This window comes from Mesorhizobium sp. URHB0026 (assembly GCF_054059755.1).
Window position 1 is genome coordinate 1,893,917 of record NZ_JBSSCN010000001.1, and the last position, 911,977, is coordinate 2,805,893.

The 911,977-nt window shown below is 62.8% G+C and carries 800 protein-coding genes, 7 tRNA genes, 1 other RNA gene, 23 pseudogenes and 2 riboswitches (2 of these 833 cut by a window edge); of the genes and pseudogenes, 386 read left to right on the top strand and 445 right to left on the bottom strand.

The window, feature by feature from the left end:
• Positions 1-302, bottom strand: partial view of an LLM class flavin-dependent oxidoreductase gene (locus ACVWWD_RS09600; RefSeq protein ID WP_352564434.1) — the start only. The gene continues 760 nt to the left of window position 1, outside the view; only the first 302 of its 1,062 coding nucleotides appear in the window; its start codon is at positions 300-302; the stop codon falls past the left edge of the window.
• Between the two features lie 333 nt (positions 303-635).
• Between ACVWWD_RS09600 and ACVWWD_RS09605 the strand changes: the two genes are divergently transcribed.
• Positions 636-1,064, top strand: a complete 429-nt coding sequence (locus ACVWWD_RS09605; protein ID WP_023772265.1) for a DUF6481 family protein — start codon at positions 636-638, stop codon at positions 1,062-1,064.
• 158 nt (positions 1,065-1,222) lie between these two features.
• Here ACVWWD_RS09605 and sugE read toward each other — a convergent pair whose 3' ends face one another.
• Together sugE and ACVWWD_RS09615 are read right to left on the bottom strand one after the other, a co-directional pair.
• Positions 1,223-1,537, bottom strand: a complete 315-nt coding sequence (gene sugE, locus ACVWWD_RS09610) for a quaternary ammonium compound efflux SMR transporter SugE (protein WP_023772266.1) — start codon at positions 1,535-1,537, stop codon at positions 1,223-1,225.
• Positions 1,538-1,735: 198 nt separating this feature from the next.
• Positions 1,736-1,861, bottom strand: a complete 126-nt coding sequence (locus tag ACVWWD_RS09615) for a hypothetical protein (RefSeq protein WP_023772267.1) — start codon at positions 1,859-1,861, stop codon at positions 1,736-1,738.
• Positions 1,862-2,072: 211 nt separating this feature from the next.
• Here ACVWWD_RS09615 and ACVWWD_RS09620 point away from each other — a divergent pair, with 211 nt between their 5' ends.
• The 3 genes from ACVWWD_RS09620 to ACVWWD_RS09630 all read left to right on the top strand — a co-directional run bounded on the left by ACVWWD_RS09620 (position 2,073) and on the right by ACVWWD_RS09630 (position 4,487).
• Positions 2,073-2,882 (top strand): transglutaminase-like domain-containing protein, encoded by an 810-nt coding sequence (locus ACVWWD_RS09620; RefSeq protein ID WP_023772269.1) that lies wholly within the window; start codon positions 2,073-2,075, stop codon positions 2,880-2,882.
• Positions 2,883-3,000: 118 nt separating this feature from the next.
• Entirely contained in the window at positions 3,001-3,954 is a 954-nt protein-coding gene (locus tag ACVWWD_RS09625) for a cation diffusion facilitator family transporter (protein WP_023772270.1), read from the top strand.
• A 128-nt stretch (positions 3,955-4,082) separates the two neighbouring features.
• On the top strand, positions 4,083-4,487 hold the full coding sequence (locus ACVWWD_RS09630) for a GFA family protein (protein ID WP_023772271.1): 405 nt from the start codon (positions 4,083-4,085) through the stop codon (positions 4,485-4,487).
• 3 nt (positions 4,488-4,490) lie between these two features.
• Here ACVWWD_RS09630 and ACVWWD_RS09635 read toward each other — a convergent pair whose 3' ends face one another.
• Positions 4,491-5,747 (bottom strand): DNA recombination protein RmuC, encoded by a 1,257-nt coding sequence (locus tag ACVWWD_RS09635; protein ID WP_352549879.1) that lies wholly within the window; start codon positions 5,745-5,747, stop codon positions 4,491-4,493.
• A 103-nt stretch (positions 5,748-5,850) separates the two neighbouring features.
• On the opposite strand from ACVWWD_RS09635, the gene def reads away from it, so the two are divergent.
• The 4 genes from def to truA are packed head-to-tail and all read left to right on the top strand — an operon-like array spanning position 5,851 to position 8,617.
• The gene (gene def, locus ACVWWD_RS09640; RefSeq protein ID WP_023772273.1) at positions 5,851-6,381 is read left to right on the top strand and encodes a peptide deformylase; all 531 of its coding nucleotides are present in this window, start codon (positions 5,851-5,853) and stop codon (positions 6,379-6,381) included.
• Positions 6,382-6,385: 4 nt separating this feature from the next.
• Positions 6,386-7,339 (top strand): methionyl-tRNA formyltransferase, encoded by a 954-nt coding sequence (gene fmt, locus ACVWWD_RS09645; RefSeq protein WP_352549878.1) that lies wholly within the window; start codon positions 6,386-6,388, stop codon positions 7,337-7,339.
• Positions 7,336-7,842 carry a GNAT family N-acetyltransferase gene (locus ACVWWD_RS09650; RefSeq protein WP_023781820.1) on the top strand — a complete coding sequence of 169 codons (507 nt, stop codon included), beginning with the start codon at positions 7,336-7,338 and terminating at the stop codon, positions 7,840-7,842. Before fmt ends, ACVWWD_RS09650 begins: the two co-directional genes overlap by 4 nt.
• A 22-nt stretch (positions 7,843-7,864) precedes the next feature.
• On the top strand, positions 7,865-8,617 hold the full coding sequence (truA, locus tag ACVWWD_RS09655; protein WP_352549877.1) for a tRNA pseudouridine(38-40) synthase TruA: 753 nt from the start codon (positions 7,865-7,867) through the stop codon (positions 8,615-8,617).
• A gap of 10 nt (positions 8,618-8,627) precedes the next feature.
• Here the strand turns inward: truA and ACVWWD_RS09660 are convergent, their stop codons facing one another.
• Both ACVWWD_RS09660 and dapE read right to left on the bottom strand, forming a co-directional pair.
• Complete coding sequence (locus ACVWWD_RS09660) at positions 8,628-9,260, bottom strand: hypothetical protein (protein WP_023772277.1); 633 nt, start codon at positions 9,258-9,260, stop codon at positions 8,628-8,630.
• A 5-nt stretch (positions 9,261-9,265) separates the two neighbouring features.
• Positions 9,266-10,459 carry a succinyl-diaminopimelate desuccinylase gene (gene dapE, locus ACVWWD_RS09665; protein ID WP_352549876.1) on the bottom strand — a complete coding sequence of 398 codons (1,194 nt, stop codon included), beginning with the start codon at positions 10,457-10,459 and terminating at the stop codon, positions 9,266-9,268.
• Positions 10,460-10,584: 125 nt separating this feature from the next.
• Here dapE and ACVWWD_RS09670 point away from each other — a divergent pair, with 125 nt between their 5' ends.
• Positions 10,585-11,628 carry a 2-dehydropantoate 2-reductase gene (locus ACVWWD_RS09670; protein WP_457103042.1) on the top strand — a complete coding sequence of 348 codons (1,044 nt, stop codon included), beginning with the start codon at positions 10,585-10,587 and terminating at the stop codon, positions 11,626-11,628.
• On the opposite strand, the gene ACVWWD_RS09675 is transcribed toward ACVWWD_RS09670, so the two are convergent.
• The 4 genes from ACVWWD_RS09675 to dapD form a co-directional block, all read right to left on the bottom strand.
• Positions 11,528-12,304 (bottom strand): hypothetical protein, encoded by a 777-nt coding sequence (locus ACVWWD_RS09675; RefSeq protein ID WP_352549874.1) that lies wholly within the window; start codon positions 12,302-12,304, stop codon positions 11,528-11,530. The two genes, ACVWWD_RS09670 and ACVWWD_RS09675, sit on opposite strands and share 101 nt — an antisense overlap.
• A 73-nt stretch (positions 12,305-12,377) precedes the next feature.
• The gene (locus ACVWWD_RS09680) at positions 12,378-12,761 is read right to left on the bottom strand and encodes a DUF805 domain-containing protein (protein WP_023793124.1); all 384 of its coding nucleotides are present in this window, start codon (positions 12,759-12,761) and stop codon (positions 12,378-12,380) included.
• Positions 12,754-13,116: a DUF805 domain-containing protein gene (locus ACVWWD_RS09685; protein WP_023772282.1), complete on the bottom strand. Its 363-nt coding sequence runs from the start codon at positions 13,114-13,116 to the stop codon at positions 12,754-12,756. Before ACVWWD_RS09685 ends, ACVWWD_RS09680 begins: the two co-directional genes overlap by 8 nt.
• 71 nt (positions 13,117-13,187) lie before the next feature.
• On the bottom strand, positions 13,188-14,042 hold the full coding sequence (dapD, locus tag ACVWWD_RS09690; protein WP_023772283.1) for a 2,3,4,5-tetrahydropyridine-2,6-dicarboxylate N-succinyltransferase: 855 nt from the start codon (positions 14,040-14,042) through the stop codon (positions 13,188-13,190).
• Positions 14,043-14,265: 223 nt separating this feature from the next.
• Between dapD and ACVWWD_RS09695 the strand changes: the two genes are divergently transcribed.
• Positions 14,266-15,114 (top strand): LOG family protein, encoded by an 849-nt coding sequence (locus tag ACVWWD_RS09695; RefSeq protein WP_023793123.1) that lies wholly within the window; start codon positions 14,266-14,268, stop codon positions 15,112-15,114.
• A 36-nt stretch (positions 15,115-15,150) separates the two neighbouring features.
• Here ACVWWD_RS09695 and ACVWWD_RS09700 read toward each other — a convergent pair whose 3' ends face one another.
• Complete coding sequence (locus ACVWWD_RS09700; protein WP_015314425.1) at positions 15,151-15,855, bottom strand: pyrimidine 5'-nucleotidase; 705 nt, start codon at positions 15,853-15,855, stop codon at positions 15,151-15,153.
• Between the two features lie 163 nt (positions 15,856-16,018).
• Between ACVWWD_RS09700 and ACVWWD_RS09705 the strand changes: the two genes are divergently transcribed.
• The 3 genes from ACVWWD_RS09705 (at position 16,019) to ACVWWD_RS09715 (ending at position 18,586) form a co-directional block, all read left to right on the top strand.
• Entirely contained in the window at positions 16,019-16,780 is a 762-nt protein-coding gene (locus ACVWWD_RS09705; protein ID WP_023772285.1) for a GGDEF domain-containing protein, read from the top strand.
• A 169-nt stretch (positions 16,781-16,949) separates the two neighbouring features.
• Positions 16,950-17,150 carry a hypothetical protein gene (locus ACVWWD_RS09710; protein ID WP_023781811.1) on the top strand — a complete coding sequence of 67 codons (201 nt, stop codon included), beginning with the start codon at positions 16,950-16,952 and terminating at the stop codon, positions 17,148-17,150.
• Positions 17,147-18,586 carry a GMC oxidoreductase gene (locus ACVWWD_RS09715; protein ID WP_457103043.1) on the top strand — a complete coding sequence of 480 codons (1,440 nt, stop codon included), beginning with the start codon at positions 17,147-17,149 and terminating at the stop codon, positions 18,584-18,586. The genes ACVWWD_RS09710 and ACVWWD_RS09715 overlap by 4 nt, the downstream gene beginning before the upstream one ends.
• A 77-nt stretch (positions 18,587-18,663) precedes the next feature.
• On the opposite strand, the gene ACVWWD_RS09720 is transcribed toward ACVWWD_RS09715, so the two are convergent.
• Complete coding sequence (locus tag ACVWWD_RS09720) at positions 18,664-18,831, bottom strand: hypothetical protein (protein WP_023772288.1); 168 nt, start codon at positions 18,829-18,831, stop codon at positions 18,664-18,666.
• Between the two features lie 94 nt (positions 18,832-18,925).
• On the opposite strand from ACVWWD_RS09720, the gene ACVWWD_RS09725 reads away from it, so the two are divergent.
• Complete coding sequence (locus ACVWWD_RS09725) at positions 18,926-19,423, top strand: MarR family winged helix-turn-helix transcriptional regulator (RefSeq protein ID WP_352549872.1); 498 nt, start codon at positions 18,926-18,928, stop codon at positions 19,421-19,423.
• Positions 19,424-19,475: 52 nt separating this feature from the next.
• Here ACVWWD_RS09725 and ACVWWD_RS09730 read toward each other — a convergent pair whose 3' ends face one another.
• On the bottom strand, positions 19,476-20,108 hold the full coding sequence (locus ACVWWD_RS09730) for a TetR/AcrR family transcriptional regulator (protein WP_023793121.1): 633 nt from the start codon (positions 20,106-20,108) through the stop codon (positions 19,476-19,478).
• Positions 20,109-20,211: 103 nt separating this feature from the next.
• Between ACVWWD_RS09730 and ACVWWD_RS09735 the strand changes: the two genes are divergently transcribed.
• A complete protein-coding gene (locus ACVWWD_RS09735) occupies positions 20,212-20,616 on the top strand; it encodes a VOC family protein (protein WP_352549871.1) in 405 nt (134 codons plus the stop codon).
• A gap of 147 nt (positions 20,617-20,763) precedes the next feature.
• Here ACVWWD_RS09735 and ACVWWD_RS09740 read toward each other — a convergent pair whose 3' ends face one another.
• The 3 genes from ACVWWD_RS09740 to ACVWWD_RS09750 form a co-directional block, all read right to left on the bottom strand.
• Positions 20,764-21,738: an amino acid ABC transporter permease gene (locus ACVWWD_RS09740; protein WP_023772292.1), complete on the bottom strand. Its 975-nt coding sequence runs from the start codon at positions 21,736-21,738 to the stop codon at positions 20,764-20,766.
• On the bottom strand, positions 21,735-23,039 hold the full coding sequence (locus ACVWWD_RS09745; protein ID WP_023772293.1) for an NAD(P)/FAD-dependent oxidoreductase: 1,305 nt from the start codon (positions 23,037-23,039) through the stop codon (positions 21,735-21,737). Before ACVWWD_RS09745 ends, ACVWWD_RS09740 begins: the two co-directional genes overlap by 4 nt.
• Before the next feature lie 78 nt (positions 23,040-23,117).
• Positions 23,118-23,945, bottom strand: a complete 828-nt coding sequence (locus ACVWWD_RS09750; RefSeq protein WP_023772294.1) for a transporter substrate-binding domain-containing protein — start codon at positions 23,943-23,945, stop codon at positions 23,118-23,120.
• Positions 23,946-24,144: 199 nt separating this feature from the next.
• Between ACVWWD_RS09750 and ACVWWD_RS09755 the strand changes: the two genes are divergently transcribed.
• The gene (locus tag ACVWWD_RS09755; protein WP_352550107.1) at positions 24,145-24,750 is read left to right on the top strand and encodes an Lrp/AsnC family transcriptional regulator; all 606 of its coding nucleotides are present in this window, start codon (positions 24,145-24,147) and stop codon (positions 24,748-24,750) included.
• A gap of 68 nt (positions 24,751-24,818) precedes the next feature.
• Here ACVWWD_RS09755 and phhA read toward each other — a convergent pair whose 3' ends face one another.
• Positions 24,819-25,655: a phenylalanine 4-monooxygenase gene (gene phhA / locus ACVWWD_RS09760; protein WP_457103044.1), complete on the bottom strand. Its 837-nt coding sequence runs from the start codon at positions 25,653-25,655 to the stop codon at positions 24,819-24,821.
• A gap of 137 nt (positions 25,656-25,792) precedes the next feature.
• Between phhA and ACVWWD_RS09765 the strand changes: the two genes are divergently transcribed.
• A complete protein-coding gene (locus tag ACVWWD_RS09765; protein WP_023772297.1) occupies positions 25,793-26,269 on the top strand; it encodes an Lrp/AsnC family transcriptional regulator in 477 nt (158 codons plus the stop codon).
• A 108-nt stretch (positions 26,270-26,377) separates the two neighbouring features.
• Entirely contained in the window at positions 26,378-27,907 is a 1,530-nt protein-coding gene (gene bchE, locus ACVWWD_RS09770; RefSeq protein WP_352550106.1) for a magnesium-protoporphyrin IX monomethyl ester anaerobic oxidative cyclase, read from the top strand.
• 44 nt (positions 27,908-27,951) lie between these two features.
• Here the strand turns inward: bchE and argB are convergent, their stop codons facing one another.
• Together argB and ACVWWD_RS09780 are read right to left on the bottom strand one after the other, a co-directional pair.
• Positions 27,952-28,845, bottom strand: a complete 894-nt coding sequence (argB, locus tag ACVWWD_RS09775; RefSeq protein WP_023781805.1) for an acetylglutamate kinase — start codon at positions 28,843-28,845, stop codon at positions 27,952-27,954.
• Between the two features lie 100 nt (positions 28,846-28,945).
• On the bottom strand, positions 28,946-30,445 hold the full coding sequence (locus ACVWWD_RS09780; protein WP_352550105.1) for an amidase: 1,500 nt from the start codon (positions 30,443-30,445) through the stop codon (positions 28,946-28,948).
• 137 nt (positions 30,446-30,582) lie between these two features.
• Between ACVWWD_RS09780 and ACVWWD_RS09785 the strand changes: the two genes are divergently transcribed.
• The 4 genes from ACVWWD_RS09785 (at position 30,583) to msrB (ending at position 33,347) form a co-directional block, all read left to right on the top strand.
• Entirely contained in the window at positions 30,583-31,122 is a 540-nt protein-coding gene (locus ACVWWD_RS09785; RefSeq protein ID WP_023772300.1) for a sigma-70 family RNA polymerase sigma factor, read from the top strand.
• Positions 31,119-31,841 (top strand): anti-sigma factor, encoded by a 723-nt coding sequence (locus ACVWWD_RS09790; RefSeq protein ID WP_023772301.1) that lies wholly within the window; start codon positions 31,119-31,121, stop codon positions 31,839-31,841. The genes ACVWWD_RS09785 and ACVWWD_RS09790 overlap by 4 nt, the downstream gene beginning before the upstream one ends.
• 219 nt (positions 31,842-32,060) lie before the next feature.
• Positions 32,061-32,618 (top strand): fasciclin domain-containing protein, encoded by a 558-nt coding sequence (locus ACVWWD_RS09795; protein ID WP_023781802.1) that lies wholly within the window; start codon positions 32,061-32,063, stop codon positions 32,616-32,618.
• 225 nt (positions 32,619-32,843) lie between these two features.
• Positions 32,844-33,347 (top strand): peptide-methionine (R)-S-oxide reductase MsrB, encoded by a 504-nt coding sequence (gene msrB, locus ACVWWD_RS09800; RefSeq protein WP_023781801.1) that lies wholly within the window; start codon positions 32,844-32,846, stop codon positions 33,345-33,347.
• A 117-nt stretch (positions 33,348-33,464) separates the two neighbouring features.
• Here the strand turns inward: msrB and ACVWWD_RS09805 are convergent.
• Both ACVWWD_RS09805 and ACVWWD_RS09810 read right to left on the bottom strand, forming a co-directional pair.
• Positions 33,465-35,061: pseudogene (locus ACVWWD_RS09805) on the bottom strand (DHA2 family efflux MFS transporter permease subunit).
• Positions 35,062-35,147: 86 nt separating this feature from the next.
• Positions 35,148-36,338: an HlyD family secretion protein gene (locus ACVWWD_RS09810; RefSeq protein WP_352550104.1), complete on the bottom strand. Its 1,191-nt coding sequence runs from the start codon at positions 36,336-36,338 to the stop codon at positions 35,148-35,150.
• A 127-nt stretch (positions 36,339-36,465) separates the two neighbouring features.
• Between ACVWWD_RS09810 and ACVWWD_RS09815 the strand changes: the two genes are divergently transcribed.
• Both ACVWWD_RS09815 and ACVWWD_RS09820 read left to right on the top strand, forming a co-directional pair.
• Complete coding sequence (locus ACVWWD_RS09815; protein ID WP_023781799.1) at positions 36,466-37,185, top strand: TetR/AcrR family transcriptional regulator; 720 nt, start codon at positions 36,466-36,468, stop codon at positions 37,183-37,185.
• A 12-nt stretch (positions 37,186-37,197) separates the two neighbouring features.
• Positions 37,198-38,010 carry a tetratricopeptide repeat protein gene (locus ACVWWD_RS09820; RefSeq protein WP_352550103.1) on the top strand — a complete coding sequence of 271 codons (813 nt, stop codon included), beginning with the start codon at positions 37,198-37,200 and terminating at the stop codon, positions 38,008-38,010.
• Between the two features lie 18 nt (positions 38,011-38,028).
• On the opposite strand, the gene ACVWWD_RS09825 is transcribed toward ACVWWD_RS09820, so the two are convergent.
• The 10 genes from ACVWWD_RS09825 to rpmH form a co-directional block, all read right to left on the bottom strand.
• On the bottom strand, positions 38,029-38,730 hold the full coding sequence (locus tag ACVWWD_RS09825; protein ID WP_352550102.1) for a hypothetical protein: 702 nt from the start codon (positions 38,728-38,730) through the stop codon (positions 38,029-38,031).
• A 186-nt stretch (positions 38,731-38,916) separates the two neighbouring features.
• Entirely contained in the window at positions 38,917-39,576 is a 660-nt protein-coding gene (gene yihA, locus ACVWWD_RS09830) for a ribosome biogenesis GTP-binding protein YihA/YsxC (RefSeq protein WP_023772309.1), read from the bottom strand.
• A complete protein-coding gene (locus ACVWWD_RS09835) occupies positions 39,573-40,211 on the bottom strand; it encodes a CatB-related O-acetyltransferase (RefSeq protein WP_023781796.1) in 639 nt (212 codons plus the stop codon). The genes yihA and ACVWWD_RS09835 overlap by 4 nt, the downstream gene beginning before the upstream one ends.
• A 121-nt stretch (positions 40,212-40,332) precedes the next feature.
• A complete protein-coding gene (locus tag ACVWWD_RS09840; protein WP_352550101.1) occupies positions 40,333-40,467 on the bottom strand; it encodes a hypothetical protein in 135 nt (44 codons plus the stop codon).
• A 338-nt stretch (positions 40,468-40,805) separates the two neighbouring features.
• Positions 40,806-41,366, bottom strand: coding sequence for a fasciclin domain-containing protein (locus ACVWWD_RS09845; RefSeq protein ID WP_352550100.1), 561 nt, complete (start codon positions 41,364-41,366; stop codon positions 40,806-40,808).
• 210 nt (positions 41,367-41,576) lie between these two features.
• The gene (locus ACVWWD_RS09850; RefSeq protein ID WP_352550099.1) at positions 41,577-43,547 is read right to left on the bottom strand and encodes a protein-L-isoaspartate(D-aspartate) O-methyltransferase; all 1,971 of its coding nucleotides are present in this window, start codon (positions 43,545-43,547) and stop codon (positions 41,577-41,579) included.
• A gap of 134 nt (positions 43,548-43,681) precedes the next feature.
• A complete protein-coding gene (locus tag ACVWWD_RS09855) occupies positions 43,682-43,900 on the bottom strand; it encodes a hypothetical protein (RefSeq protein ID WP_023772314.1) in 219 nt (72 codons plus the stop codon).
• 369 nt (positions 43,901-44,269) lie between these two features.
• On the bottom strand, positions 44,270-46,090 hold the full coding sequence (yidC, locus tag ACVWWD_RS09860) for a membrane protein insertase YidC (protein ID WP_352550098.1): 1,821 nt from the start codon (positions 46,088-46,090) through the stop codon (positions 44,270-44,272).
• Positions 46,091-46,104: 14 nt separating this feature from the next.
• A complete protein-coding gene (rnpA, locus tag ACVWWD_RS09865) occupies positions 46,105-46,458 on the bottom strand; it encodes a ribonuclease P protein component (protein WP_352550097.1) in 354 nt (117 codons plus the stop codon).
• Between the two features lie 14 nt (positions 46,459-46,472).
• Positions 46,473-46,607: a 50S ribosomal protein L34 gene (gene rpmH / locus ACVWWD_RS09870; protein ID WP_008833937.1), complete on the bottom strand. Its 135-nt coding sequence runs from the start codon at positions 46,605-46,607 to the stop codon at positions 46,473-46,475.
• Positions 46,608-46,884: 277 nt separating this feature from the next.
• Here rpmH and ACVWWD_RS09875 point away from each other — a divergent pair, with 277 nt between their 5' ends.
• Together ACVWWD_RS09875 and ACVWWD_RS09880 are read left to right on the top strand one after the other, a co-directional pair.
• Entirely contained in the window at positions 46,885-48,372 is a 1,488-nt protein-coding gene (locus ACVWWD_RS09875) for an ATP-binding protein (RefSeq protein WP_023781793.1), read from the top strand.
• 255 nt (positions 48,373-48,627) lie between these two features.
• Positions 48,628-48,704, top strand: a tRNA-Arg gene (locus tag ACVWWD_RS09880).
• 80 nt (positions 48,705-48,784) lie between these two features.
• Here ACVWWD_RS09880 and ACVWWD_RS09885 read toward each other — a convergent pair.
• From ACVWWD_RS09885 to ACVWWD_RS09905, 5 genes and pseudogenes are all read right to left on the bottom strand, one after another.
• Positions 48,785-50,442, bottom strand: a pseudogene (locus ACVWWD_RS09885) (FAD-binding dehydrogenase).
• A 39-nt stretch (positions 50,443-50,481) separates the two neighbouring features.
• The gene (locus tag ACVWWD_RS09890; RefSeq protein ID WP_023772318.1) at positions 50,482-51,468 is read right to left on the bottom strand and encodes a Gfo/Idh/MocA family protein; all 987 of its coding nucleotides are present in this window, start codon (positions 51,466-51,468) and stop codon (positions 50,482-50,484) included.
• A gap of 122 nt (positions 51,469-51,590) precedes the next feature.
• Positions 51,591-52,166: a YceI family protein gene (locus ACVWWD_RS09895; RefSeq protein WP_457103045.1), complete on the bottom strand. Its 576-nt coding sequence runs from the start codon at positions 52,164-52,166 to the stop codon at positions 51,591-51,593.
• 69 nt (positions 52,167-52,235) lie between these two features.
• Entirely contained in the window at positions 52,236-52,808 is a 573-nt protein-coding gene (locus ACVWWD_RS09900; RefSeq protein ID WP_352552639.1) for a cytochrome b, read from the bottom strand.
• A 59-nt stretch (positions 52,809-52,867) separates the two neighbouring features.
• Positions 52,868-53,758: a LysR family transcriptional regulator gene (locus tag ACVWWD_RS09905; RefSeq protein ID WP_023772321.1), complete on the bottom strand. Its 891-nt coding sequence runs from the start codon at positions 53,756-53,758 to the stop codon at positions 52,868-52,870.
• 96 nt (positions 53,759-53,854) lie between these two features.
• Between ACVWWD_RS09905 and ACVWWD_RS09910 the strand changes: the two genes are divergently transcribed.
• On the top strand, positions 53,855-54,850 hold the full coding sequence (locus ACVWWD_RS09910; protein WP_457103046.1) for an aldo/keto reductase: 996 nt from the start codon (positions 53,855-53,857) through the stop codon (positions 54,848-54,850).
• 90 nt (positions 54,851-54,940) lie between these two features.
• Here ACVWWD_RS09910 and ACVWWD_RS09915 read toward each other — a convergent pair whose 3' ends face one another.
• From ACVWWD_RS09915 to infC, 7 genes are all read right to left on the bottom strand, one after another.
• On the bottom strand, positions 54,941-55,543 hold the full coding sequence (locus tag ACVWWD_RS09915; protein ID WP_023772322.1) for a nucleotidyltransferase family protein: 603 nt from the start codon (positions 55,541-55,543) through the stop codon (positions 54,941-54,943).
• Between the two features lie 38 nt (positions 55,544-55,581).
• Positions 55,582-57,990 carry a phenylalanine--tRNA ligase subunit beta gene (gene pheT / locus ACVWWD_RS09920; protein WP_352552634.1) on the bottom strand — a complete coding sequence of 803 codons (2,409 nt, stop codon included), beginning with the start codon at positions 57,988-57,990 and terminating at the stop codon, positions 55,582-55,584.
• A 43-nt stretch (positions 57,991-58,033) separates the two neighbouring features.
• On the bottom strand, positions 58,034-59,164 hold the full coding sequence (gene pheS, locus ACVWWD_RS09925; RefSeq protein ID WP_051407637.1) for a phenylalanine--tRNA ligase subunit alpha: 1,131 nt from the start codon (positions 59,162-59,164) through the stop codon (positions 58,034-58,036).
• A gap of 113 nt (positions 59,165-59,277) precedes the next feature.
• Positions 59,278-59,679: a 50S ribosomal protein L20 gene (gene rplT, locus ACVWWD_RS09930; protein WP_006201247.1), complete on the bottom strand. Its 402-nt coding sequence runs from the start codon at positions 59,677-59,679 to the stop codon at positions 59,278-59,280.
• A gap of 20 nt (positions 59,680-59,699) precedes the next feature.
• Complete coding sequence (rpmI, locus tag ACVWWD_RS09935) at positions 59,700-59,903, bottom strand: 50S ribosomal protein L35 (RefSeq protein ID WP_006201248.1); 204 nt, start codon at positions 59,901-59,903, stop codon at positions 59,700-59,702.
• 182 nt (positions 59,904-60,085) lie between these two features.
• A complete protein-coding gene (locus ACVWWD_RS09940) occupies positions 60,086-60,733 on the bottom strand; it encodes a methyltransferase family protein (protein ID WP_352552629.1) in 648 nt (215 codons plus the stop codon).
• 162 nt (positions 60,734-60,895) lie between these two features.
• The gene (gene infC, locus ACVWWD_RS09945) at positions 60,896-61,432 is read right to left on the bottom strand and encodes a translation initiation factor IF-3 (RefSeq protein WP_023772325.1); all 537 of its coding nucleotides are present in this window, start codon (positions 61,430-61,432) and stop codon (positions 60,896-60,898) included.
• Between the two features lie 220 nt (positions 61,433-61,652).
• Here infC and ACVWWD_RS09950 point away from each other — a divergent pair, with 220 nt between their 5' ends.
• From ACVWWD_RS09950 to ACVWWD_RS09965, 4 genes are all read left to right on the top strand, one after another.
• Positions 61,653-62,438 carry an alpha/beta hydrolase gene (locus ACVWWD_RS09950; protein WP_023772326.1) on the top strand — a complete coding sequence of 262 codons (786 nt, stop codon included), beginning with the start codon at positions 61,653-61,655 and terminating at the stop codon, positions 62,436-62,438.
• Between the two features lie 2 nt (positions 62,439-62,440).
• Positions 62,441-63,583: a benzoate/H(+) symporter BenE family transporter gene (locus ACVWWD_RS09955; RefSeq protein WP_352552626.1), complete on the top strand. Its 1,143-nt coding sequence runs from the start codon at positions 62,441-62,443 to the stop codon at positions 63,581-63,583.
• Between the two features lie 117 nt (positions 63,584-63,700).
• A complete protein-coding gene (locus tag ACVWWD_RS09960; RefSeq protein ID WP_352552624.1) occupies positions 63,701-64,201 on the top strand; it encodes a DUF2852 domain-containing protein in 501 nt (166 codons plus the stop codon).
• 99 nt (positions 64,202-64,300) lie between these two features.
• Positions 64,301-65,059: a M48 family metallopeptidase gene (locus tag ACVWWD_RS09965; RefSeq protein WP_023781769.1), complete on the top strand. Its 759-nt coding sequence runs from the start codon at positions 64,301-64,303 to the stop codon at positions 65,057-65,059.
• 6 nt (positions 65,060-65,065) lie between these two features.
• On the opposite strand, the gene ACVWWD_RS09970 is transcribed toward ACVWWD_RS09965, so the two are convergent.
• Positions 65,066-65,284, bottom strand: coding sequence for a hypothetical protein (locus ACVWWD_RS09970; RefSeq protein WP_457103047.1), 219 nt, complete (start codon positions 65,282-65,284; stop codon positions 65,066-65,068).
• Positions 65,285-65,395: 111 nt separating this feature from the next.
• On the opposite strand from ACVWWD_RS09970, the gene ACVWWD_RS09975 reads away from it, so the two are divergent.
• The 5 genes from ACVWWD_RS09975 (at position 65,396) to ACVWWD_RS09995 (ending at position 70,706) form a co-directional block, all read left to right on the top strand.
• Positions 65,396-66,055, top strand: a complete 660-nt coding sequence (locus ACVWWD_RS09975; protein ID WP_023781768.1) for a phosphoribosylanthranilate isomerase — start codon at positions 65,396-65,398, stop codon at positions 66,053-66,055.
• A gap of 33 nt (positions 66,056-66,088) precedes the next feature.
• Complete coding sequence (gene trpB / locus ACVWWD_RS09980; RefSeq protein WP_023772332.1) at positions 66,089-67,339, top strand: tryptophan synthase subunit beta; 1,251 nt, start codon at positions 66,089-66,091, stop codon at positions 67,337-67,339.
• Between the two features lie 61 nt (positions 67,340-67,400).
• The gene (trpA, locus tag ACVWWD_RS09985; protein ID WP_023772333.1) at positions 67,401-68,240 is read left to right on the top strand and encodes a tryptophan synthase subunit alpha; all 840 of its coding nucleotides are present in this window, start codon (positions 67,401-67,403) and stop codon (positions 68,238-68,240) included.
• Between the two features lie 48 nt (positions 68,241-68,288).
• A complete protein-coding gene (gene accD / locus ACVWWD_RS09990; protein ID WP_023772334.1) occupies positions 68,289-69,215 on the top strand; it encodes an acetyl-CoA carboxylase, carboxyltransferase subunit beta in 927 nt (308 codons plus the stop codon).
• Between the two features lie 165 nt (positions 69,216-69,380).
• On the top strand, positions 69,381-70,706 hold the full coding sequence (locus tag ACVWWD_RS09995; protein ID WP_023772335.1) for a bifunctional folylpolyglutamate synthase/dihydrofolate synthase: 1,326 nt from the start codon (positions 69,381-69,383) through the stop codon (positions 70,704-70,706).
• Positions 70,707-70,927: 221 nt separating this feature from the next.
• On the opposite strand, the gene ACVWWD_RS10000 is transcribed toward ACVWWD_RS09995, so the two are convergent.
• The 13 genes and pseudogenes from ACVWWD_RS10000 to ACVWWD_RS10060 form a co-directional block, all read right to left on the bottom strand.
• Positions 70,928-71,209, bottom strand: a complete 282-nt coding sequence (locus ACVWWD_RS10000; RefSeq protein WP_015314367.1) for a cupin domain-containing protein — start codon at positions 71,207-71,209, stop codon at positions 70,928-70,930.
• A gap of 131 nt (positions 71,210-71,340) precedes the next feature.
• Complete coding sequence (gene trxA / locus ACVWWD_RS10005) at positions 71,341-71,664, bottom strand: thioredoxin (protein WP_015314366.1); 324 nt, start codon at positions 71,662-71,664, stop codon at positions 71,341-71,343.
• A 74-nt stretch (positions 71,665-71,738) separates the two neighbouring features.
• Positions 71,739-75,245 (bottom strand): double-strand break repair helicase AddA, encoded by a 3,507-nt coding sequence (gene addA, locus ACVWWD_RS10010; protein WP_457103048.1) that lies wholly within the window; start codon positions 75,243-75,245, stop codon positions 71,739-71,741.
• Positions 75,242-78,376, bottom strand: a complete 3,135-nt coding sequence (gene addB, locus ACVWWD_RS10015; protein ID WP_457103049.1) for a double-strand break repair protein AddB — start codon at positions 78,374-78,376, stop codon at positions 75,242-75,244. Before addB ends, addA begins: the two co-directional genes overlap by 4 nt.
• Positions 78,373-79,101, bottom strand: coding sequence for a nucleotidyltransferase family protein (locus ACVWWD_RS10020; protein ID WP_352552413.1), 729 nt, complete (start codon positions 79,099-79,101; stop codon positions 78,373-78,375). The genes addB and ACVWWD_RS10020 overlap by 4 nt, the downstream gene beginning before the upstream one ends.
• Positions 79,098-80,609, bottom strand: a complete 1,512-nt coding sequence (tsaE, locus tag ACVWWD_RS10025; protein WP_352552415.1) for a tRNA (adenosine(37)-N6)-threonylcarbamoyltransferase complex ATPase subunit type 1 TsaE — start codon at positions 80,607-80,609, stop codon at positions 79,098-79,100. Before tsaE ends, ACVWWD_RS10020 begins: the two co-directional genes overlap by 4 nt.
• 8 nt (positions 80,610-80,617) lie before the next feature.
• A complete protein-coding gene (locus tag ACVWWD_RS10030; protein ID WP_352552417.1) occupies positions 80,618-83,161 on the bottom strand; it encodes a sensor histidine kinase in 2,544 nt (847 codons plus the stop codon).
• Between the two features lie 188 nt (positions 83,162-83,349).
• Positions 83,350-84,750 carry an adenosylhomocysteinase gene (gene ahcY, locus ACVWWD_RS10035; protein ID WP_457103050.1) on the bottom strand — a complete coding sequence of 467 codons (1,401 nt, stop codon included), beginning with the start codon at positions 84,748-84,750 and terminating at the stop codon, positions 83,350-83,352.
• A gap of 191 nt (positions 84,751-84,941) precedes the next feature.
• Positions 84,942-85,238 (bottom strand): HPr family phosphocarrier protein, encoded by a 297-nt coding sequence (locus tag ACVWWD_RS10040; protein WP_015314359.1) that lies wholly within the window; start codon positions 85,236-85,238, stop codon positions 84,942-84,944.
• Entirely contained in the window at positions 85,235-85,636 is a 402-nt protein-coding gene (locus ACVWWD_RS10045; protein WP_010912939.1) for a PTS sugar transporter subunit IIA, read from the bottom strand. Before ACVWWD_RS10045 ends, ACVWWD_RS10040 begins: the two co-directional genes overlap by 4 nt.
• Positions 85,637-85,800: 164 nt before the next feature.
• Positions 85,801-86,247 (bottom strand): HPr kinase/phosphorylase, encoded by a 447-nt coding sequence (locus ACVWWD_RS10050; RefSeq protein ID WP_023772344.1) that lies wholly within the window; start codon positions 86,245-86,247, stop codon positions 85,801-85,803.
• Between the two features lie 24 nt (positions 86,248-86,271).
• Positions 86,272-88,057 (bottom strand): annotated as a pseudogene (locus ACVWWD_RS10055) (sensor histidine kinase).
• 83 nt (positions 88,058-88,140) lie between these two features.
• Positions 88,141-88,842, bottom strand: a complete 702-nt coding sequence (locus tag ACVWWD_RS10060) for a response regulator transcription factor (protein ID WP_010912942.1) — start codon at positions 88,840-88,842, stop codon at positions 88,141-88,143.
• A 333-nt stretch (positions 88,843-89,175) separates the two neighbouring features.
• Here ACVWWD_RS10060 and ACVWWD_RS10065 point away from each other — a divergent pair, with 333 nt between their 5' ends.
• From ACVWWD_RS10065 to ACVWWD_RS10075, 3 genes are all read left to right on the top strand, one after another.
• The gene (locus ACVWWD_RS10065) at positions 89,176-90,786 is read left to right on the top strand and encodes a phosphoenolpyruvate carboxykinase (protein WP_352552426.1); all 1,611 of its coding nucleotides are present in this window, start codon (positions 89,176-89,178) and stop codon (positions 90,784-90,786) included.
• 90 nt (positions 90,787-90,876) lie between these two features.
• Complete coding sequence (gene arfB / locus ACVWWD_RS10070) at positions 90,877-91,314, top strand: alternative ribosome rescue aminoacyl-tRNA hydrolase ArfB (RefSeq protein ID WP_023772347.1); 438 nt, start codon at positions 90,877-90,879, stop codon at positions 91,312-91,314.
• A 474-nt stretch (positions 91,315-91,788) separates the two neighbouring features.
• Positions 91,789-92,418: an alpha-ketoglutarate-dependent dioxygenase AlkB family protein gene (locus tag ACVWWD_RS10075; RefSeq protein ID WP_352552428.1), complete on the top strand. Its 630-nt coding sequence runs from the start codon at positions 91,789-91,791 to the stop codon at positions 92,416-92,418.
• A 59-nt stretch (positions 92,419-92,477) separates the two neighbouring features.
• Here the strand turns inward: ACVWWD_RS10075 and ACVWWD_RS10080 are convergent, their stop codons facing one another.
• The 7 genes from ACVWWD_RS10080 to ACVWWD_RS10110 form a co-directional block, all read right to left on the bottom strand.
• Positions 92,478-93,962, bottom strand: a complete 1,485-nt coding sequence (locus ACVWWD_RS10080; protein WP_352552430.1) for a nucleotidyltransferase family protein — start codon at positions 93,960-93,962, stop codon at positions 92,478-92,480.
• Positions 93,962-94,639: a glycosyltransferase family 2 protein gene (locus tag ACVWWD_RS10085; RefSeq protein ID WP_023772351.1), complete on the bottom strand. Its 678-nt coding sequence runs from the start codon at positions 94,637-94,639 to the stop codon at positions 93,962-93,964. The genes ACVWWD_RS10080 and ACVWWD_RS10085 overlap by 1 nt, the downstream gene beginning before the upstream one ends.
• Position 94,640: 1 nt before the next feature.
• Positions 94,641-95,393, bottom strand: a complete 753-nt coding sequence (locus tag ACVWWD_RS10090) for a glycosyltransferase family 2 protein (protein ID WP_352552433.1) — start codon at positions 95,391-95,393, stop codon at positions 94,641-94,643.
• Positions 95,390-96,436: a serine kinase gene (locus tag ACVWWD_RS10095; protein WP_352552435.1), complete on the bottom strand. Its 1,047-nt coding sequence runs from the start codon at positions 96,434-96,436 to the stop codon at positions 95,390-95,392. The genes ACVWWD_RS10090 and ACVWWD_RS10095 overlap by 4 nt, the downstream gene beginning before the upstream one ends.
• 32 nt (positions 96,437-96,468) lie before the next feature.
• Positions 96,469-96,900, bottom strand: a complete 432-nt coding sequence (locus tag ACVWWD_RS10100) for a PqqD family peptide modification chaperone (protein ID WP_023781753.1) — start codon at positions 96,898-96,900, stop codon at positions 96,469-96,471.
• A gap of 141 nt (positions 96,901-97,041) precedes the next feature.
• Positions 97,042-98,142, bottom strand: a complete 1,101-nt coding sequence (locus ACVWWD_RS10105) for a hybrid-cluster NAD(P)-dependent oxidoreductase (protein ID WP_352552437.1) — start codon at positions 98,140-98,142, stop codon at positions 97,042-97,044.
• 76 nt (positions 98,143-98,218) lie between these two features.
• Positions 98,219-99,466: an aromatic ring-hydroxylating oxygenase subunit alpha gene (locus ACVWWD_RS10110; protein WP_352552439.1), complete on the bottom strand. Its 1,248-nt coding sequence runs from the start codon at positions 99,464-99,466 to the stop codon at positions 98,219-98,221.
• A 113-nt stretch (positions 99,467-99,579) separates the two neighbouring features.
• A riboswitch (cobalamin riboswitch) is annotated at positions 99,580-99,781 on the bottom strand.
• Positions 99,782-100,274: 493 nt separating this feature from the next.
• Here ACVWWD_RS10110 and ACVWWD_RS10115 point away from each other — a divergent pair.
• The 3 genes from ACVWWD_RS10115 (at position 100,275) to ACVWWD_RS10125 (ending at position 101,069) form a co-directional block, all read left to right on the top strand.
• Positions 100,275-100,475: a DUF680 domain-containing protein gene (locus ACVWWD_RS10115; protein WP_023772357.1), complete on the top strand. Its 201-nt coding sequence runs from the start codon at positions 100,275-100,277 to the stop codon at positions 100,473-100,475.
• A 68-nt stretch (positions 100,476-100,543) separates the two neighbouring features.
• The gene (locus ACVWWD_RS10120; protein WP_023772358.1) at positions 100,544-100,750 is read left to right on the top strand and encodes a DUF680 domain-containing protein; all 207 of its coding nucleotides are present in this window, start codon (positions 100,544-100,546) and stop codon (positions 100,748-100,750) included.
• Positions 100,751-100,820: 70 nt separating this feature from the next.
• Positions 100,821-101,069 carry a DUF680 domain-containing protein gene (locus tag ACVWWD_RS10125; RefSeq protein WP_352552442.1) on the top strand — a complete coding sequence of 83 codons (249 nt, stop codon included), beginning with the start codon at positions 100,821-100,823 and terminating at the stop codon, positions 101,067-101,069.
• A gap of 78 nt (positions 101,070-101,147) precedes the next feature.
• On the opposite strand, the gene ACVWWD_RS10130 is transcribed toward ACVWWD_RS10125, so the two are convergent.
• The 5 genes from ACVWWD_RS10130 to ACVWWD_RS10150 all read right to left on the bottom strand — a co-directional run bounded on the left by ACVWWD_RS10130 (position 101,148) and on the right by ACVWWD_RS10150 (position 107,657).
• Complete coding sequence (locus ACVWWD_RS10130; protein ID WP_023772360.1) at positions 101,148-102,260, bottom strand: ABC transporter ATP-binding protein; 1,113 nt, start codon at positions 102,258-102,260, stop codon at positions 101,148-101,150.
• 29 nt (positions 102,261-102,289) lie between these two features.
• Positions 102,290-103,954, bottom strand: a complete 1,665-nt coding sequence (bglA, locus tag ACVWWD_RS10135) for a beta-galactosidase BglA (protein ID WP_352553730.1) — start codon at positions 103,952-103,954, stop codon at positions 102,290-102,292.
• 4 nt (positions 103,955-103,958) lie between these two features.
• Positions 103,959-105,113, bottom strand: coding sequence for a carbohydrate ABC transporter permease (locus ACVWWD_RS10140; protein ID WP_352553732.1), 1,155 nt, complete (start codon positions 105,111-105,113; stop codon positions 103,959-103,961).
• 1 nt (position 105,114) lies between these two features.
• Entirely contained in the window at positions 105,115-106,128 is a 1,014-nt protein-coding gene (locus tag ACVWWD_RS10145; RefSeq protein WP_352553734.1) for a carbohydrate ABC transporter permease, read from the bottom strand.
• Positions 106,129-106,301: 173 nt separating this feature from the next.
• Positions 106,302-107,657: an ABC transporter substrate-binding protein gene (locus tag ACVWWD_RS10150; protein WP_023781746.1), complete on the bottom strand. Its 1,356-nt coding sequence runs from the start codon at positions 107,655-107,657 to the stop codon at positions 106,302-106,304.
• Positions 107,658-108,017: 360 nt separating this feature from the next.
• On the opposite strand from ACVWWD_RS10150, the gene ACVWWD_RS10155 reads away from it, so the two are divergent.
• Positions 108,018-109,040, top strand: a complete 1,023-nt coding sequence (locus ACVWWD_RS10155) for a substrate-binding domain-containing protein (protein WP_023793031.1) — start codon at positions 108,018-108,020, stop codon at positions 109,038-109,040.
• A 45-nt stretch (positions 109,041-109,085) separates the two neighbouring features.
• Here the strand turns inward: ACVWWD_RS10155 and ACVWWD_RS10160 are convergent, their stop codons facing one another.
• Positions 109,086-110,006, bottom strand: a complete 921-nt coding sequence (locus ACVWWD_RS10160) for a LysR family transcriptional regulator (protein ID WP_457103051.1) — start codon at positions 110,004-110,006, stop codon at positions 109,086-109,088.
• Between the two features lie 99 nt (positions 110,007-110,105).
• Between ACVWWD_RS10160 and ACVWWD_RS10165 the strand changes: the two genes are divergently transcribed.
• On the top strand, positions 110,106-110,639 hold the full coding sequence (locus ACVWWD_RS10165; protein ID WP_023781742.1) for a hypothetical protein: 534 nt from the start codon (positions 110,106-110,108) through the stop codon (positions 110,637-110,639).
• Here the strand turns inward: ACVWWD_RS10165 and ACVWWD_RS10170 are convergent.
• The 16 genes and pseudogenes from ACVWWD_RS10170 to puuE all read right to left on the bottom strand — a co-directional run bounded on the left by ACVWWD_RS10170 (position 110,611) and on the right by puuE (position 125,946).
• Positions 110,611-112,050, bottom strand: coding sequence for a S8 family serine peptidase (locus tag ACVWWD_RS10170; RefSeq protein WP_352550059.1), 1,440 nt, complete (start codon positions 112,048-112,050; stop codon positions 110,611-110,613). The two genes, ACVWWD_RS10165 and ACVWWD_RS10170, sit on opposite strands and share 29 nt — an antisense overlap.
• Positions 112,040-112,708: a hypothetical protein gene (locus ACVWWD_RS10175; RefSeq protein WP_023793022.1), complete on the bottom strand. Its 669-nt coding sequence runs from the start codon at positions 112,706-112,708 to the stop codon at positions 112,040-112,042. The genes ACVWWD_RS10170 and ACVWWD_RS10175 overlap by 11 nt, the downstream gene beginning before the upstream one ends.
• Complete coding sequence (locus ACVWWD_RS10180) at positions 112,705-113,271, bottom strand: sigma-70 family RNA polymerase sigma factor (protein WP_352550058.1); 567 nt, start codon at positions 113,269-113,271, stop codon at positions 112,705-112,707. Before ACVWWD_RS10180 ends, ACVWWD_RS10175 begins: the two co-directional genes overlap by 4 nt.
• A gap of 181 nt (positions 113,272-113,452) precedes the next feature.
• Positions 113,453-114,292, bottom strand: a complete 840-nt coding sequence (locus ACVWWD_RS10185; RefSeq protein ID WP_084056131.1) for an alkaline phosphatase family protein — start codon at positions 114,290-114,292, stop codon at positions 113,453-113,455.
• 81 nt (positions 114,293-114,373) lie between these two features.
• A pseudogene (locus tag ACVWWD_RS10190) lies at positions 114,374-114,627 on the bottom strand (ABC transporter substrate-binding protein); the annotation flags it as partial.
• A 5-nt stretch (positions 114,628-114,632) separates the two neighbouring features.
• Entirely contained in the window at positions 114,633-116,288 is a 1,656-nt protein-coding gene (locus ACVWWD_RS10195) for an ABC transporter ATP-binding protein (protein WP_023772370.1), read from the bottom strand.
• Positions 116,288-117,112: an ABC transporter permease gene (locus ACVWWD_RS10200; RefSeq protein ID WP_352550057.1), complete on the bottom strand. Its 825-nt coding sequence runs from the start codon at positions 117,110-117,112 to the stop codon at positions 116,288-116,290. The genes ACVWWD_RS10195 and ACVWWD_RS10200 overlap by 1 nt, the downstream gene beginning before the upstream one ends.
• Positions 117,113-117,122: 10 nt before the next feature.
• Complete coding sequence (locus ACVWWD_RS10205) at positions 117,123-118,082, bottom strand: ABC transporter permease (protein ID WP_023772372.1); 960 nt, start codon at positions 118,080-118,082, stop codon at positions 117,123-117,125.
• A 16-nt stretch (positions 118,083-118,098) separates the two neighbouring features.
• Positions 118,099-119,685: an ABC transporter substrate-binding protein gene (locus ACVWWD_RS10210; RefSeq protein ID WP_352550056.1), complete on the bottom strand. Its 1,587-nt coding sequence runs from the start codon at positions 119,683-119,685 to the stop codon at positions 118,099-118,101.
• A 154-nt stretch (positions 119,686-119,839) separates the two neighbouring features.
• Entirely contained in the window at positions 119,840-121,825 is a 1,986-nt protein-coding gene (locus tag ACVWWD_RS10215; RefSeq protein ID WP_352550055.1) for a CocE/NonD family hydrolase, read from the bottom strand.
• A gap of 79 nt (positions 121,826-121,904) precedes the next feature.
• On the bottom strand, positions 121,905-122,150 hold the full coding sequence (locus ACVWWD_RS10220; protein ID WP_352550054.1) for a type II TA system antitoxin MqsA family protein: 246 nt from the start codon (positions 122,148-122,150) through the stop codon (positions 121,905-121,907).
• 63 nt (positions 122,151-122,213) lie between these two features.
• Entirely contained in the window at positions 122,214-122,522 is a 309-nt protein-coding gene (locus ACVWWD_RS10225; protein ID WP_352550053.1) for a type II toxin-antitoxin system MqsR family toxin, read from the bottom strand.
• Positions 122,523-122,561: 39 nt separating this feature from the next.
• Positions 122,562-123,155, bottom strand: coding sequence for a nucleoside deaminase (locus ACVWWD_RS10230; RefSeq protein WP_023772375.1), 594 nt, complete (start codon positions 123,153-123,155; stop codon positions 122,562-122,564).
• On the bottom strand, positions 123,155-123,658 hold the full coding sequence (locus ACVWWD_RS10235; protein WP_352550052.1) for an ureidoglycolate lyase: 504 nt from the start codon (positions 123,656-123,658) through the stop codon (positions 123,155-123,157). The genes ACVWWD_RS10230 and ACVWWD_RS10235 overlap by 1 nt, the downstream gene beginning before the upstream one ends.
• A complete protein-coding gene (locus ACVWWD_RS10240; RefSeq protein WP_023772377.1) occupies positions 123,655-124,518 on the bottom strand; it encodes a bifunctional allantoicase/(S)-ureidoglycine aminohydrolase in 864 nt (287 codons plus the stop codon). The genes ACVWWD_RS10235 and ACVWWD_RS10240 overlap by 4 nt, the downstream gene beginning before the upstream one ends.
• A gap of 9 nt (positions 124,519-124,527) precedes the next feature.
• Positions 124,528-125,946: an allantoinase PuuE gene (puuE, locus tag ACVWWD_RS10245; protein ID WP_352550051.1), complete on the bottom strand. Its 1,419-nt coding sequence runs from the start codon at positions 125,944-125,946 to the stop codon at positions 124,528-124,530.
• 202 nt (positions 125,947-126,148) lie between these two features.
• Here puuE and uraH point away from each other — a divergent pair, with 202 nt between their 5' ends.
• The 4 genes from uraH to xdhC all read left to right on the top strand — a co-directional run bounded on the left by uraH (position 126,149) and on the right by xdhC (position 131,343).
• Positions 126,149-126,523, top strand: coding sequence for a hydroxyisourate hydrolase (gene uraH, locus ACVWWD_RS10250; RefSeq protein ID WP_023772379.1), 375 nt, complete (start codon positions 126,149-126,151; stop codon positions 126,521-126,523).
• A gap of 3 nt (positions 126,524-126,526) precedes the next feature.
• Positions 126,527-128,008 carry a xanthine dehydrogenase small subunit gene (gene xdhA / locus ACVWWD_RS10255; protein ID WP_352550050.1) on the top strand — a complete coding sequence of 494 codons (1,482 nt, stop codon included), beginning with the start codon at positions 126,527-126,529 and terminating at the stop codon, positions 128,006-128,008.
• Positions 128,008-130,371: a xanthine dehydrogenase molybdopterin binding subunit gene (xdhB, locus tag ACVWWD_RS10260; RefSeq protein ID WP_457103052.1), complete on the top strand. Its 2,364-nt coding sequence runs from the start codon at positions 128,008-128,010 to the stop codon at positions 130,369-130,371. Before xdhA ends, xdhB begins: the two co-directional genes overlap by 1 nt.
• Positions 130,372-130,434: 63 nt before the next feature.
• Positions 130,435-131,343 (top strand): xanthine dehydrogenase accessory protein XdhC, encoded by a 909-nt coding sequence (xdhC, locus tag ACVWWD_RS10265; protein WP_457103053.1) that lies wholly within the window; start codon positions 130,435-130,437, stop codon positions 131,341-131,343.
• Here xdhC and ACVWWD_RS10270 read toward each other — a convergent pair.
• The 3 genes from ACVWWD_RS10270 to ACVWWD_RS10280 form a co-directional block, all read right to left on the bottom strand.
• Positions 131,340-132,587 (bottom strand): LLM class flavin-dependent oxidoreductase, encoded by a 1,248-nt coding sequence (locus tag ACVWWD_RS10270; protein ID WP_352550047.1) that lies wholly within the window; start codon positions 132,585-132,587, stop codon positions 131,340-131,342. The two genes, xdhC and ACVWWD_RS10270, sit on opposite strands and share 4 nt — an antisense overlap.
• The gene (locus ACVWWD_RS10275; RefSeq protein WP_457103054.1) at positions 132,584-133,564 is read right to left on the bottom strand and encodes an LLM class flavin-dependent oxidoreductase; all 981 of its coding nucleotides are present in this window, start codon (positions 133,562-133,564) and stop codon (positions 132,584-132,586) included. Before ACVWWD_RS10275 ends, ACVWWD_RS10270 begins: the two co-directional genes overlap by 4 nt.
• Positions 133,565-133,665: 101 nt before the next feature.
• The gene (locus ACVWWD_RS10280) at positions 133,666-134,586 is read right to left on the bottom strand and encodes a LysR family transcriptional regulator (protein WP_023772384.1); all 921 of its coding nucleotides are present in this window, start codon (positions 134,584-134,586) and stop codon (positions 133,666-133,668) included.
• A gap of 132 nt (positions 134,587-134,718) precedes the next feature.
• On the opposite strand from ACVWWD_RS10280, the gene ACVWWD_RS10285 reads away from it, so the two are divergent.
• The 4 genes from ACVWWD_RS10285 to ACVWWD_RS10300 all read left to right on the top strand — a co-directional run bounded on the left by ACVWWD_RS10285 (position 134,719) and on the right by ACVWWD_RS10300 (position 139,094).
• Positions 134,719-135,936 carry a urate hydroxylase PuuD gene (locus ACVWWD_RS10285; protein ID WP_352550045.1) on the top strand — a complete coding sequence of 406 codons (1,218 nt, stop codon included), beginning with the start codon at positions 134,719-134,721 and terminating at the stop codon, positions 135,934-135,936.
• A gap of 2 nt (positions 135,937-135,938) precedes the next feature.
• Positions 135,939-137,252, top strand: coding sequence for a guanine deaminase (gene guaD / locus ACVWWD_RS10290; protein WP_352550044.1), 1,314 nt, complete (start codon positions 135,939-135,941; stop codon positions 137,250-137,252).
• 76 nt (positions 137,253-137,328) lie between these two features.
• The gene (locus ACVWWD_RS10295; RefSeq protein ID WP_023772387.1) at positions 137,329-137,832 is read left to right on the top strand and encodes a heme-degrading domain-containing protein; all 504 of its coding nucleotides are present in this window, start codon (positions 137,329-137,331) and stop codon (positions 137,830-137,832) included.
• Complete coding sequence (locus ACVWWD_RS10300; protein ID WP_352550043.1) at positions 137,829-139,094, top strand: glycerate kinase type-2 family protein; 1,266 nt, start codon at positions 137,829-137,831, stop codon at positions 139,092-139,094. The genes ACVWWD_RS10295 and ACVWWD_RS10300 overlap by 4 nt, the downstream gene beginning before the upstream one ends.
• A 9-nt stretch (positions 139,095-139,103) precedes the next feature.
• On the opposite strand, the gene ACVWWD_RS10305 is transcribed toward ACVWWD_RS10300, so the two are convergent.
• From ACVWWD_RS10305 to ACVWWD_RS10320, 4 genes are all read right to left on the bottom strand, one after another.
• Positions 139,104-140,573, bottom strand: coding sequence for a UdgX family uracil-DNA binding protein (locus tag ACVWWD_RS10305; protein ID WP_352550042.1), 1,470 nt, complete (start codon positions 140,571-140,573; stop codon positions 139,104-139,106).
• Positions 140,574-140,575: 2 nt separating this feature from the next.
• Positions 140,576-141,811 (bottom strand): putative DNA modification/repair radical SAM protein, encoded by a 1,236-nt coding sequence (locus ACVWWD_RS10310; RefSeq protein WP_352550041.1) that lies wholly within the window; start codon positions 141,809-141,811, stop codon positions 140,576-140,578.
• An 85-nt stretch (positions 141,812-141,896) separates the two neighbouring features.
• Entirely contained in the window at positions 141,897-143,282 is a 1,386-nt protein-coding gene (locus ACVWWD_RS10315) for a glutamine synthetase family protein (protein ID WP_352550040.1), read from the bottom strand.
• Positions 143,283-143,313: 31 nt separating this feature from the next.
• The gene (locus ACVWWD_RS10320) at positions 143,314-144,693 is read right to left on the bottom strand and encodes an aspartate aminotransferase family protein (protein ID WP_352550039.1); all 1,380 of its coding nucleotides are present in this window, start codon (positions 144,691-144,693) and stop codon (positions 143,314-143,316) included.
• A 157-nt stretch (positions 144,694-144,850) separates the two neighbouring features.
• On the opposite strand from ACVWWD_RS10320, the gene ACVWWD_RS10325 reads away from it, so the two are divergent.
• Positions 144,851-145,303 (top strand): hypothetical protein, encoded by a 453-nt coding sequence (locus ACVWWD_RS10325; protein ID WP_023772392.1) that lies wholly within the window; start codon positions 144,851-144,853, stop codon positions 145,301-145,303.
• 13 nt (positions 145,304-145,316) lie between these two features.
• Here ACVWWD_RS10325 and ACVWWD_RS10330 read toward each other — a convergent pair whose 3' ends face one another.
• Positions 145,317-146,291 carry a WD40 repeat domain-containing protein gene (locus ACVWWD_RS10330; protein ID WP_352550038.1) on the bottom strand — a complete coding sequence of 325 codons (975 nt, stop codon included), beginning with the start codon at positions 146,289-146,291 and terminating at the stop codon, positions 145,317-145,319.
• A gap of 512 nt (positions 146,292-146,803) precedes the next feature.
• Positions 146,804-147,859: a CobW family GTP-binding protein gene (locus tag ACVWWD_RS10335; RefSeq protein ID WP_352550037.1), complete on the bottom strand. Its 1,056-nt coding sequence runs from the start codon at positions 147,857-147,859 to the stop codon at positions 146,804-146,806.
• Between the two features lie 421 nt (positions 147,860-148,280).
• Between ACVWWD_RS10335 and ACVWWD_RS10340 the strand changes: the two genes are divergently transcribed.
• Positions 148,281-148,751, top strand: a complete 471-nt coding sequence (locus tag ACVWWD_RS10340; RefSeq protein ID WP_352550036.1) for a MarR family winged helix-turn-helix transcriptional regulator — start codon at positions 148,281-148,283, stop codon at positions 148,749-148,751.
• Positions 148,752-148,763: 12 nt separating this feature from the next.
• On the opposite strand, the gene ACVWWD_RS10345 is transcribed toward ACVWWD_RS10340, so the two are convergent.
• Positions 148,764-149,633 carry an AraC family transcriptional regulator gene (locus ACVWWD_RS10345; protein WP_352550035.1) on the bottom strand — a complete coding sequence of 290 codons (870 nt, stop codon included), beginning with the start codon at positions 149,631-149,633 and terminating at the stop codon, positions 148,764-148,766.
• 52 nt (positions 149,634-149,685) lie between these two features.
• On the opposite strand from ACVWWD_RS10345, the gene ACVWWD_RS10350 reads away from it, so the two are divergent.
• From ACVWWD_RS10350 to ACVWWD_RS10370, 5 genes are all read left to right on the top strand, one after another.
• Complete coding sequence (locus tag ACVWWD_RS10350; RefSeq protein ID WP_023781717.1) at positions 149,686-150,093, top strand: DUF2000 family protein; 408 nt, start codon at positions 149,686-149,688, stop codon at positions 150,091-150,093.
• 192 nt (positions 150,094-150,285) lie between these two features.
• Positions 150,286-151,170, top strand: coding sequence for a DMT family transporter (locus ACVWWD_RS10355; protein ID WP_352550034.1), 885 nt, complete (start codon positions 150,286-150,288; stop codon positions 151,168-151,170).
• Positions 151,171-151,236: 66 nt separating this feature from the next.
• Entirely contained in the window at positions 151,237-152,259 is a 1,023-nt protein-coding gene (locus ACVWWD_RS10360; protein WP_023772401.1) for a LacI family DNA-binding transcriptional regulator, read from the top strand.
• Complete coding sequence (locus ACVWWD_RS10365; protein WP_023772403.1) at positions 152,256-153,239, top strand: 2-hydroxyacid dehydrogenase; 984 nt, start codon at positions 152,256-152,258, stop codon at positions 153,237-153,239. The genes ACVWWD_RS10360 and ACVWWD_RS10365 overlap by 4 nt, the downstream gene beginning before the upstream one ends.
• 79 nt (positions 153,240-153,318) lie before the next feature.
• Positions 153,319-153,723: a hypothetical protein gene (locus tag ACVWWD_RS10370; protein WP_352550062.1), complete on the top strand. Its 405-nt coding sequence runs from the start codon at positions 153,319-153,321 to the stop codon at positions 153,721-153,723.
• On the opposite strand, the gene ACVWWD_RS10375 is transcribed toward ACVWWD_RS10370, so the two are convergent.
• Entirely contained in the window at positions 153,724-154,497 is a 774-nt protein-coding gene (locus ACVWWD_RS10375; protein WP_023781714.1) for a gamma-glutamyl-gamma-aminobutyrate hydrolase family protein, read from the bottom strand.
• A 263-nt stretch (positions 154,498-154,760) separates the two neighbouring features.
• Between ACVWWD_RS10375 and ACVWWD_RS10380 the strand changes: the two genes are divergently transcribed.
• On the top strand, positions 154,761-155,870 hold the full coding sequence (locus ACVWWD_RS10380; RefSeq protein WP_023781713.1) for a TRAP transporter substrate-binding protein: 1,110 nt from the start codon (positions 154,761-154,763) through the stop codon (positions 155,868-155,870).
• 100 nt (positions 155,871-155,970) lie between these two features.
• Here ACVWWD_RS10380 and ACVWWD_RS10385 read toward each other — a convergent pair whose 3' ends face one another.
• The 4 genes from ACVWWD_RS10385 to ACVWWD_RS10400 form a co-directional block, all read right to left on the bottom strand.
• Positions 155,971-156,999 (bottom strand): zinc-dependent alcohol dehydrogenase family protein, encoded by a 1,029-nt coding sequence (locus ACVWWD_RS10385; protein ID WP_352550033.1) that lies wholly within the window; start codon positions 156,997-156,999, stop codon positions 155,971-155,973.
• Positions 157,000-157,012: 13 nt separating this feature from the next.
• Positions 157,013-158,800: a TRAP transporter large permease gene (locus ACVWWD_RS10390; RefSeq protein ID WP_352550061.1), complete on the bottom strand. Its 1,788-nt coding sequence runs from the start codon at positions 158,798-158,800 to the stop codon at positions 157,013-157,015.
• Positions 158,800-159,384, bottom strand: a complete 585-nt coding sequence (locus ACVWWD_RS10395) for a TRAP transporter small permease subunit (protein ID WP_023781710.1) — start codon at positions 159,382-159,384, stop codon at positions 158,800-158,802. The genes ACVWWD_RS10390 and ACVWWD_RS10395 overlap by 1 nt, the downstream gene beginning before the upstream one ends.
• 182 nt (positions 159,385-159,566) lie before the next feature.
• Positions 159,567-160,472 carry a branched-chain amino acid ABC transporter permease gene (locus ACVWWD_RS10400; RefSeq protein WP_352550032.1) on the bottom strand — a complete coding sequence of 302 codons (906 nt, stop codon included), beginning with the start codon at positions 160,470-160,472 and terminating at the stop codon, positions 159,567-159,569.
• Between the two features lie 143 nt (positions 160,473-160,615).
• On the opposite strand from ACVWWD_RS10400, the gene ACVWWD_RS10405 reads away from it, so the two are divergent.
• The 10 genes from ACVWWD_RS10405 to ACVWWD_RS10450 all read left to right on the top strand — a co-directional run bounded on the left by ACVWWD_RS10405 (position 160,616) and on the right by ACVWWD_RS10450 (position 172,943).
• Positions 160,616-161,224 carry a CGNR zinc finger domain-containing protein gene (locus ACVWWD_RS10405; protein ID WP_023772410.1) on the top strand — a complete coding sequence of 203 codons (609 nt, stop codon included), beginning with the start codon at positions 160,616-160,618 and terminating at the stop codon, positions 161,222-161,224.
• Complete coding sequence (locus ACVWWD_RS10410) at positions 161,217-161,750, top strand: hypothetical protein (protein WP_023792949.1); 534 nt, start codon at positions 161,217-161,219, stop codon at positions 161,748-161,750. Before ACVWWD_RS10405 ends, ACVWWD_RS10410 begins: the two co-directional genes overlap by 8 nt.
• Before the next feature lie 217 nt (positions 161,751-161,967).
• On the top strand, positions 161,968-165,462 hold the full coding sequence (locus ACVWWD_RS10415; RefSeq protein ID WP_352550030.1) for an indolepyruvate ferredoxin oxidoreductase family protein: 3,495 nt from the start codon (positions 161,968-161,970) through the stop codon (positions 165,460-165,462).
• A gap of 137 nt (positions 165,463-165,599) precedes the next feature.
• Entirely contained in the window at positions 165,600-167,915 is a 2,316-nt protein-coding gene (locus ACVWWD_RS10420) for a putative bifunctional diguanylate cyclase/phosphodiesterase (protein ID WP_015314282.1), read from the top strand.
• A gap of 471 nt (positions 167,916-168,386) precedes the next feature.
• Positions 168,387-169,076, top strand: coding sequence for an N-acyl amino acid synthase FeeM domain-containing protein (locus ACVWWD_RS10425; protein ID WP_245273780.1), 690 nt, complete (start codon positions 168,387-168,389; stop codon positions 169,074-169,076).
• 143 nt (positions 169,077-169,219) lie between these two features.
• Complete coding sequence (locus ACVWWD_RS10430; RefSeq protein WP_023772413.1) at positions 169,220-169,369, top strand: DUF3096 domain-containing protein; 150 nt, start codon at positions 169,220-169,222, stop codon at positions 169,367-169,369.
• 163 nt (positions 169,370-169,532) lie between these two features.
• The gene (locus tag ACVWWD_RS10435; protein ID WP_352550029.1) at positions 169,533-169,757 is read left to right on the top strand and encodes an aa3-type cytochrome c oxidase subunit IV; all 225 of its coding nucleotides are present in this window, start codon (positions 169,533-169,535) and stop codon (positions 169,755-169,757) included.
• A gap of 87 nt (positions 169,758-169,844) precedes the next feature.
• The gene (locus ACVWWD_RS10440) at positions 169,845-171,119 is read left to right on the top strand and encodes a Re/Si-specific NAD(P)(+) transhydrogenase subunit alpha (protein WP_023781705.1); all 1,275 of its coding nucleotides are present in this window, start codon (positions 169,845-169,847) and stop codon (positions 171,117-171,119) included.
• The gene (locus tag ACVWWD_RS10445; protein WP_032922026.1) at positions 171,119-171,544 is read left to right on the top strand and encodes a proton-translocating transhydrogenase family protein; all 426 of its coding nucleotides are present in this window, start codon (positions 171,119-171,121) and stop codon (positions 171,542-171,544) included. Before ACVWWD_RS10440 ends, ACVWWD_RS10445 begins: the two co-directional genes overlap by 1 nt.
• Position 171,545: 1 nt before the next feature.
• Entirely contained in the window at positions 171,546-172,943 is a 1,398-nt protein-coding gene (locus ACVWWD_RS10450) for an NAD(P)(+) transhydrogenase (Re/Si-specific) subunit beta (RefSeq protein WP_023772416.1), read from the top strand.
• 74 nt (positions 172,944-173,017) lie between these two features.
• Here ACVWWD_RS10450 and ACVWWD_RS10455 read toward each other — a convergent pair whose 3' ends face one another.
• The 4 genes from ACVWWD_RS10455 to ACVWWD_RS10470 form a co-directional block, all read right to left on the bottom strand.
• On the bottom strand, positions 173,018-173,935 hold the full coding sequence (locus tag ACVWWD_RS10455; protein ID WP_023772417.1) for a membrane protein: 918 nt from the start codon (positions 173,933-173,935) through the stop codon (positions 173,018-173,020).
• A 214-nt stretch (positions 173,936-174,149) separates the two neighbouring features.
• On the bottom strand, positions 174,150-176,621 hold the full coding sequence (gene gyrB, locus ACVWWD_RS10460) for a DNA topoisomerase (ATP-hydrolyzing) subunit B (RefSeq protein ID WP_352552076.1): 2,472 nt from the start codon (positions 176,619-176,621) through the stop codon (positions 174,150-174,152).
• A 167-nt stretch (positions 176,622-176,788) separates the two neighbouring features.
• Positions 176,789-177,334: a hypothetical protein gene (locus ACVWWD_RS10465; RefSeq protein WP_352552078.1), complete on the bottom strand. Its 546-nt coding sequence runs from the start codon at positions 177,332-177,334 to the stop codon at positions 176,789-176,791.
• Positions 177,335-177,413: 79 nt separating this feature from the next.
• Positions 177,414-177,983, bottom strand: a complete 570-nt coding sequence (locus tag ACVWWD_RS10470; protein ID WP_023772421.1) for an NADPH-dependent FMN reductase — start codon at positions 177,981-177,983, stop codon at positions 177,414-177,416.
• A 212-nt stretch (positions 177,984-178,195) separates the two neighbouring features.
• Here ACVWWD_RS10470 and ACVWWD_RS10475 point away from each other — a divergent pair, with 212 nt between their 5' ends.
• Entirely contained in the window at positions 178,196-179,569 is a 1,374-nt protein-coding gene (locus tag ACVWWD_RS10475; protein WP_352552081.1) for a cytochrome P450, read from the top strand.
• 19 nt (positions 179,570-179,588) lie between these two features.
• Here the strand turns inward: ACVWWD_RS10475 and ACVWWD_RS10480 are convergent, their stop codons facing one another.
• The 7 genes from ACVWWD_RS10480 to ACVWWD_RS10510 form a co-directional block, all read right to left on the bottom strand.
• Positions 179,589-180,566, bottom strand: a complete 978-nt coding sequence (locus ACVWWD_RS10480; protein WP_352552083.1) for a complex I NDUFA9 subunit family protein — start codon at positions 180,564-180,566, stop codon at positions 179,589-179,591.
• Between the two features lie 267 nt (positions 180,567-180,833).
• Positions 180,834-181,061, bottom strand: a complete 228-nt coding sequence (locus tag ACVWWD_RS10485; RefSeq protein WP_457103055.1) for a hypothetical protein — start codon at positions 181,059-181,061, stop codon at positions 180,834-180,836.
• 299 nt (positions 181,062-181,360) lie between these two features.
• Positions 181,361-182,362, bottom strand: a complete 1,002-nt coding sequence (locus ACVWWD_RS10490) for an Ldh family oxidoreductase (RefSeq protein ID WP_352552087.1) — start codon at positions 182,360-182,362, stop codon at positions 181,361-181,363.
• A 106-nt stretch (positions 182,363-182,468) separates the two neighbouring features.
• Positions 182,469-183,278: an ABC transporter permease gene (locus ACVWWD_RS10495; protein ID WP_023781698.1), complete on the bottom strand. Its 810-nt coding sequence runs from the start codon at positions 183,276-183,278 to the stop codon at positions 182,469-182,471.
• On the bottom strand, positions 183,278-183,943 hold the full coding sequence (locus ACVWWD_RS10500) for an ABC transporter permease (RefSeq protein ID WP_352552113.1): 666 nt from the start codon (positions 183,941-183,943) through the stop codon (positions 183,278-183,280). Before ACVWWD_RS10500 ends, ACVWWD_RS10495 begins: the two co-directional genes overlap by 1 nt.
• Positions 183,944-184,148: 205 nt before the next feature.
• Complete coding sequence (locus ACVWWD_RS10505) at positions 184,149-184,946, bottom strand: transporter substrate-binding domain-containing protein (protein ID WP_023772428.1); 798 nt, start codon at positions 184,944-184,946, stop codon at positions 184,149-184,151.
• Between the two features lie 55 nt (positions 184,947-185,001).
• Positions 185,002-185,817, bottom strand: a complete 816-nt coding sequence (locus ACVWWD_RS10510) for an ABC transporter ATP-binding protein (protein WP_352552092.1) — start codon at positions 185,815-185,817, stop codon at positions 185,002-185,004.
• A gap of 214 nt (positions 185,818-186,031) precedes the next feature.
• Between ACVWWD_RS10510 and ACVWWD_RS10515 the strand changes: the two genes are divergently transcribed.
• The 4 genes and pseudogenes from ACVWWD_RS10515 (at position 186,032) to ACVWWD_RS10530 (ending at position 190,152) form a co-directional block, all read left to right on the top strand.
• Positions 186,032-186,916 carry a dimethylarginine dimethylaminohydrolase family protein gene (locus ACVWWD_RS10515; RefSeq protein WP_352552093.1) on the top strand — a complete coding sequence of 295 codons (885 nt, stop codon included), beginning with the start codon at positions 186,032-186,034 and terminating at the stop codon, positions 186,914-186,916.
• Positions 186,886-187,557 carry a TetR family transcriptional regulator C-terminal domain-containing protein gene (locus tag ACVWWD_RS10520; RefSeq protein ID WP_023772430.1) on the top strand — a complete coding sequence of 224 codons (672 nt, stop codon included), beginning with the start codon at positions 186,886-186,888 and terminating at the stop codon, positions 187,555-187,557. Before ACVWWD_RS10515 ends, ACVWWD_RS10520 begins: the two co-directional genes overlap by 31 nt.
• 80 nt (positions 187,558-187,637) lie before the next feature.
• A pseudogene (locus ACVWWD_RS10525) lies at positions 187,638-189,219 on the top strand (5-guanidino-2-oxopentanoate decarboxylase).
• A 225-nt stretch (positions 189,220-189,444) separates the two neighbouring features.
• Entirely contained in the window at positions 189,445-190,152 is a 708-nt protein-coding gene (locus ACVWWD_RS10530) for an SDR family NAD(P)-dependent oxidoreductase (RefSeq protein WP_023772432.1), read from the top strand.
• On the opposite strand, the gene ACVWWD_RS10535 is transcribed toward ACVWWD_RS10530, so the two are convergent.
• From ACVWWD_RS10535 to aroA, 4 genes are all read right to left on the bottom strand, one after another.
• Positions 190,137-192,005: a hypothetical protein gene (locus ACVWWD_RS10535; RefSeq protein ID WP_352552098.1), complete on the bottom strand. Its 1,869-nt coding sequence runs from the start codon at positions 192,003-192,005 to the stop codon at positions 190,137-190,139. The two genes, ACVWWD_RS10530 and ACVWWD_RS10535, sit on opposite strands and share 16 nt — an antisense overlap.
• A gap of 132 nt (positions 192,006-192,137) precedes the next feature.
• Positions 192,138-193,835 (bottom strand): 30S ribosomal protein S1, encoded by a 1,698-nt coding sequence (gene rpsA, locus ACVWWD_RS10540; RefSeq protein ID WP_015314259.1) that lies wholly within the window; start codon positions 193,833-193,835, stop codon positions 192,138-192,140.
• A 205-nt stretch (positions 193,836-194,040) separates the two neighbouring features.
• Positions 194,041-194,691, bottom strand: a complete 651-nt coding sequence (cmk, locus tag ACVWWD_RS10545; protein ID WP_352564287.1) for a (d)CMP kinase — start codon at positions 194,689-194,691, stop codon at positions 194,041-194,043.
• 157 nt (positions 194,692-194,848) lie between these two features.
• The gene (aroA, locus tag ACVWWD_RS10550) at positions 194,849-196,207 is read right to left on the bottom strand and encodes a 3-phosphoshikimate 1-carboxyvinyltransferase (RefSeq protein WP_457103056.1); all 1,359 of its coding nucleotides are present in this window, start codon (positions 196,205-196,207) and stop codon (positions 194,849-194,851) included.
• A gap of 206 nt (positions 196,208-196,413) precedes the next feature.
• Between aroA and ACVWWD_RS10555 the strand changes: the two genes are divergently transcribed.
• Positions 196,414-196,803, top strand: coding sequence for a TIGR02300 family protein (locus ACVWWD_RS10555; protein ID WP_023772436.1), 390 nt, complete (start codon positions 196,414-196,416; stop codon positions 196,801-196,803).
• A 173-nt stretch (positions 196,804-196,976) separates the two neighbouring features.
• Positions 196,977-197,052: transfer RNA gene (locus ACVWWD_RS10560), tRNA-Ala, on the top strand.
• Between the two features lie 159 nt (positions 197,053-197,211).
• Here ACVWWD_RS10560 and ACVWWD_RS10565 read toward each other — a convergent pair.
• The 3 genes from ACVWWD_RS10565 to ACVWWD_RS10575 form a co-directional block, all read right to left on the bottom strand.
• A complete protein-coding gene (locus ACVWWD_RS10565) occupies positions 197,212-197,439 on the bottom strand; it encodes a hypothetical protein (RefSeq protein ID WP_352552102.1) in 228 nt (75 codons plus the stop codon).
• 335 nt (positions 197,440-197,774) lie between these two features.
• Positions 197,775-198,476 carry a Crp/Fnr family transcriptional regulator gene (locus tag ACVWWD_RS10570; protein ID WP_023772439.1) on the bottom strand — a complete coding sequence of 234 codons (702 nt, stop codon included), beginning with the start codon at positions 198,474-198,476 and terminating at the stop codon, positions 197,775-197,777.
• Between the two features lie 190 nt (positions 198,477-198,666).
• Positions 198,667-199,341, bottom strand: coding sequence for a GntR family transcriptional regulator (locus ACVWWD_RS10575; RefSeq protein WP_023772440.1), 675 nt, complete (start codon positions 199,339-199,341; stop codon positions 198,667-198,669).
• Positions 199,342-199,785: 444 nt separating this feature from the next.
• Between ACVWWD_RS10575 and ssuD the strand changes: the two genes are divergently transcribed.
• The 10 genes from ssuD to ACVWWD_RS10625 all read left to right on the top strand — a co-directional run bounded on the left by ssuD (position 199,786) and on the right by ACVWWD_RS10625 (position 210,887).
• Positions 199,786-200,958 carry an FMNH2-dependent alkanesulfonate monooxygenase gene (ssuD, locus tag ACVWWD_RS10580; protein ID WP_352552105.1) on the top strand — a complete coding sequence of 391 codons (1,173 nt, stop codon included), beginning with the start codon at positions 199,786-199,788 and terminating at the stop codon, positions 200,956-200,958.
• Complete coding sequence (locus ACVWWD_RS10585; protein WP_457103057.1) at positions 200,955-202,412, top strand: FAD/NAD(P)-binding protein; 1,458 nt, start codon at positions 200,955-200,957, stop codon at positions 202,410-202,412. Before ssuD ends, ACVWWD_RS10585 begins: the two co-directional genes overlap by 4 nt.
• Positions 202,413-202,574: 162 nt before the next feature.
• Complete coding sequence (gene sfnG / locus ACVWWD_RS10590) at positions 202,575-203,678, top strand: dimethylsulfone monooxygenase SfnG (RefSeq protein ID WP_023781689.1); 1,104 nt, start codon at positions 202,575-202,577, stop codon at positions 203,676-203,678.
• A gap of 124 nt (positions 203,679-203,802) precedes the next feature.
• Entirely contained in the window at positions 203,803-204,747 is a 945-nt protein-coding gene (locus ACVWWD_RS10595) for an ABC transporter ATP-binding protein (RefSeq protein ID WP_352552109.1), read from the top strand.
• Complete coding sequence (locus ACVWWD_RS10600; RefSeq protein ID WP_031240233.1) at positions 204,744-205,643, top strand: branched-chain amino acid ABC transporter permease; 900 nt, start codon at positions 204,744-204,746, stop codon at positions 205,641-205,643. Before ACVWWD_RS10595 ends, ACVWWD_RS10600 begins: the two co-directional genes overlap by 4 nt.
• A 3-nt stretch (positions 205,644-205,646) precedes the next feature.
• Positions 205,647-206,687, top strand: a complete 1,041-nt coding sequence (locus ACVWWD_RS10605) for a branched-chain amino acid ABC transporter permease (RefSeq protein WP_023772448.1) — start codon at positions 205,647-205,649, stop codon at positions 206,685-206,687.
• 79 nt (positions 206,688-206,766) lie between these two features.
• Positions 206,767-208,104 carry an ABC transporter substrate-binding protein gene (locus ACVWWD_RS10610; protein WP_352552111.1) on the top strand — a complete coding sequence of 446 codons (1,338 nt, stop codon included), beginning with the start codon at positions 206,767-206,769 and terminating at the stop codon, positions 208,102-208,104.
• A gap of 66 nt (positions 208,105-208,170) precedes the next feature.
• On the top strand, positions 208,171-208,962 hold the full coding sequence (locus ACVWWD_RS10615) for an ABC transporter ATP-binding protein (protein WP_352552788.1): 792 nt from the start codon (positions 208,171-208,173) through the stop codon (positions 208,960-208,962).
• Between the two features lie 24 nt (positions 208,963-208,986).
• Positions 208,987-210,234 (top strand): SfnB family sulfur acquisition oxidoreductase, encoded by a 1,248-nt coding sequence (locus ACVWWD_RS10620; RefSeq protein WP_023772451.1) that lies wholly within the window; start codon positions 208,987-208,989, stop codon positions 210,232-210,234.
• A 167-nt stretch (positions 210,235-210,401) separates the two neighbouring features.
• Complete coding sequence (locus ACVWWD_RS10625) at positions 210,402-210,887, top strand: hypothetical protein (protein WP_023772452.1); 486 nt, start codon at positions 210,402-210,404, stop codon at positions 210,885-210,887.
• 80 nt (positions 210,888-210,967) lie between these two features.
• Here the strand turns inward: ACVWWD_RS10625 and ACVWWD_RS10630 are convergent, their stop codons facing one another.
• A complete protein-coding gene (locus ACVWWD_RS10630; protein WP_352552790.1) occupies positions 210,968-211,627 on the bottom strand; it encodes a TetR/AcrR family transcriptional regulator in 660 nt (219 codons plus the stop codon).
• 275 nt (positions 211,628-211,902) lie between these two features.
• Between ACVWWD_RS10630 and ACVWWD_RS10635 the strand changes: the two genes are divergently transcribed.
• Positions 211,903-213,342, top strand: coding sequence for an aldehyde dehydrogenase family protein (locus tag ACVWWD_RS10635; protein ID WP_352552792.1), 1,440 nt, complete (start codon positions 211,903-211,905; stop codon positions 213,340-213,342).
• Positions 213,343-213,406: 64 nt separating this feature from the next.
• Positions 213,407-213,982, top strand: a complete 576-nt coding sequence (locus ACVWWD_RS10640) for a DUF1349 domain-containing protein (protein WP_352552794.1) — start codon at positions 213,407-213,409, stop codon at positions 213,980-213,982.
• A 152-nt stretch (positions 213,983-214,134) separates the two neighbouring features.
• Here the strand turns inward: ACVWWD_RS10640 and ACVWWD_RS10645 are convergent, their stop codons facing one another.
• The 5 genes from ACVWWD_RS10645 to ACVWWD_RS10665 all read right to left on the bottom strand — a co-directional run bounded on the left by ACVWWD_RS10645 (position 214,135) and on the right by ACVWWD_RS10665 (position 219,912).
• Positions 214,135-215,394: a glycosyltransferase family 4 protein gene (locus ACVWWD_RS10645; RefSeq protein WP_352552796.1), complete on the bottom strand. Its 1,260-nt coding sequence runs from the start codon at positions 215,392-215,394 to the stop codon at positions 214,135-214,137.
• Between the two features lie 208 nt (positions 215,395-215,602).
• Positions 215,603-217,132, bottom strand: coding sequence for a mercuric reductase (locus tag ACVWWD_RS10650; RefSeq protein WP_023781682.1), 1,530 nt, complete (start codon positions 217,130-217,132; stop codon positions 215,603-215,605).
• On the bottom strand, positions 217,122-218,462 hold the full coding sequence (locus ACVWWD_RS10655; RefSeq protein WP_352552798.1) for a glucoamylase family protein: 1,341 nt from the start codon (positions 218,460-218,462) through the stop codon (positions 217,122-217,124). The genes ACVWWD_RS10650 and ACVWWD_RS10655 overlap by 11 nt, the downstream gene beginning before the upstream one ends.
• Positions 218,455-218,967, bottom strand: a complete 513-nt coding sequence (locus tag ACVWWD_RS10660) for a GH39 family glycosyl hydrolase (protein WP_352552811.1) — start codon at positions 218,965-218,967, stop codon at positions 218,455-218,457. The genes ACVWWD_RS10655 and ACVWWD_RS10660 overlap by 8 nt, the downstream gene beginning before the upstream one ends.
• A 192-nt stretch (positions 218,968-219,159) precedes the next feature.
• The gene (locus ACVWWD_RS10665) at positions 219,160-219,912 is read right to left on the bottom strand and encodes an SDR family NAD(P)-dependent oxidoreductase (RefSeq protein WP_023772459.1); all 753 of its coding nucleotides are present in this window, start codon (positions 219,910-219,912) and stop codon (positions 219,160-219,162) included.
• Positions 219,913-220,369: 457 nt separating this feature from the next.
• Here ACVWWD_RS10665 and ACVWWD_RS10670 point away from each other — a divergent pair, with 457 nt between their 5' ends.
• Positions 220,370-221,668: an O-antigen ligase family protein gene (locus ACVWWD_RS10670; RefSeq protein ID WP_023792867.1), complete on the top strand. Its 1,299-nt coding sequence runs from the start codon at positions 220,370-220,372 to the stop codon at positions 221,666-221,668.
• A 190-nt stretch (positions 221,669-221,858) separates the two neighbouring features.
• Here the strand turns inward: ACVWWD_RS10670 and ACVWWD_RS10675 are convergent, their stop codons facing one another.
• A complete protein-coding gene (locus tag ACVWWD_RS10675) occupies positions 221,859-223,115 on the bottom strand; it encodes a polysaccharide biosynthesis/export family protein (RefSeq protein ID WP_352552812.1) in 1,257 nt (418 codons plus the stop codon).
• Between the two features lie 86 nt (positions 223,116-223,201).
• On the bottom strand, positions 223,202-223,879 hold the full coding sequence (locus tag ACVWWD_RS10680; protein WP_015314232.1) for a sugar transferase: 678 nt from the start codon (positions 223,877-223,879) through the stop codon (positions 223,202-223,204).
• Positions 223,880-224,478: 599 nt separating this feature from the next.
• Here ACVWWD_RS10680 and ACVWWD_RS10685 point away from each other — a divergent pair.
• Complete coding sequence (locus tag ACVWWD_RS10685) at positions 224,479-224,754, top strand: hypothetical protein (protein ID WP_023772463.1); 276 nt, start codon at positions 224,479-224,481, stop codon at positions 224,752-224,754.
• Positions 224,755-224,776: 22 nt separating this feature from the next.
• Here the strand turns inward: ACVWWD_RS10685 and ACVWWD_RS10690 are convergent, their stop codons facing one another.
• The 6 genes from ACVWWD_RS10690 to ACVWWD_RS10715 all read right to left on the bottom strand — a co-directional run bounded on the left by ACVWWD_RS10690 (position 224,777) and on the right by ACVWWD_RS10715 (position 230,597).
• Positions 224,777-226,621, bottom strand: coding sequence for an ABC transporter ATP-binding protein (locus ACVWWD_RS10690; RefSeq protein WP_352552802.1), 1,845 nt, complete (start codon positions 226,619-226,621; stop codon positions 224,777-224,779).
• On the bottom strand, positions 226,614-227,591 hold the full coding sequence (locus ACVWWD_RS10695) for a serine kinase (protein WP_457103058.1): 978 nt from the start codon (positions 227,589-227,591) through the stop codon (positions 226,614-226,616). Before ACVWWD_RS10695 ends, ACVWWD_RS10690 begins: the two co-directional genes overlap by 8 nt.
• Entirely contained in the window at positions 227,588-229,510 is a 1,923-nt protein-coding gene (locus ACVWWD_RS10700; RefSeq protein ID WP_352552806.1) for a lasso peptide isopeptide bond-forming cyclase, read from the bottom strand. The genes ACVWWD_RS10695 and ACVWWD_RS10700 overlap by 4 nt, the downstream gene beginning before the upstream one ends.
• Positions 229,507-229,899 carry a lasso peptide biosynthesis B2 protein gene (locus tag ACVWWD_RS10705; protein ID WP_245273778.1) on the bottom strand — a complete coding sequence of 131 codons (393 nt, stop codon included), beginning with the start codon at positions 229,897-229,899 and terminating at the stop codon, positions 229,507-229,509. Before ACVWWD_RS10705 ends, ACVWWD_RS10700 begins: the two co-directional genes overlap by 4 nt.
• 109 nt (positions 229,900-230,008) lie before the next feature.
• The gene (locus ACVWWD_RS10710) at positions 230,009-230,308 is read right to left on the bottom strand and encodes a PqqD family protein (protein WP_015314226.1); all 300 of its coding nucleotides are present in this window, start codon (positions 230,306-230,308) and stop codon (positions 230,009-230,011) included.
• Positions 230,309-230,444: 136 nt separating this feature from the next.
• Positions 230,445-230,597, bottom strand: coding sequence for a lasso peptide (locus tag ACVWWD_RS10715; protein WP_015314225.1), 153 nt, complete (start codon positions 230,595-230,597; stop codon positions 230,445-230,447).
• Positions 230,598-231,104: 507 nt separating this feature from the next.
• Between ACVWWD_RS10715 and ACVWWD_RS10720 the strand changes: the two genes are divergently transcribed.
• The 7 genes from ACVWWD_RS10720 to ACVWWD_RS10750 all read left to right on the top strand — a co-directional run bounded on the left by ACVWWD_RS10720 (position 231,105) and on the right by ACVWWD_RS10750 (position 237,928).
• Positions 231,105-232,235, top strand: a complete 1,131-nt coding sequence (locus ACVWWD_RS10720) for a nucleotidyltransferase family protein (protein ID WP_023772468.1) — start codon at positions 231,105-231,107, stop codon at positions 232,233-232,235.
• 64 nt (positions 232,236-232,299) lie between these two features.
• The gene (locus ACVWWD_RS10725; protein WP_023781676.1) at positions 232,300-233,322 is read left to right on the top strand and encodes a glycosyltransferase family 2 protein; all 1,023 of its coding nucleotides are present in this window, start codon (positions 232,300-232,302) and stop codon (positions 233,320-233,322) included.
• A gap of 277 nt (positions 233,323-233,599) precedes the next feature.
• A complete protein-coding gene (locus ACVWWD_RS10730; protein ID WP_352551736.1) occupies positions 233,600-234,001 on the top strand; it encodes a hypothetical protein in 402 nt (133 codons plus the stop codon).
• 143 nt (positions 234,002-234,144) lie between these two features.
• Positions 234,145-235,011 carry an endo-1,3-1,4-beta-glycanase ExoK gene (gene exoK / locus ACVWWD_RS10735; RefSeq protein WP_352551737.1) on the top strand — a complete coding sequence of 289 codons (867 nt, stop codon included), beginning with the start codon at positions 234,145-234,147 and terminating at the stop codon, positions 235,009-235,011.
• Between the two features lie 50 nt (positions 235,012-235,061).
• Positions 235,062-236,393 (top strand): UDP-glucose dehydrogenase family protein, encoded by a 1,332-nt coding sequence (locus tag ACVWWD_RS10740; RefSeq protein ID WP_023772472.1) that lies wholly within the window; start codon positions 235,062-235,064, stop codon positions 236,391-236,393.
• A gap of 88 nt (positions 236,394-236,481) precedes the next feature.
• The gene (locus ACVWWD_RS10745) at positions 236,482-236,781 is read left to right on the top strand and encodes a hypothetical protein (RefSeq protein WP_352551740.1); all 300 of its coding nucleotides are present in this window, start codon (positions 236,482-236,484) and stop codon (positions 236,779-236,781) included.
• A 67-nt stretch (positions 236,782-236,848) separates the two neighbouring features.
• Positions 236,849-237,928: a glycosyltransferase gene (locus ACVWWD_RS10750; protein WP_023772474.1), complete on the top strand. Its 1,080-nt coding sequence runs from the start codon at positions 236,849-236,851 to the stop codon at positions 237,926-237,928.
• 27 nt (positions 237,929-237,955) lie between these two features.
• Here ACVWWD_RS10750 and ACVWWD_RS10755 read toward each other — a convergent pair whose 3' ends face one another.
• Both ACVWWD_RS10755 and ACVWWD_RS10760 read right to left on the bottom strand, forming a co-directional pair.
• Complete coding sequence (locus tag ACVWWD_RS10755) at positions 237,956-238,978, bottom strand: phosphoribosyltransferase family protein (RefSeq protein ID WP_023772475.1); 1,023 nt, start codon at positions 238,976-238,978, stop codon at positions 237,956-237,958.
• A 54-nt stretch (positions 238,979-239,032) separates the two neighbouring features.
• The gene (locus tag ACVWWD_RS10760; protein WP_457103059.1) at positions 239,033-240,529 is read right to left on the bottom strand and encodes a lipopolysaccharide biosynthesis protein; all 1,497 of its coding nucleotides are present in this window, start codon (positions 240,527-240,529) and stop codon (positions 239,033-239,035) included.
• Positions 240,530-240,713: 184 nt separating this feature from the next.
• On the opposite strand from ACVWWD_RS10760, the gene ACVWWD_RS10765 reads away from it, so the two are divergent.
• The 6 genes from ACVWWD_RS10765 to ACVWWD_RS10790 all read left to right on the top strand — a co-directional run bounded on the left by ACVWWD_RS10765 (position 240,714) and on the right by ACVWWD_RS10790 (position 248,300).
• Positions 240,714-241,883 (top strand): glycosyltransferase family protein, encoded by a 1,170-nt coding sequence (locus tag ACVWWD_RS10765; protein WP_352551744.1) that lies wholly within the window; start codon positions 240,714-240,716, stop codon positions 241,881-241,883.
• A gap of 15 nt (positions 241,884-241,898) precedes the next feature.
• Positions 241,899-242,888, top strand: coding sequence for a glycosyltransferase family 2 protein (locus tag ACVWWD_RS10770; RefSeq protein ID WP_352551746.1), 990 nt, complete (start codon positions 241,899-241,901; stop codon positions 242,886-242,888).
• Positions 242,888-243,838 carry a glycosyltransferase gene (locus ACVWWD_RS10775; protein ID WP_352551748.1) on the top strand — a complete coding sequence of 317 codons (951 nt, stop codon included), beginning with the start codon at positions 242,888-242,890 and terminating at the stop codon, positions 243,836-243,838. The genes ACVWWD_RS10770 and ACVWWD_RS10775 overlap by 1 nt, the downstream gene beginning before the upstream one ends.
• A complete protein-coding gene (locus tag ACVWWD_RS10780) occupies positions 243,828-244,796 on the top strand; it encodes a glycosyltransferase family 2 protein (RefSeq protein WP_352551750.1) in 969 nt (322 codons plus the stop codon). Before ACVWWD_RS10775 ends, ACVWWD_RS10780 begins: the two co-directional genes overlap by 11 nt.
• A gap of 74 nt (positions 244,797-244,870) precedes the next feature.
• A complete protein-coding gene (locus ACVWWD_RS10785; protein ID WP_023772481.1) occupies positions 244,871-245,767 on the top strand; it encodes a UTP--glucose-1-phosphate uridylyltransferase in 897 nt (298 codons plus the stop codon).
• A 148-nt stretch (positions 245,768-245,915) separates the two neighbouring features.
• Positions 245,916-248,300, top strand: a complete 2,385-nt coding sequence (locus tag ACVWWD_RS10790; RefSeq protein WP_457103060.1) for a polysaccharide biosynthesis tyrosine autokinase — start codon at positions 245,916-245,918, stop codon at positions 248,298-248,300.
• A gap of 88 nt (positions 248,301-248,388) precedes the next feature.
• Here the strand turns inward: ACVWWD_RS10790 and ACVWWD_RS10795 are convergent, their stop codons facing one another.
• The 3 genes from ACVWWD_RS10795 to ACVWWD_RS10805 form a co-directional block, all read right to left on the bottom strand.
• Positions 248,389-248,628, bottom strand: coding sequence for a hypothetical protein (locus ACVWWD_RS10795; RefSeq protein ID WP_352551756.1), 240 nt, complete (start codon positions 248,626-248,628; stop codon positions 248,389-248,391).
• A gap of 102 nt (positions 248,629-248,730) precedes the next feature.
• The gene (locus ACVWWD_RS10800) at positions 248,731-249,408 is read right to left on the bottom strand and encodes a hypothetical protein (protein WP_457103061.1); all 678 of its coding nucleotides are present in this window, start codon (positions 249,406-249,408) and stop codon (positions 248,731-248,733) included.
• A gap of 146 nt (positions 249,409-249,554) precedes the next feature.
• Positions 249,555-251,462 carry a propionyl-CoA synthetase gene (locus ACVWWD_RS10805; RefSeq protein ID WP_352551760.1) on the bottom strand — a complete coding sequence of 636 codons (1,908 nt, stop codon included), beginning with the start codon at positions 251,460-251,462 and terminating at the stop codon, positions 249,555-249,557.
• Positions 251,463-252,125: 663 nt separating this feature from the next.
• Between ACVWWD_RS10805 and ACVWWD_RS10810 the strand changes: the two genes are divergently transcribed.
• The 3 genes from ACVWWD_RS10810 to ACVWWD_RS10820 are packed head-to-tail and all read left to right on the top strand — an operon-like array spanning position 252,126 to position 253,848.
• Positions 252,126-252,416: a PqqD family protein gene (locus ACVWWD_RS10810; protein ID WP_023772489.1), complete on the top strand. Its 291-nt coding sequence runs from the start codon at positions 252,126-252,128 to the stop codon at positions 252,414-252,416.
• Positions 252,417-252,427: 11 nt separating this feature from the next.
• Positions 252,428-252,865 carry a lasso peptide biosynthesis B2 protein gene (locus tag ACVWWD_RS10815; protein WP_023772490.1) on the top strand — a complete coding sequence of 146 codons (438 nt, stop codon included), beginning with the start codon at positions 252,428-252,430 and terminating at the stop codon, positions 252,863-252,865.
• A complete protein-coding gene (locus ACVWWD_RS10820) occupies positions 252,862-253,848 on the top strand; it encodes an HPr kinase (protein ID WP_023772491.1) in 987 nt (328 codons plus the stop codon). The genes ACVWWD_RS10815 and ACVWWD_RS10820 overlap by 4 nt, the downstream gene beginning before the upstream one ends.
• Before the next feature lie 9 nt (positions 253,849-253,857).
• Here ACVWWD_RS10820 and ACVWWD_RS10825 read toward each other — a convergent pair whose 3' ends face one another.
• The 15 genes from ACVWWD_RS10825 to ACVWWD_RS10895 form a co-directional block, all read right to left on the bottom strand.
• On the bottom strand, positions 253,858-254,880 hold the full coding sequence (locus ACVWWD_RS10825) for a nucleotidyltransferase family protein (RefSeq protein ID WP_457103062.1): 1,023 nt from the start codon (positions 254,878-254,880) through the stop codon (positions 253,858-253,860).
• A 70-nt stretch (positions 254,881-254,950) separates the two neighbouring features.
• Complete coding sequence (dhaK, locus tag ACVWWD_RS10830) at positions 254,951-255,937, bottom strand: dihydroxyacetone kinase subunit DhaK (protein ID WP_352551763.1); 987 nt, start codon at positions 255,935-255,937, stop codon at positions 254,951-254,953.
• 40 nt (positions 255,938-255,977) lie between these two features.
• Entirely contained in the window at positions 255,978-256,400 is a 423-nt protein-coding gene (locus ACVWWD_RS10835) for a hypothetical protein (protein ID WP_015314201.1), read from the bottom strand.
• An 11-nt stretch (positions 256,401-256,411) separates the two neighbouring features.
• On the bottom strand, positions 256,412-257,986 hold the full coding sequence (gene ptsP / locus ACVWWD_RS10840; protein WP_352551766.1) for a phosphoenolpyruvate--protein phosphotransferase: 1,575 nt from the start codon (positions 257,984-257,986) through the stop codon (positions 256,412-256,414).
• A 41-nt stretch (positions 257,987-258,027) separates the two neighbouring features.
• Entirely contained in the window at positions 258,028-258,330 is a 303-nt protein-coding gene (locus tag ACVWWD_RS10845) for an HPr family phosphocarrier protein (protein ID WP_352551768.1), read from the bottom strand.
• Between the two features lie 21 nt (positions 258,331-258,351).
• Complete coding sequence (gene dhaM / locus ACVWWD_RS10850) at positions 258,352-258,741, bottom strand: dihydroxyacetone kinase phosphoryl donor subunit DhaM (RefSeq protein WP_023772496.1); 390 nt, start codon at positions 258,739-258,741, stop codon at positions 258,352-258,354.
• Positions 258,738-259,340 (bottom strand): dihydroxyacetone kinase subunit DhaL, encoded by a 603-nt coding sequence (gene dhaL, locus ACVWWD_RS10855; protein ID WP_352551772.1) that lies wholly within the window; start codon positions 259,338-259,340, stop codon positions 258,738-258,740. The genes dhaM and dhaL overlap by 4 nt, the downstream gene beginning before the upstream one ends.
• Before the next feature lie 72 nt (positions 259,341-259,412).
• Positions 259,413-261,053 (bottom strand): dihydroxyacetone kinase subunit DhaK, encoded by a 1,641-nt coding sequence (locus ACVWWD_RS10860; RefSeq protein WP_352551774.1) that lies wholly within the window; start codon positions 261,051-261,053, stop codon positions 259,413-259,415.
• Between the two features lie 68 nt (positions 261,054-261,121).
• Positions 261,122-262,135: an ABC transporter ATP-binding protein gene (locus ACVWWD_RS10865; protein ID WP_352551776.1), complete on the bottom strand. Its 1,014-nt coding sequence runs from the start codon at positions 262,133-262,135 to the stop codon at positions 261,122-261,124.
• Positions 262,128-263,240 carry an ABC transporter ATP-binding protein gene (locus ACVWWD_RS10870; protein WP_015314194.1) on the bottom strand — a complete coding sequence of 371 codons (1,113 nt, stop codon included), beginning with the start codon at positions 263,238-263,240 and terminating at the stop codon, positions 262,128-262,130. The genes ACVWWD_RS10865 and ACVWWD_RS10870 overlap by 8 nt, the downstream gene beginning before the upstream one ends.
• A 3-nt stretch (positions 263,241-263,243) precedes the next feature.
• The gene (locus tag ACVWWD_RS10875; RefSeq protein WP_023772500.1) at positions 263,244-263,450 is read right to left on the bottom strand and encodes a hypothetical protein; all 207 of its coding nucleotides are present in this window, start codon (positions 263,448-263,450) and stop codon (positions 263,244-263,246) included.
• Positions 263,447-264,397 carry a carbohydrate ABC transporter permease gene (locus tag ACVWWD_RS10880; RefSeq protein ID WP_015314192.1) on the bottom strand — a complete coding sequence of 317 codons (951 nt, stop codon included), beginning with the start codon at positions 264,395-264,397 and terminating at the stop codon, positions 263,447-263,449. Before ACVWWD_RS10880 ends, ACVWWD_RS10875 begins: the two co-directional genes overlap by 4 nt.
• A complete protein-coding gene (locus ACVWWD_RS10885; RefSeq protein WP_023772502.1) occupies positions 264,394-265,341 on the bottom strand; it encodes a carbohydrate ABC transporter permease in 948 nt (315 codons plus the stop codon). The genes ACVWWD_RS10880 and ACVWWD_RS10885 overlap by 4 nt, the downstream gene beginning before the upstream one ends.
• Before the next feature lie 123 nt (positions 265,342-265,464).
• On the bottom strand, positions 265,465-266,796 hold the full coding sequence (locus ACVWWD_RS10890) for an ABC transporter substrate-binding protein (RefSeq protein ID WP_352551779.1): 1,332 nt from the start codon (positions 266,794-266,796) through the stop codon (positions 265,465-265,467).
• 264 nt (positions 266,797-267,060) lie between these two features.
• Positions 267,061-267,750 (bottom strand): PIG-L deacetylase family protein, encoded by a 690-nt coding sequence (locus ACVWWD_RS10895; protein WP_023772504.1) that lies wholly within the window; start codon positions 267,748-267,750, stop codon positions 267,061-267,063.
• Positions 267,751-267,776: 26 nt separating this feature from the next.
• Between ACVWWD_RS10895 and ACVWWD_RS10900 the strand changes: the two are divergent.
• From ACVWWD_RS10900 to nhaA, 5 genes and pseudogenes are all read left to right on the top strand, one after another.
• Positions 267,777-268,657, top strand: a pseudogene (locus ACVWWD_RS10900) (DMT family transporter).
• A 58-nt stretch (positions 268,658-268,715) separates the two neighbouring features.
• Complete coding sequence (hrpB, locus tag ACVWWD_RS10905; RefSeq protein ID WP_457103063.1) at positions 268,716-271,178, top strand: ATP-dependent helicase HrpB; 2,463 nt, start codon at positions 268,716-268,718, stop codon at positions 271,176-271,178.
• Between the two features lie 26 nt (positions 271,179-271,204).
• On the top strand, positions 271,205-272,536 hold the full coding sequence (locus ACVWWD_RS10910; protein ID WP_352552320.1) for an ActS/PrrB/RegB family redox-sensitive histidine kinase: 1,332 nt from the start codon (positions 271,205-271,207) through the stop codon (positions 272,534-272,536).
• A gap of 64 nt (positions 272,537-272,600) precedes the next feature.
• Positions 272,601-273,164: an ActR/PrrA/RegA family redox response regulator transcription factor gene (locus ACVWWD_RS10915; protein ID WP_015314185.1), complete on the top strand. Its 564-nt coding sequence runs from the start codon at positions 272,601-272,603 to the stop codon at positions 273,162-273,164.
• A gap of 286 nt (positions 273,165-273,450) precedes the next feature.
• Positions 273,451-274,644: a Na+/H+ antiporter NhaA gene (gene nhaA, locus ACVWWD_RS10920; RefSeq protein WP_352552323.1), complete on the top strand. Its 1,194-nt coding sequence runs from the start codon at positions 273,451-273,453 to the stop codon at positions 274,642-274,644.
• A 53-nt stretch (positions 274,645-274,697) separates the two neighbouring features.
• On the opposite strand, the gene ACVWWD_RS10925 is transcribed toward nhaA, so the two are convergent.
• Positions 274,698-275,198 (bottom strand): MmcB family DNA repair protein, encoded by a 501-nt coding sequence (locus ACVWWD_RS10925; protein ID WP_023781655.1) that lies wholly within the window; start codon positions 275,196-275,198, stop codon positions 274,698-274,700.
• 480 nt (positions 275,199-275,678) lie between these two features.
• On the opposite strand from ACVWWD_RS10925, the gene ACVWWD_RS10930 reads away from it, so the two are divergent.
• Positions 275,679-275,822 (top strand): hypothetical protein, encoded by a 144-nt coding sequence (locus ACVWWD_RS10930; protein WP_156939818.1) that lies wholly within the window; start codon positions 275,679-275,681, stop codon positions 275,820-275,822.
• Between the two features lie 81 nt (positions 275,823-275,903).
• The gene (locus ACVWWD_RS10935; protein ID WP_023772512.1) at positions 275,904-276,095 is read left to right on the top strand and encodes a hypothetical protein; all 192 of its coding nucleotides are present in this window, start codon (positions 275,904-275,906) and stop codon (positions 276,093-276,095) included.
• A gap of 291 nt (positions 276,096-276,386) precedes the next feature.
• Here ACVWWD_RS10935 and ACVWWD_RS10940 read toward each other — a convergent pair whose 3' ends face one another.
• Positions 276,387-276,857 (bottom strand): nucleoside deaminase, encoded by a 471-nt coding sequence (locus tag ACVWWD_RS10940; protein WP_023792755.1) that lies wholly within the window; start codon positions 276,855-276,857, stop codon positions 276,387-276,389.
• Between the two features lie 182 nt (positions 276,858-277,039).
• On the bottom strand, positions 277,040-277,429 hold the full coding sequence (gene cueR / locus ACVWWD_RS10945) for a Cu(I)-responsive transcriptional regulator (protein ID WP_352552327.1): 390 nt from the start codon (positions 277,427-277,429) through the stop codon (positions 277,040-277,042).
• A gap of 225 nt (positions 277,430-277,654) precedes the next feature.
• Between cueR and ACVWWD_RS10950 the strand changes: the two genes are divergently transcribed.
• Positions 277,655-278,272, top strand: coding sequence for a L,D-transpeptidase (locus ACVWWD_RS10950; protein ID WP_023792748.1), 618 nt, complete (start codon positions 277,655-277,657; stop codon positions 278,270-278,272).
• A gap of 159 nt (positions 278,273-278,431) precedes the next feature.
• Here the strand turns inward: ACVWWD_RS10950 and ACVWWD_RS10955 are convergent, their stop codons facing one another.
• From ACVWWD_RS10955 to ACVWWD_RS10980, 6 genes are all read right to left on the bottom strand, one after another.
• Positions 278,432-279,001 carry a NifU family protein gene (locus ACVWWD_RS10955; RefSeq protein ID WP_352552329.1) on the bottom strand — a complete coding sequence of 190 codons (570 nt, stop codon included), beginning with the start codon at positions 278,999-279,001 and terminating at the stop codon, positions 278,432-278,434.
• 207 nt (positions 279,002-279,208) lie between these two features.
• Positions 279,209-279,700 carry a universal stress protein gene (locus ACVWWD_RS10960; RefSeq protein ID WP_010913128.1) on the bottom strand — a complete coding sequence of 164 codons (492 nt, stop codon included), beginning with the start codon at positions 279,698-279,700 and terminating at the stop codon, positions 279,209-279,211.
• Between the two features lie 102 nt (positions 279,701-279,802).
• Positions 279,803-280,870, bottom strand: coding sequence for a tryptophan--tRNA ligase (trpS, locus tag ACVWWD_RS10965; RefSeq protein ID WP_023792743.1), 1,068 nt, complete (start codon positions 280,868-280,870; stop codon positions 279,803-279,805).
• A 173-nt stretch (positions 280,871-281,043) separates the two neighbouring features.
• Complete coding sequence (gene murJ / locus ACVWWD_RS10970; protein WP_352552332.1) at positions 281,044-282,651, bottom strand: murein biosynthesis integral membrane protein MurJ; 1,608 nt, start codon at positions 282,649-282,651, stop codon at positions 281,044-281,046.
• Between the two features lie 46 nt (positions 282,652-282,697).
• The gene (locus tag ACVWWD_RS10975) at positions 282,698-285,499 is read right to left on the bottom strand and encodes a [protein-PII] uridylyltransferase (RefSeq protein WP_023772518.1); all 2,802 of its coding nucleotides are present in this window, start codon (positions 285,497-285,499) and stop codon (positions 282,698-282,700) included.
• 89 nt (positions 285,500-285,588) lie between these two features.
• Positions 285,589-286,392, bottom strand: a complete 804-nt coding sequence (locus tag ACVWWD_RS10980; protein WP_352552335.1) for a glycosyltransferase family 25 protein — start codon at positions 286,390-286,392, stop codon at positions 285,589-285,591.
• A 237-nt stretch (positions 286,393-286,629) separates the two neighbouring features.
• Here ACVWWD_RS10980 and ACVWWD_RS10985 point away from each other — a divergent pair, with 237 nt between their 5' ends.
• The 3 genes from ACVWWD_RS10985 to ACVWWD_RS10995 all read left to right on the top strand — a co-directional run bounded on the left by ACVWWD_RS10985 (position 286,630) and on the right by ACVWWD_RS10995 (position 290,526).
• The gene (locus ACVWWD_RS10985; protein ID WP_352552337.1) at positions 286,630-289,146 is read left to right on the top strand and encodes a heavy metal translocating P-type ATPase; all 2,517 of its coding nucleotides are present in this window, start codon (positions 286,630-286,632) and stop codon (positions 289,144-289,146) included.
• 43 nt (positions 289,147-289,189) lie between these two features.
• Entirely contained in the window at positions 289,190-289,582 is a 393-nt protein-coding gene (gene copM / locus ACVWWD_RS10990; protein ID WP_352552339.1) for a CopM family metallochaperone, read from the top strand.
• A gap of 98 nt (positions 289,583-289,680) precedes the next feature.
• Positions 289,681-290,526 carry an aldo/keto reductase gene (locus ACVWWD_RS10995; RefSeq protein ID WP_352552341.1) on the top strand — a complete coding sequence of 282 codons (846 nt, stop codon included), beginning with the start codon at positions 289,681-289,683 and terminating at the stop codon, positions 290,524-290,526.
• Here the strand turns inward: ACVWWD_RS10995 and mutS are convergent, their stop codons facing one another.
• Positions 290,527-293,259, bottom strand: coding sequence for a DNA mismatch repair protein MutS (mutS, locus tag ACVWWD_RS11000; protein WP_352552343.1), 2,733 nt, complete (start codon positions 293,257-293,259; stop codon positions 290,527-290,529).
• 160 nt (positions 293,260-293,419) lie between these two features.
• On the opposite strand from mutS, the gene ACVWWD_RS11005 reads away from it, so the two are divergent.
• On the top strand, positions 293,420-294,613 hold the full coding sequence (locus tag ACVWWD_RS11005) for a glycosyltransferase (protein ID WP_352552346.1): 1,194 nt from the start codon (positions 293,420-293,422) through the stop codon (positions 294,611-294,613).
• A 132-nt stretch (positions 294,614-294,745) separates the two neighbouring features.
• Positions 294,746-297,025 carry an NADP-dependent malic enzyme gene (locus tag ACVWWD_RS11010; protein WP_023781637.1) on the top strand — a complete coding sequence of 760 codons (2,280 nt, stop codon included), beginning with the start codon at positions 294,746-294,748 and terminating at the stop codon, positions 297,023-297,025.
• Positions 297,026-297,050: 25 nt separating this feature from the next.
• Here ACVWWD_RS11010 and ACVWWD_RS11015 read toward each other — a convergent pair whose 3' ends face one another.
• Positions 297,051-297,959 carry a LysR substrate-binding domain-containing protein gene (locus tag ACVWWD_RS11015; RefSeq protein ID WP_352552349.1) on the bottom strand — a complete coding sequence of 303 codons (909 nt, stop codon included), beginning with the start codon at positions 297,957-297,959 and terminating at the stop codon, positions 297,051-297,053.
• Between the two features lie 120 nt (positions 297,960-298,079).
• Here ACVWWD_RS11015 and ACVWWD_RS11020 point away from each other — a divergent pair, with 120 nt between their 5' ends.
• Together ACVWWD_RS11020 and speB are read left to right on the top strand one after the other, a co-directional pair.
• Positions 298,080-299,183: a polyamine ABC transporter substrate-binding protein gene (locus ACVWWD_RS11020; protein ID WP_023781635.1), complete on the top strand. Its 1,104-nt coding sequence runs from the start codon at positions 298,080-298,082 to the stop codon at positions 299,181-299,183.
• A gap of 45 nt (positions 299,184-299,228) precedes the next feature.
• Positions 299,229-300,188 (top strand): agmatinase, encoded by a 960-nt coding sequence (gene speB / locus ACVWWD_RS11025; protein ID WP_352552352.1) that lies wholly within the window; start codon positions 299,229-299,231, stop codon positions 300,186-300,188.
• A 13-nt stretch (positions 300,189-300,201) separates the two neighbouring features.
• On the opposite strand, the gene ACVWWD_RS11030 is transcribed toward speB, so the two are convergent.
• Both ACVWWD_RS11030 and ACVWWD_RS11035 read right to left on the bottom strand, forming a co-directional pair.
• Complete coding sequence (locus ACVWWD_RS11030; protein ID WP_352552354.1) at positions 300,202-300,930, bottom strand: antitoxin Xre/MbcA/ParS-like domain-containing protein; 729 nt, start codon at positions 300,928-300,930, stop codon at positions 300,202-300,204.
• A 266-nt stretch (positions 300,931-301,196) separates the two neighbouring features.
• Complete coding sequence (locus ACVWWD_RS11035; protein WP_023792717.1) at positions 301,197-302,189, bottom strand: adenosine kinase; 993 nt, start codon at positions 302,187-302,189, stop codon at positions 301,197-301,199.
• A 199-nt stretch (positions 302,190-302,388) separates the two neighbouring features.
• On the opposite strand from ACVWWD_RS11035, the gene ACVWWD_RS11040 reads away from it, so the two are divergent.
• Together ACVWWD_RS11040 and ACVWWD_RS11045 are read left to right on the top strand one after the other, a co-directional pair.
• Positions 302,389-303,291 carry an EamA family transporter gene (locus tag ACVWWD_RS11040; protein ID WP_352550224.1) on the top strand — a complete coding sequence of 301 codons (903 nt, stop codon included), beginning with the start codon at positions 302,389-302,391 and terminating at the stop codon, positions 303,289-303,291.
• Positions 303,292-303,409: 118 nt separating this feature from the next.
• A complete protein-coding gene (locus ACVWWD_RS11045) occupies positions 303,410-304,120 on the top strand; it encodes a sulfate transporter family protein (RefSeq protein ID WP_023772533.1) in 711 nt (236 codons plus the stop codon).
• A 6-nt stretch (positions 304,121-304,126) separates the two neighbouring features.
• Here ACVWWD_RS11045 and ACVWWD_RS11050 read toward each other — a convergent pair whose 3' ends face one another.
• From ACVWWD_RS11050 to ACVWWD_RS11075, 6 genes are all read right to left on the bottom strand, one after another.
• Entirely contained in the window at positions 304,127-305,125 is a 999-nt protein-coding gene (locus tag ACVWWD_RS11050; RefSeq protein ID WP_352550225.1) for a proline racemase family protein, read from the bottom strand.
• Between the two features lie 15 nt (positions 305,126-305,140).
• Entirely contained in the window at positions 305,141-305,944 is an 804-nt protein-coding gene (locus tag ACVWWD_RS11055; protein ID WP_352550226.1) for an isocitrate lyase/PEP mutase family protein, read from the bottom strand.
• A 75-nt stretch (positions 305,945-306,019) separates the two neighbouring features.
• On the bottom strand, positions 306,020-306,256 hold the full coding sequence (locus ACVWWD_RS11060) for a hypothetical protein (protein ID WP_352550227.1): 237 nt from the start codon (positions 306,254-306,256) through the stop codon (positions 306,020-306,022).
• Positions 306,257-306,333: 77 nt separating this feature from the next.
• Positions 306,334-307,005: an HAD family hydrolase gene (locus tag ACVWWD_RS11065; RefSeq protein ID WP_352550228.1), complete on the bottom strand. Its 672-nt coding sequence runs from the start codon at positions 307,003-307,005 to the stop codon at positions 306,334-306,336.
• A 53-nt stretch (positions 307,006-307,058) separates the two neighbouring features.
• On the bottom strand, positions 307,059-307,544 hold the full coding sequence (dut, locus tag ACVWWD_RS11070; protein WP_023772538.1) for a dUTP diphosphatase: 486 nt from the start codon (positions 307,542-307,544) through the stop codon (positions 307,059-307,061).
• A gap of 85 nt (positions 307,545-307,629) precedes the next feature.
• Positions 307,630-308,100 carry an Lrp/AsnC family transcriptional regulator gene (locus ACVWWD_RS11075; RefSeq protein ID WP_023772539.1) on the bottom strand — a complete coding sequence of 157 codons (471 nt, stop codon included), beginning with the start codon at positions 308,098-308,100 and terminating at the stop codon, positions 307,630-307,632.
• 115 nt (positions 308,101-308,215) lie between these two features.
• On the opposite strand from ACVWWD_RS11075, the gene ACVWWD_RS11080 reads away from it, so the two are divergent.
• The 3 genes from ACVWWD_RS11080 to ACVWWD_RS11090 all read left to right on the top strand — a co-directional run bounded on the left by ACVWWD_RS11080 (position 308,216) and on the right by ACVWWD_RS11090 (position 310,830).
• Complete coding sequence (locus ACVWWD_RS11080) at positions 308,216-308,464, top strand: DUF6356 family protein (RefSeq protein WP_015314154.1); 249 nt, start codon at positions 308,216-308,218, stop codon at positions 308,462-308,464.
• 15 nt (positions 308,465-308,479) lie between these two features.
• Positions 308,480-309,280 (top strand): class II glutamine amidotransferase, encoded by an 801-nt coding sequence (locus ACVWWD_RS11085; protein WP_352550229.1) that lies wholly within the window; start codon positions 308,480-308,482, stop codon positions 309,278-309,280.
• Between the two features lie 176 nt (positions 309,281-309,456).
• On the top strand, positions 309,457-310,830 hold the full coding sequence (locus ACVWWD_RS11090) for an amidase (RefSeq protein ID WP_352550230.1): 1,374 nt from the start codon (positions 309,457-309,459) through the stop codon (positions 310,828-310,830).
• Here ACVWWD_RS11090 and ACVWWD_RS11095 read toward each other — a convergent pair.
• Entirely contained in the window at positions 310,824-311,894 is a 1,071-nt protein-coding gene (locus ACVWWD_RS11095; protein WP_352550231.1) for an NAD(P)/FAD-dependent oxidoreductase, read from the bottom strand. The two genes, ACVWWD_RS11090 and ACVWWD_RS11095, sit on opposite strands and share 7 nt — an antisense overlap.
• Before the next feature lie 11 nt (positions 311,895-311,905).
• On the opposite strand from ACVWWD_RS11095, the gene ACVWWD_RS11100 reads away from it, so the two are divergent.
• Positions 311,906-312,184: a TetR family transcriptional regulator gene (locus ACVWWD_RS11100; protein ID WP_280800192.1), complete on the top strand. Its 279-nt coding sequence runs from the start codon at positions 311,906-311,908 to the stop codon at positions 312,182-312,184.
• A gap of 114 nt (positions 312,185-312,298) precedes the next feature.
• Complete coding sequence (locus tag ACVWWD_RS11105; RefSeq protein ID WP_023772545.1) at positions 312,299-313,891, top strand: peptide chain release factor 3; 1,593 nt, start codon at positions 312,299-312,301, stop codon at positions 313,889-313,891.
• Between the two features lie 85 nt (positions 313,892-313,976).
• Here ACVWWD_RS11105 and ACVWWD_RS11110 read toward each other — a convergent pair whose 3' ends face one another.
• The 3 genes from ACVWWD_RS11110 to ACVWWD_RS11120 all read right to left on the bottom strand — a co-directional run bounded on the left by ACVWWD_RS11110 (position 313,977) and on the right by ACVWWD_RS11120 (position 315,482).
• Positions 313,977-314,447, bottom strand: coding sequence for a VOC family protein (locus ACVWWD_RS11110; RefSeq protein WP_023772546.1), 471 nt, complete (start codon positions 314,445-314,447; stop codon positions 313,977-313,979).
• 67 nt (positions 314,448-314,514) lie between these two features.
• The gene (locus ACVWWD_RS11115; protein WP_051410559.1) at positions 314,515-315,042 is read right to left on the bottom strand and encodes an SRPBCC family protein; all 528 of its coding nucleotides are present in this window, start codon (positions 315,040-315,042) and stop codon (positions 314,515-314,517) included.
• Positions 315,043-315,137: 95 nt separating this feature from the next.
• On the bottom strand, positions 315,138-315,482 hold the full coding sequence (locus ACVWWD_RS11120; RefSeq protein WP_023772548.1) for an ArsR/SmtB family transcription factor: 345 nt from the start codon (positions 315,480-315,482) through the stop codon (positions 315,138-315,140).
• 183 nt (positions 315,483-315,665) lie between these two features.
• Here ACVWWD_RS11120 and ilvD point away from each other — a divergent pair, with 183 nt between their 5' ends.
• On the top strand, positions 315,666-317,510 hold the full coding sequence (ilvD, locus tag ACVWWD_RS11125; protein WP_457103064.1) for a dihydroxy-acid dehydratase: 1,845 nt from the start codon (positions 315,666-315,668) through the stop codon (positions 317,508-317,510).
• A gap of 56 nt (positions 317,511-317,566) precedes the next feature.
• Here ilvD and ACVWWD_RS11130 read toward each other — a convergent pair whose 3' ends face one another.
• Positions 317,567-319,321, bottom strand: coding sequence for an ABC transporter ATP-binding protein (locus ACVWWD_RS11130; RefSeq protein ID WP_023783339.1), 1,755 nt, complete (start codon positions 319,319-319,321; stop codon positions 317,567-317,569).
• A 150-nt stretch (positions 319,322-319,471) separates the two neighbouring features.
• Between ACVWWD_RS11130 and ACVWWD_RS11135 the strand changes: the two genes are divergently transcribed.
• Both ACVWWD_RS11135 and ACVWWD_RS11140 read left to right on the top strand, forming a co-directional pair.
• Positions 319,472-320,752, top strand: a complete 1,281-nt coding sequence (locus ACVWWD_RS11135; protein ID WP_352550233.1) for an amidohydrolase family protein — start codon at positions 319,472-319,474, stop codon at positions 320,750-320,752.
• Between the two features lie 108 nt (positions 320,753-320,860).
• Positions 320,861-321,784, top strand: coding sequence for a DMT family transporter (locus tag ACVWWD_RS11140; RefSeq protein ID WP_352550234.1), 924 nt, complete (start codon positions 320,861-320,863; stop codon positions 321,782-321,784).
• 17 nt (positions 321,785-321,801) lie between these two features.
• Here ACVWWD_RS11140 and ACVWWD_RS11145 read toward each other — a convergent pair whose 3' ends face one another.
• Positions 321,802-322,704 (bottom strand): phosphotransferase family protein, encoded by a 903-nt coding sequence (locus ACVWWD_RS11145; protein ID WP_352550235.1) that lies wholly within the window; start codon positions 322,702-322,704, stop codon positions 321,802-321,804.
• Between the two features lie 94 nt (positions 322,705-322,798).
• On the opposite strand from ACVWWD_RS11145, the gene ACVWWD_RS11150 reads away from it, so the two are divergent.
• Entirely contained in the window at positions 322,799-323,431 is a 633-nt protein-coding gene (locus ACVWWD_RS11150; protein WP_457103065.1) for a class I SAM-dependent DNA methyltransferase, read from the top strand.
• On the opposite strand, the gene ACVWWD_RS11155 is transcribed toward ACVWWD_RS11150, so the two are convergent.
• Positions 323,428-325,881 carry a GcvT family protein gene (locus tag ACVWWD_RS11155; protein WP_352550250.1) on the bottom strand — a complete coding sequence of 818 codons (2,454 nt, stop codon included), beginning with the start codon at positions 325,879-325,881 and terminating at the stop codon, positions 323,428-323,430. The genes ACVWWD_RS11150 and ACVWWD_RS11155 overlap by 4 nt on opposite strands.
• Positions 325,881-326,765, bottom strand: a complete 885-nt coding sequence (locus ACVWWD_RS11160) for a phosphotransferase family protein (RefSeq protein ID WP_023783345.1) — start codon at positions 326,763-326,765, stop codon at positions 325,881-325,883. Before ACVWWD_RS11160 ends, ACVWWD_RS11155 begins: the two co-directional genes overlap by 1 nt.
• Positions 326,766-327,181: 416 nt before the next feature.
• On the opposite strand from ACVWWD_RS11160, the gene ACVWWD_RS11165 reads away from it, so the two are divergent.
• Positions 327,182-327,949 carry a DeoR/GlpR family DNA-binding transcription regulator gene (locus ACVWWD_RS11165; protein ID WP_023783347.1) on the top strand — a complete coding sequence of 256 codons (768 nt, stop codon included), beginning with the start codon at positions 327,182-327,184 and terminating at the stop codon, positions 327,947-327,949.
• On the opposite strand, the gene ACVWWD_RS11170 is transcribed toward ACVWWD_RS11165, so the two are convergent.
• The 4 genes from ACVWWD_RS11170 to ACVWWD_RS11185 all read right to left on the bottom strand — a co-directional run bounded on the left by ACVWWD_RS11170 (position 327,946) and on the right by ACVWWD_RS11185 (position 330,695).
• On the bottom strand, positions 327,946-328,092 hold the full coding sequence (locus tag ACVWWD_RS11170) for a hypothetical protein (RefSeq protein WP_023783348.1): 147 nt from the start codon (positions 328,090-328,092) through the stop codon (positions 327,946-327,948). The genes ACVWWD_RS11165 and ACVWWD_RS11170 overlap by 4 nt on opposite strands.
• A 150-nt stretch (positions 328,093-328,242) precedes the next feature.
• A complete protein-coding gene (locus ACVWWD_RS11175; protein WP_352550237.1) occupies positions 328,243-329,604 on the bottom strand; it encodes a sensor histidine kinase in 1,362 nt (453 codons plus the stop codon).
• 10 nt (positions 329,605-329,614) lie between these two features.
• The gene (locus ACVWWD_RS11180) at positions 329,615-330,283 is read right to left on the bottom strand and encodes a response regulator transcription factor (RefSeq protein WP_352550238.1); all 669 of its coding nucleotides are present in this window, start codon (positions 330,281-330,283) and stop codon (positions 329,615-329,617) included.
• Positions 330,284-330,467: 184 nt separating this feature from the next.
• Complete coding sequence (locus tag ACVWWD_RS11185; RefSeq protein ID WP_457103066.1) at positions 330,468-330,695, bottom strand: hypothetical protein; 228 nt, start codon at positions 330,693-330,695, stop codon at positions 330,468-330,470.
• On the opposite strand from ACVWWD_RS11185, the gene ACVWWD_RS11190 reads away from it, so the two are divergent.
• The 8 genes from ACVWWD_RS11190 to ACVWWD_RS11225 all read left to right on the top strand — a co-directional run bounded on the left by ACVWWD_RS11190 (position 330,682) and on the right by ACVWWD_RS11225 (position 339,058).
• On the top strand, positions 330,682-331,182 hold the full coding sequence (locus ACVWWD_RS11190; protein ID WP_457103067.1) for a class I SAM-dependent methyltransferase: 501 nt from the start codon (positions 330,682-330,684) through the stop codon (positions 331,180-331,182). The genes ACVWWD_RS11185 and ACVWWD_RS11190 overlap by 14 nt on opposite strands.
• Entirely contained in the window at positions 331,179-331,796 is a 618-nt protein-coding gene (locus ACVWWD_RS11195; protein ID WP_023772562.1) for a DedA family protein, read from the top strand. Before ACVWWD_RS11190 ends, ACVWWD_RS11195 begins: the two co-directional genes overlap by 4 nt.
• A 79-nt stretch (positions 331,797-331,875) precedes the next feature.
• Complete coding sequence (locus ACVWWD_RS11200; protein ID WP_015314134.1) at positions 331,876-332,781, top strand: LysR substrate-binding domain-containing protein; 906 nt, start codon at positions 331,876-331,878, stop codon at positions 332,779-332,781.
• A 570-nt stretch (positions 332,782-333,351) separates the two neighbouring features.
• Complete coding sequence (locus tag ACVWWD_RS11205) at positions 333,352-334,506, top strand: ABC transporter substrate-binding protein (protein ID WP_023772564.1); 1,155 nt, start codon at positions 333,352-333,354, stop codon at positions 334,504-334,506.
• A 190-nt stretch (positions 334,507-334,696) separates the two neighbouring features.
• Positions 334,697-335,695, top strand: a complete 999-nt coding sequence (locus tag ACVWWD_RS11210; protein ID WP_457103068.1) for an ABC transporter ATP-binding protein — start codon at positions 334,697-334,699, stop codon at positions 335,693-335,695.
• A 40-nt stretch (positions 335,696-335,735) separates the two neighbouring features.
• Positions 335,736-336,701 carry an ABC transporter permease gene (locus ACVWWD_RS11215; RefSeq protein WP_023783355.1) on the top strand — a complete coding sequence of 322 codons (966 nt, stop codon included), beginning with the start codon at positions 335,736-335,738 and terminating at the stop codon, positions 336,699-336,701.
• Entirely contained in the window at positions 336,691-337,506 is an 816-nt protein-coding gene (locus ACVWWD_RS11220; protein ID WP_352550241.1) for an ABC transporter permease, read from the top strand. The genes ACVWWD_RS11215 and ACVWWD_RS11220 overlap by 11 nt, the downstream gene beginning before the upstream one ends.
• A 124-nt stretch (positions 337,507-337,630) precedes the next feature.
• On the top strand, positions 337,631-339,058 hold the full coding sequence (locus tag ACVWWD_RS11225) for a gamma-aminobutyraldehyde dehydrogenase (RefSeq protein ID WP_023792655.1): 1,428 nt from the start codon (positions 337,631-337,633) through the stop codon (positions 339,056-339,058).
• Between the two features lie 180 nt (positions 339,059-339,238).
• On the opposite strand, the gene ACVWWD_RS11230 is transcribed toward ACVWWD_RS11225, so the two are convergent.
• The 10 genes from ACVWWD_RS11230 to ACVWWD_RS11275 all read right to left on the bottom strand — a co-directional run bounded on the left by ACVWWD_RS11230 (position 339,239) and on the right by ACVWWD_RS11275 (position 349,529).
• Positions 339,239-339,553 (bottom strand): hypothetical protein, encoded by a 315-nt coding sequence (locus tag ACVWWD_RS11230; RefSeq protein WP_023772569.1) that lies wholly within the window; start codon positions 339,551-339,553, stop codon positions 339,239-339,241.
• A 153-nt stretch (positions 339,554-339,706) separates the two neighbouring features.
• Positions 339,707-340,069 (bottom strand): nuclear transport factor 2 family protein, encoded by a 363-nt coding sequence (locus ACVWWD_RS11235; protein WP_352550242.1) that lies wholly within the window; start codon positions 340,067-340,069, stop codon positions 339,707-339,709.
• Positions 340,070-340,153: 84 nt separating this feature from the next.
• A complete protein-coding gene (locus ACVWWD_RS11240; RefSeq protein WP_023772571.1) occupies positions 340,154-340,630 on the bottom strand; it encodes a carboxymuconolactone decarboxylase family protein in 477 nt (158 codons plus the stop codon).
• Between the two features lie 109 nt (positions 340,631-340,739).
• A complete protein-coding gene (locus ACVWWD_RS11245; RefSeq protein ID WP_023772572.1) occupies positions 340,740-342,293 on the bottom strand; it encodes an alpha/beta fold hydrolase in 1,554 nt (517 codons plus the stop codon).
• Positions 342,294-342,405: 112 nt separating this feature from the next.
• Positions 342,406-342,717, bottom strand: coding sequence for a formate dehydrogenase subunit delta (locus ACVWWD_RS11250; RefSeq protein ID WP_023772573.1), 312 nt, complete (start codon positions 342,715-342,717; stop codon positions 342,406-342,408).
• A complete protein-coding gene (fdhD, locus tag ACVWWD_RS11255) occupies positions 342,707-343,537 on the bottom strand; it encodes a formate dehydrogenase accessory sulfurtransferase FdhD (RefSeq protein WP_023792647.1) in 831 nt (276 codons plus the stop codon). Before fdhD ends, ACVWWD_RS11250 begins: the two co-directional genes overlap by 11 nt.
• Positions 343,538-343,539: 2 nt before the next feature.
• Complete coding sequence (fdhF, locus tag ACVWWD_RS11260; RefSeq protein ID WP_352550244.1) at positions 343,540-346,452, bottom strand: formate dehydrogenase subunit alpha; 2,913 nt, start codon at positions 346,450-346,452, stop codon at positions 343,540-343,542.
• Positions 346,453-346,462: 10 nt separating this feature from the next.
• Positions 346,463-348,019 (bottom strand): formate dehydrogenase beta subunit, encoded by a 1,557-nt coding sequence (locus ACVWWD_RS11265; RefSeq protein WP_352550245.1) that lies wholly within the window; start codon positions 348,017-348,019, stop codon positions 346,463-346,465.
• The gene (locus tag ACVWWD_RS11270) at positions 348,016-348,495 is read right to left on the bottom strand and encodes a formate dehydrogenase subunit gamma (protein ID WP_352550246.1); all 480 of its coding nucleotides are present in this window, start codon (positions 348,493-348,495) and stop codon (positions 348,016-348,018) included. The genes ACVWWD_RS11265 and ACVWWD_RS11270 overlap by 4 nt, the downstream gene beginning before the upstream one ends.
• A 134-nt stretch (positions 348,496-348,629) precedes the next feature.
• Entirely contained in the window at positions 348,630-349,529 is a 900-nt protein-coding gene (locus ACVWWD_RS11275) for a LysR family transcriptional regulator (RefSeq protein WP_457103619.1), read from the bottom strand.
• Positions 349,530-349,695: 166 nt separating this feature from the next.
• On the opposite strand from ACVWWD_RS11275, the gene ACVWWD_RS11280 reads away from it, so the two are divergent.
• Entirely contained in the window at positions 349,696-350,337 is a 642-nt protein-coding gene (locus ACVWWD_RS11280; protein WP_023783363.1) for a DUF47 domain-containing protein, read from the top strand.
• A 3-nt stretch (positions 350,338-350,340) separates the two neighbouring features.
• A complete protein-coding gene (locus ACVWWD_RS11285) occupies positions 350,341-351,345 on the top strand; it encodes an inorganic phosphate transporter (protein WP_023792634.1) in 1,005 nt (334 codons plus the stop codon).
• Between the two features lie 39 nt (positions 351,346-351,384).
• Here ACVWWD_RS11285 and ACVWWD_RS11290 read toward each other — a convergent pair whose 3' ends face one another.
• On the bottom strand, positions 351,385-351,762 hold the full coding sequence (locus ACVWWD_RS11290; protein ID WP_352550247.1) for a VOC family protein: 378 nt from the start codon (positions 351,760-351,762) through the stop codon (positions 351,385-351,387).
• 180 nt (positions 351,763-351,942) lie between these two features.
• Here ACVWWD_RS11290 and ACVWWD_RS11295 point away from each other — a divergent pair, with 180 nt between their 5' ends.
• Entirely contained in the window at positions 351,943-353,121 is a 1,179-nt protein-coding gene (locus tag ACVWWD_RS11295) for an Mrp/NBP35 family ATP-binding protein (protein WP_352550248.1), read from the top strand.
• A gap of 18 nt (positions 353,122-353,139) precedes the next feature.
• On the opposite strand, the gene ACVWWD_RS11300 is transcribed toward ACVWWD_RS11295, so the two are convergent.
• Entirely contained in the window at positions 353,140-353,589 is a 450-nt protein-coding gene (locus tag ACVWWD_RS11300; protein ID WP_015314114.1) for an SRPBCC family protein, read from the bottom strand.
• A 151-nt stretch (positions 353,590-353,740) separates the two neighbouring features.
• On the opposite strand from ACVWWD_RS11300, the gene ACVWWD_RS11305 reads away from it, so the two are divergent.
• From ACVWWD_RS11305 to ACVWWD_RS11320, 4 genes are all read left to right on the top strand, one after another.
• Positions 353,741-355,546 (top strand): IlvD/Edd family dehydratase, encoded by a 1,806-nt coding sequence (locus ACVWWD_RS11305; RefSeq protein ID WP_023792627.1) that lies wholly within the window; start codon positions 353,741-353,743, stop codon positions 355,544-355,546.
• Between the two features lie 228 nt (positions 355,547-355,774).
• Positions 355,775-356,593 (top strand): chromate resistance protein ChrB domain-containing protein, encoded by an 819-nt coding sequence (locus ACVWWD_RS11310; RefSeq protein WP_023792624.1) that lies wholly within the window; start codon positions 355,775-355,777, stop codon positions 356,591-356,593.
• Positions 356,590-357,981: a chromate efflux transporter gene (gene chrA, locus ACVWWD_RS11315; protein ID WP_023783368.1), complete on the top strand. Its 1,392-nt coding sequence runs from the start codon at positions 356,590-356,592 to the stop codon at positions 357,979-357,981. The genes ACVWWD_RS11310 and chrA overlap by 4 nt, the downstream gene beginning before the upstream one ends.
• Positions 357,982-358,110: 129 nt before the next feature.
• Positions 358,111-358,509 carry a hypothetical protein gene (locus ACVWWD_RS11320; RefSeq protein WP_352550249.1) on the top strand — a complete coding sequence of 133 codons (399 nt, stop codon included), beginning with the start codon at positions 358,111-358,113 and terminating at the stop codon, positions 358,507-358,509.
• Between the two features lie 26 nt (positions 358,510-358,535).
• Here ACVWWD_RS11320 and ACVWWD_RS11325 read toward each other — a convergent pair whose 3' ends face one another.
• The 3 genes from ACVWWD_RS11325 to pdxR all read right to left on the bottom strand — a co-directional run bounded on the left by ACVWWD_RS11325 (position 358,536) and on the right by pdxR (position 363,087).
• The gene (locus ACVWWD_RS11325; RefSeq protein ID WP_023772586.1) at positions 358,536-359,765 is read right to left on the bottom strand and encodes an aromatic ring-hydroxylating oxygenase subunit alpha; all 1,230 of its coding nucleotides are present in this window, start codon (positions 359,763-359,765) and stop codon (positions 358,536-358,538) included.
• 59 nt (positions 359,766-359,824) lie between these two features.
• Positions 359,825-361,408 (bottom strand): trimethylamine methyltransferase family protein, encoded by a 1,584-nt coding sequence (locus ACVWWD_RS11330; protein WP_023772587.1) that lies wholly within the window; start codon positions 361,406-361,408, stop codon positions 359,825-359,827.
• Between the two features lie 185 nt (positions 361,409-361,593).
• Positions 361,594-363,087 (bottom strand): MocR-like pyridoxine biosynthesis transcription factor PdxR, encoded by a 1,494-nt coding sequence (gene pdxR / locus ACVWWD_RS11335; RefSeq protein WP_015314107.1) that lies wholly within the window; start codon positions 363,085-363,087, stop codon positions 361,594-361,596.
• A gap of 340 nt (positions 363,088-363,427) precedes the next feature.
• On the opposite strand from pdxR, the gene pgi reads away from it, so the two are divergent.
• Complete coding sequence (gene pgi, locus ACVWWD_RS11340; protein ID WP_457103069.1) at positions 363,428-365,071, top strand: glucose-6-phosphate isomerase; 1,644 nt, start codon at positions 363,428-363,430, stop codon at positions 365,069-365,071.
• A gap of 5 nt (positions 365,072-365,076) precedes the next feature.
• Positions 365,077-365,799 carry an HAD family hydrolase gene (locus ACVWWD_RS11345; protein WP_023772589.1) on the top strand — a complete coding sequence of 241 codons (723 nt, stop codon included), beginning with the start codon at positions 365,077-365,079 and terminating at the stop codon, positions 365,797-365,799.
• Here ACVWWD_RS11345 and ACVWWD_RS11350 read toward each other — a convergent pair.
• Positions 365,783-366,508, bottom strand: coding sequence for a class I SAM-dependent methyltransferase (locus tag ACVWWD_RS11350; RefSeq protein ID WP_457103070.1), 726 nt, complete (start codon positions 366,506-366,508; stop codon positions 365,783-365,785). The genes ACVWWD_RS11345 and ACVWWD_RS11350 overlap by 17 nt on opposite strands.
• Positions 366,508-368,535: a long-chain fatty acid--CoA ligase gene (locus ACVWWD_RS11355; protein ID WP_352547589.1), complete on the bottom strand. Its 2,028-nt coding sequence runs from the start codon at positions 368,533-368,535 to the stop codon at positions 366,508-366,510. Before ACVWWD_RS11355 ends, ACVWWD_RS11350 begins: the two co-directional genes overlap by 1 nt.
• 467 nt (positions 368,536-369,002) lie before the next feature.
• Between ACVWWD_RS11355 and ACVWWD_RS11360 the strand changes: the two genes are divergently transcribed.
• The 5 genes from ACVWWD_RS11360 (at position 369,003) to ACVWWD_RS11380 (ending at position 374,265) form a co-directional block, all read left to right on the top strand.
• A complete protein-coding gene (locus ACVWWD_RS11360; RefSeq protein ID WP_352547591.1) occupies positions 369,003-370,595 on the top strand; it encodes an ABC transporter substrate-binding protein in 1,593 nt (530 codons plus the stop codon).
• A gap of 50 nt (positions 370,596-370,645) precedes the next feature.
• Positions 370,646-371,653: an ABC transporter permease subunit gene (locus ACVWWD_RS11365; protein WP_023772593.1), complete on the top strand. Its 1,008-nt coding sequence runs from the start codon at positions 370,646-370,648 to the stop codon at positions 371,651-371,653.
• 70 nt (positions 371,654-371,723) lie between these two features.
• A complete protein-coding gene (locus ACVWWD_RS11370; protein ID WP_198030214.1) occupies positions 371,724-372,578 on the top strand; it encodes an ABC transporter permease subunit in 855 nt (284 codons plus the stop codon).
• A gap of 2 nt (positions 372,579-372,580) precedes the next feature.
• Complete coding sequence (locus ACVWWD_RS11375) at positions 372,581-373,438, top strand: ABC transporter ATP-binding protein (RefSeq protein WP_023772595.1); 858 nt, start codon at positions 372,581-372,583, stop codon at positions 373,436-373,438.
• Entirely contained in the window at positions 373,435-374,265 is an 831-nt protein-coding gene (locus tag ACVWWD_RS11380) for a dipeptide ABC transporter ATP-binding protein (protein WP_023772596.1), read from the top strand. Before ACVWWD_RS11375 ends, ACVWWD_RS11380 begins: the two co-directional genes overlap by 4 nt.
• A 279-nt stretch (positions 374,266-374,544) precedes the next feature.
• Here the strand turns inward: ACVWWD_RS11380 and ACVWWD_RS11385 are convergent, their stop codons facing one another.
• Positions 374,545-374,850 carry a putative quinol monooxygenase gene (locus ACVWWD_RS11385; protein WP_198019205.1) on the bottom strand — a complete coding sequence of 102 codons (306 nt, stop codon included), beginning with the start codon at positions 374,848-374,850 and terminating at the stop codon, positions 374,545-374,547.
• A gap of 67 nt (positions 374,851-374,917) precedes the next feature.
• Positions 374,918-375,931: an NADP-dependent oxidoreductase gene (locus ACVWWD_RS11390; protein ID WP_352547594.1), complete on the bottom strand. Its 1,014-nt coding sequence runs from the start codon at positions 375,929-375,931 to the stop codon at positions 374,918-374,920.
• Between the two features lie 90 nt (positions 375,932-376,021).
• On the opposite strand from ACVWWD_RS11390, the gene ACVWWD_RS11395 reads away from it, so the two are divergent.
• Positions 376,022-376,942 (top strand): LysR family transcriptional regulator, encoded by a 921-nt coding sequence (locus ACVWWD_RS11395; RefSeq protein ID WP_352547596.1) that lies wholly within the window; start codon positions 376,022-376,024, stop codon positions 376,940-376,942.
• Positions 376,943-377,130: 188 nt separating this feature from the next.
• Here ACVWWD_RS11395 and ACVWWD_RS11400 read toward each other — a convergent pair whose 3' ends face one another.
• The 4 genes from ACVWWD_RS11400 to ACVWWD_RS11415 all read right to left on the bottom strand — a co-directional run bounded on the left by ACVWWD_RS11400 (position 377,131) and on the right by ACVWWD_RS11415 (position 381,306).
• Entirely contained in the window at positions 377,131-378,411 is a 1,281-nt protein-coding gene (locus tag ACVWWD_RS11400) for a cysteine desulfurase-like protein (RefSeq protein ID WP_023772600.1), read from the bottom strand.
• Between the two features lie 52 nt (positions 378,412-378,463).
• Entirely contained in the window at positions 378,464-379,138 is a 675-nt protein-coding gene (locus tag ACVWWD_RS11405; RefSeq protein ID WP_015314096.1) for an amino acid ABC transporter permease, read from the bottom strand.
• A 163-nt stretch (positions 379,139-379,301) separates the two neighbouring features.
• Positions 379,302-380,099, bottom strand: coding sequence for an ABC transporter substrate-binding protein (locus tag ACVWWD_RS11410; protein ID WP_023772601.1), 798 nt, complete (start codon positions 380,097-380,099; stop codon positions 379,302-379,304).
• A gap of 430 nt (positions 380,100-380,529) precedes the next feature.
• Positions 380,530-381,306, bottom strand: coding sequence for an HpcH/HpaI aldolase family protein (locus ACVWWD_RS11415; RefSeq protein ID WP_352547601.1), 777 nt, complete (start codon positions 381,304-381,306; stop codon positions 380,530-380,532).
• 121 nt (positions 381,307-381,427) lie between these two features.
• Between ACVWWD_RS11415 and ACVWWD_RS11420 the strand changes: the two genes are divergently transcribed.
• Entirely contained in the window at positions 381,428-382,519 is a 1,092-nt protein-coding gene (locus ACVWWD_RS11420) for an LLM class flavin-dependent oxidoreductase (protein WP_352547603.1), read from the top strand.
• Between the two features lie 23 nt (positions 382,520-382,542).
• On the opposite strand, the gene ACVWWD_RS11425 is transcribed toward ACVWWD_RS11420, so the two are convergent.
• From ACVWWD_RS11425 to ACVWWD_RS11485, 13 genes are all read right to left on the bottom strand, one after another.
• Positions 382,543-382,938, bottom strand: a complete 396-nt coding sequence (locus ACVWWD_RS11425; RefSeq protein WP_023772605.1) for a RidA family protein — start codon at positions 382,936-382,938, stop codon at positions 382,543-382,545.
• 75 nt (positions 382,939-383,013) lie between these two features.
• Positions 383,014-384,162 carry an acyl-CoA dehydrogenase family protein gene (locus tag ACVWWD_RS11430; RefSeq protein ID WP_352547605.1) on the bottom strand — a complete coding sequence of 383 codons (1,149 nt, stop codon included), beginning with the start codon at positions 384,160-384,162 and terminating at the stop codon, positions 383,014-383,016.
• Between the two features lie 237 nt (positions 384,163-384,399).
• Positions 384,400-385,212: an enoyl-CoA hydratase family protein gene (locus tag ACVWWD_RS11435; protein WP_352547607.1), complete on the bottom strand. Its 813-nt coding sequence runs from the start codon at positions 385,210-385,212 to the stop codon at positions 384,400-384,402.
• Positions 385,209-385,679 carry a MarR family winged helix-turn-helix transcriptional regulator gene (locus tag ACVWWD_RS11440; protein ID WP_023783379.1) on the bottom strand — a complete coding sequence of 157 codons (471 nt, stop codon included), beginning with the start codon at positions 385,677-385,679 and terminating at the stop codon, positions 385,209-385,211. The genes ACVWWD_RS11435 and ACVWWD_RS11440 overlap by 4 nt, the downstream gene beginning before the upstream one ends.
• On the bottom strand, positions 385,673-386,446 hold the full coding sequence (locus ACVWWD_RS11445) for an SDR family NAD(P)-dependent oxidoreductase (RefSeq protein ID WP_023783380.1): 774 nt from the start codon (positions 386,444-386,446) through the stop codon (positions 385,673-385,675). Before ACVWWD_RS11445 ends, ACVWWD_RS11440 begins: the two co-directional genes overlap by 7 nt.
• On the bottom strand, positions 386,443-388,737 hold the full coding sequence (locus ACVWWD_RS11450; RefSeq protein ID WP_352547610.1) for a bifunctional salicylyl-CoA 5-hydroxylase/oxidoreductase: 2,295 nt from the start codon (positions 388,735-388,737) through the stop codon (positions 386,443-386,445). Before ACVWWD_RS11450 ends, ACVWWD_RS11445 begins: the two co-directional genes overlap by 4 nt.
• Before the next feature lie 141 nt (positions 388,738-388,878).
• Entirely contained in the window at positions 388,879-389,478 is a 600-nt protein-coding gene (locus ACVWWD_RS11455) for a VOC family protein (protein WP_352547612.1), read from the bottom strand.
• A 78-nt stretch (positions 389,479-389,556) separates the two neighbouring features.
• Positions 389,557-390,393 (bottom strand): ATP-binding cassette domain-containing protein, encoded by an 837-nt coding sequence (locus tag ACVWWD_RS11460; protein ID WP_457103071.1) that lies wholly within the window; start codon positions 390,391-390,393, stop codon positions 389,557-389,559.
• On the bottom strand, positions 390,386-391,264 hold the full coding sequence (locus ACVWWD_RS11465; RefSeq protein WP_352547616.1) for an ABC transporter ATP-binding protein: 879 nt from the start codon (positions 391,262-391,264) through the stop codon (positions 390,386-390,388). Before ACVWWD_RS11465 ends, ACVWWD_RS11460 begins: the two co-directional genes overlap by 8 nt.
• Positions 391,261-392,109, bottom strand: a complete 849-nt coding sequence (locus tag ACVWWD_RS11470) for an ABC transporter permease (protein ID WP_352547618.1) — start codon at positions 392,107-392,109, stop codon at positions 391,261-391,263. Before ACVWWD_RS11470 ends, ACVWWD_RS11465 begins: the two co-directional genes overlap by 4 nt.
• The gene (locus tag ACVWWD_RS11475; protein WP_023772615.1) at positions 392,102-393,109 is read right to left on the bottom strand and encodes an ABC transporter permease; all 1,008 of its coding nucleotides are present in this window, start codon (positions 393,107-393,109) and stop codon (positions 392,102-392,104) included. Before ACVWWD_RS11475 ends, ACVWWD_RS11470 begins: the two co-directional genes overlap by 8 nt.
• 87 nt (positions 393,110-393,196) lie before the next feature.
• Positions 393,197-394,726: an ABC transporter substrate-binding protein gene (locus ACVWWD_RS11480; RefSeq protein ID WP_023792571.1), complete on the bottom strand. Its 1,530-nt coding sequence runs from the start codon at positions 394,724-394,726 to the stop codon at positions 393,197-393,199.
• A gap of 111 nt (positions 394,727-394,837) precedes the next feature.
• Positions 394,838-396,409 (bottom strand): phytoene desaturase family protein, encoded by a 1,572-nt coding sequence (locus ACVWWD_RS11485; protein WP_352547621.1) that lies wholly within the window; start codon positions 396,407-396,409, stop codon positions 394,838-394,840.
• 118 nt (positions 396,410-396,527) lie between these two features.
• Between ACVWWD_RS11485 and ACVWWD_RS11490 the strand changes: the two genes are divergently transcribed.
• The 5 genes from ACVWWD_RS11490 to ACVWWD_RS11510 all read left to right on the top strand — a co-directional run bounded on the left by ACVWWD_RS11490 (position 396,528) and on the right by ACVWWD_RS11510 (position 403,293).
• The gene (locus ACVWWD_RS11490) at positions 396,528-397,319 is read left to right on the top strand and encodes a cyclase family protein (protein WP_023772618.1); all 792 of its coding nucleotides are present in this window, start codon (positions 396,528-396,530) and stop codon (positions 397,317-397,319) included.
• 152 nt (positions 397,320-397,471) lie between these two features.
• Positions 397,472-399,043: a phytoene desaturase family protein gene (locus ACVWWD_RS11495; protein WP_352547623.1), complete on the top strand. Its 1,572-nt coding sequence runs from the start codon at positions 397,472-397,474 to the stop codon at positions 399,041-399,043.
• Positions 399,043-399,525 carry a MarR family winged helix-turn-helix transcriptional regulator gene (locus ACVWWD_RS11500; protein ID WP_023772620.1) on the top strand — a complete coding sequence of 161 codons (483 nt, stop codon included), beginning with the start codon at positions 399,043-399,045 and terminating at the stop codon, positions 399,523-399,525. The genes ACVWWD_RS11495 and ACVWWD_RS11500 overlap by 1 nt, the downstream gene beginning before the upstream one ends.
• Positions 399,526-399,569: 44 nt before the next feature.
• Positions 399,570-401,723 carry a thiamine pyrophosphate-dependent enzyme gene (locus ACVWWD_RS11505; RefSeq protein ID WP_457103072.1) on the top strand — a complete coding sequence of 718 codons (2,154 nt, stop codon included), beginning with the start codon at positions 399,570-399,572 and terminating at the stop codon, positions 401,721-401,723.
• Positions 401,716-403,293: an indolepyruvate oxidoreductase subunit beta family protein gene (locus ACVWWD_RS11510; RefSeq protein WP_352547627.1), complete on the top strand. Its 1,578-nt coding sequence runs from the start codon at positions 401,716-401,718 to the stop codon at positions 403,291-403,293. The genes ACVWWD_RS11505 and ACVWWD_RS11510 overlap by 8 nt, the downstream gene beginning before the upstream one ends.
• A 4-nt stretch (positions 403,294-403,297) precedes the next feature.
• On the opposite strand, the gene ACVWWD_RS11515 is transcribed toward ACVWWD_RS11510, so the two are convergent.
• Entirely contained in the window at positions 403,298-403,582 is a 285-nt protein-coding gene (locus ACVWWD_RS11515; RefSeq protein WP_023783391.1) for a hypothetical protein, read from the bottom strand.
• Positions 403,583-404,040: 458 nt separating this feature from the next.
• On the opposite strand from ACVWWD_RS11515, the gene ACVWWD_RS11520 reads away from it, so the two are divergent.
• The gene (locus tag ACVWWD_RS11520) at positions 404,041-407,451 is read left to right on the top strand and encodes an acyl-[ACP]--phospholipid O-acyltransferase (RefSeq protein ID WP_023792545.1); all 3,411 of its coding nucleotides are present in this window, start codon (positions 404,041-404,043) and stop codon (positions 407,449-407,451) included.
• Between the two features lie 52 nt (positions 407,452-407,503).
• On the opposite strand, the gene ACVWWD_RS11525 is transcribed toward ACVWWD_RS11520, so the two are convergent.
• From ACVWWD_RS11525 to ACVWWD_RS11565, 9 genes are all read right to left on the bottom strand, one after another.
• Positions 407,504-408,742, bottom strand: coding sequence for a DUF1501 domain-containing protein (locus ACVWWD_RS11525; protein WP_457103073.1), 1,239 nt, complete (start codon positions 408,740-408,742; stop codon positions 407,504-407,506).
• A gap of 46 nt (positions 408,743-408,788) precedes the next feature.
• Positions 408,789-410,294 (bottom strand): DUF1800 domain-containing protein, encoded by a 1,506-nt coding sequence (locus ACVWWD_RS11530; protein ID WP_352547633.1) that lies wholly within the window; start codon positions 410,292-410,294, stop codon positions 408,789-408,791.
• 109 nt (positions 410,295-410,403) lie between these two features.
• On the bottom strand, positions 410,404-410,685 hold the full coding sequence (locus ACVWWD_RS11535; protein ID WP_352547635.1) for a GCG_CRPN prefix-to-repeats domain-containing protein: 282 nt from the start codon (positions 410,683-410,685) through the stop codon (positions 410,404-410,406).
• A 107-nt stretch (positions 410,686-410,792) separates the two neighbouring features.
• On the bottom strand, positions 410,793-411,254 hold the full coding sequence (locus ACVWWD_RS11540) for a periplasmic heavy metal sensor (RefSeq protein WP_352547637.1): 462 nt from the start codon (positions 411,252-411,254) through the stop codon (positions 410,793-410,795).
• Positions 411,251-411,703, bottom strand: a complete 453-nt coding sequence (locus ACVWWD_RS11545; protein ID WP_352547639.1) for a hypothetical protein — start codon at positions 411,701-411,703, stop codon at positions 411,251-411,253. Before ACVWWD_RS11545 ends, ACVWWD_RS11540 begins: the two co-directional genes overlap by 4 nt.
• Positions 411,704-411,813: 110 nt before the next feature.
• Entirely contained in the window at positions 411,814-412,368 is a 555-nt protein-coding gene (locus ACVWWD_RS11550) for an RNA polymerase sigma factor (RefSeq protein ID WP_352547641.1), read from the bottom strand.
• A 33-nt stretch (positions 412,369-412,401) separates the two neighbouring features.
• A complete protein-coding gene (locus tag ACVWWD_RS11555; RefSeq protein ID WP_352547643.1) occupies positions 412,402-412,818 on the bottom strand; it encodes an EF-hand domain-containing protein in 417 nt (138 codons plus the stop codon).
• A gap of 210 nt (positions 412,819-413,028) precedes the next feature.
• A complete protein-coding gene (locus ACVWWD_RS11560) occupies positions 413,029-413,217 on the bottom strand; it encodes a YodC family protein (protein WP_023772633.1) in 189 nt (62 codons plus the stop codon).
• 661 nt (positions 413,218-413,878) lie between these two features.
• Positions 413,879-413,954, bottom strand: a tRNA-Thr gene (locus ACVWWD_RS11565).
• A 288-nt stretch (positions 413,955-414,242) separates the two neighbouring features.
• Between ACVWWD_RS11565 and ACVWWD_RS11570 the strand changes: the two genes are divergently transcribed.
• On the top strand, positions 414,243-415,391 hold the full coding sequence (locus tag ACVWWD_RS11570) for a hypothetical protein (protein ID WP_023772635.1): 1,149 nt from the start codon (positions 414,243-414,245) through the stop codon (positions 415,389-415,391).
• A 54-nt stretch (positions 415,392-415,445) separates the two neighbouring features.
• Here the strand turns inward: ACVWWD_RS11570 and ACVWWD_RS11575 are convergent, their stop codons facing one another.
• Genes ACVWWD_RS11575 through ACVWWD_RS11585 form a run of 3 tightly spaced genes read right to left on the bottom strand, consistent with a single transcriptional unit; the run spans position 415,446 to position 418,925 of the window.
• Positions 415,446-416,264: an isocitrate lyase/PEP mutase family protein gene (locus ACVWWD_RS11575; RefSeq protein ID WP_023772636.1), complete on the bottom strand. Its 819-nt coding sequence runs from the start codon at positions 416,262-416,264 to the stop codon at positions 415,446-415,448.
• A 44-nt stretch (positions 416,265-416,308) separates the two neighbouring features.
• Complete coding sequence (locus ACVWWD_RS11580) at positions 416,309-417,910, bottom strand: cisplatin damage response ATP-dependent DNA ligase (protein WP_352547722.1); 1,602 nt, start codon at positions 417,908-417,910, stop codon at positions 416,309-416,311.
• Between the two features lie 4 nt (positions 417,911-417,914).
• The gene (locus ACVWWD_RS11585; protein ID WP_352547646.1) at positions 417,915-418,925 is read right to left on the bottom strand and encodes a ligase-associated DNA damage response exonuclease; all 1,011 of its coding nucleotides are present in this window, start codon (positions 418,923-418,925) and stop codon (positions 417,915-417,917) included.
• Between the two features lie 150 nt (positions 418,926-419,075).
• On the opposite strand from ACVWWD_RS11585, the gene ACVWWD_RS11590 reads away from it, so the two are divergent.
• From ACVWWD_RS11590 to ACVWWD_RS11600, 3 genes are all read left to right on the top strand, one after another.
• On the top strand, positions 419,076-419,990 hold the full coding sequence (locus tag ACVWWD_RS11590; RefSeq protein ID WP_352547648.1) for a class I SAM-dependent methyltransferase: 915 nt from the start codon (positions 419,076-419,078) through the stop codon (positions 419,988-419,990).
• A 108-nt stretch (positions 419,991-420,098) separates the two neighbouring features.
• A complete protein-coding gene (locus tag ACVWWD_RS11595) occupies positions 420,099-420,458 on the top strand; it encodes a hypothetical protein (protein ID WP_023772640.1) in 360 nt (119 codons plus the stop codon).
• Positions 420,459-420,472: 14 nt separating this feature from the next.
• On the top strand, positions 420,473-421,000 hold the full coding sequence (locus tag ACVWWD_RS11600; RefSeq protein ID WP_023792516.1) for a P-loop NTPase family protein: 528 nt from the start codon (positions 420,473-420,475) through the stop codon (positions 420,998-421,000).
• Positions 421,001-421,013: 13 nt separating this feature from the next.
• On the opposite strand, the gene ACVWWD_RS11605 is transcribed toward ACVWWD_RS11600, so the two are convergent.
• The 7 genes from ACVWWD_RS11605 to ACVWWD_RS11635 all read right to left on the bottom strand — a co-directional run bounded on the left by ACVWWD_RS11605 (position 421,014) and on the right by ACVWWD_RS11635 (position 430,499).
• Entirely contained in the window at positions 421,014-421,955 is a 942-nt protein-coding gene (locus tag ACVWWD_RS11605; protein WP_352547651.1) for a 2-hydroxyacid dehydrogenase, read from the bottom strand.
• Between the two features lie 30 nt (positions 421,956-421,985).
• Complete coding sequence (locus ACVWWD_RS11610) at positions 421,986-423,617, bottom strand: ABC transporter ATP-binding protein (RefSeq protein ID WP_352547653.1); 1,632 nt, start codon at positions 423,615-423,617, stop codon at positions 421,986-421,988.
• Positions 423,614-424,759, bottom strand: coding sequence for an ABC transporter permease (locus ACVWWD_RS11615; RefSeq protein WP_023772644.1), 1,146 nt, complete (start codon positions 424,757-424,759; stop codon positions 423,614-423,616). Before ACVWWD_RS11615 ends, ACVWWD_RS11610 begins: the two co-directional genes overlap by 4 nt.
• Complete coding sequence (locus ACVWWD_RS11620) at positions 424,759-425,853, bottom strand: microcin C ABC transporter permease YejB (protein ID WP_015314055.1); 1,095 nt, start codon at positions 425,851-425,853, stop codon at positions 424,759-424,761. Before ACVWWD_RS11620 ends, ACVWWD_RS11615 begins: the two co-directional genes overlap by 1 nt.
• A 30-nt stretch (positions 425,854-425,883) precedes the next feature.
• Positions 425,884-427,752 carry an extracellular solute-binding protein gene (locus tag ACVWWD_RS11625; RefSeq protein WP_352547656.1) on the bottom strand — a complete coding sequence of 623 codons (1,869 nt, stop codon included), beginning with the start codon at positions 427,750-427,752 and terminating at the stop codon, positions 425,884-425,886.
• On the bottom strand, positions 427,752-429,629 hold the full coding sequence (locus ACVWWD_RS11630) for an extracellular solute-binding protein (protein ID WP_352547658.1): 1,878 nt from the start codon (positions 429,627-429,629) through the stop codon (positions 427,752-427,754). The genes ACVWWD_RS11625 and ACVWWD_RS11630 overlap by 1 nt, the downstream gene beginning before the upstream one ends.
• A 159-nt stretch (positions 429,630-429,788) precedes the next feature.
• Complete coding sequence (locus ACVWWD_RS11635) at positions 429,789-430,499, bottom strand: c-type cytochrome (protein WP_352547660.1); 711 nt, start codon at positions 430,497-430,499, stop codon at positions 429,789-429,791.
• Positions 430,500-430,692: 193 nt separating this feature from the next.
• Here ACVWWD_RS11635 and ACVWWD_RS11640 point away from each other — a divergent pair, with 193 nt between their 5' ends.
• Both ACVWWD_RS11640 and ACVWWD_RS11645 read left to right on the top strand, forming a co-directional pair.
• Positions 430,693-431,421 (top strand): 3-deoxy-manno-octulosonate cytidylyltransferase, encoded by a 729-nt coding sequence (locus tag ACVWWD_RS11640; protein ID WP_023783406.1) that lies wholly within the window; start codon positions 430,693-430,695, stop codon positions 431,419-431,421.
• Between the two features lie 9 nt (positions 431,422-431,430).
• On the top strand, positions 431,431-432,294 hold the full coding sequence (locus ACVWWD_RS11645) for a prephenate dehydratase (protein WP_352547662.1): 864 nt from the start codon (positions 431,431-431,433) through the stop codon (positions 432,292-432,294).
• A 1-nt stretch (position 432,295) separates the two neighbouring features.
• On the opposite strand, the gene ACVWWD_RS11650 is transcribed toward ACVWWD_RS11645, so the two are convergent.
• From ACVWWD_RS11650 to ACVWWD_RS11660, 3 genes are read right to left on the bottom strand one after another with little or no spacing between them, the layout of a single operon-like run.
• Complete coding sequence (locus tag ACVWWD_RS11650; RefSeq protein ID WP_023772650.1) at positions 432,296-432,595, bottom strand: Dabb family protein; 300 nt, start codon at positions 432,593-432,595, stop codon at positions 432,296-432,298.
• A gap of 30 nt (positions 432,596-432,625) precedes the next feature.
• The gene (nudC, locus tag ACVWWD_RS11655; protein ID WP_023783407.1) at positions 432,626-433,570 is read right to left on the bottom strand and encodes an NAD(+) diphosphatase; all 945 of its coding nucleotides are present in this window, start codon (positions 433,568-433,570) and stop codon (positions 432,626-432,628) included.
• Positions 433,571-433,621: 51 nt separating this feature from the next.
• Positions 433,622-434,041: an HIT domain-containing protein gene (locus tag ACVWWD_RS11660; RefSeq protein ID WP_023772652.1), complete on the bottom strand. Its 420-nt coding sequence runs from the start codon at positions 434,039-434,041 to the stop codon at positions 433,622-433,624.
• A gap of 144 nt (positions 434,042-434,185) precedes the next feature.
• Between ACVWWD_RS11660 and ffs the strand changes: the two genes are divergently transcribed.
• From ffs to ACVWWD_RS11720, 12 genes and pseudogenes are all read left to right on the top strand, one after another.
• An RNA gene (gene ffs, locus ACVWWD_RS11665) (signal recognition particle sRNA small type) lies at positions 434,186-434,282 on the top strand.
• Positions 434,283-434,385: 103 nt separating this feature from the next.
• Positions 434,386-436,212: a DNA polymerase III subunit gamma/tau gene (locus tag ACVWWD_RS11670; RefSeq protein ID WP_352547666.1), complete on the top strand. Its 1,827-nt coding sequence runs from the start codon at positions 434,386-434,388 to the stop codon at positions 436,210-436,212.
• Between the two features lie 31 nt (positions 436,213-436,243).
• Entirely contained in the window at positions 436,244-436,567 is a 324-nt protein-coding gene (locus ACVWWD_RS11675; protein WP_015314045.1) for a YbaB/EbfC family nucleoid-associated protein, read from the top strand.
• A gap of 83 nt (positions 436,568-436,650) precedes the next feature.
• Positions 436,651-437,058, top strand: a complete 408-nt coding sequence (locus tag ACVWWD_RS11680) for a hypothetical protein (protein ID WP_352547668.1) — start codon at positions 436,651-436,653, stop codon at positions 437,056-437,058.
• Between the two features lie 249 nt (positions 437,059-437,307).
• Entirely contained in the window at positions 437,308-438,315 is a 1,008-nt protein-coding gene (locus tag ACVWWD_RS11685) for a cell wall hydrolase (RefSeq protein WP_352547671.1), read from the top strand.
• Positions 438,316-438,392: 77 nt separating this feature from the next.
• A complete protein-coding gene (gene recR, locus ACVWWD_RS11690; protein ID WP_015314042.1) occupies positions 438,393-438,998 on the top strand; it encodes a recombination mediator RecR in 606 nt (201 codons plus the stop codon).
• A gap of 13 nt (positions 438,999-439,011) precedes the next feature.
• On the top strand, positions 439,012-440,271 hold the full coding sequence (locus ACVWWD_RS11695; protein WP_457103074.1) for a lytic murein transglycosylase: 1,260 nt from the start codon (positions 439,012-439,014) through the stop codon (positions 440,269-440,271).
• Between the two features lie 259 nt (positions 440,272-440,530).
• Positions 440,531-442,174 (top strand): ABC transporter substrate-binding protein, encoded by a 1,644-nt coding sequence (locus ACVWWD_RS11700; RefSeq protein ID WP_023772657.1) that lies wholly within the window; start codon positions 440,531-440,533, stop codon positions 442,172-442,174.
• 19 nt (positions 442,175-442,193) lie between these two features.
• Positions 442,194-443,255 (top strand): ABC transporter permease, encoded by a 1,062-nt coding sequence (locus tag ACVWWD_RS11705; RefSeq protein WP_023772658.1) that lies wholly within the window; start codon positions 442,194-442,196, stop codon positions 443,253-443,255.
• Positions 443,252-444,173 (top strand): annotated as a pseudogene (gene nikC, locus ACVWWD_RS11710) (nickel transporter permease). The gene ACVWWD_RS11705 and the pseudogene nikC overlap by 4 nt, the downstream one beginning before the upstream one ends.
• On the top strand, positions 444,170-445,033 hold the full coding sequence (locus ACVWWD_RS11715; protein ID WP_023772660.1) for an ABC transporter ATP-binding protein: 864 nt from the start codon (positions 444,170-444,172) through the stop codon (positions 445,031-445,033). Before nikC ends, ACVWWD_RS11715 begins: the two are co-directional and overlap by 4 nt.
• Positions 445,030-445,791: an ABC transporter ATP-binding protein gene (locus ACVWWD_RS11720; protein ID WP_023772661.1), complete on the top strand. Its 762-nt coding sequence runs from the start codon at positions 445,030-445,032 to the stop codon at positions 445,789-445,791. The genes ACVWWD_RS11715 and ACVWWD_RS11720 overlap by 4 nt, the downstream gene beginning before the upstream one ends.
• A 40-nt stretch (positions 445,792-445,831) precedes the next feature.
• Here ACVWWD_RS11720 and ACVWWD_RS11725 read toward each other — a convergent pair whose 3' ends face one another.
• The 3 genes from ACVWWD_RS11725 to ACVWWD_RS11735 are packed head-to-tail and all read right to left on the bottom strand — an operon-like array spanning position 445,832 to position 451,064.
• Positions 445,832-448,921: an efflux RND transporter permease subunit gene (locus tag ACVWWD_RS11725; protein WP_352575376.1), complete on the bottom strand. Its 3,090-nt coding sequence runs from the start codon at positions 448,919-448,921 to the stop codon at positions 445,832-445,834.
• On the bottom strand, positions 448,918-449,988 hold the full coding sequence (locus ACVWWD_RS11730; protein ID WP_352547682.1) for an efflux RND transporter periplasmic adaptor subunit: 1,071 nt from the start codon (positions 449,986-449,988) through the stop codon (positions 448,918-448,920). Before ACVWWD_RS11730 ends, ACVWWD_RS11725 begins: the two co-directional genes overlap by 4 nt.
• Positions 449,985-451,064, bottom strand: coding sequence for an efflux RND transporter periplasmic adaptor subunit (locus ACVWWD_RS11735; protein ID WP_435053995.1), 1,080 nt, complete (start codon positions 451,062-451,064; stop codon positions 449,985-449,987). The genes ACVWWD_RS11730 and ACVWWD_RS11735 overlap by 4 nt, the downstream gene beginning before the upstream one ends.
• Here ACVWWD_RS11735 and ACVWWD_RS11740 point away from each other — a divergent pair.
• Entirely contained in the window at positions 450,967-451,266 is a 300-nt protein-coding gene (locus tag ACVWWD_RS11740) for a hypothetical protein (protein ID WP_352547686.1), read from the top strand. The two genes, ACVWWD_RS11735 and ACVWWD_RS11740, sit on opposite strands and share 98 nt — an antisense overlap.
• Positions 451,267-451,341: 75 nt before the next feature.
• Positions 451,342-452,616, top strand: a complete 1,275-nt coding sequence (locus ACVWWD_RS11745) for a 4-aminobutyrate--2-oxoglutarate transaminase (protein ID WP_352547724.1) — start codon at positions 451,342-451,344, stop codon at positions 452,614-452,616.
• Between the two features lie 101 nt (positions 452,617-452,717).
• Here the strand turns inward: ACVWWD_RS11745 and ACVWWD_RS11750 are convergent, their stop codons facing one another.
• Positions 452,718-453,971 carry an NAD(P)/FAD-dependent oxidoreductase gene (locus tag ACVWWD_RS11750; RefSeq protein WP_352547688.1) on the bottom strand — a complete coding sequence of 418 codons (1,254 nt, stop codon included), beginning with the start codon at positions 453,969-453,971 and terminating at the stop codon, positions 452,718-452,720.
• A gap of 461 nt (positions 453,972-454,432) precedes the next feature.
• Here ACVWWD_RS11750 and ACVWWD_RS11755 point away from each other — a divergent pair, with 461 nt between their 5' ends.
• From ACVWWD_RS11755 to trmB, 18 genes and pseudogenes are all read left to right on the top strand, one after another.
• On the top strand, positions 454,433-455,722 hold the full coding sequence (locus ACVWWD_RS11755) for an imelysin family protein (RefSeq protein ID WP_352547690.1): 1,290 nt from the start codon (positions 454,433-454,435) through the stop codon (positions 455,720-455,722).
• Between the two features lie 48 nt (positions 455,723-455,770).
• On the top strand, positions 455,771-456,082 hold the full coding sequence (locus ACVWWD_RS11760; protein WP_023763271.1) for a (2Fe-2S)-binding protein: 312 nt from the start codon (positions 455,771-455,773) through the stop codon (positions 456,080-456,082).
• Positions 456,048-456,533, top strand: a complete 486-nt coding sequence (gene bfr / locus ACVWWD_RS11765; RefSeq protein ID WP_023772666.1) for a bacterioferritin — start codon at positions 456,048-456,050, stop codon at positions 456,531-456,533. The genes ACVWWD_RS11760 and bfr overlap by 35 nt, the downstream gene beginning before the upstream one ends.
• Positions 456,534-456,545: 12 nt before the next feature.
• Positions 456,546-458,147 carry a di-heme oxidoreductase family protein gene (locus ACVWWD_RS11770; RefSeq protein WP_457103075.1) on the top strand — a complete coding sequence of 534 codons (1,602 nt, stop codon included), beginning with the start codon at positions 456,546-456,548 and terminating at the stop codon, positions 458,145-458,147.
• Complete coding sequence (locus ACVWWD_RS11775) at positions 458,147-459,226, top strand: imelysin family protein (RefSeq protein ID WP_352547695.1); 1,080 nt, start codon at positions 458,147-458,149, stop codon at positions 459,224-459,226. Before ACVWWD_RS11770 ends, ACVWWD_RS11775 begins: the two co-directional genes overlap by 1 nt.
• 2 nt (positions 459,227-459,228) lie before the next feature.
• The gene (locus tag ACVWWD_RS11780) at positions 459,229-460,335 is read left to right on the top strand and encodes a DUF1513 domain-containing protein (protein ID WP_352547697.1); all 1,107 of its coding nucleotides are present in this window, start codon (positions 459,229-459,231) and stop codon (positions 460,333-460,335) included.
• 107 nt (positions 460,336-460,442) lie between these two features.
• Entirely contained in the window at positions 460,443-461,120 is a 678-nt protein-coding gene (gene tsaB, locus ACVWWD_RS11785; protein WP_352547699.1) for a tRNA (adenosine(37)-N6)-threonylcarbamoyltransferase complex dimerization subunit type 1 TsaB, read from the top strand.
• 82 nt (positions 461,121-461,202) lie between these two features.
• Entirely contained in the window at positions 461,203-461,697 is a 495-nt protein-coding gene (gene rimI, locus ACVWWD_RS11790; protein ID WP_023772671.1) for a ribosomal protein S18-alanine N-acetyltransferase, read from the top strand.
• A gap of 121 nt (positions 461,698-461,818) precedes the next feature.
• On the top strand, positions 461,819-462,619 hold the full coding sequence (gene olsA, locus ACVWWD_RS11795; RefSeq protein ID WP_352547702.1) for a lyso-ornithine lipid O-acyltransferase: 801 nt from the start codon (positions 461,819-461,821) through the stop codon (positions 462,617-462,619).
• A 75-nt stretch (positions 462,620-462,694) separates the two neighbouring features.
• A complete protein-coding gene (gene miaB, locus ACVWWD_RS11800) occupies positions 462,695-464,116 on the top strand; it encodes a tRNA (N6-isopentenyl adenosine(37)-C2)-methylthiotransferase MiaB (protein ID WP_352547704.1) in 1,422 nt (473 codons plus the stop codon).
• A gap of 83 nt (positions 464,117-464,199) precedes the next feature.
• Positions 464,200-465,192 carry a PhoH family protein gene (locus tag ACVWWD_RS11805; protein WP_031241013.1) on the top strand — a complete coding sequence of 331 codons (993 nt, stop codon included), beginning with the start codon at positions 464,200-464,202 and terminating at the stop codon, positions 465,190-465,192.
• A gap of 18 nt (positions 465,193-465,210) precedes the next feature.
• Entirely contained in the window at positions 465,211-465,717 is a 507-nt protein-coding gene (gene ybeY, locus ACVWWD_RS11810; protein WP_352547707.1) for an rRNA maturation RNase YbeY, read from the top strand.
• Between the two features lie 28 nt (positions 465,718-465,745).
• Positions 465,746-466,841: pseudogene (locus tag ACVWWD_RS11815) on the top strand (hemolysin family protein).
• Between the two features lie 14 nt (positions 466,842-466,855).
• Entirely contained in the window at positions 466,856-467,326 is a 471-nt protein-coding gene (locus tag ACVWWD_RS11820; protein ID WP_023783425.1) for a VOC family protein, read from the top strand.
• Positions 467,327-467,413: 87 nt separating this feature from the next.
• Positions 467,414-469,006: an apolipoprotein N-acyltransferase gene (gene lnt, locus ACVWWD_RS11825; protein ID WP_023795401.1), complete on the top strand. Its 1,593-nt coding sequence runs from the start codon at positions 467,414-467,416 to the stop codon at positions 469,004-469,006.
• 139 nt (positions 469,007-469,145) lie between these two features.
• Entirely contained in the window at positions 469,146-469,565 is a 420-nt protein-coding gene (locus ACVWWD_RS11830) for a helix-turn-helix domain-containing protein (RefSeq protein WP_127279029.1), read from the top strand.
• Between the two features lie 168 nt (positions 469,566-469,733).
• The gene (gene metK, locus ACVWWD_RS11835) at positions 469,734-470,999 is read left to right on the top strand and encodes a methionine adenosyltransferase (RefSeq protein WP_352547713.1); all 1,266 of its coding nucleotides are present in this window, start codon (positions 469,734-469,736) and stop codon (positions 470,997-470,999) included.
• Between the two features lie 27 nt (positions 471,000-471,026).
• Positions 471,027-471,728, top strand: coding sequence for a tRNA (guanine(46)-N(7))-methyltransferase TrmB (trmB, locus tag ACVWWD_RS11840; protein WP_352547715.1), 702 nt, complete (start codon positions 471,027-471,029; stop codon positions 471,726-471,728).
• A 50-nt stretch (positions 471,729-471,778) separates the two neighbouring features.
• Here the strand turns inward: trmB and ACVWWD_RS11845 are convergent, their stop codons facing one another.
• Positions 471,779-471,943, bottom strand: coding sequence for a hypothetical protein (locus ACVWWD_RS11845; protein WP_023772682.1), 165 nt, complete (start codon positions 471,941-471,943; stop codon positions 471,779-471,781).
• Between the two features lie 285 nt (positions 471,944-472,228).
• Between ACVWWD_RS11845 and rimP the strand changes: the two genes are divergently transcribed.
• The 10 genes from rimP to ACVWWD_RS11895 all read left to right on the top strand — a co-directional run bounded on the left by rimP (position 472,229) and on the right by ACVWWD_RS11895 (position 484,431).
• Positions 472,229-472,876, top strand: coding sequence for a ribosome maturation factor RimP (gene rimP / locus ACVWWD_RS11850; RefSeq protein WP_023772683.1), 648 nt, complete (start codon positions 472,229-472,231; stop codon positions 472,874-472,876).
• 49 nt (positions 472,877-472,925) lie between these two features.
• Positions 472,926-474,521, top strand: coding sequence for a transcription termination factor NusA (nusA, locus tag ACVWWD_RS11855; protein ID WP_023772684.1), 1,596 nt, complete (start codon positions 472,926-472,928; stop codon positions 474,519-474,521).
• A 38-nt stretch (positions 474,522-474,559) separates the two neighbouring features.
• Entirely contained in the window at positions 474,560-475,210 is a 651-nt protein-coding gene (locus tag ACVWWD_RS11860) for an RNA-binding protein (protein ID WP_023772685.1), read from the top strand.
• Positions 475,207-477,783, top strand: a complete 2,577-nt coding sequence (gene infB / locus ACVWWD_RS11865; RefSeq protein WP_457103076.1) for a translation initiation factor IF-2 — start codon at positions 475,207-475,209, stop codon at positions 477,781-477,783. The genes ACVWWD_RS11860 and infB overlap by 4 nt, the downstream gene beginning before the upstream one ends.
• A gap of 154 nt (positions 477,784-477,937) precedes the next feature.
• Positions 477,938-478,348 carry a 30S ribosome-binding factor RbfA gene (rbfA, locus tag ACVWWD_RS11870; protein ID WP_023773051.1) on the top strand — a complete coding sequence of 137 codons (411 nt, stop codon included), beginning with the start codon at positions 477,938-477,940 and terminating at the stop codon, positions 478,346-478,348.
• Positions 478,348-479,328: a tRNA pseudouridine(55) synthase TruB gene (gene truB / locus ACVWWD_RS11875; RefSeq protein ID WP_352549914.1), complete on the top strand. Its 981-nt coding sequence runs from the start codon at positions 478,348-478,350 to the stop codon at positions 479,326-479,328. The genes rbfA and truB overlap by 1 nt, the downstream gene beginning before the upstream one ends.
• 52 nt (positions 479,329-479,380) lie before the next feature.
• Positions 479,381-480,475, top strand: a complete 1,095-nt coding sequence (gene corA, locus ACVWWD_RS11880; RefSeq protein WP_023773049.1) for a magnesium/cobalt transporter CorA — start codon at positions 479,381-479,383, stop codon at positions 480,473-480,475.
• 181 nt (positions 480,476-480,656) lie between these two features.
• The gene (gene rpsO, locus ACVWWD_RS11885; RefSeq protein ID WP_015314002.1) at positions 480,657-480,926 is read left to right on the top strand and encodes a 30S ribosomal protein S15; all 270 of its coding nucleotides are present in this window, start codon (positions 480,657-480,659) and stop codon (positions 480,924-480,926) included.
• Between the two features lie 277 nt (positions 480,927-481,203).
• Entirely contained in the window at positions 481,204-483,351 is a 2,148-nt protein-coding gene (gene pnp / locus ACVWWD_RS11890) for a polyribonucleotide nucleotidyltransferase (RefSeq protein WP_015314001.1), read from the top strand.
• A 69-nt stretch (positions 483,352-483,420) separates the two neighbouring features.
• Positions 483,421-484,431, top strand: a complete 1,011-nt coding sequence (locus ACVWWD_RS11895; RefSeq protein WP_457103077.1) for a methyltransferase — start codon at positions 483,421-483,423, stop codon at positions 484,429-484,431.
• Positions 484,432-484,548: 117 nt separating this feature from the next.
• Here ACVWWD_RS11895 and ACVWWD_RS11900 read toward each other — a convergent pair whose 3' ends face one another.
• The 4 genes from ACVWWD_RS11900 to fabA all read right to left on the bottom strand — a co-directional run bounded on the left by ACVWWD_RS11900 (position 484,549) and on the right by fabA (position 488,856).
• Complete coding sequence (locus ACVWWD_RS11900) at positions 484,549-486,093, bottom strand: putative bifunctional diguanylate cyclase/phosphodiesterase (protein WP_023795398.1); 1,545 nt, start codon at positions 486,091-486,093, stop codon at positions 484,549-484,551.
• Positions 486,094-486,223: 130 nt separating this feature from the next.
• Positions 486,224-487,036: an enoyl-ACP reductase FabI gene (gene fabI / locus ACVWWD_RS11905; RefSeq protein ID WP_352549916.1), complete on the bottom strand. Its 813-nt coding sequence runs from the start codon at positions 487,034-487,036 to the stop codon at positions 486,224-486,226.
• A 31-nt stretch (positions 487,037-487,067) separates the two neighbouring features.
• Positions 487,068-488,288, bottom strand: a complete 1,221-nt coding sequence (fabB, locus tag ACVWWD_RS11910) for a beta-ketoacyl-ACP synthase I (protein ID WP_023773045.1) — start codon at positions 488,286-488,288, stop codon at positions 487,068-487,070.
• Positions 488,289-488,337: 49 nt separating this feature from the next.
• A complete protein-coding gene (fabA, locus tag ACVWWD_RS11915) occupies positions 488,338-488,856 on the bottom strand; it encodes a 3-hydroxyacyl-[acyl-carrier-protein] dehydratase FabA (RefSeq protein ID WP_127276870.1) in 519 nt (172 codons plus the stop codon).
• Between the two features lie 242 nt (positions 488,857-489,098).
• Between fabA and irrA the strand changes: the two genes are divergently transcribed.
• Together irrA and ACVWWD_RS11925 are read left to right on the top strand one after the other, a co-directional pair.
• Positions 489,099-489,530, top strand: coding sequence for an iron response transcriptional regulator IrrA (gene irrA, locus ACVWWD_RS11920; protein WP_023773043.1), 432 nt, complete (start codon positions 489,099-489,101; stop codon positions 489,528-489,530).
• 46 nt (positions 489,531-489,576) lie between these two features.
• Positions 489,577-489,957, top strand: a complete 381-nt coding sequence (locus tag ACVWWD_RS11925) for a DUF4260 domain-containing protein (protein WP_023783435.1) — start codon at positions 489,577-489,579, stop codon at positions 489,955-489,957.
• Here the strand turns inward: ACVWWD_RS11925 and ACVWWD_RS11930 are convergent.
• Positions 489,947-490,507 (bottom strand): SH3 domain-containing protein, encoded by a 561-nt coding sequence (locus ACVWWD_RS11930; protein WP_023773041.1) that lies wholly within the window; start codon positions 490,505-490,507, stop codon positions 489,947-489,949. The two genes, ACVWWD_RS11925 and ACVWWD_RS11930, sit on opposite strands and share 11 nt — an antisense overlap.
• 148 nt (positions 490,508-490,655) lie before the next feature.
• On the opposite strand from ACVWWD_RS11930, the gene ACVWWD_RS11935 reads away from it, so the two are divergent.
• Complete coding sequence (locus ACVWWD_RS11935) at positions 490,656-491,657, top strand: 2-hydroxyacid dehydrogenase (protein ID WP_023773040.1); 1,002 nt, start codon at positions 490,656-490,658, stop codon at positions 491,655-491,657.
• 35 nt (positions 491,658-491,692) lie between these two features.
• On the opposite strand, the gene ACVWWD_RS11940 is transcribed toward ACVWWD_RS11935, so the two are convergent.
• The 9 genes from ACVWWD_RS11940 to ACVWWD_RS11980 all read right to left on the bottom strand — a co-directional run bounded on the left by ACVWWD_RS11940 (position 491,693) and on the right by ACVWWD_RS11980 (position 501,269).
• Complete coding sequence (locus ACVWWD_RS11940; protein ID WP_031241019.1) at positions 491,693-492,154, bottom strand: GNAT family N-acetyltransferase; 462 nt, start codon at positions 492,152-492,154, stop codon at positions 491,693-491,695.
• Positions 492,155-492,180: 26 nt separating this feature from the next.
• Positions 492,181-492,933 (bottom strand): molybdopterin-synthase adenylyltransferase MoeB, encoded by a 753-nt coding sequence (locus ACVWWD_RS11945; RefSeq protein WP_457103078.1) that lies wholly within the window; start codon positions 492,931-492,933, stop codon positions 492,181-492,183.
• A 31-nt stretch (positions 492,934-492,964) separates the two neighbouring features.
• Entirely contained in the window at positions 492,965-494,104 is a 1,140-nt protein-coding gene (gene recF / locus ACVWWD_RS11950; protein WP_352549919.1) for a DNA replication/repair protein RecF, read from the bottom strand.
• 66 nt (positions 494,105-494,170) lie between these two features.
• Positions 494,171-495,289 (bottom strand): DNA polymerase III subunit beta, encoded by a 1,119-nt coding sequence (gene dnaN / locus ACVWWD_RS11955; protein ID WP_015313988.1) that lies wholly within the window; start codon positions 495,287-495,289, stop codon positions 494,171-494,173.
• 200 nt (positions 495,290-495,489) lie between these two features.
• Positions 495,490-497,034, bottom strand: coding sequence for a chromosomal replication initiator protein DnaA (gene dnaA / locus ACVWWD_RS11960; protein ID WP_031241021.1), 1,545 nt, complete (start codon positions 497,032-497,034; stop codon positions 495,490-495,492).
• Positions 497,035-497,890: 856 nt separating this feature from the next.
• Positions 497,891-498,157, bottom strand: coding sequence for a 30S ribosomal protein S20 (rpsT, locus tag ACVWWD_RS11965; RefSeq protein ID WP_015319343.1), 267 nt, complete (start codon positions 498,155-498,157; stop codon positions 497,891-497,893).
• 179 nt (positions 498,158-498,336) lie between these two features.
• Positions 498,337-499,110 carry an enoyl-CoA hydratase gene (locus ACVWWD_RS11970; protein WP_023773034.1) on the bottom strand — a complete coding sequence of 258 codons (774 nt, stop codon included), beginning with the start codon at positions 499,108-499,110 and terminating at the stop codon, positions 498,337-498,339.
• Between the two features lie 34 nt (positions 499,111-499,144).
• The gene (gene mutM, locus ACVWWD_RS11975; protein ID WP_352549920.1) at positions 499,145-500,035 is read right to left on the bottom strand and encodes a bifunctional DNA-formamidopyrimidine glycosylase/DNA-(apurinic or apyrimidinic site) lyase; all 891 of its coding nucleotides are present in this window, start codon (positions 500,033-500,035) and stop codon (positions 499,145-499,147) included.
• Positions 500,028-501,269 carry a phosphopentomutase gene (locus tag ACVWWD_RS11980; RefSeq protein ID WP_023773032.1) on the bottom strand — a complete coding sequence of 414 codons (1,242 nt, stop codon included), beginning with the start codon at positions 501,267-501,269 and terminating at the stop codon, positions 500,028-500,030. The genes mutM and ACVWWD_RS11980 overlap by 8 nt, the downstream gene beginning before the upstream one ends.
• A gap of 151 nt (positions 501,270-501,420) precedes the next feature.
• On the opposite strand from ACVWWD_RS11980, the gene ACVWWD_RS11985 reads away from it, so the two are divergent.
• Entirely contained in the window at positions 501,421-502,341 is a 921-nt protein-coding gene (locus ACVWWD_RS11985) for a phosphate/phosphite/phosphonate ABC transporter substrate-binding protein (RefSeq protein ID WP_023773031.1), read from the top strand.
• A gap of 6 nt (positions 502,342-502,347) precedes the next feature.
• Here ACVWWD_RS11985 and ACVWWD_RS11990 read toward each other — a convergent pair whose 3' ends face one another.
• The 3 genes from ACVWWD_RS11990 to ACVWWD_RS12000 all read right to left on the bottom strand — a co-directional run bounded on the left by ACVWWD_RS11990 (position 502,348) and on the right by ACVWWD_RS12000 (position 504,155).
• Positions 502,348-502,971: a TadE/TadG family type IV pilus assembly protein gene (locus ACVWWD_RS11990; protein WP_352549921.1), complete on the bottom strand. Its 624-nt coding sequence runs from the start codon at positions 502,969-502,971 to the stop codon at positions 502,348-502,350.
• Positions 502,972-503,011: 40 nt separating this feature from the next.
• A complete protein-coding gene (locus ACVWWD_RS11995) occupies positions 503,012-503,593 on the bottom strand; it encodes a TadE/TadG family type IV pilus assembly protein (protein ID WP_023783444.1) in 582 nt (193 codons plus the stop codon).
• A 139-nt stretch (positions 503,594-503,732) separates the two neighbouring features.
• Positions 503,733-504,155, bottom strand: a complete 423-nt coding sequence (locus ACVWWD_RS12000) for a pilus assembly protein N-terminal domain-containing protein (RefSeq protein ID WP_023773028.1) — start codon at positions 504,153-504,155, stop codon at positions 503,733-503,735.
• A 358-nt stretch (positions 504,156-504,513) separates the two neighbouring features.
• Between ACVWWD_RS12000 and ACVWWD_RS12005 the strand changes: the two genes are divergently transcribed.
• The 9 genes from ACVWWD_RS12005 (at position 504,514) to ACVWWD_RS12045 (ending at position 513,591) form a co-directional block, all read left to right on the top strand.
• Positions 504,514-504,690: a Flp family type IVb pilin gene (locus ACVWWD_RS12005; protein WP_023773027.1), complete on the top strand. Its 177-nt coding sequence runs from the start codon at positions 504,514-504,516 to the stop codon at positions 504,688-504,690.
• Positions 504,691-504,860: 170 nt separating this feature from the next.
• A complete protein-coding gene (locus tag ACVWWD_RS12010) occupies positions 504,861-505,379 on the top strand; it encodes an A24 family peptidase (RefSeq protein ID WP_023773026.1) in 519 nt (172 codons plus the stop codon).
• A gap of 210 nt (positions 505,380-505,589) precedes the next feature.
• Complete coding sequence (gene cpaB, locus ACVWWD_RS12015) at positions 505,590-506,399, top strand: Flp pilus assembly protein CpaB (RefSeq protein ID WP_023773025.1); 810 nt, start codon at positions 505,590-505,592, stop codon at positions 506,397-506,399.
• Positions 506,396-507,910 (top strand): type II and III secretion system protein family protein, encoded by a 1,515-nt coding sequence (locus tag ACVWWD_RS12020; RefSeq protein ID WP_352549922.1) that lies wholly within the window; start codon positions 506,396-506,398, stop codon positions 507,908-507,910. The genes cpaB and ACVWWD_RS12020 overlap by 4 nt, the downstream gene beginning before the upstream one ends.
• Positions 507,911-507,924: 14 nt before the next feature.
• Positions 507,925-508,656: a CpaD family pilus assembly protein gene (locus tag ACVWWD_RS12025; protein WP_023773023.1), complete on the top strand. Its 732-nt coding sequence runs from the start codon at positions 507,925-507,927 to the stop codon at positions 508,654-508,656.
• A 53-nt stretch (positions 508,657-508,709) separates the two neighbouring features.
• Complete coding sequence (locus ACVWWD_RS12030) at positions 508,710-509,993, top strand: AAA family ATPase (protein WP_457103620.1); 1,284 nt, start codon at positions 508,710-508,712, stop codon at positions 509,991-509,993.
• A 23-nt stretch (positions 509,994-510,016) separates the two neighbouring features.
• Entirely contained in the window at positions 510,017-511,522 is a 1,506-nt protein-coding gene (locus ACVWWD_RS12035) for a CpaF family protein (RefSeq protein WP_023783447.1), read from the top strand.
• Positions 511,523-511,551: 29 nt separating this feature from the next.
• Positions 511,552-512,565, top strand: a complete 1,014-nt coding sequence (locus ACVWWD_RS12040; RefSeq protein WP_352549924.1) for a type II secretion system F family protein — start codon at positions 511,552-511,554, stop codon at positions 512,563-512,565.
• A 9-nt stretch (positions 512,566-512,574) separates the two neighbouring features.
• Positions 512,575-513,591: a type II secretion system F family protein gene (locus tag ACVWWD_RS12045; protein ID WP_023773019.1), complete on the top strand. Its 1,017-nt coding sequence runs from the start codon at positions 512,575-512,577 to the stop codon at positions 513,589-513,591.
• An 88-nt stretch (positions 513,592-513,679) separates the two neighbouring features.
• On the opposite strand, the gene ACVWWD_RS12050 is transcribed toward ACVWWD_RS12045, so the two are convergent.
• Positions 513,680-514,510, bottom strand: a complete 831-nt coding sequence (locus ACVWWD_RS12050; RefSeq protein WP_352549941.1) for a tetratricopeptide repeat protein — start codon at positions 514,508-514,510, stop codon at positions 513,680-513,682.
• A 124-nt stretch (positions 514,511-514,634) separates the two neighbouring features.
• Between ACVWWD_RS12050 and ACVWWD_RS12055 the strand changes: the two genes are divergently transcribed.
• The 5 genes from ACVWWD_RS12055 (at position 514,635) to pdeM (ending at position 520,624) form a co-directional block, all read left to right on the top strand.
• Positions 514,635-515,999: a leucyl aminopeptidase family protein gene (locus tag ACVWWD_RS12055; protein ID WP_352549925.1), complete on the top strand. Its 1,365-nt coding sequence runs from the start codon at positions 514,635-514,637 to the stop codon at positions 515,997-515,999.
• Positions 516,000-516,069: 70 nt separating this feature from the next.
• Positions 516,070-516,420 (top strand): MarR family winged helix-turn-helix transcriptional regulator, encoded by a 351-nt coding sequence (locus ACVWWD_RS12060; protein WP_015319324.1) that lies wholly within the window; start codon positions 516,070-516,072, stop codon positions 516,418-516,420.
• Between the two features lie 29 nt (positions 516,421-516,449).
• On the top strand, positions 516,450-517,310 hold the full coding sequence (locus ACVWWD_RS12065) for a C40 family peptidase (RefSeq protein WP_352549926.1): 861 nt from the start codon (positions 516,450-516,452) through the stop codon (positions 517,308-517,310).
• 66 nt (positions 517,311-517,376) lie between these two features.
• Entirely contained in the window at positions 517,377-519,911 is a 2,535-nt protein-coding gene (locus tag ACVWWD_RS12070) for a ligase-associated DNA damage response DEXH box helicase (RefSeq protein ID WP_352549927.1), read from the top strand.
• Complete coding sequence (gene pdeM, locus ACVWWD_RS12075) at positions 519,908-520,624, top strand: ligase-associated DNA damage response endonuclease PdeM (protein ID WP_023795390.1); 717 nt, start codon at positions 519,908-519,910, stop codon at positions 520,622-520,624. The genes ACVWWD_RS12070 and pdeM overlap by 4 nt, the downstream gene beginning before the upstream one ends.
• A 3-nt stretch (positions 520,625-520,627) precedes the next feature.
• Here the strand turns inward: pdeM and ACVWWD_RS12080 are convergent, their stop codons facing one another.
• From ACVWWD_RS12080 to ACVWWD_RS12090, 3 genes are read right to left on the bottom strand one after another with little or no spacing between them, the layout of a single operon-like run.
• Positions 520,628-521,563, bottom strand: coding sequence for a dimethyl sulfoxide reductase anchor subunit family protein (locus ACVWWD_RS12080; protein WP_352549928.1), 936 nt, complete (start codon positions 521,561-521,563; stop codon positions 520,628-520,630).
• A 3-nt stretch (positions 521,564-521,566) separates the two neighbouring features.
• A complete protein-coding gene (locus ACVWWD_RS12085) occupies positions 521,567-522,301 on the bottom strand; it encodes a 4Fe-4S dicluster domain-containing protein (RefSeq protein ID WP_023773010.1) in 735 nt (244 codons plus the stop codon).
• Entirely contained in the window at positions 522,298-525,228 is a 2,931-nt protein-coding gene (locus tag ACVWWD_RS12090) for a molybdopterin oxidoreductase family protein (RefSeq protein ID WP_352549929.1), read from the bottom strand. The genes ACVWWD_RS12085 and ACVWWD_RS12090 overlap by 4 nt, the downstream gene beginning before the upstream one ends.
• Positions 525,229-525,502: 274 nt before the next feature.
• Between ACVWWD_RS12090 and ACVWWD_RS12095 the strand changes: the two genes are divergently transcribed.
• Positions 525,503-526,405: a LysR substrate-binding domain-containing protein gene (locus tag ACVWWD_RS12095; protein WP_352549930.1), complete on the top strand. Its 903-nt coding sequence runs from the start codon at positions 525,503-525,505 to the stop codon at positions 526,403-526,405.
• 2 nt (positions 526,406-526,407) lie between these two features.
• On the opposite strand, the gene ACVWWD_RS12100 is transcribed toward ACVWWD_RS12095, so the two are convergent.
• The 4 genes from ACVWWD_RS12100 to ACVWWD_RS12115 form a co-directional block, all read right to left on the bottom strand.
• Entirely contained in the window at positions 526,408-527,664 is a 1,257-nt protein-coding gene (locus ACVWWD_RS12100) for an Hsp70 family protein (RefSeq protein WP_352549931.1), read from the bottom strand.
• A 170-nt stretch (positions 527,665-527,834) separates the two neighbouring features.
• Positions 527,835-528,623, bottom strand: a complete 789-nt coding sequence (locus ACVWWD_RS12105; protein WP_352549932.1) for a TIGR02186 family protein — start codon at positions 528,621-528,623, stop codon at positions 527,835-527,837.
• Positions 528,623-529,546: a sulfite exporter TauE/SafE family protein gene (locus tag ACVWWD_RS12110; protein WP_023773005.1), complete on the bottom strand. Its 924-nt coding sequence runs from the start codon at positions 529,544-529,546 to the stop codon at positions 528,623-528,625. The genes ACVWWD_RS12105 and ACVWWD_RS12110 overlap by 1 nt, the downstream gene beginning before the upstream one ends.
• A gap of 192 nt (positions 529,547-529,738) precedes the next feature.
• On the bottom strand, positions 529,739-533,818 hold the full coding sequence (locus tag ACVWWD_RS12115; RefSeq protein ID WP_457103079.1) for a peptidoglycan-binding protein: 4,080 nt from the start codon (positions 533,816-533,818) through the stop codon (positions 529,739-529,741).
• Between the two features lie 452 nt (positions 533,819-534,270).
• On the opposite strand from ACVWWD_RS12115, the gene ACVWWD_RS12120 reads away from it, so the two are divergent.
• The 9 genes and pseudogenes from ACVWWD_RS12120 to ACVWWD_RS12160 all read left to right on the top strand — a co-directional run bounded on the left by ACVWWD_RS12120 (position 534,271) and on the right by ACVWWD_RS12160 (position 544,063).
• Positions 534,271-534,732, top strand: a complete 462-nt coding sequence (locus ACVWWD_RS12120) for a MerR family transcriptional regulator (protein ID WP_015319311.1) — start codon at positions 534,271-534,273, stop codon at positions 534,730-534,732.
• A 264-nt stretch (positions 534,733-534,996) separates the two neighbouring features.
• Positions 534,997-536,787 carry an acyl-CoA dehydrogenase gene (locus ACVWWD_RS12125; RefSeq protein ID WP_023773003.1) on the top strand — a complete coding sequence of 597 codons (1,791 nt, stop codon included), beginning with the start codon at positions 534,997-534,999 and terminating at the stop codon, positions 536,785-536,787.
• A gap of 46 nt (positions 536,788-536,833) precedes the next feature.
• Positions 536,834-538,006: an acyl-CoA dehydrogenase family protein gene (locus ACVWWD_RS12130; RefSeq protein ID WP_031248071.1), complete on the top strand. Its 1,173-nt coding sequence runs from the start codon at positions 536,834-536,836 to the stop codon at positions 538,004-538,006.
• Positions 538,007-538,038: 32 nt separating this feature from the next.
• On the top strand, positions 538,039-539,247 hold the full coding sequence (locus ACVWWD_RS12135; protein ID WP_352563209.1) for an acetyl-CoA C-acetyltransferase: 1,209 nt from the start codon (positions 538,039-538,041) through the stop codon (positions 539,245-539,247).
• Positions 539,248-539,260: 13 nt separating this feature from the next.
• A pseudogene (locus ACVWWD_RS12140) lies at positions 539,261-541,482 on the top strand (3-hydroxyacyl-CoA dehydrogenase NAD-binding domain-containing protein).
• Between the two features lie 9 nt (positions 541,483-541,491).
• On the top strand, positions 541,492-542,037 hold the full coding sequence (locus tag ACVWWD_RS12145) for a thioesterase family protein (RefSeq protein WP_352549936.1): 546 nt from the start codon (positions 541,492-541,494) through the stop codon (positions 542,035-542,037).
• 82 nt (positions 542,038-542,119) lie between these two features.
• Complete coding sequence (locus ACVWWD_RS12150) at positions 542,120-542,425, top strand: hypothetical protein (RefSeq protein ID WP_457103080.1); 306 nt, start codon at positions 542,120-542,122, stop codon at positions 542,423-542,425.
• Positions 542,426-542,563: 138 nt separating this feature from the next.
• Positions 542,564-543,199 carry a S24 family peptidase gene (locus ACVWWD_RS12155; protein WP_352549938.1) on the top strand — a complete coding sequence of 212 codons (636 nt, stop codon included), beginning with the start codon at positions 542,564-542,566 and terminating at the stop codon, positions 543,197-543,199.
• A gap of 9 nt (positions 543,200-543,208) precedes the next feature.
• On the top strand, positions 543,209-544,063 hold the full coding sequence (locus ACVWWD_RS12160) for a thermonuclease family protein (RefSeq protein ID WP_457103081.1): 855 nt from the start codon (positions 543,209-543,211) through the stop codon (positions 544,061-544,063).
• Here the strand turns inward: ACVWWD_RS12160 and ACVWWD_RS12165 are convergent.
• Entirely contained in the window at positions 544,029-545,675 is a 1,647-nt protein-coding gene (locus ACVWWD_RS12165) for a lysine--tRNA ligase (RefSeq protein ID WP_352547210.1), read from the bottom strand. The genes ACVWWD_RS12160 and ACVWWD_RS12165 overlap by 35 nt on opposite strands.
• 159 nt (positions 545,676-545,834) lie before the next feature.
• Between ACVWWD_RS12165 and ACVWWD_RS12170 the strand changes: the two genes are divergently transcribed.
• Entirely contained in the window at positions 545,835-546,248 is a 414-nt protein-coding gene (locus ACVWWD_RS12170; RefSeq protein WP_352547212.1) for a tellurite resistance TerB family protein, read from the top strand.
• A 39-nt stretch (positions 546,249-546,287) separates the two neighbouring features.
• Here the strand turns inward: ACVWWD_RS12170 and ACVWWD_RS12175 are convergent, their stop codons facing one another.
• A complete protein-coding gene (locus tag ACVWWD_RS12175) occupies positions 546,288-547,139 on the bottom strand; it encodes a transporter substrate-binding domain-containing protein (protein WP_457103082.1) in 852 nt (283 codons plus the stop codon).
• A gap of 259 nt (positions 547,140-547,398) precedes the next feature.
• On the opposite strand from ACVWWD_RS12175, the gene ACVWWD_RS12180 reads away from it, so the two are divergent.
• The 3 genes from ACVWWD_RS12180 to ACVWWD_RS12190 all read left to right on the top strand — a co-directional run bounded on the left by ACVWWD_RS12180 (position 547,399) and on the right by ACVWWD_RS12190 (position 549,613).
• Positions 547,399-548,130, top strand: a complete 732-nt coding sequence (locus tag ACVWWD_RS12180) for a helix-turn-helix transcriptional regulator (RefSeq protein WP_352547215.1) — start codon at positions 547,399-547,401, stop codon at positions 548,128-548,130.
• Positions 548,131-548,228: 98 nt separating this feature from the next.
• Entirely contained in the window at positions 548,229-548,867 is a 639-nt protein-coding gene (locus ACVWWD_RS12185; RefSeq protein WP_352547216.1) for an acyl-homoserine-lactone synthase, read from the top strand.
• Complete coding sequence (locus tag ACVWWD_RS12190) at positions 548,864-549,613, top strand: enoyl-CoA hydratase-related protein (protein ID WP_352547217.1); 750 nt, start codon at positions 548,864-548,866, stop codon at positions 549,611-549,613. The genes ACVWWD_RS12185 and ACVWWD_RS12190 overlap by 4 nt, the downstream gene beginning before the upstream one ends.
• 52 nt (positions 549,614-549,665) lie before the next feature.
• Here the strand turns inward: ACVWWD_RS12190 and ppk2 are convergent, their stop codons facing one another.
• Positions 549,666-550,574 carry a polyphosphate kinase 2 gene (gene ppk2 / locus ACVWWD_RS12195; RefSeq protein ID WP_352547218.1) on the bottom strand — a complete coding sequence of 303 codons (909 nt, stop codon included), beginning with the start codon at positions 550,572-550,574 and terminating at the stop codon, positions 549,666-549,668.
• Between the two features lie 155 nt (positions 550,575-550,729).
• Here ppk2 and ACVWWD_RS12200 point away from each other — a divergent pair, with 155 nt between their 5' ends.
• The 3 genes from ACVWWD_RS12200 (at position 550,730) to ACVWWD_RS12210 (ending at position 553,940) form a co-directional block, all read left to right on the top strand.
• The gene (locus tag ACVWWD_RS12200; RefSeq protein ID WP_023795385.1) at positions 550,730-551,995 is read left to right on the top strand and encodes an ATP-binding protein; all 1,266 of its coding nucleotides are present in this window, start codon (positions 550,730-550,732) and stop codon (positions 551,993-551,995) included.
• 114 nt (positions 551,996-552,109) lie between these two features.
• Positions 552,110-552,835, top strand: coding sequence for a phosphate signaling complex protein PhoU (gene phoU, locus ACVWWD_RS12205; protein ID WP_015319295.1), 726 nt, complete (start codon positions 552,110-552,112; stop codon positions 552,833-552,835).
• Positions 552,836-552,932: 97 nt separating this feature from the next.
• Positions 552,933-553,940: a magnesium and cobalt transport protein CorA gene (locus ACVWWD_RS12210; RefSeq protein WP_023783468.1), complete on the top strand. Its 1,008-nt coding sequence runs from the start codon at positions 552,933-552,935 to the stop codon at positions 553,938-553,940.
• Positions 553,941-554,013: 73 nt separating this feature from the next.
• Here the strand turns inward: ACVWWD_RS12210 and ACVWWD_RS12215 are convergent, their stop codons facing one another.
• Positions 554,014-554,532 carry a GcrA family cell cycle regulator gene (locus ACVWWD_RS12215; RefSeq protein ID WP_352547220.1) on the bottom strand — a complete coding sequence of 173 codons (519 nt, stop codon included), beginning with the start codon at positions 554,530-554,532 and terminating at the stop codon, positions 554,014-554,016.
• A 356-nt stretch (positions 554,533-554,888) separates the two neighbouring features.
• Here ACVWWD_RS12215 and ACVWWD_RS12220 point away from each other — a divergent pair, with 356 nt between their 5' ends.
• From ACVWWD_RS12220 to ACVWWD_RS12230, 3 genes are all read left to right on the top strand, one after another.
• The gene (locus tag ACVWWD_RS12220) at positions 554,889-556,088 is read left to right on the top strand and encodes an aspartate aminotransferase family protein (RefSeq protein WP_352547221.1); all 1,200 of its coding nucleotides are present in this window, start codon (positions 554,889-554,891) and stop codon (positions 556,086-556,088) included.
• Positions 556,089-556,104: 16 nt separating this feature from the next.
• A complete protein-coding gene (gene argF / locus ACVWWD_RS12225; protein ID WP_023772984.1) occupies positions 556,105-557,016 on the top strand; it encodes an ornithine carbamoyltransferase in 912 nt (303 codons plus the stop codon).
• A 147-nt stretch (positions 557,017-557,163) separates the two neighbouring features.
• Positions 557,164-558,195, top strand: a complete 1,032-nt coding sequence (locus ACVWWD_RS12230; RefSeq protein WP_352547223.1) for an Hsp33 family molecular chaperone — start codon at positions 557,164-557,166, stop codon at positions 558,193-558,195.
• A gap of 73 nt (positions 558,196-558,268) precedes the next feature.
• On the opposite strand, the gene apaG is transcribed toward ACVWWD_RS12230, so the two are convergent.
• Positions 558,269-558,661 carry a Co2+/Mg2+ efflux protein ApaG gene (gene apaG / locus ACVWWD_RS12235; protein ID WP_023772981.1) on the bottom strand — a complete coding sequence of 131 codons (393 nt, stop codon included), beginning with the start codon at positions 558,659-558,661 and terminating at the stop codon, positions 558,269-558,271.
• 219 nt (positions 558,662-558,880) lie between these two features.
• On the opposite strand from apaG, the gene ACVWWD_RS12240 reads away from it, so the two are divergent.
• Complete coding sequence (locus tag ACVWWD_RS12240; RefSeq protein ID WP_023772980.1) at positions 558,881-560,032, top strand: ceramide glucosyltransferase; 1,152 nt, start codon at positions 558,881-558,883, stop codon at positions 560,030-560,032.
• A gap of 30 nt (positions 560,033-560,062) precedes the next feature.
• On the opposite strand, the gene ACVWWD_RS12245 is transcribed toward ACVWWD_RS12240, so the two are convergent.
• Positions 560,063-561,253 carry an O-succinylhomoserine sulfhydrylase gene (locus tag ACVWWD_RS12245; RefSeq protein ID WP_023795380.1) on the bottom strand — a complete coding sequence of 397 codons (1,191 nt, stop codon included), beginning with the start codon at positions 561,251-561,253 and terminating at the stop codon, positions 560,063-560,065.
• A gap of 56 nt (positions 561,254-561,309) precedes the next feature.
• A riboswitch (SAM riboswitch) is annotated at positions 561,310-561,387 on the bottom strand.
• A gap of 158 nt (positions 561,388-561,545) precedes the next feature.
• Between ACVWWD_RS12245 and ACVWWD_RS12250 the strand changes: the two genes are divergently transcribed.
• Positions 561,546-562,640, top strand: a complete 1,095-nt coding sequence (locus tag ACVWWD_RS12250; RefSeq protein WP_023772978.1) for a 2'-deoxycytidine 5'-triphosphate deaminase — start codon at positions 561,546-561,548, stop codon at positions 562,638-562,640.
• Positions 562,641-562,844: 204 nt separating this feature from the next.
• On the opposite strand, the gene araD1 is transcribed toward ACVWWD_RS12250, so the two are convergent.
• The 4 genes from araD1 to chvE form a co-directional block, all read right to left on the bottom strand.
• On the bottom strand, positions 562,845-563,837 hold the full coding sequence (araD1, locus tag ACVWWD_RS12255) for an AraD1 family protein (protein ID WP_023783474.1): 993 nt from the start codon (positions 563,835-563,837) through the stop codon (positions 562,845-562,847).
• A gap of 200 nt (positions 563,838-564,037) precedes the next feature.
• Positions 564,038-565,330 (bottom strand): multiple monosaccharide ABC transporter permease, encoded by a 1,293-nt coding sequence (gene mmsB / locus ACVWWD_RS12260; protein WP_023772975.1) that lies wholly within the window; start codon positions 565,328-565,330, stop codon positions 564,038-564,040.
• Entirely contained in the window at positions 565,327-566,859 is a 1,533-nt protein-coding gene (mmsA, locus tag ACVWWD_RS12265) for a multiple monosaccharide ABC transporter ATP-binding protein (RefSeq protein WP_352547226.1), read from the bottom strand. The genes mmsB and mmsA overlap by 4 nt, the downstream gene beginning before the upstream one ends.
• Positions 566,860-567,023: 164 nt before the next feature.
• Complete coding sequence (gene chvE / locus ACVWWD_RS12270) at positions 567,024-568,094, bottom strand: multiple monosaccharide ABC transporter substrate-binding protein (protein ID WP_015319282.1); 1,071 nt, start codon at positions 568,092-568,094, stop codon at positions 567,024-567,026.
• 291 nt (positions 568,095-568,385) lie between these two features.
• On the opposite strand from chvE, the gene ACVWWD_RS12275 reads away from it, so the two are divergent.
• From ACVWWD_RS12275 to ACVWWD_RS12285, 3 genes are all read left to right on the top strand, one after another.
• On the top strand, positions 568,386-569,375 hold the full coding sequence (locus ACVWWD_RS12275) for a LysR family transcriptional regulator (protein WP_352547228.1): 990 nt from the start codon (positions 568,386-568,388) through the stop codon (positions 569,373-569,375).
• Between the two features lie 106 nt (positions 569,376-569,481).
• The gene (locus ACVWWD_RS12280) at positions 569,482-569,832 is read left to right on the top strand and encodes a protamine-2 (modular protein) (protein ID WP_352547230.1); all 351 of its coding nucleotides are present in this window, start codon (positions 569,482-569,484) and stop codon (positions 569,830-569,832) included.
• A gap of 231 nt (positions 569,833-570,063) precedes the next feature.
• On the top strand, positions 570,064-570,825 hold the full coding sequence (locus ACVWWD_RS12285) for a Stf0 family sulfotransferase (RefSeq protein WP_023772971.1): 762 nt from the start codon (positions 570,064-570,066) through the stop codon (positions 570,823-570,825).
• A 97-nt stretch (positions 570,826-570,922) separates the two neighbouring features.
• Here the strand turns inward: ACVWWD_RS12285 and ACVWWD_RS12290 are convergent.
• A pseudogene (locus ACVWWD_RS12290) lies at positions 570,923-571,143 on the bottom strand (DUF768 domain-containing protein).
• Positions 571,144-571,855: 712 nt separating this feature from the next.
• Between ACVWWD_RS12290 and ACVWWD_RS12295 the strand changes: the two are divergent.
• Complete coding sequence (locus ACVWWD_RS12295) at positions 571,856-572,062, top strand: hypothetical protein (RefSeq protein WP_352547232.1); 207 nt, start codon at positions 571,856-571,858, stop codon at positions 572,060-572,062.
• A gap of 229 nt (positions 572,063-572,291) precedes the next feature.
• Here the strand turns inward: ACVWWD_RS12295 and ACVWWD_RS12300 are convergent, their stop codons facing one another.
• From ACVWWD_RS12300 to ACVWWD_RS12345, 10 genes are all read right to left on the bottom strand, one after another.
• Positions 572,292-572,603, bottom strand: coding sequence for a hypothetical protein (locus ACVWWD_RS12300; RefSeq protein WP_352547233.1), 312 nt, complete (start codon positions 572,601-572,603; stop codon positions 572,292-572,294).
• Positions 572,604-572,641: 38 nt separating this feature from the next.
• Positions 572,642-572,715 (bottom strand) — tRNA-Gly (locus tag ACVWWD_RS12305).
• Between the two features lie 52 nt (positions 572,716-572,767).
• Complete coding sequence (locus tag ACVWWD_RS12310) at positions 572,768-574,699, bottom strand: acyltransferase family protein (protein WP_352547235.1); 1,932 nt, start codon at positions 574,697-574,699, stop codon at positions 572,768-572,770.
• Between the two features lie 206 nt (positions 574,700-574,905).
• Positions 574,906-576,396, bottom strand: a complete 1,491-nt coding sequence (locus ACVWWD_RS12315; protein ID WP_352547237.1) for a hypothetical protein — start codon at positions 576,394-576,396, stop codon at positions 574,906-574,908.
• Positions 576,393-576,809, bottom strand: coding sequence for a GtrA family protein (locus tag ACVWWD_RS12320; protein WP_352547239.1), 417 nt, complete (start codon positions 576,807-576,809; stop codon positions 576,393-576,395). Before ACVWWD_RS12320 ends, ACVWWD_RS12315 begins: the two co-directional genes overlap by 4 nt.
• 74 nt (positions 576,810-576,883) lie before the next feature.
• Positions 576,884-577,912 carry a glycosyltransferase family 2 protein gene (locus ACVWWD_RS12325; protein WP_023782190.1) on the bottom strand — a complete coding sequence of 343 codons (1,029 nt, stop codon included), beginning with the start codon at positions 577,910-577,912 and terminating at the stop codon, positions 576,884-576,886.
• Between the two features lie 115 nt (positions 577,913-578,027).
• Positions 578,028-579,458, bottom strand: a complete 1,431-nt coding sequence (locus tag ACVWWD_RS12330) for a sensor histidine kinase (protein ID WP_352547240.1) — start codon at positions 579,456-579,458, stop codon at positions 578,028-578,030.
• Positions 579,455-580,129, bottom strand: a complete 675-nt coding sequence (locus ACVWWD_RS12335; protein WP_023770998.1) for a response regulator transcription factor — start codon at positions 580,127-580,129, stop codon at positions 579,455-579,457. Before ACVWWD_RS12335 ends, ACVWWD_RS12330 begins: the two co-directional genes overlap by 4 nt.
• Positions 580,130-580,175: 46 nt before the next feature.
• Positions 580,176-580,562, bottom strand: coding sequence for a hypothetical protein (locus ACVWWD_RS12340; RefSeq protein WP_023782188.1), 387 nt, complete (start codon positions 580,560-580,562; stop codon positions 580,176-580,178).
• 175 nt (positions 580,563-580,737) lie between these two features.
• Complete coding sequence (locus tag ACVWWD_RS12345; protein ID WP_352547241.1) at positions 580,738-581,355, bottom strand: outer membrane protein; 618 nt, start codon at positions 581,353-581,355, stop codon at positions 580,738-580,740.
• Positions 581,356-581,830: 475 nt separating this feature from the next.
• Between ACVWWD_RS12345 and ACVWWD_RS12350 the strand changes: the two genes are divergently transcribed.
• Positions 581,831-582,094 (top strand): DUF6460 domain-containing protein, encoded by a 264-nt coding sequence (locus ACVWWD_RS12350; RefSeq protein WP_352547242.1) that lies wholly within the window; start codon positions 581,831-581,833, stop codon positions 582,092-582,094.
• 3 nt (positions 582,095-582,097) lie between these two features.
• On the opposite strand, the gene ACVWWD_RS12355 is transcribed toward ACVWWD_RS12350, so the two are convergent.
• Positions 582,098-583,000, bottom strand: coding sequence for a histone deacetylase family protein (locus ACVWWD_RS12355; RefSeq protein WP_023782186.1), 903 nt, complete (start codon positions 582,998-583,000; stop codon positions 582,098-582,100).
• Between the two features lie 130 nt (positions 583,001-583,130).
• Here ACVWWD_RS12355 and ACVWWD_RS12360 point away from each other — a divergent pair, with 130 nt between their 5' ends.
• A complete protein-coding gene (locus tag ACVWWD_RS12360; RefSeq protein WP_352547243.1) occupies positions 583,131-584,471 on the top strand; it encodes an MATE family efflux transporter in 1,341 nt (446 codons plus the stop codon).
• Here the strand turns inward: ACVWWD_RS12360 and ACVWWD_RS12365 are convergent.
• A complete protein-coding gene (locus ACVWWD_RS12365; protein WP_023770992.1) occupies positions 584,464-585,543 on the bottom strand; it encodes a quinone-dependent dihydroorotate dehydrogenase in 1,080 nt (359 codons plus the stop codon). The two genes, ACVWWD_RS12360 and ACVWWD_RS12365, sit on opposite strands and share 8 nt — an antisense overlap.
• Positions 585,540-585,890, bottom strand: a complete 351-nt coding sequence (locus tag ACVWWD_RS12370; protein WP_352547245.1) for a DUF952 domain-containing protein — start codon at positions 585,888-585,890, stop codon at positions 585,540-585,542. The genes ACVWWD_RS12365 and ACVWWD_RS12370 overlap by 4 nt, the downstream gene beginning before the upstream one ends.
• Before the next feature lie 107 nt (positions 585,891-585,997).
• On the opposite strand from ACVWWD_RS12370, the gene ACVWWD_RS12375 reads away from it, so the two are divergent.
• Both ACVWWD_RS12375 and ACVWWD_RS12380 read left to right on the top strand, forming a co-directional pair.
• Positions 585,998-586,432: a hypothetical protein gene (locus tag ACVWWD_RS12375; RefSeq protein ID WP_023770990.1), complete on the top strand. Its 435-nt coding sequence runs from the start codon at positions 585,998-586,000 to the stop codon at positions 586,430-586,432.
• Between the two features lie 122 nt (positions 586,433-586,554).
• Positions 586,555-587,214, top strand: coding sequence for a response regulator transcription factor (locus ACVWWD_RS12380; RefSeq protein WP_023770989.1), 660 nt, complete (start codon positions 586,555-586,557; stop codon positions 587,212-587,214).
• A gap of 131 nt (positions 587,215-587,345) precedes the next feature.
• On the opposite strand, the gene ACVWWD_RS12385 is transcribed toward ACVWWD_RS12380, so the two are convergent.
• Positions 587,346-590,855, bottom strand: a complete 3,510-nt coding sequence (locus ACVWWD_RS12385) for a PAS domain-containing hybrid sensor histidine kinase/response regulator (RefSeq protein WP_352547292.1) — start codon at positions 590,853-590,855, stop codon at positions 587,346-587,348.
• Positions 590,856-591,106: 251 nt separating this feature from the next.
• On the opposite strand from ACVWWD_RS12385, the gene mscL reads away from it, so the two are divergent.
• Entirely contained in the window at positions 591,107-591,529 is a 423-nt protein-coding gene (gene mscL, locus ACVWWD_RS12390) for a large conductance mechanosensitive channel protein MscL (protein WP_023770987.1), read from the top strand.
• Positions 591,530-591,639: 110 nt separating this feature from the next.
• Entirely contained in the window at positions 591,640-592,806 is a 1,167-nt protein-coding gene (locus ACVWWD_RS12395) for a pyridoxal phosphate-dependent aminotransferase (RefSeq protein ID WP_352547246.1), read from the top strand.
• A 79-nt stretch (positions 592,807-592,885) separates the two neighbouring features.
• Here the strand turns inward: ACVWWD_RS12395 and hemA are convergent, their stop codons facing one another.
• Complete coding sequence (hemA, locus tag ACVWWD_RS12400) at positions 592,886-594,163, bottom strand: 5-aminolevulinate synthase (protein ID WP_023770985.1); 1,278 nt, start codon at positions 594,161-594,163, stop codon at positions 592,886-592,888.
• Between the two features lie 279 nt (positions 594,164-594,442).
• Here hemA and galE point away from each other — a divergent pair, with 279 nt between their 5' ends.
• From galE to ACVWWD_RS12415, 3 genes are all read left to right on the top strand, one after another.
• On the top strand, positions 594,443-595,438 hold the full coding sequence (gene galE, locus ACVWWD_RS12405) for a UDP-glucose 4-epimerase GalE (RefSeq protein ID WP_023770984.1): 996 nt from the start codon (positions 594,443-594,445) through the stop codon (positions 595,436-595,438).
• Between the two features lie 120 nt (positions 595,439-595,558).
• Positions 595,559-596,809: a D-amino acid dehydrogenase gene (locus tag ACVWWD_RS12410; protein WP_352547248.1), complete on the top strand. Its 1,251-nt coding sequence runs from the start codon at positions 595,559-595,561 to the stop codon at positions 596,807-596,809.
• A 1-nt stretch (position 596,810) separates the two neighbouring features.
• A complete protein-coding gene (locus ACVWWD_RS12415; protein ID WP_352547249.1) occupies positions 596,811-598,637 on the top strand; it encodes an alanine racemase in 1,827 nt (608 codons plus the stop codon).
• Here ACVWWD_RS12415 and ACVWWD_RS12420 read toward each other — a convergent pair whose 3' ends face one another.
• The 7 genes from ACVWWD_RS12420 to ACVWWD_RS12450 all read right to left on the bottom strand — a co-directional run bounded on the left by ACVWWD_RS12420 (position 598,638) and on the right by ACVWWD_RS12450 (position 605,782).
• A complete protein-coding gene (locus tag ACVWWD_RS12420) occupies positions 598,638-600,014 on the bottom strand; it encodes an FGGY-family carbohydrate kinase (RefSeq protein ID WP_352547250.1) in 1,377 nt (458 codons plus the stop codon). It abuts the gene before it with no gap.
• Positions 600,011-600,328, bottom strand: coding sequence for an L-rhamnose mutarotase (gene rhaM / locus ACVWWD_RS12425; protein ID WP_023795367.1), 318 nt, complete (start codon positions 600,326-600,328; stop codon positions 600,011-600,013). The genes ACVWWD_RS12420 and rhaM overlap by 4 nt, the downstream gene beginning before the upstream one ends.
• Entirely contained in the window at positions 600,328-601,329 is a 1,002-nt protein-coding gene (locus ACVWWD_RS12430; protein WP_352547251.1) for an ABC transporter permease, read from the bottom strand. The genes rhaM and ACVWWD_RS12430 overlap by 1 nt, the downstream gene beginning before the upstream one ends.
• The gene (locus ACVWWD_RS12435) at positions 601,326-602,303 is read right to left on the bottom strand and encodes an ABC transporter permease (protein ID WP_457103083.1); all 978 of its coding nucleotides are present in this window, start codon (positions 602,301-602,303) and stop codon (positions 601,326-601,328) included. The genes ACVWWD_RS12430 and ACVWWD_RS12435 overlap by 4 nt, the downstream gene beginning before the upstream one ends.
• The gene (locus tag ACVWWD_RS12440) at positions 602,300-603,841 is read right to left on the bottom strand and encodes a sugar ABC transporter ATP-binding protein (RefSeq protein ID WP_352547254.1); all 1,542 of its coding nucleotides are present in this window, start codon (positions 603,839-603,841) and stop codon (positions 602,300-602,302) included. Before ACVWWD_RS12440 ends, ACVWWD_RS12435 begins: the two co-directional genes overlap by 4 nt.
• A gap of 87 nt (positions 603,842-603,928) precedes the next feature.
• The gene (gene rhaS / locus ACVWWD_RS12445; RefSeq protein ID WP_015319234.1) at positions 603,929-604,924 is read right to left on the bottom strand and encodes a rhamnose ABC transporter substrate-binding protein; all 996 of its coding nucleotides are present in this window, start codon (positions 604,922-604,924) and stop codon (positions 603,929-603,931) included.
• Positions 604,925-604,978: 54 nt separating this feature from the next.
• Entirely contained in the window at positions 604,979-605,782 is an 804-nt protein-coding gene (locus ACVWWD_RS12450; RefSeq protein WP_023770977.1) for a DeoR/GlpR family DNA-binding transcription regulator, read from the bottom strand.
• Positions 605,783-605,969: 187 nt separating this feature from the next.
• On the opposite strand from ACVWWD_RS12450, the gene ACVWWD_RS12455 reads away from it, so the two are divergent.
• From ACVWWD_RS12455 to ggt, 3 genes and pseudogenes are all read left to right on the top strand, one after another.
• On the top strand, positions 605,970-608,072 hold the full coding sequence (locus ACVWWD_RS12455; protein ID WP_457103084.1) for a bifunctional rhamnulose-1-phosphate aldolase/short-chain dehydrogenase: 2,103 nt from the start codon (positions 605,970-605,972) through the stop codon (positions 608,070-608,072).
• A gap of 87 nt (positions 608,073-608,159) precedes the next feature.
• Positions 608,160-609,452, top strand: a complete 1,293-nt coding sequence (gene rhaI / locus ACVWWD_RS12460) for an L-rhamnose catabolism isomerase (protein ID WP_352547257.1) — start codon at positions 608,160-608,162, stop codon at positions 609,450-609,452.
• 253 nt (positions 609,453-609,705) lie between these two features.
• Positions 609,706-611,440: pseudogene (ggt, locus tag ACVWWD_RS12465) on the top strand (gamma-glutamyltransferase).
• Between the two features lie 81 nt (positions 611,441-611,521).
• On the opposite strand, the gene ACVWWD_RS12470 reads toward ggt, so the two are convergent.
• A complete protein-coding gene (locus ACVWWD_RS12470) occupies positions 611,522-611,863 on the bottom strand; it encodes a hypothetical protein (RefSeq protein ID WP_015319229.1) in 342 nt (113 codons plus the stop codon).
• A gap of 375 nt (positions 611,864-612,238) precedes the next feature.
• Positions 612,239-612,673 (bottom strand): hypothetical protein, encoded by a 435-nt coding sequence (locus ACVWWD_RS12475; RefSeq protein ID WP_352547259.1) that lies wholly within the window; start codon positions 612,671-612,673, stop codon positions 612,239-612,241.
• Positions 612,674-612,886: 213 nt separating this feature from the next.
• Between ACVWWD_RS12475 and ACVWWD_RS12480 the strand changes: the two genes are divergently transcribed.
• Together ACVWWD_RS12480 and ACVWWD_RS12485 are read left to right on the top strand one after the other, a co-directional pair.
• On the top strand, positions 612,887-613,126 hold the full coding sequence (locus ACVWWD_RS12480; RefSeq protein ID WP_156939354.1) for a hypothetical protein: 240 nt from the start codon (positions 612,887-612,889) through the stop codon (positions 613,124-613,126).
• 27 nt (positions 613,127-613,153) lie between these two features.
• The gene (locus ACVWWD_RS12485) at positions 613,154-613,564 is read left to right on the top strand and encodes a hypothetical protein (RefSeq protein ID WP_457103085.1); all 411 of its coding nucleotides are present in this window, start codon (positions 613,154-613,156) and stop codon (positions 613,562-613,564) included.
• Positions 613,565-614,384: 820 nt separating this feature from the next.
• Here ACVWWD_RS12485 and ACVWWD_RS12490 read toward each other — a convergent pair.
• Positions 614,385-615,485 (bottom strand): RelA/SpoT domain-containing protein, encoded by a 1,101-nt coding sequence (locus ACVWWD_RS12490; RefSeq protein WP_352547261.1) that lies wholly within the window; start codon positions 615,483-615,485, stop codon positions 614,385-614,387.
• A gap of 556 nt (positions 615,486-616,041) precedes the next feature.
• Between ACVWWD_RS12490 and ACVWWD_RS12495 the strand changes: the two genes are divergently transcribed.
• From ACVWWD_RS12495 to ACVWWD_RS12505, 3 genes are all read left to right on the top strand, one after another.
• Complete coding sequence (locus ACVWWD_RS12495) at positions 616,042-616,572, top strand: hypothetical protein (RefSeq protein ID WP_352547298.1); 531 nt, start codon at positions 616,042-616,044, stop codon at positions 616,570-616,572.
• Positions 616,466-617,533 (top strand): cyclic nucleotide-gated potassium channel, encoded by a 1,068-nt coding sequence (locus tag ACVWWD_RS12500; RefSeq protein WP_023770968.1) that lies wholly within the window; start codon positions 616,466-616,468, stop codon positions 617,531-617,533. Before ACVWWD_RS12495 ends, ACVWWD_RS12500 begins: the two co-directional genes overlap by 107 nt.
• A 383-nt stretch (positions 617,534-617,916) precedes the next feature.
• Entirely contained in the window at positions 617,917-619,101 is a 1,185-nt protein-coding gene (locus tag ACVWWD_RS12505; RefSeq protein ID WP_457103086.1) for a porin, read from the top strand.
• Positions 619,102-619,490: 389 nt separating this feature from the next.
• Here the strand turns inward: ACVWWD_RS12505 and ACVWWD_RS12510 are convergent, their stop codons facing one another.
• The 4 genes and pseudogenes from ACVWWD_RS12510 to ACVWWD_RS12525 form a co-directional block, all read right to left on the bottom strand.
• Positions 619,491-620,246, bottom strand: coding sequence for a sulfotransferase family protein (locus tag ACVWWD_RS12510; RefSeq protein WP_352547264.1), 756 nt, complete (start codon positions 620,244-620,246; stop codon positions 619,491-619,493).
• A gap of 319 nt (positions 620,247-620,565) precedes the next feature.
• A pseudogene (locus ACVWWD_RS12515) lies at positions 620,566-621,102 on the bottom strand (tetratricopeptide repeat protein); the annotation flags it as partial.
• Positions 621,103-621,533: 431 nt separating this feature from the next.
• Positions 621,534-623,924, bottom strand: coding sequence for a mechanosensitive ion channel family protein (locus ACVWWD_RS12520; protein ID WP_352547265.1), 2,391 nt, complete (start codon positions 623,922-623,924; stop codon positions 621,534-621,536).
• A 363-nt stretch (positions 623,925-624,287) separates the two neighbouring features.
• Positions 624,288-627,197 carry a glycosyltransferase gene (locus ACVWWD_RS12525; RefSeq protein ID WP_457103087.1) on the bottom strand — a complete coding sequence of 970 codons (2,910 nt, stop codon included), beginning with the start codon at positions 627,195-627,197 and terminating at the stop codon, positions 624,288-624,290.
• Between the two features lie 569 nt (positions 627,198-627,766).
• Here ACVWWD_RS12525 and ACVWWD_RS12530 point away from each other — a divergent pair.
• Genes ACVWWD_RS12530 through ACVWWD_RS12545 form a run of 4 tightly spaced genes read left to right on the top strand, consistent with a single transcriptional unit; the run spans position 627,767 to position 633,288 of the window.
• Positions 627,767-628,432: a coiled-coil domain-containing protein gene (locus ACVWWD_RS12530; RefSeq protein ID WP_031240461.1), complete on the top strand. Its 666-nt coding sequence runs from the start codon at positions 627,767-627,769 to the stop codon at positions 628,430-628,432.
• Between the two features lie 6 nt (positions 628,433-628,438).
• Complete coding sequence (locus tag ACVWWD_RS12535; protein ID WP_457103088.1) at positions 628,439-631,504, top strand: OmpA family protein; 3,066 nt, start codon at positions 628,439-628,441, stop codon at positions 631,502-631,504.
• A gap of 11 nt (positions 631,505-631,515) precedes the next feature.
• Positions 631,516-632,010, top strand: a complete 495-nt coding sequence (locus ACVWWD_RS12540; RefSeq protein ID WP_023782160.1) for a Rab family GTPase — start codon at positions 631,516-631,518, stop codon at positions 632,008-632,010.
• 3 nt (positions 632,011-632,013) lie between these two features.
• On the top strand, positions 632,014-633,288 hold the full coding sequence (locus tag ACVWWD_RS12545; protein WP_457103089.1) for an adenylate/guanylate cyclase domain-containing protein: 1,275 nt from the start codon (positions 632,014-632,016) through the stop codon (positions 633,286-633,288).
• On the opposite strand, the gene ACVWWD_RS12550 is transcribed toward ACVWWD_RS12545, so the two are convergent.
• Complete coding sequence (locus ACVWWD_RS12550) at positions 633,200-633,880, bottom strand: redoxin domain-containing protein (protein ID WP_023770957.1); 681 nt, start codon at positions 633,878-633,880, stop codon at positions 633,200-633,202. The genes ACVWWD_RS12545 and ACVWWD_RS12550 overlap by 89 nt on opposite strands.
• Positions 633,881-633,898: 18 nt before the next feature.
• Positions 633,899-637,198 (bottom strand): adenylate/guanylate cyclase domain-containing protein, encoded by a 3,300-nt coding sequence (locus ACVWWD_RS12555; RefSeq protein ID WP_352547294.1) that lies wholly within the window; start codon positions 637,196-637,198, stop codon positions 633,899-633,901.
• Positions 637,199-637,437: 239 nt separating this feature from the next.
• On the opposite strand from ACVWWD_RS12555, the pseudogene ACVWWD_RS12560 reads away from it, so the two are divergent.
• Positions 637,438-639,211 (top strand): annotated as a pseudogene (locus ACVWWD_RS12560) (adenylate/guanylate cyclase domain-containing protein).
• A 22-nt stretch (positions 639,212-639,233) separates the two neighbouring features.
• On the opposite strand, the gene ACVWWD_RS12565 reads toward ACVWWD_RS12560, so the two are convergent.
• Positions 639,234-640,577 (bottom strand): hypothetical protein, encoded by a 1,344-nt coding sequence (locus tag ACVWWD_RS12565; RefSeq protein WP_457103090.1) that lies wholly within the window; start codon positions 640,575-640,577, stop codon positions 639,234-639,236.
• A 451-nt stretch (positions 640,578-641,028) separates the two neighbouring features.
• Here ACVWWD_RS12565 and ACVWWD_RS12570 point away from each other — a divergent pair.
• A pseudogene (locus tag ACVWWD_RS12570) lies at positions 641,029-641,373 on the top strand (helix-turn-helix domain-containing protein).
• Here ACVWWD_RS12570 and ACVWWD_RS12575 read toward each other — a convergent pair.
• Both ACVWWD_RS12575 and ACVWWD_RS12580 read right to left on the bottom strand, forming a co-directional pair.
• Complete coding sequence (locus tag ACVWWD_RS12575; RefSeq protein ID WP_023782156.1) at positions 641,370-641,891, bottom strand: GNAT family N-acetyltransferase; 522 nt, start codon at positions 641,889-641,891, stop codon at positions 641,370-641,372. The pseudogene ACVWWD_RS12570 and the gene ACVWWD_RS12575 sit on opposite strands and share 4 nt — an antisense overlap.
• 75 nt (positions 641,892-641,966) lie before the next feature.
• On the bottom strand, positions 641,967-642,821 hold the full coding sequence (locus tag ACVWWD_RS12580; protein WP_352547273.1) for a hypothetical protein: 855 nt from the start codon (positions 642,819-642,821) through the stop codon (positions 641,967-641,969).
• 174 nt (positions 642,822-642,995) lie between these two features.
• Between ACVWWD_RS12580 and ACVWWD_RS12585 the strand changes: the two genes are divergently transcribed.
• Positions 642,996-644,411, top strand: coding sequence for an adenylate/guanylate cyclase domain-containing protein (locus ACVWWD_RS12585; protein ID WP_023770953.1), 1,416 nt, complete (start codon positions 642,996-642,998; stop codon positions 644,409-644,411).
• 130 nt (positions 644,412-644,541) lie between these two features.
• Here the strand turns inward: ACVWWD_RS12585 and ACVWWD_RS12590 are convergent, their stop codons facing one another.
• The 8 genes from ACVWWD_RS12590 to ACVWWD_RS12625 all read right to left on the bottom strand — a co-directional run bounded on the left by ACVWWD_RS12590 (position 644,542) and on the right by ACVWWD_RS12625 (position 655,538).
• Positions 644,542-645,021, bottom strand: coding sequence for a class I SAM-dependent methyltransferase (locus ACVWWD_RS12590; protein WP_352547274.1), 480 nt, complete (start codon positions 645,019-645,021; stop codon positions 644,542-644,544).
• A gap of 175 nt (positions 645,022-645,196) precedes the next feature.
• Positions 645,197-646,378 carry an ABC transporter permease gene (locus tag ACVWWD_RS12595; RefSeq protein WP_352547276.1) on the bottom strand — a complete coding sequence of 394 codons (1,182 nt, stop codon included), beginning with the start codon at positions 646,376-646,378 and terminating at the stop codon, positions 645,197-645,199.
• A complete protein-coding gene (locus tag ACVWWD_RS12600) occupies positions 646,375-647,373 on the bottom strand; it encodes an ABC transporter permease (RefSeq protein ID WP_023770950.1) in 999 nt (332 codons plus the stop codon). Before ACVWWD_RS12600 ends, ACVWWD_RS12595 begins: the two co-directional genes overlap by 4 nt.
• 2 nt (positions 647,374-647,375) lie before the next feature.
• Entirely contained in the window at positions 647,376-649,274 is a 1,899-nt protein-coding gene (locus ACVWWD_RS12605; protein WP_023770949.1) for an ABC transporter substrate-binding protein, read from the bottom strand.
• A complete protein-coding gene (locus tag ACVWWD_RS12610) occupies positions 649,271-651,166 on the bottom strand; it encodes an ABC transporter ATP-binding protein (RefSeq protein ID WP_352547278.1) in 1,896 nt (631 codons plus the stop codon). Before ACVWWD_RS12610 ends, ACVWWD_RS12605 begins: the two co-directional genes overlap by 4 nt.
• 163 nt (positions 651,167-651,329) lie before the next feature.
• The gene (locus ACVWWD_RS12615) at positions 651,330-652,670 is read right to left on the bottom strand and encodes an adenylate/guanylate cyclase domain-containing protein (RefSeq protein ID WP_457103091.1); all 1,341 of its coding nucleotides are present in this window, start codon (positions 652,668-652,670) and stop codon (positions 651,330-651,332) included.
• Positions 652,671-652,922: 252 nt separating this feature from the next.
• Positions 652,923-654,266, bottom strand: coding sequence for a nucleotide sugar dehydrogenase (locus ACVWWD_RS12620; RefSeq protein WP_352547279.1), 1,344 nt, complete (start codon positions 654,264-654,266; stop codon positions 652,923-652,925).
• Positions 654,267-654,377: 111 nt separating this feature from the next.
• On the bottom strand, positions 654,378-655,538 hold the full coding sequence (locus ACVWWD_RS12625; protein WP_352547295.1) for a DUF3095 domain-containing protein: 1,161 nt from the start codon (positions 655,536-655,538) through the stop codon (positions 654,378-654,380).
• 92 nt (positions 655,539-655,630) lie between these two features.
• Between ACVWWD_RS12625 and ACVWWD_RS12630 the strand changes: the two genes are divergently transcribed.
• Both ACVWWD_RS12630 and ACVWWD_RS12635 read left to right on the top strand, forming a co-directional pair.
• Entirely contained in the window at positions 655,631-656,719 is a 1,089-nt protein-coding gene (locus ACVWWD_RS12630) for a glycosyltransferase family 4 protein (RefSeq protein ID WP_352547281.1), read from the top strand.
• Positions 656,716-657,480, top strand: coding sequence for a polysaccharide deacetylase family protein (locus ACVWWD_RS12635; protein WP_352547283.1), 765 nt, complete (start codon positions 656,716-656,718; stop codon positions 657,478-657,480). Before ACVWWD_RS12630 ends, ACVWWD_RS12635 begins: the two co-directional genes overlap by 4 nt.
• Before the next feature lies 1 nt (position 657,481).
• On the opposite strand, the gene ACVWWD_RS12640 is transcribed toward ACVWWD_RS12635, so the two are convergent.
• The 3 genes from ACVWWD_RS12640 to ACVWWD_RS12650 all read right to left on the bottom strand — a co-directional run bounded on the left by ACVWWD_RS12640 (position 657,482) and on the right by ACVWWD_RS12650 (position 661,761).
• Positions 657,482-658,336 carry an MBL fold metallo-hydrolase gene (locus ACVWWD_RS12640; protein WP_457103092.1) on the bottom strand — a complete coding sequence of 285 codons (855 nt, stop codon included), beginning with the start codon at positions 658,334-658,336 and terminating at the stop codon, positions 657,482-657,484.
• Positions 658,337-658,513: 177 nt separating this feature from the next.
• Positions 658,514-658,963: a cyclic nucleotide-binding domain-containing protein gene (locus tag ACVWWD_RS12645; protein ID WP_023770941.1), complete on the bottom strand. Its 450-nt coding sequence runs from the start codon at positions 658,961-658,963 to the stop codon at positions 658,514-658,516.
• Positions 658,964-659,046: 83 nt separating this feature from the next.
• Entirely contained in the window at positions 659,047-661,761 is a 2,715-nt protein-coding gene (locus tag ACVWWD_RS12650; protein ID WP_023795348.1) for an ABC transporter transmembrane domain-containing protein, read from the bottom strand.
• A gap of 269 nt (positions 661,762-662,030) precedes the next feature.
• Between ACVWWD_RS12650 and ACVWWD_RS12655 the strand changes: the two genes are divergently transcribed.
• Positions 662,031-662,705, top strand: a complete 675-nt coding sequence (locus tag ACVWWD_RS12655; protein ID WP_435053988.1) for a class I SAM-dependent methyltransferase — start codon at positions 662,031-662,033, stop codon at positions 662,703-662,705.
• A gap of 206 nt (positions 662,706-662,911) precedes the next feature.
• Here the strand turns inward: ACVWWD_RS12655 and ACVWWD_RS12660 are convergent, their stop codons facing one another.
• Genes ACVWWD_RS12660 through ACVWWD_RS12670 form a run of 3 tightly spaced genes read right to left on the bottom strand, consistent with a single transcriptional unit; the run spans position 662,912 to position 666,544 of the window.
• A complete protein-coding gene (locus ACVWWD_RS12660) occupies positions 662,912-664,087 on the bottom strand; it encodes a glycosyltransferase family protein (RefSeq protein WP_457103093.1) in 1,176 nt (391 codons plus the stop codon).
• Positions 664,084-665,328 carry a glycosyltransferase gene (locus ACVWWD_RS12665; protein WP_023770938.1) on the bottom strand — a complete coding sequence of 415 codons (1,245 nt, stop codon included), beginning with the start codon at positions 665,326-665,328 and terminating at the stop codon, positions 664,084-664,086. Before ACVWWD_RS12665 ends, ACVWWD_RS12660 begins: the two co-directional genes overlap by 4 nt.
• A gap of 1 nt (position 665,329) precedes the next feature.
• Positions 665,330-666,544: a glycosyltransferase family protein gene (locus ACVWWD_RS12670; protein ID WP_023782143.1), complete on the bottom strand. Its 1,215-nt coding sequence runs from the start codon at positions 666,542-666,544 to the stop codon at positions 665,330-665,332.
• 752 nt (positions 666,545-667,296) lie between these two features.
• Between ACVWWD_RS12670 and ACVWWD_RS12675 the strand changes: the two genes are divergently transcribed.
• On the top strand, positions 667,297-667,704 hold the full coding sequence (locus ACVWWD_RS12675; protein WP_435053989.1) for a hypothetical protein: 408 nt from the start codon (positions 667,297-667,299) through the stop codon (positions 667,702-667,704).
• A gap of 153 nt (positions 667,705-667,857) precedes the next feature.
• On the opposite strand, the gene ACVWWD_RS12680 is transcribed toward ACVWWD_RS12675, so the two are convergent.
• The 3 genes from ACVWWD_RS12680 to ACVWWD_RS12690 form a co-directional block, all read right to left on the bottom strand.
• Positions 667,858-668,175, bottom strand: a complete 318-nt coding sequence (locus ACVWWD_RS12680) for a M81 family metallopeptidase (protein WP_352547287.1) — start codon at positions 668,173-668,175, stop codon at positions 667,858-667,860.
• Between the two features lie 237 nt (positions 668,176-668,412).
• Positions 668,413-668,488: transfer RNA gene (locus ACVWWD_RS12685), tRNA-Phe, on the bottom strand.
• 173 nt (positions 668,489-668,661) lie between these two features.
• Positions 668,662-669,534 (bottom strand): helix-turn-helix domain-containing protein, encoded by an 873-nt coding sequence (locus ACVWWD_RS12690; RefSeq protein WP_031241158.1) that lies wholly within the window; start codon positions 669,532-669,534, stop codon positions 668,662-668,664.
• 104 nt (positions 669,535-669,638) lie between these two features.
• Here ACVWWD_RS12690 and ACVWWD_RS12695 point away from each other — a divergent pair, with 104 nt between their 5' ends.
• The 5 genes and pseudogenes from ACVWWD_RS12695 to ACVWWD_RS12715 all read left to right on the top strand — a co-directional run bounded on the left by ACVWWD_RS12695 (position 669,639) and on the right by ACVWWD_RS12715 (position 675,851).
• Complete coding sequence (locus tag ACVWWD_RS12695; protein WP_457103094.1) at positions 669,639-670,910, top strand: ABC transporter substrate-binding protein; 1,272 nt, start codon at positions 669,639-669,641, stop codon at positions 670,908-670,910.
• 94 nt (positions 670,911-671,004) lie between these two features.
• On the top strand, positions 671,005-671,865 hold the full coding sequence (locus tag ACVWWD_RS12700) for a carbohydrate ABC transporter permease (RefSeq protein WP_023772766.1): 861 nt from the start codon (positions 671,005-671,007) through the stop codon (positions 671,863-671,865).
• Complete coding sequence (locus ACVWWD_RS12705; protein ID WP_023772767.1) at positions 671,862-672,698, top strand: carbohydrate ABC transporter permease; 837 nt, start codon at positions 671,862-671,864, stop codon at positions 672,696-672,698. The genes ACVWWD_RS12700 and ACVWWD_RS12705 overlap by 4 nt, the downstream gene beginning before the upstream one ends.
• Before the next feature lie 8 nt (positions 672,699-672,706).
• Positions 672,707-673,787, top strand: a pseudogene (locus tag ACVWWD_RS12710) (ABC transporter ATP-binding protein).
• Between the two features lie 36 nt (positions 673,788-673,823).
• Positions 673,824-675,851: an aldo/keto reductase gene (locus ACVWWD_RS12715; RefSeq protein ID WP_352550352.1), complete on the top strand. Its 2,028-nt coding sequence runs from the start codon at positions 673,824-673,826 to the stop codon at positions 675,849-675,851.
• A gap of 17 nt (positions 675,852-675,868) precedes the next feature.
• Here the strand turns inward: ACVWWD_RS12715 and ACVWWD_RS12720 are convergent, their stop codons facing one another.
• Complete coding sequence (locus ACVWWD_RS12720) at positions 675,869-676,744, bottom strand: AraC family transcriptional regulator (protein WP_084056461.1); 876 nt, start codon at positions 676,742-676,744, stop codon at positions 675,869-675,871.
• Between the two features lie 249 nt (positions 676,745-676,993).
• Between ACVWWD_RS12720 and melA (ACVWWD_RS12725) the strand changes: the two genes are divergently transcribed.
• From melA (ACVWWD_RS12725) to melA (ACVWWD_RS12750), 6 genes and pseudogenes are all read left to right on the top strand, one after another.
• Positions 676,994-678,460 carry an alpha-glucosidase/alpha-galactosidase gene (gene melA / locus ACVWWD_RS12725; protein ID WP_352550351.1) on the top strand — a complete coding sequence of 489 codons (1,467 nt, stop codon included), beginning with the start codon at positions 676,994-676,996 and terminating at the stop codon, positions 678,458-678,460.
• Between the two features lie 103 nt (positions 678,461-678,563).
• On the top strand, positions 678,564-680,645 hold the full coding sequence (locus ACVWWD_RS12730; RefSeq protein WP_352550350.1) for an ABC transporter substrate-binding protein: 2,082 nt from the start codon (positions 678,564-678,566) through the stop codon (positions 680,643-680,645).
• Positions 680,646-680,778: 133 nt separating this feature from the next.
• Positions 680,779-681,786: an ABC transporter permease gene (locus ACVWWD_RS12735; protein WP_023772773.1), complete on the top strand. Its 1,008-nt coding sequence runs from the start codon at positions 680,779-680,781 to the stop codon at positions 681,784-681,786.
• Positions 681,787-682,923, top strand: a complete 1,137-nt coding sequence (locus tag ACVWWD_RS12740) for an ABC transporter permease (protein WP_023783727.1) — start codon at positions 681,787-681,789, stop codon at positions 682,921-682,923.
• Between the two features lie 9 nt (positions 682,924-682,932).
• A pseudogene (locus ACVWWD_RS12745) lies at positions 682,933-684,601 on the top strand (ABC transporter ATP-binding protein).
• 19 nt (positions 684,602-684,620) lie between these two features.
• Positions 684,621-685,991 carry an alpha-glucosidase/alpha-galactosidase gene (melA, locus tag ACVWWD_RS12750; RefSeq protein ID WP_023783725.1) on the top strand — a complete coding sequence of 457 codons (1,371 nt, stop codon included), beginning with the start codon at positions 684,621-684,623 and terminating at the stop codon, positions 685,989-685,991.
• An 11-nt stretch (positions 685,992-686,002) separates the two neighbouring features.
• Here the strand turns inward: melA (ACVWWD_RS12750) and yacG are convergent, their stop codons facing one another.
• The 9 genes from yacG to ACVWWD_RS12795 form a co-directional block, all read right to left on the bottom strand.
• The gene (gene yacG / locus ACVWWD_RS12755; protein ID WP_023772777.1) at positions 686,003-686,200 is read right to left on the bottom strand and encodes a DNA gyrase inhibitor YacG; all 198 of its coding nucleotides are present in this window, start codon (positions 686,198-686,200) and stop codon (positions 686,003-686,005) included.
• On the bottom strand, positions 686,197-686,823 hold the full coding sequence (locus ACVWWD_RS12760; protein ID WP_015316264.1) for a Maf-like protein: 627 nt from the start codon (positions 686,821-686,823) through the stop codon (positions 686,197-686,199). Before ACVWWD_RS12760 ends, yacG begins: the two co-directional genes overlap by 4 nt.
• Before the next feature lie 24 nt (positions 686,824-686,847).
• Entirely contained in the window at positions 686,848-687,066 is a 219-nt protein-coding gene (infA, locus tag ACVWWD_RS12765; RefSeq protein ID WP_006329283.1) for a translation initiation factor IF-1, read from the bottom strand.
• Positions 687,067-687,153: 87 nt separating this feature from the next.
• Positions 687,154-687,615 carry an arsenate-mycothiol transferase ArsC gene (locus ACVWWD_RS12770; RefSeq protein ID WP_084567531.1) on the bottom strand — a complete coding sequence of 154 codons (462 nt, stop codon included), beginning with the start codon at positions 687,613-687,615 and terminating at the stop codon, positions 687,154-687,156.
• Positions 687,603-688,088: a UPF0262 family protein gene (locus tag ACVWWD_RS12775; protein WP_023772779.1), complete on the bottom strand. Its 486-nt coding sequence runs from the start codon at positions 688,086-688,088 to the stop codon at positions 687,603-687,605. Before ACVWWD_RS12775 ends, ACVWWD_RS12770 begins: the two co-directional genes overlap by 13 nt.
• 6 nt (positions 688,089-688,094) lie before the next feature.
• Complete coding sequence (gene hisD / locus ACVWWD_RS12780) at positions 688,095-689,387, bottom strand: histidinol dehydrogenase (protein WP_352550222.1); 1,293 nt, start codon at positions 689,385-689,387, stop codon at positions 688,095-688,097.
• A gap of 7 nt (positions 689,388-689,394) precedes the next feature.
• The gene (locus tag ACVWWD_RS12785; RefSeq protein WP_457103095.1) at positions 689,395-689,829 is read right to left on the bottom strand and encodes a DUF2948 family protein; all 435 of its coding nucleotides are present in this window, start codon (positions 689,827-689,829) and stop codon (positions 689,395-689,397) included.
• A gap of 167 nt (positions 689,830-689,996) precedes the next feature.
• Positions 689,997-691,289, bottom strand: a complete 1,293-nt coding sequence (gene murA, locus ACVWWD_RS12790; protein WP_023772782.1) for a UDP-N-acetylglucosamine 1-carboxyvinyltransferase — start codon at positions 691,287-691,289, stop codon at positions 689,997-689,999.
• A gap of 130 nt (positions 691,290-691,419) precedes the next feature.
• On the bottom strand, positions 691,420-691,596 hold the full coding sequence (locus ACVWWD_RS12795) for a hypothetical protein (protein ID WP_023772783.1): 177 nt from the start codon (positions 691,594-691,596) through the stop codon (positions 691,420-691,422).
• A gap of 159 nt (positions 691,597-691,755) precedes the next feature.
• Here ACVWWD_RS12795 and ACVWWD_RS12800 point away from each other — a divergent pair.
• Positions 691,756-691,830 (top strand) — tRNA-Thr (locus ACVWWD_RS12800).
• A 102-nt stretch (positions 691,831-691,932) separates the two neighbouring features.
• The gene (locus ACVWWD_RS12805) at positions 691,933-693,648 is read left to right on the top strand and encodes a DUF6538 domain-containing protein (protein ID WP_457103621.1); all 1,716 of its coding nucleotides are present in this window, start codon (positions 691,933-691,935) and stop codon (positions 693,646-693,648) included.
• A gap of 1,148 nt (positions 693,649-694,796) precedes the next feature.
• Here ACVWWD_RS12805 and ACVWWD_RS12810 read toward each other — a convergent pair.
• The 3 genes from ACVWWD_RS12810 to ACVWWD_RS12820 form a co-directional block, all read right to left on the bottom strand.
• Complete coding sequence (locus tag ACVWWD_RS12810; RefSeq protein WP_457103096.1) at positions 694,797-695,546, bottom strand: hypothetical protein; 750 nt, start codon at positions 695,544-695,546, stop codon at positions 694,797-694,799.
• A 317-nt stretch (positions 695,547-695,863) separates the two neighbouring features.
• Positions 695,864-696,421 (bottom strand): hypothetical protein, encoded by a 558-nt coding sequence (locus tag ACVWWD_RS12815; RefSeq protein WP_457103097.1) that lies wholly within the window; start codon positions 696,419-696,421, stop codon positions 695,864-695,866.
• Positions 696,411-696,986, bottom strand: a complete 576-nt coding sequence (locus tag ACVWWD_RS12820; protein ID WP_457103098.1) for a recombinase family protein — start codon at positions 696,984-696,986, stop codon at positions 696,411-696,413. Before ACVWWD_RS12820 ends, ACVWWD_RS12815 begins: the two co-directional genes overlap by 11 nt.
• A 542-nt stretch (positions 696,987-697,528) precedes the next feature.
• Here ACVWWD_RS12820 and ACVWWD_RS12825 point away from each other — a divergent pair.
• A complete protein-coding gene (locus tag ACVWWD_RS12825; protein WP_457103099.1) occupies positions 697,529-699,484 on the top strand; it encodes a TIR domain-containing protein in 1,956 nt (651 codons plus the stop codon).
• 204 nt (positions 699,485-699,688) lie between these two features.
• Here the strand turns inward: ACVWWD_RS12825 and ACVWWD_RS12830 are convergent, their stop codons facing one another.
• Both ACVWWD_RS12830 and ACVWWD_RS12835 read right to left on the bottom strand, forming a co-directional pair.
• A complete protein-coding gene (locus tag ACVWWD_RS12830) occupies positions 699,689-701,416 on the bottom strand; it encodes an ATP-dependent nuclease (RefSeq protein WP_457103100.1) in 1,728 nt (575 codons plus the stop codon).
• Positions 701,417-701,547: 131 nt separating this feature from the next.
• Positions 701,548-702,270, bottom strand: a complete 723-nt coding sequence (locus ACVWWD_RS12835; protein WP_457103101.1) for a hypothetical protein — start codon at positions 702,268-702,270, stop codon at positions 701,548-701,550.
• A 481-nt stretch (positions 702,271-702,751) separates the two neighbouring features.
• Here ACVWWD_RS12835 and ACVWWD_RS12840 point away from each other — a divergent pair, with 481 nt between their 5' ends.
• From ACVWWD_RS12840 to ACVWWD_RS12865, 6 genes and pseudogenes are all read left to right on the top strand, one after another.
• The gene (locus ACVWWD_RS12840) at positions 702,752-703,297 is read left to right on the top strand and encodes a serine O-acetyltransferase (RefSeq protein WP_023772802.1); all 546 of its coding nucleotides are present in this window, start codon (positions 702,752-702,754) and stop codon (positions 703,295-703,297) included.
• 142 nt (positions 703,298-703,439) lie between these two features.
• Positions 703,440-703,595 carry a hypothetical protein gene (locus tag ACVWWD_RS12845; RefSeq protein WP_352550221.1) on the top strand — a complete coding sequence of 52 codons (156 nt, stop codon included), beginning with the start codon at positions 703,440-703,442 and terminating at the stop codon, positions 703,593-703,595.
• A 173-nt stretch (positions 703,596-703,768) separates the two neighbouring features.
• A complete protein-coding gene (locus ACVWWD_RS12850) occupies positions 703,769-705,163 on the top strand; it encodes a multicopper oxidase family protein (protein ID WP_352550220.1) in 1,395 nt (464 codons plus the stop codon).
• 337 nt (positions 705,164-705,500) lie between these two features.
• Positions 705,501-706,834: pseudogene (locus ACVWWD_RS12855) on the top strand (NAD(P)H-dependent oxidoreductase).
• A gap of 45 nt (positions 706,835-706,879) precedes the next feature.
• On the top strand, positions 706,880-707,095 hold the full coding sequence (locus tag ACVWWD_RS12860; RefSeq protein WP_352550219.1) for a type II toxin-antitoxin system VapB family antitoxin: 216 nt from the start codon (positions 706,880-706,882) through the stop codon (positions 707,093-707,095).
• A 27-nt stretch (positions 707,096-707,122) separates the two neighbouring features.
• Complete coding sequence (locus ACVWWD_RS12865) at positions 707,123-707,293, top strand: type II toxin-antitoxin system VapC family toxin (RefSeq protein ID WP_352550218.1); 171 nt, start codon at positions 707,123-707,125, stop codon at positions 707,291-707,293.
• 233 nt (positions 707,294-707,526) lie between these two features.
• Here ACVWWD_RS12865 and proC read toward each other — a convergent pair whose 3' ends face one another.
• Genes proC through ACVWWD_RS12880 form a run of 3 tightly spaced genes read right to left on the bottom strand, consistent with a single transcriptional unit; the run spans position 707,527 to position 710,698 of the window.
• Complete coding sequence (gene proC, locus ACVWWD_RS12870; protein WP_352550217.1) at positions 707,527-708,342, bottom strand: pyrroline-5-carboxylate reductase; 816 nt, start codon at positions 708,340-708,342, stop codon at positions 707,527-707,529.
• A 60-nt stretch (positions 708,343-708,402) separates the two neighbouring features.
• Complete coding sequence (locus ACVWWD_RS12875; RefSeq protein WP_352550216.1) at positions 708,403-709,731, bottom strand: O-antigen ligase family protein; 1,329 nt, start codon at positions 709,729-709,731, stop codon at positions 708,403-708,405.
• Positions 709,700-710,698: a glycosyltransferase family 2 protein gene (locus tag ACVWWD_RS12880; RefSeq protein ID WP_457103102.1), complete on the bottom strand. Its 999-nt coding sequence runs from the start codon at positions 710,696-710,698 to the stop codon at positions 709,700-709,702. Before ACVWWD_RS12880 ends, ACVWWD_RS12875 begins: the two co-directional genes overlap by 32 nt.
• A gap of 171 nt (positions 710,699-710,869) precedes the next feature.
• Here ACVWWD_RS12880 and ACVWWD_RS12885 point away from each other — a divergent pair, with 171 nt between their 5' ends.
• Genes ACVWWD_RS12885 through ACVWWD_RS12895 form a run of 3 tightly spaced genes read left to right on the top strand, consistent with a single transcriptional unit; the run spans position 710,870 to position 713,768 of the window.
• Positions 710,870-712,042: a glycosyltransferase family 4 protein gene (locus tag ACVWWD_RS12885; RefSeq protein WP_352550214.1), complete on the top strand. Its 1,173-nt coding sequence runs from the start codon at positions 710,870-710,872 to the stop codon at positions 712,040-712,042.
• A complete protein-coding gene (locus ACVWWD_RS12890) occupies positions 712,039-712,845 on the top strand; it encodes a WecB/TagA/CpsF family glycosyltransferase (protein WP_352550213.1) in 807 nt (268 codons plus the stop codon). Before ACVWWD_RS12885 ends, ACVWWD_RS12890 begins: the two co-directional genes overlap by 4 nt.
• On the top strand, positions 712,842-713,768 hold the full coding sequence (locus tag ACVWWD_RS12895; protein ID WP_352550212.1) for a DUF6492 family protein: 927 nt from the start codon (positions 712,842-712,844) through the stop codon (positions 713,766-713,768). The genes ACVWWD_RS12890 and ACVWWD_RS12895 overlap by 4 nt, the downstream gene beginning before the upstream one ends.
• A 5-nt stretch (positions 713,769-713,773) precedes the next feature.
• Here ACVWWD_RS12895 and ACVWWD_RS12900 read toward each other — a convergent pair whose 3' ends face one another.
• On the bottom strand, positions 713,774-715,069 hold the full coding sequence (locus tag ACVWWD_RS12900; protein WP_352550211.1) for a lipopolysaccharide biosynthesis protein: 1,296 nt from the start codon (positions 715,067-715,069) through the stop codon (positions 713,774-713,776).
• Positions 715,070-715,270: 201 nt separating this feature from the next.
• On the opposite strand from ACVWWD_RS12900, the gene ACVWWD_RS12905 reads away from it, so the two are divergent.
• From ACVWWD_RS12905 to ACVWWD_RS12920, 4 genes are all read left to right on the top strand, one after another.
• Positions 715,271-717,859, top strand: a complete 2,589-nt coding sequence (locus tag ACVWWD_RS12905) for a GumC family protein (RefSeq protein ID WP_352550210.1) — start codon at positions 715,271-715,273, stop codon at positions 717,857-717,859.
• Between the two features lie 179 nt (positions 717,860-718,038).
• The gene (gene folD, locus ACVWWD_RS12910; protein ID WP_352550209.1) at positions 718,039-718,938 is read left to right on the top strand and encodes a bifunctional methylenetetrahydrofolate dehydrogenase/methenyltetrahydrofolate cyclohydrolase FolD; all 900 of its coding nucleotides are present in this window, start codon (positions 718,039-718,041) and stop codon (positions 718,936-718,938) included.
• Between the two features lie 28 nt (positions 718,939-718,966).
• Positions 718,967-719,965 carry a GlxA family transcriptional regulator gene (locus ACVWWD_RS12915; RefSeq protein WP_032922464.1) on the top strand — a complete coding sequence of 333 codons (999 nt, stop codon included), beginning with the start codon at positions 718,967-718,969 and terminating at the stop codon, positions 719,963-719,965.
• Positions 719,966-720,077: 112 nt separating this feature from the next.
• Positions 720,078-721,736: a vWA domain-containing protein gene (locus ACVWWD_RS12920; RefSeq protein WP_457103103.1), complete on the top strand. Its 1,659-nt coding sequence runs from the start codon at positions 720,078-720,080 to the stop codon at positions 721,734-721,736.
• A 67-nt stretch (positions 721,737-721,803) separates the two neighbouring features.
• On the opposite strand, the gene edd is transcribed toward ACVWWD_RS12920, so the two are convergent.
• The 3 genes from edd to zwf form a co-directional block, all read right to left on the bottom strand.
• A complete protein-coding gene (gene edd / locus ACVWWD_RS12925) occupies positions 721,804-723,627 on the bottom strand; it encodes a phosphogluconate dehydratase (RefSeq protein ID WP_352550207.1) in 1,824 nt (607 codons plus the stop codon).
• 73 nt (positions 723,628-723,700) lie between these two features.
• Entirely contained in the window at positions 723,701-724,417 is a 717-nt protein-coding gene (pgl, locus tag ACVWWD_RS12930; RefSeq protein ID WP_352550206.1) for a 6-phosphogluconolactonase, read from the bottom strand.
• Complete coding sequence (zwf, locus tag ACVWWD_RS12935; RefSeq protein ID WP_352550205.1) at positions 724,399-725,868, bottom strand: glucose-6-phosphate dehydrogenase; 1,470 nt, start codon at positions 725,866-725,868, stop codon at positions 724,399-724,401. The genes pgl and zwf overlap by 19 nt, the downstream gene beginning before the upstream one ends.
• A 309-nt stretch (positions 725,869-726,177) precedes the next feature.
• On the opposite strand from zwf, the gene ACVWWD_RS12940 reads away from it, so the two are divergent.
• Positions 726,178-726,924 carry an SDR family oxidoreductase gene (locus ACVWWD_RS12940; protein ID WP_031241153.1) on the top strand — a complete coding sequence of 249 codons (747 nt, stop codon included), beginning with the start codon at positions 726,178-726,180 and terminating at the stop codon, positions 726,922-726,924.
• A gap of 92 nt (positions 726,925-727,016) precedes the next feature.
• Positions 727,017-728,321 carry a Mur ligase family protein gene (locus tag ACVWWD_RS12945; protein ID WP_352550204.1) on the top strand — a complete coding sequence of 435 codons (1,305 nt, stop codon included), beginning with the start codon at positions 727,017-727,019 and terminating at the stop codon, positions 728,319-728,321.
• Positions 728,322-728,363: 42 nt separating this feature from the next.
• Here the strand turns inward: ACVWWD_RS12945 and ACVWWD_RS12950 are convergent, their stop codons facing one another.
• The 3 genes and pseudogenes from ACVWWD_RS12950 to ACVWWD_RS12960 all read right to left on the bottom strand — a co-directional run bounded on the left by ACVWWD_RS12950 (position 728,364) and on the right by ACVWWD_RS12960 (position 732,257).
• Entirely contained in the window at positions 728,364-729,242 is an 879-nt protein-coding gene (locus ACVWWD_RS12950; RefSeq protein ID WP_352550203.1) for an SH3 domain-containing protein, read from the bottom strand.
• 284 nt (positions 729,243-729,526) lie between these two features.
• On the bottom strand, positions 729,527-730,813 hold the full coding sequence (locus tag ACVWWD_RS12955) for an NAD(P)/FAD-dependent oxidoreductase (protein ID WP_457103104.1): 1,287 nt from the start codon (positions 730,811-730,813) through the stop codon (positions 729,527-729,529).
• Between the two features lie 6 nt (positions 730,814-730,819).
• A pseudogene (locus tag ACVWWD_RS12960) lies at positions 730,820-732,257 on the bottom strand (glutamine synthetase family protein).
• A 148-nt stretch (positions 732,258-732,405) separates the two neighbouring features.
• Between ACVWWD_RS12960 and ACVWWD_RS12965 the strand changes: the two are divergent.
• Complete coding sequence (locus tag ACVWWD_RS12965) at positions 732,406-733,122, top strand: HAD family hydrolase (RefSeq protein WP_023783704.1); 717 nt, start codon at positions 732,406-732,408, stop codon at positions 733,120-733,122.
• 70 nt (positions 733,123-733,192) lie between these two features.
• Here ACVWWD_RS12965 and ACVWWD_RS12970 read toward each other — a convergent pair whose 3' ends face one another.
• The 3 genes from ACVWWD_RS12970 to aceA form a co-directional block, all read right to left on the bottom strand.
• Positions 733,193-733,606 carry a response regulator gene (locus ACVWWD_RS12970; protein ID WP_435053560.1) on the bottom strand — a complete coding sequence of 138 codons (414 nt, stop codon included), beginning with the start codon at positions 733,604-733,606 and terminating at the stop codon, positions 733,193-733,195.
• Positions 733,607-733,875: 269 nt separating this feature from the next.
• Complete coding sequence (locus ACVWWD_RS12975; RefSeq protein WP_006202762.1) at positions 733,876-734,118, bottom strand: SMc00767 family acetate metabolism repressor; 243 nt, start codon at positions 734,116-734,118, stop codon at positions 733,876-733,878.
• A 57-nt stretch (positions 734,119-734,175) separates the two neighbouring features.
• Positions 734,176-735,465, bottom strand: a complete 1,290-nt coding sequence (aceA, locus tag ACVWWD_RS12980; protein WP_352550201.1) for an isocitrate lyase — start codon at positions 735,463-735,465, stop codon at positions 734,176-734,178.
• Positions 735,466-735,691: 226 nt separating this feature from the next.
• On the opposite strand from aceA, the gene ACVWWD_RS12985 reads away from it, so the two are divergent.
• From ACVWWD_RS12985 to ACVWWD_RS13010, 6 genes are all read left to right on the top strand, one after another.
• On the top strand, positions 735,692-737,140 hold the full coding sequence (locus ACVWWD_RS12985) for a helix-turn-helix domain-containing protein (RefSeq protein WP_023772830.1): 1,449 nt from the start codon (positions 735,692-735,694) through the stop codon (positions 737,138-737,140).
• Between the two features lie 136 nt (positions 737,141-737,276).
• Positions 737,277-738,248 carry a DMT family transporter gene (locus tag ACVWWD_RS12990; RefSeq protein WP_023772831.1) on the top strand — a complete coding sequence of 324 codons (972 nt, stop codon included), beginning with the start codon at positions 737,277-737,279 and terminating at the stop codon, positions 738,246-738,248.
• A 328-nt stretch (positions 738,249-738,576) separates the two neighbouring features.
• The gene (locus ACVWWD_RS12995) at positions 738,577-739,674 is read left to right on the top strand and encodes a polyamine ABC transporter substrate-binding protein (RefSeq protein WP_352550199.1); all 1,098 of its coding nucleotides are present in this window, start codon (positions 738,577-738,579) and stop codon (positions 739,672-739,674) included.
• Positions 739,675-739,749: 75 nt separating this feature from the next.
• On the top strand, positions 739,750-740,892 hold the full coding sequence (locus ACVWWD_RS13000) for an ABC transporter ATP-binding protein (protein WP_023772833.1): 1,143 nt from the start codon (positions 739,750-739,752) through the stop codon (positions 740,890-740,892).
• A gap of 9 nt (positions 740,893-740,901) precedes the next feature.
• The gene (locus ACVWWD_RS13005; RefSeq protein ID WP_015316314.1) at positions 740,902-741,870 is read left to right on the top strand and encodes an ABC transporter permease subunit; all 969 of its coding nucleotides are present in this window, start codon (positions 740,902-740,904) and stop codon (positions 741,868-741,870) included.
• Positions 741,867-742,685 (top strand): ABC transporter permease, encoded by an 819-nt coding sequence (locus tag ACVWWD_RS13010; protein ID WP_023772835.1) that lies wholly within the window; start codon positions 741,867-741,869, stop codon positions 742,683-742,685. The genes ACVWWD_RS13005 and ACVWWD_RS13010 overlap by 4 nt, the downstream gene beginning before the upstream one ends.
• 25 nt (positions 742,686-742,710) lie before the next feature.
• On the opposite strand, the gene ACVWWD_RS13015 is transcribed toward ACVWWD_RS13010, so the two are convergent.
• A complete protein-coding gene (locus ACVWWD_RS13015; protein ID WP_352550198.1) occupies positions 742,711-744,564 on the bottom strand; it encodes an AsmA family protein in 1,854 nt (617 codons plus the stop codon).
• Positions 744,565-744,768: 204 nt separating this feature from the next.
• Here ACVWWD_RS13015 and ACVWWD_RS13020 point away from each other — a divergent pair, with 204 nt between their 5' ends.
• Positions 744,769-746,727 carry an acetoacetate--CoA ligase gene (locus ACVWWD_RS13020; protein WP_352550197.1) on the top strand — a complete coding sequence of 653 codons (1,959 nt, stop codon included), beginning with the start codon at positions 744,769-744,771 and terminating at the stop codon, positions 746,725-746,727.
• 245 nt (positions 746,728-746,972) lie between these two features.
• Here the strand turns inward: ACVWWD_RS13020 and ACVWWD_RS13025 are convergent, their stop codons facing one another.
• A complete protein-coding gene (locus ACVWWD_RS13025) occupies positions 746,973-750,911 on the bottom strand; it encodes a PAS domain S-box protein (protein WP_457103105.1) in 3,939 nt (1,312 codons plus the stop codon).
• Between the two features lie 242 nt (positions 750,912-751,153).
• Here ACVWWD_RS13025 and ACVWWD_RS13030 point away from each other — a divergent pair, with 242 nt between their 5' ends.
• Entirely contained in the window at positions 751,154-751,612 is a 459-nt protein-coding gene (locus tag ACVWWD_RS13030; protein ID WP_352550195.1) for a phasin, read from the top strand.
• A 350-nt stretch (positions 751,613-751,962) separates the two neighbouring features.
• Positions 751,963-752,039 (top strand) — tRNA-His (locus ACVWWD_RS13035).
• Positions 752,040-752,239: 200 nt separating this feature from the next.
• Here ACVWWD_RS13035 and ACVWWD_RS13040 read toward each other — a convergent pair.
• The gene (locus tag ACVWWD_RS13040) at positions 752,240-752,407 is read right to left on the bottom strand and encodes a hypothetical protein (RefSeq protein WP_457103106.1); all 168 of its coding nucleotides are present in this window, start codon (positions 752,405-752,407) and stop codon (positions 752,240-752,242) included.
• Between ACVWWD_RS13040 and ACVWWD_RS13045 the strand changes: the two genes are divergently transcribed.
• Entirely contained in the window at positions 752,406-753,485 is a 1,080-nt protein-coding gene (locus ACVWWD_RS13045; RefSeq protein WP_023772841.1) for an OmpA family protein, read from the top strand. The genes ACVWWD_RS13040 and ACVWWD_RS13045 overlap by 2 nt on opposite strands.
• 7 nt (positions 753,486-753,492) lie before the next feature.
• Entirely contained in the window at positions 753,493-754,737 is a 1,245-nt protein-coding gene (locus ACVWWD_RS13050) for a caspase family protein (protein WP_352553212.1), read from the top strand.
• A 6-nt stretch (positions 754,738-754,743) separates the two neighbouring features.
• Here the strand turns inward: ACVWWD_RS13050 and ACVWWD_RS13055 are convergent, their stop codons facing one another.
• Positions 754,744-755,316: a DUF6931 family protein gene (locus tag ACVWWD_RS13055; protein WP_031248036.1), complete on the bottom strand. Its 573-nt coding sequence runs from the start codon at positions 755,314-755,316 to the stop codon at positions 754,744-754,746.
• A gap of 188 nt (positions 755,317-755,504) precedes the next feature.
• Between ACVWWD_RS13055 and ACVWWD_RS13060 the strand changes: the two genes are divergently transcribed.
• Positions 755,505-756,041: an OmpA family protein gene (locus tag ACVWWD_RS13060; RefSeq protein ID WP_023772844.1), complete on the top strand. Its 537-nt coding sequence runs from the start codon at positions 755,505-755,507 to the stop codon at positions 756,039-756,041.
• 314 nt (positions 756,042-756,355) lie between these two features.
• On the opposite strand, the gene ACVWWD_RS13065 is transcribed toward ACVWWD_RS13060, so the two are convergent.
• The 9 genes from ACVWWD_RS13065 to tagH (ACVWWD_RS13105) form a co-directional block, all read right to left on the bottom strand.
• Positions 756,356-756,934 carry a caspase family protein gene (locus ACVWWD_RS13065; RefSeq protein WP_457103622.1) on the bottom strand — a complete coding sequence of 193 codons (579 nt, stop codon included), beginning with the start codon at positions 756,932-756,934 and terminating at the stop codon, positions 756,356-756,358.
• Entirely contained in the window at positions 756,850-757,131 is a 282-nt protein-coding gene (locus ACVWWD_RS13070) for a hypothetical protein (protein WP_352553208.1), read from the bottom strand. The genes ACVWWD_RS13065 and ACVWWD_RS13070 overlap by 85 nt, the downstream gene beginning before the upstream one ends.
• A gap of 117 nt (positions 757,132-757,248) precedes the next feature.
• Positions 757,249-759,666 (bottom strand): M23 family metallopeptidase, encoded by a 2,418-nt coding sequence (locus ACVWWD_RS13075; RefSeq protein ID WP_457103107.1) that lies wholly within the window; start codon positions 759,664-759,666, stop codon positions 757,249-757,251.
• Positions 759,663-760,073, bottom strand: a complete 411-nt coding sequence (locus ACVWWD_RS13080; RefSeq protein ID WP_023772850.1) for a DUF1036 domain-containing protein — start codon at positions 760,071-760,073, stop codon at positions 759,663-759,665. The genes ACVWWD_RS13075 and ACVWWD_RS13080 overlap by 4 nt, the downstream gene beginning before the upstream one ends.
• Before the next feature lie 108 nt (positions 760,074-760,181).
• Positions 760,182-762,755, bottom strand: a complete 2,574-nt coding sequence (locus ACVWWD_RS13085; protein WP_457103108.1) for a protein kinase domain-containing protein — start codon at positions 762,753-762,755, stop codon at positions 760,182-760,184.
• Entirely contained in the window at positions 762,755-763,534 is a 780-nt protein-coding gene (locus ACVWWD_RS13090; protein WP_023783692.1) for a PP2C family protein-serine/threonine phosphatase, read from the bottom strand. The genes ACVWWD_RS13085 and ACVWWD_RS13090 overlap by 1 nt, the downstream gene beginning before the upstream one ends.
• Before the next feature lie 159 nt (positions 763,535-763,693).
• Positions 763,694-767,257, bottom strand: a complete 3,564-nt coding sequence (tssM, locus tag ACVWWD_RS13095; protein ID WP_457103109.1) for a type VI secretion system membrane subunit TssM — start codon at positions 767,255-767,257, stop codon at positions 763,694-763,696.
• A gap of 22 nt (positions 767,258-767,279) precedes the next feature.
• Positions 767,280-768,764 (bottom strand): type VI secretion system protein TssL, long form, encoded by a 1,485-nt coding sequence (gene tssL, locus ACVWWD_RS13100; RefSeq protein ID WP_457103110.1) that lies wholly within the window; start codon positions 768,762-768,764, stop codon positions 767,280-767,282.
• A gap of 294 nt (positions 768,765-769,058) precedes the next feature.
• Positions 769,059-770,108, bottom strand: coding sequence for a type VI secretion system-associated FHA domain protein TagH (gene tagH / locus ACVWWD_RS13105; RefSeq protein WP_457103111.1), 1,050 nt, complete (start codon positions 770,106-770,108; stop codon positions 769,059-769,061).
• Between the two features lie 250 nt (positions 770,109-770,358).
• On the opposite strand from tagH (ACVWWD_RS13105), the gene tssI reads away from it, so the two are divergent.
• From tssI to ACVWWD_RS13120, 3 genes are read left to right on the top strand one after another with little or no spacing between them, the layout of a single operon-like run.
• Positions 770,359-772,686 carry a type VI secretion system Vgr family protein gene (gene tssI / locus ACVWWD_RS13110; RefSeq protein ID WP_352575773.1) on the top strand — a complete coding sequence of 776 codons (2,328 nt, stop codon included), beginning with the start codon at positions 770,359-770,361 and terminating at the stop codon, positions 772,684-772,686.
• Positions 772,687-772,696: 10 nt separating this feature from the next.
• Positions 772,697-773,119, top strand: coding sequence for a DUF6484 domain-containing protein (locus ACVWWD_RS13115; protein ID WP_435054041.1), 423 nt, complete (start codon positions 772,697-772,699; stop codon positions 773,117-773,119).
• A gap of 7 nt (positions 773,120-773,126) precedes the next feature.
• On the top strand, positions 773,127-774,293 hold the full coding sequence (locus ACVWWD_RS13120; protein WP_023796346.1) for a hypothetical protein: 1,167 nt from the start codon (positions 773,127-773,129) through the stop codon (positions 774,291-774,293).
• A gap of 18 nt (positions 774,294-774,311) precedes the next feature.
• Here the strand turns inward: ACVWWD_RS13120 and ACVWWD_RS13125 are convergent, their stop codons facing one another.
• The 18 genes from ACVWWD_RS13125 to tssA are packed head-to-tail and all read right to left on the bottom strand — an operon-like array spanning position 774,312 to position 794,269.
• Positions 774,312-775,355: a hypothetical protein gene (locus ACVWWD_RS13125; protein WP_457103112.1), complete on the bottom strand. Its 1,044-nt coding sequence runs from the start codon at positions 775,353-775,355 to the stop codon at positions 774,312-774,314.
• The gene (locus tag ACVWWD_RS13130) at positions 775,352-776,440 is read right to left on the bottom strand and encodes a DUF2169 family type VI secretion system accessory protein (protein ID WP_352552508.1); all 1,089 of its coding nucleotides are present in this window, start codon (positions 776,438-776,440) and stop codon (positions 775,352-775,354) included. Before ACVWWD_RS13130 ends, ACVWWD_RS13125 begins: the two co-directional genes overlap by 4 nt.
• A gap of 3 nt (positions 776,441-776,443) precedes the next feature.
• A complete protein-coding gene (locus ACVWWD_RS13135) occupies positions 776,444-776,884 on the bottom strand; it encodes a hypothetical protein (RefSeq protein WP_156940030.1) in 441 nt (146 codons plus the stop codon).
• 47 nt (positions 776,885-776,931) lie between these two features.
• Positions 776,932-777,333: a hypothetical protein gene (locus ACVWWD_RS13140; RefSeq protein WP_031252567.1), complete on the bottom strand. Its 402-nt coding sequence runs from the start codon at positions 777,331-777,333 to the stop codon at positions 776,932-776,934.
• Positions 777,334-777,344: 11 nt separating this feature from the next.
• Positions 777,345-778,184, bottom strand: coding sequence for a PAAR-like domain-containing protein (locus tag ACVWWD_RS13145; protein ID WP_023796341.1), 840 nt, complete (start codon positions 778,182-778,184; stop codon positions 777,345-777,347).
• 3 nt (positions 778,185-778,187) lie between these two features.
• Complete coding sequence (gene tagF, locus ACVWWD_RS13150; protein WP_457103113.1) at positions 778,188-778,727, bottom strand: type VI secretion system-associated protein TagF; 540 nt, start codon at positions 778,725-778,727, stop codon at positions 778,188-778,190.
• A complete protein-coding gene (gene tssM, locus ACVWWD_RS13155) occupies positions 778,709-782,245 on the bottom strand; it encodes a type VI secretion system membrane subunit TssM (protein ID WP_352552503.1) in 3,537 nt (1,178 codons plus the stop codon). Before tssM (ACVWWD_RS13155) ends, tagF begins: the two co-directional genes overlap by 19 nt.
• A gap of 1 nt (position 782,246) precedes the next feature.
• Positions 782,247-783,569 carry a type IVB secretion system protein IcmH/DotU gene (gene icmH / locus ACVWWD_RS13160; RefSeq protein ID WP_352552518.1) on the bottom strand — a complete coding sequence of 441 codons (1,323 nt, stop codon included), beginning with the start codon at positions 783,567-783,569 and terminating at the stop codon, positions 782,247-782,249.
• Between the two features lie 4 nt (positions 783,570-783,573).
• Positions 783,574-784,908: a type VI secretion system baseplate subunit TssK gene (gene tssK / locus ACVWWD_RS13165; RefSeq protein ID WP_023772867.1), complete on the bottom strand. Its 1,335-nt coding sequence runs from the start codon at positions 784,906-784,908 to the stop codon at positions 783,574-783,576.
• Positions 784,909-784,948: 40 nt separating this feature from the next.
• Positions 784,949-785,401, bottom strand: coding sequence for a type VI secretion system lipoprotein TssJ (gene tssJ / locus ACVWWD_RS13170; protein WP_023772868.1), 453 nt, complete (start codon positions 785,399-785,401; stop codon positions 784,949-784,951).
• Between the two features lie 3 nt (positions 785,402-785,404).
• Complete coding sequence (gene tagH, locus ACVWWD_RS13175) at positions 785,405-786,874, bottom strand: type VI secretion system-associated FHA domain protein TagH (RefSeq protein ID WP_352552499.1); 1,470 nt, start codon at positions 786,872-786,874, stop codon at positions 785,405-785,407.
• Positions 786,871-787,956 carry a type VI secretion system baseplate subunit TssG gene (tssG, locus tag ACVWWD_RS13180; RefSeq protein WP_352552497.1) on the bottom strand — a complete coding sequence of 362 codons (1,086 nt, stop codon included), beginning with the start codon at positions 787,954-787,956 and terminating at the stop codon, positions 786,871-786,873. Before tssG ends, tagH (ACVWWD_RS13175) begins: the two co-directional genes overlap by 4 nt.
• On the bottom strand, positions 787,920-789,794 hold the full coding sequence (gene tssF, locus ACVWWD_RS13185) for a type VI secretion system baseplate subunit TssF (protein ID WP_352552495.1): 1,875 nt from the start codon (positions 789,792-789,794) through the stop codon (positions 787,920-787,922). Before tssF ends, tssG begins: the two co-directional genes overlap by 37 nt.
• 1 nt (position 789,795) lies before the next feature.
• Entirely contained in the window at positions 789,796-790,551 is a 756-nt protein-coding gene (gene tssE, locus ACVWWD_RS13190; protein ID WP_023772872.1) for a type VI secretion system baseplate subunit TssE, read from the bottom strand.
• Positions 790,538-790,993 (bottom strand): Hcp family type VI secretion system effector, encoded by a 456-nt coding sequence (locus ACVWWD_RS13195; RefSeq protein ID WP_023767750.1) that lies wholly within the window; start codon positions 790,991-790,993, stop codon positions 790,538-790,540. Before ACVWWD_RS13195 ends, tssE begins: the two co-directional genes overlap by 14 nt.
• Positions 790,994-791,041: 48 nt before the next feature.
• Positions 791,042-792,547, bottom strand: a complete 1,506-nt coding sequence (gene tssC, locus ACVWWD_RS13200) for a type VI secretion system contractile sheath large subunit (protein WP_023772873.1) — start codon at positions 792,545-792,547, stop codon at positions 791,042-791,044.
• Positions 792,548-792,550: 3 nt separating this feature from the next.
• On the bottom strand, positions 792,551-793,090 hold the full coding sequence (tssB, locus tag ACVWWD_RS13205) for a type VI secretion system contractile sheath small subunit (RefSeq protein ID WP_352552492.1): 540 nt from the start codon (positions 793,088-793,090) through the stop codon (positions 792,551-792,553).
• A 6-nt stretch (positions 793,091-793,096) separates the two neighbouring features.
• Positions 793,097-794,269 carry a type VI secretion system protein TssA gene (tssA, locus tag ACVWWD_RS13210; RefSeq protein WP_352552490.1) on the bottom strand — a complete coding sequence of 391 codons (1,173 nt, stop codon included), beginning with the start codon at positions 794,267-794,269 and terminating at the stop codon, positions 793,097-793,099.
• A gap of 332 nt (positions 794,270-794,601) precedes the next feature.
• Between tssA and tssH the strand changes: the two genes are divergently transcribed.
• Positions 794,602-797,442: a type VI secretion system ATPase TssH gene (tssH, locus tag ACVWWD_RS13215; protein WP_352552488.1), complete on the top strand. Its 2,841-nt coding sequence runs from the start codon at positions 794,602-794,604 to the stop codon at positions 797,440-797,442.
• 214 nt (positions 797,443-797,656) lie between these two features.
• On the opposite strand, the gene ACVWWD_RS13220 is transcribed toward tssH, so the two are convergent.
• From ACVWWD_RS13220 to ACVWWD_RS13230, 3 genes are all read right to left on the bottom strand, one after another.
• A complete protein-coding gene (locus tag ACVWWD_RS13220; protein WP_457103114.1) occupies positions 797,657-798,676 on the bottom strand; it encodes an NAD-dependent epimerase in 1,020 nt (339 codons plus the stop codon).
• A gap of 107 nt (positions 798,677-798,783) precedes the next feature.
• The gene (locus ACVWWD_RS13225; protein ID WP_031240605.1) at positions 798,784-800,175 is read right to left on the bottom strand and encodes an HlyD family type I secretion periplasmic adaptor subunit; all 1,392 of its coding nucleotides are present in this window, start codon (positions 800,173-800,175) and stop codon (positions 798,784-798,786) included.
• Complete coding sequence (locus ACVWWD_RS13230; protein ID WP_352547409.1) at positions 800,168-801,922, bottom strand: type I secretion system permease/ATPase; 1,755 nt, start codon at positions 801,920-801,922, stop codon at positions 800,168-800,170. Before ACVWWD_RS13230 ends, ACVWWD_RS13225 begins: the two co-directional genes overlap by 8 nt.
• A 405-nt stretch (positions 801,923-802,327) precedes the next feature.
• Here ACVWWD_RS13230 and ACVWWD_RS13235 point away from each other — a divergent pair, with 405 nt between their 5' ends.
• The 7 genes from ACVWWD_RS13235 (at position 802,328) to ACVWWD_RS13265 (ending at position 813,852) form a co-directional block, all read left to right on the top strand.
• Complete coding sequence (locus ACVWWD_RS13235; protein WP_352547407.1) at positions 802,328-804,037, top strand: calcium-binding protein; 1,710 nt, start codon at positions 802,328-802,330, stop codon at positions 804,035-804,037.
• A gap of 712 nt (positions 804,038-804,749) precedes the next feature.
• The gene (locus ACVWWD_RS13240) at positions 804,750-805,961 is read left to right on the top strand and encodes a glycosyltransferase (RefSeq protein ID WP_352547405.1); all 1,212 of its coding nucleotides are present in this window, start codon (positions 804,750-804,752) and stop codon (positions 805,959-805,961) included.
• Positions 805,958-807,220 carry an O-antigen ligase family protein gene (locus tag ACVWWD_RS13245; protein WP_352547403.1) on the top strand — a complete coding sequence of 421 codons (1,263 nt, stop codon included), beginning with the start codon at positions 805,958-805,960 and terminating at the stop codon, positions 807,218-807,220. The genes ACVWWD_RS13240 and ACVWWD_RS13245 overlap by 4 nt, the downstream gene beginning before the upstream one ends.
• Entirely contained in the window at positions 807,220-809,211 is a 1,992-nt protein-coding gene (gene asnB, locus ACVWWD_RS13250; protein WP_352547401.1) for an asparagine synthase (glutamine-hydrolyzing), read from the top strand. Before ACVWWD_RS13245 ends, asnB (ACVWWD_RS13250) begins: the two co-directional genes overlap by 1 nt.
• A gap of 136 nt (positions 809,212-809,347) precedes the next feature.
• Positions 809,348-811,447 carry a GumC family protein gene (locus ACVWWD_RS13255; protein ID WP_457103623.1) on the top strand — a complete coding sequence of 700 codons (2,100 nt, stop codon included), beginning with the start codon at positions 809,348-809,350 and terminating at the stop codon, positions 811,445-811,447.
• 97 nt (positions 811,448-811,544) lie between these two features.
• Positions 811,545-812,789, top strand: a complete 1,245-nt coding sequence (locus ACVWWD_RS13260) for a lipopolysaccharide biosynthesis protein (protein ID WP_245273856.1) — start codon at positions 811,545-811,547, stop codon at positions 812,787-812,789.
• A gap of 1 nt (position 812,790) precedes the next feature.
• A complete protein-coding gene (locus tag ACVWWD_RS13265; RefSeq protein ID WP_023771457.1) occupies positions 812,791-813,852 on the top strand; it encodes a glycosyltransferase family 2 protein in 1,062 nt (353 codons plus the stop codon).
• A gap of 153 nt (positions 813,853-814,005) precedes the next feature.
• Here the strand turns inward: ACVWWD_RS13265 and ACVWWD_RS13270 are convergent, their stop codons facing one another.
• Positions 814,006-814,707 carry a helix-turn-helix transcriptional regulator gene (locus ACVWWD_RS13270; protein ID WP_031240601.1) on the bottom strand — a complete coding sequence of 234 codons (702 nt, stop codon included), beginning with the start codon at positions 814,705-814,707 and terminating at the stop codon, positions 814,006-814,008.
• A 183-nt stretch (positions 814,708-814,890) separates the two neighbouring features.
• Between ACVWWD_RS13270 and ACVWWD_RS13275 the strand changes: the two genes are divergently transcribed.
• Complete coding sequence (locus ACVWWD_RS13275) at positions 814,891-816,630, top strand: PAS domain S-box protein (protein ID WP_352547398.1); 1,740 nt, start codon at positions 814,891-814,893, stop codon at positions 816,628-816,630.
• A 1-nt stretch (position 816,631) separates the two neighbouring features.
• Here the strand turns inward: ACVWWD_RS13275 and ACVWWD_RS13280 are convergent, their stop codons facing one another.
• Positions 816,632-817,303 carry a LuxR C-terminal-related transcriptional regulator gene (locus ACVWWD_RS13280; protein WP_023771454.1) on the bottom strand — a complete coding sequence of 224 codons (672 nt, stop codon included), beginning with the start codon at positions 817,301-817,303 and terminating at the stop codon, positions 816,632-816,634.
• Positions 817,304-817,722: 419 nt separating this feature from the next.
• Between ACVWWD_RS13280 and ACVWWD_RS13285 the strand changes: the two genes are divergently transcribed.
• The 7 genes from ACVWWD_RS13285 (at position 817,723) to ACVWWD_RS13315 (ending at position 824,613) form a co-directional block, all read left to right on the top strand.
• Positions 817,723-818,445, top strand: coding sequence for a nucleotidyltransferase family protein (locus ACVWWD_RS13285; RefSeq protein ID WP_023771453.1), 723 nt, complete (start codon positions 817,723-817,725; stop codon positions 818,443-818,445).
• 33 nt (positions 818,446-818,478) lie between these two features.
• Positions 818,479-819,615, top strand: a complete 1,137-nt coding sequence (locus ACVWWD_RS13290; RefSeq protein ID WP_023782492.1) for a DegT/DnrJ/EryC1/StrS family aminotransferase — start codon at positions 818,479-818,481, stop codon at positions 819,613-819,615.
• Positions 819,612-820,286 (top strand): sugar transferase, encoded by a 675-nt coding sequence (locus ACVWWD_RS13295; RefSeq protein ID WP_023771451.1) that lies wholly within the window; start codon positions 819,612-819,614, stop codon positions 820,284-820,286. The genes ACVWWD_RS13290 and ACVWWD_RS13295 overlap by 4 nt, the downstream gene beginning before the upstream one ends.
• A 64-nt stretch (positions 820,287-820,350) precedes the next feature.
• Positions 820,351-821,355: an SDR family NAD(P)-dependent oxidoreductase gene (locus ACVWWD_RS13300; RefSeq protein WP_023782491.1), complete on the top strand. Its 1,005-nt coding sequence runs from the start codon at positions 820,351-820,353 to the stop codon at positions 821,353-821,355.
• Positions 821,352-822,614 (top strand): hypothetical protein, encoded by a 1,263-nt coding sequence (locus ACVWWD_RS13305; RefSeq protein ID WP_023782490.1) that lies wholly within the window; start codon positions 821,352-821,354, stop codon positions 822,612-822,614. The genes ACVWWD_RS13300 and ACVWWD_RS13305 overlap by 4 nt, the downstream gene beginning before the upstream one ends.
• 43 nt (positions 822,615-822,657) lie before the next feature.
• Positions 822,658-823,860, top strand: a complete 1,203-nt coding sequence (locus tag ACVWWD_RS13310) for a polysaccharide biosynthesis/export family protein (RefSeq protein WP_457103624.1) — start codon at positions 822,658-822,660, stop codon at positions 823,858-823,860.
• 60 nt (positions 823,861-823,920) lie between these two features.
• The gene (locus tag ACVWWD_RS13315) at positions 823,921-824,613 is read left to right on the top strand and encodes a N5-glutamine methyltransferase family protein (protein WP_352547391.1); all 693 of its coding nucleotides are present in this window, start codon (positions 823,921-823,923) and stop codon (positions 824,611-824,613) included.
• A gap of 74 nt (positions 824,614-824,687) precedes the next feature.
• Here ACVWWD_RS13315 and ACVWWD_RS13320 read toward each other — a convergent pair whose 3' ends face one another.
• From ACVWWD_RS13320 to ACVWWD_RS13350, 7 genes and pseudogenes are all read right to left on the bottom strand, one after another.
• Positions 824,688-824,963, bottom strand: coding sequence for an acyl carrier protein (locus ACVWWD_RS13320; protein ID WP_015316399.1), 276 nt, complete (start codon positions 824,961-824,963; stop codon positions 824,688-824,690).
• 52 nt (positions 824,964-825,015) lie between these two features.
• A complete protein-coding gene (locus tag ACVWWD_RS13325; protein ID WP_023782488.1) occupies positions 825,016-826,569 on the bottom strand; it encodes a class I adenylate-forming enzyme family protein in 1,554 nt (517 codons plus the stop codon).
• Positions 826,566-828,587: an asparagine synthase (glutamine-hydrolyzing) gene (gene asnB / locus ACVWWD_RS13330; RefSeq protein WP_457103115.1), complete on the bottom strand. Its 2,022-nt coding sequence runs from the start codon at positions 828,585-828,587 to the stop codon at positions 826,566-826,568. Before asnB (ACVWWD_RS13330) ends, ACVWWD_RS13325 begins: the two co-directional genes overlap by 4 nt.
• Before the next feature lie 3 nt (positions 828,588-828,590).
• On the bottom strand, positions 828,591-829,574 hold the full coding sequence (nadE, locus tag ACVWWD_RS13335; RefSeq protein ID WP_352547386.1) for an NAD(+) synthase: 984 nt from the start codon (positions 829,572-829,574) through the stop codon (positions 828,591-828,593).
• Positions 829,571-832,300: an AMP-binding protein gene (locus ACVWWD_RS13340; RefSeq protein ID WP_352547384.1), complete on the bottom strand. Its 2,730-nt coding sequence runs from the start codon at positions 832,298-832,300 to the stop codon at positions 829,571-829,573. Before ACVWWD_RS13340 ends, nadE begins: the two co-directional genes overlap by 4 nt.
• Before the next feature lie 372 nt (positions 832,301-832,672).
• On the bottom strand, positions 832,673-832,816 hold the full coding sequence (locus ACVWWD_RS13345; RefSeq protein ID WP_023771442.1) for a hypothetical protein: 144 nt from the start codon (positions 832,814-832,816) through the stop codon (positions 832,673-832,675).
• 246 nt (positions 832,817-833,062) lie between these two features.
• A pseudogene (locus ACVWWD_RS13350) lies at positions 833,063-836,214 on the bottom strand (GAF domain-containing protein).
• Positions 836,215-836,569: 355 nt separating this feature from the next.
• Here ACVWWD_RS13350 and ACVWWD_RS13355 point away from each other — a divergent pair.
• Together ACVWWD_RS13355 and ACVWWD_RS13360 are read left to right on the top strand one after the other, a co-directional pair.
• Positions 836,570-836,812: a hypothetical protein gene (locus ACVWWD_RS13355; RefSeq protein WP_023771440.1), complete on the top strand. Its 243-nt coding sequence runs from the start codon at positions 836,570-836,572 to the stop codon at positions 836,810-836,812.
• 105 nt (positions 836,813-836,917) lie between these two features.
• Positions 836,918-837,202: a DUF6894 family protein gene (locus tag ACVWWD_RS13360; RefSeq protein ID WP_023771439.1), complete on the top strand. Its 285-nt coding sequence runs from the start codon at positions 836,918-836,920 to the stop codon at positions 837,200-837,202.
• 16 nt (positions 837,203-837,218) lie between these two features.
• Here the strand turns inward: ACVWWD_RS13360 and xth are convergent, their stop codons facing one another.
• Positions 837,219-838,004 carry an exodeoxyribonuclease III gene (gene xth, locus ACVWWD_RS13365; protein ID WP_352547380.1) on the bottom strand — a complete coding sequence of 262 codons (786 nt, stop codon included), beginning with the start codon at positions 838,002-838,004 and terminating at the stop codon, positions 837,219-837,221.
• 333 nt (positions 838,005-838,337) lie between these two features.
• Between xth and ACVWWD_RS13370 the strand changes: the two genes are divergently transcribed.
• From ACVWWD_RS13370 to ACVWWD_RS13385, 4 genes are all read left to right on the top strand, one after another.
• Positions 838,338-839,264, top strand: coding sequence for an NAD(P)/FAD-dependent oxidoreductase (locus ACVWWD_RS13370; protein WP_352547378.1), 927 nt, complete (start codon positions 838,338-838,340; stop codon positions 839,262-839,264).
• Between the two features lie 145 nt (positions 839,265-839,409).
• Positions 839,410-840,399 carry an alpha/beta fold hydrolase gene (locus ACVWWD_RS13375; protein ID WP_457103116.1) on the top strand — a complete coding sequence of 330 codons (990 nt, stop codon included), beginning with the start codon at positions 839,410-839,412 and terminating at the stop codon, positions 840,397-840,399.
• Between the two features lie 41 nt (positions 840,400-840,440).
• Complete coding sequence (locus tag ACVWWD_RS13380) at positions 840,441-840,962, top strand: DUF1003 domain-containing protein (RefSeq protein WP_457103117.1); 522 nt, start codon at positions 840,441-840,443, stop codon at positions 840,960-840,962.
• A 310-nt stretch (positions 840,963-841,272) separates the two neighbouring features.
• Positions 841,273-841,665: a response regulator gene (locus ACVWWD_RS13385; protein ID WP_023782482.1), complete on the top strand. Its 393-nt coding sequence runs from the start codon at positions 841,273-841,275 to the stop codon at positions 841,663-841,665.
• 420 nt (positions 841,666-842,085) lie between these two features.
• Here the strand turns inward: ACVWWD_RS13385 and ACVWWD_RS13390 are convergent, their stop codons facing one another.
• The 4 genes from ACVWWD_RS13390 to ACVWWD_RS13405 form a co-directional block, all read right to left on the bottom strand.
• The gene (locus ACVWWD_RS13390; RefSeq protein ID WP_457103118.1) at positions 842,086-842,310 is read right to left on the bottom strand and encodes a hypothetical protein; all 225 of its coding nucleotides are present in this window, start codon (positions 842,308-842,310) and stop codon (positions 842,086-842,088) included.
• Between the two features lie 117 nt (positions 842,311-842,427).
• The gene (locus ACVWWD_RS13395; RefSeq protein WP_023771431.1) at positions 842,428-843,021 is read right to left on the bottom strand and encodes a sigma factor-like helix-turn-helix DNA-binding protein; all 594 of its coding nucleotides are present in this window, start codon (positions 843,019-843,021) and stop codon (positions 842,428-842,430) included.
• A gap of 375 nt (positions 843,022-843,396) precedes the next feature.
• Entirely contained in the window at positions 843,397-843,633 is a 237-nt protein-coding gene (locus ACVWWD_RS13400) for a DUF6894 family protein (protein WP_023771430.1), read from the bottom strand.
• A 19-nt stretch (positions 843,634-843,652) separates the two neighbouring features.
• On the bottom strand, positions 843,653-844,387 hold the full coding sequence (locus ACVWWD_RS13405) for a Crp/Fnr family transcriptional regulator (RefSeq protein ID WP_023771429.1): 735 nt from the start codon (positions 844,385-844,387) through the stop codon (positions 843,653-843,655).
• Between the two features lie 225 nt (positions 844,388-844,612).
• On the opposite strand from ACVWWD_RS13405, the gene ACVWWD_RS13410 reads away from it, so the two are divergent.
• Positions 844,613-844,876: a hypothetical protein gene (locus ACVWWD_RS13410; RefSeq protein WP_023771428.1), complete on the top strand. Its 264-nt coding sequence runs from the start codon at positions 844,613-844,615 to the stop codon at positions 844,874-844,876.
• 596 nt (positions 844,877-845,472) lie between these two features.
• The gene (locus ACVWWD_RS13415) at positions 845,473-848,457 is read left to right on the top strand and encodes a DEAD/DEAH box helicase (RefSeq protein ID WP_457103119.1); all 2,985 of its coding nucleotides are present in this window, start codon (positions 845,473-845,475) and stop codon (positions 848,455-848,457) included.
• Between the two features lie 279 nt (positions 848,458-848,736).
• Here ACVWWD_RS13415 and cyoD read toward each other — a convergent pair whose 3' ends face one another.
• The 5 genes from cyoD to ACVWWD_RS13440 form a co-directional block, all read right to left on the bottom strand.
• Entirely contained in the window at positions 848,737-849,153 is a 417-nt protein-coding gene (cyoD, locus tag ACVWWD_RS13420; RefSeq protein ID WP_023771425.1) for a cytochrome o ubiquinol oxidase subunit IV, read from the bottom strand.
• Complete coding sequence (locus ACVWWD_RS13425) at positions 849,150-849,836, bottom strand: cytochrome (ubi)quinol oxidase subunit III (RefSeq protein ID WP_352547366.1); 687 nt, start codon at positions 849,834-849,836, stop codon at positions 849,150-849,152. The genes cyoD and ACVWWD_RS13425 overlap by 4 nt, the downstream gene beginning before the upstream one ends.
• Positions 849,833-851,836, bottom strand: coding sequence for a cytochrome o ubiquinol oxidase subunit I (gene cyoB, locus ACVWWD_RS13430; protein ID WP_352547365.1), 2,004 nt, complete (start codon positions 851,834-851,836; stop codon positions 849,833-849,835). Before cyoB ends, ACVWWD_RS13425 begins: the two co-directional genes overlap by 4 nt.
• A gap of 2 nt (positions 851,837-851,838) precedes the next feature.
• A complete protein-coding gene (cyoA, locus tag ACVWWD_RS13435; RefSeq protein WP_352547362.1) occupies positions 851,839-852,855 on the bottom strand; it encodes a ubiquinol oxidase subunit II in 1,017 nt (338 codons plus the stop codon).
• Positions 852,856-853,036: 181 nt separating this feature from the next.
• The gene (locus ACVWWD_RS13440) at positions 853,037-853,906 is read right to left on the bottom strand and encodes an MBL fold metallo-hydrolase (protein ID WP_023782478.1); all 870 of its coding nucleotides are present in this window, start codon (positions 853,904-853,906) and stop codon (positions 853,037-853,039) included.
• Positions 853,907-854,215: 309 nt separating this feature from the next.
• On the opposite strand from ACVWWD_RS13440, the gene ACVWWD_RS13445 reads away from it, so the two are divergent.
• Entirely contained in the window at positions 854,216-855,385 is a 1,170-nt protein-coding gene (locus ACVWWD_RS13445) for a beta-glucosidase (RefSeq protein WP_457103120.1), read from the top strand.
• A gap of 55 nt (positions 855,386-855,440) precedes the next feature.
• On the opposite strand, the gene ACVWWD_RS13450 is transcribed toward ACVWWD_RS13445, so the two are convergent.
• The 3 genes from ACVWWD_RS13450 to ACVWWD_RS13460 are packed head-to-tail and all read right to left on the bottom strand — an operon-like array spanning position 855,441 to position 858,333.
• Entirely contained in the window at positions 855,441-855,962 is a 522-nt protein-coding gene (locus ACVWWD_RS13450; RefSeq protein WP_352547359.1) for a ferritin-like domain-containing protein, read from the bottom strand.
• Positions 855,963-855,994: 32 nt separating this feature from the next.
• Entirely contained in the window at positions 855,995-857,158 is a 1,164-nt protein-coding gene (glf, locus tag ACVWWD_RS13455; protein ID WP_023771418.1) for a UDP-galactopyranose mutase, read from the bottom strand.
• A 2-nt stretch (positions 857,159-857,160) separates the two neighbouring features.
• The gene (locus tag ACVWWD_RS13460) at positions 857,161-858,333 is read right to left on the bottom strand and encodes a glycosyltransferase (protein WP_352547357.1); all 1,173 of its coding nucleotides are present in this window, start codon (positions 858,331-858,333) and stop codon (positions 857,161-857,163) included.
• 359 nt (positions 858,334-858,692) lie between these two features.
• Between ACVWWD_RS13460 and ACVWWD_RS13465 the strand changes: the two genes are divergently transcribed.
• The gene (locus ACVWWD_RS13465) at positions 858,693-859,610 is read left to right on the top strand and encodes a glycoside hydrolase family protein (protein WP_023771416.1); all 918 of its coding nucleotides are present in this window, start codon (positions 858,693-858,695) and stop codon (positions 859,608-859,610) included.
• 175 nt (positions 859,611-859,785) lie between these two features.
• Positions 859,786-860,631: a manganese catalase family protein gene (locus ACVWWD_RS13470; RefSeq protein WP_023771415.1), complete on the top strand. Its 846-nt coding sequence runs from the start codon at positions 859,786-859,788 to the stop codon at positions 860,629-860,631.
• 64 nt (positions 860,632-860,695) lie between these two features.
• Here the strand turns inward: ACVWWD_RS13470 and ACVWWD_RS13475 are convergent, their stop codons facing one another.
• Complete coding sequence (locus tag ACVWWD_RS13475; protein ID WP_352547354.1) at positions 860,696-862,336, bottom strand: M20/M25/M40 family metallo-hydrolase; 1,641 nt, start codon at positions 862,334-862,336, stop codon at positions 860,696-860,698.
• A gap of 331 nt (positions 862,337-862,667) precedes the next feature.
• Between ACVWWD_RS13475 and ACVWWD_RS13480 the strand changes: the two genes are divergently transcribed.
• From ACVWWD_RS13480 to ACVWWD_RS13490, 3 genes are read left to right on the top strand one after another with little or no spacing between them, the layout of a single operon-like run.
• Positions 862,668-863,279 carry a hypothetical protein gene (locus tag ACVWWD_RS13480; RefSeq protein ID WP_352547352.1) on the top strand — a complete coding sequence of 204 codons (612 nt, stop codon included), beginning with the start codon at positions 862,668-862,670 and terminating at the stop codon, positions 863,277-863,279.
• Entirely contained in the window at positions 863,276-863,668 is a 393-nt protein-coding gene (locus ACVWWD_RS13485; protein ID WP_352547350.1) for a phage holin family protein, read from the top strand. The genes ACVWWD_RS13480 and ACVWWD_RS13485 overlap by 4 nt, the downstream gene beginning before the upstream one ends.
• Positions 863,665-864,504 (top strand): hypothetical protein, encoded by an 840-nt coding sequence (locus ACVWWD_RS13490; protein ID WP_352547348.1) that lies wholly within the window; start codon positions 863,665-863,667, stop codon positions 864,502-864,504. The genes ACVWWD_RS13485 and ACVWWD_RS13490 overlap by 4 nt, the downstream gene beginning before the upstream one ends.
• A gap of 81 nt (positions 864,505-864,585) precedes the next feature.
• Here ACVWWD_RS13490 and ACVWWD_RS13495 read toward each other — a convergent pair whose 3' ends face one another.
• The 4 genes and pseudogenes from ACVWWD_RS13495 to ACVWWD_RS13510 form a co-directional block, all read right to left on the bottom strand.
• Entirely contained in the window at positions 864,586-865,062 is a 477-nt protein-coding gene (locus tag ACVWWD_RS13495; protein ID WP_352547346.1) for a GNAT family N-acetyltransferase, read from the bottom strand.
• A gap of 28 nt (positions 865,063-865,090) precedes the next feature.
• Positions 865,091-865,798: a LysE family translocator gene (locus tag ACVWWD_RS13500; protein ID WP_352547344.1), complete on the bottom strand. Its 708-nt coding sequence runs from the start codon at positions 865,796-865,798 to the stop codon at positions 865,091-865,093.
• A 279-nt stretch (positions 865,799-866,077) separates the two neighbouring features.
• Positions 866,078-866,931 (bottom strand): annotated as a pseudogene (locus ACVWWD_RS13505) (alpha/beta fold hydrolase).
• Positions 866,931-867,785: pseudogene (locus ACVWWD_RS13510) on the bottom strand (flavodoxin family protein); the annotation flags it as partial. The pseudogenes ACVWWD_RS13510 and ACVWWD_RS13505, both read right to left, overlap by 1 nt.
• A 125-nt stretch (positions 867,786-867,910) precedes the next feature.
• On the opposite strand from ACVWWD_RS13510, the gene ACVWWD_RS13515 reads away from it, so the two are divergent.
• The 5 genes from ACVWWD_RS13515 to ACVWWD_RS13535 all read left to right on the top strand — a co-directional run bounded on the left by ACVWWD_RS13515 (position 867,911) and on the right by ACVWWD_RS13535 (position 871,568).
• Positions 867,911-868,075: a hypothetical protein gene (locus ACVWWD_RS13515; protein ID WP_023771406.1), complete on the top strand. Its 165-nt coding sequence runs from the start codon at positions 867,911-867,913 to the stop codon at positions 868,073-868,075.
• A gap of 171 nt (positions 868,076-868,246) precedes the next feature.
• Positions 868,247-868,996, top strand: coding sequence for a Crp/Fnr family transcriptional regulator (locus tag ACVWWD_RS13520; RefSeq protein ID WP_023771405.1), 750 nt, complete (start codon positions 868,247-868,249; stop codon positions 868,994-868,996).
• A gap of 363 nt (positions 868,997-869,359) precedes the next feature.
• Positions 869,360-869,791: a DUF2231 domain-containing protein gene (locus ACVWWD_RS13525; protein WP_352547340.1), complete on the top strand. Its 432-nt coding sequence runs from the start codon at positions 869,360-869,362 to the stop codon at positions 869,789-869,791.
• Complete coding sequence (locus tag ACVWWD_RS13530; RefSeq protein WP_352547338.1) at positions 869,788-871,134, top strand: PQQ-dependent sugar dehydrogenase; 1,347 nt, start codon at positions 869,788-869,790, stop codon at positions 871,132-871,134. Before ACVWWD_RS13525 ends, ACVWWD_RS13530 begins: the two co-directional genes overlap by 4 nt.
• Positions 871,135-871,304: 170 nt before the next feature.
• Positions 871,305-871,568 (top strand): DUF6894 family protein, encoded by a 264-nt coding sequence (locus ACVWWD_RS13535; RefSeq protein ID WP_023782466.1) that lies wholly within the window; start codon positions 871,305-871,307, stop codon positions 871,566-871,568.
• A gap of 236 nt (positions 871,569-871,804) precedes the next feature.
• Here the strand turns inward: ACVWWD_RS13535 and ACVWWD_RS13540 are convergent, their stop codons facing one another.
• Complete coding sequence (locus ACVWWD_RS13540; protein ID WP_023771400.1) at positions 871,805-872,524, bottom strand: Crp/Fnr family transcriptional regulator; 720 nt, start codon at positions 872,522-872,524, stop codon at positions 871,805-871,807.
• Between the two features lie 200 nt (positions 872,525-872,724).
• Here ACVWWD_RS13540 and ACVWWD_RS13545 point away from each other — a divergent pair, with 200 nt between their 5' ends.
• A complete protein-coding gene (locus tag ACVWWD_RS13545) occupies positions 872,725-872,940 on the top strand; it encodes a DUF6894 family protein (protein WP_435053992.1) in 216 nt (71 codons plus the stop codon).
• A 32-nt stretch (positions 872,941-872,972) separates the two neighbouring features.
• On the opposite strand, the gene ACVWWD_RS13550 is transcribed toward ACVWWD_RS13545, so the two are convergent.
• The 3 genes from ACVWWD_RS13550 to ACVWWD_RS13560 form a co-directional block, all read right to left on the bottom strand.
• Positions 872,973-873,230, bottom strand: a complete 258-nt coding sequence (locus ACVWWD_RS13550; RefSeq protein ID WP_023771399.1) for a hypothetical protein — start codon at positions 873,228-873,230, stop codon at positions 872,973-872,975.
• Between the two features lie 244 nt (positions 873,231-873,474).
• Positions 873,475-873,891 carry an HD domain-containing protein gene (locus ACVWWD_RS13555; protein WP_023771398.1) on the bottom strand — a complete coding sequence of 139 codons (417 nt, stop codon included), beginning with the start codon at positions 873,889-873,891 and terminating at the stop codon, positions 873,475-873,477.
• A gap of 48 nt (positions 873,892-873,939) precedes the next feature.
• Positions 873,940-874,464, bottom strand: coding sequence for a GFA family protein (locus tag ACVWWD_RS13560; protein ID WP_457103121.1), 525 nt, complete (start codon positions 874,462-874,464; stop codon positions 873,940-873,942).
• 306 nt (positions 874,465-874,770) lie between these two features.
• On the opposite strand from ACVWWD_RS13560, the gene ACVWWD_RS13565 reads away from it, so the two are divergent.
• From ACVWWD_RS13565 to ACVWWD_RS13575, 3 genes are all read left to right on the top strand, one after another.
• Positions 874,771-875,754, top strand: a complete 984-nt coding sequence (locus ACVWWD_RS13565) for an ABC transporter substrate-binding protein (RefSeq protein ID WP_023782464.1) — start codon at positions 874,771-874,773, stop codon at positions 875,752-875,754.
• Positions 875,755-875,848: 94 nt separating this feature from the next.
• Positions 875,849-876,652, top strand: a complete 804-nt coding sequence (locus tag ACVWWD_RS13570; RefSeq protein ID WP_352547336.1) for an ABC transporter permease — start codon at positions 875,849-875,851, stop codon at positions 876,650-876,652.
• Positions 876,653-876,774: 122 nt separating this feature from the next.
• Positions 876,775-877,533, top strand: coding sequence for an ABC transporter ATP-binding protein (locus ACVWWD_RS13575; RefSeq protein WP_352547416.1), 759 nt, complete (start codon positions 876,775-876,777; stop codon positions 877,531-877,533).
• 89 nt (positions 877,534-877,622) lie between these two features.
• On the opposite strand, the gene ACVWWD_RS13580 is transcribed toward ACVWWD_RS13575, so the two are convergent.
• Positions 877,623-878,345, bottom strand: coding sequence for a GMC family oxidoreductase (locus tag ACVWWD_RS13580; protein ID WP_457103625.1), 723 nt, complete (start codon positions 878,343-878,345; stop codon positions 877,623-877,625).
• 66 nt (positions 878,346-878,411) lie between these two features.
• Positions 878,412-879,405 (bottom strand): annotated as a pseudogene (locus tag ACVWWD_RS13585) (GMC family oxidoreductase); the annotation flags it as partial.
• Between the two features lie 220 nt (positions 879,406-879,625).
• Between ACVWWD_RS13585 and ACVWWD_RS13590 the strand changes: the two are divergent.
• Genes ACVWWD_RS13590 through ACVWWD_RS13610 form a run of 5 tightly spaced genes read left to right on the top strand, consistent with a single transcriptional unit; the run spans position 879,626 to position 884,537 of the window.
• Positions 879,626-880,900 (top strand): flavin-containing monooxygenase, encoded by a 1,275-nt coding sequence (locus ACVWWD_RS13590; protein ID WP_352547414.1) that lies wholly within the window; start codon positions 879,626-879,628, stop codon positions 880,898-880,900.
• 44 nt (positions 880,901-880,944) lie between these two features.
• Positions 880,945-881,361: a RidA family protein gene (locus ACVWWD_RS13595; protein WP_023782460.1), complete on the top strand. Its 417-nt coding sequence runs from the start codon at positions 880,945-880,947 to the stop codon at positions 881,359-881,361.
• A gap of 5 nt (positions 881,362-881,366) precedes the next feature.
• Positions 881,367-882,041: a DUF1028 domain-containing protein gene (locus ACVWWD_RS13600; protein WP_352547333.1), complete on the top strand. Its 675-nt coding sequence runs from the start codon at positions 881,367-881,369 to the stop codon at positions 882,039-882,041.
• Positions 882,042-882,061: 20 nt separating this feature from the next.
• The gene (locus ACVWWD_RS13605) at positions 882,062-883,552 is read left to right on the top strand and encodes an aldehyde dehydrogenase (protein WP_352547332.1); all 1,491 of its coding nucleotides are present in this window, start codon (positions 882,062-882,064) and stop codon (positions 883,550-883,552) included.
• A 49-nt stretch (positions 883,553-883,601) separates the two neighbouring features.
• Positions 883,602-884,537: a LysR family transcriptional regulator gene (locus tag ACVWWD_RS13610; RefSeq protein ID WP_015316459.1), complete on the top strand. Its 936-nt coding sequence runs from the start codon at positions 883,602-883,604 to the stop codon at positions 884,535-884,537.
• A gap of 15 nt (positions 884,538-884,552) precedes the next feature.
• On the opposite strand, the gene argE is transcribed toward ACVWWD_RS13610, so the two are convergent.
• Positions 884,553-885,710, bottom strand: a complete 1,158-nt coding sequence (argE, locus tag ACVWWD_RS13615; protein ID WP_023771387.1) for an acetylornithine deacetylase — start codon at positions 885,708-885,710, stop codon at positions 884,553-884,555.
• Positions 885,711-885,934: 224 nt separating this feature from the next.
• Between argE and ACVWWD_RS13620 the strand changes: the two genes are divergently transcribed.
• From ACVWWD_RS13620 to ACVWWD_RS13630, 3 genes and pseudogenes are all read left to right on the top strand, one after another.
• Entirely contained in the window at positions 885,935-888,004 is a 2,070-nt protein-coding gene (locus tag ACVWWD_RS13620; RefSeq protein WP_352547330.1) for an oxidoreductase, read from the top strand.
• Positions 888,005-888,239: 235 nt separating this feature from the next.
• Positions 888,240-888,848: a cysteine hydrolase family protein gene (locus ACVWWD_RS13625; protein ID WP_352547412.1), complete on the top strand. Its 609-nt coding sequence runs from the start codon at positions 888,240-888,242 to the stop codon at positions 888,846-888,848.
• A 79-nt stretch (positions 888,849-888,927) separates the two neighbouring features.
• Positions 888,928-890,191: pseudogene (locus ACVWWD_RS13630) on the top strand (DUF763 domain-containing protein).
• 6 nt (positions 890,192-890,197) lie between these two features.
• Here the strand turns inward: ACVWWD_RS13630 and ACVWWD_RS13635 are convergent.
• A complete protein-coding gene (locus ACVWWD_RS13635) occupies positions 890,198-890,398 on the bottom strand; it encodes a KTSC domain-containing protein (protein ID WP_352547328.1) in 201 nt (66 codons plus the stop codon).
• A gap of 71 nt (positions 890,399-890,469) precedes the next feature.
• On the bottom strand, positions 890,470-890,907 hold the full coding sequence (locus ACVWWD_RS13640; RefSeq protein WP_352547327.1) for a GFA family protein: 438 nt from the start codon (positions 890,905-890,907) through the stop codon (positions 890,470-890,472).
• Positions 890,908-891,093: 186 nt separating this feature from the next.
• Here ACVWWD_RS13640 and ACVWWD_RS13645 point away from each other — a divergent pair, with 186 nt between their 5' ends.
• A complete protein-coding gene (locus ACVWWD_RS13645) occupies positions 891,094-891,672 on the top strand; it encodes an alpha-ketoglutarate-dependent dioxygenase AlkB (protein WP_457103122.1) in 579 nt (192 codons plus the stop codon).
• Positions 891,673-891,834: 162 nt separating this feature from the next.
• Here the strand turns inward: ACVWWD_RS13645 and ACVWWD_RS13650 are convergent, their stop codons facing one another.
• Positions 891,835-892,692 carry a DUF1236 domain-containing protein gene (locus tag ACVWWD_RS13650; protein WP_023782453.1) on the bottom strand — a complete coding sequence of 286 codons (858 nt, stop codon included), beginning with the start codon at positions 892,690-892,692 and terminating at the stop codon, positions 891,835-891,837.
• A 121-nt stretch (positions 892,693-892,813) separates the two neighbouring features.
• Positions 892,814-893,599: an SDR family NAD(P)-dependent oxidoreductase gene (locus tag ACVWWD_RS13655; protein ID WP_352668055.1), complete on the bottom strand. Its 786-nt coding sequence runs from the start codon at positions 893,597-893,599 to the stop codon at positions 892,814-892,816.
• A 103-nt stretch (positions 893,600-893,702) separates the two neighbouring features.
• Here ACVWWD_RS13655 and uxuA point away from each other — a divergent pair, with 103 nt between their 5' ends.
• The 6 genes from uxuA to ACVWWD_RS13685 all read left to right on the top strand — a co-directional run bounded on the left by uxuA (position 893,703) and on the right by ACVWWD_RS13685 (position 899,821).
• On the top strand, positions 893,703-894,887 hold the full coding sequence (gene uxuA / locus ACVWWD_RS13660; RefSeq protein WP_352547324.1) for a mannonate dehydratase: 1,185 nt from the start codon (positions 893,703-893,705) through the stop codon (positions 894,885-894,887).
• A gap of 317 nt (positions 894,888-895,204) precedes the next feature.
• Complete coding sequence (locus ACVWWD_RS13665; protein WP_352547322.1) at positions 895,205-896,551, top strand: NAD(P)/FAD-dependent oxidoreductase; 1,347 nt, start codon at positions 895,205-895,207, stop codon at positions 896,549-896,551.
• 83 nt (positions 896,552-896,634) lie between these two features.
• Positions 896,635-896,919 (top strand): hypothetical protein, encoded by a 285-nt coding sequence (locus ACVWWD_RS13670; protein WP_352547320.1) that lies wholly within the window; start codon positions 896,635-896,637, stop codon positions 896,917-896,919.
• 253 nt (positions 896,920-897,172) lie between these two features.
• Positions 897,173-898,192, top strand: coding sequence for an isopenicillin N synthase family dioxygenase (locus tag ACVWWD_RS13675; RefSeq protein WP_352547318.1), 1,020 nt, complete (start codon positions 897,173-897,175; stop codon positions 898,190-898,192).
• A gap of 286 nt (positions 898,193-898,478) precedes the next feature.
• Complete coding sequence (locus ACVWWD_RS13680) at positions 898,479-899,168, top strand: SDR family NAD(P)-dependent oxidoreductase (protein WP_352547316.1); 690 nt, start codon at positions 898,479-898,481, stop codon at positions 899,166-899,168.
• A gap of 401 nt (positions 899,169-899,569) precedes the next feature.
• Positions 899,570-899,821 (top strand): DUF768 domain-containing protein, encoded by a 252-nt coding sequence (locus tag ACVWWD_RS13685; protein ID WP_015316487.1) that lies wholly within the window; start codon positions 899,570-899,572, stop codon positions 899,819-899,821.
• A 65-nt stretch (positions 899,822-899,886) separates the two neighbouring features.
• Here ACVWWD_RS13685 and ACVWWD_RS13690 read toward each other — a convergent pair whose 3' ends face one another.
• The 3 genes from ACVWWD_RS13690 to ACVWWD_RS13700 form a co-directional block, all read right to left on the bottom strand.
• Complete coding sequence (locus tag ACVWWD_RS13690) at positions 899,887-900,999, bottom strand: DmpA family aminopeptidase (protein ID WP_352547313.1); 1,113 nt, start codon at positions 900,997-900,999, stop codon at positions 899,887-899,889.
• 4 nt (positions 901,000-901,003) lie between these two features.
• Positions 901,004-902,635, bottom strand: coding sequence for an exodeoxyribonuclease VII large subunit (gene xseA, locus ACVWWD_RS13695; RefSeq protein ID WP_023771373.1), 1,632 nt, complete (start codon positions 902,633-902,635; stop codon positions 901,004-901,006).
• A gap of 72 nt (positions 902,636-902,707) precedes the next feature.
• The gene (locus ACVWWD_RS13700) at positions 902,708-903,664 is read right to left on the bottom strand and encodes a LysR substrate-binding domain-containing protein (protein ID WP_023782447.1); all 957 of its coding nucleotides are present in this window, start codon (positions 903,662-903,664) and stop codon (positions 902,708-902,710) included.
• A gap of 234 nt (positions 903,665-903,898) precedes the next feature.
• Here ACVWWD_RS13700 and ACVWWD_RS13705 point away from each other — a divergent pair, with 234 nt between their 5' ends.
• Complete coding sequence (locus ACVWWD_RS13705) at positions 903,899-904,189, top strand: DUF1127 domain-containing protein (RefSeq protein ID WP_023771371.1); 291 nt, start codon at positions 903,899-903,901, stop codon at positions 904,187-904,189.
• A 159-nt stretch (positions 904,190-904,348) separates the two neighbouring features.
• On the opposite strand, the gene ACVWWD_RS13710 is transcribed toward ACVWWD_RS13705, so the two are convergent.
• The 4 genes from ACVWWD_RS13710 to ACVWWD_RS13725 all read right to left on the bottom strand — a co-directional run bounded on the left by ACVWWD_RS13710 (position 904,349) and on the right by ACVWWD_RS13725 (position 908,393).
• A complete protein-coding gene (locus tag ACVWWD_RS13710; protein WP_023782446.1) occupies positions 904,349-905,371 on the bottom strand; it encodes a DUF937 domain-containing protein in 1,023 nt (340 codons plus the stop codon).
• 90 nt (positions 905,372-905,461) lie between these two features.
• The gene (locus ACVWWD_RS13715; protein WP_023782445.1) at positions 905,462-906,835 is read right to left on the bottom strand and encodes a glutamate--cysteine ligase; all 1,374 of its coding nucleotides are present in this window, start codon (positions 906,833-906,835) and stop codon (positions 905,462-905,464) included.
• Positions 906,836-906,979: 144 nt separating this feature from the next.
• Positions 906,980-907,714 carry a 16S rRNA (uracil(1498)-N(3))-methyltransferase gene (locus ACVWWD_RS13720; protein ID WP_023771368.1) on the bottom strand — a complete coding sequence of 245 codons (735 nt, stop codon included), beginning with the start codon at positions 907,712-907,714 and terminating at the stop codon, positions 906,980-906,982.
• A gap of 31 nt (positions 907,715-907,745) precedes the next feature.
• Positions 907,746-908,393: a hypothetical protein gene (locus tag ACVWWD_RS13725; protein ID WP_023794751.1), complete on the bottom strand. Its 648-nt coding sequence runs from the start codon at positions 908,391-908,393 to the stop codon at positions 907,746-907,748.
• A gap of 86 nt (positions 908,394-908,479) precedes the next feature.
• On the opposite strand from ACVWWD_RS13725, the gene ACVWWD_RS13730 reads away from it, so the two are divergent.
• Together ACVWWD_RS13730 and ACVWWD_RS13735 are read left to right on the top strand one after the other, a co-directional pair.
• Positions 908,480-909,178: a type 1 glutamine amidotransferase gene (locus ACVWWD_RS13730; protein ID WP_352572675.1), complete on the top strand. Its 699-nt coding sequence runs from the start codon at positions 908,480-908,482 to the stop codon at positions 909,176-909,178.
• A gap of 289 nt (positions 909,179-909,467) precedes the next feature.
• A complete protein-coding gene (locus ACVWWD_RS13735; RefSeq protein WP_013893872.1) occupies positions 909,468-909,599 on the top strand; it encodes a hypothetical protein in 132 nt (43 codons plus the stop codon).
• An 81-nt stretch (positions 909,600-909,680) separates the two neighbouring features.
• Here the strand turns inward: ACVWWD_RS13735 and ACVWWD_RS13740 are convergent, their stop codons facing one another.
• The 3 genes in view from ACVWWD_RS13740 to ACVWWD_RS13750 are tightly spaced (at most 34 nt apart) and all read right to left on the bottom strand, a layout consistent with a single transcriptional unit that may run on beyond the window.
• Positions 909,681-910,454: a metallophosphoesterase gene (locus ACVWWD_RS13740; protein WP_352547305.1), complete on the bottom strand. Its 774-nt coding sequence runs from the start codon at positions 910,452-910,454 to the stop codon at positions 909,681-909,683.
• Positions 910,455-910,488: 34 nt separating this feature from the next.
• Complete coding sequence (locus ACVWWD_RS13745) at positions 910,489-911,625, bottom strand: alpha-hydroxy acid oxidase (RefSeq protein ID WP_023771364.1); 1,137 nt, start codon at positions 911,623-911,625, stop codon at positions 910,489-910,491.
• Positions 911,626-911,650: 25 nt separating this feature from the next.
• A protein-coding gene (locus ACVWWD_RS13750; protein ID WP_015316499.1) for an FCD domain-containing protein crosses the window boundary here: on the bottom strand, positions 911,651-911,977 show its final stretch. Its footprint extends 477 nt past the window's final position; the window shows 327 of its 804 coding nt (coding positions 478-804); its start codon lies off the right edge, out of view — the gene reads right to left on this strand; it ends in the stop codon at positions 911,651-911,653.

A 911,977-nucleotide genomic window follows, 5' to 3' on the forward strand; every position in this document is an offset into this window, starting at 1 on the left:
GACAAAAGGTCGAGCGTGGAAAACTGCTGGAAAACGCGCACCGGATCGTCGGAGGACAATACGGTCACCGCACTGGTCAGCTTGATGCGCTTCGAACGCTCCGCTGCTGCGGCCAAAGCCACGACCGGTGCCGAGGCGGCATAGTCCGGCCGATGGTGTTCGCCGAGGCCGAAGACGTCGAGCCCGACCTGGTCGGCGAGTTCGATCTCCTCGATCAGGTTGCGCAGCCGCTCATGGGGACCGATGGCGCCGGGACCCGGCACAGGACTCACATCGGCAAAAGTGTAGAGACCGAGTTCCATTTGGACGTCATCCCAGTGTGTTGATTGTTGCGCTAGGGTCGCATGACTTCAGCTCTGTTCGAACTGAAATCTGAATCCGACTCTAATCGAAGAGACAGAGCATGATGTCGTCCGAGAACCGCTTCATCGTTTCGGCATCATGCTTCAGAGGTAGCGACGCGTCTGTCGCGCCGCCAGAGGCTGGCTGGTGAACAGTGCATGTCGATTTCGGCGGAAAATGCGTCTCCCGGGTGCAACATCCCGGAATTTCATGGCTGGCATACCGTTTTGGCGCTTGAACTCCCGGTTTTCGCGCGTATGTAAGCGTCGCGAATAGACTTCAAGGAAGTGGACTTGGCTATCTACAGGGAAAAAGACATTTTCGAGCGGCGCAATGCCGCGACCGAGGCAAAGAAGGCGCTTCTGGAGCGCTTCAAGTCAAAGCCGGCAGCAGACGATCCCGCGGTGCTCGCACGACAGGCCGAACGCAAGGCGATCCTTGCGGCTCGTGAGATACGCGAGGCCGAGAAGGCCAAGCTGAAGCAGGAAAAGCTGGCACGCGAGGCGATTGAGAAAGCCGAGCGTGAGGCAGCAGCCGAAGCTGCGCGCATTGCCGCCGAAGAGGCCGCGCAAGCCGATGCCAAGCTTCGGGAAGCTGAAGAGAACGAGCGTATCTCTCGTTTGCTTGCCGACGAAGCCGAGCGCAAGGCAAAGCGCGACGCACGCTATGCGGCTCGCAAGCAGCGCACCGGCAGGACACCGCCCGGCTTTACGGGTCGCTAAGAGCGCACTCGTGTCGATCGATGATCAATGAGGGACGCGCCAAGGCGCGGCCCTTTTTCGCGTTTGTCGTGTTGCCCACGGGAAGCCTCCCTGCATCCAGGGATGTCGATTCATGGATGTGAGCTCGGTCGAGATAGTCAGCCGGTGGACAGGGCCGTTCAGGCCGCGAATTTCAGCCCCATAATACCGCAGACGATCAAAGCGATGCAGCCGAGCCTGATCGCCGTCGCGGGCTCGCCCAGCAGCCAGATGCCGAGCAGCGCCGTGCCGACAGTGCCGATACCGGTCCACACCGCATAGGCGGTGCCGACAGGCAGCGTCTTCAGCGCCAGGCCAAGCAAGGTCAAACTGACGATCATCGACGCGACCGTGAGCACGGTCGGAACAAACCTGGTGAAGCCGTCGGTGTATTTGAGGCCGATCGCCCAGCCGATTTCGAACAGGCCTGCGAAGAACAGAAGAATCCATGACATCGGAACGCTCCATCCAGAACATCCGGCCGAAAGGTCCTCGAATGCTCAATCACACAATGGGCGGGCCGTCCCAGCCGGATTTCGGGAAATGCGAGGTCGTCCCCGCATCGTCGCTATAGGGCGTCTGAACGCCCAATCAACAACTCGCCGGCGGCATGTCGGACGCCGCCGGTGAAATCCATCCACGCTTTGCGATATCTACTTTTCCTTGATCCTCATCGCCTTGACCGGCGGCGCCTTCAGGGCCGGAGCGGCTACAGGCTTCTTGGCGTCTTTCTTTGGTTTGCGGGCTTCCTTGCCTGCCTTCATCGCACCTTTAGCCATGATTCGTTCCTCCAGTTGCGGGAAGCGGAGTGAAACAAGACAAAGGCCGGACTGCAAGAGGCGAGTGCCTGCTGCCGGCGCCGGCAGGCCGCTTTCAACCGATTTCTAATTTGCTCGTAAACCCCGGCTGTCCATGCCATGCTTGTCTTCGCACTGCAGCATCGACCCGTGCACCGCCGGGTGATCGTCAGGCAGGCCGGTCAGGACGACAATGCGGATCCATATCGGCTGTGAGATGAGCTTCGACTTTCCGCAGGAAACGCCGCTCATCGCAATGCTCAATGTCCACTATTCCCGCGCCTCCGATCTTGAGCGCCCGGATTTCCTGACCTCCAACCCGCCAGTGCCGATCGAGAGTTATCGCGACAGCTTCGGCAACTGGTGCAACCGGCTCGTCGCCCCGCCCGGGCGTTTCACTTTCGGTACGGATGCGGTAATCCGCGACTACGGCACATTCGAGATGCGCGAGTTGATGGCGTGGCAGCACGAGGTGCGCGACCTGCCGGCTGAAACGCTACTGTTCCTGCTGCCCAGCCGGTTTTGCGAAAGCGACCTCTTGGCAAGCGAGGCATGGCGGCTGTTCGGCCACATGCCATCAGGCATCCCGCGCGTGCAGGCGGTGTGCGATTTCGTCCACAACCACATCGTCTTCGACTACGGCAACGCACGAGTGACGCGCACCGCCGCGGAAGCCTGGCGCGAACGGAGCGGCGTGTGCCGCGATTTCGCGCATCTTGCCGTCACATTCTGCCGGGCACTCAATATCCCGACGCGCTATTGCACAGGCTACATCAGCGACATAGGCATGCCGAAGCCTTGGGCGAGCATGGACTTCTGCGCCTGGATGGAGGTTTATCTCGGCGGCCGCTGGCACGCTTTCGATCCGCGCAACAACGCGCCACGCATCGGCCGTATCCTGATCGCCTCCGGCCGCGACGCGGCGGATGTGCCGCTGACCCACATTTTCGGGCCAGGGTTGCTTACGGGCTTCAAGGTGTGGACCGACGAGGTCCAGGAATAGCTGGCCTTCCCGCCAGCCGGTTTCGAACACATTGAACGGCCCGACGATTGGCGCGTTGTGGTGGCTGTGCAACTCCGCGGCAGAGCCGCTACACTGTCTCGAAGAGGATCGAAGCTGCATGGCAGGGCACGGCGGCTCCAGAACGGTCATCTACGCGGCGCTCGCCGGCAATCTCGCCATAGCGCTGACCAAATTCGCCGCTGCCTTTTTCACCGGCAGTTCGGCCATGCTGTCGGAAGGCGTGCATTCGCTGGTCGATACAGGCAATGGCGGCCTGCTGCTCTACGGCATGCACCGGGCGGCACGCCCCGCGGACAGCTCGCACCCGCTCGGCCATGGCCGTGAACTCTATTTTTGGAGCTTCATCGTCGCCCTTCTGGTCTTCGCGCTGGGCGCCGGCGTGTCGTTCTACGAGGGCATCATCCACATCATGGCGCCAGAGCCGGTCGCCAACGCTAAAGTGAACTACATCGTTCTCGGCCTGTCCTTCGTGTTCGAAGGCAGCTCCTGGCTGGTGGCGCTGAAGGAATTCCGCAAGCAGAAGGGCAAGCTCGGCTGGCTGCAAGCTGTGCAATCGAGCAAGGATCCGAGCGTCTATACGGTGCTGTTCGAAGACAGTGCGGCCCTTCTCGGCCTGGTCGTCGCCTTTGCCGGCATATTGGCGGCGGAGATTTTCGAGATGCCCGAGCTCGACGGCGCCGCCTCGATCGGCATCGCGCTTATCCTCGGCACGACGGCAATCTTCCTGGCGCGTGAAAGCAAGGGCCTGCTCATCGGCGAGCCGGCCTCACCCGAGGTGCAGAGGAAGGTGCTGGCGATCGTCCAGCAGGATCCGGCGGTGCAGCGGGCGAACGGTGTGCTGACGGTGCATATGGGCCCGGAAGAAATCGTTGCCGGCCTGAGCATCGAATTCGAGGACCATTTGTCGGCGCCGGAGATCGAGGCCTGTGTCGAGCGCATCGAGGCGCGGTTGAAAAAAGAGATGCCTGAGATCTCGCGGCTGTTCGTCAAGCCGCAGACGTCAGGCACCTGGGAAAAGCGGCGCAAGCTGATCGAATCCGCGTCCGGATAGAATTCGAGTACGAACTTTTGCCACACGGCAGTCCACTTTTGGGGATTCTGGCCTCTGGACCAGCGCCCCGCCGTTGCCTCGTGTCTCCATGCCGCTAAAATCAGCCGATCTATGTTGGAGGAATGACGATGAAGATCGACGGCGGCTGCCATTGTGGCGCCATCACCTATGAGGCGGAGGTCGACCCGGAAAAGACTTCGATCTGCCATTGTACCGATTGCCAGCAACTGACCGGTACGGCATTTCGCGTCACCGTTCCAGCGACAGGGGATCATTACCGGATCACCAGCGGCGAACCGAAAATCTACATCAAGACCGTGGCGAGCGGTGCCAAGCGAACGCAGGCTTTTTGTGCCGACTGCGGCTCGCATCTTTATGCGACATCGGTCGGCGACGGTCCGAAGGTCTATGGGATCAGGGTCGGGACCTCGCGGCAGCGCCAGGACCTGGTCCCGAGACACCAGAAATGGCATCGCTCGGCGCTGCACTGGCTTCCGGAATTCGAGGGTATGACGACGGTCGAAGAGCAGTAGCGTTCAGTCGTCGCCTTCGACGACCCTCAACCTCAACTGCCCGGTCTTTGAATCGGCAACGCGCGGTGCGGCCTCCACCTTGGCAGGGGCGCCGCCGCGCGGGGCGTCGGGCTCGCCTTCTCCGAATTCCAGCGCCTCGATCTTCTGGCCACGCTTGGTCACTTTCGAGGTCGAGACGAGTATGTCTTCGATGTCCTTGGCCGACTGGCCGAAATGGCCCTGCAATTTGCGCACGCGCTCGTCGACACGCTGGACGTCTTCCATCAGCCTGATGACTTCGCCCTGGATCAGATGCGCCTGCTCGCGCATGCGTGCATCCTTGAGGATCGCCTGGATGACCTGGATCGACAACATCAAGAGCGAAGGCGAGACGATGATAACGCGGGCACGGTGCGCCTTCTGGACAACCGCTTCGAAGTTCTCGTGTATTTCGGCGAATACCGATTCCGACGGCACGAACATGAAGGCTGTGTCCTGGGTTTCGCCCTGGAGCAGGTATTTTTCCGAAATGTCTCGGATATGGACCTCGATATCGCGGCGAAAGGCCTGGGCCGCGACCTTCTGCAGGTCGGCGTTATCGGCGGCCCGGATCGCATTCCACGCTTCCAGCGGAAATTTGGCGTCGATGGCTAGCGACGGCGCCCCGTTCGGCATTTTCACCAGGCAGTCCGGCCGGCTGCCGTTCGACAGCGTCGCCTGGAATTCGTAGGCGCCGTGAGGTAGGCCGTCGGCGACGATCGCCTCCATGCGCGACTGGCCGAAAGCGCCGCGCGTCTGCTTGTTGGAGAGGATCGCCTGCAACTGCACGACCTGGCCGGCCAGCGACTGGATGTTGCCCTGCGCTGTGTCGATGATCGCCAGCCGCTCCTGCAGTTTCGCGAGGCTCTCATGAGTGGACTTGGTCTGCTCGGTCATGGTCTGGCCGATGCGGCCGGTCATGGCGTCGAGCCGCTGGCCGATGGACTGCGTCAATTCGGCTTGACGGGCGCCGAACACTTCGGCGATGGCGCCCATGCGGCCCTGCATCTCGGCCTGGGATTGGAGAATGCCGGCCATCCGCGCCTCGGCGTCGCGGGCATGGTCGGCGGCCTCCGCGGCGGCGGCCGCGCGCGCCTTGGCCGACCGCCACAGCGCAACGACGAGCGTCACGAACAAGCCGAGAAACAGCATCGCGCCGAAGGCCAGCGCGTGGCCAAGCGTGATTGTCGAGGCGCCGAGCCGTGCGACGGGCTCCGAAACGATGGTGCTCAGATCATTCATGCGGACAGCATAGCCGATTCGGCGGTCTGGCACAGATCAAAACGTGAACGACGCGCTGGCGAACCGGTTGACGCCTTTCTATTGAGGTCTTAGGTGAAACGCCATGCCGATCAAGCCGCTTATCATTCTCCCCGATCCCATCCTGCGCCAGGTCTCCAAGCCGGTGGAGCGCGTCGACGCGCCATTGCGCAAACTGGCCGACGATATGCTGGCGACCATGTATGACGCACCCGGCATTGGGCTGGCGGCAATCCAGGTCGGCGAGCCGCTGCGCATGCTGGTGATCGATCTCGCCAAGGAAGACGAAACCCCGGCGCCACACGTCTTCATCAACCCGGAAATTCTCGAAAGCGCCGACGCGCGGTCCGTCTACGAGGAAGGCTGCCTGTCGATCCCGGACTACTATGCCGAGGTCGAGCGCCCGGCTTCGGTGCGGGTCAAATATCTCGACCGCGACGGCAAGCTGCAGGAGATCGAGGCCGAAGGGCTGATGGCAACCTGCCTGCAGCACGAGATCGACCATCTCAACGGTGTGCTGTTCATCGACCACATCTCGAAGCTGAAGCGCGACATGGTGGTGAAGAAGTTCAAGAAGCTCGCCAGGGACAAGGCGCCGGGCAAGCTGGTGGGGTAGGGCAATGCCCCTTCGCGTCATCTTCATGGGCACGCCGGAGTTTTCGGTGCCGACGCTGCGCGCCATCGCCGAGGCCGGCCACGAGATTTCAGCCGTCTACACGCAGCCGCCGCGCGCCGCCGGCCGGCGCGGGCTGGAACTGACGCCGTCGCCGGTGCAGCGCGAGGCCGGGCGGCTTGGCATCGAGGCGCGCACACCGACCTCGTTGAAGAGCGAGGCCGAGCAGGCCGCTTTTGCCGACCTGGGCGCCGATATCGCCGTGGTCGTCGCTTATGGATTGCTGTTGCCCAAGGCAGTTCTGGAGGCGCCCCGGCTTGGCTGCGTCAACGGCCACGCATCGCTTTTGCCGCGCTGGCGTGGCGCCGCGCCCATCCAGCGCGCCATCATGGCTGGAGACACGCAGACCGGCATGATGGTGATGCGCATGGAGGCGGGGCTGGATACCGGCCCGGTCGGATTGGTTGAAAAATGCGCCATCGGCCCCGATATGACAGGCGGCGATCTGCATGATCGGTTGATGAGTGTCGGCGCTGCCCTGATGGTGGAAGCGTTGGCGCGGCTGGAACAGAACACCTTGGCATTTACCGCGCAGGCGGCCGAAGGGGTGACTTACGCCAAGAAAATCGATAAGTCCGAGACGCGCGTGGAGTGGACACGGCCCGCGGCCGAGGTTCACAACCATATTCGTGGCCTGTCGCCCTTTCCCGGCGCCTGGTCCGAGATTGAAATTGGCGGCCGCATGGAACGGCTGAAACTGCTTCGCTCGACGCTATCCGAAGGCGTGTCGCCTTCGGAAGATTTGGGCGAGTCGGGAGGAATTCTCGATGACCGGCTGACGGTCGCCTGCGGAAAAGGCGCGGTCAGGCTGGTCGAAGTTCAACGTGCGGGCGGAAAGCCCGCCGCCGCGTCGGAATTCCTGCGCGGAGCCAAGATCGAAAAAGGACTGAAATTCTCATGAGCATGATGTCGATACGCGCGGCGACGCCGCGGGACCGCGAGGCCATTCGCCTCGTCGAGGAACACGCTTTCGGCCAGCAGACGGAGGCCGGCTTGGTCGACGCGTTGGTGACCGGCGGTGACGCCGTCGTCGAACTGGTGGCGGAAGAAGACGGCCAGGTCGTTGGCCACATCCTGTTTTCGCGGCTGTTCGTGCAGAACGGCGGCAAGAGCTTTGCCGCCGTGGCGCTTGCCCCGCTGGCGGTGGAGCCGTCCTTTCACGGCTCCGGCATCGGCGGCGCGTTGATCCGGGAGGCCCATATCCGGCTCAAGGAGGCTGGCGAGACGCTGGCCGTCGTGCTGGGCGACCCGGCCTATTACGGCCGTTTCGGCTACAGCCATGCCCGTGCCGGGAAGTTCGAGAGCGAATACCAAGGCGAGGCGCTGCAGGCGCTGGCCTGGGGCGACGCTCCTGAAGCCGGCAGGCTGGTCTACGCTTCCGCCTTCACCGCTCTCGCCGCCTAGGCGAGAGCGTCGCCGTCCCGGAATGCCGCGTTTTCGCCTCGATATCGAATATGACGGCAGCCTGTTTGCCGGCTGGCAGCATCAGGCCGACCAGCCTTCGGTGCAGCAGGCGATCGAGCAGGCGATCGAGAATTTCTGCGGCGAGGCGGTCCGGCTGCGCGCCGCCGGCCGCACCGATGCCGGCGTGCATGCGAGCGCGCAGGTGGCGCATGTCGACCTTGCCAAGGCGTGGCCCGACGACAAGGTGCGCGATGCCGTCAATGCACACCTGCAGGCGGCCGGTGCGCGCATCGTCATCCTGAAGGCCACGATCGTCCCGGATGATTTCGATGCCCGTTTCTCCGCCATCGGTCGGCACTATCTCTACCGCATCCTCAATCGGCGGGCGCCCTCGGCGCTGGAGAAGGGTAAGGTATGGTGGGTGCCGAAGCGGCTCGATGCCGCCGCCATGCACGAGGCGGCGAAGTTCCTGCTCGGCCGGCACGACTTCACCACCTTCCGCTCGACGCAGTGCCAGGCCAACAGCCCGATCAGGACATTGGAGCGGCTCGACGTGAGCCGAACGGGCGATGATCTCATCGAGGTGAGGGCATCGGCACGATCCTTTCTGCACAACCAGGTGCGCTCGATGGTCGGCTCGCTGAAGCGGGTCGGCGACGGCGGCTGGACATCGGGCGACCTCAAGGCGGCGCTGGAAGCGCGAGACCGCGCAGCCTGCGGCCAGGTAGCGCCGCCCGACGGGCTTTTTCTCATCGGCGTCGATTATCCCGGGTAGAACCCTGGTTCTATCCAGGATAAAGCCCGGAAAGGCTCTGGGCCCCGACATCGTCGGGCACGGAGATGCCAAGCAGCATCTGCAGTCCGAACAGCACCAGCAGCGAAGCGACGAACATGCCGACGAAAACGGCGGTGCCGAAGGCAGCGCCCCTGCCGATCGTCGCGTTGGTCATGCGCCAGGTCAGCACCATCGACAGGGAAAATAATAGCAGCGACACAAGGCTCGAGACTTGGCTTGTCGACGACAGGAAGAGCCTGATCAGCGCCGAAGGCAGCATCAGCCAGGCGGTGATCGCCGAGGCCCAGTTGCTGGCGACGACATAGTGGACGAAGCGCCCGCCGATGCCGGCGCGCCGCGCCACCAAGGCGAGCGCCACCAGCGGCAGCACCCAGGAGCCGATATCGACCGTCGCCAGTCGCACCAGCATGCTGAAGCGGCCGGCGAAGGCATCGGGATCGCCGATCTCGTTGGCGATGCCGACCCAGCCGACGATCAGCGCCGGTGCCGCGACGATGATGGCGAAGAACGAATTCCAGAAGCCGTCGGCCGTCAGGTCGAGCAGGCGCAGGCCGTCGGCCTTGCCGAGCATCAGCCGCCAGGCGCCGGTCAGCGAAGCTTGGGTTTCGTCCGCCGAAAGCATGCTGATCAGCCCTGTCCGAACCAGTCGTCGATGAAGCGCTGGTAGATCCGCGTCAGCGTTTCCAGATCGGCGATGGCCACGCGCTCGTCCACCATGTGCATGGTCTTGCCGACCAGGCCGAATTCGACCACCGGGCAATAGTCCTTGATAAAGCGCGCATCCGATGTGCCGCCGGAGGTGGATAGCGCCGGCCTTTTGCCGACCACCGCCTTGACCGAGCCGCTCAACGTCTCGACTAGCCTGTCGTCGCGGGTCAGGAAGACATGGCTCGGCCGGTCGCGCCAGACCAGCTCATAGTCGACGGGGGTCTTCTTGCCCGGCCGGTATTTCTTGCGCCCAGCCGCCTGATCGAGGCGGTTGTGGATTTCCGCCTGGACCGTCTCGGCCGTCCAGCTGTCGTTGAAGCGGATGTTGAAGGTGGCGGTTGCCTTGGCGGGAATGACATTGGTGGCCAGGTTGCCGACATCGATGGAGGTCACCTCGAGGTTGGTCGGCTGGAAATCCTTGGTTCCCTTGTCGAAGGCGGGATGCAGCAAGGCGTCCACCAGGCTCATCAGGCCCCGCACCGGATTGTCGGCAAGCTGCGGATAAGCGGCATGGCCCTGGCGGCCATTGACGGCGATGCTACCCGACATCGAGCCGCGCCGGCCGATCTTGACCATGTCGCCGAGCGTGTCCGGATTGGTCGGCTCACCGACGATCGACGCGTCCCATTTCTCGCCTTTGGACGCTGCCCATTCGAGCAGCTTGACCGTGCCGTTGATGGCCGGCCCTTCCTCGTCGCCGGTAATCAGCAGCGAGACCGAGCCCTTCGGGCCACCATTCGCCTCGACGTTGCGCGCCACCGCGGCAATGAAGCAAGCAATGCCGCCCTTCATGTCGACCGCGCCACGGCCATACATTTCGCCATTGGCGATGTCGGCGGCGAAAGGCGGATGCGTCCAGGCGGCTTCGTCGCCGACCGGCACCACGTCGGTATGACCCGCGAACATCAGATGCGGGCCATTGCCGGAGCGCCGTGCATAGAGGTTCTCGATGTCGGCCGTGCCGTCTTCGGAGAACACCGGCCGATCGACCAGGAAGCCGAGCGGCTTCAGCATCGCCTCCAGCGCGCTCAGTGCGCCGCCTTCGGCTGGTGTCACCGAGGCACAGCGGATGAGAGAGGCAAGGTTTGCGGCGGGGTCAGTAGGCAGCGTCATGGCAAAAGCGATAGTCGAAAGCGAATGGCCTGTCACGGCCAGACATAGGGCCAAGCCAATGGCCGACGATACCGCCGACATTATGGTTTTCATGTCGTATAGTTCTGGCTGACGCGGAGAAAGAGATGGCAAACGGCGAAAAGAGGATCGTCATTGCCGGCGCCGGCAGCATTGGCTGTTATGTCGGCGGCTGCCTGGCGCTCGCCGGGCGGCAGGTTGTCTTGTTTGCCAGGCCGCGCATCGAGGCATCGCTGTGGCAGGGCGGATTGCGCGTCAGCGACCTCGAGGGTCGCGATCGCCTGATCAAGCCGGCAGAGCTTGCCGTCACCACCGATCCGGCCGCGGCCTTGCCAGGGGCCGATGTGATCCTGGTCACCGTCAAGAGTGGCGCGACGTTGGAAATGGCGGCACTCATCAAGGCCCATGCCCGTCCCGATGCCGTGGTGGTGAGCCTTCAGAACGGCGTCGACAACGCCGACAGGCTCCGCGCGGCACTTTGCCCGCGAACGGTGCTGGCTGGCATGGTGCCGTTCAATGTCGTGCAATCAGCCGATGGAGAGCTGCCGCTGCGCGTCCACCGCGCCAGCGACGGCAAGGTGATGGTTGAAGACGGCGATGCCCGCCTTGCGCACCTTCTCGACGCTGAAGGCCTGGCTGTCGAAACGCATGGTGCTATGAAGGCCGTGCTGTGGGGCAAGCTTCTGATGAACCTGAACAATGCGCTGGTGGCGCTGTCAGGCCTGCCGCTGGCAACCGAACTTGCTGACCGGCGCTGGCGGCTGATCCTGGCCAGCCAGATCGACGAGGCCTTGCTGGCGATGAAGGCCTCCGGCATCGAGCCGGCCCGGATCGCCCGCCTGCGCCCGACGCTGCTGCCGAAGGTGCTCAGGTTGCCCGACTGGCTGTTCAAGCTCCTGGCTCGGCGCATGCTGGCGATCGATCCCGAGGCGCGCTCGTCGATGTGGGACGATCTGCAGCGTGGCCGGTCGACAGAAATCGACGACTTGCAGGGCGCCGTTTTGCGGCTCGCTGAAAAAGCCGGTACGCCGGCGCCGACGGTCCAGCTTATCAAGGCGCTGGTGCGCGCGGCGGAAGCCGAGCGGCTTGGCTCGCCGGACCTGGTGCCGGAGAAGGTTGTGGCGCCGCCGGCCGGCCGTCGATCAACGTGATCTTCTGCCAGATCTTGCGCGACAGGTTGGACGCCAGGTTCTCGATGTCGTTGACGCCGTCTATGACGACAGCGTCATTGACGGATTGGGCGAACAGCGCCGCGATCTTGCCGGTGATCGACAGCATTTCGGAGCAATAGTCGAGATAGCGCGCGAGATCCGCTGCATTGGTGAGACGGGCCGGCGAATGCGCCGTCGGCTTGAAGCTGGCCGACAGCGCCGCCGGATCCTTGGTCAACTGGTGCATGTCGATGACGTGGATCAGTGATCTGAGGCCATGCAACTGGCGAAACACCTGCTTGCGCTTGATGCGCTCCTCGGTGCGGATCAGGGCGAGGAAGCCGAGCACGGCGAGGATGATCATGTTGATCGTGGCTTCGATGCCTTGCACCGACTGCACCGCGTCGTCGGCTTGCGAGATGTGAATGAGCGGCAGGATGGTGCCGACGAACAGGAAGATCAGCGCGCCCGCGATGACGGCGGCGACGATGATGCCACGCAGCCACCAGATCGGCGCTTCCAGGGTCTTCGCGGCCTTGGCCAGATCGCGAGACAGCGACACAAGTTCGGCGGCGACGCCGCGCAATCCGGCCTCCGGGAAACGGTCGGCCACACGCTCTTCCAGCCGTTCGGCGGTTTCGATGATCAGTTTCGGATCAAGCGTGCGGTAGCGCATGGCGAGGTATCCGATCGGCCCCCTAGAGCATGATGCCGAAAAGTTTGAAGCGGCTTTCCGACGACGTCATGCTCTATTTCTTTGATTCTGCCGGCTCGTTGGTGCGCTGGCCATAGCGGTTGGGTCCAGGCTGCCCTGGAAACAGGCACAACACAAGGAAGGCGACGATCGAGACGACCGGCACGAACAGGATCAGCGCGGCAATGCCCGGCCTGTCGAGGTCGTGCAGCCGCTTCACCGCCAGCGCAATGTTCGACCACAGCGAGGCGATGAAGGCGATGAAGAAGATGAACGACCACATGTTGCTCTCGGCCGAACCCTCCGGCACCAGCGTGAAGCGGTATAGCGGGAATGCCTGGATGATGGCGACGAGCAACCCGCCGAGAAAATAGGCCGCGCGGCTGACGCGGCCCGAGGTCTTGAAGAAAAGCCAGTTGAGATCCGATCTTTCAGGCAAGCGGGTCCGATCCATATTGATTGGCACCCCTGGTGCCTTCGAGAATGCCGAGTTCGACCAGCAGCCAGATGCCGCCGATGACGGGTACGAGGCCGATCAGCGTCCACCAGCCCGACTTGTTGCGGTCGTGCCAGCGTTTGGCATAGAGGGCAATCGCGAAATAGATCGATGCCAGCGCGAAGAGGATGCCTATGATGCCGATCTGGGCACCGCTGGCCGTGGTGAAACGCGTGCCGAGGATCGCATCGAGAATGAAAGCAATAACGCCGATAACGATGAATACGCCGATGCCAGCCCAGAACTTACCCCGGTTGATGCGGCCATCAAAGCTTGTGAGCAGATATTTCCAGTCCATGTCACCCCTCCAGTTGAACCAGCGCGACCGATTGTCGCGCCGGCGGAAGGTGCGCCTGCCCGGCGGAAAGATCAATCGCGCAGCAATTCGTTGATAGACGTTTTGGACCGGGTCTTGGCGTCGACTCGCTTGACGATGACGGCGCAGTAGAGACCTGGGCCCGGCTCGTTGTTTGGAAATGCTTTGCCCGGCAGCGAGCCGGCGACGACCACGGAATTCGGCGGCACCTCCCCATAGAAGATCTCGCCGGTGGCGCGGTCGACGATCTTGGTCGACTGGCCGATGAAGACGCCCATGCCGAGCACCGAGCCTTCGCGCACGATGCAGCCCTCGACCACTTCGGACCGCGCCCCGATGAAGCAATTGTCCTCGATGATGGTGGGGCCGGCCTGCATCGGCTCCAGCACGCCGCCGATGCCGACGCCGCCCGAAAGGTGGACGTTCTTGCCGATCTGGGCGCAGGAGCCGACCGAGGCCCAGGTATCGACCATGGTGCCGCTATCGACATAGGCGCCGACATTGACGAAGGACGGCATCAAAACCGCGCCCGGCGCAACATAGGCCGAACGGCGCACGATCGACGACGGCACGGCGCGGAAGCCCGCCTTCTCGAAATCGACGGCGCCCCAGCCGTCGAACTTGGACGCCACCTTGTCCCACCACACGGCCTCGCCGGGGCCGCCCTTGATGATCTCCATCGGATTGAGCCGGAAGGAGAGCAGCACCGCCTTCTTCAGCCACTGATTGACATGCCACTTGCCGTCGGCCTGCCGCTCGGCGACGCGGGCGGTGCCGCGGTCGAGCAGGTCGAGTGCCGACTGGATGGCGTCGCGCACCTCGCCGCGGGTCGCGGTCGAAATGGCGTCGCGTTCCTCGAAGGCCCTGTCGATGGTCCTTTCGAGGCTCGCCAGATCGGGCTTCGACATGAATTTGCTCCATTACCAAGCTGTTAAGGGGTGCGCCTTAACCTATTTAAAAGTCGCGCGGACCCCCCGGCAGGCTTTGCCTGCCTGAGTCTTTGCACTAGCAGGTTCTTGTCGCAAAACCGCCAGACACTTTTGCGGAACCTGCTTATGTTAAGGCTCAATGGGGGTCAATCGCGACTGCGTCACGGGACGACGCAAGTGAAGGAATGGACGGGTGGATTCGATGACTCCCATGGAAAAGGCGGGATGGACGCCGTTGCCGCATTCGGATGAGGATCTGGAGCGGTCGAAAAGCGTGCCGGACACGCCGCAAACTCGGGCCGAGACCTACCGCCTGGCTTGGAACGATCCCGACTTCATGACCCGGCGCGAGCTGCGCGCCGTCAGGCTGCAACTGGAACTGCTGAAGCCGGAAATGATCCTCGCCGAGCGCGGCATTCGTTCGACCGTGATCCTGTTCGGCGGCGCGCGCCTGCCGGAGCCCGGCGGCGAGGCCTGGGCGGCCAAGAACGAGACGCAGAAGAAGAACCTCGAGGAGAACAGCAAATATTATGAGGAGGCGCGCAAATTCGCCCGCCTGTGTTCGCAGCAGTCGGCCACGTCATATTATCGCGAATACGTGGTGGTAACCGGTGGCGGTCCGGGCGTCATGGAAGCGGGAAACCGCGGCGCCGATGATGTCGGCGCGCCGTCGATCGGACTCAACATCGTGCTGCCGCACGAGCAGGCGCCGAACCCCTATGTCACACCGGAGCTCTGTTTCAACTTCCACTATTTCGCCATCCGCAAGATGCACTTCGTCATGCGCGCCAAGGCCGTGGCGGTGTTTCCCGGCGGCTTCGGCACCATGGACGAGTTCTTCGAGACGCTGACGTTGATCCAGACCGGACGCATGGAGCGCGTGCCGGTGATCCTGTTCGGCAAGTCCTTCTGGAAACGTGCGATCAACCTCGACTTCCTCGCCGAGCAGGGCACGATCAGCCCCGGCGACCAGGACATCATCGATTTCGTCGACACAGCCGACGAAGCCTGGGGCATCATCAGCAGGTTCTACAAGCTAGGGAGTGAGTGAGTAGGGGATGGTGAGTAGTAGGTAGCGAAAGATGTTCTACTCACTACTCACTATTCCTGTCAAAAACTCCGCGAGATCGTCGGTGACGTAGTCGACGTCGTCTTCCTGCGCCGGGTCGCGTTCCCAGATTTCCGAGAAGGTCGGCTCGAAATTGCGCGGCACCACGAGAACCGTGGTCATGCCCAGGGACTTCGGCACGGCCAGGTTGCGGGCGAGGTCCTCGAACATCACCGCATTGTGGCCGGTGACGGCGTGCAGTTCGGCGAACTTCTCGTACGTCTGGCGCGCCGGCTTGGGATTGAGGCCGGCAGCGACGATATCGAAAATATCGTCGAAATGGTCGAGGATGCCAAGTTGGCGCGCCGTGCGTTCGGCATGCCTGCGGTCGCCATTGGTGAAGATGAACTTACGGCCGGGAAGCTGGCGGATGGCGGTGCCGAGAACGGGATCGGGCACCAGCCACGAATAGTCGATGTCATGGACCTTCTCCAGAAAGTCGTCGGGATCGATGCCGTGGCGCGTCATCAGCCCGTTCAGCGTCGTGCCGTATTCGCGATAGAGCTCCTTCTGCAGCTTGCGCGCCTCCTCGCGCGGCAGCGCCAGCAATTCCCCGACATAGGCGGTCATCTTGACGTCGATCTGCGAGAACAGATTCGAATGATGCGGGTAGAGCGTGTTGTCGAGGTCGAACACCCAGTCGGTGACATGGGCGAAGCGGGCGGGATCCGGAAGCGTGGTCATGTGCTCCTTATGGCATGAAACAGGGCTTCTGAAAGGGACTTTATCCACAACTTCTGCGCGTCGAGAGTGGCGGAAATGGCCTGACGATTCAAATTTTAGCCATCCCCGAAAGGTCGCCTTCAGGGCTTGCTGGCACAGAGACAAGTCCTGTGTGGAGCCCGCGATGAACAGCATTATTCTCAAATCCGCCGCCGTCGCTTTCGCCTCCGTCGCTGCTTCGCTCCTGCTGACATTGATCATCGTCCCAGCCATGGGATTCCCGATAACGCGCACGATCTGGCTGACGTCGACAGTTTGTCCGCTGGTCCTTGCCTGGACGGCATGCGCCGGCACGTTCTGGCAGAGCGACAGGTTGAAAAATGCCCATCGCGAATTGGCCCGTGCCCACGCCCAACTCGCCGCGGCGCACCGCCGCCTGGCGGAAAAGGCGAGCCGCGACGACATGACCGGCATGCTCAACCGGGAAAGCTTCTTTGCCGCACTTGACGGTTCCCGGCGCAAGTCCGACCGTGGCGCGCTGCTGATCATAGACGCCGATCATTTCAAGAAGATCAATGACAGTTTTGGTCACCTGACCGGGGACGAGGCGCTGCTGTTGATCGCCAGCGCCATCGAGCGCGGCGTGCGCAGCGGCGATGTGCTCGGCCGGATCGGCGGCGAGGAGTTCGGCGCGTTTCTGACCGGAGCCACGGAACAGGAGGCCAAGCGAGTTGCCGAACGGATCCGTCGCGAGGTCGAGCTGATCCGCTTCCGGCCTGTCGATGAGCGAACCATTCCTTTGACCGTCAGCATCGGCGGCACCGTCTGTGGCGAGGACGTCACCGTATCGGACCTGATGCGCGCCGCCGACCGGCGCCTCTACCAGGCCAAACATGCGGGCCGCAACCTGACGATCCTCGATACGGACATTTCAGCGGCCGCGTGAGCCGACCGGCACAACCGGCCTGTTAAGGAATTGCTAACGCTGTTTGCATTCGGTTGTGCCGCTTCACTGCCTTGAGGCCGGCCTTGGCACGATACTGGCCTCTGTGAAGATGCGTGTGCCGTTCAAGGAATGTCATGCGCATCGAAGCCCCCTATCCGAGAGACCTGCCATGAGTTTCTTCCTCAAGAAAATGCCGCGCCGCATGATCGTGCAGGCGCTGATCGCCCTGCCTGCCCTGTCCCTGTTCCGCAAGCTGCCCGAGGCCGACGCGGCCTATGGCGGTCCATTGCGGGTCGAACCATCACGGGCCGACCCGAATGAGATCGTCGAGATCAATGGCTGGATCCTGAAGCGGAGTGACCTGGCATGATCTTCGACAGCTACGAGGCGTATCGCGCCGCTAATTTCGCGCCAAAGGTCTGTATCCTTGGTTCCGGCCCCGCCGGCACCACGATCGCCAGGAAACTTGGCGCGGCCGGCATCCCGGTCGTGGTGCTGGAAGCCGGTTCGCGGGAATTCAGCGACGAGTCGCAGGATTTCTACCGCGGCACCACGGTCGGCGATTTCTACTTCAATCTCGATATCACGCGGTTGCGGTTCATGGGCGGCAGCTCCAACCATTGGGCCGGCTGGTGCCGTGTACTCGACAAGCTGGATTTCGAGCCGAAGGCCTGGGCGCAGGATACGGGCTGGCCGATCCGCCTTACCGACATCGAGCCCTATCTGCCGGAAGTGCGCGATATTCTCGACCTTCCCGAATTCCGGCTGGATGTGCCAATCTCGGACGACATACGCTGGGTGCAGCTGATCAAGAGCCCGGCGGTGCGCTTTGCCGAAAAATACGCCGACGAACTGGATAAGAGCCAGAACATCGCGGTCGTGCTCAACACCTATGCCACCGAGCTCGCCGGCGACGGCAAGCGCGTGACCGGCGCCAGATTATGGTCCAACGGCCAGGATGCCGGCGCCTTCAGCGCGGACTATTTCATCGCCTGCACCGGCGGGCTGGAGAATTCGCGGCTGCTTCTGTGGTCGAACCAGCGGTCCAACGGCGGCGTCGTGCCCAATGCGGCGGCGCTTGGCCGCTACTGGATGGAACATCCGACCTTCGAGGGCGGCAATGCCATCCTGGCCAACTATGGCGAGTTCGAGGTCGATGCCGTCAACGAGGCCTTCTTCTCACCGACACTCGCCGCGATGGAGCGGCTGCGGATCATGAATTTCGGCATCCGGCTGATCGAAACGCCCTATCCGGGGGTCAAGAGCCTGATCGCCGATCTCGCCTGCACGGCGCCCAACATGGCCGAGTGGATGTCCTCTAAGCTCAGCCAGAATCTGCGCTGCGCGGCCCAGCTTTACGTCGCTTGGGAGCAAGCGCCATTGGCGTCCAACCATATTGAGCTGTCAAAGACCGATGTCGACCACGCCGGCGTGCCGCGCATCGAGTTGCACTGGAAGAAATCGGACCTGGAGCGCCGTACCGTTCTCGAAGGGCTCAGGCTGTTCGGCACGACGCTGATCGAGAAGAATCTCGGCCGCGTGCGCATCGCCGACTGGATCAGCAATGGTGGCGATTATCCGACGAATGACGAGACGGCGGGCCACCATCACATGGGCGGCGCGCGCATGGGCACCGATGTCACCAGGAGCGTGGTCGACGCCAACTGCAAGGTGCACGGAATGGACAACCTCTATGTCGGCGGCTCCGCGGTGTTCTGCACATCCGGTCAAGCCAACCCGACGACGACGATCACCGCGCTGGCCTGCCGGCTGGGCGAACATCTGAGCAAGGTGGTCGCCGTCTGAGTGGCCTGGGTAAAACTTGACCGCGACGTTGAAGCCTCCCCCGGCGCCGATGACGGCGCCGGATGAGTTCGGCATGCTCAAAAACCGTAGATGGCGATGCGCACCAGCACTGCCGCGGCGGCCAGCGCCACGAGCAGGATCCCGAGGCCGATGGGCGAACCCCATCCATACCATTCCATCGCCAGCTTGGCGTATTTGAACTCATCCTCGTGCGAGAGAGGGGGACGTTGTTGAATCACGCTCATTTTTCACTCCTTGCCGGCGGCCGGCCCTTGCCTTGTCCAGGCTGCGGCCGCATATTGCTGTAACGGTCTAAATGTTAGACAAATTGATAGTTAGATGATCGAAATAAATTCGTCAAGCAAGAATCGCAACGAAATCACGGCCGCGATCGGCCTTGCCGTCATGCAATGGCAGGACGCGACACAGGCCTATGACGAGGCGGTCGGGGCAAGACTCGGCCTCAACATGGCCGAGCGCCACTGTATCGGACTGCTCCATGGCGGCCCGCAATCGGCGGGCGCGGTCGCCACCGCGACCGGGCTGACGCCGGCCGCGGTGACGGCGCTGATCGACCGGCTGGAGGCGCGCGGCCTGCTGACGCGCACGCGCAGTCTCGAGGACAGGCGCAAGGTGGTGATCGAAGCGACCGAGGCGACGCGGGAGCTGTCGGCGCGCTATTACGGCGCCATCGCCAAGGAGGGCGAAAAAGTGATCGCCACCTTCAGCGACGCCGAGCTCGCGACCATCTCGCGCTTCGTCAACGCCGCGCTCGACCTGCAGCGCGCCCAGCTCGAGCGGCTGAAGGCCGAAGGGCCGGACGCCCGCGGGCTATAGGCGGGTGCCATGTGTTCGCGGCTTTCCTGCACACGTCGGCAGGGGAATGGAACTATTTCGGCTGAACCCCATAGGTGACAAGAAACGCCTCCACCGAGGCATCCGCATGCCGTTCAAGTTCGGCCTTGGAACGCCCGTTGCTTCCCGTGAACATAGCTTCATTCATGGGAATCCAGAGAAGCATTCCAAACAGATGGCTGGCTGCCAGATGGGGGTCACTGGTTCGCATCAGGCCTCGATTGGTGAGCTTTTCAAAGCAGGACGCCGTCGAGGCAAGCATGCGCTCAAAACCGTTGTCGTACCAGCTGCGACCAAGCTGCGGCATCCGATCCGCGTTGGCGATGATCAGGCGCCGCAGCTTCAACAGCTCCTCATCCATCAGCATCGTTATCAAACGCCGAGCAAGCTGCTGCAGGCCACCCTGCATGAATTTCGCCTCGGAAAGCAGTGTCGTCACGGATTCGATGACGTCGTTGACTTGGGTAGCGGTTGATAGAACGACTTCGGCGAAAAGTGTCTCCTTGTCCTTGAAATGCTTGTAGACGGTCTGCTTGGAAGCTCCCGCCCTGGTGGCGATTTCCTCCATGCTGGTGCCATCATAGCCCTTGCCGATGAACGCCGCCGTGGCCGCCTGGATGATTTCACGATCCTTGCGGGCCGACCTAGTCTCACCGTCGATCTCCATGGGCCTCCCTTGACCAGTACTAGACGGTACCGTTCCCGCATGATAGTCACCGTCATAGTACTAGACTGGCTAGTACCCGTCAACGAAAGCAGGGCTTGAATCGATGAGCAAAATGATCTTCCTCAATCTGCCGGTGCGCGATCTTCAGGCAGCGACCAACTTCTATCTCGCGATCGGAGGCACACTGAACCCGCAGTTCTCGAACGACCAGGCCAGCTCGATCATGTTCTCGGACTCCATCGGTGTCATGCTGCTGACGCACGAGCATTACGGTCAGTTCACAGCGCGGCGGATCGGCGACCCCAAACGTGAGAGCCAGATGCTGATCGCCCTCACCACGGACAGCAAGGACGACGTCAATGCATTGATCGAGAAGGGCGTGGCGGCAGGCGGCCGCGCTGATCCCAATCCGGCCCAGGATCTCGGTTTCATGTTCAACCGCCACATCGAAGATCCAGACGGCAACGTCTGGGAATTCCTGTGGATGAACCCCGCCGCCATGCAATAACCTGTCGGGATCAAAGCGTCTAAAGCGCGTCGCCCTGACAGGGATTCATGCGACGCGCTTTAGGTCCTTGAACCGCACTCTCACTTTACGCAATTCCGGATGCAAAACCGCTCCACACTTTCCGGAAATTGTCCCGGAGACGGCCAATCACGCCTGCCGTTCCGATCGGCCGAAGCGCCGTTCGAGATAGGCCTGGCCGAATTCCAGTGCGATCGACAGGATCCAGTAGATCATCGACGCGGTGATCAGCATCTCGATGTGGCGGAACTCCGTCTGGCCCATGGTGCGGGCGAGATACATGATCTCCCAGACGCCGACGACCGACACCAGCGAGGAATCCTTCAGCATGGCGATGAACTGGTTGCCGGTCGGCGGGATGATGACGCGCATGGCCTGTGGCAGGATGACCAGCGCCATGGTCTGGCCGGGGCTCAGGCCGAGCGCCGTGGCGCCTTCGCTTTGGCCGCGCGGGATGCTTTCGATGCCGGCGCGGAAGATCTCGGTCATGTAGGCGCCATAACACAGCGACAGGGCCACGATGCCGGCCGGCACCGCGCCGATCACATAGCCGACCTGCGGCAGGCCGAGATAGATGATGTAGATCTGCATCAGCAACGGCAGGCCGCGAAACAGCGACGTGTAGAAGGTGGCCAGCCCGTAAACGATGCCGTTGCCGGTCAGTTTGGCGATGGCCCCGACAAGCGCGATGGTCGTTGCGATCAGAATCGAGATCGCCGAAATGTAAAGCGTCGTGGTGACGCCCTGGGTGATCAGGAAGCCGACCTTCCTGGCAATGAAGGCAAAGGAGAGGTCGAAGGAATAGAAGAACAGCATCAGCAGCGCGAACAGCTCGATCCAGACGCCGGCGATCTGCTGGCGTCGGGGCAGCAGCAGCAGCAGCTTGCAATTCACCAGAACCAGGAGCGCGATCAACACGGCCGAGAGGGCGCGCGACAAGGCTGGATTGGCCTGCAACCAGTCGGATGCAAGCGGCATCACCGAGCCGATCCAGCTCGACTTGATGCCCATGGCGTAGAGGGCCGCGGCCAGCAGCGCGGGAAAAAGCGCGGCCGCCGCGTGGCGGGCGAGGCCTGGATGGGAGAGCATCAGCCTGCCGATCATGCCGTCACCTTGTCCTTGGTGGTGGCGCGGCGTTCCCGCCACCAGTCCTGCGTCTGCAATTTCCAGTAGGTGAGCTGCGCGGCAGCCAGGCCACCGGCGCCGCCGGCCCAGCTCAGTCCGAATGGCGCGAACTGCCGATACCGGTCCGAAGCGCCCAGAATGCCCTCGGCGACTACTTTTCCGGCAATCGCCGTGGTGTTGAGGCCATGGCCACCGAAAGCGGTGCAGTACCAGACGCCTGATTGCATCTCCCCGATCTGGGGCATCAGATGCCGGGCATAGGACATTAGACCAGACCAGGCCAATTCGGTCTTGAGGCCGGCAAGCTGCGGGTAGGTGCCGACCATTTCACGGCGCAATTCGCGCGCCAGCGCGTCGGCGGAAGCGGCACGCGTGGTGATGCGCCCGCCCCACAAAAGGCGATTGCCACTCTCGACCAGACGATAATAGTCGCCGGCCCGCCTGTTGTCGCCGACGGCATCCGTGGTGGCGATGGCTTGCGCGATGAGGCGGGGAGCCACCTCGGAAACCATCACATAGGTCGCGATGGGCAGAAAGGCGCGGTAGAGCTGGCCGAACACCGGGCCGGTATAGCCGCCGGTCGCGAGCACGATCTGGGGCGCCCGAAGCGTGCCCTGCCTCGTGCGCAGCATCTTTTGCGGTCCCGACAGGTCGCATTGGACGACCTCCGAACTCTCATGGATATTGCCGCCCAGCCGCTCGATCTCGTCGGCCAGGCAACGCAGATAGTTGAGCGGATGGATGTGAAAGGCGTTCGGGTCGCGCAGGCCTTGGTGGTAGCGAGCTGATTTCAGCACCGCGCGCACGTCTTCGCCGCGCAGATATTGAAGCTCGTAACCGTGGTCGCGGGCCATCTGGTCGGCATAGGCCTTCAGCGCATCGCCGCCGTCATAGCGCAAGACGCTGAGCAGGCCGGCACGCGGCTGGGCGGCCGATATTCCGAGCGCCTCGATAGTGTCGCGCACGAATTCCATGCCTTCGATCGACAGCCGGTGCAGGTCGCGCGCTGCCTCTCCGCCGACACGTGCGGCGATAGTGTCGCCGCCGGTGGCGAAGCCGGGTGTGACGAAGCCGCCATTGCGTCCCGAAGCGCCGAAACCGACGACCTGGGCTTCCAGCACGACGACGTGCAGTCCGGCGCGCGCCAGCTGCAGCGCTGTCGTCAGTCCGGCCAATCCGGCGCCGACGACGGCCACGTCACATCGCGCCTCGCCTTTGAGCGGGGGCCGCGTCTTCGGGTCGGTCAGGGTGCGGGCGTAATAGGTGTCCGGATAGGCCATCGACGACTTTGCGGTGAGGGGCATTCATGAGGTGGGGTGACGCCCGCCGGCTGCCGAGGGGGCAGCCGGCGGCAAGACTTATTTGGCGCTGTAGTCCTTGCCGTACCACTTCGTGGTCAGCGCGGCGAGCGTGCCGTCCGTCTTCATTTCGGTGATGATGCCCCCGACTTTCGCGGTCCACTCGGGATCCTTCTTCTCGGCGATGACGACGAGCGGCTCGCGGAAGGCGTACTCGCCTTCCAGGATCTTCACGGGATAGCCGTTCTTGATGGCGTTCTGCGCCGTCTGTTCCGGCGCGATCACGGCATTCAGGCGCACGCCGTCGCCAAGCCGCAGGTCATCGAAGGGAAGCATGGAATCCGCGTACGTGCGGATCTCGCCCGGCTCGAGCTTGTATTCGATGGGAGCCAGGCCAGGCGCGTCGATTTCGAGCTTGCGGCGGATGAAATCCTCAGAGGTGGTGGCTGTCTCGACGCCGATGATCTTGCCGTTGAGATCGGCGACCGACTTCGCGCCGCTGTCCTTGTGCAGGACGTAGACGTAGGGGCTGTAATAATAGATGCCGACAAAGTCGATCACCTTGGAGCGGGCCTTTGTCGGCGTGACCGATCCGACGCCAAGGTCGTAGCGTCCCTGCCAGCGCCCGCCGGTCAACGTCGCCCAGTCGGGCGTTTCGAACGAGACGTCGACACCAAGCCGCTTGCCGATCTCGCGCGAGACATCGATGTCGAAACCGGCGAGTTCGTTGCTGTCGTTGAGAAAGCTCTGTGGCGGCCAGGCCGCGTTGGTGGCGATGACCATCGCCTTTTTCGACGTGACGCGGTCCAGGGTTTCACCGGCGATGGCTGCCGTCGTGATGGCGAATGTCGCGGCGGCAAGAACGGCGAAATTGAGCAGCTTTTTCATAGTTATCCCTCCCTTGTGGTTGAACTGATAGGTTGAGTGGCCGACGTCGAACCTCAGCGCTTCAGTGACGGGTTCAACCGAATCGGTTTCGGACGTTGCCCATCACAGCCAAAGCTGATTCCCCCTGATGGACCGGCGTTTGTGACCCCAGACAGTCAGGTCGCAAAAAGAAGGGTTCCACCCGGCGAAATGCGGGATAATGGCGATCGCGCAGTCATTGCGTCCCTTGAGACGACAAAGTGCCGGATATGTTGGCCTTGTTCCGTTCGCCGCTGCCAGTATTGCGGATTGTCGCGAGGGCTGTTCAGCCGATAGGATCGCGGTGGTTAGTAAGGGGATCGAGCGAGAGGTTTTGTTTGTGGAATTGACCGAGAAGGATCGTCAGTTGCTCGCGCTGATGCAGAAGAACGCGCGTGAGCCGGTCGCGTCACTGGCGCGACAGCTCGGCGTGTCGCGGACAGCGCTGCAGGAGCGGATCCAGAAGCTGGAGGCCGGCGGCATCATCGAAGGCTATACCGTGCGGCTGGCCAAGACGGTGGCCCAGAACGCCGTCCACTGTTTCACCCTCGCCGCCCTGAACAACAAGAGCTATCCGGACGTCTCCAGAAGGATCAAGGCGATGCCCTCCATCCAGGCGGTCTATGCCATAACCGGTGAATGGGATCTGATCATCCACCTTGCCGCCGAGACGCTCGAGAAGCTGAACCGGGAGGTGAATGCCCTGAATGAAATCAGCGGCGTCGTCAAAACCGCTTCCCACGTGGTGATGGAGACGAAGTTCAACCGGACCATCTACGCATTGTAGGACATGGCGATGCCCCGGCGGCGAAGGAGAACTCGGCCAGCCGGGACGTTGTGCCCATGCCGCTGAAACTACACCTTCGCAGGGTCGAGCGCCGGCTGGCCCTTGCGGCGCGCGACGATCACTTCGAAATCCGCCGTCTGGAAGGCATCGCGCAAGGCGTCGAAGGACGGCAGCACGAAATAGGCGCGCTGGAACTTGTCGATCTCGTAGCCGGTGCGCATCACCGTTTCCAGGTCGAACGGCACATGGTGGGCGTCGTTGCTCTGGACGGCGAACTGCAACTCGGTGAACGACGACATCAGGCCGGCGCCAAACGCCTTCAGCGGCTGGCCGTTCTCCTGAATCAGGCCATATTCGGCCGTGTACCAGTAGAGCCGGGTGATCATCTCGTCGCCGCCCAGCGCAATGATGTCGCCGGCCTTCTTGCCATACATCTGCATGAAATCGGCAAACACCGGTTGCGACAGGACCGGTACATGGCCGAAGAAGTCATGGAACATGTCCGGCTCGACGATATAGTCGAGTTCCTGCGTGGTCCGCAGCCAGTTAGTGACCGGGAAGCAGCGGTTGGCGAGGTGGTCGAAGAAAGGTGCCGCAGGAATGAGGCCCGGCACGGCGACGATTTCCCAACCGGTCAGCTTACGCAGCTTGGTGCTGACGTCCTCGAAATCGGGGATGCGGTCGAGAAGGCCGAGCTTCTCGACGCCGTCGAGATAGGAGTGATGGGCGAGCTTTTGCGTCAGCTTGGTCTGGCGGTCGCACAGCGTGCGCCACACCGCCTGCTCCTCGGTCGAATAGTCATAAGCCTGCCCCACGGTGAAATCCGCGCGGCACACTGAATAGTCGCCGCGCAATCCTTGCGCCGCGCAGTCGCGGGCGTATTCGGCAACGCTCATCGTCGTCATGGGTTTTCTCCTCGCACAGCATCAATGCTTGACTGCAGCAAGGCTAACCCGATCTGTCGAGGCAAATTGGCTTTGATGATGGCTCCCTCGCCATATTCGAGATAACTTCACTCGTAATTCGCATAGGAGGAGTGAAATTGCCTCAATTCGACGATTTTGAGATCAAGATGCTGGATGTCCTGCAACGCAACGGCCGCAAACCCGTTTCCGAGCTGGCGCAGGAGGTCGGCCTCTCCACCACGCCCTGCGCGCGGCGCTTCGATGCCCTGCAGGAAGCCGGCATCATCAAGGGCTTTGCCGCGGTGATCAGCCGCCGCGCCGTCGGCCTGATGGTCGAGGTATTCATCCAGGTGCGGCTCGTCAGTCACAGCGACGGCTCGCCTGAGAGCTTCATTGCAGCCGTTCAGCGCATGGATGAGGTGTCGTCGTGCTGGACGATGACCGGCGACCACGACTTTTTGCTGCATGTCATGGTGCCCTCGGTCGACGAGCTCAACGCCTTCGTCATGCATCGGCTGATGCGGCTCGACGGCGTGCGCGACGTCCACACGCAGCTGGTGCTGCAGAACATCAAGGGACCCGGGCACGTGCCGCTCGCGCATCTCAGGCGGTGATGCGCATCCGCGTTTCTGCGGAAAAGCTGCCCGCAAACTGCTGAACCCGGCCCCTTCGGCGACCAGCTCTGGAACCAGCATGCACGGACCATCCCTCCCGAGGTCCGCATGAAAATCGTCCTGATCAATCCGCCACACACCGCCATCGGCAGCCGCGTGCCCGACGATCACTTGCCGCCGCTTGGCCTGCTGGCGATCGGCGGCCCGCTGCTCGACGCCGGTCATCAAGTGCGGCTCGTCGATGCCGAGTTCGGGCCGATGCCGCTCGCCTCGGTTGTCTCGGAAGCCCTGAAGGACTGTCCCGACTTCGTTCTGATCGGCCATTCCGGCTCGACCTCGGCACATCCGACCGCCTTGTTGATCGCCGGGATGATCAAGGCGCGCGCGCCGGCGACGATCATCCTCTATGGCGGCGTCTTTCCCACCTATCACTGGCGCGACATCTTGGCGTCAACCGACGCCTTCGACTTCATCGTGCGCGGCGAGGGCGAGGCGACCGTGGTGGCGCTGGTCGAGGCGCTGGAGATGCGCCAGCCGCCGGCAAGCGTGGCCGGCATCGCCTGTCGCGACGATCTTAACCGTCCCTTCGCCACGCAAGCGGCGACGACCATCGCCGACCTCGACGCCTACCGCGTCGGCTGGGAGCTGATCGACCACCGCAGATACAGCTACTGGGGAGGCAAGCGTGCGGTGGTCATGCAGTTTTCGCGCGGCTGTCCGCATCTGTGCAATTATTGCGGCCAGCGCGGCTTCTGGACCCGCTGGCGGCATCGCGACCCAGTCAAGTTCGCCAAGGAGATCGCCTGGCTGCACCGCGAGCATGACGTCGAACTGATCAACCTGGCGGATGAAAATCCGACGGTTTCTAAAAAGGCCTGGCGCGCCTTTCTCGAAGCCTTGATTGCCGAGAACGTGCCGGTGCTGATCGTCGGCTCGACTCGCGCCGACGACATCGTGCGCGATGCCGACATGCTACACCTCTACCGCCGGGCCGGTGTCATCCGCTGGCTGCTCGGCATGGAAAACACCGACGAGCAGACGCTGCAATTGATCCGCAAGGGCGGCAGTACCTCGTCCGATCGTGAAGCGATACGGCTGCTGCGGACGCACGGCATCCTGTCCATGGCGACCTGGGTGGCCGGCTTCGAGGATGAGGGACTTCGCGATCTGTGGCGCGGCTTTCGCCAGCTCCTCGCCTACGACCCCGACCAGATCCAGGCGCTCTATGTGACGCCGCATCGCTGGACGCCGTTTTTCAGGATCGCGCGGGAGCGCAAGGTCATCCAGAGGGATGCTCGCCTGTGGGATTACAAGCACCAGGTGCTGCACATGACCCGGCTGAAGCCGTGGATGCTGTTCTTCTCGGTCAAGCTGATTGAGCTCGCCGTGCAGTCGAGGCCGAAGGCGCTGGCGCGCATCCTGTTCCACCCCGATCCCGAGCAGCGGCATTCGATGCGCTGGTATACGCGGATGGGCCGCCGCGTCTGGTTCCGGGAGGTCTGGGGTTTTCTGGTGACCGACCGCCGGGTGAAAGGCGGCCCGACGCTCGCCGAATTCTGGGGCGCACCGCAGGACACCGAGGAGGAATCGATGGCTTTCGGGCGGCCGGTTACAAAGCCGGCCTTCCCGCGGCCGTAAATCGCGGCCTGCCAGGCAGAAGATTAGCCGGCTGACAAGCAGCATTATGGCACGATCAGTGTGCCGGCGCCGTGTTCGGTGAACAGTTCGAGCAGCACCGAATGCGGCGTCTTGCCGTTGAGGATGACGACGCCTTCAACCCCGCGCTCGATCGCCTCGATGCAGGTCTCGACCTTGGGGATCATGCCGCCGGAAACCGTGCCGTCCTTGATCAGCGCCTTGGCCTCGGCGACCGTCAGCTCGTCGATCAGCTTCTTGTCCTTGTCGAGCACGCCCGGCACGTCGGTGAGGAACAGCAGGCGCGAGGCCTTGCATGCGCCTGCGATGGCGCCGGCGAAAGTGTCGGCGTTGATGTTGTAGGTATGGCCGTCGCGGCCGGGTGCGACCGGCGCCAGCACGGGGATCATTTCGGAGCGCGCCAGAAGGTCGAGTAGCGTGCGGTCGACCTCGACCGGCTCGCCGACGAAGCCGAGATCGAGCACGCGCTCGATGTTGGAGTCGGGGTCGATCATCGTCTTGCGCGCCTTTTCGGCGAACACCATGTTGCCGTCCTTGCCGCACAGGCCGATCGCCCATTCGCCCTCGGCGTTGATCAGCGCGACGATTTCCTTGTTGATCGACCCGGCCAGCACCATCTCGACGATCTCGACCGTCTTTTGGTCGGTGACGCGCAGGCCGCCCTCGAACTTGGATTCGATGCCCATCTTGGCCAGCATGGCGCCAATCTGCGGTCCGCCGCCATGGACGACGATCGGGTTGACGCCGGACTGCTTAAGCAGCGCGATGTCGCGCGCGAAGGCCTTGCCGAGTTCGAGATCGCCCATGGCATGGCCGCCATACTTCACCACGACCGTCTTGTGCTCGTAGCGCTGCATGTAGGGCAGCGCGCGCGACAAGAGGGCTGCCTGCATTTCGGCGGTGGCGGCGATGTCCGTCATCGGCGTGGTTCCCTGGATGATAGCTAAAGACGGCGGCGTCTTAGCGGGAATTGACGCGAGCCGCAAATGGCATTGCTGTCATAGTCGGTTCACGGTGTCGTCATTGTGACGGCACCATCAACGGCGCCCGCCGCGTCAGCCAGCCCGAGATTTTCTCCATCTGCGCGGCGAGCGACAAAAGTGTTTCCTCGTCGCCCGGCCGACCGGCGGCCTGGATGCCGAGCGGCAGGCCGGCGTCCGTGACATGGACGGGCAGCGCGATCGACGGCTGGCCGCTGACATTGTGGATCGCCGGCCAATGCGTGAACCAAAGGCTCTTGTCCATTAACTGGCCGAACAGCGGTTTGATCTTGAGCAGCGCGGTAAGATGAAGCTTGTCCAGCAGGTTTTCGATCAGTTCGTCGGCGCCTTTCGGATCCATGGCGCCGCAGGCAAGCGGCGGGTGAGCGATGATAGGCATCAGCACCGCGTCATATCGCGCGGTCTCCGTGATCAGTTGCCGCGAGGTGGCATGCAGACGCTGCAGGCCGGCATAGGTTTCGCCGGCCGAGACCATCTCGCCCAGCCGGCCGAGCACGCGCGTGGCGCGCTCGATATCGGCCGTCACGGAGCGGCCGACGCGCAGCGCTTCACCGCGCAACGAGCCGGCGACGGCGGAAGCGACCGTCGTGCAGAAATCGGCGAAGAAATCGCGACCGATAAAGGGCAGATCGATGTCCTCGACCGAGTGGCCGCCCTCCCGGGCGAGCGCCACGGCAATGTCGAGCGCCTTCAGCGTTTCGGCCGAAATCGGAAGGCCTAGCGGCGACTTGCGGTACACCGCCAGCCTGAGCTTGCCGGGATCCCGTGCGGCAGCGGCAGTGAACGTGTCCTTTGGCGGCCGCGCGGCATAAGGCGCGAGCGTATCGGGACCATGGGTGAGGTCGAGCAGCAGCGCGCAGTCGCGCACCGAGCGGGTGACGGCGTGATCGACGACCATCCCGTACCAGCTTTCGCTCACCAGCGGGGATAGCGGGACACGGCCGCGCGAGGTCTTGAGGCCGACAAGGCCGCTGCAGGCCGAAGGCACGCGGATCGAGCCGCCGCCATCCGACGCATGCGCCACCGGCACGACGCCGGCGGCGACTAGCGCCGCCGAACCGCCCGACGAGCCGCCGGTGGTGTGGCCGGTATTCCAGGGATTGCGGGTGACGCCAAAGGCCTTGGATTCCGTCATCAGCCGCAGCCCGTGCTCGGGTGACGTCGAGGAGACGATCGGAATCAACCCGGCGGCGAGATAGCGCTCGGTCATCACCGAGTTGAAATCGGGCACCCAGGCCGGAATGCGGCTGCCGCCATGCGAGGGCACGCCGTTGATGGCGATGCCGAGATCCTTGATGGCGAAGGGGACCCCGGCCAGCGGCAGCGAATGGTCGATGCTCTTTGCCCGCATCCGTGCCGTCTCATAGAGCGGCTCGGCCGTGGCATTGATTTCGGGGCGGGTCGCCTCGGCGCGGGCGATTGCCGCTTCGGTCACCTCGATCGCCGACAGTTCCCCCTTGCGCACCAGACCTGCAAGGCCGGTTGCGTCTTCTTCCCAAAGGATTCGTTCAACCGACATGCGCGCTCCCCATTGCCCGCCAAGCTAGTCAGCGGCAATTCCCTTGGCAATCGCAGCCTGCGCCTGGACGCCGAACTTTAGGTGCACAGCATATTTCCGGCGTTGCAAATACAGCGCAATTGCCTAATTTGGCGCGCATGACGCCGCAGGACATTACCAAGCTGATCGTCCGGACTTCGATGAAGGATCGGGCAGCGTTCGATCTGCTTTACCGGCACACCAGTGCGAAACTTTTCGGCGTATGCCTTCGTGTATTGAACGACCGGGGAGATGCTGAAGAAGCGCTGCAGGAAGTCTTCGTCAAGATATGGACCAAGGCGGATCGCTTTGCTGTCTCCGATCTGAGCCCGATCTCCTGGCTGGTGGCAATCGCGCGCAATCATGCGATCGATCGCATCCGAGCGCGGCGCAAGCCCGCCGTCGATATCGATGCCGCGCTCGACGTGGCCGATCCGGCGCCGGGACCTGAAGCGATGGTGGTGGCGGGCGACGAATCCGAGCGGATCCATCATTGTCTCGATGAGTTGGAGAAAGACCGGGCGGCGGCCGTCCGGGGTGCTTACCTCAAGGGCGAAAGCTATGCCGAGCTGGCGGAACGCCACGGCGTGCCGTTGAACACGATGCGTACCTGGCTGCGCCGCAGCCTGATGAAGCTCAGGGAATGTCTGGAAAGATGACGCTGGCAGAGGACAACGGACCGGAACGAGGAGGCGACGACCTGTTCGCAGCCGAATACGTTCTTGGCGTGCTGCCGGACGAAGAGCGGCAGATCGCTTCCAGGCGCATCGAAGCCGAGACCGATTTCGCACGGCTTGTCGACGGCTGGGAAGTTCACCTCTCGCCGATGGCATCAGCCTATCCGGAAATCGAGCCCGCCGCTTCGGTGAAGCCGGCGATCGACCGCCGGTTGTTTTCGTCGGCATCGGCAACGTCAACTGAAGCACGCGCCAGCCTCTGGTCCAGCCTCGCCTTCTGGCGCGGCCTTGCTGTGGCGGCTGTTGCCGCGCTGGCGCTCTACGTCGCCGTTCCCTATGTCAACCGGCCGGCTGAACAGCCGCAGGCTCGGCTGGTCGCTTCGCTGGCCGCCGACGGCAGTGACGTCAAATATCTCGCCGTCTATGATTCCGAACGGCATGAAGTCAGCCTCTCGCATGTTTCCGGCGCGCTCGCCGCCGGCAAGGACTTCGAACTCTGGATGATCGAGGGCAAGAACGCGCCGATCTCGATGGGCGTCATCCCGGCTGGTGGGACGGCGCATATTGGCGTCTCGCCTACCACGCAGCGGAAACTCGCGCAGGGCGCCGTGCTGGCCGTTAGTCTCGAACCGGCCGGCGGCTCGCCGACCGGGCAGCCCACCGGGCCGGTGGTTGCCGCGGGCGATTTGAAGGGCATCTGATCGAGCTTTCGCACTGGGGCGCCAATAGAACATGCTCAGTCTATCTTCCATCCGCATATGTCCAAATGACCCAGTAGGCCGGTGAATTGCCGTGCCAAAGTTTTTTCCACAGCGAAACAAATCAAAAATCAGCGAAATATTCTGAAACTCACGCATCTGTGTTCCGTATCTCCTTGCGTCCCCAAAAATGGGAAGAGAAACCCAAGGAGTTTTGATACAATGCGCAGATTCGCCACCCTTTTGCTCGCCGGCACGATCGCTGTCTCAGCGCTTGCCACGGCTGCTTATGCTGAAAACCCGATGGTCGGCGGCGCCGCCATGTTTGCCAACAAGACCATCGTCGACAATGCCGTCAATTCGAAGGATCACACGACGCTGGTCGCCGCCGTCAAGGCGGCCGGTCTTGTCGAGACCCTGCAGGGCGCCGGCCCGTTCACCGTCTTCGCGCCGACCAATGAAGCCTTCGCCGCGCTGCCTGCCGGCACGGTCGAGACGCTGCTCAAGCCCGAGAACAAGGACAAGCTCGTCAAGATCCTGACCTGCCATGTGATCGGCGCCAAGGCGATGGCGGCGGATGTGATGTCCATGGCCAAGGCCGATGGCGGCACGCACAAGGTCAAGACGGTCGGCGGCTGCGAGCTGTCGCTGAAGGCCGACGGTGGCAAGGTCACCGTCACCGACGAGAACGGCAATGTCGCCAATGTGACCATCGCCGATGTCGAACAGTCCAACGGCGTCATCCACGTCATCGACAAGGTTCTGCTCCCGAAGATGTGATCGGGCGGAAGATGTAACGAGGCGCTTGCCGCGGGCGAACCTGCTGCAAGAGCTCTCCGTTGATTGCGTTTTCTCGTTCACGTGATCCGCAATCGACACGCGTGCTCCGCGCCGTCCACGATCAAAAGTGGACGACGCGGAGTGTCGTTTGGGGCATCCGTCACCGGCTTTTGACTTTCGGGCGGCGGCATAGTTTGGCAAAACAGACGACAGGAGGAACTGGTCATGAATCGTCGCGACTTTCTTTTGAGCGGCGCCGCCGCCATCGGCGCCATTGGGGCCGCGGCGGCAATGCTGCGCATGGGCAGCCCGCAGGCCGCGCAGGCCGCCGAAAAATTCGAGGTCACCAAGACCGACGATGAGTGGAAAGCCATCCTGTCGCCGGCCGCCTTCAACGTGCTGCGCAAGGAAGGCACTGAATATCCAGGCACCAGCCCGCTGCTCAACGAACACCGCAAGGGCATCTTCGCCTGCGCCGGCTGCGACCTGCCGGTTTATCCCTCTGAGACGAAATTCGATTCCGGTACCGGCTGGCCGAGTTTCTGGCAAGAGATCGCCAATGGCATCGGCAAGACCGAGGACCGGTCGCTGGGCATGACCCGCACCGAAGTGCATTGCCGCCGTTGCGGCGGTCATCTCGGCCATGTCTTCGACGACGGTCCGGCGCCGACCGGCTTGCGCCACTGCATCAATGGGGTGGCGCTGACCTTCAAGCCCGCCACCGCCTGACGACCCAAGGCAATAAAAAACTCCGGGCTTTGCGGCCCGGAGTTTTTTGCGTGGTCAGGGCTTTTCGGGCGTGGACTGGAGGAGCTTCCCGAAAACCGTTGCCACGATTCCTTTGCTTCAGTGCCCGCCGCCTCCGCCACCACCTGGCGCGGCCGGCTTCTTGATCAGCATGGTGAAGAAACCCAGCGTCCCGAACAGCACGGTCAGCAGATAGAACACGTCCATGAAGGACAGCAGCGCCGCCTGTTGCTGGACCATGCCCGACAGCTTGGAGATCGCGGCACTGGGGGCGTCGAGGCCGGTGGTCTGCTCGAAATTCAGCGTCATGTTCTGCAGCTTGGTCTGCGCGGCGGCACTGCCCCACTGCACATGCTCGGAGAGCCGGGCATAGTGGAAGGCATTGCGGTCGATCAGCACCGTGTTGATGACGGCGAGGCCGACGGCGCCGCCGAGGTTGCGGGTCAGATTGAACAGTCCCGACGCATTCTTCAACCGGTCCGGCGGCAAGGTGCCGAGCGCGATGTTGTTGATCGGCACCATGCACAGCATCATCGAACAGCCGCGCAGGATCTGCGGAATGAGCAGCTCGTAGAAATCCCAGTCCGCGGTCAGGTGCGTCATCCACCAGGTACCGGCGGCGAAGCCGAACAGGCCGATCATCATCATCAGCCGCAGGTCCATCTTGCTCGACAGGATGCCGGATATGGGCGCGGTGACGAACATGGCCAAGCCGCTGACGAACAGCGCTTCGCCGATCATCATCGAGTCGTAACCGCGGATGCGACCAAGAAAAACCGGATAGAGATAGGTCAGGCCATAGAGACCGATGCCGATGACAAAGGAAAACAGCGAGCCGAAGGCGAAGTTGATGTTGCTGAACGCCCTGAGATCGACGATCGGCTCCTCGGCGGTGAAGACGCGCCAGAAGAAGATCACCGCGCCGATGGTCATGACGATGGCGCAGATGAAGACGCCCTGGTCCTGCAGCCAGTCATTGTTCGGGCCTTCTTCAAGCACGTATTCCATGCAGCCGAGGAAGGCGGCCATGCCGGCAAGGCCCCACCAATCGAACTTCGAGAACAGCTTGAGATTGGGCTTGTCGAAATCGATCAGCGACCAGGCCGCGGTCGCTACCAGGATGCCAGGCACGACATTGACCAGGAACAGCCAGTGCCAGGAAAAGGCGTGGCTGATATAGCCGCCGACGGTCGGGCCGATGGTCGGCGCCAGCGTCCGCCACCAGGCCGATCATCGGCGAGACGATGGCGCGGCGCGAGGGCGGGAAGATGGTGAAAGCCGCGGCGAAAACGCTCGGGATCATGCCGCCGCCGATGAAGCCCTGCACGGCGCGGTAGACGATCATCTGGTCGATGTTGGTGGCGGTCGCGGCAAGGGCGCTCGCCGCGGTGAAGCCCGCCGCCGCGACGGTGAACAGCACGCGCGTCGACAGCATCCGGCTGAGGAAGCCCGACAGCGGGATCATGACCACCTCGGCGATCAGATAGGCCGTCTGCACCCACGGGATCTCGTCGGAGCTGGCGCTGAGACCGGCCTGGATCTCGGCCAGTGAGGCCGAAACGATCTGGATGTCGAGGATCGCCATGAACATGCCGAACACCATCGCCAGGAAGGCGATGACGCGGCGTGTCGAGATCGTGTCGGGGGCAGCCGGCATTGCCGGCGGCGATCCTGCGGTGATGGTTGCGGTTGCCATTTCCTGGCCCTCCTTGGGGCCTCGTTGAGGGCAGGCCGGGCGGCTCGGTGCATCAGTCAGCCACCAAGCCGCCCTCCGAAAAGCGATCAGTTACTGGTGACGGCAGGCGCGGTACGGCTGTCGACGGCGACGACGACGCTCAAGCCCGCGCGCAGCTTGCCGGTCTTCAGCGCATCGGCCGGCACGTCGATGCGGACCGGGACGCGCTGCACCACCTTGGTGAAGTTGCCGGTGGCGTTTTCCGGCGGCAGCAGCGAGAACACCGCGCCCGAGGCCGGCGCCAGCGAGGAGACAGTCCCTTGGATGGGCTGCCCGTCGATAGCGTCGACCGAGATGTTGACCCTTTCGCCGGGCACGAGCCTAGCAAGCTGCGTCTCCTTGAAGTTGGCGACGATGTATAGCTTGTCCATAGGGACGACCACGGCGAGCTTCTGGCCGGGGCTGACCAGATCGCCCTGTTCTACGGAGCGGTTGCCGACAACGCCGTCATAAGGCGCCTTGAGCACCGTGAAGGAGAGGTCGCGCGCGGCCTTGTCACGGCCGAGCTGCAGGGATGCCAGCGTGCTGGCGGATTCCGCGCGCTGTGCCTCGAGCACACCGATATTGGCCTGCGCGGCGGCGATCTGCGCGTCGGCGCCGACGAGCGCGGCATTGGCCTGGTCGAGCGCGGTCTGGGCGTCGTCCAGCTGTGCCTGCGTGCCGACATGGGTCTTGACCAGTTGCGCGGCGCGCTGCTGGGCACGGCCGGCATTGTCGGCGGCGGCCCGATCTGCGACCTTCTGCGCCTGCGCCTGCTGCAGGGAGGCCTGCGCGGCCTTGGTCTGCGCGTCGATGCGGTCGAGTGTCTTGGCCAGCGTGGCGATCTGCGCCTCGGCCTGGGCAACGGCGATCTTGTAGTCGCCGGCGTCGATCGTCAGAAGCGGATCGCCGGCCTTGACCTTCTGGTTCTCGCTGACCAGGACCTGGTCGACATACCCGGAAATCTTGGGCGAGACGAACGCCATGTCGGCCTGGACATAAGCGTCATCCGTCGAGATCATGAAGCGGCCCGAGATCCAGTAGTCATAGCCATACCAGGCGCCGCCGCTCAGAAGGGCAAGGCCGATGATCGGCAGCAGGAAAGAGCGCACCGAGCGCTTCTTCTTGGCCGGAGCTTCTTCCGCCGGCGGCGGTGCGATGACCGGCCGGAGGGGAATTTCAGGGGCTTCCGTCGCCGGCGCGACCTTGGCATTGGGGAAAGGGCGGACTTCTGCTGATGTTGGCGCGGTCGAGGACATGACAACTCTCTAAAGTTATAATACTGAACCGTTCGGTTCGATCAGGCCGTTGACATAGCGCGTAAAGAAGACCATATCAAGGGGCAATCGAACCGGTTGGTTCGAATTATTTCGAGGTCTGACTTTTATGGTTGAGATTGTGCGCAACACCGAAACCGATCCGTGCGAAGACCTGCTGGACGGTCTGCGCCGCGGCCGCCCGGCCGCGGGACAGGATCCGGCCAAGCGCAGCCAGATCATCGATGGCGCCCGTCGTGTCTTCATCGAAAAGGGCTTCGAGGCCGCCTCGATGAACGATATCACCCGCGAGGCCGGCGTCTCGAAGGGCACCATCTACGTCTACTTCGCCAACAAGGAAGAGCTGTTCGAAGCGCTGATCGAGGAAGAGCGCGGCACCATCTTCAAGAACATGTACGACATGCTCGATCGCGCCGACGACTTGCGCCAGACGCTGGTGAAGTTCGGCAAGGTTCTGTCGATGAAGATCACCTCGGCCAGGGTCATCCAGGCGCAGCGTACGGTGATCGGCGCCTCCGACAGGATACCCGACATGGGCGCTCGCTTTTACGAACGCGGACCCAAGCGCGGCCATGACAAGGTGGTGACGTTTCTCAACGCCGCCATCGAGCGCGGCCTGCTGGAGATCGACGACGTCGACCTCGCCGCCTATCAGTTCACCGAACTGTGCCTTGCCGGTCTTTTCCGGCAGTGCATCTTCGCCTATCGCACCAAGGCTCCGACCCAGGACGAGATCGACCACATCGTCAGGTCGGGCGTCGACATGTTCCTGAAAGCCTACGGCACCCAAAGGCTCGTCGAGGACGAAAAAGCCCTGCCGCAGGTGTGAAGGCGGATCGGTATGGGCGATCCTAAGCTTCAGGATCAGATGCGGCGCATCGTGACGGACTTCAACGCCGGCCGCCACGAGCAGGCGCGGCTGCTTTGCGAGGAGGCTCTTGGCCGGACCGCGGACGACCCGGCTCTCAACCACCTTATGGCTGCACTTCTTTTCGCCAAGGGAGAGATATCGGGAGCCCGCATCCATATTCATGCAAGTCTGGCGGTCAGGGCGGACAACCCATCCGCTCAATTGCTCGCCGGCCGCTTGGCGCGGGCGGCACGGGATTTTGACGAGGCGCTGTCCCATCTTTCACGTGCGGCGGCATTGGCGCCTGACGCTGCCGTGCTTGTCGAGCGGGCTCGAACGCTCGATGAGGCGGGCGACCGGATGCGGGCGCTCGAGGCGTGGCGGCAGGTGACACTTGCCGATCCCTTGTCGGCGGAAGCGGCGGCGCGTCTGGGCCGCATGCTGTTCGAGGACGGAATGCCTGCCGATGCGGCACCTTTGCTGGAGCGGGCCGTAAACGGCGACGCGCCGGCATCGGCATGGTTCGATCTCGCCCTTGTCAGGCAGGATCTGCATGATCATGTGGGGGCAGCGGCCGCCTATCGCCAAGCCTTGGAGATACGTCCCGACGACGCCGAGGCGGCGGTCAACCTTGGGGTGGCGCTGCAGGAGACGGGCGATATGGACGCCGCGATGGAGGCCTATCGATCGGCCTACGAGCAGCGCGCCACGACATTCGGCATTATCGCGATGGCCCTGACGTCAGCGCCGCATGGCAAGCTTTGGGTCGACCGCGAAACGTTGAAGGGCTTGCTTGGCGGCTAGAGAGCTCCAGGAAAAGTTCTAGCGGGCGCGCTTTACGCGAAACTGCTTCCGGTAGACGCCGGGCTTGGCAAGAACATCGGCGACCGTCTTTTCGTAGGAAGCCTTGCGCACGGCGTTGAAGCTTTCGAAAACGAGTTCGGGCGCGGCGCGTGGCACGGGAAAGCATTGCGCAACCGGCGTGCCCTTCGCCAGTACGCCCGAGAAACCCTGGTCGGTCCAAATTGCCGGGAAATTGATGCCGGCGTCCTGGAAATGGTCAGCATCCACAACACCAGTCACCAGTCGGAAAGGAAGATCATCGCGGTTGACTGGATGAGTGGCGAAGAGGGACCAGCCTTCCTCCAGTTCGATCGTCCAGAAACTGTTGAACTTTATGGCCGCAAGCCCATTCGAGAGCGGTGCTCCGGCGAGCTGTTCGGCGACATGGAAGCTGAGCGGCGAACGCGGATGACCCTTCGTTGACGGCTCGGCGATGTCCCATCGCCATTCAAAGGCGCCGTTCTCCACTGTCACATCGCATGGCAGCAGGATCATGAAGCCATGTGTCATGGCATCGATGAAGGGCGGGCACTGCTTTACCGTCCGGATTTCTCGCCCATGGATTTCCGAGAAGGCTTTTGGAGGCATCTTGCGCAGCCAGTCAGGCAGCAGGCCGCGCGCCGGAACCGGCCGGGGCAGCGTTTCGGCAAGCGCGGGATCACAACGAAAAACGATACGCATCCGAATGCCCTCAAACGACGCTGCGATGCTGACGAATTGCCGAGGCCCGGTCAACGGATGCGCACACCACGATTAGAACATAGTGCCAAAAAGTTTGAAGCGCTTTTCGGAAGACGTCATGCTCTATATCTTTGATTTAGAAACGGGTTCGAATTTCAGGCCGACTTGACCTTGAATCATGCGGCTCTAGCCGCCATTGGCGGCGAGCACGATCGCGGCCTGCAAATCCTCCAGGCCTTCGCCTTTTTCCGACGACGTCGCCAGCACGAACGGGAACGCCGCGGGACGTTTCTTGATCTTGGCCAGCGTCTCCTCGATCAGCCGCGGCACGCCGGCGGCCTTGATCTTGTCGGTCTTGGTCAGCACGACCTGGTAGGACACCGCGGCCTTGTCGAGCAGCGACAGCACTTCGTCGTCCTTGGCCTTGATGCCGTGGCGGGCATCGATCAGCACATAAACCCGCTTCAGCGTGACCCGGCCCTTGAGATAGTCGAAGACCAGCTTCGTCCACTCGTCGACCTTCTCCTTGGGCGCGGTGGCATAGCCGTAGCCCGGCATGTCGACCAGCGCCATTGGCGGCAGGTCGGCGCCCTCACCCGAAAATCCATCCGGCACGAAATAGTTGAGCTCCTGCGTGCGCCCCGGCGTATTGGAGGTGCGCGCCAGGCCCTTCTGGTTGACCAGGGCATTGATCAGCGACGACTTGCCGACATTGGAGCGGCCGGCAAAGGCAATCTCGGGCGGCCCCTCCGGCGGCAGGAACTTCATGGCCGGCACGCCGCGGATGAAGATCCACCCGCGCGTGAACAGGTCGGTGCCGATCGCGGTGCTGTTGGGAACGTTCAAGCTGCTGCCTCCAGAAGAGAAATATCGGCGCCCCTGATGGCGTCGAGGTTGCGGCCGATCTTGTCCACAGGCCAATCCCACCATGCCACTGCCAGCAGCCGCCGGATCGTCCTGTCGTTGAAACGCGTCTTGACCACTTTCGCCGCGTTGCCGGCGACGATCGCATAGGGCGGCACATCGTGCGTCACCACCGATTTGGCGCCGACGATGGCGCCATGTCCGATTTCCACGCCGGGCAGGATCACAGCCTCCATGCCGATCCAGACATCGCTGCCGACCTTCGTGTCGCCGCGCACTTCCTTCGACCACGTGGCCGGGTCAAAACCGTTTTCCCAACCATGACCGAAGATGTTGAACGGATAGGTCGAAAAGCCGGACATGGCGTGGTTGGCGCCGTTCATGATGAAGCGCGCGCCTTCGGCTATGGCGCAGAACTTGCCGATGATGAGCTTGTCGCCGATGAATGGATAGTGATGCAGCACGCATTTTTCGGCGAACTTGTCCGGCCCGTCGGGGTCGTCATAATAGGTGAAGTCGCCGATCTCGATATTCGGCACTGTCACCAGAGGCTTCAGGAAGCCGACGCGCGTGTGCATCGGGATCGGGTGCTTGATGCCGGGGTTGGGTCCGTCCATGTCGAAGTCCGTCCAGGAAGTGACAGCCACGCCGATCCGCAATCCGCGCGCCTGGTCAAAATAACGTGATCCGCCCTATAGCATCAATCGGCTGACGAGCGAGCCTTCCTTGCTCGACTGCTCATTTGTTGCCGCGGCAGATCACGATCGGATGGGACGGCGCGCTGTCGAACCCACTGCCCTGATAGACTTGCACGTTCGACGCTCCGGGCGGCAGCATGAAGCTGCCTTCGACGACCTTCTGATCGCCGGCCATCGTGTGGAGATCCCAGCTAAACGTGCAGAACTGCGGCGGCTGATCCTCTCGCTGGCTGCCATCCCGCTGGTGCTCCTGCTACGCAAACCGGAACGCCGGCCAAGATCGACCACAGCGCTGTCATGGAGTGACGCGGTGGAAGCGGTCGGAAATTGAGCGCCGCTCACGCCTATTCGTCCTCACAGGGCGTAAAAAGAAACCGGGGTCCCGTGAGGGACGACAGGACCCCGGCCCCGCCGATACGGCTTCCCAAGAAACATGGCACCTCGTCACGAGGCGGGGATGGCGGACCGAGAAAGCCCCAACGGCCTGCCAACGCCCCCTTTCGCCAGAAGCCGTTACTTCGGCAACAGCACCTTGTTGACGACGTGAATGACGCCGTTCGATTGGTTGACGTCGGCGATCGTCACCTTCGCCTCGCCGCCGGACTCGTCCATGATGTAGAGCTTGCCTTTCTTGATCTCGGCGGTGAGCGTGTCGCCGGAGACGGTCTTCATCTCGTATTTGCCGCCCATCGCCTTCGCCTTCTTCATCATCTCGGCGCCTGAAATCTTGCCAGCCACGACATGCGCGGTCAGCACCTTGGTGAGCTTGTCCTTGTTCTCGGGCTTCAGCAACGTATCGACGGTGCCGGCGGGCAGTACCGCGAAAGCTTCGTTGGTCGGGGCGAACACGGTGAACGGGCCCGCGCTTTGCAACGTGTCGACCAGGCCGGCGGCCTTCACGGCGGCGACCAGCGTCGTGTGATCCTTCGACTTGACCGCGTTCTGCACGATGTTCTTGGTGTCGTACATCGGCGCGCCGCCGACATTCGGGTTCTTGGCGTAGGCTGGGGCGGCAATCGCCATGCCGGCTACAAGGGCTGATACGGCGATGGTCCTGAATGTGGGCAAGCGCATGTGGTCTTCCTCCGGTGAGGGCTGATCGGAATTGATAGCCTTTGGAAACGCACAAGCAGTCACGCCCCGCGAGTGCTCGCAGTTTCGTCGATCACGGGAACGTGAACGGAGGCCTGCTCTAAGAAAATACCTGGACGCACCAAGCTTTTTCCACGGGCTGCGCATTGAGGACAGGCCGACCCGTCAGGCACTGGAATTAAGTCCGGACATTCAGATGCCGAAGGGGAATGTATCCGGTACCTTGCCGATGCTGCCAGCCGGCTTGCTGAGCGGCGTGACCGCGGACGTTCGATCGAACCACACGAAGGCGTCGAACTGGCGGGAGACGGACGAGTCCATGTAATGGCTGAGCCGTTCAGTCTCCGGCCTGTAGATGACGCCGATATAACGTTCCGGTCCCGGCGCCGCCAGATCGTCGCCGAGCTGGCAATGGCGCCCAAAATCCAGCAGGAACGACGATTTGCCGCTCTCGTGACACAGCCGCTCGAAGCTGCCCGGCAGCGATGGATTCAGGTCCTTTACCTCCATCTCACAGTCCCAATCCGAGGCACAGGCGACAGTACCGGTATCCGTCCCGAAGCCGATCAGCGCCGTCTGGTCACCAAAGCGCTCCCGGCAGAGCTGACCGACGTTCAGCTCGTCACGGACAGTGCCCATGTCGGTATGCCGCGCGTCCCCGATATGCGAGTTATGCGCCCAGACCACGGCCTTCGAGTCCGGCCCATGCGCGTCGAGAAGCTGACCAAGCGTTTCGAACATGTGCCGATCGCGGAGGTTCCAGATCTCGGCGCCACCATAATACATCACACGGTAGTAGCGCTCGGCCGATGCGACCAGACGTGCACTCTGCTTGGCGTCGAGGAGATCGCCGTCGTCCTCCGTCATGGATCGCTCGAACAGGTCCATGCACTGTCGCACAACGGCCTCTTCGCAGGTTCTGTAGCCCGGCCGCAGCGCCGCGCGTCCGTAGGTGGTGGGCTCGTTCTGCCAGGGCATCAGACAGCCATAGCGCTCGCGGGCGACGGCGGCCGCTTCGGGATCGACCTTGTCCAGGTAGGCAAGCACCGTGGCGATCGAGCCGCTCATATTGTAGAGATCGAGCCCATAGAAGCCTGCTTTCCGCGCATGATCGAACACATTCCGGTTGTGTTCACGCAGCCAGCCGATGAATTCGGACACCTCGGTGTTGCGCCACATCCAGGTCGGGAAGCGCCGGAAGAGCGGCTGCGCATCCGACTGCCGCTCCCCTCCGCGAACATACCGGTTGATCTGCGCCGCATCCGGCCAGTCCGCCTCGACAGCCACGATGGTGAAGCCGTGTCGCTGGAGGAGGCGTCGGGTGACAGCCGCACGGGCACGATAAAATTCCGAAGTGCCGTGGCTCGCTTCCCCGAGCAGGACGACGCGCCGGCTGCCGAACCGATCGAACATTGCGCCGAAGGCCGGATCGTCGATCTGCGGCAAATCTTCGGCCGCCCGCGCAATTCGCTGCGGCAATGCAGGAGAGCGTGCCTCGCGCACCGAAGGGTTTTCGTCGTGCCCGCTATGCTCGCCGATCAGCGGCACGAACATGACACCACCGAGGTCCTCTTCCTCGAATTTGTTTGCAGCAATCCGCGTGACGCGAATGAGCCGCTGGGAGTAGAGGTCTTCACCGACCGGGATGATCAGCCTGCCGCCGATCTCCAACTGCTCCTGCAAGCCGAGGGGGATGGACGTTCCGGCGGCCGCGACGACGATGGCGTCAAAGGGTGCCTTTTCCTGCCAGCCCTTTGTGCCGTCGCCGACCCTGACCTCGATATTTCGATACCCGGCGGCATTGAGCCGCCGCTCCGCCCGCTGCGCGAGCGATCGATGCCGCTCGATGGTGAAGACGTGTTCAGCAAGTTCGGCCAGCACGGCCGCCGCGTAGCCCGAGCCGGTGCCGATTTCCAGCACGCGATCGGTCGCCTCGATCTCGGCCGTCTCCGCCATTTTCGCCACGATGAAGGGTTGCGAGATCGTCTGTCCGCTGCCGATCGGCAGCGGGCTGTCCTCATAGGCGAATTCCTCGAAACCCTCGTCGACGAATTGCTCTCGCGCAACCCGGCGCACCGCATTCAGAACCCGCTTGTCATGCACTCCACGGCGCGCGATGTGCGCCTCCACCATCCGATGCCTGGCGTGCTCGAAATCCAGCATGAGAGTCTCCAATCAGGCGATTGATCGGATCGACGTCATCTCAAGAGCGAAGTCGTTTTCGGTGGCATTCGCACTCCCGGCTCCCGGGCACGGACATCCTATCTTCCACGGCAGCCCACGCCGATCGCGCAGGCTTATCGGTTGGTTCGCCCGGTCTGTCGGGGATTGACGCCGCCTTGCGGCGTGGTGCCGTTATCGACATCTCCCTTGAAAGTGTTCTCGCCGTCCAGTTCCTCGTCCTCGTCCAGAAGATTGCCTCCCTTGATCGTGCCCCTGGAGGCGCCGATTCCGGGATTCTGCTTCAAATCCTTGTTGGTGGGCTTGGCTGTCTTTGGGTGAATGTTGCTGCTCATCGGAATGCCTCTCTGCAAGTAGCATGTGATGAGGTCGATTCTTTGCACTGCCTTGGAGGGGCGCGCCGACCTGATCCTCCCACGGGAGCTTAGGAAGCCTTTTGCGCGAACTCTTGAACGCAGGTTATGTTCCATGCGGGACAATCCGGCAGCGGCGAGGTTCGGCTGATTTGCCGGCAATGACGGAGACCAGGAATATGCCGGCCCGGTCCCTGTTCTTATCGCGTGCCGGGCCGCCGAATCGCTGAAACGAAAAAGCTGAGTCCTGTAGATCACAGGACCCAGCCGTCAAATCTGCTTGCTTGCCGAGACCGCCCAACTTTATGGCTCAGCCGGCCGGGGCGGGCTCTCTTGCCAAAGAGGCGCCGGCTATTCCGCCGGCGAAGGTTTCTTGCGGAACAGCGCAACCAGATTGTCCCACAGCTCGATCTTGGCGCCTTGCCGCTTCATGATCACGCCCTGCTGCAGGATCGACAGCGTGTTGTTCCAGGCCCAGTAGATGACGAGACCTGCCGGGAAACCAGCCATCATGAAGGTGAAGATGACCGGCATCCAGGTGAAGATCGCAGCCTGCGTCGGATCCGGCGGGGTCGGGTTCATGCGCATCTGCAGGAACATGGTGACACCCATGATCAGCGGCCACACGCCGATCATCAGCATATGCGGCAGCGTGACCGGAACGAGCCCGAACAGATTGAAGATCGAGGTCGGATCGGGCGCTGCCAGATCCTGGATCCAGCCGAAGAACGGCGCGTGCCGCATCTCGATGGTGATGTAGAGCACCTTGTAGAGAGAGAAGAAGACCGGGATCTGCAGTGCCACCGGCCAGCAGCCGGCGAGCGGATTGATCTTCTCGGTCTTGTACAGCTCCATCATGGCCTGCTGCTGCTTCATCTTGTCGTCCGCATATTTCTCACGGATCTCGAGCATCTTGGGCTGCACCTTCTTCATGTTCGCCATCGACGCGTAGGACTTGTTGGCGAGCGGGAAGAAAATGGCCTTCACGATGACGGTGGTGGCCAGGATCGCCAGGCCGAAATTGCCGAGGAACTTGTACAGCGTGTCGATCAGCCAGAACATCGGCTTGGTGATGAAGTGGAACCAGCCCCAGTCGATCAAAAGGTCGAACCGCTTGATATGGCGGTCTTCGGCATAGGCGTTGATCTTGCCGACTTCCTTGGCGCCGGCGAAGACCTCGGTCTCGACGGTCGCCGACTGGCCGGCCTCTACATTGATGGGGTCGGTCAGGAAGTCGGACTGGTAACGGTGGCGGCCATCCTCGAAATAGGCATAGCGCGGCTGGAACGGCTGCTTTTCGGTCGGCACCAGCGTGACGGCCCAATATTTGTCGGTGATGCCGAGCCAGCCGTCTGTCGACTTGCCGGGCTGGTACTGCTTGTCCTTCTCGACCGAGGCGTATTTGTGTTCCTGCAGGCCTTCCGTGCCGGTGAAGCCGATGAGGCCTTCATGCAGCACATAGGTGCTGGCGACGGCCGGCTTGTCATAGCGCGTGACACGGCCATAATTGAACAGCGAAACCGCGCTCGAGCCGGAATTCTGCACCGTGTCCGACACGGTGAACATGTAATTTGCGTCGACGGAGAAGGTGCGCTTGAAGGTCAGGCCCTTGTCATTGGTGTAGGTGAGCGTCACCGGCGTGGACGGGGTCAGCGTCGGATTGCCGTCCAGGCTCCACGCCGTTTCGGCACCCGGCACCGCGCCGGTCTTGTCGTTGCCGACAAAGCCGATCTCGGCGAAATAGCCGGTGGGCAGCGCCTGCGGGTTGAGCAGTTCGATCTCGGGCGAATTCTTGTCGACGGTCTCGGTGTAGTGCTTGAGCTTGAGGTCGTCGAGCCGCGCGCCGGTCAAATTGATCGAGCCCTCGAGGCTCGGCGTGTCGATCTTGACTCGCTTGGATGACGCCAGCGCCTGATCGCGGCCGGCCACGGTAACCACGTCACCGCCGGGTGCGTTGGGAATGGCACCGGGGGCGGTCGTGCCTGGGGCCGGTGTCGATGCGCCCGGATTGGCCGCATCGGCCGCCTTCTTCTGTTCCTCGACGCGCTGCTGCTCGATCTTGGCGGCCTCGCGCTGCGCCTCGCTGCGCGGCAGCACGTAGAAGTACTGCCATACCGCCAGGATCAGCACCGACAGGGCGATGGTGATGAAGAAGTTCCGGTTGTTTTCCATCGAGAGCCCTTGGCCTATCGTGTTCCGCGAAGTCGGCGGGAGAGTTCGGCCTTCAACTGGCCGAAAGGGGCGCGCAGCGCATCGTCGCGCCCGACGATGACATAATCATTGCCGGGCACCATGTCATCTGCGGCATGGACGCGGACGGCTTCTTTCAGCCGCCGCCTGACGCGGTTGCGCACAACGGCGTTGCCGACCTTCTTGGTGACGGTGTAGCCGACGCGCGGCACCCCGCCGTCGCCGCGGTCGAGGACCTCGACGAGGCAAAACCGTCCGCGTCGCTTTTCACCACGACGGACGGCCAGGAATTCCGCGCGTTTCAGAAGCCGCTCGGGATTTTGCCCCACTGGCTTGCCGGTTGCGGGCAACGATCTCGTCTCGCTTAGGCGCTGAGCCGCTTGCGGCCGCGGTTGCGGCGAGCTGCGACGACGCCACGGCCACCCTTGGTGGCCATGCGGGCACGGAAGCCGTGCCGGCGTTTGCGGACGAGTTTGGACGGTTGGTAGGTACGCTTCATTTGTTTTAATACCGCGGGGTGCGGCCCTTCTTGATTCTGTCACTTTGTAACAGGAGCTTTGCCGGGCCGGTTTTGGCGCGATCGAAACCGCGCCGGGACGAATGGCCCGAGCGTGAGCGGGCTTATAGAAAGAAGGGTTTTGGAAGTCAATCCGGCGTCGGCGCCCTAAGGACGCACCTGTTTTGGAGCATCTATTTTTCCGACCAAGGGAGAAATTGGCAAAAAAGCCGTAATCGCCTAATCTTGGCTGATCAAGTGATTGTGAAGATCGAGTCGCATGAGCGAAGCCAGCCAAGCAGGGGAAGGGACCGGACCGGCGTCAGCCGCTGTCCGCACGGTACCACTGTCGCGCGGTCTGTCGACGAAGCTGCTGCTGCTCACCATCGTTTTCGTTCTGCTGGCCGAAGTGCTCATCTTCCTGCCCTGGATCGCGAGCTACCGGCTGAGCTGGCTCAAGGAGAGGCTGAGCACGGCCGCAGCCGTGTCGATCGTGCTGGTGCAGGGCGAGTCGACCTCGCTGTCGCGTACGGCCCAGAATGACGTGCTGATGGCGATCGGCGCCAAGGCGATCGCGGTTCGCGACGGCGGCGTATCGCGGCTTCTGGTGGTGGCCGACATGCCGCCGCAGGTCGATGAACACATCGATCTCGCCAGCGTCGGCATGGTCAAGGGCATGACCGGCGCGCTGGATACGCTGTTTTTCGGTGGCGACAGGATGCTGCGCGTCTTCGGACCCGTCGGCGACAGTGATAAGGAGTTCGAGCTGATCATGCCGGACTACTCGCTCCGCAAGGCCATGCTCATCTATTCGCGCAACGTCGCTTTCGTCTCGCTATTGATCTCGCTGTTCACGGCCATGCTGGTCTATGCGGCGATCGACCTGATCATGATCGGGCCGATCCGCACCATGACGCGCTCGATGCTCTCCTTCTCGGAAGCTCCCGACGACCCTGGACGGATCATCCGCCCCGCCGCCCGTTCCGACGAGATCGGGGTGGCCGAGCGCGAACTGTCGCAGATGCAGGAGCGGCTGCAAAAGATGCTGGCCGAGCAGAAGCATCTGGCCGACCTCGGTCTCGCCGTGTCGAAGATCAACCACGACATGCGCAACATCCTGGCCTCCGCCCAGCTAATGTCGGACCGCCTTCGCCTGATCAAGGATCCGACCGTGCAGGCCTTCGCGCCGAAACTGTTGCGCGCGCTCGACCGCGCCGTCTCCTATTCGGAGGGCGTGCTTCATTACGGCCGCACGCAGGAGCCGCCGCCGTCGCGCCGCAGAGTTAGGCTGCGCCAACTGGTCGAGGACGTGCACGGCCTGCTCGACATCGAGCAGGGCATCGAGTTCATCAACGCCGTCGAGATGGCGTTCGAGGTGGATGCCGATTCCGACCAGCTCTTCCGTGTGCTCACCAATCTTTGCCGCAACTCGGTGCAGGCGATGGCGGCCGATACCGAAAGCGCCGTGGTGCGGCGGCTGGCGGTCTCGGCCGAGCGCATGGGCAGCGTCAGCCGGATCGCAGTCACCGATACCGGCCCCGGCCTGCCGCCGAAGGCGCGCGAAAACCTGTTCGCGGCCTTCCGCGGCTCGGCGCGCAGCGGCGGCACCGGCCTTGGCCTGGCGATCGCGCATGAACTGATCAGGGCGCATGGCGGCACGGTGGAATTGGTCGAATCGATCGGCGGGCGCACCACATTCGCCGTCACCATCCCCGACCAGCCGGTGCGGCTCGACCAGGCCCGTGGCAGCCTGCGCCGCCCGGCCTGACGGCTCCGTGCCGTTTCCCGGGATTACCCCTTCCTGACCCGCCGCTTTCCTCAACAGTTCCCGAACATCTGGATCAGGCCGGTCACAGCGGCTCGAAGTGCCGGAATCGGCGCCGGCATCGCCGCATGACAGGCTAGCGACAAAACTTTGCCGGATCGGCTTGCTTTTCGCAAATTCAGTCGTTAGGGAACTGCACACATTCGTGGCCGGTCTTTCGGACCGGATCGCGGGGCCGTCGAAAACATGGCCTGATGCGCGCCCGTAGCTCAGCTGGATAGAGCACCAGACTACGAATCTGGGGGTCAGGAGTTCGAATCTCTTCGGGCGCGCCAAATTTCCTAAGCTGCGGTTTATTGGTTGCACGGCCGATGGCAGCGGCTCAGCCAAGTGCCGGCAACGCGCCGTTGCCGTCTCACCCCACCGAGCGTGCCGCCGCCCGGCCGGCGCTGCGGCCCGAGAAGATACAGCCGCCCAGGAACGTGCCTTCGAGCGCAGCGTAGCCATGCACGCCGCCGCCGCCGAAGCCTGCCGCTTCACCGACCGCATAGAGGCCAGGCACCGGCTGGCCGTCGGCATCGAGCACGCGGCTGTCGAGATCGGTCTGCAGGCCGCCGAGCGTCTTGCGGGTCAGGATGTTGAGGCGCACCGCGATCAGCGGACCGTTCACCGGGTCGAGCATCTTGTGCGGCTTTGCCGTGCGGATCAGGCGGTCGCCAAGATAGGCGCGCGCGCCGCGCAACGCGGTGACCTGCATGTCCTTGGAGAAGGGATTGTCGAGTTGCATGTCGCGGGCGCGAATCTCGCGCTCGACCGTTGCGACGTCTAGCAGCGGTTCGCCGCCGGCCAGCGCGTTCATGCGCGCGACCAGCTTCGAAAGATCGGACTCGACGATGAAGTCCTCGCCCTTTTCCATGAACGCCTTGACCGGAGCCGGGATGCCCGACGTGGCGCGACCGAGTACCTGGCGCCAGCTTTTTCCGGTCAGATCCGGGTTCTGCTCCGAGCCCGACAGCGCGAATTCCTTCTGGATGATCTTTTTCGTCAGGATGAACCAGGAATAGTCGAAGCCGGTGCCCATGATGTGGCTAAGCGTGCCCAGCGTGTCGAAGCCCGGATAGAGTGGCACCGGCAGGCGTTTTCCCGGGCATCGAGCCACAGCGAGGATGGGCCGGGCAGGATGCGGATCGCATGGTCCGTCCAGATGGGCGCCCAGTTCTTGATGCCCTCGACATAGTGCCACATGCGGTCGCGGTTGATGAGCTTGCCGCCGGCTTGTTCTGATATGGCCAGCATGCGGCCATCGACATGGTCCGGCACGCCGGCGATCATGCGCTGCGGCGCGTTGCCCAGCCGCTTGGGCCAGTTTTCCCGCACCAGCTGATGGTTGGCGCCAATGCCGCCGGAGGCGACGATCACCGCCTGAGCTTGCAACGCGAAATCGCCTGAGACGTCGCGCGGGCTCTTGTGGCCGCGCTCGACAGGACTCGGTTGCAGGATGTCCCCCTGTACGCCGGTCACGGCCGCACCCGTCCGTGTCAGGGCATTGACTCGGTGACGAAACCTGAAGTCGATCAATCCACGCTTTTGCGCCTCGCGCACGCGCAGCACGAAAGGTTCGAGCACGCCAGGACCGGTGCCCCAGGCTATGTGGAAGCGCGGCACCGAATTGCCGTGGCCGATGGCGTTACCGCCGCCGCGCTCGGCCCAGCCGACGACAGGAAAGAATTTCAGCCCGCGCTCGATCAGCCAGGAGCGCTTCTCGCCGGCGGCAAAGCCGACATAGGCCTCGGCCCATTTGCGTGGCCAGTGGTCTTCCGGCCGGTCGAAAGCAGCGGTGCCGATCCAGTCCTCGAGCGCCAGGTCATGGGAGTCGCGGATGCGCATGCGCCGCTGCTCCTGTGAATCGACGAGGAAAAGCCCGCCGAATGACCAGAACGCCTGGCCGCCCAGCGATTGCTCCGGCTCCTGGTCGACGATAATGATTTTCTTGCCCGCTTCCGCAAGCTCGGCGGCGGCAACCAGTCCGGCAAGGCCGGCGCCGACAATGATCACATCCGCGTCGTCAGCCATTTTTCTTCCCCAGAATTAGCCGGCTATGTAAGGCGGGTTTCAGACGGTTTCCCAGCCGCCTGTGTCGCCGGCGCGGAAGATGGCGTCGATGACCTTCTGGTTGAGCACGGATTCCTCCAGCGTGAACACCCGCTCCTTGCCGCCAAGTGCTGCCCGCGCGAAGGTCTCGACTTCCAGCCGGTATTGCTGCGTGCCGGGAAAGCGGAACACCTGCGCCTCGGTGTGGTTCTGGTTGTGCAACTCGACGCGGTGATGGTCGTAGAGCCCGGCATTGAAGGGCGAGAACAGTTCGATGAAACCCTTCTCGCCGTGGAACACCATCACCTGGCGCGCCGCCATCTGCGTCGACAGGTAGAAGGACAGTTCGAAATCGCCGAAATCGGCGCGGATCGATGAATAGATGTCGGTGCCGAATGTCTTATCGCGCTCGATCGTCGCCTGTACGCGCAGCGGCTCCTTGCCGGTCGAAAAGCGCGTCGACACGGTCGGGTAGACGCCGATATCGGGCAGCGCGCCGCCGCCGAGATCGAGCTTGTTGCGCATGTTGTTGGGGTCGACATTGTAGTAGGAGAAGGCGCCCTGCACATGGCGCAGCCGGCCGATGGCGCCGCTGGCGATGAGATCACGCACCTTGATCCATTGCGGATGGTAGATGACCATGAAGGCTTCGCACACCAGCACCTTCTTCTGGTCGCGCAGCTTGATCAGGGGGGCGATGTCCTTGGCATCGAGTGCCAGCGGCTTTTCAACCAGCACATGCTTGCCTGCTTCGATGGCTTTTTCAGTCCATTCGACATGCTGCGAAGTCGGCAACGGGATGTAGACGCCGTCAACCTCGTTGGAAGCGAGCAACTCCTCATAGGAGCCGAAGGCATGGCGCGCGCCAAAGCGGTCGCCCAATGCCTTGGCTTTCGACAGGTCGCGGCTGGCGATCGCCGACAGGACGCCGTTCTCCGCTTCGACGATTGCCGGCAACAGCTGCTCGCGGCCGATCTTGGCCGTCGACAACACACCCCATCGGAACATCACGCTTCTCCATGTCGATTACAGGCAATGAGGTTTGCCTGAAATCGGCGGAAAAGCCAATGCGGGTCGCTCGGTTCCTCGCCCATGAAAGCGGGCAGGGACACAGGTACCTCAGCCGCGCGCTAGCCCCTTTTCCCGGTCAGCGTCATGTCGAAATCGACGACGTTGGAATACAGCGGCGTGCCGACATCCATGCCGTAACGCGAGCGCAGCACCTTGCCGGTGACATGGAATTTGATCGTCCCGCCCTTCAACCCGTCGAGCTCGGCGGTGAATTTTTCCGGAAACGTCTTGCCGCGCGCCGTCAGCCTGCCGGAGACAAGGGCCGACGTGTCGCCGGTGCGGGTCACACTGGTCGAGCGGAACTGGATTTCGGGACTGTTGGCCGCGTCGAACACCGCGTCGGAGCGCAGGAACGCATCGATGCGGCCTTGGCCGGTGCCGACGCTCTCGGGATAGATGGTGAGGTCGACCTTCGAACGGCTGACATCATTGTTGTCGATGCGGATCATGCCCTTGAAACGGGCAAAGGCGCCGTCGAACCCGCCTCCCCCGGCCTTGCCGATGGTGAAGCGGATCGCGGACCCAGTTTGGCTGATTGCATAGCTGCCGGCGGCATCGCCGAGCACGACCGCCGCGTAAACAGGCATGGCCAGGCAGGCGGCGGCAGCCGCCAATCCAAGGATTCGCGCACGCATTGGGGTGTTCCTTGTTAGGAGGCAGCGCTCTCTGGCGTCCTCACCCCACAAACGAGACCAAGGCGCGTTCTATTCCCCGGTTGACGAAGGCGTGATCATACGCGTGAGCACCCCGTCGCGAAGCAGGAAATGGTGGCGCAGGGCCGCCGCGACATGCAGGGCGACAAGCGCCGTGCCGGCATAGGCGAGATACCAGTGTGCCGACGTCCAAAAGCTTTCGGCGGCATCGGATTCGGCGAGCGGCAGGTTAGGCATCACGAACAGGTTGAACGGCATGCTGGGAATCTCCAGCGTCGAGACCGACACCAGCGCCCAGCCTGACAGGGGCAGGGCGATCTGGAAGGCATAGAGCGCCAGATGCGCCAGCGGCGCCGAGCGGCGCTCCAGGGCGCCGACAGAAGGCGGCAAGGGCGGTGCCGCATTGCCGAGCCGCCAGGCGATACGCAGGATGATGAGCCCAAGCAGCAGAAAGCCCAGGGATTTGTGCAGCTGGATCAATTCGAAGGCCGTGCGTTGGCTCGGGGTCCTGACCATAACGAAGCCGAGCATGAACTGGCCGATGAAAATAATCCCGATCAGCCAGTGGAGGACGATGGTTGCCCATCCATAGCGGGTCGCGGTGTTGGTGATTGAAGCCTGCATGCGAGGCGAACGTTGGCGCGGTCAGCTTTCTTCCCCTTGCCGACGAGGAGGAGAGTTGCCTACCCGCTCACCTTGAAGAAATCGACGAAAGCCCTCAGCGCCGGCCGCATCTGGCGGCGGCTCGGGTAATAGACGAAGAATCCGTCGAAGGGTGGGCACCAGTCCTCCAGCACGCGGATCAGCCGTCCGTCGGCAAGCGGCGCGCGGACATAGTCCTCGAAAACGAAGGCGAGCCCGGCGCCGTCGACCGCGGCCTGAGCGATCAGATGGTCCTCGTCGAGGATCAGCGGCCCTTGCACCGCGATCTCGACCTCCTCGCCGTCCTTTTCGAATTCCCAGCGGTAGAGAATGCCGCTGGAGAAGCGGAAGCGGATGCAGCGATGCTCGGCGAGGTCGCGCGGATGGCGCGGCCGGGGCATGGCCTCGAAATAGGATGGAGCGCCCACCACCGCGCCGCGAATGTCCGGCCCGATGCGCACCGCGATCATGTCGCGCTGCAGGCTCTCGCCGAGCCTGACACCAGCATCGAAACCGCCTGCCACCACGTCGGTGAAGCGATCCTCGATGATGATCTCCAGCACGATGTCGGGATAGGCTGACGCAAAGGCGCTGAGCCGTGGCGTCAGCACCAGATGCGCTGACGTGCGCGGCACGCTGAGCCGCAAGTTCCCGGCGGGCCGGTCGCGGGCCTCAACGGCCGTCTCCAGCGCCAGGTCGATCTCGGAAAGCGCCGGGCGCAATCGCTCCAGCAATTGCGCGCCTTCCTCGGTCGGTGCGACACTGCGCGTGCTGCGCGCCAAAAGGCGCACGCCAAGCCGTGCCTCCAGGCTGGAGACCGCGTGGCTCACCGCGGAGGGAGCTATCGCCAGTTCCCTGGCCGCGCCGCGAAAACTGCCGCATTGGGCAACGGTCGCCAGCACCGCAAGCTGTGAGAGATGTGCTCGGTTCATTGATCTATTTCATGGAATGACCCGTACGAAGAAGAGCCGATTATCGAACGGGCGGCAAGGCGTTATTTCCTGGGCATCACAACAAGGAGATGCGCGATGAAAACCCGCAAGCTAGGAACTGAACTTGAAGTCTTCCCGGTCGGCCTCGGTTGCATGGGCATGAGCTTTGCCTATGGCGGCCAGCCGGAAGCCGAGGCGATCGCTACCTTGCACCGCGCCGTCGAGATCGGTGTCAACTTCTTCGACACGGCCGAGGTCTACGGCCCCTTCGAAAACGAGATCCTGCTGGGCAAGGCGCTGAGATCGGTTCGCGATAAGGTGACGATCGCGACCAAATTCGGCTTCAAGATACTGGAGGAGGGCACCGGCATGGATCGCATGGCCGGTGTGGACAGCCGTCCCGAGCACGTCAAGGCCGTCGCCGAGGCGTCGTTGAAGCGGCTCGGAACCGATGTCATCGACCTCTACTACCAGCACCGCGTCGACCCGGAGGTGCCGATCGAGGATACGGTCGGCGCCATGGCCGAGCTGGTGCGCGAGGGCAAGGTGCGGGCGCTTGGCCTGTCGGAGGCGAGTGCCGGCACCATCCGCCGGGCACACGCCGTGCACCCGATCGCCGCGGTGCAGAGCGAATATTCGCTGTGGAGCCGCGACCCGGAAGACGAGATATTCGCCGTCTGCCGGGAGTTGGGCATTGGCTTCGTGCCCTACAGCCCGCTCGGCCGCGGCCTGCTCACCGGCACCATCGCAAAGCCGGAGACCCTGAGCGACGACGATTGGCGCCGCACCTTGCCGCGCTTCCAGGCCGACGCCATGGAAGCCAATGCCAAGGTGATCGCCACGCTGGAAAGGCTGGCGGTGGAGAAGGGCGTCACCTCGGCGCAGCTGGCGCTGGCCTGGGTGCTGCACCAAGGCGACTTCATCGTGCCGATCCCGGGTGCGCGACAAATCCGCCATTTGGAGCAGAATACGGCGGCGGCTGACATAGTGATGAGCGCGGCAGAGGTCGCGACGATCGGCGATGCGCTGTCCCCCGACAAGGTAATGGGCAAGCGCTATACCGAAGAATTGATGGCGCTGGTGAATGGGTGAGCACACAAGCTGAAAAGCGGCGCTTCGGCGCCGCTTTTGTCGCATGGCATAGACAGTTGGACGCGCTGGCCCGCCGACATCTCAAATTTGCTACCACGGCACCACCGTAATCTCCGGCCAATACGCCCGCGCTCGCGCGCCCTTCTCCTCATGCGTTTTCCGGTTGTCCATCAGCCGGCTGGGCGTAATTCGAAACGAGAAGAGATCGTCGAGCCCGAACGGCGCCACGAGGTCCAGCTGCCCGTCCGCATCATATCGAACCCCGACCGCATGGGTCTTCGAGGCAAAATAGCTGACGGATTCACTGGCACTCGCATAGCGCGGGCAGGGCCGGCCGAACTTTTGCGGATACCACAGGTGCACTCGCGCCTGGTTGCGCACCTCGACCGGCAGCGGCAATCCTTCGAAATGCCTGGCCGCCCGTTGGATCACCGCGTCTTCGGCCTCGTAGGACAGGTCGGAGTCGTCGAAATAAAACAGGTCGACATCCTTGATGCCGTAGCCGGATGGCTTGCCGGTCAGGTGGTTCCAGACGCTGTTGTAAAGCACGCCGGAAACCACCAGCCAATCCGGCAGCGCAAGCATGCCGACCCTCGCCAGCGTTTCGGCCAGCAGCGGGTCGGCAGCGACGATGCCGAGAAAAGCCGTACGCTGTTTCTCGAAGGAGAGCCCAGAATAGCGCAGATGGTCCATCGCCCCTTGGAGAGCGATTCGCCATTCCCTCGCAAGTCTCAGCCGCGCAACACGCCGCCAGTCTGCTTGCCGACATTCTCGACGATGCGCTTGGCCAGCGCCTCGAAATCCTCGTCGGTCAGCGTCTTCTCGGTCGGCTGGATCGACACTTCGATGGCGATCGACTTCTTGCCTTCGCCCAGCGACGCGCCTTCGAACACGTCGAAGACCGAGACAGCAGTGATCAGCTTCTTGTCGGCGGCGAGCGCGGCACGTACCAGCGTGCCGGCCTCGACCGCTTTGTCGACGACGAAGGCGAAGTCGCGCTTCACCGCCTGGAAGGCAGATAGGTCCAGTCTGGGCTTGGTCTTGGTAGGCTTGGCCTTCGGCTCCGGCACGGCATCGACGAACACCTCGAAGCCGCAGAGCGGCCCCGAGACATCGAGCCCTTCCAGCGTCTTCGGATGGAACTCGCCGAATGTGCCAAGTACGGTCTTCGGACCGAGCTTGATCGTTCCGGAACGGCCGGGATGGTACCAGGCCGGGCCGCCCGCCTCGATCTGCAGCCGGTCGACCGGCGCACCGCAGGCTTCGAGCGCGGCGATCGCGTCGGCCTTGGCGTCGAATACGCCGACCGGGCCCGAATTGCCGGCCCAGTTGCGGCCGGAGCCGTCGAGCTTTGCCGTGCCGCGACGCACGCCGGCGGCGACGCGCCGCTGCTGGTCGGCGCCGTCGCCCTCATAGGTGCCCGAGACCTCGAACAGCGCCACGTCGCCAATGCCCTTGTCGGCGTTGCGCTGCGCGGCCGAAATCAGCCCCGGCAGCAGCGAGGGCCGCATGTCGGACATGTCGGCGGCGATCGGGTTGGCAAGCTTCAGCGCCGTCTGGCCGCCGCCGAAGAGTTCGGCGTGTTTGGCCGGGATGAACGACCAGGTAACGGCCTCCATCATGCCGCGCACGGCAAGCGAACGCTTGGCGGCACGCGTGCGGATCTGCAGCGTCGTCAGGATCTTGCCGTTGACCACGTCATGCGCGCCGAGCGGCTGCGGGGCGATGTTGTCGACGCCATGGATGCGCATGATCTCCTCGACCAGATCGGCCTTGCCGTCGACATCGGGGCGCCAGGAGGGGACCGTGACGTCGACGACGTCGCCCGATCCCTGCGCGTGGAAGCCCAGACGCGACAGGATGTCGAGGCTCTCCGCCTTCGGCACCTCGATACCGGTCAGCCGCTTCACTTCCGACAACGGAAGGGAAACGATTTTGGGTTGATGTCCGGCATAGCCGGCCACCTCGGTCTCGGTCGGCGTGCCGCCGCAGAAATCGATCACCAGCTTGGTCGCCAGTTCGAGGCCCGGCACCATGAATTCAGGGTCGACACCGCGCTCGAAGCGATAGCGCGCGTCGGTGATGATGCCGAGCGTGCGGCCGGTGCGGGCCGTGGTGATCGGGTCCCAAAGAGCGGATTCGATCAGCACGTTCGTCGTGTTCTCGTCACAGCCGGAGTGTTCGCCACCCATGATGCCGGCAATGGACTCGACGCCATTGTCGTCCGCGATCACGCACATCTCCGGCGTCAGCGTGTATTCGCGCCCGTCGAGCGCATGCACCTTTTCACCGTCGCGGGCGCGGCGCACCACGAGGTTGCCGGCGACCTTGGCGGCATCGAAGACATGCAGCGGCCGTCCGCGGTCGAAGGTGACGTAATTGGTGATGTCGACCAGCGCGCTGATCGGCCTCAGCCCAATGGCGATCAGCCGCTGCTGAAGCCATTTCGGCGACGGGCCATTCCTGACATCCTTGACCAGCCTGAGTGCGAAGCCGGGGCAAAGCTCCGGCGCTTCGATGGTCACTTTCACCGGGCACATGCCGTTGCCGACATGCGGCATGATCGCCCCGCCGACAAGGCGGCCAAGCCCGCTCGCCGCCAGATCCCGCGCGATGCCGTAGACGCTGGTGGCATCGGGCCGGTTCGGCGTCAGATTGATCTCGATGACCGGATCGTCGAGATGCGCATAGGACGCAAAGCTGGTGCCGACCGGCGCATCCTCGGGCAGGTCGATGATACCATTATGCTCGTCGGACAGTTCCAACTCGCGCTCGGAACACATCATGCCATGGCTTTCGACGCCTCGGATCTTGCCGACCGTCAGCGTCACGTCGATGCCGGGCACATAGGTGCCGGGCGCGGCAAAGGCGCCGATCAGGCCGGCCCGGGCGTTCGGCGCGCCACACACCACTTGCACAGGCGGCTTGCCGTCGCCGGTATCGACGGTCAGCACCCGCAGCCGGTCGGCATCGGGGTGCTGCACCGCCGTCAGCACCTTGGCGATGACGAAGGGTTTCAGCCCCGCCTTATCGTCGACATGCTCGACCTCGAGGCCGATCGAGGTCAGCCGCTCGACGATCTCGTCAAGCGTGGCGTCGGTTTCAAGGTGATCCTTGAGCCAGGAGAGGGTGAATTTCATTGGGCTGTTCCGTAATAGCTGGCAGCAGGAGTCTTCAGGACGGTCACGCGCTCAGGCCTCCGAACAGCGTCGGCATGTCGAGCGGCCGGAAGCCGTAATGCGATAGCCAGCGGACGTCGGCGTCGAAGAAGGCGCGCAGGTCGGGCATGCCGTATTTCAGCATGGCGATGCGGTCGATGCCCATGCCCCAGGCAAAGCCCTGATACTCGTCGGGATCGAGCCCGCCGGCGCGCAGCACGTTGGGGTGCACCATGCCGCAGCCGAGGATCTCCAACCAGTCGGAGCCTTCGCCGAAGCGCACTTCGCCGGGCCGCGAGCGGTCGCACTGGATATCGACCTCGAGGCTTGGCTCGGTGAACGGGAAGAAGGACGGGCGAAAGCGCATCTTGAGCTGCTGCACTTCGAAGAAGGCCTTGCAGAACTCTTCCAGCACCCACTTCATGTTGGCGACGTTGGCCGATTTGTCGATCACCAGCCCCTCGACCTGATGGAACATCGGCGAGTGGGTGGCGTCGGAATCCTGGCGATAGGTCTTGCCCGGAATGACGATGCGGATCGGCGGCTTCTGCTTCTCCATGGTGCGGATCTGCACCGGCGAGGTGTGAGTGCGCAAAAGCTTGCGCTCGCCCTTCTCGTCCGGCTGGAAGAAGAACGTGTCGTGCATCTCGCGCGCCGGATGGCCTTCCGGGAAATTCAGCGCGGTGAAATTATAGTAGTCGGTCTCGATATCGGGACCTTCGGCGATGGCGAAGCCGAGATCGCCGAAGATCGCGGCGATCTCGTCGATGACCTGGCTGATCGGATGGATGCGGCCGCGCTCGGCCGGTGACTGCCGCACCGGCAGCGTCACGTCGACCTTCTCGGCCGCCAGACGGGCGGCGATCGCCACATCCTTCAGTTCAGCCTTGCGGGCCGTCAGCGCCTCGGTGACACGGTTCTTGAGGCCGTTGATGGCCGGGCCCTTCACCTGCCGGTCCTCGGCGCTCATCGCGCCAAGCGTTTTCAGCATCTCGGACACGGTGCCCTTCTTGCCGAAGGCAGCGATGCGCACGGCCTCGATGGCCGGCTCGTCGACGGCCGATGCGATGTCGGCCAGAAGCGAATCTTCCAGGGCTTCAAGATTTCCAGCGGTGGCGTTCACGGCGAAGCTCTCTCCATCGGCGATCGACACCATATTGGTTCGTCTGTCGCCATTTTGGTTACATCAGGCATAAGAAAAACCCGCGCCAGCCGTGCCAGCGCGGGTTCCCCATAATCAGAATTGCGAATGTTTGGGAAGCGCTGGTCTTAGGCGACAGCGCTTTCAAAAGCATTCGGCGTGGTGTTCTTCAGATATTCGAGCGCGACCTTGGCCTTGGCCACCAGGGCGGCGAAAGCCTGCGGCTCGTGGATGGCCATGTCGGACAGGATCTTGCGATCGATCTCGATGCCGGCCTTGTTCAAGCCGTCGATGAAGCGGCCATAGGTCAGGCCATGCTCGTGCGTCGCCGCGTTGATGCGCTGGATCCACAGCGCGCGGAACGAGCGCTTGCGGTTCTTGCGGTCTCGGTAAGCGTACTGCAGCGACTTTTCCACCGCCTGCTTGGCGATGCGGATGGTGTTCTTGCGGCGGCCGTAGAAGCCTTTCGCGGCTTTCAGGACCTTCTTGTGCTTGGCGTGCGAGGTGACGCCTCTTTTTACGCGTGCCATGTCATGATCTCCTTAAAAACTTAAAGGCCGTTCGGAAGAAAATTCTTGATGACCTTCTTGCCATCCGGTTCAGCCAGAACCATCGTGCCGCGGGCATTTCGAATGAACTTGTTGGAACGCTTGATCATGCCGTGACGCTTGCCGGCCGCAGCCGACAGGACTTTACCCGTACCTGTGATCTTGAACCGCTTCTTGGCGGCCGATTTGGTCTTCATCTTGGGCATTTTGCTACTCCGTATTGTTGGCGCACGATCGCGCTTCTTGTCGCTCCGGGCCGACCAAAGCCCGAAAAGCAAATGAAACCGCCACGGCATGCCCTGCCGGGCGGTTTTCTTGGAACGGCGGTGCTATAGATCAAAGATGGCGCGGGCGCAACACCTCGGCACTCTGGACGCACTGTCCGCGGTCACGGCAGCCTAAACCAGACCGGCAGCATGCCCGACAATTGCGCGCCGTCGATCAGTTCGAAGGCCGGCAGCGCGATCAGGAACACCAGCCCGTCGAGCAGTGTGGTCAAAAGCAGGCGCGGCTTGAAGCTGCCGGTGTCGCCTTCCTCGTAGAGCGAAAGCTTGGGGAAGAAGCGCGGCACGCGTGCCAGATAGTCGGCATAGGTTACACCGAGCGCTTCCTTGAGGAATTTCTCCTCGCGCAGGATGACGATATGGAAGGCGCCGGCGCACAGAACCGCGAAAAGGGTGATGCCGGAGAACGAGCCGATCTGCGCGCCGACACCGGCGGCGGCCACGGTCGAGAACACGTAGAGCGGGTTGCGGGTGATCGAATAGGGGCCACCGGTCACCACCTCGGAGGATTTGCGCCCGCCTATATAGAGCGTCGCCCAGAGGCGCCCGACGATGCCGAGGAAAATCAAGAGCACGCCGAACATCTCGATCGTTTCGTGCACCGGCGTGTCCGGCGGGAAGGTCGACTGGCCGAACAGCAGCGCCAGAAACAGCACCAGGACGAGCACGGCAAGCACCAGCCGGCGCATCTGCTGGTAGTTGCCCAGCCCGTGTTTGACGTCCTTGACGTCCAAAACCTTTTCGTTGGCCATGCGGGATCCGATCGTCGAAGAGCTTTGCCGGCGATCGCGGCTTTGAGCTAAGAAATAGAGCGTCCCGCCGATCGCCGGGACGCCCTGTAGCACAATTCGGGCGGATTTAGAGCGCGATGTCCGGGCCTGACGTCATCGTGATCCACGTGGGTTCCGCAAACTTTAGCGCGGGGCCAGCACCATCATCATCTGGCGGCCTTCGAGCTTCGGCTCGGCTTCCACCTTGGCAATGGTCGCCACCTCCTCGCGCACCTTGTTCAGAAGCTGCATGCCGAGTTCCATATGCGCCATCTCGCGGCCGCGGAAGCGCAGCGTCAACTTGACCTTGTCGCCTTCCTCGAAGAAGCGGCGCACCGCCTTCATCTTGGTCTCGTAGTCATGGCTGTCGATGTTCGGGCGCATCTTGATCTCCTTGATCTCGATGACCTTCTGGTTCTTGCGCGCCTCGGCCGCCTTCTTCTGGTTGGCGTATTTCAACTTGCCGAGATCGAGGATTTTTACGACGGGGGGGACCGCGTTGGGCGATATTTCGACGAGATCGAGCCCGGCCTCTTCGGCGAGCAGCAATGCGTCGTTGATGGAAATATCGCCGCGATTCTGGCCGTCGGCGTCGATAAGCTGGACCCGGGGAACCCGGATGTCACGATTGGAGCGCGGCCCATCCTTGGTCGGCGCCGCTGCTTTGAAAGGTCTGCGAATGGTCGTGGTCTCCTTGGCCGTTTCGTTCGGGATTTGTCGTCTTGATACGTGGACGCGCCAATGTGGTGAGCGCGCGGGCGGAGTCAATAGCACAGCATTGACAGAAAATCACCCTGATCGCCGGCCTGCACCAAACAAAGAAACAGCGCGAGTACTTTTCGCCACGCCTCCGGCTGTGCCACAAGGGCCGCGGGCCAAAAGACGGGCCTGAGGAAAAGCCATGATCGCCACGCCCCCATCCTCTCTGGCTCCAGTTTTTCTGGATGTCGACGGATCTGATATCGCGGTGCGCCATTCAGACGGCTCGACGCCCGGCATCGTCTGGCTCGGCGGCTACAAGTCGGACATGCTGGGCACGAAGGCCGAGACGCTGTCGGACTGGGCGGCAACTGAAGGCCGGGCCTTCCTGCGGCACGATTATTCGGGCCATGGCGAATCCGGTGGCGCCTTCGCCGACGGTACGATCTCGAAATGGCTTGCGCAAAGCCTTGCCGTCTTCCGGCATTTCGCCAAAGGCGATCAGATCCTGGTCGGCTCGTCGATGGGCGCCTGGATCGCGCTGCGCATGGTACAGGAATTGCGCAAGGCGGGCGACGCAGCCGTCGTCGGCCTGGTGCTGCTGGCCCCGGCGCCGGATTTTACAAGCGACCTGATCGAGCCGGTGCTGACCAAGGCGCAGAAGCGCGATCTCGCCGAAAAGGGCTTCTTCGCGGAACCCTCGGATTATTCCGCCGAGCCTTACGTCTACACCCGCGCCCTGATCGAGGATGGGCGCAATAACCGGGTAATGGCCGGGCCGATCGACACGCATTGCCCGGTTCACATCTTGCAGGGGCTGGCCGACGCGGACGTGCCGTCGAGCCACGCCTTGAGGCTGGTCAGCCTGCTGCCTGCCGACGATGTAACGCTGTCGCTGATCCCCGATGGTGACCATCGCCTGTCGCGGCCCCAGGATCTCGACATGCTGGTGCGGGCGGTCGGCGACCTGGCCAAGCGAGGCCAGTGACGATGCGCCTGTCCATCCCGATCTCCGCTTTCGTCGCGGCCATCGTCGGTTTCGGCGGCACGCTGGCCATCGTCATTGCCGCCGCCAAGGCGGTCGGGGCGACGCAGGTCGAGACTGCGAGCGGGGTGACGGCGATCTGCCTGGCCATGACCGCCGAGTGCCTGTGGCTGTCCTGGCGCACGAAAATGCCTGTCATCACCGCCTGGTCGACGCCGGGCCTTGCACTGGTCGCCGCCTCGAGCGGCTTTTCGATGGGCGAGGCCGTCGGCGCCTATATCGTCACGGGCGTGCTGCTGGTCGCGACCGGCCTGTTTGGGCCGCTGACCCGGCTGATATCGAGAATACCGGCTTCGGTCGCCTCCGGCATGCTGGCCGGCATCGTCGTCACCTTCGCCATCAATGCCATGAAGGCCATTCCGGCGGACCCTTGGCTCATCCTGCCGCTGATCGCGGCATTCTTCGTCATCCGGCTGTTCAATCCGGCGCTGTCGGTGCTGGCGGTGCTGGTTGGCGGTGGCCTTGCCGCCTTCCTCACGGGCCGTGTCGGCGGCCTGCCCGCGCCCGAACTATCGACACTGACGGTTATCGCTCCCCATTTCACCGCCAAGGCGATCATCGGCCTGGCGCTGCCGCTCTACCTCGTCACCATGGCTTCGCAGAACCTGTCGGGGCTCGCGGTACTGCGGGCGGCCGGCTACCACCCCGAACCCGGCCCGCTGATCGGCGTCACCGGCCTGTTTTCGCTCCTGTCTGCGCCATTCGGTGCCGGAACCACCAATCTGGCGGCGATCTCGGCGGCCATCTGCACCGGGCCTGACGTCCATCCCGATCCCGCCGAGCGCTGGAAGACCGGGCCGTTCTACGCGCTTGCCTACCTCGTCTTCGCCATCTTCGGCGCTTCGCTGGTGGCGATCTTCGCCGTCCTGCCGCAGAGCCTGATCGTGCTGGTGGCGGGACTTGCGCTGATGGGATCGCTCGCCAACGCGCTGGCGATCGCGCTCAAGGACGAGGGCGAGCGCATGGCCGCAACCGTCACCTTCGTCGTCACCGCCTCCGGGCTGACGCTGTTCGGTGTCGGCGCCGCATTTTGGGGCCTGATCGCCGGGTTGGTCGTGCTTTTCCTCGATATGCTCAAAAAGCGATAATCATTTCAGGCCCTTGTTCGGTTTTGGCGGACATTGTCTTGAATCGCCGTTTTCGCCTTCCCATTTCGATTCCACGCAGCCGGTTCTGGCTGTCTCCAACCGAAGGAATGGGAGAAAATGAACACATCTGCATTGATCCGCCCGGCCTGGACGCCGGCGACCATCGCGTTGATGGTGATCGGTTTCATGGTGTTCTGGCCGCTCGGCTTCGCCATGCTCGCCTACATCATCTGGGGCGACCGGCTCGAGGGCTTCAAGCGTGACGTCAACCGCGCGACCGACGGCATCTTCGCCGGTTGTCGCCGTGGCTCCGACAAGGCCGCGCGCTGGGGCAACGGCTCCGCCCGCACCGGCAACGTCGCTTTCGACGACTGGCGCGAAAAGGAGCTTGAGCGCCTGGACGAAGAGCGCCGCAAGCTCGACGAGATGCTGACGCAGTTCGACGAGTATGCCCGCGAATTGCGCCGCGCCAAGGATCAGGACGAGTTCGACCGGTTCATGGCCAACCGCAACAAGTCGACCGCGCCGGCCAAGACCGATCCGAGCACCAAGACCGATCCGAGCACCGGAGCGACCCCCACCAAGCGTGGCAAAGGCTCGAACCTGCTCGACGACTGAAGCCCGGCGACAGGGCCAAGGTATGATGACGGCGTCGCGCGAGCGGCGCCGTTTCTTTTTTGTTCTATTCGTTCGCCTCGAATCGCGTATCGTCCCGCCATGACCATCGGGTTCTTCCGCAATCTGACAAAGCCCAAACCCACGCCTGTCGTGGAGCGAGAATATTGCGTCGCCGGCCGCACGCTGCCGCTCAAGATCGTCGAGAGCGCCAGGGCAAAGCGTCTGACGCTGCGCATCGAGTCCGGCGGACAGGGCCTGCGCATCACCGTGCCGCCGGGCCTGCGCCGCGGCGAAGTGGACAGGTTCCTCGACCGCCACCAGGACTGGCTGGAACAGCGGCTGGCCAAGGTGCCGACGCGGCCGCAGGTGCGTCCGGGCATAAGGATTCCGGTACGAGGCGTGGCCCACCGTATCGTGCATGAGCCGTCAAAGCGAGGCACTGTCACCATATCGCGCGACGACCGCGGCCCGCTGCTGATCGTGCATGGCGACCGCATCCATCTGCCGCGCCGCATCGCCGATTTTTTGAAGCGCGAGGCCAAGAAAGAGATCGAGAAGCTGGTCGTCAAGCATACGGAGGCGCTTGGCAAGCGCGCCAAGGCGATCCGCTACAAGGACACCTCCAGCCGCTGGGGCTCCTGCACTTCGGAAGGCAATCTGTCCTTTTCCTGGCGCATCATGATGGCGCCGCAGCCTGTCATAAATTACCTCGTCGCGCATGAGGTGGCGCATCTCAAGGAGATGAACCACGGGCCGAAATTCTGGAAACTGTGCGAAAAGCTCTGCCCCGACACCGACCGCTGCAAGGACTGGCTGAAGCGCAATGGCGGCGCCCTGCAGGCGATTGTGTTCGAGTAGGGCGCCTCAGTCATCATTCGCCGCATTGAGCTCATCCGGCCGCAACCCTTCGTCAGCATGCTGCGGCCAGGGTAGAAAGTTCCGATCGAAAGCTTCGCCGCCGAAATAATCCAGCGCCCGATGCGCCTCGGCGCCGTTGAAGGCGGCCCTGTCCATGAGGTGCGCTATGACCTCACGCGCCTGCGCGACCTTTTGCTTCAGTTCGGCAACGGTCTGGTCGTCCATGGCTGTGCTCCCGCCTTGCATGCTGTCCATCCATAGGTAGCGCCTTTGGCCTTGCCGGCAAACAGCATGCTTTTTCTCGACTCTTGGCGCTTTTCGTGCCAATTCCGCGCCATGGCGCTCGACATCAAGATCTGCGGCTTGAAGACCGACCAGGCAATGGCCGCGGCCCTGGCCGGCGGCGCCAGCCATGTCGGGTTCATCTTCTTTCCAAAAAGCCCGCGTTATGTTGAGCCGGCCGAAGCCGGCCGTCTGCGCGAAGCGGCTCGTGGCAAGGCCTTGGCGGTTGCCGTCACCGTCGATGCCAGAGACGCCTTCCTCGACGAAATCGTCGAAAAGCTGCAGCCCGACATGCTGCAACTGCACGGCTCCGAAACCCCCGAGCGAGTGGCTGAACTGAAAGCCCGCCATGGGCTGCCGGTGATGAAGGCGTTGCCGCTCAGCGAGGCCGCCGATCTCGAACGGACAAAGCCGTTTGTCGGCATCGCCGACCGGTTCCTGTTCGACGCCAAGCCGCCAAAGGGCTCGGAGCTGCCGGGCGGCAATGGCGTCGCCTTCGACTGGCGCATTCTCGCCGGCCTTGACGCCGGGATCGATTACATGCTTTCCGGTGGGCTCAACGCCGCCAACATCGGCGATGCCCTTCGGCTTGCCAATCCGCCCGCGATAGACATTTCCTCGGGCGTGGAAAGCGCCCCGGGCGTCAAGGATCCGGCGCTGATCGAACAGTTTTTCCGAGCCGTCCGGGCAGCACGCGATGATCGCGCCGCCTGAGCGTACTCCCAATCAAGATGCAGGAGATCGGCGATGAACAAGCCGGCGACACCCAATTCCTTCCGCACCGGACCCGACGAACAGGGCATGTTCGGCATTTTCGGCGGTCGGTTCGTTGCCGAAACGCTGATGCCGCTGATCCTCGACCTGGAGAAAAACTGGAACGAGGTCAAGAACGATCCGGATTTCAGGGCTGAACTGACCGGTCTTTCGACCCATTATGCCGGCCGGCCGTCGAAGCTCTACTTCGCCGAGGGCCTGACCAGACATCTTCGTGAGGTTTCCTCGGCGAAGGGCCTCGGGGGCGGCGCGAAAGTCTATTTTAAGCGCGAGGATTTGAACCACACCGGTTCGCACAAGATCAACAACTGCCTCGGACAGATCCTGCTGGCCAAGCGCATGGGCAAGAAGCGCATCATCGCGGAGACCGGTGCCGGCCAGCATGGCGTGGCGTCCGCCACGGTCGCCGCCCGCTTCGGCTTTCCCTGCGTCGTCTATATGGGCGCGACAGACGTCGCCCGCCAGAGCCCCAACGTCTTCCGCATGAAGCTGCTCGGCGCCGAAGTGCGGCCCGTTACCGCCGGTCACGGTACGCTGAAGGACGCCATGAACGAAGCCCTTCGTGATTGGGTGACCAATGTCGAGGACACCTATTATTTGATCGGCACCGCCGCCGGTCCGCACCCCTATCCCGAACTGGTGCGCGATTTCCAGTCGGTAATCGGAACCGAGGCGCGCGCGCAAATCCTCGAACAGGAAGGGCGGCTGCCCGACACCATCATCGCCGCCGTCGGCGGCGGGTCCAACGCCATCGGCATGTTCCATCCCTTCCTCGATGACAAGGAGGTTCGTATCATCGGCATCGAAGCCGGCGGGCGCGGCCTCGACGGCATCGAGCATTGCGCCTCGATGAATGCCGGCTCCCCCGGTGTGCTGCACGGCAACCGCACCTATCTCCTGCAGAATGCCGACGGCCAGATCATGGACGGCCATTCGATTTCGGCCGGCCTCGATTATCCCGGCGTCGGCCCGGAGCATTCGTGGCTGCGCGACTCCGGCCGTGTCGAATATGTGCCGATCCTTGACGACGAGGCGCTCGAAGCCTTCAAGCTGACGACGCGCGTCGAAGGCATTATCCCGGCGCTGGAATCCGCGCACGCCATCGCCCATGCGGTCAAGATCGTGCCCGCCATGGACAAGGACCAGATCGTCATCGTCAACCTGTCCGGCCGTGGCGACAAGGACGTCCACACGGTGGCCTCGATGCTGGGCATGGAGATCTAGGCCCTTTGGACCGTTCGACTTGGGAGTTGATTATGAACAAAATTCGTCCAAAGGGCCTGACATGACAACCCGCATCGACCGCCGCATGGCGAAGCTCAAGGCCGAGGGCCGCCCGGCGCTCGTCACCTATTTCATGGGTGGCGACCCCGACTATGCAACCTCGCTGTCGATCATGAAGGCGCTGCCCGGCGCCGGCTCCGACGTCATCGAGCTCGGCATGCCGTTTTCCGACCCGATGGCCGACGGCCCGGCGATCCAGGCGGCGGGCCTCAGGGCGCTCAAAGGCGGCCAGACGCTGGTCAAGACGCTGAAGATGGCGTCCGACTTCCGCGCCGGCGACGATGAAACGCCGATCGTGCTGATGGGCTACTACAACCCGATCTACATCTACGGCGTCGACCGTTTCCTGAAGGACGCGATCGCCAGCGGCATCGACGGGCTGATCGTCGTCGACCTGCCGCCGGAGATGGATGAGGAACTCTGCATCCCGGCGCTGAAGGCCGGCATCAATTTCATCCGGCTGGCGACGCCGACCACCGACGACAAGCGCCTGCCCAAGGTGCTGCAGAACACATCCGGCTTCGTTTACTACGTGTCCATGACCGGCATCACCGGCTCGGCGCTTGCCGACACCGGCAAGGTCGCCACGGCGGTCCAGCGCATCAAGGGTCACACCAACCTGCCGGTCTGCGTCGGGTTCGGCGTCAAGACCGCCGAACAGGCGCGCGTGATCGGCGCCAACGCCGACGGCGTGGTCGTCGGCACGGCGATCGTCAACGCGGTCGCGAACGTGCTGGGGCCGAAGGGTGAAAAGACCGCCGATCCGGCGGAGGCAGTCGCCACACTGGTGAGCGGCCTTGCGCAAGGCGTGCGCTCGGCCCGCCTTGCTGCCGCCGAATAGTTTCCCTACGTCTTTGCCCAACTCTTCGTCAGGACAGGAGCCGAAGCGATGAACTGGATCACCAACTACGTTCGCCCGAAGATCAATTCGATGCTCGGCCGGCGCACCGACATGCCCGAGAATCTCTGGATCAAGGATCCCGAGACCGGCGAGATGGTGTTCCACAAGGACCTGGAATCCAACCAGTTCGTCATCCCGTCTTCCGGCCATCATATGAAGATCTCGGCCAAGGAGCGGCTGAAATTCTTCTTCGATGACGGCAAGTACGAGACGCTGGACAATCCCAAGGTCATGCAGGATCCGCTGAAGTTCCGCGACGAGAAACGCTATGTCGACCGGCTGAAGGACGCCAAGGCCAAGACCGGCCTGGAAGATGCCATCATCAATGCGCTGGGGACCGTCGAGGGCTTGCCGGTGGTGGTGACGGTGCAGGATTTCGCTTTCATGGGCGGCTCGCTCGGCATGGCCGCGGGTGATGCCATCGTGCGTGGCTTCGAGGTCGCCTTGCAGCGCAAGCGGCCGTTGATCCTGTTCGCCGCCTCCGGGGGCGCGCGCATGCAGGAAGGTATTCTGTCCCTCATGCAATTGCCGCGCACTACGGTTGGTGTCGACCGGCTTAAGGAAGCCGGCCTGCCCTACATCGTCGTGCTGACCAACCCGACCACCGGCGGCGTCACCGCCTCCTATGCCATGCTGGGCGACGTGCACATCGCCGAGCCCGGCGCGCTGATCGGTTTTGCCGGGCCGCGTGTCATCGAACAGACCATCCGCGAGAAATTGCCGGACGGCTTCCAGCGCTCCGAATATCTGATGGAGCACGGCATGGTCGACATGGTGGTGTCGCGGCTGGAGCTGCGGGAGACCATCGCCCGCCTGTTGAAGATGCTGCTCAAGATGCCGGAAGAGCAAAAGCCTCTGGAACCGGAAATCCTGCCGCCGGCCGTGGTCGCCGCCGAGGTCCGGCCGCAAGCTTGACGCTACACTGGCCTGACGCGAGACTGGCCTAACGTGAGACTGGCCTGACGCGACATTGGCCGCCGCGAACAGCGATTGCGCGGCATCCGTTGCGCGCTGTAGCCTTTTGATAGCCGTGGTCTTTGCGGGAGCGATTCTGGCTCCAGGCCATGCACGGGATTTGCCATGACGACGCTTGCCGCGGACCGTGAAATCGAAGCCCTGATGGCGCTTCACCCGAAGGGCTTCGACCTTTCGCTCGACCGCATCTCGCGGCTGTTGGAGCGATTGGGCAATCCGCAGGACCTGCTGCCGCCGGTCATCCACATCGCTGGCACCAACGGCAAGGGTTCCTGCGCCGCCTTCTCGCGGGCGCTGCTGGAAGCCTCCGGCCGGCTCGTCCATGTCCACACCTCGCCGCATCTGGTCAGCTGGCACGAGCGCTACAGGCTGGCCGCCGAAGGCGGCGGCAGGCTGGTCGACGACGACATATTCGCGGAGGCCATTGCCCGCGTTGCGAAGGCCAATGCAGGCCAGAAGATCACCGTCTTCGAAATTCTCACCGCCGTCACCTTCATTCTGTTTTCGGAACATCCGGCCGATGTCGCGATCATCGAGGTCGGTCTTGGCGGCCGTTTCGACGCCACCAATGTCATCGCGCGGCCGGCCGTGTCGGTGATCATGCCGGTGTCGATGGACCATGAGGCCTATCTCGGCGATCGCGTCGAACTGATCGCGGCCGAAAAGGCCGGGATCATGAAGCGTGGCTGCCCGGTGGTCGTCGGCGCGCAGGAAAGCGAGACGGCGCTACAGGTGCTGATCGACGCGGCCGAGCGGCTGGAATGCCCGACCCTCGTCTACGGGCAGGATTTTCTCGCTTTCGAGGAGAACGGCCGCATGGTCTACCAGGACGATGATGGGTTGATGGATCTGCCGGCGCCGCGCCTGCCCGGTCGCCACCAGTTCGCCAATGCGGCCGCCGCGATCGCCGCCGTCAAGGCGGCCGGCTTCGAGATCGCCCACCGCGCCGCCGAGAAGGCAATGACCAACGTCGCCTGGCCCGGCCGCATGCAGAAGCTGGCGCAGGGCCGGCTGGCGGAACTGGCGCCGAAGGGCGCCGACATCTGGCTCGACGGCGGCCATAATCCCGGTGCCGGCGTCGTCGTCGCCGAAGCGCTGGCCGAGCAGGAAGAAAAAAACCCGCGTCCGCTCTTCCTCATTTCGGGCATGATCAACACCAAGGACCAGGCCGGCTATTTCCGCGCCTTCAAGGGCCTCGTCCGGCATGTCTACACCGTGCCCGTGAGCATGAGCGATGCCGGTGTGCCGAATGACGAACTGGCGATCCGTGCCACGGAAGCCGGGCTGACGGCCGAGCCGGTAAGCTCCGTCGCCAGCGCCCTGATGCTGCTGCGCGACACCTGGGACGGCCCAACGCCGCGCATCCTGATCGGCGGGTCGCTGTACCTGGCCGGCACGGTTCTCGCCGAGAACGGCACGCCCCCGACCTGAGGCCGTCCATTGCCTCGTTATCTCAGGGCGTAGAGACGCAGCGCTGACGCCAGGATCCATGCCGCGACTTCAAAGCGCCGCAGCGGTACAGAATTTCCTTCCGCTGTATTCGTCGATGGCCGTCACGGCATGGACTTGGGTCTTCCCGACGGAGCTTCGCACCTGCTTCGCCCTGGTATGGACGAAGTTGGGGAGGTTTCGGTCAACGTCAGAGGTGCCGCTTACTTCAGCTCGATCTCGATAAAAGCGTACTCACCCTCATTGGCGCTGACGACGTCGTGTTCCACTCCCTCCTTGCGGAAATACGGCGCGCCTTTCTTCATCTCGGCGAAGGTTTCGCCGTCCTTGGTGACCAGCTTCAGCTTGCCGTCCATCAGTGGCACGACGACGTAGTCGTGGCCGTGGCGATGCCAGCCGGTATTGTCGCCCGGTTGGAAGCGGTATTCGGTGACGATGACGCGCTCGTTGTCGATGAAGACGGTGGCCTTGGCGGATCCGGTCATTTTTCTCTCCCTGCTTCTGCTGCCAACAGAGGACATGGAGTGCCCCGATGTGAGGGCCAGAGCGGCGCACCGATGACGCCAACAAAAAGCCCGGCGCGATGGCCGGGCTTTTGCTTCGAATTCAGATGGGATCAGGCAAGATTGCCATTGACCCAGTGCGACAGTGCGGTCTTGGGCGCGGCGCCCACCTTGATGTCGGCCACTTCGCCGCCCTTGAAGATCATCAGCGTCGGGATCGAACGTACGCCAAACTGGGCGGCAAGCTCGGGATTCTCGTCGATGTTCAACTTAGCGATCTTGACCTTGGCGCCGAGCTCGGTGGCAATGTCCTCAAGCGCCGGTGCGATCATCTTGCAAGGACCACACCATTCCGCCCAGAAATCAACCACAACCGGCACCTGGGCATTAAGCACGTCAGCCTGGAAATTGTTCTTGTCGACCTTGACGGTGGTCATGCGGAAATCCTTTCGAAATTTTTCGTCCCACCAAATGTGGTGGTTGTCGCGCCCTTCTTCAAGCAGTTCTTGTGTCACGCTCCCGTGAGTCGGGCAAGGGCGTCGTCCATGGCCCGGGACGGCAGTTCGATCAGTCTTGGCGCTTCGGTGAACAGCAGGGCTGCCTTGACCTCCCGCCGGGGATAAAGCGGCTGCAGCAGGGCGCGATAGAGCGCGAGCTGAAGCAGATAGGCCGGCGGGACTTCCGCCAGGGAGGCGGGTGCGGGCCGGTTGGTCTTGTAGTCGACGATCGAGACCGCATTCGGGGCCACCGCCAGCCGATCGATCTTGCCGGAAATGGAGCGGATTTTGCCCTTGACCTCCAGGCTGCCCATGATCGCGACCTCGGCGCGCGAGGAGGGCGCGAACAGTTGGCCGAGGCCGGAGTCGGAAAGGATGGCGATGACCGATGCCAGGGCCTTTTCACGCTCGCCCTCAGGCCACGCCGCACCCGTTCGGGAGAGATAACGCTTCGCAGCGTCCTCCCGTGCGTCCTCGGCGATGCCGGGCAGCATCTGCAGCAGTTTGTGCAGGGCGAGCCCGCGCAGCACGGCAAAACCTGGCTCGGCAGCGGCGTCCAACACCGGCGACGCCTTGTCGACAACCCCTTCCTTGCCTTCGTCGATCAGCGCCGAGGCGCCCGACGGTGACAGGGGGCGCGGCAGGTCCTCGAAAGGCGGCAAGGGCCTGAACAGGGTCGCCGGCAAGGGGCCGAAAGCATCGGTCTGCCGCGCCTGTTCGCCCGGACTTGGCGCGACCGGCGGCAGTTTGGTGACGTGGAAACGGTAGACAGGCTCCCCGTCGGCAGGATGCGGACGCTGTTCGCTTTCGGGCGCGGCGCTCAGCGCGCGGCTGACGATAGAATGCCAGGTGCCGGCGTTCGGCGCCCGCTTGCCGTGATAGCCGCAGACGATAAGCCGGTCCTCGGCACGCGTCATGCCGACATAGAGCAGCCGGCGGTACTCGTCGTCGGCGAGTTCGCGGGCGCGAGCGGCGGCCGTCTTCGAGAAGCCGTTGGCGACGTCGCTGGCCGAACGCCAAAGATAACCCCTGCCGTCCCAATGTCGGCCTGAGCCGTCGAAAGGCATCAGGCGCGGCAAATGCTGGTCGCTGAACGGGGCGGAACCGCCGTCGACCAGGAACACCACGGGCGCCTCGAGGCCCTTGGCCGCGTGCACGGTCATGACCCGGACCTCGTCACGGGTCTGGTCCATCTCGCGCTTGATCTCTGGGCCGGCGTTTTCCAGTGTCGACAGGAAGGCTTCCAACCCGGGCAGGCCGGTCCGCTCTTCGGCAAGACAGAAGCTCAGGAACTCATCGAGAATATCGCCGGCTTCCGGCCCGAGCCGCGCAATCATCTTGCCGCGTACGCCATCGCGCGCCAGCAGGGCAGCATAGAATTCGAACACCGGCTTGAAGGCGGCCTCGTCAGCCCAGGCGTCGAGTCGCGCGACGACGGCCGCGAGCGTTTCGCTTTCGCCGGCGTGCTGGCGTAGCGATGCCGCCAGCGACACGCCGGGCGGCCGTTGCGCGGCGAGCGTGAACAGTGTCTCTTCCGGCAGGTCGAAGACCGGGCTGCGCAGCAGAGCGGCGAGCGACAAGTCGTCCTGCGGCTGCATCAAAAGATGGCCGAGCGCGATCAGGTCCTTGACCGCAATATGGCCCGACAGGCTCAGCCGGTCGGCGCCGGCAACCGGGATGTCGCGGCGCTTGAGCGCGCGGGTCAGCGCGTGGACGAAGCTGTCGCGCTTGCGCACCAGCACCAGCACGTCGCCCGGCCGCAGCCGCTTGCCACGGCCCTCGATGATTTCGCCCTTGCCGATCCAGCCGGCAATGGTGGCCGCGACATTCTCGGCGACGCGTACCGCCGGCGCATGGGCATGGTCGATCGCTTGCGCCCAGTCGTCGGGCTCGTCGACGGCCTCGGCACCGATCGACGGCCAGACCTCGACATAGCCCGGCGCATCGGTGCGGATCGCCTTGTGGTTCAGCGGATCGGGATCGTGGCTGATGCCGCGCCGCACGATGGGATCGGCAAAGACCCGGTCGACGGCGGCCAGCACATCGTCCGTGGAGCGGAACGACCAGGTCAGCTTGAGGTCGGCGAAGGACGCTTCGGCATCGCGCACACGCCCGGCGAACAACAACCGGCTGTCGGCGAAGGAGTCGGGTGCCGCACCCTGGAAGGAGTAGATCGACTGCTTCTCGTCGCCGACGGCAAAGACCGTGCGGTGGACCCGGTCGCGGCCACCGAAGCCGGCAAAGAATTCTTCCGCCAGCCGCTTCACCACCTCCCATTGATCCGGGCTGGTGTCCTGCGCCTCGTCGAGCAGGATGTGATCTATGCCCTGGTCGAGCTTGTATTGCACCCATGGGCCGGCATCGGGCCGCGCCAAAAGGTTCACCGTGCGGGTGATCAGGTCGTTGAAATCGAGAAAGCCGCGGCCGCGCTTCAGCACTTCGTAGCGTGCGATCAGCCAGCCGGCGATGGTCAGGGCCGCAGATGTGCCCTCCAGCATCCGGAATAGCGCCAGCCGGTCGACAGTCTCCATGATGGCGGTGGCGGCCGACACATAGCGCTCGGCCAGGTCAGGCAGCCGGTCGGTGAGCGCCTTTTTAAACGCCTTTGCCGGATCATAAGGATCGCCATCGGTCTTGAGGAAGGCTCTTGCAAGCAACTGCAGCCGGCGGACAGGGTCGCTCTCCGCGAAGGCCTGGCGCGCATAGGGCAGGATGTTGTTCAACACCGACCTGGCGTCGGTGGCTTCGGCTGCCTGGGCAAAGCCGGCAAAATAGTCCGGCAGGAAGCCAGGCAGCGGCCATACAGATGCCGCTATGCCTTCGGCGGTCTGGCCGGGCTGGAAATGGAATTCATCGAACAAGGGCTGGAAGCTGTCACGCCCGACAGCATCGAGGAAATCGCGCAATCCCTCACGCTTGCGTACGATCTCGCCGAGCAAGGCATCGAGACCGGCTTCACCGCCGCGTTCCAGGATAGCGGCGAAGGCCTCCGCCAAAGTCCTGTCGCCGGCGGCGGAGATCATCTCGCGGCGCGCGGCGGCAAAAAGCGAGGCCTCCATCTGGCTGTCGAGCATTTCGAAATGGGCGGGGATGTTGGCTTCCAGAGGGAACTGATGCAGAACGGATTCGCAGAAGGCGTGGATGGTTTGGATTTTCAACCCGCCAGGCGTCTCCAGCGCCTCGGCGAACAGGCGGCGGGCGCGGCGCATGGTGTCGCGATCGGCCCGGCGCCCTTCCAGCGCCTCTATTCTGGCGGCCAACTCCAGATCAGCCAGCGATGTCCATTCCGACAGCGTGGAGAAAACCCGGTTCGACATGTTGGCGGCCGCGGCGCGCGTATAGGTCAGGCACAATATCTTCGAGGGATCGGTGCCGTTGAGCAGCAGCCGGATGACGCGCTGGGCCAGCACGTGCGTCTTGCCCGATCCCGCATTGGCCGACACCCAGGCCGAATTGCCGGGATCGGCGGCCCGGGCCTGGCTCGAAGCCGTATCGCTCGGGATCGGATAGGTTTTTTTCATGCCTCCCCTCCCTCATCCCCGGCGTCGCCGCCGGCGGACCATTCGAGCACGCGGGCGAGGTGGTCGTAATCGCCATCGGTTTCACCTTCGCGAAACGGCAGCGCCCGCGACAGATATCCGGTCGCCGGGTCGGCATAATGGATCAGCAGTTTTTCCAGCCGCGCCCAGGCCTCTTCGGCAAGATCGGCGGCGGTGCGTGGTTGGCGGTTGTGTTCCAGTATGGACTCTTCGAACACCTCGCCATTCGGCTTCAACCTGATGAAGGCCAGTTGCGACGGTTCGCGCGCGCCCAAATCCTTGAATGCGCCACGCCTGAGCAGCGCCCCTTCCAACGCCAGTTGCGGCGCCAGTAGCGTGTGGGCCTGTGCCTTGGAAGGCGAGGAACCCGTCTTGTAGTCCAGAATGTCCGCCATGCCGCCGGCCAGCAGGTCGACACGGTCGGCATAGCCGGACAGCGTTACGCCGGACTGTCCGACCACAGTCTTGCCGGCGCGCTCCTCGGCATGCCGCTGGATCACCGCGTCGGCGCGCGTTCGCTCCCATTCGATGATGTTGGCGGCGAGCTTTTCGAACCGCGGCCACCACACCGCCTCGACATCCGCCGGAAGCACCGCCTCGGCAAAACAGGCGCGGCCGGCGGCGATGAGCCCGGCCAATGCGTCCGGCGCGCGCGGGTCGGCCACCTCGGACGAAAAGAGATGCAGGATGGCGTGAAACAGTGTGCCGCGCTCCGCCGCACCCGGATCGCGGACGAGCGGATCGAGCGGCGTCAGGCCAAGGATCCTCCGGGCATACACGGCGTAGGGGTCGCGGCGCAGCGTCTCGATCTCGGTGACGGAGAAATGTGTTGGGCGGACCGAGAGCGGCGGCTTCGGCTGCGGCCGTGGCGCGAAATCCCGCTTCGGCTCTGTGTCGAGCGCACGCGCCCAGGCGAGCAGCTCATCGCCGCGCCGGCGCAGTGCCGCCGCCTGATCGTTGCCGATGAAGGTGAGCAGCCGCTGCAACCAGCGCGACGGCACGGCCGGCGCGTCGCCGGCACGCGCCGAGCGGGCCAGCACCACACGTCTCGCGCCCATGGCCATCTGGAAATCATGCGCGGCAAGCCCGATGCGCCGCTCCGGCGGTTCGAGGTCGATGCCGGTCTTCATCAGCCGCGACATGAAGCGGTCGCTCTCCGGCTTGCGCGGCCAGACCCCTTCGTTGAGCCCGCCGATGACCAGCGTATCGACATCCTGCAGCCGCGCCTCCAACGCGCCCCAGATGGCAATGTTCCTGTCGGTGCCTTGCGCCGGCTTGACGGTCTCGGGCGCGATCAGCGCCTCCATCACATCGGGCCATTCGATTGCCGCGAACGACAGCGGCGCCGAAGCCGCGACCAGCCCGCGCAGCAGTTCGGCGAGCTTTTCGCCGGCATCGCCGGCGTAGAGTTCGCCAAGACCACCGTCGGCCGAACGGCCGAGATTTTCCAGGGCAGCGACGCTGGCCTCGACCAGCGCGGCAAGGCCGGCCTCCGCCTGGCCGCGAAAGGTCGAAAGCGGCGCCAGCGCGTCCGCCAGGCGTGCGAGAAGGGTCCGCGCGACCTCAATGGAGCGCACGGTCAGGCGGGCAAACCAGAACGGCGGCCGGCTGCCGTCGCCTAGCCCGGTGAGGCGGGCCTCGAAAAGATCCGGCAGCGAAGCGATGTCGGGGCGGCCGGTGCCGCCGCGCAGCGCCACCAGTTCGACCAATTCCGCCGCGTGGCGCACGTTGACCCGTTCCAGACCCAGGCCAAGCAGGGGATGCTTGAGCAGCGACAACAGGGCGACCGGATCGCCTGGCCGGAACACCGCTTCGAGCGCCAGTCTGAGCAGGCTGGCCGCCGGCGTGTTGGACAGCGGCGTGCCGCCGGAATCGTCGGCAATGACACCGAAGCGCTTGAGCTCAACCGAGACGCGGCGTGCCAGCGCGCGGTCACCAGTGACAAGCGCCGCTCTCTGGCCTGGCTCTTCGACCGCGCGCTTGAGCGCGACGGCGATCGCGACGGCTTCGTCGCGCTCGCTTGCCGTCTCCAGCAGCGTCACGTCGGCGAAGGCGCCAGCGATATCGGACGCTGAAAACCCGTTTCGTGTTTCCGCCCACAATTCCGTGGTCTCGGCCGGCCGCAGCGCCTCGCCGACAAGGGCGGCGCGGAGCGCGAGCTTCGGCGCGGACGCACCGATCTCCTCGACATCGCCGCGCAGCACGCCGATCTTGCCGATGAGCTTTGCCAGGCCGTATTGCGGATGGCCCAGCACGGCTGGACGCGCGCCGGGAGCGACGAGAGCCTGGAAGGAGGCTTCGTCGAGCATCTGGTCCAGCCCGGGCAGCACGATGGCACCGCCGTACAGGCCGGCGATGGTCGCAAGCAGTTCCGCCGTGGCGGGTATGGAGCCGGTGGACCCCGCGGCTATGACCGGCCCGGCGGGTGGATTGCGCCGCAGCCGCGCGGCCTCGGCACGGATCAGGGCGCTGCGATGCGCGGCTGGGTTGGAGCGGTCGCTCTCTGCGAGGAATTTCGGCCAGGCATCGGTGACGATGCCGAGGAATTCGAGCGTGACCTGCCACCATCCGGCAAGGTTGCCGCTGACGAGGCCGGCAAGTTTAGCCCAATCGGTGCCTTCCGTCTCGATCTCGTCCATCAGCCCGGCCAGATCGCGCGCCAGCCAGATCGCGTCGGCGGTGGAGGCTGGGACGACGATCTCCTCGGCGAAGAGGGCCGCGACATGGGCGGGCAACCGGCGTTTCCACGCCCGCACCAGTGGCGTCAGCAGCAACAGGCGCTCGGTGGCGGCGATCGCGGGCGCGAGATCGATTGCCGCTATTGGATCGGCCTCGAATGCGGCCTCATCCTCGTCGAATTCGCCGAGCGGCCGGATCACCGGCAGGATCGCGGAACCGCCGCCCCCGCGCGCCTTCAGGCTGTCGACAAACACGCCGCGCAAGGCACGTGCGGCCCGGCGCGTCGGCACATAGATGGTAACATCGGCCAAAGCGAGGGGGTCACCGTCGAACCGAAACCCGGGGACAAGGCGGCCGTCAAGCAGCGCCTCGGCCAGCGTCGGCAGAAACGGCGCTCCGGAGGGAATGGAGAAAACGCGGCTCGAGCCGCTCATTGCGATCCGATGAGTGCGGCGGCCACTGCGTCTTCGGCGAGCGGAATGGCATCGGGCGTGCCGACGGTTATCCAGTGGCCATGCATCGGCATGCCGAACAGGCGGCCGGCGGCAATCGCCTTGTCGAAATAGGCATTGAGCGAATGCGGTTCGGCGGGTGCGTTTTTGAACAGGCGCGGATGGATGATCGCGGCGCCAGCATAGATCAGGCCAGCGGGGTCGCCTTTTGAACGCCGCAGGGCCCCATCCGGCGCAACCAGGAAATCGGTGCCGCCACAGTGCCCTGTCGCCTGATAGAGATCCGCCAGCATCAGCAGAATATCCATTTTCGCGGCGTCCCATGCAAGGGCAAGCCGCCCGAGATTGAGCGGGCCGTGGTCGATCCAGAATGTGTCGGCGTTGAGGATGTAGAACGGCCCCTGGCCGAGCTCCGGCAGCGCCTTGACGATGCCGCCGGCGGAATCGAGCAGTCGGTCGCTCTCATTGGAAATAACGATGCGCGGCGCGCGGCGCGCGGCGACATGAGCGACGATCTGTTCGGGAAGGTAATGGACATTGACCACCGCCTTGCCGACCCCGGCCGCGGCCAGGCTGTCGAGGCCCCAGTCGAGCAGCGTCTTGCCGGCGATGCGGACCAGCGGCTTGGGGATGGCGTCGGTGATCGGCCGCATGCGCTTGCCGAGCCCGGCGGCAAGGACGATGGCGGTGTCCGGCTTCGTTGTCACAGCGCTCGTTCCTCCAGCAGCCCGTGCGCGCTATGGAAATTCCGCAAATCGGCGAGCGCGGGATGTGACAGCGCCCGCTTGAGATAGTCGCGGATGCGCGGCAGGTGCCTGAGATAATAGGGCTTGCCGTCACGTTTTTCGAGGCGCACGAAAATGCCCAGAATCTTGGAATTGCGCTGCGCGGCCATGATCGCATAGGCTTCGAGGAAGCGTTCTTCGTCGAAGCCGCCTGCTGCATGACGTGCGGCGACATAGGCGTCGAGCGTCCGCTTCTCGATCTCAGGTGCCATGGTGACGCGGGCGTCCATGGCGAGCGAGGCGACGTCATAGGCGCAAGGCCCGATCAGCGCGTCCTGGACGTCGACGATGCCGAGCCGGTCGAGGCCGGACCGCTCGCCGCGCCAGATGATGTTGGGCGAGTGGAAGTCGCGCAGCATCAGCGTGTATTCGCTGCCTTGCAGCCGCTCGAGAAGCCCATTCCATATCTTGTGATAGCCGGAACGCAGCGCCTCGCTTGCCGGCTCGCCCGATATCGCCGGCACGTACCAGTCGATCAGCAGGTCCGCCTCGATCAGCATGGCGTCGCGATCGAAGGGCGGCACGTCATGGACGATGCCGGGAGCCGCCTCCATGCGGTGAGGCCAGGCCTTGCCGTGCATCATGGCAAGCAGTTGCGCCGCCGCCTCGTACCGTTCGGCGACCGGCTCGCCATTGCCGTCGAGGAAACCTTCCGAGCCCAGATGCTCGAGCAGCAGGAAACCCTGGTCGAGATCTTGCGCGTCGATCCTGGGCACCGCGACCCCAGCGGCCAGCAGCGCACGGTCGATCGCGACGAAGGCGGACACCGACTGTGCCGTATGGGCGATCACGGCGTAGGGTTTGCCGTCGCGCACGGGCGGGCCGAGCACCAGCCGCGGCGAGTTCATCAGCACGCGTGGCGCCTCGCCGGCAAGCGTTACGATCTCGTAGGAGCGGGCCGAGGCATCGCCGATGAAATGCCGGCGCTGCGCTTGCCCCCAGCCGGCGCTCTCCAGAAAGCCGCGCATGGCCAGCGAGCGCGCGACACGGTCGAAGGTAACGCCTTGCCCCGACAGTCGGGCCAGCCGGCCCTCGCCATGTTGGACGAGTTCGATCAGCACCGTCGCCTTGGGCAGATAGCCGTCAGCCCGTTCGGGCCATTCGATCAGGGCGGCACCTTGCGCCAGCGCCTCCTCGAAGCCGAGTTCGTCGAGCTCGGCCGCTGAGGTCAGGCGGTAGAGATCGAAATGGTGAACCGGCACGCGGGTATCGTAGCTCTGTACCAGCGTGAAGGTCGGGCTCGGCACCTCGAGACCGGCATCGTCGGCCAGCGCCCGGATCAGTGCCCTTGCCAGCGTCGACTTGCCGGCGCCGAGATCGCCCTTGAGCGCCAGCAGGTCGCCCACGCGGAGCGCCAACGCCAGATCCTCGCCCAGCCGCGCTGTCTGGGTCTCGTCGGCGAGCAAACGCTCCAGCACCGGTTCCGTCATCGAGCGCGCTACTCGGCCGCTGCGCGGATACCCGGCACGTCGGGAAAGGTGCAGATGACGGTCGTGCCCTTGTCCTTGCCGGTTTCGATGCGAACGGCGCCGCCATGCAGTTCGACAAAGCTCTTGACGATCGACAGGCCGAGGCCGGCGCCGCGCCGGCGGCCGCCATTGGCGCGCGGCTCGAAGCGGCGGAACACCGAATCGAGCACATCCGGCGGCATGCCGGGCCCGTCGTCGTGAACCGAGAACTCGACCCCGTCCGCCAGCTGGCGACAGGCCAGCCGGATGGTGCTGGCCTCCGGCGCGTAGTTGGCGGCGTTGCTGAGCAGATTGTAGAGGATCTGGCGGATGCGCGTTTCGTCGCCATGGAATGTCTTCGGCGCGGCGGCGGCATCGACCGCGAGCCGTATCGAATGCTCCTCCAGCCGGTCGGCGACAAGCTCGGCGGCAGCCGCGATGGTGCGGTCGACATGCACCTCGGAAATGTCGAGCTGCATGATGCCGGCATCGACGGTCGCCAGGTCGAGTATGTCGTTGACGATGGTCAGCAGCACCGAGGAGGACGAGCCGACATGTTCGACATATTCGCGCTGCTTCTGCGTCAGCGGGCCGGTCGCCGGCAGCGACAGCAACTCGGTGAAGCCGATGATGTTGGTCAGCGGCGAACGCAGTTCGTAGGACACATGCTGCACGAAGTCGTTCTTGAGCTGGTCTGATTTTTCTAGCGCCTCGTTCCTGTCCTTGAGCGCGCGTTCGACATGGACGCTGTCCGTGACGTCGACGAAGGTCATCATCACTTGCCCGTTGGGCAGGGGAATCACGGCATAACGCAGCACGGTGCCGTTGTTGAGCTCGGTCTGGCCGTGGCGCTCGCTGCGCTCGTCGTCGAAGCCGGTGATGGCGGCGACGAAGCCGGGCCAGGGGCTCTCGATCGCCTGCCGATCGCTGAGCTCGCGTATGATGGATACGTGTACATTGGGCTTGGCGGCTTCCGTGCCCAACCCCCACAGCGTGGCAAAGGCTGGGTTCGACAGCCGCAGCCGGCCGTCGGGGCCGAACACCGCCACGCCTTCGGCCAGATTGTCGAGCGTTTCGCCCTGGACCCGGACCGCGGTGCGGTAGCGGCTTTCGAGATCCATCTTCTCGGTCAGGTTCTCGAACACCCAGGTGACGCCCCCCTTGGGTTGCGGGTTGGCAACGACGCGAATGGTCTTGCCGTCCGGCAGGTGCCACCAGTGTTCCTGCGATTCGACCGCACGATAGGCGCCGAGCAGGCCCTCCTTCCAGCGGCGCCATTCCGGCTGTTCGGCGATCTTGCCCTCGCTGCGCAGCCGGTCAAGTAAAAGGGCGTTGTCGGGCGCGCTGTGCAGGAAGCCGCTGTCGAGCCCCCACAGTTTCTGGAAAGCCTGGTTGAAGAAGCGCAGCTTCTCGTTCGTGTCGAAGATGGCGACTGCCGTGTTGAGCTGGTCGAGCGTATCGGCATGGCTGCGCACGGTCCGCTCATATTCGGCGCGGATGGCCTCGATGGCGCTGGTGTCGCAGGCAAGGCCGGCCGAACCGTCGGCGCCGGCAAAGTCGGTGACGGCAAACACGCGGCGGTCGCCTTCGATCACCGTCGAAAGCGATTGCTCGAACACCGGATGCGACTTGTGCTGGGTGGCGATGGCCTCGCGCGCCTGGCCGCCGAGGAACTCCTGGGCGTCACGCACGGCGGCTTCAGCGTTCTCGGCTTCGACCGCGTCGGCATAGGCCCGGTTGACCCATTTCAGCCGGCCGTGCTCGTCACGCAGCCATGCCGGCATCTTCAGCGCCTCGAGCAGGCCGATCATCGTGTCATGGTCGGCGGCTAGCCGCTGGTTGTCGATTTTGAGCCGGGCCTGGCTGCGCTGTGTCTCGGACAGCGAGACAAAGCGCACCAGCACATGGGCCGCGCTCTTGCGGCCATGCACTTCCAACGGAGCGCCGGCCTGCGATTCCACCACCAGGTCGAAAGGCCTGCCTTTTTCTCGCAAACCCGTCACGGCATGTTCAAGTGCCGCCGCCGAGCGCGGCATCAGCCAGCGCCCAAAGGCGAGGAATGCCGCCCGTTCCTCCGGCGCGCCGCTTTCGGTCGGCAATGTGCCGATGAGGTCGGGTTTCTTGTTTTCCGAGGCCCAGACGACCACGCGCTGGTCGCGCAGATTGAGCAGTGCTTCCGAACGTCGCAACGCCGCGCTGATATCGGTGACGCGGCCTCTCAGCTCGACATTTTCCGCCGAGATGCGCGCGCGTTCGCGAATGAGAACGATGGCCGATAGGAATGCCGCTCCCATCACACCGGCAAAGACGGCAAGCTGCATGACCTCGATCGTGCTGACCGAAAGGCCGGCAGCCACTTCGGCGCCCTGGGCGCATGCAGCCCCGCCAAGCAGCGGACCGGCAAGTATGGAGCCGGCAAGCAGCAGCCCCGCGCGGCCACGCCACCGTGCCCGGGTGGCGGAGCCAGTGGTCCCTGAATCCCGATGGCCGCCGGAAACGGCCTGTCCCGCGTGAAGCGGGTTTTCCCCCGGCATGTCTTGGTCCTCTTCGCCGCCTGAATGCAAGACCGCCCTGACGCGTCCGCCGGTCCTCGCCCCCGGACCCGCGAATCACAACAATAGCGCCTGCTGGAATCGGCGTGAAGAATCATTCGGCGCAAAAAATAATGCCGGGCAAAAGTCAATCGCCCGGCATCAATATCTTGTAGCAAATTTGGCTTTGGTTAATAGCGGTAGTGTTCCGGCTTGAACGGCCCCTGCGGCGTGACGCCGATATAGGCGGCCTGCTCGCCCGACAACTCGGTCAGGCGGGCGCCGAGCTTGTCGAGATGCAGGCGTGCGACCTTCTCGTCGAGATGCTTGGGCAGCACATAGACCTGGTTCTGGTACTGCTCGCCCTTTGTGAACAACTCGATCTGCGCCAGCACCTGGTTGGTGAAGGAGGCCGACATGACGAAGCTCGGGTGGCCGGTGGCGTTGCCGAGATTGAGCAGACGGCCTTCCGAAAGGAGTATCATGCGCTTGCCGTCCGGGAAGGTGATCATGTCGACCTGCGGCTTGACGTTGGTCCACTTCAGATTGCGCAGCGATGCAACCTGGATCTCGTTGTCGAAATGGCCGATGTTGCCGACGATCACCATGTCCTTCATCGAGCGCATGTGGTCGAGGGTAACCACATCCTTGTTGCCGGTTGTGGTGATGACGATGTCGGCGGTTGGTGCCGCATCTTCCAGCGTGACCACTTCAAAGCCGTCCATCGCCGCCTGCAGCGCGCAGATCGGATCGACTTCGGTCACCTTGACGCGGGCGCCCGCGCCCTTGAGCGAGGCGGACGAACCCTTGCCGACGTCGCCATAACCGCAGACGACCGCGACCTTGCCGGCCATCATCGTGTCGGTGCCGCGGCGGATACCGTCGACCAGCGATTCCTTGCAGCCGTATTTGTTGTCGAATTTCGACTTGGTGACCGAATCGTTGACGTTGATGGCCGGGAAGGGCAGCAGGCCCTTCTTCTGCAACTGGTAGAGCCGGTTGACGCCGGTCGTCGTCTCTTCGGTGACGCCGCGGATCGCTTCCTTCTGTTTGGTGAAGAAGCCCGGCGAAGCCTTCAGGCGCTTCTTGACCTGGGCGTAGAAATATTCCTCTTCCTCGCTCTGCGGATTGGACAGCACGTCCTCGCCGGCTTCGGCACGGGCGCCGATCAGGATGTACATGGTGGCGTCGCCGCCGTCATCGAGGATCATGTTGGAGAGTCCGGCATCGGCCCACTGGAAGATCCTGTCGGTGTAGTCCCAGTACTGTTCGAGGCTCTCGCCCTTGACGGCGAAGACCGGAATACCGGTCTCGGCGATAGCCGCGGCGGCGTGGTCCTGGGTCGAGAAGATGTTGCAGGAAGCCCAGCGGATATCGGCGCCGAGCGCCTTCAGCGTCTCGATCAGCACCGCCGTCTGGATTGTCATGTGCAGCGAGCCGGTGATGCGCGCGCCCTTGAGCGGCTTCTTGGCGCCGAATTCCTCGCGGCAGGCCATCAGCCCCGGCATTTCGGTTTCGGCGATATCGAGTTCCTTGCGGCCCCAGCCGGCAAGAGAGATGTCGGCGACCACATAATCCTTGCTACCCGTCATGGCAGTGCTCCGATGCGAATTGTCTTGCTGTGAATTGATCGTTTGGCTTGCGAATTGGTTGCGGATGCACCCGCGCCGGTCGGCGCGTCGAAGGGCGCGAATTGCCGGCCTGACTAGCAGATCGGGCTTCGCACGACAATGGGATATAAAGAAATCTTTATTCGTGCATGTCTCGGAGACTGACTTCCGGGTCAGCACTCCTCGCCGAAACGGGAGGCGACGAGCTGCTCCAGCGCGTCCATGACCTCGAGCGCCTCCGGACCGCTGGCGGTGACGCGGATCGAGTATCCAGGGCTGGCCGCCAGCATCATTAGGCCCATGATCGAGGTGCCGCCGACCTTGACGCCGTCCTTCTCGACATGGACCGAAGCGTTGAAACCGCTGGCAAGCTGGACGAATTTCGCCGAGGCGCGCGCATGCAGGCCGCGCTGGTTGACGATCGGAAACTCCCTGACGATCTGGTCCTTGTCAGGCGACAGCGTACTCATTTGCTGCTCAAAAGCTGGCTGGCGACGTTGATATATTTGCGGCCCGCGGCTTGCGCTTCATCGAGCGCGGCCGCCATGTTGTCGCCCTTGCGGATCGACGACAGTTTGATCAGCATCGGCAGGTTCATGCCGGCGATCACCTCGGTGCGGCCGGACTCCATTACCGATATGGCAAGGTTGGAGGGCGTGCCGCCGAACATGTCGGTCAACACGATCACACCCGCCCCCGTATCGACACGGGCGACGGCGTCGACGATGTCGCGGCGACGCTGCTCCATATCGTCGTCGGCACCGATCGCCACGGTTTCGAAATTGTCTTGTGGCCCGACGACATGTTCGACGGCATGTCTGAACTCGGTGGCCAGTTGACCGTGCGTTACAAGCACGAGTCCGATCATTCTTTGGTGGCTCCCGTCATCGCCGCTTCACAGGCGCATTTTATGCTCGCCAGCCAATCCAGGCGGCGGGAGCGCTATCTTGTCGACGCGCGGCCCGTTGACAAGCCCAAAATTGCGCCGGCCCACGCCATTTTGACGCATTGCAGCAAAAAACCCAGCGCGGATCATAGAAAAGGCGGGATCGACAGCCGCGCCATCACTGCGAGCGAGGCGGCCGCGACATTGCGCTCTGCCAAATCGATGCGCGCCACCGCGCAGCCGGCGATGTCGTCGCTTGCATCCTCCTGGAAGCGTGCGATTTCGCCGGCCGGCAACAGGCGCACATGCAGATCGACGACGCAGGCCGGTTCGAACGGCAGGGACCGTGGCCCATGTCCCGGCACCTCGGCAAGGCCCTCGATGGTGGCGGGCGCACGGCACACCAGCCGCCCGGCGTGGGCTTCGACGAAAAGCTGATCGTCGCCGACGAGCCGCGAGAACAATCCGCGCTGCAGGCAATGGCTGATCAGCGTCAGGGCCAGCGTTGTCTTGCCCGACCCGGATGAGCCGCTGATGAGAATGCCGCTCTCGCCGATCAGCAGCGCCGTGGCGTGTATGTTGTCAGGCTGCACGTCGCGATCCTTGGCGATTGGCGGTCATCCCTCGGCCGGGAGCGTCACCACGAAGCGTGCGCCCTTGATCTCGCCGGGCTTGATGCTTGGTATGTTTTCGGCGGTCAACGTACCGCCATGGGCCTCGACGATCTGCCTGGAGATGGACAGGCCAAGGCCCGAATTCTGGCCGAACGCCTCGCCGGCGGGCCGGTCGGTGTAAAAACGTTCGAAGATGCGGTCGATGGCGTCGGCGCGGATGCCAGGACCGTTGTCGTCGACGGTCAGGATGTTGAACTTGCCGGCGCGCGCCAGCGACAGACTGATTTGGCCATGGTCCTCGGGAACGAAGGAACGAGCGTTTTCGATCAGATTGGTGATGACCTGGCCGATGCGCAGATCGTGACCGACGACGACATAGCCCTTGGCGCCCTGCGGCAGCTTGGCGACCTTGAGCTCGATCTCGACCGCCTTCTTGTTGCGCGTGGTTTCACGCGAAACAGCGACAAGGTCGGTGACGAATTTCTTCAGGTCGACGGTGCCGGCATCTTCGCGCGCCAATTCCGCGTCGAGGCGCGAGGCGTCGGAAATGTCGGTGATGAGGCGGTCCAGCCGTTTCACGTCATGCTGGATGATCTCCATCAGGCGCGCACGGGAGGTGTCATTCTTCGCCAGCGGCAATGTTTCGACAGCACTGCGCAACGACGTCAGCGGGTTCTTCAACTCATGCGAGACATCGGCCGCGAAGCTTTCTATCGCCTCGATGCGCGCATAGAGCGCGTTGGTCATGTCGCGCACGGCAATCGACAGATTGCCGATCTCGTCCTGGCGGTCGGAAAAGTCGGGGATTTCCTCCGCGGCTCTTGACGCCGCGACGAACCCGTACGGCCGCCGCCGACAGCCGGCGCAGCGGGTTGGCTATGGTGGATGCCAAAAGCATCGACAGGATGGCTGTGACGAGCGCCGCGATGCCGAAGACGCGCAGGATCGCCTTGCGTTCGGCGGCGACGATCTTGTCGATATCGCCGCCTTCGGTCGACAGCATCAGCACACCGAGCACGGCGCGAAAACGCTGAATTGGCACCGCCACCGAGACGATCTGCTCGCCCTGTTCCGAGACGCGCACAATGGTCGACGGACTGCCCGTCAACGCCTTGACCACTTCCGGGAAGGCGGCGCCGTTGCCGCCGGGCTGTTCGTGATAGACCGGCAGGTCGGTGTTGCGGAAGAAGTCGAAGATGAACTTCTGGACGCGCTCGACAAGGTCGGGCTCCTCTTCCTCGACCGGCGGCAGATCGTAGCGCAGGATCTGACCGCGCGAATAGAGATGGCGCGAATCGAGCAGCAAATTGGCGTCGCGGTCATAGATGCGGGCTCGGGTGCGAGTCGGCGAGATCAGCCGCCGTAGCACCGGCGCCACGCGCTCGGGATTGATCGGAAAATCCAGATTGTCGAGTTGGTCCGAGCCAGGCCCCAGGCTTTCGCCGGCCTGCAGCTCAAGCAGTTTTTCCGGGTCGATGCTGATCGAATCCGTCTCGACCGTCGCCGAGGCCGCAATCGCGCCAGCGATGATTTCGCCTTGCGTCATCAGGCTTTCGACCCGCGCGTCGATCAGCCCGTCGCGGAAGGTGTTGAGATAGAGGATGCCGGTGACGAGCACCGCCAGCCCGGCGAGATTGAGGAAAAGGATACGCCGCGTCAGGCTGGAAAAGATATGGTGGCCGAGGAAGCGGCGCATCGGCACGGTGATTTTCGACACGAAGGAAGGCATGATGCGCGACGGCCGCCTGGCGGCGCCCGCCGGTCTTGTTCGCTGTGCTTCCACTGCCATCGAATAGCAGCTCCCGCTAGTCCCAGGTTTGAAGTATGTCGCAGCCCCAGACTAGGGACCGCTTTCGCTCGACATACATCAAATTACGCTTCGCGGAACCGATATCCGACTCCGTAAAGGGTTTCGATCATCTCGAAGTCGTCGTCGACAGCCTTGAACTTCTTGCGCAGCCGCTTGATGTGGCTATCGATCGTGCGGTCATCGACATAGACCTGCTCATCATAGGCAGAATCCATCAAAGCATCACGGCTTTTTACCACGCCGGGACGCTGCGCCAGCGAATGCAGGATCAGGAACTCCGTGACGGTAAGCGTCACCGGCTCGCCCTTCCAGGTGCAGGTATGGCGTTCCTGGTCCATGACGAGTTGGCCGCGTTCGAGCGAGCGGGCCTGCTGGCTCGGCGCTTTTGCCGCGGCCTCGCGGGCACTGGCACGGCGCAGCACGGCGCGCACCCGCTCCACCAGCAGGCGCTGCGAGAACGGCTTGCGGATAAAATCGTCGGCGCCCATCTTGAGACCGAACAATTCATCGATCTCGTCGTCCTTGGAGGTCAGGAAGATCACCGGCAAGTCGGATTTCTGACGCATCCGGCGCAGGAGCTCCATGCCGTCCATGCGCGGCATCTTGATATCGAGGATGGCGAGATTCGGCGGCCTGGCGGCCAGGCCTTCCAGCGCGGACGCACCATCCGTGTAGGTTTCGACACGATACCCCTCGGATTCAAGGGCGATCGACACCGACGTCAGAATGTTGCGGTCGTCATCGACAAGCGCGATTGTAGCCATTTCAAGCGGCTCCCTCATGGGCTGTCCCTTCTGTCGTAGAGAAGGGGCTTTTGCAGGACAAATTAGGTACAAAATGTGGCATAGGCCGTAACCGCTGTCACGCGCGGGGTGCCGCCGGCCACAATCCGACCTTGACACGCATTGGACGAACGAAGCTCGCCAATCCGTGAAACTTTTCGCATATATAAACGATTTAAACAACTTTCAAAATATTTAAATCGATTAATGATTTGATATCATTTGGCTTTTCTGGTTCTGACCATCATAGCCTGCTTAGTGGGTGTGCCGGAAATACGCCGGCAAAGATGCGGCAAATCTTGAGAAGGGTCATCAATGTCGGAAGTCGGCAAACGCAATCCTGCCTGCGCGATCGATCGTATCGATCTGAAAACCTCCGGGACGGTGCGCTACAATTTCGGCGCGGCCGCGCTCTACGAGGAAGCAATCCGGCGCGGTGAAGCCCGCCTGACCGCGAATGGAGCGCTGCTCGCCGAGACCGGCCAGCACACCGGTCGCTCGCCCAAGGACAAGTTCATCGTCCGCGACGCCGCCACCGAGCCGCAAGTCTGGTGGGACAACAACAAGGCGATCTCGCCCGCACAGTTCGACGCCTTGCTCGCCGATTTCAAGGCTCACGCCGCGGACAAGGACCTCTATGTGCAGGATCTGGTCGGCGGTGCCGACGCGGAGCTCAAGCTGCCCACCAGGGTGATCACCGAACTTGCCTGGCACTCCTTGTTCATCCGCAACCTGCTCATCCGTCCCGAGGCGGCCGAACTCGAACACTTCGTGCCTGGGATGACGATCATCGACCTGCCGTCCTTCCGCGCCGATCCCGCCCGTCACGGGAGCCGCACCGAGACGGTGATCGCCGTCGACCTAACGCGCAAGATCGTGCTGATCGGGGGCACCTCCTATGCCGGCGAGATGAAGAAGTCGGTGTTCACCATGCTCAACTACCTCCTGCCGGAGAAAGACGTGATGCCGATGCACTGCTCGGCCAATGAGGGACCGGCCGGCGATGCCGCCATCTTCTTCGGCCTGTCGGGAACCGGCAAGACCACGCTGTCGGCCGATCCGTCGCGCACCTTGATCGGCGATGACGAGCACGGCTGGGGTCCGCACGGCATCTTCAATTTCGAAGGCGGCTGCTACGCCAAGACGATCAAGCTGTCGGCGGAAGCCGAGCCGGAGATCTTCGCCACCACGCAGCGCTTCGGCACCGTGCTGGAAAACGTCGTACTCGACGCCGATGGCGTGCCGGATTTCAATGACGGCCGGCTCACCGAAAACACACGCTGCGCCTATCCGCTCGACTTCATACCCAATGCCTCGAAGACCGGGCGCGCCAGTCACCCGAAGAACATCATCATGCTGACCGCCGACGCTTTCGGCGTGATGCCGCCGATCGCCCGGCTGACGCCGGCGCAGGCGATGTATCATTTCCTTTCCGGCTACACGGCCAAGGTAGCCGGAACGGAAAGGGGCGTGACCGAGCCGGAAGCGACTTTCTCGACCTGTTTCGGCGCGCCGTTCATGCCGCGCCATCCGTCGGAATACGGCAATCTTCTGCGCGAGCTCATTGCTCGCCACGGCGCCGATTGCTGGCTGGTCAACACCGGCTGGACCGGCGGCGCCCATCGCACCGGCAAGCGCATGCCGATCAAGGCGACGCGCGCCTTGCTCGCCGCCGCCCTCGACGGCTCGCTGCAGGCAGGCGCTTTCCGCACCGACGCCAATTTCGGCTTCGAGGTGCCGGTGGCTGCGCCTGGTGTCGATAGCGCCATCCTCGATCCGCGCTCCACCTGGATGGACAAGGCTGCCTATGACCGGCAGGCGGCAAGGCTGGTGGGCATGTTCGCCGTCAACTTCGAGAAGTTCGAAAGCCATGTCGACGCCGTAGTGCTGGGCGCAGCGCCCCGCATGCAGGAAGCGGCGGAGTAATCGCCAAGGCATCGTTGTGGCCAGGCACCATCGGAGGCCGGGTTTCGATCGGGCCTTTTCTTTTTCGGCTCGCCGCGCCATGACTGCGGCATGCCGATCGACGACGACCTCATCATATCTGGCGAAGCCGTGATCCACCCGGGCGACCTGCACGAGGATTTCATCCGCTCGTCCGGTCCCGGCGGCCAGAACGTCAACAAGGTGGCGACGGCGGTGCAGCTTCGCTTCGACGCGCGGAACGCCGAGGGCCTGTCGGACCGCGTACGCGAGCGGACCATAAAATTTGCCGGCCAGCGCGCCACCAAGGATGGTGTCATCATCATCGAGGCCGGACGCTTTCGCACGCAGGAGCAGAACCGCGCCGATGCGCGGGCCAGGCTGACGGCACTGGTCGCCAAGGCCGCCGAACCGCCGCCGCCGCCGCGCAAGAAGACACGGCCGTCGAAAGGCGCGGTCGAGCGTCGGCTGAAGAGCAAGGCCGGGCGCGGTACGATCAAGAAGCTGCGCGGTCGCGTGGAGAACGACTAAGCAACACGCAAATCGTGCCCGCAAAACCACTTTCAATTTTGCATTGCGGATGTGAGGTTTCCCTTCCGTCGGCAACACGCCGCGCGTCCGAAAGGTGCTGGCGTTGCCTTTACCAGAGACGCTTCAGCGAAGCCGTGATGTTGCGGCCCTGGTCCTGTAGCTATAACCCGAGTTGCACACCGTCGCGCGGTCGTCGGCAATGTTGCGGACGGCGAAAGCGGCCGAGACACCTTCCTACCTCTTGTCGGTGCCGCCGAGATCGTAGGAGCGCCGAGGCATCGAGATAGACGGCGGCATCGTTCTTGGCGGTGTTTGACGTGTCGGTATGTTAGTCATCTTTATTCGTCAACCGCCCATCTGGCCAAGACGAATTCATCGCTGCCCTCCCTGGTAAAAACCACCACCGCTTTCGGGTCGCCGTTTTCGTCTGGCGGTGGCATGCTGAGGCTCCGAACCATTCTCATGAGCCAACCCATGCTCGTTCTGCCCAAAGGCATCCGTCACATTCCGGCCCATCTGTCCCGCGCCGTCCAGGAGACGCTGGTCGAGGAGGTGAGAAGCATTGTCCAGCAGGCGCCGCTGTTCGTGCCGGCCATGCCTCGGACCGGCAAGGAGATGAGCGTGCGCATGACCAATTGCGGTCCGCTCGGCTGGGTCACCGACAAGGAACGCGGCTATCGCTACCAGCCGACGCATCCGCTGACCGGAGAGCCGTGGCCGCCTATCCCCGACAGTCTGCTCGACCTGTGGCGGCAGGTGTCGGGCTATCCCAATCCACCGCAGGCCTGCCTGGTCAATTTCTACACGCCGGAAGCCAAGATGGGCCTGCATCAGGATCGCGACGAGGCCGATTTCTCAGCACCGGTCGTCTCCGTCTCGCTGGGTGACGATTGCCTGTTCAGGGTCGGCCAGACAACCCGCGATGGCGCCACCAAATCGTTCAGGCTCAAAAGCGGCGATGTCGTCGTGATTGGCGGCGAGGGCCGTCTTGCCTTCCATGGCGTCGACCGCATCTACCCTTCGACCTCGGCGCTGCTCAAGAACGGCGGCAGGATCAATCTGACGTTGCGGCGGGTGACGAAGCCCGACAAGGGCGCCGTATAGGCGAGGGTTCGCGCCCCGCACGGCGCCGCCGACCTTTGGGCGACCAGCGATAGTTCAGTTCAGCGCAGCGGTGAAAAAATCGCCGAGACCAGATGGAAGGGCAATGCGCCGTAGGCGGCGACCGTCGCCTGATCGTCCCATTGGCGATACTGCCGGGACGGCCGCGCCTCCAGCGTCAGGGCATGCTGCCGGCCGTCGAACGTAACCTTGCCGCGAAAGCGCAGCACCCGCTCTCCACCAGACCGGCTGATGGCCATCGCACGCAGACGCGCGACGTGGTCGTCGCCCACATTGATCTCCATTTCGATGCGGCGCCGGACCGGCGGGACGCTGATCCTGATCGTGATGTCCAGCATCATCTCCCCTGCCGTCGCGGGGCACGGTATGGTCTGCGAGAAGGCCGGGGGCGACTGTCCTTCCAGCGGTTCGCGAGGTGCCTGCCTGCCGCGCCATGCTCTGCCGCGCCATGCCCTGGCGGGCGGCTCCTGCCGCAGCCGCCCGCTCTTGCGTCTCAGCCGCAACTGCTTGGCGAAGCCGCGCGACAGCCAGGTCAGCCTGCCAAAGTCGGTTCGCGGCTTGGCCTGCAGCAATGCCGACCAGCGTGCAAGGCCGGTGCGGTCGGCCATGACCAGCACGCGCGCCAGCACCCTGTCAGGCACCGTCACGCCAACATCGAGCGCAAGGTAGGAAAGCGCCACCGCCGCGGCAACGGCAAGGCCACGCCTGGCGACGACATCGAGGAACACGTCCCAGTCGACGCCGCCGGCGCGAATGGCCACCGCGCAATCGACCAGCCAATCGCTGTGGGTGTGGGCATCGAGCCCGCCATGCGCGATGGCGAGCGCGATGCGATCCGCAGGCGACGGCACCAGCACGCCGACACCGCTGAATTCGGCCGCCGCCGCGCGCTGCCAGATCGCCTGGTCATCCTCGTCGCTTTGCTGCGAACCGTCATAGGCAAGCTGGTGCAGATCGATATCGCCATAACTGCCCTTGAAAAAATTCATCGAGCGTAGCGACGCCAGTCTTGTCCTCAGATACTGTGGGCTTACCCCGGTGGCGATCTGCCAGTCGCGGTCGCGCAGCACGCCGAACGCCGCCGATATATCCTGCGGCCGCACCAATATGTCGATGTCGTGCGCCACCCGGCCACGCTGCGCCGAGGCGTTCAAGGCAATGCGGCTGGCACCCTTGATCAGCATCACCAGGCAGCCGGAATCCGTCATCGCCTGCAGCGCCGGTTCGGCCTCGCGCATCGCCATGCGCGACTTGGTCCACAGCATCTTTTGCAGGCCGACAAGGCGCGGATAGGCGGAATGGCCGGCCAATTTCCGCCCGAACCGGTCGCAGATCGCGGCCAGCAGCCGATGTTCCCTGAAGGAGACGAGGTCTATGTCGTTCGCGCTTAGCCACTGCAAGGCGCAACCGGCGGCCGCGTCCTCATCGGCAAGAAGCGCGGCCTTGAGCAGTTGGTCGAGCCCGCCCGTCGGCCAGGACCAGCCATAGTCCGGGAAACGTCGGCTGATGCGGCGGATGCCCGCCATCAGCCCGCGCCGGCCTTGTTCCGGGCCCGTCGCAGCATGGCGAGCCGCGCCACTTCGAGATAGCCGCGGTCGCGCGCCGCATCGCGCCCGTAGGACAGGCTGCCGGGCCTGATGCGACGCAGCGCCAGCACCTCTTCCACCATGTCGAGGGCAAGGCCCGCCTCGCGTGCCCGCGCGATCCAGTCGATCATTTCGCCGCGGCCGCCCGGCGGATCGACGACTGGTCCGACGGTCTCGGCGACCTCGCGCCGGATCAGCATCGTGGTGCGGGACCAACCGGGTACGATCGCGTCCTCGGGAGCATCGGGCCGGTCATTGCGGAAGTTTCGCAAATGACAGAAGACGCCCGACGTTCCGGGATGTCTTTCGAGATGCGCGAGCTGTGTTTCGACCTTGCTCGGCAGCCACAGATCGTCGGCATCGAGCGTCGCAATGAGCGGCGTCGACAAGGCGGCGATGCCCCTGGTCGTGGCGCTGCCAGGTCCGGCATTTGCCTGGCGCAGCAATTGCAGCGGCAGGTCCGTTCCGCCGATCGCCGCCGCGAGATCGTCGTTGGATCCATCGTCGACGATGACCACCAGCTCGGGCCGCACTGTCTGCGCCGCGACCGATCGCAGCGTCTCGGCGATGGTGCCGCTGGCGTTGAAGGCCGGTATGACGACGCCATAGTTCCGCATGCTACATGAAGCGCCAGTTGGCGAGTTCTTTTACATCGAATATGCCTTCGATCCCGCGCAGTGAAGGGTCGGCCTTGCGCCGTTTCATCGATTTGTGGATGGCCCGCAAGAATTCCCGAAGGGATGTGTCGACTTGCTTCGTCATGTTGCCGGGATGACGTCGGTAGTAAAGCGATACGGTATCCGGCAGGACGAATCTGGGGCCGCTTTCAAAGGTGCGCAGCAAGTAGTCGGTGTCTTCGGCCTGGCCGAAGGCCTCGTCGAAGCCGCCGATCCGTTCAATGAGCTTACGCGAGAAAATGCCCGACGACAGATGAATTCCCCGCACGGTCATGCAATGGCTGCCGGGGCAGGGTTCCAGCAGATCGTCGTCGATGTGTTCGACCATCATCATCAGGGAATAGGTAAGCTCCAGAGCGGGGTCGGCGTCAAAGCATGCAATATCGGCCTTGAATCGTCCCGCGGGCGAGACATCGTCCGAATCGAGAAACGACACGAGCTCGGTTTCCGGCGTGAGCAGTCTGAGACCAGCGTTGCGGGCCCGCGTCACGCCCATGTTCTCTTGCCGGAAAAGGCGAATGCAGGCGTTCTCGGCCATCATCGAACGCACGGCCTCCGCCGACCCGTCGGTCGAGCCGTCGTCGATCACGATGATGTCGAGATCGGCGGCATCGTGCTGCCGCACGAGCGAGCGCAGCGCCGAGACGACATAGCGCTCGCGATTGTACACAGGCATGATCACGCTGAGCTTCACCGGGCGCCTCGTGTCAGGAAATCCTCGATTGTGCCAGCGATCTCTGCCGGGTCGGTGCCGAGGGACAATCGGAAGCACGGCAGGTGGCGCGCCAATTCGCTGAAGAAGCGAAAGCCGCTTTCGCGCTCGCCCGGCATCTGGGCGATGCCGGACGGCGCCAAGGCAATCATGGCATCCTTGCGCGACATCGGCATAATCGAACTTGCTCCGCCTCCGCTGATATGTGGCACCACCAGCGCGACGATGTCCAGCATGGTGGGCACCGGCCGAGGCGCGACATCATGAATATGGAACGTGTGCTTGCCTTGCCAGTTCAGCGGGCCTTGCGTCAGCCGCTGCCGCAGGCCCAGCCGAGCGAAACCTTCCGTGTCCTGCTTCAACGTCGAAAAAAGGGGGCGCGCGGTCACGCCGTCGGTGAGATCGATCAGCACATAGTCGTCGCCGACACTGTCGAGCCCGTTAAGCAGGCCGGCGACGACGGTGCCGGATTTCCCGGCCCCGCCCGAGCCGGCAAGCAGAATACCCTTGCCGTCGATGCCGAGCGTGCCGGCATGGGTCAGCCGCATGCCGCGCGCGGCATATTCCCAGTGCAGGAAGGCGCGCAGCGGTGCTCCAGGCTCCCAGGGCGGAAAGGCATCGGCCGAGGCCATCAGCTGCACGCCGACGCGGCGGTACGGATCGTAGACTTGCCAGAAATCCAGGTCGTGGAAATGGTGCCCGCGCAAACCGGCTTCGGCGAGCTGTTTGGCAAAACCGTGCTCGGTGAAATGGGCATCGCCCCAGTGCGCCGGCTCCGGGATGGCGTCAATGCCGGGATGCGCGATGAAGATGCGACCCGTGGACGGTGCCGGCTGATCATGCCCGGCCTCGACAAAAGCATGGCCCAATGCATCGGCAAGCACGCCGTGACCGAGATGCGCGGTCAGTTCAAGCCAGGGCAGGCGAACCTTTCGCATGGTCGGATAGCACGCGGCCGCGCCTTCAGCGGCGGCGATGAGATACCGGGCGTAATCCGGCAAGGTTTCGAGCGTGACGCGCGGCATCAATCGCCTTCCATCACGCTGCGGCCTCCCCGTCAGGAAGCCTGCTTGACCGCCGGCCAGCCGAGAGGTTCCTCGACCTCGTGGATGGGATCAACGACGATCAGGTCGGCGAGGTCGTCGTGAATGCTCACATTGAGCGGCTCGTTCGTGGCGGCAAGCTCGGCAGGCAAATCGCCCGGCAAAGGCCGCGCCGCCGCGTCCAAGCGCACCAGCAAACCCAATTCGAGCAATTGCGATATGAAGTGTTCGAGTTCGGCCTGGCCTATTGTCGAGCCGCCGGCGCTCAGTCCGACCAGGGCCTGGGCGTCCGCGCCGGATGAAAGCGCCTGCCACACCTTGCTGCCGGAATCGGAAAAGCCGAAATATTTGCCATTGGCAAGATTGAGCACCACGGCCTCGCCATCGAAAGATTCGAAAACGATATCCCGGCTCGCTACCGCATAGGCGTGGGAATCATGCGTCATTGTTGCCCCGTCCTGCATTTCCTGCCCGCCAGCAGGACCGCTTCCACCGACAACGCCTGTAAACTTTCAGGTCTTCCTTGGCAAGGTAACCTTTGCCGGCAACGCGGGACCATTTCCGGGATCAGTCGAAAGCGGGGCGGATCAAGCCTCGATTTCAAGCGGCGACAATGGCTTGGAACAACAGGCCAGGATGAAGCCATCATCGATCTCATGATCGAGGATGCCGCCATTGTGGCTCATCTCGACGCTGCCGGAGACTTTCTTCACCTTGCAAGTTCCGCACAGGCCGAATTCGCAGGCAGCCGGTATTCGCACGCCCGAGGCGCGCGCCGTCTGCAGCACGGTCTGGCCGGCGACACAATCGGCGTCGACATCCGAAAGCGCGAAGCGGATCGGCGTCGCGGCTTCGACGCAAATCGCCCCGCCGTCTTCAGCCGGCGAGGCAAACGGCGCCGGGATTTCCTCCACCGCCGGCGCGGCAAAGCTCTCCTGATGGTACTTTGCCATGTCGAACCCGGCGGCCTCCAGCATGCCGCGCACGGCGCGCATGAAGGGATCGGGGCCGCAGCAGAAGATTTCGCGTTCGCGGAAATCGGGCGCCAGGAGCGGCAGCCGGATGGCGTCGATGCGGCCCATATGGCCGTACCAGCCCTCGCGGCTCGACCGCTCCTCGATCATGAAGCCGAGCGACAGGCCCGGCATATGGCCGCCGAGTAGTTCGAGTTCCTTGCGAAAGATGATCTCTTCAGGGCGCCGCGCGCAATTGACGAATCCGACATCGGTCCATGGCGCGCAGTCGTTCAGCCAGCGCAGCATCGACATCATCGGCGTCACGCCCGAACCGGCCGAGATGAACAGGTATTTCGCCGCCGGGTGGCTGTGCAGCGAAAAGTCGCCGGCCGGTCCATAGGCCTTGACGTGCGAGCCGGGCGTCAGGTGATCGAACATCCAGCGTGTGCCGACGCTGCCCGCCTGCGCCTTCACCGTCACCGCGATCGAGAATGGTCGCGACGGCGATGATGACAGCGTGTAGGTGCGCATCAGCGGGCCGTCCGGTGTCGGCAATTCCAGCGTCACGAACTGGCCCGGCTTGTAGCGGAACCAGGTCTGGTTGTCCGAGCGGAAGGTGAAGGTCTTGACGTCGGGCGCCTCGTCGCTGACGCCGATCACTTCCAGCACCTGCAGCCTGTCGTTCCACGGCGCCATCTGGTCGAGATGGCGATAGAGGCCAAGATCAGTCATGGCGTTCATCCCTGCATACCTTTTCATTTTGCGCATGTCGTGATCCCAAAACGCTGCACGGTTTGGGCGAAATGCGCTAGGCGACACTGCGCAGAGCGGGCCGGCCGTCTTCGGAAAGCCGTGGGCCGATAAAGCGCGCGTACCAGTCGACGAACTGGATGACGCCGCCCTCGTGCAGCTCCGAATAGGGACCGGGCTCGTAGGCCGGCGACAGGATGCCGAAGGCGTTTTCCTCGACGATGCGGCGGTCCTGGTCGTTGGTCTCGGTCCAGACATGGGTGAGTTCGGGCAGATCGTAGTCAACGCCTTCCACCGCATCCTTGTGGACCAGCCATTTGGTCGTCACCGCTGTTTCCGTGGCGCTGACCGGCAGCACGCGGAACGTCACCGCATGATCCACGAGGATATGGTTCCAGGTTGTCGGGTAGTGATAGTGCATTAGCGTGCCGATCCGGTCGGCCGAGACGCTGTCGGACAGGTTCCTCTTCACCGCCCGCTTGCCGGTCATCGTGTAGCTCTGGGCATCGCGCAGCAGCGGCGCGCGGGTGGCGCGGTATTGTCCGGCCGGGTCGATCCGAAACTTGCTGGGCAGGCCAACAGCTTCGCACTTCGCCCAGTGGGCCAGCATCTCCGGGTCGTTGTCGGCGCCTTGCACGCCAGTCACGGTCGGCGCTTCCGGGAAGGTCTTGCACAGCTCAGGGTGGTTGCCCGCGCAATGGTAGCATTCGCGGTTGTTTTCCCAGACCAGCTTCCAGTTGCCCTTCTCGATGATCGTGCTCTCGAAGGCGATCTTGGCCTCGCTCAGCCGGTGCGGCTGGAGATAGGGCTCGATCATCGCCCGCATCGGCGCGAAGTCGGCGGGCTCCTTGGCCAGGCAGATGAAGACATAGCCGGCGACGCTTTCGCAGGCGACCGGCTTGAGCCCGAACTGGCTCTTGTCGAACCCATCGGCCATCTGGCGGGCGAACAGCAGCCGGCCGTCGAGTTCGTAGGTCCACTGGTGATAGGGACACACCAGCTTGGCGGCCATGCCCTTGTCGGTGTTGCAGACGCGGCTGCCGCGATGGCGGCAGGAATTGTGGAAGGCGTTGATCTTGCCCTGCTGATCGCGCACCAGCACGACCGGATAATCGCCGATCTGCACGGTGATGAAGCTGCCCGGCTTGGGCAACTCGCAATCATGGCCGATGAACAGCCAGTCGCGATACCAGATCAGCTCCATGTCCAGCTTGAAGTAGTCCGGGTCGGTATAGAAGGGCTGTTCCAGCGAAAGGCCCTGTCTGCGGCCGTTCAAAAGCCTCAGCATGTCGTTGCGCGCGTCCATGTCCTGTCCTCATTTTCAAGGACTGAACTGGTGGTGATGGAGGAAGGACTGGGCGCAAGCCGGCGAAAGCCGGACAACACCATCCGCCCCTTGACCGCCCACCGCGATCAGTCGAGTTCTAGCGATCTCGGGCTGGTTTCCGGGCTCTGGAGTTGTCCTGGCGGACCATCGCGACACCTTCCCAGGCTTTCGCCCAGTGGTCTCCCGTTGCGACTTGAACTCCACCACCGTTGCGGGGGCAGCGCCGGAATCTGACCGGCTTCCCAATTCTCCGCTCCGTCGTCACGCAGCGGCACCTGAGATGGCTTGATCTAATCACGACAGGGTTTGCGACATCGGCACGAAAGCGACATCGCATCCATGCGGCGCGACACGCATGCGGGATCGTCCCGGCATGATTGCCGCGGGGGGAATCGCCTCTTCTCGCCAGGCGCGCGCGGGCACCGTTTTCGACCCTCAGCCGGCCGGAAAAGGGTTAACGGTTTCGAAAAGTGACTATTAGCACAGTCTAAAATCGAACCGAACGGTTCGTTTCTGTTGACGGTGCGTGCAGGACAGTGTGAACGCCCAGCCCTCCGACACAGTTGGTGATCGGGTCGTCATCTTAGTCAACTACTTGATACCGAACAGAAAAATGAGACATGTAGAAGGCGTTGGTACAATTTCAAGTAGCAGAGTCATGGTCCACGCTGAACAACTTCGTGATTGGAAACGGCAAGGGGGCTCTCCCACATCGGGGCGGTCCGAACGACGCGATTCAATCCAAGACACGCCGCTAGACGGACGGGAAAAATACTGGAGTACAAAAATGAAAAAGATCATTCTCACTGCCGCCGCCCTTCTGGCGATTTCCGGCAGCGCCTTCGCTAGTAGCGACCATTATGGTTCGAACGCCGCGACCCCCGCGGCCACTGTCGACAGCTCCTACACCGCTTCGACCAAGAAGTCGGAGCCGGCTGCCCAGACGCCTGTGACGGGCGCCGACCACAACCTCTTCGGCAACAATTAATAATCATCTCCGGCACGCGGCGGGTGAACCTGCCGCGCCGGTGGACCCTACAATTCAGGAGTATTAAAATGAACAAGATCCTCTTTGCTGCCGCCGCCGTTCTGGCTCTCTCAGGCAGCGCTTTCGCCGGCAGCGACAACTATGGCTCCAACGGCGCCAACCAGGCTGCTGCTGCCTCCACCGACAATCCAAACACCGCGTCGATCGGCAAGTCGGCTCCGGCCACCTCGGCGCCTGTCCAGCAGGGCAGCGACCGCAACCTCTTCGGCCATTAATGGCCTCCCACGGCCGGTGGGCTTTTGCCCGCCGGTCCGCGGGACTTCCAAAATTCAGGAGTTACCTAAAATGAACAAGATCCTCATTGCCGCCGCCGCCGTTCTGGCCCTCTCCGGCAGCGCCTTCGCCGGCAGCGACAATTATGGCTCCAACGGCGCCAACCAGCCCACTGCTTCGTCGACTGTCAATGTCGATACGTCGCATACGGGTGCGATCCGCAACAGCGATTCGCCGGTCTACAAGCTGCTGAATTCGTCTGGCGACGTGCAGAAGCCGGCCCATCAGGGTGCCGATCGCAATCTCTTCGGCAACAACTAACCAGCCTGTGCAGACAAAAAGAGCGGCGGGCCATGCCCGCCGCTGCTTTTGTTTTTTGCGTTACCGGAACGGCCGTCTTCAGGCCGCCTTTGCTTCCGCTTCGTGGAGGGCAAAGGAGCGACCCTCCGCATCGAAGATATGGAGGTCGCCGGCATTGGCGGTCAGCCGCAGCGTCGAGCCGCGCTTGACCTCGACATTGCCCGGCAGCTTGGTCACCAGCGGCAGGTCGGCCCGGCCAATATCGACATAGACCAGCTGGACCTCGCCAAGCTGTTCGAGATAATCGACGCTCCCCTCGAACAGATAATCCGCACCGCTGGCGATCGCGAGATCTTCCGGCCGTACGCCGAAGCTGACCGCCGCTCCCTTTGCCGAAGCAGGTGTCGCGATCGGCACCGTCGCCTTTCGGCCGCCGACATGGCTGACGATGGTCGGGTTGCCCGTCTTGTCGACCGTCGCCGGCAGGATGTTCATGGCCGGCGAGCCGATGAACTGGGCGACGAAGAGGTTGCCTGGGTTCTTGTAGAGTTCCATGGGCGTGCCGACCTGCTCGATGTGCCCGTCCTTCAGCACGACGATCCGGTCGGCCAGCGTCATCGCCTCGACTTGGTCGTGCGTGACGTAGATCATGGTCGTGTTGGGCATCGATTCCTTGAGCTTGGCGATCTCGATGCGGGTGGCGACGCGCAATGCGGCGTCAAGGTTCGACAGCGGTTCGTCGAACAGGAACACCTTCGGATTGCGCACGATGGCGCGGCCGATGGCGACGCGCTGCCGCTGGCCGCCCGACATCGCCTTGGGCAGACGGTCCAGATATTTGGTCAGCTGCAGGATCTCGGCAGCTTGCCGAACCCTTTTGTCGATCTCGGCCTTGCTTTCCTTACCGATCTTCATCGAGAAGGCCATGTTGTCGTAGACGGTCATGTGCGGGTAGAGCGCATAGGACTGGAACACCATGGCGATGCCGCGCTTCGAGGGTGGCACGTCGTTGACCACCTGGCCGTCGATCTTGAGTTCACCCGACGTGATTTCCTCGAGCCCCGCGATCGAGCGCAGCAAGGTCGACTTGCCGCAGCCCGACGGGCCGACGAAGACGATGAACTCGCCCGATTTGATGTCGAGGTCGATGCCGTGGAGAATGTTGAGATTGCCATAGGACTTCTTCACTTGTCTCAAATTGACATCGGCCATTGGTTTCCTCCAGTGATTCCTCGGATGTTTCAGCCTATTCGTCCGAACCAGGCGCCATAGCCGCCGAGTTCGACCGACCCGGTGCTCGCCTGCCCGGAGAACCCGTGTCCCGGCAAAGGTTGCAGGGTTCGGTTGCCGAGGTCAACCTTCGCGGGCCTTGCGCCCAGATTGAAGACGCAGACGATCTCCTCATTACCCGACCGGCGGGTGAAGGCGACCGTGTCGCCCTGGCTTTCGATGAAGGCGATGTCCCCCTTGGCTAGCGCCGGATTGGCGCGGCGGAAGGCAAGAAAGCGCCGGTAATGTTCAAGCAGGGAGGTTTCGTCGCCTTGCTGCACGTTGACCGCCTGCCGCAGATGCGCGGCCGGCACCGGCAGCCAGGGTTTTGCCTGGGAGAAGCCGCCATTCCTGGCACTGCCATCCCACACCATGGGCGTGCGGCAGCCGTCGCGGCCCTTGAATTCAGGCCAGAAACGGATCCCGTAGGGATCCTGCAGATCCTCGAAGCGCAGATCGGCCTCGCCGAGGCCGAGTTCTTCGCCCTGGTAGATGCAGACCGAACCGCGCAGCGACATCAGCAATGCCGATATGACCTTGAGATAGGCCGACGGGTCGGCCTCGTTGGCGGCCCAGCGCGAGGCCGGTCGCATCACGTCATGATTGGAAAACGCCCAGCACGACCAGCCGTCGCTGGCCACCCGGCCAAAAGCTTCCAGCACCGAGCGGACCTTGGCGGCACTGATCTTTTCCGGGGCCAGGAAGTCGAAAGAATAGCACATATGCACGCGCTTGCCGCCGGCGGTATAGGCGGCGACCACGTCCAGCCCGCGTTGCGAATCGCCGACTTCGCCGACCGCCGCGGTCGCCGGGTACTCGTCGAGCAGCGCCCGGAAGCGCTCGAGGAAGGCGAGGTTTTCCGGTCGGCTCTTGTCGTAGATATGGTCCTGGTAGTTGTAGGGATTGACCGTCGGTGCGGTCTGGTCGTTGCGCTGTTCCGGCGGCAGCGGCGGGTTGTTTTCCAGCCCCTGGCTGTGGAAGTAAAAATTGATGGTGTCGAGGCGAAAGCCGTCGACGTCGCGCTCCAGCCAGAAGCGGGTGACGTCGAGCAGCGCGTCCTGGACCTGGCGGTTATGGAAGTTGAGGTCCGGCTGCTCGGCCAGGAAATTGTGCAGGTAGTACTGCTGGCGGCTGGTGTCCCATTGCCAGGCCGAGCCGCCAAAGATCGACAGCCAGTTGTTGGGCGGCGTGCCATCGGGTCTTGCATCCGCCCAGACATACCAGTCGGCCTTAGGATTGGTGCGGCTCGAGCGGCTTTCCTTGAACCAGGGGTGGATATCGGCGGTATGCGACAGCACCTCGTCGATCATCACCTTGAGGCCCAGTCGGTGCGCCTCCGCCGTCAATGCATCGAAATCCGCCAGCGTGCCGAACATCGGGTCGACGTCACAATAATCCGAGACGTCATAGCCGAAATCCTTCATTGGCGATTTGAAGAAAGGCGAGATCCAGATAGCATCCGCGCCAAGCGCGGCAATGTAGGGCAGCCTGCCGATGATGCCCTTGAGGTCGCCGATGCCATCGCCATTGGAATCCTGATAGCTGCGTGGATATATCTGGTAGATCACCGCGCCTCGCCACCAGTCGCGGTCGATGGCGGGGTCTGGTTTCGAAGTCGCCTTCAAAGCCGATTGCATGGTCTCAACCTCCTTTCACCGAGCCGGCCAGCAGCCCGCGGACGAAATAACGCTGCAGCGAGAAGAAGACGATCAGCGGCACGATGATCGTGATGAAGGCCGATGTCGTCAGGATCTCCCAGTTGCCGCCACGCGAGCCAAGCAGCGCATTGAGCTTGGCCGTCAGCACGATCTGATCGGGCGCCGTTCCGAGGAAAACCATTGCCACCAGGAGATCGTTCCATACCCACAGGAATTGGAAGATGGCGAAGGAGGCAAGCACCGGGAAGGACAGCGGGAGCACGATCTTGACGAAGATCTCGAAATCGCTGGCGCCGTCGATGCGCGCCGATTCCATGATCTCGCGCGGTAGCCCGGCAATATAGCTTCGCAAGAGATAGATGGCGAAGGGCAGGCCGAAGCCGGTATGCGCCAGCCAGATGCCGAGATAGGTCTTGGACGGCACGCCGAAGAACGTGCCGACGCCGTTGTAGAGCTTCAGGAGCGGAATGAGCGACATCTGCAGCGGCACCACCAGCAGGCCGATGACGACGGCGATCAGGAGCGCGCGGCCTGGAAAGCGCATCCAGGCCAGTGCGTAGGCCGCAAAGGCCGCGATCAGGATCGGGATGACGGTCGCCGGGATGGTGACCGTTAGCGAATTCATGAAGGAGCGGCCGATGCCTTCGGAAAACAGCACGGTCTGATAATTGTCGGTGGTGAATTTCGGCGGCGCCGACGAAGCGTAGTAGACGCGCTGGCCCCGGTCGCCCTCGAACGCCCTTGGCGAGGCCATGACGAAGCTGCCGTCCGCGTTGAGCCGCAGGGTCACCCCGTCACCGAGATCGGCTGATGTGCCGGCAGGATATTGCGTCGGTGCCGCCGCCTTGACGCCGAAGGCGCTTATCGCGCGCTTGGCCCCGTCGCCGAAGATGTTGCCCTGGAGAACGAACTTGCCGTCCTTTTCTACTTGTGTGGAGGCGGCCGGCAGTCGCCCGGCTTCTGTCTGGCTGGAACTGGCGAAGGAATTCCACCAACCCGAGGCGATGATCTGGTCCTTGTCGCGCAGCGACGAGACGAGGATGCCGAGCGTGGGGATGGTCCAGATCACCACGAAGACGAGCACCGCGATATGGACGCCGAAACGGCTGGCGAAGGAATTTCCGGTCGCGACGGCCATCTCAGTGCCCTCCCGTCTCTTTGTTGGCCTGGCGGATGTTCCAGACCATGATCGGAATGACGGCAATCATGATGATGATGGCGATGGTCGCGCCGCGGCCGAAATCGCCGCCGCCGCGGAACATCCAGTCGAACATCAGATTGGCCAGCACCTGACTGTTCCATTGACCGTTGGTCATGGTCAGGACGATGTCGAACACTTTCAGCACCAGGATGGTGATGGTGGTCCATACCACCGCGATGGTGCCCCAGATCTGTGGCACCATGATCTTCCAGAAGATCTGGAACGGGTTGGCGCCGTCTATGACCGCGGCTTCCAGTGTTTCTTCGGGGATGCCGCGCAACGCCGAGGACAGGATGACCATGGCGAAGCCGGTCTGGATCCAGATCAGGATGACCATCAGGAAGAAGTTGTTCCAGAACGGCAGTGATATCCAGACCTGCGGTTGGCCGCCGAAATACTGGATGATGGCGTTGAGAAGGCCGATCTGGATCTGGCCTTGGCCACGATATTCGTAGATGAACTTCCAGATCACGCTGGCGCCGACGAAGGAGATGGCCAACGGCAGGAAGATCAGGCTCTTGGCGATCGTTCCCCACCATATCTTGTCCGTGAGCACGGCGATGATCAAGCCGAGGAAGGTGCAGGCCGCCGGCACCACCGCCAGCCACAATATGTTGTTGCGGATGGCGTTTCGCAGATCCGGATCGCGCAACGCCCATTCATAGTTGGCGAATCCGACGAAACTCGTGCCGCCGCGATCGAAGAAGGACAGCCACAGCGTCGCGATTACCGGATAGACCAGGTAGATGGTCAGGATGATCAGCGCCGGACCCACGAACAACCAAGGCCGCACCAATCCCTGCCGGCGCAGATTGTTGACGGCGGCCGTTCCGGACACCCCGCGCGCGGGGAAGATCAGGTCAAGCAGTTTGTTGGCGCCCCAGAAATAGGCGACGCAGCCGCCGACGCCGATGATGATGACGAATATTGCCGAGAGAATCTGAGCCGCCATGGGTCCCTCTCCCTGCGCATGACCGGCCAGCGATGCTGGCGACCGATGCACCGACTTTCAGTTATTCGGAACAATCGAAACGCGAAGCTTCCGGCGTGCCCCGCCGGTCGGATCCGGGCCGTAGCCCGGATCCAGTAGCAAGATGAGGAAGGATTAGGTCGCGCCGGAGCGGCCTATTTGATGGCGTCCCAGCTCTTCTGGATGTCGGTGGCGACGTCCTGCGCGGACTTGCCGCCGACCAGGTCGATCATGCCGGTCCAGAACGAGCCGGCGCCGACTTTGCCGGGCATCAGGTCGGAGCCGTCGAAGCGCACCGTCGTGGCGCCGACCAGGATCTCGCCCTGCTTCTTCAGCGCATCGCTGCCATAGGCGTCCTTGTTGGCCCCCTTGAAGGGCGTGACGAAGCTCTTCTGTGCCATCCACAATTCATGCGCGAGCGGCATCTGCAGGAACTTGATGAATTCGCGCGATGCCTTGGAATCCTTGGTGATCATTACCAGCGTTCCGGCGACTTCCAGCGGCGTTCCGAGCTCCGGCTTGGCGGCGTAGGGCGGGTAGGGGAAGAAGTCGGCATCCTGGCCAAGCTTCACGCCCTCCGGGAAGAAGGAGGGGATGAACGACGCCTGATGGTGCATGTAGCATTTCGGCGGTACGGTAAAGAGGCCCTTCGGGCTGTCGCGGAAGTCGGTCGCCGCGACGGCCTTGGCGCCGCCGTCGACCATCTTGTCGTCCGTGGCGATCTTGCCGAAGATGTCGATGGCGTTGACCACGGCCGGGTCGTTGAACGGAATCTCGTTCTTCACCCACTTGTCGTAGACTTCGGGAGTCTGCGTGCGCAGCATGATGTCCTCGACCCAGTCGGTCGCCGGCCAGCCCGTCGCGCCGCCTGAACCAAGCCCGATGCACCACGGCTTGCCGCCATCGGCGATGATCTTCTTCTCGAGCTCGGCAAGTTCTTCCTGCGTCTTCGGCACCTTGTAGCCGGCTTCCTCGAAATTGTCGGGCGAGTACCAGACCAGCCCCTTCACGTCGATCTTGTAGGGAAAGGCATAGAAGCCCGGCTTGCCGTCCTTGCCATTATAAGTGCCGAGCTTGGCCCAGGAGTCGCCGGCGGCGTAATTCTCCTTGACCCAGGCTGCGACGTCGTCGCCGAGCGGGGTCAGCACGCCCTTGGAAGCAAGGTCCTGGATGAGGCCAGGCTGCGGCAGGACCGCGATGTTGGGCGGGCTGCCGGCCTGCGTGTCGATGACAATCTGCTGCTCGTAATTCTCGGACGAGGAATATTTGACCTCCGCGCCGGTGGCTTCGGAAAAATAATCGAGTACTGACCGGACAAGCGTCTCGTCCTCGCCACGCCACGGTCCGAAGATGGTCAGCGTCTCGCCCTTGAGATCGACTTTCTTGAGGTCCTCGTAATTCGCCCAGTTGAAGCGCTTGTCCTCGCCCGGCTTGAACTTCAGTTCGGCATGCGCGGGCGCGCTCAGGGCGAATGCGGCAGACGCAACACCCAGCAAAAGCATTCTCTTCATCGGTATTCCTCCCAGTGGGTCATACACCGGACGGAACCTCCATTCCGCCCCGCCGACGCCGCGGGACTGTGACTCAGTCGCAAGGGAACCGCAACCTTTAGTACAGTCTTCCAAAGCGCTTTGGCTTTGTTGATCTCGCCACTGAATCGGGCGAGAGTCAAGGGGGAGCAGGAACTAATCGATTTAGTCGCCGCCCGCCATGGCCCAAGATTTGCACCGCAACATGCTTTTCGGCACTGCAGCAGCAATTTTCGTTTCAAACCGCGCCCCGGCACGCTTATGGTCCTGGCGGCATTCGCCATGCACTTGTGGCGTTGGGTCGATTCAATTTAAAAGCGCTTTGAGGCAGGGAGGCCTCTCGTGAACCTCAAGCAACTCGCGCATATGCTGGCGCTTTCCCAGACCACGGTAAGCCGGGCGCTGAACGGCTATCCCGAAGTCAACGAGGAAACCCGCGGGCGTGTCATGGACGCCGCCAAGCGCCACGGCTATCGCCCCAATCCGAGTGCGCGCCGCCTGGCCACCGGCAAGTCCGGAATGATCGGCTACGTCCTGCCGACGGGTGCGGCCGTCGACATCGATCCCCATTTCGTCGAATTCCTGTCCGGTCTTGGCGACTATGCCCGATCACATGAGCTCGATCTTGTCCTGTCACCGACCGATGCCGATGACCAGGAAACGACCTACCGCCGCATCGTCGCCAACCGGCAGGTCGATGCCGTCTACATCTCTTCGCCAAGGCCGCAGGACAGCCGCGTGGCGCTGGTCAATACGCTCGGCATTCCTTTCATCGTCCATGGCCGAAGCGAAGGTTTCGATTTCGACTATCCCTATCTCGACATCGATAATGAAGGCGCCTTCCACGAGGCCGCGCGGCTGCTCGTCCAGCTTGGCCACCGGCGGCTGGCGCTGATCAATGGCGACGACCGCGAGACCTTTGCCATCCACCGCGAGCGCGGCCTGCGCCGGGCGCTGGCCGCGAGTGGCCTGGCATTGGACGATCGCCATGTCTGCTCACTCGTCATGACCGAGGAGAACGGCTATCGCGCCGCCCGGCGCCTGCTCGAACAGGACGGCGCGCCGACGGCAATCGCCTGCTCCAGCCTGATCATGGCGCTCGGCGTCGTGCGCGCGGTGCGCGACCTTGGCCTCAGCATTCCCGGCGACGTCTCGCTGATTGCCCATGACGACGTTTTTCCCTGGCTGAAGCCGGAGAATTTTTCCGTGCCGCTGTCGACGACGCGGTCGTCGATCCGGTTGGCCGGCGCACGCATCGCGGAGCGGCTCGCGGCACGGATATCGGGACTTGAGGAGGGCGCGCGCGGCGAGGTCTGGCCGGTCGACCTGGTGGTCAGGGGATCGGTCGCCGGCGCGCCGGCCTGACCACCGCCAGTAGGGTCAATTGCTGGAACGACTTCTTCGCTGCCTCTACCCATTGTCTCGGCCCGCGGGCTTAAGATGATCGATGAAGGCGCGCAGCTTCGGCAGGACCTGGCGCTTGCCAGGATGATAAAGGAAGACGCCCGGTGTCGCGCCGGCAAAGTCCTCCAGCACCGGTTTGAGTTTTCCCTGTTCTATTGCGCCGTCGGCGACGGGCCGAGGCGTCTGCGCCAGGCCGACGCCTTGGATCGCGGCCCCTAGCAAGGTTGGATAGTCATGCGCGATCAGCGGGCCCGAGACGACCGCCTCGATAGCCCCGTTGCCGTCGACGAAGGACCAGGGCGCGACGGCGCCGTTCGCGCGGCGCAGGCGCAGGCAGGCGTGGTGGCGCAGATCGGTGATCTGTTCGGGCTGGCCGTGGCGCTCGAGATAGTCCGGGCTGCCGACGACCACGAAGGAGAATGGCGGCGTCAGCCGCACCGCGATCATGTCGGGTGCGATGAACTGGCCTAGCCGGATGCCGGCATCGAATCCGCCGGCGGCGAGATCGACCATCTCGTCGCTGGCGGCGATCTCCAGTTCGATCTCGGGATAGGTCCGGCAGAACGACGCGATCATCGGTTCCAGGATCAGCGGCACGACCGCGCGGGGCACGGACAGTCGCAAAAGCCCGGTCGGCCGCTGGCCGACATCGCGGGCGACCTCGCCCGCGGCCATGATCTCTTCGAAGGCAGGTCCGGCTCGGTCGAGGAACCGCTGGCCAGCCTCGGTCAGGCCGACGCTTCGGGTCGTGCGGGCAAACAGGGCCGCACCAATGCGTGCTTCCAGCGCGCGGACCGCCTGGCTCACCGCGGACGGCGTCACCGCCAGCTCGGCCGCGGCACGGCGGAAGCTACGATGCCGCGCGACGGCCAGGAACACCTCGACCCCGTCTAACGCACCGTGCCGGATTGTGTAGCTCTGCTTCATAGGCTGTTCTGATTACAGCGGATGGCCGAACCATGAAAGCAGTCTTAGCTAACGATCGAAGTGCGCAGGACCGCACGGCCACCTGTTGAGAGGAAACCGATGTCAACGCAGATGCTGTTCCAGATCCAGCTCGTCCTGGGCTATGTCGCATGGCTGCTTTGCTTCGGTGCTTATGGCCTGCCATGGCTGGACTCGCTGGATCGGATGGCGGCGCAACGCGCCATTGCCACGCTGCACAGTTTCCGCTTCTTCGGGCTCGTCTTCCTGCTTCCGGGAGTCGTCGGCCCCAATCTGCCTGCCGGCTTCGCCATGTTCGCCGCCTATGGAGACTTCGCCACCGGAGTGCTGGCCATACTGGCATTGCTGACAGTCAGAGTTCGCCCGCTCTTCTGGGCATTCATCGTCGCCTTCAATCTCGTCGGAATGGCCGACCTCGTTGTCGACTATTACCACGCCATCCAGGCCGGACTTCCCGAGCACGCGGAGCAGTTGGGAGCCACCTATGCGATCCCGATCATCTACGTGCCGCTGCTGATGATTACGCACATCGCCGCGTTCTGGTTCTTGCTTCGTCCCAGCAAAGCGCGGCCTGAGCCGTCGCGGGCTATTCCTTCGCCGTCCCCGCAGCCTTGAGGTCCAGCAGGCCGTAGCCGAAATCATTGTCGCGCCCCTTAAGCCCGAGATCCTTCGCGGTCGCCGCAAGCGCCTTCTCGATGTCGTCGGCCGAGCGGTCGGGCGTGGCATGGATGAGGTTGGCGATGGCGCCGCTGACGATTGCCGCGGCAAACGAGGTGCCGGTGACGACGTCCGAGCCGCCGCCGCTCGGCGCCACCATCTCGACGCCCGGCGCCGAGATGAACACATAGGCGCCGCGATTGGCCTGCGGCATCAGTCCGTCCTTGGCATCCGTGGCCGTCACGGCGATGACGCCGTCAAAGGCGGCCGGATAGCCATAGGGCGCTTTCGGCCCGTTATTGCCGGCCGCCGCCACCAACACCATGCCAAGCGCCCGTGCATTGCGGCAGGCAGCACCGAGCAGGTCGTTCTTCGGCCCGACGAAGCTCATATTGATGATGCTGACATTCTGGTCCGCCGCCCAGTCGAGCGCCGACAAGATGACGTCCATGGTCGACTTGCCGCCCTCGAAGGCGCGCGCATGGTAAATCCTGGCGCCCGGCGCCATGCCTTCCAGCTGGCCGACGCCGGCAATCAGACCGTCGATCGAAGTGCCGTGGTCGCGCTTTTCGATTGGCACGTCCGGCATGGCATCGAACTGCGCGGCAATGACCCCGGCAAGCGCCGGATTGCTATCGTCGATGCCGGTATCGATGACGGCGACGCGCACGTTCTCGCCGCTGGCCTGTTTGGCGTCGAGCGCGATGCGGTCGAAGGCATAGTTGACGATGCCGGCCGCCTGCTGCAGCGAGTAGATGTGGTTGGGCTCGCGGCGCCGCGTGCGGCCGTCGCCGGCTAGCTGCGCCAGCACCACGCCGACAGGGCGGCCATCGGGAATGCCGAAACGCACCAAAGTGGCGCCAAGCAGCCGGGACTGGCGCTGCGAGCGCACTTCTAGGCCGAAGGAAGCGGCGATCTGCTGCACGGCGCCGGCATCGCCATCGACCGTCACCAGCACCTCGTCCGGCACGAAGTCCCCGGTCACGGCGCGCCGAGACTGGACGGCGATGAGATCGGTCGGCGAGACGATCGGTCCACTTGCTGGCGGGCCGGCCTGGTTGCCCCCGGGGGAAGTCGCGGGCTTCGGCCGCGGTGTCGGCACCGGCGCGGGAGAGGCGGCCGGATTGGGGAAAAGGTCGACGATCAAGGCGGGCAGAAAAACGGCGCTGGCCTGGGCCGTGCCCGCCCCGTTTTCGGTGGCGCCGCCGTCCTTGAGGCAGTCGGCCGCCGTTGCGTTGGCCTCGTTGCTGCAATCGATTATGGCCCGCTCGGGATTGCCGTCGTTGGTCTGCGCCGACGCAGGCACGGCGGCGATTGTCATCGCCGCCGCAAGGATAGCCGCAAATCGAATGACCGCCTCAGCCGCCATCAACAGGTTTCCTTCCCTCGATCACAGTCTCGGCGAAAGGCTGGGCGGCAATAAGGCTGCGCGCCCTCTCGTAGTCGGCGGCTGTCGTCGCCGGAATGGCGAGCCTGAAGACGCCGTCGGCGGTCGGTCCGCCGATGATCTTGAGCTTGTTGGCGTCGAGGAAGACGGCAATGTCGGCCATCCTGGCTTCCGGCTTGAACTTGACCAGCGCAAACGGCAATTTGGCCAGATCGTCTTGTGCGCCGGCAATCTCGAAATTGCCGCCCTTGCCGCCGGGCTGCACCAGCGACTGCACCGCGATCAACGCCAGCAGAACCGCGGCCGCCGCCCAGGCGACGCCGACCGGCACCGCCATGAAACGGCCCCAGGCCTGCGCCAGCCAGGACGATCCTGCCGGCCCGCGTGCAGGCCCGGCCTCCGCGTCCAGCGCCTTGGCGAAGCGGCTGAGCGCATCGGCCGGCGGGCGGATCGCTTCATTGGCCGCCGACGTGCCGGAGAACTCGGCTTCCGCCTCGCCAAGCGCGGCAAGTGCCGAGGGATCGTTGGCCAGCCATTCTTCGACGGCTTCCAGATCCGAACCTTCCAGCGAGCCGTTCAGGTAGAACGGCAGCAGCGTTTCCATTTCGTCGCGGCGCGACATCTTTTCAGCGGCGCTCATGGCCACCCCCTGTCGTAACCGGCGGCCTTCAGGGCTTCGCCGAGTTTCTTGCGGGCGTAGAACATACGGGTCTTGACGGTCGCGACCGGAATGTCGAGCACCTGGGCGATCTCGGTCACCGATTGGCCCTGATAATAGGCGAGGTCGATCACCGTGCGGTGCTCCTCGGGCAGGGCGTCGATCAGGCGGCGCAAGGCGGCGGCCTTATCCTCCTTCATGGTGACGACCTCGGGCGTGTCGGCGCTATCGGGCACCGCGGCGGCGGCCTCGTCGTCGATCCAGTCTTCCTTCTTCTTGCGCAGCAATGACAGCGCCTTGAAGCGGGCGATGCCGAGCAGCCATGTCGAGACTTCGGACCGCCCTTCGAAACCCGGCGCCTGGCGCCACAGTTCGAGAAACACCTCGTTCGCGATATCGTCAGCCATCATTTCCGATCCTGTCTGGCGCGCCACGAAGCGGTAGACCCGCGCGTGGTGACGCATGAACAGGAGCCGCACGGCGGCCCGGTCGCCCTTCGCGACCCGGTCGACAAGCGCGCGATCGGTCTCCGTCGCCGCTGTCATGGCCGGTCGAGCCGCCTGGCTCCTGTCTGCTCTGTCGCCGATCGGTCCAAAAAGGTTCATCCTCCGCCAAGGAATTTTGCGAGGCTAACCGAAGATCTGGGCGGTTGCCAGAGCATCCCTTCGTCCCGCTTACGCGAAGAAGGTGCCGGCAGGCGGATGAGGGTAGGCGCCAGCCGCTCGATCAGGTGAGAAAAGCCTTCGCCTTCATGGTCGCCGGCACCGGCACGCCCAGCCGGCTCAACACCGTCGGCGCCAGTTGCAACTGGTCGAGCAGCGTATCGGCTTCCGGCCCTTTGCCCTGTCCGAAATGATACAACGCGAAATCCTGCATCTCGTCGTCATGGCCGCCATGGTGGCCGCGGTCGGTCTGGCCATGGTCGGCGGTGACCATGACCTCGTAGCCGGCTTCGATCCAGCCCGGCAGGAAGGCCGCCAGCATGCCGTCCATGGCGTAGCAGGCTTGGTCCATCTCGTGGCAGTCATGACCGAAGCGGTGGCCCATCGAGTCCAGCGTGCAGGTGTGCAGGATGCCGTAGTCGATGCGGTGGCGCCGGGTGAGCATGGTCAGCGTCGCGAACAGGTCGACATCGCTCGGCGTCATCTGGTTCTTGAGATTGTAGCCGGTCATGGTGTGGAAGCGGCCATGCGTGATCGGTCCGCCGGGCTCGTCATATTCCATGTCCTCGATGAGGTCGAACGGGTAGGAGCGGAAGAATTCCGACCAGTAGGAGTGGGTGACCGCGCCGGTCCTGCCGCCGGCCTTGCTGACTTCCGAGAAGATATCGGGCTGTCCGACGCGGAACCGGTTCTCGTTGGACAGGATCCCGTGCACCTGCGGCGACACGCCGGTGTGGATCGAGGCATAGCAACAGGCAGAGGTCGACGGCAGCACCGAGCGCATCTTCCACACCCGCGCCTCGCCCGATTGCACCCAGCCCTCGAGATTGCCCATCAGCCGGCGCCAGTTGCGGTAGGGAACGCCATCGAGGATGATCAGCAGAAGCTTGGATTGGATCGCCACGGGGTGCTCCATGCGATTGTCTGTTGAAACGATACGCCGCGTGTCGTTCGACACGCGGCGCTTTTCAATATGAGACAGATGTCAGGCGTTCAGCCACCATTCTCCCAGCGCATACCCATCCATCATTTCGCCGATCGGGTTCTTGACGCAGCCGCTGATCTTGTTGGTGGCGGCCGCGTCGATGAACTGGTTGAAGAAGGGCACGATCAGGCCCCTTCGTCGCGCATCATGACCGCCATGTCGTGGTGGATCGCCTTACGCTTGTCCTGGTCGAGCTCGCCGCGCGCGGTGAACAGCATCTTGTCGAATCCCGGCCGCTTAAAGCGCGTGTCGAACTTCGCTAGTTCCCCGCGCTGGCCATGCGCCGCCCTTTGATCGCCTTTTCCAGCCAGCCGATCTCCATCTCCGGGACTGATGACAAGAGAAGGTCGGTATAGTCATCGAAGGGGGGCGTCAGCACCTTGCTTTTCGAACCATAGCGCACCACCTCGCCGCGATACATCACAGCGATCGAATCCGCGATCGACTTCACCGTCGCCAGATCGTGGGTGATGAACAGATAGGCGACGTTCTCCTCCTTCTGCAGTTCAAGCAGAAGCTTCAGGATGCCGTGCGCCACCAAGGGGTCAAGCGCCGAGGTCACCTCGTCACAAATGATCAGCTTGGGTTTTGCCGCAAGCGAGCGGGCGATGCAGACACGCTGTTTCTGGCCGCCGGAAAGCTCGGCCGGGTAACGGTCGACAAAGCCCTTGCCCATTTCGATCTTGTCGAGCAGTTCGGCGACGCGGGCATCGCGCTGTTTGCCGCGCATGCCGAAATAGAATTCGAGCGGCCGGCCGATGATGGTGCCGACGGTCTGGCGCGGGTTCATCGCCACATCGGCCATCTGATAGATCATCTGCAGCTGGCGCAAATCCTCCTTCGGCCGGTCGGCAAGCCGGTTGGCCAAGGGGCGTCCGTCGAACGTGACGGTGCCTTGCTCGGGTGGCAAAAGTCCGGTTATGGCGCGCGCCAGCGTCGATTTTCCGGAGCCGGATTCGCCAACCACCGCCAGTGTCTGGCCGGGATAGATATCGACCGAAACGTTCTTCAGCACCTTGACTTGGCCGCCGCCATAGGCGGCGGTGACGTTCTTGACCGACAGGAATGGTGTGGTGCCGGGGTTCTGCTCGGCATGTTCGATCTCGTGCACCGAAACCAGCGCATTGGTGTATTCCTGGCGCGGTTCCTTGATGATCTGGCGGGTGCCGCCCCATTCGACCAGCCGGCCGTGACGCAGCACCATGATCTCGTCCGAGACCTGGGCGACGACGGCCAAATCATGCGTGATGTAGAGCGCCGCCACATGGGTGTCGCGGATGGCGTCCTTGATCGCCGCCAGCACGTCGATCTGCGTCGTCACGTCGAGCGCCGTGGTCGGCTCGTCGAAGACGATCAGGTCAGGCTCCGAGCATAGCGCCATCGCTGTCATGACACGCTGCAGCTGGCCGCCTGACACCTGGTGCGGAAAGCGTTCGCCGATGGCTTCCGGGTTCGGCAGGCTGAGCTTCTTGAACAGCGCGACCGCGCGTTTCTCGGCCTCCGCCCGTGTCGCCGTCCCGTGCAGCAGCGTGGCTTCCACCACCTGGTCCATCAGCCTGTGCGCCGGGTTGAAAGCGGCCGCCGCCGACTGCGCGACATAGCAGACCTCGCGGCCACGCAGCTTGCGGAAACCTTCCTTGCCGCCCTTCAGGATGTCGCGGCCGTTGAGCAGCACCTCGCCACCGGTGATGCGCACGCCGCCACGGCCATAGCCCATGGACGACAGGCCGATGGTCGACTTGCCGGCTCCGGATTCGCCGATCAGGCCGAGCACCTTGCCCTTCTCCAGCGTCAGGGAGACATCGTGCACAAGCACAATGTTCTTCGGCGCCTCACCTGGCGGATAGACCGTCGCCTCGATGCGCAAATTGCGGATGTCGAGCAGAGGGGTGGACTTTGCCTTGCCGTCGGCCATTATCCGCGTCCTCCCTTCAGGCTTGTCGTGCGGTTCAGGACCCAGTCGGCCACAAGATTGACCGAGATCGCTAGCGCTGCGATCGCGGCTGCGGGAATGAGCGCGGCGCCGATACCGAACACGATGCCGTCCTTGTTCTCCTTCACCATGCCGCCCCAGTCGGCGTCCGGCGGCTGCACGCCGAGGCCGAGAAAGGACAACGTCGACAGGAACAGCACCGCATAGATGAAACGCAGGCCGAGCTCGGAGATCAGCGGCGACAGCGCGTTGGGGAGGATTTCGCGGAAGATGATCCAGGCGCTGCCTTCGCCGCGCAGCTTGGCGGCCTCGACATAGTCCATGACGTTGATGTCGACGGCGACCGCGCGCGACAGGCGATAGACGCGCGTCGAATCGAGAATGCCCATCACCAGGATCAGCGTCACCAGGTTGGTTGGCAGCACTGAGAGCACCACCAGGCCCATGATCAGTGTCGGGATGGACATCAGGAGATCGACCAGGCGCGACAGGATCGTATCGAACCAGCCGCCGAACACGGCCGCCGAAAAGCCAAGTATGGCGCCGAGCGAGAACGACAGCGCGGTGGCCAGCACCGCGATAAAAAGGGTGATGCGGGCGCCATAAATCATCCGGGACAACAAATCGCGGCCGAGATTGTCGGTGCCCAGCCAATGCGCCCCCGACATCGGCTCCCAGACATCGCCGACAATTTCGGCGTTGTCATGCGGTGAGATCCAAGGCGCGAAGATCGCCGCCAGCACGAACAGTGCCGTCAGGACAATGCCGATCAGCGCAGGGATGGGGACGCGTTTGATATCGAGCATATCAGCCCCCCTATTTCGGATGGCGGAGACGCGGATTGGCGACGATCGCCGCTATGTCCGCGATGATGTTGAGACTGATGTAGACGGCGGCGAAGATCAGGCCGACGGCCTGTACCACCGGCACGTCACGCTTGGTGACGTGATCAACGAGATATTGTCCCATGCCGGGATAGACGAAAATCACCTCGACCACGACGACGCCGACGATGAGATAGGCGAGGTTGAGCATGACGACGTTGATGATCGGCGCGATGGCATTGGGGAAGGCGTGCTTGCGGATGACGTTGAACGCCGACAGGCCCTTCAGTTCCGCCGTCTCGACATAGGCCGACTGCATGACATTGAGGATCGCCGCTCGCGTCATGCGCATCATGTGGGCGAGCACCACCAGTGTCAGCGCCGTCGCCGGCAGCGCGATCGCCTGCATCCGCTCACCGAAGGGCATGCCCTCGTAGACGGTCGAGATGCCGGGAAAGATCTGCCACTTCACGGCGAAGAAATAGACCAGCACATAGCCGATGAAGAATTCGGGAAAGGAGGTCGAGGCCAGTGCCAGCCCGGAGATCAGCTTGTCGACCCAGCCATTGCGGTATCGCACCGCGATCAGGCCCAGGACGATGGCCAGCGGTACGGCCACGATCGCCGCCCAGAAGGCGAGGAACAGCGTGTTCCACAAGCGCGACTTGATCGAGGTCGCGATATCCTGCCCGCTCGACATCGCCGTGCCGAGGTCGCCTGTCAAAACGCCGCCGAGCCAGTGGAAATACCTGACATAGGCCGGGTCGTTCAGCCCGAGTTGCTCCCGCAGATTGGCGAGCGATTCCGGCGTCGCGGATTGTCCCAGAATGGCTTGCGCGACATCGCCTGGCAGAATCTGCGTGCCGGCGAAGATCAGGACCGAGATGGCCAACAGAAGGAGGATGCCCAGCGCAATGCGCTGGGCAATGAGTTTCAGGATGGGTGAAGACATCTCTGCAAAGCCGGACTCAGGCCTGCAGCCAGCACTTCGCCAGGGCGTAGCCGTTCATCAGTTCCTGGTGCGGATCATCCACCCAGCCATCGACCTTGGCGCCGGTGGCGTCGATGAACTGGTTGAACATCGGCAGGATCAGGCCGCCGTCGTCGCGGACCATGACAGCCATGTCATGGTACATCTGCTTGCGCTTTGCCTCGTCGAGTTCGGCGCGCGCCGCCAGCACCATCTTGTCGAAGTCCGGGCGCTTGAAACGCGTGTCGTTCCAGTCTGCCGTAGACAGGTAAGCGGTCGAGTACATCTGGTCCTGCGTCGAGCGGCCGCCCCAATAGGAGGCGCAGAAGGGCTGCTTGTTCCAGACCTCGTTCCAGTAGCCGTCGCCGGGCTCTCGCTTGAGCTCGATCTTGATGCCGGCCTTGGCCGCGCTCTGCTGGAACAGCTGGGACGCATCGACGGCGCCGGGGAAGGCCACGTCCGAGGTCCTGAGCAGCACGGTGCCGTCATGGCCTGATTTCTTGTAGTGAAACTTGGCCTTGTCGGGATCGTACTTGCGCTGCTCGATCTCGCTGAACAGCGGATAGGACGCGTTTATCGGGAAGTCGTTGCCGAGCGAGCCGTAGCCGCGCAGCACCTTGGTCAGCATCTCCTCGCGGTCGATCGCCAGCTTCAGCGCCATCCTGAGGTCATTGTTGTCGAACGGCGCCGTGTTGCAATGCATGATGAACACGTAGTGGCCGGGACCGGCGTGGTTGCGGATGGTCACGCCCGGCACGCGCTTGATCAGGTCGACGATCTTCGGCTCGACGCGGTTGATCATGTTGACCTGGCCGCCCTGCAACGCTGCCGTGCGGGCGGTCGCGTCATTGATGACGATGACCTCGATCTGGTCGGCATGGCCCATCTTGTCGCCCTGCCAGTAATTGGCGAAGCGCTCTGCGCCATGGCGCACGCCAGGCTCATTGGTCTTGACCACGTACGGCCCTGCCGAGATGCCGGCATCGGGCTTGTCCTTGCCGCCATTGGGCTGGACGATCAGGTGATAGTCGCTGAGCAGATAGGGAAGGTCGGCATTGGCCTCCTTCAGCGTCAGCACCACTTCCTTGCTGCTGGCCTTGATGGTGTCGATGCCCTTCATGTAGCCGAGCGCACCGGATTTCGACTTCTCGTCCGAATGGCGCTCCAGCGTGGCGGCCACGTCCCCCGCCGTCACCGTCTTGCCGTTGTGGAATTCGACGCCGTCGCGAATCTTCAGCGTCCAGGTCTTGGCGTCCTTGGACGAGCCGATGTCTTCAGCGATGCGATTCTCGAGCTTGCCTTCCGGCGACAGCTCGACGATCATTTCGCCCCAGCACTTGCCGAAGGCGAACGGCACCTGCGTCATCATCAGCGCCGGGTCGAGGCTGTTGGTGGATTCACCGCCGACCAGGCCGGCCTTCAGCGTACCGCCCTTGACCGGACCCGCCGCCCGCGCCGCGCTCGAAAGCAGCGCGTTGGCGAAGGGTGCGGTGATGCCGAGCGCTGCCGCCCGGCCGAGAAAATCACGTCGGCTCAGTTTGCCGGACGCAACCCGCCGGCTAAGGAATTCCAGTTCGTTTGACATTTGAGTTCCTCACTCTGTTGGTTCGACTCTACGGTCGATTTTCTTGCTTCTTGTTAAAGGCAATAATGACCGCAAGGGAAAGCGGTAAGCAAGACCGAATGCGACATGCCGTGGCGTAAATCGCACGTCGCATTTGGATCAATGATTTCAACGCTCAAACAAGCGCACGCGGGACCTTTTCGTCGAAATCGCGCTCGAAGACGAGTTTTTCGCCCTCATAGGCTTCGATTCGGGCGCTGACGATGAAGTTTTGCGTGTCCGACCGCATCTGCGCCCATGTCTCGGTGCGGACCGACCATCCATTTCGCGACAGGGTCTGCGTCCAGTGTGTTTTTCCCGAGGCTGACAGGGGATCGTCAGGTTGGATGGTCCAGGTTTCGCGGGCGATGCTGCCGTTGACCAGTCCGTGGTCGAGATCGCGCACTTCGCCGAAGTCGTCCGTAATCGACAGCGTGACAATCCCGGTCTTTTCGTCGTGGTCGACATGGCGTTCGGAATTGGCGGGCCGAACCGTCTCGGTCGCCCACGGCGTAGCACCTTCCGGCTCGGCGAAAACGGCTTCGTCGCCTGTTGCCAGCAGGCGCAATGGCACCGATAGCGTGGCTGCCGACACGGTCAGTCGTACCGGCTCGGGCGAGGGCCAGATAGCGGGCCAGTAGGCGGTCGAAACGGCGACGCGCAGACGATGGCCGGCCGGCACGCGGTAGGCGCATTGATCGAGCACGACACGTACCGAAATCGTCTCCCCAGGGACCAGCTCCTCGGGGAATTCATGCGAGTTGCGGTGCGTCAGATTGAGCACGCCATAGGAGATCAGTTCCGAGGCGCCATCGGGATGGACGTCGCAAAGCCGGACAGCGATGTTGGCCTGGGGCCGATCCGAGGCAAGCTGGACCTCAAGCTCCGGCGCGCCGACGATCTCGATCGGCTTGGTGAGCTCAGGCTGGTCGAAACAGGCTGATAGCCCATCGTCAGGGCGCTGATCGCCCGGCAGTTCCGGTCCGAAGGTGAAAGGAAAGTATTCGCCGCCGGCAAGCCCACAGGTTTGCGGCGAAGCGACGGTTGAAGATCCTGCACGCGGGGCCATGAGCTCGAGCGCTTCAATCGTTATGTTGGAGGATGGCCACTCCTGCTCGGCTATCCAGCGGCCGGGCCGCTCCGGATGCCAGCGCGCGGGACGCACGCTGTCCATGACATAGGCGCGATAGTCGGGATCGGCCTCGACGCCGGTCTCGGACCCCTTCAGCCAGCGATCCCACCAGCGCAGCGCTTCCTGCAGGAAGCCGATGGCTGGTTTGGGGCCGGCATAGTGTGGGTATTTGTGGATCCATGGCCCGACGATGCCCTTGACCGGTGCCTCGATGTTGGTGACGAGGTGCGAGATCGTGTTGCGGTAGCCGTCGTGCCAGCCGCCGATCGACAACACAGCCGCCTTGACGGCCGAGAAATCCTCGCAAATCGAACCGCGTTTCCAATAGCCGTCGCGATGCTGATGGCTGAGCCACAGCGGCAAGAGGAACGACTGGTTCTCCAGCCGGGTCATCCAGAGGTCGCGCCATCTGTTGTCGCCGGCAATCAGCGGATCCGGCGGCCGCGACGAATAGGACAGCATGGTCGAGGCCCAGCCGAAATTCTCGTTCAAAAGGCAGCCGCCCTTGTAGTGGATGTCGTCGGCATAGCGGTCGACGGTCGAGCATAGGCTGATCACCGCCTTGAGCGCCGGCGGCTGTTTGGCCGCCACCTGCAGGCAGTTGAAGCCGCCCCAGGAAATACCCATCATGCCGACATTGCCGTTGCACCAGGGCTGGGCCGCCGCCCAGGCGATGACATCACAGGCGTCCTGCAGTTCCTGCTCGGAATATTCGTCGTCCATCAGCCCTTCGGAATCGCCATTGCCGCGCATATCGACGCGGATCGAGGCATAGCCGTGGCCGGCGAAATAGGGATGGGTAAGCTGATCGCGAAAGATCGTGCCGTCGCGCTTGCGGTAGGGCAGGTGCTCGAGGATGGCAGGCACCGGATCGTCGCCCGCATCCTCCGGCATCCACACCCGAGCCGACAGCCGGCAGCCATCGGGCATGACGATGCCCATATCGGGAAATTCGACGACCTTGCGGGGAAATTCGGTGATGATTTTCATGGCAGGCATAACGCTCCGCGCCACAAGAACTTTCAATCGCCATTCGCGACTGGAGCAGTGAAATATGCGACCTGTGCCGCTACCGCAATTCGTCGAGCAGTTCGGGATGTTTCTCCAGCAATGTCATCAATTGAATGGTCGGGCCACTCGGTTCGATCAAGCCTCTTTCATACTTGTCGAAGGCGTTCTCGCCGACCTTGAACAAGGATCCGGCCTCGCGCTGCGACAGCTTGAGCTTCGTGCGTATGCGGCGGATGGTTGACGGGGCCGGCCCCGCCGTCGATCTTCTCCTTGAGCGCGCGCAGCGCGGCATGAACGGCGGCATTCGTCGCCGATATGGACACCCTCGCCATCCGATGGCGGATAGGTCGACGATCATGCTTCGCCCTTATAGGTCACGGTGAATGGACGGACTCCGCGCATCAACGTTTCTCCGGTTTCGGGGGAGACCATCACGCGCTGGCACGTGATAGACATCCTGCCACACTCGATGATCCGCGAAAGTCGTCATCAACTTCACAAACATCTTCCGCGTCAGGCTGTCGATCACCTCGATCACCTCGATCACACCGGCGCGATCGAAGCCCAGCCCAACAGCATCCCGCAGTGCGGACGTTGTGATCGCCAGCGTGTCGACAGACCCAAACGTCGTCTTGATTGCATCAAGATCGTATGTGGGTCTGCGTTTTGCCCCCATAAAGGGGGTAACCCAAGCGGCGATTGTCGAGACGGAAGCTCAGTTCAGCGGAATGTCGTTCTCAGCCTTGCCCGCCTGGTAGTCACCCGACAGCTCATCGTAGCGCGCCGAGATTTTCCCGATCCGCTCCTCCAGCCGCTGGCGTTCGGCCCCGGGCAGCGCCCTCACCAACCCGCGGATCGAAAAACTTTTCCAATAGGCATTCTCGGCATTGTAGCCGCCGGGATCGAGGGTGAAGACCTCTTTCAGAATTTTGAGATCATGCGGGATGGCAAAACTGTCACGCGAATCCTCGTGGCTGAACAAATAGTAGAAATTGTCGAAGCCGGCCCAGGTGATCGCCGACAGGCAGAGCGAGCATGGCTCGTGTGTGGCGAGAAAGATGGCGTCCTTGGTGTCGATGCGCTCGGCCCTGGGCATCTCGTAAAAGCGCTTCAGGCAGTGCACCTCGCCATGCCAAAGCGGGTTTTCCATCTCGTTGTTGGTCTCGGCCAGTACCAGCGAATGGGTATCCTTGCGCAGGATCGCCGCGCCGAACAGCTTGTTGCCGTGGGCGACGCCTTCTGCCGTCTTCGGCACGATGTCGTGCTCGATGACCTCGAGCAGGCGATCGATCAGCGAAATGTCGGTCATCACGAGTTCTCGTTCGGGAGATGGATTTCGTAGGCGTGCGAGAAGTGGAATTCCTCGAGGTTGGAGCCGTCGCCGCCACGGTCGACGATCAAAAAGTCTTGAGGCTCTCCGAGCGGCGTCAGCACGCCGTGCCAGAGATTGCGGAAATAGTTGATGCCTTGCCCCGGTGCGGTGACGAAGGCATGCGGCTCGCCAGGTCCGTCCCTGCCGTCAGGGCAGACGACGACCAGGAACGGACGCGGCGACAGCGGTATGAAAGCCTGGCTGCCCAAGGGGTGGCGCTCCACCATGGTCAGCTTCAGCGGCATGTCATAGGGCGTGCCGCGCACCATCGAGATCAGCACGCGCGCATTCGGCCCCGTGGCTTGCGCGGTGGCGAGGTCATGGTAGCGCTCGGCCTTGCCGCCATTGATCGGATAGTGGTTGTCTCCGCCCATGTCGATGGCATCGCCGAATTCGGCGAAGGCCTCACGGGTCAACGTCCGCGCGACAATGCGGCTCATGACGTCCGCTTCGCGATGCCGGCCCCGCCGAGCTTGGCGTGCCGGTTGACGTCCTTGTAGAGCAGATAGCGAAATTTGCCGGGGCCGCCGGCATAGCAGGCCTGCGGGCAGAAGGCGCGCAGCCACATATAGTCGCCGGCCTCGACCTCGACCCAGTCCTGGTTGAGCCGATAGACAGCCTTGCCTTCGAGCACATAGAGCCCATGCTCCATGACATGCGTTTCGGCGAAAGGAATGACTGCGCCAGGCTCAAGCGTGACGATGGTCATGTGCATGTCGTGGCGCAGATCGGCGGGATCGACGAACCGCGTCGTTGCCCAGCGGCCCTCTGTGCCGGGCATCGGCGTCGGCGCGATCTCCTGTTCGTTGGTGAAGAAGGCCTTGGGAATCTCGAGGCCATCGACGACCTCATAAGCCTTGCGTATCCAGTGGAAGCGGACAGCCGCCTTGCCTTGGTTGCGGACTGTCCAGCCGCTGGCCGGCGGCAGGAAGGCAAAACCGCCGGGGCGCAACACATGTTTCATGCCGTCGAGCAGAACCGTGAGTTCGCCCTCGACCACGAACAGGGCGCCTTCGGCGCCGGCATCGGGCTCCGGCCGCTCGCTACCGCCGCCGGGCGCGACCTCTACGATGTATTGCGAAAACGTCTCGGCGAAGCCGGACAGCGGCCGCGACAGGATCCAGACACGCGTCTCGTCCCAGAACGGCAGGGCGCTGGTGACGATATCCTGCATCACGCCCTTGGGGATGACCGCATAGGCCTCGGTGAAGACGGCGCGGCCGGTCAGAAGTTCGCTCTGGCCGGAATGGCCGCCCTTTGGGGCATAATAGGTGCGCTCGGGCATCCTGATCGTATCCATTTTTCAAACCTATTGTGGAAGCATGTCCTTGAGGCGCAGCAGTGCGATGCGCTCGACCTGTTTGCATGCGGTTTCGAATTCGACGCCGCGGCTGTTGCCGATGCGGGCTTCGAATTCGGCGAGGATTTCCTCTTTTGTCTTGCCTTTCACCGCGATGATGAAGGGAAAGCCGAAGGTGGTGACGTAGGCGGCATTGAGCTTGGAAAACAGTTCGCGTTCCTTGTCGGTCAGCGCGTCGAGACCGGCGGAAGCCTGTTCCCTGGTCGATTCCGCCGTCAGTCGCTTGGCCTTGGCCAGCTTGCCGGCGAGGTCGGGATGGGCGTTGAGCACGCCGAGCCGTTCGGTCTCGCTGGCGGAACGGAAGATGCGGCAAAGCGCATTGTGGAGGCCGCCCGCCGTGTCGTGCGCTGGGCCGAGCTCCAGCTCGTAGGCCCGCTCGGCGATCCAGGGCGAATGTTCGAAAACGCCGCCGAAGGCGTGAACGAACGTCTCGAATTCCATCTTCGAGGGGCGCAGGGCGGCCGGCTGATAGGGGTGGTTTTCCTGCCAGTGCTTGGCGATGTCGATGCGCCGTGCCAGCCAGACCTTGTCGTGTGATTTGACATAATCGACGAAGCGTTTAAGCGCCGCCACCCGGCCCGGCCGCCCGACCAGCCGGCAATGCAGGCCGATGTTCATCATGCGCGGCCGGCCGGCCTTGCCCTCGGCATAGAGCGTATCGAAACTGTCCTTCAAATAAGCAAAGAACTGGTCGCCCGAGTTGAAGCCTTGCGGTGTGGCAAAGCGCATGTCGTTGGCGTCGAGCGTGTAGGGGATGATGAGCTGCGTGCCGTCCTCATGCTCGAACCAGTAGGGCAGTTCGTCGTCATAGGTGTCCGAGACGTAGTCGAAGCCACCTTCCTCTGCCACCAGCCGCACCGTGTTGATCGACGTTCGGCCCGTATACCAGCCCGTCGGGCGCTGGCCGGTCACCTCGTAGTGCAGCTTGATCGCCGCTTCAAGGTCGCGGCGCTCGTCCTCGGCATCGTGGTCGCGGTAGTCGATCCATCTCAACCCGTGCGAGGCGATTTCCCAGCCGGCTTCCTGCATCGCCGTGACCTGGTCGGGTGAGCGCGCGAGCGCCGTGGCGACGCCATAGCAGGTGACGGGCACTTGCTCGTCGCTGAACAGGCCCAGCAGCCGCCAGAAGCCGGCCCGCGCCCCATACTCGTAGATCGATTCCATGTTCCAGTGGCGCTGGCCCACCCAGGGCGCCGCGCCGACGATCTCGGACAGGAAGGCTTCAGAAGCCTTGTCGCCGTGGAGCACGCAGTTCTCGCCGCCCTCTTCGTAGTTGACGACGAACTGCACGGCGACATGCGCGCCGCCAGGCCATTTCGGATCCGGCGGATTGGCTCCGTAACCCCGCATGTCCCTGGTGTAACGCATCGTCCCTCCGCCCGGCATCACCGGAAGTATGATCAGGATATCGAAAGGGTGCTTCTCGCATTCCCCTCAAAATTTTTGAAAGTGTTTTTGTCGCACTCCGCTCGACCGGGACTTATGCATCGCCTTTAATTGGCGCACAATTCATCAGTAGTGTTCGATTGTGCCGGCCAATTTGTGCGTATTGGAAAATGGGAGGCGGCCGATGGCAGAGACATCGAAAACCGATGGCGGGCGTCTGACGACCCATGTCCTGGATACCGCGACCGGCAGGCCGGCGGCGGGATTGTCCATCGCGCTCTACCGTCTCGAGGGTTTGGCCCGCACGCTTTTGAAGACGGTCGTCACCAATGCCGACGGCCGCTGCGATGCGCCGCTGCTGGCCGGTGCCGACTTCCGCACCGGCGAATACGAACTGGTGTTCGCGGCCGGCGACTATCTGCGCGGCCAAGGAACGAAGCTGCCTGAGCCGGCCTTCCTCGATAGCGTGCCGATCCGCTTCGGCATGGCGCAGGCGCTGCACTATCATGTACCATTGCTGATCTCGCCTTACGGCTATTCCACCTACAGGGGGAGCTGAGGCATGGCCAAGGTCAATATCCGTAACGAAATCCGCTTCATTCTGAATGGCAGGGATGTCGCGCTGTCATCCGTGGCGCCTGACGCGACCCTGCTCGACTGGCTGCGGCTCGACCGTTCGCTGCGCGGCACCAAGGAAGGCTGCGCCGAGGGCGATTGCGGCGCCTGCACGGTGCTCATCGGTAGACTTTCGGCCACCGGACTGGTCTATGAAAGCGTCAATGCCTGCATTCGCTTTCTCGGCTCGCTCGACGGCACCCATGTCGTGACGGTCGAGCACCTGCGCGGCGAAGCAGCCCAGTTGCATCCTGTCCAGCAGGCTATGGTCGATTTCCATGGCTCGCAATGCGGCTTCTGCACGCCGGGTTTCGTCATGTCGCTCTACGGCTTGTGGATGAAGTCACCGGACCCTTCGGACGCGGCCATCGAAAAAGCCTTGCAAGGCAATCTTTGCCGTTGCACCGGCTATGAGGCGATCATGCGCGCCGCGCACGCCATATCGAGCTACGGCAAGGTGGCGAAGGACCCCTTGGCGACGGAGCGCCGTGACATCACCACACGGCTGCAGGCATTGCGCGACGGCGCCAGGGTCGAGATCGGCGCCGGCGGGACGCGGCTGGTTGTGCCGGCCGACGCCGACGATTTCGCGACTGTCTTCGAAAAACAACCGACCGCCACCGTCGTCGCCGGTTCGACCGACGTTGGCCTGTGGGTGACCAAGCAGATGCGCGACATCTCGCCGGCGATCTTCATCGGCAATCTGCCCGGGCTTTGCACCATCACGGAAGACAATGAGGTCATATCGATTGGCGCCGGCGTCACCTACACCGAAGCCTTTTCGACGCTGTCGAAACGCATCCCGGCGTTGGGGCCGTTGTTCGACCGCATAGGCGGCGAACAGGTCCGCAACATGGGCACGATCGGCGGCAACGTCGCCAATGGCTCGCCGATCGGCGACACGCCGCCACCGTTCATCGCGCTCGGTGCACGGCTGACATTGCGCAGGGGCAAGACACGGCGCATGATCCCGTTGCAGGATTTCTTCATCGCCTATGGCAAGCAGGACCGTCAGCCAGGCGAGTTCGTCGAGGCCGTGCATGTGCCGGTGCCGGCAAAGGGGACAAAGTTCGCCGTCTACAAGGTCACCAAACGCCGCGACGAGGACATCACCGCGACCCTTGGCGCCTTTTATCTGGCCTTGGCCAACGACGGCACGGTAGCCGATATCCGCATCGCCTATGGCGGCATGGCGGCAACGCCGAAGCGGGCGTCCTCTGTCGAGAAGGCGCTGCTCGGCAAGGCCTGGAACGAAGTGACGGTAGAAGCGGCTATGGCCTGCTATGCCAGCGATTTCACCCCACTGACCGATATGCGCGCAACCGCCGAATACCGAGCATTGGCGGCGAAGAACCTTCTGTTGCGCTTTTACGTGGAAACCACCGGCACCAAGGCGCCGTTCCAGGTCTCACGCAGCGAGGCGGCCTGATGAACAAGCACGCACCATCAAACCTCAAGGCCGAGAAGATCGTCGGCGGCGTCGCCACCGACCAGCGGCACGATTCCGCCCACAAGCATGTCAGCGGCGGCGCCATCTATATCGACGACATGCCGGAGCCGGCCGGCACGCTGCATGTCGGTCTTGGCCTGTCCAAGGTGGCGCATGGCGTCCTGAAGAGCGTCGATCTCTCGACGGTGCGCGCGGCCCCTGGCGTCGTCGACGTGCTGACCTATGCCGACGTGCCGGGCGAGAACGATATTTCGCCCAGCAACATGCATGACGATCCGGTGCTGGCGGAAGGCAAGGTGCAGTTCTTCGGCCAGCCGATCTTCGCGGTCGTTGCCGAGACGCGCGAGGCGGCGCGGCGCGCCGTGCGCCTGGCTGGGATCGAGTATGACGAGCTTCCCGCCGTCATCGACATTTGGGACCTCGATCCGGCCAAGGACAAGCAGGTCACCACGCCGCTGATCCTGAAGCGTGGCGATGCGGCCGCCGCAATCGAGGCCGCCCCCCGCCGCATCAAGAACCGCATGTGGCTTGGCGGCCAGGACCATTTCTACCTCGAAGGCCAAGTGTCCCTCGCCATCCCCGGCGAGGACGACGAGGTGACCGTCTACTGTTCGACGCAAGGGCCGAGCGAGACGCAGCATCTGGTCGCCCACACGCTCGGCGTGCCGAGCAACGCGGTGACGGTGGAGGTGCGCCGCATGGGCGGCGGCTTCGGCGGCAAGGAAACGCAGGCCAACCAGTGCGCCGCGATCGCCGCCATCGCCGCCAAGAAGCTGAAGCGGGCGGTCAAGGTCCGGCTCGACCGCGACGAGGACATGACCGCCACCGGCAAGCGGCACGATTTCGCCATCGACTATGAAGTCGGCTTCGACGACGAGGGCAACATCCTCGGCGTCGACTTCACCTATGCCTTGCGCTGCGGCTTTTCGGCCGACCTGTCCGGCCCGGTCGGCGACCGCGCGCTGTTCCACTGCGACAACGCGTATTTCTATCCCGCGGTGTTGGCCAAGTCGGCGCCGCTCTACACCAACACCGTCTCCAACACCGCCTTCCGCGGCTTCGGTGGCCCGCAAGGCATGATCGGCGCCGAGCGGGTCATCGACGAGGTCGCCTTCGCCGTCGGCAAGGATTCGCTCGAGATCCGCAAGCTGAATTTCTACGACCCCATGGAGGCGATCGGCGGCCGCTGCGTCACGCCCTATCACCAGAAGGTCGAGGACTGCATCATCCAGCGCATCGTGGCGGAACTGGAAGAGAGCGCCAGCTATGCGCGCCGCCGTCGCGAGATTTCCGCGTTCAACGCCAACAGCCGCTTCGTCAAGCGCGGCCTGGCGCTGACGCCCGTCAAGTTTGGCATCTCCTTCACCAAGACCGAGTCCAACCAGGCCGGGGCGCTGGTCCATGTCTATGCCGACGGTTCGGTGCACATGAACCATGGCGGCACCGAAATGGGGCAGGGCCTGCACCTCAAGGTGGCACAGGTCGTGGCCGAGGAGTTCCAGATCGACCTCGACCGCGTGAAGATCACCGCCACCACCACCGCCAAGGTGCCCAACACCGCGCCGACGGCGGCGTCCTCGGGCGCCGACCTCAACGGCATGGCGGCGCAGAACGCGGCGCGCCAGATCCGCCAGCGGCTGACCGACTTCGCCGCCGAGAGATACCAGATTCCTGTCGACCAAGTGGTGTTCCTGCCCAACCGGGTGCGCGTCGGCAACCAGGAAGTCAGCTTCAACGATTTGGTCAAGCAGGCCTATATCGCGCGTGTGCAGCTCTCGGCCGCCGGCTTCTACAAGACGCCGAAGATTCACTGGGACCGCGGCAAGGGCCAAGGCCACGCCTTCTACTACTACGCCTATGGCGCGGCCTGTGCCGAAGTGTCGGTCGACACGTTGACCGGCGAGTATGTCGTCGAGCGCGCCGATATCCTGCACGACTGTGGCCGTTCGCTGAACCGGGCCATCGACCTCGGCCAGGTCGAGGGCGGCTTCATCCAGGGCATGGGCTGGCTGACCACCGAGGAACTGTGGTGGGACGACAAGGGCCGGCTGCGCACCCATGCGCCCTCGACTTACAAGATCCCGCTGGCCTCGGATCGGCCGAAGGTCTTCAACGTCGCGCTGACCGACTGGTCGCAGGCCTATGAGCCGACCATCCATCGCTCCAAGGCGGTCGGCGAGCCGCCGCTGCCGCATGGCATGGCGGTGCTGCACGCGTTGTCGGATGCCGTTGCCAGCGTCGCCGACCACAAGATCTGCCCGCGTCTCGACGCGCCGGCCACACCCGAACGCGTGCTGATGGCGATCGAGCGGCTCAAGAAAGAGGCCAAGGCTGTCACCTGAAGGTCGGCAAACGTGCAATCCCAGCCGAAAAAGCCTATATTTTGCATCTGGGAACCGTGAACCATGAACTCGAACGTGCAAAGCCTGAAAACCTTTCTCGGCAGCGCCGCGCGACTTGCCCTGGTCGAAGTGGCCGGTACCAAAGGCTCGACGCCGCGCGAGAAGGGCGCCTTCATGCTTGTTTCGTCGGCGGCGATCTTTGGCACGATCGGCGGGGGTCAGCTCGAATACATGGCGATCGACAAGGCGCGGCGGATGGTGGCGCCATCGGGTGGATCGAACCGCCTGCGGTCCACGTCCCGCATCAAGGCCGACGAAGTCTGCGCCTCGCTTGACGTCCCGCTCGGCCCCGAAATTGGCCAGTGCTGTGGCGGACGGGTCGAGGTGCTGATCCGGCTGGTCAATGCGGCGCTGGCCGCCGAACTGGTTGCGGCGGCGGAAGCCGAGGAGGCGCAGCTGCCGCATGTCTATATCTTCGGCGGCGGCCATGTCGGCCAGGCGCTCGCGTCCACGGTAGCGCTTCTTCCCGTACACTGTGTCGTCATCGAGACGCGGGCGGAGGCGCTGGAAGGCATGCCGGAAACCATCGAGACGCGGCTGACGCCGATGCCGGAAGCCGAGGTGCGCAACGCCCCGGCCGGCACCGCCTTCGCCATCCTCACCCATGACCACGCGCTCGATTTCCTGATCGTCGCGGAGGCGCTTAAACGCGGTGACGCGGCCTATGTCGGGATGATCGGCTCGAAGACCAAGAAGGCGACATTCAGAAACTGGTTCCTGAAATCGGCCGATGGGGCGGAGGCTGAATTTGCCCGGCTCGTCTCGCCGATTGGCGGCGACGCCGTAAAGGACAAGCGCCCGCCCGTTATTGCCGCACTGGCGGCCGCCGAGATCATGACGGCGCTAATTGTTCATAACGTGGCCTCGAACTCAGGGCATCACGCTCCGCAGGGCAAGGCGATGGCCGGCTAGCTCGGCCGCTTCAGGCCCAGATGCGCACGCAGCGTGGTGCCTTCATACTCCTTGCGGAAGAGGCCACGCCGCTGCAGTTCCGGCACCACCAGCGTGGCAAAGGCATCGAGCTCGCCAGGGAAATAAGCCGGCATGACGTTGAAGCCGTCGGCGGCACCGCCTTCGAACCGCGCCTGCAACTCGTCCGCGACCTGGGTCGCTGTCCCGACGATGCGCCAATGCCCGCGCGCCCCGGCGAAATGCCGCGCAAGCTGGCGAATGTTAAGACCGTCGCGGCGCGATTGCTCGACGACCAGGGCCTGGCGGCTTTTCATGCCCTCGCTCTCGGGCAGTTCGGGCAGCGGTCCGTCGATCGGATAGCGCCAGAGGTCGGAGATGCTGAGATAGCTGGACAGCAGCGCTACGCCGACGTCGTCCGGGATCAATTCCTGCAATTCCTCGAATTTCTCGCGCGCTTCGGCCTCGGTTTCCGCCACCACGGGCGCGACGCCGGGCATGATCTTGATGTCGTCGGGCTCGCGCCCATGGGCCGCCATGCGCCCCTTGACGTCGTCGTAGAAGGCCTTCGCCTCTTCGAAAGTCTGTGCGGCCGTGAACACCACGTCGGCGGTGCGGGCCGCAAGGTCACGGCCGACATCCGAGGCGCCGGCCTGGACCATGACAGGCGCGCCCTGTGGCGAAGGCGGCAGGTCGAGCGGGTCGCGCACCGAAAAACTCTGGCCGACATGGCCAGACACCTTGCCGTGCCACAGCCCGGTGACAACCTCGGCGAACTCACGCGCCCGCTCATAGCGGTCGGCGTGAGGCTTGAGGCCCGTCGCACCGAAATTGGCGGCTTCGATCGGGCTGGCCGACGTGACCAGATTCCAGCCCGCCCGGCCGCCGCTCAGATGGTCGAGCGACAGGAAGGTCCGTGCCAGGCCGTAAGGCTCGTTGTAGCTGGTCGATGCCGTGGACACGAGGCCGATGCGGCTGGTCTGGACGGCCAGCGCCGAAAGCAGGCTGATCGGCTCGAAGCCGATCGAGCGCGACGTCTGGCTGGCGATGCCGACATCGGCTTCGCGCAGGCCGGCGGCGTCCTCGCAGAAGATCATGTCGAACTTGGCGGCTTCCGCCGTGCGCGCCAGTGCGATGTAGTGATCGATGTCGATGCCAGCGGTCACATGCGTCTTGGGATGGCGCCAGGCGGCGATGTGATGGCCCGTCGCCCACAGGAAGGCGCCGAGCTTCATGCGCGCGCTCATCGGTCACCTCCGCCGGCAAGGCCGAGATGCGCGCGCAGGGTTGTTCCGACATGGTTCTCTCGAAACAGGCCGCGTCGCCGCAGTTCCGGCAAAACGCGATGGACGAAATCATCGAGCACCGCAGGCTCCGGTGACATCACGATGTTGAACCCATCACAGCTTTTCGCCCGAAATTGTTCCTCCAGCCTGTCGGCCAGCCCGGTGATGCCTTCGCTGGGAAGCAATATGCAGGTCAGCACCTTCAAGGTATCTGGTTCGCTCCCGCACATGGAAACGCGGCGCCGGAAGTCGTCATAGCGTGCCTTACTCTCTGCCGCCGGCCATTCGTCGCATACGATGACGTCCGCGGTGCGGGCGGCGATGTCGAAGTCGGCCTCCGACAGGCCGGACAGCACCAGCACCGGCGTGTGCTGCGGCGAGCGCGCGACGTTCAGCGGGCCGCGCACGGAAAAGAATTCGCCCTTGTGGTCGAGCAGGTGCATCTTTTCGGGGTCGTGGAAGCGGCCGCCGCTCTTGTCGAACAGGAGCGCGTCCGAATCCCAGCCGTTCCACAAGCGCCGGACGACGGCGATATATTCCTCGGCGCGGCGGCGAAAATCGTCATCGGAGAACTCTTCCGGTCGGCTGAAATTGTCCGCTTCGTCTGGCGCTTGCGTCATGGTCGCATTCCAGCCGGCGCGGCCATGGCTGATGATGTCAAGCGAAGCAAAACGGCGCGCCAGATTGTACGGCTGGTGAGCAACGGTCGAAGCCGCGGCGACAAGGCCGATCTTTTCGGTCACGGTCGCCAGCGCGGCGACGAGGGTGGTTGCTTCGAACGGGCTGGTCGACCGCTCGCCGTCCGGCAAGGAATCCGAGATCATGACCATCTCGATACCAGCCGTCTCCGCCTTCCGCACGAAGGCTTCTATCTCACCGAATGGCAGTCCGGCCCGCCCTGTGGCGGAAGCAATGTCGAGCGAAACGGCGAGATGCATCTTGCGGCCTATCTGGCTGCCAGCGACATCGCACAGCCATCCGGCTCCAACCTAGGCCGGCTTTCGGGCAAGGCAACCGGATGCGATGGGCCAGGAGCCCGTCACTTGCCGGCCAGGATGTCCTTGATCAGCCGCTGGCAGCGCTCCGCCATGAAGTCGAGCAGCAGGCGCACCTTGGGGTCCTGCAGCTTCTTGTGCGGATATACGGCGGCGAATTGCACCGGCGTAGGCGGAGTGCTGGCGAGAATGACCTTCAGCCGCCGGTCGCGGATGAACGGCTCGACCTCGAAGCGCGGCTTGTTGATGATACCGCGTCCCGACAGAGCCCAACCGGTCAGCACGTCGCCGTCATCGGTGTCGTAGGGCCCGTGCACTTCGAATTTTTGCTGGCCGGCCGGCGTTTGCAAGGTCCAGACATATTCGCGTGCGCCGGAATAGCGCAGCATCAGGCAGTCATGTTTTCTGGCGATCAATTCCTGCGGATCCATGGGCTCGCCGCGCGCCTCAAGATATTTGGGTGCGGCGACCAGCACACGTTCGCATTCCATGATGCCGCGCATCCGAAGGCTGGAGTCCTCGATGATGCCGAGCCGGAAGGCGACGTCGATGCCTTCTTTCATGATGTCGACATTGTGGTCCGAGAGCCTGAGCCGCACCTCGATATCAGGGTATTTGTCGTGAAAATCGGGAATGCCCGAGGCCACCAGCCGGCGCCCGAGCCCGAGCGGCGCCGTCACCTTGATGGTGCCGCGCGGCTGGCCCGACAGCGCCGAGACAGCCGCCTCCGCTTCGGTGATCGCCTCGAGAACCTGCTTGGCGCCCGAGTAGAACACGGTGCCGTGTTCGGTCGGCATCAACTGCCGCGTCGTGCGGTTGAACAGCCGGACGCCGAGATGCTTCTCCAGTTCCTTGATACGATTGGAGGCGACCGCCGGCGAAATGCGCATGTCGCGCCCGGCCGCCGACAGATTGCCGAGCTCGACGACGCGGACGAAGACGGCGATGTTGTCGAGATAGGCCATGCGGAGCACCTTGGCCGGTTTGCGGCGATCAGCCTAGTATTTTCCAATTTTTTTTGAAAGTCATCGCACACCTCGCCTCTTTCCGTTTACGCGCCACACCTTAAAGTCGCGTCATCGGCAGGGACGACTTCAATGATGGATTTCGCGATTTTCTGGGATTGGCTGAGCTTCGCCGTGCGCTGGCTGCACGTCGTCACCGGCATAGCCTGGATCGGCTCGTCCTTCTATTTCGTCGCGCTCGATCTGGGCCTGCGCCAGCGACCAGGCATGCCCGTCGGCGCCTTCGGCGAGGAATGGCAGGTGCATGGCGGTGGCTTCTATCACATCCAGAAATATCTGGTGGCGCCGGCCGAGATGCCCGAGCATCTGACCTGGTTCAAGTGGGAATCCTACGCCACCTGGCTGTCAGGTTTCGCCATGCTGTGCGTGGTTTATTACGCCGGAGCCGACCTGTTCCTGATCGATCCCAATGTGCTGCCGATGTCGGTGCCAATAGGCATCCTGCTGTCGATGGCGACGATCGGCGTCGGCTGGGTGGTCTATGATCTCCTGTGCCGCTCGCCGCTCCGCAAAAGCGATACCGGCCTGATGCTGGTGCTCTATTGCGTGCTGGTGTTCATAGCCTGGGGGCTGACGCATCTGTTCACCGGCCGCGCCGCCTTCCTGCATCTTGGCGCCATTACCGCGACGATCATGTCGGCCAATGTCTTCATGATCATCATTCCGAACCAGAAGATCGTCGTCGCCGACCTCATCGCAGGACGCAAGCCGGATCCGAAGTACGGCAAGATCGCCAAGCAGCGGTCGCTCCACAACAACTATCTGACGCTGCCCGTGCTGTTCCTGATGCTGTCGAACCACTATCCGCTGGCTTTCGGAACGCAGTTCAACTGGGTCATCGCTTCGCTGGTGTTCATCATCGGTGTCTTGATCCGCCACTATTTCAACAGCGTGCACAAACGTGCCGGCAACCCGCACTGGACCTGGCTGGGCGCCCTTGTCCTGTTCCTCATCATCATCTGGCTGTCGACCGTGCCGAAGGTGCTGACCGGTGAACCCAAGGCCTCCGCCTCGGCGCAAGTCTATATCGCCTCGGCGCATTTCCCGGCGGTGCGCGACACCGTGCTTGGCCGCTGCTCGATGTGCCATGCCGCGGAGCCGGTCTACGAGGGTATCTACCACGCGCCCAAGGGGGTGATGCTGGATACGGACGCGGGCATTGCCGATCATGCCCGCGAGATCTACCTTCAGGCCGGCCGCAGCCACGCCATGCCGCCCGCCAATGTCACAGAGATCACCGACAAGGAGCGGGCGCTGCTGGTCGCCTGGTTCGAAGGCGCGGGGAAATAAGCATGACTTCGACACTTCTGCGCGGCCGCACGCTGTCCTTCGTGCGCTGGCCGCAAACCATCGACGACCACTCCGCCTGGCGCTACGAGGAAGATGGCGGCCTGCTGATAACCCACGGCAGGATCGTTGCATCGGGCGCCTACCCCGATGTCGAGAAACAGGCGGACGAGTGGACAAAAAAGATCGATCACCGGCCGCATCTGCTGCTGCCGGGCTTCATCGATGCCCATGTGCATTTCCCGCAGATGCAGATCATCGCTTCCTATGGCGCCGAACTGCTCGACTGGCTGAACACCTACACCTTTCCCGAGGAAACAAAATTCGCCAACGCGCAGCATGGCCGCCGGGTCGCGCGCCTGTTCCTTGATGAGACGGTACGCCATGGCACCACGACGGTCGCCGCCTACTGTTCGGTGCACAAGGCGTCGGCGGAAGCCTTCTTCGCCGAGTCGCACGCGCGCGACATGCTCAACATCGCTGGCAAGGTAATGATGGACCGCAATGCGCCCGAAGGCGCGCTCGACACGCCGCAATCCGGCTATGACGATACCAAGGCGCTGATCGCCGAGTGGCACGGCAAGGGCCGCCAGCTTTATGCCATCACGCCACGCTTCGCCATCACCTCCTCACCGGAGCAGATGGAGATGGCCGGCGCGCTGTGCCGCGAACATCCCGACCTGCACATGCAGACGCATCTGTCGGAAAACCACGCCGAGATCGCCTTCACGCAACAGCTCTACCCCGGGTCGCGCGACTACACCGATGTTTACGAACATTACGGGCTGCTTGGCAAAAAGAGCCTGTTCGGCCATTGCATCCATTTGTCGGAGCGTGAGGCGGACGCGCTGTCGGACAGCGGTTCGGTGGCGGTATTCTGCCCGACCTCCAACCTGTTCCTCGGCTCCGGCCTGTTCGACTATCAGCGCTTTCGCCGCCGCGACAAACCATTGCGCATCGCGGCCGCCACCGATGTCGGCGGCGGCACCAACTATTCGATGCTGCGTACCATGGACGAGGGCTACAAGGTCATCGCACTCAATGGCGAGAAGCTCAACCCGTTCCAGTCCTTCTGGCAGATCACGCGCGGCAACGCCGAGGCGCTGTCGGTAGTGGACAGGATCGGGACGCTGGAGGATGGCACCGATGCGGACATCGTCGTGCTCGATGCCAGGGCGACGCCAGCGATGCGGCTTAGGATGGAAACGGTCGAGACGCTGGCGCAGGAACTGTTCCTGCTGCAGACGCTTGGAGACGACCGCGCCGTGCGCGAGGTGTATGTCGCGGGGCGGCCTGCCAAGAGCGACATCGCAATTTAGCGCAGCGGCGTGTTCCCTGCTTGACCCGGCGGCAGCCATCGGTCAAAGCGTGCGGCGAAGTTGACAGGGGAACGACATGGCCGTTGCTGACGACATCGCTCTGATCAAGAGACAGGAAGAGACGCTTGTCTTCACGGCCTTCGACGAGGCTGTCGCCTTCGAGATCGGTTCGGCCATCCGTGGTCGTGCAACAGCCGAGAACCTGCCGATCATAGTCGATATCAGGCTATGGGACCGGCCCCTGTTCTATGCGGCGATGCCTGGTTCGAATGCTTCCAACCCCGACTGGGCGCGGCGCAAGATCAATGTCGTGAAGCGCTATCTCGGAAGCACTTACCGGCTGGTGCTGGAGCAGCAGCGCCCCGACCGCACCTTCAAGATCGGCGAGGGGCTGGATATTGCTGACTATGTGCTGGCCGGCGGCGGCTTCCCGGTCACGGTCAAGGGCGCCGGTGTCATCGGTGTGATCGCGGTGTCCGGCCTGCCGGAGCGGCAGGATCATGGCGTAGTGGTCGATGCGCTGTGCGATCACCTGGACATCGATAGGCTCGGGCTGGCATTGCCTTCAGAGGCCGAATGACCGTGCTCGATCCCAAGTCCTTTCTCACCGATATCTTCAACGCGGCGGTCGCGGCCGCCGATCCCGAGAGAACCATCAGGCATCATTTGCCGGCAAAGCCGAAGGGCCGCACCATCGTCATCGGTGCCGGCAAGGGCTCGGCGCAGATGGCGGCGGCGTTCGAGAAGGTCTGGGGGGGCACGATCGAGGGCCTGGTCGTCACCCGCTACGGCTATGGCGCCGAATGCGAGCGCATCGAGATCATCGAAGCCGCGCACCCGGTGCCGGACGCCGCCGGGCTCGAGGCCTCGCGGCGCCTGCTGGAAAAAGTGCAAGAGCTGACAGCGGACGATCTGGTCGTGGCGCTGATTTCCGGCGGCGGTTCGGCGCTGCTGCCGTCGCCGGCCGCCGGCCTGACACTGGCCGACGAGATCGCCGTCAACGAGGCGCTGCTCGCCTCCGGCGCGCCGATCGCGGCGATGAATACCATCCGAAAGCACCTCTCCACCATCAAAGGCGGCCGGCTGGCTGCGGCGGCCTGGCCGGCCAAGGTGGTATCGTTGGTGGTCTCCGACATACCCGGCGACAATCCGGCCCTTGTGGCGTCCGGCCCAACCGTTCCCGATGTTGGCGGCCGTGAGAATGCCCTGGCTTCGATAACAGCCTATGGCATGAAGCTGCCGGACGTGGTCATGGCGCATATCCAGTCGCCGGCGGCTGACGCACCCGATCCTGACGATCAGCGCTTTGCGCGCAACGAGGTGCATCTGATCGCATCAGCCGGCGTGTCGCTGGAAGCGGCAGCGGTGGAAGCAAGGCGGCAAGGCATCGAAGCCGTCATTCTTTCCGATGCCATCGAAGGCGAAGCACGCGAGGTCGGCGGCGTCCACGCGGCAATCGCCCGCGAAGTGGCGACGCGCAACCGGCCCTTCCAAAAGCCGGTTCTGGTCCTCTCGGGCGGGGAGACCACCGTGACTTTGCGGGCCAAAGGCAAGGGTGGCCGCAACTCGGAATTCCTGCTTGCCTTCGCCATCGGCATCAACGGCGTCGAAGGCATTCACGCCCTTGCCGCAGATACCGACGGCATCGACGGTTCGGAAAACAATGCCGGCGCCTTCGCCGATGGTTCGAGCGTTTCGCGCATGCGCGCGGCAGGTGTGGATGCCAAGGCGATGCTGGCCGGCAACAACGCATGGACGGCCTTCAATGCCGTCGGCGATCTCTTCGTGCCCGGCCCGACCGGCACGAACGTGAATGATCTCCGAGCAATTCTCGTTCGCTAAACCGGTAAATCAAGCTGCCATGAGCTTCTTTACCTGCTTCATGTCCTGCAAAAACCGCTCGCGTTCGGCTTCTTTGTCGGCGTGATCCCGAATGCGCAGGATGAAGGAGGGGTGGATGGTGAGAAAGACACGCAAGCCATCCTCGCGTTCGATCACCTGGCCCCGCATCTTGGTCACCGGGATCGCCTTGCCAAGCAGGGATAGTGCCGCCGTGGCGCCGAGCGCCACCGCGAGGTTCGGCTTGATCAGTTCAAACTCGTGGTCGAGCCACCAGCAGCAGGCTTGGACCTCGCCGACATTCGGCTTGGAGTGGATTCGGCGTTTTCCGCGCGGTTCGAATTTGAAATGCTTGACCGCGTTGGTCACGTAGACTTTCAGCCGGTCGACCCCGGCATCGTCCAATATGGCATCAAAGACCTTGCCCGCCGGGCCGACGAACGGCTGGCCGGCGAGGTCTTCCTGGTCGCCCGGCTGTTCGCCGACGAAAATCACCTTGGCGTTGTCAGGCCCCTCGCCGAATACGGTCTGCGTCGCATCGCGCCAAAGCGGACAGCGGCGGCATCCCTTGGCGGCCTCGCGCAATTCGGAAACCGTGTGCGCGTCACCGTCATCAGGCGTTTCGGCTGGTTGATGCTTCGGCCAGTGCCTCGCCTGCACTTTGGCGTGGTGCGGCGCGGGCGTCGTCGGTATCTTCGCAATCATATCCCTGGCGGCCTTGTCCGCTCCCGCGATCAAGTCAGGAATGAGCGAGGCCTCGGGAAGGTTCCGCCAATATTTTTTCGGCATCTCCTTTTGCATGGCCTTCACCTTGAGGCGTGCCGGATTGAAGATGTTCTCGAAATAAGTCCTCCACAGCGTCTCGGTATCGTCCTTGTCTGGCGCATCCCCCTTGGCCGCGCCGGGCCCGATCGCCAGCCTCTCGCCATCCCAATCGGCGGACGCGTAAGGCGTCAGGATCGTCCAGCGCATGCCGGTAAAACGCCTGACGAAGAAATCCGCATTGCGCTCGACGATGAAATGGTCGGGTTCGAACCAGGCGACATAGCGCTCATCCTCGCCGACGCCGATCTTCCGGAAGCGGACGAAGGCATGCATTTTGTGGCTGTCGCGCCGCACCGCCTTTTCCATGGTTTCAAGCCGTTTGGTGTCGGGATCCGATGCGATCGCCAGCAATTTGGGCTCGATGCGCAACCGCCACAGCAGCCTGTAGAGAAAGGCGAAACGTCCGGGATCGGAATGGCAGAAGGCGGTCTCGGCGTGGCCGATGAAATCGCGCGGCACAATGAGCTCAGCGCCTTGCGGCACGTCAGGCAAGTCGCTTGGCGGCCGGTCGAGACCGGCTACGACACGCCAGCTGACGTCCTCGGGTCTGACCTCATTTAACGCCAGCCGCCGAGCCGCGTCGCGCCAGCCGGCGAAATCGGTCTGGCTTTCAAGCCAGACGGTGTGGCGGGTGAGGTCGAATTCGGCCGGCCGCATCGTCAAAACAGCGCTAGTTGTTCGCAGGATTGCACGATCTTGCCGCGCAGTGCGGCCTTGTCCGTGAGCGCGCCGGGCGACCAGCCTTCGGCGATGATGAAGGGCCTGAGCTTGGCGATCGAATGGCAGAGCCGGCCGACATCCTCGAGCCGCAATCGCCGGTAGCGGCGGGTTTCGAGAATTTTCGCGACAACCTTGGTTCCCAGGCCAGGCACGCGCAGCAGCGCTTCGCGGTCGGCGCGGTTTACGTCGACGGGGAAGCGTCCCCGGTTGCGCAGCGCCCAGGCAAGTTTCGGATCGATAGCGAGATCAAGCATGCCATCGCTGCTGCCGGCCAAAATTTCAGGCTGCGAAAATCCGTAGAAGCGCATCAGCCAATCGGCCTGGTAGAGCCGGTGTTCGCGCATCAACGGCGGCTTCCGCAACGGCAGCGATGACGAGGAATCGGGGATCGGACTGAAGGCCGAGTAATAGACGCGCCGCAAATGGTAGCTGCCATAAAGCCGGGCGCTAGTATGCAGGATGCCGTCGTCGGTGGTCTTGTCCGCGCCGATGATCATCTGCGTCGACTGGCCGCCCGGCGCGAATCGTTCGCGTTTTTTGGTCCGCAATGTCGGCTCGGCTTTCTCCTCCATTTTCCGACGCAAATTGGCCATCGAAAGCCGGATTGTCTCCGGCCTCTTCTCCGGCGCCAGTTTCTTCACGCCCTCGTCGGTGGGCAATTCGACATTGATCGACAAGCGGTCGGCATAGAGCCCGGCCTTCTCGATCAGCTCCGCCGAACTCTCGGGGATGGTTTTGAGATGGATATAGCCGGAGAATTTTTCTTCCAGCCGCAGCCGCCGCGCCACCTCGACCATCTCGCCCATGGTTTCGTCAGGCGAACGGATGACGCCCGAGGACAGGAAAAGTCCTTCGATATAGTTGCGCCGGTAGAAATCCATGGTCAGCTTCACCACCTCGTCGATGCCGAAGCGGGCGCGCCGGACATTCGAGGACGAGCGGTTGATGCAATAGCTGCAGTCGTAGATGCAGAAATTGGTAAGCAGGATTTTCAACAGCGAAATGCAGCGGCCGTCCGGCGCGTAGGAATGGCAGATGCCCATGCCTTCGGTGGAGCCGATGCCGCCGGATTTCAAAGAATCCTTTTTCGCCGCGCCCGATGAGGCGCAGGAGGCGTCGTATTTGGCGGCGTCGGACAGTATCGCCAGTTTCTCACGAACAGGGAGTGCGCTCATCCGTTCATGATATGTTCTGGAAGGCCAGTGCGCCATATCTTTTGATGGTGACGGCGAAAAAAGTGATCGCCGCCGGTCTCAGGCATCAGACCTCGTGCAGATAGAGATGATAGTCCAGCTCGTTCACTGTGCGCGCCACGCGCAGGTACTCGGACTGCTTGATCGCCACAAAGGTGCGGTGCAGGTCATCCCCGAGCGCGCCCTTCAGGAAGCTCGACGCCCTGGCCGCTTCGATGGCGGCCCGCCAATCGGCCGGCATGGTCGTGCGGGTGACGGCCGCTTCATAGCCATTGCCGGTCGTTTCGGGGCCAGGATCGAGCCCTTCGTCGAGGCCTTTGACGATGCCGGCAAGCACCGTCGCGGCAATCAGATACGGATTGGCGTCGACACCTGATGGACGATGCTCGATGCGCCGGTTCTTCGCATCGCCCGCTGGCACGCGCAACGCCACCGAGCGGTTGTTGACGCCCCAGCTCGGGGCCACCGGCGCATAGGATTGCGAGACGAAGCGCCGCCAGGAATTGGCATGCGGCGCAAACACCAACATTGATTCCGCCATTGTCTGGATCAGCCCACCGAGGCCACGCAGCAGAGGCAGCGACCAGCTCTCGCCGGCGGCTTCCGCAAAGACGTTTTGGCCGACCTTGTCCTGCAGCGAGACATGGAAATGCATACCCGAACCGGCATATTCCTCGATCGGCTTGGCCATGAAGCAGGCGGTAACACCATGGCGGCGCGCCTGCGCCCGCACCAGCCGCTTCAGCATGACCAGATCGTCGGCCGCCCGCATCACGTTCTTGCGGTAATTCAGCGTCAGTTCGTACTGGCCGGGCGCATATTCGGAAATCACCGTCTCGGCAGGAATGCCTTGCGCCTTGGCGGCGGCGTAGATGTCTGAGAACAACGGCTCCATGCCGTGCAGATGGTCGACTGAATAAACTTCGGTCTTGCCCGAGACGCGTCCATCGAGCACCGCGCGCGCCGGCTGCACCTTGCCGTCGGCATCGCGCTCATTGGCCAGCAGAAAAAACTCGAGTTCGAAGGCACCAGCGGGATAGAGCCCCTTGGCGGCCAATATGTCGACCTGCCGGGCCAGCGCCAGCCGCGGGTCCGAAGACATTGGCTGGCCGTCGAGATGGTACATCGTCATCAGCAGTTGGCCGCGCGGTGGCTTCGTGCCGTAAAGCGGCACCAGCGTGCCCGGAATCGGCCAGGCCCTCAGATCGCCGTCGCCGCTGTCCCAGATCAGCCCGGTTTCGTGTACATCCTCGCCGGTGATGTCGAGGCCCAGAATCGAGATCGGCATATGCCGCCCGCCCTCGAAAATGCTTTTCAGCTCATGCCGGCGCACGATCTTGCCGCGCCCCACACCATTGGCGTCGGTCAGCACGATATCGAAGGCCTCGATCTCGGGATGGGCGTCGAGGAAGGCTTGCGCCTCGGTGGGCGTCGAGCCCGAAGGTGAGGTCATGATCGCACTCGGATTGGCTTGAGCGCTTGTCTCACGCCGCAAGCTTTGCCGCAACCGCGCCAAACGCGGTGATCAGGCGGTTGACCTGGGTGTCTGACGTTGCCGGCGAGATCAGCATCATGTTGTGGAACGGTGCGATCAGCACGCCGCGATTGACCAGCGCGACATGGATGGCAGCCTCCAGTTCCGGCGCATGCGCAACTTCCGCCTCGGCACCATTGCGCAGCGGGCCGGGCGCGCAGATGAACTCGACGCGTGCCCCGACGCGGGAGACATGCCAGGGCAGATTGTAACGATCGATCACGCCGGTCAGTCCGGCATCGAGCCGCCGCGCCAGATGATCCATGCGGTCGTAATTCTCTTGCGTCATCACCTCCTCGAGCGTGGCGCGCATGGCGGCGAACTGCAGCGGGTTGGCCGACAGCGTCGTGCCCATGCCGGAATATCCCGGCTCTTTCGTCCTGTTGTAGTCGACATAGCGCGAGGCGACCTCCTCGCTCATGCCCCAGACGCTCGCCGGCACGCCGCCGGCAATCGGCTTGCCCAGCACGAACAAGTCGGGCTCCAGCCCATATTTACCGGTGTAACCGCCGGGGCCGGTCGAGATCGTATGCGTCTCGTCGATCAAGAGCAGGGTGCCGGCTTCACGTGTCAGCTTTCGCAGCGCCTCATGGTAGCCGGGGTCGGCCAGCACCATGCAGGAATTGGTCAGCACCGGTTCGGCGATGACACAGGCGACGTCCCTGTCCTTCAATGCGGCCTCGAGAGCGGCGACATCGTTGAACTCGATGACCTTGGCCGTGCGGGTCAGGTCGCGGAATTCCCCCGCCAGTCCCGGCCGGTTGACGGGCTTGCCGTCGATCAGCCGCACCATCGTCTCGTCCACCGAGCCGTGATAGCAGCCGTTGAAGACCAGGATCTTTTCCCTGGAGGTAACGGCGCGGGCGACGCGCAGCGCAAAGCGATTGGCGTCGGTCGCCGTGGTCGCGATCTGCCAGAACGGCAGGCCGAAGCGCTGCTGCAGCAGCGGCCCGATGGCCAGCGCATCCTCGGAAGGCAGCATATAGGTCAGGCCGCGCCCGGCCTGGCGGCGAATGGCGCGCGCCACCGGCGGAGGCGAGTGGCCGAACATCGAACCGGTGTCGCCGAGGCAGAAATCGTCGAGCTTGTTGCCGTCCATGTCGGTGATCGTGGCGCCTCGGGCGCTGTCGACCAGGATCGGAAACGGTGTCGGCCAATCATTCATCCAGTGCATCGGCACGCCGCCGAAGAAGCCGGGCAGGCCGTTGCCGATCTTGGCTTGCGATCTCGGCCGCGCCTCGCGGAAGGCTGCCCCTTCCGTCTCGCGCAATTGCGCGATGCGGTCGGGGCTGATTCCGCCGATGGTCTTTGAACTGTCGCTGCCGTGCATGAAAAATCCCTCTGGCTCGTTGCTCTTAGCTAATCCACCTCGGCAACGGCAATTGGCCGTGCGTCCTTTCTGCATTGGCTCAGCCGCCAGCGGCGGCGCTTGACCCCGCTGGCGAAGTCGGCGCCAATGCTGTGGGTAACGACGAGCGGGGGGAAGAATGCGGACGATGATCTGCGTGACGATGCTCTTTCTGTCGGCCGGCACGGCGTTCGCGACCGGCGGTATCTGGTGCACCGTCGATGATCCGCAGGCCAAATTCCAGGTCGATGCCGGCGTCACCACGGGCATGGGCGGCCCGACGTTCAATTTCCGCGGCGACCTCGAAATCAAGGCGAGGCCCGCCGGCGATCCATTGCACAAGACGGTGTTCGAGGATGCCAACCTCACCCAGTACTGGCTCGACGACAAGGAACTGCGGCTGAACATCTACCACGAGCAGGAGGTCGCCAAGACCTACAGTTCGGTCGAATTGACGGTCCTGACCAGGGCCAGTGACGAGGGCGTCTATGACGGGGATTACAAGCTCGCTGTCTATGACAGCACGGCCGACAAGAACAGCGATGGCAAGCCCATCGATCTGACCGGCAAGGTCTCCTGCGGCGCCGAGTGATCGGCCATCCCGGCTAGGCCGTGATGTCGATGACGCCGCAATCGCCGGCGGCGCTGCCGAAGGCGACGCGGCGTTCTTCCCTGTCCCACATCATCGCGGTGATGGCGCCCTTGCCTGGTCGCCGCAAAAGCACCTCCTTGGCGTCGGAAAAGCGCACGGCCATCACCATGCCGTCGTCGTAACCGACTGCGACGACGTCCTGGCTCGGATGGCAGGCGACCGCCGTCACCATGGCATTGCCGCGCGTGCCAAGTTCCAGCGGCGCCTTGCCCATCGGGCCGTCCTTGCCCGAAAACGGCCAGACGATCGCCGCCGGCGCGCCCGAACTGGCCAGCCACTTGCCTTTCACGCTCCATGACAGGCTTTTGACCTTGCCGGGATAGCCGCTCATGCGCATGTGCTTGCCGTCGACCAGCTTCCAGCCATGCAAGGCGTTTTCCTGCATGGTGGTGACCAGAAAGGCGCCGTCCGGCGAGAAGGTGATGCCGGTGTGCGCGCCCGCCCATTCCAGCTCCACCGGCTTGCCCTCGGCGGCGGGGAAATGCAGCGTCGCGCCATTGTAACGGGCGACGCCGAAGCGCATGCCCTTGGGCGAGAAGGCCAGCCCCTCGACCGAGCGCGGATGCGCAAATTCCCTGGTCTTGCCGTCGGTGAAGCGCACGAAGGCGGTCTTGCCCGTGGCATACGCGATGGCGCCTTGCGGCCCGGCGGCGACGCTGGTGATCCATTTTTTCCCGGCGTTCGCCACCTCTTGGGTCTCGCCGCCGGCTTTCACGGCAAAGACCTTGCCGTCCTCGCCACCGGTGATCAGCCGGTCATTGGCCGCGTCATGGAAGGCGGCAAGCAGCCCGTCATTGGCCTGCACCGTCTTGTGGCCATTGTCGAGCCGATGGACAGCACCGTCAGCCAGCGCAAAATGCGGCACGTGGCCAAGGAAGACGGCGGCGACGCAATGGCCTTCGAGATCAAGCGGGGCAACTGTGGGCATGGGCTATCTTTGTTCAATGAAAGTGCAGAGGGCGGCTTACTCGACGTTTGCACGTCCGGCAACTATGAGGTCGCGAAGTCGGAACAATAGGCTGTCTCCAATCGCCAATTATGGCGCTGCCCTCATTGTCCTGCCGGACATTTCTCCCCGTATAGTGACGTGGAGAAAGACGCTGTCGCGGATGGGTTCGCCTATCGCCAGCGCTGCAGAATAGGCATCGGCCCTGCGGCCAGTCCCCTTCTCCCCGTCACTATACGGGGAGAAGGTGCCGGCAGGCGGATGAGGGGCGGCGGCCGGCCGTTGGAAATTGTCGCTACAAAGGACTTGGTACCGCCGTGACCGCCCTAAGCAACGTCGCATTCGGCTCTGGAGGGTGTTAGACCAAATCTAAGATAAGCGCGAAATCCGATGTGGATGCTCTCACCAATTCGGACGTACTGATCGCGACCTGAGGCTCATGTCCGATCTTGCTAACCACGGATTAGGGCATCACCCGGTCCTCTGCCAAACAATCAAGCCGCCTGGCAGGCGTCAAAACTCTTCTTCAGCCGTTCGGCGTCGAGCTCGCGGCCGATGAAGACCAGCCGGCTTTCGTGCTTTTCGCCGTCCTTCCAGGCGCGCTGGTGGTCGCCCTCGATGATCATGTGCACGCCCTGGATGACATAGCGCTCGTCATCGCCCTTGAGCGCGATGATGCCTTTCAGCCGCAGGATGTTGGGGCCTTCCATCTGGGTGACCTTCTCGATCCACGGGAAGAATTTCTTCGGGTCCATCTCGCCGCCGCGCAGCGACACCGACTGCACCGTCACGTCATGGATGTCGGACGGATGAGTGTGATGGTGGTGGTCGTGCCCATCGTGGTCGTGATGATCATGGTCGTGATGATCATGATCATGGTGATCATGTTCATCATGCGCTTCGAGGAAATGCGGATCGTTCTCCAGCGCCCTGGACAGGTCGAAGGCGCCACGGTCGAGCACTTCCGACAGCGCCACCCCGGCGCGCGTCGTGCGGTGAATCTTGGCGGCCGGGTTGATCGCGCGGATCGTCGCCTCGACCTTGGCGAGTTCTTCCGGGGTGACGAGGTCGGTCTTGTTGAGCACGACGACGTCGGCGAAGGCGATCTGGTCCTCGGCTTCCTTGGAATCCTTGAGCCTGAGCGGCAGGTGCTTGGCGTCGACCAGGGCCACCACGGCATCGAGCTTGGTCTTGGAGCGCACGTCGTCGTCCATGAAGAAGGTCTGCGCCACCGGCACCGGATCGGCCAGCCCGGTGGTCTCGACGACGATGGCGTCGAAGCGGCCGGGCCGCCGCATCAAGCCCTCGACGACGCGGATCAGGTCGCCGCGCACCGTGCAACAGACGCAGCCATTGTTCATCTCGTAGATCTCCTCGTCGGATTCCACGATCAGGTCGTTGTCGATGCCGATCTCGCCGAATTCGTTGACAATGACGGCGTAACGCCTGCCGTGGTTTTCCGACAGGATGCGGTTGAGCAGCGTCGTCTTGCCGGCGCCGAGATAGCCGGTGAGGACGGTTACGGGGATCTGTGTCTGCGCTTCGCTCATGGCTTGCCTCGAAATGACTAGGCCCTGAAATTCAGGCCGCGAAAAAGGGATTGTCGGTTCCATATAGGATGTGCGCCGGGCTTTTGCACGGGGCAAAACCATGGGCCAAAGCTGCCGACCGGGATCGTCCCGACATCATGGCCGCGGAAAGCCGCCGCCGCTCCCGCGTGGAAGAGCAAGGGCCTGGTGCGAGAGCTGCCCGGTCGGCAAATCGCATTCACGCAGTGGTCGCTCCGAATTCCCTTCACGCGAAAGTCGTTTGTCATCTAACTGAAATAAACATCTGGCATCACCACGGCGGACGCCGCGAATGCTTGCCGGCAAAGCTGTTTCGGATGCCGGAATCTTTTTCGATCGTCGATTGCCAACCGGCCGGCTGCGTCTATGCTGTGCGCACCGGCCCGGCCGAAGAGGGATGACCATGGCCAAGGCGGACAAGACTGCAACGATGAGCCGGCTGCATTCAGCGGCAAGGCTGGCAAGGACCGCCCTGGCGGCACGGCTCCTGGCGCATGGCTTTTACGCCGGCCAGGACCAGATCATGCTGGCGCTGGACCGTGAGGACGGCCAGACGCCGGGCAATCTCGCCGGTCGCCTCGGCGTGCGTCCGCCGACCATCACCAAGACCATCAACCGGCTGCAGGCACAGGGTTTTCTGGAGAAACGCGCGTCGGACTCCGATGCCCGCCAGGCCCATATCTTCCTCACCGATACCGGCCGTGAAACCATCCGCGCCATTGAGAAGTCAGTGAAGAAGACAGAGAAGCAGGCGCTCAGGGGCCTCGACAAGAAGGACCAGAAGGCGCTGTTCAAGCTGCTCGCCCGCATCGAGGCCAACCTCTCCAACGAGGAGCTGGTGCTGATCGACGACGACGCCGAGTCGGACGACTGATCTCTCCGGCCGTCAGGCTGCCACGGCATTTCCGTGGATCAAGGACGACCAACGGCCCGGCGTCATGCCGAACGCTTTCTTGAATTGCCTGTTGAAGTGGCTCTGGTCGCTGAAGCCGGCCTCCATCGCGATCTGTGCCAGGGGCGCGCCGGCGGCGATCATCCTGCGCGCGCGCTGAAGCCGGCGCATTACCAGGAAGCGATGCGGGCTGGTCGAGAAGGCCGCGCGGAAATGTCTCGACAGGGCATAGCGGTCGAGACCCGTGACGGCTTCCAACTCACCCGAACGCACCGGCCGGTCGAGGTTTTCCGTGAGATACTCACCCGCCAGCGTCGCCGCTCGCCACGCCGTCTCGGCTATTGGCTTTGCCGGCTTGCCGGCATGCCGGTTCAGACTTTGCATCAGCCGCGCCAGGAAGTCGTCGACGAACAGCTCGTCGAGTTCCTGCTCCAATGGCCCGAGCGCCGACAGCAGCGTCGCGCAGAAGGCCTCGTCCGTCACCACGCCCTCCCTGACGAAGGGCAACGCCGTGCCGCCGAGACAGCCGAGCATCAGTGACGGCTCCAGATAGAGCATCCTGTAGCGCAGGCCTTCTTCCGTGCCCGCGCCGCCATCGTGCAACTCGTCCGGATGCAGCACGATGACCTGGCCGGGCAGGCTCAGCCGTGCCGCGCCGCGATAGCGGAAGGTCTGCACGCCGCGCAGCGTCACCCCGATCGCGTAGGTGTCGTGGCGGTGCGGATCGAAGGCGCTGCCGTGAAACCGCGCCTCGATGCGTTCCATCCCCGCGGGATCGGGAGCGGAGATGATGCAGTTTTCAGCGGCATCGGCGCACAAACGTCCAAGACCCTCGAAGGCCTGGCGGTCTAGATCGAACGACATCGTCTCCTTCAGCCCCGCTACAGGGGCCTAACTTTGAATGGCTCACTTTCTCATGTTCGATACGAAATTTGCAATCGTGCTGCGGCAAGACCTGGCCGTCTGGCAGAAACTCAACGTCACCGCCTTCCTGACCAGCGGCATCGTCGCGCAATCCCCCGACATCATCGGCGAACCCTATCGCGATCGCGCAGGCAACCTCTACAATCCCTTGTCGATCCAGCCGGTCATCGTGCTCTCGGCCGACCAGGCAACGATGAGTGCGATCCATCGGCGTGCGCTGGAACGCGGCGTCACCACCTCGCTCTATGTCGAGGAGATGTTCTCGACCGGCTTCGATGCAGCCAACCGCGCCGTCTTTGCCGAATTCGCGCCCGAAGATGCCAAGGTGGTCGGCATGGCGCTGCGAGCCGAGAAGAAGGTGGTCGACAAGATAACCAAGGGCGCCCGCATGCATACGTAGCGCCCGGAGCTAAGCCTGGCGGCGGCTGTTGTTGTACCAGCGAGCTTAGGCGCGGCTGCGGGCGACAATTGGCTTGCGGGCAAGCCGCAATTCCCGCAAAGTTGGGGTCCAGCCCAGCTTTTCCCCGGCCTGCACGTGAATCCTTCCCAAAGATATGTCGAAAGCGCGACGCCCCCGGTGGCGATCCTGTGCATGCTGACCACCTATGTCTTCTTCACCTTCCTCGACACCAGCAGCAAATATCTCGTCCTGGCCGGCGTCTCCGTCCTGATCGTCGCCTGGGTACGCTTTGCCGTGCATGTCGTGCTCGTTGGAGCGCTGCTGCGTGGCTGGCGCGAACCGATGCGATTTCGACCGGTCAACCTGCCGGCGCATGTGATGCGCGGCGCATTCCTGTTCGGCTCGACCATGTTCAATGTCGTGGCGCTGCGCTCCCTGCAACTGGCCGAGACGACGTCCATCTATTTCTTCGGGCCGATGGTGATCACCGCCCTTGCCGGACCGCTGCTCGGCGAATGGGCCGGCTGGCGGCGCTGGCTGGCGATCCTGGCCGCTTTCGCCGGGGTCCTGATCATCACGCGGCCCGGTGTCGGCGTTTTCGGCATCGGACATCTCTTCGCGCTCGGCTCGATGCTATCGAACTGCTTCTATGTCATCATGACGCGCCGCATGTCGGCGAACGAGACTCCCGAGAGCCTGATCCTGTTCTCGGCCCTGGCGCCGACGGTCCTGCTGTTGCCCCTGCTGCCGTTTTCTTTTTCGCTGCCGCATGATGGCTGGCACTGGTTCGTGCTGCTCATGCTTGGCGTGTTCGGCGGTGTCGGCCACTGGCTGCTGGTCCAGGCCTATCGGCTGGCGACCACCACGGCGCTCGCGCCATATCCCTATTCGCAAATGGTGTGGATGATCATTTCGGGCTGGCTTGTCTTCAAGCAGTTCCCCGACCGCTGGACGTTGGTCGGCGCCGCCATCATCGTCGCCAGCGGCCTCTACATCGTCCATCGCGAACATCGGCTCAGGCTGCGCAGCCGCGCGGCTTCGGATGTGGAGGCCGAGGCGCTGGCAAAAAAACTTTGATTTGGCCCGGATCGATGGCATAAGGCCGCCCTTAAACAGTTTAAAAAGGCGACGGGGAGCGGAAGGCTGGCACAGAAGATCAAGCTGTCGACGATCGCGGATGCGCTCGGCGTGTCCACGGCCACCGTGTCCTTGGCACTGCGCGACAGCCCGCTGGTTGCCGGCTCGACACGCGACCGCATCAAGGAACATGCGCGCGCCATCGGCTATATCTACAACCGCCGCGCCGCCAGCCTGCGCACTTCGCGCTCGGGCATTGTCGGTGTCGTCGTCCATGACATCATGAACCCGTTCTTCGCCGAGATTCTGCGCTCGATCGAGAGTGAGCTCGACCGCAGCCGGCAGACCTTCATCCTGTCCAATCACTACGATCAGCTCGAAAAGCAGCGCACCTTCATCGATACATTGCTGCAGCTCGGCGCCGATGGCGTCATCATGTCGCCGGCCATCGGCACGCCGGCGTCCGATATCGTCATGGCCGAGGAGAATGGGCTGCCGGCGGTGCTGATCGCACGCACCGTCGAGGGGGCCGACGTACCGGTGTTTCGCGGCGACGATGCCTATGGCACGGGCCTCGCCACCAATCATCTGATCTCGCTCGGCCACAAGCGCATCGCCATGATCGGCGGCACCGACCAGACCTCGACCGGCCGCGATCGCTACCAGGGCTATGTCAACGCCATGGAGGCGGCCGGGCTGGAGGTCAGACCGTCCTGGCGCATATCGGGCCCGCGCACCAAGCAGGCTGGCTTCGAGGCCGCTGGGCAGTTTCTGGCGCTGAAGGACAGACCGACCGCCGCTTGCTGCTGGAACGACCTCGTCGCCATCGGCCTGATGAACGGCATTGCGCGTGCCGGCCTTGTGCCGGGCGTCGACATCTCCGTTACCGGCTATGATGACCTCGAGGAGGCGGCTATCGCCACGCCGGCGCTGACCACCGTCTGGAATGGCCAGCGCGAGGTCGGCCGCCGCGCCGCGAGCGCGCTGCTCGACAAGCTCAACGGACAGACGGTGCGGCCCTCGCAAGAATTGATCAAGCCGGAACTGCACGTGCGCCAGTCGACCGGCAAGCCGGTGGAGCGTGCATGACCAAGGCCGAACAATTGGAAGCCGTTGCCATTCTGGTGCCGGCGGATTTCAACGATCACGCCGTCGGGCGGATCGAGCGGACATTCAGGCGCGTCGGCATCGAGCGCGCCGATCCGGCGCTGGTCACCGAGGAGATGCGCCGCACGGTGCGTGGCATCGCTTCGTTTGCCGGGATTGGTGCGGCGATGATGGATGCATTACCGAACCTAGAACTCATCGCCTCTTTCGGCGTCGGCTATGATTCGGTCGATGTCGGCCATGCCCGGGCGAAGAACATCATGGTCACCAACACACCCGACGTCCTGACCGAAGAGGTCGCCGACACCGCCATCGGGCTGCTGATCAACACGGTGCGCGACCTGCCGCGTGCCGAGACCTGGTTGCGTGACGGCAGCTGGGCGAAGAAGGGCAACTATCCGCTGAGCCGGCTGACCTTGCGCGCGCGCCGCGTCGGTATTTTCGGCATGGGCCGCATCGGGCAGGCCATTGCCAGGCGGCTGGAGGCCTTCGGCCTGCCGATCGCTTATCACAACCGACGCCGGGTCGAAGGCTTGTCCTTCCAGTACCATGACACGCTGAAGGGCTTGGCCGAGGCAGTCGACACGCTGATTTCGGTGGCGCCTGGCGGTGCTTCGACACAGAAAGCGGTCAATGCCGAGATCCTGTCGGCGCTCGGCGCGAACGGCGTCTTCGTCAACATCGGCCGCGGCAGCACCGTTGACGAGGCGGCGCTTGCGGCCGCTCTCGCCGACGGCACCATCGCCGCCGCAGGCCTCGATGTCTTCGCCGACGAGCCAAATGTCCCCAAGGCGTTGCTCGACTTACCAAACGCCTCTCTGTTGCCGCATGTCGGCTCGGCCTCTGAGCACACACGCCGCGCCATGGCCGATCTGTGCGTCGACAATCTGGTGTCGTGGTTCAGCGACCGCAGGCCGCTGACACCAGTGCCGGAGACGGCGCATGTGAAGGCTCGCCCTTGAGCGGTGGCGCTGCCATAATTATCAACGTCGGATTAACCCTCTGAAATCATTATTCATCCTGTGTGCCGGATGAAGAATGATGAAAACGCTTTCCGCCTTGATCGCCGCCGCCGCGCTATTGGGCGGCATTCAATTGCTTCATGACGGCAGCGGGGCAAGCGCTGCGAATGAGGCCACCCCTTCAAATACCTACAGGCTGGTCGCCAATGGCGATGAGGGCGCCTGCGCGATCACGCGCGGCGCCACGGTCTCGGATGGCCTGTCGCTGCTGACGGTGGCGCCGAATTGCCGACGGCTCCTGCCGGGCCTCGAGCGGGCGAAATTCTGGCGCGAGCAAAGCGACGGAACCGTCGCATTCAGCGCCAACGGCATCGATCCGATCGTCACCTTTGCCGTGGCTGATGGCGATGGCTACGAATCCTACGCGCCGGTCCTACCGTTGCTGTCGCTGGCATCAGGCGGTGGCTTGAAACACCGAGACTGACTACTCCGCCGCCGCCCGTGCGCCGGCTTTCGCGGCGGCATGCAGGCGCACCGCGTCGCCGAAAGCGCGAAAAATCTTGGCGGAATTGCTGTCCGACTTGACCCAGTATTCGGGATGCCACTGGACGCCGACGGCGAAGGCGCGGGCACCCTTGACCGAAACCGCTTCGACCGTGCCGTCGGTCGCGACAGCCTCGATCTCGAGCTTCGATCCCAGCCGGTCGATCGCCTGGCGATGCAAGGAATTGACCTTGATGTCGCCGGCGCCGAACACGCCGGCCAGGCAACTGCCTGGCTTGATCGAAATGGTCTGGTGGATGGCGAAGCGCTCATCCTGTTTGTCGCTCACCGCCGCACGGTGGTCCAGCGACCCCTCGCGCTCCTGGATCTCGGTGCCCAGTGTGCCGCCGAGCGCCACGTTCAATTCCTGGATGCCGCGGCAGATGGCAAGCAGCGGCACGCCGCGCTCGATCGCCTTGCGGATCAGCGGCAGGGTCGTGGAGTCGCGCGCGGTGTCATAGGGCCCGTTCGCTTCGCTGGGATCGCCGCCATAGAGCGAGGGGTCGACGTTGGACTTCGAGCCCGTCAGCATGACGCCGTCGACCGACGACAGAAGCTCGTCGAAGTCCAGCCGGTCGCCGAACGAGGGCACGAGCAGTGGGAAAACGCCGGCACCTACGATTGCTGCTTCCAGATATTGTTGGGGGGCGGCATGCCAGGTGTAGTTGTCGAATTGACGGACGTCGGTCGATATGGCGACGAGCGGCTGCTGCATTTTGTGTCTGTCTTCCATCTGGCAAGGGATGTCCTGCCTTTAAAATAAGCGATCCCATGGTGTTTTTCCAGCCAAGTCTCAGCGTGTCGCATGGGCCACGAAACCGCCTGTTTAGACTATAGTTGCAGGGTCGCATGGCTTTGACACCAAATCCGGCCGCCGTGCTGGACTCGACTCCTTGCCCGTGTATTGTTTCGGCGAACCGATGCGGAGCCCGAGGATTCCCCGAGCGTCGGTTTGTTGGTCCAAAAGGGAGGAACTGCATGGATCGTCGTTCATTTATCCGCAAGGCCGGCGTCACCGGCGTCGGCGCAGCCGCGGCGGCGGCCACGCTCGCCGCACCGGCAATCGCCCAGTCCAACCCCAAGGTGACGTGGCGATTGGCGTCGTCCTTCCCGAAGTCGCTCGACACCATCTATGGCGGGGCCGAAGTGTTCTCCAAGATGCTGTCGGAAGCCACCGACGGCAATTTCCAGATCCAGGTCTTTGCCGCCGGCGAGCTCGTTCCCGGCCTGCAGGCCGCCGACGCCACTACGGCCGGCACGGTCGAGGCCTGCCACACGGTGGCATATTATTACTGGGGCAAGGACCCGACATGGGCGCTGGGTGCGGCGGTGCCGTTTTCACTCAACGCGCGCGGCATGAATGCATGGCACTACCACGGCGGCGGCATCGACCTGTTCAATGAGTTCCTTGCCACGCAAGGTCTGTTCGGCCTGCCGGGCGGCAACACCGGCGTGCAGATGGGTGGCTGGTTCCGCAAGGAGATCAATACCGTCGCCGACCTCTCCGGCCTCAAGATGCGCATCGGCGGCTTTGCCGGCAAAGTGGTGCAGAAGCTCGGCGTCGTGCCGCAGCAGATCGCCGGCGGCGACATCTACCCGGCGCTGGAAAAGGGCACCATCGACGCCGCCGAATGGGTCGGCCCCTATGACGACGAGAAGCTCGGTTTCTACAAGGTCGCGCCCTATTATTACTACCCCGGCTGGTGGGAAGGCGGCCCGACCGTCCACCTGATGTTCAACAAGGCGAAATACGACGAGCTTTCGCCGACCTACAAGTCGCTGCTGCGCACGTGCGCCCAGGCCGCGGACGCCAACATGCTGCAGAAATATGACTATGTGAACCCTCCGGCGGTGAAGCGGCTGGTGGCCGGCGGCGCCAAACTGCGCCCATTCAGCCAAGAGATCATGGCCGCCTGCTTCGAGAAGGCCAACGAGGTCTACGCCGAGATGGAAACCTCGAACGCGCCGTTCAAGAAGATCTGGGAATCGATCAAGGGCTTCCGCAAGGAGCACTATCTCTGGGCGCAGGTGGCCGAATACAATTACGACACCTTCATGATGGTCCAGCAGCGCAACGGCAAGCTGTAGGCGATCGCACTTTGCTTTTCGAAGCCCCGGGGCACTTTTGTTCTCCGGGGCTTTTTTTGCTCGACGCGAAGGCAATTGCCAAATGCCCGAAGCCTGAACCTCAGCCCATGGCTGGCACCACCAGCACCTTCACTTCACCCGGAGCCGGCGGATTGGCGATCACCCTTGGCGCCTCCTCAAGCGTGACTTGCCTGGAGATCAGCCGATCGATCTCGATCACGCCCGCCGCGATAAGCTCGGCGGCGCGGCGATGCGTGTAGGGATTGAGGAATGAGCCCACTACCTTCAGTTCGCGGAACAACAGGTCGAAGGGCTCGAATTCCGCCTTCATGCCTTGCGGCGTCACGCCGACGATGACGACGGTGCCGCCCGCCCTTGCCAGCCGCATCGACTGCTCGACGGTCTCGCGCACACCGGCGCATTCGAACACCACGTCGGCTCCGCCAGGCATCAGTCCGGCCGGACTGGTGACGGCGTCGATCACATCGGTGGCGGTGGGATCGACCGAAGCCGTCGCACCGAGTTCCCTGGCAAGAGCGCGCCGCGAGGCTTGCCGTGTCGAGAGGATGATGGTGGTGGCCCCGGCCAGCCGCGCCAGTTGAACTGTAAGCAGGCCAATGACGCCGCCGCCGAGCACGACCACGGAGCTGCCGGGCCTGACCTCGGCAACGTCGACACCGTGCAGGCAGCAGCCGAGCGGCTCGCAGAAAGCACCATGTGTTGGCTTCAGATCCGCGGGAAGGACAAAGGCCTGTTTCCGCGGCATCACCACATAGTCGGCAAAGCCGCCGTCGCGGTGGATGCCGATGGCGGTGAGATTGCTGCATAAATTGACGTGGCCGGCATGGCAATGGCCGCAGCGCCCGCAGGCGATGTTGGGATCGCCGGTGACGCGGTCGCCGACGGCAAAGCCGGAGACGGCGATGCCGACTTCCTCGATGATGCCGGAGAATTCGTGCCCGGGTGTTACTGGCGGCCTGCAGGGAAACTCGCCGTGGAAAAGATGCCGGTCGGTGCCGCAGACACCGCATGCCTCGATCCGCACCAGGAGGTCGTCCGGGCCAGGGACCGGCTTGGCGATCTCGCGCAACGAGATGCTGCCTACTGCCTCCAACCGCACGGCTTTCATGGCATCGTTTCCATCAATTGAAGCTCGGCGGTTGCGACAGGTCCGGCGCGGGTGCAGCCGGCTTGGCCGGCGGCGCATCGCCGAAATTCGGCGGCTGCGACAGATCGGGCGTGCCGGGTGCCGTCGTTGCGGCGCCGCTATTGGCAGGCGCGCCGCCACCTTCCGGCGCGCCGAGCGGCGACAGGCTGGGCACCTCGGGAACCGTGTAGTCGATCGTGCCGGAATCGACGGCCGTGCCCTTGTAGCGCATCACCATCTGCGGGAAGGCGATGGTCAGGCCGATCATGATCACCTGGATGCAGACGAACGGCACCGCGCCCCAATAGATCTGGCCCGTTGTCACTGGCGCGATCTGCTTGCCGGTCAGGCGATCGAGATAGGGCACGCGGGAGGCGACCGAGCGCAGGTAGAACAGCGCGAAGCCGAATGGCGGATGCATGAAGCTGGTCTGCATGTTGACGCCCAGGAGCACGCCGAACCAGATCAGGTCGATGCCGAGCTTGTCGGCCGCCGGCGCCAGTAGCGGCACGATGATGAAGGCCAGTTCGAAGAAATCGAGAAAGAAGGCGAGGAAGAAGACCAGGATGTTGACGCCGATCAGGAAGCCGACTTCGCCGCCCGGCAGCGAGGTCAAAAGATGCTCGACCCAGATCTGGCCGTTGACGCCGTAGAAGGTCAGCGAGAACACCCGCGCGCCGATCAAGATGAACAGCACGAAGGACGACAGCCGCGTCGTCGAGGCCAGCGCCTGCTTGATCACATCCATCGACAGCCGGCCCTTCATTGCCGCCATCGCCAGCGCGCCGACCGCGCCCATCGCGCCGCCCTCGGTTGGGGTGGCTATGCCGAGGAAGATAGTGCCGAGCACCAGGAAGATCAGCGCCAGCGGCGGGATCAGCACGATCACGACTTGCTGCGCCAACCGCGACATCATGTTGATGTTCAGGCTGCGGTCGAGGATCGCTACGATGTAGATGAAGATGACGCCGACCGTCGCGCCGAGAATATCGGCATTGTCGCCATGAGCGGGCACTAGGTAACGGTAGGCGGCATAGGCGATCGCAATGGCCGCTATCAACGCGATCAGCAACGACACCACGCCATGGCCGAGCGTCCGCGCCTCGAACGGCAGGGCCGGCATCGACTTTGGTCGGACGATCGACATGATCACGATGTAAAGTGTGTATAGGCCGGTCAGCACCAGGCCGGGGATCAGGGCGCCGGCATACATGTCGCCGACAGAGCGGCCGAGCTGGTCGGCGAGAACGATCAGCACCAGCGACGGCGGAATGATCTGGGCGAGCGTGCCCGAGGCAGCGATGACGCCGGATGCCACCCGGCGGTCGTAACCGTAGCGCAGCATGATTGGCAGCGAGATCAGCCCCATGGCGATGACGGACGCCGCCACCACGCCTGTGGTCGCCGCCAGCAGTGCGCCGACGAAGATCACCGCGTAGGCGAGGCCGCCTCGGACGGGTCCGAACAACTGGCCGATCGTGTCGAGCAGGTCTTCGGCCATCCCCGATCGTTCGAGCACGATGCCCATGAAGGTGAAGAACGGAATCGCCAGCAGCGTGTCGTTCGACATCACCCGGCTGCCGTAGAAATTGTCCGGCAGCGCATAGAGCAGCGGCCAGGCGAGATTGATCGCGCCGCCCGAATAGGGCGTCAAAAGCACACCGATGAAGAAGAACATCAGACCGTTGGCGGCGAGCGAAAAGGCGACGGGATAGCCGATCAGCATGAACAGGATCAGCGAGGCGAACATGATCGGCGCCATGTTCTGGGCGATGAATTCCATCACGAACGCACCTCTTCGGCCAGCGCCTTGGCTTCGAGTTCAGCCTGTTCGTGCACGGAAATGAATGGGTTGGGATCCTCAATGACGCCGCGCATGATGGCGATCTTCTTGATGATCTCGGAAATGCCCTGCAGCGCGAGCAGGAAAAAGCCGACCAGCAGGATCGCCTTGGCCGGCCACACGATCAGGCCGCCGGCGTTGGTCGACATCTCGCCGCTGTGAAAGGACAGCGACACGTAGGGCACGAAATAGAACACCATCAGCGTTACGAACGGCATCAGGAAAAAGACGTGGCCGAAGAGGTCGATCCAGTGCTGCGCGCGGCGTGAAAACAGGCCGTAGACGATGTCGATGCGGATATGCTCGTTCTGTTTCAACGTGTAGGCGGCGGCCAGCATGAAGGCGGCGCCGAAAAGGTACCATTGCAGCTCCAGCCAGGCGTTGGACGAGGTGTCGAACACTTTTCGGATGACCGCGTTGGCCGCACTCACCAGGATCGCCAGCAGGATCAGCCAGGATACCGATTTGCCGATGAACTCGTTCATACGATCGATCGTTCTGGATAGAGCGAGAAGCCCTGCCATGCATTCCTCCCTGATGCGGTGGCGCGCGATCGCCCTTCTTCGTCGCGCCGCCTGGCCCAACCGTATGCAGTGCGTGGTCCGGTTGGTCAACACGGGGAGGAAGGATGCAGGCCATTTGGCGCGCGCGGTACCCTGGAAAACCGCGGCCTGACGAAACGTCATGCAACCAAAGTCTGACGGGATCAGACGACCTTGCCGGTGTCGCGACCGGCGCCGATCAGGATAAGCATGGCAACCAGGAACAGATACATCCAGGCATCTCGCCATTCGACTGGGAAATAGCCGGCCCACAGTGATTCGGCCATGCCGAAAACGGCCGCGCCCAGCGCCGCCTTTGGCGGCGAGAGATAACCGCCGACGGCCGTCACGAACAGGATCTTCAGACCGTAGACAAGGCCGGAACCGAAGCTGACATTGCCGTAGTAGAGGCTGGCCATGACCCCGGCCAGCGCGGCGCAGAAGCCGCCAAACAGTACGGCACGCCGGAACACGCCGCGCACGTCGACGCCGCACAGCGCGGCGGCCCTGGGGTCGTCGGAGACGGCGCGCCAGCACCGGCCGAACTTTGAGCGGGCAAATGCCCAGGTGGCGAGGGCAACCGCCGCCACGACCACGGCGCAGTCGAGCACCTGGATCAGCGTCAGCGTCGCCTTGAATCCGGAACCTTCGGCGAAAACGACGGGCTCGGCCAGCATCGGCGGCAGCCATAGATCATGCGTGTCGGCGGCGATGCGGCTTGCTTCCGACAGGACGAGCAGGATGCCAAGTGTCGTCACCACGATGGCGTTGGGCGATCGGTCGGCCAACGGCTCGAAGACGCCGCGCGACAGGACATGGCTGATGAGCGCCGCATAGAGGAACGCCGCGAGGACGCCGAACAGCACCGAAGCCAGCAGCGTCAGCCACAGCACCTGGTAGCCGAAGGCGACGCTCAGGATCATTGCCTGGCCGCAAAAGGCAAACAGCGCCCCGAAGGCGAGGTTGGTGCGGTGCAGAATGCCGTTGGTCAGCACATAGCCGAAGGCGAGCAGCGCATAGAGCGCACCCGAATGCAGCCCGTTCAGCACCTGCTGGAAGAAGTAAAACATGCTCGACTACACCAGAAGTATCCCGCCCAAGAGGGAAATAGGACAGGCGCGGAGCGGACAAGGCGACAATACCCCTGCGCATCCGAGCTTTGCATCGTCGAATCTAACTTGTCAAACGCGATTTATCGGTTAGATATTCGGAAATGACAGTCGCCTGGACTCCTCACCGCTTCACCGGCGGTCTGCTCGCGCTCGACACGGCGAACACCGTCGTGCTGCGAGGCGATCCGGAGCGCACGTTCGACCGCTTCGACGATCCGGCCGAAATCGCCCGCTTCGCCGACGCGGCCAGCGGCTTTCGCGCCGCCGAGCTTGGCGACAGGCGGCTGGCGGTGCCCTCGCCGGCGGCAATCGCGCCCGTCGTGCTGTCGATCCGCGAGACGACTGATAGGCTGTTTCGAGGCGCTGTGTCGAAAGGCGCGGTCGCCACCGCCGATCTGCCGGAATTCCTGCGGTCCTGCGCCGACGGCCTGGCCGCCGGCGAGACCGAGATCGGGGCGCGGGGACGGCCGTTCGGCGATCCGGCGACGCCGATCGCCTTCGAGGCGGCACTAGCGGTTTCGGCGCTTTCCCTGCTGCGTGACGACACCATAGCGAGGCTCAGGATCTGTCCCAATTGCACCTGGCTGTTCGTCGACAGAAGCCGCAATTCCAGCCGCCTTTGGTGCGACATGGCGGTGTGCGGCAACAGGCAAAAGGCAAGCCGTCACTATCGCCGCCGCATGGCGGCCAATGAGGTCAGGAATGCCTAGAGTTCTTTCCCGCTCGACGGTTGTTGGCGCGGCACTGATTGCAGCGATGACGCTTGGCGCTTGCCGGGATACCGGCGGTGAAGGCAAGCTGTTCGAAGTTTCCGGCAAGATATTCGTCTTCAACTACCGCCTCGCCAGGGCGACCTATGTCGTGACGCTGAGGCCCTTGCGGCCGATGGGCGAGGGTCAGGTGGCGGTTGCCAGCTTCCAGAACCCCGCCGGTGGTGATCCCATCGTGGTCGAGCAGAAGATCTGGCCAAAGCTCGACAAGGTCAGCCTGGAAAGCCCGGCGCTGACCTGCGTCGTCAAGAACAAGCCCTATGCCATCGCCATCAGCATCAAGGGCGCCGACGGCGCGGTCCTGCAGACCCTCGACACCACGCTGATGTCGACGGAAGACCAGTCCATCCTGCCCGATCGGCCGCTGGTCATCGACCAGCTCTACACGGCCAATCCCGCCCTTGTCGGCCATCCCGACGGCAAGCTCCCGGGCGAGCCGAAGCCGGACTGCTCGAAAGCCGGCTGACACCTTCCGACGGCATCGAGTTCGGCTGGAAATTTCGTGCGCCATCGCGCTGTCGGCGCACCGTTTCACGCGTGGTCCAGCGCCCGCCGAACTGTTTGTCGCGCCTTGGCCGGGCCTTTCGATTTTGTTTGACCTGCCTTGCAAGGGAAGAAAGGATGCGTCATCCGATCCCGACGTTGGCTGCTGCCCCGCGCGGCCTTCGCAGAGGAAATGCCTGATGACGCTGCATGATGTCGCGCTCGACGACAAGTTCGATCTTGGAAAGGAGCGCATCTTCCTGTCCGGCGCTCAGGCGGTCATCCGCATGCTCCTGATGCAGCGCGAGCGGGACCGCCGCGCCGGCCTGAACACGGCAGGCTTCGTCTCCGGCTATCGCGGGTCGCCGCTCGGCGGCCTCGACATGCAGCTGTGGAAGGCGAAAAAGCAGCTCGCCGGGGCCGACATCGTTTTCCAGCCCGGCCTCAACGAAGAGCTGGCCGCCACCGCCTGCTGGGGCTCGCAGCAGACGGAACTGCTGGGCGAGGGTACCCATGATGGCGTTTTTTCGGTCTGGTACGGCAAGGGGCCGGGCGTCGATCGTTCGGGCGACGTGTTCCGCCACGCCAATCTCGCCGGCTCGTCCAGACATGGCGGCGTCCTTGCGCTCATGGGCGACGACCACATGGCCGAATCCTCGACCAATGCGCACGCCACCGAATTCCTCTTCGTCGACACCATGGTTCCGATCCTCAATCCGGCCGGTGTCCAGGAGATCATCGACTACGGCCTGTACGGCTTTGCCATGTCGCGCTTCGCCGGCACCTGGGCGGCGATCAAATGCGTCAAGGACAACATCGAATCGACGGCTTCGGTCGATGCCTCGCTCGAACGGTTGAACATCGTCGTCCCGGATTTCGATATGCCGCCGGGCGGCCTCAACATCCGCCACGAGATCGACATGCTCGGCCAGGAAGAACGGCTGTATGAGCACAAGCGTGCCGCGGCCTCCGCCTTCATCCATGCCAATGGGCTGAACAGGATCGTCTATTCGGGCGGCCGCAATCCGAAACTCGGCATCATCACGCTGGGCAAGAGCTATCTCGACGTCCGCCAGGCGCTGGAGGATATCGGCGTCGACGAGGCGGCCGCCAACCGCATCGGCGTGCGGCTGTTCAAGGTCGGCTGCCCCTGGCCGCTCGACCTGCAGCACATCGCCGACTTCGCGCGCGGTCTCGACACCATCGTTGTCGTCGAGGAGAAACGCTCGCTGATCGAGGTGCAACTGCGCGAAAGCCTTTACGGCACGGCCTCGCAGCCGGTCATCGTCGGCAAGAAGGACGAGCGCGGCGACTGGCTGTTTCCAGCCAAGGGGGCGCTCGACCCCAACGAGATCGCCATTGCGCTCGGCGAGAGGATCCTGAAGACCATCGGCCCGTCCGAAGAGATTTCGGCCAGGGTAGCCAAGCTACGCCAGTTCCAGGCGATGCTGGCCGATGCCTCCGACATCGGCTCGCGCACACCCTTCTTCTGTTCGGGCTGTCCGCACAATTCCTCGACCAAGGTGCCGGACGGTTCGATCGCCGCCGCCGGCATCGGCTGCCACTTCATGGCGCTGTGGATGGATCGTAACACAGTTGGCTTTACCGCCATGGGCGGCGAGGGAGCGCAATGGGTCGGCCAGGCGCCGTTCTCCAGGCGCGACCACATCTTCCAGAATCTCGGCGACGGCACCTACAACCATTCCGGCACGCTGGCGATCCGCTTCGCCCTGTCGAGCGAGGCCAACATCACCTACAAGATCCTCTACAACGACGCCGTCGCCATGACTGGCGGCCAGCCGCATGAGGGCGGGCTGACGGTGGACATGATCGCCAGGCAGGTGCGGGCAGAGGGCGTCGACCGCATCGCCATCGTCACCGACGAACCCGACAAATATGCCGGGAAGGTTGAATTCCCGGCCGGCGCCACTATCCACCACCGCGACGACCTCGACCTCGTCCAGCGCGAGCTGCGCGACGTCAAGGGCGTATCGATCCTGCTCTACGACCAGACCTGCGCCGCCGAAAAGCGCCGTCGTCGCAAGCGCGGCACCTTTCCCGATCCCGACAAGCGCGTCTTCATCAACGAGCTGGTCTGCGAAGGCTGCGGCGATTGCGGCGTCCAGTCGAACTGCGTCTCGATCCAGCCGATCGAGACCGAATTCGGCCGCAAGCGCAAGATCGACCAGTCGAGCTGCAACAAGGATTTCTCCTGCGTCAACGGCTTCTGCCCGTCCTTCGTCACCGTGCACGGTGCCAAGATCCGCAAGGCCGAGGGCCTGGCTGGCGGGACCGACCCGCTTGAAGGCGTGCCGATGCCAGCCGAATTCCCGCTCGGCGTCGAGGGCTGGGCGGCGATTATCGACGGCGTAGGCGGCACCGGCGTCGTCACCGTCGGTGCCGTGCTCGGCATGGCGGCGCATCTCGAGAACAAGGGCTGCGGCATGATCGACATGGCCGGCCTCGCCCAGAAGGGCGGCTCGGTGTTCACCCATGTCCGCATCGCCCGTACACCCGAAGACATTAATGCCATCCGCGTTTCGGCGGGGAAGGCCGACCTCGTGCTCGGCTGCGATCTCGTCGTGTCGGGCGCCAAGAAGGTGCTGACGGCGGTGCGAGAGGGGCATACGATATTCCTCGCCAACACCGCCGAGATCATGCCAGGCGAATTTGCCCGATCGGCCGATTTCTCGCTGCCGATCGAGCGCCTGAAGAAGGCTATCCGCTCAGCGGCCGGTGACGACAAGGCGCATTTCTTCGACGCCACCCGCACCGCCACAGCCCTGTTCGGCAATTCGCTGGGCGCCAACATGTTCATGCTCGGCTTTGCCTTCCAGTACGGCGGTCTGCCGCTCTCGGCCGAAGCCGTCGAAAAGGCAATCGAATTGAACGGCGAAGCGGTGGCGATGAACATCGCTGCTTTCCGCTGGGGCCGCCGCGCCGCGCATCAGCCGGATTTCGTACGCGGCCTCATCGCCCAGCCGTCCCCAACCCTCGGCGACAAGGCCGGACAGGCCGGTCCGGTCGCCGAGACACTGGACGATATCATCGCCCGCCGCGTTGCCTTCCTCACGGCCTATCAGAACGCTGCTTACGCCAAGCGCTACGCCGACAGGATATCGACGCTGCAAGCGTCAGAAACGAAGGCCGTGCCGGGTTCGACCGACGTGACCGAAGCCGCCGCCAAAAGCCTGTTCAAGCTGATGGCGATCAAAGACGAATACGAGGTTGCGCGGCTCTATACCGACGGCTCCTTCGCAGCCGAGCTTGGCAAGCAGTTCCAGAGCTACGAGAAACTTGAATTCCATCTCGCCCCGCCGATCATGGGACGTCGCGGCAATGACGGCAAACCCAGGAAATCGAGCTTCGGCCCTTGGATGATGAAAGGCTTTCGCCTGCTGGCCGCGATGAAGGGCCTGCGCGGCACGGCTTTCGACCTGTTCGGCTATACCGCCGAGCGGCGCATGGAGCGGCAATTGCTGGCGCAGTACGAGGCCGATCTACAGCTCGTGGCCAGCTTGCTGGCGCCGGGCAAGATCGAGGCCGCGGCAGCCCTGGTCTCGGTCCCGGGGCTGATCCGCGGCTATGGCCATGTCCGGCAGGCAAGCGCCGAAAAGGCGGCGGGCGAGCGCTCCAGACTGCTCCAGCGACTGACCCAAACCATGCCGGTACCGGTTCTCAGTGCAGCTGAGTGATTTCCCCACTCGGGCCCGAAGCCTGCCGCAGCTTCCTCTCGTCGCGGCGGGCGGGCCGAAGCCATAGCTTAAGCCCTCTGTCTAAGCCTTTCTTAAGGCGGTTGTGGCATGACAAGGCTTAGCGTTGGGCCGATCATATGGGCAAAACAAAGACCGAAAGCATCCCCGCGGATGTCTATATCCAATTTGTGCGGTCGTTGTTCGACAACGCGCACATGTTGGTGATCGGTGGCGCGTGCTACTGGATCCTTGGATTCATGATCTACCTGCGCACGCAAAATCCGTTGTTTCTGGCCTTTTCTTTTATTCTGCTGCCGATCAGCCTTCTGCGTTATTTCGGTATCCGCAGCTTCCTGAAGACGGGCGGCGTGATTGCCGATGTCGAACACGCACACCGATTGGAGCGCAGTTACATCCTCAAGGGCTGCTTGCAGGGCCTCGGATTGGGTGCGCTGTGCTTCGTGTCGATCTATGTGTATCCCGACCCATTCGCCGAACTGGCGGCAATGTCGCTGACCCTGGCGACCCTGGTCACGGTTGTCGCCCGCAATTACGGGTCTCCGCGCATGGTGCGGATTTTTTCGGTAACCTTCATCGGTCCGGCGGCGCTAGCGCTGCTGCTGCGTCTGGATGCACCGTCCGTGGTCCTCGGTCTAATGATCTTCCCGATGACGTTTATTACCATCAACAGCGCCGACCATGTTCGCAATGTACTGTTTTCGGCGGTCATCGGCCACAAGCAGGCGAAAAGCATAACGCGCAAGTTCGACCGCGCGCTCAACACCATGTCGCACGGCCTGGTCATGCTTGGCCCTGATGGGCGCGTCGCGGTCGCCAACGCAGAGGCCGCCCACCTGATGTCGCTGAAATCGGCCGACGCGCTGCTCGGGCGCTCCATCCACGGCCTTCTGATGCGCGGCGTCGCCGGCGGAATGTTGGCGCCGAAGGACTGCCGCTACGTCGAGGCGCAGCTGACGCGCGCGTTGCGCGAGGGCAGGGACCGCAAGGTGCTTGTTTCGCTCGCCAACGGCCAGCATTACGAATTCTCCGCGCGCGAAGGCAGCCAGGAACTCGGCGTGATCACCTTCGAGGATGTCACGGCGCGCGTTGAGGCGGAGGAAAAGATCCGTTTCATGGCGCGCTACGACAATCTCACCGGCCTTCCCAACCGCGCCTATTTCCACGAACTCGTCGGCGAACTGATGGCCTCCGGCGACCGGGATCGCCTGTGCGGTCTCGCCGTGATCGACCTCGACGATTTCAAGAGCGTCAACGACACGCTCGGCCATCCCGTCGGCGACGGGCTGATCTACGCCGTGGCGGACCGGCTGGCGGCCATCGCCGGGCAGGGCCTTACCGTCAGCCGCTTCGGAGGCGACGAGTTCATGCTGTTCTTCGACCGCATCGATGACGAAAGCCATCTGGAGAGCCTGCTCGACCAGATTTTCGCCGAGTTGCAGGGAGAAGTCGACGTGGCGGGCCACGGGTTGCGGATTCAGGCCAGCGCCGGCGCGGTGCTGTCCAAGGTCGGCGGAACCGATGTTGACGCCATGATCGTCAAGGCGGACCTGGCGCTCTACAAGGCCAAGGAACTCGGCAAGAACGGTTGGCGGCTGTTCGAGGCGGCGATGGATGCCGCTTTCCGCAATCGCCAGCTGATGAAGGCGGATCTGCGCAGCGCCGTGGAAGGCAGGGAACTGCGGGTCGTCTACCAGCCGATCGTGGCGATGAATACCATGCGCATCGCCAGCTGCGAGGCGCTCTGCCGTTGGGACCATCCCGATCTCGGACCGATTTCGCCCGGGATCTTCATTCCGCTGGCCGAGGAGATGGGCATCATTTCCGAGATCAGCACCTTTGTGCTGCATGCAGCTTGCACCGAATGCGCCAAATGGCCTGACCAGACCAGCGTCTCGGTCAATCTCTCGGCAAGAGATTTCCGCAGCCGCGACGTCATCCAAAAGGTGCGCGATGCGTTGGCGAACTCCGGCCTCGACGCTAGCCGCCTGGAGATCGAAGTCACGGAAACCGCGCTGCTCGACGACAAATCCCTGACCCGCCAGTATATCGAGGAACTGAAGCAGCTTGGCGTCCGCATCGCCCTCGACGATTTCGGCACCGGCTATTCAAGCCTGAGCTATCTCCACAAGCTTCCGCTCGACAAGATCAAGATCGACCGGTCGTTCGTGATGGACGTCACCCACAACCCGCGCTCGCTCGAGCTGTTGAAGGGCGTCGTCGACCTGACCCGTGTCCTGGGGCTCACCGTCACCATCGAAGGCGTGGAAACATTCGAGCAGCTTAAGGTCCTCATGCATTCGGTGAAGCCGGATCTTGTCCAAGGCTTCCTGTTCGGCGCTGCGCTCAGCGCGTCGGGCATCGAAACGATGTCGAACGTCACCTGGCCGTTTGCCGCGGATTTGCGTCTCGCCGCCAAGCGCACAGTCGGCTAGCTTTTCATCGTATATCTCTTGCCACTCCGAAGTTGATAAGCGCGTTGCTTGGATCGTGTCGCGGGTGCGAGCCGGAATATTCTATCGGCCGCGAAAAAATCCAAGCAAAGCGCGCAGTAGTTTTGGTCCGATTTTGAAGAAGCGAAAAGGTTTGACCGGCTCGGTGCATCTGTCAAAGCGGAACGCTCCAGTGCTTTTCGCGCCCAACTTTGCAGCGCCCTTCATAGGAATGGAAGGCTTGGATTAGAACGTCCAGGCTGCTCCTTCAGCAACCACCCCGCAGCCAAGGATCTCCGGCTGTTAAGGTTAACAAGTGGTAAACCAGTTGGGTCCGATTTTCGGCTTGTGTCTCATTTCAACTCGCATAGCCTGTCTACCGGCGGATACGAGGACTTGAGAATGGATGCTGCGAGAAACGATGCGCGGGCTGGCGCCAGTTCCAATGCTGGGTCGGCGCTGAACCAGTCGATCATGCAATTGCTGGAGCATGTCGACTACCGTCTCATCACTGGAGGCGAGGACCTGGAGGCGATATACCGCCTTCGCTATCAATCCTACCTGCAATCGGGCATGTGCGGCCCGATCGCCAGCGGGATGTTCGAGGATCGCTGGGATAATCTGCCGAATTCCTATAGGTTCGGCGTCTATTTCGATGGACACCTGGTCAGCACGTTACGGCTCCACTACATTTCCCGAGAGCACCCTTATTCACCGTCCGTCGACGCCTATCCGGAAATATTGGCCGAGCGGCTTGCCCGCGGAGAGACGTTCATCGACGGGACTCGCTTCGCAACCGATGCCGACAGTGCGCCCGCGCCCGGAGTTCTCCCTTTTCTGACGCTCCGGCTTGGCATGGTGGCCGCCTCTTACTTTGGTCTCACTGCAGTGCTTACACCGATCAAGATCGAGCATTCCGCTTACTATGCTCGTATCTTCCATGCCATTCAGAGGACAGAGGGCAAGGTGTTCCCGGGTGTCCTTGCCCCGATCGCTCTGTTCGAAATCCCCTGCGGCGAAAACTTGCGCCAGACACTCGAACGGTTCCCGTTCTTTAAGTCGACAGCCGTGGAACAGCGGATGATGTTCGCCAATCCGGCCATCAACCGGCTGACGCCGCTGTCCATAGTGCCGACGGCGAAATACTATCGCGATGCTGCTTGAACGGGCGTCGTCCTTGTATCTGAACCTTCCCGCGGCTTCGCCGTTATAGGGAGCGGCATCGCCATCGAGTATCGCCGCGATCCTGCCCAACGGGCATTTCGCCCCGGGCTCCTGTCGCATTCTTCGTGGGAAGGAATACGGTCATGACCATCCACTCGCTCGCGCTCACACCGCTGATTTCGCTGATCGCCGGCGTGCTGATCCTGATCATGCCGCGGCTCCTGAACTACATCGTCGCGCTCTATCTGATTGTGGTTGGGCTGCTCGGGCTTTTTCCTCACCTTGTTGGCTGAGACGCTGGGCAGGGCCTCGCGCAAAAGCCATCCCCGCGGGCATCGACCGCCAGTTTCAATTTTCCCTTGAGGGAGTTGTCGGCTGCGATGCGGCAATAGCGCCATTGCCCTGCGCCCAGCTTTTCGGTATGTGCCTGAAAGATGTCTTCGAAGGGGTATTCCTATGGCTGAGCACACGCCGAGCGGTCCTGTAGAACTGGGCGCGAAGATGGACTATGCCGGGCATGACCGCACCTATGCGGGCTTCCTGGCGCTGGCCAAATATGGCTCGCTCTTCTGCGGCGCGCTTCTCCTGGCGATGGCTTTCGGCTTCTTCGCGGGCGGCTTCTTCTCTGCGCTGATCCTGTTCGTGCTTATTCTGGCAGTAGGCGCCTTCATTCTGCGATAGACATTCCAAAACCCTCTTGCGGTTGATGTCGCCGGATATCCCGGACGAGACTTCGCGCAGACAGGTTCCGGCCGAAAGGATCATGCGGTGGGACAGACGGTTTTCATCCCTCGTGAGCTTGACGCGAACGAGCCGCGTGTCGCGGCTTCGCCCGATACGGTTAAGCGGCTGACGGCGCTGGGTTTCGACGTGGTCGTCGAAGCCGGTGCCGGCACACGCTCGCGTATCCCCGACGAAGAGTTTGCCAAGACAGGTGCTGTCGTCGGCAAGGCCTCGGACGTCGCCAAGGCCGATGTCGTGCTGAAGGTTCGCCGGCCGACGGATGCCGAGCTGAAGAGTTACAAGTCTGGCGCCGCGGTGATCGCCATCATGGATCCCTACGGCAACGATGCGGCTCTCGCGGCCTTGGCCAAAGCCGGCGTCACCGCCTTCTCGATGGAGTTGATGCCGCGCATCACCCGCGCGCAATCGATGGACGTCCTGTCCAGCCAGGCCAATCTTGCCGGCTACCAGGCGGTGATCGACGGAGCCGCCGAATACGACCGGGCGCTGCCGATGATGATGACGGCTGCTGGCACGGTGCCGGCGGCGAAGGTCTTCATCATGGGCGTCGGCGTCGCTGGCCTGCAGGCGATCGCCACCGCGCGCCGTCTCGGCGCGGTCGTCACCGCCACTGACGTTCGGCCCGCCGCCAAGGAACAGGTCGCCTCGCTCGGCGCGAAGTTCCTCGCGGTCGAGGACGAGGAGTTCAAGGCCGCCGAGACGGCCGGCGGCTACGCCAAGGAAATGTCGAAGGAGTATCAGGCCAAGCAGGCGGCGCTCACCGCCGAACACATCGCCAAGCAGGACATCGTCATCACCACGGCGCTGATCCCCGGCCGGCCGGCGCCGAAGCTGGTGTCGGCGGCGATGGTCGCCTCGATGAAGCCGGGTTCGGTGATCATCGACCTCGCCGTCGAGCGTGGCGGCAATGTCGAGGGCGCCGAGGCCGGCAAGATAGTCACCACGGCCAGCAACGTGAAGATCGTCGGTCATCTCAACGTGCCAGGTCGCATCGCGGCATCCGCCTCGCTGCTTTATGCCAGGAACCTGTTCGCCTTCGTCGAGACGCTCGTCGACAAGACGACCAAGACGCTTGCCATCAATCGCGAGGACGATCTGGTCAAGGCAACCATGCTGACTGATGGCGGCAAGGTGGTCCATCCCGCCTTCGCCAAGGCCGACCAGCAGCCTTATATCGAGCCGGCCGCGATCCCGGCCACGACCATGGTCGCCGATGCCACGGCCGCGCCCAGGAAGGCCGCGCCCGGGAAGACAGCCGCATCCAAGTCACTCTCGCCGAAGCCGAAAGGGACCGCGTGATGGACCAGACCTTGCAGAAAGCCTTGGATCAGCTCGACCAGGCAAGCGCTGCCGTTCGGCTCGCGGTGCAGAACCTGGGCAATGCCCCAGGCGGTGCCGAGGCGGCCGGTGATGCCGCGCACGCGCTGTCGGGCGGGGCCATCGATCCCTTCGTTTTCCGTTTCGCCATCTTCATCCTGGCGATCTTCGTCGGCTATTACGTCGTCTGGTCGGTTACCCCGGCATTGCACACGCCGCTGATGGCCGTCACCAACGCCATCTCCTCGGTCATCGTGGTCGGTGCGCTGCTCGCCGTCGGCATCGCGGCCTCCGGCGTCGCCGCCGGCTTCGGTTTCGTCGCGCTGATGCTGGTCTCGGTCAACATCTTCGGCGGTTTCCTCGTCACCCAGCGCATGCTGGCCATGTACAAGAAGAAGGACAAGTGACGTGACCGTCAATCTCGCCTCCTTCCTCTATCTGGTATCCGGCGTCCTGTTCATCATGGCGTTGCGCGGCCTCTCGCATCCGACCACCAGCCGGCAGGGCAATCTCTACGGCATGATCGGCATGGGCATCGCCATTGCCACCACGCTGGCGCTGGCAACCCCGTCCGCCGGCCGTTTCGGTCTGATCGTGCTTGGCCTCGCCATCGGCGGCGGCATCGGCGCCGTCACCGCCCGCCGCATTGCCATGACCTCGATGCCGCAGCTGGTCGCCGCCTTCCATAGCCTAGTCGGCCTTGCCGCCGTCATGGTGGCGGCCGCGGCCATCTATGCGCCTGAAAGCTTCGGCATCGGCACGGATGGCGACATCCATGCCCAGGCACTGGTCGAGATGAGCCTCGGCGTCGCCATCGGCGCCATCACCTTCACCGGCTCAGTCATTGCCTTCCTGAAGCTCGACGGTCGCATGTCGGGCAAGCCGATCATGATCGGCGGCCGTCACGTCATCAACGCTGCGCTTGGCGTGGCGCTGATCGTACTGATCGTCCTGCTGGTCACCACGGAATCGAAACTGGTGTTCTGGCTGATCGTTGCCGCCTCGCTGGTGCTCGGCGTGCTCCTGATCATCCCGATCGGTGGCGCCGACATGCCGGTCGTCGTGTCGATGCTGAATTCCTATTCCGGTTGGGCGGCCGCCGCCCTTGGCTTCACGCTCGGCAATCTTGCGCTGATCATCACCGGCGCGCTGGTAGGCTCGTCGGGCGCGATCCTGTCCTACATCATGTGCAAGGGCATGAACCGGAGCTTCATCTCCGTCATCCTCGGCGGCTTCGGCGGCGAGACCGCCGCTGCGGCTGATGACGGCATCGAGCGCACCGTCAAGCAAGGTTCGGCCGATGATGCCGCCTACCTGATGATGAACGCGCAGAAGGTTATCATCGTACCGGGTTACGGCATGGCGGTCGCCCAGGCGCAGCACGCGCTGCGTGAAATGGCCGACAAGCTCAAGGCCAATGGCGTCGACGTCAAATACGCCATCCATCCCGTCGCCGGCCGCATGCCCGGCCACATGAATGTGCTGCTCGCCGAAGCCAACGTGCCTTACGACGAAGTGTTCGAGCTCGAGGACATCAACTCAGAGTTTGCCCAGGCCGACGTCGCGTACGTCATCGGCGCCAACGACGTCACCAACCCCTCCGCGCGCGACGACAAGTCGTCGCCCATCTACGGCATGCCGATCCTCGACGTCGATAAGGCCCGCACCTGTCTGTTCGTCAAGCGCTCGCTCGGCTCCGGCTATGCCGGCATCGACAACACGCTGTTCTACAAGGACGGCACCATGATGCTGCTCGGCGACGCCAAGAAGATGACCGAGGAAATCGTCAAGGCAATGGATCACTGACTGGCCGATCTTGACCGTCGAATAGAAAGAGCCCGGTCGATGCCGGGCTCTATAATTTTGGCGTGATGCTGCCTTCAGCCGTTGGTCAGGAACACCGCTTCCTCGTCATCGCGCTGCCTGCCGCCGAGCGCCGCGGCCGCACTGGCGATGAAGGCGCCGATAACCAGCGACAAGGCGCCGAGAAGAGCGAAAGTGGCGCTTGCTTTCCTGGCCGTGTCGGCCGCCTGCTTCGCCTTGACCTTTGCGTCCTGCGCCTTCGCCAGCACCGTGTCGACACGCGTCTTGGCATCAGCCTCGGAAAGGCCGGTGCGTGCGGCGACCAATTGCGCAAGATAGGTCTTGTCTTCCGCCGAGACGTCGCCGGCGACGGCGCCGGCGATCAGGATCCGCGAGGCCTGGCCGGCCGCCGCGGCTTCGTCAGCAGGATTGGCGGCGGCGAGCTTGGCCGGATCGGCCGGGCGGAACAGGGAATCCACCAGATAGGAGGTCGCATTGTCGGTCGATGCACCGCTGGCATTCGCCGAGGCCCCGGCCGACGCGCCCATGGCGGCTCCCGAGGCCACGGTGGACGCGGCCTGTACACCTGAACCAATCGCGGCGGAAAGCGCCGAGCCAAGCACGCCGGCGACCAGCAAGGTGGCTAGCGCCCAGGCGAGAAACCCGTGCGCGGTGTCACGGAAATAGACTTCATCGGTGTGGATGCCGACCCATTTGGTCCTCAACCGGCCCGCAAGGTAGCCGCCTACACCGGCGGACAGCCACTGCACGATCACCAGCCAGACGGCGGTGGAAACCGCGAAGGTGGTGATCGACGCGCCAGACCCCGACCATGGTGAAACCATGCTGAGCCCAAGGCCTGAGCCGAGCAACATGAGGATGAACGTCAACGTCGAGGCCGCGAAAGCGCCGGCGATGATCGGTCCCCAACTGACGGCGGTGGAGGACGATTCCGTGGAAGCGGATACGTCGACAGCCGATAGGGTGGACTGCATGGACGCCCCCTACCGTACGAACAGCATGATGAGGATGATGATCGGAATCGGAATGCCGAGCAACCAGAGTAGAATGCCGCGTCCCATGAAAGCCTCCTGCAAGAAAATGTGATGGACACTGTCACAATGTCTTCAAAGGCCTTCTGTTCCGGCGCATCCTCATTATTGGCGCGCGCACGAGCCATGCCAATCTGTTAAAAGGCTGGACGAAACCTCAAATATCCAGGTTGGCGACCGACAGTGCGTTGTCCTGGATGAATTCGCGCCGCGGCTCCACCTCGTCACCCATCAGCCGCGAGAACAGGCTGTCGGCATCGGTCGCATCGTTGACCTTGACCTGCAACAGCGAACGCACATTCGGGTCGAGTGTGGTTTCCCAGAGCTGCTCGGCATTCATCTCGCCGAGACCTTTGTAGCGCTGCATGGTCAGCCCCTTGCGGCCGGTCGCGAAGACCGCGTTGAGCAGCGCCAGCGGTCCCGAGACTGTCTCGGACACCTCCTTGCGGCGCAGCACCGGCGGCGCCCCGTAGACTTCGCTGAGGCGCTGCGCGTATCGATCGAGCTGGCGTGCGTCGGCGGAATTGATCAGCGCCATGTCGAGATGGGCGTATTCCTTGACGCTGCGCACGGTGCGTTCGAAGACATAGCCGCCGATGCCCTCATTCGAGGTCGACATGCGGCCGGTCCAGCCGCGCTCGGTGTCCTCGGCAATGATGTCGAGGCGTTGCGCGACGCGCTCGGCCATCGCGTTGGCGCGGCCAAGATCGGCGAAGATTTCGGGATTGAGCCCGCCGGCGATCGCCGCCTGCTCGACGACGTCGCGGTTATAGCGCGTGTGCAGGCCGTTGATGAGCTGGCGCACGGCAAGCGCATCGGCGACGGCGCCGTGCAGATCCTGTCCGGTCCGCACTTCCCCTGAGCCGAGCGTAAGGGACGCTTCCTCCAACCCCGAATCGATCAGGAATTCTTCGAAGGCGCTCTCATTCTTGATGTATTGCGAGCTCTTGCCGCGCGTCACCTTGTAGAGCGGCGGCTGGGCGATGTAGAGGTGGCCGCGCTCGATCAGCTCCGGCATCTGCCGGAAGAAGAAGGTGAGCAGCAAGGTCCTGATATGGGCGCCGTCGACGTCGGCGTCGGTCATCAGGATGATCTTGTGGTAGCGCAGTTTGTCGGCGTTGAATTCGTCCTTGCCGATCGAGGTGCCGAGCGCGGTGATCAGCGTGCCGATCATGTCGGATGAGAGCATGCGGTCGAAGCGGGCCCGCTCGACGTTGAGGATCTTGCCGCGCAGGGGAAGGATTGCCTGGTTTTGGCGCGAACGGCCGCCCTTGGCGGAGCCGCCGGCCGAGTCACCCTCGACGATGAAGATTTCGGACTTCGCCGGGTCGCGTTCCTGGCAATCGGCCAGCTTGCCGGGCAGCGAGGTGACGCCGAGCGAGGTCTTGCGGGTGATGTCGCGAGCCTTGCGCGCGGCTTCCCGCGCCGCCGCGGCCTGGATCACCTTGTCGACGACCACCTTGCCCTCGGTCGGATGCTCTTCGAGCCACGTGCCGAGCGCTTCGTTGACTAGCCCCTCGACCACGGGACGAACTTCCGACGAGACCAGCTTGTCCTTGGTCTGCGACGAGAATTTCGGGTCGGGAACCTTGACCGACAGCACCGCCGTCAGGCCTTCGCGGCAATCGTCGCCGATCAGCGAGACCTTTTCCTTCTTGGTCAGGCCCGAAGATTCGCCATAGCCGGTGATCTGGCGGGTCAGTGCGCCGCGAAATCCGGCCAGATGGGTGCCGCCATCGCGCTGCGGGATGTTGTTGGTGAATGCAAGCACATTCTCGTGGTAACTGTCGTTCCACCACATCGCCACTTCCACGGTGATGCCGTCACGCTCGGCCCTGATGGAGATGGGCTTCCCGATCAGCGGTTTCTTGACCCGGTCGAGATATTTGACGAACTCTTCCAGGCCGCCGTCATAGTGCAGTTCATGCTTCACGACGTCGGCATGACGGGCGTCTGTCAGAACGATGCGAACACCGGAGTTCAGGAAGGCGAGTTCGCGCAGCCGGTGTTCCAGCGTGCCGAAATCGAATTCGACCATGGTAAAGGTCTCGGACGACGGAAAGAAGGTCACCTCGGTGCCGCTGCGGCCCTCATTGGTGCCCGGGCGCTTGTCCTGCTCGTAGCTGCCGATCGCCTTCAGCGGCGCATCGGCATTGCCGTGGGTAAAGCTCATCTCGAAGACCTGGCCGTTGCGGCGGATCTTGAGCTTCAGCCAAGCCGACAGCGCGTTGACCACCGAGACGCCGACGCCATGCAGACCGCCAGACACCTTGTAGGAGTTCTGGTCGAACTTTCCGCCGGCATGCAGCTGCGTCATGATCACTTCGGCCGCCGAAATGCCTTCGCTGGGGTGAATGTCGGTTGGAATGCCGCGACCATTGTCGATAACGGTTACCGAACCGTCGGGATTGAGTGTCACCGAAACCAGGTCGGCATGGCCAGCCAGCGCCTCGTCGATGGCGTTGTCGACCACTTCGTAGACCATGTGATGCAGGCCCGAGCCGTCATCGGTATCGCCGATATACATGCCCGGCCGCTTGCGGACGGCGTCCAACCCCTTCAAAACCTTGATGGAATCGGCGCCGTATTCGGCTTCAGCGCCGTTTGTGTTCTCGGTCTGATCGCTCATGAAAACCTGTTGTCTAGATGCCGCTTCTACAGCGCGAAAAATCGGCCCCGAATCGCGCCTCTGATATGGTGTAGATATAGGCGCTAAAGGCGGTTTTTCCAAGGTTTGCAGGCATTTCCGGCGTAAATGCCGAGCCGGCAGCCGGCTATTTTTTTCGGGCGTTGAATTTAGCCAGAAGGCCGCGCAAATATTTGACGGTAGTTTTGTCCCTGGGCGCCAGCCGGCCCGTACGGTCGAGCTCGAGCGTCAGGTTCAGCGCCTTGGTCAGAACCGCCTTCGGATCCTTGGCCACATACGCTTGTGGTCAGCTCCTGCAGCATGCTCCTGGCCGTCTCATAGTTGTCGAGCGAGATCGGCAGGTCGCCTTGCACCATCTTTATGTTGGCGAGCTTGATATGGCTGATGGCGAGATCGCGTTTGACGCTGGCATCGGTTTCCTGACGCGACCGCTGTTCGAGGTTGGCCAACAGGGCCGTGAAGCCGGCCGCCTTGACATTGCCGACCGTCGTGTAGGGCAGACCGAGCTCTTCCAGCGTGCGGCTGTGGCGGTCGGCTTGTTCCGGGCTGAGTGAGGTCTGCCCGGCCTCGCCATACAGCGACAGCACGGTTTCATAGCCCTTGATGGCCGCCGCATAGTTGAGGTCGGCGCGTGCCGCGCCCGCCGACAGGAACAGCGTCGCGGCCTGCGACAGCGTTCGGTCGAGGAAATTCACCTTCAGGGCCTAGCGCGACACCTCGTCGAAATCGACCGCCTCGGCTTATAGCGCAAGCAAGCCGCTGAGAGCGGCTCTCTCAGGCAGCGCGCATCGGTTTCAACGCCTCGCTCCAGCGCAACAGTTCGTCCAGCATGGTCTTGGCTCCGCCCCGCACTTGCTCGCTGGCATCGAAGGCTCCGTTCTCGTCGAGCAGTTTCTGGTACAGCGGCAGCGCGACACCTTCCGGGATGGGCATGATCCCGACCGAGGTCAGCAGCGGCTTCAGCGCCTGCGCCGCGCGCAAGCCGCCGGAGACACCGCCATAACTGAAGATCGCAGCGGGCTTGTATTTCCATTCGCGGGCGAGATAGTCGATCGCGTTGATGATCGCGGGTGCGGCGAAGTAATTGTATTCCGGCGCCACGAAGACGAAGGCGTCGGCGGCATCCATCGTCTTCGACCAAGCTTTGGTGTGGTCGTTCTGATAATTGCCGAGCCTTGGATGATGCGGTTCGTCCAAGACCGGCAGGTTGAACTCGGCGATGTCGGTCAGCACAGGCTCGAATTTTCCATGCTCGCGCGCGAACGTCTCCAGCCATTCGGCAAAAACCGGGCCGGCGCGGCCGGGCCGCGTGCTGCCGATGATGATGCTCAGCTTGTGCTTCAAGACGGGCTCCTTTGCCGGGTGGTATAGTTTGGTGACCGTCACTACGGCAGAGGGTTCCTGCGGGCAAGGTTGGACCCCTGACGGAATGGTCACGATTGAATGAACAGGCCGTCCACCCTGGCGTTCCCGCCGTCATGGGTCCGGTTTGCCGTTCGGTCACATGGACGCCCGAGGTGCCAGCCACTACATTGATAGGAACAGCGGAGCACTTCATGGACACGCAGCCCGCCCCATTCGTTCCTCCCGCCCCGAAGCCGCGCACGTCGCCGCCTTCGACGCTGGAGATGATCCGCATCGTCTATCGCAACCCGCTCGAACTCTGGGGCGAGCCGACCTACAACGAACCTTGGATTTCTGCCAAGGGCGCTGGTGGGCCGCTGGTCATCGCCAATGATCCGGGCCTGATCCGCCATGTGCTGGTCGACAACGCCAAGAACTACAAGATGGCGACGGTCCGCCAGAAAATCTTGAGGCCGATTCTGCGCGACGGCCTGCTGACGGCCGAGGGCGAGGTGTGGAAGCGGTCGCGCAAGGCGATGGCGCCGGTGTTCACGCCGCGCCACATTTTCGGCTTTGCCCAGCCGATGCTGAAACGGACGCTGGAGTTCGTCACCCGTTACGAGGCCGGCGGTACGTCCGATATCGCCCATGACATGACGCTGCTCACCTATGACATCCTTGCCGAGACGCTGTTTTCCGGCGAGATCGCGGGTGAGCCCGGCAGTTTCGCCAACGAGATCGACCGCCTGTTCGAAACCATGGGCCGCGTGGACCCGCTCGACCTGCTGCGCGCGCCCGACTGGCTGCCCCGGCTGACCCGTATCCGCGGCCGCAAGACCATGGCCTATTTCCGCAAGATCGTGACCGACACGGTCAAGATGCGCGAAGAGAAGTTGAGGCGCGACCCCGATGCCGTGCCGCAGGATTTCCTGACGCTGCTGCTCAAGGCCGAAGGCCCCGACGGACTGACGCGCCCAGAAGTCGAGGACAATATCATCACCTTCATCGGCGCCGGCCACGAGACCACGGCGCGCGCGCTTGGCTGGACGCTCTATTGCCTGGCCGAATCGCCCTGGGAGCGCGACCGGATCGAACAGGAGATCGACCGGGTGCTGGCGCGCGAGCCCGATCCAACGAAGTGGCTCGACGCCATGCCGCTGACACGAGCCGCCTTCGACGAGGCGCTTCGGCTCTACCCGCCGGCGCCGTCGATCAATCGCGAGCCGATCGAACCGGAAATGTGGAAGGATCTTTATATCCCCAAGCACGCCGCCGTGCTGGTGATGCCGTGGGTCGTTCACCGCCACAGGAAGCTGTGGGATCGGCCCGACGCCTTCCTGCCCGAACGGTTCCATCCGGGAAACCGTGAAAAGATCGACCGCTTCCAATATTTGCCCTTCGGCGCCGGTCCGCGCGTCTGCATCGGCGCCAGCTTCGCCATGCAAGAGGCGATCATCGCGCTCGCCATCCTCTTGTCACGCTTCCGCTTCGACGCGACCGCTGAAACGAAACCCTGGCCGGTGCAGAAATTGACCACGCAGCCGCAAGGCGGTCTGCCGATGCGGGTCACGCCTCGCCCTCGCTGAGGGCCGACGCGTCTGGAGATTATACCGCGGGCTTACGCTGCTGGAACTGGCCGGCGGCGCGGAAGCGCCAGAGGTAGCTCGGCAGGATCGTCGCGATCGACTGCGGCTGGATGCCGAGCCCCGCCAGTGTCCGGTTGGCCTTGGTGGCATCCTCTGAAACAATGTTGTGCTCGCTCAACTGCAGCACCTGGTCCTTGGTCAGCAGCGGATTGGGCAACAGGCCGAGGATCGAGGCCTGGATGTTTGCCACCCACCACGGCACCGGCACCAGCAGGCGCTTGCGCTCGATGACGGTGAGCAGTTCCTGCATGCACTCCTTGAAAGTGAGCACGTTGGGGCCGCCGAGCTCGTAAACCTGGCCGCGATCGATCTTGCCGTCGACCGAACGCGCGACAGCCTCCGCCACGTCACCGACATAGACCGGCTGGAACTTGGTGTGGCCCCCGCCGATCAGCGGCAGCACCGGCGAATAACGCGCCATATTGGCGAACCGGTTGAAGAAGCTGTCCTCCGGCCCGAAATTGATCGACGGCCGCAAGATCACGGCATCGGCGATCGTCTCCAGCACGGCCTTTTCACCGAGCGCCTTGGTGCGCGCATAATCCGATTCGGAATCCGGATCGGCGCCGAGCGCTGAAATATGGGTGAGCCCGGCGCCGACGGAGCGCGCCGCCTCGGCGATGGCGCGAGCACCGAATTCGTGCACGGCGGAGAATTTCTGCCGGCCGCTCTCATGCAGGACGGCGACGAGATTGACGACATGGTCGGCACCTTGCACGGCACGGTCGACCGACCAGCGCACGCGCACATTGGCCTGCACCGGCTGGATCTGGCCGACATTGCCGAGCGGCTGCAAATGGCCGGCAAGATCGGGCCGCCGGCAGGCGACCCTGATGCGATAACCGCGCTTGGCCAAAGCCCGCACGACATGACGGCCGACAAAGCCGGACCCGCCAAAGACGACGACGAGCTTTGGGGTCTGCAGGATTTCGGTCATGGCGGGCTCCGGCGCGCGTTCCAGATGGCTTGGCTGAGCCGTTTCATAGTCCGTTTTGCGCCAAAGGCAAAGGGTGACGCGTCGTCGCGTCATCCTTGTTTTGCGCGCGAATCCAAGAAAAAGTATGACGCGGTATTCCTGCGACAAGTGCATCGATCATGTCTCGGCCCAGCGAGCGACAAACGCAGAAAACCCCGCCGAAGCGGGGTTTCCCGGATGACATCATGAGGTGTCAGGGGCCGACGAGCGGCCTGACCTGAGACGGTATCAGGAGGGCGTGAAGCAAGTACGCCCACCCCAGCCCTGAACATCCGACATGGTGCCACCAACCTTCTTGCAGGCGGCGACGAAATCGGCGCTGCAGTTGGCGAATTTCGCATGGCCGTTCTTGCAGTAGTGGTCCTCGGTGGCGCCGCCGCTCGGCGCGGTAATGACGCCCGGATTGGCGGGCTTGACCGGTGCGACTTTCAAATTGGCCGCCTGCGTGGCGCCCATGAAGGAACCGAGCAGGAGGACGGGCGGTCAGCATGGTGGTCTTGGTGTTGGTCATGACAATTTCCTTTGACTTGAGGTTGGGTTTTCCGGGACGCGAAGGGGCATGCCTTTCACGCGGAGCAGACTTTCGATTTGATTTTGCTGTTCCCCGGTCTGGATCGGGCAAGCTCATCTTGCCCTGGACAAACGTTGGTCGCCCGGGCGCTCAAAAAGGTTCAGAACGCACGCGAAAAGAACGCGCACAACCGCGCTTCAGGCGGGGGCCGGCCAAGTAACTAACTGAAAAGAAAGGAAAATAATCAGGCCGAGTAGCGTTCGGCGAATTCGGAGATTCGCTGGATCACTTCCTTGGGCGCGGTGATTCCGCGCGCCTGAGCCTTTTCGGCCGCTTCGGCGCGGCCGCGGCCGGGCACATGAACGCCGAAGCGGCGCCGCAGCCGGTCGAGCTGGTCTTTCATGCGCTGCTCGAAACCCGGGTCGAGCAGCTTGGGCTCGACGGCAAGCACGAACAGGCCGGTCCCGGGGTTGTCCGGGCCGCCGCTGAACCATGGCGCGTCGAGTGACCAGTTGGCGCCCGACAGGCCGGCCGCCAGCACTTCGACCATCAGCGCGATGTTGGCGCCGCGCTGGCCGCCGAAGGCGAGCATGGCGCCCTTCATGGCCGCCGCCGGATCTGTGGTTGGGTTGCCGCTGGCGTCCAGCGCCCAGCCTTCGGGGATCTTCTTGCCGTCCTCGGCGGCCTTGCGGATGTTGACGAAGGCGGTGGCGCTCGACGACTGGTCGATGACCAGCGGCGCGCCGTCGGCGGCGGGGGCGGCGAACGACATCGGATTGGTGCAGTAGACCGGCTTGACCGAGCCTGAGCCGGCCAGGACAGCCGGACCATTGGTGGCGGCGAAGGACACCAGCCCCTGCGCGGCCAGCCGGCCGGTGAAGTAGCCGAGCGCCCCGCAGGTGTAGGCGTTCTTCTGCGAGAAGATGGCGACGCCGAACAGTCTTGCCGCCTTGGCGAGGTCGTCGATGGTGCGGTCGAAGCCGGTATGCGCCAGCCCGCCGCGCGCATCCGAGAGATAGATGGCCAACGCCGGCCGGGTGATCACTGGATCGGCATTGCCGTCGATGCGCCCGGCCTCGAGCGCTTCGAGATAGTCGATGAAATGCGTGAGCCCGACCGCTGCAAGTCCCTCTGCCTCGGCCGCGATGATCGAGGCGGTGAGCGATTGCGCCGCCTCCTCGTTGGCGCCGGCGCCAAGTGCCGCCATCCGGCACAGCCCTTTTGCCTGGTCGAGACTGAGTTGCATGGCGATTGCCCTTAGTAGGAGTGAGTAGGGGTTAGTGAGTGGTGAGTTGTGGAGTGCGCGGCAGCCACTTCCTACTCACCAATCCCTACTCACCACTCACTAGAACCTAACCGATCTTGACCGGGATTCGTGCCTCGATCCGGCTGAAGGCGAAGACCAGAATGCCGGTGATCGCCATATAGATCAACGCCAGGAGCAGCAAGGGCTCGTAGGTGAGATAGGTGTCCTGCCGCACCTTGGACGAGACGGCGAAGATGTCTATCACGCTGATGGTCGCCACCAGCGGCGTCGATTTCAGCTGCAGCACGGTCTCGCCGGTCAGTGTCGGCAGCGCCCGGTAGAAGGCTTGCGGCAGCCAGATGCGGCGGAAGATCTTCCAGCGGCTCATGCCGAAGGCGCGGGCGGCTTCCAACTGCCCCTTGGGCACGCCGGCAAAGGCGCCGCGCATCACTTCGCCCTCGTAGCCGGCGAAGGACAAGGTCAGCGCCAGCACGCCATATGGCCAGGCCTGCCTGAGATAAGGCCACATCCAGGATTCGCGGATCCATGGATATTGCGGGAACAGCGAGCCCAGCCCGTAATAGAGCAGCCATAGCTGCAGAAGCAGCGGCGTGCCGCGGATGATGGTGCAGAAGACTTTCGCGGGCGCCGCGACCCAGATCGAGCCGGCCGCCTGCGCCAGCCCGACGGGCACGGCGATCATGAAGCCGAGCGTACAGGTGACGGCCAGGATCCACAGGGCACGCCAGATCCCCGTCAGGCCCATTTCCCAATATTGCGGCAGCCAGTCCCAGCGCATGAAGAAGGCGGCCGACGCCACCAGCCCAAGCGCGATCAGGATCAGCACGATGCGATGCGGCTGCAGCCAGAGCGAAGCGCGCGCCGCCGTGTCGATGATGACGGTTTCGCTGGTCATCAGCGTGCCTCCTTGAGGGAAGGCATGCCGCGCCGCGCCCATTTCTCGGCGCGGCCAAGCAGGAGGTTCGAAACCAGTGTCACGCAGAGATAGAGCACGCCGGCGGCGAGGAAGAAGACCAGATAGGCCTTGGTGACGCCCGCCGCCTGTCGTGTCGCCAGCGTCAATTCGAAGAAGCCGACGACGGCAAGCAGCGCGGTGTCCTTGGTGGCGATCAACCACAGATTGGCGAGGCCCGGAATGGCGAAAGGCAGCATCGCCGGCAGCGTGATGCGCCGCAACAGAAGGCCGGGAGACATGCCGAAGGCGCGGGCGGCTTCGATCTGGCCCTGCGGGATGGCGAGGATCGCGCCGCGGATGACTTCCGTCGAATAGGCGCCCTGGACGAAGCCGAGCACGGCGATGCCGGCCACCAGCCCGCTGATGTCGACACGCTGGTAACCCATCGCGGTCAGCACCTGGTTTATCAGGTCGGTGCCGGCATAGTAGAGCAGCAGGATCAGCACCAGTTCCGGCACGGCGCGCACCACGGTGGTGTAGACCGCGAACAGGTCTCGAACCACGGGTCCGCCGTAAAGCTTGCCATAGGCACCGCAGGTTCCAATCAGCAGGCCGACGATGGTCGCGCCGACGGCGATCTCGAGTGAATGCAGGAGCCCGAGCAAGAGCGTCCCGCCCCAGCCGACGGGAGCCGGCGAGAGCAGTTCGACGATGCCGGCCGCGGAAGCCGGAAGAAAGGATTCGATCAGCTTCGCCCCCGGATTGCTGGCTCTGTCCGCCGGCACCAGCAGCCGGCGGCAAGCATGCGTGGACAGGCCGGCTGGAGGACGAGGGCGTCAGCCCCCCGTCCTCCAGCCGATGCGAGGGTCGTCAGTTCGACTGCGTGGCGCCGCCGTAAATGTCGAAATCGAAGTATTTCTTCGAGATCTCGTCATATTTGCCGTTGGCGCGGATCGCCTTGATGCCGGCGTTGATCTTCTCTTTCAGATCGGTGTCTTCCTTGCGCACGCCGGCGCCGACGCCCGGTCCGAGCACTTCGTCGTCAGGGGCAACCATGCCCTTGAGGTCGCAGCAGGCCTTACCCTGGTCGGTCTTGAGGAACTCCTTGAGCGCGATGGAATCGGCCTGCACCGCGTCGAGGCGGCCCGCGGCGAGGTCGTTGTTGGCTTCGTCCTGCGTCTGGTATTCCTTGATCTCGGATGCGGTGGGGCCGAAATGCTTCTTGGCGTAGACGGCATGCACCGTCGACACCTGGACGCCGACGACCTTGCCCTTGAGATCGTCGGGCGTGGCGCCGAACTTCTGGTCCTTGGGGCCGATGATCGCGGTCGGGGTGTTGTAGTACTTGTCGGAGAAGTCGATGGTCTTCTTGCGTTCGGCGGTGATCGACATCGACGAGACGATGAGGTCGATCTTCTTGGTGGTCAGTGCCGGGATGATGCCGTCCCAAGCGACAGGGGTGATGACGCAGTCGAGCTTCTCTTCGGCGCACACGGCGTCGATGAAGTCGATCTCCCAGCCGACCCATTTGCCCGAAGCATCGGGCGAGGTGAAAGGCGCGTAGGGTTCGGCGGCGACGCCGATCTTGACCGGATCGGCCTTGGCCACGCCCATGGCTGCGACGCCGAGCAGCAGCGCCGCGGCGAATGTCTTCAGAACAGTCTTCATTTCAGAACTCCCAGTTTGTTGTTGGTTCCCGGTTTTCTTCCGTCCCGGCCTGTCCCTAGCCGATGTTGCGGATGAACTGCTTTAGCCTTTCGGACTTGGGCGCGCCGAAGATCTGCTCCGGCGGGCCTTCCTCCTCGACCAACCCGTTGTAGAGGTAGACGACATGGGTCGCGACCTCGCGGGCGAATTTCATTTCGTGGGTGACGAGCACCATGGTGCGGCCTTCACGGGCCAGATCGCCGATCACCTTCAGCACTTCGCCGACCAGTTCGGGATCGAGCGCCGAGGTCGGTTCGTCGAACAGCATGACGCGCGGATTGATGGCCAAGGCGCGAGCAATCGCGGCGCGCTGCTGCTGGCCGCCGGAGAGATAGGCCGGATAGACGTCGCGCTTCTCGGCCAGCCCGACGCGCACCAGCAGTTTTTCGGCCTGGGCGATAGCCTGGTCGCGCTTGACGCCCAGCACATGAACGGGAACCTCGATGACGTTTTCGATCAGCGTCATATGGCTCCACAGGTTGAAGTTCTGGAACACCATGCCGAGCTTGGAGCGGATGCGTTCGATCTGCCTGCGGTCGGCCGGAATGGTATGGCCATGGCTGTCCGCCTTGAGCTTGATCTGCTCGCCATTGACCCGGATGATGCCGCTGGTCGGGTTTTCCAGGCAGTTGATGCAGCGCAGCAGCGTCGATTTGCCTGAGCCCGAGCCGCCGATGATGGCGATGACCTCGCCGTCGCGCGCCGACAGCGATACGCCCTTCAGCACATGCAGTTGACCGAATTTCTTGTGCAGGTTCTCGACATGGATGGCTTCTGCGGCGCCGTCCTGCGCCTCGCCGCATGGGACTTTGGCAGCTGCCACAGCGCTCACCAAATGACCTCCATATCGCGGCCGGCGGTTCGTCGAACGTCTATCCGGCTAATCAACATACGCTGTACTGCCTCGCTCCAGACCTCAAGCATGGACCCAACAGAGCGAGCCCGTCAATCCCGCTCATTACGGCACTTGCGGCCTTGTTGTGCAAGTGTATAAATAACCTCTCATGAAATTTTCTCGGTTTTTTTCAGCTTAAAAAAGGGCATCGATGAGCGCTTTCGGATCCCAGTCCATGGCGGCGCCGCTACGGCGCGTGCTGATGCGGTCGGCCGCCAACGCCATGCGCGACGCCGACCGGGCTGCCTGGCACTATGGTCCGGGATTCAACGCGGCGAAAGCGGCCTCGCAGCACGCAGTCCTTGCTGAACTGGTGGCGGCATCCGGCGCCGAGATCGAATGGATCGAGGACAAGGCCGACGGACTCTCGGATTCGGTTTTCACGCACGACCCTTCGCTGATGACCGACCGCGGTGCGCTGATCCTGTCCATGGGCAAGTCCATGGGCAAGCCGCTGCGCGCCAGGGAGCCTTCGCTGCATGAAGAAACCTACAGAAGATTGGGCATTCCGATCCTTGGCCGCGTCGAGGCTTCTGGCCAGGTCGAAGGCGGCGACTGTGTATGGGTGGATGCCCGCACGCTGGCGATCGGGCGCGGTGTCCGTTCCAACCAGGACGGCATCCAGCAGGTTTCCAACTTGCTGTCGCCGCTGGGGATTTCCGTCTACGGCTTTGATCTGCCGCTGTGGCAGGGCGAAGAGGCGTGCCTGCATCTGATGTCGGTGATCAGCCCGCTGGCCGACGACCTGGCGCTGGTCTATTCGCCGCTTTTGCCGGCCCCTTTCTATCAGACGCTGAAGGCGCGCGGCATCCGGCTGGTCGAAGGCGACGCCGAGGAGTTCGCGGCTTCCAACGGCCTCAGCCTTAACGTACTGCCGACCAGCCCGCTCAAGGTCATTGCCGTCGCGGGCTTTCCCAGGACCAAGGCCGCCATGGAAGCCGCCGGATGCACGGTTGAAATCTTCGAGGCGGACGCGCTCTGCATCGCCTGCGAAGGCGGGCCGACATGCCTGACGCGACCGATCCTGCGCCAATGAATGAGCGCCGTAAGTTCCGTCGCGAGGGCGAGGAGCGGCGGCGGCAGGATCTGATCGAAGCGACTCTGGACAGCGTGGCGGAATATGGCCTGCAAGGCGCCAGCCTGCGCACCATCGCATTGCGTGCCGGCGTCACCGCCGGGCTGATCCGGCATTATTTCCCGGGTAAGGAAGAATTGCTGCAGGAAGCCTATACGGCGCTGGTCGACCGCATGACCGAGCAGGCGAAGGCGGCATTGGTCATGGATGATGCCTCGCCGCGCCAGCGCCTCGCGGCTTTCATCACCGCCAATCTCAATGCGCCGATCATCGACGCGCGGGTGTTTTCGCTGTGGGCAACCTTCATCGGCCGCGCCAGTGCGGATCCTGCCCTGGCCCGTGCCCACCGCGAAGGCTACCTTGGCTTTCGCAACGAAGTGGAAGCAGTTGTGGCCGACGTGCTCGCCGCCGAACAGCACAAGCCGGACGCAACCCAGTTGCGCCACCATGCCATCGCCATCAATGCGATCATCGACGGACTCTGGATCGAAGGCTGCCTGGCCGGCGAGATGTTCTCGCCCGGCGAATTGGCGGCGATCGGCATCAAGGCTGTCGAGTCGGAGCTCGGCCTCGCGCCGCTGGAGCAATTCCTGGAAAAGTGAAAAGCGGTTTTCCCGTGAAAAGCGCGCAGCGCTTTCCCCTTGGGAAATGCGTAGAAACAAAGAGATAGGGGAGAAAACCAATGACCACTGTGGGCGAAGCGCTCATTTCGCTGCTCGAGGCGCATGGCGTCGACACCGTGTTCGGCATTCCCGGCGTTCACACGGTCGAACTCTATCGCGGCCTTGCGCGCTCGAAGATACGCCACATTACGCCGCGCCACGAACAGGGCGCCGGGTTCATGGCCGACGGCTATGCGCGCGCCGGCGGCAGGCCGGGAGTCGCCTTCGTCATCACCGGGCCGGGGCTGACCAACACCATCACCGCCATGGGCCAGGCACGCGCCGATTCGGTGCCGATGCTGGTGATCTCCGGCGTCAACGCCACCGACACGCTCGGCAAGGGGCTCGGCTTCCTGCATGAACTGCCCGATCAGCGCGGCATGATGGAGAAGGTAGCACTGTTGTCGTTACGCGTGACCGGGGCCAGCGAATTGCCCGATGCGCTGGCGCGGGCTTTCGCCCTGTTCTTCCTCATCTAGGCCCGGCCCTGTGCATATCGAGATCCCGACCGACATCATGGTCAAGCCGGCGGACGGATTGTCGGCCGCGTTGAGCAATGCCGCGCCGCCGGCGCCAGACAGCGCCGCCATTGCCAGGGCTGCCGAACTCATCGCCGCCTCGCGCCGCCCGCTCATCCTTGCAGGCGGTGGCGCCAAGAAAGCTGATGCGGCGCTGCGGCGCCTTGCCGAAAGGCTGGGCGCGCCGGTCGTCGAGACCACCAACGCACGCGGTCTCATGCATGGCCATCCGCTTTGCGTGCCGGCAAGCCCGAGCCTCAAGGCGGTTCGCGCGCTGATGGCCGGGGCCGATCTAGTGATCGCCGCCGGTACCGAATTCGGCCCGACCGACTATGACGGCTATGGCGACGGCGGCTTCATACTGCCTTCGAACCTGATCCGTATCGACATCGGCGCCGACCAGCTTGCGCGGCGTCCGTTGACGGTCGCCATCGAGGCCGATTGCGCCGAGGCGATCGAGGCGCTGCTTGCGGCGATCGATCCCGCCCACGGTGCTGGCGAAGATGGCCATGGCCGCGCCGCGGCGGCGAGAAAGGCCGCTTTTGCCGAGTTGAGCCCGGCCTATGCGGCGCAGGTGCGTGCCGTGGAAATGATCCGCGACGCTTTGCCCGGCGCCATCATCGTTGGCGACTCGACCCAGCCGATTTACGCCGCCAACCTCTATTACGACCACGACCGGCCCGGCGGCTGGTTCAATGCCGCGACCGGCTTCGGCGCGCTTGGCTACGGTCCGCCGGCGGCGATCGGCGCGGCACTTGCCGTGCCCGATGCCCCGGTTGTCTGCCTCACCGGCGACGGGGGCTTCCAGTTCACCTTGCCGGAGATAGCGGTGGCGCTCGATTCTGGAGCGCCCGTCACCTTCGTGGTCTGGAACAACAGAGGCTATCGCGAGATCGAGACCTCGATGCTCGATGTCGGCGTGGAACCTGTCGGCGTATCCCCGGCGCCGCCGGATTTCTGCAAGCTGGCCGAAGCCTATGGCATTGGCGCCGAAAGGCTGGCCGACATCGACGCCTTGCCACGGGCGCTCAAGCACGCCTCGGCAACGGGGCTGCCGCGCGTCATCGAAGTCACGGTCGTCTGAAACCGGCCGTCCTTCCCAACTGGAAGCGGACCATTCGCCGGCTTGGTTTTCAAGAGTTGAGCCGCTTCCGGGCGGCTTCGTTATTCGGCGACGTCCTGACGCATGCAAAGACGTGACGGCTGCCATGTCGAGATATCGGTTGAGTGATCGACGGAAAGGGGCGACGCTTCGCGTCGGCGCGGCAAACCACGACAAAAGTCATAAAAATGACAGGAGCGGTCAAGGATGACGGAAACACTTGAAGGCAGGCACATCGTTGTGACCGGCGGAACCGGCGCGCTCGGTGGGGCGGTGGTCGGCAGACTGCTGGAGCAGGGCGCGATCTGCCACGTGCCGAACGCGCATGCCGCGGCACCTCAGCACTTCCCCTTCACCACGCACGACAATGTCAAATTGGCGCACAATGTCGATCTCTCGGACCCCGCCAAGGTCGAGGCATTCTACAGCCAGGTTCCTGCCTTGTGGGGATCGATCCATCTGGCCGGCGGCTTTGCCATGGCGCCGGTGGAGAAGATCGAATCGGCGTCCTTTGCCGAGATGATGGACACCAACGCCCGCACCGCCTTCCTGTGCAGCCGCGCCGCCATCCGCTCGATGCTGGCGTCGGATACTGCCGGCCGCATCGTCAATGTCACGGCACGCGCCGGGCTCGACCCGCGCCGCGGCGCCGGCATGGTCGCCTATACGGCCAGCAAGGCGGCGGTCGCGGCCATGACGGTCGCGATGGCGGAAGAATTGAAGGCCCAGGGCATCCTGGTCAACGCGGTGGCCCCATCGACGCTCGACACGCCGGCGAACCGCGCCGACATGCCGGATGCCGATTTCACCAGATGGGTCAGCCTCGAAGCCGCGGCCGAAGCCATCGCCTATCTTGCCTCGCCGGCCAATCAGGCAATGAGCGGAACGCTGGTGCCGCTCTACGGCAGGGCCTGAGCGGAGAGCGTCGACGCCGGGCAGCCCGCGTCGGATCCATCGGCATTGCGGTAGCTGTAGATACGCAGCGGCGATGAAGCGTCCGTGGGACACTCCCTCAACCAAGCCGGCGGCTTGCCTTCCATCAGGGCCGCCGCGAACGGGTAGGCGGCTTCAAGACTTGGCGAGGGCGCGCCTCGCCAGGCGCAGATCGCGACATGTGTCGCCTTCGACGCGTCGAGAATCGCACGCGGGTCGGCGGTCATGGGGTCGAGAAAGCGGTAGCTCCGTTCGATGCCCATGGCCGAAGGGTGGTTGGGGATCGTCACCACCTTGGGGCCCTCGGCCAGCGCGACGAAATGCGATCCGATGAGCGGTGGCGAAAAGACGATGGCGCCCGGCGGCCAACCCCGTTGCACTCCGAAATGATCGAGGTCGCAACTGTCCGCGAATTCGGCGGCGGGTATAGCCGCCTGGGAGGGTCCGACCGCCAGGTGGTACAACGCGATGGCCGCGGACAAAACCAGGCCGGGCAGGATCAGCGCGTATTTGCGCGATGGCGCCGGCACGGGAGATTTCAAATAGCGCCGCAGCCCCGAACCGTGCGGCAGGAGGCTCTCCAGCACGAAGATAAGGCCGATGCCGGAGAAAATCGGGAGATAGCGGAAGTAGCGGAGATAGTCGATCGCCAACACCAATCCGAGCAGCGAAAACAGGGCCAGTATGACCAGAGGCCGGCTGCGGCCATGCGACCCGGTGCAGATGACGACCGGCGCAAGCGCGCCGACGAACAGCAGCAACATGCTGGGAAAGCCGGACGACAGCACGAAATCGGAACGCCGGAACAGGCTCATCTCCTGAAGAATTCTGTTCAGCATGTTGTCGCGGACATAGGCGTCCATCGACGCGTAAGGGCCGCCCAGGCATTGCGGAAACAGTTTTACCAGCGCCACCACGCTGATAGCGGCGAACGCCAGCAGAAGCGCTGTCCGCATTGCCCAGCCGCCACGCGTGCCAACAAGCCGAGGTACGACGGCGAACGAGAGCCCGGCGGCGGTCAGCCCCAGTCCATGCGGCGCGGAATAGGTATCGCATTTGATCGCGGCATAGGCCGAGGGCGCGACGGTGGCGGCGAACAGGCCGATCGCGCCGATCGCCAGGGCCAATCCAAAGCTGGTGATCCCTGTTGCACTCTCGTCGCGGCCGGCGATCCAGTCGAAGGCGTAGACGGCCATCACGAGCGCAAAGAACGGTGCGAACTCGGCGCTGATCGCGATTGCCAGGGCGGTCAGCAAGCCGTTGACGAGGGGCGAAAGGCGGTTCCGCGACAGCAACAGGACCAGGGCGGCAAGCAGAAGCAATATCTGCAGATTGTGATAGTCGATCCGCCCCGGCGCGTATTCGAAGAAGGTGCGCGCGGCGAAGATCAAGGCCAACGGCAATGCAATGGCCGGATAGGCAAAGCCCATCGCGACAATCAGCCGGTTGTAGAAGTAGAGCGCGGGTACAAACAGGAGCAGCGGCACGACAAAGCTTGCCGCCATCAGCGCCGGCTCGAAGCCGGCAAACGGCGCGAGCAACCACGCAAAGGCGGCATAGGGCAGATCCACGATCCATGGCCAGTGCGAGATGTAGGGTTCGGGCTGGGCAATGCCGGGCATTGTCCGGTCGAATATATTCCCGGTCTCGAGCAAGGTGCGGATCTCGTGTATTTTGAGAAGGTCGTCCGCATCGGTATTGAGCCGGAAGCCCAGGGACCAGAGGACGATCATCACCGTCACCATGCCGCAGAAGCAGAAAAGGGCCGGTGCGCTCGTATAGAGACGCGGCAGCCACGAAGATTGCGCTGCGGCCCTGTCGTCGTCTTTGCTCATCGAAGGCTTCCCCGGGACGACTGCCAAATACGCGAGGAAGTTTATCTTGCCGTAAAGAAAAGCCCCGCCGGATCGCTCCGGGCGGGGCCTTTGTTCAAGGCCGCACTAAATCGTGCGGCAAGCGGTTAATCCTTAGTTGCCCTGCTTCTTCAGCGCGGCGCCCAGGATGTCGCCCAACGAAGCGCCGGAGTCGGTCGAGCCGTACTGTGCGACGGCTTCCTTCTCTTCGGCGATTTCCAGCGCCTTGATCGAGACCTGCAGCTTGCGGGTCTTCTTGTCGAAGGCGATGACGCGGGCGTCGACCTTCTGGCCGACGGTGAAGCGCTCGGGCCGCTGCTCGTCGCGATCTCGGCTGAGGTCGGAGCGCTTGATGAAGGTCTCGATGCCGCTGTCGACCAGCCGCACTTCCAGACCGCCATCCTTGACGCCGATGACTTCGCAGGTAACGACGGCGTTCTTGCGCAGTTCGCCTGACGTCGCGGCTTCGCCGACCGTGTCCTTGGCCAATTGCTTGATGCCGAGCGAGATGCGCTCCTTGTCGATGTCGACGTCGAGCACCTGCGCCTTGACCATGTCGCCGCGATTGTACTCTTCGATGACCTGCTCGCCCGGACGGGTCCAGTCGAGGTCGGAGAGGTGCACCATGCCGTCCACGTCGCCTTCGAGGCCGATGAACAGGCCGAACTCGGTCTTGTTCTTGACCTCGCCCTCGACCTGGCTGCCGACCGGATGGCTCGAGGCGAACGCCTGCCACGGATTCTCGAGCGTCTGCTTGAGGCCGAGCGAGATGCGGCGCTTGGCCGGATCGACTTCGAGCACCACCACGTCGACTTCCTGCGTGGTCGACAGGATCTTGCCGGGATGCACGTTCTTCTTGGTCCACGACATTTCCGAAACGTGGATGAGGCCTTCGATGCCCGGCTCCAGCTCGACGAACGCGCCGTAGTCGGTGATGTTGGTGACGGTGCCCTTGATCTTCTTGCCGATCGGGAACTTGGTGCCGATCTCGGACCACGGATCGCTCTCGAGCTGCTTCATGCCGAGCGAGATGCGGTGGGTTTCCTGGTTGATGCGGATGATCTGCACCTTGACCGTCTGACCGATGTTGAGGATTTCGGTCGGATGGTTGACGCGGCGCCATGCCATATCGGTGACATGCAGCAGGCCGTCGATGCCGCCGAGGTCGACGAACGCACCGTAATCGGTGATGTTCTTGACGACGCCTTCGACAACCTGGCCTTCCTCAAGGTTCTGCACGATTTCAGAACGCTGTTCGGCGCGACTCTCCTCCAGCACGGTACGGCGCGACACGACGATGTTGCCGCGGCGGCGATCCATCTTGAGGATCTCGAAGGGCTGCGGGTTGTGCATCAGCGGGGAAACGTCGCGGATGGGGCGAATATCGACCTGGCTGCGCGGCAGGAAGGCCACGGCGCCGTCGAGGTCGACGGTGAAGCCGCCCTTGACCTGGTTGAAGATGACGCCTTCGACGCGCTCACCCTTGGTGAACTTCTCTTCGAGCTTGACCCAGCTCTCCTCGCGGCGTGCCTTATCGCGCGACAGCACGGCCTCGCCCAGCGCATTTTCGATGCGCTCGACCATGACTTCGACCGTATCGCCGACCTTGAGAGTCGAGTCCTTGCCCTTGACGCCGAATTCCTTCAGCGGCACACGGCCTTCGACCTTGAGGCCGACATCGATGATAGCCATGTCTTTTTCGATCGCCAGAATCGTGCCCTTGACGACTTGGCCTTCGCCGGAATGACCGGTGGTAAATGATTCTTCGAGCAGGCTCGCGAAATCATCGCGAGTGGGATTTGCAGCAGACATTGTTTCTCCTGGAGTACCCCGCATTTTTCGCGGGGCGGGCGCCGTGGGTTAGCGTTGCGTTGGCCTGCCGGCGTTCCGGGCTGCAAAAGCCCTAGGCCGCTTTTAAGCGGCAATTCCGGCGCATGAAGAATGCTGGCAGGCTGGTTCGTACCCGATATGGGTATTTTCTTCGCCTCCGGCAACCGGAAGCAGCATGAAACCCGGATCAGGCTTTGTTTCTCTTGGCCAGCACGTCGTCGATGACGGACATGGCCGCGAGAAACGCGGCTTCTATAGCCATTTCGCTGGTATCAAGCAAGTGCGCGTCGGTGGCCGGCTTCAGCGGCGAGTCGGCCCGACCCATGTCGCGCTCGTCGCGGCGCACGATATCGGCAAGGATTTCGGCGAAATCGGCGGTGCCGCCGATGCTTTCGATCTCAGCCAGCCGGCGCTGTGCGCGCACTTCCGCGCTCGCCGTTACATAGAGCTTTATGTCGGCGTCAGGGCAGACGACGGTGCCGATGTCGCGGCCATCGAGCACCGCGCCCGGCGGCGTCCTGGCGAAGTCGCGCTGCTTTTCGACCAGGATGCGCCGCACGGTCGGAAAAACCGCGACCTTCGATGCGGCCTCGCCAACCGCATGCGCCGACAGCACCGCGCGGTCGAGCTTTGCCAGGTCGACCTGGCGGGCGGCGGTTTCCGCCGCCGAGACATTGTCGAGCGGCAGGCCCAGCCGCAGCAAGGCATGGGCGACGGCGCGATAGGTGAGGCCGGTGTCGAGAAGGTTGAGGCGGTAGTGGTCGGCGAGACGGCGGGCGAGCGTGCCTTTGCCTGCGCCGGCCGGTCCGTCGATGGCGATGGTAAAGGGGTGGGTCATTGGCGGGCCGTCGGGATCGAAAGCCTCAATGAATGGGACGAGCGCCGAGATCCTTCGCGCCCCCCTCGTGGGGGAGATGTCCAGCAGGACTGAGGGGGGCGCTGTCCCGCCGACATCGCAGTTTGGCTGCAATCCTCAAGGTTCGCGAATGCCACTATCACCCGATCTCCGCGCCCAGCCCCGTCATCAGTCCCATGAACTCCGGAAAGCTCGTCGCGATCATCGCTTGATCGTCGATGGTGACCGGCTTCTCGGTCGCCAGGCCCATCACCAGAAAGCTCATGGCGATGCGGTGGTCGAGATGGGTCTGCACCGTCGTATCCCGGCCATTGGGGTGGCCGCCCAATCCCCTGCCACCAGGCTTGCCGCGCACGGCGAGCGAAGCTTCGCCCTCGGTGCAGTCGACGCCGTTGAGTTTCAGCCCGTTGGCGACGGCCGACAGCCGGTCGGATTCCTTCACCCGCAGTTCCTCCAGCCCCTGCATCAGCGTTTCGCCCTCGGCGAAGCTGGCGGCAACGGCCAGCACCGGATATTCGTCGATCATCGAGGGCGCCCGCTCGGCCGGCACGGCGACGCCTTTCAGCTCGGAGTAGCGAACGCGCAGGTCCGCGACGTCCTCGCCACCGGCATTGCGCGGGTTCAGAATGTCGATCTGGCCGCCCATTTCCTGCAGCGTCAGCAGCAGCCCCGTGCGGGTCGGGTTCATCAGCACGTTTTCGATCGTGATGTCCGAGCCCGGCACGATCAGCGCCGCCACGAGCGGAAAACCGGCCGAGGACGGATCGCCAGGCACGGCGATGGTCTGACCGGTCAGCTTGCCCTGGCCTTCGATGAAGATGTGGCGCACGCCGCGCTCGTCGGTCTCGACCGACAGGTTGGCGCCAAAGCCCTTGAGCATCTTTTCCGTATGGTCGCGCGTCATGACAGGCTCGATGACGGTGGTGATGCCTGGCGTGTTCAACCCTGCCAGCAGCACCGCCGACTTCACCTGCGCCGAGGCCATCGGCACGCGGTAAGTGATCGGGGCCGCGTGCTTCGGACCATGCAGGGTGATCGGCATGCGGTCGCCGGGCGTGGCTTTGAGCACCTGCACGCCCATCTGGCGCAGCGGTTCGAGCACGCGGCCCATCGGGCGGCCGGACAAGGAAGCGTCGCCGATGAACGTCGTCTCCATGTCGTAGGTGCCGACAAGGCCCATGGTCAGCCGGGAGCCGGTGCCGGCATTGCCGAAATCGAGCGGACCTTCTGGCTGCAGCAGCGCGCCGTTGCCGGTGCCGCGGATCACCCACTCGGCGCCGCGTTTCTCGATATGCGCGCCCATCGCCTTCATGGCCGCGCCCGTGCGCATCACGTCCTCCCCCTCGAGCAGGCCGGTGATGCGGGTTTCGCCGGAGGCGAGCCCGCCGAACATGAAGGAACGGTGCGAGATCGACTTGTCGCCCGGCACATGCGCCGTGCCGGAAAGGGCTGGTGACTTGCGGGCGGTGGCCGGCTTGGCAGCGGCGGCGTGAGACATGGAATTTCCCTGGACGGATTGCCGGCATGCCGGCGCTTTTCATTTGTTGCGGCGGTCTCGTATCACGGCGGGGCGAAATGGTCATCCCCATGCTCGTCACTTGGCGCGAGGCCTTTCGGTGCTTGGTTTTGCGACGCCGGCTTTTCGCTTTGACAGCGCTGCAAACTGTGGTTAAGGGGACCACTCTTTTATCGACGAGGCTTGCCGTGGCAAAAACCGAACTTGGCACAAAACGCATCGACCCGGAAACGGGCCGGAAATTCTACGACCTGAACAAAGACCCGATCGTCTCGCCCTATACGGGCAAGACCTATCCGCGCTCCTATTTCGAGGAAGGCAAGATCGCCGCCGTCGAGGAGGAAGAGGAAGTGGCTGAGAAGGAAGTGGACGCCGAGGAGGAAGAGGGCGTCGAGGTCGTCTCGCTCGAAGAGGCGGAAGACGACACCAAGAGCGACGATCTTCCCGATCTCGGCGACGACGAGGATGACGTCGATCTCGGCGACGACGAGGATGACACCTTCCTTGCCGACGAAGAGGAAGAAGAAGACGACGTTTCCGACATGATCGGCGTCGGCGACGACGACGACGAGGTCTGACAAAGGCGTCTAACCTAAGCGTTTGCCGGCTTTCACGCCCTGTGAAGAAAAAGCCGCCGATGAAGGCTTGATATCTGGGAATGGCGGGGTTAGAAGCCGCCTGCACTAACGGCGCGGTCTTCCAACCCGCGCCGATCTCTCGCCGGAAACGGCGCCGGCTGACTGCCGGGAGTGGGGCCATAGCTCAGTTGGGAGAGCGCTTGAATGGCATTCAAGAGGTCGTCGGTTCGATCCCGATTGGCTCCACCAGTCGCCTTCCAGGGCTTTCAAGGAAACGCTTCGCTTTCAAAGCCCTCTACCGTGGATGTGTTTCATCTAGCGTGACATATCCGGCCTCTGCTGGCGTCTATTCGCTTCGGCGGCGCATCTCGGACCTGTTCGACCATTGGCGACGCCTGATTTGCACGATCACAGAACATCAGCGCCGAACTCGACGGCAAATCCCGCGTCGATCGCGCTTCGCGCAATGAGATCGCCAAGTTCCCAATCCGTGAGTTCGCAAAGCGGGTACATTCTCCTCACTGCGTGGCTCACCTCGGATATCGAAATGCACGGCCTGTCGACGGTGTCGATCAGGCAGCGGACAATCGCTTGGCGAACGTCCGACAGGGTAGGCGTCTGCGCGAGCGCAGGCATCTCCGCCCTACGAATGGAGCTGCGGCGCTACGCCATCGGCTGAGTTTGTGTCGAAGGCCACGGGTACGCCGTGAACGAGGGATAGGGTCGCCAGCAACTCCTCCAACTCGCGGTCGGTAGCCCTGCATGCGGGCATGAGTGTTCGGATGGCGCGTATTGCCTGCGCAATGGAGAGGAACCGAGCCTTGCCTCTTGAAAGAACATAGGCCTCGGTAGCTCTTTCAACCGTGATGGAGTGAAAAGAGTTGGTCATCGAGAATTCCTCCCTGAACCCTGACCAACATGGTTTACGGCAGGACTTTGGTGGTCTCAACCCTATGTCCGATTCCAGACGATCAGCCAGCCTCTATGCTGAACTGATGTTGCTCCTCTTCGCCATATGCACCATCCGTGAGTTTTATCATTCCGATGCGGTCGACGATCGTGATCTCGCCGCGCTTGGCATGAACCAGCCCCCGATATTCGAGCATTTGGAGGGCGGTGGTAACGCCCGGGCGCCTGGAGCCAAGCATGGTCGCCAGAAATTCATGCGTCAGATAGATGATATCGCCTTCAGCGCGATCGTTAACCATCAGCAACCAGCGGGCGAGCCGTTCCTCGATTTTCGAATGGCCATTGACCAGCGCCGTTCGCGACGACTGGACCAGGAATGCGTGGACGTAGCGAAGCAGCGACGGGCGAAGGGTTTGGCTCTCGGCAATCGCAATGCGAAGATGTTCAACCGGCAGGCACCAGCCGTTGCTGGCGACCTGGATATAGGTTTCATTGGGAGATCGGTCTTGGCCGAGAACGACCGCTAGCCCCGTCATGCCGTCGCGGCCGATGATGCCGACTTCGCTTTGCCGCCCTCCGGTCATGGCGGCGACAACCGAGGCGATGCCCGTCTCGGGAAAATAGACATGCTCGATCGGCTGATACGCGACCTCCAGCCGAGCGTTGAGGGCCAGTTCGACGTGATGCATCGATGGCCATAAAAGCCCAAAATCCTCAGGAGTGAGGGTTTTCAAGACATGGTTGCGAAGCGTGGATTGCGGCATGGCTCTTCTCCCTGACGGGCAAGAGCACGTACCCTCTTACTGTCGGCTGCACCCGGATAAACGGCGGCCGATGGCAGACCTTACGCTCCATACGCGGGCTTGGCAAACGACTGCGCCTGTGTGGAAAGCCAAGAGCATCGACGGTTAGGCGTCCCCGGAGCAGCAGCGCTGCCAGACGCCGAAGAAGGCTTCAGCCGAGAAGGTCCGCGGCGACTTCGAGCGTGTTGCGGAACGACGTCTCGAGGTGGTGTTCCATTGCTTGTGCGGCGCCCTCGGCATCGTGTCGCCTCAGGGCCTCGAGAATGGCTTCGTGCTGCTCGATCGTCTGTTCGCCATAGCCGGGCTTTGGAATGGCCAGATAGCGGCCGCGGTCCATCTGCGCCTTGGAGATGTCGACCGCTCGCCAGATCATCGGCAGGCCGCAGATTTCGGCGATGGTGCGATGAAAGACATCGTCGAGTTGAATCGCGGTGGCATATCGGCCGCGCGCGATCGCGAGCTTGTGCGCCGTCATATTATCCTCCAGCAATTCGGCGGATGCCGGCGTGAGCTTGACGGCCGCGCGCCTAGCGCTCTCCATCTCGAGCGCCCGTCGGATGACGTAGGCCTCCTCGAGGTCGGCGCGGCTGATCGGCGCGACATAGGTGCCGGTCTGCGCCAGGATATTGACCAGGCCTTCGTCGCTGATGCGCTTGACCGCTTCCCGCACCGGGGTTCGCGAAACGCCGAGCGCTTCGGCGATGGCCACCTCATTGATCACCTCCCCCGGCTTCATCTGTCCGACGACGATCAGGTTGCGGATCTTCTGATAGATCTGATCGCGCAGCGGCAAAGCCCGATTGAGGGTCGACGGGTCAAGGTCCATGGCAAATCCGTAGCGTTCGTTCGCCGGAAATGATGGGATTATATTAGAATGTAAATTGGAATGCACCCAATGCGGGGTCGTCCCTGTCGACAATGGAAGGGTTGGTCAAGTCACTCGACGCCTGAAGGAGGCCAATCCTTCCAAGGTGGCGCCGCCATCGTCGACCCCGCCGACCGTCGTCGCCAAGGACAACGTCAACGCGGTCGAGCCGGCGTCCTGACTAGACAAGCCGGGACCGGCCCTATCCGCTCGCAGGGGCATGAGGAAGAATTTCCAATGCCGTGGACGGATTTAGAATAAACTAACTCTACAGAATTTATGGAATAAGCAAATCTGCATGGGCGATCCTTTTCCTGCACAGGACCACGCCATGCCAGCATTTCCGCGTCTACTCTCAACCGTGCCGGACCCGGGCCGCCATTGCCGAACCGCGGGAGGCAGGGCATGACCCAAGATGTTCCCGACCGCATCAAGGTTCTCTGGTTCCTGCCGACGCATGGCGACAGCCGTTATCTCGGAACGACCGAGGGAGGCAGGGCCGTCGATCTGCCTTATCTGACGCAGGTGGCGAAAGCCGCCGACACGCTTGGCTATTACGGCGTGCTATTGCCGACCGGCCGGGCCTGCGAGGATTCCTGGGTGATTGCCTCGGCGCTGGCGCCACTGACAGAGCGGCTGCGTTTCCTCGTCGCCGTGCGGCCCGGCTTGCAGTCGCCGACGCTTGCCGCGCGCATGACCGCCACGCTCGACCGCATTTCCAACGGCCGCTTGCTGATCAATGTCGTCACCGGCGGCGATCCGCTGGAGAACAAGGGCGATGGCATCTTTCTCTCGCATGCCGAGCGCTATGAGGTGACGCAGGAATTCCTCCGAATCTACAAGCGGGTGCTGAGCGGTGAGACGGTCGAGCACGAGGGCAAGCATTTCCGCATCGAGGACGGAAGGTTGCTGTTCCCGCCGGTGCAGGCGCCCTATCCGCCGCTCTATTTCGGTGGCTCATCGGATGCCGGATCGGCAGTCGCGGCGCAGGAAATCGACAAATATCTGACCTGGGGCGAACCCCCGGCCGACGTCGGACGCAAGCTCGATGCCGTGCGCGAACTGGCCGACAAGGCCGGCCGCAAACTCTCGTTCGGCATTCGTCTGCATGTCATCGCCCGCGAAACCACCGAACGGGCTTGGGCCGCCGCCGACAGCCTGATCAGTCGGCTCGACGACGCGACGATCGCTTCGGCGCAGAAAGTCTTCGGCCGCATGGATTCGGTCGGCCAAGCGCGCATGAGCGCGCTGCATGGCGGCAACCGTGACAAGCTCGAGATCGCGCCCAATCTATGGGCCGGCGTCGGCCTTGTGCGCGGCGGTGCGGGAACGGCACTGGTCGGCGACCCGGATACGATCGCCGAGCGCATCGATGAATACCGTCGCCTCGGCATCGACACCTTCATCCTGTCCGGCTACCCGCATCTGGAGGAAGCCTATAGCTTCGGCGAACTGGTGCTGCCGAAACTGCCGACCGATCATCCGGTCAAGTCGGTCGGGTCGTCGGTCAACACCGGGCCGTTCGGCGAGACCATTGCCGGTGACCATCGGCCGAAGTCGCTCGCCAGCGCCTCGTGAACGCGCTGGCTCCGGTCCGCCGATCACGCGTCGCCATAATCGGCGGTGGTTTTTCCGGCGCGGCGGTCGCTTGGCACCTTGCGCGGGCGCATGGGCCGGAGCGCCTGTCGATCTCGGTGATCGAACCGCGTTCCGCGCTCGGCGGCGGTCTTGCCTATTCCAGCGAAGAGCCGTCGCACCGCGTCAACGTCCCGGCCGTCCGGATGAGCATGGTTCCCGAAGACCAGCAGCATTTTGCGCGCTGGCTGGCCGGCAGTGGCGAAATCGAGCGGGACCCCGATGCGCTGTGGAAGAACGGCGACGTGTTTCCGCGCCGGCGCGTGTTCGGTCGCTATGTCGCCGAGCAGCTCGCACCTTGGCTCGGCTCGGGCGCTATCAGTCATGTCGAGGCTCAGGCCACGCGGGTAATTCGAGCCGACGGCGCGGGCTGGACGGTACAGACCTCCGCCGGACCTGTCGCGGCCGACATCGTCGTGCTCGCCGCGACTCATCCTCTGCCGGCCATCCCGGCAGCACTTGCCTTGTTGGCCGAAGCACCTGGCTTCATCGCCGATCCCTACGCGCCGTCGGCACTCGCCGGGATCGGGCCGGAGGCGTCGGTCCTGATCGTCGGCTCCGGACTGACCTCGGCCGACATGGTGGCCGAGCTTGACCGCCGGGGGCATCGCGGCCGCATCCTGGCGCTGTCGCGCCGCGGACTGCGTTCGCGCGGCCACCCGGATATCAGACATGAGCCCTTCGGCGACTTTGCGTCGGTGCCGGCCACATCCGCACTTGGCCTGCTGAAGAACATTCGCGCCACGCTGGCCGCGGCGCGAGCCGCCAACGTCAACTGGCAGTCGGTCTTCGACCAATTGCGCATGCAAGGGCCGGTGCTGTGGTCCGCCCTCGCTCCGCCAGAGCGGACAAGGCTGGTCCGCAAGCTGCGCGTGTTTTGGGACGTGCATCGCTTCAGGATCGCACCGCAGGTGGCTTCCGTGCTCGACCGCCGCCGGACCGCCGGCACATTCGACACCATTGCCGCCCGGCTTGTCGCGTCGAACGACGAGGGCGACAGCCTCGCGGTCAGCTTTCAACGGCGCGGACAGACGCGCATCGAGACGGCAAGCTTCGATGCCGTCATCAACACGACAGGGCCGGCCCATGGGCAGGCGCTCCAGTTAAATCCGGCGCTGCGTTCCCTGACTGAGGCCAGTCTGATCAGGGCGGACGCATACGGGCTCGGCATCGAGACCAGCCTCGATAGCCGCGCCGTCGGTGGTGACGACAAGGCGGTTACCGGGCTTTTCGTCGCCGGTCCGCTGGCGCGAGGCACCTTTGGCGAACTCATGGGCCTGCCGGAGGTTGCTCGCCACGCCCAAAGGGTCGCGGGCGAGATCGCGGGGCTGCTCGACACACTCACTTCAGGTGGACCGGTTGGCCCCAACGTCGGGAGCGTTGCGGGCGCGGGCTGACAACCGCAAGTCGGCATGGCTGGGGCAAAATTGGTATTTCCGTCCCGCAAGAGCGCCAAAAAGGGAAAATCGTCCTTTGTATATAAATTCGATAAACATAATAAATTATGGGGATATCTGGCTGCGGCCGGACCGATCAATAGCCTGACTGGGAGACAATTCATGGCACACGCAGGAACCGACGCGGTCAAATTCGCCTACTGGGTGCCCAATGTTTCGGGCGGCCTGGTGATCTCCGACATCGAGCAGCGCACCAGCCATTCAGCCGAGTACAACCGCAAGCTGGCACAGATCGCCGAAAAGGCCGGTTTCGACTACGCGCTGAGCCAGATCCGTTTCACCGCCGGCTACGGCGCCGACGAGCAGCATGAATCAGTGGCGTTCAGCCATGACCTGCTGGCCGCCACCACGACGCTGAAGGTGATCGCCGCGATCCTCCCGGGCCCTTGGAATCCCGCGCTGGCGGCTAAGCAGATTGCCACCATCAGCTATCTGACCAACGGCCGTGTCGCCATCAATCTCGTCTCCGGCTGGTTCCGTGGAGAGTTCCACGCCATCGGTGAGCATTGGCTCGACCATGATGAGCGCTACCGTCGCTCCGAGGAATTCATCCGTGCGCTGCGCGGCATATGGACTGAAGACAGCTTCACCTTCCGAGGCGACTTCTACCGCTTCAACGAATACTCGCTGAAACCGAAGCCGCCGCGGCCGCTGCCCGAGATCTTCCAGGGCGGCTCGTCGCGCGCGGCACGCGACATGGCATCACGCGTCTCCGACTGGTATTTCACCAACGGCAACACGCCGGCCGAAATCGCCAAACAGGTCGATGATCTCAAGACCAAGGCAAAGGCCAGCAATCATTCCGTCAAGGTCGGCGTCAACGCCTTCGCCATTGTCCGCGAGACCGAGGACGAGGCCAAGGCGGTGCTTGCCGAGATCATCGCCAAGGCCAATCCGGAAGCGGTCAACGCCTTCGGCCACGAGGTCAAGAACGCCGGCAAGGCCTCGCCGGAAGGCGAGGGCAATTGGGCGAAGTCCTCCTTCGACGACCTGGTCCAGTACAATGACGGTTTTCGCTCCAACCTGATCGGCACGCCGAGACAGGTTGCCGAGCGCATCGTCGATTTGAAGCGCGCCGGCGCCGATCTCATCCTGCTCGGCTTCCTGCATTTCCAGGAAGAGGTCGAGTATTTCGGCAGGCATGTCATCCCGCTCGTTCGCCAGCTGGAGGATGCCGAGCAGGCGGCTTCGCTGGCAGCGGAATAGTCATCTCCCCAAGGCTGGCCGGGTAATCCGGCCAGCACCCGAATGAAGGTTTTCAAGCGCGCTCGATCTTTTCGGGCGGCATCGAGAATTCGTGCGCCTGCGGGCGAAATCGAGGACGACTGGAATGCCGTTGCCCAGCTATGCCTTAGGCGCGATGGAAGCCTCGGTCTATGCGCCGGAAGTTTTTGCGCGGGGCCTGCCTTCGGCGGAGCAGCCGTCCGAAGGCCGTACCGTGCCGGTAGCAGGCACCGCGGCTGCCACATCCCCGATGCTTTCACTCGAGGCCATCGGCCTGTCGTTCGGCGGTGTCGTCGCGCTGGCCGACATCGAGCTGTCTGTTCGATCAGGGGAAATCCGCGCCATCATCGGCCCGAACGGCGCCGGCAAGAGCTCGCTGATCAATGTCATCAGCGGTGTCTACCGGCCTGATCGCGGCCAGGTCCAACTCGCCGGAGTCGACTATGCGCAGGTGCCGACGCAGCGGCTGGCCCATCTCGGCGTCGCCCGGACCTTCCAGAACCTTGCTTTGTTCAAGGGACTGAGCGTCCTAGACAATGTCGCCTCCGGCCTTGCCTACAAGGTCCGTTCCAACTTCGCCGGCCAGGTGCTCGGCATCGGACGATCGCGCGGCGAGCGACGTGAGACACGCAGTCGCGCCGATCAGATCCTCGAATTTCTCGACCTCACCGCCGTGCGCGATCGTCTTGCCGGCACGCTTCCCTACGGGCTGCAGAAGCGGGTCGAACTCGCCCGGGCGCTGGTCGCGGAGCCGCGCCTGCTACTCCTCGACGAACCGATGGCCGGCATGACATCAGGTGAGAAGAGCGAAATGGCTGCCTTCGTGCGCGCCGCGCGTGACCGCTTTGCCACCACGGTCGTCCTGATCGAACACGATGTCGGCGTTGTCATGGGCCTTTCCGACCGTATCGCCGTTCTCGATTATGGCCGCAAGATAGCCGACGGCACACCCGACGAGGTCCGCAACGACCAGCGCGTCATCGATGCCTATCTGGGCGTCGCCTCGGACGATGAGGCCCTCTCTCGCAAGGACGGAAGGGCGGGCATATGATCGCCGATTTCGACTATCAGTTCTTCATCGAGGTGCTCGTCGGCGGGCTGCTTTCCGGCGTCATGTATTCGCTGGTCGCGATCGGCTTCGTGCTGATCTACAAGACTTCGGGCGTGCTCAACTTCGCCCAAGGCGCGATGCTGCTGTTCGCCGCCCTCACCTTCGTCAGCCTTGTCGAACGCGGTGTTCCGTTTGCACTGGCGTTGGTGGCAACGTTCGCCACCATGGTGGCGATCGGCATCGCCATCGAGCGCACGGTGCTGAGGCCGCTGACCAACAAGCCGCCGATCACCCTGTTCATGGCGACACTTGGCCTGTCCTACATCATCGAGGGCGCCGCCCAACTGATCTGGGGCACGCAGGTCCATGGCCTTGACCTCGGCATCGAGGATGTGCCGCTGGAAGTCGGCGGGGTGCTGATCAGCCAGTTCGATATCTTCGCGGCGGTGGTCGCGGCCGGCATGGTTCTCCTGCTGTCGCTGTTCTTCCGCTACACCCGCATCGGCCTCGCCTTCCGCGCCGTCGCCGACGACCAGTTCGCCGCACTCGCGGTTGGCCTGCGTCTGCCGCTGATCTGGGCCACCGTTTGGGCGGCGGCCGGCCTGGTCGCGCTGGTCGCCGGGCTGCTCTGGGGCGCCCGCCTCGGGGTGCAGTTCTCGCTGTCGCTGGTGGTGCTCAAGGCGCTGCCGGTGCTGGTGCTTGGCGGCTTCGATTCCATTCTTGGCGCCATTGTCGGCGGGCTATTGATCGGCGCCAGCGAGAAGCTCGCCGAGGTCTTTATCGGCGACTATTTCGGCGGCGGCATCGAGAGCTGGTTCGCCTATGTCGTTGCGCTTGTCTTCCTCTTGATCCGTCCTTCCGGCCTGTTCGGCCAGAAGCTCGTCGAAAGGGTCTGAGCCATGGCCGCGACTACAAGCGACTTTCCCGCCGCTACGGTGCTGCCGAACTGGGCGGTGCCCGCACTCCTGCTCGCATTGGCCTATGGCGTCGTGCCGCTGATCGGCTCGAGCTACCTGTTCGAGGCCATCCTGCTGCCGTTCCTGGCGCTCAGCCTCGCCGGTGTCGGCCTCAATATCTTGACCGGCTACGCCGGCCAGGTTTCGCTGGGCAGCGCCGCTTTCATGGCGACGGGCGTCTTTGCCACCTACAATCTCAACCTGCGCGTCGAAGGCCTGCCACTGATCGGCAGCATTTTTCTCGCCGGCATCGTGGCCGCCGCGATCGGCATCGTCTTCGGCCTGCCGAGCCTGCGGCTGAAAGGTTTTTACCTCGCGGTTTCGACGCTTGCCGCGCAGTTCTTCGTGCAATGGGCGCTGACCAAGTTCAGCTGGTTTTCCAACAACTCTGCATCCGGCGTCATCGACGCGCCGAGGCTGTCGATTTCAGGCTTCACACTCGACGGCCCCGTCGGCCGTTACTTCTTTGCACTGACCATCGTCGTCGTCCTGACCTTCTTCGCCTATCGGCTGGTGTCGTCGCAGACCGGACGAAACTTCATCGCCATCCGCGACAACGAGACCGCCGCTCGCATCATCGGCATCCCGGTCTTGAAGACCAAGCTTCTGGCCTTTGCCGTCTCGTCCTTCGTCATCGGCGTCGCCGGTGTCATCTGGGCGTTCGCTTATCTCAGGACCGTAGAGCCGGATGGCTTCGATCTCGACCGCTCGTTCCAGATAATGTTCATCATCATCATCGGCGGCCTCGCATCGATCCGCGGCGCGTTCTTCGGCGCCGCCCTGATCGTGGTCTTTCCGCTCGCATTGTCGCGCCTCGGCGGCTTCCTGCTTGGCGATGTCTTCGACTCGGGCGTCCTCGACATGAGCCAGCGCGTCGTGCTCGGCGTCCTCATCATCCTGTTTCTGATCCTCGAACCCGACGGGCTGGTGGCCTTGTGGGACAGGATCCGAAGACGGCTTCTGTTCGCCTGGCAATCGACCTGAGCCCTCGCACTGCAAAATCCTATTCGAAGATGAACCAGAGGCCGGATCAAAGACGGCCGATACCGGGAGTACCCTAGCCATGACCTTCCTCAGCTCCATCAAGGCGGCGGCATTGTCCGCGGCGATGATCGTGTCGGTGGCCTTGCCATCCGCTCATGCCGACGAGCAATATTTCCCGCTGCAGAGCTATCGCGTCGGACCCTACGCGGCCGGCGGCACCGGCTTCTTCGGCGGCTTCATCGACTATCTCAACCTCATCAACATCCGCGACGGCGGCGTCAACGGCGTCAAGCTGACCTGGGACGAGTGCGAGACCCAGTATGAGGTCGAGCGCGGCGTCGAATGCTACGAGCGGCAGAAGAGCCATGCGGGTGCCGCTGCCTGGAACCCGCTCTCGGTCGGCATCGCCTATGCGATGATCGACCGCATCACCGCCGACAAGGTGCCGCTGATCACGGTCAACCACGGCCGCACCGACTCCACCGACGGGCGCGTCTTCCCTTACGTCTTCCCGCTGCTACTCAACCCCTACAGCGAGACGTCAGGCATCGTGAACTACATCGCCGCCAAGGAAGGCGGCATCGACAAGCTGAAGGGCAAGAAGATCGTCGTGCTCTATCACGGCTCGCCCTACGGCAAGGAAACCATCCCGATCTATGATTTGCTGGCGCAGAAATACGGCTTCACCGTGCAGCAGATCGAGGTGCCGCATCCCGGCAACGAACAGCAATCGCAATGGCTGACCATCCGCCGCGCCAAACCTGATTTCGTCGTCCTGCGCGGCTGGGGCGTGATGAACCCGGTGGCGCTCAAGACGGCGGTCAAGGTCGGCTACCCCGTCGACCACATCGTCGGCAATGTCTGGTCGAATTCGGAAGAGGACGTCATCCCCGCCGGGGATGCCGCCAAGGGTTACACCGCCATCACCACCCAGGCCTCGGGCAGCACCTATCCGGTGGTGCAGGAGATCGTGAAGACCGTCTACGGCGCCGGCAAGGGCAATCTCGAAGACAAGTCGCGCATCGGCTCGGTCTACCACAATCTCGGCATCGTCAACGGCATCCTGAATGTCGAGGCGATCCGCGTCGCGCAGGAGAAGTTCGGCCATCGCACGCTGACCGGCGACGAAGTCCGCTGGGGCTTCGAACACCTCAAGCTCGACCCGTCCAAGGTAGAAGCGCTCGGGGCCAAGGACCTGTTCCACTCGATCAATGTCAGCTGGGACAACCACGAGGGCGAGGGCTACGTGACCTTCCAGCAGTGGGACGGCAAGAAGTGGAACGTCGTTTCCGACTGGATCGCGCCGGATTGGGCGCTGCTGCGGCCGATCATCGAGAAGTCGGCCGAGGCCTATGCCGCCGAGAAGGGCATCAAGCTGCGCACGGCCGACGATGCCAACGCCGTGACCACCAACTGATTTCCGGGCGGGCGCCGTGGACACCGTCCTCGGCGCCCGGCGCATCCGCAAAGCACGGGAACAGCCATGCCGAACGACGACATCATCCTGGCCGTGGACGCGGTCCACGCCAGCTATATCAACGCCATCACGGCGCTGCATGGCGTCAGCTTCGAGATCAGGCGGGGCGGGATTCTGGCGCTGCTCGGTGCCAACGGCGCCGGCAAGACCACCACGTTGAAAGCCGTCTCCAATCTGCTGCCGGCAGAGCGCGGCCAGGTCAACGCCGGTTCTATCCGCTATGATGGCTCGGATGTCTCTCACCGCAAGCCGGGCGATCTCGTACGCGCCGGGCTGGTCCAGGTGCTGGAAGGCCGTCACTGTTTCAAGAGCCTCACAGTCGAGGAAAACCTGGTCGCCGGCGGCATCGGCCGCAGCGGCCGCCGCGCCGAGATCAACGCGGACCTCGAACGGGTTTATTCCTATTTTCCGCGCCTCAGGGAAAAGCGTCGGACATTGTCCGGCCTCACCTCCGGTGGCGAGCAGCAGATGACTGCCATCGCCCGCGCGCTGATGTCGCGGCCGCGCCTGCTGGTTCTCGACGAGCCCTCGATGGGGCTTGCCCCGCTCACCGTGCAGGACATTTTTCAGACGCTGAAAAAACTCAACCGCGAGACCGGTCTGTCGATCCTGGTCGCCGAGCAGAACTCGGCGGTCGCGCTTCGCTATGCCGACCACGCCACTGTGCTCGAAAACGGCGTCTCAGTCCTATCCGGCGCGGCCGCCGATCTTCGTCAGCGCGAGGATATCAGGGCGCTCTATCTCGGCCAGCAGCCGTCGCCCGCCGCCAAGCCATCCCGTCTCCACGCCGTTGCCTGAACCGCATTTTGAAGGAGCAATGAAATGACCGTCTCGACCGTCAAGACAGACCATGCTTCCGCCGCCGTACCGCCGGTCGCAAGGCCCTCGGCACCAGCACACATCATCAGGGACGATGCGGAGGCGATCGCCGTCGCCCATGCGCTCGCCGCCGAATTCATCAAGGACTCGTCCAGGCGCGACCGCGAGCGTATCTGGCCGGTTGCCGAGCTCGACGCCTTTTCCCAAAGCGGCCTGTGGTCGATCAATGTGCCGAAGGAATTCGGCGGGCCGGAACTGTCCTATGCGACGCTGGCCAAGGTGATCGAGATCATCTCGGCGGCCGATTCCTCAATCGGCCAAGTCGCGCAAAACCATCTCGGCGTCATCGCCGCCATTCGCACCGTGTCGGATGTGGAACAGCAGAAACTGCTGTTCACCGAGGCGCTGAAGGGCACCCGGTTCGGCAACGCCTTTTCCGAGTTCGGCTCCAAGCGCGCCGCCGATTTCGAAACCCGCTTCACCGATGCCGGCGACCATGTCGTCGTCAACGGCCGCAAATTCTATTCGTCCGGCGCGCTGCTTGCCCATCTGGTGCCGATCGTGGCGCTCGATGACGAAGGTCGCGCCTGGTATGCCATCGCCGACCGCGGCGCGCCCGGCCTGACCGTCATCGACGACTGGTCGAGCTTCGGCCAGCGCACGACGCTCTCCGGCACTGTCATCATAGACAACGTTAAGGTGCCGAAGACGTATCTGGTGCCGGGCTACAAGGGCTACGACAAGCCGACCGCCGACGGCGCCATCTTCCAGATCATCCAGGTGGCGGTGGACACGGGGATCGCCCAGGCGGCGATCGACGAGACGGTTCACTTTGTCAGGACCAGGAGTCGCGCCTGGATCGACAGCGGCTTCGACAATGCCTGGGATGATCCCTACACCATCCAGGCTATCGGCGACCTCACGCTGCGCCTGCACGCGGCGCAGGCGCTGCTCGAAAAGGCCGGTCATGCCATCGACAAGGCGGTGGCCGAGCCGACAGCCGAAACGGTCGCGCATGCCCAGATCGTCACCGCGGAAGCAAAAATTCTGTCGACCGAGATCGCCATCGCCGCAACGAACAAGCTGTTCGAACTGGCCGGCACGCGCTCGACGCTGGCCGAACACAATCTCGACCGCCATTGGCGCAACGCCCGCACGCACACGCTGCACGATCCGGTGCGCTGGAAATATTCGATCCTCGGCAAATATTTCCTCAACGGCGAAAATCCGCCGCTGCACGCCTGGAGCTGATCTGCCGGAGGCGGGCGGCGCGCGCTGCGGTCGACCTGGTCGTCGCCGAGTGGCTTTGCCCTGACGGTCATCCCCTTCGGGATGCCCGCGGCGGGTGACCGCTTACGCGCAATTTACGACCATCGGTTACACCGGTTCCTGTCTGATTCGCCCAGGACAGGAACACCATGAGCAAAGCCCTCACGACCTTCGCCCTCGTCGCCGTCTTGACCGCCTTGCTCATGGCGCTGAGCCTTGCGGTGGCCCGCCACGGCTATCCCTATGGCGTGATCGGCGTCAAGCGTCTCGACGGCATCGCCGACGCCGGAACGTTCATTCCGCTTGCCGCGGCCTTTTTCTTCAGCGCGCTGTTGATGATGATCCTGCCGATCCGCGCGGCCAGTATCGTCCTCCTCCATGCCGCCGATGCGATCTTCTGGACTGTCATCGTGCTGCTCGCCACCATCGTCGGCGGCCTGCTGGCCCGATGGGCCTTCGGTCAGGGCAGCGCCCTTCTGGCGCTGTTGAACTGGCGGTTCCTGTTTGCCGTGGCGGTCGTCGGTTGCCACTTCGTCATGAACGAGTTGCGCCGCAACGTGCTGCTGCGCAGCCTGTTCTTCGTGATCTTTGCCGCCGCCACGGTGGCCTGCCTGTTCTGGTCGTTTACGCTTTAGCCGGAACCCACCATCCTATCGCCGCCTGGTCTTCGTTCCATGGCGAAGCGCTATTGGGATCACGAGTTCGGAGTCTTCGACTACCGGCCGCCGGAGACCGCTTTCGCGACGTAGCGCGAAAAATCCTCGACATCCGCAGCCGAAGGCTCCTGGCCGGTGAAGCTGCGCAGATACGCGGCAACATGCGGCAGGCGGCTGCTCATCGGCTCGTTGAGTTCGAGCGCATAGTAGCCGATCTGCATGAAATAGAGCACGCGAGCGCGAACGAACGCGTCTTCCTCCTCATAGCCATGACGCAAGAACATGCCGCGGATGGCAGTGACGCGTTCTTCGTCGGCCTCGTCGAGCGCACGCCGGATGCTGGGGGAGCGGCGAGCCCATGCCCGGATGGCGAAATCCAGCCGGGGATCGAACAGCTTTTCGTCGACCCAGCATTCGAAAATGCTCATCACCCCGCGCATGACAGTCGCGGAAGGGCGTGCGGCACGCTCGACGATGAATCGGGTATTGGTCTGCCGCCAGTGGTCCAGCAATTGGTCGAGCAGATCCTGCCGGCTCTTGAAATACCAGTAGAAGCTCGAGCGCGAGACATCGAGTTGCTGGCCAAGCGTCAGCACACGGACGCGTTCGACACCGTCCGAGATCAGGGTATCAAGCGCCAGCTTCAGCCAGTCTTCGCGAGTAGCCTTGATGTTGCCGGTGGCGGCGGCGCGCTGGATCGTCGTTTCGAGTGCTGCCATCTCGACGACGCATGACACGCCACACAAGGCAAATCAAGATTGTGGACATATCTGTACAGGGCCCTCCGGCCTTGACCCGGAGCGCTGCCCGCCCATGTTAGCCGGATTGCTTGGCGAGGCGGCTCTGTCGCCGCTGCCCCGAAGGCATGAGCGCAGCCCGGGGATTTTTGTCGCGGTCTCCAGACACAGTGCGCGCTTTCCCGCAAGGCAATTGTCTGGCAAATACCACTTCAGACAGATGCCGCCGCGCGGCCAACAGCCAGGAAGGCAAGGACATGACAGCGTTTCGAAAGAACCTCATCGATGGTGAATGGGTCGGCGATGCCGGCTCCCGCAACATCAACCCCTCGGATACCGGCGACGTCGTCGGCGAATATGCTTCGGCGGGGGTCGAACAGGCGGGCCAGGCGATAGCGGCGGCCAAGGCGGCGTTTCCAGCGTGGTCCCGTTCCGGTCCGCTGGCGCGCCATGCGGTGCTGAAAAAGGCGGCCGACGAGATCGTGGCGCGCAAGGACGAACTCGGCCGCAATCTGGCGCGTGAGGAAGGCAAGACGCTGGCCGAGGGCATTGGCGAGACCATCCGCGCCGCCCAGATATTCGATTTCTTTGCCGGCGAAACATTGCGCCTGTCGGGAGAGGTGGTGCCAAGCGTGCGGCCGGGCGTCGGCGTCGAGATCACGCGCGAAGCGGTCGGCGTGGTCGGCATCATCACACCGTGGAATTTCCCTATTGCCATTCCCGCCTGGAAGATCGCTCCGGCGCTGGCCCATGGCAACACCATCGTCTTCAAACCGGCCGAGCTCGTTCCCGAAAGCGCCTGGTCCATCGTCGACATCCTGCATCGCGCCGGCCTGCCCAAGGGCGTGCTCAACCTCGTCATGGGCAAGGGCTCGGTGGTCGGCCAGGCGATGCTCGACAGTCCCGACGTCAACGCCATCTCCTTCACCGGCTCGGTGGGAACCGGCAAGCGCGTCGCGGCGGCAAGCGTCGAGCACATGCGCAAGTTCCAGCTTGAAATGGGCGGCAAGAATCCGCTGGTCGTGCTCGACGATGCCGATCTCGTGGTCGCTGTCGATTGCGCGCTAAACGGCGCCTTCTTCTCGACCGGCCAGCGCTGCACGGCCTCGTCGCGTTTGATCGTCACCAAAGGCATCCACGACCGTTTCGTCGACGCGCTCAAGGAGCGCATGGATAAGCTGGTGATCGGCGACGCGCTCGACGCGCGGACCCAGATCGGCCCGGTCGTCGACGCGACCCAGCTTAAGCAGGACGAAGACTATATCGCAATCGGCGTCCGCGAAGGCGCCACGCTCGCTTTCGGCGGCGAACGGCTCGACCGCAAAACGCCGGGCTTCTATCTCAAGCCGGCGCTGTTGACCGAGGCCACCAACGCCATGCGCAGTTCGCGCGAGGAGATTTTCGGCCCCGTCGCCAGCGTCATCCGGGTCCAGGATTATGACGAGGCGCTTGCCGTTGCCAACGACACTCCGTTCGGCCTGACCTCTGGCATTTGCACGTCGAGCCTCAAGCACGCCACGCATTTCAAGCGCAACTCCGAAGCCGGCATGGTGATGGTCAACCTGCCGACGGCGGGCGTCGATTTCCACGTTCCTTTCGGTGGTCGCAAGGGTTCGAGCTTCGGTCCGCGCGAACAGGGCCGCTATGCCATGGAGTTCTACACCACGGTAAAGACCGCCTATACGTTCGCGGGATGATCTGGCGCGCCGGCCGACCGCCGGCGGACCGTCACCTCCTCTGGAAACGGACCGGTGCAAAGGGATGACATTGCAGGACCTGACCTGGCTCAACCCGCCGCCGCACCATGCGATCGAAGGTGATGGCGTGCGCGTGCGCACCGGCAAGGAAACCGATTTCTGGCGTGAGACCTTCTATGGCTTCTGGCGCGACAACGGCCACTTCCTGTATCGGCGGGTCGAGGGCGATTTCACCGCCGAAGTGACCGTCAAGGGCGACTACGAGGTGCTTTACGACCAGGCCGGGCTGATGGTCCGACTGAGCGAAACGCAATGGATCAAGGCCGGCATCGAATACACCGATGGCCTTGCCTATTTCTCCGTCGTCGTCACCAACGACACTTCGGACTGGTCGCTGGTGGCCATTGCCGCCGGCCCTGACGGCGTCAGGATCCGCCTGACCCGCCACGGCGAGGCGGTCCGCGTCCAGTATCTCGACGCTTCCGACGGTCATTGGAAGCCGGTGCGGCTCGCCTATTTCCCGACCTCGAGGATGATCGATGTCGGCGTGATGTGCTGTTCGCCGCAGCGGGAAGGTTTCGAAGTCACGTTCTCCGGATTTTCGGTCGGCCCGCCGATTGCGCGGGATCTGCACGACTGACCCTGGCAACCGGGCTCCGCGTGGCGTGTGCGAACGGACCGGTAGGACATTGCGACCCCAGTGCGCTCCAGCGCTCGGCATAGGCCTGGAAGCGTTCGGGAACGTTGTCGGTCTTCCACGTCTGGTGCAGGATCCGCAGGACCATCGGCGGCTCATGGGGTGCTCGGAGATGGCTGGTCGTCATCGCCGTCACTGTCCAGGGCAAGCCCGACGCGGACGGCATCGCGGATCGCTTGCGGGCCAAACCTTGCCCATACGGCCTGATGGGCGCGCACGCGCTGCCTTGCCCGGCGCCCGGCGTCGAGTGAAAGTTGGACGGCCATGGCGCCCAGGCCTTCGTCGCTGGCCGACAGCAGCACCTCGTCGTTCTCGACCAGGCCCAGGCCCTCGGCCGCGAGCGGTGTCGCGATCACCGGCACCCCCCAGGCCATCGCCTCCAGGATCTTGATGCGCGTGCCCCCGCCCGCCCGGAGCGGGACGATGCTGAGATGCGCGCCGGACAGGAGCGGCGCCACGCTTTCGGGATCTTCGACGAGCTCGACATCGGGCAATCCGCCCAGGGCCAGCACGGGCGGTTCCGGGCCGCGTCCGGCTAGAACCAGCTTCGCGTCGGGCAAGGCCTGGCGGATGCGGGGCAATATGGTCCGGGCCAATCGCCCGGCGGCGTCGACATTCGGAGGATAGCCGAGATGACCTATGAAAAGGATCACCGGAAAGCCGCTGTCGGCCGACGGTTCCGCGGGCAGCATATCGGGAATCGCCTCGACGTTGGGAATTCCATTGGGAACGACATCGATGGGCATCGTGCGCCCGGCAACGCGCATCAGCTTCTCGCGGTCCTCGTTCGAGCAGACCCAGACCCTGTCGACAAGGGCGAGCGCCTTTCTTTCGAGATGCCTGATGCCAGGCCGCGATGCGGCCACGGAAAAGCGCGATGCGGTGGCTTCGGCGCGTTTCATCTGCGCGGACAGGTCGGACTCGACATTGTGCATATCGAGGATGAGCTGCTTTGCCAGCGAGCGCAAAGGCCGCAGCAGCTTGAACAGGCCGATGCTCTCGACCACGACGGTGTCCGGGCGGAACTCCAGGATCAGTGCTTCCAGCCGCGCCAGCGCCGCGCGCGAAATGCGATGCTCCTCCCTTAGGCGCCACCATCCGATGGAAGCCGTCCGGGGCTCTCCCTCGATCGACAGCGCCTCGGTGCGGATAAGCGGATCGGGCGCGGTCATGGCGATGGCCCTGGGCCGCACCGAGGCCAGGCAGACCGGTCCCAACGCGGCCGCCGCCACGGCATTGCGATAGTTGCGCAGATCCGCGCCGGAAGTCGGCGGAAACGCCGGCTCATGGCACACGATCAGCACGCGTCGCCGGCTGCCGTGCGCCGGCATGTCGACGTCGGGCCGCGCGCTCAAAGCGGACGCCCGACGCTTCGCGCCAGGAGTAGCGGCGCAAGCTCTTTCTCGGACGACATTAACGAGGCCTCCGCCACCTCAGAAATCAGCTTCGACTTGTTTAGCCGAACCGTGCCTTCGTCAAGCGCTGGATCATGGTCTGATGCCCGGCGCGCTTGCCTTGCGGATCGGCCGCAATGCGGGTCCGGCTGGGACCGAGCGCAAAGGCTTATCGCCTGGACCAGGCCAGCCAGCGGGCCGCCAGGCGCCTGCGCAATGAAGTGAACCGTGTCCGTCTGTAGGCGTCGCCCGCCATCTTGATGCCTTGCGCCTGTGTCGGGAATGGATGGATGACGTCGGCCAACGCATGCAATCCCATGCCCGACCGGATAGCGAGGGTCACCGCGTTGATCATCTCGCCGGCATGGCTGGCGACGACCGTCGCCCCCAGGATGCGGTCGGACCCCTCCCTGACATGGATCTTGACGAACCCTTCCTCCTCGCCGTCCATCACGGCGCGGGCGACATCGTGCATCAGGACCGTATAGGTCTTGACGGGAATGCCGTTGCGCCGCGCCTCCAGGGGATAGAGACCGACATGGGCGATCTCCGGATCGGTATAGGTGCACCAGGGGATAACCAGTTCGCTGAGCCTTTCGCGGCCGCGAAACAGAGCATTGCGCACGACGATGCGCGCTGCTGCCTCGGCGGTGTGGGTGAACTTGTATTCGAGGCAGACGTCGCCCGCCGCGTAGACATGTGGGTTGGTGGATCGCAGATAATCGTCGACCTTGATGCCGTTGACGTCATAGGCCACTCCGGCCTCATCGAGGCCCAGGCCATCGACGTTGGGTGAACGGCCGACGCCGGTGATGATCTCATCGACCGAAATCGTCGTCATGTCGCCATCCCGCATCAGGTCGGCGGCCTTCTTTCCGCCCTCCATCCGCACCGCCACCACTTCGGTGTTCAGCCGCACCTCGATCCCCTCGCGTGCCAGCGCATCCGAAAGGATCTGAGCGGCGTCGCGCTCCTCGCCGGGCAGGAACATCGGATCGCTCTGCGCCAGGATGACCTTGGCGCCGAGCAGGCAGAAGGCCTGCGCCATCTCGCAGCCGAGCGGCCCTCCGCCGATGACGAGGAGCCGCGGCGGGCATTGCGTAAGGTCGTACATGGTCTCGTTGTCGAGATAACCGGCCTCGGCAAGTCCTGGGATCGCGGGCCCGCTGGCATGCGCCCCCGTCGCGACCAATGCCTTCTTGAAATGGAGGGTCCTGTCCGCGACCACGACGGTGTCCGGTCCGCCGAAGCGCGCTTCGCCGAAATAGAGGTCGATGCCCTCGGCTGCGACGGAAACGGCCGAATTGGCACGGCTGATCCGCTGCCGTATCTGCCGCATCCGTGTCATCGCCCGTTGAAAGTCGACGCGAAGGTGGTCTGGCGGGTCGCCGCCAAAGCTCTCGGCATCGCGCATATCGGCATAGAGCCTGGCCGTGCGGATGATCGACTTCGACGGAATACCGCCGACATTGACGCAGGCACCACCGATCAGCCCGCGTTCGATCAGCGCGACCTTTGCGCCAAGGCTCGCGGCGTCACGCGCGGCGGTCAACCCGGCCGGCCCGGCGCCGATGACGACGAGATTGTAGAGGCCGTTCGGGGTCGGGTTCTTCCAGTGCGCGGGATGCGCGCCCCTGATCAGTTCGACGTCGTTGCTGTCGAGAGGGAAGACGGCGGTTCTCGTCGGTTCACGCGACATCGCGCCCTCCGGATACCGGCCGCGACAGCCATCCGCCGGTGAAACCCGCCTTGTCCAGGCCGCGACGGATATGGGGATTGGAACGCATCAACTCCCAGATCAGTCCGGAACGGTGGTTTTCGATCATCATCACCGCGATGCCCTGGTCAAGCCCGTAATGGCCTTCCGACACCCAGCCGGCGCGGCCGAATTTGCGCCGGTTGGCCAATGTCGGGTTGAAACCGCTCGGCAGCCGGAAATTGTCGAGTACCTCCGGATAACGATCGACGAGGTGACGCAGCGCCGCCAGGCAAATGTCCGGCGCAAAGGGCAACGACGCCGGATAGGACCATGGCGCGATTGTCCCGTCATCCGGTCCGAAAGGCGCGCCGCGCGCGGCATAGCCGGAAAACCTGTGGGTCCGCCGCTCCACGCTGGCGCGGAAGCCGCCCGGTCCGTCTCCGGCCGAAAGGCCCCACAAATTCTCGCCATAGCCGTCAAAGCCGTAAGGGTTGTGCCGGGCGTAGTCGCGGTGAAGGTATGTCGAGCGGCGGCTGTTTTCGAAATAGTCCGAATTCTTCTCCCGCATGAAAGCGTCGCGGATGCCGGAGAAATCGATCCAGGCATGCGAGAACTGGTGCATGAACAGCGGCCCGCCATAGAGCACGTCGTGGCCGTAGATGTTTTCCCATTGATAGGTCGCCGTCCAGGCCTCGTAGCTGTCGTCCGAGGTCGGGCGGTCCGGAGAGGCCATCGACAGCACATAGAGGATCGTCGCCTCGTTATAGCCTTCCCAGCCATAATGCAGAAAGCCGCTCCTCGGCTTCCAGCCCTGGCGGAGCGTCGGGCTGCTGCCTTGCGCCCATCGCCAGTCGACCCGCCTGTAAAGCGCCTCGGCCAGGTGGCGGATTTCGGCTTCGTCGTCGCTGTCGCCGGAAAAATACGCGCTCGCCACCAGCATGCCGGCGATCAGCAGGGCGGTATCCACCATCGACAGTTCGCAGCGCCAAACGCGCAAGCCGCTCCTCATGTCGAGAAAGTGGTAGTAAAAACCCTTGTGGCCGGTGACGTCGTGACCGCTGCCTTGCGTGCTGGTCTGGAAAAAGCGTAGCGCCGCAAGGGTCAGGCGGGCAGCCGCGTCGCGCGCTATCCAGCCACGTTCGACGCCGATCGGATAGCAGGACAGGGCGAACCCGACGACGGCGATGCTGCACGGCGAATTGGGCCGCGACGTGTCGGCGACCAGCCCGTTGTCGGGGTTCACGTTCTCCAGAAAATAGCCGAAGGCGGCGCGTTGACAGTGGTCCAGCAGTTCGTCATCGGCCAGCGCGGCGGGATCTGCTCTAAGCAAACGATAAAAACTCCTGCCTATTGGCGGCAACGCCCTGCGCCGGTACGGTGACATCGACCAGAAGGGCATGATCGCTGAAGGCGATCGCTTGCGCCTGTTCCGGCATCGCGGAGGCCGCATCCAAATGGTCTACCATTGCTCGGCTCAGGTAATCGGGACTTCCCATCTTCACCCATGGCGTCTTGGGGTTGGCATTTGCTGCATCGACGCATCGGATGGTTGCCATGTCGGGCCGCCGTGCATTCTCAAGTTGAATCTGCACGGTCTCGTTCGCGATCGGATGCCGCGGCAAGGCGAAGTTGGAAATCAGCACGGTCAACGAATTTCCGTCGCGCACACACCAACTGTCGACGGTGGGGTGATTGCCTTGAGTCGACAGGATTTCGGTTCCAAGGCCATGCAGCATTTCGAAGGCACGGTAAGCCGGTTTGGCGACGCCGTGAAGGTTCATCAGGCCGAAACCACCATGAAAGGGCAGGGATGGAAAATAATTCTCGTCGAGAATATCCGAAAAGGCTCAGTAGCTGTAGCCCTGAACCAGCCCTCTCGCCTCCATTCCTCGCCCTGGACGCCGAGGTCGCGGCGAAAGGTCACGCCCGTGGGACTGTCTGAAATGTTTGCCGTTTCTGCACCTTCCATACCGACTAGACGCCGGCGATGGCATATTCGTTGCCTGCTCACGCGGATTTGTAGTGCATCAGTAGGTGGCGCGGCCGCCCGAGACGTCGAACACGGCGGCCGTGGTGAACGAGCATTCCTCCGAGGCGATCCATGAGATCAGCGCCGCCACCTCCTCGACCTCGCCGAACCGCGCCATCGGTATCTTGGAGAGCATGAAATCGATGTGCTCCTGCTTCATCTGCTTGAAGATCGCGGTGCGCACGGCGGCCGGCGTCACGCAATTGACCGTCACCTTGGTCTTGGCGAGTTCCTTGCCGAGCGACTTGGTCAGGCCAATCACCGCCGCCTTCGAGGTGCTGTAGGCGGAAGCATTGGGATTGCCTTCCTTGCCGGCGATCGAGGCGATGTTGACGATGCGGCCATAGTTGCGCTCGAGCATGTGTGGCACCAGCGCCTTGTTGCAGTAGAAGACGCCGTTGATGTTGATGTCGATGACCCCACGCCAGTCCTCGACCGAATAGGACCAGGTGGTCATGTTGGGGCCGGTGATGGCCGCACTGGTGACCAGTATGTCGACCCCGCCGAAGGCTTCGATCGTCGATCGTGCGGCGACCTCCACACTTGCCGCATCCGCAACGTCCAACGTCACTCCACGCAGGCCGGGAACAATGGCTTTCGCCTGTTCGATCTGTGCGGGATCGCGATCCCAGACGCAGACGCGCCCGCCTTCGTCGACGATCCTCTGCGCGACCGCGAGGCCGATGCCCGAGGCGCCTCCGGTGATCACCGCCGACCGGCCGGCGAAGCGTCCCGCAAAGTTCATCGGCATGTCATTCCCCTGTCCATGTTGGCTGACCCGTGTGACGCCCCGCCCCAGGGAGTGTGAGGTTACCGCGGGCCGAGTTCAAGCCGGCATGCGGCCGGATCGTCTGGGCCAATCGGACGGATTATGGCGCGGCTCCTTCGAACTGGTCGCGCAGCTTTTCCACCATACCCACCATGGCGGGCCGATTTCGGCATACCCATGGACCAAGGAACATCAAGGGCAGCGACTCGTTCCCGATGGGCAGCCGGAGCGCGCGTCCGATTGGTCGGTTGCTGGCAAGCGGTCTCTCGGCGATCGCCGCGCTGTAAGACAAGGTGACCGGATTTGCCATTGAGCACGGGGTGCGATAGGTTATATTGCACTGCACAATGGAGACGCCGTTTCTTGTACGACCCTGTTTGCGGAAATGCCGGCTGGTTCGCGGCCTGCCGATCCTGGGTCGTGTCGACGGGACCGTGAGATGAAAATTCCCAAATCCCTGCTCGTCGATCCCGAGAAGAATTCGGTCTATGGCAGCTTTGCCATTGCCGTTTCGATCTGGGCGTTCTCCTATTCCGTCATTTTCGGCCAGGTGCTGATCCTGGCCTATTATGCCGTCTGGCTTCCGCTCATTCTGGTCGACTACCAGCGTTTCCTGCGGCAACTGTCCAGCGCCTGGCTGCCGCTGCTCTTCGCGGCCTATATCGGCTTTTCCGTGTTCTGGTCGCAGGCGCCCGGCGTCACCGCCAGAACGGCGGTCCAGTACTTGTCCCATATCGCCTGCGCCTATGTCGCCGCACGCACCGTCAGCGTCCGCACCCTGACGATAGGCGCTCTGGTCGGCATATTCTTCGTCCTGCTCTATTCGCTGAAGGTCGGCGCCTATTCCGAGGATGTCCTCGACGGCACCTATAATTTCGTCGGCGCCTTCGCCTCCAAGAACCAGATCGGCTTCGTCGGCTCGCTCGGCATCTATTTCTCGGTCGTGTTCCTTGCTTTCCTTCGGCGTGGCCGGCTGAGTTTCATGCTGACCGTGCCGGTCGTGCTGTTGTCGGCCTATGTGCTGGTCGTCTCGCATTCCGCCACCTCGATGGCCTCGATACCGGCGGTTCTGGCGCTGGTGGCGCTTCTTGCGATGAGCAAGCTTTTGTCGCGACGCTACCGCCGGGTGATCTTCCTGGTCGGCGCCGGCATGATCGTCGTGGTAGCCATCGTCGCCCTCAATCTCGGGCTCATGGACTTCGTGCTTGGCATCTTCGGCAAGGATTCGACGCTCACCGGGCGGACTTATCTTTGGGAGCAGGGCTGGAACGCCGCGATGCGATCGCCGATCCTTGGCGTCGGCTATGCCGCCTATTGGGTGCAGGGCTTTGCCGAGGCGGAGCGGCTGTGGAACGAGTTCTACATCAGCACCCGCACCGGCTTCCATTTCCACAACACCTATGTCGAAGCCCTTGTCGAACTCGGCTTCACCGGGGCCGTGCTGATATCGCTGATCATGCTGCGCACGCTCTTCGGCCACATCGCGGCGGTGATCTTCAAGACATGGCAGGCCGAATCGGTGGTTCTCATCGGCGTGATGGTGCTGCTGCTCATCCGCTCCTTCGTCGAGGTCGAGATACTCAACCCCTACATCATGGGTTCATTCCTGATGTATTTCAGCTTCTTCAAGCTGGCGCGGTTGCCGGTCACCCGCACGCGATGGTCACCGGCTTTCGAGCCGGCGGATGCGAAGGCTGGACAGGCAGCTTGGCCTCACCGTCCCGCGGCAGCCGAGTAATGACGAGTGTCCGCTAAAGCCATCGCGGGAAAACGCGTAGCGGTTCCGTTCGGAATTGCGTCAACAGCCATTCTGGTTTTCCGGTGCTGAAGATCAATCAGCAAAAGCCTCCGCCAAGCAGGCTTGGCGGAGGCTCAAAGTTCTTGCGCTATGGATCGTACGCGGCGGGCCGCGCGACGGTTCCGCGTCTCTACTGGCTGGCCAGCGGCGCCAGCTTGATCTTGATCACATCGCCGGGCAGCACCGGTGTGTCTTCCTTGGCGGCGATTTCGGTGGTCTTGCCGTCGACATCGCGCACCAGCGAATAGAGCAAGGTAGGGTGCTGGTCGTTGGTAATGGCGGCCGTCGTCGCGGGATCCGTGGCCTGGGCTATCAGGCCTTTTTGCATATTCACCTTCAGCGCGGCCTCGTTCAGGTCGGCTTCGGTCTGCTGGCGATCGGCGGCGAGGGTCGAACTCAAGGTGTTCTGGGCGTCGATGGCGTCCTGCGTCGCCTTGCTGATCGCCTGCTTGGCGGTCAGGATGGCTGTCTCGTAGTCCAGGATCTTGCCCTGCAGGTCGGTGACGGACTGCTGCGAATCCAGAAGCCTCGCATTGGCCACCAGGCCCTTCTGGGCCAGCGGACCGATGCTGGCTAGCTGTTGCTGGGCCAGGTCGACCTGCTTCTGCTGGTTGACGATCTTCTTCTGCAGCGATTCGATTTCGGCCTGCAGCACACCCTTGAGATCATCGAGCGCCTCGAGCTTGAGCTTCAGCGCCTTCTGGTCGGCGGTAAGGATTGTCATCTCGTCGGCGACGATGGTCGGCAGCCGGGGATCGCCTTCGACCTCCTTGGGTGCCTCAAAACTCGTCTTGCCCGCCATGTCGGCGTCGATGCGGGCGCGCTTGACGATCAGCCGAACGCGCTGGTCGTCGGAGATATCGAAATTGCCCTTGGCGGTCACCAGGTCCTTGCCGAGCTGGGGACCGTAGTCGGCGTTGCGCCTGATGCCTCCGGCGACGCTGATCGCTTTCAGCACCGTAAGATCGGGCACAAAGGGAAATTGCCCGGGATTCTGCACCTCGCCCGAAATGTAGAAGGGGCGGAACTGCGCCATTTCGACCGAGGCTTCGGGCTTGTCCGATAAAGCGAGCTTGTGCTGCAGCGCCTCGCCGATCGCCGCGGCGACCTCCGCCGTGGTCTTGCCGGCCGCCGGCAACTCGCCGACGAAAGGCACCGACAGCGTGCCTGCCGGGCCGATCGTATATTGGCCATTGACCGACGACCAGTCGCGGAACGTGCTTTCGACGGTCTGCCATTCGGCGATGCGGATGGTGAGCTTGTCCTGGGAGCCCAGACGGTAATCGTCGGCGGGGGCCATCTGGGGAAAAGCGAACGACATCGCAAGGCAGGTCGCCACGAGTCGCGAGCGGCCGGAAAGCGGGCCGCTGCCAAAGGCTTCGAAAATGTCTATCTTCAACTGAGCGTTCCGATCCGTTTTAGCCCCCATCGCCCGATGAGCTTGCCGCCGGATGCCTTGATCCTGCCGGCCGATCAGTAAGAACCGCGCGACATCCAGACGGCCGGCACTGTTCTGATGATGATGCGAACGTCCTCGAACAGCGACCAGTTCTCGACATAGTGGCGGTCGAACGCGACGCGGCTGTCATAGGAAACGTCGTTGCGGCCGCTGACCTGCCACAGGCCGGTCAGCCCGGGCCGGGACTTCAGATAGTAGACAGCCGCGCTGCCATAGATTTCAAGTTCGTCCCGGACCACCGGGCGAGGCCCGACAAGGCTCATGTCACCCTGGAGGATGTTGATGATCTGCGGCAATTCATCGAGGCTCAGCTTGCGCAGCACCGTTCCGACGCGGGTGACGCGCGGATCGTTCTTCAGCTTGCGGGTCGCTATCCATTCCGCATTGGCCTCTGGATTGGTCGCGAGATAGGCGGCCAGCACCTTGTCGCCGTCCGGAACCATGGTGCGGAACTTGAGGCAGGAGAAGAGCCGTCCGCCGCGCCCGATTCGGCGGTGACCGTAGAAAACCGATCCGCCATCGGAGAATTTGACGAGCAACGCTATCATTATGAACAGCGGGCTGAGCGCGATCAGTCCAGCCAGCGAACCGACGATGTCGAAACTCCGCTTGATGAGGCCGCCGATCGGCGGCGGAAAGTCGGTGTCGGCCTGCGAAAACCCCGCCGTGGCCGACTTGGCAATATCCCTCATACGGAAACTCCATGCGTTCAACGAATGGTTTACCGCACGATACCAAAAAAATGCTGCAGCGCAACACACAATTTCCCACGCCGCTGAAATAGTCGCGTCATGAATTGACCAAATAATAAGCTAGTCCTGCTCAAATTTCGGAATTTTTAGCACATTTGTGACAATAAATGGGCAAGCATAAAAAAATCCGGACGTTTTTGGGGCGATTTTTGGGCGGTGCGTTCCCACTGTCGGGATCCGGAGCATACGAGTCCTTAACGGCGACGCTATATTCTAGACTATTCACCTAAAATACCATCTAATATTACGGGTTGTACTCCAGATTTACAATGGCTGCAGGTTGAGTGAAATGCGGCCGGGTGCGTTGCAGCATGGCAGAGTCGAACGCGTAAGCTCAATCAAAAATATGTGCGGTTGCCCTTGCCGCCTTCTGCTCGCCTTAATAGAATTGCAAATTATACCTGTTACGGTGGCGACAGGTTGAAAGGCCGGAAGCAACCGGTCGAGAGCGGGTGGTTTAACAAGCCCGCATCACAAGGGACGGCGCTCGGGTGGGGCTATCGTTGGATATACCCGAGCCGGTTTATGGGCTGTTGGGTATGTCGCTTCCAAAATTCATCGTTGGGATGCTGTTCGCGCTCGCGATCGTCGTCGCCTGGTCCTGGCTGGGTGGAGCTTCGCTTGGCACGACACTGCTGCGTGTCATCATCTGCGCGGTGGTCATCCAGACCGGTTATTTCGCGGTCGTCTATGCCATGATCGCCAGGAGCGCGCCAACGCCTGCCGACAGGCTGCGCGAAGCCGAGAGAAAACAGAACTCCACCGACGTGCCCGAGGGCGAGAAGCTGGGCAGCGTCCGGCGGGGGCTGCATTAGATCAACGGGGACATCATCGTCCTCAGGCCACATCGGCGGGTTCGGTTTCCGACTGTTCTCCCGATAGCATCCGGGACAACCGGCTCCCCGGCTTCGCCTTCAACCGCTGATATTGCCCGACCTCCACCACACGACCATCTTCCATCGCCACCACCCAGTCGGCGAAGGCGATCATCGACGGCCGGTGCGCGATGGTCAGGATCGTCATTGCGCCGCGCAGGCCGTCGATCGACCGGGCGATAAGCGACTGGTTCTGCCAGTCGAGCGCGCTTGTTGCCTCGTCCAGGATGAGCAGTGACGGCTTGCGCAGCAAAGCACGTGCCAGCGCGATGCGCTGGCGCTCGCCGCCCGAGAGGCGCACGCCGCGGTCGCCGACCACGGTATTCAGCCTCAGGTCCAGTCGGTCCACGAAATCGCCGGCGTGAGCGGCGCGCAGTGCCCTCCACAAGTCGTCCTCGCTGGCCTGGGGCGCGGCGAGGCGCAGGTTCGCCGCGATCGTGTCATGCAGCAGGAACACGTCCTGCGGCACATAGGCCACCTGATCGCGCCAGCGGCGGCGATTGCCCGCATCAATCTCGACGCCGTCGACGAGGATCTTGCCGGCGGTCGGCTCGAGCAGCCCGAGCAGCATGTCGGCGATCGTGCTCTTGCCTGACCCGGACGGGCCGATGAGCGCCGTGACCTTGCCGGCCGGAAGGCCGAAGGTGATGTCGCTCACCACTGCCTTGCCGGCGCCGTCGTCGTAGACGAAGGAGACGTCGCGAATGTTTAGCCCCGTATCGAGGGTCAGCTTGCGGGCATCCGTGGAGTCGACATGGCCAGGCTCCCGTTCGGCGTCGAAACGCGCCTGCAGGTTGCGCATTGCCGTATAGGCGGGCAGGTTGATCAGCACCTGCTGGGCCTGCGTCTGCATGTCCATGAACCGCGGCGCGATGCGCATGAAGACCAGGAGCAGCACGACGATCTCGGCCAGCGACAGGTGGAAGCGGACCAACGCCACATAGATGAAGACGCTCAAGCCCACGACGCTCGCCACCTGGAACACGGCGGTGCCGATCGAAGAGTTGCGGACATAGGCGATATTGTCGGCTTTCATCTTTTCGAGCGTGACCTGCAGCTGCGCGAAATAGCTGGCCTCGACATTCAGGCTCTTGGCCACCTTGATGCCACCCAGAAATTCCGAGACCGTGCGGTACTGGTCCTGGCGATTGGTCGTCAGGATCCGGCCGAAGGCGGTGGCTCGCGAGCGAAAGGGCTGCAGCGCTATGAACATCACGATGCCGATGGCGACGGCAAACGCCGTCATGACCGGCGATATGAACATGGAAATCACCAGATAGCCCGCCAGCAGCACGGCGATCTGCACCAGCATTAGCAGGGCAAAAGCCGCCCCTTGGACGCGGTCTATGTCTCCGGTCAGGGCATGGTCGAGATCGGAGCCGCGCATGCGCGTGAACACGCCCCAGCGCGCCTTGCCGATGCTCTCGAACAGGTTCATGCGCAAGCGGTTGATGAAATCGAAGAGCAGCCTTGCCATGTACACCGACTTGAAGCGGTTGAAGGCTGCCTGCACGGCAACAAGCCCGACCAGCGCGCAAAGCACCGTGGTCAGCTGCAGCGTTCCGCCGGGCACCAGCCAGCGCAGGAAATCGATATTGGGCAGTCTTACCGCGAAATCCTGGTCGGCACGGCCGACCAGGTGCAGCAGCGGCACCAGCAGCAGGATGGAAACCCCTTCCGTCAGGCTGCCGAGGATCAGGAACAGCAGCGCCGTCCAGGTTCGTCGTCCGCCGATCCGGGCAATGACGGCGCCGAATGCCGCGACATCGCGAAACAGCGACAGGCTGAAGACCGATGACCTAGGCATCTCCAGCCAATTCCTTTTCGATCAGCGCCACAGCCTCGCCGATCCTGTCGATGCCCGTCGGAACGTCCAGCCGGCACACGCCGACATGGTTAGCAATCGCTGAACAATGGCGAAGATGCATCGCCGCGAAATCGCCGGAGAGCGCCGCGCGGCCAAACCGCGTCACGTAGGAGAATTTGATAATGGCTGGCAAGGCGGCGATTTGAGGCAGGAGGGTGATCCCGGCCCTTTCGCCGCGCTCGAGGATGTAGATCCTGGCCGCCGGCACCCTGTTGCCGGAGAAGGCGCCGTGCAGGCGATGCTGCATCTTCTCGATCGCCGGATGCACTTGCGGTCGCACTTGCGCTTGCCCAAGCGAGATCGCCGCCGCGGCATCGGCGGCAAGCTTGATCTGCGGAAATCCCGGAACGATCATCGGTTCGTCCGGGTTGGTGAGATCGAGCCCCACGACGTCGTCGGTGAGCAGGTCGTGTCCGGCCCGGATCAGCGCGCTTGCCGTCGTCGATTTGCCGGCGCCCTTATCGCCCATGAAGATGGCGCCCCTGCCGGTCACCGCGATGGCGCTGGCATGCAACACCAGCAGGCCGCGCTGGTGCAGCAGCAGCGCCAGCACCGGCCCCAGCAACGGGAAGGCAAGCAAGCTGTCGCCGACGCCGGGCGCCGGCTGGACATCGATGCGGCGGGCGTCGCTGATCAGGAATGCGCCGACGGCCTCCCAGGCCAGATACTGCCGGCCAGGCTCGAAACGGAAGACGGTCGCTGCCTCCGCCGAAGGCTTGGGCATATCGATCGGGCCGATGACGATCTCGATGTCGGCCGTTGCCGGGTCCGCCGGCTCCAGTTCGGGCAGCGACACGTCGGACGCGATGAGCAGGCCGTAGGCCCGGTAGTAACTTCGTTCTCCCGCTGTCCTGTCGCGGCTGGGAAGACGGTCGAGATCGCCGGCGAACGGCTCATGGCGAGACATCATGCGGGGCTCCCGCCATGCTGGACCTGCCGCAGCCACAGCGACAGCGACGCCGAGCGCCAGACATACTGGACATCGAGCGGTGCCGCCTGGTCCGGCTGGCGCAGCAGCCGCGCATAGGCGGCGTTTACTTCCGGCAGGTTGACATAGGGTGCGATGCGGCCCGCATCGCCGACCAGCAACTGCTCCAGCAGGTCGCGATGGTTGTGCACCATGCCGTTGACCAGATTGGCGGTGAAATCGATCTTGTCGCGCCGCCACTGTACCGCCGCCGGCAGGATGCCCTCCATGGCCCGGCGCAGCACGTAGCGGCCAAACCCATGACGGAGCTTCTCCTCGCCCGGCAGCCCGAGGCAGAATTCCACCAGCGGCTTGTCCCAGAAGGGGTACCGCGGCTCGACGCCGAAATTGGCGGCGGCCTTGTCCAGAACCTCGAAAGAGTGCGGAACATAGCCGTTGGACAGGATCCAGCGATGGCTGAGCGCGTCGCTGGCTTGGACGCCAGGCGGCATGTAGCCAGCCCGATGGAACCGGTCGACGAGCTCGGTTCGCCTGGCAAGGTCCGGATTGATCAGGTCGCGCCAGCTGCGGCCACGCTGCGACCGGGCGGGCCTGCGCATTCTGTTCAGGGCTCGATTCCCCAGCTGTCTCAGCCTGGCGATGCGCCAGGCCGGCCCGTAGATGGTCAGGAACTGGAAATACAGGCCGAGCGTGCTGTCGCCATAGGTGTTGGAGGCACTGCGGATCTCGCGCCAAAGGTCCAGCCATCTGCCGCCATTGGCAAGCTCGTGCAGATGGCCATGTCCCTGTGAAACGACCTCGTCGCCGCCATGGCCGTCGAGGAGCACCTTGATGCCCTTGGCGCCGGCCGTCCGATAGATACCGCGGGTCAGCGTCAGGCCCGGCGCCAGGAACGTGCCTTCCTGTTCTTCCAGCACCCGTTCGAATTCTGCGAAGGGTGCATAATTGCCGACTGGGATGAACGTCGGATCGGCTTTCTGCTGATCGAGCACGGCATCGATGAACGGGCGCTCGTCCATCGATGAACCCTTTTCGAACACGAGTGAGAAGGTCGGTAGCCTCGGCTTGCGCTCGGCCGCATTTTGCAATCCCGCCACGCAGGTGATCGAGGATGAATCGAGGCCGCCGCTCAGCATCGCGCCGATCGACGGACTTCCTCGCATGCGGTTGCGGACCGATTGCGCGAACAGATGGGCGAATTCCTCCGCGGCATCAGGCCGCGGTGCGCGCTGGGATGGTTCGATCTGCCAGTACCGGCGCAGCACCAGACGTTGCACGGTGACGGTGAGGCTGTGACGCGCCGGCAGGGCGAAGATGTCGCTGTAGGGCGTGGACTGTGGGTCATCGGGCAGCCCGGCCAGGAACCCCGAAATCCGGTGCTCGCTGAGGCGCGCGCCGACCCCGTCGAGGCCGAGCATTGGCCCGATCTCGGAGGCAAAGGCAAAGCGGCGTTCCGCTGCGTGGTAATAGAAAGGCTTGACCCCGAAATGGTCTCGCGCGCAAAACAAAAGCTGCCGCTCGGCATCCCAGATGGCAAAGGCGAAGTCGCCTTGCAGATGCACGGGGCACGTTTCACCCCAGCGCAGATAGGCCCGCATCAGCAACGCCGCATCGGCGACTGAGTTGTCCCTGATGCCGAGCCTTGCGAGCAGCTCGTCGCGATTATCTAGCCGGCAATCGGCGGTGATGGCCAGCTTGCCGCCGGCCATGGTCAGCGGGCCGGGGCCGGCTTCGTCCGTGGTGTTGAGCCAGGCATGGCCAAGCGCGACGCCGCTGTCCTGCCACCACGACGTCCCGTCGGGACCTCGATGGCGCATGCGCGCCAGCATCTGCTGGATGTCGCTCGCCGCTTCAGCCGGCGCGGGGCCTTGTCGCAGCAGGATTCCGGCTACGCCGCTCATCGGCTGCCGTGGTCGACCAGGTGGGCGAAACCATCGACGGATCCGCCAAGCACGATGTGGTTATCGCTGACCAGCCAGGCATGCGCCTTCAATTGCTCGCCCGTGCCGCGCTCGATGCCGATGCGGATGTTCGACGCATTGCCTTGGCGCGCGAGCAGGTATTGGCCCGACAGCGCCTGGGTCAGGCATGTGGCGCCCGGAACGAACCGTGCGGCGGCAGCAACCCCCCAGGCGACAAGCCGCAACTCGCCCATGCTGGCACATTGGTGCGCGTTGAGCCGCGTCACCATCCCGCGGACGCGGTTGTAGGAGAACAATGTCAGCCCGAGCCGGACGGTCGTGACCACCAGCAGGCAGCGGCACAGGAAAAGCGCTTCCGAGCCGCTCAAGGACAAAATCCTGGCCACGCTGCGCCTGCCAGGCCGCTGCTTCATCGGCCGGGGATTTCTCTGCGTCACAGGTCTTTGCCGCGCAACCATGGCCTTCTGCGACACCTGCCTAGACGAGTGCCTCATGCTCAAGCCTCGCAAGCCCGTTTTCCGCCAGGCCTTTCAGCAATGCGTCGACGTCGGCCTTGCAGCGTTCGGCGTCGACATTGTAGCGAGCGAGGACGGCGCTGCGGATATCCGCGATCGGCTTGGGTTCCTGGATCAGTTCCCAGATGAAGGCGCCGACGCCGTTGAGGCTGTAATAGATATTGGACTTCAGGTTGAGAAGCGCGAGGCCATCGCCGAATTCGCAAGCAACGGCGTCCTTGGTGGCCTTTACGCAATCGTGCTCGGATGGGTTCCAGTTCATCCTAAAACCTCGTTTGCAACACACGGTCTACGCGTCGTCAAGTTCAACGGAAAGTCGGGGATTTTTCATCCCCGGCTCCATTTCATTGTCTTCGATTCTCGAGGCCCAACGTCATTCCTCCAGAATCAGGCTAGTCTCAGGAGAACGTCAGGTCGCCGATCGGGGTGTGCGCGGGAAACGACGCGTCGATTGCCGTGCTGCCACCGCCGCCCTGGGTGATGGTTTCGATTGAACCATGTACTGTCAGGTTTGGCGTTTCGTACTCATGCTTTTCAACATTCTGTTCCATTTTTACTCTCCATAAGGACTGGAAACGGCCTGTCGATTGCCGTCAGCACTTTCATGCTGCACCGCAATAGCTGCACAGCAACATTTATGAGTCAAGCCTGATTTACCAGCCGTTAATCAATTATGGGTTGCGGACGTCACTCGGAGTGTAAGAAATCGACCTCTTTCGACATGGAGCCGGGTGCGAGTGATCCTCGTCATAAGGGATTCCATACCCCGTTGATTTTCCACAATTAAGAGCCAGCCAATACTGGCCATTACCATTGGACAACGCTAAAAGATACTCAACTTTCAGCTGATCCCATCGATGGCCCGGCCGAAGCGCTACGCCAGGGTGGGAATTCGTCCACACATCTCATCACCTTCCGCGAAGCCGTCAAACGCCATGGTTGCAAAATCTCGCACTGCGAAAGGAAAGGCTTTACGGCGCCGCCGTTTTTGACGATGCTTTGCTTAGCAGCTGCAGCATACGCTTCGCGCAAACCGCTTTTTGGAGACTGTGCGCTCAATGGCCTTGCCGGAAAGCACCTATGAAAGACTGCGCGCCACCGACTGCGCCGACGAGATCGCTTATGTGCGGGCCTGCTTACGGTTATATTTCGCGGGGCCGGCGGCCTCGGCCGGTGAAACGTGGACGCCGGGCCTTTCCGACGCTGTCGTCACCGATATCGCCAGGTTGAACAAGGTCGGTACGTTCGTCCTGAAGGCGCTGTCGCGTACGCCGGCGCATGAGAGGCCGGCGGAACTGTTCCAGTGGCTCGAAACCTATCGCAGGAGGACGGTGTCGATGAACGCCGCCTGCCTCATGGATTCGATGGCCATTCACGAGGCGCTGCTCGACAGGCGGATTGATTTTGTCTTCCTGAAAGGGCCGTTCCAGCAGCATCTGCTTTATGACGATCATTTCATGAAACCCTCGGGCGATATCGACATCCTGGTTTCACCTGCCGGGTTCTTGAAGGCACGCGAAGCGTTAGGCTCGATCGGCTACGAAGTATCGGGCAAGTCGCGTTCGGTCTGGTGGGTCCGCTTTCTCGGCGAACAGCACATGATCCGTGGCAAGGGGTCGAAATCATCCACTGTCGACCTTCATTACCGGCTTCAGCAGCCCGGCTCGCCCAGTCCGCGCGATGCCGACGGGTTCCTGCGGCGAAAACGGCTGGTCGAGATCACCGGCGCCGAAGTCCCGTTCACGTCGGCCGCCGACACGCTGATGCTGGCCTGCATCAGCGTCGCCAAGGCACTGTTCAACCGGGAGCCTTGCGCCGGCTACGTCTGCGACATCAGGGCCAGCGCCAGCCGTCTCGGCCACGCCGATCAGCAGCGTGTGCTCGATGCAGCGGTAAGCCAAGGGCTGGAGGACACGCTGCTGCTCGGCCTGCGCGCCGCCGATGTGCTGCTCGGCGGCACCGGCACGCTCCTGTCGGAGCGGGCCAAGCCGATCCTGTCGCGCATCGGCAACGAGGACCTGCTCAACATGGTCATCGCGCCATGGCTGTCGTCGCTGCGCTGGCCGCAGCGACGGACGGTGTTGTGGGAATTGTGCGGCCGGGCTCCGGTCCGTTACCTTTCCGAGGCCGGCTGGGCGGCGTCGGCGGACATCAGCCGCCGCATCTTCGAACGGCCGGCCGGCCCGTGATGGGGGTGGATATCGAACGCGTACAGGGCGAGGGCAGATCGGAACCTGTGCAAGAGGCAATTCCATGTCGATGACGAAATCCCAAATCTGCGTGATCATCGCGGCCAAAAACGCGGCGCGCACGATCGCCGTCGCCATCGCGTCCGCGTTGCGCGAACCGGAAGTCGGGGAGGTCGTCGTCGTCGACGATGGCTCCACGGACAATACGGCCGAGGTCGCGCGCTCCGCCGACGATGGCAGCGGCCGGCTTGCGGTGATGCGCCTGGACGTCAATCGCGGCCCTTCTTTTGCCCGCAATGCGGCGATCGCCGGTTCACGAGCCCCGTTCATCAGCATTCTGGACGCCGACGATTTCTTCCTCGAGGGCCGGTTTCGCAACCTGTTTGCCGGCGCCGATTGGGATTTCGCCGCCGACAACATCATGCTCATCAGGGATGACGCGGCTGGGGATGCAACCAAAATCGTCGCCCCGGATTTTGCCGCCGATCCGGAATTCCTCGATTTCGAAGGTTTCGTGGAAGGCAACATCTCCAGGCGCCGCGTCCAAAGAGGCGAACTCGGCTTCTTGAAGCCGGTGATCAGCCGTGCCTTTCTCGACCGCCACGGGTTGCGCTACGACGAGAGCCTGCGACTGGGCGAGGACTACGAGCTTTACGCGCGAGCGGTCGCCCACGGGGCACGGTTCAAGGTCATTCGTTCCTGCGGCTACGGCGCTATCGTGCGCGCCGATTCACTCAGCGGCCGCCACAAGACGCAGGACCTGAAGCGGCTGGCCGATGCCGATCTGGCGCTGCTGGCGATCGACAGCCTTCCGGAAGGATCCAAAGCAGTGCTGCGGCGGCACGAGCGGCACGTGCGCGACAAATACCGGCTGCGCAATTTCCTCGACGTGAAGGCCGAGCGGGGCCTGGCTTCGGCCGCTGCCTACGCCTTCGCAAGCCAATCCAACCTCGTCCCCATCGTTCAGGGCGTGGCGTCCGACAAGATCGAGGCGCTGTTTCGCAGTGTTGGCCTGGTCTCCAGGAACAAGCACGTGCCGCCGCTGCGTTTCCTGATGGCTGGAACCAGCACTGGCAAGGGACGGTAAGGCGCGATGTTACCTGCCGACCGCGAGCCCGCCACGCAACCATTTCGATTGGATTTATGAGTTTACGAATTGGGTGGTTGCCTCGCGGCTCTGAGGATGGCAGTCTATGTTGCGGTGCAACAAATTGACCGACCAGCCGAACTGGTGGACTGGTGCGAAGTCTCTCTTCGTCAGAGGAGTTGGGCGACGCGGTTTCGAGTTTTCAACCCCGGTTGCGGGGATCGGCCTGTGGCCTGAAAGGCGGCCAGGAAGCCGGCGATGACGGGAATTTAAGTTCATGGCCTCGATATTCGGCTTCAGATCAAGGGATCCGGCCCGCGACAGGCAGACCGACGTTGCGCGCCTGGACCGGCTGGCGAAGCTTTTCGAGCAGATCGCCGCGGAGATCGAGGCGGAGAAAACCGGCCTGGAGACCCGCTACCGCAAGGACGCCACCAACGCGGCCTTTCTTGTCGAAGCCATGGAAAACGGCTCCGCCTCCGACCGTCGCTCGTCCGAAGTCAGCGCGTTGACGCAGTCGATCCTGAACAGCGAGCGCCGCATCGCCGCACTGTCGCGCCAGGGCGGCAGGATGCGCGAGCTCCGTCATTCGCTGGACGTGGTCTTCGACGAGAATACGACCACCGATCCGGCGGCGACGGTCGAACCGGCCAGGCAGGCGGGAGCCGGCCGAAATTGAAGGCGGCGGCGCGGGACCGTTACGGCGAAGGTGATGCGAGGCTGGAAGTCGGGAGGACAATTGAAAAGGTCAAGGTTGGCCCGTTTGAAAGCGGTTCGAACGTCGACTTTGGGTTGGGGACACAGCGCAAAGGTGAGTTAGTCATGAATTCGGATCCAAAGACCATGTCCACGACAGCAATCGATGCCCCTTCAGCCCTGCATTTCTGGCGGCGGTCTGGTCTGGCGGTCGCTTTGCTGCTGGTCGCTCTTGGCAGCCTGCCGGCAACCCCGTCTCATGCGCAGGATATCCAGTCCGCGCCCTCTTTCGTCGACGATTTCAAGAATTTCGACCGCGAGCGCTGGTACGTTTCAGACGGCTGGACGAACGGCAGCCATCAGAATTGCACCTGGTCGAAAGGCTTGGTCAAGCTTTCCGATGGCGTTCTTTCGCTCGGATTCGCGAAGCAGAAGACCAAGGATCGCGAGTTCGCCTGCGGCGAGATCCAGACCAAGCAGCGTTTCGGCTATGGTACCTATGAGGCGCGGATGAAGACCGACACCGGCCCCGGCCTCAACGCGGCTTTCTTCTCCTATATCGGCCCGTCCGACAAGCAGCCCTGGGACGAGATCGACTTCGAGATCCTGACCAAGGACACTTCCAAGGTGCAGGTCAACGCCTATATCGCCGGCAAGGGCAAGAACGAGAAGCTGGTCGACGTGCCTGGCGGCACCGACAGTGCCTTCAACGACTATGCCTTCGTCTGGGAGAAGGATAGCCTGCGCTGGTATCTCAACGGCCAGCTGGTTAACACCATCACCGATCCCGCGAAGTTGCCCAGCCATGCGCAGAAGATCTTCTTCAGCCTTTGGGGCAGCGACACCATGAAGGGCTGGATGGGAGCGTTCGCGGACCCGGGCCGCACGCTTTCGCTGCAGATCGAACGGGTCGCGTTCACCGCGCTGGGTCAGCCCTGCCAGTTTCCGGAATCGCTGGTGTGTAGTGTAAAAGAGCTGGGAAAGACGAATTGAACCGGCAGGGCCGAGAAGCGGTCCGCTGCCCTGGATGGGAATGAAACCGAATGAACTTGACGGTATTTGGAATTGGCTATGTCGGCTTGGTGCAGGCGGCGGTGCTTGCCGAGGTTGGCCACCAGGTTGTTTGCGTCGATATCGACGCGAACAAGGTGGAGCGGCTCAATCAGGGCCTCGTTCCGATCTTCGAGCCGGGTCTTGAAACGATCGTCAGGGAGAATCACGCCGCCGGCCGCATCAAGTTCACCACCGATGCGGCGGCCGCCGTCAGGCACGGCGAAATCCAGATGATTGCGGTCGGCACGCCGCCCGGCGAAGATGGTTCGGCCGACCTCAAATATGTGTTGGCGGTGGCCGAGACGATCGGCCGCGAGATGGATTCCACCAAGATCGTCGTCGGCAAGTCGACCGTGCCGGTCGGCACCTGCGAAAAAGTGAAGGCCAGGATCGCCGAGACGCTGAAGAAGCGGGGCCGCGAGGATCTGAGCTTCGACGTCGCCTCCAATCCCGAATTCCTCAAGGAAGGCTCCGCGGTCGCCGACTGCATGAAGCCCGACCGCATCATCGTCGGCACGTCGAGCGAAGAAACCGAGGCGGTGATGCGCGAACTCTACGCGCCCTTCAACCGCAACCACGAGAAGATGATCGTGATGGACGTGCGCAGCGCCGAATTCACGAAATACGCCGCCAATTGCATGCTGGCGACCAAGATCAGCTTCATGAACGAGATGGCCAATCTCGCCGAGCAGCTCGGCGCCGACATCGAGGAAGTGCGCCAGGGCATCGGCAGCGACCCGCGCATCGGCTATCACTTCATCTATCCGGGTCTCGGCTATGGCGGCTCGTGCTTTCCCAAGGACGTTCGCGCCCTGATCAAAACCGCCGAGGGCGTCAAGTACGACGCCAAGCTGCTGCGCGCCGTCGAGGAGCGCAACAATGACCAGAAATCCGTCCTGTTCGACAAGGTGCACCGCTATTTCAAAGGTAACCTCAAGGGCAAGACCTTCGCGCTATGGGGCCTGGCCTTCAAGCCCAACACCGACGACATGCGCGAGGCGCCCGCGCGCGTGCTGATGGAGGCGCTCTGGAACGCCGGCGCGGCCGTGCAGGCCTATGACCCCGAGGCCATGCAGGAATGCCAGGCCATCTACGGGCTGCGCGACGACCTGCTGTTGTGCGGCACCAAGGAGGCGGCCCTGCGCGGCGCCGATGCGCTGCTGATCGCCACCGAATGGAAGAGTTTTCGCGCACCGTCCTTCGATGCGCTGAAGGATGCCCTGGCCACTCCGGTCATCTTCGATGGCCGCAACCTTTACGATCCCAAGGTCGTGGCCCGCCACGGCATCGAATATCACTCGATCGGCAGAATGGCGGCATGAGATCGGACTCGGAGAGCCGAAAGCAGAATCGGGCCGACCGCCCGGCGAAGATCGGGCCGACCGCCCGGCGTAAAAGGAATTGTAGCTGATGGTGCTGGACGTGAAGCCCGAGCAAGTCACCAAGGATCATTCCGATGTTGTCGCGATCGGTTCCGGCTTCGGTTCGGCTTTCGTCCTGCATGAGTTCGCCCGGCGGCGCATGGCGCGCATCCTGGTCCTGGAATGGGGCCGCCACAACACGCATGAATGGCAGCTCGACCAGAACGTCAACACCGACATAGACGACGAGACGACCTCGCGCAGTTCGCCCAATGATCCCATCCGGTTCACCGGACGGCAGCCATGCACAAATCCGTTCGCGACGCTTGATCCGCCAAAGACTGCGTGAGGCGGCACTTGACGCTGCCGTTCATCGGCCATGGGCATTGAAACCCGATAGACGAGGAGCCAGGACCATGAAAGTTCTCTTTGCAGGCGGCAATGGCTACACACCGGAGTTCAGCGGCGGCGTGCAGTCGAGCACCCATCATCTGGCCGAGCAGTTGATCGAGCATGGGCATGAGGCCGCGGTGCTCGCCGCGCTGTTTGGCGATGGTGTCTTCGGCTTCAAGGCCCGTGCCAAGATGAAGCTTCTGCGTCAGCCGGCGGTCGTCGACAGTTTTCCCGGCTACCCGGTCATCCGGGCTTGGTTTCCCTGGGAGGCGGCGGCCTTCGCCGTCAACAGGGTCAAGCCGGATGTGGCGGTGGTCCAGTGTCACAAGTCGGTTCCACTCGGCAAGGCGTTGCAGGCCAAGGGCGTGCCGCTGGTCGTCTACCTCCGCAATGTCGAGTTTCGCGAGCTTGGAGGCGACCTGCGCGATTTGAGCTCGGCGCTCTACATCGCCAATTCCGAATTCACCGCGCGTACCTACGCCAGGGAGTTCGGTATCGAGGCGGCGGTGATCCCTCCGACCATCAATCCCACCCACTACAGCACGCCGACCTCAGGGCAGTTCGTCACCCTGATCAACCCTTATGAGGAAAAGGGCTTCGAGCTTGCGGTGAGGATCGCCGCCGCGTGCCCCGAAATCCCGTTCCTGTTCGTCGAAAGCTGGAAGCTGGCGGACGATCACCGGGCACGCATCGAGCAGACGATCAAGCCGCTCGGCAATGTCACGCTGGAGAACCGCACCAGTGACATGAAGACGGTCTATGGCCGCACCCGGATCCTGCTGGCGCCCAGCAAATGGGAAGAGGCCTGGGGGCGGGTTGCCTCGGAGGCCCATTGCAGCGGCATTCCGGTCGTCGGTTCGCGCCGCGGTGGCCTGCCGGAAGCGGTCGGCCCTGGCGGCACGGTGCTCGACTATGATGCCCCGCTTGCCGACTGGGTCGCGGCCGTCAGGCTCTTGTGGAACGACAACAAGGAATATGAGCGGGTCTCGACCCTCGCGCGTAGCTTCGCTGGCCGGCCGGAACTCGACCCCGACCGTCAGTTCGTCACCTTCTTCTCGATACTGGATAGGGCGGTGCGGCAGCGCGCACGCCAGGCCGCGTAGTCAAGCAGCGACCCGATCTGTTCTGCATCAGGCTGGGCGCTTGACCCTGTTCTTCAGGGTTTCATAGCCGCGTGCACCGAGCAGGGCGCGGGCAATCGTCTTGGCGGCGCTCTTGCGGCCCTCCTGCGAGTTGATCTGGCGCAGCCTCGCCGGCAGGTTTCGCGCGGCCTGCCCAAGTGCTGGCAGCGACAGCGCATCGGGAAAACTGACCATGTGCGTTTCGACGCACAGGACCGGTTTCCCCGACAGTTTGGCAATCCTCAGCGCCTGGGCATGTTCGCTTTCGATGAACAGGATGGCGTCGGATTTGCGATAGAAATCGGCCTTGAAACTGCCATGCGCGCCAAGCCGCTGGCGCTCCGCCTTGCTCGGCAGATCGAGCATGATCAGCTTGTCGTATTTGATCTCGTGCTTGGCGAGCCACGCCTCCGTCAACCCACGGTATTTTTCGAGCCGGCTGGTGACCAGCCAGCCGATCTTGCGGGTCACGGCATGAAGCGGCCGCGCCTCGCTGAGGAATTTTTCATAAGCCGGCCCGTCGTCGTTCTCGGCCTCGGTGGGGTCGAGGCACAGCACCCCGTCTATGTCGACACAGCATTGCGCCAGGAATTTGTGATGCATGAAGTTCCACTGGAACATGCGCGGATGCGGCACTACCTCGAACACCAGATCGGTCTCCTGATGCTCCGGCTCCAGGCCGAAGACGGCGGCAAAGGTGTAGTCAGCCTCGATACCGGCGCCCTTGATGCGTGCACGGGCGTCGCGCATGGCATTGCCGCCGGCGATGCTGTCGTCGATCACCAGCACCTTGCGCATGTCCGAGACCTTCCGGTCCAGGGCCGCGCGGCGTTTGGTGATGCCTGACGTGTAGACCCTGCCTTCGAGGAAGGAGTCCAGGTCGGTCATCGGGATGTTCGCCGCAAGGCTGACCAGCGTTGCCGCCAGCACGCCGCTTCTGGGAACGCCGACCACCAGGTCGATGTCGCGTGGCAGCCGGTGAAGGTTGCTCACGATGGCGTCGTTCATGTCGGAGATCGATCGGTAGTGCATGGATCAGGCCTGATGCTTGGGTGGGATATGGAATAGACGACAAAGGCGCCGAAATTATTGCGCCTCGCGCGGCGTCGCCGCCGGCGCCCTTGCCGGCAGCATTTTCAAGGCCTCCCGCAAGGCTTCGCGGCCGGCGGCGAAGGTCAGCGCGACGACGATGGTGATCGTGTAGGCGAGGATGGCGCCGCTTGCCAGGGCGACGACATGCTGCTGCGGCAGCATCGGCTTGGCCAGCCAGACCGCCCCAAGCGCCAGATGCGCGCCTAGCACGAACGGCGTTGCCGTGCGCAGCACATGGCTGGCTTGCAGCGGTCCGCTCTTGCCGACATAGAGCCACAGGAAGGGCGTGCGCAGATACTCGCTGACCGCATAGGCGACCGCCACGCCGAGCGCGCCGTAGGGCAGGCCAAGCGCGAAGGCAAGCACCGAGGTCACCGCCGTGATGATGCCCCAGCGCATGAAGTCGCCGGAGCGGCCCTGGCTGACGAAAAGCCAACCAGCCGGATTGTTGAGCGGCTGCAGCAGGCCGGCAAAGCCGAGCGCCAGGAAGATCGAGGCGCTGGCGCGCCACTGCTCGCCGAGCACGAAGGGGATCAGCACATCCGACATCGCGGTGGCGAAAGCGACGCCGGGCAGCGCCACCAGAAGGATCAGCGGCATGACGCGCAAATAGGCGCTGCGATAGCGGTCCGGCTCGTCCTTCAGCCGCGACAGCGCCGGTACCATCACCTTCGACAGCGGGTTGGTGATCTGGCTGAGCGGGAACAGGAGCAGCTTGTAGGCGCGGTCGTAGAGCCCGAGCTGAGCCTCGCCCCAGTATTTGCCGATCAACACGTTGTCGAGATTGCGGGCGAAGAAATTGGCGAAATTGAAACCGGTGATCCCGGCACCGAAATTGATCAGCTCGCTGATCCCGGCGACCTTGCGCGGCATGCCTGGGCGCCAGCGCGAGCTGGCCCAGTAGCACAGCGTCGGCAGCACCGCGCCGGTCAGCGTGCCGGCAAACAGCGCCCAGTAGGAGCGGTCGATGAAAGTCCAGGCGATCGAGACGGCCAGCCCCGCGACGGCTCCGGCGACGTCGATGATCGCCAGGCGGCCGAACTGCATGCGACGCGTTAGCAGCGCCAGATGCTGGGCGCCAAGGCCATAAGCCAGGATCTGCAATCCCAGTGCCGCCACCAGACCGGCGACGCGCGGCTCGCCATAGAAGGCGGCGACCAGGGGTGCCGCGCCCGCGAGCACGCAGGCGAGGACCGCGCTGACAGCGACATTGATCCAGAAGAGGTAGTTCACCTCCTCATGCTGGATGCCCGATTTCTGGATGGTCGCCTGGGTCAGGCCGAAATCCTGGAACAGGGCGATGAAGGCGAGCACGGGCGCGCACATGGCCACCACGCCGAAATCCTGCGGCGACAGGAGTCGCGACAGCACGATGACGGAAATGATCTGCGTGGCGACCCGCACCGATTGCGCCATTGCGGTCACGACGGCACCGCGGCCGACCGATTTGCGCAGGGAGCCTTCCGGCGGATCGAATGGATTGGCTTCCAAATTCAGGATTCCTGATCTTCGCGTGGATTTCGGAGCCCGAAATTCACAACCGCCGCCGACCACAAACTACGGCAATAATTTTGCAGTGCAACAGAAAACGTGGAACGACGCGCCAAAAATGTTGCGATGCAGCAAGAGCTGTACTAGGCTTCCCCTGGGTGGGTCAAACAGCGGTCGAGTTTTCATGCTGCATGTCTTGTACCTGGTACATGATGTTTCCGACCCGGCGGTTCGCCGGCGTATCACGATGCTCAGGACAGGTGGCGCCCGGGTTACTCTGGCGGGCTTCCGCCGCGCCGCCCCGATTGGGGATATCGAAGGTTTGCGGCCAATCGACCTTGGCGCGACGCGCGACGGGCGATTCGTCCAGCGCCTGGCGGCGGTGGCGAAAACAGCGGTCTCGATAGGTTCGAAGCTTAGGGACGTGCCGAAGCCCGACATCATCATCGCGCGTAATCTGGAAATGCTGGCGCTGGCCCGCCGCGCCCGGTCGGCTTTCGGCGCCGCTGTCCCGATCGTCTATGAATGTCTCGACATTCACCGCCTGGTGCTGCGCGACGATGTCCTGGGCAAGGCGCTGCGCGCCACCGAGCGTCATCTGGCGCGGGATGTGCGGCTGCTGGTGACCAGTTCCCCCGCGTTCATCGCCAATTATTTCAAGCCCTTCCGCCAGGTCGCGGCGCCGATGGAACTGGTTGAGAACAAATATTTCGAGGCGGCGGCGATTCTGCCCGCCGAGCGCGAGACGGTGGAAGGACCTCTCGCCCCGCCGTGGCGGATCGGCTGGTTCGGGGCGCTTCGGTGCCGCCGTTCGCTCGAACTGCTGGCCGGTTTCACGCGTCACATGGAAGGCCGGTTCGAAATCGTGTTGCGCGGCCGCCCGGCACTTTCCGAGTTCCCGGATTTTCATGCCTTCGTCGATGCCGAGCCTTACATGTCGTTTCGCGGGCCGTACCGCAACCCGGAGGACATGGCGGCGATCTATCACGACGTCCATTTCTCCTGGGCGATCGATTTCTTCGAGGAGGGACAGAACTCCGAATGGCTGCTGCCCAACCGCCTTTATGAAGGCTGCCGCTTCGGCGCGGTGCCGATCTCGATGGACAACACCGAGACCGGAAGGTTTCTGCGGCAGCGCGATATCGGCGTTTTGCTGCCGCAGGCCACGCCCGAGGCGCTCGCAACCGCGCTTGGCGGGATGGAAAAGCACCGCTTCGGCAGGCTGAAGGCGCGCGTGCTGGCCCACGATCCGAGGATGTGGAGCTACGATCGCAGCGACTGCGGCGCCCTGGTCGAAAAACTGCGCCGCCTGACCACCGTGCGCGAGCCGCTCGCGACCGAGGCCCTGGCATAGGATGGACATCGCCCGATGACGCAAGCGCTTGCCTCCACCCTGATCGTGATCCCGTGTCTCGATGAGGCGACTCACATCGGTGCGCTGCTCGACCAGCTTTGCCCGGCGGCGGAACGGCTTGACGCGCGGATCGTCGTTGCCGATGGCGGCAGCACCGACGGCACGCTGGCCATTGTCGGCGAGCGCCAGAGGAATGATCCTCGCATCATCCTGCTTCACAACGAAAAGCGCATCCAGAGCGCCGCGATCAACCTGGCGGTGGCCAAATTCGGCGAGGGTGCCCATTATCTGATCCGCATCGACGCGCATGGCGGCTATCCCGACGACTATTGCGACCGACTGGTCGAGGAGGCGTTGGCCACCGGCGCGGATTCGGTCGTGGTGTCGATGCTGACCAGCGGCAGCGGCACCGTGCAGAAGGCGGCGGCGGCGGCGCAGAACTCCAAGCTCGGCACCGGCGGCTCCAAGCATCGCCATATCTCGGCCGGGGAGTGGGTCGACCACGGACACCACGCGCTGATGCGGATATCTGCCTTCCAGGCCGTCGGCGGCTATGACGAGACGTTCAGTCACAATGAGGACGCGGAACTCGACTATCGGCTGAGGCAGGCAGGCTACAGGATCTGGATGAGCGGCAGCACGCAGATGGTCTATTATCCGCGGACCTCGCTGCGCGGCCTCTATGTCCAGTATCTCGGCTATGGCCGCGGCCGCGCCAAGAACGTGCTGAAACATCGTGTGATCCCGAAGGTTAGGCAGATTGTGCCGCTGGCGGTCTTCCCGGTGGTTCTGCTGGCGGCCTTCTCCTTCGTGCACTGGATCGCGGCGCTGCCGCTGATGCTGTGGGTGGCGGTTTGCCTGGGCTACGGCCTGGTGGCGGCCGTCAGCCAGCGCAATGCCGATATCGCGCTTGCCGGAGTCTCGGCGATGGTCATGCATTTCGGCTGGTCCGTGGGCTTCTGGCTGCAGCTTCTCGGCCTCGGCACGCGGCGGAGGGCGGCGTGATGGCGGTTGAGGTCAAGCATCGCAGCATCGACATCGGCGTGTGCACATTCCGGCGGCCGGAACTGGCCGACACGCTGCGCTCGCTCGCCGCCCTTGCCATGCCTGACGGCTTCGAGGTCGGCGTCATCGTCGCCGACAATGACGACACGCCGAGCGCCAAGGACCTGGTGACGGCGCTGTCGCAGGAATTGAAGTTGCCGATCCGCTACCGGCATTGCCCGACCCGTAACATTTCGATCGCCCGCAACGCTTGTCTCGAGGCCAGCGAGGCCGATTTCCTTGCCTTCATCGACGACGATGAGACCGCCACCGCCCACTGGCTCGCCGAACTGGTGGCAACGGCCGAAAAAAGCGGCGCCGCCGCGGTTCTCGGCCCGGTGCGCGCACTCTATCGTCCGGATGCGCCGGACTGGATGCGCCGCGGCGATTTCCATTCCACCTTGCCAGTCCACGTGCACGGCGAAATCCGCACCGGCTACACCTGCAACGTCCTGCTGCGCATGGGATCCGACAGCTTGCGCGGCCGCCGCTTCAGCCTGGCGCGCGGCCAGACCGGCGGCGAGGACACCGAGTTCTTCGACCAGATGCACAAGGCAGGCGGCCGAATCGCCTTTGCGCCGGAGGCATGGGTGGACGAGGCGGTGCCGAGGGCCAGGGCCGCATTCGATTGGCTCAGCCGCCGCCGCTTCCGGGTTGGCCAGACGCACGGCCATCTCCTGGCCCGCGGCGCCAGCGGCATCGCGCGAGCAAAGCAGGCCGGCCTTGCCGCGGCAAAGGCCGCTTTTTGCTTCGCCGCGGCAGTTCCGGTTGCAGCCAGTCCGGTACGCAGGAACCGCAGCGTCTTGCGCGGCATCATGCATGTCGGGGTTGTCAGCGGTCTTGTCGGCGTTCGCGAACTGCGCCTCTATGGCCAGCCTTCACCAGGGGAAGGAGGCAAGCGTGCAGCCTGACGTTTCGTCCGTGCCCGATGTGTCTTTTGTGATCGCCGCCTACAACGCCGAGGCAACCCTTGATAGGGCCGTCGCCAGCGCCATCGCCCAAAAGGGCGTCAGCCTCGAGATCATCGTCGTCGACGACAAGTCGCGTGACGCGACGCTCGATGTGGCGAGGGCCTATCCCGAGCATGTCGTGCGTGTCGTGGCGCTGGAAGAGAACAGGGGGCCCGGAGGGGCCAGGAATGCCGGGCTCGACGCCGCCCGCGGCAGGTGGATAGCGGTTCTCGATGCCGACGACGCCGTCTTTCCCGGACGTGTCGCCGCCATGATCGGCCGCGCCGAAAAGGCGGGCGCCGAGATCGCCGTCGACAATCTCCAGGTCGTCCGTGAGGACGGCGTGGTCGAGGACGCGATGTTCCCGCGCCGGTATCTGGAAGGCCTGTGCGAGATTTCGCTGGCCACCTACATCGCCGGCAACGTCGTCTTCGAATCGAAGTTCAATCTCGGCTATCTCAAGCCGATTTTCCTGCGCCGGTTCCTCGACGAAAACCGGCTCCGCTATGACGAGAAGCTGAGGATCGGCGAGGACTACATCCTGTTCGCCGAAGCCCTGGCCATGGGCGGAAGGTGCGTGGTGGAGCCCGATATCGGCTATGCCTATCATATCCGCGGCGGCTCCATCTCGCGTGTGCTCGAGCCTCATCACGTCGAAGCGATGCGCGTGGCGGATGCCAAATTCGCGCAAACCCACCGAATGGACGAAGCGGCCCAGGCCGCATTCGCCCGGCGCGGCCGCAGCCTGCGCAAGGCGGCGTCGTTCCTGGCGATGGTCCAGCACATCAAGGCGCGGTCCCCGCTCAAGGCGATCCGGACGGCGCTCAGCGACCCGGCGGCGGTCAGGCATATGCGCATGCCGATCGCCGTACGGTTGCGAAGAGTAGCGGCACAGTTTGCCGTGGGGGCGGGGAGGTGAAGATGCAGGCACATGGAGGGATTTTTCGTGGCCTGTGAATGGACTGTAGTCGATCTCCTCAGAAGGAATTTGCGATGAAGAAAATAAGGAAGGCCGTGATACCGGTGGCGGGGCTTGGAACACGGTTCCTGCCGGCGACCAAGTCGATGCCGAAGGAAATGCTTCCTGTCGTCGACAGGCCCGTCGTGCAATATGCGGTGGACGAGGCCTTCGAGGCCGGCATCGAGCACATCGTATTCGTAACCGGCCGCAACAAGGCGGTCATAGAAGACTATTTCGACCTGCATCCGGAATTGATCGGAACCCTGGAGCAAACTGGCAAGAAGACTCAGCTGGAGACGCTCGAAAGCATGCTGCCGGTGGCCGGCGCCACCTCCTTCATCCGCCAGCAGTCGCCGCAAGGTCTCGGCCATGCCGTCTGGTGCGCCCGCGAGGTCATCGGCAATGAGCCCTTTGCCCTGCTTTTGCCTGACATGGTCTCCTTCGGCGGGCGCGGATGCCTGGCCGAGATCACCGACCTCTATGCGCAGACCGGCGGCAATGTCATTGCCGTCGAGCGCTGCGATCCCACCGAGACCAACAAATATGGCATTGTCGGCCGTGGCGCCGACATTGGCGGCGGTTTCGAGGTGACGGCCATGGTCGAAAAGCCGGCGCCGGCCAACGCGCCGTCGAACTTCTACATCAACGGCCGTTATATCCTGCAGCCCGAGATCTTCCAGCTTCTGGGCAACCAGCAGCGCGGCGCCGGCAACGAGATCCAGCTGACTGACGCCATGGTTCGCCTGTCGCAGGAGCAGCCATTCTTTGCCCAGCCTTTCAAGGGGCGCATGTTCGACTGCGGTTCCAAGGAAGGGTTCATCCAGGCCAATATCGCCTTCGCGCTGGCGCGCGACGACATGAAGGGTCCGGTTTTCGAGATGCTCCGGGAGTTCGTCCGGACGCATGAACGCCAGGAAGAAGCCGCATAATGCCCATCTTTCGGGAGTATTGTCGGGTGGCTGACGGCGCAGGGGCCGGCCGGCTCCGAGCTGTCCGGCACCAAGCGTGTGTCGCGCCTGCCAATGCTCCCGATCTCTCCGGAGCCTGCGAGCGAGACAAGCCAGAATTGGACCGAAGATGAATTATGCCAATTTTCCTCTCGACAAGAGGATGCCATTGCCGAGTTCGGACGCAGGAGACGGCGACGACTTCATCGATATCGAGCGGCTGCTTGGCATGGCCGCACGCCAGGCCAAGGTGGTTGGCGTGTGCGCCATCATCGGTCTTTTCCTGGGCATGCTCTATCTGCAGACCACGCCGCCAAAATTCGTGTCGGTCTCCAGCGTGCTGATCGATGAAGGTCTGAACAAGATCGTCGACGACATCTCGGCGGCATCGACGACCATGCAGACCGATTCCGCGATTCTAAGCCAGATCGAGATCCTGACCTCGACGCGGCTTGCCGCCGTGGTCGTCGACAAGCTCAAGCTCGACCAGAACGACACGTTCATGAACCCGCCCCAGTCGGCCCTTGCCCAGGGCGTCGGCTTTGTCCGCGGTCTAATCCAATATGTTCGTCCGAGCAGCCCGGTCATGCCGGGTGTCGGCGACATCTCCAAGCTCGACCCCGCCGCGCGCGATGCGCTGATCGCCGGGTCGAGCCGCGACTACGCCATTCTCAAGCTGCAGAACGAGATCCGGGCGGATCGCGTCGGGCGAAGCTACGTTATCGCGCTTGGCTACCAGGCGACGGATCCGGCATTAGCGAAGGCCATCACCAAGGCCTATGCCGACGCTTATCTCGCCGACCAACTCGACGCCAGCTTCGACGCCACCGAGCGCGCGGCGGTCTGGCTGCAGGGCCGGTTGACGGAACTGCGCGAGAGCTCGCAGCAGGCATCGCTGGCGGTCGAGAAATTCAGGGCCGAACACGGCCTGTCCGCCAACAGCGACGGCCAGCTGATGAGCGACAAGCAGCTCGCCGACCTGAACGCCCAGCTCATCGTGGCGCAGGCCGACACCGCGCGTGCCAGCGCCCGTTACCAGCAATACAAGTCGATCGTCGACAGCGGCTCGGACAACGCTTTCAAGGATGCCGCCATATCCAGCGACCAGCCAAGCAGCTCGGTCATTGCGGCGCTCAAGACCCGCTATCTCACGGTCGCCAAACGGCAGCAGGATGTCGAGGCGAATTTCGGCCCGCAGCATCCGCAGGCGGTGGCGCTCGCCAAGGAGAAGGCCGACATCTCGACGCAGATCTTCGGCGAACTGAAGCAGCTCACCGAAAGCTACCGCAACGAGTATGAGGTGGCGTTGGCGCGCGAGACCGCGCTCAGGGCCAATGTCGCCGCCGCGCAGGGCAAGAGTTCGATCGACAACCAGTCGCAGGTTCAATTGCGTGATCTCGACCAGAAGGCGACGGCACTCTCCACGCTCTACCAGACGTTCCTCGGACGCTACGAGGAAGCCGCGCAGCAGCAATCCTTCCCGGTCGGCAAGATCCGTATCATCTCGGATGCGTCGACGCCGCTTGCCGCCTCGAGCCCGCGCACGGTCATCGTGCTCGGTCTTTCGCTGGTGCTCGGGGTTCTGATGGGCGCCGGCTTTGGCGGCCTCAACGAGTTCAACGAGCGGTTCTTCAGGACCGGCGAGGAGGTCCGCGACCGCGTCGGCCTCAAATTCCTGGGTTACCTGCCGACCATCGGCAGCAAACCGAGCAAGGAAGACAAGCCAGCCGAACCCGATCTCAAGGTCGCCAGATCGCCGGCCGCCATCGAAAGGCGCGCACGGATGCGCGTGAGCGTCGACGCTCCGGCATCGATGTTCTCCGAAACGCTGCGCAGCGCCAAGATCGCCTTCGATGTGGTGATGGAAGGGCAAGGCAGCCGCGTCATCGGCGTGATCTCGGTCCTGCCCGGCGAAGGCAAGTCGACGGTCGCGGCGAATCTCGCCGGGCTGCTCGCCGCCAATGGCTCCAGGACGCTGCTCATCGACGGCGATCTGCGCAATCCAGGCCTTAGCCGCAGCCTCGGCATGGAAGCCGAGCAAGGCTTGATGGAAGCGGTGGTGAGCGGCCAGACCTGGCAGTCCGTCGGCAAGATCGACAGGCAGACCAAGCTGGCGATCATTCCGGCTGTGCTGCGCGGGCATTTCTCGCACACCAGCGAGCTTCTCTCCTCGGCCGGTATGCGTCGTTTCATCGAAAACGCCAAGGAGACCTTCGAATACATCGTCGTCGATCTGCCGCCGCTTGGCCCGGTGGTCGACGCCAAGGCCTTCGCACCGCTGGTTGACGGCTTCGTGCTCGTCACCGAATGGGGCCGCACGCCGCGCGCCATGGTGCGCTCGATGTTGGAATCCGAGCCCTATGTCGCCAACAAGATCGTCGGCGCGGTGCTGAACAAGGTCGATCTGAAGAAGCTCGCCAAATACGGGTCGTTCGGCGCGTCGGAGAAATTCTTCGACAAGTACTCGAGCTATTATCTCGACAAGTCGGAAGTGCGTTCGAAGGCGACGGTCTGAGATAAGGCCGTTGCCCATCATGTCTTGGACCTGCGCAGCGCTTCTCATTCCGAAATAGCACAAAGTTTCGGCACCGTCCGGCCGCGGCTCATGCGGCCGGAGCGGCGCACAGCTCGCGGCTATGCCGCCTCAGCCGGTAACGGAAAAGCGTGTGGTCGAGCAGCAGCCGGATGCGCGGTTCGGCCTCGGTTGCCACCAGCCAGCTTGCCGCGATCATGGTCGCGCCGACCACTACCATCGACAGGAGATAGGGCAGCCCGGCGCGCACCATGGCGCCGAGCATCGCCGCGCCGATGACGTCGTGGATCAGATAGAGCGGATAGGTCATCAGGTCGATCCGGCGCCGGCGCACATCTGAGGTCGAGCGTGAGCGACCACGCCATCAGCGCGATGGCCGCGAGGAAGATCAGGATTGGCGGCGCGTACGGCATCACGGCTCCGACTTTGATGCTGTGGACGTCGACGGAGCTGGCGATCTGCAGCACCCCGCCGAGGAACAGCAGGCAGAAGCCCAGGCAAGCCACCGCGTCTCGGCGAAGGCGGACCAGCCGAGCGGATAATAAAGGCACCAGAACAGCGTGCTGACCATGCCGATGACGATGGCAACCCTTTCCATCAGATGGAAACGGCCAAGCCGCAGCAGGATCCAGACGATGGCGTAGAAGGCGATTTCGATGCCGAGCGTCCAGTATACGCTGTCCACCCAGGGACCATAAGGCGCGAACAGGCCGGTGCGCACGAGTCGGATCACCGCATCGGTCGGCCAGCTCAAACCGATCAGCAGCAACAGCGCCGCGGTGGTCGGGGCACAAATCCAGACCGCCGGCGCCAGTCTTTTGACCCTTGCCTCGAAGAACCGCAGCGGCGTCGAATTCTCGGGCTGAAGGCAATGACGAAACCGCTGATGACGAAGAAGATCTCGACGCCGATAGCCGGACCCAACCCAAGCGCCGATCCCGGGCTGCTCCGGAAGACCGCCGGTCGCTGGCGCCGAGATGCGGTCGGGATAGTCCCACACCCAGAAGCCGTTGTGATAGACCATGACCAGCACGGCGGCGAGAAACCGCAGGATGTCGATACCGCCAAAGGGTATTTTTTGCTGAACCATGCGATCCAATCGAATGGCCCCCCGCAGGATCTGCAAGGCGGAATGTTGCATTGCACAATCTACGATTGCGCCCTGCGGTCATCACAAAGTTCGCCGCGTCGCAACATCGCGGAACGGCAGCTCCAGTCAGGTCCCGGCAGTGCTCCTTACACGCCGATTCCGCGCTCCGTCAGGGCAGCCGTGATCTCGTCGAGGATGGCGGGGTCGTCGATGGTTGCAGGCATCGTCCACGCTTCCTTGTCGGCGATCTTCTGCATGGTGCCGCGCAGGATCTTGCCCGAGCGCGTCTTGGGCAGGCGCTTGATCGTCACCACGGTCTTGAAGGCGGCGACCGGCCCGATGCGCTCGCGCACAAGCGCGACGACCTCCTTCTCGATGGCGCCGCCGTCGCGCGCGACACCGGCGTTCAGCACCACGAAGCCGAGCGGAATCTGGCCCTTCATCGCATCGGCGATGCCGACGACGGCGCATTCGGCGACATCGGGATGGGCGGCCAGCACCTCTTCCATGGCGCCCGTCGACAATCGGTGGCCGGCAACGTTGATGATATCGTCGGTACGGGCCATCACGTAGAGATAGCCGTCTTCGTCGATCATGCCGGCATCGGCCGTCTTGTAGAAGCCGGGGAACTCATCGAGATAGGCCTGGCGGAAGCGGGCATCGGCGTTCCACAGGGTCGGCAGGCAGCCCGCCGGCAGCGGCAGCTTGACCACGACATTGCCGAGCGCGCCGCGCGGCACCTCATGGCCGGCATCGTCGAGCACGCGGATGTCGTAGCCGGGCATCGGTACCCCGGGCGAGCCGTACTTCACCGGCAACAGGCCGAGCCCGGCGGGGTTGATCGTCATCGGCGATCCGGTCTCGGTCTGCCACCAATGATCGACCACCGGCACGTTCAGCTTCTGCTCCGCCCATTTGATGGTTTCGGGGTCGGCGCGTTCGCCGGCGAGGAACAGGGTGCGGAACTTCGACAGATCGTATTTCGGCACGAACTCGCCCTTGGGATCCTGCCCCTTGATGGCGCGGAAGGCGGTCGGCGCGGTGAACAACGCGACCACGCCATGTTCCGCGATGACGCGCCAGTAGGTGCCGGCGTCGGGCGCACCGATCGGCTTGCCTTCGAACAGGATGCTGGTGCAGCCATGCAGCAGCGGGCCGTAGACGATATAGGAATGGCCGACCACCCAGCCGACATCGGACGCCGCCCAGAACACTTCCCCCGGCTTCACGCCGAACTCGTTTTCCATCGTCCATTTCAGCGCGACCATGTGGCCGCCATTGTCCCGCACGATGCCCTTGGGCTGGCCCGTCGTGCCTGACGTGTAGATGATGTAGAGTGGGTCGGTGGCCAGCACCGGCACGCAGTCGACATTGGCGCCGGCTGCCCGCTCACGAGCGACGGCGTCGGCATAGTCGATGTCGAAATGGTCCTTCAAATCGCAGCGCAACTGATCGCGCTGCAGGATCAGGCAGGCGTCCGGCTTGTGGCGGGACATCTCGATCGCCTTGTCGAGCAGCGGCTTGTAGGCGACGACCCGCCCCGGTTCCAGGCCGCAGGAGGCCGAGATGATCAGTTTCGGTTTTGCGTCGTCGATGCGGGTGGCAAGCTCATGCGAGGCAAAGCCGCCGAACACGACCGAATGCACCGCGCCGATGCGGGCGCAGGCGAGCATGGCGATGGCCGCCTCCGCCACCATCGGCATATAGATGATGACGCGGTCGCCCTTGCCGACGCCGCGGTTCTTTAACACCGAGGTCAGCGCCACCACCTCGCGCTTCAGCTCGGCATAGGTGAACTTTTTCACCGTGCCGGTGATGGCGCTGTCGTATATCAGCGCGATCTGGTCGGCCCGCCCGCCGGCGACGTGCCGGTCCAGGGCGTTGTAGCAGGTGTTGCAGGCCGCGCCGGCGAACCAGCGGCCGTAGACGCCGGCGGTGGCATCGAACACCCTGTTCCAGGGCGAATACCAGTCGATGGCGCCGGCCGCGTCGGCCCAGAACCTTTCCGGGTCGCGTTTCCAGCCGTCATAGATCTCGTGATAGCGTGAAGCCATCCGTACCTCCCGGAAACCATTTGTCGTCTTTGCAAACAGCCTATGCTGTTTTTTCCGGCGCTGTCTTCCCTGATTTTCGTTTGAGCCGGTCTTCCTGATCGGGATGCTTGCTGTCAAAACGATCGAGCGGAGGATGTGAGCGCATGCGCCATTGATGGTCGATCGAGACCAGGCTCGAGGAACCGTCCGACCTCCTACAGCCTGTCGGATCCTGTGAACACCGGCCGGCAAGCCGGCGGTGATCGTCGTGCCGGTGCAGCGCTACAGCTAGGATTTTTAAGGGTGCGATCGCCGCTTGATAGCCGTGACCGGACAACCCCGCTGAACACGTCGATTGCCGTCTAACAAGCCGGATTCGTTGGGCGAATGTCGACGGCGCTAGATCGGCAAGGCCACCAGCATGAGACCGACGCCGCCGAAGATCAAAATGGCTGTCGCCAGAGCTTTTCGATGACGTTCGAAAGTCGTCGGAGCCCGCTCCCAATTGTAACGCATACGCTATCTCCCCAAGACCCGGGAGGTTCTTACCTTACCCTAGGGAAGAAAAGCAACGGTCCTGCCCGTCAGCATGCCTGCCTACGAGCCATCGCGGCCGGCCAATAGACAGCGCTCCACCGCCGCGCTATCTCATTTCCGGGTGTTGCATGGCTTTTGGGGTTCGTTATGGAAATTGCCTCTGGAACGGTTCTTCGACTGGCGGACGATGCCTCGGTTCAGCATGTGGGCGACGGCGCGGTGGTGCTTTTGGCGCGTAGCGGCCAGCTCTATACCTGCAACGGCACGACAGAAGCCTTTCTCGACAAGGTGGATGGCGCGCGCAGCCTCGGCCAGATCGTCGGCCTGCTTTGCGAGGAGTTCGAAATCGACAAGGGCACGCTTGACGAGGACATGGCGGCGCTGGCCAGCGATCTGGTCTCGGAGGGCATTCTCGCTGCTCCAGGGCTTGATGGCTGAAGGCACCCATGATGGTGGACGGTCCTCTCCTGCGCGCCTTGTTCCGCTGCCATCTCTGGGCAAGCGCGCGGCTGATGCCAGTTCTCATTGCCAATCGCAGCTTCGAGAAGGTGCTGAAATGGGCGCCGCTCGTCTCGCCGGCGCCCTATCGCGGCCTGCCCGCCCACTACATTGTCGCCCGCGTCAACCGTGCCGTGCGTCATCCCTGGCTGATGCGCGACCGCAGATGCTTGCGGGAAGGCTTGCTCGGCCATCGCTTCCTGCGCCTTGCCGGTTTCGATCCGCAGCTGCGTTTCGGCGTCGATCCGAAGTCGCTGCAAGCGTCGCGGCTGTCGGCGCATTGCTGGGTGTGCCTGGACGGCAAGCCGGTGGTCAGTGACAGCCTTCCCGGCATGGTCGAGATCTATCGTCACCCAGCCACCGCCGCCACGAAGGTGCGCTCCGCTTGACCAGATCTTCAGTATTCTATGACCTCAATGGCCAGATCTTCGGCATATCGGCCGAGCGCCCCGGGCTGTGGCAGGATTTCGACGGGATGCTCGGTATCTTGCGTGTCAAAGGTCCCGTCGAGCCGGATTTTCGTCTCGAGATCACAGAGGCGGACGTTCTGGACGAAGCGCCCAGCGGATCGCTCGTCTTCGAGGGCGACATACCGGAGGACGGCTACTGCCGGATGATCGCGGATGGCGGCACGGTCCATCTCGTCTTTCCCGAACGCCAGACCGTTGTCGTCAAGGACGAGGAGGGTTGGGCCGAACTCCGGGTTCGCCCTGGTGCGAAGGCCGCCTGGACGCCATCGATGCTGGTGTTGGACGCAGCACTCGACGCAGGCGGCCAGCATATGCTGCACACGGCCGGGCTGACGCTGCCGGGCCGCGACGCCGTCGTGCTGGTCCATGCCCCGAGCGGTACCGGCAAGACCACCACATCGCTGGCCTTGGCAACGCAAGGATTCGGCCTGTGCTCCGACGACGCCATGATCCTGAGTCTCGCTTCCACCACGCCTGCCGCCTGGGGTTTGCCGCGCCATGTCAAGATCCATGAGAAGACCGCGCGGATGGTCCCGCTTGTGGCGCCATGCCTCGGTCCGTCATGGGACCGCAATGGCGAACAGGCTGTTTCGCTGGAAAAGTTGAGTGGGATCGTAAAAGTTGAAAGCCCGACCGCCCGTCCGGTCGCAGCACTCCTGCATCTTGCGCGATCCGCCGACGGAGAGACCAGGCTCGCGCCCATGGCCCGGACCGACGCGATGGTGGCGCTGGCGATGGACAATGTCCGCACCGGCGCGACCGGTCTGCTGCCGCTGCAGAAGCGCAGGTTGGCGGCGATCCGCGGACTGGTGTCGTCGGTGCCGACCTTCACCCTGGAAGTAGGCGCGCGTCCGGCCGATGCGGCGGCGCTGATAAGCGCTACGTTGACATCACGGGACTGACGGTTCCCCTCAAGCGGCGTATGGCCTGGCCTTGGCCAGCCGCTGGATCCAGCGAAAGGCATCGCGGCGCAGGCGCGAGCCGATCTTCTCCCGGGAATTGACCCTGAGCAACGTGTTGGTCGTGATCAGCTTCTTGGCCAGCCGGATCGACAGGTCGGGCTTGATTCGCCCGGCGAGTGCCAGCGCATGCGGTTCGTCGAACAGCTGTCCGGTCACGTTGAGCACAATCGCAAGTTCGAGTTCGATGCCGGTCATGCGCGCGGCGTCGAGCAGGCGGGTTTTTGACATCGGGGATTGCAGCGCCCTCACGCCTTGCAGCACGTCGACGCAAAGCTGCAGACGGTGGAATTTGTGGCCGCCGGCGGCATGCACGATGGCGATCGTCAAAAGGGCGGCCGGTGTATCCATGGCATCGCCATCGATGATGCCGAGCTCGCGAAAACCCAGCGACAGGCGTCGCCGCATGCCGGTGTCGTGCACAAGGTCGCCATGCAACTCGACCAGCAGGCTGGAATTCTCCTTTTCCAGCCATTTGAATTCCTGCAGCCGGTACGATTCGGCCTCGTTGCTGCCAAGCTCGAAGCCGCATGCCGAAATCACCCGGTTTGCCCGCGCGAGGTTGGCGGGCTCGACCAGGATGTCGATGTCGGTGAAAGGCCGGTCGGATACATTGCGGTAGAGTTTTCGCGCGAAGACCGGCCCCTTGACGATCCGCGCTGGAATGCCTTCCGCCGCCATTCCCTTCATGATGCGGTCGCCATGGTACTGCAGCAGCATCGACTGGCCGGTGGCGATCGTCGCCGTCTGGCGCAGGTCGTCGAGTTTGTCCCGCAAACCAGTATCCGACGGCAGGTGCGCGTCGCCACGCTCCCCAAGCTTGCGCAGCATGATCGGCAGGACGCCGTGGAATTCGGCATTGTCGAGCAGGGCAGACAGGGCCTTCGCCGATAAATCGTCCCCGACCGCCGCAGCCTCCGGATCGGCGAAGCGCAGCAGCAGTTTTTCTTCAGCTGGAGTAAGAGACGGCAGCATCGATCCGGACAAATCCACCATTATGTGGATTGTCCGGAATGGTCGCAGAAAAGCACGGCTGAAGCCAGCCTTACACGCCCCAGCGCAGCGCGGCGGTGTGGACAGGTGCGTCCCACCATTCCGTCAGTTCGTCGTCGAGCATGCTCAGCGTGATCGAGCAGCCGGCCATGTCGAGCGAGGTGACATAGGTGCCGACCAGCGACCGGGTAACCGTCACGCCATGTTGCTCGAAAACCCGGCGCGCGCTGTTGTAGATCAGATAGAGCTCCATCAGCGGCGTGCCGCCGAAGCCGTTGACGAACAGCAGCGCGGATCCTTTCGCCCTTTCGTCGAGATCGCCCAGGATCGCAGCGCAGATTTCTTCGACAATCGCGTCGGCGCTTTTCAGCCTGTCGCGCCGGCGGCCAGGCTCGCCATGGATGCCGACGCCGAATTCCATCTCGCCATCGCCGATGTCGAAGGTCGGTTTGCCGGCAGCCGGCACGGTGCCGCTGGTCAACGCCACGCCCATCGAGCGGGTGGCGTCGTTGACGCGGTCGCCCAGCGCCTTCAACGCCGGCAACGCCATCCCGTGCTCGGCCGCGGCGCCGACGATCTTTTCCACCACCAGCGTGCCCGCCACGCCGCGCCGCCCGGTCGTGTAAGACGAATTCTCGACGGCGACGTCGTCATTGGTGACGACCTGCAGCACGCCGTCGGACATCTCCGCCGCCATCTCGAAGTTCATCACGTCGCCTTCGTAGTTCTTGACGATGAACAGGCAGCCGGCGCCGGTGTCGACGGCTTGCGCGGCCGCCAGCATCTGATCCGGTGTCGGCGAGGTGAACACCTGGCCGGGACAGGCGGCGTCCAGCATGCCATGGCCGACAAAGCCGCCATGCAGGGGCTCGTGGCCGGAGCCGCCGCCGGAGATCAGCGCCACCTTGCCCGGCTTGAGCATCTTGCGGCGGATGAATTTGTGCTCCTCGCCAAGCATCAGGATGTCGGCATGGGCGGCCGCGAAACCGTCGAGGCTCTCGGTCAGTACCATGTCCACCGAGTTCATGAATTTCTTCACGGCCGTCTCCTCCCGAAATAGCCTGGCATCAAGGGGTCGTTCAGCCGCTCTTGCCGGTGATGCTGGTGACCTTCTGGATGAATTCGTTGATCGCGCGGTCGAGCGCTGCATTCTGCTTGTCGTCGCCGAAATCCGGCACGATGAGCGAAACGTGCCTTGTCTTGCGCGCGCCCGCGGCGACCGAGATCTTCCCGGGATGTGCCTGGTGATAGGCGGCAAGAAACTGGTCCCGCTCGGCCTGGCTGAAATGGCAGACGGAAAAGATGGCCGGCAGATGTTTCGACGGAATGGGAATCGAATAGCTCGGGCTCGAAATCTGCGTGACGAAGCTGCGATGCTTGCCAAGCGCATCGGCGAGCCGCTGGCGCATGCCGGACGGCCGCTGGTCGATAACCTGCGACAGGATCGTCTTGTAGGCGCGGATCGCTTCTTCGGAACCGGGTTCGGGTTTGATGTCGGCCATGCCTGCCGTGCCTAGACCGGAACGTCGGCTATGGCCGCCTTGGCCATGGCGAGTTGCGCCGGCGCCACGGAAAGATCGCGCAGACCGGCTTCCAGCAGAGAGGGAATCGAAGCGGGGTCGCCGCCGGCATCGCCACACAGGCTGACGACAATCCCGGTCTCCCGTCCAAAGGCCGCGACCGAGGCGATCAGCCTCAACACCGCAGGATGGCGGACTGAATTCAGGTGTGCCACGGCGGCATTGTCGCGCGCGGCCGCCATCACATATTGCGTCAGATCGTTGGAACCGATCGACAGGAAGGCGACGCCGGTAAACGCCTCCGGCGCGATGGCCACCGAAGGCACTTCGACCATGATGCCGAGCGGCGGCATTTTTTGCGCGATGCCGCGCGCGGCAAGGGCCGCCCGCTCCTCGGCGAACAAGGCGGCGGCGCTCTCATACTCTGCGGATGTGGCGATCATCGGAAACATGATCTTGAGATTGCCGTGCGGCGCGGCGCGCAGCAATGCCCTGATTTGAATCCGGAATATGTCGGGCCTGGCCAGCGACAGCCTGATGCCGCGCAGGCCAAGGAATGGATTGCCTTCCTCGACGGTGAAGCCCGGCACCGGCTTGTCGCCGCCGGCGTCGACGGTACGGATCGTCACCGGTTTTTCGCCGGCCCATTCCAGCACCTTGCGATAGGCACGATATTGCGTCTCCTCATCCGGCAGCGTCTTGCCGAACAGGAATTCGGTGCGCATCAGGCCGACACCGTCGCAGGTCGCGATGTCGATGGTATCGACATCCCTAGGGTCGGCGATGTTGACCTGTACGCGCACCGCGGTGCCGGTTTTTGTCACGGCCGGCCGCGCCAGAAAAGTCCGTGCCTTACCCTGGCCGGCGATGAAGGAAGAGGACGACTGCCGGAACGAGCCGATCTCGGCCGGCGAGGGTGCCAGGACGATATTGCCGTGCTCCGCGTCGAGCAGTGCCATGTCGGTAACAGCGGTGAGCGGCTCGCGCAGGCCCACGACCATCGGCACGCCACGCGAGCGCGCCAGCATGGCGACATGGCTGGCGGTGCTGCCTGCCTTCAGGGCGATGCCGCCACCATGGCTCCAGTCGGTTTCGAGAAAGCGCGTCGGCGCGATGTCCTCGCCGTAGAGGATGGCGCCAGCCGGTGCCGTAATGCCACCGTCCTCGGTCAGGGCGCGCAGCACCTGGTCCCTGATGTCGCGCAGATCCGTGGCGCGGGCGCGGAAATAATCCTGGTCCGATGCCTCGTAGCCGGCAATCTCGGTATCGAGCGCCTGCCGCCAGGCCGCGTCGGCGGGTGTTCCGGAAGAGATCGATGCGAAGGCCGGCCCGCTCAGCGCGTCGTCTTCCAACATGGCGATGTGGAATTCGAGTATGCCGGCGGCGTCTTTCTCGGCGGTGCCGACCATGTCCACGAGCCGGTTCACCGCCTTGCCGATCGCGGCCTCCAGGGACGTCCTCTCCTCGACGGAGCTTGCCTTGCTAGCGTAAACGCGCGCGGGCCGGCCGAGGTCGAACAGAGGCCCCTCTGCATAGCCGGCCGAGGCAGGAACACCCTCAATGCGCATGGCACGCATTCCCAGCGGGTGAGCGCAGGCGCGGATCGGCCTCAAGCCGAGCGGACATGGCCGGCGTCCTCGTCGAAATTGCGCTGCACCAGTTCGACCAGCGCGTGGATAGCATCACCGGCACCATCGCCGTTGGCCCTGATGTGCAGCACCGTGCCCTTCGGAGCCTTGGCCGCCATCACCTTGACGATGCTTTTTGCATCGAACCATGGGCCGTTGGCGGCGAGTGCAATCTCCACCTCGGCGGCAAAGCTCTTGGCCAGCTTGGTGAACTTGACCGAAGGACGCGCATGCAGGCCCACATCGTGGGTGATCAGGACAGTCGCTTCGGCGATTGCGGACATGTGTTTAAAAATCCCGTTCGCTCATGACGGCGACAATTCGTGCGCCGTCGCCACCACTTCCCGGAGCGAGGCGCCACCGGATGCCTCGGTCGCCGCCATCACCGCGCCCTCGACGATCGGCGCGTTGCAGACGATGATTTTGTGCGCACGCGGCTCGCCGATCAATTCCACCGCCATTTCCGAATTGGTCTCGGCGCCGCCGAGATCGACAAGAACGGCGACGCCGGCGTCCGACCAGGCCTTGTCGATGGCGCCCATGATCGCCTCGACATTGGTGCCGAGCCCGCCATGGCCGTTTCCGCCGCACCACGCAAGCGGCACCTCGTCGCCGACCATTTGGCGTACCATGTCGGCCGTGCCCTGGGCGACCAGCGGCGAATGCGACACGATCACGATCCCGACATTGCTCATGCCTTGCCCCCGATGATTTGCGCCAGCGTGCGCACCAGCAGCGCGGTCGAGCGCGCGCCGGCATCCATATGGCCGATCGAGCGGTCTCCGAGGAACGAGGCGCGACCGCGCAGTGCCTTCATAGGCACCGTCGCCTCGGCCGCGGCGTCGGCGACATCGGCTATTTCAGCCGCCGTCCTTCCCCCGGCCAAGGCGTCATGCACCGGTCGCAGAACATCCAGCATGGTTTTTTGTCCTAGCTGCGACTTGCCGCGCGCTGCCACCGCTTCGATCGCCTTGCCGAAGGCAGCCGTCAGATTGGCGCGGTCGGGTTCCGCCGAAATCTCCTTGCCGAGCGCCATGAACAGCGTGCCGAACAGCGGGCCGGAAGCGCCGCCCACCGTCATCACCAGCTTGGTGCCAATAGCCTTCAAGGCATCCGGCAGCGCCTTCGCGGCGAACACATCGGCCTCGGCCCGTACGGCGTCGAAGCCGCGCTTCATGTTCAGCCCGTGGTCGCCGTCGCCGATCGCCTGGTCGAGCGCGGTCAATTCCTCGGCGTGCGCGGCAATCGCATCCGCGGCGGCCGTGATAAGCCTCGAAAGGTCCAGCGCCGTCATGTCGCCCGAATTCCCAGTTTGCACCTTGCCGGCAGTAGCGAAAGAACGGTCGTTCGACAACTGGTGCATGCGTCAGGCCGCGACAGGCAGTGTGGCGGCGGCCGCGAACACCTCTGCCACGGCATGAGCACCCGGATCGACCACGCCCTGCAATCCGGCACCGACATAGGCGGACCGCCCGGCTTTTGCCTTCTCCATGGCCGCGGTGGCCTCCGCACCGCGCCGGGCTGCTGCCGCCGCGTCGTCAAGGCCCTTGCCGTCGAGCGCCTTCAAGGCCGGCTCGAGCGCATCGATCATGGTGCGATCGCCGGGTTTGGCGCCACCGTAGAAGGTCAGGCGTTCAAGCCCGGCGAGCAGGGCCTTGGGCACACCGGCGCCACCGTCCAAGGCCCGCCCCGCCGCCGTGAAAAAGATCGACAGTAGCACCCCGCTGGAGCCGCCCATCGATGCGCTCAATATGTCGCCCACTGCACCTAAGGTCGCCGCGGGGTCGGCAAGGGGCAGCGTGTCGAGCCGATCAAGAATGCTGCGTGCGCCGGTCGCCACCGTCGAGCCGGTGTCGCCGTCGCCCGCCTTGGCGTCCAGTCCGTTCAATGCCGCTTCGAGCGAAATCAGCTTCTCGCAGACCGTGACGATCAAGCGCTTGGTGCCGGCATCCTGGCTGGCCCTGTGTGAGCTTTGTCCGGCTGCCTTCGCCATCGGTACGACAGCGGGCGCGACGAGCGGCTTGGCCGGCATCCAGGCGGGCGGGCCGACCGGCGCTAGCAAGGCGGCCTCGCGTGCCGCATCGAGCCTGATCAGCGACAGCGAGAACCCGTTCATATTGAGTGCCGTCATCAACGATCCGGGACCGATGGTGAACTTCACTGACATTGCCAGCGGGGAGGCAAGCACCGCATTGGCAACCAGCGACATTTCGAGCGGCGGCACGGAGCCGAGATTGTTGATCAGCAAGGCATGGTCCGCTTTCGCGTCGAGCCGCCCCGCGAGGCGCTCCGCCATGACAGCCACCAACTTGTCGGCGCTCTGTACCGCGATGCGCTCGACGCCGGGCTCACCGTGGATGCCGAGGCCGAGCTCGCCATCGTCTTCGCCAAACCTGTCCTCGTGCGGCTGGCCGGGAATGGAGCAGGACGACAACGATATGCCGAGCGAGATGATGTCTTTTGCCGCCGCGCGCGCGGCCGCCGCGACGGATACCAGGTCCTTGCCGGCTTCCGACAGGTGGCCTGATATCTTGTGCACGAATAATGTGCCGGCAACGCCGCGCGGCTGGGCGATGTCGGGCAGCGCGATGTCGTCGGCGACGATCACCATCTCGACGGCAAAACCTTCGGCGCGCGCCTTCTCGGCAGCGAGGCCGAAATTGAGCCGGTCTCCGGTGTAGTTCTTGACGATCAGCAGGCAACCGGCCGGTCCGGTGACCGCGCGAATGGCCGCCAGCACAGCTTTGACGCTGGGCGAGGCGAATATCTCGCCCGAAACCGCCGCCGTCAGCATGCCCATGCCGACGAAGCCGGCATGCGACGGCTCGTGCCCGGCGCCGCCGCCGGAGACGACGGCAACCTTGGACTTGTCCCAATCCGCGCGCAGCACGACCTTGATCTCGGGATACCCGTCGAGGCGCGCGAGGTCGCCTGAGCCAATGGTGCGCAACAGGCCGTCCAGGGCCTCGGTGACAATCGTTTCCCTGCGGTTGAAAAAGTGCTTCATCGAATTCGTCCCGTATTCGCAATCTTCAATCAGAAGCCGGCGTCCGCCTTGGCGGGCGCCGAAACCGGTCACATCAGTCGTTGTCCGTCGGCGCCGAAATAGAGCGGCGAGCGGTAGCGGATCACCACTTTGTCGCCTTGCGCCAGATCGGTGTCGGGATCGGTCAGGGTCACCAGCTTCTTCTGCCCCACCGTCACATGCAGATGGTTCTGGTCGCCGAGATGCTCGACCCAGTCGACGACGCCATCAGCATGGCCATTCACGGCCTTCTCGATCGCCAGGTGCTCGGTGCGCGCGCCAATCGTCCTGGTGCCGGCCGGCGCGCCGCCATCGGGAAGTAGCCCCGTCGGCAAAAGATTGATGGCCGGCTGGCCGAGCCGTGCTGCGACATGCAGATTTGCCGGTTCCGAATAAATGGTTCGTGGTGAACCGATCTGCACCAGCACGCCGTCGGCGAGGATGCCGATGCGATCGGCCATGGTCATCGCCTCGATCTGGTCGTGCGTGACGTAGAGCATGGTAGCACCGAGCTCGGACTGGATGCGCTTCAATTCGAGTCTGAGATCCGCGCGCAGCTTGGCGTCGAGCGACGACAGCGGCTCGTCCATCAGGTAGATGGAAGGCTTGCGCACCAGCGCGCGGCCGATGGCGACGCGCTGCATTTCGCCGCCCGACAATTTGGTCGAACGGTTGGCAAGCTTGTGATGGATTCGCACCATCTTCGCGACCTCCTCGACCCGGCGGCGGATTTGGTCTTCCGGTATTTTCCGCGCCGGCGAGCGCAGTGGGAAGGCGAGGTTGTCGAACACCGACAGATGCGGATAGAGCGAATATTGCTGGAAGACGAAGGCTGTGTCGCGTTCGGCCGGCGACAGGGTCGTGGCATTGTGGCCGCCGATCTCGATCGTGCCTGCATCCGGCCGTTCCAGCCCTGCAATCAGCCGCAGTGTGGTCGTCTTGCCGGCGCCGGTCGGCCCCAGCAGCACGACGAATTCGCCGTCCGATATATGCAGTTCAAGCCCGCTGACGGCGACATGGTCGCCGAAGCTTTTGGTCACGCCTTTGATGTGCACGTCAGCCATGCTGCGCTCTCCCCTGAGAGGCGGTGTCGTGGATTGCCGTTCTCACCGCGCGCCCGGAGCCTTTTTCGAACAGCGACAGTCGCGCGCTGTTCAGTGTCAGGCCGACATGGTCGCCAGCATTGAGCCGGATTTCGGCCGGCACCCGCGCCTTGATGATGCCGTCCGCCGTTTCCACCGCGACGATCTGGGTGGTGCCGAGGTATTCGGTGCCGTAGATGGCGCCGCGCAGCTTGGATGCATCGTCGAAGCGGATGTGTTCGGGGCGAATGCCGAGCGCCATGTCGGCAGGTGCTACGTCCTCGCGCACCTCAGGCACCGCCACGGTCGCCCCTTGGACGACTACCTCCTTCGCACCTTTTGTAAGTCCACCGCCAAATTTCAAAAAATTCATCGGCGGGGAGCCGATGAAATCGGCCACGAACATGGTAGCGGGGCGGTCGTAGATCTCGCGCGGTGTGCCGAACTGCTCGATGACGCCGTGGTTCATGACGGCGATCTTGTCGGCCATCGACATCGCTTCCATCTGGTCATGTGTGACGTACACGGTCGTCGCGTGGATCCGATTGTGCAACTCGCGCAGTTCATGGACCATTAGGTCACGGAACTCGGTGTCGAGCGTTCCGAGCGGCTCGTCCATCAGAAAGCATTTCGGCCGCCGCACGATGGCGCGGCCAAGCGCGACGCGCTGGCGGTCGCCGCCGGCGAGACCGGATACGGATTTGTTGAGCAGATGGTCGATGCGCAGAAGCTTCGCCGTTTCCTCGACGCGGGTGCGGATCTCGGCCGAGGGCATGCCTTGCGCCAAAAGTGGGAAGCCGATGTTCTTGCGCACGTTCATATGCGGATAGAGCGCGAAGAGCTGGAAGACGAAGGCGATGTCGCGCTCGCGGGCCCTGAGCATGGTGACGTCGTCGCCGCCGAGCAGGATCTGGCCGCCGGTCGGCAGCTCAAGCCCGGCGATCATGCGCAAGGTGGTGGTCTTGCCGCAGCCCGACGGTCCGAGCATGACGAAGAACTCGCCATCCTCGACGACGAAGTTGGAGTCTTGCACGGCGACGAAATCGCCGAAGGCCTTTCTCAGATGTTGGACGCGAATTTCGGCCATGGATTATTCCGGAAACTTCGAGACGATGATGAACATCACCGTGCCGGCAAGCATGGTGATGAAGGAATAGGTATAGAGCGACAGCGCGAAAGGCTGGAACAGCATCAGGAAGCCGATGGCGATAAGCGCCGTGGCAATGTTTTCCATCAGCCCGCGTCTGGCCCAACGGGGCCAGCGCGATTTGCGTTTTGCGGATTGTGTCATGCTCATTTGCGCACCGCGCCGAAGGTGATGCCGCGCAGCAATTGCTTGCGGAGCAGGATGGTGAAGACCAGGATTGGAACCAGGAAGATCGTCGTGCCGGCCGCCACGGCCGGCCAGTCCTGGCCGCCTTCGCCTATGATGGTCGGAATGAAGGGCGGCGCGGTTTGCGCGGTGCCTGACGTCAGCAGCGCGGCGAAGGCGTATTCGTTCCAGGCGAAGATCAGGCAGAAGATCGCGGTGGCGGCAATGCCGGTGGTCGCCTGCGGCAGCACGGTGCGCCAGAAGGCCTGCAGCCGCGTGTAGCCGTCGATCATCGCCGCTTCCTCATATTCGCGCGGAATCTCGTCGATGAAGCCCTTGAGCAGCCACACCGCCAGCGACACGTTGACCGCCGTGTAGAGCAGGATCATGCCGAGCGCGGTGTCCGACAGGCCAAGCTCGCGGTACATCAGGTAGATGGGAATCGCGACAGCGATCGGCGGCATGAAGCGTGTCGACAGGATGAAGAACAGAAGGTCGTCGGCGAGCGGCACCTTGAAGCGCGAGAAGCCGTAGGCCGACAGTGTCCCGAGGAACACGGCGCAGAAGGTCGAGCCGAAGGCGATGATCAGCGAATTGATGAAGCGCGGCAGGAAGTTGGATGGTCCGGCGATCACCATGTTGCGCTTGCGCACAGTCTCGTCGCAGAAGCCCGTCGCCGGTCCGAGCGAGTTGATATATTCAGGCGTCTGTCTGGTGCGCGTCGTGAACAGGTTGCAGTAGCCCTCGATACTCGGCTGGAACACGATCTTGGGCGGATAGGCTATCGAATCCGGCGGCGTCTTGAAGCTGGTGGCGAAGATCCACAAGAGCGGCACGATCGAGATCAGCGCGTAGGCGATGATGATGGCGCCGGCGATGCGCTTCGAATTCGACGAGGGCGCGACGACCGAATGGGCTGTGGTCAGGCTCATCTCTGCTTCACCTTGTTGAGCGCCTTGACGTAGATGTTGGCGAGACCGAACACCGCGACGAACAGGATGATGGCGAAGGCAGAGGAATAGCCGGTGCGCCAGCTCTCGAAGGCCTGCCGTTTCAGCGTGATCGAGGCGACTTCGGTGGTCGAACCCGGCCCGCCGCCGGTGAGCAGGTTGACCATGTCGAACATCTTGAAGTTCTCGATGCCGCGAAACAGCACCGCCAGCATGATGAAGGGCAGCGCCATTGGCAGCGTGATTGACCAGAACTGCCGCCAGTTGGATGCGCGGTCGACCTCGGCCGCCTCATAAATATATTCGGGAATCGAGCGCAGGCCCGCGAGGCAGATCAGCATCACGTAGGGCGTCCACATCCAGGTATCGACGATGATGATCGACCACGGCGCCAGCGAGACGTTGGAAAGCATCTGGATGCTTGTCGGCGGAATGCCCGACACGAACGAGACGACATAGGAAAACAGGCCGATCTGCGGCTCGTAGAGGAAGCGCCAGAAATTGCCGACCACGGCCGGCGACAGCATCATCGGCACCAGGATCAGCGTCGTCCAGAAAGCGTGGCCGCGAAACTTGCGGTCGATCAGCCAGGCCAGCGTGAAGCCGATCAGCGTCTGCAAGAGGATGGTCCAGAACACGAAATGCGCTGTCGTCTGCATGGCGATCCAGATGTCCTGGTCGCCAAGGATGCGCTGGTAATTGGCGAAACCGAGGTTCTTCACCACCTCGTTCGGGCGGTTGGCGCGAAAATTGGTGAAAGACAGGTAGATCGCCCAGAACAGCGGGAAGATGTTGATGGCAAGCAGCAACAGGATCGTCGGCGAGATGAACAGCCAGGCGAGGCCCTTGTCGCTGATGCCCCGGACCTTGCGAGCCAACGGTTCCGGGGTCGCCCGGGCAACGGTGTCCGCGGTCCGATTGAGCATGGTCAGTCCTGCTTCGGTCACTTCGTTCGTCTCTGTCATGGAATTTATCTGAACCGCGTCCCGTGCCAAGGGCGGCACGGGACGCGTGGTCATGGCTCGGGAGGAGCCTTGCGGTTGCCGCGGCTACATCTTGCCGTCGTCCTGGAAGACCTGCGTCCAGTCCTTGACCAGGCCGTCGAGAGCATCCTTGGCCGAACCCTGGCCGGCAACGACATAGTCATGAAAGCGCTTCTGCGAGGCTTGCAGCAGCGGCGCGTAGCTCGGCTCGGCCCAGAAGTCCTTCACGATCGCCATCGAGTCGAGGAAGGTCTGCGCATAAGGCTGGCTGGCCGGGAATTTCGGATCCTTCACCACCGCGTTAAGGCAGGAATAACCGCCGAGCGACCACCACTTGGCCTGCACGTCCTTGTTGGCGAACCACTTGATATATTTCAGCGCCGATTCCTGCTTGCCGGAATAGGAGACCACCGAAATACCCTGGCCGCCGAGCTGGGCGAACTGGGCGCCACCGGGACCCTTTGGATTGACGAAATAGCCGATCTTGTCGCCGCCGACATTCTCGTCCTTCTGCAGGCCCGGCCATGTGAAGGCGAAGTTCATGTGCATCGCCACCTGGCCAGATTTGAAGGCATCGACGCCTTCACCCATGTAGCTGTTCGAGGCGCCCGGAGGGGTGCAGCAATCGTAGAGCGCCTTGTAGAATTCCAGACCTTTGACCGCGTCTGGCGAATTGACGAAGCCTTCCATCTCGTACGGCTTCTTCGGGTTCTCGTACTGGAAGCCGTAGCTGTAGAGCACGTCCATGGCGCCCATGGTGATGCCTTCCGAGCCGCGCTCGGTGTAGATCGAGGCGCCATAGACCGTCTTGCCGTCGACCTGCCGCTTCTGGAAGAATTCGGCGATCTGCTTCAGCTGGTCGAAAGTGGCCGGCGGGCCGAGGTCCCAGCCATACTTCTCCTTGAATTCCTTCTGCAGTTCGGGCTTGGAGAACCAGTCCTTGCGGTAGGTCCAGCCGACGACGTCGCCCATGGCCGGCAGCGCCCAGTAGTTGGGCGTGTTCTTCGGCCATTCCGAATAGCCGACGACGGTCGCCGGCACGAAGTCGTCCATGCTGATCTTCTCCTTGTCGAAGAAGTCGTTCAGCTTGACGTAATGGCCATTCTCGGCGGCACCCCCGATCCACTGGCTGTCGCCGATGATCAGGTCGCAGAGCTTGCCGTGCGAGTTCAATTCGTTGAGGAAACGGTCGGCATAGTTAGTCCACGGCACGAATTCGAATTTCATGCCGATGCCGGTTTCCTTGGTGAAGTCCTTGGACAGTTCAACCAGCGCGTTGGCTGGGTCCCAGGCGGCCCAGCACAGCGTCAGGTCTTCAGCGTGCGCGGCGTTCGAGACGGCTGTCGACGCTGCGATAGCCGAGGTCAGTCCCAACGCCAGTTTCAAGCTCGATTTCATGCCTTCCTCCCATTTGCGAAACACGTCCGGATGACGGTCTCAAGATCCCTCAACCTCTCTCCTCAGAGGCCCAAACATGGCGGCGTGGTCGCATCGCCAATGTTTAGTAATTTGTTTAGTGATGCAATTTTTACTAAACAAGGCAAGCGAATTCGTTGCTGCGCCGCAACATGCTGAAGCCGGTCTCTGAAAATGTTGGGAAAAGCGCCGGGCGTCAGGGGGACGAGCGCGGAATGGGATACATCTGGCCGATCGTCCGCGGGTTCAGTCGACCCGTTTGGTGCTCACCATCACCGTCCGGATCGGCGGCGCCGGCGGCAGCAGCGCGCGGACGTCGCCGAAGGGAAACGTCGGCTCGAACCGGAAAGCTTCGGCCAGCGAACCGTGCGCGCCGTTGCACTGGCCCGAGCGGAAAAGGTTCTGCGTCAGTGCAATCTCGACGAAGCGGTCCGGGTCCTGCGACTGGTGCATGCGGATCGCCTTGGCCTTGATGTCGGCATGGACGGAAATATCGACATAGTGCGTCGGCGAGAATCCGGTTCCGCCCATCGTGTCGGCATGCAGCACCGGAACTCCGAAGGAAGCAGCGATGCGCACGCCGTCCGACAGCGCGCGGTGGTCGGCGTGATAGTCATTGGGCCCGTGCGTGATCGCCAAGTCCGGCCCGATCTCGCTGACCAGCGTTTTCAGCGCATCGATCAGTGCGGCGTCGGCCACAAGCCCGCCATCGGGAAAGTCGAGGAAGCGTGGTGCCGCCCCGAGCAGCGCGGCCGCGGCCATTGCCTCCTCGCGCCGGACACGAGCCAGAACAGCGGGATCGCCCGTGCCGCCCCTGGCACCATCGGTGGCCACGGCAAAAGTGAGTTCCGCGCCTTGCGCGGCATAGGCGGCCATCGTACCGAACATAAAGATCTCGATGTCGTCTGGATGGGCACCGAGCGCCAGTATTTTCAACTCTCTCTCCCCGGAAATGAAAAAACGTGCCGAACGGAATCCTGCTCGCCTATGCAAGCTATTCGGGCAGCGACGCCGTTATCAAGAGCCTGGGCGGCCAATTCACGGTGTTCGAGATCGGCTTCTTCTCGACATTGTTTGCCGGCTGCTTCCTCTTTTTCAGCCGGCCGGCCAACGAGCGCTGGCGTGATTTCTGGCGCGCCAAACGTCCCTGGGCGGTGCAGGCGCGGGCCTGGGCCGGCATCGCGTCGGGCGTGCTCAGCGTCTATGCTTTCACCACCATTCCGCTGGCCGAGACCTATGCGCTCATCTTTCTGGCGCCGCTCTGCGTCACCATTCTGTCCACCGTGATCCTCAAGGAAAAGGTCGGGCCCTGGCGCTGGCTCGCGGTGGTCGCCGGCTTTGCCGGCGTCATGCTGGTTGTCAGGCCGGGCTTTCGCGAGTTGCACCTTGGTCACCTTGCCGCTTTCACTATCGCTTTTCTCGCCGCCACCAACGTCATCCTGATGCGGTCGCTGGCGCAGCAGGAAAAACGCACGACCATGCTCGGCGTGCTGATCGGCTATGGACTGCTGTTCAACGGCATTGGTGCCGCCGCGACCTCCTTCACCGTCCCCGATGGAAAACAGCTGGCATGGCTGGTGATGGCGGGCGCCTTCACCGCCTGTGGACAATTGCTGCAGTTGCTGGCCGCCAAATACGCTCCGGCCAACCGGATTGCGCCGACGCATTATTCGCAGATCGTCTGGGCGGTCATCCTCGGCGCGCTGTTCTTCCGGGAATATCCAGACTGGCTGTCGCTGGTCGGCCTCGCCTCGTCGGCGGATCGGGCCTGCTGACCATGGTGCGAGAGGAGGTGCGGCTGGGCACGGTGCGCTGGAATCCGTTTTCCCGCGCACGGCTCTAAACGAGGCCCTGGTGCGATAAAGTTGCACGGCGCCCGCGACCGCTGATATGCGGGCGTAATGACGACCAAACCCTTGCCGGAACTTCCGGTGTCCGCCGTGCTGCCGGCGCTGAGCGAGGCGCTCGGCTCTGGCAACAGCGCCGTGCTGGTCGCGCCGCCCGGCGCTGGCAAGACCACGCTGGTGCCCTTGGCGCTGCTCGATGCGCCCTGGCTGGGCACGGGCAAGATCGTCTTGCTCGAACCGCGCCGGCTCGCCGCCCGCGCCGCCGCGCGCCGCATGGCCGAGTTGCTGGGGGAAGAGCCCGGCGCCACCATCGGCTACGCCATGCGCATGGAAAACCGCACTTCGGCGCGGACGAAAATCCTGGTCGTCACCGAGGGCGTGCTGGCGCGCATGATCCTCGACGACCCTGAACTGGCCGGCGTTTCGGCCGTCATTTTCGACGAATTCCACGAGCGCTCGCTCGACGGCGATTTCGGTCTCGCTCTCGCCCTCGATGTGCAAGGCGCGCTGCGGCCGGATCTGCGTCTGCTGGTGATGTCGGCAACGCTCGACGGCGCACGGGTCGCGAAACTCCTGTCGGGCGCGCCGGTGATCGAAAGCGAGGGCCGCGCTTTCCCCGTCGATGTCAGATACGACGAGCGGCCGGCCGGCACCCCGATCGAGGACGCCATGGCCAAGGCGATCCGCGCCGCCCTTGCCGACGAGAGCGGCAGCTTGCTTGCTTTCCTGCCCGGCCAGCGCGAGATCGAGCGCACCGCCGAGCGGCTGGCCGGCAAGGTCGGCGCCGACACTGATATCGTGCCGCTCTATGGCCAGCTCGACGGCAAGGCGCAGGACGCGGCGATCAAGCCGGCGCCGCCAGGCCGCCGAAAGGTGGTGCTGGCGACCTCCATCGCCGAGACCTCCATAACCATCGACGGCGTGCGCGTCGTCATCGATTCCGGCCTGTCGCGGCTGCCGCGCTATGAGCCGGCCAGCGGACTGACCAGATTGGAAACCGTGCGCGTCAGCAAGGCCTCCGCCGACCAGCGCGCCGGCCGGGCCGGCCGCACGCAGGCCGGCGTCGCCATCCGGCTGTGGCGTGCCGAGCAGACGGCGGCACTTCCCGCCTTCACACCCCCGGAAATCCTCGAGGCGGACCTGTCGGGCCTGCTGCTCGACTGCGCCGCCTTCGGTGTCGCTGACCCAACCAGTCTTGCTTTCCTCGATCCGCCGCCAGCTCCCGCGCTGAATGAAGCAGGGGCGCTTTTGCGGGCCCTTGAGGCCATTGATGAAGCAGGGCGGTTGACGGACGCGGGCGCTTCGATGCGCAAGCTCGCTCTGCCGGTACGGCTGGCGCATATGGTCGCCGAGGCGGCCAGCAGCGGTCATGGTGGTGAGGCGGCCATGCTTGCCGTACTACTGACCGAGCGCGGCCTTGGCGGTGACGGTGCCGACCTCGAACGGCGGCTGATGCGCTTTCGCGCGGAAAGATCGCCGCGTGCCACGTCGGCGCGCCAGCTTGCCGAGGGCCTGGCCAGGCAGGTAGGCGGTGCGAAGACCAGCGGAGCTGTTCCAGCCGGAACCCTGCTCATCCACGCCTGGCCGGACCGCGTCGCCAAGGCGCGCGGCGAGCGCGGCCGTTTCGTGCTGGCCAACGGTTCCGGCGCCATGCTCGACGCCGGCGACCCGCTGGCGGGCGAGCCGTTTCTGGTCGTCGCGGACCTGCAGGGCAAGGCGCAGAATGCCCGCATTACGGCGGCGGCGGCAAGCAGCGAGGAGGACATCCGGGCAGCACTTGGCGGCAGGATCGAAACTCGTAAGCAGACGAGTTTCGATCGCGACAGGCGCGCCGTGCGGGTGCGCGAAACCGTGCGCCTTGGCGCCATCACGCTAGCCGAACGCATGCTGCCGCCGCCGGCCGGCGCCGATGCCGACCGCGCCATCATCGAGGCCTTGCGCGAGCATGGGCTTTCCCTTCTGACCTGGAGCAAGGAGGCGCGGATGCTGCGCCACCGGCTGTCCTGGCTGCACAAGGGCTTAGGCGCGCCCTGGCCCGACATGTCGGATGAAGCGCTCATCGCGCGCCTCGACGACTGGCTGCTGCCTTTTCTGTCCGGTGCGGCATCCCTGGCCGCCATTGAACCCGGAATTGTTCCGGCCGGGTTGGCGTCGCTCGTGCCGCATGACCTGCAACGCAAGATCGAAGCGCTGGCGCCGACTCATTTCGATGCCCCGTCGGGCAGCCATGTGCCGATCCGCTATGACAGCGAATGGCCGGTTCTGGCGGTGCGCGTGCAAGAATTGTTCGGCCTCGATAGTCATCCGTCGATCGCCAACGGCACCGTCCCCTTGACGCTTGAACTGTTGTCGCCGGCGCACCGGCCGATCCAGACGACGCGAGACCTGCCGGGCTTCTGGCGCGGCTCCTGGACCGATGTGCGCGCCGACATGCGCGGCCGCTATCCAAAGCATGTCTGGCCGGAAAACCCATTGCTCGCCGACGCCACCGCCCGCGCCAAGCCGCGCGGGACCTAGCCTTTGCTGGTTGGCGGCTGTAATCCATGGCCATGATCAACATCCTGAACACGCCCGACTTCCAGCAAAGCCAGCGACTGCGCCTCAACACGCTGATCCGGCTGCGCTGGCTGGCCATTGTCGGCCAGAGCGTGACGGTGCTCGTCGTTGCCTACGGCCTGAAATTCCCGCTGCCGGTCAGTCTGTGCTTTGCCCTCATCGCCTGTTCGGCCTGGATGAACCTGTTTCTGGCCTTTCGCTTTCCGGCCGCGCACCGGCTCACCCCGTTCGCCGCCTTCGGCATCCTGATCTTCGACAGCCTTCAGCTTGCCGGCCTGCTCTACATGACCGGCGGCTTGACCAATCCGTTCTCGCTGCTGATGACCGTGCCCGTCGTCATTTCGGCGACGTCGCTGCCCCTTCGCCTCACCGCCATCCTCGGCGGGCTGGTGATGATCGCGGCGACCTTGCTGGTGTTTCGCCATTTGCCGCTGCCCTGGTACGAAGGCGCGCCCCTGGTGATGCCCTTCATCTATGTCGCCGGCATGTGGATGGCGGTGCTGTCCTCCATCGCCTTCACCGCCATGTACGCCTTCAGGGTGGCCGCCGAAGCCCGGCTATTGGCCAACGCGCTCGCCGCCACGGAACTGGTGCTGCAGCGCGAGCAGCACCTTTCCGCGCTCGACGGGCTGGCGGCGGCGGCGGCGCACGAACTCGGCACCCCGCTCGCCACCATCACGCTCGTCGCCAAGGAGATGGAAAAGGCGCTCGGCAGCGATCCGAAATACGGGGAAGACGTGAAGCTGCTGCGCTCTCAGAGCGAGCGCTGCCGTGAAATCCTCAAGCGCCTGACCAGCCTGTCGTCGGAGGGCGAGGCGCATCTATCCCGCCTGCCGCTGACCTCGCTGGTCGAGGAGGTGACCGCGCCACATCGCGACTTCGGCATCTCGATCAAGCTTCGCCCAGGCGAGCGAACCGGGCCGGAGCCGGTCGGGCGCCGCAATCCCGGCGTCATCTACGGCCTCGGCAATCTGGTCGAGAACGCCGTCGACTTCGCCCGCAAGAGCGTCACCGTGCGCTGGAGCTGGGACGAGGCGATGGTCTCCTTCTCGATCACCGATGACGGCCCGGGTTTCCCGCCCGAGATCATCGACCGTATTGGCGAACCCTACATGTCGACACGCCAGGGCACGGAAGCTGGAGGCGGCCTCGGGCTCGGCCTGTTCATCGCCAAGACATTGCTCGAACGTTCGGGCGCCACGCTCGACTTTCGCAATTCGAGCGGCCTCGGCGAAGGAGCCGTGGTGCGGATTTCGTGGCCGAGAAGCATCTTCCTGAACCCGGAATCGGCCCCAGCCACCATGTTTGACACTGCGTAAATTGGACAATGGCCCCGCAAAACTATATCTGCGTAAAAATAAGGCAGCAGGAATTTTCGAGACGATGACAGGCGATGAGAACAGTGGGCCTATGGTTGAAGGCGAGGACACCTCGCTTCTGATCGTCGATGACGACAAGCCGTTCCTGACCCGTCTGGCCCGTGCCATGGAAACCAGGGGTTTCGTGGTCGAGACGGCGGAGAGCGTCGAGGAGGCCGTGGGCAAGGCGCGCGCCAATCCGCCCGCCTATGCGGTGGTCGACATGCGGCTGGGCGACGGCAACGGCCTCGATGTCGTCGCCGCCATCCGCGAAAAGCGCGAGGACTCCCGCACCATCATCCTGACCGGTTACGGCAACATCGCCACCGCGGTGACCGCGGTGAAACTCGGCGCCGTCGACTATCTGTCGAAGCCCGCCGACGCCGACGATGTCTTTGCGGCACTGACACGCACCACCGGCGAGCGCGCCGCGCCCCCGGAAAACCCGATGTCGGCCGACCGCGTGCGCTGGGAGCACATCCAGCGTGTCTACGAAATGTGCGAGCGCAACGTTTCAGAGACCGCACGCCGGCTCAACATGCATCGCCGCACGCTGCAGCGGATCCTGGCCAAGCGCGCGCCGCGTTAGGATCACTGGGTAGGCAGAACGATTACCACTCGCCGATTTCGAATTCGCGGTGGAGGCCATCGATCGTCGAAGTCAGCGCCGCCCCTCATTGCCCTGCCGGGCATTTCTCCCCGTAAACGGGGCGAAAGCGGCTGGCCGCGACGTTGGCGATTGGCGAAACCGCTGATGCCAGCGTGCCTCGCCCCGTTTACGGGGAGAGGATGCCGGCAGGCAGGCGAGGGGCAGCGCTAACGCCTATAAAAGGGTAATGCGGCAAAGTCGAAACTAGCTGCTTAATGGAGGCGACATGGAGGATTTGAAGCGACGCCCGGTTTCCGTCTTCCGCGAGTTCCTGGATAGCGAGGCGGCCGGCGGCATCATCCTGATGGTGGCCGCCGCCCTTGCCCTGATCGTCGCCAACTCGCCGCTCGCCGGGACCTACTTCTCGGTTCTCCACGCCTATCTCGGCCCGCTCAGCCTCTCGCACTGGGTCAATGACGGGCTGATGGCGGTGTTCTTCCTGCTCGTCGGGCTGGAGATCAAGCGCGAGATGCTGGACGGCCAGCTCTCGACCTGGCCACGCCGGGTGCTGCCCGGCATCGCGGCGGCCGGCGGCATGGTGGTGCCGGCGCTGGTCTATGTCGTCATCAACAGCAACAATTCGGCCGCACTGTCCGGCTGGGCGATCCCGACCGCCACCGACATCGCCTTCGCGCTCGGCGTTCTGTCGCTGCTCGGCAGCCGCGTGCCGGCCTCGTTGAAGGTCTTCCTGACCGCGCTCGCCATCATCGACGACCTGGGCGCCGTCATCATCATCGCCATATTCTACACCAGCGGCTTGTCGCTGGCCTATCTCGGCGCTGCCTTCGCCGTCATTGCCGTGCTCGTCCTGCTCAACCGTATGCGGGTGATGAGCCTTGTGCCCTATCTCGTGCTTGGCGCCATCCTGTGGGTGCTTGTGCTGAAGTCCGGCGTCCATGCCACGCTGGCCGGTGTGGCACTCGCGCTCACCATTCCGCTCGAACGTTCCGCCGGAACAGGCCAGGACCTCGACCATTCGCCGCTGCACCGGCTCGAGCACGGCCTGCACAAGCTGGTGGCGTTCGTCGTCATCCCCATCTTCGGCTTTGCCAATGCCGGCGTTTCGCTCACCGGCCTGAGTTTTAGCGCCCTGATCGAGCCGCTCACGCTGGGCGTAGCAGCCGGTCTCGTCGCCGGCAAGCTGGTCGGCGTCTTCGGTTCCTCCGCGCTCGCCATCCGCTTCGGCCTCGCCGACCTGCCGGCCCATGCCGGCTGGTCGCACATGATCGGCATTTCGCTCCTGTGCGGCATCGGCTTCACCATGAGCCTGTTCATCGGCCTGCTCGCCTTCGCCAACGACGTGGCGCTGCAGGACGCGGTCAAGGTCGGCATCCTCGCGGGTTCCTTCATCGCCGCGCTGCTTGGTGCCGCGGTGCTGCTGATGGCCCCGGCTGTGGGTGGCGAGGAAGAAGCGGAGTAGCCGTTCGGGGCTGGAGCATCTGACAGTTGCGGGCTTCAATTTTTGGGCCGCGATTACTCGCTCTCCCCCTCCAGCGCCGGCACCGCGACACCCGCCAGCTCCGCCGCCAGCAGCCGCGCCGCGCCGGCCCGCGCGATGCGCAGCATCAGCGCCTTCCGCGTCGCCGCCGCCATGCGGTGCTCGGGCGCATCGCGCAAAATCTCGGCGCCATAGCCGTCGGAGAGGATGAAGCCGCATTCTTCCGGGAAAATCTCCGGCGGCACGCCGGGATGTGTGGCGAAAAAAAAGCGGTCGGAATGCAGCCGGTAATCAGGCCATTTTCGGTCGACCCGGAAATCCTCGATCGAGGATTTGATCTCGATGATCCAGATATCGCCCTGCCGCGTCAGCGCCACGAGATCGGCGCGCCGGCCGGTGGCCAGCGACAGCTCAGGCAGCACATGCGCGCCCATCTGCATCAGCAACCGCTGCACGCCCCGCCGCACCAGCATGGCGCGCTCGGACTGGCGACCGTCGATCAGAGGGTTCAGGAGAATCGGGGAGATGATTGGCATGGCAGGCACCATGCCAGACTTTGTTCACGGTTTGAACCGGTTTTTATGGGGCGATTATACGGTTGACCAAACCCAAAGTGAAATAGGGGAGACGGCACAAAAATAATTCTGCTAAGCTACGGAACCATTTTTGGCGCATGGCAGTTCGGCAAGCCATGGATTGGAACACCGCATCCTCTATCATCCAGGTAAACCTTACTCAGGAGCAATCGCGAAAGCTCCTAGAGGAAGTCGCCAGCGTGATGTCCGAAAGCCGCCGGCTCATCGAGCGGTCCCGCCGTCTCCTAAGTCGGGCGGATTCGAAAGCGATCCTCGGCCCTTCACCCGGCCTGTCCCTTTCCGTTGAATGAACGGCATCGCCCGCGCGTTAACTGATTTTGCAATCTCTGCCTTGAAGCTCCGGTTTCAACCAGCATATTCCCCTATATGCCTGGCAGGGACATTTCCATCTTCGATCTTGATGCGCTTCGTGAGGCATTCATGAAGTCTGTCCGCGAAAACAACGTCTCGCCTGCCGAATGGGGCGAACATGCCCAATGGTTCATTCAGCAGCTGGCGGTCCACAAACTTTCGGAAGTGGCGGTTAGCCAGATCACCGGAGCGGCGGACGATAGCCAGCAATAAGCCCACAATCGCACTTGATCTGACGACTTCGCTGGTCCTATAAAAATCGACGTTCCCCATTGCTTTCTAGGGAGGCATGCGATGGATAACGTGGTTCCGTTCCGCAATGTGTCGGCTCGTGTCGAAGTGGCGGAAGTCTCTGGCGAATGGCTCGTCCGCGTCACCGAAGGCGGCCAAGAACTTACCCGATCATTTGAACTGGAATCGTTCGCGCTGTCCTATGCGGAAGGCCAGCGGATACGCTTGGGGCTGGATAGGGTCGTGCTGCTCTAGGCTGAATTCAGTTTGGGAAGGGCCCCTAAGCCGAGGGAGTTTGCCGGCTGACCGGGGCGGCTCGGCGGTTTGGGGGGACATAAATACGGGCAAAACCGCCGAGCCTGACTGGCGGCGGCAAATTTGGGGATTTGGGAGTTCGCCGTCAGCTTTGACCAGGGTATCGCAGGGTTGACGGGTTGGCGTCATTCGAACGAAGGGCGGCGTTCCGCTCAAGTCCGTGTAGCAGTGCCCACATTGCGCCTATGTCCGGTCCGCTCTTTCTGACCTTTCGCGGGGCGTGGGGAACAACTACCGACGCCAGAAGCCACGGTGCACCGATACAAGTTCATCCTCGATTTCGGGGAAGGGGCCGTGGACCTCGATCTTCTTCTGTCCAGAGCCGAGCACAATTCGCGCGGACAGGCTCATCGTCGGATTTTCGGGATGGTCGCCGGTCAGCGCGAGAAGCTCGGTCTCCTCGAAGCCATAGACAAGCCGGCCGATATTGGCCCAGTAGAGCGTTCCGGTGCACATCGCGCAGGGCTCGCCGGTTGAGACCAGCGTGCATGCCCAGAGAAACTCCGGCGGATAGGCTGCCGCCGCGCGCCGCGCAAGCTCGGTCTCGGCATGATGCACGGTGTCGATGTTGCCTTGGCGCATGAGGATTGCGTCGTCGGGGCCGACCAGCACCGCGCCGAAGGGATGGTGGCCGTGCACGGCAGCCTCGCGAGCGACCGCATCGGCGGCGCGAAGGTGGGCGAGCATCTGGTCGCGGGTCATGCGCTCTCTCCGGCCATTGGGGTCACCGGCCGGCGCGGCCAGCGGCAGTGCTTTTACCCTACGCTTATATTGAGCCTGCAATATACCACACGAACCAATGCTGGCGGCTTTCACGAGCGCGTGGCAAGGCGGCTAAGGCCGCCCAGGCGGTCTATCGCTCCCGGGGTGGGGTTTGCCGCTGACTAAGGCCGCCCTGCCATGTCATCCAGAATCGGGCAGTCCGGCCGCTCGTCGCCGTGACAGGCATGGATCAGCTTCTGCAGCGTCGAGCGCATCGATTGCAACTCGCGCACCTTCTCCTCGATGGCGGTGACATGGGCGTCGGCGATTGCGCGCACGTCGTGGCTGGCGCGTCCGCGGTCCTTGTAGAGCGCCATCAGCTGGCGACAATCGTCTATCGAAAAGCCGAGATTGCGCGCGCGGCGCAGGAAGGCCAGCCGGTGGATATCGTCGCCCGAATAATCGCGATAGCCATTGGCGGCGCGCGCGGGCGCGATCAGGCCGATCTCCTCATAGTAGCGGATGGTCTTGGCCGGCAGGCCTGAGCGATGGGCGGCGTCGCCGACATTCATGGCGGGTCCTCGACTTTTCCAGGCCTGCAATTCAGGCCCATTGAATTTCCTTCACAATCCGGTGAAGTATGTTGCCGAAATGCCATAGTGAGACGCATACCAGCACGTAAGGTCCCGCATATAGGCATCGTGTGCTTGGCAAGCAAAGCAAATGCCAGCATGAATGATGGCGAGAAAGCGGCCGACTCGTGCCGCTCTAGTTTGGGCGGGGCACCGGATCACCACATGCGCATGAAGTCGCTTGCAATCATCGCCGCATTGGCGCTGTCCACTGCTATTGCCGGTTGCAGCACCATCGGCGGGCAGCTGTTCTCCAACGACTATGGCGCGGTGACCGATGCTGGGTACCAGCTGCCACGTATCCCCATCGAGAAGGTGCCCTCGAAGTACCATCGCCAGGAAGTGGATTACGACTCCAAGGAAAAGCCCGGCACCATCATCGTCGATACGCAGAACAAGTTCCTGTACTTCGTCGAGGGCGATGGCCGGGCAATCCGCTACGGTATCGGCGTCGGCCGCGAGGGCTTCGAATGGCACGGCACCGCCCATATTGCCATCAAGCGCGAATGGCCGACCTGGACGCCGCCTTCACAGATGATCAAGCGCCAGCCCGAACTCGCCAAGTTCGCCGGCGGCATGGATCCGGGCCTGAAGAACCCGCTCGGCGCGCGCGCCATGTACCTGTTCAACAAGGGCGGTGACATGGGCTACCGCCTGCACGGCAGCCCGGAATGGAACTCGATCGGCAAGGCCATGTCGTCGGGCTGCATCCGGCTGATGAACCAGGATGTCATCGACCTCTACAATCGCGCCGAGGTCGGCGCCAAGGTCATCGTTCTTTAGGCCATGATCGCGGAAAGCCTGTCCGCTTTTCCGGCATATCGTGGTTAAACTGCAAGTCGCCTTTCATACGCGGACCGTCTAGGCAACAACGGACGTCCCAAACAGAAAACCGGGCAATTCGGCCCGGTTTTTTGTTGTCTGTGAGTGGGAAATTGCGGTCTAAGAGACTTGCTCGACCTGCTGCACTTCCGGCACGAAATGGCGAAGCAGGTTCTGGATGCCGTGCTTCAGCGTCGCCGTCGACGACGGGCAACCGGCGCAGGCGCCTTTCATGTGCAGGAACACAGTGCCGTTCTCGAAGCCGCGGAAGGTGATGTCGCCGCCGTCCTGCGCCACCGCCGGGCGCACCCGCGTGTCGAGCAACTCCTTGATGGTGATGACGAGTTCCTCGTCGGCCTTGTCGTAGAATTCGCCGGTCAGGCTGGTCTCGGCGGCGGGGCCGGCCTTGGCCATGACCGGCGCACCGGACATGAAATGCTCCATGATGGCACCGAGGATCGCCGGCTTCAGGTGCTGCCAGTCCGGGCCGTCCTTGGACACGGTGATGAAATCGTAGCCGAAGAACACGCCGGTGACGCCGGGGATTTCGAACAGCCGCCCAGCCAGCGGCGAGGCGATGGCCGCACTGTCGGCATCGCGGAAATCGGCGGTGCCTTCTAGGAGCACTTCCTTGCCGGGCAGGAATTTCAGCGTCGCCGGATTGGGCGTCGACTCGGTCTGGATGAACATGGCCGTCTCCATGCCCGTTTTGGGCAACTAGTTTGGAATAGTTCTAAATAGGCTCTATCGGCTGGACATTCAAGCGAAACGCATCGCCGGGACGGCTGGCTGGCGGAATGTTTTTTCGAGCCTAGCGCCGTCTTGAGATGTGTTGAGATTCAGGAAGCGCAGGTACCATGCATTTGCAGACCGGCCTCACCTGAATATCAACATAGCTCAGGCGAGGCTGTCGATTTCCTCATCCGACAAATTCTGCGGCACCACGGTCACCGGGATCGGAAAGGCCGCGCCTTTGCCGGCCACGGCTCCGACCAGTGGTCCTGGACCTTCCTTGCCGGCGCCGGCCGCCAGCACGAGGATGGCGATGTCCTGGTCTTCCTCGATCAGCTTGTGGATCTCTTCTGTCGGCTTGCCCTCGCGCACCACCATCTCCGGTTCGATGCCGAGCTTCTGCCGCACCTTGTTGGCGTAGCCGTCCAGCGCCGCGCGCGCCGTGGCGTTCGCCTCTTCGCGCATGATCTTCTCGACCCCCAGCCAGTGCTGGAAATCGTCGGGTACGATGACATACAGCAGCACCAGCGTGCCGCTGGTGCTCTGCGCCCGTTTAGAGGCGTAGGCGACGGCGCGTTCGCATTCCGGCGTGTCGTCGATGATCGTCAGGAATTTCCTGCGATGACCGGCTTCGCGGCTGAGGCGTTTGGAGACCATGTCAATCTACTCGGTATCTTTGCGGCCGCAATTTGCCACCGCCGCTGACCGGCGGCAAGCCGCCGGCCTTGTACCAGTGTTGTGCAGTGCACGGCGCCGCGATCAGCCTTGCAGCAGCCCGATAATGTCGCGCACCGTCTTCATCGTCGTTTCGGCGAGCACGCCGGCGCGTTCGCCGCCATCCCGCAGCACGGCGTCGACATAGGCGCGGTCGCCCTGGATGCGGCGCATCTCGGTGGCGATCGGCGCCAGCCTCTCCACCGCGAGATCGGCCAGCGCCGGCTTGAATACAGAGAACTGCTGGCCGCCGAATTCCTTGAGCACATCGGCCTTCGACATCTCGGCGAGGCCAGCATAGATGCCGACCAGGTTCTCCGCCTCCGGCCGGCTTTCCAATCCGTCGACCTCGCTCGGCAAGGCCTCCGGGTCGGTCTTGGCCTTGCGGATCTTCTTCGAGATGGCGTCGGCATCGTCGGTCAGGTTGATGCGCGACAGGTCCGACGGGTCCGACTTCGACATCTTCTTGGAGCCGTCACGCAGCGACATGATGCGCGCTGCCGGCCCGCCGATGACCGGCTCGGTCAACGGGAAATAGCCGTTCACCGTCTCCTCGCCTATCCTCATCTCGACGCCGACGCCAAGACCGGCGATGCGGTCGGAAAAATCGTTGTTGAATTTTTGCGCGATGTCGCGTGTCAGTTCCAGGTGCTGCTTCTGGTCCTCGCCCACCGGCACATGGGTGGCGCGATAAAGCAGGATGTCGGCCGCCATCAGCGAAGGATAGGCAAGCAGGCCCAGCGAGGCGTTCTCGCGGTCCTTGCCGGCCTTGTCCTTGAACTGCGTCATCTTGTTCATCCAGCCGATGCGCGCCACGCAATTGAAGATCCAGGCGAGCTCTGCGTGCTGCATCACCCGCGACTGGTTGAAGACGATGTGCTTCTTCGGGTCGATGCCGGAGGCGAGGAACGCTGCGGTGATCGACCGCGTCTGGTCGGCAAGGTCGTGATGGACAAGCTGGGCGGTCAGCGAATGCAGGTCGACGACGCAATAGATGCAGTCGGACGTATCCTGCAGGGCGACAAATTTCTTGATGGCGCCGAGATAGTTGCCCAGATGCAGATTGCCGGTCGGCTGGACACCGGAGAAGACGAGTGGCTTGAAGGCGGACATGGTTTTCCTCATGGCTTGTGGAGGGCCGTATAAGCGTGATTCCGAAAAGTTGCGGACTTTTCGGAGCCAATCATGCGGCTGGAAACCGCGCGCGGCGACGTTCTTGCGACGGCGCGCTTATGGACGAGAGCGCGGATGGGATCAAGACCGGCCAGGCGGGATGGCCGGCCGATTTATTCGTCGAGTTCCGATTTTGCCACGGGCGGGCCGGCTTCTGTTCCCCGGCGCCCCACATTGCGCCGGATCATGCCGAAATCGGCACCGCCGGTTGCGAAAGCGGTGACGAAATAGAGCAGCGCCCCTCCGGCCACCAGTGCCAGCACCGTCGTCGCCTTGACCACCAGCGGCGAGCCGGGCCCGATCATTGTAGCCAACCAATGCTCGGCGAAATAGAGGGCGACACCCATGACCACCGCCGACAGCACCAGCCGCGGGATGCGCCTCAACAGCGGCACGTCGCGGCCCCAATGGCCGCGCCGGATCAGCACGGCAAGCAGCATCAGCGCGTTGACCCAGCCGGCGACGGCGGAGGCCACGGCGATGCCGGCTGCACCCATCCTCGGGAACAGCGTCAGCGCGGTAGCGACGTTCACCGCCACCGAGATTGCGGCGAAGATCATCGGCGTGCGCGTATCCTCGCGGGCGAAATAGCCTGGGGTGAAGGCCTTGATCAGCACGAAGGCCGGCAGGCCGAGACCGAAGATCGCCAGGATCGCCGCCACGACGGGCGTCGAATGGTTGGTGGCGAACGCGCCGCGCTCGTAGACCAGCCGCACGATCGGCTCCGCCATCACCCAAAGCGCCGCCGCCGCCGGCAAGGTCATGAACAGGGTGAATTCGACGGAGCGGTTCTGCAGATTGGCTGCCTCGATCAGATTGCCTGACTTCAGCGCCCGCGACAGTTCGGGCAACAACACGATCGCCACCGCGACACCGACGACACCGAGCGGCAATTGGTAGACGCGGTCGGCATAAGCCAGCGAGGACACGGCACTGTCCTGCGCCGAGGCGATGGCTGTTCCGATCAGCTGGTTGATCTGGGTGATGCCACCGGTGATCGCCGCCGGTAGCGCCAGGATCAGGAGCCGCTTCACGTTCGGCGTCATCTTCGGTCGGCGGAAGCCGATCGAGATGCCCGCATTGCGCACCGCCACCCAGACGATGGCGAGCTGCACGACGCCGGCCGCCAGCACGCCCCAGGAGAGGCCGAAGCCGACAGCGTGAGCATCCAGTCCGTGATACCAGGCATAGCCAAGCACACTAATGAGGATGATGTTGAGGAAGGCCGGCGCGATTGCCGCGGCGAAATAGCGCCGCAAGGAGTTCAGCATGCCCGCCATCATGGCGGCGAGCGACATGCAGATCAGATAAGGGAACATGATCGTCGCAAGCGTGACGGTCGTCTCGAACTTGCCCGGTGTGTCGGCAAAGCCCGGCGCCACCAGGTAGCGCACGATCAGCGGCATCGCCAGTTCCATGGCGATGGTCAGCGCCAGGAGCGCGGTGAACAGCACCCCGAACACCTCTTCGGAAAAACGCTTGGCGCCATCGGTGCCGTGCGTCTCGATCTCCTTGGCGAACAGCGGCACGAAGGCGGCATTGAACGCGCCCTCGGCGAACAGCCGGCGAAACGTGTTGGGGAACTGGAAGGCGGCGTTGAAGGCGTCCGCGACCGGCCCGGTGCCGAGTGCGGCCGCCATCAGCATCTCGCGGCCGAAACCGAGCGCACGGCTCATCAGCGTGCCGGAAGCGACGGTAGCGAATTTCTTGACGAGACTCATGCGTTCGCAAACTGCCTGTGGGGTTGGAAGAAGGAGATGATGGCCGTCACTCGGCGGCTGCCTTGGCCTTGCCGCCGCGTTCGAGCGCTACACCTTCGAGCGTCGCTATCAGCCGGTTGCGGGTGGTGGCGATGCGGGCCGGGTTGTCGATCTTCTGGCCGGTGAGGTCGGTGACATAGAAGGTGTCGATGACCTTCTCGCCGAAGGTGGTGATATGCGCCGATGCGATGTCCAGCGACAGGTCGGACAGTGTTCCGGTGATTTCCGACAGCAGGCCGGGGCGGTCGAGCCCCTCGACCTCGATCACCGAAAACCGGTTCGACAATGCATTGCGGATTTCGGCGCGTGGCGGGATCTTGAAGACCTTGGATCCGCGCCTTGGCTTGGTGCGCTTCTCGATCATCTCCGGCAGCCAGCTCTTGCCCGACAGCACGTCCTCGATCAGCCGGCCGACGCGCTCGGCGCGCCGGCGTTCGTCCTCGTCGCGGTCGAATTCTCTCGAGATCAGGATCGTGTCCAGCGCGCGGCCGTCCGACGTGGTGAAGATCTGCGCGTCGACGATGTTGCCGCCGGCGCCGGCGCATGCCCCGGCGATGACCGAGAGAAGACGGGGATGGTCCTGCGCCAGCACGGTGATTTCGGTCACCGCCTCGAATTGGTGGGTCTTGACCATGGTGGCGAGCTTATTGCCCGCCGCGTCCGCCTCGCGGATGAATTCGGCGTGGCGAAGCTGGTCCGGCAGGTCCACGGTCAGGAGGTAGTTTTCATAATGCAGTCCGACATAGCGCTTGCGCGCCTTGTCGGGCCAGTCGGCGAGCGCCTCGGCCAGGCGTTCGCGCGCCGCCGCCGTGCGTTGGGCGCGCGAGACTTCCGAAAAGCCGCCGGTCAGCAGCAGTTCGGTCTCGTAGTAGAGCGTACGCAGCAACTGGCCCTTCCAGCCGTTCCACACGCCCGGTCCGACGCCCCTGATGTCGCAGACGGTGAGGACCAACAGCATCTTCAGCCGCTCGACCGATTGCACGATCGAGGCGAAGTCCTCGATCGTCTTGCGATCATTGAGGTCGCGGGTCTGCGCCGTCATCGACATGACGAGGTGGTTCTCGACCAGCCAGGCGACGGTTTCCGTATCGGCCGGCGAAAGGCCCATATGTGGGCAGATCCGCCTTGCGATCCTGGCGCCGGCCTCGGAATGGTCCTCTGGTCTGCCCTTGGCGATGTCGTGCAGCAGTACGGCGACATAGAGCGCCTCGCGGCTTTTCTTCAGCCCCGGCATCAGCGCATGCGACAGCGGATGCACCTTCTCGCCGTCGCCGCGCTCGATCTCGGCCAGCACGCCGATGCAGCGGATCAGGTGCTCGTCGACCGTGTAGTGGTGGTACATCGAGAACTGCATCATGGCGACGATCTTGCCGAAATCCGGGATCAGCCGGCCCAGCAATCCCGCCTCGTTCATCCGCCGCAGGTTGAGCTCGGCGTTGCGGTCCGAGGTCAAAATGTCGAGGAACAGCCGGTTGGCTTCCTCGTCGCGCCTGAGCGATTTGTTGACCAGGCCGAGCGAACGGGTGAGCAGTTTCAGCGCATCGGGATGAAACTCCAGCCCGTGCTTGTCGGCAAACCAGAACAGCCTGAGAAGATTGACCGGGTCGCGCTCGAAGACGCCGTCGTCGGCGATGTTGATGCGATGGTTGTCGACGATGAAGTCCGACGTGCCGGCAAGCTTGCGCTTGCGACGCTGGAAGGTGAGGAAGATGCGGTTGAAGCCCGGAACGTGCTTGGCCTGCTCCTCCTCCAGGGCGGCGCAGAAGATGCGGGTCAGGTCGCCGACATCCTTGGCGACGAGGAAATAGTGCTTCATGAAGCGTTCGACCGCCGACAGGCCGGGGTGGGTCGTATAGCCGAGCCGTTCGGCGATCTCGCGCTGAATGTCGAAATGCAGCCGCTCCTCGGCCTTGCCTGTGAGGAAGTGCATGTGGCAGCGCACCGCCCACAGGAAATCCTCGGCCTTCTGGAACTCGCGGTACTCGGCTCCGGTGAAGACGCCTTTCTCGACCAGTTCCTCGCCGGTGCGCACGCGGTAGAAATATTTGCCGATCCAGAACAGCGTCTGAAGGTCGCGCAGGCCACCCTTGCCGTCCTTGACGTTGGGCTCGACCAGATAGCGGCTTTCACCGGCCTTGGCGTGGCGCTCGTCGCGTTCGGCGAGCTTGGCCTGTACATATTCCGGGCCGGTCGTGCGCACCACCTCATGGTCGAAGCGCAGCATCAACTCGTCATAGAGCTTGCGTTCGCCCCACAGGAAACGGGCTTCCAGGATCGAGGTGCGGATGGTGATGTCGGTGCGCGACAGCCTGAGGCACTCATCGATGTTGCGGGTGGCATGGCCGACCTTCAGCCCCATGTCCCACAGCATGTAGAGCATGTATTCAACCGTTTGTTCGCCCCACGGCGTCTGCTTGTAAGGCAGCAGGAACAGGAGGTCGATGTCGGATCCCGGCGCCAGCGTGCCGCGGCCATAACCGCCGACGGCAACGACCGCCATGCGTTCGGCGGAGGATCGGTTCTTCACCCGGTAGACATGGGTTGCGGCAAAATCGTAGAGCGAGCGGATCAGCTCGTCCATCAGGTGCGACAGCCGTTCGGCGCAGGCGTTGCCGCCACCATCTTGCCTCAGCATGGCCTCGGCTGTCTTGCGGCCCTCGGCGAGACGCCGCTTCAGAAGCTGAAGAACGGCCGTGCGGATGGCCTTGCTGGAACCGTCGCCGGCACTGGCCTCGGTCAGCGCGGTCATCTCGCGGCGCAAGGCTTCGCCGTCGATCAGTTCATCGAGCTTCAGGGAGATTTTCGCCATAGATACCGGTTGGCCTTGCCTTTTGGGCGGCGTCTATAGCGTGTTTTCGCGGCGCTGGGTATGGGCCTGCTGTCAATCCGGCAAACGCTCTAGTCGGTTGCCTCGACTGGAGCGAGCGGGACGACAATCTGCCGCCGTAGCCTGCAGAGATCGATCATCTGCCGCGCTGCCCGCCTGGCCTCCCTGCGAATACGCGCGAGGGCCGGTATCCCGTGTCCATTGGCGAGCCCGCTTGCGACCCACTCGGCCTCCCGACTCTGTTCGAGCAGGCTCGGCAACCTGTTGCGCACGAATTGGTCCTGCGCACAGAGCGCCGGAACAAGTTGGTAGATCGTCTTGCCGGTCGAGATCGCGAATGTGGGATCGAAGACGAGATTGTCCACCGCCACATTGACATCGGCGGTTGTCTCGAGAAGCGCGCGTGCCGTCTGCCGGGAGAGCAGGTAACCGCCCGTGCCTATGTGGTGCTTGCGGAGCCTGAACAGCGAAAACCCGCCGCCGACGGGCAACCTCTCCCGCTGGATCACGGTAGTGTGGAAGAATGTCTCGAGCTTGACGACATCGGCGTCGGCGGGGATCCAGTTCGTATCGGCAAGCAACGCACCGGCTTTCGCGGAAAACACCATGTCGTCCTCGAAGACGGCGCCGAAGGGCGCGTCGTCTTGCGCGATGATGGCCCAGCAGGCGCGATGGCTGTGCAAACATGCGATCTCGCTGCCGGACAGACGTCGCACCGCATATCGTGCATGCTGGCGCTCCAGCGCGAGGTCTGGCCGGTCCCTTGCATCGATTGCGGCGACCCGCTCGAATCCGAGGCCGATGCGCGCAAACTCCGCCCTCATATGGGCAAGCCGGTCGGGAGACCGATCGAGGTTGATGACCAGACGCTTCATCTGTTGAACGAATCCAAGGCGGCACCAAGCTGCCAGAGCGCAACAATTTTAATGAGAATAATTTTGACACGGCAATTCTAGCGGGCAACGTTTAGCATCGATGGCGCGTTTGTATAGGGAAATTCTTCCGATCCGAAGGCTCCCCAACTCCTGAATGTGAAAGCTCAAAACAGCCCTTGACCTTCCAGTTACTGGAAGCACTACCTCTGCTTCGAAGCATTGCATCGAGGCATCGAAATGACGCATTCAGATCACGATCATCACACGCATGGCGCCCATGGTGGCGGCTGCTGCGCGGCAAAGGGCACGGGCGGAGGCTCGGATGCGGTTCTGCGCGATCCGGTCTGCGGCATGACGGTGGAGCTGGCCGCCGGCAAGCCGACATCCGAGCATGGCGGCCGCCTCTATCATTTCTGCAGCGAGCGCTGTCGTTCGAAGTTCAAGGCCGAGCCGGGAAGCCACCTGATCGCAGTCGACCCTGTCTGCGGCATGAGCGTCGACCGCGCCGACGCCAGGTATTTCGTCCGCCATGAAGGCCAGGGTTTCTATTTCTGTTCGGCCGGCTGCAAGGCGAAGTTCGAGGCGGCGCCTCAAACCTATCTCGGCGACGGGCCAGCGCCGGCGCCGATGCCCAAGGGCACGCAATACACTTGCCCCATGCATCCGCAGATCATCCGCGACAAGCCCGGCTCCTGCCCGATCTGCGGCATGGCGCTCGAGCCCATGGGCGTGCCGACGGGCGATGAAGGGCCAAATCCCGAACTGGTCGACTTCACCAGACGCCTCTGGGTGAGCGCGGTGCTGTCGGTCCCGCTGCTGATCGTCGCCATGGCGCCGATGATAGGCCTATCGCTTGAGGGCCTGGTCGAGGATCGCGCGAAGGTCTGGATCGAACTGATCCTGGCGAGCCCCGTGGTGTTGTGGGCAGCCTTCCCGTTTTTCCATCGCGGCTGGGACTCGATCCTCAACCGCAGCCCCAACATGTGGACGCTGATTTCGCTGGGTGTCGGCGCCGCCTATCTCTACAGCGTCGTCGCCACGCTCTTCCCGGACATCTTTCCGCATCAATTTCGCGGCCATGGCGGTGCGGTGCCTGTCTATTTCGAGGCGGCAGCCGTCATCGTGGCGCTGGTCTTCCTCGGCCAGGTGCTGGAACTGCGCGCCCGCGAAAAGACCGGATCGGCGATCCGCGCGTTGCTCGACCTCGCGCCGAAGACCGCGCGGCGGGTCGCCGAGGACGGCGCCGAGATCGATGTAGCGCTGGACGAGGTCAAGACCGGCGATCGCCTGCGCATCCGTCCCGGCGATGCCGTCCCGGTCGACGGCACGGTGCTCGAAGGCCGCTCCTCCATCGATGAATCGATGATTACGGGCGAACCCTTGCCGGTCGAGAAGGCCGAAGGCGACGCTTTGACCGGCGGCACGCTCAACAAGAATGGCTCGCTGATCATGCGCGCCGAACGGATCGGCGCCGAGACGACGCTGTCGCGCATCGTCGAACTCGTCGCCAAGGCACAGCGCTCGCGCGCGCCGATCCAGGGCCTGGCCGACCGCGTTTCCTTCTACTTTGTCCCGACCGTCGTCCTGGTCGCGATCGCCGCATTCGTCGCCTGGGCGATCTTCGGCCCCGAGCCCAGCCTGATCTTCGCCATCGTCTCGGCGGTTTCGGTGCTGATCATTGCCTGTCCCTGTGCGCTGGGTCTCGCCACACCGATGTCCATCATGACCGCTACCGGGCGCGGCGCGCATGCGGGCGTGCTGATCAAGGAAGCCGCCGCGCTGGAGCGCTTCGCCTCCGTCGACACGCTGATCGTCGACAAGACCGGCACGCTGACCGAGGGCCGGCCGAAATTGACCGATGTCATGGCTGCCGGCGGCTTTTCCGAGGACGAATTGCTGAGATGCGCCGCGACCCTGGAAAAAGGGTCGGAGCATCCGCTGGCCGAGGCAATCGTCGAGGGAGCCGGCCAGCGCGGGGTGAAGATCGCAGAGGCCCGCAGCTTCGAGGCAGTTACCGGCAAGGGCGTTTCCGGCTCGGTGTCGGGCAAGAAGGTCGCGCTCGGCAATGCCGCGATGATGGCCGATCTCGCCGTCGACGTTTCCGGGGTCCTGGCCAGCGTGGAAGCCTTGCAGGGCGATGGCAAGACGGTGATGTTCGTCGCTGTCGACGGCAAGCTGGCCGGCATCGTCGCCGTCGCCGATCCGGTCAAGGCAACCACGGCCGAGGCGATCAAGGCGCTGCATGACAGCGGGCTGCGGATCATCATGGCGACCGGCGACAATGAGCGCACGGCCAGGGCGATCGCTGGACGCCTTGGCATAGACGAGGTCCGGGCAGGTCTGTTGCCCGAACAGAAGGCAGCGCTGGTCGAGGAACTGCGCGGCAAGGGTGCCGGCGTCGCCATGGCCGGCGACGGCGTCAACGATGCGCCCGCGCTTGCCGCCGCCGATGTCGGCATCGCCATGGGCACGGGCGCCGATGTCGCGGTCGAAAGCGCCGGGATCACATTGGTCAAGGGCGACCTAAACGGCATCGTACGCGCCCGAACCCTGGCCCAGGCGACCATCGGTAACATCCGGCAGAACCTGTTCTTCGCCTTCCTCTACAATGTGCTTGGCGTGCCGGTCGCGGCCGGCGTGCTCTATCCGCTCACCGGCACGCTTCTGTCGCCGATGCTGGCGGCGGCGGCGATGAGCCTGTCCTCGGTCTCGGTGATCGCAAACGCATTGCGCCTGAGAACGTTGAAACTCTGAGATTAACCCCCAGATACGAAACCCAACCGACAGGAGACTATGAATGACCTTGGCTAAAAAACTTGTGCTGCTGCTGATGGCCGCTGGAATGCTGCTTGCCGTCTTCCTCGAAAGCGTGCCGGCGCAGAGCGAGGAGATGAAGCACGACATGGGTGCCATGGCCATGGGAGCGGAAAGCCCTTCCACGGCAGGCTACAAGGCGGCAATGGACAAGATGCATACCGACATGATGGCCTCCCAATATACCGGCAGCGCCGATGTCGATTTCGTCCGTGGCATGATCCCGCACCATCAGGGGGCGATCGACATGGCCAAGGTCGAGCTTGCCAATGGCAAGGATCCGGAAATCCGCAAACTCGCCGAAGGCGTCATCGCCGCGCAGGAAGCCGAAATCAAGCAGATGCAGGACTGGCTCGCCGCCCATCCGGTGAAGTAAGGCATCAAACCGCGGCGACAGGAGAATCCGAGCTCCATCCTGGATCTCTCCGTTTGCTTGTGATGCCATGCGCCTCGATCGCTTACCCAGGAGTCCCCATGCCCACGACGACAAGAACCACCAAGCTGCCTTCGGGCGACGCCGTCCAGGTGCTGGGACAGGGCACCTGGAAAATGGGTGAGGATGCCCGCCGTCGAGCCGGGGAGGTCAATGCCTTGAAGCTTGGGCTGGACCTCGGCATGACGCTGATCGACACCGCCGAAATGTATGCCAGCGGCGGCGCCGAGGAGGTGGTGGCCGAAGCCATTGCAGGCCGGCGCGAAGAACTCTTTCTCGTCTCCAAGGTGCTGCCGTCCAACGCCTCGCGAGCCGGCGTGCCGGCGGCTTGCGAGAAAAGCCTGAAGCGCTTGCGCACCGATCGCATCGATCTCTATCTCCTGCACTGGCCGGGCAGCGTGCCGTTGGCCGAGACTGTCGAGGCCTTCGAGGCGTTGAAGAAGGCCGGCAAGATCCGCCACTGGGGCGTCAGCAATTTCGACACCGACGAGATGGAGGAACTGACCGGGCTCGGCGCCGGCGGCAATGTCCAGACCAATCAGGTGCTTTACAATCTGTCGCGGCGCGGCCCCGAGTTCGATCTGGTACCCTGGAGCCGAGAGCGAGGTATCCCCTTGATGGCCTATTCGCCGGTGGAGCAGGGTGCCTTGGCGCGTAACAGCAGGCTTGACGCCATCGCCGCCCGCCACAATGCGACCCCTGCGCAAATCGCCTTGGCCTGGGTGATGCATCAGGACGGCGTTATCGCCATTCCCAAGGCCAGCAGCCAGGAGCACGTCCGCCAGAACTTTGCCGCGCTGGACATAAAGCTTACGTCCGGTGACCTCGCCGATCTTGACCGTGCCTTCCCGCCGCCGACGCGAAAACGCGGGCTGGAGATGATCTGATTATTTCCCCGTCAGCCCCTTCAGCCGGTAAAGCGCCTCCAGCGCTTCCTTGGGGGTCATCTCGTCGGGATTGATGTCGCCGAGCGCGACGCCCAGCGCGTCGCTCTTCACCGGCTTTGGCGCTTCCCGTTTCATCGCCACCGAAAACAGCGGTAGGTCATCGACCAGCCGGTTGGTCTTGCCGGAGACCTCGCCTTCCTCCAGTTGGTGCAGCACCGCCTTGGCGCGGTCGACCACCGCTTCCGGCAGGCCGGCGAGCCGCGCCACCTGGACGCCGTAGGAGCGGTCGGCGGCACCCTTGCCGACCTCGTGCAGGAAAACGACGTCGCCTTCCCACTCCTTGACCCGCATGGTGACATTGGAAAGCCGCGCCAGCTTTCCCGCGAGCGACGTCATTTCGTGGAAATGGGTGGCGAAGATCGCCCGGCAGCGGTTCTTCTCGTGCAGATACTCCACCGCCGCCCAGGCAATCGACAGCCCATCGAAGGTGGCGGTGCCGCGGCCGATCTCGTCGAGGATCACCAGCGCCCGTTCGCCGGCTTGGTTGAGGATCGCCGCCGTCTCCACCATCTCGACCATGAAGGTCGAGCGGCCGCGCGCCAGGTCGTCCGAGGCGCCGACGCGTGAGAACAGCCGGTCGACGACGCCAATATGGGCAGACGCCGCAGGCACGAAGGAGCCGGTCTGAGCCAGGATGGCGATCAGCGCGTTCTGCCGCAGGAACGTCGACTTACCACCCATGTTGGGACCGGTCAGCAGCCAGATCGCGCCGTTCTTGGCATTGCCCTCCGGCGAGAGGTCGCAATCATTGGCGACGAACGGGCCTTCGCCCGAACGGCGCAGCGCCTGTTCGACCACTGGATGCCGCCCGCCAGAAATCTCGAAGGCAAGGCTGGAATCCACCACCGGCCGGCACCAGGCCTCGCTTTCCGACAGAAACGCAAGCGCCGCCGACACGTCGAGCACGGCAAGCGCGTCGGCACCGGCGCGGATCGCCTCGGCCGCGCCGACCGCCTCCGCCGTCAGCGCATCGAAGGCGGCCAGTTCGATGCTCAGTGCCCGGTCGGCGGCATTGGCGATCTTGGTCTCGAGTTCGGCGAGTTCGGTCGTGGTGAAACGCATGGCGTTGGCCATGGTCTGGCGGTGAATGAAGCGCGCCTTGGCGCCATCGCTGCCAGTCATGACGGCATGATGATTGGCCGTCACCTCGATATAGTAACCGAGCACATTGTTGTGCCGGATCTTCAGGGAGCGGATGCCGGTCTCCTCGATCAACGAGCGCTCCAGTCCGGCGATCACTTTTCGTGACTCGTCGCGCAACGCCCGCATCTCGTCGAGTTCCGGGTGATAGCCGCCGCGAACGAAGCCGCCGTCTCGTTTGAGCAGCGGCAGTTCCTCGCCGAGCGCCTGGGTGAGATGCTGGGCAAGCGCCTTGGGCAGCGCGTTAATCGCCGCCATTGCGCCGGCCAGTTCCCAAGGCAAGGCGGTCGCGGCAAAGGTTTCGGCGATGGCGCCTGCCGCCTCGAAGCCGGCGCGCAACGCGCCGAGATCGCGTGGCCCGCCCCGGTTGAGCGCCAGCCTGGACAAGGCGCGAGGCATGTCGGCGACGCTCTTCAGGCTCATCCGCACCGCCTGGCAAAGCCTGACCTCGGAGCGGAAGAACGAGACGGAGTCCAGTCGCGCGCCGATGGCCGCTGGGTCGGTCAGCGGCGCCATCAGCCGGTCGGCGAGCAACCTTGCGCCGCCACCGGTCACCGTGCGGTCGATCGCCTTGAACAACGAACCCTCGCGGCTGCCGGACAGCGTACGCAACAGTTCGAGATTGCCGCGCGTCGCCGGATCGATGAACAGGGTCGAGCCCTGCTCCTCGCGCTCGGGCCTCGACAGCGGCGGCCGCTCGGCCTTTTGCGTCTTCTCGACATAGGCGATGGCGCCCGAGATGGCCGACAGTTCGGCGCGCGAAAACGTGCCGAAACTGTCTGGTGTCGCCACCTCGAAGAAACGCGCGATCCGTCCCGTGGCCGAGGCCGAATCGAACAGGCTCGGCGGCTGTGGGCTGGCGACACGGCCGAGCACGTCGAACACCGGCTTCAGGTCGGGATCATGAAACACTGGCTCGGCGACGATGAGCTCGCGCGGATCGACACGGAAGATGTCGGCCAGCAGCCGGTCGCCGGTGGTCTCGGCGACGCGGAAGGCACCGGTCGAGATGTCGATCCAGGCAATTGCAAAGCTGTGCTCGCTGCCGCCCTTCACCCGACCCAACGCCATCAGGAAACTCGATTCCGACGGCGCCAGCAATTTGTCCTCGGTGATGGTGCCCGGCGTCACCAGCCGCACCACGTCGCGGCGCACGACCGATTTGGAGCCGCGTTTCTTTGCCTCGGCCGGATCCTCGATCTGCTCGCAGACGGCAACGCGGAAGCCCTGGCCGATCAGCTTCTGCAAATAGTCGTCGGCCGCATGCACCGGCACGCCGCACATTGGAATGTCGTGGCCCTGATGCTTGCCGCGTTTGGTGAGCACGATGCCCAGCGCCCGGCTCGCCTTCTCGGCATCGTCGAAGAACAGCTCGTAGAAATCGCCCATGCGGTAGAACAGCAGCGAATCCGGGTTAGCCGCCTTGATCTCGATGAACTGCTCCATCATCGGCGTGACGGTGGCAACGCCGGGCTGCGGCGGCGTCATCGCCTCGGGGGCGGCGTCGGGCTCGTTCGGGCTGTGCATGTTCATGGCGCGGCACGCTAGCAGATGTGATGGCGGGGTTTAATGCCAGGCCATCGAAAAGCAGGGGAAGACCGCGAGCTGTCTCCTCGGAATGGCTATTCGGCTGCATTGCCCGACGCGGCGATCCCAAATATCTGTCGTCCTTGGGTATAGTGGCGGGGGCGTCATGGACAAAGACGGGCACGAAACGTTCGAGGAGATGGTGGGACCGATCGACTCGCCATTCGAGCGCTTCTGGCTCAATGCTGCTCGCCAGGCCGGCCAAAGGGTAGGCAATCTGAAGCAGCTGGCGGCCAATAGGCTTCCTTTCATCCTTCCGACTACCGGCCCTTTCTCCGGTTTCGACGGAGGCATCCGGGTAGCTGTCCATGTCCTCAGTCATGATCCGCTGGTGATCTACACGCCGATCGGCGGCGAGCGCCCCCTCAACTCGGTCGTGGCAATCGGCCGTCGCCTGGCCTCGCGCCGCGCCGCCTTCCTGATGATGCCTAACTGGACACTCGAGCGGCCGCGTCTCATCCCAAAGCTCGGCAGGGACCTCGTCTGGCACCGCGAGCGATTTCCAGCTCATGAGTTGATTTTTCTCTGCAACACCGAGGAAGAGCGCCGTCTGGTCACCGCTGTTGGAGGAACCGCGATCTTCTCCAACCACAATCTGATGATCAACGAGGACATCTTCCGACCCTTGCCGGATGTCCCCGTCGAGTTCGACGCGGTCTATAATGCTCGCATCTCGCACACCAAGCGCCACCACCTCGCCTTCGATATCGAAAGGCTGGCCCACATCACCTTTTCGATCGGCGAGTTGCCGCGGGCCGGCAACCGTGCCTTCATCCGCCGCTTGCAGGCGCAATCGCCGCTGCATCGCATCGCCAACCCGATCATCGATGGTCTGGCTGGCTTGCTGCCGCCGCAGGAGATCAACCGCATCTACAACCAGGCTGCGGTTGGCCTCTGTCTGTCGGCGGCGGAAGGAGCGATGCGCTCCAGCATGGAATATCTGATGGCGGGGTTGCCGGTGGTGAGCACGCCCAGTCTTGGCGGCCGGGACGTCTTTTTCGATCCGGACTATTGCATCATCGCCGAGCCCGATCCGGCTGCCATCCGGCGCGCGGTCGAGACGCTGCGCGATCGCGCCATTCCCCGCGAGGAGATTCGCAACCGCACGCTGGCCAAGGTGCGGGCTCAACGACAGGAACTCACAGTGTTCCTGTCGGAACTGTTGAAGAGGATGGGAAGCAGCCAGCCGCCGCTATCGCAATGGCCGTTTCCCGAAATTGGTCTCTTGCGGCGCTGGGCAACGGCCCGCCAGCATGCGCACGAAATCACGACATTTGGAACGGCGCGGAAAGGCTTCTGACCGGCCGTGTCCGCTTTGAAGGAGGCTTGCCCAGCTTCGTGGTTTACACGCGGGGGCCCGTGGTCTTAATTCGCAAGCACACAGGCACCCGTTTCAAGGAGGTGCTTCATCGGCGAGGAAATCAAAAGCATCATGGCCAGGAAAACCGAGAACAACGGTCCGTCCGTCAGCGCGCAGGAAGCGCTCGAATTCCACGCCATGGGCCGACCCGGCAAGCTGGAGATCGTCGCCACCAAACCGATGATGACGCAACGCGATCTCAGCCTCGCCTATTCGCCGGGCGTCGCCGTGCCGGTGCGAGCCATCGCCGAGGATCCATCCAAAGCCTTCGATTACACGACGCGCGGCAACATGGTCGCCGTCATCTCAAACGGCACCGCCATTCTTGGCCTCGGCAATCTCGGCGCGCTGGCCTCAAAGCCGGTGATGGAAGGCAAGGCGGTGCTGTTCAAGCGCTTCGCCGATGTCGATTCCATCGACCTCGAGGTCGACACCGAGGATGCCGACGAGTTCATCAACTGCGTGCGCTTCCTCGGTCCTTCCTTCGGCGGCATCAACCTGGAGGACATCAAGGCGCCGGAGTGCTTCATCATCGAGCAGCGCCTGCGCGAGCTGATGGACATTCCGGTCTTCCATGACGACCAGCACGGCACCGCCATCATCTCGGCCGCCGGCCTGATCAACGCGCTGGAGATTACCGGCCGCGACATGAAGACCACGAAGATGGTCTGCAATGGCGCGGGTGCCGCCGGCATCGCCTGTATCGAGTTGATGAAGGCGATGGGTTTTTCGCCCGAAAACATCACCTTGTGCGACACCAAGGGCGTGGTCTTCCAGGGCCGCACCGAAGGCATGAACCAGTGGAAGTCGGCGCATGCGGTCAAGACGGAGGCGCGTTCCCTGGCCGAAGCGCTCGACGGTGCCGACGTCTTCCTCGGCCTTTCCGCCAAGGGGGCGCTGACCACCGCCATGGTGCAGTCGATGGCCAAGAACCCGATCATCTTCGCCATGGCCAACCCCGATCCCGAGATCACCCCGGAGGAAGTCGCCGAGATCCGCACCGACGCCATCATGGCCACCGGGCGGTCGGATTACGCCAATCAGGTCAACAACGTGCTCGGCTTTCCCTACATCTTTCGCGGCGCGCTGGATGTCAGGGCCACCACCATCAATGATGACATGAAGGTCGCCGCCGCCCGCGCGCTGGCCGAACTGGCGCGCCAGGACGTGCCCGACGATGTCGCCGCGGCCTATCAGGGCAATCGGCCGAAATTCGGCCCCAACTACATCATTCCGGTGCCGTTCGACCCGCGCCTGATCTCGGCCATCCCGATTGCCGTGGCCAAGGCGGCAATGGACTCGGGCGTCGCGCGCAAGCCGATCCTCGATCTCGACCGTTACGCGCAGGAGCTTTCCGCCCGCCGCGACCCGATCGCCTCGACCCTGCAGCGCATCTACGACCGCGTGCGCCGCCAGCCCAAGCGCATCGTCTTCGCCGAGGGCGAGGAGGAGCAGGTGATGCGCGCCGCTGTCTCCTACGTGAACCAGCGGCTCGGCACCGCCATCCTGCTCGGTCGCGACGACGTCATCAAGGAGAACGCCAGGCACGCCGGCATCGACCTGAACAAGCAAGGCATCGAGATCATCAATGCGCGCCTGTCGCGCCGCAATTCGATCTACACCGACTATCTCTACGAACGCATGCAGCGCAAAGGCTTCCTGTTCCGCGACTGCCAGCGGCTGATCAACAACGACCGCAACCATTTCGCCGCCTGCATGGTGGCGCTGGGCGACGCCGACGGCATCGTCACCGGCGTGACCCGCAACTATTCGACGGCGCTTGACGACATCAGGCGCGTCATCGACGCCAAGCCCGGCCACCGCGTCATCGGCGTCTCGATCGTGCTCGCGCGCGGCAAGACCGTGCTGGTCGCCGACACCGCGGTGCACGACATGCCCAACGCCGAGCAGATCGCCGACATCGCCGAGGAGGCGGCGGGCTTCGCGCGCCGCATGGGCTACGAGCCAAGGCTCGCGATGCTTGCTTATTCCACCTTCGGCCATCCACAGGGCGAACGTTCCGAGCGTGTCCAGGAAGCCGTGCGCATCCTCGACAAGCGGCGCGTCGACTTCGAATATGACGGCGAGATGGCCGCCGACGTCGCGCTCAACGCCCGCGCCATGGCGCAATACCCGTTCATAAGGCTGACCGGTCCGGCCAACGTCCTGATCATGCCGGCTTTCCACTCGGCCTCGATCTCGACCAAGATGCTGCAGGAACTCGGCGGCTCGACCGTCATCGGCCCGCTGCTGGTCGGCCTGAACAAGCCGGTGCAGATCGTGTCGCTGAATGCCAAGGACAGCGATATCGTGAACATGGCGGCGATCGCCGCCTATACGGCGGGGGCTTGAGGGGCTTTCCTCCGTGTTGGACGCCTCACGCCAGCCGCATCACCTGCTTGTGGCTGGCGATCTCCGACAGCAGCCAATCCCGAAACAGCCTGACGCTGGTTGAATTGCGGTTGCCGGGCTTCTGCCGCAGGCAGTAGCTCTGTGGAATTGCGTGGCGGATCGTGAAGGGCGCGACCAGCTGGCCGCTGGCCAGCAGGTCCTCGACCATGATGTTGTCGGCCAGCGCAACGCCGCCGCCATTGACGGCCTCACGGACGGCAAGCGCCGGGTCGTGGAAGATCGGGCCAGATTTCGCGTCCAATCCGGCGAGCCCCTCCTTCTCGAACCACTCCTCCCACCACGCCGTGGTGTTTTCATGCAGCAGCCGGCAGCTTGCGAGATCGGCGGGTTTTCGTGGTGCATTCTTTTTGTCGAGGAAAGCGGGCGAGCACACCGGAAAGATGACGAGCGAGACGAGCGGAAGGAGCGAGGGATCGCCGGTCTCAACGGTGAACAGCACCAGCAGATCGGCGCTCGGGTTGCCGCCCCGGTTCTCGTCGTCATGAATCGAGATATCGAGTTCGCAGTTGGGATGCCGGTCGCGGAAGCGTGGCAAGCGATCGGCGAGCCAGAGGTTCATGAAGGTGGCGTTGATCGACAACGAAGCGCGTCTGGCCTTGCGGCCTATTGCCTGTTCGCCGGTTTCCTCGGTCGCATTCTCGATTTCGCGGAAAGCCGCCGACAGCCGGCGGGCGTAGTGTGTCGCCTTCGGCGTCAGCGCCACTTGCCGGAAGCCGCGCTCGAACAGGTCGAGGCCCAGCGCCTGTTCCAGCAGCCGGATGTGGCGGCTTACCGCCGAAGGGGTGAGCCGGAGTTCGTCCGCCGCTTCCTTGAAGCTGCGCAGCCGTGCCGCCGCTTCGAAAGCCCTGATAGCATTCAGTGAGGGGAGCTTCATGGGGTGATGAGACAGCATCAGGTGAATTTTTGTCAACTGACTTGGGCCGAAAAGCCGTTTGTCTGAAAATGCCGCGTCCGTCAGTTTATGGCCATAGCCCTTCTGCTGGAAAGCCGCCCCATGCGCAGTCTCGCCCTGCTTGCCGCTTCGATGCTTTGCCTCTCCGCCGCCTCGCTTTGCGGTGCAGCCGCGGCCGAGGACAAGATCGTCAACATCTTCTTCTGGTACGACTACGTGCCAGCCGACACGATCACGGAATTTGAAAAACAGACCGGTATCAAGGTGGTTTACGACACTTTCGATTCCGTCGACATGCTGACGACCAAGGCGCTGACCGGAGGCTCGGGCTACGACATCATCATGCCGGGCGCGGCGTTGGTCGGACAATATGCCGAGGCCGGCGCCATTCAGAAACTCGACAAGGCCAAAATCCCCAATGCCGGCGGCCTCAACCCTGACATCATGGCATTCCTCGCCAGGCAGGATCCAGGCAATGTCTACGCGCTCCCCTACGCTTATGGCACCACGGGCATCATGTATAACCCGGCCAAGGTCGCCGCGCGGATGAAGGACGCGCCGGTTGACAGCCTCGACATGATCTTCAAGCCGGAGATCGCGGCCAAATTCCAGGATTGCGGCATCGCCATGGTCGATTCGCCAGAAGGCGTGATGTCGGTGGCGCTCAACTATCTCGGCTTCGATCCGTTCTCCACCGACGAGGCCGAGCTGCGCAAAGCCGGCGCATTGCTGGCTGCCATCAAGCCTTACATCAGGCATTTCAAATCCGGGTCGATCATGAGCGAACTGGCAGCGGGCGACCTCTGCCTGGCGCTCGGCTGGAGCGGCGACGCGATCGGCGCCAACGCCAAGGCAGCGGACTCCAAGAACGGCGTCGACGTGCGCTATTCCGTACCTAGGGAAGGTACGGAGATATTCTTCGACGTGATGACCGTGCCGGTCGATGCGCCGCATCCCGAAAATGCGCATGCCCTGATGAATTTCCTGATGGCACCGCAAGTCAGCGCCCGCTTCACCAACGCGACGCTCTATCCCAATGCCGTGCAGGCAGCGACGCCTTTGGTCGATGAAACCGTGCGCGACAACCCGAACATCTATTTCTCGAAAGACATGCTGAAGCGGCTGTTCGCTGCCCAGCCGCGCGACCCGAAATCGCTGCGTCTGGTCACCCGCCTCTGGACGAGCTTCGTCACCGGCACGAACTGAGCCGTATCTGTCACCCCCTCATTCCCCAGAAATGGACCTCGGCAAATGTTGCAGCCCCTTCCTCGTGCCCGCGAAACCGACGATGCCGTCTTCGGCAAGCATATCCACGGCGGCTCGCACGAGCCGGTCTACAGCGGCGTGCTCTCCTTCATGCGACGCCGGCTGAGCCGCGATCTCGCCGGCGTCGACGTCGCCATCTGGGGAATTCCCTTTGATGCCGCCGTCTCCAACCGTCCGGGCGCCCGTTTCGGGCCGCAAGGCGTGCGGCGTGCTTCAGCCATCCTCGAGGGCGATCCGCAATATCCTTTCCAGACCGATCCGTTCGAAAGGCTGGCGGTCGTCGACTACGGCGATTGCGGGCTCGATTTCGGCAGGCATGACGACACGCCGCGGCAGATCGAGGCGCAAGCGAGCGAGGTCGTCGATGCCGGCGTGACGCTGCTTTCCATTGGCGGCGACCATTATGTGACATGGCCGCTGCTTCGGGCCCACGCGAAAAAATACGGCCCCATGGCGATGGTCCAGTTCGATGCCCATCAGGACACCTGGTACGACGAGGACACGCGCATCGACCATGGCTCGTTTGTCGCAAGGGCCGTTCGCGAAGGCATCGTCAGGCCGGACCGGTCCATCCAGGTCGGCATCCGCACGCATGCTCCCGAAACCCTCGGTCTGGAGATCCTTTACGGTGAGGATGTCGCCGAGCTTGGTGTCATGGGTGTCGTGGAGCGCATCAAGGCCCGTGTTGGCGATGCCAGGACCTATCTGACCTTCGACATCGATTGCCTCGATCCGGCCTATGCTCCTGGCACGGGCACTCCGGTCGCGGGCGGCTTGTCCTCTCGCGAGGCGCTGATGATCCTGCGCCGGCTCGGTTCGCTCGACATTGTCGGCGCCGACGTTGTCGAGGTGGCGCCCGCCTATGACCACGCCGATATCACGTCGCTTGCCGGGGCGGCGGTGCTGCAGCACTATCTCGGCCTGCTCGCGGAACGAAAGGGCTGACACCGCGCCGACTTCACCCCGGTGCGAACGCCCGCGCCGCCTCCACGACTTCCTCCGCCTGGTCCTGCCGCATCAGGTCGATCGGAATGCGGCCGTCGAGCTGTGCCGCAGGGCGGCTCAGCCACAGCCATGCGAGTCTCGGATTGCCGATCAGCTCCAGCACGTCGCTTATGCCCGCGACCGGCCTACCATCGACGAACTGCGCCAGCGGGAAGACGTGCTTGCGGCCGCCCTTGCGCAGAGCGATGACGTCGCCGCGCCTCTGCCAGCGGTGCAAGGTGGAGCGGGCGATGCGCAGGTTCTCTTCCAGATAGGTCGAGCCGGCGACGCGGCCGGCCCAGTCCTCGATCAGCATCGATTCGAGGTTGTCGGAATGGGGAAGCGGGAGCGGGGTGTCGGCGCCGGCCAAAAGGGCCGAGGACAGGTTCTTCGCGCCAGCGGTGCCGGCTTCGCCGCGGCGCGCGGCTTCCGCCGCCAGCGCCCGCACGAATTTCTGGGCCAGACCCGGAAGGTCGGCATGGATGGCGTCGATGGCGCGCTGGTGCTTGGGCGACAGCTGGGTGACGGCGGACGCTATGCTGCCGGCGATCTTGCCGACCGAGACCATTGTGGGGCCGTTGATGGCTTCGTCATAGTGGGCAAGCGCACGCTCGACCTTTTCCGCTACCATGTCGGCGAAATCGTCTTGCGTGATGCCGGTCGTCTTGGTCTGAAATGTCGTCTTAATCTGAAATCTTGTCATGCATCTGTTTTCTGGGCCGCGCGCTCTCCTCCCTCGGCCGCGGCCGGTTGTTGAACGGTTACGGCGGAAAGTGGAAAGTGCGACGGCAACAGATGTAGCGACCCGACAGGTTGCTGTCCTGCATTGCTTCACACCCGATTAGCATGTCGAAATGTCAGTCACGGCACGCTCGCATTTCGTGTAGGAGCGGTATGTGACAGCTGCGCGACGGTCGGAAGCGGTCTGCGCTTGCCTTACCCCACAAGGGGGCGAAGAGAAAGGCCTTGTTACAACAACCCCGCCCACTCGGCCTCTTTGCGCAGATTCTGCCGTGGCCTAGGGCCTATCTGTTGGATTACCAATCCGGCCGCCAGTGAGCCAAGATCGCCGCAGGTCTGGAGGTCGCGCCCCTGTGTGTAGCCATGCAGGAAACCGGCGGCGTAGAGATCGCCGGCGCCCGTCGTGTCGACCAGTTCCTTGATGGCGGTCGCCTGGATGACCACTGTCTCGTCGCCACGCACGATAACCGAGCCCTTTTCGGAGCGTGTAACCGCCGCGATCCTGCAATCCTTGCGTATCTGCGCCAGCGCTTCCTCGAACGATGGCGTCTGGTAAAGCGACTTGATCTCGTGGCTGTTGGCAAAAACGATATCGACCGTGCCCGAACGCATCAGGTCGAGGAACTCGTCGCGGTAACGGTCGACGCAGAACGAATCCGACAAGGTCATCGATACTTCGCGACCGGCCGCGTGCGCCAGTTTCGCCGTCTGCCGGATGGCTTCCTTGGCGCGGGGCGGGTCCCACAGATAACCCTCGAAATAGGTCACCTTGGCGCCGGACGCCTTGTCGGCTTCGACATCTTCCGGCCCGAGTTCGACGCAGGCGCCGAGATAGGTGTTCATCGAGCGCTCGCCATCGGGGGTGACGAAGATCATCGAGCGCGCCGTCGGTGGCTCGCCCTGGAGCGGCCTGGTGTCGAAGGCGACACCCTGCGCGTGGATGTCGTGCGCGTAGATTTCGCCCAGCGCATCGTTGGAGACCTTGCCGAAGAAGGCGGCGCGTCCGCCGAAGGAGGCAACACCTGCCGCCGTGTTGCCGGCGCTGCCGCCGGAGGCCTCGATCGCCGGGCCCATGCGGCTGTAGAGCAATTCGGCGCGCTGCGTGTCGATGAGATTCATCGCACCCTTGATGATGCCGTTGGTCTCGAGGAATTCCTCCTCGCACTGGGCGATGATGTCGACAATCGCATTGCCGATGCAAAGCACGTCATAATCCGGCATCAATGTCTCCGCCAAAAACCCGGGCCGGCTTCTTGCCATGCCCGCGCGGGTCTACAGCATGATCCTGAAAACTGGCAACCGATTTTCTGTCCTTGCCGCACCAGCCAGGCGCTACGACAATTCGTCCGTGGCCGAAACATTTCGTCGCGATGTCGCCTACATCTGCGCCTGTTCGATCACGGTCCGAAGGCGCGAGCCCATGCCTGCCAAAAACGACACGACCACCGACTTGGCATTGCTTGGTGTGCTGGCGGTACTTTGGGGGGCCTCCTACACCTTCATCAAGATCGGCGTAGAGACCATCCCGCCCATCACCTTCATCGCGGCCCGCACCCTGATCGCCGGCGCCATCCTGTTCGCCATCATCCGCTGGCGCGGGCTTGCCATGCCGGGCGATGCGGCAAGCTGGCGCCGCTTCGCCTTCCAGGCCTGCCTCAACAGCGTCGTCCCGTTCACGCTGATCGCCGCGGCCGAGCGTTCGGTCGACGCCGGCCTTGCCACCATCCTCAATGCCACCTCGCCGATATTCACCTTCCTGCTGACGGCGCTCATCACCCGTCATGAGCCGGTGACCGCGCGCAAGCTGGTCGGCGTCGGCGCCGGGATCGCCGGCATCTGCCTCATCGTCGGCACGCAGGCCCTTGGCGGCATCGGCCACCAGCTCTGGGCACAGATCGCCATCGTCGCGGCAACCGTGTGCTATGCGGGTGCCGCCATCTTCGGCCGTGGTTTCAAGGGCCTCGATCCGATGCTTCCCGCCGCCGGTTCGATGCTGTGCGGCGCCGTCATGCTGGTACCGCTCAGCCTGGCGGTCGACCAGCCATGGACCCTGGCGCCTTCGGCGGCTTCCATCCTTGCCCTGCTCGGCCTGTCGGTGTTTTCGACGGCACTGGCTTTCGTCATCTATTTCCGTCTGATCCACACGCTGGGTTCGGTCGGCACCACGTCTCAGGCCTATCTGCGGGTGCCGATCGGCGTCGGCATCGGCGCCGTCTTCCTCGGTGAAAGCCTGGGTCCCACGGCCTGGCTCGGCATGGGGTTTGTCGTTGCCGGCGTGGCGGCCATGACCATGCCGGTTCGCAAGCCGGCCTTAGCTGGATAGGCAGATCTGGGAGCAGACTAAGGCAAGCAACCGCCCGCGCTTGTGCTCGGGGGCCGCACCCCCTATCTCGAAGGCGTCCTGCCTTGTGGATGTGTCCGCTGACCTGGGGTGAAGCACGGTGATTTTCGACGCTGCCCGCACCGCGGCCCTGGAACTGCTCTCGCCTCCGTTTCGCGCCGTGTTCATCAAGACGCTCGGGCTGACCCTGCTGGCGCTGGTCGCCCTGTGGTTCGGCCTGACCAGCCTGATTGAATGGCTGGCCCTGCCGTGGCTGCAGACGCTGTTGCCCGGCATGCCGTCCTGGGCCGGCTGGTTGGGCGGCATCGTCGCGGCCATCGCGCTGGCCTTCGGCATGGCGCTTCTGATCGCACCGGTCACGGCGGTGATCGCCGGCCTGTTCCTCGACGATGTCGCTGAAGTCGTCGAGCGCACCGATTATCCCGGTGACCCGGCCGGACGCGCCATGCCGGCACTGCGCTCGCTGGTGCTGGCGATAAAATTCTTCGGCGTCGTCATCCTGGGCAACGTCGTGGCGCTGCTGCTTCTGCTGGTGCCGGGCATCAACATCGCCGCCTTCTTCATCGTCAACGGCTATTTGCTCGGGCGCGAATTCTTCGAGTTCGCAGCCATGCGGTTTCGCGGGGAAGAAGAGGCCAGAGCCCTGCGCAGGCAGTATGCCGGTACGGTGTTTCTCTCCGGGCTCGTTGTCGCGGCCTTCCTCGCCGTGCCGCTGCTCAACCTGCTGACGCCGCTCTTCGCCGCCGCCATGATGGTGCACCTGCACAAGGCGATCTCGGCACGGGAAGTCGCACACGCCTCGCGGCGCTAAATCTCTTCAGCGTAGTAGAAACCCGCGCCCCAACTCGTCGTCCGGTTCGACAATGAATTCGGCTCGTCCGGAATAATAAGCACGGCCGCCGACGCGGGCGACGACCGCTTCATGCGCGCCGGCTCGCGCTGTTCGCGCCACCTGCCCGGAAAAGCGCGAGCCGGCGATGCTCTCGAACGTTCGCGTCTGCCCGACGGCGATCTCGCCCTTGGCATGCATTGCCGCCAGCCGGGCGGTGACGCCGGAACCAGTTGGCGAGCGGTCGACCTCCGCCTCGGCGAAGACGCAGATATTCCTGGTGGCCTCTCCGGAAAAGGCGTCCTTTCCATCGGTCAGGATAGTGCCATAGAGGAAGGCGAGGTCATCATGATCAGGATGCGACAGCGGAAACTCGGCCTTCAGCCGGTTCGTCAGCGTGGTTGCCGCATCGACGAAATCGCGCACGCGGTCGCGGCCGAACTCCAAGCCGAATTGATGACAGTCGGCCAGCGCGTAAAAAGCCCCTCCATAGGCGATATCGAAACCGATCTTGCCATAACCAGACAGATCTATCTGTTGGTTGGCGGCAAATAGGAAGGCCGGCACGCTCTCGAACGACACCGCGCCGGCTTTGCCATCGCTGACCGCGACCGAGGCGACGACCAGGCCGCACGGCGCCTCGATGTTCACGGTGGTGAATGGCTCCTGCTTCGCCACCAGCCCTTCATCGACGGCGTAGCGGCCGAGGGCGACGATGGCGTGGCCGCACATGGTCGAATAGCCCTCATTGTGCATGAACAGCACCGCGAGGTCGGCGCCGGGCAAATCGGGCTCGACCAGCAAAGCGCCATACATGTCGTAGTGGCCGCGCGGCTCGAAGATCAGCAGCTTGCGCAAATGGTCGAGATGGTCCCGCACATAGACGCGCTTCTCAAGAATGGTGCCCTTGGGGATAGTGGGATAACCGCCCGTGACGATCCGTAGCGGCTCGCCACCCGTATGCATGTCGACAACAGTAAGGTTCATGCGGCCGAACCCATCCTAGCCCTGGGATTTGCCGAACAGCGCCTGCAGCTTGCCGAACGGCATGGCGGCGCGGGTGAAGCCGAACGTGCCGTCCTGCTGGATTTCGCGCGCCGCCGTCTCCAGCATGCCGTAGGCGAAATTGGTCAGCCATGGCCCAAGCGAAATCCGCCTTGCACCGGCCATGGCGAGGTCGGCGATGGTGAAGCCGGGCCTTGCCATGACATTGACCGGCTTGCCGACCGCCGAGCAAAGCGTCCGGACCATGTCGACGTCGCCGATACCAGGTGCATAGAGCACGTCGGCGCCGGCCTTTTCGAACGCCTGCAGCCGCTTGATCGTGTCGTCGAGATCGGACTTGCCGCAGAGGAAATTCTCGGCTCGCGCCGTGAAGACAAAGTCGCGCTTCAGCGCCCGCGCCGCCTCGACCGCTGCGGCGACGCGCTCGACCGCGTGCGAAAACTCGTAGATGGGCTTTTCAGGATCGCCGGTGTGGTCCTCGATCGAGCAGCCGGCAAGCCCGGCCGCCTCCGCCGCGAAAATGGTTTCGGCGGCCTGCTCAGCGCTGTCCCCCTTGCCTTTCTCGAGATCGGCCGAGACCGGCAGGTCGGTCGCGGCCGTCACCTCGCGGCAATGATGGATCATCTGGTCGAAGGTCACGGCCCCATCCGGCAGGCCGCGCGAAAAGGCAAAGCCGGCGCTGGTGGTGGCCAGTGCCTTGAAGCCGAAGGAGCCGAGCAGCTTCGTCGTGCCCGGATCCCAGGGATTGGGCATGACGAAGGTCGAGGCATGCAGGTCGCGAAAAATCTTGCCCTTGTCCATGAAGGCTCCCCCATATCGAATGTTGGGGCGGATGCTACCGCGCTGTTTGCGGCCGGGCAAACGAATGCGGTTGGTTCAGAAGCGTTTCTCGTTCTCTGCTGCCAATTTCTCGAGAGCGTCGGAATCGGCGGCATAGTGGGACGCCTTGGGGTCCCAGTGGTAGGTGACGGAGATGTCCCGTGAAGCAGCCTTGGGCGGCGCGTCATCACAGTTCTCGGTGTTCGGTACCGTGGCGTCGGTTACCGTCACCTTGACGGCGCCATAGTGCTGGCCGTCGGTCAGCCCGGTTCTTGCCGCCGGTCTTGATGGCAAGCACCGCGGTGTTGGGCAGGCTGACCGCGTCGGGCGGCGATGTATCGAAGTCCGCGCCGGCCGTCCACTGCAGCGGATCAGTGGATCGGCACCAGCCCGGCGAGTTCGCGCATGTCGTCGAACAGAATGCCGCCGGCCTGGATCAAACCATCGCGGTCGGAATAGGGGTCGCCATGATAGGAGAACACGCGCATGCCGGCGGCAATGCCGGCCTGCGTGCCGGCGACACTGTCCTCGATGACGATGCATTCGGCGGGCGCGAAGCCCATGGTTCTGGCCGCATGCAGGAACAGGTCGGGGAACGGCTTGCCGCGCGACACCATGGTGGCGCTGAACATGGCACGTTCGAACAGCGGCAACAGTCCGGTCTGGCCAAGCGTTATGTGCATCTTGGAGATCCTGGCCGAGGTGGCGACGCAATAAGCGATGCCGGCCGCGCGGACCGCCTCGATGAACTCCCGGACATAAGGGATCGCCTCGACGCCATGAGCGAACAGATCCGGCAGGCCGGCATTCCAGCGCTCGACGAAATCGGCGCCGAGCCTGACGCTGGTCGTCTCTTCGATCTCCTTCTGCACCGAGACCATGCTGCGGCCGGAGAAGCTCTTGCGGCAATATTCGAACGTCGTTGGAAACCCGGCGTCGCTCAGCCATTCGGCCAGGCGCCGGTTGGCGAGGTTCTCGGTATCGACCAGGATCCCGTCGCAGTCGAAGATGACGAGCTTTGGCAGCGGCCGTGTTTCAGTCATGTTGGATCAGTCTACCCGGCAAACGGTTCACTGTGCTGAAACACAGCCACGCATCAGGCGGTGCCGGTCGATCCGAATCCGCCCGAGCCACGCGCCGTGCCGCCGGCCAGCGAACGCTCTTCAACCGCAACCTGCGTAACTGCGGCGAAAACGATCTGGGCAATGCGCATCCCGCGCGTCACCGCGAAATCCTCGTCGCCGAGATTGACCAGCAGCACCTTCACCTCGCCGCGATAATCGCTGTCGACCGTGCCTGGAGAATTGAGGACGGTAAGGCCGTGTTTGAAGGCAAGGCCGGAGCGGGGCCGCACCTGGCCCTCCATGCCTTCGGGAATTTCCAGGATCAGCCCCGTCGGCACCAAGGCGCGTTTGCCCGGCAGGATCAGAAGCGGCCGGTCTTCGGGCACCGCCGCGCGCAAATCCATGCCGGCGGCGCCGGCGCTTTCATAGTCGGGAAGCGGAAGTCCCTCGCCATGCGGCAACCTGACGAAGCCGACGGTGGGACCGATGACGGAAGGTGTTTGAAGGGCTGCGCGCATAAAATCGATCCTATCGGCGCGAATGCCGATTCGGTCAACTCGACCGCGGCGCTATCAACGGCTTTCTTTCAGGCATCACTGTGGCCTAGCGGAGTTCCATGGGAACCACCGTCGTCTCCTTGATCTCCTCCATGACAAAGGAGGCGGAGACATCGGATAAAGCCACCTTGGCGATGAGCCGCTGGTAGAGCCGGTCATAGGCTTTCACGTCGGCGACGCGGGCGCGCAGCACATAGTCGAGATCACCGGACATCCGGTAGACCCCGATGATCTCGGAAAGACCGGTCACCGCCGCCCGGAACTTCTGCAGCCAGTCGGGGTCGTGATTGGACGTGCGGATCAGGATGAACACCGAAAGGCCGAGTCCGAGCTTCTCCGCATCGACCAACGCCACGCGGCCGGTGATGACGCCATCTTCCTCCAGCCGCTTGACGCGACGCCAGCAGGCATTGCGCGACAAGGCCACCCGCTCCGATAGCTGGTCGACCGACAGCGTGCCGTCACGTTGCAATTCGGCGAGCAGTTTTCGATCAATTTCGTCGATGTCAAAACTCATATTGGGATATTTGTCCCATGGAATACCAAAATACAAGGATATTTTGGGACCAATGAACCGGTGAGGCGTGTCAGGATACTCACATCGAAACGAAAAGCGCTGAAGGGGAACCAGCATGTCGGTCGCAAGGATTTTCACCTCTCATCCGGCCAAGGTGGGCGAAACCTATTTCAGCCATATGGCCTTCGCCGCCTGGTTCTCCTCGCGCCTGCTGATGGCGGCGGGAGCAGCATTTGTTCACGCTTTCTTGCCATTTCTGTTCGAGACTACCGCCAGCCGAATCATTCGCGAACTTTACGAGCGGACGCACAACAGAGGCACGCACGCGATCAACGAGCCCGCTGCTCTTCCGGATCGCGCTTAGAGGAAGACAGAAGCGATGTGCCGGTGGGCGGCCTATCTCGGTGAAGCGGTCTTTCTCGAAGACATCCTCACGGCGCCCTGTCACTCGCTGATAGCCCAGAGCCATTGCGCCCAGGAAGCGAAGTCGCCCACCAATGGCGACGGCTTCGGCCTTGCTTGGTATGGCGAGAGGCCTGAACCCGGTCTCTACCGCGATATCCTGCCGGCCTGGTCCGATCCCAATCTGAAAAGCCTGTGCCGGCAGATCAAGTCCAGCCTGTTCCTCGCCCATGTCAGGGCCTCGACCGGCAGTGCCACCAGCCGCATGAACTGCCATCCGTTCACCTCGGAACGCTGGTCGTTCATGCACAACGGCCAGATCGGCGGTTTCGAAAAAATCCGCCGCGCGCTGGAGAACTCGTTGTCCGACGCCGTTTTCGATCAGCGCGAAGGCACCACCGATTCCGAACTCTTTTTTCTGCTCATGATCGACGAGGGTCTTTCGTCCGACCTGCAAGGCGCCGTCTCACGCGCTACCAGCCGCGTGCTGGAAGTCTCGCGTCGTGCCGGTCTCGAGCCGGCGCTGAAGCTGACCGCTGCCTTCTCTGACGGACAGGCACTGTATGCGGTGCGCTACGCCACCGACGCCCAGGCTCCGACGCTTTACACGTCCATTTTCCGCAAAGGGGCCGGCCGCTGCATCGTCTCCGAACCCTTCGATCGCGAGGGCGGCGACTGGCAGGCGATCCCGCCGTCGAGCTTCGTCACCATGACCAGCGATGGCACGAGCATTCGCCCATTCGCGCCGACTGCGGCGAAACTGGCGCTGGTTGGATAACGCGTCACCTCCGCGCACCTGGAAAACGTCGCGTGGAGTGCCGGCCTGGATAGGACGCAGACTTCAGCGCAATTCCGATCAAGCATTGAGCGCGTGCGGATGCTCAACTCCACTTGAAGCCGCGCCGCGATCCGCCATCTTGATGAGGCAGGCGGCCAGCAAGCCGGAGCATCGCCATGGATCTCGTATTTCTCTCGGTTGCCGAACTCGCCACGGCCATTCGAAACCGCAAGATCTCCGCCGTCGAAGCGCTCGACGCCCATCTCGCGCAGATTGATGCGCACAACGGAGCAATCAAAGCCGTCATATCGCTCGACAGGAAAGGCGCGCGCGAACGCGCCAAAAAGGCCGATACAGCACTGGCGCATGGCGAACCACTTGGACCGTTGCATGGCGTTCCCTTCACATTGAAGGACATGCATGAGACATCTGGCCTGAAAACCACGGTCGGCTTCCCACCCTTCGCCGATTATGTCGCGCGGCAGGACAGCCCGGTCGTCGCTAGGCTGAAAGCAGCCGGCGGCGTGCTGATGGCCAAGACCAATGTCGCCATGATGCTGTCCGACTGGCAGTCGAACAATCCGTTGTTCGGCCGCACCAGCAATCCCTGGAACCTTGAGCGCACGGCCGGTGGCTCCAGCGGCGGTGCGGCAGCGGCGGTCGTGGCTGGCATGACGCCGTTCGATGTCGGCACCGACATGCAGGATTCGATCCGCTTGCCAGCCGCCTTTTGCGGCATCTATGGGCTTAAGCCGACGGAACATCGTATCTCGCTGGCCGGCGCCTTCCCGGATCCGGGCGGCGCTGAGCGTAGCGTGCGACTGATGTCCTGTCTTGGGCCGCTGGCACGCAGCGTGGAGGATCTGGCCTTGATCTATCGGATCATCGCCGGACCGGACGGTCGCGACACCGATCTTGCGCCGGTGCCCGTCGAGGATATGGCTAAGGTCGACCTCAAGACGTTGCGTATCGCTTTTGCCCCCTCCTTTCCCGGTTTCCCGGTGGCCGGAGACATTGGTACCGCGGTCGAAAATCTCGCAAGGCGGCTGCAATCGGCAGGGGCGGCTGTCGAGGAGGCGAAACTCCCGGAACTCGATTTGCATGACGATCTCGCGCAAGGCGGCGGGCTGATCGGCATGATGATGGAGGCCGCGCAACCCGAACCGCCGGACGAGCCGACGCCCGTCTCGCGCTGGTTCGAGGCACTCGCCCGCCGCGACAGATCCATTCTCGCCTGGGACAATTTTTTCGACAGCTATGACGCACTGCTCTGCCCGGTCGCCATGACCACGGCCTTTCCACATTGCGAGCCGGGCACGCCGATCAAGGTTGACGGCCAGGAACAGAGCTACTGGATGCTGCCGGCCCATGGCGCAGTGTTCAATTACAGCGGCCACCCGGCACTTTCGATGCCCTGCGGGCAAGATAGTGACGGTTTGCCTATCGGCCTGCAATTGGTCGGCAAACGCTGGTCGGAGCCGCGGCTGCTCGGCATCGCCAGGGCGATGATGCCCTTGACCAGCGGCTTTAGACGTCCGCCCGGCTATTGAGCGAAGCGATCCAATCCATAGGGTGCCAGCAGCGTGTCGCGCTTGCCATCAAGAATTTCTCGCGTGGCGAACAGGCCGACGGCTGGCGCCAGCGTGATGCCGGAATGCATGACCGCGATATAGACACCCTCCTTGCCTTTGGCGCGACCGATGATCGGAAAGCCGTCGATCGGTGTCGGCCGGTAGCCAACGGTGTGGAAATCCAACTCCAGCCCGTCGCTGTCGCGCAGCATGGCTTTCATGGCCGCGAACAATTCACGCGCCGTGGCTTCGGCGTCCATGCCGGGATCGGCGCCGCCGAAATCCGAGCCGGCAATGATTCGACGCTCGGCGGTCTGACGCATGTGCAGGCGCTCGGCCAGCACCAGCCCGTTGAGCAGTTTCTTGTAAGGCCGCGAGTGAACGATCAATCCGGGCGGTGTCTCGATCGGCAGGTTGATGCCAGCGGTCGCGGCAATGTCTGGCGAACCCACGCCGGCCGCGATCACCACCTCGTCGGCGGCAAACAGTCCATGCGATGTGTCCACGCCGGTAATCTTGCCGACGCTTTGGACAAGCGCCGTCACCGTGCTGAAGAGGATTCGCGCGCCGCGCCGTTCGGCATCGGCCAGCAGTGCCTTGGTGGCCGCGACAGGCTCGGCGACACCCTCTTCTGCGACATGCAGGGCGAAATCGGGAAGCTCGGTGAGATTGGGCTCGATAAGCGCCACCTCGCCCCGGTCGACGCGCTCGATGCCGTAGCCCCAGCCCGAATGCTCTTTCGCATAGATTTCCATATCGGCCGCAGAGAGATCCCAGCATAGGCCCCCGCACCAGGCGAGCGGTATGCTGGACAGGTCCCGCGCCAGCCGCGACCATTCCGCCATGGCGCGGGTACGAAGCCTGAAATACGGCTCCGGGTTGCCCCAGCTTGCGTTGATCCAGCCAAACGAGTTTGGGGTCGCCACGCCGCCGCGCTCGCTTTCGGCAATGACTGTCACCTGCGCGCCCGCAACGGTCAGATGCCAGGCGATGGAAGCGCCGATGATGCCGGCGCCGATGACGATCACTTGTTTCGCGGTCATGGTCGCTCCTTTTGCCTCGTGATCGGGGGACGGTTCATCCCAGTGCCATTCCGGCGGCCCGTTGCCAACATTGGCAGTGCAAAAAACTCCTTGATGCTGGTTTCCGGACCCTTTGGGACTCACGCTACGCTGCGGCCGGCGTGCGCGACATCGTTGCCGCCCGCGGATGCCCGGCCCGGCTCTTCACTAACCATTTTACCTCCAAGGAGGCGTTCGCCAGCGAGGAGGATCATGCCGACGGCAGCGCCATTGCCGATCGCTTCCGGGGGTCGTTCAGGCAGGCCGCTTGAACGAGCCGGCCTGAAACAAGCCCCGCAACCGGCGGCATTCACGCCGCCGGACCGGTCGACAGCCCGCCGCTGCGCTGCTAGAAGCCCGGCCTGTCACACGGAAATCCCAAGAGAATGCCCGAAACTATCCCAGAGGAAGTGGCGCGCCGCCGCACTTTCGCGATCATCGCCCACCCTGACGCCGGCAAGACGACGCTGACCGAAAAGCTGCTTTTGTTCGGCGGCGCCATCCAGCTTGCCGGCGAGGTGAAGGCCAAGAAGGACCGCATCCAGACACGGTCCGACTGGATGAAGATCGAGCGCGAGCGCGGCATTTCGGTCGTCACCTCGGTGATGACCTTCGAATATGAGGACAACGTCTTCAACCTGCTCGACACGCCGGGCCACGAGGATTTCGCCGACGATACCTATCGCACGCTGTCGGCGGTCGACTCGGCGGTCATGGTCATCGACGCCGCCAAGGGCATCGAGCCGCGCACGCTGAAATTGTTCGAGGTCTGCCGGCTGCGCGACATCCCGATCATCACCTTCGTCAACAAGATGGACCGTGAAAGCCGCGATCCGTTCGAGATTTTGGACGAAATCGAGCAGAAGCTGGCGCTGGACACCGCGCCCATCACCTGGCCGATCGGCCGCGGCAAGACCTTCTCAGGTACCTATCACCTGGCGCTGAACGCCGTGCGCAAGGGCGACGACGAGAAGGAACGCACACCGGTCAACGGTCCCGATTCCAACCGCGTTGCCGGCCTGCTGCCGGAAAACGAGCGCGAGGCCTTCATCGAGGAACTCGAGCTCGCGCGAGAAGCCTGCCGTCCGCTCGACATCGACGCCTTTCGCGAGGGCCATTTGACGCCGGTCTATTTCGGCTCGGCGCTGCGCAATTATGGCGTGCGAGACTTGATCGAGGCGCTTGGCGCCTTTGGGCCGCCGCCGCGCGCGCAGGAGGCCGACACCCGGACTATCGAGGCGACCGAGGAGAAAATGACTTCCTTCGTCTTCAAGATCCAGGCCAACATGGATCCCAATCACCGCGACCGCATCGCCTTCGTGCGCGTCTGCTCGGGCAAGCTCGAGCGAGGCATGAAGGCCAAGCTGGTGCGCACCGGCAAGCCGATGTCACTCTCGGCCCCGCAATTCTTCTTCGCCCGCACCCGCGTCACCGCCGATGAAGCCTTTGCCGGCGATGTCGTCGGCATTCCTAACCACGGCACGCTGCGCATCGGCGACACATTGACCGAAGGCGAGGAAATCCTGTTCCGGGGCGTGCCGAATTTCGCCCCGGAAATCCTGCGTCGCGTCCGTCTCGGCGACGCGATGAAAGCGAAAAAACTCAAGGAAGCGCTGCACCAGATGGCCGAGGAAGGCGTCGTCCAGTTGTTTTCGCCCGAGGACGGCTCACCCGCCATCGTCGGTGTCGTCGGCGCCCTCCAACTCGATGTGCTGAAAGAGCGGCTGAACTTCGAATACACGCTGCCGGTCGAATTCGAGATGTCGCGCTTTTCGGTCTGCCGCTGGATATCGGCCGACGACAAGGCCGAGGTGCTTCGCTTCATCGAGGCGCATCGCGGCGACATAGCCCGCGACCTCGACAACGACCCGGTCTTCCTCGCCCAGCACGCCTTCTCGCTGAACTACGAAGCCGAACGCTGGAAGGCGATCCGCTTCGCCACGATCAAGGATTATCAGGTGCGCGATAAGGCGGCGTGAATCTAGTGAGTAGTTGCTAGTGAGTAGCACCGATGGGAGACAAGCCGAACCTACTCACTACTCACTACTCACTACTCACTTGTGATCACCCCTTGGCCGCCGCTTCGATCGCAGCGATATCGATCTTGCCCATCTGCATCATCGCCGACATCACCCGGCCGGCCTTGGCTCTGTCAGGGTCCTGAAGCAGTCGCGGCAACTGCTCCGGCACGACCTGCCAGGAGACGCCGAACTTGTCCTTCAGCCAGCTGCATCGGCCAGGCTCACCGCCGCCTTCGGTGAGTTTGTTCCAGAAATGGTCGACCTCGTCCTGCGTCTTGCAGTCGATCGAGAGCGACATGGCCTCGGTGAACTTGTATTGCGGGCCGCCATTGAGCGCCTGGAACTGCACGCCGTCGAGCTCGAACGATGCCACCAGCACCTTGCCCTCCGAAGCATGGCCCTGCGGCCAGCGCGTGACGCTTAGCACCTTCGAATTCTTGAAGATGGAGACGTAGTGGTTCATGGCCTCTTCGGCCTGGTCGTCGAACCACAGGAAGGTGGTGATCTTTTGCATTCTCATTCTCCTCATTTCTCTCTTGGGGTGAAGAAGGCCACCGGTGAAGAAGCCACGGTGAAGAAGGTCAGGCAGCGCCCTTGGCGGCTCCCTGCAACGAGACAAGATAGGCATCAAGCTGGGCATAGCTTTCGGCCATGCCGCGGGTCATGCCGGTGCCGAGTGCGCCATCGCGGGCCGCCTGCGACGCGTAGAGCACTGTCTGCCTCAGTAGCGTGGTTCCGTTTTGCTCCGTGAAAACAACCGTCCCGATCGTCTCGCCGCCGGTCCAGTCCTCGTCGAACAGTTCGGTGGCGACGAGCCGGCTCGGGCGCACGATCTCGCGGTAGGCGCCGCTCATGCCCATCGTGCGGCCGTCCCGATGCTGCCAGACATAGCGCGTCGCGCCGCCAACCCGGAGATCGATTTCGCAGACCGCGAGCCGCCAGCCGTCGGGGCCATGGAGCCAGCCCTTCAACAGGTCCGGTATGGTCCAGCAGTCGAACACCATCGGGCGGGGTGCGTCGAAGATCCGGGTGATCTGGATTTCCCGGTCGCTGGGCGTGGTCACGGTCAATTTTGCGACGGTCGAGCCGGGCAATGTTGTGGTGCTCATGATGGTACTCCGCTGTTTGTCCAAGGACGTTCGGCCAACTGGCGATCCGACATGGCTTTCGATTTTTTCTGCTGGGACGACACGCCGGACTTTGGCTATTGCTCCGCGTCGCTCGCCGCCTTCTTGGCCTGCATGGCACCCAGCAAGGCGTCGAGGCGCTGGAAATTGCCTTCCCAGATCTTGCGGTAGCGCTCCAGCCAGTCATTGGCCTCGGCGAGCGGTTTTGCTTCCAGCCGGCAAGGCCGGCGCTGCGCGTCTCTCCCGCGCGAGATCAACCCGGCGTTCTCCAGCACCTTGAGGTGTTTGGAAATCGACGGCTGGCTCATGGCGAAAGGCTCGGCCAACTCCATAACCGACGCCTCCCCTTCAATGAGCCGCGTAAGGATGGCACGCCGCGTCGGATCGGCAAGCGCGGCAAATGTGGCATCAAGGCGGTTCATACCATTTCCATAGCCATTTAGGTATATAGCCAACAAGCTATACAGCGAGGCGCTCGGGCCGTCAACCGCACCGGCGGATTTCGTGGCGCATTGCAAAAATGTGGCCAGATCATACTTGCGCGTCTATAACGCCTGCGATCAAAACGCTCCCGTCGAGCGCAGCCAGCCAGCTAGGGAAAATTCATGCCCGCCTATCGCTCCCGCACCACCACCCATGGCCGCAACATGGCCGGCGCCCGCGGCCTGTGGCGCGCCACTGGCATGAAGGACAGCGATTTCGGCAAGCCGATCATCGCGGTGGTCAACTCCTTCACCCAGTTCGTGCCGGGCCATGTCCATCTGAAGGACCTTGGCCAGCTCGTCGCGCGCGAGATCGAGAAGGCCGGCGGTGTCGCCAAGGAATTCAACACCATCGCCGTCGATGACGGCATCGCCATGGGCCATGACGGCATGCTCTATTCGCTGCCGTCGCGCGAGCTGATCGCCGATTCCGTCGAATACATGGTCAATGCGCACTGTGCCGACGCCATGGTCTGCATCTCCAATTGCGACAAGATCACGCCCGGCATGCTGATGGCCTCATTGCGCCTCAACATCCCGACCGTCTTCGTCTCCGGCGGCCCGATGGAAGCCGGCAAGGTGGTGCTGGCCGGCAAGACGCAGGCGCTCGACCTCGTCGATGCCATGGTTGCGGCCGCCGACGACAAGATCTCCGACGAGGACGTCAAGGTCATCGAGCGTTCGGCCTGCCCGACCTGCGGTTCCTGTTCGGGCATGTTCACCGCGAATTCCATGAACTGCCTGACCGAGGCGCTGGGCCTGTCGCTGCCCGGCAACGGCTCGACGCTGGCCACGCATGCAGACCGCAAGCGCCTGTTCGTCGAGGCCGGCCATCTCATCGTCGATCTCGCCCAGCGCTACTACGAGCAGGATGACGAGAGTGCATTGCCGCGCAGCATTGCCTCCAAGGGCGCCTTCGAGAACGCCATGACGCTCGATATCGCCATGGGCGGCTCGACCAACACCGTGCTGCACATTCTGGCAGCCGCGCATGAGGGTGAGGTCGATTTCACCATGGAAGACATCGATCGGCTGTCGCGGCGGGTGCCGGTCCTGTGCAAGGTGGCGCCGGCCAAATCCGACGTGCACATGGAAGACGTCCATCGGGCCGGCGGCATCATGGCGATCCTTGGCCAGCTCGACAATGCCGGGTTGCTCAATCGCGACCTGCCTACAGTGCATACGGCGAGCCTCGGCGAAGCGCTCGACCATTGGGATATATCTCGCACCACCAGCCAGAATGTGCGCGACTTCTTTCTCGCCGCGCCCGGCGGCGTGCCGACGCAGGTCGCCTTCAGCCAGGACCGCCGCTGGGACGATCTCGATCTCGATCGTGAGAAGGGCGTTATTCGCTCAGCCGAGACGCCGTTCTCGAAAGACGGCGGGCTTGCCGTGCTGAAAGGCAATCTGGCGCTCGATGGCTGTATCGTGAAGACAGCCGGCGTCGACGAGTCGATTCTGAAATTCACCGGACCGGCTCGCGTCTTCGAAAGCCAGGACGCTTCGGTCAAGGCGATCCTTGCCAATGAGATCAAGGCTGGCGACGTCGTCGTCATCCGCTATGAGGGTCCGCGCGGCGGCCCCGGCATGCAGGAGATGCTCTATCCGACCAGTTATCTGAAGTCGAAAGGCCTCGGCAAGGCCTGCGCGCTGGTCACCGATGGGCGCTTCTCCGGCGGCACCTCGGGCCTGTCGATCGGCCATGCTTCGCCGGAAGCGGCGGAAGGCGGGCTGATCGGGCTGGTGCAAGAGGGCGATACGATCGAGATCGATATTCCGAACCGCACCATTTGCCTTGCCGTCGACGACGCGGAACTCGATGCGCGCCGGGCGGCGATGGAGGCCAAGGGCGCGGACGCCTGGAAGCCGCAGGAAAAGCGCAAGCGCAAGGTGACGACCGCGCTGCGCGCCTACGCCGCCTTCGCCACCAGCGCCGACAAGGGGGCAGTGAGGCACGTGCCGGAGTAAGGCCGAGGCAGCTCTTCCCACCGGATCCAAAGCTGACAGACGGCTTTGCCGCGGGGTCACGGCATCAGCTGATATTCATACAGCTTCTGGTAAAGCCCGCCTTGCCTGAGCAGCATCTTGTGCGGCCCGCTTTCCACCACCTTGCCGGCTTCCAGCACCACGATCGTGTCGGCCTGGTGGACGGTCGAGAGGCGGTGCGCGATGACGATCGTTGTGCGCCCTTCCGTCAGCTGTTGCAGCGCGTCGCGGAACAGCGCTTCCGACTCGGCGTCAAGCGCACTGGTTGCCTCGTCCAGCAGCAGGATTTCGGCATTGCGCAGCATGGCGCGCGCGATCGAGATGCGCTGGCGTTGGCCGCCCGACAAGAGGCCGCCATTCTCACCGACATCCGTCTCGTAGCCATTCGCTTGCGCGACGATGAAGTCATGCGCGTTGGCGGCCCTGGCCGCGGCGATCACCTCGTCGTCGGTCGCGTCCTCGCGCCCAAGCCGGATGTTGTGCATGATCGTGCCGGCAAACAGGAACGTGTCCTGGCTGACATAGGCGATCTTTTCCCTGAGCGAGGCGAGCGTGGCATGGGAAATATCCTGGCCGTCAAGCAGCACCCTGCCGCTCTTCGGGTCGTACATGCGCATGATGAGGTTCAGGATCGTCGACTTGCCGCCGCCGGAGGGGCCGACCAGCGCCGTCATCTTGCCGGCCGCAAGGGTCAGGTCGAACCGGTCCAGCACTGGCGGGCCATTCTGGTAGGCGAAGCCGACGGCGTCGAACCGGATCTCGCCCGGGCCGGCCCGAAGCGGCTTTGCATCCGGCTTCTCGGCTAATGTCAGCGGCTGGTCGGCGAGTTCGAACATCATCCGCACGCCGACAATGCCGCTTTCCAGGGAGATGCGGACACGCGCGAGGCGCTTTGCCGGCTCATAGGCAAGCAGCAGCGCGGCGATGAAGGCCATGATGTTGCCGGGCATCTGGCCGCCCTGCAGGACCAGCAAGCCGCTGACCATGACGGCGCCGGCGATCGCCAGGCCGGCCAGCGTTTCCATGACTGGATTGGTCACGGCTTCCAGCGCGGCGATGTTGTTGGCCCGATCCTCGACGTCCGCCACCGCTCTGTACATGCGTTTGCGCATCAGCCCTTCGAGGTTGAAGGATTTGACCACGCGCACGCCGATGGCGGTTTCCTGCATCACCTGCACGATCTGGCCGACCGACCGGAACTCCATGGCGGCGAACTTGCGCACGCGCTTCAGGATGCGGTTGACGCCATAGATGGCCAGCGGACCGACGACGAAGCAGATCAGCGACAGCGCCGGCTGCTGCCAGATCATGACCCCAATCAGGGCAGTCAGGGTCACCAGATCGCGCACATAGGAAGTGACGATGAGGTCGAGCACGTTGCGCGCCGCCTGGGCATTGTTGGTCATGCGGGTGATCAGGTCGGATGACGAGGTCGAATGATAGAATTCGATGCCTTGCGCCAGGATGCGGTCATAGATCTTGCGCTGCCGTTCGGCGATGATGGCGTTGCCGACGCGGCTCATGAAGTAGGCCTGGACGAAATTGGCGATGCCTTTGACGATGAAGATCCCGGCGACTCCCATGGCGATCACATTGACGCGGTCGACCCGTTTATCGATCACGAATTCATTGGTGATTTCGCGCAGGATCCAGGCACTGGCGGCCGTCATGCCGGCCACCACGAGCATCGACAGGATGGCGGCGGCATAGCCGGCCCTGTGTTGCCGGAACGATTCCCGGAGCAACCTTGCGACGAGGCGTTGGTTCTCCGTCGAGCGGAAGAAGCGAAACACGGCTGATCCTTGATGCCGGGATGACGAAGGCGGCTTATAGAGGGAGATGCCGCCGGAGGGAACCTTTCGCCGCCAGGGAAAGAAACCGCTGCGGCAGGGTGTCTTTTGAGACACGATGCGGCAGTGATTCTTCAAGCGGGATGATGACAGATGGATTTCGATCTTATTGTGCGCGGCGGCACGCTTCCGGATGGCGGCATCGCCGACATCGGCATTACCGGCGAGACGATCGCTGCGATCGAGCCGAAGCTCGAGGGTCCAGGGCGGACCGAGGTAGACGCCCGTGGCAATCTGGTGTCGCCGCCCTTCGTCGATCCACATTTCCACATGGACGCCACGCTGTCCTACGGCCTTCCACGCATCAACGCGTCGGGCACGCTGCTCGAAGGCATAGCGCTATGGGGCGAACTGAAGCCGCTCCTGACGCACGAGGCCGTGCGTGACCGGGCGCTCGCCTATTGCGACTGGGCGGTGTCGATGGGGCTGCTCGCCATCCGCACCCATGTCGACGTCTGCGACGACCGGCTGCTGGCCGTCGAGGCGCTGCTGGAGGTCAAGAAAACCGTCGCCCCCTATATCGATCTGCAATTGGTCGCTTTCCCGCAGGACGGCTTCTATCGCTCGCCGACGGCGCGGGAGAATACCATTCGCGCGCTGGACATGGGCGTCGACATCGTCGGCGGCATCCCGCATTTCGAGCGCACCATGGCTGATGGCACGCGCTCGGTCACCGAACTGTGCGAGATCGCGGCAAAACGCGGGCTGATGGTCGACCTGCATTGCGACGAGACCGACGACCCGCTGTCGCGCCACATCGAACAGCTCGCCTACGAAGCGCAGCGCCTCGGCCTGCAGGGCAGGGTGGCCGGTTCGCACCTCACCTCGATGCATTCGATGGACAATTACTACGTTTCGAAGCTTCTGCCGCTGATCGCCGAAGCCGGCGTTTCCGCGATCCCCAATCCGCTGATCAACATCATGCTGCAGGGCCGCCACGACACGTTCCCGAAGCGGCGTGGCATGACGCGCGTCAAGGAGATGCTGGCGCTGGGCATCCGTGTCGGTTGGGGTCAGGATTGCGTGCTCGACCCCTGGTATTCGCTCGGCACCGCCGACATGCTCGACGTCGCCTTCATGGGCCTGCATGTCGCCCAGATGTCGAGCCCCGCCGACATGGCGCGCTGCTTCGACATGGTCACCAACGTCAATGCCGCGATCATGGGCCTCGACCATCTCGGCCTCGGCGTCGGCAAGCGCGCCAGCCTGGTGATCCTCGATGCCGGCAATCCGATCGAGGCTCTGCGCCTGCGCGCCGAGCGCATCTGCGTCATCGCCAGGGGCAAGATGGTGGCGGAACGGACGAGGCAGGATACCAGGCTTTCACTTCCTGGCAGGCCGGCACTTGTCAACCGCAGGCACATAACCACCTAGATACAGCCGATTCCCCATGCTGGTCTTACCGATTTCCTGATTTCGCCTCGTCAAAGCAGCCGCTTCGGTCTACGACGCGGCGTAAGCGAGGGAGGAATCGGGATCGGCATGACGCAACCCGTGGCGCGGAGTTCCACAATCAAGAACGTCCTCCTGGCCGGCATCCTGCTGATGCTGGCCGGCGACTTCCTGTTTGCGCTCAACGATGCGATGGGCAAGTGGCTTGTCGCCAGTTTCTCCGTCGGCCAGGTGGTGCTGATCCGCTCGATTGGCGCCTTTATCGTGCTCGGCCCGATGATCGCCAACCAGGGCGCCGGCAAACTGTTCCAGATGGAGCGGCCCGGGCTGCAGATCCTGCGCGTGGTGGCGACGACGCTGGACACCGCCTTGTTCTACGCCGCAGTCGTCTATCTGCCGCTTGGCGATGTGATGAGCTTCTACATGGCCGGGCCGATCTATGTGGCGGCGCTATCGCATTTCCTGCTTGGCGAAAAGGTCGGCTGGCGCCGTTGGGTGGCGATCCTGATCGGCTTCTGCGGTGTGGTGATCATGCTGAAACCGTCCTCTGCGGCGTTTTCGCTGTCATCCAGTTTCGCGCTTGTCGGCAGCCTTGCCTTCGCCTTCGCCATCATCCTCAACCGGCGCCTGCGCGGCACCAGCGATACCAATCTGGTGACATGGCAGACGATCGGCACGCTGGCGGTTGGCGGCGCCCTCACCATCGGCGCCTGGAAGACGCCGTCTGCGCTTGATTTCGGCGCCATGCTGCTGCTCGGCATCGTTTCCTGCGGGGCGCATCTGATGATCACCAGGGCGCTGAAACTGGCGCCGGCCTCGACGCTGGCGCCGCTGCACTACACGCTGCTCTTGTGGGCGGTGGTGTTCGGGCTGGTGTTCTTCGGCGACGTTCCCGGCCCGCGCATCCTGATCGGCTCGGGCATCATCGTCCTGGCCGGCATGTTCATCTTCCACCGCCAGAAGGTGGTAGACACCACGGTGCCGCCGGAGAACGTGCCGAAAGGCGTGAACTAGGGGCAGATTTCTGGTGCCTAGCCCTTGCGCACCGCCGCCAGGTGCCGCGAAAACTCCTCTGTTTCCATCAGCGCCTTGCAGCGGGCGAAGCGGCCGTCGGCATAGGCGCGGAAATCGTCGACGGGATTTTCGTTGGCAAGCTGGATCAGCCCCCACAGCGTCCACAACAGGTCGCACATCGTCTTGTAGATGACGATGCGGCCGCGCTCCGCCGGCTTCGCCTCGCCGCCGAAATAGGCGCGCATCAGCTCTTCGTCCTGGTTCGCATCGAACTTGCCTTCCACGCTGAGGTCGCCGAGATCCCAGAGTGGGTCGTTCATCCCCGAATATTCCCAGTCGACGATCCACATCCGCTCGCCCGTGTCGAGGAAATTCTCGCACAGCGGGTCGCAATGGCAGGCGACGAGAGGCAAGGGGCGGACGGCCAAGGCCGAGCGCACGCTTTCTGCCTCGCGCACCACGTCATGATAGCCGGCGGGCAGGGCGACATCCCTGGTCGACAGCACTTTGAGATAATCGTCGATCATCGAAAACAGCTCGAAGCGGAAGGGGAACACCGCGCCGGACGCGTGCAGCTTGCGGAAGGCCTCGGCCGCTCGGGCCGGGCTGCCCTGCCGCTCCCTGAATTTATCCGGCGACATCGTCTCCGCGGCGGCGATGTAGCGCGTCACCATCAGGCCGCTGGCAGCGTCGGCATGCAGCACTTCGGGACTGACCCCGGCTTTTGCCGCCTCACGCGCGGCAATCGCCTCGTTGGCGCGGTTGATGTATTCCTCGGTGCCTTTGCCTGGAATGCGCAGGCAGTAATCGCCGGCCTTGAAGACGAGGTTGGTCAAGCCGCCGAGCCGTTCCAGCGGCCCGGTATAGCCCGCCAGCGCCGGAATGGTGGCAAGTTTTGCCCGCGCCTCGTCTGTTCCCATGCCTGCGTCCCCGCGCGTTATTTATTGGCGGCACGGTTCCACAATTTTCCCCGTTTGGCTATCATCCGGCAAGACAAGGAAGTTGGTGAGGCACGTGGCGGACAGCAAACATCAAGGCGCGCTCGGCGAGGTCTACGCGGCCAAGCGCCCGGAAGAGGTGGCCGCACTGTACGACCGCTGGTCGCAAACCTACGACGCCGACATGTCGGCGGCCGGCTACCGCCACCCCACCATCTGCCTTGCTTTGCTCGCTCGCCATCTGGCGCGCGGGTCAGCCCCGCTGCTCGACGCCGGGGCTGGTACCGGGCTGATAGGCGAGTGGCTCGATATTGCCGGCTATCCCCAGGTCGAGGCGCTGGATATCTCGCAAGGCATGCTGGATCAGGCCGCACGCAAGGGCGTCTATTCGGCGCTGCATTGCCTGGCGCTCGGCGGCGCCTTGCCTTTTGCCGACAACACCTATGCCGGCATCATCTCGGCCGGCGTCTTTACGTCGGGCCATGTCGGCGCCGAGGGGATGGACGAACTGATCCGCATCTGTCGGCCAAGTGGGGTGATCGTGCTGACGGTCAAGAACACGTTGTGGGATCACGGTTTTGCCGGGCGCATCGCCGAACTCGAGGCGCAAGGTTCGGTCACGCGGGTCGAGGAAACACGACCATATGTCTCAATGCCAGGCGAGGCCGATACCGTCCCCAGCCGTGGCCTCGCTTTGCGCGTGAGTTAAGCCTTCACGCGCTCCATTGCCGGGTCGTATAGCGGCTCAAGATGAATTTTGGTCGGCGTCCGCTCCATCGCCACCACCAGTTCATAGCTGCCCGAGGCGAGAAAATCGTCGCTTACTCCGTCGGCGTTGCGCACATAGCCGTAGCCGATGTTCTTTCCCACCGTGTAGCCATAGCCGCCGCTGGTGAGATAGCCGACCGGCTGGCCATCGCGCAGGATGGTCTCGCGTCCGACGAGCACGATCTCCGGATCGTCGACCGTGAAGCCGGCAAAGCGCTTCTTCAGCGACGCGCCGCCAACCTTCTCGAGTGCGCGCCGTCCGACGAAGTCGGTGTTCTTGCGCAACTTGACCGCCCAGCCCAGCCCGGCTTCCAGCGGTGTGTCGTTGGGCGTGATGTCGGAGCCCCAGGCGCGATAGCCCTTTTCCAGCCGCAGCGATTCCAGCGTCCGGTAGCCGACCGGGCGGATATCGTGTTCCCGGCCGGCCGCCATCAGCGCGTCGAAGACTTCGCCGGTGGCCGCGATCGGCACATGCAGTTCCCAGCCCAATTCGCCCACGTATGTCACACGAAGCGCCCGGACGGTGTGACCGGCCATTGTGATCTCGCGCACATGGCCGAACGGGAAGCCGGCATTCGAAACATCCGCATCGGTGACCGCCAAAAGCACATCGCGAGCACGCGGTCCCATCAGCGACAGCGTGCCGAAATCCTCGGTGACATCGGCGAGCTGGGCATCGAGGCCGTGGCCAATATGGTCGCTGATCCAAGAGGCATCATGGGTGCGGAACCCGGTGCCGGTGACGATATAGAATTTCTCCTCGGCCAGCCGCGACACGGTCAGGTCGGCCTCGACGCCGCCGCGCGAGTTGAGGAGTTGCGTGTAGGTCAGCCGGCCGACCGGCTTGCCGACATCGTTGGCGCAGATCCAGTCCAGTGCCCTCGCCGCGTCGGGCCCGCTCAGCTCGTACTTGGCGAAGGACGACTGGTCGAAGATTCCGACATGCCCGCGCACGTGCCGATGTTCGTCGCCGACGGCGGCGAACCAGTTCTGCCGGCCCATCGAATAGATGTCCTTCGGCTCGATGCCCTCCGGCGCGAACCAGTTCGGCCGTTCCCAGCCGAGCTTGGAGCCGAACACGGCGCGATGGTCTTTCAGTCTGTCGTAGAGCGGGGAGACGATGCGCGGCCGGCCGCTGGTGTATTCTTCGTGCGGGAAGCCGATCGCGTAATGCTTGCCATAGGCTTCCAGCGTACGTTCGTTCACCCATTGCCGGTCGCGGTGCAGGTTGGAAAAACGCCTGATGTCGACCACCCAAAGGTCGAGGGGCGCCTCGCCGTCGACCACCCATTGCGCCAGGACCCAGCCGGCGCCGCCGCCCGAGGCGATGCCGAAGGCGTTGAAGCCGGCGCCGACGAACATGTTGGCGCATTCGGGCGCCACACCGAGGATGAAATTGCCGTCCGGCGTAAAGCTTTCCGATCCGTTGATCATCTGCTTGACACCGACCGTCTCCAGCACCGGCACTCGCGCGATCGCCTGTGCCATGTGCTGCTCGAAATGATCGTAGTCGTCGTCGAACAGCCGGAACTCCCAATCATTGGGCACGTCGCCCCCGGGAAGATTGGTCGTCCAGGCCTGCGGGTTCGGCTCATAGCCGCCCATCACCAGCCCGCCGACCTCCTCCTTGAAATAGGTGCGCCGATCGGGGTCGCGCAGCGTCGGCGCGTTGGTCGCCAGACCCGCGATTTTCTCGGTGATGACATACTGGTGCTTGACCGGCTGCAGCGGCACGTTGATGCCGGCTATCGCGCCGACTTGCCGCGCCCATTGCCCGGCGCAGTTCACCACCTTGTCACAGGCAATGTCGCCTTGATTGGTCTTCACCGCCGTGATGCGGTCGCCCTTCATCTCGAAACCCGTGACGCGCACGTCCTCGTAGAGCTTGGCGCCGTGCATGCGCGCGCCCTTTGCCAGCGACTGCGTGATGTCGGAAGGGCTCGCCTGGCCGTCGGTCGGCAGCCAGGAAGCGCCGACAAGATCGCCGGTCTCCATCAAGGGCCACATCGCCTTGACCTCCGCCGGCGACAGCAACTGCATGTCCATGCCGAAGCTTTTCGCCGTCGTCGCCAGCCGTTTGTATTCGGTCCAGCGGTCGGCATTGGTGGCGAGCCTGAGGCACCCCGTCATCTTCCAGCCGGTGGCAAGACCGGTCTCGGCTTCCAGCCCCTTGTAGAGGTCTACGGAGTATTTCAGTACCCGCGTGATCGAGGCCGACGAGCGCAACTGGCCGACCAGGCCGGCGGCATGCCAGGTCGAGCCCGAGGTCAGCTTGCCCTGTTCGAGCAGGACCACGTCGGCCTTGTGGTCACGCGCCAGATGATAGGCCGTCGAACAGCCGATGATGCCACCGCCGATGACGACGATCGAGGCCTGGCTAGGCAAGGTCATCATTTCAGGATCCCGTATTTTGTCCGGTAGTTTTCGAGCGCCGCGTCGAGCCGCGCCAGGTTTTCCTCGGTGTAGGCGACGTAATCGATCCCGGGGGCGTCGAGATAGAGCTCCGACACCATGCTCCACATCGCCTCGCGCAGCAGCGAGGCACATTGCATGGCGGCGTGCGAGCGGCGGATCGCCTCGTCCGGTTCCTTCATGAAATAGGCGGTCAGGAAGGCGAAGGATTCCTCGTCGCTCATGCCCGCGTTCGATGCGACGCCGGCAAGGTCGAACATCGCCGTATTGAAGCCGGCATATTCGAAATCGATCAGCCAAAGCCTGCCGCCGTCGTCCAGAATGTTGGCCGGCAAAAGATCATTGTGGCCAAAGACGATCGGCAGCAATTTCTGGGCGCGCTCCAGTTCGTCGGCCAACGCCAGAAAGCGCGGCAGGTCACCGCGCTTGCGGCTGTTGCCCTCGTCAAGCGTGCGGGCATAGTCGCGGATGACGTGGAACACCCAGAACATGAAGCCGGCGCCGGAGATATGGTTGGGCATCTCGCGGTGAAAGCCGCGCATCAGAGTCGCGACACGGCGGAGATTGGCGCGCACGTCTTCGGCCAGATAGGTTCTGGCGCCAAGAAACGCCGTCACCATGATCCCCGGTTCGGCGTAACGGACCGCCGGTGCGAAGCCTGCCGCGTGAGCCGCCCGCGCGGTCATCACCTCGCGTTCGCGGAAGACATGGTGGAACGGATAATCCTGGCCGAAACGCACCACATGTTTGCCGGCCGCATCGGTGACCACATAATTGGCGTTGCTTAGGCCGCCGGGCAGCGGCGCGATCTCGATGGCGCCCGTCCAGCAGGGCAGGGCGCGGATGCGGTCTTCGGCAATCACGGGATCATCCCTGGTTGGCAGGCCTGGTTTGCTGGGCTTCGACAAGGCGCCATGGGCGGCGCAACGACGGCGGAGTGGAATGCAAACAATCTCGTCGGTGCGGGATGCCAGGATCGGTATCCCTCACCGCACCGACGAGCCCCTTGGCCAGGTTTTTGAGCCCGGCATCCGCCCCCGCGGATCTGAAAATTCCTTGCGCCAGACACGTTACGCGCCGCCTGGGGTCAGTGAATTGCGGCTCTGCCGCTACATCCCGCTGCAGTTCCGAACCCTGTTGAAGGTGAATTTCACGCCGAGGTTGCTCTTCTGTCAATAAAAAGATGTGACTTTTTTTGGGTATTTTGCCCGAAAGCATGGGCCAGTCCTTTAAATGCGCTAGGAATGCCTTAGAAACGGTCATTTTTCGGGACGCCCGTATGAACCACTCGAAACGGCATGGCGAGATCCTGCGGTTGCTGCAGGAGGAGGGGACCGTCACCATCGCCAGCCTGGCCGACAGGCTGGGCGTTTCGCTCGAGACCGTGCGCCGCGACGTCAAGCCGCTCACCGGCGACGGCTCGGTTCTGAAGATGCATGGCGCCATAGGCCTGCCGTCGATGGTCGGCGAAGCGCCGTTCGAACGGCGCATGCGCGAGCATGCCGACGCCAAGCGAAGCATTGCCCGCGCGGTCGCGGCCACCATCCGCGACGGCGAATCGATCATGCTCGACACCGGCACCACGACCTCGTTCCTGGCGCGCGAACTGCTCGGCCACCGGCGCCTGACGGTCGTCACCAACTCATCCGACATCGCCCGCACCCTTGCCACCATCAACGGCAACAAGGTCTATATGGCTGGCGGCGAGCTGCGCAGCGATTCAGGCGCCGCGTTCGGGACATCGGCCATCGAGTTCGTCAGCCGCTTCTCGGTCAGCCACGCCATCATCTCCACCGGCGCCGTGGATGCGGTGACGGGTGTCATGGACTTTGATCTGGACGAGGCGGAATTCGCCCGCATGGTGCTGTCGCGGGGCCAGCGCTCGCTGGTCGTCACTGACCACACGAAGTTCGGCCGCCAGGGCCTGGTCCAGGTCTGCGGCTTCGACGGCTTTTCCGAACTCGCCACCGACCGCGCTCCGCCGCAAGACATTGCCGCGGCACTGGCGCAAGCCGGGGCGCGCCTCAGCGTCGCCGGCGGAATTTAGCCGAAGACCAGCGACTGGTGGGCGCATATGCCCGCGAAGGTGCCGCCCGACATTGCGAAGGCGATGTTGTGCATCGCGCGTGCCGCGTCACCGGCCGAAGACGCGGGAACCGTCGTTTGCTGCCTGTCATCGACTGATATCATCGGGCCGAGCAGGCCGTCCTTGAGGCCGCGGCCGAGCTGCTCGGCCAGCGGGCTCGAATCGTGTTGAGTGGCGCGGTGAATATCGATTCACGCCAGCCTTCCGGCCATCGACGAGATGGACAACCAGTCGTTGCGAGGTTGGCGGCAATGCTAAACCGGTAAAGCGCGAAAACTCATCCTGAAGCAGGCGCCGCTGGGCTTGCCATCGAGGATATCGATGCGGCCGCCATGGAGATACATGATTTCCTGCACGAGATTGAGGCCGAGGCCGGCGCCATGATCCTGCGGGCGCAGCCGGTAGAAGGGCTCGAAGATGCGCTTCCGCTCACCCGGCGGGATGCCGTCGCCTTCGTCCCGGACCTCGATGATGGCGGGCGTTGTGACGCTGACGGTGATCTTGCCAGCGCGGCCGCCATGCTCGATGGCGTTCTGAACGATGTTGGTCACCGCGCGCTCGATGGCGGTGCGGTCTCCGTTGGCGAAAATCGTGTCCCGTTCCGGCTCGAACGACATTTCGTAACCGGCAGAAAACGCCATCGGCGCGAGGTCGACGATAACGCCGCGCGCGGTCGCCACGAGATCGACCGCTTCGAACGGCGACGTCTGCCGGTCGAGGCGCTGCAGGTCGAGCAACTGGTCGGTCAGCGTCGAAAGCCTGGCCGCGTCCTGCAGCAGCCGTGCCCGCTCCGGTGTCGCCGGCAGCGCGGCGAGGCGCGTGTTGAGGATGGCGACCGGTGTCCTGAGCTCATGGGCGGCGTCGGTAAGGAAGCGCTTGTGGCGCTCATAGCCCTTGTCGAGGCGCGCAAGGGCGGCATTCACGGCCTTGACCAGCGGCGTCACTTCCGTCGGTACGTCCTTGAGCGGCAACTGCACGCCCCGCTGGTCGATGTCGATGCGCTCAGCCTCGGTCGCCGCATGGCCAAGGCCCGACAAAGCGCCACGCACCACCCAAGGCGTCGCGAACAGCGTGGCCAGCGCCATCAGCCCGGCGAGGGGCAATATGCCTTGCAGGAAGAATTGCGGCGCCTGGCCGAGCAGACGCAGCAGCGAAAGCCCGCCCTTGGTGCCGCTGAAAATCTGGACATTGCCAGCCATCGTGTCGGTCCAGCGGATCTTTCCCTCCGGCGGCGCGGCTTGTCCAATTGCATGGTCGATCCGGGCGTCGCTGATCGTATCCAGCAATCCAGTGAAAGGCTGGAAGATGGGCGGCACGGTCCCCTCCTGCAGCCGTTGCCCCTGCTTGTCTCGAATGATGAACCAGAGGTCGGGAACACCCGACCGCAGCTTCGTCAGGTCCGAGGTCGTGCGCAGGACCAACTTGCCGCCGGCATCGCGTGTCACCGCATCCGCCAGCACGTCCATCGTGCCGTCCTCGTAGTCGTGCGGGATAAGACCGGTGGCCAGCATGGCGCCGAGAATGCCGACGATGATCAGGGTCAGCATGGTGCATTGCAGCAAGGCGATGCGCAGCACCAGGCTCCATTTCAGCGAATGCGGGCGCTTGAGGCTCATCGCTTGGCGCTCATGTCGTCTCGCGCAGGAGATAGCCGATGCCGCGAATGCCGTTGATCGTCACCCCAGCATCGGCGAGCTTGCGGCGCAGGCGCGAGACGTGCGTGTCGAGTGCGTTGGACTGGATCTCGTCGTCGAGGCCGAACACCGCCTCCATGAGCGCCTCGCGCTGCACCATGCGGCCGGTGCGGCGCATCAGAGCCTCCAGCACAAGGAGTTCGCGGCGCGGCAGGCTGAGCGGTTCGGCGCGGATAGAGGCTTCGCGATGTCCGACGTCGAGCACCAGATCGCCGGCGCGGATAAACTGCGACTGCAGCGGCGCCGGGCGCCTGAGCAGCGCGCGCAACCGGGCAAGCAGTTCCTCGAACGCGAATGGCTTTGCCAGATAGTCGTCCGCGCCCATGTCCAGCCCATCGACCTTGTCCGACGTGTCGCCTCTCGCCGTCAGCACCAGCACGGGCGTGGTGTTCCTGGCCGAACGCAGTCTCGGCACCAGCGACAGCCCGTCGCCATCCGGCAACTGGCGGTCGAGCAGGATGGCGTCATAGCTATCGACGGCAACGAACCCCTCCGCCTCCAGCAATGTGCCGGCGTGATCGACCACCATATCGTGGCGCTTCAGCGCGGCACGCAGGGCCGAGACCATCTCGGGTTCGTCTTCGACCAGCAAGATACGCATCGACAATCCCTCGAAACACTGCGTCGGGCGCTACCGCGCCAACATTGCGTAAACATGGCAAAGCCGAAGGACCGCGGTCGACAGGCACTTTCTTAGCGTCAGCGAGATTGCGCAATGTCTATGCAACCCAGTCGCGGCAAACAACGCCGGGTCGGCACGAATCGCTCGCGCCGGCGTGAAGGCGTCAGGCCCGAATATGCAACAGGTCGGGCCTGACGTTCGAAACCAATGGCGCTGAAACGAAATCACGTGGCCACACCAACCGGTTGGCGTGATGTTGTCCGGGATTGAGGTTACCATGCCCGCAAATGATGCTCTGTCTTTTCTCATGGGCATGGACCGTCGCGCCGTTCAGGGTCGGCTCCGTCACGCCGTCCAGCTCCAGCCTGGCGGCATTGATGACCCGCGACATTGGACCCGAGACTGGGCCCGTGCTGGAACTCGGCCCAGGAACCGGGCCGTTCACGAGGGCGCTGTTGTCGCGCGGGGTGAAGGAGGAAGATTTGACGCTGATCGACTCCGATTCGGATTTTGCCGCACTGCTCAGGCGTCGTTTTCCAGCTGCCCGGATTTTTGAAATGGACGCCGTCGGTCTGCGCCATCTTTCGCTCTTCCGCCGGCCTGCGATTGGCGCAGCCGTCAGCGGCTTGCCCTTTCGCCTGATTTCGCCGCGCAGGACGTTTGCCATTCTCGAAGCTGTTTTCGCGAACCTTCGCCCAGGCGCAGCGCTCTACCAGTTCACGCTCGGATTGCGGTGCCCATTCGACCAGTCGCTGCTCGACAGGCTCGATCTCGGGGTTACGCGGGTTGGCCATACCTTTCGCAACTTCCCGCCGGCGACGGTCTATCGCATCGCCAGGCTCAAGACGTCAGGAACCTACGACTGGCGCATCGCATGACGGGACCATTGGCAACCATTCTCGGCTTCGGCCTGTTCGGCGTCTTCTGCCTCGCCTTTACCGAGAAGATCCTGCCGATCCCGCCCTCGCATGTGCTGCTGCTGTTCCTCGGCATGACGGCGGCGCCTGACGATGCTACGCTGGCAATCCTGCTTGGCGTGACCACGCTGGCCTCAATGACAGGCTGTCTCGTCTGGTACACTGTAGGCCGCCGGATCGGAATCGATCGCGCCGACAGGCTGGTCGAGCGGTTCGGCGGATATGTCTTCTTGCGCCCCAAGACCTACCGCCAGCTTGGTCAGGCCTATCGCCGCAACCATGTCCGGGTTTCCCTGCTGGCGCAGTTCATTCCGACGGTGCGCAACTATTTGCCGATCGCGGCCGGCGCGCTCAGCCTGCCAGCCTTACCCTTTGTGGTCGCGACGCTAACCGGAGCCACGCTCTGGAATGCCGGCTTTCTGCTTACAGGCTATGCGCTGCATGGCAGTGGCCAAAGCCCGCTCGCAGTCGGCTTTCGTATCATCGCTATTGTCCTGGCGCTGGAAACGGCATTCATGCTTGTCTTGCGCTATGGCCCGGCATGCTGGCGGCGCATCCGGCCGATGCTGGGCTGAGCCTCGGTCAGGCATCCAGCCATGGGATAAGCTTCGCCATCGGCTTTTCTTCGCGGTTGCGGCGGTGTTTAGTCCAGCAATGGCCTTCACCATCCGGCAGTTGCAGTTCTTCATCGCCGTCGCCGAGCAAGGCACGGTATCGCGCGCGGCGCAAAACCTTTCCATCTCGCAATCGTCGGTCACCGAGGCGATCAAGGAACTTGAAAGCGATCTTGGCGTCGAACTGTTCGAGCGCCATCCGCGCGGCCTCAACATTACCCACAAGGGCCACCAGTTCCTGCGCCACGCGACAAAGATTCTCGCCGACGTGTCCGACGCCCGCCGCTCTTTTTCCGGCGAACAGGCTGTGGCCGGCGGGCGGCTGCAACTCGGCGTCACCTCGCTGGTTGCCGGCTATGTGCTGTCGGACCTGCTCTCACGCTACCGCCGCGCCTATCCAGGTGTCGAGGTCTCGGCCATCGAGGACAATGGCGACTACCTCGAACATCTCCTGATCGGCGGCAAGCTGGACATTGCCGTCATGGTCACCTCCAATTTGCGCGACCGCACTGCACTGCAATCGGAAATCCTCGAAGTCTCGGCTTACCGGCTGTGGCTGCCGCTCGGCCATCCCCTGGCTGGCGCCGACATTATCGGCATCGGCGATATCGCCTCCGAACCGCTGATCATGCTGACCGTTGACGAGATCGAGGAAAACACCGGCAAACTGCTGACAGCGATCGGCGCCAGGCCGCATGTCGCCTTCCGCACCCGTTCCGTGGAAGCCGTGCGCAGCCTCGTCGCCACCGGTGCCGGCGTTGCACTGCTGCCTGACCTCGTCTACCGACCCTGGTCGCTGGAGGGAGACCGCATCGAATCGCGCGACATTTCCGGTTCCTTGCCGGTGGTGCAGGTTGGCATGGTCTGGCGGCGGGGATCTGGCCTGGCCGCCGCGGCGCGGGACTTTGTGGGCCTTGCCCAGTCGCAGCGAACGGTGCGCCGCTAGAAGTGGTCTGCTCCCGGCGACGCCGCCAGTCTTGCGCTTGCGCTTTGTGGCGGGAACCGGCTCCACTTTGAAAGGCCCTAACCCTCGAAGTGGCCGGCGCCGGCAAGCCTGACGGCGTCAAGGTTAAGCGGATACTTGAAGCGAGCGGCTGGTCCTCAATCGAAGTCAGACAGGCGAACTTACCATGGAAGATCGCCGAAGGGGATCTGATGTCATAGGCCACCCGGCTAGGGCCGGTCGCCGCCGCGCTCCGCGAGGCCGACCAGGCGACGGGCGAAAAAATCATTACGGTGTTGCCTGCGGCCTTGCCCCTTTCTAAAGGACGGTCAGGCCGCCTGCTGGCTGGTGACGGCGCTGGCCTGAGGGAGTATATCGGAAAAACCGATATCGGCCTTCTGACAAATGAATTTGCGAAACCGGAATTTTCAAAGCACCTTCCGTTGGAGGGACCAAAGCTGCCATCAGAGTGGCGTCAAGTCCAACGGATGAGCTGACAAGTTTTTCAGTCCGCGCGTGATCTGGCGACAACCGGAGCGGTTTCAGGATCACGCGCCAAAATGGGAGATCGATATGCATTCATTCCTGAAGTCGTGCACTGCCTTGACGGTCGCGCTGACCTTCTCCGGTCAGGCGATCGCCCAGGTCAAGGAACTCGGGAAGGGCGAGGGTCAGGTCAACATCGTCGCCTGGCCGGGCTACATCGAGCGCGGCGAGACCGACAAGGGCTACGACTGGGTGAGCGCCTTCGAGAAGGAGAGCGGTTGCAAGGTCAACATCAAGACCGCCAACACCTCGGATGAAATGGTCTCGCTGATGAACGAGGGCGGCTTCGACCTCGTCACGGCTTCGGGCGATGCCTCGCTGCGGCTGGTCGCCGGCAAGCGCGTGCAGCCGATCAACACCGATCTCATCCCGAGTTGGAAGACGGTCGACGACCGGCTGAAGGACGCGCCCTGGTTCACCGTCGACAAGGTGCATTACGGCGTTCCCTATCAGTGGGGTCCCAACATCCTGATGTACAACACCGAGGTCTTCAAGGAAGCACCGAAGAGCTGGAACGTCGTCTTCGAGGAGATGAAGCTGCCGGATGGCAAGTCCAACAAAGGCCGCGTCCAGGCCTATGACGGACCGATCCATATCGCGGACGCCGCCAATTATTTGATGTTCCACAAGCCGGAACTCGGCATCAAGGATCCCTACGAATTGAACGAGGACCAGTACAAGGCGGCGCTCGAATTGCTGCGCGTCCAGCGCACGCTGGTTGGCCGCTACTGGCACGACGCGGCCATTCAGGTCGACGATTTCCAGAACGAAGGCGTCGTCGCATCCGGCTCGTGGCCATACCAGGTCAACACGCTGGTCGCCGCCAAGAAGCCGGTTGCCTCGACCGTGCCGGAAGAAGGCGTCACCGGCTGGGCCGACACCACCATGATGGAAGCCGACGCCGCTCACCCGAACTGCGCCTATATGTGGCTCGAGCATTCGCTGGCGCCGAAGGTGCAGGGCGACGTCTCCGCCTGGTTCGGCTCGCTGCCGGTCGTGCCGGCCGCCTGCAAGGGCAACGAGCTGCTCGGCGAGGAAGGCTGCAAGACCAACGGCTACGACAATTTCGACAAGATCAAGTTCTGGAAGACGCCGGTTTCCAAATGCGCCACCCAGAACGACCAGTGCGTGCCTTACTACCGCTGGGTGTCGGACTATATCGGCGTCATCGGCGGGCGGTAATTGCGTTTTACCGAGAACTTGGCGATGCCCCTCATTGTCCTTCCGGACATTTCTCCCGTTGCAGAATAAGCGCCAACATCGCGACCAGCTTCCTTCTCCCCGTCACTATACGGGGAGAAGGTGCCGGCAGGCGGATGAGGGGCAGCACAGACGCCTCAATTGAAGAGCCTGGCACATTGCAGGACACCCCATGACATCAGCCGTTTCCTTTCAAAAAGCCTCGCGTCATTTCGGCAGCGTTCGCGCTGTCGACGCTGTCGATCTCGACATCGCGCCAGGCGAATTCTTCGCCATGCTCGGGCCGTCCGGTTCGGGCAAGACCACGTGCCTGCGTCTCATCGCCGGCTTCGAGCAGCCGACGGCGGGTTCGATCTCGATCTTCGGCGAGCGGGCCGAGGGCGTGCCGCCTTACCGCCGCAACGTCAACACCGTGTTCCAGGACTACGCGCTGTTCCCGCATCTCAATGTGCTCGACAACGTCGCCTACGGGCTGATGGTCAAGCGCATCGGCAAGGCCGAGCGGCACAAGGCGGCGGAAGAAGCGCTGTCGCTGGTGCGATTGCCCGGCTATGGCGCGCGCCGGCCCGGCCAGCTTTCCGGGGGCCAGCGCCAGCGTGTCGCGCTCGCCCGTGCCCTGGTCAACCAGCCCAAGGTGCTGCTGCTCGACGAGCCGCTCGGCGCGCTCGACCTCAAGCTGCGCGAAAACATGCAGGAAGAGCTGAAGTCACTGCAGAAGGCGCTCGGCATCACCTTCGTCTTCGTCACTCACGACCAGGGCGAGGCGCTGTCCATGGCCGATCGCGTCGCCGTCTTCAACGATGGCAGGGTCATGCAGATCGGCACGCCCGAGGATATTTATCAGCGGCCGAGCACGCGTTTCGTCGCCGATTTCGTCGGTTCCTCCAACGTGCTGCCGCCGGATTTCGTCCAGCGTTATGGCGGCCAGCGCCGCTGGGGGAGCCTGCGCCCTGAATCCATTCGTGTCGGCCGCGCGGCGAGCAGCGAAGGCGTCGCCGCACGCCTCGTCTCGACCAACTATCTGGGCGCTACGACAAGGCTGGCGCTGGATGCCGACGGGTTGAAACTGCACGCCGTGGTGCCGGCCGGCACTGCTTTGCCTGGGGAGGGCGAGGCGGTGGTGCTCACCTTCAACCGCGAGCATCTGCACCTGATGGACAAGCCGGTATGATGATGGTTTGCGCGACAGATCTCGGCCCTTCGAAAAAGCCATGACGATCACCGCCCTCAACGTCAAACCCGGCCCCGCCATTCTATCCGGCAGCGGCGGCATGCGCGGTGCGCTTTCCGACCTCTTCTGGCGCCGGCCAAAAGTCCTGCTCCTGCTGATGCTGCTGCCGCCGGTGCTGTGGCTCGGCATCGTCTATATCGGCTCGTTGTTCGCGCTTTTGGCGCAGAGTTTTTTCTCCATCGACGAGTTCTCCGGCCTCATCAACCGCCAGTTCACGCTGAAGACCTATGGCGACCTGTTGCAGGCCGCCAACCTCGATATCATTCTGCGCACGGTGACAATGGCGGCCTTGGTCACGCTGGCTTCGGCCATCGTCGCCTTTCCGATTGCCTACTACGCGGCGCGTTATGCGCGCGGCCGCTGGAAGGCGCTGTTCTATCTCGGCGTCATGCTGCCGCTGTGGTCGAGCTACCTGGTCAAGATCTATGCCTGGAAGCTGATCCTGGCCAAGGAAGGCATTTTAACCTGGCTGCTCGCCAAGCTGCATTTGTTGTGGCTGCTCGAGGCATGGCTATCGCTGCCGGTCGTCGGCGGCAATTCGCTGTCGGTGTCGTTCACCGGCACCTTCATCGTCTTCGTCTATGTCTGGCTGCCGTTCATGATCCTTCCCGTTCAGGCAGCCCTCGAGCGCGTGCCTGGCAATTTGGTCGAGGCCTCGTCCGATCTTGGTGCTTCGCCGAGGCAGACATTCCGCAACGTCTTATTCCCGCTGGCGCTGCCCGGCATCGTCGCCGGTTCGATCTTCACCTTTTCGCTGACATTGGGCGACTACATCATCCCGCAGATCATCGGCACTTCGCGCCTCTTCATCGGCCAGGCCGTCTATTCGCAGCAAGGCACCGCCGGCAACATACCGCTCGCCGCCGCCTTCACCGTGGTCCCCATCGTCATCATGGGCTTCTATCTCTGGGGCGCCAAGCGCATGGGGGCCTTCGATGCGCTCTGACCGTGGTCAATCCGCTCCCCTCGGCCTGAAGATCGCCGCCGCCAGCGGCCTGCTCTTCCTGCATCTGCCGATCCTGCTGATCTTCGTCTACGCCTTCACCACGGAGGAGAAGAGTTTCGTCTGGCCACCGCCGGGGGTGACCACGCAATGGTTCGCCGTCACCTGGAACCGGCCCGATGTCTGGGAAGCGTTGTCGCTGTCGGTGCGCGTCGCCGCCATGTCGACCGCGATCGCGCTGGTGCTCGGCACGCTCTGTGCCGGCGCGGTGTCACAGACGAAATTCTTCGGCCGCGAGACCATCTCGCTGCTGGTCATCCTGCCCATCGCGCTGCCCGGTATCATAACCGGCATCGCGCTGCGCTCGGCCTTTTCACTGGCCGAGATTCCGTTCTCGTTCTGGACGATCGTGCTCGGCCACGCCACTTTCTGCGTGGTCGTCGTCTACAACAACGCGGTCGCTCGTTTCCGCCGCACCTCCGGTTCGATTATCGAGGCCTCGATGGATCTCGGCGCCGATGGCTTCCAGACCTTCCGCCATGTCGTGCTGCCCAACATCGCCACCGCACTGCTCGCCGGCGGCATGCTGGCCTTCGCCCTCTCGTTCGATGAGGTCATCGTCACCACCTTCACCGCCGGCCAGCAGCAGACCGTGCCGATCTGGATGCTGGAGGAACTGATCCGCCCGCGCCAGCGCCCGGTCACCAATGTCGTGGCCATGGTCGTCGTCCTGGTGACGCTGCTGCCGATCCTGTTTGCCTATTACCTGACCCGCGACGGCGACCAGATCGCCGGTTCGGGCAAATGAAAGTAGTGAGTAATTAAATAGCGGCCGAAATCCACTCACTACTCACTACTCACTACTCACTACTCACTACTCACTACTCGCTAATGACTAATTACCCCATTCGCTTCTGCCCAAGGAGACACCAATGGACACCCAGATGCTGATCGGCTCGCAATTCGAGAAGGGCACCGAAACCGAGGAGCCGATCCTCAATCCGAAGACCGGGGCGACCATCCTCAACCTGCCCGAGGCCAGTCAGGCACAGATCGAGGCGGCAGTGAGCGCCGCCGAAAAGGCGTTCGCCTTGTGGTCGCGCACCACGCCGGCACAGCGCTCCGGCTACCTCCTGAAGATCGCCGACCGCATCGAGACCGAAGCGCAGGAGTTCGCGACGCTGGAGGCGTTGAATTGCGGCAAGCCGATCAATGCCGTGCTCAATGACGAAATCCCGGCCATCGTCGACTGCTACCGCTTCTTTGCCGGTGCGGTGCGTTCGATGCCGGGTGTGGTCGCGGGCGAATATCTGCCCGGCCACACCTCGATGGTCCGCCGCGATCCGATCGGCATCGTCGCCTCGATCGCGCCCTGGAACTATCCGCTGATGATGATGGCGTGGAAGCTGGCGCCGGCGATTGCCGGCGGCAACACGGTGGTTTTCAAGCCGTCGGAGCAGACGCCGCTGACGGCGCTGAAGCTGGCGACGATCCTGGCCGATGTCCTGCCCCAGGGCGTCGTCAACGTCGTGCTTGGCCGGGGGGACAGCGTCGGCAACACGCTGATCAATCACCCCAAGGTCAACATGATCTCGATCACTGGCGACGTCGCCACTGGCAAGAAGGTGCTGCAGGCCGCCGCAAAATCGGTCAAGCGCACGCATCTGGAACTCGGCGGCAAGGCGCCGGTCATCGTCTTCGACGATGCCGACCTCGGCGCCGTCGTCAACGGACTGCGCGCCTTCGGCTACTACAATGCCGGCCAGGACTGCACCGCGGCCTGCCGCATCTACGCCGGTAAGAAAATCTACGACAAGTTGGTCGCCGACCTCTCCGCCGCTGTCTCGACAATCAAATACAATCTATCAGACGATACCGAGAACGAGATCGGGCCGCTGATCTCGCGGCGCCAGCGCGACCGCGTCTCAAGCTTCGTGGAACGTGCTTCGGAGCTGAAGCACATCGAGATCACCACCGGCGGCAAGCCGGGCGAGGGCACCGGCTTCTACTACCAGCCGACCGTCGTCGCCGGCGCGCTGCAGGAGGACGAGATCGTGCGCCGCGAAGTGTTCGGCCCCGTCGTTTCGATAACCCGTTTCACGGAAGTGGACGAGGCCGTGAACTGGGCCAACGACAGCGATTACGGCCTGGCGTCATCCGTGTGGACCAAGGATGTTTCACGCGCCATGGCCACCGCCGCGCGGCTGCAATATGGCTGCACCTGGATCAACACCCACTTCATGCTGACCAACGAGATGCCGCATGGCGGCCTGAAGCAATCCGGCTACGGCAAGGACATGTCGCTCTATGCGCTGGAGGACTATACCGCCGTGCGCCATGTGATGGTTGCGCATGGGTGAGAAGCGGTCGCCGCGGGCGATCAATCGACAACGATTTGTCGATTGAAGCGACGCACGCCCGCAGCCGTAGCGAAGGGCCGGTCGCCGGATGAGGGGCAGTGCAAGCTTCTGCGATGCCGACGCTGCTCCTCATCTGCCTGCCGGCATCTTCTCCCGTGAACGGGAGAAGAACTCCAGCCGCTACTCCACAATGCGATAGATGTTCCACAGGCTGGTGCCCGACACGACATAGGGCTCCATCTCCTTGCCCCATTTGGCGTGCGCGTCGATCTTGCCGATCTTGGCGAACATCGCCTCCAACTGAGCCAGGCTTTCAACCTGGTGGTGCGACTCGACCGTCGCTTCACGGGCACCGATCGATCCGGTCATGATCTGGAACTTGAGGTCGGTTAGGCCGACCTGCGAGCCGATCTCGCGCTCCCATTTCTTCAACAGGTCAAGCACGGTCTGTTTATGCCCGAACTTTGCGTCGATCTGCCATCTGGCGCTGAACATCTTCTTCTCCTCCAGGGTTGCGGCCACAGCATGATCCCGAACCGAAGGTCCGCGTTTAGCGAAACTGGAAACCGACTTTCGGAAAGATCATGCCCCAGCACGGAAACAGGGCCCGTCCCGCTTCAATCGGGATGACCAGGCTCTGCGGTTGATCTACTCGTCCCAGGCCTGCACGACCGTCTGCCGTGCGATCCGGCCGTTCTTCAGCTCCAGCATCGCCGCGGCAAACACTTTCGTGCCATCCGGATAGGAGCAGGCCTGGGTGAAGGCCAGGCTGTCGCCGTCGGCGATCGTGGTGTCGACCTTGTGGGTCATCGCCCGGCTGCAGATGTCGTCCCAGAAGGTGGCGATCGCCGCGCGGCCGCGGACTTCGCGCGGCTTGCTCGGCGGGTTGTTGCGGTCGATCACCCGCACCAGCGCGTCATCGGCATAGAAGCTCGACAGCATCTTGCCGTCGCGGCCCTCGATCGCCTTCTTGATCGCCGGGCCATCCACGGCTTGGGTCTTGGTCAGCATTTTATCCTCCATGTGCCCGTCTTCACGATCAGGCGGTTGATATTCGGTAGGCACCACCCGGCGCTCGCCGCCAGGCAGGGATTTTCACTGTGACTTTGCCTTGACGGCAGCGAAGACGTTGTCGGTCTGCTTCTTGAAGGTCGCGAGATCGACCTGGCTGCCGTTGAGGATCGTCGACCAGTGGCGCACGATCGCCGCCATCGCGATCGTCTCCTTGATTTCCTCGTCGCTGGCGCCGTTGAGCTTGGCGGCCTCGGTGTGGAAATAGATGCAATACTGGCACGGGATCTGCGACGCGACCGCCAGCCCCATCAGCTCCTTGGTCTTGCCGTCGAGCGCCGTCTTGGGGTTGAGCTGGACGCCCTTGATCTCGGCCCAGGCCCCGGCGATGGCGACGTCAGGCAGTGTCTTGAACATATCCGGCACCGAGCCGAGCGTCGCCTCGATGTCCTTGTAGGTTGCCGCCGATGCATCCTCGGCTCTCGCCGGAGTGATCGTGAACAGCGCGCCAATGCCCGCCGCGATCACAAATGATCTGACATTCAGTTTTGACTTGGTCATTTCATCCTCCGTTCGCAGCGCCTTTCCGGCGATATCCGCCTTGGCCTGCATGGGGGAATTGATAGCGCCTATAGCGGTGCGCCTGCTTCGCCCGAAAGCGCCATGGCTCTCATGGCCCGTCCGGGCCAGTCTGCCTGGCGGAAAATGCCGCCGCGGCCGCTCGCGACGGCAGGTCGAGCTTGAGCAGTATGTTGGCGACGTGGCGCTTGACCGTGTGCTCGCTCAGCCTGAGTTCGACGGCAATCGCGGCATTGCTCTTGCCGTCGGCAATCAGGCTCACCACCTCGCTTTCCCTTGCCGTCAGCACGGCTGGTTCGGTCGTTTTGGTCCTGGCGCGGCAGTCGGGCTCCAGATGTTGTTCCGACATTGCCCGCACCAGCGCCATCGGCTCGTCCAGATCGTCCAGCGTCACCCGGCTGGCGTCTTCGAAATGCAGCCCCGAGCCGGTTGCCAGATCCGCGACCAGCCGCGACGCGAGAATATCGCCTCGGCTGGCATGCGCGGCGAGTTGCATTGTCACCCGCGCCGTCAACCCCACGGGCGGCCCGCGAAGTTCGATCTCGCCGACATGCGCGCCCTGCGCGCTGGCCACGCCGATCCCTTGCGCCGCCTCGCGCAGCGCCGCCGCACAGCGTATGGCGCGCGCCGGCCCATCGAAGCGCGAAATCATCATTTCCCCCTGCGTACCCAGCGCGCGGCCGCCATGGCGCCCGACCAGCAACCGCCAGGTTTCTTGGAACCGCTCGCTGCGTTCGCTCCACATACGGTCGCCCATCCGCGTCGTATCGTATATGCGCGTCACTAGAAGTGCCGCCAGCACGCGGTCCGCTTCCGAGACGGCGCGCTCGCCGGTCAGGAACTCCTCGATGAGGTCGGCGACCCGGTCGACATCGCCCGTCCAGATCGGATGATCGCGCCCCGGAATCTCGACCAGCCGCGCATTAGGGATTGTTTTGGCCAGGAAGCGGCTGGCGTCAGGATCGACCCGCCCGTCGTTGCGGCGATGGATGATCAGCGTCGGTGCGCTGATCGCCGCCAGCACGCCGCGCACATCGATTCCCGCGTTCATCCGCGCCAGCGCCGCTGCTGCCGTCGGGCTCGCCGACAGCCGCTCGAAACGCGCCCACCACTGGGTGAAATGCGCGTCGTCGACCCGGCCCGGCGCGAAATTGGGCAAGGTAGCGCCCGTACCCCAGGCCGTCTCGGCCGTGGCGATGAAGGCGTCGAGGCGTTCCGGCGACATCACCCATTTGTGGAAATGCGCATAGCCGCCATAGAGCGTCAGCGCTCGCGTCCGCTCCGGATAGGTAGCGGCGAACAGCATTGCCATCGGCGCGCCTTCGGAAGCGCCAAGCAGGGCGGCACGGCCGCTGCCGGCGGCGTCCATCACCGCGCGCACATCGTCCATCCTCGTTTCGAGGCTGGGCAGGTTGTGCGCATCGACACGGTCGGAAAGACCCGTGCCGCGCTTGTCGAACAGGATCAGCCGCGAGAATGCCGAAAGCCGCCTCAAGAGCCTGGTATAGCCCTCGTCTTCCCAATGCAGGTCGAGATTGGAAATGAAGCCCGGCACGAAGACGAGATCGAACGAGCCCTGGCCGACCACCTGATAGGCGATCCGCACCTCGCCACTGAGGGCATATCGGGTCTCGATCGGCCTCACGAGTTTCTTGCGCCCGGCCTGACGATTTCTGGTCGTGAACCATAGCAGAGCCGCGCCGATAGCGGCAGCTTAAACTTTAGCAGGGAGAAATATAGGCAGGCGCGGCCTACGGCTATTTTTGAGCGCCTGCAAGGTCGCCCGGAGGGACCTTGATTCCAAGTTTCAAATCAGCCTCGGCTGGCGTGATCGGCCGCTTGATCCTTGCCGCTGCCACTACGACCAGTTCGTCGAAATCTTCGCCGCCGCTGTCCAACATCTCGAAGAACTGGCGCCGCATTCTCGGCTCCCAGAACTTGTTGATATGCTCGGCGACGCCGGCAACGCCTTCCTCGCGTGGCCTGGAGTGGAAAAAGGCGGCGATCTGGTTGGCCATGCGCACCAGCTTTTCCCCCGTGCTCGTGATGTGGTCTTCGTCATGCGACATGCTGGGCAACTCCCGAAATCACCCGGTCGGGGTGGGTAAAAACATCGAAATCGTCGCCGCGCACCAGCGCCACCAGCGTCATGCCGGCTTCTTCTGCGGTGCGGATGGCAAGTGCCGTTGGCGCCGAGACGGCAATGATGAAGGCTGAACCGATCGCCGCCGTCTTCTGCACCATCTCGACCGAAACACGGCTGGTCACCACGACGGCGCCCGATGCGCCATCGATATTGGCCTTGGCCAGCGCTCCCGCCAGCTTGTCCAGCGCATTGTGGCGGCCGACATCCTCGCGCGCCATGACGACGCCCTTGCCGGGCACGTAGAGGCCGGCGGCATGCACGGCGCCAGTCTCTGTATGCAGCGGCTGCACTTTCGACAGCAGCTTGACCGAACGGGTGATGTCGTCGGCATTGAGCGTAAGCTTCGACGCACCGACCACATCGACCGAGCGCATCGCCTCCTCGATCGATTCGATGCCGCACAGCCCGCAGCCGACCGGTCCGGCAAGCCGCCGCCGCCGCGCCTCGAAGCGCGTATTGGCCTGGTCCTTCAACCGGATCTGGATGTCGATGCCGGCGCCATGATCCTCGACCTCGATCGCTTCGATCTCATCAGGCGCGGCGATGATGCCTTCGGTGAGCGAGAAGCCGAGCGCGAAATCCTCGAAATCGGCGGGGCTCGCCATCATCACCGCATGCGTGGTGCCGGCGAACGAGAACGCCACCGGCGTCTCCTCCGGCACCATGCGGTTGGACGCAGCCGTGCCGCTGGCGCGGTGCGCCAGTCGCGATATTTGCGTCGTCGCTTTGCGGCGCGCGGCCAAGACTACTCCGCCGCCTGCAGCGGAGCGATGCGACGGCTCTGCTTGGCCTGCTCGTCATAGTCGCGCTGCCATTCCGACGGGCCGTTGGAAGCGCCGACCTGCACCGCGGTCACCTTGTATTCCGGGCAATTGGTCGCCCAGTCGGAGAAGTCGGTGGTGATGACGTTGGCCTGCGTGTCGGGATGGTGGAAGGTGGTGTAGACCACGCCCGGCGATACCCTGTCGGTGATCAGCGCGCGAAGCGTTGTCTCGCCCGAACGGCTGGTCAGCCGGACCCAGTCGCCATCGCGCAGGCCACGATTTTCTGCGTCGTGCGGATGGAGTTCCAGTCGGTCCTCGGAGTGCCACATGACGTTTTCGGTGCGCCGCGTCTGCGCGCCGACATTGTACTGCGACAGGATACGGCCGGTGGTCAGCAGCAGCGGGAAGCGCGGTCCGGTTCTTTCGTCCGTCGCCACGTATTCGGTGCGGATGAACTTGCCCTTGCCGCGCACGAAGCCGTCAACATGCATGATCGGCGTGCCAAGCGGCGCCCTGTCGTTGCAGGGCCATTGCACGGAGCCGACCCGGTCGAGCAGATCGAAGGAGACATTGGCGAAGCTTGGCGTCGTCTTGGCGATCTCGTCCATGATTTCGGACGGATGGGTATAGTTCCAGTCGAGACCGATCGCACGGGCGAGTTCCTGCGTCGCCTCCCAATCGGCGTAGCGCGCCTTCGGTTCCAGAACCTTGCGCACCATATTGATGCGGCGCTCGGCATTGGTGAAGGTGCCGTCCTTCTCGAGGAAGGTCGAGCCGGGCAGGAAGACATGCGCGTAATTCGCCGTCTCGTTGAGGAAGAGGTCGTGCACCACCACGCATTCCATCGCGGCCAAGCCGGCGGCGACATGCTTGGTGTCGGGATCGGACTGCAGGATGTCCTCGCCCTGGATGTAGATGCCCTTGAACGAGCCGTCGACGGCGGCATCCAGCATGTTGGGAATGCGCAGGCCGGGTTCGTCGTCGAGCTTCACGCCCCACAGGCTTTCATAGATGTCGCGCACCGCGTCACCCGAAATGTGCCGGTAGCCCGGCAGCTCATGCGGGAACGAGCCCATGTCGCAAGAGCCCTGCACATTGTTCTGGCCGCGCAGCGGATTCACGCCGACGCCAGGTCGGCCGATATTGCCGGTGGCCATTGCGAGGTTGGCGATCGCCATCACCGTGGTCGAGCCCTGGCTGTGCTCGGTGACGCCGAGGCCGTAATAGATCGCGCCATTGCCGCCCTTGGCGTAGAGACGGGCGGCACCGCGGATCAACTCCGGATCGACGCCGGACAGCTTGCCGACGATTTCGGGGCTGTTTTCCGGCAGGGCGACGAAGGACGCCCAGTCCTGGAACTCCGCCCAGTCGCAGCGCTCGCGGATGAACGCTTCGTCGAAAAGGCCCTCGGTGACGATGACATGCGCCAGCGAGGTCAGCACGGCGACATTGGTGCCGGGCTTCAGCGGCAAATGGTAGTCGGCTTCGACGTGGGCCGACTTGACCATCTCGGTGCGGCGCGGATCGAGCACGATCAGCTTGGCGCCCTGGCGCAGCCGCTTCTTCAGCCGCGAGGCGAACACCGGGTGCGCGGTAGCCGGATTGGCGCCGATGATGACGGCGACGTCGGTGAATTCGACGGAATCGAAATCCTGCGTGCCGGCCGAGGTGCCGTAGGTCTGGCCAAGCCCATAGCCGGTCGGCGAATGGCAGACGCGCGCGCAGGTGTCGACATTGTTGTTGCGGAAGCCCTGCCGAACCAGCTTCTGGACGAGGTAGGTCTCCTCATTCGTGCAGCGCGAGGAGGTGATGCCGCCGATCGCGGTGCGTCCGTACTGGTACTGGATGCGGCGGAATTCCTTGGCCGTATGGGCGATCGCCTCCTCCCAGCTCACTTCGCGCCACGGGTCGCTGACCTTTTCGCGGATCATCGGCGACAGGATGCGGTCCTTGTGGGTGGCATAACCGTAAGCGAAGCGGCCCTTCACGCAGGAATGGCCGTGGTTGGCCATGCCTTCCTTGTAGGGCATCATGCGGATGACCTCATCGCCCTTCACTTCGGCCTTGAACGAGCAGCCGACGCCGCAATAGGCGCAGGTGGTCACGGCGGAGCGCTCGGGCATGCCCTTTTCGAGGACTGTCTTCTCGCGCAGAGCATCGGTCGGACAGGCCTGCACGCAAGCACCGCAGGACACGCATTCGGAGGCAATGAAGTCCTCGTGCATGCCGGCGACCATGCGCGATTCGAAGCCGCGGCCTTCGATGGTCAGCGCGAAAGTGCCTTGCACCTCCTCGCAGGCGCGCACGCAGCGCGAGCAGACGATGCACTGCGCCGGATCATAGGTGAAATAGGGGTTGGACTCATCGCGGGCGATGTAGTCGACCGCGAGCGAGCCATGGCCCGGCGCGACGCCATTTTCTTCCTTGACGTGGTTGCGGCCCTCAACGCCGTACCGATTTTCGGTCAGGCCCACGGACTTCGCCACCACATCGAACTCGCTGGCGCCAGTTCCGGCCTTCTCGTGCCAACCGGTGGGATGGTCGGAGACGTAGAGTTCCATGACCCCCCGGCGGATCGCGTCGAGCCTGTCCGACTGCGTGCGCACCACCATGCCTTCGCCGACAGGCGTCGTGCAGGAAGCCGGCGTACCGCCGCGCCCGTCGATTTCGACGAGGCAGACGCGGCAGGAACCGAACGAGTCCAGCATGTCGGTGGCGCAGAGCTTCGGGATCTCCACCCCGCCTTCCATCGCCGCGCGCATGATCGAGGTGCCTTCCGGCACGCTGATGCTGCGGCCATCGACGGTCAGCGTGACCTGTTTTTGCGCCTTCGACTCCGGAGTTCCGTAGTCAATCTCTTCGATCAGCGTTGGGAAGTCGGCCTTAATGTTCATCCGCCAGCTCCTATTCAGCAGCCACGCGCGCTGGCGCGGGCTTGAAATCCTCGGGGAAATGGGTGATCGAGCTCATCACCGGGTAGGGCGTGAAGCCGCCCAGCGCGCAGAGCGAACCGAACTTCATCGTGTTGCAGAGGTCGGTGACCAGAGCGAGATTCTTTTCCGGTTCGATGCCGGCGGCGAGCCTGTCGATGGTTTCCACGCCCCGCGTCGAGCCGATGCGGCAAGGCGTGCACTTGCCGCAGCTTTCGATGGCGCAGAATTCCATGGCGAAGCGTGCCTGCTTCAGCATGTCGGCGGTATCGTCGAAAACCGTGATGCCGGCGTGACCGATCAGTCCATCGCGCTTGGCGAATTCCTCGTAGTCGAACGGCGTGTCGAACAGTGCGCGCGGGAAGTAGGCACCGAGCGGCCCGCCGACCTGCACCGCCTTCACCGGGCGCCCGGTGGACGTGCCGCCGCCGATCTCGTCGACAATTTCGCCCAGTGTCAGGCCGAAAGCGGTTTCGAACAGGCCGCCCTGCTTGACGTTCCCGGCTATCTGGATCGGGATCGTGCCGCGCGAACGGCCCATGCCGAAATCCTTGTAGAAGGCGGCGCCCTTGTCCATGATCACCGGCACCGAAGCCAGCGAAATGACGTTGTTGATCACTGTCGGTTTGCCGAACAACCCTTGTATCGCGGGCAGCGGCGGCTTGGCGCGCACCACGCCGCGCTTGCCTTCCAGGCTGTTCAAGAGCGAAGTTTCCTCGCCGCAGACATAGGCGCCGGCACCGACGCGGATTTCCATGTCGAAGGCGTTGGGCGAACCCAGCACATTGACGCCGAGCACACCGGCCTTGCGGGCGATCTCGACGGCCTTGTTCATGACAGCCACCGCGTGCGGATATTCCGAGCGGATATAGACGAAACCCTTGGTCGCGCCGGTGGCGATACCGGCGATGGCCATGCCTTCGATGAGCACGAAGGGATCGCCCTCCATGATCATGCGATCGGCGAAGGTGGCGCTGTCGCCCTCATCGGCGTTGCAGACGATGTATTTGCGCTCCGAGGTCGTATCGAGCACCGTCTTCCATTTGATGCCGGTCGGGAAGCCCGCGCCGCCGCGGCCACGCAGGCCGGACTCGGTGACCTGCTTGACGATGTCGGCGGGCGCCATGGCCACCGCGTTCCGCAGGCCGTTCAAACCGCCGAGCGATTTGTAGGCATCGAGCGACAGCGGGTCGTTTATGCCGCAACGTGCAAACGTCAAGCGAGTTTGTTTGGCCAGGAATGGAATCTTGTCGGGTGCGCCGAGCCAGCGCTTGTGATGGCCCCCTGTGAGAAAACCGCTGTCGAACAGGCTCTTCACGTCCGACGGCTTCACCGGCCCGTAGGCGACGCGGCCATTGGCCGTCGCCACTTCGACCATCGGTTCGAGGAAATAAGCGCCGCGCGAGCCGTTGCGCACGATCTTGGCCTCGATGCCGCGCTCGGCGAGTTCCGCGCGAATAGCCTTCGCGACCTTTTCCGCCCCCAGCGCCAGTGCGCCGGAATCGCCGGGAATATAGATACGGGGGGTCATGAGCGCACCTCGGCGACGATCTCGTCGATCTTGTCGTCATCGAGCCGACCGATCACCTCGCCATCCAGCATCGCAGACGGCGAGCAGGCGCACAGCCCGAGGCAATAGACCGGTTCCAGCGTAACGGATCCGTCACGCGTGGTCTCATGGAAGTCGATCCCGAGCAACTGCTTGACCTTGGCGGCGACTGCGTCCGAACCCATCGACTGGCAGGCTTCCGCCTGGCAGAGCTTGAGCACGTGCCGTCCGCCCGGTCGCGCACGGAAATCATGATAGAAAGTCACGACACCATGCACCTCGGCCCGGGACAGGTTCAGCCCGTCGGCAATGACGGGCACGGCGTCCTGCGGGACATGGCCGAATTCTTCCTGGATGCCGTGGAGGATCGGCAGCAGCGGACCCTCGAGGTCCTTCAACTCCTGGATAATCGCCGCTGTGCGCGATGCGATCTCGGTACTTGCAGGCTGCATCGTCACGCAGCGCCCTCCCTGGTCGATGGCTTTTATCGCTAAGTCTTTACAAAATCAGAGGAAACCCGCGAAATCAATAAAGCTGTTTCGTTGCTCGATAGAAATCTTCTATCGACGGGCTTCCGCCTGCATTGTCTAGACTAGCGGTGGGCGCGGAAATCGTCTGCCAGCGCCATCGCCTCGTCCAGCAGCGCCTGCACCAGCGGCGTGTGCGGCTCGCGCGGCGCGGCCACCAGCCCGACTGTGTGGCTGGCATCGGGCTCGACGATCGGAATGGCCCGGATCGGTTCGGAAAAACCGAATGTTTCCGCAAGGTTGAGTGGCATGATCGATGACCATTTGCCGGTCCGAATATGCGAGAACAGCACGATCATCGAGTTCGATTCCAGCGTCGGCCGCACCTGCACGCCGGCTTCCGCCAGGTGCTGGTCGATGATGCGGCGGTTCTGCATGTCCGGCGTCAGAAGGCACAGCGGCAACTGGCTGATCTCGGACCATGTCACTTTGTCGCGGTCGGAATAGGGATTGCCGATTGCGGTGATCAATTGGTAGCGCTCGTCATAGAGCGGCACGCTGCTCACCCGTCCTAGCGGTTCGTTGTCTAGATAGGTAATTCCCGCATCGACATCGAAATTGCCAAGCAGCGACAGCACTTCGATCGAGGTTCGCGACAGCACCGAAAAGGTGACGCCTGGGTGCTTGTCTCGAAAGGGCGTGGTCAATCTGGCGACCATCGCCAAGGCCGTCGGGATGGCGGCGATACGGATGCGGCCGGAAAGGCCGTACCGGGCGGCGCGCATCTCCTCGCGCATGGTCCTGGAGTCACCGACGATGCGGCGTGCCCAGACCAACACCTGCTTGCCCTCCGGCGTCAACCCCTGGAAACGCGACCCGCGATTGACCAGCATGACGCCGAGCTGGCCCTCGAGCTGCTTGATGCCGGCCGACAAGGTCGGCTGCGTGACCCCGCACGCCTCGGCCGCCCGGCCGAAGTGCTCTTCCTTGGCCAGCGCGATGAAGAATTCGAGTTTGTCGATCATGCCGTCCTTCCGGTCGTACTCAGGCTCGGGGAAATTGTCCTTTGCCGCAAGCGGTATGCGCAATCGTTCCGCATCCACATCTTTCAGCCCGCTCGCTGTTTCCCGCGGCATCACGCGGCGCTATGTCAGTGAAACGGTCGTGGGCCGGGCGCGAAGGGAGACTGACATGCTGGGCTGGTTCCGCAAGCTGTTGCCGCGCGAAGATGGTTTCTTCGAGTTGTTCGAGCGCCATTCCCGCATCGTGGTTGGCGGCGCCGAAGCGCTACAGCTGCTTCTTCAGGGCAAGGATATCGATCGATGGTGCCAGAAGATCGTCGATCTCGAAGACGAGGCCGATCATATCACGGCGGAAGTCCTGCTTGCGGTGCGGCGCTCTTTCATCACACCTTTCGATCGCGGCGACATCAAGGATCTGATCCAGTCGATGGATGATGCCATCGACATGATGCACAAGACCGTCAAGACGGTAAGACTGTTCGAGAAAAGCGAATTCGATCCGCTGATGCAAGAAATGGGCGCCGTCATCGTCGACGCCGCGCGCCTAGTCGCGGAGGCGATCCCACTGCTCGCCAAGGTCGGCGCCAACAGCGCACGCCTCAACGCCCTCGCCGAGGAAGTGATGCGTGCCGAAGGTCGCGCCGACGATCTGCATGAGCAGGGCCTGAAGGATCTGTTCAGGCGCCACGGCCGCGGCGACGCGATGGCCTATCTGATCGGCTCGGAAATCTATGGTCAGCTGGAGAAGGTGGTCGACCGCTTCGAGGACGTCGCCAACGAGATCAGCGGCATCGTCATCGAGAACGTCTAGGCAATGGAAGCCACCATCGCCTTTCCCGTGCTGGCCGGCCTCGTTGTCGTCGCGCTGTTCTTCGATTTTCTGAACGGCCTGCATGATGCGGCAAATTCCATTGCCACCATCGTCTCCACCCGCGTGCTGAGGCCGCAATATGCGGTTTTATGGGCGGCATTCTTCAATTTCATCGCATTCATGTTCTTTGGTCTTCATGTCGCCGAGACCGTGGGAAAAGGCATTGTCGACGTCACCATTGTCACTCCGGCAGTGATCTTTTCGGCTCTCGTCGGCGCCATCGTCTGGAACATCGTTACCTGGATTGCCGGCATCCCTTCGAGCAGTTCGCACGCGCTGATCGGCGGGCTGGTTGGCGCCGGCGTCGCAAAGGCGGGCATTGGTGCCATTGTCTGGTCGGGACTTGGCAAGACGGTTGCCGCGATCGTGCTGTCGCCGGCGGCCGGTTTTGTCCTGGCGCTCGTCCTGATCCTGGTGGTTTCGTGGCTGTTTGTGCGCCAGACGCCGTTCGCCGTCGACAGCACCTTTCGCGTCCTCCAGTTCTTTTCCGCTTCGCTCTATTCGCTTGGGCATGGCGGCAACGATGCGCAGAAGACCATGGGCATCATCGCCGTGCTGCTCTACTCGCAAGGCATGCTCGGCGAAAAATTCTACGTGCCGCTCTGGGTCGTCCTGACCTGCCAATCGGCGCTGGCGCTTGGCACGCTGTTCGGCGGCTGGCGGATTGTCCATACAATGGGTTCGAAGATCACCCGGCTCAATCCAATGCAGGGCTTTTGCGCTGAAACCGGTGGCGCCATCACGCTGTTCGCCGCCACCTGGCTCGGCGTTCCCGTATCGACCACCCATACGATTACCGGCGCCATCATCGGCGTCGGTGCCGCCCGCCGCGTCTCGGCGGTGCGCTGGGGCCTGGCCGGCAACATCGTCATCGCCTGGATCGTGACCTTGCCCGCGACGGCGGCCATTTCGGCTCTCGCCTACCTCGCCGTCAACCTTGCGGGATGAGGTGAGCGGCGCCCGAAGTGGCGGCAATCGCGATACTGCCTAGCCGTTCACAAGATTGAGGATGTTGCCGTCCGGATCCTTGAACCATGCGACCTTCATGCCCTGGCCGACATGGATGTCGCCCTCGATCGTCAGTCCGGGCATTGCATAATGCTCGAAGGTGACTCCTTTCGATTTCAACGATTTGACGACAGTCTCGATCTGGTCGCCGACCGTCCAGGTCACCGCCGTCGCCTTGTTGGTCCCGGCAAACTCGGAATGATAGACATTGATGAAGGTGTCGCCGCTTTTGTAGACGATCAACTCGCCACCTATATCGTCTACCTGCTTGAGGCCCAGCGTCCCTTCATAAAACGCCTTTGCTCTCGCCAGGTCTTTCACCGCCACATTGGCCATTGCGTTGCTGTTCGCGAGCATGATCTTATCCTTCCCTGATTGTTTTCCCTCATGCTGCCACTGAAATAGGTCGCCTACCGTGTTTAGCGACGGGTATGCACTGAAGTTCTTGCTCGCGAAAACCAAGGGTGCGTCGAGGCGGCTGCTTGGTTCTCCCCGAGAACTGCATTATCTGAAGTGCCGAACGCTGAGGAAAAGATCATGTCCGTCACCAAGGAAATCGTCATCGAGCGGCTGAAGACGGTCAACGGGCCGGACTTCACCGGAAACATCGTCGACCTCGGCATGGTTTCGGAGATTTTCATCGCCGATTCGAAAGTGTTCTTCTCGATCACCGTTCCCGCCGCGCGCGCCCAGGAGATGCAGCCGTTGCGCGCCGCCGCCGAGCGGGTGGTGAAGGCCATTCCCGGCGTCGCCGGCGCGGTCGTTGCGCTGACGGCTGAAAAGAAAGGCGGCGGCATGGAGGGGTCGGTTCCATCGCGCCCCGCACCAAGACCGGCGCCGACAGCTCCGGTCGCTGCGCCGCCGCGGGCGGCTCCGCATGCTCCTGCTTCGCAGAGCCAGGGCAAGCGCGGCGTGCCCGGCATCGAGGCGATCATAGCGGTTGCTTCCGGCAAGGGCGGTGTCGGCAAGTCGACCACGGCCGTCAACCTGGCGCTTGGTCTTGCCGCCAATGGTTTGCGGGTCGGTGTGCTGGATGCCGACATCTATGGCCCGTCGATGCCCAGGCTGCTCAACATCCATGGCCGGCCGCAGACGATCGACGGCAAGATCCTGAAACCGATGGAGAATTACGGCCTCAAGGTGATGTCGATGGGCTTCCTCGTCGATGAGGAGACGCCGATGATCTGGCGTGGGCCGATGGTAATGTCGGCGCTGACGCAGATGCTGCGTGAGGTTGAATGGGGGCGGCTCGACGTGCTCGTCGTCGACATGCCGCCCGGCACGGGCGATGCGCAACTGACGATGGCCCAGCAGGTGCCGTTGGCCGGTGCCGTCATCGTCTCGACGCCGCAGGACCTGGCGCTGATCGATGCCCGCAAGGGCCTCAACATGTTCAGGAAAGTCGATGTGCCGCTGCTCGGCATCGTCGAGAACATGAGTTACTTCATCGCCCCGGATACCGGCAAGCGCTACGACATTTTCGGCCATGGCGGCGCGCGCCGCGAGGCGGAGAGGCTGGGCGTCACCTTCCTTGGCGAGGTGCCGCTTGAAATGGGGATCCGCGAGAGCTCTGACGCCGGCACGCCGGTGGTCGTCTCGAAGCCGGATGGCGCCGAAGCGAAAATCTATCGCGATATCGCTTCCAAGGTCTGGGATAGGGTCAACGAGGAACGCGGCGCGGCCGAAGCAGCTGTGCCGAGCATCGTCTTTGAGTGAACCCTCGCGGGGAGCGTATCAGCCGCCCACCTTCTCGCCGAAAGCCGAAAAGAACTGTCCGGCCAATTTCTTCGACGTCGATTCGATCAGCCGGCTGCCGAGCTGCGCGATCTTGCCGCCGACTTCTGCCTTGGCCGCATATTTGAGGACCGTCGCGTCCGGCCCGTCGGCGGTGAGGGTGACGTCGGCACCGCCCTTGGCGAAGCCGGCGATGCCGCCCTTGCCTTCGCCCTGGATGGTGTAGGCATGCGGCGGCTTGAGATTCCTGAGCGTCACTTCGCCGTTGAAGGTGGCCTTGATGGGTCCGATCTTCAGCACCACCGTTGCCGCCATCTCGGTCGCCGATTTCATTTCCAGGCTCTGGCAGCCCGGAATGGCGCCCCTCAGGACGGTTGGGTCGTTCAGCGCTTCCCACACTTTCTGCACGGGTGCGGCGATACGTTCCTCGCCCTCGATCACCAAAGCCATCTAAACCTCCCGCATCGCCGATGTCGGATTGGTCGTAGCGTGCGGCTCGATAGCTGTCTATCGCACCAAAGTCCGGATTCAGATCACGCGTGCCCCTTGCCTGCATCCGCGCGTTGTCATATCGATTTGTCATACAAATACGGAGACCACGATGGCCGGCGCCCCCACGAAAAAGAAAAAGTTCCGCTCGCAGGAGTGGTTCGACAATCCTGACAACCCGGGAATGACGGCGCTTTATCTCGAGCGCTACCTGAATTACGGGTTGACTCGCGCCGAGCTGATGTCGGGCAAACCGCTGATCGGCATCGCGCAGACGGGCTCTGACCTTTCGCCTTGCAACCGGCACCATATCGAACTCGCCAAGCGCGTGCGCGAAGGCATCGTCTCGATGGGCGGCATTCCTTTCGAATTCCCCTGTCACCCGATCCAGGAGACCGGCAAGCGGCCGACCGCGGCCCTTGACCGCAATCTCGCCTATCTCAGCCTTGTCGAGGTGCTCTACGGCTATCCACTCGACGGCGTCGTGCTCACCATCGGCTGCGACAAGACCACGCCTGCCTTGCTGATGGCGGCGGCGACCGTCAACATCCCGGCCATCGCGCTGTCGGTCGGCCCGATGCTCAATGGCTGGCATAAGGGCAAGCGCACCGGCTCGGGCACCATCGTCTGGGAATCGCGCCAGCGCCTGTCGGCCGGCGAGATCGGCTATGACGAGTTCATGGACATCGTCGCGTCCTCGGCGCCGTCCACCGGCTACTGCAACACGATGGGCACGGCCACCACGATGAATTCGCTGGCCGAGGCGCTCGGCATGCAACTGCCCGGTTCGGCCGCCATTCCCGCGCCCTACCGCGAGCGCGGCCAGATCGCCTACGAAACGGGCAAGCGCATCGTCGACATGGTGCACGAGGACCTGAAACCGTCCGATATCATGACCCGCGCGGCCTTCGAAAACGCCATCGTCGTCAATTCGGCGATCGGCGGCTCGACCAACGCGCCGATCCATCTCAACGCCATCGCCCGCCATCTCGGCGTGCCGCTCGACAATGACGACTGGCAGACCATCGGCCTCAAAGTGCCGCTCATCGTCAACCTGCAGCCGTCAGGTGAATATCTGGGCGAGGACTATCACCACGCCGGTGGCGTGCCTGCCGTGGTCGCCGAACTGATGAAGGCCGGAATGCTGCCGCATCCCGATGCCTTGACCGTTAATGGCAAGTCGATCGGCGCCAACTGCGAGGGCGTCGCCAACGAGAACACCGACGTCATCCGTACGGTGGCCGAGCCGCTGAAGGCCAATGCCGGCTTTATCAACTTCAAGGGCAATCTGTTCGATTCGGCGATCATGAAGATGAGCGGCATTTCGCCGGAATTCCGCGAGCGCTATCTGTCCAACCCGAACGATCCGGAAGCCTTCGAGGGCAACGCCATGGTCTTCGACGGCCCCGAGGATTACCACGCCCGCATTGACGATCCGGCGCAAGGCATCGACGAGCATACCATCCTGTTCATGCGCGGCGCCGGTCCCGTCGGCTATCCCGGCGGCGCCGAGGTCGTCAACATGCAGCCGCCGGCCTACCTCATCAAGAAGGGTATCCACGCGCTGGCCTGCATCGGCGACGGCCGCCAGTCCGGCACGTCGGGCTCACCATCGATCCTGAATGCCTCGCCGGAAGCCGCGGTCGGCGGCGGCCTGGCGGTGCTCAAGACCGGCGACCGCGTTCGCATCGACCTGCGGAAGGGCACGGCGAACATCCTCGTCAGCGATGACGAGATCGCGCGGCGACGCGCCGAGCTGCAGAAGGATGGCGGCTATCACTATCCCCAGCACCAGACGCCATGGCAGGAGATCCAGCGCGGCATGGTCGACCAGTTCTCGGCCGGCATGGTGCTGAAGCCGGCGGTGAAATATCAGGATGTCGCCCACACCATGGGGGTGCCTCGCGACAATCATTGATTATTCCTGGGAATAGTCATCGATTATTCCTGGCTGGTCACTGATGATGGATGACGACGACCGGCGGCCCTCGATCAGGCCGCCGTGTCACGGCCACAGGCCGGGAAGCGCTCCGTCCTTGACAAGCCAGCCCAACAATTCCACCATCATCACAAGGGGTGTATCGCGACGACCCCGTGAGGCGTCAGCCCAATGTTCGCGTCCAGGCTTCTTCAGGAGGTGGACGCCATGCCGTCAACAACCGCTATCACCGTACAGCAACTATCCCGTCTGATTGGTCTGCCGGGCGCACCTGTGATCGTCGATGTCCGTATCGATGAAGATTACGACGCCGACCCCCGCCTGTTGCCGGCCTCTCACCGGCGCAACTTCAAAACGGTCTCGGCCTGGGCAAACGACCTTGCCGGCAGCCAAGTAGCCGTCGTTTGCCAGAAGGGGCAAAAGCTTTCGCAAGGGGTGGCCGCATGGTTGCGGCATGAAGGCATTGCCGCCGAGTCCCTCGGAGGCGGCTTCGAAGCCTGGCGCGATGCCGGCGGGCCTCTGGTCCGCGCCGACAAGATACCGTCCCGCGATGAAAAGGGCCGCACCGTCTGGGTGACGAGGGCTCGCCCGAAGGTAGATCGCATCGCTTGCCCATGGCTGATCCGGCGCTTCATCGATCCCGACGCGGTGTTTCTCTTCGTCGAACCCGCTGAAGTTCCGGCTGTTGCCGACCGCTTTCAGGCCGTGCCTTTCGATATCGACAATGTGTTCTGGAGTCATCGCGGCGAGCGCTGCACCTTCGACACGATGATCGAGGAGTTCGGGCTGCAATCCCAGGCACTCGATCGGCTTGCCACGATCGTGCGCGCGGCCGACACCGCACGCCTGGATCTCGTTCCCCAGGCAGCCGGATTTCTGGCCGCCTCGCTTGGCCTGTCACGCATGTTCCGCCACGATCTGGAGCAGCTGGAGGCCGGCACGATGCTCTATGACGCGTTCTTCCGCTGGTGTCGCGACGCCACTGACGAGACGCACAACTGGCCGGGCGGGGCAAAGCCGTCATGAGCAGCCTCATTTCGGGGAAAGATGCCGACATCGTCGAGGCGCCGGCGGTCCCGACCTTCCGCGAAGCCACGAAACTCTGGGCGAAGATCGGATTGCTGAGCTTCGGCGGACCGGCGGGGCAGATCGCGCTCATGCACAAGGAATTGGTCGAGGACCGGCGCTGGATCGGCGAACAGCGTTTCCTGCATGCGCTGAACTACTGCATGCTGCTTCCCGGTCCCGAGGCCCAGCAACTCGCCATCTATATCGGCTGGCTGCTGCACAGGACGATCGGCGGCCTTGTCGCGGGTGTCCTGTTCGTGGTGCCCGGCGCACTCGTCATGCTCACCCTGAGCATTCTCTATGCGCTCTATGGTGATGTCCCGCTGGTCACGGCGCTGTTCTTCGGGGTCAAGGCCGCCGTGCTCGCGGTCGTGGTCGAGGCGGTGATCCGCATCGGCCGCCGCGCCTTGAAGAACCGGTTGATGGTGGCGATCGCGCTCTGCGCTTTTCTCGGCATCTATGTGCTCGCCATCCCGTTTCCGCTCATCGTCCTGATGGCGGGATTCGCGGGATGGGTGGGAAACCGTGTCGCGCCAGCCCTGTTTTCCGGCGGGGCGCACGGCAACAACGACGCTCCCGATATTAGGGGCGCGGTCGACCTGATGTTCGAACGCGGCGAACTAGCCCATACCAGGCCGACACGATGGCATGCGCCGCGCACCATCGCAATCTGGCTGCCGATCTGGCTCGGGCCGGTTCTGTTGCTCTGGGCGTTCACCGGGACGAGCAGCGTGTGGACGCAGATTGGCGGGTTCTTCAGCCTCATGGCGGTGGTCACCTTCGGCGGCGCCTATGCGGTTCTTGCCTATGTCGCGCAGGCAGCCGTGCAGTCCTTCGGCTGGCTCGCCCCTGGTGAAATGGTCGATGGCCTCGGCCTTGCCGAGACCACGCCGGGTCCACTCATTCTGGTGTTGCAATTCGTCGGCTTCATCGCCGCGTTTCGCCACGCCGGCTCGCTGGACGCGCTGCTTGGCGGATCGCTTGGAGCGCTGCTGACGCTGTGGGTAACGTTCACACCCTGCTTCTTCTGGATATTCCTCGGCGCGCCCTACATTGAGGCCCTGCGCGGCAACAAGGCGCTGTCGGCCGCGCTCGGCGCGATCACCGCCGCCGTGGTCGGCGTCATCATGAACCTTGCTCTGTGGTTCGCCTTGCACGTCGTCTTCCGCGAGGTGCGCATGACGGGGCTTGGCATGAATGTGCCGGTGCTTTCGTCGATCGACTGGCGAGCCGCGCTGCTTTCGGTGGCCGCCATGGTCGCCATTCTCAAGTTGAAAACCGGTGTGCTGCCGACGCTTGCGGGATGCGCTCTTGCCGGCGTGTTGCTGCTGGCCGCGGGCGGCTAGTGCATGTCGCCCGGAAGCGTCTTCAGTTCCGGGACAACGACATGCATCAAAACGGATACATTAGATTTCCGGCTCCTTTGTATTCCGCTTGCGGACCACCTAACTGGTGGAAAACGGATTGGACCAGCAATGGCGGGACGACGCTCTTCCCTCGGCTTTCTCGGCATGTTCGGCCGCTCGGGTGATTTGCGGCAGCTCGATGCCGCCTTGCGTGGCGCCGACCTGCATCCCGCCCTGGTGCCCGAAGGGGTGAAACTAACCATCGTCAATCTGATGAAGGACCACTGGCCCGAGGAGCCGCCGCCGCAGGCCTATCCGCGGGTAGCGAACCTGTTCAGCTACTGCATAGCCGGGCCGGAAACCTTCGAGCGTGTGCAAGGTCCACAGCAGCGGCTCGACGCGGAGCGCCGGATCGAGACCGCTCTCGAAACCGGCGACGGTCTCGATGCACAGATCGTGCTGATGGCACTGCACGCCAAGCTGATCAACGCCGAGGTGGTTGAGCGCTTCAGGCTCAGCACTGGCTGAGCGCTTTCGTGAAACGCTGAATCGCTCTAAGCCCGGCTTATCTCCTGGAGATACCAGCCGATATAACGCAGCTCGTTGTACTCCATCGGCGCGATCGGTCCGGGCACGAAATAGTGCGAGCGTACGCCGCGCGCGGTATGCTCGATGATCTTCTTGTCCTCGTCGGTGGTGACCTTCCACAGCCAGGTCAGTTTCTCCAGATCGTAGTCCTGGCCTTCGACGGCATCGCCGCGCACCAGCCAGATCAGTTCCATCTCGCAGGTCTGAGCCGTTTTCGGGATGAACCGGTAGATCATCCCGTGGTCGGGGTAGCAGACGAGAAAAGTCGTGCCGCCAAGATGGATGGAGGTGACGCCGCCGTCGTAGTCGGTGAAGCGGCCCATCAGGGGCGCGACGGGGGAGCCGTCCCGGCTGCCGCTCGAAACGCCGTCGTAAAGCGCGTAGCGGAAGGTGTGGATCGCCTCCTGGCCGGCGGCCGAATTCTGCCAGCGATCACCGCTGCCGATCTCGATGCCGAGAGCGCAGGTCCGCTGTTCCATCGCGGCATTGAGTTGCTCGATCATTTCCGCGGGCTTTTCCAGCGCGTGCGTCTGCGAATATTCGGGATGCGCCGGTCCGCAATGGTAGCATTCGACGTAATTTTCGACGGCGAGCTTCCAGTTCGCGTCGAGCGGATAGCTTTGGCGATAGGCCACCTTGGCATCGCCCCAACCATATTGCCCGCAACTCGTGCGCAAAGATTGCTCGATCGGATCGAAATCGAGTGGCGTCTCGGCGAAGGAGATGAAGACAAGGCCAGTCGCGACGCGCACATGGAGTTTCTTCAGCCCGTGCGCGGTGCGGTCGAAATCCTTCGGCATCAGCCTGGCGGCGCGCAGCGAGCCGTCATTGGAATAGGTCCACGCATGGTACGGGCAGACGAACACTTTCGCGTTGCCCTTCTCTTTGGTGCAGACCTCGGCGCCGCGATGGCGGCAGACATTGAGCATGGCATGCACGGTGCCATCCATGCCACGCGACAGGATGATCGCCTCGTCACCGAGCTTGAACAGTTCGAAGTCGCCGGGATTGGGAATGACGCTGGCATGCGTCAGGCAATGCCAGTGGCGGCGGAACAGACGTTCCATGTCCCGCTCGAAAATATCCTGGTCATGGTAGAATGGGCGCGTCAGGCCGTAGCCTGGCCGGTGCGAGGCCACCAGCCGATCGATGGCATCTTCGGTATTTGCGGCTTGCTGGATAGGATAGACGCTCATTTATCGTTCTGCCCAATGGTTGGTTCTGGCGGATGGCTGTCTGTGTGTCGGTCTTCTGGCTAGCCGCCCATGCTCGCGCGCGGCAGGTGGATCAGGTTGCCGAAGCGGGCGCGCAATCTGTCGTCGACCAGCTTGGGCACGTGCCGCGGAAATCGTTCCGCAAGGATGCGCTTCTTTTCGTCGATCGCCCGGGCCAATATATCAGGCCGGCCTTTTTCGTTCCATTCCTTCGGTGAGGAACGATCGCCGAAGGCGGGATAAAAACGCTCTGCCTGCGCCGACTTGAGCGTTTGCTCGTTGTCAAGATAATGGCCCGGACCCTTGAGGCAGACATCGGCGATGGTGTCGATCGAAAGCGCTTCGTCCGTCACTTCGATGCCGCGTGCGCAGCGCAGGCAATGGCCAAGCATGTCATTGTCGATGATCAGGCTTTCCAGGCAGAAGCCGAGCAGCGAGGCATGCATGCCGGCCGATTCGTAGACGAGATTGAGGCCCGAAAGGCCGGCCATCACATTGGTGATGCCTTTCTCGTAGCCGGACTGGATATCGGGCAGTTTCGAGTCTGTCATGCCGGCGGCCGAGCCGCCCGGCAGGTCGTAGAATTGCGCCATCTGCGCGCAGGCCGCCGTTACCACCGCCTGTTCGGCCGAGCCACCGGCCATGGTGTTGGTGCGCAGGTCCGACATGAACGGCCAAGCGCCGAAGATCGCCGGATGTCCCGGCTTGAGTGCGTTGACATACACCAGGCCGGTCAGCACTTCGGCCACTGCCTGCGCGACCGCGCCGGCCATCGCCGCCGGAGCGGTTGTTCCGGACTGGCCGGTGGAGAGGAGCAGGATAGGGATGCCGCCTTCGACGCAGGCCTCGAGCACGCCGCAGGCATCCTCGGCGAACTTCATCGGCGGCACGACGAAGGAGTTGGAGTTGGAAACGAATGGCCGGGCGCGGAAATTCTCCTCGCCACCGGCGATGGCATAGAGCATTTCGAGCGCCGGCTTCACATTCTCGCGCACGGTGAAGGACGTGCCGACATGCTTCGATGTCCCCATCACGCAGGCGTAGAGCGTGTTGAAATCCATATCGAGCGGGTCGGCGATGTCGCGCGCCACCATCGGCCGCTGGAAAAAATGGATGTTGCGCAGTCCATCGACGATGCGGGCGGCGTCATAGATGTCCTGCAGCTTCGATTCGCGATACTCGCGTTTTTCGAGATCCACCAGATGCACGGCGATACCCGCTGTGCCGTAGTGGACGCGCTTGCCCTGGATCACCATGTCGTGCCTGGGGTCCTGGCCATGCAGCGTGAAATGCCGCGCGGCACGCTTGATGGTGTCGAGTATGAGCGCACGCGGGAAACGGATGCGGCCATCGTCGCCATGGGTGGCGCCCGCCTTGGTCAGGACTTTTATGCAGGACGGGATGGCGTTGGCGAACCCGACCGTTTCCAGAAGCGTCAGCACGCCCTCATGGATGCGCTCGCAGTCGTTTCCGCGCAAAGGTCTGTAACCGCCGCCTTCCATGGCTTGGAGTAGTGGCCCATTTGGTGGAATGGCTGATTTCCCCGCATATCCCGTTTCGCGACCGCCCGAGCGTTGTGGACGACGGTTCGCCGGCATGTCCTGCTTTTCGACAGCCACTGGCATGGCACTCCACCTCTACCGGCAGTCTCGTGGCGGTTGGTCCACCATCAACCTGCTTCTTCTCTGACGCCGACTATGCCGCCGGCACTGGCCCATCCTATGAGCCAGCTGGCCTAGCTACATGTGCCAGATCTAAAACAAACCGGAGCCGCTGAGAAGCGGCTCCGGTGAAGAAGTCGGATTGATGATCAGGCGGCGGCCGGCCTGCGTCCGGCGGCGGTGGCGAGTTCCCGGATGCCGGGCTCGATGTGCTGCAGAGCGATAGAGGAAATGCCCAACCGCATGAAACGCGAAGGCTTCTCGGTGCGGTCGAAGAAGCGGTCGCCCGGCTCGATGATGACGCTGCGCGAGGCCGCGGCTTCGGCCAAACCGCGGGAATCGGTGCCTCGGGGCCCTTCCAGCCACAGCGACGTGCCGCCGGCCGAATCTGTGGAACGCCATTCCGGCAGGAAGGCCGAAATCGCATGGACCAGCCGCTTGCGCCGCTCGTCGAAGGCGCTCGACAGCCGCCGCACCAGCGCTTCGTGATGGCCGAGCGACAGGAAGAGCGCCACGGCGCGCTGATTGTTCGCCGGCGGATGGCGCAGCATGAAGCGGCGCAGCGCCCTGAGTTCGGCGATTAGTCCAGCGGAAGCCACGATGTAGCCAAGCCGCAGGCCTGGGGCCAGCGTCTTCGACATCGAGCCGACATAGACGACGCGGCCGGAACGGTCGAGGCTCTTCAAGGCCTGCTGCGGCGCCTCGTCGAGAAGCTGGCTGTCATAGCCGTCCTCGATGATGATCTGGTTGTGCCGGTTGGCGCGCGCCAGAAGGTCCTGCCGCCGCTCCGCCGACAACGGCACCATGGTCGGGCAATGATGGCTGGGGGTGACGAAGACGAAGCCGGAATCATTGGGAATAGAAGAGGTTACGATACCGGACTGGTCCACTGGCACCGGCTCGATGTCGGCGCCCGCGAGCCGGAAGATCGAGCGTGCGTCGGGATAGCCTGGATCCTCCATCGCCACTTTCGAGCCCTTGGTCATCAGCAGCGAGGCCAGCATATAGAGCGCGTTCTGGGCACCCAGCGTGACGATGATCTCGTCGGGATTGGCGAAGATGCCGCGCCGGGGCAGCAGCCGTGCCTGGATCTGCTCGATCAGCAGCGGATCGTCGCGGTCGACCATGTCGGACGCCCAGTTGCGGATCTCCAGCACGGCCAGCGCCATGCGGTTGCACTCGCGCCACTCGGCGGTAGGGAACAGCGCCGGGTCGAATTGGCCGTAGACAAACGGGTAGGAAGACTTGATCCAGTTCTCGTGCTTGGCGGGCGGCGGCATGTCGCTTGCCGCGATCTGCCGCCGCGCTTTCCAGTCGATCTCGTTGGCCTGGTCGGGTGCTTTCTGATGCGGCTTGGCGGGTGTCGCCAGCACGTCCGGATTGACGAAATGCCCGCGCCGCTCGCGTGCCACCAGGAAACCCTGGTCGACGAGCTGCTGGAAGGCCAGGACAACCGTTCCGCGCGCCACGCCGAGTTTTTCGGCCAGGATCCGGCAGGAAGGCAGCGGCATCGAAGCGGCGATCTGGCGGTCGAGAATGGCGGCCACAATGGCTTGGCGGATCTGCGCCTGCAGGGTCTGGCCGGATTCAGCCGAAATCCGGAACAGGCCGGACCATATCGCCGTGTCGTTTCTCTGTGGCATGGAAGATGTTCCTCGATGGCCAGCTTTTTTCGCTTGGCTGGACCAGCCGAACGTAACCGTGGCACAAGGGGTTGCGCCAATCAATTTTTCTGATCTTTGGGATTTATGCCAGTGATCCTTCAAGCTCGAAATAAGACGCGGCCCCTCGCTCCTCGATACCCATTGCCCCCTCGGGTACCCACCTCCTTGCCCGATACATTGTGTCATCGCATCGTGATGTGCTGCGTCATTGCCGCGTATTGACCGGAGGGATTTCAGCTCAATAGTTGGGAGCGCGACGACACGCGCCGGAAACATCCGGTCTGATATGGTGCGTCGAAAACGCCAGGAGTCCCCGCCAGTGGATCAGTCAGCCTTCCAGAAACAGCTTGCCGCCCTGCGCGACCATCGCGCCGCGGCCCCGGGCGATATGCGCCAGGCCTTTGCCGCCGATCCGCAGCGCTTCAAGACATTCTCCGCCGCTGACGGCGACCTCCTGCTCGACTGGTCGAAATGCGCCGTCGACGCGACGACCATGGATTTCCTTGAGAAGCTCGCCGCCACAGCCGATCTCGAAGGCGGTCGGGCCGCCATGTTCGCCGGCAAGAAGATCAACACCACCGAGGGCCGAGCCGTCCTGCACACGGCGCTGCGCAACCTGAGCGGCAAGGGCGTCACGGTTGACGGCCAGGACGTCAGGGCGGATGTGATTTCCGTGCTCGATGCCATGGGCACCTTCGCCGATGCCATTCGCTCCGGCAAGGCAACAGGCGCCACTGGCAAGAAGATCACCGATATCGTCAACATCGGCATTGGCGGCTCCGACCTTGGTCCGGCGATGGCGACGCTGGCGCTCGCCCCCTATCATGACGGCCCGCGCGCCCACTATGTCTCCAACATTGACGGCGCTCACATCCACGACACGCTGAAGGGGCTGTCCGCCGAAACCACGCTGTTCATCATCGCCTCCAAGACCTTCACCACGGTCGAGACGATGACCAATGCGCGGACGGCGCGCGACTGGGTGCAGAAGGCGCTCGGCAAGCAGGCCGTGGGCAAGCATTTCGCCGCCGTCTCGACCGCGCTCGACCTGGTGGCCAAGTTCGGCATCGAGCCGGATCGCGTCTTCGGCTTCTGGGACTGGGTCGGCGGCCGCTATTCGCTTTGGGGCGCGATCGGCCTGCCGGTCATGATCGCCATCGGCCCAAGGAATTTTCGCGCTTTCCTCGACGGCGCGCACGAAATGGACGAACACTTCCGCACCGCGCCGCTCCACAAAAACCTGCCGGCGCTCCTCGGGCTGGTCGGCTGGTGGCACCGCGTGGTTTGCGGCTATCCAGCCCGCGCGGTCATTCCCTACGATCAGCGCCTGTCCAGACTGCCGGCCTATCTGCAGCAGCTCGACATGGAATCGAACGGCAAGAGCGTCACCCTTGACGGTACTCCGGTGATGACGCCGACCGGGCCGCTGGTCTGGGGCGAGCCAGGCACCAACGGCCAGCACGCCTTCTTCCAGCTGCTGCACCAAGGCACCGATTTGATCCCGGTCGAGTTCCTGGCCGCCGCCGTCGGCCACGAACCTGATCTCAAGCATCAGCATGACCTGCTGCTCGCCAACTGCCTGGCGCAGTCGGAGGCGCTGATGAAGGGCCGTACGCTGGAAGAGGCGCGCGCGCAGATGCTGGCCAAGGGCATGAAGCCTGCCGATGTCGACCGTATCGCGCCGCATCGTGTCTTCTCCGGCAATCGGCCCTCGGTGACCATCCTCTACCGCAAGCTCGACCCGCGCACCTTCGGCCGGCTGATCGCGCTTTACGAGCACCGCGTCTTCGTCGAGGGCACGCTGTTCAACATCAATTCCTTCGACCAGTGGGGCGTCGAACTCGGCAAGGAACTGGCCACCGGCCTCCTGCCTGTCGTGGAAGGCAAGGAAAGCGCCGCAAACCGGGATGCCTCGACCAGGGGCCTTGTGGAACGCATCCACCAATTGCGTGGTTCGGAGTGAAGCGCTTGGCTGAGATCAAGGGGATATTGTTCGACAAAGACGGAACGCTTGTCGACTTCAACGCGACCTGGCTCGGCGTCGCCGACTTCATGGCCATGGACGCGGCCGACGGCGACCGCTGGAAAGCCGACAGGCTGCTCGCGGCCGCGGGCTTCGATTTCGCCAACCGGCGCTTCAAGCCCGACTCCATCTTTGCCTCCGGCACCAATCTCGACGTTGTCGAACTGTGGTTCCCGCGCCTGTCCAACGAAGACCAGATGCTGGCCGTCGCCCGTTTCAACGAGATCACCTCGGTGCAGGGCTCGACGATGGCGGTGGCGCTGCCAGGGATCGCCGACACGCTGGCTCTGCTGCACAGGCGATCCTACCGGCTTGGCGTCGCCACCAACGATTCGACAAGCGGCGCGGAAAAGACGCTTGTCACGCTGGGTGTCGCGCAACTGTTCGACGCCGCCTATGGCTACGACGCGGTGGCCAACCCCAAGCCCGCTCCCGACACCATCCAGGCCTTTTGCGATCTTACGGGGCTCAAGCCGTCGGAGATCGCCATGGTCGGCGATAACAGGCACGATCTCGAAATGGCGCGTGCCGGCGGCTGCGGCCTGGCGGTCGGCGTGCTCTCCGGCACCGGCACGCGCGAATCGCTGGCCGAGATCGCCGATGTCATCCTGGATTCGGTTGCCGATCTGCCGGATTTCCTTTCGGCACGGGTCAAGGAGACGGTCTGATCGGCAGGGCGAGGGACGGTTCGGTCTCAAGGCGAAAGACAGCGCTCGGCTTCAGCGAGGCGTCTTTCGCCTCGCCGAAATCCGGCACCTTGTATTCGGCAACCAGCCGCAGCCGCGAGCGGGGCAGATAGGCCCGGCCCGGATCGCCGACCAGCACCTCGACGCCGGCGGCGAGGCAGCGGTCGAGGAAAGGCATCATCCCGAGGGCGACACCTTGCCCGTAGAACACGTCGCCGGCGAGCACCAGGTGCACGGCGGGCGGCGGCCCGGTGGTGATGTCGTTCCCCATTATCGTGATCGTGACGCCATTGGCCGCTGCATTCAGCGCCAGCGCGGCAACGCCGTTCCGATCGACCTCGGCGGCCATCACCGCACCCGCGCCGGCCTTCGCGGCGGCAATGCCGACGATGCCGGAGCCTGCTCCAAGGTCGAGCACGCGGCGGCCCGCCACGATCTCCGGATGGTCCAGCACATAGCGCGCCAGCACGGCGCCGCCTGCCCACGCATAGGCCCAATAGGGCGGTTGCGGCTCCTGAGAATCGGCATCATCGTCTTCCACAAGACGCCTCAGCCCGCTGCTCGGGTGGGAGGTATAAAGCCGGATTTCGGGAAGTGCCGGCACCGATGCCAGGCGCATGTTCGCCTTGATGAATTCCGCCGGTTCGAGGCGCGGGCGTTGGTCCGGCGTATCGTCGTTGGCGAGCCCCACTATTCGCGCAGCGCCCGCCGCAGGATCTTGCCGACCGGCGTCTTCGGCAATTCGGTCCTGAACTCGATGTATCTAGGCCGCTTGTAGCCGGTCAGGTTCTCGCGGCAAAAGGCGGTGATGGCCTCGGCGGTCAGGGCCGGGTCTTTCTTGACGATGAACAGTTTCGGCACTTCGCCCGAATGCTCGTCCGGCACGCCGATGGCCGCCACTTCGAGCACGCCGGGATGCGCCGCCACGACCTCCTCGAGTTCGGTCGGATAGACGTTGAAGCCGGAGACGAGGATCATGTCCTTCTTGCGGTCGACGATCTTGGTGAAGCCGCGATCGTCCATGAAGCCCATGTCGCCGGACTTGAAGAAGCCGTCCTTGGTCATCACCTTGGCTGTCTCGTCCGGCCGGTTCCAGTAACCGGCCATCACCTGCGGTCCCCTGATGCAGATCTCACCGACCTCGCCGAGCGGTACGTTGTTGTCGTCGTCGTCGCGAATGGCGATTTCGGTCGAAGGCAGCGGCAGGCCGATGGTGCCGGTGAACTCGCCGGAGCTGAACTTATTGGCCGTCGCCACCGGCGAGGTCTCCGAAAGACCATAGCCTTCGCTGATGGGGCACCCGGTCAGCGCTTTCCAGCGCTCGGCGACACCCTTCTGTACCGCCATGCCGCCGCCCAGCGTCAAGAGCAGCGGCTTGAAGTCGAGCTTGCGGAAGTCTTCATTGTTGAGCAGCGCGTTGAACAGCGTGTTGAGGCCTGGAAAGATATGGATCGGATACTTGCCCATTTCCTTGACGAAGCCGGGAATGTCGCGCGGATTGGGGATCAGTATGTTCTGGCCGCCCATCTGCATGCCCATCAGCGCATTCACCGTCAGCGCGAAGATATGGTAGAGCGGCAGTGCGCAGACGAGATTGAGATGCGCCGGCTTTGGCTTGACGGTGTAGGCGTCCTGCAGCCACAGCGCATTCTGCGCGACATTGGCCAGCACATTACTGTGCGAGAGGGTCGCGCCTTTGGAGATTCCGGTGGTGCCGCCGGTATATTGCAGGAAGGCGACGTCGCTGGCGGCCACCGTGGCCGGCTTGAATGTCATGCCGCGGCCAGCCTTGAGGGCCGCGTTGAACTTGACATGGCCAGGCAATGACCATGCCGGCACCATCTTCTTGACGCGGCGCACGACAAGATTGACGATCGAGCCCTTCAGGCCGCCGAGCAGGTCGCCCATGGCCGCGACGACGACGTGCTTGACCGAGGTCCTTGCGACGACCGCTTGCAGGGTGTTGGCGAAGTTTTCGAGGATGACGATGGCCTGCGCTCCGGAATCCTTGAGCTGATGCTCCAGTTCGCGCGGCGTGTAGAGCGGATTGACGTTCACCACCGTGAAGCCGGCGCGGGCGACCGCCATCATCGCTATGGGATACTGCAGCACGTTCGGCATCATCAGGGCGACACGCGCGCCCTTCTGCAATCCTGTGGACTGCAGGTAGGCACCAAAGGCCGCCGAAGACTGTTCGAGCTGCGCGTAGGTGATGGACTTGCCCATGCACGTGAAAGCCGGCTGGCCGGCGAACTGCTTGCAGGCGCCAACGAGGAAGTCGCCGATGGAACCGTAGGGAAGGGCGCCGATCTCGGCCGGCATGTTCTTGGGATAGCTGTTGAGCCATGGCTTTTGCGGCAGGCCGACGGCGAGTTCGGTGAGCGCCTTCGGCAGCCGCTGGCTGGCCGCTGTCGCTGGCTTCGAGACCGGTGCAGCCTTCACTGCTGGCGAACTCTTCGTCGTCGCGGTTTTGCCCGTTCCGGCCTTGCCCGATCCGGCCTTGGTCGCGGGCGCCTTTGCTGGCGCGGCCTTCGTCGCCGGCTTCGCGGCGGTGCTGGCGGTGGCCACGGCTTTTGCCGCGGGTGCTTTCTTGGCGGCCGCCGCCTTCGCGGTCGCGGCCTTGCCGGCGGCCGCCTTGCCTTGCCCGACGGCGCCGGCGGCAGGTCTAGGCCTCGCCTTGGCCGACGCTTTCACCGGCGCCTTCGATGCTTTTGCCACCCGTTCCTCCTCGACAACCCTGGTCGCCTGTTCTCGCTGGGCCCTACCGCGCCGCCTCCAGATTGATGGAGACGTCCCTCCGCTGCCGCCAGCTGCCTATCTATGTATTGCCTCTATCGGCGGCGGTGCAAGTCTTGCCCTAGCGGCAGGATGCCGAAAGATATGCAACCGAAAATCTTTCCGCCGGCCATGGCTGGAACGGCATCTTTCCGCACCCGGCGGCGGATGAATACTGGGCGCGGGACCGTTGTGACCAGGGGGTCAGATCAATAAAAAAATGCGGTCGTTAATAATATCGTGAATAGAAAAAACTGCTAATTTTTTCTGCCATTTAGCAAAATCGCGGATTTTTTTCCTGCTTCCCGAGGGGTAAGCAAACGGGGTGTTCCAAACCCGGAAAAACGGTGCTTATATGCGCGCTTCGCGAGCCTGATAGAGGGGCTTGGAAGAACATCAGGGAGTGCTCAATGAAGAAGAAATTGACTTTTGCAGCCGCGTTGCTGGCTGCAAGCGTCCTGGGCGGCGTGGCCAACGCGAAAACTCTGGTCTATTGCGCTGAGGCGTCGCCGGAGGGTTTCGACCCGGCGCCGTATACCGCGGGCCAGACGTTCGACGCGTCCTCGCGTACCGTCTTCAACCGCCTTGTCGAATTCGATCACGGCAAGACCTCGGTCTCGCCCGGTCTGGCGGACAGCTGGACCATTTCCGACGACGGCAAGGAATATACTTTCAAGCTGCGCAAGGGCGTCAAGTTCGCGCCCACCGACTACTTCACCCCGACCCGCGACCTGAACGCCGACGACGTGGTGTTCTCTTTCGAGCGCCAGGTTGACAAGAATGGCCCCTGGTTCCAGTACATACCGGGCATCGCCTACCAGTATTACAATGACCAGTTCGGTGACAACATCACCAAGGTCGAGAAGGTCGACGACCTGACGGTGAAGTTCAGCCTCAAGGAACCGGCGATCACCTTCATTCCGACGCTGGGCATGGATTTCGCCTCGATCGTCTCGAAGGAATATGCCGACAAGCTGCAGGCCGACAAGACGCCTGAACTGTTCAACCAGAAGCCGGTCGGCACTGGGCCGTTCATCTTCGTCGACTACCAGACCGACGCCGCCATCCGCTACAAGGCCAACCCGGACTATTGGGGCGGCAAGCAGAAGATCGACGATCTGGTCTTCGCCATCACCACCGATCCGGCGGTGCGCGCGCAGAAGCTGAAGGCCGGCGAATGCAACATCATGTCCTACCCGGCACCGGCCGACATTGCCGGCCTGCAGGCTGATGCGAACCTGACGGTCGCGGAGCAGGAAGGCCTCAACGTCGGCGCGCTGATGTACAACACCCAGCAGAAGCCGTTCGACGACGTGCGTGTCCGCAAGGCGCTCAACATGGCCATCAACAAGAAGGCCATCATCGACGCCGTGTTCCAGGGCGCCGGCCAGGTGGCGATCAACCCGATCCCGCCGACCATGTGGTCCTACAACAAGGACGTGAAGGACGACCCGTACGATCCGGACGCGGCCAAGAAGATGCTTGATGAGGCCGGCGTCAAGGACCTCAAGATGAACGTCTGGGCGATGCCCGTCTCGCGTCCGTACATGCCGAACGCGCGCCGCACCGCCGAGCTGATCCAGGCGGACTTCGCAAAGGTCGGCGTCACCGTCAACATCGTCAGCTACGATTGGGGTGAATACCTCAAGCGCGCTTCCGCGGTCGATCACGACGGCGCCGTCATCGTTGGCTGGACCGGCGACAATGGCGATCCGGACAACTTCCTCGGCGTGCTCCTGAGCTGCGCTTCCGTCGGTTCGAACAACCGCGCGGAATGGTGCAACAAGGACTTCGATGCGCTCATCAACAAGGCCAAGACGGTTTCCGACCAGGCCGAGCGCACCAAGCTCTACGAACAGGCACAGGTCATCTTCAAGGAGCAGGCACCGTGGGCGACGCTCGCCCACTCCAAGGTGTTCATGCCGATGCAGAAGACCGTCTCCGGCTTTGCGATGGATCCGCTCGGTATCCATCGCTTTGACGGCGTCGATATCGCCGAATAAGGTTCGCGAAACGGGGCTGCGCCACAAGGCGCCGCCCCACCTCGCCCGCCATGCTGCGTTATATCCTCGGCAAGCTCGCCCTCATCATCCCGACCTTCATCGGGATAACCATCCTCGCTTTCGGCTTCGTGCGCATCCTGCCCGGTGATCCGGTGCTGGTGCTTGCGGGCGAACGTGGCCTGTCGCCCGAACGCCATACGGCGCTGATGCACCAGTTCGGGTTCGACCTGCCGATCTGGCAACAGTATCTGACCTATCTGACCAATATCCTCGGCGGCGATTTCGGCACCTCGTTTTCAACCAAGACGCCGGTGCTCAAGGATTTCCTGGTGCGGTTCCCGGCCACGGTCGAACTCGCCATCTTCGCCATGGTCTTCGCCGTCGTCCTCGGTGTCGCCTTCGGCATTTTCGCCGCCATCCGCCGCGGCTCCTGGTTCGATCAGCTGACCATGGGCACCGCGCTCGCCGGCTATTCCATGCCAATCTTCTGGTGGGGGCTGCTGCTGATCATCGTGTTTTCCGGCACGCTGCACTGGACGCCGGTCTCGGGCCGCATCGACCTTCTCTACTTCTTCAAGCCGGTGACCGGCTTCATGACCATCGATTCCCTCATCTCGGGCCAGAAGGGCGCCTTCCGCTCGGCGGTGTCGCATCTCATCTTGCCCACCATCGTGCTCGGCACCATTCCGCTGGCGGTCATCGCCAGGCAGACCCGCTCGGCCATGCTCGAAGTGCTGGGCGAGGATTATGTGCGCACCGCGCGCGCCAAGGGGCTGGCGCCGCGGCGCGTCATCGGCCTGCATGCCTTCCGCAACGCGCTGATCCCGGTCGTCACCACGATCGGCCTGCAGGTCGGCACGCTGTTGACCGGCGCCATCCTGACCGAGAGCATCTTTTCGTGGCCGGGCATCGGCAAGTGGATGATCGACGCCATTTCCAAGCGCGACTATTTCACCGTTCAGGGCGGGTTGCTTTTGATCGCGCTGATCGTCATGTCGGTGAACCTTATCGTCGACGTGCTCTATGCCGTCATCAACCCGCGCATCCGGGCGAATTGACATGACCAACGAAGGCCCAGCCACCGTCGAAGCCGCGACCGTCGTCAAGCCGCAGGATGCGCGGCTGCAGATGTTCGCCGAATTCTGGCACTATTTCTCGATCAACAAGGGCGCGGTGATCGGCCTCTTCGTCTTCGCCCTGCTGATCCTGATCGCCATCTTCGCGCCGTTGCTCGCTCCGCATTCGCCTGACGACCAGTTCCGCGACTTCTTCCTGACGCCGCCGGCCTGGCAGGCGGGTGGCAACGCGCAATTCCTGCTCGGCACCGACGCCGTCGGCCGCGATATGCTTTCGCGCCTGATCTACGGCTCGCGCTTCTCGCTCGCCATCGGCTTCGTCGTCGTCACCACGGCGCTGATCTCCGGCGTCGTCCTCGGTTTGCTCGCCGGCTACTGCCGTGGCTGGGTCGACACGCTGATCATGCGCATCATGGACATCATCCTGGCTTTCCCGTCGCTGTTGCTGGCCCTGGTGCTGGTCGCGGTGCTCGGCCCTGGCCTCGTCAATGCCATGATCGCCATCGCCTTCGTGCTGCAGCCGCACTTCGCCCGGCTCACCCGCGCGGCCGTGATGGCGGAGAAGACCCGCGAATATGTAGTCTCGGCCAAGGTCGCCGGGGCCAGCCATCTCCGGCTGATGCTGGTCACCATCCTGCCCAACTGCATCGCTCCGCTGATCGTGCAGGCGACGCTGTCCTTCTCCAATGCCATCCTCGAGGCGGCAGCCCTCGGCTTCCTTGGCATGGGGGCGCAGCCGCCGACGCCGGAATGGGGCACCATGCTTGCCGAAGCTCGCGAGTTCATCCTGCGCGCCTGGTGGGTGGTGACCTTCCCCGGACTCGCCATCCTGATCACCGTCTTTGCCATCAACCTGATCGGCGACGGCCTGCGCGACGCGCTCGACCCCAAGCTGAAGAGGTCGTGAGCATGTCCCTGCTCGAGATCAAGAATCTCACCGTTTCCTTCGACACCGCCGCCGGACCGTTCATGGCCGTGCAAGGCATAGACCTTTCGGTCGAGCCGCGCGAGGTGCTGGCGATCGTCGGCGAGTCAGGCTCCGGCAAGTCGGTCTCGATGCTGGCGGTGATGGGGCTGTTGCCCAACACCGCGACGGTCAAGGCCGACCGCATGGCTTTCGACGGCGTCGACCTGCTGAAGCTCAGCCCGTCCGAACGCCGCAAGATCGTCGGCAAGGACATCTCGATGATCTTCCAGGAGCCGATCGCCAGCCTCAACCCATGCTTCACAGTCGGCTTCCAGATCGAGGAAGTGTTGCGCTTCCACATGGGCATGGATCGCGCCCAGCGCCGGGCGCGCGCCATCGAGCTGATGAAACTGGTCGGCATTGCCGATCCGGAAGAACGGCTGAGCTCGTTTCCGCACCAGATGTCCGGCGGCCAGTGCCAGCGCGTCATGATCGCGATCGCCATCGCCTGCAATCCGAAGCTTCTGATCGCCGACGAGCCGACCACCGCGCTCGACGTCACCATCCAGAAGCAGATCCTCGATCTTCTGGTCTCGCTGCAGGCGAAATACGGCATGGGCCTGATCATGATCACCCACAATATGGGCGTCGTGGCCGAGACCGCCGACCGCGTCATCGTCCAGTACAAGGGCCGCAAGATGGAAGAGGCCGACGTGCTGTCGCTGTTTGAATCGCCGAAAAGCAATTACACGCGCGCATTGCTGTCGGCGCTGCCGGAAAACGCAATCGGCGACCGGCTGCCGACTGTGTCCGACATGCTGTTCGAGCCTGCCCCCTCGGCCGCGGGAGCCTCCGCATGAGCACCACGGTTCTCGAAGGCAAGAACATCGTTCGCGACTACCATATCGGCGGCGGCCTGTTCACGGGACCGCGCACCGTGCATGCCGTCAAGGGCGTCTCCTTCACGGTGGACAAGGGCAAGACGCTGGCCATCGTCGGCGAAAGCGGCTGCGGCAAGTCCACGCTCGCCCGCATCATCACCTTGATCGATCCCGCGACTTCGGGCGAGCTGTTCATCGACGGCAACAAGGTCGACATCGCCAAAGGTGGATTGACGAAGGAGATGCGCCGCAAGGTGCAGATCGTCTTCCAGAACCCTTACGGATCGCTCAATCCGCGCCAGAAGATCGGCGATGTGCTGGGCGAACCGCTGCTCATCAACACCGACAAGCCGGCCGCCGAACGGCGCGACCTCGCCATGAAGATGCTGAAGAAGGTCGGTCTCGGTCACGAGCACTATAATCGCTATCCGCACATGTTCTCGGGCGGCCAACGCCAACGCATCGCCATTGCCCGTGCGCTGATGCTGAACCCCAGCCTGCTGGTGCTCGACGAGCCGGTCTCGGCGCTCGATCTCTCGGTGCAGGCGCAGGTGCTCAACCTGCTCGCCGACCTGCAGGACGAGTTCCAGCTGACCTACGTCTTCATCAGCCACGATTTGTCCGTGGTGCGCTACATCGCCGACGATGTGATGGTCATGTATTTCGGCGAGGCCGTCGAATACGGCTCGCGCGACGAGGTCTTCGCCGACCCCAAGCACAGCTACACCAAGACGCTGTTCGCCGCGACGCCACGCGCCGACGTTGCGTCGATCAAGGCGCGGCTGGCGAAGAAGAAGGCCGCCTAGAGTCAAAAGCCAACTGCTCTGAACGGCCGAGTTTACCCCAAAGACGACTTACATCCGCCAAGACCTGGACGATCGCTTTTCGCCTGATTTCATTTGTTGGCGCGACCCGAGACAAATTCTAGAAGCAGCCGGTCCGCTTAGCCGGCCGGAATGTCCATGACGGCGTGGTGAGCGGTCCGGCAGCTATCAGGACAAGAGCTGTCGATAGCTGCCGTCCACTGCGCCGGTTGCGAGCGCAGATATGCCGACGATCCGACTGCCGCTCACCGGCGTACTTTGCTACTCGTCCATCAGGCCACGTTCACGCAGCACGTCGTATTTGAGAATTTCACCCCTGATGGTATCGCCCCATCGACCAACGAACGCCATCGTGTCGGTAGCATGGAGATGTGCAGTGAGTGCGGCCTGGTCTCTCCACCGCTCGGCGATCAGGAGGCGACCGGCAAGCGGATCGTCCACAGCCGCGTCATAGGAAAGATTTCCGTCCCGCTGCCGGGTAGCTATCGCGAGGTTCTGGAGATCCTGGACAAACTCGGCGACCGACGAGGGCTCGACGTACATATAGCCGGTAACAATCAGCATCATGGGTTACCTTGATGGATCCCGCTCGACCGTCTGCACTTCCGACGATCGGGCGGCTGAAAGCAACCAATCAAACGGCCAGCACGATCTTGCCTTGAATACTGCCGTCGCCGGCCCGCTCATGCGCGCGCGATGCCTCGGCCAGCGGGAATGTGCTGTCGATGACGACTCGCACAATGCCGTCGTCGAGCAGGCGGGCGGCTTTTGCCAACTGCGCGCCATTGGATCGAACCTGTGTGGACGAGACCGTGATCCTCAGCTTCTCTGCCTCCTCGTGACCAGCGAAGCCCAGCGGGTTGACCAGGAACAGCGTGCCGCCCGGCTTCAGAACATGGAAGAAGCGCTCCATGTCCGCGCCGCCCACCGCGTCGAGGACGAGGTCGACGTCTCGGACGACATCGTCCGCCGCGGTTGTCTTGTAGTCGATGAACTGATCCACGCCGAGATCGCGCATCAGCGCCTCGTTCTTGGCTGATGCCACCGCGATGACGCGAGCCCCCCGCCATTTCGCCAACTGGACGGCCAGATGCCCGACGCCGCCTCCGGCACCGTTGATGAGCACCGTCTTGCCGTCGAGGGGCACCGGCTCGTGCCGGGAGGGCTGGAACGGATTTGGCTCATCGTGGCCAAGTTCGATCAAGAGCTGCCATGCTGTCAGAAGCGACATCGGCGCGCCGGCCGCATGAATATGGTCGATGCCGGCTGGTTTCAACGCAACATGCGATGCCGGCACACTGACATAATGCGCGTAGGCATTGCTACCCGTCATCAGGTCATCGGGGAAGCGAACCATTGCATAGACCTCGTCGCCGATGCTGAACTCAGCGACCTCGGCGCCAACCGCTTCAATGACGCCCGAAACGTCCGTGCCGAGAATCAGTGGGAAGGACGGGTTGGGCCGCCATTGTGGCGGCAGCGCGCGATAGCCGTCCCGCAGATACCAGTCGGGCGGATTAAGCCCCGCCGCCTGGACGCGAACAAGCACCTCGCCGGGCTTCACATCCGGCCTCAGCGCGTCTTCGTACACCAGCACCTCGGGACCACCGAATGCGTGCAGACGGACTGCCTTCATCTTATCGCTCATTGATCAAATCTCCGCTCACCTGTCATTGGAACGAATCTAGTGGCGGCACTTCCGGTTGATAATCGGTGCCGATGGCACTTAAGTAATGCCATGGCGGAACATATTACGTTGGATCGGCTCACTGGCATCATCGCCTTCGCGCGTGCCGGATCGCTGGGCAGCTACACGGCAGCGGCGCGCGCGCTGTCGATTTCCCCGTCCGCGGTCAGCAAGAGCGTTCAGCGGCTCGAGCGGCATTTGGGGGTGTCGCTGTTTACCCGTTCGACGCGCTCGCTCACCTTCACGCCAGAGGGGCGCGACCTGCATGAGCGCGCGCTGCGTCTGCTACGCGAGGCGGAGGAAATCGAGCAGACGGCAATGACCGCGCGCTCCGAACCATCGGGCACGTTGCGCGTGGCCGCGTCGCTGCCGATCGGACTCCACGTGATCGCTCCCGCTTTACCGGCTTTCCGCCGGCTCCATCCGAACCTGGTCGTCGACCTCAGGCTGGGTGACCAGATGGTGGACATGATTGAGGAAGGCATCGATGTCGCCGTACGCATCGGTGATCTGGCTGACACCCGGCTACTATCACGCAAGCTCGCACCACATCGGCTTTGCTGCTTCGCATCGCCAGTCTATCTCGAGGAACGCGGCACCCCGACCCATCCTGATCACTTGGGAGGGCATGACACCGTCAATCTTCGCTATCAGAGCACAGGCCAGACCTTTCGCTGGCCCTTCCGGATTGGCGACCGTGAAATCGAGATTGTGCCCAATTCCGGTGTGGTCGCTGATGCCAGCGATGCCGTGCTCATCATGCTGGCAGCCGGCGGTGGGATAGGCATAGGCGCTTCCTTTATGGCGGCTCCCTATGTGAAGCGCGGCGAACTGGTCCCCGTGCTGTCCACGTTCGCGGTCGAGCGAAATAACGTGACCGTGCTCTGGCCGGCAAGCCGACGCGCTAACCCTGCCGTGCGCGCCTTTCTGACCATGCTCGACTCCGCTTTCACGCTGCGAATGACAGTTTGAGGCATCGACTGATCTGCCGCGGAAGGGCCGCTTGTGGGTCGTCAGCGGCCGTTGGATTCCGGCCAGTCGAACGGCAGCTTTCTCCAGCCGTTAACCCAAAGGCGGACTGTCGCTTGTCGGCCGTTCCCGCCGTTCCGAAACGCATATCCGAATGGCCGCTCCCAGCCCCTTCCTGGACTGGACGTCGATCACGAAAGCCTGGCTATGATTTGCCGCAAAGCCTCGCCGAACTTGTGGATCTCCTCGACCGTGTTGTAGTGCACCAGCGAGGCGCGGATGGCGCCGCTGTCCATGCTGAGGTTGAGGCGCTTCATCAGCCGCGGCGCGTACATGTGGCCGTCGCGGATGCCGATCTGCATCTCGGCCATGTCCTCGACGATCCGCTGCGGCGACAGCTTGCCGATGTTGAAGCAGAAGGTCGGCACGCGCTCGTTGATGCGGGCTTCGTCGGCAACGCCATAGATCGTCGCTCCGCAATCCCTGAGCACGCCAAGCATCTCGCGCGCCAGCACCAGCTCGTAGTCGCGGATGGCGCCCATGCCGGCGACGATGTTTTCGCGCCGTGAGCGATTGTTGGAGGGCGCCAGATTGCGGCCGATCAGTTCCAGATATTGCACGGCGGCGTCCATGCCCGACACGTTCTCGTAGATGAAGGTGCCCGCCTCGACCTTGTAGGGCGGTTCGTCCGGAATGAAATCCTCGCGGAAGGTCGGCAGCCGCTTCAGCGTCTCGAAGCGGCCCCACAGGAAGCCCATGTGCGGCGAGAAATTCTTGTAGCCGGAGCAGACGAGATAATCGCAACCCCAGGCTTGTACGTCGATCAGCCCATGCGGCCCGTAATGCACGCAATCGAGGAACACTTCGGCGCCGGCGGCATGGGCGATTTGCGCGACCGACGCGACGTCGACGATCGAACCGATCGAGTGCGCCGTCACCGTGCAGGCGACCAGCCGAGTGCGGTCCGAAACCAGCGGCTTGAGATCGTCGACATGCAGATTGCCATCTTCACGCATGCGCCACCACTTGAATTTGGCGCCGGCCGATTCCAGCGCCAGCCAAGTCGCGATGTTGGCGTCGTGGTCCATGTCGGTGATGACGATCTCGTCGCGTTCAGAAAGCATCTGGCCGATGCCGAGGCTGACGAGGCGGATGAAGGAGGTGGCGTTCATGCCGAAGCAGATTTCCGCCGGGCTGAAGGCGTTGATCAGCAGCGCAACGCTTGTCCGCGCATCGGCGACCGACTCGTCGACGGTGACGCTGCGGCCGTAACGGCCGCCGCGCTGCACATTGTGCGAGATCAGATGGTTGGTCACCGCGTCGAGCACGCTCTGCGGAATCTGCGCACCGGCGGCGTTGTCCATGAAGATGAAATCACCGGCCCGCTGCAGGGCAGGGAACATGGCGCGGATTCTTTCAACAGGGAACGCGCCGGACGTGCCGGTCGCACTGGCGGCTTGATGTTTGTTCATGGTCGTCTCCTGCGAAGTTCTCTGTAGATGGGAAATTGTAGGCGCGGCGCGGTCAGCGCGTCTTCTCGGTTTTGAAACGGGCTTCAAGCAGGCTGACGAGACGAACCATCGGCCAAAGGAAGATGAGATAGACCAGTGCCGCGCCGATCAGCGGCGAGGGGTTGGCATAGAGCGACTGCGCGTTGGTCGCTTCCTTGAGCAGCTCCGGCAGCGCCACGGTAGAGGCCAGCGACGTGTCCTTGAACATCGAGACGCAGTTGCTGGTCATCGGCGGGATGACGACGCGCACCGCCTGCGGCAGCACCACCTTGCGCAAGGTCAAAAGGAACGGCAGGCCAAGCGCCTGCGCCGCCTCGAACTGGCCGCGCGGAATGCTCTCTATGCCGGAGCGGAACACCTCCGCCGAATAGGCCGACATGATGATGGCGAAGGCGGTCACCGCCGACGCCCAGGACGACAGGCGAATGCCGAGGAAGGGCAAGGCATAATAGATCAGGATCAGCACAACCAGCACCGGCAGGGCGCGGAAGATATCGGTATAACCGACCGCCAGCCAGCGCAGCGGCTTCGGCGCATAGAGCCGCAACAGGCTGATCACTAGGCCGATGGGAATGCCGATGCCGATGCTGAGCAGGCCGAGCAGAAGCGTGTTCAGGAAGCCGCGCAGCAACGCCGGCAGGCTCGACGCGATGACGTCGGCGTTGAAGAAAGTGTCGATCAGCGACATCAGGGCATTCCCGAACGGTGTTGCGTCATCTGACGCCAGAGCCCGACCCGGAACATCAAGATCGGCTTTGCCGAACGGATGCCGGTCCCGGGAAGGTTATGCGTGAAAAACGGGACGTGCCGACCCCTTGGGGCCGGCACGCCTTCCGTCCGTTGGCCGCCGCTCAGGCCTTGGGCAGCGGCATTTCCTTGACGGTCGAGGAATCGGCCGGGGCGTCGCTGCCGAACCACTTTTTGTGGATCGCGGCCAACGTGCCGTCCTTCTTCATCGCCGTCAGCGCGTCGTTGAGTTTGCCGAGCAGCGGATGATCCTTGGTCATCATCAGGCCGTACTGCTCGCCGGTCTTGATGCGCTGCTTGACCTTCAGGTCCTTCATCTTGGTGAAGGAATATTCCATGCCGGGAATGTCGCTGACGGCGGCATCGATACGGCCGGCGCTAAGGTCGAGCAAAAGGTTCTGCTGCGTGTCATAGCCCTTCACGTCGCTGAAGCCGTCGGCTTCCTGATGCGCCTTGACCCAGGTCTCGCCGGTCGAGCCCGAGAGCACGCCGACGATCTTGCCCTTGAGGTCCGCCTCGGCGTTGACCGCGCTGTCGGTCTTGGTCGCGATGCCCATGTCGGAATCATAATAGGGCTGGGTGAACGACTGCGACTTCAGCCGCTCCGGCGTGATGGTGATCGAAGAGATGGCGACGTCGATGCGCTTGGAGGTGGTCGCGGCGAACAATGCCTGAAAGCCGAGATCGGCGATGTCGGTGGTCATGCCGGCGCGCTTGGCCGCCTCGTTGACGATGTCGACTTCGAAACCCTCGAAGGTGCCGCTCTCGTTCTTGTATTCGAAGGGCGGATTGGTCGGGTAGGCGCCGACATTCAGCACATCGGCGGCATAGGCGGTTGCCGGTCCGGCCGCGATGCCGATTGCCGCGGCGACGAGGATGAGATTGCGACGGTTGAGCTTCATTGGTGGTCCCTCTGGGGTGTTCCCTCTGGTTGTTGATCGGGCGGGCTGGCCCGCACGGTTTCTTGCCGTCCCGCCTCCCAGCGGGGCGTCAATTCATGGTGGCGGCCATGCGGCTCGAGCGCGGCCGCGATTTTGTCGCGGTCGTATACGCATTCACGCGCGAAGGGTTTGCGATGATCTCGATATGAAGGTCGTGGATCTGAGCGCGCGCATCATGGAAAGCGTAGCGCGCGCTGGACGATGATTGGGGCTGCACAAACGACAAGGACTGAAACCCCTCCCACCCGGAGCACCATGATGACTGCCCGTAAAGCCCTCCAGGCCGACAGCCGCCATCCATCCTGAATGCTTATCCAAAGCGCGGCGCTTTTCAAGGCAAAAGTTTTAAGCTTAAAAAGTTTCCTGGCTTGATCGCTTGCGCAACCGGGCGCTAGCGCGGTTCCTCCCGCGCCAGTTCGGCCCGGGCGCCGGCATAATTGGCCGCGGCGCCCGCACCCAGGAAAATCGTGTCGCTGGCCAGGACGAAGAAGCTGGCGCCGATTGCCGCCCATTGGCCGATGGCCTGCGGGTTGGCGCAGAATATGCCGGAGATTTTGTTGTGCGCGATCGTCACGCCGATGATCCTGCGGATCGCGTCGGCGAGCTTGTCGGCGCCCTTCGGTCCGATCGCATCGATCGACACGGAGAGATCGCCGGGGCCGACGAAGATCACGTCGACGCCGTCGACATCAGCGATCGCCTCGATGTTGGCCAATCCCTCGGCGGTCTCGACCTGGACCGCCACGACGATCCTGTCATTGGCGCCGGCTAGATATTCGGGAATGCGATAGCCATAACCGGCCGCACGGCCGGGTCCGACGCCGCGCTCGCCCCGTGGCGGATAGCGGGATGCTTTCACCGCCATTGCCGCCTGTGCCGGTGTCGAGACGCGTGGCACCAGCACACCTTGCGCGCCGCTGTCCAGCGCCGCCTGGATTGCTTCGGGCGACAGGCCGGGAACGCGCACCATCGCCGGCACGCGGTGGACGTCGGCGGCGCGCACCATGGTCTCGATAATGTCGCGCGATATCTGGGCATGCTCCCAGTCGATGCAGAGAAAGTCGAGGCCGGACATCGCCATCACTTCGACCGCGACGGGGTGAGGAATGGCAGCGAAGGAGCCGACGAGGTTGGCCTTGCCGATGCAATTCTGGCGGAACTCGCTCATCCGTATCCCTTTTCTCATCCCGCCAAATTCATATCGGCACACCGGCGCAGGGCGAAGCTATTTCATGCTTGAAATATTTGCGCGGAGCCGTAGCGTGCGATCTTCGCCGGGAGGTCGCGACATGAACAAAGCACATCCGCTGCACGGCTCCAACAAACTGAAGCTTGGCGTCTTCTCGACCAACGCCGATGGTGGTCTTGCCATATCGGACGTGCCGGAACGCTGGACGGCGAGCTGGCAGGACAATCTGGCGGCCGCCCGGATCGCCGACCGCGCCGGGCTGGAGTTCATGCTGCCGATCGCGCGCTGGCGTGGCTTTGGCGGCCGCAACAAGGTGCGCGAGCGATCCTTCGAGACCTTCACCTGGGCGGCGGCACTCAGCATGGCCACCGACCGGATCGGCCTGTTCATGACCGTGCACGTGCCGCTGGTGCATCCGCTCTATGCCGCCAAGGCGCTGGCGACGGTCGACCACATCAGCCAAGGCCGCGCCGGCTTGAACGTCGTCTGCGGCTGGAACCCGAAGGAATTCGGCATGTTTGGCACGCCGTTGGTCGAGAAGGGCTACGACCAGGCGGCCGAATGGGTCGAGATCCTCGAGAAACTCTATGCATCGGCGGACCCGCTCGACTACGAAGGCACCTATTATCACCTCAAGGATGCGGTCAGCAGGCCGGCCAGCCTGCAGGTTCCGCGCCCAGTGACCATGAACGCCGCTTTCGGCGGCCCGGGCCGCGATTTCGCCGCCGCCAGATGCGATTATCTGTTCACGACCTTTTCCGAGATGGCCGATGCCGGCAAGCATGTCGCCGACATCAGCGAGCGAGCCGACAAGGTTGGCCGCAAGGTCGGCGTCTACACCGTGGCCCATGTCGTCTGCCGCCCGACCATGGAAGAGGCGCAGGCCTATTACAACCGATATGCCGTCGATTTGGCCGATCACGAGGCGGTCGATGCGCATATGGCCGGCAAGAAGGAATTCTCGCAGTCGCACGACCCGCATGCCTATGACCGCTACCGTCAGCGTTTCGCCGGCGGCGCCGGCACCTATCCGCTGGTTGGAACGCCGCGGACGATCGCCGCCGAAATGGCCGCCATTGCCGCGCACGGCTATCAAGGCATCGCCCTGTCCTTCGTCAACTACACCAGGGAATTGCCCTATTTCTGCGACCATGTACTGCCTCTGCTGAGGCAGGCGGGGCTCCGCGAATAATATATTCCGCGAAAACGAATTACTTATTCCGGAATAACGGCGGTCGCCTGGATCTCCACCTTGGCGCGGTCCTCGACCAGCGCCACCACCTGCATGGCGGCCATCGCTGGAAAATGCCGGCCGATCACCTCGCGATAGGCTTCACCGATCCCCTTGAGGTTGCCGAGATATTCTGCCTTGTCGGTAAAATACCAGGTCATTGAGGTGATATGTCGTGGCTCCGCGCCGGCCTCGGCCAGCACCGCGACGATGTTGTGGAGCGTCTGCCGCACCTGGCCGGCGAAATCGTCGGTCTCGAACTGGCATTGCCCGTTCCAGCCGACCTGTCCGCCGACGAAGACGAGCCTGCCGCGCGCCGCCACGCCGTTGGCGTAACCGACCGGTTTTGCCCAGCCTTCCGGCTGCAGGATCTCGTGCATTTCGTCTCTCCGCCTATCCAATATCGGGTCCGCAATATCCGTCTCGAAACATTTCAGTCCGTGGTCACGACCTGTTCAGGCCGCCCCCATCACTTGTCGCGCGATCACCACTTTCTGCACGTCCGATGCGCCCTCGTAGATGCGCAGCGCGCGGATTTCGCGATACAGGCTCTCGACGATATGGCCTTTGCGGACACCATCGCCGCCATGCAGCTGCACGGCTTTGTCGATCACCTCCTGCGCCTTGTCGGTGGCGAACAGCTTGGCCATCGCCGCCTCGCGCGTCACCCGCGCCGCACCCATGTCCTTGGTCCATGCAGCGCGATAGACCAAAAGCGCCGCCGCATCGACGTCGAGCGCCATATCCGCGATGTGTCCCTGCACCATCTGCAGTTCGGCCATCGGCGCCCCGAACAATTTGCGCTCGGCCACGCGTTTGATGCTTTCATCGAGCGCCCGGCGGGCAAAGCCGAGCGCCGCCGCGCCGACCGTCGAGCGGAACACGTCGAGCACCGACATGGAGATGCGAAAACCGTCGCCCGGCCTGCCAATCAGCGCCGAGGTGGGCACGCGGACCTGGTCGAACGAAAGACGCGCCAGTGGATGCGGCGCGATCACTTCGAGGCGTTCCGCGATACCGAGGCCCTCGGCGTTGCCCGACACCAGGAAAGCGGAAAGCCCCTTGGCACCCGGCGCCTCGCCGGTGCGGGCGAAGACGACGTAGAGATCGGCGATACCGCCATTCGAGATCCAGGTTTTTTCGCCCGTGAGAACGTAGCTGTCGCCATCGCGGGTCGCTGTCATCTCCATGTTGGCGACATCAGAGCCAGAGCGCGGCTCGGACAGGGCGAAGGCTGAGATCGCCTTGCCGTCCCGCGTCTTTGAAAGCCATTGCTGCTGCTCCGACGTGCCGAACAGGCTGAGCGCGCCGGTGCCGAGACCTTGCATGGCGAAAGCGAAATCGGCAAGGCCATCGTGGCGGGCCAGCGTCTCGCGCGTGATGCACAGGGCGCGCACGTCGAGTGGCGCCGGGTTGTCCGTATCGAGCGCCGTCGGCTTCAGCCAGCCATCCCTGCCGAGCTTCGCCACCAACTCGAGGCAGGCGGCGTCGACGTCATGGTGGTCGACCGGCAGGTTTTTCGCGCACCAGGCGTCCAGGTGCTCGGCGAGTTCGCGATGGCGGTCTTCGAAGAAGGGCCAGTTGAGGAAGGAACGGTCAGGCATTTGTGCCTCCGCTGTTCTGCAAGGCTTGTGCTCTACTGCGCTCCTCTCTGTCCCGCCGGACATCTCCCCCACGAGGGGGGAGATTGGCAGCTTCGCTGGTGGCGCTTTCTTTGCAACGGTCGTTATTGGCGAAAGCAGAAATTGCATCCAATCTCCCCCCTGGAGTGGGAGATTGCCGGCAGGCCAGAGGGGGGCGCTGTCCTGCCAAGGTGGCCATTTTGATCGAAGAAAACATCCTCAATTCCCCTCGAACACCGGCTTTTCCTTGGCCACGAAAGCCCGATATGCCCGCTCGAAATCCCGCGTCTGCATGCAGATCGCCTGCGCCTGCGCTTCCGCTTCGATCGCCTGTTCGAGGCCCATCGACCATTCCTGGTTGAGCTGCGTCTTGGTGATGCCGTGGGCGAAGGTCGGGCCGGAGACGATGCGGGCCGCCATGTCGAGCGCGTCGGCCTCGAGTACGTCTGCCGCTACCAGCCTGTTGTAAAACCCCCAGCGCTCGCCCTCCGTCGCGGTCATGGTTCGGCCGGTGTAGAGCAATTCGGCGGCGCGGCCCTGGCCGATGATGCGCGGCAGGATCGCGCAGGCGCCCATATCGCAGCCGGCAAGGCCGACGCGGGTGAACAGAAAGGCGGTCTTGGCTTCCGGCGTGGCGATGCGGATATCCGAACTCATCGCGATGATCGCGCCGGCGCCGACCGCCACGCCGTCGACCGCGGCGATGATCGGCTTGCCGCAATTCAGCATCGCCTTGACGAAATCGCCGGTCATGCGGGTGAAGGCCAAGAGCTGCTTCATGTCCATCTTGACCAGTGGGCCGATAATGTCGTGGACATCGCCGCCGGAGCAGAAATTGCCGCCATTGGAGAGGAACACCACGGCGTCGACGTCGTCGGCATAGACGAGATCGCGGAACGTGTCGCGCAGCTCGGCATAGCTGTCGAAGGTCAGCGGGTTCTTGCGCTCCGGCCGGTCGAGCCGGACCTTGGCGATCCTGCCCTCGACCTCCCACAGGAAATGCTTCGGCTTGAGGCCGGCCATTGCGGTCATTCGCGTCCCTCCCAGTTGCTGCGGAACGAGGTCAGCATGCCGGTCAGCCGGCGCGCATCCTCCTCGCTGACCTTGCCTAGCAATTCGCCGATCCAGCCCTCATGCGCGGCGGCGATGGTGGCAAAGGACTTCGTACCTTCCTCGGTCAGCCGAACCATCGAGGTGCGGCGGTCGCCATTGCGGCGGGCGCGGGCGACAAGTCCTTCCGAAACCAGCCGGTCGACAATACCGGTGACATTGCCGTTGGACACCAGCAGGAAGCGCGACAGGTCGCTCATCAGCATGCCCTCCGGCGCCCGGTAAAGTGCCGCCATGACGTCGAAACGCGGCAACGTCGTGTCGAATTCCTTCTTCAGGCGCTCGCGCAGTTCGGACTCGATCGTGCGTGAGGCGCGCAGCAGCCTGATCCATAGGCGCAGCCGGTCCTTGCCGGGTCCCGATGGCATCGGCAGGGGGCCGGCTACCATGTTTCACCTCCCGAGATAGAAATCGCCTGTCCGGTGATCGATTGCGCCGCGTCGCCGCACAGCCAAAGCACGGCTTCGGCAATTTCCCGCGGCTGGATGAAACGGCGTTGCGGATTGGTCGAGGCAAGACTGGCCCGCGCCTGTTCTGCCGAGCGGCCGGTCTTTTCGACGATGCGCTGGATGGACTCCTCCAGCATGTCGGTCTCGACGAAGCCTGGGCACACGGCGTTGACGGTGACGCCGGATTTCGCCGTCTCGGCGGCCAGCGCCCGCATCAGGCCGACGACGCCATGCTTGGCCGCGACGTAGGGCGCCACGTACGCGTAGCCTTTCAGCCCTGCCGTGGAGGCGATGAACACGATGCGGCCCGCCTTGCGCGCGGCCATGCCGGCCAGCGTCGGTTTCACCGTCAGAAAGGCGCCGGTCAGATTGACGTCGAGCGTTCGCTGCCAGTCGGCAAGCGTGGTCTTGTGCGCCGGCGTGCTGCCGGCCATGCCGGCATTGGCGACGACGATATCGAACGGCCCGCGTGCGGCCTCCGCTTGCGCGTAGAGCGCCGCCATCGCCGCCTCATCGGTGACATCGGCGACGATACCATGGATGCGGCCGTTTTCGCCGGCAACCTTGGCGAGTTCAGCTTCGCGGCGCCCACATATGGTCACATCGACACCAGCTCTAGCCAAAGTGAGCGCGATAGCCCGGCCGACGCCGGAGCCGCCGCCGGTGACCAATGCGTGCTTGCCGGGAATCGTGCTCGCGGTCGTCATACTTTCAGTCCCGCCGCCGCATCGCGCTCGGCCAGCCGGTAGATCTGGTCGCGCCCGGGCAGATAGGGATCCGGCCATTTGACGCCACGGTCGCCGAGGGTCACCGCCGCGTGCAATGTCCAGTAGGGATCGGCGAGATGCGGCCGTGCCAGCGCGACCAGATCGGCTCGGCCGGCCATCAGGATCGAATTGACGTGGTCCGGCTCGTAGATGTTGCCCACCGCCATCGTTGCCATGCCGACCTCGTTGCGGATGCGGTCCGAGAATGGCGTCTGGAACATGCGGCCATAGACCGGCTTGGCGGCAACCGACGTCTGGCCGGCCGAAACGTCGCAGATGTCGACGCCGGCCTCATGTAGCATCCCAGCGATCTCGACGGCATCTGCCGGCGTCACGCCTTCGATGCCGACCCAGTCATTGGCCGAAATGCGCACCGAGATCGGTTTTCCCGCCGGCCAGGCGGCGCGCACAGCGTGGAAGATTTCGAGGGGATAGCGCATGCGGTTTTCCAGTGAGCCGCCATAGCCGTCCGTGCGCCGGTTGGTGACCGGCGTGATGAAGGACGACAGGAGATAGCCATGCGCGGCATGGATCTCCAGCATGTCGAAGCCGCAGCGATCGGCCATTTCGGCCGAGGCGACGAATTGATCGCGCACCAAATCCATATCGGCGCGATCCATCGCCTTCGGCACCTGATTGTCAGGCGACCACGCGACAGCCGATGCCGCCATCACAGGCCAGTTACCGGAGGCCAGCGGCACGTCGGTGCCTTCCCAACCGACACGGGTCGAACCCTTGGCGCCGGAATGGCCGATCTGGGCGCAGATCTTCGCTTCGGTTTCGGCATGGACGAAGTCGACCAGCCGCCGCCACGCCACCTCATGCTCCGGCGCGTAGAAACCGGGGCAGCCGGGCGTGATGCGCCCTTCCGGGCTGACGCAAGTCATCTCGATATAGACGAGCCCGGCGCCGCCCTTGGCGCGCTCGGCATAATGCGTGAAATGCCAGTCGGTCGGGCAGCCGTCGACGGCCTTGTACTGCGCCATCGGCGAGACGACGACGCGGTTTTGCAGCCGCATGTCGCGCAGCTTGAACGGCGCGAACATCGGCGCCCGGCGCAGCCTGTTGCCACCGGCACCCGCCTGGCGCTGAAACCATTCTTCGGCGCTGCCCAGCCATTCGGCATCGCGCAGCCGCAGATTCTCGTGGCTGATGCGCTGCGAACGGGTCAGCAGCGAATAGTTGAACTGCACCGGATCAAGGCCGAGATAGCGCTCGACTTCCTCGAACCATTCGAGCGAATTGCGCGCCGCCGATTGCAGCTTCAGCACCTCGGTGCGGCGGGCATCCTCATATCTACGGAAGGCGGCCTCGAGGTCCGGCTCGGTCTCGACATACTCGGCCAGCGCCACCGCGCTTTCGAGCGCCAGTTTGGTGCCGGAGCCGATCGAGAAATGCGCCGAGGCCGCGGCGTCGCCCATCAGCGCCAGGTTCTTGTAGGACCAGCGCTCGCACAGCACGCGCGGGAAGTTGATCCAGGCCGAGCCACGGATATGGTTGGCGTTGGTCATCAGCGCGTGGCCGCCAAGATGCTTGGCAAAGATGCGCTCGCACACCGCGATGGACTCCTGCTGCGACATCGCGCCGAAGCCAAAGGCGGCCCAGGTCTGTTCGCTGCATTCGACGATGAAGGTCGCGGTGTCGCTGTCGAACTGGTAGGCGTGCGCCCATACCCAGCCATGCTCGGTCTTCTCGAAGATAAAGGTGAAGGCGTCGTCGAATTTCTGGTTGGTGCCGAGCCAGACGAACTTGCATTTGCGTGTGTCGATGTCGGGCTTGAACACGTCGACGAAAGCGTTGCGCGCCCTTGAGTTCAGTCCGTCGGCGGCGACGACCAGGTCATGCGTCTCCATATAGGGGCGGGGATCGGCGATGTCGGTTTCGAACATCAGCTTGACGCCGAGTTCGCGCGCGCGGCGCTGCAAGAGGACCAGCAGCCGCTTGCGGCCGATGCCGCAGAAGCCGTGGCCCGACGAGACCGTGCGCACGCCGTCATGGATGACGGCGATGTCGTCCCAATAGGCAAAATGCTTCTTGATCCAGACGGCGCTGACCGGATCATTCCCCGCGAGATTGTCGAGCGTCTCAGCCGACAGGACCACGCCCCAGCCGAACGTGTCGTCGGCGCGGTTGCGCTCGAAAACCGTCACGTCGTGCGCGGCGTCCTTCAGTTTCATCGAAATGGCAAAGTAGAGGCCGGCTGGTCCGCCGCCGAGAACCGCAACCTTCATCCGTGCGATCTCCTCTTCGCTTGCTATGCCTCAGTATCGCGCTGGAGGTAAGATATTTCAAGCTTAAAGTTTTATGTCGAAATGATTATGCGAGCGTGGGTGGCGCGCTTGCCGGGAATCCTGCAAGCGCGCCGCGAGACATCATTTCTCCGGATTTTTCGGGCTCCACAGCACGGTCTCGGCACTCTTCTCATAGGCCATGCCCGAGGGATAGCTGATCGCCTCGAGTTGCAGTCCCCACGGCGCCTGGAAATACAGGATGGTCTGGCCGGCGGCGGGTCCTTCCTTGACCGGCAGCGGCCCCATCCTGGTCTTGACGCCCTTGCCATCGAGATAGGCTTTGGCCGCGGCGACATCGTCGACATAGAAGGCGATGTGAAAGCCGCCAATGTCGCTGTTCTTCGGTGTCAGATTCTTCTGGTCGGGCGCGGTGTATTTGAACAGCTCGATGTTCGATCCATGGCCGCAACGCACCATCGTGACCTGCTCGATGACAGCCTTCGGATCGACGCCGAGCAGGTCCTGCATGAAGGTGCCCTTGTCGTCGGCGAACGGTCCGAACGACATCGCCTTCTTGCAGCCGACGACCTCTGTGAAGAAGTCGACCGCCTGCTTCATGTCGGGAACCGTGATGCCGGTGTGATCGTGGCCGCGCATGCCGGGGATCGAATCCGCCGAGGCGATGCCGGCGCTGCCAAGGATGGCAGCAACGAGCGTTGCAAGTGCGATTGTGGTCTTCATGTCAGTCCTCTCCATTGGCGGGACTTCGTCATTCTCCAGTCGCACGTCCGAGGCCCGCTTTTCGGCGTGCGTTCGCATTCATGTCGGCGCTTTGCCGGCGGAAGGAATGTCCAGCCAGCTCGCATCGATTTCGGGCAGCGGAATGGCCGCGATGAGGTCGCGCGTGTAGGTCTGCCGCGGCATGTCGAACAGCGCCTCCGTGGCGCTCGCTTCCACGATGCTGCCTTCGCGCATGACGACCACCTGCCGGCACAGCCGCCGGATGACCGACAGATCGTGGCTGATGAAGGCGACCGTCAGACCCATCTCCGCTGCAAGCTTCTCGAGCAAGGTGAGGATCTGGGCCTGCGTAGACACGTCGAGGCCGGAGACGATCTCGTCGGCCAGCACGAATTTTGGCGACAGCGCCAGTGCGCGCGCAATGCCGACGCGCTGGCGCTGCCCGCCCGACAGTTCGTGGCGGTAGCGGGTGGCGAAGCTTTGCGGCAGGCCGACGCGTTGCAATGCCTCGGCGACGCGGGATTTCAGATCGTCGCCGAGCCCGTTCTGCTTGAGCGGAGCGGCGATGATGCTGGCAATGGTGCGGCGCGGATTGAGCGACGACATCGGATCCTGGAAGATCATCTGCAGGTCGCGGCGCAGTGGCCGCAGTTCGGCTTCCGGCAGATGGGTGATGTCACGACCTTCGAAACGGATGCTGCCGGCGCTCGGCTCCAGCAGCCGCACCAGCGCACGGCCAAGCGTCGATTTCCCGGATCCGGATTCGCCGACGATGCCCGTCACCGAGCCGGTGGGCAGGTCGAAATCCAGGCCTTTCAGAATCTCGGCCAAAGGTGCGCGGCCGATGAGCGGCTTGCGTGTCATGTCGGGCAGCGCGACCTTCAGCCCGCGCACGGAGAACAGCGGCTCAGCCATGCGGACGCCTCCAGGCCTGGTCGGCGGCAGCGATCTCGGCGGCGAGCCCCGCCAGTACCGTCTCGTCCACCGGCTTCAGCGAAGCGAAGGGATCGGTATATCGCGGCGTGGCGGCCATCAATGCCCTTGTATAGGGGTGCTTCGGCGCGGCGAAGAGCGCCGCCGTCTCGGCCTCTTCCACCACCTTGCCGGCATAGAGAACCGACACTTTCTGGCTGATCTTGGCGACGACGCCAAGATCGTGGGTGACGAACAGGATCGCGGTGCCGTGCTCGCGTTGCAACGCCGCGATCAGCCGCAGGATCTGCTTCTGCACCGTCACGTCGAGCGCCGTGGTCGGCTCGTCGGCGACGATCAGCCGTGGCTCGGCGGCAAAGGCGGCGGCAATCAGCACGCGCTGGCGCATGCCGCCGGAGAGCTCGTGCGGATAGCTCTTCAGCACCCGGTCGGGGTCGCGGATCTGCACCTCATCAAGCAACTGGCGGATACGCCGATCGGCCTTGTCTCCGCTCCAGCCGAGGATGCGCACCAGACGGTCGGTCATCTGGGAGCCGATGCGGCGCGAGGGGTTGAGCGCGGTCAGCGGATCCTGCGGGATCAGCGCCGTGCGCGCGCCGATCAGCGTGCGCCGCGCTTTTGGCGGGAGTTTGCCGAGGTCTTCGCCCTCGAGCCTCATATCGCCTTCGACGATGCGCACGCTCAATGGCAACACACCCAGCACCGCCTTGCCGATCATCGTCTTGCCGGCGCCGCTTTCGCCGACAAGCGCGCGCACTTCACCGGGTTGTACCGAGAGCGAAACAGAGCGCAGCACGCGCTGGCCGTTGGCCAGCACCGCGCTCAGATCGGCTATGTCGAGACAGGCGCTCATCGCAGCACCGGATCGAAACGCGTCTTCAGCGCCTCGCCGAACTGGCTGAAGGACAACACGGTGAGGATCAGCGTGACCAGCGGAAACACCAGCACCCACCATGCCTGGTGGATCGACAGCCGGCCCTCGGCGATGATGCCGCCCCATGTAGGGTCGTCGGTCGAGATAGATAGATTTACGAAGGACAGGATCGCCTCGACGATGACGGCGATGCCCATCTCCAGCGACAGCAGCGCCACGATCGACGGCACCACATTGGGCAGAACTTCGCGCAGCATGATGCCGAAGCGGCCATAGCCGGCGATGCGAGCGTTCTCGACATAGTCCATGCGCGACTGGCCCATCGCCTCGGCGCGGATGACCCGGCAGAAACGCGTCCAGTCGATGATGGCGATGGCGAGGATAACGGAGCTTAAGCCGGTGCCGAGCACGGCGACCAGCAGAATGGCGAACAGCACCGGCGGGAAGGCCATCCAGATTTCGACGATGCGTGAGATGATGCGGTCCGCCCAGCCGCCGAAATAGCCCGCGATCAGGCCTAATGTGGAGCCGACCACGCAGGCGGCGATGGCCGCCGCGAAAGCGACGATGAAGGCGATGCGGCCGCCGAAGATCAGGCGCGAGAGCAGGTCGCGGCCGAGGCTGTCGGTGCCGAGCCAATAGCCCGGCTCGGCACCGTCGAGCCAGAACGGCGGCAGACGTTCCAGCATCAAATCCTGCGCAAGCGGATCCTGCGGCGCGACCAGCGGCGCCAAGATCGCCGCCAGCAGCGCCAGCAGCAGCCAACCTCCCGCCAGCCACAGCCTCGGGCTCGATCCGCGTCGCGAGATGCGTGCCTCATCCATGGCGCAGCCTCGGATTGAGCAGCGCATACATCATGTCGACTGCGAGGTTGATCAGCACGAACAGCAGCGCGAAGACCAGCACGATACCCTGTATCAGCGGCAGGTCGCGGTTGATAACGGCGTCGATCGCCATGTTGCCGAGGCCTTCATAGGAGAACAGCCGCTCGACGATGACGGTGCCGCCGATGAGGAAGGTGAATTGCACACCGATGAGCGTCAGCGTCGGCAGCGCGGCGTTCTTCAGCGCCTCGCGCAAGATGACCTGCGTTTCAGAAAACCCCTTGACCCGCGCCAGCACGACATAATCGAGGTCGAGCACTTCCTTCAGCGACTGCTTCAGCAGTTGCGCGATGATGGCCGCGAGCGGCAGCGCCAGCGCCACGGCTGGCATTAGCATGTGCTTCAAGAGGTCCCAGGTGAGGTCGAAGCGCAGCCGAAACAGGCTCTCGAAGAAGTAGAACTGGGTGATGAAGGGCAAGTCGAGCTGCGGCGACACGCGGCCGGAGATGTCGAATATCGGCACCAGCACGCCGAACAGCAGGATCAGCACCAGGCCCCAGAGAAAATCGGGGATGGAAAGTGCGGCACCGCTGGCGATGTCGATGCCGGCCTCGACCGCCGTGCCGCGTTCGCGCGCACCGAGGATCGCCGTCGTGCCGCCGATCGCCACCGCCATGATGAGCGCGACAATGGCGAGCTCCAGGGTTGCCGGCAGCCGGTTGAAGACGAGGCCAAGCACGTCTTGCCGGAGCGAGATCGAGGTGCCGAAATCGCCCCTGGCGACCCCGGACAGCCAGATGAAGAACTGCTGTACGATCGTCTTGTCGAGCCCATAGAGCGCTCGCAGGCGGGCGATGTCGTCATTGGTGGCGCCGGGCGGCAGCATCATGGCGATCGGATCGCCGGGCGCGACGCGGATAACCACGAATACGACGACGGCCACGCCCAACAGCGTGATCAACATCGTCAGCAGACGGATCAGGAATCGTTGCAGGAGCATGTAAATCTTTGCAGGAGCCCGCAGGCTCATATGCCTGTAGAATGCGCGCCGTCGCTATGGACGGCGCGCGGTAAGCCCAGGCAGATATCAGGCCGGGGTCATCAGGGCCGGTAGCAGCGCGCCGGAGATATGCTGCACCACGTTGACGCCCTTTGCATGCACGATCGGTTGCGCATACTGCATAAGCGGCAGCACGTAGGCCTGCTCGGCGATGTATTTATCGACCGCCTTCCACCCGGCGATGCGCTTGGCCTCGTCCTTCTCTCCCCACAGCGGGTTGATCATGTCGATCAGGTCCTGGCTGTCCCAGACCGAATGGGGGCTCGGCCCATACATGGCAAAGCCGGTCGACGTGGTCGGGTCGCCAATGGCATTGCCCCAATTGTAGAAGGCGGCGGGCGCGAGCTTGTCGGCGGCGCGCAGCTCGTAGTGCTTGGCGATCTCATAGACCTCGATCGTCGCCTCGATGCCGACCTTGCGCCACATGCCGACGATCGCCTGGATCATCTCATAGTCCTTGGGTTTGAAGCCCTTGGTCGTCTGAATGGTGAACTTGACCGGCTTTTCCGGCGAATAGCCTGAGGCAGCCAGCAACTCCTTGGCCTTCTCCGGATTGTGCTCCACCTTGATCGAGGCATCGAAGGCCGTGTATTCCGGGGTCTCCAGTGTGGCGATCGGCTGGCCATAGCCGCGCAGCAGCCGCTTGACCAGAAGCTCCTTGTCCACGGCCATGACGGCTGCCTGGCGCACGTTCTTGTCCAGCATCGCTTCGATGTCGTTGAAGAAGATCATGCCGATGTCGGAAACATTCTTGATCGACCCGGCAAGCCCGTCCTTGGCGATCAGCCGGTCGTACTCTTCATAGGGGATTTCGAGCGTCACCTGCGAGGAACCGGATTCGATCTCGGCCACCCGGCTCGCGGCGTCGGTGACGAACTTGATCGTCACATTCTCGAAGGCCGGCTTGCCGCCCCAATAGTTGGGATTGGCCTTCAGGCGCAGGAAGGCGTTGCGCTCGAACTTTTCGACCATGTAGGGACCGGTGCCGATCGGCGCCTTCTCGAAACCCTCGGCGCCGACCTTCTCGTAATAGGCTTTCGGCATGATGTAGCCGGTCAGGAACGACATCCACTTGAAATAGACCGGGTCGAACTGCACGACGTCGCCGGTGATTTTGTTGCCGTCGATCTTGAAATTGCCGACGTTCTTCCAGACGAACTGGATCGGGTTGCCGGTCTTTTCGTCGCCCGCCCGCTGCAGCGACCAGACGACGTCTTCCGGGGTGAAGGGCGAGCCGTCATGCCATTTCACGCCTTCGCGCACCGTCATCATGATTTTGGTGCGGTCGTCGTTCCAGCCCCATTCCGTCAAAAGGCCAGGCGCGAAGGACAGGTCCGGCTTCTGCGGGATGAACTGGTCGAACACCGACTGGTAGAGGCCCTGGATAGTCGGGTTGACGGCCGACGGGCCGGTGGTCGGGTCCCAGGACGGCAGGTTGACATTGTAGGCGATGGTCAACTCGCCGGCGGCAGCCTGGCTGATGTTGGGCAGGCCGACAGCGGCCACGCCAAGTGCCGCGGCACTGTATCCCAGTAATTCGCGTCTGTTGATTGTCATGGTCGTTCCCCTTGTTGGTTTATTTGTCTTTTGCGCGGCTTCGTCCGGTCATTGGTTCGGGCTTCGTGGGCAGCAGCGCTTGCCTCTCGTCGCCTTCATGAAATCGTCTGGCTACCTCCCGCCAAGCTGTTGCGCGAGCATGAAGCCCGAGGCGGCACCCGTGCCGGCACCGGGCCATGTCGCGGCGCCGGTGAGGTGCAGATTGGTGATCGGCGTGTTCCAGCCGGCATAGCCGCGCGCCGGACGGAACAAGAAGTTCTGCGCCAGATGATGGCTGCCGCAGACCTGGTCGCCGCCGACGAGGTTCGGGTTCTCGCGCTCGAGGTCGATCGGCGAAAACACCGCGCGACCGAGGATCTTCGCACGCAGCCCTGGTGCGTAGGTCTCGATGATGTCGAGCACGCGGTCGGCGTAGACCTCCTTGACCTGCCAGTGGGCTGGTGCGATCTTGGCCGAGGCGTCGCCCGCGATTTCAGCGGGCAGCATGCGCACCTGCACCCACAGAACATGTTTGCCTTCAGGTGCCCGGGAAGGGTCGACCGCCGTCGGCTGGCCGACGACCAGCACCGGTTCGTCCGGCAACATGCCTGATGTCGCCTGCTGAAAGGTGCGCGACATCTGGTCGAGCGATGGCGCCAGATGCACATAGGCGAACTGCCGAAGCTGTGCCCCGGCGCGCCAGTCCGGCAGGTCGTCCAGCGCCAAGTGTATCATCATCGTGCCGGGCGCATGGCGGAATTTTTGCATCGCCATGTCGAAGCAGGCGTCGCCCGAACCGAGCGGCAGCAACTTGCCGGCGAGCGCCTTGGGCGCGACGCCGGCAATCACCGCCTTGATGGCCGTATGCGTCTCGCCGGAAGCAAGCCGCACACCGCTGGCCTTGCCGCCGGAGACGGTTATCTCGGCGACATCGGCGCCGGTGACGATCCTGCCGCCGGCCGATGTGACCATGCCGGCCAGCGCCCGGATGATCGTGTCGGCGCCACCCTTGCCCAGCACCATGCCAAAACTCTGGTTGGCCATCGATTCAAGGTAGGGGAACACCGCGCCGCCGGCGATGTCGGGCGCGAAGTCGAGATGCATGCCCCAGGTGGCGAGCGTCGCCCTGACGTGCGGAGACTCGAAATTTTCCTCCAGCCAGGCACGCGGCGACGACAGCAGCAGCCGGCCGGTGTCGAGCGCGCCGGAAACACCTTTTTTGCGCCACAGGTTCCAGGCGGTGCTTGCAAGCGCCCGGGCGCTCATCGGCGAGCCCAGCAGCTTGAACAAATGCTCGGCCTCGGACGGGAAGGCGGCAACCAGCCTGCGCCATGTCGCGGCGTCGGCGGCTGAAAAGGCCGCCATGCGACCGGCGGTCTTTTCCAGATCGCTGCTGATGCCGAGCCAGCGTCCATCCGGAAAGGCGCTGGCGAAACAGTCGGCGACCGGCTCGAATTCCAGCCCCTGTGCTTTCAATTCATTTGCATATTTCCGGTGGAAGGCGGAGCCGGCGAACAGGCTCAGATTCATCGCGCCGAAGTCGTGACGGAAGCCTGGAAGCGTGAATTCGTGGGTCTGGACGGCACCACCGATTGTTGTGCTGCGCTCAAAAACCCCGGTTTTCCAGCCCTTGAGCGCCAGATGCGCGGCGCATGCCAGAGTGTTGTGGCCTGCCCCGACAAAGATGGCGTCGAACTCGCTCACGCCCCGTTCCCATTTCCTTTATGCTTAAAGATAATTGCAGATGCATATGTTTTCGTCTAGTAGGATATTAAGGGCCGAGACGAGCCTTGATCATGTCAGACAAGAGGGAACAGAGACCATGGACACCCAGAAACTCCTCGGCGAAGTTGCCGGCCAGCTTCTTTCCGGCGCCATCAAGGTGGTCGACCTGACGGCGCCGCTCGGGCCGGACACACCGCTGATCAAGCTGCCGCCGGAACTCGCCGTCGACACGCCGAAGGTCGAGATCCACTCGATCTCCCGCTATGACAAGAACGGTCCATGGTGGGCGTGGAACTGGCTGAAGCTCGGCGAGCATTCCGGCACGCATTTCGACGCGCCGCAGCATTGGATCAGCGGCAAGGACTATCCGGACGGCGCCACCGACACCATTCCGGCGCAGAACTTCATCGGGCCGGTCAATGTCATCGACTGTTCGAAGGAGGCCGCCGCCGATCACGATTTCCTGCTGACCGTCGACCACATCAAGGCTTGGGAAGCCAAGCATGGCGCGATCAATGCCGGCGAGTGGGTGGTGATGCGCACCGACTGGTACAAGCGCAACGGCTCGGAAGCCGAGTTCCTCAATGCCAACGAGACCGGTCCGCACACACCCGGCCCGACGGCGGAAGCCATCCAGTTCCTGATCAGCAAGGACATCAAGGGCTGGGGCTCGGAGACGATCGGCACCGATGCCGGCAAGGCCGGCGGCATGGAGCCGCCATTCCCGGCCCACACGCTGATGCACAAGGCCAACCGCTACGGCCTCGCCAGCCTCTGCAATCTCGACCAACTGCCGCCGAAAGGCGCGATCCTGATCGCGGCACCGCTCAAGATCGAGCACGGCACCGGCAGCCCGATCCGCGCGCTGGCGCTGGTGCCGGGGAAATAAAGCGAGGGCGGTCTTCGGGAGAAGATCATGGCTGCGAATGGTACCGCGATGACGAAGTGGGCGCGGCAACCTTGTGAGGTTGCCGCTCTACGCCAAGGAACGCTACCGCGCGCAATTAAACATCATCCACCAAAGCGGGGGAGCACCCCTCGATGACCGCCCCAGATCACATCATAGTCGGCAGCGGCATCAACGCGCTGGTCTGCGCCGCAATGCTCGGCGGCAAGGGCGCCAAGGTGCTCGTGCTGGAGCGCAACGACCGTATCGGCGGTTGCATGCGCACCGAGGAGATCACCGCGCCGGGCTTTGTCCATGACGTGATGGCGACGACCTTCGTGTTGTTCGTCACCTCGCCGGCCTTTGCCGCACTTGGCGCCGACCTCGCTCGCCACGGCCTGGAATTCTGCCACACCGGCACGCCGACCGGCGTGCTCATGCCCGACGGCAGCCATGCCGTGCTCAGCACCGACCGCGCCGCCAATGTCGCTGCCATAAATGCGATCGCGGCCGGCGACGGTGACCGCCACGCGGAAGATGTCGGCGGCATCGAACGCAATGCCGGCCTGCTGTTCGGCCTGCTCGGCGGCGCGCTTTGGTCGTACCCGACGGCGAAGCTGCTGGCCGGCGATACCTGGCGGCGTGGTCCGCGTGGCCTAGCCGCCTTTCTTGGCGAAGCGCTGGTGCCGGCGCGCGGCTGGCTGGAAAGCAGCTACCAGTCTCAAACCATTCGGGCGCTCTGGGCGCCCTGGGTGCTGCATGCCGGGCTTGGCCCGGAAGATGCCTTTTCCGGCCAGATCGCCAAGGTGATCGCCTTCGCGCTGGAGGCGGCCGGCGCGCCGATCGTCAAGGGCGGCGCGAAGAACCTGCTTGCCGCTTTCGAGGCCCTGATCAGGGAGCGCGGCGGAGACATCCGCACCGGCGCCGACGTAGCCTCGATCGTCCAGGCGGGCGGCCGCGCAGCCGGTGTGCGTTTGGCGTCGGGCGAAACGATTACAGCGAACAAGAGCGTCATCTGCTCGGTCACGCCGACGCAGCTTTACGGCCGCCTGCTGGGCAAGGACGCTTCGAAGGACGATGTCGAAGCGACGCGGAAATACCGCTATGGCAAAGGCAATTTCCAGATACATTACGCGCTGACCAAGCCGCCGTCCTGGCGCGGCGAGGGCCTCGACAAGGTGGCGCTGCTGCATTTGACGCCCGGACTGGACGGCGTTTCGAAAGCCTGCAACGAGGCGGCGCGAGGCATGCTGCCGGAGGTGCCGACCATCTGCGTCGGCCAGCCGCACGCGCTCGACCCGTCACGCTGTCCGGAAGGCCAGGCGATCCTGTGGCTTCAACTCCCCGAGGCGCCCCGCCACATCAAGGGCGACGCCGCCGGCAAGCTCGATGCGCCTGCCGACGGGCAATGGACCGAGGCGTTGCGCGAAGCCTATGCCGATCGCGTCGAAGCGATCCTCGCCGGCCATGTCGACGGGTTCAAGGACAGCGTAATCGCGCGCCGCGCCTATTCGCCGGTCGATCTCGAAGCGATGAACATCAACCTGGTCGGCGGCGACCCTTACGGCGGCTCCTCTGTTGTCGACCAGTCATTCCTGTGGCGGCCGTTCAAGACCAGCCGCAACCACCGGACCGGCATCAAGGGCCTCTATCATATCGGCGCCTCGACCCATCCCGGTGCGGGCCTCGGTGGTGGCTCCGGCTTCCTGCTGGCGGGGAAGCTGTGATGGAACAAAAGGTCGCCGAAAAACGCCAGCGCATTTCCACCCTCGGCCAGATCGGCCTGCAGCAATTCGCTCCCTATCTGATGAACCGCATCATGGGCCGCTACAACGCTACCTTGCGTGACGACTTCCGCAAGCAGGGCCTGACCATTTCGCAGGTGCGCACGCTGGCGGTGCTGTCGGTCACCGACGGCGTCACCGTGAACGACCTCTCGGTCTATACTGTCATCGAGCAATCGACCTTGAGCCGCACGCTGGACACGCTGGAGGGGCAAGGCTTCGTGCGGCGCGAGCAGGGCGTCACCGACAGCCGCATTCGCCACGTGTTCCTGACCGACGAGGGCCGCGCCGAGTTCACCCGCGCCTGGCCGGCCATGCACGACGCCTTCGAGGCGATGTTCGACGATATCGACGACGCCGAATATGCAGCACTCATCGCGACGCTTTTGAAAATGCTGAAAAACATTCGCAAGCACGACATCTAGATGCACGCGCCGCCAACTGTCGGCGGCAACGGAAGGAGGCAGAGATGGCCGAACGGTCTTTTGCCAAGGAAGTCGAAAAACTCAGGCTCGGCGCCGGCGAGGAATTCGCCGGCGAGGGCATCCTCGCCATCACCAAGGCGCTGCTGCAATGCGGCGTCGGCTATGTCGGCGGCTATCAGGGCGCGCCGATCAGTCATCTGATGGACGTTTTGGCCGACGCGCAGGACATTCTGGGCGAACTCGGCGTGCATTTCGAGGCAAGCGCCTCGGAAGCCACCGCCACCGCCATGCTCGCCGCTTCGGTGCATTACCCGATCCGGGGCGCGGCGACGTTCAAGTCGACCGTCGGCACCAATGTGGCTTCAGACGCGCTGGCCAACCTCGCTTCCGGTGGCGTCACCGGCGGAGCGCTGATTATCGTCGGCGAGGATTATGGCGAAGGCTCCTCGATCATGCAGGAGCGCAGCCATGCCTTCGCCATGAAGAGCCAGGTCTGGCTGCTCGATCCCCGTCCGAACCTGCCGTCTATCGTCAAGGCGGTGGAGGATGGCTTCGAACTGTCGGAAATCTCCAACACGCCGGTCATGCTGCAGGTGCGCATCCGCTGCTGCCACGTGCATGGCCATTTCATCGCCAAGGATAACAAGCGTCCGCCGATGACGGTCGCCGATGCGCTCGAATCACCGCGTCGCGACACCGGCCGTATCGTGCTGCCGCCCGCCTCCTTCCTGCACGAAAAGGAGAAGGTGCAGAAGCGCTGGCCGGCGGCGGTGGATTTCATCGCCAGGAACAAGATCAACGAGTTCTTCGGCTCGGACCATGGCTCCGTCGGCATCGTCATGCAGGGCGGCATGTACAATTCAGTCATCCGTGCGCTGCAGCGGCTCGGCCTTGCCGACACCTATGGCGAGACCGACGTGCCGCTCTACGTGCTCAACGCCGTCTATCCCTTGATCGACGACGAATTCCTCGTCTTCTGCGAGGGCAAGCAGGCGGTGCTGGTGGTCGAGGAAGGCCAGCCCAACTACATCGAACAGGCCTTTGCCGCGATGCTGCACAAGGCCGGGCGCGGCACCAGGCTGGTCGGCAAGGAGCACCTGCCGATGGCTGGGGAATATACGGGCCAGGTCATGCTCGACGGCATCGGCGCCTTCCTGCGCGCCGAGGCCCCGCATCTGCTGCCGGGCGAAGTGCGCGCCCCCAACAAGGTCGGCGACGGCGTCGACACGGCGGACCTGATCAATGTCGTTCCAGGACGACCGCCCGGTTTCTGCATCGGCTGCCCGGAGCGGCCGATCTTCGCCGCGACCAAGCTGGTCGAGCAGGAGCTCGGCAAGCATCACATCGCGTCCGACATCGGCTGCCATCTGTTCTCGATCATGCCGCCCTTCGAACTCGGCGCCACCACAATGGGGTACGGGCTCGGACCAGCCTCGGCCTCGGCGTTCAATTCGCCCGATGCCAAGCGCCGCTCGATCTCCTTCGTCGGCGACGGCGGCTTCTGGCACAACGGCCTGACCTCATCGATCGGCAATGCGGTGTTCAACAAGAATGATGGCGTCATCGTCATCGTCGATAATTTTTACTCGGCCGCCACTGGCGGGCAGGACATCCTGTCGTCGCGCGCGGGCAACAGGACCAAGTCGACCAAGCATCCGATCACCGAGGCGGTGAAAGGCATGGGCGTAAAATGGTTGCGCCATGTCGACCGCACCTACGATGTCGGCAAGATGCAGGACACGCTGCGCGAGGCGCTGACGACGGACGAGAAGGGGCCAAAAGTAATCGTCGCTTCGTCGGAATGCATGCTCAATCGCCAGCGTCGCGAAAAACCGCTGGTCGACAAGGCGATCAACGGCGGCGAGCGTGTCGTCAAGCCGAAATTTGGCGTCGACGAAGACATCTGCACCGGCGACCATGCTTGCATGCGGCTCTCCGGCTGCCCATCGCTGTCGGTCAAGTCGCTCGACGATCCGCTGCGCGACGATCCGGTCGCATCGATCGACCAGAACTGCGTCGGCTGCGGCAATTGCGGCGAGGTCGCCGATGCGGCGGTGCTGTGCCCGTCCTTCTACCGCGCCGACGTCGTGCACAATCCAAGCCGCTGGGACCGTTTCCTGGAGACGGCGCGCCGCGCGACGATCGGCTTCCTGCAGAGGCGGCGCGAAGGCCGGCGCCTGATATTTTCCGATGCTTGATCCCGTTCCTTCCTCGCGCCCCCGGTCCGGTGCTGCCGATGAGCCGGTGATCAAGCTCGCCGTGCTGGCCGTCGGCGGCCAGGGCGGCGGCGTGCTCGCCGACTGGATCACCGACGTCGCCGAGCGCAATTTCTATGTCGCGCAATCGACCTCGGTCGCCGGCGTCGCGCAGCGCACCGGCGCCACCATCTACTATATCGAAATGGCCCGCGACACGGGCCGTCTGCCGGTCTTCGCGCTGTCGCCCTCGCAGGGCGATGTCGATATCCTGATTGCCGCCGAACTGATGGAAGCCGGCCGAGCCATCATCAGGGGCTTCGTCACCCCCAACCGCACGACGCTGATCGCGTCCTCGCACCGCATCGCCGCCGTGTCGGAAAAGATCGAACCGGGCGACGGCCGCGCTTCGTCGTCCAAAGTCCACGCCACTGCGGAGGCCGCATCGAAGCGCTTCATCGCTTTCGACATGGAAAAGATCGCCGCCGACAACGGCTCGATGATCTCGGCCAGCCTGCTTGGCGCGCTGGCCGGCTCCGACGCGCTGCCGTTTACCCGTGAAAGCTACGAGCAGGCGATTGGCATCGGCGGCCGTGGCGTCAAGGCCAGCCTCGCCGCCTTCGCGGCCGCGTATGATCGTGCGCGCGGCACGGCGGCGCCGATGGCGAACCCGGCGGAGCCGGCGATTGTCGTATCTGCCCTGGGTGCGGGACATGTGAGTGGCCCGCGAAACCTTTTGCAGGGATGGCAGGCGCTTGCCGCTCGCATCGACCTGCTGCCGGTGGCGGTGCGCGACATGGCGCTCAGGGGCCTGAGAAAGGTCGTCGACTATCAGGACATCGCCTATGGGCGCGAATATCTCGACCGGCTGGACAGGGCCGTGGCGATTGACCACGCGGATCCAACCCATGCGCTGTCCATCGCAGCCGCCAAGCATCTGGCCAACGCCATGTGCTATGACGACATGATCCGCGTCGCCGATCTGAAAACGCGCTCGACCCGCGACAGGCGGGTGCGCAAAGAGGTTGGCGTCAAGGACGGTTCGGTCCTGCAAGTGACCGAGTACTTCCATCCGCGCATCGAGGAGTTCTGCGGCACGCTGCCGGCGAGGCTGGGCAGCTACATCGAGGACCGGCCGAAATTGGCAGCCTTCCTCGATCGCCGCATCAACCGGGGCCGCCGCATCCGCACCGACAGCTTTGCCGGGTTCGCCGCCTTGTGGTTCATCGGCGGCCTGCGCCGCTGGCGCCGCGGCCTGCTGCGGCATAAGGTCGAGGTCGCGCATCTCGATCGCTGGTATGCGCTGGCACTCGGCTCCGTGCCGGCAGATTACGCGCTTGCCGTCGAAATCCTCAATTGCCGCCGGCTGATCAAGGGCTACAGCGACACGCATGCGCGCGCCCAGTCGAAATTCGACCGCGTGCTGTCGGCGCTTGATCTGCTCAAGGGTAGGGAGGACGCCGCCGACTGGATCCGCCGCCTGCGCGAGGCGGCGCTGAAAGACGAGAAGGGCGACATGCTCGACGGCGCACTGAAAACCGTGGCGACGCTGGGATCGACTCCCATCACCTGAGACTTCAGCGGTTGCCCTCCGCCGACTGGAGTGGTGCGGCGAGGCTGTGAAGCGGCGCCGCCTGCGGGAAGAGATGCAGCAACCCCGAATCGACGCGCCGCCGCAGATGCGCATCGACCTCCGCCCGGTCCTGGCAACCATGGAACCTGCCGCCGCAGGCCGAAGGTCGAGAGCGTGTAGAAGGGCGGTAGGCAAGTGACTCCGGTCTTGCCAGCGCGTCCTCGCCGGCAACGGCATCGACGAACGGCTTTGTCGCCGACGATTGATGATCGCCGAACTCGAGCACCACGGCGCCGCGTCTCCCGGTCTCCGCGTCCCGGCGCTCGAGGAACCCTGGTCGCACTCAGCGTATGCGTCTGCAAACATGTCGAACACCGGAACGCGTCATCAGCCGACCCCAATAGTGCTTGCTTGGTCGGCGCGTCTTTCTAAGCGGCCACAACGGGGGCATCTATGACAAGGGGGGAAGACAATTCCGTCTCGGTGATGTATTTGTGAACGTCGTTCATTTTCTTGTTGAACATTGTTCAAAAAGTGATAAGTTTGAGAAATGAACGGCGTTCACCGTCCGAAGGACGACACTCGACACGCCGAAAAGGGTGGAGGGTCCCAACTCCTGAGTACTGGAGAACGTCACAGGCAGTAAGGAAGTTAACCAGCTCATTGATATCTCTGCGATTGAAACAGCGCACGCAACCCGCAGGGTCGTCGGCACAGTGCCGGATGGTCCGCCAAATGGAAATCGCCATGAACACGCATCTGATGTTGTCCCGGCGCTTTGCGCCACTTTTCTGGACGCAGTTCCTGTCCGCATTCAACGACAATTTCCTCAAGAACACGCTGGTGTTCCTGATCCTCTTCACACTGGCCGCCGATCAGGCGGCCTCGCTCGTCACTTTGGCCGGCGCCGTGTTCATGGCTCCATTCCTGCTCCTGTCGGCGCTGGGCGGCGAGATCGCCGATCGCTTCGACAAGGCGCTCATCGCCCGCCGGCTGAAATTTGCCGAGATCGGCGCCGCTGCCGTGGCGGTCGTCGGCATCGCGCTGTCCTCCATTCCGGTGCTGATGACAGCGTTGTTGATGTTCGGCATCATCTCGGCGCTGTTCGGGCCGATCAAATACGGCATCCTGCCCGATCATCTCGAACGCAAGGAATTGCCGGGGGCCAACGCCTGGATCGAGTCGGCGACTTTCGCCGCCATCCTCGGCGGCACCATCGCCGGCGGCGTGGTCTCGGCCGATGGCATCGGCGTCTCGGTCTTCGGGCCGATCATGATGATCCTCGCCGTCGGCTGCTGGTTCGTCAGCCGCTACATCCCTTCAACCGGCTCCGCGGCGCCCGACCTCGTCATCGACAGCAATGTCTTTCGCTCGACCTGGCGCCAGGTCAGCGAATTGCGCACGGACACGCGGATCTGGCGCGCCGGCCTGATGACGTCCTGGTTCTGGCTGATCGGTGCCATTGTCCTTTCCATCCTGCCGACGCTGGTCAAGGATCAGCTCGGCGGTGGCGAGATCGCGGTCACCGCCTATCTCGCGGTGTTCGCTATCTCGATCGCCATTGGCTCGGCAATCGCCGCGTGGATGTCGCAGGGACGCATCGTGCTTTTGCCCGCACCGGTCGGCACGGCGCTGCTGGCGCTGTTCGGCCTCGACCTCGCATGGACCATCTGGAGCATGCAGCCTTCGCCCAGGTCCGAAACCCTTGGCCTCTTCTTCGCCGGGCCAAACACCATCCGTGTTGCGATCGACCTCGCCGGCATGGCCATCTCCAGCGCCTTCCTGGTGGTGCCGACCTTTGCCGCCGTGCAGGCCTGGTCGCCCGAGGCGCGCCGCGCCCGGGTCGTCGCCGCAGTCAGCATCGTCAACGCCGGCTTCATGACTGTCGGCGGCTTGCTCGTCGCTACCATCCAGGCAGCCGGCGTCTCAACGGGAAGCATCCTGTTCGGCCTCGCCCTGGCTAATGCCATCGCCGCCTGGCTGATGCTGAAATACCTGCCGACCAATGCCTTCCGCGATTTTGTCTCCATTCTTTTCCGCGCCTTCCACCGGCTGGAAGTCGAAGGCCTGGACAATCTCAAGGCCGCGGGCCCGGCGCCCATCCTGGCGCTGAACCATGTCAGCTTCCTCGACGGACCGCTGGCTCTGACGCTGACCAATGAGGAGCCGGTCTTCGCCATCGACTATACCATTGCGCAGGCCTGGTGGATGAAGCCGTTTTTAAAGCTGACCCGGGCGCTGCCGCTCAATCCATCCAAGCCGATGTCGACACGCACGCTGATCAAGATCGTACAGAACGGCGACCCGCTGGTCATCTTCCCCGAGGGCCGCATCACCGTCACCGGCGGGCTGATGAAGGTCTATGACGGCGCCGCCATGGTGGCCGACAAGACCGGCTCGATGGTGGTGCCGATCCGCATCGAGGGGCTGGAGAAAAGCCCCTTCTCGCGGTTGACGGCGCAGCACGTGCGCCGCCGCCTGTTCCCGAAGGTCAAGGTGACCATACTGCCGCCGGTCAGGCTCAAGGTCGACGACGAGCTGAAGGGACGCAAGCGGCGCGCCGCCGCCGGCGCCGCGCTCTACCAGGTGATGTCCGACCTCGTCTTCCGCACCCAGCATATTGACAAGACCGTGCTCGAAAGGATCATCGAGACGGCGACCGAGCGCGGCATGAAGCAACTTGCCGTGCAGGATCCGGTCACCGGTTCGCTGAGCTACGGCAAGTTGCTCACGGCTGTCGCCGTGCTCGGCGAGAAGTTCGAAATGCTCTATGCCGGACAGGACACGCTCGGCATCATGCTGCCCAACGCCAATGGCGCCTGTGCCGCGCTGCTCGGCGTCATGTCCGCCGGCAAGGTCCCCGCGATGATCAACTTCACCGCCGGTGCCGCCAACATCCTGTCCGCTTGCAAGGCGGCGCAGGTAACCACCATTCTGACCTCGCGGGCCTTTGTCGAGCAGGCCAAGCTTGGCGCGATCGTCGAGGAGATCGGCCGCTCGGTCAACATCGTCTGGCTCGATGATCTGCGCGCGACCATCGGCCTCAAGGACAAGCTGCTCGGCCTGCTGCGCAAGAGTACGCCCAGGGTTGCCCGCAAGGCCACCGACGCGGCCGTGATCCTGTTCACCTCGGGCTCCGAAGGCACGCCGAAGGGCGTCGTGCTCACCCATCGCAACATCCTGGCCAACGCCGCGCAGGCCGCCTCGCGCATCGATTTCCATTCGGGCGACAAGGTGTTCAACGTTCTGCCGATCTTCCATTCCTTCGGCCTGACGGCAGGCACGGTGCTGCCGCTCGTGTCCGGCGTCCCGGTCTATTTCTACCCTTCGCCGCTGCACTACCGCATCGTGCCGGAACTGGTCTATGCCTCGAATGCGTCGATCATCTTCGGCACCGACACTTTCCTCAGCGGCTATGCGCGTACAGCGCATCCCTATGATTTCCGCTCGGTGCGCTATTGCTTTTCCGGTGCGGAGCCGGTCAAGGCCTCGACCCGCGAAACCTACATGGAGAAATTCGGCCTGCGCATTCTCGAAGGTTACGGCGTTACCGAGACGGCGCCGGTGATCTCCATCAACACGCCGATGTACAACAAATCGGGCACGGTCGGAAAAATCATGCCCGGCATGGAATATCGTCTGGAGCCGGTGATCGGCGTCGAGGGCGGTGGACGGCTGTTCGTGCGCGGCCCCAACGTCATGGCGGGCTATCTCCGGGCCGAAAAACCGGGTGTGCTCGAACCCCTGCAAGATGGCTGGCACGACACCGGCGACATCGTCAGCATCGACGATGCTGGTTTCGTCAGCATTCGCGGCCGCGCCAAGCGCTTCGCCAAGATCGGCGGCGAAATGATTTCGCTGGCTGCGGTGGAAGCGCTGGCGGGCGAGTTGTGGAAAGGTTCGCTCTCGGCGGTCGCGACCGTACCGGACCCGCGCAAGGGCGAAAAACTGGTGCTCGTCACCGAGGCCGAGAAAGCGACGCGCGCCGAGTTTCTGGCGTTCGCCAAGGCAAGCGGCGCGATGGACCTGATGGTGCCGGCTGAAGTGCGCGTCGTGGCGCATGTGCCGGTGCTTGGCTCGGGCAAGATCGACTTCGTCGGCGTGACCAGGCTGGTGCGCGGCGAAGCCTTGCAGGCAGCCAAGGTCGAGGCCGCCTGATCGCGGTGGACAGCGAGACGGCGCCGCGGCGGGAACGCGGCGCCCCAGAACTTCAGGCGGTCAGGTTCATCATCGGCTTCACCGCACCTGAGTCCGGAAACACTTTCTCGCCGAGCACCGAGGCCGAAAGTCCGAACTGGTCGGCGAGCAGGCCTTTCAGCACCGCCCTGACGTCGCTGGTCGGCGCAAGGTCACGCTGCTGGTAGAGTTGCGCGGGCTTCAGCCCCGGCCAGTCGGCGATGACGCGGCCGCCCTTGATCGCGCCGCCGGCGAGCAGCACCACGGTGCCGGTGCCGTGGTCGGTGCCGACCGTGCCGTTGATCCGCGCCGTGCGGCCGAATTCGGTGATGGCGACGATCGCCGTATCTTTCCAGCGTTCGCCGAGGCCTTTTTCGAATTCCTCGAAGGCCCCGTCGAGGCCGCCGAGCAGGCTGGCGAGACGGCCGGTCGCGCCGCCTTCGTTGACATGCGTGTCCCAGCCGTCGAAGGCGAGTGCCGCGACACGCGGCCCGTCATCGGCGGCGATCAGCCTGGCGGCACCTTGCGCGGCTTGCCGTATGCCGGCGGCGCTGTCGAGGCCGCCTTTCGGCTTCATCGTCTTGGCGCCCATCTGGTCGTCGAGCGCCATGCGATCGGCGTCGAGACCTTTTTGCAGCGCGACGGCCAGAACCGGATCGCGATGCTGGTAGAGATCGAGAACGCGCGCCGCGAGGTCGCCGGCCGGTGCCGGCAGCGATTGCGGCGCCCAGCCGAGCACGGGAGCCGCGCCACGGATCACCAGCGGCGTCGACGCTCCGACGGCCAGGCCACCGAGTGTCGCTACGCGGTCGCCCGCCGGCAGGTTCTCCAGCGCCCGATTGAGCCAGCCGGTGGCGACATGGCCGGGACCGGCAAAGCCGCTTTCCAGCACATCCTGGCCATCGAAATGCGAGCGCTCGCGATAGCCGGTCGCGGCGGCGTGCACGACAGCCGCCTTGTTGTTCTTGAACAGCCGCGCAAACACCGGCATCGCCGGATTGACCGCGAAGAATGCATCGAGCGGCAGCGCCGGGTGCGGGCCGGTGAGCGACAGGGCGATGTCGCCATGCAGGCCGGCATAGTCGGGATCGCCGACCGGACCGACGGTCGACAGGCCGTCCAGCGCACCGCGCAGCACGATGACGATCAGGCGCGGGTCGCGGTTGTCGGCGGCACGGGCGAAGCGCGGCAGATAGGCCCAGGCAAACAGCGCGCCGCCGGTCGTCAGCACGTCGCGGCGGGACGGGTGAGGGGTTTCGCACAGCAGGCTCATGACTTCCTCTCCATGGGCGTTGTCGGCGCCGGACCTATCGTTCGATCTATCGTCGCTGGAACTCGGGCGCCAACAGCAGCAGCGCCAGTCCTTGCTGCTTGGACTCCGCGCGGGCGACCGCCTGGCGTGTTTCGGGCGAGGCGGAGGGACCGATGACCGCGTCGAGCATGCCGTTGGGGTCGCCGATGTCCTTCACTTGCCGGGCGGCCTGCCATGCGATCTCGAGGCGGGTCTTCATGCCTTCCGCCGATGCCCAGCTGTCCGCCTGGTCGGAAAAGCCGTTCGGCCCCGGCGGTCGCCAGAGCGGCTCGCCCAGCGCGTTGAGCCAGTTGAGCGACTGGCCAGGGTCGTTCGTCGGGCCGGGACCGGCTGCTCGGCGGATGGCCGCGACATAGTCGAAGGGCGAGCGCATCTTGGCCAATGGCGTCGACCACGCTTCCGGCATGTCGACGAGCGCTGCCGCCACTGCCCTGAGATTGCCGTCGCGTTTGGCGAACACCTTGGCGAGGCGGGCGACCGCCGCCGACGGCGGGTCGTCGGCTATGAAATGGCGGGCAAGTTGCGTGGCGATGTGTCGAGCGGTCGCCGGATGACGGGCGATGTCATTGAGCGCGGCCTCGGCCTGGCCCATGCCGCCAGCCGGATAGGTCTTGCCGAGCAGCACCGCGTCACCCGGCTCATGCGCATTGGCGTTGAAGACGGAACTGCCGGGTTCGCCCAGCCGTCCTTCCCGTCCGGCCATCATCCAGCCGGTCAGGATGCGCGCGAAGCTGGTCACGTCGGCTTGGCTGTAGCCGCTGCCGACACCGAGCGTGTGCAGTTCCAGGATCTCGCGGGCGAGGTTCTCGTTGAGGCCGCGCTGGCGGTTCTTGCCGGCGCGGGAGTCCGGGCCAATCGACTGCTGGTTGTCGAGATAGAACAGCATCGCGGGATGCCGCTCGACCGCCATGAGCATGTCGGCGAAGCGCCCGAGCACGAAAGGCCGGATGGCTTCCCGTTCGAACGCCCCGGCGCTGGCGCGAACGATGTTGTCCTTGGCGATGGAGACGCAGAAATGGTTCGACCAGAAATAGACCAGGCGCTCGACGAAGCCGACCTCTGCCTGCATTGCCTTGTAGAAGCGCGCCTGTGCCTCGGCCCGGAACAACATAATTTCGACAGGCGGCACGGCGGGTTTGGCAGCGGGCGGGGCGACGGGCGGCGACGTGGCCGGTGCGGCGGATGGCGGCATAACCGGGCCCGCGGCTGGCGTGCCCGCTTGCTGCTGCTCCGTCGTCATCCGCTCCCGGTCCCGCTTGCGCTGGAGATTTGCCGCCATGCTGGCCTGGATGGCCGGCGTGCTCCCCTTGAGGTCGGCATAGGCGGGATCGTCGAGCGATATCATGGCGGCGTCGGGCCGCCGCAGCTCCGCCTTAAGATAGCCGCGAGGGTCGCCGGCCAGTCTTTCGCGGTCACCCGGCCGGGCTCCAAGGCCGAAGCGGTTGAAGGCTATCAAAGCGGGATCTGGCAGGGCGGGATCTGGCGCAATGGGCCCTTTGGTCGCGACAGCCATGTCAACGCTCCATCGTTGGATCTCACGCGACGCTCGATCGGGCTATTGCCCCACTTAAACCGGGGATAGGCGGCCGGGCAGGCGGATGCCGCCCGGCCCTTCCGCGCGCTTACCAGCGGTGCCAGCGGTGCCAGTGGCGGTGCGGATGCCAGCCGTAGTAGGCCGGGCCGTGCCAATAGCGGTAACGCGGATACACCACAACACGGTTGGGAACGCAGCGCCCCCAGTGATTGGGATGCCATCCAGGCCCGCAACCCCAGGCCACGTGCTCGATCAGTGCCGGGGCGGCCGGCTGCGCCACCATCGGCATGGCGGCGGAGGTCGCGACGGTTGCGGCGGTTCCGGTCAAGGCGAGGACGGCTGCCGCCGCATATTGTGTCAGACGGTTCATGAGTTACTCCGAATGTTCTCCGAGAATGAAAACCTGTGCGCACCGATCGGTCCGGCAGGCTGCCCTTCCCTGGGTTAAACGGCCCTGCGGGCGTTTTCCGTCGGCCGTCACGGCGCTTTTTTTGGCTCTGCCTCTGGCTTCGGTTTCGGCCCGGCCCGCCTGGCCAGCCCGTCCGCGAGCACGTTGCGATCCGCGGCCGAACCCGCCGTCGCGAACTCGACGATGCGCTGCTCAAGCCGCGTGCGCACGGCGACGTCGGCATTGCGCGCCCGGTCCAGCGCGGCCGCCAGGGCCGTCGTGTCGAGGACCGGCTGACGAAGCAGGTCGGCTGCCTCGCGCCTGGCCTGCTGGCCATCGAGGATGACCTGGCGGGATTCGCGCCGAACTTCGCGCAGCGCCTTTCGAAACAGCATGCGCTCCTGGTCGGGAAGCCGGCTTCCGGCGGCTTCAAGCGAATAGCCCTGGCCGGGCTTGCCGCTTCTTATCCAGACCGCTCCGCCGGCAAGCGCGCCGGCCAGGAAGACATTCAGCACCACGGATGCGATGACGAGGTTGCGGCCCTTGCTCATAGGTCCTCCTCGATCGTCTCGCCATCGGACCCGGCATCGCCGAACGCCGTCGCATTGGCATCGAGCACATAGCGGTCGGGCTGAAACTCCGGCGTGACGACGCTCACCAGGGCCAATCCGGCGATGGCGCCGGCCAGGCCGATGCCGGCGAGTCCAAGACCCAGCCACCAGGCCCGCCGGCGCCGGCGCTGGACGAGCAGCCGGTCGGCCATTCGCAGGATGCCGCCGTGCAGCGCCGGGCCGGGCGCCATTACATCATAGCTGTCGAGCAAGGCATCGAGTTTGCCTGCCTGCCCCAATATGGCCGCCCCCATCTCGGTCCTTGCGAACATCGCGCCGGCCGTGCGGTCGGGCTGCGGCCACCGCCGCAAGTCGCCGCCATAGGCCGCCGCCAGAGCCGCAAAGCGCTCGGCATCCATTGCCGGTTGGTTCCTGGACCCATCAGACATCGGTCTATCCTTTGCCGGTTGGAGCCGCGTGTCCGGTTGGATTTCCGGGAACTGGCCACCGGGCGCGCCCGACGTACGGTGAACGCCTTGCAAACATGATCGCGGCTTTCTCATTCATCGACACTCTCCTTGGCCAGGATCGCCTGCAGCGCCCGCCGGCCGCGCGAAAGCAGGCTTTCCAGGGCATCGACGCTGATCTCCAGGGTCGCGGCCGCCTCCATGTTGGACATCTCCTGATAGTAGACCAGGAGGATCGCCTCGCGCTGGCGCGGCGCGATTGCCTGCAAGGCCTGCTCGACCCGATGCGCCGCTTCGCCGGGATGGGCATCGGGAAGCGGGGCGGGATCGACAATGTCCGGCACTTGGTCGGTCACCTGTTCGCGGCGCCGGCGCAGCCGGTCGGAACACAGGTTGAGCGTCACCCGGTGGATCCAGCTGTCGAAGCGTGCATTGCCGCGCCGCCAGCCCGATGCGTGACGCCAGATGCGCATAAAGGTTTCCTGCGCGACATCCTCGGCCTCCGCCGCATCGCCGAGCATGCGCGCGGCCAGCGAAAGGATGCGCGGCAGCTTGCGCGCGACGAGCGTCCGCACCGCCGCCGGGTCGCCGGTGCCGACCCGGCGAACCAGCTCCTCGTCCGGGTCGGGGCTCATGGGCTGGCGCATACCCAATGTCCATCATGCGTCATAGCCTCTTGGTCATTGCTCTGGCTTGGGAGCGGATTTGTGGCCCGGCATCTCGTCGCCCGTCAGAATGCCGTCGCCATTCTTGTCCAGCCTGGCAAAGCGCTTGGCGAAGAACGCATCGAGCTCGGCCCGGTCGATGAAGCCGTCATGGTTGGAATCGACGCGCGCGAAGGATTTTGCGGGATCGCCCTTGACGTTGCGTTTGGCTTGAAAAGCCTCCCATTCCAGCAGGCTGATCTTGCCGTCGCCGTCCGTGTCGGCGGCCATGATCGCCTTCTCTCGCCGCTTCTGGAACTTGGCCAGCGTGATGTCGGACTTGGCAGCCGTCGCGGCGGGCGGTGTGGCGGCCGGTGGCTGTGTCGCTGTCTGGGCCAGAGCCGCGGTGGTCAGCTGGCTCAGGGCAGCGGCAAGGATCGAACGGCGTATCATGCTTCACGTCTCCGGTTGGCGCATTGCCACGGCCCAATGCCATGGGTGACGCTTCAACCGTTAAACGTTGTGATCGCGGAAATCCGTCGGTCGCCATGCCTGTCTTGCCGCTTGCCGGCGATGGACCTTGGCGGCCCAAGGTACGGCAGAACACCTCGTCCGGCGCATCTGAATTGCGCCGGACCGGCCCGCCCGTTGGCGACGCGAGAATTACGTCGATTGGTCGGCGGCTATCAACTGATCCGATTTGAAGCCGGCATGCTGCGGAGTCCACACATCGCCGTCTTTATTGAACCAGTGGCACAGATACATGCCGGAAGCGGCGCCGTCGCTGACCGTCATCTTCGGGCCTCCCGACCTCAGCTTGACGACGTCTCCGGTCTTGAAAATGTTGGGCATTTCGACCTCCCATGCTGACACCGGACATTTCATACCAAAACCGGGGCTCCGACAATGGCATATGGGTCTGCTGGGCTACTGTCTTATGCGGCAACGCGGAGGCATCGCTGACGGCGCCATCGGGGCGAAACCGGGCGCCCAAGCAGGTCAGTCCACCTCGATCACACGCCTAGCCGGCTTTCCGGTCGGCTCCCGTCGGCGTGCAGGCGGAGATTTGTCCGCCAATGCCTCTTGCTGCAGTCTCTGCTCCCTCAGGCGGGTTGTCTTAGCGTCCCTTGCGTGACGCTCGGCATCCAGCACCAGCCTCGCCTCGCGGTCCGCTCTTGCCAGCTTTTCCTTGTCGACACGCCTTGGCAATTCAAAACCTCCTGTCCATGGAACTGTCGGCAGGAAATGTGCGACCCAAGTGTCTGTTCCAAAAAAATAGAAATGCGCGGTTCATCATTTGTTATTGAGATTTGAAAATCCCGGATTGCTCGCTTTCGCGAGTTTCCGGGCCCCGAGGAAGTCGCGACTTGCTCGTGGGTCTTCGGATAGACCTGCACCGGTCCCGAGTTGTTGTCGATGGCGGGCAGCTCCTTGCATCCATGGCAAACGCAAACGGCCGGGATTCGGCCATCTTCGGCGCGCCCAGGCAGCTTCGACCATCGGTTTGAAAAACTGGTGCCGCTTAGGTGACTCGAACACCTGACCCCATCATTACGAATGATGTGCTCTACCAACTGAGCTAAAGCGGCCCGGGAGGCCAAGGCCTCCAAGATGGGCAGGGTGATAGACTCAACCGGACGCGAATTCAAGATGCGACTTGGCAAATCATGCAAGGGCCGCGCCCCGATCAAAACCGGCGTTCTGGCGCCCCTGCATGCCGGAATCGCCGACATGTTCCGATTTTGTTTGCCGGAACATCGTGAAAATGGCCTTTGGACGGCCTGTCGAGGCAGAATGCGGCTGCCCGCCCGTTGATTGATTGGTCGCCTGCGGCTAACCATCACGAAAGCTTGGGACAATTTGCAGAGGGATCTCGCTTGGACGCGATCGAAAAAGCGATCCGGAACGCCCTGGATAAGGGCAATGCCGAGGACCGTGCGTTCCGCGAGAGGGTCTATCGTTCGGCCTTCGCCGCGCTCGACCGAGCGCTCCAAGCCAATCCCGGCGTGACCGTGGAAGTCGCCATCAAGCGCCGCAAGGCGATCCAGGCGAAAATCACCGAGATCGAATCCGAATACCTGCCGGCGGTGCCAGGCGTTGCCCCGCAGATCGACGCGCCGGCGGTCGAGGCCGCTGCCGGCGCAGCGCCAGCGGTCGACGAGGCGGGCCCAAGGGCGTCATCGCTCGCTGTCACCGTCGACGGTCCCGGGCAGCCCGCTTCCGACGCGCCGCGCTCGCGCGTGCTGCCGGTGGTTCCCGACATCATGCCGGATGCGGCTCTGCCGGGTGCGCCAGCCATCGACATGTCGGTTCCTGCCTCTTCCGGTGCCGCGACGGAAGTCGCGCCCGATCGCGATGAGCGACGCATTCGAGGCCGGCGCCTGCCGCTGACCGCCATTTTCTTCACGGTGACGCTGCTCGCGGCGATTGGCATCGGACTGTACTTTGCCATGCAGACCGGTGTGTTCAAGACGGCCGCGGAGCTCAATACCGCGCCTCCGGAAGCGCCGCCGACCGTCGAGGACGACGATTTCACCCCGGCCGATGGCGCCAACGCGCCGGCAAAGCCCGGTGCCGCGGACCAGTCGCGCGACTGGATCGATGTGTTTTCGCCGACCGACCCGACGCATGTCGCCGCCCCGTCTGACGCCAAGGCCGAGGTGATGAAGGACGACAGCGGGCCGTTCCTGCGCATCCAGTCAGGCGCCTCCGGCTCGGCGATCGCCTTCGACGTCGGCCAGGGCGTGCTGGAAAAACTCGCCGGCAAGCACGCCGTGTTCGACATCATCGCCCGGGCCGAGGACGGCAAGGACACGCAGATCTCCGTCGACTGCAATTTCGGCGAACTCGGCGACTGCGGCCGCAAGCGTTACGCGGTCGGCCAGCAGAAGAACGAATTTCTGTTCGACGTGAAGTTTCCCGACAAGCATCCGGGGTCCGCCGGAACCATCGCCATCAATTCCGATTTCGACAAGCAGGGCAAGGCGGTCGACGTCTACGAGATCCGTGTCTCGGTCGAACCTTGAGTCGAACCCTGGGGGAACATCGGTGGTGATGGCCGGAGGCGGCCCCTTACGGATTTATATCACCGGTTTTGGGCTGCGTAGATCACCCCAGGCCGGAGCAGATTCCAGTGCGGTGAAGTCGCCTGTCGCAATATCCTGACAGATGGACATCAGCGCTCCGCCGGCCGCGCGGGCAAGCGATCCGCCAACACTGACCCGTCGCACGCCCGCTTGCGCAATCTGGTCAAGGGTCAATCCGGAGACACCTTGGCCGATCACATGATTTACAGGAGCACTGACCGAGCGGCAAAGCCTCTGGAGGGATGCCAGATCCGGCACCCCGGGCGCATAAACGACCTCAGCACCGACAGTCTCGAAGGCCTTTAGGCGGCGAATGGCCTCTTCGAGACCATATGTCCCCTTGCCGAGGCCATCGGCGCGCGCGGTAAGGACGATGTTGTGTTTTCGCGCGGCATCGGCCGCCGCAGCGACACGCGCAACTGCATCGTCGAAATCGCGTATCGGCAAATTCGATCTCGGCTGCCGGTCCTCGATGGACAGCCCCGCCAATCCAGCCTTCGCCGCGAGCAGAACGGTCTCGGCAATGCCCTCAGGAGTATCCGCGTACCCGTCCTCCAAATCAGCGGTGACCGGAACATCGGTCGAAGCTGCTATCTCGGCGGCATACGTCAGGCTCTCGTCGCGGCTGACTTCCAGCGCTCCATCTCTCCTGCCCTTCGAGAACGCATAGCCCGACGATGTTGTTGCCAAAGCCCTGAAACCCAAACCCACCATCATCCGGGCGCCGGCTATGTCCCAGGGATTGGGGACCACGAAGCAGCCGGATTTGTGAAGAGCGCGAAAACACTCAACCTTGTCGGATCGGGAAACCATGTGCGCTCCTGTCTGGAATGGAACTTTCGGTTCGGGATTTCGGTCTAGCCATCGAGCAGCGCTTGCAGCGTTTCGATGCGATCGGCCTCGTTGGCCGGCTTGTCCCAGCGCAATCGTGAAATCCTGGGGAAACGCATGGCCACACCCGATTTGTGCCGGGTCGAACGGTTGAGTCCCTCGAAGGCGACTTCCAGCACCAGGCCATTGTCGCGGTCGGCGCGCACCGAGCGCACCGGTCCAAAACGCTCGACGGTGTTGTCACGGACATATTTGTCGATCTGCTTCAGCTCTTCATCGGTGAATCCGAAATAGGCCTTGCCGACCGGCACGAGTTCCTCCTCGCCCTCGGCCCCGGACCAAACGCCGAACGTGTAGTCGGAATAGAAGCTCGAGCGCTTGCCGTGGCCGCGCTGGGCATACATCAGTACGGCGTCCACCGTATGCGGATCGCGCTTCCATTTGAACCATGGACCCTTAGGCCGGCCGGCGACATAGGGCGAATCCCAGCGCTTTAGCATCACGCCTTCGATGATCGGATGCGGCGGCGCACGGCGCAGGTCCTCGAGCGATTGCCAGTCCGTGAACGCGACGAAGGGTGAGAGATCGAAGCGGCTGGGGTCGAGCGTCCCGATGAAGGCTTCGAGCCGGCCGCGTCGCTTGGCGAAGGACAATCCGCGCAGATCCTCGGCACCGATCTGCAGCACGTCGTAACAGCGCATGAAGGCTGGATACTGCTGCTGCATCTTCGGCGTCACCGTCTTGCGGTTCAGCCGTTGCTGCAGGTCCGAGAAGGTTCCCGTCGCCGCCCGCGGGTCGCCGACCAGCAATTCGCCATCGAGCGCGGCGGAAAAATGCATGGCGTCGGCGAGATCCGGAAAGGCCCCTGAGACATCATCGCCGGTGCGCGAATAGAGCCGGCGGATGCCGCCTTCGGCCACCGCCTGGACCCGGATGCCGTCCCATTTCCATTCTGCCGCGTAGTCGGCGGGATCGAGCTTTTCGAGGTCGCTGTCGCCGACCGGGTTCGACAGCATGACCGGGCGAAACAGCGCCATCGCCGTGTTGCGCGGTTTTTCGGCTTTGCCTTCCAGCCAGGCGAACAGCGCCGTGTAGGGCGGCGATAGCCCATGCCAGAGCTCTTCGATCTCGGCGACGTCGACCTTGCCGAAATCGGCCAGCGCCTGTTTGGCCAGCCGCGCCGAGACGCCGATGCGCAGGCCGCCAGTGACCAGCTTGATGAGGGCAAAGCGCGCCGAGATGCCGGCGCTGTCGAGCAGCCCCGTCAGCACCTTCGGTCCATCCGAGCGGCTTGCCGCCTGCAGCTTGGCCACCACCTCGCCAAGCGTCGGCTCGCGGTTGGCCATCCTGCCAGGCGTTTGCGGCCAGACCAGCGACACCGTCTCGGCGAGGTCGCCGACATAATCGTAGGAATAGCCGAACAGCACCGGGTCCATGCGTTCGGTGACCAGCGTGCGCAGCATCGCCGGCTTGACCGCGGCAATCCTGAGATCGCCGGTTATGGCCGCCAGCGCCAGGCCGCGATCGGGATCCTCGACGCTGCGGAAATAGTCGGTCAAAAGGGTCAGCTTGCCGTTGCGCGACGGCGTCAGCACCAGGCGGTCGAGAAGCTCGGCGAAGCGGTTCATGCCGTCAATCGCCCTCATCCTCATAGCCGACCAGATGCAGCGGCCGTGCCGCGATGCCTTCCAGCTCGCACCAGCGCACCAGCGCTTCCTCGCGGCCATGCGTGACCCAGATTTCGGCGGCTCCGGTCTCCTTGATGGTGGCGGTGAGTTCATCCCAGTCGGCATGGTCCGAGATGATCAGCGGCAGTTCGACGCCGCCTTGTTTGGCGCGCTGGCGGATGCGCATCCAGCCCGACGCGAAGCACGAGATCGGATCGGGAAAGCGCCGCGCCCAGCGGTCGGCGAAGGCCGATGGCGGGCCGACCACGATGGCGCCCGCGAAATCTTGCTTGGCCCCGCTCTCCACCGTCGCCGGCTCGAGATCGCCGAGATCGATGCCCTGGCTCTGGTAATACGCGCTGAGCTTGGCCAGCGCGCCATGGATGTAGAGCGGCTTGTCGTAACCGGCGTCGCGCAACAGCCGCATCACGCGTTGCGCCTTGCCCAGCGCGTAAGCCCCGACCAGATGCGAGCGCTCCGGGAATTGCGCCGCCGATTTCAGCAGCCGGGCGATCTCTTCCGTGTCTGGCGGATGGCGAAACACCGGCAGGCCGAAAGTCGCCTCGGTGATGAAGATGTCGCAGTGGATCGGCTCGAAGGGCGCGCAGGTCGCATCTTTCCGCCGCTTGTAGTCGCCGGAGGCGACGATGCGCCTGCCCCGATGCTCGACCGATATCTGCGCCGAACCCAGCACATGGCCGGCCGGATGAAAGCTGACATCGACGCCGTTCAGGGCAATCGTCTCGCCGAGCCTGGCTGCCTGCGTCGTCCCCGCGAAATCCTCGCCGTAGCGAAGTCCCATGATGTCGAGCGTCTGCTGTGTCGCAAGCACCGAGCCGTGGCCGGAACGCGCATGGTCGGAATGGCCGTGCGTGATCAGCGCCCGGTTCACCGGCCGCACCGGGTCGATGAAGAAATCGCCCGGCGGGCAGTAGAGGCCTTCGGGCCGGGGATGAAGCAGGTCGCTGGCGCGCATGGTCCCAAGATAGGATATAATTCCGCCGCGGAAAGCCTGTTGTTCGCGACTGCTGACTCCCGGGCAAAGCCTGTCCAATTCGGTTCTGCTTAGGCATTCTTTGCTCTACACAGATGGGCGGCCGGCTCCCTGCAGGTGGAAAACATCATCATGAAACCGCTTCAGACCTCATCGGGCGATCTGAACGCCGATCGTCGTGCCGACTATGCCGAGATGCTGTTTGCCTCCGGCGACCACGCGGCCGCGGCCGAGTTGCTGATTGGCGCACTGGAGCTGGCGCCGCAATGGGCAATGGGCTGGTTTCGCCTAGGCGAGATGCAGGAGGCATCGAGCAGGCTCGACCTGGCGGCGCAGGCCTGGGACATGTCGCTGAAACTCGATCCGGCCGATCGCCAGGGCGCGGCCCTCAAATTGCAGCTGATCGGCAAAGGTCCGGTCGCCGCGGCGCCGCCCAGCGCCTTTGTCGAAACGCTGTTCGACCACTATGCCGAGACATTCGAGGAGATGCTGGTCGGCAAGCTCGATTACCGGTTGCCCGAGGTGCTCGACGCTGCCATCCGCAAGGCAAGGCCGGGCCGCCTCCGCCTGGCGCTCGACCTGGGTTGCGGCACCGGACTGATGGGCGAGAAGCTGAGGCCGATCGTCAACCGGCTGGAGGGAATCGACATCTCGGCAAGGATGCTGAAGAAGGCGCGGGCAAAGGGCATCTACGACGCGCTGACGAAAGCGGATTTGCAGGATTTTTCCCATTCAGGCGACAAGGCCGATCTGGTGACATCAGCCGACGTGCTGATCTACATCGGCGCGCTGGAAGGCCTGATCGGGACGGTCGCCTGCCTGCTCGCCGAGGGTGGCCTGTTTGCCTTTTCAGTCGAGAGTCTAGCAAGCGGCGACTTCGCGCTGCAGCCTTCCCGACGCTACGCCCATTCGGAACCCTATATCAGGCGGACCCTCGGGGCCAACGGGCTTTCGATCCTGGCGCTGGAGCCAACGACCATCCGGCAGGATCGCAGTGAGCCTGTCAAAGGGCTGGCCGTTGTGGCACGCAAGGCTCACGCAGCTTGAAGCGTGCATGACCATCATCCTGCTGCTGCGAAAAAGTCCGATTTGCGTGCGCGACTGATATTTGCGATCTGGTCGCATCAGGGCGGGATATCAGGAGGAGCATATCGGATGCGCTGGAACATGATGATATTGGCCTCTTGCCTGGCGGCAGCCGGCTGCGTGGGCAATTCAGCGTCCGAGCGGCAGGACGCCAACGTCGAGTCATCGCTGCAATATGACAGCGTGCCATGCGATCAGCTGCTGGCGCAGCGCAACGGATTGGCGCAGCAATATAATCTCCCGACGACCGCCAAGCCGACCTTTTCCAATCCCGCCATGGGCTTTGGCCCGTTCACGCCCGACATGCGTTCCAAGGCTCAACGCGACAGCGACAAGGCGTCAGGCGAAATCGATGCCATGAACCGGTCGATCGATCGCCGCGACTGCGGCAAACCGGACAAGCAGAAGAAGTTCGCTCTGCCTGGCTGATGCATGTTGCCCAGATGAAGCTCTCGGACCTCGGCGACCGCATCTGCATCCTGGGGCCATCGAACAGCGGCAAGTCGACGCTTGCCGACGCGATCGCGCGCAAGCGTGGCCTTACACCCATTCATCTTGATCTGCTCTTTCACCTGCCCAACACGGATTGGGTGCAGCGTCCGAGGGACGAGTTCATTGCCTTGCATGACGCCGCGATTGCCGGCGAGCGGTGGGTGATGGACGGAAATTATTCGGTTTGCATGCCGCAACGCTTCCAGCGCGCGACCGGATTGATCCTGCTGGACATTTCCACCCCGGCAAGTCTGCTGCGCTATTTCAGGCGTACGTTGTTCGAGAAGGAGAGACGCGGAGCCTTGGAGGGTGGGCGCGACAGCATCAAATGGGACATGATCCACCACATTGCAGTGACCACGCCGAAAAACCGCTCAAGATCCCGGGTGGCGTTCGAGCAGCTCGACCTGCCGAAGCTGCAACTGTCGTCGGTCCGGGTGATCAAGAAATGTTTTCAGGACTGGGATTTGGCCAGGTGACGAGGACGTCTGGCTAGTATCCTGCCTTGCGGTCCACCAGATTGTCGAGCTTTTCGCCGCGTTCGAAAGCATCCATCTGGCGCAGCATGAGTGGCGCCAGATGGGCTGGATCGGAGGTCGCCGCGGCATGCGGCGTCACGAACACCTTCGGGTGGTTCCACAACGGGCTCGTCTTCGGCAGCGGCTCGACCTCGAACACGTCGAGGCTCGCCTCCTTCAGCGTGCCGTCATCCAGAGCGCGCAAGATGTCGGCGTCCTTCTGCAGGCGGCCGCGTCCGGCATTGATCAGCACCGAGCCGCCGAGTCCGTTGCGTTTCCTCAATTCCTTCAGCACGCCGTAGTTTATGATGCCTTGCGTGTCCGGCGTCAGCGGCAGAAGCACGACCAGAATGTCGGTGGCGTTGAGGAACGGAATCAGCCCGGCTTCGCCGCCATACGTCGCCACCCCTTCCATTGGCCGGTCCGTGCGCGACCAGCCATTGACCGCAAAGCCCAGCGACAGCAGCGCCGAGGCTGCGGCGCGGCCGAGACTGCCGAGTCCCATGATGCCGATGGAAATGTCACCGGCCGGCCTCTGCTGCGGCTCGTGCCAGATCTTCTTTGGCTGCTGCGACCGGTAGAGCAGGCCCTGGCGATGGTGATCGAGCACCCGCCAGACGACGTACTCGGTCATGTACTGGGTGAGGTTGTCGGCGACCACCTTGACGATCGGCACGTCCGGCAGGCCGGGATCGGCGAAGATATGGTCGACGCCGGCACCGATCGAGAAGATGGCGCGCAGATTAGGCAGCGACGACATCAAATTAGGCTTCTGCTTCCACACCACCGCATAGGTGATCGAGGGATCCTTGGCTCCATCCGGTTCCAGCACCACCTCGCGCTCGGCCGACAACAGGTCGCGCCAGCGCTGCGGATGAAAGCCGGTGACGGCAAGCAGGATGCGGCCTTTTTCCATCGCGGTTCGTTCAGTCCTTCCTTGTGCGGATCACTCGCTGACCACGCCCGTCGGCGCGGTCTCGATCTTGAACGCGGCCGAGATCAGAGCCCGAGTATAGTCGGTTTGCGGATTTTCAAAAATCTGTTCGGAAGGGCCGGCTTCGACGATCTGGCCGTTGCGCATGACGATGACGTCATTGGCCAGCGCCCGGATGACCTTGAGGTCGTGGCTGATGAAAAGATAGGCGAGGTCGTGCTTGGCCTGCAAATTGCGCAGCAGATCGACGACCTGCGCCTGCACGCTCATGTCGAGCGCCGATGTCGGCTCGTCCAGCATGACGAAGCGCGGGTTGAGCACCATTGCGCGGGCGATGGCGACACGTTGGCGCTGGCCGCCGGAAAACTCGTGCGGATAGCGGTTGCGGGTCGCCGGATCGAGCCCGACCTCCTTCAACACGGCGGCCACCTTGTCGTCGCGCTCGTCGGGCGACAGCTTCGGCTCGTGGATCTTCAGGCCTTCCTCGATGATCTCGGCGATCGACATGCGTGGGCTGAGCGAGCCGAACGGATCCTGGAAGACGATCTGTAATTCGCGCCTGAGCGGTCGCATGGCGTTGAAGGTGAGCTGGTTGATGTCGCGGCCGTTGAACTGGATCGTCCCGGTCGACGAGATCATGCGTGCCAGCGCCAGGCCGAGCGTCGTCTTGCCCGAACCGGATTCGCCGACCACGCCCAGCGTCTGGCCGGCGCGCACGGTGACGTCGATGCCGTCGACCGCCTTAACATGATCGATCGTGCGCCGGAAGAACCCCTGCTTGATCGGAAACCAGACCTTGATGTCCTTGCCGGTCATGACAGGCTTGGCGTCGGCATTGGCGACCGGCGGTTTGCCTTTCGGCTCGGCGGCCAGAAGATGGCGCGTATAGGGGTGCTGAGGGTTGACGAAGATGTCCTTGGTCGGTCCGGTCTCGACGATCTTGCCCTTGGTCATCACGCAGACCCGGTCGGCGATCTTGCGCACGATGCCGAGGTCATGGGTGATGAACAGCATCGACATGCCCTTGCGGCTTTTGAGGCCCGCGAGGAGTTCGAGGATCTGTGCCTGCACGGTGACGTCGAGGGCGGTCGTCGGCTCGTCCGCGATTAACAGTTCCGGCTCGTTGGCGAGCGCCATGGCGATCATGACGCGCTGGCGCTGGCCGCCAGACAGTTGATGCGGATAGGCGTCCAGCCGCTTCTGCGGATCGCGGATACCGACCTCGTTGAGCAGGGCCAGCGTGCGCGCCTTGGCCGGTCGGTCGGCCATGCCCTGATGCAGTTTCAGGATTTCGACGATCTGGTGCTCGATCGTGTGCAACGGATTGAGCGAGGTCATCGGCTCCTGGAAGATCATGGTGATCTTGTTGCCGCGCACCTGGCGCAACTGCTTCTCGCTCATGGCGAGCAGGTCGGCACCCTGGAACAGGATCTTGCCCGAGGGATGGCTGGCGCTGGGGTAGGGCAGCAGCTTCAGCACCGACAGCGCCGAGACCGATTTGCCTGAGCCGGATTCGCCGACCAGCGCCACAGTCTCGCCCCTGGCGATGTCGAACGAGATATGATCGACGGCGACAGACTGGCCGCCGCCCTGGCTGAAGGCGACGCTGAGGTCCTGTACGCTGAGCAAGGGAGCATCGCTCATTTGAACGTCTTGCGCGGATCGAAGGCGTCGCGCGTCGCCTCGCCGACAAAAACCAGCAGCGACAGCATCAGTGAGATGACGACGAAGCCGGAAATGCCGAGCCACGGCGCGTTGAGGTTGCGCTGCGCCTGCTTGAGCAGTTCGCCGAGCGAGGCCGAGCCGGGCGGCAGGCCGAAGCCGAGATAGTCTAGCGAGGTCAGCGTCGAGATCGAGCCGCTCAGCAAAAAGGGCAGGAAGGTCAATGTCGCCACCATGGCGTTGGGCAGCAGATGCCGGAACATGATGGTGCGGTTGGGCACGCCGAGCGCGCGCGCCGCGTTGACATATTCGAAGTTGCGGGCGCGCAGGAACTCCGCCCGCACCACCCCGACCAGCGCCACCCAGGAAAACAACAGCATCAGGCCGAGCAGGATGAAGAAGCCCGGCGGCAGGATGGCGGCGACGATGAGCAGCAGATAGAGCACTGGTATGGCCGACCAGATCTCGATGAAGCGCTGGAACAGGAGATCGGTCCAGCCGCCGAAATAGCCCTGCAAGGCACCGGCGCCGACGCCGATCAGCGCCGATCCCGCGGTCAGGATCAGGCCGAACAGCACCGAAATGCGGAAGCCGTAAATGACGCGCGCCAGCACGTCGCGCGCCTGGTCGTCGGTGCCGAACCAGTTCCAGTTACCGACATTGCAGGCCGGGTCATCGGCTCCTTGTGGATATTGGTTGCAGCGCGTCTTGGCATCATATTCCCATGATGGCTTGGCCGGCGCTGCTTCCGGAATGGCGTTGTTGACGGTCTGGTAGGAATAGCGGATCGGCGGCCAGATCATCCAGCCATGGGCGTTGATCTCGTCCTGGATAACCGGGTCGCGGTAATCGGTGACGGCATAGAAGCCGCCGAATTTTTCCTCGGGGTACGCGACCATCACCGGGAAAAGGATCTCGCCCTTGTAGGAAGCGATGATCGGCTTGTCATTGGCGATGAATTCGGCAAACAGCGACAGCACGAACAGCACGAGGAAAATCCACAGCGACCAGTAGCCGCGCCGGTTGGCTTTGAAATTCTGCAGGCGGCGCTTGTTGAGCGGCGACAGGAACGGCCGCGGGAGCCGCTCCGGCAAGACACCGGCGGTGACGCTTGCCTCCGACATCAGATGTCTCTCCGCTCGAAATCGATGCGCGGATCGACCCAGGTGTACATCAGGTCGGACAGGAGCCCGACGAAAAGGCCAAGCAGCGAGAAGATATAAAGGTTGGCGAACACCACGGGATAGTCGCGCTCGACCACCGACCGGAAGCCGAGCAGCCCGAGCCCGTCGAGCGAAAAGATGTTCTCGATCAGCAGCGATCCGGTGAAGAAAGCCGAGATGAACGCACCCGGGAAGCCGGCGATGACGATCAGCATGGCGTTGCGGAAAACGTGGCCATAAAGCACCTGCCGTTCCGACAGGCCCTTGGCGCGCGCCGTCACCACATACTGCTTGCGGATTTCCTCCAGGAAGGAGTTCTTGGTCAAAAGCGTGGTCGTTGCGAAGGCCGACAACACCAGCGCCGTCAGCGGCAGCGTCATGTGCCAGAAGTAATCGACGATCTTGGCCGGCCACGACAATTGATCCCAATTGTCCGAGACGATGCCGCGCAACGGGAACCAGTCCCAGAATGAACCGCCGGCGAACAGCACCATCAAAAGGATGCCGAACAGGAAGCCCGGAATGGCATAGCCGACGATGACGACGCCACTGGTCCAGACGTCGAAGGGCGTGCCGTCCTTCACCGCCTTGCGAATGCCGAGCGGGATCGAGATCAGATAGGACAACAAAGTGATCCAGAGCCCGATCGAAATCGATACGGGCATCTTTTCGAGGATCAGGTCGAGCACCGAGATGTCGCGGAAATAGCTGTTGCCGAAATCGAACCTGGCATAATTCCACAGCATCATGCCGAAGCGCTCGAGCGGCGGCTTGTCGAAACCGAACTGCTTCTCCAGCTTCTTGATGAATTCCGGATCGAGACCCTGGGCGCCGCGATATTTCGAGCTGACATCGCCGGCGACATCGAAATTGGAGCCGCCTGCATCGCCGCCGCCACCGCCGAGGCGGTCGCTGCCGCCCTGGTTGGTCAGCTTGGCGATGACCTGCTCGACCGGCCCGCCAGGCGCGAACTGGATGACGGCGAACGATATCGCCATGATGCCGAACAGGGTCGGGATCATCAAAAGGATGCGGCGCAGTATATAGGCGCCCATCAGGCCTTCTGCCCTCGCGGGGCTGATATCTCAGCCTTTGCCAATTTTTGCCGCCTTATCCTTATCGAACCACCACAGCGCCTCGACCGGAAAGCCGAAATCGGGCTTTTGTTCAGGAAAGCCGAACATGTCCCAATAGGCGACTCGGTGATTCGCCAAGAACCAACTAGGAATCCAATCGCATCGCGCACGCAAGACCCGGTCGAGCGCTCGCATCGCCACGGTCAGGTTTTCACGGTCCTTTGCCGCGCCCACGGCATTGATCAGCGTGTCGACAGCGGGATCGGAGATACCCGGCAAGTTGCGGGAGCCGGAGACGCCGGCGGTGCTCGAATGGAAGAAGACTTCGAGATCATCCCGAGTCGGCGTCGCGCTGAACGAAAAAGCCGCGGACAAGAGGTCGAAGTCGAAACTCGCCTGCCTAGACTGGTATTGCGCCGAATCAACCAACCGTATCGTGGCGTCGATGCCGATCGCCTTCATGTTGGCCACCCAGGGCGAATAGACCTGGACGAAGGTGTCGTCATCGACCATGAACTCGGCTGAAAGCCGGCCCCCCTTGTCGTTAACGACAAAGTCGCCTGATCGCTTCCACCCGGCGGCGGACAGAAGCTTTGCCGCTTGGCCAAGCAGTTTGCGGTCGCGACCGGAGCCGTCGGATGCGGGCTGGGTCACTGCCTCGCCGAAGACCTCTGCCGGCAGCTGGCTTCGCAGCGGCTCCAGCAGAGCCAGTTCTTCCGGTGATGGTGCCCCTTCGGCGCGAAAGTCCGATTTCTCGAAGCAGGATTGCGAACGCTCGTACGAGCCGTAGAAGAAGTTGCGGCGCGCCCACTCGAAATCGAAACATAGCGCGATCGCCCGCCTCACCCTAGGGTCGCGAAACTGCTCTCGCCGCTGATTAACCGCGGTAGCCTGCATTGAGGGTCGCTTTTCGGCCGGGAATTCATGCTTGGCCACTTTGCCCGCGGTCATTGCAGGGAAATCATAGGCGGTGGCCCAAACCCGTGACACGAATTCCTCGCGATAAGTGATCTCACCCTTCTTGAAAGCTTCGAATCCGGCGTTGCGATTCTGATAGAATTCAATGCGGATGCGGTCGAAATTGTTCTGGCCGCGATTGACCGGCAGATCTCGGCCCCAATAGTCCGCCACGCGGTCGTATTCGATCCATGCACCCGCCGAGAAGCGGCCGACTTTGTAGGCGCCGGAGCCGAGCGGGGGATTCAACTGTGAAGAGTCGAATGGATTGGCAGTGTAAAAAGCCTTCGAAAGGATCGGGAATTCCACGACGTTGAGCACGGTGCGGGCCGATTGTTTGCCGGAAAAAGTAAGCCGAAGCGTTCGGTCGTCGACGGCAACGGCATCGACCATGTGCGTCAGCGACAGCGATAGGTCGGGATGGCCCTTCTCCTTGTAGAGCTTGAAGGTGAAGGCAGCATCCCGCGCCGTCAGCGGCGCGCCGTCATGGAAACGCGCCTCGGGTCGAAGCGAGAAGGTGAAGCCATTGCGGTCGTCGGAGAGCGTCACGCCATCCGCGATCTGGCCATAGACCGCGTCGGGTTCATCGAGCGCCCGCACCATCAGCGTGTCGAAACACATCTCCATGCGTGGCGGCGCATCGCCCTTGTTGGCGAAGGAGTTCAGCGTGTTGAAAGTCTGGGTATCCTGGTTGTAGCCCCAATTCGGTGGCGAGAAATTGAAGATGCCGCCAACGGGCGCGTCGACTTGGACATAGTCGAAATGTGGGAAATCAGGCTTGTATTTGAGGTCGCCGAAGGCGGAAAGGCCGTGCAGCTTGGTGCCGGTCGCAATGTTTGCAAAGGCTTTGCCCGGCATCAGCGCTGCGGCAGCGGCAGCGCCGCCCAAAGCCAGGAAATCGCGGCGGGGCAGGGCCGCCATCAATTCAGACCCTTGTACTTGGCCGCCAGCGCCTTTTCCTTGTCCGGGTCGATCCACCAGGAATCGATGTCAGCACCGACATAGGCAGGCTGTTTGTCGGGAAACTTGAACTTGTTCCAATAGGCCAGCCAGACCGCGGAGCGGTAATATTGCGGGACGACGTAGAAGTTCCACAGCAGGATTCGGTCGAGTGCGTGGGTGGCGGCGACGAGATCATCGCGATCGGTGGCGAAGATGATGCGATCGACCAGCGCGTCGACGACTGGATCCTTGATACCCATCAGGTTGCGCGAACCAGGCGCATCGGCGGCCTTGGAACTCCAGAAATCGCGCTGCTCGTTGCCGGGCGACTCCGACTGGCCGAACAGACCCGTCACAACATCGAAATCGAAATTGTTCACGCGGTTGATATACTGCGTCTGGTCGATGATGCGCAGGGTAGCGTCGACGCCGATCTTGCGCAGGTTGGCTATGTAAGGGCTGGCGATCACCTGGTCTGTGTCGTTCCAGCCGAGGATCTCGAACTTGAACGGTGCGCCTGTCTTGGCGTTGACCATCTTGCCGCCCTTGATGATCCATCCGGTCTTGGCGAAGAGATCGACGGCCTGCTTCAGATACTTTCGCTCCGCTTGCGGCGAGTCGTAGACGGGCAGCTTGAACTCCTGAGAGAAGAGTTCTGGCGGCAGCTTGTCGCGATACTTTTCCAGGATTTCCAGTTCCTTGCCCCGCGGCAATCCGCTGGACGCCAGTTCGGTACCTTGGAAATAGCTCGATGTGCGTGTGTTGAAGCCGAAGAACAAGGTGCGATTCATGCTCTCGAAATCGAAGGGTATGGTCAATGCCTCGCGGACCAGTCGGTCCTGGAACAGCGGCCGCCTCTGGTTTAGGACAAAGCCCTGCATCGGCTGTGGCGACCGGGTCTGGAAGTCCTTCTTGATGACGTCGCCGGCCCGGATGGCCGGGAAATTATAGGCTGTCGCCCATTTGCGGGAGCTGTATTCGCGGTTGACGTCTTCCAACCCGCCCTTGGTGAAGGCAAGCCAGGCGGCATTGTCGTCGAGGATGTAGGTGTATCGGCGCGTGTCGAAATTCTCGCGGCCGATCTTAACCGGCAGCTTGGCCGCCCAGTAGTCGGGCACGCGCTGCCAGACGATCTCCGAGCCCGGCTTGAAGCTGGCGATCTTGTAGGCAGCCGAACCGAGTGGAATTTCCAGCGTCGGTTTGGTGACGTCGCGCTTCTTGCCGTTGGCGTCCGTGCCTTCCCACCAATGCTTCGGCAGCACAGCGAGATCGCCAAGGATCTTCGGCAGTTCGCGGTTGCCCTTCTGGTTGAAATGGAACTCGACCTCGCGGTCGGAGATCGCCACCGCATCGGTGACGTTCTCGAAATAACGGCTGTATTGCGGGCTGTTCGCCTTCAGCACCTGGAAGGACCAGATCACGTCGTCGACCGTGATCGGCTGGCCGTCATGCCATTTGGCGCGGGGGTCGAGCCGGTAAGTCGCCGAGGAATAGTCGGCCGGGTATTTGTAGGCGTCGGCGATCAGAGGATGGCTGACGCTGCCCTCATCGGTCGCCTGCTCCATCAGCGTGTCGTAGAGCAGGCCGCCGCCGAAGCCGACAAGACCCGCCGCCGGCGATCCCTGGACGACATAGGGATTGAAGCTGTCGTAGGTGCCAAGCAGCACCGAATTCAGCGTGCCGCCCTTGGGCGCGCTCGGATTGACGTAGTCGTAGTGCTGAAAATTCTCGCCGTATTTGGACTCGCCGATCAGCGATGAGGTGGTCCGCCACTCGTCGGCCCGGGTCGCCTGCAACCCCGCCGCCAGCAGGGCCGTCGCCAGCATCGACCTCAGAAGCGTTCGGCCAACCATCATGCACTATCCTCTCGCGATGCGTGCCAGATCATCCAGAAAGGCAATCTAGATGATTTGGCGCTCGTGAAAACCGCCGTGCGCGGCTTTGTCGCCGCACAGGCATCAACAAAAAGCCGGGCTGAACCCGGCTTTTTCAAGATCGTAGCGATAATAATCCGGTTATTTGGCGGGCGCCGGTGCAGCAGGAGCCGGTGCAGCAGGAGCCGGTGCTGCCGGAGCGGCAGGCGCCGCGGGCTTGGGCGGTGCGGCGCCGTCAGCCGGCTTCGCCGGAGCGGCCCCATCGGCCGGTTTGGCGGGTGCGGAGGCGTCCGCGGCGGCGCCAGGTGCCGGCAGCGGCTTGGGATTGTCCGACAGCGTGCGCAGGTAGGCGATGACGTTGGCGCGGTCCTCGTCCTTCGGCAGGCCGGCAAAGCCCATGGCCGTTCCCTTCACGAATTTCTTCGGCGAGGTGATGAAGTGGTTGATGTTGTCATAGGTCCACTTCTCCGTGCCGCCCTTGGAGAATTCCTTCATGCCGGCCGAATAGGCGAAGCCTTCATGTTCGGCGACAGGGCGGTCGACGAGGTCCCACAGATCCGGGCCGACCTTGTTAGGACCGCCCTTTTCGCCGGAATGGCAGGCCTGGCACTTCTTGAACACGGCGGCACCCGCCTCGACATTGGCCGTGGCCAGCAGATCGGCGATCGGCTTGGCCGCGGCGGCCGGCGCCGCAGGGCCGCCCTCCACCGGCTCGGCGGCTTCGATGGCGAAGCCTGGTTTTTCGGGAGCGGGCGAGGCAAACAGCGCGTCAGACACCAGGCCGACGGAGAAAACGACGAAAACGGTTCCGAGCAATCCGGCGAGCAGCTTGTTGACTTCGTTGGAATCCATACGCCCCTTGCTCCCTTTTCCGGCGGACTGATCCGTCCACTCCGTCCGTCGGTATCGAGACCCGCCCTCCGGAGCCGGTCAAATCGGGCGGAAACTAGGTCTTTTGCTCGGGCGTTGCAACACCTATAAGGGCGCTTCCAGTGAGACCTTTTGCCACTTTTCCCCTCCTCTTTTCGAACGCCTTGCCAGACCGATGTCCACCTTGATCCTGATCCCGGCCCGCATGGCCTCGACACGCCTGCCGGGCAAGCCGCTGGCCGACATATCGGGCGCGCCGATGATCGTTCATGTGGCACGCCGGGCGGCCGAGGCCGGGCTTGGCCGGGTGGTGGTGGCGACCGACACGCAAAGCGTGGCCGAAGCGGTGCGGGCGCATGGTTTCGAGGCCGTGATGACGCGCATGGATCATGAGTCGGGTTCGGATCGCATCCACGAGGCGTTGATCGCTCTTGATCCCTTGGGCAAGGTCGAAACGATCGTCAATGTGCAGGGCGACCTGCCGACCATCGATCCCCTCGTCATCGCCGCGTCGCTCAGCCCGTTCGACGACCCCTCGGTGGATATCGCCACGCTCGGCGTCGAGATCTTCCGCGAAGAGGAAAAGACCAATCCCAACGTCGTAAAGATCGTCGGGTCGCCGCTCTCCGGCACACGGTTGCGGGCGCTTTACTTCACCCGCGCCACGGCACCCTGGGGCGAGGGGCCGCTTTATCACCATGTCGGCCTTTACGCCTATCGACGCGCGGCACTCGAGCGTTTTGTCGCGCTGAAGCCATCGGCGCTGGAGCGCCGCGAGCGGCTGGAGCAACTGCGGGCCCTGGAAGCCGGCATGCGCATAGACGCCGAGATCGTGCAGTCGCTGCCGCTTGGCGTCGACACCCCTGAAGACCTGGACCGTGCCAGGCAAATCCTTTCAAACTGAGATATCAGCATGCCTGAAAAGACCAATAGAATATCCTTCCAGGGCGAGCCCGGCGCCAATTCCGACACCGCCAGCCGTAACGTCTATCCCTCGATGGAGCCGTTGCCGTGCCCGACCTTCGAGGACGCGTTCAATGCCGTCGAGACCGGCAAGGCCGATCTTGCCATGATCCCGATCGAGAACACCATCGCCGGGCGCGTCGCCGACATCCACCACCTTCTGCCGGAATCGAAACTGCACATCGTCGGCGAATATTTCCTGCCGATCCATTTCCAGCTGATGGTGCTGCCGGGCGTCAGGCGCGACGAGATCAAGAGCGTGCACACCCATATCCACGCCCTCGGCCAATGCCGCAAATACATCCGCAAGAACGGTTGGAAGGGAGTGGTCGCCGGCGACACGGCGGGCGCCGCCAAGATGGTCTCCGAGGTCAAGGACCGCACCATGGCCGCGCTGTCGCCGGCGTTGGCAGCAGCGCTCTACGGGCTCGACATTATCGAGGAGAATGTCGAGGACACCGACAGCAACGTCACTCGCTTCGTCGTCCTGACCAAGAGCAAGCAATGGGCCGAGCGCCCGTCATCCGACGTCAAGATGATGACGACCTTCATCTTTCGCGTCCGCAACGTGCCGGCCGCGCTCTACAAGGCCATGGGCGGCTTCGCCACCAACGGCATCAACATGACCAAGCTGGAAAGCTACCAACTCGGCGCCTTTACGGCGACGCTGTTCTACGCCGACATCGAGGGCCACCCCGACGATCCGCTGGTCAAGCTGGCGCTCGACGAACTGCGGTTCTTTTCGCGCGAAGTGCGGATCCTCGGCGTCTATCCAGCCAGCGAGTCACGCGAGCAGTGGAAGGTGGCGGATTGAGCTACCAGCCCAACGGCACGTAATCGATCTCCATGAAGGTCTCGACCTCCGGCACCCAGCGGTCGCGCACGAAGGCGACATGGTCGGGATGGTCGTTGTACCTGGTGTAGGCGGCCTGGTCGGCGAACTCCATCGAGAAGCCGAACCGATAGTCGTTCTTAGGGCTAACCTGCCGCAATTGCTCGAATTGCGTGACGCCCCGGATCGCCGAGAGGATTTTCCTGGCGTCGACGAGGAAGCGCTTTTCGTCCAGCGAATGCGGTGGGTGCTTCAGCGTGAAGACGACGGTGTGACGGATCATTTGTCTCTCCTGCAATGACTTCGATATTGGCTATTCGCTGTCGACCCAGGCGCGGATGAGGTGGTGCGCAATGGCACCTTTCGGCGGCGTGACCAGGTTGTCGGGGTGCGTCCGTTCCAGCATCAGGCGCACCTCGTCGCGCAAAAACCAGCGGCAGTCCTCCAGTTCGTCGAGATCGGCCTGGATGTCCTCGTTGAGCGGCTCGCCGAAGCACCCGATCATCAGCGAATAGGGGAACGGCCAGGGCTGGCTGGCGTGGTAGACGACGCGGCCGAGCCGGATACCCGCCTCCTCCAGCGTTTCGCGGCGCACCGCCGCCTCGATCGTCTCGCCCGGCTCGATGAAGCCGGCAAGCGCCGAATACATGCCCGGCGCGAAATGCCGGCCGCGGCCGAGCAGGCATTTCTCCCGCGTCGCCGTCAGCATGATCGCCACCGGGTCGGTGCGCGGAAAATGCTCGGTGCCGCAATTCGGGCAATGCCGCTTGTAGCCGCCCGCCCGCATCTGCGATTGCGTGCCGCATTTGCTGCAGAAACGGTGGCTGGCGTGCCAGGCAAGCAGGGCGGCGCCCTGCGCCATCGCGCCGGCGGCGGCCTCGTCGATCAGCCCTTGCATATAGACCGAGCGGTAATCGATCGCCTTGATGGTTTCAGGCAGCTGTTCGGCATCGACGCCAGCCAGCACCGCCAGCACCGGCCCCTGTTCGGAAACGCCGAGCAGGACGCCCTGGTCGACCGAAGGGCTGAAGGGCTCGCTTTCGGCGATGCCGAACCATGGGTCGAGGCGGCCGCCCTCGCCGGGCTTCAGCAGGAGCCTGCCGCCATTCATCAACAGCAGCCGCGTCGTCGGATCGGCCAGCGCCTTGTCGACCGAATCGTCGGCGCGGTTCTCGGATTGCCGGTCGATCGTGTTGCCGGCAAAGCCGACGAATTGGCTCGGCTCGCGCACGGGCGCGTCAAACAGGCGGAAGGTCATGTGGACTCTGGTGCTTTGGGATGGACACGCTTGGGATGGACACGGCAAGGCTTATAGCGCTGCCCTTATCGTTTCGGCAAACCGGCGCAGATCGGAACGCTCATAGGGCTCGCGCAGCCCGTGCCCCCAGGCCGGGCCGGGCCAGCCGGGATCGCCCTCGGACCGTGCGATGATATGGACATGCAGTTGGCGCACGATGTTGCCGAGCGCACCGGTGTTGATCTTGGTGCAGCCGCTCACCTTCTTCAGCGCCTGCGCCACCATATTGGTCTCGAAGGTCAGCATCGCCTGGTCGAGCGGCGTCATGTCATGGATCTCCTCCACGCCTGGCCGCTGCGGCACCAGGAGCAGCCATGGCCAACGGCGGTCGTTCATCACCCGCAATTCGCACAGCCCCAGCCACATCAATTGCTCGCTGTCGGCCTCCAGCCGGGCATCCAGCGTGAATCCGGCCTTCAGGCCCGGCAGCATCGGCGTTTCCCTTGCTTTTCTTGGTTTCCTCAAACCATGAACGCTAGAGCGGCTGCACCGGTGCTGCAAGCGAATCTGGTGGTCCGCGGTTCCGATTTGCCTGCGCACTTGCATTTCGTCGCGCAATTGCCGATATGGACAGCGGGAGGTTGGTGGTGGACGATCCACTCGCCAACCGGGTCAGGTCCGGAAGGAAGCAGCCCTAACGAGCCCGGAACGGGTCATTGTTCCAGCCTCCCACCTCATCGGCCCTCCTCGCGACATTGACGACGCATTGCAGCGCGGGCGAGACTATGCGCAGAATCGGCGCCTTTGGGCGCGGCCTTTTGGAGCTTAACGGGCGAATGAGCGAAGCCGGAAATTCGGGCCCTGATAGTCTGGCGACGGGCAAGGCCGCTGCCTACCGCGTGCTGGCGCGCAAATACCGTCCGTCGAATTTTTCCGAACTCGTCGGCCAGGAGCCGATGGTGCGCACCCTCACCAACGCCTTTGCCACCGGCCGCATTGCCCAGGCCTGGATGCTGACCGGCGTGCGCGGCGTCGGCAAGACCACCACCGCGCGCATTTTGGCGCGTGCGCTGAACTATAAAACCGCCACCACGGATCAGCCCTCGGTCGACCTCGCCGTGCTTGGCGAGCACTGCCAGGCGATCATGGAAGGCCGCCATGTCGACGTCATCGAGATGGACGCCGCCTCGCACACCGGCATCGACGACATCAGGGACATCATCGAACGCGTGCGCTATGCGCCGGTCTCGGCCCGCTACAAGGTCTACATCATCGATGAAGTGCACATGCTGTCGACGCAGGCCTTCAATGGCCTGCTGAAGACGCTGGAAGAGCCGCCCCCGCACGTCAAGTTCATCTTCGCCACCACCGAAATCCGCAAGGTTCCGATCACCGTCCTGTCGCGCTGCCAGCGATTCGACCTGAGGCGCATCGACGCCGGCGCGCTCGTCTCGCATCTCTCCTCGATCGCCGGCAAGGAAGGCATTTCGGTCGACGACGATGCGCTGGCGATGATCGCGCGCGCGGCGGAAGGTTCCGCCCGCGATTCGCTCTCCATTCTCGACCAGGCGATCGCCCATGGCGCCGGCTCGGTCAGCGCCGAGGCCGTGCGCGCCATGTTGGGCCTGGCCGACCGCGCCCGTATCGTCGATCTGTTCGAGCATGTGATGAAGGGCGACGTGGCGGCCGCCCTTGGGGAGTTTCGCGCCCAATACGATACCGGCGCCGATCCGGCCGCCGTGCTCACCGATCTTGCCGAGTTCAACCATCTCGTCACCAGGCTACGCTTCGTGCCGACCGCGATGGACGATGCCTCGCTGTCGCAGGACGAGCGTCAGCGCGGCGCCGATTTCGCCCGGGCTTTGTCGGTCAGGGTGCTGTCGCGGACCTGGCAGATGCTGCTCAAGGGCATTCCCGAGGTACAGTCCTCCAACCGGCCGGTCAGTGCCGCCGAAATGGTGTTGATCCGGCTGGCCCATGCCGCCGACCTGCCGACATTGGACGAGGCGCTGAGATCGCTGGAGAGCGGCGCCTCTGCAACTGGCGCCGCGCCGCGCCCGAACGGCGCGCCGATGAGCCCCGGCCCCGTGAATCCCGGCGATGGCGCCGGCGCCGTGGCGCAGGCGCGCATGCCTGGCGGCTCGGGCGGCGCGCAGCCCATGCGGCTGGTCGAGGCCACGCCGACTCCGACTGCATTTGTCGCGCCCCCGCAATCGGCGCCGGAGACGCAAGCCGTACCGCTGAAATCGCTGGCCGACATCGTTGCCCTTGCCGACGCGAAACGCGACATCGCCTTCAAGGTGCTGATCAAGAGCTGCATCCGCCTCGTGCGCATCGAACCGGGCCGCATCGACGTAAGCCTGACCGACGATGCGCCCAAGATGCTGCTCAACGACCTGACGACGAAACTACGCGCCTGGACCGGCCGCAACTGGCTGGTGTCGCTGTCGAAGGAGGAGGGCGGCCAGACGCTGGCCGAGATGGAATCGACGAAGCGTGAAAACGCTTTCCTCGATGCCAGGAACGACCCGACCGTGGCCTCTATCCTGGCCCGCTTTCCCGGCGCCAAGATCATCGACGTGCGCATTCCCGACACGCCGGACGCCGACGCGAGCGAGGCCGAAATGCCGGTCGAGCCGCCGGCCGAAGAAGACGAACCCTGATATTCAGCACTAATCCGCAAAGGATCGGACCATGAAAGATCTTCTCGGCCTGATGGGCAAGGCGAAGGAAATGCAGGCCAAGTTCCAGGCCATGCAGGATGAGATTGCCACGGTCGAGGCCCTCGGCCAGGCTGGCGGCGGCCTGGTCAGCGTCACGCTGAGCGGAAAATTCGATATCAAGTCGCTGAAGATCGACCCGTCTTTGTTCAAGGAGGACGACGTCGAAATCCTCGAGGATTTGATTCTTGCCGCGCACAATGACGCCAAGGCCAAGGTCGAGCAGATCATGCAGGAAAAGACCAAGGCGCTGACCGCCGGCCTGCCCATTCCCCCGGGAATGAAACTGCCTTTCTGAGGCATGTCGCCCAAAAGCATGCCCGCGGGCTCGACCCGAGGATGCGCAGGCAACGATATGCATGAAGGCTGAGACCGGCGCCCATGATCGACGAGCCGTCCGAAAGACTGATCGAGCAGCGTACCCGCAACAGGATCTACGAGATTCTGGAAATACTCGCCGACTGCGATGCCGGTGTCGATCCCGTCGGCGTCAAGGGCTACTTTAACCTGTTCGAGGATTTCGTGCACCGACCGTCGATCGAGGCCGGCACGTCGGCGCTTTCAAGGGATGAACGTGCCATCGTGCTGGAAATCGCCGAATTCCTGGAGGCGGCCTGGGAAACAAATCCTGATTTCACCAAGGCCGAGTTCATCGACAGCGACTGGCCGGGCAAGATCGCGCCGACGGCCAGGGAGGCGCGGGCGCTGTTTCTCAGGCGCGGCCTGTTTTCGGAGAAGATCGAAGAGGTCGAGCCTGGCCAGCCGGCAGCAATCGCCGCCGGGCAATAGGGAGTTTTGGACGCGTGGCGCGGTCCTGCCGGGAAAAAGCACTTGGCGTTTCCCCAAGGGAATTGCGGCAAAACGAAGAGAGGTCGGTCATCGTCTGTGTGAAACGATGGCTCGATCTATCTGGAAAGCCTCTATTTGTGTCAATTCGGCAACAGTATGCCCTTAATAACGTTTTCGCCATCATTTTGCCCGAAAGTGTCTCATTCTTGCCGCAGCCTGGGGCGGGCATTGAAGTGAGAGGGTTACCTGTTGATCGCGATGCGATGGAAGACGCCGCTGTTGCTCGGCGTCGTTACGTCTCCCCTTTTCTTGGCCGCTTGCAGCCAGACAACCTCGCACGGCATGTCCGTCGCCAGCCTGACCGACGCCATCACGCCGAGCTTCCTGAGTTCGCGCGCCTACAGCCACACGCCGAAGGACAGGGAATGCCTGGAACGGGCGATGTTCTTCGAATCCAACCGGTCGAGCCGCGACGGCATGATCGCCGTCGGCACGGTGGTGATGAACCGGCTGCGCTCGGGCAACCATGGCAGCACCATCTGCCAAGTGGTCGGTGAGCCCGGGCAGTTCGCGCCGGGCGTCATGACCAGATCGATGAATTCGCGCGCATTGCCCGATGTCGAAGAGGCCGCCGACGCCGTGCTCAAGGGCGAGCGCAAGACCAAGCTCAAGAACACGATGTATTTCCACACCGCCGGCCTGCGCTTCCCCTACAAGAACATGCACTACACCATGGTTGCCGGCGGCAACGCCTTCTACGAGAAGCGCGGCCGCAACTGGCAGCCGCTGCCGGATGAGCCGATGATTGCCTCTGCCGAGCAGCCGGTGGCGTTGCCGGGGGTATCCGCGACGCGGGTCGCATCCGTCGAGACGGTGCGCCCGGCCAAGGCATCACTTCGCAACGCTCCAGCCCAGCAAGTCTACATGACCGCCGCGGCGGAACCGGCGGCCAAGCCGGAGCCTGTCTATACCGTCCCTGCGCGGCAGACCTATCTGACCGCGGCCGCGGCGCCGACGGCAAAATCCGCGCGGGTCTCGGCGAAGCCGGTGCAAGTTGCCATGCAGGAGCCGATGGAAGAGCCGGATGCCGCCCGTTTTGGCGGAACCCTGAACAGCGGAACCTCGAACAAGCGGGTCATCTCCTCGATCCAGGACGCTCCGCAAGAAGCCTCGATGGGATTCCAGTCGACGCCTGAAAACACCGATGCCATCGGCGCGATGATCGTCAGCCAGGGCCGCCCGCTCGAAGCAAACTGATTCTCGCATGGCAGCATGGCGAACCGTGCATCGACGGAGATGTTTCAAAGCGCTCGGAAAAATCCTAGATCAGAGCGATGTCCAAGCGAATCGCCGGTCCCGAGATCGAACGCCTGATCCAGCTCCTGGCCAAGGTCCCGGGGCTTGGCCCCCGTTCGGCCAGGCGCGCCGCGCTGCACCTGATCAAGAAGAAGGAACAATTGCTGTCGCCGCTCGCCGCCGCCATGGGCGAGGCCGCCGACAAGGTGCGCATCTGCTCGACCTGCGGCAATGTCGACACCTCGGACCCCTGCATGATCTGCACCGACCCGCGTCGCGATGCCGCCACCCTGATCATCGTCGAGGACGTCTCTGATCTCTGGGCGTTGGAGCGGGCGGCGGCGATGAATGTGCGCTACCACGTGCTCGGCGGCACGCTGTCGCCGCTCGACGGTATCGGCCCCGACCAGCTCAACATCCGCTCGCTGATCGATCGCGTCGCCGGGGGCGAAATCAAGGAAATCATCCTCGCCGTCAACGCGACGGTCGAGGGCCAGACCACCGCGCACTACCTCACCGATCAGCTCTCCGGTTTCGAGGTCAAGATCACGCGGCTGGCGCACGGCGTGCCGGTGGGCGGTGAACTCGACTATCTCGACGAAGGCACACTGGCGGCAGCTCTGCGCTCGCGCACGGCGTTTTGAGGCGTTCCTGGAGATGATTGCCACGGAACACGACCTTCGCAAATTTAGTCTTGCATTCTTGCTAGCCGCGCTCCTCGCCGTCTTCCTCACCATCCCCGCTTCCGCCGCCAAGATCGACGACCAGTTCCGTGCCTGGCTTCAAACCGACCTCTGGCCGGAAGCCAAGGCGAAAGGCGTCTCCAAGCAGACTTTCGATGCCGCCTTCAGCGGCGTGAAGCCGAACCTCAAACTCCCCGACCTTGTCATGCCGGGCGAGAAGCCGAAGACGCCGCAGAAGCAGCACCAGGCCGAGTTCGGTTCGCCCGGCGCCTATTTTGCCGACAAGACGGTTCGTGCGGTCACATCAGGCGGACGCACCCGCGAAGCCGCCAATGCCCGCACGCTTGCCTCGATCGAGAAGCGCTATGGCGTGCCGGGCGAAATCCTGCTGGCGATCTGGGGCCGCGAAACCGGCTTCGGCGCGGCGAAGATGCCCTACGACGCCTTCGAGGTGCTGGGCACCAAGGCGTTCATATCAACGAAAAAGGATTTCTTCCGCACAGAACTGCTGGCGGCGCTGGAAATCGTCCAGCGCGGACTGGCCCCGGTCGGCGCGATGAAATCGTCCTGGGCCGGCGCGCTCGGCCAGCCCCAATTCATGCCGACCTCTTTCCTCAAGCATGCCGTCGATTTCGACGGCGACGGCCGCGTCGACATCTGGAATTCGACGCCCGATGTGCTGGCTTCGATCGCTAATTATCTTGTCCACTACGGCTGGGTGAGGGGACGCGGCTGGGCTTTCGAGGTGCTGGTGCCCCAGAGCGTCTCCTGTTCGCTGGAGGGACCGGACCAGGGCAAAAAGATTGCGCAATGGGCTGCCATGGGCATCGAGCGCGTCGGCGGCAAAGCGTTCCCGGCAAGCGAGCTGAAGACGGAAGGTTTCCTGCTGATGCCGGCCGGGCGCAGCGGTCCGGCCTTCATCGCCACCCCCAATTTCTACGTGCTGAAGGAATACAACACCAGCGACCTCTATGCGCTGTTCATCGGCCATGGCGCCGACCGCATCGCCCATGGCGATCAGAATTTTACCGCTGGCTGGGGTGCGGTCGGCGATCTCCGCCGCTCCGACATCGCCGCCTTGCAGCGGGCCTTGGAAGCCAAGGGCTATGATGTCGGCAGCGCCGACGGCCTGCCCGGCTTCAAGACCCGTCGCTCGATCGGCAGATGGCAGGAAAAGAATGGCCAGGCCGCCACCTGCTTTCCCGATGCCGGCCTCGTCGCGGCGCTGAAATAACTCCGAATTTAGCAGATTTTTCTCCATCGATGCCCTCGAATGGCTGGTGCATGCGTCGACACGGCGCCCGCCATTCTGGTCCAATCAACCGTCGCATAAATGCTCGTTGCCCACCGCCAGGCCGCCGGATATGGTGTTGACCAACTGGACAAAAACCACGACGTTAGTGGGGCAGAGGCTCTCGTCGAGCCTTGAAAGAACACCGCAACCCTGAGCCGGGAACTCAGGTCAACAAACAACAAAACAGGGAACAATCATCATGATGATGGAAAAGCTTGCTCTACGATCCCGCATCCTGCTTGCGGGCGCCGCCATGTCGGCGCTGCTTCTGGCTGGAGCGCCGGCTGGCGCGGTCACCCCCGCCGACACGCTTGTCGAAGGTTTTGCCATCGACGACATCATCTCGATGGATCCGGGCGAGGCGTTCGAGCTGTCGACCGCCGAAGTCACCGGCAACACCTATGACCTTCTTGTCCGCCTCGACCTCAGCGACACTTCCAAGGTCAAGCCCGATCTCGCCGAAAGCTGGACCGTCTCCGACGATGGCCTGACCTATACGTTCAAGCTCAAGCCCGGCCTGAAATTCGCCTCCGGCAACCCGATCACCGCCGCCGATGTCGCCTGGTCGTTCGAGCGCGCCGTCAAGCTGGACAAGAGCCCGGCCTTCATCATCGATCAGTTCGGCATCAGCGGCGACAACGTCACCGAGAAGGCCAAGGCGGTCGACGACACAACCTTCCAGTTCACCGTCGACAAGGCCTATGCGCCAAGTTTCGTGCTGAACTGCCTGTCGGCCACCGTCGCTTCCATCGTCGACGCCAAGCTGGTCAAGGAACATGTCGCCGCGGTCACGCCGAGCGCCGACTACAAATGGGACAACGACTTCGGCAACGCCTGGCTGAAGACAGGCTATGCCGGCTCGGGCGCCTACAAGCTGCGTGAATGGCGTGCCAACGAGGCCGTCGTCATGGAGCGCAACGACAATTATTACGGCGAAAAGGCCAAACTCGCCCGCGTCATCTACCGCAACATGAAGGAAAGCTCGGCGCAGCGCCTGGCGCTCGAAGCCGGCGACATCGACGTTGCCCGCAACCTCGAGCCGAACGATCTCGACGCCATCGCGAAGAATGCCGACCTCACCACCACCAGCGCGCCGAAAGGCACCGTCTACTATATCAGCCTCAACCAGAAGAACCCGAACCTCGCCAAGCCCGAGGTCCGTCAGGCCTTCAAATACCTGGTCGACTATGATGCCTTGAGCACGACCATCCTCAAGGGCATCGGCGAGATCCACCAGACCTTCCTGCCCAAGGGCGTTCTGGGCGAACTGGACGAGAACCCTTTCAAGCTCGATGTCGCCAAGGCCAAGGAGTTGCTGGCCAAGGCCGGCCTGCCCGACGGCTTCAGCGTCACCATGGACGTACGCACCGGCCAGCCGACCACCGGCATGGCGGAATCGATCCAGCAGACGCTCGGACAGGCCGGCATCAAGCTCGAAATCATCCCCGGCGACGGCAAGCAGACGCTGACCAAGTATCGCGCCCGCAACCACGACATTTACATCGGCAATTGGGGCCAGGACTATTTCGATCCGAACTCCAACGCCCAGACTTTCGCCTCGAATCCGGACAATTCGGATGCCGGTAAATCCCATACGCTTGCATGGCGCAACAGCTGGGACATTCCAGACTTGACCAAGGAGACGGAAGCAGCCCTGCTCGAGAAGGATTCCGGCAAGCGCGCGGATATGTACAAGGATCTCGAGAAGAAGATCCTCGACACCAGCCCCTTCGTCATCATCCACCAGCAACTGGAGGTGGCCGGCCTGCGCAAGAACCTCAAGGGCTTCGCGCTCGGCCCGAGCTTCGACACCAACTTCGTTGGGCCGGTCTCCAAGGAATAGCGTTCGCGGACACGCCCGCATGAGCGCGATTGAAAACGAGGGCGGGCGCGGCAGCGCCCGCGCCGTCGCCCTTGCATCTTCGCTCGGCCGATTCCTGGTCATTGCGGTGACGACCTATCTTGGTCTTCTCGCGGTCACCTTCTTCATTGGCCGTGTCATCCCGATCGACCCGGTGCTGGCCGTTCTGGGCGACCGGGCACCCGCCAATGTCGTGGAGCGCACGCGCCGCGAGATGGGCCTGGACCTGCCGTTGATCGAGCAGTTCTACATCTATGTGAAACATGCGCTGAGCGGCGATTTCGGCACCTCGGTGCTGACCACCAACCCTGTCATGACCGATATCCGCCGCGCTCTTCCGGCAACGACGGAACTGGCGACACTGGGGACGCTGATCGGCGCGTTTTTCGGTGTCCCGCTCGGGGTGCTGGCCGCGGTCAAACGCGGCAGCTTCGTCGATCAGGTCGTGCGCATCATCGGCCTGATCGGCTATTCCGTACCCATCTTCTGGCTCGGTCTGCTGGCCCTGGTGCTGTTCTACGCCAAACTGCAATGGGTGGCCTTCCCTGCACGGCTCGATGTCGTCTACGAATACACCTTCACGCCGGTCACCGGTTTTTACCTTCTCGATTCGGCGATGCAGAGGCAGTGGGACGTCTTCTGGGACGCCTTCCGGCACATCATCCTGCCGGCCTCGCTGCTCGGCTATTTCTCGCTCGCCTATATCAGCCGCATGACGCGCTCGTTCATGCTCAACGAACTCGCCCAGGAATATGTCGTCGCCGCGCGCGCCAAGGGCCTGTCGGAAACCCGCATCATCTGGGGCCACGCGCTGCGCAATGCCGCCGTGCCGATGGTGACCGTGATCGCGTTGTCCTATGCCGGGCTGCTCGAGGGCTCGGTGCTGACCGAGACCGTCTTCTCCTGGCCGGGCATCGGCCTCTACATCACCAACTCGCTGCAGAACGCCGACATGAACGCCGTTCTCGGCGGCACCATCGTCATCGGCTCGGTGTTCATCGCCATCAATCTTCTGTCCGACCTGCTTTACCGTGTACTCGACCCGAGAACGAAGACAGGATGAGCGCCGAAGCGATCCAGAGCCGTCGCGAATGGTTGCTGTCGGAGCGGCCGGCATCCCGCACGCAGGCAAGGCTCGGCCGCGCCTATGTCGCGTGGCGGCGCTTTTCCGCCAATCGTCTGGCCTTTGTCGGCCTGCTGATCATCATCGCCCTGCTGCTCGTCGCCATCCTTGCCGGTGTGCTGGCGCCGTATTCGCCGACCTTCGGTGACCTGAAGAACGCGCGGCTGCTGGCGCCAACTGCGCAGCACTGGTTCGGCACCGACGACCTCGGCCGCGACATCTATTCGCGCATCCTCTACGGCTCCCGCTGGACGCTTTATGTCGTCGTCCTGGTCGCCATCATCGCCGCCCCCATCGGTCTCCTGGTCGGCACCGTCGCCGGCTATGCCGGCGGCTGGACCGATGCCATACTGATGCGCGTTACCGACATCTTCCTTGCCTTCCCCAAGCTGGTGCTGGCGCTGGCCTTCGTCGCCGCCCTTGGCCCCGGCATCGAGAACGCCGTGCTGGCGATCGCCATCACCTCCTGGCCACCCTATGCGCGCATCGCCCGCGCCGAGACGCTTACCGTGCGCAACTCGGACTACATCAAGGCGGTGCAATTGATGGGCGCCTCGCCTTTCCGCATCGTGCTGCGCCACATCATGCCATTGTGCATCTCCTCGCTGATCGTCCGCGTGACGCTCGACATGGCTGGCATCATCTTGACGGCCGCGGGCCTCGGCTTCCTTGGCCTTGGCGCGCAGCCGCCGCTGCCGGAATGGGGCACCATGATCGCTTCGGGTCGCCGCTTCATTCTCGACCAATGGTGGGTGGCTGGTGCGCCCGGGCTTCGCCATCCTAATCGTCAGCCTCGGCTTCAACCTGCTTGGCGACGGCCTGCGCGACGCACTCGATCCCCGCAGCGGTGACCAATGAGTGGCCGCCCTGATCAGCAGCGATCAAGGAGCACGCTTCTCGACGTCGAGGATCTGCGCGTCACCTTTCCGACCCGCACCGGCATGATCGAGGCGGTGCGCGGCGTTTCCTTCTCTCTCGGCCGCGAGAGGCTCGGCATCGTCGGCGAGTCCGGTTCCGGCAAGTCGCAGACGGGCCGCGCCATCATGGGCCTGACACCGCCGCAGGCCCGGATATCGGCCAATAAATTGAGTTTTGACGGCATCGACCTGCTCGGCATCTCGCCACGCCAACGCCGGGCGCTGCGAGGCAACCGCATCGCCATGATCCTGCAGGACCCGAAATATTCGCTCGATCCGGTGATGAGCATCGGCCGCCAGATCGTCGAGACGCTGCGCACCCACGAAAAGGTCGGCAAGGCCGAGGCGCGCGAGCGCGCGCTGGCCATGCTCGAGGCGGTGCAGATCCGCGATCCCAAACGCGTCTTCGACCTGCATCCGCACGAAGTGTCGGGCGGCATGGGCCAGCGCGCCATGATCGCCATGATGCTGATCGCCGGACCGGAGATGATGATCGCCGACGAGCCGACCTCGGCGCTCGACGTCACGGTGCAGCTCGACGTGCTCGGCATCCTTGACAGGCTGGTCGCGGAGCGCGGCATGGGGCTGATCTTCATCTCGCACGATCTGCGCCTGGTCTCGTCCTTCTGCGACCGCGTCATCGTCATGTATGCCGGCAAAGTCGTCGAGCAGCTCAAGGCGTCGGAATTGAGTCAGGCCCAGCATCCCTACACGCGCGGGCTGCTCAACTGCATGCCAAAGATCGGCGCCGACCGTCACCCGCTGCCCGTGCTCGACCGCAAGCCGGAGTGGGCGGCATGACTTCAGCGATTGCCGTCGACAGGCTGGAGGTGATCTTCGATCGCTTCCGCGCGCTGAAAGGCGTCAGCCTCGACGTGCAGCCGGGGGAATCCTTCGGCCTGGTCGGCGAATCCGGCTCGGGCAAGTCGACATTGCTGCGGGCCATAGCCGGCCTCGCGCCGGTCGCCTCGGGCAGCATCACAGTCAATGGCAAGACGCTCGGCGCGCGCCGCGACAAGGCCTTTTACCGCGAAGTGCAGATGGTCTTTCAGGATCCTTACGGCTCGCTGCACCCGCGCCAGACGGTCGACCGCCTGCTGCAGGAGCCGCTCGCCATCCATGCTTTCGCCGATGGCGAAAAGCGGATCGAACGCGCGCTCGACGAGGTCGGCCTCGGCAACGGCTTTCGTTTCCGTTACGCGCACCAGCTTTCTGGCGGTCAGCGCCAGCGTGTGGCGATCGCGCGCGCGCTCATCCTCGAGCCCTCGATCCTGCTGCTCGACGAGCCGACCTCGGCGCTGGACGCCTCGGTGCAGGCGGAAGTCCTCAACCTGCTGGAGGAAGTCCGCCGGCGGCGCAAGCTGACCTTCCTGATGGTCAGCCACGACCTCGCCATCATCACTCATATGTGCGAGCGGCTGATGGTGATGCAGGGCGGCGAGGCTGTGGAGAATCTGGTGGCCAACGATCTCGTCGAGCGCCGTGTGACGAAGGATTATACGCGCAACCTGTTGCGGGCCAGCGACGGGTTTGTGAGAACGGCTCCCGAGCAGATCTGACGACAGTTCTCCGCGTCACGCCGAGGAGCTCGCCCTCGCCTTAAGTTTCCGCAACAGCGGCGACGTCTACTTCGCCGCCCTGTTCCCGCTTCGGCTCCTTGATCCTGAACCACGTCACATAAAGCGCCGGCAGGAACAAGAGCGTGATCGCGGTACCCGCGATGATGCCGCCCATCATCGCATACGCCATGGGCCCCCAGAACACCTCGCGCGCGATCGGGATCAGCGCCAGGCTGGCCGCGGCCGCCGTCAGCGCGATCGGCCGCATGCGGTGCTCCGTTGCCTCGATGACCGCGGCCCAGCGATCCCTGCCCTCGGCGACAAGGTCCTCGATCTGCACGATCAGGATGACCGAGTTGCGGATCAGGATCCCGATCAGCGCCAGCACGCCGAGAATGGCGACGAAGCCCAGCGGCGCCCCGCTTGGCACCAGGGCCGAGACCACGCCGATCAGCCCGAGCGGCGCCACGGCCACCACCAGGAACAGGCGCTGGAAACTCTGCAACTGCACCATCAGGATGGTCGCCATGACAAACAGCATCAGCGGCACCACGGCCGCGATCGGCCCCTGGCTCTTGGCGCTTTCCTCGACCGAGCCGGCGGTCTCGACCGAATAGCCGGGCGGCAGCTTGGCGACGAAGGCGTCGACCGACGGTTTCAACTCGTTGACGACGGTCGCCGGCAGCACGTCGCCGACCAAGCCGGCGCGCACGGTGATGGTTGGGATGCGATCGCGTCGCCACACGGTGGGCTGCTCCAGATCGTAGCGAAAATTGGCCACCGCGGCGAGTGGGATCGCCTCGCCATTTCCGGTCGGCAACTGGATGTTTTGCAGCGTCTCGATCGAGCCGCGCTCGGCCTCGCGCGAGCGAGCCACGACGTTGATCAGGTACGTCGCGTCACGCACCTGCGTGATCGTCGCGCCGCCCACCGTGCTGTTCAGTGTGCTGGCGATGTCGGACGAGGTGATGCCGAGTTGGCGCGCCTTGTCCTGCAGCACGTCGACCCTCAGCACACGCTGCGGTTCGTTCCAGTCGAAAGTTGGCGCTGCGAGTTTCGGATTGGCCGAGATCACGCCGGCGAATTGCTGCGCCAGTTCTCGCACCGTCTGGATGTCAGGGCCGCCGACGCGGTACTGTACAGGCCGTCCAACCGGCGGTCCGAGCTCAAGCGGCTTGACGAAAGCGTCCGTGCCGACAAACTCCGCGCGCAACAGCTTCTCCAGCGCCGGCTTCACCCGGTTGCGTGCCTCGATGCTCTTGGTGACGATCACCGTCTGGCCGAAATAGGGATTGGCGGGCTGCACGTCATAGGCCAGCACGAAGCGCACGGCGCCCTGACCGATATAGGAGGAAAAGTGGTCGATGTCGGGATTGCCGACCAGCGCCCGCTGTTCGAAGCGCTCCATCTGGTCGCGCGTCTCGGTAATCGAGGAGTTCTGTGGCAGGTTCCAATCGACGATCAGCTCCGGTCGGTCGGAAGGTGGGAAGAACTGCTGCTGCACCAGGCCGAAGCCGGCGATCGAGGCGGCGAACAGAAGCACGGTCACGATGATCGTCAGCCAGTGATGGCGCACCGAGCCGACAAGGACGCGCCGGAACAGTGACGTGAAGCGCCCTGGCTGGTCGTGATGCTTGGTCTTCATCGTCGCCGGCAGGATGGTCACGCCGAGCAGCGGCGCGAACAGCACCGCCACGATCCATGACACCAGCAGCGACACCGCGATGACGACGAACAAGGTGAAGGTGTATTCGCCGGCAGCACTCGAGTTGAGTCCTATCGGGATGAAGCCCGCGACCGTCACCAGCGTGCCGGTCAGCATCGGGAAGGCGGTCGAGGTGTAGACATAGGTCGCCGCCTTGCGCAGGCTGTCGCCGACCTCCAGCCGCGCCACCATCATCTCGACCGCGATCATCGCGTCGTCGACCAGCAGCCCGAGCGCGATGATCAGAGCGCCGAGCGAAATGCGCTGCAGTGATATCCCCAGATACTCCATGACCGTGAAGGTGATGGCCAGCACCAGCGGGATCGACAGCGCCACCACGAAGCCGGCGCGCATGCCAAGGCTGATGAAAGAGACGGCAAGCACGATCGCCACCGCCTCGAACAGCGCACGCGTAAACCCTGAGACCGCCTCCTCGACGATGACAGGCTGGTCGGCCACCAGATGCACGCCGACGCCGACCGGCAGGTCGGCCAACACCTTGTTCATCTCCGCATGCAGCGCCTCGCCGAATTTGAGCAGATTGGCGTTTGGCTTCATGCCGATGGCAAGGCCGATCGCGTTCTGGCCGTTGAAGCGGAACAAGGCCGTCGGCGGGTCGGCATAACCGCGCGTGATCGTCGCCACGTCGCTCAGCCGGAAGAACCGATCGTTGACGCGCAGGTTTATCGCGCGCAGGCTCTCCTCGGAGGTGAACTGGCCGCCGACGCGCACGCTGATGCGCTCGGGCCCGGACTGGATGACGCCGGACGGGGTGATCGCATTCTGGGCCTGCAGGCTGGCGACGATTTGCTGCTGGTTGAGGCCAAGCGCAGCTATCTGTCGCGTCGAGAATTCGAGATAGATGGCCTCGTCCTGCGCGCCGACCAGATCGACCTTGCCGGCATTGGGCACGGTGAGGATCTTGGTCCTGACATCCTCCACGTAGTCGCGCAACTGGCGTGGCGTCAGCCCGTCTGATGTGAAGGCATAGATGTTGCCATAAACATCACCGAAGCGGTCATTGAAGAACGGTCCCTGCACGCCTTGCGGAAATTGCGCCTTGATGTCGTTGACCATGTTGCGCACCTGAAGCCAGTTCGGCACGACGTCGCGCGCCTTGGTGGTGTCCTTCAGGTTGACGAAAATTACGGTCTGGCCGGCGGTGGTGACGGATCTGGTGAAGTCGAGGCTGTCGAGCTCCTCGAGCTTTTTCTCGATGCGATCGGTCACCTGCTGCACCGTCTCCTTGACCGAGGCACCCGGCCAGTTGGCTTGGATGATCATGGTCTTGATGGTGAAGTTGGGATCTTCCTCGCGGCCGAGATTAAGATAGGAAAATACGCCGGCCACCACGAAGACCAGCATGAAATACCAGACCAGTGAGCGGTGATTGAGCGCCCAGTCGGAGAGGTTGAAGCCCTTCATGAGGCCCCTCCCTCGGGCACTTTGACCTTCTGGCCGTCGACGAGGCTGTGAACGCCGGCGGTGACGACTCGCATGCCGGCTTCGAGCCCTTCCGCCACGGTGAAGGTGCCGCCAGCCTTCCGCGCGACCTTGATATCGCGCGCGCTGACGCTCGAGGTCTTTGGATCGACGATCCACACTTTTTCAGAACCGTCTTTTTCGAGCAGCGCCGAGATTGGCAATTCGATCGTTGGTACGACCTTGGTCATCCGGGTCGCGGTTACCGTCGAACCGAGTCTGAAGGCTTGCGGCGGGTCCGTGAGCGTCAGCTTGACGCGCCGGGTGCGGGTCGAGCCCTCGGACTGGGGCGCGATCTCGCGCAGCTTGGCCTCTGTCCGGATTGTCGGCAGCGACTGCAGGATGACCTGGAACGGCGTGCCCGCCGAGAGATCGCCGGTCAACTGGTCGGGAATATCGACGACCGCTTCACGCGGGTCCGAGCGCGCCACGGTGACGACCGTCTGGCCCGGCGAGACGGTTTGGCCGACCTCCGCGCCGACGGCGGTGACGACGCCGTCGAAATCCGAGAACAGCCTGGCATAGCCGAGCTGCTCCTGGGCCTTGGCCAGCGAAGCTTTTGCCCGCTCGACGCTGGCTTCCGCGGCTTTGCGTGCCTGCTGCGCGGCATCGAAGACAGACTGCGACGTATTGGCCGAGGTGAGCAACTGGCGCTGGCGCTCCTCGCTGGCGGCCGCATTGGCGAACTGCGCCTGCGCATTGGAGAGTTCGGCCTTGGCCGCCTGGACGGCCAGCTCCAGCGCGGTTGGGTCGAGTGCCGCGATCGTCGTGCCCTTGCTGACGATGTCGCCGACCTTGACGTCGCGCGAGACGACGCGACCGAGCAGTCGGAAGGCAAGATCGGCACTCACCTGCGGTTCGACCGAGCCGGCGAAACCGAAGGTCTGGGTGGTGCGCGGCTCGACCACGACCGACAGCACCGGCCGGACGACCTCCGGCGGCTTTTCCTCCGATTTCGAACAGGCTGCGAGCGCGCCAAGCGCGGCAAGGCCAAGCAGGAGCCGCTTCATTGCGCCGCTCCCGATATTTCGACTGTCTGGCCGGGGTTGAGCAATTGCCCGCCCGACGTAACGACCCTCTGGCCCTCGTTCAGTCCCTTGGCAATGACGACGGTACCCGAATCGAACGCCAGCACCTCGACCGGCGTCGTCGCGACTGCCTTGGTCGCGGGATCGACGATCCAGACCGCCGGCTTGCCGGCGCTGGATGTCAGGGCCTGCCAGGGCAACAGGATCGCCTTCGCCGGCTTGGCGCCGACCGAGCCGATGACGGCCGCCCCCAGCGGCATGCCGGCGGGCGTATCGGGAATGGCTACCTTGACCCTTATCGAGCCCGAAGCCGGGTCGACCGCCGGCGAGATCTCGCGCACCTTGCCCGTTGCTCTGACCTGCGGATCGGATAACAGCGTGATCGTCACCGCCGGCGAGGCCGGCGTCCTGGCGACCAGCGTCTCCTGCACATTGAACACGGCGTCGCGGTCGCCGTCCTCGGCAACGGTGAAGACGGTCTGCGCCGCCTGCACCACCTGGCCGGCTTCGACCTGGCGGGCGGTAATCACGCCGGCGGCGCCGGCCTTGAGTTCGGTGAAAGACAGGTTCTGCCGGGCGTTGGCGAGCGCGCTCTGCGCGGCATCCACGCTGCCTTGCGCCACCTTCAGTGCCTGGTCGGCCGCGTCATAATCGCGCCTGGTGGTGAAACCCTGGGCAAGCAGCGTCTTTTGCCGCTCGAAAGTGGCCGCGGCCTGGGTCAATTGCGCCCGCGCGGCATCGAGATCGGCCTGCGCCGATCGCAGATCGGATTCCTGCTCCTGCGGATCGATGCGGGCAAGCACTGTCCCCTGATCGACATGCTGGCCGACATCGACAAGCCGCTCGGCGACGCGTCCGCCAACCCGGAACGAAAGATTGTTGAGCGTGCGCGCCGCGATCACCCCGGTCAGCGAGGTTCTCGGCGCATAGTCGGCCATCGCCACCGTTTCGGTGCGCACCATGACCGGCAGCTTCTTTTCCTCCACCTCCTGCTTCTGGCAACCGGCGAGCAGCGCCAAGGCCGTGCAGGCGAGAATTGAAGCGGCTGGAAAAGACAAAAGGCTCGGAGTTTTGGCGGATGGCGGGGAGACAGACGATGTCACGTTCCTGCTCATGGCTCCCCCCGGCCGCGGCCCGTCGCGGTCCCTCGCGGAAATCAGGAGGATAGTCGATCGCGGAAAAAAGGAAAACCGGTCTCGCAAGGGTATCGCCGGACTGGTCAAGTCAGGCCCAATCGACCCGGCGATGGTGCCGGCTTGAGGAAAACCTGAAATAAGCCCAGAAGGGAACTGAACGGCATCAAACAGAACGGGCCCCGGCCCGGTGAGGGATATGATGAAGAACTCCGCCATTTCCGAACGCAAGAACCAGTCGATCTCGCGCGGCGTCGGCATGACCACGCAAATCTACGCCGACCGGGCCGAGAATTCGGAGATCTGGGATGTCGAGGGCCGCCGCTATATCGACTTCTCCTCTGGCATCGCCGTCGTCAACACCGGCCATCGCCATCCCAGGGTAATCGAGGCTGTCAAGGCGCAACTCGACCGCTTCACCCACACCTGCCACCAGGTCGTGCCTTACGAGAGCTATGTGCGGCTGGCCGAACGGCTGAACGCCATGCTGCCCGGCAAGTTCGAGAAGAAGACGATCTTCGTCACCACCGGCGCCGAGGCGGTGGAGAATGCCATCAAGATCGCTCGCAACGCCACCGGCCGCCAGGCCGTCATCGCCTTCGGCGGCGGCTTCCACGGCCGCACCTTCATGGGCATGGCGCTGACCGGCAAGGTCGTGCCCTACAAGGTAGGCTTCGGCGCCATGCCGGGCGACGTCTACCACGTGCCGTTCCCCGTGCAACTGCATGGCGTCTCGGTCGCCGATTCGCTGGCGGCGCTCGACAAGCTGTTCAAGGCGGATGTGGATCCGGCCCGCGTCGCCGCGATCATCATCGAGCCGGTTCAGGGCGAGGGCGGCTTCTACGACGCGCCGCGTGAACTCCTGACGGCGCTGCGCAAGCTCTGCGACCAGCACGGCATGCTGCTCATCGCGGACGAAGTGCAGACCGGCTTTGCCCGCACCGGCAGGATGTTCGCCATGGACCACCACGAGGTGGCGGCCGACATCACCACCATGGCCAAGAGCCTGGCCGGCGGCTTTCCGCTGTCGGCGGTCACCGGCCGCGCCGAGATCATGGATGCGCCCAGCCCCGGCGGCCTCGGGGGCACATACGGCGGCAGCCCGATCGGCGTCGCCGCGGCACACGCCGTCCTGGATGTCATCGAGGACGAAAAGCTCTGCGACCGCGCCAACACGCTGGGTGCGCGGCTGAAGCAGCGCCTGCAGTCGATCCGTGATGACGTGCCCGAGATCGTCGACGTCAGGGGGCTGGGCTTCATGAATGCGGTCGAATTCAACGACGTCAAGAAGGGCCTGCCGTCGGCCGAGATCGCCAACGCGATCCGCCTGAAGGCGCTCGACAAGGGGCTGATCCTGTTGACCTGCGGGGTCCACGGCAACGTCATCCGCTTCCTGGCGCCGATCACCATCCAGGACGAGGTCATGAACGAAGCGCTCGACATCCTGGAAAGCTCGATCCGCGAAGTCTGCGCCTGAGCAGTGCTTGCCTTCTCCCAGTCACTATACGGGAGAAGGTGCCGGCAGGCGGGTGAGGGGCAGCGCAGACGTCGAAATTGACGTTTGATCTCGGGTGTCTTCTACCCAATAGCCTTTGCAGGTTCACTCTGCTGAAACGCGGCCAATGCCGCCTTCAACCCATCCGGTCCCTCCGCAACCGTTTCCGGCGTCGGCGAGAAACCGGCGCCGAGCATCTTGCGACCAAGCATGTGGTCGCCGGGGCGGTTGACGGATTCGATGCCGAGCAGCCGGTCTCCCGCATAGTGGTAGATCGAGAACTTGTTGTCGGGCAGGTCACCGAGTACGACATGGCTGTCGCCGCCTGATGTCAGCCCGACCATCTGCAATTTCATGTCGCCAATGTCGGACCAGAACCATGGCACCGCCGAATAGCAGTCGGCGTGACCGGTGATGGTGCGCGCGGCGAGCCGCGCCTGGTCGGTGGCGTTTTGCACCGATTCCAGCCGCACGTCGCCGCCGGTGAACCAGTGCCGGTACGAGGCGGCGTCGCCGACGGCAAGGATGTTCCGTACCGAGCTGCGCATCTGGTGATCGACGCGGATGCCGTTGGCTATGGTGAGGCCGGCTTCCTGCGCGAGTTCGACATTCGGCACGGCACCGATACCCACCACGACCATGTGCGCCGGCAGCCTTTCGCCCGAGGAGGTGATCGCGGCGGTGACATGGCCGTCTTCGCCTTCGAGCCTTGCAATCGAGGTGCCGGTGAGGATTCGCACGCCTGTCGCTTCCAGCCTTTGCCGGACATGGCTGGCCACCACCGGCGCCACGGCGCGGCCAAGCAGCCGGCCGACCGCCTCGACAACGGTGACGGTGCGGCCCGACGCCCGAAGCGTGGCGGCGATTTCCAGTCCGATGAAGCCGCCGCCGAGAATGACGACATCTTCGCTATGCGCGCTCAAGTCCCGAATCAGCCGGGCATCGGCCAGCGAGCGCAGCGACACCACGCCGAACAGCTCCGCGCCGGGTAATGGCAAGGCACGCGGGCGCGATCCTGTCGCCAGGATCAAATGGTCGAAGGCAAGTGCGCCACCGCCGGCAATGTCGAGACTGCGGCGGCCGGCATCGATGCGCTCGATCCGGATGCTCGGCCGGTAGTCGATGGCGCTGCCGGTGTAGAAGGCTTCGCCGCGCAAGGGCTGCGGCTTGGCCGTGGCATCCTTGATGAAGGTCTTCGACAGCGGCGGCTTGTGATAGGGCAGTTCGTTCTCGTCGCCGACCAGGATCACCGGCCCGTCATAGCCATCCTCGCGCAGACTGGCGGCCGCCTGCACGCCCGCATGACCCGCACCGACAATGACCACGCCGTTCTTCATTGCATTTCGATCCCGATTCGATCCTAGGACGTCTCGCCAAGCGGCAATTGTCTGGCACCGCCGCAAGAGAATGTCTGCGGGTCGCACCCGGGATGGCGACTGTCAATCGGACAGTTCGGCCGCAAAGCCGGTGCAACGAACGCGTAAAGTTGACAGTTGTAGTTTAGAATAATTCTAAACTGTTGTTTCGATTGGGTTTTTAAGCAATTTCCGTTGACTCCATTGAACTCGAAGTTTTAAGGAAGCTTGCGCATTGGCGCATCCCTTTGATGTCTGGGCCTTGAACCCGTTCGATTGGAGGCATTTTGGTGTCTTTCTTCCCTGAGTCGCGCGACAGCGCGGCATACTTCCCTGAGTCGCGCGACAGTGCGGCATATCTTGCGGCCGGTGGCATGCACACGGCCTGGTGCCGGTTGCCGCGCGCGCCGTTTGCGGAATTCCCGAGAAACTGGAGAGCGACAATGACGGCACGATATGGCGGCAGGCTTGTGGCGATCGGCGCCACGGCGCTGCTGACGGCGGCGGTGTTCGTCCTGCCCGCAAAGGCGCAAACCGATGCGAAGGCGGTGATCGAGACCTATTCCGACATCGCGCTTGCCAAGTACGAGGATTCGCTGACCACGGCGCGGACGCTGGACAAGGCGGTCGACGCGCTGCTTACCAACCCGTCGGCGGAAACGCTCAATGCCGCCCGCGACGCCTGGAAGGCGGCGCGCGTGCCCTACCAGCAGACCGAGGTCTATCGCTTCGGCAACAAGATCGTCGACGACTGGGAGGGCGAGGTGAATTCCTGGCCGCTGGACGAAGGCCTGATCGACTATGTCGCCAAGAGCTACGGCACGGATTCGGATGCGAATTCGCTCTATACCGCCAATGTGATCGCCAACAAGGAGATCGAGATCAACGGCAAGAGGGTCGATGCCTCGAAGCTTTCGCCGGAATTCCTCTCCGGTACGTTGCAAGGGGCCGGCGGCGTCGAAGCCAATGTCGCTACCGGCTATCACGCCATCGAATTCTTGCTCTGGGGTCAGGACCTGCACGGCACCGGCCCGGGCGCCGGCGAGCGTCCCTATACCGACTATGATCTCAAGAATTGTACTGGCGGCAATTGCGACCGCCGCGCACAGTACCTGAAGTCGGCAACTGACCTTCTGGTTTCCGACCTGCGGAAGATGGTCAACGACTGGAAGGAAGACGGCGCCGCGCGCAAGAACCTCGTCGATGGCGAGCCGAACACCGCCGTCTCGGTGATCTTCACCGGCATGGGCTCGCTCTCCTACGGCGAACTGGCCGGCGAGCGCATGAAGCTCGGCCTGCTGCTGCACGATCCGGAAGAGGAGCAGGACTGCTTCTCTGACAACACCTACAATTCTCATCTCCATGATGCCCTCGGTATTCGCGCCGCCTATCACGCCAGCTACACCAGGCTGGACGGCACCGTCGTTTCGGGTCCCTCGGTGCACGACATGGTCAAGGCAGCGGATCCGGCAATCGACAAGGAACTGTCCGACAAGCTCGATGTCACCGTCGCCAAGATGGAAGCGATCAAGGGACGGGCATTGGCCGGCGAGGCCTACGACCAGCAGATCGCCGAGGGCAATACGGCAGGCAATGCCACCGTGCAGGCGGCAATCGACGCGTTGATCGACCAGACCAAGTCGATCGAACGCGCCGTCGGCGCCTTGAAGCTCAACAACATCGCCTTCGAAGGCTCCGACAGTCTCGACGCGCCCGACAAGGTGTTCAAGTAAGCCCCCAGCCAAACGGCGCATCGGAGCGCCGTCAGCCAGAGCGACGAAATGCTGATCTGCCATTGCAACATCATCACCGAGAAGGAGATCGAGCAGACGATCATCGGCCTGCTGGATCAGGATCCCTGGCAGCTCATCGTGCCGGCAAAGGTCTATCACGCCATGCACAAACGGGGTCGCTGTTGCGGCTGCTTCCCAAATGTGGTGGAAACGATCATTCGGGTCACCGAGAACTACCACGCCCGCTCGCAGGCAAGCGGCATGGACATCGTTTCACATCTGGATCGCGTCAGAGGCCTGCGCGTCCAATACGGGAGCAGAACCCATGAAAGGCGAACCACAGATCATCGAGCGGCTTAACGAGGCTCTTTTTCTGGAGCTCGGCGCCGTAAACCAGTATTGGGTGCATTTCCGCCTGCTCGAGGATTGGGGATACGCCAAGCTGGCCAAGAAGGAGCGGGCGGAATCGATCGAGGAGATGCATCACGCCGACAAGCTCGTCGCCCGCATCATCTTCCTTGAAGGCCATCCCAATCTGCAGTCCGTGGCGCCGCTGCGCATCGGCCAGAACGTCAAGGAAGTGCTCGAATCCGACTTGGCCGGTGAATATGACGCGCGCACTGCCTATAAGCGCTCGCGCGAAATCTGCGAGGAAGCGGGCGACTACGTGACGATGAAACTGTTCGAGGAACTGCTCACCGACGAGGAAAGCCATATCGACTTCCTCGAGACGCAGCTCGACCTGCTGGCCTCGATCGGTGAGGAAAAGTACGGCCAACTCAACGCCGCACCGGCGGATGAGGCGGACTAAGGATATGCGGGAATGCGGCGCCTCTTAGACGTCCTGCGCCGCTTGCGGCGGGTCAAGGGCCCGCCGCGCCTCCGGAAAATGCCAGCCATATCGGCTGGTCGGCACGGCATTATTCTGATGCTGGCGCTGACCACTCCTGCCATCGCCGGCGACCTTCTACCCGCCGGTCTCGCCACAACGCGCACCGACCCCGATGCCAAGGATCAGGCGCGCGTCACCATCGTTACCAGGCCTACCACGGATTTTTCCAAGCCCGAGCCTTTCGAACTGATGCAAGGTGGCGCCGGCACCTCGCGGAAAGACATCAGCCGTGATTCCTTCTCGCAATCTTCGGCCAACATCAGCTTCGAGGAAGAAGGCACCTTCAAGCTCGGCAATGCGCTTTTCCGCAAGAACTGGGTGTCGTCGCCGTCCTCGACGCAGGCCTCGGATGGGCTCGGACCCTTGTTCAACGAACGCGCCTGCCAGAACTGCCATCTGAAGGATGGCCGTGGACGGCCGCCGCAAGCCGATGTTGGGACTACCTCGATGTTCCTGCGGTTGGCGCGCGACGCAAGCAGCGCGGAAGAGAAGGCGGCGCTCGCCGACCATGGGCTGCTCAACCTTCCAGACCCGGTCTATGGCACGCAGTTGCAGGAACTGGCTGTGCTTGGTCTCGGGGGTGAGGGCAGGATGCGTGTCGACTATCAGGAACGGAAGGTGAAACTGCCGGACGGCACTGCGGCTTCCCTGCGCAAGCCCGCTTATACGATCGATGATCTCGGCTACGGGCCGCTCGATCCGCGCACCACGCTGTCGCCGCGCCTGACGCCGCCGATGATCGGCCTCGGCCTGATCGAACAGATCGCGCCGGCCGACATTCTGGCCCATGCCGACCCTGACGACAGGGATGGCGATGGTATTTCCGGCAAGCCCAACATCGTGCGTGATGGCCTAAGCGGCGAACCGACGCTTGGCCGTTTCGGCTGGAAGGCGCAGACGGCGTCGATCCGCCAGCAAGCGGCGGATGCCTTTGCCGGCGATATCGGCGTCTCAACGTCGGACGAGCCGAAACACTGGGGTGATTGCACCGCCGCGCAGGAAAAGTGTCTCGCCATGCCCAACGGCGTGCAGGCGCGCCTCGGCCCGGTCGAGGCGCCGTCGGCGGTGATGGATCTCGTCACCTTCTATTCGCGGAACCTGGCGGTGCCGGCGCGACGCGACCTCGCCTCGCCTGAGGTGCTCGCCGGCAAGAAGGTCTTTTATGAAATCGGCTGCATTGCCTGTCACACGCCGAAATTCGTTACCCGTCGCGATGCACCTGACAAGGCGCAGGCGTTCCAGTTGATCTGGCCTTATTCCGATTTCCTGCTGCACGACATGGGGCCGGATCTTGCCGACGGCCAGGCTGTGGGCGACGCGACTGGCAATGAGTGGCGCACGCCGCCGCTATGGGGCATCGGCCTCACCGAAACGGTCAACGGCAATTCCTTCTATCTGCACGATGGCCGTGCGCGCACTTTGGTCGAGGCCATCCTGTGGCATGGCGGCGAGGGCCGGAAGGCGCGCGACCGCTTTGCCGCCACCAGCGCCACCGAGCGCGATGCATTGGTCAAATTCCTGGGGTCACTTTGATGGCGAAGCGTTTCGCGCTGGTTCTCGTTCTTCCGCTGGCTCTGCTGGGCGCCTTGCCCGCATCGGCCGCGGTGAAAGCCTCTGATGTCGTCCAGCGCGCGATCGACGGCTTTGTCCGCCCGGCATATGAGGACCTGCACCAGCATGCGGAAGCCCTCGCCAAAGCCATGCACAGGCTTTGCGAGGCGCCCTCGCAAACGGATCTCGAAGCGGCGCGAGCTGCGTTCTCGGCTACCGTCCATGCCTGGTCGTCGGCCGAGATCATCGGTTTCGGGCCAATCAAGGAGAACAACAGGCTGGAGCGCATGCTGTTCTGGCCGGATCGCAAGAGCATCGGCCTGAAACAGGTGCAGGTGGTGTTGTCGGACAAGGATCCCGCCGCCACCGATCCTGTCCAGCTTGCCGGCAAGAGCGTTGCCATGCAGGGGCTCGGGGCGCTGGAATTCGTGCTTTACGGCGACGGCGCCGACGCCTTGACGGGCAAGGCTGAACCCTATCGGTGCGCTTATGGCGCGGCCGTTGCCGGCAACATCGAAGCTATCGCGACGGACGTCAGCGCGGCCTGGAACAAACCCGACGGATTCGCGGCACTGTGGGCCAATCCGGGGCCGCAAAACGCGCTCTATCGCGATGGCAACGAGGCGGTCACCGAACTGGTCGGCGTCTTCATCAATGAACTGGAAATGGTCCGCGATGTGCGCCTGAAGGGTTTTCTGGGCGCCAGGCCCGAGGCCGACAAACCAAAACAGGCGATCTACTGGCGTTCGCAAAACACCGCCAACGCGCTGGCCGGAAATCTGGCCGGCATCGATGCGCTGTTCCAGGTGTCGAAGCTCGGCAGCGCGCTGCCGCCGGATGCGCGCTGGATGGCAGAGTCGATCCACATCCAGCTGCTCAACGGCGTTGCGACCGCCAAGGCCATCCAGGGTCCGATCGACAAGGCGCTCGCCGATCCGGCGCTGCGCGAAAAACTCGAGCATTTCGCCCTGATCACCTCCAGCCTGTCGACTCTGATCGGCACCAGGCTGACCGCCGAATTCGGTCTGACCGCCGGCTTCTCGTCGCTGGATGGAGACTGAGCGTGAAGGAATTGCTCATCGACCGCCGCGATTTCTTGAGGGCCGCCGGCATTGGCTTTGCCGCCGCCGTGACGCCCTCGGCCTGGGCAAATACGCTCGCGGCGGATGCCGTGTTCGCCACCGCCTTCCTCAAGCGCGACGGCGGTTTTGGCGCCGCCGTCCTGTCCGAGGCCGGCAAGGTGCTGCATACGATCGACCTGCCCGATCGCGGTCATGACGTCACCTTCGATCCGATCTCGAAACGTTCGGTGGTTTTCGCCCGCCAGCCCGGCACCTTCGCCGTCGTTTTCGATCACGCCGGGCGCGACGCCCCGCGGACCATCGCCAGCATCGCAGGCCGGCACTTCTTCGGTCATGGTGTCTTCTCGCCCGACGGCGCTCTGCTCTACGCCACCGAGAACGACTTCGACAACGCCGTTGGCGTGGTCGGCGTCTATGACGCGCGGGCGAAATTCAATCGCATCGGCGAATTCCCGACCTACGGCATGGGCCCGCACGAACTTCTTCTGCTGGGCGACGGCAAGACGATCGCGGTCGCCAATGGCGGCATCGAGACCCATCCAGACTATGGACGCGCCGAGCTCAACATTGCGACCATGAAACCTTCCTATGTGCTGGTCGACCGCGTCACCGGCGACCTGATCGAAAAGCATGAACTGCCGGCCGCTCTCCACCAATTGTCGATCCGCCACATGGATACCGACCAGACCGGCACCGTCTGGTTCGGCTGCCAATACAGGGGCTCCGGCACCGATCGTCCGCTTCTGGTCGGTCGCGCCGCGCGGGGCAGGGGGTTGGCATTGCTCGACATGCCGCGGGATGTGCTGTCCGGTTTCCGCAACTATATCGGCTCGGTCGCCGCCAATCCTGGTGCCGGCACCGTCGCCGTCTCCTCGCCGGAAGGCAATTCGCTTGTCGTGATCGATGCGGGCAGCGGCCGGATCGTCTCCTCCAGCGCGCTGGTCGAGGTCTGCGGCGTGGCGCGCGACGGGGCAGGTTTCATGGCCACCACGAGCGCCGGCGAGATCATCGAGGGCGGTGGTGCCACGCGGACGGAACCGGACTATGTCTGGGACAACCACATACTGCGCATAGGGCCGGAGGCATAAGCTCTTCTGCCTGCCCAAACCGAAGCCGCTTAACAAATTATGCACTATACACTTGCGGTTGCGCGCCATGGCGGGCACAGGGAATTGTTTTTCGAACCGGTCGTTTCATGAAAGTTCTCGCCATCGACTGTGCCGCCAGCCTCTGCGCTGCCTGTGTCTACGACGCGGCGGCTGGGCTGGAGCTTGGCCGCTCGGTGCTCGATCTGGGCAAGGGTCATGCCGAGCACCTGATGGCCGTGATCGCTGACGCGCTGAAGACCGGCGCGACCGACTACGTCGGGCTTGGCGCCATTGCCGTCTCTGTCGGTCCGGGTTCCTTCACCGGCCTGCGCGTCGGCGTGTCGACCGCGCGTGGCCTGGCGCTGGCGCTCAAGCTGCCGGCAATCGGGGTGACGACCCTTGAGGCACTGGCGGCCGAGGCGGCCAGTGCCTTTCCTGGCCGCGCCGTGCTGGCGGCGCTTGATGCCGGCCGCGAGGAAATCCATGCCGCATTGTACGATGAAATGTCAGTGTTGACTTACGGTCCGGCCACGGCCACGCTTGCGGGTGCGGTGACGATGGCGTCGGAACGTTCCGCGGTGCTCGCCGGCACGGCGGCGACACTGATCGCTGACGCGGCCGGCCGCACCTTCGACATCGGGCCTCGGGCGGCCACCGCCGACATTCTCACTTACGCTCGGCTGGCTGCCGCAAAGGGGCAGGGCGAAAGGCCGAAGCCGCTTTATCTGCGCGGTGCCGATGCCAAGCCGCAGGCCGGGTTTATACTATCGAGGCAGAGACCATGATCCCGAAAAGTGGAGGCCGGTTTTCGCGGACAAACGGTCCCGTTTGTCCAGAGATCATGGTCAGACGAGAAAACGAGAATTGATGCGCATACCTTTTCTTCAACCACGTCGCCGGGACTATGCGCTCGAGCCGCTCAGGATCGCCGACAGCGCCGCGGTCTCGCTGCTGCACCGCGAGGATTTTGTCCGCCCCTGGACCGATGGTGAGTTCGCCGCCTTGCTCGAACAGGACACCGTGTTCGGTTATGCCGCGCGCGAAACCGGGCAGGGCGCCAAGCCGCCTGTCGGCTTCGTCCTCGCCCGGCTGGCCGCGGGCGAGGGTGAAATCCTGACCGTCGCGGTGGCGCGATCGCATCGCCGCCAGGGGCTGGGCTGGCAGTTGATGGACGCAGTGCTGCGCGAATTGCATTCGCAGCGCGCCGAAGCCTTATTCCTCGAGGTCGATGAGACCAATGCCGCGGCGATCGCCCTCTATCGTCGCCTGGGTTTTCGGGAAGTCGGCAAGCGTCCGGATTACTACAAGTCGCCCGATCGCGGGCCGACTGGGGCGCTTGTCATGCGCCGCGATCTTCGCTAGCCAGGGACCGCATGACCCCGAAATCGAATCCGATTTTCGGAGAGGATCATGCGCCAGAATTAAGGTGTTACAGCGTCCTTTGTGCGTCCAAGAGGACGCGCGGCGCTGTAACGGTAGGGCGATGATCAAGAAAATCAGGATTTTCCTGGCGCTGGGCCTCGTCGTCGCTGGGTCGCTGGTTTTCGTGCCGCTGCAGATTCTGTCGATGAAGACCGGTTGGTGGCCGGAAACCTTCATCCTCAAGCTCTGGCACCGGCTGATCATCCGGGCTCTCGGCATGCGTATCCAGGTCAGAGGGGCGCTGTCCGACAAACGCCCCTTGCTGGTTGTCTCAAATCACATCTCCTGGACCGACATCATGGTGCTGGGCTCCTTTGCGGATGTGAAATTCATCGCCCGAGCCGACATGGAAGGCTGGCCGCTGATCGGCATGCTGTCGAAACTGCAACGCACTGTTTTCATCGAGCGCGAACGCAAGCGTTCGTCTGGCGATCAGGCCAGCGAGATCGCCAGACGCATGGCCAAGGGCGATGCCATGGTGCTGTTCGCCGAGGGTTCGACCGGTGACGGCAATGTCGTCCTGCCCTTCAAAAGCACCCTGTTCGGCGCCGCCTCGATGGCCATTTCCGAAGGCGCGGCCGAGCAGGTCTTCATCCAGCCCGTTGGGATCGCCTATACGCGCCTGCACGGCGTGCCGCTCGGCCGCCGCCACCGCCCGATCGCAGCCTGGATCGGCGATGAGGACCTGATGCCGCATCTCAAGGTGCTGATGGCCGAGGGCGCGCTCGACGTCGAGGTGCATTTCGGCGAACCGATCGCCTTTGCCAAGGGTTCCAACCGCAAGGAAACGGCCAAGCTGATGGAAGGCCGGGTGCGCGAGATGATGCAGGCCGCCCTCGCCGATCCGCTCCCGAGCCGTTAGCCGCCGGCATGCGCCAGCTGGCACATGCCGAGAATCGTCTGTTTTTTGTCACGGAAAGGCGTTAGAAGCCGCCGGATGAACTTGAACACGATTGAAAGCGACGACATCGGCACTGTGGCCGGACACCCGGCGGCGCGCGCCACGGCAGCCAAGAAGGTCTTCGTCAAGACCTATGGCTGCCAGATGAACGTTTATGATTCACAGCGTATGACCGATGCACTGGTCGCTGACGGCTATACGGCGACCGATGTCATCGGCGAGGCCGATCTAGTGCTGCTCAATACCTGCCATATCAGGGAAAAAGCCGCCGAAAAGGTCTATTCCGAACTTGGCCGCATCCGCGACATGAAGGCGGAACGCGCAACTGCCGGCCGCGAGATGCTGATCGGCGTCGCCGGCTGCGTGGCGCAGGCCGAGGGCGCCGAGATCATCCGGCGTTCGCCGGCCGTCGACCTGGTCATCGGTCCGCAGACCTATCACCGTCTCCCCGACGTGCTGGCCCGGGTTCGCGGCGGCGAAAAGATCGTCGAAACTGAATACGCCATCGAGGACAAGTTCGAACATTTGCCGCAGCCCAAGCGTGCCGAGGTGATCAAGCGTGGCGTCACCGCCTTCCTCACCGTCCAGGAAGGCTGCGACAAGTTCTGCACCTTCTGCGTCGTGCCCTATACGAGAGGCTCGGAAGTGTCGCGGCCGGTGGCGCAGATCGTCGCCGAGGCCGAGCGGCTGGCCGAGGCCGGGGTGCGCGAGGTGACGCTGCTCGGCCAGAACGTCAACGCCTGGCATGGCCAGGGCGAGACCAAACGGGGCAAGACCGCGGAATGGGGTCTCGGGCGGCTGCTGTTTCGGCTGGCCGAAATCCCCGGCCTGGCGCGGCTGCGCTACACCACCAGCCATCCACGCGACATGGACGACGAATTGATCGCCGCGCACCGCGACTTGGCCGCCCTGATGCCCTATCTGCACCTGCCGGTGCAATCCGGGTCGGATCGCATTCTGAAGGCGATGAACCGCAGGCATACGGCCAAGGACTATCTGGCGCTGCTCGATCGCATCCGCGCCGCCCGCCCCGATATCGCGCTGTCGGGCGATTTCATCGTTGGTTTCCCCGGTGAGACGGCGGCCGATTTCGAGGCGACCATGGATCTGGTGCGCCAGGTGAATTATGCTTCGGCCTTCTCCTTCAAATATTCGCCGCGTCCCGGTACGCCCGGCGCCGAGATGTCCGACCACGTGCCGGAAGCGGTCAAGGACGAGCGTTTGCAGCGCCTGCAGGCGCTGCTGTTGAAACAACAGCAGGATTTCGGCTTGAGTTTGATCGGCAGCACCATAGATACGCTGATCGAGAAGCCTGGTCGTCAGGCCGGCCAGAAGGTCGGCCGCTCGCCTTGGCTGCAGCCAGTTATTGTTGATGAAAACGCCGGTGAAATCGGTGACATTATCAAGGTGCGAATCACGAAGACGGGCTACAACAGCCTGTTCGCCGAATTGGCCTGATGGTCTCGGCAGATGAGGAGAGACGGTTGAGCGCAGCGGAGCTGAAGAATCTGCCCCCGGTACCGGCATCCGGGGCTTCTGACATGGCGCACATCGTTTTGACTTTCGACAACAACAAGCTTGCCAGCGCCCTTTACGGCCAGTTCGACGAAAACCTGGCCCGGCTGGAGCAGAAGCTCGGCGTCGACATCCGCTCGCGCGGCAACCAGCTGACCATCAAGGGGTCCGCTTCGGCCGCCGAACAGGCGCGCCGCGCCTTGGACAATCTCTACGGCATCCTGCAGAAGGGCGTCGATATCAGCCAGTCCGATGTCGACGGGGCCGTGCGCATGGCTATCGCCGCCGACGACCAGCTCACGCTGCCGACACTGGAGCGCAAGGGCAAGGTCTCCGCCGCCCAGATCGCCACCCGCAAGAAGACCATCTATGCCCGCTCCCTGAACCAGGACGCCTATATGCGGGCGCTGGAGCGGTCGGAACTGGTCTTCGGCATCGGTCCAGCCGGCACCGGCAAGACCTATCTGGCGGTGGCGCATGCGGCGATGCTGCTCGAACGCGGCATGGTCGAGCGCATCATTTTATCGCGACCGGCTGTCGAGGCCGGCGAACGGCTGGGCTTCCTGCCGGGCGACATGAAGGAGAAGGTCGATCCGTATCTGCGGCCGCTCTATGACGCGCTCTACGACATGATGCCGGCCGACAAGGTCGAGCGTGCGATTGCAGCCGAAGTAATCGAAATCGCACCGCTCGCCTTCATGCGTGGCCGCACGCTGGCGCACGCCGCCGTCATTCTCGACGAGGCGCAGAACACCACGCCGATGCAGATGAAGATGTTTCTCACCCGTCTTGGCGAGAACTCGCGCATGATCGTCACTGGCGATCCGACACAGATCGACCTTCCTCCGAGCACCAAGTCAGGCTTGGTCGAAGCCTTGCGTGTCCTCGACGGTGTGGCAGGCGCGGTAACCGTGCGCTTCAACGATGTCGACGTCGTTCGCCATCCGCTGGTGGCGGAAATCGTCAGGGCCTATGACCGGGACGCCAAGCTGGCTCGTGGCCTCGGTGCCGAGAATTGATCTTGACGATGCGGCCTCATGGCTGAGGACAACACATCCGGCGGCGGGAGCCTTCCGGTTCCCGTCGAGATCGATATATCGGTTGAAGCGGGCGATTGGCCCGATGAAGCAAGCCTGACGCGGCTGGTCGATCGCGCGGTTGAAGCCGCCTTTGCCGAGACCGGTGCGACGGGTCATTCCGAACTCAGCATTGTTTTTTCCGACGACGCCCATGTCCGTACCTTGAATGCCGGCTGGCGCGGCAAGGACAAGCCCACCAACGTTCTGTCTTTCCCGGCATTTCCGCCGGCAAAAGGCCGCCCGCTGCCGCCGATGCTCGGCGACATCGTGCTTGCCGCCGAGACGGTGGCGCGCGAAGCGGCACTGGAAGAAAAGCTGCTGGAGAACCATATCTGCCATCTCGTCATCCATGGCCTGCTTCATCTCATGGGCCATGATCACGAGACCGACGCGGAGGCCGAGGAGATGGAAGCCATCGAGCGCGCCGCGCTGGCAAGGCTTGCCATTCCCGATCCCTACGCGTAACTAAAAAAGACCAATTGACCGGACGACGATGAACGACAAACCAGAGACTGCCGCCCGCCCCGATGTCGGCAGTGCGATCAAGGCTTCCGATACGTCGGAAGAGGGATCAAGTCCGAGTACCGTTACCCCTAGTGTTGCCAACACCGGCAGCACGGCCATCGAGCCGTCGCCTGCCGGCCCCTCCCTGTTCAACCGCGTGCTGGGCCTGTTCCGGCAACGCAACGGCACCAGCCTGCGCGAAGAAATCGCCGGCGCGCTCGCCGAGACGACGAGCGATGTCGAATCCTTCTCGCCTGGCGAGCGCGCCATGCTCAACAACATCCTGCGCCTGCGCGAGGTGCGCGTCGAGGACGTCATGGTGCCCGCGCGCCGATATCGAGGCGGTCGAGATCGCCACGTCGCTCGGTGACTTGCTTGGCATGTTCGAACAATCCGGTCATTCCCGCATGCCGGTCTATTCCGAGACGCTCGACGACCCGCGCGGCATGGTCCATATCCGCGACGTGCTGGCCCATATCACAAAGCTGGCGCGTGTCAGGAAGGGCCGTGCAACCCGCAAAACGCCTGTCGCCACGGTTCTCGATCTTGCCCAGGTCGACCTTGCGCGCACCATTGGAGAGCTCAACCTGATCCGGCAGGTCCTGTTCGTGCCGCCGTCGATGCTTGCGTCCGACTTGATGGGCCGCATGCAGACGACGCGCACGCAGATGGCTCTGGTCATCGATGAATATGGCGGCACGGACGGCCTCGTCTCGCTCGAGGACATCGTCGAGATGGTGGTTGGCGACATCGAGGACGAGCATGACGACGACGAGCCGATGATCACCCAGACCGGCGACGGCGTGTTTATCGTCGATGGCAAGGCCGAAATCGACGAGGTCGCCAAGATGATCGGCGAGGAATTCGCCGCGGGTGAACATGGCGAGTATGTCGACACCATTGGCGGCATGATCTTCAACACGCTCGGCCGCGTGCCGGCGCGCGGCGAGGTGGTGCAGGCCATTCCCGGCTTCGAATTCCATGTGCTGGACGCCGATCCGCGCCGCGTCAAGCGCGTGCGCATCGTGCAGAGCCAAAAGGGCGAACGCCGCCGGCGGGTCACGGCGCGCACCGAACAGGCCTGAAAGCCTGCTGTCGCATGACGATCGAGGATCCGTTCAAGCACTCGGTCCTCGGCTCCGGCGTGTTTTACAAAGATCCACGCTCTGCCCTGGATTGGCTTGAAGCAGCCTTTGGCTTCGAGCGCAGCATGGTGGTCAGCAATGCTGAGGGAAAGCTGGTCCACGCCGAAATGCGGTTCGGCGATTGCTACCTCATTGTCGATTCTGAATGGGCCGATCATGTCGCGAGCCCCGCGTCGGTCCAGGGCAAGAACACGCAATCGGTCTATGTCAGGTTGGCAGACGGCCTGGATGCGCATTGCGAGCAGGCCCGCGCGGCCGGTGCTGCAATAATCCAGGAGCCGGCGGACCAGTTCTACGGCGAACGCCAGTATCGGGCGCGCGATCCCGAGGGCCATGTCTGGACGTTCACGCAGCCGATGGGTTCTGTTTCTCGTGAAGAGGCCGAGCGGTTGGGTGGCCTGCGCATCGAAGGCTGGCACCGGTAGAGAGCGGCCGGGTAATCACGCCGGCGTTTGGAGCGCGCGGCGCGGCCTGATAAATCTTAGCTCCTGATTCGCGCGACGGAAATACGCATGGAGCGCCTTGCCGGCCGGATAATTCTGCTTTGGGGTTGGCGGCGTTCGCTTGTGGCGTTTTTCGCTGGGGCGCTGACGGTTCTGGGGCAGGCGCCTTACGATTTCTTTGCCGCCTGTTTCATTTCGTTTCCGCTGCTGGTCTGGCTGCTCGATGGCGCGACCGGCGAAGCCTCCGGCAGCCTGTTGCGGCGCCTGCGGCCGGCTTTCGCCGTCGGCTGGTGGTTCGGCTTCGGTTATTTCCTCGCCGGCCTCTGGTGGATCGGCTCGGCGCTGCTGGTCGAGGCCGACGACTTTGCTTGGGCACTGCCGTTCGCGGTGGTCGGAATTCCCTTCGCGCTCGCATTTTTCTATGGCTTCGCAACGGTGGTCGCGCGGCTCCTGTGGAGCAGCGATATCGGCCGTATCGCTGCCCTAGCCTTCGGTTTTGCGCTGGCGGAGTGGCTGCGCGGTTTCCTGTTCACCGGTTTCCCCTGGAACGCCATCGGCTACGCGGCGATGCCGGTACCGCTTTTGATGCAGAGCGTCTCGGTGACCGGCATGATCGGCATGAATGCGCTCGCGGTTTTCCTTTTCGCACTGCCGGCGCTGCTGGCGGCGCGCCGGCATCTTCGGCTGGGCGCCACGCTGTTTGTCGTGCTCGCCGCCGCCCATGTCGGCTTTGGCTATGTCAGGCTCACCGCGCCCGAAAAGCCGGCGACGCGCAGTCTCGATGTCCGTATCGTCCAGCCGGCCGTGGACCTGTCGGAAAAATGGGACGCCTCGGTGCGCGACCGCATCTTCGCCACCTTGCTCGGCCTCTCCGCAAAGGCACCGGACCCAGGTCACGAAAAACCGCAATTGATTCTCTGGCCGGAAACCTCCGTACCGTTCCTTTTCACGGAGCGCCCCGACGCCTTGACGGCGCTGGGCGACATGCTGGGCGACGGCCAGATGCTGATCGCCGGCGTCGTGCGTGAGGAGGGCGGCTCGGCGGCCAGCGCCGACAGCCGCTACTACAACTCCGTGGTGGCGATCAACGACAAGGGCGAGATCGCCGACGCCGTGGACAAGGTTCATCTGGTCCCGTTCGGCGAGTATCTGCCTTTCGCCGACCTGCTCGCTCGTTTCGGCATCGAACAGCTCGTCGCCGGGCCGCTGACGTTCACGGCCGGCAACGAGCGTCATGCCATCACGCTGCCGGGCGGCATTCGTGCCCTGCCATTTATCTGTTATGAGGTGATCTTTCCCGATCTGGTGGCAGTTGACGCTACGTCATCACAGCTTATTGTGAACGTTACCAACGATGCATGGTTCGGCGACACGCCGGGACCGTATCAGCATTTCAGGCAGGCCCAGATTCGCGCGGTGGAGAATGGATTGCCATTGTTGCGTGCTGCCAACAACGGCATCTCGGCCGTGGTCGACTCCCGTGGCCGCGTCGTCGACGCCCTTGCGATCGACGCGCGCGGAGCCATCGATGTGAAGGTGCCTGTTTCCGCACAGACGGTCATTTCGTCCAGCCAGCGGCGCATTAACGGAATGCTGGTCATGTTGCTGTTTGCGCTTGTCGGGGGGCTGTTGAACGTAAGGCAAAAGCTACGGGTGAATTGACAGTTGGCACATTAGAAACTCATACTGTACCGCCTGAAAATTTCTCGAAGCTGGTGGATCGTTCTGTTGGGGCAGTCGCCTCCGGCTTTCTTTGGGCGGGAAAAAATCACGAAGCCGAAAAAATTCGGCGAGGGAAAAAATGACAGAAGAAAACAAGAAGAAACCCAATCCCATCGACATTCACGTGGGAAGCCGGGTCCGGCTTCGCCGCAATATGCTCGGAATGAGCCAGGAAAAGCTGGGCGAGAATCTCGGCATCACGTTCCAACAAATCCAGAAATATGAAAAGGGCACCAATCGCGTCGGTGCCAGCCGCCTGCAAGCGATCGCCTCCATACTCGGCGTCCCCGTCGCCTTCTTTTTCGAGGATGCGCCAGGCCAGGAATTGACAGCCAACCGCGGCTTTGCCGAGGATAGTTCGATGGCTTTCGCTGTCGAGTTCTGCGGCAGTCCCGAAGGACTTCAGCTCAACCGGGCCTTTGTCAAGATCGCCGACGTCAAGGTGCGCCGCAGGATCATTGACCTGGTAAAATCGCTCGCCGAGGACGATCTCGACTGACCCGCAATGCGGTTTGCACCGGCGGCGTGCGCCGCCGGTGGCACAAGATATCGCCTCCGACATTCAGGCCAGAGCCGCGGCAACGCTTGACGAGCAGCGCTTTGCCCCGCTAACACGTGGCGCGCCAAAATCGGCAGCCTGCCGATCGTTTTTCAAGAGGGGACACCCGTGACGCGGCAGAACTACTTCTTTACCTCGGAATCCGTAGCCGAGGGCCATCCCGACAAAGTCTGTGACCGGATCTCCGACGAAATCGTCGATCTGGTCTATCGTGAAGCCAAGAAGACCGGCATGGACCCGTGGAAGGTCCGTGTCGCCTGCGAGACGCTCGCGACCACCAACCGGGTCGTCATCGCCGGTGAAGTGCGCGTTCCCGAGACGCTGTTGAAGAAGGACAAGGGCGGCAACATCCTCAAGGATGCCGCGGGCCACCCTGTCGTCAACCCGGCGAAGTTCAAATCCGTCGCCCGTAAGGCGATCCGGGAGATCGGCTACGAGCAGGCCGGCTTTCACTGGAAGACGGCCAAGATCGAGGTCCTGCTGCATGGCCAGTCGCCTGATATCGGCCAGGGCGTCGACAACGCCGCCGACCGTCAGGGCGAGGAAGGTGCCGGCGACCAGGGCATCATGTTCGGCTATGCCTGCCGCGAGACGCCGGACCTGATGCCGGCGCCGATCTATTACAGCCACAAGATTCTCGAACTGCTGGCAGCCGCCCGCCACGAAAACAACGGCGAGGCCGGCAAGCTCGGGCCGGACGCGAAAAGCCAGGTCACCGTCCGCTATGTCGACGGTAAGGCCGCCGAGGCGACGCAGATCGTGCTGTCGACCCAGCATCTGGATTCAAGCTGGGATTCCAAGAAGGTCCGCAAGGTCGTGGAACCTTATATCCGCGAGGCATTGGGTGACCTCAAGATCGCTGACGATTGCATGTGGTACATCAACCCGACCGGCAAGTTCGTCATCGGCGGTCCGGACGGCGATGCCGGCCTGACCGGCCGCAAGATCATCGTCGACACCTATGGCGGCGCGGCTCCCCATGGAGGCGGCGCCTTCTCCGGCAAGGACACCACCAAGGTCGACCGGTCGGCTGCCTATGCCGCGCGCTACCTGGCCAAGAACGTCGTGGCGGCGAAGCTTGCCGATCGCTGCACCATCCAGCTTTCCTACGCCATCGGTGTCGCCCAGCCATTATCGGTCTATGTCGACCTGCACGGCACCGGCAAGGTCGATGAGGCAAAGCTCGAGGACGCGCTGCGTAGCGTGATGGACCTGTCGCCGTCAGGCATCCGCCGTCATCTCGACCTCAACAAGCCGATCTACGCCAAGACGTCGTCTTACGGCCATTTCGGCCGCAAGGCGGGCCGGGACGGGTCTTTCTCCTGGGAAAAGACCGATCTGGCCAAGGCGCTCAAGGATGCTGTCGCGGCCTGAGGGCGGCGGCAGGACTTGCGCCAGTCGATGAGTGACGCGGACAGGCCAAGCCGCATGACCGAAGCCTTCTTCGGTCGTCGGCGCGGCAAGCCCGTGCGCCCGCAGCAGGCTGCGGCGCTGGAAAGCGGGCTTGGCAAATACCGGCTCGATCTGACGGCCGAGGCACCGCCAGACCTGCGCGTCCTGTTTGAAGCAAAGGTTTCGGCGGTTCGGCTCGAGATCGGCTTTGGCGGCGGTGAACATCTCCTGCATCGCGCCATCGAGGCGCCCGCGACCGGCTTCATAGGTGTCGAGCCCTTCGTCAACGGCATGGCCAAGATGATGATGGCGGTGCGGGCAGCGCCGCTGGCCAATCTCAAGGTCTACGACGACGACGCCACCCAGTTGCTTGACTGGTTGCCGCCGGCCTCGCTCGACGGCATCGATCTTCTCTATCCCGATCCCTGGCCAAAGAAAAAACACTGGAAGCGGCGTTTCGTGAGCCTGGTCAATCTCGACCGTTTCGCACGCGTCCTGAAACCCGGCTCGAAATTCCGCTTTGCGTCCGACATCGACACTTATGTGAACTGGACCTTGCTGCATTGCCGGGCGCATGGCGCTTTCGCATGGCAGGCTGCGGACGCGGCGGACTGGCATCGCTCCTATGAGGGCTGGCCCGGCACGCGTTATGAGGCAAAGGCCATTCGCGAGGGGCGCCAGCCGGCCTATCTGACTTTCGTCAGGACGTAGGTCCGCCCAACCGGCACCCCCGGGAGGACGGGATCGAATGCCTGTTGGAGTCAGAAACGACCAATCCTGTTGAATACAGCCGGATCCATACCGAGATTGCGCAGGTCGTCGGCTCTGGGCTTGCGCCCGGCCTCCACGGCGCGAGATGCGGCAACGGCGCTGCCGAATGTGGTGAACAGATCGCCCAAGGCGGAGAATATCCCGCGGTTGCTCATGGTCTTGTCCTTTCGCGCGCACGCGCGCCGGTTCAAATCGTTTGATGGCTAACAAATAAGGGCGCGCCGCCGGCTCTCACAGGGGGATTGCCGCATGGCGGCCATGCGCCTGGAACAACCCTGACGCCGCCGGGCTTTCCCGGGCCGCCACTGCGGACTTGAAACACGAACCGTGTTCGTTTATATCAGCCTCAAATTCTTGGTCGGTATGACGAAGAGTGGGTCCACCCGGTCCCGCTCTTTTTTATTACCTGCCGATAGGTTCGAGACGAACGATAGGCAACGATGACTGCAACGGCAAACGAAGGTGACGACCGCATCATCCGCGAAAGCGGCATCGATGCGCGCATTGCGCTGATCGTCCAGCCGGTCCTGCGCGGCATCGGCTTTCGCCTCGTGCGCGTGCATCTGTCCGGCCAAAACGGGCTGACGCTGCAGATCATGGCCGAGCGTGAGGACGGCACCATGACCGTCGAGGATTGCGAGGAGGTCAGCCGCGCGGTGTCGCCGGCGCTCGACGTCGATGATCCGATCGAAAAGGCGTATCATCTCGAAGTCTCCTCGCCCGGCATCGACCGGCCTTTGGTGCGCAAATCGGATTTCGTGACCTGGACCGGTCATCTGGTGAAGATGGAAACGTCGGTCGTCGTTGCCGACCGCAAGCGCTTCAAGGGCAAGATCGCCGAGGCCGGCGAGAACGACGTGCTGATCGAGCGCGATAAGGCGGCCTATGGCGAGGAGCCGACAGTGCGCGTGCCCTACGATGCCATCGCCGATGTCAGGCTGATCCTGACCGACGACCTCATTCGCGAAGCGTTGTCCAAGGACAACAGGGAGCGCAAGGAAGCCAAGCGACGCCGCGGTGAACCGGACGACGATGTGTCCGAAGGTACGGAACCGGACGCCACGGACGAACACGAACAGGAAATTTGATTGAGCTGCCGGGCGCAAAGGTCCGGCGAACAGGCTCGGGAGAAAGAACATGGTTGTAAGCGCCAATAGACTTGAACTGCTGCAGATTGCCGATGCGGTCGCGCGTGAGAAGTCGATCGACAAGTCGATCGTCATCGCCGCCATGGCCGATGCGATCCAGAAGGCGGCGCGTTCGCGTTATGGCCAGGAGACCAACATTCGCGCCGATATCAACCCGAACACCGGCGAGATGAAGCTGCAGCGGCTGATGGAAGTGGTCGAGAAGGTCGACGATTACGCCACCCAGATAGCCATTTCCTCCGCACGCGAGCGCAATCCCGACGCCCAGCTTGGCGATTTCATCGCCGAACTGCTGCCGCCGATGGATTTCGGCCGCATCGCCGCGCAGTCTGCCAAGCAGGTCATCGTGCAGAAGGTGCGCGAGGCCGAGCGTGACCGCCAGTATGACGAATACAAGGACCGTATCGGCGAAATCGTCAACGGCACGGTCAAGCGCGTCGAATATGGCAACGTCATCGTCGATCTTGGCCGTGGCGAAGCGATCATCCGCCGCGACGAGCTGATCCCGCGCGAAAACTACAAATACGGCGACCGTGTCCGCGCCTATGTCTACGACGTGCGGCGCGAGCAGCGCGGCCCGCAGATCTTCCTGTCGCGCACCCATCCGCAGTTCATGGCCAAGCTCTTCACCATGGAAGTGCCGGAGATCTATGACGGCATCATCGAGATCAAGTCGGTCGCCCGCGACCCGGGCTCGCGCGCCAAGATCGCCGTCATTTCGCGTGATAGCTCGATCGATCCGGTCGGCGCCTGCGTCGGTATGCGCGGCAGCCGCGTCCAGGCAGTCGTCGGCGAACTGCAGGGCGAGAAGATCGACATCATTCCGTGGTCGCCCTCGGCCGCCTCCTTCATCGTTAATGCGCTGCAGCCGGCGGAAGTCGCCAAGGTCGTGCTCGACGAGGATGCGGAGCGCATCGAAGTGGTGGTTCCCGATGATCAGCTGTCGCTGGCCATCGGCCGCCGCGGCCAGAACGTGCGCCTTGCCTCGCAGCTTACCGGCTGGGACATCGACATCCTGACCGAGGCCGAGGAATCCGAGCGCCGCCAGAAGGAATTCGTCGAGCGCTCGGCGCTGTTCATGGAAGCCCTCGATGTCGACGAGATGGTGGGCCAGGTGCTGGCCTCGGAAGGCTTCACCAGCGTCGAGGAAGTCGCCTATGTCGATGCCGGCGAGATCGCCTCGATCGACGGCTTCGATGAGGATACAGCCTCGGAAATCCAGACCCGCGCCCGCGAATATCTGGAGAAGATCGAGGCCGAGCACGACGATAAGCGCAAGGCGCTGGGCGTTTCGGATGATCTGCGCGAAATCCCCGGCGTCACCACCGCCATGATGGTGACGCTCGGCGAGGACGGCGTGAAGACGATCGAGGATTTCGCCGGCTATGCCGCAGACGACCTCACCGGCTGGAAGGAACGCAAGGACGGCGAGACCAAGGTCTATCCCGGCGTGCTGGCCAATCACGGCGTTTCGCGCGCCGATGCCGAGCAGATGGTTCTGGCCGCTCGCCTCAAGGCCGGCTGGATCACCGAAGACGAGCTTGCGGCCGAAGAAGAAACGGCCGACGAAGCCGTTGGTGCGTGAGGTGAAACCGCATCGCACACAACCCGCCCTTGGACGAGATGAACGATCGCACCTGCATCGTCACCCGCAAACAGGCCGAACCGGATGAACTGATCCGGTTCGTCGTCGGCCCGGATTCGGCCGTCGTTCCCGATCTCAAGAGAAATCTGCCCGGCCGTGGTTGCTGGGTGAGTGCGGACCGCCTACATATCGAGAAGGCGGCGGCCAAGAACCTTTTTGCCCGCGCCTTCAAGGCACAGGTGGTCGTACCGCCCGATCTCGGCGGAATGGTCGATGGGCTGCTTTCCAGATCCGCTCTCGGTATGCTGGGCCTTGCCCGCAAGGCAGGCGCGATTTCGCTAGGCGCTACCAAGGTCGAGAGCGCGGTGCGCGGCGGACTGGCGCTTTTCGTGCTCCACGCGACCGAGGCGTCCGCGGATGGCGTACGCAAGATCAGCCAGGCGCGGCGGGCGACCGTTCATATCGGCGGCCCCTCCATCCTTGCCTACAAACTTTTCTCCGAGGCCGAGTTGAGCTTGGCATTGGGGGGTACAAATGTGATACATGCTGCCGTCCTCGCGGGAGACGCGGGTAAGGCGGTCCAGAAGCGCATGGTTGCGCTCGACCGATATCGGGGCGGTACCCCGGACGATCTTGCAATGCTTGCGGCCGTTGCTGACGAAGATGATGCCGCAGAGGATATGGAATGAGCGATACGAAATCGGGCGACGACAAGACGTTGAGTGTTACACCGAAGAAGACCTTGACGCTGAAGCGCCCCAGCATGGAACAGGGCACCGTGCGCCAGAACTTCTCGCACGGCCGTACCAAGTCGGTCGTGGTCGAGACCAAGAAGCGCAAGTTCTCGCTGCCCGGCGACAAGCCGGAGCCGGTCGCGGCTCCGCCTGCGCCCGTCTTCACGCCGAAGCCGGCGGTCGTGGCGGCGCCTGTCGTCCAGGAAGCGCCCAAGGCGCCACCGCCGCCGCCGGCTCCGGTCGAGCGCAGCGGCATGGTGCTGAACGAATTGTCGCGCAGCGAGATGGAAGCGCGCCGCAGGGCGCTCGAGGGCTCGAAGGTCCGCGAGGTCGAAGACCGTCAGCGAGCCGCCGAGGACGCCAAGCGCCGCGCCGAGGACGAAGAGCGCCGCAAGCGCGAACGCGAGGACTCCGCGCGCCGCCAGGCCGAGGAAGAGGCACGGTTGCAGACCGAGGCCGAATCGCGCCGCCGCGCCGAGGAAGAGGCGCGCCGCCGCGCACCGCAAGCCGCCGAGTTGGCAACCGCCGACGAGGAGGAAGAGGTGAAGCCGAAGCGGGCGACCGCCGGCGCACCGGTGCGCCGCCCGGTCACGCCTGAAGTCGCGCGTCCGGCAAAGCCCACCAAGAGCGAGGAAGACCGCCGCCGTGGCAAGCTGACACTGAACTCCGCGTTGTCCGACGAGGATGCGCGGGCTCGTTCGCTGTCGTCGATGCGTCGCCGCCAGGAAAAATTCAAGCGCGCGATGCACAACGAGCCGCGCGAGAAGGTCATGCGCGAAGTGATCCTGCCCGAGACCATCACCATCCAGGAACTGGCGCAGCGCATGTCGGAGCGTGCTGTCGACCTGGTCAAGTATTTCATGAAGCAGGGCCAGATCCTGAAGCCGGGCGACGTCATCGACGCCGACACGGCCGAACTGGTCGCCACCGAATTCGGTCATACGGTCCGCCGCGTCGCCGAGTCCGACATCGAGGAAGGCCTGTTCAACATTGCCGACAATGCCGAGGACCTGGTGTCGCGTCCGCCGGTCGTGACCATCATGGGCCACGTCGACCACGGCAAGACCTCGCTGCTCGATGCGATCCGCAACGCCAATGTCGTTTCCGGCGAGGCCGGCGGCATCACCCAGCATATCGGCGCCTATCAGGTCGAGAAGAACGGTCAGAAGATCACCTTCATCGACACGCCCGGCCACGCCGCCTTCACGGCGATGCGCGCCCGTGGCGCCCAGGCGACCGACATTGCCATCCTGGTGGTCGCGGCAGACGACAGCGTCATGCCGCAGACGATCGAATCGATCAGCCACGCCAAGGCGGCCGGCGTTCCGATCATCGTGGCGATCAACAAGATCGACAAGCATGACGCCGATCCGCAGAAGGTGCGCTCGGAACTGTTGCGCCATGAAGTCTTCGTCGAATCGATGGGCGGTGAAGTGCTGGACGTCGAAGTGTCGGCGACCAAGGGCACCAATCTCGACAAGCTGCTCGAGGCGATCCTGCTGCAGGCCGAAATCCTCGACCTCAAGGCCAATCCCGACCGTACCGCCGAGGGCGTTGTCATCGAGGCGCAGCTCGACAAGGGCCGTGGTCCCGTCGCCACCGTTCTGGTGCAGACCGGCACCCTGATGCCGGGTGACATCCTCGTCGCCGGCAACGAATGGGGCCGCGTGCGCGCTCTGGTCAACGATCGCGGCGAGCAGATCAAGGAAGCACCGCCGGCGATGCCGGTCGAGGTGCTCGGCCTTCAGGGAACGCCGCAGGCCGGCGACCGCTTCGCCGTGGTCAACAACGAGGCCCGTGCCCGCGAGATCACCGAATATCGCCAGCGTCTGGCGCGCGAGAAGGCGGTGGCCAGGCATGCGGGCCAGCGCGGCTCGCTCGAACAGATGATGTCGCAATTGCAGACGAGCGGGCTGAAGGAATTCCCGCTGGTCATCAAGGGCGACGTGCAGGGTTCGATCGAGGCGATCAATGCCGCGCTCGACAAGCTCGGCACCGACGAGGTTCGTGCGCGCATCGTTCATTCCGGTGCCGGCGCCATCACTGAAAGCGACGTCTCGCTGGCGGAAACATCCAGCGCGGCGATCATCGGCTTCAACGTTCGTGCCAATGTGCAGGCGCGTGCAGCAGCCGCGGCCGCGGGCATCGAGATCCGTTATTACTCGATCATCTACAACCTCGTGGATGACGTGAAGGCGGCTCTGTCGGGCCTGCTCTCGCCGGAGCGTCGCGAGACCTTCATCGGCAATGCCGAGATCCTCGAGATCTTCGACATCACCAAGGTCGGCAAGATCGCCGGCTGCCGTGTCACCGAAGGCAAGGTCGAGCGTGGTGCGGGCGTACGCCTGATCCGCGACAACGTCGTCATCCACGAAGGCACGCTGAAGACCCTGAAGCGCTTCAAGGACGAAGTTTCGGAAGTCCCGGGCGGCCAGGAGTGCGGCATGGCCTTCCAGAACTACGAGGACATGCGCGTCGGCGACGTCATCGAGTGCTTCCGCGTCGAGATGGTGACCCGCACACTCTGAGGTCGAGTGACTTGTCGATATCGGGCGGTGGTCGAAAGGCCGCCGCCCCAAGTCTTTGACCACAAGTCTGTTGACCACAAGCCTGTTGACAATAATCATTTGAGACATGCGGCACGGTCCCATCCCGCGCCTCACGCTTTCAGGATCGAGAAAAATGCCCCGTTCCACCACATCAAGCCCATCCCAGCGCATGTTGCGCGTCGGTGAACAGGTGCGCCATGCGCTCTCGGAAACCCTGCAGCGGGGGGAGATCATTGACCCGTTGATTGAAAATACCGTGGTTTCGGTGTCGGAAGTGCGCATGTCGCCGGATCTCAAGATCGCCACAGCCTTCGTTTCTCCGCTTGGCGCAAAGGATACCGACGCCGTGATCGAAGCGCTGAACAAGCATGCCAAGTTCGTGCGCGGCCGCGTCTCCGGCGCGCTCCGGCAGATGAAGTACATGCCGGAGTTCCGTTTCCGGCTGGATACGTCCTTCGACAATTTCGCCAGGATCAACGACCTGCTGAAGTCGCCCGAAGTGGCACGCGACCTGGATAGCGACGACAACAAGGAAGAAGAATAATGGGGCGTCGCGGCAAGAAGAAGGGCCGGCCAGTCTCGGGCTGGGTGGTGCTGGACAAGCCGGTCGGTATGGGCTCGACCGAGGCCGTCTCCAAGATCAAATGGCTGTTCCAGGCCGAAAAGGCCGGCCATGCCGGCACGCTCGACCCTCTTGCCTCCGGCATGCTGCCGATCGCGCTCGGCGAGGCCACCAAGACCGTGCCCTACGTGCAGGACGGCGCCAAGATCTACCGTTTCACCGTTGCCTGGGGACAGGAGCGGTCGACCGATGACCTCGAAGGTCCGGTGACGAAAGAGGCCAATCAGCGTCCATCGGAAGCCGATGTCCGGGTGCTGCTGCCGAAATACACCGGCGTCATCATGCAGACGCCACCGCAATTTTCCGCCATCAAGATTGCGGGTGAACGCGCCTACGACCTCGCCCGCGAAGGTGAGACGGTCGACATACCGCCACGCGAGATCGAGATCGGCCGGCTCGACATTATCGAGCACAAGCCGGACCAGACGATTTTCGAGGTCGAATGCGGCAAGGGCACCTATGTACGTTCGCTGGCCCGCGACATGGGCCGCGACCTCGGCTGCTTCGGCCATATCAGCGAACTGCGCCGGGTCGAGGTCGAGCCGTTTACGCCAGAGGACTTCGTCACCATCGCCGAACTCGAGGCCGCGCGCTTCGGCGCGCAAGGTCACGATAAACCGGATCCGGAGGCAGACGCCGCGGACGCAGTGGAGATGCCCATCGATTTCGGCGCCATCGACGGGCTTCTCGTCGACACCTCGGCGGCGCTCGACTGCCTGCCGCGGATCGCGATCAGCGACGATGCCGCGACAAAGATACGCCTCGGCAATCCGGTCATCATTCGTGGCCGTGACGCACCGGTAGAGGCGGAGGAAGCCTGTGCGACGGCGCGGGGCAAGCTCGTCGCCATTGGCGCTATCGAGCAAGGCATGTTCAAGCCCAAGCGGGTCTTTGCCGGGTGACCGGTCTGATCGCCATGGCGGTATAGGACAGGCAGGTTCGACGGGTGGTGGCATGGCAAAGGCCGAGGTGGTGAAAAAACGGGCGCCGGTGAAGACGAGGCGGCCTCCGGTTGGCGCCTCGCCCGGCACGCTGATCGCCGATCCGGCGGCGCGGCGCTCCGAACTGCGGCTGACCTTGATCTCGCCGCAGAAGTTCAAGACCATCGAGAACGCCAGCATCGACGATGTCGAGGCCAGTTGCCGGAAATGGCCCGTCATCTGGCTCGACTGCACCGGCCTTGCCAATATCCAATTGATCGAGGAGATCGGCCGCATCTTCAGCCTGCATCCACTGGCGCTGGAGGATGTCGTCAACACCGGCCAGCGGCCGAAAGTCGACTTCTTCGAGGACCACGCCTTCGTCGTCATGCGCATGATCGACGATGTCACGTCGCATCGCTACGAGCAGATCGCTCTCTTCCTCGGCGAGAACTTCGTCGTCACCTTCCAGGAGCGCGAAGGCGACCCGTTCGATCCCGTACGCAAGCGCATCGAGAGTTCGGCGCCCAACCGGTTGCGCACGCGCGGCGCCGACTATCTCGCCTATGCGTTGATCGACGCCATCGTCGACAGCTATTTTCCGCCGATCGAGGCTGCCGGCGACCTGGTCGACGGGATTGAGGACCAGATGCTGCATTCGACGCACAAGCACCAGATGCGGCAGCTGCACGAATTGCGGCGCGATGCCAATGTTCTGAAGGGCGTGCTGTGGCCCATGCGCGATGCGCTGGCAACGCTGATCCGCAACGACGTGGCCTATGTAACAGCCGAGACCAAGGTCTTCCTCAACGACACCCTCGACCATTCGCTCAGGCTGATCGAGCTGGTCGAGACCCAGCGCGACATGCTGACCGGCCTGATCGAAATGCATCTGTCGCTGAGCCAAGCCCGAACCAACGACGTCATCTCCTATCTCACCATCGTTTCGGTCATCTTCATGCCGCTCACCTTCCTGGTCGGCATCTGGGGTATGAACTTCGACCCCGCCAGCTCCCCATGGAATATGCCGGAGCTGAAGGCGTACTACGGCTATCCATTGTCTCTGCTGTTCATGGCAGCCGTCGCTGTCGGGCTGATTGCATTCTTCAAATGGAAGAAATGGCTTTGACGGGGGTTAAACCTGCCATTTGAGCCTCAAAAGCCGGCTTGTGAATTGGGCTGGTGTTTTTCAGGGAATTGCACTATATGCGCCGCAGCATAGCGCCTTGACGCTTTGCATGCACGGCCCCTGCTGGACGACATCCCGGCTGTGGGCGACCCGTTTCCTCAAACAGATAAGGAAAAACACGATGTCGATTACTGCCGAGCGCAAACAGGAATTGATGGGTGAATTCGCAACCGCCAAGGGCGATACCGGGTCTCCGGAAGTCCAGGTGGCCATCCTTTCCGAGCGCATCAAGAACCTGACCGACCATTTCAAGGACCACAAGAAGGATAACCATTCCCGCCGTGGTCTGCTCGCTCTCGTGTCCCAGCGCCGCAGCCTGCTTGATTATCTCAAGCGCAAGGACGACTCGCGCTATCAGACACTGATCGAGAAGCTCGGTCTGCGCCGTTGACGAATTGACCGGCGGGCTTTGTTCGGAGAGCCCGCCGGTCGCGCATTCTGCCAGTCGCATAGGCTGGCCAGACCCGGTTTCGAGCGTGCAAAGGGCCGCTCGAAACCGCCCATGGACGGTCATGGGGCAGGATTGCAGGACGCTCGCGCGCTTGTCGCGCCTAAATCACCCGAGCTTCCCGTTGTCTTGCCCGTGGCTGCCCGAGAAAGGAAGCCAGGCAAAGGGCATCCGCGCACCGTGAAACGGCGCGGCCCTTTCCGCTTATTAAGGACAAGACATGTTCAATCACCACAAAGTGGAAATCGAATGGGGCGGTCGTCCGCTCATCCTGGAGACCGGCAAGATCGCGCGCCAGGCCGACGGCGCGGTGCTCGCCACCTACGGCGAGACCAAGGTTCTCGCCACCGTCGTTTCGATGAAGGAGCCCAAGCCCGGTCTCGACTTCTTTCCGCTGACCGTCAATTACCAGGAAAAGACCTATGCCGCCGGCAAGATCCCGGGCGGCTATTTCAAGCGCGAAGGCCGTCCGAGCGAGAAGGAAACGCTGGTTTCCCGCCTCATCGACCGCCCGATCCGCCCGCTCTTCGCCGCCGGCTACAAGAACGACACGCAGATCGTCGTCACCGTCGTCCAGCACGATCTCGAAAATGACCCGGACATCCTGTCGATCGTCGCCACCTCGGCGGCGCTGACCCTGTCGGGCGTTCCCTTCATGGGCCCGATCGGCGGCGCGCGCGTCGGCTACATCAATGGCGAATATGTGCTGAACCCGCACGTCGACGAGATGCAGGAGTCCAAGCTCGACCTCATCGTTGCCGGCACCACTGATGCCGTGCTGATGGTCGAGTCGGAAGCCAAGGAACTCGGCGAAGAGCTGATGCTCGGCGCTGTCATGTTCGGCCACAAGGGTTTCCAGCCGGTCATCGACGCCATCATCAAGCTGGCGGAAGTTGCCGCCAAGGAGCCGCGCGACTTCACCGCGCCGGATTATTCCGCGCTTGAAGCAGAGATGCTGAAAATCGTCGGCGATGAGCTCAGCAATGCCTACAAGAACGTCGACAAGCAGAAGCGCTACGCCGCCGTCGACGCCGTCAAGGCGAAGGTCAAGGCCGCGTTTGCCCCGGCTGAAGGCGAGGACGCAAAGTACACCTCCGAACAGATCGGCTCGGTATTCAAGGAATTGCAGGCGAAGGTCGTACGCTGGAACATCCTCGACACCGGCGCGCGCATCGATGGTCGCGACTTGAGCACGGTTCGCAAGATCGTCTCCGAAGTCGGCGTTCTGCCGCGCACCCATGGTTCGGCGCTGTTCACCCGCGGCGAGACCCAGGCGCTGGTCGTTGCCACGCTGGGCACCGGCGAGGATGAGCAGTACGTCGATTCCTTGACCGGCATGTACAAGGAGAAGTTCCTCCTTCACTACAACTTCCCCCCCTACTCCGTAGGTGAGACCGGCCGCATGGGTTCGCCAGGCCGCCGCGAAATCGGCCATGGCAAGCTCGCTTGGCGCGCCATCCGTCCGATGCTGCCCTCCGCCGACCAGTTCCCCTACACGCTGCGCGTCGTCTCGGAGATCACAGAGTCCAACGGCTCGTCGTCGATGGCTACGGTCTGCGGCACCTCGCTGGCGCTGATGGATGCCGGCGTGCCGCTGGCCAAGCCGGTGGCTGGTATCGCCATGGGCCTGATCAAGGAAGGCGAGCGCTTCGCTGTGCTCTCCGATATCTTGGGCGACGAGGATCACCTCGGCGACATGGACTTCAAGGTTGCCGGCACCGAAGGCGGCATCACCTCGCTGCAGATGGACATCAAGATCGACGGCATCACCGAGGAGATCATGAAGATCGCCCTTGGCCAGGCCAAGGACGGTCGCCTGCATATCCTGGGCGAGATGTCTCATGCTCTGACCGGCGCCCGCCCCGAACTCGGCGAGTTCGCGCCGCGCATCGAGGTCATGCACATCCCGACCGACAAGATCCGCGACGTCATCGGTTCGGGCGGCAAGGTCATCCGCGAGATTGTTGAGAAGACCGGCGCCAAGATCAACATAGAGGACGATGGCACGGTCAAGATCGCTTCGTCGAACGCCAAGGAGATCGAGGCGGCGAAGAAGTGGATCCACACGATCGTCGCCGAGCCGGAAGTCGGCGAGATCTACGAAGGCACGGTCGTCAAGACCGCCGACTTCGGTGCCTTCGTCAACTTCTTCGGCCCGCGTGACGGCCTCGTCCACATCTCGCAGCTTGCCAACGACCGGGTCGCCAAGACCTCGGACGTCGTCAAGGAAGGCGACAAGGTCTGGGTCAAGCTGATGGGCTTCGACGAGCGCGGCAAGGTCCGCCTGTCTATGAAGGTCGTCGACCAGGCCACCGGCAAGGAAATCGCCCGCGACAAGAAAACTGAAGGCGAAGAAAACGCCGCCTGAGGCCTCTGACGGAAAAATCGAAGCGGGCGCGGCTTATGTCGCGCCCGCTTTTATTTATGGAGCACGGCTATGTCCGCTGAAGCGCTGAAGACGCTTTTTCACCCGTTCGAGGCCGAGGCTCTTTCTCCGCCGGGCAGGGACGAGCGCATTCTCTTCCTTGGCGCCGAACCCGGCTTGCGCTTGCCACCGGGTTTCGAGGCTAAGCTGCATCTCGTGCAGGGCTTTCGCCCGTATTTCCGCGCGTTGCAGGCGGCTGGCTTCACAGTCACGCCGCAATCGACCGGTGAGGGTTTTGATGCAGTTCTGGTGCTCGCCGGCCGCCATCGCGGCGAGAACGAACTGCGCATCGCCGAGGCTCTCGAGCGGGTGGCGGAGGGCGGATTGATCGTCGTTGCCGGTGGCAAGGAGGATGGCACCGCAAGCCTGCGCAAGCGCGTCGGCGATCTTGTGCTGCTTGATGGCTACATGCCAAAATATCATGGTATTGCCTTCTGGCTGCGTCGTCCGGTTGATGTGCAAGCCGCCGCCACGCTTCGCGCCGCCAATCCCGCCTTGCTCGTTGAGGACCGCTTCCGCACCGCACCCGGCATGTTCTCCTTCGATCGCGTCGATGCCGGATCGAAACTGCTGGTCGACAATCTGCCCGGTGATTTGCGTGGCACCGCGGCTGATTTCTGCGCCGGCTGGGGCTACGTGGCGGCCGAGATGGCTGCCCGCTGCCCGGGCTTGTCGGCCCCGGATCTTTACGAAGCCGATTTCGATGCGCTGGAGGCCGCCAGGGCCAACCTTGCCAACACCGTGGCGCAGGGCTTCTTCTGGACGGATCTGCTGGCCGAGCCTGTCGAGCGCCGCTACGACGTCATCGCAATGAACCCGCCCTTCCACCGCAGCCGTGCGGCCGAGCCCGAGATCGGCGTCGGGATGATCCGCGCCGCGGCCAAGGCCCTGAAGCCCGGTGGACGCCTGTTCTTGGTCGCCAACCGCCAGCTTCCCTACGAGCCGATGCTGTCGGCCGCCTTTGCCAGCCACGCCGAGCTTGCCCGCGACGGCATGTTCAAGGTGTTTGTCGCACGGCGCTGACGTGATCCGTTTAATGCATGTCGCCCGAAATGTCCTCGGTTCCGGGACGACGACATGCATAAGATGAGAAGCTTACAGGTGGTCGGGCGAATCCTATTCGCCGCGACATGCTGTAGGTCAGTGTAGATTGGCGACGCGCCGGACCTCGTCGGTGGCGTGCCTGTCACCAGCGCTGAATTTGAGCGGCGCCGGCCGGCCGAACAGATAGCCCTGCACCACTTCGCAACCGGCTGCCCGCAGCAGTGTCGCCTGGTTCTCGGTCTCGACGCCCTCGGCAATGATGCTGACGCCTAGCGCCCGTGAAAGCCCGACAATGGTCGATACGACCGCGCCGGAGCTCGCATCGGTATCGATGCGGCTGACGAAGGAGCGGTCGATCTTCAGCTTGCCGAACGAGAAGTCGATCAGATAGCTGAGGTTGGAATAGCCGGTGCCGAAATCATCGACGGCGACCGAGATCCCAATCTCGGCGAGTTCTTTCAGGATGGCGGCCGCGCGGTCGCGGTCTTGCATCATCGCCGTCTCGGTGACTTCCAGTTCCAGCCGTGACGGCTTGATGCCGGTGCTCCGCATCGTGTCGCGCACAAGGCCGACGAAATCCTTGGTCATGAACTGGACCGGCGAGATGTTGACGGCGACGAAACAGTCGTCCGGCAGATGGCGGGCATCGCTACAGGCCTTGCGCAGCACCCATTCGCCGATCGGATTGATCATGCCGGTCTCCTCGGCGATCTGGATAAACTCCATCGGAGGGATCATGCCGCGTTCGGGATGCTGCCACCGGATCAACGCCTCGTAGCCGACGATGCGGCCGGTCGGAAGGTCGAGCTGCGGCTGATAATGCAGGTCGAAATCGCCGCGCTCGAATGCATTGTGCAGTTCGGACTCGACCCATTGGCGATGGTCGGCCACCCGCCCCATCTCGCTGTTGAAGACCGACCAGTTGCCAACCCCGCTGGCGCGCGCATTCTGCAGCGCCAGGTTGGAACGGCGCAGGATGAGGACCGGATCGATCCCATCCTTGGGCATCGCCACGATGCCCACCGACAGGCTCACCGATTGCTGGTGGGTGCTGAGTTCATACGGCTCCATCATCTCGTCGATGAGCCTCTCGATCATGCTTTCCAGGGTCCCCTGGATCTGATGATCGGGAAGCAGCACCGCGAACTCGCCGGTGCCGATCCGCCCGATCAGCGCGCGCGCCGGCACGCAGTCGTGCAGCCGCTTGGTGAAGGCGCGGATCAGTTCGTCACCCTGGGTGTAGCCGATCGCGTCGTTGATCTGCTTGAAGCGGTCGATGTCGATGTCGATCAGGAACATCGGTTCCCCGGTGCGGCTTGTAGCGCATGCCGCCTCGGCGATCTTGCCGACCATCGCCGGGCGGGCCAGCAGTCCGGTCAGCTTGTCGAAATGGGTTTCGTTGAAGACGAAATTCGCCGATTCATCGACACCAGCAAAGAAGGACATTGCCGCCACCGATGCGGCCAGCGCACAAAGCGCGGCCATGACCGACACCATCATATCAGCCGATATGCCGGCAAATCCGTCGCCGAGACCGTGCTTCAAGCCCCAGAGTCCGAGGACGAAACTGCCAATGCCCGAACTCGCTATCGTGAGCAGTCGGAACACGGGTGTTCGCTTCGGGTTGCTGGCGGCAGGCATGAAAAGGTCCCCAGATGGGAAGCTTTATAGCGGAAACCTCCTTAAAATGAGTTTCCGCGAATGAATCCAATTTTACTGGAGAGGATTATTTTCTTTACTGCCAAAAGACCCGCGTGACCGGGGCCGCTCGTTAGTCGCGCCCGCCATCCGTCTGCTTCAACTCGTCGAGCGTCGGCATCGACACGATATGGTAGCCGGAATCGACATAGTGGATTTCGCCTGTGACGCCGGAAGCAAGGTCGGACAGGAGATAGAGCGCGGAGCCGCCGACCTCGTCGATCGTCACGGTCCGGCGCAGCGGCGAGTTCCGTTGCTGGTAGGAGAACATGTGGCGGGCGTCCGAAATGCCGGCGCCGGCCAGTGTACGCACCGGACCGGCCGAGATGCCGTTGACCCGGATGCCGCGCGGACCGTAGTCGTTGGCGAGGTAGCGCACGCTGGCCTCCAGGCCAGCCTTGGCGACGCCCATGACATTATAGTTCGGCATGACGCGGACCGAGCCGGCATAGGTCAGCGTGATCATCGAGCCGCCGGCAGTCATCAAGGGCGCGGCATTGCGCGCCACCTCGGTGAAGGAATAGCAGGAGATCACCATGGTGCGGACGAAATTGTCCCGGCTGGTATCGGCGTAGAGGCCTTTCAACTCGTTCTTGTCGGAAAAGCCGATGGCATGGACGACGAAGTCCAGTCCACCCCACGCCTTGCCAAGCGTCTCGAACGTGGCGGCGACCGAAGCGCTGTCCTCGACGTCGCAGGGAACGACCAGCGAAGCGCCGAGCTTGTCGGCGAGCGGCTTGACCCGGCGGCCAAAAGCCTCGCCCTGGTAGGTGAAGGCCAGTTCCGCCCCCTGTTCGGACAATTTCTTGGCAATGCCCCAGGCGATCGAATGATCGTTGGCAACACCCATGACAAGCCCGCGCTTGCCCATCATCAACCCGTCCATGGCCGGCAATCCTTATATGAAAAACTTGGCCTTATGCGGAGTAGCGCTGGAAAACGAGCGTCGCGTTGGTGCCGCCGAAACCGAAGGAGTTCGACAGAACGGTGTCGATCCCTGCGTTGTCGATGCGCTTGCGTACGATCGGCATGCCCTCGAATTCCGGATCGAGCGTCTCGATATGGGCGCTTTCGCCGATGAAGCCGCCTTGCATCATCAGGATCGAATAGATGGATTCCTGCACGCCCGCCGCGCCCAGAGAATGGCCGGTCAGCGACTTCGTCGACGTGATGAACGGCATCTTCTCGCCAAACACTTCACGGATCGCTCCCATTTCCTTGGAATCGCCGACCGGCGTCGAGGTGCCGTGGGTGTTGATATAGTCGACCGGCGTGGAAACCGTCGCCAGCGCCTGGCGCATGCAGCGGACCGCGCCTTCGCCCGAGGGCGCAACCATGTCGAAACCGTCCGAAGTGGCGCCGTAGCCGACGATCTCCGCGTAGATCTTGGCGCCGCGCGCCTTGGCGTGCTCCAGTTCTTCCAGCACCAGGACGCCGGCGCCGCCGGCTATGACGAAGCCGTCGCGATTGGCGTCGTAGGCCCGCGATGCGGTCGGGGCCCTGTCGTTGAACTTCGACGACATGGCGCCCATGGCGTCGAACAGGTCCGACATCGTCCAGTCGAGATCCTCGTGGCCGCCGGCAAAGACCATGTCCTGCTTGCCCCACTGGATCAGCTCGTAGCCATTGCCGATGCAATGCGCCGAGGTCGAGCAGGCCGAGGAGATCGAATAGTTGACGCCATGGATCTTGAACCATGTGGCCAAGGTTGCCGAGGCCGTCGACGACATCGCCTTCGGCACCGCGAAGGGACCGATGCGCTTGGGGCTGCCGTTCTTGAGCGTGGTTTCGGCCGCCTCGACGATGGTGCGGGTGGAGGGACCGCCCGAACCCATGACGATGCCGGTGCGCTCGTTGGTGATGTCGCTCTCGTCGAGGCCGGCATCCGCGATCGCCTGGTCCATGGCGACGTGATTCCAGGCCGCGCCCTGGCTCAGGAATCGCATCGCGCGGCGATCGATCATCGCCGAGGGGTCGAGCGTCGGCGCGCCCCAGACCTGGCACCGGAAGCCATGTTCGGCAAAGGAATCGGAAAAGCTGATGCCGGATCTGGCGTCATGCAGCGAGGTCTGCACCTCGTTGGCATTGTTGCCGATCGACGACACGATGCCGAGGCCTGTGACTACGACACGTCTCATTCGCAACTCCTTCCAGGGATGCTGGCCAATGGGCGGGCCAGGGCTGCGGTCAAGCGACCGCCGACTGCTTGGACAGACCCACCTTCAGGTCCGTCGCCGCATATATGGGCTCGCCATCCGCCTTCATCCAGCCATCGGCGATGCCGAGCACCAGCCGGCCGCGCATCACACGCTTGAAATCAACGCCATACTCGACCTTCTTGACCGATGGCGTGACCATGCCCTTGAACTTGACCTCTCCGGTTGACAGCGCCATTCCCTTGCCGGGTTCGCCAAGCCAGCCCAGATAGAAGCCGGTCAATTGCCACAGCGCGTCAAGGCCGAGACAGCCCGGCATGATCGGATTGCCGATAAAATGGCAGGCAAAGAACCACAGGTCGGGCTTGATATCGAATTCCGCGCGAATGAAACCCTTGTCGAAGGCGCCGCCGGTCTCGCTGACCTCGGTGATACGGTCGAACATCAGCATTGGCGGGTAGGGCAACTGGGCATTGCCCTCTCCGAACAGCTCGCCGCGAGCGCAGGCCAGCAATTCTTCGTAGTCGTAGCTGGATTTCGAACCCGCCATCAATTTCGTCCCCATATCGTCCGGGCGGTAGCGCGCCCTTGTCGTTGGTGTCCTAACACAATCTGTTTCTGGCCGGAAACCGGCGTTTGCGCTTAACCCGCCAGTCTGCCCGGGTCAATGCGCGCTATTGATCGCATTCGGGCGACAGAATATATGTCAACAGGGGTCCGGTTCCGGCAGATATTCATTTTTTTGCCATTCTGGGCGTGTCTTGAAGCGGGACTGCGAGCTTGGAAGACCAGATGGACCGGGGCTGCCGGAAGGAAAATGTCGCTGTGGACAAGCGGGTACGTGAAGCCGGCCTGAGGCCGACCCGTCAGCGCATTGCGCTGGCCGACCTGCTTTTCGCCAAGGGCGACCGCCATTTGTCGGCTGAGGAACTACATGAGGAGGCGCAGGCCGCCGGCGTGCCGGTATCGCTGGCCACCGTCTACAACGCGCTTCACCAGTTTACCCAGGCGGGACTGCTGCGCATTCTCGCCGTCGAGGGTTCCAAGACCTACTTCGACACCAACACCTCCGACCACCACCATTTCTACATCGAAGGCGAAAACAGGATTTTCGACATCGCCAACGGCCCGGTAACCGTCACCAACCTGCCGGAGCCGCCCGAAGGCATGGAGATCGCCAATGTCGATATCGTGGTGAGGCTGCGTCCCAAGCGTCGGGAATGATCGGCAAGGGCGGAACAATCGGTCCGGCCCGGATAATCGGTCTGAGATGAAATCTCTCGATTGGACAGTCCGGCTCGAATGGGCCGTCGCGGCGGCTGCCGCAATCGTCTTCTATGGCGCGACAGGCGCTTCCTGGTGGCTCTTCGCGTTGCTCATCCTGGCGCCGGACCTGTCGATGCTGGGCTATCTCGGCGGCTCGCGCGTCGGCGCCATTGCCTACAACGCCTTGCACATTCTGATCGTGCCGGTGCTCCTGTTGCTTGCCGGGCACCTCGCCGGTAGTGCGGTCGGCAGCGCCCTAGCACTGATCTGGATTGCCCATATCGCGATCGACCGCGCGCTGGGCTACGGCCTGAAGCTGTCAACAGGATTTCAGGATACCCATCTCGGCCGTATCGGGCGCAAAAGCGAGACGTTCAGTCCTTGACCCGCTCGCCCGGATAAGCGCCCCAGACGACCGACTGGGCGAGCCAGCCGGTGTGGCCGTCGAACGTCATCTCGCACCACTGGCCGTCGCAGGCTTTGATCGTGCCCATGACGCCGGGTTCTACGATCGCCACCACCCTGGCATCCTTTTCGGGGCTCTTGAGAAGGTTGATCTGGCCGCCCTTGCCGCGTTGCCAGGGAGCGACGATTGCGGTACGCCGGCCCGAAAGCAGCGACTGGTTGATCCATCCTTCCGAGCCGTCGGCGTCGCGCACGCGCCGCCAGGTATCGAACTCCTGGATGATTTCCATGGGCAGGCCAGCCTTCATATACATCCAGTCGACCGAATAGTTGGCGCCGGGACCGACGCGCGAGTTAACGCGGCCGGATTTCAGGCTCACGAATCGCGGCAGCGGCAGGCCGCTCGGTCCGAGTGTGATGGCGCCCTGGGCGGGAGCGGCCGCGCTTTGCGCGTCGGCAAGCGGAGTATAGAGAAGAGCGCCGAGAAATGCTGCGCTGAGGGCCAGGCGAAGCGACGCGAAACCAGACACTTTCGTTCCTTTCGGCACCGGCCCGATGGCTGCGGCACCCCTTTTTCTTTGTCTTCGGCGGCACCGCTTGTTACATGGGTAAATCGGCTACCGCGACCGGCTTTCAGTTTCGCCTGTCTTGGTTAAAGAGGTCTCAACGAGGGAAACAATGGTAGGCAAAAAGAAGCCTCTCGTGGTCATCACGCGAAAGCTGCCCGACCCGGTCGAGACCCGCATGCGCGAGCTGTTCGACGCGAGGCTGAATGTCGAGGACAGGCCGATGACGCAGCCGGAACTGGTCGCAGCGGTCAAGGAAGCCGACGTGCTGGTGCCGACCGTGACCGACCAGATCGACGCCGCACTGATTGCCCAGGCCGGCGACAATCTCAAGCTGATCGCCAATTTCGGCAACGGCGTCGACAAGATCGATGTGGCGGCGGCGGCCAAGAGGGGCATCACCGTCACCAACACGCCCAACGTGCTCACCGAAGATACCGCCGACATGACCATGGCGCTGATGCTGGCGGTGCCGCGCCGGCTGGCGGAAGGCGCCAATGTGCTCACGGGCGACAAGAAATGGGCCGGCTGGTCGCCGACCTGGATGCTTGGCCGGCGCATCTGGGGCAAGCGGCTCGGCATTGTCGGCATGGGCCGCATCGGCACCGCCGTTGCCAGGCGAGCCAAGGCTTTCGGCCTGTCCATTCACTATCACAACCGGCATCGTGTGCTGCCGGCGGTCGAGGATGGGCTGGAGGCGACCTATTGGGAAAGTCTCGACCAGATGCTGGCCCGCATGGACATCATCTCGGTCAATTGTCCCTCGACACCCGCCACCTTTCATCTTCTGTCGGCGCGGCGGCTGGCGTTGCTGCAGCCCACCGCCTATATCGTCAACACTGCCCGCGGCGACATCATCGACGAAGAAGCGCTGGTCAAACTGATCCAGGACGGCAAGATCGCCGGCGCCGGCCTGGACGTTTACGAGCACGAACCGGCCCTGAACGGCAAGCTCTTGAAGCTCGCCGCCAGGAACAAGGTCGTGCTTCTGCCGCATATGGGCTCGGCCACGCTCGAGGGCCGCATCGACATGGGCGAGAAGGTCATCATCAATATCCGCGCCTTCGTCGATGGCCATCGCCCGCCGGACCGCGTGCTGCCGCTCAGGACCTGAAAACCTTCCAGGCGCCGGCTCTCATAAACCGAAGCTTACGAAATGGTCTTGCGCATGGTGATGGACGTCGGCCTGTCATAGCCCTGATGCGCCGTCCGTTCGGTTTCGTGAAAGCCGAGCCGGGCAAAGGCGGCATGATTTGCAGTCAGCTCGATCCTCGTCTCCAGTTCGATGTCGGCCTTGCCGCGGCTGCGGGCCAGATCTTCGGCCGCTTGCATCAGCCGCCGGCCAATGCCTTGCCCCTGGCGGTCCGGGGCGACGGCGAGCTTGCCGACATAAAGACCCTCGACCCTTTCAAGAGCAAAAACGCAGCCCACGATCCTGTCGCCGTCGAGCGCCACAAAGCCTGTCTCCCGCAGGGCCTTGGCGCGCAGTGCTTCGACTGTGAGCAGGTGAGCCGACGATGGCGGGTCGATGATGCCGTCCATGAGGGCGAAAGCATGCATGATCAAGGCAAGCACATCACCCCAGCGGCCGAAATCGGCGGGGATTTGCATGATTGAAACATGGGGCCGTTCCAAGATCAGCGTCTCTTGTAGCGGATCGTCTCGAAGCGGGCGGCGAGCGCATCGTAAAGCAGCAGCCGGCCAATCAGGGGCTCGCCTATGCCGGTGATCAGCTTGATCGCCTCCATCGCCTGCAGCGTGCCGACGACCCCGGTCAGCGCGCCGAGCACTCCGGCCTCCGCACAGGACGGCACCAGGCCCGGCGGCGGGGCTTCGCGAAACAGATCCCGATAGCTCGGGTTCGGCCTGCCGTCCCTGCCGTCCTCGAACGGCTTCAACACGGTGACCGAGCCATCGAAACGTCCGACGGCCGCATGCACCAGCGGCTTCCCTTCGCTGGCGCAGGCATCGGCAACCACGTAACGCGTCTCGAAATTGTCGGACCCGTCGACGACGATATCGTACTTGGCGACGAGGGCAGGGGCGTTTTCCGCGGTGAGTCGAAACGTGTGCGTTTCGACCGATGTGTTGGGATTGATGCGGGCGATCGCAGCCCCTGCACTCTGGGTTTTCAGCATGCCGACCATATCGGTGCCGTGAATGACCTGCCGTTGTAGGTTGGAGAGCGAAACAGTGTCGTCGTCGACAATGCCGAGCGTGCCGACACCGGCCGCGGCGAGATATTCAAGCACCGGCGCCCCGAGCCCGCCAGCGCCGATCACCAGCACCCGAGCCTGCTTGAGCTTCTGCTGGCCAGCGCCGCCGACCTCGGGCAGCACGATGTGGCGGGCATAGCGTTCGATCTCGTCGGCGGTGAGCGCGGTACTCATATCAGGACCATATAGTGGTCGAAAAACCTTGTCAGGGGTCTTCGGTTGGCCCAACCGTGCCATGGTCGACCGTCAGGAACTGCGCGCGGCCATGCAGGCTGGAAAACAGCGCCGCATCGGTGCCCGTCATGAAAGCCTGGCAGTTCAGGTCTTCCAGGATCGAGAACAATGCCGCGCGCCGGCCGCCATCGAGATGCGCCGCGATCTCGTCGAGCAGCAGGATCGGCGTCAGGCCGGACATTTCGCCGGTCAGCCGGGCATGCGACAGCACGATGCCGACCAGCAACGCCTTCTGTTCGCCGGTCGAGCAGAGTTCGGCCGGCATTGCCTTGGGCCGGTGCCGGACCATGAGGTCCGAGCGGTGCGGACCCTCGAGGGTGCGTCCGGCGGCGCGGTCCCGGTCGCGGCCATCGGCAAGCGCCCGTCGGAACCGCTCCTCGACATCGACCGCCGGTGCACCGGCAATCTCGGCCTCCAACTCACCCGAAAGGCCGATATCGGCCTGCGGAAACGGTCCGGTGTCGGGCAGCCGGTCGATCATGGCCACCAGCAGGCGCACCAACTCGGAGCGCGCGGCCGCTATCGCCACGCCGGTCTCGGCCATCTGCGTCTCTATCGCCTCGAACCAGCTGGCATCCCGCGAGCCTTCCGTCAGCAAGCGGTTACGGCCTCGCATCGCCTTCTCGTAATCGAGTGCGCGCTGGCCATGGCCGGGATCGATCGCCAGAACCAGCCGGTCGAGGAAGCGCCGGCGATCCGCTGCCGGCCCGGTGAACAGCGAATCCATCGCCGGCGTCAGCCACACCACACGCAGCCATTCCAGCATGTCCTCGGCCCGCGCCGCGACTCCATTTATACGCACCCGCCTGCCGCTCTCCGCGGTGTCGCCTCCGGAAATGCCTGTGCCGATCTCGACCTCGCCTTCAGGTCCGTCGAGCCGTGCATGCAGGGCAAAACCGCCATCGCCACCCTCACGGGCCACATCCCCGTAGGCTGCGCGGCGCAAGCCGCGTCCCGGTGTCAAAAAGGAGATCGCTTCGAGGAGATTGGTCTTGCCGGCACCATTGTCGCCGGAAAAGACCACGGCGCCCGGCGCAACATCTATCGCAAGGGTCGCATAGTTGCGAAAATTGGTAAGCGTGAGCTTACTTATGTGGGTTTGTGCCGGCAACCGTTATCCGCCTTTAGAAGTCGCCGCAACCAAGGCCTAGTCGTATTGCCAGCGACGCCGCGCCGGCTATACCCGCATCGGCATCAGCACGTAAAGCGCGGTCTCGTCGGCCATGTCGTGGATCAGCGTCGGCGAACCGGCATCGGCCAACATGAATTTGGCCTCCGTGCCGGTCAATTGCGCGGCGACATCGAGCAGGTATTTGGCGTTGAAGCCGATCTCGATCGGGTCGGCTGAATAGTCGGCCGCCAGTTCTTCCGTGGCGCTGCCTGAATCCGGATTGTTGACCGCAAGCGTCACCTGGCCTTCGCTGATCGAGAGCTTCACGGCCCGGCCGCGTTCGGAAGAGATGGTCGAGACCCGGTCGACCGCGGCGGCGAAGCTTTGGCGGTCGAGGATCAGCTTCTTGTCGTTGCCGGTCGGAATGACCCGCTGATAGTCCGGGAAGGTGCCGTCGATCAGCTTCGAGGTGAGGACGACGCTGCCGATGGTGAAGCGGATTTTGGTGTCGGACAACTCGGTGGTCACGGCGACATCCGGATCGTCGACCAGTTTCTGCAGCTCGCTCACTGTTTTGCGCGGAATGATGATGCCCGGCATGCCCTCGGAGCCAGCCGGCGCGTCAATCTCGGCGCGCGCCAGGCGATGGCCGTCGGTTGCCACCGAGCGCAGCTTCAGCTTGCCGCCGACCTCATGCGTGTGCAGGTAGATGCCGTTGAGATAGTAGCGCGTCTCCTCGGTGGAGATGGCGAACTGCGTCTTCTCGATCAGACCCTTCAGCGCCACCGCATCGAGGCGGAAGATGTGCGAGAAGGATCCGGCCGAAAGCTCGGGAAAGTCGGATTGCGGCAGGCACTGCAGGCGGAAGCTCGAGCGGCCCGACGTCACCGTCATGGCGTTGCCGTCCTCGTCCGTCTTCAGCATTACCTCGGCACCGTCCGAGAGCTTTCGCACGATGTCATAGAGCAGGTGCGCGGGGACCGTCGTCGCCCCGCCGCGCTCGACCTTGGCGGGCGTCGCTTCCGTCACCTCCAGGTCGAGGTCGGTGGCCTTCATTTCGAGGCTGGCGCCGTCCGCGCTGAGCAACACGTTCGACAGGATCGGTATGGTGTTGCGCCGTTCGACCACGCGGTGCACGTGGTTGAGCGACTTCAGGAGATTTGATCGTTCCAGAATAACACGCATGACGAAACAGGCTCGCTTGAATGAATGAACGGGTCTCCGGCTGCCGGCGCCCCGCGAAAGCTCTGAACAGGCTTCAGAATCTACGCAAACTGACAGGAAAAAGCCAGTGAACGCAAGCCCGCGCCACCGGTTCGGGCCGGTTGCGCGGGCTTTCTGGGGATAAAGCTGGCCAACCCCGCAAGCGGGCGGTTTCTGACCGGTCAGGCCTGGTCGTTGATCAGCCTTCTCAGCAATTCCAGTTCCTGCGCCAGCGTGTTGTCATTGCCGGAAAGGTCCTCGATCTTGCGCACGGCGTGCAGCACCGTCGTGTGATCGCGGCCACCGAAGCGCCTTCCGATTTCCGGCAGCGAGCGCGGCGTCATCACCTTCGACAGATACATGGCGACCTGTCGCGGCTTGACGATGGTGCGCGTGCGCCGATTGGACAGCAATTCCGTCTTCGAGACGTTGTAGTGGCGCGCCACGATGCGCTGGATGTCCTCGATGCGGACCCGCTTCGGCTCGCCCGTGCGATAGATGTGGCCGAGGATCTCGTCGATGCGATCGATGGTGATCTGCGGCTCGAACGACTGGCGAAACAGGAGCTGGTTGAAGGCGCCCTCCAGTTCACGTCCGCTGCCGGTCACGGTCCGGGCAACGTGGTTGAGGATCTCTTCGGAAATGCCCAGCGATGCATCGTCGATCCTGGCCGTGGCCAGACGCAGTTTGAGCATGCCGAGCCGCATGGCGAAATCGGGCGCCGACATTTCGAGGGCGACGCCGCCATTGAGACGCGAACGGACCCGCGGTTCGAGCGATTCCAGCTCCGACGGTGGACGGTCGGCGGCAACGACGACCTGCTTGGCGCTGTCGAGCAGCATGTTGATCAGATGACAGAATTCATGCTGGATCGATTTGCCCTGCAGGAATTGCATGTCGTCGATGATCAAGAGATCGATGTCGCGCAACTGCTCCTTGAGCGTCAGTGCGTTGTTGTCGCGGATCGCCGTGGCGAAGCGCCACATGAAATACTCCGCGGTGAGGTAGACCACGCGTGACTTCGGGTTCTGCTTCAGCGATTCCGCCGCGATGGCCTGCAGCAGGTGAGTCTTGCCGAGCCCGACGGTGGCATGCAGGAAAAGCGGATTGAAGCGTACCGCGCTCGACTGCGATTCCGCCACGGCCTTGGCGGCGGCGAAGGCGACCCGGTTCGACGGTCCCTCGATGAAGGAGCCGAACGTGTAACGCGGATCAAGCGGTGATCCCAGAACATTGTGGCGGAACTCGCTCTCGACCGGCACGCCCGGACGCGGCATCGGAGACCGCTCCACCCTACCTGGACTGACGGTGCCGGCGGCCAGAGCCGTCTGCGTCTGCCGCGTCATCTTGCGGGCCGGCGCCAATTCCGGTTCGGGCTGGCCGCGCCCCTGACGGGTTGCGGTGCGCACGACGATTTCGATCTTGAGAAGCTCGGGATCCTCGTGCTTCCACAGCTCTGAAATGAGATCATGATAGTGGCCGTTGATCCACGAGCGCAGGAAGGCGGTGGGCACGGAGATGCGGACAATGCCCTTGGACGCTTCCGCGACCTTCATGCGTCCAAACCAGCTGGAATAGACTTCGGTTCCCAGGCGCGCCTTCAACTGGGCCTTGACCCGGTCGAACTTCTGTTCCGCGTCGCTGGAGACCGCCATCTCGTTTGCTCCGATCAAAGTTCCAGGAAATGGGAGGTCGCCCGTAAGCTCCCTTTCGATGCCGCTCTGCATGATCGAGTTCCTTGCCTTTCTGTACCTGTTTTTCGCTGGGGATGCGCCTCCTGCATCCTTTTCCGGCGACCGTGTCTTCGCTACGATGCCCATTGCCGCCGCCGGCAATGAGCGTCGCCCACTATCCGGCGGGAACCGGTGCCGGCCCATGGAAGCCAGTCCGCGTTGGGTATGTCAGGGCAATACAACACCGTCCGGCGAAAGAGCGCCGGCGCGCCGTCCTACCTGCCATGTGTCTAGTTACGCCAGTCCCCTACCGTATCGAAAAAGAGCAAACCATACCCGTTCGCGGACTTGATCCACGTCGCAAATCCCGCCAATTTAAGCTGGCCGCGTAAGGCTGGGTTAAGGGCCAGTGGCCCGCCCCGTTCGATAGATCGACATTACCGAAATCGCTGTGGATAGGGCAAGGCCACGTCTAACGGATTTTTAAGGAATCTGGTTACCTCGGCCGGGTTGGAGCGCCATGCCGCGGCGGCATATTTTGACAAAGCCATTGGGATTCAAACCCTTTTCCGACGAATATGAAAAAGCCGGGCCGGCGTGAAATTTTCTGAAATAATTCACTTGACAGCCAGTTGTCCTCCTGACCCTTCGGCGCGCTGTGGACAAGCTGTGGATGACTGTCACTAACTGCTTGGGAACAAACAGCTATTTGTGCGGGGCGGAGTTTTCTCGGTCGGCGCTTTTGAAGCGCGCCGATCATCAGCGGGCATGTATGTGCCGGCAAACCATTTCGAACTCGGGAACCTGAACTTGGGGCTGTCTGCGGTTATTCTTTTTAAGTACTTGCCGGCAAACGAAAAAACCCGGCGCGATCGGCCGGGTTCGAAGAAGATCTCCTGAAAAGTCGATATCAGGCCGACAGCACCTTGAGGCGCTGGGCGAGGCGCGACACCTTGCGGGACGCTGTGTTCTTGTGCATCACGCCCTTGGTCGCGGCGCGCATCAATTCCGGCTCGGCTGCCTTGAAGGCGGCCTGTGCGGCCGCCTTGTCGCCGGAGGCGAGTGCCTCCTCGACCTGGCGGACGTAGGTGCGGACGCGCGAGCGGCGGTTCTTGTTGATCGCTGCGCGGCGGGCGATCTTGCGCGTTGCCTTTTTGGCCGAGGATGTGTTGGCCATGATGCCTCTCTTCTGATCTGGTCGGCGCACGCGGCGTGCCGCAGGGCGCAAAAAACAAACGGGCAGCCACGGGGCCGCCTCGGTTGGTGCGGCTTATAGTTCAGCTTTTCCGGCGCGTCAACGCCGACTGGCGTTCTTTTTGCCGATGCCACGGGTTTCGGACGCTGGCCCGCCACGCCCTACCGGTTGGTGAAATTCGGCTTCCGTTTTTCGGCGAACGCCGCCATCCCTTCCTTCTGGTCTTCGAGCGCGAAAAGCGAGTGGAACAGGCGGCGTTCGAATCGCAATCCCTCGGCAAGCGTCGTCTCATACGCGCGGTTCACCGCTTCCTTGGCCATCATCACCGATGGGAGCGAGAAATCCGCGATTTTGGCCGCCGCCTTGACGGCCTCTTCGACCAGTTCGGCGGCCGGAACGACCCGCGACACCAGGCCCGAACGTTCGGCCTCGGCGGCATCCATCATCCGTCCGGTCAGGCACATGTCCATTGCTTTCGATTTGCCGACGAACCGGGTCAGGCGTTGCGACCCGCCCATGCCGGGAATGACACCGAGCGTGATCTCGGGCTGGCCGAATTTGGCTGTATCGGCGGCTATGATGAAGTCGCACATCATGGCGAGTTCGCAGCCGCCTCCCAGGGCATAGCCGGCCACCGCCGCGATGATCGGCTTTCGTGCCCGCGTGAACTCTTCCCAGCCAGCGAAGAAGTCCTGGCTGTAGGCATCCGCGTAGGAGATCGCCTGCATTTCCTTGATGTCGGCACCGGCGGCGAAGGCCTTGTCGGAACCGGTAACAACCATGGCGCCGATGCCAGGATCGGCGCAGAAACCGTTCACGGCCGAGACGAGTTCAGCAAGGATCTGGGAATTCAACGCATTGAGCGCCTTTGGCCGGTTCAGCGTGATCAGCCCGACCTTGCCACGCGTCTCGATTATGATCGTTTCATGGTCCATGGGCTTGCTTCTCCTTGCTCGACGGCGGTCTAGCTTACCTCTGACAGGTCCGGCAATAGAAGGTCGAGCGCCCGCTCTGCACGATGCGTTCGACCTGGCCGCTGCAGCCGGGCTTGGGGCAAGGCTCACCCTCGCGGTCGTAGACGGCGAAGGAATGCTGGAAATAGCCCAGCGACCCATCGGTGTGCATATAGTCCCGCAGTGAAGACCCGCCGGCAGCGATGGCGTCCGCGATGACCGAACGGATTGCCTCGGCGAGGCATTCGCTTTGTTCCCTGGCCTTCTTGCCTGGCTTGGCGATGGTGCCTGCCTCGCGCAGGGGTGACAGGCCTGCGCGCCAGAGCGCCTCCGAGACGTATATATTTCCTAAGCCGGCGATCAGCCTCTGGTCGAGAAGCGCTGCCTTGAGCGGCGCTCTGCGGCCTTTCAGCAGCGAGGCAAGCAGAACGCCGTCCAGCGCATTGCCGGTGGGCTCGACACCCAGTCCGTCCAGCATCGGATGCGTCTCCGGCGGCTCTTCCGCAAACAGCATGAAACCGAAGCGGCGCGGGTCGTTGAAGATCACCCGGGAGCGCGCGCCGGCCGCGGAAACGACATGGAACACGACATGATCGTGCGCCGCGCTCTTGGAACGCTCATGATGGAACACGCCCGGTGTCTCGTCGTCGTCGCCGGTCTCGATGCGAAAGGAGCCCGACATGCCGAGGTGGCAGATCAGAACCGGACCGCCCTGCATATGCATGGTCAGATATTTGGCGCGCCGGCCAAGCGCCGTGACCGTCCTGCCCGTCAGCCGCTCCGAGAACCGTTCGGGAAAGGGGAAGCGCAGATCGGGTCGTCTCATCTCGACCCTGGCCAGATGGGCACCTTCCAGGACCGGCTGCAGGCCGCGCCGGACCGTCTCGACTTCGGGCAATTCAGGCATGGCCGCCAATCGTGGCGTGGAAGGACGTGCCGTTACGGCCGCGCGCCAGCCGCAGATGTTGGGCAACCGTCTCGCCGATATCGGCGAATGTCGCCCTCAGCCCTATGTCGCCGCCTTTGAGGCCGGGTCCAGTGCCGATGACCGGAATGCGTTCGCGCGTATGATCGGTGCCGCGCCAGGTCGGATCGTTGCCGTGGTCGGCGGTCAGGATGAGAAGGTCGCCCGGCTTCAGCTTCGCAAATGCCTCCGGCAAACGCCGGTCGAAGGCCTCGAGTGCGGCGGCATAACCGGCGACATCGCGGCGATGGCCGAATTCGGTGTCGAAATCGACGAAATTGGCGAACACGAGGTCACCGTCGCCGGCCTCGTCCATGGCGCCCAGCGCCTGGTCGAACATGGCCATGTTGCCTGCCGCCTTGCGCACTTGTGAAACCCCGCGATGGGCGAAGATGTCGCCGATCTTGCCAACGGCGATGACGCGGCTGCCGCGCGCCGTCAGCCGGTCGAGCAATGTCGGTTCGGGCGGCGGCACGGCGTAGTCGTGGCGGTTGTAGGTTCGTTCGAAGGTGGCTGATGTTTCACCGACGAAGGGGCGCGCGATCACCCGTCCGATCCTCAGCGGGTCAACCAGCCGGCGCACCACCTGGCACAACTCATAGAGCCGCTCCAGGCCGAAATGGGCCTCATGAGCGGCGATCTGCAGGACGGAATCGACCGACGTGTAGCAGATCGGCTTGCCCGTGCGGATATGTTCCTCGCCGAACCGCTCGATGATCTCGGTGCCTGGCGCATGGCAATTGCCGAGGATGCCTGAAACCTTGCCCTCGCGGATGATCGCCTCGGTCAGATCGGCCGGAAAGGCGGGAACCGTATCCGGGAAATAACCCCAGTCGAAGCGCACTGGCAGGCCTGCGATCTCCCAGTGGCCGGAAGGCGTGTCCTTGCCGCTCGAAATCTCCTGCGCCGCGCCATGGAAGGCATTGGCGAGCAGGTCCGTCCCGAAATGGGTAAAACCCAGTCCTGTCGCCGTCTCGGCCGCCTTGCCAAGTCCCAGCGATGCCATATGGGGGACGAACAGTGGTCCCTGACGAAGCCCTTCGCGATCGGCGCGCCCTTCCGCGCAAGCTTCGGCGATGTGCGCCAGCGTGTTTGCACCGGCGTCGCCATAGCGTTCTGCGTCGGCCGCGCCGCCGATGCCGAAGGAATCCAGGACAAAGAGGAATGCACGCGCCATCGGGTCATTTGTTGCCAGTGTGGACCTCAAGACATAGGGTTCCGCGGCGGCCTTGGCAATTCGGAAACCAAACGGCAATACAGGCACAAAGATCAGGTGTCGCGACCAGTTGGGCGCCCATGGACGAAATAAGAGGCAAGGCGGTCCCGTCATGAAGGGTGCGCTCAAGACATGGACTGCCCTCATGGCTGTGAACGGTGCGTTCTGCGGTGGACCGGCGTGGGCGGACTGGCGCGACGATATCAGCACATTTCGCATCGGTATCGTCGCCGAACCCGGCGCCGGCAATACCGTTCCGGGGCTGGCCGTGCTGACGCAAGCCTTTACCGATGCGCTCGGCATGAAGGTGGAATTCGTCGTTGCCCGCGATTACGCGGCACTGATCGAGGCACAGGCCAATGCGCGGATCGAATACGCCATCTATTCGGCGATCGCCTACGCCACGGCGCTGCAACGCTGCGAATGCATTGAGCCGCTCGTGGCTCCGGTCGATTCAGACGGTGCGGCCGGCATTCGCTCGGTACTGCTGACCAGGGACGGCAAATTGCCCGGCTTGGCTGACATGGAGACCCGCCGGATCGCCATGCCGCCGCCGGACAGCGTCGGCGGTTCGCTTTTGCCGCTGGCGGGCTTGGCCGCCGAACACGTCAGGATCGCCGAGGGCGCACCATTCCTTGTCCATGCCCCGTCGCCATCGGCGGCTGAAACCATGCTTGTCGACGGCGAGGCCGACGCCATGTTCGGTTGGGTGAAGGCAGCGGCCGACGGTCAGCCGCGACCGCCCGGGGGCACCCAGGCAAGGCTCGAATCATCAGGCCTTTCGGCGTCGGCTCTTCAGGTCGTGTGGACGTCGGGTCTGCTGAGATACGGTCCCCATGCGGTGCGCGGCGACCTCGATCCGGAAGCCAAGCGTCGGCTGACGGTGTTCCTCACCAATCTCAAATCGACGACGCCGGATGTCTACGATCTTCTGGAGCCGAAGCATGCCGGCGGCTTCATGGCCGTGGTTCCGAAGGACTATTCGGCGGCGGAGGCAATCGTGCGGATGGTGTCGGTGGATGGCCGGCAATAAAGTCCTTCAGCAGTCGCTGCAAGGGATCGTGACGCTTCTGCGGGGACGCAGAAAATAGGTTTCGCCCATCGGGATCTTCGTAGTGAGAGATGGGGTCAATCCAAGCTTCTGAGTGGTGTCCGGCTGCCAGTTGATAATCGGCAAATAGCCCAGATTGCTTTCCACGCGGACGAGGAACGTCCCGGGGACCCTGAGGCTTGCCGGAACCGTGGTTGCGGTGCCGGCGGTCGCTCCGACGCCATTCACACCGTTGATCACCTTGCGCGACCACACCACCAGCACCTTCGGTGTGGGATCCGTGGTGACCTGTATGGCCGTGATGGTGATGTCCGGCACGGAGCGGCTATAGGGTTGAAGGGTCAAGGTGCCGATCTTCATGATGGCATCGAGGTCCACTTTGGCGATGGTCGGCTGTTGTGTGACGAGATCGGCGACCATGCTGCCGACACGGCTGACCTTCTTGCTCGTCTCAATGGCCTGCGAAGCCTCCATGGTCATGAAATACATGACCAGCAGGACAGGCGCGATAAGCGCGAACTCGACCGCCGCGACGCCACGACGATTGGACCAGAACTGGATTGATTTGCCCCAGAGCCCAGCAATTCCCTGATGTGCCCCCGCACGCATCATATTCACTGCCCTTTTTTAAGTTGTTGCTTCGCTGATGGTCTCAATTGTCGAACGGCTCGTTCTGCCAGGTCACCGAAGCGAAATGCAGGGTTTTGTTGCCGCCCATCGACTGCGCCATCAGGTTGGTCATGATGGGCCATTTGTAGAAGACCCGCAGCATGTTCTTTGACTCCGCCGCACCCGCCGTGACGGCAAAGGGCACATCGGCGCCGCTATTCGTCAGCTGGATGTTACCGCCCTGGATCCTGAAGCCGGCCTGTGCCGCGTCCGCGAATGCTGTGTATTGGCGAAGATCGACGCTCAACTGATTGGGGCAATCCTGCGAGACGATGATTTCCAGCTTGCCGCAGATCATGTTCTTCAAATTGTCTCCGGCGACGTCGGCGGCCCTCAACTGGCCGGTGCGCAGCCGGCGCGCGACATCGTCGGTAATGTTGGCCATCACCTCCTGGCTGGCAAATGAGATGCAGCTTTCGAGGATGGCGAAGACGAGAAGCGCGAACGGCATTGCAAGCAGCGCGAACTCCAGCGCCGTGGCGCCGCGCCGGTCGCGCACGAAGCGGTGGAAAGGCCTGGCGCGCTCGATCTTGCGTTGATCTGTCGAGCCGAATTCCATGCTCATGCGATGTTCCTGCCATCCTGACGGTGCTGACAGGTGTATTAGTGCAAACCAATTGAGGTCCGGTTTGAATGATCGTTAAACTCGGCGCAGGCATTTTAACCAGGCAGTAACCTGGGCGCTGGCGTGGCCCCCGCACGGCTTATTTGGTGACGCTCATCTCGGCTTCGGACGATTTCTCCGCGTCACTCTTGTAGGAGCTTTCGCAATAGGGCGTGCACGACATGGTCTGGACCTCCGCGCGCCGGTAAATGCGAACCGACGTGGCCGCCTGGCGGACCACGGTGACCTGTGCGTCGACGATCGGGCTGCCCTCTGGGTCAAGAACGACGAGATTGGTGACACCGAAACCCTTCCCGGTGAGCACGATCGTCGAGGCATCCTGGACGGAGGCGTCGGCGATTGCCGGGTTGCCCACGACGATCGTATCGGCGGGGCGCGACAATTTCACGATCTTGGCCTGGTTCATGGTGACCTCGATCCCGGCGCCGGCCCTGGCGGGCGCGGTCAAGCTGGCGGCGGCAAGGAGCACGGCAATCAGAATCGACGATCTCGGCACGGCCATCAAGGCGCTCCACGCAGGCGGACTGTTCAACGGAACATGAACGAGATTGGTGAACCAACGGTTAAGTTGACTTGTTGCGCTCGGATGTGGCGGTCGGCATGGACGAGCGCATCACCAAACTCGTGCACGCGTCGCAAGCCTGCCCAAGCCCTTGCCGTTTGCGGCGTCGAGCCGCAAAACAGAACATTAGTCAGCGCTTAGTGTGGAGTTAACCACGCAAGATGTTCTGGCGGGGAAAGGAATCGGTAAGGCTGTTTATTAAGCCGATCGAAAGAGCTTCTCCCTAGATTTGCAGCATCCGATCAACCATCACAGAAGTTGACGGAAGTGCTGTAACACGTGGAGTAGGAGCTCTCGAATGTCTAATCTCATCGCACGTTTCGTGAAGGACGAATCCGGCGCGACCGCCATCGAATATGGTCTGATCGCCGCTCTCATCGCGCTCGCCATCATCACCGGCGCCGGTGCGCTCGGCAATGCTATCAATGCCAAGTTCGCTGCTATCGGAACGACCCTGAATACCACCGGCACCTGATCTGCCGTATTGCTGGTCGCTTAGATCTTCTGAACAAGGGCCGCCATGTGGCGGCCCTTGTTCTGTCCTGCCGTCAGTGGCGGTCCGCTCTTCGCTCTTGGCCTCATAAATCATTAACGGAACATGCCTAGACTAAAACCCCGTTGACCCGGACAATAGGCACAGCGCCGATGCTTGAAGCCCTGATTTTCGTCGTCTTCCCCTTCTGCATGCTGTTTGCTGCGATCTCCGATATGCTGTCGATGACGATCGCCAATCGCGTGCCAGTATTGCTTGTCGTCGTCTTCGCGCTGGTGGCGCCGCTGACGGGCATGGACTGGGCAGCCTATGGCGGACATTTCTCGGCTGGCGCCATCGTCCTAGCCGTGACGTTCGGCCTGTTCGCCTTGGGTGGCATGGGCGGCGGCGACGCCAAACTGCTGGCCGCCACGGCCGTGTGGATGGGGCTCAACGTGCATCTCGTTGAATATCTAGTCGTCTCGACATTCATCGGCGGCCTTCTGACAATCGCGATCCTGCTTTACCGGAAGTCGACGCTGGCGGTTTTCACCGGCCGCAATCCATTCCTGCGTCATTTCGCCGAAGAGTCGGCCGGTGTTCCCTACGGGATCGCGCTCGGCCTGGGCGGACTGCTGACCTTTCCGGATTCCCCCTTGATGGTATGGGCGCTGGCAAGGCTGGCGAACTGAATTTATCAAATTTTCGTCGGCTGGCATTCCTTACAAGCCGCCTTGCGGAGCGGCGGCCCAGCATTTCCGCGCATCTCGGCGCGATCCATCCAATTTATGTAAACGTTAAATTAATCACGATCGTAAGCATTGCATTAACCTTGTTTTGACGATTGCCGCTGCAAAGTCCGGCTTGGCTAGGTGGTTTGCCAATGGCGAGGGTTCGGACAGATGCCAGCATCCCGATTGATTATTCTGAGCGTGGCGGTGGCCGCGGCGGGCGGTGCTGGTTATGTCGCGAAAAACATGGTCGCTCCGCCGCCTCAGATCGTAGTCGATTCTGGCCCCCAAGCCCCGGCGGTATCCCTGCAGGACGTGCTCGTGCTTTCGGGCGATGTCGCGATGGGCAACGCGCTCCAGAACAGCATCGCCTGGCAATCCTGGCCCGCTGACGGCATCAACCCGAATTTCATCACCAAGGCCACCGCTCCCGACGCCCTGGAGAAGCTGAAAGGGTCGATTGCCCGTGTGCCGATGTATGCGGGCGAGCCCGTCCGGCGCTCCAAGTTGATCGGCGAGGGGCAAAGCTTCATGTCGTCCATCCTGCCTTCCGGCATGCGGGCGGTCGCCACGACCATATCGGCCGACACCTCGGCCGGCGGCTTCATTCTTCCAAACGATTTCGTCGATGTCATCATGACCCGCAGGGCCGATGCCAACACCGGGGCAGGCTTCAGCACCGAGACCATCCTGAAGAATATACGCGTCCTGGCAATCGATCAGACCATCCAGGAAGACGAGGAAGGAAAGAAGACCAGGGTAGGCCAGACCGCCACGCTGGAGCTGACGCCCAAACAGGCGGAGATCATCACCGTCGCCCAACAGATGGCGGATCGCCTGACGCTGGCGCTGCGGGCGATCACGGACACCCAGGAAAAGAATGTGGACGAGGCCGACTATCTCGTTTCCGGCAATGGTCGCAGGGGAACGGTGAGGCTGATCAAGTCGGGCGAAGTCTCCGAGGTAGGGGCAAGGAAATGAGGCTAAGCGCTAAACTGCCGGCAATCGTAGCCATGGCATTCGGCCTGCTGCTCGTCGGAGCGAATGTGCGGGGCGTCGAGGCGAAGAGCACGCAGGTGTCGGCCACGACAGCCACCCAGCGCGTCAAGCTTGGCCTCAACAAGTCGGTGGTCATAGACCTGCCGAGCGATGCTTATGACATTCTTGTCGCCAACCCCTCCGTTGCCGACGCTGTGACCCGCACCGCAAGGCGTATCTATCTATTTGGCAAGTCGGTCGGCGAAACCAACATCTTCGTCTTTGGACCGAACGGCGAACAGATCGCCAGCCTCGACCTTGCCATCGAGCGTGACGTCGCCGGTCTGGAAGATTATATCAAGCGCTTCCTTCCGACTTCGGCCGTCAAGGTGGAACTGTTGAATGACAACGTTGTCCTGACCGGCACCGTGGATACCCCATTGGATGCTAAGCGTGCCGAACAGCTGGCGAATATGTTTGTGTCAGGCGGTGAAGCGACGACGGGACAATATTCGCAAACCGCTGCCGGCGGCTCGGCCCAGAGCGGCGTCGACATCAACAACCCGGACCAGCAGCGCCGCGTCAGCCAAATCGTCAATCTCTTGCAGATCATTGGTGACGACCAGGTCACGCTGAAGGTGACGGTGGCCGAAGTCAGCCGCTCCGTGATGAAGCAGCTCGGCGTCAATATGGTCGGCAGTGGCGGCAGCAACGGCATCAGCTATGGAGCGATTAGCGATAATTTCACCGGACTCGGCAAGCAGCTGTCGAATTCTGGCTTCAATATAGGCGCCTCGGGGTTGCAAGCCTATGTCAATGCCATGGAGCAGTCCGGGGTCATGAAGACCTTGGCCGAGCCCACCTTGACTGCGGTATCCGGCGAGAAGGCGACCTTCAAGGTCGGCGGTGAATACAACATGGTGAGCGGCGTCACAGCGAACGTATCGACCGACAACCAGACTGGCCTGAAGAACTATAGCATCGAGAAGATCGAATATGGCATCGGCCTGGAGTTCCAGCCTGTGGTGCTGTCTCCCGGCCGGATCAGCCTGAAAGTCAGAACGTCGGTTTCCGAGCCGACCACCGAAGGGTCCGTTTCGCTCTCGTCGGGTGTGACAAGTCCCGGCACGAATGTCCTGTCTCTGCGCAAGCGTCTTGCCGATACGACGGTGGAACTGCCCTCCGGCGGCTCCATGATGATCGCCGGCCTTGTTCGCGACGATGTCAGGCAAGCCGTCAACGGCTTGCCTGGACTGACAAAGATTCCAGTGCTCGGCGCGCTCTTCCGCAGCAGGGATTTCGTGCGCAACGAGACAGAGCTCGTCATCATCATCACGCCCTATCTGGTGAAGCCGGTGGCGCGCAATGAACTCGCCAAGCCGGACGACAATTTCAACCCTCCAAGCGACGGGGCCGGCATGTTCCTTGGGCGTGTCAATCGCGTCTACGGCACCATGCGGACCGACAGGCCCAACGGCCGCTATCACGGCGTTGTCGGCTTCATCTACAAGTGAACGGGAAAGCGGACATGTCTCAGTCAGCATTGAAGGCAAAGACCATGGCGATGCGCTCCGGCCGTTCTCGAACAGGCCTGCAGGCCCTTCCGATCCTCGCGGCAGCGTTGACGGCTCTGCTGGCCGGTTGCGCCCACCGCGACAGCATTACCGTGGGCGCCATCCCCGACGACTATCGCACCAATCATCCGATCGTCATCGCGGAGAAGAACCAGAAGATCGACCTTCCCGTCGGCGCCGGCGACCGTGGCATGACCGGCTCGCAGCGGGACACGCTTCTGGGGTTCCTCGACGGTTACGACAAGTCTGCCGCTCCGTCATTGACGATCCAGGTTCCAAGCGGATCCGCCAATGAGCTTGCCGCCACGGCGGCCGGTCGCGATTTCGCCCGGCTCGCGGTCGCCGCCGGTGTCAAGCGCAACCGGATCGTCGTGGTCTCCTATCAGGCCGGATCGAGCGAGGCCTCAGCCCCGGTTCGCGTATCCTACATCGCGGTGAGGGCACAGACCGACAAATGCGGACGTTGGCCCGATGACCTGGCGGAAACGTCGGAAAACAAGCACTACGCCGATTTCGGCTGCTCCTATCAGAACAATCTTGCCGCCCAAATGGCCAATCCGGCCGATCTTCTCGGGCCGCGCAAGTCTACCACCATTGATGCGGCAAATCGCAGCAAAGCCATCGGCGTCTACCAAGACAGAGGCATTTCGGATGAATTCCTCGGCAACTCGGAAGTGACTTACTAAGCCGCCCTCGGAAAGAAGCGACGCCAGGAACAGGCCACGGAAAGAGCATGACCATGAGCAGCCTTGCCTATGACGCCACCGTCGAGGGCGGCGATACCTCGCCGCAGGACGTCGCCGCGATGCAGACGTTGCGGCCGGTTCCGCGCATTTCGATCCAGGCATTCTGCGAGACCGAGGGCGTTGCCAATCCGGTCCAGCGCGCCGGCGAGGACCGTCGCATGACCAAGGCGCATCTCAAGGTCCATATGGGCGGCGTCGCCACGGCGATTGAATTCTACCAGTCGGCGCCGACGCCCAACCTGATCCTGCTGGAATCGCGCAGCGAACCCAAGCAATTGCTTGAGCAGCTCGCCCAACTCTCGGAATACTGCGATCCATCCTCGAAAGTGGTGGTGATCGGTCACTACAATGATGTCGGTCTTTATCGCGAACTCATCCGTTCCGGCATCTCCGAATATGTCATCGCGCCGGTGTCGATGGCCGACATCGTCAGCGTCGTGTCGTCGATCTTCGTCGATCCGGATGCCGAACCGCTCGGCCGCACGGTCGCTTTCGTCGGCGCCAAGGGCGGCGTCGGCTCTTCCACGATCGCCCACAACGTCGCCTGGGCAATGTCGTCGCTGTTCAAATCCGAGGTCGTTGTCGCCGACCTCGATCTCGCCTTCGGCACCGCCAACATCAATTTCGACCAGGATCCGGCCCAGGGCATCGCCGAGGCGGTGTTCTCGCCCGAGCGCATAGACGAAGTCTATCTCGACCGGCTGTTGACCCAATGCGCCGAGCACCTGTCGCTGCTTGCGGCGCCCTCGACGCTGGACCGCGTCTACGACTTCGATCCCGATGCCTTCGCGCAGCTTGTCGATACCGCGCAGCGCAGCGTGCCGCTGCTTGTGCTCGACGTTCCCCATGTCTGGACGGGATGGGCCAAGAACACGCTGGTCAAGGCTGACGAGATCGTCATCACGGCGACGCCGGAACTGGCCAATCTGCGCAACACAAAGAACCTGGTCGACATGTTGAAACGGCTTCGTCCGAACGACCCGCCGCCGAAATTGATCATCAATCAGGCCGGCGTGCCAAAGCGGCCGGAGATCTCGGCATCCGATTTCGTCGAACCGCTCGGCCTGACACCGATGTCGGTCATCGGCTTTGATCCCCTGCTGTTCGGCAATGCCGCAAACAACGGGCGGATGCTGGGCGAGATAGATGCCAAGAACCCGGTTGTGGCCACGATCAACGAGATTGCTCATGTGCTGACGGGCCGCAGCGAAATCCGGGCGAAGAAGAAAGCTGGCCTGGGCAGTCTGCTCGGCAAGCTGTCGCGCAACAAGAAGTGACGCAATGGGGTCGGTAGTCGGTCATGTTCGGTAAAAGAGGCAACGACGACGGCAACCGGTTCACTCCGGAATTTCGCCAGCCGGCACCGGCTACGGTTGCGCCGGCCGCCGCGGTTTCGGCCGACACCGCGGTTCTTGCACGGCCCGCGGCCCCGCCTCAGCCGAGCGCACCTGTTGCGCCGCCGGCCAGGCGCGCGGTCGAAGCGCCATCCATTGCGCCGGAACCGAGGAAGGGCCGCGAAAAGAGCGAAACCTATTATGACACAAAGAGCCAGGTGTTCTCGGCTCTCATCGATACGATTGACCTGTCGCAACTCGCCAAGCTCGATCCGGAAAGCGCGCGCGAGGAAATCCGCGACATCGTCAACGACATCATCGCGATCAAGAACTTCGCGATGTCCATCGCCGAGCAGGAAGAACTGCTCGAAGACATCTGCAATGACGTGCTTGGCTACGGGCCGCTCGAGCCGTTGCTGGCGCGCGACGACATCGCCGACATCATGGTCAACGGGTCCAAGAACGTCTACATCGAAGTGAACGGCAAGGTCGAGCAGACGGGCATTCGATTTCGCGATAACCAGCAGCTTCTCAATATCTGCCAGCGCATCGTCAGCCAGGTCGGCCGCCGCGTCGACGAATCCAGCCCGATCTGCGACGCCCGTCTCCCCGACGGGTCGCGCGTCAACGTCATCGCGCCGCCGCTGGCCATCGATGGCACCGCGCTCACCATCCGCAAATTCAAGAAGGACAAGCTAACGCTCGATCAGCTGGTCAAGTTCGGCGCCATCTCTCCGCAAGGGGCAGAAGTTCTCAAGATCATCGGCCGTGTCCGCTGCAACATCGTCATCTCGGGCGGCACCGGCTCCGGCAAGACGACATTGCTCAACTGCCTGACCAACTACATCGACCGCGACGAGCGCGTCATCACCTGTGAGGACTCGGCCGAACTACAGCTGCAGCAGCCGCATGTCGTGCGCCTGGAAACGCGTCCGCCCAATCTCGAGGGCGAGGGCGAGGTGACGATGCGCGACCTTGTCAAGAATTGCCTGCGCATGCGGCCTGAACGCATCATCGTCGGCGAAGTGCGCGGACCCGAGGTCTTCGACCTGCTTCAGGCGATGAACACGGGCCATGACGGCTCGATGGGCACGATCCACTCCAACAGCCCGCGCGAATGCCTGAACCGTATCGAATCCATGATCGCCATGGGCGGCTATTCGCTGCCGCAGAAAACCGTGCGTGAAATCGTCGTCGGCTCCATCGACGTGATCATCCAGGCGGCACGCCTGCGCGACGGGTCGCGCCGCATTACCCATATTACCGAAGTGATCGGAATGGAAGGCGACGTGGTCATCACCCAGGATATCGTCCTCTACAACATCAAGGGCGAGGACGCCAACGGCAGACTGCTGGGAGAACACGTGTCGACCGGCATCGGCCGCCCGCATTTCTGGGAACGCGCGCGCTACTACGGCGAAGAGCAGCGCCTCGCAATAGCGCTCGAGGCCATGGAGAAACGTGCTGACTGACGCACTCACAGGCGTGAAGGTTCTGGTCGATGTTTGGAATTGACGGCACCGTACTGGCGTTTGTCGTACTCGCCGGCTTCAGCGCCGGCGCGGTCGCCTATGTATTTCTGTTCAACCAGATCAGCAATGAGAAACAGGCCGGCAGGCGGCTGGAAACGATCAAGGCCGCCGAGACGGACCGTTCCGTCGTCAAGGCCACCCGCGACCGGGCGGCCGACGCCGCCAAGCGCCGCAAATCGGTGCAGGATTCACTGAAGGATCTCGACGAAAAGCAGAAATCCAAGGACATCGCCGTCAAGAAGCCGCCGCTGAAAGCGCAGCTTCGCCAGGCTGGGATGAAGGTGTCGATCGAACGTTTCTATATCTATTCGGCCATCTGCGGCCTCGCGCTGACGGTGGTCGCGTTCGTGGCCGGTGCGCCGATGATTGTCTTGCCAGGTGTGCTGCTCGCCGGAGCGCTTGGCCTGCCGCGTTGGTTCGTTTCTTTTCGTCGTAGCCGGCGCGTCAAGTCATTCCTCAACGAATTTCCAAACGCGCTCGACGTCATCGTGCGGGCGGTCAAGTCCGGCCTGCCGCTGAACGATGCCATCCGCCTGATCGCCAACGAATCCCCTGAACCGGTCAAGACCGAGTTTCGCCGCGTCGTCGATTCGCAGCAGATGGGCCTGTCGATCCCCGACGCCACCTTGCGCATGCCCGAAACCATGCCATGCACCGAGGCGAGCTTCTTCGGCATCGTCATCCAGATCCAGTCGCAAGCCGGTGGCAATCTCTCCGAAGCGTTAGGCAATCTTTCGCGCGTTTTGCGCGACCGCAAGAAGATGAAGGCCAAGGTCGCGGCCCTGTCGATGGAGGCGAAAGCGTCCGCCGCCATCATCGGCGCCTTGCCTTTCATCGTTGCCTTTCTCGTCTATCTCTCCAGTCCCAACTACCTGATGCCGCTGTTCACGACCAGCGTCGGCCATCTGATCCTCGGTGTTTCCGCCGTCTGGATGTCGATCGGCATCTTCGTGATGCGCAAGATGATGAATTTTGAAGTCTAGGGCCGTCGCATGACAGAACAAGTCATCAAATCACTGACGGATCCCAGCCTCCTGATTGCAATGCTGGTCGCTGTCGCCGTGTTCGCAACCGTTTTTACGCTGCTGCCGGCGCTTGGCGGAAACCAGTTGAAGGCCCGCATGAAGTCGGTCGCGCTGGAGCGTGACGAGCTTCGCGCCAAGCAGCGCGCGCGGCTTGCGAACGAGGCCGATCGCCGCCGCAAGGGCCTGCGCGAGCAGCAGTCGGTCGGTATGCGCAACATTGTCGACCGGCTCGATCTGCGCCGTGCATTGGCCGACGAGTCCACTTTGCAAAAGCTCAAGGTCGCCGGCTTTCGCGGGCAAAATCCGCTAACGCGATTTTTGTTCTTCCGTCTGGTGCTTCCTTTTGTCGGTTTCGCGCTGGGTCTGTTATATATTTTCGTGCTCGGAGGGTTGCCCGACAAGCCATTGGTGATCCGGCTTTTCGTCTGCATTCTCGTCGCCTATGGCGGCTTCTATGCGCCGGTCCTCTACGTCAACAACCGCGCGACCAAGCGCAAGCAGTCGATCCAGCTGGCGTGGCCGGATGCGCTCGACCTGATGCTGATCTGCGTGGAATCCGGCATGTCGGTGGAAGCCGCGCTGCGCAAGGTCGCCGACGAGATCGGCGCGCAATCGGTGGCCCTGGCGGAAGAATTTATCCTGACCAACGCCGAACTCTCCTATCTGCAGGAACGCAAGCAGGCTTACGAGAACCTGGCAAGTCGCACGGGGCTGGAATCGGTCAGGTCCGTGTCGCAGGCGCTCGTCCAGGCCGAGCGCTACGGCACACCGGTGGCGCACGCGCTGCGCGTGCTTGCCGCGGAAAGCCGAGACATGCGCATGAACGCGGCCGAGAAGAAGGCCGCCGCGCTGCCGCCCAAGCTCACCGTGCCGATGATCCTGTTCTTCCTGCCGGTGCTGTTCGCCATCATCCTGGGCCCTGCCGGCATCCAGGTCAGCCAGCGCGGCATCTTCGGCCAGTCGCAAAGCAACGGCACCCAATAGGCGAATCCGCACAATCCAAACGAAAGAGCCGCGCGGAAAGTGCCGCGCGGCTCTTTCGTTTGGCGCGATCGGGCGCCGCGCGCGGCGATCAGTTGGTGGCGGCTTTCGCCGGTTTCGCCTTGTCCTGATCCTTAAGCTGGCTCCAGGCGTTCTGCTGAGCCAGCATCTGCCTGAGATAGGCGACGTTGGCCTGTGCCTGTTCGGGGGAAAGTTCTTGCGAGGCGATCTTCTCGGCTTCGTCGAAGCGACCCTGCAGCCCGACAACGAGCGCCAGGTTCTGACGCACCCGGCTGTCGGCATTCGGCTGCTGGGCGGCAGAGCGCATATAGGTCTCGGCCGTGCGCAGATCCCCTTCCAGCACATAGGACATGCCGAGATTGGAAAGGATCGATGGCTCGTTCGGCTTGAGTTCGAGGGCCTTGCGGTAGAGTTGGCGCGCTTCGTCCTTCTGGCCGACCTGATCGAGGATGGCCGCCTCCGCCGACACCAGCCTCCAGTCGGGGTATTCCGGCGTTTGTGCGCGGCGCACGGCGTCGAGCGCTGCCTCGAACTGGCCATTGGCCGCCAATGCCTTGCCATAGGCTGCGAGAACTTCGCGGTCCTTGGGGTAGGCGATCGCCAGCTTGCGCATCACGGCGAGCGACTGGTCGGCATCGCCGTCCATCTGCAGCGCCGCCGCGAAGTTGGTCGCTATCCGCTTGTCGTTGGGGTTCCTCGCGTAGGATTGGCCAAGTGCGGCCGTGGCATTGTGCAATTCTCCCGCCGACATCGTTTCCAGCGGCTTGCCGCTGGTGCGTCCGATCGAGCCTGTGGTCAGTTTGTCGGTCGCGCAACCGGCAACGCCCGCCGCAAGCGCCAGCATGAATGCCGTGGTAATGAGCCGTTTTCCCCGGATGTCTATCGTGCGGTCGGTCGGCATCGGCACCTGGGCCTCCATTCATGCGTGGCCATTGCGTGGCCATCTTCCCTCCAGCAGAAATATTCTGTTAACCCTAACGGAGGGTTAAGACGCCGACTCGCAAACTCGGCAGGAGAAGCATCTGATGTCCGTTGAACTGGTCGAGAGCAAGCTGAAGAACCCGCTGCCGATCCATCTGATCGCCAGGGACGGGCTGGAGACGGCCGGTCTATCGCCGTCTATTGTCGCTTGGGCCAAGGCAAACGGCTTTTCCGGCGAGGCCGGCAGGACGCTGATCCTGCCGGGCGAGAACGGAGCGCTCGGCGGCGCCATGTTCGGTCTCGGTGACGGCGACGGCGCGCTTGCCGTCGGTGCGCTGGCGAAAACCTTGCCGGAGGGCGATTGGCATTTTGCCTCCAAGCCTGCGGAGCCGGAATTGGCGGCTCTTGCAATCGTGCTCGGCGGTTATGTCTTTGCCCGCTACGGCAAGAAACCGGGCAAGGCGCTGCGCTTCGAATTGCCCGCCGGCGTCGATGCGCGGCGCGTTCGCCGTATCGTCGACGGTGTTTTCCTGACGCGCGACCTGGTCAACACACCGACCAACGACATGGGGCCGGACGATCTGGAGAAGGCGGTGCGGACCGTGGCTGGGGTTCACAAGGCCGAAGTCTCCGTCATCAAGGGCGACGATCTGCTCGCACAGAACTTCCCGATGATCCATGCCGTCGGCCGCGCTTCGTCCGATGCGCCGCGTCTGATCGACATGACGTGGGGGCAGCAGGGTGCGCCGAAGGTGACGCTGGTCGGCAAGGGCGTCTGCTTCGACACGGGCGGCCTCGACATCAAGCCATCGTCAGGCATGCTGTTGATGAAGAAGGACATGGGTGGCGCCGCCAACGTGCTGGGCCTGGCCTCGATGATCATGGCCGCCGGGCTCAACGTGCGGCTGCGCGTGCTGATCCCCGCGGTCGAGAATTCGATCGCCGGCAACGCTTTCCGCCCGGGCGACGTGCTGGCGAGCCGCAAGGGCATCACTGTCGAGATCGGCAACACGGACGCCGAGGGTAGGCTGGTGCTGGGGGACGCACTGGCGCTGGCCGATGACGAGGAGCCGCAACTTCTCATCGACATGGCGACGCTGACCGGCGCCGCCCGCGTCGCGCTTGGCCCCGACCTGCCGCCCTTCTACACCGATGACGAGGCGCTTGCCTCCGAGCTGGCGGCGGCATCGCTGGCGGTCGAGGACCCGCTGTGGCGCATGCCGTTATGGCGGCCTTACGACTCGAAACTGTCGTCGAAGATAGCCGACATCAACAATGTCACATCAGATGGTTTCGCCGGCTCGATCACCGCGGCGCTGTTCCTAAAGCGCTTCGTCGAGAAGACGGCAAGCTGGGCGCATTTCGACATCTTCGCCTGGAACCCCGCCGATCGCCCGCATGCCCCGGCCGGTGGGGAGGCGCAGGGGATCCGGACGCTGGAGCGGATCATCTCGACGCGCTATGGCTGATTGCCGAGAGCAAGTCGGCAATTTCGAGAACTGAAACGGAACCGAAACAATTTGCCGTCATGCTGGCGCGATGTCGATTGCGATGCGCCCGAGCCAGGCCCTGCGACTGTGGCAGCAAGTGATGCTGTCGCAGGTGCGCGAGGACGCGCCTGATCTCACCATGCGTCAGACGGCGATCCTGTTCACCATCTACCTCGATCCGCCGCCGCACACCGTGCGCGGGCTTGCCGCCCGCCTCAATGTCACCAAGCCGGTGATCACCCGCGCGCTCGACACGATGGGCGCGCTGAAGCTGGTGTCGCGCCATCGCGACGAACTCGACAAGCGCAACGTCCTGATCAAGCGCACCGTCGAAGGCGCGCTCTTTGTCGAGCGCTTCGGAGATGGTATCATCGCCAAGGCCCACGAACTGCCGATATAACCGATTTCCATTTGACCGGATTTGACGATTTGACTGCCAGGGACGCCCGCCTCCACGCCTTCCGCTCCGACCTTGCCGATGCGCGGCTGAAAGGCGAGGTGACAGCCGACCGTTTCGTCGCCGGCCGACCGGCGCGCATTGCCGCCTTGGTGGCCGATCTGCGCAAGGGGCCGCGGCCCGACGCTGGCATCAACACGCAGTTCCTTTTCGGCGACGATGTTCTCGTTTTCGAGCAAACCGAAGGCTGGGCTTGGGTCCAGGGCGAACGCGATGGCTATGTCGGCTATGTCGCCGATGCCATGCTGGGCTGGCGTGACCATGCGTCTACTCATATCGTTTCGGTGCCACGCACGTTCCTCTATCCCGGTCCGGACCTGCGCTTTCCGATTGCCGGACAATTGTCCATGGGATCGACCGTAACCGTGACGGGTGCCGCTGAAACACGGGGCACGCATTATGCACTGCTGCCCTCCGGTGATGCCGTGATCGCTGGCCATCTGCAGCCGATCGGCGAAGGGGCCGGCGACTATGTGTCCGTGGCCGAGATGTTTCTGGGCACGCCCTATCTATGGGGCGGTGTTTCCGGCTTCGGCATCGATTGCTCAGGCCTGGTGCAACTGGCCATGCGCATGGCGGGCAGGGATGTGCTGCGCGATTCCGACATGCAGGCGGTAAGCATCGGCGAGCCGCTCGAACCGGGCCCTGATTTTTCGGGGCTGCGACGTGGTGACCTGGTGTTCTGGAAAGGGCATGTCGCCATCATGACCGACGCCGAAACCATGATCCACGCCAATGGCCACACCATGCTTGTGTCGCGTGAAGGACTGAAGGAAGCAATCGCCCGCATCGGTTATCTCTATGGTGGGCCGACAGGGTTCCGGCGCCCGTAAGGGTTTCGATCCCCTTTTGTTCCGATTCTGCTTGGCGATTGCCTGTCGCCGCGCTACCTCTGGCACGTGACAGTTGAGCCGCGCCTCGCCGACCAGAATGCCGCAGTCGTCCTGCCCGAGCCATTTCTAAAATGGTTCGGCGAGAAAGGCTGGTCGCCGCGCGCCCATCAGATCGAACTCCTGGCGAAGGCCCAAGCGGGGCAATCGGTACTGCTTATCGCGCCGACCGGCGCCGGCAAGACGCTGGCCGGCTTTCTGCCGTCGCTGACCGAACTGGCCGTCAGGCCAAGGCGAAAACCAGGCCAGGCGCGGCGCGGCATCCACACGCTGTACATCTCGCCGTTGAAGGCACTGGCCGTCGACATCGAGCGCAATCTCGGCAAGCCGGTCGAGGAGATCGGCTTGCCCGTCACCATCGAAACGCGCACCGGCGACACCCCCGCCCACAAGCGCCAGCGCCAGAAGCTTGCGCCGCCCGACATTCTGCTCACCACGCCGGAGCAACTGGCGCTGCTGATCGCGGCAGGCGACGCGAGACGCTTCTTTGAGGATCTGCGCTATGTCGTGCTCGACGAGTTGCATTCGCTGGTGACGTCGAAACGCGGCCATCTTTTGGCGCTCGGCCTGGCGCGGTTGCGCAGCTTCGTCCCAAGCCTGCAGACGATCGGCCTGTCGGCGACGGTGGCCGAGCCGGACGAATTGCGGCGCTGGCTGGTCAGCCAGAACCCACCGGGTGAGATGGCGGAATTGATCACTGTGACCGGTGGTGCCAAGCCCGAAATCTCGATCCTCGATTCCGAGGAACGCGTGCCCTGGGCGGGGCACTCGGCTCGCTACGCCACGCCGGAAATCTACCGCGAGATCAAGCGCCACAAGACGACCTTGCTGTTCGTCAACACACGCAGCCAGGCGGAGCTGCTGTTCCAGGAGTTGTGGCGCGTCAACGAGGACACATTGCCGATCGCCCTGCATCATGGCTCGCTCGACGTCGCCCAGCGCCGGCGCGTCGAGAAGGCAATGGGCGAGAACGCTCTGCGCGCCATCGTCGCCACATCGACGCTCGATCTCGGCATCGACTGGGGCGATGTCGACCTGGTCGTGCATGTCGGTGCTCCGAAGGGCGCCAGCCGGTTGGCACAGCGCATCGGTCGTGCCAACCACCGCATGGATGAGCCGTCCAAGGCGATCCTGATCCCCGCAAATCGTTTCGAGGTTCTGGAGTGCCGGGCCGCACTCGACGCCAATTATCTCGGCGCGCAGGATACGCCGCCACTGGTCAATGGCGGGCTCGACGTGCTGGCCCAGCATGTGCTCGGCTGCGCCTGCGGCGCACCGTTCCGCGCCGGTGACCTGTACGAGGAGGTACGGACGGCGGCACCCTATGCCGGCCTCGATCGGCCGACCTTCGACCGTGTCATCGATTTCGTCGCCACCGGTGGCTACGCACTGAAGAACTATGAGCGCTATGCCCGCATCCGCCTCAACAAGGACGGGCTGTGGCGGGCCTCCAATCCGCGCGTCGCCCAGCAATACAGGCTCAATGTCGGCACCATCATCGAGGTGCCCGCGCTCAACGTTCGTTACGTCAAGGCCGGCAGCAAAGGCGCGGCGTCGCACGGCGGCCGCGTGCTCGGCAAGATCGAGGAGGCGTTTCTCGAGACCTTGACGCATGGCGATACTTTCATGTTCGCCGGCAAGGTGCTGCGTTTCGAGGGCATCCGCGAGAATGAGTGCTTCGTGTCGAACGCGCCCGGCAGCGACGCCAAGGTACCCTATTATGGCGGCGGCAAATTCCCGCTCTCGACCTACCTCGCAGAGCAGGTCCGCATCATGCTGGACGATCCGCGGCGCTGGACGAAGCTGCCGGAGCAGGTGGCCGACTGGCTGCGGTTCCAGTCGGACAAGTCCATGCTGCCCAAGCGCGACGATTTGCTGATCGAGACCTTTCCGCGCGGCAACCGCCATTACCTGGTCGCCTATCCCTTTGAGGGCAGGCTGGCGCACCAGACGCTTGGCATGTTGCTCACCCGTCGCCTCGACAGGGCGGGCGTCAGGCCGCTCGGCTTTGTCGCCACTGATTATGCCTTGGCCATATGGTCGCTGGGCGACATGGGCGCGATGTTCAAAGCCAGGAAACCTTCACTGGGCGCGCTGTTCGACCAGGACATGCTGGGCGACGATCTGGAAGCCTGGCTGGCCGATAGCTGGCTTCTCAAGCGCACTTTCCGCAATTGTGCGCTGATCTCGGGGCTGATCGAAAAACGCCACCCCGGCCAGGAGAAGAGCGGTCGCCAGGTCACCGTGTCGACCGACCTGATCTACGATGTGCTGCGCAGCCATGAGCCGGACCACATCCTGCTTCAGGCGACGCGTGCCGACGCGGCGACCGGCCTGCTCGATGTCAGCAGACTTGCGGACATGCTCTCGCGCATCCAGGGTCGAATCATGCATAAGGCGCTCGAGCAGATATCGCCGCTTGCCGTGCCGATCATGCTCGAAATCGGCAAGATGCCGGTGAACGGCGAGGCCGATGAAACGCTGCTGATGGACGCGGCGACACTGGTTGAAGAGGCCATGGGGCCTGGGATGGTTGATGAATGAATTTCTCGCTGGCGCGCACATCGCTGATCGCCGAGGCCGATCTCGTCGGCATCGCGGGCGAGCGCGCGGTCTGCGATCCGCGCGGCGTGCTGTATTTCCCCGAGCTCAAGTTGCTGACAGTTTCGGACCTGCATCTGGAGAAGGGGTCGTCTCTGGCAAGGCGCGGCACGCTCATCCCGCCCTACGACACTGGCGCGACCCTGCTCAGGCTGCAGGCGGTCATATCGGACTACCAGCCGTCGATCGTCATCAGCCTGGGTGACTCCTTCCATGACAGCGGCGGCGCCGCGCGCATGCATTCGAGCTTCCGCGAACGGCTGGAAGCGCTGATGGCGGGCCGCGACTGGTTCTGGGTCGCCGGCAATCACGACCCCGAAGCGCCGGCGGATCTGCCTGGCGAGACCGTGCGGGAACTAGCCATAGGCTCACTGCTGTTCCGGCATGAGCCATCGAAGGTGAGGATCGAGGGCGAAATATCGGGTCATCTGCACCCCTGCGCCCGCATCGTGCAACAAGGCCGTTCGGTGCGCAGGCGCTGCTTTGCCGGTGATGGCGGCCGCATGATCATGCCGGCCTTCGGCGCCTATACCGGTTCGCTCAACGTGCTCGACCGCGCCTATGCCGGGCTGTTCCGGCTGGAGTCGCTGATGGCTTACATGCTCGGCACCGAGCGCATCTTCGCCATCTCGCACTCGATGCTGCGGCCAGGCTGAGATCTATCGCCCGTAGTAGAGCATGACCGTGTGCTTCGCTTCGGCGAAGAACAGCCAGCGTTCGACCAGCATGCCGGCGAACTGGGCGATCGTGGCCAGCGCCGAGAGCGCCGCCGCGATCGGCCACGGCAAGGCGAAGGCGGCAAGCAGCAACAGGACGGGCAAACCGAAGGCCAGCGCCTGCGTGATCCGGCGCAGCTTCGCGCTGTGCTTGCGCGCGATGCGAAAACCCATTTCCTTGAGCAGGTAGTTCTCCTCGGTATGCGGCCATTCCAGGGATTGCACCATGCCGCCGGACAGCCCGGTCGCCGTGTTGGCGGTCGTCGGGATTTCCAGCCGGTCATTGTAGCGCCACGTCGCCAGCTTCCAGCCCCAGCCGAGCAAAATGAGCAGCGCGGAAGCCGCCAGAAGCATTTTCGAGCCGAGAGCAAATCCTTGCATCACAACGTTCAGAAGCACGCTGCCGCTCATCGCCGAGAAGATGAGATAGCCGGGCAAGGTGTAGGGGCTGTGCCACTGGGCGATGGGTTTCAGCGAGGCATAGATCATGCCGGTCATGCAGACCGTGGCTATGGCGCCGAAGGCGGCCAGGACCCCCGCGACCGCCACCCAGCCGTCGAGGCGGCCAAGGAAGATCCAGCCCACGCCGAAAAGGCCTGCGGGAATGAAGGTGGCGACCGAGGCGACGCCTTCGCGTGACAGCCATGAGCTGCGCCACTGCGAGAACGCCCGCCAGGCACGTTCGGGCCTGCCGAGATGACCGGTCGATGACAACAGGCCGGCGGCGATCAGGCCAAGCGCCAAGCCGAGGCCAATGAGCCCCAGCCAGAAATCGGCCGGGATCACACCAGATGGGGCAAGCACGCCGAGCAATGCCAGCAGGCCGTAGCCGGCACCCGTGGCGGCGGTGAAGAAGACGACGGAGAAGGCGGGATGCATGGGCTAGTTCGAAAGCATGCGGTCGACCCAGCCAAGGAAACCGCCCTCGGCCCGCAGCGGCTCCAGCGCGGGAGCGGGCACCGATGCGGCACGCTGCGTGTGAGCGCGCGGCGGCAGGTATTTGTTGGTCGGGTGATAGCCGAGTTCCGGCATCAGGTCGACACCGCCGCGCTCCGCCACCAGTTGCGAAACGGGGGATTGGGGATCGCCGAGGTCGCCGAAATGCCGGGCGCTGGTCGGGCAGGCGGCGACGCAGGCCGGTACGCGATCCCCCTCGGCCAGATTGTCGTTATAGATGCGGTCGACGCAGAGCGTGCATTTCTTCATCACGCCGACATCGCCATCGAATTCGCGCGCGCCGTAAGGGCAGGCCCAGCTGCACAATTTGCAGCCGATGCACTTGTCCTCGTCGATCAGCACGATGCCGTCGGAGGCGCGCTTGTAGGACGCGCCGGTCGGGCAGACGGTGACGCAGGCCGGCGTCTCGCAATGCAGGCAGGAACGCGGGAAGTTGACCGTGCGCCCACCCATCTCGGTGATGTGCTCGTAACTGTGCACGCGGTTGAACCAGACCCCATCGACATGGCCCCCATAGGGATCGATGTCGGTCAGCGGCGCCATGTGGCCGCCTGTGTTCCACTCCTTGCAGGCGGTGACGCAGGCCTGGCAGCCTACACAGGTGTCGAGGTCGATGACGAGGCCAAGCTTCTTGCCGCCCGGACTTGGAAGACAGGTCATTCGGCCGCCTCTCTTGCCTGCCGAAACCCGGCGCCGAAAGTGAGCTTGTCTGGCGAGGGTTCGAAATGCGGCGGCTGTTGAAAACGCTCGAATTGCGGTTCGGTGAAGCCGGCCTCCTCCGCCGCGCATTTGACGAGGCGCACGCGCAGATCGAACCACGCCGCCTGTCCCGTGACCGGATCGGAATTCGAATAACGCTTGCCCTTCGCGTCGGCCAAGGTCTGGTCTCCGATGATGTGGTTGAGCAGGAAGCCGCGATTGCTTTCGGCGGCATCGTCTTTCAGCCCCCAGCTGCCGCGTCGCTTGCCGATCGCGTTCCAGGTCCACACTGTGCTTTCGTTCACGCCGTCGACCAGCTTGATCTGCCCTTTCACTTTGCCGTTGATGCTTTCGATCCAGACCCAGTCGTCGTCGGCAAGGGCAAGGCCAGCCGCGGTCCGGTGATGCACGAACAGCCGGTTCTGGCTGGTGATCTGCCGCAACCACGCGTTTTGCGAACCCCAGGAATGGTACATGTGCATGGGCCGCTGCGTCAGCGCGTGCAGCGGGTATTTTTCCTGGTCGACGGTCGCTTCCTCGAACGGCATGTACCAGAACGGCAGCGGGTCCATGTAGGTCTCGACGCGCTTGCGTTCGCTTGCGGGCGGCACCACCCGGCTATGACCACGCGCGGCCAGCCGAAAACGCTGCATCGGTTCGGAATAGAGCTGGAAGACGATCGGCTCGGCCTTGGGGATGAAGCCTAGTTGCACCGCGAAGTCGAGATAGGAGCGGTTGGCCATCTTGTAGTAGCGCTGGTCCTCAGTGAAATCGTGGTGCCAGAACCCGCCATTGTCGATGTAGCGTTGCAACTGGTTGGGGTTGACGTCGCCCTTGCCGATCGAGCTTTCGTCCTTGCCGCGCCAACCTGCGAGCGGGCCGATGCCGGGCGTGCGTTCATGATTGACGATGTAGTCGGCATAGTCGCGGTACTTCGGCGAGCCGTCGTCATCGACGAAGCCGGGCAGGCCAAGCCGCGCGCCGAGTTCGATCAGCACCGACTGGAAGGGCCTGACGTCGCGGTCGGGCTCGACGACCGGATGGCGAATGGCGTCGCCCGGCCCGTCGGCATGGCTGATCGGCCGGTCAAGCAGGCTGATGCAGTCATGACGCTCGAGATAGGTGGTGTCGGGCAGGACCAGGTCCGCGAACGGCACGGTCTCGGAGTAGTAGGCATCGGAATAGATGATGAAGGGGATCTTGTAGTTGCCCGCTTCATCATGGTCGGTGAGCATGGCCATGGTCTCGACGGTGTTCATCGAGGAATTCCAGGCCATGTTCGACATGTACATCATCAGTGTGTCGATCGGGTAGGGATCACCGGCCCAGGCGTTACGGATGACTGTGTGCATCAGCCCATGCGCCGCAAGCGGCGAATCCCACGAATAGGCCTTGTCGATGCGCAGCGGCGTACCCGCTTCGTCGACCAGCAGATCGTCGGGTCCACAGACGAAACCGAGCGGCATGCCGTCGAGCGGCGTCATCGGCCTGACATCGTTGCCGCAGGGCTTTGGGCCGGGCGGCGCCGACCGGGGGTAGGGCGGCTTGAAGCGGAAGCCGCCCGGCACGTCTACCGTGCCCAGCAGAACCTGCAGCAGGTGGATGGCGCGACAGGTGTGAAAGCCATTGGAGTGGGCCGAGATGCCGCGCATGGCATGCATCGAAACGGGCCGTCCCTTGATCGTATCATGCCGGCGCCCGGCCCAGTCGGTCCATGCCACCGGCAGTTCGATCGCCTGCTCGAAGGCGACGTGGGCCAGTTCGGCGGCGATCCGGCGGATCGTTCCGGCGGCGATGCCGCAACGCTCCGCGACCGCATCGGGCGAATAGCTGACGTCCATGTAGCGGTCTGCGATCAGCTGGAACACGGGACGGCACCTGCGCCCGTCGACCGTGAAGCTGCCGGTCAGTGCCGGCTTTGCATTTGAATCGGCTGAGTTGACGGAGGTCTTCGCCACTCTGTCCCATGCCAGCGGATTGCCGTCGCTGTCGCGCATGAACAGCCCGTCATCGGCCGCGCCCGGCTCCTGGACAACCAGGACATGGGCGTTGGTGTAGCGGAGCAGATAATCGAGATCGACGCGGCCGGCTGTCAAGAGTTCGTGGATCAGCGCGAACACGAACAGGCCGTCGGTGCCGGGCCGGATGCCGATCCAGTCGTCGGCGATCGCATTGTAGCCGGTCCGGCATGGATTGATCGACACCACCTTGGCGCCGCGCGCCTTGAGCTTGCCCAGTCCGATCTTGATCGGATTGGAATCATGGTCCTCGGCAACGCCGAACAGCATGAAGTATTTCGTGTTGTCCCAATCGGGCTCGCCGAACTCCCAGAACGAGCCGCCGATCGTGTAAAGGCCTCCCGCCGCCATGTTCACCGAACAGAAGCCGCCATGGGCGGCGAAGTTCGCCGTGCCGAACTGGCTCGCCCACCAGCCTGTAAGAGATTGTGATTGGTCACGGCCTGTGAAGAAAGCGAGTTCTTTAGGATAGGTCCGGCGGATGTTCGACAGCCGCTCGGTGGCGATCGAGAAGGCCTCCTCCCACTCGATCTCGCGGAACTCACCCGAGCCGCGCGGCCCGGTGCGCAGCAATGGCTTCTTCAGCCTGGCCGGGCTGTAGTGCTGCATGATGCCGGAACTGCCCTTGCCGCAGATTACGCCGCGATTGACCGGATGGTCCTTGTTGCCGTTGATGTAACGGACCGTGCCGTCCTTGATGTGCACATCGATGCCGCAGCGGCAGGCGCACATGTAGCAGGTCGTCTTGGCGATCCTGTCGGAAACATCAGGCGAGGTGTCGACACCGTCGCCTTCATCAGGCGCCCGCGTGTCGGCAAGCGGGCGTTGCGAGGGGGCTGAATTGGCGCCGCGCGGCGGTCCTTGCATCATAATCCCGTGGTGCTCGCGCCAGCGGATTTGGCTCGCGTCTTCGGCCCGGGGCCTCGCATATAGTGTTCTTCGGGATGGTAGCGGTCGCCGGCCAGCCGTCGCCTTATACCGCGGCCCCAATGCGCAAGCAGGGATCTGAACCGCCCGATCATGTTGCTCTTGCGACCTGCAGGCTAAATTTTTCTAACTTCCACAGAAGAAGTAGAATAAAACTATCGATCCGTCTAATCAGTTGTTCTTGTAAATTCGATCGATATTGGTTCTTAATGCAGGCATGACCCTGGATCAGTTGCGCATTTTCGTCGCGGTCGCGGAGCGCGGCCATATGACCAAGGCGGCGGAGCTCCTGGGCATTTCCCAGTCGGCCGCGTCGGCGGCCATTCGCGCTTTGGAAGAGCAGCATGGTGTCCATTTGTTCAACCGCGTCGGCCGCAACATCGAGCTGGCTCAGACCGGTCATCGGTTCCTGCCGGAGGCCAAGGCCGTGCTGGAGCGGGCCGCCGCCGCGCGCGATGTCCTGGAACATGTTTCGCAAACGGTCGCCGGCAGCCTCTCCATCGCCGCCAGCCTGACCATCGCCAGCTACTGGCTGCCGCGCCGGCTGGCCTCTTTCCACGAGGCCTATCCGGCTGTCAGGCTTAGCGTCACCATCGGCAACACAAGGCAGGTCGAGGCCAGCGTGCTGGATGGAACCGCCGATCTCGGCCTGGTCGAAGGGCGCACCGAGTCCGACTTATTGCGCCGCGTCAAGGTCGATACCGACCGGCTGATGCTGGTCGTTGCCAGCTCCCATCCAGAGATCGCCGAAATGGCGCCGGGCCGGCCCGACATCACCGGCCTGCGCTGGATCATCCGTGAGGGCGGCTCCGGCACGCGTGAGGTGCTGGAGGATCTGGCGCGCCGCGAGGGGATTTCGCTTGCCGACCTCCGGATATTCCTGGTGCTGCCCAGCAACGAGGCGGTCCGCCAGGCTGTCGAGGCGGGTGCCGGCGCGACCATCATTTCGGAGCTGGTCGTCGGGCGCGCGGTCGCCGAGGGGAGCCTGAGAGCCGTGCCGATCGAATTGCCGAAGCGCGACTTCGCCATGATCACCCATCGCGACCGTCAGGCAAGCCTGGCCCAGATGGCGCTGAAGGCGCATCTGGCCGCGGAGGCGAACGGGTCCACGTTGGACTAGGTTCAGCCGAACTTCCGCTGCGCATCGAGCGCCAGGCCGAGCCCGACCGATCCGAACATATCGCCTTCTATGACGGAAGCCCGCGGCACCAGCGACAGGATTTCCCGCCTTGCCAGCGGGATCGCCGTCGATCCGCCGGTCAGGAACACCGCGGTGATGTCGGAGGGCTTGACCCCGGCGTCGCGGATGGTCCGCGCCACCGTTTCGGTAACCCGCTCGATGTCCCGAGCGATCGTGGCCTCCAGTCCGTCGCGCGTGATCCCGGCGGCGAACGCCGCGCCCGGCAGCTTCACCGCCACTTCCGCCGATGACATGTCGGTCAGCTCTATCTTGGCTTTCTCGACCAGCGCCGCCAGCGCGTGCCCGTAGCGGTGCTCGACGATATGGATGAAGCGGTCGACCAGGTCGGCGCGCACGGCCTCGTAGCGGATCTGGCGCAGATGCGTCATCGCCTTGGCGGTATAGACCAAATTGATGCGCTGCCATGTGGCGAGATCGATGAAGTAGCTGGCCGGCAGATTGCGCTTGCCGTCCTTGGTCGGCGACAGGTACCCGAGCTGTGGCATGACATGGGCGATGCTCAGCAGCCGGTCGAAATCGGTGCCGCCGATATGGATGCCGCGGCTGGCCAGGATGTCGTCCTTGCGATCGGTCGATCGCGCGCGCTCCGGCGAGACCCGCACGATCGAGAAGTCGGACGTGCCGCCGCCCATGTCGATGATCAGCGCCAGTTCCTCGCGTGTCACTTTCTGCTCGTAATCGAGCGCCGCCGCGATCGGCTCGAACTGGAAAGCGATATGCTTGAAGCCTTGGGCACGGGCAGCCTTCTCGAGTTCGCCTTGCGCCTCAGCGTCGGCTTGCGCGTCGTCATCGACGAACTGCACCGGGCGGCCGAGCACCACGCTCTCCACGACGCCGTGGGCGTCCTCTTCCAGCCGCGTTCTCAGATGACCGATGAACAGGCCGATGATGTCGATGAAGCCGATCTGGCGTGCCTTGATCCGCGTCTTCTCGTGGGCGAGCGAACTGCCGAGCACGCTCTTCAATGAGCGCATCAGGCGGCCTTCGATGCTGTCGGTATAGTCGCCGATCGCGCGGCGGCCGAAATAAGTATGGCCGTCCTCGAAATTGAAGAACACGGCACTTGGCAAAGTGGGCTGCTCGCCCTCCAGCAGGACCAGCCGCGCCTTGCCGTTCCGGATGACGCCCACCGTGGAATTGGACGTGCCGAAGTCAATGCCGCCGAATGCCTGATGCATCGCAGCCTCCTGTCATTGTTTCGCGGCGGCAAATCAGCGGCGACGCGTCGCGCTGTCATCCGGATGGCCGGACCGCTCCTGGCGAATGGTATGTGCGTGTTTGCCCTTGGCTGGGAGGCGGCGGTTTATCGCATGGCGTTGAAAAGGGGAACCCCTCTTTTCCCGCGGCATCAATCCTTGCGGAACACCAGCCGGCCGAGCCAGCCCGTCACCATGGCCAGCGATACGGCGAACACGCCGTAGAGGAACGAGTAGTCGTGGGCGACGCGGAAGATCGATTGTTCGAAGCCCGATTTGCGGATTTCGACCTGTGCCGAACTCTCCTTGACGAACAGGCCGCTCTTGAACAGGAATGCGCGCGCTTTGTGCGTGCCGACCGAGACATCAGGCGCCAGCCTGACGGTAGCGCGAAACAGGTTCTGCGATAGGAATTGCACGCCGCCGACATTCTCGCTGTAGAGGCCGGCGGCGGCCTTGCGCTCGCGCAACGCGGCCGTGAATTCCTCGATCGTCGCCGGGCTGTCACCGGCTTCGGCGGGCTGCATATAGAGGTTGGAGGCGCCGAGCGACAGCTGCTTGTAGCTGTTGGGTTCGGTGATGTCCTGCAGCGGCCGCGTCGTCGCGACCGAATAGGACACCGGCACGTTCTCGAAGGTCTCGGAATCCAAATTGACCCAAACCCCCAGCACCCGGTCCTTGCGGCGTACGACCACCGGTTTTGGTGGCCCTTCGAGCACGACGATAACATCGTAACGGCCCTGGCGTGCGACCAGCGGGTCGGGATTTTCCAGCGAACCGAAGATGGTCAGGTCGGCGCCGGAAAAACCGGCGGTGATCGACACCGCGTCGGTGGAAAGGCCGATCTGGATGCCTTCGGTCGGCGGCGTCTGCGCCTTCGCCGGCGCGGCGGCGGTCAGGGACAGGAGAGCGACGGCTACGAGCGCTTTCAGGCCATTCATCAGTTGAGGCCCACGCCGGACAACGAATAAAGGTTGGGCGGCGTGGCGAACAGATCGGTGGCAAGCCGGATCGCCACCGCCAGCACCAGCAGCGCCAGGAGCGCTCTCAATTGCTCGCCGCGCAGCCGCTGGCCGGCCTTGGCGCCATATTGCGCCCCGGCCACGCCGCCGGCCATCAACAGGAAGGCCAGCATCACATCGACGGTCTGGTTTGTGGTGGCGTGAACCAGCGTCGTATAGGCGGAGGTGAAGATGATCTGGAACAGCGAGGTGCCGATGACGACATTGGTCGGCACTTTCAAGAGATAGATCAGCGCCGGCACCATGATGAAGCCGCCGCCGACACCCATGATCGACGACAGGAAGCCGATGCCGGCGCCAAGCCCGAGCACCGGAATGACGCTGACGAACAGTTTCGACGCGCGGAAGCGCATCTTCAGCGGCAAGCGATGGATCCAGTTGTGCTGGCCGGATTTCTTCAGCACCGGCGCCGCGCCGCTGCGCGTGGCGCGAAGGGCGTTGATGCTCTCGACCAGCATCAGCCCGCCGACGGTGCCGAGCAGCACCACGTAGAGCAGCGAGATGAACAGGTCGAGCTGGCCGAGCCTGCGCAGGAAGCCGAACACATAGATGCCGCCGGTTGAGCCGACGACGCCGCCGGCCAGAAGCACGCTGCCGAGCTTGAAGTCGAGCGTCCCTCGCTTCATGTGCGACAACACGCCGGAGACGGAAGAAGCGATGACCTGGTTGGCGCCGGTGGCGACCGCGATCGCCGGCGGGATGTTGTAGAAGATCAAGAGCGGCGTGATCAGGAAGCCGCCGCCCACCCCGAACATGCCCGACAGGAAGCCCACCGCGGCGCCCATGGCCAGCAGCACGAAGACGTTGACGGAAATTTCCGCGATCGGGAGATAGATGCCCACCCGTCTGTCTCGATCAGTTTGCCTGTCGGCGAATAAAGCCGCTGCGGGCACTATCGCATCGAAAAGCCAATTTTCTCTTGCGCCGACGCGGCAGCGGGATCAAACCCCGCCACCGCGCCGAAACAAAAAACAACTCAATCAGTTAACAGGCAAATGTAAGGCAAGGGCGTCGTGGAAACGACGCTTCTGCCGTTATTTGCGCGCCAGCAATGCCTTGACCAGCTTCTCGTCGACCGTGCCCGTCGCCGGCAGCTTGTTGTCGGTCTGGAAAGCGATGATCGCGTTCTTGGTCTTCCCGCCCATCACCCCGTCGGCGCCGCCGGCGTCATATCCGTTCTTGTTGAGGATGAGCTGGATGTTCTTGACCGCCTTCTCCATGTCGATGCCGGCGGTCGTCTGCGGCGTGCCTTCCTGCCAGGATTCAGGAATGTCCACCGAATTGGCCGCCGCGTTGAGCGGCTTGGCCTTCCACAGTTCGGTCGCGGCGCGCGCCCGCTCGAGCTGCTCGGGCCGCAGCGCGTTGGCGATCTCGTCGCGCTTGGCCGCGGCATCCTTGTCGCCGGTCTTGGCGACGAGCGCGAACCATTTGTAGGATTCCTCCAGGTTCTGCTTCATGCCGACGCCCTTGGCGGCGAGGATGCCAAGATTGAACTGGCTGTCCTTGACGCCGAGGTCGGCGGCCGCCTGGAACCAGTGCGCGGCCGATTCATTGTCGGTTGCACCGTCGGCGGCCATGGCGAACAGCACCGCCAGATTGTGCATGGCGCTGGCGTTGCCCTGCGCGGCGGCGAGCTGGTACCAGGTCTTCGACTTCTTGATGTCGCGCGCGACGCCGATGCCCTTTTCGTAAAAATTGCCGATGCGGTATTCGGCCGGCGCGAAGCCGAGTTCCGCCGATTTCTCATACCATTTGGCGGCAGCCGGCATGTCTTCCTTGACGCCGCGCGACTCGGCGTAGCGTGAGCCGACCTCGAACAGCGCCTTGGCGTCGCCACCGGCAGCGGCGTCACGCAAGGCGGCCGGGCCGGCATCGGACGGAATGTCGAACTTGGTCGCGGCTGTCGCCGCCGGCTTGTCCATGGGCGCAACGGCGCCGGTCATGTCGTTGGTCGTCGCCGCGGTCGCCCCTGGCGCGGCAGGGGCCGCTTGGAGATCGGCATCCGTCGCCTGCGTAGTGCCGGCGGCCGGTGCCGGATCCGCCATGCCGGGGGCAGCGGTCATCGGAGCAATCGCCGCCTGTGCGGCCGAAGCCATCGCGTCGGGAGCGGCTGCGCTCGGGCCGGAAGCCATGCTCGATCCGACCGGCGAAGCGGGCTCGGCCGTGGGCGCTGTATCCGGCGTCGCGTTCGTATCAGACGGCATGGCCATGACGGTCCGCGCCGCCATATCGTCCTCGCTTGCCGGCGCGGATTGTTCGGCCTGCCTGGCCGGACGGGCCGGCGCGCTGTCCATCGCCGTCGGCTGAACTTCGACCTTCGGCTGGCTGGCGGTATCGAGAGATGCCGTCTGAACCGGCCGCGGGCCGACGATCGGGGATGCGTCGTTGCTTGCCACCTGGGCGGGATCCGAAAGGAACGCCTTGCCGAGCTGCAGGCCGGCAAGCGCCAGCATGATCGCTGCCGCTGCCATCAGGATCGGCTTGCGCCGCGCCTTGAGCAGGTCGCCTATCCTGAGCGCCTTGACCGGGCCTTTCATAGTCGACTGGCGCTTCAAGGCGTCGGCCTCGGCCGCGGCCGCCTGCGCAGCGCGCCGGGCGGCGGCGATGAAATCCGATTTCGCCGCGTCGCTGTCGCCGAGCTTTGCCGGTTGTCCGCGCTCGTCACGCACGCGCTTCATGATGGCATTGAGGTCAGGCGCGCCGGAGCCGGGCTCCAGCGGACGGTTGGCGACTTTCGGGTCGAGCGGCTCGTCGAGATCGACACTCGGGATGTCGGCGCTCGGCGCCGAGCCGGCCAGCGGCGGAACATCCGCCGCCTTCTTGCCCTTGAACGCCCGCGCCAGTCCGCCGAACATCGACTTGCGGCCTGCGGGCTGGTCATTTCCGGCGGTGGTGTCGGAGCCAAGTGCGGCCATCGCGGCGGCGGCGGCGGCTTCCGCCGGCGAACGCGTGCCCGGCCGGGGAGACAAGCCCGTTCCAACGTGCAGTGCGGGCTCGCCGGGCTCGGTGCGCAATATGGCCGCGGCACGCGCGTCCAGATCGGCCATGTCGCCGGTCAGCGGCAGCGGCTCGTCCATGGTCATGGATGGTGCGTTCACGGCCATCTTGGGCCGCTGCACGCCACGCCAGCCGCTCGGTTCGATCGAGGCCGCGTCCAGGAGTTCGCTTACCGCTTCGGACGGGTCGCTGGTTTCCAGCGAGCCCAGCCTGTCGACGATCTTGAGCAATGTGTCGTGAATGGCCTCGAAGGTCCGCGAATTGCGCTCGTCGGAACGCCGCGTCAGCGTCTCCAGGGTCTTCAGATCCTGGGCGAGGCCGGATACCGCGGCCGTATTGGTGCTCGTCCCGGCCAGCGAGCGCACCGCGTTCTCGGCCGCCTCACGTGCCGCGCCCAGGATGGAATCGCGGGTCCCGGCCAGCGCTTTTTCGATTTCGTCGAGGCGCGGGCTGATGTCCTCGAAGTCCGGCAGCGGCGTGCTGGGCTTGGAAAGATGCGCCGACAGGCCGGCGACCTGCGCCTCCAGGCTGCGGATCAGCGCCGGATCGATGCCGGCTACCTGGGCCGCCGAAGCGTCCAGCCGGCTTGAAATATCCTCGAGCCGGCTTTCCAGGCCCCGGATCGCCGCCTCGCCGGCGGGATCGGGAGCGCGTGTCTCCATGCGCTTGGCCAGTGCGGTGAAGCGAGCGTCGATGGCGTCCATGATGCCGGCGCTGTCGACCTGCGGCATGCTGCGCTGGTCCAGCCGGTCGGCAACCTCGTCCAGCCGGCGCTCGAGATCGCGAAACAGCATGTTGCCCTGTTCGATGGCGTCGCCCTGGCGCCGCTCCATCATGCCCGATAGCACGTCGAAGCGCTGCTCCAGCCCATGGAAGATGTAGTCGGCGTCGGGCATGGCCGGCGCTTGATCAATCTTGTCGGCGATCAGCGCGATCTGCTTGGCGAGCCGTTCCATCGCCTGCTCGGGCAGGTTGGCGCGGCCGGCGAGGTCGTCGACCCGGCTCGACAGCGTGTTCAGCCGGTCGATCACGACATTTGCGGGACGGTCCTGCGCTACTTCCTCGATCTGCTGGGCGAGCGAGTCGATCCGCTTCTCGATGCGCTCGATGGCTTCGTGGTCGACTGAATTCGCCTGTGCGGCGACTGTGGAGGCGACGATGGCGCGGGAAATCTCGTCCAGCCGCTCGTCGATCATGGCCAGCGTGCCGCCGCCGCGATTTTCCTGCTGGCTGGCGAAATGGTCGACCGCCCCGGCCAGCGTGCGGACCTTCTCCTCCAGCGAACGCAGGGACAGCGATTCCGGCAGGTTGTTGACGGCGTTGCTGATCTGCTCCAGCCGGCCGGTCAAGGCGGCAAGGGCGGGGTCGTCGGAGCGTTTGCGCTGGTCGGCGTCGACGCGGTCCTCGAAGGCCGTCCAGCGGCGGTCGAACTCGTCCCAGCGGCGGTCGACCTTCTGCACGCTCTCCTCGCGCGCCAGCGTGTCGAGCGCGGCCTTGACCTGTTCGAGTTCCAGTCGCAGCAGGTTGACGCTCCTGTCGTCGCTCTTCTCCGACAGCGATTTGATGGCGCCGGAGAGCCGCTCGAATTCCACGCCGAGTTCGGCGCTGCCCTTGCCCGATGTCCCGGACTTGGCGTTCGACTGGAAGGCGCGGTCGATGTCCTTGCGCAGCGCGTCGAATTCGCGCTGCAACCCTGAAGTCACCTGGTGACGCAGTTCCTCGCGCATGCCGCGCAGTTCGCCGGCGATCTTGCCGACCATGGCGACGCTGTCTTCCTGGCCGCGCACGCGGTCGATGTCACGCGCGATCGCCTGATAATTCTGGTCGAAGGGTGCAGGCGAGGGCGTCGGGTTGTGTGCACGCGGTGCCGGCTGCGGATCCTCGTACCAGCGCTGCTGGGCCGTCGGCTGCGTGGCGGGATAGCGCGGGTCGGAGGCGGGGTAACGCGGTTCGGCGCCATATTGGCGAGGAGCGGGTCGTGCCGTCGCGTCCTCGCGCGTCTGCCCCAGGCGCTGTTCCAGCGTCTCCAGCGAGCGGTTCAGCTGCTCGAGCGTGGTCTGCGGCTTGCGCTGCCTGCCGGCATTGAGTGTATCGAGGTAGGACCGCTTGCTGTTCATCGGTGCGTCCGTCTTTCAGATTGGCCGGCTTGCGGCCAGCTCCCCAAGTCCCTGCCGGAACGAGGCGACCGCGCTTTCATGCCACGGTGGAAGACAAGCTTCCCGGGTTTCCCCGCGCTCCGAAAAACCGTGAAAATTCGATACAGGATAACCACGGGTAGCCGACACGCGCACATTTCGCCCAACGTGGTAAACAACGCGTTAACCAAGCTTAAGAAGTTGCAAGGAAGTTGGCTGACGCGACTTCCGGTGCGGCATAAAGCACCGTTCTCAGAACGCCCTTGCGTCATGAGGCGGCTACCGGTATAGAATTGACGTAAACGTAAATGGCGCATCAACTGCGCTGTTTACGATTTGTTTGTAGAAACCACGGCCGGAAGCACGCCCCCGCTTCCAGTCAGGCGACGCATGGTCCGGGACCGCGACGCCACCAGACGGGGAAGCCAGTGACCATGAAGCTTATCTCGGCCGGCGAGACCGCGGCCAATACCAATAATGCAACCGTTGAAGCCGGCGAGGATCTCTCCCGCATCGGCGAGATGGCCAAGAAGTACGGCGTGACGCTGCGCACGTTGCGTTTCTATGAAGACAAGGGCCTGCTCAATCCCCAGCGCGACGGTTCGACCCGTCTCTATACGCGCCGCGACAAGGCCAGGCTGAAGCTGATCCTGCTCGGCCGCAAGGTTGGGTTCTCGTTGCGCGACGTCAAGCAGATGATGGACCTCTATGATCCGACCGGTTCCAACACCAAGCAGTTGCGGCTGGCGCTGGACAAGTCGGAAAAGCAGCTCGCTCGCCTGCAGAAGCAGCGGGCGCTGATCGACGACGCCATCAATGAGCTAGGCGGCTCGATGTCGGCGGTGCGTCAGATGCTGGCCGAGCGTTCGGCGCCGCAAGCGAGCGTCGCGAGCTAAGCCGCCCTCCGATACTGTCGGACCCTTCACCATAAAGCCGCGTGGCCATGCCGCGCGGCTTTCGCTGTCTGGCCTGCCTGCTTCGCGCTGGCTTGCGCATTGCCGTTGCGCCAAGCTCACTACGCTCGTGGCGACAGAAATCTCGCCGCGCCGGAAATATTGACGTTTACGCAAACGTCAATATTTGCTATTGCGGCTTCGACATTGGCCCGCTTGCCGCGCCCGGCTTGATTTCGGGGTCAATCCGCATGGTGGAGGAAAAGCATGCCGATCTACAGGGCCCCGGTCCAGGACACGCTGTTCGTGCTCAACGAGGTGCTCGGTTATCAGCGCTATTCGAACCTTCCCGGATTCGCCGACGCGACGCCTGACGTGCTCGAGGCAATTCTCGCCGAAGGGGCCAAGCTCGCCGAGAATGTCATGCATCCGCTGAACCGTGTCGGCGACATGGAGGGCTGCGTGCGCCACGACGACGGCTCGGTGACCACGCCCAGGGGCTTCAAGGAAGCCTTCGACCAGTATCGCGAAGGCGGCTGGATGGGCCTGGCGGCCCCCGTCGAGTTCGGCGGCCAGGGCCTGCCCTATGCCGTGCACACGGCGGTGGCTGAATACATGGTGTCGGCCAACATGTCGCTGATGATGTATCCGGGCCTGACGCAGGGCGCGATCGCCGCCATCATCACCCACGGCACCGACGAGCAGAAGGCGACCTGGCTGCCCAGGATGGTCGAGGGCAGCTGGACCGGCACCATGAACCTGACCGAGCCGCATTGCGGCACCGATCTTGGCCTGCTGCGCACCAAGGCGGTGCCGAACGGCGACGGCACCTACAGGATTTCAGGCCAGAAAATCTTCATCTCGGCCGGTGAGCACGACATGTCGGACAACATTGTCCATCTGGTGCTGGCCCGCATCGAAGGCGCGCCGGAGGGCGTCAAGGGCATTTCGCTGTTCATCGTGCCCAAGCTGAAGCTCGACGCTTCGGGCAATCCGGGGACGAGAAACACCGTCTCCTGCGGCTCGATCGAGGAGAAGATGGGCATCCACGGCAACTCGACCTGTGTCATGAATTATGACGAGGCCGAAGGCACGCTGCTGGGGGAGGCCAATGGCGGCCTCAAGGCGATGTTCACGATGATGAACGAGGCCCGCCTCGGCGTCGGCCTTCAGGGCCTCTCGCTGTCGGAGATCGCCTACCAGAATGCCGCTGCCTATGCCAAGGACCGGTTGCAGGGTCGCTCGCTGTCAGGCCCGAAGGCGCCGGACAAGAAGGCCGACCCGATCATCGTTCATCCCGACATTCGCCGCTCGCTGATGACCATGAAGGCGTTCAACGAGGCCGGCCGCGCGCTGGCGCTGTGGACGGCGATCAAGTCCGATATCGCGCACCGCTCCGCCGACGACAAGGACCGCCAGGCGGCCGACGACTACACCGGCCTGATGACGCCGGTGGTCAAGGGCGTGCTGACCGACAAGGGCTTCGACCACGCCGTCATGGCGCAGCAGGTGTTCGGCGGTCACGGCTATATCGAAGAGCACGGCATGAGCCAGTTCGTGCGCGATGCCCGCATCGCCATGATCTATGAAGGCGCCAACGGCATTCAGGCGCTCGACCTCGTCGGCCGCAAGCTCGGTCTGAACGGCGGCCGCGCCATCCAGGCCTTCTTCAAGGAGGTCGGCGAATTCTGCGAGGAAAACCGCGCGGACGAAAAGATGGCGCCCTTCACCAAGGGTCTGAAGAAGGGCCTCAACGATTTACAGGCGGCGACCATGTGGCTGCTGCAGAATGGCATGGCCAGGCCCGATAATGCCGGTGCGGCCTCGACCGACTACATGCATCTCTTCGGCCTCGTCGCGCTGGGCTACATGTGGGCGCGGATGGCCAAGGCGGCACAGGGCAGGACGGATGCCAACGGCTCCCAATCTTTCTACGATAACAAGGTGGTGACGGCGCGCTTCTTCATGGAGCGGATCATGCCGGAGACCTCGGCGCACCTCGCCCGTATTTCGAGTGGTGCCGATGCGCTGATGGCCCTGCCGGCGGAAGCGTTCTAAACTCCGTCTCGCTAGCCTTTCTGTCTGTCGATACGCGGAGGAAATCGTGGCGACAAATCCCGCCGAAGTGCTCTCTTTGCCGAAACCAGCCTGGGCGGCCGACGAGGTCGGCATGCTCTACGACATGGCGACCCGCTTCATGTCGGAGGAGATAGCGCCGCGCTACGACGAGTTCGAGAAGAACGAGATGGTCGACCGCGAAAGCTGGCTCAAGGCTGGTTCCGCCGGCCTGCTCTGCGCGTCCATGCCGGAGGAATATGGCGGCTCCGGCGGCACCTTCGCGCATGAGAGCGCCATCATCGAGGCGATCGGTCATGTCGGCGTCGACGGTTTCGGCATCGGCCTGCACAATTCGATCGTCGCCCCCTACATCCTCCATTACGGTTCGGAAGAGCAGAAGAAGAAATGGTTGCCCAGGCTCGCCACCGGCGAACTGATAGGCGCCATTGCCATGACCGAGCCCGGCGCCGGTTCCGACCTGCAGGGTGTCAAGACCCGTGCCGAGAAGGATGGCAACCAGTACAAGATCAACGGCTCCAAGACCTTCATCACCAACGGCCAGCTGGCGAACTTCATCATCGTCGTCACCAAGACCGATCCGGAGAAGGGCGCCAAGGGCACCTCGCTGATGGTCATCGAGACCGAGGAGGTCGAGGGGTTCGAACGCGGCCGAAACCTCGACAAGATCGGGCTGAAGGCCAACGACACGTCGGAGTTGTTCTTCAACGACGTCCGTGTGCCGACCTCCAACCTGCTCGGCCATGAAGAGGGACAGGGGTTCGTCCAGTTGATGCAGCAATTGCCGCAGGAGCGTCTGCAGATCGGCACCGGGGCGATCGCCATGATCGAACGGGCGCTGGCGCTGACCATCGACTACGTCAAGGAGCGCAAGGCTTTCGGCAAGGCGATCATCGATTTCCAGAACACACAGTTCAAACTGGCCGAGTTGAAGACCGAGGCCACCGTCGGCCGCGTCTTCTACAATGACTGCGTCACTCGCCACATCAATGGCGGCCTCGATCCGGTGACCGCCTCGATGGCCAAGTACTGGCTCTCCGACCTCCAGGGCAAAGTCGTCGACGAATGCCTTCAATTGCACGGCGGCTATGGCTACATGAATGAATATCCGATCGCCCGCATGTTCCGCGACGCCCGCGTCCAGCGCATCTATGGCGGCACCAACGAGATCATGAAATTGCTGATCGGACGCTCGCTCTGAGCAGCTTTTCAGCGAACCCAGGGAGCATGAAAATGACCGAAGCTTATGTCTATGACGCCGTGCGTACGCCGCGCGGCAAGGGCAAGAAGGACGGATCGCTGCACGAAGTGCCGGCGGTGCGGCTCGCCGCCAGGACGCTCGAGGCCCTGCGCGACCGCAACGGGCTGGACACTGCAAACGTCGACGACATCATCTTCGGCTGCGTCGACCCGGTCGGCGAGGCGGGTTCCGTCATACCGCGCGCCGCAGCCTTCGAGGCCGGCTACGACACCAAGGCACCTGGCATGCAGATCTCGCGCTTCTGCGCCTCTGGCTTGGACGCCATCAATTTCGGCGCCGCCAAGATCGCGCAAGGCGCCGATGAAATCGTCATTGCCGGCGGCGTCGAATCCATGTCGCGCGTCGGCATGGGCATGTCCGGCGGCGCCTGGTTCATGGACCCCTCGGTGGGCCTGCCCGGCTGGTTCGTGCCGCAAGGCATTTCGGCCGACCTGATCGCCACCAAATACGGCTTCTCGCGCGATGACGTCGACGCTTACGCGGTCGAGAGCCAGAAGCGCGCCGCGAGATCCTGGGCCGATGGCCGCTTCAAGAACTCGGTCATCCCGATCAAGGACCAGAACGGTCTCACCATTCTCGACCATGACGAGCATATGCGGCCGTCGACCGACATGCAGTCGCTCGCCTCGCTCAACCCGTCCTTCGTCATGCCCGGTGAAATGGGCGGCTTCGACGCGGTGGCGGTGCAGAAGCATCCGGAGGTCGAGGAGGTCAACCACGTCCACCACGCCGGCAACTCGTCCGGCATCGTCGATGGCGCGGCGGCCGTGCTGCTCGGCTCGAAGAAGGCCGGCAAGGCGATGGGTCTCAAGCCGCGCGCGCGCATCCGCACCTTCGCCAACATCGGCTCCGAGCCGGTGCTGATGCTGACCGGCCCGGTCGACGTCACCGAAAAACTGTTGAAGCGCGCAAAGATGAAGCTGTCGGACATCGACCTGTTCGAGCTCAATGAGGCCTTCGCCTCGGTGGTGCTGCGCTACATGCAGGCCTTCGAGATCCCGCACGACAAAATCAATGTCAATGGCGGTGCCATCGCCATGGGCCATCCACTCGGCGCCACCGGCGCGATGATCTTTGGCACGGTGCTGGACGAACTCGAGCGTCGTGACTTGACCACCGCGCTGGTCACCCTGTGCATCGGTGCCGGCATGGGTACCGCAACCATCATCGAACGCGTCTGACGGGGAGAGAACGATGAGCTACACCAATTTCACTCTCGACATCGACGCCGATGGCATCGCGTTGGTCACCTGGAACAGCCCGGACCGCTCGATGAACGTCTTCACCGAAGAGGTGATGCGCGAGTTGAATGCCATCGTCGACAAGGTGGCCGGCGACGCCGCCATCAAGGGCGCGGTGATCACCTCCGGCAAGGACACCTTCTCCGGCGGCGCCGACATCACCCTCTTGCAGAAGATGCTGACCACCTTCGCCACGGACAAGGCCAAGGATGTCGAAAAAGCGACCAAGGCGCTGTTCGACAACGCCGGCATCATGACCGGCCTGTTCCGCAAGCTGGAGACCTGCGGCAAGCCATGGGTCTCGGCGATCAACGGCACCTGCATGGGCGGCGCCTTCGAAATGTCGCTCGCCTGCCATGGCCGCGTCGCGGCCGACTCCGACAAGGTCAGGATGGCACTGCCCGAGGTGAAGATCGGCATCTTCCCCGGTGCCGGTGGCACCCAGCGTGTGCCGCGGCTGACCGACCAGCAGCAGGCTTTACAAATGCTGACCTCCGGCCAGACCCTGTCGCCGCAGAAGGCGAAGGCGATGGGCCTGATCCATGAGATCGCCGAACCCGCCAAGCTGGTCGAGACCGGCAAGGCAATGATCAGGAACGGCCTCAAGCCGGTGGCGCTGTGGGACGAGAAAGGTTTCAAGCTGCCCGGCGGCCCAATCTATTCGGCGGCGGGCGCCAATCTGTGGCCGCCGGCCATCGCCATCCTGCGCCGCGAGACCCATGGCAATTACCCCGCCGCCGCGGCGATCCTGAAATGCGTCTATGAGGGCCTTCTGGTGCCCTTCGACACGGCGCTCAGGATCGAGCAGCGCTATTTCACCGAGATCATGCAGACCAAGGAAGCGGCGGCGATGATCCGCTCGCTGTTCGTGTCGCTGCAGGAACTGAACAAGGGCGCACGCCGCCCGGCCGGCGTGCCGGACACCAAGTTCAAGAAGATCGGCATCCTTGGCGCTGGCTTCATGGGCGCGGGCATCGCCTATGTCACCGCCAAGGCCGGCATTCCGGTGGTGCTGCTCGACCGGGACATGGAGGCGGCCGCAAAGGGCAAGGCGCATTCCGATGGCCTGATCTCGGATCAGGTCAAGAAGGGTCGTGCCAAGCCCGAGGACAAGGACAAGCTCTTGTCTCTGATCACGCCGACGGCAGACTATGCCGACCTCGCCGGCTGTGATCTCGTTGTGGAAGCCGTGTTCGAGGATTCCGCCGTCAAGAAGGCCGCTACCGAACAGGCGGAAGCCGTGTTGAAATCGTCGGCGATCTTCGCCTCGAACACCTCGACCATTCCGATCACCGGCCTCGCCAGGAATTCGGCGCGGCCGAAGAATTTCATCGGTATCCACTTCTTCTCGCCGGTCGACAAGATGATGCTGGTCGAGATCATCCTTGGCAAGAAAACCGGCGACAAGGCCCTTGCCACCGCGATCGACTTCGTGCGGGCCATCAAGAAGACCCCGATCGTCGTCAACGACACGCGCGGCTTCTACGTCAATCGCTGCGTGCTGCGCTACATGTCGGAAGCCTACAAGATGCTGATCGAAGGCGTGCCCGCGCCGATGATCGAGAATGCGGCCAAGGCCGCCGGCATGCCGGTCGGTCCCTTGGCGCTGACCGATGAGACGGCCATCGACCTTGCCCAGAAGATCATGAAGCAGACCATCAGGGATCTCGGCGAAAAGGCCGTCGACCCCAGGCAGATGGCGCTGATCAACACCATGGTCGACGATCATGGCCGTTTCGGCCGCAAGAACGGCAAGGGTTTTTTTACGACTACCCGGCCAAGCCGGCCAAGAAGAAGCTGTGGCCCGGCCTCAAGGACCTTTATCCGCAGCTCGCGGCCGAGAAGGTCGACTATGAGGAGCTGCAGCAGCGCCTGCTGGTCACCATCGCGCTCGAAGCGGCGCGCGTGATGGAAGAGGGCATCGTCACCGATCCACGCGAGGCCGATGTCGGCTCGATCCTGGCCTTCGGGTTCGCGCCCTACACCGGCGGCGCGCTGTCCTATATCGACGGCATCGGCGCCAAACGATTCGTCAAGATCGCCAAGGCGCTGCAGAAGAAGTATGGCGCCGAGTTCAAGGCGCCCAAGCTGCTCCTCGACATGGCCGAGAAAGGTGAGACCTTCTACGAACGCTTCGATCCCTATGCCAAGGGCGATGTGAAGCAGGCAGCCTGACAGAGCGTCATGTATGTCTGGGCGCGCATGACGCGCATGCTGGCCACGGCGCGAAGCCGTGGCCCTTACGTGATGGGCGGTGAAGGTCGGCTGGCCTTTCGCTGCCTGCCGACCGACATCGACTTCAACGCCCATCTCAACAATGCGCGCTACATGATGCTGGCCGACCTTGGCCGCGTCGACCTGTTTGTCCGCGCCGGCCTCATCACGCTGGCGAGGAATAATGGCTGGGCGCCGATGATGGGCGGGCTGCAGGCCGTCTACGCCCGCGAGATCCGGCTGTGGCGCCGCTTCGAAGTGGTGTCCTCGATCGAGACCTGGGAAGGCACCCAGGTCATCGGCAAGCACCGCTTCGTCCTCGACAATGGTGAGACCGCCGCCCTGGTCCTGACCACGGCCGGTGTCTACGACCGCAAGGCGCGCCGCTTCCTCGACATTGACGCGGTTGTCGCCGCACTTGGCCTTGCGGTGAACCCGCGGCCACCGACCGAGGCGGAACGCATTTTCATGACGTCGCACCAGGGACTGCGCGGCCTAGCCAAATCGTCCGGCTGATCAACCCGATCGACTTTCCCAAACCAAGCACGGGTGGTACATTAGGTATCGCTAACATGATGTTGGCGGAGGAGTAATCATCATGCGTATGATGCTGAGAGTTTCCATCGCGGCCGAGGAAGGCAATAAGGCGATCAAGGACGGCAGCATGGGCAAGGTCATCGAGCAAACCTTGTCCGATCTCAAGCCGGAGGCCACCTATTTTACCGCTGAGGGTGGTTGGCGGACGGCCTACCTTTTCCTGGAGGTAAAGGACAGTTCGGACATGCCCTATGTCGCCGAGCGGTTCTTCTTCGCTTTCAATGCCACCGTCGAGCTGATCCCCGTGATGAACGTCGACGAGCTCAAGAAAGGCCTCCCGAGGGCGATGGCGGTATTAGCCGGATAGCGGCTTCGGCCATGACACTGTGCCGTCGTTGCGGCACACAGTTTTGTTCGTGATCCATCGGCCGCGCTGGTGGACAACGCAGCGGTTGCGCGTTAGACAGGAAGAGGCATTTTTTCCTGTTTCGAAGGAGAGCACGTCATGCTCTCGCACGACCGAGTCTGGGCTGCCATCGATGCTCTTGCCGAGCGCTATTCGCTTTCGGCTTCGGGTCTGGCAAGGCGCGCGGGACTTGATTCAACCGCCTTCAACAAATCGAAACGCCTCTCGTCCGACGGCCGGCCGCGCTGGCCTTCGACCGAATCGCTGGCCAAGATCATCGAGGCGACGGGCGCTTCGCTGGACGAATTCACCGGGCTGATCGAAGGCCGTGGCACATCGCCCGCCAGCCGGCGCGCGGTGCCGTTGCTAGGCTTTGCCCAGGCCGGCGACGGCGGCTTCTTCGACGATGCCGGCTTTCCGGCGGGGCAGGGCTGGGATCTCGTCGAATTGCCGGCGCAATCGACCGAAAGTTCCTATGCGCTGCAGGTCCAGGGCGATTCCATGCTGCCGCTCTACCGCAACGGCGACGTCCTCATCGTCGAGCCGGGTGCGGCCACCCGCAAAGGCGATCGCGTGGTCGTCAAGACCACATCGGGCGAGGTGATGGCCAAGGTGCTCGAGCGCCAGACAGTCAAGTCGATCGCGCTGGTCTCGCTCAATCCGGAGCATCCGGACCGCGACATCCCCATGCGCGAGGTCGAGTGGGTGGCGCGGATCGTCTGGGCAAGCCAATAGGTGCAACGGGTGCGACTTCCTCATCTTGTCCTGGCGGTTTTGACGGTCCCGGCGATGGCGGCGCTGGTCGTTGCCGGCGGGCGCACGTTGAAAGGCAGCGAAAGCACTGTTGCGGTGGATCAGATCGATCCCAGCGCCGACACTACCGCTGAGGCAGATAGGGATGCGACGCCCGAGGAACCGTCCACCTCAGCAATTCGTGCACCCGCGCAACCGCCAAAGCCGGCGGTGCATTCGCGGGCGATCGACCCGGACGTGGTCGCGCCGCCGGAACTGCCCACCGGCGACCTCGAGCGGGTCGAGCCCCGTGCGCCGTTGAGCAAGCTGGCGCTCGCCGTGCCGCCCAAGCCGAAAATGCCCGACGACTGGAACGGCACGAAGCTGTTCCAGCCGGTCGCTCCGGCCGCCGGCCTGATCGAGGCGAAGGGCTATTCGGTCGCGATCTCCGGCATCGACGTCGTCAGGCAGGACGAGACCTGCACCACCGACGGCAAATCCTGGCCGTGCGGTATCCGCGCGCGTACGGCATTCCGTGCCTTCCTGCGCGGCCGTGCGGTGGTTTGCACGGTGCCGCCTGAAGGCGGACGCGACCGGGTCGCGGCGGAGTGCCGGATCGGCAAGCATGATGTCGGTCAATGGCTGGTCGAGAACGGCTGGGCGCGTGCCGCCAAGGACGGGCCCTATGTCGAGGCCGGTGACAAGGCACAAAGCGCCAAGAAAGGCATTTTCGGGTCGGCGCCGAATCTTGCCGGCATCTCGGCGGTGCCGGCCGCACCCGCCCCGGCGCCCCAGGCGCCGGGTTCGATCCTGGAGGAGGACGGCGGCGTCCTCAAGCCAGCTGACCAGCCAGCGCCTTCTGAATGAGCGAGCGGGTCTCCGCGACGCCATAGAGCGCGGCAAACGAACCGAAGCGAGGGCCACGCTCCTGGCCGATCAGCACCTGGTAGATCATCTGGAAGAAGGCGCCTGAAACACCCGGGCCACCTTCCGGACTTTGCTTGGAATGATCCTGGTAGCGTTCGATCTTGCGCGCCACGTTGAGCGAAGCGTTCTGGATCGCTTCGCTGCTGGCGCCCGCCGGCAAGTCGCCAAGTGCCTTTTCCAGGCCCACCAGCGCTTCGCGCTCGACCTCGTCGGCCGGGCGAAAGGTTTTCGACGGCCTCACGAAATCGTCGAAATAGCGGATCGCATAGCCCATCAGCCGGTCGAGCTCGGGATGGGTCGCCGGAGTCACGCCCGCGACATGGCGCGAGATGAAACCCCACAGCACATCCTTGTTCTGCGCATTGGAGGCGCTGACAAGGTTGAGCAGCAACGAGAACGGCACCGGCATGTCGACGGCGGGCGGGTTGCCGTCATGCATATGCCAGACCGGATTACCCAGCCGCTCCTTCCACTCCTGGCGGGGATAGGCGGCGAGGAAGGTGTAATATTCGTCCACGGCCCGCGGGATGACGTCGAAATAGAGTTTCTTGGCCTGCCTCGGGCGCTGGTACATGTAGAGCCCCAGGCTCTCGGTCGGCGCATAGGTCAGCCATTCGTCAATGGTCAGGCCGTTGCCTTTCGACTTGGAGATCTTCTGGCCATTCTCATCGAGGAACAGTTCGTAGACGAAATGCTCCGGCGCCCGCCCGCCCAGTATGTTGCAGATGCGGTCATAGACCACTGCATTGGTCTGATGGTCCTTGCCGAACATCTCAAAATCGACGCCGAGTGCCGCCCAGCGCATGCCGAAATCCGGCTTCCACTGCAGCTTCACGCGGCCGCCGGTGACCGGCAGCGTGGTTTCGGTGCCATCATCGTCGAAGGTGATGGTGCCGGCCTTGGCGTCGACTTGCTTCATGGGAACGTAAAGCACGCGCCCACTCTTTGGCGAGATCGGCAGGAAGGGGCTGTAGGTCGCCTGCCGCTCAGGTCCGAGCGTCGGCAGCATGACCGCCATGATCTGGTCGTAGCGTTCGGCGGCGCGCAACAGCATCGCGTCGAAACGGCCTGACTTGTAGTACTGCGTCGCGCTGGCGAATTCGTAATCGAAGCCGAACGTGTCGAGGAAGCGGCAGAGCATCGCATTGTTATGGTCGGCGAAGCTCGCATAGTCGCCGCCGAAGGGGTTAGGCACCGATGACAGTGGCTTGTGCAGATATGGCTCGAGCGCTGCGCGATCCGGCACGCTGTCGGGTATCTTGCGCATGCCGTCCATGTCGTCGGAAAAGCACAGCAGCTTGGTTGCGACCTTGTCCTGCGTCAGCACGCGGAACGCATGGCGCACCATCGAGGTGCGGGCCACTTCGCCGAACGTGCCGATATGCGGCAGGCCCGACGGTCCATAGCCGGTCTCGAACAGGATCGTTTCGGGGAAGTCGGCGCCCTTGTAGCGCTCGATGATCTTTTTGGCTTCCTCGAACGGCCATGCCTTGCTCTCGGCCGCGGCCGTCAGCAGTTCGGGATTGAGATCGATGATGTTTGATCCCGCCATGTCACAGTTTTCCAGATTGTATCCCGGCAATAGCCGCAAAAGTGCATTTTCAACCGGTCTCTAGGCGTGCGTGGCCGGAGCGTCAACGCGTCGGGCGCTTTTTCCTTGCCGCCTCAGGCTCCCCTTCCTACGTTCGGGGCCCCGTTCAAGGAGTAAAGAATGCTTTCGCCCACCCCGCACGAAGCCCTGATCTATCTGATGGTCATCACTTCGGCCTCCGACCGGGACATGACCGATGTCGAACTGGCCAGGATCGGCGAGGTTGTCCGCTCGTGGCCGGTGTTTGAGGATTTCAAGCAGGACCGCCTGGTTGCCGTGGCGCAGGCCTGCCAGAAGATGCTGCATGAGAAGGGTGGGCTCGAAGGTGTCCTGACCCAGGTCTCGGAGGCGCTGCCGGACCGGTTGCGCGACACTGCCTATGCCGCGGCTTTCGAAGTGGCCGCCGTCGATCTGGAGATGCGGCTGGAGGAAGTGCGGGTGCTGCAGTTGATCCGTCGTAAGCTCGATCTCGACACGCTGACCGTGGCGGCCATCGGCCGTGCGGCCAAGGCAAGGCTGCGAACTCTGACCTGACGAGGTTACCGTCGGATCAGAAAAGCTGACCGGACCGGATCAGAAGAAACTGACCGGGAAATAGCGCAGGTAGAATTCGGCAAAGGTGCCTTTCATTGAAATCTCTTGCAGAGCGTAGTCGAGGGCCGCGGCCAGCGCCGGATTGTCCGCTCGCGTTGCGATCGCCATGCCGGTGCCCAGATATTCGGGCGCCAGGTAGGGGCCGCCGGCAAAGCGGCAGCAGCCGGCGGCATCGGAGCCGCCGAGCCAGAAGGCGAAGCGCATGCCATCGCCGAAGGCCGCGTCGATCTTGCCGGCCTTGAGGTTGCCAAATAGGTCTTCCGGCTTGTCGAAGGGGACGACCTGGACCGTGCCGAAATAGTCGCGCAGCATGCGTTCATGGGCCGAGCCAGATATCACGCCGACGCGCTTGCCGTGCAATTTGTCGAAGAGCGGTTCCGCCAGCGCCTTGTTCTTCGGAGTGATGAAGCGCGCCGGGAACTGCAGGTAAGCGCGCGAGAAGGCGTATGTCTGGCGCGACTGTGGCGTTGGGGCAATGCCGGCGATAACAGCTTCTCCTTCGCCCCTCTCAAGGGCGCCTTGAAGCTCCGCCCAGGGCAAGGCCTGGATCTGACATTTGTCGACGATGCCGAGTTCCACGCAGATAGCGCGGGCCAGGTCGATATGGAAACCGGACAGCTTCCCCGCGCCGTCGAGAAAATTGAAGGGCGGAAAATCCGTGGTCGTCAGGAACCGCAGCCGCGGCTGCGCCGCAAGGTCCGGCTTGGGAAGCCGCTCCTTGGCATCCCACAACACCGGCACCTGCGGCTCCGCCGCGCCCGCGCCGGAAACCCATGACAATGCGGCGATGAGCGCCGCTGCCAGGACATGGGACCTCCATTGGAACGCCACGATAGAACTCCGCCGCACCCGTGCTCGTGCCGGTTTTGGTACGAAAACGGTACGGGCACAATGCTTTTTGATTTCAACGCTTCGATTTCAGGATATGGTTCGGCCGGTTTGCAAACAGCGGTGGCTGCCCTGGTGGGAATACCAGGGTCGAGAACCACAACCGGAAGCGGGCGCTTTGCAATCCGTGGTCGGTGGCGAAGTGCCGGGAAGGCGCGGACCATGGACTTAATGCATGAGGCAACATGGGGTTGATGTTGCGATGGGTCAGTTCGATCGAACGCTGGAATACATAGACCAACTGCAGCACGCCGGAACGGCGGCCGCGGTCTGCGAGAAACTGTTGGGCGTAACATCGGAGTTCGGCCTGACCGCGCTGATGGCCGGAACCGTTCCGCAGCCGGGCACACCGACGGGCCAGCAGAAGCAGCATGTGCTGCTCTGCGACTGGCCGGTCGAATGGCTCGAGCGCTACGTGATGCGCAACTATGTCGATCACGATCCCGTCGTCAGTCACATGAAACAGCTGCAAGCGCCGTTCCAGTGGCGGGAAGCCGCCCAGGGCGTCCGCATCGACAAGAGCAGCGGCGAAGTGATGGGTGACGCCGGCGCCTTCAAGTTGCGCGACGGGCTGGCCTTTCCCTTGATCACGCTCGACGGCGAAATCGTCATGGTGTCGCTGGGGGGCGAGGCCGTGGAACTGTCGGCGGCCGAGTTCGGCCTGGTCTCCCTGGTCTCGACCTATGCCGTCGGCCGCGCCATGCAACTCCACACCATGGCGACCACGACGATCGACCACATCGAGCTGACGCCGCGCGAACGCGAATGCCTGCAATGGGCTGCCGTCGGCAAGTCCGAATGGGAGATTTCCCAAATCCTCGGCATCTCCGAGCACACGTCGGAGAAACATCTTCTTAACGCCAAAAGCAAACTCGGTGCCGTCAACCGGGTCCAGGCAGTCGCCGAGGCGATAAGGCGCGGCTACATTAGCTAGGTCGGCCGTGCAGGCCTAGAACTTCTCGCCTACGTGATCACGCAATTTTCGCATCAAAGCACGGCCGTATCTTCCCCTGAATCACAGGAGACTACGGAATGCTTTTTTGTCTTACGACCCAAGAATTGATGGAACGTCCCGACCTTTGGGAGGCCGTCCATCGGCTGCGCTACCGGATATTCGTCGAGGAGATGGGGTGGGAGGACCTTCGGCGCCCCGACGGATTTGAGGTCGACCAGTTCGATCATGAGGAGGCGGTGCATCAGATCGTCATCAGGGGCAATGGAGTCGCGGGCTATCAGAGGATGTTGCCGACCACACGGCCGCATTTGTTGACCGAGGTGTTGACCGATCTCTCCGAAGGAACGCCGCCGGCGGGTCCCAACATCTGGGAGTTGACCCGCTATGCGGTGGCTCCGGGTTATCGCGACGGCCGGCGCGGCGTCTCGACCGTCGGCACGGAATTGATAGCCGGTTTCGTCGAGTGGGGTCTGAAGCGCGGCGTCGACAAGGTGATCATCGAGTTCGAGCCGATGTGGGTGCTGCGCGCATTGCAACTGCACTTCCTGGCGACGCCGCTCGGCTATCAGCGCACCTATGGCAGCCAACAGGTCGTGGCGACGCTGCTCACCTTCAACGAACACACGCTGGACGTGGTGCGTTCGCGCCGCAATCATCATGCACCCGTCCTGGCCAGGGGATATCCCGACATGTTCGGTCAAAGGAGGGCGTCATGAACGCGCACCCGCAACCCAAACTGCGCGGCCACACGCTGATCGTCACCGTGTCGTCGAATGACGGCCGGCCGGTGCTCGACCGGAGGGCCTATGAGAGCCTTGCCAGGACGTTCCATGAAGCTGCCGAGAATGACCAGGTGCGGGTCGTCGTGCTGCGCGGCCTAGCGGGCTGCTTCTGCCTTGGCGGTGACTTTTCCGAATTCCTGGATGCCGCCAAGCACCAGAAGCTGATCGCCGCCGTCACCGACATGTTCCGCATGCTGGCGACGTTTCCAAAGCCGATCCTGGCCTGTGTCGACGGCGATGCCGTCGGCGTCGGCTGCACCATCCTGTTCCATTGCGACATGGTGATCGCGTCTGAAAAAAGCACGTTCCGGGTGCCGTTCGTCGATTTCGGCCTGGTGCCGGACGCGGCAACCAGCATCCTGGCGCCGCAGAAGCTCGGTTATGCCGGTGCTTTCCGCTTCTTCTGTCTCGGCGACACGCTTTGTGCCGAAGACGCCAGGGCGCTCGGCCTCGTCGCCGAGATCGTCGCGGAAGGCAGCGTCGAGGAAGCGGCGCTTGGCCGAGCCAGGCAGTTGGCAAAGAAGCCGGTTGCCGCTTTGCTGCAGACACGCGGCCTACTCAAGGGGAACACCGCCGCCCTATGTGAGCGCATTGATGAGGAGATATCGCTGTTCCAGCAGGCGCTGCAGGACGACGCCACGTTGCGACGGTTGCAGCGGATCGCCAGGCTGGCTGCCTGAGCCATCGCCCGGAATGCTGTGCCGCGCGGACGATCACGCGGCACAGCAGGTATCAACTTTCCTTGCCCAGGAATGACGGCCCTTCGCCGATGATCTTCTTATCTTCCTTGCCGATAACGTCGAGATCGCGCCCCTCATAGGGCAGCGACAGGAGGATGCGGCGCATCACCGCCAGCCGCGCGCGGCGCTTGTCGTTGGCCCGCACGATGATCCATGGCGCGAACTCCTTGTGGGTGCGCTCGAACATGGTGTCGCGCGCCTTGGTGTAATTGTCCCACTTGGTGATGCCGGCAATGTCGATCGGCGAGAACTTCCAGCTCTTCAGGGGGCTGTAGCGGCGATCGTGAAAGCGTTCGAGCTGCGTCTCCCTGCCGATGTTCAGCCAGAATTTGAAGAAATAGATGCCGTCATTGACGATCATTCGCTCGAAATGCGGCGTCTCGTCGAGAAACTTCTCGTGCTGTTCGGGGGTGCAAAAACCCATCACCGGCTCGACGCCGGCACGGTTGTACCAGGAGCGGTCGAAGGTGACGAATTCGCCCGCTGTCGGGAAATGGTCGGCATAGCGCTGGTAGTACCATTGCCCCAGTTCCGTCGGGGTTGGCTTGGTCAGCGCAACGTTGCGCGCCGTGCGTGGGTTGAGATACTGGCGCAGCACGAATATCGTGCCGCCCTTGCCGGCAGCGTCACGACCCTCGAACAGCGCCATCATCCGCTTGCCGGTCGCCTGCAGCCATGCCTGCGCCTTGACGAGCTCGATCTGCAATTTCTCGAGCGTCTCGTCATACTCATCGCTCTTCATCTTCTTGTCGTAAGGATATCCGCCCGCGGTCAGCTTGTTCTCCTCGACCCAGTCCGGAAGCTCGGGATTCTCGATATCGAACTCCCGTTCCTTGCCGCCGATCCTGATTTTCAGCGGGCCTGCGCTTGGCGTTACCGAATTGTCCTTGGCTTTTTTCATGCAGACGAACCCTTCTAAGTGTCTGGACTCATGCTATTGGGAGCCACTGCAGCGCCGCGCCTCGTTTGGACGCGCAAAGGAGGCTGTAGCACTTTTGATTTGCGGTCCAGCGGAAGTTTTCGCCGCCGTGTGACCGGTGGAGGCTGGGCGCGCGAATGACCGAGCTGGGCGCAGAGCAGAAAGGCACGGGGCAAGCTGTGGCCGCTCGGCTGTGGCACAGCCGCTGGCTGCTTGCGGCCGGTGTCGTGGCGGTTCTGATCGCCTTTGGCTTCGCCGGCATTTCCGCCTACGTGCTGGTACCGGCGCTGCTCCTGCTGCCGGTGGCGGCAATATTGCCGGTCACCAGTGCCCGCCATTCCGCGGGGCATGCCGCGGTGATCGAGGCGGTTGGCTTGCAGCGCCTGTCCGGCGAATATCTGGCGGCTGCGGTCGCCGACCCGCTCATCATCTTCGACCACGCCGCCACCATCGTCCACGCCAACGCCGCCGCCTTTGCAGCCTTTGGCGGCATCGCGCCCGGCATATCGCTGCCGCTGAAATTCCGGGCGCCGGAAATGCAGGCACTGCTTGACAGTGTGCTGTCGGGCACCGTCGCCTCGGATGTCGTCGACTACACCGAGAAACTGCCTGTCGAACGGGCCTACCGGGTCAGCGCATCCTCGGTCGGGCATGGCACCGATCTTTATGTGCTGGTTTTCAAGGACCAGAGCGAGGCGCGGCGTATCGACCGCATGCGCGCCGACTTCATCGCCAATGCCAGTCACGAATTGCGCACCCCGCTAGCCTCGATCGCGGGCTTCATCGAAACGCTGCGCGGACCGGCCCGCAACGATCCGGCGGCGCGCGAGCAGTTCCTCCAGATCATGCAGAACCAGACCGGCCGCATGGCGCGCCTGATCGACGATCTCCTGTCGCTGTCACGGCTGGAGATGAAACCCTATCTGCAGCCGGGAACCGAAGTCGATCTGCGCCAGACCGTCGACAGCGTCATCGATTCGCTCGGCCCGCTCGCCCGCGAAAACAATATCGTCATCGAGCGCGATTTCGCCAAGGGGCCGCTCGATGTGCCAGGCGATCGCGACGAGCTGTTCCAAGTGTTCGAGAACCTTTTGGAAAATGCCTGCAAATACGGCCAGTCGGGCGGCCGTGTCCTGGTGTCGATCGCGCGCGGCGATGATGGTCCCGAACCTGGCATCGACGTCACGATCAGGGACTTTGGTCCCGGCATCCCCGAGGAACACATCCCGCGCATCACCGAGCGCTTCTATCGTATCGATGTCGAGACCAGCCGGACCCAGAAGGGCACGGGGCTTGGCCTGTCGATCGTCAAGCACATCCTGACGCGTCACAACGCAAGGCTGACGATCAGGTCCGAGGTCGGCAAGGGCGCCGCCTTCTCGGTCCATTTGCCGGCACACTGATACTGCCCTAGTTTTCCACGGGGCCGTTTCTTTTTTCTGTCATCCCGTTAGCGTATCAGCGGGGATTCGAGGAAACGACTCAAAGACAAGATCCCGTGGGAAGGCATTTCATCCATGCAGTCCGTTCACATTGTCAGCGCCTATGACGAGGAACTGAAATATCTTTCGAAGCGCATCGCCGCGATGGGTGGCCATGCCGAGCGTATGGTCGAGCAGGCGGTCGCCGCCCTGGTCAATGCCGATCCGGGGCTGGCCCAGAAGGTCATCCGAGACGACGCCGTCCTGGACGAGGGACAGCGTGAGATCGACGACAAGGCCATCATCATCATCGCCAGGCGTCAGCCGATGGCGACGGACCTGCGCGAGATCGTCGGCGCCATCCGCATTTCGGCCGACCTCGAGCGCGTCGGCGACCTCGGCAAGAACGTCGCCAAGCGGGTGGTTGCCGTCACCGACGGCCGGCAGCCGACCAGCCTGTTTCGCGGCCTGGAGGCTCTGGCCAATTTGGCACTGACCCAGCTGAAGGAAGTGCTCGACGTCTATGCGTCGCGCTCGGTCGACAAGATCGGCTTCGTGCGCGACCGTGACGACCAGATCGATGCCATGTACACCTCGCTGTTTCGCGAATTGCTGACCTACATGATGGAAGATCCGCGCAACATCACGCCCTGTACGCATCTGCTATTCTGCGCCAAGAATATCGAGCGGATCGGCGATCACGCCACCAACATCGCCGAGACCATCTACTACATCGTCACCGGCGACCAGATGCCCGCCGACCGGCCCAAAGGCGACAAGACCGACAAGATCGGCCTCCCCGAGGCGCTGCCGGTGAAGTGAACGCACATCCCCTCGAACGCTTGATCATATTGCGCTAGACTATCCCGAGACAAGCTTGCCGGTTCCCCAGGGAAGGCAACGCTTTCGGGAGGCTGCGATGGAATATGTCCGAGAGTTCAAATCCTCGCCGCCGACATCGGGCATCATCGCCTGCGGCGTCTATACCGCCGGGCGCCGCATCGCCGATATTCCGATCGAGGAAGCCGGCGAATGGGCCAAGAAATCGGGACATGTCGTCTGGATCGGGCTGCTTGAACCCGACCGCGAACTTCTGCTGCGCGTCAAGGCGCAGTTTCATCTGCATGAGTTGGCGATCGAGGATGCCGAGCATCCGCACCAGCGGCCAAAGATCGAGCAATATGGCGATGCGCTTTTCATCGTCGCCCGCACGGCGCAGCTGATCGACGGGCGCGTCACCTTCGGCGAGACACATCTGTTTGTCGGCTCAGGCTACATCGTCAGCGTCAGGCACGGCCCTTCGACATCCTATGCCGTCGTGCGGCAGCACTGGGAAAGCTGCCCGCACTCGCTGGCCAAGGGGGAGGATTTCGTCCTCTATGCCATTCTCGACTTCATCGTCGACAATTACATGCCCGTGCTCGAGCAGATCGAGGACGAAGTCGAGGCAATCGAGGACAAGGTCCTGCTGAAGCCGATGACCGGCCCCGACATCGAACGCCTTTACATGCTGCGCCGCGACCTCCTGCGCCTGCGGAACGCGGCATTGCCCCTGGTGGAAGTCTGTCGCCGGCTAACCAGCTCCGACCTGCCGCAGATCCATTCGGCCATGCACCCGCTGTTCCGCGACGTGACGGACCACATCCGTACTGTCCAGGAGAAGATCGACAGTCTGCGCGAGGTGCTGGCCTTTGCCTTCGAGGCCAGTCTTCTGGTCGGTCAAAGCCAGGAAACGGCGATCTCCAAGAAACTCGCCTCATGGGCGGCCATCCTAGCCGTGCCTACCGCATTCGCCGGCATCTACGGCATGAACTTTACCGACATGCCGGAGCTGAAGATGGAATATGGCTACCCGATGGTGCTGGCCACCATCGCGCTGATCTGCTGCTTCCTGTATTGGCGCTTCAGGAAGAACGGCTGGCTGTGAGGAAGTCAGTAGTCAGTAGTCAGTAGTCAGTAGTGGGAGCGGTTATTTCCGCACCACTCACTCCTCACTCCGCTTATCGGTTCCGCCGCCGCTCCGCCGCTGGCTGGAACGCCACGCGGGCATGGTATTTACAGTAGGGACCGGTTTCAGCGGCTTCGTTGCCGCAGAAGTTGAAGTCCTCCGAAAGGGGATCGCCATTCGGCCATTTGCAGGTGCGCTCGGTCAGTTCGACGAGCTGCAGATGCCGTGAGATCGGCACCACGACGTTCTCGACCGGACGGATGTAGTGCCGCGCCACCGGTTCGGCGTCGAATTGCGTCTGAAGGGCCGTCGCGCCGATCGAAGTCGTGACGTGGCGTGCCGTGCTTGCGGCGCGCGACACCGATTTCTGGACGGTCGATCCCTGCGTCACCTTCTTCTGGCGCGCCGGCGTCGCCGTTGCGCGACCGCGACCCGACAGCTTCAGCCGGTGCACCTTGCCGATGACGGCATTGCGGCTGACTCCTCCAAGCTGCGCAGCAATCTGGCTTGCGCTCAGACCCTCCGACCACAGTTTTCTCAAGAGTTCTACCCGCTCGTCAGTCCAGTTCATGACCGCGCTCCTCGTAAGCGTGCGGCAATCAGAATCCATTCCCGACCCAGCACCACTGCTGGGACAGACACCACATATATCTGGTGATTAGGTCCGCCGCACGAAATCTAGTTATTTCTCGACTACAACTACTCTATGCGCTGACTCGGTGACAAGAGTCCCAAGTGCAACACGAATCGGTTTTTTCGGTTTTCCCCAACTTGCCCGGTCGTTCATGAGCCGGCGTTGCGTCGGAGGGCTTGCCGCGCGCCACTAGGCGACGTTTTCGTTGACTTCATGGCCGAAAAACACGATAAGCCGCAGAAGGCCGCCGCTTTGGCGGCTTTTTTGATTTTCCGGTACCGGAGACGCATATAATGAGCGGTTCGGCGCTTTACGAGACCTTTGCTCGCGCACCCCTGGCCTTCGACCATGGGGAAGGCACTTGGCTGGTTACGGACAAGGGCGAGCGATATCTCGATTTCGCCGGCGGCATCGCGGTCAATTCACTTGGCCATGGCCATCCGCACCTTGTCGCGGCCCTCACCGAGCAGGCGGCGAAACTCTGGCACGTCTCCAATCTCTATGAGATCCCGGGGCAGAGCAGGCTTGCCGAGCGGCTGGCTGATGCTACCTTCGCCGACAAGGTGTTCTTCACCAATTCCGGCGCCGAGGCGCTGGAATGCGCGATCAAGACGGCGCGGCGATACCACTTCGTCAAGGGAAATCCCGAGCGCTTCCGCATTATCACCTTCGAAGGCGCCTTCCATGGCCGCACGCTGGCGACCATCGCGGCAGGCGGCCAGTACAAATATCTCGAAGGCTTCGGACCCAAGGTCGAAGGCTTCGACCAGGTTGGCTTCGACGACATCGATGCCGCCGAGAAGGCGATCACGCCCGAGACCGCCGCGATCCTGATCGAGCCGGTGCAAGGCGAGGGCGGTATCCGCCCAGTACCGACACAGTCGCTCAAGCGGCTGCGGCAGCTCTGCGAACGGCACGGCCTGTTATTGATATACGATGAGGTCCAATGCGGCATTGGCCGTACCGGCAAGCTGTTCGCGCATGAGTGGTCTGCGGTGACGCCCGACATCATGGCGATCGCCAAGGGCATCGGTGGCGGCTTCCCGATGGGCGCCTGCCTTGCCACCGACGAGGCCGCCGTCGGCATGACCGCCGGCGTGCACGGCACCACATTCGGCGGCAATCCGCTGGCAATGGCGGTCGGCAACGCCGTGCTCGACGTCGTTCTGGAAGACGGCTTTCTGGAGGATGTCCAGCGCAAGGCGCTGCTGATGAAGCAGGGGCTAGCCTCGATAGCCGACGAATTCCCAGAAATCGTCGAGGATATCCGGGGCACCGGGCTGATGCTCGGCCTTAAATGCGCGATGCCCAACGGCAAGGTAAACATGGCGCTGCGCGACCAGCATTTGCTGGCCGTTCCGGCCGGCGACAACGTCATTCGCCTGCTGCCACCGCTCACCGTCACCGACGCCGAGATTCACGAATCGCTCAACCGCATCCGCGCCGGCGCCAAGGGCCTGTCGGAGGCGATCGCCTCCGCCGCCGCGAAGTAATCCGGAACCATTCCTGATGTCAGTTCGCCATTTCACCGATCTTTCCACCGTTTCCGAAGGCGATTTGCGCTTCATGCTGGATGATGCGGTAACGCGAAAGGCGCGTCTCAAGGCCGGCGAGCGGACCAAGCCGCTCGAAGGCAAGGTGCTGGCCATGATCTTCGACAAGCCGTCGACGCGCACGCGCGTTTCTTTCGACGTCGGCATGCGCCAGCTCGGCGGCGAGACCATCATGCTGACCGGCACCGAGATGCAGCTCGGCCGCTCCGAAACCATCGCCGACACCGCCAAGGTGCTGTCGCGCTACGTCGATGCGATCATGATCCGCACCACCTCGCATGAGCGGCTGCTGGAACTGACCGAGAATGCCACCGTTCCGGTGATCAACGGCCTGACCGACGACACCCACCCGTGCCAGCTGATGGCCGACATCATGACCTTCGAGGAGCATCGCGGTCCGGTTGCCGGCAAGACGATTGCCTGGACCGGCGACGGCAACAATGTGCTGCACTCACTGCTTGAGGCCTCGGCACGGTTCCGCTTCAATCTCAACGTCGCCGTGCCCGAAGGCAGCGAACCGGCGCAGAAGCATATCGACTGGTCAAAGGCGCATGGCGGCCAGCTCTATTTCACCCGCTCGCCCGAGGAAGCCGTCGACCAGGCCGACTGCATCGTCACCGACTGCTGGGTGTCGATGGGACAGGAACACCGTGCTCGCGGCCACAATGTCTTCTCGCCCTATCAGGTCAACGCGGCGCTGATGGCCAAGGCCAAGCCGGATGCATTGTTCATGCACTGCCTGCCGGCCCATCGCGGCGAGGAAGTAACCGACGAGGTCATCGACGGGCCGCATTCGGTGGTCTTCGACGAGGCCGAGAACCGGCTCCATGCCCAGAAGGCGGTGCTTGCCTGGTGCCTCGGTGCTTAGAGTGTTTCGGTGCTTAGAGCGTCTTGGTGCTTGAAGTGTCTTGGGCGCCCGAAATGCCCAGGCGCTTGATCTGCGGCGGCGCGATGCCTATCTGCGCCGCATCACGCAAATCAAGCGCGTTTGGACGCATGTGCCCACCAGGGCCGCATGGCCGCGCCCTGGAGCTTTGTCATGTTGGAAAGCCATCAAGTGACTGAACATCACCCCAAACTCGGCGAGTTCGGCTATGCCGGCGACGATCACGTCGTTCCCTTCGAGGTCGGTCCGCTCGACGTGCGCGGCCGCACGGTCCAGCTTGGGCCGATGCTCGACGCCATCCTTGGCCGCCACGATTATCCCGAGCCGGTCGCCCGCCTGCTGGCGGAAGCCTGTGTGCTGACCGTTCTGCTCGGCACCTCGCTCAAATTCGAAGGCAAGTTCATCCTGCAGACCCGTACCGACGGGCCTGTCGACATGCTGGTCGCGGACTTTTCCACGCCCTCGGCGCTGCGCGCCTACGCACGCTTCGATGCGGATCGGCTCGAAGCACTGGTCGGGGCAGGTGAGACGTCCCAGCAGACGCTGCTTGGCAGCGGCGTGCTGGCGCTGACCATCGACCAGGGCGCTCATACGCAGCGTTATCAAGGCATCGTCCAGCTCGATGGCGAAACGCTGGAAGATGCGGCACGCACCTATTTCCGTCAGTCGGAACAGATCCCGACCGATATCAGGCTCTCGGTCGCCAAGCTGCTGACCCCCGGTGTCGGCGGCGCGCGCGAGCAATGGCGCGCCGGCGGCATCCTGGCGCAGTTCCTGCCGCAATCGCCCGAGCGCATGCGCATTCCGGACCTGCCGGGTGGGGACGGCGATCCGCGCGAGCAAGTCCACGATCCGGCCGATAATTCCTGGCAGGAACTCCTGGCGTTGCTAGGCACCATCGAGCCGACCGAATTGATCGACCCGACCATCGGCGCCGAGCGGCTGCTTTATCGCCTCTTCCATGAGCATGGCGTGCGCGTCTTCGGCGGCGTTCCCGTCGCCGACCAGTGCTCATGCTCCCGCGACAAGATCCGTGGCATCCTCGAGGGCTTCTCCGCGCAGGAGATCAAGGACAGCACCGAGGATGGCGGCATCCATGTCGCGTGCGAATTCTGCTCGACGCAGTACGACTTCGACCCAGCCGAGTTTGCGGCTCAGTAAAGCCTTTCCTTCTCCCCGTTCCGCGGGGAGAAGGTGCCCGAAGGGCGGCTGAGGGCAGCGTGACCGTCGGCCCTCAGTTCACCGTGCGCCTTGTCCCCGGCAGATCGAGCGAGAAGGCTGGGATGGCGATGTCGAACGTCTCGCCGCGCTTGTTGCGCATCGTGTAGCGTCCGACCATGATCCCGGAGGGTGTCGAGAGCGGGCAGCCGGACGTGTACTGATAGCTGTCGCCGGGATTGAGTTCCGGCTGGTCGCCGACAACGCCCGGCCCGCGCACCTCCTCGACCCGGCCGGCACCATCGGTGATATGCCAATAGCGCGACAGAAGCTGCACGAACTCGTCAGACTGGTTGTCGATCGTTATCTGATAGCCCCAGACGTAGCGGTTCTCCTGGGGATCCGAACGATCCTCCAGATAGAACGGCCTGACCTGCACTTCGATGTTGCGCGTCACGGCGCGGTACATGAGCGGCTCCAAAACAATCCGACGACTTTCGACGCTCGCGGTGAGCAGGTCAACGTGCGCGTCTTGTCGCGCCTGGGATTGAAACGCAGGTGCCGGCAAAGAATGTCATTTAAGTGACACACGACAATGGTGGTGTGCGCGAACCGGGCGACTCGGCCCTCTGTCGAACTGTTGAAAACGGCCGCGACGCGGGCCGACTTCCGGAGTGACCAGATCTCGATGGAACTCACTCTCATATCCGCCTCGCTTTCGACCGCACTCATCCTCTCAAACGCTGCCAGCATCCTGCTTGCCGCTTCACAGCTGAAACGGCGCGCCACGATCGCCCCGCCGGCGGGCAGATCGCCGGCGGTGTCGATTCTCGTCCCGTCGCGCGGCGTCGAGCCCTTCACACGTGAGACGCTGGAACGCGCCTTCGCGCTCGACTGGCCACGCTACGAACTGATCTTCTGCGTCGCCCATGCCGACGACCCGGTGGTCAAACTGATAAACAGGGCGATTGCCCGGTTTCCGCAGGTGCCGGCCCGGCTGTTGATCGGCGACGACCGTGTCAGCGCCAATCCCAAGCTCAACAATTGCGTGAAAGGCTGGGAAGCGGCGCGCCACGACTGGGTCATTCTTGCCGATTCCAACGTTCTGATGCCTAGGGACTACGTCGAGCACATGATGGCGGCGTGGCGGCACGGTACCGGCCTTGTCTGCTCGACGCCGATCGGCTCCAGGCCAGATGGTTTCTGGGCCGACGTCGAATGCGCCTTCCTGAACACATTGCAGGCCCGCTGGCAGTATGCCGGCGAGGCGCTCGGCCTCGGCTTCGCGCAGGGCAAGAGCATGCTGTGGAACAAGCCGATGCTGGACGCCAATGGCGGCATCCGCGCGCTGGCCGCCGAGATCGCCGAGGACGCCGCCGCGACCAAGCTGGTGAACGGCCTCGGCCTGCGTGTCAACCTCGTTGCGGCGCCCTTCGAGCAGCCGCTCGGCCAGCGCACGTTTCGCGAGATCTGGTCGCGCCAGGCCCGCTGGGCGCGCCTGCGCCGCGTCACCTTCCCGCTGTTCTTCGCGCCCGAGATCCTGACTGGTGCGGCGGTCCCGCTGGTTCTTGCGCTGGTTGCGGCGGGGAGCGCCGGCGTCAGCCTCTGGGCGACCGCGATTGCCGTGCTGGCGGCGTTCTATCTTCCGGAATGCGCTCTGGCCCTGGCCAAGGGTTGGCACGTCTCGACGCGCATGATCGCGGCGACGGTCGCGCGGGACGTCATGCTCCCGGCCATCTGGGCGCGCGGCTGGCTCGGCGGCGCCGTCGACTGGCGCGGCAACGCCATGACCATCCGGACCAAGACGGCGGAACTGGAGGAGACGCCGTCGAGCGCCTGATCGCTGCTGACGACGCTGCCTGGACGAAACCTATTTGGCGGCCTTCAACGCTTGCGCGATATCTTCAAGCAGATCGTCCGTATCCTCCAGGCCGACCGACAGCCTGAGCGTACCGGGCCCGATGCCGAGTTCGGCGCGGGCCTCGTCGCTCAAATTCTTGTGGGTGGTCGTCGCCGGGTGGGTGATCAGGCTCTTGGCATCGCCCAGATTGTTCGAGATCAGCACGATGTCGAGGGCGTTCTGCAGGGCGAAGGCCGCCGGCTTGCCGCCCTTGACGTCGAGGCAGATCAGCGTCGAGCCACCCGACATCTGCTTCTTGACGATATCGGCCTGCGGGTGGTCGGCGCGGCCGGGATAGATGACGCGGGCGATCTGCGGCTGCTCGGCCAGGAAGTCGGCGATCTTGCCGGCGCTCTCGGTCTGCTGGCGCACGCGCAGCGGCAAGGTCTCGAGGCCCTTCAGCAAGGTCCAGGCGTTGAACGGCGACAGGCTGGGGCCCGTGTGGCGGAAATAGTCGTGCAGGTTCTCGTCGATCCACTTCTTGTCCGACAGGATGACGCCGCCCAGGCAGCGGCCCTGGCCGTCAATATGCTTGGTGGCCGAGTAGACGACGATGTGCGCACCAAGCTGCAATGGCTTCTGCTGTAGGGGCGTGGCGAAGACATTGTCGACGACCAGCCGCGCGCCGATCGAATTGGCAAGCGAGGCGACGGCGGCGATGTCGACGACTTCGAGCGTCGGGTTGGTCGGGCTCTCCAGGAAGAACAGCTTGGTGTTCGGCCTGACCGCCTTTTCCCAATTGGCGATCTCGGTGCCGTCGACCAAGGTCGCCTCGATGCCATAGCGCGGCGCCAGTGTCTCGACCACCCAGCGACAGGAGCCGAACAGCGCGCGCGCCGCCACGATGTGGTCGCCGGCCTTGACGCTGCACAGAAGGGCAGCCGTCACCGCCGCCATGCCCGACGCCGTGGCGCGCGCGTCTTCGGCGCCTTCAAGCGCGCACATGCGCTTTTCGAACATGTCGACGGTCGGGTTGGCGTAGCGCGAATAGATGAAACCAGGCTCTTCGCCCTTGAAGCGGGCTTCGGCGGCCTGCGCCGTCTGATAGACATAACCCTGGGTCAGGTACATCGCCTCGGAGGTTTCGCCGAAGCCGGAACGCAGGGTTCCGCCATGCACGAGTGCCGTCTGAGGTTTCCAGTTGCGCTTCTTGGTGCTCATCGCTTTGTTCCAGACACAAAAAAACCGGCCGCGAAAGTCGCAACCGGTCCATACGGCCTTGCGGCCCGACGGTCCTTTAGCGACTTGTTTAACGTGGCTGCAAGCCGACCGGCCAAATCACCACGGGATAACGACCCTTTAGACCCGCGCCACGCTTGCGTCAATTGCCGGCTTCATTAAGACGTTTGTACCAAGGCAGGTTCCGCAAAAGTGCCCGGCGGTTTTGCGGCAAGAACCTGCAACAAACAAGAACCTGCAACCAAAGAGACCAGTCTTGGGGCGGAGCCAGACTTTGCGGCAGACAGGCATTCTTCCCGATCAGGACATTTCGGCGCTGTTCCGGTCCGGCGCGCTGAAGTCGCAGCGTGCACTCGATGCCGACCAGATCCAGCCGGCGAGCCTTGATCTCAGATTGGGCGAAAAGGCCTGGCGGGTTCGCGCCTCGTTCCTGCCCGGTCCCAACCACAAGGTGTCGGAAAAGCTCGATCGGCTGCAACTGCACGAGATCAGCCTGACCGAAGGCGCGGTCCTCGAAACCGGCTGCGTCTATATTGTGCCGCTGCTCGAAAGTCTGGTCCTACCGGCTGACATTTCGGCCTCGGCCAATCCGAAGAGCTCGACCGGGCGGCTCGACATCTTCACCCGCGTCATGACCGATCGGGGCCACGAGTTCGATAAGATCGCCGCCGGCTACAACGGTCCGCTCTATCTCGAGGTCAGCCCGCGCACCTTTCCGATCATCGCGCGCACGGGTTCGCGCCTGTCCCAGATACGCTTTCGCACCGGCAACGCGCTGCTCTCGGAAGCCGAGTTGCATGACCTGCATCGTGCCGAGATGCTGGTCGCCACGGAGCCGCCGAACATTTCCGGCGGCGGCATCGCGCTGTCGATCGACCTCAATGGCGACAAGGATGGGTTGGTCGGCTATCGCGGCAAGCACCACACCGGCCTCGTCGATGTCGACAAGCGCGCCGCGCAGGACGTCCTCGACTTCTGGGAGCCGATCCACAAGAGCCGCGCCGGCGAACTGGTGCTCGATCCGGACGAGTTCTACATCCTCGTCAGCCAGGAAGCGGTGCATGTGCCGCCGCTCTACGCCGCCGAGATGACGCCGTTCGATCCGCTGGTCGGCGAGTTTCGTGTCCATTATGCCGGCTTTTTCGATCCGGGTTTCGGCCATTCGGCGGCCGGCGGCACCGGCAGCCGGGCGGTGCTCGAAGTGCGCAGCCACGAAGTGCCGTTCATCCTCGACCACGGCCAGATCGTCGGCCGGCTGGTCTACGAGCACATGCTGAAGCGACCACAGGCGCTCTACGGCACCGATCTCGGCTCGAACTACCAGGCACAGGGCCTGAAGCTGTCGAAGCATTTCCGCTCCGTGCGATGAGGTCGAAGCTGCCGATCTCCCTCTTGTGGGTCCTTGTTGTGGGAGAGATGCCCGGCAGGGCAGAGGGGGCGCGAAGGATTGCTGCTCATCCCGCGATCTGTTGAGAGCCGAAGGCGTGACTGGAACCTATTGCTAGATCAGCGGGAGAGCGCCCCGCTCTGGCTTGCCGGCCATCCCACGAGGGGAAATCACCAGCTCATGGCTTCAAAGCGCCCTTACCGACACCTTCACCGGCTTCTCGATCTCGAGCGGGTTGCGCAGCGGCAGTCCGAAATCCCCGGCCTCGATCTCGAACACGTCGCCGGCCTCCGTCTTGATACCGTCGGCGAAGGATAGCGTCGCGGTGCCGAACATATGCACATGCACGTCGCCAGGCTGGCGGAAGGCCGAATATTTGAAGTGGTGGTGTTCGAGATTGGCGATGGTGTGGGACATGTTCGTTTCACCCGACAGGAAGGGCTTTTCCCACAAAGCCTTGCCGTCGCGCAGGATGCGCGACGTGCCGCGGATGTCCGAAGGCAGGTCTCCGATCAGGATCTCCGGGCCGAAGGAGGCATTGCGCAGCTTGGAGTGGGCGAGGAAGAGATAGTTCACGCGCTCGGTCACATGGTCCGAGAATTCGTTCGACAAGGTGAAGCCAACGCGGAAGGGCGCCCCGTCATCGCCGATGACATAGATCCCAGCGACCTCGGGTTCCTCGCCGGCATCCTTGGCAAAGGCCGGCGACATGAGCGCCGCGCCAGGCGCGACCGCCATGGTGCCGTTGCCCTTGTAGAACCATTCCGGCTGCACGCCGACCTGGCCTTTCGCGGGCTTGCCGCCTTCCAGTCCCATGCGGAACATCTTCATGGAATCGGTAAGTTGCTCCTCGCCGTCGGTGCTGAGCTTCTTGTGCATGGAATCGCGCGTCGCGGCCGACCCCAGATGCGTCAGCCCGGTGCCGGTCAGGTGCAGATGCGCCGGGTCGGGGTGATTGATCGGCGACAGCAGGCGCCCCCTCTTGTAGGCGGCGTCGAGATCGATCGTCTCGCCAAGCCCCTTGCGTTCGATCAGGGCGGCCAGGCCGACGCCGGTGCGGGCGGCCTCCATCGCCAGCGAATAGACGCTGCGCGCCCCGTTAATGATCCGGGTCTTCCCTCCGCTGCGGGCAACGACACGGATCGTCTCGGCGTCGTCGAGAATCTGCGAGATCAGCATGATCAGTCCTCTCATTTATCTGTATCCGGCTGCCAATGGGCAAATCCTGACCGGCGCGGCGCGGAAACGCGCCACGGTTTGAAACGCTTCGTCCGGATTGCATTCGCGAGCCTGGTCCTTCGCCGGACTTCTTGGTGCCGACGGGCTGCCGGCAGCTTCGCGATCTAGAACCCGTATGCCTCCTAGTCCTCGCCCCGCCCTCAAGCCTTGTTCTTGTTGTAGACGTCGAAGATGACGGCCCCGAGCAGCACCAGGCCCTTGACCACCTGCTGCCAGTCGACATTGACGCCCATGATGGACATGCCGTTGTTCATCACGCCCATGATGAAGCCGCCGACCACCGCGCCGATGACCTGGCCGACGCCGCCCATCGCCGAGGCGCCGCCGATGAAGACGGCCGCGATCACGTCGAGTTCGCTGCCGAGGCCCGCGGCCGGCACGGCCTGGCCGAGACGTGCGGCGATGATCAGCCCGCCGAGCGCCGACAGAACGCCCATATTGACGAACACCCAGAGCGTCAGCCGCTCGGTGTTGATGCCCGACAGTTGCGCCGCCTTGGCGTTGCCTCCCATGGCGTAGATGCGGCGGCCGATGGTCATGCGCTTGGTGACGAAGACGAACAGCGAGATCAGTACGCCCATCACCAGGAGCACGATCGGCAGGCCCCGATAGGTCGCGAACTGGAAGATCAGGAAGAGCGCCAGCGCGCTGCCGACCAGCGTCTTGATGACGAACAGGGTGAAAGGCTCGGCCTCGTAACCGTGGAGTTCGCGCTTGCGTCGCGTCCTGAAGCCGAAATAGGCGTAGGCGAGCACCGCGATCAGGCCCAGCACGATTGTCGTCATGTGAAGCGTCAGGCCACTGCCCAAAACGGTTTTGCCGGCCGCGTTCACCGTCGGCGGGATCAGGGTCAGCGGACCGATGACGTCGGGAATGAAACCGGAACTCAGCGCCTTGAAACTGTCGGGAAGCGGGCCAACCGAGGAGCCGCCGCCAAGCAGCGCCTGGCAGATGCCGCGGAAGATCAGCATGCCGGCGAGCGTCACGATGAAGCTTGGTATGCGGTGATAGGCGATCCAGTACCCTTGCGCGCCACCGATCAACCCGCCGACGATGAGGCAGACGATCGAGACAACAAGCGGATTGCTGAACATGCCGAGCGGCCAGATGACCATCATCATGGCGGCAAGCGCGCCGATGAAGCCGGCGACCGATCCCACGCTGAGATCGATATAGCCGGCGACGATGACCAGCAGCATGCCGAGCGCCATCACGATGATGAACGAGTTCTGCTGCACCAGGTTGCTCAGGTTGACCGGTTTGAACAGCGTTCCCGACGTCGTGTACTGGAAGAACAGCATGATGACGATCAGCGCGATGATCAGGCCGTATTCGCGCAGGTTCGTCGTCAGCGCCGAGACGGCGACGCGAGGACCCTGCTTGACGTCCTCGGCGGTGCCGCTTTGCGGTGCGGGAGCGCTGTCTGTGCTCATGATGCTTTTCCTTCTCCGCGAACAATGGCGCGCATGATTTTTTCCTGGCTGGCGTCATTTGCCGCCATCTCGCCGACGATGCGCCCTTCGTTCATGACATAGATTCTGTCGGTGATGCCGAGGAGTTCCGGCATTTCAGACGAGATGACGATGATCGCTTTGCCCTCGGCGGCGAGGCGGGCGATGATTGTATAGATTTCGTACTTGGCGCCGACGTCGATACCGCGCGTCGGCTCGTCGAGGATCAGAACTTCCGGGTCGGCGAACAGCCATTTCGACAGCACCACCTTCTGCTGGTTGCCGCCCGAGAGATTGCCGGTCAGCTGATAGACGCTGGAGGCGCGGATATTGGTCTTCTTGCGATAGTCGTTGGCGACGCTCATTTCGCGCATATCGTCGATGACGCCGCCACTGGAAACGCCGGCGAGGTTGGCCAGCGTCACATTGTGCTTGATATGGTCGATGAGGTTCAGCCCATAGGTCTTGCGGTCCTCGGTGACATAGGCGATGCCGTTCTGCACGGCCTTGCCCACTGTGGAAAGGTCCACGGGCTTGCCGTTGAGCAGCACCTCGCCGCTGATGCGCCGGCCATAGGAGCGGCCGAACAGGCTCATGGCGAATTCGGTGCGACCGGCGCCCATCAGTCCCGCAATGCCGACAACTTCGCCCTTGCGCACCTTCAGGTCGATGCTCTTGATCACTTGCCGTTCGGCATGGATCGGGTGGTAGACGGACCAGTCCTTGACCTCGAAAATGACGTCGCCGATGCTAGGTTCGCGCGGCGGGTAGCGATCATCGAGGGATCGGCCGACCATCGAGGTGATGATGCGGTCCTCGCTGATATCCTTCCTCGGCAATGTCTCGATCGTGCGCCCGTCGCGGATCACCGTCACCTTGTCGGCGACGCGGTTCACCTCGTTGAGCTTGTGGGAGATCAGGATCGAGGTCATGCCCTGCCGCTTGAACTCGAGCAAAAGATCGAGCAGCGCCTGGCTGTCCTTTTCGCTGAGCGATGCTGTCGGCTCGTCGAGGATCAGCAGCTTCACTTCCTTGCTTAGCGCCTTGGCGATCTCGACCAGCTGCTGCTTGCCGACGCCGATATGGGTGATCAGCGTCTTGGGGTCTTCCTTGAGCCCGACTTTTTTCAAAAGCTCGGACGTGCGCGCCTCGTTGGCGTCCCAGTCGATGACGCCGTATCTGGCGTGCTCGTTGCCCAGGAAAATGTTTTCGGCGATCGACAGCATCGGCACCAGCGCAAGCTCCTGGTGTATGATGACGATGCCCTTGTGTTCGCTGTCATGGATGCCTTTGAACTGGCATTCCTGGCCCTGAAAGATGATCTGGCCATCATAGGTGCCGGAGGGATAGACGCCCGAAAGCACCTTCATCAGTGTCGATTTTCCAGCGCCGTTCTCGCCGACCACGGCATGGATTTCGCCTTCCTCGACGCGGAGGTTGACGTTCGACAGCGCCTTCACGCCGGGGAACGTCTTGGTGATGTCGCGCATCTCCAAAATCGTCGAGGTCATCAGGGCAAGCTCCTCCTAGACTTTCTTTTTTTAGGCAATTCCTGACGGAAAACCGCTGCGCACTTTTCCGGGAATGGCTCTAGGCCGGTAGAAACAATACCGGGGCCGCTTGTGAACGAAAAGGGGCCCTGCGTCGCGCAGGACCCCTGTCTTTGTAACCGGGATTACTTCAGGTCTTCGGCCTTGATGTAGCCGGAGTCGACGACCAGGGCCTGGTAGTTCGACTTGTCGACCTCATGCGGGGTCAGCAGGATCGAGGGAACCACCTTGACGTCGTTGTTGTAGGTCTTTTCGTCGAGGCCTTCCGGCTTGCCGCCGGAGAGCACCTTGTCGACCAGCTGCACCGTGGCCTTGGCCAGTTCGCGGGTATCCTTGAACACGGTCGAGTACTGCTCGCCCGAGATGATCAGCTTGACCGAGGCGGTCTCGGCGTCCTGACCGGTCACGATTGGCCAGGGCTGTGCGTCGGTGCCGTAACCGACAGCGCGCAGCGAGGCGGTGATGCCGCGCGACAGGCCGTCATAGGGCGACAGAACGCCATCGACGCGGCTGCCGTCCGAGTAGTTGGCCGACAGAAGGTTGTCCATGCGCGCCTGGGCGGTGGCGGCGAGCCAGCGCAGCGTGCCGACCTTGTCCATGCCGGTCTGGCCGGACTTGATCTTGATCGAGCCGTCGTCGATCAGCGGCTGCAGGACGGAGATCGCGCCATTGTAGAAGAAGAAGGCGTTGTTGTCGTCGGGCGAGCCGCCGAACAGTTCGACGTTCCACGGCTTGGTGTTCGGGAAACGCTCCTTGAGACCCTTGACCAGGGAATTCGCCTGGATCACGCCGACGCCGAAATTGTCGAAGGTGGTGTAATAGTCGACATTCTTGGTCTTCTTGATCAGGCGGTCATAAGCGACGACGACGACGCCCGCGTCGTTGGCCTTCTGCAGCGCATCCGAAAGGGTGGTGCCGTCGATGGAGGCGATGATCAGCGCCTTCGGACCCTTGGTGATTTCGTTTTCCAGCTGGCTGAGCTGGTTGGGGATGTCGTCCTGCGCGTATTGCAGGTCGACAGTGTAGCCGAGCGCCTCGAGCTGGGATTTGACGGCGTCGCCGTCATTGATCCAGCGTTGCGAGGTCTTGGTCGGCATCAGCACGCCGACAAGACCCTTGTCGGCCGCGTGCGCCTGATAGGTCATGGCAGCGATGCCAAGGGCCGCCACGGCGGCCAGCGTCTTGATAATCTTCACATTACTCTCCCTGGTTGATGGACGCGACACCTCGGGGCTTCGCGGGCCGCGCAGCCAGACAGGAGCGCAAACGCGCCGCTGTCGGCATTATCGATCTCCGGTATCCTCCCAATCGGCTCCGCGACGCGGTTCAATCGATACGATTTTGATCGCCACCGACCCGTGCGCCTCGGAACGCGCGAAGGGTGGGTCCCTTTGCCATAACTGTCAAATGCGATCTTTGGTGGTTGCTATACCGAAATCGGTATGATCTAGCATCCGGAAAGCAATCGGCGAGAAAGCTGGGAGATCATGGCGGCATTGCGCGATCCCGATGCGATTCCAGTAAGTTACGAGAAGCTCCCGGGAGACGGGGAGACACTCCTGCGCAGTGGCTTGAGCTTGCGCCATATGCGCATGATCGCCGCCCTCGACGATCACGGACGGGTGAGCGCCGCGGCCCAGGTCATGAACATCTCCCAGCCGGCCGCTTCGCGCATGATCGCCGAGATGGAAGCGGTGCTCGACGTGAAGCTGTGCGAACGGCTGCCGCGCGGGGTGACCCTCACTCCCTATGGCCAGGCGCTTGCCAGGCGCGCCCGCTCGATCCTGCTCGAGATGCTCGAAGCCGACCGCGAGATTGCCGAGCTCAAGGCCGGCAAGGGCGGTTCGGTGTTCCTCGGCGCCGTGACCGCGCCGGCGATCGAATTGGCGGTGCCGGCGATCCGTGAAATCCGCCGCATCTACCCGCGCATCGAGATCACCATGCAGGTCGAGACGTCGAACGTGCTCGCCCGCGAGCTGATCGCCTCGCGCCACGACTTCATCATCGCCCGCATTCCCGACGACCTCAATCCACGACTGTTCGAATCCCGTGTGATCGGCGTCGAGAAGGCCTGCCTGATCGTGCGCCGCGGCCACCCGCTCGCCGGAGGCAATATGGTGCGGCTGGAAGACACCGCTGCCTATGACTGGGTCTTCCAGTCGGGCGGTTCGCCCTTGCGTCAGGCGATGGAGAGCAACTTCCTGAACCGCAACATCGCGCTGCCGGACCGGATCTTGAACACCAGTTCACTGCTGCTCACACTTGTCATGGTCGCGCAATCGGATGCCATCGCGCCGGTCTCGGTGCAAGTGGCGAAGTTCATCCAGAACCCGGACGGGCTTGCCGGGGCCATCGATGTCGTCCAAACCGAATTCGACATCGAGGTCAGACCCTACAGCCTGATCACCGTCAGGAATCGCGTCCTGTCGCCGGCCGCCAAGATGCTGCATGATTTCATCCTGCGCGAAGTGGGGTGATGGAACGAGAACCGCTGCCGCACGTTCAAGCCGTTCGGCATGCGCGCTGGAGCCCGTTGCGGGCGAGGGAACGAGGTGTCGAAGATCAACAACTCGGGAGGTTTTTATGGAACGTCGGTTGTTTCTTACTGGAATGCTTGGCGTCGCGGGGGCAGTGGCGTTTGCGAGCGTGGCCGGACCCGGCCGCGCGGTAGCTGGTGTTCCCCAGGGAAACGGAATTCTCGATGAACTGGACAAGCCGGATCCGGCTGTCTTCGAAGGGGATGACGCGGTCGAGGTGGAGCAGGTCTCGCATCGCGACTGGCATTTTCGCCGCCATCATGGCCACGATGGCTACTGGCGTCGTCGCGACGGGCGTCGCCGCGGCTGGAGACGAGTTTGCCGCAGCTACTGGCGCCATGGCCGCCGTCGCACCCGCTGCTGGCGCGAGCGCGTCTGGCTCCGCATTGGGCTATAATCGCTTCGTGCTGACGCATAGGCCGGCCACCACAGGTGGCCGGCACCTGTGTTCGGGCTCTTCAAGTGCAGGAAACTCGCACTTTTGCCTTGCTGCCGCCGAATCGGCGGAACCATATAAGCCTTTGTCCGTTTAAACCTGTTTAAGCGGAGCTTTGACCATGCCGAGGGACCATCAAGAAGAACGGCATTCTGCAATCAAGATCATGCGAGCCGTGGAGAAGCGGCACGCATGAAGGGCGTCGCGATACTGACCGAAGCCCGCAGCGGCTCCGAATGGCTTGGCAGTCTAACGAACAGCACGGGACTGTTGGGCAAGTCGGCCGAGTGGCTCGACACGGCCAATCTGGGGTGCAAGCCGAAATCCTTCGATGACCTGATGTCCGCCGTGATCGATCGCGGCGCAACCGCAAACGGCACGTTCGCCGTGAAACTGTTTCCACGACATCTTCACTGGTCGCAGGCCAGATATGGAGCTGACTTCCTCGCTGAATGCAGCCGGCGCCATTCCATGGGCTTGGTCCTGCTGGAGCGGCGGGACCGCCTTCGCCAAGCGATTTCCTATTGCCGGGCAAAGGCGTCGGGGTGTTGGAAAAGCACGATGGACGGCGCCGATCTGGTTCCGCGATACGACTTCGCTGGCATCTGCCAGGCCTATTTCCTGATCGAGCAGAGCTATGCCTTCTGGGAAGCTTACCTGCGGCTGGCCGATCTGGCATACGATCACTTTTTTTATGAGGATCTGTTGGACGATCCTCGGCCGTACGTTGCGTCGGTGGCCCGGCAGTTGTCGGTTGAAATGCCGGACGGAGAGTTCGAAACGAATTTACGGCTGCAGCGGGACGATCTCACCGAAGATTGGGCGGAGCGGTTCCGCAACGACGTCAAATCGGAAGACCTCCTAGCGCATCTCCCCAGGAAGGTGGCGCCGCGGAACATCAACAACCTCGCCCGGTTCCTCCTCAAGAAGCAGATGCTAACCGGACAGGCCTAGGGGAGACAGGTCACGTGGCATGAAGTGCCTGATCACGAGCCGCTGAAGCCGGAAGCCGTCAAAGAGTCCTGAAGCACAAGAAGCGTCAACGACACTCCTATCCCGTCAAACCGGGTTGGAAATGCACTATGGCATCAAGGATGGTGCGATAGAGGCTGTCGACTTCGTCGTCGATCTCCCCCGCTTGATGCCGACTGCCTTTGCATCGGCGATGAGCTTGTGCGTGAGTTCGTCAACGGAGATTACATCCGCGGGTGCGGTCTCAGGGACGTTGTTCGCGATCCATTGGTCAAGGAAGTTGATGCCACGCGTGCTCATGTGGCCCTCATCCGAACAACGTAAGCGAAGGTCCGCTTCTCGCCCTTCAACTCCGTGACACGTAGCCAGTTTTCTTCCTGGCGCCTGAATGTGACAGGCTTGCCAGCATGTGCTTCCGCCGCTTTGAAAGGCAACGGTGCTGTGACTATGCTCGATGACATAGCCGATCCGGCGGCCATGACCTCGACCCGATACTGCGGCATCCGAGCTCCCCGCGATTTGTTCTCCCATCGCGGTTCAATTAGTTAAAGCTAAAATAGTTCCGGAACATCGTGGCCGAGCGGCGTCGTTCAAACGCACGAGCAAAGAAGACAACGCGACGTTAGGTTCCGGTGCCGCACGGCCCGGCAGCCAACCTGAAAATCTCAAGCTTCTCGCTGTAAGACAGCCGTACCCTTTGACCGCATCGCTTACAGGTGAAAGTCGTTACGGACTTGACCCAGGAGCCTTTCCTGACCAGTGGGGTTTTGCAGCTTGGACACTGAAAGGTTAGGTTTTGGTCGAGCAACTGCTTGGATAGAGCCATTTCATCTTCTCCCAGATGAAATGAGCCTGCAAGACTGCTGCCAGAGCGCGTGTGCTGGAACGACACAGTGCGGGCTAAGGCCGCTGGCGCGTGTCGCCGGCGCCTTCTTTGAACTCGCGGGCTGGCAAGGAACCAAAGCGGAAAATAAGTATTTCCTAATGGAAGGGCTACGACGGACCCGACACAATGGATGTGCATTTCGAACTGGAACTAGCTAAGGCCAGGCTAAGTGTGAGCCAAGCTGAATCCGAACTGAAACGTCTCGAGCGGATAATGGATAAGCGCTATGGCGTGGGCATCGATCTTGCCCTCTGCGACACGATGAGAGTCGCCCAGCGCCGTGTCAGCGAAGCAAGAGAGCACCTGACGAGGATCAAGGCGGGCAACGCCTGATGTCCCCTTTAAAAAAGCAGACGCCCGCGCGTGAGCCAGCGGGCCTCTAAGCTTTCGATGGGGATAGTGAGGAGGTCGGCCCGGCCGTCGAGGCGGAAAGACGTTCGCGCTTATTCCAAACAGGCTTCTGGTAAATCTTCTTCATAGTCGCTCCCTCGCTTTACCCTGGGCGCTCAATTGCCCAGTGCCCGCAAGCCAGCCACACCGACCGGGTCGGTGTGGCTCTTGGTCAATCGCCGGCGCCCGCGATCACCAGTTCGGCCGCCGGACAAAAGCCGCTACCCATGAACAGCAGCGCACGACCATTGCGAATAGAATAGTCCGCATGCCGGGCCGTCGGAAAAAATGGTAGTGTGCTGAGAGTTCTGCAAATTCGCTGAGAGAGGGCGGTCATGGCAGGCTGGTGATGTTCAACGTCACCTGATTCCCGCGAAGGAACGCCACCATGACCATGACCGAAGATAAAACCGCCATCGCTGCCGTCAAAGACATTCTGCTTTCGAAGCCGGATGAGCAGCCCGGCTGTCGGAAAGCGCTGCAAGCGGTTGTGAATCTACTTCGAGCCCTTGCAGCGCAAGCTGGAGCGGGTAGCGGGAATCGAACCCGCGCGTTCAGCTTGGGAAGCTGACAGGCTACCATTACATCATACCCGCGCTGCAGCCTCGTTACCATGACGGCATGGCTTCGGGCAATCGCAAACCGGCCTCACAAGGCGGGCTTCGCCAGCTCACCGGTGAGGGTCGGCCTTGGTTCCCTGGCCTTTGCGACTTCGCCGCCGGCGGCGAAGCTCGGCCAGTATTTCGAGATGGCCAGCGTCGCGCCGGCGGAAGAGAAATGGCCATAGTCGAAATAGAGAAACTGCTTGCTGCCGGCATCCGCATAGGAGCAACCGGTGGCGTCGCACAGATAGGTGAGCGGGTCGATGAAGGTCGCGCCGTTGGCAAAGAGTTGCACCTGCTTGTTGATGTCGGGATCCATGGCCATCGGCCAGGATGTATTCGCGGCGCCTTCGTGTCTTGCAAAGAAAGCGATCTTCTGGACGTCGGCGATGAACTCCGGAGACTGGCCGATGACATAGACCTTGACACCCATGGCGCGCAGCCGGTCGATCGTCATCTGAAGTCCGTCGAAGCCCCTGGCCTGGTAGTCGGTCCATCGACCGCTCAGGATCACCGCCTGGATGTTGGCATCACGGATGATCGACAGCGCCCGTTCGTTGAAGCGGGTGCAGGCCGGCCGGGCATAGGAAAAATAGCTCAGGTTGGGTGGGCAGCCGGCATAGGTATATTGGACGACGTTGGCCTGGATTTTCTGCGCGTTGGCTTCCAGGCCCGATACGTAGTGAGCCGCGAAGGAATCGCCCCACAGCAGCACATTGGTGGCAAAGCCGTGCGTGCGCGTGCAGTCGGCAAGGTTCCAATCCTCGATCCGGCTTGCACCCTCATTGAAGCAGACACCGTTGCGCCAGTCGCCCACCAGGATCCGTTGCGTCGAGAAATCCGGGAACCGCTGCGGAAAGCCCTTGCCCAGCACACCGGCCAGGCCGCCGACGCACAGCAGGGCGATCGCCGTCGCCGAAAAGGCGAAGATCGGCAGCGGGGCGGTGAGGGCCCGCTTCTGCCGGAAAGGCTGCTCGACATACTTCCATGAGAAGGTCGCCAGGGCGACGCTGGCCACCGTCATAGCGACGATCATCGGCACCGAGATGGCTTTCAGCGAGAGGTAGTGGACGAAGGAGTTGATCGGCCAGTGAACAAGGTAGAGCGAATAGGAGATGAGGCCGATCCAGACCATCGGGGCGAACTGAAGCACACGTGTGGCGAGGGGCTCGGGTCGGTTCGCATGGTTCTGGCCCGCATAGATCAGCAGGGCCGTTCCGACGCAGGGAAACAGGGCATTATAGCCCGGAAATGGGTCGCTCTCCGAAATCGTCAGGAAGCCGAAGCCAAGCAGTGCAAAGCCGGCCAGGCCAATCAGTTCCGTCGCCGGCCGGCTGGCAAGTGGCGGCGGCCTTTTCAGCATCAGCATGGCGCCCAGCGCCAGCTCCCAGATGCGTGTCGGCAGCAGGTAAAAGCCGGCGGTCGGCGCCAGCGTGGTCGCCATCACCGCCAGGGCAAAACTGCCGATGGTGATGGGCAGAAGTATCGTCAGCCAGCGCTTCGAGGCATAGCGGTAGATCAGATAAACCAGGATCGGCGCGAAGATGTAGTACTGTTCCTCGACCGAAAGCGACCATGTGTGCAGCAGCGGCCGCAGTTCGGCGTCGATCGAAAAATAGTTCGTCGTCTTCCAGAAATAGATGTTCGACCAGAAGGTCGAGGCAGCGATCACGCTGAGGCTGAATTCGTGCAGGTCCGACGGCAGGAGGATGAACCATGCCGCGATGCTTGCAAGCAGGATGACGAAGGTCAGCGCCGGCAGGATGCGCCGTGCACGGCGCCAGTAGAAGCGGCCGATCGAAAACTGGCCGCGCTCGAGATCATCCAGCAAGCTGCCGCTGATCAGATAGCCCGATATGACAAAGAAAATATCGACGCCGGTAAACCCCCCTGGGATGGCGGACACGCCAAAATGAAAGAGCACCACGGGTAGCACCGCAACGGCCCGTAGGCCGTCGATGTCGCGCCTGTAGTTCATTCGGACAGTCCGCGGCTCGCCGCCCGCCGATCTCGTGCGAAGCATGCCACGCCGCTCATGCGCCGATGCCCTGATTGTGCGAAAAATCGTGACGCGTGGGGTTCACAGGCTCTCCTCTGCAAAACGATTTTGCTGCACTGCAACATGAGTGTCAAGCCGGAACGCCGTGCTTTGAACGCCCGCGAAGCCGGTTAGGATGCGGCCGATCAGGTTGCCGGCAGGTAGATCACGGCATAGTCATCGGCATAGGCCCGCTTCCAGCCCAACTCGGCGAAGAAGGGGATGCGAGTATCCACGGCTGTAAGCAGTGCCCAGCCGATCGCGTATTTCTTCAACTGGGCCTCGAGCAGTGGTTTTCCCCCGGGCTGCCCCATCGCCTCATCCGCTTTCGTGAACCCGCCCAGGAACAGCTGGTCCGTCCTGCCGTCGACATAGGTCTTGATGTCGTGGAAAATCAGTGTGCCGCCGAAATTGTAGGAATTCAGCACATTGCCTGCGAGGTGGTGATTCCTGGCGAACGCAAGAGCGCCGCTGGCTGATGTCTTCGGGCTCGGCGCGACCTGGTAGGCATTGTTTAGCACAAGGATCGCAACGACCAGCGACACCGCCGTCGCGCCGCAGAGCAGACGGAACCGGCTGGCGAAGAATTTTTCCAGTCCGTCGCGCCCTTCATTCAGCCAGGCGCTTGCGGACAGGGTGGGATATTGGCGCGCGACCTCGACCGCGACCACCAGGGGAACAAGCAGGAAGAACAGATAGACGAACCGCAGATGCGAAAGGTAGACGTGCAAGGTGAAGACGATGAACAACGCCTTGGCCCAGCCGATCCGTAGCCTCGATGTCAGAAGCCCGAAAAAGGCCAGCAGTGTCGCGGCTTCCTGGAGGACCTGTTCCTGGGCATTGAACGGCCGCCACTCCAGGATCAGCGGCACCGCCTCATTGCCATAGGCGACGGTGAGCGTGGCCAGGATGGCCTGCACGCCATAAGGGTTTATCAGGCTGACCAACGGACAGAGCAGGCCAAACGCCACCCACTTCGCCAAAAGTGCGGGTTTCGACAGGCCGGTGCGCGCCAGGAGATCGAGGCCGGCGAAGCCAGCGATGATGAAGCTCAGGGTGAACGTGGCATGCAGGTTCGCCCACAATACGACCAGACCGAGCAGCCAGAGCGGCGGGGCCTTCTCGTCCCGCGCGGCACGAAACAGCATCGTCGTCCAGACGACGATGATCGGCAAGGTGAAGACGTGCGGGCGCGCCGTATAGATCGGGCTGATCAGGAATGCCGCGACGAATGCCAGCGCTACGGCCAGGACCGGTTTCAGATGCGCGCTGAGGAACCATCCCGACAGGAAGACCGCGAGACAGATCGTGCCGATGATCAGCGTGACGACGCCGTTCCAGCCGCCCGCGCTGTAGGCAAGGGCCAGCAGAACCTGCCCCAGCCATTCCTTGGCGATCCACGGTTGGCCGGCAAAGGTGTAGGAATAGGTGTCGACGGTCGGAAGCGTTCCGTTTGCCAGGAAATCCAGCCCCACTTTGACATGCCACCAGCTGTCGGGGTCCTGCAGGGTTGCGCTGGCAAAGGTTGCCAGAACCGTCGCCATGACACCCGCGCCGATCAGGCAGAATATCAGCCTGGCGCGCTGTGCGTCCTCGAGCGGCGAGAACACCGGAACGATTGCCTCGACCTTGTTCATGTCGCCGCTCCAGGGGATTTCATGTCGATCGCGATCAAGACAGTGTCCTTTGCCGCGCCGACGAAGACGAAACGGGCCGAGCCGAGATAGAAGAGGACCGAATAGAGGCAGTTTCCCGCCAGATGGACAAACGGATTTTCGACGATGCCGGCGGACATGGCGGCGACCACTATCGTCAGATTTGCGGTATAAGCCACAACGAAGGCAAGCGCATACCGCACGGCCGTGCCGGAGCGAAAACCGCCCGCACGGCCGAAGGTCCAGCGGCGGTTGAGGAAGAAGCCAAGGACAAGGCCGCCGGCATAGCCGGTCATGTTGGCGGCGATGTCGCCCAGGCCCAGCTTCAGCCCAGCCAGGATAAGACAATAGCCCAGAGCCGTGTTGAGCAGCCCGACCGCGCCAAACCGCAGCATTCTTGAAAAGCCGGCCGGAACAGCCGACCATATCCTGCCCATGGCGTTCCCGTTACCCACGGTCGACCCTTGCCTCAACGACGCGCCGCCCGTTTCACTATTTCCTGGAGGCGGTGGACTGGCAGGTCCTGGTCCTCGCCCGCCGCCTGGCTTCGTGAAACGATCTCGTTGACGAAATAAAGCGGTCGCCGCTTCGTCTCCATGTACATGCGGCCGAGATACTCGCCGAAAATGCCCAGCACCAGAAGTTGGACGCTGCCCAGGATAAGCATGATCGCGGCAAGGCTCGTCCAGCCCGGCAGAACATTGCCGATAGACCATTCGAACAGCGTATAGCCAAGCACGACCAGGCCGAGCAGGCCGAACATCATGCCCAGCAGCGAAGCGAAGCGCAAAGGCACGATCGAAAAGCTGGTCATTGCGTCGACCGCCAGAAGAACCATCTTCTTCAACGGGTAGTGCGTGGCGCCGGCAAAGCGCCGCTGCCGTTCATAGGGGAAGGCGACCTGCCTCAGCCCGATCCAGCTCACCATGCCGCGAATGAACCTGTAGCGTTCGGGCATCGCGACAAGATGGTCCAGCGCGCGGCGGCTCATCAGCCGGAAATCTCCGGAGTCCGGCGCGATCTCGACATCGACCATCCGGCCGAGCAGGCGGTAGAACATCGAGGCGGAGGCCAGCTTGAACCAGCTTTCGCCCTCCCGTTTCACCCTTTGGCCGTAGACGACGTCAAAGCCTTCATCCATCTTCGCCATCATCGCGCCAAGCAGTTCGGGCGGATCCTGGAGGTCGGCGTCGAGAATGAGGATGCGTTGGCCGCGGCAGAATTCCAGCCCAGCGCTCAAGGCGATCTGATGGCCGTAGTTGCGGGCAAGGTCGATGGCGACCACATGGTCGTCCTTTTCGGCCAGTTCGAAAATGGCCTCACGGGTGCCGTCGGTCGCTCCATCGATGACGAGAACGACCTCGTAGGAGAGGCTTTGCTCGAGGCATGCCGCGCTGACGCGTCGATGAAGCTCCGCCACGCCGTCGCGCTCATTGTAGCAAGGCACGACGACCGACAACATGGGTGCGCGGTGCGCGCCGATTTTTCCCGTTCCCACCAAAGCCTGGCTCCCCGCTTTGGAATGGCAATAGCGGCAATTGGTTAGAAAACAGAAAACAGGTAGCTAGGGGGTCGCGCGGCCGCCACGCTTTTGGCGCCGCCGGTGGCACGTGTCACGAACGAACCGGCAGTTCCATGCGGATGCGGGCACCGCGCCATGAGCCCGCCAGGATCCGGATTGTTCCCTCGTGCAGCAGAGCGATCTGCCGGGCGAGGTCCAGCCCCAACCCCGCACCGCGCGACTGCGGATGCAGGCGATAGAAGGGCTCGAAGACATTCTCCCGCTCATCCACGGGAATGCCCGGGCCGTCGTCGCGCACTTCGATGCCGCCACTCCTGTCGATCGCAAGCGTGATGGTGCCGGCGCCGCCGCCATGCTCGATGGCATTGCGCACGAGGTTGGCGAGCGCCCGCTCGATCTGCAGCACGTTGACTTCGACGCGTGTCTTGTCGGGCGAAGGCTCGAAGGCAAGGTCGTAGCCGGCCTCGATGGCGAGCGGCGCGAAGTCGGCCGCCACCCGTCTGACCAGATCATCGAGATCGACAATCTCGCGCTGGTCCGATGGGCGGTCGAGCAATTGATGGTCGAGCAGTTGCTGCGCAAGGTGCGACAGGCGCTCGATGTCATGCAGCAGCCGCGCGCTTTGCGGCTCCTGCCGCAGCAACTCGGCGCGGGTGCGCAGGATGGCGATCGGCGTGCGCAATTCGTGGGCCGCGTCGGTGAGGAAACGGTTGTGCCGGTCGTACCCCTGCGCGAGGCGGGCCAAAGCATCGTTGAAGGCATGCACCAGCGGCGCGATTTCCTGCGGCACGTGCTTGACCGGCAACTGCATCGCGCGGGTGCCGATATCGATGCGGGCAGCTTGGGGGACGGTTTCGACCAGGCCGGCAAAGGAGCGGCGCACGACGGCCGGTGTCGTCACCAGCGTGATCGCGCCCATGACGAGGACGATGGGCAACAGCAGGATCGCGACGACGAGCGCAAGCGCCGGCAGCGCGCGCTCCCAATTCCTGCTGCCGTCCGGATATCGGGCGACCTCCACCGTGGCCGAAATGTTGATCTCGAGCCCGTCGGTCTCCTGGCGCGAGGACTGCGTCGCGGCGATGATCCGGACCGCGCCGGCCCTGGTCGAAGCGTTTTCGGTATAGGCTTCCGGCCGCATGTCCTTGTCGGAGAATCCGATCGTGGCGTGGTCTGCCTCGCCGAGTAGGCCGCCGAAGTCCTTGGTGTAGACATCCGGTATCGTGCCGGAACGGACGCTCTGCCCGTGATCGTCGCGAACGATGTACCAGACATTGGGGAAGCTCCGGCGAAACGCCGCAAGATCTTCCGTTTCACGCACAATCAGGCCGCCGTCCTTGTCGCGTTCGACGGCATCCTTGACGGCCGCGACGGCAGCCTCGTTGTCGATGAGCAGGCTCGGATTGGCGATCCAAAGGGCTGCCGCGCAAAGCACGATGAAGAGGAGCAGCGTCGCGGCCTGCAGCAGGATCAGCCGGCGGATCAGGATCCATTGCAGCGAGCGCGGGCGCACCTTCTTCACGACGCCGCCCGCAGGAGGTAACCAAGGTTGCGGATCGCCCGGATCTCGATGCCGGCCGCGACGTCTTCGAGTTTGCGGCGCAGCCGCGAGACGTGCGCGTCGAGCGCATTCGAGCCGATCTCGTCGTCCAGGGCGTAGACGGCCTCCTCGAGTGCGCCGCGCATGATGGTCCGGCCCGGCCGGCGGATAAGCGTTTCAAGTACCAGCCTTTCACGCCGTGGCAAATCGAGCGTCTGATCCGCGACCAGCGCCTCGCGATGGCGGAAATCATAGGTGAGGCGGCCAACCCTCGTCTGGTTGGCGCGCGAGGCGAACGAGCGCCGGTGCAGGGCATGGAGCCGCGCGACGAGTTCCACCGTGGCGAAGGGCTTGACCATGTAATCGTCGGCGCCGGCATCGAGCCCGGCAACCCGGTCGTCCAACCCGCTCATCGCCGTCAGCGCGATGACAGGCACATCCAGATGCAAGGCACGCAGGCGCGGGATCAGGCTGAGGCCGTCGCCATCCGGCAGCCGGCGATCCAACACCACGGCGTCGTGATGGCCCAGACGAGCCACCGCCTCGGCGTCGGCCAAGGTAGCGGCATGATCGACGATGATGTCCAGACGCTCCAGAGCGGCCTTCAGCACGGACGCCATTTCCGGTTCGTCCTCGATCAGCAGGACGCGCATCGGCGTTCTCCTTCACCCGCCGCCACAGGATTTGCGGCGCCGCCGTTCATTCGCATTCCAGCTTTGGCCGGCGGAAATTGGTGATGAACCAGCGGTCGCCGGAAGCGCGGGCATAAAATGTGTAGAAGCATTCCTGACGCTCGATATAGCCGGGCGTGTCGGTCTCTTCATAGATGGTTCCATGTTTTGTGTGGCGAACCTCACCGCTGGACGTTCCGGAAACCGCGGACGTCGAGACCTGGCGCCACTGATAGGCGCGCTCTCCCTGGCCGAGGTCGATGACCGCCGTTGGCGGACCGTAATCCAGAACGACCGATTCGACCGGTCGTCCGACATAGTTCTTCATGATGTCGGAGGCGCAGCCCGCCAAGGCGAGTGCGATCGCAATGAACAATAGCTTGGTCGTCCGTAGGCCGGGGCGATGCGTGGACATTGCTGTTCCCATGGTGAAAATTCACGCAAGAAACCTAGATTGCGAACATTACATCGACATTGCGACAAGCATGGAATGCTCCTTGCATCGAGGAAACGTCAGCGTCCGGACATCAACAACAAGACCGCGCGATGCCGTTGGGGCCATCGCGCGATCGAGGTCGGTCGCCTGCTGTTTAGAACCGGTAGTCGATGCCGGCTTTCAACTCATGGCTGCCGATCGTCTCCTTGGATCCGCCAAGCGCCGATTTCGTTTCCACCCCGGGGGTGCGGACATAGTCGTACTCGACCTTGGCCGAGAGGCCGCCGGCGAAGCCCTGCTCGATGCCGGCGCCGACGAGGTAACCCATCTTCCAGTCGTCGCTGCTCCTTACGCCGTCACCCTTGTCGAACTTGGTCATGGCCACGCCGCCGGTTCCGAACAGCAGGGTCTGGTCGAAACTCACGCCGGCCTTCGCCTTGGCCGCTCCGCGCCATTTTCCCTTGATCTTGCCGCCCCGGACATCGTGTTCGGCGCCGCCTAGATAGGAGCCTTCGATCTCGGCGCCGAGAACCGCCGAGCCCATCTGCTGGTTGTAGCCGGCCTGGACGCCGCCGCTGAAGCCGTTTCGACCGGCGAACGGGTTCGGCATCCTCGTGAAGGCCGTACCGCCGTGGATGCCGACATAGGCGCCGCTCCACTGGAAGGCGGGGGGATCATTGTAGGTGGGGGAAAGGTCGGCGGCCGTCGCCGGACGGAGAAGACAAAGGGCGATGGCACTCGCCGTCAGGACGATCTTTGCTTGAGGGGACACTACATTACTCCAACACGGACGCGCATCGGTGTCCGACACGCTGGTTAACTGTTGTGAAGCCTGACCCTTCGGCGGTTAGGCTCCGATCGGCGTCTTTCAGGGATGGCTGCGCGGTTCCGGCGACCGGATTTAACCGGCTGTGGCGGGGCAGAGCGCCGTGCGGTCCGTCACCTGAAAGACGCCCGATATCTCGCAAGCGAAAATTGCACGCACATTGCGCAAAACTGGAGAATGACGATTTTGTGCTTTGTTTTCAACAAATTAAATTGAAACTGTTTACCTGTATTTAAGAATTGCGGCCTTCCGGAAGCCACACGGCCTAGCGCTTGAGCGGTTGGGACTCCCGATGGCGCCCAACATCTGATCGCGGCTTATCAATTCCCCCGCACCGGCCCCTGCGGCTTGATGGATGGCCGCCAAGCACGTATCTCTGCGCGGTGCCCGTGAGTCCGGGCATCTCAATCGGGAGACGGCCTTGTCCGCACTGACGCGCTTTCTCGGTGACTCGCCGCTCAGGATTATTCTGAAGCTGCTGGTGGTATCCTTTCTCGTCGGCCTGGTCATGAACGCTTTCGGTTGGTCGCCGATGGACGTGTTCTACGGCATCCAGAAGTTCTTCATTGATCTATGGGATCTCGGCTTCCACGCCATTGACCGCTTCCTCGGCTACATCCTGCTCGGTGCCGCGATCGTGGTGCCGGCCTTCATCCTGCTCAGGATCGCCAACTACCGGAAGTGACCTTCAGGCATAGCCCGATGCGACCTCGAACAGGACGGCGTGGCGCGCGGCAAGTGCCGGCACATCGATGGAATAGCCGCCGCCGATGACACCGCACACGGGAATGCCGAGCGCCCGGAAATGGCCGACGACCATCCTGTCGCGGGCGCGCAGGCCCTTGTCGGAAAGCGACAGCCTGCCGAGCCGGTCCTCGGCATGGACGTCGACGCCCGCATTGTAGAAGACGATGTCCCAACGCGCCCCGGCCGACAGCTCCGGCAGGATGGAATCGAGCCTTTCGACATAGGCGGCGTCGCCCGTGCCGTCGGGCAGGGCAACGTCAAGGTCGGAGGCGATCTTACGCACGGGGTAGTTCCGCTCGCCATGCATGGAGAAGGTGAACACGCGTGGCTCGTCGCCCAGAATATCCGCCGTGCCGTCGCCCTGGTGCACGTCGAGATCGACCACCAGGATATTGTGTGCCGCGCCCTCTTCAAGCAGGACCAGCGAGGCGACGGCGACGTCGTTGAAAGTGCAGAAGCCGGCGCCTTGCGCGCGCCGCGCATGATGGCTGCCGCCGGCGGTGTTGCAGGCGATACCGTGACGCAAGGCAAGCCGCGCCGCCGCCACCGTGCCACCGGTGGCAAGCTGCGCGCGCAACGAGACGCGCGGGCCGACCGGAAAGCCGATCTCGCGCTCGATTTTTTCCGGGACCGAACAACTGATGACCTGCTCGACATAATCTGCCGCATGGGCGAGCTTAAGCCACGACGCAGGCGCGGGTTCGGCTGTGTTGAGCGCCCCGGCTCCGGCCAGGCCGCGTGCTCGCAGGGTCTCCATCAGCAGCGGATATTTGCTCATCGGAAAGCGATGGCTGGTCGCGAAGCCGGCGTCGTAGTCGGGATGGTGGACGATCTGCAGGGGCATGAACTGGGTCGGACGGTTTCGCCAGAGCGGGATTTCGGTTGGCCGCCGCGGAAGGGCGATTGCGCGGTGGCCGGAAAATGGGGCACATCGGTTCCCCGATCAAGCCGCAAATCAGCAAGGCAGCAATCCTTTGGACAAGGGCGCCATCCCAGCCGACGCCAAAGTATTTTCCGTCACCAACCGGTCGGTGCTTGCCATCGCCGTGCCGATGACGCTCGCCTATCTGACGACGCCGCTGCTCGGCCTCGTCGATACGGCTGTTGTCGGCCAGTTCGGTGACGCCGCCTTGCTTGGCGGCCTGGCCGCCGGCGCGCTGGCTTTCGACGTCGTCTTCACCACCTTCAATTTCCTGCGCTCGGGCACCACCGGCCTAGTCGCCCAGGCCTTTGGGCGTGGCGACGCGCTGGAGGAACAGGCGGTGTTCTGGCGCGCCGTGCTGATCGCGGTCGTCGCTGGCGTCGTGCTGGCAGCGCTTTCACCGCTTATCGCCGTTGGCGGCCGGTGGTTCATGGATGCCGGGCCGCGCGTCAGCGACGCGATGGGCGTCTACATCAGGATCAGGCTGCTTGCCGCCCCGTTCTCCCTGATCAACTACGCCATCCTCGGTTACGTGCTGGGGCGCGGCGAGGGCGGGCTCGGCTTGATCCTCCAACTGGTGCTGAACGGCACCAACATCGCGCTGTGCTTTCTGCTCGGCCTTGAGCTCGGCTGGGGTGTTTCCGGCGTCGCCTGGGCAACCGTCACCGGCGAATTGCTCGCCATGCTGCTTGGCCTCGCGATCGTGGTTCGCCGGTTCCGATCCACCCCGCCCTTGCCTCGGCAGCGCCTGCTCGATATGGGCGCCTTCCTGCGCATGCTGTCGCTCAACCGCGACATCATGATCCGCTCGTTCTCGCTGCTAGCCGCCTTCGCGCTGTTCACCCGTCAGGGCGCGCAGTTCGGCACGGTGACTCTGGCCGCCAATGCGGTGCTGATGAACTTCTTTCTCGTCGCCGGCTATTTCCTCGACGGGTTCGCTACCGCCGCCGAACAACTCGCCGGCCGTGCCGTCGGCGCGCGTGCCGAACAGCCCTTCCGGCGGGCAGTGCGGCTGACCCTGTTCTGGGGCCTTGGTCTGGCCGCTGCCGCGACGCTGGTGCTGCTCATGGCCGGCACCAACCTGATCGCCGTCGTAACGACGGCGCAGGAGGTCCGCGCCGTGGCCGATACCTACCTGCCTTGGGCGGCTTTCACCGCGCTGAGCGGTGTGCTCGCCTTCCAGATGGATGGTGTCTTCATCGGCGCGACCTGGTCGCGCGACATGCGCAACATGATGCTCTTGTCATTCCTTGCCTTTGCCGCCGCGCTGATCACGTTGGCGCCCGCCTTCGGCAATCGCGGCCTGTGGGCGGCGCTGCACGTCTTTCTGCTGGTGCGGGGATTGAGCCTGCTGACAATTTTGCGGCTGCGGATGCAAACCGCGTTCAACTGAGCGGCTTCGACGTCCATCGGTCGAGATGGCTGTCGCGCAACTCGCGCATCGACCTGAGTTTTTCCGTCGCGGCAAAACGTGCCATCCCGGCGACGATCCGGCCCGGCAGCGCCGGTCCGCCATAAATCATGCCGGTATAGAGCTGGACGAGATCGGCGCCGGCACGGATCTTCTCCAGAGCCGTCTCCATTGAGTTGACACCGCCGACACCGATGATCGCCATCTCGGGCCCGAGCAGCTTGCGCATCCTGGCCAGCACGATGGTCGAGCGTTCGAATAGCGGCTTTCCCGAAAGCCCGCCTGTCTCTCGCGCGGCATCGTCGCCGCGCAGCACCGGCCGGGAAACGGTTGTGTTGGAAACGATGATGCCGTCGATCTGCTTTTCGATGACCTCGGCGGCGATATCTTCCAGCTCGGCCTCGGCCAGGTCCGGCGCGATCTTGAGGAAAATCGGCGGCTGCGCGGACGCTGCAGTGCGCGCGGCCATGACGCGCGACAGCAATTCGCCGAGTTGCTCGCGCGCCTGCATGGTGCGCAAGCCTGGTGTGTTGGGGGAGGAAATGTTGACGGCGAGATAGCTGGCATAAGCAGCAAAGCGAGAAACGCCGCTCTCGTAGTCGCCGACGCGGTCGGTGCTGTCCTTGTTGGCACCAATGTTGACGCCGACGATGCCGCCGCGTCCGATTCGCGCCACAAGCCGTTTTTCGGCGGCCGCATGGCCCTCATTGTTGAAGCCAAGCCGGTTGATGACTGCTTCATCCGACGTCAGCCGGAAGATGCGCGGCTTCGGGTTGCCGGCCTGCGGCAGCGGCGTCACCGTGCCGACTTCGGCAAAGCCAAAGCCGAGGCCAAGCAGCGCGTCGGGTACTTCGGCGTTCTTGTCGTAGCCAGCCGCCATCCCAAGTGGGTTCGGGAAATCGAGACCGCAAAGGCGGACCTTCAGCCTTGTATCGCGTACCGTCCGCGCGCCGCCCGGCAGGCCGCAGCGCAGTGCCGCGATCGACAGGCCATGCGCGGTTTCCGGATCGAAGGTGAACAGCAGTTTCTGGCCGATCCGGTCGAGCACGCTCATAGCCCCTCCAGAACCGGGAACTGGTGGGTACCGTTGGCCCCAAGCGGCAGCGGCTTGACCCAGAGCACCGCTTTCAGGTCGAGCACGCCGTAAAGATGCGGAAACAGCGCGCCGCCGCGCGAGATCTCGTATTTCAGCGCATCACCCAGGCTGGTTCCGTCGACGGCGACCAGCAGAAGGTCGGTCTGGCCCTGGAAACGCTTTGCCGCGGTTTCCCTGGCCTGCGCCGCCGTCGAAAAATGGATGAAGCCGTCGGCGATGTCGATCGGCGCTCCGGTGAAGCGGCCTTTGGCTTCGGCCTCGCGCCAAGGCGCTTGCGGAGTTATCTTGTAGATAATCTGTGACATGGTTGCGCTATAATCCGAACCAGTCGCGCGGGGAAGGCCACGCCAAGGGTCTTCCCCATTTCCGGCGCAAACATGCGATATTTGAGGCCTTGGCCATGGAGGACAACATGCGTCTGCAGCACATCTTGATCCCCGCCGCGCTCGTTTCACTGGTCGCGGCTTCAGCTTATTCGGAAGAAACGGACCGCTACCGGCTGGAAAAGTCGGCCACCGGCTATATCCGCATGGATACGCAGACCGGCGCGATGTCGATCTGCGAGGAGCGTTCGGGCCAGCTCGTCTGCAAGATGGCGGCCGACGAACGCGCCGCCTACCAGGACGAGGTCGATCGCTTGCAGGCCTCGATGAAGGCGATGGACGAGCGCGTCACCAAGCTGGAGAATTCGCTCTCCGCCCGTCTCGAATCGAAACTGCCGAGCGAGGAGGATTTCAACACGACGATGAGCTACATGGAGCGCTTCCTGAAGAGCTTCATGGGCATCGTCAAGGATATGGACAAGGACAGTGGCGACGGCGGCCGGCTCAATTCGCAGAAGACCTGAGCGCCATAGACAAGGGAAAACGCGGCGCGCTGGCTTTGCCGCTTGAAACCAGTGCGCAGCCTCTCATAATCGTCCAACTGATCCCGCGAAAAGCAGTAAATCGGGGATTCGGGGAGGGACATTTGCCGTCAGGCTATTCTTTCGTCATCGCCGACGATCATCCGCTGTTTCGCGGCGCGCTGCGCGAGGCGCTTGCCGGCATCGGCAATGTCGCCGCCATCCATGAGGCAGGTGATTTCGAAAGCGCCAAGGCGCTGGTCGTGGCCAATGAAGATGTCGATCTGGTGCTGCTCGACCTGTCGATGCCCGGCGCCAGCGGCCTCTCCGGCCTGATCTCGTTGCGCGGTATCCATCCGGCGGTGCCGCTGGTCGTGGTGTCGGCGCATGACGACCCGGCGACCATACGGCGCGCGCTCGATCTCGGCGCCTCCGGTTTCATCTCCAAGTCGGCCAGCATGGAGGAAATCCGCGGCGCCGTGCAGTCGGTGCTTGCCGGCGATATCGCGGCACCTGTCGGCGTCGATCTCGGTGTCGAACGCGATCCCGAAATATCGGACCTGATCAAACGATTGCAGACGTTGACCCCACAGCAGACCCGGGTGCTCGGCATGCTGGCCGAGGGCCTGCTCAACAAGCAGATCGCTTATGAACTCAGCGTCTCCGAGGCGACGATCAAGGCGCACGTCTCGGCCATATTGCAAAAACTCGGCGTCGACAGTCGCACCCAGGCGGTGATCCTGCTGTCCAAGATAGGCAGCGACCCGCTGCGGCCGGCGGGCTGAGTGCCGGCTGCTTGGCTCAGTTGGAACTTACCTTCGGCTCGCCGCATCGGCCTATTCCGAGGCGCTCGCCGACATGTTCCGCGCCTATCCCAAAACCCTGGGGCACCAAATCTGATCCTGGCGCTTCGACGTCACTCCGCCGCCCGCACCATCGGCCTGAACCTGGCCATCATCGAACGCAGCACCGCCGGCTTCAACGGCTTGTTGATCATCGGGATGTCCAGGCCTGCCGCGGCTGCTCGTACCTCATTGGAACGGTCGGCCGTGACCAGCACGGCCGGCAGGTCGTCGCCGTGAGTGGCTCGCAGCCTGATAATGATGTCGAGACCGGTTTCGCGGTCGAGATGGTAGTCGGCAAGCACGATGTCCGGACGGTCGATCGCGGCCCTCTCCAGATCCTCCGAGCCGGTCACCGTGGCTACATTGCAGCCCCAGCCCTCGAGCAGCAGCCGCATGCCCTCGAGGATACGGATGTCATTGTCGATGCACAGCACATTCAGGCCGGAGAGCGAAGCCGTCGCGCGGGCAGGCGCCTTGGTCTCGACCTCGCGTCGCGGCACCTGCGCGGCCGCCACCGGCAGGATGACGGAAAACCGCGTGCCCTTGCCCGGGTTGGAGAAGATACGAATCTCAACCCGCAACACCCTTGCGATGCGGTCGACGATCGAAAGGCCAAGACCAAGACCTTCTGCTTCGCGTGCGCCTTCGTCCAGTCGGGTGAACTCATGGAAGACGGTGTTCAGCTTGTCACCGGCGATGCCAATGCCGGTGTCGATGATCTGGATCTCCGCCAGTTCGCCGCGCCGCCGCACGCCGACCAGGATGCGGCCCTGGCGCGTGTACTTGATGGCATTGGAAACCAGGTTCTGGATCAGGCGGCGCAACAGGTTGCGGTCCGTCATCACGGTCAGTGAGGACGCTATGATGGTCAGCTCGAGCTTCTTTGCTGCGGCCATCGGTCGAAAGTCATTGCCGATCTGGCTGAGCAGCCCGTCGAGGTTGAAGGCGGTATCGTCCGGCTTCATGGCGCCGGCATCGAGGCGCGAGATGTCGAGCACGGCGCCGAGAATGGTCTCGACCGATTCCAGCGAGGATTCGATGTTGATGGCAGCCTTGCCGGCCGGACCCTTGCCGGCCTTCTCGATCAGCGAGGAGCAATAGAGCCGGGCGGCGTTCAAGGGCTGCAGGATGTCGTGACCGGCGGCGGCAAGGAAGCGCGTCTTGCCGAGATTGGCCTCTTCGGCGAGCATCTGGGCCTGCGCCAGTTCCTCGTTGACCCGGGTCAATTCCTCGTTGACCCCAGTCAGTTCGATGGTGCGGGTCTTGACGCGCTGCTCCAGTGATTCATTGGCACTTTTCAGCGCGAGATCCTGTTCGACGCGGCCGGAAATGTCGGCATAGGTGGCGACAATGCCGCCGTCAGGCATCGGGTTGGAGCGCAGTTCGAGGATGCGGCCGCTGGTCTTCAGCTCCATCTGCCAGGGGCTGACGAAGCTGGTCAGCCGGTTGAGCATCGTGACGCGCTGGTCGGTGGGAATGTCGCCGCGTTCGGCCAGATGGCGAAGGATCTGGTCGAGCGAAACGCCGACCTGGCCCATCTCGTCGGGCAGGTCGAACAGCGCCCGGTACTGGCGGTTCCAGCAGATCAGCCGGAAATCGCGGTCGAAGACGGTAATGCCTTGCTCCATCTGGTCGAGCGCGATCTGCAGCAGGTCGCGGTTGTGCTGCAGCGCTTCCGTGGCGTCGTCGAGCAGGCGGAAGGCGTCGCGGGATTCGCGGTCGTGGCGCCGGAACAGCAGCGACAGGATCAACCGTGCCGAGGAGGAGCCGACGGCGCTGGCCAAAAGCTGCTCGGAAAAGCGGATGACGTCCATGCTGGCCTGCTCGTTGCCATGCAGCGAGGTACCGTTGCTCTTCTCGAAAGATTGAAACGACCGCTCGGTCCGTTCGACGCCGAGATAGCGTGCGATCGTATCCTTGAGGTCGTTGACGGTGATGGCGGTGCGGAAGCGGCGCAGGCTCGGCATCGGTCCGGCTTCGCGTGGCACGAAGATCGAGGCCTGGATGCGCTCCAGCGGTACCGACGCGCGCGACAGTGACCCGAAGACGAAGAACAGCGCGTTGACCGACAGGCTCCACAGCACGCCGTGGTTCAGCGGCTCGGCGACGGTGCCGAACAATGCCTGCGGCCGCAGTGCCTCGAAGCCGAACAGTCCGTGGACGATGATGCCAGTATCGGGCGCGACGAGCGACGGCACCAGCAGCGTGTAGCCCCAGACCAGGATGCCGGCGACCATGCCGAGTGCGGCACCGCGGCCATTGGCGCCGCGCCAGATCAGCCCCCCGATCAGGGCAGGGGCGAACTGCGCGATCGCCGCGAAGGACATCAGGCCGATCGAGGACAGCCGGGCGCTGTTGGTGCTCTCGCGATAGTAGAGAAAGGCGATGAACAAAAGGATGAAGATCGACGCCCGCCGCACGTTGAGGATGAGCGTCGACCAATCCTCGTTCTCGGAAGTGGTCGTCCGCAACAGCCGGCGCACGAACAGCGGGATGATCAGGTCGTTGGAGATCATGATCGACAGCGCCACGCTCTCGACGATGACCATGGCGGTTGCCGCCGACAAGCCGCCGATGAAGGCGGTCATGGCCAGGAAATCGTGGCCGCTGAACAGCGGCAGCGACAGCACGTAAAGGTCGCTGCTCGTCCTCGCGCCGACCAGCGTCAGGCCGGCAAAGGCGATCGGCAGCACGAACAGGTTGATCGCCACGAGATACAGCGGGAACACCCAGGTCGCGGTGCGCAGTTCGGCCTCGCTGCGGTTCTCGACGATAGTGACGTAGAACTGCCGCGGCAAAAGGATGATGGCAAAGCCGCTCAGGCACGTCAGCACCAGCCAGGTGGCCAGCGATGTCGAATAGCCCATTGCCTGCCGCACCTGGCCGTTCTCGGCCAGCCGGTCGAACATGTCGCCGGGGCCGCCGAAGATCAGGAAGGTGACCGTGAGGCCGATGGCCAGGAAGGCGGCAAGCTTGACCACGGTCTCGACCGCCACAGCCAGCACCAGCCCGTCCTGGTGTTCGGTGGCATCGGCATGGCGCGTGCCGAACAGGACCGCGAACAGCGCAAGCAGCATGGCGACAACCAGCGAGATGTCGCTGACAAACGGATCGAAGGACGGCGGCGACCCAGTATAATGCTCGACCATCAGGCTGACCGAGCCGGAGATCGCCTTCAATTGCAGCGCGATATAGGGCACGGCGCCGATCGTGGCGATCAGCGTGGCGATCGCGGCCACGGTGAAGCTCTTGCCGTAACGCGCGCCGAGGAAATCGGCGACCGAGGTGATCTTCTCGGTCTTGGCCAGCCGCACGATGCGGTTGAGCAAGGGAAAGCCGAACACGAACACCAGCACCGGGCCGGTATAGATGCCGAGGAACTCGAGGCCGCGTTCCGAGGAAAGGCCGACCGAGCCGAAGAAGGTCCAGGACGTGCAATAAATGGCAAGGCTGAGCGAATAGATGAAAGGTCGCGCCCGGCTGGGCCCTGACAAGGCAGAGCGGCGGTCGCCCAGGCTGGCGATGGCGAACAGCAGCGTCACATAGGCGATCGCGATGATGACGATGAACAAGCCCTGCACGCCGGCAAGATCCTCCCTGCGCCGATTTTCACCTGGCCGGGTTAGACGCAACCACAGCTTGGGCGCCAAGTCCATCGCGGCTTTCGGCGCATGCGGCGGCGATTTTCCGGGGGGTTGCCCTCGGGGTAGGGCGAAAGCGGTTGTTTTCCTCTTTTAGCCAATGGTGCAACCCAAGGTTTTTGTTATGGTGCCCCTAGGGCGATGCCGTAAGGACGGAACGGCAGCACGGCCGGTCGGGACAGGAGGGTCGAATGCTGAGAGAATTTCAGGAATTCATTTCCAAGGGCAACGTGATGGACTTGGCCGTTGGCGTCATCATCGGCGCTTCCTTTGGCACTATCGTCAAGTCACTCGTCGACGACGTCATCATGCCGATTGTCGGTGCGATCTTCGGCGGACTGGATTTCAACAATTATTTCCTGCCCCTGTCCTTGGACAACAAGGCTACGACGCTGGCTGATGCCAAGGCGCACGGCGCCGTGCTCGCCTACGGCAGCTTTATTACCGCGGTGCTGAACTTCCTTATCCTCGCCTTCATCATCTTCCTCATGGTCAAGGCTGTGAACAATTTGCGCAGGCGGCTTGAGCGCGAGAAGCCCGCGCCAGCGGCCGCGCCACCGCCGGCCGATGTGCAGCTTTTGACCGAAATCCGCGATCTGCTGGCCAGGCGATAGACGGATAGGGTTCTTCTGGACCAAAACCCCGGTCGTTGGCGGCCGGGGTTTTCTGTTTTCGCATCTGGTAAACAGCACCCACGAACCCGCCCGAGACAATGGACCTGCCCATGACCTTGATCCAGACCCTGCGCCCCGAGGCCCTGGCCGCGCCTGAAAGCGGGATCGTGGCCGTCGTCAATTATGGCAGATTGCGCGAAGGCCTGATTCCGCTTTGGGCCGGCGAGGGCGACCTGCCGACGCCGTCCTTCATTACCGATGCGGCGTCGAAGGCGCTGGCCGGCGGCGAGACGTTCTACACTTGGCAGAGGGGCATTCCCGATCTCAGGCAGGCCCTGGCACGCTACTACGAAAGGCACTTCGCCAAGACCTTCGCCGAGGAGCAATTCATCGTCACCGGCTCCGGCATGCATGCCATCCAGCTGGCGCTCGACGCGCTGGCGGGACCCGGCGACGAAGTGATCTACCTGTCGCCGGCCTGGCCGAATTTCGACGCTGCCGCGGCAATCGCGGGTGCCGTGCCGGTGCCGGTCACACTCGACCATTCCGGAAATGGCTGGTCATGCGACGTCGAGAAGATCGCGGCGGCGGTCACACCGCGCACGAAGGCCTTGTTCATCAACACGCCGTCCAATCCGACCGGCTGGACCGCCGACCATGAGACCTTGCGGGCGATCCTCGATCTCGCCCGCGCCAGGGGCCTGTGGATCATCGCCGACGAGATCTATTCGCTGTTCCACTATGGTCACGGCCGCGCGCCCTCCTTCCTCGACATCGCGGTGGCGGAAGACCGCATCCTGTTCGTCAACAGTTTCTCCAAGAACTGGGCGATGACCGGCTGGCGCGTCGGCTGGATCAAGACGCATCCAAGCCTGCAGCAGGTGTTCGAGAACCTGATCCAGTATTCGAACTCGGGCGTCGCCCAGTTCATGCAGCGCGGCGCGGTCGCGGCGCTCGACGAGGGCGATGCTTTCGTCGCCGAACAGGTGGAGCGGGCGAGGCAAGCGCGCGATCTGGTCTGCGGTATTCTCGGCGAAACCGGTAAGGCGCGCTTCACCGTACCGCAGGGCGCCTTCTACCTGTTCTTCACCGTCGACGGCATATCGGACTCGCGGGCAGCCGCTTTCGAAATCGTCGACAAGGCCAACGTCGGCCTGGCGCCCGGCACCGCCTTCGGTCCCGGTGGCGAAGCGTTCCTGCGGCTGTGCTTCCACCGCCGCCTCGACCAGCTCGAGGATGCGGCAAACCGGCTGGCAAGGTGGATGAAGACTGTCTGAACGCTGACGAAGCCTGAATTGAAAGCCGCGTCCGCTGGCCGTCGGAGTGGAGTTTCAAACGGGCTTCAGCCGCCTGACTTCAGCCGCCTGACTTGGGCACCAGCAGTGGAATGATGCGGTCGCTTTTGGCCACCGACGGCCGTCCCGCCGAACCGTAAGGGATACCGAGCGCGTCCCAGGTTTCGACCAGCGCGTCCTGCAGTTCGGCGATCAACGCATCGGAATGGAACGGCGTCGGCGTGATACGCAGCCGTTCGGTACCGCGTGGCACGGTCGGGTAGTTGATCGGCTGGATGTAGATGCCGTGGACGCCGAGCAGGCGGTCGCTCGCCATCTTGCAGAGTTCAGGATCGCCAACCAGCACCGGCACGATATGTGTCGGCGACTCCATCACCGGCAGACCGGCCGCCGACAGGATCTGCTTGGTTCGGCTCGCCTGCTGCTGCTGGGCGTCGCGCTCGGCCTGCGAGCGCTTCAGGTGGCGGATCGACGTGGTGGACGCGGCGGCGATCGCCGGCGGCAGCGCGGTGGTGAAGATGAAGCCCGGCGCATAGGAGCGCACCGCGTCGATGACGGCGCTGGTGCCGGTGATGTAACCGCCAAGCGTCCCGAACGCCTTGGCCAGCGTCCCTTCTATGATGTCGATGCGGTCGGCCAGGCCTTCGCGCTCGGTGATGCCGCCGCCGCGCGGTCCATACATGCCGACGGCGTGGACCTCGTCGATATAGGTCAAGGCGTTGTAGCGTTCGGCAAGTTCGACGATCTCCTTGATCGGCGCGATATCGCCATCCATCGAATAGACGCTTTCGAAGACGATCAGCTTGGCGCGTTCGCGCCCCGCCGTCTGCAAAAGGCTTTCCAGATGCGCGACGTCATTGTGGCGGAAGATCTTTTTCTCGGCGCCCGAGCGTCGCACGCCTTCGATCATCGAGGCATGGTTCAGTTCGTCCGAGATGATCAGGCAATTGGGCAAAAGCCGCGCGATGGTCGAGATCGAGGCTTCGTTGGAGACGAAACCGGAGGTGAAGACGAGTGCCGCCTCCTTGCCATGCAGGTCGGCAAGCTCATGCTCGAGCTCGACCAGCGGGTTGGACGTGCCGGAAATGTTGCGGGTCCCACCGGCGCCCGAACCCATCTTGCCGGCCGCGTTCTGGAATGCGGCGATCACGTCAGGATGCTGGCCCATGCCGAGATAGTCGTTGGAGCACCAGACGGTGATTTCCTCGGCGCGGCCGTTGGAACGCCAGATGGCGCGCGGAAACTTGCCCGCGATACGCTCCAGGTCGGCGAAGACGCGGTAGCGACGCTCGGCATGGAGCTGATCGATCGCTTCCTCGAAAAACCGCTGATAGTTCATGTCGACTTCCCAATTTTGCGCGGCATCATAATCATTGGCCTTTTGGCCGTCCACCGGGCCATTTTGGTCAAAATGCCACGCCCCGCACCTGTTTCTAACGTTGGCGGATCGTGGCCTATTCCACTTCACGACACGCTCAGTCGATCACTTTTGTTTCCGCACGATGCCACATCAAGTGAACGCCGGTTACCTCTCGTTCTAATGGCCATCCGCCGGGCTTTCCAGTAAGGCGGTTGTTGAGACAGTTTCGGATAAATATTGGGTAAGCGAGGACTTGGGATGACGGTTTTGGTGACAGGCGGCGCCGGCTATATCGGCAGCCATATGGTCTGGGAATTGCTGGATGCGGGCGAAAGCGTGGTCGTTCTCGACCGCCTTTCCACCGGCTTCGAATGGGCAGTGGCGCCAGAGGCAAAGCTGATTGTCGGCGATGTCGCCGACAAGGAATTGGTCGGCGGGATCATCCGGGACAATCATGTCGACGCCATCATCCATTTCGCCGGCTCCATCGTGGTGCCGGAATCGGTAGCCGATCCGCTCGCCTACTACGAGAACAACACCTCGAAGACTCGCACGTTGATCGAAACCGCGGTCCGCGAGGGCGTGCCGAATTTCATCTTCTCCTCGACAGCCGCCGTCTATGGCGGCGCCGGGCTGGAGCCGGTGCGCGAGGATGCGCGCCTGGCGCCGGAATCGCCCTATGGCCTGTCCAAGCTGATGAGCGAGTGGATGCTGCGCGACGCAGGCCTTGCGCACGACATCAGCTACACGGCGCTGCGCTATTTCAACGTCGCCGGCGCCGACCCGAAGGGCCGCACCGGCCAGTCCACTCCGGGCGCCACCCATCTGATCAAGGTCGCCTGCGAGACCGCGCTTGGCAAGCGACCCTTCATGCAGGTCTTCGGTACCGACTATCCGACGCCGGACGGCACTTGCATGCGCGACTATATCCACGTCAGCGATCTGGCCGCGGCGCATCGCCTGGCTTTGCAGCGACTGCGCGCCGGGGGCGCCAGCCTCGTCGCCAATTGCGGCTACAGCCATGGCTATTCGGTGCTCGAGGTGATCGAAAGCGTGCGGCGCGCCTTCGGCCATGATTTCGAGGTCAGGATGGGCGACCGGCGTCCCGGGGATGCCGCGGCGGTGGTTGCGAATTCCGATCTCGCCCGGTCGGAACTGGGCTGGACCCCGCAGCGCGACGATCTCGACCAGATCGTCAACGACGCGCTGGCCTGGGAACGCATCCTGACCAGCAAGAACTCCGCGCGGGGCTGAGCGCGCTTTCCCCAGGGGGGCTCACAAGCCCAGGGCTCGCAAGGCGCGCGGCGAAGCGCTATGCAAGTATTCGCGACACGGCGTGGAGGCGCGGTGCCGCGAAGAGGTTTGGGGGATGGCATGAAGATAACGGTGCTTGGAGCCGGCGTCGTCGGTACGGCGGCAGCCTACTATCTGGCCGCCGACGGCCACCAGGTCACCGTCATCGAGCGTCATGCCGCGCCGGCGCGAGGCACCAGCCAGTCGAATGCCGGGCTGGTGTCTCCAGGCGACGCCACCGCCTGGGCTTCGCCGGCTGCACTCAAGACGTTCCTGCGCGGGCTCTACAATCATGATCTCGGCATCAAGGTGCGGCTGCGCTTCGATCCCTATTTCCTCGCCTGGAGCCTGCGCTTCCTGCGCCAGTGCACGGTGGCCCGCCTGCGGGCCAACAGCCAGGTCAAGCTGCGGCTGGCGCTCTATTCGCGCGACTGTATCAACGCCATATCCGCCGATACCGGCATCCACTACGACGAGCGCAAGAAGGGCATTCTCTACTTCTTCCGCTCGCAGCACAGTCTCGACACCGGCACCGACAATTACCGCTACCTCGCCGAGCATGGCCTGCCGATCGAGATCGTCGGCCGCGACCGGCTGGTCGAGCTTGAACCAGGTCTAGCCGGGGTGAAGGAAAAGATCGCCGGCGGTGTCTACTCGCCGATCGACCAGACCGGTGATTCCCGACAGTTCGTGGAAAACCTCGCTGCCTATGCCGCCGAGAAGCTCGGCGTGAGATTCCTTTATGGGACGACGGTCGAGGGCCTCGACATCGAAGGCGACCGGGTGCGTGCCGTTATGACTTCGGCCGGACCGATCGCCGGCGATGCGGTCGTCATATCGATGGGGCCGGAGAGCGGCCTGCTCGGCCGGCGCTACGGTATCGACCTGCCGGTCTATCCGGTGAAGGGCTATACCGCGACGATTCCGCTGGAGGATGAGAGCAAAGGCCCGACCATGGGCGGCGCCGACGAGGATCAGCTGATGGCCTATTCGCGCCTCGGCAATCGATTGCGGTTGGCTTCGACCGCCGAGTTCACCGGCTTCGACCGCACCCACAAGCCCAGCGACTTCGCCACCATGTTCAGGACCGGCAAGGACCTGTTCCCCGGTGCTTTCGACGAGAGGAAGGCCGAGCTATGGGCGGGTTTGCGGCCGATGATGCCGAATTCGGTGCCGGTCATCGGCCAGGCGAAATACAGTAACCTTTACCTCGACACCGGCCACGGCCATGTCGGCTGGACCATGGCGTGCGGCTCGGGAAAATTTCTCGCCGACATCGTCGCCGGCCGCAGGCCGGAGATCGACCCGCACGGGCTTGTCTACAGGGGATAAGATGTCGGGACCGCAAGTCGCCATCGACCTTGGCCGCATCGAACGCAATGCCCGCACCATTGTGGACCGCTGCGCGCTGTCTGATCTAAAGGTTTTCGGCGTCACCAAGGGCACTTGCGGCATGCCGCAAGTGGCGCGCGCCATGCTGCGCGGCGGCGTCTCCGGGATCGCCGAGTCGCGTTTCGAAAACATCCGCCGGCTGCGCGACAGCGGTATCAGCGCGCCGGTCATGCTGTTGCGCAGCCCGCCTATGGCACGCGTCGAGGAGTTGGTGCGCACCGTCGACGTCAGCCTGCAGTCGGAACTGACGATCATCCGCGAGATCTCGCGTATCGCCGAGCGTATGGGCCGCGTCCACGACATCATGCTGATGATCGATCTCGGCGACCTCCGCGAAGGCATCTGGCCGAACGACCTCATCCCCACGGTCGAGCGGATTCTCGACATGAAGGGCGTGCGCATCGCCGGCATCGGCACCAATCTCGGTTGCTTCGGCGCCATCATGCCGACAGAGGAAAATCTCGGCCAGCTCGTCGCCCATGCCTACAAGACCGAGCGTCTGTCCGGCAAAAGCCTGGACTTCATTTCCGGCGGCGCGTCGTCGTCCCTGCCGCTGCTGCTTGAAGGCAAATTGCCGGCCGGCATCAACAATTTGCGCGTCGGCGAGGCGATCCTGCAAGGCGGTGTCGAGACCTTCCGCGATGTGCCATGGGCGGAACTCGAACCCGACGCCTGCCGGCTGACCAGCGACGTCATCGAGGTCAAGCTCAAGCCGTCGCGGCCGATCGGCACCTCCGGCTACGACGCCTTCGGCAACCAGCCGATCTTTCTCGACCAAGGTGACAGGCTGCGCGCCATCGCCAATATCGGCCGCGAGGATGTGCTGGTCGAAGGGCTGATCCCGATCGCCAAGGGGATAAGGGTGCTCGGAGCCTCCAGTGACCATCTGCTGCTCGATGTGCAGGATGCGGACCCGCCGCTCGCCGTTGGTGACCGCGTCGCCTTCCGCATGAGCTATGGCGCCATGCTGCTGGCGATGACCTCGGAATATGTCGAAAAGGCGCCTATGCACGATGTCGCGGATTTCTCCGGCCGCAAGATGGTGTCGATCTCGGCCGAAGCGGAAGCGGCTCGCATCCTCGCGCGCGAAGCAACTGGCGCCCGGTTGGAGGCGATGAATTTCGACGTCGTCGAACTGGCCGATATCGATCGGCCGCCCTCGGGCCTGATCCGGTTCGCCGCCGGCGCCGATCGTCGCATCGCGCACAAGGCGCTGACCGCAACGGCCCGCGCGACCCACTCCTTCGGCCTGATCTGGATCGATTCCATCGCCGCGCTGATGCCGGAGGACGAAGATGGCATCGACCTGCCGGAGGCGTCGGTACTGGCGCGCTCGCTTGGCCTCGACCACAAGGCCGGCGCGCTGCAGCCGCAGCTGTCGCCGGAAAACGTCGTAATCATCGGGCTGCGCCATGCCGACCCGGCGGAAGTGCGGGTTCTGAAGGATTCGCGCGTCTCGGCCTTCACGATGACCGATATCGACGCCATGGGCATGCGCGACCTGATGCACGAGGCAATCCGCATCGCCACCTCGGGCACGCAAGGGTTTCATGTCAGCTATTCCCCCACGGCGACCGAATTCGCCGGCTGGGCGGCTGGCTCCGGCGGCCTCACCGTGCGCGAGACGCATCAGGCGATGGAGGCGATCGCACTTTCCGGCGGGCTGCTGTCGATGGATGTCTCCGGCCTGAGTACCGATCTGGAGCCCAGGATCGGTAGCGACGCGGTCAACTTCGTCATGTCCGCCTTCGGCAAGCGGATTCTCTGATCAGCCAATAGCCTCGACGGCCGCCCGCCACGAGATGATATACTCCGCCCAGGCCGGATCGGCCGGCGGCTCCTGTGTTTGACCTTTGCCATGCGCCGCGCGCTGGTTGGATGCCAGCAGGGCAGCCCCGATGCTGGTGCCGGTAGCGGCCTCCGATGCGATGACCGCGCGGCCAGTGCTCGCGGCAAGCATCCGCGTGAACAATTGATTGCGCGCGAAAGGCCCCTCGACGGTCGTCGGGCCATCGCCGCCGACGAGGTCGAGGCAAGTCGCCGTCATCAGCGCCAGATAGAAGGAGATGGCGGCAAAGCGTTGGCCGGGAGGGATCGCCTCGCCCTTGCGCCAGGCGGTGGTGTGATGCGGAAACGGCCCCGAGCCTTGCTGGATCGAAGGCAAAAGCAAAGTCTTGCGCGCCAGCACCGCGGTGACATCGCTGTCGCTCCAGCTCTGCGCCGAGCCTTCGGTCAGCAGCGAGAATTCGCGGCCGCCCATGAACCGCGCCGAGGGCACGGGGTCGCCGAGCGCATTGACATTGACCAGCGTATCCCTTGCCGGATCGAGCGCCACCGTCTTGCCGCCGACCGCCATTGACACCACCCAGGTGCCGGTCGAGACCACGCAGAAGGGCGGCGCGTCTGACAGGAGATGCGGCAGCAGCGAGGCGTTGGAATCGTGCAGGCCGCAAAAGACCGGGGTTTGTGGATCGAGCCCGGTCCGCTGCGCAAGCGCGGGCAGGATCGAGCCAAGACGATCGCTGGCCGGCCGCACGGGAGCCATCAGCTCGCGCCAGCCCAGGCGATCGACCAGCGCCGAAAAATCCCCCGTCCAGGGGTTCCACAAATCGGTGTGGCAGCCGAGCGAGGTGACCTCGTTGGCGGCGACGCCGGTCAGGCGCAGCGCCCAGTATTGCGGGTACATCAGCATCGCGGCGGCCCGGGCGAACTCCGTCGGGAAACTTTGCTGCTGCCAGAAGAATTGCGCGCCAAGATTGAGGCCGAGCGGCAGGCGCGGCGAGCCGGTCTCGGAGAAGGGCGGGCGGATCGCGTCATAGTCGGGCGCGAGCTCATCGGGCCCACCGTATTCATAGTCGAGGACAGGCAGCACCAGCTCGCTCCTCGCATCGACCACCACGCCGGTTGCGCCATGCGTGGTGATCGAGATAGCGTCGATGCGCTGTTCGCGATTGAGGTCGGCAAGGCTGTCGAGGATAAACGCCCAAAGCGCGTCGACATCGTGATGCGGGTAGGGCGCTTGTCGCGCCGGCGCGTTCGCCACCCGGCGCAGCGTCACCTCGCTCAATGTGGCGAGATCGACCAGCGCCACCTTGGCGTTGGTCTTGCCGATGTCGATGACGGCGATGTGGCGGACCGCGCTCATTCCATATGGAACATTATTTCCAGCGGCACCGCCACCGGCTCGTTATCCGGTTTCGTCTCCATGATGTCGGCCATTTCAGCCCACCAGCGCTGCATCACCGGATGCTTCGGCAGATCGTCCATGCCGTGGCCATCGCGCCGCCACAGCACGGCGAACAGGATGTTCGTCTCCTCGTCCAGATGGATGGAGTAGTCGGAGACGCCGGCCTGCTTCAGCAACGCGACCAGCGACGGCCAGATTTCATCGTGGCGCTTTTTGTACTCGGCCTTCATGCCGGGTTTGAGCATCATCTTGAATGCGTATTTCTCGGGCATCAGGCCAGGCGTCCCCCGCGCATCCGCCGCCAGACGATCGGCAGCGCGATGACGATGATCAGCAGCAGGCCGATGAAGATCGACATGACGATGCCGGGCACGTTGAGCAGGCCGAGCCCGAAGGTCACCAGCCCCATGATCAGAGCGGCAAGCACCACGCCGACGATGCTGCCGGCGCCGCCGAGGATGCTGACGCCGCCGAGCACCACCATGGTGATGACCTCCAGCTCATAGCCCTGTGCGATCGACGGACGCGTCGAGCCGAGCCGCGACGTGATCAGCACCGAGGCGATGCCCGACATCAGGCCGGTCAGGCAAAACAGGATGAATTTTATGCGGCCGACGCGCACGCCGGAAAACTGCGCCGCGACCGGATTGTTGCCGATCGCGAAGACCCGGCGGCCGAAATTCGTGCGGTGCAGCAGGAACCAGTAGACAACCGAGGCGATGAGGAAGAGCACCAGTTCGAACGACACCACCCACCAGACATAACCCTGGCCGAAGAACGCGAAGCTTTCGGGATAGCCCTTATAGGCCTGGTCACCGAGAATGATGAAGGCGATGCCGCGAAACAGGCTCATCGTGCCGATGGTGACGACGATGGACGGCAGGCCGAGCCGCGTGACCAGCAGTCCGTTGAAGGCGCCGCAGCCGAGCCCGACGACGACGCCGATCAGGACAAGCCCCGGCGTGCCGGCGCCGGCCTGCACCGCCATGCCCATCATGGTCGAGGCGAGCGCGATGATGGCGGCCACCGACAGGTCGATCTCGCCGGAAATAATCAGCAGCGCCATGGCGAACGCGATCAGGCCCTTCTCGGTGAAATTGAAGGTGAGATCGGACAGCGAATACGGGTCGAGGAAATAGGGTGAGGCGAAACTGTTGATGGCAAAGATGGCGATGGCCACCACGACCAGCAGCGCTTCCCAGGAAAAGATCGCCGAAGAGAGCGGTTTGTCGAGCCGGTCGGGAATGTGGCGAGGGGCAGGGACGTCGGTCATGCCGCTTCCACTTTCTTGAGGATGATGCGGCCCTGCTGGCGTTCGCCGCGCGCGTTGAGCACGACCGCCAGGATGATGGCGCTGCCCGAAATCGCCATCTGCCAGAAGGGCGAGATGTTGATGACCGGCAAAGCGTTGGAGATGATGCCGAGGAACAGCGCGCCGAGCACGGCGCCGCCGACCGAGCCGATTCCGCCGGCGATCGAGATGCCGCCGATGACGCAGGCGGCGATGATGTTCAACTCATAGCCGTTGGCGACCTCGACCGAGGCGATCACATAGCGCGAGATCCAGAGATAACCGCAGAGGCCACCGATCATCCCGGAGATGCAGAAGACGATGAATTTGGTCCGCCCGACATCGATGCCGGCGTAGACGGACGCCGTCGGATTGACGCCGATGGCATGGATCGAGCGGCCGAGCGCGGTGCGCGTCATCAGCACGAAGAACAGCGCGATCACCAGGATGGCGATCCAGGACAGAACCGGAATGCCGAGGAAAGCTGCGCGCTGGAAGCCGATGAAATCCGCACTCATCTTATCGGCATTGACCCAGGCGCCACCGGACAGGACGAAAGTGGCGCCGCGATAGATGGTGAGCGTGCCCAGCGTCACCACGATCGAGGGTATGTTCAGACGCCACACCAGCAGGCCGTTGATAGCGCCGAGCATCAGCCCCACTGCAAGCGCGATGACGATCAGCAGCGGGATCGGGATCGCCGGATGGGCGGCGTTCAGCATCGCCACCACCATTCCGGTGAAACAGAGGTTCGACGCCATCGACAGGTCGATCGAGCGCGTCAGGATGACGACCATCTGGCCGAGCGCCAGGATCATCAGGATCGAGGTGTCGTTGAACACCTGGCGCAGATTGCCGAGGTCGGCAAAGGCGGGGTAGCGCGTCGAGATCAGCCCGACCAAGACGACGATGGCCGCGAGCAGCCAGATTTCGCGGTATTTCAGGAAAGCTTTCATGCCGCGATCCCTGCTGCTGTCCTGACCAGCGTCTCGGCATCCAGTCCCTCGTTGTCGTAGACCGCCGCGACAAGGCCCTCGCGCATGACGATGACGCGATCGGACATGCCGAGAATTTCAGGCAGTTCGGACGACACCATGATCACCGACAGGCCCTGCGCCACCAGTTCGGCCATAAAGCCGTGCACGGCGGCCTTGGAGCCGATGTCGATGCCCTTGGTCGGTTCATCAAGGATGATCACCTTGGGCGTCGTCGCCAGCCATTTGGCGATGACCACCTTCTGCTGGTTGCCGCCAGATAGCGTGCCGACATCCTGGCTGAGCGAGGAGGCCCTGAGGTCGAGCCGTTCCGTGTAGGAGCGGGCCAGCGAAAATTCCTCCGCCAGCCGCAGCATGCCTGATTTCGAGGTGCGGGCGAGCGATGGCAGCGAAACATTCTGGAAGATCGGCAGGCCGATAACCACACCCTGCTTGCCGCGTTCTTCCGGGACGTAGACGATGCCGGCCTCGATCGAATCCGCGGCCGATTTCGGCGCGATCGTCTTGCCATCCAGCATGATCGTGCCGCCGCTTATGCGGGTAATGCCAGAAATCGCCTGCATCACCTCGCTGCGCCCCGCGCCCACCAGGCCATAGAAGCCGAGAATCTCGCCCTTGTGCAGTTCGAAGCCGATATCCCTGAACTCGGTCGGATGTGACAGGCCGGAAACGGAAAGCACCGACGCGCCGATCTCGGCCTTGCGCCGCGGAAAGATGTGGTCGACCGAACGGCCGACCATCATGCGCACGATCTGGCTCTGGCCGGCATCCCTGATCAGGCCTTCGCCGACCATCTCGCCGTCGCGGAACACCGTGTAGCGGTCAGCAATGCGATAGATCTCGTCGAACTTGTGGCTGATGAACAGGATCGCCTTGCCCTGCTCCTTGAGGAATTCGATCAAAAGGAAAAGCTCCTCGATCTCTTTCATCGAAAGGGCTGCGGTCGGCTCGTCCATGATGACTATCTGGGAGTCGATCGACATGGCGCGCGCGACGGCGACGAGATGCTTGTTGGCGATGCCGAGATCCCTGAGCCGCGCATCGGCATCGATATGGCCGGCATGCATGGTGTCGAGCACTTCGCGCGCATTCTTGCGCATCGTGCGCCAGTCGATGGTGCCGAGGCGCGTTCGCGGCGCATGGCCGAGAAAGATGTTTTCGGCGACGCTGAGATCGTCGAACAGCACGGTTTCCTGATGGATGGCGGTCACGCCGTGGCCAAAGGCGGCGTGCGCGCTGGGCAGCGCGACGGCTTGGCCGTCGATGCTGATCGTGCCCGCATCGGGCTGGTAGATGCCGGTCATGATCTTGACCAGCGTCGACTTGCCGGCGCCGTTCTCGCCGATCAGCGCCGTCACCTGGCCGGGATAGAGCGACAGGCTGACATTGTGCAGGGCACGGACACCGGGAAAGCTCTTGGAGATGCCGGACAGCGCCAGGCGCGGAGCGGAGGCCGGAAGCCGCTCGTCGGTCTCGCTATGTCGGGCCGTCGTGTCCATATCCGTTCCGTGTCAAGCCCTGAAACTAGGTCCGTTTGAAGTCGCGGCGGGATGTGAGTCCCGCCGCGCCAGCTTGAAAGCCAGAGATCAATAGATCTTGGAGAACTTCTCGATGTTGCTCTTGTCGAACTGGAAGGGCGGAGCCATCGCGGCCGAGTTGGTGTCGTCGAGCGTGACTTTGCCGACGCGGCCGATCGACAGCGTCGCACCCGGCTTGGCCTCTTCCTTTTTCACCGCCAGGTCATGGGCGAGGTAGACGGCGGAGTAGCCGAGGTCGATCGGGTTCCACAGCGCAACCGCCTGGCTGGCGCCGTTGTCGATGAACTTCTTGAACTCCGATGGCAGCGCCAGACCGGTGACATTGACCTTGCCGATCAGGTTCTCGTCGGTGACCACCTGGGCCGCGGCGACGACGCCGACGGTGGTCGGCGCGATGATCGCCTTGAGGTTCGGATAGGACTTCAGCAGGCCCTTGGCCTCGTCGGTGCTCTTGGCCGAGTCGTCATCGCCATAGACGGTGGCGACGAGCTTGATCTTGGGGAACTTCTCCGGCAGCACCTTCTTGGCCGCTTCGATCCAGGAATTCTGGTTGGTCGCGGTCGAGGAAGCCGACAGGATGGCGACATCGCCGCCTTCCGGCAGATAGTCGGCGGCAAGCTTGATAATGGTCTCGCCGATCAGGCCGGTGTCGGACGGGTTGAGGTGAAGCTGGCGGCCTTCCTTGGCGACGCCCGAATCCCAGGAGATGACGGTGATGCCGCGCTCCATGGCCTTCTTCAGCACCGGCACCAACGCGTCGGCGTCATTGGCGGAAATCGCGATGGCGTTGACCTTCTGCGCGATCAGCGAATTAACCACTTCGATCTGCGCCTCGGCGGTCGCCTTGGTCGGGCCGGTGTAGATGATATCGACGTCGCCGAGTTCCTTGGCCGCCTCTTGCGCGCCCTTGTTGGCGGCATCGAAGAAGCCGTTGCCGAGCGACTTCACCACGAGCGCGATCTTGACGTTTTCCGCATAGGCGGCATTCACGAACATGGCGGCCGAGAAAGCCGCGGTCACCATCAATTTCTTCAAGAAGCTCATCGAATTTCCTCCCTTGAGTGTTGCATTCCATCGCCGCTGCGGCGTGAGGGTGTCTCAGGCCTGCAGTGAAGATTCTTCCTTTGTCGACTTGCGGGCGACGATCAGCGTCACCCCCGCGGTTTCCAGCATCTTGGCTTCGCGGTCCTCGATGCCATCGTCCGTGATGACGGTGGCGATGCGCGAAAGACCGCACAGGATCAGGCTGGAGCGTTTGCGGAATTTCGAGGAATCGACCAGCACCACCAACTCGTCGGCCTGGTCGATCAGCTTCTGCTCCGCCTGAATCAGAAGTGGATCGCCTTCCATCAGGCCGAGAGGCCCCAGTCCTTGAGCGCCCATGAACATGCGGCGTGCGTAGAAATTGCGCGTGACGTCATTGTCGAAGGGCGACAGGATGATGTTCTGCTCGCGATAGATGGTGCCGCCCGACAGCATGACCGTATTCTTGGAGTGCTTGAGCAGGTGCTCGGCGATAGGGAACGAATTGGTGAAGATCGGCATGCGGAGGCCGGCCAGGAAATGCACCATCTGGAAGGTGGTGGTGCCGCCATTGATGATGATCGGCTCGCCATCCTTGCACAACTCGACTGCTTCACGAGCGATCGCCCGCTTCTGCGCCGCGTTGAGCGTTTCATTGACGGAAAAGGGCCGGCCGGCCAGCCCGATGAACTGCGGCGGCGATATTGCTTCAGCGCCGCCGCGCACCCGGCGCAGGCGCTTTTGGACATGGAGAGCCGCGATGTCGCGCCGGATCGTCGCCTCGGACGATTCCGTCAGGTCGACCATTTCCTGCACCGTCACCACAGGTTTTTCCTGGACGGCGGACAAAATGATCCTGTGGCGCTCTTTTTCGTGCATGGTTCCTCCCTGCCTAAGCATCTAGGCACCCAAACCGAGCAGTGTCAATCATTTCCGATCATATAATTTCATTGTGCAGTGCGGTATGATTGATATTGATCGTTTGTGATTGACAAGCTCGCCTCTTGCGTAGACATTCCCGAGCGAAAAAGGAGCGCATGGTGCGCGCTCCAAGGGAGGATTACCTATGCTCGACAAGCGCTCCGGCTCGCGCCTCGCCAATCTGTGGGACGATGCGAAAGCCAAGGGGATGAGTGAGCCCGAGCTGCTGGTCTATCGCTCGAACACGCTCGGCTCCGACAAGCGCGTCACCAATTATGGCGGCGGCAATACCTCCTCGAAGATATGGCAGAAGGATCCGCTCACCGGCCAAGATGTCGAAGTGCTGTGGGTGAAGGGCTCGGGCGGCGACAGCGCCTCGATCAAGCTTGACGGCTTCGCAACGCTCTACATGGACAAGCTGCGGGCGCTGAAGGGGCTTTATCGCGGCGCCGAGCACGAGGACGAGATGGTGGGCTATCTTCCCCACTGCACCTTCAACCTCAATCCGCGCGCGGCCTCGATCGACACGCCGCTGCACGCCTATGTGCCCAAGCCTTTTGTCGACCACATGCATCCCGATGCCATCATCGCCATCGCCGCCGCGAAGGATTCCAGGGCTCTGACCAAGGAGATATTCGGCGATGTCATCGGCTGGTTGCCATGGAAGCGGCCGGGCTTCGAACTCGGCCTGTGGCTGGAGAAATTCTGCCTCGAACACACCACCGCCAAGGGCGTCATCCTCGAAAGCCACGGCCTGTTCACCTGGGGCGATACGCCGAAGGAATGCTATGAAACGACGATTTCGGTGATCAACCAGGCCATTGAATGGTTCGAGCGCCGCTCCGAAGGCCTGGCGATCTTCGGTGGCGAGGTGGTGAAGTCGATGGACGCCGCCGATCGCCGCGCCATTGCCGCCAAGCTGATGCCCAGGATTCGCGGCCTGATCTCGGAAAAGAGCCACAAGCTTGGCCACTTCGATGACTCGCCCGCCGTGCTCGAATTCGTCAACTCCAGGAATTTGCGTTCGCTGGCCGCCCTCGGCACCTCGTGCCCGGACCACTTCCTGCGCACCAAGATCCGCCCGCTGGTGATCGAATTCGATCCCGCAAAACCGGATGTCGACGCCGTCATCGCGCGCCTCGCCGACGACATTGCCGAATATCGTGTCGGCTACCAGGCCTATTACGATAGCTGCAAGCATGCGGATTCGCCTGCCATCCGCGACCCCAACGCGGTAGTCTATCTGATGCCCGGCGTCGGCATGTTCACCTTCGCCGGCGACAAGGCGACAGCGCGCATCTCGGGCGAGTTCTACGTCAACGCCATCAACGTCATGCGCGGGGCCTCCACTGTCTCGTCCTATGTTGGCCTGCCAGCGCAGGAGGCTTTTGACATCGAGTATTGGCTGCTCGAGGATTTGAAGCTGCAGCGCATGCCGAAGCCGAAGTCTCTCGCCGGCCAGATCGCGCTGGTCACCGGCGGCGCCGGGGGCATCGGCCGCGCCACGGCCAACCGCCTGCTGCGCGAGGGCGCCTGCGTCGTGCTGGCCGATATCGACGAGGCGGCACTCGCCGGCGCCAACGAGGAACTGGCAAATGCCTATGGCAGGGATTTCGTCCGCCCGGTTCTCATCAACGTCACCTCGGAGGACCAGGTCGTCGCCGGTTTCGCCGAGACGGCCGTCGAGTTCGGCGGCATCGACATTCTGGTCTCGAATGCCGGCTTGGCATCGTCGGCGCCGATCGAGGAGACGACCCTGGCGCTGTGGAACAAGAACATGGACATCCTCTCCACCGGCTATTTCCTGGTCTCCAGGGAAGCATTTCGGCTGTTCCGGGTACAGAAGATCGGCGGCAACGTCGTCTTTGTCGCCTCCAAGAACGGTCTGGCGGCATCGCCCAACGCCGCCGCCTATTGCACCGCCAAGGCGGCCGAGATTCATCTCGCCCGCTGCCTGGCGCTGGAGGGCGCGGAAGCCCAGATCAGGGTCAATGTCGTCAACCCGGATGCGGTGCTGCGCGGCTCGAAGATCTGGACCGGCGAGTGGAAGGAACAGCGTGCCGCCGCCTATAAGATGTCGACCGACGATCTGGAAGAGCACTACCGCTCGCGTTCGATGCTGAAGCGCTCCGTCTTCCCGGAAGACATCGCCGAGGCGATCTATTTCCTCGCCTCCGACATGTCGGCCAAGTCGACAGGCAACATCATCAACGTCGACGCCGGCAACGCGCAGAGCTTCACGCGCTAGCCTTCCTTCTCCCCGTCCACGGGAGAAGGTGCCCGAAGGGCGGATGAGGGGCGGCGCCAGCCGAACGTAATCTTGGGAGGATCAGCAGTGTCCGAATCCATCATCTCCGCCGACATCGTCGCCAGCAGTAACGCCGCGCGCAAGGTTGACCTCGAGCGTGACTATGCCTCGCTCGGCGAGCGCCTCGACCGACGCGGCATCGCCATCGACTCTATCCGCGACAAGGTGGAAAACTTCGCGGTGGCGATCCCGTCCTGGGGCGTCGGCACCGGCGGCACCCGCTTCGCCCGCTTTCCCGGCGCCGGTGAGCCGCGCGACATCTTCGACAAGATCGAGGATTGCGCTGTCATCCAGCAATTGACGCAGGCGACGCCGACCGTGTCGCTGCACATTCCTTGGGACAAGGCCGATCCGAACCGGCTGAAGCAGGCGGCCGCACGCTTCGGGCTGGGCTTCGATGCCATGAACTCCAACACCTTTTCCGACACGAAGGACCAGACGCTTTCCTACAAATTCGGTTCGCTGTCGCATGCCGACGCCGGCACGCGTCGTCAGGCGGTCGAGCACAATCTCGAATGCATCGAGATCGGCAAGACGCTGGGTTCAAAGGCGCTGACGGTGTGGATCGGCGACGGCTCCAACTTCCCCGGCCAGGTCAATTTCGCCAAGGCGTTCGAGCGCTATCTCGACGCCATGAAGGATATCTATGCCGGGCTGCCGGACGACTGGAAGCTGTTCACCGAACACAAGATGTACGAACCTGCCTTTTACTCCACCGTCGTGCAGGACTGGGGCACCAACTACATCATCTCAAGGGAGCTCGGCGACAAGGCCTTCTGCCTTGTCGACCTCGGCCATCATGCGCCCAACGTCAACATCGAGATGATCGTCTCGCGGCTGATCCAGTTCAAAAAACTCGGCGGCTTCCACTTCAACGATTCGAAATATGGCGACGACGATCTCGATGCCGGGTCGATCGACCCCTATCGGCTGTTCCTGGTTTTCAACGAGCTGGTCGATTCCGAGCTGTCAGGCGCCGAGGGTTTCGACCCCGCCCATATGCTCGACCAGAGCCACAATGTCACCGATCCGATCGAAAGCCTGATGCTGTCGGCTGTGGAGGTGCAGCGCGCCTATGCGCAGGCGCTGCTGGTCGACCGAAAGGCGCTTGAAGGGTTCCAGGACGGCAATGACGCGCTGATGGCGACGCAGACGCTGAAGGCGGCTTATCGAACCGATGTCGAGCCGATCCTTGCCATGGCACGGCTGAAGACAGGTGGCGCCATCGATCCTGTCGCCGCATACCGGGCGGCGGGCTACCGCGCCAAGGTCGCGGCGGAGCGGCCAGCCGTCGCGGGTGGTTCCGGCGGGATCGTTTGAGGTAGAGCCGACCTCCCCCTTGCGGGAAGATGTCCGGCAGATGGGACGCTGTCGCGTCGACGTCTCAGCTGATTCCATTTACCTCATAGTCAAACCTGAACAAACGTCCGAAAGTTGGCGATCCTTCACGCCTCCTCTGACCTGGGTCCCCCACCCCAAGCGAGCAGTCACCAACCCGTGAATGTCTTCATTGAAGATGGACTCGATCGCTCCAAGTAGCTTTTCTAGGCAAGCACCACTTGGAGAACCCGCCATGCATCTCACCCGTCGGACATTGATCGCCCTCGGCCTTTCCATCGCCTTCGCCTTTTCGTCATCGGCTTTCGCCGCGTCGCCAGCACCGGCCAAGGGCAAGAACGGCATGGTCGTCACGGCCCAGCATCTGGCTTCCGAAGTCGGCGTCGAGGTGTTGAAAAAGGGCGGCAATGCCGTCGATGCGGCTGTCGCCGTCGGATATGCCTTGGCCGTCGTCTATCCCAATGCCGGCAATATCGGCGGCGGTGGCTTCATGACCATCCGCTTCAAGGACGGCAGATCGACCTTCCTCGATTTCCGCGAGCGGGCGCCGCTTGCCGCGACCAAGACCATGTATCTCGACAAGGATGGCAACCCGGTGAAGCGCGCTAGCCTGGACGGCTATCTCGCGGTCGGCGTACCAGGCTCGGTGGCCGGTTTCGAGATGGCGCGCCAGAAATACGGCACCTTCTCCAGGCAGGACCTGATGGCGCCGGCGATCGCCTATGCCAGAGATGGGTTCGTTCTCAACCAAGGCGATGCGGCTTCGTTCGCCGGCAGCGCCGAAAGGTTGGCGAAGGACCCAGCGGCGGCGGCGGCCTTCCTCAAAACCGATGGCAAGCCCTACGGCATCGGCGAGAAGCTGGTTCAGCCCGATCTTGCCGCGTCGCTCTCAGCCATTTCCGAGAGAGGTCTCGATGCTTTTTACAAGGGCGCCATCGCCGACGCCATCGTCAAGGCGAGCGGCGCCAAGGGCGGTATCCTGGCCAAGGGTGATTTCGAACAATACGCGGCGCGCGAGTTGAAGCCCGTCACCTGCTCCTATCGCGGCTACGAGATCATCTCTTCGCCGCCGCCGAGCTCAGGCGGCGTCATCATCTGCGAAATCCTCAACGTGCTGGAAGGCTATCCACTGTCCTATCTCGGCGCCGGCTCGGCCGAGACCGTCCACGTCATGGTCGAGGCGATGCGCCACGCCTATGTCGACCGCAACTCCGCGCTCGGCGATCCCGATTTCGTCGACAACCCCGTTTCCAGGCTGCTGGACAAAGCCTATGCCAAGGACATCCGCGACAAGATCGATCCGTTCCGCGCCGGCGTGTCGCAGGATCTGATGCCGAAGGGTTTTGGCGAGTCGAAGGAGACGACGCATTATTCGATCATCGACAAGGACGGCAACGCGGTCGCGGTCACCTACACGCTGAACGGTTCGTTCGGTGCCGGCGTCGTCGCCGACGGCACCGGCATCCTGCTCAACAATGAGATGGACGACTTCACCCAGAAACCGGGCGTGCCCAACCTTTATGGCCTCGTCCAGGGCGAAGCCAATGCCATCCAGCCGAAGAAGACGCCGCTGTCCTCGATGAGCCCGACCGTGGTGGCCCAAGGATGGCAAGCCGTTCATGGTCATCGGCAGCCCGGGCGGCTCGCGCATCATCACCATCACGCTGGAAGCCATCGTCAACGTGATCGACCACGGCATGAACATCCAGGAGGCGATCGACGCGCCGCGCATTCATCACCAATGGCTGCCCGATACCGTCTATGTCGAGCCGTTCGGCCTTTCGCCGGATACAGAAAGACTGCTGGCCGGGATGGGCTATCACCTCGATCTCAGCGACCAGAGCTGGGGCCAGGCGGCGGGCATTCTCGTCGGCGGCAAGAGCCTGGCGGAAATCGAGAAGGGCGGCGGCGCGCGCTACAATGGCGCCATCGACAGCCGCGCGGCATCGGGCGAAGCGCTCGGATATTGATAGGCCGCACGACCGTTGCTTTCCGGATGAGGCCGGATTCCGCCCTTCGGAACCGGCCTCCGCCTCATGGCTCGGGAGCCGTCAGGTCACCAGCGTGATGGTCGAGGCGATCAGCATCAAGGCAGCGATGCCGACGAACAGCGCGTAGATGCGTGGCCGGTCGAGCAGCAGCGCGTTTCCCGATATCCAGGCCGACGTGGCGCCGCCCAGCGCGAACAGGAAGCCGTTGCGGTGGCCGAAAGTCATCGACGCGGCCATCAGCCCGCCGATGATCAGGGCGCCGAACACGATGATCACGGCGACCGCGTATTTCTCGAAGTCGTTATTGCCGATCCCTGGTCCGATCGCGTTCAAATTCGGCAGGTCGTCCGGATCGAACGGGTTCGCCGACCCGTATTCGTCTTGACCCATGGATTCTCGCATCACTTGATCTCCGCTGACCGGCAACAAACCATCAACGCCTGCCGAGCGCAACCCGATCACGCTGTGGCGGATGCGCCCGACACCGCCTTCAGCCCCTTTTCGGGATGGTTTGATGACGGATTTTGGCAGCTGTTGCCGGATCGCGTCACCTGCCTTCTTGGGCTTGTCGCCGTCGGTCTCGTCTTAAAAAACTTGACTAGAAAAAGCTCATCCGCACCCACGAATTCGCCAGGGCCATGGCGGAACGCCTCGACGCGCTCCCGGGCCCGGGGGCAAGCTTCGAACTCCATGCGGGCGAAAACCACATGTCGATCCTGCCGGTGACCGTCAACCGGGCGGTGCAGGCGGCGTTCGCCGGTGCGGTAGAATTTCTGTTCAGCGCGCAGGCGGCAGTTCGAACAGCTTTGCGCCGTTTTCCTGGCCGCGCTCGACATAGCCGATAACGCCGAACCACCTGGCGACATCGGGCCCCTGGAGCCAGCTGCGCGAGTGGATGGGAAGGTTGCCGGCAAGCGCCTGGATATGCCTGATATGCCGCTTGCAAAAACGGACTGTCGGGCCGCGGAAGAAATCCTCTTGCGCGGCGAACAGCGTATCGGCGGCGTCGCTGTTTTCATGCCAAGCGATGATCGCCACCGCCTTCTCGCCCTCGACAAGCGCATGCGCGCGGCCTTCCTTCAAATTCATCATCAGATTGTCGTAGGCGATCTTGCTGTTCTTGCCGGCCGCCGCGTACTCGTCCGACATCCGCTTCGACAGGCCATGGAAGACATCCTCGAGATCCCCAAGCGTTGCTGCGCGTGCTCTCATTTCACCTCCTGCAGCCCCGGCAGGGAGTTTGCCCTAGGGTTGTGGGATCACCAAGCAAATTGAATCCTCCACAAGCCCGGCGAAGGCAAAGTCGTTCCCTTCCATCGATCTTTGTGACAGGGCGGGCACCCGCACCAAGCTGACAGAAGGCTTCAGCCTCCCGGTTCTTTAAGATACAAGGGAACAGGAGCCTGTGGTTGCGGTTAACTGGATATGCCAGCCAAGATCCAAGAACCACCACCGAAGTCCGGCCCGCAGCCACCCGTCCGCCGGCCGGACAAGGAAGCACCGTCAGAGCCTGAGCATGTCGATCCGCCACCGCGAGACGTGCGAGAGGCACCGGCACCAAATCCCAATGGTGACAAGAAAGCCGAAGCGACGACACCGAAGGCCCTGCAACAGGCGCATGCGATTGATAGCGATCAGGTGGTCCATAAGCGCTTGGATTTTTGAAATAATGGTGCCAGAGGTGGAATCCAAGTGATGGAGATCTGCCTTTGTTTCCAAATGGTCGGCGCTCAGGCGACAGCAGGGCTAACCTACAAAAATACCAACAAAATTTTTCTGTTGATTGGCTCGGTTCTGGAGCGGCGTCGCTCCGTTACTTGCGGGTTAGCAAGCGTTATCGGTTCCTTTGCCATGCCAGCGCCGTCAACCATCGGTCGAGATGGTAACGGACTTCCACGCTTTGATCTCATGTGCAAGGCGTTCAACCCTGTCTTGGAAAGCATCCCGATCGTCGGCAATGCACAATCCTTTTCTTGCATCACGCGACCACGTGAGGGGAGAACCAACGACGACGTTCAATGGATGGAAGGCCAAACTTTTGTTTTGACGAAGAACTCGAGCGAGTTCGACCGTACACTCTTCATGACTTGTGGCGGTCGCTAGGCACTCACATGGCCGCGCTCAAAGTCCGCAGCTCATCGTAGAAAAGTTCATGAATCAGTGTCCAAGCAGTCGCAATCGGACATTGCCCAACATCTATAAATACCTCCCCGAAATGCGCGACGCCATGGCCAAGTACGAAACCAACCTCAGCACTCTTCGACAGACGTGAAGCGGGCGCATGCTGCCGTGCGTCTCGGTTCCGACCAACGCTCGCCAAGCTTCCGATGAAATGATACTTTGTCAGCGTCAATTGGATTGTATTCCATTGGGCATCGCGATGCTCCCTAACAGGAGCTACCGCGATGAGGTGCATAAGCTGGAAAGAACTGAGGACCATCGTTCCGTATTCCAGACAGCAGGCCGCCTTGAACAGGCCAACCAGTTCCCCTAGCGGGTAACTCACGGCCAGTGCCGGGTGTGCTGGGTTCTCGATGAGAGGGGGCCGCCCCGAGTGCAAGCAGCACCTCGCCGTAGGCATCCCGGAACACGGGGCCTGCGATCCGGTGAATGCTCCCGAGGACACAATCGCTGAGCCAACTCTAGGAGCTTCACCGGCCCCTTGGTGTGACCCGGAAAAAGCCGGTTCATCTCGCGCGCCAAATTCTGCCCCAAAGCCAAAGCGCGAAGGCCGGAGAGCTTGTCAGAAAGAACAATCCAAGCGGTTCAGGAGGCCTTCCGTGAGCGAGAGGCTGATGAAAGCGGTAAGGATTTCAAATGGGTTATACGTCGAATTCTGTCGAGGAAGGCCAATGGTCCGGCTACTTCAAACGGAAACGACGCCTAGCCAAACCATTGTCGGGCGTTTCCTAGGGCTTTGGAGCTACCATCCGGTGCGGGATGCTTTGTATTCGACGGCCGCCTTTCCCGAGCAGATGGATTTCAGAATACGAGCGAACAATGAAACATCGCCGAAGTAATTTGGGTATATCTCGACAAGCCTTTCGACCTTGTCCACCTCAACCAAGACAGCCGTCGAATCAACCCCCCGTAGCGCGATTTTTTTCTCTATGTCTTCCAACTTCCGCGCACCCAACATAAGAGTTCGGAATGGCTGGATGGCAACGTTCCGATCCGCGCTATATTCCACCAAAAGGTGCCGAAAATTCCCCGCTGACTGTGCGACGTTCTTTGAGTGGAGAGTAAGATTCGGTATGTCTTCCAGTACACTTGTCGCACCTATACGACTGTTGATATCCCGCAATTCCCGCACTCGGTCATCGTGTTCCGGAACACCGACATGAATGGGACACTGCTCAACCTGTGCTAATTCCGCCGACATGAGTTGGAAAAGGCGTAGCCAATCCTGCTCGCCGTTTCCGTGCTTTAAATCCTGGCGCCGGAAAAGCCCGACGGCCTCAACTGCAGTTGCCCATGAGTGCTGAAGTGTGGTCCGAACTTGCAATTCGATGCGTCGTCCCTCGAAAGCCTCGGTCTCGGCAGTTCTGGGTCGGTACTGCAGAACAATATGGTGACTTCGATAGCCGTCCGGCTTCGGCTCATCGATATAGTTGAATTCCCGAGAGCGGATTTCATGGGGGAACTTGTCTCGCATCGATGCGAGAAGCAAGCGAACACTTTTGATGTCGGGCATGATCGCTCGGCAGCCGCCGATGTCGTTCATGGTGTCCAAATTGGTGGTGGACTCTCGAAGCTTCCGACAAATGGAGGCCATACGCTTCGGACGCGATGCCATGTCGCCCTTCAATCGCAGGGCTTTCATGTGGTGGCCGACAGAGAACCGAACGCTCCGCATCGGCAGAAAGTGCGAGTCGCGCCAGCTATTGGTGATTGAGAAGATTCGCAGCGTGTCCACGTACTGGCCGGCAGTGGTGTCTTGTCCGAACTGCATAGGTTTTGCCAGCCGGTCGCCTGCGTTGCGAACGGCTTGCATGCTGTATTTAAGCCGTGGGTACTCAGTCATTGGACCACAAAGTCAAGGTAGGCCGGCTCATTCTGGACTGGGCGGGACGACCGCAAGAGAATCGGATCTCATGGATCGTATCGCTTTGGACACGTCAAGTCGGTTCGGAGCGGCTGGGATCCAAGCCGCAAGACCTCGACAGGGCGTCTTCGAGTTAGCCAGCGGTGACATCACCGGCTCCAGCGACTTGGGCGCACGCAACGTCGGAACCATGCCATTGCCGCCGCCTACGAACAGCGCCTCTCGAGTAATGTGGCCCAGCCGGCAATTGCGGACCTGACCGCCGGGCTGTGGCAGAGGCCAATCCAGTCGCCGGCCCGCACCGTACTTTGGTCTGCAAGAACTTATGCCAAGCCGAACCAAAGGCACCAGCCATGGACATGGCAATCGTCAGTTTACGCCCTTAGGCGAGAGTCTCCTGGGTGGGTGCCAAATTCCGGATCGCGCTCACCAGCGCCGATACAGCCGACCAGTTGGAAATGTTGGAGGGCCGCGTGGAAGCAACCGATGGCACCCTATCCACGTTTATCAGAATGAGTACGAGGCGGCCCTGCAAGTGCCGGAAGGCCAGCATGAGTTTTGGCTCGACGGTATAATAACCAGCCGGCCGGGCCGCTCGATCTTCCTGCAGCCTGGCGTGCCGCACACGTTTTGGTGGTGGGGAACGGGCCGAGGAGAACCGCACGCTCGTGAAACCAGGCGGATTGAGCGTTTCTTCCTAGGTGTCGCCGGCAGCCTCACCATTGCCGCCGTCATGCCGGCATTCTATGAGGCCGAGGCTCTCCATGGCCTTGAACTCGTCGGCCGCGCTCCCTGGAACAGTTTGAGCCTATTGCAAATGCCCGGACAGGTCATTCTCTGTTGTGGCCTGTCGGCATTTGAGTTTCAGCTTATGAACATCGCAGCGAAAGGTAAGCACCTTTGCGCTTGCATTGAAGGCATCCTATCCTGGAGGAATAGCATCCGCTCGTGGGCATGGAATGTCGGTACTGCCTTTCCTGAGAATTTACGCTCCGCTGAACGCGGTGCTGGCTGCGCCTGGGCTGCTGGCTGTGGCCGCGCTCACCATGCCGGATATGTCCGGTAGAAGCAGGCTGGCACTGACTGCCGTGCTGGCGGTCATTTGGGGCGCTTATCTCCTGCAGATGGCCGAGACGCTGCTCAAGCGCTGGGCGGGAGACCTTCGGGACAGGACGCCGGCAATCGCCATTGATATGCTCGCGGTTTTGGTTCCACTCGCTGCATTTCTGCTCGAAGGCACGCCCGACCGGAGCCTCTACTGTGCCGTCTGGCTGCTCAAACCGCTGCGCGACTCGACTTTCTTCCCGGTACTGGGCAGGGTGCTGGCCAACGAAGCGCGCAACCTGATCGGCGTCACCACGCTTTTCGGCGTCGTTCTGTTCGGTGTCGCGCTCGCGGCGTATGTCATCGAGCGCGACATCCAACCTGAAAAGTTCGGCAGCATCCCCCAGGCAATGTGGTGGGCGGTGGTCACGCTGTCCACCACCGGTTATGGCGACGCCATTCCGCAAAGTTTCGCCGGCCGCGTCCTTGCTGGGGCGGTCATGATGTGCGGCATCGGCGTCTTCGCGCTCTGGGCCGGCATTCTTGCCTCCGGCTTCTATCAAGAAATCCGTCGCGAGGACTTCGTCCGCAACTGGCAATTGGTCGCCGCCGTGCCGTTGTTTCAGAAGCTCGGCCCGGCCGCGCTGGTCGAGATCGTGCGCGCGTTGAGGCCTCGCAGTTTGCCGGCCGGCGCCGTGATCTGCCGCAGGGGCGAGACCGGGGACCGGATGTTCTTTGTTGTGGAGGGGCGGGTGAGCGTCGTGATGTCGAACCCCGTGGAGCTTGGCCCTGGCGCCTTCTTCGGCGAGATGGCGCTGATGAGCGGCGAACCGCGTACGGCGACCGTCAGCGCCGTGACGGCGGTCTCACTCCTGTCGCTGCACGCGGCGGATTTCCAGATGCTATGCAGCAGCAGCCCGGAAATCGCGGAAATCATCCGCAAGACCGCGCGTGAGCGGCACGGCGCGGCACCGACGGCTTGACCGTACCAAGGTGTTCGTCAGGAGGAGGGATGCGGCGGATCCGCGGCAATTCCTTGGCAGATGACCCAGGCCTTGCCATGATTCCGTCGGCCGATCGCCGGATTAGGCCGGAGACCGGCGGTCGCGGCTGGCGCAATGGTTAACGAGAGCTTTCCAAGTGAGGCCAAATCGTGACGTTTCTGCAACACAGGTCGGGGATAGCAGCCGAACTGTCCTTTCGCCGGTACGATCGTTGTTGAACGCCGCCGGCTCATGGGTAATGTCGAATTTGAAGGAGCGGCGCGGTGCGCATCTTTTTCGGTAGTGGGGATGGGGCAGGGAACGCTGTCCTTCAGCAAAGAATACCCAGACCCGTTTTTTAACTTTTGACTGGAGGTCAGAAAATGAACATCAAGAGCCTTCTTCTCGGCTCCGCTGCGGCCCTGATCGCAGTTTCCGGTGCGCGCGCCGCCGACGCCGTCGTCGTCGCCGAGCCGGAACCCGCTGAATACGTCAAGATCTGCGACGTCTACGGCGCTGGCTACTTCTACATCCCCGGCACCGAAACCTGCCTGCGCATCGGCGGCTATATCCGTTACGACATCGGCGTCGGCGACGTCGGTTCGTTCGACGGTGCGACAAGCGCCGATCACGAGGACGGCGGCAGCAACGACACCTTCTACAAGCATGCCCGTTTCTCGCTGAAGACCTGGACCGGCCAGGAAACCGAACTCGGCACCTTGAAGACCTATACCGAGACCCGCTTCAACTTCCAGAACAACAACCGTGATGCGGGCGCAATACTCGTAGATCCCGATGGCGCGGGTCCGCTCCCTGCGGTCGGCTCCCTCAATCCGGCTGACAATGGCACCGTCTCACTGAACTTCGCCTGGATCCAGCTCGGTGGTCTCCGCGTTGGTAAGGACGAATCGGCGTTCGATACGTTCATCGGCTACGCCGGCAACGTCATCCAGGATACGTTGGTTCCCTATGGCGGTTTCGACACCAACGTGGTGCAGTACTACTTCGACGCTGGCAACGGCTTCTCGGCCGTCGTCTCTCTCGAAGAAGGCTCGGGCTTCGACACGATCGACAGCTACGTTCCGCATGTCGTCGGTGGTGTGAAGTGGACGCAGGGCTGGGGCGCCGTCACTGGCGTCATCGCTTACGACAGCAACTATGAAGAAGTCTCCGGCAAGGTTCGCTTGGACGTGAACGCCACCAATGAACTGTCGCTCTTCATCATGGGCGGCTACGGCTCCGACGACAACCTGACGGACGGCACCTGGGCGTACCCGGCTGGCGGTCGCGGCTTCTACAAGCCGTGGAGCGGCAATTGGGCAGTCTGGGGCGGCGGCACCTACAAGTTCAACGAAAAGACCTCGTTCAACCTCCAGGCGTCGTATGACGAAGGCAAGAACATCGGCATCGCCGCGAACGTTGCCTATGACATCGTTCCCGGCTTCACGATCACGGCCGAAGTCGACTACTCGCATCTCGGCGACGACTCCGTGTCGAACTGGACCGGTATTTCTGCTGGCGATGACGACGCAATCGGCGGCATGCTTCGCTTCCAGCGCTCGTTCTAACAGGCGCTGCCTTATTGAAATCGAAAACCCGGCGGGCAACCGCCGGGTTTTTTCATGCCGTCTGCATGGAACTTCTTCGGACAGCCGATGGCATGGCCGCCCGCCTGCTGCCACGCTTGCAGACAGGGGAAGAAAATCCTCGCAGCGAAAGGAAAGAAGGAAGCAAGAACTGCTTGGCAAGCGACGCGCGAAACGGCGGGAGGCTTTGTGGCCAGGATACGCCGGCAGGACAGGGGACGGAACGCGGCGTTAAGCCTGAGGAAAGCCTGTCAGACTGGTCTATCGGCGGAAAGCGTACGCCGGCGGGATTGGGTGCAACCTAAGCTGCGCCCAGCATCAGGCACTACCGGTCAAATCTCAGCAAGCTCGCCCAACGCTTCGATCAACGGCTAAATCTCGCTTTCGTAATTCTTCCAACGCTTGACGGACGACGAATAGATCGGCTGGCGGACCTGCCAATTGCTGTAGGTGTTTACCGAGCCGCCTTTGTCAAAAGAGCGCAGGCAGGCATCGTCCCACGGCAATCCGAGATAATCCATGAGCCGGCGCGACTGCTCCTCCTGATTTTCGATCAACATCTCGTAGCGACTTTCGAAAATACGACCCGGGAAAACCTTGTCGCAATGCCGCATCAAGCGATCATACTCCCTGTAGTAAAGCCCCAGCGTCTCAAGATCGGCACTGTAGCTGTGGGCTTTATTGAACTGCAGGACGAAACAGGAGACGCAATTGTCGATAACGTCGCGACGACAATGAATGATACGCGCTTTGGGGAAAAGAAGGCCAACCAGGCCAATCAGCTCGAAATTGTGAGGCATCTTGTCGACAATTCGCAGCGAGTCGGGAGCCCGCTCGCGCAGATAAGCAAGGTGCTCTTCGGCCAAAGTCCTGGTCAGATCGGGAGTAATCGTCGCGATGGATTGGCCGAAGTTCACGCTGGAGCGGTCTGCGACACCGAGTCCATTGGCTGTTCGCCTAAGTTTGCTGAGCTCGCCGGCGCCATGAACATTGGGGTGACTGGCACAGATCTGCTCGGTCAATGTCGTGCCCGAACGAGGCATGCCCACGACGAATACAGGCGCCTCCGAGGGATTGCCGTACGCGGCTCTTGAAGCCACCAGTTCCGGCGTGAAGGTTGCGATCATGCCGTCGACCCAGCGGCGGCAAGATTGCAGATCGAATGTATGGCCCCGGCTTCATTCGCCTTCTTAAAGTGATCCATCGCCTCCTATAGCGGCGGAGGTCGTTGAGAACCTTTCCTGCGGCGTGATGGAGCGCTGCCGCTCCCTCCGGCCCATGGCCCGGGTCTTGAAGCTCCGTCAGGATTGCCCCGAGTTCTGGCGGCTCTTCAGCGAATTTGCGCGTGCGTACAAGCGCATTGTGGGCAGCCGGTACCGCGATGCGCCGTTCTATTGCCTCTTTCAGATGAACCGCGGCTTCGTCCATACGGCCGAGGCTTGCGAGCGCGCGGGGCAACCCCATCCGGGCTACGGGATGATCTCGGTCGATCCTGAGCGCCTTCTCGAAGAGCGGCAGCGCCATCTCCCCCTTGTCAAACGCATTGTAGGCATCGCCCAAGGCGCAAAGCGCTTCCACCAGATCCGGCTTCAAGTCCAGGGCGTACTGAAAGTGCTTGATCGCCGGCGTAAATTCGCTGACCTTCAAATAGGTCTCGCCGAGGCTAAGATGGTAGTAAGGATTCTGCGGATCCTCTGCCAGCGCCCGAGCGAAATACCGCAGTGACTTTTCGTTATCGAAATCGAGCCCGAGCGTTCCCAGGATATACAGGGCCAGCGGATGGTTGGGCGTGCGAGCCAGGACCCTGTGGCACAGTTCCTCAGCCTCGGACAGACATCCGGCCTGCTGCAACTCGAGCGCCTGCCGTAAAAGCAAGTCGTCGGCGTGGCTGCGGTGGGGCCAGCCTTGGACTGCGCGTTGGATGACGCAGCCTTCGGTGATGCCGCGTTCGGCGAGGGTGGGGTCCGGAGGTGCTTTGCCCATGCGGGCGGCAATCGGTTGCTCATCCTGTTTCGCTAGCAAAAGGGCTTGGAGAATCCAGCCTCAATAGCCGTTTTGCGCAGAGCGCTGGCGTCGCCCCATCGATTTGCCCATTCTTCCGGATCGACCCTTATCGGATTTCCGTGCCGCGCTATGAGGTAGTAACCTAGCTCCCTCCGCACTGCCAAGACGATCCGGTGATCACAAGTTTTGGCGCGTCTCAATCCATTGATGGGATGCGATATAAGCAACCACCTGCAAACCTCGCCGCGATGTCTCGGCCAGGTCACGGCGCTCCTTCCACCGAACTCGTGGACGCCATGGCGTCGGCGCCGGCGGCGCTGTGGAGACAGGATTGCCGGTTGCACGAGGCGCGCACGAACCCTGTCGCTTAGTGGCGATCCCCGACGTCGGTCCGGTGACGCCGCTCTTTCCTATTCCGTCGTGCTGGCTTTTTTTCTGCGACGAATGGTGTGCGATTGCGCGACGGCCATTTTCAACGCGGGTGTGATGTCCAACGGCGCATTCCCTGCCCCATGTGGAGTCTGTAGCCCCTGGACCTGGACGGTCGGGAATGGGAGTTCGATGCCCTGCTCCTTGAAGACTTGGCGGAGGCGTACGTAGAATTTGCGTTTCATACCAAAGGCGCCTCCCGGCCTGGTTGTGGCCTTGACCCTCAATACAATGCCGTATTCGCCAAACTCCTGTACGCCCTGCATCTTGATCGGGTCGAGCACCCAGTGCTTGAACTCGGGATCTTCCGCCAATTCGAGGCCGATCCGCTTGATCAGCTTGCGAGCGAATTCGATATCGGTGTCATAGCCGACGGTGATGTTGAATTTGTCGATAACCCAGTCACGGCTCTGGTTCTGGACGGCCCCGAGTTCACCGAAAGGTATGGTGAACAGCGGACCCCGATGGTGCCGCAGCTTCACCGAACGCAGCGAAAAGCTCTCCACGGTACCCTTGTAATTGCCGGAGGAAATATATTCGCCGACACGAAACGCGTCGTCGAGCAGAAAAAACACGCCCGAAATGATGTCCTTGACGATGGTTTGTGCGCCAAAGCCCACCGCGACGCCGACAACGCCGGCGCCAGCGATCAGTGGGCCGATTTGGATACCCAGCGAGGCTAGCATCATAAGCGCTGCCATAACGATGATCGATGCGAGCAGGATGTTCTGGAGGATCGGCAACAGCGTGTGCAGCCGCGCCTGCTGCGGATCTAGCATCGGGACCTCTTCGTCGCTGATCACAGGGTGTGGCGTTTCGATGCCCAGCTTTCGTTCGATCAAGGCTTTGATGATCGACCAGCCGAAATCGGCTGCGAGGGCAATGACGACGACATTGATCAGGCCGCGCAATATGAAGGTCGTCGTCGTATCGCTGCCGCGCATGGATTGCATGTCCAGACCCCAGACACGCGCGAGAAAGTAAGCCGCCGCCAGGATGAAAATCATTCGGATTCCGCGATCGATGACAGCGATCGCCACCGCCGGGATCGTAGGCCGGCCAAGATCTACCGAACCTGGTCGCAGGACGAAGTTAACCCCGCGCTGCGTCGTCACGATTGCCAAAGGCAGGAAGAGTGCGGCGAAGGTAAACCAGAAGTATACATAAAGGCCCGCGATGCGCTGCAGGAACAGGACGAGGAAATAAGCCGTCAATAGCCATGTCGCTTCCGCGTGACCGCTGTCGCGCGCACCGTCTCGCCGCGTTCTTGGCCGACGCCAAATGGCCACCAGCAAGAGCAACAGCAGCACGAAATCAGCGCCCAGCGACAGGACCATCATGCCGTCCTGATCGATGCCGAGACCTGGCAAGAGGATGAACGCGGCGCCGAAGAAGGCGAAGACGCCTACGATCCGGGGTAGCCAATAAGACCAATGGTCAGCCGCTTCATTGGTGATCGGCAAAGCACGAACCTCGACGGCATTCTCGACGTGCATGAAGGAAGGGACGAGCATGGCCATGACGTACATGCGCACCCCCCATGTAACGACTGCCGCCATCAAGAATGTCAGTACAATCTCGCGGATAAGCATTGGCCAGTCGAACAGCATGAACGCGCCGGCGCTGCCCAGTGCGAACGAGACGATCAGCATGCTGGAGTAAAGCGTGCGGCCACCAATCTTCTTGGCCCGCCCAACGGGCGTATCCTTCGGTTGCGCGATAATCCAGAGACGAAATGGACGGCTCAACTTGTACGTCGCCCAAGTAAGCGCCAGGCCGGCAGCGATGAACATCGCAATCAGCAAGAGTACCCCGGCAGATCCCTTGCTTGACATATCCTCCATGGTCTCTGCCCGAACGCGCGCGAACTGACCCGGCAGCAGGGGCAAAGTTCGCACGATTCTTCCGATATGATCCCTGATCATATCGAGCGTCGAGGATGCCATCGTATTCATCTGGCCTGATGCGGCGGCGGCGCCGGACGATGCGTCGGCCGGAGAAGCTCCTGCCCCGGCAGGCGCTCTCGTTGACCCGGCGTCCTGATTTCGCTGTTCGGCCATCCAGGCCTTCACTGACGCATCGTCGAGCAGTTCGAGTAGCTGTTTGACCCTTTCAGGCGGGACGGTCGCCGGCGCCTGCGCCTGCGCTGGACCAGCCAACAAGAGGGCGATTCCAAAGATGAGCTGCCTGGCAACCAGGACGAACATCGCGCCAAGGTGTCGGAGAGGTTGTGTCGGGCGCGCCAGGTTCCTGGTTCCCAATCGTCGAATGATGAGACGCATCGTGCTGTTAACCTTCCGGTCAAATCGGCAAGCAACGACATCCATGCCCGCCATTGCTCCTAGGTTGAAGGAGCCGATGTTGTGGTACAAGAGTCCACCGTTCAAGCTAGACAATTGCGTAGGGTGTGGTCACGCAAATCAGTCATGTGATCCGCAATTCAAAGACGCTGGGCGTTACGGGGCTTCCGGTAGAGCAGAACGCGCGTATGCCGCGTTGCGCATCGCCGGCCGAGGCCATGTGATGGAAATCTGGGACCCTCACACAGGCTATACACATCAGGGCAGCCAAAAGCATCACCGTGTGCGTCTATCCCCGCATAACGCGATAGACAGCCGCATCGACCTCTACACCTCGAAGAGGCGCATCGAAAGCGACAATGCGTGGCCCGGCAAGGGGTCGCTCACGCCTGGCGCGGAATAGAGCGCTTGGGAGATGCTGACATTGTTTATCGTTCAAACGAACAGGGCCTCGATGGTAGCAACAAAGTGGTCGAGCGAGCGATCCCCGCGAATCTCGATGCGCGGAAGGTCGATGGGGTCGCTATTAAGGTCCGCCGGTCCGTGTCTGCCGCCGAAGCCGATCCGGTAGCCGCACTCCTTGGCCAGCCTGCCGAGCCGTCGGTCGGTGACAGAGAAGGGTGCCGCGAAGGCCGTGGTTGGCCGGCCGGTCCACCGTTCGACGAACATACGAGAGCGCAGGAGCTCGGCGGCCAAATCAGAGCTCGACAGACCATCGATGGCGCGGTGCGTCGCCAGATGGCTTCCGAAGAACGCACCTTCGGCGGCGAGACGTCGCACCGTTCCGGCGTCCATAAGCCGCGTCGGCGGACCGCTGACGGCGTCCCATTTTGCACTTTCACCCACCAAGTCCGTCACCAGGAACACTTCGGCGGTCAAGTCGTGCGCACGCAAGATCGGCCAGGCATGGTCGGCAAAGTTCTGGAAGCCATCATCGAAAGTGATGAGCACCGGGCGGCCGGCGAAAGGCTCACGGTTGGCGATGGACCATTCCAGTTGCTCGGACATGACCGCGTGAAAGCCATTTGCGCGCAACCATGCCATCTGGCTCGCGAAAGCGGCGGGCGTGAGCCGGAAACGGGCGAGCGCGGCCGGACCTTCATCGGCGACGCTGTGATACATGAGGACAGGGATACGTTGCCGCCGCTCGCTACGAGCGACGGCGCGGCGCAAGACCCGTGCCCCGCCCCAGACAATGTTTCGCGCGACCCCGATGCCGATGGGTGCGCGGACCGGCACATGATCAATCACCGGCTCCGTCGCCACGTGGTCCGGCGACAGGCGGCGGAAGCGGTCTATGCGATAGAGTTCGGTCTGGATCGATTGCGCAAGGACGAGACCTTCGGTCTCTGCGAAGGTTTGCGAGATCGTTTGTGCGCCGAATGTGTTCCAGTCGAAGCCCGTCTTTTCAATATTGTCGCGTAGCACGAATGCGTGTGCGTTGATGAAACTGCCGCCAGGCGCCAGTGCCTCAACGAATTTTTTGGCGATGCGCCGCAAGCCGGCGAGATCATCTAGGTAGTAGAGCACTTCCGAACAGACGATCAGATCCATCTCGCTGGGCAGCGTGTCCGCAAAAAAATCCAGTACGCCGAACTCGACATTCGGCTGGTCCGAGCAGCGCGCGCGCGCCCGTTCGATGGCTACGGCGGAAATGTCGGTGGCGGTCAAATGGCCCACTCGGGGCGCCAGTTGTCGCGTGAAATGGCCTTCCGCACAGGCCAGTTCAAGCGCCCGTCCTATGGGACCGGCGGGCAGAATTTCGAGCTGCCGCTCATATTTTTCCTGCTCGTAGGGCGAGCTGTAGTTCCAGGGATCCTCTGTCGCGAAATACCGGTTCCAGAACGACGTACGATCCTTGTCGTGGCCATCCGAGGCCGGTGCACGGCGCGGCGCTGGAAGCGGCTGCGTGGCTTGGGCGCTCGACCGAACCATTTCCCGCGCTTCCGAGACCAATTGCGCGAGTCTGCCGAAGTGGCTGTCTGGATCAGGCTGGCGTTCCGCTGTGGGCGACAGTGCCTCGGCTGCAAGCGTGTTTGACGTATCAGCACCGTCCCTTTGTGGTTTGAAATTCGGGATCAGTTCAATCCAATGGCGCCTTGTTACTTTCCCGAGTACGCCGAACTGCACGACAGCCTCGATCTGGCCGTCCATTATCAGGTGTGCATAGATTTGATCGACTCCTTCCGGAAGCTCGGTCCAGGTCGGATTTTGAGCGTCGACACGAATTCCGAGTGTCCGCGCCAGCCTGCGAGGAGCGGCAAGATCGTCGGCATCGAGCAGCATTTGCTCGAGATGATACTGGACGCGACGACCCGCGACCGGATCGCCCCAGATCTTGCCGAGTTCGACGATCAACTCGGTGAGGGCGCCGCCAAACCTGTCCCACCGGGCAGCCAAATGCGCTGGCACCGATAGGCTTCCTACCATCAGGCCATCGAAGGCCACCTTGGCGATCTCGCGCGCCCACTTACGTCCTGCCGGGAGCGCGAGCAGGGATTGCGGGTTGATCCAGCTGCCGCCGCTGCCGCAATCCGACGCAGCGTTCCACAAAGCGAACCACGCCAGTGCTTCGGAAGCGGTGCGGTCGTCCGCCGAGATCGCCCCATTGGCATGCGCCGGCGCTGGGTGCTTGACCCTGGGGTCGGTGGAAAAGCCGCGGGCGATAACGATTTCCGCGTCTGCCAGCATCTGCTTCGAATTGCGGGTAAGCGCGTTGGGGCTGGCCTGATAAAAGGCGAGCGGCTCGTCGACCATCACCCAGTTTTTGCCGAGACGTGCGACGCGCTGCCACAGATCCCAGCCCTCGCAGGTGCAAAGCGACGCATCAAAACTGCCCAACTCGACGACTGTCGCCCGATCGACCAGCAGCGCGTGAGTGGCGATGGCACACCGGCGGGCGAATGTTTCGAAGGGCTGGGTTGCGATCTCGGGGGCAATGCTCGCCGGGGTCAGCGCGCCATCGGGCATCACGCGCCGCGCGCCGCAATAGCAAGCCACTGCATCGGGAGCGGCTTTCAGTGCAGCCAGCATTTTTGTAAGGAAGCTGGCATCCAGCCAGTCATCGGCATCCAGGAACATCAGCCAGTGGCCGCGCGCCGCCGAAATCCCGTTGTTACGTGCGCCGGCGGGGCTATTCGCGCAAGAATTCAAGGTCCGAAATCGGGCATCTTGTTCCACATAAGCCGCGATGATCGCGGGGGTGCGGTCCGTGGAGGCGTCGTCGACGATGATCGCCTCCCAATCCGCGGTTTCCTGATCGACAAGGCAATCGAGTGCGCGCGTCAGCGTTACCTCCGCGTTGTGCGCAGGAACTACGATCGAAACCAATGGATTATGCGCCACGTGTCTCACCCGCGCCTGGTTCGTTCAGGTAGAACAAATGCGTTGATCTTTGTCGGCGCAAGCCGTCGCGATCAACCCCGATCCATTCGAGCCCATCGTCGACCATAACTATATCATCGAGCTTTCGTCTTCTTCGGAGAGTCACCGAATGTCAAAACCGGATAACGGCATCGGATGGCTGCACTGCCCTGTCAAGATCGGGGCCGATTAGGGCAAGAAAAAAGACTTCGAGACAGGCTTGAATGGCAAGCGCACATGCCCGACACCTTAGATCTGCGGCCTCACCAAAAAAGATGATCGCGGGCGAAGACGCGAGGGCAAGCTGATCCTGATCGAACTAATCGGAACCGCGGCCGTGCGAGCGCGCCGCGGTTGCTGATCATGGCGCCGCCAATCTACGCGCACGATGGCACAAAAGGGTCTGTTCACGGGGCAGATTGTCGAGCTCGAGCCGCATGTCAAATTTACGCGTGACCGGCTTAGGCGAATTCCGGCTTGCGAGCCGGGTATTTTGCTGACATCTTTAATAGTCGCTAAATTAGCACGCTGTTTAAATGAAGGGTATAGGGATGGCCAAGGAATCTTCGAGTACCGCTTCTCCGGCAAATAAAGCGGACGGAAATCTGACAAGTAATGCGGACGCAAACGGGCTCGCATTCATGGCGGGTCAGGCGCGCGAGAGCGGGACCCCCGGCGACGCTGTAGGTGTCGACAAGATTCGTGATCTGCTGTTCGGGAACCAGATGCAAGACTATGACCGCCGCTTTTCCAAGCTTGAAGAACGGGTCTTGCAGCGCTTCAAGGATGTCGAATCCGAGGCCAAGCGCAATCTTGAAATGTACGAGTCAAATGCGAAAAAGCAGATCGACTCGCTTGCGGCGCAGTTGCGGAACGAAAAAGACGCGCGAGCCGACGCCGACAAGGAGATTGACCGAAATCTTCGCGAACAAAATCAGGCGCTTGAAAAGCAGGTGCGCGCATTGTCTGATCAATTGAACGAGCTTGAGCGCGAAATTGCCGACCGGATAAATCGAAACGATCATTTGCTGCGTGAGGAAATCAAGCAAAAGAATGAAGGCATTCAGATGCTGATGGAAAAAATGTTTTCCGATCTCGGCAACGTCAAGACCGACCGAAATCTTTTGGCTGGCCTGTTCGTCGAGGTTGCAAAATGTCTGAATCAGGATCCAGTCGGCAGCAAGAACAACTCGGACCGTAGCTGGAAAGTGAGTTGATCGGATTTGACGTCCACCGTCGACCCAATCAGCCTTCCACAAAGAACAGCCTCGAACGATACAGAGATTGATCGCGAGGCTCTGGCCCGTCTTTTGATCGAAATCGCCCGGAACGTTGATCCGGACTACCGTGCGCGTCTCGACGGAGTTCCAACCGCCGATCCTCGCATGGAAACTCTGCGCCAGTTGCTGGTCAGCCGCGAAATTTCAGAGCTTTCACGAGTTACGCATCTGCTTGACGAGCCCGAGCAGCTTGCGGCAGCAGTGGGCGACGTGCTTCCCAGTGCGGCCGCACGAGCGCCTCATGCGCAGCTCGGCGAGGCGCTTGCGCCGGCTGTCGAAAGGGCTGTGCAACGGTCGATTCAGAAGAGCCCGCGCACGCTGACGGATATATTATACCCTGTGTTTCTGCCGGCAATTCGCAAGTCGATCGGGGAAAAGATCGATCAGACCTTTCAGTCGCTGAATGAAACCTTAAGGCATATATTTACCTGGCATGGGCTCAAGTGGAGACTTGAATCTTGGAGAACCGGAGCCAGCTTCTCGGAAGTTGTGCTTAAGCATTCGCTTGTCTATCGTGTTGAGCACGTCTTTCTGATTAACAGAACTTCTGGACTTTTGATAGCGCATGTAGCTGCCGACAATGCGACGAGCGAAGATCCTCAACTTATTTCTTCTATGCTGAGTGCAATTCAAGACTTTGTGAAGGACTCATTCAACGAGAAAGAACAAAGCGGCCTTGACACTATTCGTTTTGGCGACCTTCGACTCTGGTCAGAGGTAGGACCGTTTGCGACCCTAGTCTCGGTGATCCGAGGAAACCCCCCAGAAGGATTGCATGAAATAGTTCGCGATGTATTGCTTCGTGTTCATGAGGAATACTCGCAGGCTTTAATGGAGTTTGACGGCGACGGTTCGCAGTTGGCCGGCATAGAGGCGCAGTTGCAGACCTGCGTCGAGCTAAAGCAGGAGGAATCAAATCAGAGATTTCCGTGGCTGGTGGTGGCCCTGGGCCTGCTGCTGATGGTTCTGGCAGGCGGTTGGTTCTTTATTTCATGGCAATCCGGGCAGCGCTGGCAGGCTTATGTGTCGCGACTGGAGAGCCAGCCGGGCATCATCGTTGCCGAACAAAAGATACGCGATGGCCAATACTATATTGCCGGCCTGCGAGACCCGCTTGCCGCCGACCCGCAAGCCCTGTTGTCGGGGACGCAGGTTGATCCTGCCCGGGTCCACTCCCAGTGGCAATTCTATCAAAGCCTTGAACCGGAGTTCGTGCTGAAGCGACTGACGGCGACGCTGGCTCCGCCGGAGTCAGTACGACTTGCCATCGTCGATAGTCGCATCGTTGCCGAGGGTGAGGCTCCCGACACCTGGATCGACCGGGCGCGCGCCGCGGCTCGAGAGCTTTCGGCAGGCGGACCGGAATTCGATATCGCAAGCGTCCGCGACGTAAGCCCCGAAGCACGCGCGGCAGAGCACTGGCAAGCTTACGTGTCGCGACTGGAGAGCGAGCCGGGCATCATCGTGTCCGAACAAAAGATACGCGATGGCCAATTCTATATTGCTGGGCTGCGAGACCCGCTTGCCGCCGCCCCGCAAGCTCTGCTGTCTGGAACGCAGGTTGATCCTGCCCGGGTCCATTCACAGTGGCAATTCTATGAAAGCCTCGAACCGGAGTTCGTGCTGAAGCGACTGACGGCGTCGCTGGCTCCGCCGGGGTCAGTGCGACTTGCCATCGTCGATAATCGCATCGTTGCCGAGGGCGAGGCTCCCGACACCTGGATAGATCGGGCGCGCGCCGCGGCCCGACAGCTTTCGGCAGGCGGACCGGAATTCGACATCTCCAAGGTTCGTGATGTAAGCCCCGAAGCACGCGCGGCGGAGCACTGGCAAGCTTACGTGTCGCGACTGGAGAGCCAGCCGGGTATCATCGTCGCTCAACAAACGACTAGGGGCGGCCAATTCTACATTTCCGGCCTGAGAGACCCGCTTGCCGCCGACCCGCAAGCCCTGCTGTCTGGAACGCAGGTTGACCCTGCCCGTGTTCGTTCGCAGTGGCAATTATATCAAAGCCTTGAACCGGAGTTCGTGTTGAAGCGGCTGACGGCGACGCTGTATCCGCTGAAATCGGTTCGGCTCTCGATCGTCGATAATCGCATCGTTGCCGAGGGTGAGGCTCCCGACACCTGGATAGATCGCGCGCGCGCCGCGGCCCGACAGCTTTCGGTAGGCGGACCGGAATTCGACATCTCCAAGGTTCGTGATGTAACACCCGAAGCACGCGAGGCGGAGCACTGGCAGTATTATGTGGCGCGACTTGAGGCCCAATCGGGAATCATCGTCGCCCAACAAACGATCAGGGGCGGCCAATTCTACATTTCCGGCCTGAGAGACCCGCTTGCCGCCGACCCGCAAGCTCTGCTGTCTGGAACGCAGGTTGATCCTGCGCGCGTTCATTCACAGTGGCAATTCTTTCAGAGCCTCGATCCAAAGTTCGTGGTGAAGCGGCTCACGGCGTCGCTCTCCCCGCCGAAATCGGTTCAGCTTTCGATCATCCAAGGTCGCATCCTAGTCGTGGGGGAGGCTCCTGCGGCCTGGACCAACCGGGCCCAGGCCGCCGCCGAACAGCTTTCGGCGGACGGAGTGGTTCTGGATGTCTCGCAGCTGCGCGAAATGAACCTTGAAGAACTCAACTATTTGAGAGAGGCCATCCAGACGACCGACATCTTCTTCTCTTCCGGCAAAGTTGTGCCCGGGCCAGAGCAACTGCCGGTTCTCGACAGGCTGGCGGATCAGATCAAGGAATTCGCCGAAAATGCCCGCAAGTCAGGCGTCACGGCGCGGTTCATGTTGACCGGGCATTCGGACGCCACGGGCCGTGAAACGGCCAACGCGTCGATCAGTGCAGCCCGCTCCGAGACAGTTCGTGCGCTTCTCAACAAACGCGGTGTCGCGCCGGAACTGCTGCTGGTTCGGGGCGCGGGCACTTTTGAGCCGCTGGTGCCTGAAAACAGTCAAGCCGGGAGCTCCAGCAATCGCCGGGTTTCGATTTCGGTAAACCTGGACTAGTGGAGCCCAAGATGTTGCAAAAAAAGATCTGCATGCTGGGCGGGTTCGCTGTCGGAAAGACGAGTCTGGTTCGCAGGTTTGTGCAAAGCATTTTTTCAGAAACCTACCTGACCACGGTGGGGGTGAAAATTGACAAGAAGAATGTCGCACTCCCGGATAAAACCGTGGATCTGATTTTGTGGGACTTGGCCGGGGAAGACGACATCGGCTCATTCCGCGTCAGCTATGTTCGAGGTGCAACCGGGCTTGTGCTAGTCGTCGATGGAACCCGCGCTGCGACGCTTGCCGTGGCGCTCACGCTGCGCGAACGGGCCGAGGCCGAATTCGGCGCCATGCCGTTCATAGTGCTGATCAACAAATCCGATCTGGCCGATCGGTGGGCAATATCGGATAGCGATATCAACGAACTTAGGCAGCGTGGATGGCAAATCTATCTAACGAGTGCGCTCTCGGGCGAGAATGTCGATGATGCGTTTCGTCAACTTGCTTTGATGGTAACCAAGTAGACCATGCATGGATTGCCGAAAGAAGTTAGCAGTTGGATTTTCAACTTCTTCTACAATGGGAACTCCGTCGCGTATCTAAAAATCGACACTCAGCTTTGCGTGGCTGCGAAGGGCGGTAATGTTGAGCATTACGGGCTCTCATCGCTTCGCATTGGCGAGCCTGTTGCCGAGCAGCTTGAATTCATGGAAGGTTTGCTGCCTTGCCCGGAGCTTCCATTTCACATTGCCATGGTCGAACTGCCCGGAGGGCGTGTCGCCGACCTTCATTTTTTTGCCGACAATGCCTGCGTGTGGCTGCTCTTTCTTGACGCCACCGCCGAACGCGACAAGAGGCAGCGGCTTCAACAAAAGGCTTATGAAATGACCCTCCTGCAAGAGAGGGAGCGTCAACTCAACGAGAAATTACAAGCGACGAACGAGGCGTTGAGGAAGAGCCAGGAGGGATTGGCGCGTGAATACCATCGCGCCGAAACCCTGCTCCTCAACATTCTTCCGGCGTCAATCGCGGAGCGGTTAAAGGCGCACAAAAAAATTGCTGACAACCACGCAGAAGTGAGCGTGCTTTTTGCCGACATAGTCGGTTTTACAGAACGAGCGCGGAGCGTCGGAGCCGTAACGACGCTGGCAATTTTAAATTACTTCTTCAAGGCGGCGGATCGGCTCTCGGAACGATACGGGTGCGAGAAGATCAAGACAATCGGCGATTGTGTGATGGTGGTCGCCGGCCTGCCCACGGCGCGACCCGATCATGCAAAGGCACTTGCGCGCTATGCACTTGAGCTGCGGAAGGCGGTTAAGCGCGAACGCTTTTCAGGAGAACCGCTGAGACTCAGAATTGGAATTCACTCAGGCCCAATCGTCGCGGGCGTAATAGGCAAGAGACGGTTCGCCTATGACCTGTGGGGCGAGACGGTTAATCTCGCCTCGCGTATTCAAACGTCCGCGGAGCCCGATGAAATCCGTATTTCAGATGCAACTCGCCAAATGCTTGGACCAAATTTTTCTTGCGACCCACTCGAGGAAACGGAATTGCGTGGTACAGGTCGTGTGCGAATGTGGGCGGCTCCCGGCCTGATTTGCCGCGCAACAGTGCCGATCCTGAAGCCAACGCATCTCAGTTGCCACGCGAAGCTTTGCCCCTGGCCTTCATTGTCCACATTGCAAATGCCAGCAATGCAGTCTGCGGGGTCTATTGGGCGACTTGGGACACGGCTGACATCAGCTCCTGCGGGTTTGGCGCCCCAAACATGTACCGCCCACCCTCTGGGACCTCCGTGAAGCTCCAGCGGACGATCCCTTGCCGGTCCAGTAGGAACTGACCAATGAGTTGTCCGTGTCCCGTCGCCATCATCTGCTCGTCGGCTTCGGTCACTTCATAATTGTCCCTCTTGTTGAGGATTTCGGTGGCGGCAAAAGGATCCATGGGGCGAGGCAACTCGCTTGGCATGTCGACCAGCATATCCTTTGCCGCTGCGATCGAGACCTTGTACGGCCAGTTCGTCTCGTTTTGGGTGAATTCGAGATTGGGCAGTCCAAAAGCACGATGTGAAGCGCGTTCAGGATCTGATGCCGCGAGCAGATTCGGCATCGGGTGGTAGCGGAAATAGAGACGCGCCCGCTCGATCGGCGTGTTGACCACCGTCAGGCTCTCCACGCCCTTTTCGCGCAGCTCCGGATCAAGCCGCGCCTGAGCGGCGATATGGCGCCGGCAAAACGCACAATGCAGACCTCGAAACAGACCGACCAGCACCGGTTTTTGTCCGCGAAAGTCGTCTAGCGCGATCTTGCCATCCTGGGTAATGGCGTCGAGCACCAAGTTCGGCGCACGGTCGCCCGGTTGAAGCGGTATCAAGTCACTACGCGCGGACATTTCCAACCTCCAACCCGGCTAATCGAGAAAGGGCAGCACCACAAGCGCTTCCGGATCGAGCCCGTGCTGGGCGCATATACCCTGCGCCAAGGAAAAGTAGCGTTCGGCCTCGGCAAGATTGTCGAAGTCGAGATTAAGCGTTGCCAGGCCATCATAGCACGGAAACAGCAGTTGGGGCTCGCCCGTTTCGCGGGCCACCTCCAGTGCTTCGTGGAACAAGCCAACGGCCAGTTCCGGACGGCCGTTGCACTGGTGGATCTGCCCAAGCACAATCAACGGCACCGGCAGGTGCTCTCGCTGGTCGAGTGCCCGGTCGATCTCGATGGCTTTCTCGGCAGCAGGCACGCCCTCTGTTGGACAACGATCCGTGAAAGTACAACATGCAACCGCTAGATTGGCGAGAAGGCGCGCCTGGAAGCCCAAATCACCAATATGGCGAGCGACTTCAAGACCGCGTCGACAGACTTCCATCGCCTGTGCCGGATCGATGGTCGTGTAAAGCACACCGAGATTGGTGTAGCCGCGACAGGCGGCGCCCAGCAGACCGGCGGCTTCGGCCAGTTCAATGCTATGCTCGACTTGACGCACGGCTTCACGGTTTCGCCCAAGGCGAGCCAGCGCGACAGCCTTCGTATTGAGTGCCTCGGCGGTTACGAGAGTGGCACCGCGCCCCACCTCGGAGACATGCTCTGTTGTCAGAGTGCGTACGCAATCCAACGCAGCGTCTGCCCATTTTGCCGCGAGAGCGTGATCTCCGCTACGGAACGCTTGTCGGCCACGTTCCTGCCAGAGATGCGCCTGCTCGACCGGAGCATCCGCTCCATCGAGGAGCGCCGCGGCCTCAGCGTAGCGGGATTCTGCTTTGTCCCGCTTGCCGACGTCCCAGAGCAGCCGACCGATCTTACGCAAAACTCGCGCCGACGCTACACGATCGGCCGACTCGCTGTATGCCTGCAACGCCGCCTCGTAGTGGTGGTGCGCGATCTCGCGGCGGCCCGCCGAGCCGCTCAAATCGGCAATGGCCTCGGCAATTGTCAGTTTGAGCGGTGTTTGCCCGGTCGCCTCCAGCGCTGTCAGTGCTCGCTCGTAGAAACGAAGGGCGTCGTCGTTGGCGTATATCGTGCGAGCTCGATCGCCGGCCGCTTGCAGGTAATGCGCGCCCTTCTCCCGCTCCGCGCTCTGTGCGAAGTGGTGACCAAGCACGGTCAAATCCTCGAGCCGTTCCGGATTATCGCCGCACAGTCGCTCCAAGGCAGCACCTATGCGCCCGTGGATTTCGGTCCGCCGTTGCCGGAGCAGATTCTGGTAGATCACGTCCTGCAGCAAGGTTTGCGTAAAGCGGTAGCTTTGCGACGAGACAGAGCCTGATCCGGCAACTTCCTCGATGATTTCCGCATCGCAAAGCAGTTCGCAGCCGGCCTCTAGCCGGGCGGGGTCGGCTGTCACGGTCCTCAGAAGGGTGGCATCGAAGCGCGGGCCGATTACCGCGGCTTCCTGGGCCAACCGGCGCACCTCTTGTGGCAGCCGGTCGAAGCGAGCAAGCAACATTGCCTGGACGGTGGCGGGAATGTCGGTTGCGAATTCGCCTGCCACAGTCCGCCATCGCTGGCCCTCGCGCATCAGTACACCGCGATCGATAAGGCCGCGAACGATCTCCTCTACAAAAAGAGGGTTACCGCCCGCTCGGTCGAGGATCTGATCGACGAGCCCTGCTGCGGAGTTTACCCAGCTCTCACCGAAAAGAGCCGCCAGCAGGCTGTGTCCTTCATCGCTGTTGAGCGGCGAAAGCCTGAGCGCCGTGTGACTGACCCGACTTGAGTCGAGCTGGCCGCTCTCCGGCGCCGAGCGATGCGTGACCAGCACCATCAACCGCGAGCGTTCCAACCTGTCCATCACGAAACGTAGTGCCTCGAGCGAAACGGCGTCGGCCCAGTGCAGGTCTTCGACGACAATCAACAGTGGCGACAACGCAAGCCGCCGTTCGATGATGGTGCGGACCGCGTAGAGAATTTGGCGCCGTAACTGCTCGGGTTCTACATGCTGCAAGGTGGCATCGGGGTCGCCAAGGCCAAGGACATGGTAGAGCAAAGGCATCAGCCGCTTCGCCTCCTCGCCCTGCAGGCCAAGATCGGCAAGCAAGCCTGCGAGCTTTCCCCGCATATGGTCCCCATTGTCGTTTTGCATCATCCCGGCAGCACTGCGCACAACTGCGCCCAAGGCGCCAAATGATTGTTCGCCCAGCGGTGAGCACGTGGCCTGTCGCACCGCGACGGTGCGAAATCGATCCTCGTCGCCGACCCGGGCGGCGAACTCCTTCACCAGCCGCGATTTCCCGATACCGGCTTCTCCGACGAGGCGGACGAGTTGGGCCGAGCCGCCGCACGCCTGGTCAAGGCTCGCCAGCATTCTATTGAGCTCCGCAGCACGACCTATCATCGGCGCGCTGAGGCCGAGCGCCTCGAGCCCACGCGCTGCACGCGGCGCGGCAAGCGGTGCATCCAAACGATGGACGAGCACACTTCCAGCCTTGCCGCGAAGCACGACATCACCCATCGACTCGTAAGAGAAGGCATGCCGGGTCAGCCTGTGGGTGAGTTCACCTACCAGCACTTCACCCGGTGCGGCGAGCGATTGCAGGCGTTGCGCTGTATTCACCGTATCCCCCGTCACCGAATAGGATTTGGCGGTGCCGATGCCTAATCGTCCAGTAACGACGGGGCCAGTGTTTATGCCGACATGAAGTAATAGAGGCGAGCCGGAGTGGGAGGTGCTTTCACCCAGCCGCGCCGTCCGGGCGATCATGTCGAGAGCGGCGCGAAGCGCACGTTCCGGATCGTCCTCATGCGCGACCGGCGCACCGAACAAAGCGAGCAGTGCATCGCCGATGAATTTGTCGACGAAACCACCAAAGTTTCGCACCGCCGCCGTCAATTCCTTGAACAGTTCGTTCTGCAGCGATTGCATGACCTCGGGGTCGAGCTGCTCGCTCAGTGTCGTGAAGCCGCAAAGGTCGGCAAAGAGGACGGTTACCGTCCGGCGATCGGCGTCAGAGATGGGCTGCAGCCCTTCGTCGCTATCGATGTTGGTAAGCAGTGACGGAGTTTGGGAAGGCGACACAATGGTTCGGCTTGGTGTCGGAGCAAGCCGTTCGACGGCTTTTGCGGGTGCGCCGACGCTTGCCCCACACTTCGGACAGAACTCGAAATCAGGTGCGCATCTATAACCGCAACTGGCGCATGGCACGGGCTGGCGCTTGCCGCACCTTGGACAGAAAGCGTAACCGCCCTCAACCTCGAAACCGCAGCCTGAGCAGTCCATCGGGCCAGACCTCACTAGGGGCTGTGACGGCGTGATCTCCCTACGCAACTTCACGGCCAAGGTATTCACAAGCATGAACCCATAGCCGTCGGCGGGCAAGCGGCAGTGCAACTGCGCATCGGGCGATCGGCTGGGGCCTGTGGCAGCGGGCGGCCAAATCGGTTCTGGGTGGCTGTCGGTTGCGAAAGTTCCCTCTTGGTTCGGTCTTCCTGCTATCGTGAAGATGAGGAGACGGACCCTTGAGCGAGAATCGTAAGCTAGCCGCAATTCTAGCTGCGGATGTGGTCGGATATAGCCGGCTCGCGAGCGCGGATGAAGATCGTACATTGGCGAGGTTGCGGGCACTGCGCAGCGACCTGATCGATCCCATCATCGCAGTGCACCACGGCCGGGTGATCAAGCGCACTGGCGATGGGGCGCTGGTTGAGTTCCGCAGTGTGGTGGATGCCGTTCGCTGCGCCATAGAGGTTCAGGATGGTATGGTTGAGCGCAATGCCGGCGTGCCGCAGGACCGCCGTATCGAGTTCAGGATCGGCATTCATCTGGGAGATGTGGTCGAAGAAAGCGACGGCGACCTGATGGGCGACGGCGTCAACATCGCCTCGCGTTTGGAGGGGCTCGCGACGCCCGGCGCCATCTGCCTGTCCGAGGATGCCTATCGCCAGGTCAAGGCGAGGCTCGACCTCTCGGTCAGCGATCTCGGCAGCACACAACTCAAGAACATTGCCGAGCCTATCCGAGTCTATTCGCTACAAGTTGGCAGCGCCGGGACCAAGGCGGCCGCGGGCCCGGAAGCCGAGACGAGCCGGCCGGTTACGCCAGTGCCGCCGAAGCTGTCGATCGCCGTGCTGCCGTTCGCGAACATGAGCGGTGACGCCGAACAGGACTACTTCGCCGACGGCATCTCCGAAGACATCATCACGGCCCTGTCCAAGCTGTCGCAGCTCTTCGTCATCGCTCGCAATTCGTCGTTCACCTTCAAGGGCCAGAACGTCCGTGTGCAGGAGGTGGGCACGAAACTCGGCGTGCGGTATGTCCTTGAGGGTAGCGTACGCAAGTCGGGCAACCGGGTGCGCATCACCGCGCAGCTCATCGACGCGACCTCGGGCGGCCATCTTTGGGCGGAGCGGTTCGATCGCGACCTGACCGACATATTCGCCGTGCAGGATGACGTGACGCAACAGATTGTCGGCGCGCTGGCGCTTAGTCTGGATGCGGGTGATCGGCAGCGGCTAGCGCCCGAGTACCCGCGCAACACGGAGGCGTATGACTATTTCCTGCGGGGCAGGGAGCTGTGGCACCGGCTTAGGAGGGAGACGAACGTCGCGGCGCGCGACCTCTTGCAACGCGCCATCGAACTGGACCCGAAGTTTGCCTCTGCCCACGCATTCCTGGCCCTTACGCACGGCCTCGATTACCTGAACCGGTGGAATGCGTCGCCTCCGGAATCGATGGCGCAAGCCGAAGAAGCCGCGACGCTTGCGGTAACGCTAGATGGCAACGATCCCTGGGCGCACTGGGCGCTGGCTATTGCCAGGCTGTACACACGACGACACGATGGGGCCATCGACGAGGCCGAGCGCGCGCTAGTCCTCAATCCGAACTTCGCCGAAGCGCACGTCGTCCTCGGCGAGGCGCTGTACTATTCGGGCAGATCCGAAGACGCCCTCGAGAGTTTTGCCCGGGCGAAGATCTTGAATCCATATTTTCCGGATGTGCTTCTGCACTTTCAGGCTTTGGCCTTGTTTCAACTAGGAAGGTACGAAGAGGCCGCTGACCTCTTGATGCAACGGCTGGCTCGCAACGCTGTTACCGACGTCTCGCGGGCGCTTCTGGCCGCCAGCTACGGCCATCTGGGCCGTTTCGCCGAGGGCCCGGGCCGCATGGCAGGAGGTGCTTCGCGTCAATCCCGACTATTCGCTGGAATACCGTCGCAAAGTCCTGCCCTACAAGAACCCTGCGGATTTCGAACTCGTGGAGGAGGGGCTCCGCAAGGCCGGTATAGTGCAATGACAGGTGAGGCCATTCGGCCGGATCAGAGGCTGTAGGCTTGGCCGATCTTGCGCCATCGCGCATTTTCACGAACCAGTCTCAGGTTGTCGGTGGCCTCGGCGAGCGTCCGCGAACGGTATTGCCGGAGCAGGTCCGCGAAGAGCGCCCCTTCGGGGTGGTCGGCAAGCTGCTCGCGGACCGAGACCTTTTCATCGATGACCCGGGTGCCCCAGGCATTTTCCCTTACCTGCAGCTCCGCAGCCAGATCACGCTCTTCCGGTGCGGTTTCGTCCAACGCAGCCAGGAGGATCGAGTGGAAAAGCGCTACATAGCCAATCTGTCTCAGGCCACCGACAACCCGCACCCGGGGCAATATGGCAAGAACGAGGAACGTCAGGAACAAGTCCGGCAGCAAAACGCCGTCCAGCAGCGCCTGCCTGAGATGTGGCCGCTCGAACGGGATGGAAAGACCATGCGGCTTGTCAGGCTCGATCAGCTGCCCGTTCTCTAGAACGAGCTTGCGTACGCGCTGCTCGCGGATGCCCCAGAAATAGTCCGTGGCATTGGGCAGGAATCTGCCGAATGGGCCCGATGCGGCCTCTTGCAAGGCATGTTCGAGACGCAGGCGTCTTGCGGGTTCGATCAGCAGCCTGGAAAGAAGACTGCCGTCATATTGTAGATGCCGCGCCATGGCAGCCGCGGCGAGCCGATCATCGGTGAAAACCGGCAGGGCCATGCCGGAACGATCCCAAGTGGCGACCAGATCCTCGTTAAGCGCTGTCATGGCATCGGCGGCGGTTCCAAAGACCGTATCCTGGCTGGCAAGCAGTGTACCTAGCCAGCGGTTGGCATCCGTTTCATCGCCCACCGCTCCGAGCGCGCGCTTGTTAAGGGAGACGGGACCGGCCGCGCATGCGCTTTTGCGGCACAGCTTGTGGCGCCCCATGCCAAACAGGTTGATCTTGTCGTCCCCGACATCGAGCCATCCAGGCCCCTCCCGGCCAATTGTCTCCATGGTCATAGTCGTTCCCATGAAGCCGACGAAGGCTGACAGCCCGTTTTCGAACGCGCCGAGCCAGGCAAACAGGAGGGCATCGAAGGTGATCCGGTCCATCAGAAGAAGGCAGTGCAGACCGGACTGAATCACCGGTCTGTTCTCGAACTCGTCGAGGGCCTTGCCGATCTCTTCGGGCTCCATAGTTACACCGAGGCGCTGATGCAGGACTTCGCGCAGGATCGAGCGAGCAGCGATCGCCGGGCCCGATGCAGGCCTTGCCACCGGCCGCCACAGATGGCGGGCGTAGTCGGAAACCGGAGCATTCCAGTTTTGCTCGATGTCACGCACGACTTCCGGGCAGAGCAGCGACAGCACGGCCAGAATTTCCACCGGAGGCGCCGGGGTTGGATCAAAAACGCCTGTCATCATTTTCGTCTACCCGCTTGCGGGGCAAACGCCAAGTGAGAGTGGATCCGGCACGAATTGTCTACGTCAACCCCATGGACTGGTCGCGAGGTGAAGCATTGAGCCTCGGATTGCGTGTTGTCGCTGTCCCGGCACTCCGAGGATACCTTCTGTCGACCGCCCTCGTGTCGCCTGCAGCGTTGGTCGAAGGTACGCCGTTAGACCAAGAAAGCCGCCGCCGGACCTCAGTCTCGCGCACGAAACCCGCTTCGGGGGAGGGTCGCCTGAATCTGAGATGGAATGACTTTTCATTGGGCCTTGAGGTTAAAAATTGCGATCTGATCATGGGGTTGCCTTCAACCACAGGAACTTGCCATGGCTGAGCCTCGTCGCCAGTGCAGTTAGTGTCAGCCGCTTCTTGACCTGTTTACATAATGTGATTTCTGAATCTGAGGCTCTGCGTGACATTGGAGGGCTTCTCAGGCGGGCAGAGGCTCTCTGCTGCCATGACACAGGAACAGATCGCTGATCTGGCAGGGATCTCGCGCCTTCGCTATCGCGACATCGAAACCGGAGCCGCTGCGGCACGTGCGACAACGCTCATGAATATTGCTCGCGCGCTCGGTCCGGAAATGATGTTTGTTCCGCAAGCTGGGTTCCAGCCGTGCAGACCCTGCTGCGCCCGCATGATGAAGACGATCCACTCGCTGGATGTACGATGGCGAGACCAAGGCCGGCGCGTGAGTCGGCTGAACACCTAAGGCAAAACAGCGCATCTTAGAACCGCAGCCGGGCCATGCTCAGGAGGTCGCGGTACTGCCCGTCGGTAAAACCGGCCTTCACATGCCGGCCTTCGACCTTAAAATCGTGGCTGGTGTAGAGATGGATGGCCGGTTCGTTGTCGACATAAACGCTCAATTCGACCCGCTTCAGGGCGCGCCAGTTGTCGGCCACGTCAAGCAGTGCGCCAAGGATGGCAGAGCCGAAACCCTTGCCGACAAAGTCATCGTCTAGGCCGATATTGATCTCGCCGATATGCGAACGGCGGGGCGAGCTTTGCACGACCAGGCTGCCATGGCCGACAACCTTGCCGTCCAATTCGGCGACGATCCAGGTGGTTTCCTGGCCGGACTTGGCGATGCGCCGCTCAACCTGATCCACCGTCTCGAAGGGCATCCTGAACGTGCCCCAGCGGAAGCCCGGCATGTTGAAGATAGCGCAAAGCGCCTCCGCATCGCTTGGCCGGACGGCCCGGAGCTGCGGCTGGATCTTCTCGGATGGCGAGGTCGTGCTGGTCATGGCGTTCCCGGCGAAGGCAATCGGCCCGGCACGATGCACCGAACGTCACCTGAAAATCCAGCCGTCTCTGCAGCCCTATGCTGCCGTTTGCGAACCAAAATACCGGGAGGCGGTGTAGAGTTTGAAGGCGCCGCTGATGCCGATCCAGCCGAAAAGGGCGAGCCAGCCCAATGTAGCAGCCGCCGTCCACTGGATCCGGTGCACCGCGCCGTCGGTGATAACGAGGCCAAGGATGGAAAGCAGGCCGACCAGAAACTGCGCTAGGCCTAGCACCAGCAATTCTTCGCGCGGCGCGCTTTTCCAGATGAGATAGGTGCCGCCAGCGCCGGCGAGGAAGATGGCGCTGTAGACCTGCGCGTGGAAAGGATCGACGGTCCATGGCCAGGTGCTGCTGACCATCAGGGGAAACAGCAACATGCCCAAACCATAGAGCCCAAGGATCGCCGTTTCCGCCAACATGTAGCTGCGCCATGCAGGGCTTGTGGTCACGCCACTTGCTGACGGACGGCCCCTGGCCCGCCACAGGAACAACCCGGATACTGCGACCGACCCAAGGTAGACCAGAAACCACAGCCAGGTCGCTTTTCGCTCGAGGTTGAAATAGCCGAGATTGATCAACGAAACTCCCGACACTATGAGGGTGAAGATGAAGGCCATGACCAGCACGAGCCTGCCCGGCGACCAGCGATTCCAGAAAAAGAGCGCCGCCATCACTGCCATTTCGGCGGTGTAGAAGCCGCCGAGAAAGCGGGCACTGAACGGCGTGACGGGCCAGGGCCAGCGCGGCTTGACCAGCGCAGGCGCGAAAAACAGGCCGGCGCCGACGATCAGAACGATTATGACCCCTGCCGAGAAAAGCCGTAGCGCCGCGGGAAATGGCGGGTTGTCGGATGTCGGCACGGGAGAAAGCCCCATAGATGAATTCGCCATGCACCATCATAGTGCCGCTTGCGGTCGGTGAAAATCCGCCGAATACAAATTGAGCTGTCATCAGATCTATCCATTCGAATGGCCGTTCGATCCCTTTCGACGTAAGATGGAGTGCGCGGACCGAAGACCGGTCCGGCCAACACGCCTCGAGGCGCATTTTCCGGAGCCTGCACGATGACCGAAGCTCAGGATCTGTTCTCACTTCTGCGGCAATCGACCGATGTCGATCCGCAGGCAATCGACGCGATCCGGCAAACCATCGCCGAGGGCAAGGACCGCGAGCTTTGCCGCATCAATGCGCTGGCCTTCGCCAGCAAGAATGGCCTCGACGAGGAACGCGCCATCAGCGCCTTTCTGCATGCAGCGCGGGTGGGCATCTTCGACATCTCCTGGAATGTTCTGTGCCCCGGCTGCGGCGGCGTGCTCGACACCAACGCCACGCTGAAAACCATGCAGAAGGACGAATATACTTGCGCGCTGTGCTCCGAGGGCTATTCGCCAACCCTCGACGAGATGGTCGAGGTAACATTCACCGTCAGTCCACGCATACGCAAGATTGCCGCCCACACTCCACATGAACTGCCGTTGGTGGAATATCTCCGCCAGATCTACTTGGCGTCCGGCGCCGATCTGCCGGAAGAGGATTTGGCGGAGAAGATGGAAGCGTTCTCGCTGGAGGATATCGAGCTTGCGCCCGGTGAAAAGGCGGTGCTGCCCATACAGCTTCCGTCTGAATTCGTCATCGTGTTCGAGCCGGTCACGCATTCAGCACAGTTCATCGACGTTAAGGGCGAACCAACAAGGGAGCGCCGAAGCCTCTCCTTGGTTTTCGACCGCGACCATGTCCAAAACCAGACGTTGGAGATGCAACCAGGCCCTTTGCGCATTTCCCTGGAAAACAGGACCGACACCCGCGTGCTGCCGACGGTCTTCATCGCCGGCCACGCATTGCATGATTTCCTGGGCAAGCGCCGGCCCTTCCTGACCGCCAAGCGCCTGCTCACCAACCAGACGTTTCGTGATCTCTATCGCACGGACACGCTCGACATCAACCAGCGGCTGAAGATCACCAGCCTGACCTTCCTCTTCACCGACCTGCGCGGATCGACCGAGCTTTACGAGCGGGTAGGCGACCTTTCAGCCTTCGATCTGGTGCGCGAGCATTTCCAAGTGCTGCACGAGATCGTCTCGGCGGAGGCGGGCGCGGTAGTCAAGACGATCGGTGATGCGGTGATGGCGACCTTCGCGACGCCTGATCGTGCGGTTGCCGCGGCCCTCAGGATGCGCGATGCCATGCGTGGGCTCAATGGAAAAAGCGGGCGCGAGGACCTGCTGCTCAAGATCGGAGTCCATGCCGGCCCTTGCATCGCCGTGTCCATGAACGAGCGGCAGGACTATTTTGGCCAGACGGTCAACATTGCTTCACGGGTCCAGAACCTGGCCAACGCCCAGGCGATCTTCGCCACCCGTGCGGTGGTCGACGACAATCTCACCGCCGATCTGTTGCGCAGGAACGCGCTGACGCCCGTGCCTCACGAAGTCTCGCTGCGCGGCATTGAGCGGGAGATCGCGGTGTATACAATCCCCTGACGAATTTCAGAGCAATTTCAGGACAAGCGTGAAACGGTTTCCCGGGAAAAGCGCGTAACGCTTTCGCTTGGCAAATGCGTTAAAAACAAAGAGCTGGAGCAGCATTTCCGTGAAGCGCGCTTACGGCCGCTCACAAGCGCTTGCAGAGGAAATAACGATCGGCGGGCTCCGACGTCGGCGCTGCAAGGCGTTGCAGCAGCGGGTGGTCGAGCGGCGTGCCACTGACAGCGAAGCCGCCAACGCGAAGCAGGCTGGCGATCAAATCGGGAAGCCATGTGGCGGTCACTGCATCGCGGTCATCATAGCCGGTGCCGATGTCGGCATGAACAAGGGCGGCGTCGATGCCAATGAACTTGCGTCCCGTTTCGCGTATTTCGCCGAGCACGAGGTTTTCAGCTTCGGGAATTGAGCTGGCGTGTGCGCCGACTTCGCGGTCGAACACCAGAATCCGGCGCCCGGGCAGGCGTTCGCGCAAATGGTGGAACGTCCGGCCATTGCCGAGGCCGAGCTCGAGCACCAGCCCTTCCATCTTCGCCACCTCGGGGCAGACGTAATCGAGAATGTCACGCTGTGCGGTCATCCTGCTGATGAAATTCTCGAGACGACTCATATGCTTTTGTGTGTCCTGAACCAGATAAAGAAATCGGTAATGCCCGCGATTAATCTCCGATCACGCCTCGCCGCATATAGAGGCCGACGATGGACACTGCAACCACCAAACAGGCTGCCAACGAGGGTCGTACCGGGTGGACTTGGCGGCCCGGCGGGCGTCGGAATAGGCGATGTCATTTGTATGGGTCTGCGGCGTCCCGCAAGCCGTCGCCGAGGAAGTTGAATGCCAAGATGACGAGAACAACGGGCAACATCGGCAAAAGCAGCCATGGATAGAACGCGATCACGCTGACGCTGCGCGCCTCGGTCAGCAGGATACCCCAGCTGGTTGTCGGTGGCCTCAGGCCCAGCCCCAGGAAGCTCAGTGCCGTCTCGCCCAGGATCATGCCGGGTATGGAGATCGTCGCCGTCGCGATCAGATGCGACATGAAGCCGGGAATGAGGTGCCGCCCGATGATGCGGCTGCTCGTGGCGCCCATCAATTGCGCGGCCAGAACATAATCCTCCTCGCGCAAGGCCAGAAGCTTTGAACGCACGGCCCGCGCCAGTCCGGTCCAGTGGATCAGCCCGAGGATGACGGTGATGCCGAAATAGATCAGGATTGGACTCCAGGTTATCGGCATGATCGCGGCCAGAGCCATCCATAGCGGAATGCTGGGAATCGATTGCAGAACTTCGATTATCCGTTGAACAATCAGGTCGAAGATGCCGCCATGATAGCCGGCCAGTCCGCCGATGACGATGCCGAGCAGGAAGCTGAAACTGATGCCGATGAGGCCGATTGTCAGTGAAATGCGTGCGCCATAGATGATGCGAGAGAGCACATCGCGCCCCAGCCTGTCGGTGCCGGCCAGAAAGAGCTGGCCGTTTTCGGCAGGGCAGACGAAATGCGTGTCGCCTTCGACCAGGCCCCAGAACCGGTAACTGTCGCCCTTGCAGAAGAAACGAATACGCTGAACGTCATCGTGCTTCTCGCTGTAGTTCCGCTTGAGTGTGTCCATATCCAGCGTCATCTGGCGGCCATAGACGAACGGCCCAACGAACTGCCCGTCGTGGAACAGGTGCACCCGCTGCGGCGGCGAATAGATGTAGTCCATGTTGCGCGTGTGCAGATTGTAGGGCGCCAGGAACTCGCAGATCAGTATCCCGAAATAGAGTGCCGCAAGGAATATTCCGGACATAAGGGCAAGCCGGTGCATCCGGAATTTCCACCACATCAGCCGCAACTGCGACGCCTGAAACACCTTCGACTGCTCCGACGTCATCGCTTCGACCGACTGCAGGTCAAAGGGGGCGATGGAAACGTAGTGTTGCAGTGGAGCACCCGGAGCGGGCAGCGGCGATTGCGTGTTCATTTGGTGCTGCCGCCCTGTAGACGAATTCGCGGATCAAGTAGCGCCAGCGCCAGGTCGGAAATCAGGACGCCGATGACCGTGAGGAAGGCGAGGAACATCAGGAACGACCCTGCCAGATACATATCCTGGCTTTGCAGTGCTCTGATCAGCATTGGCCCGGTCGTTTCCAAAGACAGCACGATCGCGGTGATTTCGGCGCCGGAGATGATGGCCGGCAGGATAGAGCCGATGTCGGAAACGAAGAAATTGAGCGCCATGCGCAGCGGATATTTGACCAGCGCCTTGAAGGGATGAAGGCCTTTGGCGCGCGCGGTCACGACATATTGCTTGTGCAGTTCATCGAGCAGATTGGCGCGCAGCCGCCGGATCATGCTTGCCGTGCCCCCGGTGCCGATGATCAAGACCGGGATCCAGAGATGGGCGAGGATCGACTTGGCCTTGGCCCAGCTCATCGGCTCGCTGAGATATTGCGGGTCCATGAGATGGCCGACGGACGTGCCGAACCAGATATTGGCGAAATACATCAGGATCAGCGCCAGCATGAAATTCGGAATGGCAAGGCCGAGAAGGCCGAAGAGAGTAAGCCCATAGTCCCCCCAGCTGTATTGATGTGTGGCGGAATACATGCCGATCGGAAAGGCGATGAGCCAGGTGAAGATGATCGTGACGAAGGAAACCAGCACGGTCAGCCACATTCGGTCGCCGATGACGTCGCGAACCGGCAGCTCATACTCGAAGGAATAGCCGAAATCGCCATGCAGCATTCCTCCGACCCAGTAGAAGTAGCGAATGACCGGCGGCTTGTCGAAACCATATTCCTTCCGCATCATCTCGATGCGATCGGAATCCACCGCCTCGCCCTGCGCCCGAAGCTCGGAAACGTAGCTATCGAAATAGTCGCCTGGGGGAAGTTCGATGATAGTGAACACCAGCGCCGATATGATCAGCAGGGTTGGAACCATCACGGCGATGCGCCAGACAATATATCGAAGCACGCTCAGGACTCTCCAAGCCAGAATGTATCCAGCATATAGACACCGAAATAGGCGGTCGGGTCATAGCCGTAGAGTGCCTTGTCAGGCAGATTGCGCAGCCGCGAGGATACAAGTACCGGCTGATGCGTTCCGTTCACAGTGCCGATCGAAAACACCTGATCGGTGTAAATCGACAGCATCGAATTCCAGATTTCGGCGCGCTCGGTGGCTCCGGTCGATGCGTTCCACCGCTTGAGCAAAGCCATCAACTCGACCACTTCAGGAAGATCGGGCGCCTCTCCCATCGTGCCATTAGACAAATAGTGAGCACCCCAGAGCGGCCATTGGAGCTGGTCGTCGATGGTGGGGGCCAACTGGTTCGGGTTCATGTCGGCGGTCGGCACGCCATTGTCGATGCCCGACCACATCGACATCATTATCTGTCCGCCAAGTGCGCGGCTGCGGAAGATGTCGCGCTGTGAAGTTCGGATGAACAAAGCAATGCCGATCTTGCGCCAGTGATCGGTGATGAGTTCGAGCGCGTCGGTTTCCAGTGTGCTTTCGCCGGCCGTTTCCACGATGATTTGTGCCGAGCGTCCGTCGGGAAGTATCCGCAGCCCGTCATCGTCACGCGTCTTAAGCCCGACCTCGTCGAGCAGGGCATTGGCCTGGTCGGGATCATGGGCGATCCAGGCTTTCGCGAATTCCGGCCGATAGAGAGGGCTCTCCGGCAGCACCGTATCGGCACTTTCCTGCGCCAACCCGTAGAACACGGCCAAATTGATCTCGCGCCTGTCCACAGCGAGCGAAAGTGCGCGGCGCACGCGCACGTCACGAAAAAGGCCGCGCCACACCTGGTCGGAGCAATTCAGATTGGGCAACAGCGCCAGCCGCGAACCCTGTGTGCGTTTCCAAAGGTGCATCTTCACCGGGTAACGCTTTTCGGCATCCTTCAGGAAGGAGTAATCGCTGAAGTCAATTCCCATGCATTGCAAGTCGCTCTCGCCCGCACCGGTCTTGGCGGAAATGATCGCCGAGGAGCTGACATTCATAACGATCCGGTCGACATAGGGCAGTTGCCTGCCATTTTCGTCTGTTCGATGAAAGAAAGGGTTCCGCTCGAAGACGAACTGCTCGGCCGGCGGCTTGGTGCGGTTCTGCCAGGGATCGAGCGTCGGCAACTCCGGATTCTCCGGGCGGTATTGCCGCGACATGCGGATATGAAGGAGAGTCCATTTCTGGGCCCGGTTCTCCTTCATCAGGCCGGCGAGCCGGAATGGATCCTGGTACTTCTTGTGGAACTGCTTGAGATAGGCGGCCGGCAGGACAAGCGATAGCGGCGAAGCGGCAGCGAGCTTAGGCAGGAAGTCGGGATTGGGCGCATCCCAACTATAGCGGACCGTCAACGGATCGACGATCTCGAAACGTGGCGGCTTGCCGTCCGCCATCAGGGCGGGGGCGAGCCCGCCTTGCGACAGCTCATCGTTCAGCCAGACATCTTCCCAGCAATAGCGAAAATCCTCCGACGTCAGCAGGCTACCGTCGGACCATTTATGCCCTTCCCGTATCTTGAACGTGAAGACCCGATCATCCGCAACGTCGAAGCGCTCGAGAATGTCGGGTTGCAAATTGAGCTTTTCATCATACCCGACCAGGCGAGAATACCCATAAATCGTCATCAGCCGAATATCTTTCTGGCTGCCGATGATCGTGCGCAGCGTACCGCCATATTGGCCGGGCTGCCGGCCCATCGCAGCGAGATTTATCGCGCGCGGGTTCTTGGGCAAGCGTTCGGCGAGGGCCGGCAGTGCCCTGGCCTTCAACAGCGGCTGAAGAAATTCCGGCTCCAGATCGCCAGCGCGCACCGTGCCCGGCAGAAATGCCGAAGCCATGAGCCCAAGGACGGTGCGCCGGCTGATCAAGGGCGTAACTCGCTGACATTGGCCGAACGTCGGGCCAGCACGAGGTGGCCGCCGCCAAGATCGAGCGGCGACAGCACATCCTCGTTGCCCTCGTCACGGAATTGCGGTCCCCATGCGCTGCTGTCGGAAGCGCCGCTGAGCTTCAGCGTCTTGAAATCCATCGGCCTGTCGAGATCGGGGAAAGGTACTGCGGCGACCAGCGAGCGCGTGTAGGGGTGGATCGGTTTCCTGAGCAGAATTTCGCGCGGCGCAAGCTCGACGATACGCCCGCCGCACATCACCGCGATGCGATCCGCCATATAGTCCACCACAGCCAGGTTGTGGGATATGAACAGGTAGGTCAGGCCCAGTTCCTTCTGCAGGTCCTTGAGGAGGTTCAGGATCTGCGCCTGGACAGAGACGTCGAGCGCCGAAACCGGCTCGTCGCAGATCAGGAGTTCGGGTCCCAGGGCCAGCGCGCGCGCGATGCCGATACGCTGACGCTGCCCGCCGGAGAAACTGTGCGGATACCGCTTGATGAAGCGCGGATCGAGCCCGATTGCCTGCATCAGGCTCTTGACCGTGGCGAGCCGAGACGCGGCATTGCCACGTTGATGGATTTCCAGCGGTTCGCTCAGGATGTTTTCCACCGTCATGCGAGGTGAAAGCGACGAAACCGGATCCTGAAAAACCATCTGGATCTTCGCGCGCAGCAGGCGCAGGGCCTCTCTCTCGCCTTCCAAGACGTCGATCGGTCCATCGCGGCCATTGAAGATCACAGAGCCGCCGCTGGGGGTGACAGCCCGCATGAGGATCTTGCTGACAGTGGTTTTGCCGCAGCCGCTTTCGCCGACCAGACCCAGGCACTCGCCCCGCCTGATATCGAAGCTCACGCCGTCCACGGCGCGAATAGAGGTTTGCTGATTCGCGCCGAACCATCCGGACTTGCGGGTGGTGTAGACCTTTTCCAGATCCCTGACCGAGAGCAGGATGTCGTCCGCCCCTTTCGATCCCGGCGCCGTCTGCTTGCCGAGCAGGTTCTGGACATTCACCGGCACCTCGCGAAGCGCCTTTAGCCGTTCGCCAGGTTTCAGGTCGAAATGCGGAACAGCTGCCATCAGGCCCTTCAGGTAAGGGTGACCTGGCCGGCGGAATATCGCCTCGACAGGTCCCGCTTCCATGATCTCGCCATGGTAGATGACGACCACCTCGTCGGCGACATTGGCGACCACGCCGAGATCGTGGGTGATCAGCAGCATCGCCATATTCAGCTTGCTCTGCAGCTCGCGCAGCAATTGCAAGATTTGCGCCTGGATGGTGACGTCCAACGCAGTCGTCGGTTCGTCGGCGATCAACAGGGCGGGCCGGCAGATAAGCGCCATGGCGATCATGGCGCGCTGACGCAATCCTCCTGAAAGTTCAAAAGGATACATGTCATAGGCGCGCTTGGGATTAGGAAAGCCGACGAGGCCGAGCATTTCCTCGGTCCGCGCTTTGCGCTCTGCCCGAGCCATGGGCGTATGAATCTGCAGGGATTCGCTGACCTGGTTGCCGATCGTGTGCAGCGGCGACAGCGATGTCATCGGCTCCTGAAAGATCTTGCCGATGCGGCTGCCTCTCAGCGCCCGGATCTCGGGTCCATCGCGCGGCATTTGCAGGATATCCTGCGTCGTGCCGGGCTTTTCAGGATCCGAAAACAGGATACGGCCGCGAACATGGGCTGTCTTCGGCAAAATGCCCATCACTGCCTGGCTGAGAACCGATTTCCCGGAACCGGACTCGCCCACAAGCGCGGTCACCTTGCCGGGCAGGACGCGAAGATTTGCGCGCCTGACGGCATGCAACGGTCCCCCGATGATGGCAAAAGAGATGCCAACATCCTCGATCCGCAGTAGATCAACGCCCGAATTCATTTTCACCCCAGCCCTACTGCTGCCGACCCTGCCGGGCGGCAGACCCAGAAAGCGAGACTAGCGCATTGCCAGCCTAGAGCAACTTGGATTCGAAACGAGCGCCAGTGGCGCTATCCGGCGACAGGACAGCATACCAAAGGCATTCGGATCAGATTGAGGCGGGCTACTGGAGCTTCCTGGGGTCGCCCGGCGACAGCCGTGCTGCATCGCGATGAAGCAGCATGACCTGCTCGGCCTCCGATCTCCGGTCGTAAATCGGCTCCAGCGCACCGTCTTCATCGAGTGCGAGAGCGCCCGACAGATCGGGTGAAAGCACCGTCAGCTTCTGCTTGAGCCCCGCCAATTCCTCGGTGCCGAGCGTCAGCCAGCTGTTGGCGCCGCAATAGCTGGCGAACTCCTTGCTGGCGAGAACGCGGTGCGGATATTTCTTGGTCAGGGTCTGGAGACGCTGGACCTCGTTTACAGCCGAGCCAAACACAGAGAAGGTGAGCCGATCGGTAAGCCCGACATTGCCGAACATCACGTCGCCGACATGCAGGCCGATGCCAAATTTTATGTCGGGCAACCCCTTTTCCTTTCTTCGCAGATTGAGATCGATCATGCGCGCAGTGGCCTTGTGCGCTGCCGCCAGAGCAGACTGGCAGGCGATCTCGGACTGCGAGCGATGCCTTTCGCAAGGGTAGACGGCAATGAAGCCGTCACCTATGAAACTCATGATCTGCCCGCCTTTGCGATTGAAAGGTGCAGCAATGGCGTCGAAAAACTGGTTCAGCGTATCGATGTAGATTTCGCGGCCGGAGGTTTCGGCAAGCCGTGTCGACCCGCGCATATCGGCCATGACCAGTGCGGCCCGGATTGTGTCGCCCTCGCCGCGCTTGATCTGGCCGTCCAGCACGCGTCTGCCGGCGTCCCCGCCGAGATAAGTGGTCATCATGTTGTCGGCCAGCTTCGTGAGCACCGCCATCTTGGTTGCGATGGCGAGATGGTTTTGGATACGCAGCAGCGCCGAAATCATGCTGTCGCTGAAACCTGAAGCACTGTCGGTGGACCAGGAGCCGATCATTCCCTGACTGGTATTGCCGTTGAAGGGGTGGACGAAAGCCATGTAGTCGGTCACGCCCATCAGCCTGAGTTCATCGAAAACAGGAAACTCCGAGGGGACCGACGGGTCGAGCCGACGCCGCAGATGGTCGAGCTTGTTGCTGAGCAGATGGTAGTAGGGGCTGGTCAGGAACCTGTCGGAATGAACGCCGTCCTTTTTGCGGAAGCCTTCCACTTCCATGCCTTGGCCGCGGAGCCAGGTGAAGCCAAGCGCGTCATAAAGCGGATGAAGCATCGAAAAGCTCAAATGCACCCGCTTCAGCGGCAGGCCGGCAGCAGCCAGCCGCTCGCAAAACCCCTTTACCAATGTTTCCAGTTCGTCGCCCGCCAACGCCGACTGAGTAAGCCAGTCGGCAACCTTATCCATGAGAATTGTGGAAATTTCTGCTCGCGTCGTGCTCATGCCACCTCGAAACCCGTCGAAGACGGAACCATTATCCTTCGATCCGCCATAACACAGTCCGCCAGCGACCCAAAGATACCCCGAAGTCAACGGTTGGGTGCGGCCGCGACGGCGAAGGAAACTTCTGAATGACTGTCCTTGCAACCAAGGAACAGGCTTAACTGCATTCATGCCCTGCGTTATGTGGCGAAGCTGCGGCCGGAGTGAAATCACGATCCTGACATCGGGCGAAAGTGGCCGGCTGGGGCGCCGTCAGGCCTTCACCACCGTCTCTCGGAGCAGCCCGAGACGGCCAAAAACATTGCGTGTGTCGACGATCAGAATGGCGTGATCAGCGATTGCCTGATAGTCGATCGCGTCATGGTCGGTTGCAACGACGACAGCATCGAAATCCTTCAACGCCGCCTCGGTCAACTCGAGCGAGCGGCGCCCCCTGATGGCCATATGCTCCCGTGTGGTAGGGATCTCGGGAACGTGCGGATCGTGAAATTCCGCCTTGCCGCCGCGTTCCTCGATGAGTTCAATGAGTCGCAATGAGGGGCTTTCGCGGATGTCGGGCACATTCTTCTTGTAGGCGAGCCCGATGATGAGAATGCGCGAGCGGCTGAGCGCCTTGCCGCGGCGCCGGTCCAGCGCTTTGGCAAGTTCATCGACCACGTGACGCGGCATGGCAGTGTTGATCTCTGCCGCCAGCTCGATGAAGCGGGTCGGCAGTTCGTATTCGCGCGCCTTCCACGTCAGGTAGAAGGGATCGATTGGAACGCAGTGCCCGCCCAATCCGGGGCCAGGATAAAAAGGCATGTAGCCGAAGGGCTTGCTCTTGGCCGCCTCGACCACCTCCCAGATGTCGATACCCATGGCGCCGAGCACGACCTTTAATTCGTTGACGAGGGCTATGTTGACTGAGCGGAAGATGTTTTCCGTCAGCTTGACTGCCTCGGCGGTCGCCGTGCTGGAAACCGGAACGACGGTTTTGACCACCAATTGGTAGAAAGCCTTGACGAGCGTCGCCGCGTCAATGCCGTCACCTGCCACGACCTTGGGGATCGTCGCGACTTCAAAGTTGCGGTTGCCGGGATCCTCGCGTTCGGGCGAGAAGCCGAGGAAGAAGTCTATCTTCGACTGCAAGCCGGTTTCTTCCAGTATGGGCTTGATCACATCGTCGGTGGTGCCGGGATAGGTGGTAGATTCCAGCACGACGAGGTGACCGAGACGCAGATGCTTTGCGATGACGCCAGTTGTGTTCCTGACAAAGGACAGGTCCGGCTCACGGTTTTTCGTCAGCGGTGTCGGAACGCAGATGATGATGATATCGCAGCTTGACAGTTCGGCAAAATCCGCCGTGGCGCGGAACCGTCCACTCGCCACGTGGCCGGCAAGGGCTGTCGACGTCACCGCCTCGATGTAGGATTGGCCGTTGTTCAGACTCTCGACCTTCTGGGCTTCGATGTCGAAGCCGAAAACCGGGAAGCCGGCGCGTGCGACCGCAATTGCCAGCGGCAACCCGACATAGCCCAATCCGATCACGCCGACTTGCGCGGCGTGCGTCGAGATACGGTTCAGCAGACGGTCATATGCCGATCGTGAAGCGCCCAAAATCTGCTTTCCCGTTAATTGGGACAGGCTGGCCGCTGCCAGGCGCGGCTTACCAGTCCCAGGAACCATGGCCGAGGCATATTTGGGAAAATGGATTCTCGCAAGCCGTCATCAGACCGGCAACTTTGCCTTCAGGTTTGCGGCCGCCATTGCATAGCCGCCGGCGGCACCATCTATGAAATGAACGTGATCGCGGTGCAGCGGCGAGGCGACGAGGCATGTCATCAAGGCCGATTTCTGGCGGTGCAGGCCATAGTTGCAGATGCCTGCCTCTTCCGCCTGTTTGAGCCGCTTCTCGATCCGTTGCAACACATCAGCGTCAACGTCGATGGTCATCTTCAGGCCATCGTCGAATTTCCGGAAATCCGAATTGCTGGCCACTTCGCGTTTATAGATCTTTGGATCGAAACTGCCGATCGTCCAGCCATATCTGTCGGTGATGGCCGTAAGCGCCATCAGGAACACTATCCACGACTTCGACAGCCACCGCAGTCCTGCCGGCGCCGTCGCCCGCGCCTCGATATCGAGGCCGGCGGGCAGCAAGCTGTAACCCGGCCCGTTCACCGGCACGGGGTGGCCACCGCGTTCCTGCCTGGCGGCAAGGGCAATGATGTCGGACGCCAGAAACTGAAAACCGCGCAGGTCGCGCGACGAGCCCGGTGTGGCTATGATCGAGACGATTTCGCCGTGCCGGGTTTCGATAGGGTTCCAGCGGCAGGACAGGCCGGTCAGATCCGGCCGTGCGCCGGCCGCAGCAGGATCGATGCGGTAGCGCCCCGCTTTCATCTCGGCTTCCGCCCAACTGCCACCGCCGCCAGCGAACATGGCATAAAAGACGGCATCGGACGCTTGGAACCTTGCCACGCGAACGTCGAGGCCTTGCGCTCGAATATCCGCTATCGGCACGATTGCGGCACGCAGGGTTAGGTCCAGTTCGTCCGCCACCCATCTCTGGACAGCCGCCAGCGCCTCGCGGGTGGGCTCCATCGCCGAGCCGGGAAAGGCCACGAGCGCCCCGTCGCCGCCGAAGACAAAGGGAAGATCTTGCCGACCTAGCGCATTGAGCAGGGCCGAAATGACACTGGCGCCGGCCATATTGACCGTTTTATAGCGTCCCGTCTCGATCGCCTTGGTCGAGCCGACAATGTCGGCTGTTGCCAGCGCCCAGCCATCGGGGAGAGGCCGATAGTTGTCGATGTCGGCCACGCTTTCGAACTTTGCGAAGACCGGCAGAGAAGCGACAAACGGGTCCGAGGCGGCAGCTGTCTCCATGAGCATCAGATAGCACATTCCGCTGCTTGAAGGTGCAGTCGATGATGCTTCGAAATTGACTTGCGCATGCGTTCCGATGATAGGGTCGCGCAATGCGAATTGCCTTCTACGCGCCGCTGAAGTCACCCAATCATTCCGTTGCCTCCGGCGACCGCCAGATGGCACGCATGCTGGTCAAGGCGCTGGAGCATGGAGGACACAGCGTCGAACTGGCATCCGAATTGCGCTTCTATCTACGCGAACCGGAGCCGAAAAGTTTCGATGCGCTCAAGATAGAGGCCCGAGAGGAAGCCGCGCGGCTGGCCCGCCTTTGGGACCGTGACGGCAAGCCCGATCTATGGTTCTGCTATCATCCCTATTACAAGGCGCCCGACCTGATCGGGCCCGAGTTGGCGTCGACCTTTGATGTCCCATATGTGACAGCGGAAGCTTCCTATTCGAGGCGACGCAATGCCGGTTTGTGGGCTGATACGCAAGCGTTGGTGGTCCAAGCCGTCGAACAGGCGGCGCTGAACATCTGCTTCACGCAAAGGGATCGTCAGGGATTGGCAGATGCGATACCCCAGGTCGCTCTTCATATGCTGTCACCCTTCATCGACACATCGGTCTTCCATGAAATGCCGGCACGAGGTTGCCCAACGCGCCTCGTTGCTGTTGCCATGATGCGACCGGGTGACAAAGTCGAAAGCTATCGCATGCTGGCGCAAGCGCTCGGTCAGATCGGCCACCTGCCCTGGACCATGTCGGTCGTCGGCGACGGGCCTGCCCGTGAGGACGTCAAGGCGCTATTCGCCGGCTTTGCCGCCGAGCGTATCGAATGGCTTGGCGCGATTGACCCAGCCGCCGTGCCGGATGTCCTCTATGGTGGAGGAATTTACGTCTGGCCGGGTTACGGGGAGGCCTATGGCGTTGCCTATCTTGAAGCACAGGCCGCCGGCCTTCCGGTGGTGGCTCAGGACATCGCCGGCGTGCCGGAAGTTGTACGAGATGGCCAGACCGGATTTCTCACCCCGCCGCACGATGTGGCGGCCTTCGCTTCTGCCATTGAAAGGCTTTTGGCCCGTAAAGACGAGAGAACCATCATGGCTGAAGAAGCCAGACGTTTCATCCTTGAAGAACGTTCCCTCGACGTTGCAGCGGCGCATCTGGCCGAACTTCTTTCGAAGGTCTCGGCTTCATGACATCCTCCGATCGGATCTGGCAGCCCTTGGTGGAAGAACTGGCGGGCCGGCAAGGGGCGGGTCGTAAGTCAGAGTTCTGGCTGCGCGACGATGATGCCGTGGATCCGATGCCTGCACTTGATCGGCTGCTCGACCTCACCGGTGAATTCGCGGTTCCTGCCACTCTGGCCGTCATTCCGGCTTTCACGGATGAGAAGCTTGTCGCCCGGCTCGACGAGGCGCCGCATGCCACAGTCGCCATCCATGGCTGGGCGCATCGAAATCATGCGCCCGAAGGCCAGAAAAAGCAGGAACTCGGCGCCCATCGGCCACGCGGGGCCGTCCTCGATGAATTGGCTGGCGGGCTGTCGCACGTAACGGACCTGCACGGCGCGCGCACCGTCCCGATGCTCGTGCCCCCTTGGAACAGGATCGACGCCGACCTCGTATCCGACCTTGGATCGATTGGATTTGCGGCATTGTCGGTTTTCGGGCCGCCGGAGCCGGCTGCACTGGCGGTCATCAACAGCAATGTCGACATCATGAATTGGCATGGCACGCGCGGCTGTCGCGATCACAGCCTATTGGTCCAGGCAATCATCGCGCACTTGCAGCATGCATTCGACGACGAACCGGTCGGCCTGCTCACCCATCATCTCGTACATGATGAATCGGCGTGGCGTTTCCTTGAACGGCTGTTCACAGTCACTGCACAGATCGAATCCTGCGCATGGGTTCCAATCAGGACATTGATCGGGCGCTGCGCAGGCACAGGAAAATAGCTCAGCGCCCTTTGTGCAACGAGACTGGAAATTCGAGGGTCAGCCCATCCCGCGCGGCAAAAGCGCCAGCAAACCTGTCTTTGGCCAGTTTCTCGATCTCATCCAGTTCCTCGTCGGTGCGTGTCGCATCGTGGTGAAACAGCGCAAGCCCTCGCGCACCGGCCGCCCCACAGAGTTTGACCCCCTGTTGCCATGTCGAGTGCCCGTTACCGCGGCGGCGTTCCATTTCCTCATCGGTGTAGGTGCAGTCGTAGATGACGAGGTCGGCATCTTCGATCAGGCCGAGCACCGTGCGATCGAGTTTGTCGGGCTCATGCTCAGTGTCTGTGATCACCGACACGACGCGGCCGCCCCATTCGACCCGGTAGCCGATGCAGCCGCCTGGGTGAACAAGACTGCCCGTCCGGACCACCACCCCTTCGCGCGGCCGAAGCACGTCTCCGGACACGAAGTCGCGGTAGTCGAGGCTTGCCTTGCAGACCTCCAGCTTCACTGGAAACCAAGGCGGCCGCATGAAAGCAGCGACCATTTGCCGCGTCGTCATGCGCCCTGCAAGATGCCCGGACCAAAGCGTAACCGTGACGCTCCGGTCGTAGATCGGCGCAAAGAACGGCAGCCCGATAATGTGATCGTAGTGGCAATGGGTGAAAAGTAGGTCGAAATCGGTCACGCCCAACGTCCGAAGCGCCCCGCCGGCAGGCCGCATGCCAGAGCCCGCGTCGAACAGAAGCGTATGCTTACCACAGCGCATCTCAATGCAGCTTGTGTTGCCGCCATGGCGAGAGAATTCTGGCCCCGATACCGGGATGCTGCCGCGCACCCCCCAAAACCTGACCAGGAAAACGTCGTCGTCCATGGTAGCCCCTTCGCAGTTCCCGTCGCTCATCGTAGCCAAACAACTGCCGCTAGAGCAAATTCAGGAAAATTGTGAACCGCTTTCCGCCCGGAACGAGGCCAGACCGGTTTTCCCAGTGACCTTTTCAGCAAGAGGCCCGCGCTATGATGACGGGAAGCGTCGACCGCGGTTCATTCGCTATTTGGCACTTCGTGCATCGATCAGATCGGCGGTGGTGTGGCTTAGGCGATCGGCAAGAACCCGCAATATCTCAATGGTCATTTCGGGGGACTCCTTCATGAGCCTCAGGAAATGATCCTTTCGGATTCTCAAGGCTTCCAGCTGACTTGCCGCTCTGACGGTGGCAGTGCGCGAGCTGTTGCAAAGTATGGCGATCTCGCCAACAATTGAATTTGGCACCATTTCAGCTACTTTTATCGGCCCTCTGTCGGAATCGACCAGAATCTCTGCCCTGCCTGAAAGGATGACATAGGCTGCATCTCCCTCGTCGCCCTGCCGGAACAGAATCTGGCCCGCGCCGTAGCTCACGCGATCGGATGTGAACGCAAGCAGTTTGAGCTTTGTCAACTCGATGCCAGAAAACAAGGGAACGCGTTGCAGCATTCCAACTTCATCCTTGAGCAGCATTGTCGCAAACCTCAAAATTAGCGTTTGCCAGACTAGAGCAACACGCGCCCAGATGGAATTGGTGCCGCATCCGCGACGTCCCTCTACGACACCAGTTCCTTGAAGACACCGTTGCCTGCCAAAAGTGTCTCGTGTGTTCCGTCTTCCACCAATTCACCCGAGTCGAAGACGATGACGCGATCGAACATCATCGCCATTGACGGATTCGTCACGACCCACACAATTGCCGGCGAATGGCCGTCGCGCCTGGCTTCCTCGAGCACGTTTCGCAACACCCTATCTTGCATGCGTTGATCGAGCGCCGATAGCGGCCGGTTGAGAATGAGAAAATCGGGACGCTTGAGCAGGGCTCGGGCAACGTCGAGCTTCTGTCTCTGTCCACCGGTCAGCCGCCTGCCGCCGGCGCCGACGTTGAAATCCAGGCCGACATTGAGAAGTTCGCCATAAAGCCCCAACTCGTCAAGAATGTCATAGAGGATTGAGCGTATGCGGTCCGGCGCGTCGGGGTGGTTGTTGCCCACACGCCCGAACAGCACATTGTCCATGACAGTAGCCGCGGCGATGTATTTGCCCGGATCATACCGTTCGATCGCGCTATGCAGCTCGGTCGGCAGGTTTTCATAGAACCGGTTGCGGGCAGTGACGATCTTGCTCATCAGTTCATCGCTCAGCAGGCCGAAGCGGTGCCGGGGCTCGATATAGGCAAAGCTCAAGCTGACGATCATGGCGCGGTCGGTCTCCGAAACCGCCTCGTAGGGACGGTTCTTGAGTCGTTGCAGCAAGGTTTCGTAGGCCGGTATCTCCTCGGCGCTCATGAAGGCGAGCTGCTGGAAAAACTGGTGATCGGCTGGCAGGTCGGCAAAGAGCTCGATCGCCTGTTCGGCGATTTCCATGCCCATTTCGTAGAGCGTGCGGTCGAGGCCGGCTTGATTCAGCACAGAAGAAAAATAGGGGTTGGCCGCCAGCGCCCTGTCCGCCAGTTCCGGGCCGGCCGCAGCGCCGAAGAGCAGGTTCTGGCCGATGGTCGCTTCCTTGTTGTAGGCGCCCGGTTCGAAAGGAACCACCAGTCCGCTCAGCCCTTCCTGTTCAAGCCGGGTTCGCAACGCCGCTCGCAGTTCGACGATCCGCCTGGCAAGTTCCGTGTGACGTTTGAGGTCGGCCGACGAGCGCAAGCCAAGATCCAGAATGTCGCGCGACAGAACAACCGCGTCGAGCACCCGGCGCACGGCTTCAAATAGGTCGTGCGGGCCGGTGGCTCCGGCGGAAGCATAGTTGATCCAGTCGCTGCGGATATCAAGATCTGGATTGCCCGACCGGTGCGCCTCTTCCATGTCCCAGCGGTGCTGGTCTGCCGCGGCACCGTCATAAGTCACCGGTGTCATCGGCGCATGCTTCAATCCGTAGAGCAAGTTATCGCGGAGGCTTGCCTGGAACAGGAAAACATCCGACGAGGCATACGACATGCGCCGTCCGGTAACTGCTTCGGGGAGTTCAAGCAGGTCGTCGGAACCCGAAGCGATCCTTCCGCTGTCGGGCCAGTTGAGCCGCGCGAAGGCTTCTGCAAGCGCTTCGGCTCCGCCTGTTGCGGTGCTGACCAGCGCCACCGTCTCACCCGGCTTGACCTGGAGGGAGACACGGTTGAGAAGCATCGCACCGCCATCGTCTGCTATGGACAGACCGATCGCCGACAGGGGTTTGGTCATCGGATCGGGATCGTCGATCGCCAACGCCCCAATTCTAGGCTCAATGAGACCCTCCACGGTGAACTGTTCAACAACCTGCTGATATTTGACCTGGACATCTTGCCGATCCTGATCCCAGTCGATCAGTTCCTTCATCGGTCCCGGCAGATCCTTGTAGGCGCCGATCACGGCTACGAGTTGGCCGACGTCCAGCCGACCCTCAATGGCTAGGTAGCCGCCGATCATGTAGAACAGAAAGGGCGTGAGCTGCGCGAGAAAATTATTGAGGAACTTTACCATGAATTTCCATTGGTAAAGATCGAAGCGGATCTTGAATATGAGCCCGAGCCGGGCCGCTATATCGGCGCGCTCATAGTTTGACGTATCGTGGACGTGAACCGCGCCGATACCGTCGACGATTTCGCCAACCCGGCCCGAAAGTGCGCGCGCCGTCAATTGCCGTTGGCGCCCGAGCACGATCAGCCGCCGCCGCATTCGCGGGATGAGCACGATCTGGATCGTCACGATCACGACCGCTATCAGTCCGAGCCAGACGTTCTGGACCATGATGAAGAGCATGGCCGTCAGCGCCTGACCGCCGAGCAGTACCGGCTGCAGGAAGGCATCGCCGATAAAGCCGCCCAGCGGCTCCACCTCGTCCTTCACCATGGTCGCCACTTCGGCGGATTTCACCCGCTTGAAATAAACCGGCGGAAACCGCAGAACACGATCGACCAGATCGAAGCGGATACGCCGCAGCATGCGTTCGCCGAGACGGCCCTTGTAGGTGTTGATGTAGAGTTTAAATAGGCCGTTGATGACGACCAGGAGGAGAAACACAAGGCTCAGGGCAAACAGCGTCGCCTTGCGGCCGAGCTGAAAACCGGAGAAGAACAGGACGTCGCCAAGGAACGGCAGGCTATAATGCAGCCTCATGAATGGCTGGGTCGCGCCCACTTGCTCGAAGCCCTTACCTTGAATTGGGCCGTTGACGATGAGCTTCGGCAGGTCGAAGGACATGAAATACGGGACCATCGAAAGCACGACGATCATCAATATCCAAAGCTGCTGCTTTTTGGTGTGCGTCCAGATATAGCGGGCGAGACTGGGTTCCATATGCGGCCGTGGAGCCTTCAGTTGGAAGGATGGGGGATGAAGAAGCGGCTACCGGCGCATGGCGTATCGGCAATTTCTTCGTCGCCGATGACAAGCTCGAACATGCAGTGCACGAAAGACGCCGATTGTCCCGACAGATGCAGCCGGCTCTCTCCGGCACCGGGCAATGGCGAAGCGGCTAACAGCATAATCAAATCCCCGGATCAAAACGGCCTTGCGGGGGGCAAGATTGCGTTGTGTCGCCCGAACTCCCACCATACAAGACGAATATGATGGATGTCACGCAACCACGCAATGCCGGCATGGACTGGCGCGAGCAAGCCTTGGACCTCACGCGCGGAATTGCGGCCTATGCCGACCGTCCTCTCGTGGCAGGGCTGGCGCGCGTCATCGCCCAGCATCCGAACGCCGATATAGGCAACGCCTTCAACCACAAACAGGTCGCCTGCAAGATGTGGGCGCTCGATAGGCTGTTCGAAAACAGCGGCGGGCGCTACGGGCGAATATGGGTTCTGGGTGGTTGGTACGGCGTGTTGTCGGCAATGTTTTTCAACGATGCCCGCTTCGACATCGCAGCGGTTGATAGCATCGACATCGATCCCGAAGTCGCGCCTGTCGCCCAGACGTTAAACCGGGATGCCGGCGACCGGTTCCGGGCCCTGACGGCAGATATGTACGCACTCGACTATGCGGCCGGGCGTCCCGACCTGACCGTCAATACGAGCTGCGAACACATAGCCGATCTGCCCGCCTGGCTTGCTCTGCTTCCGCGGGGGACGACTGTTCTGCTGCAATCGAACGATTATTTCAGCGAGCCAACGCACGTCAACTGCGTGGCTTCGCTGGCAGCCTTCGAAGCAATGGCGGCGCTGCGGGAGGTGCGGTTCTCCGGCGAACTGCCCACCAAAAATTATACGCGCTTCATGCTGATTGGAACGGTCTAGCTTTCGCCCAACCGCCTAGCGGTTTTCGATCCATAAAACACGCCGTGGAGCGCGTCGCACGAAGCTCACCAGAAGCGACGCGCGTCAGAGCAAATCCAGGAAAATGTGAGCGGCTCTCTGTCCGGACTTGCGTCAAGACAAAGAGGTAGAGCTGTTCTGCGTTTTCCGCGAAACCTGAACGGCGTTGGGATTTGTCGTCCGTTCGATCATGAGCTTTTGTTGAGACGAAGCCCCTGTCTTAGGGACCATGTTCGATGCCGGTCGCGCAGGATTTGCGCCGAGTGACGGGCGCCGTCCAGGTTGAGACGATGGGCGGATGGTCCAGGTGCCACAAGCGCGGCTTCGATCGCTTTCGCCAAACCTTCAGGCGTCAGGTCCCTTTCCATCACAACCGTTGCAAGGCCGAGTTCTTCGAGCAGCAGGGCGCGAACCGTTTGTTCTGTTTCACCGCCGGCTGCAAATGGGGCGAGCAGGGAGCGACATCCCGCGCGCAGGACATCGCAGACCGTGTTGTAACCCGCCTGCGAGACTGACAGGCGGGCACCCGTCAGCAGGCTGGCGAAATCCTTGCGGAACCGGAAGATGGACAGGCCCGGCGGGACGTCGTGTGCAATCGCATCAAACTGGTCTTTCGGCAGGTTTGGGCCGGTGATCAAACACCATTTCCAACCGTTCCTGGCATTCCGCGCAGCTGCGATGGTGGAGCTTACAAGGCTGTTTCCGGCAGCCCCGCCGCCAACTGACACCAGAACGTCGAAGCGCTCGGAGGCGGCGGGCGATGGTGGCCCGGCAACGAGCCCCGTGTAGGTGACCTCGGTCTTGATCGCCCCGGCCAGTGGAAATGTCTTGTCGAGGGTTGCAAAAGCCGGGTCGCCGTGGACCATAATAAGATCGAAATGCCTATTGACCAGATCAAGCGTTTCCTGGTTTCGGCCCGGCTTGACGCGCTCCTGAAGGATATCGCGGATGGACGTTGCCAGCAGCGGTCTGGGCGACGAAGCGTTGATAGCCTCGATCAGCGGCAAGAGTTCGAATCGCATCTGCCGGCGTCCAAATGGAAACGCCTCGACAATCACGACATCAGGCCTGCAATCCCGGAATGCCTGGAGCAGCATCTCTGAACGGCGTTTCTTGAAATCCACGTCTATGGGTATGCCCTGCAGGTCGACAAGTCCGGAAAATCTTTCATCACCGGAGGTGACAGGCGGCAGGGTTACAAGTTTTACCCCCAGGCCCGGAAACCCATCGACCGGAGGTCCGCCGGTCACGATCGTTACGTCAAAACCGTCATCGACCAGAGCCGCCGCAACGTGGCTGGTCCGTGCGAGATGCCCGATACCGAGCAGGTGCTGAACATAGAGGAAGGCGCGCAGCTGCTTCAATCGACGGCCCGCCACTCGCGCTCGAACAGTTCCGTCAGCTGTCCAATGCTGGCCATATGATCAAAATTGCCGCGCACGTGCCGCTCTGCGGCATCGCCCAGGCGGGCGCGCAGCACGGGATCCCGGATCAGGCGCTCCAGCGCCTGTGCCAGTGCGATTGGGCTATTTGTCGGTACCAGAAGCCCGGTTTCATCGGGCGATATAAGCTCCGGCACACCAGAAACATCGGTGGACACGCAGGCAAGCCGCTGGCTAGCTGCCTCCACGAGAACATTTGGCAAGCCGTCCCGGTCGCCATTTGCCGTGATCCTGCAGGCCAGGGCGAAGATGTCGGCGCAGCGGTAGTGCTCAAGCACCTGCTCCTGCGCAAGCGCGCCTTTCCAGGCGACGCGATCGTCCAGTCCGAGCTTTTGCGCCATCGCCTTGAGCCGTTCCAGTTCCTCGCCGTCGCCGATATGCTCGAAACGCCAGGCCAAATCGCCCGGCAAGAGGGCAAGGGCTTCCAGCAAGGTATCGTAACCCTTCTTTTCGACGGCGCGACCGACACTCAGTACGACAACCGCTCCGGCCGGCTCCGAGCCGTCATGCTGTTTTCGCGCGTCGCCGAAACTGCCGAAGCGATGAAGGTCGAGCCCATGATAGCTCAGATGCACAGACGAGTTGCCGTTGGCGAGTTTTTTCAGACGATCGAAGCCGGTTTTCGTGCAGGTGACTGTCCAGCGGGCCGAGGAAAGTTTGCCAGCCAAATCCCAGTCCGCCGAAGTCCAGATGTCCTTGGCATGGGCTGAGCAGCTCCAGGGCAGGCTACGAAGCTGGCTGGCATAGCGCGTCACCGATGCCGGTGTGTGCACGAAATGCGCATGCAACCATCCCGCGTCTTCCGGCCATTCGGCCGCCAGCACCAGCGCTTGCCCGAAGCGACGTGCACGATTGCGCGTAAAGTCGCGGAGCATGTCGGCGGCCAGCGATCCGAGCGCGCGCCAGAAGCTCGGCCGCGGCAAATAGGCAAACAACGAGCGAAGCACGCGTAGCGGCTCGTCGTGCAGATATTCCGGCAGGTAGTGGACGGGCGCTTTGATCTCGTCATGCACGGGGTGCCGTTTTGCGTCGGTGGGGCGCCTGAGCGCAACGAGAATCAAATCGAACCCTGCGCGTTCCAGACCGAGCAGTTCCTGCGCGATAAAAGTTTCCGACAGCCGCGGATAGCCCTTCAGGACCACGACGATCTTGCGACGTTGCAAGTCAGTTGGTTCCTTCAACGACCGAAAGGTGATGGCCGGCCCGCCGGTCGAGCAATGACGCGACAATCTCGGAAATGTGAGGCAGTCCTTCCAGCGTCAGATGCGGGTTACTCTGTGAGGGGCGGGACCGGTCTGGCAGAGCCACTAGTGCATCGGCGAATCGCTGGGAGTCCTTGGCTTCATCCGGCAGAAGCAGCTCGATCAGCCCGAGTTCCGCTGCGCGCCGAGCGCGAATCAGTTGTTCCTGGCGGGGCTCAATCCGCGGCACGATCAGCGCCGGCTTGTCGAAAGATAATATCTCGCAATAGGTGTTGTAACCACCCATGGCAACTACCGCCTTGGCGCCTGCAATCAGGTCTTCCATACGGTTGTCGAACTCGATCATCTTGATGTACGGGATCTTGGACCCCTTCTTGAGCAGCTTGTTGCGCTTGCGTGCCGGCATGTAGGGCCCAAGTACAATCAAGGCCCTGTGCTGCAGTTGAGGATCCTGCTGATAGGCATCGAAGACGTCGTGAATCAATTCGGCACCATCGCCGCCGCCACCGGTGGTAACCAGGATATAGTCGCCGTCGGGCCGGTGGCCGGGCAACTCGTTCCGCTGCAGGCTCCGTTGCAGGAAACCAACGAAACTCATCTTTGCCCTGACAGCCGGCGGCACATCCAGGCCGGTCAGCGGATCGTAGAAATCGGGCGGCCCGTAGACCCAGACCTTGTCGTAGAACAGGCCTATCTTGCGCATCACATCCCTGCGCGCCCACTCTGCCTCGAGAAGGTGCGGCGCATCCATCACCTCGCGCAGGCCAAGCACCAGCGTGGTGCCGCGCGTCTTGAGGTAGGACAGAGTATCCTCTATCTCACCGCGCAGGCCGAGCGGTTCCTTGTCGACGATGAAGATATCCGGCCGGAAGGTCTCGGCTGTGTGGCGGATGATCGACTGGCGCAGCCTCAGCGTCTCATGCAGATCGATATCCTTTTCCAGCGAGGTGTATTCGCCGTTGCGCAATTTGATGACGCTGGGGATCTTCACGAAGTCGACACGGGCACGGTAGTCGAAGGCGCCAGCGATGGTCGCACCCGAAATGATAAGTACCTGAAGTCCCCGGAATTCCTCGACCAGCGAATGCGCGATAGTCCGGCAGCGCTGCAGGTGGCCGAGCCCGAACGTGTCGTGGCTGTACATGAGAATTCGAGCGTTTTCTGCGTGCTGGGTCATTGGTGAACGTCTCTTAGAATTCTCGCCTTGAGGACCGTGAGCGACGGGCCGGCTTCGAAACCATCGTGGCTTTGAAATAGGAGGCCGCCATTTTCAATCTGTATTACTTCCGTGGGATGCCGGTCAGACAGGCCTTCCGATTGTCTGGGTCCGAAACTTGGATTGGCGAATATCGCCTTGCGAGAGCGGGCCGAGACCCCTGTTGTCGTTTTGAGAGGGATCGAAGGGGAATGTGGTATCCAAAAGATCGGCAGAAATCATCCCTCTTGATTCCAAAAAGTTCCGGTGTCTGCGAATTCCATCGGTTCGGAGCAGTGAAGGCGAATTCCGCTCTGCTGCCCATGTGGCCAATTGATTGGTCGCCACGCGTCCCCGGCCCATATTTGTTGTGGAACTCACTTCGCGCGCCATTACCCTCGGTCTTGGGGGACCAAAGGTGCTGCCCATCAATCTGTTGACGGGCGGTTTGATTGTGATCCACCGACCAGAACTGAGCCATTTGTCGCCAAGCTAGCCGGAATTCCAGCAAGAATCGAGTGGATGCTAGCGCTTACAACGCACCGCCCGCAGGTGTGCGTGTGCAAGACCGTTTGCCCGTCGATCGCGATGGCCTCCGAGAAGGCTCGCGAGCCTTTGGAGGCCATTCATTGGCCGCGTGGTCCGTTATTGCTCACATTGCGGCAATGCCAATCCGGATCGCATAACCAAGCTTCACCGCAGGTCTACTCGCCCGGCTTCCACAAGTGCAACACATGGCGCCTGCCATTCTCTGGCCTTCGCAGCTCTACGCGTCGTCCAAGAAAGGCATCTCCGAGCACCAACCGCGCCGTATGCTCGGCGTCACCAACAAAATCGCTTGGTTCATGGTTCACGGCATTCGAGAAGCGATGGCGGGAGACATTAAGTCTTCTGGCCCGCTTGGTGGCGAAGGCAAGATCGTAGGAGCCGACGAAACCTGGCATCGGGCGCGTGGACCGCGATTACCTTCACCTCAGCGCAAGGGCCAGGCGCGATTGAAGCGCAAGATGAAGCCGAAGCGCGCCGTTATCGGTCTGGTCGAGCGTGGCGGCAAGTCCGCATGGTTCACGGCAAGCCACCAAGGCCGCTGTGCGCGATATCCTGGTGCGCAATGCGACTGCACATCGACGCTCTACACCTGACCGGCGAGAGGGATTGCCAGTTCTGTCTTTCGTGATTCGAATCCAAACGGCGGTGATTTTCCCGAATCACCGCCGTTGATGCACCCAAACCACAGGGAAGGACGGGCAAGGCGCATGAGAACGATCACCAAATTAAACCTACCGGCCAGTCCCTCAAGTCGTCCTCTGGCCGGTCGTCGCCATGGCGCCGTGCAGCTCAAGCGCGATCGCGTCATATATTTCCTGGCGAGCCTGGGCTATCAGCGCGGCGCGTATCTCAACGTAGAAGTCGTAATCCACAAGGCCGCCAGGCGGCGCAACAGCCGAAACTGTTGGAATAGCCTTATAGCCGAGTTCCTCGACGCGATTGTCGATACCGCCAAAGGTCGTTCCGGATTGCCTTGCATGCGCAATCACATCTTTCCTTCGCCTGATTTCGAAGCGGTCACGCCAAGTAATCTGCGGAGTGAAACTGTGCGAACATGAAAGCACGCCCGACCAGTATCCGTCTTTCGGTCAACTCTATCTCCCAAGAATGATGTTTGGCGCCCAAGGCCGCGCTATCGCCCAATGTTGAACTGCTCGGGCGCGCTGCTTCCTCGGCGCAAACCCTCACGCAAGGCGACCTTGGCCACTGCGCTGCCGCGACCTCGATCGTGCTCATCAGGACCAGCGAGACCAGCGTAAGCACGGTCGAGACTGCCGCGATGACGGGCGTGAGATTGAAATTGGTGCCCAGAGGCGGATTCGAACCACCGACACGCGGATTTTCAGTCCGCTGCTCTACCAACTGAGCTATCTGGGCCTGTTCCGGCTAACGAACACTCGCGCTCCGGATTTCAATGAAAGCACCGTGGGCGCCCCTTGAAAGCGCGTGGGTTATAGCATGGGAATTCGGCCTGTCCAGCGCCCAGATGAGGATTTCCCGCAGGAAAAGAAGTGTCGCCCGATGGGCTGGTTTCCACGCCATGCGCCCTCCTATCTGGCGCTTGGCAGCCCCTTGCGGAAGTCGGATGGGGTCATGCCGGCCAGCTTGCGGAAGGATTTGTTGAAGGCGCTGAGCGAGCCGAAGCCTGAGTCCATCGCGACCCGCAGCACATTGGCGTCCTGATGCATCAGAAGCGCCTGCGCATAGCTCAGCCGCAACAGGTTGACATATTCGTTGAGCGTCATGCCGGTTGATTTCTTGAACAGGTTCATGGCGTATTTGGGGTGGATATCGGCGGCGGCCGCTATGTTCATGCAATCGATGTCGTAGAGGAAATTTTCGGCGATGAAATCGCACATGCGCCCGACATTGCGTGAGGACTGCTGGTCGAAGGTGCTGCCCGCCTCCTGCCCGGCGGCGTTTTCCGGCACCAGCCGATAGGGCTCGAACCGCACCCGCTCCAGCCGCAGCAGGAGTTCGTTGACGGCATGCTCGGTCTTGGCCGGATCGCCCGAACGGGCGTAGCGGTTCCAGCGGGCGAAATTGTCGTTGTCGGATTGATCGGTGGCGCTAGTCACCAGCGTCGCGCCCGTCATCAGCCGGTGGCGTATATCCGCCGGCAGGTGAAGCCGGAAGAAATGCACCAGCGGCAGGTGCGCGCCGGCATAGACGGCGTCGTCGCTCAAATCGTCCATTTGGTGCGGCAAGCCGCCCCAGAACAGGCACATCTCGCCGGCCGAGAGCGAGATTTCGTGCTCGTCCATGCGGTAGTGGACGGAGCCGCGGACGATGAAATTCACCTCGACCTGGGCATGCCAATGCGGCTTCAGCATCACCAGCGGATTGGTGTGGAACATCTGCAACAACAGCGGCAGGCCTTCCACGCTGCTGGCACCAGGCTGGTAAAACGGCCGTTCGGGCATCTTACTTTCCGCCAATTTCGTATTCCCTTTGTCGGGGACAGGCCTTTGCCGGTGCCTAGTCTAGCCAGGCTCGCAGAGAGAGCAAATGAAATGGGAGGATTTCAATGCGCATCACACCGTCCTGCGCCGCGCTCGCGCTTGTCTTGGGCTCAGCCCCGGCCCTCGCGCAATCCGGCGAAATCACCATCTGGAGCTGGAACATCGCCGCCTCCTCGCTGAAGGCAACGGTTGCCGGTTTCAACAAGGTCCATCCCGACATCAAGGTAACGGTCCAGGATCTCGGCAACCAGCCGACCTATGACAAGTCGATCGCCGGATGCGCGGCCGGCGGCGTCGGCCTGCCCGATATCGTGACCATCGAGAACGGCGAGGCCGAGAATTACTGGAGCCAGTTCCCCGACTGTTTCGTCGACCTGCACACGTTGGGCTACACGGCGGAAGACCAGAAGAAATTCCCCGATTTCAAGCGTACCGAACTCGAAGTCGGCGACAAGGCCTATGCCATGCCGTGGGATTCCGGCCCGGTCGCCGCCTTCTATCGCCGCGATTTCTATGAAAAGGCGGGCGTCGACCCGGCATCGATCAAGACCTGGGACGATTTCATCGCCGCCGGCAAGAAGATCCAGGCCGCCAATCCAGGGGTCTCGATGACCAATGCCGATTTCAACGGCGATAGTGAATTCTTCCGCATGATCTCCAACGAACAGGGCTGCGCCTATTTCGCCGAGGACGGCCAGTCGATCACGGTCAACCAGCCCAAATGCGTCGACGCCATGACCAAGGTCAAGGAGATGAAGGACGCGGGCATCGTCTCGTCGGCCGACTGGGGCACCAAGATCACCAACAACACCGCCGGCACCGTCGCCACCCAGGTCTATGGCGGCTGGTACGAAGGCACCATCCGCACCGAATCGGCCGGCGAAAACGGCAAATGGGGCGTCTACCTGATGCCGAGCCTGACAGCGGACGGGCCGCACGCCGCCAATCTCGGCGGCTCGTCGCTCGCCATCACTTCGGCGTCGAAGAACAAGGAAGCGGCCTACGAGTATTTGAAATACACCCTCGGCACCAATGAAGGCCAGATCACCATGCTGAAGGAGTTCGGCCTCGTCCCATCGCTGGTCTCGGCCCTGAACGACCCTTACGTCAGCCAGGGCCAGCCCTACTGGGGCGGCCAGGCGGTGTGGAAGGATATTCTGGGCACCTTGCCCAAGGTCGTTCCGAGCCGCGGCACGCAGTTCCAGAGCGATGCCGAGATCATCGTGCGCGCCGTGCAGACCAAATACCTCGCCGGCGGATATCCCGACGCCAAGGCGGCACTCGACGATGCCGCCAGCCAGATCGCCTCGGCGACTGGGCTGCCTGTCAAGTCCTGACCTCCCAGGACGGGGTCCGGGATGGCAGCTATGCCGTCCTGGACCCGCCGCTTGCACGCTTGCTTTCGACACCAGGGATGAAGGAGGACAAAAGATGCGCGACCGCAATGCCACGGCCTATCGCTTCCTTACGCCCTATCTCCTGATCTTCGCCATCTTCTGGGTGTGGCCGATCATCTCCTCGTTCCTGATCTCGTTCCAGGCGACACGCACCGTGCCGTGGCGCTTCGCGCCCGGTTTCAACTGGGGCCGGCTGATCGGCGACCCCGCCTTCTTTAACGCGCTGAAGAACACGCTGCTCATCCTCGTCATCCAGGTTCCGGTGATGATCGCGCTGGCCATGGTGATGGCGGTGCTTCTGAATTCGCCGCTGCTCAAGGCGCGCGGCCTCTATCGCTTCGCCTTCTTCGCCCCGGTGGTGGTCGGCGAGGTCGCTTATTCTGCGGTGTTCCGGCTGATGTTCAGCCTCGATTTCGGGATCGTCAACAAGCTCCTGAACGGCATCGGCCTGCCCAAGGTCGACTGGTTTTCCAATGTCACGCCGGCCATGGCGCTGATCATGATCGCGGTCACCTGGCGCTGGGCCGGCTACAACGCCATCATCCTGCTGGCCGGCATGCAGTCCATTCCCGAGGATGTCTACGAGGCAGCGACGCTCGACCGGGTAAGCAAGCTCAAGCAATTCTTCTACATCACCCTGCCGCTGTTGAAGCCGGTCATCGTCTTCTGCGCCGTGCTGTCGATCATCGGCACCATGCAATTGTTCACCGAGCCGTTCTTGATCACGGAGCGCGGCGGGCCGGGCGGCGGCACCGAGACGCTCGGTCTGCTGCTTTACCGCCAGGGCTTCCGCTCGCTTAATTTCGGCTATGCCTCGGCCGTCGCCTACACCATGGCCGGGCTGGCGATCGCCATCACGCTGGTGCAGCTATGGCTGACGAGGGAACCGAAATGAGTTCGCTCTCGTCGGCAAGACTGAAACGAAGCATCGCACTGCACCTGTTCCTGACCCCGCTGGCGCTGATCTGGTTGTTTCCGCTGTGGATGATGGTGGTGTTCTCGACCATGCCCGACAACGGCATATTCAGTCCGGGCATCGAACTGTTGCCGCGCGGCAATTTCGTCGACAATTTCAACAATCTGCAGCGCGACACAGACTTCGTCGGCGCCATCGTCATTTCCATTTGCGTGGCGGTGACCTACACCGTCTTGTCGGTGCTTTTGACCTCGATGGCCGGCTGGGCGCTGGCCCGCTACCAATTCTTCGGCAAAAGCGTGGTCGTGGCCATCATCCTGGGCACCATCACGCTGCCCTATGCGGTGGTGCTGATCCCGCAATTCATCATGGTGGCGCGCGACTTCAAGCTTGCCAACACCTGGGTGGCGCTGATCGTGCCGCCGCTGTTCAATTCGCTGGGCGTGCTGTTCATGCGCCAGAGTTTTTCGATGATGCCGGACGATCTGTTCGATGCCGCCCGCGTCGAGGGCGTCAAGGAGTGGCGGATCTTCGTCTTCATCGCCTTGCCGCTGGCGCGGCCGATGCTGGCGGCGCTCTGCATCATCCTGTTCCTCGCCTCCTGGAACAACTATCTATGGCCACTTCTGATCAACAGCCAGCCGGGTTCGATGACAGCACCCGTGGCGCTTGGCACGCTGATCGGCCTGACCAAGGTGTCGTGGGGCGGCATCATGGCGGGCGCGGTCATGCTGACCGTGCCGATGCTCATCGTCTTCGTGCTCCTGCAGCGTCATTTCATCGCCGGCATCGCCGCCGGCGCGGTCAAGTAAGGGGCAGAATGGCAACCGTCACACTCACCAATGTCGCCAAGCGCTTCGGTGCCTTCGAGGTCGTCCACGGCGCCGACATCGACATCGCCGATGGCGAGTTCGTCGTCTTCGTCGGCCCGTCGGGCTGCGGCAAGTCCACGCTGCTCAGGATGATCGCGGGGCTGGAGGACATCAGCGGCGGCGAGATCGCCATCGGCGGTAAGGTGGTCAACGATGTCGAGCCGGCCGACCGCGGCATCGCCATGGTGTTCCAGTCCTACGCGCTCTATCCGCATATGAGCGTCGAGCAGAACCTCTCATTCGGGCTGCGCATGACCGGCAACCCCAAGGCCGATACCGAGCGGCGGGTGAAGCGCGCGGCCGAGATCCTGCGCATCAGCGAATTGATGGATCGTCGTCCGAAGAAACTTTCCGGTGGCCAGCGCCAGCGTGTCGCCATCGGCCGCGCCATCGTGCGCGAGCCGCAAGTGTTCCTGTTCGACGAGCCGCTCTCCAATCTCGATGCCGAACTGCGTGTCCAGATGCGGGTCGAGATTTCAAGGCTGCACAAGGAACTCGGCGCCACCATGGTCTATGTCACCCACGACCAGACCGAGGCGATGACGCTGGCCGACCGGATCGTCGTGCTGCGCGCCGGCCATATCGAGCAGATCGGCAGGCCGCTGGAACTCTATGACAATCCCGACAATATGTTCGTGGCCGGCTTTGTCGGTTCGCCTAAGATGAATTTCATCAAGGCCCATATTGTCGGGCGTGATGAAAAAGGGGTCGTGGTCGAGCTGGCGGGCGAGGAGAAGACCCGTATCACGCAACCGTTGAAATGCGCAGGGCCTGAACTGGGTAGCAAAGTCATCGTCGGCGTGCGGCCGGAACCATTTTGGCAGCGCCGGTGAAGGCGACGCCGACCTGACCGCCGCCATCGACGTGGTCGAGCATTTGGGCGGCACGAGCTTCCTCTATGCCCGAACGACCCATGGCGAGGATGTGGTGATCCAGCGCGAAGCGGCAAAGGTTCCCGACACCTCGGAGGTCACCGTTTCGATCCGCAAATCATACCTGTTCGACGAAAAGGGGCTGCGGCTGCGCTGACCGGCCGCCCCTTTCCAAGCCCGCAAGGAGAATGACATGACTGTATCAACGCCCATTCGCTGGGGGATTCTTGGGCCGGGCGGCATTGCCAAGGCCTTTGCCGATGGCGTCGCCGGTTCGCGCACCGGGAAAGTGGTTGCCATCGGCGCGCGCAACCCCGGCAAACCGGGTCTGGCCGAGAGCTTTCCCGGCGCCCGCATCCTCGACGGTTATGACGCTCTTCTCGCCGATCCGGAAATCGACGCGATCTATATCGCGGTTCCGCATCCCGGCCACGCGCAATGGGCGATCAGGGCGGCGGAAGCCGGAAAACACGTGCTTTGCGAAAAGCCGCTCGGGCTGACCGCGTTCGAGGCCGACGCCATGATGCATGCGGCGCGCAAGGCCGGCACCTTTCTCGGCGAAGCCTTCATGTACCGGCTGCATCCGCAGACGCTGCAACTGGTGGATCTGATCAAGTCTGGCGTCATCGGCGAGATCAGGATGCTCAAGTCGAGCTTCGGCTTCGCCATGCCTGATTTCATGCCGGAGCACCGGCTCTACGCCAACGACCTCGCCGGCGGCGGCATCCTCGACGTCGGCGGCTATCCCGTGTCGATGGTGCGCCTCATTGCCGGCGCTGCCGCGGGAGAGCCATTCGCCGAACCCGACAAGGTGGTGGGCGCCGCCCACCTTGGCCAGTCCGGCGTCGACGAATGGGCCTCCGCTGTCCTGCATTTCCCCGGTGGCATCGTCGCCGAGGTTTCCTGCAGTATCTCGCTAAACCAAGACAACGTCCTGCGCATCTTCGGCACCATGGGCCGCATCGAGGTGCCGGACTTCTGGTTCGCCGGCGGCGACCGCGATGTCGGCCTCGGCCGGATCAACGTGATCGGCGCCGACGGCGCCGAAGAGACCATCAGCGTCAACGAGAAGCGCCATGTCTATTCCTTCGAGGTCGATGCCGCCGGTGAGGCGATCCGCGCCGGGCGACAGGAATTCGCCTGGCCGGGCATGGGCTGGGCCGACAGCCTCGGCACCTTGCGCGTGCTCGACAGATGGCGCGCGGCGGTGGGGCTGGAGTACGAGATCGAGAAGGCCTCGCTGCGCACCGACACCATCTCCGGCCGACCTCTGCGGCACGGCGGCACCGCGATCGGCAAGCGCACCATTCCGGGCCTGCCGAAACCGACCTCCGTGGTGGCGCTCGGCTTCGAGGATTTCCGCACCTTCTCTTCCGGGTCTATCCTGCTCGATGCCTTTTTCGAGGCTGGCGGCAATCTGTTCGACACCGGCTACGTCTATGGCGGAGGCTACACCGAGACGTTGCTCGGCCAATGGCTGGGGAACCGTGGCGTGCGCGAGCAGTCGGTGATCATCGCCAAAGGCGCGCACTCGCCGCTCTGCTATCCCGACGTAATCGCAAAGCAGCTTGCTCAGTCGCTCGACCGCCTGCAGACCGACCATGTCGACATCTATTTCATGCATCGCGACAATCCGGACGTGCCGGTCGGCGAGTTCGTCGACGCCATGGACCGCGAGGTGAAGGCCGGGCGCATTCGCGGTCCCTTCGGCGGCTCCAACTGGACGATGCAGCGCATGGACGAGGCCATCGCCTATGCCGAGCGAACCGGCAAGCGGAAGCCCGGCGCGCTCTCCAACAATTTTTCGCTGGCCGAAATGCTGGAGCCGATCTGGGCCGGCTGCATCACCTCCTCCACTGACGACTGGAAAGCCTGGCTGACATCCAGGCAGATGCCGAACTTCGCCTGGTCGAGCCAGGGGCGCGGCTTCTTCACCGACCGCGCCGGGCGCGACAGGCTGGACAGCGAGGAACTGGTGCGGGTCTGGTACTCCGAGCGCAATTTCGGCCGCCGCGACCGGGCGATCGAACTCGCCGCCAGGCTGCGCAAGAGCCCGATCCATATTGCGCTGGCCTATGTCCTCAACCAGCCTTTCCCATCGGTCCCGTTGATCGGGCCGCGCACGCTGGGCGAACTGGACGACAGCCTGCGGGCGCTGGATATTGCGCTTTCGCCGGCCGAACTCGAGTGGCTGGACGGCGGCAGCCTGCACGCGGCCTGATTAGGTCTCAAGCGGCGTCAGGTCTCGTCGTCCGACACCCTGGCGCCGCGCCTGGCTGGCGTTCGCAAGCTGGCATACATGCCGGTGGTGCGGAACTGGCTGGGCGTCGTGCCATAGAGGCGGCGAAAGACCTTGGAAAAATAATTCGCGTCCTCGAAACCGCACAGGATGGCCACTTCCTTCACCGGCAGGAAGTCCGCCTTGGTCAGCAGTTTCGCCGCCCGCTGCAGCCGCTGCTGCAGAACGAACTCGGCGGGCGGCAAGCCTTCGCTTTCGGCGAAGCAGCGCGAAAAATGGGCCCGGCTCAGCCCGCTGATCTGGACCAGGTCCGCCACCGGCAGGGCTTTGTCGAGATTAGCGTTGATATGATTGATGACCGGCTGCATGGCGCTCTGTTTTTCGGCAAAGGCGTGCGAGCCGAACACATCGTCGTAGAGCGCCATCGCCGCCTCGTAGGCGATGGCCGAAGCAGCGCCTGGGGAAGCGGCCCCTTTGATAAGACGCAGACTGCAATCGGCGAGATGATCGATCGTCGCCGGCTGCAGCCGAAAGACCGGTCCGGACACGTCGAGGATCGACTTGTGGACGCGCAACGCCTCCTCGCCGTTCATCGAGATCCAGAAATATTCCCAGCGCTCGCCCCTGGCCAGCCAGTAGCGGTGGTTGTGCGGCACCAGCACCAGCAGCGTGTCGTTCGTCTGCAGGCGGTAATCGCGGTTTTCGTAGCGCAACCGGCCGGTACCGCCGATCGTATGCTGCAGGACGGTGAACGGTGTCTGACCGCGCTTTCGGCCGTCCCAATCATAGGTCACGTCCTCGCGCACCTCATAGCCCGTGCTCGTCGGCATGGCATGCAGGCGCTGGCGGCCGCGCGGCAGCGACACCGTCCGCATCGACTCTCCGTTGGCGATCAAATCCCGCAGCACAAAATTACCCCTGAAAGCATAATCCTTCTCTGGTCGCGCCCGCGAATAAGCGCATAATCGCGCCTGGAAGAACGCGAATAACCCGCGAACGAGGAGCGGGCGGGAGGAGAGAAAAGCCGGATTCCGGCTTGATCGGCATGCGCCCAAAAGGCGTGTGGCCAATTTTCTTCCCTTGCTGCTCCCTGCCTAGCATTCGATTGGACCGAGGTGAAGGTGATGAGTTTCAAAATCGCTATTATCGGCGCCGGCAGCGTCGGTTTCACCAAGAAGCTGTTCACTGACATTCTGTGCGTGCCGGAATTCAAGGGCATAGAATTCGCGCTGACCGATGTCAGCGAGCACAATCTTGCGATGATCAAGGCGATCCTCGACAGGATCGTCGAGGCGAACAAACTGCCAACGCGGGTGACCGCGACGACCGACCGCCGCGAGGCACTCGAGGGCGCGCGCTACATCATCAGCTGCGTGCGGGTCGGCGGCCTCGAAGCCTATGCCGATGATATTCGCATTCCCTTGAAATACGGCATCGACCAATGCGTCGGCGACACGATCTGCGCCGGCGGTATTCTTTATGGTCAGCGCAACATTCCGGTGATCCTGGATTTCTGCAAGGATATCCGCGAAGTCGCCGACACCAACGCCAAATTCCTCAACTATGCCAACCCGATGGCGATGAACACCTGGGCGGCGATCGAATACGGTAAGGTCGACACGGTCGGTCTCTGCCATGGCGTCCAGCACGGCGCCGAACAGATCGCCGAGGTGCTGGGCGCGAAATCGCCGCGGGAACTCGACTATGTCTGTTCCGGCATCAACCACCAGACCTGGTTTATCGATTTGCGGCTGAACGGCCGCAAGATCGATAGGGATGAGCTAATTGCCGCCTTCGAGGCACATCCGGTCTATTCCCAGCAGGAAAAGCTGCGCATCGATGTGCTGAAGCGCTTCGGCGTCTATTCGACCGAAAGCAACGGCCATCTCTCCGAATATCTGCCTTGGTACCGCAAGCGCCCCGACGAGATCACGCGCTGGATCGACATGTCCGACTGGATCCATGGCGAGACGGGCGGCTACCTCCGCTATTCCACGGAAACCCGCAACTGGTTCGAGACCGAGTATCCGCAATTCCTCGAAGCGGCGTCGAAACCGATCGACGCGTCAAAGCGCTCCAACGAGCATGCCAGCCACATATTGGAGGCGCTGGAAACCAACCGCGTCTATCGTGGCCACTTCAACGTCAGGAATGAGGGCGTGATCACCAATCTGCCACGGGACGCCATCATCGAGTCACCCGGTTTCGTCGACCGTTTCGGCATCAACATGGCCGCCGGCATCACCTTGCCGGAAGCCTGTGCCGCTACTTGCATGGCCTCGATCAACGTCCAGCGCATGTCGGTCCACGCCGCTATATCTGGCGACATCGATCTTCTGAAGCTTGCCGTGCTGCATGACCCGCTGGTCGGCGCGGTGTCGACGCCGGAGGAGGTCTGGCAGATGGTCGACGAAATGGTCGTCGCCCAGGCGCAATGGCTGCCGCAATATGCCCACGCGGTTCCGGCAGCCAAGGAGAGGCTGTCGAAATCCACGGTCAAGACGCGGGAATGGGCCGGTGCCGCTCGGCGAAGCGTGCGCTCGATCGAGGAACTGCGCGCCGAAAAAGCCGCGCTGAAACAGGCCGTCTGAGAACCGGGTGCGGCGGCGGATCCACGGGAGGCAGATCCACCGCAGTCTGCCGTCCAGGCAAGATACGAGCAGCAGCAAACGTCTGAACACGAGGGAGGAGATAATGAGGTACCTACGCAGCATTGGCATCGCCGCCGGACTGGCGCTGAGCGTGTCCGTTCCGGCGCTCAACGCTTTCGCTTCCGAGCCGACAGTCCCACCGGTTCCGGCGACGTTTCCGGCCGAGGGCAAGATCAAGTACGTGCCGCGCGACTCCATCCTGGAGTTCAAGGCGCTTCCCGACTATCACGAGCCCGATTGGGTCACGGAAAAATACGTCAAGGCCGGCAAGCTGCCGCCGGTGAAAGATCGGCTGCCGAAAGAGCCGCTTGTCTTCAAGACCGCCAACATGCCGGACGGCGTCGGCGTCTATGGCGATACGATGCGCCATGTCATCGGCGGAAGGCCCGAAGGCTGGAACTACGGCGCCGGCCAGACCCAGGGGTGGGGCGGCATCGACATCGGCCTTTCCGAGTGCCTGACGCGCACCGCGCCGCTGTTCCAGGTCGAGGCGAAGGACACCGAGCCGCTGCCCAATCTCGCCAAAAGCTGGGATTGGTCGGCCGATGGCCACAAGCTGACCATGCACCTGGTCGAAGGCGCCAAATGGTCCGACGGCGTGCCATTCAACGCCGACGACGTCATGTTCTACTGGGACGACGAGGTCATGGATCCCAACGTCTCGCCGCTCAATGGCGCCACTCAGGAAACCTTCGGCGTCGGCACGACGCTGAAGAAGATAGACGACTACACCGTCGAGTGGACCTTCAAGGACGCCTTCCCGAAGCAGCACCTCTACGCAATGGCCTATGGCACCTTCTGCCCCGGCCCCGCGCATATCTTGAAGCCGCGGCACCCGAAATATTCGAAGAACACCTACGACCAGTTCAAGAACGCCTTCCCGCCGGAATATATGAACATGCCTGTCATGGGCGCCTGGGTGCCGGTCGAATATCGGGCGGACGACATCATCGTCATGCGCCGCAATCCCTATTATTGGAAGGTGGACGAGAAGGGCAACCAACTGCCCTATCTCAACGAGCTGCATTACAAACTGTCGACCTGGGCCGACCGCGACGTTCAGGCGGTCGCAGGCGCGGGCGACTTCTCCAACCTCGAGCAGCCGGAAAACTTCGTCGCCTCGCTGAAGCGCGCGGCGGAGGCGAACGCGCCGGCGCGCCTGGCCTTCGGCCCGCGGCTGATAGGCTACAATCTGCGCCTGAACTTTTCCGCCAACGGCTGGGGCAACCCGGACGAGCGCGGCCAAGCGATCCGCGAACTGAACCGCAACGAGGATTTCCGCAAGGCCGTCACCATGGCGCTTGACCGCAAGGCGCTGGGCGATTCCCTCGTCAAGGGGCCGTTCACCGCGATCTATCCAGGCGGCCTCTCCTCGGGCACCAGCTTCTACGACCGTAAATCCACCGTCTACTATCCTTTCGACCTCGAGGGTGCCAAGGCCGAACTCGCCAAGGCCGGTTTGAAGGACACAGACGGTGACGGCATCGTCAACTTTCCTGCCGGTACCGCCGGTGGCAAGAACGTCGAAATCGTGATGCTGGTCAACAACGACTACACGACCGACAAGAGCCTTGCCGAAGGCGTGGTCGCGCAGATGGAAAAGCTTGGCCTCCGGATCGTGCTCAACGGGCTTAACGGCACCCAGCGCGATGCCACGCAATATTCAGGCCGCTTCGACTGGCTGATCCGGCGCAATGAGCAGGAGCTGACCTCCGTGGTGCAGAACACCGTGCAGCTCGCTCCGGTCGGCCCCAAGACCAGCTGGGATCACCGCGCGCCGGAAAGCGGCGAGGTCGATCTGATGCCTTTCGAGAAGGACCTCGTCGACATCGTCAACAAGTTCGTCTCGTCGGCGGATAACAACCAGCGCGCCAGTCTGATGCGGGACTTCCAGAAGATCTCGACCGAGCACGTCTACAATGTCGGCCTGACGGAATATCCCGGCGCCGTGATCGTCAACAAACGCTTCTCCAACATCCCGCAAGGCACGCCGATCTTCATGTTCAACTGGGCGGAGGATTCGATTATCCGCGAACGGGTCTTCGTCGCGGCCGACAAACAGGCGAAATACGAATTGTTCCCCGAAGAGCTTCCCGGCAAGCCTGGAGACAAGGGTCCGATGTAAGTCTAAGGGCCGATGCAAGTTTACCTCCCCTGACTGAGAGAGACCCGGCCGCGTCGATGGCGCGGCCGGGACAAACCAACCCTCCGGGCGCCTTTAAAGCGAGCGTCCGGCGAGATGAGGAAGCGGACCGTCCATGCTGCGATTCCTGCTCATGCGCATAGCGTCGGCAATCCCGGTTCTCGCTATTTTGAGCCTCGTCACCTTTGCCATTATCCAGGCGCCGCCTGGCGATTATGCCGACTACATCCGCTCGCAGCTGATCAACCAGGGCGGAGCCTCCTTCGCGGAGGCCGACGCGCAGGCCCAGGCCTATCGCGTCGAACACGGCCTCGATAAGCCGCTGCCCGTCCAGTACCTCAACTGGATCGGCGGCATCGTCACCCGTGGCGATTTCGGCTACAGCCTCTATTACAACAAGCCAGTGGCCGAGGTCGTCGGCGAGCGGCTGCCGCGCACGCTGCTGCTCGCGCTGGTCTGCCATCTGCTCGCCTCGGTGCTCGGCATCACCTTCGGCATCTGGGCCGCGACCCGGCAATACACCTGGATCGATTCCACGCTGTCGGCCATCGCCTTCCTCGGCATGACGGTGCCGCGCTTCCTGATGGCGCTGATCATCGTCTATCTCCTGGTCTTCCAGTTCAACGTATCGGAGATCGGCTCGTTCTTCTCGCCGCAATATGGCGGCGCGCCATGGTCGTGGGCCAAATTCGTCGACCTGGTCAAGCATGTCTGGCCGGTGGTGGCGATCGCCACCTTCGGCGGTCTCGCCTACAATATGCGTGTCATGCGCGGCAATCTGCTCGACACGCTCAACGCGCAATATGTCGAGACAGCCAAGGCCAAGGGCCTGACGGGCAGCGCCGTCGTCATGCGCCACGCCGTGCCCAATGCCTTGCATCCGCTCGTCATGTATCAGGGCGTGGTGCTGCCCTACATGCTGACCGGCGAGATCGAGACGGCGATCATCTTCGCGCTGCCGACCGTCGGTCCGGCGATCGTCGGTTCGATGGCGGTCGGCGATGTCTATGTCACCGCCACCTTCATGATGGTGCTGTCGGCGACACTGATCGTCGGCAACATCATTGCCGACATGCTGCTCGTCCTGCTCGATCCGCGCGTGCGTCAGTTCGGGGAGGGCTAGATGCTGGCTCGAGAGCCTTCACCACCGCCACTGCCGGCCGAGCGATCCACAGTGGCGCCCGCACGCGGCAATGAGAGCTACATGGCGCTGGTCTGGCGCCGGCTGAAGCGCTCCTGGACCGGAATGGCCGGGCTTTGGCTGGTCGTGCTGCTGCTGGTGATGGCCGTGTTCGCCGAATTCCTGGCGCCGATGGACCCGAAGGCGACCGATGTCGGCTTCGCCCCCCCGCAACTGCCGTCCTTCCACGACAAGGACGGCAATTTCGTCGCGCGGCCGAGGGTCTATGCACTGTCGGATTCGGCCGATCTCGATCCGGTCACCTTCCAGCCCATCGTCGGCCCCGACTACGAGCACCCGAGGCTGCTTGGTTTTTTCGTCGAGGGCGCGCCTTACAAGCTCTTCGGGCTGATCCCGGCGAACCGGCACTTATTCGCCTCGACGGACGGCCAGCCCGTGCATTTCCTCGGCACCGACAAATTCGGGCGTGATGTGCTGTCGCGCGCTATCCATGGCTCGCGCGTCTCGCTGATGATCGCGCTGACGGTGGTCTTCATCATCACGGTCATCGGTACCACGGTGGGCATGGTATCGGGCTATTTCGGCGGCCGGTTCGACGTCTGGATGCAGCGCTTCGTCGAACTGGTGCTCGCCTTCCCGCAACTGCCGCTCTATCTGGCGTTGACGACGCTGATCCCTGTCACCGCGCCGACCAATGTGTTCCTCGGCTTTGTCATCATCGTCATGTCGGCGTTGGGCTGGGCGCAGATGTCGCGCGAAGTGCGCGGCAAGACACTGGCGCTTGCGCGCATCGAATATGTGCGCGCCGCCATGGCGGTCGGCGCCACCGACCGGCGCATCATCCTGCAGCACATCTTCCCCAATGTGATGAGCCACGTGATCGTCGCCGTGACGCTGGCGATCCCGACGGTGGTGCTGCTCGAATCCTTCCTCGGTTTCCTGGGTTTTGCCGTCAAGCCGCCGCTGATCTCCTGGGGGCTGATGCTTCAGGACACCGCGACCTATTCCGTCATCGGTACCTATCCCTGGATCCTGACGCCGGTCGGTTTCGTGCTGGTCACCGTCTTTGCCTTTAACGCGCTCGGCGACGGCCTGCGCGATGCCGTCGATCCATATTGAGGGACAGGGATGACCATCGTACTCGCCGAGCCCTTCGCACCAGCATTCCGCCTCGATCATCATGGGCGCCAGGGAGAGCCCGTCATCGACGCCCGCAACATCGAGGTCGCGTTCAAGGTCGAGCACGGTGTAGTCGAGGCGGTCAAGGACATCTCATTCCAGCTCTATCGCGGCGAGACGATCGCGATCGTCGGCGAATCCGGTTCCGGCAAGTCGGTGACGGCGCGCACCGTCATGGGCCTGCTGTCGCGCCGCGCAACGGTGTCACCGAAATCGAGCGTCTGTTATGACGGACAGGACATTCTGAAATTCCCCGAGAGCGCCCGGCGCAAGCTGCGCGGCAACCGCATCTCCATGATCTTCCAGGAGCCGATGAGCTCACTCAACCCGATTTACACGGTCGGTAGCCAGATCGTCGAAGCAATCCGGGTGCATCGCAAGGTGAGCCGCAAGCAAGCCTGGGCGCGCGCTCTCGATCTGCTGCGGCATGTCCAGATACCCGAGCCCGAGGCGCGGCTCAAACAATATCCGCACCAGCTGTCGGGTGGGCAACGGCAGCGCGTGATGATCGCCATGGCGCTCGCCAACGATCCGGACGTGCTGATCGCCGATGAGCCGACGACCGCGCTCGACGTCACGGTGCAGGCGCAGATCCTCAACCTGATCCGCAATCTGCAGAAAGAGCTGCGGATGGCGGTGATCCTGATCACCCACGACCTCACCGTGGTGCGCAAGTTTTCCGACTACGTCTATGTGATGCAGCATGGCGAAATGTGCGAGCACAACGTCACCGAACGGTTGTTCGCCGATCCGCGGCATCCCTACACGCAGCGATTGCTTGCCTCCGAACCAAGAGGACGGCCGCAACCGTTGCCCGAGGGCTCTGGCACCATCCTCGAAGCGAATGGCGTGCGCGTCTGCTTCATGCTGCGCCACGGCACGTTCCTGAAGCCGGACTGGCGTGAACTGGTCGCCGTCGACGACCTCGACCTCAAGCTTTGCCGCCATGAGACGCTTGGGCTGGTCGGCGAATCCGGCTCCGGCAAGACCACGTTCGGCCAGGCGCTGCTCCGGCTGACCGACGCGAAACGCGGTGAGATCCGCTTCGATGGCCAGCCGATCCATGGCCTGTCGCGAGCGCAGATGCGGGCCGCTGCGCTCGCGCATGCAGATCGTCTTCCAGGACCCGTTCTCCTCGCTCAACCCACGCATGACGATCGGCCAGATCATCGAGGAAGGGCTGGTCGTCAACAGCATTGGCGCGACACGGCGCGAGCGGGTCGAGCGGGTGCGCGAGGCGCTGGTCAGCGCGGGCATGCCGGGCGATATCCTGTCGCGGTTTCCGCATGAATTCTCCGGCGGCCAGCGGCAGCGCATCGCCATCGCCCGGGCCATCGCTCTGGAGCCCGAATTCATCCTGCTCGACGAGCCGACATCGGCGCTGGATCTCTCCGTCCAGGCGCAGATCATCGATCTGCTGCGCAAGCTGCAGGACGAGCGTGGTCTGAGCTATCTCTTCATCTCGCACGACCTCAAGGTCGTGCGGGCGCTGTGCCACCGCGTCATCGTCATGCAGCACGGCAAGATCGTCGAGCAAGGACCCGTCGACCAGGTCCTCACCAATCCCAAGACCGCCTACACCGAACGGCTCGTCAGGGCCGCTTTCGAGGTGGCCTGAACATATGCCGGAGGTTAACGTGGCAAGACATCCCAGGATCACTTTCATCGGCGCCGGCTCGACGGTGTTCATGAAGAACATCGTCGGCGACGTGCTGCAGCGCCCGGCGCTTTCGGGCGCAACGATCGCGCTGATGGACATCAATCCGCAGCGGCTGGAAGAAAGCGCCGTCGTCGTCAACAAACTGATCGCCACGCTCGGCGTCAAGGCGAGGGCCGAGACCTACACGGACCAGCGCAAGGCGCTGGCGGACGCCGATTTCGTCGTCGTCGCCTTCCAGATCGGCGGCTATGAGCCCTGCACCGTCACGGATTTCGAGGTGCCGAAGACATATGGCCTGCGCCAGACCATCGCCGATACGCTCGGCGTCGGCGGCATCATGCGCGGCCTCAGGACCGTGCCGCATCTGTGGAAGATTTGCGAGGACATGCTTGCCGTCTGCCCGCGGGCCATCATGCTGCAATATGTCAACCCGATGGCGATCAACACCTGGGCGATCTCGGAGAAATATCCCGAGATCAGGCAGGTCGGGCTGTGCCACTCGGTGCAAGGCACGGCGATGGAGCTGGCACACGATCTCGACCTTCCCTATGACGAGATCCGCTATCGCTCGGCTGGCATCAACCACATGGCCTTCTACCTGCAGTTCGAGCATCGCCAGCCGGATGGATCCTATCGCGACCTCTATCCCGATCTCGTGCGTGCCTATCGCGAAGGCCGCGCGCCGAAACCCGGCTGGAATCCGCGCTGCCCGAACAAGGTGCGCTATGAGATGCTGACGCGGCTGGGCTATTTCGTCACCGAGAGCTCGGAACATTTCGCGGAATACACGCCCTATTTCATCAAGGACGGCCGCCCCGATTTGATCGAGAAATACGGCATTCCGCTCGACGAATACCCCAAGCGTTGCGTCGAGCAGATCGAGCGTTGGAAGGACCAGGCGCAGGCCTACCGCTCGGCCCAGCGCATCGAGGTCGAAGAGTCCAAGGAATATGCCTCCTCGATCATGAATTCGGTCTGGACCGGCGAACCGTCGGTCATCTACGGCAATGTGCGCAACAATGGCTGCATCACCTCGCTGCCGCGTGATTGCGCCGCCGAAGTGCCGTGCCTGGTCGATGCATCCGGCATCCAGCCAACCTATATAGGCGACCTGCCGCCGCAATTGACGGCGCTGATCCGCACCAACATCAACGTGCAGGAACTGACGGTGCGGGCGCTGATGAGCGAAAACCGCGAACACATCTATCACGCGGCGATGATGGATCCGCACACCGCAGCCGAACTCGATCTCGACCAGATCTGGTCACTGGTCGACGATCTCCTGGCCGCACATGGCGACTGGCTGCCGGCTTGGGCGCGCGTCAAACGCAAGAACGAAGCCGCCTGACCGGCGCTCGTCTACTTCGGCTCGTCGGCGTCCGGTTCTTCCTCGTCGTCGCGGGCCGAGATGACATACGCACCCTTCAGCCAGCGGTTGAGGTCGATGTCCTTGCAGCGCGTCGAGCAGAATGGATAGGTTTCGCGCGCCGATGGCTTGCCGCATTCCGGGCACGGGCGCTTGGGCCGCAGGGGCGTGACCTTGTCGTCGAGGCTCATGGTCGCGCGGACAACCAGTTTTGATGCGTCTTGAAACCTTCGCCCGACAGCAGCGCCACCGTCTCGTAGAGCGGCAGGCCGACAATGTTGGTATAGGAGCCGACGAGCTTGACGACGAAAGCGCCGGCCAGCCCTTGCACGGCATAGCCGCCGGCCTTTCCGCGCCATTCGCCGGACGCGACATAGGCGTCGATCTCCTCGCGCGGCAGCCGCTTGAAACGCACCCGCGTCTCGACCAGCCGCTGGCGCAGTTTGCCGCCCGGCGTGATCAGGCAGATGCCGGAATAGACCCGGTGCGAACGTCCGGACAACAGCCCGAGGCAGTTGGCGGCGTCGTCTAGCGTCTCGGCCTTGGGCAGGATGCGCCGCCCGACGGCGACCACCGTGTCGGCCGCCAGCACGAAGCTCGGCGCATGGTCCGTCTCGGACTTCAGCGATGCGAACGCCTTCTCGGCCTTTTCCTTCGACAGCCGTTTGGCCAGCGAGCGCGGATGCTCCGCACGCAGCGGCGTTTCGTCGATATCGGCTGGCAGGATGCGGTCCGGCTCGATGCCGGCCTGCTGCAAGAGTTCGATGCGGCGCGGCGAACCCGAGGCAAGCACCAGCTTTTGCAAAATGCTCATCGCTTTACCGGCCGGGTCTTGATCTTACTTGAAGCGGTAGGTGATGCGGCCCTTGGTCAGGTCGTATGGTGTCATCTCGACCAGAACCTTGTCGCCGGTCAGCACGCGGATGCGGTTCTTGCGCATGCGGCCGGCAGTATGGGCGATGATCTCGTGTTCGTTTTCGAGCTTCACCCTGAACATCGCGTTGGGCAACAATTCCGTGACGATACCCGGAAACTCGAGGACTTCTTCCTTCGGCATTCGATACCTTTGCTTGGATGGCGGTTCCAGCGCCCCGGCTGGAATTTCGGCGGAACCTATATGATAATCTGTCGCTTGTGAACACGCTTAATCGCCAGGCCTCGGAACGGTGAACCGGCTGTGGATCCGGGCTTTCAGCCGCTCGCGCACGTCGCGATAGCTGGCCATGATGTGTTCGCGCGTGCCGCCGGCATCGGTCGGATCCGGCGTCGGCCAGTATTCCACCTCGACGGCAAGCGAGCGCGTGAGTTCGAGCGCGGCATGGTGGGCCTCCGGCGCCAGTGTCACGATCAGGTCGAAATAGTCGTCCTCGAGATCGTTCAGCGTCCTTGGATGACGCTCGCCAAGCGACAGCCCGTCCTCGGCAAGCACGGCATCGACGAACGGGTCGCGCTCGCCGGCGCGCACGCCGGCCGAGGCGACGAAGACGGTGGCGGGCAGCATCCGGCGCGCCAGCTGCTCGGCCATCGGCGAGCGCACGGCATTCATGCCGCACAGGAACAGAACCGAGCGGGGCAGGGCGCCGGGGGCCAGGATCAGCCCCGCCAGTGCAGCACGCAGACCAGCGTGAACAGCCGTCGCGCCGTGTCGAAGTCGATGTCGATCTTGCCGGAGAGCCGATCCATCAGCGTCTGCGAGCCCTCATTGTGCAGGCCGCGGCGGCCCATGTCGATCGCCTCGATATGACTCGGCGTCGAGGAGCGGATGGCGTCGTAATAGCTCTCGCAGATCATGTAGTAATCCTTGACGATACGCCTGAGCGGCGTCAGCGACAGGATGTGGGTGACGACGGCGGTGCCGTCCTCGCGTGCCACGGCAAAGACCAGGCGGGACTCGGCCAGCGACAGCTTCAGCCGGTAAGGACCTGCACCGCTGTCATTGACAGGCTGAAAACTATTCTCTTCGATCAGGTCGAAGATCGCCACCGCCCGCTCATGCTCGACATCGGGCGTCGAACGGCCGATCGACTCATCGAGTTCGACATCGATCAGTTTTGCGCGGGTTTGATCGGAGCCCGTCATATCGGCCTACATGTTCAGCCGTATGGCGACAGAGCGGCCATGCGCTTCAAGCCCTTCCGCCCGCGCTAGTGCGATCGCCGCCGGTGCCAGCACGCGCAACTGCTCCGGTCCGAGTTTGAGGACCGAGGTGCGCTTGACGAAGTCGAGCACGGACAGGCCCGACGAGAAGCGCGCCGAGCGCGCCGTCGGCAGCACGTGGTTGGAGCCGCCGACATAGTCGCCGATGACCTCGGGCGTGTGGCGGCCGAGAAAAACCGCGCCCGCGTTGCGCATCTTCGCCAGGAAACCTTCGGCATCCTCGATGGCCAGCTCGACATGTTCGGCGGCGATGCGGTCGACCAGCGGCAGCGCGGCCTCGACCGTCGCAACCAGGATGACGGCGCCGAAATCGCGCCAGCTCTGGGCCGCCGTTTCCGCGCGCGGCAGGCTCCGCAGCTGGCGTTCGACCGCCCGTTCGACCGCCTTGCCGAATGCCGGGTCGTCGGTGATCAGGATCGACTGCGCCGACACGTCATGTTCGGCCTGGGCGAGCAGATCGGCGGCGATCCAGTCCGGATCGTTGTCGCCGTCCGCCACGACCAGCACTTCGGAAGGGCCGGCGATCATGTCGATGCCGACCGTGCCAAACACCTGCCGCTTGGCCGCGGCGACATAGGCATTGCCTGGACCGACGATCTTGGCGACGGGCTCTATCGTCTGCGTACCATAGGCGAGTGCCGCGATCGCCTGCGCGCCGCCGACGCGGTAGATTTCGGAGACACCCGATATATCCGCGGCCACCAGCACCAGCGGGTTGACGACGCCGTGCGGTGCCGGCACGACCATGACGATGCGCTCGACGCCGGCTACCTTGGCTGGCACCGCGTTCATCAGCACCGAGCTCGGATAGCTTGCCGTGCCGCCCGGCACATAGAGCCCGACCGCCTCGATCGCCGTCCAGCGCGAGCCGAGCTCGACGCCGGCGGCATCCGTGTAGCGTTCGTCCTGGGGCTTTTGCCGCTGGTGATGGGACCGGATGCGGTCGCGTGCGAATTTCAGCGCCTCGACCGTGGCCGGATCGGCCTCGGCATAGGCGCCGGCGATGTCTTCCGCCGAGACGGCAATGCCGAGCTTGGCGAGGTCGCCTCCGCCGAATTTCCGCGTGTAGTCGATCAGTGCCGCATCGCCCTCGGCACGCACGCGCGTGATGATGTCTCGCACCACGGCGTCGACATCGGCCGATACCTCGCGCTTGGTCGTGAGAAACGCGGCGAAACGCTGCTCGAAATCGGCGTCGGACTGGGCAAGCGTGATGGCCATCGTATGCTCAAGCCCTGTGTATCGGGCGCGACGTGGCTTCCCACGCGCCGCCAATATCGGCAAGGCGGGCCTCGATGCATTCGACATCGAGCATGATCGTGCCGCCGCCCGAAAAGATCAGTTCGACGATGCCCGCGGGCTTGCTGATCTCGATAAAGCTGATCGCCAGCAAGGAGAGAATTTCGGCCGGCTTGTCGCGGGCGATGCCGCTGGTCTTGGCGCCCAGCACCCGGTCGAAATGCAGCACGGCCTGCCGTCGTTCATTGTGCTGGCGAAACAGGCCGGATTTGGCCTCCCACACGAAGCGGTTTATGGTCAGCACGAACCGTTTGGCCTTGGGCAGGAATTCGAGGTCCGAGACCTTCATCACGGCGTCCTGGAGATGGGCCGAGACGATGCCCAGATCCTGGTCGTCGAGCGCGATAAGCTTGAGGGCGGTCATCCGGATTTTCGACCTACAGGTTGGTTTCAGCCTCTGTTAGGCGGTCTTTCCGGTCGGTGCAACCACCCCACGACGTCCGCCCGAGGCATTGCCTCGGGTTTGCGGTGCGGGCGGACGGGCGGAGGCGCTACGAGCCGCCGTTGCTAGAAGCTGCTGCCGTCCGACCGTCAGGCGGAAATACGTTCGATCACCGCGCCGCAGTTGGACAGCTTTTCCTCCAACCGCTCGAAACCGCGGTCGAGATGGTAGACACGGTTGACCGTGGTTTCGCCTTCGGCCGCCAAGCCGGCGATGACCAGCGAGACGGAAGCGCGAAGATCGGTCGCCATGACTGGCGCGCCCTTCAGCTTCGCCACGCCGTCGACGATGGCCGTCTGCCCAGAAAGCGTGATGTGGGCGCCGAGCCGAGCCAGTTCCTGGACGTGCATGAAGCGGTTTTCGAAGATCGTCTCGGTGATGCGCGATTTGCCCTTGGCCATGGTCATCAGGCCCATGAACTGCGCCTGCAGATCGGTCGGGAAGGCCGGGAAGGGAGCCGTCGTCACGTCGACGGGTGAAATGCCGGCGCCATTGCGCTTCACGCGGATGCCGGAATTGGTCTGGGTGATCTCCGCGCCTGTCTGGGAAATCACGTCGAGCGCCGTCTGCAGCAGCTCCGGCCGTGCGCCTTCCAGCACGACGTCGCCGCCGGTCATCGCCACCGCCATGGCATAGGTGCCGGTCTCGATGCGGTCGGGGATGACACGCACGCGCGCGCCCGACAGCGCTTCGACGCCGTCGATGGTGACGGTCGGCGTGCCGGCGCCGGAAATTCTGGCGCCCATCGCGTTGAGGCATTCGGCGAGATTGACGATCTCGGGCTCGCAGGCGGCGTTTTCAAGCACCGTCTCGCCCTTGGCCAGCGACGCCGCCATCATCAACACATGGGTGGCGCCCACGGACACTTTCGGGAAGACATAGCGGTTGCCGACGAGGCGGCCGTTCCGGGTCTTGGCGATGACATAGCCGGTATCGACATCGATGTCGGCGCCCAGTGCCTGCAGGCCTTCGAGGAACAGATCGACCGGGCGCGTGCCGATGGCGCAGCCGCCGGGCAGCGACACCTTGGCCTCGCCCATGCGGGCCAGCAGCGGGCCGATCACCCAGAACGAGGCGCGCATCTTCGACACCAGTTCGTAAGGCGCCGTCGTGTCGACGATGTTGCGGGCGGAGAAATTGATGGTGCGCGAATAGCCCTCATTCTGCTTCTCGCGGCGGCCGTTGACCGAATAGTCGACGCCATGATTGCCGAGGATGCGGATCAACTGCTCGACATCGGCCAGATGCGGCACGTTTTCCAGCGTCAGCGTGTCGTCGGTCAGAAGCGAGGCGATCATCAGCGGCAGGGCGGCGTTTTTCGCGCCCGAGATCGGAATGCTTCCGGCAAGCTTGTTGCCGCCGACAATTCTGATGCGATCCATTGGAGACTGTCCCTCTCGGCCAGAAAAGGGCCGGTTCAATCGTTTGAGTATCGGCCCGTCTAGACCATTGACCAGTTTGGTTCAAGAAATAGGATTTCGCCCACTCCGGCCCAAGAGTGGCCGATTTGAGTTAATCTTTCTTCATTTCCTTGGCCGCGCCGAGCCCGTCGGGCCGCTGGTCGGCCTCACCTGTCCGGCGCGAACGCGACTGCGCCTTGCGCTTCTGCAGATTGGCGCGCAACTGCTCGGCGAGCCGGTTCTTGCGGGTTGTTCCGCTGTTCCTTGGTGGATTTGTCTTGTCGTTCATTGTCCCGCCACGGCTGACGACCAGCCAACCCGCTTCAGGGATAGCCAACATTGTGGCGCCGCCATGTCAATAAAACCTATCCGGCAAAGCCATTCACAGAAGCGTTGTTCTTGGCCTTGCGCTTGCCGGTTCGATATGGCAGAAGCCCCGCCATCAGCGGCTGCGGTAGCTCAGTGGTAGAGCACTCCCTTGGTAAGGGAGAGGTCGAGAGTTCAATCCTCTCTCGCAGCACCAGTTCCTTCGCCTGTAGCGTCAATATCTTAGCGTTTTCCGTAGCTTCCCACGAGATGGCTGCTACAATGGAGAGCACGATTGGCAACGCGGCGTAGGTGGGTGATGACGGGTCCGTGGCCCCATCCAAAAACAGGCATTCTCTATTTCCGCAAGGCAACTCCCCCCGATCTCTTCGCAAAGAGAGCCAGATTGGAGGCGCTTGGTGCCAAAGTCACCCGTGAAATCCACCGCTCTCTAGGAACGAGAGACCGCAAGGAAGCCGAACGGAAATATCGCGAGGTTGGCCACGAGGTGGACACGGAATGGGGGCGCTTGCGCGAATTGCTGCGGGACGGACCCCTGCGGCTCAACCATCAGCAGGTTGTGGCTCTGGCAGCGGAGCGAGCGGCGGCATTCCTCGCGATGCATGAGCCCGACCCCTTCGACGCGCCCCCAGTAGCCGGCCAAGTGCCGCCCCTTGCAGATGACGGGAGGCTAGCCCGAGTGGCGGCGACGTTGCCAGCGAGTGAGCAACTGGCCTTGGTGGCGGACCTCAAGCGCTACCTCTCCGCAACGGAAGACGAGCAAACGGCTCTGACCCTTAGCCTGCTTGAAGCCTATCCGGCCCTTCGCACGGTGGTTGCTCCAGACCTTGCGGCTGCGCTTGAGGCGATGCATGGGGAGCAGTCCGATGGGGCTCTTTCGGCTCGCAGCCTGCGTGTCGATGCCGAGAGCCGCCGCCTCTTGAACCTCCAGATGTCGCAGAAGATGGCTGCCGTTGGGCTCGCCCTTGCTGATCGTCGCGCAGGCAACTACGGGCCGGTCCCCGAGTTGGATAACGCACCGGCCTTCATCGCCAAACCGCCAACGCCAAGGAGCAGCGGCAAGGGGGTCACCTTTGAGGCGATCATTGACGCGCAAGCCACCAAGCGGAAGGCGGGGCAGGGCTCCAAGCCGATGCCTGATAAGTCAGTCAAGAAGTATAAGCGCATAGCGGAGGCCTTCGCTGCTCATCGCGGCTCAAGGAATGCCACCACTGTGACGGTGCTGGAGGTGGAGGCTTGGCAGGATGCCATGCAGGGGGAAGCGGAGGTCTCAAACCGCACGATCGCTGACAGGCTCGTGGCCATGGGGACCATCATCAACTGGGGCAAGAAGCAGCGCGATCACAGGGAAGCGATGGCCCAGGCGGAGTCCATCTCGGGGCGTATAGAGTTGCCCGGCTATATGGAGAAGCCCGCAGACGAGACCTCCTACACCATGGCGGAAGCCCGCACGGTTCTGCTAGCGGCTCGGAGGGAGGAGGATACCAGCAAGCGGTGGCTGCCGTGGGTGTGCCTCTATGCCGGCCTTCGGATCAGCGAGGCGAATACCCTTCGTAAGGCTGACTTCTTTCAGGCGGAAGGCCTGTGGTTCTTCAAGGTGACCAGCGCCGGCAAGCGCTCCCTCAAGACGGCAAACAGCGAGAGACGTATTCCGGTCCACCCTGCATTGGAGGCGGAGGGGTTCACGGCGTGGGTGCAGGCGGCTCCTGAGGGCCAACTCTTTCGGGATGGTGCCACGTCACTCTTGGGGCGATGGGCGCGGAGTAAGGCGGTGGGGTTGGCGCGCCCCGGTCTTTCCCCTAACCATGGCCTCCGCCACCTCTTTGTCGGCCTATGCCGCCGATATGGGCTAGAGGGGGGCGCGGCAGAGTATCTTGCAGGGCATTCCACCCAAGACGTCCACGCTAAGTATGGCTCATCGGAGGTCATGCTGCCCGGCCTTGCGGCTGAGCTGATGAAGGTGAAAGCTCTTCTCGGGCCAAGCGGACTCAAAGGTTCTGAGGGGGTGGCGTGATGCGGTATAGTCTTCGACTGGCACTACCCGCCTCCATACTGCTTGCATGCCTTTGGGCGGGGCTGATGTTTCGCTATGATGCTCAGGTGTGGGGCGCCTCAGTGCTGGTCCATGACAGGTGGTTCGGAACGGTAGAGCGCTGTGACGTTATAACAAGCCGCTGCCGTGCAGTGTTGGCTGCGGGAATGCAACCCGTGCAATGAAGGCCTGCGCCCCGGGGACCAAACCTACTAGGCAAGGCAATGATGTGATCAGACGGGCATGGCCTTGTGGTGGCCTTGAGGCCGCCTTGGCTTCGTCCCCGCCGCCCATCTCTCTCACTAGGTGCGGGCTCGGTGCTACTGCCCTATGCTGGCGGTGTGCTCTTAGCCTTTTGGGGAGAGCATGATGCCGGCTAGGTGTTGGCCTTGGGCGCTGGCTTGGGTGGGGGTCTAGCCCCTCCCTCCTCTCAAGGGTGGGCATAGTGGCCAGCTTAGCGTGCCAAAGAGGTGACCTTAAGAACAGACATGGTGCTGTGCATGATGCTACCCACTAAAGTGCTGGTGACTGCATGATGGTGGGCACTATGATGGTGGGCGTGAGGTTCCCCCTTAAGGTCCAATGGATGATGGTGTCTATCTCCCTAAGCAGGGGCCGTAGGAGCCCCTCTATGGAATACTATATGGGTGGCTATTTGCCCCCTCTATAGTGAGTGGTATTAAGTGAACGCTACGGTTGCAGAATCTTCCGTTTGACAAAACGTAATCGCTCTCGATTTTTATACTATTGACTGACCCCCCGCTATGCCTCTATGTTTCTGGTGCCATCGTGACCCTAGAGGAGGCATGATGACCCGATAACCTAGTGGCTAGGCAGCCCTAAATGAAGCCGCACGGTTCTTCTCCCAAGGAGGCTGCCGGGCGGCTTTTCCTTTCGTAATGAGTGGTATTACCCGAAGCCTTGAAATTCGGGCGGAGCGGCGGCGTTTCAATCAGCCCCAAGGCAGGACGCTACGAGGCAGTCGCAGCAGGCCCGGCAACGCGGTCATCCGTAAGCCTCTCGCTCTTGTGCGGCCCCTGTGGGCCCGCTGAGCCGTGCCGCGAGCGTCGCCCTATAGCCGGATCATGCTTTGAGCCGTCCAGCGTCCGCACGCGGCGAACGAGCGAGGCCTACTCCATGTCCGGCACGTCGCCATCCACAAAGAGCGTCGTGGGCTCCCCACATTCGCCAAGCGAGGGGTTCGCATCCACCTCACGCATAAAGTGCAGCGACAGAGGATCATGCGGATGCCCATCATCCCAACTGATATCAATGAGACTGGTCGCGGTTGGATAGCGGATCGAAATTTGGCTCGGCCTGAATCTTGCCGACAGCAGCTGTGGCATTTCGGCAAAATCCGGTGGTTGCAACATCAAGACAAAGGTAAGGCCCAAGATGTTGCCGTGCAGACCGACTATTTCGCTGCTCTCGTTTGTATAGGGTTGTATTTGGAAGCGATTGTGGTTTTCAGCGGTATCGCCGGTGAGCATAGGGCAATAAAGGCCGGCTCTGCTCGGCCAAGCTTGCGGATCGTCAAGCATTTCCAATACCTGGATTTCGCGAGCGAACACTCCCGGCAGACGTTTCCTATCTTTTGCCAAATTTTTCGAAGTGGCCAACGCCTTGACGGTTTTGAGAAGCCATCTCTCAACATCGTGCCCGGACACAATCAAGTTGGTAGACGGTCCCTTGTCTAAGCCCGATTTCAGCACCGTGAAGAACCGAAGGGCCGCGTTATCGAGCGGGGAGAGCGCACTATTGTGCTTCTGGCAAAGGCACTTCGCGGTCAAGGCTCCGGTAGGAAGAACCCGCGTTTCGCCGTCCTCAAGCCAAGGCAACCCAGAAATTGAAAACTTTCCGTCCCCCTTCAGGAGGCGCATTATCGCATGAGTAAATAGGTGCTCCCCGGAGATTGGGCCATCGCACGAGCCAAGCTCCCTCATATAGCACTTCTCGACCACCGAGACTCTTGGCAAAGTCCGCAGCCCCAAAACGGCAGGAGCTTTGTGCCAAGACCGGCCACTATAGCAGCAAGAAGCCGCAGCTTTCGAAGAGCCGCAGAGACAAGCGCGATTGCCCCGCACCATCCTGCTGCGCTTTGCTTCACCCATGTGCGTTGATGCCTACAACAGCGGCAACGGGGCTCACCAATAAGCCCACAACAACCACTGACCAGATGCCGGCGATGAGGGGGCCGTTAGATACTCGGGGCATAATCCTTGCCGCCCGGGTCTCTCGCATTCCGCTCGCTTCTCTTTGGTAGCCGCCAATTCAACTTTCTTGTGTATGGAATTGCAGCCATGCCGGCTGGTTCCAAGACATCCCGGTTTAGCGACTCCATCGCGTCCTTTCTAGTGGCATAGTAGTTGGAGTCGTATTGTGTGGGCTTGCTTTCCATGTGCCAGGAAAGGATCAAGAGCGCACCCAAGTCCCCTTGGTCCTTGAGGATGATACGGAGCTTACCTCTCGGATCAGCGGCGAGCCAAGCCTTCAGGTTGTCCCCCAAGGATACGTGTGGTCGTCGTGGAGCTACCGAACGGCTTTGCAGGCTCTTCTGAACTGTGCTGGTCAGCCGCCCGATATAGGCTTCCATGAGGCTAGTCGCATCACCGCCGTGATTGGGGTCAAGCAGGGTCTCAGACGTGGCCAGAGCCAGCACCTCCAGTCGGCTTTCGGGAGACAGTTGTTGCAATGCGGAAACCATCTCACTCGCAAGCAGGGCGGCATGGGATCGCATAGTTGCCTCACTGCCCATCGGAAGACTCCGCTAGTATCCGAAAGACGCTTGCCCTGCTGATGCCCAAGGCAGCTACGATGTCGCCGGCGGACTTGCCCTCCGCCTTGAGGCGCAATACCTCACCGGCTTGGCGGCGGGCGGTGGGCTGGCGGCCAGCATACTTCCCTTCGGCCTTGGCCTTGGCGATGCCTTCCCGCTGCCGCTCTAGCATCAGCCCACGCTCAAACTCCGCGATGGAGCCCAGTAGGTTTAGCATCAGCTTCCCGGTGGGGGTGGTGGTGTCGAGGTTCATGGCGAGGATACGGAGCCCCACGCCCTTCACCCGCAAGGCCTCAGTGATTGCCACAAGGTCCGCCACTGAGCGGGCAAGGCGGTCTAGCTTGGTGACGAGGAGCGTATCCCCGTCTCTCACCCAATCGAGAGCTGCTTGGAGTTGGGGCCGCGTGTCAGCCACAGAGGAAAGCTCCTCGCGGAAGACCTTCGTGCATCCCGATGCGTCTAGATCGCGAAGCTGGGCCGCAAGGCCTGCCTTTTGGTCGGTGGTGGATGTGCGGGCGTAGCCCACCAAGGTGCCACTGGACATTGCGCTGTCTCCATTTTGGATGCATGTGAGACTATTATGTGAGACTAAATAGCGATTTGTCAAGAGACTATTCATGTGAGACTGGTTGAGCTGCCTTTTCGGAGACTCGCACGGGCATGCCCTAGTGAGACAGATCGTCGGCTCTGGCAGTGGCTCTGATTTCCTCAGGCTCACCGCAAGCCAGAGGCCATGAGCCGGTGACCTCGCATTGGAGATTATCGCTTGCTTCCTCGGTCGAGTGCGTTGGGCCTGGGGTGGCGGCCTACTTGGTCGCACTCTGGGTGACGGCCTTGATCGGGCGTGGGTCGGGGGACGGACAGACCGTGGGTCGGCGGCGTGGCACAATGCCGGCAAAACGCAACGCCGGAAGGGGCACGGGGGAAAAGTCGCCCACGCCCTCACGTATCTGAGGTCTCAAATGTGTGCCCCAAAATTTCATGCGAGAACTCCGGGGAGAACGTCGCTTCTCCCGCATCGCGATTCTAGTCACTATGCTAGGTTCTCTTTCAGATTCTGCGGACTGTTGTTGAGGCGCAAGAAAGATGAGTAAGCCAAAGATTTTTGTTGGTTCGTCACGAGAGAACATGGGGCTTGCCCGTGCGATCCAAGAGGCGTTGGATTACGACGCCGAGGTCGTTATTTGGGATCAAGGCACTTTCGGCGCTTCAGAATATCCCTTGGAATCTCTCGAAGCAGAGCTTGACCTAGCTGATTTTGGAATCTTCGTCTTTGTGCCTGACGACGTAACGCTTATGCGGGGTGAACAGCGAAGCACCATACGTGACAATGTTATTTTTGAGCTCGGGCTGTTTGTTGGGCGCTTGGGGCGAAAGCGAACTTTCATTGTCTGCCCGCGAGATGTCGATATGCACCTGCCATCCGACCTACAAGGGCTAACGCCGGTAGACTATGACCCAAAGCGTCTTGATGAAAACATGTTGGCTGCAATCGGCCCAGCGGCCGGCAAAATCCGCACATCAATGCGAACTCAGGGGAAACGTGCTCAGGCGGCGAGCGCAGGAATTGTTCAAACTGCAGAGAATACCGAAGAGGTCCCTCAGAAGCCTGCTACCGCCCAGCCCTCTAGTCCCGAGCCCAGCTGGACCCGACAGCAATATGAACGGGCTTTCATGTGGGCCACTTTCTCCCACCAAGATGCCCAACAGGCTGCGATCGACTCAGGATTTCGCGCTAGCCCGCTAGCAGATTCCGAGGAGTCGATAGCGGTGTGGGAGGCTTGGTGCGCCTATATAAGCATGATTCATGGTAAGGCTGGCACCCTCTCCTCCATCCGAGAAAAATCATCGAACTTCCCAAAAAACGACCGCCTAATGCAGTTTCTGGGTCGAGCGTTGGCTCGCTACGGCGATGCAAAGGGGGCGATCGAAGCGTTTGGAAAAGCGCTGGAAAACGCGCCAGACATCAAAGCGGCGGCGTCGGCAATCGAGGATATTGTCGAACATACCGAAGCGTCCGAAACACACCTTGAGATAGATAAGTTGCGTTCCCGAGTGATAGCATTTCAGCACGATCAGCCTGAGCAGCGACGATCGTTCGAGTCCGCCATGAGTAAACTAGCCGGTAGCGGTGGGCTTAAGGAGATCGCTCAGTCGATTGACGAAATTCGAATCAAAAACGAGCCCGACGATGGGGCTCTTAGATTCAACGTAGCCTATGCCCACGGAAATGACTCCCCGGATTTGGCCATGCTGCACTACGAACGCATCCCAGTCTCCGAACGAAACGGAATGACGTGGAACAACCTCGGAGCCGCCTACTCTCAGCTGCAATTGCTAGGCTCTGCGGTCGAAGCTTATGAACTTGCCTCGAAAAATGGGGAGACACTTGCGGATTCGAACCTCGCCCACACGTTGCTTCAAGCGGGATTTTTTGAGGATGCGAAACGCAGGCTCGAGGCAGCAGTCAAAGTGGAGAACCACCACGAAAGGGTTATCGAGGCCCTTGCAGATATGAAGGCCGCGAAAAGCGACGAGGAACAATTAGCCAAACGGCTACTGGCCGTCGCAGAAAAGAAACATGCGTTTCTGGAACGCCTGGGTGAGGCTAGTCTACAAACTACCAGCATCGATATAGTTGGCTGGTGGATCACCCCTGAAGGCGTGATCAATATACGCGAGGAGGATGATGGGTCTTACAGCGGGCACGGAGAATTTCAGCGACCAGCAAATTCGCTATTCGGGCTGACTCTTTCAACACAGACAAAACAGATTGTGGAAACATCGGTGGAAATCCGCCTTCGGAGATTCGGCAATGCCTTCGAGGGCACAATAAACCGCCGACCAAAGGACGGTAGCACCGCGTCATTGCTGGCTTCGTATGCCTCGGATAAAAAGATAGTTCTGTTTATTGCCGGCGAAGGGGCAAATCTAAGAGCCCAATTGCAGACGCCGGAACGAGAAGTGCTTGAGTGGTCCAAACAAAGGCCGCTTGCCCAAACGCTTCAGCTTGAAGATGACAGCAGTGCACGTTCTGTTTAGCGCTGATTGGCAGCTTTACGGCCTCCACAAGCGACCTTCTTCGCCTTCTCCGGGTCGTGCCCACCTGCCGTGCTGGCTTACCTTCCAGGGGGCGGGCGGTGGTTCGGCAGAACGGCAGGGGTTAGGGCCAGGGGGGAAACTCGCCGCAGCCCTCACGTATATGGAGTGCCGAATTTGTGGCCCAAAATTTCATTTGCACCCCGCTTATCTTGAGCCGTTCCAACCAGCGATCGCATTACAAAGGCCGGTTAGCATCGTGGCCAAATCCAGATGGCCGCCCAAATGTTCATTTTGTGCAAGCTCCGCCACGCGATGCGCTAGGGCTATCTTGTCCCCCTTAAATGAAGCGAGTGACGGTGACTCGATGACCGTTTCATATGGACCTACGTCGACGGCAGCATTGCCGGTCAGCCGCGCCATGAGCGATTTAGAAATATAGTTTTCGACCTCCCGGCCCTCGGTGACCCAAACATACCCGCCCATAGTCAAAAGCTCATCCTTCAGGCGGGTCTTGGTCTCGTTCAAATTCATGCGAGGCTTGCGGGCCGGCTTCCCGTCTCTAGCAGGTTTCCCAAGGTGTCTATCACTGTCCATCAAAAGGGCGGCGTTGCGATTTAGTGACAGCAGCGCGATGAGCTTGCTCGTCTCCTCGGGCGGAGCCATTGCATGCAGGTGAGAAAGTAGCTTTCCCCCATAGAACATGATCGAGTAGTGCACGCCTTCCTTCAGCGTGTTGTCAGAAGACAGCTCGATCCATCTGTTCAGGTAGATGCGATCCGAAGGCCCCTCGACCCATATTACGCCATTCGCTTGAAGGATGTCAGACGCCCGAATGTCCAGATCGTCGAGTATGTCGCGGCTGCCACTGTAGCCAATAGCCACGTGCGCCGAAGCGGAAACGCCGTCGTGCTTAACATGGATGATTTGGCTGTCGCTCCGTTTTGTCGACCAATCGATGCCGACCGGCGAATGAGTGGCAACTATCAGGCTAAAGCCACGTTCATCTCTACGCTCAGCCAGGAAATTGAGTAGCCGCCTGAGAAGTGCAGGATGAAGGTTATTCTCCGGCTCTTCGACGGATAGGATTATCTTGTCCCAAGCTATCTTTTCAGTTTTTGGCATCAGCCGGAGCGTGCATAGAATGATGAAGACTGACTTCAAGCTACTGCCTGATTCCGATAAGCGGATGTCGCCTTTGCTTTCCTCGCGTAGGAATATCTCCCATATCCCGCCGATGTTTTCCCGGCAGGTTATCGCCGTGAAGAGACTATCTCCCCGGTAGATTTCATTAAGATCGCTTAGCAATCCGATCTCCACCTCTGCTCGCGGAAGATCGTCCCGATTGATAAAAGCCCTCACGAGGTTGGTTACGCCGCGACCGCTCGGTGTGATTCCTATTGTGTTGTCTCTGGGTTCCGGCTGAACGTCTCGCTCCGCCGCTACACGCAACAGTCGCGTTCCGTCGAAAAGTGCCGGTAACTGTCGCGCTAAAGAATCGCGAAAATCACTAGGGATTGAACGCAGACCCGCGTGACTAGCTGGCAGGTCGGCAAACTCAGCGCTCCAACTCGGGCCAAACGCGAGTATAGCATTTGCGCCCTCAAACTGCCTTCCGTAAGCCCAATGATTGCCGTCTATTCGGCCTCCTCCAGAAGTGTTTTCTAGAAAAATTCTGCGCAGCGAAGCCTCATCTATTACGTGCCCGAGGTATGCCGTAAAGGGTCTGCCGCCTACGTTATGTTTTGTTTGATCGTATTTTTGCCCCCCGGACGCGAACAAGTCGACCAAATCTATGAGTGACGATTTGCCGGAGTTATTCCTGCCAATAAGAATATTGATCGGCTGAAAGCTCAGCAATGGGAACATATCCTCGCCAAAGCTCTTGAAGTTTTTGGCGGACAAGCTAATCCCGCTCAATGGATGATTCGCCATCTGCCATTCCCTCTTAGGCTCGCATTTCATGAGTCCTAATCATCATGAATTTGACATTCAATCTATTTCTGGGAAGGCTATGAGGACAACGACGGGGGAGGAATATCGTCGCCGCCCTCACATATACGGGGCTAGCCGGTAGTGGCCATCGCTTGCGGAGCGACGAGGGGATGCCTCTGGTCAAGCACCGCGTAGACATGCAGGAGAGCTGCGCGGTAGTGGTCGAGAGAGGGGAATAGCAGGCTCTCGTGCCATAGTTTCAGGGAGGCCTCTATGGCTCCCGCTCGGGTTACCTTCCCTGATTTGAGTTGGGCCCGCTCGTTCTCTCGCCCCACCTGTGCCGCGACCCTCCGCTCGGACGTGGGTTTGATGCTTGCCCGCGTGTGGTCGTGGTAGTCGGTGCCCACCACCTTGCGGGCATCTTGATAAGGCCCAAGGTTGCCAATCAGCCTGTCGGCGGGGATGGGTGCGCCGTGGTCGGCGATCGACAGGGCCGGGTAGTAGCGGGAGTTGTGCTTGCTCCCCATGACATACAATTTACCGCCGTAGAGGATTTGGGCTTGGAGCAGCCACACAATTTCCTGGTCAAACCAGTATTCCGTTGATGGCGCTTCGCCTTCCGGGTGGCTGGCTGGCTTTGGAAGCTTGAGAACGATCTGCGAAGGATCGCTTTCACGTTGCCACGTGCCTGCGATACCAATTTCCCACCGCTCTGTATCGGTCGCGGAAAGTCCCGTAAGGAGCAAGGCGGGCTCGCCCTGTTCCCCACGCTGGACCTGTTGCAACCACGCTAGGCGGTCAGCCTGGATTGCCTCGCGGGGGAGACTGCTTTTTGGTAGAGAGATTTTTGTCATGTCGCTTGCCTTGTCGGTTGGTAGCCGCCGGCTGGCCACGCAAAATCGTAGCCGCCAAAGCAGCCGGGGGGCGCTTTCCTCTCGGGGGGTGAGTGGTATTTCTGAGAAGGACCTTGCTGCTTCCCCCTCGGGAGTGTGTGGTATTTCCCGAACCCCAGAAATCGCGTAGCGATCTGCTAGCGTGGCCCCCTTGCGGCAGCTACGTGTTTCGACTACAAACAAAGGCTGTGGAAGCCCGGAATAGCTAAGGTTTTCAACGCCTACGTGGCGATGCGGGAGGCTTCAATCCTCTCTCGCAGCACCAGCCGCCCTACAAACAACGCAGCCTGTGACACGGTCTTTTCGTCTTTCCGGCACGGACAGGCGATGAGGTCACGGCAGGCGCCGGAATCCGTGGATTGCCCACGGCGTTTGTTCCCTTTGCGCTACCGGGATGATCTAGTGCCCCTTCCCATTCCGGGCATGGGTGCCGAGGCCGTACATGCAGATATTCGAGGCCATCAAGAGCGATCTGTATCGCTATACGCGCAGCAGCGACATCGTGACGTTGTGCCGGCAATATCTCACGAATCGGGGCTTCAACTACATGGTCTGGCACCGGATCGCGCAGTCGGACAATTCCGTCGTGTGCCGGATAGCCCGTCTCTTCCTGTCGCTGAAGATGAGGAAATTCGGCATACAAATCCCCGTGGAGACCAGCATCGGGCTTGGCTTCTACATCGGCCATGGCGGCCCGTGCGTGGTCCATCATACGGCAACGATCGGCAACAACTGCAACATATCCCAGTATGTGACGATCGGGGCGACGCTTGGCAAATCCGCGTCGATAGGGGACGAGGTCTATATCGGCCCAAACGTGTGCATCGTAGAGGAGGTCACGATCGGCAGCCGCTCGCTTATCGGCGCGGGCGCCGTTGTTACCAGGGACATTCCGGCAGGGAGCACCGCGGTCGGCGTTCCGGCGAGGCCGATCGACAAGGCGCGGCAGCACAATTTCATCACCAATCGATGGCCGTCGGCAATGTGAACTGGCCTATGGCGCTTGCCGGTGGCGCGCCCTCATCGGTCGAACGCATGCTCGGCATGACACGATTCGTTAACCAAGATGCTGTTCTTCGACATGATGGTTTGTCGGACTGCTGCCTGTCCGCCTGGTCGACGAGCCTTTCGTGAACACCGATTTTGTCTCAGCGGTCAAGTTTTCCAACCTGTGGGAAGGCAAGGCGCATCTGCTCGACAAATCGGGCCATGCGCCGTTCTGGGATTCTTCGGACCGCTTCAACCCGATCTTCGCCCGCTTCCTGGCAAGCGTGGATCAGACATAGACCCGCCGCAAGGCCACCGACCAGCCGCCATCGACCGGAATGAGTACAGCCCTGCCGGCCGCGTTGCACTTGACAGGCGAGGAGGGCTGCGCGGCGTCGTTGGCAAACGCATGCCTGTGCGGCTATTACGGCAAAGATGCGGAGGGCAGTCAGCTTTTCCGTTGGAGTGCGACATGACCGTATTTACACGCCGCGGACTTCTGAAAACGGCAGCGTTTGCCGGCGTGAGCGGGCTCGGGCTTGCCGCCATGGGCAGGATTGGCGGCTGGGCCGCGGCCACGCCTGACCCAGTGATGCTGCGGACGGCGAAAATCCAGGCGAAGCTCATCGATGTCGGCCAGACCAACAATGTGCTGACGTACGGCAACGCGGGAATGCCGCCGGTGCTCAGGATGAAAAAGGGCGAACCCTTCGCCGCGCGCCTCGTCAACGCCATCGATGATCCGACGACCATCCACTGGCACGGCATTCGCCTGCCGAACAAGATGGATGGCGTGCCCTTCCTAGTGCAGCCTTACGTCTACACCGGCGATCATTTCGACTATGCCTTCACGCCGCCCGACGCCGGCACCTTCTGGTATCACCCGCACTGCAACACGCTGGAGCAGATGGGGCACGGCCTGACCGGCGTGATCGTGGTTGAAAACCCGAACGATCCGAAATTCGACGCCGAATTTGTCCTCAACCTGCGCGACTGGCGCCTTGGCGACGACGGCCAGTTCATCGATCAGTTCCGGCCGCGCGATGCGGCGAGAACCGGCACCTACGGCACGGTGCGTACCGCCAACTGGCTCGATCAGCCGCAATATGACGCTCCCGCCGGCGGGCTGGTGCGGCTACGCCTCGCCATTACCGATGTCACCCGCATCCATGCGTTTCGGGTCGACGGCGCCGAAGCGATCGTAATGGCGCTGGACGGCAATCCGGTGCCGGAGCGCTTTGCGCCCGATGCCTTGCTGCTTGGACCGGGACAACGCATGGAACTCGCCATCCGCATGCCCGACGATGAGGGCGCGATCGCCAGCCTGCGAGACGTCAGGGGCACCAAGCCCAAGGTGATGGCGACGCTGCGCGCGACGGGCAACTCGCTCAAGCGGGACGTTCGCGACGTTGCCCCGCTGGAAGTGAATCCGGTGGCGGAAGTGGATCTCGGCTCGGCCCAGCATATCTCCCTGTCGCTCAGCGCCACGGCGCAGAACGTTCCGAGCGACAGCATCTGCGGTTCGCTCGGCTACAGTTTCTGGGCGATCAACAAGGTGCCGTGGCCGGGCGATACGCCCGATCCAACCGCGCCGCTGGCCGAGCTGAAGCTCGGCAGGAGCTATGTCATCGACATGGAGAACCTGACGCCGCAATCGCATCCGATGCATTTGCACGGCATGAGCTTCAAGGTTTTGTCATCCTCGACGCGGCCGGTGCGGCCGTTGATTTCGGACACCTATCTCATCCAGTCCAATGAGAAGGTGAGCCTTGGCTTCGTCGCCGACAATCCCGGCGACTGGCTGCTGCATTGCCACATCATCGAGCACCAGAAATCGGGCATGACGAGTTACGTCAGAGTGGTCTGAGCCGAGCCCACCGAAGGCCGCATTGTCAGCGACCTACTTGCGCTCGATGATTCGGTGTTGCTGTTGATGCGGAACGCGGTCCATGACCCAGTTCAGGATGTGGCGATCGGCAGGATTGCGCCGAGGCGAGATGCGGCACCGAAATGCCGGGAACGCCGAAGGATTGAGACTGTTCGCAACAATGTCAATTGGCAGGCCTTTGGGCCAATCGACCAAGGCTAAGACGCTTGTTTCGCGTCATTTTCGTTGGAAATCGCCGGTCGCGAGCGGTTTTGTTGGCACAGGGGACCGGTCCCTGCTAATTCGCCTCCAAACCAAGAAGCTGTGGACATCCCGCATGACCAATGTCGCCTTGACCGGGCTTGCCCGCGATCTCGCCAGACGTGCCGCCGAGGGCCGCCCGGTACGCATAGGCGTCATCGGCTCAGGCGAAATGGGCACTGACCTGGTCACGCAAGGCATGCTGATGCCCGGCATTGCGGTTTGCGCCGTCTCGACCCGGCGCCCGCACACCGCGCGTGACGCCATCCGCATCGCCTACGGTGACGAAGCGATGGCGGTCGAAGCCGACACCGCGTCGAAAGTCACCGCGGCCATCGAGGATGGAAAAATAGCCATCACCTCGAACGAGCTGCTGGTCACCAACCCATTGATCGACGTCGTCATAGACGCCACTGGCAAGCCAGGCGTCGCCGCCGATTTCGACCTGATGGCGTGGAGCACGGCAAGCACCTGGTGATGATGAATGTCGAGGCCGACGTCACCATCGGCTGTTACCTCAAGCAGCAGGCCGACCGGCTTGGCGTGGTTTATTCGGTCGGCGCCGGCGACGAGCCGTCGAGTTGCATGGAACTGATCGAGTTCGCGTCCGCACTCGGCCTTACCATCGTCTCGGCCGGCAAGGGCAAGAACAACCCGCTCAACCACGATGCCGTGCCCGACGACTATCGCGAGGAAGCGACCCGCCGCAACATGAACCCGCGCATGCTGGTCGAGTTCGTCGACGGCTCCAAGACCATGGTCGAGATGTGCGCCATCGCCAACGCCACCGGGCTGGTGCCCGACGTGCCCGGCATGCATGGTCCCAAGGCCGACAGCGATGATCTCGTCAAGGTGCTGATCCCGCGCGAGGATGGTGGCCTCCTGCTGAAAAAAGGCGTCGTCGACTACACCATCGGCAAGGGTGTGGCGCCCGGTGTCTTCGTCATCGTCGAGGCGACGCATCCGCGCATCGTCGAACGCATGGACGACCTGCATATCGGCCGCGGTCCCTATTACAGCCTGTTCCGGCCGTACCATTTGACGTCACTGGAAGTGCCGCTGACCGCCGCTCGCATCGTGCTGTTCGGCAAGCCCGACATGGTCCCGCTGCCGCGGCCGGTTGCCGAGGTCTGCGCCGTCGCCAAGCGCGATCTCGCCGCCGGCGAAATCTTCGATGCGATCGGCGAGGCCTGCTATCGCTCCTGGACCATGACCGTCGGCGACGCGCGTGCCCAGCGCGCCGTGCCGGTCGGCTTGCTCGAGGGCGGCAAGGTGCTGAAGCCGGTCAGGAAAGGCGAACTGCTGACCGCCGACAATGCAACGCCAGACCGGACGACCAGTCTGTTCGCGCTGCGCCGCCTGCAAGACGAGATGCTGTACGGAAACAAGCCCGTTGTGGCGCTGTCATGACAGTTGCGCCATATTGTAATGGCAGATGACGTTGAGGATCGATCAATGAACCTCCAGATCAGGGACCCGCGTGCACGTGAACTGGCACAGCGGCTCGCCGCCAAACGCAAGATTTCGATGACCGAGGCGGTGATCGAAGCTCTTGAGTCCGAACTGAAACGGGTAAATGGACGCGCTCCGTTGGCGCGGCGGCTGGCTGCCATCGCCGATGAACTCAAAGCCAGAGCTGGCCAGGGCGGCCCGGCCCGTACACAAGGATGAGATCGATGAGATGTGGGGCCACTCCTGATGTTTGTCGACACCTCGGCGGTCGTCGCAATTCTTTCGCTAAAAGGAGATGCTGGCGAGTGGAGCAACCGCATCTCGGTAGCACCTCGCAAGATTACTTCCGCGCTGGTGGTGCTCGAGGCGGCTATGCGGCTTTCAACTATGCTGGCCGTCGAGTTGCTGTGTCGCTGAAGTGGCGATAGAGGCTTTTCTGCGCGAGTGCGAAATCGAAATCGTTCCCATCGACGCCCGCGACGCCAAGCTCGCGGTCCAAGCTTTTCAGACTATGGAAGAGGACGCGGACATCGCGCCCAACTCAACCTGGCCGATTGCCTGTCCTATGCATGCGCAAAGAGCCGCGGCTCTGCTCTGCTCTACAAAGGCAACGACTTTCTCGCATACCGATCTGGCCTAGGGAGTCTGCTCTATTTCCCTAGTTCGATCGACCGCAGCCGCGCCGCGTCCACCGCCTCGGTGAGCAGATTGGTCAGCCGGTCTTCGTCCATCAGCACGCCAAGCGCCGCCGCCGTGGTGCCGTTGGGGCTGGTCACCTGCTTGCGCAGCACGGCCGGGTCCTCGCGGCTTTCGGCGGCGAGCGATGCGGCGCCGTAGACGGTCTGCATGGCGAGCAGCCTGGCGGTCGCCGCCGGCAGGCCGGCCTTCTCGGCGGCCACCGTCAGCGCCTCGATGAAATGGAAGATATAGGCCGGACCCGATCCGGACACGGCGGTCACCGCATCCATAAGGCCCTCGTCGTCGATAGTGGCCACTTCGCCGCTGGCCGACAGGAGGTCGGCGACGAAGCGCTTGGCGTCGGCGGAAACCAGGGGATTGGAAAACACCACCATCATGCCTTTGCCGATGGCCGCCGGCGTGTTGGGCATGCATCGCACAACGGGGGCACGGTTGCCGAGGATGCCCTCGAAGGTGGCGGACGGCGTGCCGGCGGCAATGCTTACGAAAGTAGTGCGTCCGTCGCCGAAACGCTTGTAGGCGGCGGTGACGTCGCGGATCACCTGAGGTTTCACCGCGATGACGACCAGATCGGGCACGGCATCCGCCGGAATAGCTCCGGCATCCGCTGCCGCGCCGCAGCCAAGCGCCACTGCGCGATCGCGCAGCTCGGCATTGGGCTCGACCACGAAAACCGCCGAGGGTGCAAGCTTGCCGGACTTCAGCCAGCCCGAGAGCATGGCGTAACCCATATTGCCGCAACCGGCGAGAACAAGCCTGATCGTCATCGAGAGCCCTCCGAGGAAAGGCCATGACATAGACGCTCGCGTATCGGTGGGGAAGCCCTCTCAGGACCGCTGAACAGGCGTGCGCACCGCGATCGGTCGCAACGACACTTGCCTCAGGCCCAGCACGCCGAGCACGAAGAACAGCCAGACCGGATCGCCGCGATGGAAGAAGAAGCTCTCGAGAAAGGCGTTGAGTGCGGTGAACAGCACCACCATCATGAAGAAATCGCCGAGATAGATGTTCTCCTTGCGCGGCGGAATGCGCATATAGTCGCGCAATGGTGCGATGAGGAAAGTGTAGACCGCTACGCAAAGGGCAGGGATGCCCATCAGCACCGCGATGTCGAGATAGCCGTCATGGCCGTGCACGATGGTCCTGATGTCCCACGGGCGATCGAAGGGTTGGTCCTGGTTGAGCAGCAGCGGCGTGCCCCAGAAGCTCTCATAACCGTAGCCGGTCCACGGCTTCTTCGCCAGCATCGAGCCGGCGAACTCCCACAGCGTCGTCCGGCCGGTATAGGTGAGGTCGGGGAAGTAGATGGCCGCCAGATGCTTCACCGGCGACAGGAAGACGATGCCCAGCGTGCCGACCGCCGTGGCAATGATCGCCAGCATGAACAGGATCGGCGTACCGAGCCGCATGCCCATCAGGCTCGGAAACATCACGATCAGGATCGAGAACGGCACCAGCCCGGCGGTGGTCTTGGAGCCGGTGTGCAGCATGAAGATCATCGCCGCGCAGAAGATACCCGCGCCCCACCAGCGCTGGCCGCGTCGGTAGAGATAAAGCCCGGCGAAGCTGAAGCAGGCCATGATCGGGCCGGCGATGTTCTTGTGGGTGAACACGCCGCGCCACAGGCCGGCATGTTCGGGCTCCTGCGAGTCAGCCGTGTGCATCGCCTCGTGCGGAAAGACGATCAGGCCGAGATAGGACAGGCCCATGACCACGACCGCGGTGAAGATGATGACCCTGGAGAAGGACTCGGCGTCGCGGGGTAGCGCCAGGATCGTTGCCATCGTCAGGATGCCGATCATGGTGAAGGACGCCGCGCGCATTGCCGAGGGCGGATCGGTCGCCAGCACCACCGACAGGAAGAAAAAGCCCAGCATCAGTATCCAGGACGGGCTGAGCAGCGAGCGCACGACGCGCGGATCGGCGAAGGCCATCAGAGCGAAGATCGAAATCCCGCCGAGCGAGCCGAAGCCGAGCTGATTGACGATGTCGCCCCCTTCGCCGATGAGTTCGGCGCCGGCCGGCTGGAACGGGCGGAAGGACACCATGATGACGGTGAACAGCAGCGCGGCGATCGCGGTCGCCACACCCGCGCGCGTGAACGCGGCGCTGAGCGGGGCGCGCTCAGTTCTTCTCAGGCTGGCGGTATTGCTCATTGGCGTATCCGAATTCGGCCAGCACGCGGCCGAGCGCCACATGGATGGGGTAGATGGCCACCGCCGGGGATCCCGTGCGCGCCAGCCGCACGATGCCGCGAAACGGCGAGGCGGCAAGCAGCGCCAGGCTTCTGGCGAATACCTTGGCGCCGGCGAACGGCATGCCGGCGCGCCTCTTCTTTTCCACCAGTGTCGAGATGACACCGTTGCGCAGGCTGCGGGCGCGGATCCAGTCGGTCTCGACGCGCCGGGCCGGAACGGTCTCCCGCACCTTGGCTTCGGCGCACCAGCCCAGCACGAAGCCGCGTTGCGCCGACCGGCTGAGAAAGTCGGAATCGCCGCCGCCCATGAAATTGAATCTGAGATCGAGGAACGGCGGCCCCATCGCGGTCAGCACGTTGCGCCCGACCAGAAGATTGCCGGACGAATAGAGCGCGGGCACTCGTCCCGTCTCCCGGTAGGGGGGCGCGAAGACGGGATGCTCGGCCCATTTGGCATGGGCGGGTTCGGCAAAAACGGGCATCTGCGGGCCGCCGACGACATCGGCGCCGAGCGTTTCGGCGGCGTGGCACATCCGCTCCAGCCATTGCGGATCGGCGATCTCGTCATCGTCGATGACCAGCAGGTGCTTGAAGTACGGGAACTGCAGGATCGCCGTCCGCCAGCCGGCATTGTAGGCGCTGCAATTGCCGCGCTCATGCGCGATGATGACCATGCCCGGTATCTCGCCGCGCTCGAACAGCGGCAGCACCGCCTTGGCGCCCTCCCGCGCCTCGGCCTCGTTCTCGATGACAATGACGGCAAAGCACCTGTCGGTTTGCTGCGCGCGAAGCGACGCCAGTGTCTCCAGCACCTGCCGCGGCCGCTTGAAGGTCGGCAAGGTGACGATCGCTTCGACGGCCTCCACGTCGAGCAGGCGGGACCGTCCCGCGATCGATACCGAACCGTCCAATGGCAAAGGGATCATCCGTGTCCAGCCGCGTCGTGAGTCGCGTTCTGGTAGCACCACGATGATAAGGTTTCGTTAATCACCTTGCACGGAGAGGCCCGCCAGACATGGGATTTGGGGCGTTGATCGTGCTCGTTTAATCAAGGGTTCACCGCGCTTTGCTACCGGCTACAACACAGGATAGGTAAGATGCATCTGCTGTTCGCCACATCGATCGTGCCCGACGGTGCTCTCTCCTCGGGCTACGAGATAGCCAACGCCGCGATTATCGCCGCCCTGCGGCGCGCTGGCGCGCGCGTCACGGTCATCGGCTTCACCTGGCCCGGGAAAGCCGCGGCCGATCCCGAAAATACCGTGGTGCTGGGGGCGGTCGACGTGCGCACCGAAAGTGCTTCGCCGCTGCAAAAGCTTGCCTGGGTCGGCAAGGCGATTTTTTCAGGCCTGACCTTCGCGTCGGTCAAGTTGCGTGCGGTGTCCGGTCACGATGTTCAGGCCGCCCTCGAACGAGCCGGTCCGTTCGATGGTTATGTGCTGAATTCCGTGCAGTTTGCCGGCGCTTTCGAACGGGTCTTCGAAGACCGACCTTCGATTTTCGTCGCCCACAATGTCGAGCACCTCTCGGCGCGGGAGAACGCCGTTGCCGCCCCCGGCATTTTCCAACGCCTGCTGTTTCGGCGCGAGGCAAGGCTGCTCAAGCTGGTTGAAGAGCGCCTCTGCCGCCGCGCGCGTTTTGTCTTCACGTTGGCCGAGGAGGATCGCGTGGCACTTGGCGTCGCCTCGGATGATCGTTCGGCGGTGCTGCCGCTGGTGACCGGCGCCACGGCGCCAGCCCGGAAAGGCCGGCGCGCGATCGACTGCGACGCTGCCCTGATCGGCACCTGGACCTGGCAGCCGAACCGCATCGGCCTCGACTGGTTCCTGGGCAAGGTGGTGCCGCATCTGCGGCCTGGTTTCCGCATCCGCATAGCGGGTCACATGCCTTCCGGCGTCACCTCCGCGCATCCGGGCGTCGAGTTTGTCGGCCGTGTCGCGGATGCCAGGGCTTTCGTGCGCGGCGCGGCCGTCATCCCGCTGATCAGCACCGCGGGGAGCGGCGTGCAGCTGAAGACCATCGAGACCTTCGAGCTTGGCCTGCCCTCGGTCGCCACCAGCCGGTCGCTGCGCGGCATCGACCATCGCCCCGACAATTGCGTCGTCACCGACGATCCGGCCGGCTTCGCCAAGGCCCTGGAGGCCGCCGCGGCCGACATTCACGATGTCGATGGCAGCACCTTCCATCGCCGGCAGGTCAAGGCGCTCGACGCCGCGGTTCGTGTCGGTCTCGAAAAAATCGGCGCCGTGCGGCATGAGGTGCTTGCATGAACATGCACGCCGCCCGCGCCGCGTTCGGCTTTGACAGCCTGAAGGCAATCCTCGGCATCCCGGTGCTGGCGATCCGCTGGGACGAGGCGATTGCCTTGCTGAACCGATTGGTCGCCGAGCGGCGCTTCACCAAGGTCAGTTTCCTCAACGCCCACAATGCCAATATCGCCCACACCGACCCGGTGTTCGCCGAGGCGCTCGACGATTTCCTCATCCTGCCGGACGGCATTGGCGTCGATCTCGCCGCGAAGCTTCTCTACGGCGCGCCGTTTCCCGACAATCTCAACGGCACCGATTTCGTGCCGGCCTTCTTGCAGGCTTCCAAGAGGCCGCTGACGGTGGGCCTGCTCGGTGCGACCCGTGTCAACGCCGAGGCGGCGTCCGTGAAGCTGGCGGCACTTGCCGTGCAGCACGACTTCGTGGTCATTCACGATGGCTATTTCTCCCCCGCGCAGGAGCCGGAGATCATCGACCGGATCGCAAAGCTACGGCCTGATATGCTGCTGGTCGCGATGGGCGTGCCGCGCCAGGAATTGTGGATTGAACGCCACATCGACGAACGCCATTGCACGCTGCCGATCGCGGTCGGCGCGCTGCTCGATTTCCTGAGTGGCTCGGTGCCGCGCGCGCCGCTGTGGATGCGCCGCGTGAGGCTGGAATGGCTGTTCCGTCTGGCGGTCGAGCCCGGCCGGCTCTGGCGCCGCTACGTGGTCGGCAACCCCCTGTTCCTGTGGCGGGTCGTCAAACAGAAATGGTCGCGCGGCGCCGAGGGCGTCGCGGATGCTCCAGGAGAGTTTCGTTGAACAAGCGGTTCGTCCCAGACCCGCTGGCCGGCCCAGGCCTGTTGCCGAAGACGCCGACGGCAGCGGTTGTGACGGCAAGCTACGCCCCGGATTTCGGACGCTGCCGACTGCTGTGCGAAACGCTTGACCGGCATGTCTCGGGTTCCGCGCACCACTACATTCTGGTCGAACATCGCGATCTTGCGCTTTTCCGCCAGTTGGAGACCAGCCGCCGTTCGATCGTCGACGAGCGGGATCTCCTGCCGCGCTGGCTGCGCGCCTTCGACGATCCGCTCAGCCTGTTTCGCCGCCGCGTCTGGCTCAGCCTGAAGACCCAGCCGCTGCGTGGCTGGCACGTGCAGCAACTGCGCCGTATCGCCATATCGGCGCACGCAGGGGAAGACGTGCTGATCTTCTGCGATTCCGACGTCGCTTTCCTGAAGGCCTTCGATTGCGGTGCCTTCTGGCGGGATGGCAAGGCGCGTTTGTTCCGCCGGGACGGCGTGCTCGCCGATGACGGCCATGACGAGCATCGCTTGTGGTCGCGCAATGCCGGAACGGCACTTGGCATCGATTCGTCCCGGACATCGGTCCATGATTATATCTCGACGCTGATCGCCTGGCGCCGCGACACGGTGCTTGCCATGTGCGGCCGGATCGAAAAGGTCCATGGCCGCGACTGGGCCGAGGTCATCGGCTCGGCCCGCAAATTCTCCGAATGCATGATCTACGGACGCTATGTCGACGATCTGCTGGACGGAGCCGGCCACGTTCAGGGTTCGGAAGAATTCTGCCGCGTCCACTGGACGGGCGAGGCGCTGTCGGACGACGAGTTCCGCCGCTTCGTTGCCAGCATGGCGCCAGAGCAGGTGGCGATCGGCATGCAGTCATTCATCGGTACCGATGTCGGCCGGATCCGACGCCTGATCGGGGTTGATCGCTGATTGTCCTAGATTGCCTTGGCCGGTCTGCGCAGCGCCGAATAGGTCAGCAGCATGGACGCGAGATAGAGGAGCAGGAAGACGATGTTGAGCGACAGCACCAGATCAGATGTTTCGGAAATGGTGGTCAGCACATAGGTCAGCAGCAGCGCCTTGAGGGCGGCGAGCAGGCCGAGATTGAGCGCCCGCACCAGCGTCTGGCCGCGCGCGAAAAGAAGCTCGGCCTGGTATTCGACTAGGTTGCGCAGTCCAGGCACGCAGATCGCCAACGCCACCAGGGGTGCGGCCTCGGAAACATTCCTGCCAAGCGCGTTGGGAAAGAAATGCAGCACGATGCCAAGCGCTGCCAGCGCCAGCGTTGAAACGAGGAACACGCCGCCCTCGATGCCGCTCTTTACCGCAAGGCGCGACAGCAGCTCCGGCGCACGCATCATGCGCTGCACGAGCATCATCGAGAAGGTGCGGATGGGGATCGCCGTCAGGTCGACGAGCCGCATGATGATGGCATAGATGCCGGCCAGATGTGGGCCGCCGATCGCCAGCACCAGAAGCTTGTCGAATTCCGATTGCAGGTAGAACAACACCTCCGCGCCGGCCACATAGATGGAATCGGCGAGGCGCCGCAGATAGAGTTCGATGCGCATCCGCAGCCGCTGGCGTGGATAGAACCAGCCGAAAGCCAAAAGCAGCGAGGCGGCGTTGGCCCCTATGTAGAACCACGACCACATCCAAATGCCATGCTGTGGCGAGACCATGAACAACACCGCGCCAAGCGCCCGCAGTGCGGTGGCCAAGATCGCCAGTACGGCTGCACGGCCGAATTTGCCCAGCCCGTTGTTGACGATCAGCGCCACTTCCACCGGCCGCCACAGCAGCGCCTCGGCAAAAACGATCGCCGTGAATACCGACAGCGGCACGGTGCCGGCAAAGAAGATCAGGTAGACGCCGAACGAGGCCACGCCCAAAAGCGGCAGCGAGGCGGCGCCGAGCAGCAGGAAACCCGCAGTGAACGTGCCGATCAGATTGGGGCGGATGGTGGCGGTGCGGTAGAGTGCCGAAATGAAACCGAAGGCGAGAAGTCTCGACAGCATGACGCCGGCCGCCGAGGCGGTGGCGAACATGCCGAACTCTGCGATCGACAGCGTATTGGCGAGCGCGATGAAATAGGCGAGTGAAAACACCAATCGCCCGCCGGCGCCGCTGATCGCCGAAAAATAGTCGCGCGCCAGCCCCCGCCGTTCGGCCATGAAGGTGCCGATCCGCGCGAAGGTCCGCCTTTGCGGTATGTCGCTGGCCTCAGTCATACGTCGAGGAAAATGCATAGGGTGGAAAGTTTAACGCGCCGTTCTGAAGCTTTCAGCTGTGTTGAGAATTGTTGCAACCATAACGTGAATTACCGCGATCGTCTCCCGGAAATTAACCTTTTGTTTCCTATGCCTGTTTAGCGTGGCTTAACGAATGGCCGACCGCCGCTGCCAAGCGGCCAAGAGTAAAGCTCCACGACAATGGTCGACAGGGAAAACCGTGAAGACTGGAAGCGCGAGCGCTCCTTGCTGGCGCTTGGCGAAGCCGTGCGTGGCGAGGAGGATGCTTCGCTGGTATCGATAGGAGACCGCGCGGACCCCTCATGGCGCGAGGATGCCGCCACGCGCCATCGCCTGGCCCGTTCCCGTCGCGAGACGAAGGCGAGCCCGCCTCGGTCGGCAGCCGATAACGCCGAACGGTCTCGCCTGGACGATGAGCAGCCGTTTGTATCCGAGGGCGCCTGGCTTTCGCGGGGGGAAACCGGCACCGGCGATTTGCAACCCGACATGCCGCCAGCAACGCCCGCCCCGGAGGAATCTTCGGGCACGGGTGGCGCCCATGAGGCAATCGGGTCCCGCGCTACGGGCGGAGCTGACCCGTCCTCCAATGGCGGGACCGACAGTCAGCAATGGAAGCCGCTGATCGATCCGATGCTGGTCGTTCGCGGCGTTGCCAGGTCGAAGCTGCTGATCGTTGCGACCACGATACTGGGCGCTGGACTTGGCGTCGCCATCGCCTTGTCGATGCCGAAGAAATACGAAGCCACGACCGAACTGATCATCGAGCCGGGTGACCTGAAGCTCTCCGATCGCGATCTCACCCAACCGGTAGGCCAGCCCGATGCCGCGCTGGCCGTCGTCGAAACCCGGATCAAGATGCTCACCTCGGGCACCGTTCTCGATCAGGTCGTCAAGAATCTCAACCTCGTCAACGATCCGGAATTCAATGGGCAAGGCTCCGGCGGCCTCGGCGTCATGTCGCTCATCCGCTCGATCGTGTCACGCAACGATGGGCCGGGCGGCGTCGATGAGGTTCGCCGCCAGGCGCTGGCTGTCGGCAATCTGGCCAAGAGCCTGTCGGTCGAACGCAGCGGCAAGACTTTTGTCATTTCCGTCAGCGCCGTAACCCAGAATGGCGACAAGTCGGCGCTCATTGCCAACACGACGAGGACCGTCTTCCAGCAGGAAGCCGCCAAGTACCAATCCGACATGGCCGGACGCGCGACGAACGAATTGACGTCCAAGCTCGATGATCTGCGCAAGGGGGTCGAGGCGGCCGAGCGCAAGGTCGAGGATTTCAGGGCCACGCATGGTCTGGTCGACGCGCAAGGCCATTTGATCAGCGACGATCAAATGCTGAAGCTCAACGAGCAGCTCTCGGTCGCCCGCGCCCGCACGCTGGAACTCAATGCCCGGGCGGCGTCGGCGCGTTCGCTGGACGTCAATTCCGTTCTGACCGGCACGTTGCCGGAAGAGATCAACTCCAACACCATGAGCGATCTGCGCTCGCAATATGCAACGCTGAAGCAGGAGGCCGATCGTGCCGCGGTCCGGCTGGGACCGCGTCATCCAGAACTCCAGGCCCTCGACGCCCAGATCGCGGGCGCGCGCGAGCGCATCGCGGCTGAACTGCGCCGCATCGCCTCTTCGCTGCAGGTCGACTTGAAGCGCGCGGTTCAGCTTGAACAGGACCTCGCTTCCCGGCTGGCCCAGGCAAAGGTCCAAAGCGGCGACGTCAACAGCGACCTGGTGGCCCTGCGGGAACTGGAGCGTGAGGCCACCGCCAAGCGTTCCGTCTACGAACAATATCTCTTGCGCGCCAAGGAGACTGGTGAACAGACGGGCATCAACACGACCAACATCAATGTGATCACTCCCGCCCAGGCCCCCCTCGAGCCAAATGGACCCTCACGGGCCTTGGTGGCGCTCGCCGGCCTGCTGCTTGGCCTTGCCGCCGGCGTTGGCCTCGGCGCTCTGCGCGGTACCTATGATAGCCTGCGCGAGACGGCAAGCTCGCGCTCACGCCGCGAGCGCAAGGTGGACGAACGCAAGTTGGGTGACCAGAGAGCGCCTCGCGAGGAGCAGCCATTCCGGGCGGAGCCTCCGCCAGAGCCACCCATGCCGGCAGCGCCTGTGCCGCCGCCGCCCGCGCCACCGCCGCCGGTCACGCGGACCGAGGCCGCTCGCGCCGAAAGCTCCGGCAGGATCGGCGCACTCATGTCGAGACTGCGCAAGGTCATGTCCCGCAAGCCGTCGGCCGAAGCCGACGACGACATCTCCCGCGGGTTAGGCCTACCCGCCTTCGCCGACAACGGACGGCCTGTCAACGCTCCGCTATTTCCTGGCCATCCGGAGTCCGGTTTCGGGCCTCGGCAGGCGGCCGGCCTGGATTATTCGCAGTCACCCTTCCAGCCGGGCGCCGACGCCGGGTATGGGCAGCGGATGACCTTGCCTTCGCGCTCGCCCCTGATGTCGCAACAGGCAACGTACCCGGCTCCGCCGTCGCCGTCCTCTCCCTATGCACAGCCGTTGGGCTATCTTCAGGCGCAGCCCTGGTCGCCGGCGGGGCATCCCTCCATTCCAGCGGCGGCGGGACCCTATGCGGCCCAGATGCCGTATCCGCCGCCCCCCGCTCCGACGCAGCCCTCGGACGCTCCGCCCGCGGGGCCGATCCAAGTCGAGGAGGGTGGCGAACAAGCATCGGTCGAAGAGATTCGCGCCAGCCTGCGTGAATTCCGCGAAGCGGTCCGTGAACTCACGGAAAACCGCACCCGTCGCCGCTACTTCTGAGCCACCAGATAGGGGGCGGAGGCCGAACAAAACCGTGCCGGTTTCGCGTAAACGGCATGGGAAGGCGCTTTGACGGGATTGCGAGCTTGTATTTTCGTGACAATGCCGCGCTGCAGATTGCCTGTGCCGCGGCATTATGTTCTCGAAGCGGCGTGGGGCGGAACGATGTTGAGGGTGGCATGGCCGAAGTGATTGACGGAAAAAGCGTTGCCGAAGACGTGGTGCGGATAGTCAAGGCGCTGACCGCCGAGCTGGTCGCCAAGGGCAAGGCCAAGCCAGGCCTGGCCGTGGTCATCGTCGGGGAGGATCCTGCGAGCCAGGTCTATGTCGCCTCCAAATCCCGCACCGCCAAGGAATGCGGCTTTCATTCGCTTCAGCATACGCTGCCGGCGGAAACGTCCCAAGAGGCGCTGCTCAAGCTCATCGCCGAACTCAACGCCGATCCCGAAATCAACGGCATCCTGGTCCAGCTTCCGCTGCCCGCCCATGTCGATGCCGGCAAGATCATCCAGGCCATCGCGCCGCAAAAGGACGTCGATGGGTTCCATTTCATCAATGTCGGCAAGCTCGGCACCGGTGAACTCGATACCGCCTTTGTTCCCTGCACGCCCGCCGGCTCGATGCTTTTGATCGAGCGCGTGCGCGGCAAGGATCTGTCCGGCCTCAACGCCGTCGTCGTCGGCCGCTCCAACATCGTCGGCAAGCCGATGGCCAATCTGCTGCTTGCCGCCAACTGCACCGTCACCATCGCGCATAGCCGCACCAAGGACCTGCCTGCGCTTGCCCGCACGGCCGACATTCTTGTCGCCGCCGTCGGCAGGCCCGAGATGATCAGGGGTGACTGGGTCAAGCCTGGCGCCACCGTCATCGATGTCGGCATCAACCGCATTCCGGCGCCCGAGAAAGGCGAGGGCAAGTCGCGTCTCGTCGGCGATGTCGCCTATGCCGAAGCGGCAAAGGCGGCCGGCGCGATCACCCCGGTGCCCGGCGGTGTCGGGCCGATGACCATTGCCATGTTGATGGCCAATACGTTAGCTTCGGCCTACCTTGCGGCCGGATTGAAGCGGCCTTCCTTCTGAGCCCGGGTTGACCCTGAAAGCCGCAACTTTGCCGAACCCCACCATTTCCCCGGAACGGCCGGTCACGAATGATCCCGTTCAAGGCGGCAGGCAGTTCGCTTTCCTGCTGGTCGACAAGTTTTCCATGTTCTCGCTGGCCGCCGCGATCGATACGTTCCGGTCGGCGAACCGCCTGCTCGGCCGCGATTTCTACGGCTGGACCACTGTGTCGGCCGATGGTGATCCGGTGATGGCTTCCAACGGCCTGCCGCTCAAGATCGACTACGCCGTCGCAGACCTGCCGCCGGTCGATATTCTCTTTGTCTCGGTCGGCTTGACGACGGAATTTCCGGGCAAGAGCAAGGTTCTGGCGGCCTTGCGCAGCTGGGGCCGGCGCGGCAACGCGCTTGGTGCCTTGTCGGTCGGATCCTACCTGCTGGCCGAGGCCGGCCAGCTCGAAGGCTATCGCTGCACCATTCATTGGGAAAACCGCGCCGGCTTCGTCGAGCGCTTTCCTGACATCAACTGCACTGGCAACGTCTTCGAGATCGACCGCAAACGCTACACCTGCGCCGGCGGCACCACCTCGATCGATCTGATGCTGGAGATCGTGCGTGGCGATTTCGGCTCCAACCTCGCCAATGGCGTCGCCAACCAGTTCCAGCACGAGCGCATCCGCTCCGCTGGAGACCGCCAGCGCGTCGGGCCGGAGCGTGACCTGACGGGCAAGTCGGAGAAGTTGCGACGCATCGTAGAACTGATGGCCGACCATCTCGACGAACCGCTTTCGGCGGTACAACTCGCCAAGTCGGCGGGCCTCTCGGTGCGCCAGGTGGAGCGGTTGTTCCTGCGCCATCTCAACGTCACGCCCGGACGCTACTATATGCGGCTGCGGCTGGAGCGGGCACGCGAATTGCTGCGCCAGACCAACATGCCGATCCTCGACGTGGCGATCGCTACCGGCTTCACCTCGCATTCCTATTTTGCCCAGAGCTATCGGCTGCAATTTGGCCGCCCGCCCTCGGAAGAGCGCCGCACGACATACTGAATTGGGTACGCACGGGCCCTAGCGGGCTATCGTTGATAGCGGTGGCTTGTGTCCCGGCACGCGCTCAAATAGCTTCGGCCAGCGGACGGGGTGGCTAACTCAGGAGATTTCGATGGCGATACTTGCGCGGAGCGTCGCTGCGGCGATCCTCCTTTTGTCGGCCACGACATTCGGCTTTGCCGCCAACAAGGTCATCATTATCCTCGACGCGTCGGGATCGATGTGGGCGCAGATCGACGGCAAGCCCAAGCTGGAAATTGCCCGTGAATCGCTGAGGACCGTGCTTCAATCGGTTCCCGCCGACGACGAGATCGGCTTCATGGCCTATGGCCATCGCGAAAAAGGCAGCTGCGACGACATTCAGCTGATCGTGCCGCCCCAGGCTGGCTCGGCAAGCGCCATCTCGGCAGCCGCCGACAGCATGAAGTTTCTCGGCAAGACGCCGCTGACGGCAGCCGTCAAGCAGGCGGCCGAAGCGCTGAAATACACCGAGGACAAGGCAACTGTCGTTCTTATCACCGATGGGCTCGAAACCTGCGGCGGCGATCCTTGTGCGCTTGGCAAGGAACTCGAAGCCTCCGGCGTCGATTTCACCGCCGACGTCGTCGGCTTCGGCCTGACCGCCGACGAAGGCAAGCAGATTGCCTGCCTCGCCGACAACACCGGCGGCAAATACATCCAGGCTTCCGATGAGAAGGCGCTGCAGGAAGCGCTGGTCGAGACCGTCGCGGCACCGGCGCCCGAGCCAGCACCAGCCCCCGCTCCCGCGCCAGCGCCCGAGCCGGCCAAGTCCGAGTTCAATTTCATGCCGACCGTGGTGCTGGCCGAGGGCGGCGATGCTGTCATCGAAGGCAATGCCTGGGAAGTCTACAAGGCCAAATCAGACGGCACGCGCGGCGACAACGTCACCACCGAATACGGGGACTACAAAGCCAATCTGGAACCGGGCGACTACGTCGTCGTCGCGCGCGACGGCGAGGCCAAGACGGAGCAGAAGATCAAGATCGAGGCAGGCCAGGTCTACAAGCCGCTGTTCACCTTGAATGCCGGCACGCTCATCCTGCATCCGCGACCGAGCCAAGGTGCCGATGTGGCCAGCGGGGCTTCTGTCGTGGTCGCCTATGCGGGCGTCGACAACCCTCCGACCTATTATGGAGACACGAAAGTCGTGTTGCCGGCCGGCGACGAGAAAGTGACCGTCACGATCGGGCAGGGCGTGGTCACCGAAACGATCCCGCTCGCCGCAGGCAGGGTGATCGACAAGGACATCATCGTGGGCGTGGGCCATGTCGTTGCCAACGCATACTATGTGGCCGGCGGCGACAAGGCTGACGGTTCAGGCACCGGCTTCAAGGTGCTCAAAGCCAAGAAGAAGATCGATGGGACCCGCGACGAGGTCACCTATGCCTATGGCCCCGACAGCAAGTTCGATCTGCCGCCCGATGACTATGTGCTGATCGCGACGGTCGATCTCGCCGTCGTGGAACAGCCTTTCAGCGTCAAGGTCGGCGAATTCCAGGACCTCAAGGTCGCCATGAATGCCGGCGTGCTGGCAATCACGGCGCCCGGCACCTCCAAGATCGAGATCTTCGAGACGAAGAAGGACATCAATGGCAATCGCAAGTCGATCGGCTATGCCTATGACGAGAAGTATGAGGCCGCGATAACGGCGGGCGATTACGCGGTGGTTTCGGAGAAGTCGGACAACAGCAAGAAGGAAGGCGCCGTGACCGTGAAGGCCGGAGAGCGGGTTGAACTGACGTTGCAATAAGGATTGCGATTTCGACCGGCAAAAAGGGCGGCCGCGTGCCGCCCTTTTTTATGCCGGACAGAATGCGTCAGGCAGTGCCGAACGCGCTGGCACCGTGATCGGCGCGGCCCACCAATTGACGGAAGCCGGCGAACAACTCGCGTCCGAAGCCGAATTCATTGCCGATTAGATCGACTTCGGCCGTGCGGCGCAGCGCGAATTCGGTGCCTGGCACCAGCACTTCCAGCGTGCCGGCATCGGCGTCGAGGCGGATGATGTCGCCGTCATGGATCCGCGCGATCGGCCCGTCCTCGACCGCTTCCGGCGTCACATGGATTGCCGCCGGCACCTTGCCGGAGGCGCCCGACATGCGCCCGTCGGTGACCAGCGCCACGCGCTGGCCGCGATCCTGCAGGATGCCGAGCACGGTGGTCAGCTTGTGCAGTTCCGGCATGCCGTTGGCCCTCGGACCCTGGAAACGGATGACGGCGATGAAGTCGCCGGTGAGTGTGCCCGCCTTGAAGGCGTCGTTCAGCCCCTGCTGGCTGTCGAACACCTTGGCCGGCGCTTCGATGACACGCCGCTCCGGTTTGACGGCTGATGTCTTGATGACGGCGTGGCCGAGATTGCCCGCCAGCACCTTCAGGCCGCCCGTCGCCTGGAAAGCCTTGTTGAACGGCGCCAGCACCTTTTCGTCGCCGCTTGCGCGCGGCGAAGCCTCGCGCAGCACACCGCCATCGGCGCCGAGCTTTGCCTCGACCGCATAGGGCCGCAGGCCTTCGCCCCACACCGTCCGCACATCCTCGTGCAGCACCCCTTCGTCGAGCAGTTCGCGGATTAGGAAGCCGAGGCCGCCGGCGGCATGGAAATGGTTCACGTCGGCAAGTCCGTTCGGATAGACCCGTGCCAACAGAGGCACCGCTTCCGAGAGGTCGGAAATATCCTGCCAGGTCAGCGCGATGCCGGCGGCGGCCGCCATGGCGATCAGGTGGATGGTGTGGTTGGTCGAGCCGCCGGTGGCATGCAGGCCGACGACGCCGTTGACGAACGAACGTTCGTCGATCATCCGCCCGACCGGCGTATAGGCGTTGCCGAGCGCGGTGATCGCCAACGCCCGTTTCGTCGCTTCGCGGGTCAAGGCGTCGCGTAGCGGCGTGCCGGGATTGACGAAGGACGCGCCCGGCGTGTGCAGGCCCATGATCTCCATCAGCATCTGATTGGAGTTCGCCGTCCCGTAGAAGGTGCAGGTGCCCGGCCCGTGATACGACTTGGACTCGGCTTCCAAGAGCTCGGCGCGTCCTGCCTTGCCCTCGGCATAGAGCTGGCGGACCTTGGCCTTCTCATCGTTGGGCAGGCCTGTCGTCATCGGGCCGGCAGGAATGAACACCGCCGGCAGATGGCCGAAGGTCAGTGCGGCGATCACCAGCCCCGGGACGATCTTGTCGCAGACGCCGAGATAGACGGCGGCGTCGAACATGTTGTGCGACAGGCCGATCGCGGCTGCCATGGCGATCACGTCGCGCGAAAACAGCGACAGCTCCATGCCGGGCTGGCCTTGGGTCACGCCGTCGCACATCGCCGGCACTCCTCCGGCCACCTGGGCGATGCCGCCCGCCTCGCGCGCGGCCTCCTTGATCAGGGCAGGGAAGGTTTCGAAGGGCTGATGCGCCGACAGCATGTCGTTGTAAGAGGTGATGATGCCGAGATTGGGCACTTTGTCGGCGCCGAGCGCCAGCTTTTCCGAGGGGCTGCAGACCGCAAAGCCATGGGCAAGGTTGCCGCAGGACAGCACCGACCGGTTGGCGGTCTGGTTCGACGCTTCGGCGATACGGCTGAGGTAGCGCTCCCGGCCCGGTTTGGAGCGCTGGCGTATCCGTTCGGTGATGGCTTCGATATCGCGTTTTGCGGTCATGGGATCAGGTCCTTTCAGGCGAGGTCCCGGAAACATCCTCCCGCCGTTGCCGGGACCACTTGTAAACTTGCAATCAGGGCGCCCAGAAAACCTCCACGGGCTTGGGCGATGCGTCGAGCACGGCACGGATCGGCTTTCGCGGCCCTGGCGCGGCCGCACCGTCGAAGGCGGTTCGCTTGTCCTCGCCCTCGATGTGAAGCGCGATGAAGCCGGCGTCGATGATCCGCGCCAGGGTCAGGGTCAGCCGAGGCTCACCCGCACTTGCAGCATGAACCGGCAGGATGATCCTGTCAGAGGCGGGATCGAGCAGCTTCGGCAGATCGTCGGCATCGGGAAAGAAGGAGGCGGTATGGCCGTCAGGCCCCATGCCGAGGATCACGACATCAAGCGGCCAGGGCAGGGATCGCAGGGCCGCATCATCGGATGCCGCGGCATCCTCGATGCCGACCGCCTCGTGGTAGAGCGGAACGAAGCGGGCCGCCTTGGCCGCGTTCTGCAGCAGGTTGGCGGCAACCAGCCCGGCATTGGATCGCGGCGAGGAGGCCGGTACGAAACGTTCGTCGACCAGTGTCACGATCACCTTGTCCCAGGCGATCGGCGCCGCGGAGAGCGCGGCAAAGAATTTTGCCGGTGTCGTGCCGCCGGAGACCGCCAGCAGTGCCGTGCCGCGCCCGGTGATCGCCTTGGTCAGGGCATCGGCGACGCGGCCAGCCAGCGCCGAGGCCAGTTGCGAACGGTCGGGAAAAGCGTTCCAGTTGTAGCTGGCGCTGTTCAATTGCTCTCGTGCCATGTCCGCCCGTCACGTTCGATCAGCGCTATCGAGGCCGACGGCCCCCAGGTGCCTGCCGTATAGCCCTGCGCTTCCTGCTTGGCGCCTTCCCAGGCATTCTGGATCGGGTCGATCCATTTCCAGGCGGCTTCCACCTCGTCGCGGCGCATGAACAGCGTCTGGTTACCGCGGATGACATCCATGATCAGCCGTTCGTAGGCGTCGGGCGCGCGGCCGTCGAACGATTGCGCGAAACTCATGTCGAGCGAGATCTGGCGCAGCCGCATGCCGCCCGGGCCTGGGTCCTTGATCATGATGAACTGCTTGACGCCTTCATCCGGCTGCAGCCGGATGACAAGTTGGTTGGCGAAGATCGGCCCGGCGCTGTCGCCGAAGATCGAATGCGGGATCGGCTTGAACTCGATGACGATTTCCGAAACCCGGGTCGCCAGCCGCTTGCCGGTCCTGAGGTAGAACGGCACGCCCGCCCAGCGCCAGGTGCCGATCTCGGCCTTGATGGCGACGAAGGTTTCGGTGTTGCTGTCCTTGCCGAGTTCCTCGACATACCCTTTCACCGGTCCCCCGGCCGAGGCGCCGGCGCGGTACTGGCCGCGCACGGTGTGCTTCGGCGCCTCGTTGCCGTTGATGCGCTTCAGCGCCCGCAGCACCTTGAGCTTCTCGTCGCGCACCGCGTCGGCGTCCATCGACGAGGGCGCTTCCATGGCGACGAGGCAAAGCAGCTGCAGCATGTGGTTCTGCACCATGTCGCGCAGTGCGCCGGCCTTGTCATAATAGGTGACGCGGTCTTCCAGGCCGACGGTCTCGGCGACCGTGATTTGCACATGGTCGATGTGGGCGGAATTCCACAGCGGCTCGTAGAGCGCATTGGCAAAGCGCAGCGCCATCAGGTTCTGCACCGTCTCCTTGCCGAGATAATGGTCGATGCGGAAAATCTGGCTTTCGTGGAAGTCGTCGCCGACCAAGTCGTTGAGCGCCCGCGCCGAGGCAAGATCGCGGCCGATCGGCTTCTCCAGCACGATGCGCGAATTCGCCGTGATCAGGTTATGCTCTTTGAGCTTGTGCGAGATGTCGCCGAACAGCGCCGGCGCCACGGCAAGGTAGAAGGCGCGGATGTGGTCGCTTTCGCTGATCGCCTTTTTCAGCTTGTCGAAACCGGCGCCGCTCGTTGCATCGGCCGGGACGTAGGAAAGCCGGGCGAGGAAGGTCTTCAACTCCTTGGCATCGATATCGGCCGGCTTGACATGGTCCGAAATCGCCTGCTTGGCGAAGGCTTGGAACTCCTCGTCGCTCATTTTCGAGCGCGACGTCCCGATGATGCGCGTCGGCTCGGAGAATTGATGGTCGCGCTGGCGATAGTAGAGCGACGGCAGCAGCTTGCGTTCCGACAGGTCGCCGGTACCGCCGAAAATGATGAAGTCGAAAGGATCGACGGGAATGATCTGGCTGGTCATGGTCTGTCCGCTTTGACGCCGGTCGCAAGTACGCGGCTGATATATTCTAATCGATTTAAATTTTCCAGTGCCATGGTGTCACATCGAGGACCAATCGCTGGATATTGATTGAGTCCACCTGTGCGCTTGACACTGGCGCCAGCCGGAGGCTTGTCGATGAACGAAGACTCCGGAAGCTTTCGCAGTTGCAGCATAGAACGTGAATGTGACGAAAGCTAAGGGAGAAATGGGCGCTTGTCTGTCGCGGCGTGGGCCACGGCCGTCGGCAGCCTTGTTGGTCGCGGGAAGATATCGATGAGCGGGGAAAGCATGCGTCTGGAAAACAAGGTCGCCATTATCACCGGGGCGGCATCGGGCTTCGGCGAAGGCATGGCCAAGCGCTTCGCGCAAGAGGGCGCCAGGGTCGTTATCGCCGATCTCAACGCCAAGGGTGCGAAACGCGTCGCCGATGAGATCGGCGAGGCGGCGATCTGGACGCAGACCGACGTTTCGTTGCGCTCCGAATTCGACGAAATGGTCTATGCCGCAAAAAGCGCCTTCGGGCACATCGACATCATGGTCAACAACGCCGGTTACACCCATCGCAACGGTGACATGCTCGAGGTCGATGAGGAGACCTTCGATTTGATCACCGCCGTCAACATGAAGGCGATCTATCATGCCGCCCTTGCCGTGGTGCCGATCATGGAGCGGCAAGGCGGTGGCGTCATCCTGACCACGGCCTCGACTGCCGGGCTGAGGCCACGACCCGGCCTTACCTGGTACAATGCCTCGAAAGGCTGGGCGATCACCGCCACCAAGTCGATGGCGGTGGAGCTCGCGCCGAAAAACATCCGCGTCAACTGCCTCTGCCCGGTCGCCGGCGAAACCGGCATGCTGGAGAAATTCATGGGCGCCGACACGCCCGAGATCCGCGAGGCGTTCCGCGCCTCGATCCCGCTCGGGCGGCTGTCGACCCCGCTCGATATCGCCAACGCGGCTTTATGGCTGGCCTCGGACGAGGCCGCTTTCATCACCGGGGTCGCGTTGGAGGTCGATGGCGGGCGCTGCATCTGAGGCAATCGCCGACTTGACCGCGACTCGGGCATCGACTTGACTTGAAGTTATGGGGCCTCAAGTTCTTTCCGGGGAACGGGATTGTTGGCGCGATGAAGTCGAAATTACGCAAAGCTTTCAAAGATCTGCGGTGGCGCGTCAGTGTCTACAGGGCGAAGCGTGCCCGCGCGAAAAGCAAGGCGACTTTCATCGGCGTCACCGGCAGCTCGGGAAAATCGACCGTCACGGCACTGCTTGGGCACATATTGGCCGCTCATCGACCAGTCTACACGCAGGTTCTGGCCAACACCATCCATTCGGTCGTCAGCACGCTCTACAGGCGCATGAAGCATGTGGAACAGGCCGACTATGTCGTAATGGAAACCGGGGCGTACGGCGTCGACACGATCCGACCAATGGCGGAAATGCTGCAGCCGCATGTGGCTGTCGTCACCATGATTCGTCTGGAGCACGTTGCCAGTTTCAGGACACTGGAAAACGTCGCCATCGAAAAGCGTGCATTGGTCGCGGCATTGCGTCCGGGGGGCCTTGCAGTCCTTAATGCCGACGATCCCTATGTCGCTGACATGGCTACCGGCGCCGGATGCCGCGTCGTCACCTTCGGCGCGGCACGGACGGCCGACTATCGTGTGACCGACATCCACGCCGCCTATCCGGACCGGCTAACCTTTTCGATCCATTGGCGAGGAGGGCTGCTGCAAATCCAGACGTCTTTTCCCGCCGAATATTTCTGGCTACCCACCGTTGCCGCCGTCGCTACGGCGCTCGAACTCGGTGTTCCTCCACACAAGGTTGTGGCCCAGGTGGCAACGTTCCAGCCAGTCGTGAATCGCTGTGCCGTGCTGATCACCGAAGGCGGTCCGCAATTCATCGTCGATGCCGCCAAGGCGCCCTGGCACTCGATCAATCTTGCCCTGGACATGATGGCCAAGGCTACTGCCAGCCGCAAGCGCATCGTAATTGGCCAGATTTCGGACTACACAGGCTCGTCCAGGAAATACGCTCACGCCTACCAAACCGCGCGGGAAATCGCCGATCAGGTGATCTATACCGGAGACAACGCACATCGCTCGCGTGCCAGTCAGAGCGATCGCGACAACGGCCAGTTTGTCGAGCTTCGGACGGTGAAGGAAGTCTCCGACCATATCAAACGGACGGCGGTGCCCGGCGAACTGATCCTCGTCAAAAGCTCATCCAACCTTCACCTGGAGCGCATCGCGCTCGCCTGGACGCATGACGTCAAATGCTGGATCCCAATCTGTGGCAAGAAGGAAGGCTGCCAAACCTGTGGTATGTATGAATTGCCCTACGAACAGCATCGCGCCCACGTCATGCTCCGCAGGCGCACCAGAATGTGGCGGCAGTTCCGCGGCATGTTCAGAGGCAGGTCGTCATAAGGCTGGGCCCGGCACCCAAGCCGGTCCAAACGCGCCCTCACATTACGTGCCGGGCTTGACGTAGCTCTTGTACACCCAGCCGTGCTTGCCGTTGTAGACGATCTCGCACCACTTCTTGCAGCCCATCAGTTGCACCGAGGTCCGGGCAGGGACCGTACCGATGGGGGTGGCACCCTTCTTTGGAGCACTGCGCATGGTCACCGCTCTCAGGATGCGTCCGTTGCCGGCCGCTGTCACCTTGCGCGGATTGGCCTTGGCCTTGCCGCCATCGTCATCGGTCGCCGCCAGCTGCTGTTCCGGTGCTTGCGGCTGCGTCTCCGGAATGGCGGCGGTCTGCGCGCCATCGGGATTGCTGCTATCGGCAGGCGGGCTCGGCGCGGCGACCTTGGCAAGCTCGTCGGTGGCATCGGTATCGGTAGACGATTGGGCGAATGCCGCCGCTGTTTTGTTTGGCGCCGGCTCAGGCTGCTTGGCTACCTGGCTGGGAGCCGCGGTTTGATCGGGATCAGTTGCCGCAGCCTTCGGCTGCGCCCCTGTCCAGCGCGGATCATTGGCCGCAAGCGCTGGTATGTTCACCGCCGCCGCTGCCGTGGTCGGTGACACCTGGCTGGACTTGCGCTCCGCCTGAGGCGTCACGGCAGCCGCCGTCACCGTCGTCCCCGAGGAGGGAACTTTCGTCGTTTTCACCGGAATGGTCGGAATGCTCTGCTCGGGACTGGCGGCTGCTTGCCTCTCGCCGGTCGGCAACGCCAGCCAGAGCGCCACTGCGGCAACGCCAAGCAGTGCCGCGGTGCCTATTGCCGCAATAACCAGGTGCGAGTTCGAACGGACGCCCTGCCAGAATGACGGGCGCATGTCATAGCCGAACTGCATGGCGAAGCGCCGACGTTCCGGAGCACCGAAACTGAAGGGCTCTATCACTCTTGCCACCTCCATAAGCGGGCCGGTGTTCTTTCGATCAAATATCGCAAGTCACGCGTTCGATCAGCATCGGTTCCAAAACGCGGGCGGGCCCGCAACATCTCCGAACAATCGCCCAGATGCGGACCTTTCGCCCGCGATTGTGGCGTCAGTACGCCATTACCAAGGGTTCTGCGCCTTTGCCGGCATTTCCGCAATGTGCCGCTGAGGCAACAAATGTTACAATGAATATACAATATCACATCAGGTCGTGACGGTTTGGGACCGTGGCGATCCGATGTCGTCTAGATTCTGTCGCGCAGTGCGAACCAGTTGAGCGCCAGGAAAAGCAGCGGCGCGCGGAAACGGCGGCCGCCGGGAAATGGCGGAATTTTCAGGTCCTCGATCAGCTTCAGCCGGTCGCGATTGCCGGCAATCGTTTCGGCATAGAGCTTGCCGAAGAAGTTCGACAGCATGACGCCATGGCCGGAATAGCCGCCGGCCGAGATCACATTCGGCATCACTTCGCGCACGAACGGTTTGCGCGGCACCGTGATGCCGACATAGCCGCCCCAGCCATGCGTGATCTCGACATCCTTCAATGCCGGATAGAGCTCCGCGATCTGACGGCGAATGTGGATGTGGATATCTTTGGGATCGTTGACGCCGTAGACCTCGCGTCCGCCGAACAGCAGCCGGCCATCCCTGGATTTGCGGAAATAGCGCACGACGAAGCGGGAATCGTCGACCGATTCGCTCCCCGGCAAGACGTTCGAATCCGGCCCCAGCGGCACGGTCGCGCCGATGAAGGATCCAATCGGCATGATGTGCGCGGCACTCACCGGCTCGAGCGTGCCGCCATAGGCGTTGACCGCGATCAGGCATTTTTGCGCCGAGATCGTCCCTCTTGGCGTGGAGACCCTGACCTTGCCGCCCGCCGAGACGATGCCGGTCGATGGCGTCCCTTCGAACAAGTGGGCGCCGGCTTGTGCCGCCACCCGCGCCGTGCCGATCACCAGCTTCATCGGATGGATATGGCCGGTCCCGATATCGCGCGTGCCGCCGAAATAAGCGCTCGAGCCCAACCGATCCGCCGTCTCCTTCGCATCCATGAAGGAGATGTGCGGGTACGAGAAGCGGCGGGCCATGATTTCGGCATGCGCCTTGTAGTCGTCGACATAGCGCGGCTTGTGCGCGACCGAGAGCTGGCCCGGCATATAGTCGATATCGATCTGGTTTATGGCGGCGAAGTCGATGAGATGCGCCTTCGCCTCTTCGGCGAGATCGAACAGTGCCCTGGCGCGGGACAGACCGTATTCGGCCTCTAGGTCCTCGGCCCAGGCACGCTGCCCGGTGCCGAGCTGGCCGCCATTGCGCCCCGAAGCGCCGTCGCCAAAACGATATGCTTCGATCAGGACAACGTTGCTACCGGCCTTGGCCAAATGCGTCGCTGCCGACAGGCCGGTAAACCCGCCGCCGATAATAACGACGTCGCAGGTCCGATCACCGTCGAGCGTTGGATATTCGGGCCGCGGCCCAGCCGTGTCCTCATACCAGGATCGGCCGGGGGAAATGGGCGATTGGTAGTTCATGATTGGTCAGACGTTGAGCAGCAGATATTCCCGCTCCCACGGACTGATCACTTCCATGAACGTTTCGAATTCCGCCCGCTTGATCGCCGCATAGGTGGCGGCGAAGGACTTGCCCAGCAATGCGCAGAGTTCCTCGTCGCCCTCGAACAGGTCGACGGCTTCGAGCAGGCTGCGCGGCAGGTCGATCTCGTGTGCGTTGGCAGTGGTCAGCACGGGAGGCTCGGCCTTGATCTTCCCGGTGATGCCGATCAGCCCGCAGGCAAGCGAAGCCGCCAGCGCCAGATAGGGATTGGCATCGGAGGACGGGATGCGGTTTTCAACGCGCCGCGCCGCAGGGTCGGAACGCGGCACGCGGAACGCCGTGGTGCGGTTATCGTAGCCCCATTTGTTGTTGACCGGGGCTGAGGCCGCCTGCGTCAGCCGCCGGTAGGAATTGACGTAGGGCGCGAACATAACCAGCGCATTCGGCACGTGCTTCTGCATGCCGCCGATGAAATGGAAGAAGTCCTCGGTCTCCGAACCATCCTCGGCCGAAAAGATGTTCCTGCCCGTCTTCTTGTCGACGATCGACTGATGGATATGCATGGCGGAGCCCGGCTGGCCCTGAATCGGCTTGGCCATGAAGGTCGCGTAGATCTCATGCTTGAGCGCGGCTTCACGAATGGTGCGCTTGAACATGAATACCTGGTCGGCGAGCTCGATCGGGTCGCCGTGGCGCAGATTGATCTCGAGCTGGCCGGCGCCCTCTTCGTGGATGAGCGTGTCGATCTCCAGGCCCTGGCTTTCGGAGAAATGGTAGATGTCGTCGATCAGTTCGTCGAACTCGTTGACGCCGGCGATCGAATAGCCGGCGCCGCCGCCGATCGCGCGCCCCGAGCGGCCGACAGGCGGGGTCAGGGGATAGTCCGGGTCTGGATTCTTGCGCACGAGGTAGAACTCGATTTCGGGTGCCACGACCGGCTTCAGCCCAAGCTTGTCATAGGCCGCCAGCACGCGCTTCAGCACATTGCGCGGCGTGAACTCGACCGAGCGGCCGTCCTGGTGGACGAGGTCGCAGATGACGGCGGCCGTCGGGTCTTCTTCCCAGGGCACCACGGTCAATGTCGACAGGTCCGGCATCAGCTTGAGGTCGCCGTCGTCTTCCGGATAGTGAAAGCCGTTGCCGTCCTCCGGATAGCCGCCGGAAATCGTCGTCATGAAGACGGCCGAAGGCAGCGCCAGTGAGGTGTTGGAAGTGAATTTCTTCGAAGGCATCATTCTTGCCGCGCGCCACCCCAGCCTGATCAGGCGTGATGCATTCGATATCCTCGATGCCGCGCCATTCCAGCCAATCGCTGACCTCCTTCCAGTTCTTCACACCTCGCAGGTTTTTCACGAAGGCAGGTGTGCGCGTTCGTCCTCCGCGGCTCGACGGACGGACTTCCTTTTTTGCAGGCGGCATCATTCACCAGTTTGGGTTGCGGATTTTCAAGTATAGCCGTGCCGTGCGATGGAAGGGAAGGGGAGCCGCCGCTGGCATTTGCCGTCTCGGGTTGAAAACCGCTTGCCGGTCGGCATAGGTTTGGCGTCTTTCCGCACTCGAGAAGCCGGCGATGAGACCCAGCAGCGAACTGACCACGATCGGCTTCGATGCCGACGACACGCTTTGGCAGAACGAACGGTTCTTCCGAATGACGGAAAGGCGCTTTGCCGCCATGCTGGCCGATCATGGCGAGGGCGAGCAGATCTCGGCTCGACTGTTGGAAGCCGAGAGGCGCAATCTCGCGATCTACGGCTTCGGCATCAAGGGATTTACGCTCTCGATGATCGAGACGGCGATAGAAGTTACCGACGGGCGCGTGCCGGCTTCCGTCATATCGGAGATTCTCGACGCCGGCCGCGAGATGCTGGGCCATCCGATCGAGCCCTTGCCGCATGCACGCGAGACGGTCGAGAAGCTCGCCGGCACTTTCCGCCTCGTGCTGATCACCAAGGGCGATCTGTTCGATCAGGAGCGCAAGCTGGCCGGCTCCGGGCTGGGCGAGTTGTTCGATGCAGTCGAGATCGTCAGCGACAAGACCGCCGCGACCTATGCGCGCCTGTTCAACCGCCATGGCGATGGCCCGGCAAGGGGCATGATGGTCGGCAATTCGCTGAAGTCGGATGTGGTGCCCGCCATCGAGGCTGGCGGCTGGGGTGTCCATGTGCCACACGAATTGACTTGGGTGCTCGAACATGTCGAGGCGCCGGTTGCCGAGCCGCGTTTCCGCCAGATATCGGATCTCAGCCAATTGCCCGCGTTGGTCGAAAGCATCAAAAACAGAGTTTGATCGTTGACCTCCGGCTGATTTTTCGCGCAGTTCTGGATGGAAAAACGGTTCTCGCCTTTTTGGAATCGTTTTAGCGGCCGGTCAGGCGATCGATGACCGGTTGCAACCGTTCGGGCGTGATCGGCTTGGCCACCACGACGTCGACGACATGCGCCAGGCCCAGGCTCTCCGGCGTGTCATTCTTGGTTGAAAGCAGGATCACGGGAGGAAGTGCCTTGCCCGTGGCTCGCCGCAACGTGTCGATGCTGGACATCAGCGTGTCGCAGTCTTTGTTGTCGGGGCCACCATCGAGGACAACCGCCCCGGGGATAAGCGAACGCAAGGTCTTCACCGCCATTTCAGGCGATTCCGAGAGTGGCTTGAGCCCGGAACGCTCAACGATTTTAGACACCACGACGCGATTGATCGGCGACTTCCCGACAACAAGCACCCGCGAGGAATCTCGGATCGTCTCAATGTTTGACCCCCGAGTCGCCAGATTCAGATGTGTTGTACTCTTCCCCTTGTCACTCACTGGGCACCCAAGTCGGCCAAGAATCTCGCCCCTATTTCAATGCAGAGTTGAATCTGGGGGCAATTGGCGTGAGATCGCGCCCTATGTCAAGTTGAAATAAAGGACTTCTGAAAGCATGTCCTACACAGTGGGTTCAAGCAACAGCACTGTACTGCCCTGTACATAGCTTGGTTACATAAAAATAAAATTCACCTGCGCATGCGCGGCGCGGGCAAATGGCCGGTTGTAGCGCTTCCGGGTCAGCCATGGCTTTGTTGCGTAACGATCACCGGGATCAGCAGGTCGCCCCAATTGCCGTCGCCGCCATGGTGCCTCGCGGAGCGCACGAGCTCCACCGAGACGCCCGCCTCGACCGCCTTCATCACCGACTGGTTGAGCCTGTGCAGGTCGTTGGCCAGCATGCGGATCGTCGCCTGCTGGTCGACGCTCATCGTGGTCGATTGCTCTTCGGCCCGTTCCTTGACGCGACTTATCGATGCCATTGGTCTTCTCCTATGTCTGAGGCCCTGTTGGGCGTTTCTTCGGTATTCCCCTGGTCGCTATTCCGCGGCCGGCTTGAACTGCGCGTGCTCGGTTGATTCATGCATGGCCGTGGTCGACGACCGGCCGCCGGTAATCGCCATCGAGACTGCGTCGAAATAGCCGGTGCCGACCTCACGTTGGTGCTTGGTCGCGGTATAGCCATTGGCTTCCGCCGCGAATTCCGCTTCCTGCAGCTCGGAATAAGCCGCCATCTGCCGCGCCTTGTAGCCGCGGGCGAGTTCGAACATGCCGTAGTTGAGCTGGTGGAAGCCGGCCAGCGTGATGAATTGGAACTTGTAGCCCATGGCGCCCAGTTCCCTCTGGAACTTGGCGATCGTCGCGTCGTCGAGATTCTTCTTCCAGTTGAACGACGGCGAGCAATTGTAGGCGAGCAGCTTGCCCGGATGGTGCCTGCGCACCCCCTCGGCGAATTTCTTGGCCTGCGCCAGGTCGGGCTTCGAGGTCTCGCACCAGATCAGGTCGGCGTGCGGCGCATAGGCAATGGCCCGCGCGATGCAAGGCTCGATGCCGTTCCGGACCTGGTAGAAGCCTTCCACCGTGCGGCCGGCATCATAGTCGACGAAGGGCTGGTCGCGCTCATCGATATCGGAGGTCAGCAGCTTTGCAGCTTCCGCGTCCGTGCGTGCCACCACCAAGGTTGGCGTGGCCATCACGTCGGCCGCGAGCCTCGCCGCGTTGAGGTTGCGGATATGCGCCGCGGTCGGGATCAGGACCTTGCCGCCGAGATGGCCGCACTTCTTCTCCGACGCCAACTGGTCCTCATAGTGGACGCCAGCGGCACCGGCTTCGATGAACGCCTTCATGATCTCGAAGGCGTTGAGCGGACCGCCGAAGCCGGCTTCCGCGTCGGCAACGATCGGCGCGAACCATGTCTCGACAGAAAGCCCTTTGCCTTCGGAGGTTTCGATCTGGTCGGCGCGCTGCAGCGTGCGGTTGATGCGCTTGACCAGTTCGGGCGCCGCGTTGGCCGGATAGAGCGACTGGTCCGGATACATCGCCGAGGCGGTGTTTGCGTCGGCGGCAACCTGCCAGCCCGACAGGTAGATCGCCTTCAGCCCGGCGCGCACCTGCTGCATCGCCTGGTTGCCGGACATAGCGCCGAGCGCGTTGACGAAGTCCTCCTCGTGGATGAGCTTCCACAGCCGGTTGGCACCCATTTCGGCAAGGCTCTGACGAATCTGCACCGAACCGCGCAGCCGCTTCACGTCCTCCGGCGAATAGGGACGCTCAATGCCGCCGAAGCGACCGTCAGGCGCCGAGGGGACGAGGTTGTAAAAATCAGTCATTAGTCACTCCGAAGGTTTCTGTACAGCCAATTCTCCGGGCCGCTTCTATGTGACTGAATTTACATGATGCCGCAGCATGAGCCAGAACAATTAGGAAAACTGGACGCATATAAGAGAAAACCTGTGTTGTGTTTGACAGAAGGGCACTGTAAAGTTGTCAATCCTGTCAAGCGAAGAGGGGCGGGGATGCAGCGAACGGTTTGTAAATTTCTGTCAAGGATCGGCGATGGCTGACCAGAAGATTTTCGCTGGGCCGCGCATCCGCCGCATCCGCGGCGCCAAGGGCCTGACCCAGACGGCGATGGCCGAGGGGCTCGGCATCTCGCCGTCCTACCTCAACCTGATCGAGCGCAACCAGCGACCGCTGACGGTGCAACTGATCCTGAAGCTCGCCTCGGTCTACAAGGTCGATCCGCATGAGCTTCAGGGCGAGGCAAGGGGATCGGTCGCTGCCCTCAAGGAGGTGTTTACCGATCCGCTGCTGGTCGGCGAACTGCCGGGAGATCAGGAACTGATCGAGTTTGCCGAGGCGGCGCCCAATGCCTCCGCCGCGGTGATAAAACTGTTCCGAGCCTATCGCGAGCAAGCCGAGCGGCTATCCGATCTCAACCAGCTTCTGGCCCGCGAGGGCCGGGCGACCGCCCTCTCCGGCGCCCGCCTGCCGATCGACGAGGTGCACGAGATTTTCGAGCGGCGCCCGAACCATTTCGCCTCGCTCGAGGAAGAGGCCGAGGCGTTCACGTCGGTGCTCGATCCCGGCGACGACTTGTTTGGCGCCTTGAAGGCATGGCTGAAGCGCGAATACGGCATCGTGGTGAAGGTTCTGCCGGTCGCCACCATGCCGAACTGGCGCCGCCGCTACGACCGCCACTCGCAGCGCCTGTTCCTATCCGAGCGTCTGTCGCCGTTCGACCAGTTGCGTGAAGTCGCAATGGAGGCCTGCCTGATCCGTATGACGGTTGCGGTCGCCGGCGAGATCGAGGCGCTGAGGCTGACCACGGATGAGGCGCGCCGCCTTGCCCGCTTCGAACTCGGCCGCTACGCCGCCCATGCGCTGATGATGCCCTATCAGCCCTTTCACGCGGCGGCCGTTCGCTCACGCTACGACATCGATGTCCTGCGCTCGCGCTTCGGCGTCTCCTTCGAGCAGGCGGCAAACCGGCTGACCATGCTGCAGCGGCCAGGTGCTTCCGGCGTGCCCTTCTTCATGCTGGAGATCGACAATGCGGGAAACCGCTTCCGCAAGGCCGGCAGCCAGGGCTTTCCGCAAAGCCGCTTTGGCGGTGGCTGTCCCAAGCTTCCCGTGCATGTCACCTTCACCCAGCCGGGCCAGATATTCGTCGAGGCGGTGGAAATGCCCGACGGCGCCGAATTCCTGTGCATCGCCCGCACGCTGGAGGGGCCGCAAGGCGCATTCTCCGAACGACCGCGCCGCACGGCACTGCTGCTCGGCTGCGACATCGGCTTACGCGACGACATCGTCTATGGCACGGTGCTGCCTGGCTCGGCGGCCGGCGCGAAGATGGGGGCGGGCACCGTCGTGGCGACGCCTGTCGGCCCCGCCTGCCGGCTTTGCGAGCGCGTTGGCTGCCTAGCGCGCGCCGAGCCGCCGGTGACGCGACCGCTCGGCCTCGACGAGATGGTGACCGGCTTGAGTGCCTTCGACTTCCAGTAACGCCGCAGCAAAGGTGCCACAATCGTCGCCGGTCTCTGGATCACCCACGTCTTAAGTCTTTGCGTTACGCGAACACAGCAGTTTTTTGTCGTCTCTTGCGCATCGTCCCGTCAACAAAAGCTCGACAGCCGCGCCCATGACAGCCACAGCATCATCGCCGGGCCTTGTTGCGTCGACCGGCCTCGCTACCTCGACAGTCTCGCCGCGCGAGGAACGCGTCGGCATGCTCCTGGTCTTCCTGTCGGCGCTGATGTGGAGTTTCGGCGGCACCATCGCCCGCTTCATCAGCGTCGGTGACAGCTGGACGGTCATTTTCTGGCGCTCTGCCTGGGCTGCCGCCTTCCTGCTCTGCTACATGGTCTGGCGTGACGGCTGGCGCGGCATGGTGAAGTCATTCCGGGAAATGGGCCTGCCGGGCATCGCGGTGGGGTTCTGCTTCGCCATTGCGTCGACCTCGTTCGTGGTGGCGCTTGCTTATACGACCGTCGCCAATATCCTTTTGATGCAAGCCGGCGTGCCGCTTCTGGCGGCTCTGTTTGCCTGGGCGCTGTTCCGCGAAAAGGTAACCGTCGCGACCTGGATAGCGATCGCCGCCGTCATCGCCGGCGTCGCCATCATGGTGTCTGAATCCCTTGACGGCGCCGTCTCGCCCATAGGCGATGGACTGGCGCTGCTGATCGCGTTCATGTTCTCGATCGCCACCGTCATCACCCGGCGCTTCTCCAGCGTGCGCATGACGCCGGCGACCTGTCTCGGCACGATCCTGGCGGCGGGCTTCGCCGCCTCGCAGGCTTCGACCTTCGCGGTATCGGCCGGCGACATGGGCTTCCTCTTCGTCTTCGGCGTGGTCAATCTCGGCCTCGGCCTTGCTTTCTTCGCGACAGGCGCGCGCTTGATCCCGGCGGCGATCGCGGCGTTGCTCGGCACGTTCGAGCCGATCCTGGGGCCGATATGGGTCTGGCTCATCCATTCCGAGGTGCCGTCCGGGCGCACCATCGTCGGCGGCGCGGTGGTGGTTACGGCGCTGCTTGTCCATATCGGGCTCGAATTCAAGCGCCAGGCGCGGCCGCAGCGGGCTGGGGTCACCGGAGTGCCTTCGCCTAATTGATGCGGGCGCCGAAGCTTTGCCCATTGACAATGTCGCTGCCGCCCGGGCAGGCTGGGACCACGGCAACAACAAGACAGGCGTATCTTGCCAAGTCTCCCCGGCGGCCCGATCGAGACCGGACCACATTCTAGTATCCCTGACCGCACGGTGGCGAAAGCTTCTGACGGCATCGCAATTCCTTCCCGCCCCGACCGAGTGGGTGGCCTTCGGTGGTATGCCGAATGGCGGCCGTCGACCTCTGGAAAGCTCAACAGTCTAAACCAAATGCCCGGCCGCGCGAGCATGTCGCGACGCGCCGGCAATGGAACACTCACCAAAGGAGAATAGCATGATCCGCAAAGCGCTCTGGCTTTCGGCAACCTCGGTATTTCTGGCGCTTTTGACGCCCGCCGGTCACGCCGCGGACCGCGTCGTCAACGTCTTCAACTGGTCGGATTACATCGACAGTTCGATCATCGATGATTTCACCAAGAAAACTGGCATCAAGGTCGTTTACGATACGTTCGATTCCAACGAGATCCTCGAAACCAAGCTGCTCGCCGGCGGCAGCGGCTACGACGTCGTGGTGCCGAGCGGCAATTTCCTGGCCCGCCAGATCCAGGCCGGTGTGTTCCAGAAGCTCGACAAGTCGAAGCTGCCGAACCTCTCCAACATGTGGAACACGGTTACCGAGCGCACCGCCAAATACGATCCCGGCAACGAATACTCGGTCAATTACATGTGGGGCACGGTCGGCATCGGCTACAATACCAAGAAAGTGCAGGCAGCGCTCGGCACCGACAAGATCGACAGCTGGGATACGTTCTTCAACCCCGATAGCCTGGCCAAATTGAAGGATTGCGGCGTCTATGTGCTGGATTCTCCATCCGACATCCTGCCGGCGGCGTTGAAGTACCTCGGTCTCGACCCCAACAGCACCTCGCCCGACGACATTGCCAAGGCCGAGGAAGCTCTTCTCAAGGTCCGTCCCTATATCAGGAAGTTCCACTCGTCCGAATACATCAACGCACTTGCCAATGGCGACATCTGCCTGGCGGTCGGCTGGTCGGGTGACGTGTTCCAGGCTCGCAACCGCGCGGTCGAGGCCAAGCAAGGCGTGGAAATCGGCTATTCCGTGCCGAAGGAAGGCGCCCAGATGTGGTTCGATCAGATGGCAATCCCCGCCGACGCGCCACACGTCGCCGAGGCGCTTGAATTCATCAACTACATGATGACGCCGGAAGTGATCGCCAAGTCGTCGAACTATGTCCTTTATGCCAACGGCAACAAGGCATCGCAGCAATTCGTGGACAAGGCGCTGCTCGACGACCCCTCGGTCTATCCGGACGCCGCGACCTTGCAGAAGCTCTATACCACCCGGCCTTACGATCCCAAGACCCAGCGCATCGTCACGCGCAGCTGGACCAAGATCGTCACCGGCCAGTAGGCAATCCGACGCGGCCCCGGCAGCCAACTGCCGGGGTTGATTCTTTTGGGGAATAAAAAAGCACGGAGTGGGGATATGAAATCGCTTGGCAGCATCCGCAGGGACTTCGCGCCATGGAACGACCCGAACGCCAAGCCATATATCCAGTTCGACAAAGTCACCAAGAAATTCGGTGACTTTACCGCCGTCAACAATCTGTCGCTGACCATTTTCGAGCGTGAATTCTTCGCTTTGCTTGGCGCATCGGGTTGCGGAAAGTCGACGCTGCTCAGGATGCTTGCCGGCTTCGAGGAGCCGACGGCCGGACGCATCCTGCTCGACGGCCAGGATCTGCGCGGCATTCCACCCTATCGCCGGCCGGTCAACATGATGTTCCAGTCCTATGCCCTGTTCCCGCATATGACGGTCGAGAAGAACATCGCCTTCGGCCTCAAGCAGGAAGGCATGCCGAAGCCCGATATCGAAAAGCGCGTCGCCGACATGCTGAAGCTGGTCAAGCTCGAGCAGTTCGCCAAGCGCAAGCCGCATCAGCTCTCCGGCGGTCAGCGCCAGCGCGTCGCGCTTGCCCGCTCGGTCGCCAAGCGACCGAAGGTGCTGCTGCTCGACGAGCCGCTCGGCGCGCTCGACAAGAAATTGCGCGAGGAAACTCAGTTCGAACTGATGGATCTGCAGCAGGAGCTTGGTCTCACCTTCGTCGTCGTCACCCATGATCAGGAAGAGGCGATGACGATGGCCGACCGCATCGCCATCATGGACAAGGGCGAGGTCATGCAGGTGGCGACGCCGCCGGAAGTCTATGAGGCCCCGACGTCGCGCTTCGTCGCTCATTTCGTCGGCAACGTGAACATGTTCGAGGGCAAGGTTGCCGAACAGGCAGCCAACACGACGCGTATTACAGGTCCAAGCGGAGCTCAGATCGTCGTCGAGAATGGCGGCGCGGCTGCAAAGGCCAATGCGGATATCGTGTTCGCCGTCAGGCCGGAGAAGATCAGGGTCTCGTCTAAGAAGCCGGCCGATGCCGTCAACGCGCTGGAGGGTGAGGTTTACGACATAGCCTATCTCGGCGACATGACTGTCTATCACGTCAGGCTGGACGACGGGCAGATCGTGCGGGCAAGCGCCTTGAACGCGGCCCGTGTGACCGAGGATCCACTGACCTGGAACGACCGCGCCTGGGTGTCTTTCCGGCCCGACGCCGGCGTCGTGCTGGCACGGTAGGGGACGGCCATGTCCAACATCGCCGTTACCGATGCCGCCGCGCCACCCACTGCCGCCAATCCGTTCCTGACGCGGCTCGGTGCCGGCTTCGTCAGCCGGCTCGTCATCATCGTTCCCTATCTCTGGCTGCTGTTCTTCTTTCTTGTTCCCTTCGTCATCGTCTTCAAGATCTCGCTGTCGCAGACCGCTATCGCCATGCCGCCCTATACGCCGGTGCTCGATTTCAGGGACGGCGTTTCCGGTTTCTTCGCCGGTTTTCGCGACCTCAACTTCGACAATTATGTCTGGCTGACGCAGGACGCGCTCTATTTCAAGGCCTATCTCACCAGCGTCGTCATCGCAGCCATCTCGACGGTGCTGACCCTGCTGGTTGGCTATCCCATCGCCTATGGCATGGCCCGCGCTCCGGCGACAATCCGCCCGACATTGCTGATGCTGGTCATCCTGCCGTTCTGGACGTCGTTCCTGATCCGCGTCTATGCCTGGATCGGCATCCTCAAGCCCGAGGGACTGCTCAACCAGTTGCTCTTGTCGTTGCACATCATCAATCAGCCGCTGGTGATCCTCAACACCTACACGGCCATCTTCATCGGCATCGTCTATTCCTACCTGCCGTTTATGGTGCTGCCGCTTTACTCGTCGCTGGAAAAAATGGACTATTCGCTGATCGAGGCAGCCAAGGACCTCGGCTGCCCGCCGACGTCAGCCTTCTGGAAGATCACTTTTCCGCTGTCGCTGCCCGGCGTCATAGCCGGCTGCCTGCTGGTGTTCATCCCTGCCGTCGGCGAGTTCGTCATCCCCGATTTGCTCGGCGGCTCGCAGACGCTGATGATCGGCAAGACACTGTGGAACGAGTTTTTCGCCAATCGTGACTGGCCGGTGTCGTCGGCCGTCGCCGTCATCCTGCTGCTGCTGCTGATCGTACCGATCGTGTTGTTCCAGCATGCCCAGGCCCGCGCGCAGGAGCAGGACAAGTGAATACCACCTGGAGCCGCTTCAACATCACCTCGATCACGCTCGGTTTTGCCTTTCTCTATTTGCCGATCGTGCTGCTCGTCGTCTTCTCCTTCAACGAGTCCAAGCTCGTCACCGTCTGGGGCGGCTTTTCCACGAAATGGTACGTATCGCTGTTCCACAATCAGGGCCTGATGGACGCCGCATGGGTGACCATCCGCGTCGGTCTGATTTCAGCGACCGTGGCCACCGTTCTCGGCACAATGGGGGCCTTGGCGCTGACCCGCTACACACGCTTCCGGGGCAGGGTCCTGTTCTCCGGCATGATCTTCGCACCATTGGTCATGCCTGACGTCATTACCGGCCTGTCGCTGCTCCTGCTGTTTGTCGCCATCGGCATGGATCGCGGCATGACGACCGTGATCCTCGCGCATATCACCTTCACGATGTGCTTTGTCGCTGTTGTCGTGCAGTCGCGGCTTGTCAGCTTCGATCGCTCGCTGGAAGAAGCCGCCATGGATCTTGGCGCGCCGCCCGTGAAGACCTTTTTCCAGATCACCCTGCCAGTCATTCTGCCGGCGATCGTGTCCGGCTGGATGCTGGCCTTCACGCTGTCGCTGGACGACCTTGTCATCGCCAGCTTTGCTTCGGGCCCCGGCGCCACCACGCTGCCGATGAAGATCTACAGCCAGGTCCGCCTCGGTGTGACGCCGGAGATCAATGCCGCCTGCACCCTCCTGATCGCGATCGTCACGATTGGCGTCATCATCGCTTCGGTCGCCAATAAGCGGCGCGAGGTGCAGCGGCAGCTTGACGAGCGGGCCGCGCAGCGCGGTTAGAGCGTTTCAACTGAGCGGCCAGGCCTTATTCGCCCGAAACGCCGCGGCTGATGGGTGAAATGAACGGCGTGCTCCACGTGCCGCCGACGAAAAACGACGACTGGTTGGGTCCCTGCTGGCCGCTCTTCTGGGTTGCTGGCTGATCCGGCTGGATAACACCGCCCGACAGCGCCAGTCCGCGTCCTGCGTAGGATGCGATGCCGGAAAGCCAGATCTTGTATTTCGCCGAATTGGCCTCGGCCTTGTCCAGTCTGGCCACGCCTCGCGAAATGGTTGCCTTCACTTCGGCGCCATCGATGGGCAGCGTCCCGTCCGAGACATCGTCGAGCGCGAAGAAGCCGCCTTGTTCGGTATGCTTGAGAAAGGCCGGCAGGTTGACTTTGCTGAGCGCGCCAGGGCCAAAGGTCGCCGAGACCGAGCCGTCGGCATTCTCAAAAACCGAATCCCAAGTCCTTCCTGGTCCCTTGAGGATGACCGAAACGGTGCCCGTGCCGACCGGCACCAGCCGGGTCATCCCGGCCGCGGTGCCGAACGCGCCGCCATCGACATCGGAGGCCAGCAGCCTGATCTCGACCTGGGTGCCCTCTGGCTTGCGGTCGAAGCGAAGGCTGGTCTGGATGTTGCCGCCGAAGGCGGAGGCGTCGGAGATGTCGAAGACGGAAAGGCCGTCCTTGACCTGCGCGGTGGCCGCGACATCGGCAAGCTGGATGCTCCCTGCCGTGGCATGCGCTGCCGACAGCCTGAGATCGAGGTTGACCCGGTCGGCGAAACTTGTGTCGATCTGACCTGGCTCGCCGCTGTTCGCCGGTCCCAGCGACGTGAAGGCGGATAGAAACGACCTGAGGTCGAGCGTGTCGAAGGCCAGCGTGCCCGAGATCACGGGCTGTGCCTCGCCAAGCGACACGTCCAGCGCACCCATGCCCGGATTGTTGTCTAGCGCCAGCGCCGTGTTCTCGAACTTGACGCGTCCGGCCGATGCCGTGACCTTGCTCGAGATGCTGACCGAGCCGATCGCGGCGCTCGGCGCGATGCCGGCCTGCGACCATTCCAGTACGCGGCGCAGCGAAGGAGCCGCGAATTTTACCTGGCCGTCGAAATAGGCGTTTTCGGACATGCTGGCCGTGCCGTCGAAGGAGAAGGTGGCCGGCGCCGCCTTGAAGGACAGGGTCAGCGGCGCCATGCCCCCGGCAAACAGGACCAGCGGCCTCGGCGAGGCGGCGTCCACGGTCACGCTTTCGCCACGCCAGATCCCGGTCGCGGACAGTGTCGCATTGCTGTTCATCGCCGCCCAGGTGGCCTGGCCGCTAAGACTGCTCAGGATCTCTTCATCCTTGCCGTTGACGGACGCCACCATGCGACCGTCCCTGAACTCCACGGTGCCGAAAGTGTCGGCCGGCAGCTTGTCGAGGTCGGGCTTGGCGGGGTCGGCGTTGACCAGGCCGCGAGCCGCGTCGATGGAGCGCGCGATGCGCCCGCCGGTCGGCGCCGTGGGCAGGAACAGACCGTCCGCCGTGCGCTGGACCCGGATCGTCGGCCGCACCAGCCGTGCCGTCGAAAACACCACGTCACCCTGCAATGCCGCCATGGCCGAGAGGTCGACCTCGACCCGTTCGGCTTCGACGACCGGCGGCGCATCGCCTTCGGTCCACTTCGACAGCGTCACATCGGTCAGGATCGCGCGGAATTTTGGCCAGACCTCGATGCGTGGCGATCCCGCGATGGCAACCCGAAAGCCGCTCCAGGCGCTCAATTCCCACGCGATGCGGTCACGCACGATCCGCGTCGAAGCGATCAGCGGCAGCGCCGCGATCACCAGAGCGATGACGATCGCGGCAGCGCCGATCGCCCATACTCCGCGGCGGATCAAGGATGATGGCATATAGCCCCGTATGCTTCCATTCCGACAAAACGAGCGTCCGACGGGTGTAACCCCCTGCCGTCACTACGACTTAGGGCCGACGCATTTCAAGTCATTATGGCCCGGCGATGGCATTTGCGCACACCTGACCGCATCGGCCCAACAAAATCTTGCTCTGCTGCGCCGCGATATGCATAAGCGATGGCGACCGTGGGAGGATCGATCATGGCTGGCGAAGTACCGCTCTGGACCCCGACACAAGACCAGATTGATGCCTCGCCGTTGACCGCTTTCATGAAGGCCGCGGCAGCGAGTACCGGCAGTCCATTCTCGTCCTATGCCGACCTCCACCGCTGGTCGGTCGAGAACCGGGAGGCGTTCTGGGATCTCGTCTGGGATTTCTGCGGTCTTGAAGGCGACAAGGGTGAACGACTGCTGCTCGACGGCGAGAAGATGCCCGGCGCTTCCTTCTTTCCGGACGCGTCGTTGAATTTCGCCGAAAACCTTCTGAAAAAGACCGGCGCCGGCGAGGCTATCGTCTTTCGCGGCGAGGACAAGGTCGAGAGGCGGCTGTCGTGGAATGAACTGCATGGCCTGGTCTCGCGCCTGCAGCAGCTTTTCCTGTCGCTCAAGGTGAAGAAGGGTGACCGTATAGCGGCGATGATGCCCAACATGCCCGAGGCCGTCGCCGCCATGCTGGCCGCGGCCTCGATCGGGGCGGTGTGGTCATCCTGTTCTCCCGATTTCGGCGAGCAGGGCGTGCTCGATCGGTTCGGCCAGATCGAGCCCGTCATCTTCATCGCGCCGGACGGCTATTGGTACAATGGCAAGGCGATCGAGGTCGCCGACAAGGTCAAGGCGGTCGCGGCCAGGCTCGGCGGCGTCCGCAAAGTCCTGCTCGTCGACTATCTCGGCACCTCCGCCGACGTGGCTGATACCATCGACAAGGCGGTGGCGATGGAAGAGGCCCTGTCGCCCTTTGCCGCCAGGCCCGTCACCTTCGAGCGGCTGCCGTTTTCGCATCCGCTCTACATCCTGTTTTCGTCCGGTACCACCGGCGTTCCCAAATGCATCGTCCATTCCGCCGGCGGCACGCTCATTCAGCATGTCAAGGAACATCGGTTGCATGCCGGCCTCGGCGATGGCGATCGATTCTTCTATTTCACCACCTGCGGCTGGATGATGTGGAACTGGCTGGTTTCGGGCCTCGCGTCCGGCGCCACGTTGCTGCTCTACGACGGTTCTCCCTTCTATCCTGACGGCAATGTGCTGTTCGATTTCGCCGATGCCGAGAAGATGACCTTTCTCGGTACCTCGGCCAAGTTCATCGATTCCGTGCGCAAGGCCGGTCTCAAGCCGATCCGCAGCCATGATCTGTCGACGATACGGGCCATATCCTCCACCGGATCGCCGCTTTCCCCCGAGGATTTCCGCTTCGTCTATGATGGCATCAAGAAGGACGTGCACCTGGCCTCGGTGTCCGGCGGCACCGATATCGTCTCGTGCTTCGTGCTCGGCGTGCCGACCCAGCCGGTCTGGACCGGGGAGATCCAGGGGCCGGGCCTAGGCCTCGCCGTAGACGTCTGGGACGATGACGGCAAGCCGGTCCGGCAAGAGAAGGGGGAACTGGTATGCACCAGGGCGTTTCCGTCCATGCCGATCGGCTTCTGGAACGATCCCGACGGCAAGAAATACCAGGCGGCCTATTTCGAGCGTTTCGACAATGTCTGGTGCCATGGCGATTTCGCCGAATGGACCGATCATGGCGGCATGGTCATCCATGGCCGCTCCGACGCGACGCTCAACCCCGGCGGTGTACGCATCGGCACCGCCGAGATCTACAACCAGGTCGAGCAGATGCCGGAAATCCTGGAGGCGCTGTGCATCGGCCAGGATTTCAACAATGATGTGCGCGTCGTGCTGTTCGTGCGGCTTGCCGCCGGTGTCAAGCTCGACGACGATCTCGAAAAGCGCATCCGGGCCAAGATCCGCGGCGGCGCCAGCCCACGCCATGTTCCGGCCAGGATCGTCGCCGTCTCCGACATCCCCCGCACCAAGTCGGGCAAGATCACCGAGCTTGCGGTGCGCGATGTCGTGCACGGCCGCGCCATCAAGAACAAGGAAGCCCTGGCCAACCCGGAAGCGCTGGAGCTGTTCCGCGACTTGCCGCAACTCGCGCAATGAACGCGACCGGCATGGTTAACGAAATATGCCGCACGAATTTACCTAGATTTCATGAGTGGTACACATTCGTAAATTTTTTGCCGACCCGGTAAGGACTTGTTAAGGCCCGGCGTCGATAGTCGCACGTAACTTGAGGGAGAAATCCCGTTCCTCAGCCCCGAGGATCTGAATTCAGCTCAAGCCCCCGTTGTGACAGCAATCTCATTTCCTAAGGCGTCCTATTGGACGCCTTTTTTCTTGGCTTGCTATTCCGCCAGCACCCGGGTCGAGGGGAACGCAACCTCCACCAGCGTGCCTTCGCCGGGCGTCGAATTGATGGTGAAGCGGGCGCGGTTGGCCTCCACCATCGCCTTGGTCAGCGGCAGGCCAAGGCCGGTGCCGTCGCCGCGCCCGCGCTTCAGCGCGTTGATCTGCTTGAACGGCTTCAGCGCCTGCTCGATCTCGGCCTGACTCATGCCGATGCCGGTGTCGCGCACCCGCATGACGACGTCGCCCGAGGTCTCGTAGGCGGTCGAGACGATCACCTGACCGCCAGCCTGGGTATAGCGCACGGCGTTGGACAGGATGTTGAGCGCGATCTGGCGCACGCTGCGCAGGTCGGCCACCACTTCCGGCAGCCGCGAGGCGAAGCTGGAGCGGATGATGACGCGTTCGCGGTTGGCCTGGGGCTGCATCATCGCCACGGTTTCGGCCAGGGTATCGTTGAGCGACACCGCCTCATAAGCCATTTCCTGCTGGCCGGCCTCGATCTTCGAGATATCCAGGAGGTCGTTGACCAGATCGAGCACGTGGTTGCCCGAGCGGTTGATATCGCGCAGATAATCGCGATAGCGGTCATTGGCCACCGGCCCGAACTTCTCGTCCACCATCAGTTCGGAAAAGCCGATGATGGCGTTGAGCGGCGTGCGGATCTCGTGGCTGATGCGGGCGAGGAAATCTGTCTTCTGCGAGGAGGCGCGTTCGGCCACCGCACGCGCCTGGGTGAGATCCTCTTCGGCCCGTTTCCACTGCGTTATGTCGCGCACCACGGCACAGAAGCCGCTGTCATTGGGCAATCGGCCGATGGTCATGAACAGCGGGATGAAGCGTCCCTGTGCTTCGCGGCCGATCACCTCGCGGCCGTCATTCAAGACGCTCGCCACACCAGGCTCCGACAGGCCGGTGAGATAGTCGCGCGCCGCGCGCTGGCTCTCGATGGCAAACAGCGAGGCGAACGGCTTGCCGGTCACCTCGTCGCTGTCGAAACCGAACAGCGCCTCGGCCGGGCGGCTGATCGAACGGATGGTGCCGTCGCTGCCGATCAGCACGACCCCGTCGGTGGCGGTGTCGATGATGGTGCGCATCTCGGCGATGCGTGCCTTGAGTTCGGAAATGTCGGGCTTCGTCGGCTCCTCGCCGATCGCGTGCGCCGCCGCCGGCGCATCATCCTCGCCGGAACGGCGAACGACCAGCATCAGGGCCTTGCCGTCGCGCCAGGGCACGGAGCGCAGGATGGCGTCGATCGGGAACTCCTGTCCGTCGCGCGTCTTCAGCCGCAGCGCCCGGTCGCTGCCGTCGGAGGCGCCGTCATCGGCATAGGGATCGGCAAACAAGGCGCCGAGGCCGCCCGCATCCTCCAGGTCCTCCAGCGTCGCGTACCCGGTCAGGTCGAGGAATTCCTCGTTGGCATAGTGCAACTGGTCGCCCGAATGGATGATCAGCGGCACCGGCAGCTTGCCAAGCAGCGATGTGTCGGGCGTCTTGTTTTCTGTGCCGACGGAAAAAGCCGATGGCATGAACCCTTCGGTCTTGAGCGGCGGTACGTGCAGGCGCGGCTGCTGGATGGGCGTCTCGGCCGCATGATGCGTTCTCTCGGTGGCAGCAACAGCATGATCGGCGGATGCAGTTGCTGCGTCGCCGCTCCAATCCTCGTCATCCTCAGCGTCGCGAAAATCGTCTGACGTCATGCTGTCGTCATCCGCCGGTGCCTGGGCAGGTTCTGCCTGCGCCACCGCCTCGCCATTCTCGGTCGTCGTCGCCTCTTTGTCGCTGTCGTCGGCGGCATAGTCCAGCAGGGAGCCCGAGGCCTGTGGCGGCGGGGATCCGGAGGCAGGCGCCTGTTGTTCTGCCTGGTCCGGTTGCGCACCGTCGAGCCGCGCCAGATCCCTCCGATCCTCGGCGTCGCTTGGGGAAAATTCGCCCGCATCCGGCTCGTCTTCCGCATCGGGCGCCGACATCTCATGCGCCGGGTCGCTCGCCGGTTCCTGGTTCGAATCTGCTGGCCCGGCATTCGGTTTGGCGATATCCGCCCGCGGCTTCGCATCGGTCTCCGGCTTGGCCGCGTCGTGCGGCCCGGGCAAAGACCCTGTTCCGGCACCTTGTTCCGCCTGCCTTGCCGGCTCGGCTGCTGCCGGCGGCTCCGCCGTGGAACTGTCTTTCTTCAGCCGCTCGCCGATCTCGCGGAATGCGCTGCGTTCCAGCGAGGACAGCCCCTTGTCGTTGGCAGGCTGCCGGTGTTCGGCCAACCGGATGACCTTGTCGGCAAAGCGCCGCTCCGGCTTCGGGACGATGGTCAGCGCCGGCACTTCGCCCTTGAACGGATCCGATGCCTTTGGCTCTTCGGCCTTCGAGTTTTTCGGCACTGTCTCCATGGCTTCCGGCTTGGGTGCCGCCGGCATTTCGCCATTCGGCACCAATGCCATGCCGATCGCCTCCGGATCGACGACCGCATCCCCGGTTCGCGCGACGCCGAAGCCGCGGAAGCCTTCGAAGGCGCGGCCGCGGCCATAGACAGGCAATGCCGCGAGGTCGACAGGGATCTTCAGGTCGGTACCGACGACCGGCCACAGCACCGAGCGGCCGGACCAGGTGTCGCGCCGCTCCAGCAGGCCGGCGATCTCACCGGATGCATCAAGGCCGAAGGCCGCCGCCACATCCCGGAAGCGCCGGCCGATCACGTCGGCGGCTGGATGGCCGACGAGATCGGCGAATTCTGGAGACAGGGCGCTAAACTTGCCCTCGGCGTCGGTCCGCCAGACAAAACGCATCGGTGCGGCCGAACGGTCTATGGTCCGGGTGGCCATGGTCGCGGTCGGCACTACGGGCGAGGTGGCCTCGGCCTGCTTTACGCTGTGCGCCGCAGCTTCGGTGCCGACCGCCTCTGTCACCCGTTTCGGTTCCGGCAAGGCTGGCGCGTCGTCTTCTCCGGCATTGAAATACCAATGATCGTGCTGGCCCGGCGTGCCCGCAACCGACTGATCATTGTCGGCGGCAACGGGTGTAGGCCCGGCCGGCTCCTCGATCCCCTGCGCTGTCGGTTCCGGCATATCGCCAGCCATTGGCTCGGAAGGGACGTGTTCGTGCTCGGTCGCGGCAGCGGCGGGCAACCGCTCGCTCGCCTCTGTCCGCGTAACATCGGCTGTCGCCCCATTGTCCTGCCGAGGATCGGATCCTGTCGCGGCGGTTCCCGCCATCCGAACGCCAATCTCCTCGGCGCGGCTTTCCGTTGTCGCCGGCGAGCCGTCTGCCGGAGCCGCGCTGTCCTCGAGTTGGTCCTCGTCGATCACCACCAGCAGATGCCGCTCCGGCGTCAGCCGGGCGAGGCCGGCGGGGTAGGAGGTCATGCCGCCCGGAACGAGGCGCTTGACGATGCGCTCGCCCTCGGCCGCGACGTCGGCCACCAGGGCCGCCAATGTCGCGGGCTGGATGTCGAGCGCCGAAAACCCCTCCGAGGCGGCCTCGACATTGCCCTTGCCATCAATGAAGGCGATGAAATGGCCGTCTTCGGTAAAGCCGCTGATTGCCCGGCCGGCGATCTCGGCGGCACTGCGCGAGCCGGTCCGCGCGACCGGTACCGCCAGCATGATGGCATTCTCGCCATCGGGCAGCGTCACGGCACTGGCGAGAAAGCCGACGGCGCGACTGGTCATGCCGGTCGCAAGGCGCACGGTGATCGATCGATCGACGCCGATCTTGGGAAAACCGCTGGTCGCCATGATCTGGCGGCGTGCGATCAGCGGCAGCCGCGCCGAGGCCCCGATGATCGCTTCGATATCGGGATAGCCAAACATGGCGGCGCCTGGCCCGTTGGCCCAGATCACCTGCTCGAGGTCCACCGACAGGATCGCGATCGCGTCACCGGCGGCAAACCGCAGGCGGACCGCGTCGAGCACGGCGACGTCGAGGAAGGAATATTCGGACGGCATGCGCTTGGCGAACCCTCACGGAGCGGCGAATTTGCAGTTAACGCTTTGTTAATAAAAGCCGCAGCCACGAAGGTCCACAAGCCAGAACGTGCAACGGCTGAATTTTGGCCGTTTGGTTAACGTCCGAAAACATTTTTTGTGCACTGCAACAAAGATATTGCAATGCACAAGATTTGCCTTTATATTGACATCATACATGAACGAGACGGCTTTCTGTCAAAGCCGCTGCCAAAGGATGGAAAATGTCCAGGACCAAGACCGCCGAGACGATCGAAAACGTTGAATTCCCGAGCTTCGACGCTTCCAAGGCCACCGACCAGATGCGCGCTTTCGCCGAAAAGGGCGTTGAGCAGTCGAAGGAAGCCTACGCCAAGCTCAAGACCGGTGCCGAGGAGACCCAGAAGGCCCTGGAGTCGACCTATGAAACCGCCAAGGCTGTTTCCAGCGACCTGTCGCTCAAGACCATCACCGCGCTGCGCGCCAATGCCGAGGCCGGCTTCTCGCATCTCGAAGCCCTGATCGGCGCGAAGTCGCTGTCGGAAATCGTCGAGCTCCAGACCGCGTTCCTGCGTAAGCGCGTCGAACTGACCGTCGAGCAGGCCAAGGACTTCCAGGCCGTTGCCTCGAAGGCGGCCGAGGACGTCTCGAAGCCGATCAAGACCGCCTTCGAGAAGGCGATCAAGGAAATCAAGGCCGCCTAATAGCGCACCGTCCGCGGATGCAACAAAAGGTCGCATTTTGTCGGACAAATAGACGTGAGATAGTGGCGATCAAGCGAGAATACCCGGCGAGTGGAACCTCCTCCCTCTGCTCTTCGGGGTGACCAGCCAGCACCTCCTCCCGCTGGCTCGTAACAGGAAAAGGCCGGCACCTCCTCCCGCCGGCCTTTTTCTTTGCCCGGCGAAAGGTGCGCCGCTGTAGGGAAGTGGCCTTTGCTTTGCAAAAGCCTTGAATTAGAATTCATAAGCCCGTAAGGACGCATCGCCGAACGAAAGAGCGGATCGCGGAGAGTGAACCTTCCACCCCGGTCCTGCTACTAACGTTAAGATGTGCCGTTGTAGCTCAGATGGTTAGAGCGCCGGATTGTGGATCCGGAGGTCGCTGGTTCGATCCCAGCCAACGGTACCACCGGTGTTCCATTAAGCTGTTGAATTTGTTGTGAAACCTACCGTTGGCGGCAGGATTTGTATTACAATAGGTATCGCAATTGGGACCCTTGCGGTCAGCCTGAAACTCGCGAGCTATCCAGCGACGGGAACCCTGTCCCTGCCGGATCGTGCCCTGTCGCCGGAGTCGAGCCTGATGGCGGATGAGGTCGACCAGCTGCGCTACGAACCCCAGATCGGTGCCGCCCAGCCGGCCGAGGTCGGCTTCGAGATCCGGGCCGACAGCAATTCATCCAGACCCGCCACGAAGCTGTCGCCAAGCAGTCGCAAGTGCTCTATGCTCCCGCTTAGTGTCGTGTAGATACGGTGGTCTGGGCAGGGGCGTTCCATGTTCAAAGTCGTCGCATTCTGGTGGAAAACCACAAACGCTCTTGGCGTGATCGTCGCGCTATCCAGCCTATTGCTCGGATCGCAAGTTGCCAGCGCCGCGCCGAACTGGACGCTCGATCCCGCCGCTTCGGTGATCACTTATCAGTCGGTCAAGAAGAACACGATTGTCGAAACCAACAAGATCAGGAACATCACCGGCACGCTTAGCGCGGCGGGCGATGCCAAGGTCAAGTTCGACCTCAATTCGGTCGATACCGGCGTCGACCTGCGCAATGTGCGCATGCGCTTCCTGTTCTTCGAGACATTCAAGTACCCGACCGCCGAGCTGACGGCGAAAGTGGATCCCGCCGCATTCGCCGATCTCGCGACAAAGCGCAGGGTGAAGGCAACCTTGCCGTTCCGCCTCAATCTGCACGGCGTCGACAAGGACCTCGAGGCCAGCGTCGTCGTCACCATGATTAGCGACGCTATGGTGTCGGTCGCTTCGGAGGCTCCGGTCGCTGTCCATGTCGAGGATTTTGGCCTGCTGCCGAACGTCGACAAGCTGCAGCAGGCCGCCAATGTCACTAACATCGTGCCCACCGCGTCGGTGTCGTTCGATTTCGTCTTCACCGCCGACGGCAGCCAGCCGGCCGCCACCCAGGCCGCCGCCGCGAGTTCGGCCGATGTAGGTCCGGTTGCTACGGATGCCGCCAAGGCGAACTTCAGCGACGAGGAATGCCTGAACAGGTTCGCCGTGCTTTCGCGCACCGGCGCCATCTACTTCCGGCCGGCCAGCGCGCGGCTCGATGCGAAAAGCCGTCCCTTGCTGACCGAGGTCGAAGGTGTCGTCGGAAAATGCCCAAGCCTGAAAGTCGAGGTCTCCGGTTATACCGATTCCGACGGCTCGCCGGACGCAAACAAACAGCTGTCGGAGCGGCGGGCCCAGGCTGTTGCTGACGCCGTTGTCGCCGCGGGCATCCCTCGCACGCAGATCACGGCGACCGGCTATGGCGAGGAACGGCCGGTTGCCGCCAACGATACGCCCAAGAACAAGGCTCTCAATCGGCGGATCGAGTTTTCCGCCACCAAGCTCTGAGGTTGCGGTGAGTCCCGACCTGATCGCCCGTTGCGGTGGCCTCTTTCGCGCCGCCGGGCTCGCGGCGCTCGCCCTGCTGTTGACTTTGACCGCCGCCAGCGCCGAGCGCCGCGTCGCACTTGTCCTAGGCAACGCGCAGTACCAGCACGCGGCGCCGCTCACCAATCCGGTGCGCGACGCCCAGGCCATGGCCGAACGCCTAAAGAAGCTCGACTTCGAGGTAGTTTCCGGCTTCGACCTGACCAAGCCGCAGACGCAGGCGACGATCGCCCAGTTCGCAAAACAGGTGCGCGGTGCCGATATCGCGCTGTTCTTCTACGCCGGCCACGGCTTGCAGGTCTCGGGCAAGAACTATCTGCTTCCGGTAGACGCCGCGCTGGAGGACGAGACCTCCCTCGACTTCGAGGCCGTGTCGGTTGATTTCGTTCTGCGCCAGATGTCACGGGAGACCAGCATCAGGCTGGTGTTTCTCGATGCTTGCCGCGACAATCCCCTTGCCGAGGTGCTGGCCAAGACCGCGGGCGTCCAGGGCGCGAGCAGTGGCCTGGCTGAGATCACGATCGAGAATGGTGGCGCCGGCACGCTCGTCGCATTCGCCGCCAGTCCCAATCAACTCGCCTATGACGGGTCGAGTGAACATTCGCCTTTCACCGCCGCACTGCTTCAGCACATCGGCGAATCCAACATCTCCATCAGCGAGGCGATGAACCGGGTGACCGGCGACGTCTTCAAGGCAACCGCCGGCAAGCAGCGCCCCTGGATCAACGTTTCGCTGACCACGGAAGTCGTTCTGCACAAGGTCGATCTCAATGCGCCGTTGATCGTGGGCGAGGCAAGCAAACCTCAGACCGAAGGCGGCTCCGATGCCCGCAACACCGGCGCGGCAAGTGCATCAGGCCAAGGTGGCGACCAGCTTGCGCTCGATGTGCTGCGCCAGAAAATCCCCAAGCTGGCGTCGGACGCCCCGATCCTTTTTGACCATCCCATCGATTTCGGCGATGCGGCAATCGACGGCAAGAGCATCGCAGAGCTGATCAAGGGCAAGCCCCTGTTCAGTCCGGTGGAGGGATTGGACAAGTCGATCTGGGAGGGCAAGCATTGCGACGGCTGCCATGAATGGAACGAGGGCCGGCTGTGCGATCAGGCGAAGAATTTCGCCGCCAATGATGTCTCTGTTTTGCGCCTGCAACATCCCCTGGGAACACGCTTCAAGGTGGCGCTTGCCAGATGGGCGCAAGGCGGCTGCAAGTAAGCGGCCCTAATATGCATCCGCCGATTGCCGCAGCGCCTCGATCTCGGCCATCTGGATGCCCATTTCGACAAACGCCGAAAGAACGGCAAACCGGTCCGCGAGAGCGACACGGGCCAGTCCGGCCAGAATCCCGGCATTGACCGCATGTGCAGCAGGAAATGGTTGCAAGGCCGGTGCCATCATCGTGGCCGTGGCCGAACCATCGTCTGGCCATACCGCAGCCAGCGCAATCCAGCCGACCGGCGATGGTGTCGCAGCAGCTGTGCTTAGGACTGCCCGATGGCGGGGATTGTCCGGCTCACCAACCCAGTCGCGAACATGCGCAAGCAGTTCTTGATCGGTTCCATCGAACAGGTCGGTCAGATGGCTGAGGCATTCATGGGCCCACCAGACCCCGGCCCGCTCGGGAAGCAGGTAGGCACAGAAGGTAATCGCTTCCTCGGGAACGCGCCCAGCGAGGAGGACGCGGCAAAACGCGATCGAGTTTTGTTCGGTTGGAAGGGTTCCCATGTCCCGGGCAATAGCGGGACAAGCCGTGAAAAGATCCCGTGCCGTTTTGAATCGGAGCCCATTGGCCATGACCGCCACGCTTTCATCGAGAAGCTCAGGCCACTCAAGCCTCGGGCGCGGCGTGGGTCAAGTCTCAACCGGTGACGCGGCAACAACGGGCGGCACTATCGTGCCCCAGCGTTTATCGACAGACAACTGCCTTGGAATTTGGTATGACAATGTCATTGGAATTGGATGCTCAAAAGGGAGTAACCGCTATGCAGTGGGGCAGTTCAGCCTTTGTGTTGGCGGTCGTGTTTTTCTCGACCCACGCTTCCGCCGACCCCGTTCAGAAATCAGAAGACATCGTGAAGTTTTTTGCCGGCGCGGCCGATCTCGGCAAGTCGCGAGGAATTTGTGTCGGCACCGAGGAGGAGTGCAAGAGCAAGACCAAGGCAAATGACGCGCCGGGAGAAAAATCCAGCCTCGATATGCTGATCAATTTCGGTCTGGATTCGGCTGCACTCGACACCACCGCACGCGCTGAACTCGACGAGTTCGCCAAGGCGCTGAAGGACAGCCGGCTGAGCACATTCAGCTTCGTCGTGGAAGGCTACACCGACGCCACCGGCACGGTGCATTACAACGAAGGCCTGTCGCAACGGCGAGCGCAATCGGTGGCAGCCTTCCTGACGGCCAGCGGCGTAGAGGCTTCCCGCATCAACGCGATCGGCATGGGCGAAAAGAATCCGCGCAGCCCCAACCCGTACGATCCGCTTAACCGCCGCGTGGAAATGCGGATAAAGACGCAGTAGCGCGGGGCTCTCACTGCTTGAGTACGCTACCCACGGCCACACCGGCGCCGAAGATTAGCGCCTTGGCGAGGAAGCTGTTGTCGTCGCGCGGCGGCGGTCGATCATCCTGCTGCACTATGATCTCGCGGTCGCGCCACTTGTGGGCGATCTGCCGCTGTTTGCCGGGTTCCGTGCCACCGGCCCCAGCGAGCGGACCTTCTGCACCACCTGCTGTTTTGGCTGCGCCGCCCGGGCTTGATCGGCAGCATATCTGGCACGCACGCGCTCCATAATCGGATCTGTCTGGATCACGAGGAACGCCAACTGCTCGCGCGTCAGATAGGTGGTTTGCGGCAGACCGCTCTTGGCTTGCCAGATACCGATCGCCTGACGGGTCTGGGGGCCTCGCCGTCGAAGGCGATGGCGCCCGGATCCGTAGCATAGGCAATCAGCAGGCCGCCCGTACCGACGCCGTCCGATTTTGCTTCGACCGGCGCCAGGCCGGCGCCTAGTGAGGTGGAGCGGCTTTTCGGCAGCGAGGCCGCCAGCGTCCTTGCCAGCGGATTGTCGCGGCAGGCATCGAGGATGATGACGCCAATCGCCGGGTCGGGCGGTAACGCAGCCATGAAATCGTCGATCTGGATGGTCCGGGTCTTGAGATAGGCCGGCGACGTCAAATCGGCGTCGATCGGTATCAGGTAGTTCTTGCCGTCGACCTGCATGCCATGACCAGCATAGAAAATGACCGCGAGGTCCGCATCGTAGGCTTGCTCGGTAAACCGGCTGATGAGGCTGTGCATTCCAGCATTGTCCTGGTCGACCCCTTCGATCACCTCGAACCCGGCATTGTGCAGCGTCGATGCGATGAGGTGGGCATCGTTGGCGGCATTGGGCAGGCAACCGCATTGATATATTTGCTGTTGCCGATCACCAGCGCGACGCGCTTGGCGTCAGGCGCGGCGGCCTCGGCGCCGAAGGCGGCAAGGAAGAACAGGATAATCCCGCTCAGAAAAACCGCGAACGCTTTCATGGACCAGCCCTCTATCCGCCAGGGTGCAGTGCTGATGTCTGCGCAGCTAGGTTTCGTCAGCGACTGCGTCGCCTGTGCCAAAATTAGCTCCTGAGCGTATGTGATCTTGACCGCGGTTTTGGTTCACAAAAGTCCCCAAAAAAGCTGGCATAGGCAACACCAAAAGTGGCTGACAGACTGATGTCGTGACGGGCAGGTTCAAAGCGTGGTCTGAATCGAGCTGATGAGGGCGGTGACGGCCTGCTTGTATTTCTGGAACTCCGCCGATGTCTGACGGATCTCCGTGGTCGGTGGTGGCGGGGTGGCGTCGGTGGCCACACGGCTCAGCTTCTGGCCCATCTTCCTTTCGGCCCAGTCCACCACATAACTGGCTGTCTTGCCGGTGAGAAACGGGTTGGCCTGGATGACGGCCGACCCCAGCACGGCGCTTAGTTGCGCCGAACCCGACGCCGACAGCACCTGATGCGCGCCTTCCATGCCCAGGAAATGGCAGAGATAGAGCCGGCCGGCAGTGATCTGGTGACCGCGCGCCCGCAGATAGGCTTCGCCTTCGCGCGCCAGATTGCGCACCATCTCACGCGAGATCGTGGCGTCGTAGCGCAAAGCCAAGAGGTCGGCGGTCGACAGTGTGCGCGCAAGCTCCGGACGGTAGGTATTCATCATCCGGATCCAGGTCTTGGTTATGAACTGGCCAGCGCCGGTCGCTGAAGAGTTCGGGTTCTTGGCGCGGGCGCTGCCGCCACTTTCGACATGAACGATACGCTCAGTCAGCGTTTCGACGGCAACATCGCCGGAATCGCCAGAATTGCCAGTATCATAGGTGGCGACCGTGGTGACCGTCCCCAGCGGATCGATCGCCTCGCCGTTCTGGTAGAGTTCGAAATGCAGGTGTGGGCCGGTCGAAAGCCCGGTGGTGCCGATATAACCGATGACGTCGCCGGCCCTCACCTTGGTGCCGACGCCGCTCGCGATGGAGAATTTTTGCATATGCGCGTAGCGCGTCTCGCGCCCGTTCGCATGCGAAATCTTCACCAGATTGCCATAGCTGCCGCCATCGCCTTGGAAGCTGATCTCGCCGTCGAAGGCCGCCATGATCGGCGTGCCGACAGGGGCTGCCCAGTCGACACCCTTGTGGATACGAACGACGCCGAGGATCGGGTGCTTGCGTGGGCCGAAGGTCGAGGTCATGACCCCGTTCACCGGCGTGACCATGCCGTTGGCGACAGTCAGCGAACGCACCTCGTCATTGCCGGTGACGCAGGCGAACTGGCCGTCGCTCTGCTGGAAGACGAAACAGTCGATGGTCTTCTCACCGCCCTGGACGGCAACATAAAGGACCCGCCCGGCCGTCTCGTCCTTGCCGCGTGGCGTCTGCGAGTAGATCAGCACCAGGCGCTGGTCCTCGCTGGCGAAAGCGTCGAGGTCCTGTCCTCGCGATAGGTTCATGATCGCCTCGCCGATGACGCCGGTTGGAACCTTGTTGCGCGCAGCCGTCGAATAGATCGCGTCGAGCAGGCGGTATTGCCGCTTGGGCCCGCCTTGATCGGTGCCGGAATAGTTGAACAGGTCCTCGCGAACCCAGGGATCGACACCCGACACGAACGCGCCCGCGGCGTTGCGCGTCAGCGTGCCGACAAAGACGTTCTTGGCGTAGATCGACACCTGCATGAGCGACATCGTCGTCGTCTCGCGGTTCGGCCGGAATCCGCGCATGGCAATGACATAACCCGGTTCCAGACCGTCCCGGTTGAAGAGCGTCTTCAGCGCTTCACCGGCCAGCTTGGCGTCGTCGGCGGAGAAATGCGCGTCGAGGGCGACGCTGTCCAGGCTGCGGTCGTTGAGGATCTTCACGAATGTGTCTTCGGTCGCCTCGAAGCGCTGGTACTCGCTGGTCTCGGTCGTGACGGTTGTATTGTCCTCTATCTGGGTCTTCTTGAAGGCGGGCAGCGCTGCCTCGCCCTGATCGATGGTCTCTCCCCATCCTGCCTCCGGGTCGTCGGCATCCGGCTTGGGCATCGAACCGGCCGGGGCTTCGCTCGCATCGGGTGCCGCCAGGTCATTATCCAGGTCGCCCTGCTGGTCGTCCGGTGCCGCCGCCGGGGCAGGCGGAGCGGTCTGCTCAGTGGGTGCGGCGGCCGCCGGAGATGTCGGAGCGGTGCGCCGCTGTGCCTGAAAGAACGCGAAGTCCTCCTGCGTCGACGGGATCGTCGTCATGAACTTTTCGCTGGCACTCAGCATCACGTCGGAGAGGATCTCGATCTGCGGCGAGGCGCCGGAACTGTCGAGCTCGGCCGGGCGCACTACTGCATGGCCCTTGCTTGCCGTGTCGGCATCGGGCGCAAGCGTGATCCACATCGGGTCTCCCGCCAGATCGATAATGGCCGGCACATAGACGGATGCATCGGCCGGCACGTCGTCCGCGCCTTCGACCGCGTGCAACTCCTCGTCTTCGTCGCCGAACGACCAATAGTCCGCCGTGAGGTAGAAACCGGCGGCGATCGAAAGCAGGACAATGACAGCGAAACCGGCAATGAGCCTGCGCCAAAGCGTGCGCCTGCGCAGCGCGGCGCGCGCCTGCTTTTTCTCTCTGAAGCTGGTGTCGATACTGTGCGTCACGGATTGCTTCCGGTCAGGAAGAAGGTCCACCGCACCTGTTCAAGCGTATCGACTTCGAGAAATTGCGCCGCGATATGGCCGCGCTGCCAGCATTCGTCGATGCCGCGGATCGAAAAACGCCGCCGCTCGATGCACATCTCGGTCGACCCGGTGAGGATCGCATGGCCAAAGACGTCCGTCGCGTAGATGTAGATGTAGCGGTTTGTCAGTTCCTCGCGGATGACGTTTACGCATTGATTTGCGCCGATAGTCCACCAGCCGTCGGTCTGGTCGGCATTGTCGACCTTCTGGCCGACGGTGAGATTGACGACATCGAGTGTCTGGTTGCAGACCGTGAATTCGGCGTGTGCTTCGCTGGACGCCAGCACGGCCAGCAATGCCGCTCCCGCTATGACGGCAAGCTTCATCCGGCCTGTCAGGGCGAGCAGGGCTCGAGCTGGATCGCGCTGCCTTACGGGCAGGTCGGCAGACGAGTGAGGCAAACGCGCGTGGCGGAGTTCCATCGGGCGCTCATGCTATCCGCCGAGCCGAAAGTACTTGGCAGTGGCTGAAAATTGCGATCCGTCGGTTTCGATCTCTTCGAGAATTTTGGGCAGCAGCACCGCAGCCGGCGTCGGCGTCGAGAACGCTGCCGCCTGGATATCCTGTGGCCCCGTGATCACCATGATGATCTGCGGCACGGCCTTCCCGGCGACCTTGTCGGCGGCGCCGAGGCCAACCGGGATGCTGAAGGTAGCCTTGTCGGATTGTGCGACGATGCGGTCGTCGAGATTGAATACCATGCCCTTGTGATCGATCAGCAGCACGCTGGAAATCAGCCCGCCACGCGTCACCAGCGTGCCGCTGATCGGCGTACCATCGGGCACCGATGTCCGGTCGAGAACAAGCTGCGGCTTGTCGGCCGCGGTCTGCCCCAGAAAGCGCAGAAAGTTAGTGACTTCGCATTGGCTCGGCTCGATGAGGCGGACGCTGATGTCCGGTTCGAAATGGAATTTAGCCTGGAAATCACCCAGCATCCGCTCGAATGGTTGGACCGCCGGACCAAAACCTTCGATCGCGGCGGCCTTGTCGGTTGACGACGTCATGTTGGCGTAGAAACAGTCGCCGCCGCCGAAGTCGCGAACCCAGGAGACACGTTGCGCGATGTCGTCGACGACCGGGGGTATCGCCGGTTTGGGCACGTTCAAGGCGACGACCGCCTGGTCCGGCTGTTTGGCCGGCGGTGACGAGGCGTTTTGGCCTTCGGCGTTCGCGGCATCTGCCTGGCTCGCAGAGGGCGTTGGTACGACCGCCTTGGGCACCGCCGGCTGGTTGATCTGCGGCTCGGGCTTTAGGGCCTCCACAGTCTTCGGCTGGGTCGGCGGTGGCGTTGAGACCTTCTCGGCTGGCGGGGTCGGAGCTGTCGCCTCAGGTGCCGGAGCCAACGTTTGATTGTTGCTGGTCATCGTATCCGGCTGGGTCGCCGGCGCTGTCCTTTCCGAAGGCTGCGCGTCCGTCGCGGAAGGCTTCAGGGGGGCCTGGGTTTGCGAAGGAGCAATGGGCTTCGCTGGCTCGGGCGCTCGTACCGGCTTTGCATCTGCCTGGCTTTCAGCCGGCGGCGCGCTCCCCTCTGTTTGCCGTTGCGCTTCCATTGCCGGCGGCTTCGGGGGTTCCGAGGCCGGCGAGGGGGCTTCGGCGGGCTTGGCCGGCTGCGGCTTTTGAGCTGCCTCTGCTGCTGGTTGATTTTCGGCCGGCGCTACGTTGGCTTCCGGCTGCTCTGGCGGAACCGGCCTTGCCGGCTGCAGGTCGTTCGCGACTTTGTCCGCCGCGATAGGCTTTGACGTTTCCGCTGCAGGCTTTGGTGGTTCGGGTGAAGGCGATGTCTTGCCGGCGGACGGCGTCGCCGGCGTCATGAAGCCGTTCAGATAAAGGCCCGCACCTGAGGCGACAGCCAACGCCGCCAAGACAGCGATCGCGATGGTTCGGGCCTTCATGGATTTTCCAGGTAGATCCGCCGCGACGCGCGCACGCGACGGCTGGGCGACCGGCGAAGGCTGCGGTTCGGACAAATGCGCGGGCCGGACATGCGGGACGAAGCGTTGCTCGCCCGGGCCCGTTGCCACAGGCGCGCTCTGTCCGGCGACATTGAATGGCTGGGGCTGTGCCCGGGGATCAGGAACAAGGGTATGTCCCGCCGCTGGCAAAGCCGGCCGGTCGCGAGGTATCCTGGATGGCGGCGGCGTTGTTGCTTCGTCTTCGTCGCGCGTCATCCTGGCGATATCAGCCATGCTGACCGGCCGGTCTTGCGGATCCGGCTGCAGCATGGCTTCGACAGTGTCGCGAAAATCGTCGTCGATGTCTGAGAGATCAGGAACGGTGCGGCGCTTTTCGATGATCTCGTACTGCGATCCGCTCATGTCGATCGGCTTTCCGCGCAGAGCGGCAGCCAGCACCAGCCCAAGGCTGTAGATGTCGGACTGTTCACTGACGTCGCCGCTGTACAGCCCGAGCTGTTCGGGCGAAACATAGTTGTATTTTCCGGCGAACTTTCCGCCGATCAGCGTCTCCCCGCCTACGGTCGCAGATCGCGCTATACCGAAATCGATGATCTTTGCGCGGTCGACCCGGCCCCCAGGAAGGATAATATTGTCGGGCGAGAGGTCGCGATGGATTGCTCCCGCTTGATGCACGGCGCTCAGACCGGATGCGAGGCGATGGCAGAGCTTGCGCACCTCTTCCGTCGGCATCGGCCCACGCCGCATGATGTCGTACAGCGACTCGCCGTCAACGAATTCCATGGCAAGGTAGGGACGGCCGATTCCGGGATCGATGGTGAAGACGTGGTATCGCACCACCGCGTCATGCGACAAATGGTTGAGGATCGAGGCCTCCTTGCGGAACAAGGACAAGATCGTCTGGTCACGGGCAAACTCGGGCAGGACGATCTTGATCGCGACATGGTCGCCGGTCTGGATGTTGTGGCCGCGATAGACCTCGCCCATGCCGCCGAATGCGATCCGCTCGTCAAGTTCGTAGATGCCGCTGAGCTGTGTACCGACGGCGGTGTTGGCCACCTGCGGCGATATTCGCGTCTTGTCGTCGGCGCTCATCAGCCTCGGCCCTCCGCTCTGGACAGATCAGGGTGGATCGATTGTCCATTGCGCCCGTTTCCGATCTTTACCAGCACAATGGTGACATTGTCCGTTCCGCCTCGCGCCAGAACCGTTTCCAGCAGGTTTTCTCCGGCCGCCTGAGGTGTTGCCGACACCACAGCGGCCTCGATCTCGGCGTCGGTGACATGTGCCGTCAGCCCATCGGTGGCCAGCACGAAAATGTCTCCCGGCTTCAGTTCGCCCTGCTGGAAATCGATGACGAAGTCGTCACTGACGCCGACCGCATGCGTGATGACATTGCGGCGTGGCCAGGTGAGCGCCTCGGCCGCGCTGATCATGCCTCGATCCAAGAGTTCCTGCACTTCGGTGTGGTCCTTCGAAATCTGTGAGATCGCGGCGTTGCGGATCAGATAAACCCGGCTGTCGCCCGCCCACAGGCAGGCAAACCGTCCGTCCATCGCCAGCAGGGCGGCGACCGTCGAGCCGATGGTTATGCCGCGCGATTCCGATATGCTGCGGATTTCGGCATTTGCCCGGCTCAGCCTGTCCTCGAAACGCGCCCGAAGGTCCGGAGCCGAGCTTGCGATGCCGATCGTGGCTAGATGGTCGACAATGCTGGCTGAGGCGACCTCTCCGGCCTCATGCCCTCCCATTCCGTCGGCCACCACCCAAAGGCCGGTACGTGGCTCAAGCAGATAGCTGTCCTCATTGTGCTCGCGCACACAGCCTTTGTGGCTCACACCGAAACTCTCAAAGGGAAGGGCGACATCGCTCAACTTGCCACCAAGCGCTTCTTAGGCGTCCTCTGCGGCGCGCTCCCAGGCACTCGCTCGCGCCACTTTGCCACAGGCTCGGCCATTAGAGTATCGAAATTAAGGTCTGGGCGCCCGCGGCTCATAAAGGGTGTCACCGCGCTGAAGAGTTCGAAGCCCATCTCAAAATGCCTTCGGACAGCTGAATCCGGAAAGTGCGGCAAGCAAGAAGGGGTTGGGGCCGGAACCAGTCTGGATCGTATAGGCGACGTCCCGCCCGCCGATTACGAAGCGTGCTTCGACATTGCTGTCGTTGCCGGTGACGGTTGCCTTGTCCAGCAGCCGCTTCAGCGCCCACGGCCCCTCGAACTTGATGGCGGAATCGCGGCCCGGCATTTCCGGCGTCAGGCTCAAGCTGGCGGACCCTGAGGCCGTGCCGCTCGGCCAGGTCACGGTGCTTGGGGCGTTGCCCGCTTGGCTGCTCTGGACGGTCTGACCATCGACGTCGAGCACTGCCGCATCGGCATCGCCATGCAGTGAGAACGGCGTGAAGGTGATGCTGATCGCGGGCGTCGAACCGCCCTGGGGAAAGAACGCGCTGCGGATTTCGGCCGCCTGCTGGAAGCTTTTCAGCGTCGATTTCGACAGGTCGCGGCCGAAGCGCGCATCCTGCTTCCAGCTCCAGTCCTGACTGCTCATGTCGATCAGCGATGCGAGATTTTGCGCGAAGAACCGGTCCATCAGCCCGCCCGGAGCGAACAATTTCGCGAAATCCGCCATCGCCATGTCCTCGGCGCCATTACCGGAGAACGGATAGCGGCCGTTGACGACGGCCTCGCACGGAGCCGTGACCGTCTGGTCGAGCATCTGGTTCAAATTGGCCACCGACGTCTCGGCGACGTTGCCTTCGAACTCGTCCGCCGTCGCATTGACCATTCTGGCGAGTGGTTTGGGCAGTCGCGAGGAATTGGCACGAAGGGTGGCGATCTGCAGCTGCAGATTGGCGTTGACGCGTTCCGTCTGCGAAGGCACGTCGGCAGCCAGTTGCAGGCTCTGGTAGATGTCGCGGAAATTCTGGGTCAAGGCATCGATCGGGCGGCGTCCGGCAGGGCCGCTCACCAGGGCCAGGAACGACCTGAACTGCGCTTCGATGTTGGCCCCGGGGCTCTGGTTTTGCGCTGCTGCCGATCCCGTGCCGGCACGGCTTTGCGATTTTCCGGTGGTGATTTGTATGCCGATGCGAGCCAGACCCTTGGCCATCCTTGCTGCGTCTGGAGACTGGCCCTGAACCGTGCCTCCTTCAACCCCGGTGCTCGTGTCTTGTCCGGAAGCAGCGTCGCGCGTCAGCGCTGTTTCGTCGGCGATCGCCGTAAACAGCTGTTCGATCGGCGAGGTGGGCGAGGCGACGGCGGAAAGCACGACATAGTGCGGCTTGTCCTTCAGCATCGCTTTGAATTTCAACCCGTCGAGAACGCTGTTCCACGCTAGTGCGAACTCCTTGCCGTAACGATCGAGAAGTTCGGGGCCGAGCTTGAGCAACTCCTGATCGATGCCGCCTTGCTCACCGCCGCCGCCAAGCACCCATTGGTCGTCGACGAGCATCTGCGCAATGTGTGAGAGCTGTCCGAGATAAAAATGGTTGAAGCCGTTCCAGCTATAGAGGCCGGGAACACGCAGGCCCGACAGATCGCCGCCATCGACACGCTCGAACAGCAGCCGCGCTTCCGGGCCGCCTTTGACGGAAACGGAAAAATCATCCAGCGCTGCCGAATAAACCGCGGACTTGATCAATGCGGAGGCGCGGTCGGTAAGGCTCATGCGCCCGAGCGAGCGGTGAGCGGCTTCGATGAGCGGCTGGTTGAGTTCGAAAACCGGATCATAGGCGTCGTCAAGAGCAAGCATGGCCCGCAAATGCTTTTCGAGCTGCTCGCGTCCTTCTCGGTTGTTTTCGCCTGGATAGCGGTTTTGTTCCCAATCCTGCTTCATCCACGAAACGATCAACGCGTCGTCGACCTTCGGTGCCTTGCCGCCAAGCATCAGATAGATTTTCAACGGCTCGTAGAGCGTGGCGGGATCGGCCATCTTGGCCTGGATCGTCCGCTCGGCCTGGATCAGCAGGCGTGATCGCAACATGCGTTCCAGGGCTTGCCGGTAGGCTGTCTTCGATGCCGAAAGCAGTCGCTCCCGCTGGCTGAGGCCGAGTGTCTCCTCGATCGGTGTCGGCGCGTCGCCAGTTTCGAACCCGGCCGGAAGATCGCGCAGCTGATCGAGCGGGCCAATGACGTTTTCGAGATCGACATCGGTCACCTCCGTGCTTTTGAGCAGTGTGTCCGCCGTCGTACGATACTGGCCCATGGCCTGCGTGGTGGAGGCGATCAGCGACCGGTTGGCGGTGAAGCTCAGGGCGAGCGTTCCGAGAGCCGCCGCGGCGATCAACGCGATGACGCCAAGTCCGGCAAACCGGGCGATCGCCACACGCCTTACCGCCAATTTGTCGTACGAAACCCATCCGGATTCGGCAAAAATGACGCCCGTCAGCAGATCATGCAAAAAGAAGCTTTTGCCGCTTCCCGACAGATGGGCGCGGGAATTGCTGCCGAAGCTGCGGCCGATCGCACCCAACACCTGATCGATGGGCGTTCCCTCTTGCGTGCCTGACGAGAAATATAGCCCACGCAGGCTGACATTCACCTGGCTGCGGGTCGGATCGAACAGGCTCTCGATAAAACTCGCAATTCGGCCCTTCAGCGCGCCAAACTGCGCCGGAAAGCCAAAGACCGAGATGCGCGCGACTGGATCAGCCTCTTCCTGAAGGCGGTCGGGCATCTCATCGACCAAGCGTTTTGCCAGCGCATCGAATTCGGCCGGGATCTCGGCGGCCATGTTCTTGGTGCGATCGGCGGTCTGGAATGTCGCTCCCCAGACCTTGCGCCGGCGTGGCTCGTCGAAACCGCCGAAATAGTCCATGAACCCGACAACAAGATCAGCCTTGGTGAAAAGCAGATACACCGGAAACTGGATTTTCAGCGTCTCATGGATTTCCCGCAGACGGCTCCGTATCTCGACGACGTGGGCGTCAAGCTGCTGGTCGTCGAGGCCAATGAGATCGGCAAGGCTGATCGCCAAGATGACGCCGTTTATCGGTTGGCGTGTGCGGTATTTCTTCAGCAGCGACAGGAAGGCGAGCCAGCTCTTGCTGTCGCTCTTGGCATTGGAATCCTGCGTCGTGTAGCGTCCGGCGGTGTCGATCAGCACGGCCCGGTCGGTAAACCACCAGTCGCAGGCGCGTGTTCCGCCAACGCCAGCGACCGGCTGGGTGTCACCCGAACCGGCCAGCGGAAAATTCAGGCCCGAATTGACCAGTGCCGTTGTCTTGCCTGCGCCGGGCGGACCGATGATGATGTACCAAGGGATTTCATGGAGGAAGTTGCGCTTGCCGCTCGACCGTTTGAGCGCGGTGATCGCCTCGTTCATTCGCGTCTCGAGCAACCGCGAATCGTCATCCCTGTCGTCGTTGCGGGCAACGGCCGTCTCGAGCGCCTTTTGCGCCTTGCGCATCCGCCAGAAACGCAATCCATAGAAGAGCGCCAGGGCCGCCACGATCACGCCGATGATTGTCGCGCGCAGCCACGCAGGCCCGAGAGGACGGCTGTCGGCGAAGCGGACCAAAGGTCCGGCAAACCACACTGCCGCCGAAAAACCGGCCAGCGCGATCATGCTGAATATCCGCGGCAGCCAACGCGTCATCGGCGCTTCCAACCGACCTTGCTCACAATGTTTCCTCCTTGGCGATCATCACATCGACACGGCGGTTCCTGGCGCGGCCTTCCGGCGTCGCATTGTCGGCGATCGGCTCGTCCTCGCCCTTGCCGTCGACGATCAGTCGCGAGGGATCGCGGAATTTCGGAGCCATCATCGTTTCGACGGCCTTCGCCCTTGCGACGGACAGGTCGAAGTTGGACTTGAACGGGCTCGATTTTCGCGGCTTCACGTTGTCCGTATGGCCGACGATCCTGATCGGTCCGCGCTCGGGTTCCAGGGCCGCTGCGATATCAGCGGCTATGGGCTGGAACTCTGGCTTCGCATCGGCCCGGCCGGACTGGAACAGCACGAGATTGTTGATTTCAACGACGATGAAGTTGCCCTTCGTGCCGACGGTCAGCCCGCCGGCTTCGACGTCCTTGGCCAGTGCCGAGCGGATGCGGTCGATCTGCGTGGTTGTGGCGGCGGGAGGGGTGACCTTCACCGTTTCCGCCAACGGCGCCACGCTGGCGCGCTCGATGGCGATCGGAGTCGATGGGTTGAGGGCCAGCAACTCGCCAGCGGTGGCATCGCCTTCATTGGTGATGAAGACCCGTAACGTGAAGAACGCCGCCGTCAGCAGTGCCGACGCCGCTGCCGCGACGGCCCAGAGCGGCAGGCGTGTCGAAGACTGCGTCATCGTCGCCGCCAAGCCCTGCCAGCGGGGCGAAATGTCCTCGTCGGCGCGAGGTTTGAAATAGCGAAGCGTTTCGTAGACGTCGCGCCGAACGCGTTCGAGATTGGTGTCTTCGCGCGTCAGGCCTCGATATTGGCCCTCATACCCCAGCGACAGGCAAACATACATCAATTCGAGCAGATCGTAGTGCGCCTCCGGGCTGGCCAGGATCTTGTTCAGCACTTCGAAAAAGCCCGTGCCGTTGGGCTCGACGTGGAAGAACTGCGACAACATGCTGTGCTGCACCCAGGCGTCTTTGGTTGGCCAGGGCAAGTTACCGATGAGATCGTCGGCTGTTTCGCAGAGGACAAATTTCGCAATCCGCGCATCCTCTTCGGCAACACCTGCTCTCTCCAGTGCCCTGTCAAACGTGTCGATCGCCTCAGTGACATGTTCGGCCAGCGGCCTCGCCTGTCTCTCGACAGGGACAAGCCTGAACTGGCCGAACAGCATCAGCAACGGTGCGGCCGCGGCAAGGATCGGGTTTGCCGCGGAATATCGGACACTGTCGGTGACATTGAGCAGAACCTCCTGCCGCACAGCCGACGTCGGCGCCGCCGCGGGAGTTCCCTGATAAAGCACGGTCCCGGATGTCCAACCCGGCGGTGTATGCCGGCCGACGCCGGGATCGAACACGGTCGATTCCTTGATCGGCGAGGGTTGTCCACCATCCGTGACGGGCTCCTCGGAGACGGGCGCCGGCTTTCGCTCACGCCGTGGCGTGGCGCGAATGACGGTCTTGCCCGCCGGGCCGAAAGGATCGTCCTTCGAGCTCATCGTCGGTCGTCCGTCCGCGCGTGGCGCCCGCGATCTCGCCGGACAGGCGCAGAGCGGTTCGCGGTCAGGTAAAGCAGGGGCAGGCCCTGCCGGTCAGGGCAGTGTCTTGAAGACGGTCGGCTACTCGTTACTATCCCGCCGTAAGATGACATTTGCCCCAGACCCCCAGGTCGATCAGCCTTACCCGCTTGGCCAATTGTCGTATGCGATCGTAATCCCGGAAACTCTTGATTGGAACTGGATACCGCGCGCCGAAGAGGTATCTTCGTCGGCTGCAACGCTTCCCCGAAGCGCCTATTTCTGCTTGTCGGCCTTGGCATAGGCTTCGCTGAAATAGGCCAGGAATATATCCAGCATGCCGTTCTCGTGGGCTTCCTCCATGGTTCGCCAGGTCGCGACAAAAGCATCCCAGGCCTGGCTCTTTTTCGACGAGAACGACGTCGGCGGAAGCTTTCTTCCGATCGCTTGGGGAGACAGGTCGTCAAGCAGCCGCGACAGCGCCGCCTGCATGGCGGCATAGGTGGCGAATTCGTGCGTCTTGAGATCGCGGAAGGCATCTTCGATGCTGCGCCTGGCATCGAGATAGCCGGCACGGCGCCGTGCGAACATGATTTCGAGGATATCGTCGGTTCCCGGAACGAATTTCAGCGGGTTGTTGTCGGCGGCGCTGATCATCGTTCGCTGCGTGCTCTTGGCCAGCATTTTCGCCGCCGCGCGCGCTTTCAGCAGCAAGGTCAGTTCCTCGACCACCGTGCGCAGCACCGCGCCGATTTCGGCGGCAACTTCATGCGGATCGCGCGATTGAAGCAATTCCGGTGAAATGCCGGCTCCGATCGCGATCTCCCGCAGCACTTCGTCCTTGGTCGAGGGGAGAGGCGCGGGTTGCGACGAGAACGCCGGAGCAGGAACCCGCTGCCCGGACTGTCGCTCCACCGGAGCGAAGAACGGCTCGGCGGCGAGCGGCCGGCCTGTCGCGGCCGGCATTTCTCGCTGAGTCGCGCCGCGACTGGGGTGACCTGTCGCGGCGCGCTCCTCGTCGATCGACACGAAGATGACATAACGGCCGATCAGCATCCGGTCGCCATGGCCCAGTTGATGCGGGCCGGTCATGCGTTGGTTTGATCCGTTGATGTAGGTTCCATTGCGCGAGACATCGTGGAGCCAGAACGCGCCTGCCTCGTATCGAACCTCGCAATGTCGGCCCGAGATGAACTTGTCGGGATCCGGCAAGGTCCAGTCACAAGCCTCGCGTCCGATTTCGAAGCTGCGATCCCGCGCCGCGTAGCCGGTCGAAATGCCAGCTGGCAGCGCGTCGACATTATTGACTTGCAGACTAATGTACATCCAGGATCGCCATCGAACGACTGATCGACACTCCAACATCCTAGCAGCTTGCGCGCAAAACAGGACAGCGGCGTTTCGAGCCGATGCATCGACGGGGCAAGCTCCAATCACTGTCGCCCTCTTGGGTCGGCGGGACAACATGTGGTACGCTCAAAATGGCCTGGTGCGGCGGGTCCGAAAAGTTTCCGGAGAGATACCGGGAACTTCAAATCCACCGTGCCGGCGGCCGCGTCCAGGAGGGGCACGACCCATGCCGAACGAACGTGCCACCGTTGTCCAGACACCGGTTGGCTCTGAACTGTTGACCTTCACCCATCTTGTCGGACGCGATGAGATCAGCCGCTGTTTTGCTTACACGGTCGGGTTCGTGAGCACGGATCACGATATCGATCCGCTGAAGATGCTGGGCGGTATGGTTTCGGTCGAAGGTGAATCCGATCCGAAGCGTTGGTTCAGCGGCCTGGTGTCGGAATTTCGCCTGACCCGCATCGAGGACCGGTTGGCCTACTACGAAACGGTCGTCAGGCCGTGGCTCTGGTTTCTGGGAAATGCGACCGATTGCCGGATATTTCAGAACATGACCGCTGTCGAGATCGTCGAAAAGATCTTCTCGAAATACGGCACGGCGAAGTTCGAGAAGCGGCTGCAAGGGTCGTACCCCTCGCGCGAATACTGCGTGCAGTACGACGAGAGCGATCTGGATTTCGTGCAGCGCCTGCTCGAGCACGAAGGCATCTTCTATTTCTTCGAGCATGACGAGGGCAAGCACACGCTCGTGCTGTGCGACGCGATGAGCAAGCTGAAGCCGGCGCCGGGCTACGAGAAGATACCTTACAATTTCGAGGGACATGCCTCTCGGCGCGATGTCGAATACATCACCGAATGGATTCCGGGCAGTTCGGTGCGGCCGGGGGCCTATGCCCATACCGACTATGATTTCCAGAAGCCCGGCGCCGATCTGATGGCGAAGTCCGCTCAGCCGTTCAGCCACAAGGAAGCCTCCGGCGAGAATTATCGCCAGCCCGGCGCCCATCTCGATGTGGGGCGCGGCGACACCCTGGCCGGTATCCGGCGCGAGGAACTCCAGGCCGTGCACCAGCGCATCACGGCGGTCGGAACCGTGCGCGGCCTCCATTCCGGCTGTACGTTCAAGCTGGAAAGTTTTCCGCGCGATGACCAGAACCAGGAATATCTGGTGGTCAGCGCCGAATACAGGTTGTTCGACCCGGGCTACAGAACCCAGAACGAGGCCCACAGCGAGAATTTCAAACTCGTGCTGGGTGTCGCACCGACTGCCTTGCCCTATCGCGCGCCGCGGATCACGCCGCGGCCGATCATGCGCGGGCCGCAGACGGCGACGGTGGTCGGCCCTTCCGGCGAGGAGATATTCACCGACAAATATGCCCGGGTGAAGGTGCAGTTCCACTGGGACCGCCTGGGCAAGAAGAACGAAAACAGTTCCTGCTTCGTCCGTGTTTCGCAGACCTGGGCCGGCAGCGGCTGGGGCTTCATCCAGATACCGCGCATCGGCCAGGAGGTGATCGTCGACTTCCTCGAAGGCGACCCTGATCTGCCGATAATCACCGGCAGGGTCTACAACGCCTCGCAGATGCCGCCCTACGGCTTGCCCGGCAACGCAACGCAATCGGGCTGGAAATCCAACTCTTCGAAAGGCGGCGGCGGTTACAACGAGCTGATGTTCGAGGACAAGGCCGGCTCCGAACTGGTCAATTTCCAGGCGCAGAAGGACCACCACCTTCTGATCAAGCACGACCGCACCAAGCTCGTCCAGCACGACCAGTCCGACCGCATCGACCACGACGCCAAGCACTCCGTCGGCCACAACCTCGATGAGGACGTCGGCAACAACAAGACGGTCAAGGTCGGCGTCGACCAGACCACGAATATCGGCAACAACGACACCGAGACGGTGGGCGTCAATCGCTCGCTGACGGTCGGATCGAATGAGACGATCGGCATCGGTTCAAACTCCACCGAGACGATCGGCGCCAACCACACCCAGACCGTCGCGATCGTCCAGACAGTGAGCGTTGGCGCGGCGCGTGTCGATTCCGTCGGCGCATCGGAGACCCGAACCGTGGGGGGCCTGCAGGCGAATACGATCGGCGCGAGACGGTCGGTCACCGTCGGCGCGGCGCAGAGCCACGACATCGGGGCCGCGGACAGCTGGACGATAGCGGCGGCGCAGAGCGTCAAAGTCGGCGCCGATCAGAGTTTCGCCGTCGGCGGGGCGCAGTCGTCCGAGATAGGCAAGGCACGAACCGCCAAGATCGGCGCGGATGACGCCACCGACGTTGGTGGAGCGCATGCGCTCAAGGTCGGCAAGGGCAGCGGCATTCAGGTCGCCGAAGACAGCTCGATCAAGGTCGGCAAGAAACTTGTGATCGAAGCCGGCGACTCCATCACGCTCAAATGCGGCGATGCGTCGATCACGATGAAAAAGGACGGCACCATTGTCGCGGACGGCAAGGACATTACGATCAAGGGCAGCGGCAAGATCACCGTCAAGGCCGACGGCGACGTCATCGTCAAGGGAAGCACCATCAACAACAATTGAGGGCGTCATCATGGAAGTGCTGGATCGTATCGACGGCGTCGTGATCGGCCTGCTCATCGGTTTCGAAGACGGGGCGCCGCTTGTGGTGTTTGTAGGCAATCCACGCGAAACTGCGACTGCAGCGCGCAGCCTGACCGAACTGGACGTTTCGGCGATCGGTTCGGAACTGGCCCTCCTGTTCGAGGATGGTGATCCGGCACGGCCGCTGGTCGTCGGACGCATCGTCGACCCCGCTCACAAGGTCAGGAAACTGTCAGTTGTCCGCGACGGCGACCGTGTCGTCATCAGCGGCGAAGAACGCGTGGAACTGCGCTGCGGCCTGGCGTCGATCATCCTGGAGAAGGATGGGCGCATCACAATTCGCGGCAACCAGGTAACGAGCCACGCCAGCGGCACCAACCGCATCCGTGGCGGAGCCATCCATCTCAACTGAGGCGTTCATGATGCTGCGGATCGCGTCTATCGCCGCCATCGTGGACCAGCACGCCAGCGACGCGGCCTTCCTCTGGTTCCGGCGCCGCCTTGAGATCGATGGTCCGATCCTGGGCGAGACCGATATCGGCCGCATCGACCAGCGCCTTAATGCAAATCTCGAAGGGCTGATGGCTTCCGGAAAGGCCGGCTGGGAGGCTGCCCAGGCGCATTTCGCCGATTATGCCGAGCCCGGCGAGCTTTTCGTGCTCGGCGTGCTGGCGTTGCGCTGGGGCGAGGCCGAAGCCGTTGCCTCGGTGGTCGACGCCGCGGCGACGCTGGGCGAGGTTGGTGTGTCGGGCCTGTCCGGCGCGATCGCGCGCACGCCGCGCGAAAATCTGAGTCCGTTCGTGGCGGAATGGCTGGACGCGCGCGATGCGCGGCTGCGCGGCCTCGGCCTCGCGGCACTCTGGCATCATCGCGTCGATCCCGGTGCACGCCTCGGCGGTTTGCTGAGCGATCCGGACCCGGATGTTCGCAGGCGTGCGTTTCGGCTTGCCGGCGGGCTCAAACGGCGCGATCTGCTTCCGGCGGTGCTGGACGGACTTGACGGCGACTCGCCGAAGGAACGCCTGACGGCCGCCCTTGCGGCTTGCCTTCTTGGTGAAGCGCGCTCGGCTCACCCGGTGCTTGACCGGATCGTGCTGGCAGAGCCGGGGCTCGCGCCGCCTGCGATCGAGATGCGCCTTTTGACGACGCCCCTAAAGACCGGCAAGGGCTGGTTGCAGGACCGTCTGAAGCAGCCTGCCTTGCGCGCCGCCGCGACAGCGGCAATCGGCCTCTTTGGCGACCGGTCGGTCATGCCCTGGCTGATCGCCAAGATGCGTGAGCCAGAGCTTGTCTTCGCCGCCGGGCTGGCCTTGCGCGATCTGTTCGAGGTGGATCTCAATGATACCGACCTGTTCACGACAGACCCGGCCGTGCTCGGCAAGGAATTTGAATCCCTGACCGCCAGCCCGCTTCCGGTCGCCGATCGCGTGACGGCATGGTGGGACGAGGGGCGCGGCGGGGGCAATCACGAGACCTTCCATTCGATGCGCAGGCTTCGGCTGGATGAAATACGCGCCGCACTCGCCAAACCGGATGCGCCGCTGACCGATTGGCGCAGGACGCGCCGGTTCCCGGCCTGGATGTGAACGAACGGCGTTTTGAGTTCAGCGGCGGGTCATACCGGCCATCACCGCGGCGGCACGCAGGCCGCCTTCGGAAGCCACCTCGCAGATGGCGGTCGGCCCCGGCGCATAGTCGTTCACAAAACTGTCAGCCGCCAGCATCAGGGCCATCGCCCCTCCGGCAGCGCCGATATCGCCGATCGTCATCGCCGGATAGGCAGTGGGCAGGATTTCACGGCGGGTGCGATAGAAGCGGGGACGGGCGATCAGCATTTCCCAGCCGCTGTACCGCTCGCCATTGCCGTTGCTAACGACGAAATTGATATCTGGTTCCGATGGTCCCGATCCGCTCACCGCATCGCGCAAGGCGCTGAGCATGGCGCGGCCCTGGCTATAGCGGTCCGAAAGCACCCTGTCAGTCTCCTGGGCTGTACCGACGCCATGAATGGCAGCCACCACCGCGGCCTTTCCTTCCGGCTCCCGCGTCAGCCGAACGAAAGCGGCGGCCTCGCCAGGCACGAGGCCTTGCGCGTTTTCCGCACCTTTGAGGCGACCGGCTTTGCCAAGTCGGGAAAGATCGGTCTCGTTGACGAGGCTGTCGACTCCGCCAAGCAGGACCTGTCCGACGTCTGGCTGCTCCAGCAGTTCCACCGCTCGATCGAGAAGGCCGACGCTTGCCGCCGCGCCACCATCGATCGCACGCGAGCCGGCGTGGAAGCGATTGCCCGTTGCCTTGATCACGGCCGCAAGAAAGCCGGATGGCGGGATATCATTGTATGCCGGATGATTGCGGAAGCTTTCGGGCGGGGCAAGCAGGATCGCCGTAGCCGCCGGGCCGGCCACACTCTTTCGCAACGCCTCGACAATGGCGCGCGACGCCATGTTGACGAGCCATGCGCCGTCGGTAGGACGCAACTGGTAATGGGAAGGGATTCGGGAAACGATTTGGACGGCACCAAGTGGCTCCAAAAGCGTTTTCTCCTGGAAGGCGGAGAGGCTGGCGCGGATCGCCGCCATGGTTTGCGGCGCATTCAGACCGCCGGGGGTAACCGCGCCGGCGCCGGCCACGTAAAGCGGGCGCTTCACGGCTGCCAAACCGGCTTGCCGCGCAACGACCCATCGCCGCCACGAGGAGACAGGTAGGCCTTGCGCTTGCGACGTGCGACAAGGAATGCAGGGGTCACATGTCCGAAGACGATTTCGCGCAACGCAGGGCCATTACGGCGGGTCACGAAGGATAGTCTGGCCTTCAACGTTACCCGTCGCAGATCGGGTTCGATGACAATCGTGTCGGCTTGAAAAGCACGCTCTTCCATCCGGTCGTCGAAAAGAAGCCTGATGGGCGCCACGACACTTGGCAAGCGAAAATCCCAGCGTCCATTTGGCGTAAGTCCAAGCAATGTTACATCTTCACCGGCCGCTACTTGTGGTAACCGCTGATCCGCCGGCGCGCACAAATGATGCCTCGGATCAAAATCTTTTGGCGGCAACGGCCATTGAGTGTCTATCCAATTCTGATCGTAAGTCCCGGCGAAGCCGAGGCGCGGCTGCCAGCCACGGGCGATCGCGCTGAAGCCCGCTGGTTTCGGTCTGTCGGATGGATTGAGAAAAGGCTCGCCGGGATAGGTAATGTTGGGGGCCTGGGTCCTCACCGCTGAATCCGCCGAAATGGCGTGATGGAAGCCGACGCCAACAGGATTGCGAGGATCCATCCTGCCGTCGGACGTACTGCCGCCGTAAGCACGTTCGTAAACGATCGGCATCGTCCTGAACGGGTTTGGCGCACTGTAGCTGCCCGCGTCATAGATTCGATCGCCGACGACGTTGAGCACTTTTCGGATACCGCCGACCCTCAAGCCAATCTGCATTTCGCGTACCGGCTTGTCGCTCGGGGCGTGGGCAGTTCCGTTAACGATCACTTCCGCATTCGGCTTCACCGGCGCAATGTCGGCCTCGTGGCGGATCGATGAAAGACCGGGCTCGCCAAAGGGCTCGTCGCCAAAAAAGACTGGCAGTTGCTCGTCAGCTGGCCTTAGGGACGCTGCTTGTTCCGGCGCTTCGAAGCTTGCGGAGAACATAGCGACCAGAATCTCCTGACCATCCGCGTTCGGCTGCACATGGGTGGCGGCGGCGAAGGGTGTTCGATTCTCGACCCATACAGCAAAGACCATCGTTCAGCACCAATGGCCATTCTCATCGAGGCCAATCGGCCAGTAAGGCATGCAGGCGACCAGACGGACCAGCTCTGTGTCATTCGAATCGATCAGCCATTGCAGCAGGAACTTGTCCGGTGCGACGCGCTGGCTAGGCGGCAGAGTTTCGTTGATGATTTCGGATGAGAGCCAGAATTTGCGTATGACCCAAACCACGTATGGGCTGGATGCGGCGCCGGCTACCTGCTTGTTGAAGGCGTCTTCTATCGCATCTTGGCGGCCTCCGCCTAGCGCCGAGCGATTTTCGATGATGGCCTCCCACCACGGAACCGCGATATCGAAAGCGCGTTGCAGATAGCCGCGGTATTGTTGGAACAGCTCAGCATGAGCGCGCCCGGACTGCTCGATGCCTATGGGATCACCATATCGGCCAGCGGGATAATAGTTCTTGACCTGCGCCATCAGACGCCTGATGCCGAGGTCGGTGCTGTAGAGAGTTATGAGCGGCATCAGACCACTTCTTCCTCGTCGTTCAGGCCGACGGGAATGAAACAAATCCCGTCGGTGAGTTCCTTCAAGTCCGGTGCGACGGCGGCGATATCGAAAAGCAGCCAATCGGCGGGACTCTGGATGTCTTCCTCTTCTCCGTGATCGTCGACTCCCCAGCGTTCCGACGCTTCCTGTTCGGATGGATTTTCCAGGACTTCGTCATTGGCTGCTTCGATCCGCAGATAGTATTTCCGGAAAACCGCAAGCACACGAGGATGCGCGCCCGGACCGGTTGGCCAGCGTTTCCATGCTATCTCTGGGGTGAGTTCGGCCTGAACGCCGTCCCACCATGCTTCCACGGTTGGAAGTATGCTTCGGAGTTCCTCGACATACTGTTCGCGAATCTCGCTGGTGGTTGGCATCGGCGACGTCCTCAGATCGGGCCAGGTACGGTATCGATGAAGTTCTTCGCATATTTTGCCGCGGGCGAGCCCTGAGCCTGGTAGCAGCTTCGGCAATGCGGCTTGACGGATTCAGCTGTACTGAAATGCTCCTTGAAAGCGCCCGGGCTCGGCTGCATGTTGCATCCGCCCATCTCCCACGCAACCGCGAGCGGTGGCTGATGGTCGTGGGTCATGTAATTCTTCATTTCCGACGTGCCGTCCGGATTGAAGGTCTTTTGCCTCTTGGCCTTGCCCGGCGCCCATTGCGTTGCCTTGGGCCTGCATTGCCAACACGGCTTGCCGTTGACCGCGTCGCGCTGCTCCGCCTTTCGGGAGGGCCGGCACGCTTCGGAATAGGGCGGGTCGCATTTTACGCTCTTCTCGGCGGCAGTGAGCTTCTTGAGGAATTTGTTGAACGCAGCCGTATCGATGCAGTTTAGCGGATTGCTCGCCTCGTTCTGACCCATCATGTCGCCATGACGGCCGACACCCTTGCCTTCCACCTTGACGACGAACGACCAGAGCTGGAAGACGCCTTTGCCCTTCGTCTTGTGGGTAATGACACCGCCGCCCTGTGTGCCCGCTTCGTTGCCCGTGCTCGTGGAAATCTCGGACGCATCCTCGAGCGCTGTCGGGTTGCCCCCATCGAACTTGACGCTCTTGCTGCCTTTGGAAAGATCGCTCGAAGAGAGCATATTTACATAAGGGACAGGCACCGGTCCGGTGGGCGGAGGCGGCGGACTGAGGCAGACATCGCCGGGCGCAATGCCTTTGCCGTCGCTTCCCTTGTGGAAGAAGCCCATGCCCTCCGCGTAGACGGTGAGACCCATGTCTTACAGGCCCTCTTTTTCAAGCCGCGCGCTTCGCATGGCCGGGAGGCCGTGCGCTGCGAGATCGTGGATGTCGGCGAAGCCAAATTCGTTTACTTGCCAATCATCCGACCAGAAAGCGATTGCCGACGCATCGCCTTGTGTTGCCGGCGGGGCAAGTGCTGCAAGCTTTTCACTCAGTTTTACCGTCATCCAATGGTCTTCGATAGTGCCCTTGATAAAACCGGCTATCGCATCGAACCACGGATCGCCGGGCTCGGGCGGCGGGCCAAGCCGCACGATCGCGAACGGATAGCGCCGGCCGACCCGATCCTCACTCATCCGCCACACGCCGGCGCAGGGCTGGTCGCCGAAAACACCGGGCTGCACAATGAAGCGCCAGGCACGCGGATCGAGGTCACCTTCGTCCGGCCGCGCCAGCAATTCCAGCGACATCCAGCGGTCCCAGCGGTCGATGAAAGTCCGCGGCAGGTTCGCGGCGACGAAGTCTCCGGTCGCCGGAATTTTGCCGAAGAAGCCAACGATCATATCTGCGGTGGACATGAGAATTTCTTGAACATTTGCAGATTGTAGGGATTTTCGACGCTGGCGGCCTTGAGTTCGAAATCAGCCCACATTCCCTTCGTGCCTAGGCGCAGGCTGTAGACATCGGACAACGACGTGGCGGCGAAACGACCGGCGCGCAGCATCCGCAGCCACGCCCAGCTCCCGGTCTCGTTGAGCATGATTTCGGGCGATCCGTCGATCGGCTGGAAGGCGAGCGAGATGACCCCGGTGCCGTCCTTGCCGGGCCACGTCATCGGTTGTGGCCGCGTCGCATTGTTGAAATAGACGAGGGTCTGGCCATCGAGATTGAGCGTCACGCGCGTGACGTTGGGAGACAGGTCTTTCGGTTCGAGCGTGAAGCTCATCACCGGCCCGGTGCCACCCGGAAAGAGATCGTCGCGGATATGCCTGGCCTGCTCGAACGCCGCCAGCGCCGAAGGATCGAGGCCGAAATCGGCGCGCCATTTCCACGGCTGGCTGGTGGTGTCGACATAGTTGATCAGGTGGTCGTTGATGAAACCGTCGATCAGTCCGGCCGGTCCGAACAAACGGGCGAAATCACGCACATTGACGTCCACCGCGCTGTCGGGGCTGAACGGATAGCGGTCGTTGAGCGCCGCCTGGCAGAAAGGCAATATGTCCGCCCGCCAGATGGCGTTGAGTTCCGAAGTGACCGCCTTTTGCGTCAAATTGCTGGTATCCCCGGCAATGCCGCCGAGCCAGGCGTTGATCGGGTCGGGCAGGATCTGTGCTTGCCTGGCGACCGCACCCGTCAGCTCGGCAAGGCCGCCCTGCTTCTTGATGGCATCCTGCGGATTGGGGTTCGCGGTGACCGTCTGCAGGACGTTCGACAGCGCGGTCAGCGCGACAACGGCGGCATCCAGCGCCGGCGGCTGGCCGTCGACCTCGGCAATGGTGCTCTTCAGCGGTTTGAAATGTTCGGCCACCAGATTGCCGGTCAGGTCCACCTCGCCGGCTGACCCGGCCCGGGGCAGCAGTTTCGCACCTGATGTCGCCAGCTTGCCGAGCTTGCCAAGCTTGCCGAGCAGTTTCGAGGCGCCCTTGGCCGCAGCCTTGTTGTCGGCGGGGGCGTCGTCGGAGCGCGTCAGTTCGGTCTCCTGGACGACCGCGGTCAGCAGCCGCTTCAGCGCTGAATCGGCGCTCGAGAGATCCTTCAGATTTTCACTGGCGACATTGAGGTCGGTCAATGGCGCGAGCCGCATGTCGCGCAGGAAGCTGTCCCATTGCGCGATGTAGTCGTCATAGTAGAGCTTCAGAATATCCTCGGACAGCGCCGAGACCGAGGTCTCGGAATTCTCCGAGCAGCCGCCGGCGAAAACCGCACGATCGAGCGCCGCCTGGGCGGCGACATCGTCGATTCGGTCGAGAATGGCGTCGTGGAAGCCGGCATAGGTGAAGGCTCCGGCAATCCCGACGCGAAGCGTTTTGTCGGAACGCCGCGCAAACACCTTGCCCCCATTGGGGCCGGCGAAATTGGCCGGGATCCACTCCTTGAGCCCGGACACAGCCGGATCGGCCAGCAACTGCTTGTAGGCACGCGCCGGCAACGAAATCGTGCACACCGTTTTCAACGCTTCGGCGACCAGCGCCTGGTCGGGTGCGACATAGCTTTCGTCGACCGCCATGCGGCGGATGGCGGCAAGCTGATGCTCTTCGGCATCGGCGGTTGGAAATGGTGCCGCGGCCGCGAATTCCGGCAGGCTGTTCACCCACCAATTCTCAGCGAAATCGGGGTCCATCTGCGATAACCCCGTCATCATGCGATAGGTCTTCAGCGCGCCGAGCATGAAATCCGGATCGCGGATCTGCCGCCACATGGTCGCCTCGAGCAGCGCGACCATTCGCGGCTCGAGCACGTTGCGCAGGGCGTGGTCGTAAGTGTCGGTCTGAGCCCGCACCAGTTCCGCCGAGGCCGATGGCCCCAGCAGATCCTGGGGCGCGCCCGGTGGTGCCGTCCGGGCGCTTGTGACCGCGTCCATCGCTTCGAGCGCTCCGTCCATGGCGGGCTGCTGCACCGATGCCGGGCTTGCTGCAGTTGCGGTCAGCGGCGTTTGCAGTGCCTCGAACTGGCTTGCCTGGGCCGTGATCGCGTTGCGGTTGTCGAAATAGGACCAGGTGAACAGCCCTCCGGCCAGCAAGGCCGCCGCGGCACATGCGGTCGCCGCGCCGCGCCACATCCAGGCGCGACGGCGTTGCGCCAGCGGGTCGAACGTGCCGAGGCCGGCTTCCCTGAATATGACGTCGGTGAGCAGGTTCTTCAGGAAGAAGCTGCGTTTCTCGACCCTCGGCGCGGGCAGGGCCCGCCGTGGCGGCAGGCCGAAGGACGATGACAGCGCCGCGGTCAGCCGATCGATGGGCGCGCCTTCCTGCGTTGCCGATGTGAAATAGAGGCCGCGCAGCCAGGCGGCCTCTTCATACCGGCTTTCGCCGAACATCGTCTCGACCAGCACCTGGATCGGTTCGGACAGGCTGGAGAGCTGAGCGGGAAACCGGAAGATCTCGGCGCGGGCGGCCAGCTTGTCTTCGTCTTCCAGGCGCGGCACCAGCCGCCGCTCGAGTTCCGTCGCCAGCGTTGAAATTTCGCGTTCGATGGTCTTGGCATCGACACGCGCATCCAGCGCGAAGGTCGTTCCCCAGACCTGTTCGCGCGAGGCGGTGGACAGGCCGCCGAAGAAAGCCTCGAAACCCCTGATCAGGTCGGCCTTGGTCAGCATCAAATAGACCGGAAGGCGGATTTCGAGCCGGTCGTTGAGTTCGGCCAGCCGGCGGCGGATCTTGCGGCCGTGTGCCTTGATGGCTTCGTCGCCCTCCGAAAGTACGTCGATCGAAAGCGCGACGATCACGCCGTTGAGCGCGCGGCGGCCGCGATGCTTCTTAAGAAGGTCGAGGAAGCCCAGCCATTCCGCCGCGTCGACATCGGGCTGGCTCTCCTGCTGGACATAGCGGCCGGCGGTGTCGATCAGAACCGCGTTCTCGGAAAAGAACCAGTCGCAGTTGCGCGTGCCGCCGACCCCTTGCAGATCGTCGGTGAGGTCGATCGGAAAATTCAGTCCGGACTGCCGCAAGGCCGTGGTCTTGCCGGTGGCCGGCGGCCCGACGATCACGTACCATGGCATCTCGCGCAGGAACTTGCGTCCGCCGAGCTTGCGGCGCTTCAGTTCGGCCATCACCTCGGCGAATTTGGCACCCACGGCGGCGACGTTCTCTTCGCCGGGGCTGAGCGGCTTTTCCGCCACGGGTGCTGCGATCTCGGCGACGAACATGCGGTTGGCGCGGATCGCCCGGCGCTGGGCGACGATCAGCCAGACCAGCCAGAAGATGACCAGCAGCGCGATGATGACGATGCGCACATTTTCGGAAGCGAAGGGTTCGTATGGACCGACCCTGACGATCGGACCGAACACCCAGATGACCAAGGAAAGCAGCGTGATGCCGATCAGCGTCCACAGCCAGCGCGACGTCAGGACCGCCCAGAGGAAGCGCAGGATGAACATCTCACAGCCTCTTTTCGACGAGCACCTCGACGCGGCGGTTCAAGGCTCGCCCCTCGCGCGTGCTGTCGCTGGCAACCGGGTCCGTGGCGGCGCGGCCCTCGGAATGAACGCGGTCCTGCGGCACCCCGTTTTGGACCAGCATGTCGGCGATCGTCTGGGCACGCGCCTCCGACAGGCGCTGGTTGGTCGACAGCGGATTGGTCTTTTGCAAGGGTACGCCGTCCGTATGACCGATCACCGTGATGTTCCCGATCAACTCCTGATTGGCGAGGATCACCTTGGCGATCGAACCGATCAGCGGCTCGAAGCCGTCGCTCAGTTGCGGCCGCGACGACTGGAACAGTTCGGGGTTGGAGGCCTGGATGATCAGCTTGGCTAGCGAAACGCTCTCGGTGCCGCTGAGGGCGGATTTGAGGTCGGCAGGCGCTCCAGCCTGGAATTCCGGCAACAGGGCAAAATCCACTTTCTCCGGCGGCGGGGCGTCGACCTTGGGCGAGGTCCGGGTGATGCTCCCCCGTTCAGGCGGCGGCAATGCGCGCACAAGGGCTGATAGTTCGACCGCCTGGCTGCTCAGTCCCATCGACAGCCCGATATGGATGGCCGTGGCGACGACCGCCGCGCCGACCGCCATGACCCAGATCGGTACGATGAAGCGTCGCGGCTCGTCGGATGCGATCACGCCCTTCCAGTTTGGCGACAGCGGCGCGCCTTCGGCGTCGGCGTCGCGCAGAAAGCGTGCCGCCGCCACGCGAACCGCATTGAGCGAGCGGTCGCCTGAGCGGCCGGGCACGCGATATTTGCCGCGAAAGCCGAGCGCCATGCAATTATACTGCAGCTCCAGCAATTCGCGGTCACGGTTGGGGTGGCGCTCGAGTTCGTCGAGACGCGTGAAGAACTGCGTGCCGGCATCGACGTCGCCGCGCAGCATGACCACGAGCGGCTGCCTCGGCCAGGCGCTGGCGCCGCCCCATGGCGTGTTCAAAGCGAGATCGTCGAGCAACGCCGCCACCACCCAGGCCGCCTGGTCGGCCCGCTCCAGCGAGGACCCCGCCGCCATTGCCATGTCGCGTGCCCGAACCAGTTCTTCGAGCAATCGGGTGCGCAACGCCTCCGGGTTCTCCGGCGCCAGCGCACTTTCAAGCTCGGGCGCGAATTCGAGCAAGGGCGCGAATGCGTTGACGAGCGCGTTCGGGTGGGTTCGAGACCGCTTGACCGCCGCGCCCGGCAATAGCGGCGCCATCGGCCGCGGCATCGGCGCGCCGGTCAGCCTTATGCGGGTGCGTTCGCGATCCTCCGACAGTCCGAAAGGATCATCGCGGCTCATCATCTCACCTGTTCACCGAATAGCAGTCCACCTGCGGTTCGCTCGGCAACACGCCCGAAACGCCGATGACGAAGCCGGGGGCATCGAGCAGCGACGCCCAGTGCTCGCTTTTCTGGTCCAGCTCAAGGCATAGCCGATCGCCGTCGTAAGGGATCTCGCGCGGCTGGGAATGAAGCGGTTTCAGCGGAATGCCGGGCAAACGCGATTTCCACAGCCCCTCGAACTGGTCGGCCGAGCCGACAGTCGCCTGGTTGACGAATATCTTGCGCAGCGCGTCTTCCGACAGCTCCGAACCAACCCGGATGACGATGCGGCTGGCGACCAGCAGCTTCGGGTTGTCGATGCGAATTTTCCAGACATTGGTCGAATGCCGCATGACCGGCAGCGCCCGTGATTTCGGCTCGATGTAGCGCAGGCTGAGGATGAGCGAGCGCAGCGCATCCGCCAGCGCCATGTAGGCTGGGCCTGGGGCCATGTGATCATACGCGGGCAACTCACCCAGCCGCCGCGCGCTCGAGCCATAGGTCGCCATCGAACCGGCTAGCCCGGCAAGTTCCAGGTAGAGCTCGGCCGGATGGAAGACGTCCTGCGCCAGCATGTGGACTAGCCGCGGCCGTGCGGCATTGGCGAGGTTGAGCATCAGCAGGTCTTCGACGCTGCGCCCCGGTCCGCCCATCACCATCTTGCCATGCGCCTCGGCGATCTGGTCTAGTCCCGTGACGACTTCCTGCAGCAATTGCCGATACCAGGCGACCGCGCCTGTCACCAGCGTCGGCGGCAGGAAGGTCTCGTCCAGCGAGACGCCGCCATCGGCTCGAACCCCCTTCAGGTCGGCGATCGGCAAGGCGGTGTAGCCGCCAACCGATTTGCCGGGTGCCAGCAGCAGCGCCTGCGGACGGGCGATTTCGATTTCTTCAGGATCCGAACCGCCCTGGACGGCGTCGCGCACCGAAACGATCCGCCCATGGTAGCGCGCGCCCGAGGCGGCGGCGTGTGCGGGATCGAAACCGATACCGCCGGGCGGCTCGAGCGGCAAAGCGACCAGCACCGATCCGGCGCCTGTGTCCGGAGTGACCGGCAACGGTCGCGGTGCGTCCATCATCTCTGGAATGGCGAAGGGTGTCCCATCCGGGAAGATGCCGCGAGCCGACAGGATGGCGACCTGGCCGGCATCGAGCAACGCCTGGTCCAGCGTCAGTTGTTGAAAGCCGAACGTATGCAACTGTCCGGCTTGCAACGCGCCGCGCACCGTCGCCTCGAAAAAGCGATCCTGCTGCTGGAAATGCTGGGTCCGCAGGAAAAGCCCTTCGGACCACAGCACCCTATTTGCATCGCTCATGCCGCTACTCTCCGCATCGAGCTTCCCCTTGCCCTGGCCGCTAGGCGGAAATACCGCCGCTGCCAAGTGTGACATTGATCGTGAATTTTGATCCCGACGACACCGACTTGGTCGTGCGCCAGTTTCTGCCGGTCGGCTCACGGATCAGCGCAACGAAGCCCAGCGCCGCCGCGTCCGGTTCGACGGTGATGGTCTTGGACGCCGATTTCCCCGGCCCGACGGCGATCTGGTCGGATCCGATGAGATCGCCTGCCAGCGCCGAGCCGGCATCGCCCTGCAGGGCAAAGTAGTCGGCGGAATTGAATTTGCCGGTGCTGCGGAGCCGCATGACGAGAACTGTCACCGGCCGGTCGCCGCCGCCTGGTCCCGGGTTCATGCCGGCCCCGCCGGACACGTTGACGGTGATCACCGAAGGTTTCGGCGGACCGCTCTGGCAAGCCGCAAGCAGTCCAGTCGCGCCAAGGGTAACAACGAATTGACGTCGATCGATCATGTCTCACTCCTCCTCATATGCATCCCGAAAATCAGCGCCGATTTCGCCAAGGAAGCTTTTCTCGGCGCTCTCGGCGATTTCACGATGGCGTTTCTGGTAAAGCTCCCACAGCTTGGCGCTGCGCCCGCCCGCAAGCAGGTTGCCGAGCGCCGAATTCGACTTCAGCTCCTGCTCGATCGCCGCCGGCTCAAAACGGTCGACCATACGTCGCAAAGCGGCCTGCACGCCGCGCCAGGCGCGCACGTGGTGTTGCGCGAGATCGCGAACCGCGTCGGCGATTGCCGCTTCGCCGGCGAGAAATCCGGGGCTGCGCTCGGCGATAAGCGTGACGATGGCGTCGTCGACTGTCGGCAGGAACTTGAGCGGATTGACTTCGGATGCCCCGACCATGGTCTGGGCGACGCGGGCGTTGCCCTTTTCCTCGGCCCGCTTGCGAAGAAGCTGCATCAGGCCTTCCATCATCAGCCGGTATTCGCGGCCGAACTTCTCCATTTCCGCGACGCTGTCGCGTCCGGGGAAATCGGCTTCCTCGACACCCATGCCGCGCAAAAATGCGGAGCGAAGCGCCGTGTCCCCCAGTTGCGCCTCTGCCGGCAGGCGGGCAGGTTTTGCGGCAGCGCCCGTCCGCGCTGGGGCGTCTGCTGCCTGCACAGGCAGATCCCAGGGATTGGCGGATTGCGGCCGTGAGGCGATGCGCTCACGCTGTCCGTTCGAGCCGACGCCGTTTGCCGAACTTGGAGCGGCCGCTGGTCCGAAACCAAAGTCATCATTGAATTCGAACGGCTTTCCGGCGGCGGCTTCAGTTGGGCGGTTAAGAGAAGGCACCGGATCGATGCTGAACGGATCCGCGAAGCTTGCCGCACTGCCGGTTTCGGGATGAGGATCAACGCCCGTCGACCCAGGCGTCGAAACCGGATCGAGGCTGAACGGGTCATCGAAAGCAGGCGAGCTGCGCTGACTGGAAGCGGCACGCTCGAATGCGCCAGCAACCGGCTGCTCGAACGGGTTGGGCAGATCGGCCGGTCGTGGCCGTCGCGGCTCTTCCTCGACCTTGGCGGAAAAGAAGTCGTCACCGCCGATGCTTATGGGCCCCCGCGATGCCTGCGGCAGGCGTTCGGGAACCGGCTGGCTGGCTGCTGCCGGTGCCTGGGCGGTTGGCGTCTGCAGGTCGACATGGACGACATAGTCGCCAAGCCTCAACCGCATGCCGCTTTGAAGGCGCGTCGACTGACCGGCACCGAGCGGGCTGTCGGAGTCGTTTATGTACAGTCCGCTGCTCGACGTGTCGGTGACGAAATAGCCGTCTCGCCCGCCCGTGATCCTGCAATGGGCGCGGGAAACGAACATGTCGGGATCGTTGATCTGCCAGCCTGCGTCGGCGCTGCGGCCGATCACCAGTTCGCCTTGGTCCAGCCGGGTCTGCCGTACCGCCTGGGTGCGTGGCCCTTGCTCCAGCGTCAGCAGCAGGCTCATGCCGCGACCCCCGCCATTTCCGGCCGCCATCCGACAATTGTCCGCAGCCGCAGATCGTCAGCATCGCCCCTTTCGGCGGGGCGCGCAAGCCAGGCGGTCCGGCCGAGCTGGACCGCGCCGATACGCGGCGGCGGCACGGCTTCGCGCGCCAGCACGATGCGCAGGTCGACATCGAGCGTCTCCCCGACCATGTCGCGAACGGCCTGCTTGAACAGTTTGTGGCGCGAGCCTCCCGGCAGGAACGCCTTGAACTCGTCGAAGCCGAGAGGGCCGACGCGCAGTTCGATCCTGCTTTGGCGGTTGAAAACGCGCGGGCCGATCGTCGCTCCCCGGCCAAGCCCCGCATAGGCTTTCGCGAGGCGCGTCTGCAGCCCGGTCGGAATGGTTATCCAGGCGGCGATGAATTCCTTGATTTGAACCGGCACCCTGAAGGCTTCCGCCAGGAACAACGTCAGCCGTTCCGGACCATCGATCTGACTGGCGAGCGAAGCGGCTTGCCGAAGCCTGACGGTGTCGAGATCAGGGTTCTGGGTTCCGGGAAGCCCGATCCCCGCCATCGCTTCAAGCATGGCGCGAACGCGGCCGCCGACCGCGCGCTCGACCTGGACCGCCGGATGCGCATCCGCCCAGGCGCGGTAGTAGAGGGCGATCATGCGGTGCTGAAGGATGTTGACGAAGTCCACGAAGGTCGTGTCGCTGGTCTGCTGTGAATCGGCGCCGCCGAACCAGCGCTGCGACAGGCGGTCGAGCACCCAGCGCGTCAGATGCAGCGGCATTGGGCCCTCAGGTCCCAACAGACCGAGATTTGCAACCGTGACCCGGGCCGGTGCCTTGTCGCTGGCCTCGCGAAATTGCACCAGGTCCCGCGCGGAAAAGGCCAACCGCACATGCTGGCCGAGCCTTGCCGGCTCGCGGTCGGGGCGTCCGGAATGGCCGAACAGGCCGCTCCGCTGCTCGAGACGGCGCAGCAGTTCAAAAAAGTCGAATCCTTCAGACAGACCTTCGGCCCGGTCCGGGCCGGCCTTGTCTAGATCAGGCGTCTTGTCTAGATCAGGTAGCGATTGCCGGGCGTCATCGGCCATGGCACATCCTCCTGCTTCTGCAGCAGCCGCGTGCGGGTTCGCACGAAGCCGTTTATTCCGGCATGACGGGCAAACAGCCGCGCCAGCAAGGCCGACAGCAGCAAGGTGCTTTGCCCGGCCAGCACCGACTGATCGACATGCAGCGTCACTTCAGTGCCACGTCCGAAGCACATCGGCCCGTCGATCTGCAGTCGCTCGATGACCGACCGCGAGTCGATGCGCACGATCGAATGCACGTTGCGGGCAAGGCTTGGATCGCCCCGATCGGCATAAAGATCGAGCAGCGCATGCAGCGGATCAACGCCCCGGCCATCCTTGGCAAGGCTCAAGAAATTGAGCGCCAGCTGCGCCACCAGTCGCCAGGCAAGATCGTCGGCTCGGGATTCACCATCGGCTCCGGCGGGCAGTGCCGCGGGGATGGCCGGCTGCGGTGGACGCAACGCGCCGAGCAGTCGGACGGATTCGACCGGATCACCGGCCTCCAGCGTCAAGGTCGGATTGTCGTCGAGGATCGGCAGGTCGCGGTTGGTGCAAAGCGCCATGATGTCGAGACGCTTCAACGGCCGGTTCGCGGGGTTTCCAAGCGGCCGCGATACGGCCAGGAAAACGTCGTCCCCGGTGTATGATGTGCGGGTCAGGCCGTCACGCCGTTCATCCTCCGTTGCCCGGCGTGGGCGCCGCTCCGTCGAATATACCCAGCCACTGCCGCGGTTCTGCCCGAGGCTGAACAGCTCCGGTATCTCGGCGTCGCTGCCTTCATTGTCGGCATCCTCGACGCGCAGGACCCGATAGATCTCAAAGTCGCGCGCCCGCGTGCGGTCGGCGTGCAGCACCTGCCGCGTCTTGCGCTGATCGAGCTCGACGACGTTGCACTCACGCTCGAACAGATTGATGATCGGCGTCGCGAAAAGCTCGAAATCCGCCGGCGTCAGGTCGGCGAGTTCAGGCACCCGGCGGCGGAACAGGAAGATGATCTCCAGTCCGGCCTCGCATTTGCGCACCACCTGTTGCAGTCCCATGACCCGCGCATAGTGAAAGCGCTCCGGCATGATGAAGTATTCGCGCAGCAGGCGGTAACCTTCGAATGTCGGGCGGGTGCGCGGCATCAAGGCCTCGTCGTCGCTAATGCCGACCATTTCGGGTGCCGGCAAGGGCGACAGCCGGTTGGTCTTGCCTTCCGGTCGTGCGCCAATGGCCACGCAAGAGCCGAAAATGGCGTCGAACAGAAGCGGCGCCTTGGTGCGTCCAGCAAAATAGAGGTCGAGCCGGTCGAGCGCCAATTCGTCGAGTTTGCCTTTTCCGGTCCGCGTCAGCGCGAGGCGCAGCGCCGCCTCGCCGGCGATGCCGCCGATCGGTCCGATGCCGGCCGCCGCCAGCGCGCTGCGATCCTGAAAATAGCTGACCGAAGTGATCGCTATTGGCCATAAGGTCATGTCCTGTGCGGTCGAGAACGTGCAGCGCGTTGACAGGCCGGGTTGCAGGCTGGAGACCAGCCGCGTGTTGCGCTTGACAACGTGGCCGGTCGGCATGGTCTGCACCTGCTGTCCGGGTTTCAGCACCGCCATTGCCGTTGCCGGCGCCGGCGTGACGAGATCGGGATAGAGGACATCGAGCACGCTGCGCGAAAATCGCGAGCGCTCGGCGTCGACCTTTAGTCGGGTACGCGCGGCGAGGAAGGCGACACCGTCCAGCAGCCGTTCGACATAAGGATCCGGGCAGGGCACCGTATCGAGGGAGAGGTTGCGCGCCACCGCCGGATGCATGTCGGCGAATTCCGCCGCAAGGCCGCGGATATGGGTCAGTTCCTCCTCGTAATATTCGACGAAGACCCGGTCCATCTCAGGCGTCCCTAATTTCGGTCCGCGCCAAGCCGTTGTCGAGATTGATCGTGGTGCGCAGGCGCATGCGTTCCGGTGTGGGCGTCATGATCAGCACGGCGTCTATCTCGATCTTCAGGCCCACGGTCTTGTCGCCCAGGGTGACGCTAACTTTCGTCGCGCTTTCCTTGAGCCGGGGCTCGAAGGTGGCGAGCACCGAGCGGATTTCGCGCGCCAGCACGTCACGGTCGAAGTCGCGGGACGACCTGCCCGAGAAGGAAGGCACGCCGTAATTGACCACGCTTCGACGCACCTCCGGAAAATCGGCGAGCGACGGCGGATTGTCCGCCATCTGCTCGTTTTCCAGGTCGGAAAGCAGCGGCGTGGCCTCGAAGCGCTCGGTGTTGAACAGCGCCTCGATGTCGCGCCGCACTGCTTCCCGGAGCACGCGGGCCGACACCACCACGCCACGGCTTTCGATCTCGACGCGGTGCTGGGTCTGGAAGGCCAGGCGATGCAGACGCCGTTTCTGATCGGGCGTCAGCTCCGCATCGGCATCGATGGTCCGCGCATTGCCGGCAACGAGGGTTTCGAGACGGTCCGCGCCAAGCTCGTCCAGCAGGACATGGCGCAGCCCCTCTATCTCCGAGGTCAGGCCCGGCAGGTCATTGACGAGACGATCCCAAAGCGACGGCTGGACGGCCTCGCTTTTCGCCCGCAAGCCACCGGCGATCTGTTGCTTGCCCGCGCCGGGCCGCCCAATCTCACTTGCCGACATAGACATCCATTTCGGCTTCATCATTGCCGTCATAGACGAATTTTATCTTTTTGTAGGCGAAGCTGACCTCTTCCTGGATCAGATCGGCCTCGTCCTCGGCCTGCGACATGTCATATTCCATGATCGAGGCGTCGGTGAGCGTGACGACCAGGTAATCCTTGGTCTCGCCATCGATGGTCCGGCGAGCCGAGAACACCACTTCATCCAAGGCCTTGTTCTCGAACAAAGCCTTTTTCAGGTAGGGCGAGGATTTGTCGTAGTGCTTGATGAACTTGATCATGCCCATGGAGACGCGGCCACGGCGTGACAGCGAATTCGGATCATAAGGTGCGACCATCTTGTAGTCGACGCCATGGATTTCGATCTCGTCATCGTGGCCGTCGCGGGTGCTGGGCCCTTTGATGTCGGGAACCTTCAGAAAACCATCAATCTTGACTGGCATTGTCTTTCTCCACCGCTTTCAAACAAAACAAGGTCTGGTTGCTGCAAATCAGGTCTTCACGGACGGCAGTTCCGAGACCAGCCGCAGCGAGGCGTTGATCCCTTCCAATTGGTAATGCGGGCGCAGGTAGAAGCGGGCGTTGTAGTAGCCCGGCCGGCCTTCCACGCTGTCGACCTGGACTTCGGCCGCGGCAAGCGGGCGCTTGGCGCGCGCCTTGTCGTCGGCGAAGGCCGGGTTGGCCAGCACATAGCGGTTGATCCACTCGGTCAGCCAGATCTGCATGTCGGAGCGCTCCTTGAACGAGCCGACCTTGTCGCGCGCAATGGCCTTGAGGTAGTGCGCAAAGCGCGACACCGGGAAGAGATAGGGCAGGTTGGCACTCAGCCTTTCGTTCGACTGCGCGTCGGGGTCGACCAGCCGGCCTGCGCGCGTTTCGTCGTCCTGCAGCGAATGGGCGCCGATGAAGGCCGCCAGATCGGTGTTCTTCCGGTGCAGGATCGGCATCAGGCCGAGCTTAGCCAGTTCGGCCTCGCGGCGATCGTCGATGGCGACTTCGGTCGGGCATTTCATCGCGATCGAGCCATCATCGGTCGGGAAGCTGTGGACCGGCAAATTGAGCACGGTGCCACCATTCTCGACGCCGCGGATCTGCGTGCCCCAGCCGAACAGCTTGTGGCTGCGGTTGATGTTGACGCCCATCGGAAAGGCGGCATTCATCCAGACATATTTGTTGTGATCGCCCTCCACCTCTTCCTCGAAAGTGAAGCCCTTCACCGGAACGGTGTCGGTGCCATAGGGCAGCCGCGCCAGGACGCGCGGCATGGTCAGACCGATATAGCGGGCGTCCTCGCTCTCGCGCAGCGACTGCCATGAGGCATAGGCCGGGTTGGAGACGATCTGCTGCAGGTCTTGCGGGTTGGGCAATTCCTGCCAGCTGTCCATGCGGAACAGGCGCGGCGAGGCCGCTGCGATAAACGGCGTGTGCGCTGAGGCGCAGATGCCGGAGATGTTGCGCAGCAGACCGACATCGCGCGGGTGGTTGGAGAATTCGTAGGCGCCGATCACACAGCCGATCGGCTCGCCGCCCAGCATCGAATACTCATCCGTATAGACTTTCTTGAAGATCGGGCTCTGGTCCCACATCTGGCCTTCATAGTCTTCGAGCGTGTCGGCCAGCTGCTCCTTGGAGATGTTCATCACCCGGATCTTCAGCTTCTGATCCGTCTCGGTGTTGTTGACGAGGTACCAGAGGCCACGCCATGTGCCTTCCATCTCACGCACTTCCGGCGCGTGCAGGATCTCGTTGACCTGCGTCGTCAGCATCTTGTCGATGCCCGCGATCAGCGACTTGATTGACTTGATCGCATTGGATGAGATGCTCGTGGTATCGGAACGCGATTGCGCCGCGAGCGCGAGATTTCGCACGAGTTGCTGCAGCTTCTCGCTGTCGTCCTTCTTGACCTTGAAGTCCTTCTCGAGGAGCCCGCTGAATTCGTCGAGGTTAATGGCTTCGGCCTCGGCGGCGACGGCGGCGGTCTTTTGCTGTTCGGCCATGGTTTACTCCCCTGCCTTGTCGTCGTCGGCCAGTGCCTGGCTGGCGATTTTGCCAAGCAGCGGCTCGTTGTTCAGAAGCTGCGCGATGCGTTTTTCGGCGTCGGCGCGGCCGTCCATGAAGCCAAGCAGTTCCTCGAGCTGGCGGCGCATCTTGAGGATCTCGGCCAGTTGCGGCACCTGCTCGGCAACCCTGTCGGGCGCGAAATCGCCCATCTTGGTGAAGGTCAGATCGAGCGCCAGTTCCTCGTCGCGCTCCTGGCCTTCGGCTTGCGGCAGCGTGTTCTTCACCCGGGCTTTGACGCGCGGCCCGAGCGCCTCCATGAATTTGGGGAAGCGGTTGGCGTCGGTCTCGACGAAGGATCGGTCCAGCACCGATTTTGACGCTTCCTTGGTTTGCGAAGCGCCGGAAAGGTCGGCCATCACGGCCATGACAAACGGCAATTCGATCGTCGTCGGGCTACCGTAGGTTTCCACGTCGTAGGCGATCTGCACCCGCGGCGCGCGATTTCGTTCGATGACCTTCGCTTTGCTTTCGGCTGGCATGTGCTGTTACCTTTCATCTTTCTGAGCCGCCTTCTTGACATCGGGAACGCCGGCAAGGAGCCGGAATTCCTTCAGCCCAGACGGGGCGAGATCTTCCATCAGTTCAACGAAATCCATATGCACCATGCGGCGCACGCGCCGCGCCAGATGCGGTATAGGGCTCGACGGTTCGGTGCGGTCATAGAAGGCGACGACCAGGTCGAGGCACTTCACCACGTCGTCGCGCGAGGAGATCCGGTCGGGAAGCCCTGTGCTCGAGTCCGTGTAGCTTGCCGCACTTGCCATAGTCTCGGCTCCATGACCGTTTCGAGCAGGCGTCGCTGGTTCTGCCGGAATGGGCGGCTTGGCCGCGCCATTCGCCACCGCACCCGCTGCCGAATTCCGTTCGAGGGTCGTCAGCAAACGCTGCAGAAACCGCTTTAAGTCCGGAACCGGAGCGCCGCCGCCTTCGAGGCGGGCGTTGAGGGCGGTTTCGACCGCGTCAAGGGCCGCGATCGCCGCCCGGGCGGCGGCGACGAGCGAGATCATCTCCGCACCGGCCTGGTCAATCTGTGCAGCACATCCGGCGCGTACCCGGTTCAACAATTGTCCGTGCGCACTGACCAGCGCGGCCTTTTCCGCCGTGTTCAAGCCCGAGGCGGCTTCCTGGAGCATGACACGGTCGTCGAGCGCGCTTTGTTCCAGGTCGCGTCCGCTGATCGACCCGATCGAGCGTGGCGTAAAGAAAATCATCTGGCGCAGGTTCGCTAACAACCCGTCCTGGCCATTCTGCAGGTCGAGCAGCGCGTTGATGCGGCGCAAGGCGGCATCGCGGGGCGGAGCGTTTGGCCGCAGTGCCGGATGCATGGTTTCCCAATGCTGATCGAAGGTCTGGGCGATGAGCGTCAGACCCTGCGCGAGTCCGGCCAGGCCGCCTTCATTGGCTAGCGCACGTGTGACGATGACGAGCAGTCGCAGGTCCCGGCCATGCGCGCGTAAGTCCGCCGCCTTAGCCAGCACCGCGGACCAGTCGACCGGAATCGTGCTTTGCGACGTGGGCTTGTTGTTGCCGTCGTGGACGACCTTGACCTCGGGCTCGGTCAGGCGCTCTAGCTCATGAAAAGCCGGGTCGTTGCGCAAATCCTCCCCTGACGGATTTTCACCGTCGATAGGATTCAGCCAGAGTGCGAGATCAATCACCCTTACCCCCAGCAAGCGGCCCTGAGATCGCCATGTTACGCTACGTTATCACACGGTCTTACTCTATCACAATTGAGCACCTGGCTCAAAACTAACGGAAGGTGAACCCGAACGTTCTTCTCCGCCTGCACCCATGGCGCGGTTGCCGGACCCGCAATGTGAAATGCGTCGCATAGCCCGGGTGGCAATCCGGTGTTTGTTGCACCGGTATGCAAGACTTTTGTAACCGGGAGGTGCCGCCGGCACATATCCAAGCGCCTTATCCGTCACACGCTTTGTCAAGTGGCGCCTTATATGGCAGGGTATGGCCGCAGATCTTGAGAGCAGGTTCGATGGAACAGCGCCGGTCATCGCAGAGCTTCAAGCGCAAGGAACTGGTCGGCAAGCTGGATTCTCTCTGTCAGCGAGCCTTCAAGGCGGCAGCCGATGCGGCCAAGCTGCGCGGCAATCCCTATGTTGAGCTCGTTCATTTCATCGAACAGCTGGTGCTGTCCGAACGCTCGGACGTGCAGATGATAATCGCCGACGCCGGGGTGGATGCCAGCCGCATAACGGCCGACCTGACCCGCGCAGTCGACAAGCTGCCCTATGGCGCGACATCGATCGAGGAATTCTCAGACCATATCTTTCATGCCATTCAGGAAGGTTGGAACCTCGCGACGCTGGAATTCAGCGTCGAGGAGGTGCGCAGCGCTCATGTCCTGCTTGCCTGCCTGAAGACGCCAGTGCTGGAAGGCCTGGTGTCCAAGATCAGCGCCGAGTTTGACAAGATCGATGCCGATGGCGTGGTTTCCCGCTTCGCCGACGTCACCGAAGGTTCGCTTGAATCCGGTGCCCCGCCGGCCGCTCCCGCCACTGAGACGCCGATGAAGCGCGGTCCGGGCCGGGATTCCGCGCTGGCCAAATACGCCACCGACCTGACCCAACGCGCCCGCGACGGCAAGATCGATCCGGTCGTCGGCCGCGATCCGGAGATCCGGCAAATCGTCGATATCCTGATGCGACGCCGGCAGAACAACCCGATCCTGACCGGTGAGGCCGGGGTTGGCAAGACCGCGGTCGTCGAGGGCTTTGCCTTGCGTATTGCAGCGGACGACGTGCCGCCCACACTGCAAGGCGTCAGTGTGCGCATGCTCGATGTCGGATTGATGCAGGCGGGTGCAAGCGTGAAGGGCGAGTTCGAAAAGCGGCTGAAGGCCGTCATCGATGAGGTACAGTCTTCCGAAACCCCGGTCATCCTGTTCATCGATGAGGCCCACACCTTGATCGGCGCAGGCGGCGCTGCTGGAACCGGCGACGCGGCCAATCTCTTGAAGCCTGCGCTGGCGCGCGGCGAACTGCGTACGATCGCCGCAACGACCTGGGCTGAATACAAGCAGCACATCGAGAAAGACCCAGCCCTGACCCGCCGTTTCCAGGTGGTCAAGATCGACGAGCCTTCGGAGGCGGTGGCCGTTCTCATGTTGCGCGGCGTCGCCGGCGTTCTGGAGCAGCACCACAAGGTGCAGATACTGGATGAGGCGGTCGAGGCGGCGGTCGGCTTGTCGCATCGCTACATCCCGGCGCGCCAACTGCCCGACAAGGCGGTGAGCCTTCTCGACACCGCTTGCGCCCGTGTCGCCATTTCGCAGCACGCCACGCCGGCCGAGGTCGAGGACATCATGCGCCGCCGTCAGGCGCTGGAGGTCGAGCGCGGCATCATCGGCCGCGAGGCCGCGATCGGCATTGAGGTGACCGATCGGCAGGCGCGCGTCGAGACCGGGCTTGCCGAAAGCGCGGTCATTCTGGCCGCGGCGCATCAACGTTGGGATCGTGAAAAGGCACTGGTTGCCGAGATCCTCGAATTGCGCGCCAGGCTGCGCGGCGAGGGCGTGCCGCTCGATGCGGCGACGGCCGCGGAGGCCGATACCGAAACGGCAGCGGCGGACGCAGAAAAGACCAAGGTACCCAAGGCCGAGCCACCCAAGGCCGAGCCACCCAAGACTGAGCCACCCAAGACTGAGCCCAAGCCCGAAACGACGAAGACCAAGGCGGCCAAAGCCAAGGTCGAGGTGCCAGTGGTTGCCGGTCCTGCGCCGTCGGATCCGGCGGCCGACCTGGCGCGTCTGCGCGAACTCATGCCTGAGCTTGCCGCCGCTCAGGGCGAGACACCGCTGATCCTGCCGTCCGTCGATCGTAATGCGGTGGCGGCCGTGGTCCAGGACTGGACTGGTATCCCGACGGGACGGATGCTGTCCAGCCAGACCGAAAAGGCGCTCAAGCTCGCCACCACGCTTTCGGAGCGGGTCGTCGGCCAGGATCACGCCATGGAGATGATCGCCAAACGCGTGCAGACCAGCCGCGCCGGGCTCGGCGCGCCGGAAAAGCCGGTCGGCGTCTTCCTGCTCTGCGGCCCCTCGGGCGTCGGCAAGACCGAGACCGCGCTGGCACTGGCCGAGACGCTCTATGGCGGCGAGCAGAACCTGATCTCGATCAACATGTCCGAGTTCCAGGAGGCGCATACCGTCTCGACGCTCAAAGGCGCGCCGCCCGGCTATGTCGGTTACGGCAAGGGCGGCATCCTGACCGAGGCCGTGCGCAGAAAACCCTATTCGGTGATCCTTCTCGACGAGGTCGAGAAGGCGCATCCCGACGTGCACGAAATCTTCTTCCAGGTTTTCGACAAGGGGATGATGGATGACAGCGAGGGCCGGCGGATCGATTTCAAGAACACGCTGATCCTGCTCACCTCGAATGTCGGCTCCGAAGTCATCATGGATCGGACAAGGAATGGCACACTACGGGCCGGGCTTGACGACCTCGACATCGCCTTGCGCGGTCCGCTGTTGAAAGTCTTCCCTGCAGCCTTCCTCGGCCGGGTGGTGACCATTCCTTATTACCCGCTCTCGGATTCGATGATCGAATCGATCACCCGTCACCAGTTCGCCAAGATCGCTCGCCGGCTGCGGGCAACCAACGATGCGGAATTGGTGATCGGCGATGGTGTCATGGATTTGGTCAAGGCCCGTTGCACCGAGATCGAATCCGGCGGGCGGATGATCGATGCCATCCTGACAAACACGCTGCTGCCGGAATTGAGCCGCAACGTGCTGAACCGCTCGCTCGATGGCGAAAAAATGACAAAGGTAACCGTCGGCGCCTCCAAGGAGGGCTTCACCTATTCCTTCGAGTAAGGAATGTTGATGACGATTTGTTTCGGCTTCTTCGTGCGTAGGCAAGCTGAGCCGACTAGCCCGTGAGCGGCCGGTGGCGGTGAATTCGTATGACGCAATCGGTTAGAAGAATGACGGTATCCTTACCTGCCACGACACCTGATCCGCGCGTGGCTTTGGTTACGCTCCGCTCTCAAATCGTCGGCCGCGGCCCGGACCGAGCAGCCCCGACTCGTCAGCTGTAGAAATCCTGGTACCACTCGACGAACCGCCCTACCCCGTCGGTGACGGAGGTGCGGGGGCGATAGCCGACGGCCGCCTGCAGCGCCGAAGTGTCGGCGAAGGTGTCGGGCACGTCGCCGGCCTGCAGCGGCAGCAGCTCGATCACCGCCTTGCGGCCGAGCGCGTTTTCCAGTGCCTCGACATAGGCGGTCAGCTTCACCGGATTGTTGTTGCCGATGTTGAAGATGCGCCAGGGCGCGCTGCTGGTCGCCGGATCCGGGCGGCCGGAATCCCAGGCCGGGTTGGCCGCGGCGGGGCTGTCGCTGGCACGGATCACGCCCTCGGCGATGTCCTCGACATAGGTGAAGTCGCGCGTGTGGTTGCCGTTGTTGAACAGCTTGATCGGCTCACCGGCCAGGATGCTCCTGGTGAACAGGAACAGCGCCATGTCAGGGCGTCCCCAGGGGCCGTACACGGTGAAGAAGCGCAGCCCCGTGGTCGGCAGGCCGAACAGGTGGCTGTAGCTGTGCGCCATCAGTTCGTTGGCGCGCTTGGTGGCGGCGTAGAACTGCAGCGGATGGTCGGCCGGCCGATGCTCGGAAAACGGCATGTCGGTGTTGGCGCCGTAGACGCTCGAGGTGCTGGCATAGGTCAGGTGCCCGACACGGCTGCCGCGGCAGGCCTCGAGCATGTTGGTATAGGCGACAATGTTGCTCTCGACATAGGCGCGCGGGTTTTCCAGGCTGTAGCGCACGCCGGCCTGGGCGGCGAGATGGATCACCCGGTCGAAGGCATGGTCGGTAAAGCAGCCGTCGACCACGCCCCTGTCGGCGAGATCGCCGTGGATGAAATGATAGCCGGCATTGGTCTTGCGGCTCGCCTCGTCCAGGAGCCGCAGCCGCGCCCGCTTGATTTGCGGGTCGTAGTAATCGTTGATGCTGTCGATGCCGACAACCTCGTCACCGCGCTCCAGGAGCCGCCTGGCGACATGATAGCCTATGAAGCCGGCAGCGCCGGTGACCAATACCTTCATCAGAAGGCATTATAGGTTGCGCTGTGAAGCCGGCATCCTGCGGACGCATGATATGTCCAGCCCATGGCTCTCGGGCTGGACCGCCGGCATGCGAATTCCAGGCCTGCTTAGCGGAAAGCCCTGGAAATCTGGTCCGTGAGAGGTTTCAGCATGTACGACCAGACATTGCGTTCATCCGTGCGGATGTGAACTTCCGCGGGCATGCCCGGTCTGAGTTGCCTGGCTTCCTTCAAGCACTCCGACTGACTGTCGACCTTGATACGGGCCGAAAAGTACGAAAGCTGGCGTTGCGGATCTTTGATCAGGTCCGCCGAGATGTACTTGACCGAGCCGTTGCAAACAGGGGTAGTCCCAGCATCGAAAGCTGGAAACCGGATAGAAACGCTCTGTCCCGGGTTGACGTCGTCTATGCGGGAAGGAGGGATCAACGCGTCCACGACAAGGTTGTCGGCCTCGGGAATGATCGTCATCAGCAGTTCGCCCGGGGCGACCACGCCGCCGACAGTGTGAACGGAGGACTGCTGAACTGTGCCGGATTGCGGAGCGCGGATCTCGGTTTTGGTCAGTTCGTCTCGCGCTACGATCCTGCGTTCGTTGAGTTCGGTGCGCTTGGCTTCAGTCTCGCGCAGTTCACCGGTCACATCGCTTCGGCGTTGCTCGTCGAGCTGCAGGATCTGCAACTCGATCTCGCTGATCTTGGCCTGTGCCTCTGCTACCGCGGCTGCCAGTCGCCCCGACTCGCCCTTGGCTCGCGTCGCATCCAGCCTGACGTTGCTAATCCTCTCTTTGGACACCAGTTTCTTCGAATAGAGGGCATCGACATCCGTAAGGTCAGTGCTCAGCAGCGCCACTGATTCATCGGCTGCGACCTGCTGGGCCTTCAGGCCATCGATCTGACGCTCGAGTTGCTTTGTTTGGCTCGACAGGAGCGCCTTCTGCCCGGCCAATGCCGAGGCACGGGTTTCGAACAGCGCGCGCTCGCCGCTGACAAGGGCAGCCAGCTCCGGCTTTCGCATCCCGGCCTCAAGACCGGCTGGAAGCTGCATTTCACGCAAACCGCCGCGTTCGGCCTCCAGTCGCGCAAGCCGCACCGTGGTGCGGTCAAGATCTTCGCTGATGATCTGCAGATTGGCCCGTGGAAGCGTGCCGTCCAACCGGACCAATATGTCACCGGCCCGAACGTGGTCGCCGTCTTGCGCAAAGATGCCCCCGATCGTGCCGCCGGTCTGGTGTTGGACCTTCTTGATGTTGCTTTCGACCACCACCGTGGCGGGCGCGATCACGGCGCCAGCTATCTTGGTCAAGCCAAGCCATGCTCCGCCGCCGACCACCAGCAGGCCGGTCACAACGAGCCCCAGCGTCATGCTTGGCCAAAGGGTCCCTGGCGCGGGGATGCTGCCTGGCGCCTTGGGCAAGTCGGTTTCGACAGGCTGGTCTCGAGTTCCGAACCGGGCAAGTGTCGGCATGAACGCAAGTACGCGGGGCAAGACGTCACGCATGTCCGGTCACTCCCGAGTGGATCGGCGCGATCGAAGATGGACGTTGCGCGGCAGGCGAGGGCGGCCGCCGCATGCCGGCAAGCACTTCCTCGCGCGAGCCGAAGGTGCGCAGCCTGCCATCCGCCAGGACCATGACCTGATCGATGTTGGTGAGGGCAGACGGCCTATGTGCAACAACGATCACGATACCCCCACGCTTCCGGACAGCCATGATGGCTCCGGCCAGGGCGGCGTCACCTTCAACGTCGAGATTTGAGTTTGGCTCGTCCAGCACGACCAGGAACGGGTTGCCGTAGAGCGCCCGGGCAAGGCCGATAAGCTGCCTCTGCCCTGCCGACAGCGCTCTTCCTGCCTCGCCGATGCGCGTCTGGAAGCCTGCCGGCAGATGCATGATCATCGAGTGGACGCCCGCGGCTTTCGCCGCGGCCAGCACGCCCTGGGGGTCGCTCTTGCCGCCAAATCTCGAAATATTGTCCGCCACCGTCCCGTCGAACAGTTCAACATCCTGCGGCAGATAGCCAATGTGGGCGCCGAGCCGTTGCGCGTCCCATTGGTCGAGAGAGGCCCCGTCCAGCCGTACCGTGCCGTGCAGAGGGCTCCAAACTCCCACCAGCGCGCGCACCAATGTGGTCTTTCCCGAGCCGCTTGGGCCGATAACCGCCATTCCCGCGCCGCTCGAAAGCTGGAAGCTTACATCGATGAGCGTCGGTCTTGGTATACCCGGAGGCGCTACCGCCAAACTATCGACCGCCAGGCGGGCCTCTGGCGGCGGCAACTTCATGGATTCGATTGGACTCTCGAACGCACGGAGCGCCGCCTTCAACTGGGAATAGCTCTGCCGGGTGGAAAGGAAACCCCGCCAGTTCGCGATCGCCGCATCGACCGGGGCTAGCGCGCGACCCAGCAATATCGACGACGCGATGATCACGCCAGGAGATGCTTCGCCTCCGATGACGAGATACGCGCCGAGCCCTAGCACCGAAGATTGCAGCACCATCCTAAGCGCCTTCGACAGCGAGCTGATTCCGCCCACGATGTCGGAGAGCCGCTCCTGATAGGAGAGATAAGCATGAGTGACTTCCCCCCAGCGCCCCGCCAGCCGTTCTGAGAGGCCCATCGCGTGGACCACCTCGGCGTTCCGACGGCCGGAATCAGCAAGCCCGCGCTGTGTCAGGATCGCTTCAGACGCCAGCGCCGCAGGGCGGCGGCTGATGATCTCAGCCACGATGGTCAGCACGACGACGGCAACGGAACCGAGGGTCGCAAGCACGCCGAGCGACGGATGCAACATGTAGATAATGAGCAGATAAAACGGGATCCACGGCGCGTCGAAAAGAACGGTCGGCCCCGTTCCCGAAAGGAATCCGCGCAACTGATCGAGGTCCCGCAACGGAAGTACCCGGTCCGCATCTCGACCGGCCCTGAGCGGAAGAAGCAACGAAATCGCGAACGCTCTCTGCTGCAAACCGCAGTAGAATCGACTGGCGATTCGGACCAGCAGACGAAGCCGCACGAAATCAAGCAGACCGTAGGCCGCGTAGAGGCCTAGCATTCCGATGGTAAACCCGACCAAGGTCGGAACGCTTTGCGACGGCAGGACGCGATCATAGACCTGTAGCATGTAAACGGATCCGGTCAACGCAAGGATGTTTATCATTGCGGAAAAGAGTCCGATGCCAGCTATTCCAGGCAGACAGTCCAGTATTGCGGGGCGTAGCGGTGAGGCGCTTTGTGCTTCTTTATTCATAGCTTATTGCTATGACGCGACGTTGTCGCGTGTCTTGCTTTGTTCATCCGATGGGGTAACCTTCTCTGATTCCACCATATCACATGCGCCCCCCGACATGATGGCTAGCTAACATAGGGCGAACTTTATGCAAAATGAAGCGAAATCGTGGCCGGGAGTCGCGGTGGGGAGAGGGGTGCCTGTGAAAACAGTGGAGAACTGTGCAGGCGGCCGCCAGTGGAAAACGCACAAATCTTGCTGCAAGTCACTGACTTTACAGTGAATTGCATCTACCCGCCAATGTGGCCATCTCCACAGCGATCAACAACTTCGTTCAAAGATGTTGGTATGTGATTTTCATCTAACGTAGCTTTCGGTCTAACCCCCCATCCAGGGCGGGGTGTTGCCAAACAAGAAGGAAAACGCATGGCGACTCTCCATTATGCATCAGGCGGTTCAGCTGCCGAAGTTGCGGGCGCCGGATTTAACCTGGCGGACGTTCAGTATCTTTCCCAGGTCAATGAGCTGCCCAGCGGAATGAAGGGGCTTGTCTATCTAAGCGCTCATGACGGGGTGACCTCTTCGTTCATCGAAAAAGTCACGCCCTTCCTCAACAATTCAAAAGTGTTTGGATTTTTCCTGATGGACGAGCCGGACCCTACCGGCAGATGGGGCACCTACGCCAGTGCGGCAAATCTGAAGGCTGAATCCGACTGGATCCACTCCCATTTTCCGGGCGCCAAGACCTTCATCACCATGATGAATATGGGGTCGTCCACCAATCCCGACTTTTCCAACACCTATAACCCCGCCAACACCGGGATCGATTATTATGGACTGGACCCATACCCGGTTCGTACGGGGATAAGCAGCGTCGACTACAACATGATCGACAGAGCCGTGGCCGCGGCCGTGAAATCAGGCATTCCGGCTGACAAGATCGTTCCTGTATATCAGACATTTGGCGGCGGCGGTTGGCAGACGGACACCGGCGGCAAGCACGTCATGCCGACGTCGACTCAAATGCAAACGATGATCGATCACTGGGCAAAGCTGGTTCCGTCCCCAGCCTTCGACTATGCGTATGCCTGGGGTTCGCAGAATGGCGACACCGCCCTGGAGAACTCCCCTGAGTTGCAGGCCGTTTTTCGTCAGCACAACGTCGCCAGCCCTAGTCCTTCGACACCGCCTCCGAGTTCCGAGCCGACAACGCCTACGCCCACCACGCCCACTGTCCCGGATCCCACGCAGTCGACCCATCACATCTTCCATGGCGGCCCTGGCGCGGACGTATTTCATTCGACCAGCGGGAACGACGTTTACTATGTCAACAATGCACATGATAAGGTGATGGAGGCATCAGGCGGCGGCTTCGACAAAGTGGTTGCCTCGGTCAGCTACGCATTGTCAGCTGGTTCGCATGCCGAGCAACTCTCGACCGACAAGACGGGCGGCACACATGCGATCAACTTGACGGGCAACGAGTTCGACCAGGCGATCAATGGCAATTACGGCGCCAACAAGATCGATGGTCGAGGCGGCGCCGATACAATGAAAGGCTATGGCGGCAACGACACCTATTTTGTCGATAACGTGCATGACAAGGTGGTGGAGCAGCTAGGCAACGGCAAGGACGCGGTGTTCGCTTCGGTGAGTTATGCTCTCTCGGCGGGCTCATCCGTCGAGAAACTTGCGACCACGCAGGCTTCGGGAACGGGGCAAATCAACCTGACTGGCAACGAGTTTGGCCAAACGATCCAAGGAAATGCCGGCGCCAACAAGATCAATGGCGGGGGTGGTTCCGATACGCTGACGGGCTTTGGCGGTAAGGACGTCTTCGTGTTCAACACCGCGCTTGGCTCTGGAAATGTCGACAAGATAACCGACTTCAAGGTTTCCCAGGACAAAATCCAACTTGATCACAGCGTATTCACCGGACTTCAGCAGGGCGCCCTTTCGGCCGCGAACTTCCACATCGGCAAAGGTGCGCATGATGGAAGCGACCACGTCATCTATAACAGTTCGACCGGGGCGCTCTCTTTCGACAGTGACGGAATCGGCGGCCATGCTCAGACGCAGTTTGCGACGGTTGCTCCGCATCTCTCCCTTGGCGCGAGCTCCTTTTTCGTGGTTTGACGCACGCAATTGTGGTTCCGGCAGGAGCTGAGCGCTCCTGCCGGTTTGGCTTCTCCGTCCGGCGTCTATTCAGCACAGGTCGCATCTGTTTTCCGCCGAGGTGAGCGCGCACGCCGCTTTTTGGCTGAAAACGGCCGCCGTCCGAGACATCGCGGGAACATTCTGCCTTGATCGTGGTTTGGTGCCATCGCGCAGGGGATGGATGACGTGCCAAGCTACGAAGTCGAGGAGATTTTTGCCGGCCAAGTCGTGGTGACCCACAAGGTAGTCGCACCAACTCCGTTTCGAGCAGCCAAGCTCGCGACAAACCGGGAAATCACGCTTCGTGCTTCCGAGGTCCGCTGGATCCGGGTATTCGAGCAAGACGGCCGCCGCCGAGCCTATGAATATACGTTCTCGGATCGACCTCAACCCGCCCCAATGAGCAGTCTTGATAGTCCGATCACCCGTTCGCGATGAAGCGCATTCGCGCGGCTAATCCCATAGCGCACGGCGTCTCGATCCAAACAGTACAGCCCGCGGTCTGATCCTTGCGCCGTTAGCGCGCAAGCGCGGTCCTAGTTGCGTCATTCGAACGGACGAGGACAACGGCCAGCCCTGCCCGTAGCCTGAATTGCTGGTGTAAATCGCAACGAAATCGGGCCATGGGAAACGATCCAAGTTCGAGCCGTTTATGGGAGCCGAAGGCCCGCTGGGTTTCGGGAGCGGCAGTATGAACCCGCACCTGGTTTGCATCGGCGGCGAGGATCACGCCCTGAGGATCTCGTTTCTGATGGAACTCCGCGAGCGGGGTTTTCGGGTCACCGCGGTCTCGACGGGCGATGAAGCTCTGTTTTTACGGCATGGCATTCCGCACCGCCGCTACGAGTTCAATCGCTTTGCCAATGGCAGCGGCAAAGCCGGGACCATCAGAACATTGCGAAGGTTGGTGCGGGAACTTCGCCCCGACATCGTTCAAAGCTTCGATACGAAACCCAATTTGCTGACCCCGCTGGCGGTGCGGGGAGAAGTCCCGGTGGTGCGCACGATCAACGGCTTGGGCTGGACCTTCTCATCGCTGGAGGCGCGAGCCTTGGCTATGCGGCCCGCCTTCTGCGGTCTGCAATGGATTGCTTCCTTCTGGACCGCTGCCACGGTCTTCCAAAACCGCGACGATCAAGCCTTTTTCGAGCGGTATCGGCTGATCCCACGCGGCAGCGGACGCCTAATTCAGGGGTCTGGCATCGACGTCAATGCATTCGCGGTGGCAAGACGTCTTGCCTCGCCACCAGCGACAATGCGGCGAGAATTCGGACTGGAATCGGCCGAGATCGTCATTTTTGTCGGCCGGCTCACCCGCCTTAAGGGCGTTCCGACCCTTCTTGAGGCGATTCCGCACATTCTCTCCAAAAGACCTCATGCGCGTTTCGTGCTCGTTGGCCCACGGGAATCGGAAGGACCATTCGCCGTCGAAAAATCCGAAATCCAACGATTTGCTTCTCATGTGACCCTGCTAGGCAAACGGCATGATGTCCCCAGTCTGCTTGGCATGGCTGATCTGTTCGCCTTCCCAACGCAATATCGCGAGGGCGTTCCGCGCGTCTTGCTGGAAGCCGGACTGGCTGGATTGCCGATAGTTGCATCGCGAATGCCCGGTTGCAGCGACGTCGTCGAAGATGGATGGAACGGTTATCTGGTCGCGCCGCGCGATGCTCGGGCGCTTGCGGACCGGATAGTCGACATACTGTCGGACCGCACCTTGGGAGCGGCCATGGGGCAGCGCTCCGCCTCGCTTATCAGGGAGCGTTTTGCCCTGCCGGGCATCGTCGACCAGTACTGCGATGTCTATAAGAGCAATCTCAGGGCCAAATCTCGCGGCTTGCTTGCTCCATCGCCTCTGGAGAGCGGCATTGCGAACCGCCGGTTGGACGGGGCGCGGCAATGATGCGCGACGCGTTGCTTGCCGGCGGTGTCATCCTGTCAGCCGCGTCGCAGCTCTCCGTCCCCGGCATGCCATTCGGCTATGGCGAACTGCTCCTGGCGCTTTGGATCCTGCTGTCGGCCGGACGAATATTGGTCGGCGGACGCGTCGAAGCGACACCGGCCTTTGCGCAACTCGCGACTTTTTGGCTGCTCCTTTCTATCGCATTGGGGATCGGCACGATCATCGGCTACTTGACCACCCTGCTCTACCCGACAGGGTTGCTGCACGACACATTGGCCTACGTGCTGTTGGCCAGCATCACTTGCCTGGCCAGTGTTGAGCCCGACGCGGGGCGTCGTCTTCGACGCAGTGGTTGGTGGGCAATCGCATTGGCCGACGCAATATTTGCTATCCAACTCGCCATCGCGTGGGGCTGGCTCCATCAGCCCGGCGTCGATCCCTGGTATTGGGACCGCTTCCGCGGCTGGTCTGAAAACCCGAACCAGCTCGCGCTCTATTGCGCGCTTCTTGGTCCGCTGGCGCTGCACCTTGCAACCACGACTCACAATCGATGGGGTCAGGTCCTTGCGCTCTCAAGCCTTGTGTTCATCTTTTTTGTCGGCCGCCTGACGAGGAGCGACGCTTATCTCTACACCACGATTGTAAGTGGCGTCGCCTTCCTCGGATTGCGGTTGAAGGCGTGGTTGGCATCCGATGGCAATCGAACCAGCCTGCCCAGGCAGATCGCACTTCTGCTGATGGTCGGCGCTGTCCCCCTGGTGATAGCGATGACCCCCTATCTTCTCAGCGAGGAAAGCTTTGCGGCCAATTTTGCCAAGAGCCTCACCAAGGACGGAGGCGGCGAGGCCACGGCTGAGACATTCGAACTTCGGGTTTATCTGTGGGATGAGGCGCTCCAGAAGGGGCTGCAATCGGCATCGCTCGGCCTCGGTCCTGGCCCTCACCTAGAGCGCCCGCCGACCGCCGACATGCAGTTTCTGGAGCGGCCATTCGAAGCGCACAATACAATTCTCGATCTCTATCTACAGGGCGGGCTGGTCGCGGTCATCGCCTTGCTGTGGATCGTTGGATCGGCGGCCATGTCCGCCTGGCGTGCCCGCTACGACGCGCTTTTGGTGCTCGTGGCGTCCGCGGCCGTGTTCAGCATACCGCACCTCATCATCCGTCATCCGATCGTGTGGTTTGCATTGACTTTCTGCCTCGTCGCGGGAACGCCAAGCGTTTTCCGGCGCGAGCTTGAGCCTTCAGAGGTGATGTGATGTGCGGGATAGCCGGGATACTTCTCGCGTCCAATGCTGCCGATCCCAATTCGCTCGATCAGATAGGGCAAATGATGATGGCGCTTCGTCACCGCGGTCCGGATGGCGAAGGACTCTGGACGGACCGCGAAGCAGGCATCGCCTTGGGCCACAGGCGGCTGGCCATCGTCGATTTGTCGGAAACGGGGCAACAGCCCATGCTGTCCACAAGCGGTCGGTATGCGATCACCTTCAACGGCGAGATATATAATTTCCGTGACCTGCGTCTCGAGCTTGAAGGCGCCGGGCACCATTTCCGCGGCACCAGCGACACCGAAGTCATGTTGTGTGCGATCGAGAGCTGGGGCCTCGAGGCCGCACTCCAGCGCTTTGCTGGCATGTTCGCATTCGCCTTGTGGGACCTGAAGACGAGGACCCTCCATCTCGCGCGGGATCGGTTGGGCAAGAAGCCCCTCTACATCGCTTCAGCCAGGCATGCGCTGGTCTTTGCTTCCGAACTGAAAGCAATCAGCCGCTTTTCAGGCTACTCCCCGGAGATCGACCTGGATGCCGCCACCGCAATGCTTTCCAAGGGGTGGGTCCCGGATCAGAGTTGCATCTGGCGAGGTGTCTTCAAGCTGCCACCCGGCTCGGTCCTGACCCTCACGGCCGCGACTGTGGCGGAGGGGCGCGGGGCCGCTTCCCTTTCGCAGGACGCAAGTCGCTGGTGGTCGCTGGCCGAAGTCGCCAAGAACGGGCGAGAACAACAGATCGCCGGCAGTGACGACGATCTGACCAATGAACTGGATGATCTGCTCCGGCTTGCCGTCCGCGAGCGCATGATCGCCGACGTTCCGTTGGGTGGTTTCCTGTCGGGAGGCGTCGACAGCTCTACCGTTGCAGCCTTGATGCAGGCTCAATCTCCAAATCCCGTGCGCACTTTCACCATCGCCTTCGCGGAGAGCGGCTTTGACGAGGCCCCTTACGCCGCCGAGGTAGCGCGTCATCTGGGCACCGACCACACGGAGCTACACCTTTCGCCCGCCGCCGCGCGTGACGTGATCCCCGAACTGCCAAAGGTGTGGGACGAGCCATTTGCCGACGAATCGCAGATACCAACTCTGCTGGTGGCGCGGCTGGCCCGCCAGCACGTGACCGTGGCACTGTCGGGGGACGGCGGAGACGAGTGCTTTGCAGGCTATGGCCGCCACTTCATGGCGGACCGGCTGAAACGGTACCAAGGACTACCCGCAACCGCACGGAGGTCCCTGGCGGCCGGCGCAGGGATGCTGTCCAGGGCGGCTCGTCACGATTTCATTGGCAACCTGCCACTTCCGTCGCATGTGCGGCATGCGTTGCGCAGCGATCGGCTCACTCGCTTTGCCTGGCTTCTCGCCGCCAAGGATGAAGACGAACTGCACTGGCGGCTGACGGGATCATCGGCCGAAAACCTCACCCGACACGGAACTCCTGCATCCATAGTCTCCGCACCGCGGCTCGACGGGCTGCTGTCTCGCCTTTTGTACGACGACATGTCCGGCTACCTCGCTGGTGACATTCTCGTCAAACTGGATCGAGCCAGCATGGCCAACAGCCTCGAGGCTCGTTGTCCCCTCTTGGACCACCGCGTCGTCGAATTTGCTTGGCGCCTTCGGGCTGACATGAAGGTTCGCAACGGCGGAGGCAAGTGGATCCTCCGAAATGTGCTGCGTCGTTATCTTCCGCAACGGCTGATCGACCGGCCGAAGCAGGGCTTCGACGTGCCGATCGCGGCTTGGCTGCGGGGCCCGTTGCGCAGCTGGGCCACCGATATTCTGTCCGATGTTCGCAACCAGGGCGAAGGCTTGCTGGACAGCACAAGGGTGGACGCCTGCTGGCGCGATCACGTTGCAGGACAGGACCGCTCCCGTGAACTGTGGTCGGTGCTGATGTTTCAGGCCTGGTGCAACGAGGCCAAGCGGCAGGCGTCGGCGTCGAACTCATCCCGTGAACTCGATCTGGCAGGAGTATGAAATGGCGGGTTCCGCAATCAGCCGAATTGAAGTGCCACGAGCCACCCCGGTGGCTGCCCCGGTTCCTGAAAGCAGGGCCCGCGTACGGCCTCCCAGAAGCGCCCCGAATTCAGCAACCCCGTCTCGCCAACTGCTGGTGACATTGGCGAGCAGCAAATGGATCATTCTGCTCTTCGCGGTTGTCGGCGGCATCTTGGCGGCGTTGGCGGGAATAACCCGCCCTATCATGTACGAAGCCAGCAGTCAGCTGATCATAGACGCTCCTGCCAGGGCGGCCCTTCCCGCCAGCCCGGGCTCGGCGCAGGACATGATCGATTCAAGCATTGACGATCACATCACGATGCTGTCGTCGGAGAGCCACCTTCGTCGGGTCGCTGCAGCGCTGCGTCAACCGAGCCCGGCCAGCGCGACCGCACAAACGCAAGCCGGGAAGGGAAGCTCCAGCCATGGGCCTGCGCTCGCCGATCCGCCGACATTGCACTCCTTCGCTGGCGATTTGCTGAAGCGGCTTTGGCCCCGGGATGTTGTATCAACGAATGCGCCGCAAGCGGCAGAGGCCGCCGAAGTGAAAGCGCTGCGCAAAGGGGTAAGGGTTGGACAAGAGCTCCGGTCCCGGGTCATTTCCGTTGGCTTCTCAGACGACGACCCGGCGCGCGCGGCGCTGGTGGCCAATACATTCACCAAGACCTATGTCGACGACCTCGCGCAGAAAAGTCAGGCGTCGGACATGCAGGAGCTCGACGCCGTCGTCGCCAGTTTGCCCAAACTGCAGAATGAACTGGTGGATGCATCCAATCGGCTCGAGGAGTATCGGCTGAGCCATGGCGCGGTCGATCAAGGCTCGGCTGACAAGGTGGCCGGGGAGAGGGCGGATCTCAGCCAGCAGATATCGATGTCCAAAGCGGATCTGGCGGCGCTGGAGTCCCGGCTCCAGCGTATCCAGGAGCTTCGAAAGCAGGGCGCGGCGGCCGCGACCCTGGCCGAGGCCGCCGGCACGCAGGAGTTGGCCGACCTTTCGGCTCGCGTGGCCGGGGCGCCAGCGGACAAGGATCTGGCCAATGCCTTTTCCGTCGCGGTCGAAAAGGCAATCGCTGATATCGTCGCTGAAGCGGATATCTATCGTGCCCAGGTCGAGGCTCTGGGAAATCGAATGCGTGTGCTCGATGCGGTCGCGGCCGACACGGCCAGCCGGCTCGCCGGTTTGCGGGCACTCGAGCCTCAAGTCAGCCTCCTGACACAACGCTACAACGAACTTCTCGGCCGCCAGCAGGACCTGAAGCGGCGCATCGGAGCTCCGTCCGCCGGAGTCTCGGTTCTTTCCGTTGCATGGCCGCCGACGATTCCGCAGACATTGCCACCGGTTTTTTTGGTTCCACCGGGAATGATTGCGTTTGGCCTCCTTGGCGCCGTTTTGGTCCTCATGCGAAATCGCTTCGATCGCACCTTGCGCGGTGAAACGGAGGCGGAAGCCGTGCTCAGGATACCGTGCGTGGGACTTGTGCCCGAACCGGGCAGGATGCACGCCAAACAGCTGCGCGACCTGGTTCTGGGCCAGCCCAGGTCGGCCTACAGCCGTGCGGTGACGTCGCTGCTGGTCGCGGCCGCGCCAAATCAGGCAAGAGGTCGTGGTCCGCACACGATCCTGCTCACGCCAAGCGTCCGGGCTGACGGAGCGACCGAGCTTGCATGGGGCTTGGCCTTGGCGGCCACCCGCCTGGGCAATCGTGTTCTTCTGGTCGACCTTCAGCGGGCGGGCTCCCAACTTACGGCCGAGTTTCTGCGCCAGTTCAACGGACCCAAGGCTCGTCATTCCTTCGCGGATTACGTCAGCAGTCGTTGTGCCTTGGATGACGCGGTCGCCAGCATTCCCGAAATTGGTATCGATTTGACGACCATGGCACCTGCGGAAGATCTTCTGGCTCTCTTGGCGCGTGTCGACACCGCCAAGTGCAGGGAAGATCTGCACTCGGCGTACAACCTCGTCATCATAAATGGGCCATCGGGGCTGGCTGGGCCAGAAGCCATGTTCCTCAAGAGCTGGGCGGACGCGGTTCTCGTTACGGTTCGCTGGGCAAGAACCTCGCGGCATGTCGCGCGCGGGGTGGTGGAGCAGCTCCTGAGCGACGGAACGCTGTCGGTGCCGGTGGCGAGCGTCCTCACCCGCGTGAACCTCACCCGGTACGGCAGGTATCGGTTTGGCGACAGTGCCGATCTTTTGCGCGAGAGGATCTCATGAATTCGACCGGCATCCGCCGTGAGCAAGGCTCGCCATGATCCGACTTCCTCAAAGCCCGATCGGCAAGGTCCTTCGAGCGGCCGGTGGTGTGTCGGCCATGGCGATTGCCGGTCAGCTCATTCTTGTCGCGACCATTCCGGTGTTGGCCAGGCTCTATTCTCCTGCCGATTTCGGCTTGTTCACGATCTATCTTTCGACCGTGAACATACTGGGAGCGGTCGCGGCACTGCGCTTTGAGGCCTCGCTGTATGGCGTCAAGAGCAATGCGCAGGCATACGTCACGGTTAAGCTCATTCTTTTGGCCGTGTCGGCAACCGGCGTTATTGCCTTGACGGCGGGGATGGTGTTGTCGAGCACCGTTCCGGTCCGAGCTGTTGACCTTGTGTGGCTGGTTCCGATCGGCATGGCAGGCGCAGGTCTTGTGGAGACCATGAATTGCTGGAGTCTGCGTGCCGGCCTGCTACGCGACTTCGCGCTCGGCCGCTTGATCTTGCCTGCGACGATGGCGTTGTTGCAGCTGATGTTCGGCATTGTCCATCTCGGAGGAGAGGCGATGGTGCACGCTCACATTCTTAGCCAGTTCATCTTCATTGGGTTCCTTGGCGTTAGGATTTTCAGTTGGGAGGACGTGTGCGGTGTCGCCCGCGCGCCGTGGCAAACGGTCTTTGAAAAGGCTAGGCGCGAATACAAATTTCCACTGTTCGATATCCCGGCAACCGTCGCAAGTTTCGCCATCAACAACCTTCCGGCGATACTCGTCGGCTCGATGTTCGGGACCGCCTATGCGGGCTATCTGGGCGTCGCGTCGCGGCTCGTCACCGGCCCCGTCACGCTCATAGCGACGCCGCTCAGCAATGTCTTTGTCGCCGAAGCCAATAAGGGCGGCGGCCGCGGGCACCTGCTCGGCCTCGCACGAGGCCTGCTGATCCTTGCCGGCGGGCTCACTTCGCTGCCCATTCTGGCTCTTGGCCTCGCCGCACCGCAGCTCGTCGTGCCCCTCCTGGGACGGCCATGGCTGCCCGCCGCCGAAATCATGACGGCGCTGGCGTTCATGGGCGCGGTGCAAGCTTTGTCGACGCCGCTTCAGGATGTGCCGGCTCTGCTACGACGGCAGGAGGTGCGCCTGGTTGTCGATGCCGTAAGGACGGTGCTCGTGTTTGGTCCGCTTCTAGCCGGCGCCAGGGCTGGCTGGGAACCTCTCACGGTCATCTATCTCATGGCTGCCGGCGGCGCCGGGGGCTTCTTCATCAAGACAGCAGCCTCTCTCTATCTGTTGAAGCGAAGTGTTCAACCGGACGAGTCGTCGCCTCGCGGCCGGTGCATCGCCTTGGAGGAAAGATAACATGACGCAGATCGACAGTCGCGACGCGCTTCCTTCCGCAGCCTTGTCAATAGGGGTCGGACCTTCGCAAGATGAGGGGTCGGCGGAGTTGGTGACACTCCGGCCGTTCATTTCAGTGGCCATCCCGACCTTTCGCAGGCCAGATACCATTCGAAGGACAATCGACAGTATCCTCCAGCAGGATTTTGCGAATTGGGAACTGGTGGTTAGCGACGACGAGGGGCAAGGAGGGCTGTCCTGGAGGATCGTCGACGAATATGCGCGTGCCGACGGTCGCATCCGGATTGTCGAGAACGGCAGGGGGCGAGGCCAAGTCGAGAATACCAACAATGCCATGCTGGCTTGCACCGGCACCTGGATCAAGTTGCTGCATGACGACGACTGGCTCGCGCCCAGCGCGCTCAAGCGATTTGCCGAGGTCTCCAAGGAGCATCCCTCGGCCGCATTCATGACCTGTGCAGCCAATATCGTGGAAGACGGCAGGATCATGCTCCGCTCGACGCCATCGGAGCAAAACCGCGTTTCAGTCTATTCGAGCCAGCAATGCCTCAGGGATCTTTACCTTGTCCGGACGACGAGGAGCCTCGGCATCATTCCCTCGACACTGTTGATCAACAGCAAGGTTCTTCAGGCTGGATGCCGAATGCGTGCACACAAATCGATCCCCGCCGGCGTTGACCAACTGTTCTTCGTGGACTTGGCCGGTCACGGAGACATGGTTGCGATCAATGAGGGTCTGATTTTTTACGACGCGACGAACCATCCGAGCATCACCACATCGAAGAGCTACACGGAAGTGGACGAAGTTACGCTTGCCGTTAAGCAGCTTAATTGGCAGCTGCTCGAAAACAGAAGGAATCTTCCTGACCCCGAGAGCCTCTTGCGAGCATTGCGGGTTGCACGCGTACCCGCCAGATTTCATCACCAGTCCTTGCCCGTGACTATCCGCGATACGCTGCAAATTCTTCGCCCATCAGTGATGAAGATCGCAAGCCAGTACCTCGTGGAATACCTGTTCAGGATCCGCCCGGTACTAGGGCCTTGGTATACCCGAAGACAGTGATGGAGCTGGCCTGTTGGGCACCGTTCGCGCATGCTTCAAGGCCGCGCACGGGACGCGGCACGCGCCGAACCGATTTATGGAATACGGATTCACGGCAGCCGCCCCTGCGGTGGCCGCAAGGCTGGACACGATCATCCCCGAATGTTCAGGGAACTAGGGCAACACCGAGACGCGTGCGAGAAGCGTGACCAATTCTGCCTGACGCCTGGTTTCAGTTTTGGCGAACAGTGATGCGAGCTGGGTTCGGATGGTCGTCCGGCTGAGCGCACAGCTTTCAGCGATTTCCAACGGGGTGTAGCCCTTTGCCAACCGCACCGCGAGATGTGTCTCGGCTCCGGTCAAACCGAACATTCGCTGCAGGGTTTGAGGGTTGGGCGCCGATTTCGTCTCGCGGTCCAACAGGGCGACGACGATCGTGTTGTCGGCTGCGAAGAGGCCACGCTCGTTGATGACAACGGGACGATCTCCGCTGCTGCGGACCACAATCCATGCAAACGATCCGGGATTGAGGTGGCACGGCACGTTCGCGATCAGGCTTCTGAGCGCTCCCGAAAGGCCGTCCGCGTTGTTCACCTGACTGCCGTACCCGCTGAGAATGACGCGCGCGGTGGCGTTCCACTTCAGGACTTTCTTGGTTTCGCTCAGCACGAGACATCCGTAGCCAAGGCGATCAAGCATACCCGGGAAAGAATGCAGCGGCGGCTGGTCACCCTCGGCGGCGGCAGCAGGCCTTTCAACTTGCCGGTCCGGGCTTTGGGCATGGCGCAGGGGAGACGGCCTGCTGCCAGGCCCCATGGCTGCCATCGCACGTTGCGCTTGGAAAACAGTACTTCTCGGCCGTTCGACCAGGTTCATTGTCGTCACCACTTTCCGGTTTGCTGCCAGATAGGCGCCAGCGCATGGGCTAAGTGTTGGAACTTTCTTCTGATGATTCTGATAGACTGACATTTTGGCGCGCGAAAGCGAGCAGCAGCACTAGGTCCGATAACCAAAGGCTCTAAGCCGCATTGGCTAAGCCAAAAGTTGTAGGTAATCAGGATGAGATTGCGGATAGGCGGTCCCGTACTGTCGGACAGGCTACGACAACATCTGGTTTCGTCGGCCGTCCTGCTGGCTACCCTTTCGCTCGAGATGAAGTCGTTGCTGACAGGTGGCGGCAGTGCGGCCTTTCTGGAATGTGTCCCGGCGATTGTGATCATCGCCTTCCTGGAGGACCGCTGGCCTGCGATGGCTGCCACGTTTGCCATGGTGGCTGTCGGCTTGGCAGTTCGCCTTGGGGCGAACGGTCAGTTGGTCGGGGATGATCTTTCCGGGGCCATTCTCCTCGCCCTGTCCGGCGGGATGATCGCCTTTCTTTTCCACCGTTCAAGGCAGGAGTTGAGGGGCGCGCTCGATGTCGCCGAGAACAGGCTTGCTGCCATCGAGACGACCGAAGCGCGATATCGCAGGGCTTTCGAGCGGGCCGCCTTGGGGTTTGCGACCGCAAATGACCGTGGTGAGCTGCTGCAGGTCAACATGTGTATGTGCAGTATGTCCGGCTACGCACAGGAAGAGCTCGTCGGCCAGCATATCGAAACACTCGTTCATCCTGGCGAACGCGATCTGTTCGCCAGGCTTGGACGTGGTCTAAGCGCCGAGGCGCCGTCGTTTGGCTTGGAAATGCGTTTGAGAAAGAAGGATGGCACTGTTTTCTGGGCTCGCGTGACCCTCTCCTGGTCCGGTCCGGAGAAACAACTGCCGATGGGCATATTTGTCGTCTTCGAGGATATCACTGAACGCAGGGCTGCAAGCGAAGCCCTCTTGGGCCAAAAGGAATGGCTGGACCTTGCGCTGCTCGCCGGAAGGCTTGGCACATGGCGCGTGGACTACAAGGAGAGAATTGTCTCCGGTTCAGATCAATTTTGGGAAATTCTTGGTTTGCCGCCAGCCGCTTCCCGTCCCCTGGACGAGCTGTCGGCGATCGTTCATACGGCGGACTGGCCAAAACTCGGGGTCCCTTCAGAATCGATCGCGGCAACCGCCAACTACGACGCCGAGGTTCGGGTTCGGCGGTCGGACGGACAGTTCCGCTGGATTGCCTTGCGCGGCCGTGAGGATATCCGCGATCGCTATCATCAGCGGTTCGGGATCGCGGCTGACCTTACCGAGCGGCGGCAGACGACACTGTTGCGGGTCGCGGTGAGAAGACAGGAGCGGCTTATACTTGAACAGCGGCACCGGCTCAGTAACTTGTTTGCCGTGATCACGGCTGTCGTGAAAATGATCCCTGCTTCAGACCAGGATATTTCCAAGTACAGAGGAGACCTTTTAGAGCGAATTCGGGCGCTCGAATCCACGCACCTGCTGTTGATCAACAATGCAGAGTTATCATCTTCGATCCGCGATATTGTCGCACATGCGCTTCGCCCCTACGCCGAGGCACACAGAGCAACGATCACAGGGCCCCACGTCAGAATCGTCGGGGGCGCCGCGGAAAGTTTCGCGATGATCGTCCACGAACTCACGACAAATTCGGTCAAGCACGGGGTGCTCGGGAACTCCCGAGGCCAGGTGGAGGTAAGGTGGGGCGTTGCACCCGAGAGCTCGGACGGCGACATCGTGTTCGACTGGATCGAACGAGGCGGCCGAGATGCCAAGCCTGTTCTGCGGAAAGGTTTTGGGTCGATCGTCCTTGGCGCTGATGGAACGCCCTTGGTCGGTCATTCTTCCAAACTGGAAATGTCGGCTGGCGGATTGCGATACCAGCTACGCCTATCCCAGAGCGAGATTCAGCCTTAACTCAGATCGTTCCAAGCCAAGTCCTCATCAAAACGGCGACCTCGGTGCGGTTTCGGACTCCCAGTTCGCGCAAGATAGCGGCGGCATGGATCTTCGTTGTGGCCTCGGCGATGTCGAGATCGCGGGCGATCTCCTTGTTCGAGTAACCTTCGGCCATAAGCTTGAGCACCTCCTTTTGCCTTGACGTGAGCCTTCCCAGTGAACCTGGGTTGGCCAAGGCCTGGTGTGAAGCCTCCACGGGAGGTCGATGCGTCTGAGGCGCGGCTGCGCCAGAGCTTCGCGACAGGAGGGCTGGTACATAGATGCGACCTGACAAGATTTCTTTGACGGCCAGCACCACCTCCTCATCCGGCTGCGATTTTACGATGTAGCCGTGGAGGCCAACCGAAAGGGCCAACAAAATTTCCGATCGTGAATCGTTTCCTGACACAATCGCAAACCTGCTTTTGGGATAGGCGGCGAGAACATCGCCGAGCACTTCCTGGCTGAGCAGCCCGGGCATGTTCAGGTCCAGGATCGCAAGATCAATTGTTTCATGTTCGGCCAGGAGCCCAACCACGGCATCAAAACAGGTCGCCTCGATTATTTCGGCGCCAGGGATTCCGGCCGTCAGCGCCATACGCAAGCCACGTCGATAAAGGCCATGATCATCGGCTATGACGATCTTGTACATAAACATCCCCACGCACTAACAACCCGCACTACCTGGCCAGTCTTGCAGGAGCGCCAGTATGTCCAGAAAGGTGGACTCTGACGTCCTACAACCCCGTCCTGCTGATTACCGTAGGCTAATATAGCTCGGTCTTAGGAAAATGTTTACCTTCAATCGCAATTCAAGTGGGACCTTGGTCTGTTGTGCGTCTCGACCACTCCCGTCAGATCCGCCGGAAATGTTTCGTCCCTACGGTTCAGGGATCAGAGAAATTCGCCCGTGCCATTCAAACGCACGACGACAATATCCCGGTTGGCTCCCTAATCTCTCGCAGGTTCGGACAACTGAAACCCTGCTGGCATGAGGCGGTTCGCCTCTTGGCTCCGGATGCGGTTTCAGCCGTCAAGGCCAACTCTGGCCATGTGCGTAGGGAGGATCGAATGAAAGCGGTAATTCAATGCGGTGGCATGGGAACGCGCCTTCGGCCATTTACATCGGTTTTGCCCAAGCCGCTGATGCCAATTGGCGCGCGGCCGGTCCTCGAGTTGCTGTTGAAATGGCTGCGGCGTAGCGGAATCGAAGACGTCTACGTCACCACCGGCTATCTCGGGCACCTGATCCGGAGCGTGTGCGGCGACGGCTCGCAGTGGAATCTGAGGATCCGCTACACGCAGGAAATGGAACCGCTCGGAACGATCGGGCCGCTTTCCTTGATCAGAGACGAATTGAATGAGCCCTTTATCGTCCTGAACGGCGATGTGCTGACCGACCTGAGCATCAGCCGGTTTACCGCGGCGCACCGCCTGCACAAGGACTCCGTCACGATAGCGACTTCGCTGCGGCTTACCAAGATGGATTTCGGCGTCATCGACGAGGTTGACAACACCGTCCAGGTCTTCCGCGAGAAGCCTGCACTGTCGCACTTGGTAAGCATGGGCATCTACTGCATGAACCCGGACGTCCTCGACTTCATCCCATCCGGTATACCGTTTGGGTTCGATGACCTCATGCTGCAGATGCTTCAGGCTGGACGCGTCGTGCATGTCTACAAACACGAAGGTCTTTGGCTCGACATCGGACGCGTCGAGGACTTCCAGAACGCGCAGACAGTTTCTTGGGAAGAGCGGTCGGCGTCCATCGAAGTCGCCGCCGCGGCAGCGTAACGGCCAGGCGCGAGGATCATCGAGGAGGTGACGATGCTCTTGGTAAGTTCCCCGGTCCTGGGAGTGCCAGAAAAAGCGGCTTTGGCGAAAGTGATCGACAGCTGTTGGCTGACGATGGGTGAACGGGTCCGGGCCTTCGAAGAGGCGTTTGCCTTGATGCACGAGGCAGAGGACTGCGTAGCGGTTAGTTCCTGCACCGCGGCCCTTCATCTTATCCTTCACGGATTGGGGATCGGTCCGGGGGACGAGGTCCTGGTTCCTTCGCTGACCTTCGTGGCTACCGCGAACGCAGTGCTCTATGTCGGCGCCACTCCTGTCTTTGTCGACATAGAGTCGGCAGACGTCCCTCTGATGTCGCTCAAAGAAGCAGAAGCACGTTGCAGCCCTCGCACCAGGGCCGTGATCCTGGTCCATTTCGCCGGCTATCTCGCCGACAAGGAGGCTTGGCAAGCATTCGCCAGCGCACGCGGGCTCTCGATCATCGAGGATGCGGCACATGCTCCCGGCCTAAAAGCGGTTGGCACCTTTGGAGCGGGCGCCGCCTTCAGCTTCTATGGCAACAAGAACATGACGACGGCGGAGGGTGGGGCCGTAATTGCCCGGGATCCCCAACTGCTGGACAGGATTCGCCAGGCTCGCGCGCACGGCATGACCACCGGAACACGCCAGCGACTAAACAGCCGCACCGCCCATTACGATGTGACCATGCTCGGCTTCAACTACCGAATGGACGAAATGCGGGCCGCGATCGGTTTGGTTCAGCTCCAGAACCTGCAGGAGTGGAATGAGATACGGCGCATTCTTGTCGTGTTGTACCGGCGCCTCATCGCGTTGCGTTGTCCGGCAATCACAATACCGTTCGAAGAACCGCGAGCCTCGGCTTACCACATCATGCCGATCCTCTTGCCGCGCTACGTCAACAGGCAGCATGTCGTCGATGAACTGCGGGCGCAGGACATACAAACCACGGTCCATTACCCGCCCGTTCATCAGATGACCCTCTACCGTGAGCTTTACCCGGGTACCCATCTGCCGCGCACCGAGGATTTCGCGGAACGAGAGTTGACCATTCCGCTGCATCCTCAGATTACCGCGCCCGCGGTTGAAGCCGTGGTGGACGTACTGGCGACCGCGCTCAACAGCGGCATCCACGCGGGAACCGCCGCATGAACGCGTTTGATCTATCCATCCACCCGCCCGTCGTGTCAGGCGTGAGCCATGGTTTTGGCAGACGCGCGATGGATGTAGTGGCCGCATCCTTGGCCGCGATGGTTTTCGCGCCGCTGATGTTGCTGATTGCATTTGGGCTATTTCTCGAGGGCGGACGCCCCGTGCTTTTCCGGCAGCCTCGCCTCGGTGCAGGGGGCCGCATGTTTCATATCTATAAATTCCGCAAATTCGAGGTTCTGTGTGATCCTCAGGGCCCTGCGTTGACCAGCATAGGCGACCGTCGGCTGACGAAGATCGGGCGCATTTTGGCCAGCACCAAACTGGATGAGTTGCCGCAACTCTGGAATGTGCTCAGAGGCGACATGGCCATCGTCGGGCCACGACCGGAAAGCCTCGCCTTTGCTGACTGCTTCCATGGCGGCTTCGAGGCGGTCCTAAGATATAAACCCGGCTTGGTCGGCCCGACGCAAGTTCTTTTCCGTCACGAAGCCTCTCTCTACCCTGCCTCAGGAGACCTGTCGTCCTTCTACAGGGAAGCGCTGTTTCCGATCAAAGCCAAGTTCGATCTTTCCTATTATCCCCGACGAACCATCGCTTCGGATGTTGTGTGGATGATCCTCGGCTTTCTGGCGGTAATCGGCTGGATGCCTGTCGGGCTGCTCAGGCGTTGAAGGCTGTTTCTGTTTGCGCGCTCGGCAACCGGAGCGCTTCAGGTGAAAGAAGGAACACCTGGTTATGAGTTACAATGGCAAGAGAGTTCTGGTCACTGGCGCGGATGGATTCATAGGATCGCATCTGACCGAGGCACTCGTCCGCAACGGTGCCGAGGTGACCGCATTGGCCCTCTATAATTCGTTCGACAGCCATGGGTGGCTGGATGATCTGCCAGACGACATCCGGGGTCATTTGAAACTCGTTCGAGGCGATGTACGCGACGGTGCATTCCTGAACCGCATCGTGCGCGGCCAAGCCGTCGTGTTTCATCTCGCTGCGCTTATCGCGATCCCGTACTCATACGCGGCCGCCCAGTCCTATGTGGAAACCAATATCATGGGGACGCTGAATGTCCTTGAAGCGGCCCGCCAGTGGGAGACGGAACGGATCATTCACACTTCGACCAGTGAGGTTTACGGCACGGCGCTCAGCATGCCGATCAGCGAGTCCCATCCTCTTCAGGGGCAATCGCCATATTCGGCGTCCAAGATCGGCGCCGACATGATGGCGCAGTCCTATGCCAAATCCTTCGACCTGCCCGTCGTGATCCTCCGGCCGTTCAATACATTCGGGCCGCGGCAAAGCGAACGAGCCATAATACCGACAATCATCCGGCAGGCGCTCGATCCAAAATGTGTTTCGATCATGGTGGGAGATACCAGCCCGGTCCGCGACCTGACCTTCGTCGAGGACACAGCGGCTGCCTTCCTGAGGGCGGGTTCAGCCACACTCGAATTCGGCCATGCCTACAATGCTGGAAGCCAGCGTGCCGTGACCATATCGGACGTGCTCGATCTCGTGCTCGAGCTGAGCGACTGTAAGAAGCCCGTCCACCGCGACGAGAGTCGATTGCGGCCGCAAAACTCCGAGGTTCGCGCTCTGCTGGCCGATTCATCACGGCTCGAACGTGAAACCGGATGGACTGCGCAAACGAGTTTGCGCCACGGCTTGGCCAGAACCATCGATTGGTGGCGGGCGCGCCTCGGCGAAGGTCGGGTACGCCGCGAAATGAGCTACATGACATGAGGTTTTACCCGTTTCCATTGGCGCTGCTCCTGATCGCCTTTGCTGTCCTGCTGCGGGCGGCCGACAGCCAAGGAAACAGCATGTCCACGACGTTCGTCGCCCCAATGCCGATGGATCTCCCAGATTATCTGCGTCCCGCGACAGACCCGGCATTCGGCACGAATTTCATGCGCATCACCAAACCAGGCGCACTTGGGGGAGGTGTCGTGTGTGGGACGAAATATTGCAGCCATCGCTATTCGAGCGCTCAAGCCTGGAATGCGGACCAGAGCCTGCTCGTGCTGGCCAATGGCTGCAACGGGCTGTGCTTCCTCGACGGCAAGACATATGCTCCGCTATTCCACCGCGACAAAGGCGGTGAATGCGAATGGCATCCTCGAGACGCAGACGTGATGATCTGCGTGGAGGATCGAAAGATCTCGATATGGGCGCCAAGGACAGACCACGAAGACGTTGTCTTCGTCACGGCTCAATACCACGATCTGCAATTCGGGCCGTCGAAGGGCAATCCAAGCCGTGACGGCAAACGTATAGCCGTCCGCGCTGTCCGCGCCGATGGAAAAGCGGTGGTGTTCGCCTTCGATCTCGCGGATCGATTCAAATTCCCGGACATCGATCTCGCTCAGGTTCCTGGAACCACCAGCTCCTGCACTATCTCCCCGCTCGGCACGAACATCCTTTGCTTTCAAAACCTAGCAGATGGCACGGAGCAGAGGGCCATTCTTAGTGTCGATGGCACCTTGCGACAGAGGTGGACGGACCATCACCGCCCCGGCCACGGAGACCTTACGCTCGATGACGACGGCAGCGAGGTCTATGTTGGCATCAGCAAATCCGGCCCCGACAAGTATCACGTAATCAAGCGAAGACTGTCCGATGGGAAGGTGACCTCCCTGACCGGATACGGCGAAGCAGAGCATGCATCGTCGCGTGCTCTGAAGCGGCCCGGCTGGGTCTTCCTGACCTATGGCGGCAACCCTGAGGAGATATCGGCCAACCCAGGCTGGGCACCATATGCACGGGAAGTCATCGCCTTGCGCATCGACGGCAGCGGCGAAGTTCGGCGCATCGTGCAGACACGCAACGCGCCCTCCGACTACTGGAGCGAAACGCACGCGTCACCTTCGCCGGACGGCACACAGGTGATCTGGTCCAGCAATTGGGGCGTGGCCGGTGGACCGGTTTACGACTTCGTCACCCGCGTCGACTGGCCCGAAAACCAGAATAAGAAGGAGATAGTCGCGAATGGTCAACCTTAGCCGATTCTTCCTTGCGACACTTGCGATGCTTTGCGCCCTGCCGATGGCTGCGGCAGCCGATGCGACGATCTATCGAATTTCGCCCGGAGACACCATCGAGATCGCAATCACCTCGCTTCCCGAGCGGACGCAACGTGCGGTGGTGCAGATGGACGGCACCATCGTTCTCGCCGAGGCGGGCACGGTGCCTGTCGCCGGCCTGACCCCGTCCGAACTTCAGACGCGCTTGCAGGCGATCCTGCCGACCAAGATCTACCACATACGCATGCCGGACGGCCGTGAGCAGGTGGCGGTCGTCAGACCCGGCGACGTGACGGCGATCGTCGCTGAATACCGTCCAATCTACGTGACTGGCGAAGTGCTCGCTCCTGGGCAGCAAGCCTTTCGTCCGCTCATGACGGTTCGGCAGGCGATAGCCGTCGCCGGCGGCTTCAGCCTCTTGCGCGCACGGGCGAACCAGGCTGGGCCGGACCCAACAGACTTGCAGCGCGATTATGAGACGATCTGGGGAGAATACATCAAGGACTATTTCCACAGTGCGCGCATACGTGCCGAACTTCAAAAACAGCCCGATTTCGACATGAAGGCCCCCCAGGGCTTTCCGCTCTCTTCTTCCCTTGCAACCGAAATTGCGCAGGCGGAGGCAGAAGGGCTGAAGCTCTCGCTGGACAATTTCGAGCAGGAGCAGAGCTTTCTGGAGAAGGGCGCCAAGGATGCAGCGACCCAGGTCCAGGCGTTGCTCCAGCGCGAGCAGGACGAAGCCGATGGAGTCAAGGCCGATGAAGAGGATTTGGCGCAGGTGACCAAGCTCTTCAAGGCTGGCAACCTGACCAACAACCGGCTCGCCGATGTCCGGCGCGCGGTGCTTCTGTCCTCGAGCCGTGCGCTTGAAACATCGGTCGAACTCATGAGGGCTCGGCGCCAGCAGGATGATCTTGCAAGGCAGATCGAGCGCAATGACAACCAGAGGCGTGCCGGTTTGTTGAACGAGTTGCGGGATACACACGCGCGCTTAGCCGACATCACTGCAAGGCTGCACGCGGTCAGCCAGAAATTGCAGCCGCAGGGAGCATCCGCGTTGCCGCAGCCGATCGGCGGCGAAACCGTGCGGGCCCAGGTGACGATCATCCGCTCCGTCGATGCGCAATGGCGCAAGCAGCCGGCCGACCTGGATACCGCGGTGGCGCCGGGTGATACGATCGAGGTCAAGTTCAGCAGCGCGCTCGAAAGCGCGGCGGTGCAATAAACAATCCCTGCCGGCGCCGCCGGCAGCGGCAATATCTTCGATGTCGTTGCGAGAACGGTCGTGAGCGAAGAGATCAGCGTCGCCGGCGCTTACAACAAAGGCAGCATTATCTTCATGGGAATGGAGATCCTGGTTGCGCCCGGTGCGCTGGTGCCGCGGCCGGAAACAGAGCTGCTCGGCTCCATTGCAGTAGATGTTCTGCGCGCAATGGACCTGCCGGCGCCGCGTGTGGTCGATATGTGCTGCGGCGCCGGCAACCTGGCCTGCGCGATCGCTAGCCATATCCCATCCGCGCGAGTTTGGGCCTGCGACCTTACCGACGGCTGTATCGACGCGGCGCGGCGAAATGTCCTTCATCATGGCCTGACCGACCGGATTTCAGTGCATCAGGGTGATTTGTTCGAAGGGGTGTCCAGACTGGAGCTCGACGGCACGCTTCATGCCATCGTCTGCAATCCGCCCTACATTTCGGAGAAGCGCCTCGAGGGTGACCGCCGCCATCTGGTTGTGCTCGAGCCGCGAGAGGCATTCGCGGCCGGTCCCTATGGGCTCAGCATTCATATGCGGGTCGTCAAGGACGCGCTGCGCTACCTCCGACCAGGCGGCGTCCTGCTGTTCGAGGTGGGGCTTGGTCAGGACCGCCAAGTCATAAGTCTTCTGGAGCGCAGCAAGGGCTACGCGCAGATACGCACTTTCGCCAACCAAGCCGGTGAAGTGCGGGTGGTCCTGGCAGAGGCCAGGCGGCAGGCATGATTGCATTCGGCCGTTACCGGGCCGACCGTCCAGATCATTGCTTGTTGCGCCAGATCATTTCTTCTTGCGCCAGATCATTTCTTCTTGCGAACGATGAACCGCGCGATTCCTTGAATTGAATCGAGGTTTTCCGGCAGGAGTTCACTGTCTTCCACCGTGATGCCGAAAGTCTCTTCGATGAACCCGATCACCTCGAGCACTCCGGTCGAGTCGACGATCCCCTGATCGAGCAATGATGCGGTGAGGGATAGCGCCTTGACGTCCGCGATGTAGAAATTCGAGGCCAGGAAGCTGCGGATCTGGTTGATATGGATGTCGTCGCTTTCCGCGGCCGATATCATGGAATCCATCTAATCCATCCTCCATTGCAAAGGCGACTTGCGATCGCGCATCTGAAACAATCTACGACAGGGCCGCTTTCTTGAGTTTTCCGGTATCGGTCATCGGCAGGCTGGGCACGATTACGATGGTCTTTGGCACCATGAAATTCTCCAGCCGTTTCCGGCACTCCATCAGGAGCTGCCTTTCGCCGACAATTCTTCCCTGCTCGATGACCACGAATGCCTTGACCGCTTGCCCGAGGAGGTCGTCGGGGACACCGATGACCGCGGCTTCCTTCACCCCAGGGACGTCCATCAGCACGCTTTCCACCTCTTTGGGAGCGACCTTTTCGCCTCGTGATTTTATGATCTCGTCACCACGGCCGACGAAGTACAAATAGCCTTCCGCATCCATCCGGCAGTAGTCGCCCGTGTAGAGGACCTGCTCGCCCGGCAGCGGCCCCGGCTTCAGCTTCCTTGCAGTTGCCTCGGGCTTGCCCCAATAGCCTTTCATCACCGTTGCGCCGCGAACTACCAGTTGGCCAACGACGCCCGGACCGACCCGCCTGCCACCCTCGTCGACGATCCACACTTCTGTATTGGGAATGGCAATGCCTACGCTCAGGGGCTTTCGCCCGAGATCGTCGGGCGGCAGATAGCTGCAGCGTTTGCATTCGGTGAGACCGTACATGGAATAGATGCGTGCGCCCGAAAACAGCTCCCTGAGCATGGCAATCTGCTTGAGCGGCAGGGCGGCCGCCGTATTGGTGACATACCGAATGCTCGAGAAATCGGTGCTCTTCAGCGATCTGAGCTCCGCAAGCGCCGCGAAGATTGTGGGCACGCCGGGAAAACCTGTGATCTGCTCGTCCTTGATGACCTGAAGGATCTGCGCGGGAAAAGCGAAGGAGCGTTCGAGGACGAGCCGTGCGCCGGTGCGAAAGGCCATGATCATCTGATAGAGCCCGTAGTCGAAGGCGAGGGGCAGGACATTCAGGATCACCTCATCTTCACGCAGCTCCAGATAAGAGGCAATCGATGTGCACGCGGCAGTCATGTTGCCGTGCGTCAACATGACCCCCTTGGGTTCGCCGGTGGATCCGGAGGTGTAGACGATGGCGGCGAGATCGATGTCGATCGATTTGCGCGGCGGCGCAACAGAAGGTCTTTCGACGATCGTGTCCCAGCGCACGGCGTGCGGCAATCGGTTGAACTCGGCCTCGTCGATCGGCCCAGAAACAATCACCGCCCGCAGCGAGTGACAGTCGCGCGACGGTTGGCAGAATATCGAGTGCAGATGGCTGTCCGTGATCAGCGCCGTTGGCAGGCAATCGTTGAGCAGGTAATGAAGCTTCTCGCTTTTCGTAAGCGGGTTGACGATGCAGACCACGGCGCTCGCCTTGAGCACCGCCCAGAAGCTGACGACGGTTTCGACCGTGTTGTCGGCGAAGATCATGACGCGGTCACCACGCTCGACGCCCGCCGCAGCCAGGAAATGCGCGATCCTGTCGGAGCGCTCATCGATCTCCGCGTAGGTGACGCGTTGCTTGCCGGCCACCAGCGCGATCTTGCCGCCAAGCCGGCCAGCGGAATGGATGAGGTAGTCCTGCAGAAGTGGTATGGCGCCGTGGATCATGCCAGGACCCTTTCCCGCCGCTCGTGATCGACGTCGATCCTGAGCTTGGCTTTGTCCGCTCCGCCCGGGCGGCTTGCGATGAACTGCTGATGCAGAATCTGGGTCGACAGCACGCCGACCAGTGCCATGTTGTCGGAGTTGGAGAGATCGCCGTCGCCGGCATTGGACCGGCACTTGCCGAGCAGGATAGCCACCGATTTCGGATCGAAGACATTTGCCGCGCGCAATGCCGTGTCCGACAGTGCCTCGCGAATGTAATCTGGTGCATCATGGTCAACGAAGCTAAGCGCGTTTGGCGCCCTGTAGGGCTGCTTCGTGCGGGCAACGACCTGCGGTGGTACGATCGGCTGTGCCGCTCGCTTGAGCACGTGCTTTTCATCGAGGACACGCAGCTTGTATGCGTCAGGAAGCGAATTCGCGAGCGCCACGACATCGTCGTCGAGATAGGGGAAGCGCCCCTCGACCGAGTGTGCCATCAGCATCCTGTCGCCCTGCGAGGAGAGCAGGTAGCCCGACATCAGCGTTCGGATTTCGAGATATTGGTCCTGGGCAAGGAAGCTCCATCGCGAAAATTCGGCGGGGAGGGGGGTGAGCAGTTCGGAGACCGCATTGCGGTGCTGCGAGGCGCCGCGCATGTCGGGGCAGAATAGGCGCTTAATGGCGCTCGTGGTGCGCCAGCGCGTGTCGTGTGCAAAGCCGGGCATGTCGCAGGCATGAAGATCGCGTCCGAAGAACTGTCGCGCCATGGCCTGTTGGTGCACCGGTGAGCGCGACAGATAGGGGTAGAGTCGCTCGAGCAGTCGCGCACGCCGGCTCGAAGCAGGTTGGCGCCCCCAGAAGCGGCGAACCTTGCCTTCGCGGAAAAGGTCGTAGCCGGCGAACATCTCGTCGGCGCCTTCCCCTGTCAGCACAACCTTGATGCCGCGCTCGCGGACCAACTTGGACAGGAGGAAGAGCGGTGCCGGGGCCGTCCTCAGGATTGGCCGCTCGGCGTGGTAGACGACCTCGGGAAAAACCGCTGCAATGTCGCGGCGGGAAATCACCACCTCGTGGTGCTCGCTCGCAGTCGCGGCGGCGACCAGGCGCTGGAAATAGGTCTCGTCGTATTCGGCGTCGGCAAAACGCAAGGAGAATGTCTGGAAGCGCTCCCCCGCGAAACGTCTCCCAAGCGCCGCGACAAGTGAGCTGTCGAGCCCACCGGACAAATAGCAGCCCACCGGCACGTCGGCCTGCACCATCCGCAGCGCCGTCGCGGCTTCGAGCGCACCGCGGACCGCCTCGACGGCATCGTCGCACGAGCCGGTGAACCACTCAGGGTCCGAACCGGAAATCCGCGGATAATGCGGCTCCCAGAAGGCCGTCTCCCGCGCCACGCCACCCTCATAGAGCCGGATATGTCCAGGCTGCAGTTCCTTGACGCCTTCGAAGACGCTCTGGGGCGGGATTACCGTCCAGAATGTGAACGTCTGATCGATCCCTGCCGGATCAAAGGCGCGAGGTATCGCTGTTTCCGCGGCGAAAATGGCTTTGACTTCGCTTGCAAAGAAGACGCAGCCGGCGTGCTCGCAATAATACAGCGGGCAGATCCCGTAGCGGTCACGCGACAGCATCAGTCGGCCGGCAGCAGAGTCCCATATCGCGACTGCCCATTGACCATTCATCCGCTCAAAGGCGGCCTCGCCCCAGGCCTGGTAAGCATGGAGCACGACTTCCGTGTCGCTACGCGTACGGAAGCGGTGACCAAGCGCGATCAACTTGTCGCGCAATTCGACGTAGTTGAAGATTTCGCCGTTGAAGACGATCCATGTCAGGCCGCTGACGTCGGCGAGTGGCTGCTGGCCGTGCAGCAGGTCGACGACGGACAGGCGGGCATGCGCCAAACCCGCGCGTCGGTCGCGGTACAGCCCCCGCTCGTCGGGTCCGCGGTGCGCGAGCGCGCCTACCATACGCAACAGCGCTTCCCGCGAAGGAGGTGGGGCAGTGGCGCTCATCGCGACAATTCCGGCGATCCCGCACATCCGTCAGTCCACCGTCATTGGCACCGAAGGCAAAGGCAGGGCGTGCAGATAGCGTGCCGCTCGACGCTTGGCTTCGATATCCTTGAAGACCTTCTGGACCTCATCTGGTGACAGCCCGGCAACATCCGCGACATCATCAGCGCAGATGCCATGGTTCACGCCGTAGAGGCATAGGTCCGTCTGATGATAGGGCAGGGCGAAATAGAACTCCTCCTGGCTCTGCGCCATGGAGAAGGTGTCGGTCGTCGGCGGCCTGCGCCGGATCTCCCCGTCCACACCGAGATATTCCGCCAGTTGATAGACCTGCGTCTTGTAGAGGTGGACGATCGGCATCAGGTCAGCGATTCCGTCGCCTTGCTTGACGAAAAAACCCTGATCATATTCGAGCCGGTTAGGCGTGCCCGCCACCGCATAGCCGAGACGGTCCGCGTGATAGTACTCAGTCATCTTGCGAATGCGCTGCTTGTAATTGGTCGCGGCCACTATCTGCAGATAGGCCGCTCCTGACAGGCGCACGGTATCGATCTTCCCCTCGGGATCCTGAACGGTGAGACGGGTGATATTGAGGCCTTTGCTCTCCAGCACCGAGGTCAGCACCAGCTTGCATTTCCACCCCTCGCCGTAGTCCGGAACAACGGTGCGAATGGCCTCCATCTGCCGGCTGTAGGCACCGATGGCGTCGAGCGCCGGCGCAATGTCCTCGGCGATGGTGTCGATGCCCAGCTGACCGGCGATAACGCGCCCCAGCCTCAGCGAGTCCCCGGACGAGTCACGCTCCGGCATGAAGATCCCGAACACTCTGTCCTTGCCGAAGGCAGCCACGCACAAGGATGCGACCACCGAACTGTCGATGCCGCCTGAGAGCCCGACCACCACTCCACGCCGGCGGAGCGTGACCAATACCTGCTCGCGCACGGATGCTACGATGCGGTCGACCTCCGCGGCCGCATCCAGTGCCAGAACATCCTTGCCGAACCGCGAAGTCACGCGAAGCTGCCTTTCATGGTCGAAGACTCGGCCGGCGAATAAGTGCGAGCGACCGCCTCCTCGATCAGCGGACGATTGACGCCGATGTGAGGCTCGACGACCAGATCAATGTGGTTGCCAGCAATCGGGATGACCTGCAGGTCCGCGAACACCCGATCCCACCCGATGGCAAGAGGCATTCCCGGTCGCGCGCAACGGAACAGCGTTCCGGTGATCGGGAGCACCGTTCTTGGCTGCTCCAACCAACGGAAGAAGGCCTGCGCACGCAAGACTTCCTGCAACTCCAGCTTGATGCGAAAGCTGGTTGCGTTGAATTGTCCCCGGGAAAAGTGGTCGATGGCGTGGGCAAGACGAGCTTCCTGGCCGACCTTGACCGTGAGCTTCGCCAAAAGACGGCAAGCCATTCTATAGGGTGACATGCGGTTGGACCGGACCCGACGCAAGGTGCGGGTGATTGTCTCCCAGGGACGGCTCCGCTCGCCAGCCAGGCTGGTGTCGAGGATGCCGACAAACTTCACGGACCTTCCCTCTTTCAGCAGGCGCACGGCAACTTCGAACGCGACGGCTCCGCCGAGCGAGTGGCCGAGAAGCCGTACATGCCCCGACGGCTGGATGCGGCTGATCTGTTCAAGCGCGGCGTCCACCATGGCGGCAAGATCGTTCTGGCCGCTGAGAATGGTCGCGAGGCTGGGATATCTTATCGGCCGGACCGTCGCGACTTTACCCATGGCTGAGGCGAAGGCTGCAAGACTAGGCCCATAGCCCACGGAGCCCGGAAACAGAAAGAGAAAAGGCCGATCATGCTCCAGCACATGACCGGGCGCATTGCCGCCTTGTGCGGACGCGACCGCGTTGACCATCGCCTCGGCACTCATCCCGACGGTAAATGCCTCAAGATCCAGTTCCTGGCCGATTTCGTTCTCGATCTCCATGACGCAGTGGAGCAGCTTCAGCGAGTCCCCTCCCGCTTCATCCCATCGCCCGACGGCTGCCCGCGTGTTGAGGACCCTGGTCCAGGCATTCTGTACTGCTTGATGGGCTTTGAGATCGCTGCCTGAAATCGGTAGATCGGCAACTTGGGTAGGCTTCTTGGCCAGAAGATCCATTTTCCCGAGTTTCGCCACATCTATTTTTCCGCCCGCCAGGCGCGGAATATCCTCTACCCTGTGGAGCCGAAGCGGGCGCAGTGGCGGCGGTAGCGTCTTTGCAAGCAGCTGGCGAAGGTCGTCGGCGAAGGCCGGACCGGCGGAATTCCTGGGGATCGCGAAAGCGACCAGTTCGTTGGCCTCGGTCACGATCGTCACCGCATCCTCGACCGACGAGGCGGAGCGCAGGATCCTTTCGACTTCGGCCGGCTCGATGCGCCGACCGTTGATCTTTATCTGCCGCCCCTTGCGGCCGACGATCCTCAGCAGGCCCCGATTGTCCAATTGGACGAGATCGCCGGTAGCGAATATCCGTTGACGTGGATCATCGGGATCCGCCTCGGCAGGGATGACGGTGCCGTTTTCCCAGTGGCCGAGCAAGACGTAGGGGCTCTTGATGACGAGTTCCCCGCTTCCACCCCGCGGTACGCTGTCACCGTCCTCGTTGACGACCGCAAACGCTATTCCTGGCAAGAGCCGGCCGACCGGCACGGACGTTTGGTGCTTTGGTTGAACGCGAGGCAGAAACCATTGTGACCCGGTCGTCTCGGTTGACGAGTAGCCGATCTGTACGAGGCAATGAGCAGGAATCGCCTTTCGCAAAAGGGCAATGTCGGTCCAAAGCACTTTCTCGCCGCCGACGCGGACCACCCTGAGTGATCCGAACGCATCGGCGGGAGCATTGGCCATGAGGGCGCGAAGCAGCGCGGGCACGAGGTAAGTAAGCGTCGCGCCAACCTGCTGCATTCGCTCGCGAACCGCACGCAGACCGATCGCTTCCACGTCGACCATATGCAAAGTGGCGCCGCACAGGACCGAAGTCAGGATTTCTCGACATCCGGCTATGGTGGCGGGCCCTGTCAAGGGGAGGAAGACATCGTCGGAATTGATGTGACACGCATCGGCATATTGGTGCACCCGCCAGAGCAGGCTGCGCTGGCTGTTGACTATGCCCTTCGGAGATCCGGTGCTGCCAGACGTGTAAAGAACCATCGCCGGTGCGTCGACCGATACGGCAGGCAATTGCGTTGACGACAGCCGCTCCGTCGACGCGGGGCTGACAGTCACATCAATCCACCGGATGTCCTCGGGTAAACCCGCATGCCGGTTTCCAACGCCAACAATGGCGCGGAGCCGCGCGACGCCCACGATCTCGTTGACACGGGCGATTGGGTCCCGGGCGTTGAGCGGGACCGAAATCCTTCCCGCCGCCATGCTCGCCAGGACAGCAACGATGTACCAGACGGAGTTTGGTTGATAAATTCCGATCGGCTGCCCTTCGGGAACGACGGCAGCGATCCGGCGGGACAGGACTTCGACGGCAGTTGCAAGCTCGAAGTACGACAGTTGGTTCACGCCGTCATGCACGGCGGCTTTTTCGGAATATTGGGCCGCGACTTTCTTCAGCTGATCGGCAATCCCGACATCCGCAAATGCCGGACTCAACTTTTGATGAAGGCGCAGCGCCGGGCCACCTTGATCCAGGGCGTAGGCCGGGACGTCTATCCATCTGCGGGAGGGCCGAGAATCCTGGTGATGGTCCTGATCCGCTGCTGGTGCATTCAAATACGCCGGGAGCATGGCTTGCCTGAGTTTGCGGTTGATGCCCGGTTATGAGCTTGCAAGAGGGGGAATTCATCGATCATTCTGATGATGAACAAGGCACGGAAAGAGATTAGGCGTCGGCTTCCCTTGCCACGGGCGCGTATTGCGAAGCGAATGAACAGAGAGCATGGTTGGAACCAATCCGCTGTTGAACTGTTGTTTCCCCAGCGTGGAGATGTCCCCTCAACTCCTAGCCGATAGCCCGCTGCACTCCCCGAGGCAGCGGGCTTTCTTGTTTTCACTTGGAAATCGCGGCCTCTCGCGAACAAGCCTGTCAGGCGAGACCAGCCGTGCTGTAAATAGGCTTTTCAGGATTTAGCGTCTTCCCGGGAGACTTGGAGGCTCCCGTCAGGCGCTGTCCTTGTATGACTTCGCCGCCTCATCGATCTTGCGCCAATCGTTGCCGTGGCGACGTACCAGCTCTCTTGCCTGAGCGGGCGACAGGTCGTGCGTTTCGACGACATGCCGGACCTCCGCGTCCTCGCCTTTCAAGGGACGTGTACGACGCCTCTTGGTCGGTTGATCCCCCATCTCTCCATCTCGCCTTGACACGATCGATTCCTCCGGTGTCGCGAACAAGCTGCGAGTGGGGAAAAGGTTTCACTGATGGGTGCATGAAGCCCCGATAGCGTCCGCGGTACGGCAGTTGTCTTGGCGAATGCGCCAATTCCGCCAAGCGCGGCGTTCCGTAAAGCAACTGAAGCGGAGAGGGATAGGTGTGCCTCGGGCCGTGAGCGTTCACTTGCGATCCAGCACTTTACGGATCTTTTCCGCCAATTCGTCAATCGTGTAGGGCTTGGTCAAAAGCTCCGTTCCAAAATCAAGCGTGCCGTTGTGAACAATCGCGTTTCGCGTGTAGCCGGTGGTGTAGAGCACTTTTAGCAACGGGTGCATGCTCTTGACATGATCGACCAGTTCCCGCCCTGACATCTCCGGCATGACCACGTCAGTGAACAGAAGCGACGGCACTTGCCCGCTGGCGACGGCCGCCAGCGCGTCTCGCGGCCCTTGCATTTCCAACACGGAATAGCCCAGTTCCCGCAGCGCCTCCGCAGCCATCAGCCGGACGCGATCTTCATCCTCGACAACCATGATGATCTCGTCCTCACTGCCGGGGTGCTCGCCCGCGACGGACTCGGCCTGGCTGTCGACCACGTCGCCGTGCGAGCGCGGCAGGTAGATTTTCAAAGTGGTTCCGATACCTTGCTCGGAATAGATCTTGACGCTGCCGCCGGACTGGCGAACAAATCCATAAACCTGGCTGAGCCCCAGCCCGGTGCCTTTGCCAACCCCCTTTGTGGTGAAGAACGGATCGAAGGCTCTGGCCAACACGTCGGCAGTCATTCCGGTTCCGGTGTCCGTGACAGCTATCATCACATACTGGCCGGAGGGTATTGCGTTTTCTCTCGCATACCGGTCGTCGACATGGGCATTGGATGTCTCGATGGTCAGCCTTCCGCCAGCGGGCATGGCATCCCGCGCGTTGACGCAAAGGTTGAGCAACGCGCTTTCCAACTGCCCTGCGTCGACTTCCACATGCCATAGTCCCGCGGCGAGCACGGTCTCGATTTGGATGGGCTCCCCAAGCGTCCGGCTCAGCAATTCACTCATATCCGAGACGAGGCGATTTGGATTCAGGCGCTTGGGCGCCAGGGGTTGCTGGCGGGAGAAGGCAAGCAGCCGCTTGGTAAGTTCCGCAGCACGTTGGGCTCCATCGATCGCGCCGGTCACGAACTGGTGGACGTTGGTATCGCCGTTTCTGAGCTTGCGCTGCACAAGGTTCAGCCCGCCGATGATGACAGCCAGCATATTGTTGAAGTCGTGCGCGATGCCACCGGTCAGCTGTCCGACAGCTTCCATCTTCTGGGCCTGCCGCAGGTGCTCTTCTGCTCTGGTGCGTTCGGCGACTTCGTCCATGACACGTTGTTCAAGGGTGCCATTGAGCGTCTGCAGCGCCTTGAATAGTCGAGAATTGTCGATTGCCGTCGCGGCATGGCCCGCAAGCCCCAGCAAGGCCTTCTCTTGCTGTTCGGCGAAGACGCCGATCTCTGCATGACCAAAGAAGAGGCCGCCCAGCACCTCGCCCGAACGCGAGACAACCGGTACCGCAAGATAGGAACGTACTGGCAGATGGCCCTCCGGCATTCCCTTGCGGGGCCAGTTCTTGCCGTAGCGCGGGTCGGCGAGGATGTCGTCGGAGCGAATCACGCTTGTCCCGCGGAAAGTGGGGTCGACACCGCCGTGTTGCGAGGCATTGGAAAATTTTCGAACGCGGAGCGAGGTGCGCCCGACAGGGCGTAGAGCATGTAGCTGTCGCCCTTGTCGTCGATTACATTGTAGAAGAAAGCTCCGAATTGTGCGCCCGACAGCGCTACGCCGGCGTCAGTTACCGTCTGAACAATCCGCTCCACGTCGAGCTCGGCCGCTACCGCGGCAGCGGTGACGTTCATCATCTGAAGCTGATGCTCCACCCGCTTTCGCGCGGTGATATCCATGACGGTACCGATGAAGCGGACCGCGCGCCCTGACTGGAAAAGCGACTCGCCCGCTGCCGCAATCCAGCGTTCCTTGCCGTCGTGCAAGCCGACCGTCCGATATTCGATGTCGTAGCGGGAAGTCGTGCCCGGCGCGAGCGCCTGGCGTACGGCCTCGTCGGCGCGGGCCCGATCTTCTGGATGAATACCCGCCAGGAACGCGCTTTCATATGTTACCTCCGCATCTGGCGGGAGGCCGAAAAGGGCTTTGCACCGGTCATCCCACCGCAGAGCCTTGGTGACGGGATCGTAGTCCCAGGTCCCGATAGCGGCTGCGTCGGTGGCTAGCCGGAGGCGCTCCTCACTGGCCCGGGCCGCCTGTTCCGAGCGAACGCGCTCGATGTGAGCCCAGGACCGCTCCGTCACCTCCGTCAGCAAGGACAGTTCGCGCTGTGACCAGACGCGGGGCTGCTTGTCGTGAATGGCCATCAGGGCGGTCAGACGCCCCTGTTTTACCAAGGGCATGCAGATGGTTGCCGTTATGCCGATGTTCTGAAAGGTCTTTGCCTCCTCGGGCGCAATTTCCTCGAGGTTGTTGTTGATGATGAGCGGCCGATTGGCGCTGAGATTGGTGACCGCCAGGCGGCCAAAATCGGCAAGACTGTAATACCCTCTGATGCTGGGCGAGCCGGGTGCGCTCCAGTCGCCACGGATGGTGAAATGGTCCTGGTCCTGCTCCATGTCGGCGTAGGCGCAAATCGAGACGCCAAGATGTTCGCCCAACAGACGAGTGGTGATCGCCATGACGGCGTCTGCGTCGGCCGCGAGCGCAATCTCCCTTCCAAGACGGTCGAGAAAAGCCAGGCGTTCGGCGTTCTCACGCAGCGCTCGCTCAGCGCGAAGCCGCTCTATGGCGGTACGCGTCCGATCCGCCACTTCCGAAATAAGCGCCACCTCCTCCTTGGCCCAGCGTCTGGGCGCGGAGTGGTTCAGGTACAGCAGCGCCACCAAACCGCCATGCTCGGTAACCGGCATGTTGATGACGGATTGGGCGCTGATGGCTTTGAGAGCCTCTGCATGATCCCTCGTTCGCGGGTCTGTCTCGGCATTTTCGAAGACAACGGTGTCGCCCCGCTTCAAGTCCTCGATATACGAGCCGTAGTTCCTGAAATTCAGGGTCCCAGCCAGGCTTTTGATGCCTGGCGCGTTCCAGTCCCTCTCGATCGTGATGGTTTCTTTCTCAAGATCGATCGTGCCGTATCCGGCTCGGCTGACATCGAAATGTCTCCCTACCAGTTCCGCGGCTGCGTGGGCCAATTCGGCAGGATCAGTAATCTCGCGAATCCGGTCGCCCAGCGCCGCCAACAGCTCGAAGCGTTGCAGTTCAGATTGACGATCGCCTGCAGTGACCCCCATATCGCCCCCGTTTTGCCCGGACTGGATAATGCGATTGACGGCCAAGAGTTCCATTGCGGGCAGGACGCTTCTTTGACGGGCAGGTCGGCGGTTCGCGCGAACACCTTGGGTGATACACGACGAGACGCGGTTCGACGGTCGTGCGGGTTCCGTTGGGCGCTCCGGCGGACCATGGACGCGTAGCGCTAGCCGCGTCGCTATACGCAATTGGATCTTTGTGCGCGAACTTGCCTCGGTCCATCATAGGTTAGCGACACGTCGTGCGCTGTGCCGCATAAGCGAGAGGGTCAGCGGGCATGTAACGCGCTCCGCTGCTTGGGAGACCATCGCACTCTCGCTCGTTTGGAGACGCTTGATGCTTGACCGACCCATTCGCACGGATACCCTCTACCCGAATGACCTGGACACGCTTCGCGCGGTCTTCGACGCGATGTGCCAGGAGTTTGCCATTTTGCCGGACACCGCGGCGGCTCACTCCATCGCGAGAGAGCTGATCAGGCTTTTCCAGACCGGGATCACGGAATCGGCCATGCTGATGATTGCCGTGCGCGCGCGTTGGCAGGACGACTGGCAAAAGGAAGCCAGCAACGCTGCCTGACCGGTGCAGGCGCGCACAATCGGTGCATCCTTTTCGAAACGGTGGCGTTGACCGTCACCCTGCCAGCAATGGCCGATCCGTTATCACCACCGACAGGAGGGATCGATGCCGAAATTTCGTTTCGAGTTTATCGAGGGCATGTCCCAGCCTGCAATCTTCGCCGACATGGCTGATCGGGATGAGGCTATCAAAGAGGCGAAGCGCGCAGCCAAGGAGGCCATGCTTGACGGAATTATCGATGGCGCGGACCCGACCAGTTGGGTGACGAAAGTCTACGACGAGGCGGGTTATCTCGTCGTCACACTTGGATTCCAGGATCTGGTCGCCGCCCCCGAGGATTCGCAGCGATTAAAAGAGGCGGACGAACCTGGCGTCATGCGGTCCGGCTGAAGCCCGATTTCTCAGTTCACCGGGGCCAGTCGAGTTCGATCCAGGCCGGCGCGTGATCGCTTGGCTTGTCCCATCCTCGTACGGACTCATCCACGCCCGCGCCGCCCAGCCTGTCCGTGAGCGAGGGGCTCACGAGAAGATGGTCCATGCGGAGGCCGGAGCTGCGGTCGTAACCGCCCCGGTAGGAAAAATTCCAGTAGGTATAGACGCCTCTCTCGGGACGGATCAGCCTGACGGCGTCGGTCCAGCCATCGGCAAGCAGGTCGGCGTAAGCCTGTCGGCTCTCCGGGAAGTAGACGGCGTCGCCCAGCCATCGTGCCGGAACCGCGGCGTCGATCGGCGCCGGCACCACGTTGTAGTCGCCGCAAAGCAGGCTGGCGGGCGCGTCCTTGATCAGGAGCCGTCCGTAGTCGATCAGCCGCTTGAACCAGCGGAGCTTATAGTCGAACTTCGGACCAGGCGCCGGGTTGCCGTTGGGCAGGTATAGGCAACCAACAACGAGACCGTCGATCTCCGCCTCGATGTAACGGCTATGCGTGTCATCGGCGTCACCGGGCAACCCGCGCCGACGCTCGTGCGGCTGCTTGCCTCGAGCGAGAATGGCTACGCCGTTGTACGACTTCTGTCCGTGCCATATCGCCCCGTAGCCGGCGTTGCTGATGGCATCGGCAGGAAACTTTTCGTCCGATGTCTTCAATTCCTGGAGACAAACGATGTCGTAGTGCGTCTCACCCAGCCATTTGAGCAGAACCGGCAATCGACCGTTGACGCCGTTTACGTTAAAGGTAGCGACCCGGATCATCTGAAGCCTTGAGGCATCCATTCATAAAATGGCGCTCCCCGTTTGAGCGAGTTCGGCAGTGCCTTTTGTCGGCCGCCTCAGCTCTTCACTCATATCATTTATCGCCTGCCAGCCGCCCGACGTCGTTCGAGGATGAGTCATCGGTTGTGTTTCGCAGGTGCTCACCTTGTCCGTTAGGATTAACCGCGAAGCGGCAAGAAGGTTTCGACCCCGAGTAGGAAGCGGTGTGAGAACGAGATCGAAGCTCTCTGGTTGCGGCTGATGCCGGCGGGCTAATGCGGTCTCTCGGCGTGTCGTGCTGGAACATCGAACGAACCAGATAGTTCGCCGCTGATGGAGCAAATCTTCGATGAAAGCCATGCCGGCCACCCGCTCGCCGACGCCGAAGATGTGCTGATCGTCGGTGGCGGGCCAGCGGGGCTGACCGCGGCCCAGTATCTCGCCCGCTTTCGCCATCGCGTGCTGGTGGTCGATGCCGGCCATCCCCGTGCCGCTCTGATCCCGAAAAGCCATAACTGTCCGGGCTTTCCCGAAGGAATAAGTGGCCCTGACCTTCTCGATCGGCTTCGACGTCACGCGAGCTTGTACGGAGCAACCTTGATACGGGGGCAAGTGTTTTCGCTGGCCGCTGGCGAGGGAGGCTTTGATGCTGAGACCTCGATCGGCGCCATCCGCGCGCGTAAGGTCTTCCTGTCGACCGGGATTGTCGACACGACACCCGAATTGCCTCGCTTGGCGGAGGCGATTGCGGCAGGTGTCGTTCGGCTTTGTCCGGTGTGCGACGGGTATGAGGTGATCGACCGGAAGATAGCGGTCGTGGGCCAGGGTGACAGAGCCTTGCACGAGGCCATTTTCCTCAGTCGATTCACACCGCATGTAACGATGCTGGGCACCCACGCATCGGACTTTCCAACCAGCACGCGTCGCGCGGCCGGCGAAAGAGGGATAGCCATCCGTCACACTCTCGACAGGCTCAGCCCGGCTGCTGACGGTTGTGCGGCGATTTTGCAAGATGGAGCGACCTGCCGCTTCGATGCAGTCTACGCGGCCCTGGGATGCAAGGTGAGCTCGCAACTCGCCCTGGCCGTCGGCGCGAGATGTTGCGCGGAGGGCTACATCACGGTCGATGAGCACCAGCAGACTTCCGTCGACGGCATGTACGCCATCGGTGACGTTGTGAAAGCGCTAAATCAGATAGCGGTCGCGTTTGGACAAGCTGCCATCGCCGCATCCCATGCCCATAGAGAGCTTACCGCCTAGGCTGTTTGAGCCGGCTACAAAGCAACGTCGTTGTCCAGCGGAACAAGCCGCCACTCCGAAGGTTTGGCACGGAGGGCACCGGGCAGGACAGTTGCTGGCAGGCATTGGCATGGCGTTCGACAGGGATGGACCGAAGCTATCGACCGTGCTGTTCGTCGCCGCATTGCCGGCACTTGCCGGGTACAATCACGCCCGCGCCAAACGTGCGCTTGCTGGCCGGGCGCACGGCCATGTCATGGAGGTTGACGGTCTTCGCCTGCATTTTATCGAAGCCGGCACCGGCATGCCGCTCATTCTGCTGCATGGAAACGGATCCATGGCGCAGGATTTCAAGTCGAGCGGCATCTTCGATCAGGCGGCAAAAACCTACCGGGTACTCGCATTCGATCGGCCGGGCTTCGGGCGAAGTACGCGGTCGCGCGGCCGGCGGTGGTCTGCCCGCGACCAAGCCGATCTCATACATGCCGCCGCCGGCAGGCTGGGTATCGAGAACTACATCGTGCTTGGACATTCGTGGGGCGCTTGGGTAGCCCTCGAATTGGCGCGCAGGCATTCTCCTTGGGTTGCCGGCGTCGTGCTGGTCTCCGGCTATTACTATCCGCCGCCGCGGCTTGATCTTGCGCTGGCCGCCCTCCCGGCTCTGCCAGTCGTCGGCACCGCTTTTCGCCACACCTTGCTGCCGTTGCTTGTGAGGCTTGCCTGGCCTTGGACGATGCAGAAGATCTTCCACCCAGCGGATGTCGCTGTCGACTTCGCCGTTCTCGCAAAAGATGTCGCCAGCCGCCCTTCCCAACTGCGGGCGGTGTGTTTGGAATCCGCATCGATGCTGACGGCGGCCCTGCTGACGAAGGCCAGCTACACGGACATTGCCGTCCCGACCGGGATCCTGGCAGGTTCTGGAGACCGGCTGTTCGACGCCGAGGGGGAGGCACGACGCCTGCATGCGGAGGTCGGTGGGTCCCTCCTCGATGTCGTTGAGGGCGCCGGCCATATGGTTCATCAGAGCGCCCCTGAGGCGGTGATCGCCATGGTGGACGCGATTGCAGGACGGCACTCCTCGTCTAAAGAGACCGGCGGCTATGAGCCGGCTAGTTCAGGCGGTGCAGCCTCGCCGGACGTCCCAGGCGGGCGATGAGCAACGCTCGTAACATTGGCCGCCAAACCGGGCTTTCAAGTATGAACGATCAGCATCCCGCCGACATGCAGTCGCTCCTTCAGCAGAACATACAGGCTCTCGTCGACCACAGGCGACAACAGGAGGAGCACCAAGGCGTTCAGGTGCGAATTGCCGGCGCCGTTTCGCGCTTCGCGGGAAGCATGCCCTTTGTCTATTTGCATCTCGCAATTCTGGTCGCCTGGATCCTTGCGAACCTTGGCCTGATACCGGCCGTCCCGGCTTGGGACCCAACTTTTGTGATCCTGGCCATGGTGGCCTCTGTCGAGGCGATCTTCCTGTCCACTTTCGTACTGATCAACCAAAACAGAATGGCCGAACACAGCGAGCGCAGAGCGGAGCTGGATCTGCAGATCAGCCTTCTCAACGAACACGAAACCACGCGGCTCATCGAAATGGTGGCTGCTTTGACGGCACGCCTCAATGTCTCGACACCGGCCGATGAGGAGTTGCCGCAACTGGCCGAGAATGTCGATCCCCGGCAGGTGATGACGGAAATCCAGCAAGCGTCTGGAGATCAGTAGAAACCTTGAGCAAAAACGAAAATGACCGCATTGGAGGCGGGCTGCCGCAGAGGCTAATCCAATAAGAGCCTACATCCGGAGGAACATTCGCTGCACTTCAAGGTTCGGTCGCGGGCCTACAATCCTCCCCTGTCTTGGCCTTCGAGGCTGTCGAAGCAGCTTCAGCCCGTCTCGGCTTTCCGAGGCGGGCTTCTCATGACTCCGCCGCGAGGTCGCGGCGGGACTCAGCCGACAACAGGCCGATGCGTGTCATATGGAACCAAGTTGACGCCGAGATCGTAGTGGCGGTGGCGACTTGGGGATATCCCGGATGAGCGATGGCGTTGTTCTGATCGTCGAAGACGAGACGATGATACTGCTCGACCTCGAGTCAGCTTTGGAGGAGGCTGGCTTCCAGGTCGTCGGCGTTCGAAATGCTGCCGAGGCGCTGGCCGCCTTCGACCGCGATCCCACCAGGTTCAAGGCCGTGCTCACCGACATCCGTTTGGGGCCGGGACAATCCGGGTGGGAGATCGCCCGGCATTTGCGTAGGTCCAACTCGACCATCCCAGTTGTCTATATGAGCGGCGACAGCGCGGTACACTGGGGAGCGGAAGGAGTACCCAACAGCATCATCATCACCAAGCCCTTCTTTCTGCCGCAAATCATAACCGCCGTTTCGCAGCTTTTAAACGCACAGCAAGCCCCAGAAACTCACATCTAGCGCTGATGAGCTTTTTCTCCCTCCACGAAAACCCATGGAACATTCAGTCCCGACCGGCGTTAGGCCGTGCCGGGGAATCCTTATTGTAGGTTTCTTGCAGCGCATGGGCGGGATAAAATGCATAGAGATGCCTATACCCCATCGGAACTTGCCATATTGAGCCGTGTCCTTGCACGCAGCAATCTCAAGAACGAGACTGAAGCCGAGAGAGAACGGCGCGCCTCGCGCATTCTTGCTTACTACCAGGCCGGGATCACGGACGAGAACGAGCTTGAACAGTTATCCCGGCAGCCGCTGGGAAGATGACGACTGATCTTCCGTGTTGGGAGGTTTCTGAGAAGCTGCGGTTTCATGGCCTTTCGGGGAATAAACTTCGCCGCTATCGGATACCTGTGGGATTTGTCCCAAGCAAGCATGCACTTATTCGTCGAGCTTTCGGTCGAGTTCGTCGAGCAACGACCGATGCTGGCGTGGCACCTCCGTGTCAGTCGGTAGGTCCAGCAACTGGCGAAGCTGGCGACGGCTGGCGTCCGATGCAATCCACTGACGAATGAGACGGGCTATGGCCTTCTGTTGCGCCTTGCCGATTTCTTCCATGTTGGGAACCCGAGCTTGTCCGAGGTCGAACTCGGCGGATCCCCTCATGGTTCCCTGTCATGCATAACAAACCTGCGGTTGAGCTTGGGCTACTTTAGGGCAAGCGATGCGTGGCTGCCTGACAGGCATCGCGAATTTTTGCTTTGAACACTGCCGCGCTCACCATCAATTCGATTTTTCAGGCGTGGCTTCCGTCGGGACACCCGACAGGACAGCCATTCTTGTCCTTGCATTCTGTATCCGACCCTTGATGGTGGCTGTGTCGCAATCGCAGATGTCGGCGGCGTCTTCGTAGGATAGTCCGAGCATGCAAACCAGAACGATGGCCTGCCGCTCCGGATCCGCCAGGAGGTCAATGGCACGCGCTATCCTTGGGCCGGTTTCCATCTGTTCCTGTGTGTCGGTGGCAAAAGGCTCCGACAAGCAACTCGCCGGTCCTCGAGGCTGGGGGGCTGCGCCTTCAAGCCTGGCCAAGGAAGCCCTGCGCATGGTGGCGAAGATCCAGGGCTTTACCCGGCTTCCGTCAAGACCATCGAGATCTGCAATGCCTTTGACCAGTGTTTCTCGGACAAGATTGTCAGCTTCGTCGATGCTGCCGCAAAGCGAACGTGCGAATGCCCGCAATGCGGGAACAAGGTCGACTAGGTTCGTCTGTTCGCCAGAACTTGGTAAGGACGAGCCTCCTGGGTAGGTAATGGGCTGTGTCTGCTCCGCAAGCGCCGGATCGGACGCGGTGAGCTTGCGACGGTGTTCAGCCATCACACCGATCCTCCAGGGACATGGGACCTCTTTCGTGTCGGTCTGATCTGGTGGGGTGAAGGGTCCAAGAAGCGACAATTGTCATGTTTTGCTCCAGGCTGACACTCGGACCCGTCGTCTGCAGGGTCGCGTGCGAGCAAGGATGCATTGTCCCCGGCACGCACAGACCCAATTAATCCGGTCGCCGACTAGGCGCACTTACATAGATTAAAGCGCCCGCCACTTGCACCGATTGATCTACTCCATGACCGAGCACCGAGTGATCCTATGGCCCGGGGCTTTCGAGATACGTCTTCTGGCTCAATGCCGTCCGATGGGCATGTTGAAGCTGGTTGGGTGGGGCTGATCCAGTACTGGCGCGAAAATCGGCCGGATTCATCTCATCAATTTGATCTGAAGCGAGAGGCTCAGCCGCAGAACTTTGTCCCCATTTTCATCACGCACCTCGACAAACAATTTCTGCCCGTCAACGCCTTTCAGTGCGTCTCTCGTGAGGTCGATGAGGCCTTCGAATCCGACTCGGCGCACCTCTTCTAGGCCAGCGCATTCGACACCTATCTCATCCTGCAAGACCAAATCGCGATCGCCGGTGTCAAAGAAAAATCGTGCCATGGGAGAGCTTCCGTCACCACTAATCTGCCGGGTTCTTTTGATGCAGGTAAGTCGTGTCGAAATCCCCTGCGTGAGTGAGGCCGGGCCAGTCGATTGCATGCATTCTCGACCCCGTGGTGGCGATTAGGCCTTCACGTCGTAGTTCCTGAAGCATTCGGTTGACGTGGACCGTCGACAAACCCAATGCATCGCCAAGTGCGGCTTGGGTTATGGGAATATCAGCAATGTGATCCTGAATGCGTCCCACCGCTCGCAAGCGAAATATGAGTTCGCACAAAATGTGAGCCATGCGGGTGTAAGCCTCACGTCTTCCAACGTTGGTGACCCACTCCCTGTACATCGCGGCGTCGATCAGCGTCGACCGCCAGAAAGCGGTGGCGATGCGAGGGTGCTGGTCACAAATGCTGCGTAGAACGTCGTGTCGCATGAAACCCACTCGGGCCGGCGTCAGGGTCGAGAAATTACAGTCCATGACCGACAGATGTAGCCCGTGCAGATCGGGGATGTCTCCGCCCACGAAGAAAGACGTGATCTGTCGCTTTCCTTCGCTTGTGTATTTGGTGGAGCCGATCAAACCATCCAGGACGACAAACGAGTAAACAGGATGGTCACCCTCACGCACCAGGTCGTGGTTGGCCGAAAAATCTTTCTCCTGAATGGGTATGCTTTTCAAAACCGCGATTTCAGCTTCTCGAATGTCCGAGATGGTCTGAAGCTTGCGGATAAGTATATCCGAGGATGAAGAGGGGGACAAAATGGCTACCTAGCTGATTTTGCCCACCGAACTTTTATCCCAGCTAAAAGTTCCGGATGGCGGTGAAATCCGAGTAAGCAGGCCTGGTTTGCCAAAGACGCGATCAAAACCGCGGTCTATGGAGCAAACGCACCCACGGCTTTGTACGTTTTCATACCTAACGCCGCTCCGCCGGAACGTAGGGCAGGCATTCGCGGTTACGTCGGACTCTTCGGGGAGTTCGCTATGGATGAGCCTAAGGCAGCTTTCATTGATCGCCTGATCAAGGAGACCAGCATCAGCGAAAAAGACGCCCGCGAACTGGTAGCGCTCCTAGGGCTCAATTGGCCGTCCTTGGTCCGGGAAGCGAAGCTCCTGAAGCCACACACCCACGGTACTTCTTATGTGAGCCCGGACGGCAGCGGCGTCTCTGACTTCCATACAGGTTCCAGCCAGGTCTCCGAGCAAGGCGGCCATTCTAGCCCGCTGGTCGGCAAGGCTGACACGTAGCGCCCGCGCTATTACGAGTTCCTTCAAGCCATAGGGGAGATCTGGAGCATGGCCGGGTAAACGGCCATCGTCCGCGGCGGCACCGCTGCCAACAGAAGCGGCTCATCGAGAGCCGCATCGTTGGTGCGTTGCTCCATAGGAACGCAAGACCGCACGCGCTGCCACTGCCCGCAACACTTTAATCCGCGCCTCAGGAACGGGGTGGTCCCACTGACGTTCTCCGACGGTGGCAAGGTGAGACCTCAGTGAACAGACCCATTTCGCGGACGGAAATCATCGAAGAAGTCGATCACTCGTCGAATGACGGGGACCTCGCGAGAGAAGTCTTGCCTTCCGCCGCAATCGCGGCGGCGCTGGCCGACTCGCTGGAGAGCGGTCCAAACAAGCATATTGTCCATATAGCCGCCTCGGAACGCGGTGCCGAAGAGACCGCTGCGGCTTTGCGTCGGTTTCTGCCGAACGTGGACGTCATCTTGCTGCCGTCCTGGGATTGCCTGCCTTACGACAGGGTATGGCCGACACGCGCCAATATGGGGCGGAGGCTTAGCGCTCTGCGTGAGATCGCAAGCGAGCCCAAACGTCCGCGCATCGTGGTTGTGTCGATCGAGACCACTCTCCAGCGGGTGCCTCCTGCGCCAGTCATTGCTGGCGGTTTCACAACTCTGGAACTCGGACAAAGGTTCGACCCGGATGGTTTCCGAACGAGAGCCGAGTCGATTGGATACGGTGTCGACGAAAGAGTCGACGAACCGGGCGAGATAGCTTTTCGGGGCGACCTCATGGACATATTCCCCGCTGGCGCCGATCACCCGGTTCGTATCGTCATCGGTCCAGATAGCTGCATCCGGGAACTCAAGATCTATGACCCCATCAGCCAGCTTAGCGAACAGTCGCGAGAGTCGGTCACGGTTGGGCCGGCATCCGAGCTGATTTTCGCAACTGGGGATCATCCCGAGTTGGCAGCCATGCGCGCGACGTCGATGGAAGAACGGCTCGTCGCGTTGTACGGCAGCATGCCGTCGGTCTTCGATGTGGCATCCAGCGCCTGTGTCTCCATCGCGGAAGGTCTCGAAGGCGCGCCGCTCGACCGCTTCCTGGACCTGATCGAAGATGCTCGTGGTGCGAGGCAGGAGGTTGCCGCGGCCGCCAAACCCTTGCCGGAACAGTTTTACCTATCGCGTCAAGAATGGGACTTCGCAGTCCGTAATCGCCACGGAACGAGTCTCGCCGTTTCTGCCGCGCGAGTTCCCAAATTCTTCCAGCGCGCGCGATCCGGGCATCAGTTCGCCGAATTTGTGGAAAGGCAGACAAGGTCGGGTGTCACCGTGGCATTCGCGGGCGAGGCCTCCGCACTGCAGCGAGCCGATCGTCTGCTCGATCGGAAGCTTGGTCGGCGAATGAGGGAGGTGGCTGACTGGCCGCGGATCCGTTCGGCCCCAAGGGGCTCTCTTCTCAGGGTCGAGATCGTTCTCGACGAAGGCTTTGTCGACGAGCAATCAGGCATCGCGGTGGTGGCCGCGGCCGACCTGTTTGGCCACGCCTTGAAAGCAAATGGCGGTGCGGCCACCAGCATACTCGAACCCGAGTTGCGCATTGGCGACGTCGTCGTCCATGAGGACCATGGCCTGGCCATGCTGGTGGCGGTCGAACAGGTCGAGTTGGCCGGTCAGCAGCAGGATGTCGTCAGGCTGGAATATCGGGACGGAGCTTCCTTGCTGGTTCCGGTCGATGAGTTTGGGCGGATATGGCGCTACGGCTCGGAACCCGGTGCGGTGCCGCTCGATCGCTTGAACAGCGATGGGTGGCTCAACCGACGCAAGGCTGCGCTGCGCGATATCGACAGGCTGGCCAAACGCTTGAGGGACCTTGCCAATGCCAGGTCCAGCCAGCCTGCCGCCATCATAAAACCCTCTCGCGCCGACCTTGCCCGGTTCGCGGCGCGGTTTCCCTATACGGAGACGCCCGACCAGGCTGCCGCCATCCGCGACGTGCTTGACGACCTGTCGTCGGGGAGAACAATGAATCGCCTTGTCTGCGGCGACGTCGGCTTCGGCAAGACAGAGGTGGCCCTGCGGGCCTGCGCCGCCGCGGCCCTCTGCGGGAAGCAGGTGGCGGTGATAGCGCCGACGACGGTGTTGGCACGCCAGCACTATGAGACGTTCAGCCGAAGATTCGCGGGAACCGGCCTCGAGGTCGCCCACCTCTCGAGAATGGTCGGAGCGGCGGAGGCGAGAGCGGTGAAGGAGCGGCTGCGGAGCGGTCAGGTCGCGGTGATTGTGGGTACCCAGGCCCTGGCGGCCAAGAGCGTCAGCTTCGCCAATCTCGGACTGCTGGTGATCGACGAGGAGCACCGGTTCGGTGTCAAGCTGAAGCAGGCGTTGCGAAACATGGCGCCCCGCCTTCATACGCTGACCATGAGCGCCACGCCGATACCGCGGACGCTGCAATCGGCAATGTCGGGCATCCAGGAGGTCAGCGTACTCAACTCTCCGCCGGCCAAAAGACGTCCCGTTCGTACCATTCTGGCGTCCTTCGATCCAGCTTCGGCAAGAGCCGCCCTTTTGCGCGAATTTCGCCGGGGCGGACAGAGCTTCCTGGTGGTTCCGCGCATTGAAGACATCGACCCGGTTCGCCTGCAGCTAAACAGAATGGTGCCGGAACTCGCGGTCAAGACGGCTCATGGCGAAATGAAAGGGAGACAACTGGACGAGATCATGGTCGGGTTCGCTGACGGTGACGGCGACGTCCTGTTGAGCACTGACATCATCGAGAGCGGCCTCGACGTGCCGCGGGCCAACACCATACTGATCTGGCGAGCGGACAGGTTCGGTCTGGCACAGCTGCACCAGCTTCGCGGCCGGGTGGGAAGGGGAGCGGTGCAGGCTATTGCCCTTCTTCTGACCGAACCTGGCGTCGAACTGGCCGAAGGCACAAGAGCCCGACTGTCGACCGTGATTGCGCTCGATCGGCTTGGCTCCGGCCTTGCGATCAGCCAAAGGGACCTCGACCTGCGCGGGGCAGGAGACCTTTTCGGCGAAGATCAAGCCGGGCACATGAAGCTGATCGGAGCAGGCCTTTACCAACATTTTCTGCAGCGGGCGGTTTCGCTGGCTGCGGGAGGAGCCGATACCGACAAGCAGCTTGCCGACATTAACGGCGCCGGAAACGGGGCCTTTCCCGATAGTTACGTCAACGAGCCGACGGTGCGCGTCAGCCTCTATGCGAGGCTGTCTCGTATGGCTGCCGAGACGGACCTCGATGCATTCGGCGAAGAGCTTGAGGACCGCTTTGGAGACATGCCCGGCGAAGTGGCGGATTTACTGGAACTGACCAGGTTGCGCATAGCCGCGGCGGACCTGGACATCAGCAAAGTCGATGTGGGACCAGAAGGGATCGCGATCACCTTCCGCAAGAAACCGGTGGCATCAAAATGGCGCTTTAAAAACGCACAGGGCTTCGAGTTCCGCAACGGTCGGCTTATTTTCAGGCCCTCGATCCAGTCTCGCGGCTCAGATATCGATGCCGTCCGCTCGGTGCTCGCTGCCTTGCGTGCGGGCCGGTTGGCCCGGCGCCGCCCATGATGGGTTCGCTCGGATCACCGGTTCCAGATCGTGGGGAAAGTTCGGCGCTTCGATGGGCAGTTCGTCAGCCGGCGTTCTTTCCCTCTGAGTCACCGCCGGAAACATTTCAGCGACCTCAACGAGGATATCCTTGACGAAGTGATTGATCTGGGCGCCCATCTACCGCGAGCCTGTTGTCTCCGATGGCGTCCGAACTTGCTGCCCGAACCAAAGTTCCGCCTGAAACGCGTGACGAGGCGAATGAAAGTCCGCTAACACCGTGCCCGGCGCGCGCTTCGCTCAAGGCATCACTCCGGCTTGATGGGCCGTCATGGCAGCCATGTTCTGATCCAGATGGGCCATGATCCAGACTGAGCCCAGAACCACCAGCGCCACGATCAGCACGCCGAAGGCCAGGGCCAGAACGTTATTGGTGTTGTCCCGTCCGGTCGTCAGGTGGAGAAAGAAGACAAGATGCACGCCCATCTGCGCGACAGCGAGCACCACCAGGGCCGAAATCACCGCCGGCTGGTAGATCAGGTTGGTCTGAGCCGCCAGGAACGAAGCAATCGTCAGCAGGATGGCCAAGCCGAAGCCGAGCAGGTAGCCAGAGAGGCCCCCCGCCATTTCGTGCTCGGTTATGCGTTCCTCGCCCGGCGCTGAATCGCGGCGGTCTGGCGTCTCGCCGGTCCCGCTCCCGCCCCCGATCTCGGTCATGGCGATGCTCCCAACAGATAAACCAGCGTGAAGATGGCAACCCAGATGATGTCGAGCGCGTGCCAGAAGAGCCCGAAGCAGTGGAGCCGCCGCAAAATATCGGGTCGAAAACCCTTGACCCACAGCTGCGCCATCATGGTGCCTAGCCAGAGCAGGCCGAGTGCGACGTGGGTCCCGTGGCAACCAACGAGTGCGAAAAAGGCTGAAAGAAATGCACTTCGAGACGGGCCTGCCTGCTCGCCGGCCATCGCCGCGAACTCCTGCACCTCCAGGAGCAGGAAGGCTGCCCCGAGCAGGCCCGTAATCAGCAGCCAGAACTGGGTGGCAGCCATCGATCTGCGGTGGCTCGCGAGCGTTGCCAAGCCGCCGGTGAAGCTCGAACTGAGCAGAAGGCCCGTTTGCACCGCAACGCGCGTGGGTTCGAACAGATCCTTGCCGGTCGGCCCGCCGGCGGTTGCCTTGGCGAGCACGGCATAAGCGGCGAAGAAAGCCGAGAACATGATGATGTCGGACAGCAGAAAGATCCAGAACCCGTAGGCAACGGTGACGAACTTCGACGCTGGACCGCCCTGTCCGTGGCCCGTCGCGGATCTTGCACCATGGCTGCCGGTGCGATTGAGCCGGTATGGGTTGCGTGTCTGGCGGTCGGCGCTGATGTCGCTGGTGAAGGCGTGATCGCTCATACCGGACGCTCCCAGCTGCGCAGGAAGGCAAGCTGCGCGGCTCGGCCGTTTCGGTCTATTCGCGCGACCTCATCGGCGGGAATCTCGTAGTCGCCATGATCGCGCCAGGCGAAGACGACGAAGGTGGCGTAGGCGCCGATGAAGCCGACGATCGCCAGCCACCAGATGTGCCAGATCAGCGCGAAGCCGATCAGCGTGCTGAAAAAAGCAGTGACGAAGCCTGTCGGGCTGTTGCGCGGCATCTCGATAGGCTCGTACGTGGCCTCCGTCTCCGCGCTCTGCTCCTCGATCCCCCGTTGCTTGATGCTCCAGTAGGGTTCTTCGTTCTCGACGTGTGGCAGCCGCGCAAAGTTGAAGGCGGGCGGAGGGGAGGATGTCGACCATTCCAGCGAACGGCCGTCCCACGGGTCGCCGGTCTCGTCGCGAAGCCTGTCGCGATGCCGGATCGAAACCACCAGCTGCATGATCTGCAGTGCGGCGCCGATGATCATCACCAGCACGCCGAACGCGGCCACCACCAGCCACGGCGCCCAGAGATCCATGTCGATGTGCTGAAGGCGCCGCGTCATGCCAAGCAGGCCGACGATATAGAGTGGCACGAAGACCAGCATGTAGCCGACCAAGGTGACCCAAAATGCCGCCTTCCCCCAACCTTCGTGCAACCGGAAGCCGAATGCCTTGGGGAACCAGTAGGTGAAGCCGGCGAAGGCGCCGAACAGCACGCCCGAGATGATGACGTTGTGGAAATGTGCCACGAGGAAAAGCGAGTTGTGCAGCACGAAGTCGGCGGGCGGGACGGCAAGCAGGACGCCGGTCATGCCGCCGACGGTGAAGGTGGTGACGAAAGCCAGCGCCCAAAGCATGGGCGTGTCGAAACGAACGCGCCCGCCATACATGGTGAAGAGCCAATTGTAGATTTTTACGCCGGTGCCGACGGCGATGACCGAGGTGGCGATCCCAAACGCGGCATTGACGTCGGCACCGGCGCCCATGGTGAAGAAATGGTGCAGCCAGACCATGAACGAGACGATGCAGATGAACATCGTCGCCGCGACCATCGAACGATATCCGAACAGCGGTTTTGACGAGAAGGTCGAGAAGATCTCGGAAAAAATCCCGAAGGCTGGAAGCACCAGGATGTAAACCTCGGGATGGCCCCAGGCCCAGATCAGGTTGACGAACATCATCTGATTTCCGCCGGCTTCGTTGGTGAAGAAATGGAAGCCGAGATAGCGGTCCAGCGTCAGCATCGCGAGCGTGGCGGTGAGGATCGGGAAGGCCGCGACGATGAGCAGGTTGGAGGCCAGCGATGTCCAGCAGAACATCGGCATGCGCAGATACCCCATTCCCGGCGCACGCATCTTGAGGATCGTCGTCACCAGGTTCACCCCGGTCAGCAGAGTGCCGACGCCGGAGATCTGGATCGACCACAGATAGTAGTCGACACCGACGCCCGGCGAGTAGGTGGTTTCCGACAAGGGCGCATAGGGCAACCAGCCGGTGCGCGCGAACTCGCCGATGACAAGCGAGATGTTGACCAGCAGGGCTCCGGTGGCCGTCAACCAGAAGCTGACTGAGTTGAGCGTCGGAAAGGCGACATCGCGGACGCCAAGCTGCAGCGGCACGACGAAATTCATCAGGCCGATAATGAAAGGCATTGCCGCGAAGAAGATCATGATCGTGCCGTGCGCCGAAAAGATCTGGTCGTAATGCTCGGGCGGAAGATAGCCTGGACCGTGGATGGCCAGAACCTGTTGCGTGCGCATCATGATGGCATCGACGAAGCCACGCAAAAGCATGAGCATCGCGAGCACGATGTACATCACGCCGATGCGTTTGTGGTCGACCGAAGTTATCCACTCGCTCCACAGATAGGGCCAATATCCCTTGAGACTTATCCAGCAGAGCACCGCTGCCGCGGCGAGGAACACCGCGAAGGCCGCACCGAGGGGGATAGGTTGGTCGAACGGAATCGCCGACCAATCCAGCTTGCCGAGCATCGTCATTCTCCCCCTTCTGCCTGCTGGTGGTGCGCCATGGCCGCCGCTCGTAACGCCTTCGGACTGACCTGTGGCTCGCCGCTACCGGTACTTTCAGCGGGGCCGGGGCCGGGCGGCAGCGTCTGCTGGACAACCGCTTCGAACAGCCCGGGCTGCACATGGCCGAACGAAGCCGGTGGCAGGTTTGTGCTTTGCCGGGCGAGTTCGCGGTACCCGTCGGCGTTGAGCACGCCGCCGCCGCCACGCAACGATGACGCCCAGCGGGTGAACGCATCGGCCGAAACCGCGGTCACGCTGAAGTTCATGTCCGAGAAGCCGTCGCCGCTGAAATGCGCCGACTGACCGAAATAGCTGCCCTCGCGGTCGGCCTGCAGATGCAACTCGGTCTGCATGCCGTTCATGACATAGACCATGCTGCCAAGCTGAGGCACGAAGAACGTGTTCATCACGCTGGCCGAGGTCAGCTTGAAATGCACGGGAACGCCGGCCGGGATGACCAGCTGGTTGACCGCTCCAATTCCCTGCTCGGGATAGAGGAACAGCCATTTCCAATCGAGCGCCACCACTTGGATGTCGAGCGGTGGCTGCGCCGAGGCGATCGGTTTGCGCGGATCGAGGTGATAGGAACCGTAGTAGATCAGTCCGCCAAGGAAGAGGATGGTGAGCGTCGGGATCGACCAGACGATCAACTCGATCCGACCTGAATAGGTGAATTCCGGGTCGTAACGGGCACTGCTGTTGGAGGCGCGGAATTTCCAAGCGAAGGCCAGCAGTGCGATCAGCGTCGGAATGACGATCACCAGCATCACCGCCAGCGAGTTCAAAAGGATCGTGCGATTGCCCGCGCCAATTGGCCCTTGCGGGTCGAGCACGCCTCCCGCGCAGCCGGGCAAGAATGCGGCCGCGGGTATCCAGAGCAGCGAGTGCGCCGGCTTGAAGGTGGGTGGCAAAAACAGCGGCTGCGCCACGCATCTCTGGGAGGACGCGTCGTGAGGGCACGCGTTCTTCGCGTTTTCCATCTAAGTCTTCCCTGACGCAGAATTCGAGATACGCCCGGTGTCGCCTGCCGCCCAACGAACGCCCTAACTGGCGCCTGTGACGTTTGTTCCGCCGCCGCCCGTCTTGGGCAACCGAGCGGCAAAGCTGGCCCGTTTTTGACAGATCTTGAGAACCGCGGCAGAGCGCTGCGCTCGGACAGGCTCAGCTATTTGGAACCGTCGCCGGCTCGCGCACGAATTTCATTTTCGGCGGCACGGCAAACTCCGTGAACCGATCAGCCAGGCTGTCAAGAGCTTGACGCATGCCCACGCCAGCCGCCGCCGCCCCATGTCCACTGATGATCATCTGGGGCTTCAGCGCGGCCAAGCGCTTCACAGATCTTTCCGCCGCATCCCAGTCCGGCGTGAAATAGCGTGGCGGACCGTGCATCTCGAGATCCTGAACGGCGACCTCATAGACCGACTCCTGCCCTGTGGTGATGAAGGCGTCCCCTACGATCAGCGAGCGGTCCTCCTCGCGCCAGAGCGAGATATGCCCCGGGGCGTGTCCCGGTGTGTGCAGCCATTGCCATCCGGGCATTCCGGGGATCGATCCGTCGCTCGGCAAGGGTTCCAGGCGGTTGCCAAGATCGATCGGCCCGCGTGGAAAGAGCGGCGAAAGCAGCGCCATCAGTCCACCTCCAACCCAGGGGTCCGGCGGCGGATAGGATGTGGTCCCGTCCAAATAGGGGCGCTCGAGCGGGTGTGCGAAGACGGGCACGTCCCACGTATTCGCGAGGTCCAGAACCGTTCCCACATGGTCGAAATGGCCGTGCGTCAAGATGATCGCAGCCGGCCGCGCGTCAGTCCCGAAGCGCTTTTCCGCCACAGCAAGGATGCTGCTCCGGGACGTCGGCAAACCGGTATCGATCAGCACCCATTTCCGGTCTCCGCTGCCCGGTGCGCCGAACAACACGACATTGACGATTGCAAACCGCAAATAGCCAAGATCCGGTGCAATGCTCCAAGCACCGTCGCCACGATCCTCGCGCCTGGCATGGTCGATATCTGAAAGTCGAATTTGAACGGTCATATGATCCCGTGCCTCTGTTGTTTGCCGAGCAGCCGGTCGAGTTAAGCCACGCCGGTGCTACATTGCCCCGAACTTGGCTCAAGCCTCCTTGTTCCTGACGTCGCCAATCGCCACCCAGCTCCCAGGCGGTCGACCACCGGAACAAAGGCTCGGCCCGTCGGTTCGGCACTACCCGGTCAGGCAGGACGAAGGATCTGCTGAGCTGAGCAAAGGGATGCGGCTTGCCCGGTCGGATCCGGCGTTTCGCCAAAGGCAATTCGCGGTCCGAACAGGGCGGCCGAGTTTGAAACTGCCCAAAGGAGACTCCGAATGGACGAAGTGGGACTCACGGACGGGCACGAAGTGGGTGAGCCGGCTCCGGGAGCTTCGCGCTTCGCCAGTTTTTTCATGGCGGGCTTTGAGTGCTCCTCGCACCGGCGCAAGGACGGCGTCCGCCTCGACCTTATTCGTGCGACCTCGCACAATTTGCATGCCCTCGGCGACTACCGGGCCTGCGCCGACCTCGGCCTGCGCACCAATCGCGATGGGCTACGCTGGCACCTGATCGAAACCGCTCCCGGAACCTATGACTGGTCAAGTTGGATGCCTATGGTCGAGGCAGCCCGATCGGCAGGTGTCCAGGTCATCTGGGATATCTTCCACTATGGATCCCCGGACCATGTCGATCAGGGGTCCATCCATTTCATCGATGCCTATGCCTCGTTCGCGGCGGAAGCCGTGAGGGTGCACCGCTCGATTACCGGCACATCGCCTCTGTTATGTCCGATCAACGAAATCTCCTTCTTCGCCTGGGCCGTCGAGGTCGGCTATTTCCCGCGCGTAGGGCTGAACAAGCGGGGATGGTTCAAGCGGCATCTCGTCAAGGCTGCCATCGCCGGTGTTCGTGCAATGCGCGAGGTCGATCCGGCATGCAGATTTGTCTGGGCCGAGCCGCTCATCCACATCGCGCCTCGCGACTGGACCCGCGGCGAACGGCGCCGCGCCGAAAACGCCCGACTGGGACAGTTCGAGGCCTACGACATGTTGCTGGGCCGCGTCGAACCCGAGTTGGGCGGCAGCGAGGATGTTGTCGATGCCGTGGGCCTGAACTTCTATCCGCACAATCAATGGTACATAAATGGGCCGACCATTCCGATGGGACACCACGAGTACCGTGCTCTGTCGGAAATGCTGATCGAGGTCGCTCATCGATATGGCAAGCCGATGTTCATCGCCGAAACCGGCTCGGAGGGATCGGGCGGGGCTGCTTGGCTCCACTATGTCTGCGACGAGGTGCGTGCGGCGATGAGCCTCGACGCGCCGATCGAGGGTATTTGCCTGTATCCGATAACCGCTTACCCTGGGTGGGATAATTCCCGACATGCGGAGGTGGGGTTGTTTTCGGTCATCCAGGCGGATGGTACGCGACGCCTCCGCCAGCCCGTCGCCGACGAACTGGTTCGGCAGCAAGGTCTGTTCGCACCGAACCGGACGCGCTGAAGGAGCGGCCGGCAACAAGGTGGGCGGGTTGTGGATGCCGTCCCGCGCCGTTGGATCAGCTTTTTGCGGTCTCCCCCGCCTCGCGCAACCTGGCGTACCGCAGGGTCACGTCGCTCAGATTTTCCTTCAGCCAATCGGCCATGGCTTCCTCTTCGCTCAGATTCTGCCTGAGGGCCGTTTCTGCATGCTGGAAGCCGCCGGCATCGGCGAGCACCAGGAGCGAATTGTAGGCAGCGATCTCGTAGTTCTCGAAGGCGAAATTCGCCAAGCTGTTCTTGATGATCTCGTCGCCTGCCATCGAATGTCCCATGGCCGCCATGCTGCCAACCATCGATAGGGCCGTGTCCTTGAGCGTGGAGTGCTCTTCATCGAGGCCCTCCAGGACCGCCTCGATCCGGGTGATCTGGCCCTCGGTCTCCTGAATGTGCCGGCGCAAGCGATCAACCACCACAGGATAATTCTCGATACGCTCGACCTGTGGTTTCATGATCGACAGCGCTTGGTTCTCCATGGCATGGGCGTTGCGCAAGCCAACAATAAAGATCGAACGGCTCTCCGTGGTGAAGTTTGTATCCATCACAATTCTCCTTCTGATTTGCCGGCGCCAATTCAGCTCCCATGTGCGGGAGAACTCACCGCCAGTCCGCCTAGGGGCGTCCTTCCGGTGCCCGCCCATTCCGGCAGACTTTTCTGGATGCGAGCGAAAGTAGCCAGGGCCTGTCCGACCACCTGGTCCATGTTGTAGTAGCGGTATGTTGCCAGGCGGCCGACAAACCACACGTCGGGACAGGTTGCGGAGAGCGCTTCATAGCGCTTGTAGAGCGCTTCGTTTTCGGCTCGCGGCACCGGGTAGTACGGGTCCCCGATATCCGTCGGATATTCGTAAGTCAGGCTGGTCCGCGCGTTCTGCTGGCCGGTCAAATGTTTGTACTCCGTGATGCGGGTGTAATCTTGCGTCTGCGGATAATTGACGACCGCAACCGGCTGAAACTGCTCGCGGTCCAGGGTGACGTGCTCGAAACGCAGCGAGCGATAGGGAAGATGCCCAAGCTGCCACCCGAAATATTCGTCGATTGGACCGGTATAGATCATCCGCCTGAACGGGATCTTCTCACGGATTTCGCGGAAATCGGTCTGCAGCATGATCTTGATGTTCGGATGGTCGAGCATGCGTTCAAACATCCTGGTGTATCCGCCGGCCGGCATTTTCTGGAAGCTATCGCTGAAATAGCGGTCGTCACGGTTGGTCCTGGTCGGCACTCGTGCCGTCACCGATTTGCTCAGTTGACTGGGATCGACGCCCCATTGCTTCCGAGTGTAGCCACGGAAGAATTTTTCGTAGAGCTCGCGGCCCACCGTGCTGACAACGACATCCTCGGCCGTGCGAACGTCCTCTACCGTCTCGCGTCGCGACGCAAAGAATTCCTCCAACTGGGCCGAGGTCAGGTCCAGCCCATAAAGGCTGTTGATCGTGTCGAGATTAATCGGGATGGGAACGAGTTTCCCGTCCACCGCCGCCAACACCCTGTGTTCGTATGACCGCCACTCGGTGAACCGCGACAGGTAGTCCACGATCGCCTGGCTGTTGGTGTGGAAGATATGCGGACCGTAGCGGTGGATCAGGATGCCGGCTTCATTATAGCAATCATACGCATTGCCCCCCACGTGGCCGCGACGATCGACCAGCAGGACGCTTTCGTGACGCTGCGAGGCTATCCTTTCGGCAAGCACGCTGCCGGCAAAACCCGCCCCGACGACCAGCCAGTCGAACATGGCTAAGCGCTCCTGCGAAGAGGGACGATTTTCTTGCGTTCATGGGCGCGCTCGATGTGAGCTGCCATGGCATTCCATGTTCGCTCCCAGGAGGTATCCGCAAGGTAGGCGTCGACTTGTCGCCGGAGCATCTGGCGCGGTCGCGAAAGAGCCGAGCGGAGCTTGGTTTCCAGATCGTCGCTGTCGGCGATTTCCACCAGTCCGGCAGCGCCGTAGCTGCGCACCACGTCGACTATCGCCGTCGAGACCACCGGCAGCCCGGCCGCGAGGAACTCCGGCGTCTTGGTCGGGCTGATGAAGCGGGTCGCTTCATTGAGGGCGAACGGCATCCAGCCGGCATCCCAGTGGCGCAGGTAGTCGGGCAGATCGCGGTAGGCTTTCCCGCCCAGCCAGTGAAGATTCTCGGCTTGCGGCAGGCTTGTAGGATCGATCTTGACCACCGGGCCAAGCATGACGAAATGCACGTCCGGCATGATCTCCGCCGCCTGGGCCACGAGGTCGACGTCCAGCCGCTCGTCGATGACGCCGAAATAGCCGACCCTCGGGTGAGGAATGCCGGCCTGATCGGCTGGGTCCTTTCCCGGCTTCCTGGCCTTGTGAAAGTGGTTCACATCGATGCTGCTCGGAAAGGGATAGATCGCGTGATGCAGGTGGCGCTTGGTCTCGAACAGGCTCAGGCCGCCGGTGAAAACAAGATCGGCGCGGTTCAGAAGCGCCTTCTCCATCTGCCTCAGTTCGGGCGGCGCATTCTTGAACGCCGAGAGTTCGTCCATGCAATCATAGACGCATATGTCCGGCTGGAGGTACTCCGTGAAACGAAGAGCCATTGGCGTGTAATACCATGCGATCAGCCGGCTGTGCGGCATAGAAGCGATTGTCTGCTGAACAAATCTCCGCTGCGCGGCGTCTGCTTTCGCGGCCGACGTGCCGACCGGGAGCACTGGTGTCGCAATCAGAATGTTTGGCGAGGCCTCGCTCGTCCGCAATAGCGGCTGCGCCAGTTCTTCGAAAACAGGTTCTTCAAAGTAGACAACTCTCTGCTGCATGGATGCGAGAGTGAGGATATGCTGCGGGCGTTGATGAACGAAATTCCACCTTAAATGGGAGAAGCAAACCAGTAGATTTTGCCTGTCAGCTTGTTTACTGACCATTACCCTGCCAAAGGCTGCTTCCATTGAGATATTCCTTTTATAGACGGTCGTTTATGTTGCGACTAACATTTGTTAATCGTGGATGAGGGGACAACTAGACTTCAGTTTCAGCTCCTAACTTTCGGGTAGGTGAGTTGTTCCAAGGTGAAACGAGAGCTCGGTCGCCGCTTCGGATTGGACGAATGCAAAGCGCCGGCCGCGCGGAGGCAGACTGGCTGTCTCAAATGGCGGGTCATCGAACTGCCCCCGACGAGGTTTGCTGGTGGAGAACCGCCTTTGCCGTATTTGCGTTGCACTTGCTGGCTATAAAATATCCCGGACATCAACTTGATTCGCCCGCGGCATTGGGCGCGTCCGGGGCAAGGGCAAATTCCGGGGCTAAGATGAAGATCGATTTCGACACCAACGTGTTTCCGCTGTTCCATCCGCAAAGCGTGGATGACCTCAAGGACCCATGCCCCGTCTTCGATGGCAGGCTGTGGCATGTCTTCGGTTCTAGCGGGACGGTGACGACCGAGACGTGGAGAATCCTGCACGCGACGGCGCCCGACCTCTATGGGCCTTGGATCGAGCACGAGGCGATCGAGCTTCCCATCAACGGGACGGGGGTCGCGGCTCCGGGCGTCATCCACGAAAGTGGCGTCTTCCATATGTTCATCCAGACCGAGTTCATGAAATCCGGTGGCCGCTGCGAGCATGCGGTTTCCAACGACGGCTTCCATTGGGTGGTTCTCAGCCCGGCCATTCTCGCCATCCCCGACACGGAGGAGGATGGCATTTACGATCCGCACCCGGCGGTCATTGGGGGCAAGCGCTATCTCGTTTACTCTGCCATGCCGAAATTCAACAGAGTGCCGCAGCCCGACATCTATCTCGCTCGCAGCCAGTCCGATTCGTGGTTCGGTCCGTGGAAGCGGATCGGCAAGATCCTCGATCACGCTGATGTCCCTCATCACAATACGAGAGAGGATCCCGACTATGAATGGGGCATAGAAGGTGCCCAACTGGTCGAGTTGCCGGATGGCCGAGTGCTCCTGAACGCCACTTGTTTTCTTCCAAATGGCCTTCGTGGGAATCGTCAGCGCGTGTTTTTCGCCATCGCTGACGAGGTTGCCGGACCTTACGTGTCGATAGGGCCGGTGCTCGAGCCAGGCCAGCCGGGCGAGAACGGTCATTCAACGGTGATGATCGAAGGCAGCCAGCTTTCACTGTTTTACCAAAGCCGGGTTGCCGCGACCGACCACCGGTGGCGCTACGGCTTGGCCCGATGTGACGTGGCTCTGTTTTCCAAGGTTGCATGATCCCTGCCTGCCTGCCGGCACGCACGACCGTGTTCGACCGGTCGTCTTCGTCGTGCAATTGAGTTTCCGCTGACCCTAGACGATCCGCTGCCAGTTCTTCCCAAATTAAACGCCTGCTCGGGCGGAACAATGCTTCCGGGCTGAGGTTCGACTGACTTCAAACGGAGAGTCAGCCATGTATTACACCGACAAGAAATTGCAGTTCCCCGTTCAAGTCGAGACGCCGAACCCAATCTTTGCTCGCGCCTTACAGCAGGCCATAGGCGGAGTGGAAGGCGAAATTCGTGTCGCCTTGCAGTATTTCTTTCAAGCCTGGGGGTGCCGTGGACCGGCCAAGTACCGCGACCTGCTGTTGAACACAGCCACCGAGGAGCTCGCCCATATCGAGATGCTGGCGACCGCGGTCGCGCTCAATCTCGAAGGGGCACCGCTTTCACTGCAGGAGGACGTGTCATCCGATGCGGTCGGAGGCTCTGTCCTCAACGGGATGAATTTCCGCCATATCTTGTCGACTGGGCTCGCCGCCCTGCCGGAAAACTCCAACGGTGTTCCCTTCAATGCTTCGCATGTTTATGCCAGCGGCAATCTTGCCGCCGATATGGTCGCCAACGTCACCGCGGAAGGAAGCGGGCGCGTGCTTGCGACCCGCCTCTACAACATGACCAACGATGCCGGAATGAAGGACATGCTGTCATTCCTCATCGCGCGCGACACCATGCATCAGCAGCAGTGGCTGGCGGCGATCGAGGACATGGGCGGCCTGACCGCGTCTCTGCCGGTGCCCAATTCCTTCCCGCGGGAGAAAGAGCATCAAGACGTATCCTATGCGTTCATCAACTGTTTCGTCGAAGGTGTCGCACCGGCGCAGGGACGCTGGAGCGAAGGCCCGTCGATGGACGGCAAGGGCGAGTTCTCCCTGTTGCCCGGTGCACCGATGGGCGAGGAGCCAATGCTCTCGCCGCCACGGCCAAGCTCTGGTGCGCAGAGTGAGCAGATGTTCGACAGGAAGGCAGCCGAATAGTCATCGTCACAGGCAGAAGGCGGCGGCCAAATGCGGCCGCATCCGCTTGTGCCGTTCGTGCCTGTCAGGACGCGTCGGGCCGAAGGAGCCTGGCGCAGACATCGCGAATGAGCTGCGGCAGGACGTCGAACGCATAGCCGACATGCAATCGCTCCAGCGGCGTGTGATAATCGCGTCCCCACGGACCGATGTTGATCGTCGGCATGTTGGCCAGGGCTCGCGTGAGAGGCCAGCGCACGCTGTCTTTCCAGGCTGGCGTGTTGCGGGCGACGACGTCGAGGGAGGATTCGGCCGCTTCGCCAAAGAAGCTCATGTCCGAAATCCCGGCGAAATAGTCCGCGCACGTGACCACGCTGCCATGGCGAGCCCCTGCCTCGTCGGCCACCTCGACGGCAGCGGCTCGCAGCCTGGCGGCTGCCGGCTGCGCGGAAAGGTTCGTCGGCAGATAGGGTATCGATCCGAAGCCCGTCAGGATGGCTGGCCCGGCCAAGCGGCTGAGTTCCCAAGCCTGCTCGGTTATCAATCGGCACTTCTCGGGCAGGGGCTGTTCGCCGGCGGCGATCGAAGCAGAAACAGCTTCGAGCCGCAGCCGCTCCGGTTCTTCGAGACGCGCCAGCAGAGTCTCATACCGATGGACGGGAATAGATTGCACCACCTCAAGCAGACCTGTTTCGTGCTGAGCAGAGACGCGGCGCCGGAGCTCCTGCAAAAGAAGCGAGGCCGCTTCGGCGCATAGGCTGTCGAACCGGTCGAGCACCTCACTGGGCGCTCGGCGATAACTCAGCACATTGAAGGTGGCATTGGCGGTCCGCGGTGTCGTGACATCATATCCGGTCTTTCCGTCCCGAATCCCGAGCAGGCTGGGCGGGGTGCCGGGTCCGGTGCCGCACATGTCGGTGAGCTCGGGCGCCCATTCGATCCGCGTGGCGATTGCCGCGGCGATAGCGCCGGCATTGAGGCCATTCAAGGGAAAGCCGCTATGTGTGGGAACACCAACCACGCAGGCGGCTGGAAGCAGCTTGCCGACGGTTCCCAGAGCGATGACGCGACCCTTGCTGCCGTCGCCATCATCCGCGATCGCATCGAGATTGATCACCGCGAGCAAATCGAGGTCGCGCTCTTTACAGAGTCCAGGCAGCATTTGTGCCGCCTTGCGGGCGCCGGCGGAATTGTTCTCCTCGTCCGGCACGGCGATGAAAAGCAGATTTCCAGCCGGCTTTGCGCTTTCGGCAAATTCGGCGCATACGGCCAGCCCCGCTGCAAGGCCCGCCTTCATGTCGAGAAGGCCGCGTCCGGCAAGGAATTCGCCGCCCGCGAAATCATGGTGCGCCAGGATGGCGGCTGGAGCGTTCGCGGCGACGAGGGAACCGTGCAACGCCTTTGTCAGCGCGTCGGGCCGAGTGGCCAGAGGCTCCAACTGTCCGTAATCGCTTGTCCCGACGGTGTCGTAGTGACCGGTCAAGAGCACGGTCGGGCGACCAGTGCCGCGCAGGAGCATCGCCACGCAGTGACGGCCGTCCTGAGGTCCGACCTCGATCGTCCAGACCTCCGCGTTCTGAAATGCCGTCTCCTTTCGGAGTTCCGCCGCCAACCAAGGGCCGAAGGCAGCCTCGCCGTCCGTGCCGGTGACGCTCTTCTGCTCGGTCAAACCGACTGCCCAGCGCCGCGCACGACTGGATAGTGTCTCGATAGGATTGCGGGTCATTGCCGTCCTGCCATTCGGGTGGGAACGGTGGACCCTATCCTGGTCCAGCGATTTCTCTCAAGCGCACTTCGGCGGTGACTCAGTGGAATCGACTTGGAAGCAACTCTCGACCGAGGTAGCTCGTCTCGATGACGGACTGGCGGCGCTCCCGACCGGTTCTTCCTGCATTGCTCTTGGATCGCAAAAAGCTCTTCGCCGACGGAACATCGCAGGTTCTATGAAGTTGGGCTGCCAAGGAGGAACGTGCCCATGAACGGTGTCATCTATCTTATCGGCCTCGTCGTTGTCGTGCTCGCGATCCTTTCCTTCCTCGGTTTTCACTAGGTGACCCATGCAACGCAATGACGGCCAGGGCCGTAAACCCACTGATTTCGACAAGGCGACAAGCGACGTTTCCGACAGGCTCGGCCGGGAAAAACAGCGCGCGAGCGAGTTGCTTCACGATGCTCGCGACGGACTGGCCCGCAAGGCTGGCGACTACGCGACAGAAGCCACGCAGGTTATTTCGGACAAGGCGGAGGAGACGCAGCGCGACATCGGATCGAGCTTGACGGCGTTGGGCGGCGCGCTGCGCGCTGCCAGCGAGCATCTGGCCAACAATGATGAAAGGACCGCGTCGAAATTTGCCCTGGACGCCGCCGGCGGGCTGGAGCGGCTTTCCTCCTCGTTGAAAGAAAAGCCGTTTGGCCAGGTGCTTGAGGATGTGCAGTCCTTCGGCCGGCAAAACCCCGGTGTCCTGCTTGCCGGGTCCGTATTGGCCGGATTGGCGCTGGGTCGATTCATCAAGGCTTCCCCATCGAGAAGCCCCGAAGCATCTCGAAGTGCCTCGGGTGGTGTTAACTCGCAGACCGGCGAAGCTGCCGGCTGGTCAGCCGACGGTGTGCAAGGATTCGGCGGCGGCGTTGACGATCTGGCCACGCCGTATGGGGAGCAAGACAGATGAACACTCAAGACAATCCCAGCCTCGCGACCCTGGTGACCGACTTGGCCCAAAACGTCACCACGCTGGTGCAAACCGAAGCCAGGCTTCTGCGGGCGGAGCTCTCTGAAAAGTTTACCAAGACGGGAGCTGGCGCCGCCGAGGTGCTGGGCGGGGCCATCTGCCTGGTCGCGGCTCTGCTCGTGCTGCTTCAGGCCCTGGTCATCGCATTGACGCGGGCAGGGCTGGGGGCCGGGTGGTCCTCCCTGTTGGTCGGCGTTGTGGTGGCAATTCTTGGCGTCATTCTGCTGCGCACCGGCATGGCAAGCATGGCGCCTTCCGAACTTACTCCCGACCGAACCCAAGAACAGCTCAGGCGCGACGCGACTGTGATCAAGGAACAAGTGAGATGACCGAGAAATCCGCAGCCGAACTCGAACGCGAGGCGGAGGCCGCGCGCGCCAGGGTGGTGGAGACCGCCGAATCCATTCGAGGCAAGATGTCCCCGGGACAATTGCTGGATGAATTCACCGGCATCTTCTCCGGAGGAGAGAGTTCGGCAATGCTCAACAATCTGAGAACGCAGGTCAGGGACAATCCCTTGCCCGTGACCATGGTGGGCGCAGGTCTGGCTTGGCTGATGCTGGGCAGCGGTCCGTCGAACGGCAGTCGTCGCCGGGCCGGCTATACGGCGCCTACTCCGCCCAGCGGGCGTGACGAGGCGGAGGGCGGCGGCTTGGGCAGCACGCTCTCCGGAACCGCTGAATCGCTCTCGTCAGCTGCAAGTAGCTTGGGCGCGGCCATAACGGGCGCAGCGAGCGGCGCCGCCGAAGGATTGACGAGCAACGCCGCCAGCGCAGGATCGACGGCTGGCGACATGGCTGCAAAAGCCAGTCGCTCGGCACAGGAGCTGTTGAACGATCAGCCCCTCGCGGTCGCGGCGGTCGGTCTCGCCATCGGCGCCGCGATAGGCGCCATGTTGCCCCATACCGCAGTGGAGGATGAGCAACTGGGGGCCTATGGCGAGAAGCTTCGCAACACCTCGGAGACCATGCTCGAGCAAGGCCTCGACCAGGCCAAGCAGGTTGCCGCGGACGCCTATGAGACGATCAAGCAGGAAGCTGGACGGCAGGACACACAAGCAGGCACGGTGGCCGACCAGATTGGTGAAATCGTCAAGTCCGCGGCCGACACGACGGAGCAGTCCGTACGGGAACGGGTCTCTCTCCCATCGGAACAAAAATCCTAGCCGAGGATGCTGGAGCCGCCGTCATCCTCATGCGACTGGCGGCGGCGCAGGCAACTCGCGAAAGGGATGTCGATCTAGTCTTCAGAGCTCTTTTCGCAGGAAGATGCGCGCGGTGCCCGGAATGCCAAATTCAACCCTGCCAAATTCCTCGTATCCGTGGCGAACATAGAAGCCAGGTGCCTGGAAGCTGCTGGTCTCGACCACGGCGCGCGCGCAGCCACGCTTTCTTGCCTCTGTTTCCACGGCTGACAGAAGCCGGCTGCCATACGACTTTCCTCGAACATCCTCAGTCACGAAAAACATGTCCAGGAACAACAGTCCAAGCTCAGTCCTGCCCCACAGACCCCCAACGACCTTTCCCGAGGCGTCGCGCACTATGGCGCCGATCGGCATTCGATCCGCGACGCCGGACTTGGCCACATTGTAGCGATAGAGAGCAGCGCCCGCTTCTGCCTTGGCATCCCCGCCGGTTTCAACCAACTCGATCAGGAGATCCGGCTTCCGTGCTGCGCCGCTCGCTGAACATGCCCAGTCTGAAACCTGCTTCGATCTTGTCATCGTTGGATCTGCGAAGGAGACTTTCGCTTCACTTGCCGGCCCCGCCGCCCACGGCCATTCGAATGCCAAGGCCGACAATGAAGCAGCCCGCTATCCGTTGTTGCCAAAGTCTCACGCGGGGTCGACGCATGACCCATTCGCCGAGCACACCAGAAGCAACCGCATAGGTTCCCAGGACCAAGACGCCAGTCAATTTCTGGGTCGCGCCGAGCATCAGCATCTGGAACCAGACAGAGCCACGGTTCGGATCGACGAACTGAGGCAGGAACGCGATCATGAAGGTCATGGGCCAGGGATTGATGAGGTTGGCTATCATACCTTCCCGCATCGCTGCGAGCGGACCGACGCGCTTGACGCACTCGACATCCAGATCGCTTTTCGTGCCCGAGAGCAAACTTATACCCAACCAGACCAGATAGGCTGCCCCAGCCCAACGAAGCGCGTCGAATGCCAATGGCGATGCACGCAGGAGCGAGGAGACACCCAGGGCGATCAGCGGCAGTTGCACCGTGCCTGCGCCCAATGTCATTCCCACGACCGTGAACAACGCCACGCCACGGCCTTGCCCGATGCCACGTGCCATGACCAGCATGCTGTCGGGGCCGGGTGGCATCTGCAACAGGATCACGGTGCCGAGAAAGGCGAACCACAGATTGGGATCGATCTTACACCTCCCTGGCCCAAGCCTATTTGGCGCGTTCAATGCCGGCCCCCCTGTCCCGGCAAGCGGCGACATTTTTGCCTTGGCGCGATCACTCCTGGGGCCGTCTAGCCGGCCTTGTCGAACCGCATGGAGCCCCACTCGGTCACAAAATGTTCTCAATATACCTGCTCGCTGAGAACTCCGTCGCAACGCGATATTTCCGGCCCGGAGCTTCCGATATTCTCCTCGGCGTCACAATTTTCCAAAGGAAGATTTGTTCCCGGGGAACGAACGCTGCGTGTCATCCGGCAGCACGTGGCCCGACCATTGTGCTGCCCGTCCCATCTTCGCCAGATCAAAACCAGTGGGCCGTCAAGCAAGGAAGTCCAGGATGGCCTTCGCCAACAGGTCCGGTGCTTCTTCGGCGACATGGTGACCGCTGTCGATGCCTTGGCCTTGCAGGTGCCGGGCCCACGGGCGCCAGATCGCCAGCACATCACCATAGAGCCGTTCAAGATCGTCGCGCAGCGACCACAGGACAAGCGTTGGACATTCGACCCGTAGCCCTTGGGCGCGATCCTCCGCATCGTGCCGCCGATCGATCGTTAGGGCGGCCCGGTAGTCCTCGAGCATCCCATGCACGACGTGCGGACTGTTGATCGCCGTCTGGTAGTCCTCGAAGTTTTCTTTGCCCATCGCTTCGGCCGATCCGCCATACCACGCCTGCGGATCGACATTGATGGCGCGCTCGGGCTTGTCTGGCTGGGCAAAGAAGAACCAATGCCACCACTCTGTCGCAAAGCGGCTGTCACAACGCTCCAGATGCTCGAGGACCGGGATGCCATCGATTTCGACAAGGTGCGAAATACTGGCGGGATGATCCATCGCCATCCTGAATGCGGTAAGGGCGCCACGGTCATGCCCGGCGACGGCGAAACGATCAAAACCAAGCCTGTGCATGAGAGCCACGCAAATGCCGGCCTTTGCCGCTTTGAAGATCCCGCGCTTTCCCAGGCATCGGCCGGGACGGATGATTGCCCAAAACCCGGCAGGTCCGGGCAAATGACGGTGTGACGTCTTGCCAGTATCGGCGCGACGCGATGCCATGTGGTGTGGGTTCGCGGGTGCCCATGCAGGAGCAACAGTGGCGGGCCAGCCCCACCATGGCGCACGCGCAACATCGCATCCGCAAGCTTGACGATCTCCAGGGCAAAGCCGTCGAACATCATTTTTGCCGAGGGTCGGTCAGCGACTGTCCAGCGGTGACGAAAGTGCCCTCCTTCCGAGCGACCGCCGCGGCCAGAAGCGTACGCGCCGCGTTTCGGACTTCCTCCTGCAGGTCCTTGTCATCGTCGAGGTCGTCGTGGCTGGTCGCGTACGGCTTCCAATAACCGGTGTAACGGTCGAGTTCGGCCTTCGGCCCCGCCGGGACCATTTCGATCGATTTCAGCCAATCCGATAAAGAGCGCCGGACGTTTTCGGCTCCCTCGGTATCGCCATGCACGATTACCGAAAAGAGCCGGCCGGCAAGGTGCCGGGGATAGTCCCATCCCTCGAGTTCCAGCGCCTTCGCCTCCCGCGCCTCCTTGCCGTGCGTGGAACTAGGATCGGGATTGCCGCCATCGGCGCATACCAGACGGTCCATCATCAGCTTCAGCGGCGAGGTGGCCTGATACCAGTGGACAGGCGTTATGATCATCACCGCATGGGCAGCAACCCACATCGGATAGATATCGTTCATCCAGTCCTGCGTCTGGCCGAGCGAATGATTTGGATAGCAGGAACAGGGCCAGTGACAAAGCGCGGCAGCAGTGGAGAAGCAGGCCTTGCAGGGGTAGATTTTGCGGCCGTATTCGGCGGCCAGCCGGGACAAATCCAGGATCTCGATTTCCGCGCCGCCGGCGTTGAAAATCTTCCGGGCGATTTCGACCAAACGATAGGATTTGGACATCTCGCCGGGGCAGGTGTGCTCGCTGCGCGGCGATCCGTTCACGATCAGGACGCGGCGTCGTTTGCCCCGCTCATTCATGCGCTTTGCGCGCTCGATTGCTTGTCTGGCCTTGAACCAATCGACCGCCAGATTGCGAATTGATTCGCCAAGTTCGGTACGAAGGCGTACACAAAGAGGTCGTCAGCAGCACGATACGGGCGTTGACGCTTGGGAGCGACCATCGCACTCCTGCCCCAGCGTGAGGCTAGGATGTCATGGCGAAAGACCCCGAGCGCCCCGGTCTAGCGGCCGAAGCCGTGCGTACACTTGCCCGAGAATCGGGCGCTACGGAACAGCAGATACGAGACATAGTGTTGCTGGTGGGGTTCGACCGCTCCTCGATCCTCAGGGAAGCTCGTCTTCTCGCCAAGGATGGATAGCCGACAAAACCTGCGGTTTGTCCACAGCAGCTACTGTCGGTTTCATACCGACGCGGCCGCCTGCCTAGTGCTGGCCGGGTGGGACGGTTTATGTTTTGCCATCGTCCGCTCGTTCGAGGGGCGCGGCCGGCCGAGAGATCCCAGCGCTCTTGCCCAAGTGGAGAGCGTCTCGTGGATCACAAGATTCTGCAGGCCAAGAGCGAGTTGTTGCGCCGAATGAGCGCGGCCGATTTCGAGCGGCTGCGGCCTCATCTCGAAAGTGTTTTTCTGGAATTGCGCTCGCCGTTGGAGATCGAAGGCAAAAAGATCGAAGCTGTCTATTTCCTGGAGAGTGGCATCGCATCGGTCGTCGCCAAGACTTCGGGAACGGCGGAATCAGAGGTGGGAATAATCGGCTTCGAAGGCATGACCGGTTCGGCGCTGATCATGGGCGACGACCTGGCAAGCTTCGATTGTTACATCCAGTCGACGAGCGAAGCGATACGGATGAGCGCCTCGCCGTTTGTCGAAGCCTTGGAAGAGAGCCCGACCTTGCGGCCGTTCCTGTTGCGCTACGTCCAGTATCTCCACGTCCAGACGAGCTACACGGCATCGATCAACGCACGACACAGCCTGGAGGTCCGGCTGGCGAGATGGCTTCTGATGTGCAGTGACCGGACCGTCGGCGACAGGATTATGATAACCCACGAATTCCTTTCCGTCATGCTGGGCGTCAGGCGCCCCGGAGTTACCGTGGGGCTTCAGACAATAGAAAGCCATGGCTACATCCGTGCCCGCCGCGGCGAAATTACCATCCGGGATCGGAAAGGTCTCGTGGCGCTGGCACGAGAATCTTACGGCCCTCCCGAACTGCAATACCGTCGGCTGGTCGGGGACCTCGGTTCAAAGAACCCTTCGAGGCAGGACCGTCCGCCCACCTGACCGCCATCATGTCGGCATTGCAGGGCGGGTATTGCATGCATTGCGGGAGTGGCCGACGCGACAATGCCAGTGACGGCACATTGCCTAAGCCCGCATCGGCCACTGCGGCATGATTTGGGGATGCCGCCTGGTCAATCTAGTCCTCTGCCAATGACTGACAATAAAGGGCCAAGGTTTGGTAAGAAACGTACGAATTTAATCTCGCGCTGACGATGCCGGCGCGCTTCGCGCCATTCACCGCCGACGGCGATCGCCCTTGGTCAGGGCAATCACAAGTCCTTGAACGCAAACTGTTCCCGGAACATCTCAACTCCAGGTTTGTTTGAAGCCCAGATGCCATCCGGAGCAGGGGCGAGAAGGTCCATGGTCAATTCGCGATCGATACCGGTGGTCGTCGGCCGCCCGATCCATCGGACACCGATGGCGGTCGCCAATGCTTGTTTCATCGGTGCGCTGCTGACTGACCTCACCTATTGGCGAACCGCGGAGATGATGTGGGCCGATTTTTCCGCATGGCTGCTGTTCGCCGGCCTCGTGATGGGCGCTCTTGCGGTGCTTGCGGCGCTTTTCGATCTCTTCACCCGTCGAATTCTCCGTACGCACGGAGCCTATCTGCTCGGCAGCCTGGTGGTGCTTGTGCTGTCGTTCTTCAACGCGCTGGTGCACAGCCGTGACGCGTGGACGTCGGTCGTGCCGACAGGGCTCATCCTCTCCGCGGCGGCCGTGATCGTCTTGGTTCTCGTGTGGTTGTTGGGATGGAGCACCGGCCGCACTCGCGTGGAGGTGGTCGAATGAACGCCCTGCAGGTTTCGAACACTCACGTCCGGCGTGCCCTTGGGTTCGGTCTGTTGTGCGGATCGCTTTTGGCATTGCCAGCCTGCAGCAACGACGACCCAGACCCGAGCGGCCAGGTCGGCCCAAGTCCGACACTGCCTGAACCAGCGCAATATCTTGTCCCGCCCATGCATGTCGCTTCGGTCGTCGGCTGGAAACAGGACGAGAAACCAACGGTCGCGAAGGGTTTGCAGATCCAGGCATTCGCCAAGGGATTGAAGCATCCACGCTCGCTCTACACCTTGCCGAACGGTGACATTCTCGTGGTCGAGTCCGTGGCGCCGCCCGGCGCCGCGATCAAGCGTCCGAAGGACCTGATCATGGGCTGGATCGAGTCCATGGCGACGTCGGGCGGCGGTACCGAGGGAAGCAACCGTATCACGCTGTTGCGTGATTCGAATGGCGACGGCGTGCCCGACGTGCAGGATGTATTCCTCGATCATCTCAATTCGCCCTTCGGCGTGGCTCTGGTCGGCAGCGATCTCTACGTCGCCAACACGGATGCGATCGTGCGTTATCCCTACATATCCGGCGATACCAAGATCACCGCGCCAGGCACCGTGCTGACGCCTCTGCCCGGCGGCCCGATCGATCATCATTGGACCAAGTCTCTCGTCGCCAGTCCGGACGGATCGCTGCTTTATGTCGGCGTCGGCTCCAACAGCAACATCACCGAGAACGGCATCCAGGCGGAAAAGGATCGCGCCGCGATCTGGGAGGTCGACAGGGCGACAGGCCGTTCGCGCATTTTCGCAAGCGGGCTGCGCAATCCCAACGGTTTGAGTTGGGAGCCGCAGAGCGGAGCGCTGTGGGCCGTCATCAACGAGCGCGACGAACTCGGCCCCAATCTGGTTCCCGACTACATGACTTCGGTCAAGGACGGCGCGTTTTATGGCTGGCCCTACAGCTACTATGGCCAGCATGTCGATCCGCGGGTGATGCCGCAGCGGCCGGACCTGGTCGCCAAGGCGATCGCTCCGGACTATGCACTGAGCTCCCATGTCGCGCCCCTGGGCCTGGCATTTTACACCGGCACGAATCTGCCCGAATCCTATCGCAATGGCGCCTTTGTCGGCGAACATGGCAGTTGGAACCGTAAGCGCTTCAACGGCTATAAGGTCGTTTTCATACCGTTCAATGGAGGTCATCCCAACGGCAAGCCTCAGGACGTCATCACCGGTTTCCTGGACAGTGACAACAAGGCACATGGGCGACCCGTGGGCGTTGCTGTCGACAAGGCGGGCGCGCTGTTGATTGCGGACGATGTCGGAAACACGGTCTGGCGCGTGACCGCATCTCGGTAGCTATCGGATTGTATACGCAGGAAGCCGGTACGTGAGACGCTGGCCAGTTGACCCTCACGCTGTTACCGGCGGCGTAACCTCTACTGAAGATTCAAAAGTATGCGTTAACCGGCACGCGCGATACGGCTAGGTCGAGGGGAACAAAGGTCGCGCCGCCTTGTTCGGCAATGATGGCGCGCTATTATTTTGATCTAGTCGACAATGGAACCTCCTTCCCGGACACTGAAGGAACCGAGCTTCCGAGCTTGGAGGCAGCTGAGGATGAGGCGGCAAAGGCGTTGCTCGAAATAGTAAAGGACCAGATGCCTGACGGCAATTTCCGAGAAGTTGGCTTGCATGTCCGAGCTGGTGCTAGCAAACCCCTCGTTACGGTAAAGGTGACGTTCGAACTGGTGCGCAACGGATCTGATAGCGATGGACCCGTGGGAACCTGACCACTTCCTCAATGAAAGTGCGCGCCTATATCAACGGAGGGCGGCGGCACAGATTGCCGATCTTCGCTCGGATATTGAAGACATGCGGCGCGCGTATCGATGAAGCGCGCAAGCTGCTGGACCGGCTTGCCGCCAAATCAGGCGCTATCCACCCGTAGGGAAGGACAAGGCCCGCTCGTAACCCGGGCCGCTTGAGTTGGTGGAGCAATCCGCCTCGTAACTGAGTTTAAGGCTGCTCATCTCGGTTCGTTGTTGATGCTCAGATAGGTAGGATCGAACTCGGCAAGCCTGGCAAGCTGGTCCCAGTCCAGAATGGTGACCATATGGTTCGTCCAGTTAACTACCTTGATCTTTTTCAAGCCGCCGATCACCCGGTTCATGTGCACGACCGACAACCCAAGCACGTCGGCCATTTCAGTCTGTGACAGCGGTAGGTGGAAGCTCATTCCGTTGGTGCGTTTCACCGCCTGCAGGCGTACGAACAGTTCGCAGATGAGATGGGCCAGATGCGAGGTCCTAGAGCGGCGGCCCATTGCCACGATCCATTCGCGATGTATGGCGCCATCGACCAGCGTATCGAGCCACAACAGCCGGGTCAGATGAGGGGCCTGTTCCGTAATAGCTTTCAGCTTGTTGTGATCCGCGTACATCACCCGGCAAGGCGACAGCGCGATGATGCCGTGATCCATGGTCTTGAGCAAAAAGGCGTGGAGATCGACGAAGTCGCCGGGCACCTGCAAGGACGTGAACTGCCGACCGCCGCCCTCGAGCACCTTGTAGCGTGCCGCCAGGCCATCCAGCAGCATGGTGCTATAGGTTGGCCGGGACCCCGCTTTGACCACATCTTGCCCCTTTTCGAACTCGCGTCCGAAAACAACCGTTTCGGCCAACAAGACCTTCTCGACGTCCGACAAAGTGTCGTGTTGGCCGAGTTGCAGATAGAGAGACTCTAACATCATAGCCTCGAGGCGATCGGGGTTGAAACGCCGATCGCCAGATGTCCTGGACGCAAGGATAGCAGCCGGACCTTAGGCCTTCGGAAGATGGCGGACCCTATCATCGGCAGCCTGCGCGTATTCTGGCGCAAGCGCCGGAGCGGGAACCACCAGTGTCGCCAGGTATTAGCACGCTACAGGTGTCCAAGGCTGCCCCGAAAATGAAACGGTGTCATTTCTATCTCTATAACGGTGACGGCCTCGTACCCGACGACGATGGCCAGCCGTTTGAATCGCGAGAACAGGCGAGGGCGGAAGCCATTCGCATTTCGCAGGAAGTCGCTCGCGATGAACTGCTGGATCGCGAACTGGTCAAGATACCGGCAAGGTGCGCAATGAGGCGGGCGCCCAGGTGTTCGAGGCATCGCTTTTTCTGACCGCCGGGTGCAGCGCGTGACCTTGATGCGGGTCAGCGTGGGAGCCGCTGTGGAATTTGGACCACATTTTCCGATCCGGGCAGTTCAAAGGCCATGGCCAATCGACGCAAGGAAGCCATTTCCACGATCAACTCTTCGATCGAACGATCCGGCAACCCCGTCTTCACTTTCTGCCTTACCCTTGCTGTGAGTTCATGAACGCGGACAGGCGCGAAAAGCGCGCTGTCGTCCAGCAATCTGCTGATTTCGATCACCACATCGGCGTCAATGTCTTTCGGCAATTCCCGCATGGGCGTCACCTTGGAAGCGATCCGAAGGCGGCCAGTCATTGCGCACCAGAAGGCATGCCGGACGCGGATCGGTCGTCGATTCATAAAACCACCCATCCAGCGTGTCACGAAAAAACGTTGGTACGAAAATTACCAAACGAGTTGGTTTCCGTAACCCATGCATCTTAGCATCGCGCGACTACAGGGCATCGACCAGTGGCGCCTGTCGGATGCCATGACGCGATTGCCGCCAGTATTCCGGCATTCACTTGCTGAACTCGTCGTCAAGAATGCGCAATGCTTCTTCATACTTGGCCGTGGATGCTCCGATCTGCCGTGATTGCCAGATATTGTCGGTGAGATCCGCCCGTTTTACCGGCAGCGCCAATGGGTTCGATGCGGCCCGGCGTACGAATGCGAAATAGTCCTCGCCTTCTCTGCGTGTCATGGCATCGACCGCAGCGGCGATCGTCGGTCCAAAGCCCGCCTCCTCGAGCTTGGCCCGGCTCCAGCCTTCGCTTTTTTCCAGGACGTCGTGCAGGTAGGCGACAACTTTCTCGTCTATGGTTTCGACGGCGTCTACCACTCGACGGCAATGGTCGATATAGGGTCCTCCTGTCTTGTCGTGCTGCGATGCATGCGCCTGCTCCGCAATCTTGGCCGCCCGATAAAAAATACTCATCGCATCCATCTCCACCCTTTCGGCCAGCGATCCGCGTTGTCTTCAGAGCTACCAGCGTTCCTCGGTTTCGCGGTGCGGCAAGTCCAAGCCGCAGCAGACCCAGCCTAGCCGCTGCCCTGATCCGTAATTGTAGCGAGGCTCCAACCGCGCTGGGTCGTCGAATGTGCCGACATGCAGCGCTATTTCCCCGGGCGAAACGTCATAGGCAAGGCTGAGCGGCGATCCGCAGGCAGGACAGAACCCCCTTTGGGCGATTGGTGAAGATCGGCGATAGGAGGGAGTGGCGTCGATCCAGGTCAGGTCTGGCGTAGGAACCCACGCCAGGACCGCGAATGCACTGCCGGTCGCGCGCCGGCACATATCGCAATGGCAATAGTGCACTCTCGGTTCGCTTGTGACGTTGAAGCGAATCCGGCCGCAAAGACATCCGCCGTTCAGTTCCACCTTGGCTCCAGTCCGATGGGCCTGCGTTTTGGCAGGCTCTCCAATCCCGTGCGGGCAGCTTCGTTCATCTGGCGAAAACGTCGGCCGCCCTCGTCGGTTCCTGTGCCCCGCAGGAGCGAGTTCGCGCACGAGGCGCTTGTCTTTTCCAGCGCCGTGCCATCAAGGCCGCTTCGGTCGGCGACCTTGCGGAAAATGGGCCAGCCAGGATCCAGAGCCAGGCCGCCGATCGGCTATCGAGCCGCTTCGGTTTCGACGAAGCAATGGGCAGAAAAAGACTTCTTTTTGCGATCCGGCCCGGATGCTCTGTTGCGAACCTTAGAACACGCAAGGCTCGCTGGGAGGCGACGCCCAAACAAGAGCGGCTGCCGAAACGCAACCGGCATAGGCCGCGAGAATGAGGCCGATGCCGGCAACAGCCATAGGGGAACCACGGCAATGAAGACATTTCGAAACTGCCTGATGGGCGCGGTCGGCGCAGGCCTGCTGGGCCTGGGACTTGCAGCTCCCGCCGATGCGGGCGCCATCCGTCTCGGCATGACGACCTGGGTAGGTTACGGGCCGCTGTTTCTTGCCCGCGACCTTGGTTACTTCAAGGAGGCCGGCGTCGACGTCGACCTGAAGGTCATAGAAGAATCAGCGCTTTACATGGCTGCGGTCGCCGGCGGCGATCTCGATGGCGCCGCCTCCACCGTCGACGAGCTGATGAAGTACCGCTCGGACGATCTCTGCTTCAAATACGTTCTTGCGCTCGACGACAGCCACGGCGGTGATGGCGTCGTCACGCAGCCCGAGATCAAGTCGCTCAAGGATTTGAAGGGCCAGCAGGTGGCCTTGAACGAGGGCTCCGTTTCCGAATTCTGGTTCAACGTGCTCCTGAAAAAGGAAGGCATGACCGAGGACGACGTTACCATTACCAACATGACCGCCGACGACGCGGCGACCGCCTTCATCGCCGGCCAGGTTCCCGCCGCCGTGACGTGGGAGCCGCACCTTACCGAAGTCCGCAAGGGCGGCAAGGGAAAGGTGTTGATCGATTCCACGACCACCCCTGGCTTAATCGTGGATGTGATCGCCCTCAAATGCGATCTGATCGAAAAGCATCCCGAGGACGTAAAGGCCCTCGTCAAGGGCTATTACAAAGCGGTTGAATACATCAAGACCAATCCGGAAAAGGCCTATGAGATCATGGCCAAGGGCATTGGCGGCTATCTCGAAAAGCCCGAGGATTTCGCCGCCGGCGCCAAGGGCGTGCGCTATTACGATCGTGATCGCAACCTGGAATTCTTCGGCACGCCGGAAAAGAGCGAGGCGTCCGAGCTGGTGAATTTCGCGCAGGACATCTGGGGCAAGGCCGGCAAGCTCAAGATGACGATCGACGCGAAAACCATCCTCGACACCGATTTCATCAGGGAACAGTGAGCCTCCGGGATAGCCGGGGTCGGTCCGCCTGGCCGAACCCGGTTTCCCAAAAGGCCAGAGCTTCGCGCTTCAGAAAATCAACGGAGGCCATGCCATGGCACAGAGGCGGACGGCGTGGACACGCCTGACGACCCCATTCGCCAACATTCCCGCCAGCACGGCAACGACACTCGCGCTGGCGATGTGGGTGGTCGTGATCGGCGGCTGGGCGCTGCTGTCCTATGGCCGCGTGGTGCCGAACATGTTCCTGCCGACGCCGGGAACCGTGCTGCAGACGACCTATCGCATGTCCCTGGACGGCAGCCTTTTCTACCACACTTTGACCAGCGCCAAGGTGGTGATCCTGGGCTTCATCGTCTCCTCGCTGATCTCGGTGCCGCTGGGGCTGTGGATGGGGACCTACCGGGTGGTGCAGGCGCCGCTGGAGCCCTTGGTCAACTTCATCCGCTACCTGCCTGTGACCTCCTTCGTGCCCCTGTTCATCCTTTGGATCGGCATCGGTATCGAACAGCGCATAGCGGTCATCTTCTTCGGCACCTTCTTCCAGCAGCTCGTGATGATTTCCGACTGTGCGCGCAGCGTCTCCAGGGACCTGGTCAACGCCTCCTACACTCTGGGCACCAAGCGCAGCGAAGCGGTGTGGCACGTCATTTTCCCGGCCGCGCTTCCAGCCATCCTCGACACGCTTCGCGTCACCATCGGCTGGGCCTGGACCTATCTGGTCGTGGCCGAACTCGTCGCCGCGTCGAGCGGCCTCGGCTATATCAGCCTGAAGGCGATGCGAGGCTTCCAGGTCGATGTGATCTTCATGGCAATCGCCGCGATCGGGCTTCTGGGCCTTATCACCGATACGGCGTTCCGTGTTATCAGGGCCAGGGTCGCGCCATGGGCATCCTGATTTTGAACGCAAGCTCGCAAACCGCAGTCGGATCAAGGGTAGCAATGAGCGAGACCATCAAGGCGAACGATCTGGCCGGCACGGCCGCGACGACCGGCGATCCGCGCTCGACCGGCACGACGATGGCCGTTGAGGACGTGACATTGCGTTACGGCGACGCCAACGGCGTGCTGGCGTTGGACGATGTGTCGCTGAACGTGGCCAAGAACGAATTCTGCGTCATCGTCGGCCCTTCGGGATGTGGCAAATCGAGCCTGCTCTACCTTGCGGCCGGCCTCAATGACGCGACTTCGGGCAGCATCAAGGTCGATGGCAGGGAAGTGATCGAACCGGGCCCCGACAGAGGCATGGTGTTCCAGAGCTACACTTTGTTCCCCTGGCTCACCGTGCGCGCCAACATCGAGTATGGACCCAAGCGCAAGGGCCTGCCGGCGGGGCGGCGCAAGCAGATCGTCGACCAGTATCTCGACGAAGTCGGCCTCGCGCCCTTTGCCGACCACTACCCCGCCCAGCTTTCCGGCGGCATGAAGCAGCGTGTGGCGATCGCGCGCGCCCTTGCCAACGATCCGGCCGTTCTGTTGATGGACGAACCCTTCGGCGCCCTCGACAGTCAGACGCGCGGCACCATGCAAAAACTGCTGTTGCGCGTCTGGGAGCGGCAGCAAAAGACGGTGCTGTTCGTTACTCACGATATAGACGAGGCACTGGTCCTGGGCGATCGCGTCCTGGTGATGACGGCCCGGCCCGGCAAGATCAAGGCCGAGATCAAGGTCGACATCCCAAGGCCGCGTTCGATGGATGTGATCCTCGAACCCGAGTTCATCGCTCTCAAGCGCCGCATCCTCGGCCTCTTGCATGACGAGATCGATGAGGATCTTTGAGAGCAATCTCGAGGAAACACAAACGGTCGTAGGCAGCTCGGCGTTGCCAATGCTGAACTCCCTACGATGTTGAAAGGCTGGGCGGATCGTTATCTTTCGCCGCGACGCGCCGAGCCCAGGATCATCTCCGAGCACTTCTGTCCGATCATCATGCTTGGCGCGTTCGTGTTGCCGCCGATCAGCTTCGGCATGACTGACGCATCGGCGACCCGGAGCCCGTCCATGCCTCGCACTTTCAGCGTCGCCGGATCAACGACCGCCATCGCGTCCGTCCCCATCTTGCAGGTTCCGACAGGGTGGTAGACGGTCAGCGCTTCGGCGCGCAGATAGGCTAGGATGTCGTCGTCGCTACCGACATCCTTGCCCGGAAGCATTTCCTTGCCACGCACCGCATCGAACTCGGATGCGGCGAGGATATTGCGCGCGATCTTGATGCCTTCGACAAGCACCATGGCGTCGTCCTCGTTCGCGAAGAAGCGGTGATCGATGAGAACGTCGCGGCGAGAACTGTCCTGTGACAATCTGATCTCGCCCACGCTTTTCGGCCTGAGAACGCAGGTGTGAATGGCGTAGCCGTGGCCATATTCGATGAGCCTGCCGCGATGGCTGCGATAGCCCGGCACGAAGTGGAACTGAATGTCGGGCAGGCCGTTCGCATGCCGAGTCTTCGCAAAGCCGCCGGCCTCGACATAGTTGGTCGTGAGGATTCCCTTGCGGCGCGCGAAATACTGGAAAGGCGCTGCCGCGATGCGGGGCAGGTTGGCAAACGACAGGCCGAGCGTCCTGGTGCTCCTGGAGCGCACGGTGATCATGCCGTCGACATGGTCCTGCAGGTTCTTGCCGACACCGGGCAGATCGAGAATCGGCGTGATGCCGATCTGCCGCAGCTCGTCCGCGGGGCCGATGCCGGATGCCATCAGGATCTTGGGCGAGTTGATGGCCCCGGCACAGAGCACGATCTCGCGGCTGGCCGCGAGTATTTTTTTGCTCGCCGTCGTGACGCACCCGCAGGCCGGTGGCGCGCCCTTCGGCAATGACAAGGTCGACCACCTCGCATGCACTGAGCAGCGTCAGGTTCCCGCGATGGAGCACCGGACGCATGAAGGCGGTGAAGCTGCTGAAGCGCTGGCCCCGGTTCTGGGTGACGTTGTAGATCCCGACGCCGAACTGGCTCTCTGCATTGAAGTCTTCGTTGGCGGGCAGGCCGGCACGTTCGCCGGCCAGGACGAACATGGCGGAAAGCACGTTCGGATCGCGCGGATTGTCGACCATGAGCTCGCCGTCCGCGCCGTGATAGCGCGGGTCCTGGGCGATCAGGTTGCGCTCCAGCTTCCTGAACACTGGTAGCACGTCGTTGTAAGCCCAGCCGGCGCAGCCGAGCCCGGCCCACTCGTCATAGTCCTGCGCCGCGCCGCGAATATAGACCATCGAGTTGATCGAACTCGATCCGCCCAGCGCCTTGCCCCGGTTGACCGGAATGCTGCGGTTGTTGAGATGGGGTTGCGGCACGCCGACGAAACAATAGTCGTAGTTCGGGTTGCCATAGAGCGACAGAATGCCCGCCGGAATCCTTACCCGCGGGCTGTTGTCGCTGCCGCCTGCCTCTACCAGGCACACCCTGACCGCCGGATCGGCGCTCAGCCGATTGGCCACCACGCACCCGGCCGAACCCGCGCCGACGACAATATAGTCATAGCTCTCAGTCTTCATGCCAGCCCCTCGAGAATGCCGGCTCGTGGCATTGCCGAACGGGCCGCTGCGAGGCTGCTCCTGTTCCGCAACGATTCCGTGCCGACACGTGCCCGGCTTCGCCGCCAGCTCATTCGGCGCTGCGGATCCGGCCGCTGAAACTGTAGATGCGACCACCGGCATGAGAAATTCGGAAATGGTTACGCGTGACTTCGGAGATTCGTTATGGGCGCCCACCGGCACGTGCTGCTACTTGTGAGCGCCAATAGGGAGGCGACCGGATGGCGCACGGCTTGTTCGGAACACGGAGAAATGGATCTCCCGGGGCTGCGTTTGCCGGCCGCCGGAAATCGGTTTCATCACGTGCGGCGGGAGCTGTCGGATGGTCAGAAAAGGACTGGGCATGTCGGTTGAGACGATAGACACGCTTGTCGTTGGTGGCGGCCAGGCTGGGGTGGCCATGAGCGAGCACCTGAGCAAATGCGGGGTGCCGCATCTCGTTCTCGAACGCGGTCGCATCGCCGAGCGCTGGCGCTCGCAGCGGTGGGACTCCCTGGTTGCCAATGGCCCGGCCTGGCACGACCGCTTTCCGGGCATGGAATTTCCTGTGACAGGCCCCGATGGCTTCCCCTCCAAGGAAGAGGTCGCCGACTATTTTGTCGCTTACGCAAAGCAGATCAATGCGCCGGTCCGCTGCGGCGTCGAGGTCAGGTCCGTGCAAAGAAATGTCGGCCGGCCCGGATTCCGAGTCGAGACGTCCGATGGCATGATCGAGGCCAACAGCGTTGTCGCGGCGACTGGCCCTTTCCAGGTCCCGGTCATCCCGCCCGTCGTTCCTGCCGATGCCGGCATCCTGCAAATCCACTCCAGCGCCTACCGCAATCCCGCGCAGTTGCCGAAAGGCGCGGTGCTGGTGGTCGGCGCGGGCTCCTCGGGCGTCCAGATTGCGGACGAACTCCAGCGTGCTGGCAAACGCGTCCATCTCTCGGTCGGCGCGCACGACCGCCCGCCGCGCGCCTATCGCGGCCGCGACTTCTGTTGGTGGCTGGGCGTTCTCGGCAAATGGGACCTCGAAACTCCCGGACCCGGCACGGAGCATGTCACGATCGCGGTGAGCGGCGCGCGGGGCGGAGAAACGATCGATTTTCGCCGTCTGGCGGGGCAGGGGCTTACGCTCGTCGGCATGACGAGGGCGTACCAGGACGGTGCCATGACCTTCGCGCCCGATCTTGCCAAAAACATCGCCCGCGGTGATGCCAATCTGATGGCATTGCTGGACGAGGCCGACGCCTATGTCGCGCGCAACGGTCTCCACCTTCCCGAAGAACCCGCTGCCCGCCGGATCGGCCCTGACCCGGACTGCGTGACCAATCCGATCCTCGAGCTCGATCTGGCCGAAGCCGGGATAAGTTCGATCATCTGGGCGACAGGCTTTGCCGCCGATTACAGCTGGCTCAAGGTCGATGCCTTTGACGAGCAGGGCCGGCCAAGGCACCAGCGCGGCGTCTCGACCGAGCCGGGGATCTATTTCCTGGGACTGCCCTGGCAGTCACGCAGGGGATCGAGCTTCATCTGGGGCGTGTGGCACGATGCCAAGCACGTGGCCGACCGTATTTCGACGCAGCGCAAATATCTCGCTTATCACGCCGCCGCTAAGCGCGAAACCGTGGACGCCTGACCGCCGCCGACGGCTGCCGCGAGCCCGACCTGATGGAGATCAAGATGAAGCATACCCGAATTCGTACCTTCAATACGAAGGACACCTATCCCGAGCAGAAGCTCGACAACGATCTGTGTCAGGCGGTCGTCACACGGGGTGGCCGGACGATCTATCTGCGCGGGCAGTGCCCGCAGGATCTCGATACCGCCACGAATATCGCCAGCCACGATCCGGTCGAGCAGACGCACAAGGTGATGCAGAACATCAAGCAGCTCATTGAGGAATGCGGCGGCACCATGGAGCATCTGGTGAAGGTGGTGATTTACCTGACTGATGTGCGCCATCGCGAAGCCGTCTACCGGACGATGGGCGAATACATCAAGGGCGTCTATCCGGTTTCGACCGGCCTTGTCGTGTCGGCCCTGGCGCGGCCGGAATGGCTGGTCGAAATCGACGGCACGGCCGTAATTCCGGACTGAGCGCCATGACCTTCTCCATCGTCGCACGGTGCCGGCGCACCGGTATGTTCGGGGTAGCGATATCCTCATCATCTCCCGCGGTCGCGGCCCGCTGCGCCTATGCACAGGCAGGCGTCGGCGCCGTTGCCAGCCAGAATGTCACGGACCCGACGCTCGGGCCACGGGCGCTGGAACTGATGGCGCGAGGCGCCTCCGCCGCCGAAGCCGTCGCGATCCTGAAGCGTACGGCCGCTTTCAGCGAATACCGGCAGGTCCTGGCGGTCGACAAGGCGGGCGGCAGCGCGATCCATTCGGGACCGAAAGCGCTTGGCATCTGGAGCGAGGCACGCGGCGAGGACGTCGCCTGCGGCGGCAACCTGCTTGCCAGCGATAGGGTTCCGCAAACCATGGTGGACGCCTTTCTCGCCTCCGAAGGCGATCTCGGCGACCGGCTGATCGTCACCATGCGAGCCGCACTCGAGGCCGGCGGCGAGGCGGGGCCTGTCCGCTCCGCCGGCATGAAACTGGTACGCGATGTGTCATGGCCCGTCGCCGACCTGCGTTGCGACTGGACCGAAGGGTGTCCGATCGAGCAGCTGGCAATGCTGTGGGACATCTACAAGCCCCAGCTCGATGCTTATGTCACGCGCGCCCTCAACCCGTCCGGTGCGCCAAGCTACGGCGTTCCCGGTGATGAGTAGTTCGACAATCTGGAGCCGGCATGCACGAACTCAGTCATAAGGATTGGATCGGCAAAGCCTCGGCTATCCGTTTTCGCGACAGGGCGTTCATCGACGGCAAGGCATTGCCCGCGTGTTCCGGCAGAACATTCACCAGCATCAATCCTGCCACGGGAGCAACGCTCGCCGAGGTGGCTTCCTGCGGCGAAGAGGACATCGACCTTGCCGTCGCCGCGGCACGTCGCAGTTTTGAGGCCGGCGTCTGGTCGAGAGCGAGCCCTCGGCATCGCAAGCAGGTGCTGCTGCGGCTGGCGGAATTGCTGCGTGAGAACCTGCAGGAGCTCGCGCTGCTGGAATCTCTTGATATGGGCAAACTGGTCAAGGACGCAGCGACCGTCGACGTGCCGGGGTCGGCGGCGATCTTCCAGTGGTACGGCGAAGCGATAGACAAGGTCTATGACGAGGTGGCGCCCACGGCCCGAGGTGACCTTGCTTTGGTACGGCGGGAGCCGCTTGGGGTCGTGGGCGCCGTCGTGCCGTGGAACTTTCCGCTCGACATGGCAACCTGGAAATGCGCGCCCGCGCTGGCTGCCGGCAATTCGGTGGTGCTCAAACCCGCCGAGCAGTCGCCTTTCTCGGCGCTCAGGCTGGCCGAGCTTGCCATGGAAGCAGGCCTGCCCGCCGGCGTGCTCAATGTGGTGCCCGGCCTCGGCGAGACGGCCGGACAGGCGCTTGGCCGCCATATGGACGTGGATTGCCTTGCCTTCACCGGATCGACCGCTGTCGGCAAGATGTTCCTACAATATTCCGGCCAGTCGAACATGAAGCAGGTCTGGCTGGAGACCGGTGGCAAGAGCCCCAATCTGGTGTTCGCCGATTGCGGTGATCTGGACGCGGCAGCTGACATGGCCGCCTTCAGCATCTTCTTCAACCAGGGACAGGTATGCTCGGCCAACTCCCGGCTTCTGGTGGAGCGCGGCATCAAGGATGCGCTGCTCGAGAAACTGGCGCAGCGCGCGACGGCGACCCAGCCCGGCGATCCGCTCGACCCTGCATCCAGGATGGGTGCGATGGTGGACGCGCGCCACGCCGCGACCGTCATGCGTTTCGTCGATGGCGGCAAGAAGTCGGCACGGCTGGTGACCGGCGGCGACCGGGTTACCGTCGGCGGGCGCGGCAGTTTTGTGCAGCCCACGATCTTCGACGACGTCTCGCCCGACGACCCGCTTGCGCGCGACGAGATATTCGGTCCGGTCCTGTCGGTGATCGCCTTCGACACCGAAGACGAGGCGCTTCGCATCGCCAACGACAGCGTCTATGGCCTGGCCGCATCGCTGTGGACCGACAGCCTGTCGCGGGCGCATCGTCTGGCGGAAAGGCTGCGCGCGGGCACGGTTTCCGTGAACACCGTCGATGCGCTGAGCCCGATGACTCCCTTCGGCGGTTTCAAGCAGTCCGGCTTCGGGCGCGACCTGTCGCTGCACGCGCTCGACAAGTACACCGCGCTGAAGACAACCTGGATCAAATATTGAGAAGCGGCCGCGACTTGATCGCCGGCCGCAAACCGGCAACATAGCCACCATGCCGCTTCGCTTCACCCTGAGACAACTCGAATATTTCGTCGCCGTTGGCGAAGCGGGTTCGATCGCCAAGGCGGCCGAGCAGGTGAATGTCTCGCCGCCATCGATCTCGGCGTCGATCGCTCAGCTCGAAGCCGAGTTCGGCGTGCAGCTTTTCGTGCGCAAGCATTCGCATGCGCTGGCGCTGACGGCGGGCGGGCGCCTCTTCCTCAAGGAAGCCGCGCGTCTGCTCAACGACGCGGACGCGCTGCACGACATTGCCGGGGATATCGCCGAAAAGGTACGCGGACCACTGGCGATCGGCTGCCTACTCACTTTCGCTCAGATCGTGTTGCCGGCGCTGCGCAAGAAATTCGAGGACGCCTATCCCGATGTGCGGGTCAGGCAATTCGAGCGCAACCAGGGGCAACTGTTCGAGATGCTCCAACGTGGCGAGATAGACGCCGCGCTGACCTACGATCTGGAGCTGTCGCAAGACATGACTTTCGAGCCGCTGATGCAGTTGCCGGCCTATGTCATGCTGCCGGCCGCGCATCGGCTGGCGGCGAAGGCAGGTATCACGCCCGAGGAGCTGGTCGATGAGCCGATGGTGCTGCTTGACCTGCCCTACAGCAGGGAATATTTCCTGTCGGCTTTCCAGCCTAGGGGCCTGCGGCCCAAGATCGTCGAGCGCACCGGCGACATCGCCGTGATGCGCTCGATGGTCGCCAACGGCTTCGGCTACGGCATCGCCAATATGCGGCCGCTCAACACCATGTCGCCGGACGGCAAATTACTGGTCTTTGTGCCATTGTTGGGCGACCTCAGGCCGCTGACCATAGGAATTGCGCTGCCGAACGCCGAGCATCGCACGCTGACGGTGCAGGCCTTCATCGACCACTGTCGCCGCTTCGTCGTCGAGCAGGGCGTCTTCGGTACCGAGCGCATCGTGAAGTGAGGCCTGCCATGCGGCTCACGGCCAGCCGTCCGTGAGCCGTTCCAGCAATCTGTCCAGCATCGCGTCGCAACGCCGCAGCTGTTCGACGCTGACAAATTCGTCGGGCTTGTGTCCCTGCGCCATGGAGCCCGGCCCGCAAACGACTGCGGGCGTGCCGAGATCGCGGCTGAACAATCCGCCCTCCGTGCCGAACGCGACTTTCATCGTGTCGTTGGCACCGGTCAGCGACTTGACGAAAGCCACCGCCTCCGATGCGGCCGGCGTGTCGAGGCCCGGATAGGTGTTGGTGATCTCGATGTCGATTGCTGCCTCTGCCGCGGTCGAAGCGGCGTCCTCGGCAATGCGCACCGCCGCGGCGCGCAGCCTGTCGAGAATGCTGGCGGCGTCGTCGGCGGCAATGTTGCGGATCTCGAAATCGACGTGGCAGAGGTTGGGCACTATGTTGAGCGCGACGCCGGCATTGATCTTGCCGACATGAACCGTCGTGTAGGGAATGTCGTAGTCGCCGTCGCGGGCGCCGTCGCGGGCCAGCCGTTCCTGTTCGTCACGCAAGGCGCGCACGAAATCGCACCCGAGGTGGATTGCATTGAGCGCCAGCGGGGCGAGCGCCGAATGGCCTTCGCGTCCCCTGCAGACGGCGCGAGCGGCAAGCTTGCCCTTGTGCCCGGTCGCCACCTGCATGTTGGTCGGCTCCCCGACGATGCACAGCAGCGGGCGCTGCGGCGCCGCACTCAGCATTTCGATCAGGTCGCGCACGCCCAGGCAGCCGACTTCCTCGTCACATGAGAGCGCCAGATGCAACGGCGTCCGAAGCGCCATCCTGGAGGCCTTGATGCAGGTCGCGAGCGCAGAGGCCACAAAACCCTTCATATCCGCCGCGCCGCGCCCATAAAGCTTGCCGTCGCGCTCGGTCATTTCGAATGGAGGCAGCGTCCAGTCTTGGCCGTCCACGGGAACCACGTCGGTGTGGCCGGACAGCATGACACCGGGTCTGCCTGCCGGGCCAATGGTGGCAAAGAGATTGGCCTTGTGCCTGTCGGCGCTGTGGACGATCTGGCAGGCAACGCCGCTTGCTTCGAGCAAGTCGGCCGTATAACCGATCAGGTCGAGGTTCGAGTCGCGGCTCACCGTGGGGAATGCGATCAGCCGTTCGAGAATTCTGATGCTGTCCATTTTCTGTCTCTCGGCCGGGTTCTGGCTGTCTAGCATCATGCCGCCGATGCTCTGAAGTCGCATTTCGCTCAGCCCCGGTTCAACGCAGACTAATTCGCGCCGGCGCGCGCGATTAGGCGTGTCCTAATCGGCACAGAAGAAATCCGTAGTTTTCCCGCGCCGGCTCCAACTTATGAGTAGTCTCGGCAGCACCGGCGGTGCCGAGCCGGCAGGGAGGAAGCTACATGCGCGACCCACGCTACGACATCCTGTTCGAGCCGATGAAGATAGGTCCGGTGACGGCCAAGAACCGCTTCTATCAGGTTCCGCACTGCAATGGCGGTGGCTATCGCGATCCATCGGCGGCGGCAGAGATGCGCCGCATCAAGTCGGAAGGCGGCTGGGGCGTCATCTTCACCGAGCAGACGGAGATGCACCATACCTCCGAGATCACGCCTTTCATCGAACTGCGGCTATGGGACGACGCCGACATTCCGGCCTTGGCCAAGATGGCCGAGGCCATGCACGAGCACGGGGCGCTGGCCGGCATCCAGCTCGCCTATTCCGGCATCAACGGCCCCAATCTCTACACCAAGGAGGTGCCGCGCGGGCCATCGGCCCTGCCGATCCGCACCTTCACCAACGATCCGGTGCAGGCGCGCGCCATGGACAGAGAGGACATACGCGACCTGCGCCGCTGGCACCGCAATGCCTTCAAACGCGCCAAGCAGGCGGGTTTCGACCTTGTCTGCCTCTATGGCGCGCACGGCTTCGGCATCATCCAGCATTTCCTGTCGACGGCCACGAACCAGCGCGGCGACGAATATGGCGGCTCGCTGGAAAACCGTTCGCGGTTGATGCGCGAGCTGATCGAGGAAGGGCGCGACGCGATCGGGGACACATGCGGCCTGACGCTCAGGCTGTCGTTGGACGAGATGATCGGTGAACTCGGCTTCGCCAATTCGGAAGTCCGCGACATGATCGAGATGCATGCCGAACTGCCCGATCTTTGGGATCTCGCGCACGGCGCCTGGGAGGATTGCTCGGGTCCGTCACGCTTCAAGGACGAGGCGGCGCAGGAAAGCCTGATATCGGGCATCAAGAAGCTGACCTCGAAGCCGGTCGTCGGCGTCGGCCGCTTCACCTCGCCCGACGTGATGGTCAGGATGATCAGGTCGGGCACGCTCGACTTCATCGGCTGCGCGCGCCCGTCGATCGCCGATCCCTTCCTGCCGAGGAAGGTCGAGGAGGGGCGTATCGAGGACATCCGCGAATGCATTGGCTGCAACATCTGCATCACCGGCGACATGACCATGTCGATCTCGCGCTGCACGCAGAACCCGACCTTCATGGAGGAATGGCGCAAAGGCTGGCATCCTGAGCGCATGCAGGCAAAAGGCGACAGCCACAGCGTGCTGATCGTCGGCGCCGGGCCTGCCGGACTGGAGGCCGCGCGTGCGCTAGGCATGCGCGGCTATAAAGTTGCCATCGCGGAAGCGGGCACCGAGCTTGGCGGGCGCGTGGCGCGCGAAAGCAAACTTCCAGGCCTGTCGGCCTGGGGCAGGGTGCGCGACTATCGGCAGTATCAGCTCAGCCAGATGCCCGATGTCGACATCTATTTCGAAAGCCGGCTGTCGGCCGGTGACATCCTCTCGTTCGGCTTCCAGAACGTCGCCATTGCCACCGGATCGACCTGGCGCCGCGACGGCGTCGCGCGTGCCCATGTCGTGCCGATGCCGATCGACGCCGCGATGCCGGTCTACTCACCCGACGATCTGATGGCCGGCAAGGTTCCGGCTGGCAAGGTCGTGCTGTTCGACGACGACCACTATTACATGGGCGGCGTTCTCGCCGAGCTGATGGCGCGTCAGGGAACGAAGGTGACCCTGGTGACGCCGTCGGCCTATGTCTCGGACTGGACACGCAACACGCTGGAGCAAGGAGCCATTCACCGCCGCCTGGTGGAACTCGGCGTCGATATCGTGCTCAACCGGACCGTCACGAGTGTCGCTTCAGGTGGCGTCGTGACGTCCTGCGCCTATACGGGCGCGAAACAGGATCTGGCGGCCGATGCCGCCGTCCTGGTCACGTCACGCAATCAGGATGACGCCGTTTGGCGCGAGCTCAAGTCGCGGGAAAACGAGTGGGCCGACAGCGGCATTCGTTCGATCAAGGTCATCGGCGACGCCGAAGCACCGGGGCCGATCGCCTGGGCAACCTATGCTGGCCACCGCTTCGCCCGAGAGCTGGACGAACCTGACATCGGCGACGCATTGCCGTTTCGGCGGGAAGTCGCCGCACTGGCGGCGGAATAGAACGCCGGAAAGCTGCAGATCAGATCGCCCGCCCTTCCTGGTCGAGAAATGCAGATGCCGGGTTCGGCCCGCAGGCCGACCTTGGCGCTGGTCTCGGGCGCGGTCCTTGATTGTGGATGACGAGGCAGGTCTGGCCTTCGTCCAGCTCGACAGGAACGAGTTCTCGCATGCGGCGTTGCGTATCCGGATGGCAGTGCCGGAAGTCATGAGAACACCGCCGGTCGGAGATGCGTTGATGTCGATGCCAGGCTTGGCTTATGGCCCATTGGGCGACCGGTGCATGCATGTCTGCGTGGATATGCAGAAGCTGTTTGCCGAACCGTCGCCGTGGGCGACGCCCTGGATAACCCGTGTCATGCCTCAAATTGAGAGGCTGGTCGAAAGGCGTGCGGAACAGACGGTCTTCACGCGCTTCCTGCCTGCGCAAAGGCCGGGACAAGGCGCTGGTACATGGAAGCGCTATTATGAACGCTGGGCCTCGATGGCGATCGACAATATCGGACCGGAGATGATCGAATTGTTGCCGGCGTTGGCAGCTTACTGTCCGCCGGCGGCAGTCATCGACAAGCACATCTATTCCCCATGGTTCGAAGGGCGCCTCAGGGCCTTTCTGATGGAACGCGAGATCGACACGCTGGTCGTCACGGGAGGCGAAACCGACGTATGCGTCCTGGCCACCGTTCTCGGGGCTATCGATTTCGGCTATCGCGTGGTGCTCGTCACCGACGCATTGTGCAGTTCTTCCGACGCAACGCATGACGCGCTGCTTACCGTCTATCACCAGCGCTTCGCGCAGCAGGTCGAGACAGTCGAGATGGAAACGGTTCTCTCGAACTGGACTTGACGCCACTGTAGCATCGGCCTTCCCTGCGGGGTCTGTAGTGCTTATCTGTCCCATCGCGGACACTGGAGCAGGCAAAGACGTGGCGCAACGATCGGGCAGTGCGGATCTCCATCTTCACGGTGGACGCGTGCCGAAATGGCTGGGCGACCGCATGACGCGTCTCGGTGCCGTCATGTGCGAGGCGATCATCCATCACTATGGCCGCAACGAATTGCTGCGGCGCCTGGCGCATCCGTTCTGGTTCCAGTCCTTCGGCGCGGTCATGGGCATGGATTGGCATTCGTCCGGCATCACCACCAGCGTCGTCGGCGCCTTGAAGCGCGGCCTCACGCCGTTGTCGGGCGAACTCGGCATCCACGTCTGCGGCGGCCGTGGCGCGCATTCGCGCAAAACCCCCCACGAGCTTGCCGCCATCGGTGAGCGTATCGGCTTCGACGGAGCCCGCCTTGCGACCGCCAGCCGGCTTGTCGCCAAGGTGGACAGCGCCGCCGTTCAGGACGGCTTCGACCTCTATCTGCATGGCTTCATCGTTACCGACGAGGGCGACTGGGTGGTGGTGCAGCAAGGCATGAACGGCGACAGCAAGGTGGCGCGCCGCTATCATTGGCTGTCCGAAGGTTTGACGAGTTTCGTCGACCAGCCGCATGCCGCCATAGAAGGCGCCAACAAGGGCGAGATCGTCAACCTGACCGACCGCCGCGCCGAAGCCTCGCGCCAAGGGACAGCTTGACCTGCTCCAGGATCTTGGGCCGGACCGCATCCTTCGGGAGTTCGCCGCGCTGGAGCCCGGTACTGCACCGGCTCCGGTGCAGCCCCTGCTGCCGCATCTGGTCATGCCGGCTCATCATGACGTTCGCGAAAGCGACGTCGTGATGCATCGCCTTCACGGCAACATGGCCGCTGCCGCCGAGCGAGGTCCAGCTGATTTTGCCGAGCTTCTCCTGGTTCCGGGCGTAGGCGCCCGCACCGTGCGGGCACTCGCCCTCGTTGCCGAAGTGGTGCATGGCGCGCCGTGCCGGTTTTCGGATCCGGGTCGTTTTTCGCTGGCGCATGGTGGCAAGGACAGGCATCCGTTCCCTGTACCGCTCAAGGTTTATGACGAGACGATCGGCGTCCTGAAGTCAGCCGTGCAAAAGGCCAGGCTCGGTCGCGAAGAGGAAATCGGCGCCTTGAGGCGGCTCGACGACCAGTCGCGGCAGGTCGAGCGATACGTCACGGGTCCCAGCCTCAAGGAAATTGTCGCCGGCGAATTCGACCAGTCGCATCTGCTTGGCGGCCGCAGTGTCTTTGGTTGGGAACCGGCGCCGGATGAGGTGAGCGCCGACGAGAACAGGAAGGCGTGACGGGCATCACGCCACGCGACGATATCTGTGGTGGTCCTTGATGAATTTATTGAAGAAGCGGCCTTTCGAAGGAGCGCGCATGAACGCGGCATAGGTAGCCGAGGCGACGTCCTCATAGTCATAGCGGTTGCCATGCGGCACGAACCAGACAGAGAGGATCCTGGTCGCGGGATCGTATTGCGTGTTTCGAATGACGGTTGACGGCATGCTGTCACCTGACGGCTCAGCCAAATAAACCTGCCAGGCGTGGTGCGGTTCCGTGCCGCTACCCGACCTCGCTACCGGTCGCGTGGGTTGCCGAACTTCGCGTCGCGTTTCCTCGAATAGCGCTCGATGCGCGCCAGCTTGTCGGCAAAGTCGACCCAAGGCAGCCTGAGGTCCCAATAGGCATGAGCCTGTGGCCGCAGCCCTTCGGGTTTGTCGAAGAACCCGATCGTCAGATAAAGCTCGTCCGGCAGCCCTTCGTCGCTATAGCCTATCGAACTCCCGCAGTCGGGACAGAAAGTGCGGATAACACCCGGCGTCTTGGAAAAGGCCTTTGGCGTCCCCCGCGAAAGGTTGAACTGGCTCGGCCGATACCCGACCCAGACGGTGAGTGGACTGCCGATGGCCCGTCGGCAATCGTCATCGTGATCGTAGCATATCCAGAAAGGCTCACCGTCCATGGTGGCGGCAATCGCCCCGCAAAAGCAGGCCCCGGTTTCAACGCGCGGCATCCGGCACTCCACGGCTGGAACATATCCGGCGCCTCCGACGGAACCGGCATTCCTAAACTTTCACGCTGCCCCCGCGGTTCCGTTTGACGTGTCCAGGGCAGGCGAGCGCGGTCCCCATATTGCCTTGTTGTCCGGCCTTCACCATCTAGGCAAAATGTCGCCGCTCAAATCGAAAACAGCGGCCGTGTGGCCCAGCATGATCTCTTCGGTGCCGCTCAGCATGGTCTGCCGGAGGGTTTCGCCTACCGGACCGGACTGATCACGCCACAAGACGAAGTCGAACTCGTCCGTCATCTAGAGGCACTGCCCTTCAAGGCCTTCGACTTCCATGGTCATCTGGCAAACCGGCGTGTCGTCGGTTTTGGCCTTCGCTACGATTATGACCGGCGCGAGGTGGTCGAGGCACCGCCGATACCTGATTTTCTATTGCCCTTGCGCGAAAGGGTCGCGGCTTTTGCGCGCCGGCCGGCCGAAACCTTCGCGCAGGTCTTGATCAACGAATACCGGCCCGGCGCCGGTATCGGTTGGCACCGCGACAAGCCGCACTTCGAGGAGGTCGCGGGCGTTTCGCTGCTGGCGCCCTGCGATTTTCGCCTTCGGCGCAAGAATGGGTCTAAATGGGAGCGTCGAACCATCACCGTCGAGCCGAGATCGGCCTATCTCATGACAGGGCCGTCGCGAACGCAATGGGAGCACAGCATCCCGCCGCTTGCGGAGCACCGCTACTCGATCACCTTGCGGACATTGCGGCCTCGCAATCCCTGAACATGCGCTGAGGTTTGCACCGAAAGCTTTCCGTATTCATCTCGCCATTAGTGCTCAACCCGACCCGCGTGCAGCGGGGCGGGTTGAACGATCTTGTGCTCTAACTCTCTGTTTTTACGCAATTCCGAACGGAAACCGCTACGCACTTTTCCTTGGAATTGCCTAGGTCAATACCAGCACGATCTTGTATGTATCCGGATCGACGATGACGATCCGGCCGTCGGCGAGAACGAAATATTCGTACGCCTCGTAGGCTGGGACGAGCTTCACGATGCGAGCCGGCAAGCGATGCAGCCTGACCTTGTGCCGCGGAACTTCGATGCCGACGGAGACGTCGAAATCGACGTTGGCGATCGGCTCGACCTTGGTTTCCCTGATCACATGAGTGATCTGGGTCTTCTGTTCAACCGTCACATTGTTGATGGAAGCGGTCGAGGTCTTGTCCTCCGTGGAGGCCTTGCCCTGGGCCTGTTGATCGGTCTGGACCTTTGTCTTGTCCTGAGCTTGCTGATCCGTGGTGGTGCCAGCCTTGCCCTGTGCCTGCTGGTCAGTCTGGACCTTTGTCTTGCCCTGAGCCTGCTGATCCGTCGTGGTGCCGGCCTTGCCCTGTGCCTGCTGGTCGGTCTGGACCTTTGTCTTGTCCTGGGCCTGCTGGTCAGTCTTGGTGCCGGCCTTGCCCTGTGCCTGCTGGTCGGTCTGGACCTTGGTTTTGTCCTGGGCTTGTTGGTCAGTCTTGGTGCCGGCCTTGCCCTGGGCCTGTTCGTCCGTCTTGGCCTTGGTCTTGCCCTGTGCCTGCTCCTCTGTCTTGGCCTTGGTCTTGTCCTGAGCCTGCTGATCAGTCTGGGACTTGGTGCCCTGCGCCTGCTCCTTCATCTTGGAGCCCTTCTGGCAGTTGGTCGTGCCGGAAGCGCAATTTGTGTCAGCTCCTGATTGGCTGTCGGCCGGCTGCTGCGTCTGAGCCATCGCCGTCCCGCAGCCGAGCCCGATCGCAAGCATGCTGGTAATGAGAACATGTTTCATAGGAAATCTCCTTCGGAGAGTTCGTCCCTTCAAGGAGTAAAACTTCGACCAAAAAAGATTGTTCCGAACTGGCTGCGTTAATGCACCGCTCCCGATGGTTCCGAGATCGATCTTCACGGTCTTACTTCACGCCGATGCCGGCGGTGAGGCCGCCATCTATCTTGTAGTCGGCGCCTGTGCAGAAGCCGGCCTTCGACGAGCACAGGAAAGCGATGAGTTCCGCCACTTCCTCCGGCTCGCCGATGCGGCCGAGCGGATGGGCCGCGCCGAAGCGCCTGTAGGCCTCTTCCACGTCGGCATCGCTGCCGCCGTCGCCACGCGCGGCCTTTTCGAGGATCGGTGTGCGGATCGAGCCCGGGCTGACCGAATTGACCCTTATGCCGGATGCGGCATAGTCGAGTGCCAGCGAACGTGTCAGCGTATGGATGGCGCCCTTGGTCGTGGCATAGGCGGCAACGTTCTGCTGGCAGGCGAAGCCCTGCACCGAAGCGACGTTGACGATGGCGCCGCCGCCACGCTTGATCATTTCCGGGATGCCGAAATGGGCGGTCAGATAGATCGAGCCGACATTGACCGTCATAGCCCGGTTCCAGGTCTCCCAGTCGGTTGTCGTCGCCGTTCCGTAGGGATGCACCGCCGCCGAATTGACGATGACGTCTATGCCGCCGAATTTCGCCACGCCGGCCGCGACCGCGTCGCGAACCTGCTCGGAAACGGAGACGTCAACCGTTTGCACCAGCGCATCGGCTCCGGATCTGGCGAGGCTTTCCTGCAGGGCGGCATTGGCCGCGCTGTCGATCCCGCAGGCGACGATCGCGGCGCCCCCAGCCGCCAGGCGTTTGGCGGTTGCCAGACCGATGCCGGTCGTTCCTGTCACAAATGCCACCTTGCCGTCAAAATCAGTCATCGCGGAAGCTCCTTCATTCGCTATCGAAACCGGCCGCTCTTAGTTTGACACTCGTCGTGGTCAAACAATAGGTTGCCGGTCTCTCGCGGAAAAGGAAGTGGCAATGGAACAATGCTGGCGCTGGTACGGTCCCGATGATCCTGTGACGCTTGAACATGTCAAACAGGCCGGCGCCACCGGCGTGGTTTCAGCGCTTCACCAGATCTATGACGGCAGGGCCTGGCCTGAAGCCGATGTGCTCGAACGCAAGCGCGTCATCGAGGCGGCTGGGCTGACCTGGTCGGTTGTCGAGAGCATTCCGGTTCACAATTCCTTCAAGATCGGCGCGCCGGAGCGCGAGCGCTATGCCGGCTATTATCGCGACAGCATCCGCGCGCTCGCGAAGGCCGGCATCCAGACGATCTGCTACAATTTCATGCCTGTGGTCGACTGGACTCGCACCGACCTGGCCTACCGGCTGCCGACGACCGGTTATGCCTTGCGCTTCGATGCCATCGATTTCGCTGCCTATGATCTGTTTGTCCTGCAGCGCAAGAACGGCGCGGCAAGCTATACGCCGTCACGTATCGCCCAGGCCGAGAAGCGCCTTGAGGCGCTGACAGCGGAGCAGATCGACCAGATCGAGCGCAATCTGATCGCCGGCCTGCCGGCGACGGAGCGTAGCTATAACAGGGACAGTTTCCGCGAGGCGCTGGCGGAATACGACGCGATTGGGCCTAAGGAACTGCGCGACAACCTTGCCTGGTTCCTGCGCGAGATCATCCCGGCGGCCGAAGAGGCGGGTGTGCGCATGTGCATCCACCCCGATGATCCGCCGTTCTCGCTTTATGGCCTGCCGCGCGTCGTTTCGACGGCCGAGGATGCGCGTTTCATTCTCAAGACGGTCGACAGCCCGGCAAATGGTTTGACGTTCTGCACCGGCTCCTACGGTACGCGCGCCGACAACGACATTGTCGCCATGGTCAAGGAATTCGCCGACCGCATCCATTTCGTCCACCTGCGCAACATCACCATCGAGGAGGACGGTTCGTTCTACGAGGCCGAGCATCTCGAGGGCGGCACTGACATGGCGCATGTCATCCTCGCTTTGATGCAGGAAGAGAAGCGCCGTCGCGGAGAAGGCCGAGCCGACTGGCAAATTCCGATGCGGCCCGATCATGGCCATCTGCTTGCCGACGACATCGGCAAGAAGAAGATCAACCCCGGCTATTCGCTCATCGGCCGGCTGAAAGGCCTCGCGGAGCTGCGCGGCATCATGCGTGCGGTTGAGCGGTTCGGGCTGGCCTGAAGTCATCGGACGGCAAGCTAACGTTCGCGATCCTCCGCCGGAATGTCGCGACAGGTATGAGCGAGCGCTTCGCTTCGTCCGGCATTCGCATGCCCTAACCACCCGATTGTCGACGAAGCCGAGGGCTGCCCTGCGACGAGAAGCGGCTTCGACGGGTGGTCAACAATTTTATCGAGCTGGCACGCAAATTTTCGAGGTCGGTCGTGTAGTGCTCGTCGGCGTACTTCCTGCTTGGCCAGTGTCCGAAAGCGGGCGACTTTCGCGCCACTGGGACCAGCCATCGGCGTGGGGCACGCTTATGAAAAAAGGACAGTCCTTTGACGATCTTCCCTTTTACCGAAGCCAGTCCGATCCAGTTCCAGGCGCCGCTGCCGAAGACGTCGGATGTGGTCATTGTCGGCGGTGGCATCATCGGCGTGACCGCGGCCCTGTTCTTGGCCCGTCACAACATACCGGTGACCTTGCTGGAGAAGGGACGCATCGCCGCGGAGCAGTCCTCGCGCAATTGGGGCTGGATTCGCCAGCAGGGCCGCGACGCGGACGAATTGCCCATCGTCATCGAAGCGCTGCGTCTCTGGCGCCAACTGGCGGAGGAGTGCGGCGAGGATATAGGCTTGACGCAGACGGGCGTGACCTATCTTGCGCGGACCGACAAGGAGATGGCCGGTTTCGCCAAGTTCCTGAAGATCGCCGAGGCCCATGGCGTCGACACGCGCCTCCTCGACCAGGGCGAGACCGCCAAGCTGATCCCGGCCATGTCACGCCTCTTCAGGGGCGCCATGACCACGCCGTCGGACATGCGTGCCGAGCCCTGGGTCGCCGTGCCGGCGCTTGCCCGCCTGGCCGCTCGCCAGGGTGTCACAATCATCGAGAACTGTGCGGCACGGATGCTCGACATCTCCGCAGGGCGGATCAGCGGTGTCTGGACCGAACGAGGGCGCATCGCCACCTCGAACGTGCTTGTCGCCAGCGGCGCCTGGACGTCGCTGTTCCTGCGCGCGCATGGCATCTCGATCCCGCAGCTCAGTGTCCGCACGACCGTCGCGGCGACCGCGCCTATGCCGGAAATCCATGCCGGCGCTGCCGCGGACGAACGCATCGCCTTCCGGCGTAGGAAGGACGGCGGATACACGCTCGCGGCGGGAGGCAGCCACCTGCTCTATGTCGGGCCGGATGCATTGCGTCACGCACCGAAATACCTGCCCGCCCTGAAGGCAAATCCTTTCGGCACGCGCTACCTGCCGGCGGCGCCGCGTGCATATCCGGACAGCTGGTTCACCCCGCGCAAATGGGATGCCGACAAGGAAAGCCCGTTCGAAAGGATGCGTGTTCTCAATCCTGCCCCGGAGCCCAGGGCCCTTCGCGCCATCGATCATGGGTTCAAGGAGCTTTTTCCGCAATTCGAGGCGGTGCCGCTCAGGGCAAGCTGGGCCGGCATGATCGATGCGATGCCGGATGTGGTGCCGGTGGTCGATCGTGCCGCAGCGGTCGATGGCCTCGTCATTGCGACCGGGATGAGCGGCCATGGCTTCGGCATAGGGCCCGGCATGGGCCGCGTCCTGTCCGACTTGATCCAGGGCAACGAGGCTGGACACAACCTTCACAGGTTCCGTCAATCCCGGTTCAGCGACGGCAGCCCTATCCGGATGGGACCATCGCTTTAGGCGAGATTGCCCTGACGCCGGTTGCGGCGGCAGGTCAGGTCGGGCGACCTGATGCAGGTGCCTGGCTTGTCGGGATTCACGCCATGACCGGACTGAGCGATGCCGGCGAGTTCGAAGGCGGCATCGGTACGACCTACAATCTGCTTGGCAGGCTCTATGTGGCGGTCGACCAGGCCATTCGTGCCGGCGACGTGGCGCGGGCAAAGGCGCTGCGGATGGTGTCGGAGGGCTTCATCGAGGCACTGCTGGAGACCGGCGTGCTGCCGGGCATGAAGGCGGACGACCGGCCTCTACCAGGAGCTCGACAGCTCGCCGACCCTGACGAGCCACGCGACCTGTTCGGCATGCTGCTCAGGGCAGCCCAATAGCGTGGAGGTCGCGCGCCTGCTGGCGGTCCGTATCTGCGCGGATGATCGCTGTCATTGTCAGCTTGCCGGCGCGCGCGCAAAAATTGTTCATCGCGGCGGCCTCGAAGGGCCGATCGTTTCTTTCTTGGCAATCTGGCGTCGATGACACTTGCAGGCATTGCTGGCGGTTGTGACCGCCGAAAAGTGCACGCCTGTCCAACAGTCCTGGTTCGCGGACGATAACATCCGCACAAAGCCGGGAAAGGAGCCTCATATGCCCAGAATAGTACCCGTGCTCGACTTGAGCCGCTTTGAACAAGGCGCGTCGGAACGCCGGACTTTTCTGGCGGATCTGCGTTCCGCTTCGCGCGACATCGGCTTTTTCTACCTGGCCGGACATGGCATCTCGTGGGCGGAAATCAGTGAGGTGCTCACCGCGACGCGCCGCTTCTTTGCCTTGGCCGAGGCCGACAAGCTCGCGATCGAAATGGTCAAATCCTCGCAGTTTCGCGGCTATACCCGCGCCGGCGGCGAGCTGACCAAGGGCAAGGCCGATTGGCGCGAGCAGCTCGACATCGGCGTCGAGCGTCAGCCCATAGCGCAAGGGCCAGGAATTCCCGCATGGACGCGGCTGCAGGGCCCGAACCAGTGGCCCGCTGCGTTGCCGGAACTCAAACCCGCCCTGCTGGCATGGCAGGCCAAGGCAACAGCAGTGGCCATCAGGCTGTTGAAAGCCTTCGCGCTGTCGCTCGATCAAGCCGAGGACGCCTTCGACCCGATCTACCGCGAGCAGCCAAACCACCGCATGAAAATCGTGCGCTATCCCGGCCGAGAGGCGACCGGCGATGACCAGGGTGTCGGCGCGCACAAGGATGGCGGTTTCCTGACGTTGTTGCTTCAGGATGACAATAAGGGGCTTCAGGTCGACTATGACGGAAGCTGGGTGGATGTGGACCCCATTCCCGGTACGCTCGTCGTCAACATCGGCGAATTGCTCGAACTGGCCTCAAACGGCTATTTGCGTGCGACCGTGCATCGTGTCGTGACGCCGGCGGCAGGCATTGAACGCATTTCGGTGCCGTTCTTCTTCAGCGCCAGGCTCGATGCAACGATACCGCTGCTTAGCCTTTCCGAGGACCTGGCGGCTCGGGCGCGCGGGCCGGCCAGCGATCCGGACAATCCGCTGTTTCGCGATGTCGGAACCAATGTGCTGAAAAGCCGGCTGCGCTCGCATCCCGATGTCGCTCGGCGCCATTATGCGGATCTGCTTGAGCCGGAAAGCCCGGCCGTCTGAGTCTTGGATAAGAAAGAACGGGATTTTTGCCATCCCGACCGATTCTTGGAAAATCATTCGTCGTATCCGGCGAAGAATCGGCTCAAAAAGGAAAGATCCGTTCGGTGTTTTCCTCCCATTTCATTGAGCGGTGTTCCCCTCTGAAGGTTACGACCTTCTTTTTTGGCCGGGCCGTTTCGCGCCCGGCCATTTTTCTTTCCGCACTGCGTGTTGCCGGTGCGGCGCTGATCCGGCAGAGTTCAACATGCGTCGGCGGTTCAAATCAGTGGAAGAAGGAGAGGGTCTCATGACATCCAACGTTACCGTCATAGCAGGGGCGGGCTCCGGATTGAGCGCCTCGCTCGCGCGTCTTCTCGCCAGGGAAGGGTTCCATGTCGTCCTGGCCGCCCGAAACATCGAGAAGCTCGATGCGTTGCAAGCGCAACCCGGCGCGCAAGCCGTGGCGACGGATGTCTCGGATCCAGCATCGGTCGAGCATCTGTTCGATATCGCGGACAAGGCTGGCCCGCTTTCCCTGGTGATTTTCAACGCCGGCGGCCGCGCTCGCGGTCCAATAGCCGAACTCGATCCCGAGGCTGTCCGACAGGCTTTGCTGGTCGGGGCCTATGGCGGGTTCCTGGTAGCTCAGCAGGCGGCCCGCCGGCTGATCGCTCAAGGGGCGGGCTCGATCCTCTTCACCGGAGCGACAGCAAGTGTGAAGGGGTTCGCCGGCTCCGCGGGCTTTGCGATGCCGAAATTTGGATTGCGCGGGCTGGCGCAATCAATGGCCCGTGAACTGGCGCCCAAGAACATCCACGTCGCGCATTTCATCATCGACGGCGCCATTGCTTCGGCCGCTTCCGGACAGGAGCCCGGGCCGCAGGATCGCCGGCTGTCTCCGGATGCGATCGCAGAGGCCTATCTCGCCATCCATCGCCAGCACCGCAGCGCCTGGACGTGGGAAATGGAGCTCAGGCCGTGGGTCGAAAATTTCTGACTGGATCAGCGATCCATGCGACTTTTGCATGGCTCGTCTGCACGAGCCTTGAGGAGAGTCGACATCGGACGAGGATGTCACTATATAGCGGCGGCTTCGCGGGCTCACGCCTTCAAGCGCAACGTCATAAGGCGGCTGTAGCGACAGCCATTGAGATTAAGAAACGGACTGGAAGCCGTAAAAGGTAGAAGCAATTGCTCGGAGCGGGAAGATCCCGCCAACGGTACAGTCCTTCAGAATCAGAAAATGTTCTTCACCCCTCGATTTCCTTCGGCTCTGTGGACCCTGGACGGCTTCGGCTTGCCGGCTGGCCGCGACTCGGCTCGAATGGGAACATGCATCCTTCACGGGATGCCGACGCTTATGATTACCAACCGGCTTTGCCGCCAGGGAACAGCAGTATGAGTGAACACGCGATCGAGTTCTTGCGGGGATGGATCGGCGAAAAGGTCCATTGCCAGTCCCACGCCAGGATCGAGAAGCAGGCCGAGACGTTGGCCCGCGAATGCGCCGCCAAGGCTGCCGAGGTCGGCATACCGCTGGAGGACATCCAGGAGGAAGTCGGCGACATCCAGGAATTGATTGCTTCGCGGCTCGAGGAAGCGGCCGAGGCCGACGAAAACCAGCAGGCTTCCAGCAAAGCCGCGGAATAACTACGGGGTCAAACCTGTTCGAGACGCGCGGGCTTCGGCCCGCGTTTTCGTCTCAGCCATCCCTCTCACCCAAACTTTTCTTCCAGCCACGCCTTTGGCAGCGCCGGCACGAAATTGCCGTCGCGCCCGGTCATGTCGTCATTGGCGATAAGAGCGTTGAGGATCGATTCCTCCACCGTCTGAACCACCGCATCGAAGAACGCGTCGATGTCTGCATCGGGAATGAAATCGGCGCTGGCGATGCGGCCGGACAGCCCCAGCGCCGCGGCGGGGTTGGCCGTCGAGAAGGCGAGGAAGATATCGCCCGAACTGTGATAGCCGAAGCCGCCCGTCAAGGCGACGCCGAGCGGCACACGGCGCGCCAATCGCTTCATTTGATGCGGCAGGAAAGGCGCGTCGGTCGCGATGATCGCGATGATTGAGCCCTTTTCCGCGCGCGACGTGGCTTCGCGGATCGCCGGCTCGGTGAGTTCGGCGCGCAGGCCACGAATGGTGAAATTATGCCGCTTGCCGAAATTCGACTGCACGAAGGCGCCGACCGTGTAGGTTCGCCCTTGCCATGCGACGATGCGCGAGGCCGTGCCGGACCCTGCCTTGAAGCCGAAGGTGATCATGCCGGTGCCGCCGCCGACGCTGCCTTCCTCGACCGGTCCGCCAGCAGCCCCGTCAAGGGCTTCGGCGACGTGCTCCGATGTTAGATGGTGGCCGTTGATGTCGTTGAGAAACCCGTCATAAGTCTCCGCCGCCACCGGGAGCCCCCAGGCGCTGTCGATCGCGGCCGGCAGCACCCGGTTCATCCAGCGCAGCGTGCCGTCACGCGCAACACCACAGGAATGCGTGTTGGTGATGGTGATCGGGAAGTTGAAGGCGCCGGTTTCCTCGATGATGTGCGAGCCGGTCATCTCGCCATTGCTGTTCTGGCTGAAAACGCCCGCGAAGACCGGCGTGGCCAATTCGGCGCGGGGCCTCGGCAGGATTGCGGTCACGCCGGTGCGTACCGGCCCCTTGCCGACGATAAGCGGACCATCGCCCGTTATCAGCGTCGCATAGCCGACAGAGACGCCGGGCACGTCGGTGATCGCGTTGAACGGCCCGGGTGTTCCGTGGAAGCCGATGGTGAAGCTTCGCGCGCGCGGCTTGCCGGACGGCGTTGCCAGATGGTGCGGATTGTCGATCATGCTCTTAGAACAGGGATCCCTGATTGCCGGGTTCCTTTGCCTTTGCCGACGGTCTGGCCACGGGCTTTGGCCGCGCCGCGCCACTGGTTGCCACCGCATCCGCCGTGCCATCGGCGAACTCCAGCGACAGCGCCATCCCCGACGCCACGTCGGCGGCCTGCTTGATGACCGCGCCGTCGGTATCCTTCACCAGCGCGAAGCCGCGCGCCAGGACGGCCTTGTGCGAAAGCGTCGCCATCAGCCGGTCGGCCTGGACGATGCGGCCGCGCAACCGCTCCAGCCTGACCAGCATCGCCTGGCCGCCGCGTCTCGTCAAAGCCGTCAGAAGGTCCCTCTGCACACGTTGGCGCCGGGCTGTCGGCTCGATGGTGATTCGACCCTGGAGCAAAGCCAATTGCTGCCTGTGCCGCCGCAGCGATGCCTTGGCGCATTTTGGCAACTGATCCGCGGCACGATTGAGCTCCGCGCGCCGGCTTCTGGCCAGAGTGCGCAGCGCCCCTTGCGCCCGCAAAAGGTTACGGTCGTTGGCGCGCCGCGCCTCGGCAATCCGCTGCGACAGCATTGCCGGCGTCAGTTTTACAGCGAAGAATCGCGCCCGCTTGCGCTCGGTGGAAACCATCAGGCCACGACCGAGCCTCGATGTCGCCTCGTCTAGGCGCCGGCGCGGCAGCGCCAGCAATTGGTCGGGCGAGGGCAGCGCACGCGCCGCCGCACGGGTTGCCTGCCGCTTGCGTTCGAAATTGCGCAAGACGGCGGCCTTGAGCCGCGCGCCGAGGCTGGCCAGCGTCGCTTCGAGGTCAGCCTTCACCGGCACGGCGATTTCGGCCGCGCCCGTCGGTGTCGGCGCCCGCACATCCGCGACAAGGTCGATCAGCGTCCAGTCGGTTTCGTGGCCGACAGCCGAAATCACCGGAATGCCCGAGGCGGCGACCGCGCGGGCGAGTGCCTCGTCGTTGAAGCCCCATAGATCTTCCAGGCTGCCGCCGCCGCGCGCCACGATCAGCAGATCGGGGCGCTGAATGGGGCTGTCCCATGCCAGCGCGTTGAAACCGGTGACGGCATTAGTCACTTCCGCACTCGCCGTGTCACCTTGAACCCGCACGGGCCAGACCAGCACATGCAGCGGAAAGCGGTCCTTGATGCGGTGGATGATGTCGCGGATGACCGAGCCGGTCGGCGAGGTGACCACGCCGATGACGCGTGGCATGAACGGCAGCCGGCGTTTGCGCACCGCATCGAAAAGCCCCTCCGCCTGCAGCCGGCGTTTGCGCTCCTCCAGCAGCGCCATTAGCGCCCCGGCGCCGGCCGGCTCGAGATTGTCGATGACGATCTGGTAGTTGGACTTGCCGGGATAGGTGGTGAGCTTGCCGGTGGCGATCACCTCCATCCCTTCCTCGGGACGGAATTTCAGCCGGCTCATCGTGCCTTTCCAGACCACGGCGTCGAGCCGCGCACGGTCGTCCTTCAGCGCGAAATAAGCATGGCCGGAGGAATGCGGCCCACGATAGCCTGAGATTTCGCCGCGCACCCGCACATTGCCGAAGACGTCCTCGACCGTGCGCTTTAGCGCGCCTGATATTTCGCTCACCGTGTATTCGGTGGCGTTGGTGCGTGATTCGGATGCTGCTTCGCTCATCGGTCGATTGGGGGCCGGTTGGACGCCGACGTCAAGGCGGCCGTGTCAGGCCCGATATTCATGACCCGGTTTTTACCAGCCCGGCAGGATCTGGTTCGGCTTGCTCCGCTTCATCTTGGCAAAGGCGAGCGCCGCGAAATCGAACGTCCCGGTCTCCTCGCCAAGCGGCACGGAAATGTTGTCCAGACTTTCGGAGATGTGGCGGGCAAGCGCATCGACGATCTCCGGCCGCGAGGTCTGGCCGCGCATGATGCCGATGCGGCAGTCGGGCAGGGCGCCGAAGCCGTCGGCCTCGCCCAGAACCCGCATGCCGGGCCTGAGCGCGCATTCCGGCAGCACCGAGATCGCCAGCCCCGAAAGCACGGCGGCGGTGATCACGGTCGCCGAGAAGCTGGTGAACAGGATGCGGTAGTCGCGGTTCTGCAGGTCCAATACGTCCACCGCGGCGCGCCGCCAGATGCAGTTTGGCCGGCCGAAGGCCATCGGCAGCGTCTCCTGTTCATGTGTCGCATGGTTGGCCGAGGAGACCCAGAGCAGCGGTTCACGCCGCACCACCTCCGACTGGCCGCGCACATCATTGTGCGTCACCAGCGCCAGATCGAGATTGCCGCGCTTGATGTGCTCGACCAGCCCCGGCGTCGGTTCGCAGATGACGGTCAGTTCGACGCGCGGATTGGAGCGCGTGAACCGTGCCATGATCTCGGGCAGGAAACGGTCCGCATAATCGTCAGGCGTGCCGATGCGGATCGTGCCTTCGAGCCGTTGGTCGTCGAAGGCGGCGAGCGTTTCGCGGTTGAGATAGAGCAGCCGCCTTGCGTAGGAGAGCAGTTTGTCGCCTTCCTCCGTCAGCCTGTTCGAGCGCCCCTCCTTCTCGAACAACGGCTTGCCGATCCGCTCTTCCAGACGGCGCATCTGCATCGACACCGCCGACTGGGTGCGGTGCACTTCTTCCGCCGCGCGGGTGAAGCTGCCGGTATCGGCAATCGAGATGAAGGTCTGCAATTGATCGAGATCGAGCGGCGCTTTCATCGGTTCAATCCATCACTGCTGTTGATACTAAAGATTAGAAACATTCGTTGGATTAATCAATCGGTCGATGGCAAATTGGCATTGTCCAAATGAAAGCCATGCATGTAGCCCAAAAGTGGACACCGGTTTTGGGACGACGACATGCATCTCTAAAATTGTATTTGAGACCGGAACGGTCGCTGTCGCCAGCGCCGATCGTCGGGTTTCGTCCGTTCGAGTCTGAAGGAGACCGACATGACCACGATCGATTTCGCCACCGAGACCTCGCGCATCACCTCGCGTCCGGCCGTTGCAACGCGCGTGGCAAACATTGTCTCCAATGCCTACCGCGCCTGGAAAAACCGCCGCGCCTTCTACCGCCTTGGCGAGATGTCGGACGCAGAACTCGCCGATATCGGCCTGACGCGCGCCGACCTGCATGTTGCAATCGACGTGCCGTTTGGCCGTGACCCGACAGCAATCCTGCGTGAGATCGCCAGCGATCGCGTGGAAACCATCGAGGAAATCGCCCGCAAGGTGGCCTGATTGGTTCAGCTTCGGTTCCGTTGAATCCTTTCACGGTGCAGCGCGACCAAGGTTCTGCAGGCTCCCCACTCCCTGCCGGTTCCCCGCCGGCCTGCCTGCACGCTGCCCGGTCCTCCCAAGGACCGGGCTTTTCCTTTAGGTTTGCCGAAGGCCGGGCGACTACCGCCGGTCCATGTCCCGCTTGAACTGGTCGAAGATCGTTTCCACGCCCTTCTGGTATTCGTCGCGCTGCTGGGCCCCGGTCTGGAACATCTTGCCGAAAATGTCGTCGAACGGGTTCCTTGGCCGTCCGCTCGGATTGGCTTGGGGCTGTGGTGCCTGGCGCTGCTGCGGCTGCGCTTGAGGTTCCGGCGCCGGCTGCCCGCCGGGCATCCCGAGGCCGCCGCCACCGCCTTGCCGCAGCATCTCCTCGAAGATTTTCCCCAGCGGGTTGTCGCCGTAGGGGCTCTGTGTCGGCTGAGGCTCGGGCCGACTTTGTGGTTGCTGCGGCGCGGCGCCACCGAACATGTCCTGCAGCACCTTGCCGAGCGGATTGTCGCCATAGGGGTTGGGTGCCGGCCGCGGCTGGCTTTGCGGCCGCGGCGAGCCGCCGCCGAACATGTCCTGCAAGACCTTGCCGAACGGGTTGTCCATGGGGTTGTGGGGCGCCGGGCGCTGTTGCGGCGCCGGTGCCTGCATGCCGCCTTGCCGCATCATCTGCTCGATTATTTCGCCCAGTGGATTGTTGCCGACGCCACCAAGGCCAGCCGCTGCCTGCATCTGGTTTGTCGTCTGCTTGAACAGTCCGCCCATCACCATCGAGGCGATCGCGGGCAGCATCTGCTGAAGGATCTGCTGGCTGACGCCGCTCGCCTGCGCCGCCTGGCTGGCCACGGCGCGCGACAGGTCTTTCGAACCGAACAGATGTCCCAGAATGCCGTTGCCCTCATCGACGCCTTGCGGCGAGAAGGCGCGCGTGGCGTCCTCGAAATACTTGGCGTGCTGGCCGCTTGCCATCGCCGTCATGAAGGCGCCGAGCCCATAGGGATCGGCGGTGTTGCGTTGCAACCCTTGTGAAAAAGCTGGCAGCAGTGCGGCGACCGCCGCCTGCGTCTGCTGCAGCGAAAGCCCGTATTGCTGGGCAAGCGCCTGCATGCCGTTGCCGTTCTGGGCCTGCGCCAGCATGTCGAACAAGGTAGGCATAGGCTTCTCCTCCGGGAAATCCTCGAACGAGAGCCTAATTCGTTTCAACGCCCGATTGAAGCTACTTTTGCCGCCGGCCATGGCTCGCGGTTAATAGGCATACTCCATGAACACCGGCTCTATCGAGCCGCCCCAGCGCGTGTGGTAGGCCGACAGCATCTCCTCCGCACTGGTTGTGCCGCGCGCCACGACCTCGTCGAGTGTGTTGAGGAACGAGGTTTCGTCGTAGCCGTCACGGTTCTTCTTGCCGCGGTTCTTCAACCCCGTGCGCGAAATGGCCATGACATCGCGGGCGACCTCGCGCAACGTCGTGTTGCGGAAGGGTGCGGCAATGCCGAGCTCCGGCACGGCGTTGCGCATGGCCAGCACTTCCTTGTAGGTCCAGCTCGACGTCAACGCCTCGGCCGCGTCGAGTGCCGCCTCGTCGTAGAGCAGCCCGACCCAAAAGGCCGGCAGCGCGCAGATGCGCCGCCAGGGACCGCCATCGGCGCCGCGCATTTCAAGGAAACGCTTGAGCCGCACGTCCGGGAACAGCGTCGACAGATGGTTCGCCCAGTCGCCCATCGTCGGCAGCCCGTCCGGCACTTCATTGCGCGCGGCCCCGGCCATGAACTGGCGGAAGGTGATATGCGTCATGTCATGATAACGGCCATCGCGAATGACGAAATACATCGGCACGTCGAGTGCCCATTCGACATAGTCGGCGAAACCAAAATCGGGCGAGAAGCAGAATTCGAGCAGGCCCGAGCGCTGGTTGTCGGTGTCGCGCCAGATGTCGCCGCGCCAGCTCTGCAGCCCGTTCGGCCGGCTGTCGGTGAAGGGCGAGTTGGCAAACAGTGCGGTCGACAGCGGCTGCAGCTTCAGCGACACCTGCATCTTGCGGCGCATGTCGGCCTCGCTCTCGAAGTCGAGGTTCACCTGGATCGTGCAGGTGCGGTACATCATGTCGAGGCCCTTGGTGCCGACCTTGGGCATGTAGCGCGTCATGATCTCATAGCGCGACTTCGGCATTTTCGGGGTCTCGGCCAGCGACCATTTCGGGCTCCCGCCAAGGCCGAGGAAGCGGATGCCCATCGGCTCGGCGATCTCGCGCACCTGCGCCAGATGGGCGTTGCCCTCGCGGCAGGTCTGGTGGATCGTCTCCAAGGGCGCGCCGGAAAGCTCGAACTGGCCGCCTGGCTCGAGCGAAATTGCCCCCTGGCCCGTCGGTTCGACCAAGCCGATGATGCGGCCGTCATCCATGATCGGATCCCAGCCAAGCTTGGTCTGCATGCCTTCAAGGATGGCGCGGATGCCGCGCTCACCACCATAGGGGACCGGTGCGTTGCCATCGACATAGAAGGGGAATTTCTCGTGCTCGGTGCCGATGCGCCATTTTTCGCGCGGCTTGTTGCCTTCGGCCAGGTGTTCGACAAGCTCGTCTATGCCTTCGATGGGCCGGAAATCGGTTGTGTCGCGCGCCATTCTCAAGCCCTCAAAGGCGGTTGAACCACCGCCGGCGCTAAATGGACGAAATGTCAGTAGCCGATCAAGCGAAAAATCCTGAGCCACAGGTCAAGAGGAATTGAAGGCCACGCCCTGCAAGCACCTCTTGCAAGAGGCGGAGCACTACCAGTCGCCAATTGTTGCCTGCATAACCGCAAGCGCTGCCACGGCCGCCGTGTCGGCACGCAGGATACGCGGCCCGAGCGGAATGGCGGTCACGAAGGGGAGCGCGCGCAGCATCTTACGCTCCTCGTCGGAAAAGCCGCCCTCGGGCCCGACCAGTAGGGCGAGCTTCTTCTCCTTCACCGTCTGCAAGGCAGGCAGTGGGTTGTTGGTCGAGGCGTCCTCGTCGCAGAAGATCAACCGGCGTTCCTTGTCCCAGCCGGTCAGCAGGCGCTCGAATTTTTCCGCCTCGCGAACGTCCGGCACCGCGAGGATGCCGCATTGTTCGGCGGCCTCGACGACATTGGCGCGCAGGCGATCGATCGACGGCTTGGCCACCTGGGTATGCTGGGTGATGACCGGCTGCAGGACGCCGGCGCCCATCTCGACCGCCTTCTGCACGAGATAATCCAGCCGGCCCTGCTTCAGCGGTGCGAAGCAATAGATCAGGTCAGGCAAAGGCGGCTGCGGCCTTTGCAGCCCCAGTACTTTCAGCCGCACCGACCGCTTCGATTTCGCTGATATCGCGGCCGACCACTCGCCGTCGCGGCCGTTGAAGACAAGGATCTCGGCGCCTTCGGCGAGCCGCAGCACATGCAGGAGATAATGGCTCTGCTGCTGGCCGGGTTCGAATTCGATGTCCGGTCCGAGGTCGTCGGGCACGAACAGACGTTGCATCTTGTAGTTGGCGCGCATGGCCGAGGAATGGGCGAGGCGGCCGCCGGCGTCAAGCCTTGGCGGAAGGATGCCACAAAGGCTGAAAACCACGACGCAGGATGGCAACCGTCGTTTCCGGGGTCAACAGCACCAGCGTCTCGTCCTCGAACCGATCCAGGCTGGTTGGCGGGCCGTATCCGGCAAAAGACCATGGCAACGCCTTGCCCTGGGACAAGGCGTAGGTCCCGCCGCCGGTTGCGATCATCGCGCCGTCGGGCAGGCGGGCAAGCGCGCCCATCGCGACGGCAGGCCGTTTGCCGCCCGACGCCAACCGCTCCTTGTGCAGCCGTTGGTCCACCTGCGGCGCGCGCGGCTCGGCCATGACGAAGGCTTGGCCGAAGCGGCTGACAAAATCCCTGGCTCGTTCGCGCTGGCAAAAGAAGCAGGGACGATGCCCGGCGGCGAGCGCCGTCACCTCGTCGAGGAAGAACAATTCGGTCCAGCCGGCCTTGCCGCCGGCCCGGTTGCGGCCCATCGGCTCGCGCCGCGCATTGCGGAATTGGCACATGCAGATGATCCAGGCCTGAAGCGCCCAGCGCTTTTTCAGGAGCGTCTTTGTCTCGGGGTCGTGGATGATGCCGCGATTGCCAGTGAACAGGCCGCGCTCCGGCACGGCATGAATGGCGCCGAACGGATCGACCCGGTTCTGCAGTGGCATGGTTTTCTCCTGGGACACGCATCTTGGCTGCAATACTGGCGACATGATATCGCTGGTTCCTCGTTTTCATGTCAGCAGGGTGTGCCATGCGGGTGCTGGTGGTCCAGAACTTCGACAATACCGGTCTTGGCCAGGTTGGCGCGGCGCTCGCGGAAGCGGGTGCCGATCTCGACGTGCGCCTTCCCTACAAGGGTGACGCGCTGCCAGGGGACGCAACCGGCCATGATGCCATGGTGGTGCTCGGCGGTGGCCAGAATGCGCTGGACGACGAAGAATATCCCTATTTCCCGGCGCTGTTGGAACTGACCCGCGATTTTGCCGGCAAGGACCGCGCGGTGCTCGGCATCTGTCTCGGCGGTCAACTCGTCGCCCGTGCTTTTGGCGGCGTGAACCGCATCGGCGGTGCCAATGAATTCGGCTGGCGCGGCGTGTCGTTGACCCCGGACGCCAAGGCCGACCCGGTGCTGTCTGCACTGCCGGAAACGTTCCCGATCTTCCAGTGGCATGACGATACATTCGAGCTGCCGGATGACGCCGTGCGGCTCGCCGGCAACGATGTCGCCGAAAACCAGGCGTTTCGGGTCGGCCGCGCCGTTTACGGCTTCCAGTTCCATTTCGAGGCCGACCGACCGCTGGTGAAGGACTGGAGTTCCTCCTTCGCGCCGACCATTGCCGCGCTCCATCCCGACTGGGCCGGCGAGCTCGAGAGCGAAATGGCTCGCAACGGCCCTGACGCCGATGCTGCCGGCCTCGCCATCGCCCGTGCCTGGGTGGCGACGATCTAAGCATTCGCTTCCGCGTCCTACCGCGTGACATAATTGGCACGGGGGCCGGAATCCGTCTGGGGAAAACCCTTTCATCCTTGGCTTGTGTCCGCACGCTATCCTAGAAGGCGCGCGCTATATCGGCTGTGCAACGGGGATGAACCTTTTGTGTGACCCGTGCGACACACCATCGATACAGAACACGCCTAGAAGCGCGAAATCGTCGAAACTTTGAAGCGATTTTTCCGTTTCAACGCATTGGTAACCGCCTCGTGCACAGATGCAGAAAGCTCAACAAGAGATGACCTCCGTGAAAGCAGCTCTTCTGTCCTTTGCCATGCTGTCCGCCATCGTGCTTTGCGGCCTTGGCATCTATGCCGCCGATGCAGCCAACAACCACAATGCGGTCGACGGCTACGGCGTCACCGCCTCCCTACGCTAAAGCCCAGGCATCCCTCGCGCCAGGATCCCTCGCGCCAGTATTCCTCGCGCCAGGATCGCTCGCGCTCTGGGGCGCCGGGTCTCAAGGTTCCTTTATCGACATTTCGAGGATGCGTTTGTGCGGGCCGTCCACGACGAGCGCGGTAAGCATGCCTGACTGCCAGGCAAGCGTGTCGACATTGACGCGGTTGGCCATCACTTCCGCCTCGGGAACCGGCGTGTGGCCATGCACCACGATCTTCGGAAGGAGAGCGGTGTGATCGTGGAAGACGTCACGGATCCAGATCAGGTCCTGCGGATTCTGTTTCTCCAACACAATGCCTGGCCTTATGCCGGCATGGCAGAAGAAGAAGTCGCCTGACGTCACCGAGAACGGCAGCGACCGCAGGAAGTCGATATGGCTTCGCGGCACGGCCGCGAGCAGGGCTTGATGGCCCTTGCGCGTGGCTGACTCGGCCTTGCCGAACCAAATGCCGCTGCCGTTGTTGATCGTCACCCCATAGGATTGCGCGGTCTGGATGCCGCCAAAACGGATGAAGAGCCCTTCGGGGTCGGGTGTCTGGAGAAAGTCGAGAAAACCAATGTCGTGATTGCCGGCCAGCATCAGGTTTCGCTGATCGCGTTGGCGTGCCTCGATCAGGAAGTCGATGACGCCCTTGGAGTCCGGTCCTCGGTCGACATAGTCGCCGAGATGGATGATGCGCCAGTCCGCGACTAGGTCCCTGGCGATCTCGGCCTCGATCTGTCCGTGCATGGCGGCCAGCAGGTCGAGCCGGCCATGCACGTCGCCGATCGCGTAGAGACGCACGCCGTCCGGCCCGCGTGCGTCGAGGAAATGGATGCCGGGTTCCGCCAAGGTTCTGGTCTCTCCGCGATCAGATGTCACGGACTTAGCGCCGAAGCTGATCCCTGCCCATGTCGGTGACCAGACGCTTTCCGCACAGCGCCAGCGTAATGTCCATCTCCTTGCGGATGATTTCCAGCGCCTTGGTAACCCCTTCCTTGCCGAGCGCGCCCAGGCCGTAAAGAAATGGCCGGCCGATATAGGTGCCCTTGGCGCCCAGGCAGAGTGCTTTCAACACATCCTGGCCGGAGCGGATGCCGCCGTCCATATGCACTTCTATTCTGTCGCCGACCGCATCGGCGATCTCTTCCAGCGCCATGATGGAGGACGATGCACCGTCGAGCTGGCGCCCGCCATGATTGGAAACGATGATGGCATCGGCGCCGGTGTTGGCCGCCAGCAGCGCGTCCTCCTTGTCGAGGATGCCCTTGAGGATCAGTTTGCCACCCCAGCGCTCCTTGATCCAGGCGACGTCCTTCCACGACAGGTGCGGATCGAACTGCTCGGTCGTCCAGGACGACAACGAAGCCACGTCGCCGACGCCCTTAGCATGGCCGACGATGTTGCGGAAGGTACGGCGCTTCGTGCCAGCCATGCCCATCCACCAGCCAGGCCGCACAGCGATGTTGGCGATGTTGGCGAGCGTCATCTTGGGCGGCGCCGAAAGCCCGTTGCGGACATCCTTGTGGCGCTGGCCGAGGACCTGCAGGTCGAGCGTCAGCACCAGCGCCGAGCACTTCGCCGCCTTCGCCCGGTCGATCAAATTGAGGACGAAGTCCTTGTCGCGCAGCACATAGAGCTGGAACCAGAACGGTTTCTTCGTCACCGAGGCGACATCCTCGATCGAGCAGATGCTCATTGTCGAAAGCGTGAACGGCACGCCGAATTCCTCTGCCGCCTGCGCTGCCAGCATCTCGCCGTCGGCGTGCTGCATGCCGGTCAGGCCTGTCGGCGCCAGCGCCACCGGCATCGACACTTTCTGGCCGATCATGGTCGATTCCAGCGAGCGGTTGCTCATGTCGACCAGCACGCGCTGGCGGAATTTGATCTTCTGGAAGTCTTCCTCGTTTGCCCGGTAGGTGCTCTCGGTCCAGGCGCCGGAGTCGGCATAGTCGAAGAACATCTTGGGCACGCGACGGCGCGCGAGATCCTTGAGGTCTGCGATGGTCAGAATGTCGCTCATGATGGTCCCCGCTTGATCGAATTGATTAGGAGCGGCTGCGCGCTGGTTCGCTGCCGCCGGTTTCCGAGCGCTGCCTTAGCCTCAGCCGCGACACGCGTTGCCAGTCGCCGCTGCGCTCGGCTTCCGCCATCGAGCGCTCGACATAGGTCATGTGGTCCATCGCCGCCTGGCGGGCGGCGGCCGGATCACCAGCCCTGACCGCGGTGTGAATCGCCCGGTGCTGCGCCAGCAGCGCCTCTCGCGCGCCCGGCACGGTGAACACCAGCAGCCGGTTCTGGAACACGCCTTCCGATAAGAGGCGGTAGCAGGAGCGCAGCGTGTGCAAGAGCAGGATGTTGTGCGCGCATTCGCA

Excerpts from the sequence above, each read along its gene's own strand:
- ACVWWD_RS10195 (WP_023772370.1), bottom strand. The coding sequence starts at position 116,288 with ATGGCCGACGGCAAGGCAAAGTCCACCCCTCTGCTCGACATCCGCAAT.
- ACVWWD_RS11250 (WP_023772573.1), bottom strand. The coding sequence starts at position 342,717 with ATGTCGCATGACGAAGACCACATCACGAGCACGGGGGAAAAGCTGGTG.
- ACVWWD_RS13325 (WP_023782488.1), bottom strand. The coding sequence starts at position 826,569 with ATGATCCACGGCGCCATACCACTTCTGCAGGACTACCTCATCCATTCC.
- ACVWWD_RS09995 (WP_023772335.1), top strand. The coding sequence starts at position 69,381 with ATGACGACGCTTGCCGCGGACCGTGAAATCGAAGCCCTGATGGCGCTT.
- ACVWWD_RS11170 (WP_023783348.1), bottom strand. The coding sequence starts at position 328,092 with ATGATATCAGTCGATGACAGGCAGCAAACGACGGTTCCCGCGTCTTCG.
- ACVWWD_RS10795 (WP_352551756.1), bottom strand. The coding sequence starts at position 248,628 with ATGACCTATCCGCTCTATCTGATCCACGACGTCATCGGCGCGGCGATG.
- ACVWWD_RS10240 (WP_023772377.1), bottom strand. The coding sequence starts at position 124,518 with ATGGATACGATCAGGATGCCCGAGCGCACCTATTATGCCCCAAAGGGC.
- ACVWWD_RS10285 (WP_352550045.1), top strand. The coding sequence starts at position 134,719 with ATGATGGATTTCGCGATTTTCTGGGATTGGCTGAGCTTCGCCGTGCGC.
- ACVWWD_RS10845 (WP_352551768.1), bottom strand. The coding sequence starts at position 258,330 with ATGTCCGCAATCGCCGAAGCGACTGTCCTGATCACCCACGATGTGGGC.
- ACVWWD_RS09620 (WP_023772269.1), top strand. The coding sequence starts at position 2,073 with ATGCGGATCCATATCGGCTGTGAGATGAGCTTCGACTTTCCGCAGGAA.
- ACVWWD_RS12500 (WP_023770968.1), top strand. The coding sequence starts at position 616,466 with ATGTCGGTACTGCCTTTCCTGAGAATTTACGCTCCGCTGAACGCGGTG.
- argF (WP_023772984.1), top strand. The coding sequence starts at position 556,105 with ATGTCAGTTCGCCATTTCACCGATCTTTCCACCGTTTCCGAAGGCGAT.
- ACVWWD_RS12555 (WP_352547294.1), bottom strand. The coding sequence starts at position 637,198 with ATGGACTGCTCAGGCTGCGGTTTCGAGGTTGAGGGCGGTTACGCTTTC.
- ACVWWD_RS09940 (WP_352552629.1), bottom strand. The coding sequence starts at position 60,733 with ATGGCCAACGAAAAGGTTTTGGACGTCAAGGACGTCAAACACGGGCTG.
- ACVWWD_RS10425 (WP_245273780.1), top strand. The coding sequence starts at position 168,387 with ATGCAATTGCTGGAGCATGTCGACTACCGTCTCATCACTGGAGGCGAG.
- ACVWWD_RS13305 (WP_023782490.1), top strand. The coding sequence starts at position 821,352 with ATGAGGTTTTACCCGTTTCCATTGGCGCTGCTCCTGATCGCCTTTGCT.
- ACVWWD_RS09670 (WP_457103042.1), top strand. The coding sequence starts at position 10,585 with ATGGCAAACGGCGAAAAGAGGATCGTCATTGCCGGCGCCGGCAGCATT.
- trpS (WP_023792743.1), bottom strand. The coding sequence starts at position 280,870 with ATGTCCGCCTTCAAGCCACTCGTCTTCTCCGGTGTCCAGCCGACCGGC.
- ACVWWD_RS13120 (WP_023796346.1), top strand. The coding sequence starts at position 773,127 with ATGATGCTGCGGATCGCGTCTATCGCCGCCATCGTGGACCAGCACGCC.
- ACVWWD_RS13605 (WP_352547332.1), top strand. The coding sequence starts at position 882,062 with ATGCACGAACTCAGTCATAAGGATTGGATCGGCAAAGCCTCGGCTATC.
- ACVWWD_RS11895 (WP_457103077.1), top strand. The coding sequence starts at position 483,421 with ATGTCCGCTGAAGCGCTGAAGACGCTTTTTCACCCGTTCGAGGCCGAG.
- ACVWWD_RS12150 (WP_457103080.1), top strand. The coding sequence starts at position 542,120 with ATGCGTATGATGCTGAGAGTTTCCATCGCGGCCGAGGAAGGCAATAAG.
- ptsP (WP_352551766.1), bottom strand. The coding sequence starts at position 257,986 with ATGCGCATTGAGGGTGTTCCTGCCTCGGCCGGCTATGCAGAGGGGCCT.
- ACVWWD_RS10385 (WP_352550033.1), bottom strand. The coding sequence starts at position 156,999 with ATGAAAGCCGTGCGGTTGGAGGCAGTAGGCAGCATCTCGTTGCGCGAG.
- ACVWWD_RS12640 (WP_457103092.1), bottom strand. The coding sequence starts at position 658,336 with ATGGACGACGACGTTTTCCTGGTCAGGTTTTGGGGGGTGCGCGGCAGC.
- ACVWWD_RS09890 (WP_023772318.1), bottom strand. The coding sequence starts at position 51,468 with ATGTTCCGATGGGGTGTGTTGTCGACGGCCAAGATCGGCCGCGAGCAG.
- ACVWWD_RS10980 (WP_352552335.1), bottom strand. The coding sequence starts at position 286,392 with ATGAAGCGTCTGGTCATCAACCTCGATCGGTCTCCCGACCGGCTTGCC.
- ACVWWD_RS13640 (WP_352547327.1), bottom strand. The coding sequence starts at position 890,907 with ATGCCGCGCGTTGAAACCGGGGCCTGCTTTTGCGGGGCGATTGCCGCC.
- ACVWWD_RS13030 (WP_352550195.1), top strand. The coding sequence starts at position 751,154 with ATGTCCAGGACCAAGACCGCCGAGACGATCGAAAACGTTGAATTCCCG.
- ACVWWD_RS11085 (WP_352550229.1), top strand. The coding sequence starts at position 308,480 with ATGTGCCGGTGGGCGGCCTATCTCGGTGAAGCGGTCTTTCTCGAAGAC.
- nusA (WP_023772684.1), top strand. The coding sequence starts at position 472,926 with ATGGTTGTAAGCGCCAATAGACTTGAACTGCTGCAGATTGCCGATGCG.
- truA (WP_352549877.1), top strand. The coding sequence starts at position 7,865 with ATGCCGCGTTTTCGCCTCGATATCGAATATGACGGCAGCCTGTTTGCC.
- ACVWWD_RS12475 (WP_352547259.1), bottom strand. The coding sequence starts at position 612,673 with ATGAGAGCACGCGCAGCAACGCTTGGGGATCTCGAGGATGTCTTCCAT.
- ACVWWD_RS13670 (WP_352547320.1), top strand. The coding sequence starts at position 896,635 with ATGACCGGACTGAGCGATGCCGGCGAGTTCGAAGGCGGCATCGGTACG.
- ACVWWD_RS10805 (WP_352551760.1), bottom strand. The coding sequence starts at position 251,462 with ATGGCTTCACGCTATCACGAGATCTATGACGGCTGGAAACGCGACCCG.
- ACVWWD_RS12030 (WP_457103620.1), top strand. The coding sequence starts at position 508,710 with ATGAGCAGCCTTGCCTATGACGCCACCGTCGAGGGCGGCGATACCTCG.
- ACVWWD_RS10815 (WP_023772490.1), top strand. The coding sequence starts at position 252,428 with ATGGTGGACGGTCCTCTCCTGCGCGCCTTGTTCCGCTGCCATCTCTGG.
- ACVWWD_RS11660 (WP_023772652.1), bottom strand. The coding sequence starts at position 434,041 with ATGCTGCCGGGCCTGAAGGCCGGATTCACGCTGGATGCCCGGCTGGAG.
- rpmH (WP_008833937.1), bottom strand. The coding sequence starts at position 46,607 with ATGAAGCGTACCTACCAACCGTCCAAACTCGTCCGCAAACGCCGGCAC.
- ACVWWD_RS13140 (WP_031252567.1), bottom strand. The coding sequence starts at position 777,333 with ATGCCAACCACCAGCGAGATTCGCGAACAGTATGTCGAGGAACTCCGA.
- ACVWWD_RS12875 (WP_352550216.1), bottom strand. The coding sequence starts at position 709,731 with ATGAGCAATACCGCCAGCCTGAGAAGAACTGAGCGCGCCCCGCTCAGC.
- ACVWWD_RS12155 (WP_352549938.1), top strand. The coding sequence starts at position 542,564 with ATGCTCTCGCACGACCGAGTCTGGGCTGCCATCGATGCTCTTGCCGAG.
- ACVWWD_RS12055 (WP_352549925.1), top strand. The coding sequence starts at position 514,635 with ATGTCCGTTGAACTGGTCGAGAGCAAGCTGAAGAACCCGCTGCCGATC.
- ACVWWD_RS10110 (WP_352552439.1), bottom strand. The coding sequence starts at position 99,466 with ATGGACGCGCGCAACGACATGCTGAGGCTTTTGAACGGCCGCAGACAG.
- ACVWWD_RS10940 (WP_023792755.1), bottom strand. The coding sequence starts at position 276,857 with ATGACCCGCGACCAGATGCTCGCCCACCTTCGCGCCGCCGATGCGGTC.
- melA (WP_352550351.1), top strand. The coding sequence starts at position 676,994 with ATGAGTTTCAAAATCGCTATTATCGGCGCCGGCAGCGTCGGTTTCACC.
- ACVWWD_RS10175 (WP_023793022.1), bottom strand. The coding sequence starts at position 112,708 with ATGAGCGCCGCTGAAAAGATGTCGCGCCGCGACGAAATGGAAACGCTG.
- ACVWWD_RS10670 (WP_023792867.1), top strand. The coding sequence starts at position 220,370 with ATGAAAATTCCCAAATCCCTGCTCGTCGATCCCGAGAAGAATTCGGTC.
- tagF (WP_457103113.1), bottom strand. The coding sequence starts at position 778,727 with ATGTCCACCGCAGATATGATCGTTGGCTTCTTCGGCAAAATTCCGGCG.
- ACVWWD_RS11265 (WP_352550245.1), bottom strand. The coding sequence starts at position 348,019 with ATGACCCCCCGTATCTATATTCCCGGCGATTCCGGCGCACTGGCGCTG.
- ACVWWD_RS10320 (WP_352550039.1), bottom strand. The coding sequence starts at position 144,693 with ATGCACGGCAGCGACAGTTCAAAGACCATCGGCGGAATCAGCCCCGAC.
- ACVWWD_RS10105 (WP_352552437.1), bottom strand. The coding sequence starts at position 98,142 with ATGACTGATCTTGGCCTCTATCGCCATCTCGACCAGATGGCGCCGTGG.
- ACVWWD_RS13530 (WP_352547338.1), top strand. The coding sequence starts at position 869,788 with ATGAACGCCCTGCAGGTTTCGAACACTCACGTCCGGCGTGCCCTTGGG.
- ACVWWD_RS10740 (WP_023772472.1), top strand. The coding sequence starts at position 235,062 with ATGAACTTGACGGTATTTGGAATTGGCTATGTCGGCTTGGTGCAGGCG.
- mutM (WP_352549920.1), bottom strand. The coding sequence starts at position 500,035 with ATGCCTGAATTGCCCGAAGTCGAGACGGTCCGGCGCGGCCTGCAGCCG.
- accD (WP_023772334.1), top strand. The coding sequence starts at position 68,289 with ATGAACTGGATCACCAACTACGTTCGCCCGAAGATCAATTCGATGCTC.
- ACVWWD_RS13635 (WP_352547328.1), bottom strand. The coding sequence starts at position 890,398 with ATGCCGTCAACCGTCATTCGAAACACGCAATACGATCCCGCGACCAGG.
- ACVWWD_RS13445 (WP_457103120.1), top strand. The coding sequence starts at position 854,216 with ATGGACGAAGTGGGACTCACGGACGGGCACGAAGTGGGTGAGCCGGCT.
- recR (WP_015314042.1), top strand. The coding sequence starts at position 438,393 with ATGTCCAAGCGAATCGCCGGTCCCGAGATCGAACGCCTGATCCAGCTC.
- ACVWWD_RS13590 (WP_352547414.1), top strand. The coding sequence starts at position 879,626 with ATGTCGGTTGAGACGATAGACACGCTTGTCGTTGGTGGCGGCCAGGCT.
- ACVWWD_RS09780 (WP_352550105.1), bottom strand. The coding sequence starts at position 30,445 with ATGTCGGTTGAACGAATCCTTTGGGAAGAAGACGCAACCGGCCTTGCA.
- ACVWWD_RS10615 (WP_352552788.1), top strand. The coding sequence starts at position 208,171 with ATGCCGAACGACGACATCATCCTGGCCGTGGACGCGGTCCACGCCAGC.
- cpaB (WP_023773025.1), top strand. The coding sequence starts at position 505,590 with ATGCCAGCATCCCGATTGATTATTCTGAGCGTGGCGGTGGCCGCGGCG.
- ACVWWD_RS10885 (WP_023772502.1), bottom strand. The coding sequence starts at position 265,341 with ATGCTCAATCGGACCGCGGACACCGTTGCCCGGGCGACCCCGGAACCG.
- ACVWWD_RS10995 (WP_352552341.1), top strand. The coding sequence starts at position 289,681 with ATGCCCACGACGACAAGAACCACCAAGCTGCCTTCGGGCGACGCCGTC.
- ACVWWD_RS09750 (WP_023772294.1), bottom strand. The coding sequence starts at position 23,945 with ATGAAAAAGCTGCTCAATTTCGCCGTTCTTGCCGCCGCGACATTCGCC.
- ACVWWD_RS12240 (WP_023772980.1), top strand. The coding sequence starts at position 558,881 with ATGGAACTCACTCTCATATCCGCCTCGCTTTCGACCGCACTCATCCTC.
- ACVWWD_RS11165 (WP_023783347.1), top strand. The coding sequence starts at position 327,182 with ATGAACCACTCGAAACGGCATGGCGAGATCCTGCGGTTGCTGCAGGAG.
- ACVWWD_RS11625 (WP_352547656.1), bottom strand. The coding sequence starts at position 427,752 with ATGGCGGCCCTGCCCCGCCGCGATTTCCTGGCTTTGGGCGGCGCTGCC.
- ACVWWD_RS13340 (WP_352547384.1), bottom strand. The coding sequence starts at position 832,300 with ATGCTCCCGGCGTATTTGAATGCACCAGCAGCGGATCAGGACCATCAC.
- ACVWWD_RS10765 (WP_352551744.1), top strand. The coding sequence starts at position 240,714 with ATGCTGCATGTCTTGTACCTGGTACATGATGTTTCCGACCCGGCGGTT.
- ACVWWD_RS13575 (WP_352547416.1), top strand. The coding sequence starts at position 876,775 with ATGGCCGTTGAGGACGTGACATTGCGTTACGGCGACGCCAACGGCGTG.
- ACVWWD_RS12860 (WP_352550219.1), top strand. The coding sequence starts at position 706,880 with ATGAACCTCCAGATCAGGGACCCGCGTGCACGTGAACTGGCACAGCGG.
- ACVWWD_RS10150 (WP_023781746.1), bottom strand. The coding sequence starts at position 107,657 with ATGAAGAGAATGCTTTTGCTGGGTGTTGCGTCTGCCGCATTCGCCCTG.
- ACVWWD_RS09730 (WP_023793121.1), bottom strand. The coding sequence starts at position 20,108 with ATGGAGATCGACGGTGAGACTAGGTCGGCCCGCAAGGATCGTGAAATC.
- ACVWWD_RS11040 (WP_352550224.1), top strand. The coding sequence starts at position 302,389 with ATGCCTGCCAAAAACGACACGACCACCGACTTGGCATTGCTTGGTGTG.
- ACVWWD_RS12430 (WP_352547251.1), bottom strand. The coding sequence starts at position 601,329 with ATGACCGACGTCCCTGCCCCTCGCCACATTCCCGACCGGCTCGACAAA.
- ACVWWD_RS13055 (WP_031248036.1), bottom strand. The coding sequence starts at position 755,316 with ATGGCCAATGGGCTCCGATTCAAAACGGCACGGGATCTTTTCACGGCT.
- mmsA (WP_352547226.1), bottom strand. The coding sequence starts at position 566,859 with ATGACCTCGACGATTTTGGAGATGCGCGACATCACCAAGACGTTCCCC.
- ACVWWD_RS11275 (WP_457103619.1), bottom strand. The coding sequence starts at position 349,529 with ATGATCGACAAACTCGAATTCTTCATCGCGCTGGCCAAGGAAGAGCAC.
- ACVWWD_RS10405 (WP_023772410.1), top strand. The coding sequence starts at position 160,616 with ATGACAGTCGCCTGGACTCCTCACCGCTTCACCGGCGGTCTGCTCGCG.
- ACVWWD_RS11120 (WP_023772548.1), bottom strand. The coding sequence starts at position 315,482 with ATGAACCGCCTTGATGCCACATTTGCCGCGCTTGCCGATCCGACGCGG.
- ACVWWD_RS12100 (WP_352549931.1), bottom strand. The coding sequence starts at position 527,664 with ATGCATCAGGCATTCGGCGGCATTGACTTCGGCACGTCCAATTCCACG.
- ACVWWD_RS11065 (WP_352550228.1), bottom strand. The coding sequence starts at position 307,005 with ATGACTGAAACACGGCCGCTGCCAAAGCTCGTCATCTTCGACTGCGAC.
- ACVWWD_RS12320 (WP_352547239.1), bottom strand. The coding sequence starts at position 576,809 with ATGCTGCGGTTTGGCGCGGTCGGGCTGCTCAACACGGCTCTGGGCTAT.
- ACVWWD_RS10825 (WP_457103062.1), bottom strand. The coding sequence starts at position 254,880 with ATGCTGCCGTCTCTTACTCCAGCTGAAGAAAAACTGCTGCTGCGCTTC.
- ACVWWD_RS11115 (WP_051410559.1), bottom strand. The coding sequence starts at position 315,042 with ATGAGCACCACAACATTGCCCGGCTCGACCGTCGCAAAATTGACCGTG.
- ACVWWD_RS12410 (WP_352547248.1), top strand. The coding sequence starts at position 595,559 with ATGAAGATAACGGTGCTTGGAGCCGGCGTCGTCGGTACGGCGGCAGCC.
- ACVWWD_RS11620 (WP_015314055.1), bottom strand. The coding sequence starts at position 425,853 with ATGGGCGCCTATATACTGCGCCGCATCCTTTTGATGATCCCGACCCTG.
- rimI (WP_023772671.1), top strand. The coding sequence starts at position 461,203 with ATGCGCATACCTTTTCTTCAACCACGTCGCCGGGACTATGCGCTCGAG.
- ACVWWD_RS10065 (WP_352552426.1), top strand. The coding sequence starts at position 89,176 with ATGTCGGAAGTCGGCAAACGCAATCCTGCCTGCGCGATCGATCGTATC.
- ACVWWD_RS10485 (WP_457103055.1), bottom strand. The coding sequence starts at position 181,061 with ATGGGCGCCACGCAGGCGGCCAATTTGAAAGTCGCACCGGTCAAGCCC.
- ACVWWD_RS12820 (WP_457103098.1), bottom strand. The coding sequence starts at position 696,986 with ATGTCCAGTGGCACCTTGGTGGGCTACGCCCGCACATCCACCACCGAC.
- ACVWWD_RS12965 (WP_023783704.1), top strand. The coding sequence starts at position 732,406 with ATGAGACCCAGCAGCGAACTGACCACGATCGGCTTCGATGCCGACGAC.
- bchE (WP_352550106.1), top strand. The coding sequence starts at position 26,378 with ATGAAAATCGTCCTGATCAATCCGCCACACACCGCCATCGGCAGCCGC.
- ACVWWD_RS13460 (WP_352547357.1), bottom strand. The coding sequence starts at position 858,333 with ATGGAAGCAGCCTTTGGCAGGGTAATGGTCAGTAAACAAGCTGACAGG.
- dut (WP_023772538.1), bottom strand. The coding sequence starts at position 307,544 with ATGCGCGCAGCCCTTCAAACACCTTCCGTCATCGGTCCCACCGTCGGC.
- ACVWWD_RS09630 (WP_023772271.1), top strand. The coding sequence starts at position 4,083 with ATGAAGATCGACGGCGGCTGCCATTGTGGCGCCATCACCTATGAGGCG.
- ACVWWD_RS11145 (WP_352550235.1), bottom strand. The coding sequence starts at position 322,704 with ATGGGAACAGACGAGGCGCGGGCAAAACTTGCCACCATTCCGGCGCTG.
- ACVWWD_RS09905 (WP_023772321.1), bottom strand. The coding sequence starts at position 53,758 with ATGAACCGAGCACATCTCTCACAGCTTGCGGTGCTGGCGACCGTTGCC.
- ACVWWD_RS12975 (WP_006202762.1), bottom strand. The coding sequence starts at position 734,118 with ATGGCATCGATAAGTCGCGTCAAGGAACGGGCCGAAGAGCAATCGACC.
- tsaE (WP_352552415.1), bottom strand. The coding sequence starts at position 80,609 with ATGACGGAACCGGTGCTGGAGCGTTTGCTCGCCGACGAGACCCAGACA.
- dapE (WP_352549876.1), bottom strand. The coding sequence starts at position 10,459 with ATGACGCTGCCTACTGACCCCGCCGCAAACCTTGCCTCTCTCATCCGC.
- ACVWWD_RS12125 (WP_023773003.1), top strand. The coding sequence starts at position 534,997 with ATGCCGATCTACAGGGCCCCGGTCCAGGACACGCTGTTCGTGCTCAAC.
- ACVWWD_RS12775 (WP_023772779.1), bottom strand. The coding sequence starts at position 688,088 with ATGACGGGCTCCGATCAAACCCGCGCAAAACTGATCGATGTCGAACTC.
- ACVWWD_RS13655 (WP_352668055.1), bottom strand. The coding sequence starts at position 893,599 with ATGACTGATTTTGACGGCAAGGTGGCATTTGTGACAGGAACGACCGGC.
- ACVWWD_RS10520 (WP_023772430.1), top strand. The coding sequence starts at position 186,886 with ATGCCTGACGCGACCGATCCTGCGCCAATGAATGAGCGCCGTAAGTTC.
- ACVWWD_RS11235 (WP_352550242.1), bottom strand. The coding sequence starts at position 340,069 with ATGCTGACCAAGACCCAAGCCGTGGATGGCCCGGCGATCAAGAAGGCG.
- ACVWWD_RS10600 (WP_031240233.1), top strand. The coding sequence starts at position 204,744 with ATGATCGCCGATTTCGACTATCAGTTCTTCATCGAGGTGCTCGTCGGC.
- ACVWWD_RS11940 (WP_031241019.1), bottom strand. The coding sequence starts at position 492,154 with ATGCAAATCCCCGCCGATTTCGGCCGCTGGGGTGATGTGCTTGCCTTG.
- ACVWWD_RS11745 (WP_352547724.1), top strand. The coding sequence starts at position 451,342 with ATGAAGAACTCCGCCATTTCCGAACGCAAGAACCAGTCGATCTCGCGC.
- ACVWWD_RS10480 (WP_352552083.1), bottom strand. The coding sequence starts at position 180,566 with ATGACCGAAATCCTGCAGACCCCAAAGCTCGTCGTCGTCTTTGGCGGG.
- ACVWWD_RS12690 (WP_031241158.1), bottom strand. The coding sequence starts at position 669,534 with ATGCCCGAACGGCCGTTTTACCAGCCTGGTGCCAGCAGCGTGGAAGGC.
- ACVWWD_RS10365 (WP_023772403.1), top strand. The coding sequence starts at position 152,256 with ATGACCAAGGCCGAACAATTGGAAGCCGTTGCCATTCTGGTGCCGGCG.
- yidC (WP_352550098.1), bottom strand. The coding sequence starts at position 46,090 with ATGGAAAACAACCGGAACTTCTTCATCACCATCGCCCTGTCGGTGCTG.
- rhaS (WP_015319234.1), bottom strand. The coding sequence starts at position 604,924 with ATGAGCTTCTTGAAGAAATTGATGGTGACCGCGGCTTTCTCGGCCGCC.
- ACVWWD_RS10430 (WP_023772413.1), top strand. The coding sequence starts at position 169,220 with ATGACCATCCACTCGCTCGCGCTCACACCGCTGATTTCGCTGATCGCC.
- ACVWWD_RS12315 (WP_352547237.1), bottom strand. The coding sequence starts at position 576,396 with ATGAACAAGGTCGAGGCAATCGTTCCGGTGTTCTCGCCGCTCGAGGAC.
- ACVWWD_RS11845 (WP_023772682.1), bottom strand. The coding sequence starts at position 471,943 with ATGAGCAACCGCGGGATATTCTCCGCCTTGGGCGATCTGTTCACCACA.
- ACVWWD_RS10575 (WP_023772440.1), bottom strand. The coding sequence starts at position 199,341 with ATGGACCTTGACCCGTCGACCCTCAATCGGGCTTTGCCGCTGCGCGAT.
- ACVWWD_RS11420 (WP_352547603.1), top strand. The coding sequence starts at position 381,428 with ATGAACAAAGCACATCCGCTGCACGGCTCCAACAAACTGAAGCTTGGC.
- gyrB (WP_352552076.1), bottom strand. The coding sequence starts at position 176,621 with ATGAGCGATCAGACCGAGAACACAAACGGCGCTGAAGCCGAATACGGC.
- ACVWWD_RS11035 (WP_023792717.1), bottom strand. The coding sequence starts at position 302,189 with ATGCCGGATTATGACGTGCTTTGCATCGGCAATGCGATTGTCGACATC.
- ACVWWD_RS09815 (WP_023781799.1), top strand. The coding sequence starts at position 36,466 with ATGGTTGAGATTGTGCGCAACACCGAAACCGATCCGTGCGAAGACCTG.
- ACVWWD_RS12275 (WP_352547228.1), top strand. The coding sequence starts at position 568,386 with ATGGCGGCATTGCGCGATCCCGATGCGATTCCAGTAAGTTACGAGAAG.
- ACVWWD_RS10650 (WP_023781682.1), bottom strand. The coding sequence starts at position 217,132 with ATGTCGCGTGAACCGACGAGAACCGCCGTCTTCCCTCTCGACAGCAAC.
- ACVWWD_RS11495 (WP_352547623.1), top strand. The coding sequence starts at position 397,472 with ATGACCGCCCCAGATCACATCATAGTCGGCAGCGGCATCAACGCGCTG.
- ACVWWD_RS13060 (WP_023772844.1), top strand. The coding sequence starts at position 755,505 with ATGCAGTGGGGCAGTTCAGCCTTTGTGTTGGCGGTCGTGTTTTTCTCG.
- ACVWWD_RS09695 (WP_023793123.1), top strand. The coding sequence starts at position 14,266 with ATGACTCCCATGGAAAAGGCGGGATGGACGCCGTTGCCGCATTCGGAT.
- ACVWWD_RS10230 (WP_023772375.1), bottom strand. The coding sequence starts at position 123,155 with ATGACCGACATTTCGCTGATCGATCGCCTGCTCGAGGTCATCGAGCAC.
- ACVWWD_RS13620 (WP_352547330.1), top strand. The coding sequence starts at position 885,935 with ATGCGCGACCCACGCTACGACATCCTGTTCGAGCCGATGAAGATAGGT.
- ACVWWD_RS13130 (WP_352552508.1), bottom strand. The coding sequence starts at position 776,440 with ATGGTCTTTGCTGTATGGGTCGAGAATCGAACACCCTTCGCCGCCGCC.
- ACVWWD_RS10165 (WP_023781742.1), top strand. The coding sequence starts at position 110,106 with ATGTCAACGCAGATGCTGTTCCAGATCCAGCTCGTCCTGGGCTATGTC.
- mmsB (WP_023772975.1), bottom strand. The coding sequence starts at position 565,330 with ATGAGCACAGACAGCGCTCCCGCACCGCAAAGCGGCACCGCCGAGGAC.
- ACVWWD_RS12625 (WP_352547295.1), bottom strand. The coding sequence starts at position 655,538 with ATGGAGACAGCTGCCGCCTCGGACCCGTTTGTCGCTTCTCTGCCGGTC.
- ACVWWD_RS11695 (WP_457103074.1), top strand. The coding sequence starts at position 439,012 with ATGATTGCCACGGAACACGACCTTCGCAAATTTAGTCTTGCATTCTTG.
- ACVWWD_RS10930 (WP_156939818.1), top strand. The coding sequence starts at position 275,679 with ATGAAGTCTGTCCGCGAAAACAACGTCTCGCCTGCCGAATGGGGCGAA.
- ACVWWD_RS13545 (WP_435053992.1), top strand. The coding sequence starts at position 872,725 with ATGAAACGGTGTCATTTCTATCTCTATAACGGTGACGGCCTCGTACCC.
- ACVWWD_RS09715 (WP_457103043.1), top strand. The coding sequence starts at position 17,147 with ATGATCTTCGACAGCTACGAGGCGTATCGCGCCGCTAATTTCGCGCCA.
- ACVWWD_RS10700 (WP_352552806.1), bottom strand. The coding sequence starts at position 229,510 with ATGAGCGGCGTAGCCGGAATCCTGCTGCGACAAGGCCCCGCGCCGGCT.
- infA (WP_006329283.1), bottom strand. The coding sequence starts at position 687,066 with ATGCCGAAGGAAGAAGTCCTCGAGTTTCCGGGTATCGTCACGGAATTG.
- ACVWWD_RS11560 (WP_023772633.1), bottom strand. The coding sequence starts at position 413,217 with ATGCCCAACATTTTCAAGACCGGAGACGTCGTCAAGCTGAGGTCGGGA.
- ACVWWD_RS12355 (WP_023782186.1), bottom strand. The coding sequence starts at position 583,000 with ATGCCCCTGCAGATCGTCCACCATCCCGACTACGACGCCGGCTTCGCG.
- ACVWWD_RS10715 (WP_015314225.1), bottom strand. The coding sequence starts at position 230,597 with ATGGAACAGAATGTTGAAAAGCATGAGTACGAAACGCCAAACCTGACA.
- proC (WP_352550217.1), bottom strand. The coding sequence starts at position 708,342 with ATGACGATCAGGCTTGTTCTCGCCGGTTGCGGCAATATGGGTTACGCC.
- sfnG (WP_023781689.1), top strand. The coding sequence starts at position 202,575 with ATGGCACACGCAGGAACCGACGCGGTCAAATTCGCCTACTGGGTGCCC.
- ACVWWD_RS10985 (WP_352552337.1), top strand. The coding sequence starts at position 286,630 with ATGACGCATTCAGATCACGATCATCACACGCATGGCGCCCATGGTGGC.
- ACVWWD_RS13080 (WP_023772850.1), bottom strand. The coding sequence starts at position 760,073 with ATGAAGCTTGCCGTCATAGCGGGAGCGGCATTGCTGGCCGTGCTGGCG.
- trpA (WP_023772333.1), top strand. The coding sequence starts at position 67,401 with ATGACAACCCGCATCGACCGCCGCATGGCGAAGCTCAAGGCCGAGGGC.
- ACVWWD_RS12185 (WP_352547216.1), top strand. The coding sequence starts at position 548,229 with ATGCTTTTTTGTCTTACGACCCAAGAATTGATGGAACGTCCCGACCTT.
- ACVWWD_RS13725 (WP_023794751.1), bottom strand. The coding sequence starts at position 908,393 with ATGCCACTGCAGAACCGGGTCGATCCGTTCGGCGCCATTCATGCCGTG.
- ACVWWD_RS10685 (WP_023772463.1), top strand. The coding sequence starts at position 224,479 with ATGTCGCTTCCAAAATTCATCGTTGGGATGCTGTTCGCGCTCGCGATC.
- ACVWWD_RS10725 (WP_023781676.1), top strand. The coding sequence starts at position 232,300 with ATGTCGATGACGAAATCCCAAATCTGCGTGATCATCGCGGCCAAAAAC.
- ACVWWD_RS10790 (WP_457103060.1), top strand. The coding sequence starts at position 245,916 with ATGAATTATGCCAATTTTCCTCTCGACAAGAGGATGCCATTGCCGAGT.
- ACVWWD_RS12700 (WP_023772766.1), top strand. The coding sequence starts at position 671,005 with ATGCGCGACCGCAATGCCACGGCCTATCGCTTCCTTACGCCCTATCTC.
- asnB (WP_457103115.1), bottom strand. The coding sequence starts at position 828,587 with ATGTGCGGGATCGCCGGAATTGTCGCGATGAGCGCCACTGCCCCACCT.
- cmk (WP_352564287.1), bottom strand. The coding sequence starts at position 194,691 with ATGACCCACCCCTTTACCATCGCCATCGACGGACCGGCCGGCGCAGGC.
- ACVWWD_RS09895 (WP_457103045.1), bottom strand. The coding sequence starts at position 52,166 with ATGCGTGCGCGAATCCTTGGATTGGCGGCTGCCGCCGCCTGCCTGGCC.
- uraH (WP_023772379.1), top strand. The coding sequence starts at position 126,149 with ATGGCAGAGACATCGAAAACCGATGGCGGGCGTCTGACGACCCATGTC.
- ACVWWD_RS13040 (WP_457103106.1), bottom strand. The coding sequence starts at position 752,407 with ATGGAACGCCCCTGCCCAGACCACCGTATCTACACGACACTAAGCGGG.
- ACVWWD_RS12420 (WP_352547250.1), bottom strand. The coding sequence starts at position 600,014 with ATGAGCGCGGTCCGCCACATCGCCGTCATCGACATCGGCAAGACCAAC.
- ACVWWD_RS12635 (WP_352547283.1), top strand. The coding sequence starts at position 656,716 with ATGACATCCTCCGATCGGATCTGGCAGCCCTTGGTGGAAGAACTGGCG.
- ACVWWD_RS12020 (WP_352549922.1), top strand. The coding sequence starts at position 506,396 with ATGAGGCTAAGCGCTAAACTGCCGGCAATCGTAGCCATGGCATTCGGC.
- ACVWWD_RS12645 (WP_023770941.1), bottom strand. The coding sequence starts at position 658,963 with ATGCTGCTCAAGGATGAAGTTGGAATGCTGCAACGCGTTCCCTTGTTT.
- ACVWWD_RS11460 (WP_457103071.1), bottom strand. The coding sequence starts at position 390,393 with ATGGCTGAGCCGCTGTTCTCCGTGCGCGGGCTGAAGGTCGCGCTGCCC.
- ACVWWD_RS09850 (WP_352550099.1), bottom strand. The coding sequence starts at position 43,547 with ATGCTGGATTTCGAGCACGCCAGGCATCGGATGGTGGAGGCGCACATC.
- ACVWWD_RS11990 (WP_352549921.1), bottom strand. The coding sequence starts at position 502,971 with ATGATGCGTGCGGGGGCACATCAGGGAATTGCTGGGCTCTGGGGCAAA.
- ACVWWD_RS11290 (WP_352550247.1), bottom strand. The coding sequence starts at position 351,762 with ATGCTCGCGAACAGCAACGCAATGGCCAATGTGGCGGTGAAAGACCTG.
- ACVWWD_RS11540 (WP_352547637.1), bottom strand. The coding sequence starts at position 411,254 with ATGAGCAAGGGCCGCAACCTCGTCATCGCATCCGTGGTGCTGAATGTC.
- ACVWWD_RS12705 (WP_023772767.1), top strand. The coding sequence starts at position 671,862 with ATGAGTTCGCTCTCGTCGGCAAGACTGAAACGAAGCATCGCACTGCAC.
- ACVWWD_RS11440 (WP_023783379.1), bottom strand. The coding sequence starts at position 385,679 with ATGGTAGCCGGCCCCCTGCCGATGCCATCGGGACCCGGCAAGGACCGG.
- ACVWWD_RS10400 (WP_352550032.1), bottom strand. The coding sequence starts at position 160,472 with ATGTTTTACTTCTTCCAGCAGGTGCTGAACGGGCTGCATTCGGGTGCG.
- ACVWWD_RS10505 (WP_023772428.1), bottom strand. The coding sequence starts at position 184,946 with ATGAAGACTGTTCTGAAGACATTCGCCGCGGCGCTGCTGCTCGGCGTC.
- ACVWWD_RS10640 (WP_352552794.1), top strand. The coding sequence starts at position 213,407 with ATGACATTGCAGGACCTGACCTGGCTCAACCCGCCGCCGCACCATGCG.
- tssC (WP_023772873.1), bottom strand. The coding sequence starts at position 792,547 with ATGGCCGAACAGCAAAAGACCGCCGCCGTCGCCGCCGAGGCCGAAGCC.
- ACVWWD_RS09875 (WP_023781793.1), top strand. The coding sequence starts at position 46,885 with ATGAGCGAAGCCAGCCAAGCAGGGGAAGGGACCGGACCGGCGTCAGCC.
- tssE (WP_023772872.1), bottom strand. The coding sequence starts at position 790,551 with ATGTCGGCAAGTGAGATTGGGCGGCCCGGCGCGGGCAAGCAACAGATC.
- ACVWWD_RS13270 (WP_031240601.1), bottom strand. The coding sequence starts at position 814,707 with ATGAACCTGGTCGAACGGCCGAGAAGTACTGTTTTCCAAGCGCAACGT.
- tssL (WP_457103110.1), bottom strand. The coding sequence starts at position 768,764 with ATGAGCTCGAAGGACGATCCTTTCGGCCCGGCGGGCAAGACCGTCATT.
- ACVWWD_RS09720 (WP_023772288.1), bottom strand. The coding sequence starts at position 18,831 with ATGAGCGTGATTCAACAACGTCCCCCTCTCTCGCACGAGGATGAGTTC.
- tsaB (WP_352547699.1), top strand. The coding sequence starts at position 460,443 with ATGAAAGTTCTCGCCATCGACTGTGCCGCCAGCCTCTGCGCTGCCTGT.
- ACVWWD_RS10690 (WP_352552802.1), bottom strand. The coding sequence starts at position 226,621 with ATGCCTAGGTCATCGGTCTTCAGCCTGTCGCTGTTTCGCGATGTCGCG.
- ACVWWD_RS09625 (WP_023772270.1), top strand. The coding sequence starts at position 3,001 with ATGGCAGGGCACGGCGGCTCCAGAACGGTCATCTACGCGGCGCTCGCC.
- ACVWWD_RS11450 (WP_352547610.1), bottom strand. The coding sequence starts at position 388,737 with ATGAAGGTTGCGGTTCTCGGCGGCGGACCAGCCGGCCTCTACTTTGCC.
- ACVWWD_RS10745 (WP_352551740.1), top strand. The coding sequence starts at position 236,482 with ATGGTGCTGGACGTGAAGCCCGAGCAAGTCACCAAGGATCATTCCGAT.
- ACVWWD_RS13370 (WP_352547378.1), top strand. The coding sequence starts at position 838,338 with ATGGAGCAAATCTTCGATGAAAGCCATGCCGGCCACCCGCTCGCCGAC.
- cyoA (WP_352547362.1), bottom strand. The coding sequence starts at position 852,855 with ATGGAAAACGCGAAGAACGCGTGCCCTCACGACGCGTCCTCCCAGAGA.
- ACVWWD_RS11605 (WP_352547651.1), bottom strand. The coding sequence starts at position 421,955 with ATGGAAAAAGGCCGCATCCTGCTTGCCGTCACCGGCTTTCATCCGCAG.
- ACVWWD_RS12955 (WP_457103104.1), bottom strand. The coding sequence starts at position 730,813 with ATGAACTACCAATCGCCCATTTCCCCCGGCCGATCCTGGTATGAGGAC.
- zwf (WP_352550205.1), bottom strand. The coding sequence starts at position 725,868 with ATGACCAGCCAGATCATTCCCGTCGATCCTTTCGACTTCATCATTTTC.
- ACVWWD_RS11280 (WP_023783363.1), top strand. The coding sequence starts at position 349,696 with ATGCTGGGCTGGTTCCGCAAGCTGTTGCCGCGCGAAGATGGTTTCTTC.
- ACVWWD_RS10960 (WP_010913128.1), bottom strand. The coding sequence starts at position 279,700 with ATGGTCTCCAAACGCCTCAGCCGCGAAGCCGGTCATCGCAGGAAATTC.
- ACVWWD_RS12050 (WP_352549941.1), bottom strand. The coding sequence starts at position 514,510 with ATGCCGACCGACCGCACGATAGACATCCGGGGAAAACGGCTCATTACC.
- fmt (WP_352549878.1), top strand. The coding sequence starts at position 6,386 with ATGCCCCTTCGCGTCATCTTCATGGGCACGCCGGAGTTTTCGGTGCCG.
- ACVWWD_RS10045 (WP_010912939.1), bottom strand. The coding sequence starts at position 85,636 with ATGATCGGACTCGTGCTTGTAACGCACGGTCAACTGGCCACCGAGTTC.
- ACVWWD_RS13465 (WP_023771416.1), top strand. The coding sequence starts at position 858,693 with ATGAAGATCGATTTCGACACCAACGTGTTTCCGCTGTTCCATCCGCAA.
- ACVWWD_RS10140 (WP_352553732.1), bottom strand. The coding sequence starts at position 105,113 with ATGGCCGTCGCGACCGGAAATTCCTTCGCCAGCCGTTTCGGCGTCCAT.
- ACVWWD_RS11675 (WP_015314045.1), top strand. The coding sequence starts at position 436,244 with ATGAAAGATCTTCTCGGCCTGATGGGCAAGGCGAAGGAAATGCAGGCC.
- ACVWWD_RS12435 (WP_457103083.1), bottom strand. The coding sequence starts at position 602,303 with ATGAAAGCTTTCCTGAAATACCGCGAAATCTGGCTGCTCGCGGCCATC.
- ACVWWD_RS12585 (WP_023770953.1), top strand. The coding sequence starts at position 642,996 with ATGACCGAAGCTCAGGATCTGTTCTCACTTCTGCGGCAATCGACCGAT.
- ACVWWD_RS11550 (WP_352547641.1), bottom strand. The coding sequence starts at position 412,368 with ATGCGCCAGCCCATGAGCCCCGACCCGGACGAGGAGCTGGTTCGCCGG.
- ACVWWD_RS11105 (WP_023772545.1), top strand. The coding sequence starts at position 312,299 with ATGCCCGAAACTATCCCAGAGGAAGTGGCGCGCCGCCGCACTTTCGCG.
- glf (WP_023771418.1), bottom strand. The coding sequence starts at position 857,158 with ATGTTCGACTGGCTGGTCGTCGGGGCGGGTTTTGCCGGCAGCGTGCTT.
- ACVWWD_RS12835 (WP_457103101.1), bottom strand. The coding sequence starts at position 702,270 with ATGACAAAAATCTCTCTACCAAAAAGCAGTCTCCCCCGCGAGGCAATC.
- ACVWWD_RS11140 (WP_352550234.1), top strand. The coding sequence starts at position 320,861 with ATGACGCAACCCGTGGCGCGGAGTTCCACAATCAAGAACGTCCTCCTG.
- ACVWWD_RS12285 (WP_023772971.1), top strand. The coding sequence starts at position 570,064 with ATGAAGGGCGTCGCGATACTGACCGAAGCCCGCAGCGGCTCCGAATGG.
- truB (WP_352549914.1), top strand. The coding sequence starts at position 478,348 with ATGGGGCGTCGCGGCAAGAAGAAGGGCCGGCCAGTCTCGGGCTGGGTG.
- ACVWWD_RS09955 (WP_352552626.1), top strand. The coding sequence starts at position 62,441 with ATGCGCCTGTCCATCCCGATCTCCGCTTTCGTCGCGGCCATCGTCGGT.
- ACVWWD_RS12805 (WP_457103621.1), top strand. The coding sequence starts at position 691,933 with ATGACGGGTCCGTGGCCCCATCCAAAAACAGGCATTCTCTATTTCCGC.
- tssM (WP_352552503.1), bottom strand. The coding sequence starts at position 782,245 with ATGTTCATCCTGCGCTTCCTCTGGGCGGTCCTGACGTCGCGCTGGCTG.
- ACVWWD_RS11395 (WP_352547596.1), top strand. The coding sequence starts at position 376,022 with ATGGCGGAACATATTACGTTGGATCGGCTCACTGGCATCATCGCCTTC.
- ACVWWD_RS11530 (WP_352547633.1), bottom strand. The coding sequence starts at position 410,294 with ATGGCTGTCGCGACCAAAGGGCCCATTGCGCCAGATCCCGCCCTGCCA.
- ACVWWD_RS10355 (WP_352550034.1), top strand. The coding sequence starts at position 150,286 with ATGCTGACCACCTATGTCTTCTTCACCTTCCTCGACACCAGCAGCAAA.
- ACVWWD_RS11185 (WP_457103066.1), bottom strand. The coding sequence starts at position 330,695 with ATGTCGCGGGTCATCAATGCCGCCAGGCTGGAGCTGGACGGCGTGACG.
- ACVWWD_RS10390 (WP_352550061.1), bottom strand. The coding sequence starts at position 158,800 with ATGGAATTCATCGCCCAGAACATGGCGCCGATCATGTTCGCCTCGCTG.
- ACVWWD_RS13020 (WP_352550197.1), top strand. The coding sequence starts at position 744,769 with ATGGCTGGCGAAGTACCGCTCTGGACCCCGACACAAGACCAGATTGAT.
- ACVWWD_RS13230 (WP_352547409.1), bottom strand. The coding sequence starts at position 801,922 with ATGAATAAAGAAGCACAAAGCGCCTCACCGCTACGCCCCGCAATACTG.
- ACVWWD_RS11390 (WP_352547594.1), bottom strand. The coding sequence starts at position 375,931 with ATGAGCGATAAGATGAAGGCAGTCCGTCTGCACGCATTCGGTGGTCCC.
- tssM (WP_457103109.1), bottom strand. The coding sequence starts at position 767,257 with ATGACGCGTTGGCTGCCGCGGATATTCAGCATGATCGCGCTGGCCGGT.
- ACVWWD_RS10935 (WP_023772512.1), top strand. The coding sequence starts at position 275,904 with ATGGATAACGTGGTTCCGTTCCGCAATGTGTCGGCTCGTGTCGAAGTG.
- lnt (WP_023795401.1), top strand. The coding sequence starts at position 467,414 with ATGGAGCGCCTTGCCGGCCGGATAATTCTGCTTTGGGGTTGGCGGCGT.
- nhaA (WP_352552323.1), top strand. The coding sequence starts at position 273,451 with ATGGAGGATTTGAAGCGACGCCCGGTTTCCGTCTTCCGCGAGTTCCTG.
- ACVWWD_RS13300 (WP_023782491.1), top strand. The coding sequence starts at position 820,351 with ATGAGTTACAATGGCAAGAGAGTTCTGGTCACTGGCGCGGATGGATTC.
- ACVWWD_RS10490 (WP_352552087.1), bottom strand. The coding sequence starts at position 182,362 with ATGCAACTCAGTCTCGACCAGGCAAAAGGGCTGTGCCGGATGGCGGCA.
- ACVWWD_RS13285 (WP_023771453.1), top strand. The coding sequence starts at position 817,723 with ATGAAAGCGGTAATTCAATGCGGTGGCATGGGAACGCGCCTTCGGCCA.
- ACVWWD_RS12830 (WP_457103100.1), bottom strand. The coding sequence starts at position 701,416 with ATGGCGAATCATCCATTGAGCGGGATTAGCTTGTCCGCCAAAAACTTC.
- ACVWWD_RS13245 (WP_352547403.1), top strand. The coding sequence starts at position 805,958 with ATGATGCGCGACGCGTTGCTTGCCGGCGGTGTCATCCTGTCAGCCGCG.
- ACVWWD_RS11705 (WP_023772658.1), top strand. The coding sequence starts at position 442,194 with ATGAGCGCGATTGAAAACGAGGGCGGGCGCGGCAGCGCCCGCGCCGTC.
- ACVWWD_RS10710 (WP_015314226.1), bottom strand. The coding sequence starts at position 230,308 with ATGAACTGGAACCCATCCGAGCACGATTGCGTAAAGGCCACCAAGGAC.
- ACVWWD_RS12985 (WP_023772830.1), top strand. The coding sequence starts at position 735,692 with ATGGCTGACCAGAAGATTTTCGCTGGGCCGCGCATCCGCCGCATCCGC.
- ACVWWD_RS12905 (WP_352550210.1), top strand. The coding sequence starts at position 715,271 with ATGGTCGACAGGGAAAACCGTGAAGACTGGAAGCGCGAGCGCTCCTTG.
- ACVWWD_RS11510 (WP_352547627.1), top strand. The coding sequence starts at position 401,716 with ATGCTTGATCCCGTTCCTTCCTCGCGCCCCCGGTCCGGTGCTGCCGAT.
- ACVWWD_RS11375 (WP_023772595.1), top strand. The coding sequence starts at position 372,581 with ATGTCCCTGCTCGAGATCAAGAATCTCACCGTTTCCTTCGACACCGCC.
- ACVWWD_RS10220 (WP_352550054.1), bottom strand. The coding sequence starts at position 122,150 with ATGCCGCCGTTCATGCCGCGCTGCGCGCGCTCAAGGAGAAGATCGACG.
- murA (WP_023772782.1), bottom strand. The coding sequence starts at position 691,289 with ATGGATCGCATCAGAATTGTCGGCGGCAACAAGCTTGCCGGAAGCATT.
- ACVWWD_RS11075 (WP_023772539.1), bottom strand. The coding sequence starts at position 308,100 with ATGAGTTTTGACATCGACGAAATTGATCGAAAACTGCTCGCCGAATTG.
- ACVWWD_RS11725 (WP_352575376.1), bottom strand. The coding sequence starts at position 448,921 with ATGAAGGGCTTCAACCTCTCCGACTGGGCGCTCAATCACCGCTCACTG.
- ACVWWD_RS13625 (WP_352547412.1), top strand. The coding sequence starts at position 888,240 with ATGTCGATGCCAGGCTTGGCTTATGGCCCATTGGGCGACCGGTGCATG.
- ACVWWD_RS11520 (WP_023792545.1), top strand. The coding sequence starts at position 404,041 with ATGAACACGCATCTGATGTTGTCCCGGCGCTTTGCGCCACTTTTCTGG.
- ACVWWD_RS11360 (WP_352547591.1), top strand. The coding sequence starts at position 369,003 with ATGAAGAAGAAATTGACTTTTGCAGCCGCGTTGCTGGCTGCAAGCGTC.
- cyoD (WP_023771425.1), bottom strand. The coding sequence starts at position 849,153 with ATGACCGAGATCGGGGGCGGGAGCGGGACCGGCGAGACGCCAGACCGC.
- rpmI (WP_006201248.1), bottom strand. The coding sequence starts at position 59,903 with ATGCCCAAGATGAAGACCAAATCGGCCGCCAAGAAGCGGTTCAAGATC.
- fabA (WP_127276870.1), bottom strand. The coding sequence starts at position 488,856 with ATGGCGGGTTCGAAATCCAGCTACGACTACGAAGAATTGCTGGCCTGC.
- ACVWWD_RS10225 (WP_352550053.1), bottom strand. The coding sequence starts at position 122,522 with ATGGGGGCAAAACGCAGACCCACATACGATCTTGATGCAATCAAGACG.
- ACVWWD_RS13680 (WP_352547316.1), top strand. The coding sequence starts at position 898,479 with ATGACATCCAACGTTACCGTCATAGCAGGGGCGGGCTCCGGATTGAGC.
- ACVWWD_RS11545 (WP_352547639.1), bottom strand. The coding sequence starts at position 411,703 with ATGTCTGATGGGTCCAGGAACCAACCGGCAATGGATGCCGAGCGCTTT.
- ACVWWD_RS13745 (WP_023771364.1), bottom strand. The coding sequence starts at position 911,625 with ATGAGCGACATTCTGACCATCGCAGACCTCAAGGATCTCGCGCGCCGT.
- ACVWWD_RS12610 (WP_352547278.1), bottom strand. The coding sequence starts at position 651,166 with ATGAATTCGGGCGTTGATCTACTGCGGATCGAGGATGTTGGCATCTCT.
- ACVWWD_RS10665 (WP_023772459.1), bottom strand. The coding sequence starts at position 219,912 with ATGCCGATGAACTTTGCGGGACGCTTCGCCGGCCGGTCGGCGGTGATC.
- ACVWWD_RS12545 (WP_457103089.1), top strand. The coding sequence starts at position 632,014 with ATGCATGGATTGCCGAAAGAAGTTAGCAGTTGGATTTTCAACTTCTTC.
- sugE (WP_023772266.1), bottom strand. The coding sequence starts at position 1,537 with ATGTCATGGATTCTTCTGTTCTTCGCAGGCCTGTTCGAAATCGGCTGG.
- ACVWWD_RS10730 (WP_352551736.1), top strand. The coding sequence starts at position 233,600 with ATGGCCTCGATATTCGGCTTCAGATCAAGGGATCCGGCCCGCGACAGG.
- ACVWWD_RS09960 (WP_352552624.1), top strand. The coding sequence starts at position 63,701 with ATGAACACATCTGCATTGATCCGCCCGGCCTGGACGCCGGCGACCATC.
- ACVWWD_RS10620 (WP_023772451.1), top strand. The coding sequence starts at position 208,987 with ATGACCGTCTCGACCGTCAAGACAGACCATGCTTCCGCCGCCGTACCG.
- ACVWWD_RS09755 (WP_352550107.1), top strand. The coding sequence starts at position 24,145 with ATGGCGATCGCGCAGTCATTGCGTCCCTTGAGACGACAAAGTGCCGGA.
- ACVWWD_RS10145 (WP_352553734.1), bottom strand. The coding sequence starts at position 106,128 with ATGGCGGCTCAGATTCTCTCGGCAATATTCGTCATCATCATCGGCGTC.
- ACVWWD_RS13525 (WP_352547340.1), top strand. The coding sequence starts at position 869,360 with ATGGTCAATTCGCGATCGATACCGGTGGTCGTCGGCCGCCCGATCCAT.
- ACVWWD_RS13295 (WP_023771451.1), top strand. The coding sequence starts at position 819,612 with ATGAACGCGTTTGATCTATCCATCCACCCGCCCGTCGTGTCAGGCGTG.
- ACVWWD_RS13005 (WP_015316314.1), top strand. The coding sequence starts at position 740,902 with ATGTCCAACATCGCCGTTACCGATGCCGCCGCGCCACCCACTGCCGCC.
- ACVWWD_RS12295 (WP_352547232.1), top strand. The coding sequence starts at position 571,856 with ATGGATGTGCATTTCGAACTGGAACTAGCTAAGGCCAGGCTAAGTGTG.
- ACVWWD_RS13135 (WP_156940030.1), bottom strand. The coding sequence starts at position 776,884 with ATGGCGCAGGTCAAGAACTATTATCCCGCTGGCCGATATGGTGATCCC.
- ACVWWD_RS13360 (WP_023771439.1), top strand. The coding sequence starts at position 836,918 with ATGCCGAAATTTCGTTTCGAGTTTATCGAGGGCATGTCCCAGCCTGCA.
- pdxR (WP_015314107.1), bottom strand. The coding sequence starts at position 363,087 with ATGCCACAGAGAAACGACACGGCGATATGGTCCGGCCTGTTCCGGATT.
- ACVWWD_RS10345 (WP_352550035.1), bottom strand. The coding sequence starts at position 149,633 with ATGTCGTTCGATCTAGACCGCCAGGCCTTCGAGGGTCTTGGACGTTTG.
- ACVWWD_RS10235 (WP_352550052.1), bottom strand. The coding sequence starts at position 123,658 with ATGAGCCGCATTGTCGCGCGGACGTTGACCCGTGAGGCCTTCGCCGAA.
- ACVWWD_RS09725 (WP_352549872.1), top strand. The coding sequence starts at position 18,926 with ATGATCGAAATAAATTCGTCAAGCAAGAATCGCAACGAAATCACGGCC.
- ACVWWD_RS10330 (WP_352550038.1), bottom strand. The coding sequence starts at position 146,291 with ATGCCCACAGTTGCCCCGCTTGATCTCGAAGGCCATTGCGTCGCCGCC.
- ACVWWD_RS12115 (WP_457103079.1), bottom strand. The coding sequence starts at position 533,818 with ATGAACAGCAAGCGGTCCTACCTCGATACACTCAATGCCGGCAGGCAG.
- ACVWWD_RS10000 (WP_015314367.1), bottom strand. The coding sequence starts at position 71,209 with ATGACCGGATCCGCCAAGGCCACCGTCTTCATCGACAACGAGCGCGTC.
- ybeY (WP_352547707.1), top strand. The coding sequence starts at position 465,211 with ATGGCTGAGGACAACACATCCGGCGGCGGGAGCCTTCCGGTTCCCGTC.
- ACVWWD_RS10565 (WP_352552102.1), bottom strand. The coding sequence starts at position 197,439 with ATGCCTGCGCTCGCGCAGACGCCTACCCTGTCGGACGTTCGCCAAGCG.
- aroA (WP_457103056.1), bottom strand. The coding sequence starts at position 196,207 with ATGTCTCACGCCGCCGCTGCCAAGCCGGCCACCGCCCGCAAGTCACCA.
- tssG (WP_352552497.1), bottom strand. The coding sequence starts at position 787,956 with ATGGCCGATGACGCCCGGCAATCGCTACCTGATCTAGACAAGACGCCT.
- ACVWWD_RS11525 (WP_457103073.1), bottom strand. The coding sequence starts at position 408,742 with ATGAGCCTGCTGTGCGAAACCCCTCACCCGTCCCGCCGCGACGTGCTG.
- pdeM (WP_023795390.1), top strand. The coding sequence starts at position 519,908 with ATGAATTTCTCGCTGGCGCGCACATCGCTGATCGCCGAGGCCGATCTC.
- araD1 (WP_023783474.1), bottom strand. The coding sequence starts at position 563,837 with ATGCTGATCTCGCAGATTCTCGACGACGCCGAGACGATCCGTGTCGTT.
- ACVWWD_RS11080 (WP_015314154.1), top strand. The coding sequence starts at position 308,216 with ATGTCGGTCGCAAGGATTTTCACCTCTCATCCGGCCAAGGTGGGCGAA.
- ACVWWD_RS11050 (WP_352550225.1), bottom strand. The coding sequence starts at position 305,125 with ATGAACCTTACTGTTGTCGACATGCATACGGGTGGCGAGCCGCTACGG.
- ACVWWD_RS09915 (WP_023772322.1), bottom strand. The coding sequence starts at position 55,543 with ATGGACCATCTGCGCTATTCTGGGCTCTCCTTCGAGAAACAGCGTACG.
- ACVWWD_RS09795 (WP_023781802.1), top strand. The coding sequence starts at position 32,061 with ATGCGCAGATTCGCCACCCTTTTGCTCGCCGGCACGATCGCTGTCTCA.
- ACVWWD_RS10810 (WP_023772489.1), top strand. The coding sequence starts at position 252,126 with ATGGAAATTGCCTCTGGAACGGTTCTTCGACTGGCGGACGATGCCTCG.
- tssF (WP_352552495.1), bottom strand. The coding sequence starts at position 789,794 with ATGGACCGGGTCTTCGTCGAATATTACGAGGAGGAACTGACCCATATC.
- bfr (WP_023772666.1), top strand. The coding sequence starts at position 456,048 with ATGAAAGGCGAACCACAGATCATCGAGCGGCTTAACGAGGCTCTTTTT.
- ACVWWD_RS13085 (WP_457103108.1), bottom strand. The coding sequence starts at position 762,755 with ATGAGCGCCGACGACAAGACGCGAATATCGCCGCAGGTGGCCAACACC.
- ACVWWD_RS10680 (WP_015314232.1), bottom strand. The coding sequence starts at position 223,879 with ATGAGGGATATTGCCAAGTCGGCCACGGCGGGGTTTTCGCAGGCCGAC.
- ACVWWD_RS12005 (WP_023773027.1), top strand. The coding sequence starts at position 504,514 with ATGTCTAATCTCATCGCACGTTTCGTGAAGGACGAATCCGGCGCGACC.
- ACVWWD_RS10295 (WP_023772387.1), top strand. The coding sequence starts at position 137,329 with ATGGCCGTTGCTGACGACATCGCTCTGATCAAGAGACAGGAAGAGACG.
- ACVWWD_RS10495 (WP_023781698.1), bottom strand. The coding sequence starts at position 183,278 with ATGACCAGCGAAACCGTCATCATCGACACGGCGGCGCGCGCTTCGCTC.
- ACVWWD_RS13550 (WP_023771399.1), bottom strand. The coding sequence starts at position 873,230 with ATGCGGGAATTGCCGAAAGACATTGACGCCGATGTGGTGATCGAAATC.
- ACVWWD_RS12575 (WP_023782156.1), bottom strand. The coding sequence starts at position 641,891 with ATGACCAGCACGACCTCGCCATCCGAGAAGATCCAGCCGCAGCTCCGG.
- ACVWWD_RS13235 (WP_352547407.1), top strand. The coding sequence starts at position 802,328 with ATGGCGACTCTCCATTATGCATCAGGCGGTTCAGCTGCCGAAGTTGCG.
- ACVWWD_RS12675 (WP_435053989.1), top strand. The coding sequence starts at position 667,297 with ATGGCGCCTGCCATTCTCTGGCCTTCGCAGCTCTACGCGTCGTCCAAG.
- ACVWWD_RS11180 (WP_352550238.1), bottom strand. The coding sequence starts at position 330,283 with ATGCGTATCTTGCTGGTCGAAGACGAACCCGAGATGGTCTCGGCCCTG.
- ACVWWD_RS11995 (WP_023783444.1), bottom strand. The coding sequence starts at position 503,593 with ATGAGCATGGAATTCGGCTCGACAGATCAACGCAAGATCGAGCGCGCC.
- arfB (WP_023772347.1), top strand. The coding sequence starts at position 90,877 with ATGCCGATCGACGACGACCTCATCATATCTGGCGAAGCCGTGATCCAC.
- ACVWWD_RS12170 (WP_352547212.1), top strand. The coding sequence starts at position 545,835 with ATGCTTTCGCCCACCCCGCACGAAGCCCTGATCTATCTGATGGTCATC.
- ACVWWD_RS10880 (WP_015314192.1), bottom strand. The coding sequence starts at position 264,397 with ATGAGCCTGACCACAGCCCATTCGGTCGTCGCGCCCTCGTCGAATTCG.
- ACVWWD_RS10095 (WP_352552435.1), bottom strand. The coding sequence starts at position 96,436 with ATGCCGCGCGTCACGCTCGAAACCTTGCCGGATTACGCCCGGTATCTC.
- ACVWWD_RS13380 (WP_457103117.1), top strand. The coding sequence starts at position 840,441 with ATGAACGATCAGCATCCCGCCGACATGCAGTCGCTCCTTCAGCAGAAC.
- ACVWWD_RS10395 (WP_023781710.1), bottom strand. The coding sequence starts at position 159,384 with ATGGCAGGGCTTCTCGCTCTATCCAGAACGATCGATCGTATGAACGAG.
- ACVWWD_RS11400 (WP_023772600.1), bottom strand. The coding sequence starts at position 378,411 with ATGAACAAACATCAAGCCGCCAGTGCGACCGGCACGTCCGGCGCGTTC.
- ACVWWD_RS11590 (WP_352547648.1), top strand. The coding sequence starts at position 419,076 with ATGAAACCGCTTCAGACCTCATCGGGCGATCTGAACGCCGATCGTCGT.
- ACVWWD_RS12365 (WP_023770992.1), bottom strand. The coding sequence starts at position 585,543 with ATGAGCGTGCTCGACCGGATCGGCCAGAAACTGCTGTTCACCTTCGAT.
- hrpB (WP_457103063.1), top strand. The coding sequence starts at position 268,716 with ATGACGACCAAACCCTTGCCGGAACTTCCGGTGTCCGCCGTGCTGCCG.
- ACVWWD_RS10755 (WP_023772475.1), bottom strand. The coding sequence starts at position 238,978 with ATGCACTACCGATCGATCTCCGACATGAACGACGCCATCGTGAGCAAC.
- ACVWWD_RS13495 (WP_352547346.1), bottom strand. The coding sequence starts at position 865,062 with ATGACAAGATCGAAGCAGGTTTCAGACTGGGCATGTTCAGCGAGCGGC.
- ACVWWD_RS09900 (WP_352552639.1), bottom strand. The coding sequence starts at position 52,808 with ATGCAGGCTTCAATCACCAACACCGCGACCCGCTATGGATGGGCAACC.
- exoK (WP_352551737.1), top strand. The coding sequence starts at position 234,145 with ATGAATTCGGATCCAAAGACCATGTCCACGACAGCAATCGATGCCCCT.
- ACVWWD_RS10535 (WP_352552098.1), bottom strand. The coding sequence starts at position 192,005 with ATGAGCAAAGACGACGACAGGGCCGCAGCGCAATCTTCGTGGCTGCCG.
- ACVWWD_RS10170 (WP_352550059.1), bottom strand. The coding sequence starts at position 112,050 with ATGGCGGCTGAGGCGGTCATTCGATTTGCGGCTATCCTTGCGGCGGCG.
- ACVWWD_RS11720 (WP_023772661.1), top strand. The coding sequence starts at position 445,030 with ATGACTTCAGCGATTGCCGTCGACAGGCTGGAGGTGATCTTCGATCGC.
- rpsO (WP_015314002.1), top strand. The coding sequence starts at position 480,657 with ATGTCGATTACTGCCGAGCGCAAACAGGAATTGATGGGTGAATTCGCA.
- ahcY (WP_457103050.1), bottom strand. The coding sequence starts at position 84,750 with ATGACGGGTAGCAAGGATTATGTGGTCGCCGACATCTCTCTTGCCGGC.
- ACVWWD_RS10785 (WP_023772481.1), top strand. The coding sequence starts at position 244,871 with ATGAAGAAAATAAGGAAGGCCGTGATACCGGTGGCGGGGCTTGGAACA.
- ACVWWD_RS12230 (WP_352547223.1), top strand. The coding sequence starts at position 557,164 with ATGGCCGCGCCCTGGAGCTTTGTCATGTTGGAAAGCCATCAAGTGACT.
- ACVWWD_RS11190 (WP_457103067.1), top strand. The coding sequence starts at position 330,682 with ATGACCCGCGACATTGGACCCGAGACTGGGCCCGTGCTGGAACTCGGC.
- ACVWWD_RS13410 (WP_023771428.1), top strand. The coding sequence starts at position 844,613 with ATGGATGAGCCTAAGGCAGCTTTCATTGATCGCCTGATCAAGGAGACC.
- ACVWWD_RS13000 (WP_023772833.1), top strand. The coding sequence starts at position 739,750 with ATGAAATCGCTTGGCAGCATCCGCAGGGACTTCGCGCCATGGAACGAC.
- pgl (WP_352550206.1), bottom strand. The coding sequence starts at position 724,417 with ATGGCACGAGAGCAATTGAACAGCGCCAGCTACAACTGGAACGCTTTT.
- ACVWWD_RS13385 (WP_023782482.1), top strand. The coding sequence starts at position 841,273 with ATGAGCGATGGCGTTGTTCTGATCGTCGAAGACGAGACGATGATACTG.
- ACVWWD_RS12760 (WP_015316264.1), bottom strand. The coding sequence starts at position 686,823 with ATGAGCATTTTGCAAAAGCTGGTGCTTGCCTCGGGTTCGCCGCGCCGC.
- ACVWWD_RS12105 (WP_352549932.1), bottom strand. The coding sequence starts at position 528,623 with ATGAATGGCCTGAAAGCGCTCGTAGCCGTCGCTCTCCTGTCCCTGACC.
- ACVWWD_RS11805 (WP_031241013.1), top strand. The coding sequence starts at position 464,200 with ATGGCGCACATCGTTTTGACTTTCGACAACAACAAGCTTGCCAGCGCC.
- ACVWWD_RS12650 (WP_023795348.1), bottom strand. The coding sequence starts at position 661,761 with ATGGAACCCAGTCTCGCCCGCTATATCTGGACGCACACCAAAAAGCAG.
- ACVWWD_RS11215 (WP_023783355.1), top strand. The coding sequence starts at position 335,736 with ATGACGATCACCGCCCTCAACGTCAAACCCGGCCCCGCCATTCTATCC.
- ACVWWD_RS13535 (WP_023782466.1), top strand. The coding sequence starts at position 871,305 with ATGGCGCGCTATTATTTTGATCTAGTCGACAATGGAACCTCCTTCCCG.
- ACVWWD_RS10975 (WP_023772518.1), bottom strand. The coding sequence starts at position 285,499 with ATGGCGAAAATCTCCCTGAAGCTCGATGAACTGATCGACGGCGAAGCC.
- ACVWWD_RS13475 (WP_352547354.1), bottom strand. The coding sequence starts at position 862,336 with ATGACCCGCAATCCTATCGAGACACTATCCAGTCGTGCGCGGCGCTGG.
- rpsT (WP_015319343.1), bottom strand. The coding sequence starts at position 498,157 with ATGGCCAACACATCCTCGGCCAAAAAGGCAACGCGCAAGATCGCCCGC.
- ACVWWD_RS10635 (WP_352552792.1), top strand. The coding sequence starts at position 211,903 with ATGACAGCGTTTCGAAAGAACCTCATCGATGGTGAATGGGTCGGCGAT.
- ACVWWD_RS13610 (WP_015316459.1), top strand. The coding sequence starts at position 883,602 with ATGCCGCTTCGCTTCACCCTGAGACAACTCGAATATTTCGTCGCCGTT.
- pnp (WP_015314001.1), top strand. The coding sequence starts at position 481,204 with ATGTTCAATCACCACAAAGTGGAAATCGAATGGGGCGGTCGTCCGCTC.
- ACVWWD_RS12470 (WP_015319229.1), bottom strand. The coding sequence starts at position 611,863 with ATGCGAGAATCCATGGGTCAAGACGAATACGGGTCGGCGAACCCGTTC.
- ACVWWD_RS09650 (WP_023781820.1), top strand. The coding sequence starts at position 7,336 with ATGAGCATGATGTCGATACGCGCGGCGACGCCGCGGGACCGCGAGGCC.
- ACVWWD_RS11295 (WP_352550248.1), top strand. The coding sequence starts at position 351,943 with ATGTCCGTCACCAAGGAAATCGTCATCGAGCGGCTGAAGACGGTCAAC.
- ACVWWD_RS09745 (WP_023772293.1), bottom strand. The coding sequence starts at position 23,039 with ATGGCCTATCCGGACACCTATTACGCCCGCACCCTGACCGACCCGAAG.
- ACVWWD_RS13320 (WP_015316399.1), bottom strand. The coding sequence starts at position 824,963 with ATGGATTCCATGATATCGGCCGCGGAAAGCGACGACATCCATATCAAC.
- ACVWWD_RS09835 (WP_023781796.1), bottom strand. The coding sequence starts at position 40,211 with ATGGACGGACCCAACCCCGGCATCAAGCACCCGATCCCGATGCACACG.
- ACVWWD_RS11325 (WP_023772586.1), bottom strand. The coding sequence starts at position 359,765 with ATGAGCGTCTATCCTATCCAGCAAGCCGCAAATACCGAAGATGCCATC.
- ACVWWD_RS11640 (WP_023783406.1), top strand. The coding sequence starts at position 430,693 with ATGTCCACCTTGATCCTGATCCCGGCCCGCATGGCCTCGACACGCCTG.
- ACVWWD_RS10310 (WP_352550041.1), bottom strand. The coding sequence starts at position 141,811 with ATGAGCGCACTCCCTGTTCGTGAGAAACTGGCGATACTGTCCGACGCC.
- ACVWWD_RS12095 (WP_352549930.1), top strand. The coding sequence starts at position 525,503 with ATGACCCTGGATCAGTTGCGCATTTTCGTCGCGGTCGCGGAGCGCGGC.
- ACVWWD_RS11480 (WP_023792571.1), bottom strand. The coding sequence starts at position 394,726 with ATGACAATCAACAGACGCGAATTACTGGGATACAGTGCCGCGGCACTT.
- ACVWWD_RS10925 (WP_023781655.1), bottom strand. The coding sequence starts at position 275,198 with ATGCCAATCATCTCCCCGATTCTCCTGAACCCTCTGATCGACGGTCGC.
- xdhA (WP_352550050.1), top strand. The coding sequence starts at position 126,527 with ATGGCCAAGGTCAATATCCGTAACGAAATCCGCTTCATTCTGAATGGC.
- ACVWWD_RS11365 (WP_023772593.1), top strand. The coding sequence starts at position 370,646 with ATGCTGCGTTATATCCTCGGCAAGCTCGCCCTCATCATCCCGACCTTC.
- guaD (WP_352550044.1), top strand. The coding sequence starts at position 135,939 with ATGACTTCGACACTTCTGCGCGGCCGCACGCTGTCCTTCGTGCGCTGG.
- ACVWWD_RS10610 (WP_352552111.1), top strand. The coding sequence starts at position 206,767 with ATGACCTTCCTCAGCTCCATCAAGGCGGCGGCATTGTCCGCGGCGATG.
- uxuA (WP_352547324.1), top strand. The coding sequence starts at position 893,703 with ATGGAACAATGCTGGCGCTGGTACGGTCCCGATGATCCTGTGACGCTT.
- ACVWWD_RS13710 (WP_023782446.1), bottom strand. The coding sequence starts at position 905,371 with ATGCCTACCTTGTTCGACATGCTGGCGCAGGCCCAGAACGGCAACGGC.
- ACVWWD_RS11425 (WP_023772605.1), bottom strand. The coding sequence starts at position 382,938 with ATGCACGAGATCCTGCAGCCGGAAGGCTGGGCAAAACCGGTCGGTTAC.
- ACVWWD_RS13705 (WP_023771371.1), top strand. The coding sequence starts at position 903,899 with ATGACCACGATCGATTTCGCCACCGAGACCTCGCGCATCACCTCGCGT.
- ACVWWD_RS10305 (WP_352550042.1), bottom strand. The coding sequence starts at position 140,573 with ATGCGGCCGGCCGAATTCGACCTCACCCGCCACACCGTCTGGCTTGAA.
- ACVWWD_RS10890 (WP_352551779.1), bottom strand. The coding sequence starts at position 266,796 with ATGAAATCGAGCTTGAAACTGGCGTTGGGACTGACCTCGGCTATCGCA.
- ACVWWD_RS09675 (WP_352549874.1), bottom strand. The coding sequence starts at position 12,304 with ATGCGCTACCGCACGCTTGATCCGAAACTGATCATCGAAACCGCCGAA.
- ACVWWD_RS10475 (WP_352552081.1), top strand. The coding sequence starts at position 178,196 with ATGGACACGCAGCCCGCCCCATTCGTTCCTCCCGCCCCGAAGCCGCGC.
- ACVWWD_RS12945 (WP_352550204.1), top strand. The coding sequence starts at position 727,017 with ATGAAGTCGAAATTACGCAAAGCTTTCAAAGATCTGCGGTGGCGCGTC.
- ACVWWD_RS13595 (WP_023782460.1), top strand. The coding sequence starts at position 880,945 with ATGAAGCATACCCGAATTCGTACCTTCAATACGAAGGACACCTATCCC.
- folD (WP_352550209.1), top strand. The coding sequence starts at position 718,039 with ATGGCCGAAGTGATTGACGGAAAAAGCGTTGCCGAAGACGTGGTGCGG.
- ACVWWD_RS13450 (WP_352547359.1), bottom strand. The coding sequence starts at position 855,962 with ATGGATACAAACTTCACCACGGAGAGCCGTTCGATCTTTATTGTTGGC.
- ACVWWD_RS11645 (WP_352547662.1), top strand. The coding sequence starts at position 431,431 with ATGCCTGAAAAGACCAATAGAATATCCTTCCAGGGCGAGCCCGGCGCC.
- ACVWWD_RS11005 (WP_352552346.1), top strand. The coding sequence starts at position 293,420 with ATGGACAAAGACGGGCACGAAACGTTCGAGGAGATGGTGGGACCGATC.
- ACVWWD_RS13240 (WP_352547405.1), top strand. The coding sequence starts at position 804,750 with ATGAACCCGCACCTGGTTTGCATCGGCGGCGAGGATCACGCCCTGAGG.
- msrB (WP_023781801.1), top strand. The coding sequence starts at position 32,844 with ATGAATCGTCGCGACTTTCTTTTGAGCGGCGCCGCCGCCATCGGCGCC.
- ACVWWD_RS12310 (WP_352547235.1), bottom strand. The coding sequence starts at position 574,699 with ATGAACTACAGGCGCGACATCGACGGCCTACGGGCCGTTGCGGTGCTA.
- tssB (WP_352552492.1), bottom strand. The coding sequence starts at position 793,090 with ATGCCAGCCGAAAGCAAAGCGAAGGTCATCGAACGAAATCGCGCGCCG.
- ACVWWD_RS12815 (WP_457103097.1), bottom strand. The coding sequence starts at position 696,421 with ATGGGCAGTGAGGCAACTATGCGATCCCATGCCGCCCTGCTTGCGAGT.
- trmB (WP_352547715.1), top strand. The coding sequence starts at position 471,027 with ATGAGTGACGCGGACAGGCCAAGCCGCATGACCGAAGCCTTCTTCGGT.
- ACVWWD_RS12145 (WP_352549936.1), top strand. The coding sequence starts at position 541,492 with ATGTATGTCTGGGCGCGCATGACGCGCATGCTGGCCACGGCGCGAAGC.
- ACVWWD_RS10040 (WP_015314359.1), bottom strand. The coding sequence starts at position 85,238 with ATGAGTACGCTGTCGCCTGACAAGGACCAGATCGTCAGGGAGTTTCCG.
- ACVWWD_RS12825 (WP_457103099.1), top strand. The coding sequence starts at position 697,529 with ATGAGTAAGCCAAAGATTTTTGTTGGTTCGTCACGAGAGAACATGGGG.
- infB (WP_457103076.1), top strand. The coding sequence starts at position 475,207 with ATGAGCGATACGAAATCGGGCGACGACAAGACGTTGAGTGTTACACCG.
- ACVWWD_RS13115 (WP_435054041.1), top strand. The coding sequence starts at position 772,697 with ATGGAAGTGCTGGATCGTATCGACGGCGTCGTGATCGGCCTGCTCATC.
- ACVWWD_RS13425 (WP_352547366.1), bottom strand. The coding sequence starts at position 849,836 with ATGAGCGATCACGCCTTCACCAGCGACATCAGCGCCGACCGCCAGACA.
- ACVWWD_RS11945 (WP_457103078.1), bottom strand. The coding sequence starts at position 492,933 with ATGAGTACCGCGCTCACCGCCGACGAGATCGAACGCTATGCCCGCCAC.
- ACVWWD_RS12180 (WP_352547215.1), top strand. The coding sequence starts at position 547,399 with ATGGGTCAGTTCGATCGAACGCTGGAATACATAGACCAACTGCAGCAC.
- ACVWWD_RS12370 (WP_352547245.1), bottom strand. The coding sequence starts at position 585,890 with ATGTCACAGATTATCTACAAGATAACTCCGCAAGCGCCTTGGCGCGAG.
- fabI (WP_352549916.1), bottom strand. The coding sequence starts at position 487,036 with ATGGACGGGTTGATGATGGGCAAGCGCGGGCTTGTCATGGGTGTTGCC.
- ACVWWD_RS10915 (WP_015314185.1), top strand. The coding sequence starts at position 272,601 with ATGACAGGCGATGAGAACAGTGGGCCTATGGTTGAAGGCGAGGACACC.
- ACVWWD_RS10375 (WP_023781714.1), bottom strand. The coding sequence starts at position 154,497 with ATGCAGCAGCCGCTCGTCGCCATATCGACCGACGTCCGTCAATTCGAC.
- ACVWWD_RS13260 (WP_245273856.1), top strand. The coding sequence starts at position 811,545 with ATGGCGATTGCCGGTCAGCTCATTCTTGTCGCGACCATTCCGGTGTTG.
- ACVWWD_RS12455 (WP_457103084.1), top strand. The coding sequence starts at position 605,970 with ATGCTCGACAAGCGCTCCGGCTCGCGCCTCGCCAATCTGTGGGACGAT.
- puuE (WP_352550051.1), bottom strand. The coding sequence starts at position 125,946 with ATGCGTTACACCAGGGACATGCGGGGTTACGGAGCCAATCCGCCGGAT.
- ACVWWD_RS12540 (WP_023782160.1), top strand. The coding sequence starts at position 631,516 with ATGTTGCAAAAAAAGATCTGCATGCTGGGCGGGTTCGCTGTCGGAAAG.
- ACVWWD_RS11415 (WP_352547601.1), bottom strand. The coding sequence starts at position 381,306 with ATGAGCGAGTTCCGCCAGAATTGCATCGGCAAGGCCAACCTCGTCGGC.
- argE (WP_023771387.1), bottom strand. The coding sequence starts at position 885,710 with ATGGACAGCATCAGAATTCTCGAACGGCTGATCGCATTCCCCACGGTG.
- ACVWWD_RS11715 (WP_023772660.1), top strand. The coding sequence starts at position 444,170 with ATGAGTGGCCGCCCTGATCAGCAGCGATCAAGGAGCACGCTTCTCGAC.
- ACVWWD_RS11615 (WP_023772644.1), bottom strand. The coding sequence starts at position 424,759 with ATGTCGGAGGCAAGCGTCACCGCCGGTGTCTTGCCGGAGCGGCTCCCG.
- ACVWWD_RS12415 (WP_352547249.1), top strand. The coding sequence starts at position 596,811 with ATGTCGGGACCGCAAGTCGCCATCGACCTTGGCCGCATCGAACGCAAT.
- murJ (WP_352552332.1), bottom strand. The coding sequence starts at position 282,651 with ATGAGTCTCGTCAAGAAATTCGCTACCGTCGCTTCCGGCACGCTGATG.
- ACVWWD_RS12510 (WP_352547264.1), bottom strand. The coding sequence starts at position 620,246 with ATGATCGCAACCTTCACGCCGGAACTGGTGGCTTCAAGAGCCGCGTAC.
- ACVWWD_RS11020 (WP_023781635.1), top strand. The coding sequence starts at position 298,080 with ATGCGCAGTCTCGCCCTGCTTGCCGCTTCGATGCTTTGCCTCTCCGCC.
- ACVWWD_RS13480 (WP_352547352.1), top strand. The coding sequence starts at position 862,668 with ATGCAACGCAATGACGGCCAGGGCCGTAAACCCACTGATTTCGACAAG.
- ACVWWD_RS10325 (WP_023772392.1), top strand. The coding sequence starts at position 144,851 with ATGCGGACGATGATCTGCGTGACGATGCTCTTTCTGTCGGCCGGCACG.
- ACVWWD_RS10200 (WP_352550057.1), bottom strand. The coding sequence starts at position 117,112 with ATGCTCGATATCAAACGCGTCCCCATCCCTGCGCTGATCGGCATTGTC.
- ACVWWD_RS11370 (WP_198030214.1), top strand. The coding sequence starts at position 371,724 with ATGTTCGCCGAATTCTGGCACTATTTCTCGATCAACAAGGGCGCGGTG.
- ACVWWD_RS13355 (WP_023771440.1), top strand. The coding sequence starts at position 836,570 with ATGCTTGACCGACCCATTCGCACGGATACCCTCTACCCGAATGACCTG.
- ACVWWD_RS13650 (WP_023782453.1), bottom strand. The coding sequence starts at position 892,692 with ATGAAACATGTTCTCATTACCAGCATGCTTGCGATCGGGCTCGGCTGC.
- ACVWWD_RS10800 (WP_457103061.1), bottom strand. The coding sequence starts at position 249,408 with ATGGTTCAGCAAAAAATACCCTTTGGCGGTATCGACATCCTGCGGTTT.
- ACVWWD_RS10060 (WP_010912942.1), bottom strand. The coding sequence starts at position 88,842 with ATGGCTACAATCGCGCTTGTCGATGACGACCGCAACATTCTGACGTCG.
- ACVWWD_RS13015 (WP_352550198.1), bottom strand. The coding sequence starts at position 744,564 with ATGCCATCATCCTTGATCCGCCGCGGAGTATGGGCGATCGGCGCTGCC.
- ACVWWD_RS09710 (WP_023781811.1), top strand. The coding sequence starts at position 16,950 with ATGAGTTTCTTCCTCAAGAAAATGCCGCGCCGCATGATCGTGCAGGCG.
- ACVWWD_RS11925 (WP_023783435.1), top strand. The coding sequence starts at position 489,577 with ATGAAATCTCTCGATTGGACAGTCCGGCTCGAATGGGCCGTCGCGGCG.
- ACVWWD_RS11220 (WP_352550241.1), top strand. The coding sequence starts at position 336,691 with ATGCGCTCTGACCGTGGTCAATCCGCTCCCCTCGGCCTGAAGATCGCC.
- yacG (WP_023772777.1), bottom strand. The coding sequence starts at position 686,200 with ATGAGCCTCGACGACAAGGTCACGCCCCTGCGGCCCAAGCGCCCGTGC.
- ACVWWD_RS11095 (WP_352550231.1), bottom strand. The coding sequence starts at position 311,894 with ATGACCGCGAAACAAGTGATCGTCATCGGCGCCGGCATCATCGGCGCT.
- ACVWWD_RS13565 (WP_023782464.1), top strand. The coding sequence starts at position 874,771 with ATGAAGACATTTCGAAACTGCCTGATGGGCGCGGTCGGCGCAGGCCTG.
- ACVWWD_RS11575 (WP_023772636.1), bottom strand. The coding sequence starts at position 416,264 with ATGGTTTCCCGATCCGACAAGGTTGAGTGTTTTCGCGCTCTTCACAAA.
- ACVWWD_RS11610 (WP_352547653.1), bottom strand. The coding sequence starts at position 423,617 with ATGAGCGATGCTCCCTTGCTCAGCGTACAGGACCTCAGCGTCGCCTTC.
- ACVWWD_RS10075 (WP_352552428.1), top strand. The coding sequence starts at position 91,789 with ATGCTCGTTCTGCCCAAAGGCATCCGTCACATTCCGGCCCATCTGTCC.
- ACVWWD_RS11750 (WP_352547688.1), bottom strand. The coding sequence starts at position 453,971 with ATGAAGAACGGCGTGGTCATTGTCGGTGCGGGTCATGCGGGCGTGCAG.
- dnaA (WP_031241021.1), bottom strand. The coding sequence starts at position 497,034 with ATGCAGAGCGGCATCGAAAGGGAGCTTACGGGCGACCTCCCATTTCCT.
- cueR (WP_352552327.1), bottom strand. The coding sequence starts at position 277,429 with ATGAATGTCGGCGACGCCGCCCATCGCTCAGGCCTGCCGGCCAAGACC.
- ACVWWD_RS11090 (WP_352550230.1), top strand. The coding sequence starts at position 309,457 with ATGGATCTCGTATTTCTCTCGGTTGCCGAACTCGCCACGGCCATTCGA.
- ACVWWD_RS12595 (WP_352547276.1), bottom strand. The coding sequence starts at position 646,378 with ATGAACACGCAATCGCCGCTGCCCGCTCCGGGTGCTCCACTGCAACAC.
- ACVWWD_RS12785 (WP_457103095.1), bottom strand. The coding sequence starts at position 689,829 with ATGACCGCCCTCAAGCTTATCGCGCTCGACGACCAGGATCTGGGCATC.
- ACVWWD_RS12810 (WP_457103096.1), bottom strand. The coding sequence starts at position 695,546 with ATGCGCCTCCTGAAGGGGGACGGAAAGTTTTCAATTTCTGGGTTGCCT.
- ACVWWD_RS13700 (WP_023782447.1), bottom strand. The coding sequence starts at position 903,664 with ATGAAAGCGCCGCTCGATCTCGATCAATTGCAGACCTTCATCTCGATT.
- ACVWWD_RS12530 (WP_031240461.1), top strand. The coding sequence starts at position 627,767 with ATGGCCAAGGAATCTTCGAGTACCGCTTCTCCGGCAAATAAAGCGGAC.
- fdhF (WP_352550244.1), bottom strand. The coding sequence starts at position 346,452 with ATGAACATTAAGGCCGACTTCCCAACGCTGATCGAAGAGATTGACTAC.
- ACVWWD_RS11445 (WP_023783380.1), bottom strand. The coding sequence starts at position 386,446 with ATGACGACCGCGAGCACGATTCCCGGCAAGCACGCATTGGTCACCGGC.
- tagH (WP_352552499.1), bottom strand. The coding sequence starts at position 786,874 with ATGAGCCTGCTGCTGACGCTGGAGCAAGGGCCACGCACCCAGGCGGTA.
- ACVWWD_RS11135 (WP_352550233.1), top strand. The coding sequence starts at position 319,472 with ATGGATTTCGATCTTATTGTGCGCGGCGGCACGCTTCCGGATGGCGGC.
- ACVWWD_RS13570 (WP_352547336.1), top strand. The coding sequence starts at position 875,849 with ATGGCACAGAGGCGGACGGCGTGGACACGCCTGACGACCCCATTCGCC.
- ACVWWD_RS13685 (WP_015316487.1), top strand. The coding sequence starts at position 899,570 with ATGAGTGAACACGCGATCGAGTTCTTGCGGGGATGGATCGGCGAAAAG.
- ACVWWD_RS11310 (WP_023792624.1), top strand. The coding sequence starts at position 355,775 with ATGCCGTCAACAACCGCTATCACCGTACAGCAACTATCCCGTCTGATT.
- ACVWWD_RS10695 (WP_457103058.1), bottom strand. The coding sequence starts at position 227,591 with ATGATGTCTCGCCATGAGCCGTTCGCCGGCGATCTCGACCGTCTTCCC.
- ACVWWD_RS13720 (WP_023771368.1), bottom strand. The coding sequence starts at position 907,714 with ATGCGCGCCAACTACAAGATGCAACGTCTGTTCGTGCCCGACGACCTC.
- ACVWWD_RS13390 (WP_457103118.1), bottom strand. The coding sequence starts at position 842,310 with ATGAGGGGATCCGCCGAGTTCGACCTCGGACAAGCTCGGGTTCCCAAC.
- ACVWWD_RS13490 (WP_352547348.1), top strand. The coding sequence starts at position 863,665 with ATGACCGAGAAATCCGCAGCCGAACTCGAACGCGAGGCGGAGGCCGCG.
- ACVWWD_RS11380 (WP_023772596.1), top strand. The coding sequence starts at position 373,435 with ATGAGCACCACGGTTCTCGAAGGCAAGAACATCGTTCGCGACTACCAT.
- ACVWWD_RS13025 (WP_457103105.1), bottom strand. The coding sequence starts at position 750,911 with ATGCCGTCCGAATATTCCTTCCTCGACGTCGCCGTGCTCGACGCGGTC.
- ACVWWD_RS10335 (WP_352550037.1), bottom strand. The coding sequence starts at position 147,859 with ATGAGCGAAGCGCAGACACAGATCCCCGTAACCGTCCTCACCGGCTAT.
- ACVWWD_RS13225 (WP_031240605.1), bottom strand. The coding sequence starts at position 800,175 with ATGCGTGACGTCTTGCCCCGCGTACTTGCGTTCATGCCGACACTTGCC.
- ACVWWD_RS10315 (WP_352550040.1), bottom strand. The coding sequence starts at position 143,282 with ATGACCTCACCTTCGGGCTCGACGCCCACCGAGGCGCAAGCCTTCCTC.
- ACVWWD_RS12920 (WP_457103103.1), top strand. The coding sequence starts at position 720,078 with ATGGCGATACTTGCGCGGAGCGTCGCTGCGGCGATCCTCCTTTTGTCG.
- ACVWWD_RS13540 (WP_023771400.1), bottom strand. The coding sequence starts at position 872,524 with ATGTTAGAGTCTCTCTATCTGCAACTCGGCCAACACGACACTTTGTCG.
- ACVWWD_RS12840 (WP_023772802.1), top strand. The coding sequence starts at position 702,752 with ATGCAGATATTCGAGGCCATCAAGAGCGATCTGTATCGCTATACGCGC.
- ACVWWD_RS11410 (WP_023772601.1), bottom strand. The coding sequence starts at position 380,099 with ATGAAGCTCAACCGTCGCAATCTCATCCTCGTCGCCGCGGCAATCGGC.
- ACVWWD_RS12165 (WP_352547210.1), bottom strand. The coding sequence starts at position 545,675 with ATGGCGGGATCAAACATCATCGATCTCAATCCCGAACTGCTGACGGCC.
- xdhB (WP_457103052.1), top strand. The coding sequence starts at position 128,008 with ATGAACAAGCACGCACCATCAAACCTCAAGGCCGAGAAGATCGTCGGC.
- rbfA (WP_023773051.1), top strand. The coding sequence starts at position 477,938 with ATGCCCCGTTCCACCACATCAAGCCCATCCCAGCGCATGTTGCGCGTC.
- trxA (WP_015314366.1), bottom strand. The coding sequence starts at position 71,664 with ATGACCACCGTCAAGGTCGACAAGAACAATTTCCAGGCTGACGTGCTT.
- ACVWWD_RS10420 (WP_015314282.1), top strand. The coding sequence starts at position 165,600 with ATGGGCAAAACAAAGACCGAAAGCATCCCCGCGGATGTCTATATCCAA.
- ACVWWD_RS09705 (WP_023772285.1), top strand. The coding sequence starts at position 16,019 with ATGAACAGCATTATTCTCAAATCCGCCGCCGTCGCTTTCGCCTCCGTC.
- ACVWWD_RS11650 (WP_023772650.1), bottom strand. The coding sequence starts at position 432,595 with ATGATCCGTCACACCGTCGTCTTCACGCTGAAGCACCCACCGCATTCG.
- addA (WP_457103048.1), bottom strand. The coding sequence starts at position 75,245 with ATGAAAAAAACCTATCCGATCCCGAGCGATACGGCTTCGAGCCAGGCC.
- ACVWWD_RS12375 (WP_023770990.1), top strand. The coding sequence starts at position 585,998 with ATGCGTCTGCAGCACATCTTGATCCCCGCCGCGCTCGTTTCACTGGTC.
- ACVWWD_RS10860 (WP_352551774.1), bottom strand. The coding sequence starts at position 261,053 with ATGAAGCACTTTTTCAACCGCAGGGAAACGATTGTCACCGAGGCCCTG.
- rimP (WP_023772683.1), top strand. The coding sequence starts at position 472,229 with ATGACTGCAACGGCAAACGAAGGTGACGACCGCATCATCCGCGAAAGC.
- ACVWWD_RS11210 (WP_457103068.1), top strand. The coding sequence starts at position 334,697 with ATGACATCAGCCGTTTCCTTTCAAAAAGCCTCGCGTCATTTCGGCAGC.
- ACVWWD_RS10870 (WP_015314194.1), bottom strand. The coding sequence starts at position 263,240 with ATGGCCGAAATTCGCGTCCAACATCTGAGAAAGGCCTTCGGCGATTTC.
- ACVWWD_RS11595 (WP_023772640.1), top strand. The coding sequence starts at position 420,099 with ATGCGCTGGAACATGATGATATTGGCCTCTTGCCTGGCGGCAGCCGGC.
- ACVWWD_RS10280 (WP_023772384.1), bottom strand. The coding sequence starts at position 134,586 with ATGGCCTATCTCGACAACATCGCCGTCTTCGTCCGCGTCGTCGAGCTC.
- ACVWWD_RS11680 (WP_352547668.1), top strand. The coding sequence starts at position 436,651 with ATGATCGACGAGCCGTCCGAAAGACTGATCGAGCAGCGTACCCGCAAC.
- asnB (WP_352547401.1), top strand. The coding sequence starts at position 807,220 with ATGTGCGGGATAGCCGGGATACTTCTCGCGTCCAATGCTGCCGATCCC.
- ACVWWD_RS10205 (WP_023772372.1), bottom strand. The coding sequence starts at position 118,082 with ATGTCTTCACCCATCCTGAAACTCATTGCCCAGCGCATTGCGCTGGGC.
- ACVWWD_RS10630 (WP_352552790.1), bottom strand. The coding sequence starts at position 211,627 with ATGGCAGCACTCGAAACGACGATCCAGCGCGCCGCCGCCACCGGCAAC.
- ACVWWD_RS09735 (WP_352549871.1), top strand. The coding sequence starts at position 20,212 with ATGAGCAAAATGATCTTCCTCAATCTGCCGGTGCGCGATCTTCAGGCA.
- ACVWWD_RS10530 (WP_023772432.1), top strand. The coding sequence starts at position 189,445 with ATGACGGAAACACTTGAAGGCAGGCACATCGTTGTGACCGGCGGAACC.
- cyoB (WP_352547365.1), bottom strand. The coding sequence starts at position 851,836 with ATGCTCGGCAAGCTGGATTGGTCGGCGATTCCGTTCGACCAACCTATC.
- ACVWWD_RS12450 (WP_023770977.1), bottom strand. The coding sequence starts at position 605,782 with ATGCACGAAAAAGAGCGCCACAGGATCATTTTGTCCGCCGTCCAGGAA.
- ACVWWD_RS10410 (WP_023792949.1), top strand. The coding sequence starts at position 161,217 with ATGCCTAGAGTTCTTTCCCGCTCGACGGTTGTTGGCGCGGCACTGATT.
- ACVWWD_RS11300 (WP_015314114.1), bottom strand. The coding sequence starts at position 353,589 with ATGGCTTTGGTGATCGAGGGCGAGGAACGTATCGCCGCACCCGTGCAG.
- ACVWWD_RS12900 (WP_352550211.1), bottom strand. The coding sequence starts at position 715,069 with ATGACTGAGGCCAGCGACATACCGCAAAGGCGGACCTTCGCGCGGATC.
- xseA (WP_023771373.1), bottom strand. The coding sequence starts at position 902,635 with ATGAGCGAAGCAGCATCCGAATCACGCACCAACGCCACCGAATACACG.
- tssK (WP_023772867.1), bottom strand. The coding sequence starts at position 784,908 with ATGAGCGATGCAAATAGGGTGCTGTGGTCCGAAGGGCTTTTCCTGCGG.
- ACVWWD_RS13290 (WP_023782492.1), top strand. The coding sequence starts at position 818,479 with ATGCTCTTGGTAAGTTCCCCGGTCCTGGGAGTGCCAGAAAAAGCGGCT.
- corA (WP_023773049.1), top strand. The coding sequence starts at position 479,381 with ATGGCAAAGGCCGAGGTGGTGAAAAAACGGGCGCCGGTGAAGACGAGG.
- ACVWWD_RS12040 (WP_352549924.1), top strand. The coding sequence starts at position 511,552 with ATGTTTGGAATTGACGGCACCGTACTGGCGTTTGTCGTACTCGCCGGC.
- ACVWWD_RS12245 (WP_023795380.1), bottom strand. The coding sequence starts at position 561,253 with ATGAGCACCAAGAAGCGCAACTGGAAACCTCAGACGGCACTCGTGCAT.
- ACVWWD_RS13555 (WP_023771398.1), bottom strand. The coding sequence starts at position 873,891 with ATGAGTATTTTTTATCGGGCGGCCAAGATTGCGGAGCAGGCGCATGCA.
- ACVWWD_RS12730 (WP_352550350.1), top strand. The coding sequence starts at position 678,564 with ATGAGGTACCTACGCAGCATTGGCATCGCCGCCGGACTGGCGCTGAGC.
- ACVWWD_RS10835 (WP_015314201.1), bottom strand. The coding sequence starts at position 256,400 with ATGGCCGACATCAAACCCGAACCCGGTTCCGAAGAAGCGATCCGCGCC.
- ACVWWD_RS13500 (WP_352547344.1), bottom strand. The coding sequence starts at position 865,798 with ATGTCGCCGCTTGCCGGGACAGGGGGGCCGGCATTGAACGCGCCAAAT.
- ACVWWD_RS09660 (WP_023772277.1), bottom strand. The coding sequence starts at position 9,260 with ATGCTTTCGGCGGACGAAACCCAAGCTTCGCTGACCGGCGCCTGGCGG.
- ACVWWD_RS10085 (WP_023772351.1), bottom strand. The coding sequence starts at position 94,639 with ATGCGGAACTATGGCGTCGTCATACCGGCCTTCAACGCCAGCGGCACC.
- ACVWWD_RS11535 (WP_352547635.1), bottom strand. The coding sequence starts at position 410,685 with ATGAACCGTCTGACACAATATGCGGCGGCAGCCGTCCTCGCCTTGACC.
- ACVWWD_RS10950 (WP_023792748.1), top strand. The coding sequence starts at position 277,655 with ATGCGCATGAAGTCGCTTGCAATCATCGCCGCATTGGCGCTGTCCACT.
- ACVWWD_RS12885 (WP_352550214.1), top strand. The coding sequence starts at position 710,870 with ATGCATCTGCTGTTCGCCACATCGATCGTGCCCGACGGTGCTCTCTCC.
- ACVWWD_RS11175 (WP_352550237.1), bottom strand. The coding sequence starts at position 329,604 with ATGAGCCTCAAGCGCCCGCATTCGCTGAAATGGAGCCTGGTGCTGCGC.
- ACVWWD_RS11010 (WP_023781637.1), top strand. The coding sequence starts at position 294,746 with ATGGCCAGGAAAACCGAGAACAACGGTCCGTCCGTCAGCGCGCAGGAA.
- ACVWWD_RS11470 (WP_352547618.1), bottom strand. The coding sequence starts at position 392,109 with ATGGATGAGGCACGCATCTCGCGACGCGGATCGAGCCCGAGGCTGTGG.
- ACVWWD_RS12440 (WP_352547254.1), bottom strand. The coding sequence starts at position 603,841 with ATGGACACGACGGCCCGACATAGCGAGACCGACGAGCGGCTTCCGGCC.
- ACVWWD_RS13485 (WP_352547350.1), top strand. The coding sequence starts at position 863,276 with ATGAACACTCAAGACAATCCCAGCCTCGCGACCCTGGTGACCGACTTG.
- ACVWWD_RS10270 (WP_352550047.1), bottom strand. The coding sequence starts at position 132,587 with ATGAGCGCGCGCATGAAGCTCGGCGCCTTCCTGTGGGCGACGGGCCAT.
- ACVWWD_RS12505 (WP_457103086.1), top strand. The coding sequence starts at position 617,917 with ATGAACATCAAGAGCCTTCTTCTCGGCTCCGCTGCGGCCCTGATCGCA.
- ACVWWD_RS11775 (WP_352547695.1), top strand. The coding sequence starts at position 458,147 with ATGGCGAAGCGTTTCGCGCTGGTTCTCGTTCTTCCGCTGGCTCTGCTG.
- ACVWWD_RS12715 (WP_352550352.1), top strand. The coding sequence starts at position 673,824 with ATGACTGTATCAACGCCCATTCGCTGGGGGATTCTTGGGCCGGGCGGC.
- pheS (WP_051407637.1), bottom strand. The coding sequence starts at position 59,164 with ATGGTGTCGATCGCCGATGGAGAGAGCTTCGCCGTGAACGCCACCGCT.
- irrA (WP_023773043.1), top strand. The coding sequence starts at position 489,099 with ATGGACCGGGGCTGCCGGAAGGAAAATGTCGCTGTGGACAAGCGGGTA.
- ACVWWD_RS12630 (WP_352547281.1), top strand. The coding sequence starts at position 655,631 with ATGCGAATTGCCTTCTACGCGCCGCTGAAGTCACCCAATCATTCCGTT.
- ACVWWD_RS09820 (WP_352550103.1), top strand. The coding sequence starts at position 37,198 with ATGGGCGATCCTAAGCTTCAGGATCAGATGCGGCGCATCGTGACGGAC.
- ACVWWD_RS10595 (WP_352552109.1), top strand. The coding sequence starts at position 203,803 with ATGCCGTTGCCCAGCTATGCCTTAGGCGCGATGGAAGCCTCGGTCTAT.
- ACVWWD_RS13280 (WP_023771454.1), bottom strand. The coding sequence starts at position 817,303 with ATGTACAAGATCGTCATAGCCGATGATCATGGCCTTTATCGACGTGGC.
- rpsA (WP_015314259.1), bottom strand. The coding sequence starts at position 193,835 with ATGTCTGCTGCAAATCCCACTCGCGATGATTTCGCGAGCCTGCTCGAA.
- ACVWWD_RS12120 (WP_015319311.1), top strand. The coding sequence starts at position 534,271 with ATGAAGCTTATCTCGGCCGGCGAGACCGCGGCCAATACCAATAATGCA.
- ACVWWD_RS13730 (WP_352572675.1), top strand. The coding sequence starts at position 908,480 with ATGCGGGTGCTGGTGGTCCAGAACTTCGACAATACCGGTCTTGGCCAG.
- dhaL (WP_352551772.1), bottom strand. The coding sequence starts at position 259,340 with ATGACGGCGCTGGACCTTTCGAGGCTTATCACGGCCGCCGCGGATGCG.
- ACVWWD_RS12670 (WP_023782143.1), bottom strand. The coding sequence starts at position 666,544 with ATGACCCAGCACGCAGAAAACGCTCGAATTCTCATGTACAGCCACGAC.
- pheT (WP_352552634.1), bottom strand. The coding sequence starts at position 57,990 with ATGAAATTCACCCTCTCCTGGCTCAAGGATCACCTTGAAACCGACGCC.
- ACVWWD_RS12940 (WP_031241153.1), top strand. The coding sequence starts at position 726,178 with ATGCGTCTGGAAAACAAGGTCGCCATTATCACCGGGGCGGCATCGGGC.
- ACVWWD_RS10080 (WP_352552430.1), bottom strand. The coding sequence starts at position 93,962 with ATGGCGGGCATCCGCCGCATCAGCCGACGTTTCCCGGACTATGGCTGG.
- ACVWWD_RS11755 (WP_352547690.1), top strand. The coding sequence starts at position 454,433 with ATGACGGCACGATATGGCGGCAGGCTTGTGGCGATCGGCGCCACGGCG.
- ACVWWD_RS11670 (WP_352547666.1), top strand. The coding sequence starts at position 434,386 with ATGAGCGAAGCCGGAAATTCGGGCCCTGATAGTCTGGCGACGGGCAAG.
- dhaM (WP_023772496.1), bottom strand. The coding sequence starts at position 258,741 with ATGAGCAATGTCGGGATCGTGATCGTGTCGCATTCGCCGCTGGTCGCC.
- ACVWWD_RS10350 (WP_023781717.1), top strand. The coding sequence starts at position 149,686 with ATGTTCGATACGAAATTTGCAATCGTGCTGCGGCAAGACCTGGCCGTC.
- ACVWWD_RS10875 (WP_023772500.1), bottom strand. The coding sequence starts at position 263,450 with ATGAGCATGACACAATCCGCAAAACGCAAATCGCGCTGGCCCCGTTGG.
- ACVWWD_RS12890 (WP_352550213.1), top strand. The coding sequence starts at position 712,039 with ATGAACATGCACGCCGCCCGCGCCGCGTTCGGCTTTGACAGCCTGAAG.
- ACVWWD_RS13515 (WP_023771406.1), top strand. The coding sequence starts at position 867,911 with ATGGCGAAAGACCCCGAGCGCCCCGGTCTAGCGGCCGAAGCCGTGCGT.
- trpB (WP_023772332.1), top strand. The coding sequence starts at position 66,089 with ATGAACAAGCCGGCGACACCCAATTCCTTCCGCACCGGACCCGACGAA.
- ACVWWD_RS11195 (WP_023772562.1), top strand. The coding sequence starts at position 331,179 with ATGACGGGACCATTGGCAACCATTCTCGGCTTCGGCCTGTTCGGCGTC.
- ACVWWD_RS10275 (WP_457103054.1), bottom strand. The coding sequence starts at position 133,564 with ATGCATCTCGCCGTTTCGCTCGACATTGCTTCCGCCACAGGGCGGGCC.
- ACVWWD_RS11500 (WP_023772620.1), top strand. The coding sequence starts at position 399,043 with ATGGAACAAAAGGTCGCCGAAAAACGCCAGCGCATTTCCACCCTCGGC.
- ACVWWD_RS12010 (WP_023773026.1), top strand. The coding sequence starts at position 504,861 with ATGCTTGAAGCCCTGATTTTCGTCGTCTTCCCCTTCTGCATGCTGTTT.
- ACVWWD_RS11205 (WP_023772564.1), top strand. The coding sequence starts at position 333,352 with ATGCATTCATTCCTGAAGTCGTGCACTGCCTTGACGGTCGCGCTGACC.
- dapD (WP_023772283.1), bottom strand. The coding sequence starts at position 14,042 with ATGTCGAAGCCCGATCTGGCGAGCCTCGAAAGGACCATCGACAGGGCC.
- ACVWWD_RS10515 (WP_352552093.1), top strand. The coding sequence starts at position 186,032 with ATGAGCGCTTTCGGATCCCAGTCCATGGCGGCGCCGCTACGGCGCGTG.
- edd (WP_352550207.1), bottom strand. The coding sequence starts at position 723,627 with ATGACCGCAAAACGCGATATCGAAGCCATCACCGAACGGATACGCCAG.
- ACVWWD_RS13675 (WP_352547318.1), top strand. The coding sequence starts at position 897,173 with ATGCCCAGAATAGTACCCGTGCTCGACTTGAGCCGCTTTGAACAAGGC.
- ACVWWD_RS10380 (WP_023781713.1), top strand. The coding sequence starts at position 154,761 with ATGGATCGTCGTTCATTTATCCGCAAGGCCGGCGTCACCGGCGTCGGC.
- ACVWWD_RS11435 (WP_352547607.1), bottom strand. The coding sequence starts at position 385,212 with ATGACCGCAATGGCCGGCCTCAAGCCGAAGCATTTCCTGTGGGAGGTC.
- ACVWWD_RS12085 (WP_023773010.1), bottom strand. The coding sequence starts at position 522,301 with ATGACCTGTCTTCCAAGTCCGGGCGGCAAGAAGCTTGGCCTCGTCATC.
- ACVWWD_RS12395 (WP_352547246.1), top strand. The coding sequence starts at position 591,640 with ATGACCTTGATCCAGACCCTGCGCCCCGAGGCCCTGGCCGCGCCTGAA.
- copM (WP_352552339.1), top strand. The coding sequence starts at position 289,190 with ATGACCTTGGCTAAAAAACTTGTGCTGCTGCTGATGGCCGCTGGAATG.
- ACVWWD_RS09855 (WP_023772314.1), bottom strand. The coding sequence starts at position 43,900 with ATGAGCAGCAACATTCACCCAAAGACAGCCAAGCCCACCAACAAGGAT.
- ACVWWD_RS11860 (WP_023772685.1), top strand. The coding sequence starts at position 474,560 with ATGAACGATCGCACCTGCATCGTCACCCGCAAACAGGCCGAACCGGAT.
- ACVWWD_RS12025 (WP_023773023.1), top strand. The coding sequence starts at position 507,925 with ATGTCTCAGTCAGCATTGAAGGCAAAGACCATGGCGATGCGCTCCGGC.
- ACVWWD_RS13045 (WP_023772841.1), top strand. The coding sequence starts at position 752,406 with ATGTTCAAAGTCGTCGCATTCTGGTGGAAAACCACAAACGCTCTTGGC.
- ACVWWD_RS09845 (WP_352550100.1), bottom strand. The coding sequence starts at position 41,366 with ATGCGCTTGCCCACATTCAGGACCATCGCCGTATCAGCCCTTGTAGCC.
- ACVWWD_RS10910 (WP_352552320.1), top strand. The coding sequence starts at position 271,205 with ATGGCCATGATCAACATCCTGAACACGCCCGACTTCCAGCAAAGCCAG.
- ACVWWD_RS09975 (WP_023781768.1), top strand. The coding sequence starts at position 65,396 with ATGGCGCTCGACATCAAGATCTGCGGCTTGAAGACCGACCAGGCAATG.
- ACVWWD_RS12215 (WP_352547220.1), bottom strand. The coding sequence starts at position 554,532 with ATGAACTGGACTGACGAGCGGGTAGAACTCTTGAGAAAACTGTGGTCG.
- ACVWWD_RS11490 (WP_023772618.1), top strand. The coding sequence starts at position 396,528 with ATGGACACCCAGAAACTCCTCGGCGAAGTTGCCGGCCAGCTTCTTTCC.
- ilvD (WP_457103064.1), top strand. The coding sequence starts at position 315,666 with ATGCCCGCCTATCGCTCCCGCACCACCACCCATGGCCGCAACATGGCC.
- ACVWWD_RS12200 (WP_023795385.1), top strand. The coding sequence starts at position 550,730 with ATGACCGAGCTGGGCGCAGAGCAGAAAGGCACGGGGCAAGCTGTGGCC.
- ACVWWD_RS12615 (WP_457103091.1), bottom strand. The coding sequence starts at position 652,670 with ATGAGCACGACGCGAGCAGAAATTTCCACAATTCTCATGGATAAGGTT.
- ACVWWD_RS13400 (WP_023771430.1), bottom strand. The coding sequence starts at position 843,633 with ATGGCACGATTTTTCTTTGACACCGGCGATCGCGATTTGGTCTTGCAG.
- ACVWWD_RS09910 (WP_457103046.1), top strand. The coding sequence starts at position 53,855 with ATGAAAACCCGCAAGCTAGGAACTGAACTTGAAGTCTTCCCGGTCGGC.
- ACVWWD_RS09740 (WP_023772292.1), bottom strand. The coding sequence starts at position 21,738 with ATGATCGGCAGGCTGATGCTCTCCCATCCAGGCCTCGCCCGCCACGCG.
- bglA (WP_352553730.1), bottom strand. The coding sequence starts at position 103,954 with ATGCAATCGGCTTTGAAGGCGACTTCGAAACCAGACCCCGCCATCGAC.
- ACVWWD_RS12740 (WP_023783727.1), top strand. The coding sequence starts at position 681,787 with ATGCTGGCTCGAGAGCCTTCACCACCGCCACTGCCGGCCGAGCGATCC.
- ACVWWD_RS11635 (WP_352547660.1), bottom strand. The coding sequence starts at position 430,499 with ATGGATTCCAACGAAGTCAACAAGCTGCTCGCCGGATTGCTCGGAACC.
- ACVWWD_RS12995 (WP_352550199.1), top strand. The coding sequence starts at position 738,577 with ATGATCCGCAAAGCGCTCTGGCTTTCGGCAACCTCGGTATTTCTGGCG.
- ACVWWD_RS10210 (WP_352550056.1), bottom strand. The coding sequence starts at position 119,685 with ATGTCAAACGAACTGGAATTCCTTAGCCGGCGGGTTGCGTCCGGCAAA.
- ACVWWD_RS11305 (WP_023792627.1), top strand. The coding sequence starts at position 353,741 with ATGGCCGGCGCCCCCACGAAAAAGAAAAAGTTCCGCTCGCAGGAGTGG.
- ACVWWD_RS12280 (WP_352547230.1), top strand. The coding sequence starts at position 569,482 with ATGGAACGTCGGTTGTTTCTTACTGGAATGCTTGGCGTCGCGGGGGCA.
- galE (WP_023770984.1), top strand. The coding sequence starts at position 594,443 with ATGACGGTTTTGGTGACAGGCGGCGCCGGCTATATCGGCAGCCATATG.
- def (WP_023772273.1), top strand. The coding sequence starts at position 5,851 with ATGCCGATCAAGCCGCTTATCATTCTCCCCGATCCCATCCTGCGCCAG.
- ACVWWD_RS13395 (WP_023771431.1), bottom strand. The coding sequence starts at position 843,021 with ATGGCTGAACACCGTCGCAAGCTCACCGCGTCCGATCCGGCGCTTGCG.
- dnaN (WP_015313988.1), bottom strand. The coding sequence starts at position 495,289 with ATGCGTGTTATTCTGGAACGATCAAATCTCCTGAAGTCGCTCAACCAC.
- ACVWWD_RS12090 (WP_352549929.1), bottom strand. The coding sequence starts at position 525,228 with ATGATGCAAGGACCGCCGCGCGGCGCCAATTCAGCCCCCTCGCAACGC.
- olsA (WP_352547702.1), top strand. The coding sequence starts at position 461,819 with ATGATCAAGAAAATCAGGATTTTCCTGGCGCTGGGCCTCGTCGTCGCT.
- ACVWWD_RS10445 (WP_032922026.1), top strand. The coding sequence starts at position 171,119 with ATGGACCAGACCTTGCAGAAAGCCTTGGATCAGCTCGACCAGGCAAGC.
- ACVWWD_RS11230 (WP_023772569.1), bottom strand. The coding sequence starts at position 339,553 with ATGTTCAGCGCCAGATGGCAGATCGACGCAAAGTTCGGGCATAAACAG.
- xth (WP_352547380.1), bottom strand. The coding sequence starts at position 838,004 with ATGATCCGGGTCGCTACCTTTAACGTAAACGGCGTCAACGGTCGATTG.
- ACVWWD_RS12865 (WP_352550218.1), top strand. The coding sequence starts at position 707,123 with ATGTTTGTCGACACCTCGGCGGTCGTCGCAATTCTTTCGCTAAAAGGA.
- ACVWWD_RS09700 (WP_015314425.1), bottom strand. The coding sequence starts at position 15,855 with ATGACCACGCTTCCGGATCCCGCCCGCTTCGCCCATGTCACCGACTGG.
- ACVWWD_RS09635 (WP_352549879.1), bottom strand. The coding sequence starts at position 5,747 with ATGAATGATCTGAGCACCATCGTTTCGGAGCCCGTCGCACGGCTCGGC.
- mscL (WP_023770987.1), top strand. The coding sequence starts at position 591,107 with ATGCTGAGAGAATTTCAGGAATTCATTTCCAAGGGCAACGTGATGGAC.
- ACVWWD_RS11505 (WP_457103072.1), top strand. The coding sequence starts at position 399,570 with ATGGCCGAACGGTCTTTTGCCAAGGAAGTCGAAAAACTCAGGCTCGGC.
- ACVWWD_RS12990 (WP_023772831.1), top strand. The coding sequence starts at position 737,277 with ATGACAGCCACAGCATCATCGCCGGGCCTTGTTGCGTCGACCGGCCTC.
- ACVWWD_RS11585 (WP_352547646.1), bottom strand. The coding sequence starts at position 418,925 with ATGCGCGCCAGCGACCTGCTTCATCCCCGGCCCGAAGGCCTCTACTGC.
- ACVWWD_RS10100 (WP_023781753.1), bottom strand. The coding sequence starts at position 96,900 with ATGACGCATGATTCCCACGCCTATGCGGTAGCGAGCCGGGATATCGTT.
- ACVWWD_RS13690 (WP_352547313.1), bottom strand. The coding sequence starts at position 900,999 with ATGATCGACAATCCGCACCATCTGGCAACGCCGTCCGGCAAGCCGCGC.
- ACVWWD_RS11200 (WP_015314134.1), top strand. The coding sequence starts at position 331,876 with ATGGCCTTCACCATCCGGCAGTTGCAGTTCTTCATCGCCGTCGCCGAG.
- ssuD (WP_352552105.1), top strand. The coding sequence starts at position 199,786 with ATGACCCAAGATGTTCCCGACCGCATCAAGGTTCTCTGGTTCCTGCCG.
- ACVWWD_RS11030 (WP_352552354.1), bottom strand. The coding sequence starts at position 300,930 with ATGACAAGATTTCAGATTAAGACGACATTTCAGACCAAGACGACCGGC.
- ACVWWD_RS13580 (WP_457103625.1), bottom strand. The coding sequence starts at position 878,345 with ATGATCACCGTGCGCTCCAGGAGCACCAGGACGCTCGGCCTGTCGTTT.
- ACVWWD_RS10180 (WP_352550058.1), bottom strand. The coding sequence starts at position 113,271 with ATGACAGCGGCGACGGAGACCGATCGCGCGCTTGTCGACCGGGTCGCG.
- tagH (WP_457103111.1), bottom strand. The coding sequence starts at position 770,108 with ATGTACATTAGTCTGCAAGTCAATAATGTCGACGCGCTGCCAGCTGGC.
- ACVWWD_RS11820 (WP_023783425.1), top strand. The coding sequence starts at position 466,856 with ATGACGATCGAGGATCCGTTCAAGCACTCGGTCCTCGGCTCCGGCGTG.
- ACVWWD_RS11385 (WP_198019205.1), bottom strand. The coding sequence starts at position 374,850 with ATGATGCTGATTGTTACCGGCTATATGTACGTCGAGCCCTCGTCGGTC.
- miaB (WP_352547704.1), top strand. The coding sequence starts at position 462,695 with ATGAACTTGAACACGATTGAAAGCGACGACATCGGCACTGTGGCCGGA.
- ACVWWD_RS12060 (WP_015319324.1), top strand. The coding sequence starts at position 516,070 with ATGTCGATTGCGATGCGCCCGAGCCAGGCCCTGCGACTGTGGCAGCAA.
- ACVWWD_RS11730 (WP_352547682.1), bottom strand. The coding sequence starts at position 449,988 with ATGAAGCGGCTCCTGCTTGGCCTTGCCGCGCTTGGCGCGCTCGCAGCC.
- ACVWWD_RS12580 (WP_352547273.1), bottom strand. The coding sequence starts at position 642,821 with ATGGCGAATTCATCTATGGGGCTTTCTCCCGTGCCGACATCCGACAAC.
- ACVWWD_RS11700 (WP_023772657.1), top strand. The coding sequence starts at position 440,531 with ATGATGATGGAAAAGCTTGCTCTACGATCCCGCATCCTGCTTGCGGGC.
- ACVWWD_RS12880 (WP_457103102.1), bottom strand. The coding sequence starts at position 710,698 with ATGATCCCTTTGCCATTGGACGGTTCGGTATCGATCGCGGGACGGTCC.
- ACVWWD_RS11760 (WP_023763271.1), top strand. The coding sequence starts at position 455,771 with ATGCTGATCTGCCATTGCAACATCATCACCGAGAAGGAGATCGAGCAG.
- phoU (WP_015319295.1), top strand. The coding sequence starts at position 552,110 with ATGCAGTCCGTTCACATTGTCAGCGCCTATGACGAGGAACTGAAATAT.
- ACVWWD_RS10215 (WP_352550055.1), bottom strand. The coding sequence starts at position 121,825 with ATGAAAATCATCACCGAATTTCCCCGCAAGGTCGTCGAATTTCCCGAT.
- ACVWWD_RS12000 (WP_023773028.1), bottom strand. The coding sequence starts at position 504,155 with ATGGCCGTGCCGAGATCGTCGATTCTGATTGCCGTGCTCCTTGCCGCC.
- ACVWWD_RS09950 (WP_023772326.1), top strand. The coding sequence starts at position 61,653 with ATGATCGCCACGCCCCCATCCTCTCTGGCTCCAGTTTTTCTGGATGTC.
- ACVWWD_RS11330 (WP_023772587.1), bottom strand. The coding sequence starts at position 361,408 with ATGCCAGTGGCTGTCGAAAAGCAGGACATGCCGGCGAACCGTCGTCCA.
- ACVWWD_RS10415 (WP_352550030.1), top strand. The coding sequence starts at position 161,968 with ATGACGCTGCATGATGTCGCGCTCGACGACAAGTTCGATCTTGGAAAG.
- argB (WP_023781805.1), bottom strand. The coding sequence starts at position 28,845 with ATGACGGACATCGCCGCCACCGCCGAAATGCAGGCAGCCCTCTTGTCG.
- ACVWWD_RS11285 (WP_023792634.1), top strand. The coding sequence starts at position 350,341 with ATGGAAGCCACCATCGCCTTTCCCGTGCTGGCCGGCCTCGTTGTCGTC.
- ACVWWD_RS12550 (WP_023770957.1), bottom strand. The coding sequence starts at position 633,880 with ATGTCCGCGCGTAGTGACTTGATACCGCTTCAACCGGGCGACCGTGCG.
- ACVWWD_RS11555 (WP_352547643.1), bottom strand. The coding sequence starts at position 412,818 with ATGATACGCCGTTCGATCCTTGCCGCTGCCCTGAGCCAGCTGACCACC.
- xdhC (WP_457103053.1), top strand. The coding sequence starts at position 130,435 with ATGAACTCGAACGTGCAAAGCCTGAAAACCTTTCTCGGCAGCGCCGCG.
- ACVWWD_RS11630 (WP_352547658.1), bottom strand. The coding sequence starts at position 429,629 with ATGATGGTTGGCCGAACGCTTCTGAGGTCGATGCTGGCGACGGCCCTG.
- ACVWWD_RS11600 (WP_023792516.1), top strand. The coding sequence starts at position 420,473 with ATGAAGCTCTCGGACCTCGGCGACCGCATCTGCATCCTGGGGCCATCG.
- ACVWWD_RS10775 (WP_352551748.1), top strand. The coding sequence starts at position 242,888 with ATGGCGGTTGAGGTCAAGCATCGCAGCATCGACATCGGCGTGTGCACA.
- ACVWWD_RS10455 (WP_023772417.1), bottom strand. The coding sequence starts at position 173,935 with ATGCAGTCCACCCTATCGGCTGTCGACGTATCCGCTTCCACGGAATCG.
- ACVWWD_RS13195 (WP_023767750.1), bottom strand. The coding sequence starts at position 790,993 with ATGCCAGTCAAGATTGATGGTTTTCTGAAGGTTCCCGACATCAAAGGG.
- ACVWWD_RS10115 (WP_023772357.1), top strand. The coding sequence starts at position 100,275 with ATGAAAAAGATCATTCTCACTGCCGCCGCCCTTCTGGCGATTTCCGGC.
- ACVWWD_RS10770 (WP_352551746.1), top strand. The coding sequence starts at position 241,899 with ATGACGCAAGCGCTTGCCTCCACCCTGATCGTGATCCCGTGTCTCGAT.
- ACVWWD_RS12335 (WP_023770998.1), bottom strand. The coding sequence starts at position 580,129 with ATGCGCGTCCTGCTGATCGAGGACGAACCGGAAATGGCGTCCGTGCTG.
- ACVWWD_RS11055 (WP_352550226.1), bottom strand. The coding sequence starts at position 305,944 with ATGGACAAGGGCAAGATTTTTCGCGACCTGCATGCCTCGACCTTCGTC.
- ACVWWD_RS13470 (WP_023771415.1), top strand. The coding sequence starts at position 859,786 with ATGTATTACACCGACAAGAAATTGCAGTTCCCCGTTCAAGTCGAGACG.
- ACVWWD_RS09970 (WP_457103047.1), bottom strand. The coding sequence starts at position 65,284 with ATGGACGACCAGACCGTTGCCGAACTGAAGCAAAAGGTCGCGCAGGCG.
- ACVWWD_RS11580 (WP_352547722.1), bottom strand. The coding sequence starts at position 417,910 with ATGAACCGCTTCGCCGAGCTTCTCGACCGCCTGGTGCTGACGCCGTCG.
- ACVWWD_RS09965 (WP_023781769.1), top strand. The coding sequence starts at position 64,301 with ATGACCATCGGGTTCTTCCGCAATCTGACAAAGCCCAAACCCACGCCT.
- ACVWWD_RS11455 (WP_352547612.1), bottom strand. The coding sequence starts at position 389,478 with ATGAAGACCACAATCGCACTTGCAACGCTCGTTGCTGCCATCCTTGGC.
- ACVWWD_RS09810 (WP_352550104.1), bottom strand. The coding sequence starts at position 36,338 with ATGTCCTCGACCGCGCCAACATCAGCAGAAGTCCGCCCTTTCCCCAAT.
- ACVWWD_RS12695 (WP_457103094.1), top strand. The coding sequence starts at position 669,639 with ATGCGCATCACACCGTCCTGCGCCGCGCTCGCGCTTGTCTTGGGCTCA.
- ACVWWD_RS12795 (WP_023772783.1), bottom strand. The coding sequence starts at position 691,596 with ATGAACGACAAGACAAATCCACCAAGGAACAGCGGAACAACCCGCAAG.
- ACVWWD_RS11110 (WP_023772546.1), bottom strand. The coding sequence starts at position 314,447 with ATGCAAAAGATCACCACCTTCCTGTGGTTCGACGACCAGGCCGAAGAG.
- ACVWWD_RS10865 (WP_352551776.1), bottom strand. The coding sequence starts at position 262,135 with ATGGCTGACGTGCACATCAAAGGCGTGACCAAAAGCTTCGGCGACCAT.
- tssI (WP_352575773.1), top strand. The coding sequence starts at position 770,359 with ATGCCGAACGAACGTGCCACCGTTGTCCAGACACCGGTTGGCTCTGAA.
- ACVWWD_RS12655 (WP_435053988.1), top strand. The coding sequence starts at position 662,031 with ATGATGGATGTCACGCAACCACGCAATGCCGGCATGGACTGGCGCGAG.
- ACVWWD_RS10130 (WP_023772360.1), bottom strand. The coding sequence starts at position 102,260 with ATGGCCGATGTCAATTTGAGACAAGTGAAGAAGTCCTATGGCAATCTC.
- ACVWWD_RS12135 (WP_352563209.1), top strand. The coding sequence starts at position 538,039 with ATGACCGAAGCTTATGTCTATGACGCCGTGCGTACGCCGCGCGGCAAG.
- ACVWWD_RS11320 (WP_352550249.1), top strand. The coding sequence starts at position 358,111 with ATGGCGGGACGACGCTCTTCCCTCGGCTTTCTCGGCATGTTCGGCCGC.
- ACVWWD_RS11430 (WP_352547605.1), bottom strand. The coding sequence starts at position 384,162 with ATGCCTGACCGTTCCTTCCTCAACTGGCCCTTCTTCGAAGACCGCCAT.
- ACVWWD_RS13275 (WP_352547398.1), top strand. The coding sequence starts at position 814,891 with ATGAGATTGCGGATAGGCGGTCCCGTACTGTCGGACAGGCTACGACAA.
- ACVWWD_RS10625 (WP_023772452.1), top strand. The coding sequence starts at position 210,402 with ATGAGCAAAGCCCTCACGACCTTCGCCCTCGTCGCCGTCTTGACCGCC.
- ACVWWD_RS12490 (WP_352547261.1), bottom strand. The coding sequence starts at position 615,485 with ATGACTGAGTACCCACGGCTTAAATACAGCATGCAAGCCGTTCGCAAC.
- ACVWWD_RS12480 (WP_156939354.1), top strand. The coding sequence starts at position 612,887 with ATGCCAGCCAAGATCCAAGAACCACCACCGAAGTCCGGCCCGCAGCCA.
- ACVWWD_RS13440 (WP_023782478.1), bottom strand. The coding sequence starts at position 853,906 with ATGACCGTTCAAATTCGACTTTCAGATATCGACCATGCCAGGCGCGAG.
- ACVWWD_RS12850 (WP_352550220.1), top strand. The coding sequence starts at position 703,769 with ATGACCGTATTTACACGCCGCGGACTTCTGAAAACGGCAGCGTTTGCC.
- ACVWWD_RS09825 (WP_352550102.1), bottom strand. The coding sequence starts at position 38,730 with ATGCGTATCGTTTTTCGTTGTGATCCCGCGCTTGCCGAAACGCTGCCC.
- ACVWWD_RS10435 (WP_352550029.1), top strand. The coding sequence starts at position 169,533 with ATGGCTGAGCACACGCCGAGCGGTCCTGTAGAACTGGGCGCGAAGATG.
- nudC (WP_023783407.1), bottom strand. The coding sequence starts at position 433,570 with ATGACCTTCCGCCTGTTTGACGCGCCCGTGCGCGAGCCGAGCCAATTC.
- ACVWWD_RS12735 (WP_023772773.1), top strand. The coding sequence starts at position 680,779 with ATGCTGCGATTCCTGCTCATGCGCATAGCGTCGGCAATCCCGGTTCTC.
- ACVWWD_RS10120 (WP_023772358.1), top strand. The coding sequence starts at position 100,544 with ATGAACAAGATCCTCTTTGCTGCCGCCGCCGTTCTGGCTCTCTCAGGC.
- ACVWWD_RS11830 (WP_127279029.1), top strand. The coding sequence starts at position 469,146 with ATGACAGAAGAAAACAAGAAGAAACCCAATCCCATCGACATTCACGTG.
- ACVWWD_RS10340 (WP_352550036.1), top strand. The coding sequence starts at position 148,281 with ATGGCCAAGGCGGACAAGACTGCAACGATGAGCCGGCTGCATTCAGCG.
- ACVWWD_RS09685 (WP_023772282.1), bottom strand. The coding sequence starts at position 13,116 with ATGGACTGGAAATATCTGCTCACAAGCTTTGATGGCCGCATCAACCGG.
- ACVWWD_RS12190 (WP_352547217.1), top strand. The coding sequence starts at position 548,864 with ATGAACGCGCACCCGCAACCCAAACTGCGCGGCCACACGCTGATCGTC.
- ACVWWD_RS12590 (WP_352547274.1), bottom strand. The coding sequence starts at position 645,021 with ATGAGTCGTCTCGAGAATTTCATCAGCAGGATGACCGCACAGCGTGAC.
- ACVWWD_RS11475 (WP_023772615.1), bottom strand. The coding sequence starts at position 393,109 with ATGCTCCTGCAACGATTCCTGATCCGTCTGCTGACGATGTTGATCACG.
- ACVWWD_RS09790 (WP_023772301.1), top strand. The coding sequence starts at position 31,119 with ATGACGCTGGCAGAGGACAACGGACCGGAACGAGGAGGCGACGACCTG.
- ACVWWD_RS13310 (WP_457103624.1), top strand. The coding sequence starts at position 822,658 with ATGGCTGCGGCAGCCGATGCGACGATCTATCGAATTTCGCCCGGAGAC.
- phhA (WP_457103044.1), bottom strand. The coding sequence starts at position 25,655 with ATGACGACGATGAGCGTTGCCGAATACGCCCGCGACTGCGCGGCGCAA.
- ACVWWD_RS11970 (WP_023773034.1), bottom strand. The coding sequence starts at position 499,110 with ATGGACCATGAAACGATCATAATCGAGACGCGTGGCAAGGTCGGGCTG.
- ACVWWD_RS09785 (WP_023772300.1), top strand. The coding sequence starts at position 30,583 with ATGACGCCGCAGGACATTACCAAGCTGATCGTCCGGACTTCGATGAAG.
- speB (WP_352552352.1), top strand. The coding sequence starts at position 299,229 with ATGTTGCAGCCCCTTCCTCGTGCCCGCGAAACCGACGATGCCGTCTTC.
- fabB (WP_023773045.1), bottom strand. The coding sequence starts at position 488,288 with ATGAGACGTGTCGTAGTCACAGGCCTCGGCATCGTGTCGTCGATCGGC.
- ACVWWD_RS12720 (WP_084056461.1), bottom strand. The coding sequence starts at position 676,744 with ATGCGGACGGTGTCGCTGCCGCGCGGCCGCCAGCGCCTGCATGCCATG.
- ACVWWD_RS11465 (WP_352547616.1), bottom strand. The coding sequence starts at position 391,264 with ATGAGCGCCTGTCTCGACATAGCCGATCTGAGCGCGGTGCTGGCCAAC.
- ACVWWD_RS11985 (WP_023773031.1), top strand. The coding sequence starts at position 501,421 with ATGAAGGGTGCGCTCAAGACATGGACTGCCCTCATGGCTGTGAACGGT.
- aceA (WP_352550201.1), bottom strand. The coding sequence starts at position 735,465 with ATGACTGATTTTTACAACCTCGTCCCCTCGGCGCCTGACGGTCGCTTC.
- ACVWWD_RS10570 (WP_023772439.1), bottom strand. The coding sequence starts at position 198,476 with ATGCCGCAATCCACGCTTCGCAACCATGTCTTGAAAACCCTCACTCCT.
- ACVWWD_RS12220 (WP_352547221.1), top strand. The coding sequence starts at position 554,889 with ATGAGCGGTTCGGCGCTTTACGAGACCTTTGCTCGCGCACCCCTGGCC.
- ACVWWD_RS11405 (WP_015314096.1), bottom strand. The coding sequence starts at position 379,138 with ATGTCGCTGATCGACACTTTCTTCAACGCCGACGTCATCGCGTCGAGC.
- ACVWWD_RS12080 (WP_352549928.1), bottom strand. The coding sequence starts at position 521,563 with ATGCATCCCGCCTTCTCCGTCGTCTTCTTCACCGCCGCCACGGGTGCC.
- ACVWWD_RS11740 (WP_352547686.1), top strand. The coding sequence starts at position 450,967 with ATGACCGGCAGCTTCTTTTCCTCCACCTCCTGCTTCTGGCAACCGGCG.
- ACVWWD_RS13715 (WP_023782445.1), bottom strand. The coding sequence starts at position 906,835 with ATGGCGCGCGACACAACCGATTTCCGGCCCATCGAAGGCATAGACGAG.
- ACVWWD_RS13265 (WP_023771457.1), top strand. The coding sequence starts at position 812,791 with ATGACGCAGATCGACAGTCGCGACGCGCTTCCTTCCGCAGCCTTGTCA.
- ACVWWD_RS13600 (WP_352547333.1), top strand. The coding sequence starts at position 881,367 with ATGACCTTCTCCATCGTCGCACGGTGCCGGCGCACCGGTATGTTCGGG.
- rplT (WP_006201247.1), bottom strand. The coding sequence starts at position 59,679 with ATGGCACGCGTAAAAAGAGGCGTCACCTCGCACGCCAAGCACAAGAAG.
- ACVWWD_RS13220 (WP_457103114.1), bottom strand. The coding sequence starts at position 798,676 with ATGAAGGTATTGGTCACCGGCGCTGCCGGCTTCATAGGCTATCATGTC.
- ACVWWD_RS10125 (WP_352552442.1), top strand. The coding sequence starts at position 100,821 with ATGAACAAGATCCTCATTGCCGCCGCCGCCGTTCTGGCCCTCTCCGGC.
- ACVWWD_RS11155 (WP_352550250.1), bottom strand. The coding sequence starts at position 325,881 with ATGACCTTGCCTAGCCAGGCCTCGATCGTCGTCATCGGCGGTGGCATC.
- ppk2 (WP_352547218.1), bottom strand. The coding sequence starts at position 550,574 with ATGAAAAAAGCCAAGGACAATTCGGTAACGCCAAGCGCAGGCCCGCTG.
- ACVWWD_RS10300 (WP_352550043.1), top strand. The coding sequence starts at position 137,829 with ATGACCGTGCTCGATCCCAAGTCCTTTCTCACCGATATCTTCAACGCG.
- icmH (WP_352552518.1), bottom strand. The coding sequence starts at position 783,569 with ATGAGCCGCGATGATCCTTTCGGACTGTCGGAGGATCGCGAACGCACC.
- ACVWWD_RS10750 (WP_023772474.1), top strand. The coding sequence starts at position 236,849 with ATGAAAGTTCTCTTTGCAGGCGGCAATGGCTACACACCGGAGTTCAGC.
- ACVWWD_RS11240 (WP_023772571.1), bottom strand. The coding sequence starts at position 340,630 with ATGACCAAGTCAAAACTGAATGTCAGATCATTTGTGATCGCGGCGGGC.
- ACVWWD_RS11935 (WP_023773040.1), top strand. The coding sequence starts at position 490,656 with ATGGTAGGCAAAAAGAAGCCTCTCGTGGTCATCACGCGAAAGCTGCCC.
- ACVWWD_RS09615 (WP_023772267.1), bottom strand. The coding sequence starts at position 1,861 with ATGGCTAAAGGTGCGATGAAGGCAGGCAAGGAAGCCCGCAAACCAAAG.
- ACVWWD_RS13145 (WP_023796341.1), bottom strand. The coding sequence starts at position 778,184 with ATGGGTCTCACCGTCTACGCGGAGGGCATGGGCTTCTTCCACAAGGGA.
- ACVWWD_RS09840 (WP_352550101.1), bottom strand. The coding sequence starts at position 40,467 with ATGGCCGGCGATCAGAAGGTCGTCGAAGGCAGCTTCATGCTGCCGCCC.
- ACVWWD_RS11015 (WP_352552349.1), bottom strand. The coding sequence starts at position 297,959 with ATGAAGCTCCCCTCACTGAATGCTATCAGGGCTTTCGAAGCGGCGGCA.
- chrA (WP_023783368.1), top strand. The coding sequence starts at position 356,590 with ATGAGCAGCCTCATTTCGGGGAAAGATGCCGACATCGTCGAGGCGCCG.
- ACVWWD_RS11900 (WP_023795398.1), bottom strand. The coding sequence starts at position 486,093 with ATGCCTGCCGCCAGCAACCCGAAGCGAACACCCGTGTTCCGACTGCTC.
- ACVWWD_RS12210 (WP_023783468.1), top strand. The coding sequence starts at position 552,933 with ATGGAATATGTCCGAGAGTTCAAATCCTCGCCGCCGACATCGGGCATC.
- addB (WP_457103049.1), bottom strand. The coding sequence starts at position 78,376 with ATGAGCGGCTCGAGCCGCGTTTTCTCCATTCCCTCCGGAGCGCCGTTT.
- hemA (WP_023770985.1), bottom strand. The coding sequence starts at position 594,163 with ATGAACTATCAGCGGTTTTTCGAGGAAGCGATCGATCAGCTCCATGCC.
- ACVWWD_RS12035 (WP_023783447.1), top strand. The coding sequence starts at position 510,017 with ATGTTCGGTAAAAGAGGCAACGACGACGGCAACCGGTTCACTCCGGAA.
- ACVWWD_RS10030 (WP_352552417.1), bottom strand. The coding sequence starts at position 83,161 with ATGCCGGGGGAAAACCCGCTTCACGCGGGACAGGCCGTTTCCGGCGGC.
- ACVWWD_RS11770 (WP_457103075.1), top strand. The coding sequence starts at position 456,546 with ATGCGGCGCCTCTTAGACGTCCTGCGCCGCTTGCGGCGGGTCAAGGGC.
- mutS (WP_352552343.1), bottom strand. The coding sequence starts at position 293,259 with ATGAACATGCACAGCCCGAACGAGCCCGACGCCGCCCCCGAGGCGATG.
- ACVWWD_RS10955 (WP_352552329.1), bottom strand. The coding sequence starts at position 279,001 with ATGTTCATCCAGACCGAGTCGACGCCCAATCCGGCGACGCTGAAATTC.
- ACVWWD_RS10160 (WP_457103051.1), bottom strand. The coding sequence starts at position 110,006 with ATGAAGCAGAGCTACACAATCCGGCACGGTGCGTTAGACGGGGTCGAG.
- ACVWWD_RS11225 (WP_023792655.1), top strand. The coding sequence starts at position 337,631 with ATGGACACCCAGATGCTGATCGGCTCGCAATTCGAGAAGGGCACCGAA.
- ACVWWD_RS12340 (WP_023782188.1), bottom strand. The coding sequence starts at position 580,562 with ATGTCCACGCATCGCCCCGGCCTACGGACGACCAAGCTATTGTTCATT.
- ACVWWD_RS10370 (WP_352550062.1), top strand. The coding sequence starts at position 153,319 with ATGAAAACGCTTTCCGCCTTGATCGCCGCCGCCGCGCTATTGGGCGGC.
- hisD (WP_352550222.1), bottom strand. The coding sequence starts at position 689,387 with ATGGCCATCACGCTTGCCCAGTCCGACGCCGATTTCGAGCAGCGTTTC.
- tssJ (WP_023772868.1), bottom strand. The coding sequence starts at position 785,401 with ATGATCGATCGACGTCAATTCGTTGTTACCCTTGGCGCGACTGGACTG.
- ACVWWD_RS10720 (WP_023772468.1), top strand. The coding sequence starts at position 231,105 with ATGGCCTTGCCGGAAAGCACCTATGAAAGACTGCGCGCCACCGACTGC.
- ACVWWD_RS10605 (WP_023772448.1), top strand. The coding sequence starts at position 205,647 with ATGGCCGCGACTACAAGCGACTTTCCCGCCGCTACGGTGCTGCCGAAC.
- ACVWWD_RS11980 (WP_023773032.1), bottom strand. The coding sequence starts at position 501,269 with ATGGCGCGTGCATTCCTCTTTGTCCTGGATTCCTTCGGCATCGGCGGC.
- apaG (WP_023772981.1), bottom strand. The coding sequence starts at position 558,661 with ATGTACCGCGCCGTGACGCGCAACATCGAAGTGCAGGTCAGGCCGTTC.
- rhaM (WP_023795367.1), bottom strand. The coding sequence starts at position 600,328 with ATGCCCGAGAAATACGCATTCAAGATGATGCTCAAACCCGGCATGAAG.
- tssH (WP_352552488.1), top strand. The coding sequence starts at position 794,602 with ATGGAACAGCGCCGGTCATCGCAGAGCTTCAAGCGCAAGGAACTGGTC.
- ACVWWD_RS12045 (WP_023773019.1), top strand. The coding sequence starts at position 512,575 with ATGACAGAACAAGTCATCAAATCACTGACGGATCCCAGCCTCCTGATT.